A 922,746-nucleotide genomic window follows, 5' to 3' on the forward strand; every position below is an offset into this window, starting at 1 on the left:
TTGACAGGAAGAGGATTGACATTATTTTTGTCATTGTGTTAATATTTTAATGTTAGTCTTAAGGAGCACCCGCTCCAACCGCACGAGACAGGTTAAAAACCATCGATAAGGATGTACCTGTTTTGGCGAGTCTGAGACTTTTAGGAGGTGCACATATGTACGCAATCATTGAAACAGGCGGCAAGCAGCTTAAGGTTGAAGAAGGCCAAACGGTTTATATCGAAAAGCTTACTGCTGAGCCAGGTGAATCTGTGACTTTTGACAAAGTTCTTTTTGTTGGTGGTGACCAAGTTAAGGTTGGACAACCGCTAGTTGAAGGGGCAACGGTTACTGCGAAAGTGGAAGACCACGGTCGTGACAAGAAAATCGTTGTTTTCAAGTTTAAGGCAAAGAAGAACTACCGTCGTAAACAAGGTCATCGTCAACCTTACACTAAAGTAACGATTGAGAAGATTAACGCGTAATCGATGATTCAGGTTCTCATTGAACGTCGAGACCACAGGGTGTCTCTGTTAGAGGTTAAGGGACATGCCGAATCAGGACCTTATGGGTATGATCTGGTATGTGCTGGTGTTTCATCGGTCGTCTTTGGAGGCATTAATGCCTTGATTGAACTAGCTGGCTACGAGCCGGACATCGATCAGGCAGCTGACGGCGGCTATATCCGATTGACGGTACCTTCCAATCTAACAGAAACCGAGCGAGAACGAACACAGCTTTTGCTTGAAGGCTTGATTATCTCAATCAAAACCATTGTCGCCTCTTATGGCGAGCACATACAAGTTAGGGAAGAGGAGGTGTAGAGAATGCTAAAGCTTGATCTTCAGTTTTTCGCATCCAAAAAAGGGGTAGGTTCAACTAAGAACGGTCGTGACTCCATTGCTAAACGTCTTGGTGCAAAGCGTGCAGACGGACAGTTTGTAACAGGTGGATCCATTCTTTACCGCCAACGCGGTACTAAGATCTATCCAGGATTGAACGTTGGACGCGGTGGTGACGACACACTTTTTGCAAAAGTTGACGGTGTAGTACGCTTTGAGCGTCTTGGCCGTGACCGCAAACAAGTGAGCGTTTACCCAGTTGCACAAGAAGCATAATAGTGTCTCATAAAAGGCTGACTCGAGGGTGAGTTTTCGAATAGCGCTTGTTTAGGACGAAGGTTCTTTTACGGCGTATTCAGACGAACCTCCTTGAGTCAGTTTTTTTATATACAACACCATTTTATAAAATAACCATTAAGTTTCTCAGATATCTTAACTTCATACCAAGATTCGATTAGAATGAAAGAAGGGAAACCTAAATAATTTTAAATGGGAGCTTTTCTATGATTAATGAAAATCAATTGGTTGAAGTTTTTCGGGCGACTAGACATGATTGGTTAAATCAATTACAGCTTATAAAAGCTAACTTAGCCCTCAACCGCCTGGACCGCATTGATGAAATCATTCATCAAATTGTGGAAGAAGCACAACAGGAATCTAATTTGTCTAATCTAAAGGCAGGTCAGTTAACCGCTTTTTTGCTTTTACATAAATCGCTTAATAATGACTATCCTTTAAAAATAGAAGTAGAACCTCTAACGCTTGATTTATCCAAGGAAGATGAAGCAATTACACAAAGTTTGGAAACACTAATAACCACAATTAAAACTCTAATTCCGTCAATCCCTATTTTAATCAGTATTTACAAAGATGATCACGAGGTCTGTTTATCCCTGCAGCTTTCGCTGGGAGAACCGCTTGATATTGGAGCGTTGCAACAGACAGCGGCTTCTTTAACCATGCCTTTTGATGTTTTTCAAGATGAAGAGGCGATCTATTTTACCATGAATCTTCACACGCTCTAGGGATTGTGTGTCAAGAACTTAATTAGTTATCCGATTTCGGCCGAGTGAGATGCCAATAGATATAGGAGGATCGCCATGTTTGTCGATCAAGTTAAGGTTTATGTAAAAGGCGGTGACGGAGGCAATGGAATGGTTGCCTTTCGCCGTGAGAAGTACGTTCCGAATGGAGGACCTGCTGGTGGAGACGGCGGCAATGGCGGCAATGTCGTGTTCGTTGTACAAGAAGGTCTTAGAACTCTGATGGATTTTCGCTATCAGCGCCACTTTAAGGCTCCGCGCGGGGAGAATGGCATGTCTAAGAACCAGCATGGGAAAAATGCAACGGATTTAGTTGTCGAAGTGCCTCCAGGAACCGTTGTTTACGATGTTGCAACAGGAGAGAAAATTGCCGACCTGACTGAAAATGGCCAAAGTGCGATTATTGCAAAAGGAGGGCGCGGCGGAAGAGGGAATACTCGCTATGCGACACCTGCCAACCCAGCCCCTCACCATGCGGAAAATGGCGAGCCTGGTGAAGAGCGGGATATTCAAATCGAATTGAAACTGCTGGCAGATGTGGGTTTAGTTGGGTTTCCGAGTGTTGGAAAATCAACCCTTCTCTCTGTAATATCTGCCGCTAAGCCGAAAATAGCGGATTATCATTTTACAACCTTATCCCCCAATTTGGGAGTGGTTTCTTTAAATGAAGACAGCTTCGTCGTCGCCGATCTGCCCGGTCTCATTGAAGGAGCCCACCTTGGTCAAGGGCTTGGGCACCAATTTTTGCGTCATATAGAAAGAACTCGGGTCATCGTTCATGTTATTGATATGGCTGCAACAGAAGGAAGAGACCCTTATGAAGACTTTGAAAAAATTAATGAAGAATTAAGAGCTTACGGATTTCGCTTATTGGAGCGCCCACAAATTATTGCGGCTAATAAGATGGACATGCCAGGAGCTGAAGAGAATCTTGAACGTTTTAAGGAGAAAATCGAATCTTCTTATCCTATATTCCCTATTTCAGCACTTTCAAGAGATGGCCTTCAGCCTCTTCTCCGCCAAGTTGCAGAATTGCTTAAAACAACACCGGAATTTCCGCTGGAAGAGGAAGATCTTACTGAAGAAAAAGTCACTTTTCTCATTAAGGCTGAAAAGGAAGAGCCGTTCAAAATTTCAAGAGATGATGATGGCGCTTATGTGATTAGTGGAGAAGAAGTGGAAAAATTGTTCAAAATGACAGATTTTAGCCGGGATGAATCGGTTCAACGATTTGCTCGAAAGCTTCGGGGCATGGGAATCGATGAGGCTTTAAGAGAACGAGGCATCGAGGATGGAGAAATCGTACGCATATTAGATTTTGAATTTGAATTCTTGGATTAAGTTTAAGGAGATCAGGGCGGATGAAAAAAAAGAGAGAGCGTTTTTATCTAGTGAGAGAGGATGCACTGAGTGAGTCCATGGTCAAGGTGCTAGAGGCGAAAAAGCTTTTGGAACGCGGCAAAGTCATCACTATAAAAGAAGCCGTTGAACAGGTCGGATTAAGCCGCAGCGCGTTTTACAAATATAAAGATGGCATCTTTCCTTTTCATCAAATTGTAAAAGAGGAGATTGTCACTCTGTTTTGCTATTTGGAAGATCGCCCAGGAACACTGACAAAGCTTCTCGATAAATTAGCCCAAAACAAGGGGAATGTGTTAACGATTCATCAAACCATTCCCCTGCAAGGGCGAGCCAACTTGTCTCTTTCAGTGGATACCTCTATGCTGACGATAAACGTGGATGATCTCATTCAGGAGCTTGAGCAGATCGATGAGGTTGAAAAAGTGGATATTGTTGGAACCGGTGGGATTTAAACCGAATTGCTTAAAACAACACCGTTAAACGAGTAAAAATCCTTCTTTCTCCAGCTCGCGTTCAACTCTAATTAGTGCCGCTTCATTTGTTGCCACCAGTGTGTGCAAATGGATGCCATCCGTTAGATTAGATAAAAGAGAAGCATTCGATTGTTGGATACGGCTGAGGAAATGTTGCACTTCTCTTCGATTACTAAGTCTAAGATTGGCTGTTATTTCCCCGTATACAGGATGCTCCACAATCACATCCTTAACTGTTACGCCGTGGTCAACCATAATCGTTAATTCCTGTTCGGTCTGCTCAGGTGTATGCTTGCAGGCAATAACTTTGGATACCATCGCTGAAAAATCCTGATTGATATAAACGTAACCTTGAGCCGTCGCAATGATTGGCTCATTTTTTGCTTTTAATAAGGAAATGTCTTGGACGATGACTTGACGACTGACTTTGGTACGTCTGGCTAATTCACTCCCAGTAATGGGGTTACGTGTTTCTTTTAACCACCCTAAGAGACGCTCCCGACGCTCATCCCCCAATAGCTTGTCTTGTTCCACCTGATCACCTCTCTTCTCTTCTTTTATTATAACTCAATTTCGGCAGCACTTCTGAAAAATATAGTGGCAATTCGCCCATACCCACATATACTATAATGAGTTCTTGCGGGAGGGATTATATCTTGAAAATTTATATTGTGCAAAAAGGCGACACGGCTCAAAAGATTGCCCAGAAGCACGGCGTCTCTCTATCGGCACTTAAACAATTCAATACACAACTGGAATTAGATCAAATCAAGCCAGGAATGAAAATGAAGATCCCAACGGAAGCCAAGCCGGTTAGAAGAAATTCAGCTGTGGAGAAGAAAAAAGAGCTTGGAAAGAAAAACGAGGCACAATCAGTGTCTTCAAAGAAAGACAGGGTGCTGCCTTCTGAGGAAAACGAACCAATCGCGATCAGCTTAAATTCTTATACCTACAAACCCGATCCATATAAAGCTCCTTCGATGCCGCACCAAGATGTTGCCTATGAAATTCCTTCTGAAGGGATGTCCTCTTCTTCTGTAATTGAAGATCCATTTCCAGACGCAATGAAGGAAAAAGAGTCCCAAAATGGGCTGCCAGAGGGAACTCATACGGCGTATCAAGAGACCGGCTATCCTTTTCAACAAGGGACACCTAATCCGTATTATGGGTATCCAAATTACCCTTATACGGGAACGCAGCCAAGTCCAACTCCTCAATTTGGAACGGCAGGACCTGAGGGGGAGGCTTATCAGGGAGGGGAACTCGCCGGGAACAGTTATTATGATTACGCACCAAGTACCATGCCGCCCGATTATATACCGTATCGCGATTCTTTTGGCTGCCAAGCTCCACAAACGGATTATTATTATGATTGGAGCGTTTATCAGGATGAGAATCAGCGAGCCTATCCAGCTGAAGGCTATGCCCCTCCAAGCACCTATCCATACTATAATTATTCGCCGGAATCAGAAGGTGAATTCTCTGGAACGGCACAATCGGGATACTCAAGCCTTCCTTTTGAAAACAACCAGGCTTCTGTTCCTTTTAATCAAGAAAACCAAAGCGCCAACCCGTCGTCCACTGGCGTACCATTTCAAAACGGACAAATGGCGGTTCCTTCAGCCAATCCATCTTATAATCAAGAGAATTATCCCAATTATGCCATGAATCCTTCTGGTGAAGGCTTTCAATCAGGAAGCTATGAACCCTATCCGAACCCTGCTTATCAATCAGCTGAGCCTTATCCAAAGCAACCGTATCAACCGAACGGGACTTACCCAGCTTATGGGTCTTACCCAATCGGCTCATCAACGCCTGATTATGCGATGTGGGAATCTTATGTGGATTATCATGAGCCTCCTTATCAACCGGACTTCCCTCTGCCGCCTAACAAAAAATAGGAGTTGAAGGTGAACTGACGTGATGGTTCACTCACCTTATATTTCCTAATCGACTAAAAGTAACCTGATTAATCCCCCCCTTTTTCAGCCAATATAAGTGTTGAAAGGGGGATTTCTTTTGAAAAAGCCATTAACTTTCATGTCTGCAGCCTTAATCTCCGCTACACTATTAACCGGGTGTGGAGCAAATAATGCAGCTCAAGATAATAACACACCGATGAAAAATGTTACCTATAAAACAAATCAAGTGAATCCAAATGCCGCATCGAATGTCAATAATTACAATGGCTACAATAATGTTAATTATCGCAACATGACTTTTCCACAGAAAACAGCACAAAAAATTGCCAAGCGAGTAAACCAGATTAAAGGGGTCAAATACGCTTCAACTCTGATTTCTGGCAATACCGTATACGTTGGTATTACGACAACAGCAAACGCTGATGCCAATACCAATCAGAAAGTGGTAAATGTGGTTCAGCAATATGTGGGAAATAAAAACGTGCAAGTGGTGACCGATCAAAATACCGTTAATCGGATGACAACGCTCAACAATCGAATTATGAATAATGCACCAGCACGTGAAATCAATTCAGATGTCCGCGGTATTCTAAATGACTTGGGAGATGCGGTCACACGTCCTTTCCAAAATAATGCTCGATAAAAGGTAATAAAGCTAGCCCGCAAGATGGGCTAGCTTTTTTTACGTTAAGAAAGTAAAAAAAATTAACATGCATAAAAAACAAAGGCAATAGATCATAATAATGGTTGATTGAACCATTACCAGATTTTGAGGTGAATAAGTCATGTTGAAGAAAAGGATTGGACTTTTAATTGTATTTTTTCTTTTTTTAATGAATATAGCAAGCCCTGCTTCTGCTGAGTCATTTCCAAAAAGACAAGAGCTCAAAACCGTTCACGTTGTAACGGCTTATCCTGACCAGGTGGTAATCCATACAACTTATAATCAGCATGTCATCTCAACCGACGCCTTTTTAGAAACGCATAACAACTATTCGCTTATCAAGGAAGCGAATGGGGAGTTGTATATTAAAAGGAAAGCTGAACGGGAATCGCCCCTTGCATCGATTATTGCCATTATGGGCATGAAAGGGGAAGAGGCATTAGAAGTAGAAACCGCCTCTTATAATCCGGTTGAACGAATCAAATCTTTTATTCAGTTTGAAATAGATGCCTTTACAACTTAAAAACGAATTAAAATGACGATTAAGTCTATAAGGGTCTGACTTCTGTGCAAAAGGGGTCTGACCCTTTGCTTATTATTATGGTATGATGAAAGATAGCCTACTTAGAGTTGGAGGAGAACAGGTGTACGAATTTATAGAGGGGAAAGTTGTACAGGTTTCCACTGATTCTGTGGTAATTGCCAATCAAGGAATTGGGTATTTAATCTATTGCCCGAATCCTTATCAATTTACGCAAAACCAGTCCGCGACGATCTATACTCATCATTATGTCAGAGAAGATGCCATTAACCTATACGGATTTAAATCGCGGGAAGAGCGCCAGTTATTCGTTCAATTACTCGGTGTTTCGGGGATTGGTCCAAAGGGGGCGCTTGCCGTGCTGGCAACGGGAGAGACGGCGCGCGTCATTGAAGCCATTGAGACAGAGGATGAGCGTTATCTCGTTCAATTCCCTGGTATTGGGAAGAAGACGGCACGCCAAATTATATTGGATTTGAAAGGGAAGTTCAAATCCGTCTCCGGCCCTGCTGTTAAGCAAATAGATGATACGGCTCCAGATTCCGCTAGACACGCGATGGAAGAAGCATTCCAGGCGCTTCAAGCTTTAGGCTATTCAGAGAAAGAAATTACTCGCATTAGTCCAGAGCTGAAGGGTAAGGAATTAACAACAGAGGGATATATTAAACAAGCCCTGCAACTGCTTTTAAAAGGTTAGAGAGGAGGGAGAGACATGGAAGAAGAGCGTTTGGTTTCAATGGATTCAGTGCCAGAGGATGTGGATTCGGAGGCGAGCATTCGTCCCCAAACATTAAAGGATTATATCGGACAAGAACAGGTTAAAGCGAATTTAAGTATATTTATTGAAGCCGCAAAGCAACGTGAAGAACCGCTAGACCATGTTTTGTTATATGGGCCGCCGGGACTTGGGAAGACAACCTTATCTATGATCATTGCCCAGGAAATGGGTGCTGGTATTAGAATGACTTCAGGGCCGGCTATTGAAAGGCCTGGTGATTTAGCTGCCCTTCTAACCGCCTTAGAGCCAGGGGATGTTCTGTTTATCGATGAAATTCATCGCCTTCCTCGAGCCGTGGAAGAGGTACTGTACCCGGCGATGGAGGATTTCTGTCTGGACATTGTGCTAGGAAAAGGAGAAACGGCTCATTCCGTTCGCCTGGACCTCCCTCCCTTTACTTTAATTGGCGCGACAACAAGAGCAGGTTATTTATCCGCTCCTTTAAGGGATCGGTTTGGAGTGGTTTGCCGGCTGAATTATTATGAGCCGGAAGAGTTAGCCAAAATTGTGACTCGAACGGCTAAGGTTCTAGGGAGTGAGATTGCGTCCCAGGCTGCCGATGAAGTTTCGAGACGGTCTCGCGGGACCCCGCGTATTGCCAATCGTCTCTTAAGGCGTATAAGAGATTTTGCACAGGTCAAGAATGATGGGGATATCACATTAGAGATGGCTCGAATAGCGCTTGAGAGACTTCAGGTTGATCGAAAAGGACTCGATCATATCGATCATCTTCTTCTTTCAAGTATCATGACGAAGTTTGGCGGGGGTCCAGTCGGACTGGATACGTTAGCGGCTACGATAGGCGAGGAACGTCATACGATTGAAGATGTTTACGAACCGTATTTACTGCAAATCGGCTTCTTACAGCGGACACCAAGAGGACGGGTAGTGACGCCTCTTGTTTATGAGCATTTTAAAAATGAAGGGCTCGGGGGGACAGACCTCTCCTGAAAGAATAACCGTTCGGAATAGTTGTCCCACCCATCCTTAAGACTTATCGCTTGTTTTGAATATAATTGGATGACTTCGTTAACTAATGATTAAATCGGTTTCTTGTTGTGTTTTTTTAGGAGGTTATTTGAAATGGATGTATCACAGTTTGATTTTAATTTACCAGAGGAGCTTATTGCTCAAACCCCGTTAAAAGATCGGTCGAGTTCTCGTCTAATGGTGCTTAATCCTAATAAAGAGACGATTGAACACCGCACTTTTACCGATCTTTTGGATTATTTAAATCCAGGAGACTGTCTCGTGCTGAATGATACACGGGTCTTGCCTGCTCGCCTTTTTGGAGTGAAGGAGGACACGGACGCTCATGTGGAAGTGCTTCTTCTTAAGCAAATAGAAGGTGATGACTGGGAATGCTTAACAAAGCCGGCCAAACGAATTAAAGAAGGAACAGTGGTGTCGTTTGGAGGCGGGAAGTTAAAAGCTGAATGCGTGGCTTTGCTGGATGAGGGTCGCCGCCGGTTCCGTTTTTCCTATGACGGCATTTTTCAAGAACGTTTAGAGGAACTTGGGACCATGCCTTTACCTCCCTATATCCGAGAGCAATTGTCTGACCAGAATCGTTATCAAACGGTTTATGCCAAAAATAACGGGTCCGCAGCGGCACCAACAGCGGGTCTTCATTTTACGGAAGAGTTACTTGAAGCGATCAGACAAAAAGGCGTTCATATCGCTTTTATCACTCTGCATGTTGGGCTTGGAACGTTTCGTCCAGTAAAGGTTGATTCGATTGAAGAGCATCATATGCATGCAGAGTTTTATCAAATGACTCAAGAGACTGCTGATGTTCTCAATCAGACCCGTGAGAAGGGAAACCGGATCGTTGCGGTAGGGACAACAGTCATACGGACGCTGGAAACGCTCGCCCAGAAGAGGGACGGCTATTTCCAGGAGGATTCAGGCTGGACGGATATTTTTATTTTTCCTGGCTATACCTTTAAAGGTGTCGATGCCTTTATTACCAATTTTCACTTGCCAAAGTCCACATTGATTATGCTTGTCAGTGCTTTTACAGGACGAGATTTTATTCTCCATGCGTACGAAACAGCTGTTCAAGAGCGCTATCGCTTTTTTAGCTTTGGTGATGCGATGCTTGTAACAGAAAGAAAGGAATAGACATGATGAGTCAGCCTGTTACATATGAATTGATTAAGACCTGCAAACAATCAGGTGCCCGTTTAGGAAAACTCCATACGCCGCATGGTACCTTTGACACCCCTATGTTTATGCCGGTTGGGACACTAGCAACGGTCAAAACGATGAGCCCGGAGGAACTAAAGGAGATGGGAGCAGGTGTCATCCTAAGCAATACCTATCACTTATGGCTCAGACCGGGTGAAGACATCGTAGAAGAAGCCGGGGGGCTTCATCGTTTTATGAATTGGGATCAAGGTATTTTAACCGATTCCGGTGGTTTTCAGGTGTTTAGCCTCAGTGATTTAAGAGAAATCACCGAGGAAGGCGTCCATTTTCGCAATCATCTAAATGGGGACAAGCTATTTCTGTCTCCAGAAAAGTCCATAGGCGTGCAAAATGCTTTAGGATCTGATATTATGATGGCCTTTGATGAATGTCCGCCTTATCCTGCGGAGTATGAATATATGAAAGCTTCTGTTGAACGGACAAGCCGCTGGGCAGAGCGCTGTCTTTCCGCTAACAAGAACCCGGATCGCCAGGCACTCTTTGGCATCGTTCAAGGCGGAGAATATGAGGCTCTCCGAAGACAAAGTGCAAGAGAGCTTACAGCCCTTGATTTTCCAGGTTATGCGGTTGGGGGGCTCTCAGTAGGTGAGCCGAAGCCTGTCATGAACGAGGTTCTAGAATATACGACACCATTACTTCCAACAAATAAGCCTCGTTACTTGATGGGAGTGGGGTCGCCGGATTCTTTAATCGATGGGTCTATAAGAGGCATTGACATGTTTGACTGCGTGCTTCCTACCCGAATTGCACGAAATGGGACACTTATGACAAGTGAGGGACGTTTAGTTGTTCGAAACGCCAAATATGCACGTGATTTTGGGCCGCTTGATCCAAATTGCGACTGTCATGTTTGCCGAACTTATTCTCGAGCCTATATCCGCCACCTTGTCAAAGCAAATGAAACCTTTGGATTTCGACTTACGACTTATCATAACCTATATTTTCTGTTAAAATTGATGAAGTCAGTTAGACAAGCTATTCAAGAGGACCGGTTGCTTGATTTTCGAGACGAGTTTTTTGAAAAGTACGGGTTTAACGGGCCAAATGCCAAAAATTTTTAATAAAGAAGAGGAGTGAGAATGATGGGAGCATTACAAACGATTGGACCATTAATTATCTTTTTTGCTATCTTTTATTTCCTGCTGATTCGTCCGCAGCAAAATAAGCAAAAGAAAACAAAGCAAATGCAAAGTTCGCTTGGAAAAGGTGATAAAATTATCACCATTGGCGGATTGCACGGAGTTGTGGATACGATTGATGATTCGACTGTTACAATCAAATGTAACGGCAATTCTCGATTAACGTTTGATCGACAAGCCATTCGTGACATTGTTGAAAAACGTACGAATCCACATGAGAAAAAATCAGAAAAAAGTCTTGAGGCAAAAGTTGGGGAAGCTAAAGACGAAGATTAATAAGTCACACAAAAAAAGAAGCGGCAATCCGCTTCTTTTTTTATTTGAGTTTTTGTGTGCTCGGAAGGAGTCTGACTCCGCTGTTTCAGAGGCTGTCTTCGTTAGTTCAGGCGTCCAAAGAGGTTAACGCCTAAAATACCGCCGATCCCGGTTACCACAATATTAATAAGGCCAACAGTGAGTTGATGGAGAGATAAGCTGTGATCGTAACCTAGGAAGAGAATAGCAAAGATAAAAAGAGAATAAAGTAAACCGGTGAGGGCGCCAATGATTAAGCCTTGTTCTTTCAGCTTTGCTCCAGAGAAAATTCCCCCGATGAAAAGGGCAATAAAGGAGAGGATCATGGGCCAAACGCCAAGTGCGTTTTCAGATAAAGCGGTTAATCTTAAGAGCATGGCGACGACCAAAGCACAAAGAAGTATCACCACAAAGGAAGCCATCATGCCGTAGCCGGCAGCTGTCAGCATTTTTTTAGACATGTTCTTCACCTCCCTCTTTATATTTATAAGTACTGCGCATGCCTTCTCAAGTTCCTCGGGTTTTGTTTGTCTCCTTGGCTCAGACTTGAAAAGGGCAAGTACATAAGAGTTTGTCTCTAACATCTTATTCTGGCTTGGCTATATTTAGAAGTTTCATGAAGTCAAGAGCTTGGACATATGATGTATAAAGGGCTGGAAGGGGGGACAGAGTGGAGCTTGTTCTTGCACTCATCCTATTTGTTGGTTGCTACATTCTTATGATGTTGGAGGTGTTTAATCGGGCTTTTATTGCGATTATCGGCGGCTTGCTCATGGTGATCGTTGGGGTGGCGCCTTTTGGGGAGCTCATCAAGCAGGCCATCGATTGGGACACGATTCTTCTGTTATTAGCGATGATGATCATTGTCACGATTACGGCTCAAACAGGGGTCTTTGAATATATGGCTCTGCTCTTGGCAAAAAAAGTAGGGGCCAGGCCGATCTTTATCTTAATCGTGATTTGCTTTTTAACGGCAATCGGATCAGCTTTCCTCGATAATGTGACGACAGTGCTCTTGCTTGTACCTGTTGTGCTTAGACTGACCCAAACGCTTGAACTGCCTGAACAGCCGTTTCTAATATCTGTGATTCTTTTTTCAAACATAGGCGGAACCGCTACTTTAATCGGCGATCCACCTAACCTAATGATTGGCCAAGCGGTTGCTCATTTAGATTTTAATGCCTTTCTTTTACACATGACACCTATTGTGATCATTGATTTTTTTGTCGTTATGGTCTTTATAATCGTTCTATATGGGCGGAAATTAAGGCCTGATCCGCACTTAGAAGGACGACTCAAACAACTTAATCCTTATGAACGGTTAAAAAAGGGGCCGGTTTTAACGCGCTCCCTATTGGTGCTAGCCTTGACCATCACCACGTTTGTTCTGCATTCGGTCATTCATGTTAATATGGCGACAACAGCCTTGGCGGGTGCTTTCCTGCTTCTGCTTCTCACCTATCAATCCATTTCTCTTTCAGATGTCTTTCGAAAAGTGGATTGGGAAACGTTATTGTTTTTCGCAGGGTTATTTATGCTAGTTGGCGCACTTGTCCATATTGGGTTAATCGATAGAGCAGCGGTGGCTCTTCTTGACATGACGAATGGAGATATTCCTCGTACGGCATTAATCATCCTTTGGGGATCGGGTCTCTTTTCGGGCTTTGTCGACAATATCCCATTTGTTGCCACGATGATCCCCGTCATAAAAGAAATGGGCAACATAGGGATAACGAATCTAGATCCTTTATGGTGGGCGCTTGCTTTAGGGTCTTGCTTGGGAGGAAATGCGACATTGATTGGGGCAAGTGCTAACGTCATAGTGGCCGGCTTCTCCAAGGAAACGGATCATCCGTTAACTTTTTTCTCGTTCTTGAAAATTGGCTTTCCGGTTGTTATTTTATCCTTAGTTGTCTCAACACTTTATCTTTGGTTCCGATATCTCATTCATTTTTAATAAAGAAAACAAGGCACGAGCTGAGCCTTTAGACGAAGTGGGCCGCCTGGTTGCACTTATACTGAGTTCCTAAACATTTTTTAATATCGATTTTCTGCCCTGCTGAAATTTGCTTTCTTAATGGACCAAAAAACGGCTCTTCATGTTTCGCCTTCATCTAGACCATACTAAAGGTGAGGTGAAAGGAGGCGAAATTAGCATGGAGACCGTGATTGTTCGTACGATTTTTCTCTATTTAATCATCCTTTTGACCTTTCGACTCATGGGAAAGAGAGAGATCGGGCAGTTAAGTGTGGTTGATTTTGTAGTGAATATCATGATCGCTGAATTATGCGTTGTTGCGATTGAACAACCCAATGCACCTATGACACGAACGATCATACCCATTGCCATCTTGCTTCTGATTCAGCTGCTTTTAGCCTGGTTTTCGCTTAAAAGTCAAACCGTTCGTCATTTAGTGGATGGTCAGCCGTCCCTCATCATCAAAAATGGTGAAATTGATGAACGGCAAATGAGAAAACAGAGATATAATTTTGATGATTTACTGATGCAATTAAGGGAACAAAACATAAAAAATGTTGGCGACGTGGAATTTGCGTTCTTGGAGACAGATGGAAAGCTGTCTGTGATTAGAAAAGAGGAGGAAAAAGAGAAGGAGGAGGAGCAGGAGCAGCCTGTTTGGGAGATTGATCATACTCTCTTGCCTCTGCCTCTTATATTAGATGGGGAAATCCAGGAAAGAAATCTGCAGATCCTAGATAAAAATCAATTTTGGCTCAGACAAGAATTGAGAAAGATTGGTTATAAAGATATTAAAGGCATCTCGGTCTGTATCCTGGATGATAAAGGCACCTTTTTTATCGATGAAAAGAATAAATGGAATTAAAAAGAAACTGGGGAGAATTCCAGTTTCTTTTTAATTGGCTCTTTTCTAAAAGATTGTTGCTATTTAATAAAAAATAGGTGGAAATAGGCGAGACTCCTGCGGGAATAGCAATCCAGGTGAGACCCCGCAGGCGTATTTTGCCGAGGAGGCTCACGGATTGCCCGCGGAAAGCGAGCTTATTGGAGCCTAAAAAAACAACAAAGTTTACGAAAACAGCCTTTTAATTAGATGGCAAGGCTGGGGAATCGCTCCAAAAAAGGATGAACCGACCTTCAGTTTATCCAGTTTCTTATAATTGGGAAATTGGCTAATTCGTCTTTTCGGATTAAACGGAAAAGAAAAATCATAACAAGATAAAAGAGAAGAACAACGAGAATCAAAAGACACGTTCTTGAAAGCATCGAGTAGGAGAGTAAGAGCTTTTGGTTACAGTAAGTGGCAAAGGCCCCGGTCAGGATAAACACAATGACTCCTTTTACATAATCGCTTAAATTCAAAGTAAACCCTATTGTCTTTACGACTGAGAAGAAATGAAGCAGCGTAACGAGCACAACGCCAACCGAGTAGCCCATAGCGGCTCCCATAATTCCGAGATCGGCCCTGGAGCCTAAAACGAAAATCGTCGCGATTTTGACCGCGGCGCCAATAAAACTGTTGACCATGGCTGCTCGAGCTAAGTCAAGCGCTTGAAGAACAGCGGCTAATGGTCCTTGAAAGTAGAACAATAAGAAGAACGGTGCCATCATGTACACGTAAATAGCTGAATTAGGAGAGTGGTACATTAGGGTCATGATCGGCTTAGCAAATACAAAAGCAATAATCAGTGAAATGCCGCCAGCGATCAAGGCGATTTTCAGCGCTTGATTGACCCGGTATTGAATGATATCCAGACGGTTGCGGGCTTGGGCTTCACTTATAGTCGGGACGAGCGAGACGTGTAAGGAATGCGTAATAAAGCTTGGCAAGGTCAATAAGGGAATGGCATACCCGGCTATTTCTCCATATTGCTTGGTTGCAACAGCGGTTGCGACACCTGCTAACGCCAGGCTCTGGGCAACGACGATCGGCTCAAGGAAATAACTGATTGATCCGATTAAACGACTTCCAGTTGTAGGCAAGGCGATCCCCATAAGCTGCCTGAATGTTGAACCACCCCCGCTTAGAACATTCCAAAATCGCTTCCGAATCGGGATTCGTTTCTTAGCCTTGAACATAAGAATCATATAAATTAAGGAGACGGCCTCACCTATGACCCCTGAAATCATGGCACCCGCAGCAGCGAATTCAATTCCATAAGGCAATAGTGAAGAAGCGAAAATATAGACAAGGGAGATCCGGACGATTTGTTCAATGACTTGTGAATAAGCATAAGGGCTCATGTTCTGAACCCCTTGAAAATAACCTCTCAGCACCGATGCAATCCCAACAATTGGAATAATGGGAGCAATGGCAAGAAGAGGGTAAAGCGTCCTCGGGTCTGTAAACAGAATGTGGGAGGACAAAGGTGCTAATGTCATAAGTGCTATTGTAAAAATAATGCTCAAGGTCCCCACAATGGTAAAAGATACAGTTAAGATACGTTTGATTTTTTGCCTGTCATTGTAGGCATTAGCTTCTGCCACAAGCTTGGAGATCGCAACAGGCAACCCGAGTTGTGTTAATGTGACAACGAGAATAAGGGTGGGATAAGCCATCATATAAAGGCCGACCCCTTCGTCTCCAATCACACGAGCTAAGACGATTTTGTTTATAACACCTAAGATTTTAGTAATCATACCCGCTATAATTAAAATGAATGTACCTCGTAGAAATGTCTGCTTCGCCATGCTTCCCCCTACCTTTTACTCCTGTCTGATGGTAAACAAGCTATCCATAAACTATATGCAGGAAAGGTAAACAAGCATGACACTTCTGAAAGAAACATTAGAATAAAGTAATGGGACATATGGACATTTTTAATAGAAGTACACGCAACTTATTCAGAATTATGTTATGATAAATTTGTTGTTCAAAATTAGTGACGGCAAAAGCCTTGCTTTTGACCTCACAATGTCTAAAGATGATAGGACAGGAGTGGATCTTGTTTGGAACAGCACATAAACATAGAAGAATTGGATCAAATTCGTCACCATATAGAACCATTCTTGGTCAGCAAGTTTGAAGAATTTCAGCTTCTGGGGATTGAGAGCCTATCAATGGACGAGCTTTGGTCATTCATCCTTGAGTCCATGAAAAAGAAAAAATTGAAAGATCCCATGCTTCATGAACTTGTTAACTTCATCATGAGGCTCTCGGTTAATGATTATTTGAATAAGATACGTCTTGAGATGTTTAAAGGAGTCGATTTAAACGTTTTTAGTGAGCCAACCTAATCGGTTTCCTCCTTTTTCTATGCGCTCTGCCTCATTCCGTTACATATGAAATAAGACTGGTTGTATTCTGCAATCGTTTGTTTTTATAAAGGGAAACTGGAATGGCTTTCAAAACATAAATTGACATAAAAAAATGGGACTAGCTATAATAGGATTATTGTGAAAGTCAGCATTTGAAGGGAGTACGGCAATATGGTGAAAAAAGGAAGGATTGTGACCTTCTTTATCATACTCGTTCTATTGGTCGGCCTAATCGGCGGAACTGCTAAAATGATTATGAACAATGTGAAGCTCGGCCTTGACCTAAAGGGAGGCTTTGAGGTTCTTTATCAGGTTGAGCCCTTAAAAAAAGGGGATAAAATTACGAATCAGACAATGAAGGATACGGTTTCAGCGATTATGCGAAGGATTAACTCCTTAGGTGTCAGTGAACCGAATGTTTCCATTGAGAGCGGTCATCGCATCCGTGTTCAATTAGCAGGTGTAACGAATCAAGCTGAAGCACGAAAAATGCTTTCAACAACCGCTCATTTAACGTTTCGTGATGTGAATGATAACTTGATGCTGGACGGCTCTGATCTCGTACCAGGGAAAGCAAAGGTTGAATTTGATTCAACCAATAATCCAGAAGTAACACTTAAGCTTAAGAGTGCGAGTGAATTTGGGAAATTAACTAAAAAAATTGCTGCAAAGGGAGCGCCAAATAATAAGCTCGTCATTTGGCTCGATTGGAAGAAAGGCGAAACCTATAAGAAAGAATCTGAAAAAGAGTTAACAGGTGGGAAACCGGCTTACATATCGGCTCCGTCCGTCAATTCAGAAATCGATTCGTCTGATGTTGTTATTTCAGGAACTTTCTCATTGAAGGAAGCCCAGGATTTAGCGGATTTGCTCAATGCCGGTGCTCTCCCAGTTAATATGAAAGAAATCTATTCGACATCGGTTGGCGCCCAATTTGGCCAATATGCGATGGTTAAGACACTGACTGCCGGTATTATAGGAATTGCTGCGATCTTTTTATTCATGCTTCTTTTCTATCGATTTGGCGGCTTTATCGCAGTTATCACCCTGCTTGCTTATATTTATTTGGTCATGGTTGTATTCGTCGGCCTTAAAGCGGTGCTAACGCTTCCGGGAATTGCAGCCTTGATCCTCGGGGTAGGGATGGCGGTCGATGCCAATATTATTACCCTGGAAAGAATTAAGGACGAAATACGATCGGGTAAATCGATTCTATCGTCTTTTAGAGCAGGAAATCGCCGTTCTTTTGCTACGATTTTAGATTCCAATTTGACGACGATTATAGCTGGTGTGGTTATGTTTGCTTATGGGACAAGCGAAATTAAAGGATTTGCGGTCATGCTTATTGTCAGCATATTAGTCAGCTTTATTACGGCCGTCTTTGGAGCACGCTGGTTGCTTAGTCTTTGGGTCGGAAGCCGTGCACTTGATAAAAAACCAGGACTATTCGGTGTGAAGAAGGAGGATATCCGTGAGCTATAAGACCTTTGATTTCATGAAACAACGGACCCTATTTTTTATTTTTTCAGGTCTCATCACTGTGGCCGGTATTGTCGTCCTTCTCCTTTTCGGGATGAATTTAGGCATTGATTTTTCAAGTGGAACTCGAATTGATGTTAAAGCTTCTCATGAAATTAACATTGATCAATTTCAATCGACAGTTGGGTCATTAGGCTTTCATACAGAACAGCCTGTCTTAGCTGGTCCAAAAAATACCATTGCTAGCATTCGTATAAATAAACAGCTTAATCAAAATGAAGTCGCAAAAGTAAGCACTGCGATTCAGAAAAAGTTTGGAGTGAAAGCTTCTGATGTTAATATCAGTACTGTTTCTCCAACGATCGGTCGAGAGCTTGCTAAAAGTGCGTTCTGGGCAGTTCTCATCTCTTCTGCCTGCATCATTATTTATGTTTGGATTCGATTTGAATTCTTGCAAGGTTTAGCGGCTATTATCGCCCTGCTTCACGATGCGTTTATTATTATTTCTGTGTTCAGTCTTCTGCATATTGAAGTGAATATTGATTTCATTGCCGCTGTACTGACCATTGTTGGGTATTCGATCAATGATACGATTGTGACGTTTGACCGAATTCGGGAAAACATGAAATTAAATAAAAAGAAAATCCGAACGTTTGAGGATTTGAAAGAAATTGTCAATAAGAGTATTCAGCAAACGTTTGTACGTTCAGTAAGCACCGTCTTAACGGTGTTGCTTGCAACGCTCGCTCTGCTTATCTTTGGCGGGACGTCGATCCGTACCTTTACGGTAGCCTTGTTAATCGGCTTGATTTCGGGTGCGTATTCTTCCATTTTTATCGCTTCCCCATTATGGGCCATTTGGAAGTTCAAATGGATGCAGCGCGATAAGAAAAAACCATCAACATCTGCACAGCCGCAATAACTTCGAACACTTTAAGGGAAGCTTCGTCTTCTCCTTAAAGTGTTTTTTCTTTGTTGTTTAGGAAATTATAAAATTCTCGACTTGTGGATACACCGACATTGAAACGTCGTTTTTTGTGCGAAAATAACCTCGCTTTGCGCGGGCACGGCAATACGTCCGCGCAAAGCGAGGGAATCGTCGTTACACGTAAAACGATTAGGCGTAACCAGAATACGCTAACCGCCGCGAATCCGGTCGGAATGCCGAAATAAAGGATTGACGTTACACCTATTTCGGTTGAGCGTAACGAGGATACACTATCCGCCGCTAAACGGGGCTGGAATGCCGAAATAACGGAATGTCGTTACGCCTATTTCGGTTGAGCGTAACGAGGATACGCTATCCGCCGCTAAATGGGGCTGAAATGCCTAAATAACGGAATGTCGTTACGCCTATTTCGGTTGAGCGTAACGAGGATTCGCTAACCGCCGCGAATCCGGCCGGAATGCCGAAATAAAGGATTGACGTTACACCTATTTCGGTTGAGCGTAACAAGGATACGCTATCCGCCGCGAAATGGGACGGAATGCCGAAATAACGGAATGTCGTTACTCCTATTTCGGTTGAGCGTAACGAGGATTCGCTATCCGCCGCGAAATGGGACGGAATGCCGAAATAAAGGATTGACGTTACACCTATTTCGGTTGAGCGTAACAAGGATACGCTATCCGCCGCGAAATGGGACGGAATGACGAAATAACGGAATGTCGTTACGCCTATTTCGGTTGAGCGTAACGAGGATACGCTATCCGCCGCGAATCCGGCCGGAATGCCGAAATAACGGACTGATGTTACGCCTATTTCGTTTGAGCGTAACCAGAATACGCTATCCGCCGCGAAATGGGCCAGAATGCCGAAATAAGGGACTGACGTTACGCCTATTTCGGTTGAGCGTAACGAGGATACGCTATCCGCCGCGAATCCGGCCGGAATGCCGAAATAACGGACTGACGTTACGCCTATTTCGGTTGAGCGTAACGAGGATTCGCTATCCGCCGCGAATCCGGCCGGAATGCCGAAATAACGGACTGATGTTACGCCTATTTTGATTGAGCGTAACGAGGATTCGCTATCCGCCGCGAAATGGGACGGAATGCCGAAATAACGGACTGACGTTACGCCTATTTCGGTTGAGCGTAACGAGCATTCTCTATTTAACTCGGAACGGCCCGTTTTACCCAGGAAGTTGACCAGTAACGTAGCCTAGTTACGCTTCTTATGTTAAAACGGGACGATTTTCCACATTGGTTAGACAACCACCTATTTTTGTTAAGTGTTTAAACATAAAAACAGTGCCCGAGAAAAACTCATAGGTTAAATCTATACTTGGGAAGAAGGGAGTCGCGGCGTTAGCGATTTTGTTCTTGTGATATACTAAGGAAAAAATGGTGTGAATGCTGCAGAGTTGAGGTGATAGTTTTGAAAGGTCAATGGGGGCTGATCCTTGGATTAGTTTTAGCACTAGTGATTGCGATTTTTTCCGTTATTAACGTCAGTGCGGTAACGGTTAATTATTTGTTTGGACAGGCTGAGTGGCCGTTAATCTTAGTTGTTTTAGGGTCTGTTTTAATGGGTGGATTGGTCGTTGGAAGTCTCGGCGTCGTAGGAGTGATCCGATTGAAAATGACGGTCAAACGTCTGGAAAAGCAGCTTAAGGACTATGAGACAAAGGGAGCGGAACTCGTGAGACTGGATAAAGAAAAAGATCGGGCTCATCTGGGTCCGAATAAAGACTAGACCGTTAAACCCATCTGTTTCTAAAGAAATCCAAAAAAATAAGCAAAACGTCAACTAAGATTGGCTGCTTTAAAATGAAATGGATAATTTTTTGGGGTTTGCCGGGTATTCGCTCTCTAGTATAATTGTCACGTTAGGGGAGGAGACGATTATGTTAAAATCATCAAAGATTTGGGATGTACAGCAGGTGAACGAAGAGGCCATTCAGGAACTTGCACAGGCGGCTCATTGTTCTGAACTGATCGCCCGACTGCTCTATAATCGAGGGATCGCTACTCCAGAATCGGCCGAATCCTTTTTACATAGTGAGAGGGTTCCTTACCACGATCCGTATCTCATGTTAGGGATGGAAACGGCTGTTGAACGTTTATCTGAGGCTATTGAAAACGAAGAGAACATACTTGTATTCGGTGATTATGATGCGGATGGTGTGACGTCCACTTCGCTATTAGTTTTGGCACTAAGAGAGCTTGGGGCGCATGTCTCTTATTATATTCCTGACCGTTTTAAAGAGGGTTATGGACCAAATATTCCAGCTATAGATAAGGCGAAATCAAATGGTGTGTCACTAGTTGTCACAGTCGATACAGGCATCAGTGCTGTTAATGTGGCACAGCACGCAAAGTCAATTGGATTAGATTATATTGTGACTGATCACCATGAACCGCCTCCTGAACTTCCAGATGCCTATGCGATTATTAACCCAAAACAATCGGGATGTACCTATCCTTTCAAAGGGTTGTGCGGGGCGGGGGTAGCTATTAAGCTTGTACAGGCACTGTTTGATGAGATGCCAACGCATCTTTTAGATTTAGCAGCAGTAGGAACGATCGCGGATTTGGTGCCGCTTGAAGGTGAGAATCGCCGGATTGTGAAAGAAGGTCTTCAAGTGCTTTCACAACAGCCGAAACCGGGATTAAAGGCACTCCTCCAGGTTAGCGGTCATACGCCTGGACAAAAAGTGGACAGTGAGCTTGTTGGCTTTCAATTAGGACCCCGCTTAAACGCAGCAGGCCGCCTGAAGCATGCATCGCTCTCAGCTGACCTTTTAATGGCTGAGGATTGGACGGAGGCTTTGTCACTGGCTGAGCAAGTTGATCAAATGAACCTTGAAAGAAAGGCTTATGTGGATACCATCTCTGAAGAAGCACAAAAAATGGTGGAGCTGTTTCCTGAAGATGAACGTGATTTTATTATTGTAGCTAATCCCGATTGGCATGAAGGGGTACTCGGTATTGTTGCATCACGATTGGTTGAACAGTATTACCGGCCAACTCTTGTGTTAAGTGTAAATCCGGAAACAGGCATGGCTAAGGGGTCCGCTAGAAGCATTGAAGGATTTGATGTCTTTCAAGCCCTCTCCACTTGTCGTGACCTGCTCCCGCACTTTGGTGGACATGAAATGGCGGCAGGCTTATCCCTTCCATTTGAGCAAGTAATGGAGCTTAGGGAACGGATGAACCGCTATTCACGTCAAGTCTTTACTGAAGAGATGCTCGTTCCTCGGCTTCGCGTGGATGCTAGACTTCCACTCGAAGCGATCAGTTTGGGTATGATTGAAGAAATGTCCGTGCTCGAACCCTTTGGTGAAGGAAATCCAAAGCCTAAATTTGTCCTAGAGAATGTCATGATCAAAGAAATGAAACCGATCGGAGCGCTTCATAATCATTTGAAGCTTCAACTGACCGATTCTAAAGAGCAATTAGAGGCGATCTCATTTGGAAAAGGGTTTCTAGCCAGTCAAATGACAGGAGATGCCAGGCTTTCAGTTGCGGGTCAACTGGGGATTAATGAGTGGAATGGCTTCCGTAAACCCCAGCTTTTTATTGATGATTTCAGCATCAAAGAATGGCAGCTCTTTGATCTTAGAGGCTCGAATCAATGGCTTGAGACTTTGCGGGGGATGATTACCCAGCCGGACGTTCATGCCGTTTATTTCAGGGAAGAAACGTATCAGTCACTTCCGCCTGCTTTCATTCAGGCAAGGTCTGTTGAAGCGTATAAAGAGGAGCAGTTATCAAGCTCATCACTCGTGCTTCTCGATCTTCCGGAATCACTTGAACAATTGAGCGAATTTGTGGCAAGCATGGATTTCCCTGACAGAATCTATCTAGTGTTTGACCAAAAAGAGGATTCGCTGTTAGAAGGCGTTCCTTCAAGAGAGCAATTCAAACAAGCGTATGCGCTGTTCTACAAATATCCAAATGTCACGATTGCAAAACTCAGACAATGGGCGCAATACAAACGCTGGTCAATCTCTCAGATGGATTTTATAATAAAAGTGTTTTTGGAGCTCGAATTTGTTAAAATAGAACAGGATGCACTTGTACCCGTTCAGACATCGGTCAAAAGACCATTGACAGATTCACGCCTTTATCAGGACCGGCTGAATCAGGCAGAGGTAGAGGAATTTCTATTGTATTCTCCTCGCCAAGCGGTAAAAGACTGGTTTGATCAACAAAAAGTGGACAGACATGTGGCTAAGGAGGACGTACTCTTATGAATTATAAGGAGTATATAAAGATTGTTGAGGATTTTCCAAAAGAGGGAATCCGGTTTAAAGATATAACGCCATTAATGCAGAATGGCGAGGCTTATAAAGCGGTGATCGATGAGATTGCGGAATACGCGAAAGAGAAGAGCGCGGATGTCATCGTGGGACCAGAAGCAAGAGGCTTTATTGTAGGGTGTCCTGTGGCCTATACACTGGGATTAGGCTTTGTTCCTGTTCGAAAAAACGGAAAGCTTCCACGTGAGGTTATTCGAGTTGATTATGGCCTTGAGTATGGCAATGATGCTTTAACGATTCATAAAGATGCGATCACAAAGGGCCAGCGAGTCGTCATTATGGATGATCTGCTCGCAACAGGCGGAACGATTGAGGCAACCATTCAGCTCGTTGAACAATTAGGCGGGATTGTGGTTGGAATTGCTTTCATGATTGAGCTCACCGATCTAAATGGTCGTGACAAATTAAAGAATTACGACTTATTTACATTAACTCAATATTGATTGTAAGGGGTGCCGGCTCAGAGGCACTCCTATTTCTCTAGTTATAAGGTCTCAAAACCTAGTATTACCAATAATAAGGCGAAAACGTGACAAAAAGGACAAAGATTCGCTTGTTTTCGCCTATTTTCGCGCTAAATTATGTTGATGGCTTTACATCAGCAAGAGAATTCACGATAATAGAATCATTATATCTTCTGATAAACTAAAGGTGATGGGTATATGACGTTTCAGGAGTTATTGACAAAAGCGAGTCACTATCTCAGTGAAGACCAGGTAAAACAAATTGAAGAAGCCTATCATTTTGCGGATGAGGCGCATGCCGGACAAGTTCGCAAATCGGGTGAGCCTTACATTATTCATCCAGTTGAAGTGGCAGGCATCTTGGTTGATCTTGAGATGGATGCAACAACGATTATTGGTGGCTTGCTCCACGACGTAGTTGAAGATACCCCCGTTAAGTTGGAAGATATCTCTAAACGTTTTGGAGAAGAGGTGGCCATACTCGTTGATGGTGTCACCAAACTTCGTCATTTTGAATTCAAATCAAAGGAAGATCAACAAGCCGAAAATCACCGCAAGATGTTTGTCGCAATGGCACAAGATATTCGGTGCGTTCTAATTAAACTTGCGGATCGTTTGCACAACATGCGAACGCTGAAATATATGTCTCCAGAGAAACAGATCCAAAAAGCCAATGAAACATTAGAAATTTTTGCACCCCTAGCTAACCGTCTCGGAATTTCGACAATCAAGTGGGAGCTTGAAGACATTGCTCTTCGCTTTCTCAATCCGCAGCAATATTACCGAATTGTTAATCTCATGAAGCGAAAGCGGCAAGATCGCTTGGAATATATTGAAGAAGTCATGGAGACAATTCGCAAACAGCTGGCAGGAGTTGAAATTGAAGCCAATATCCATGGGCGTCCTAAGCATATCTATAGCATCTATCGAAAAATGGCTTACCAGAACAAACAGTTTAATGAGATCTATGATTTATTAGCGGTTCGAATCATCGTGGAGAACATTAAAGATTGCTATGCGGTGCTCGGGATTATTCATACCCATTGGAAACCAATGCCTGGCCGCTTTAAAGATTATATTGCGATGCCGAAACAAAATATGTACCAATCCCTGCACACGACGGTTATTGGTCCAAAAGGGGATCCCCTTGAAGTACAAATTCGGACAGAAGAAATGCATCGCGTGGCGGAATATGGTATTGCGGCTCATTGGGCATATAAAGAAGGCCGCCAAAAGAATCTGAATAATCGGTTTGAAGATAAGTTAGCTTGGTTCAGACAAATTCTTGAATGGCAGAATGAAGCTGAAGATGCTAAAGAATTTATCGAATCCCTCAAAATGGATCTTTTTTCAGATATGGTTTTTGTTTTTACGCCAAAAGGGGATGTCATTGAGCTTCCAAGCGGGTCGGTTCCGATTGATTTTGCTTACCGCATTCATACGGAAATTGGCAATAAGACAGTTGGCGCCAAGGTAAACGGCAAAATGGTCCCTCTCGATTATCGTTTGAAGACGGGAGATATTGTTGAAATTACGACCTCCAATCATTCTTATGGGCCAAGTCAGGATTGGCTCAAAATGGCCAAAAGTTCTCATGCCAAGAATAAAATCCGTCAGTGGCATAAAAAACAGCGCCGGGAAGAGAATGTGGAAAAGGGTAAGGAATCCATTGAGAAGGAACTCCGCAGCCAAGGATTCGATCCAAAGGAGATTTTAACCGAATCCAATATTAAGGTCGTGGCAACGAAATATAACTTCGCAACTGAAGAGGAAATTTATGCGGCAGTGGGCTATAATGGCATCACGCCAAAGCAAGTTGTGACCCGTCTGACTGAGAAAGTCCGTAAGACCCAATCTGAAAGTGCCGAGGCGATTCTTAAGAACTTTCCAGAAGTGGGTACTTATCAAACCACAAAACGAAAGACAGATTCCGGGGTTCGGGTTAAAGGTGTTGATAACCTGATGATCCGGTTATCGAAATGCTGCAATCCGGTTCCGGGCGATGAGATCATCGGCTACATTACGAAGGGCAGAGGGGTATCCATTCATCGCGCCAATTGTCCGAATGTTTATCAGCATGATGGAGAAGCGCGCCTTTTAGAAGTCGAGTGGGAAGGACAAGAGGTGGGCAAAAAGCATTATAACGTTGATATTGAAATTACAGGCTATGATCGCAACGGGCTATTAAATGAAGTGCTCCAAGCCGTCTCAGAAACAAAGACGCAAATTATTGCCGTCAGTGGAAAAGCGGACAAGAACAAAGTGGCCCTTATCCATATGACCATTGCCATACCAAATGTGAATCATTTGGTGAAAGTCGTGGATCGGATTAAGCGGCTTCCAGAAATCTATTCCGTGCGCCGAATGATGGATTAAAAAGAGAGGAGGCTTCTAATATGAGAGTCGTGCTTCAGCGTGTTAAGGCAGCCTCTGTAACGGTTGAGGGAACGGTTGTTGGACAAATTGAAAAGGGGCTTCTTCTCCTTGTCGGGATACATGAATCGGATACCGAAGAGCAGCTTCCTTATATGGTTAGTAAGATTACCGAACTTCGGATATTTGAAGATGAGTCTGGCAAAATGAATGAGTCCCTTCTTGACCAAGGCGGGGCTATTCTCTCCGTTTCTCAATTTACATTATACGGGGATACGACTAAAGGGAGACGGCCTAATTTTATGAAAGCGGCTCGTCCTGAGAAGGCGGAGCCACTTTTTAATCAATTTAATCAAGAACTGCGCCATAAAGGTTTAAAGGTCGAAACAGGACAATTTGGGGCCATGATGGACGTCTCTTTGATTAATGATGGGCCTGTGACTTTAATTATAGATAGCAAATAAGGGGCGTATAGATTTAATTCCTTTGGGGATACTGTTAAAAAATCCAAAGGAGTTTTTTTATGCGTGTCTCATTAAGCCAGTCTTTAAGAACGGATCCAACGATGAAAATAGATTTCGCAACACATAAACTAGAGGCTCTTTTGTCCAGTGAAGAGCTCGAGTCGAATGGCCTAATTTTTGATAAGAGGACCTCTTCCAAACGGACGGGTTTGAGCAGATGACAGCTTAAAGCGTCGCCCGGTATCTTATGAATCTGAGAGATCCTTTCAGTGCCGCGTACTCCGCAAGTCTTTCTTAAAGGGCCAATCCCCGCTTGAGACCATCTCGGTTCTGAAGTTTGCGGATCCCCCCCTGAGATCCTGTAAATAGGGCATTCAAAAAGAAAATTAATTGAAGAAGTGCTTGACAAACGATTTGAACATCCTTATATTTATGAAAAAGAAGATTCGTAATCCTAGGAAAAAGAGAGTAATTAGGAGAAGCGTGTGCAAGAGAGGGAAGGTCTAGGCTGAAAACCTTCCTCATTAGCCCCTAATGAAAGACACTTTGGAGGAGCTTTCATGAAATGAGTAGTGGAAGCCGTAAGCAAGGCGTTAACTTGCAAAGTGAAGACATATTAATTCGTCTTAACAAGGGTGGTACCGCGGGTCCAATACTTATAACTCGTCCCTTATTTGCTTATGATCAGCAAATAAGGGGCTTTTTTATTTATTCAGGTGGAAAAGGAAAAGGGTCTTTTTTCATCTTTAATTGGGAAAAGGAGTGGGAGAGATGAACCCAATACAAATACCAAGAGGTACGCAAGATTTGCTGCCGCAAGTGACACCGATTTGGCAATTCATTGAGAAGCAAGCCCAAGAGATTTGCCGGCTTTACAATTATCAAGAGATTCGAACGCCTATATTTGAAAGCACTGATTTGTTTTTGAGAGGGGTCGGGGACACGACAGATATTGTCCAAAAAGAAATGTACTCCTTCGAAGATCGCGGGGGCAGGAGTTTAACGCTGCGCCCAGAAGGGACCGCATCGGTGGTACGCTCATATGTACAAGAAAAAATGTACGGTCAGCCGAATCAACCGACTAAGCTCTATTACATCGGTCCTATGTTTCGCTATGAAAGACCCCAGGCGGGTCGCTATCGCCAATTCTTTCAGTTTGGCGTCGAGGCGATCGGCGCTTTAAATCCAGCGGTTGATGCCGAAGTGATTTCGCTTGCGATGTCTTTTTACAAAAACATAGGGTTAACAGAGCTTAAACTGGTGATTAATAGTTTAGGGGACAAAGAGAGTCGCTTGCGTCACCGAGAAGCTCTTATCAATCATTTTGAGCCGAGTATCGGGGAGTTTTGTTCCGACTGTCAATCGCGTTTGCACAAAAATCCACTCCGAATTCTTGATTGCAAACAAGACCATGATCACCCGCTCATGAAAACCGCTCCTTCCATTTTGGAATTTTTAAATGAGGAGTCCAAGAACTATTTTGAACAAGTGAAATCTTTATTAGATCAAATTGGTATTCAGTACGTTGTGGATCCAACCTTAGTGCGCGGATTGGATTATTACAATCACACCACGTTTGAGATTATGGGAGCGAGCTTTGGGTCCATTTCAACCCTTTGCGGCGGTGGACGCTATAATGGTTTGGTTCAAGAATTAGGCGGTCCTGAATCACCTGGAATTGGCTTCGCTTTAAGCATTGAAAGAGCGATCCTCGCACTTGAAGCCGAAGGGAAGGCCTTACCTGGCGTACAAGCACTTGATGCCTTTGTGGTCTCAATGGGTGAACCAACCGAGGAAAAGGCTCTCTCCATTCTTTATCGTTTAAGACAAGCTGGTTTTTCTGTTGATAAGGATTACATGGATCGAAAAATGAAGGCGCAAATGAAGCAGGCCGATCGGTTCCAATCGCGTTTTGTGCTGCTTTTAGGGGAAGAAGAGCTTGAGAAGCAAGTTATTAATGTTAAAAATATGGAAACGGGTGAGCAAGAAGCGGTGAATTGGGATGACTTGATCACCTATTTGGAAAGACAATTAAGGAGGAACCAATAACATGGGACGTACGGTATATTGTGGGGAAGTCACCAATGAACATGTGGGTCAACCAATCGTTTTACAAGGCTGGGTACAAAGAAGACGTGATTTAGGAGGTTTGATTTTTATTGACCTGCGCGACCGCACGGGTTATGTCCAAGTCGTTTTTAACCCGGAGATTTCAAAAGCGGCTTTAGAAATCGCGGAAACAGTCCGCAGTGAATACGTGGTTGAGATCAGAGGTAAGGTTGTTGCACGGGCTGAAAATGCGGTTAATGAAAAAATTAGTACGGGTCATGTCGAAGTATTAGCTGAAGAGATTCAAATCATTAATAAATCGAAGACGCCGCCGTTTAGTATTGCTGACCAGACCGATGTTTCTGAGGAAGTGCGCCTTAAGTACCGCTATCTCGATTTGCGACGCCCGGTTTTACAAGAAACGTTTCGTCTGCGCCATAAGGTAACGAAGACCATGCGTGATTTTCTCGATGCGTCTGATTTCTATGAAGTCGAAACGCCGATGCTTACTAAGAGTACACCTGAAGGCGCGCGTGATTATTTGGTGCCAAGCCGAGTCCATCCAGGTGAATTCTATGCCTTACCGCAGTCGCCGCAGCTCTTTAAACAGCTTCTTATGGTAGCGGGGATGGAAAAATATTATCAGGTGGCCCGCTGCTTTAGGGATGAAGACCTTCGTGCTGACCGCCAGCCGGAATTTACCCAAATTGATATTGAACAATCCTTTTTTGAAAAAGAGCCATTCCTTGCGATGATCGAGAAAATGATGGCAGAGGTGGTTTACGTCGCACGGGGTGAACGCATTTCCACTCCTTTTCCAAGAATCACGTATGCTGAGGCGATGGCGCGTTATGGCAGTGATAAGCCTGATACACGTTTTGGGCTTGAGCTTATTGACGTTTCGACCGTTGTCTCGACAAGCGGCTTCAAAGTCTTTGCTCAGACCGTTGCCAATGGCGGCCAAGTCAAAGCCATTAATGTGAAAGGTCAAGCGGCTCAGTATTCTCGAAAAGCCATTGATGAGCTCACGGAGTTTGTCTCGCGGTACGGAGCAAAAGGACTTGCTTGGATGAAGGTTGAAGAAGAGGGACTTAAGGGACCGATCTCTAAATTCTTTGAAGGGGATGTGGCTAGTCAACTGACTGAAACCTTACAAGCGGAATCCGGGGATTTACTCTTATTTGTAGCCGATTCCCCTAAAGTCGTTGCGGACAGTCTAGGGGCACTTCGCTCAAAGCTTGGTCAAGAGTTGAATTTAATTGATCAAACAAAATTAAACTTCATTTGGGTAACGGAATTCCCTCTTGTAGGATGGGATGAAGAGGCAGGACGTTATGTTGCTGAGCATCATCCGTTTACGATGCCAATGCTAGAGGACTTAGAGCTTATGAAAACGAATCCTGGGCAAGTGCGTGCTGAAGCCTATGACTTAGCGCTCAACGGCTATGAGCTTGGCGGCGGTTCGCAAAGAATTCACGACCGTTCCATTCAAGAGCTCATGTTCAAGGTTCTTGGCTTTTCCGAAGAAGAAGCGAAGAGCCAATTCGGCTTCCTTCTAGAGGCGTTTGAGTACGGGGCTCCTCCACATGGCGGGATTGCCTTGGGACTTGACCGAATGATTATGATTTTAGCAGGACGTAAGACGCTTCGTGACACGATTGCTTTTCCAAAGACAGCCAGTGCGTCTGATCCTATGACTGCTGCTCCAAGTCCGGTCGCTGAACGTCAGCTGGATGAATTGCATCTGGAAGTTCAAAAGGCGCTTTTATCCGGTCTTGCTGAGGATTAAAAAGAGGAAAAGCCCTTACCTTGAAGTCGTGTTTGAAATATGTTAGAATAAACTTACAATTTAACCGAGAGTCCTGAAGTGTTTGTAAAGGAACCATATGTTTTGACCGAACATAGTTTTGAAGGGAGCCCAATAGGTTTTCCACCGGCGTGCATGCCTCTGTAACGTGGACGCACAAAAGTGGAAACAGGGCACCCACCTGCTTGGAGCGGGTTCAAAACTCGGGTTCTAGCGGCACAATTGGGACTCTCCTTTTTTGTTTGAAGGCCTTTTTAAAGGTCTTTTTTGTTTGTCAGAGTAATGACGTGGCCAAAATCTTCATTTAACCAATAAAAAACGTACAACCCATCAATGGTTGGGTGTACGTTTTTTGTTTATTTAGCAAGTTTTTCTAAGTTGCCGTTTTTGTCCATTTTGAAGGCAGGACTTGAGTCCTCCTCCGAATCGTCTTGAAGAAAGGCCATGCGTCTAGCCCGCTCCATTATGCCGATGAGCGATTGATAATCCTCTTCCATGGCAAGATGGTCGCGCTTCATCTTCGCGACTTCTTTTTCAAGACCCTTAACTTGATTTTGTAAAAGTTCATTTTGTTCTCTCAGCTTCTCGTTTTCTCGTTTAAGCTTATTGCTTGAGGCACCATCAGATTGTAAGTTTTGTAGAAATTGAACCACGTCTGCAAGGGATAATTGCGATTCCTGGCCCATTTCGTAGTCCATCGCTGTAGAAAGAGTCTCTGAGCTTGGTTGAGCGGGTGCTGGAACTTCTGAGTTTGCTGTAAATAGTGGGTAATCATCCATTGGCTCTGCAACAGGGGGCTGCCAAGTGCGCGGCCGTCTTTGCTGGGCCCGCTTCATTTGTTTTCGTTGTTTTTTAGCAATTTCAATGGCTTGCAGATATTTCTTTCGGACTATCGCATTCCAGCGAAATCCGCAGGCAGCTCCCGTTCGATTTAACTTATCTCCAACTTCTTCAAACGCATCTAGTTGGGTGCTTCCTTCTCGTATATGACGCAGAACGGTTTCAGCGAGTAATAAATCATCCTCGTGACTCCATGCATCTTGTCTGACTTTTGTCATGATGACCTCTCCTTAAAGATGTTTTAATTAACCACATCTTTGACAAAAAAGAAGAGCTTTATACGAGAAACTTGCACATTAACTATATGTCTTTTATCCTATTTAAAATTCTTTGAGATATGAGATAAGTAATCTAATCGTTTCTGGACGGTTTTCTCATAGCCTCTTGGTGAGGGATGATAGAACGTTTTATTTTTTAATGGTTCAGGTAAATAGTCTTGTGGAACAAAGCCGTCCTCATAATCATGTGGATATTTATAATCCTTACCATGGCCGAGACGGCTTGCCCCTTTATAATGAGCATCCCTTAGGTGAAGGGGGATTTGGCCAGTTTGTTCGTTGTCAACGGTTTGCAGAGCTTTATCAATACCTGCAATGACAGCATTGCTTTTGGGTGCGGTTGCAATATAAAGCGCTGCTTCTGCCAACGGGATTCTGGCTTCCGGCATGCCCACAAACTCAACTGCATAAGCCGCTGCCTGAGCAATTAATAGGGCATTGGGATCGGCTAGACCCACATCTTCTGCAGCATGCACATAGAGGCGGCGCGCGATAAATCGCGGATCTTCACCGGCACGGATCATTTTAGCCAACCAATAGAGGGTGGCATCCGGGTCAGAGCCGCGCATACTCTTGATGAAAGCAGAGACGGTATCATAATGGTTATCGCCATTTTTATCATATTGAAGAACGCGCTGTTGAATGGATTCCTCAGCTATCGCTAATGTCACATGGATGTGGCCATCTGGAGAAGGCGGTGTCGTAAGGACGGCTAATTCCAGAGCTTGGAGAGCGGTTCTGGCATCACCGTTTGCAATATTAATAATGTGATCCAGAGCGTCCTCGTCCACTTTAATAGAATAGGCACCTAACCCGCGGGTCTTGTTCGTTAATGCCTGATTCAAAATTTGTCTAAGAGCGTCATTAGTCAGCGGTTCAAAACGGAATAAACGTGAGCGTGACAGAAGGGCCGCATTGATTTCGAACATGGGGCTTTCTGTTGTAGCGCCAATCAAAATAATCGTTCCATCTTCAACGAATGGAAGAAGGGCGTCCTGTTGCCCTTTATTGAATCGATGGATCTCATCTATGAAAAGAACCGTTTTTTGATCCTCATATTTTAGACGTTCCTTTGCCGCTTGTGTGAGAGAACGGATCTCAGCAACACCTGAAGTGACCGCATTAATTTGCTGAAAGACGGCGGATGTGGTATTGGCTATGATTTTGGCAAGAGTCGTTTTCCCTGTGCCAGGCGGTCCATAGAAGATCATAGGTGCCAGTTGATCGGCTTGAATCGCTCTGCGGAGAAGCCTTCCTTCTCCGACGATCTGGTGTTGCCCCATGAATTCATCGAGTGTCTGCGGGCGCATTCGATTTGCCAAGGGTTCGCCTGTTCGTCTTTCGGACCGAGAATAATCAAATAAATCCATAAGCAAGATCCTTTCTTAATGCTCTGTGTTAACTTTATCATGACCCATTCATTGAATAGGTTTTAGCTCAGGTTGTAGTGGTAACTATTACAAATTTTAAGGTATAGAATTAGACAAGGATTAAGACAAGCTTACTTTTTTTGTAGAAAGCTTTCAAGTTAGCCGGGTTACATTCTTTTTCTGCAAACTAACGATTTTATGATAAAATAAATGATGATGCTTATCATCTTTGAGACGCAGGCGTTTATTCTATTAGAATTAAGCTCTTATAATAGGGAATAATGGTTAGCCATAGTGAAGTCACAAACTATTGGACATGTGTGTTCTAGAGGCGCGGATTATAAAGACCGATTCCTTTCAAGGGTCTTTTTTACTATCAGAAACTATAAATGTCGACTGACGCTATTAAAATTGATCTTTGCGGATCGTTCAAATGTTTTACCTTTATTTATTTGTGAAAAGGAAAGGAGAAAGGCCAATGAAGATATCGACTAAAGGAAGGTATGGAATTACCATTATGATGGCCTTGGCGAAGCATTACGGGAAAGGTCCTCTTGCACTGAAGATCATTGCAAAGGAAAATGATCTGTCTGAACATTATTTGGAGCAGCTCATTGCGCCCTTAAGAAATGCGGGACTCGTCCATAGCATCCGCGGAGCTTATGGAGGTTATGAGCTCACGAAAAAGCCTCGGGAGATTACCACCGCCGATGTTATCAGGGTGTTGGAAGGGCCGATTCGCCCTGTTGAGGTGATGGATGATGATGATCCGGCGAAAAAGGAGCTTTGGATCAAAATACGTGATGCGGTTAAGGATGTTTTAGAAGGAACCACCATGGATGACCTCATTCATTTTGAGGATCGCGAGTTGGTGCAAGATCCTTTGATGTTTTATATTTAAAAAAAGGCTTGATTTATAGTATGATAATAACCGCCGCCCAAACGGCGGTCTTATTATTTAATCAACGGTGTTTATATAAAGCGGAATAGGGCATTTTGATAAAAAGCAATAGGAACTGAAAGGAAGAAAAAGATGGATCGTATATATTTAGATCATTCGGCCACTACGCCGATGCATCCTGAAGTCATTCAGGCGATGCTGCCCGTCATGGAACATGTTTTTGGTAATCCATCTAGCATTCACGCATTCGGTCGCGAAGCCTCTAAATTGATGGAAGAGGCGAGAACTGCTATAGCCAAGTCCATCCAGGCGAAACCAAAGGAAATTATTTTCACCGGTGGAGGGACAGAAGCCGATAATTTAGCTATTATAGGGGCCGCACGGGCAGCTAAGCAAAAGAAAAAGGGCAACCATATTATCACAACTGCGATTGAGCACCATGCGGTTTTAAAAACTTGTGAAGACCTTGAGAAGAATGGGTTTGAGGTGACTTACTTAAAAGTCGATGAGAGTGGAATCATTTCTCTTTCAGAGCTTGAAGCGGCGATTCGCCCTGAAACCATCTTAGTCAGTGTCATGTATGGGAATAATGAGGTAGGAACGCTGCAGCCTATTGAAGCGATCGGAAAGCTTTTTAAAGAAACGGATATATTATTCCATACAGATGCTGTACAAGCTTTTGGACTTGAATCTATTAACGTACAGGCGTTGAACATTGATCTCTTATCGATGACCGGCCATAAGATTAATGGACCAAAGGGAATCGGTTTTCTATATTGTCAAGAAGAGGTGACGCTATCTACCCATCTGCATGGCGGTGAGCAGGAACGGAAACGCCGGGCAGGAACTCAAAATGTTCCTGGAATTGTCGGGTTGAAAAAAGCCATTGAGATTATGGAAGCAACGCGTGAAGAAAAAAGGGTATTATATCGGGGCCTTCAAGATGTGCTTCTTGAGACTTTGGATAAGGAAGGGATTCAGTACGAGATTAATGGCGATCGTACCAATCGGCTTCCACATATTCTAAATCTCTTTTTTCCAGGGGTTCAAGTCGAATCGCTCCTTATGAACTTGGATTTGAGCGGTGTTGCGGTATCGAGTGGTTCGGCGTGTACGGCGGGGACTGCTCAGCCCTCGCATGTGTTGTCCGCCATGTATGGTGAAGCGGGGGAGCGACCATTAAGCTCGATTCGAATTAGTTTTGGATTGTATAATACAAAAGAGCAAGTCAGCGAGGCAGCTGTTATTCTTGCTCAAGTCGTTAACCGTTTAGTAAAGCTTAGTGTCTGAAAAGAAAATAGATATCTTATTTAAAAAGGAGGGATTGGTTTGGCTAAACGAGTAGTAGTCGGTATGTCCGGCGGTGTGGATTCATCCGTAACGGCACTGCTGCTTAAGCAACAAGGCTATGACGTCATCGGCATTTTTATGAAAAACTGGGATGACACGGATGAAAATGGAGTGTGCACTGCAACGGAGGATTATGAGGATGTGGCGCGCGTTGCCGAGCAGCTTGATATTCCCTATTATGCTGTTAATTTTGAAAAGGAATATTGGAATAAAGTTTTCTCCTATTTCTTAGAAGAATATAAGGCAGGCCGAACGCCAAATCCAGATGTGATGTGTAACAAAGAAATTAAATTCAAAGCCTTTTTGAATCATGCTTTATCACTTGGTGCGGATTATGTGGCAACGGGGCACTATGCAAGAGTGGACCGTTCCAATGGAGAAACCAAGCTTCTTCGCGGATTGGATCAAGGGAAGGATCAAACCTATTTCCTTAATCAACTCAATCAAGCTCAACTGGAGCGTGTCCTATTCCCAGTGGGTGAGTTGGAGAAAAAAGAAGTGCGCCGCCTAGCTTTAGAACATGATCTGGCAACCGCTACTAAGAAAGATAGTACGGGTATTTGTTTTATCGGTGAACGGGATTTTAAGACGTTCCTGAGTCAGTACTTACCCGCACAGCCTGGAGATGTTTACTCCATTGATGGTGAGTATAAAGGCAAGCATGATGGGTTAATGTATTACACGAATGGTCAGCGCCAAGGACTCGGAATTGGCGGGCCAGGCGGACCTTGGTTCGTTTGCGGAAAAGACTTAAAACGAAACATTCTCTTCATAGCCCCTGGATCTGACCACGAAGCGCTCTATTCAGAGGGGCTGCGGGCGGTAAACACCAACTGGATTAACGGTGAGCCCGACTCGAAGACCTTCCGCTGCACAGCGAAGTTTCGTTATCGTCAGGCAGACCGCCCTGTAACCGTGACGCTGCTGCCAAATGATGAACTCCAAGTGGTCTTTGATGAACCGGAACGTGCTGTAACACCTGGACAATCGGTTGTGTTTTATGACGGCGACGTTTGTCTTGGCGGTGCCACCATTGATACCATTGATCAGCCCAAATTTAAAAATACATTTGACTTTGTATCCGCTATAGAAAAAACAACGGTCTAAGGATCGTTGTTTTTTAATGCGACCCGATAATGAAGGGACGTCCAGTTACTGCCCGTTTGACAAGAGGAATGTGATATACTAGCACTAGATGTGTTCGAATTAAGGAGAATGAATAATGGAGCAATTAAACAAAGAGGGACTTTCTCACCTTAAGGAAGGGCGCTTTGAAGAGGCAGCCGCTTTATTTAACCAAGTGATTACACAGTCTCCTAATGATCCGACTGGCTATGTTAATCTTGGCAATCTCTTAATCGCTATCGGCGAATCAGAAAAAGCAGTTCCTTTTTTTCAGAAGGCACTTGAATGTGATCCACAATATAGTCCCGCTTTCTATGCGTTAGGTAACGCTCTATATACATTAGATAAGTTTGAAGAAGCGATTCATTGTTTTCAAAAGGCAGAGACTTTGGGGCTCCAAGATGGAGATGTTCATTTTATGCTCGGGATGTCTTATGAGCAGCTTAATCAGCCATTAATGGCGTTAGTTCATTTCCAAAGAGCGGTAGAATTAAAGGAAGAAGATACAGTCGCACGCTTTCAGTATGGTCTTTCCCTCGCTAAGACAGGCCATGTAGAGCTTGCCATTGAGATGTTTAGCCAAGTGGTGCAAGAGGACCCGCGACATGCGGATGCTTATTACAACTTAGGGGTTGCCTTCTCGGCCCAAGAGGCGTATGAACAGGCTGAAGAATCTTTCAAAAAGGCATTAACGATTCAGAAGGACCATCTTCTTGCCTCACATGGATTAAAACAAGTTGAAGCGCTAAGACGGGGTCATCTTAAGTAAAAAGTTAATTGGTAAAACAGCCTTTCCTATTTTTACGGTTTTAGTTAAAGAAAAGAGAGTTGAAGTGTATGTCGAACCCAACCTCCCTTGATCTGTTTTCGGAAGAACTCCCCTTTATCATAGGGGTTCCTTACCATCTTATCTTTCAAAACAGTGAGAATGCCTATACGGTTATGAAGGTAAAAATTGAAGAAACCAATATAAGCCTCCCTGAAAAGGATATTGTGGTTATCGGCTATTTTCCCGCTCTTCACCTACAGGAATCGTATCATTTTTTCGGAAACGTGAAAGTGCATCCTCGTTATGGGCATCAATTTGAAGTGGAACGGTTTCGGAAGCTGCTGCCCCAATCAAAAGCAGGCATTGTTCATTATCTGTCGGGTGATTTGTTTCCTGGAATTGGAAAAGCGACCGCTGAACGCATTGTCTCAGCACTTGGGGAACAGGCGATTTCAAAAATTCTGGAGAACCCGGATTGTTTGACAGAAGTGCCTAAGCTTGCGGCGGATAAAGCGACCTTAATTTACGAAGCGCTCTTAAAGCATGAAGGCTTAGAGAAAGTGATGATTGGCCTTACGGATTACGGTTTCGGTCCCCGGTTATCGATGAAAATCTATCAAGCCTATGGGAATGAAGCACTGACCATTATTGAGGAGAATCCTTACCGGCTTGTTCAGGATATTGAAGGGATTGGGTTTCATAGAGCGGATGAACTGGGGAAGCAATATGGGTTGACCGGTGAGCATCCCGATCGTATCCAAGCGGGTATCTTGTATGTGTTAAATGAAGCCGCCATGAACAATGGCCATGTCTATCTTCCTAAGGAGTCCGTTCTTCAAAATGCAACCCTTTTACTGTCGACACCCCGCGAGCCTGTAAGTGATGAAGGAATTGAACGGGAATTGATCGTGCTTCATGAGGAAGGCAAGGCGATATTGGAGGAGGACCGTTTCTATCTTCCTTCTCTCTATTTCGCTGAAAAAGGGCTCGTATCAAGTCTGAAACGGTTAATGGAGCAGTCTGAGTTCCAGCAAAATTTCTCTGAAGCGGAGTTTTTGGCTGCGTTAGGCGGTCTTGAGGACCGTCTCGCTATTGAATATGCGCCTTCTCAAAAAGCTGCCATTCAACAGGCGTTAGCCTCTCCGGTGACTCTCTTGACAGGGGGGCCAGGGACTGGGAAAACGACCGTTATTAAGGGGATTGTGGACATCTATGCCGAACTTCATGGTCTCTCGTTGAATCCAAAAGATTACAAAGATGAGCCCTTTCCTTTTGTCTTGATTGCACCGACAGGACGGGCAGCCAAGCGCATGAGTGAATCGACAGGACTGCCTGCTGTCACGATTCACCGTCTTCTTGGCTGGAAAGGCGGCTCGGGTTATGAGCATGATGAAGAGAATCCACTGGAGGGACGCTTAGTTATTGTTGATGAGATGTCCATGGTAGATATTTGGCTCGCCAATCATTTATTGCGCTCATTAAAGACGCCCGTACAAATCGTTATTGTTGGAGATGAAGATCAGCTTCCTTCGGTTGGACCTGGCCAAGTTCTGAATGATCTGCTTCATTCACATGTTTTGCCGACCGTCAGGCTGACCGACATCTATAGACAAGCTGAAGGGTCTTCTATTATCGAACTTGCTCATGCCATCAAAAATGGGGAGCAAGTGATCGAACTGCAGCAGGCTAAAGAGGATCGTCGATTTTTTGCCTGCTCACAAAGTCAAATCTTAGATGTTGTCCAAAAGGTATGTGCCAACGCTCATAAGAAGGGGTTTTCATCGAAGGATATTCAAGTACTGGCTCCGATCTATAGGGGCAATGCGGGGATTGATGCTTTAAATAAGGTCCTTCAAGATTTGTTTAACCCAAAGCATGAATCCAAGCGTTTTTTAACATTTGGTGAGACGGAGTTTCGGGTTGGAGATAAAGTGCTCCAACTGGTCAATAACCCAGAGGATAATGTTTTTAATGGGGATATTGGTGAAGTGGTTGCCCTTTTCAAAGCGAATGAGCGAACGGAAAAAGAAGATGCGCTAGTGGTGTCTTTTGATGGGATTGAAGTGACCGTTTCCCGCAAAGATTTGGGGCAATTAACCCTCGCTTATTGTACTTCGATTCATAAGGCGCAAGGAAGTGAGTTTCCAATTGTCGTCTTGCCTATCGTAAAAGGCTACCATCGCATGCTAAGGCGTAATTTAATCTATACAGCTATTACTAGAAGCCGATCCTATTTGATCATGTGCGGCGATGCAGATGCTTTTATGAGAGCCATTCAGCAGACAGAAGGGGATCGCCGCTTCTCCCACTTAAAGGAAAAATTGATTGAACGACTTGGAGCAGAGAGGGAAGAAGAGGAGCGATCTGAAAGCGAGAAAGCTGCAGTGGACTCACTTCAATCCTCAGATCCTGATGATTGGGAAATAGATGAGACGTTAAACGAGGAAGAAGACCCATTCTTAAATCTATAAATCAGGGGATAGCCTTAAATCTATTTATTAAGGTTATCCCTTTTTTGCTGTTTCAGCTAGTATGGTTTGGAATTAATTTGGACACACTATTTTTAGAGGTGAATCAGATGCATTGTCCAAATTGTAAAAATAAAAATCTAGGAAAAATAGGGGTTAATCAATATTATTGTTGGGATTGTTTCATTGAATTAACGCTGGCAAAAGGAAAACTGTCCCTAAACCAAGTAGAAGAGGACGGGAGCCTAACCAATCTTGATGATTTGTTTGATGAAGTGGAACGCCAAGTGGAACTCGGGTAGCTAAATTAAGAGCCGCCATACTTCTCACAAAATAGACAACCAACGAACACAAGTGGGAGGTTGTAAGGGATGCGAGGTACCATTTTAGATTGGTTGAAACGATTAGTGTTACTTTTGCTTGTCTTTATTAATTTATGGTTCGTGCTAAAACTGTGGCCCTATGTGATGCACTTGCTCGCTGCGACATTAAAACTAATGTCGCCGTTTCTAGTGGCTTTTCTTATCGCTTACATTCTCCATCCTATGGTCAAGCACTTACATAGAAGGGGAATGCCGAGGGCGCTCGCCATTCTCATTATCTACCTCTTATTCTTTGGATTATCAGGCTATGGCATTGCCAAGGGAGTCCCGCTCCTCTTAAATCAGCTAAGTCACTTATCTGAACAAGTTCCGGCTTTAACTCAATTCTATGAGGAAAAGGTAGATCATTTCTATTCAGCAACGGCTCATTTGCCTGAACAGGTTCATACGCATTTCAATCGTTTTTTACTGCAGGCAGAAGAGACGTTAAATCATTGGATTGGGGTTATTATTTCAAGTATTCAACGATTAGTAACGTCGATCTTTACGATTTTCCTCATTCCGTTTATTGTGTTCTATCTTTTAAAAGATATAGAGGGATTGGCTGATTGGCTGAAAGAGCATATCCCTGATCGTTGGCAGAAGCCTGCAAAAGAGCTGTTAACTGACATTGATCATTCTTTGGGAAGCTATATCCGAGGCCAATTAATTGTATGCGTAGCGGTTGGGCTTGCCGCCTTCATTGGATTATGGTTATTTAAAATTCCTTATTCAGGTGTGCTCGGTTTTTTTGTCGGCATTACGGATATTATTCCGTTTTTTGGAGCGGCCATTGGAGCGATTCCCGCTGTTATCGTCGCGCTTACGATTTCCATGAACAAGGTCTTTATTGTGATTGCGGTGATTACCGTGGTCCAGTCCTTAGAGGGAAATCTGTTCAGCCCCGTTATTGTTGGGAAGAGTGTTCATCTTCATCCCATTCTCATTATGGTTTCGCTTGTTATTGGCGGTGAATGGGGAGGCATTCTTGGGATGCTTGTGGCGATTCCTGTCTTCGTTACACTTAGGGAAATTCTTCTCTTCTGGCTACGTGAAAGACAAAAAAGAAAACAAGCGGAATGGATCGATCCTAAAATCGATCACGATAGAAGTTGACAAGCGCTTACGAAGTCGTCTATAATTCATTCACGTAGATAATTATTTACATATGACAATGATTTTTTTGAACGCGATGAAGGACCTTGTGAGTCAAGCCCCTTTATAGAGAGGAATTTCCCAGGCTGAAAGAAGTTCCAAAGGAAGAGGTCTCACGGCTAGTCTGAAGTGCAGCTAATCCCTGCCGGCACTAGACCCGTTAACGTCTATGTATAAGGTGATAGATTTCCCCGAGTGGGTCAATCTATAACCAGGGTGGTACCGCGAGAATAAGCTCTCGTCCCTGTATTGGGATGAGGGCTTTTTATGCTTTTAAGAGATGAGTTAACAACTAAGATTTTAGGAGGTATTAGTGTGACACAATTAAGCTCTCGAGATATTCGCCAGATGTTCTTAGATTTCTTTCAGGAGAAGGGACATAAAATTGAGCCGAGCGCTTCCTTGATTCCTTATGAAGATCCGTCCTTGTTATGGATTAATAGCGGTGTAGCTACTTTAAAGAAATATTTTGATGGGCGCGTCGTTCCTGAAAATCCTCGCTTGACAAATGCTCAAAAAGCGATCCGCACCAATGATATTGAGAATGTCGGTTATACGGCTAGACATCATACGTTTTTTGAAATGCTTGGGAATTTTTCCATTGGGGATTATTTTAAGGAAGAGGCCATTACATGGGCATGGGAATTCTTAACGGATCCGAAGTGGATTGGGTTTGATCCAGAGAAGCTGTCGGTTACCATTCACCCTGAAGATGATGAGGCCTATGAGCTCTGGCATAACAAAATGGGCCTGCCCGAAAATCGTATCATTCGGTTGGAGGATAATTTCTGGGATATCGGTGAAGGGCCAAGCGGACCCAATACGGAAATTTTCTATGATCGCGGTGAGGATTACGGCAATGATCCGGATGACCCTGAGCTTTATCCAGGCGGGGAGAATGAACGCTATTTAGAGATTTGGAATTTAGTGTTCTCTCAATTTAATCACAATCCGGATGGTTCTTATACACCACTGCCTAAGAAAAACATTGATACTGGGATGGGACTTGAACGTTTGGTATCTGTGATTCAAAATGCCCGTACGAATTTTGATACGGATTTGTTTATCCCGCTTATTCGTGCTGTGGAAGGCATCTCAGGCAAAACTTACGGGGAATCGAAAGAATTAGATACGGCATTTAAGGTCATTGCAGATCATGTAAGAGCGGTTACCTTTGCCATTTCAGACGGTGCCCTTCCATCTAATGAGGGAAGAGGTTACGTTCTTAGACGTCTGATCCGCCGCGCTGTACGGTTTGCCATGGAACTTGGGATTGAGAAACCTTTTATGGATCAGCTTGTTCCAATTGTCCGCGATATCATGGGTGAGTTTTATGATGTATTAAATAGCCGTGTTCCGTTCGTACAAAAAATTATCCATTCTGAAGAAGAGCGTTTCCATGAGACGATTCATGAAGGACTGGCTATTTTAAATGCGATCATGGAGGAGAAGAAACAAAGCAGTCAAGCGATGATTGACGGGGCTGATGTGTTCAAACTCTATGATACCTTTGGTTTTCCTGTCGAGCTAACAGAAGAGTATGCCGAAAAAGAAGGTCTTTCTATCGATCGTGAAGGCTTTGAGCAAGCGCTTGAAGAGCAGCGTGAGCGGGCAAGACAAGCGAGACAAGATACCGACTCCATGCAGGTTCAAAATGAAACGCTGCGTGACATCACGGTCAAAAGTGAGTTTGTCGGATATCAAAAGGATGAGACGTCTGCTGAAGTAGAGGTTATCCTTCGAGAAAATGAACTGGTTGATTTAGCCGGCCCTGGTGAGGTTGTCCAAATCATCCTCAGTCAAACCCCTTTCTATGCTGAAAGCGGAGGTCAAGTTGCCGATAAAGGCCGATTAGTCAATGAGGATGTTGAAGTTGAAGTCAAGGATGTTCAAAAAGCTCCAAATGGTCAAAACCTTCATTTGGTAGAGATCAAAAAAGGCGTTTTAACAAAGGGGCTTGTCCTTAAGGCTGAAATTGCGGAATCGCTTCGTCGTGATACGGAAAAAAATCATACGGCGACTCATTTACTGCATCGTGCATTAAAGGATGTATTGGGTGAACACGTGAATCAGGCGGGGTCACTCGTTACGCCGGAGCGCTTGCGCTTTGACTTTACTCATTTCGGTAAAATTACGGAAGAAGAGCTAGATCGCATTGAAGCGATTGTAAATGAGAAGGTATGGGAAGGCTTAACGGTAGAGACACATCAAAAAGGAATTGCGGAAGCGAAGGCAATGGGGGCAATGGCGCTCTTTGGTGAAAAGTATGGAGAGGTCGTCCGTGTCGTCCAGGTTGGGGAGTACAGCCTAGAACTCTGCGGCGGTTGCCATGTTCGCAATACAGCTGAAATTGGATTATTTAAGATTGTCAGCGAAGCGGGGATTGGTGCCGGTACACGCCGGATTGAAGCTGTGACAGGCCGTTCTGCTTATCAACGATTAAACGCCTACGTCAAGCAGTTAGAAGCGATTAGCCGTCAGTTAAAAGCGCCTGTTGAAAAGGTAAACGAGCGAATTGAAGGGCTCAGCCAACAAATTCGTGAGTTAGAAAAGGAAAATGAGTCACTTGTAGCGAAATTAGGTAATGTAGAAGCAAGTGATCTTCAAACAAAAGTCCAAGAGTTAAATGGCATCCCTTATTTAGCAGAGCGAGTTCAAGGCCAAGATATGAACGGTCTGCGTGCCATGGTAGACCATCTCAAACAACAATTGAAGTCGGCTGTCATTGTTCTGGTCTCTACCGATAGTGAGAAGGTTCAAATTGTGGCAGGTGTCACCAAAGATTTGATCGATAAAGGCTGTCATGCTGGAAAGTTGATTAAAATCGTTGCAGAGCGATGCGGAGGAGGCGGTGGCGGCCGACCTGACATGGCCCAAGCAGGAGGGAAAGATCCTTCTAAGATAGCAGATGCCCTTGGCGCCGTAAAAGATTATATTAGCGAGCTAACCGTTTAAAGTGTACGTTTGAAAGTCAAGAGATGCGGGGGGGAAGTTTGATGGATAAGACGATGAAGTTTCAATTTCCAGAGGACCCAAACAAGCAAGAGGTTAAAGATGTATTGTTAAAGGTGTTCGATGCCCTGGAAGATAAGGGCTATACACCGATTAATCAGGTGGTGGGATATCTTTTATCTGGTGATCCCGCATATATTCCCCGCCACCAGGATGCTCGTACCATCATCCGTAAAATTGAACGTGATGAGATCATTGAAGAACTGGTCACGTTTTATATCCAACATCATAAGGAAGGCACTAAATGAGAATAATGGGCTTGGATTATGGATCGAAAACCGTTGGTGTTGCCATTAGTGATGCTTTAGGAATGACAGCGCAAGGGATTGAAACGATTCATTATGTACAACATAAACAACATGAGATCTACGAGCGCCTGGAAACCTTGATCAAGGAGTATGAGGTTACCAAGATCGTTGTAGGTCTACCCAAACACATGAATAATTCGATTGGTGAACGGGGTGAAGCTTCACAGCGTTTTGCCAATAGTCTCAGAAAAAGATGGGACTTGCCAGTTGAACTGGTCGATGAACGGCTTACAACCGTATCCGCTGAGAGAATGCTGATTTCGGCTGATGTCAGTCGAAAGAAACGCAAAACAGTCATTGATAAAATGGCGGCAACTCTAATTTTGCAAAGCTATTTAGATCAACAACACATAGGAGGACTATAAAAATGACAAATGAACACACGCACGATCATGAGCACGAAGAAGAGGACCGTATCATTATTCCGGATGAAAATGGAGAAGAGCATCTTTTTGATATCCTCTTTACATTCGATGTAGAAGAAACCGACAAATCTTATATTGTGGTTGAGCCTGTTGAAGCAGAGGAAGACGACGATGAAGAAGAGGCGGAGGTCTTTGCATTCCGTTATGAGGGCGATCTTGATGGCGATTTTAGCCTCTTTGAAATCGATACAGATGAAGAATGGGATATGGTCGAGGAAATGCTCAATACATTTGTCGATGAGGAAGACCTGTAATTTTTAAGAGACTGTTACTTTAAGAGACGATAAGTTTCGACAAATTGTATAATAATAAGGGGAGTCTCATCTAAGAGACCCCTTTTCTTTTTGCAGATAACCTCGACATTTGTCGTCCATATAGTATAATGGACTATGGACTTTGAAAGGGGCGACACATGTGTCAGAAACGCAAGATAAGCTGGACAAGCTTCGGAAACGCGCGGACGAAGCCCGACTCGTAAGACGTATTGTTTTAATTGTTCTTGCTGCGCTCATTATCGCCATTGCGGGAACCGCAGGCTATACATACCGTTATATAAGCAGGTCTTTACAACCTGAAAATGCAGCGAGTCATAACAAAGTTATCGTGACTATTCCAAGCGGTTCATCAGTGAAAGAGATCTCAACTATTTTAGAAAATAAGGGCATTATTCATAGCGGTACTGTTTTTCATTATTTTTGCAAGTATCGAAACGAACAAGATTTCATGGCAGGCACTTATCAACTATCTCCATCTATGTCCATTCAAACCATTATTAATACACTTCAATCAGGGAAGGTTTACCAGCCTGTTCTGTTAAAATTGACGATTCCTGAGGGCTATTGGGTGAAGGATATCGCGGCAACAATAGCTGACAAAACCTCTTTGAAAGAATCAGATATTCTTAAAAAACTATCAGATCGATCCTATATTAAATCGCATTATTTGAAAAACTATCCTTTTTTAAAGACGGTTTTATCTGATAAATATAAAGAGGTTACCTATCCTTTAGAAGGGTACTTATTCCCGGCAACCTACAGTTTTAGTGTTAAGAACCCAACGCTCGATCAAATTGTGTCAAAAATGCTTGACAAGACCCAATCGGTTTTAAATGATAATAAGGGGTTAATTTCTCAAAGTTCATTAATGAATGTTCATGATATCTTGACAATGGCTTCATTAGTGGAAGAGGAAGCTCCGGATCAAGCCGATCGTGAAAAAATTGCCGGGGTCTTCTTTAATCGTTTGAAAAAGGGCATGCCGCTTCAAACGGATCCAACTATCTCTTATGCGTTGCAAAAGCATTTGAAAAACATATCGCATAGTGAGCTTGCTTTTAAGTCTCCTTATAATACGTATACCAATAAGGGGCTTCCAATCGGTCCAATTGATAACCCGAGCTTGATCTCCATTGAAGCTGTCCTTAATCCTGCCAAAACGGATGCGTTATATTTCTTTGCACGTCCGAATGGACAAGTCTTGTATGCGAAAACCTTAGCTCAACATAATGCAAATGTGAATAAATATAAGAGCGAGTGGAATAATCAATAGGAAATTGAAAAGAGTCATATGGTTGATAATAATGGAATCCATATGCAGGGGTTGACCACGCGTCAACCCTTTTATCTATAAGCAGGATCCTATTTAAGAAAGGAGTCCGGTTGTGAATCAAGAATCAAATAATAGGCTCCAGCACTACTTAAATGCTTTTCGGAAAGAACCGCTGCCGTTTATGGAAAGCTTAAGCCTAGAAGCTCGTGAGGCTGGCGTCCCCATTATGCAGCCTGAAACCATGTCAGCCGTTGAGCAGTTTATCCGTCTTCATAAGCCTGGTACAATCTTAGAAATTGGGACGGCGGTCGGGTATTCGGCTATAAATATGTTCCTCTCATCGAATGGCTCAGCACATGTCTATACAATTGAGCGTGATGAGTCGATGGTTCAAAAAGCCAGGCATAATATTGAGGCTCTCGATCTTCAATCTCACATTACGGTTATTGAAGGCGATGCCCTTTCCCCACCGCCTGAAATTGAAAAATATGGTCCTTTTGATCTGCTTTTTATTGATGCGGGCAAAGGGCATTACAGGACTTTTTTTGATGCTTATACGCCTTTTCTGTCGGCTAACGGGATCGTGATTCATGATAATGTCCTACTAAGAGGCTATGTGCTCGACCCGGATCAGGCACCAAAAAGATTTAAGGCTATGGCTCGAAAAATGCATGCGTTTAACATCTGGCTTCAGGACCATCCGGATTTCCACACGGTTCTTTTGCCCATTGGAGACGGATTATCTCTATCAATTAAGAAATAAGTAAAAACGGGTTAGGAGACATCATGAGTGGTTTGTGACCCAATGGTGGATGAAGGGAGTACCAAGTAATGACAAAAAAACCAATAATCATAGGGGTTGCAGGCGGATCTGGATCAGGAAAAACAACGGTTGCAAGAGAGATCTACAGAAATTTTCCTAATCAATCAATCGCAGTTATTGAACAAGATGCTTATTATAAAGCTCAAGATCATAAAACGATGGAGGAGCGTCTTCAAACCAATTACGACCATCCATTAGCCTTTGATCATGACCTTTTAGTCGGTCATTTAAAGCAGCTTGTCGAATTTCAACCCATTGAAAAACCGGTGTATGACTATACAGTCCACACAAGATCTGATAAAATTATTCCTGTCGAACCAAAAGATGTCATCATATTGGAAGGCATTCTCATTTTAGAAGATGAACGTCTGCGGGATTTAATGGATATTAAAGTCTTTGTAGACACGGATGCCGATCTTCGCATCATCAGGCGTCTTGTAAGGGATACCAATGAGCGTGGCCGTACGCTATCATCGGTCATTGACCAATATTTACATGTTGTACGTCCCATGCACAATCAATTTGTAGAGCCCTCTAAAAGGTATGCGGATATCATCATACCTGAAGGCGGCCAGAATCAGGTCGCTATTGATTTACTCGTGACAAAAGTTCACGCCATACTTAATCAAGTTTTATAAAAACACATAATAACAAGATAAGTTTAATTTCAGGGGCTGTGTTGATTCAAACTTTTGATTTGTCCATTTTGGGAATGGCGTAACGCCGATTCGGGTTGACCGAGAAGGAGCGCGAACGTTGTTTCACAATTGTTGAAATCTCGAGTGGCGATTGACATAGCTTAATTCAGAAGGAGTGTCGGACATGGCAGAAGAGAAAAAGCATTATATGACTCTTCAAGGTAAACAAAAACTTGAGGAAGAATTGAAATATTTAAGAACGGAGAAGCGCAAGGAAGTAGTTGAGCGGATTAAAATAGCTCGCAGCTTTGGTGACCTATCCGAGAACTCAGAGTATGATGCAGCTAAGGATGAACAAGCCTTTGTTGAAGCTAAAATTTCACAGCTTGAACAAATGATCCGTGATGCGATTATTATTCAGGAAGATGAGTCGAACCCAGATGTTGTCTCCATTGGTAAATCGGTTACGTTCATTGAACTTCCAGATGGTGAAGAAGAGACCTTCACGATTGTCGGAAGTGCGGAGTCCGATCCGTTTGAAGGGAAGATTTCAAACGACTCCCCAATGGCTAAGAGCCTAATTGGACGCAGTTTAGGCGATGAGGTTTCCGTTCCAACGCCTGATGGCGAATTGAAAGTTAAGATTGTCAAGATCCATTAATTTCAGTAAACGAAACAGCACCTCTCTTGTTGGCTTCTTCAACAAAGAAAGGTGCTTTTTTTAATTTTATTGTTTAGAAAATTATAAATTTAATGATTTGTGAATGACTCGTGAGGAGGCTCGGCCGTTCGTCCGAGGCAAGCGGGAGAATTCCCACATTGGTAAGACAACTCTTCTTTTTGTTAAACACTAGCCATAAAACTCGAGAAACTCCCACGGGTTAAGTCTTTACTTGGAACGAAGGGAGTCGTAGCATTAGCCGTTTTGTTCCTCTTTTTTGTGCGAGACTAGTATGCCTCGCCTCACCCTGTGGCGTTCTTTAGAAACTCCAAAGGTAATGGGTTTACTCCCGATTGGATGTGTCAAGACTTAGAATGAGGTGAGAATTATGATTCATTCTAAGCGTATTCTATCAATTGGGATCCTTCTTTTAATAGCTTTTGGTTTTCTTATCTATCATCTATCTATGCTTCAATTGTTCAGAACCACCTCTTATTCGTCAGGCCATGTCAATTTAATTCAAAAGAGCATTGAACAACGGACCACCTCTTATGTGGTGAATGACGGCAGAGGAGCGCTCCTCGACCGCAATGGGGTTTCTTTGACGACTGAAAAGAAGCGGGCACTCATCTTATTTCCTTTTCTTAAAAATGAAGATTGGCCTATTGATCAGGTGAGCCATATTCTAGGTATTTCTTCAACTGATTTGACCGATGCCTTGGCGGCTCATAATCAACCCTTTGCTTATAAGCCTATGAGCATCTCTATTTCAAGTAAACAAGCCCAATCCATTAACGCACTTCATATACTAGGGGCAGAAGTGTTGGAAGTCACGTTGCCAAAACCAGGCAGCCTCAATTCCTATATCTTGGGAGTGGCTTCGCAAAATCCAACACTTGTAAAGAAACGTTACAGTGACCTTTTGAATCAAGGGATTATATCAACCGCAACCCCTGTTGGAACAATGGGGCTTCAGGAGGCTTTTGATCCTTTCCTCTTATCACGAAATGAAACCAAGCTTCTTTATCACACGACAGGGGATGGGGATCCGCTTTTTAAGAATAGTGTCCGTTATTCATCTGGGGCAAGTGACAGCTATTACCCGTTAAAAGTTAAGACGACACTTGATGCTTCCATTCAAAAGATGGCAGAACAGCTTGTGACTCAATCGGGTATTAAAAAAGGGGGACTCGTTTTACTTGATGCCAAAAGCAATAATCTTTTGGCCATGGTGTCACGGCCGGCTCTCAATTCTAGTGATCCTTTTAAATATCCAAACTATATGCTAACTCCAGAATTTCCTGGATCTGTGTTTAAAGTGGTGACAGCGGCAGCGGCTATTGAATCGAACATTGTCAATGATCAAATGAGTTTTGATTGCAATCAAAATGTGTACGGAGATGGGGCTTCGAATAGACAGCTAGGGACTTTAAACTTTGACGATAGTTTTGCTGAAAGCTGTAACTATACGTTCGCAACATTAGGGAATCGATTGCTGGAATCCAACCTGAATGCACTGGATGATACGGCTGACAAGTTAGGTTTGTTAAGTAAAGCAGGCTGGACAGGAGATGTCTTTCATTACCAGAATTTCGAACAGATTCCAGGAGAAGGAACAACGACGATTTTTAAAAAAGCAAGCGACCGCCATCAAACAAAGGCCATTGCTCAAACCGCGATTGGACAGTTGAATGTCAAAGTGACGCCTCTGGCCATTGCCAATATGATGTCAACCATTGCCCGCGGAGGAGAAAAGTGGGAAGTTCGAACAGCGACAGAAATAGATTACAATAACATGGGGAATATGCAGTTGGTGACGTTTCCTCATAAGACGATTCAAGGCCCCAGTCTCAAACCATACACGATTATGCAACTTCAAGACCTTCTTCGAGAGGTCGTGACATCCCCTAAAGGTACAGGGAGGGCCCTTCAGGACGCGGCGTACTCAGTAGCAGGGAAATCAGGAACGGCCGAAACAGGAAAAGGGACGGAAAATTCTTGGTTTGCCGGGTATTTTCCTGCAGATGACCCGCAATATGTATTAGTAGCCGTTGACCTCGATGTGTCTCCTGGCACCGGGAAGGCTTTAACGCTTTTTAAAAACATGGTCAATGGCCTAGCCAAGATGCCGGAATGAGTAACCGTCATAAAAGCAGGAATCGAGCACATAACGTTTAAAGAAGAACGTTTAGTTTGGGAGTGACCAGAAAAAGGAGGCGTCTTGGATGACAAAGCTCGTTTCTCATGTCTTTGGGTTGAGAGATATTAATGTCAATTCGATTGCAAATGGATCGGGTATTTTTATAGGGGAAACCAATGCTAATTATTGGGAAAGTCATGTTAAGGAGAACTTTGGTGTCGGCCATATCACCCACTCGACGACAAGGTCGATGATTGGTGTGGTTCAAGATAATGATCTAAGGGATATGACTCATATTGAAAAAAATACGATAATGAAGCAAAGGTCTACTGGTCCCAATGAATTAAAGGACATAGAGATTAACATCGATGGGGTTCATATCAATAATATCGCAATGAGTTCTTCGGTTTCGACTGGGGCGATTGAACAGGATTTGTGGCGTACGACCGTTAAGAATAATTATGGCACGGGTCAATTTTTGGGAATCAATCATGCTGAATCCCTTTTAAATTTGTTAAATGATCAGGATATTGTCGACCAATATAATGATGAGTCAACCAATCAATCCAGTGTTCAAACACAGGAAGGTTAATGGATTGCCGGTTAAAAAAACGTTCCCCTTATCTTAAATGGGAGAACGTTTTTTTTACTATGACGTAATGTATAAATAGGAGTTATAAAAAAGCCTTTTGCGGACGGTAAAAAAATGTTTTTCTAACCGAATCCTTTCTCAGCAGAAAGAAGGCGGCTAAATGTCAGTAAACATAAGTATTGGTGCTATAAATGTGAATGCAGTTTTTAGAAACGGAGCCGTTACCAGTGGTGAGAGCAATATGGGCGGCTGGAGTACACACTCCAAACAGAACTTTGCAAATGGACAGTATATAGGACTTTCTTATACAAGCTCTATTAATAATGTGCTCGATAGTGATCTGATTGACTCGCCAATTTCAGATAATGATGGGATTCCTTCCAATCAAAACCAATCGCTTTAAAAGGGTGTCAGGCGCAAATTATGAGTCCTGGCCTCCTTTTTGCTTTTATAAACGGCAGAGGGTTGCCAATATTTGTCTTCTAAGCATGAAATTTGTTGATAACTAAGGAAGCTTTTAGTCTATTAAGTGAAAAGGGTTCGTGGTACAATCTTATAGTAAAAGCCTTTTAGCTTTTACAAATATAAAAGACAAGCCATTGTTCTCGGTTTTTAAAAGGGGGAAATACATAATGGCCTGGAATGACCCGCAAATGCCATCCCGAGTATCACGGCGATCTAGCCGCAGTAAAGGAAGGCTTTTGAATCTTGCAATAGGAATTGTGATTGTTGCTATTGTAATAGTTGGCGGTATTTTGTTTTATTCGATGATGCATGCGCCGGCAAACAGTGCCGAAAGCCACAAAGCATCAGCTACTAAAAGAGTGACTTCTGCTGCTTCATCCAAAGATGGAAATTCAGGGACGGCAAGTTCCAAGGCAGATTCTGGAGCAAGCAAAACGGATTCGACCCATAAATCGTCAACCGACACGACGACTTCTGCAGATCCATCCGATAAGTCGACTTCATCAAACGATGGGGAAACCGACACCACTACGACAAGCAGTGTGTATCACTTCTATGGCGGTGGTCCAAATGGGCCTTGGGAGCCAATTGGAACGGTGCAATCGGAACCGCACACAACAAGCTATGATTCCAAAAGTGTCGATTGGGCGGAGCAAATTAAAGCTCTTCTTTACGCAACCAATATCAATGATAATGATTATATTCTTTGGCGTCTTGAAAATGGTGGGGCCGCTAATATGTCAAAAGGCATTATCAGCACGAAAGAAGCACAAAATGAAAAATATGTGGTCATGCTCCAATGGGTAAAAGACAAAGGCTGGGTGCCAAAGAGTGTCACAAAAGAATAAGCGATGAACGCACACCAAGTACGGCCTCTGATTCCTTTTATTAATTTTTACTTTATGGACGGTTTCTCTTGAATTTAAGAGAAATCGTCTTTTTGTTTCTCACATGGCAGTTTCTGTTAGAAAAACCTTTTCAGCTATGATACCCTAAAGAGAAGGATGGGGAGAGCGTTTCCCCTATGTCCAAAAAGTTGAAATGATAAGTGAGGAAATGATTGTGATGCGAATTGGGATTATCGGAGCAATGGAGGAAGAGGTCCAATTGCTCAAAAACAAAATGGATAAGCTGATAACGACAACACTCGCCGGCTGCCACTTTTTTGAAGGCGTTGTGGATGGGAAAGAGGTTGTTCTTCTTCAATCGGGTATTGGCAAAGTGAATGCGGCAATGGGGGCAGCGCTTCTCATTCAGCAATTTTCACCCAATTATATTATAAATACAGGCTCAGCCGGAGGATTTGACCATAAATTAAAAGTAGGAGACGTCGTCATCTCGTCAGAAGTTCGTCACCATGATGTCGATGTGACAGCCTTCAATTATGAGTATGGGCAAGTCCCTGGACTTCCTGCTGCGTTCCTTCCTGATTCTCGTTTGGTTGAGGCAGCCGAAAAAGCGGCAAGATCGTCGCAAGAGGACATTCAGGTCGTAAAGGGTCTTATTGCTACTGGAGATTCTTTCATGTCCGACCCAGAAAGAGTGGAAGCGGTACGAGCCCATTTTCACGACCTTCAGGCGGTTGAAATGGAAGCCGCAGCGATTGCACAGGTGTGCCACCAATTTCAAGTCCCTTTTGTTATTATTCGTGCGCTTTCTGATATTGCAGGAAAAGAATCGCATATTTCATTTGATCAGTTCTTGGAAACCGCAGCGAAGCATTCGGCAGAACATATCTTATTGATGTTAAAGGAGTTGGATTAAAATGAAAAAAATGAATGTTGAAAGCTTTAATCTTGACCATACAAAAGTAAAAGCGCCTTATGTGCGTCTAGTCGGCGTTACAGAAGGAAGCCATGGGGATAAAATTTATAAATATGACATTCGCTTTTGTCAGCCAAACCAAGAGCATATGGAGATGAAAGGGCTCCATTCCATTGAGCATTTAATGGCAGAGAATATCCGGAATCATATGGATAACGTCATTGATATTGGACCAATGGGCTGCCAAACGGGTTTTTATTTGGCGATTTTAAACAATGACTCTTATGAGGACGTGTTGGAAGCACTAGAGAAAACATTGAATGACGTCCTTGAAGCTACAGAGGTTCCTGCCTGCAATCCGGTTCAATGCGGCTGGGCGGCCAATCACAGCCTTGAAGGGGCAAAAGCGATCGCATCCAAAATGTTAGCAGAAAAAGAAGGTTGGACACAGGTCTTTGCCGATTAATAAAGAAAAGGGGAGAAGCGTGGAAAGCGAAGGAGACTTGTTCAGGGTCCAGCGAAACACAAATCTCCCTCAAAACTTGAGCGGATTTCTTCTCAATAGATTGATAAAGTTATGAATGACTCTTTGAAAGGAATCAATTCCCAATGCCATGCCCCCTCAAAACATGATAGAGTGTGAGAGGGAGGTGAGAGGCGTGCACATCCAAGAAAAAGAAATTGAAATGATGAAGAAGAATCGGAATGATTATAAACGATTTAGTTTTATCTTCCTCTATTTAAGCACGTTTTTATATATTGGTTCCCTTTTACCATTTGACGACAAGAGTACACTTAACACAAGCTATTGTATGCTTGCGAGCTGTCTCCTTTTGAGCGTGTCTTTATTTTTTTATACATTAATGCGAAGACTCGAAAAAAAATATAAAAATTTGTAGAAAATGGAAGGTAGCCATTGAGGCTATCCTTTTTTTGTATTAAAATAAGTGTGAACTTAAATAGTAGGATATTCCTTTAAAGGAATAAAGGGTTAAGTATTGATTTCTTAAATAAGAGGAGTCGATGACCGCCTTTGATCTTTTTAAAGTTAGAGGCTAACTATTTAGGTCATGTTCCTATCCGCTTCTCGTTAGTATAAGACTTGAACAAGTCAACTCGTTTAAAGTGGCTCTCTACCGGCTTTTTGGCAATCTCCCTTATAAAATTAGTAAACTCGGAGAAAGGTTAAAAAACTGTCGCCGGGTGTTTCATTTTGTTCAAAATGGAATAGGCATATTTAGTGAAGCATTACAAGAATTCAAACTGTTTTAAGCGTTTTTATGAGATCCAAACAGCTATTACTTGTTTAGTCAAGTCTTTTGTACTAAAATGGCATAGGTAGCAAGGTAATTTTATTCATTATTAACTCTTTTCTTTAAAACTAGAGATGAGCAGTGAGGAGTGTCATTGCATGGCAACGGAGAGAATGGGAACGGATCCATGGCAAGGGCTTAACGGTCCAAACCTCGGTTACGTCCAAGATCAATATGATTTGTATCTTGATGATCCATCAGCAGTAGATCCAGAGCTAAAAGCTTTATTTGATCAATTTGGAGCACCGCCTTCAGGAGATGTAGCAGCGGCATCCGCTACTGCTAATCAAAGTTATAGTGGTCCAAACGTTGAAAAAGTGTTGGCCGCTGTTAAGCTTATTCAAGCCATTAGAAAAGATGGCCATCTCATCGCCCAATTTTATCCATTAAATGTGAAAGTCGATCGCGCCAACGGGGTTAAGTTAGAACTCAGCGATTACGGCTTGACTGAAGATGATTTGAAAAGTATTCCGGCCCAAGTCGTTTATGATAATCCAAACGGCTCAATGCGTCATGCCCTCGATGTGGTTAATCAGCTCAAAAAAGCCTACACGGGTTATTTGGCTTTCGAGTTTGAACATATTGAAGAAACGGCAGAGCGTGAATGGCTGGAACACAAAATTGAAAGCGGGAACTATTTAAGATCATTTGATGCAGAAGAACGCAAGCAGCTGCTTAAGCGTTTGACAGAAGTAGAAGGTCTTGAGAAATTCCTCCACAAAACCTTTGTGGGTCAAAAACGCTTTTCTATTGAGGGTGTGGACGTTCTCGTTCCAATGCTAGACGAATTAGTGAAAAAGAGCTTAGAGAATAAAACGCGTGATATCGTGATTGGCATGGCTCACCGCGGACGTCTTAATGTACTCGCACACGTTGTAGATAAGCCATATAAAAAACTTTTATCTGAATTCAATCACACACCAGAGTCTGAAAAATCAGAGTGGACGAACGAAGGCTGGACAGGTGATGTGAAATACCACTTGGGCGGCGTTCGTAAAATTAAAGAAAATGGTCAAGTAGTGGCGCGTGTCACTTTAGCCAACAACCCAAGTCATCTTGAATTTGTTAACCCGGTCGTAGAAGGTTATGCACGCGCTTCCCAAGATGATCGATCGAATCCAGGTTATCCTACTCAAGAGGAATCACTGGCTTTACCCGTTGTGATTCACGGGGATGCGGCTTTCATTGGAGAAGGGGTTGTTGCTGAAACGCTTAACCTCAGTCAAATTGATGCTTACAAAACAGGCGGGACCATTAATATTATTGCAAATAATCTTATTGGTTTTACGACGGAAAGCCATCAAGGCCGCTCGACGCGCTACTCCAGTGATTTAGCAAAAGGCTTTGACATTCCTGTCATCCATGTTAATGCCGATGAACCTGAAGCTTGTCTTTCGGCCATCGACTTAGCCTATGAATATCGTCAACTCTTTAAAAAGGATATTTTAATTAATTTAGCAGGATACCGTCGTTACGGACACAATGAAATGGACGATCCAATGGCTACCAACCCTGTTTTATACAGCATGGTGAATGCTCATGAAACGGTGCGGGTTCTTTATGGCAAAGCCCTTCAAGAATTAGGGGTTGTGGATCAAGCTTATGTGGATCAGTTAGATCAGCAGGTTCAGGACCATCTTCAAGCTGTCTATGATGAAATTCGCGCAAGTTCCAATGGTCAAGTTGAAGAACTTGAGCCTCCAGCGTCTGTTGCAGATGGATTACCTGCCGTTGATACAACGGTTCCGGCTGAGGCTTTACAAGAGATAAATGAGAATCTTTTGAAGTGGCCAGAATCCTTTACGGTATATCCTAAGTTAAAACGGATTCTTGAGCGCCGTTCAGGTGTGTTTGAGAAAAACGGCAAGATTGATTGGGCTCATGCCGAAGCGCTTGCGCTAGCTTCCATTGTAAGTGACGGCACACCGATTCGTTTTACCGGTCAAGATTCTGAGCGAGGGACTTTTGCTCACCGCCATTTAGTCTTACATGACTCCAAAACAGGGGAAACGTATTCACCTATTCATACCCTGCCAAGTGCAAAAGCTTCTTTTGCGCTTCATAACAGCCCGCTTTCTGAGGTCGCTGTACTAGGCTTTGAATATGGTTACAATGTGTTTGCACCTGAGACAATGGTCATATGGGAAGCTCAGTTTGGGGATTTTGCAAACGTCGCTCAAGTGCTGTTTGACCAATTCATCAGCTCTGCCCGTGCAAAATGGGGTCAAAAATCCGGTCTTGTTATGCTCTTGCCTCATGGTTTCGAAGGTCAAGGACCCGAGCATTCCAGCGCCCGTCTAGAACGCTTCTTACAGCTTGCTGCAGAGAATAACTGGACTGTGGCTAATTTGAGCAGTGCAGCTAACTATTTCCACCTATTGCGACGGCAAGCAGCGTTAATGGGTACAGATTATATCCGCCCATTAGTCGTTGTGACACCGAAGAGTCTTTTGCGTAACCAAGTGGTCGCTTCCAGTCCATCTGAGTTTACAGAAGGAACCTTCCAGCCGGTTATTGAACATCCTGCTGCGAAAGGCACGCTGGCAGATGTCGAGCGTCTTGTTCTTTCTTCAGGTAAGATGGCAATGGATTTAGCGGCGGATCTAGAAGCATCTGAAGCGGACCATTCATGGGTAAGAATGCTTCGAGTAGAAGAAATCTATCCTTTTGCAGAAGAGGCTTTATCTGCTCAGTTTAAACGCTTTAAGAATTTAAAAGAGATTGTTTGGGTTCAAGAAGAGCCTAAGAACATGGGAGCATGGTTCTATATGGAACCAAGACTTAGAGCTTTGGCACCAAAAGGCGTTAACTTATCCTATGTCGGGCGTCCTGACCGTTCAAGCCCAGCAACTGGTGAACCAGGCATTCATAAGAGTGAACAATCTCGCATCATAAAAGAGGCATTATATCGTTAATTAAAAGGGGAGGTTTCTATCGTGATCGAAGTTAAAGTTCCAGAACTCGCAGAATCCATTACAGAAGGTACTGTATCTAAATGGTTGAAAAATGTAGGAGATAAAGTCAATAAAGGCGATGACATTGTTGAACTTGAGACAGATAAAGTTAATGTTCAGATCAGCGCTGAGGATGAGGGAGTTTTAACTGAGATTAAAGCAGAAGAAGGCGATACAGTTGAAGTCGGTTCTGTCATCGCAGTGCTTGATCCAAATGCAGCGGCAGGCACAGCCCCAGCTGCCGCAGCACCTGAAGCTCCAAAAGCAGAAACGAAGCAAGAGGCAATTAAAGCTGAACCTAAAACCGCTGCACCTGCTGCTGAAACCACTGATGATAATGGTCGCACGGTAGCCTCTCCAGCTGCTCGCAAGCTTGCTCGTGAGCTAGGCGTTAATTTAAATGAAGTTCAAACCAAGGATCCGCTTGGCCGTGTCCGCACTGAAGATATTAAGCAGCATGCTGCAGGCTTAGCGAAAGCTTCTGCACCTGCTCCAAAGGCTTCGGCTGTGTCAGCCGGTCAAGATGATCCCACTAAGCCAGTTGTGCGTGAGAAAATGACACGCCGGCGCCAAACAATTGCGAAGCGCTTAGTAGAAGTTCAACATACGGCTGCTATGCTGACTACTTTTAATGAAGTTGATATGACGGCGATCATGGATGTCCGTAATCGTCGCAAAGAGAAGTTCGTGGAAAAGAACGGTGTTAAATTAGGCTTTATGTCCTTCTTTACAAAAGCTGTTGTTGGCGCACTTAAAGAATTCCCTCTTTTAAATGCTGAAATTCAAGGCGATGAGCTTTTAATTAAGAAGTTTTATGATATTGGTGTGGCAGTTTCGACTGACCAAGGTTTAGTTGTTCCGGTTGTTCGTGATGCGGATCGCCTTACATTTGCCGGTGTTGAGCGGGAAATTGGTGACCTTGCGAAAAAAGCACGTGATAATAAATTAGGCCTTAGTGATCTTCAAGGCGGAACTTTTACGATTACAAATGGCGGAACATTTGGTTCCCTATTGTCTACACCTATTTTAAATGCACCTCAAGTTGGGATCTTGGGCATGCACTCGATCCAATGGCGTCCAGTGGCTATTGATAAAGAACGCATGGAAAATCGCCCAATGATGTATTTAGCGCTTTCCTACGACCATCGTATTGTAGATGGAAAAGAGGCTGTCAGCTTCCTTGTTCGTGTTAAGCAGCTTCTTGAAGATCCAGAATCTCTTCTTCTTGAAGGTTAATAATCTATATGAAAAAACTGACAAGAGCATTCGCTCTTGTCAGTTTTTTATTTACACTTTTATCCTTTGCCGGCCAGAACATCATTTATATGGCTTTGCCATTTGTTGTCATCCAGTATAATTTGAAAAGAGATGCGGCGATCCTTGGCCAAGTCCGAGGAAGTAGTTCCTTTGACAGCCGGTTTATATTTGGAATAACCTGTGACGGCAAGGTATTTGGCATATTGGTCCTCAGCAAGCTTTGGATTGGCTTTTTGAAGGTAGCGAAGAACAGATAGAGCCCGATCAGTGGACAGGCTCCAGTTGTCATAGGGAATCGAATCCGTATGGCCTTCAATTTGGATAATATAGATATAAGGACTCAACTTTTTATCATCTATAATGCTGACGAGACCATCCGCAACACTTTTTAATATTTTTGTACCTTTTGGACTGATGGTAGAACTTGCAGAATCGAACAAGACGTCCCCTTGTACTGAGATCGTGTTGTTGGGACCGCGCGTAATTTTGTCTCGCCCCACCTGACTCTCCAATTTTTTATCAATGATGTTAGAAATTTGTTGTTTGACTTGTGTCGCCTGGGTTAATTGCTTTTTGATTTGGGCCTGCTGATTGGCGTCTGTTATGCTCTTAACAAAGGCAATTATAGTGATGAATAGAAAGACAAGGACAACCATGGACATCATGTCGGTAAAAGAAGGCCAGTAATGCTCCCCAGCTTTCTCTCCTTGAAACCGCCACTTAGAGCGCCTCATGGGTCAATCACTCGCGTCGACAGCGTTGAGGAGCTGTAGGAGGTCGATCGATAGGACTGCTCCAGGAGACTAGCCACTCGAGCTAATAGTTGACCAAACTCTTGATAATAGCGGCGCTGGTCATCAAAGCCACGATCCATCCCGTGACTGATTTGATCGAAGAAGCGAATCATATCGCGTTCACCGCTCCGATCCTGATCGCGCGTTAAAATCTGTAATTGCCTCTCTTGCTGATACTTCTGTTGATCTAAAATATCTCGCTTCAGTTTTTCCGCCGTTTGAATGAGGCTTCTTTCCAATTGTTCAACCGCTTGAACCATCGTTTCTGTACCTTGGGCATATTGGTTGTTCATATCGCGATGCTGATAAAGCCAATCCTCTTGCTGACGCCCAAGTGTCTCTGCTGCGTGATCGTATTTATCATGAAAGTTTTGCATCTGCTGCTCTAAAGCATGCAAGAATTGCCGGCTCAAAGTATCGGAGTGCTTCTGGCTGGACTCTAGAAGCTGCGCCATTTGCTTAGTCTGTTGCTCATACCGTTTTTCCTGCTGCTCAACTCTCGAAAGTACTTTGTCAACCGCTTCGTTTATGCGACTAAGCTGGTTTTCCATGCCGTGATTGATGTCTTGATAAGTTTCCGTTGTCGTTTGAAAGGTTTCACCAAAAGAAACAAGTTGATTAGAAGAAGTGGTAAGGGCTTCCCGGTACTTACCAAAATCCATGAATAACGCTTCAAGTCCTTTAAGGTTCTTATGTAAGTCATCTGTAAAATTCATGAGACTGTTAGAAAACGTTCCAAGTGTCAGCTGAAAGCTTTCCTGAATCCGCTCTGCTAAACGGTCAAGGATAGATTCATAAAAGTCATGGGGTTTCGTTTTCCGAACTTCGGACTGGATGGTATGGTCGAGCAAGGTCTCAAGTTCCGTTAATAAGCGTTCTATTTTAAAGCTGATTGATTGTCCGTTAGATAGAAATCCACCTTGAATAAGATTGAGGAGAAGGGAAGCCCCAATTCCAGCAATACTTGTGAGAAAGGCTAAGCTCATGCCTTTAAATGGAGAGGAAATAGCTGATAAAATCGTACCCGTTGTTACGGGATTACTTGAGGAACCTCCCATTGAAAGCAAGGCATTTTGCATGGAGAACATGGATTCTGTTAAACCGATAAAGGTTCCAAGCACTCCTAATATGATAGTGAAAGAGGGTAAGTAGGATAAAAGGCTTGAAGCGTTGCTAATGGGGACGGGAAATAATCCAAGCAATCGAACGGGTTGTTTGGAAAAGTGAACCTCAATTAAAGCTTGCGTGTTAACCTCCTGCTCTCTGGAGGCTGCTTGCTTATAAGAGGCGATTAAGGATTGAATCCATGAGAACTCAGAGTGGTGCGATGAGGGCTCTGCAAGTCGATGCTCGACATGACTCAGCCAACGGTTTAAGGCATAAGAAAGCTGGATCTGGCTTATGAAACCAAAGAGGATTAAAAGTCCAATGATGCCAATAATCACAAGGGTCAGGTTCATTCTTTACACCTCCTACTCAATACCTATGCAGAGAAGGAGGGAACCTTGTCTAAAAAACAAAAATTCCCTTCACAGGTTTATTTTTAACCTGAAAAGGGAATACTTGAATTAATTTAATACACGTCGTACAGTGCCGCTGAAATGACTGGCCCAGTAGCTGTTGTGTAAACTTTCAATTGAAACGCCAGAAGAACTTTGAGAACCAATAAACTGACCGTTTCCAATATAGATACCAACATGACCATTATGTTGGTAAGTATTAAAGAAAACAAGATCACCTGGTTGCATGTTGCTTGGTGAAACCGACGTTCCAACGTATTGCAGGGCAGAGGTCGTCCAACCGCCGATATCAATTCCGATAGATTCATAGGCCCAATGGACATAGCCTGAGCAGTCAAAACGGCCATGAGTTTGGTCATAGGAATTACGTCCTCCACCAAATACATAAGTGGAATGGCCGATCCATTTTTCAGAGTTTGCTACGATGTCAGAGACATTTCCGCTAACCGCAGCTTTTGGTATTGCAATAGACGGTACAGATGACTCGCTTGATGAGTTAGACGTTTTGTCAGATGATGAGTTAGATGACTTATTATCTGATGCTGAACTCTTTGATGCTGATTTAGATGAGACAGGCTGCATCACCGGTTGAACGGACAAAGATTTGATCTTTGAGTTGACATTTGCTTTCTGACTTTGTAAGTTATTCAGCGTATCTTGTTGATTGGAAATTGTTGATTGAAGATCAGCTATATACTGATTTAATTGATCAACTGTTTGTTGCGTTTTATCAGTTTCTGTTTTCAACTGTTTTTTAGCATCCTGCAATGTCTTTTGATCGGCTACTTGTTGATCAATTAATTTCTTTTGTTGATTCGTAATTCGATAAACGGCATAAGCGCGAGTCACTAAGTCCCCAAAGTTATCCGAATTCAGAAGAAGATTAACCATATCATAGTTTGAGCTCTGAACGTAGGTAGATTTGACTTGCTGCTTTAGGATATTTGTACGCTTAGTGATTCTTTTTTGGGTGCTGTCAATTTTCTTATTTAGAGATTTCATTTTATCTTGCGTTTCACCAATTTTAATTTGGGCTTTTGTAATCTGCCCGGTAAGCGTATGTATTTTGGATTTATTAGCGCTAAGTTCTTTTTGAACTTGTGTGGTTTTCGTATTAATTTGCTTTTGTTGTGATTTTAATGATTCAAGACTGCCCGTTTTGGCAGACACTGTAACGGGTGAGGCGAGCAGTAAAAGCCCTAAAGAGGCTCCGATTACCTTTTTTGAAATCACTTTCCTCATAAAATAATGCCTCCTGAGATTTAGTCCAACTTCCATTACATTATATCAATCGACAGGAGTTATTGTTTTTCGCTAAGATTAAGGATTTATGTCATTATTTTACCGCTTTGTAACAATTGAAATATATTGAAATAATTTGTCCTAATTTTTGGGGCTTTTTTAATGCTGATAACACTTGGGATTCCTTGATACAAGTGTTTTTTGCTTTGTTACTGAAAAATCCATTGTCGAATAATGCGGAGCGGTTGAAAACGAAATTTGTCGAAAAAATAAATCACTTTACATGGAGATGCCACCCTAGTTAACCATTAATCTCACAAACTGTTTGTCTATGCCGTTTAAAACAGCTTGGGCATTGGGAACGTTATTAGTCCATACTCTTTTGATCAATCGAGTCCTTAGGGTTCTTTAAATGAAGCTTCTTTTTGTTCGATGATCATTAAGAGGGAAAGGGTATAAGTCTTTCGCATGGACAGACACAAATCAACAGCGCCCACATATGTTGAGTATAGGGCATGAGCCTATATGGAGGTGGCATTCATGTTATCGATCGTTGGTGGTATCGCATACTTAATTAAAGAGTTCTGGGTTTTTGTCTCGTATGTCAAAAACAATGCGTTCCCGCAGCCCCTTTCAGAAGAAGAAGAGAGAGACTGTCTAGAACGAATGGCAAATGGCGATCAGGAAGCCCGAAATAAGTTAATCGAACATAATCTGCGCCTTGTTGCCCATATTTGCAAGAAGTTCGATAATACGAAAGAGGACAACGAAGATCTAATCTCCATTGGTACAATTGGTTTAATCAAAGCGATTGAGTCCTATTCATCAGGAAAAGGCACGAAGCTTGCGACCTATGCCGCTCGTTGTATTGAAAATGAGATTCTAATGTCATTAGTGGCGCATATAAAAAAGCCCTTAATTAAGGGCTTTTTTTCAGAAGCTTATATTATCACTCATCAAAAAGTGTTCCTAAAAAGGTAGATCCTCATCTGAAATGTCAATTTGTTGGGATTCAATTAATAGAAGGTTATTTCTGCGTTGATTGTGATTCGTATTTTGTTCTTGTTCCCAACTTTCCAGTAATGCTTGTTCATAAAAGGTTGATGTTGAACCGCAACGGTCACAAAATCGAGCATCCCCAGATAAAACAGTTCCGCAACTGTTATCTAAATCTTGATGCCATTTTCCGGTAAAAGGTTGGTTTATTTTATCAGGAGGAAACCCAGTACACTTATTAACAACAAATGTACCGCAAATTTTACAGTATTCACCTGTTACTTCCTCATTTTTACATTTTGGGCAAGAAGCAGCTCTGCCGAATATTGGATCAACCTCAAAACCTTTGTATTTCATTCCTTCATCTCCTGTAAACGTTAATGGTAATTTACTTAATTTATCAGACCCACAGTAAGGGCAGAAAAACGGTTTCTCTAACGTGAAGGTGGCACTGCAGTTATTACAGTGATGAGAGTTAGTTACTTTAAAGATAAAATTAGAAAAAGCTTTTACTATATTAATAGATTTGCCTCTCCCCATCTCTTGTCCTGTCTTTAGAAAATTAATCACGTTTTGAGCTGCTTGAAAGGATATATTGCAAATATGGGAAATGTCAAAAATTGTAACATACCCCAAACTGGTCAAGACTGAGGACGGAGCTAAAAGGGCTCTAGCGAAACAGTTTGCCTCGCTCTCGTAAACATTATACTCCTGCTTAGTTAACGATCCTCTTGTAAGAATTGTCTTATCGTTTAATTCATTGTGCTTTAAAATAAAGTGCCCAAGTTCGTGTGCAATAGTCCATCTTATTCTACCCACATTATCACGGGTGTCATTGTAAAGAATGATGTATCTATTCGTTGATTTAGTGTACCAACAACACCCTTCCTCGCTATCTGCAAAATCATAGACCTCTTCTATAGTCATGTTTTGTTTCTTTGCGAATTGCGAATATTTAACTAGCTTTAAGTTAGAGAATTTTTTTGCTATACGTTTTACTTTTACAGGTAACTTATTTATGCCGTAAGAAAGAATGAGATCATGCGCTGCTTTTTCAGCTCTTTTATAATTAGGTTTAGATGTCTTCATCATCGTCTTCGAATTCGTCCTCATTAAAAGCCTCTTCAAAGGTTACTTTGATAATATTCATCATTTTTTTGCGATCTTTATTGGTCATTCTTCTGTATCCTCTTTGGATAGTTCTGATATCATCATCAAGGCTAGATTCAATATCAGAATTAGGCGTATCTGTTTTACATAATAAATAATCGGTAGACACATTAAATATTTTTGACATTTCAAGCAATATATTGCCTGGTGGTACTACTCTTCCAGCTTCATAATTAGAGACGTTTGCCCTCTTCATTCCTAATTTCTCTGCTAGGGCATCCTGTGATAAATCTAAGTTTAACCTCTCTTCTTTAATACGCTGACCCATTTGTTTTTTTAAATAATCATCCATTTTATTGAATCTCCTCAAAAGGTTAATTAAAATAACGCTTTTGGGGTTGACGTTGTTTTAATAATCGTTTATTATGAAGTTAAGGTTTTTTTAATAAACGTTTCGGAGGTGATAACTATGTCAAACCCAAACCACCGACGTGAAACATTTCAACGCCTTCGCCAAAGGTTAAATGTTTCACAAAGACAAGTATCAATTGATCTTAATGTTAGTGAAAGTCATATTCGCAACATTGAGAGCGGGAGAGGTAATCCCGATGCTAAACTGCTTTTTAAATTAGCGAAGTACTTTGAAACATCACCAGATCAACTTTTTCCTGATTTAGCGGATGTTGAAATACAACGTTCAAATAATTAATCAACGTCATTATTATAAACCGTTATTTAAAATAACGCAACATAAAATGACATATTTTTTAATAAATTAGGGGGCTTTTTATGCAGCAAATTCAAAAACTCTTTCAATTTCAAAGTGTTAATGTAAGAACCTTACTTATTAACAACGAACCCTGGTTTGTTGCAAAAGACATCTGTGAGGTATTGGACATAAAAAATAGTCGAGATGCTGTTTCAAGATTAGATGAAGATGAATTTAATACCGTAGTTTTAACCGACGGTATTGGTAATCCAAATAGAACCATTGTAAATGAAGCAGGGCTATATTCATTAATTCTTGGTAGTAGAAAACCGGAGGCAAAACAGTTTAAACGATGGGTAACACATAAGGTACTTCCCGAAATCAGAAAAACAGGTGGTTATTTAATGCCGCAGTCTCTACCTGAGGCTTTAAGATTAGCGGCGGATTTAGCAGAGAAAAATGAATTTCTTAGACTTCAAAATGCTCAAAAGGAACAAGTGATCAATGAGTTGCAACCAAAGGCTACATATTACGACCTCGTCCTTCAAAATAAGTCTTTACTATCCATGAGTAAAATAGCCAAAGATTTTGGTCTTAGCGCTGTAAGTTTGAATAAGATGCTTCACCAGTTGGGTGTTCAATATAAACAAGGTGATTGTTGGCTCTTATATCAGAAATATGCAGATAAAGGGTACACACAAAGTAAAACACATGCTATCGATTCAGAGAAAAGTAAAATGCACACCTATTGGACTCAAAAGGGTAGGCTGTTCATTTATGAGTTGCTTAAAAATGAGAAGGGTATTCTTCCTTTAATTGAACGCGGTTTGTCTGCCTAGTAAGAAAGATAACACCATTCGGAGGGTGTAACGATGAAGATAGAAATTATTGAAGGACCTAGCGCGAAGCTTGCAAGACAAAATGCAACTCAATTTCTATTTAGCATCATTAAGCGTGACATACAAAATAAAAAAGGGTTTCATCAGAAGCAAGAAATAGAGTGGTTAGAAGAATTGTTGGAGAGATCAAAATGAACTTAAGTAAAGCCGTAAAAAGGATTAATTGGTACACCGAAAAAGTGGCTGATAGTAGAGATAGCAAACGGTGGAATGGTCGCGGAGAACAGCAGAATAGAAGATATCAACGGTTAATTAGGTACAAATACAAACTAAATGAGCTGCTGCTTAAGCGTTAAGTGTCCATTCGACCCATATTGCGACGTAAAGGGGAGGAGGCGTGAAAATGAGCAAGATTAAGTCAGGGTATTATGATTTCTTTAGATGTCCGTCATGTGATAAAGATTTTGCAATAGCAAATAAAGACAATCAATTCGATTATTACCATTGTCCTATTTGTGACACTGAAATGGATAATGACATCCATTGGATTGGACAAGTGATGATTGAAACGGGAGAAAATTGACCCCTATTGCGAAGTTAGTAAGAAAGGAAATGAAGATAATGACTATTAACGTATTGTATAAAGACTATGGTCAAAAAGGTGGGGAGGAAATGTTATCAACGGATAATTTTGCAGCATGGAGTGAAGACGGTAACTATACACTATTTTTCGATGATATATCCACCGATAGTTTGTCACTTATCATACCAACCGCTAATGTTTGTTGGATTAAGGTCGTAAAAGAATAATGTGAAGTAAAAAGAGTATTGGTTTAATTATGAATTTTAATGTCGCAATTCGAGGATGTTGGACTGATTCTTGTCTGATAATCGACCGATATTGTGACATAAAGGGGAATGGATTTATGACAGTAAATATTAGCTGTATATCAGATTATTTCTTTGTGACATTAGAAACAAAAAGAGGTAAAAGATACTACACCACATATATGAGCAAACCGACTCCAGAAGAAGTTATAGAAGATTTCAGAGAAGACAAATCAAGTTTTAATCATATTAACTAGGGAGTTTTCTTTATGGATAATCAACTTTGGCTAGTAAAGGCGACCATTGATAAACCGGCATTACATGGGATTGTAATTGAGAAAGAAGTTGAAGCAAGATGGCCGATAGAAGCTATCGAAAAATTTAAGAAAAAAGAAACCATTGAAAATATATGTAATATGGTTTCGGTTCAAGTTATAAAAGCATAGTGTCGCATTACGATGAAAAAGCGCTACGGCGCACCTTTTTTTCAACACTTTTTGGACAAGGTGCTTAACTTAATAGTATGTGCAAGTTAATCGAAAAATAGAACCAAGAAGGTGAAAAATAAATGACCAAGATTTTTTCAGGAATCGGTTTAATCATCGCTTGTGTCTATACAATCATTGGGTTATTCCACAATTGAAAGGAGGTGAGAAACGATGAACGAGAAGCAACAGCTAGATCGCGAAAAACGAATGCTTGAAAACTCCGTTTGGATGCTTAAGCACGGTCAGTTGGAAGACCTGGATTCTTCCCTCGTAAAGAAATGGACCAAATCAGCCAAAGCACAGCTCAAAGACGTGCGCAAAAGAAAAGCCCGCGCTACTGCCATAGCGAAGGCCATGTAAAAACTTTTACAAAAAGAATTATATCATGAGAGGGGATTTTTATGAATATCACAGTCACTATCGGCTTAACGCCTGAATTGAAGCAATTTTTAACTGGTCTTACTAATCTCTTAAACTTTCAAACTGGTGTTCCTGATACATTTCAAACTGCAACTCCTGCACCTGTTCAACAAGAAGCCGCTCAAACACCTGTTCAGTCTACTCCTGTGCAGCAAATGCCAACGCAAGCGCCACCTGATCTACAAGCAGTACCGACACAAGCTCCTGTACCAACACAAGACCAGTCTGTTCAGCAACAACAGGCGACTCTAAACCAGCATCCGGTTACAACCCAAGTGCCGACATCGGCTCCTGAATATTCCTTCGAGCAACTAGCAAAGGCAGCAGCACAGTTGATGGATGCCGGAAAACAAAACGATTTGCTTCAGTTGTTATCCTCTTTTGGGGCTCCTGCACTTATGCAGCTACCTAAAGAGCAATATGGTGCATTCGCGACAAAACTTCGCGAATTAGGGGCTCAGCTATGACAGAAATCGCACATGCTGAACGCTCACACGCCATCCTATCTGCCAGTGCCTCACACAGATGGTTAACGTGCACACCAAGTGTTCGACTCGAGGAGCAGTTCCCAAGTAAATCATCTGTTTACGCTGAGGAGGGTACACTTGCACATGAGATCGCGGAGCTTAAGCTTCGAAAATACTTCGTTGAACCCATTAGCACTCGGACCTTTAACACACGGCTTAATAAGTTTAAAAAGCACGAGTTGTTCCAGGAAGAAATGCTGGCTCATACCGAAGCCTACCTGGACTATTTAAAAGAGCTTACGATGGCCCTTCCTTCTCAACCTTATGTAACGGTTGAAAAGAAATTGGATTATGGAGCTTACGCACCTGAAGGGTTTGGAACAGTGGATTGCCTCATTATTGGAGGAGACACTCTCTTCATTACGGATTTCAAGTATGGGAAAGGCGTACCCGTGTCGGCCGAAGACAATCCACAGATGAAACTCTATGCACTTGGGGCCTTTCTTGAATATAGTTTGCTCTATCCAATCAAAAACATTCACTTGGCAATCATCCAACCTCGCTTAGATAGCATATCTGAATTTACGTTAACATTGGACGAGCTGTTGGCATGGGGAGAACAGATTAAACCCCTTGCCCAAAAAGCCTTTAATGGGGAAGGCGAATTCGTTCCAGGTGAGCATTGTAAATTCTGTAGAGCCAAAGCGGTGTGTAGTGCAAGAGCGAATCAATACTTGGCACTTGATGACTTCAAGCAGGTAGATCCACGTCTGCTCAGCCAGGAAGAGGTGGGCAGCGCTTTAGAAAGAGCCATTGCGATTGATTCCTGGGTAAAGGATCTGAAAGAGTACGCCTTAACTGAAGCGCTGAAAGGCAATGAAGTACCAGGTTGGAAGGCGGTTGAAGGGCGAGGTGCACGTACATACGTTGACATCGATAAAGCCTTCGAACACTTGAAAGCCAATGGAATAGATGAGGCCGTGCTTTACGATCGCGTTCCCTTGACGGCTCCTAAACTCGAAAAAGAGTTAGGCAAGAAAGAGTATAAGAGTTTGCTTGAGGATTCAGGTCATGTCGTGAAACAGCCGGGAAAACCTACGCTAGTACCGGTCAAGGATAAACGAAAAGCCGTCACCTTAGAGCCTGATGCTTCGGAGGACTTTAAGTAAATGTTACTTCGAAAAGCGCTTGAACTTATGGAGAAATATTCAAACTGTCCTGATTGTGGGAGCGATAGACTTGGAAATGGAAAAGGCACTCTTAATATTGATGAAGATGGTTTTATAAGAACTTGCAACTGTGGATTTTCAATAAAAATTAACTCAAAAGGGGAAATGCAAAAATGACAAATCAATCAAATCCAACTCGTGTTGTTACAGGTGAAGTACGTTTTAGCTTTGTAAGTCTTCTCAAGCCTCGTGAAGATCAATTTGGTGGAAAACCAAAATATAGTGCTACAATCCTTCTTCCAAAATCTGATATTGCAACCAAACAACGTATTGACGCTGCCATCGAAGCCGCAAAAGAAAAAGGAAAGTCTAGTGTTTGGAATGGCGTCGTTCCTCCCGTGCTTGCGATCCCTATTCACGATGGTGATGGTGTTAAACCTTCTGACGGTACAGAATTTGGACCCGAATGCAAAGGGCATTGGGTATTTACGGCAACAACAGGTGTAGATTATCCACCTAAAGTTGTGGATGCCAGCCTTAATCCTATTATCGATCAAACTGAGGTTTACAGCGGTATGTACGGGAAAATTGCTATTAACTTCTCTCCTTACATGTTTACTGGGAAAAAAGGTGTTGGATGCTACATCAGTACTAACGTTCAAAAAACTCGTGATGGTGATCCGTTAGGTGGATCTGCTCCGGCTGCACAAGATGACTTTGGATTTGCTGATCAACACCAACAAGCATTCAATCAACAATATCCACCTCAACAGCAACAGTATCAACAGCCTCAACAACAATATCAGGCACCACCACAACAAAGTTACGGTCAACAACAGCAATACCAACAAGCACCACAACAACAGTATCAGCAACCACAGCAACAGCCTCAACAACCTCAATTTGATCCGATTACAGGCCAACCGATCAATAACGGCGGCGTGTATGGGATATGATCAGCACTCTGAATATTGATATCGAAACATTTTCTTCAGTTGATATTAAAAAATCGGGCCTCTACAAATACGTAGAGTCCCCCGATTTTGAGGTTTTACTGTTTGCCTACTCTGAGAATGGCGAGCCAACAAAAATAATCGATTTAGCCAACGGTGAGGTTATCCCAGAGCATATCATAATCGCATTGGGTAACCGACAAGTGACAAAGAAAGCCTATAACGCAGCCTTCGAGTGGTTTTGTCTCAGTAAACATTTTGGATGGAATCCGAAGTTTTGGATAGATCAATGGCATTGCACTATGTTTCACGGTCTCTACTGTGGCTACACAGCAGGTTTAGGACCAACAGCGGTCGCCCTGGGCTTACCACAAGATAAGCGAAAGATGAGTGTAGGATCTTCTCTAATCAAACTATTTTGCACACCGACAAAGCCCAATAAAAAGAATGGTGGTCGTACTCGAACACTCCCACATCACGAACCTGAGAAATGGGAATTGTTTAAAGGCTACTGCGTCCAAGACGTTGAAGTGGAAAAAGAGATCGGTAATCGTCTTGTTCGTTTTCCTGTTCCCGAACAAGAACAAAAGCTTTGGGAGCTGGATCAACTCATTAATGCTCGAGGCGTTGCAGTCGATAAACAGCTAATCGAAGGCGCGCTTTATACGAATGACCTAGTAACGGAAGAGCTCACAAGAGAAGCTGTACAGATTACTGGATTAAATAATCCTAATAGTGCTGCTCAATTGACTAAATGGCTCACAGATCAGGGCGTTGAAGTGGAAAACCTTCAGAAAGATACAGTATCTAATCTTGTGGAAACTGTCGAGGGCGATGTAAAAAGAGCGCTTGAAATAAGACAAGAACTCTCCAAAACTAGCGTGAAAAAGTATCAGGCCATGGCTGAAGCTGTTTGCGAAGATGGCCGCGTTAGAGGACTCCTTCAGTTCTATGGGGCAAACCGTACAGGCAGATGGGCTGGGCGTTTAGTTCAAGTTCAAAATCTTCCGAGAAACTATTTATCTACTCTTGGACATGCAAGAGATCTAGTCCGAGAGAAAAAAGTGGATGCGCTTAAGTTGATCTATGGAAATGTCCCTGATACATTATCCCAATTGATTCGGACAGCTTTTATACCCGCTGAAGGAAACCTTCTTGTTGTCTCTGACTTTAGTGCTATCGAGGCTCGGGTGATCGCCTGGCTAGCGGGGGAACAGTGGCGGCTAGACGTGTTCAATACTCACGGAAAGATTTATGAAGCATCAGCTTCGCAGATGTTCGGAGTTCCGCTTGAACTTATAAAAAAAGGAAATCCGGAATACAGCCTACGGCAAAAAGGGAAAGTGGCCGAGCTTGCTTTAGGTTACCAGGGAGGAAAAGGTGCACTTATAAATATGGGCGCCCTCGATGACGGTTTAACTGAAGAAGAACTTCCGGACATTGTAAGACGTTGGAGAGCAGCCAGTAGACGAATCGTGGACCTATGGTACTCGGTTGAAAATGCAGCTCTTTCGGTTTTAAAAACCAACCAACCTGCAGGTGTTAAAGGATTGATATTGGCCAGAGAGTCCGACATAGCCAATGGCTTAGACTTTCTCACAATAACACTTCCGAGTGGTCGTAAGTTGTTCTATGCCAAACCTTTTTTAGCGGAGAATGATTTTGGAAAAGAAGCCGTTTATTATTACGGTCTCGATCAAACGACCAAAAAATGGGGAAAACAAAACACCTACGGCGGGAAGCTGGTGGAAAATATTACCCAAGCTATCGCACGGGACTGTTTAGCAGTCACGCTTAACCGATTGGATGCTGCGGGTTATAAGACGGTCATGACTATACATGACGAGGTTGTTTTAGATGTTCCAGAGAAGTTTGCGGATCTTGATACGGTGACTGACATTATGAGGCAACCCATCTCATGGGCCCCTGGGCTACCGCTTAATGCGGATGGATTCGTTTCGAGTTATTACAAGAAAGATTAGGAGGATGCTTATGTTACGGATAGCCTCTGGAAGCTTAGAAGAGTTAAAGGCTGAAATGAAGCTAGCGACTGATGCGGTGATATGTAGGATCAAATTGATTGGGGCTCCGCATGCGAAAGAGGACATCAAGATTCCTCCTCGCCTAGCCCAACGACTGACTGTTTTGGAGCGTAAACGAAGAATATTTTACGCATTCTCTAAGATTCAACCGGTTAAAGTCGAAGGAATCATTATCGATTATAGAGCAATCAGGGCCCTTGAGAAAAAGCTTAAAAGAATGCTTTATACCATAGAAAAACAGGAAGATAAATTGGTTATTTTATACGACGAAAAGGGCTCATTAGGAAGAGTCGAACTAAACGATTTATCCCTGCATTATGAAGGATTTCAATTAATTCCAGTGGTCGAGATTGTTTAGTCATGGATCGACTAGAAATTCTTCGCAAAATCGATGATCTAGAGGATAACCACTGTAAGCCATGCGAACTGATTAAGAACTTACATGTTGATAAAAAAGTTAGATATTGCAGAGATAAATGTCGGGTTGGAAAAGAGCTTAAGGGCTTAGGAGAACAACTCTTAGGTATAAAAAAGAAACCAAAAAGGGAGAAAGGGATCGATACCATGCCAAATCCTGCTTTAACTAAAAACGTCTACCAGGATTTCAAAGCACAAGGTAAGACTGACAAAGAGATCAGAGAGATTTATAACCTCAACCCAAATACTCTCATTAAGTTCAAAAGGGATTGGGAGATAGGGGTAAGGACTTATAAAACAGATGCTTCAGTCCAGAAGCCAAAGGCTGATAGGAAACACGAAGTAACGGACTCCAAGAATAAGCGGGCAGCACTTCAGCAGGAAGCCTTGAAAAGAATAATTGATGAAGAGGACAGCTCTGTTAAAGAGTTTGAGCAAAGAAAAGATACCTTAAAAATGGTTGGGGAAGATGGGCCTGTAAAAATAGTTACCGGGGAGTTCTCTCCAATCCCTGTTTCACAGAGTAAGTTCCACGAGGTAGCCGGGCAGATCGCAAACCTTTTAGCTGCTAAAAACCATGATTATGGAAATTCCTTTGCAAAGCTTTATACCGAGTTTGGGGATCTTTCGGTTGTCATCCGTTTAACTGACAAACTTGAACGCTATAAGACTCTGATTAACCATCAGCATCTAGTGAAGAGTGAATCCATCGATGACACCCTTCGAGACATTGCCGGTTATGCCATTTTAACTCTAGTCGAGAGAGGAGCAAAAGCATGAATTCGATTAAGGTTTACATTCGCCACGAAGACCAGGCGACAGGTATGCTGGTGGGAAATTTTAGTCCTGATGGCATTGACCAGCTTTGCAATAGCATTAAAAAGTATGGTGTTTACGACAGCGATGCACCCGAATCCAAAGATGAGTTTTTAAGCGCTCGTTACATTAGCCCTTGCATCGAAAAATCTGATTATGGTGATGAAACCATCTTTGAGATTACCGTGGGTTAAGCACCATGGCAGGTAAGGACTGGGGAAAGTCGTTTCTGTGCGAAGACTGTGTGACGGTATTTAGAGTTTACTCTGCAAATGGCATTCGTAAAGCCTATTGCCCGGTATGTGGAGATAATATTTCAGTTCATCCTTACAAATCTGTGCAAAAGCCTGAGAATCGGGTAGTCATTCGATGGTCAGACAGGGATCTATCCCTTCTGGCCAAATGTGAATCAGGTGAAATGAGCCCTTATCAAGTAGCCGTTTTAACGGGTAGAACATCGCACTCAGTTCGCATGAAACTCAAACGGATGAATAGTTGACTTATATTGTGACACAAGAAAGGTGATTTATATGTCAAAAATCAATATGAGATTAAGTTATAAAGAGTTACAGATAATCAAACACGCATTAGGTCATTATGAGTTAAGAAAAAGCATAACTGACAAGGAAAGAGAAGAAGAAAGTCGCCTGAAAATGAAGTTTGCAAATGAAGTTGCTGATTTCCAAGAAAGAAACAATATTTGAAACCTTAGTTAGTGAACAATTCGAGGAAAAAGCGAGATAAGTCTGATCCTGAAAAAGGAAGTGGGTAGGAGGGAATGGATACTTTATTTGGTGACATTGAGCAGCTCACAAATACGTTGCGCTCGATTATTAATGACACTCCTAAATTGTTTGAACAAAACAAGCAATCTATTGACCTCCTAGAAAAAGAAATTATGGACATCGAACATGTCATTGAGTTAACGACTTTCAACGCTTCTAAGGGTTACATTCTTGCTCGGGATATACAAACGGCTCGGGTTAAAAGAAGAGAGCTTAAGGATCAAAATGAAATGCTGCAGCCGTTAGTCGAAGTCGTCACGAGAATGAGAACCTTTCAAAATGATTTAAATAAAGCAGTTGGTGAAATTAGAAAGATTAAAAGTAGACATTTAAATAGGCAATACAAGATGAGGGTCCGAGAGGATCTTCAGGAAGAAGTTAAAATTACGAATTAATAGGAGGAGATTTTTGTAATGAATACACCCTTAGAAATTCTTAAAGATTGGCTCGAGTTTAGAAAACAAGATGAAGAAGACTTGATTTTTAATATCCAAAACAAAGAAAAAAGACTTGAAAAAATGAAGACTGATCTTGAAAAAATGCAAAAGGATATCGCTTCGGTTGAGAAGCAAATTCATCAAATGGAAAATCCGTCAAATACAATTGGAAAGTTTATTCCTTCTCCAAATAAGCCAAAAGGGGCTAAGCATCGTAACCCGTGATTAGAGGTGCTCGATATGAAATGTCCAGTATGTGAAGCTAAGACAGCTGTTGTCGATAAAAGAGAAAAAGGCGATCAAATTTTTAGGCGAAGAGAATGTAAGGATTGTGGTTATAGATTTAAAACTTATGAGTTTGAAAGTGGTTATATGAGCGAGCTGTTTAATGAGTTTCTCGCTGAAAAATTCCCGGATCTGAAGGATCTGGGAAGACCACGGAAAGGTGCTTACTATGAAGAATAATGAGAAGGAATTAATTAAAGCTCGAGATATATTTAGAGAATGTGCCGATATCATTGATGAAATATTGGATTTAGGAGCTCGCCATGAAAAAGGCGAAGATGTTAAAAAAGAGCTGGAAAGTACGACGGGTAGATATTTATTAAAAATGATGAGCCTGGAATCAATGTGATTAAAGGAGCAAAACCTATGAAACTGAATGACTATCAAAAAATGACCGAGCGTACAGCCGGTGCATTCTCAAATAAAAAAGAAGAACTCGTTGCCTGGTCCATGGGGATCGGCGGGGAAGCAGGAGAAGTGGTGGACGGTGTGAAGAAGGTTATGTTCCACGGCCATGAGCTTGATCCTCAAAAGCTGATGTTAGAGCTTGGAGATGTAATGTTCTATGTGGCTCGAATGGCCAATGCCTTAGGCTACACGCTCGAGCAGGTAGCCACGGCTAATATCGAAAAACTAATGAAGAGGTATCCAAATGGTTTCAGCACAGAAGCAAGCATCAATAGGACTGAGTAATGTCTGGGCGTGGGTGCTTGTGGGGTGTTGTACTAGCCGTGCCCGTGTGGATTCTCATCATCGAGATTGTGAGGTGGATAGTTAAATGTCTCGCGTAGTTACACCAAGATATGATTTAGAAATGGAAGATAGACGCTTATTTAGACAGGAGTATGCGGACTATTTAAAATCCATGCGTCAAGCGACCGGTCTTAGTCAAGAGCAGTTGAGTAAGCGACTAGAGGTTTCCTCTTCTGCATACGGGCAATATGAAGGAGGAATTGCTCTTCCTAGGCATCTAGTCGATTTCGACCTTAAGTTTAGGTACACCATTTACAGCGCGTTAAGACGAGCGAGGAAGGCGAGAGCTGATGCAATTTGATCGTTCCATAACCATCTCTGCCGCGGGTAGTCGAAAAGCGACCACGTGGCCAGCTCAAACGCTTTACTGGTCTCAATTCGTGGACAAGCTTCGGACAGCAGTGAGAGGTAACGAAACATTAGCGGAGTATATGAAGCTCCCCAAATCACAACAAGATGAATTAAAAGATGTCGGTGGGTTTGTCGGTGGATCCCTCGCGGGAAACCGAAGAAAAGCACACAGTGTCACAGGTCGAGATCTTATTACGCTCGACCTGGACAATATTCCTGCAGGTGGTACGGATGATGTCCTGAGGCGGATCGAAGCACTAGGATGCGCCTACGTGACGTACAGCACGCGTAAGCACGATCCTAGCAGACCGCGGTTACGTGTGATTGCCCCGACCAGCCGAACTGCTACAGCGGACGAATACGAGCCGTTAGCCAGGAAGCTTGCTTCTTTAATTGGGATGAACTACGCCGATCCGACTACATTCGAGTCTTCGCGTCTCATGTACTGGCCCTCGTGCTCTCGAGACAGCCAATACGTTTATCATTACGGGGATAAACCGTTTTTAGATGTCGACGGGCTGTTAGCCACTTACGGAGATTGGCGGAACATTAGTGAGTGGCCAGAAGTACCAGGTATGACCCCGCATGCCCGATTAGCAGCCAAACAAGGCAATCCGTTAGAAAAGCGCGGGGTGATCGGGGCATTTTGTCGGCAATATGATATTCCGATGGCCATTGAAACCTTTTTACCAGGCGTCTATACCTCGACAGATGACGGAAGTGACCGTTACACGTTTGTGGGTGGTTCGACCGTAGGAGGAGCTGTGCTTTATGAAAACGGCCTTTTCCTTTATTCCCACCATGCGACAGATCCCTGTAGCGGCCGTCTTGTAAATGCATTTGATTTGGTCAGGCTGCATAAGTTTGGGGATCTCGACGATGAAGCGAAGCCCGATACACCTGTTAATAAGTTGCCGTCGTTTGTCCAGATGAACGCTTTCGCCTTGAGTGATGCAGGAGTTGGGGCGCTTCTAAATCAAGAACGATATGAGAAGGCTGTAGAAGATTTTGGCGAGCCAGTAGTTAACGTTCCAGCAGTTGAAGATGATCAGAGTTGGAGACAAAAGCTGCAATTCAACCCGAACACCGGATTATATTCAAAAACAACAGATAATGTACTCGTTATCTTAGATAACGACCCCCTTTTAAAAGGAAAACTAGCTTTTGACGAATTTGCTAACCGAGGTCTTGTTCTGGGCCCTCTACCTTGGAATCCTTCAGAAGAGAGAAGACAGTGGACGGATATTGACGATTCAGGTTTGCGTCATTTTCTTGAAAAAGCCTATGGCATTACGGGGAAAGAAAAGATACTTGATGCGGTGGCCCTATGCGCCCACAAGCATACTCTTAACGAGGTTAGAGAGTATTTAACCTCTCTGACTTGGGACGGAGTAAAACGCCTTGACACTATAATTATTGATTACCTAGGAGCCGAGGATTCGGCTTATACAAGAGCTGTTACACGAAAAGCTATTGTTGCCATGATTGCGAGGGCTATGAATCCTGGATGCAAATATGATTACATGCCAATCATAGCTGGACCACAGGGATTGGGAAAAAGTACATTTTTAAGCGTTCTAGGGCGTCGTTGGTACAGCGATTCTCTGCAGACTTTTGAGGGCAAAGAAGCGAGTGAAATGATACAAGGTGTTTGGCTGAATGAAGTCGGTGAATTAACAGGTATGACAAAATCAGAGACTAACTCCATTAAGCAATTTTTAAGCCGCAGAGAAGACATTTATCGGGAGCCGTTTGGAAGGCGTACAAAGGCTTTTCCACGGCAATGCGTGTTTTTCGGAACGACAAATGACAGTGAATTTTTAAAAGACCGAACTGGTAATCGGAGATTCTGGCCAATTGACACGGGGTTGATTCAACCAACAAAAAACGTTTTTTCGCAATTGGATCAAGAGGTGGATCAGATATTAGCTGAGGCATATGTCTTTTGGCAATTGGGGGAACCCCTTTATTTGTCTGGAGAAGCAGCTACGACGGCTAAAGAGCAACAGGAGATCCACCAGGAGAGTAACCCTAAAGAAGGGATTATTCGTGAATTTGTGGAGAGACGTGTGCCAGTAGGTTGGGAGAAGAAGGGTATTGGTGATCGACGTCTATATTGGTCGGCCGAGTTCGGGGCGTTCGAGGGCGAGACAGTGGAACGAGATCGCGTATGTGCAGCTGAAGTTTGGGTTGAGTGTTTTGGTACGGATATTAAGTACATGAAAAGAATGGATTCATTGGAGATCAACAGCATTCTAGCCGGTTTACCCGGATGGGAAAGGCATAAATCTACAATGCGTTTTGGCTGTTACGGAATCCAAAGAGGGTTCGTTAAAAAAGGGTAAACGGGCTGGAAAACCCCTCAAAAATTTGTAAACTTTCTTTGTAAACCAAGTCATTTTGTAAACTTTCTCTTGTAAACTAAGTAAACTTTAAAAAAGAGAAAGTTTACAAGAAAGTTTACGGCTAAACCCTTGATATATCTATATTATTTATATTTGTAAACCTTGTAAACTAAGTATATATAAGTAAATAAGAAATAAAGGAATTAGGCGTGTACATATACACCTAATACGCCTAACGCGCCTAATTATATATACGTATAGGGAAAAAGGCCCACTTTGTTTGCAAGAATTTTGGAGGTTTGAAAATGCGAGAGCGTGACATAGAGACGTACTTACGTGACCAGGTTAAAAAAGCGGGAGGCAGGGCATACAAGTTTGAAAGTCCTGGAAATGATGGAGTGCCAGACAGAATTGTGATTTTCCCCGGAAACCGAATTTACTTTGTGGAGTTAAAAGCGCCTGGTAAAAAACCAAGGCCATTACAAGTCAAACAGATCAACGATTTAAAACAGTTTGGTTGCATAGTCCGAGTGATCGACAGCAAGGAAGGCGTGGATGAATTTATAAAAATTACCAAGCTTGAAACGGAGCTTTTGAAATGAATTTAAAAAAGAGAATCGAGGTGATGCCATCCATGACTAATCGGAAAGAAATTAAAGGTTTTGAGGGATTATATGCGGATGATACTTCAGGAAACGTTTGGTCTTTGAAACATGATGCCCATAGGCGTAAAAAGAAATTGAAACCGTATGTTAACACAGGGGGTTACCTCAGAGTAAATTTATATGACGAGAATAGTAAGGTCAGCAAGTGCTATGTCCATAGACTTGTTGCCCAAGCGTTTATTCCAAACCCTTTCGATCTCCCAGATGTGAACCACATCAGTGCAAACAAAAGTGACAATACTCTAAGCAATCTAGAATGGTGCGATGCCAAATACAACATTGCTGAATCACGAAGATTGGGTTTACAGAGCGATAAGAACGTCAAGGCATTTTCTATTATCACAGGAGAAATAAGAAATTACGAACGTATAAAAGACGCGGCTACCGATATTGCAGGTAAGCATTGGGCTTTCGGGTATTTGAGAAAAAGACATGGAGACAGGTTTTATTACAGAGAGTGGAGAATAGAGGTGATGCCTTCGTGATGTTCAAACCGCACGACTACCAGCGATTTTGTATTGAAAAAGTTATAAATACACCAGCTTTAGGTCTGCTTTTGGACATGGGTTAGGTTTAGGCAAAACAGTTATCACGCTTACAGCTATTAACGATTTGAAATATAACCGATTTGCTGTAAATAAGGTTTTGGTGATCGCCCCGAAGAAAGTAGCTGAAAGCACCTGGGCTAGAGAAGCAGAAAAATGGGATCATCTGCAGCTTCTGAGATTTTCAACCGTTCTTGGATCTCAAACTAAACGGATTAGAGCTTTGAACACACCAGCTGACATCTACATCGTGAATAGGGAGAACGTGTCCTGGCTAGTCGAGTATTATAAAAATTCTTGGCCATTTGACATGGTGATCGTAGACGAGTTTAGCAGTTTTAAAAATAACAAAGCCAAGAGATTTAAAGCCTTGAAGAATGTAAGACCTCACATCAAACGGATTGTCGGATTAACTGGAACACCTGCACCAAACGGTTTGTTGGATTTGTGGGCCCAGGTTTACTTGTTAGATGGCGGGCAACGATTAGGAAAAACCATAACAGGCTTTCGTGAGCGTTACTTTGAACCGGATCAAAGGAGTCGAGATCGAATCTTCAGCTATGCACCAAAAGAAGGAGCTGACAATCGGATCCAACAGTTGATCGGAGATATCTGTGTCAGCATGAAAGCTGAGGACTACTTAGAGCTTCCTGATGTCACAACGAATACCATTCATGTTGTTTTGGACGATAAAGCCAAAAAGTCTTACGAGAAGCTAGAACGTGAGATGCTTCTCCAGGTGGATGAGTCGACGATCGATGCAGGGTCAGCAGCCGTTTTAACGAATAAGTTGCTGCAGTTATGCAACGGGGCTGTGTATGATGAGGATCGTAAGATCGTGGAAATACATGATAACAAGATTGAGGCGTTTAAGGAGTTGGTTGAAGGATTGAACGGAAAGCCGGCTTTAGTCTTTTACAACTTTCAGCATGATAAAGAGCGAATCCTTACCGCTTTGGCTAAATCAGGTTTACGAGTCCGAGAACTAAAAACGCCACAGGATGAAACGGATTGGAATAATAAGCAGATTGATATATTACTAGCCCATCCTGCTTCTGCGGCCTATGGGTTGAACTTGCAACAGGGAGGGAATCACGTCATTTGGTTCGGGTTGAATTGGAGCCTGGAGTTATATCAGCAGGCTAATAAACGGCTGCATCGACAAGGGCAAACAGAGAAAGTTATTATCCACCACCTAACCGTATCTGGAGGTGTCGACGAAGATGTCGTCGCAGCACTAGAAAGCAAGACAAGCACCCAAGACCAGTTAATGGCGAGCTTGAAAGCAAGGATTGAACGGATCCATGAAGAAGAGGTGACACGATGACGACTTCCACAAAACTGAGAAAAGCAACGTTTAAACACATAGAATCCGAGCTTTATAATTACCATGAGACATTGAGCGAAATTGAGAGATTAAAGAATGATATTATCCATGGATCTGATTCAAGCGATGAGAATGTTGGCGGCGGTCGAAGCAGTGAACCAGGTAGACCGACGGAACGGATCGCAACAAGATTGACGACGCATAAGCGACTAAACCAACTTGAAGAGATAGCTAATGCGATTCAGAAGGTATTTACGAATCTCACTGACCAGCAGCAAAAGATGGTTAAGTTAAAATATTGGACAAGGCCCCAAACCAAAACCTGGGACGGGATTGCAGAAGAAATACCCGTTAACCGAGCGACAGCAATCAGATGGCGAGATACAATGGTCAATACAATAGCCGAGATATTGGGATGGAGATAGACCGATATTGTGAAGTAAGTGTTCTTTGAAAATTTAATAATACGGTATAATAAAATCATACTCTGAGGGGTGATGACTTTGGAAGGTAAATGGACCTACAAACATACTTATTCTGATGAATGGACGCGTGAGTTATACAATTCTAAAGAAGAAGCCTTTCATGCTGCCAAGAACTTTTTTGGCAAAGATTTCAGTATAGGGAAATTAAGAAAAAGCAAAAAGGGACTTGAGTATTTTGTAGAAGATATAATTGAATTTACTGGTGTTTGATCCATAACAGACGGTATTTTTTATTGGGAATTCGAGAAAGTTGCGACTATAATGCGACTTTTGACGTCACTAATCGTGATATTATGATAGTGTCCCATATTTGGCGTCAGGTTCTCCCCCATCTTCATTTTTTAGCACTCACATTTGTGGGTGCTATTTTTATTGGTAATCGTTATGAGGTGAGTTTATGGGTAAATCCAAACGTAAGAAGAGGCCCAAAGGATCTACAACAGAGAAGCTATCTCATCGAGATCTGGTTGAATTAATGGGGATGAATAGAGACCGATACGAGCGAAGGAATGGAGCTGTGAGACGGAAATGAAAAGGGATTTTCAGGACTGTATTAACTATATTAAAGAAAAGTACAATATTGATCCGACGTATTGGACAGTTAATAAGGTGAGGGATTTTATTGATCATGACCCTGGATTTTCAGCAATTTCACCAACAACTGAAGATAAAATGAAAACTTATCATGCCACTTTTGAATGCGTTTGTTGCGGGCATAAAGAAAAATTAGATTTCAAAACGAAAGAAGATTATCTTGAAATAATTAGTTGTCCAAAGTGTAACGGTGTTTTCGTGGATATTTATAAGAAGCATAAGTATGTAAATCATTCCGAAAAAAAGAATAATCCATTTCCTTTATTAAGAATCGAGTTAGACGATATCAATTCAGTTCCTAAGATTTTTTATAAAGGTGAAGAGATTAATGGCTTAGTTAAGGTTGGAATCGATTGGTCTACAAATACCGATAAGGGTATAAAACCAACCCATATTAGGATTGAGCATGTCGAAGATGAATCTAATATCAAAGTAATTGAACATAATCCGGAGTATGATCTGAATGCCTAATAAACCTAAACGACCTTGCAATAAACCAGGCTGCAATGCTTTAACCTCTGAAGGCTATTGCCCTAATCACAAGAAAGCAGTTCGGAATAATAACCGACGTTCTCCACGAGGAAAAGGATACACTTCAAGATGGGATAAATATTCCATACGATTTAGGAAAGCGAATCCCTTGTGTGTCATGTGTCTGAAAGATGGACGGTTAGAACCAAGCCGACATACGGATCACATCAAGCCTGTATCGGGTCCTAATGATCCGTTGTTCTGGGATCCTAATAATCACCAAGCCCTATGCGTGTCCTGCCATAGCACGAAGACAGCCAAAGAGGACGGCGGGTTTGGGCGCAGAAAGAAACGATAATTGTCGACAAACCTAATGAATTTCGACAAAATAAAACATTTTTTCAGCTTTTCGTGTCGAATAATGTAGGTAGGGGGGTCGAAATTTCGACAAAAGATATACGTTTGGAACGTTAGCCCACCTTCACAGAAATTTTATTCCCAAAATGAAACTTTTTGGGCCAGGCCATCATCAAGAACTTTTTAAGGAGGTGTGATCATGGCAGGACGAGGTAGCAAACCTGTTCAGCTTATCCAGCTGGAAGGAAAAAGTCATCGAACCAAAAAAGAATTAGAACATCGAAAGAAAATGGAAAAAGCTCTTTACACTGGGACAAGCTTTAAAGAGTCTCCTGCAGTTAAGAATGATCCCATTGCCCATAAAGAGTTTTTGAGGTTGAAAAAACTCTATAAGAGCATTGAGTATGTGGACGGGTTAGACGAACGGATTATCAACCGTTATTGTATGCTCGTTTCTCAGGAAGCTGCTCTTCAAGAAATGATCGATACGGCAAAACACAACGTTGAAAAAGTTGAGTTATACAAAGAGATCAATAAGACTAGGGATGCAATGCTTAAGTTAGAGGATAGACTGTTTCTCAACCCAACCGCAAGGGTTAAATCGATTCCTAAGAACCCCTCCGATGATGGTAAAAAGTCAGCTATGTCAGAGTTCTTAAAGAAACGAGCTGGTGGACATGGCCCATGATCCAAACCGTGCGCTCGAACCGATTGAATTTCTTCAAATGCTCAAACTGGTGGATGATTTTTATGGACAACCTTGGGTCCTTTTAAATTGGCAGCATGAAACCTTATGGGATGTTTATGGTACCGTTAATGACCAGGGCTATCGCCAATATCGATACGCGTACTTAGAGATCCCAAAAAAGAACGCTAAAACAACGCTCATAGCTGGTTTAGGGGTATATCATCTAACCTGTGATCCTCCACAAGGTCAAATTTTTTGTTGTGCAGCCGATAGATATCAAGCGGGATTTGTTTATAAAGCTGCTGTAGCCATGATTGACCAAGACGAGGATTTAGGATCGATTCTGAAAGTTGTCGATAGCCGGAAAGAAATCATAAATACGGAAACAGGAACGGTGTTAAAAGTTTTATCGGCTGAAGCATATAGCAAACATGGCTTGAACCCCACAGTCGTTATATTTGATGAGCTTCATGCTCAGCCTAATCGTGACTTATGGGACATAATGACGTTTGGCGCCGGTGCGGCACGTAAGGAACCACTGTGGTGGGTTATTACGACGGCTGGCGATGATCCGGATCGAAATTCTATTGGCTGGGAAATCCATGAGCAGGCTATGAAAATTCGCGATGGGGAGCTAGAGGATCCTACTTGGTACGTTAAGATATACGGGGCCGATGAAGACGATGATATCTTTGATGAGAAAACGTGGTACAAAGCCAATCCATCGCTAGGACACACGATAAGTATTGAGTCGGTCAGACAAGAGGCGCTTGCAGCTCGCAACAGCGAAGCTTCAGAGCGTCTTTTTCGTTGGTTAAGACTCAATCAATGGATATCGCTTAAACGTGTTGGGTGGCAGCCACTTACTTTGTGGGATCAAACTAATGGAACATGGGATTTATCGGAATTAGTCGGCAAAAAATGCTATCCCGGGGTGGATCTATCCAGCACAACCGACATTACGGCTGTTTGTTACCTGTTTCCTCCACAAGAGGGAATAGAGGATTGGAGAGCCATCTTTGAAGCATGGATTCCCGAAGATAATATGCAAGAACGAGTTAAAAGGGATAAAGTTCCTTACGATAAATGGGTTAATAAAAAATATTTATATGCAACTCCAGGAGATGTTGTTGATTATGACTTTGTCGAGGCACGATTACTCGCCGCTGATAAACAATACGACATCAAAACACTTGGAACTGACGCTTGGAATAGCCGTATGCTTACTCAAAGACTGATGAAAGAGGGCATGGAGGTTATTGAAATCCCACAAACAATGGCTGGACAAAGCCCAGCGATGAAAATGATTGAGAGATTGATGAAATCTGGCAAAATGACTCATGAAGAAAATCCTTTAGCACGTTGGTGCTGGGGGAACGTCGTCGTTGCAGTTGATGGAAACGAAAACATTAAACCGATGAAAAACAAATCCAAAGACCGAATTGACGTAACTGTAGCTATGATAAACGCTATGGCGACGGCCATTTTAATGGGTGAACAAGAAAAAGAATCGGTTTATGAAAAAAGGGGAGTGAGGACGCTTTGAAAAATAATAAAAAACGTAGAATTTCCATTTCCCCTGAAACAGTTCGTGAAATTTGCTTGGTTATCGGATTTATCCTCTTAATTTATGGCATTTATCAAATTTATAAGCCCGCAAGTTTTATAGTCGGCGGTATTTTAATTTTGTGGATTGGATTACCTCCAAAAGCACCTAGAAATCAGGGAGGAGGTGAATAATGGGGATATTAACCAACTTAGTGGATAAATCAAGGTCCTATTCGTTAGATGACTTTGAAAAAGAGGTTATAAGTAAGCTTAATAGGGGATCTCATTCTGGTGTTCGTGTTGATGAGCATACAGCTATGCGCTATGTCACTGTATTTTCATGTGTGAGAGTACTTGCGGAGACGATGGGATCCTTACCTTTGTTTGTCTATAAGTCGCGTTCGGATGGCGGGAAAGATAAAGCTACCGATCATCCAGTTTATTGGCTACTCCATGATCAACCTAACGATGAGATGACCTCTTTAACCTGGAGAGAGACTCAGGTCGGCCATCAAGTCATATCCGGTAACAACTATTCAGTCATCACTCCAAATAATAAGGGTCAGCCGATCGATATTTACCCAGTACCATGGAATGATTGCCAACCGTATCGGGATCCAATGACAGGAAAGATTAGATATAGAGTAAACGACCGTGGCAATTTTGAGGATTTCCCTGCTGAAAGAATTTTGCATATCCCAGGTCTTGGATTTGATGGCGTTATGGGGTACAGTCCTATCCGAATGGCCCAGGAAGCCGTTGGTTTAGGGATGGCAGCATCAGAGTTTTCCGCTCGTTTCTATGCCCAAGGGATGACAACTGGTGGGGTCCTTGAGCACCCTGCTGCTTTAGGTGATAAGGCCTACGAGAGGCTGCAAAAGTGGATTAATGAGACTGGAGTAGGAATGGGAAATAGCTGGAAGCCTATGATACTTGAAGAGGGCATGAAATTCAGCCGAATCCCAATGCCAATGACAGATGCTCAGTTCATAGAGACTCGAAAGTTTTCCCGGGAAGAAATTTGCGGGCTATTTCGCGTGCCTCCGCATATGATCGCTGACTTATCAATGTCTACGAACAACAACATTGAGCAGCAGTCACTCGAATTCATCATGTACTCCTCAATGCCTTACATTAAGCGCTGGGAACAAGGCATTAACTGGAAGCTTTTTACGAAAGAAGAGCGACAGCAAGGGTATTATGCCAAATTTAATGTTAATGCGTTTCTGCGCGGAGACTTTACCAGCCGTCAAAATGCATTGCATCTTATGCGCCAAGATGGGGTTATTAACGCTGATGAGTGGCGTGAGATGGAAGACCTTAACCCTCAAGAAGGCGATCAAGGTAAGACTTATCTTGTTAACGGCAATATGGTGCCTGCAAGAGTCGCTAATGAAGGAGCTACTGTGAAAAAGGGAGGTGATAATAGTGCCTAAGAAAATCAATGTTAAAGGGGTTATTGTCTCGAATGATGATCAATGGATTTACAACTTGTTTGGAATTGAGTCGACAAGCCCAAGTGATGTAGAAAGCCAACTTGAAGAAGCTAATGGTGACGATGTTATAGTGCACATCAACAGTGGTGGTGGAGATGTTTATGCGGGCTCCGATATCTATACAACTCTTAAAGAATATGGAAATGCCACGACAAAGATTGTCGGGCTTGCGGCAAGTGCTGCTTCTGTAATCGCTATGGGAGGAAAAAAGGTTTTGATGTCGCCAACCGGAAACCTTATGATCCATAATGCCTCAAGCGTCGCTAAAGGAGATTATCGAGATATGGCGCAGGCCTCCGATGTTTTGCTAAAGGTCAATAAAACGATTTCGAATGCCTATCAGTTAAAAAGTGGGATGTCGGAACAAGAACTGCTTGATCTAATGGACAAAGAAACCTGGTTAACTCCACAGGAAGCCCTGGAGAACAAGCTGATTGATGAAATAATGTTTACTGACGATCAAACAAAGCTATCCGCTAGCGTTGGAATAGGCCAAATGCTCCCTGAAGCAGTCATAAATAAAGTCAGGAATATGAAAGAACAGTTCATAAATCCTGATATTACTAATGACAAACCTAAAACACCTGTGATACCACCAGAAAAACCAATTGAAAACACTCAAACAGTAAAGCGACCTACTCACTCGCTTTCTTTTTATGAGAAAAGACTAAAAAATATTGAAAGAGGGTTATAGAATGAACGAATTACAACGCCTAATGAACGCTAGAGCCGATAAAATTAAGGCTCAAAGAACACTTTTAGATGCTGCAAAAGCTGAAAATCGCGATTTGACAGCGGAAGAAATCACCAATTTTGATGCCTTAGAAGCTGAGATTGATGATTTAGATGGAAAAATTGAAAACGAAAAAGCAAAAATGGAGCGCGAGCAAAAGCTTCAAAATCGCGAAAAGGATCTCGAAAACCCAGCTTTTCAACCTTTCCGACCATCAAACATCAATACGATGGAAAACCATAAATCCGAAAAGGATAATGCCGGGTTTAAAAATATCGGTGAATTCATCCATGCAGTTCGTTTCGGAGATTCTAAAGGCCGTTTAGAAAATCTGCCAGTAGGTCAAGGTCAGGGCGGCGGGATTCAAGTTCCTGAAGCTTTCCAGTCTCAAATTCTTCCAAGCTTCCGAAATGAGCAAAGCATGGGGACAGGTTCAGAGGGGGGGTATGCGGTACCGACGCAATTTCGTCCGGATGTTATGATGCTTGATCCTGAATCCGCCATTGTGCGATCTCGAGCTCAAGTCATTCCAGCGGGTGACCCACCGGATGCTGCTATCACAATGCCGGCTCTTGATCAAGGCTCAAGCGGTGTTTACGGAGGCGTTCAAGTTCAGTGGATTTCTGAGGGCGCTCAAATCCCTGATACGAGTACGGCTCTCAAAGAAATCACACTCCAACCACAAGAGGTTGCTGCAAGCATTACTGTTACTGACAAACTACTTCGGAACTGGTCAGCCGCATCAACATTCTTGAGCAATCTGCTTACAAAAGCCATGATGGCAGCCGAGGATATCGCCTTTTTAACTGGAAACGGGACAGGAAAACCAACTGGTGTCATTGGAGCAGCGGGTGCAAAGGTTGTTAATCGTCAAACGGCTAGTAAGATCACGACACTCGATATCGTTACTATGTACGCTCAGCTTTATGCAGCTTCTCAAGGATCTGCCATTTGGGTGGCCAACCAATCTACTCTTCCGTTGATTGCATCTTTGAAAGACGAAAATAACAACTATATCTTTATCCGCGGGGATATCACGAAAGGTATTCCAAGCACACTTCTCGGAGTTCCGATCATCTTCACCGGAAAAACATCTGTTCTAGGTGCGAAAGGCGATCTGGCTCTAGTTGATCTTGAAAATTATCTTGTTAAAGACGGTTCTGGTCCTTATATTGCAGCATCTGAGCACGCTTTGTTTACCCAAAACAAAACGATCATCAAAGTTTACTGGAACGTCGACGGCAAGCCTTGGGTTACGGAACCTCTTAAACTTGAAGACGGTGTTACAACTGTTTCTCCGTATGTCATTCTTGATGTACCATCAGCTTAATAAATTGGGCTCCTAAACAAGGGGGCCCTTTTTCTTTAGAAAATGAGTGATGTTATGGATTATAAAATTGTAGATCAATCTGCTGAAGAGCCCATTGACTTAGACATTGTTAAAGAGCACCTTAAAGTCGAATTTGATGATGAGGACACTTTAATTACCAGCTTAATAGCGGCATCTCGAGAATTGTGCGAGGCAAAAACTTGGCGGTCATTAAAAACCCAAAAATACGAAATGAGCCTTGGGCATTTTCATGATACTATTCGTATCCCGAAGCCACCTTTAGTTTCTATTGATCTGATATCCTACAAAACTAAGGACGGTACGGAAACAATTATCGATCCGTCTCAATATATTGCCGGATTAGATTCTGAACCAGGCGTTTTAAAGGCGGTTGATCAATGGCCAAAGTTTGATCCCTATCCCGTTCAGCCCATAAAAATTCAATTTACAGCTGGGTACGATAAAGATTCGTTGCCAAAAAGCATTCAACAAGCTCAACTTTTGTTAATAGGCCATTTTTATGCGAATCGCCAAGCTGTGTATCTCGGAACAACAAGCGCGCCATTAACAATGGCGGTTGATGCCCTGTTGAGCCCTTTTAAAGTTCGAAGTGTTTATCCATAAAAGGAGTTGGTTTTTAGTGAAATATACCGTTCAAAATGCGTTTAAAGACAAGAATACTAATGCGATTTATCACCCAGGAGATGTTTATGAAACTGAGGACGCAAAACGTGCTGGCGAGCTTCAAAAAAGAGGTTTTTTAGGCGATGAGATTAAATCTGATCCAGCACCGACTCCTCCACAAGATCCACCTGCTGATTCTGACCAACAACAAAACCCAGTCCAAACTGATCAGCAGCAACAGCCAGCACCAACCCAACCAACAGATCAGCAATCAGCTCCTGCTCCTGCTCAAACTCAGGATAGTACACCTTTGTTAGACCGTACCGTTGATGAAGTTATTGCCAATTTGTCAAAAGATACACCCAAAGAGGTCCTAAACCAGCTTTTATTGGATGAAAAAGCGGGTAAAAATCGCAAAACTGTCACCGATTATATTGAATCTTTGCTTAAAAACTAAGGTCTAGGAGGGGTAAAATTGCCACTCATATTAGACCCATCTAAATTGAATTACCGAATTACGTTTAACGAGAAGAAAACAGTCAAAATCAATGGTGTTTCAGTTACAGAGAACACACCGGTTGGAACCGTTTGGGCAGCTGTCTTTAATCAAAAATTATCTGATCGAATGGCAAATATTGGTGACGAAGTGACAAACACCATCACTTTTGTGATTCGTGAAAAGCAAAGCTTTGAAATTAACAATGCAATGACTGTTAATTGGAACGGATCAACTTATGAAATTAAAGACATCTCACCAGATGTCGTGAATAAGGAGTGGAAAACAATCATCTGTGAGGTGATTACTGGATGAGCGTAGATATCGATATGGACGGTCTCGATCGTCAGTTTTTAGAAATAGCTGCACGAACACGATCCGGAGGGAAAAAGGCGGCAAAAGTGGTTGCTGAATCTGTTGTAGCACCAAAGCTTAAAGAAAACACCCCCTACGAAGAAAGATCGGACCGGAAGTGGGCGGCTCAACGTGTGCGAGAACGGGTAACAGGCGTGTCTAAAGAATTCAACCATATGAAAGACGATATCGAAGTTTCCGGACCTAACGAATTGGGACAATATACAGTCCATTATGGAGAAGATACTGCTTGGCGTTCGCATTTTGTTAATGACGGTACGATTTATCAAAAGCCCCAACATTTTGCGGAAAAAACAGAAGTGGAGACACGTAGTGAAGCAAGAGCCATCATGCAAGGCATCATCGACGAGGAATTGAGAGGCGTATGAGTGCCGTATCAGATGCTTACAACCTTTTATGCGCTGAAAATCCAATGGGGTTTAATCCTGATTATGTTTGTAAATTAAATATTCCTGATAAAATGCCCGATGACGTGAAAAAAGAAGATGTCCCTGTTTTAGTACTCATTAAGGATATACAGAGTATTCCGGGGGCATTTGCGAGCAATCAAAGCAGAATGCTAGCAAATAAAGTTCAGGTGCAGGTATGGTTCAGTCCAACTGATCCGTTAGCCGAACAATATGAAGAATTGCTTCGCAAATATATGGAATCCAATGGTTTTTATGCCTATTACATCTTTACAGATATGGACCCAGATATTAGCAAGCTATTCCTTACAGCTAAATTTAATTGCAATCAATTTGATTAGAGAGGATGAAATAGATGGCTACAGTAGGTTTTGACTCTGCTAAAATAGCAATTTTAGACGAAAACGAACAAACTTCCGCAGAGAATACTTTTACCATCGATGGTAAAAGCGGGGGAGCCGTGGAAGCTAATGTTACAGGACTCGCGCCAGCACAGAATATTGTTTGGGCTTCCAACGTCCCTTTTAGAGTACTTTCCAAAGGAACTGGAGACATTAAAATAGCTTTGTCTTTAGGGGATATTGAAAGTTTACCAGATGGCGCAGTCGATAAAATTTTAGGCCGCACACAAAATGAACAGGGCATCACAGTGGTAGGAGCCGATACCCAACCCCCATATTGTGCAGTCGAACTCATTACACACGATAGTTTGAATAACAAATTGTTTTTCGGGTTGTTAAAAGTACAATTCACTTTTGATGGCGACGATATAAAAACGACTGACAACAATGGTCCTCAAGCTTCTTCTGACGTGTTAAATGGAGCGGGTATAGCTCGGGCATCAGATGCCCTATCTTATGTGAAAGCTCGGGAGTCTGATCAAGTAACTCAAGAAGTATTTGAGACCTTTATCTTCCCACAAGCTGTTCCGGCGGCTTAATAACTCAAGGCTTATAGCTTAATGGCTATGAGCCTTTTAATTTTGTTTAGAATAGGAGCTTTTATATGTTGCGGATCGAATTGCGAAATAAACAAGGAGAGAAAGTCGTTAAAGAACAAGAGTTTGTTCCAGCCCGTAAAGTCCGCGAAGTGCTTGAAATGTTAGATGACTTTGCTTCTGGCGAGGTAACAAAAGAAGTGGAAGCCTTGGATCGTAAAGTTGAGTTTGTGGCCGGTCTATTTCCTAACATGACAACTGATGATATCTACGACGGACTTAAATCATCTGAGCTTCTTAAAGAGTTGGACAATGTGATTGATCAGGTTCTTGGGCGTGAAAAAAAAATTCCTCAGGACGACAAGTAACAGCGAAAGAGGCTCTTAAGAACCTTAAAAATTTGTATACCAATCTTATGAAATCTGGATGGAAGTTTAACGACATCGAACAAGCAGATTTTTACGGCATGCTCTCGATAATGGCTGACGGAAAAGATCGAATGAGTGGAGAAGAGTTCTTTAATTCGATCTAATTTTTAACGGAGAGGAGGGGAAATAGGTGGCGGACAATAATGAAGGGGTTATTATTCGGGTTGGCCTTGATGGGGTAAACGTAACGAGCAGCCTAACTTCTCTCCGAAATACTGTGCGAGCATCCATGAACCAAATGAGAGCGGAATTTTCCGTTTTTGATACGGCTGGAGAGCGTATTAACGCTTTAAATGCAAGATACACAGGTATACAGAGAACCATCCAAGCACAGGATGTCTTACTTGAAAGACTTACCCAGAATTACCGACTAGCGGCGGCCCAATACGGCGAAAACAGTACGCAAGCTCTTCGATATGCTAACCAGATCAACAACGTGGTTAGGCAACAGGAAGGCTTAAGAGCTCAACTTAGCCAAGTGAATAGTCAATTAAGGACTGCAAGAAGTGAAATGTCATTATTGGGCCGGTCGAGCACTGTATTTAACAATATATCGTCTCGCGCGGACGCAGCTGCTAAAAAATTAAAAGATTTCGGTAAAACGATGTCTATGTCCGTGACGTTGCCCGTTGCAGGGGCATTAGCGGAAAGCGCTAAGACTTATATTGAGTTTAATCAGCAATTGACTCAAATGAAGTCTTTGTTAAATGATGGGTCCGTAGACGCGGCAACACTTAATAAAGAGATCAAAACGTTAGGATCCAATACTCAGAAGTGGGCTCAATCCTATGGGGAATCCACCAAGGATATTAATGACGGTGAAGAAGAGCTTATTAAAAAAGGTTATACCTATAACCAAGTTATAGGGGCTATGCCGTCTCTTTTAAACGCGGCCAGAGCTTCTGGTGACGATTTTACCACCGTAATGAGCATCTCAACGAGTGCTCTTGAGCAATTCAACCTAAAAGCCTCTGATACGGCCACGATGACGAAAAACACTCAACGTGTTACCGATTCATTAAGTTATGTAGCAAATAAGACAGCAGCAGGCTTTAATGATTTAGGGGTTGCTCTTACTTATGTTGGCCCTGTCGCTCACTCAGTAGGCTATTCTTTAGAGGATACAGCATCAGCGCTTGGGTTGTTGGCCAATAACGGGATTGAGAGCGATAAAGCCGGTACGGCGTTACGAGGGGCAATATCTCGAATGCTTAAACCCACCAAACAAAGCGCAGCAGCCTTCGAAGAGATGGGATTAAGCACGGATAAGATGAAAAAGGGATTTTACTCACTCCCAGATCTCCTTGATACCATTAACAAAAATACCCAAGGAATGACGAAAGCTGAAAAAGCGCATTTAATTACACAGGCTTTTGGTGTTCAGGCCCAAACAGGCATGAACATCTTACTCCAGCAAGGTGGAGATGCACTTAGAAAGCTAAGTGATCAAACCCAAAAAGCGACAGGGTATACTAAAAAGCTATCGGACCAAATGGGCAACTCTGCACAGGTCCAAGTCAATAAGTTAAAGTCGTCTGTCCAGGTGTTAGGCCAGGAAATCGGTCAAGAATTAGTACCTGAGCTGATTCCTTTGGTTGATAAGACCTCTAATCTTATTAAAGAGTTTGGGAGTTTATCCGATCAACAAAAACATTTGATTATTGACACAGGATTATTTGCTGCAGCCATTGGCCCGGTAGGACTGATCTTAGGTGGCACAGCAACAACAGTAAAAGTTGTTTCGGGTACATTAGGCAGTTTAACAGGTATATTAAGTCGTGTCGGCGTGGCAGGTGCTGAAGCGGCAGGGGAAGCCGGTGCGCTAACTGGCGCATTAGGTCTGTTAACAGGTCCAGTAGGGATAACTATTGCAGCACTAGGCGCCTTAGGGTTTGCCGGATACGAAGTCTATAAACATATTAATGATGCAAACTCATCTATGTATAAGCTTCAAAAGGTTTCTCTGGATGCGGCTAAAAGCACCGAGAAGCAATATGACTCAAATAATAATATGATAGATTCGTTAGATAGTTTAAGAGCAAAATCAAGACTTACCAATGATCAATTTGCAGAGTATATGGACTTGCAATCGAAGATTAAGAAGTCCACTGACCCGAAAGTCATTAGCGATTTAAAAGATAAAATGAACGATTTGCAAAACAAATCAGGCCTATCTAACAAGGAATTGCAAACAATGGTCAGTCTAAATAATACGCTTGTGAAAAAATTGCCTACAGCCACGAGTAAAATTACGGATCAGGGCAATCGAGTTGCCGGAGCTACTGATGAATTAAAGAAGTACAATGCAGAACTGGCAAAAACGGCAACCAGGCAATTAATGACTGATTATTTAAAGGCACAAGAGAATCAAAATACGCTATCAAAACAAAAAAACGATTTACAGGATAAGTTTAACAATGGATTAAAAACGGAGAGATCGTTAACTGATATTCTCCAAAATTACAGTAAAAAGAACCTTGATAACCTATTAGCTCAGTACAGTTCCCAAGAACAAAGTCTTGAATTGAAAAGAGCGTTGTATGTTGTTGAAGGCAAATCAACCAAGTCCTTGGACGACCAAATCTCACGATATAAGACAATACTTAAAGGCTTAGATGGTGGGAAAAAGGGGCTTACAGATCAGTTAGTTACTCAAAGACAACAAGATGATTCCTTGAAAAAACAAATTACTCACGTTAACCAGCAGCAACAGAAATACAAGGACTTACAAAAACAACTTCAAGAAAACCTACTGGTTAATGCCGGAATTAACAAATCGGTTGCCGAAAGGAATGCTAAAGAAGGAACCTCTAAGTCTTTAATCATTTCTCAAATTGCGTCTCTTGAGGACGAGAAAAAACATAATAAAGATCTACTTAACCAACATAAAATAACTGTTTCTCAATATGAGAGTATGAACAGTCAAGTAGATAAGCAGATCAGTAAATTAAACGGAGTTATTTCTAAGCTCAAAGACATCGATAACCAAGCTAAAAAACCCGTAACCAAAAGAGTAACAGTTACTGTCGATACTTCAAAGATGAGCACTAAGGAAAAGCAACTTGTGATGGGTCAAGTGAGAGCATATGAAGTCCAGGCTAAGGCTTTACAGGGTTACGCCACGGGTACTGATTACGTTCCACAAACAGGAAGTTATCTTGTCGGAGAAAAAGGCCCTGAGATCGTCACTTTGCCACAAGGCGCATCAGTAATGAACAATGATCAAACGATGGCGATGCTGAATACTAACCTAACCTCCAATTCAAAGGTTATTCAAATGATGAATAGAGCTTCACGGCAAACACCATCTTCAGGATCTGTAGATACATCTCGTCTGGAACAACTTCAAGATAGCAATAATCAACTCCAAGCTAAGAATAACCAATTAGTTTCAATGCTTATCCAGGCATTGAACAATAAAGAATTCAGTATCACTACAAAGCAAATTTATGATGCCAATAAATCCTATTCTGACCAACAAACAAAAAGCGTTAACCTGGCGAAGGGGGTGCTAACAGCTGGATAATTCAATCATGACCTTTAATTTTTGTGGTATGGATTCTTATCAGGATTTAAAGCTAATCGTAAACGATATTCGAATTCCTTTGGCGGGAACTTTAACAGAAAACGTCCAGGAGATACCTGGTATGGTTGGAAATCTGTTTCAAGGGGTTAGCATCTCGTCCAAGCCAATTGAAATAGATGCCACTTTGATTGCCGACAGCGATCGAGATCGCATGATGAAAGCCTATACCCTAGCCGATCTCTTTTTGCAATATACGGATGATGAGTATCCGATGATCTTTTCTCCTATAAGCGAATACACCTATTATGGGCATTTTACCAATTTACCGGCTCTTCAGAGAATCGCCCAAAATGAGACTTCCGGGGCGCTTACCTTATTGTTTACTTGTTCCGATCCTAAGGCTTACGGGGAACAACAGGAAATTCAGATAACTAATAATCCCTTTACGGTCACACCTAATGGAACAACCGATTGTTATCCTATCTTTACATGCTTGCCCCATGCAGATGTCACAAAAATCGCCGTGACAGACCAAGATGGTAATTATGCTTATGTAGGATCTGAAGTGGACCCTGACACCGGGGGAACAGCAATCGATAATGAGCCTCAAATCCTCCATGACTATTGCAATGATTTGTCACCTTGGCAGACCATTACTCAAAGTAACCTAACATTTAACTTGGAAAACGGAAAAATCGGCGGCTCCATGCGCTCGGTTGTGGACGTATTTAAAGTCGGTCTTACTTCCGATGGGAAGGATGATTACGGATCCAACGTTTCTGGTCACTGGCACGGTCCAGTCATTCAAAGGTGGTTGCCCCAGGCATGCAATGATTATCGGATTAGAGCACGAATGAAAAACGCTCAATTCTATCCACGAGCTCAAGGTAAAATTGAATTGTATTTATTGGACGCCAATGGGAAGCGAATCGGTAAAATCATGCTGAAGGACAATGGCAGCAGTGAGGAAGTTTATGCCCAGGCACAAATTGGGGATACGACGGATTACCATACGCTTTATTATGGGGCGGGCACCGTTAAAAAGGGCGCATCTAAAAAATTAAAAATAAAAAATGAGACCAATCCAAAAGGCAAAACAAAGACGGCTCAAAAATGGAAAACGATCACAGAGACAGAGAGTTTTTCTACAGACACCTTCACGAATTTTTACGGTTATATAGAGATTCAAAAGATCGGAAATAAATACAGGTTTGAAATTATGAAGCTAAATGATGATGTCAACCCTGCCTGGTCAAAGCCCATTACGGGGACCTGGACCGATAACACGAATCATTATGGATCAGCGCTTGCGGGTATCGCCCTTTATGTGGCTAAATATGACATTAAAGAGGATCAAGTTACACCGGTAGTTAATTACCAAAATAACACTCTCGATCTTTGTGATGTGACGGTGAACAACATTATCAACGGGGGCAATAGCGCTTCTTCAACGACTCCGACCATTGCCAAAGATGGCGATGAAATAAAGATTAATTGTGAAGATCATAACCTTTATAAGAACGGCGCCTTTTTCAATGACAAGCTTTATATCGGTTCGAATTTCCCCGTGATGGTTGGCGGAGTAGAGCAGACCTTTGCATTTGAGCCCGACTTAGACTCTGCTGATTGGTACGTATCGTATAGACCGACAAGGCCATAGGAGGGAGAGACTGTGTATTACATTCTGGATAAGGATTTAAAACCATGCGGAGTGCTCTCTCTTGATGGAAAAGGGTGCAAGTTTTATGGGGATGACAGAAACGTTCAGATTGCCGATGACACCGGTAAGTTGTGGAATGATACTTTAACCCTATCCGTTCCTTATGGATACCCTGAGACCGATTATATGACGGAAGGGTACCATCTTTTGAAACAAGGTGATAACGGTCGCTGGTATTGTTTTCGGATTAACAATTGGACAGATGGAACAATTGGACCCGTGCACTTTAAAACGATTCAAGCCGTTAACTTATGTATATGGGATTTGGCACACACGCAAGTGGTTCCGACAACGTTAACCAAGGCCAATAGCACGCAAGCATTTGAACACAATTTACAAAAGTCTGATTGGCAAATTGGAACGGACAACTTTTATGGCGGCGGATATGATGTGGAATTCACGTTAGGTGATAACGCCCAATCAATGACCGATACCCTAACTAAAACCTATTCAGTGGAAATTGACGCTTACGTGGAGTTGCAGAATGGACAAGTTGCTAAAAAGTTAATCGATATTGAACCTCAACTTGGTGAAGTGACTGGTAGACGGATTGAATATAGGCGTAACATGACAGGCATTACGCGATCAGGAAGCGACGATCAGCTTTTTACTAAGTTATACGTTTATGGGGGAACACCCGATGGAGCAGACAGCCCTATCTCGATTGCTTCCGTTAATAGCGGACAAGACTTTTTAGTGGATGACGATGCTAATGATACCTATAACGCGGGTAAAAAGTATTTAGAGGGATTCACCCAAAACGAAGATATAACGGATCCCGCTGGATTATTAACCTGGGGCAAGCAACAATTAGCCCTATACAATCATCCTAAATACAACTATACCGTTGACGTGGCTTATCTCGGATGGAATCCAAATCTTGGTGATACCATTGAAGTCTTAGATTTTGAGATGCAGCCACCTCTTACTTTGTCAGCGAGGGTTATCCAAAAAGTAGAGTCGGAGGCTAACCCACAGTCTAATCAAGTTGTGATAGGTGAGTTTGTCGAGATTATAGCCGTTACCCCATCTGATATCTGGAAGCTTCAAGCAGCTGCATCACAAGCCCAGCAATCTGCCGAACAAGCCAAATCTTATCGGATCGAAATATTCATGCCAGACGGTACGGATTTCAGCGATGGAAGCAGTCAAAAGCGAATTATCGCTCGGGTCTTTTTAGGAAAAGATAACGTGACGGCTTTGATCAGTCCCGACTCATTTGCTTGGCAGAAGATTAATAGCGATGGCAGTCATGATTTAGATTGGGAGGCCGCTCATACAGGAGTTGGAAATGTCATTACGGTGGGAGACGAGATATCTGGATCCACCATTCGATGCAATCTCATTAACGGTAAAGGGGACCCAATCCTTTCTGCGGATGAAACGGATGCTGCATACTTTGCAACGTTGCCGTTAACTAACTCTAGTGACGACGTGAATAAGAGAGTCTCACAATACGCCCAAGTCGACAGTGTGAACGGCGATATCTATTGGTCTCAAGAATATACAGGACCTAAGCAGTCGGAAAATGGAGGATGGCAGTCTTTTAACCTTACACGAACGGATCTCGATGGGAATTACAAGGATCAAATGTGGGTGATTGCCGGAGGACACGGGACCTCATTCGGAATTGAACATGTGGGAACGGACATTTATATTTGGTCTGCTTATTTAGATACAACGAAATCAACACTTAACGGGGCGCACTATTGGGGTGTGGCTCGTTTTAAGTATGTACCTGGAAAAACCTTATTGTTTGGTGATTCTTCCACAGATTTTCAATCGTTAGATGGTACCTATTACCGAGTCAATTATGACGAGAAAAACGATTATGTTCAGCTTTCAAGTGGATTTGCTAATTTCTACGTCTGTAAGCGATCTGACATTGAACAAAACCTATTCAAGCCGATTTATATAGGAGCAGCAAGTGACTGCGGATTTGACGGTAACAGTCAAACTTTCCAAACTTCTTGCCTGGACTTTCCTTATATTTATTTTTGCTCGGGAGATGTGGACGGCCATGATCAACGAATTATGTATTGTTATGATATTCAATCAAGGTCACCCGTTTATAAGATTGTCTTCACTTTTGACAAAGAGACTATTAATCAAATAGGTGACTATAACGAGCCTGAAGCCGTAAGTGTTTATTACGACGAAACCGGTAAGAAATGGGTCATTATTGGCTTTTCGTGGGGGAATGAAGATTCTTCAGATTATCAGAGAACCAATCAACTTTTTAGAATCAATGAACATAACAGAGACGAATCGACTTATTACTTTATTCAGAATGACCAAATTACAACAGGTTTTTAAGAGAGGTGAGCAAATTTGCCAAATGATAAAGACCTAAAAAAAGCAACCAATGGGTATCCGGCCCAAAACTATAACCCTAATACAGGAAACTATGAAGAAACGTATGGGGTTAATAATACGGCCCTTATCACCATGGCTAACCCCGGTGATGGGAGTCCTATTGATCCGCGCTCGGCTCCAGGATTAAAAGGTTTAGCTACCGGGTCTGTTACGGTGGGTTCCTCACCTGTTGAGCTTCGAGCAGGCACGGCTCAACTATCAGGACGGAGACAAATGATTGTTTATCCTCCTGACTCAGGAACCATCTATTGGGGAAACGCAAATGTGACAATAGATAATGGTGCGCCATTAGTCGGCGGGAAAACAGCCGATGGTGCCAATATAAACGACCCTATTATATTTGACTTCGATCCATCTTATCCTTATTCGGTGTATGCCATAACGGATGGAAGCTCGTCGGTTAGTGTAAGGGTGGCTGAGATCGTATGAGCGTATCTTTCGGACGTAAGAATACCAAAGTTGGATTTTTTGTAGATAGTGATTTAGTTCAGAAAGTAGACAATGCCAATGAGAATATACTAGGGATAGGAGTAAATGTGCTTTATCCACCTCCTCCATTCCAACACGTTTCTAATGACGGATCCGATGTTACGTCAGCCTTACAAGCTATCATAACTAATATGTCCGGGAGCACCATTGTCCTTCCGGACGGTGACTATGGAATATCTTCCACACTAGATTGCCCAGACAATACCACTTTAATCCTGGCATACAGGGCACGATTATTCACAACTAAATTTTTAGATAACATTTTGCAATGTAAAGGCAGTGTGACTGGAACGACCGCATTATCTGCGGATTTGCCAATGGGAAGCCGTGATGGTATTGGCGTGACCGATGCATCTATTTTTTCTGTGGGGGATCTTATTATGATCCGAGATAACTATCGACCAGAGACAAACCAGCCCACTCGAGGAGAAATGCATTATATTCATGCGGTTGATGCGAGTAGTAATACTATCGATATTGAAGAACCAACATGGGACACTTATCAAGTAAGCCAATCAGCTTGTATAGATTTAATTACCCCTAAACAGAATTTTAGAATTTTTGGAGGGATTTTTGAGGGGCTAGGCGTTGGAGGGAATCAATATTCCGGTCTACTCATTCAAAATGTTGTTAACTTTAGAATTGTACAAGCCAAAGTTCGTAAATGGGCAAGGCGAGGGATATCTGTCTCTGGTTCGCTGTTTGGTAAGATTGACCACTGCTATTTCGAGGACATATATGATACTAATCCAAACAATAATCCAACAGGGTATGCTATCGAATTTTCATGCGGAACACAATGGAGTGATGTGGTCTATTGCTCGGCTATTCGTGTTTCAAAACTTTGGGATGCTTCAGGGTCAGGCTCTGGATTTTCTCGTTTTTGTAACGTCGAACACAATAAGGTATACGGAGCTAATCGAGGTGGTATCAGCACGCACGCAGCTGCATCCCACATTAATATCAATGACAATGATATTTATGGTTCGCGCTTGGCTGAGATGGGAGAAGGTCACGGGATATTTGTTCGAGGAGCCAATATGACAATTACAAATAACCGTATTTATTCCCCGGCCGAATACGGAATAGAATGCCAATCGAACGGGTCTATAGGAAGCTACAATATAAGCGGAAACAAGATTTATAATGCTGGGCAAGTGGGAATCCGAGTAGCTCAACGAGATGCTGAAACATTAACGATAGCAAATCGTATCCATGACATTAATATTCAGGATAATGAAGTCGATCTTTGTGGTCAGGATGGTATCTTGGTTTACGCCTTTACGGATACGAACGGCGCAATGAGTAATATTAATGTTCACGGTAACACCGTAAAACATCAAGGCACATACGGGATTAGGGTAGCCATGTCAACTGGTGAAATTGATGACGGTGCGATTTCAGATAACATTGTCCAATTTGTTGGGGATTCAACAGCAGGAACAGCATCTATCGCTTTAAAACCAAATGCGGGTAAAAACATATCAGGTTTCTTAGTCCAGGGGAATAGATGCTTAGGATCTGAGACCGGTATATTATCTTCGGATTCTACTCATGTCGTAGGTAGCTATGTGAATAACAACTTGATAAAAGCAAAAGTCGCGGGGGTATCTGGATTTGATGCATCTCAAGTTGGAACCAATCCTACTACAATAGCTTAGCTATTAAAATAAGGAGGCTAAATATAATGCCAATAAATGACCTTGATATGTATTCACCAAGAAATGGAAGATTAATAAAAGAGGATGGCACGACCGTCAATGAAGCAGAAGGCTTTAACTCGGATGGCTCGAGGAATGTGAAAGTAACGGGGAGTTTAGTTATACAAAGAATGGATAATGTATTGATACCCGCGGGCACTACTCTAAGATCCCCAGTTGATAATTACTCAATCTATAAATATGGGGCGTCTTATGTGATGGGTGGTAAAGCGAATATTAGATATAAACCGTATTTAGATTTAAAAGGATCAACGCCTAACATAGCTGATATTAATATTAATATCAACGCTAATTATCCAAGCTCATTTGGTGTTGATAGTCTTAATAATGTATTACCTCAATTGTTATATGCATCTTTTGAAATAACTAATACCGATACATCAGACCATACTTATACCGCTTATGAGGTGTTGAAACCATGACGTTAGATGATGTTAAAAAGCTGCCATTGGATGACGAAGAAAATGTTATATTAGAACTGTTTAACGTGTTCATTCCTCAAGATTCGTTTTTGGACATGTTCTCTAGTTCTGATTTTACCTATGATTCATTAATAACAAATGGAAATGCCACAGAAAGTTGGAAACAACAATTTCAAGATTGGAAAGCTAAAGGAATTATCTCATAAGCAACAAACGGCGGTCGTCACTTGCATAAAGCAGGAAATCAGTGGTAATCTCCGTAGGTCTAATTGTAAGGAGGAAAAGATATTGTGGTTAGTGACCCGAATCTACAATGGTAAAAATATAGAAGCAGAGCAGTTTGATCTTTTTATAAATGCAAAACAATCTTATGAAGATTGGATTTTTGAATATAAGCACATAGGGGTTTTAACCAATGTTCAAGTAGTGTTGTCAGAAGCGAATAAATTCGAGGTTATTAATAATCAATAGCTTGACTTATAAGGCGGTCGTCACTTCCTCAATGACAATAATATATGTCAAATTAACAAAAATTCACTGTACAATGTATTTTTGTGATAATATATCACTATAATATAATTGTGGGGAAGTGCGACTTTTTAATGAAGCAGATGGATACCTTTTTTGGCATTAGATTCGGTAGCTTTATTTTAATCTGGGTTGTTTTACTAGTTACTATATTCAAAACAGTAGAACCTAAAACCATCCTTTCAAGCCTAATTCTTTATTCTATTCCAATTGCTTTAGATTATTTTGGTCACGCCCCTTTAGAAGAAAGAAATGTAAAAAGAAGGAACCTATCACTATGGACTGCAATTGGGTTAACGATATTATGCTTAGCGTTTTTACTTATAGATGTTAACATTCAATGGTTTATTGATAATTTATATGTAAAGTCATTTTTATGTATAATCTCAAGCTTTTTTGTTTTTTTTGCTGGTTTAGATTGGGTAGGGTACAGTACTGAAAGTGAATTCGCCTATCGAAAAAAAATCAGAGAAGCACAAAAGTTACATCAAGAAACGTATCGGTTTGAAGAGAGAGTTAAAGAGAAACGTAAGAACGCTCAAGAAGTTTAAAAAAATTTGAGGTAGGAGGACAAATTGCTATGATTTTATTTGGATTAATTTATCTGGTAATTGTTCTTTATGCATCTTTGGCCTATGGTACTTATTTGAAGTTCAAGAAAAACGGTATTAATCCTGTAGGTCACACAAAAATTACAGTGTTTTTCTTTCCAGCGTTATTATTTTGTATTCACCTATTTATAGCAATAACGTTTTTATTTAAGAAGCCCACATATTCTTTGTTTATTATGAAGAAAATACTTTTTAATTATCCAGAGTTGATAGGGGTATTTATTGAAGTTATTTTGGAAAAGAAGGCGACTGAATTTGCACAAGAGCATCTACATGAAAAACTGACTACTAATAAAAAAATAAGAAAGGTAGCAACAAAAACAAAGGCCTTAAATCTTGATGATTTAGATCCATCGCCAAGTCAAATACTAAAAAGATATAGAAATGTTTTGGCTCCTGCTTAAGAGTTGGAACGTCTTAAGAGTCCCGTATAGGGGCTCTTTTTATTATTCCTTGAAATGAGGTGAAACACATGGCCGTTCTTGCAAGTACCGATATCCCATTCACAAATAACAAGCAATTGGCGTTAGCGGCTCAACAAACAGCCAATATAAAACGTCAAACCTTTATTGATCAACCTGTGCCCCCTTATCAGCCAGGAGATATGTGGGCAAATGGTGCGACGGTTTATGTTTGTATTAAAGAAAAGGCACTAGGACAAAACTTTGATCAATCTGATTGGCAGTTGCTTTTAAAATATATCGATGAGCAAGGCCTTTATGTAGGTAATTTTTCATTTAATCAAGGTATTGGTGGGACCTTAACCCTTGGTGGAATAAACAACGGTAATGGGGTTCTGATCGTCCTTGATTCAAACGGTGATACGATTGCCTATTTGGATGGTGGTAACGGTGGGTTTGACACCTTAAGTATCGGAAATTTGATTAGCCCTTCCGTTTATAACGTCAATGATGACGATCAAACCATTAATGTATCAAGCAATATAAATGCAGCTCTCGCATCCATTCCCCCATTGAATAACGGGAATGTTAAATTAGTCTTCCAAAATGATATCTCGGAGAACCTGGACATAAGCAACTACTTAGGGGACGGAACCATTGAAATAGACCTTAATGGGCATGCGTTTAACGGAAACGTTTATAACCATGGCAACTCACCGCAGTACATTTATTTTCATGACGGGACCATAAATGGTGACGGAGACAGCGTGACTTTAAATGATGCTGTTTTCGAGGTTGATAGGTGTACTTATGTAAAATGCGAAAATATCAAACTGTATGGGAATGGAAACCCAACCTACGGATTCTACTGCCACAGTGGATCAACACTATATTTACAAAACTGTGAAGCTTACAACGTCCAAGAAGCAATGAGCGCGGGTACAGGAGGAGAAATAGAAGTCGATACCTGTAAAGGACTTGGCTCTAAATATGGCATACATGCTTTTTATGGTGGACGAATAACAGCTTTCGGATCTCAGCCAGGGGGAAGCACAGCTGATTCTCTAGGTGTATCGGGTGAGATTTTCCCGAGTGGCGGGGCAACCGTGGATACAGGTGCTGCAACTCCACCAGCTGCACCACCAACCACTAAATCGTGGTCAGCAACTAGCGCAGATAACTGGTCAGATAATGGGTACGATTGGATGGGAGAAGGTTTCCCACGGCAAGGTAATTATGGATACGGTACCCGCACAGGCTATTGGTTCTTTGGTTCAGGTCCTCACTCCACACTGAATGGTAAGAGCATTAAATCCATGCGAGTTTATGTAACTCGTAAGTCATCCGGAGGATCTGCAGGAGCAGAAACCATACGTATTAAATGGCACACCTATGCTTCTAAGCCGTCAGGGAACCCAAGCGCTATGGAATCCAGCGATTATGTGGATGTATCCCTTAAATGGGGACAATCAGCATGGGTAACCTTACCAAGTTCATTCTGTACAGCTTTTGCAAATGGGAAGGCCTATGGGATTGGTATTAATATTGGATCAAGTAAAGCTAACTATGCAGCCATGTCGGCATCGTGCAAGCTTGAAGCAACTTACAGCTAAGGAGGTGGCTAATTTTGAAACTGGTACTCTATGATTCTAATGATCAAGTGATAGAGATTGTGGAGGGAATTAATAATCCTAAAATCTCAGATGGCTCGATTCAATGGGATGGGGGATCGCTTGTTGGATTAAAGGCTTCTTATCTCTTTTTTGATGACAGTGTGTCGATCAATCACGGGGATATTTTAACAGCAGATGTGCAGTCCACAGCGATTGACACTTCAACCTTTGAAGCCTCTACCCAAGATCAGATTAAGAACCTACAAGCCGTGGTTAATTCATTCTTACTGGGGGCGATTGAATGAGTGCAGTCTATGCAAACTTTTATAAAGATGCCTGGAAAAATGGCGTTGTTACCTCATCAGATATTGATACAGCCGTTTCAAAAGGCTACTTAACACAGCAAGAAGCTAATCAAATAAAAGCATTACCTCAAAGCCCCTGATAGGGCTATTTTTATGGATCGGGGGCTATTCGGTGTCTGAACAGGAGCAATGGTATACAAATAAGGAATTGTTCGAGCAAATCAACGTTATGCGTGGAGAATTTAAGGACCTTAGCAATGAAATGCGCGAAACAAGAAACATGATTAAAGAGTACAACGGGCTTAGAGACGAGGTAGGCAAGTATCGAAAAGAAGTGGAAGAACTAAAGGAAGCTTTAGACGTTCTTCAAGCTAAAGCTGAAGGACGCTCTTCTGTTTTAGAAGGAATTAAATCCTGGGGCGGATGGATCATTGCATTGTTATCTTTCGTTATTACTCTTTGGAGACTTAATAATTAAAAGGAGAGTGTTTTAAATGACTTATGTAGGAATGGATTGCGCAACCAAATTAACCGCAGATTTAGTAAGTGCTTTAAAGGCAGCTGGTGTCACCCATGTTGCCCGCTATCTAGGGACGTCCTGGAAGGGTCTGACTGCGGACGAAGTAAAAGCAATCAGCGATTCAGGAATTAAGATTGTCAGTGTTTTTGAGACAAATCCAACGAAATCAAGTTATTTTACCGCGGATCAGGGCAAGCAAGACGCACAGGCGGCAAGTAAATACGCAAACGACTTAGGGCAGCCTCATGGGACTGCTATTTATTTTGCCGTCGATTATGATGCTCAGGGTAAAGATCTAGGAGCAATCCTCGATTATTTCAATGCGATTATTGGAGAATTGAAGGATTATAAAGTTGGTGCGTATGGTTCTTATGCAGTGATGCAGTATCTTAAGCAGCAATCTAAGATAGAGTACTTCTTCCAAACTTACGCCTGGTCAAATGGTCAAGTTTGCGATTTTGCTCATCTATATCAGTACCAAAATGGAGTTAATATTGCCGGAGTAAATGCGGACCGAGATAAGGTCTTACAAGAGCCAGGGGCATGGGCAATTATAGCCCCTAAGGCAAAAACAACTGCAGCACCATCCACAACTACACAAAAGCTTGTGGACTATATCATCAAGCCTGGAGATACCCTTTCACAGATTGCGGCTAATCACGATACATCTGTCGATCATTTGGTCAGCGTTAACAAGATCAAGGACCCCAATACAATCTTTGCCGGCCACAAGATTAAAGTGCCCGCAGTAATAGGAAAGATTGTTGAAAAGCTTACGGAGAAGCACGTCAAAGTCAAGAAAGGCGACACGCTTAGTGGTATTGCGTCGGACAATGGTTTAACACTTTCTGAAATTGAAAAGCTCAATCCACAGATTAAAGATCCTGATGTGATTCATCCTGGAGACAAAGTTAGGGTTAATTAGATTTCTTAGCTTTTTTTAGAAACGGTGAAAAGTATAACCGTCGTTTGAACGAGAGTGCTTAACATGCCGATAAGGCTTAGATATATAAGAAATTTAATCTTTTTGGTGTTAAACATGGGCAGTCTTCCTTTCATTCTAAAAGGTAGGTTGTCCAATTTAAATAAAAAAATTATAAGGGAGAGGTTCAAATGTTTGCACAAATCGGTTATGACGTTTTACCTTATGTTGTCTCACTTGTTGTGGCTTTTGGCGGTTATCTACTTACTCACGTTGGGGCATTCTTAAAAGCGAAAATTGGAGAGAAAAACCTTACAAATGTCGAAAAGAAACTTGGCATTGCAGCGCAACAAATCCAACAGAAGAAAGGTATCGCTTATGATGCAGTCCACTGGGCAGAGGATAAGTTTAAGCAATTAGGCGGACCCGATAAGCTTTCTAAGGCCGTCGATTGGGCAGTAACCGAAGCTAAAAAACTAGGAATAGATACATCTAAGCAGGAGCTTGAAGATAAAATCCGTGTAGCATTTACTGAGTTTGAGCCTCAGCTGGTGTCAATTGGCACTGAGCTGTTAAAAAGTGATCAAGCAGATGGAGAAGAAGCAACTCCTGAAGAAACCACTCCGGATCCAGAACCAACACCTGAACCAGAGGTTGAAAAACCATTAACTGAGATGACATCAACAGATCTTAAAAATATCGTAAATCAAGCTGTTACGGATCATCTTCAAACACAAACAACGGCCGTGACTCCTGCACAAACTGTTCAGACTACAACAGTATCTGCACAATAAATATAAAATACATTAATAGCCCTCAATTGTCGGTTAATTCCGATGGTTGGGGGCTTTTTTAATTTTTTTATAGACTTTTTAATTCTTGTCCACTTATAATTGTTAGAGTGTATAAGTGTGCGAGGTGAAGCATATGGGTGGAACAGATTTTTCAAATACAAAAACATTGAAATATGTTGATTCAATGTTTTATGGGTTATTAACTCATCATCACTTACTTAGTGTTCTGGCTATTATTATCATACTTTTATTAATAGTTTCTCCTTTTGTTTTAAGGTCTTTGAGAATAATCAAACCAAATAAAGATCTTAAACAATACAAAGAAGAAGCTGATAAATTACATGAGGATTCTCAACAAAAATCTTATATTCTTACTCTAATGGATCAAGTTAACCAAGAAATCCCTAATTTAAATTCTTTATTAGGCTCAGAGAAGAGAGATTATGGGATGAATTTGATTAGTATGGTAATGTCACAGATCCCTCAATTGTTTAAGAGTTCTAAAAGGGAATCACATCGTTGCGCTATATTTATTCCTGATCCCGAGGACGCTAATCAGCTAAAAATTTTAGAAGGAAATGGTTATAGTATGCGTGGGAAGGAAAAGCTAAGATTAAAAATTTACGAAGAAGGTTCTTTAGCAGGAAATGTTTACTTGCGTAAAGAATATAAATATACACCAGATGTTACTAAAGACACCAACTTTGTTCCTAACCCGAAAGCAACAAAAAAGTACTTCTCGCTCCTATGTGTACCGATCATGGTTCGCGATGAAATTATTGGTGTTTTAAGTATTGATGGGTCAGAACCTGATTGTTTTTCTAAAGGTGACATTCAATATTTCACGATTTTTTCAAATCTGATTGGTATACTTATGGACATTGCGGATGTACAATTAAGAAGAGGGGATGATGAAAATGAGGTACAAGACGCTGGATGAGGCAAGGAAAGCTTATCTCAATAAGAAGCTCACTCCTGAACAGTTTAACTCTTACTTGAAAAAGTTTGCTTATGTCGACCAAGAAAGAAAGTCTATTGATAAATCAATGAAGCGAATTGAAAAAAGACTAATTCACGCATAAAAAAAGTCCACTGTCCTTAATTGGATGGTGGGCTTTTTTTGTTTGTACAAAAATATTAAAAAACTTTTAAAAAGGGGTTTACTTTCAACCGTTATCGGTTATAATTAAATTATAGATAACCGATAACGGTTGAAAGGGAGCGGTATACAATGTTTGACCATGTAAAGATGGAATTAATTAATAATGTAGATGACAAAAAAGTACAGGAGATTGTTAATTCAATTTTAGTAAATGGTTGGGTTGGATCTCCCATACTTTATCACAACTCAATTGGCCTTATCACAGGGAGTCACCGGGTCAAAGCATTAACGATAATAAACGAAATGTATGAAAATGAAAACTTAACAGATGACCAAGTGAAAATAGTTGAAAAAATAAATAATACTGAAGAGTACGTTTTGGATGTTACCTACATCATCGATGAGTGGATGGAAAACAACCCAGGTGAAGAATGGGAATACGATAGCATTGGTAAGCTGTTTGAAGGTACGGAAGTAGAAATTTGGAAGGATGAAATAGTTGAATGGTAAAGGTTAATCAACGTCAAAGCTTAAGGAGATGGGGGTTTAATGCCTATCTTTTACCATGCCTAGAATTGATTTAACTGGACAACAATTTGGTGATTTAACAGTACTATGTCTAAGTGATCAAAAACTAAATGACGGTACTAGTCTTTGGGAATGCTGGTGTACATGTGGCAATAAGACTTATGTTGCTGGATACGCTTTAAGAGCCGGAATTTATAAAAGTTGCGGATGTAAACGTGCGAAAAAAAGAGATAAAGGGGCTCGTATCCACGAGAGCCTAGATCGTGTTGACGGCACCAGAAAGTCTGCTCTTAAGGCCAAACTGCATAAAGAGAATAAAAGCGGTCATAAGGGCGTGATGTGGTTGGAGAGCAAAAAGAAATGGAAGGCCTACATTGGTTTCAAAGGCAAGCAGATCAATTTGGGCTATTTTGCCGATAAAGAAGAGGCGATTAAAGCGCGTAAAGAGGCCGAGGAAAAATATCATAAACCTTATCTGGAGGGAGATCAATGAGCGTACTTGATCAAATCATGGGCGTTAAAGAAGCTGGTGAGCTTTGGGGTCTATCAGCGGACCGCGTTAAGGCGATTTGCCAATCTGGAGAGGTTGAGGCAAAGAAAATCGGGAAAACTTGGATAATCGATAAAAATCAACCTAATCCAAAAAGGAGTAAAAATAAAATGTTAATTGTCGACCAATTGATTGGGTTAAATGGCTATGAGTCCGGAGTTATCGTGTTCAAAGATGGGGAAGGTTTTGTGGTAAATTGGAGCGGCATTAATGGATTACCAAGATTATTTGGTGACGCAATAATCGGCTTAGGCGAAAAAGTTGAATTTGTTAAGATAAGCAAGGCGCCTAACGATGTTTTGGATAAAGCAACGGGGTTAGCTTTACAGGAGCAAAATGGGGCAGATGAAGAACCAGTTATAGATGAGATCTTCGAATGCAACGATTGTTATGTTTTCACATTTGAGTTATGGAATTAGAAGCGATTAAGAGCAGCCTTTCCAGGTTGAGGTTACTCTTTTTATGATATAGAAATCCCCTACCACCCACCGTGGATGAAGGGACAACTATAATTTATAATATTAAAAAGGAAATCCCCCTTAAATGTGGAATATATAACCACAAAAGGAGGGATTTATTTTGTACATACATAAACAGAAGCCAAAAATTAAGTCGAAATCTAAGCGTAGATTACAAAATCATGACGTTGAACAAATTAGCCAAGCATTACACGTATTGAATATCAACTCAAAATCATCTAGGCACAAGTTAGAGTTCTATTTGCTCAAAAGTGCTGTTATTAAGAAACTTTTATCGGAAGGTTTGGCTCATAAAATTGGCATCCACCGCGGTTACACCTCAATAAAATGTGGAGTTTTCCTTTTCCATACACCCTCAACCCAAGAAGATCTTCAAAGTTTGCCTCAAATATCAGTGAAATCAACGAGAAACCCAAATGTTGAAATGCCCACCTATATTGCGGAAATGCACATCAATAATTTTTTGAGAAATTAGCCATAAGCAGCTTCTTAATCTCCTCGGTGATCTGAACGATGTTTATTTCAAAATACCCTTTCCTGTTTCCGATCCTTGCCTCATATACCGTTGGCTCATCTGTCTTTGATATCCTCATATTGTACTTATTAATCTCTTTTAGCTCATCATTAGCCCTGACTAAGGCATTTTCCATAAGACTCTTATAAAACTCTTCAAACTCAAGACCGCCAAGCTTTTCTTTATCATGGCTCAATACTTTAATGGCGCTTCTGGCAATAATATACCGTTTGGCAAGATCGATGTCTTTCTGTGTGAGATCCATTTTATCTCAGATCCTTAATATGATTGATGGCGCTTTTATGAAGAGCTAACGAAATGATTAGCAAAAGAAACGCTAAAACAATAGCAGCTGGTGCACTATTAAATGTACGTCCTAGATCGAACCCGATAAATCCCCATCCTAAAGAAAGGAAAATAGCCAGGAAAGGCAAACCATAACGATTAATCATAAATAGGAAAAAAATGATCAAAGATATGCCAAAAACAATCCATGAATGTGAAGTAAAGCCCAACACAACAGAAACAACAAAGATTTCAAACGTTAAGAAAGAAAAACCTTGCTGGTTTAATTTTTGATTAGCTATTCCCCTCCTAACTTGATCTTCAATATTTCTCTCATTATCTTCTTGTGGATTACTCATCTAAACTATCTCTCCTTTCATTTTGTCTATAGTCATGTTTATTCCACTAAATGCCCCCATAGTTCTTCAACAGATGTTTCTAATACGCGGGCTAGCTTAATAGCAACTTTTAACTTTGGTTCTTTTGTCTCTCCGGATAATATCTTTGAAAAAGCACTTAAAGATATCCCTGCCTTATTTGCTACAAATCCTTTTTTAAGACCTTTTTCTGCGATTTTAACTGCGATTTTTGTTCCCATTTTCATCACCCACTATAAATATTCTTCAAATAAATAGTTTGTCCTCTTATTTTTTTTGAAGGGGACAAGATAACTTTTTAAAACAATGGGCATAAACCTATATCACAAGACAATTTCAGAAATAGTTCCCAACCAATTCTTAAAAGCTTAAAAACTACTTGTCTTTTCAGAAATAGTTTTGAAATGAGGAGGTTGATAGGGATGAATATAGTTGGCGTCGATGTTGGGCGCTGTAACGTAAAAGTTTTTTATCAGAGTGGCCATTTCATGTATCCATCAAACTTAGGTGAGTTAAGAGATATGGAATTTACCGATGAGCGAGGTAAGGACGACATTATCGGGGAGTACAGAGGCAGGCATTTCACGGCCGGCACGATCACCCGAGAAAGTGATTATCAGACACCTCTGATGACCGAGAACAAGGTCCATGAGGATACACTTATTCTCACTCTCATAGGGCTGCACAAGGCATTTGAATCGAGTGAAGTTGGTATAGTAACAAACCTACCAATAAATAACCATTCAAAGGATAAGAAACGTCTGAAGCAGCTACTCGAGGGATTTCACGAGATCACTTTGAATGGTGTTAAGAAATCTTTCCACGTCCATTGTGAAGTGGCTCCAGAAGGATCAGGTATCTTTAAATATGCGGGACCTGGCGTAATCCACGGATTAAATATCGGGTCAAGAACAGTGAATGCCATAACATTTGAAGATGGTGTTAAGATCGGACGCCTGTCAGACACCTTTGACTTTGGAACTCTGACCAATAAAAGTAAAAACACATTAGGAATGGGAAAAGAAATCGCGGGTCGTATTAGCCAATTGAAGTGGCATGAAGAAGAACCTATCTATCTTTGTGGCGGAGGAGCTTCCGAGGTAGTTAGCGAACTGATGCGTTATTATCGCATGATTAGAATTACTCCTGATCCAATGTTTACGGATGCAGAAGCGTTTTACAAGATAGCGAGGGAAGTTTATGAGCTCTAAATACGTCAGCAAGAGTGTGACCTTTAATAAGCACAGCGAGCAACAAATGAAGATCTGGAAATGGTGTAAGGATGAAACAAACGATTTTAAGAATCAGAACTTTGCCGATTTCATCAGAGAAAAACTTGAATGGTGTATTAACCATGAAGGTGGTGGCTCATTCGTACCCGTTGAGCAGCCAAAACATCAAACAGGTTGGAGCTCATTGTTAGGGGGATAGAAAGTGTTTAATATCGCGAAGTCCATTACCATTGCCGCGGCTAAAAAAGCGGTGAAGATTGATCCACAGGACTTTATCACTCAAGACAATGTAACGACGGCTGTTAAGATTGCTGGGCACGTTATTAAATGGCTATTTTGAGGAGGAATGTTGCGATGGAAGATCAGGTTCAATTTATTATGGATAAAATTTATAACCGCTATATTGACGACAAAAAAGTAAGTCAAGATATATGTCTTTTGTGCGCTATAATTCAAATCCAACAAAAAACAATCGAGGATACAATGAATCTTATCCTTAGTTTGGAGGATGAAAATGATTAAAACTGCGATTATCACGGCTTATGTCATCCACAAGATTTACTGGAAAGCCACTCACAAGGAACGCAGGATCACATGGGTTAAGTTCTTCGAGGTTAAGTGATTTTAATGATGAGGAGTTGAATGTTTTTGATACACCAAATAACCGAAGTAAAATTCAACCACCTAGTCGAACATTATGTGTTTCATCTAGATAATAACGACATTGTTCTTCTTAGCCAAAAACAGTTAAAAGATAACCACACAGCGTATAGATCCATCGGTGGTAAAATTTATATTCCAATTTTTAAAGATTTTGAGCTTGATGACAGGCATGAAGAAATCACAGCTTTTGAATTAATGGAGTAACTAACTCCCTATTTAACGCTGCTAGGTATGTAGATGGGAGGAGGGATAATATGATTGAAAAATTGCTTATTATGTTGGGAAAGAAGATCGGTACCTCAACCGTAAGCCCGAAATATAGAAAAAAGCGCACCTTTACGGTACGCATTACAAATAGCCGTATATTCTTGATTTTTTATCAAAAATACGGCTATTTGCCACATTCTAATTGGATATTCTGTGACCAAGGCATATATTGTTTTAGAATTTCTGGATCTCTATGAATATCTAAATTTGGCAGATCAGTTAGTAACTTTACAAGATACTGATAGAAATCGACGCCATTTGCTTGAGCGGTTTCTGCGAGGCTCAAACAAACGGCATTTGCTTGAGCACCAGCTTCACTTACGGAGTGAAGCCAATTTTTCCGACCAATAACACTTGGCCGAATGGCATTTTCAGCCGGATTATTATCAATTTCAATCCGGCCATCATTTAAGAATGCTTTTAAGCCATCCATCCGGTTAAACGTGTACTGAACAGCTTTTGCGATGGCGCTTTTCCCCAAGAATGGTAAGCCTTCAATCCACGCCAGTAATTTATCAACGATTGGCTTTGAATATTTTTGCCGTTGCTTGCGTCTTTTACTCGGAGGTAAGTGCTTGAATTGTCTTTCTAACCGATATAAATCATCACAAAATTTCACACCGGTTTTCCCATTCTTACTTTCTACTTTCAACCAATAACGTCGGACGTGGGCCCAACAATTCGCAAAGGTTACGCCTTTAATTTTGTCATAGGCGGAATAGCCATCGCAGATAATGGTTCCAGAAAAATCACCTAGAAAGTTTTCAAGAACAGAGCGAGAGCGCGATAACGAACTTTGGAACAAAATAATCGTGGGGCCTTGACTAGGGACACTTCGATAGACCCAATTGTAGGCGTTAGTCTGTCCGGATTTACCATCAGATCGGTTAATAATTTGTCCGTAAGTTTCATCAACATGTAAAAGAGATTTAGTCATTACGGCTTGTTTCATTTGTTCGTAAATAAGCAATAACCAATCCTGAGAAACACGGATAACCCAATTTGAAAGATTTTTATCATTGGTTTTTAGACCATATCGTTCCCATTCCTTTACCTGACGATAAAGGGGCAAGTATTGTATGAATTTATCATAGATCACTTTGGCAAGGACACTAGGACTTGCGAGACTCCGTTGAATGGGAGGTTGCGGGGATTTTCCGCGTTTAATCTGTGCTTTTTGATGTAAATCAGTTTTACATTCCTTACATTCATAGGCATGTTCAATGTGTTGAATTTTCTTCATTCTTGCTGGAACAAACTCTGCTTCTTCACGCGTAACGGTGCTACCAATTTCAATCATTTGCCCTTGACAACAGTCACAGACCAAATTTTCAGGGTGATGATGAACAGCTTCTATTTCAATACCGTCGTCCAGTGAATCGTTCCGTTTTTTATTTTGAGCTTTTCGTACAACAGTGTAAGAAATCGTCTGTTGGCTTTGTTCTTCTGTATGCTCAGGTTCGCTAAAAGATGGGTCATCCTCAAATAATGAAAATTGTCCCTCTGGACCGTTATATTTAGATTTCTCGGTTTTTGAACCATATAAACGCTTTGTTAAATGGCGAATTTGCTCGGTTAATGCTTCAATCTGTTTAGTTGATTGATCTAGCTTTTTTGATAGATCCTTGTTTTGTTGATTGGAATGATCCAATTGCTCTTCGAGAAGTCGTATTAACTTCTCGTTATTGTTAGAAGCATTACCCATACTATCACCACTTTTCCGATCGTGTCAGTTCTTCCTATTATACCATCTCGAATAGCGGTTGAAAGATAAAAATCTAATTTAAAATGCACTTGCCTGCGATCTTTGAATGGCTTTGGGTTGCTGGAGCGATAAACCTTCTAACAACCAGCGAAGCTCTTGTTGTGTTAGGTTACGTACTTCCTTTTCATCTTTCGGCCATTGAAGTTTTCCGTTATCCAATCGCTTATAAAGCATGGCAAATCCATTGCCATCAAAATACAAACACTTATATCGATCTTTACTTCGACCAGAGAACAGAAAGATGGAATCCCCATAAAGGTCAAGTTCGAAAGAATCTTGAATCAAAGTTGCGAGACCATCGATCCCTTTTCTCATGTCAGTCTTACCGCAAATAATATAAATGTTTTCCACATTTGTATAATCGTGTTTCATCGATTTTTCAGCTCCCTCATGACCGTTCGGATGATGTGCTCCTCAATGCCGTTATGGAAGGTAATTTCTGTAGTTGCCGTTTTGATCATGCACGTGGGACTTGAGGATAGAGCTAATGATTTTGCTGCTGCAGTACATTCGTTATGTAAAGTAACGGGGACGATAGTCAGTTTTTTCTCTAGCATATTAAAAGCACCTCCTTAAATTAATACATCAATCGTACCAGGAGGTGCTGCTGTTTTATATGCGTGATTTGAATTCGGGCTTACCCTCAACCGGATCGATGGGGCGCATTGTGGCCAGTAGATCAACGTCTAAGATATCGGATGATGTAAATGAATTGGCGCATGATGAATTAGTAAGCCACGACTATCTCAGAGGATTAATTGCCAGGTCTCGAGATAAGGAACAGTTAGGACGCATACTCCACTATCTGGACCATAACAACACTGCTAATCTCTCACACAATCAATTTATGGAATTGCGATCTTTAGTCTTTGACCGATTCAAAGATATGAAACTTGCTGAATTGCTAAGTCACTTGGACTTAATCATCATGCACTTTTTCTGAGGGGGATTATTGATGAAAGACTATCGGAATTGGTGCAGTAAATTCCTGTCTGCTGAATGCCCGAATAACTGCCATTATGCCACCTGGTGTAAATATCGAGAGGAGTTGGAGCAATTGGTATCGGCAACTAAGAAAAATTGCATTAAATGCGGATCAATCATGTTTTCTAGTCAAGAAGTGTGTTCGTCATGCCGAGAAAAAGAACGTGTTTTAAAAACTTATGGGTGTTTTAAACCAGAACCTTTACCGTCTCACTTCATCCGTTGTCCAAAATGCAACTCAGCTAACATATTTTCCAGAGGATACGCAATTTCGTGGGTAGATTTTAATGTTAATTATAACGAAATCACAGACATTTTTGAGACCGAACCACCGGAAGAAATCGAGTATTATCAATGCAAAGATTGTAGGCATGAATGGAGACCTGATAAATGAAAGAGGAATTTGCACAATTCTTGCTTAAACGGATTGGCAAAAAGCTAGACGATGTAATTAACACTCCTGACTACAACGGAGAAGAGATAATAACCCATGTTGAAGATATTCGAGACTATTTAACCCAATTGACCCATCTTATGGCCGAATGTATTACTTGGTTTTTCTAGGAGGTGTAAGATGCTAACCATATCACTCATTGGAGGATGTCTTTTTATAACTTCTGAATTGTTAAAAAATAGAGGATATACTCAATTATCAAAAGGAATTTACCCAATAGGAACAGGATTAGGATTAATAACATTATTGTGGAAAATAAAAGGATTATTAATATAATCTCCCAAACAAACGGAACAAAAATAGACAAAATAATACCCTTTAAACATCAACAAAAATAACACTTCCGACTTCTATTCATAGGAGGAATACCAAATGGAACACAACACGGAATAGAAGTCGGAATAAAGAACGGAAGGATGAGCGGAATGATTAAATGGTTAACAGGAATATTTTACTGTGGTTATTGCGGGAAGTATACTCCGCACGATCTAAACACTGACCGTTGCAAAAAATGTGGAGCTTAAAATGATCTTGCTTACAGCATTAAAATTAACAGCAGTTTGGCTCACCTATGAAGTTGGGATAGTTGGTACACAAATTACTCGCGGCATTATACGTGAACAAAGGCGAGATCGGTGGCACGAACAATCGGATGAATGGCTTAAACCGGATCATAACCAGGCTGACTACCCTCAGTATTATAAAAAGCCTTATGTACCACCGACCATTATCTTTAAACAATACCGTGAAGAATATTTGAAATGGGAAGAGTGGAAAGGTGATCGGTTTCAATGATCAATTTGATCGCGGGCAGCTGCTTAATTGCCCTAACCTACTACTGGATACGAAGTTATGATAAAAACGTATCTAAACTCAAAAAAGTATTTGAAAACTGTGGACTAAAAGCCGGTGATCAGATACCAATGTTTTCTAAAAAACGTGGCAATGTTTACTTGTTTAGATTGCCTCCTGGACTAACAGCTGATGCAGTAAAAGATAAAAAGGCTGCGTTTGAGGATGCTTTTCCTGATAAAGCAATCGATATCAGTTTTAAAAAAGCGCTGCGGATCCTAATCACAGATCCCTTACCCGAATCAATACCTTACGATGAGTCCGAAGCTAAAGGCTGGTCAATCCCATTTGGTAAAGATTTAGAAAAAGTCATTAGACATAATTTCTCACACTACCCACACCTACTTGTGGCCGGCATGACGCGATATGGTAAATCAGTTTTGTTGAGTTTAATCATCTGCATGTTGCTTAAATTTAAGCCTAACAAAACTAAATTAGTTCTTATTGATCTAAAAGGCGGCCTCGAACTTAACCAGTATTCCAAATTAAAACAATGTAAAGCATTTGCGAAGAATGTGGATGAAGCTTACGAAGTGTTAAAACAATTAAAGAGAGAAGTGGAAACTCGCCAAAAGATATTCCTACAAAGAGGCTATAAGAAAATCGAGGAGGCAAAGGAACCTTTTGAGCGAGTGTTTATCATTATTGACGAAGCTGCACAATTAAATTCACACGGTATAAAGGGCGACGAGGGTAAAATGCTCAAAGAGTGCGAACGGCTCCTGGCTTATTGTGCTCAGATCGGCGCCGGCATGGGTTATCATCTCATCTATGCGACTCAGTATCCCACCATGCAGACCCTTCCACAGCAGGTTAAAAATAACTGTGATGCCAGGATTAGTTTTCAATTGGGTAGCGGTACAGCAAGCCGAGTAGTATTTGATGAGACTGATAAAGCAGAAAAGCTTCCACACATTCGCGGGCGCGCTATTTATCGCACAGATAAAGATGTCGAGCTGCAGGTATTTAAGATGACGGATCAGCAGGTCATGGATATTATTGAAGCAAATAAACGAGAGGAGGATGATCCAATTGGACCGTCAGACTCTGAAGATAACGAGAGAGGAGCAGATACTTTTTACTTTGAATGATTTAGGTTTTGCAACAAGGAGTCAGTTGCAGCGTATCCACGATCTAGGAGGAGATCGTAACGCTAGAAGGGTTTTAAACAACATGAGTGCATATTTAAACAGCTTTCAAGATAGAGAAAATGTTTATTATCTAAATAAAAAAGGAGCCGAAAGGATCGGCTCAGATAAAATACTAACTAGGAATCAGAAATACCAGCACACGTTAATGAGAAATGAGTTGTACATTCACCTTGGCCAGCCAAATACCTGGAAGCCAGAAGTAACGATTAACGTCCCTGATAAGATAAAAATACGCATGGACGCATGTTTTAATGACGACAGAAACATACCCGTATTCGTCGAGATAGATAACCTCCAAAAAATGATTGAAAACCATAAGAAGCTTGAACACTACAAACAACTCAAAGACCTTAAAGTTTTACAAAAGAAATACGGTGTTTTTCCACTTATCGTATGGTTAACGACCACTAAGCTTAGACGTGATAAGATATATAAAATATCCAAAGAGTATGGGTTAAAAACAGATATCTTTTTAAAGGATGAATTATTATAAAAACTTATAACAAGCTGCCTAGGAATTGATCCTGGGCCTTATTTTTATAATTTGCGCTTTGTAAACTGTACAAGCGGTCATCTCATATACATTACTCGAGGTGACCGCATATGCATATTGAAATCATTGAAGGTAATTCTACTGACAAAGCAAGACGGGCCTGTTATGATTATTTGAGGGAGATATATCGGAGGGAGAAACTATATGATAGCCGTTTATGCAAGGGTCAGCACAGAAGAGCAAGCGAAAAAAGGGTTCAGTCTCCAAGATCAAGTGAAAGAATGCCGAAAAAAGGCTCAGAGCAATGATGTACTTGAGTATATAGACGAGGGTATAAGTGGCGAAATCCTAGACAGACCAGCTCTAACAAAACTTAGAAATGACGTGAAAGAAGGGTTAATTACTAAAGTGGTTTGCCTGGATCCGGACCGACTTTCTAGAAAGCTCATGAATCAATTGATTATTACAGATGAATTTGATAAGCGAGGCGTTGATCTAGTTTTTGTTAATGGAGAATATGCTAAAACCCCAGAAGGTAATTTGTTTTACTCTATGCGGGGAGCCATTGCTGAGTTTGAGAAATCTAAAATCAATGAACGTATGAGCCGTGGTAGGAGAGAAAAAGCTAGACAAGGTAAAGTTTTAAGAGATTTTAAAATCTATGGTTATAGCTATGACAAAGAGACGGCAAAAATAATCATAAATGAATCAGAGGCTGAGATTGTTCGTTTAATATTCGACTTGTTCTTAAATCCGAATGGACGTGTCAAAGGTATTAATGGGATAGCCAATTATTTAACCGATAAGAGAATACCAACTAAAACGGGAAAAAGTACTTGGCATCGCCAGGTTGTTAGACAGATCTTAATGAATGAAGCCTACACTGGAGTCTTTTATCAAAATAAGTGGAATACAGAGGGCATGTTAGGTAACAAACACAAACCTAAAGAAGAACGTGTCCCAATGACAATGCGACCAAAAGAAGAATGGATAAAAATTGATTGTCCTGCCATTATTGATAAAGCAGCCTTTAATTATGCTCAAAGAATTCTTTCTCAGTCCAGGAGAAGGTGGGCAAAAGAATCCCGACATTCGTACTTACTTAGTGGTCTTTTAAGGTGTGGAGATTGTGGGAACACCATGACAGGCCGGCAGCATACTAATTGGGGTAAAAAAGTATTTTATTATTCAGACGAGAAAAATACAGCCGGAGCTCAGAACCGCGGTTGCGGTAGGAGAGTGAAGGTAGAAGATATTGACAATGAAATATGGGAGAAGGTCAGAGCCTGGCTAGATAATCCTGAGGAAATTGCAGCAGCTGCAGATCAATCAAACGATAAACAAAATCTAACTTTTGAAGAATCTGAAATAGCACGTTTAGAAAAGGAAATCGACAAAGCACAAACGGGTAGGAAAAGATTATTGAAACTTTTTGCTGAAGGACTCGATATCTCTGAAAGCGAAATTAGAGAATCTATAAAAGAATTAAAGGAAAAAGAAGAATCATTAATTAAGCAGCTTGAGGAATTGAAACATTTACAAGATGAATTAAGCCAATCGGAATTTAATGTAAATATCCTTAGTAAAGCTTCTCAGTATTATCTTGAAAAGGGAAAGGATAACATGACCTTCGTTGATAAAAGAGAGTTGATACGAAAAGCCATAAAGGAAATTCGGGTATACGAAGATAGGATTCGAATTTACACATTTTAACGCACCGCTAATGACATTTAAATCGAGATATTAATGCATTTGCGCGGCTTAAAGAAGACAAGTAAAGATGTATCCTTAAATGATCCGATTGGTCAAGATAAAGAAGGCAATGAAATTAGCCTTATAGATGTCTTAAAATCCAAAAATAAAGATATTATAGATGAAATTTCATTGAACATGGAAAAAGAAAAGATCTACCAGCATCTTCATATTTTGGATGACCGTGAGAAAGAGGTGGTCATTGCCCGTTTCGGTTTGGATCATAATGAAGAATTAACCCAAAGAGAAATTGCAAAGAAGCTGAAAATTTCAAGGAGCTATGTCTCTCGCATTGAAAAACGTGCCCTCATGAAGCTTTTCAATGAATTTTACCGCGAGCCCACCCGTGCAAAAGGGCATTAAATAAATGAGTGAGAAGCATAGTTCTTGTTCCATCAGAAAAATCCGTTTGAACGATTAGGGATGTTTAAGGCCTCCGCCATTCTGAACTTGGCGGAGGCCTAAGTTTTTATCAAAAGAAAAAGGGACTGAAAAGTGGAGATTCAGTCCCTTTGTTACAAGATTATTACACTGACAATTTCATATCCAGGTATTCATCATAGGTGATTGACTTATCAAAGATCTTGCCGTCCTCTTGAATGTCGATTACGCGGTTGGCGATGGTTTGCACGAACTGGTGGTCATGTGACGCAAAGATCATGGAACCTTTAAAGTTGATTAAGCCGTTATTCAGCGCTTGAATGGATTCCAAGTCTAAGTGGTTGGTCGGTTCATCGAGAAGGAGAACGTTGGCACCGCTAAGCATCATTTTAGACAGCATGCAGCGCACTTTTTCGCCTCCAGATAACACGCTCACCTTTTTCAAAACTTCCTCTCCAGAGAAAAGCATTCTGCCTAAAAATCCGCGCAAGAAGCTTTCACTCTGTTCGTTCGGAGAAAATTGACGGAGCCAATCGACGAGATTGCTGTCATTCCCCTCGAAGTACTCGGAGTTATCTTTAGGGAAATAGCTTTGAGAGGTTGTAATCCCCCATTTATAAGTCCCGCTGTCAGGCTCGAGCTCACCCGCTAAGATTTTAAAGAGAGTGGTTTTGGCCACTTCGCTTGTTCCAACAAGGGCAATTTTATCCCCGCGATTCATGATAAAGGAGACATTATCTAATACTTTTATGCCGTCCACCGTTTTGGTAAGGCCTTGAACTTGTAACAAGTCATTTCCAATTTCTCTCTCAGGTGTAAAAGCGACATAGGGATATTTTCTAGAAGATGGCTTGATATCATCCAATGTGATCTTATCAAGCAGTTTCTTTCGGGAAGTCGCTTGACGAGATTTTGAAGCATTGGCGCTAAAACGCTGAATGAAAGTTTGCAGTTCTTTAATCTTTTCTTCTTTTTTCTTGTTGGCATCCTGCATCATTTGCTGGGCAAATTGACTGGATTCGTACCAGAAGTCGTAGTTACCAACATAGATTTGAATCTTCCCGTAATCAAGATCCGCAATATGCGTACAAACATTATTTAAGAAGTGACGATCGTGACTCACCACGATAACGGTGTTTTCGAAGTTAATCAAAAACTCCTCAAGCCAATGAATCGCTTGGAGGTCTAAGTGGTTGGTCGGCTCGTCCAAAAGAAGCACATCCGGCTTACCAAACAGTGCTTGTGCGAGAAGCACCTTCACTTTTTCTGAACCGCTAAGCTCTGCCATCTTTTTCGTATGAAGGTCTTGGGTAATGCCGAGTCCTTGAAGCAGGATGGCCGCATCGGATTCAGCTTCCCAGCCGTTCAACTCGGCAAATTCGCCTTCCAGCTCAGCGGCTTTCATGCCATCTTCTTCTGTGAACTCGGATTTCATATAAATGGCGTCTTTTTCTTGCATAATCGTGTATAAACGCGCATGTCCCATTATCACGGTTGTGATGACATCATAGTCCTCGTATTGGAAGTGATCTTGCTTAAGGACAGCAAGGCGTTCGTTGGGTGACATCGAAACGTCACCTTTTTGCGGTTCAATTTCTCCTGCCAAGATTTTTAAAAAGGTCGATTTTCCTGCGCCGTTTGCTCCGATCAGGCCGTAGCAGTTACCAGGTGTGAATTTTATATTAACCTCTTCGAAGAGTTTCCGATCACCATATTGCAGGCTTACATTATTAACTGTAATCACATTTGGGTCCCCCCATCATAAAATACAACTTATTCATTATAACATGTCCTTATCTAAAGAAGAAAGAGGGGAAGCCATAATGGAGAGAACCGTGAGCCTGAAAGTGTAAGAAAGTTTATACATGTAGTCGTAAAATGGAGTGGATTTTGCGGCCTCGGGGGGTGCCCACCAGATTGACGGTAGGATTTGAAAAAATGGTCTGTAAGAGGAGCTTTCCCACGAAATCGGAGGTTAGCATTCGAAAAAATGGTGGACAAGCAGACTTTGCCATACACCAATTTTGTTTGATGTGTCACGACGATCCGCATTTCCGCGCCTAGGCGCCATATGTTGGTTTGTTTTTATGTAATAGCCTCCGATGGTAAGACCATCGGAGGCTATTGGTTATTTTGAGAGGTTGCGATTAACCTGTTATAAGAAAAATGAGAAGCCTGTAAATAGGATTGTGGCGATCCCGACGGCAATCAGGGCCGGCACAAGCTTAGATCTCGAATAGTCGACTACAGGCAAGTCAAGGACGGTACATAAGGTGACGGTGTTGTCACTAAGCGGTGAGCAAAATGCTCCGAAAGTTCCGCTGGCAAAGACGGCACCAATTACAAGTAAAATATTAGCGCCTGAATTGTGGGCGACCATGATTCCAAGCGGCATGAGCAAGCCCCATGTTCCCCAAGAGGAGCCAATAAAATAGGAGATAAGACAGCCGAGTAAAAAAAGAATTGGAGCGACAAAGTGACTGGGAATCCAACTGACGTGGGACGTAATGAACTTGGAAAAGCCCAGGTCCTCTGAAACGGCTGAGACACCCCAAATTAGAGCAAGCAAGACGACAACGGACATCAATTGGTTTCCGCCGCTAATAAAATTCGAGACAATGCTTGTAAGTGGAATCTTTTGAATTAAGAAAAACACGATGCTCAGCACTAACGTAATAAAGAGAGATTCCAACATGACCCCTAATGCATCTGATTTAATAAAAGCGCCCATAAAGTTATTGGCTTTTGCATGTCCATCCCACCAGCTTAAAAACAGGGTCAATAAAAGGACGGTTATAAGCGGTAGGATTAAGTTAAGCGGGCGCGATGGCAGCGAGTCATCAAAAGACTCTTTATCGCTTTTCTTTTTCTCTAATTTCTCTGGGTGTTTCACCAGGTCTTGAGCATCCATATGTCTGGCATATTCCTCGTTGTAATTAACGGCTTGATAATCGTCGGATACTCCCGTCGCGTCTTGATCAGCCATGTTTGACACCTGTGGCATAAGAGACGGGTCATAGGTATCGCTTGAATTTTTGCTTTTTTTCTTAGCAGGTCGAAGGGTCGGGTCCGGAGCACCTGTGGCTGGATTAATGGGGGAGTCCCCATCGTGCGTTTGCATAAACGATTTTTTTTCAGCCATCGCCATTTCCGGAGTTCCAATTGAATTGAGACTTTGCTGTCGCTTCGACTCATCCGCTTGGCTATCTACGGCAGTCTTTTCATGCTTTTGATGCATGAAGAAGGTGTAATAGAGACCAACCGCAAGAATGGCAAATGAAAAGAAGTTAAAGGGGATGCTTTCTACATAAGTTAAATAGGCAGGACGATTGATATGAGAATGACCAAGCGCTGTATTGATGAGTCCCACCATATAACCGACAAACCCCGTCGCAATAGGGACAAGAGCCACCACTGGATTGGACGTGATTTCTATGACTAAGCCGATACGTCTTGCCGACATGTTGAGTTTATCCTTTAGGGCTTTCATGATAGGGCCAATGGTTACAATTCGAAAGTCAGGGTCGCTAAAGGTGCCAAGCGTAGAAAGCCAGACTAAGACCATTGCCCCTTTTTGCGTTTTAATTTTGCGGCTGACGAGTTCAACAAATCCTTTAATTCCCCCTGCGATGGTAATAAGGTTGACGAGACCTGCAAAGCCATAAAGGAAGATAATGATACGAATGTTACTGGATTGAACGGTGGTAGACGTGATATAAGACAGAAATTTTTTAACACCGCCCATAATACTCGGCTCCACGAGAAAGCTTCCGACTAACAGAGAGACAAATAAGGCTGGCTGTACTTGTTTAGTCCATATACTTATAGGAATTACAAGTAAAAAAGGGATCAGTGAGACCCATGATCCATGATCCATATCATCCACCTCTTTCTTAAAAAGTCATCATGCGCTTCTCTTAGTTTTAACTGGAGATTAACTTTTTATGAAGAAAGTGGTGAATCGGCCCAAACGTTGGACGGGCGATTGTCATATATTATGGGTAGAAGCTTAAATAAAGGGCTGAAGGAGTGAATGAGATGTCTGAAAAAGTAGGTGCTACAACAACTTACGGTGGCGGCGGATTCTTTCTAATCGTTGTGCTTTTCATTTTGCTTATTATCGTTGGAGCTTCATACATCTGTTAAGTGCTTATATAGAAAACTAGGCTCGCGCCAAGCCTTTAGGCTGAAACCGTGAGTCTGGTTGCACTTGTTCCTAAAAAAGTTTTACTGCGTTTAATAAAAAAGGTTAGCCATATTATCTGGCTAACCTTTTCGCATTATTGTTACTCTTGTGAGGATGAAGGTTTGACAATCAAGCCAAGCTTCTTGGCTACGATTCCTGTGGTGCTTGCCTGAATTAATATGGTGATCAGGATCGCCATAAAGGTGACGGAAAAGATGAGATTTCCATATTTGACGCCAGAAACAAGGATCATCCCAGAGAGTGCTGCAGGAATAACGCCTGTTTCACGAACCCAGAACATAAATAATATTTCTTTCCATTCCCACTTAGCTTTTCGGTCAGGGAATGTACAGGCCATAACGGCAAGGGGGCGAGCAACAAACATAAAGACGAGTACAATGATCAGTCCTTGCCACCAAAAATGGCTGAGTGACGAGAATTGAACTTGAGTGCCAAGCAGCATAAAGATCAGTGTTCGCATAATGAGTGTTGTCGTTTCACCAAATTCAAAAAGATTCCGATTGGATCTTCTATGTAATTCCAAATTGAATAGTTGAGGATTTCCTGAAATAATGCCAGCTGTGAAGGTTGCCATAAAACCACTTGCCCCAATTGATTCGGCTGCTAAATAAGCCCCAATAGCCATCATAGCTCCTACTATGTGGGAATACTCATGAAAAAAGCCTAGCCGGTGCTGGGATTTCAGAAGAAGTCCAATATACCCAACGATGGCTCCCAGTAAAAGGCCGCCTCCAGCTTGTAAGACGAACTCGCCGACACCTGCCCCGATGGAAACCTTTGCCTGTGATAGAATAATGCCGAGCAAGGTAATGGTTAATATAGAGCCCGTTGCATCATTAAACGCAGATTCACTTTCGACTGTCTGTCTGACTTTATCACGGATTTTGACTTGCTTGAAAACCGGAATCAATGTGGCGGGATCTGTTGGTGAAATAACGGCCGCAAGCAAGAGAGCGTAGACAATAGGAATGCCAACAACCCAATGAGCCACTAGCCCAACGACCACGACCATGATGAGTACACCTAATATTGAAAGTAAGGATAAGGTTCTCCACACTTTTTTTAAGACACTCATATCTATGGCTCTGCCGCCATCAAACAAGATTAAAATAGACCCTAAATAGATTATAAATTGATAAGCAACAGAATTGCTTGGTTGAGAAATTAAATGAAGCCCTGGAGGTCCGATTAATATCCCTATAATTATAAAAAGCGCGATGTCCGGAACCTGAATTTTTTTGGCCACTTGCATCATGAATAGGCCAAAAGCAAAAATAATAAAAATCATAAGCAGTTCACTTTGAACCATATCTGTAACACTCGATTGCATGTCTTTCCTCCTCATTTGTAATTAAAGGAGATTAAGGATTCATCCCTCTCAAAAGCCATCTTCTAAATCTAAAGAGTTCTCATTCGTATTCGAATATGAGAGCGATTGAATCAGCAGCCTCCTACCTCTAATACGTTGCCCCACATTAAATGGTAACATTATTTCCTAATTTTTAAAATGATAGGGGCAGATAGGCGCATTGGATTCTTTGATCCCTTCCCTTTTTGCAAAAAAATAAAACGAGCAAAGCTGCTCGTTAGTTGTAAGGAGGTCCTTTTAATTGAGTTGAGAAGAAGTGAGATGTTTATCCAAAGCTCTTCTCGAAATTTCTTTTTCAATAAGTTGAATAAAATCACGGCTAAGGCGAAGTTCTTTGGCTTTATAATAGGATTCAAGTAAAAGCTCATCAGATAAATGTTCCATGGGTACCCGCATACAAGCGGATTCACCTCCCTTGGTTCTAGCTATCAAAAACACAACAGTTAAGTATCTATAAAAAATTTAACATGATTTAAAAGACAGAACAACCGTTCTGCTATCCACAGCTTGCGGTGGATAAACTGTGGGTGACTTGTTTATAAGTGTTGGAAGGTCTAGAGGTATTAAGGAGTTGAGTTGTGGGGAAAGTTATCCACAACGCTCTAGTATTGTCGCGATTTGTCGAACGATTTTAGGGGATTTATTAACCGATTGTACATATATTTAAAATTTAATCTTTGGAAAAACGGTTTTAATTCGTAAAAAGGAAGAAGATGTGGGAAAATAAAACAAGATAAAAAGGATGAAGTTAGGAGCGAATGAATGTTAAAACGTTTTTTACCTGACCAACATGTCTCAAACATTTATGAAATAACGCCTGAGACGCTTAAACTACGAGGGGTTAAAGGGATCATTACGGATCTTGATAATACTTTAGTTGCTTGGGACGAGCCTCATGCAACTCCAGAGCTTAAGGAGTGGGTGAATCGAATGCGTGAGGCTGGAATTCAGGTTACTATAGTTTCAAATAATAATGAACGAAGAGTTCGGGCGTTTTGTGAACCGATGCAATTACCGTTTGTCTCAAAGGCTCGTAAGCCCTTGACACGTGCTTTTCATAAAGCGGTGATGGAAATGGGTCTCGTAATAGATGATGTTGTCGTCATCGGTGACCAATTACTCACTGATATATTAGGCGGTAATCGTTTAGGGGTGCATACCATTTTAGTGGTGCCAGTGGCTCAATCAGACGCCTGGACAACACGATTTAATCGAAAAATGGAACGCTTCATACTTGGTTTATTAAGGAAAAATGGTCTGATTCATTGGGAGGAATAAGGGTGTCAGAGGTTATTACATGTGCGGGCTGCGGAATTCCGGTGCAAAGTGAGAATGAGTTACTGCCGGGGTACGTTCCAAAAGCTGCTTTATCGCGTGAAGTTATTACTTGTCAAAGATGCTTTCGATTGACTCATTATAATGAAGTGCCGGATGTGCCTTATGATAATGAAGATTTTTTGAAGCTGTTAAAAACAATCGGAGAAAAGAAAGCCCTAGTGGTTTACTTGGTTGATGTTTTTGATTTTAATGGAAGTTGGGTACCGGGGATCAAAACGTATATTGGAAAAAACGATTGTCTGTTGGTTGGGAACAAATTAGACATTTTGCCTAAATCGACCAATCTTCATAAGCTTGAAATGTGGCTTGGAAAAATGTCTAAATCACTTGGGCTGAATCCAGTCGACATCTCATTAATAAGTGCAGAAAAAGGGACAGGCATCGAGGAATTAGCGGAGAAGATCGAGACTTATCGAAATGATAAAGATGTCTATGTGGTTGGGTGTACGAATGTAGGGAAATCATCGTTTATTAATAAACTCATTGACTTGTTTGGCGGAAATGAGGCTCTTAAAATAACGACTTCACGATTTCCTGGTACAACACTTAACTTTATTGATATTCCGCTTGATGAAACGAACACCTTATACGATACACCAGGCGTTATGAATCCTCATCAAATGGCTCATTTTATTGATAAAGAGGACCTGAAAGTGGTGATGCCTAAGAAGGAGCTCAAGCCAAAGGTTTATCAGCTTAATGAAGAGCAAACCCTTTTCTTTGGCGGACTTGTTCGTGTCGATTACCTTTCAGGAGGCCGGCGCTCATTAGTTTGTTATGTCTCCAATGAATTGTATATTCATCGAACGAAGCTTGAGCAGGCAGATGACCTTTTAGAGAGACAACTTGGTGACCTTCTAGTCCCTGCCTATAATCAGGAAGTGGCAAAAGGGCTCGTGCCGCATTCCATATCGCTTGGGGAAGAAGGCATGGACCTTGTTATTTCCGGGCTTGGTTGGTTGACGGTAAAAGGTGATAAAGGGGCGAAGTTTGTTGTCCATGCACCAAAAGGGGTAGGGGTATCCAAACGGCCATCCATTATTTGATGACTTTAAGAAATAGAGAGGAGAAAAGAAGCGTGTCATTTTTGTTGGGAGTGTTAGGAGATCCGATTGGACATAGTCTATCTCCAATTATGCATAACCGGTGGTATAAAGAATGGAATTATCCTCATTATTATCATGCTTTTCGGCTTTCTAAAGAAAACCTTTCAGATGGTGTAAAGGGATTGAAGGCTCTTCAATTTAAAGGGTTTAATGTCACCATTCCACATAAGGTTGACATTCTTTCCTTATTAGATGAATTGGATGACGAAGCCTCCGAACTTGGAGCCGTGAACACGGTTGTTCAAGAAAAAGGTCGGCTAAAAGGGTATAATACGGATGGAAGAGGGCTGATTTCGGCGATCAACGAAAAATGGCCAACTGCCTTAGAGAAAGCAAAAGTCTTAATGATCGGTGCGGGCGGGGCTTCTCTAGGGGTTGCCCTCACCTTGGCCAAGTCAGGTGTTTCTCAAGTTGATGTCACTAATCGAACCATTGAAAAAGCGGAGGCGATTAGTCAAAAATGTTCGCCATTCGTTCAAACCAAAGCGCTCTCTCTAACTGAGGCAGAGGAAACGCTTGGAACCTATACCATGGTGATCCAATCCACCTCACTTGGAATGGGGCCGCACGGATTAGACCAAATGCCATTGGTCGTAAATCAATTGCAAAAAGGGACGTACTGTATCGACCTTATTTATAATCCGCTTCAAACACGATGGTTAAAAGAAGCAGAGGAAAAAGGGGCCTTGACAATGAATGGGCTTCCCATGCTGGTCCATCAAGGGGCCTTATCTTTTGAACATTGGTTTGGCGTCATGCCCGATACGGCGTCTATGATTACTTTTTTAACTCAACATTTGGAGGAAACACATGCTAACAGGTAAACAAAAACGTTTTTTAAGAAAAGAAGCACATCACATTAAACCCGTCTTTCAAATAGGCAAACAGGGGATCCACGACACCTTTCTCACGGAAATTAATGACGTGTTGGAAGCGCGAGAATTGATCAAAATTAGCGTCTTGCAAAATGCGGTTGAAGAGCCGAAAGAAGCAGGCACCTTGATTGCTGACAAGCTGGATGCTGAGCTTGTTCAGGTCATGGGCAGTGTCATCACCTTATATAAACCGTCTGAGGAGAATCCGACGATTAAGCTCCCCTAATAAAGTGGAAAGGAGCAAAGGAGATGCGAATAGGCTTATTAGGAGGAACTTTTGATCCTCCTCATTTTGGCCATTTAATCATGGCGGAAGAAGCAAGAGCTGCTTTCGAGTTAGATGAAGTGTGGTTCATGCCCACTTATCTTCCGCCGCACAAAGAACGCCGAGTGACCAAAGCAGAACAGCGTATTGATATGGTCAGACGTGCGATTTCCGGCAATCCTTATTTCAAACTTTCTCTTGTTGAATATGAGCGAAAAGGGCGGTCTTACACCTATGAGACGATTGAAATTTTAAAGGAACAGCATCCGGATGTCGCCTTCTATTTTATTATCGGGGGAGATATGGTCAATGATCTGCCCAATTGGTATCGTATTGAAGAGTTGAAAAAAGAAGTCTCATTCATCGGTGTGACGCGCTCACATGTGGAAATTGAGAAAGCCGAACAAAGCGCTCTGCAATTAATTAAGATGCCGGACATTGACATTTCTTCGACGATGATTCGAGAACGAATTCAAAACAAACAGCCGGTTCGCTATTTTTTGCCTGAAAACGTCAGAAATTATATAGAGGAGAACCAGTTATATGACTAATCACGCAATAAGGCAGCAAGTGGAACAACTGTTGCCTGAAAAACGGTTTAATCATACGTTAAGGGTGGCTGAAACAGCGGTCGCGTTAGCCGAGAAATATGGGGAATCCACTGAAAAAACGGAATGTGCTGCTCTTTTACATGACGTGGCTAAGTTTTTCGATAAAGACCGCATGGAAGAGATCATTCTAAAGGAATCCAACATTCCTGATGATTATCTTAAATACCCTATTTCGATTTGGCATGCGCCAGTGGGTGCTGTCTATGCCCGTGATCATTTTCAAATCACGGATCAGGATATACTAAATGCCATCTCTTATCACACAACAGGTCGCCCTGAAATGAGCTTGTTAGAAAAAATCATTTTTGTGGCGGATTACATTGAACCTGGCCGCTCTTTTCCTGGAGTAGAAGAGACGAGGGAGGCTGCCCAAGAGGACTTGGACCGTGCGGTGGCACTTGCCTTAAGAAATACCGTCGTCTTTCTTGCTTCTCGGGCGGCACGGATCTATCCAGATACGATTCATGCTTATAATGCTTTTTGTATAAAGTTGGGGGGATAACAGAAATGAACTCAGAAGCGCTCGCCGTTCATATGGCAGAAGTAGCCGATCAAAAGAATGCACAGGATATTGCCGTTTTAAATATGCAAGGAATTTCGGCGATGGCCGATTATTTCATCATCTGTCAAGGGAATTCCGAAAGACAGGTAGAAGCGATTGCCCGCGACCTTAAGGAACAAGCTTCAAAAGAAGGGGTTGAGGTCAAGCGGATGGAGGGTGCGGATAAAGCCCGCTGGATTCTGATTGATTTGGGGGATGTGATCGTCCATGTTTTTCATCGAGAAGAAAGAGCTTATTACCAATTAGAGAAGCTCTGGGGAGATGCGCCTCGAGTTGAAGTCCCAGGTGTGACGAATTTGCATGTCTAAGAGTTATGAACAGTTTTCGTCTCTTTATGATGAACTGATGGCAGAGGCGCCTTATGACCGATGGCTGAGTTTAGTGGAGACTTTTTTTGCACCTGCTGAAGAGATGGAGCTTCTTGAGTTAGGGGCTGGAACGGGTACTTTGGCTTTATCTTTGGCACAAAAAGGCTATGTGATGACCGTGTCCGATTATTCATCAGAGATGTTAGCGATTGCTGAACAAAAATTCCGGAAAATCGGCTTTGATGAGCATATCCCATTTTATTTATTAGACATGAGCGATTTTGACCTGGAAACGGAGTATGACGGGGTGTTAATATTTTGTGATGCCCTTAATTATCTTCCTGATCAGGAGGCGGTGAAACAGACGTTTATAAACGCCTATCGCCATCTGAAGCCAGGAGGGTATCTGTTATTTGATGTTCATTCAACGGCTAAAATGGACTTTTTTTTAACACATGAGACGTTTGGTTCGAGCGATGAAGAATTAAGTTATCTATGGGAGTGCTTTCCAGGGGAGGCAGCTCATAGTGTGATTCACGACCTTACTTTTTTTGTTCAGGAAGATGAGGGGCTGTACAGAAGAGTTGAAGAAACCCATGAACAGCGGACTTACCCGATTGAGGTTTACCGTTCCCTGCTTCATGAAGCAGGCTTCACCGACATTGAGATCATCGGAGACTTTCAATCGGAAGCCCCATTAGATGAAAGCGAACGCTGGATATTTGTTTCTAAGAAAAAATAAGAAGCGCCTGATTTAGGCGCTTTTTTGAATGGGTTCTTTTTTGAAGTAAAAAAAACGGATCTCCAATGCTGATTCGCAGGAAGGAATGAGTCCGTTAATGTCGAATATAGTCTATAACTCATTGGAGTTATCTTTACCCCCGTCTACTCCTACCCCAAATTGGGCATCCACCGTTTCATGATCCTTTATAAACTTCTCTTGTGTCTTTTCAAACATATGTTCAAAGACAGGACCTATTTCAGCTTCGAGTACTTTTAGCCCTTCACCCGTCACGCCGCCTTTAACCTGAACCTTCTCCCTCAACGTTTCAAGAGTGTAAAAATCCTCTTTTATTAATTGTCCGAACCCAATCATCATGTTGGTGGCAAGGGTCGTAGCTTGTTCCTTTGTAATGGGAGTGACTTTGACCGCTGCTTGAATCATTCGTTCCAATAAGTAACTTATAAAGGCAGGACCGCAGCTTGAGATGTCCGAAGCAACACGTGTAATGTCCTCGTTTATTTCCAAAGGAATGGAAATTTTTTTGAACAAGGAATAGAGGAAGTTTCTTTGTTCATGTTGGCAGCGGTCTCCGAAGGTTATTAACGTTGTACCAGCTAAGGCTCGATTCGTAATACTAGGTATGATGCGGGCGCACGCGCAATTGATGACAGATTCAAGCTGATGAACGGAAACGGGGCTTGTAATCGAAACAACCAATTTATCTCTTGTCAAGAGCGGCTTTAACTCGGTTAATAATGGGTGAATTTGGTGAGGCTTTACACATAAAAAAATAAGGTCCGCTTGTTCGATGAGTGTTTCATTGCATTCAGTAACCGTTATATCTGGGTAAGCCGCCTTCAGCGGTTGTGTTTTTGTAAGTGTTCGATTCGTAATTATAAAATCTGAGGAAGGAGCTGCCTGACCATCAATTAAAGAACTTGTTAAGATCGTCCCCATATTTCCTGTCCCAATCATTCCTATTTTCAAAAAGTCCGCCTCCTTTTCCCAACATTAAACCACCGATCATCCGACCGTTTTATCTCGTAGAACCCATGCCTTATTTTTAAAAAAAGAACTGTTCCTTTACACACCCTATGCCATTTTCTGTGAGATTATGATACAGAAAGAAGGATTGTTGATGAAAAGCATTCACAAAAAGCTCATGGTTGTCCTGACCAGTTTTCTCTTATTTATATGTTTCATTAGTTTTTTAGCCTTTAACCATCACAAGAACACCGATAACTGGGGGGAGGTTCTGGATAGCAGAGAGACTAATACGGTATCAGGTTCATCCGAAACGCCCACCGCACCGCCTCCTACTGAACCTTCAAAGGAGACAACGGAAAAAGAAGAAACGCCTAAGACGGTGACGATTATGATTGATGTGAAGGGAGCGGTCGTTCATCCAGGTGTTTATACGATTTCAAATACGAGTCGAGTGGTGGATGCGATCGACATCGCAGGCGGCTTACAAAAGGACGCCGACTCAGCAAAATTGAATTTGGCAGAGCATTTGGCTGATGAAATGGTGATTTATGTGCCAAAAAAAGGGGAAGAGCTTCCTGATGAATTTTCTTCTGGTACGGTGAGCCCTTCTGCTTCATCTCCCACCGCAAATACGACCTCAAGTTCCTCAACAACTTCTACCCTTGTTCACCTGAACTCGGCAACTGAGGCCGACATTGAAACCATTCCGGGTATAGGACCCGCAAAGGCAAAGGCAATATTGGATTATCGGGAGCAGAACGGCCCATTTAAAACGATTGAGGATCTTGGCAATGTGTCAGGGATTGGTGACAAAACCATTGAGCGATTAAAGCCTTATCTAGATCTGAATTAAAAATTGGGACATTATGGGTTTAGGGACCTAAGGATTGACGCCCGGATTTAATGATCAGTAAAATAGTAAGAAGGGATCATTTATTAAAAAAATGATGGTAGAGGCTAGAAAGTAGAAAGAGGGGAACTTAGTTTGGGACAAACACAACGACTATCATGGGATGATTATTTTATGGCTCAAAGCCATTTGCTAGCTAATAGAAGCACCTGTGCCCGTTTGGCGGTTGGGGCAACGATTGTAAGGGATAATCGCATTATTGCGGGCGGATACAATGGGTCGATTGCAGGCGGCGTGCACTGTATTGATGAGGGCTGTTATGTTGTAGACGGTCACTGCATTCGGACTATCCATGCAGAAATGAATGCCCTTCTCCAATGTGCAAAATTCGGGGTTCCGACCCAGAATGCTGAAATCTATGTCACTCATTTTCCATGTCTCCAATGCTGTAAAGCCATTATTCAAGCGGGAATCAAGAAAGTTTATTACGCATCGGACTACAAAAACCATCCTTATGCGATTGAGCTTTTTAATAGCGCTGAAGTAGAGACCATCAAAGTGCCTTATGACAGTATCTTTGAGGAATCGATAGACGACAAGCAAACCCATTTTATTGCCGATCTACTCAAACGTCTAGAGAAAAAAGGGACAAGTCATGAAGAAATGAAAAGTCTCTATGAAAATGCCCAAGCTCTTTTTTCTCGAGGAAACTAATCCCCAAAATAAGGAAGAAGAGATTGTATGATGAGATGGGTTCGGTGGGATTGGCTTGGCGTATGCGCGGTTTTTGGCGTTCTGACAGGTACCGCTCATCACCGGTTTTGGCTGCTAAGTCTCCTTCTAATAAGCTTGCTCCTGATTGTCCGGTATCGCAGGCTCCTCCTTCTTAGTCTAATGGTTTTTCTGACCATTTATGGGCTAACCACGCTTACAAACCAGTCGATCAGCCAGTCATTGACAGGGGACAAAATGGTTCAAGGGCGTCTTCAAGGCGCTCCTGTCTTTGATGGTGATCATATCACCTTTATTTTTCAAACCGTTCTCGATCAAGAGATCATATACGGCAACTATTACGTTCAAACACTCAGTGAGAAGGAAAAGCTTGAAAAGGCCTTATTACCTGGTGTGACGTGTTCGATCAGAGGTGATTTTGGTCAGGCTTCTCCCAATCGAAATCCTTATGGGTTTAATTTTAATGACTATCTCCAAAAAAAATCGGTTTCAGGTGTCAGTGATATTTCTTCGATTTCAGATTGTCAATCCCTCGCTCTTTCTCCTATGGATAAGGTTCAACGAATAAGACTGAAGTGGATTGATTTTATACAATGGAAACTGCCAACTCCCCTCAATGGATACATCCTCGCATTAGTCTTTGGAACAAAAGATCTGCTTCCCGCCGATATCCTGTCCGCCTATCAAACCCTCGGGCTTAGTCACCTGCTTACGGTTTCTGGCCTGCATGTCGGGTTACTCAGTGCCTTTTTTCTGTATTTATTAAAAAGGTTGGGATGGTTAAGAGAGACGAGCTATCTTGTTTTTTTATGTGCCATTCTACCTTGTTATGTGCTTATAACAGGAAATGCCCCTTCAGTTCTGCGAGCGGGCCTGATGATCGCATTTGTCCTTGTTAACGAACTTAGAGGAAGGGCGCTACCTCCCATTCAAGTGATTGGCTTAATTGGAGCAGGCTTGCTATTTTTTTCCCCCGATATCCTTTACCAATTATCCTTTCAGCTGTCGTTTACTGTCACTTTAGTGATTCTCTATTCATGGCGTTTATTGAAATCCATGAAGAATCGCTGGCTCCTTCTGAGTTCTCTATCCGGCCTAGCCCAACTTGGAGCGCTCCCCCTCATTCTTTATCAATTTTTCCAATTTTCCTGGTTAAGTATTTTCATGAATCTTCTCTATGTCCCCTTTATTTGTTATGGGTTGCTGCCAATCAGTTTTCTTTTTGCTATTCTTTCTTGGCTTCCTTCTTCCGTTCTTTCCCTCATGCAGGCCCCTTTATTCCCCCTCATTCATAGCTCCGAGTGGCTGTTAGCTCAAGCGGCCAATTGGTCCTATTCAATGGTGACACTTGGCCGCCCTAATGGGATTGAACAGCTTCTTCTTGCGGGGAGTCTGATGGTTTGTTTCCGGTTTTGGGAAGCTTTAAGCCGTTATCGAATGAGTGTGTTGCTACCCTATATAATGACAGGGATTCTCATAGTGGCTCATATTGGGTTGGCTGACTTGATGCCAACAGGTAAGGTTGTCTTCCTGGATGTGGGGCAAGGGGACAGTATATTTATTCAATTGCCTCATAATGGGCAGACCATTCTCATTGATACAGGTGGGCAATTAGCGATTCCGAAAGAGGATTGGCAGAAAGAAAAGAGGCCGTTTGAAGTGGGGAGAGATGTTGTGCTTAATGAATTAAAAGGGATGGGGATTACGCATCTGGACCTGTTAGTTCTAACACATCGTGATGTGGATCATATCGGTGGGGCAAAAGGGATTGTCGGGCATATTCCGATTAGAACGATAATGGTTAGTTCATATTTTGTCCCTTCTGATGCGGAAAAAATTTGGTTAAATCGTGCGAAACAACTAGGGACAAAGTTAATCATTGCGAAGGCAAAAGAACGTTGGCAGGTGGGGGATGCGCGCTTTCAAATTCTTTGGCCTGCTGAGCCAACGACCACCTCTAATGGGACGTCTCTTGTGATAAAAGGTGATTTTGGCGGAAAGTCATGGCTTTTTACAGGGGATTTAGAGGCACCGGAAGAGAAAAAAGTCTTATCCTTATTTCCTGACTTAAAAGTGGATCTTCTAAAGGTGGGGCATCATGGCAGTCAAACTTCCTCATCTGACCTATTTATTAAAAGCATTCAGCCTAAACTTGCGATTATTTCTGTTGGGGCGAACAATCGCTACGGGCATCCAAACAGGGACGTATTGGACCGTCTGACTAAATATGGCATTCCTTACTTAAGAACCGATGAAGCAGGCGGAATCACCATTCGATTTGACGATCATCGAATTCTATCTGTACAACCCACCATACAAAAGTAATGCTGGAAAACTCGCCTTGCCTTTTTGGGCTTGTTTAGAGGTTTAGTGTCAAAAAGAAGCGGGAAACTAATGGATACATCATCCTCTTTATGAAATAGGGCCCCATTAACCCCGAAAATAGCAATTATCCTTTAAAATGGCCATAAAAAATAAAGAGACGTCCTAAGCGTCTCTTTATTATGTCAAGTATGTAGTTCTTTTAATTACGACATGATCTGTTTGATAACAATGCCAATAATAAAAATAACAATGAAGAATAAAAAGGAATAATTAAAACCGGTCATAGCATCGACAAAGTCATTGCGTTTATCATGAACCTCTTTTTCAAATTCATTCATGGCGATCGCTCCTTATCGAAGTATCTTTTCTTAATATTTAGTATAAAGGAAACGCTTTAAATTGCAACTACCAAAAATTATCATGGATTGTCAAGTGTTGACACCCATACTTTTGAAGCGCATAGGATATCCTATTATTAAGAAAAAATCATCGCTTGCTTCAATCGACCTAGGCGGTTTGAAGGGGCGTTTATATAGATTTTCTTATGGAAGGACCCGCGCCCGCCGGTCCTTCTTCCTTTGTTTTGGTGAATTTGTCTGCGTACAAATTTAAAGTATAATGGAGGATAGTTAAAAAAAGAGAGGGACTTGTGACATGGGGACTGTTATTAGTAAAGGCTGGACGATTAAGCCGCCATTTCAACCCGTATATTTATTTTACGGTACTCAAAGCTTTTTGATTAAACGTTTAAGGAAATCAATCGCAGATCAAGCGGTGGATCCAGCTGATCGAGATTTTAATTTATCTGTTTATGACTTAACAGAAACACCAATTGAAGTAGCGATTGAAGATGCCATGACGCTGCCTTTTTTGGGGGAGAATCGTGTGATTGTTCTTGAAAATCCTATTTTTTTGACAGGTGATACAAAAAAGACAAAAGTTGAGCATAATTTGGATGTGTTTTCGGAATACATAGAAAATCCTTCTCCGAGCACCATTCTCATTGTTGAAGCGCCTTATGAAAAATTGGATAAACGCAAGAAGGTCGTAAAACTTCTTGAATCTAAAGGGGTGGTTTTAGAATTAAATCAAGTCGGTGAGAAAGAACTATACGATTTATTAAAGTCTGAAGCGGCTCAGTTTCAAGCGGTTTACACGGAAGCGGCCCATGAGCGATTAATGGCACTTGTAGGCTTTCACGTCGCTCAATTGATCAATGAGGTTCAAAAATTATCTCTATATGTGGGAGAGGACGGAGAAATTGATACCGCGGCTGTTGACTTACTTGCCACCCGTTCCATTGAAAGCAATGTTTTTGACATGGTTGATTTAATTATGAGAGGGAAAGGGGCAGAGGCGATTCAGCTTCTTGAAGAGTTGTTTAAACAAAAGGAAGAACCGATCCGTTTATTAGCCCTCATTATGCGACAAATTCGCATTTTGTTACAAACTATATTGCTGACGAAAGAAGGCTATTCTCAGAAACAGATTGCTTCTCGTTTGAAGCTCCATCCTTATGCCGTTAAGATCGCAAACGAACAAGGAAGACGCTTTGATATCGGCCAGCTTAAAAGGGCATTGGTGTGGTGTTCGGATACCGATTATGCGATGAAAACAGGGCAGGAAGAAAAGCAACTCAGCTTACAATTATTAATCCATCGCATTTCGACAATAAATTAGGGGAATTCTGACATTTCATTTGAAAAAATTGGGATCAAATAGTAAACTTAAAAGGCATGATAGAAAAATAGAGGAGGACTGACATGACAAAAAGGAGAATTTTAGGATTCTTAGTCGTGATCTTATGCCTATCTGCTTTTTTAGTAGGATGTGGATCAAGCAAGGGAACGAGTGATAAGAGTTCCGGCGGCGGATCAAGCAGCACTGGTGGAAACAAGTCAAGTAATACGATTCTTGTTGGGGCAGATACGACCTTCCCGCCTTTTGAATCGGAGAAAAACGGGACGGTTACAGGGTTTGACATTGAGATGATCAAAGCCATTGCCAAAAAAGAGGGCCTGAAGGTGGAACAAATCAAAACCATGCCTTTTGATGGGATTATCCCAGCCTTACAAGGTGACCAAGTAGATGTTGCGGTTGCTGGGATTACGATCAAAACCTCTCGCATGGAAACAGTTGATTTTTCAAATGCCTATTACAAATCAGGTCTCTCGATTTTAGTTAAGAAGGATTCTGGTATTAATTCCTTAGATGATCTCAAAGGGAAATTAGTCGCAACTAAGAAAGCGACATCATCAGTTGACTTCTTAAAAAGTCACGGCTTCAAGGATGCCAATATCAAGCAATATGATGATATTAACACAGCCTACCAAACGCTTGAAAGCGGTGGTGCAGATGCCGTAGTATTTGACAACCCAGTTAATATTAATTTTATGAATTCTCACGATGATGTACATATCGTTGGCGGATTGTTAACAGGGGAATATTACGGTATTGCCGTTACGAAAGATAAGCCTGAACTTCTTAAGAAGATTAACGACGGCCTAAAAGCCATCCAAGACGATGGGACCTATGCTAAGCTATTTGATAAATATCTTGGCGGCGATAAGAATGGGCTGGTTAATGATGTGAAGGCCCCAAAAGATGTTGCTCTTGATGATGAATGATCGTAACGTTTAACAGATAGACACTGATAGCGCAGCACTCTCTTCTTCAGTGCTGCGCTTTCTCATGACGGTCTATCAAAAAAGGTCGAATAGGATGAGGACTTTTTAAATGAAGGATAGACTCATTTAGCTTGATGGATTCATCCGACAAGACTAAGGCTTTTTCTTGGTCGCTTTAATCCATCAAGCCATTCTATTTGCTTGAACCTAAAACGGTTGTTAATTTAAAATGAGCCTATAACAAACTGAAAATTTGTATGTTTTATTGAAAGGAGTGGTTATTCTGCAGGTTATTTGGAGTAGTTTACCTGTTGTTCTTAGCGGGCTATGGCTGACGATTGAATTTTCGCTGATCGCCATTGTACTAGAAGTGATCATCGGATTGATTGCCGCCCTTATGCGCTTGTCTAATGTCGCGGTTTTACGATGGATTGCAACCGCATTTGTTGAACTTTTTCGCTCAACACCATTATTAGTTCAATTGTTTTTTATAGTTGTAGGATTGCCAAGTATTCTGCCTCTTAACCATATATTTGGACCGCGATTTTACCCTATTTTAGGAGCTATTGTTACTTTAGGATTAAATGAAGGGGCTTACGTAACCGAAATCGTTCGAGCTGGTATTTTGGGCGTTGATCGCGGTCAAAAGGAAGCAGCTGCAAGTATTGGGATGAACGGGTTTCAAACGATGCGTTATATCGTCCTTCCACAGGCTTTTAAACGCATGATTCCGCCTCTTGTCAACCAAGCCGCCCAAACGATTAAGGATACGACCTTGCTTGCGCCAATAGGAATTGTGGAAATGCTCTATAAAAGCCAAACTGTCATTGCTGAGACATTCAAGGCGTTTCAGATCTACAGTTTAGTTGCGGTTCTTTACTTCATAATTATTTTCGCTGTGTCTAAATTAGCCGCCTATACGGAGAGGAGGCTGCAAGTTGATAAACGTTAAAGATCTGCATAAATATTATGGTGCAAATGAAGTTTTAAAAGGGATTTCCAATCACGTTGAAGAAAAGGAAGTTGTGGTTGTGATCGGTCCTTCTGGCTCAGGGAAAAGCACCTTTCTTCGCTGTTTGAATGGTCTTGAAGAAGTGACGAGCGGAACCATTGAAATCAATGGAATGGAATTAACCAATCCAAAGACGAACATCCATAAATTACGTCAACACGTTGGCATGGTTTTCCAGCAATTTAATCTGTTTAAACACTTGACTATAATGGAGAATATCACCATCGGACCTCGAAAAGTATTGGGACGAGGGGTAAAAGAAAGCGAAGAAATAGCGCGAAAGTTATTGGCTAAAGTTGGATTGAACGATAAGGACACAAGCTACCCCGATGAACTGTCAGGCGGACAGCAGCAGAGGGTCGCCATTGCTCGAGCACTTGCTATGGAACCCAAGGTCATGCTCTTTGATGAACCGACTTCCGCACTTGACCCTGAAATGGTCGGAGAGGTGCTGCAGGTTATGAAGGACCTTGCGAGAGATGGCATGACAATGGTAGTCGTCACGCATGAAATGGGGTTTGCAAGAGAGGTAGGAGACCGAGTGCTGTTTATGGATGGCGGATATCTCGTTGAAGAAGGGCCGCCCTCCGAAATTTTTGATCATCCTAAGGAACCGCGTACACAAAGCTTCTTAGCGAAAGTTTTAAAGCACTGATTAGGTCATGGTAACGAGGTCGCATTGCTAGTTTAACTTTAGCAAGAGGCCACTCGTTTTGCAAAAACTAACTGAAGTAAAAAGGACTAAAGCCATTGGCTTTAGTCCTTTATTAGTGCTTAACGTTGTTCATTACGCGGAAACACTGTTCAATTTCTTTGACAAACGTGATTTTTCACGAGCTGCTTTATTTTTATGAATTAAGCCTTTTGTAACAGCTTTGTCAATCTTCTTAGTGGCGTTTAAGAAAGCTTCTTGAGCGCCAGCTGCATCATTTTGTTCAACTTTTACATTGAATGATTTGATTGATGTACGCATAGCAGCTTTAATCGCATGGTTATGTGCGCGATTGTCTTCGCTTTTGTTTACACGCTTAATAGCAGATTTGATGTTTGGCATGGTGTCACCCCCTTAAAACTGATCCGAACTCTATAAAAGACGCTTTTGAAAAAACAAAAAAGACGCAGTGCCCAAACGATGCATTGCCGATTAAAATAGGCAAATGATAACAGGTGCACAGCCTGTCTTTCCAATAACGCCGAAAGAGCCACTTACCAAATTGTATTGTATCAAAGCTCAAGGGGATTTGCAATATGCATGAAAGGAATCGATTTCGGTCACTTTAACTATTAGACGATAATCGGAGGGATGACGAGGATGGCAAACAATGTCGATTTAGAAAAATTTAGTGTAAGGACGGATTTGGCGGTTGAAGCCAGAGAGATGGTTCAAGAGCAAGAAGCACCGCCTTTAAGAGGGATTGAATCACACGAGGAAAATCGGGATGGTATTGAGATCTCCTGGTTAACTATTAATGATGAGGCAAGCCAAAGAATTGGAAAAAAAGCCGGCCATTACCTCACGTTTGAAGTTCAAGGAATTCGCAACCAAGACCAAGAACTCCAAAAAACGGTAGAACGCATTTTCGCAGAGGAATTTGCTCGATTTTTAGATGAGCATGGGATTAAGGATAATGCGAGCTGTCTTGTGGTTGGTCTTGGGAATTGGAATGTGACGCCGGACGCCCTTGGCCCAAAAGCAGTCGAAAACCTTCTTGTCACAAAACATCTTTTTGACTTACAGCCTTACCGAGTCAAAGATGGTTTTCGACCAGTAAGTGCGCTTGCTCCTGGTGTCATGGGGATTACTGGAATTGAGACAAGTGACATTATATACGGTGTTATTGAGAAAACAAAGCCGGACTTTGTGATTGCAATAGATGCGCTTGCTTCTAGGTCGATCGAACGCGTTAACACAACGATTCAGGTATCAGATACGGGGATTCATCCAGGGTCAGGGGTTGGAAATAAGCGGAAGGAACTCTCGAAGGAAGCACTGGGCATTCCTGTCTTTGCAATCGGTATCCCAACGGTTGTAGACGCTGTGTCGATCACAAGTGACGCTTTAGACTATATACTTAAGCATTTTGGAAGAGAAATAAGAGAACAGAATAAGCCTGCGAAGTCCTTGCTGCCTTCAGGTCTTATGTTTGGAGAACGAAAAGTGTACAAAGAAGATGATTTGCCATCTGAGGAACAACGCTCTTCCTTTTTAGGGCTTGTTGGAACATTGTCAGAAGATGAAAAACGGAGCTTAATTCGGGAAGTTCTTGGCCCGACCGGTCATAACTTAATGGTTACCCCAAAAGAAGTGGATGTTTTTATAGAAGATATGGCGAATGTTATTGCAAGCGGATTGAATGCCGCACTGCACCGAAATGTCTCTCAAGAAAATTTAGACGCCTTTACACACTAAGTGTATAGGCGTTTCTTTTTTTGACCATTCTATTAATGACAAATTAGTATAAACAAATCTATCGAATCAGTTCTATTTCATTTATTAGCTTAATAGTTTAGAACATAGGAATCAAACAAAATCCCAAAAGGATGGGTGACAATGAAGCCTTTTGTAATAAAAACGACTCTATTAATGATCGCCTTATTGGTGTGTGTGTTATATGGGATGGAAGTGGCCAAGCACAACATGCTGAATATGGTCGGCCAAACCTCCAAGCAATCTGGAGTGGTTTCACAGCTTAAAGAGCCACTTCCAAAGCCAACCTTGTCGGGAACATCAGACTCATCGGCTAAGCAAACGAATTCAACGGATGGAAACACGGCTGTCGCAAAGAAGCAGGAAACCACGCAAGCTTCATCTTCTTCAGATGAGCTTTCGGAACGTATAAAGAAGCTCAATACGATCCAAACCTTTAATCCTTATGGCTCATTAGGTCAAAGCTTGTCGAATGGCTTACAGACGTCTTTCTCACATGGAATGACGGCCGCCACATCCCTTTTTAATCAACTTATTGATCATGTTTTTTAATCTGATTCTCTTTCTGAAAAAAAGGGGATTGGTGTCCTAAAATGATCTTTTGTCGATTATTCGTTCTTTTCCATTGTTTGCTGATCCGTTTTTCGTGTATAATTTGAAACAGTATGGTTTGGATTTGGAGTTGAACTATAATGGCAAACGATCGCAAGGCTAGACAGCAGCGGATTCGCAACTTTTCCATTATCGCACATATTGATCATGGAAAATCGACGCTTGCAGACCGTATATTGGAACAGACAAGTGCGCTGACGAAACGAGAAATGAAAGAACAAATGCTAGACGCCATGGATTTAGAGCGTGAGCGAGGTATTACAATTAAGTTAAATGCTGTTCAATTAAAGTATAAAGCGAAGGATGGCGAAACTTACATCTTTCATTTAATTGATACGCCCGGACACGTCGATTTTACCTATGAGGTCTCTCGAAGCCTTGCTGCTTGTGAGGGTGCGCTCTTAATTGTTGATGCCGCACAAGGTATTGAGGCCCAGACACTCGCAAATGTTTATTTAGCCTTGGAGAATGATTTAGAGATCATTCCTATTATAAATAAAATTGATTTGCCGAATGCGGACCCAGAGCGGGTTAAGCAAGAAGTTGAGGACGTAATTGGTCTTGACGCATCAGAGGCGGTTTTGACTTCGGCTAAAGCAGGAATTGGTATTGAAGAAGTTTTGGAAGCGATCGTTGAAAAAGTGCCGGCTCCGTCCGGTGATCCAGACGGTCCGCTGCAAGCTTTGATTTTTGATTCCTTGTATGATCCTTATAGGGGAGTTGTCGCTTATATAAGGGTGGTTGAAGGTACCGTTAAAGTCGGCGACCGGATTAAAATGATGGCGACGAATAAAGTATTTGAAGTGACTGAACTGGGTGTTTTTACACCAAAGCCTGTTGCTCAAGAAGAATTAACCGTTGGAGATGTTGGCTTCTTAGCGGGAGCTATTAAAAATGTGGGCGATACACGCGTCGGGGACACCATTACGAGCGCCGAACGCCCGGCAAGCGAGGCATTGCCGGGTTACCGGAAAATGAACCCCATGGTGTTCTGTGGACTTTATCCGATTGATTCCAGCGACTACAATGATCTGCGTGAGGCTTTGGAAAAGCTTGAACTCAATGATTCCTCGCTTCAATATGAGGCGGAAACGTCAGAGGCTTTGGGCTTTGGTTTCCGCTGCGGTTTCTTGGGACTTCTTCATATGGAAATTATCCAAGAGCGTATCGAACGTGAATTTGGCATTGACCTCATTACGACAGCGCCGAGTGTTATTTATCGTATAACGGATCTTAAAGGGGTTATGACCGAAATTCATAATCCATCCGAAATGCCGGACAAGAAGCTCATTGAAAAAGTGGAAGAGCCTTACGTTAAAGCGACGATTATGACGCCGAATGATTATGTCGGTCAGGTCATGGAGCTTTGTCAGAAGAAACGCGGTGACTTTATCGATATGGTTTATCTCGATGAAAATCGGGTTAACATTACCTATCATATCCCGCTTTCGGAAATTGTTTATGACTTTTTCGATCATCTGAAATCTAATACAAAGGGCTATGCTTCCTTTGATTATGAAATGTTAGGGTACAGAGAGTCAGATTTAGTTAAGATGGATATTCTGCTTAACGGTGAACAAATTGATGCGTTATCCATTATTGTTCATAAGGATTTTGCTTATGACAGAGGGAAGGCTATTGTTGAAAAGTTAAAGGAATTGATTCCGCGTCAACAATTTGAAGTCCCTATTCAGGCTGCGATTGGATTAAAAATCATTGCGCGAACAAATATTAAAGCATTGCGAAAGAATGTATTGGCAAAGTGTTATGGCGGGGATATTTCCCGGAAAAGAAAGCTTCTTGAAAAACAAAAAGAAGGTAAGAAGCGAATGAAGACAGTCGGACGTGTTGAAGTACCGCAGGAAGCCTTCATGGCAGTTCTTCGCCTCGACCAAGATTAATTCGAAAAACTGTGTGAAACCAGATGGGGATGACGAGCTGTTGGTCACCCCCTTTAATTTTGAGTAAAGGAGGAGTGAGACAGTGATCAAAGCGGCCTATCTCCACATTCCATTTTGTGATCATATTTGCTATTATTGCGATTTTAATAAGTATTTAATAAAGAACCAACCGGTAGACGACTATCTGAAAGCGATGGACAAAGAAATACGAACGATGATGACGAGTCATAACCGTTTGGATCTGCAAACACTCTTTGTTGGCGGAGGAACACCGACTGCGCTAACCCCTGATCAGTTATCTTTCTTTTTAAAAATAGTCAAACAAGCGCTTTGGCATGAGGGGATTCAAGAGTATACCTTTGAAGCTAATCCAGAAAATATGACAGAAGAAAAATTAAGTCGGATGTATGAAGAAGGGGTTAATCGTCTGAGCATTGGTGTGCAGACCTTTAATTCTACCGGCCTCAAAGAAATTGGCCGTCTTCATAGCGTTGAAGAGGTTTATCGCGGTCTTGAACTTGCACGCCACATTGGTTTTGAAAATGTTTCTATTGATCTGATGTTTGGATTGCCGGGGCAAACGGAGTCGGATCTCGATCGGTCCATTGATGAAGCTCTGAAGCTTCAGCCTGATCACCTTTCAATTTACGCTCTACAAGTCGAGCCGAAGACGATTTTTTATAATCGGATGAGAAAAGGTGAGCTTCATTTGCCGGGACCCGACCGTGAAGCGGACATGTATGATCAATTGATTGAACGGTTAGAGGAAAAAGGTTATTTACAATATGAAATCAGTAATTTTGCGAAACCGGGCTATGAAAGTAAACATAATCTCCTGTATTGGCAAAATGAAATGTATTTTGGTTTTGGTGCTGGAGCACATGGGTACGTTGATGATGAGCGAGTAGTCAATGCAGGTGCGGTAAAAGGTTATATTCGCCGAGTCGAGGAAACCGGATCGGCGGTTATTTCCACCCATCCTGTCCCGTTAGTTGAACAAATTGAAGAAGAGCTCTTTTTGGGTTTGCGCACTCGGTTTGGAGTGTCGAAGGAGCGGTTTAAAGAGAAATTCCACAGAGAGATTGAAACGGTTTATGGCGAGGTCATCAGCCGTCTTAAAGAGAAACAGCTGCTCATTGAAGAGGGTGACCGCCTTATTTTGTCTCAAGAAGGCTTGTTTATCAGCAATGAGGTTTTATCTTACTTTTTACAGCCGACAATCATTGACAAATCCAAAGAAGATTGATAAATTTTACTTAGTATTAGCACTCGTTGACACAGAGTGCTAACAGGGGTGATAGAACATGCTAACGGATCGCCAGTTGTTTTTATTTCAATTATTGGTAGATGACTATATTCGTTCAGCAGAACCAATTGGCTCAAGAACGATATCGAAACGTGACGATGTAACAATCAGTTCGGCTACGATTCGAAACGAATTGGCAGATCTCGAGGAAATGGGGTATCTTGAAAAGCCGCATAGTTCTTCTGGGAGAGTGCCTTCGGAAAAAGGGTATCGTTTTTACGTTGATCATTTATTATCCCCAGAACTTTTAACGAACATTGAATTGACGAATATCCGAAAGGCATTTAAAGACCGTTACTATGAAGTCGAGAAACTGATTCAAGAAACGGCCACATTGCTTTCTGAATTCACGAATTACACGTCAATTGTTGTAGGACCTGAAGTCTTGGAAACGAAGCTGAAGCAGTTGCAAATTATTCCGCTTAGTTACGAGACGGCCGTTCTCATTATAGTAACGAACACGGGACATGTGGAAAATCGTACCGTTTCATTCCCAAGCGGAGTAAGTACGGGAGATATTGAGAAGCTGGTTCGAATCGTTAATGAAAAGTTGCAGGGCGTCCCTTTGTATGCTCTGAAAAACGCGCTTCAAACAGAACTTAACAATCTGCTTAGAGCGCACATTAAAAACTATTCAAATGCGATTCGTTTCCTTGATCAAGCTTTTACTTATTCGCCCATCGATTCTATTTTCTTTGGCGGCAAGACGAACATGCTGTCTCAACCCGAGTTCAAGGATATTGACAAAGTGCTTCCTCTTTTAAATGTTCTTGAGAAAAAAGAACGTGTGTACGAGCTTTTAAGGAATACTTCGGCTAATGGCATACAAATTAAAATTGGTCATGAAAATGAACTGTTAGAGGCAAGGGATTGCAGTTTAATCACAGCGACTTATTCAATTGGCGGAGAGCATATGGGGACTTTGGCTGTAATAGGGCCGACTCGAATGATGTATCCGCGAGTTGTTTCACTGATGGACCAGGTTTCCAAAGGTTTATCTAAATTTCTTACAGAACGGTATCAAAAAGATTGATCGAGGACATAGTGTTTAAAGAAGATTTAAAGAGAATCTAGGGGTATAATAAATGGTTGTCTGTTCAAGCAGGTGCGTAAAGGTCTAAATCTTGGCCTTTTCTTAAGGCCGGAATTTGCCATCAAGGCAAAACGGTCGCTTACGCTTTTCTATGTCTAGCTTCACCGACCAGCCTTTCGGACAAATCTGACCCCCACTGCGGCGGCGACAGCCTCCTCGGGGGGGCAGAATTTGCCATCAAGGCAAAACGGTCGCTTACGCTTTTCTTAAAAGGAGGTGAGTGGGATGAGTGAGAAACCATTAGAAGAAAAAGAGACTGAACAAACGTTGGATTCGGCTGAAACAGAGGGTCTCGATCAACAGGATAACGTTCTTCAAGATGAGGAGTCGAATTCTGAAGCGGGTACTGAATCAGAAGATGTTGAAGCAGAGTCCGCGAGTGATGTGGAGTCTTCTTTTGATGGAGAAGAATTGGCTGCAAAACTAAACCAGTTGGAAGAGAAATTGAAAGAATCGGCTAACCGGTACCTTCGCCTTCAGGCTGATTATGATAATTTTAGACGTCGTACACGTGAAGAGAAGAGTCAAGAGCGAAAGCTGCGGGCCCAGGAGCTCGTAACAGATTTGCTTCCAGTACTTGATAATTTTAAACGCGCGCTAGATATTGAAACTACTAGTGAAGAAGCCAAGAGCTTAAAACAAGGCATGGAAATGGTCTATCGTCAATTGCAGGATGCCCTTACGAAAGAGGGGGTTGAAGAAGTTGATGCGCTTAATCAGCCATTTGATCCAAATCTTCACCAAGCCGTCATGCAAGAAGCGGTTGAGGGTGTCCAACCAAACACCGTGCTAGATGTCTTTCAAGCAGGTTATTCACTAAATGGACGAATTATTCGCCCGGCTATGGTGAAGGTAAGCTCTGAATAATGAGTGTTTAGAAGTCTAATAAGGCCTTGATTTACATAATGAATTGTTTGGAGGGAAATAAAAATGAGTAAAATTATTGGGATTGACTTAGGAACAACCAACTCTTGTGTTGCCGTTTTAGAAGGTGGCGAACCTGTTGTTATTCCAAATGCAGAAGGTAATCGTACAACACCATCTGTTGTTGCTTTTAAAAACGGGGAACGTCAAGTAGGGGAAGTGGCAAAACGTCAAGCTATTACAAACCCTAATACGATTATTTCAATCAAACGTCACATGGGAACGGATTATAAGGTAGAAGCTGAGGGCAAACAATTTACCCCTCAAGAAATCTCTGCTATTATCCTTCAAAAGTTAAAAGCAGATGCAGAAGCTTACTTAGGTGAAAAAGTGACCAAGGCAGTTATTACGGTACCTGCTTATTTTAATGATGCTCAGCGTCAAGCAACGAAGGACGCCGGTAAAATTGCGGGTCTTGAAGTAGAGCGGATCATTAACGAACCAACTGCTGCTTCTTTGGCTTATGGTCTTGATAAAGGTGAAGATCAAACCATTTTAGTTTATGACTTGGGCGGCGGTACGTTCGACGTTTCGATTCTTGAACTTGGCGATGGCATTTTTGAGGTTAAATCAACTGCTGGGGACAACCGTCTTGGTGGGGATGATTTTGACCAAGTCATCATTGATTACCTTATTTCAGAATTCAAGAAAGAAAACGGGATTGATCTTTCTAACGATAAAATGGCCCTTCAACGTCTTAAGGATGCAGCGGAAAAAGCGAAAAAGGATTTGTCTGGGGTTTCCCAAACACAAATTTCGCTTCCGTTTATTACAGCCGATGCATCTGGACCAAAGCATCTTGAAGTGAATCTTACTCGTGCGAAATTTGAAGAGCTTTCTTCTGATCTTGTTGAACGGACGATGGGACCTACTCGCCAAGCGTTAAAGGATGCCGGACTTTCTGCTAGTGAAATCGACAAAGTCATCCTTGTTGGTGGTTCGACACGTATCCCAGCTGTTCAAGAAGCGATTAAAAAATTAACAGGTCAAGAACCGCATAAAGGGGTAAACCCTGATGAAGTAGTCGCACTTGGTGCAGCTATCCAAGCTGGTGTCCTCTCAGGTGATGTGAAGGATGTTGTCTTGCTCGATGTTACACCTCTTTCCCTTGGTATTGAAACAATGGGCGGCGTGTTTACAAAATTGATTGATCGGAATACGACGATCCCAACGAGCAAATCTCAAATCTTCTCAACTGCGGCGGATAACCAAACTGCTGTTGATATCCATGTGCTTCAAGGCGAAAGAGCCATGGCAGCAGACAACAAAACACTAGGGCGCTTCCAATTAACGGATATTCCTCCAGCACCTCGCGGAATTCCGCAAATTGAAGTTTCTTTTGAAATCGACGCAAACGGGATTGTTCACGTTACAGCGAAGGACAAAGGAACAAATAAAGAACAATCCATCACCATTAAATCTTCTTCTGGTTTAAATGATGATGAAATTGAACGTATGGTAAAAGAAGCGGAAGCAAATGCTGAAGCGGACAAACAACGAAAAGAAGAAGTCGATCTTCGCAATGAATCCGATCAACTCATCTTCTCTACAGATAAAACCTTGAAAGATCTTGGTGATAAAGTAGACGAAGCTGAAAAGCAAAAAGCGGAAGAAGCGAAAGATAAACTTAAGAAAGAGCTTGAGTCTGGCACTTTAGATTCAATTAAAGCTGCGAAAGAGGCTCTTCAAGAAGTGGTTCAACAGTTAGCCGTTAAGCTCTATGAACAGGCAAGTCAAGAAGCTCAAGGGGCTGAAGGCAATGCATCACAAGACAAGAAAGATGACAATGTCGTTGATGCCGATTACGAAGAAGTTCCAGACGATAAATAATCGTTGAAAGCTTCCTTCTAAATATCATCAAACATGTATAGGTAACAAATTGGGGAAGAAAGTCAGTTCAAGCAACGCTTGATACCGGCTTTCTTCTCACCCTTTTCTAGGTCTTGACCGCTTGCATGGTTGCTTTTTAAATAAGCTGAAAAGTTTTATTAGGGATAATCGGCTTGCAACAAGCTTGTTACGGGTGATAAGATAAGGTGACTTATTTAGGGTCCTTAAGCATTTATTCTTAATAGAATAAGGATGCGGGGGACAAGTGAGACAAATTGAGAGGGACTCTAACCGGAGGTGAAACCTATTGGCGAAGAGAGATTATTATGAAATCCTAGGTGTGGATCGCAATGCATCTAAGGAAGAAATAAAGAAAGCGTATCGAAAACTAGCGCGTCAATACCATCCAGATGTAAATAAAGATGATCCAAGCGCGACAGATAAATTCAAAGAAGCAAAAGAAGCGTATGAAACCTTAAGTGATGATCAGAAGAAAGCGCACTATGATCAATTTGGTCACACGGATCCAAACCAAGGATTTGGCGGCGATGCTGATTTTGGCGGCGGTTTTGGTGATATCTTTGATATGTTCTTTGGCGGTGGCGGTGCTCGCAGACGGGATCCAAATGCACCTAGACAAGGGGCGGATCTCCAATACACGATGACACTGACATTTGAGGAAGCGGCGTTCGGTCTTGAGAAGGATATTGAAATTCCAAGAGAAGAAACCTGTAAAACCTGTAATGGTTCTGGGGCAAAGCCGGGTACAACCCCAGACACTTGTTCACATTGTAATGGAACAGGTCAGTTAAATGTAGAGCAATCCACTCCGTTTGGCCGCATCGTTAATCGCCGTGTCTGCCATTATTGTCAAGGAACCGGTAAAATCATTAAAGAGAAATGCCAAACTTGCGGGGGGGACGGCCGCGTTAAGACTCGCAAAAAGATTCATATTAAGATTCCAGCAGGTGTTGATGAAGGCCAACAAATTCGTGTCTCTGGTCAAGGTGAGGCAGGGATTAATGGCGGACCTTCTGGGGATTTGTATGTAGTCTTTACGATCAAGCCACATAAGTTTTTCGAACGAGATGGCGATGATGTCTTTTGCGAAGTGCCGTTAAACTTTGCACAAGCTACTCTAGGGGATGAAATTGAAGTTCCGACACTCTATGGAAAAGTGAAACTTAAAATTCCAGCGGGTACTCAGACCGGAACCCATTTCCGACTCAAAGGAAAAGGAATCAAAAATGTAAGGGGCTATGGGCAAGGTGACCAGCATGTTACGGTGACACTTGTCACGCCAAAGCAATTGTCTGATCGTGAGAGAGAGCTTTTCCGTGAGCTTTCCGAAATTAGCGGTAAACCATTAGCAGAAGAAAACGGTTCTTTTTTTTCAAGAGTGAAACGCGCTTTTAAGACCGATTGAGGACATGTCCCAGGAAGTTTATGAAAGTTTATTTTAGAGTTGGGTAAAGAAGGTGAAGAGGGTTGAAGTGGGTCGAAATCTGCATTCATACCTCTCAACAAGCTGTTGATCCTGTTTCAAACATTTTATATGAAGCAGGATCTTCAGGTGTTGTGATAGAGGATCCCGAAGTGTTAACGAGAGAGTGGACGGATCAATATGGGGAAATCTATGATCTTAGTCCTAGTGATTATCCCGAAACAGGCGTTTATGTCAAAGGGTATCTGCCTGAGACGGTCTTTCTTCCTGATACGGTCGAACAAATCAGAGAAGCGGTGGATCATCTTGTCGAATATGAGATTGATGTCCAGCCTAATCAGATTTATGTCGGTGAGGTAAAGGAAGAAGATTGGGCAACGGCATGGAAGAAATATTATAAACCGGTTCGCGTTACGGATTCTTTAGTGATTTCTCCAACATGGGAAGAAGTGGACAAGTCTAATCCGAATGAGGTTTTGATTGAATTAGATCCAGGGATGGCGTTTGGGACAGGGACGCACCCAACGACCGTTCTTTGCTTAAGAGCATTGGAAGGGATCGTCAAAACGGGTGACACTGTGCTGGATGTCGGAACGGGTTCCGGTGTCTTGAGTATTGCGGCCGCCAAATGGGGGGCAAGCCGTGTCTTAGCTTTAGATTTGGATGACGTGGCAGTCAGATCTGCGCGGGAGAACGTCGAACTGAACCAGGTCGAAAGTCGTGTAGAAGTTCGTCAAAACAATCTTGTTCAATCAATCCAAGGTCAATATGACGTGATTGTTGCTAATATTTTAGCTGAAATCGTTTTGAAATTAATTGATGATGCCACTCAATTAATGAAACCAAATGGCTTTCTTGTGCTTTCTGGCATCATTAAAAAGAAGCAGGAAGTAGTCGAACAGGCGCTTCTAAAGGCCGGCCTTACGATTAATGAGGTCTTAGTTGAAGAAGACTGGGTAGCGATTATCGCTCAGAAATAAGAGTCACGTTAAGACGGATTCACTTGGAAAAGTTTAGTGAATGTCGGCTTTGTTTAATGAAAGGAGTTCCCTAATCGTGCAGCGTTACTTTGTCAAAGATGATCAGATCCAAGAAGACCAAGTCACTATAAAAGCAGAAGATGCTCATCATATCATGAATGTCATGCGCATGAAAGAAGGCGACAAGATTGAAGTGTGTGATGAATCTAACCATGCTTATGTGTGTCAAATCGAGGCCAATCAGAATCTTCAAGTGATTGCTAAACTTATACAGCCAATTGAAGAGTCAACCGAATTGCCGATAAGAGTAACGATTGCACAGGGACTTCCAAAAGGAGATAAATTTGAACTTATTGTTCAAAAAGCCACTGAGTTAGGAGTCACGGCGGTCCTCCCATTTGCTTCTGAACGGTCAATTGTAAAATGGGATCAAGGACAAAAGGTGCAAAAAAAGCTAGAGCGGCTTCGGAAAATTGCCAAAGAAGCAGCCGAACAATCTCATCGTGCCTCGCTCCCAACGATTGAAGAGCCCGTTAACTTAAAGGGCCTTATAAGTTTAAAAGAAGCTTATACCCATAAGCTCGTTGCTTTTGAAGAGAGCGCGAAACGGGGAGAGCGCCATGGCTTTGCTAACTTGCTTGATACGATCAAGCCCGGAGAGTCATTATTAGTTGTGATTGGGCCAGAGGGAGGACTTTCCTCTAATGAAGTTAATGAACTGACCCAAAACGGGTTCAGCTGCGCCGGTCTTGGTCCCCGGATATTGAGAACAGAGACAGCTTCCTTATATGTTCTTGCTGCTCTTTCCTATCATTTTGAATTAGCTATGAGGTGATTAATAGTGCCATCAGTTGCATTCCATACGTTAGGCTGCAAAGTGAATCATTATGAAACAGAAGCGATTTGGCAGCTCTTTCAAGCAAATGGATACGAAAGAAAAGAGTTTGAATCCGCATCCGATGTTTATGTCATTAATACGTGTACCGTAACCAACACAGGGGATAAGAAAAGCCGTCAAGTTATACGTCGTGCGATTCGCCAAAACCCAAATGCGGTTATTTGTGTAACGGGGTGTTATGCGCAAACGTCGCCAGCAGAGGTCATGGCCATTCCTGGTGTGGATATTGTCGTAGGAACACAGGACCGTGAAAAAATGCTTGAATATATTGAGCAATATAAAACAGAGCGTGAGCCGATTAACGGTGTCAGTAACATTATGAAGGCACGTGTCTATGAAGAATTGGAAGTTCCAGCCTTCACAGACCGTACGCGAGCGTCTTTGAAGATTCAAGAAGGCTGTAACAATTTCTGTACATTTTGTATTATTCCATGGGCGCGCGGCTTGCTTCGTTCACGCGATCCAAAAGCAGTCCTTGAGCAAGCTCAAAAACTAGTCGATGCTGGCTATAAAGAGATTGTTTTAACGGGAATCCATACAGCAGGCTATGGCGAAGATATGAAAGATTATAATTTTGCCCAGTTACTTCGTGATCTTGAATCAAAAGTTGTCGGCATTAAACGGATTCGTATTTCTTCAATTGAGGCAAGCCAAGTGACAGATGAAGTGATCGACGTGATTGACCGCTCAACGATCGTGGCGCGTCACCTTCATATTCCGCTTCAATCCGGTTCAGATACTGTTCTGAAACGAATGAGAAGAAAGTATTCCACCTCTTTTTATGCGGAAAAAATTGAGAAGTTAAGAAAAGCACTTCCTGATTTTGCATTAACATCAGATGTTATTGTCGGATTCCCAGGAGAGACAGACGAAGAATTCCAAGAAACGTATAATTTTATTAAAGAGCTTGGGTTTGCTGAGCTTCATGTCTTCCCTTATTCTCAAAGAACGGGGACTCCTGCCGCACGGATGCCTGACCAAGTACCTGATGATGTGAAGCATGACCGTGTTCGAAAATTGATTTCTTTGTCGACTCAATTAGCTAAGCAGTATGCATCGCGCTATGAAAACGAAGTGCTAGAGGTCATTCCAGAAGAACCGTTCAACAAGGATGCTTCTACAGGACTTTGGGTGGGCTATACAGACAATTATTTGAAAGTCAGATTTCCGGCTTCCCCTGAACTTGAAGGGAAATTAGTAAGAGTTAAAATTTCACAAGCGGGTTATCCTTATAATCAAGGGCAATTTGTGCGAGTACTTGATGCAACTGCAGAGAGTCTGGACCAAAAAGCAGCATCACTTTAGGAGGCTGACATGGTAGATTCATTAGCTAAGGTGATTGATCACACGGCGTTAAAGCCAGACGTTAGCAGGGAAACGATTAAAACTCTCTGTGAGGAAGCCAAAACATATGGATTTGCCTCTGTTTGTGTGAATCCATACTGGGTTCCTTATTGCGCTGAACTATTGAAGGATACGGATGTCATGGTGTGTACGGTAATCGGGTTTCCATTAGGTGCCACATTGACAGAAGTGAAGGCTTTTGAAACGCGTCAATCCATTGATCAAGGTGCAGGAGAAGTGGATATGGTGATTAATATTGGCGCGATGAAGGACGGAGATGAGACAACCGTTCTGGAAGATATCGCGGCTGTTGTGAAGGCCGCAAAAGGTCGTGCAGCGGTAAAGGTGATCTTAGAGACCTGCCTATTAACAGATGATGAAATAGAAAAGGCTTCTCTGCTTGCCAAAAAAGCTGGGGCTGATTTCGTCAAAACCTCAACAGGATTTTCTACTGGCGGTGCTACTGTGGACGCTGTCAAGCGCATGCGTAGCGTCGTTGGCCAAGAGATGGGTGTAAAAGCATCTGGAGGCATCCGCACACGTGAAACAGCAGAAGCCATGATCCAGGCTGGTGCCTCTCGTATAGGGGCAAGTGCAAGTGTAGCGATTGTGACCAATCAAGAATGAAACAGCAAAAGGGAGTCCGTTAACGGGCTCCCTTTGCGCGTTTTTCTACCCATCGCCCATACTTGTCGATAAAGGGTAAGAATAATAAAGCTGAGACGGCATTAAATAGAATACCAGAATAGGCCAAAGCGGTATCGGGCGCCAGATGAAGACTCTCCAGCCAACCGGCAGACAACTTTAAGAATGGAAGAGCCAGGAGAGCACCGCCTATATTAAAAACCAAATGCGTGTAAGATACCCAACGTGCTTGCCAATTCGAGCCAATCGAAGCCAAAATAGCGGTGACACAGGTTCCGACGTTTGCTCCAATTACAATGGTAATAGATGCAAGAAGCGTTAAAAATCCATTGTTTAGAAATCCCATGGCAATCATCGTTGTGGCTGAACTCGATTGGATGATTGCTGTAAATAAGGCCCCGCTGGTTAAAGCCATCCAGAGCGAGTGATTAGCAGCGGTTAAGATGTATTTAACTGGAGCCAGCTCACGCAAAGGAATACTTAAAGTATTAAAGCCATCCATGGATAAGAAAAGACAGCCAAGCCCAATGAGAAAGGTTCCAAGACAAAAGATTGCGGATTTTCTAGTAAACAGCAACAGAAATCCGATTAAAATCAAAACGATATGGATTCGGCCCAATGAAAAGGTGGCTAGGAGACCAGTAAAGGTTGTTCCAATATTAGCCCCAATAATCACACCAATCGTGTTGGAAAAACGGATCAGTCCTGCTGCTGCTAATCCCACAGTAATAACGGTCACAGCTGAGCTGCTTTGCAGGATCGCGGTCAGAAGTGTACCAATTAACAAACCTTTTAAAGGTGAGCTTGTACTCTTCTGAATGATGGTTCGAATTTTTTCGTCACCCATTGCGCGAAAGCCTATCTTCATCACAGTCATTCCAAATAGGAATATCATAATATAAATAAAAAATGCTGAGATTAATCGATCCATAAGTGAACCCCCTACCTTAGTCTATTGGACAAGTGGTTAGAGCATGACACTTACTTGAACCATTTTGAGTGTATAGGAGTTCACGGGAATTAAGTGCCCTGTCAGCTTCGGTGAGCAAATTCTGTGCTTATTTCTAATCATTACTTATTCCAAATTGCCCCAATTTAACGCCATGCTTTTTGAGATAGGGAGAATGGTTTTTATTGAAACAACAGATGATGAGGAGTAAATAGAACTGAAAATGGAGAGTGGCTGCCAGGGGTAATTCTTGCATCACTTAAATAATTAACGAAGATACTAGATATGAATGTTGACCAGAACGGCGTATTCGTATATAATTGCATCGACATCTTCTTTTTAAAACTTTCATTTTTGTTGGATTTGCTTTCCTTTTATATTGAAAAGTGAACATTGGTCAATGATGAAAGCAACAAAGAGATGAGACAGGGCGGATGAAGGTTTTCCAGGCCCTTTTAGAGCGTTTGCAAGTTGGAGGGAGGGAAACACAGATGGTTGAAACGAAAGTTCGCAAGAATGAGTCCATTGAGGATGCGCTTCGTCGCTTCAAACGTTCCGTTGCGAAATCAGGTACTTTAGCGGAAATCAAAAAGCGTCGACACTATGAAAAACCAAGTGTCAAGAAGAAAAACAAGCGCGCTGAGGCTTCACGTAAAAAGCGTAAATTCTAAGAAAGGGTGTTCTGATGAGCTTTTTGGATCAGCTTACCCAAGATATGAAAGAGGCTATGAAAGCTAAGGATAAAGAACGGTTATCTGTCATCCGGATGCTGAAGGCCTCCCTGCAAAACGAATCGATCAAGCTCGGCAAAGACCTTTCTGAGGATGAGGCCTTAACTGTCCTTTCACGGGAACTCAAGCAGAGGAACGACTCCCTCCAAGAGTTTGAGCAAGCGGGTCGAGAAGATTTGGCTGAGAAGACTAGAAGTGAAATTTTGGTTGTCAAGACTTATTTACCAGAACCATTAACTGATGATCAATTAGAAAACGTGGTTAAGGAAACGATTCAAGAAGTTGGTGCATCATCAAAAGCCGATATGGGTAAAGTGATGCAAGCCCTTATGCCTAAGGTAAAGGGACGTGCTGACGGAGGAAAAGTTAGCCGCCTCGTTCAAGAACATTTATCTTAATAGATTTTATACATGTAAAAGCGAAACCTTTTTTTGAGGTTTCGCTTTTTAGTTACGGTTAAACGGCTTAACTTGTGGCGGCCCCATCGTACGCAATGGGCCGTTCATCGAAGGGATGAACGCCAAAAAGAGTGAGTGTAGCATCCGAAAAGTCGTTCATCGAGGGTATGAACGCCAAAAACAGCGGGTGTAGCATCCGAAAAGTCGTTCATCGAGGGTATGAACGCCAAAAAGAGCGAGTGCGGCAGTCGAAAGGGCGTTCATCGGGTGTATGAACGCCAAAAAGAGCAAGTGCAGCATCCGAAAAGGCGTTCATCGAAGGGATGAACGCAAAAATAAGCGAATGGAGCATCCGAAAAGGCGTTCATCAAGTGGATGAACGCCAAAAAGAGCGAGTGCGGCATCCGAAAAGGCGTTCATCGGGTGTATGAACGCCAAAAAGAGCAAGTGCAGCATCCGAAAAGTCGTTCATCGAAGGGATGAACGCAAAAATAAGCGAATGGAGCATCCGAAAAGGCGTTCATCAAAGGTATGAACGCCAAAAACAGCGAGTGGAGCATCCGAAAAGGCGTTCATCGAGGGTATGAACGCCAAAAAGAGTGAGTGTAGCATCCGAAAAGTCGTTCATCGAGGGTATGAACGCCAAAAAAAGCGGGTGGAGCATCCGAAAAGGCGTTCATTGGATGTATGAACGCCAAAAAAGCGAGTGGAGCATCCGAAAAGTCGTTCATCGGGTGTATGAACGCCAAAAAGAGCGAGTGGAGCATCCGAAAAGTCGTTCATCGGGTGTATGAACGCCAAAAAGAGCGAGTGAGGCAGTCGAAAGGGCGTTCATCAAGGGGATGAACGCCAAAAAAAGCGGGTGGAGCATCCGAAAAGTCGTTCATCGGTTGTATGAACGCCAAAAAAAGCGAGTGGAGCATCCGAAAAGTCGTTCATCGAGGGTATGAACGCCAAAAAAAGCGGGTGGAGCATCCGAAAAGGCGTTCATCCCACGAAAACGCCTCCACACACGCCACGAATTGGTGTAATGGAGCCTCCATCCCACGAAAACGCCTCCGCACACGCCACGAATTGGTGTAATGGAGCCTCCATTCCACGAAAAGGCCTCCATCCTACGTCGCGACTATGTGTATTGGGCTCCGTACAGCCCTCTAGACTTTTAGCACTAATTTTAGAATTTAGGCTTTAGTTGAAACTTATTAGTTCTTTTGCCGTATAGTTAATTAGTTGGGATTAATAAAGGGGGAAGGAAATTGGATCTTAATACTTTGTTGATTTTATTTATTGCGGTAATTGTTATCGTGGTTATTGCCGTGTTCTTATCATTCGTACCTGTTATGCTGTGGATTTCAGCATTAGCTGCAGGAGTACGAATCGGAATTTTCACATTGGTAGGGATGCGACTTAGAAGAGTCGTGCCTAGGCGTGTGATCAACCCTTTGATTAAAGCGGTGAAAGCGGGCATTCAGCTCAGCACCAATCAGCTGGAAAGCCATTACCTTGCAGGGGGGAATGTCGACAGAGTCGTGAATGCTTTAATTGCGGCTCATCGCGCGAACATTGAGCTTAGCTTTGAACGCTGTGCGGCAATCGATCTTGCTGGCCGAAATGTTTTGGAAGCTGTTCAAATGAGTGTGAATCCAAAAGTGATTGAAACACCGTTTATTTCCGGGGTAGCTATGAACGGGATCGAAGTCAAAGCGAAGGCGCGAATTACGGTTAGAGCGAATATTGATCGGTTAGTTGGGGGAGCGGGTGAAGAAACAATTATTGCTCGTGTCGGTGAAGGGATTGTCTCAACCATTGGATCTTCTGAAAGCCATAATCAAGTGTTAGAAAATCCCGATCTCATCTCTCAGACTGTTTTGAAAAAAGGGCTAGATTCAGGAACCGCCTTTGAAATTCTCTCGATTGATATTGCGGATGTCGACATCGGTAAAAATATTGGGGCTCATTTGCAAACCGAACAGGCTGAAGCCGATAAAAAAATAGCTCAGGCCAAAGCAGAGGAACGCCGCGCTATGGCAGTTGCGACTGAGCAGGAAATGAAGGCTCGGGTACAGGAAATGCGTGCCAAAGTGGTTGAATCAGAAGCTGAAGTACCACTTGCGATGGCAAAAGCTCTTCGGGAGGGGAATTTAGGGGTGATGGATTATATGAATTATAACAACATCAAAGCCGATACGGAAATGCGCCGATCAGTAGGCGATATGAATGATCCTCAAAATGAAGAGTAAGGATTGATGCAACATGAGTTTTTTTACACTTTTTATAATCATATCAGTTATAGCCGCCATTGCCAAAGCGGTCAAACGCTCTGATTCGTCAGTTAATAGGGGTAGGTTTGGAAGCAGCCTCACCCAACGCTTTATCGGTTCTCAATCAGAAGAAAGGGGCGGGGAACCGGAACAGAACGCCTTTTATGAAGAAGAAATTCTCACCTCGCCAACGCAAACTAGTGAAACAACCGGGGGGCTATTGAGGCGCGAGGATTTGCAGACGGATTTTGGCGATCAGAATAAACCGAAACCGGCAACTAGGGAACGTTCCAAAAGAACGGAGATCCTGTTTGAAGTCCAGACGCCGATCGCGCAACAACAGCCTCCTCTAAATCGTCTTAATCTTACACCTACAAGAAAAAAATTAGCGGAGAGCTTTATTCTATCTGAATGCTTTAGTGAACCTCGAGCACGAAAACCCTATCAGCCGAGAATTTATAATAAAAGATGATGGGGATGACTTCCTAGAAGAGTCTATTGATTCTTCCGGGAGGTCTTTTTTTATACACTTCACCTTTTCTTTGGTGATAGTCCTCTATCTTGTTTCATAAAGATGTAAATAGAGGTGGTGACGTTGGCAAACAAATGGCGCGATCAATTCAAAAAATTATTTGTGAACTACTCGGAGTTGCCTGCCGATGTTGTAATGGATTTACCGCGTATTACACTTATTGGCCAATTACATATATATATTGAAAATCACAAAGGGGTATTAGCTTTTTCCAAAACAGAACTGCGACTTGCTTTAAGCCAAGGTCAACTGCTTATAACGGGAAATCAATTTGTTTTGAAAACCATTTTACCCGAAGAAATTTTATTAGAGGGAACGATTGATAAAGTTCAATTTATAGATTGATTGAGAAAATAGGTGAAGCTTATGAAGACAAAAAATTGGAGCGAAAATTTACAAGGCCATGTCATTGCAACGGTTAGAGGCCGATTGGTTGAACCGTTTATCAATCGATGTATTCGAGAACAAATTAGAATTTGGGATATCAAGCGGATTGAAGAGGATCGGATCCAATGCTCGATCCTCTTAAGCGATATTAAACGGATTAAGCCAATCTTAAAACAAACCGATTGCCGAATCCATTTTGACGAACGAGTTGGCCTCCCTTTTTGGACAAGGCGCCTGCTTGGGCGTTTTGGAATGATAGGTGGATTCATCCTTTTCTTTTTTATCATTTTTTTCATGTCAAACATGGTTTGGCAGATCGATATTCACGGGGCAGATCCTGTGCTTGAAGATGAAATTAGAACCATACTCGCAAAACAAGATATTCATGTTGGCGCGATCGAGTTTCTCTTACCTTCTCTTGGGGAAATCGAGGATCAATTGAACAGTCAATTAAAGGAAACAACATGGGTAGGAGTGTCTCGAGATGGGACAACTTATCGGGTTGATGTGGTTCAAAAGGAACTTCCTAAGAAGGAAAAAGAGATTGGCCCTAGAGACTTGATCGCCTCTAAGACCGCGACCATCAAAAAAGTTTACGCTGAACAAGGGCAGGCTGTGGTTCAGCAGAATGATGTCGTGAAGAAAGGGCAGCTTCTCATTTCCGGTATGATGGGGGATGAGGCCCATCATAAGTTCGTCCCAGCAAAAGGAACCGTGTTGGGGGAGACTTGGTATACTTCAAATACAGAAGTCCCTTTAAATACAAGCTATCACACTTATACGGGGAGAACGTATACGAAGCGTCAAATCAAGGTTTGGTCCCTGACCATTCCGATATGGGGGTTTAACGCTAAACCGTTCCAAAAGCAAGTGACGGAAACAGTCACCCATCCGTTCCACTTCTTATTGTGGGATATCCCCATTAAGTTTCAGACGGTGACGATCCGTGAAGCTAGTCAATTGAAGAATCGATTAACTAAAGATCAAGCGAAAAAGATGGGGGAAGAACTGGCGCGACAGCAGTTAACGAGGGAGCTCTCATCTGATGCAAAAATTCTCTCAGCAAAGATCCAAAAAGACAAGGTGGAAAAAGGTGTGATGCATCTTCAAGTCTTTTTTACGGTTGAAGAGAATATTGCCAAGCCCCGCCCCTTCTCACCGAAGGACCGCCAAAAAGATTTAAAAGAGAAGATGGACAAACAAGAACAAGGGAACTAGACCCTTGTTCTTATTTGTTTTAATTGATACAGGTCAAAAAGACCATTGGAATTGAAACTCTTGGTTATGGTAAACTAATAAAAACAAAAACTGTTTTCTCTGTTAAAATATACTAAAGATGTGGAGGCAAGAAAACAGTTCCAAGGAGATTGAGGCCATTTGTCTGAAAGACTTCTACATACAATTGAACTGCATTTAAATGAACAACATGATGTCATCACCTTATTTGGACCAAAAGATGCTCATTTGAAGCTTATAGAAGACCGCCTAGGGTGTTCGATAGTGACAAGAGGAGAAGGTGTGGCTGTAGGTGGAACTGAAGCACAAGCTGAGTTGGTTGAGATCATCCTGAATGGGCTTCTGAAACTTGTGCGTCAAAAGGTCGCCATTTCTGAGCGTGATGTCGTCTATGCGATTCAGTTGGCGGAAACCGGTCAAATTGACGTCCTAGATGAATTGTATGAGGAAGCGATTACGTTTAACTCGAAAGGAAAGCCGATCCGAATCAAGACATTGGGCCAGAAGCATTATGTGCAAGCCATGAAGAAAAATGACATGGTTTTTGGCATCGGGCCTGCTGGAACAGGTAAAACCTATCTAGCGGTTGTCATGGCTGTTACCGCCCTAAAAGCAGGGTCGATCAAAAAAATTCTTTTAACAAGACCTGCTGTTGAAGCCGGTGAAAGCCTAGGCTTTTTACCAGGGGATTTAAAGGAAAAAGTAGATCCTTATTTGAGACCGTTATATGATGCTTTGCATGATATTCTCGGTCAAGAGCATACACAGCGTTTAATCGAACGCGGGACCATTGAGATCGCGCCTCTTGCTTATATGAGAGGAAGAACGCTTGAGGATGCCTTTGTTATCTTGGATGAAGCGCAAAATACGACACAAGAGCAAATGAAGATGTTTTTGACACGGCTTGGATTTGGTTCGAAGATGGTCATTACAGGGGATATTACCCAGGTTGACTTGCCAAAAGGCAAAACATCCGGACTAAAGATGGCTGAAACAACATTGAGCCATGTCAAAGGGATTTCCGTTATTCGTTTGCAGCGTGTGGATGTGGTACGTCATCCGCTTGTGCAAAAAATAATAGAGGCTTATGAAACTGTCTAATTGGTGATTAGAATTCATAGAGTGTGGGTTTGGGGATGAAATACGAATAGGGTGAGGAGAAATGAAATGAAATGAAAAAGCTTGAGTGGCAGACGTTCATCAATCGTTTCAAAGCACAAGTCGCTTTTTCTTGGCTGGTCTATTTCGCCATCGGAGTCGTTATGTTCGTTGCGACGATCAATACGGCCATGCCTGCCAAACTTCATATTCAACTGCACCAAATTGCAACACAGGATATTCAGTCGCCTGTTGAGGTCGTCGATGAAGTCGCAACAAAGGTAGCCCAAGAGCAGGCCTCTGCTGATACGCCAACTTCTTATGTATATCAGAAAGACCTGGCCATGATTCAAGTTGAAAAGGCAAGTGATATCTTTAGTGCGATTACAGAGGAGCGGAACAAGGTCAATTCTATCGTGACGAATACCTCTGATCAGGCTGACAGCGAAGGTGAGAGTCAAGATCAAGAAGAGGCAGGCACATCTATTCCTTCTATCGATCAGCAGATAAAAGATGTAAGGAATAAGCTGACCGATTCCGCCAGTCAGCAAATTTCAGATAGTACTTTGAAAACGTTGCTGACGACGTCTGAACACAATTTCGGTCTTGCCAGTGAGATTGTCAGCTCATCGATTTATGAATCCATGAGTAATAAGATAAAATGGGATGATCTGGATAAAGTTCAACAGGCAGCACTGAATTCGATCCCTACAACTGTCGATTCCCAAGAACTGCATCAGGCGATCGGTGATTTGCTCAATTTCCTCATTGTTCCCAATTACGTGTTCGATGCGGCAGGGACTAAGCAAAATAAGGCAGAGGCTGCAAAAGCGGTTGATCCCGTCGTTATCCATCAAGGTGAGGTTATTGTAAAAAAAGGGGAATTGGTCACCACTGATGTGATGAGAAAGCTAAAAGCCGTGGGATTATTGAATGAAACCTTTAATATCTTACCGTTTATAGGGCTTGCGATCTTTGTTACCTTTTTAACGATTTTAATTGGAATGGAACTTATCCAAATACAGCGTTCCAAGAAATCCACTAAAAATCTCCTATTGGTGTATTTCTGCTTATTTTTTATCACGTTTGTCTTTATTAAGCTTGATGCCCTCCTCAGGCATACTCATTTAACAGGGATTGAATTTATTATCCCGGTTTCTAGCGGTACGCTTTTGATGGCTATCCTGATTAATAAGCGAATAGCGGCAGTGTCCTCCATCGCTTTTGCACTTTGTTCCGGTTTTATATTCGGAAGCTCTGAAGGGACATCCGGGATTTTTGATTATCAAATGGCCATCTATATTTTGTTCTCGACTCTTGCCGGTTCGACGGTTTTAAGAGGCAGTCATTCACGGCCAAGGATCTTGCAAACTGGGTTAATAATTTCAGTTGTAAACGTCATGACGGTGCTCAGTCTAATGTTAATGAAAAGCGGCGGGCTGCATCTGCCATCACTTGGACTCGAATTGGGCTATACCGTCCTATCCGGCTTTTTATCAACCATACTAACATCTGGTCTCTTACCTTTCTTTGAAACGGTATTTGGCATCTTGTCAGCGCTTCGGTTAATCGATCTATCAAATCCCAATCACCCATTGTTAAAGAAAATTTTAATGGAGGCACCTGGCACTTACCACCATAGTATTATGGTGGCCAATCTTGCGGAGAGTGCTTGTGAAGCGATTGGAGCAAACGGTCTTTTGGCAAGAGTCGCTGCTTATTATCATGATATCGGAAAGACAAAACGCCCTCATTTTTTTATTGAGAACCTGATGGATGAGGAAAACCCTCATGACAAAATATCGCCGCAGCTTTCTAAAACGATCATTATCTCACATCCCTATGACGGGGCTAAGATCTTGCGTGAGCATCGATTGCCTAAAGAAATTATTGATATTTGTGAGCAGCACCATGGAACAACCCTGTTAAAATTCTTCCATCACAAAGCTCAGGAAGAAATGGGGCAAGCGATTGATGAGAGCGAATTTCGTTATCCGGGACCAAAGGCCCAAACTAAAGAAGCGGCAGTGGTTGAACTTTGTGACAGTGTGGAGGCAGCGGTTCGGTCTATGAAAAAGCCGAATCCTGTTAAAATCCAAAATCTCGTGCAAAAAATTTTTAAGGACCGATTGCAGGATGGCCAGTTTGATGAATGCGATATTACGATGCAAGAGCTTCATGAGGTCCAAACGTCCATTTTTGAAACCTTAAATGGTATTTTCCATCAAAGAATTGAGTATCCCGAAGAAGGGGATAAGAAAGCGGTGAGCGAATGACACTTGAAATTGATTTTGAAGATGAAGGCCAAGAGGTAAGTGCCCAAACGATTGAAATGCTCGATAAGCTTTTGAAGCATTGTGCCAAGGAATTAGATGTCCAAAACGCGGAATTATCGGTCATGTTTGTGGATAATGACCGGATCCAAGAGATCAACGCTATGTATCGAGATAAAGATCAGCCAACAGACGTGATCTCCTTTGCATTAGAAGAGGAGGGAGAGGGAGAAGTGGTGATTGTCGGAGAAGCCGATCTTCCAAGGGTGCTTGGTGATATTGTCATTTCCGTTCCGAAAGCTGTGGAACAGGCGGCCGACTATGGTCACTCGTTTGAACGTGAAATAGGGTTCTTAGCAGTTCACGGATTATTGCATTTGTTAGGGTATGATCACATGACAGAAGCTGACGAATCTGAGATGTTTGGCCTGCAGGAAAAACTGCTCGACTCCTTTGGACTTACGAGGTCTTCGTAATGACTGGTGACCGGCGAAAGCCCGGACCTTTTTTAAAAAGCTTTGTCTGGGCATTTTCAGGGATCGGTCAGGCTTTTAAATCAGAAAGAAATTTACATGTCCAAAGCAGTGTCGGCTTCATCGTCATCGTCGTGTCCATTTATTTACATATTTCGCTTTCAGATTGGATTCATGTTAGCTTACTTATTGGTGGTGTGATAAGCTTAGAGCTAGTGAATACGGCCATTGAAAGGGTGGTTGATCTCGTGACAGAGGACAAGCATCCGCTTGCTAAGGCGGCAAAGGATATCGCAGCAGGAGCGGTGCTCTTTTTCTCAATCACCTCCGTTGTGATTAGTTTTCTTATTTTTCTTAAATACATCCTGTAAAAGGTGGTAGCGTATGACGACTCAAGAACAATTAGTAGAAGCAGCCAAGCGGGCAAGGGAACTGGCCTATGTTCCCTATTCTAACTTTCAGGTAGGGGCGGCACTGCTTACCGACCAAGATGAGATCATCTTAGGAGGAAACATTGAAAATGCTGCTTATTCTGTAACAAACTGTGCAGAAAGAACCGCTTTATTTAAAGCCTTCTCAGACGGCAAGAAAACGTACAAGATGATGGCGGTTGTCGCTGACAGCAACCGGCCGGTTCCGCCATGTGGCGCTTGCAGACAAGTCATGGCAGAGCTTTGTCCGGAAGACATGGTTGTCATCTTAGCTAATTTAAAAGGAGACACTGAAGTGACAAGTGTCAAAGAGCTTCTTCCAGGAGCATTTCAAGCAAAGGATATGAATGAAGAATGACAGATGGATTTAAATCGGGGTTTGTTGCCTTAATTGGCCGTCCAAATGTGGGCAAATCCACTTTACTAAATGAACTTGTTGGTCAGAAGGTGGCCATCATGAGCAATAAACCTCAGACAACAAGAAATAAAATTCAAGGGGTCTATACAACGGATGATGCTCAAATCATCTTTATTGATACTCCAGGCATTCACAAACCTAAGCATCGACTCGGTGAATTTATGACTCAAATTGCTGAGCAGACCTTAAGAGAAGTGGACCTTATTTTATTTATGGTAGACGTGGAAGCGGGAATGGGACGCGGTGACCAATACATTATGGAGCGATTGAAGAAGTCCTCTACACCGGTGTTTCTTATTTTAAATAAAATAGATCTAGTTCACCCAGAACAGCTTTTACCTGTCATTGATACGTATCGAAAAGAGATGGATTTTAAAGAGGTCGTTCCGATTTCAGCACGTCTTGGCAGCAATGTGAATACGATGTTAGAGGAGATCAAACATTACTTAGAAGAAGGTCCCAAATATTATCCAGATGACCAAGTGACCGATCACCCTGAGCGCTTTATTATCTCTGAATTAATTCGAGAGAAAATTCTCCAATTAACTGAGGAAGAAGTGCCTCATTCGGTTGCGGTCGTCATCGAAAACATAGAGCCCCCATCTAATGGTGACAAGATGACTGTTCAAGCCGCCATTATCGTGGAACGTGATTCTCAAAAAGGGATTATTATTGGAAAAGGCGGCAAAATGCTCAAAGAGATTGGTTCACGGGCACGGCGTGATATTGAAGCACTTCTTGGCTCTCGCATTTACCTTGAACTCTGGGTTAAGGTGCAAAAAAATTGGCGAGACAAGGCTTTTTATCTGCGTGACTTTGGCTTTGATCAAGATGAGTATTAAAAAAGAATGGGTCCTCTTGGGATGGAGAGGCTTCAATTAATGAGAGGAAAAAATTCCTTCTCATGGTTTAGGCAAAAATCGTGAATCCTATAAGTAGTTCTATAAAAGCATGAAAGGTGGTTGACGCATGTTAGACTTCACATGGAAAGTCTTTTGCATGACAGGAAACATTGACACCTATCTTCTTTACAAGGAACTTACAGATGAAGGAGACGAAATCGAGGAAACCGACCAGGAGCACTTTTCTGACCAGCCCATTCATTAATAGTGGGTGATAAGTGCAATGAATTCAGATGAAGCACTTGTGATACGTTCAACAAACTACGGTGAAACGAATAAAATAATTACTCTTTTAACAAAAGAAAAAGGAAAAATTGGGGTTATGGCCAGGGGGGCGAAACGACCAAAAAGCCCGCTGCATTCGGGCTCACAGCTCCTCACCCATGGCCTCTATTTGTATCAAAAATCAAGGGGTTTAGGGACGCTCTATCAAGCAGATAGTATTGAGGGATTTCGATACATAAAATCAGATCTCGTTGCTATGGCGCACGCTGCTTACATAATTGAGATGGTGGATAAGCTTGTTGAGGAAAATCAACCGTCTCCTTCACTCTTTTCATTTATTTTAAAGCTGCTGGAGCTTCTTGAAGACAAGCGTCCCCCCCAAGTACTGAGATTGATTTTTGATCTGCGCATGCTCGGTCTTGCCGGGATTCAACCAGAATTATCAAGCTGTGCCGCGTGCGGGGGGAGAAGCGGACCTTATTCCTTCTCGTTTTCTACGGGCGGGTTGCTGTGCACCGAATGCCGAAACCAGGATCCGACAGCCGTTCCTTTACCAGATCCTGTTACACGCCTTTTTTACTTGTTCCAAAAAATTGATCCAAATAAGATTGGTGATATCTCACTTAAACCTGAAACGGTTCAGCTAATGAGCGCTATTCTCGACCAATACTTTGATCAATATTCAGGGCTTCGACTCAAGTCCAAGCAATTTCTCAAACAACTTGATAAATTGGATTAAAACTTTCTTAAATTAAGAAAGTTTTTTTTCATGCTTTAAGTGCCTGGTTTAATAAAAGAGGTTTAATTCGAGTGAAATTCGCGGATGATAGGTAAATGTGACTAAGTCGTGACAATTCAAAGGTTTTGATGGGAAAAAGGAGGATTTTAGAACGGGAGATAGAAATACAATTAAGTAATATAAAGTAATGGCTTTGATTTTTAGTGAAGGCACTTTTTCTAAATGTTTGAAAAATCGCTTTTGCGAAACCTTATCTGTTTGTGAACGGTTCATGAAGGTGGTGAGCAGGATTGGAGTTAAACGAACGTCAAAACAAGATCCTACAAATTGTGAAAGAGCAAGAACCGATTACGGGTGACAAAATCGCGGATCAGTTAAACGTGACACGGGCGACGCTTCGTCCTGATCTTGCCATACTCACAATGTCCGGATTTTTGGATGCAAGACCAAGAGTCGGTTATTTTTTTACTGGAAAATCATCTTCGCAGTTGTTGATGGAAAAGGTTATTCAACTGACGGTAAAGGATTACCAGTCTATCCCTGTTGTTGTCCAAGAGGCCACCTCGGCCTACGATGCCGTTTGTACGATGTTTTTAGAAGATGTCGGAACTCTATTTGTCGTCAACAAAGAGGGGTATTTGACCGGGGCACTTTCGCGAAAGGATTTACTGCGGGCAAGTTTAGGCAATCAGGATTTAACATCTATTCCCGTTAGCATTATCATGTCTCGAATGCCTAATCTTGCCGTTTGTGAACAGACTGATTTGATTATCGACATTGCGAAGAGACTAATTGATCATCAAATAGATGGGCTTCCTGTTGTACGAAAAAAAGAAAAAGGATATGAAGTCATCGGGCGAATTACGAAAACCAATATAACGCGTGCTTTTACTGAGATGGTTCGGGATCATGACTAATTGGGGAGGAACAAAATGAATAAGAATCGCCTCATATATGTTGTTTCAGATTCAGTTGGGGAGACGGCTGAATTAGTCGTTCAAGCCTCTAAAAGTCAATTTCAGCAAAAAAAAATTAACACGCTGCGTTTTCCGTATGTTAATGATCAAGAGACAGTGGATGAAATTATCGCTTCAGCAAAAGAAAATCATGCCCTCATTGCATTTACCATTGTCATTCAATCGATTAAAGCTTATCTTGTCGATCAGGCAGAACTTCATCACGTTCCCTATATTGATATTCTCGGCCCTTCTATTCAAAAGATGCGCCAGTTTTTCGAAGAGGAGCCAAAGTTCGAGCCTGGGCTGATTCACAAATTGGACGAGGCCTATTTTAGACGAGTAGAAGCGATTGAATTTGCCGTTAAATACGACGATGCCCGTGATCCAAGGGGAATTATGAGAGCAGATATTGTTTTAATTGGTGTATCCCGCACCTCCAAGACCCCGCTCTCACAATATCTGGCTTTGAAAAGATATAAGGTAGCAAATGTTCCGGTTGTACCGGAAGTAGAACCTCCGGAGGAACTCTTTAAAATTAATCCAAAAAAGTGTTTTGGTCTGCGTATCTCGCCAAAACAATTGAACGATATTCGTAAAGAACGGCTTAAGGCTCTCGGACTCGCACAGGATGCCAATTATGCGAAGCTCGACCGGATCGAAAAGGAACTCAATCATTTTGAACAGGTCATTAGCAGGATTGGCTGTAAAGTGATTGATGTGTCTAATCGAGCCGTTGAAGAGACGGCCAATGTCATCATTAATACCTATAAAGATCAATCTTAAGGACTAATCGGGCAAAACAAAATCGGCTTAATAAGTGGAATGAATGGATGAATTTAGAGAAACACAAAAATTCCTATCAAGATAACTTGACTTTTTCAATGCTTTTTACTTGTCCAAATGAATTTAAATGTATTATAATACATTTTTGTGATAAAAATAGTGGATACATGGCTTGACTTATGGTAATCGACAACTTTCGAAAAATTAAAACATAGATTTGATGGGAGGAGTTTTAAGATTCGACCTCGAATATATTAAAATAGAGAAATTTGATGAAAGATGCACCTTTTTTTATTGACCTAAATCTAAGGGTGATCACATATCATAAGTTATAAAAAGAGACCGTCTCAAATTTTCGTCGATGCGGATGCTTGTCCCGTCAAAGAAGAGATATTAGTGGTAGCCAATCACTACCGCATTCAAGTGCTATTCGTAGCCTCTTATCAGCACCATTCAACAAAAGTAAGTGGACAATGGGTCTACGTGGATCCGGATCGGGAAGCCGCGGACTTGTATATTGTCAATCATGTTTCAACCGGTGATTTGGTTGTCACTCAAGACATGGGGCTTGCTGGACTTCTGACACAAAGAGGAGTTTACATATTAACTCCGCGAGGTAAGTCCATCCATGAAGGCAATATCTCTAGTCTTTTAGACCAACGCTATATCTCGAAGAAGTTAAGAGAAAAGGGACACCGTACTAAGGGTCCAAAGGCGATGAGTTCTGAGGATAAAGCTGTCTTCAAAAACGCTCTTATAGAATGGGTGCAAATGTACCATCATGGGGATGATTAGCTTGAGGATTGAGGAAGAAACGATTGAAAAGGTTCGAACAGCTTTGGATATCGTTGAGGTTGTCGGGGAATATGTCCATCTCAAAAAATCAGGGCGTAATTATTTTGGACTATGTCCGTTTCATCAAGAACATACGCCTTCTTTTTCAGTCTCTCCAGACAAACAGATCTTTCACTGCTTTGGCTGTGGAATGGGAGGCAATGTCTTTACTTTCTTGATGGAGCTTGAAGGATACAATTTTCCCGAGGCAGTCAGGGTATTAGCGGAGAAGGCCCATATCCCAGTACCTGAGAGTGAGACAAGAGAAGAGGGACAAAGACAGGATGATTTAAATCCATTATATCATGGGATGGAACTGTTAACCAAATTATTTCATTATCTTTTAGTGGAGACCGACTATGGAAAGCCGGCCCTTCAGTATCTTAAGGAGAGAGGATTCTCTGATGAAACCATCGCTCAGTATAAGATCGGGTACGCTCTTGACGATTGGGATACACAAACCAAATTCCTAGAGCGGCGCCAATTACCCTTACACTTATTTGAGCAGGTGGGGATGCTGGATAAACGATCGTTTGACGGCAAGCGATTTGATCGATTTCGCAATCGGGTCATGTTCCCAATTTGGGATACACGAGGGAGAACGGTGGCTTTTGCTGGAAGAGTTCTTAATGATCAAAAGCCAAAGTATCTCAACACACCGGAATCGCCCATTTTTCATAAAGGCCGCCTTCTATATGGGTACCATTTAGCGAGGCAGGTTATTAAACAACGAAATGAAGTGGTGTTGTTTGAAGGCTATATGGATGTGGTAAAAGCCTCTCAAGCAGGTGTGACAAATGGCGTGGCCTCAATGGGAACGTCATTAACGGAAGAACAAGCAGGACTTTTGACCCGCGGTGCCGAAAAGATAATAATATGCTATGATGCCGACCAAGCAGGTGTAGACGCCGCCTTTCGAGCTGCTTCTCTTTTGGAGAAATACGGAAGAACGATAAAGATTGCGCGAATGATTGATGGACTTGACCCCGATGACTACATTACCCGTTATGGTGCTGAACGCTTTAGGACAGATGTAATAGGGGCCAGCATGACGATCACAGCATTCAGGCTTTATTACTTAAGGAAAAATCGGAATCTAAACGATGAAGGCGATCGGCTTCGGTATATTGATGATGTATTGGGCGTCTTATCCGAATTGCCTAAGGCTGTTGAGCGAGATCATTATTTAAGGCAGTTGGCAGATGAATTTTCGCTTTCATTGGATGCCTTAAAACAACAGCAATACTTGATCTTTCGTCGGAAGAAACGAGCTGATAAAGCCGAACCGCCTGTTGGCAGACGTTTACCCGTTAAGAAATCGTCGCTTCTTCCTGCCTATTTAAGTGCTGAACGTCACCTCATCGCTTATATGCTTCGTCATGAGGATGTCGCAAATAAAGTGAGAACAGAAATTGGAGGCTCTTTTTATGACGATCTTCACCAGGCGATAGTGGCTTATCTTTATGCTTTCTATGAAGAAGGGTTGGAACCAGATATCAGTGCTTTTATTCAGAAATTGCCAGATCCTGATTTGAGAGCGCGTGTTACTGATATTGCTATGATTGATATTGATGAGGATGTGGATGAACAAGTCATCCAGGATTATATCGATCAAATGATCAAGCATCATCAAGTGCTTGTGATTGAAGAAAAACTTGCAGCCAAAAATGAGGCTGAAAAACAGCAGGATCTTGATACAGCAACTAAGCTCCTCGCCGAAATTATTGAATTAAAGAAAGACTTGCAAAACCGTTAAGAAATTTGAGCTTTGGAAGGAGGGGATCAAATGGCTGAGAAACAGAGCAAGCCAAAGATAGACCCTGAAGTGACACTTGACCAAATGAAAGAAAAATTGGTTGAATTAGGAAAAAAACGAGGGGTATTATCCTACAGCGAAATTGCTGAGCGCCTTGCGCCATTTGATCAAGACTCGGAGCAAATGGATGAGTTCTACGACTTTCTTGGAGAACAAGGCATCGATGTTCTTGAAGATGCTGGAGAAGAAGTCGAGGAATCAACTGAGGAAAAAGACGAAGAGTTTGATCTTAATGATTTAAGCGTACCACCAGGGGTTAAAATCAATGACCCAGTTAGAATGTACTTAAAAGAAATAGGCCGAGTGGATCTTCTTTCTGCAGAAGATGAGATTTCACTTGCACAGCGCATTGAAGAAGGCGATGAAGAAGCTAAACGCCGATTAGCAGAAGCTAATTTACGGCTTGTGGTCAGCATTGCCAAACGCTATGTCGGACGAGGCATGCTCTTCCTAGACTTGATCCAAGAAGGAAATATGGGACTAATCAAAGCCGTTGAGAAGTTTGATTACCGAAAAGGATACAAGTTCAGTACGTACGCCACATGGTGGATTCGTCAGGCGATTACACGCGCCATTGCGGACCAGGCACGTACGATTCGGATCCCGGTCCACATGGTGGAAACCATTAATAAACTGATTCGTGTACAGCGTCAAATGCTTCAAGACCTCGGGCGCGAACCAACACCAGAGGAAATCGGCAAAGAGATGGAGCTCCCATCTGATAAAGTCCGAGAAATCTTGAAAATCGCACAGGAACCTGTTTCATTAGAAACGCCTATCGGTGAAGAAGACGATTCCCATTTAGGTGATTTTATTGAAGATCAAGATGCTCAGGCCCCTCAAGATGCCGCTGCCTATGAATTGCTTAAAGAACAATTAGAGGATGTCTTAGATACGCTAACAGACCGTGAAGAAAACGTTCTTCGCCTTCGTTTTGGTCTCGATGACGGACGCACCCGTACATTGGAAGAAGTAGGCAAAGTATTTGGCGTGACACGTGAGCGAATTCGTCAAATTGAAGCTAAGGCCCTCCGGAAATTAAGACACCCAAGCCGCAGTAAACAACTAAAAGATTTTCTAGAATAAGTATGTTTAATTAAGTTTACTTCTTTATGAAGTAAACTTTTTTCTTTGCTTTTTTTTATGACTGATGCAGGTAAGAAGTTATTTCTATTTTACTGACTTTTTAAACGATTTGCAAACGCCCTAAAGTATTGAGTGATGTCGAAAGAAAGCTTGTGAAAAAAGATGCGATCCCCAACTATCTGTATTGACGGCATTTATCTGCGTGAAACTTGTCGAAAGGTTTTAAAGGATTGAAAGCCTTTACTTTAATCATTTATAATAATGTGTAAGCGTATACAATAGAGCGTTAGGAGGGAATCCATTTGCATTTCGATTTAACGGAAGAACAGGCCATGTTAAAAAAATTGATGCGTGAATTTGCGGATGAAGAGGTGGCCCCTGGAGCGATTGAAAGAGACCGGTTGGGCACTTTTCCGAAAGAGGTGATGAAAAAGTTAGGGGATCTCGGGATATTGGGGCTTCCTTTTCCTGAGGAGTATGGCGGGGCAGGGGCCGACACCATCAGCTTTGCGATCGCAACAGAAGAACTTAGCCGTGTTTGTGCGTCAACCGGTATCACTTATTCGGCACACGTATCGCTTGGTGGAGCGCCTTTGCACTTATTTGGAACCCCTGACCAAAAGGAACGTTATTTGACGGCCGTTTGCTCTGGTGAAAGCTTAGGCGCTTTTGGTCTAACTGAACCGGGAGCTGGATCAGATGCAGGGGGGACAGAGACGAAGGCCATCGATGAAGGGGACCACTGGGTGATTACAGGCAATAAATGCTTTATTACAAATGCTTCTTATGCAAACTTTGTCCCTGTTACTGCGGTAACGGGAAAGAAAGAAGGTAAGAAAGAAATTACAGCGATTATCGTCCCAACTCATTCTCAAGGGTTTCGTATCACAGAACCCTATGAAAAAATGGGATTACACGCTTCAAATACGACAGAGCTTTATTTGGAAGAGGTCAAAGTTCCAAAAGAAAATGTATTAGGAAGACGCGGAGAAGGGTTTAAACAGTTTCTAGTGACCCTTGATGGAGGGCGAATTGGGATAGGGGCAATGGCCATCGGGATCGCACAAGGGGCCTATGATAAAGCTCTGAGTTATGCCAAGAAGAGAACTCAGTTTGGTCAGTCTATTTCAAGCTTTCAAGTCAATCAATTTAAGCTTGCGGATATGGCGATGAAAATAGAATTTGCCCGGTTAATGGTTTATAAAGCCGCTTGGCTTAAGGACCAGGGAAAACGTTTCTCGAAGGAAGCAGCGATGGCGAAGCTTTATGCTTCAGAGATAAGTATGGAAGTCTGTCGCGAAGCCATTCAACTCCATGGGGGAAACGGGTACATGAGAGAATATGAAGTCGAACGATTTATGAGAGATGCCAAATTGCTTGAGATCGGCGAAGGAACCTCAGAGGTACAACGGCTGGTGATTTCAAGAGAAATAGGATGTTGAGGTCTAATAAGCCCACCAAGTAAGGGGAAGTGAGAGCCTGAATAAGGCTCTTTTTGCCGTTACAGAAGGACTAATACCCCTTCTATCATTTTTAAAAGAATAGCAAATCTTATTTTTTCTCTTTTCAGACACTTAATTTTAAAGTAAAATAAAAGTGGACTTTAATGATTGTTTATTGTTTCTGAAAATGTGAATAAGACATTTCTACATAAGGAGGCATAATAGGTTGAAACGAAATCCACTTATTCCGTTTGCGTTTATCGCTGTAATTGGAATCGTTCTCATGCTGGTGATAGGAGTGTGGGGCGGAAACACAGCGAGAGAGCGTGCTAATGGTGGAAGCAGCACTTCTCAATCTCAGGCGCAAACACCTGATAAAATCTTCCAACAAAATTGTTCCTCTTGTCATGGCGATCAACTTCAAGGTGGGATTGGTCCGAACTTGCAAAAAATTGGATCTAAGTTAAGCAAAGATCAAATATTAACCCAAATTAAAAATGGTGGCGGTGCGATGCCTGCGAATGTCATTCAAGGAAAAGATGCTGAAGCCGTCGCTACATGGTTATCGAAGAAGAAATAAATGAAATAAGTCAAACATAAAAGAGATGACACTTATAGTGTGGTCTCTTTTCATTTTTTCAGGATTTTAAATTGAGGAAATCAGTGTTTTCAGATGTGATTTGCATGTCTAAAAGCAACTGCGCTATGATAATAGTGGCTTAATTGTGTATCTTAAAGAGAATAGAGGAACAGAATGAATCCTATTAAAGTGTCAATGCGTTTATCATTACTTGCCCGTTGGATTCCAGTGGGCTCAAAACTTGCGGATATTGGGTCGGACCATGCCTATTTGCCCGTTTACGCTTTTCAAACCGGAAGAATTGTAAAGGCTATTGCTGGAGAGGTGAATCAGGGGCCGTATGAATCCGCAAGAGAAACAGTACAAGGACTTAATTTGTCAACATACATAGAAGTAAGGAAAGGGAACGGTTTAGAAGTGATCGAAAAGCATGAGGTGGATACCATTGTTGTCGCAGGAATGGGTGGTGCCCTCATTCGGAACATTCTAGAAGAGGGAAAATCACGTCTTTCTGATGATCAAACCCTTATTCTTCAGCCAAACAACGGGGAAGAGGCGCTTCGAGATTGGCTTTATATGAATCAATGGAAAATCGATAAAGAAGCTATTTTGGAAGAAGATGGTCATATTTATGAAGCCATGAAAGTGTCGAAGTCAAAAGACCGGTTTGACTATAGCCAAGAGGATCTTCTATTTGGTCCGTTTTTGAGAGTCGAACAATCCGCGACCTTTATAAAAAAATGGTCTCGTGAATTAGAAAAATGGGAGGGGATTTATCGCGGGATTCAAGAAAATGTAGATGATTCAATGGATAGGAAAGAAAGATTGGCTGAAATAAAAAAACATATTAAGCGGATTGAGGAGGCATTACAATGACGGTGCTGGACGGACAAGCGCTTATTCATTATTTTGAACAGCATGTACCGAAGTCTCTAGCTGTTGAAGGCGACCGAATCGGTTTGCAAATCGGAACCTTGAATAAACCGGTCAGCCGAGTGATGGTGACGTTAGATGTTCTAGAAAATGTGGTCGATGAAGCGATCCAAAAACAAGTTGATCTTATCATTGCCCATCACCCGGTGATCTATCGTCCTCTTAAAACCATGAGAACCGATCAGGGGCAAAGCAAAATTGTAGCGAAGTGTATTCAGCACAACATAACCGTATACGTTGCCCATACGAACCTTGATATTGCGGAAGGCGGGTTAAATGATTGGCTGGCAGATGCTTTAAAGCTGCAGGATGTGCAGGTACTATCTCCTACCTATACTGAGCCGCTTTATAAGCTGGTTGTGTTTGTTCCAAAAACCCATGAAACAAGAGTACGAGAAGCAATAGGAGAAGCAGGGGCTGGGTTTATTGGCAACTATAGCCACTGTACATTTAACGCCGCTGGAGTTGGAACCTTTCGACCAGGGGAAGGCGCGATGCCGTATATTGGGAGAATAGGGGAGTTGGAACGCGTTGAAGAAGTTCGAATCGAAACAATCGTTCCAGAAGGGCAGTGGCAGCAAGTTAAGGAGGCGATGCTTGCTGCACATCCCTATGAAGAAGTAGCTTATGATCAATATGAGTTGAAAAATCAAGGGAAGGTATTGGGTTTAGGCCGAGTGGGTGCCCTTAATACCCCCATGACTCTCAAAGCATTAGCCCAACATTTAAAGGCACTTTTTAAGTTGGAGGGAGTTCGGGTTGTAGGGGATTTATCAAGGGAAATTAAGACCGTTGCCGTGCTTGGCGGGGATGGTAATCATTATATTCACGAAGCTTCTGCCAAGGGAGCGGATTGCTTTATAACAGGGGATCTTTATTACCATACCGCTCATGATGCTATTTTAGACAAACTGTCTGTGATCGATGTGGGTCATCATGTTGAGAGTATCATGAAGCAAGGCGTCAAAGATCTATTAACGCCATTCATTAAGAATGGCCAGTATGAGACAGAGATTTTGATATCAGAAGCACCCACCAACCCGTTTCAGTTTCTTTAAAAGTTCAAAGAAATAAGAAAGCCCCCCTTGAATGTTAACGGGTTCACTTCAGAGGTGCAAACAATTAACTATCAAGGTAAATCGCACGGGTTTCACATAGTCATTCACCGCGCGATTTTTATTGTAATATCAATATTTATTGACCCTTTCATCCGTAAATCACCGATCAAATCACAGTTTAATTTACATGGGTGGAAATAATTATTGGAGGTGTGTGAATTAACTGGTGATTGAGCAAGTGAAAGGTAGGGTAATTACCAAGCCATTTGGATATATATGTAAAAATAAGGGTTGAATTATCGAAGACTTTGTGAAAAAATGGTTCTTAAAGTAAAAACCGGACTGTCATGGTTAACAATAAATTTTAGAGTCACCTGTGATCGTTGAAATAAGCGGAGATTTTTCCGTTATCAACCAAAGTAGCGTTCAGTTCGTCGTGAATAAGCGGAGTTTTTCCGTTTAAACAAAAAGAAATGACCCATTTTCATGTTTTTTGAGTCAATAGACGGAATTATTCCGTCTATTTTAGCTATTTTCAATGTCGCTTTCTAAATAAGCGGAATTTCTCCGCTTATTTAGAAAGTTTGCTTTAGCCATTTAATGAAAGAGGTAATCGATTGCATTTTATGAAAATAAAACAACCGAATCTCAAAGGATTCGGTTGTTTTGACGTTTACTAGCCTTTTTCTTTCTGTCATTTTTATTGTGAATAGTAGGGTGATTTAAGGTGATGATGAGTTTTGCATCTCACAAGTAAATCCGTTACTTGAATGTTCAGGGGGGTTAGGTGCTTGTCCTGTATAGAGAGTAGCTGATTAAGACGTTTTGACTTTAATTTTGGGTAAAATATTTTGTTTGACTTGTGACGGGATCACCCATGTATCTGGATTATTAGGGTTATATTGATCGAGAAATAGGACGACATCCTTGGTCAATTGAGTAGGGGTGGATGCTCCGGACGTTACAGCTACTTTGCGGACACCTTTTAACCATTCAATATTTAATTCGGATAAGTCAGCGATGCGATGTGCTCGTGTACCTGCAATTTCCTCTGATACTTGCGCCAAACGGTTTGAATTGTTGCTTCTCGGGTCACCGACCACAATGGTCAAGTCACAATCTTTGGCCTGCTCAGCAACGGCTTCTTGCCGAGTTTGGGTCGCCAAACAAATTTCATTATGGATTTCAGCATGTGGATATTTTTCTTTTACATGATTCATGATTTCCCGAACGTCCCATTGTGACATGGTGGTTTGGTTCGTGATCACGAGTTTTTCATTGGCTAATTCAAGAGCATCCACGTCCTCGTGCGTTTCAACAAGATGGACACGTCCGGGTGCAACACCCATGGCTCCTTCAGGCTCGGGATGCCCTTTTTTGCCTATATAAATAACATGATAGCCGTGTTGTTCCTTTTCACGAATTAAATCATGTGTTTTGGTAACATCTGGACAGGTTGCATCGATGGTTGTCAGCCCTTTTTCCTCTGCAATCCTTCTTATTTCAGGTGAGACACCGTGAGCTGTGTAGATGACGGTTCCATGGTCGACACTCTTAATGAGCTCGTGCCTTGAAGCGCCGTCTAATGTGATCACACCTTCCTCTTTAAAAGCCTCTGTGACATGGTGGTTATGCACTAACATGCCTAATATATAAATCGGCCGAGGCAAGTCTGGATTCATCGCGGCTTTTCGAGCGACGACCATAGCATCCACGACACCGTAACAATAACCGCGGGGTGAAACTTTAATGACTTCCATAATGGGCCTCCTTTTAATTTCCTATTCCTTAACCTATTATAAAGAAGACCTCACTGTAAGACAATGAAAGAGTTAGGCTTAAGAGTTTCTGATCACAAGCTTAAGTTCAATTTAGACATATAAAGAGGGTTTAGACGTTTGCTTACGGGTTTCTTTGAGAGTTCTATTAGCGGGTCGAGATTTGGATTGTGTTGCTTTTTCTTTTCCTGCTTGAGTGCGAGTGGACGAGGCTGGTTTTGATTTCTTCGCCGCCTCCCGTGAAACCTTCTGGGAAGAGTTGCTTTTTTTGGACGAACGGGTTGTCGTCTCTTTTTCATCCTCTTCGGTATCTTCAATTTCAACTTTATTATCAGATGCATTTTCCTCTGTTGCTTCTTCTTCAGCTGCTTCTGCTTCTTCCGCAGCCCCTAGAGCAGTAAAGGCTTTTGCCATATTAATTAAATTAGGCAAGTTCTTGACCATAGGTGCTACTTGCTGGACCATCGGCATCACTTGTTGGCCAAATTGGACGACCTTTTGTACATTTTGAATGGTCCCCATAATCCCTCCACCATTGCCAGATGTAAGAGAAGAAAGGGAACTTAATAATCCACCTCCAGAGTTAGAGGCTGTACCAGATGCCAAGCCGCCAAACCCGTTACCTCCAGCACCCATCATGTTAGACGCTCCCATACCCATGAAGCCGTTACCTCCGGGCATTCCTGGAAACCCCATCCCATTCATGGAATTACCAACTGAAGAGGCTCCTGCATTACCTCCACGGTTGAACAAGCCGCTTAAGAGTCGGCTGATTCCGCCACCTCCGCCATTGCCGCCGGCGACATTTCCGCCCAAACCGCCAGCACCGGGAAAATTCCCGCCTATTCCGGCTGGGGGCATTCCACCTGGGGGAAATCCACCGATGTTCGGAAAACCTCCAGGCATACCTTGCATTCCTCCAAAACCACCGGGTGCGTTCATGAAACCATTGCCCATTCCTTGTGCCATACCTGGGCCATTAAATGCTCCCTGAGCCATTCCAGCAGCTCCCTGAGAGGGTTGTGAAAATGGAAACATTGGGATTCACTCCTTTCTCTGGTAAACGTTATCCCGCGAATCTTATAGAAGCTGAACGGGTATATTCAGCCGTCATTCTTTTCGTGACAAACTACCAACAAGCTTGAAAAGGCTCGTCAAAATGGGCGTTATCTACCAAAGCCTCGAGATGTTGTATCTTATGCGTACGAATAAGACCATGTGTTAAAAAGACAGCATTTATTTGCGATAGCTCGCCTATTATTTGTTATCCAGCAGACTTACTTTCAGGAAATGGAGTGTGGTAAAATAGAAGGAGAAAAGAGGGATGTCGAATGGTGTTGAAAATTGGTTCACACGTGTCAATGAGCGGTGATAAAATGCTGCTTGCCGCAAGTGAGGAAGCCGTCTCTTATGGTGAAACGACCTTTATGGTTTATACAGGGGCACCTCAAAATACACGACGTAAATCCATAGAAAAATTAAATATTGAAGCAGGCAGACAGCATATGCTTGAAAATGGGATTGAGGATATTGTTGTCCATGCTCCCTATATTATCAATATCGGGAATACAACAAAGCCCGAAACATTCCAAATTGGCGTCGAATTTCTTAGAAAAGAAATTGACCGCACTGAAGCTATTGGTGCCCGTCAAATTGTGCTCCACCCGGGTGCGCATGTGGGGGAAGGCGTGGAAAAAGGTCTTAACAAGATTATTGAGGGCCTGAATGAAGTGCTCACCCAAGAGGACAAGGTCCAGATTGCGCTGGAAACGATGGCAGGTAAAGGGTCAGAATGCGGCTATGAATTTGAACAGCTGGCAACGATCATTGAAGGGGTTACCCATAATGATAAATTGTCGATCTGTTTTGATACCTGTCACACGCATGATGCGGGCTATGATATCGTTAATCGATTTGATGACGTTCTTGAAGAATTTGACCGTATTATTGGCCTCGACCGAATTAAAGTGGTTCATGTCAATGACAGTAAAAATCCAAGAGGCGCGCGCAAAGACCGTCATGAAAATATTGGATTTGGGCATATTGGGTTTGATGCCCTAAATAATATAGTCCATCACCCTGTTTTCGCCAACATTCCCAAAATCCTAGAAACTCCGTTTGTTGGAGAAGACAAAAATAATAAGCTGCCTCCTTATAAATTTGAAATCAACATGCTCAAAGAGAAGACCTTTGACCCTCAACTTTTAGAGAAAATCAAAGAACAATAAGAATGACGGCCATTTTCTCTTGCTTGATGGAGAGTTTTTTTTGCGAAAAAGGCGCCGGATTACTTACTCCACCGAAATTCAATTTTAAAAAGAAAAGGGCATCCATTTAATTGGATGCTTTTTTCCGTTGTAGGAAACTTTAGAGTCTAGACTGGTGGTGGTGACTCGTGTTTGAAAAATAAACGAAAAAATTCCGCTTAAATGGGGAAATAACCCTATTTTCTTAAAAATAAGGGTAGTTTTTCCGTTTAATGGATCCAAAACCTTTGGGATTTAACGGATCGAGAGTTGTTAACCGGAAATTCTCCGCTTATATCTGTTTCAGAATCTGCCTCTTTAGTCGTTAAGCGGAAATTCTCCGCTTATCTCCATATCAAAAAGTGCCTCTTTAACAGCCAACCGGAAATTCTCCGCCAAACCGGCCGTGACGAACCGAAAAATTCCCTCCAATTATTTTTTACTTTGACTCTTAACAAACCGTTGAAAGAGGCGATCCATGGATTCTGAGAGGGCAGGGTCAATTTTTTCGGCAATGGTATTTAAAATAGCTAAGCGCTTATCTTCATTAAATAAATCAAAGGAATCTTTTCTAAGTAATAAGACCACTTGGCGTGCTTGAACACGCGTCATTTCAATATCGTATTTTTTGGCAAATTCAAGGAGTTCACGTGGATTCATCGTCTTTAATTTATAGTTGACGACTGTTTTTAATAAAGGATTCATCTCAATCGCTCCTTCAATTTAAGTCATTCTTCAAGCCTTTTCATGTACTAGCTCATTGAAACATATGTCTTTTTTAGTGTATGGGTATCCTTTTATTGTGTGACTGATTAGGAAATATTTGCATCTTTATTTTCTGGGCAAGAAGGTAAACTAATAATGATCCTTCGACAGAAAGTGAGGAATCACAAATGGCTGATAAGGATCTAGAAAATAAAGTGGATGACCGCGATCAAAAGTATTATGAGGATGTCTTTGGAAAACAAGAGGTCTCAGATAATAAGGTTGATGATCGCGACCAAGAGTATTATGAAGATGTCTTTGAAGATCGAGGCACTTCAGATGATTACAACGAAGAATATGCGGCTGAAGCCGTTGACCCAGATCTTATCACGAGGCGGGATATTGAAGCCGATGATGCGACAAGTACAGGGTTAGGTTGGTTAGCCTTAGCCCTCTCCATTATTGGTCTCTTCTTTCTCCCTATAGTGATGGGGATTGCCGGGATTATTGTGGGCTTTATTGCAAGAGCGCAGGGAGCCCGCGGTCTTGGTGCATGGGCTATAGGAATAGGAGCTGCTGTGATTATCTTAAGACTAGTGGCTTACCCATTCTTATAAAGTAAAAAAGGCTAGTCCGAGAATTGGACTAGCCTTTTTCTTAGTTCTTAATGGTTTCTTTTGCTTCTTTTTCAGCATATTCTTGTGCGAGCAAATCGACTTCTTTCTTCAATTCGCTAACGAGTTGGTCCTCTGGGACTTTACGGATAATTTCGCCGTGTTTGAAGAGAAGCCCTTCGCCTTTTCCGCCGGCAATTCCGATATCCGCTTCACGAGCTTCACCAGGGCCATTTACCGCACACCCTAATACAGCGACTTTAATCGGTGCTTTGATTTGTTGCAGATATTCCTCGATTTCATCCACCACATTAAAAAGGTTAAATTGAATCCGCCCGCATGTTGGACAAGAAATAAGGGTAGCTGCGTTAGAAGCAAGACCAAATGTTTTAAGAAGCTCACGAGCGACTTTAACTTCTTCTACAGGATCGGTTGAGAGTGAGATGCGAAGGGTATTGCCAATGCCTTCGTATAACAAGACACCCAAACCAGCTGCACTCTTAATGGAGCCAGAAAACTTAGTTCCCGATTCCGTAATCCCAAGATGAAGTGGATAATCAAAGGCCATGGAGGCTTTCTTATAGGCTTCAATGGCTAAATTTACATCAGATGCCTTTAAAGAGACAATAATGTCATGAAAATCAAGATCCTCTAAAATCTTAATATGATGCAAGGCACTTTCAACCATCCCATCCGCAGTAGGATAGCCGTATTTCTCAAGGATATGACGTTCAAGAGAACCAGCATTGACACCGATTCGGATCGGAATGCCTTTTTCCTTACAAGCTTTGACAACTGCTTCGACTTTATCTCGGCCGCCGATGTTACCAGGGTTAATACGGATTTTATCGGCGCCGCCTTCAATCGCTTTTAAAGCAAGCTTGTAATTAAAATGAATATCCACAACAAGTGGAATATGGATGCGTTTTTTTATTTCCGGAATCGCTTCAGCTGCACGCATGTCTGGACAAGCGACACGCACCACCTGACAGCCAGCTTCTTCCAATCGTAATATTTCAGCAACCGTTGCTTCAACGTCATGCGTTTTGGTCGTTGTCATACTTTGAATGACAAGTTCATTGGAACCGCCAATGGTAAGGTTGCCTACTTTGACTTGGCGTGTTTTTGTTCGATGGGTGATCTCAGGCATTCCCCAATCGCTCCTTTAAATTTCCAGTCACCAAGAAACAGTGATTAGAAAGTAGTTATCGAGATTCATTATAGTAAGGTACACTAACAATCATCTTCATGATAGAGCATCTGCCTACACGCCGCAAGTGTTTTGTCTAATACGTCACAAAAAATTACTTGTAAAGCTTGAATTTATAAGCTTTCCCAATTTGAATGTGATTGGGATCGACAGACGGATTTAAGTCCTTAAAATCCTTTAAAACTTGAGTGATGGATAATGTTTTTTCCCCGTTTAATTGTTCTTCAATCGAAAGCACCGTATCTCCGGGCTCAACTGTTTTAGTTGTTACAGTGCTAGAAGAGGGGGCGGGCGTTGTTTGGGTTGTCTGACTAGAAGAGGCGTCAGACAGCGGTGACGTCATGGGTTTTATTAGAGGCAGTGTCCCGTGTGTGAGGTCGGAAAAGCTTGTCCAACCGATAACCGCTAGAACGATTATAAGCAACCACTTCTTCATTGAAACGACTCCTTCGAGAGGGCTATTAGCGCTTGTAATGGTTTATATAAAGTTAAAATTAGTTAGCAAATTTTCTACTGTTGTTTCATATCTATGCTTGAAGCCCGTTCGTTATGCCGATTATTTTTGAAAATGAGGTGAAACGTATCTCATTTTTTATCGTATATAGTAGTAAGCAATATTTAGTGAAAAGGAGGGGATCAGTTTGGCGTTGTTTCAGGATCCTTTATTTGGCTTTTGTGTGATTGGAATTGCCACTTTTTTGCTGGCAGGAGAGTGTCTGGTCAAAGCAAAAGGCCTCTTTGGGTTGATTGGATTTGTGCTTTACATTTTATATCTTTATAGTCAATTAACGGACCATTCAAGTTATTGGTTAATTGCGGTGATGGCAGTCGGGGTTATCTTTGTTGTCCTTGATGGCGTGCTTATTACAAACGGGACGGTTGCGATTATCGGCTTAGTCAGCATCATGCTGGCATTGGCAGTCGCAAGCCCCAGCCTTCCATATGGGATTGGTGTGAGTGTAGCCTTTTGGGTAGGACTCTTTCTCTCGTTACTACTTATTAAAACCATGCCTGCAAGAACGTTTTGGAGGCGCTTAGCTCTTTTTGATCAATCGACAAGTGAGGCAGGGTATAATTCGTTGAACGAAGAGACTAAGCTGCTGATCGGAAAAACAGGCTTAACCGTCAGTGTGCTTCGTCCGGTCGGAACCATAGAGATAGATGGGGAAAGATACAGTGCAATGACAAACGGAGAATGGGTGCAATCGGGGATAGAGGTTCTGGTGACGGATGTTGATGGAACAAAAATCGTTGTCAAGCCTCTTTCCATTGAACTTGAAAAATAAAAAGATAGAGGCTAACCACAAGAGTAAGGCGAGCCTCTGCTTTCTTTTTCAGCTAGTTTGTTTTTCTAAGTTGCTTCTCTCTCGAGGTCTAGGTGAAGAGGTCTTTGGTTTCGGGATCGCAAGTATCATGTTAATGAGCATGCCAAAGGTCATAAACGTGTAGATCAAAAGCAGGCCAGAGGGAAGTTGAACGAAGAGACCTGAAGCGGAAAAAATAAGTGTAGGCCAAGTGGCAGCGTTCACACTAAGTGACCAGACCTGTTGTCCATTAAGCCGTCGTTTAAACAAAAGTCGGTTGACCCAATAGCCAATGATTGAAAGGATCGATATAAAACTAAAGAAGAGAAAGGTTAAAACGATATAATAGTAAATAATTCCAAAAGGGAGAAAAATAAATGAAAAGGACTGCCCGACGCGAATGGTCGCTCGTATGACGGCGGGTGAAAATAAAAGAGCTGCAATCAAAGTCAAGAAAAAGGAATAAAGGATGCTCTGGCCAGCTCGTTTAAAGCGGAAAAGGCTTGATTTTCTCGGATGCCTTAGGTTTTCATAGAACTGAAAAAAGAGCGATGATTGTTTCTGTTTTGGTTTATTCATGATCGATCTCCTCTCAAAGTTCATTTTACTCGATTTCAGGAGATTCAGACAAGTAAACGTTTTATAAAAAAAGAAGGCTGTTTTCGTAAACTTTGTTGTTTTTTTAGGCTCCAATAAGCTCGCTTTCCGCGGGCAATCCGTGAGCCTCCTCGGCAAAATACGCCTGCGGGGTCTCACCTGGCTTGCTATTCCCGCAGGAGTCTCGCCTATTTCCACCTATTTTTTCTCAAATAGCAACAATCTTTTAGAAAAGAGCCAAAAAGAAAGAGAAAAAACAAAAAAAACACTTGAACAAATGAGGCTTTCATGCTATATTTTTTATGTTGTCGCTTGAGAGTGCTTAGAAATCGATCGCAAAAAGTATTTTTGTGAAATGTGTTGACAAGCTAAATGATGGGTGTTATGATACATATTGTCGCTGAAAGGCACGAAACACTATGGCGGAGTAGCTCAGCTGGCTAGAGCGTACGGTTCATACCCGTGAGGTCGTGGGTTCGATCCCCTCCTCCGCTACCATATTTATTTTCAAACGACGAGGTTAGCGTAATAAACCTCTTTTTTTAATCTTGGCGGTTGTGGCGAAGTGGTTAACGCATCGGATTGTGGTTCCGACATTCGTGGGTTCGATTCCCATCAGCCGCCCCATAGTGGACCCTTAGCTCAGTTGGTTAGAGCTGACGGCTCATAACCGTCCGGTCGCAGGTTCGAGTCCTGCAGGGTCCACCAACTTCTCAATTACATAAGATCAACTCAAAACAACATCTTTTATAGGTGTTGTTTTTTTGTGCCAGGAAATTATAGAAACCTTGATTTGTGGATAACTTGCAATTAAAATGCGACAATTTAGTGCGTGAAAACAATCGCTTTCCGTGGGCACAGGCGAGCCGAAAAAAGCGCAATGCTGTTTATTGAACAATATTTTGACCGATAGTGGGTATATTAATTGAAGTCTCTGCTAAAGTTTGCTAACTTTATAAGGGAAGGATACTTCCACAAAAAAAATCTACATATAGGAGGAGATTTGAAATGACTTACCAATTACCAGATCTTCCTTACGCATTTGATGCGCTAGAACCACACATCGATGCTAAAACAATGGAAATTCACCATGACAAGCATCATGCAACCTACGTGGCTAACGTCAACAAGGCGCTTGAAGGCCATGATGAGCTTGCAAGTAAATCCGTTGAGGAGCTTGTAAGCAATTTGGATGCTGTTCCTGAAAGCATCCGTACTGCTGTTCGCAATAACGGCGGTGGACATGCTAATCACAGCTTTTTCTGGCAAATCCTTAGCCCAAATGGCGGCGGTGCTCCAACAGGAGAGATTGCTAAGGCAATCGATGCTAAGTTTGGCAGCTTTGATGCATTTAAGGAACAATTTGCTGCAGCCGCAGCTGGCCGTTTTGGTTCCGGTTGGGCTTGGCTAGTTGTAAACAATGGTGAGCTTGAAATTACAAGCACACCAAACCAAGATAGCCCGCTTTCTGAAGGTAAAACACCAGTTCTAGGTCTTGATGTTTGGGAGCATGCTTACTACCTCAACTATCAAAACCGTCGTCCTGAATACATTGGGGCTTTCTTCAATGTTATTAACTGGGATGAAGTGAACAAGCGCTACGCAGCAGCAAAATAATGAATAGTTAAACCATGAATGGAGCCCGCCTAGTCGGGCTCTTTTCTAAATGTTAATTTTAAGAGAGAGACAATGATTTGAAAAAGGTACGAGGGGGAAAATGGATGAAATTCTCAGAGTATTCCTACATAAGACCGGATTTTGAAGCGTTGCAATCTCAATTTAATGAGGCTCTTGAGCGTTTTTCAAAGGCTGCAACCTTTGAGGCGCAATCAGAGGCAATGGCTGATATTAATAAGCTTCGAAATCAGTTTGATTCCATGAATCAGATCGCAAGCATTCGCCATACCATTGATACCAATGATGAGTTTTATAAAGAAGAAAATGATTTTTTTGATGAGACTTCACCGAGCTATCAAGGTCTTGTAACGGATTTTTATCGAGCGCTCGTCAGTTCAACCTTCCGCGATGAGTTAGAAGAAAAATGGGGCAAGCATTTATTCAACATGGCAGATTTAACACTTAAGACTTTTTCTCCAGACGTTTTGGATGACTTAAAGCAAGAGAATCGCCTATCTAGTGAATACACCAAATTAATGGCTTCGGCAAAAATCTTATTTGAAGGAGACGAGAGAAATCTCTCGCAAATGGTCCCTTTTCAATTGTCAAAGGATCGCGCTATGAGAATGAAGGCTCAAGCAGCTCGATATTCTTTCTTATCCGAAAACGAAGCTCAATTAGATGAAATTTACGATCAGTTAGTCAAGGTCAGAACAACCATCGCGAAGAAGCTCGGCTACGAAAATTTTGTTGAGCTCGGCTATGCGAGGCTTAATCGTACCGATTATGATGCGGAAAAGGTAGCGAATTTTAGAGAGCAAGTCAAAACCTATATCGTTCCCGTTGCCACCAGGCTTAAAGAACGCCAGCAAAAGCGCTTAGGCCTTGATCATCTTTATTATTATGATGAGCCTTTGAATTTTAAATCAGGAAATGCGGCGCCTAAGGGAGACTCTGAGTGGATCATTAATAACGGCAAAAAGATGTATCACGAGCTTTCCGAGGAAACAGATGAGTTTTTCCAATTTATGATTGACCATGAATTAATGGATCTTGTCAGTAAAAAGGGAAAAGCTGGTGGCGGATACTGTACTTACATAAGTGATTTCCAATCTCCGTTTATCTTTTCTAATTTTAATGGGACAAGCGGTGATATTGATGTCCTAACACATGAGGCAGGCCATGCCTTCCAGGTTTACTCAAGCCGCGGCTATGAAGTGCCGGAATATTATTTTCCAACACTTGAGGCTTGTGAAATCCATTCGATGAGCATGGAATTCTTTACTTGGCCGTGGATGGAGTTATTCTTTGAGGAAGAAACTGAAAAATATAAATTTGCACATTTGAGCGGGGCGCTTCTCTTCATTCCTTACGGGGTTGCCGTAGATGAATTCCAGCATTTCGTCTATGAACATCCAGAGGCAACTCCTGAAGAACGGAAAGCCGCCTGGCGTCGAATTGAAAAGACTTACTTGCCGCATCGCGATTATGCTGATAATGAATACCTTGAAAGAGGCGGTTTTTGGCATCAACAAGGGCATATTTTTGGCTCACCGTTTTATTATATTGATTACACATTAGCACAAATTTGTGCTTTCCAGTTCTGGAAGCGATCACTCGAGGATCAGGCGTCTGCTTGGAAAGACTATTTGCATCTCTGCAAACTAGGTGGAACTAAACCGTTTACAGAGTTAGTGAAAGAAGCTAACTTGACGATTCCGTTTGAAGATGGCGCGATTCAATCCGTAGTAGGTGAAATTGAGGCATGGCTTGATCAAGTGGAGGATCGAAGTTTGTAAACCCCAATTATTAAAGTTTTGTTCAAGGTCTAATCCTTCTTTTAGGGTTGGACCTTATTTTATTTATAGAATAATTGGGGGGCGGATAAACCAAACTAAGCGAAGAATTTTAGGCAGGGGGGCCGAGGCCGTGAATGTTTCAAGCAGTAGGCTCGATCAAAAAGAAGTGCCAAGAGATTTGTACCTTCTTCTTATTATAAGTGGTCTTTATTGCATCGCGACTGCTTTATCGAATACATTTGTTAATATCTTTCTTTGGAAGCGTACGAATAGCTTTATTGATATTGGTTTATACAATTTAATGATTGTTATTTTTCAGCCGATTACGTTTATCTTTGCTGGAATGTGGGCCAAACGAGTTGATCGCGTCATTGTTTTACGTGCAGGAGTGGTTGTTCTTTCTTTGTTTTTTATCAGCGTCTTAGTATTAGGATCGGACAGTCGTCAATTTTTTTATTTATTTGGAGCATTAATTGGGATGGGGTACGGCTTTTATTGGTGCGCTTTTAATGTTCTTATCTTTGAAATAACCGAACCTGAAACTCGAGTGTTCTTCAATGGCATCCAAGGGGTTTTGACATCTCTTGGGGGAATGATCGGTCCTATTCTCGCTGGTTGGATTATTTCATCGATGAAAAATTACAATGGGTATCGAGTGATCTTCGGAATCTCCCTTGGGCTATTTGCTTTAGCTGTCGTCGTAAGTTGGTTTTTGCAACGGCGCCCGGCTGAAGGTAAGTTAACCTTCCGACGCATTCTACGTGAGCGTTCCAATAACGAGAACTGGCGGGATATACTCAATGCGCATTTCTTTCAAGGCGCTCGTGAAGGGACCTTTTTATTTATCATTTTTTTATGGGTGTATTTATCAACAGATAATGAACTAGCGATCGGGAAGTTTGGATTAGTCGAATCCGGGGTCATGTTTATTGGCTATTATGTGGTGTCGCGTTTGATTAAACCCTCTTTCAAAAAGACATCCATTTTAATTGGCGGAATCATCACTTACGGAACGGTGTATATCCTTCTATTTAATGTGAACTACACTATGCTAATTGTTTATGCCGTTTTAGTTGCCATCGCTTATCCATTACTTTTTGTTCCGTATGCCTCCTTAACCTTTGACGTAATTGGACATGGCTGGAAGGCCGCTGACATGAGGATTGAGTATATTGTCGTTAAAGAAATTTTCTATAATGCAGGTCGTATTGTGTCTGTTCTTTTGTTCCTTGCAACGGTTTGGTATTTCCGGGATGATCAACAAGGCATTCGTTATTTAATGATGGTGATTGGGGCAGGTCATCTCGCTATTTATTTTTGTATTCGCCGCATTCCAATTCCTTTGGAACGAGCTCGGGCTGTCAAGGAGGGAGAGAGCGGTTCAACCGTATGAAGACTGTCACAATTTTTTCTCTGCATAACGTTAAATTTATAGTAAAATAATAAGGTGGGCTTGTTATAGGCCTGCCTTCTATTTATGCATTAAAAATTTAACGGTGTATTCCTTACATAAATGGGAAAAACCTGATTACCAACTATGGCGATCAAGGAGGAGTAAGTTGCGTGGATGAACCAAAGAAAACAAAGCAAAAGAAGAAGAATCAAATTCCCTTTCGATTAAACGTTCTATTTTTATTTGTCTTTCTCGCCTTTTCTGTTCTCATTATTCGGCTTGGAGTCGTGCAAATTGTAAATGGCGATACTTATGACAAAAAAATGCAGTCGACTCAACATGTAACCAATAAGATCCAGTCAGCGCGCGGACTCATCTATGACCGGAATGGGGTCCTGCTTGCCGGAAATAGTGCGTCGCCGGGTGTTATTTTTACTCGGAATCAAGATATGTCAGAAACCGATCTGATTAATATTGCGAAAAAGCTGAGCAAGTACTTGACCGTAACGGATCAAAAAAATCCGCCGAGCGGTGTTCTTACAACCGCTCACATAACAGAAAGAGATCTCAAGGATTACTGGATAGGGACACATCCAGACGCCTATCAGCAGAAGCTGTCTGCTAAAGAGCAAAACAGCAAGAATGCTTATGACATGTTATTGAATCGCATTACTTCAAAGGACTTATCTTCTATTAAAGGTGATGAGCTTAAGGTGGTGGCGATCTGGCATCAACTGGCTCAAGCCTCTAATCTATCGCCGACGGTCATCGCCTCTAATTTGACAACGGGTGAGCTGGCTCGTTTAGGGGAGCATTTAAATGACTTTAAAGGAGCTATTGATACAACCGTATCGGCCAATCGCACCTATCCGGATGGCAATCTTTTCTTCTTAGGCAAGGTCAGCCAAATTCCGAAGCATGAAGTGAACAATTATTTAGCTTCGGGGAACAATCGAGACGATCTAGTCGGGACAAGTAACTTGGAAGAAGAATATAATGATGTACTAAGCGGAATTCCAAAGACTTTAACCTATACGACGGATAACGGTAAGCCAGTAGGAACTCCGACCGTAAAGGAAGGTCGCCGCGGGGACGACCTCGTTTTGACCGTGGATTCTAAGTTACAGAAACAGGTCAATCAAATTATTCAAAAGAATATTAAGCTCTGTTATCCTAGTGATCATTTATGTAATCAGGCTTATGTCGTTGTAATGAATCCGCATACTGGAGCGATCCTTGCTGCCGCCGGTCAAGAAGATAACGGGGGTCAATTCACAGATGTTTCTGAAGGTACGATTCTCAATTCCTTTGCGATCGGTTCAGCTGTCAAAGGAGCAACGGTGTTAGCCGGTTATCAAAATAATGCCATCCCTGGTGTGCTTAATGATAAGCCCATTAATTATGTTGGGGGAGGATCGTTCAAATCTCTTGAATCTTGGATTGGGAATGTCAATACCGCCCAAGCACTTGAGGTTTCCTCAAACGTTTATATGGGGACGATTGCAGCGAGGATGGCTGGCTTTAAAATTACGGATCAAGGTGCCAACTACTTGGCACGTGTTTTCACAGGCCCTAAGTTTTACAATGCTTTTAACACTTTAAGGGATGCTTACGGTCAGTTTGGATTAGGTGTGCAAACAGGTGTGGATCTCCCTTATGAGTCAACCGGCTATCAAGGGCCAAAACCTAATGCTGGTGGTTTGATCATGCAATTTGCCATCGGGCAATATGACACTTATACACCGCTTCAAATGGCTCAATACGTTTCGACTCTTGCAAATGGGGGCTACCGGGTGGCACCGCATTTTCTGGACTCGATTCATTACCCTGGATCTAATGTCGGAAAAATCGGTCCAACTGAATATAAATACCAAACCAAAATTTTAAATACGATTCCGAATACCCCTTCCCAATTTGCGGTCGTCCATGAAGGCTTTCATCTCGTGACACATGGACCAGAAGGAACTGCACGAACGCTTGGATATTCCTTTGAGCCTTGGGCCAAATATGATATTGCAGCCAAGACAGGAACTGCACAGGTAGGCGATCCTAAATTGGGTCGAAACAATAAAACTTTGGTGGCCTATGCCCCTTCTAATAATCCTCAGGTGGCCATTTCAGTCGTGGTTCCTGACATTTTAAATGAGCAGACCAACCTCATGATTGCTGGTGAAGTGTTTGATGCCTATTTCAAGAGCCAAGAGGCAGTAAATAAATAAGTTAATCAAAGAAGACCCTTAAGCAGGTATGACAAGCTTAAGGGTCTTTGCATTTAGAGGTGTATTCTAAGAATTGGAACAAGCTAATAGGGGAGAGGTGGATGGAAAAAGGAGGTCATGGTGGACTGGAGCTAACCAACCGTCATAATTTAATAGACCGGCAAATGGGTAACATTCAGGTCGTTATACATAAGCTGAGTAGGCGTAACGAGGACACGCTATCGTCCGCGAATCCGGCCGGAAAGCCGAACTAAGGGAATGAGGTTACGCCTATTTCGGTTGAGCGTAACGAGAACATGCTATCCTCCGCTAATCGAGCCGGAATGCCGAAATAAAGGACTGAGGTTACGCCTATTTCGGATGAGCGTAACGAGAATACGCTATCCTCCGCGAATCCGGCCAGAATGCCGAAATAAAGGACTGAGGTTACGCCTATTTCGGATGAGCGTAACGAGACTACGCTATCCGTCGCGAATCCGGCCGGAAAGCCGAACTAAGGGACTGACGTTACGCCTATTTCGGATGAGCGTAACGAGAACACGCTATCCTCCGCTAATCGAGCCGGAATGCCGAACTAAGGGACTGACGTTACGCCTAATTCGGATGAGCGTAACGAGACTACGCTATCCTCCGCGAAAGGGGCCGGAAAGCCGAACTAAGGGACTGACGTTACGCCTAATTCGGATGAGCGTAACGAGAATACGCTATCCGTCGCGAAATGGGCCGGAATGCCGAAATAAAGGACTGAGGTTACGCCTATTTTGGTTGAGCGTAACGAGACTACGCTATTCGCCTGAAAATGGGCGATGATTTGAGCAATTCTATGGTTCGTAAAACTATCTAAGGGTATTAGCAACTAACTGTGCTTAAAATCCTTGTTTTAAAGATGGGGATTTCGCGCAAACCAGCACGAAGCGAATTCGCAGATGTAAACCCAAGGGGTGGCTTCGAGGGAGTAGGTTTGTAAAATATCATTTACAAAGTGTTTACAAACCCTTTACCTCTCATTTATACGTTGTTTACATTTGTGGGTTAAGATATGAAATGTAGACAAAAACAAACCTATTTTTTTGGAGGGGACAAATTAATGTCAAAATGGATGAAACGCAGCGGTATACTTCTAGTTTTTGCACTCGTATTTGTATTAAGTGCCGCATGTGGAAGCAGCTCGAATGGTTCGAAATCTAACACTTCTAGCTCTAACGATTCTACAAGCTCAAGTGACTCAAGTTCAACTTCAAGTCAAGTTTCTGGAAAAATTGAAGTGGGCGGTTCTACTGCGTTACAACCTCTTGCGGCTGCAGCCGTGGATGGATTTACTCAAGCTAATCCAAAAGCCACTGTTGATGTACAAGGCGGCGGTAGTGGTACAGGCTTGACGCAAGTTGCTTCTGGGGCTTTTGACATTGGGATGTCAGATAAATTTGCTGAAGCACAAGACGGCATTGATGCTTCTCAGCTTGTTGACCATAAAGTAGCAGTCGTTGGGATGGCAGCCGCCATTAATCCAGCCGCTGGCATCACGAACATTTCTAAACAAGATCTAATCAAAGTTTTCACTGGTAAAGTAACGAACTGGAAAGAAGTAGGCGGAAAAGATCAAAAGATTGTTCTTGTAAACCGTCCAGCTGGTTCTGGTACACTTGCAACGTTCCAACAATTTGCTCTTGATAATCAAACACCAGCCACTTCTTCTTTAACAACAGATGCAAGTAATGATGTCAAAACAGATATTGAGCAAAATCCTGGTGCGATTGGTTACTTAGCTTTGTCTTACTTCACAGATGCTGATAAAGGGAAGATGACAGCTCTTTCTCTTGATGGTGTTGCTCCAACTGCCGCTAACATTGAAACAGGTAAATACCCTGTTTGGGCTTATGAGCACATGTATACTAAAGGTGAAGCGACTGGCGTTGCTAAAGCCTTCATCGATTACATCGACTCTGATGAAGTCCAAAAAGGTCTAGTTACTCAACAAGGTTATCTGCCAGTTAGCGATATGAAAGTTGTTCGCGATGCTGATGGTAATGTAACGAAAAAATAAGAAAACAATATATAATGAAGATTTAAATCGGAACAGGGGCGATTTCCTCAAATGGATGCCTCCTGTTTTGGCTTTTTTAGAAAAAGAGGCTGGTAATAAAGGGAGTTTGTGGAATTGGAGGGTTAAGGGTGAACGAGAAATATGTTGATATACCGGCAAGTGTTCGACTTAAAGGAAAGAAAAAGACAAAGGCTAGATGGGCTGAGACCGTAGCGGTTATTTGGATCCGATTTGCAGCCTTTCTTATGATATTAGCGGCTGTTGCCATTACTTTATTTCTAGTAGTGAAAGGCATGCAAGCCTTTGTTAAGGATGGAGTTCCAATAACCGAGTTTTTTAGTAAAAATTGGGCGCCAACAATTGCCCCTCCAACATTCGGAACCTTGATCTTTATCTTTGGCTCGTTTTCTGTGACATTTTTGGCTGCCCTAATTGCAGCTCCGATTGGGATTGGCAGTGCCCTTTTTATGACCGAAATATCGAAGAAATATGGGCGCAAAATTCTTCAGCCCGTTTTAGAAATATTAGTTGGGATTCCTTCGGTCGTCTATGGTTTCATCGGTCTAGTTGTCCTTGTTCCTTTCTTTCGGATTCATCTTCATGTTCCGACGGGCTTTGGTTTGTTACCGGCAGCTATAGTGGTGGCGGTCATGATTTTACCAACTGTAACAAGCATTTCGGCAGATGCCTTGCAAGCTGTTCCAGAGTCTATGAGAGATGCCGCTGCGGCACTTGGAGCGACACGCTGGCAAACGATTTGGCGTGTGATTATTCCGGCAGCCCTTCCCTCTTTGCTAACAGCTATTATTTTTGGAATGGCACGTGCCTTTGGTGAAGCATTAGCTATTCAAATGGTGGTTGGGAACTCGGCCCATTTTCCTAAAAATTTACTTGATCCAACCGGTACACTTACAACCCAAATAACACTGAGTATGGGTGAGACGCCTTCTGGTAGTGTGTTTAATCATGTGCTTTGGTCGATGGGACTTGTTTTACTCGTTATGTCTTATATTTTTATTATCTTAATTCGTGTGTTGTCGGCGAGGAGGAAATACTAAATGGCACGTGTGACAGATCGAATCGCCACAATAATGATGACTCTGTGCGTGGTCCTTATGATTGCGATACTATTTTCATTATTAGGTTACATCTTTTATAACGGATTAGCAGATATTTCTTGGCATTTTCTTACGACTCATTCAAGCTCTTATCTGGCAGGCGGCGGTATTGTCGATCAATTGTGGAACTCATTTTATTTACTCATTCTAACGTTAGTGATCAGTACGCCGCTTGGTGTGAGTGGCGGGATCTACTTAGCTGAATACGCAAGCCAAGGGAAGGTAACCGCTATTATTCGGACATGTGTGGAGGTATTATCCTCCTTACCATCCATCGTCGTTGGCCTATTTGGACTCCTTATCTTCGTTGATCTATTCCATTGGGGTTTTTCCATTTTGGCAGGGGCTCTCGCTTTGACTGTTTTTAACCTGCCTGTAATCGTTCGAGTCAGTGAGGACGCTATACGTGCCGTTCCTCAGTCACAGAAAGAAGCGGGTCTCGCTCTTGGGCTAACCAAATGGCAAACCATTCGAACGATTCTTTTGCCATCCGCCTTTCCAGGTATTTTGACAGGCGTTATTCTTTCAGCTGGCCGTATTTTTGGTGAATCCGCCGCTTTACTGTTCACGGCGGGTTTATCATCACCTAAATTAATGTTCACTGATTGGAATCCGTCTTCACCGCTTTCGCCACTTAATCCTATGCGTTCAGCGGAGACTTTATCTGTTCATATTTGGGCAGTTAAGCAGCAAGGAATCATGCCGGATATTAATCAAATTGCCAACGGCGCTTCAGCTGTCCTCGTCATCATCGTCTTAATTTTTAACTTTGGAGCCCGGTTTGTTGGTTCTGTCATTCATAAACGCATGTCAGGTAAAAATAGCAGGGCATAGGAGGCTTTAAGTATGGTTTTGACAGCAGAACAGGTAAAAAAAGAAAGGCAGGCAGAGCCTTTGTCGTTAAGCCCAGTTACGCAAGATGAACTTGTTTTAAATGTAAAAGATCTAAGTGTTTTCTATGGAACCAATGAAGCCATTAAGAAAGTAAGCCTGCCCATACGCAAAAATAAGGTCACGGCTTTTATTGGGCCATCCGGATGCGGGAAATCGACGTTTCTCAGAACGATCAATCGCATGAATGATCTTATTGATTCGATCGCGTATAAAGGAGAAATCCAATATGAGGATGTCAATCTTCTTGAGACGGATATTGATGTCGTCGCTTTAAGAAAAGAGATCGGGATGGTTTTTCAACGCCCTAATCCTTTTCCTAAGTCGATCTATGAGAATGTTGCTCATGCGCTTAAATTTTATGGGATTACGAAACGCTCAGAAAAAGATGCGATCGTTGAAGAGAGTTTAAAGCAAGCCGCTTTATGGGATGAAGTGAAGGATCGCTTGCAGGATTCGGCCTCTGTTTTATCGGGAGGGCAGCAGCAACGCTTGTGTATCGCTCGGGCCCTCGCTTTAAAACCAAAAATTTTATTGTTAGATGAGCCCTCATCTGCACTTGATCCGATTGCTAGCAGTAAAATTGAAGATTTACTGGAGACTTTAAAAAACAACGTCAGCATAGTCATTGTGACACATAATATGCAGCAAGCTTCACGAGTGGCGGACCGAACCGCCTTTTTCTTCCAAGGTGAACTTGTTGAGGAAGACGAAACAGAGATCATCTTTACGAACCCGAAACAAGAGCTGACAGAACGATATGTTACAGGTAAATTTGGTTGATTTTTAAGAAATCTACTGTCAAAGGTTGGGAGACACTTGGAAAGCTCGAATGATACGGTATTTGATGTCATAGATTTTAATTTATGGTATGGAAAAACACGTGCCTTAAAAAATATTAATTTGAAAATAAACGAAAAAGAAGTGACGGCGATTATTGGTCCATCGGGTTGCGGTAAATCGACGTTTCTTAAGTCATTGAACCTAATGAATTCAAATACACCCGGGATAGGGAAATCCGGACAGATCCTTTATCATAATTCGGATATTAATCATTCATCCACTGACTTAGTTAAGCTTAGAAAAGAAGTGGGGATGGTTTTCCAAAAACCACTGCCGTTTGCGATGTCGCTCTTTGATAATGTTACTTTCGGTCCGAAGCTTTCTGGGGTTAAGAGTAAAAAAGCATTAGCTGAAATCGTGGAGACGTCATTAAAAAGTGTTGGTCTTTGGGATGAGGTGAAGGATCGGCTTCATGATTCCGCAATGGGATTATCTGGCGGACAACAGCAGCGGCTATGTACAGCAAGAGCGATTGCAACTAAACCAGAAGTCCTTTTAATGGATGAACCGACATCGGCACTTGATCCCATATCTGCAGCAAAGATGGAAGAACTCATGCTGGAGTTAAAAGAAGACTATACCATTGTGGTTGTCACTCACAACTTGCAGCAAGCTGCTCGTACTTCCGATAAAACAGCTTTCTTTTTAATGGGAGAACTGATTGAAATAAGTGAAACGACCAAGATGTTTTCTAATCCTGAAGATCAGCGGACAGATGATTATTTATCTGGTAGATTTGGTTAATAGATATATATATAATGGGTGTTAATTGGAGGGATTTCGGATGTCGGTGAGAGAACACTTTCAAGCTGAGCTTGATGATTTGAAGCAATTGAATGTCCAATTGGGCTTATCTGCCAAACAAGCATTGAGTCGTTCGGTGCAAGCCATGATGGAGCAAGATATAGAATTAGCGGAAAAGGTCATTAAGGAAGATGCTGAAATAAATAAAAGAGAGGCTATGGTTCAGGAACGTGCGATTGCTTTAATTGCCAAGCAGCAGCCGGTTGCGACGGATCTTCGCCGAATTATTGTGGCGATGAAAATTGCCTCAGATGTAGAGCGGCTTGGTGATTTGGCAGTCAATATTAGTAAATCGGTTAAAGAAATTGGCAGCGATCCTTACATTAAGCCACTCGTTGATTTACCTAAAATGGCCAAATTGGTGGATCGAATGCTTGATCAGGTTTTAGATGCGTTTCAAAAGGATTCTGTTCCCCTTGCGATGTCAGTCGCCCAGCAAGATGACCAAGTTGACGAGCTCTATGGACTCATTACCCGTGACTTGTTTCAAATGATGTCAGGACAGCCTGATAAAATCGCTCAAATTGCCCAATTATCCTTTATTTGTCGCCATTTTGAACGTGCCGGTGATCATGTCGTTAATATTTGTGAATCCATTGTTTATTTAGTTAAAGGCATACGCTGTGACTTGGATTAATCTAAAAAAGGTGTCCACCAGAATAAGAAACTGGGGGCACCTTTTTTTAGTTTATTGGTGATTTTTGGTTAAGACTTTGGTTATTTGATCAATGGACATATCACTTGAAACCGTGAATTTGCCTAGCTGCAGATATTTGTCATATTTATTCTTATGCATGTAATCATAAAGGGTTTGCTTGTCTTTAATAATATGATTTTGTTCGAGCTCTTTGGCTACGTCCCAAACTCCCATTCCGGACTTCACCGTAATGGTCATCTTCTTAACAGCAGGAGTCTTTGGGCTAGTCGGAGCTTTCTTCTCGCTCGTTGTTTTATCAGAAGATTGAGCGGAGTCTTTTGAAGGTGTTGAAGCCTTCTCTTGATCAGCCTGCCACTTCTTGTAAGTATCTTCATCCATGGCAATTTGGCCATGATCGTTTAAATAGCGATCCACTTGAGCTTGCTTGAGAGAAGAGGTTGCCTTAGTTGTGACGCTCTGAGTGGGATGAGGCAATATATAGTAATAGATAGCGACCAGTGCGCAGGATAAGAATACTCCTGCCGCAAAGCCTCTTAATCCATTTTGAGTCATAAGAGTCCTCCTTTATTGATCGCGTTCAACAATCTTTGATTCCTCTTCAAGAACACGAATTTTTTTCTTCACTTTATGAAGCTCTTGCATAAGGGTTATCGACGTGCTTTCAATTTGGTTTTCAATTCTCTTAGTGCTTGAGTCTCTGAAGGAAGACATGACAAGCGCCACAATACCAATAATGAGTAAAATTAGAATTAGGTAACCCATGGTATAGCCTCCTTTACCTGAATTTCGCAAGTCCTCTTTTCCCTTGTGACTGCGTGGACAAAACCACGTATCTCTCTACTTATATCATAAGGCGTGTCAGATAAGAAGCGTTTTTAGGAAAAAGAAAGAAATTTGTAATGTTTGTCCTAAATTTGTCGAAAAATAATTAAAATTAACCAAATAGTCAGGAAGGAAGGTATGATTTGTTTAACGACGCGGGGCTGCTTAAAGTTTTAAAAAGCAAATCGTTTGAAAAGACCTTTTGGATCAAAAAGTCCTAAGTCATGTCGATCTCAGAGGAGGAGGAATCGCGATAAGTGGGTAGATCGCCTGCACAAAAGAGAGGGGACAAAAGAACTTTCAAACAGCGGACTCTGTCTCTTGATTTATTCAATCCAAAATGATATTATTTAGTTTGTTATGATATTTTTATAAGGGGGGACCATTATGCGCGTACAAATTACTTTAGAATGCACAGAAACTGGCGATCGTAATTATATTACGACAAAAAATAAACGTACGAACCCTGAGCGCATCGAATTGAAAAAATATAGCCCGCGCTTAAAGAGACACACGATTCACCGTGAAACAAAATAAGTCTTATGAGACCGAATTATTCGTCATGGATACTCGGTCTTTTTGTTTGCCTATTTGTTCGTTTTCCGGTAGCGATCAAGTCCTTTTAGGAGGTGATTCTTTGTGGAGAAATCGAGATTACGCAGTCAGATGAAGCAACTATTGAGTCAAATGGATCTAGAGCAAAAGAAGAAAGACGATCAAGCCCTCCATGACGCTTTAATCGCTTGTCCTTTTTGGCAAAAGAGCGAGACCATTGGATTAACGCTTTCAACCGCTCATGAAATCGACACCTATTCTTTAATCAAGCGGGCATGGGAAGGGAAGAAGCAAGTCGTCGTGCCAAAATGTGACCCGAGCAAGAAACAGCTCACATTTCGTCAGTTGACCTCTTTTAATCAATTAGAATCCGTTTATTATGGCCTAATGGAGCCGATTGTTGAGAAAACAGAAGCGGTAAAACATGAAGACATCGATCTCATTATTGTGCCAGGGCTTTGGTTCGATTCTCGGGGGTATCGCATTGGTCATGGCGGCGGCTATTATGATCGTTACCTTTCACAATATAAGGGGATGACGGCCGCATTAGCCTATAATGAGCAGGTGATTGATTTGGTTCCAAACGAGGATTATGATCAACCGGTTCAATGGCTGATCACCCCGCAATCGATTAGAGCCTGTCAGCCAAACAAATAAAGGAATCCGTTTAGTTAAAGGAGGAGCGATACAGTTGCGAATCGGAGTGATTTTATCAGGTGGAACGTCTAGCCGCTTTGGCCGGCCAAAGGCCTTTGTCTGCTACAAAGATCGTTATTTTTATGACTATGCCAAAGAGCAATTAAAGCCTTATGTCGAGGAAATTGTCGTGGTGAGTCATCCCGATTTGGTTGAACGCTTCAGCCAAGACCCTGAAATAAAGGTTATTCAAGATGTACAAGCTTTTCAAGGGAAGGGACCGCTCGCAGGCCTTTACTCCGCGTTTCAAGCATTCCCCTCTGACGCTTACTTAGTTTTGCCTTGCGATGCCCCTTTTGTACAGGCTGATTTTATGCAATGGTTGATCGAAGAGGCGGAACAGCATTCTGAATCCAATGGAATCGTTCCCATTGCTGAAGGCCGATTACACCCGCTGATGGGCTTATACAAGCGAAAGTGCCTCGCTGTATTAAAATCTCTCCTACAAGCGAATCAATTAAAAGTAAGCGGGCTGATTGAACAGGCGAATGTAGCAGCGGTACAAGTTAGCCCGTCACTTAATCCGATTTCATTTAATAATATTAATACAAAAGAGGATCTTGAAAAAATACAATCCAATTGAATCGGTTTCATGGATCCATCCTCTAGCCATACTTGTCTAACCTATGGCGATAGGTATTATGAAATGGTTTATTTTAAATAAAATGAGTATCCCCTTTACTCAGAATGAAGTTTAACAAGAACTAACGGTTGGTAATGATGGTTACTAACAATGGTTCTTGAAAGGGTGTTTAGTTGGCACGAGTATCAAGTATTTAAAGCCAAAGAAAGTCCAGATCATCTTCATTGGCCCCACACGGTTATCTCAAATGCCAAGGCTTTTGTGGGTGGAACGTATCACGGGCTTGATTCCAAGCATCTCCAAGCCTATTTAGACGAATTATGTTATCGATTTAATCGATGAAAATTTCCAAGGTGAATGGTTCCATCGTTTAGGAAATCTCCGTGCTTCAACAAAAACAGTTACTTATTCTGAGCTAGTGGGATAATCTTATTAAATAATTCGATCATGAGAATAAGGAGAAGCTTCCCTGCCCATATTAAAAGAAAAAAAGGGGGAATTCGGGGATGCGCCGAACAGCAAGCCCGTTTATCTTAATCGCTTTGCTTTTAATGGTGGTGTATCGCAATCGTTTTCGGTTGCTTGTTATCGCTGTTCTTACGCTGGTCGTCAAAAGGCAACTGGAGCGGACAGATGAAAATGGAGTAAAGATAACGGATCGCTTTGATGGACTGTCTTGGGTGACGGATCGCTTCTTTAGAAAGTGATGCCGCTTCTAATTAGTGATGGACTGCTTCAAAAGTTGAAGTTGCCCCTCTTTTGTTTGGATGATCACATAGAGTTCATTGTTTTTTTTAGGATACAAAATGATCGGCATAGAACTGCCAATTGGACTTTCAATGTCATGATTACTGAGGTGGATCCCTAATATATAGTTTTTATATAACCCTTCCCATAGTTGACTGATGACTTTTTGGGAATTTTTTTTGTTTTGGCCCGGTAAGGCGTTTTTTCGATAGGTTTCTAAGCGGGTTAAAGGAATGATAGCGTAATCCTTTAATTTCAGGTGAAAATTCTTTGCGGCTTGTTTGATTATCGATTGCTGTTCTTGTTCAATGGACCGTGACAGCTTCTGATAAAACTTTGTTTCCGATTGGTCAACGGGGATTTTAAAAGCTTCGGGTTTTTGAGAGTCGCCCGTTTGAACAAATAAATGATCGTAGCTCATGACTTCAGCACTTCCTATTGCTCCATTGCTGAGATGAGATTCCGCATAATGAACCGTCAAGCCTTCAAAGAGACGGTTTCCTTCAGTTGAAACGGATTGGTGGTGCGTAAGAGAAGTAACTTGCTGCTTCCATTTATTTGAAACCTGTATCAGTTTACCGTTTTGGAAAAGGAGACCAACATCCTGTCTTAAATAAACAGGAAGATTGGTTTCTGATGCGATCTCCCAATGAATTTTATAGCTTGAGGAGGCGTCGATCGGCTCAAGCGACAGGTTTGTTTCGGCCTTAGTAAAATGGATCGCTGGATCATTTGGGAAATAGGTTAAGCTATTGATGGTCTGGTGTTGCCCAATGTAAGTATGTATGAGCGTCGCCGTTAACAGGGCGAGAAAAATGATCCATATGAAGTTGCGTCGAAGCATTCTCATTCCACCTTTTTTGTTGAGATAAGCTTTCCCTTAAAAGAACTGTGGATGGCTTTATTTACAGTGTTTTTGTCGTCTATGTGTTATTAACGGTTTGGCAGGTTTTCCGTTCCGGTAAAGAAGGGTGTGACTCATGAGGTGGAGACCGCACAGAGAACTAACATTTAAGAAAATGACTAGGCTTGTACAGTCTATGCGAATCCCTAATAGAAATATGAATGGTTCCCGAGAGAACCCCTATGAAAAAAAACTTTGAAAACCGATATCTAGACAATCATCATGAGGTTTGGGAGAATATAAGTATATAAAGAAAAAGTGAGGAGTCATGAAATGGAAACTAAATCACTCTATGCTAGTGTGGACCTTGGGGGAACATCAATAAAGTGTGCTCTTATTGATTCTGAAGGGGAATTGATCTATAAATGGGAAATACCTACTGATATAAGCAATCATGGTCAGAATATTACACAAGACATTAGTACAGCTCTTGGTGAGACGCTTAAGAAATTAGACATTCCAAAGGATCGTCTAGTTGGAATTGGCATGGGAGCGCCAGGATTTGTGGATATAGAAACAGGCGTAGTAGCGGAAGCGGTCAACTTGGGTTGGAAGAACTACAATCTTAAGAAAGCGCTTGAAGAGGCGACTCAATTACCGGCTTTTGTGGATAATGATGCAAATGTTGCGGCATTAGGTGAACGCTGGCAAGGAGCAGGTGAGGGGGCCGACGATGTTCTGGCGGTGACTCTCGGAACGGGTATTGGCGGCGGTATTATAGCCAATGGGAAGATCCTTCACGGCATAAGCGGAATGGCGGGGGAGATCGGCCATATTACCGTCATACCTGAAGGGGGTTATCCTTGTAATTGTGGGAAGACAGGCTGTCTTGAGACGGTTTCCTCGGCTACCGGAATTCGTCGCCTGGCACTTGATCAACTTCCAGAGCATCCTGAGAGTACGTTACATAACCTTTATGAAAAGAACAGTGATCTAAGCTCGAAGGATGTATTTGATGCAGCAGAAGCCGGAGATTCTTACGCTGTATTGATCGTGGAACGTGTGACATTCTATCTTGGATGGGCATTAGCTAACCTTGCAAATACGTTAAATCCTCAAAAAATAGTCATTGGCGGCGGAGTATCTTTAGCTGGCGAAACCTTGATGAGCCCGTTGCGTCACCATATGAAAACCTTTAGCTTAAGAGGGGCTTTTGAAGGGCTTGATCTTGTCCTTGCTACACTAGGCAATGATGCCGGCATTTACGGCGGCGCCTGGTTAGTTAAACATAACATGGAATACTAAAATTTAGAGAGGGCTCAATCAGAGCTCTCTTTTTATTGTTTAGCGTACTAAAAATAAACTTCTCAACTTGAGGGCGGCACAACCTTAAAATCAAGGTGCCCGTAGAAGCTTCTCGAAATCCTCCACCTTGTTTTGTGTGATGGAGGCTGCAACACACGTAGAGTGCTCCCGCCACGCCTCATGTTTGTGTGATGGAGCCGCCAACGCACAGAAAAAGCCCCGCGCCCGTCTCATGTTTGTGTGATGGAGCCTTCAACGCACAGAAAAGGCCCCGCGCCCGCCTCGTTTTTGTGTGATGGAGCTCCCAACGCACACAAAGTGCCCCGCGCCCGCCACATGTTTGTGTGATGGAGCCTTCAACGCACAGAAAAGGCCCCGCGCCCGCCACATTTTTGTGTAATGGAGCTCCCAACGCACACAAAAAGCCTCGCGCCCGCCACATGTTTGTGTGATGGAGCCCTCAACGCACAGAAAAGTCCCCGCGCCCGCCTCGTTTTTGTGTGATGGAGCTCCCAACGCACACAAAAAGCCACGCGCCCGCCACATGTTTGTGTGATGGAGCCGCCAACGCACAGAAAAGTCCTCGCGCCACGCCTCATTTTGTGTGATGGAGCCTCCATCAGATCCCCCATCATACACGGTGGACCCCACACACATTTGTTCTTTTATTGGGAAATGGTATAAACGCCAAACAGTGCCCGAGAGTCCTGCTATTCAAATGGGTCTAGCGAAACATATATCTAGAATGTTCAAGCATATAGTTTATATAGATGAGCATCTTGGGAGGGTGTTGGTATGCGTGTTTCGGTAAGAGAAGGAGATACACTCAACTACTACAGCCAATTATTTGATATTCCGCTTCGGCTTATTTTGGACAGCAATCGGGAGCTTTACGGCCATTCTATAAAAGATATCGAAAAGGTGTCGATACCTGGGTATATCAAACAAGATTACATGTTAAAAAAAGGCGAAACCATTTGGAGCGTATCCATGGATCGAGGGATTGCCTTAGATGCTCTCTATCTCATGAACCCTGATCTGGATCCCTATTCTTTTACGACAGGTGACATTGTTTATATTCCCGTTCGAGTGACCAAGCGAATTGTTAAGGTGACCAAACCCTATGATTATAAGTCCTTGATGAGTGATCTTAACAGGCTGCAAGTGCTCTATCCATTTTTAAAGCAGGAATCCATTGGTCGGTCAGTTCTGCGAAAGTCTATTCCAGAAGTGCGAATAGGACGTGGTGAGAGTAAAATCCATTTTAATGGGTCATTCCATGCTAGGGAGTGGATCACCTCGGCCATCCTTACGACCTTTTTAAATGACTATTGCTTAAGCATAACGACTAAACGCTCCATTCGCGGGATTAACTTGGCCTATTATTATGAAAATATCGATTTATCAGTGGTTCCGATGGTGAATCCTGATGGCGTTGATTTGGCCATTCACGGAAATCGAGTTGCAGGCGACTATAAAGATCATGTTATGAAGCTTAATGATGGCTCAGAGGATTTTTCAAAATGGAAAGCCAATATTCGTGGGGTGGATCTTAATAATCAATTTCCAGCCAAATGGGAAATTGAACAGGCGCGAAAACCGCAAGCGCCGGCTCCCGAGAATTTTCCTGGTGAGAAGGCATTGTGTGAACCTGAATCGAAGGCTATGGCGACGTTAACCGTTGAATCGGATTTTGACCGCGTTCTTGCCTTGCATACTCAAGGTCAAGAAATTTACTGGGGCTTTGAGGGGCAGGAGCCTCAGGAAGCGGAGCGACTTGCGCAAGAATTCTCCCGAGTAAGCGGCTATGAGGCAATCCAAACGTTAGACAGCTATGCCGGCTATAAAGATTGGTTTATACAGGAATGGCGAAGGCCCGGTTTTACAATAGAATGCGGCGAAGGAGACCATCCGCTTCCGCTTGAACAATTCCCTAAGATCTATCAAGAGACACTTGGGCAGTTATTAGCTGCTTTATATATGTAGTGAGATTGATTACAACAAGAGACTTGGCCTGTTGCCAGGTCTTTTTATGTGGAAAAGGAGTAAGGACAGTTTGTAAAACATGAGCAAGCAGGGTTTGCCCACGAAAAAGGCGGAGCGGCCAGGGGAAATGGTGGGCAAGTGAAGCTTACCCACGAAAATGGATGAGATGAGAGCCAAAATGGTGGGTAAGATAAGCATGCCCACGAAAAAAGGCGGCTGCAGCCAGGAAAAGGGTGGGAAAATCTCCCTCCCTCAAATCTGTCTATGGACGGCGAAATCAAAACGGCCCTATATGAAATTTAGGGTAAAAAAATAACAGTTTTCATTAAAAATTTACGTTTAAATAATGGACAAAATAAACTTTAACAGAAATGTTAGATGAAATGTTACAATCATAAGTCATTACATTGAAAACGCTTACTTATTCTGTAAACTCTGATATACTGATAAAAAGATTGGTTCGAGAGGGGGCAAACAGGTGGACCTATATTTTCTAAGAATGGATACGGGTTACGATGCTGTAATGCTTGCCGTCAAGGATGAGGAAGGTAGTTATAATGTCTATCGAGTCGATGAACAGGAAGAAGAAGAGCAAGCGCTGTGCTTATTTAAAGAAACGGATCCAGATCAATTAAGGGATCATGTCCGTAAGTGGTGCCAATCGCATCTCCCAGAGGAATTAAAAATGGTTGAGATCCCCGTCATTGGGGGCATTCAATCCGTCGAGAAGCTGAAGCGGTTTTTGGAGCAACAAGCCATCCCTTATGAACGTCGTCAGCAAACCTTTTACGTGAGCAGACGTGTTTTCGATCGGGTAACTCAAATTTTGGATTCAGATGAAATAGGCGAGTGCGGTGCTTAAATAGTTAAATAGTCAAAAAAAGGGATGAGCAGCGGGCTCATCCCTTTTTGACTATAAACAAACGATTAACTTCCAACTGGGACTCCACCGCCATTAAGGACGTCAATGATCGTCATGATTGAAAAGTACCCGAGTACAGCGAAGGCTATGAAGGCGTAAACAGCCCCAAAGATATTACGGCGTTTTGCTTCTCGGAAAATGCCTGCTAGACATAAAAGTGCAATAAGAAGAAAAAGAATACCAGTAACCATACTTGTAAGCGCCTCCCTAAAAATGTCCGAATTATATGTATACAAAGATTATTTTACCTTTAAAAAAGTGTTTTGTCGAGTCCGCTTTTGACGACAAAACTGACTTGTACAAAGATGTTTGATAAGATAATAAAAGAAGCTGAAGCGGAGGGATTATCATGAAGTGGACACAGATTCCATTAGGCGTATTTCAAACGAATTGCTATGTGCTAGCTAACGAGTCGGGGGAAGCCTTGATTATTGATCCAGGAGATGAGCCGGAGAAAGTCAACAAAGTGATCCATCATGAAGGAATCAAGCCGCTTGCCATTTTGTTAACTCATGCTCATTTAGATCATATTGGAGCTGTTGATGTCTTAAGGGATGAGTGGAAGATTCCCGTTTATATTCATCAGGAAGAGAGCGATTGGTTAGGAGAGCCTGAAAAAAATGGTTCCCTTTATTTTGAAGGTGTCGAGCCGATCAAACTAAAGCCAGCGGATCATGTGATTAAAGGAGAAACAGATAGGACTATTGGCGGCTTTCGCTTTTTTGTATTTGAAACGCCTGGTCATTCACCAGGGAGTGTTTCGTTCTATTTCGCCGATCATCATGTTGTTTTCTCAGGTGATGCGCTCTTTTATGGAAGCATTGGTCGAACCGATTTATACGGTGGAGATGCGGAAACATTACTTTCCTCTATTGAGACAAAACTCTTGACGCTGCCTGAGGAGACAGTGGTCGCACCGGGCCATGGCTTGGAAACAACGATTGGTCATGAGAAGCTCACCAATCCGTTTCTCGTGTAAAAAGAGTGTGGATCGTTTCGAAATACGTATCCGAACACTTACCACGTGTCTGCTCACTTGCCACTTGGTAGAAGTAAAGCTGACGCCCATTGACATGACTTTGGGAATGAGGATAGACGTAACTCGAGCTCGAACCTTTTAGGCCGTCCTTCCATATGATAATGGGAGACAAAGGGAAAAGGGGAGAGACGCGTGAGCAACAAGCAGTATTTAGATTTCTTGGCGAAGTTTGGGATCAGCAGTGCACATCCTGGTGGGTTTCCGCTCACGAAAGCCTTATTAGAGGATGCGCATCTTACCACACATCATCACGTGCTGGATGTGGGATGCGGGACTGGGGAAACCTCGGTCTATATGGCTAAGATGTATAAATGTAAGGTAACGGCGATCGACCTCCATCCAGAGATGATTGCCCATGCTAAGAAACGAATTCAGTCCAATCGCGTACCGGTTCATTTAGTACAAGGGGATGTGCAGCAATTACCATTTGAGGAGCGTTCCTTTGATGCGATTTTTGCAGAATCAGTCACTGTTTTCACAGATTACAAGAGAACATTAAAAGAATATGCAAGGGTCTTAAAGTCAGGCGGCGTTCTATATGATGTAGAAATGACGTCCAATCGACCACTGCACCCTTTGGAAGAAGAGGAAATTAAGCGCGTTTATCAAATCGGACGCGTTCCAACAGAAGTCGACTGGAGGATAGGCTTTGAAGAAGCGGGCTTTAAGCAGGTTACTTTATTGTCACCAGAGGTTTTATTAAAGAACCAGCCGCAAACGGTTTTGCCTGATGCCTCACAATTCGACTTCTCACAGCAATTAGATTTAGAGGCTTTTAATACATGGCTCAATCATATTCAGATCATGGATAAATATCGACACGTTTTATCCTACCGCATTTACAAAGCTAGTGTATAAAAAGCGGTTTACTTGGTTCGATTATTGGTACAGGGTCGACAAGCTAATGAAAATAAAAAAAATAAAAACGCTAAAGCCCAATAAAGCCTTAGCGTTTTTTAAAATGCCTACGTTTCTTATTGGGAACCACCAGGAACCATCATAAAGGCGGACCAATAAGTAAAGCCAACAAAGAACAAGGTCAGATAGGCGCCAAATATGTATATATATGTCCGTTCAGATAAGCTTAGATAACTGACCGTTAAGAAAAAGATGGCATTAGCAAAAAAGAGAAATGACATAGGTAATAATCCACCTGCTAGTGCCATTACAGCAAATACACCTGTCCAAAACGCCATAACACGAAACATTTTTGGCATAATTTCCCTCCTTGTCTCCCCTTATTACATTTTAAATTATAGTGGATGGATATCCATCTGTAAATGAAAAACTAAAAAATAAGCGCTTTAAGTCTGATTATTTATATAATACCGATAGTTTATAAGGATCCTTGAAAAAAATAAATATTATTTAGTTAAATGGGTTTAAATAATGGGCGAATTGGGAATCAATTCTATTAGACAAAGGATTTCTGCGAGGAGGCGAATGGATGTCACGTTTGGTCTTTTATACTTATCCGAGCTGTACATCATGCCGTAAAACAAAGGCTTGGTTAAAACAGCACCATGTTGAATATGAAGAACGGCATTTGTTTAAAGAAACACCCGATATTGAAGAGCTATTTGATATCATAAAATTAACCCATGAAGGCATCAAAGATATTTTGGCGACTCGAAGTGAGACGTTTAAGAAGCTTAACATTGACCTTGATGAGCTCAAGGTTAGTGAAGTCCTTCAATTGCTCCATGATGAACCCCGACTTTTGAGACGCCCTATTTTAACTGATGGGCAAAAACTAGTTGTTGGGTTTAATAAAAGCGGCTTACAGAAGCTAGGCTCAAAAGATCTATCAAACAGTGAAAAGAATGTTTCTTAACCATCGTCCAACCCTTGCCAATGTATGAAGTCCGTTGACCCTCGTAAATATAAAAAATAACTCCATTAATTAGGGGAAGCCCCTGTTAATGGAGTTCTTTTTATACTTGGTCTAGCGACAGACTTCTACTTGAAAGAATGACTGCTTGACGGAGTCTATCCCCGCCTATTCGTCATCAACGGCGGGATTTGATTTGTTTTTTCACCGTTCCAAAAAATTGGGAACAGGCAAACGGAACAAGACCGAAAAGCTCTTCTTTAATTGAGGACTTGGCAAGTTTACGTTCCGCTTTCATTTGCTTTCTAAAATCCCGCGGCTGATTCATATAATGGACAAATTGTTCGGTTAAATACTTGACATAGTCATCTGATTTCATTGACATCACCTGTTTCTATTATGCCCAAAAACGATGATCTCTACTCAAAAAACCAATAATTTCTGTGACAATCGTGTCAATGGATTTCCCCGCCGTATTAACAACATAATCCGCTTCAAGATAATAAGGGAGGCGATGCTCAAATAAATTGAGAATAGCCTTGGTGTCTTTCATTTCGAGTAAAGGACGTGTCGTATCCCCTTTCAAACGTTCGAGGAGGGTGGCGGGATCTGAATGCAAATAAATAATGAGCCCGCTTTCTCTCATAACATGGCGGTTAGAAGGGTTCGTAACCATACCGCCGCCTGTTGTGATGAGAACAGGCTGTCCGCTCACCTTTTGTAAAATTTTTTGCTCATATTTCCGAAAAGACTCCTCACCCTCATCTTTAAAGATGTCTTTAATCGATTTCTTTAGGGCGGTTTCTATCAGTTCATCAGTATCAAAAAGGGTAAGGGAGAGGGCCTCTGATAAAGCCTGTCCAATTGTCGTTTTCCCTGCTCCCATAAAGCCTGTCAAAAATAAGGTTGTCATTGCGTCACCCACTTTTCTAATTTCTTTGTCTCTTTATTATATATGAACCAAGCTTTGATTACCGAATTGAAATCATTCATTTGACTTAAATGTACTTCATACTGAGAGGACGACACCGTCTGAATCGTATAGGAGACAACTTTTTCCCCTTCAGTTAAATCACCAGAACCTTCCACGTCGTCTGTTTGATTGATTTTATCACATAGATCGTCTTTTGCAGATTGAAAAGCAAGAAAGTTACGATTAACCGCCCTCATATAAGCATAATCAGATTGGGCGATGCGATATCTGTCTAACTCATAAAAACAAAACATCGCAATCAACAAAAGAGAAACAAGTGTCAAGGGGAGGATGAAGCCGTCATTATTGGCCGATCGAGTCCGCAGATGAAGTGCCATTGTTCTGCTCTTCCTTTCTGGTCAACAAGTGTCATCACAACAACGCCATCATTCATTGTAAAGGTAGCGGAAGAAATGTCGTTTATGACAATTTCATAACCTTTAGAATCAACCTGACGGACAAGGCGTCCTCCTGTTGCCGCATAGTAGATCTGGTCACTATTGACTTCAAACGAGAGGGAAGTTGGTGTCACTTGTACATGTTGTCCCCCGAGCAGCTCTTGTTCGAGTTGATGGGCAGCAAGATAGAAGGCCTCACTTTGGTTATGTGGTTCCTGGCTTACGTGATGAAAGAAGGTGAGCAACTGTAATAAAAGCAGGCTGACGACGCAAAGCACCATTAAACCCATAAGCGCATAGAGAAGTGTATACCCCTTTTCGTTTCTCATCATTTTTTGATCTCTCCACATTCCTTGCCGGTTCGTTTTGAAGTCTCGGACCATGTGACACAAAGCTGCCCCAAATTGTCTTGAGTGGAAAAATGAAGGTAGAACATCGTATTGAATTGACTTATTTCCCTCGGGACAGGGGTGTTAATGAGTGCCCAATCAATCAAGGTGTTGTGAATGATTTGTAAAGCGGTCTTATGCTCTTGAAGAATCTTTTGTTCAAGCTCTGCTGTGATAAACACGGGAACGAGGTAACGGATACTGATGGTCAATATTAGAAGAGACACGAGAGCTTCTGATAAAGTAAATCCTAACTTATTTTTGAGTAACATAAAATCGGCCTTGGCCTAGCAGAAAGGTTATTTGATAAGTCTCATTTTTAGATCGAATTAACAAGGTCCCTGCCTGGGAAATCCCTCCTGAACTTGAAAAGTAGAAGTTGAGTGGAAGGCTTCCTTTTTCGACTTGAACAAACGACGGTACCGATAAGTTATTCAAACGTTCGAACGTTGAATAAAAAGAGAAAACTTCATGCTTATTATTATCAAACTCAATATAGACCTTTCGGTGATTGGTGAATGCAGCGAGCTGGGCGTCTTCAAGAAACTGAGTTAAGCTTTCGATGAATTGGGTCATTTGTTGATGTTCAAAAGCCGGGACTGCTTTTAAAATAAAGATAGGAAATAACGTCAGCATAATTGAACTCGCGAGTAGGGTTTCAAGGAGCCAGGTTCCCGAACGGCTAATTGTAAGAGTACGGATACGGTAGGCGAATTCTTTCATTTTTAAGGCTCCCGAGTGACCTGATCATCATTTAATACAAGTGTTCCCCCATCTGGACAGGTGATTTGATCAACGTAGCCATCGTCCACAAGGGTTTGCAGATCAGGTAAGGGGGTGTCTTTATCCATTTCATATTGGGCCACTTCACCCTGAAGCAATTTCATGGTTGCTTCACAGCTCTTTTGTTTGACGACAGTGTTCGATTTCGTCATATTAGGGACTGCTATAAGCAAAAGGATGGACATAATGAGCAAGACGATCATCATTTCGATCATGGTGAAAGCGTTTTTGTTTAGGAGTGTTTTCAAAAAATTCATTGCTATTTCTTCCTTTCAAATTTTAATTAAAGGCCTTTCATCATATCGAACATAGGCAATAAGAGACTGAGAAACATGACTAACAGAAAACCGCCGATTAGGAAAAAGAAGAAGGGTTGAATAAAGAGTATCCACCGGTTCAATTTTTGCTCCAGTTTGTTAAATAACAGTTGGCTATAATCGACGAGTGTAGGGCCAAGTCGCCCGCTTTCTGATCCATTGACAATAACGGTTGCTAGATCTTTGGTGTAGAACGTGCGACGGGCTAAAACAGAGGAGAGGCTAAGCCCTGCGTTTAGTTTTGCTTGGAGATAATGGGATTCATTTTTTAAAAAGGGATGGAAGGACTGCTCACCCATGACATCTAAGGCTTGATTTATGGCCATACCAATTTTCAAAAGGGAGCCAAAATGAGCGGCAAAGGAGGACGTCAAGCCGAGCTTAATAAAAGGAGAAAGGATCGGGAGGGAAATCAATAGCTTAAGCCGCTGTTCATAGGACATATTCCGCTTAAGCACGAAGAATCCGGCAATTACCCCAAGACTGACAAAAAGGAAGATGAGAAGAATCTGGGGGAGATGCGCACTAAAGGAAAGGAGCGCGAGAGACAGCGGTGGAAGGGAGATAGACATCGAATCATACAGGGTTTTAAAATTGGGCAGAAGATCATGAACAATAATCGTTCCCATTATCAGAACCATCCAAAGCAAAAAGATCGGGTAACGAAGAAGCTGACCCATGCGTTTTCTCCTCTGACAACGGCTTAATAACAGATTGCCTGCCTCGCGAAATCCAGTTGAAAGAGAACCGGTATGGGTGGAGAAATGTAAATAGGAGACGACATCCTCAGAAAAATGATGTTCATTGAGAACGTGTGCGACGGGGTGACCATCTTTTAGAGAGCGCAGCAAACTATCAATGTTCTTCTTGACCGTCGGACGAGCTTCGGCTTGCTGCAGCAGCAGGGCTTCCTTAAGTGAAAAACCTCTGTCAAGACAAGAGCCGACTCGGACTAAGAACTCTGCCCGCTGCTCATTGGACCACCTATCGAGAAAGACTAAGATGTTCATCATAGGCCTTCTTCACCTCATGAGAGATATACCCAAGGGCATAAGCTTCTTCATAGTAATCATCCAAGCGTTTAAACTTTAATCGTTTGGCCTGCGGGTCCGTTAATGCATGATGCAGCGGCATACCTGTTAATATTTCATAGAGAGCGGTTCGTTTATGCTGGGTGAATAGCCGATTGGGACAATCCTTCTGGCAAACGGGTCCGCAGGTGGGACATTGAATGGTAATGAGTCGTTGTGCCGTGACGCCTATTAACGTTTCTTTCAAATCAAATCGAGAAATGCCAAGCTCCGTCATGCGATGAATCGCCCCTAATGTATCAAACGCGTGTACCGTTGAGAGGACAAGTTTACCGGAAAGAGATGCCCGTATGGCGATGGTCGCGGTTTCTTGATCCCGTATTTCACCGACCATAATAATGTCAGGATCATGTCTCAGAATGGCTTTAAAGCCCGAATAAAACGTTAGGTCCGACCGTTCATTGACTTCCATTTGGACAAAACCAGGATGGCGTTTTTCAATAGGATCTTCCAGTGTAATAATTCGCGCATTGTAACGCTTCTTGGCTTCGGAGAGAAGGGCATAGAGGGTGGTCGTTTTGCCAGCACCCGTTGGTCCAGCAATTAAAAGGAGCCCATTGTCATAGCTTAATAAGGTGTGGAGCTGCTTAGAGGCTTCAGGAAACAGGGTAAGCTCACTTAAACGATTCGTTCGGGAATGTGGAAGGAGCCGAATGACTAAGCTTTCTTGGGAGGCAATGGGTAAGGTAGAGAAACGGAGATGCAAGCAGTCGTTCTGGAGCCAATAATCAAAAGCACCGCTTTGGGGTCTCCGGTAATCACCGATGTCCATGCCCGCTCGAAATTTAAAGTGAGCAATTAATTGTTTGGCTTTTGCCTGTGGTAAGTAATCAAATTCATACAAATGACTGTTGATACGAAATTCAATAAGGGTTGTGGTTTCTTGGGGGACGAAATGGATGTCGGAGGCGTGGCTTTCAGAGGCTGCTTGCAAAAGGGAGGCAGCATAGGTTTCTACTTCATGCAACTAAACACCTACTCTCATAAAAAGTTTAAATGGAAAAAGGGGATAGTTAAAGAATTCACCATTCGACAGAAGATTCCTCCTTTTGTCGAAAAATATTTAAAAAAATTTGTTCTCTGTTATTTTATTAAAATATAATTAAGAATAAAAAGGGGGGGATGGTATCTGATAAATCGTATACTGAAATAGTTACTCATCGGATTTGGTTTAGCGTTAGCAGGAATTATAATTGGTCTCTTTGTTTTAGGGGTTCATAAAATATACTTTGTAACCGGTGGTATTGGAACAATTTTTCTTGGCTTAAGCATAATATTGTCTGGATCATTAGCTGATGGTGACCGGATGAGGGTCAATTATGAAACTGAAACTTCAGAGTATCGGTTAAAAAAAGACCGCTTTGTTACTAATTCTTTATATATTGCTATACCAAATTTAGCTATAGCGTTGGCCCTCTATTTTTTAGTTAACTAATCCTAATTTCTTATACCTCCTACCGGTTAAGCAGGGCAAAACTACCCCTATCCATGCATTCTGGAGTCAATAGCCGGAATTTTACCGTTACTTGTGATGAACGCCAAAATAGGGTTGAGGGCAGGCAAGAAAGGCGTTCATCGAGGGGATGAACGCCAAAATAAGGTTGAGGGCAGGCAAGAAGGGTGTTCATCAAGGGGATGAACGCCAAAATAGGGTTGAGGGCAAGCAAGAAGGGCGTTCATCAAGGGGATGAACGCCAAAATAGGGTTGAGAGCAGGTAAGAAGGGCGTTCATCGAGGGGATGAACGCCAAAATAGGGTTGAGGGCAGGCAAGAAGGGCGTTCATCGAGGGGATGAACGCCAAAATAGGGTTGAGGGCAGGCAAGAAGGGCGTTCATCAAGGGGATGAACGCCAAAATAGGGTTGAGGGCAGGCAAGAAAGGCGTTCATCAAGGGGATGAACGCCAAAATAGGGTTGAGGGCAGGCAAGAAAGGCGTTCATCAAGGGGATGAACGCCAAAATAGGGTTGAGAGCAGCTAAGAAAGGCGTTCATCAAGGGGATGAACGCCAAAATAGGGTTGAGAGCAGGCAAGAAAGGCGTTCATCAAGGGGATGAACGCCAAAATAGGGTTGAGGGCAAGCAAGAAGGGCGTTCATCAAGGGGATGAACGCCAAAATAGGGTTGAGAGCAGGTAAGAAGGGCGTTCATCGAGGGGATGAACGCCAAAATAGGGTTGAGGGCAGGCAAGAAGGGCGTTCATCGAGGGGATGAACGCCAAAATAGGGTTGAGAGCAGGCAAGAAGGGCGTTCATCGAGGGGATGAACGCTAAAATAGGGTTGAGGGCAGGCAAGAAGGGCGTTCATCGAGGGGATGAACGCCAAAATAGGGTTGAGGGCAGGCAAGAAAGGCGTTCATCAAGGGGATGAACGCCAAAATAGGGTTGAGGGCAGGCAAGAAGGGCGTTCATCAAGGGGATGAACGCCAAAATAGGGTTGAGAGCAGCTAAGAAAGGCGTTCATCAAGGGGATGAACGCCAAAATAGGGTTGAGGGCAGGCAAGAAAGGAGTTCATCAAGGGGATGAACGCCAAAATAGGGTTGAGGGCAGGCAAGAAAGGCGTTCATCAAGGGGATGAAAAAGTCAAATAAAAATACACCTAAATACCTAAATAGGTCTGTATTCAAGTACTAGTTTATAAAAAACATAAGAAAAAGGACATCAATTGAATGTCCCTTTTTTATTGAAATCGTGCATTTGAAGACGCTGAAATAAGTAAAACGCGTATTAGCGCGTTTTACTTAATAAAACCGATAAACGTTCAACGAAGAGTTCAAGTTTGTCCAATGAACTGGCAAAGGATAACCGAAGATGCTGGTCATCGCCAAAAGTAAACACCGTGCTGGGAAGAACACCGACACGAGCTTCCTTTAAAGCCATTTGAAAAAAGGCTTCAGCGTTTGTTTTCAAAGGAGAAAGGTCAGGAAAGGCGTAAAAGGTCGCATCGGGCGCTTTTAATCTAAAACCGAGCTCATTTAAATGCTTAACGATAAAATCCCGACGGACTTTATATTCTTCACGCATTTTAGAAACCTCATGATCTCCTTGATCAAGGGCTACGGCTGCAGCGAATTGTGAAACGGTATTAACACTCGTGTTTATGTATTGGTGAACTTTGACCATTTCTTTTGTCAGCGGTTCTGAGGCGAATGTAAACCCTATACGCCACCCGGTCATCGCATGTGATTTGGACAATCCATTAATGATAATGGTTTGTTCTCTCACCTCGGAGAATGAACCAATTGACGTGTGTTGTTGGTCAAACGTTAATTCGCTGTATAGTTCATCTGAAATAACATATAAATCGTGCTCTTTAATGACAGGAACTAATTCTTTTAGTTCGTCATGAGTTAAAATTGCTCCAGTAGGATTAGACGGATACGTTAACAAGACGGCTTTTGTCTTAGGGGTTATGGCATTTGTCAATAATTCTTTCGTTAACTTAAACTGTTGATCGGTCGTATCTACAGGGACAAAGCGAGCCCCGCAAAGATCTAATACGGGTTTATAACCTGGGTAAGCGGGTGTCGGCACAATCACCTCATCGCCAGGAGAGAGTATGGTTCTTAAAGATAAAAATAAGCTTTCTGTTGTTCCATTTGTCACGATAATTTCAGTTCTGGGATCATAAGTTAATCCATAATGACGGTTTATATAACGGGAGGCCGCTTCACGCGTTTCTAAAAGACCATAAGTAGGGGCATAAAACGTCATGTTTTTTTCTAAACCCTGAACAGCGGCCTGTTTAATAAAGGAGGGGGTTGGAAAATCAGGCTCCCCGATTGTAAGAGAAACGACGTTTGAATACGTCTTGATCTCGTCTGTGATCTGTCTGATACCAGAAATTTCAATGCTTTTAACGTCTTGATTCAAAGATTTAGACATCGACATAATCTCCTTCAATAAAATACTATTAATTTTACAACATAATAGCCTAAACCTCTATGACGATTTGAATTTTTGTCATGAACTCGAGCAAATTCCTAAATTAGGCATCCACTGATTAAAGAGAGGTTTTTTATCTGAATATTAGTTTAATCCTTTAAGAATTATAAACCATTTTTCATCTTGATAGCACAAATTCCAGAATGTGGATGAAAAGTCTTCTTTGATAGTAAAAAAGGCGTCCCTTTTTTTAAAAGAGGACGGCCCAAATCTCTATTATTCTCTAAATGATGGAACGCCTTCTGGCGGGAATTGGTGCTCGGTTAATAAAGCTCTTTTCTCATCCGTCAAAGGAATCGATTTTTTAGTTTCAAAGTCATAACCAAGTAGTGTTCCTTCCCCGCGGGCAATCCAATTTCCTTTTTTATCATGAATGGCATGTTCAACTTCAAAGCTTGAACGGCCAATCTTGCCAATCCAAGTTAGGACGGTTAGTTCTTGAGCATAAACCGCTTCTTGAAGATAATCACATCGCGTGGAGGCGACGATCACATTCCAAGTGTGAATGGTTAAATTCGGGTTAAACAGCTTGAAGACATCTGCTCGTGCCTCTTCGAAAAATGAATAATACACAGCATTATTAACATGTCCCATGGGATCGCAGTCACTAAATCTTACGGTAAGGTCATATGAAAACATTGAGGTTTCCTCTCCTTTATCTAATAGTTAAGCCACTTGTTAAATGAATCCATTATTTTGCATTTTACCGAAATAATTAGAAAAAGTCGACTTTTGTCTTCTTATGCGCTTGCCTGGGCAATAAATTTAGGAACATGATACAATATCTATAAATGAGGAGGCCGAATCATGACTGATGCAAAATTGTTCGACGTCCATCAGCGTCCTTTGCAAGATTTACGGATATCGGTTACAGATCGCTGTAATTTTCGCTGCACCTACTGCATGCCAGCAGATGTGTTTGGAAAAGATTATCCTTTTTTAAATAGAAGCGAACTTTTAAGCTTTGAAGAAATAGCTAGACTAACCTCGATCTTCACTTCAAAAGGGGTTCGAAAGCTTCGGCTAACAGGCGGTGAACCTCTCATGAGAAAGGATCTGGATCACTTAATCCGATTGCTTTCTAATATAGATGGGGTCGAGGATCTGGCGATGACGACTAATGGGGTCTTGCTGCCTAAAATGGCAAAACGATTAAAAGAAGCGGGACTTCTACGTGTTACGGTTAGCTTAGACGCCTTGGATGATACGTTGTTTGGAAAAATAAATGGGCAAGGTATTGGGGTCGGGGCAGTTCTTAAAGGAATTGAAGCAGCTGAAGAAGCCGGCCTGAAGGTTAAAGTGAACATGATGGTACGTAAAGGTGTTAATGAAGATCAAATTCTTCCTATGCTGGATTTCTTTCGAGGTACCGGCCGTATTTTACGTTTTATAGAATTCATGGATGTTGGGAACACAAATGGCTGGTCAATGAACCAAGTCGTAACGAAAAAAGACATCCTCTCCATCATTGGTGAAACCTATAAGGTGGATACGATCCAGCCTAATTACTTTGGAGAAGTAGCCTCGCGTTACAGACTTGCGGGTACTGAGGATGAATTTGGGATCATTTCTTCTGTTTCTGATGCCTTTTGCGGGACTTGCACAAGGGCGCGGTTATCGGCAGATGGTTCGCTTTATACGTGCTTATTTGCAACTAGAGGAAACAGCTTGCGGAACCCTTTGCGAAACGGTGCAACGGATGAAGAGCTTGCGGAATTAATTGGGCGAATCTGGACAGGACGACGAGATCGTTATTCGGATGAACGCAGAGAAGAAGGACGCAAAGATAAGATCGAAATGTCTTATATTGGCGGGTAAGGCGAATTCAAAAGGCTTTTTTCCAAAGGACTGTTGCTAAATTCGCTTGTTCAATAGGTAACCAAGTTAATGAAAACAACCGGGTAAAAAAAGGGTTCGAAAGCGAGTAGCTTTCGGACCCTTTTTTTAGATTGACGGCTGTCTCCACTGAAAGGTCTTAAGATCCCATTTGTCCAGGCGTCAGATAAAACAGTCCGCCATTCAGGATAGAAACGCGAATATGGGGTTCATATTGCTGACGAAGCGCTTCTTTTTCCTTGTCGTAATTAACTTTTGCTTGCTCGGGATCCTCGTCTTCTTCGATGGTTTCATAAAACCGATTCAGAAGATCAAGGTCATTTTCCCAACGCTTGTGTGCCGCTTCTGCCCATTTATGTTCTTCTTCTTGGATCAGTTTTTCAACAATGGCTTCTAAGCGCTTTAATCCGCTGACTGGTTTGATGAGCGGACTCATCGTGTAACAGAAATCAGGGATTTTAGGAGTTAAGGAGAGCTTAGTCATCGATTCATGGAAGTCGCGGACAATCATCCCATTCAGTAAATTAATTCCAAGCGACAGAAGCATATCCTTTTTGACATCACAGCAATAACTGATTTTCGTATTTATACATAACCATGGGACAAGTCCTATTTTTTGTTGGGAACTGTTCGGGGCTTCCTCGTAAAGCCGGATATAGCGGGCCATTTCTTTGGTGCTTTGAAAGATTTGGTGAAGGCGAGGAGAACCAAAATGAATCAATTCGCCTTCATCACCGTTAAAAGCTGTTTTTAAGGTGAGCGTTGCGGTTTCTGGCTGATTGCCGAGCTTCTCAACATAATGCCAATAAAATGGCCGGTTCATGAGCCGTTTATCCATATCCACCGTCAGCTTGACCTTTAAAAAATGAGGACGGGACTCTAAGATATCGCAGCCGCTTGCACGAAAGTAAGTCTCTAAGTAATCATGAATGGCTTCCTGCCGCATCGATGACTTCCTCCTCTTCCTCTTTGAATCTTTCAGCATTGATGACGCTTGTGAGATTATCAAACTTGATTTTGATCTCACCAATGGATTCGGATTCATTTAAAATTGAAGAAATTTCCTTGTCCAGTTGTTTAAGGTCTAACCGTTCAAGGATATCATCCAATTCGCCGATGACATTCTCGAACAGATCAATTTTTTCATACAATAAGTGGAGAATATGTTCTTCGACGGTATTCTTAATCGCAAAATTATAAATGTGCACATCCTTTTCTTGACCGAGACGGTGGACGCGGCCGATCCGCTGTTCAAGACGCATAGGGTTCCATGGCAAGTCATAATTAATCACATGCTGACAAAATTGAAGATTAATGCCTTCACCGCCTGCTTCTGTAGCAATCAAAACTTGCGCGTTATTTTTAAACAATTGTTGCATCCAATCTTTCTTGCTCCGTTTAAAACCGCCTCTAAAAGGAACCGAGGTAATGCCGTTTTGTTTCAAGAACCATTGCAGATAAAGCTGAGTGGCGCGGTATTCAGTAAAAATGATCACTTTATCATCAATCGTTTGAATTAATTCAAGTACCTTTTCGGCTTTGGAGTTCCGGTTCACTTTTTGCAAGGTTAACAGAAGCGGGGATAACGCTTGCTGTAAGACAGGTGAAGCATTGTTCTTTTCAAACATATTTTTGAGGGTCATGAAGACCGCTTCTTTACTTGAGCATGCCTCTCGTTTAAGTGTAATGAGAGGAAAGCCTTTTAAGACATCCAGACCCCTTAAAGCTTCTATTTCGTCATGGACTCGTTTTTCCTCATCACTTAGACTAATATCAATAGATTGAACATGGCGTTTCGACCAATTAAAGTCTGTATCCTTTCGCCGATTGCGAACCATGACTTGATTAACCAGCCGTTTGAGGGTGTCCTCATTTTGAACGGCGCTTTTTCCGCTTCGATAACGCTGAAAAAAGGATTCAGCGTCGCCCAAATAGCCCGGTTTTAGTAAAGAGACTAGATAGTAAAGCTCATCGATTCGGTTTTGGATCGGGGTTGCCGTTAATAGTAAACAAAACTTTTTCTTAATTTGTTTGGCAAATTGATAATTTTTGGTTTTGTGGTTTTTGAGTTTATGAGCTTCGTCAATAATGACGAGATCATAATCCTGGTTAAGAATAATATCGGCATGCGGACTTCTCTTCGCGGTATCAATAGATGAGATCACTACATCACATTGCTCCCAGACATACGCTTTTCTCTGCGGGACGGCTGGTATAAAGAATTTCTGATTTAGTTCTTTTGCCCATTGAAGGACAAGTGAGGCGGGTACCAAAATAAGGATTTTTTTCGCCAAGCCGCGAATCATATACTCTTTCATTATGAGCCCTGCTTCAATGGTCTTACCAAGACCTACTTCATCAGCCAGGATAGCCTTTCCATGCATTTTTTCGATAACGGTCTGAGCAGTTTCCACCTGGTGCGGCAATAATTGAAGTTCAGGTAAGTGATCGGGGGCTACTAAACCTTCAAAATGAGGAACAATAAGCTGTTCTTCTGCCGTATGTGCTAATTGGAATAATTCCCAATCCGCCCATGGACCGTCTGCCTCAAAATAGGCAGGAAATGCATCTTGCCATGAGCGATCAAAGGTAATCGTTGGTTTCATTATGAATGCCTCCCATATAATGGGTTAATCTATAAGAAGATAAGAGAATGTTGTGCGATATGCGATTTTTCTCTACTATACAAACAGTTCATCACATGATAGGATAGAATTTGTTACTGAGCTATTAATGTTAAATGGTGTGAGTAGTATGTGCCAATTTAATAGGAAATATGCGAATGAGATCAAGGGGAGAGACCGTTTGAACAAGCGGCGCCGAAGGAGCAAGCCACCGTGCCAATCTCTCAGGCAAAGGAACTCTTGATCGACGCAACTCTGGAGAGCGCTCCGCGAATGGAGCCACCGACGAGGCGAGGATACTAATAAAGCGGTAGACCTCATTAAACTTTCCGGTATTAAGGACAGAGACACGGATCCCGTGTTTTCTCTGTCCTTTTTTATTGGTCGGAATTATTAGAAACTTCAAATTCGAAAAAGCAAGGAGGCGCGGCAATGACAACTTTGAAAAGAACTCCAATTTATGATCAGGTAAAATCTCTTGGGGCCAAAACGATTGATTTCGGAGGGTGGGACCTTCCTGTTCAATTCAGCAGCATCAAGGAAGAGCATAAGGCTGTGCGTGAACGGGCGGGATTATTTGATGTGTCCCATATGGGTGAAATTGAAGTTAAAGGAACAGGTGCAGAGGCCTTTTTACAAGGTCTCGTAACGAATGATGTCCTTCCGCTTCAAGCCGGAGATGCTCTATACACCGCTATGTGTTATGAAAACGGGGGAACCGTTGACGACCTTATTATTTACAAACGAGACAATGAAGATTACTTGCTTGTCGTTAATGCCTCCAATACTGACAAAGATTTTGATTGGATGAAGGAGCATGCCCCTCAAGAGTTATCGGTTCTTAATGTTTCCAGCCAAGTGGCACAGCTTGCTATCCAAGGTCCTTTGGCAGAGACCATCCTGCAAACATTAACGGATGAGGATCTTTCTGCTATTCGTTTCTTTAAATTTAAAGAGAATGTCCCATTAGCGGGAATTTCATCACTCGTTTCAAGAACAGGTTATACGGGTGAAGATGGATTTGAAATTTATTGTCCATGGGTTGACGCCCCCAAACTTTGGGAGGCCATTCTTGAGGCAGGGCAAGATAAAGGCCTTTTGCCGTGTGGTCTTGGTGCGCGTGATACGCTTCGATTTGAAGCCAAGCTTCCATTATATGGTCAAGAATTGAGTGCTTCCATCAGCCCAATTGAGGGCGGGGTTGGCTTTGCTGTAAAGCCGAATAAGCAAGCTGATTTTATTGGGAAAGCTGTATTAAAGGATCAAAAAGAAAATGGGGCAAGAAGAAAGCTTGTTGGTCTAGAAATGATTGATAAAGCCATTCCTAGAACTCATTATGAAGTATTCGTGGGAGAGAAGAAGATTGGCGAGGTGACTACCGGAACTCAATCGCCTACTCTTGGGAAGAACCTGGGATTAGCTTTAGTTGAAGTTGAATATGCAGCGCTCGGAACAGAAGTAGAAGTTGATGTGCGCGGCAAGCGCCGAAAAGCCATCATCGTTAAAGCCCCTTTTTATAAAAGAGGATAAAGAAAAAGGAGAGAGAATCAATGGGGACATTTCGCTATCTGCCCGTTACCGATCAAGACCGACAAGATATGCTAAAAGTGATAGGAGTGGAATCGGTTGACGACCTTTTTAGCGACGTACCGGAAAAAGTGCGTTTTAAAGGCCGTCTTGAAGTAGAAGAAGCTCTATCCGAAGGTGATTTGTTTAAATTCATGTCAAGCCTTGCAGCAAAAAATGTGAACACGAAAGAGACGCCTTCTTTTCTAGGGGCTGGTGTCTATGATCACTATATTCCGTCGATTGTGAATCATGTGATCTCTCGTTCTGAGTTTTATACTGCCTATACACCTTATCAGCCTGAAATCTCTCAAGGAGAGCTTCAAGCGATATTCGAGTTTCAATCGATGATTTGTGAGCTGACTGGCATGCAAGTGGCGAATTCCTCTATGTATGACGGACAGACTGCTTTAGCTGAAGCGGCACTTCTGAGTGTCAATGTTTCCCGGCAAACCAAAATCATTGTTTCTGAAGGGGTGCATCCGGAAGCACGTCAGGTCCTTGCGACTTATGCCAAAGGGCAGAATCTCGAGGTCATTGAAGTAGGCTTAGCCAATGGGGTGACCGACCTTGAGCAACTTAAGACAGTTCTCAATGATGAAACTGCCTGTGTGATCGTCCAATATCCAAACTTCTTTGGTCAAATCGAGCCAGTTAAAGAAATTGAGGCTCTTACACATGCTGCCAAGAAAGCTCAATTGGTCGTCTCCTCTAATCCGCTCGCGCTTGGCCTTTTAACGGCTCCAGGCGAGTTAGGGGCAGATATTGTGATTGGTGATTGCCAATCTCTTGGTATTCCCGCTTCATTTGGCGGACCTCACTGTGGCTATTTTGCTACAACTGAAAAATTAATGCGCAAAGTACCTGGTCGTTTGGTTGGAGAGACCATTGATGAAAATGGAACAAGAGGCTATGTCTTAACGCTTCAAGCGCGTGAACAGCATATTCGCCGGGACAAAGCGACCTCTAACATTTGTTCAAACCAAGCTTTAAATGCGCTTGCCTCCTCCGTTTGTATGACGGCATTAGGTAAAACGGGGATCAAAGAGATTGCTTATCAAAACTTGCAAAAAGCTCACTATGCGGTCAATCAGTTCAAAGCCATCGGAATTGAACCGGTTCATAATGGTGCCTATTTTAATGAATTTGTGATTAACACGGGTCGCCCTGTCAAAGAGGTTAATCGAGAATTGTTGAAAGCCGGTTTTATCGGTGGTGTGGATCTCGGCCGTTTTGATGAGTCATGGGACCAGTTGATGCTGATTGCTGTGACAGAGCAGCGCAATAAACAAGAAATTGATCAATTCGTGAACGTGTTGGGGGGGCTTATCCGTGGGTAAAAATGATCAGCCATTGATTTTCGAATATAGTAAGCCTGGGCGCATCGGCTATAGTCTTCCTGAATGTGACGTACCTGAAGTCGAACTTACAGAGACGCTTCCAAAAGACTATATCCGTGAACAAGATCCAGAGCTTCCAGAGGTATCAGAGCTCCAAATCATGCGTCATTATACCGCCTTATCTAGACGAAACCACGGGGTCGATTCTGGTTTTTATCCACTCGGCTCGTGTACCATGAAGTACAATCCAAAAATTAATGAAGATGTGGCTCGATTAACAGGCCTTGCTCACATTCATCCTTATCAAGAGGAAGAAACGGTACAAGGGGCTATGGAGCTGCTCTATCGCCTTCAGACCAATCTTGCTGCTGTTACGGGAATGGATGAGGTGACCCTGCAGCCGGCAGCGGGTGCGCACGGTGAGTGGACAGGGCTCATGATTATCCGGGCTTATCATGAATCGCGCGGTGACTTGAAGCGTAGGAAGGTCATTGTGCCGGATTCGGCTCATGGAACCAATCCTGCTTCTGCAACAGTAGCCGGGTTTGAAACCATAACGGTTAAGTCTAATGAAAAAGGGCTTGTCGATCTTGAGGATTTGCGACGCGTTGTCGGTGAGGACACGGCGGCATTAATGCTCACCAATCCGAACACGCTCGGACTCTTTGAAGAAGAAATTGTGGAAATGGCACAAATTGTCCACGAAGCAGGCGGAAAGCTCTATTATGATGGAGCTAACATGAACGCTATTCTTGGGGTAACCCGTCCTGGAGATATGGGTTTTGACGTCGTTCACTTGAATCTTCATAAGACCTTTACAGGACCACATGGCGGCGGCGGCCCTGGTTCTGGCCCTGTTGGGGTTAAAAAAGAACTCGCCAAATATTTACCAAAGCCTGTCCTTACTAAGACGGAAGACGGCTTTACGTTTGATTATAACCGTCCAGAATCGATTGGCCGTGTTAAACCGTTCTATGGAAACTTTGGAATTAACGTTCGCGCCTATACGTATATAAGGACAATGGGGCCTGATGGCTTAAATCAGGTATCGCGTGATGCGGTTTTAAATGCGAACTATTTATTCCGCCGTTTAGCGCCTTATTTTGAAGTGCCGTTTGATCGTCATTGCAAACATGAATTTGTTATCTCAGGGAAAAAACAGAAAAAGTTGGGTGTTCGGACTCTGGATATGGCAAAGCGCCTATTAGATTTTGGGTATCATCCACCAACCATTTACTTTCCGCTTATTGTGGATGAGTGCATGATGTTTGAGCCGACTGAAACGGAATCCAAGGAAACGCTGGATGATTTTGCAGATACGCTCATTCAAATCGCCAAAGAGGCAGAAGAGAACCCCGAAATTGTTCAAGAAGCTCCTCATACAACGGTTGTGGGCCGATTGGACGAAACCCGTGCTGCCCGGCAGCCTGTTTTACATTATAAGAAATAAGATAAGGGGGAGGGTTCCCCCTCAACAAAAAACATGGCGCTCACCTTAGGTGAACGCCATGTTTTTACTTAATAGTTATGCATTTTTACTCTTTACTTTTCCTGTCCACTGCTTAAATCCGCCTTTAAGCATGTAGATTTCCTGGCAGCCGTATTTTCTCAGAAGTGCCGCTGCACGAGTGCTGCGAGTCCCGTTTTGACAATAGAGATAGACGGGTTTATCTTTTCGAATCTCTTGTTTTCTCATTTTAAATTGAGTAAGAGGAACATTGCGAGCGCCTAATATATGTCCGTTTTCAAACTCATTCGGTTCTCTGACGTCAATGAGTTGCACTTTGCGATATCCTTCAATGAATTCCTCTTGCGTTAATGTTTTTAAATAGCGCCTCTGCATAAGCATTCGGGTAAGAGAGTACGCAATCGCTGCCACGATGAGAATAATTAAGACTATCCAAGCCACCACTTGATTCGACCCCTTTATGTTTGAAATGTTAGAGTTAGGTTTTGAAAGAAATAGAATCCTTAATCTATATATAGTTTAACATATACTTGTCCTTAAATCGATTCACAAATTAATTTAATGCTGTTGTGATAAGGATCAGCTTGACCGTGTCGATATTTGTCGAAATTAATAGCCTTGTTTGAGAGATGATTTCAGAGTTTCATTGTTGACAATTGGTTGCCTAATTGTTCTAGCTTCAACATGTTGTGGAAATCTAAAAAATATCGATACTATATATTGTGTTTTTTTTTGAATCACGCTATGATAGTTAATAGAGTTTAATCCTAGTGTCCATGGGGAGTTGTGTCAAAAAACGACAAAACCCACTAAGACTACTAGGAGTACAAATGGCGGTCATTGTATCACTAACTGTAGAAGTTAGTCAAGAATAGAGATCCCAACAAGAAACCTGACGTCCATATAATGACACCAGTCAATCCGTTATACAAAACGAATTGTCGCTGTATACCTATAAGTTTGGAGGAGAAAGATGAATGAGTGTGACTGTGCGAGGAGAATTAGAAATTAACAAAGAGGCATTGAACAAGGACATTGAGTTGTTCCCGCAGGTGTTTCCTATTACGGATGAAATGAGCACAACAAGAAGCGGTGTCTCAAGGCTCGTTATGTTAGACCGCTATGCTTTTAAAGATACCGAGAAGAAAACCATTAAGCCAGGTGATTTTGTTGTTTTAACGGTGATGAACGATCCGAAGTTTCCTGCACGTGGTCTTGGTTTTATTCGTGAGTTATATCCTGAATCTAATGAGGCACTTATTCAAGTGACGGAGGATTATCGTCATGTTCTGGCGACGGAAGAAGAACGTGAGAATGGTCTGATCAGACGCTCCCTTGATGTAATTGATAAGCCGCTTGAAGTGTATTATGAGCAGATTGCGAAACGAAATGCCCGCGGATTATCTAGTGTTGAGACATCTGTTGAAAAAAGACAAGCCTCGTTTGATGACTTCTACAAAGAGCTTGTATCTATGAATTTTGTACCGGCAGGACGAGTTCTTTATGGAGCCGGTGCAGATACGTTTGTTACGTATTTCAACTGTTATGTTATGCCTTTTGTTAAGGACTCGCGAGAAGGTATTGCTGAGCATCGCAAAAAAGTAATGGAAATCATGAGCCGCGGCGGCGGGGTGGGAACAAATGGCTCCACTCTGCGTCCGAGAAATACTTTGGCACGTGGTGTTAATGGTAAATCATCGGGATCGGTCTCTTGGTTAGATGACATCGCCAAACTTACCCACCTTGTTGAGCAGGGCGGATCCCGCAGAGGCGCTCAAATGATCATGCTGGCAGATTCTCATCCAGATATCATAGAATTTATTATTTCGAAAATGCAAAACCCTCGTATTTTGCGCTACTTAATTGAAACAGCAGAAGATGAAGCGATTCGCTCTTTAGCGAAGGATAAATTGAAATTTACACCTTTCACCGAAACAGAAAAGGATCTCTACCAAGGAATTGTTAATTATAAGCATTTTCCGGGTCAAGGCGGTTTTACCGACAAGGCAATTAAAGAGGCTGAAACACGCCTAAGAGATGGCGGTACGTATACCGTTAATAATCCAGAGTTTCTGACAGGTGCGAATATTTCAGTCACCCTTACGAAGGAATTCATGGATGCTGTTGAAAACGATGGGGATTTCGAACTTCGTTTTCCTGATGTCGAGCATTATACGCCTGAAGAAATGGCGATTTATAACAACGAATGGCATGAGTGCGGCGATGTGCGCGAATGGGAAGCTCGCGGATTTGGGGTGCGTGTTTACCGCACGATTCGTGCAAGAGAGCTGTGGAATCTCATTAATGTCTGTGCAACTTACTCAGCAGAACCTGGGATTTTCTTCATTGACAATGCGAATGATAAGACAAATGCCAAAGCTTATGGACAAAAAGTAGTCGCGACAAATCCATGTGGTGAACAACCACTCGCTCCGTATTCGGTTTGTAACCTTGCAGCGGTTAACTTAGCGAATATGGCGAATAAAGCAACAAAAGAAGTTGATTATGAAAAATTAAAAGAGACCGTTCGCGTCGGTGTCCGTATGCAGGACAACGTGATCGATGCAACACCTTATTTCCTTGAGGAAAACCGTGTTCAAGCATTAGGGGAGCGCCGTGTCGGATTAGGGGTAATGGGCCTTCATGACCTTTTAATTTACTGTGAAACAGAATACGGCTCTAAAGTAGGGAATGAGCTTGTCGACCGCATTTTCGAAACGATTGCGACAACGGCTTATAGAACCTCTATTGAACTGGCTAAGGAAAAAGGAAGCTTCCCATTCTTGGTTGGCAAGACAGAAGAAGAGACCAAGACCTTGCGTGAGCGTTTCATTAATACTGGCTATATGAAAACAATGCCTGAAGATATTCGTCAAGGTATCTTAGAGCATGGTATTCGCAACTCCCATCTCTTAACCGTTGCGCCAACCGGCTCCACGGGGACGATGGTTGGGGTTTCAACCGGCCTTGAACCATACTTCTCATTCTCTTACTTCCGCAGCGGACGCTTAGGTAAGTTTATTGAAGTCAAAGCCGATATCGTACAAGAATATTTAGATCAGCATCCTGAAGCTTCATCAGATAATCTGCCAAATTGGTTTGTAACCGCAATGGAACTTTCACCAGAGGCGCATGCGGATACACAATGTGTCATTCAGCGCTGGGTAGACAGCTCGATCAGTAAAACGGTTAATGCACCAAAAGGTTATACAGTGGATCAAGTTAAAGGGGTCTATGAGCGTCTTTACAAAGGCGGCGCTAAAGGTGGAACCGTTTATGTGGATGGCAGCCGTGATGCACAGGTCTTAACGCTTAAAGCAGAAGAAAACACCTTTGAAGAAGATGAAATGTTACCAGAAACAAAAGTTGAGCAAAAGGCCAAAGTTGTTTTGGTGGACACCATCACAGAGTTGGACAAAACCAACGTCACTTACGGATCTGAAGTCGGCGACACTTGCCCAATCTGTCGTCAAGGAACCGTCGAAGAACTAGGCGGCTGTAACACCTGCACAAACTGCAACGCTCAATTGAAATGCGGTTTATAAGAGAGGATTTTTGAAAAGAGGGAGATCTCCCTCTTTTTTTTCTTTTGCAAGTGTTTTATGGAGATAAAATTTAATAAAAATTTTAGAAAATACGTGGGAAGAAAGTGCTTGTTTTTTAACTCATAAAAACAAAGTGAATGACAGGGGACGACTTGTTTTAAATGGACAAGTGGTGTATCATTTTTTATAGTCTGTCTAACCGGCCACAAACATTTTTTCTAAAAGTAAATAGGCACTGTTCAGACATAGGAGTCATAAACCGATAACAAGTAGAAGTGGAAATAAACAGGGGGGATTTGATGGCGCCGACACCGAGCATGGAGGATTACATCGAAAGAATCTATCTATTAATTGAAGATAAAGGGTACGCGCGAGTGTCTGATATAGCGGAAGCGCTAGAAGTTCATCCCTCCTCCGTCACAAAAATGGTTCAACGACTGGATAAAGATCAATATCTTGTATATGAAAAATACCGTGGATTAGTTTTGACACCGAAAGGAAAAAAACTCGGAAAGCGACTTGTTTTTCGTCATGAATTACTTGAGGATTTCTTGAAGGTGATCGGTGTCAAACCGGAGACTATTTATTCCGACGTTGAAGGTATTGAACACCATCTCAGTTGGGACGCCATTGACCGGATTGGAGATCTTGTCCAATATTTTCAAGAGGATGCTTCAAGAGTGGAAGAATTAAGAGCTGTACAACATCAAAATAATGAAGAATCGGACCATTAACCATAGCCTTGGGTTGTGGTTTTTTTTTTACGGAGGACAGATCTCTATTGAAAGAAGGACCGATGCGGTTACTCCCTATCTATAAAACAACAAAAAACGGCTTGGAGAGATTCCAATCCGTTTTTGCTGTTTTAGTAGGTTAATTTTATAGAAAGCTGCGTTTTTTCTTTTTCTTTTTACCTTCAATAACGGTTAAATGTCCGTGACCTTTATGACGAATCCGCTCAAGAGGAGGTCGTCTTTTCTTAAGAGATTTATTTGTTGTAATGGCCCTAAGATTGGAGGAGGAACGTCTGCGTTCACGCGCAAATGGCTTTTTGCGCTTCTTGGATTGTCTGACCGCACGGCGATAAGCCTGCGTTTCATTAGGTGAATGGCGAGTTACCAATCGGTAAACAACATAAATTCCGCCAATTATCAAGCCGCCTATTATTAGTCTTTTGACAAGGAGCATGGGGTGTAGCCACATTAAAGAGACAAGACCAATTACACCAAGAAGAATCACAAGCAGAAAGAGAAGATTTGACCATGATCCTTTCAACTCAATCACCTCCTCCAAATAGGATTAACTTACAACCGATGTATCCTTTTCTAACAAAGTATCAGCTTCGCGTCGTTTCATCTCATTAAACGCGGCAATCGCCACTTCAATTTGGTCAGCATCCGGTTCTTTTGTTGTGAGTAATTGTAACCAAAGACCGGGGTAGCCCAGTACTTTTAATCCTGGGATGTGTCTGACCGCATTGGTTAAGCGAAGGACTTCATAAGAGAGCCCAAGATCAACAGGGATTAACGCAATGCGTGTTAACATCCGGACACTTAGCGGATGCAATGGGACAAAAAAGTAAAGAAAAACACTAATAATAGCCGTGAAAAGAATAAAGCTGCTTCCACATCTGTAGTGAAGACGTGTTTGTTTTTTGACATTCTCAACCGTAAGACTGAGGTCATTTTCAAAAGCATTTATAACTTTATGTTCAGCACCATGGTATTGAAAAACACGCTTCATGAGCGGCGTGATCGAAATAAAATAAATATAAGCAAGCAACAGAATGATTTTCAGAACACCCTCTGTTAAAATTTGCGAGACTTTACCTGGGAAAAAGGGTGTCAAAGCATCAGCAGCGAGTGCCGGAAGGAGTGTGAAAATAAACTTACCGAACAAGAAAGAAAGAATGGCCATGACAGAAAGTCCAAGAATCATGCCCCACTTTCCTTTGTTTTCTTCGGTTTCTTCAACATCTTCTTCTGGAAGTTTATCGTATTTTTCTGAAGAAAAATTCAGGTGCTTTGAACCGAGTATACTGGATTCAATGATTCCAATAACCCCTCGTACTAATGGCCATTTCTTCAGGAAACTATATGAAGACTTTGAATCGCGAGGCACCTCGAAAAACGCAATGGTGCCATCTTTTCTTCGTATGGCGGTCACACTTGTGAACCGGCCGCCCATCATGACCCCTTCAATTACGGCTTGCCCACCATACATCGTTTCTTTTTCCGCCATTCAGTTGACACCAACCTTTAAGAATTTGACTTAAACTTATTGTACTAGAAATCAGCCAAACTCTCTAGGTTTATTGTTATCTATTTATTACCCAAATTGAAACGAAGTATACCATTTGGACTCACATTTTTGCGAATCGAATTTCAGGGCCTCTCCACATAAACCTCACCCTAGACGATCTCTATCAATTAATGATGAGTGGATAGAGAAGAATTGGACATAATAGGCTTGGAGGTGTATATTCAGTGGCTGAAAAGAAGACAACAAATGAGCAACAATCAGAGATAACATCACCTGTCAGGACCTTCGCGATTGGCTTCTGGGGCGGTTTGATTTGGGGTTTTTTAGGGTTTATTTCGTATTATCTGAACTTTGCAAAGTATGGTCCTGGACTTATTTTAGCTCCTTGGGCACTTGGGAAATGGAAGGTCGGCTTAAAAGGGCAAATTCTTGGTATTATTGCGATTACCATTTTATCGATTGTGATTGCCTTCATATATAGAGCGGTATTGGGGAAGGTGAAAAACATTTGGATATCGGTTGGTTTTGGCATGGTCTTATGGGTGATTGTGTTCTATATCATCCAACCATGGATCCCAGGTTTGAAGCCTGTGCTTAAACTTGGCCTGAATACCATTTCAACTTCACTATGTCTTTATGTTTTGTACGGTCTTTTTATCGGCTATTCCATTTCTTTTGATCTTCAAATGAAGCAATCCTCTGACTACTCAAATGAATAACCCTATGGTAGAATGATTTTTGGAGTGATTTAAATACGACCCTCGAATTTTATCATCTTAAGTTTGTTGGAAGATGGTGTTCCAGGAGCAGAGGATTAAAAAAAGCGGATGAGGCGGAGTATTTATCACATCATAACGGTCGGTCGTACCTCGCTGTCATACAGTCATTTCAAGGCATGACGGAGGATTCACTTCCCGTAAAAAAGTCATTTAAGTTCAACTGAATTTCCGGGGGAAACATTCCCCATGTGAAATGAAGTTTTACTTTATAATGTATTCATAGGAGTCGTCAAAATGAACGCTTATTTAATTCTAAATGGACCTAATCTGAATGCTCTTGGACAAAGAGAGCCTGATGTTTACGGTCATAAGACGTTGGCAGACCTAGAGAAGGAAATCAAGGCTTTCGCTGCTTCACGAGGCTTCGAAGTGACATTTCGTCAAAGCAATCATGAAGGAGCCTTGATTGATTGGATACAGGAGGCTGAAGGAAAGTATCAGGGATTGGTCATGAATCCAGGAGCTTTCACTCATTACAGCTACGCCATACGAGATGCCCTTGCCAGCTTGTCCATTCCGTCAGTTGAAGTTCATATTTCGAATGTTCATAAGCGTGAAGCATTCCGACATCAATCGGTGCTTGCTCCTGTTATGAATGGGCAAATTGTAGGCCTTGGTTTTCATGGCTATCGCTTAGCCCTCGATTATTTAGAAAGCCTTTAAAATTCATAAAGAAATTTGGGGAAGGCTCAAGGAGGATTACCATGATTTCAGTTAACGATTTTAAAACAGGACTTACCATTGAAGTGGATGGAGGCATCTGGCAGGTCCTCGAATTCCAACACGTTAAACCAGGTAAAGGAGCAGCATTTGTTCGTTCTAAGTTACGCAATTTAAGAACGGGTGCTATCCAAGAAAAAACATTCCGCGGCGGTGAAAAAGTAGATCGCGCACATATCGATAACCGCAAAATGCAATATCTATATGCCAATGGCGATCAACATGCATTTATGGATTTGGAATCCTTTGAGCAAATTGAGTTAGCATCAAGCCAAATCAAAGAACAGCTTAAATTTTTGAAAGAAAATATGGAAGTTCATATTCAATCCTTCCAAGGTGAAACTTTAGGGGTTGAACTTCCTAATACGGTGGAATTAGAAGTGGTTGAAACCGAGCCAGGAATTAAGGGTGACACAGCTTCCGGCGGTTCAAAACCAGCTACATTAGAAACGGGTTACGTCGTTCAAGTTCCTTTCTTTGTGAACCAAGGCGATCGTTTAATCATTGACACTCGTAGCGGTGACTACGTTTCTAGAGCTTAATAGCCATCTAAAAAAGCGTTCGAGCAGATTTAATCTGTTCGAGCGCTTTTTTATTGTTTACGAGGAAATTTCTCGACTTATAGATAACTCGCCATTAAAACACTGCTTTGATCTTCGGGGTGACAAGCGCTGCAGAAATTATAACGGCTTGGGAGGTTGTCCTGATCCACCTGTCAATTTAGACATATGTTGTCCTTCTCGAACATAAGATGGGTTAGAAGACTATTAGTGATTAGGAGGATGCTCGGTGGAAGCGGTGCTCTCTATCTTACCTAAGGATCTAAGTGACCGTATTCGAAACCTTGTTGAACAAAAAACGATAACTCTTGAAGAAATCCGACTCCGACTTCATCGTCCAATTGAACTGATGGGGACTGGACAAGTCCTCTATTTAGATCAGCAGCGCCTACTGACCTCACAAGATATGAAAGTCCTAATGGGAAACCTCAGTGCTTACTCTCTTTATACGTTGGAAGAGGAATTAAAAAGAGGCTATGTGACCATTAGCGGCGGCCACCGAGTCGGTATAAATGGCAAGGTGGTTACCGAAGGAAGTCATGTGAAGATGATCCGTGACGTCAGTTCCCTGAACATACGGATTGCCAGGGAGAAAATTGGCGTGGCAGAGCCGCTTGCCCATTTTCTTTTTGATAAAGGACAGTGGTTAAGCACCTTAGTAATTGGTTCACCGCAAACAGGAAAGACGACCCTTTTGCGCGATCTAGCACGCGTCATCAGCAGTGGATTGGAGAAACGTGCGCCACATAAGGTTGGCATTGTGGACGAGCGTTCAGAAATTGCGGGCTGTATCAGAGGGGTACCGCAGAACACATTTGGCATTCGAGTGGATGTCCTCGATGCCTGTCCGAAAGCGGAAGGCATGATGATGATGATTCGTTCCATGAGTCCGGATGTCCTAATTGTGGACGAGATCGGCAGGCAAGAAGATACGGAAGCCATGCTCGAAGCTTTAAATGCAGGTGTCTCTGTTATGGCAACCGCCCACGCTTATAATTTGGAACAATTATGGAAACGCCCTACTTTAAAACCGCTTTTGGATCATCAAGTCTTTTCTCGTTTTGTGATTTTAGAGAATGACGCGAGGCAAGGACGTTTATATACAGTCTATAACGATTCGGGCGTTTGTCTTTCTTCTAGGAAGAGCGTGAGAGTCGGATGAAGATCATTGGGATTATATTAATTGTTTCAACTACCACCCTTATCGGCTTCGCGCTTGCTAAACGCTACAGGGAGCGCCCAAGGCAGCTGAGGCAATTAGTGACGGCTTTACAGTCATTGGAATCGGAAATTATGTTTGGTCTGACACCCGTTTTTGAGGCTGCCAGTCATCTCGTTGAACAGCTCCCAAGCCCTTCCAATCGCTTTTTCGCTGATTTGTTGGTCCTGTTAGATAAACGGGATGGCCGAGCCTTGACTGACATCTGGAGTGAAACTACCGAGAGTTTTTGGACGCAAACGGCTTTAAAACAGGCTGAAAAAGAAATATGGAAGCAATTTGGACAAACACTCGGTCAGTCTGACAGAGAGAATCAGAAAAAGCACATTCGGCTTGCGATTAGTCATCTGGAAAGAGAAGAAGAAGAGGCGCGAATTGCCCAGCAACAGTATGAAAAGATGACGAAGAGCCTTGGAATATTAGGCGGTCTGCTAATTGTTCTATTGCTGTTTTGAGGAGGAACCCAGATGTCTTTAGATGTAAATACGATCTTTCAAATTGCGGGTATTGGCATTATTGTTGCCATGATTCAAACCGTGCTGAAGCAAATGGGAAAAGAGGATTGGTCACAGTGGGTCACTTTAATCGGCTTCGTTGTCATTCTTTACATGGTGGCCACCTTAATCGGGGATCTCTTTTCAAAAATCCGTGATGTGTTTCTTTTCCAAGGTTAGGAGGGAAAGGCGATTGAAATCTTACAAATTGTTGGTATAGGGTTAATCGCGACCTTTCTCAGTCTTATATTAAATGAACAAAAGCCTGCCTTTGCTTTCTTGCTAATGGTGTTTGTCGGGGCAACGATTTTTATCTTTTTGATCGGACAAATCAGTCAAGTGATCACCATGTTAGAACGTTTAGCGATTAATGCTCATTTAAATTTAGTTTATGTGGAAACCGTTCTGAAAATTGTTGGTATTGCCTACATAGCAGAATTCGGTGCCCAGATCGCTAAGGATGCCGGTCAAGGAGCAATGGCTTCTAAGATTGAGCTGGCCGGAAAAATTCTCATACTTGTCATGGCCATTCCCATTATCACAGCTATTATTCAAACAGTCGTCGGATTAATCCCACAATAAGGGGGAGAATCGGTGAAACAATTCAAACAGTGGATGCTGCCAATTGGGTTCCTCCTCGTACTGGTTGGGGGGACATTTCTTTTTCCAGAACTCGCCCGAGCGGAAACACCCACACAAGATTGGGTGGATCAGCAATTAAAGCAGCTCAATTTAGATGATATTCAGACCTTTTGGAATTCAGTGGTTGATCAGTATAACGGCTTTTTACCAGAAAGTGAACAGATGACCTTCCTAGATTTTTTAAAGTCGGACAAGCAAGGGCTATTTCGAGAATGGACAACCGGTGCCATTAAGTACATGTTTCATGAATTGATTATTAATGGCAAGCTGCTTGGAACACTTATTCTTTTGACTGTTCTCTCCATGATTTTACAAACCATTCAAAATGCCTTTGAACACCGCGCTGTTTCTAAGGTCGCCTATGCAGTTGTTTACATGGTGCTGATTATTTTAACACTGAACTCCTTTCGTGTGGCCATAGATTATACGACGAATGCCGTGGATAGCATGAGTCACTTTCTACTCGCTCTTATGCCGCTCATCTTTGCCATTACCGCAACGAGTGGCGGGGCAACCAGTGTAGCCTTCTTCCACCCCATGATCATTTTTTTAGTCAATACGAGTGGTTGGCTTATTTCTACCATTATTTTACCACTTCTTTTTATGTCGGCATTGCTTCACATTGTCAGTACTTTAACAGAGCATTACAAAGTGACGCAACTCGCCAATCTCATGCGAAATGTGGCCATAGGTGGATTAGCTGGTTTCTTTGCGATCTTTCTTGGGGTGATGTCGGTTCAGGGGGCCGCCACCGCGATATCTGATGGGGTTTTAGTACGAACGGCTAAATTTGTCACCGGGAATTTTGTTCCGGTTGTAGGAAGAATGTTCACAGATGCGGCAGATACGGTGTTCAGCGCTTCGTTACTTGTGAAAAACACGATAGGGATTGCCGGTTTATTTATACTTGTTGCCTTAATTGCAATTCCGGCAATAAAAGTGTTGGTCTTAGCCCTCATCTATAATATCGCTTCCGCTGTTCTGCAGCCTCTTGGGGGAGGGCCGATTATTGAATGTCTCGGCATTATGGCGAAAAGCATGGTGTTTATCTTTGCTGCTCTTGCGATTGTATCGATGATGTTCTTTTTGGCACTGACGATCATTATTGCCTCGGGGAATCTTTCTTTGATGGTCAGGTGAAGGGGGAATTAGATGCAGGCCGTCTCTAACTGGATTACGCAAATCATTTTCATCATTATGTTTGCCATGGTATTAGAACTCTTATTGCCGAACGAACGCTTTAATCGATATGTCAAGACAGTCATTGGATTAATCTTGATCCTAGTTCTATTAAATCCAATCATGAGTCTTTTTAACATGCCAGTGGAGTCCATTCTAAGTCAATTCAATCCCCCGGCAGAAAGCGACTCTATAAAAAATTCAATGAATGAGCAAAAAAAAGAAATAGAATCTGGACAACGTGCATATATTTCTAAACAAGTGGCTGTCCAAATGAAATCTTATGTGAAAGGGGAGTTGAGTAATCGCTATGGCCTCGCTATCCAAAACCTTAACCTAACATTAGATCCGAATGATCCCAATGTACCAAAACATATCACAGTGACTTTGGAGAAAACGCGGTCAGACTCACAAACACCAACACCCGCAGAGGACGATCAGGTGACAGTTGATTCCGTTTCAAAGGTAACCGTTGCTTCAGTCACTATCTCCCAAGATGGAACCGGTACAAAAGCTGCTGATAAGTCCTTTTCAAATGAAACAGCTGTAAAGAATTTTTTAGCAAAAGAATGGAATCTACCAAAAGACAAAATAACCCTCCAGTTGAAGGGAGGCGACACTTAACCGATGTCACCACAGGAGATGTGGAAGAAGATACTGGCAGCCGTCTCGACAAAAACGGGGAAATCACCAAAGAAACCGTTGAAAAACTTATTGATTTTACTAGGGATTGGCATCGCCTTGATGCTGCTGAGTCACTTTTACTCAGGTGGAGTGAAACCGAAAACACAGGCGACAGCGGAAACGGCAGGGACGCAAACGAGTTCAGATAAAGGGGCGTCACAACCTGCTTCACTTCTCAAGAAAACATCGGATCATCCACAAACGATGGACGAGTATGCCAGTTATTATGAGGACCGCTTGAAAAGTATGCTCGACAGCATGGCGGGAATTTCCAATGCTAAAGTCCTTGTGACTCTTAGTTCCGGGCCAGAACAAGTCTATCAGCAGGATGTCAAAACCTCTGACCAGAAGACAACTGAACACGATTCAAATGGAGGAACCCGCTCTACTGTCAATAAGAGCGATGACTCTTCACTAGTCACAATCGATCAGGGGAACGGGCAAAAGAGTCCTATATTAGTCACTGAAAAAGGTCCGACAGTCAAAGCGATTCTCGTTGTCGCGAATGGAGTGACACGACCATCAGCACAGGAACGTGTGATAAATGCGGTTAGTACGGTACTGGATGTACCTTCTTATAAAGTCTCTGTTCAGGAAAGAAAATAAGGGAGGAATTCAAATGGTTCTTAAAAAACAAACAGTTTGGTTACTTACGATGTTAAGTCTAATTATTGTTCTATCAGTCTATTACGTGACGACACCTTCAAAGACGCCAACAGCTGCGACGCAAAATACAGCAGCAAACAGCTCAAGCGATGCTAAAAAAGCTTCAAGTGCGAGCGCTGAAGATGATCAGTTTGCTACGTATAAGCTTCAACGAAATCAACAAGCCAGTAAAGAAGCTCAAAAATATGAAGCCGTTATTGCATCGGATTCAAGCTCCGTTCAACAAGTTAATGAAGCGACCAATCAGTTAAAAGCCTTGAATGATCAGTCTGAACAAGAATCGATGCTCGAACAAGAAATTATTTCAAAAGGTCTAGGAACAGATGCTGTGGTCACAACAGATGGTGATTATGCCCAAGTTTATGTGAAAGCGAAAAATCTCTCAAGTAAGCAAGCGTCTCAAATCATGCAAATGGTAGTGAATTCATCACTCGGTGTCCAATTTGCAAGTGTCAAATATCAAGGTGCCAATAGCTGAGATATCTAGAGATCCATTCAAGGAGAGGGCTTCTTAATAAGAGGCTCTCTTTTTTTAATACCTAGGTGCACATTTGTAATATTAGGAGATGAGACAAGAAAAAAAGATATGTGGTATAATGTCTTGGATAAAAGAGCTCATGCGGTGTTGAATTAAGTTTCCAAAGGTGTTTACTTAAAAATTAACTCAACAAACTTGAGCAATGTTTATTATAAGGAGTGCTAATTTGTGAAAATAGAAGACATTCGTGAAATCATTAAACTTGTAGATGAATCTTCCATTGAAGAATTTGAATTTGAAGAAAATGGGGCTAAAATGCTTCTAAAGAAACGCTCAACAGGAACAGGAACGGTTCAACTTCAAGCAGCACCTGCTCCTGTCGTACAACCTCAGGCTGTCACTGCAGGACAAGCACCATCCGCTCCTGTGGCCCAACAAGCGCAACAGGATGAGGTAGAGTCGGATAAATTACATAAAATTGTTTCACCTATGGTAGGGACGTTTTACGCGTCTTCTTCCCCAGATTCAGAGCCGTTTGTTAAGCCTGGAACAAAGGTATCCACTGATACAGTTGTCTGTATCGTAGAAGCCATGAAGCTTTTTAATGAAATTGAAGCTGATGTAAAAGGTGTTATTAAAGAAGTCTTGGTTGAAAATGGACAACTTGTAGAATATGGACAGCCGCTATTTCTTGTTGAAACGGAATAGGAGATTGTTATGATTAAAAAAGTATTAATAGCTAATCGTGGAGAAATTGCCGTTCGAATTATTCGGGCCTGTAAGGAATTGAACTTAGAGACAGTGGCTGTCTATTCCGAAGCAGACCGTGACGCACTTCACGTTCAATTGGCTGATGAGGCTTATTGCATAGGACCAACCGCTTCAAAAGACAGTTATTTAAACTATATGAATATAATGAGTGTAGCAACTTCAACAGGCGTGGATGCCATTCATCCTGGATACGGCTTTTTAGCTGAAAATGCAAGCTTTGCAGAAATTTGTCGCGAGTGTAACATCACCTTTATTGGCCCGAGTCCTGAAGCCATTGAAAAGATGGGGATAAAGGATGTAGCTAAGATCACGATGAAAGATGCAGGAGTTCCGGTCGTTCCTGGGTCTAATGGTGTTGTTGAGACCATTGAAGAAGCCATTGAAGTGGCGAATCAGATTGAGTACCCGGTCATTATTAAGGCAACAGCGGGCGGCGGCGGTAAAGGAATTCGCGTTGCTCGTGACGAAGAGTCCTTAAGAAAAGGGGTCGCGATTACCCAACAAGAAGCGGCTACAGCATTTGGTAATCCAGGTGTTTATATTGAGAAATATATCGAGGATTTCCGTCATGTGGAAATTCAAGTGTTAGCCGATAATCATGGAAACGTGATCCACTTAGGCGAGCGCGATTGTTCCATCCAAAGAAGGCTTCAGAAGCTAGTAGAAGAATCCCCATCACCTGCTCTTTCTCCAGAGAAACGCAGAGAAATGGGCGAAGCAGCGGTCAAAGCGGCTAAAGCCGTGAACTACTCCGGTGCGGGGACGATCGAATTTATTTATGATGTGAATGGCTTCTTCTATTTCATGGAGATGAATACACGCATTCAAGTGGAGCATCCTGTTACCGAGTATGTGACGGGAATTGACTTGATTAAGGAACAAATTAAGGTAGCAAATGGTGAAGAGCTGCAAATCGCACAAGAAGATGTCACCTTTAATGGCTGGGCCATTGAGTGCCGGATTAATGCTGAAAATCCTAAGAAGAACTTTATGCCTTCGCCTGGGCGAGTCGCTATGTATTTGCCTCCTGGTGGACCAGGGGTTCGAGTAGATTCAGCCGTTTACCCTGGCTATATGATCCCGCCTTACTATGACTCCATGGTGGCCAAAATCATTACTCATGGAGCTACACGTGAGGAAGCTGTTAATAAGATGAAACGTGCCTTAGGCGAAACGGTTGTAGATGGAATTGAAACCACTATTCCATTCCATATAAAATTATTCAATCATCCGGTATTTGTATCAGGGGATTTTAATACCAAGTTTTTGGAAACCTATCCAATTATGGATGAAGACTAAAGGAGGTTTTTTATATGGACGAAAAGAATCTATTTCTAGAAGATCTTGATGATTCTCAGATGTTTGACCTCGAAGAACAGGACAATGGATTAGGAAAAATTGAGATCTCACCAGAAGTTCTAGAAGTGATTGCAAGTCTTGCAGCAACCGAAGTGTCGGGTGTGGCCTCCATGCACGGCAGTTTTGCAACGGGTGTTGCTGAGAAGATGGGGCGTCGCAATTACGGAAAAGGCGTTCGAGTTGATCTTGGTGAAGAAGGCATTGTCATTGATGTTTCGCTTCATATGGTGTTCGGTGTCTCAATCCCCAAAGTCGCTCAACTTGTACAAGAAAATATCTCTCAAACCTTGCGAACCATGACAGCACTTGAAGTGAAGGCGATTAATGTTCATGTTGTTGGCATTGAATTTGAACAAGAAGATCGAAAACCAAATCAAGAGAAGCCAGCCAAAGGGTAAGGGTAACTCCCTCTAGTTCTAACTGTCGACAAAACCTCCAGAAAGGAGTAAGTCGACAGTTTTTTTATATTATAAGGAAGCATAGGTTGTACTTAAACGCTTAGAATTCAGCCAATAGGGAATCGTCGTTACACAAAAATGAAATAGGTGTAACGAGAATCCGCTATGCTTCCAAAAAGCCCCCGATTTGAGCGAATAGCGAATCGTCGTTACACAAAAATGAAATAGGTGTAACGAGAATCCGCTATGCTTCCAAAAAGGCTCTCGATTTGAGCGAATAGCGAATCGTCGTTACACAAAAATGAAATAGGTGTAACGAGACTACGCTATACTTCCAAAAAAGCCCTCGATTTGAGCGAATAGCGAATCGTCGTTACACAAAAATGAAATAGGTGTAACGAGACTACGCTATGCTTCCAAAAAAGCCCTCGATTTGAGCGAATAGCGAATCGTCGTTACACAAAAATGAAATAGGTGTAACGAGACTACGCTATGCTTCCAAAAAAGCTCGCGATTTGAGCGAATAGTGAATCGTCGTTACACAAAAATGAAATAGGTGTAACGAGACTACGCTATGCTTCCAAAAAAGCTCGCGATTTGAGCGAATAGTGAATCGTCGTTACACAAAAATGAAATAGGTGTAACGAGACTACGCTATGCTTCCAAAAAGGCTCTCGATTTGAGCGAATAGCGAATCGTCGTTACACAAAAATGAATGAGGTGTAACGAGACTACGCTATACTTCCAAAAAGCTCCCGATTTGAGCGAATAGCGAATCGTCGTTACACAAAAATGAAATAGGTGTAACGAGACTACGCTATGCTTCCAAAAAAGCCCCCGATTTGAGCGAATAGCGAATCGTCGTTACACAAAAATGAAATAGGTGTAACGAGAATCCGCTATACTTCCAAAAAAGCCCTCGATTTGGGCCAATAGTGAATCGTCGTTACACAAAAATGAAATAGGTGTAACGAGAATCCGCTATCGCCCTCCAAATGGGCCTTTTGAGAAATGAGGCGTAACGAGACTACGCTATCACCCTCTAAATAGGACGTTCGTGAAGTGAGGCGTAACGAGAGTACGCTAACTGTCTCTAAATGGAATTGTTTCAATTTTTTGTTTAAACAAGTTTGACGGTGTCCTTAAAGTTCAATGTTTCACACATATGATTTCTTAAAAAAATTATGGTATGATCGTACAAGATACGTGCGTGAGTCTATTAATCATAATTTGAGTTTGTTTTTAAAAGACTAGGACTAAAGGGATTTTACGTATAAAGCGAGTTTGGTTTTCGCCGAATAATAAAGAGTAAAATTGATGAAAATGGTCTTTATAAAAAGACGGCAGTAATCGCAACGTCAAAGGAGTCGACAAAATGAAGCGTAGAGTAGCAAGAGAAAAAGCCCTGCAAACCCTTTTCCAAATGCAGGTTGGTAAAATATCGGCCGAAGAAGCCCTTGAGAATGTCATGGAAGATGCCACGACTGAGGACAAGCAGGATCCATTTCTTCTAGAACTTGTCAGAGAGACCGCTCAACATCTTGAGGCGATTGATGACATTATCAAACGTTATTTGAGACATTTTTCCATTGACCGTTTGGCTAATGTGGATCGAGCTATTCTTCGCTTAGGAATTTGTGAATTATTATACATAAAGGAAATTCCAGAGAAGGTCACCTTAAATGAAATGATTGAACTGGCAAAAGCATTCGGGGATGAGGATTCACGCCGTTTTACAAATGGAGTGCTGTCCAATGTTTTGAGAGGAAAATTAGAGGAAGAAAAGGGGAACGAGGAATGACAGCTGAGTTGATCAGTGGGAAAGAAGTGGCCCAAGCCAAACGGCAGGATTTGAAGCAACAAGCAGCTGCTCTTAAGGAAAAAGGGATCGTCCCTGGTCTTGTCGTTCTTCTTGTTGGGGAAAACCCAGCCTCACTTTCTTATGTCAAAGGAAAAGTCAAAGCCTGTGAAGAAGTGGGAATCTATTCGGAGTTGAAGCGCTATCCGGAAACGATTACAGAAGAGGCGCTTTTAAAGGAAATTGAGCATTACAATAAGGCTGACCATATTGATGGGATCCTCGTTCAATTACCGCTTCCTGATCACATCTCCGAACATAAGGTCATCGATACGATCTCACCCGAAAAGGACGTGGATGGCTTTCATCCTATTAATGTCGGGCGAATGGTAACCGGGCAGGATGCTTTTCTTTCCTGTACCCCTTATGGCATCGTTGAAATGATAAAGTATAAAAATATCCCTATTTCAGGGAAACATGTGGTGATCGTCGGCCGAAGCAATATTGTCGGAAAGCCCGCTTCTTTGCTTTTTTTAAGAGAAAATGCGACCGTCTCGATTGCTCATTCCCGGACAACAAATCTATCTGAAATCACGAGACAAGCGGATATTCTGGTAGTGGCAGCCGGTCGGGAAAACCTTGTGTCAGGTGACGACATTAAAGAAGGGGCCGTTGTCATTGATGTGGGCATGAATCGAAGTGCTAAAGGGAAATTAGTCGGGGATGTTCATTTTGAATCGGCGAAAGAAAAAGCTTCCTATATCACACCTATCCCGGGCGGAGTCGGCCCCATGACGATCACCATGCTGTTAGCTAACACTCTTCAATCAGCGAAAAAACGTTCTTTATAAGTGTTGAAGGGGGGCCATGAGTTGACTGAACAAAAGGCTGCTATAACCATTACTCAATTGACACGCTATCTCAAACGCGTGATAGAGGGGAATCGCCACTTGCAAGATGTATGGCTTCGTGGTGAAATTTCCAATTTTAAGCGTCACAGCCGTGGACATATGTATTTAACTTTAAAGGATGAGCAGTCTCGTCTTCAAGCAGTGATGTTTGCAGCAGACAATGCGAGACTCCTTTTTAAACCAGAAGATGGCATGAAAGTATTGGTCCGTGGACAAGTTTCAGTCTATGAACCCTATGGTCAGTACCAATTATATATTAAAGAAATGCAGCAAGATGGGATCGGTAACCTCTACCTCGCCTTTGAGCAACTGAAGAAAAAGCTTGAGGAGGAAGGCCTTTTTGACCCTCAGTTTAAAAAGCCTCTTCCTGCCTATCCTAATAAAATTGGGGTGATTACGTCCCCGACTGGTGCGGCTATACGAGATGTTTTTACAACGATAAAAAGACGTTTTCCAAGAGCCTCCTTATTTGTTTTTCCGGTTCATGTTCAAGGTGAATTAGCGGCCCCAGCGATCGTAAAAGCAATCGAAACCGCCAATGCTTTACGACAGGTGGATGTTTTGATTGTTGGCAGAGGGGGAGGATCGATTGAGGATCTGTGGGCTTTTAATGAAGAGAAGGTTGCACGGGCCATTTTTCAATCCGCCTTACCGATCATTTCAGCTGTTGGTCACGAAACCGATTTTACGATTGCCGACTTTGTCGCAGATGTGCGGGCGGCCACCCCAACCGCAGCGGCAGAACTTGCTGTGCCGCATCTGCATGATCTAGAAGCCAGATTGACGGATCGTCTCACAAGATTAGCGCTCTTAATGCGAAACAAATTAGTCCGTGAACAGGAACGCTTAAAGGCTTTGGAAAGATCCTATGCCTTCCGCTCCCCTCTTCAACTGATTCGGCAAAAGGAGCAGGACTTAGATCGTTTGTGGGAACGGTTGACAACACGAATGGCCCATCATGTTCAAAAAACCAATACCGCTTTGACCCAGATGGACCGGTTGTTATTTAAACACCATCCCGAATCTCAAGTGAATCGGTCCGCCAAAGATCTTGAGCACATGACTGGACGTCTGACTCGGAGTATGGCGGCTCTTCAAAAGACGAAGCAGCAATCTTTCCGATTTACTTTGAGTCAGTTGAACGCCCTCAGTCCACTTGCAATTATGGAAAGAGGCTACAGCTTAACTTATAAGAAGGGAACCATTGTCAAGCGGGTTGATCAAGTACAAGTCGAGGACGAGCTTGCGGTCAAGCTTACAGATGGTTCAATTGACGTAAAAGTTATGAAGAAAAAAGGGGATAACTTAAATGACTGATTCGCAAAGTTCAATAGAGGTGTCAACTGAAGAGAACCAAACTTTTGAAGGGGCGATGGCTGAACTCGAAGCCATTGTTAAAAAGCTTGAAGAGAATGATGTCCCGTTAGAAGAAGCCATTGCCCTATTCCAAAAAGGAATGGGTCTATCAAAAATTTGCCATCAAAAACTACAAAAAGTAGAGAAACAAATGGATCAAATTTTGCATGAAGATGGGACCTTCCAGCCTTTTAAGCTAGAAGAGGATGAGCTTGGATGATAACAGAAATGACCACTTATTTAAGTGAGCAGCAAAAATTAATCGAAGAGCATTTAGAACGGCTCATTGCACGTTTAGAAGGACCAGAGCGGCTGCGGGCTTCTATGATCTATTCGCTTCAGGCAGGCGGGAAACGGCTTCGGCCTATTCTGCTCCTAGCTGTCATTGATGCGCTGGGCAAGAATTGCGAATGGGGATTAGATGCTGCCTGTTCTCTGGAAATGCTCCATACCTATTCCTTGATTCATGATGATTTGCCTGCCATGGATAACGACGATCTCAGGCGCGGCAAACCCACGAATCATATTGAATTTGATGAAGCAACTGCTATATTAGCAGGTGATGCGCTCTTAACCTATAGCTTTGAATGCTTGGCCCGGGCGAGTGCTTTATCGTCTGAAACCAAGATAAAACTGATACAAATGCTGGCAAAAGCGGCAGGCCCAGAAGGAATGGTTGGCGGGCAGATGAACGATTTGCAGGCAGAAGGTCAACAAATCACTCTTAGTGAGCTTGAGAGCGTTCATCGGCGTAAAACAGGTCGACTCTTAACTTATGCCATCGTTGCGGGAGCTGTTATTGGAGAAGCGACTTGTCAGCAATTAGCGGCATTAGAAGCATTTAGCGATCACTTGGGTATGGCTTTTCAAATCAAAGATGATATCTTAGACGTGGAGGGTGATGAAGCCCTTCTTGGAAAACCGGTTGGTAGTGATGAAACCAATCAAAAGAGTACCTATCCGGGTCTATTGACTTTGGAGGGAGCGAAGGAAGCGATGCAAACACATTACTTAAGTGCGCTCTCCTTTTTAGAAAAGGCACACGTTAATGGGACAAGACTTGAAGCATTAACGCGTTATATAATTGAAAGAACGGTGTAAATGTTAACTTGAATAGAATTAAAGTTAACGTTGGAAAAGCCATCCATTGAGTCACTTTACGGTTTGTGGTAAAATAGATTTGTAGCAATACGGTGGTGCAGTATTCTAGTCAGTCACCCACTTCTGAGGGCGGGCCTAAAAATCCGCCAAAGGGCACATCGATGAAGTTCCTGGTATCGGCTCGGGGCGCCCAGCCTTGGGTCGATGTTGGGAGTAAAGAATGTAGGGCGATCCACAATGGCATGTGGGCGATGACCCTGCATTCGCGGAGACTCTGCATGACAAACATGCAGTGGAAAACCTGTGATTTAGGGGCCTTTGTAGGAAAGGAACGACCCCGCACAGCGTAGCCTGCCTTGAGTGGATCTCGAGGGGATTATGACACACTGGATCGAGTTTGTTTGGCCGATAAGTTCTAGATCCAAGTCATATGAAATCGAATCTGCAAAAGAGGCTAGGAAGTGGCCTTGGCTGTAGAGGAAAACTCCTAGACTGTTCTATCTGACATTTGAAGGGGATTATAGTGCGGACTAAGTGGCGATCCAGTTCGGCGTTTGGCGACAGCGCCGGTAAGGCCTTAATAGGAAACTGCCTGAGCGGCAACGCTTGGGTGGCTTTATGGGAAAACCTACTGGACCTAAGCCGCAGCGTTTACTCTTCAAATGACCACCACATTACATATATTGGTTGTTATTTTTGTCTAAGATTAGTGAAAACTCGACAAGTTTGTTAAAATAATAAAAGACATTCAAAAACCGTTATCACCCCATGTGTTAGCGGTTTTTTTTCCAATGTATGAACTAAGACAGATTTTAAAATTGACTTGATGAATAGGTGTGAAGCGCTTATGGAACTGACGGAGATTCAAGACCCTCGATTTCTAAAGAAAATGGATAAACAAGAACTTGAGGCGTTAGCAAAACAAATCCGGATGTTTTTAATTGAAAAATTAGCAGTAACAGGCGGACATTTAGCTCCGAATTTAGGAGTGGTTGAATTAACTTTGGCTTTGCATAAACTTTTTAATAGCCCAAAAGATAAATTGATCTGGGATGTCGGCCATCAATCTTATGTCCATAAAATCTTAACAGGCAGAGCCTCACAATTTGAGACACTTCGCCAATATAAAGGATTGTGCGGCTTTCCTAAACGTTCCGAGAGCCCTCATGATGTTTGGGAGACAGGACACAGTTCCACTTCCCTTTCCGCTGCTATGGGAATGGCAGCAGCCCGTGATATAAAAGGCACGGACGAAAAGATCATCGCTATAATCGGAGATGGGGCTCTAACGGGAGGCATGGCATTAGAAGCCCTTAACCATATTGGACATGAGAAGAAAGACATCATTATCGTTTTGAATGATAATGAAATGTCGATTGCTCCAAACGTCGGCGCTTTGCACAATATGCTCGGAAGATTGCGAACAGCAGGGCGATACCAAAAGGTAAAAGATGATATCGAATATTTGATGAAGAAAATCCCTGCCTTTGGCGGAAAGATTGCGGGCGCAGCCGAGCGAGTGAAAGATACACTCAAATATTTAGTTGTATCGGGTATTTTCTTTGAAGAACTCGGTATTACTTATCTCGGACCGGTTGACGGCCATAATTTAGATAATTTAATCGAAAATCTTAACTATGCCAAGAAAACTAAAGGACCGGTCTTAGTTCATGTCTTGACTCAAAAGGGCAAGGGCTATTATCCTGCTGAGTCCGATGCTGTTGGCACATGGCATGGGACGGGCCCTTACAAGATTGAATCCGGGGATCTGATTAAACCAGTCGATGCTCCGCCAAGTTACAGCAAAGTCGTCGGCGATACGCTAACCCGACTCGGAAAAGAAGAGGAGCGCTTGGTAGTGATTACCCCTGCCATGAAAGTGGGATCGAAATTAGAATCCTTTGCTTCCCAATTTCCCAATCGTTTTTTTGATGTTGGAATTGCTGAGCAGCATGCTGCCACCATGGCAGCAGGGCTCGCTACACAAGGTATGAAGCCGGTTCTATCCATTTATTCAACCTTTATGCAGCGAGCTTATGATCAATTGATCCATGATATTTGCCGACAAAACTTAAATGTTGTCATCGCGGTAGATCGTTCAGGGCTTGTTGGAGCCGACGGAGAAACGCATCAAGGTGTGTTTGATGTCGCCTTCTTAAGAAGCATTCCAAATATAAAGATTCTGATGGGTAAGGATGAAAATGAGCTCCAACATTTGATCTACACAGCTCTTAAGCAGGATGGCCCTGTTGCGGTGCGATTGCCAAGAGGAAATGGTGTGGGTGTCGAGATGGACAAGGATCTCAAACTTTTGCCAATCGGCAAATGGGAGGTTCTTAAAGAAGGAAAGGACGCGGTTATTCTTTCTTATGGTCCAAGTCTAGAAAATGCCTTAGAAGCCCATGAACAGCTTCTTAAAAAAGGCATAAGTGTGGAAGTGATTAATGCGCGAAGCATTAAGCCAATGGATGAGGAAATGCTCAAAATACTTGCCAAACGCCATTTACCAATTGTCATTTTTGAAGAAGCTGTTGAAAAAGGAAGCTTCGGAAGCGGTGTGTTAGAGTTCTACAGTCAGCATGGTGAGCATCACGTGGAGATCGAAATCATGGGTATCCCGGATCGGTTTATCGAACATGGCAGTGTCTCGAAGCTTTTGCAAGAGATCCATTTGACGACAGAAGACCTCGTTGAAAAGATCAAAGCGCTTGTACCTGTTAATGAGAAGCAGAGGGCTTACCTGAGATGAAGGAACGTGTCGATCTGTTATTAGTGAAACGTGGATTGTTTGACTCGCGAGAAAAAGCACAAAGAGCCATTATGGCTGGCCTTGTATATAGCGAAAATGAACGGATAGATAAGCCTGGCACCAAATTCGAGGAGTCGATCTCCCTGCGCGTTAAAGGGGATCCGCTTCCCTATGTTGGGCGCGGCGGATTAAAGCTTGAGAAGGCCTTGAAAGTATTTGACTTCGATGTTTCTGGGAAACTCATGCTCGATATTGGGGCTTCAACAGGGGGCTTCACAGATTGCGCCCTTCAAAATGGTGCAAAGCGTGTCTATGCCCTTGATGTTGGCTTTAATCAGCTGGCCTGGAAGCTCCGCAATGATGAACGCGTCATCGTCATGGAACGAACCAATTTCCGCCATGCATCACCGGCTGATTTTAAGGTGGGCCAACCTGAAGTCGCAACCATGGATGTTTCGTTTATCTCGCTCAAACTCATGCTGCCGCCGTTAAAAGAGATTCTGGTAGAAGAAGGCGAAGCAGTGGCTCTTATTAAGCCGCAGTTTGAAGCAGGCCGTGAAGATGTGGGTAAGAAGGGGATTGTCAGAGATCCCGCTGTACACGAACGTGTCATTACAGATATCCTTGATTTTGCCTCAGTGACCGGCTTTCAGTGCCTAGGTCTTGATTATTCGCCGATCACAGGTGGAGACGGGAATATTGAATTTCTTGCCCATTTGAAAAAGACTGACTTAAATACGTCCAGCCTGAATCATTCTGAAATTGAAGCAGTTGTGCAAAAAGCTCATCGAGAATTAAGAGACAACAAGAGATGAAGAACCTAGTTGTTAGGTTCTTCTTTTCTGTTAAAAAATAAGCAATTAGGCTTGACCGTTCTCATTTCTTCTCTATATAGTAAAAGTGAAGAGCTTGCCCTAGGAGGACATTCAATGTTAGCAGAGCTTCGAATTGAAAACTTTGCCATAATCGAAAAATTGACGATCTCATTTAATCAAGGATTAACGGTTATAACAGGTGAGACAGGAGCAGGGAAGTCCATTATTATTGATGCCATCAGCCTTCTTGTCGGTGGAAGAGGCTCCTCTGAATACGTTCGCCATGGTACGGAGCAAGCCGATATTGAAGCCTTATTTGAGATTCCAAGTGATCCTGAGCATAGTCTTAATGTTATCTTAAAAGAATTCGGAATTGACGTTCAGGACGATATGATCATTCTAAGAAGAACCATACATAAAAATGGAAAAAGTATATGCCGAGTTAACGGCCGCCTTGTTACGATCTCGCAGATTCGTGAAATCGGCCAATATTTAATCGATGTCCATGGTCAGCATGAACACCAGGAATTAATGGTAGCTGATCTTCATATTAAGCTGTTAGACCGAATGGGCGGAGAGCATCTGGAAACGGTCAAAAAAACGTATACAGAGCTCTATGATAAGGCCCTTGCCATTCAAAAGGAAATTGAAAAATGGTCGAAAAATGAACAGGAAGCGGCAGCGCGTCTCGATTTACTTGGTTTTCAAATTCAAGAAATCGAAGCCGCTCATCTTGATCCAGAAGAAGAGCCCCAGCTGCTAGAAGAAAGACAGCGGTTTGCTAACTTTGAGAAATTATTTAAGGGATTAAATCGCAGTTACGGGGCGCTGAACGATGACCATCGAACGTTGGACAGTTTTAGAGAAGCCTTGTTTGAGATGGAAACATTGATGGGGTTAGACGCTCATTTGGATACCATTTATGAGAACATGTCCAACAGCTTTTATTTATTAGAAGAACAGGTCCATCAGTTAAGCCAATATATAGATGAGTTAGAATATGATCCTTCCCGGGTCGATCTAGTTGAAGCGCGGCTGGATGAATTGAATCACCTTAAGAGAAAATACGGACGGACAATTGAAGAAGTCCTTTCCTATTATGAAGATATAAAAAAAGAGTTTGACCAATTAACGGATCGCGATCTCACGATAGGAAACCTTGAGAAACAATATAAGGAGCTTCTATTGTCCCTTAATCAAGCGGGTGATGCCTTAACTAAAATCCGACAAGAAGAGGCCGAGCGATTAGATGAAGCGATTAATCGAGAACTAAAGGACTTGTATATGGAAAAGGCGTCGTTTAAGGTTTCCATTCAGCCAATCGAGGTCACGGAGGATATCCGAACTTTTTCGCGTCATGGAAAGGAACGTGTCGAATTTCTGATCACGACTAACCCAGGCGAACCTTTAAAACCGCTCTCAAAAATTGCTTCTGGCGGTGAATTGTCACGGATTATGCTGGCCATTAAATCGCATTTTAAATCTTATAGAGGCACGACTTCCATCATATTTGATGAAGTGGACACAGGCGTAAGCGGCCGAGTGGCACAAGCCATGGGAGAAAAAATATACGCCCTTTCCAAAGGCTCCCAAGTTTTTTGCATTACCCATTTGCCTCAAGTGGCGTCTATGGCGGATAGCCATCTTTATATTTCAAAAGAAGTTAGTGATAATCGAACGACGACGAGTGTTTCCGAACTGAAGGGTGAGGAACAAGTAGCAGAGCTTGCGCGAATGATCTCAGGCGTTGAAATGACCGATTTAACAAAGCAGCATGCGAAGGAACTACTCGAGCTTGCCTATAAAAGAAAAAGGGAATGACACCAAAGCTATCCAACCATGGATAGCTTTTTTCTGTCAGGAGGACTTATATTTTGACACAAGAAAGGCAAAGTTAATAAAGCAAACAAAGAAAAAGGTGTAGGTTAGAAGCAAGGAGAGTGACAAATGAAAAAGTCAGACTGGCTCAAACAGACTTGCGGATTAATTCTCCTTGGCTTCTTGATAAGCCTGGGATTTATACAACCTGTACAAGCTTTTATTAATATTCCACAACATGTCACACTTATAGACCATCAGAAAGAATCCTTTCCTGCAATGGCTTCTGTTCATTCTTCTAATCAAGAGGTTGTCACAGCATTCTCTGGAAAAAAATCAATATCCGTTGAAGGGCATGCCGTCGGAGATTCTTCCATGATTGTTTCCGTCGGTCATTTTCCTGCTAAGAAGGTGGACGTCGAGGTGTTGCCTGATATTCGTTTAATCCCCGGTGGCGAATCCATTGGTGTCAAGCTCAACTCTATTGGGGTCCTAGTCGTCGGCTTTCATTTAATTCACACAACTAACGGAGAGGAATCCCCTGCTGAAACAGCCGGTTTAAAAATTGGCGATATTATTACCCACATCAATAAGCAAAAAGTAGAGAGCATGTCCGATGTTAAGCAACTCGTGACAGAAAATGGTGATCATGCTCTTGATATAACCATACTAAGAGACGAAAAGAAGAAGCACGTAACCCTTAAACCAGTTAAAGATCAAACCGATCAAAACTATCGCATTGGTCTTTACATCAGGGACTCTGCTGCAGGTATCGGGACTTTAACTTTCTATGATCCAAAGAGCAAGAAATATGGGGCATTGGGTCATGTCATCTCTGATTCGGATACAAAGGAACCGATTCAAGTTCATGATGGTCAGGTGCTCCGCTCTGAGGTAACCGGGATCGATAAAGGGACTTCCGGTCATCCTGGAGAAAAAATAGCTAATTTTACTCCAAATACGGATCCGATCGGTGACATTACCCAAAACACACCGTTTGGGATCTATGGGAAGCTGACTGAAGTCCTGAAGAATGGCATTTATGATAAGCCGATGCCGATCGCCCTATCGAATGAGGTTAAAAAAGGCCCGGCGCAAATCTTGACGGTTGTTAATGGTCAAGAAGTAAAAGCTTATGATATTTCTATTGTTAACTCAGTCGACCAAAAATTCCCTGCAACAAAAGGCTTGGTTCTAAAAATTACAGATCCAAGATTACTTTCCAAAACCGGTGGGATCATACAAGGCATGAGTGGAAGTCCAATTATACAAGATGGGAAAATTATTGGAGCGGTCACCCATGTGTTTGTCAATGACCCAACATCAGGATATGGATGCCACATTGAATGGATGCTCCAACAAGCTGGAATAGGATTATATCAGGACCAAAAGGAAGCGAGCTAATCACAGCTCGTTTTTCTTTTTTCTCCATTTTGTAACAGGGATTACAAATACGTAACATCCTTTTTTTACATCTATTTTATTTTGGGGAAGTCATGTATCATAAAGTATGAGAATCCGTAAACATTTTTCGACAAACGAGTCGGATTGAGTCGAAATCACGAGTAAATGAGAGTATTCGTAAGAAAGAGGAAAAAAACTTAGAAAAAATGCATAAAATTAAAAGGATAACTCGAATCGATGTCGAAGATTTATTAGAGCAACAAAAGAGCGAAACCTATAGAGGAGGAAAATTTTTGTGGAAAAAATCAGGGTATGTCTGACAGACGATAATCAGGAACTTGTACACTTAATTGAGGAGTATGTGTCTGTTTTAGAGGACATTGAAATTGTAGGAACAGCATATAACGGGCAGGACTGCCTATCAATGATAGAGGAATGTGAACCAGATGTTCTTTTGCTTGATATCATAATGCCTCATTTGGATGGTTTAGGGGTTTTAGAACAAATCCGATCAAATAGTGGGATCGCTCAACCCAATATCATTATGTTAACTGCTTTCGGACAAGAGGATGTCACCAAGAAAGCATTGGACCTTGGCGCTTCTTATTTTATCCTGAAGCCATTTGATATGGAAAATCTGATTAATAATATTCGTCAAGTGTATGGAAGTAAAATCCCGACTATTCAGAAACCAACACGATCTGCTTCCTTCTCTGGAGCCGGTCGACCGGTTTCTAAAACTCAAAATTTAGATGCGAATATCACGAGTATTATTCATGAAATTGGCGTGCCTGCTCATATTAAAGGGTACATGTATCTCCGAGAAGCCATTTCAATGGTCTATAATGACATTGAATTATTGGGTTCCATAACAAAGGTTTTATACCCTGATATCGCCAAAAAATTTAAAACGACATCGAGCCGTGTCGAACGGGCGATTCGTCATGCCATTGAAGTGGCTTGGAGCCGTGGAAACATTGATTCCATTTCAAGTCTTTTTGGATATACCGTTTCCATGTCTAAAGCGAAACCAACTAATAGTGAATTCATCGCCATGGTAGCCGATAAGCTCCGAATCGAGCATAAGGCGGGCTAAGTAACGCGGGGAAAGAAAATTGAGGGTTAGGGTTAACCCTATACATTATAGAGAAGACAACTTGTTTTTGGACTACATACACATAAACTTATCTATTTCACCCAGTGAATCGGGAAAGATTTGTTGGGTGTTTAATTTGTTTGGCTGCAGTCAAAAAAGAGATCGTTGTCTCCCGAATCGAAAACCAAAGAGGTTAGGACAGACGTATGTTACGAATAGAAAAAACCGAACTTATTCACGCCTTTTAACGTGATGGGTTCGGTTTTTTATTTATAAGTTAAGCAATTTATGAAACACTCCGTCAAAATATGTCGCTTTCCGGGGGGGCACGGCCTCAGCCTCTTCAGCAAGGAAAACGTTTGCTTGCGGGGTCTTCAGACACGTGCTGTTCCCGCAGGCGTCTCCGTATTTTGACTACGCTATCTACTTGTTTCTGTATTTATAAACATTTAGTGTTCGGAATTTAAGTCAGTTAATTTAGTTTTGTCCAAGCCTCCTTTGGTTTTAATTCGGATTCAGCGAAAGCTTCAGACGTTCATTTATCTGTTGCGGATAACGATTCATGGGAATACTTAATGGAGCAGGCTCAGGCTGTATGCACATGGACTTATGGCAATGAATGAAAGAGTTGAGGGATAATGACAGTCCTCAAGCTCTTTTTCTTTTTGATGAAACGTGACAAACTTGTAAGGTTTGACTGGTATTTTGAAAGCTAAATCAATGGGTCTCTCAATCCAATTGATCTATAGTGAAAGAGTAAAGCAAGACTTGAAAGTTTACGAAGTGGAGGCGTTGGTGTGAGTCAAATTGTTGTGAATGCAAAAAACATTTATAAAATCTTCGGGAAGAAACATGAAAATCAGTTTTCAGCCTTAAATGATGTCTCTTTTACCATTAAAAAAGGTGAATTTGTTGGAGTCATGGGGCCATCCGGTGCGGGTAAAACCACCCTTCTAAATGTTATTTCCACTTTAGAGAAACCGACAAATGGCACGGTCGAAATCTCGGATGTTGAGATCACCAAGATGAAGCAAAGGGAGCTGGATGATTTTCGCTCAACCCAATTGGGCTTTATTTTTCAAGATTTTAATTTATTGGAGAACCTCACTGTTTATGAAAATATTGCGTTGCCTTTATCGCTCCAAGGGGTTTCCTCAAGAAAAATTAAACCAAGGGTGGAAACGGTAGCGAAAAAATTAGGAATTGAATCGATCTTAGAGAAATATCCTGCGACGATCTCGGGTGGTCAAAAGCAACGGGCTGCCGCTGCAAGAGCGCTTGTACATGAGCCAGCTATCATTCTCGCGGATGAGCCGACTGGCGCCCTCGATTCAAAAAATGCCAAAAGTTTGATGGAGGCACTCGTTGATTTAAATCGTCGTGATGAGGTGACTATTATGCTGGTGACCCATGATCCTCTAAGTGCCAGTTACTGTAAGCGAATATTATTTATCCAAGACGGCCTGCTTTATAAAGAAATTTACCGAGAAGGATCTACAAATGAATTTCATCAACACATTTTAAATGTTCTGTCTGAGTTTGCCACAACAGATGTTGATGAGTAGAAGGGAGGACTTTCTTTGCTATTAAAACTTTCCTTTTCAAGTGTAAAAAAATTATTTAAAGATTATCTTATCCTCTTATTTGGGCTAACGATCTCAATCTCTATATTTTATATGTTTGAAGCTTTAGCTCAGAATAAGGCGTTTGTTCAGTCGAATGCCATGGTTGGTTCGATTATGTTTATTTTTCATGTAGGGAGCTTTATTTTAGCTTTCATCACGCTTTTTTATATTTTCTATGCGACTTCCTTTATTCTTTCCTTGCGACAAAAAGAATTGGGTTTGTACATGACGCTTGGAGCAAAGAAATACAAAGTCACTCAGTTGATGTTTTTTGAAACCTTCATGATTGGCTTAGCCTCACTGCTTATTGGCCTTGTGGTTGGGATCGGGTTATCTGCTGGGGTCTCTGACCTGCTCATGAAGCAATTGGATTTTTCGGCAAAAGGGTTTCATCCGTATCTTTCATCGGCTGTATGGACAACTGTGATTTTCTATATTGCCCTCTTTCTTCTAACCGCGATTGTGAACGCTGTGAAACTCGGAAGATTGCCCGTTCTAAAATTGATCCATGCTGATCAAGAAAAGGATAGGGAACTTTCAAGAGGTGTCAGGACGTTAATTGGGGCCATTGTGGCTATTGCTCTGATTGGGGCAGGCTATTATGTGATTTTTGAGATTAAACAATTTCTGCAATATGGGGTTCTTCTAGCCGCGGTTACCATTACGGTCGGTACGTATTTTCTCTTTATGTCGCTTCTTCCCTATTTTTTAAAGAAGGTAAAACGTATACGCCTGATTAATGAAAAGGATCTTAACTCTTTTACCATTGGCCAGCTTATTTTTCGTATTTCCAATTTAACTAAAGTGCTCGGGACGGTCTCTATGCTCATCGCACTTGGACTCGGTGCCATGACAGCCAGTTTATCTTTTTATAATAATATTTCCGTACAAGCTTCAATGGCCTACTCTTATGATTTAACGGTCTTTCAACCGAGTCAATCGGAAATGAAGCTTATACACACCTTAACGACGACTGAGAAGAACGTGTACCATTATAAAGTGACCGATCAAGGTGTTTATTTTTTGAAAGAGGATCTGTTAAAGAATCGGCCATTAATTAACTCTTTTAATCCGAACTCATTCGATCAACCGAAGTCCAAGAGAATACAGGCGGGTCTTCCTAAAAATCAATACAGCGATAAAGGAACAAATGGGTTTTCGCTGATGCCGCAACCTTGGAAAACCGCTCTATCGAATGAACTTGGTGCTAATTCACAAATGTTTGGAAAGCGGACTCTATATATCTTAGACAAAGCAAGCTATAACAAGCTGGCCGCTGACCAACATGCCTTGCTGATTGCAAAAGTTCCTCAGTTTACGAAACATCTAGACGTCTTCCAAAAAATTGATGAACAGCAAAAGGAACTAGCTAAAACCTATACAGGAATCAAGCCTGCTGAATTAGACAGCGAATATGAAAATTATCTTGTTTTAAAAGAATTTGCGAGCGGAACCATCTTCATGGGTGTTTTCTTAGGCGTCGCCTTCTTATTGATGATGGTGAGTGTTTTAATGTTTAAATTATTATCAAGCGCTACGGTGGACATCAAAAGATATGAGATGTTGAGAAAAATTGGGGTGAGACGCTCTTTATTGACCCTTTCGATTTATAAGGAGCTTTTCCTTGTCTTTCTATTTCCTGCTTTAGTCGGTTTCGCCCATGTATTAGTTGGCATGAAAATGTTTGGGGTCATTCTCATACATCCTTATACGAAAATCTGGTTACCGATCTGTATATTCCTTGTCATTTATGGATTTTACTATGTGCTAACCGTTCAAATGTACAAACAGATCGTGTTACCAAAAGAAAAATGAGTGGCGATTATAAGAAGAGAAAAAGGACCCTTTCATCTGGCGTGATGGAAAGGGTCCTTTTTAGCTTTACAAAACGGGCGGGTGATTGGTTGGGTTTTGTTTTGAAGCGGCAGATGGTTCCTTGTCTTCTGCTTCAGGCTTATAGGCGACAAGAACAACGCCTAATTGTTGTTCGAACTCATTAAGCGCTCGCTCTTGATCTTCTGTTAAATGGGCATATTTCATTGAGTCGCACCTCCACCCCCATTATTGACAATGTACAGGCAACTATTCATTTGTCGACAAGTCATTGAAGGTTTCGTGCTGCATGATGAGAGGCGGATAGCGAATCTAGGTTGCGCCGCCCATTTACACGTTACATTTTTCTTTTGAAACGGTCAGCCACATAATGGCGCTTTCGGTCTCGATAAAAAATCCAACCGCCTATAAAGCCGACTCCTGCTAAAAAGAGGATAAGTCCGATGACAAGCTGGAGCCAAAGCCAAGGGAAGAGGGGCTGTAAGATATCAAACACAGAGTCTCTCATTAATTTGACACCGACTACCGCTAACGCTCCAGGGATTACTAATATCAAAAGTGCAATATAACGGCTCATACAGGTCGCATCCTTTAGTTAAATGATTCGCTCACCTCAGTGAATAAACTTGAGGGGCCGAGGTGAACGGGTATTTTTGAATTAACCTTATTTTAAATTAGTGTAACGCATGTCTCTTGTCGTGTCTATTTGTCTTTCTCTAGAACTCAAGGTAGAATAAATGAGGACAATGAAAAAAATTGCAGAGGTTGATCTCTGAATGAACACATTGGTCATTTTAAGCCCAGGTGAAGGCCTGGCCGTCTTGCACCGTATCGAAAGCTTTGAACTTGTAACGATTACAGCGATTTTAACGTCCCGTCCAACAGAAGCGCTGAAACATTTAGCCCTAAAACGGTCGATTGCTTTGGTGTCTTCAGTGGAAGATCAGTTAGTGAAGAAATTGGATTTAGTTATTGATGCACGAAAAACGTTGGATAAGGAAAAGGATTTTACGGCTTTATTCCAAGGCATCCCGTATATTCCGAGTCAAGTCGTAAACTGGGTTATCCATTTAATGATGGAAAAAGAGACACTGATCGCTCATTTGCAGCAACAAGCTGATCTTCGCAGTCTCATCTTGAATTTAACCCATGACGGGATGATTGCGATCGATGCAAATGAAACCATTACTATAATGAATCCTAGCGCTGAGAAGATTATGGGGCTAACCGCGGAAAATGCGATTGGCTCACATGTCAAGGATCTGGTCGCGAGCACACAATTGCCGCGTATCCTAAGGACGCAGAAACCCGAAATTAATCAAGAACAGGAACTGCACAATGGTAAGAAAATCATTACGACGCGTCTGCCTATTACAGATGTAAAAGGAAACCTATTAGGGGCATTTGCTGTTTTTAAAGACATAACAGATATTAAAAAGCTTGCAGAAGAAGTGACGAATTTAGAGAGTATTCAAGAGATGCTAAATGCGATCATTCAGTCATCTGATGAGGCCATCTCTGTTGTGGATGAAGAAGGGAAAGGCTTGCTGATCAATCCCGCTTACACCCGTTTAACCGGATTAAGTGAAGCCGATGTGATAGGTAAACCGGCAACAACCGATATCTCTGAGGGGGAGAGCATGCATATGAAAGTGCTCAAAACCCGCAAAGCCGTCAGAGGTGTTCGCATGCGGGTAGGACAGGCTAAGCGTGAAGTGCTTGTGAATGTGGCTCCCATCATCGTAAATGGAAATCTAAAGGGAAGCGTCGGTGTCCTTCATGATGTCTCCGAGATCTCGGCTTTAACCGATCAATTAAATCGTGCCAGGCAAATTATCCGAACTCTTGAAGCCAAATACAGCTTTGAGGATATTGTCGCCACCTCTGAAGAAATGAAGGCAGTGATTGAACAAGCTCAGCTTGCAGCGAACATCCCTATTACAGTCCTTTTAAGAGGAGAGTCGGGGACGGGAAAAGAATTGTTTGCGCATGCGATTCATAATGCGAGTTCAAGGCGTTATAACAAATTCGTTCGAGTGAACTGTGCGGCTATTTCTGAATCTTTATTAGAAAGTGAGCTTTTTGGTTATGAAGAAGGTGCATTTTCAGGTGCCAAAAAAGGCGGGAAACGAGGTTATTTCGAAGAGGCGAATGGCGGAAGTTTATTTTTAGACGAAATCGGTGAATTATCGACGTCTATTCAAGCGAAGCTATTAAGGGTCTTACAAGAAAAAGAAATCGTCCGAGTAGGTGGAACAACAGCCATTCCTATTGATGTCCGGGTGATTGCTGCAACCAATGTGGATTTGGAGCAACGCATTCTTGAACATGAATTTAGAATGGATTTGTATTACCGGCTTAATCGAATGCCTATCTATATCCCTGCCTTAAGAGAAAGAAAAGAAGACATACCTGAGCTGTGCGTTCATCTTATAAATAAAATTAATCAGGATTTCGGAAGGCATGTTGAGGGGATTGATCCAACCGCCATATCCATTCTAAACCGCTATGATTGGCCAGGAAATGTCCGGGAATTAGAAAATGTTCTTGGCAGAGCGATCATTCATATGAGCGTGTCCGAAAGCCTTATTCAGCCTTCGCACTTAAGGGAAATGTCTCTAAATAACGAGCGGGATAAGGTGAATCCGAATGTGATCATCCATCCATCTATGTCGCTTAATGCTCAATTAGAGGCTTTGGAAAAGTCCATTATTCATGAGTCACTTGAGGCACATGAATCGAATCGGACGCAGACGGCAAGAGCGCTGGGTATATCTGTAAGAAATCTGTATTATAAGATGCAGAAATATGGACTAGATTAGAAACGCGCAAAAAAGGGCGTGCAACATCTTGCACTAATGAAAAAAATTGCAAACCGGGTTACTTGTAATGAAGCGCTTTCATAGTATTTTTACTTTGGCATGAAACTTGCATGAGGAATTGTGGAGATACTGACTAACAGAAGATATAAAGTTGGGAAATGGATTAGAAACCATTAGGAGGTATTTAGTAAGATGGAAATTATGCGCTATATGGAGAAATACGATTATGAACAATTGCTTTTTTGCCAAGATAAGGCTTCTGGGTTAAAAGCTATTATCTGTATTCATGACACGACCCTCGGACCTGCATTAGGTGGAACACGTATGTGGACCTATGCGTCCGAAGAAGCTGCGATTGAAGATGCGCTTCGCTTGGGAAGAGGGATGACTTATAAAAACGCAGCGGCTGGATTAAATCTTGGCGGCGGGAAAACAGTGATTATCGGCGACCCGCGTAAGGATAAAAATGAAGCCATGTTCCGAGCATTTGGCCGTTTTATTCAAGGATTAAATGGACGCTACATTACAGCAGAAGATGTGGGGACATCGGTTGAGGATATGGACTTAATTCATGAAGAGACAGAGTTTGTTACAGGGATCTCACCTGCCTTTGGCTCTTCAGGAAACCCATCACCCGTTACAGCTTATGGTGTCTATAAAGGCATGAAAGCTGCGGCGAAGGTAGCGTTTGGCTCTGATTCTCTTGAAGGAAAGACAGTCGCTGTTCAAGGCGTTGGACATGTGGCTTACAGCTTATGTGAGCATCTTCATGCTGAAGGAGCCCAGTTAATTGTAACGGATATTAACGAAGCTTCTGTAAAACGGGCGGTTGAAGCATTTGGCGCAAAAGCCGTTGATCCTTCAGACATTTATGGGGTCGAGTGCGATATATTTGCTCCATGTGCGCTTGGCGCGATTGTCAATGATCAAACCATTCCGCATCTAAAAGCAAAAGTCATTGCGGGTTCAGCCAATAATCAGTTAAAAGAAGATCGCCATGGTGACCTTATCCATGAAATGGGAATTGTTTATGCACCAGATTACGTCATTAATGCTGGAGGGGTCATCAATGTTGCGGATGAATTAATCGGCTATAACCGTGACAGGGCTATGAAGAAAGTAGAAGGCTTGTATGACCGCCTTATGGATATCTTTAATATTTCAACAAGAGATGGGATTCCAACATATAAAGCAGCGGATCGGTTAGCTGAGGAGCGAATTGCGACGCTTAAGAATTCAAGAAGCACGTTTTTAAGAAATGGCCATCATATATTAAGCCGCAGATAAAATAAGCCGGTTAAAACGATCATAAGTTGGGAATGCCTAAAATAAGTTTAGGCATTCCGGTTTATGACCAGATACTAAAAGTAGGTACAAAAAAATAAAGCGTAAATGGAACAAAAGTGTAGTATAATTTGATAGGAAGACATCATTATAATTAAAACCTCTAAATGGATCGGCTCTGGAAAAACTTGAATAATAGCTCTTTTTGCTTTGTTAGATTAAGGGTTTAAGCTTTCCTGAAATACAAAAGTAGGATTCTTTTGTTAGAAGACGGTTACTTAGTGAAAGGGGAGATTTTTTATGGCCGAAAATTATGATCTCGTCATATTAGGTGGTGGTACAGGCGGTTACGTGGCTGCCATTCGCGCTTCACAGCTAGGACTCAAAACAGCTGTTGTAGAAGCGGGGGCATTAGGCGGAACCTGTCTTCACAGGGGCTGTATTCCCAGTAAGGCCTTGCTCAGAAGTGCAGAGGTCTTTGCCACAGCAAAGGCTGGGGACACTTATGGAGTGATAACGGAAAAGGTAAGCTTGGACTATCAGCGGGTGCATGAACGGAAAGAGAGCATTATCAACCAGTTGCATGCTGGCGTAGAAATGCTTATGAAAAAAGGAAAAATTGACGTGTTTGATGGCTTTGGCCGTATCCTCGGACCATCGATCTTCTCGCCAATGCCTGGAGCCATTTCCGTCGAATTTTCAGATGATCGAGAAAATCAAGTCTTAATCCCTGAAAATGTCATCATTGCGACCGGTTCTAGACCACGGTCATTACCTGGTCTGGATCTCGATGGAGAGCGAATTTTAAGTTCTGATGATGTGGTTGGCATGACGACACTGCCTGAGTCCCTTTTAATTGTTGGAGGCGGGGTAATTGGGGTTGAATGGGCTTCAATGTTTGCTGACTTTGGCGCAAAAGTCATCGTCATCGAATATGCGGACCGGCTTCTTCCTTTAGAAGATGAGGCGATCTCTAAGGAAATGAAGCGTCAGTTGGAAAAGAAGGGCGTCCAAGTGGTGACTTCTGCAAAGGTTCTTCCAGAAACATTAGTTAAAGGTGAGGAAGTTTCCATTCAAGCAGAAATAGGTAAGAAGAAGTCAACCTTTTCTGCTGAAAAAATGTTGGTTTCAGTAGGACGCTTACCTAATACAGAAGATATTGGTCTGCAGAATACCACTATTAAAACGGATAAAGGCTACATTTTAACTAATAAATTTTATCAAACTGAGGAATCCCACATTTACGCGATTGGTGATTGTATCGGTGGATTACAGCTGGCCCATGTGGCGTCTCATGAAGGGATTAAGGCGGTGGAGCATCTTGCCCGTTTAAAACCCGAACCGATGGAAGCAGCTCTCGTTCCACGTTGTATTTATACACGTCCGGAAGCGGCGGCTGTTGGTCTTACGGAGAAAGAAGCTAAAGAAAAAGGATTTAAAGTCAAAACGGGCATTTTCAAATTTAATGCGATTGGAAAAGCGCTTGTTTATGGGGAACCAGAAGGATTTGTCAAAATTATGAAGGATGAAGCGAGCCAAGATATTTTGGGTGTGCATATGATCGGTCCGCATGTGACGGATCTCATATCAGAAGCGGCCCTTGCACGAGTCTTGGATGCGACCCCATGGGAAGTGGCAGAGACGATTCACCCTCATCCGACTCTTTCTGAAATTATGGGAGAGGCAGCGCTTGCTGTTGAAGGGCGTGCCATCCATTCCTAGTCATTGATTGTTATTAGGAGACTATAAGGAGTGATTGAAATGACGTTAACTCAAAATCGCCACGAGGTTCTAGGGTTAAGTAACGAAACGGTACTTGAGATGTATGAAACGATGCTTCTTGCTCGACGAATTGATGAACGGATGTGGCTGCTTAACCGCTCCGGTAAAATTCCTTTTGTGATTTCGTGTCAGGGGCAGGAAGCTGCCCAAGTGGGTGCGGCCTTTGCTCTTGATCGCGAGAAGGATTATACCGCCCCTTATTACCGAGATATAGGCGTTGTTCTTGCTTTTGGGATGACGGCAAAGGATCTCATGCTAAGCGGGTTTGCAAAAGCGGAGGATCCAAATTCGGGCGGCCGTCAGATGCCGGGGCATTTTGGTTCGAAAAAGCTTCGGATTCTTACCCAATCTTCACCTGTCACCACCCAAGTGGCTCATGCAGTAGGGGTCTCTTTAGCGGGCCGAATTAAAGGGGAGGAAATCGTGACTTTAACCACATTTGGAGAAGGCTCCTCCAACCAAGGCGACTTTCATGAATCTGCTAATTTTGCAGGGGTACACAAATTGCCGGTTATTTTTATGTGTGAGAACAATCAATATGCGATATCTGTTCCTGTGACCAAGCAGCTGGCTTGTGAGCGTGTTTCAGATCGCGGCATTGGTTATGGAATGCCTGGCGTAACGGTAGATGGAAACGATCCATTAGCCGTTTATAAGGCGGTCAAAGAAGCAGCGGACCGCGGCCGGCGCGGTGAAGGACCTTCTCTGATTGAGACCGTTTCTTATCGACTCACACCGCATTCGAGTGATGATGATGATCGGACCTATCGTCAATCGGAAGAAGTGAACGAAGCCAAGCAGAAAGATGGTTTATTAACGTTTGCGGCTTACCTCAGGGATTGCGGCATTTTATCAGAGGAGAAAGAACAGGAAATGAACGATCGGATCAAACAGATTGTGGATGAAGCAACCGATTATGCAGAAAGAGCCCCATATGCTGAGCCAGAAACGGCCATGAAATATGTGTACGAGGAATAGGAGGGAACGCTCATGCCAGTGATTTCGTATATTGAAGCGGTCACACAAGCCATCAGAGAGGAAATGGAGCGCGATGACAATGTCTTTATTTTAGGTGAAGACGTCGGCGTTCGCGGTGGTGTATTTCGGGCAACAGACGGTCTTATGGACGCCTTTGGAGAAAAGCGAGTCATCGATACGCCATTGACAGAATCAGCGATAGCGGGCGTCGCGATTGGTGCGGCCATGTATGGGCTGCGGCCAATTGCCGAGATTCAGTTTGCTGATTTTATTTTGCCCGCTGTTAACCAAATCATCTCAGAAGCAGCTAAAATTCGCTATCGTTCAAATAATGATTGGACCGTACCGCTTACGATTCGAGCGCCTTATGGTGGAGGCATCCACGGAGCCCTCTACCATTCCCAGTCGGTTGAAGCGCTCTTTGCCAATGTGCCTGGATTGAAAATTGTCATGCCATCCACTCCATACGATGTTAAAGGCTTGCTCAAATCGGCGATCCGCTCAAATGATCCCGTTCTCTTTTTTGAACATAAACGCGCCTATCGCCTTATAAAAGGAGAAGTGCCAGAGGAAGACTATACGGTACCGATCGGAAAGGCAAACGTTGTCCGGGAGGGTGAGGACCTTACCGTCATCACCTATGGTCTCGCGGTTCATTTTGCCTTGCAAGCGGCTGAAAAATTGGCTGAAGAAGGCATTAATGCCCATATCCTGGACCTTCGCACCGTTTACCCGCTTGATCAAGAAGCGATTATTGAAGCGGCATCGAAAACAGGGAAAGTTCTTCTTGTGACGGAGGCAAATAAGGAAGGCAGTATTATGAGTGAAGTGGCAGCGACCATTGCTGAGCACTGTCTATTTGAATTGGATGCCCCTATTCAACGTTTGGCAGGTCCCGAGATCCCTTCTATGCCATATGCCCCAACACTTGAGAAATATTTCATGATAAATCCTGAAAAAGTTGAACAGGCAATGAGAGAGCTTGCGGAGTATTAATGGAGGTGTGACAAGTGGCGACAGAAAAAATGACGATGCCAAAGCTTGGCGAAAGTGTTACAGAAGGAACGATAAGCAAATGGTTGGTAAATGTGGGGGATGTTGTCAATAAATATGATCCCATTGCTGAAGTGACTACAGATAAAGTGAACTCAGAAATTCCTTCCTCTTTCAGTGGGAAGATTCTTGAATTAACGGCTGAAGAAGGGGCTACTCTTGAAGTGGGAGAAGTCATCTGCGTTATTGAAGTAGAAGGTTCCAAATCCCCCGATCAGCCAGAAGAAAATCCGAACGTTCAGAGTCAGGAACTGAACGGTACTCATTTGAATTCAACTGATGAGAACGCAGAAGAAGCATCGCTGAAAAAACGTTATTCACCTGCTGTACTTCGGCTTTCTGGCGAGCATGGAATTGACTTGAATCAAGTTACCGGGAGCGGAAAAGGAGGACGTATCACCCGTAAGGACCTCCAAAAAATCATTGAGTCAGGGAATCTGCCAAAAGAAAATCTCGGCACCGCGCCGGGAGCAAAAGCGATTGAACAACCGGCTCAAACGGCTCCATTATCAGGTCGTTCAATTCCATCTGTAACAAGTGAAGCCCCATCTGTTCAACCCGGTCCTGGCGATGTTGAGATTCCGCTAACCGGTGTTCGCCGAGCGATTGCAGCAAACATGGTTCGCAGCAAACATGAAGCCCCGCATGCTTGGACAATGGTTGAAGTGGATGTTACTGAGCTTGTCCGGTTAAGAAATGCTCAAAAAGGGTTGTTTAAAGAGCGAGAGGGAATTAACCTGACCTTTTTACCATTCTTTATAAAAGCAATTGTTGAATCGTTAAAGGAATACCCTCGAATGAATTCCACCTGGGCAGGGGATAAGATTATCGAAAAACGGGATATTAATATCTCTCTTGCAGTGGCGACAGAAGATGCCTTGTATGTACCGGTTATCAAGCGGGCGGATGAGTTGACCGTTAAAGGTCTTGCAAGGAGTGTTCAAGATTTGGCGATAAAGGTTCGGTCCGGTAAGCTTGGTCCTGAGGATATGCAAGACGGCACCTTTACAGTCAACAATACGGGTTCCTTTGGCTCCATTCAGTCACAGCCGATCTTGAATTACCCGCAAGCGGCGATTTTATCTGTAGAGTCTATTGTCAAACGTCCCGTCATTATTAATGACATGATTGCCGTACGCGACATGGTAAACTTGTGTTTATCGCTAGACCATCGCGTCCTGGATGGTTTAATTGCCGGTCGTTTCTTGCAAAGTGTGAAAACGAAACTCGAGGCCATGACATTAGAGACAACAAGCATTTACTAATCGAAGGCGAGTAAAGAAGCAAGTGTATGATGAGTCCATTGAAGAGTCTTGATTGGATAAAGTTTTTTGATGGCGTCAAGTGTCTCCGTTTTGTGTTCAATAGGTTTCACGTTATAATAAGAACATCCATAATAAAAGGAGATGACACTTAGATGAGCATGGATTTTAATATTTTCATGAATGATGTCGTCAATACCGCTCGTCGTGAAATTTCGCAATCTGGTTATAAAGAGCTTCGGAGCCCTGAAGAAGTGGATGAAGCCTTGAATAAAAAGGGTACAGCTCTAGTCATGGTAAACTCCGTTTGTGGCTGTGCAGGCGGTATCGCACGTCCAGCTGCGGCTTATGCGGCTAATTGCTTCAATAAACCGGATCAATTGTTAACGGTTTTTGCCGGACAGGATAAAGAAGCAACCGCTCGGGCTCGTGAGTATTTCGAAGGATACCCACCATCCTCCCCTTCTTTTGCTTTACTTAAAGACGGGAAAATTGTTACCATGCTAGAAAGACATGACATTGAGGGCTTCCAACCTCATGAAGTCGCAAGTCGTCTTGAGCAAATTCTCGACGAAAATTGTGCGACTGCTAATTAATGGATCCAAACCGCTACTGCAGCGGTTTTTTTTTATCCATCAATTTCTGACAAGGAAAGCTAAGAGTCGTCTCTTTTCTTGGTATTCGCTATAATAAGGACATACATAATAAAGGGGCTGAATAACTGTGTCAAAAGTGGTTAACACCGAATCCGTCATTGATCTTATTAAAGACTTAGTCAATATCCCAAGTCCATCAGGGAATGCGTATCGTGCCATCGAGTATACGGAAGCTTTCTTTGCTCAAAGAGGGATTCCGACGAAAAAAACGTTAAAAGGCATGCTGATTGCAACCCTAAAAGGGAAGGATGATTCGAAGCATCGTCTTTTGACCGCCCACGTCGATACGCTAGGTGCTATGATTAAAGACATCAAATCAAGCGGTCGATTGACTTTAACGAATATCGGGGGATTTCCGTGGAATTTCGTTGAAGGGGAATATTGTCAGATTGAGACGTCAGAAGGTAAGACCTTTACCGGAACCATTCTTCTTCATCAAACGGCTGTGCATGTTTATCGAGAAAGTGGTAAGCTAGATCGCAGTCCTGAAAATATTGAGGTTCGTTTAGATGAGAAAGTCACTTCAAAAGAAGAAGTTGAAGCATTAGGCATTCAAGTGGGGGACTTCGTTTCTTTTGACCCGCGTTTTGAAAAGACCAAAAGCGGCTTTGTCAAATCGCGTCATCTCGATGATAAAGCAAGTGTAGCGATGCTGCTTCATATGGCGGATCTTTTAAAAGAGCAAAACATCACGCTTCCTTATACCACGCATTTCCTGATCTCCAATAATGAAGAAATTGGTTATGGCGGTAACTCGAGCATCCCTGAAGAGGTGGTTGAGTATCTGGCTGTCGATATGGGAGCTATTGGCGATGGACAGGCAACGGATGAATATTGTGTTTCAATCTGCGCAAAGGATTCCAGTGGTCCGTATCATTTAGGACTGAGAAAGCATCTTGTTCAGCTTGCTAAGGATAACGGACTCACTTACAAAGTCGATATTTATCCTTACTATTCCTCGGATGCTTCAATGGCGATCCATGCCGGTTATGATGTGATTCATGGCTTAATTGGTGCAGGAATTGATGCTTCCCACGCCTATGAACGCACTCATGAAGAGTCCCTCCAAAATACAGGAGATCTTATTTTTCATTACTTGCAGTCTAAGCTGATTAATGAATAAAAGAACAAATCGCTAACGCCGCAACTCACTTCTTCTCAAGTATGGATTTTTTATTAAATTGCGATGCTAAATGTTTAATTTAAATGTAAAAAAAGTCTCAACTCTTATATACATAAGAGTTGAGACTTTTAGCTTATAATTCTTGATTCAGTTGTGAGCTCAAATTGACCACCAACCCCTTCAAGTTTTGCGTCTACCGTATCGAAGCCGGAATGGCGTTCATCGACGGGATGAACGCCAAAATGAGTGGATGAGGCGGCTGGAATGGCGTTCATCGACGGGATGAACGCCAAAAAGAGGGAGTGAGGCAGCTGTAATGGCGTTCATCGAGGGAATGAACGCCAAAAAGAGGGAGTGAGGCAGCTGTAAGGGCGTTCATCGAGGGGATGAACGCCAAAATGAGTGGATGAGGCAGCCGGAAAGGCGTTCATCAAGGGGATGAACGCCAAAAAAAGGGAGTGAGGCGGCTGTAAGGGCGTTCATCAAGGGAATGAACGCCAAAAAGAGTGAATGAGGCGGCTGGAAGGGGGTTCATCAAGGGGATGAACGCCAAAAAGAGGGAGTGAGGCAGCTGTAATGGCGTTCATCGAGGGAATGAACGCCAAAAAAAGCGAGTGAGACAGCCGGAAAGGCGTTCATCAAGGGGATGAACGCCAAAATAGGGGTGAGAGCAGGCAGGAAAGGCGTTCATCGAGGGGATGAACGCCAAAAAGAGGGAGTGAGGCAGCTGTAAGGGCGTTCATCGAGGGGATGAACGCCAAAATGAGTGGATGAGGCGGCTGGAAAGGCGTTCATCGAGGGGATGAACGCCAAAAAGAGGGAGTGAGGCAGCTGTAAGGGCGTTCATCGAGGGGATGAACGCCAAAATAGGATTGAGAGCAGGCAAGAAGGGCGTTCATCAAGGGGATGAACGCCAAAATAGGGTTGAGAGCAGGCAAGAAGGGCGTTCATCAAGGGGATGAACGCCAAAAAGAGGGAGTGAGGCACCCGGAAAGGCGTTCATCAAGGGAATGAACGCCAAAAAGAGGGAGTGAGGCACCCGGAAAGGCGTTCATCAAGGGAATGAACGCCAAAAAGAGGGAGTGAGGCAGCTGTAATGGCGTTCATCGAGGGAATGAACGCCAAAAAGAGGGAGTGAGGCAGCTGTAAGGGCGTTCATCGAGGGGATGAACGCCAAAATGAGTGGATGAGGCAGCCGGAAAGGCGTTCATCAAGGGGATGAACGCCAAAAAAAGGGAGTGAGGCAGCCGGAAAGGCGTTCATCAAGGGAATGAACGCCAAAAAGAGTGGATGAGGCGGCTGGAAAGGCGTTCATCAAGGGGATGAACGCCAAAATAGGGTTGAGAGCAGGCAAGAAGGGCGTTGATCAAGGGGATGAACGCCAAAAAGAGGGAGTGAGGCAGCTGTAAGGGCGTTCATCAGGGGGATGAACGCCAAAAAGAGTGGATGAGGCAGCCGGAAAGGCGTTCATCAAGGGGATGAACGCCAAAAAGAGGGAGTGAGGCAGCCGGAAAGGCGTTCATCGAGGGGATGAACGCCAAAATAGGATTGAGAGCAGGCAAGAATGGCGTTCATCAAGGGGATGAACGCCAAAATAGGGTTGAGGGCAGGCAAGAAGGGCGTTCATCAAGGGGATGAACGCCAAAAAGAGTGGATGAGGCGGCTGGAATGGCGTTCATCGAGGGGATGAACGCCAAAAAAAGGGAGTGAGGCAGCTGGAATGGCGTTCATCAAGGGGATGAACGCCAAAAAGAGGGAGTGAGGCAGCCGGAATGGCGTTCATCGACGGTATGAACGCCAAAATGAGTGGATGAGGCGGCTGTAATGGCGTTCATCGAGGGAATGAACGCCAAAATAGGGTTGAGAGCAGGCAAGAAAGGCGTTCATCGAGGGTATGAACGCCAAAAAAAGCGAGTGAGACAGCCGGAAAGGCGTTCATCGACGGGATGAACGCCAAAATAGGGTTGAGAGCAGGCAAGAAAGGCGTTCATCAAGGGGATGAACGCCAAAAAAAGGGAGCGAGGCGGCTGGAAGGGCGTTCATCAAGGGGATGAACGCCAAAAAGAGGGAGTGAGGCACCCGGAAAGGCGTTCATCAAGGGGATGAACGCCAAATGGTCTAAACAAGAGCGAGGATAGCCGATAACACAGTCGTTATGAGAAGTGAGGCAAGCATGAGAATAACGACGGCTCGCATGGTTTTTCGTCTCATGAACTTTCTCCTTCCATCAATTTATACTCTTATCTATTTTAAATGACGTGAAGATGTGAGACAAGCCTTAATTTGCAGTCGTGAACGAGTGTTTCCATTCTAAAAAGTGGTAAACTAATAAAAGATGTTATTATAGGAGGCTTTGACATGATTAATGAGGAACGCTTAGTTAAAGAATTTCTGGAGCTTGTTCAAATTGATTCTGAAACAGGAGAAGAGGGCACCATTGCGCCTATCTTAAAAGAGAAATTTACTAAGCTTGGGTTAGAAGTTAAAGAGGATCAAGCAAAGGAGAAGACGGGTCACGGAGCTAATAATCTAATCGTCACCTTTAATGGAAACAAAGACGCTGACCCGATCTATTTTACCTCTCACATGGATACAGTGGTACCAGGCAAAGGAGTCAAGCCTTCCATTCAAGAAGGAAAAATTGTATCAGATGGTTCGACGATCTTGGGTGCCGATGATAAAGCAGGACTCGCCGCTATGTTTGAAGCGATTCGGGTTATTCAAGAAAATCAGATCGATCACGGAACCGTCCAATTTATCATAACAGTGGGTGAAGAATCTGGATTATTGGGGGCAAAAGCGCTTGAAAAAGAGATGATTGTCGCCAAATACGGGTATGCCCTGGATAGTGATGGGGAGGTAGGCGAAATCGTTACCGCTGCACCGTCTCAAGCGCGGATTGAAGCCACCCTATACGGTAAAACAGCTCATGCAGGAGTTGCCCCGGAAAAAGGGATATCCGCTATTACACTCGCAGCAAAATCAATTTCTAAGATGCCATTGGGACGAATTGATGAAGAGACGACCGCCAACATAGGTCGATTTGAAGGCGGCCAGAAAACCAATATCGTTTGTGATGAAGTCCACATCTTGGCTGAAGCCCGTTCGCTTGTCCGTGAGAAATTAGACAAACAGGTCGCTAAAATGAAAACAGCTTTTGAAGAGACGGCAAAGGATATGGGAGGTCGTGCGGAGGTTAAAGTCACGATCATGTATCCCAATTTTCAATTCACAGAAGCCGACCATGTCGTTCAAATCGCGCAGAAGGCCGTTGGCAAAATAGGCCGAACAAGCCGGCTTTTAAAAAGTGGTGGTGGCAGTGATGCTAACGTTATAGCAGGTCTCGGAATTCCAACGGTGAACCTGGCAATCGGCTATGAAGACATTCATACAAAAAATGAAAAAATGCCCGTTTCAGAGCTAGTCAAAACGGCTGAATTAGTCGTCGCTATTATAAAAGAAGTGTGTGAAGCCTAAAATAGGAGGTCAGTCATGCGGCTGACCTCCTTCCTCTTTTTCATGATTATTTTCCGCGTGAATGGGTTGATGATTAAATAAATCGTCCCAAATTCCTGTTTTCTCAAACTCTCCCAAAATGTCTTGGGGATCTTTTGACGGATCCTCAGAAGAATGTGGGGGATTTTTCTTGTTGACTGTTTTAAAAGATTTGGCTGATTCTATGTGTTCGGTCAATTTCTCCTTCACCTCATCGGACAGCTCCGCTTTGTCCCCGTAGTTCGCTCCGATATTAAGTTTCCCTTCTAACGACTTAATGCCAAGGGCCCCAAAATTATTGCTTTGTTCATAGCGCTCAATCACGATCTTCTCGACATTCAAAAATTCAATATGAGTCGGAAAAGGAGCGGGTTGGGTTACCGGCTTATTGGTCGTTTGCCTTGGTCTAACACTGGAAACCCGTCGCCTTTGATGAACAGGAGGCGTTCGTTTGCCTATTCCTTCTTCTTGGGACGGCTTATATGGGGAGCTCTCGTCTTTACGGTTAACATTAATAGTGATATGAGGCGGGAACATATAAGCCGGTTGGTGAATGGGTTGTTTTGGTTCAGCTTGTGTCTTGGGGTTGTCCGTTTTTGTCCGTTTCTTCAACTCGTCTTCTAAAAATCTCACTTTCTGTTTCATTTTCTTATACTGTGAATTTCGCTCTAAGTAGCGATTGAAGAGATGATCAAACATCCCCTCCCCCCTTTAGACTAGCTGCAGAGCCCTGCTAGTTTCTATTAATTTTTCTATCTGTCACCTCGAGAGGCTTGATCCATGACGGTTTAGTCGATTTGGATCGGCAGTTTTCTAGGCTGCTCACGAGCAAGTCGGATTTCTAAAATGCCCTCAAGGAGCTTAGCAACGGGTTTTGCTTGTCCGGATAAATTTTCAGGCATCGTAATCGACCGCTCGAAGCTTCCATTTAAGCGTTCCGAATGAACCAATGCTTCTTTTGGAAAGGGGAGTTTGGCCACACCCTTAATAATAAGTTTTCTGCCGATTAGGTTTAACTGAATATCCGTTTTATTGACACCTGGAAGATCCACCCAGATGATCCATTCCGTCTCGGTTTCAAAAATATCAATCTCTGGTTTTGATTTAACCGGCGGTGTGTTTTCTCTGGATGCTTCAACGGGAGCGGTACCTTGTGTGCCAGAATGTGATTCCTGGTTCGATTGTTGGTTGTTTTGGGCGTTTGATGGCGAGTCGGGCTGAGCCTGGGGCATTGTCATGGGAGGTTGGTTGGAAGGTCCGAAAAGATCTGACCAAAAATTCTCGCCTTGAAATTGCTGAGCCATATCCAGCCATTTTTTTAATTTATCGACATCCATTTTGCCACTCCTTTGGACAGAAAAGACATGATGCTTGCTCATTTCAAACAAGGAAGGCAATACCTTCTATTAGCATAAATATTTTCATTTTCTAAAATCATTCATGCGAAAAGCGCTTAGGCGTCAATCGCTAAGTGACTTTTGATGATAAGTAAGCAGAAATAACCTAGCCGAGCCGTTTCTTTGAAGCGGTTCGGCGCTTAACATGACGAGTGGTTTATATCCCTTTTCTATTGAGTTCAAGAGTTAGGAAAAATGCTATTTATGTTATAATATTGGGGCGAGGGGGACATTAAAATGGGAAACGCTCGGATTATTTTCCATGTGGATATGAATAGCTTTTATGCCTCTGTTGAACAGGCACATCACCCTGAACTTCGCGGACAACCGCTCGCTATTGCTGGTCGAGTGGAGGAGAGACGCGGAATTATTGTGACAAGCAGCTACGAAGCCCGGGCAAGAGGCGTTAAAACAACGATGAGAGTTCGCGAGGCGCGCAGGCTTTGCCCTGATCTCATTGTTCAAACACCTAATTTCCCTTTATATAGAGAAACGTCGGCCCAACTTTTTCAGCTTTTAAAAACCTATACCCCCTTAGTCGAAAAGGTCTCAATTGACGAAGGCTATTTGGATGTTACGGAGATACAAAGGGGACAACATCCCGTTACATTAGCTCAAGAGATTCAACAGAAAATATTGGATGATCTCAAGCTTCCCTCAAGCATCGGGATCGCCCCCAATAAGTTTCTCGCCAAAATGGCCTCCAATATGAAAAAACCAATGGGGCTCACCATTTTAAGGAAACGTGATATTCCCCAATTGCTGTGGCCAATGGCTATTGGTGAGATGCATGGGGTCGGACCCAAGACCGCGGAAAAGCTGAATCGAATGGGAGTTCTGACCATTGGCGACCTGGCGTCTCATGACCGGACTCACCTTAAGCAAAGGCTTGGGCAACACGGGGAAAAGCTTTATGATCGCGCAAATGGTATCGATGCTCGTGAAGTGGACCCTACGGCGGAAAGCATTCATAAGAGTATGAGTCAATCCTCTACTTTTCCAACGGACTTAACGCAATTAATGGAAGCCCGTCCTTCCTTTCACCGCTTTTCAGAGACGCTTGCTAAGAAGCTTCAGCAATCAAATAATGTCGCCTATCAGGTGCAAATTCAGATCCGCTATAGCAACTGGGAGCAAGTAACGCGAATGAAAACAGTGGACACCCCGCTTTATTCAACCGAAAGCCTTTATGAGCTTGCCATGGAACTGTTTGAGGAGCATTGGACAGGCCGGCCCATTCGCTTGCTGGGACTCAGTGTGGGGAGGCTTGCCGCCAAAAGGGAAAGGTCTAAGCAGCTTGACCTTTTTACTTATGAAGAAGAGGCGAAAAAAGAACCTTTATATCAAGTCCTTGATTTGTTAAAAGAACGCTTTGGAGATGGCAAAATCAATCTTGGACCTGATCAAGCCTCTCGTTAATAGAACTATGAACTTAATCGGATTTTAAGAATAAAAGAAGGAGGTTTTCTGAAAATGAAAGCTGTATTAGTTAAACAGCCAGGCGGACGTGAAGCGCTCTACATAGGGGAGGTCGAGACGCCTTCACCAAAAGCGAATGAGCTATTAGTCAAAATAAAAGCAACAGCATTAAACCGTGCAGATATCGCCCAAAGACAAGGCCATTATCCGCCGCCGGAAGGAGCAAGCCCGATTCTTGGCCTGGAAATGGCAGGCGTTGTGGAGCAGGTGGGCGCTCAAGTCACGAAATGGAAGCCGGGGGACCGAGTCTTTGGCCTCTTAGAAGGTGGAGGGTACGCGGAGTATGCAACACTTTCTGAGCATATGGCGATGCCGCTTCCAGAAAATTTATCATATGAAGAAGCAGCGGCTATCCCGGAAGTTTTTTTAACGGCCTATCAAACGCTCTTCTGGATCGGCCAATTAAAAAAAGGTGAGCGGGTTCTCGTTCATGCGGGTGCCAGCGGTGTCGGAACCGCCGCTATCCAGCTTGCCAAAGAGCGCGGTGCAAGGGTGGCAATAACCGCAGGATCAGAGGAGAAATGCAAGGCTTGCCGAGAGCTCGGAGCGGACTTAGCCATCAACTACAAAACGTCCTCTTTTCTTGAAGAAATCAAACAAACATTTGGGCAAGTCGATGTCATTTTGGATTTTGTCGGAGCGCCTTACTTTGAGGATAATCTAAAAGCTTTGGCGGTTGACGGGCGATTAGTGATTATAAGCACGCTAGGCGGCGCGAAACTATCGGAAACGAACTTAGCTTATCTCATGATGAAGCGGCTCAGCGTGACAGGAACAACCCTTCGCGCTCGCCGTCTTTCATATAAAGAAGCATTGACCCGAGATTTCCAAGAAGACATGCTTCCTAAGTTTTCTTCCTCTGCACTTAAGCCTATTATTGACCGGGTATTTGACTGGAAAGATGTCCAATCAGCTCATAAGGTCATGGAGGACAATCAAAACATCGGCAAATTGATCCTTAAAGTCTCGAACTAGACCCTTTTTTAAAAAACGATCTTCACTTGAAGGTCGTTTTTATTTTTTTGGAGGGGCAGACTTCTGCAGGTCAAGCGATGTATAACGCAGATCTATTCGGGCTAAACTTTTACAGGCCTTTTGGTAAGGTTACCAATTTATGTATAGAAGAAAAAGCCGCTCGTTTACCGTTTTTTTGAAAAGGGGTTACTTGAGTGTGAGTCCAACTTTTAGTATAGTAAAAAAGACCTAGGAACGAATTGTTTTTTACTTTTTCAATTAATGGTCAATCATTGATCAAATAAAAATTCGGAGAGACGAGATGCTTAGACGTTTAAAAATGATCGGGATAGGGGTCGCGATAGCGGTGGGTTTCGGCCTGTATCCGCATGCCGCAGCAAAAGCAGCGAGTCCCCCATCCATTCAAGCTTCATACGCGGTTGTTATCAATGCCAAAAACGGGGAAGTTCTTTACGATAAACAATCCCATCATCAAGCTTATCCGGCTAGTATTACGAAATTAATGACCGTTCTTCTTATGGAAAAATATATGTCAAACGATGACTTCATCACCGCCTCATCCCATGCGGTCGCACAGGACGCCAGCAATTGGTTTTACCGGATGCATGTTGGCGAGAAAATGTCCAAAGAAGATGCCATTAATGCCCTCATGATTATCAGTTCAAATGATGTTGCTATGGCTGTTGCTGAACATATTGGCGGTTCCGAAGCAGGCTTTGCCAAATTAATGAATCAGGAAGCCAAAAGCCTTGGCCTCAAGGATACCCATTTTGTTACACCAAACGGCCTTCACAATCCCAAACATTATACGACTCCATATGACATGGCTATTATTGCAAAAGAAGTCATGAAGTATCCGGACCTGCTTAAGGCGATGCAGCAATCCACCTACATCATACACACCGATCAGCAAACCGCCGAAATTTATCGACGTGACAAGATCTATGACAACCCGCTTGCCTTTGGCGGGAAAACGGGCTTTACCGATCAAGCAGAGCAAACCATTGTTGAATATGAGCGCTCAGGCTCAAAAGACATTATTGCGGTTGTCATGCATGATAACAATGCAGGTGAGTATCCAGATGTCCTCTCTATTAGTCATTTTGCTTTTAATCAAATAAAGACTCACACCTTTGGCTCAAAGGGCGATGTTTATCAGACGATTAAAGTGAATGGACAATCTCTTCCTGTCACTCTGGCAAGTCAGGCGGAGATGCAATTTAAAGACGGGGATGTGACGAGCTCGTCTGTGAAATGGAAAGATCTAGATAATTTTAAGGATGGAGTGTCTAAAGGCTATTCAATAGGGACGCTTGCGCTCACTTTAAATGGGAAAGTCGTTAAAAAAGTGAATCTGCTTGCAGCCAAATCGATTTCCGCTTCTGTTGCTACCAATCAGATGGATGAAAAAGTCACAAGCCGTCCCATTTGGCTCTGGACCGAACGTTTAGCGGTTGTTGGACTTCTTGTCCTCGGCTATTTTGTTTTAAAACCAGGAGGACTCAAGCGAAAACCGTTCGTTGACCAGCAACAATCAGATTAAATAGGGTGAATCGGGCCGAGTTTGGTCCGGATAGCGTATCCATGTTACACTTGCTAGATTTAGTGGTAACAAGGATATGCTATTTCTTGTTTTAGAGGCTCATTTAGAGATTAGTGGAAACGAGGATATGTTAATTCCTGGTAGGCGTGCCGTTTCGGGCTGATTATCGGGTTATAGCGTATTCTCGTTACACCTATCTGATTTAGTGGTAACAAGGATATGCTATTTCTTGTTTTAAGAATTTAAATAGCCTAATAATTTGCAAAAGAGATACTCTTACAAAAGGTATTTGTGGTATCCTTATTTTAATAGATTAAGAGAGAAGGATGGGAAATAGGTTGAAAGAAGCATTGACACAATTGCAAAGTCAAGTGGCCAAAGTATTAATAGGAAAGGACCAAGTGGTCGAGTTGCTCTCAATAGCGCTTATTAGTCAAGGCCATGTCCTTCTTGAAGATGTACCGGGGACAGGAAAAACGATGCTGGCTAAAGTGCTCGCAAAGTCGATCAATGGTCAATTTTCACGGGTTCAACTAACGCCGGACGTCCTTCCAAGTGATATTACAGGAATTCAAATCTATAATCCAAAAGATCAGACCTTTGAAATAAAGCCAGGTCCTGTTATGACCAATATTTTATTAACGGATGAAATCAACCGGGCAACCCCACGAACACAGGCTAGTCTTTTAGAAGTCATGGAGGAGCGTCAAGTAACCATCGAAGGGGAGACGCTTAAGATCGAAGGCCCGTTTATCGTTGTCGCGACTCAAAATCCAATTGAACAACAGGGAACCTTTCCTCTTCCAGAAGCGCAAATGGACCGGTTCTTAATGCAAATTCAAATGGGTTACCCTACTTTGGAAGAAGAACGTCGGGTGATGAGGCTGTATCGTGAGGATGAGCCTATTGAGCAACTCCAAGCTATTTTCGAATTAGCCGATATTCAAAAGTGGCAGCAAGAGGTACGTAAAGTCACTCTATCCGAAGAGGTCGAAACTTACCTTTTAAATATTGTTCAGGGGACTCGTCAGCATAATTATATTGAGTCAGGTGTCAGCCCGCGAGGCACGCTTGCTTTTATGAAAGCCGCGCAAGCACGCGCTTTTCTTCATGACCGTTCCTTTGTGACTCCAGATGATTTGAAGATTTTGGCACCATCTATTCTTGCTCATCGATTGGTGTTATCCATGGAAGGGGAGATGCGCTCCTCTAAGCGTGATCTTATTTATGATGTTCTCAGGCAGGTTGAGGTCCCGGTTGAAGAGGGCGCTAGAGAATGAATGGCAAGCTTGTACAGGGATCTGCTCTCCTTGTCAATTGTTTGACAACGCTTGGAACCCTTCTTTTCATTCTTTACTTAATAATGGGATCGACATTCTTGTTTTTGACCGGTTGTATGATGTTGGTTCTCGGCCTTTATCCAAGAATTTACTTAAGAATGGTGAGTCAATCTTTTTCTTTTAATAATCATGAAAACGATAAAATGGTGCTGACTAATGGTGATACTGGAGAACTTTCTTTGACCTTTATTAACCGCTCAGCTCTTCCCATGATTGGATCCTGTGAAGTGGAACATGATCCTTATTTTAGATTAGTAGGAGAAAACCCTTCAGAGAATCGGCTAATCTTCCCCCTTTCCGTTCAAAAAAGGCAATCCGCCACTTTAACTTTACCTTTTGAAACCGTTGGGAGAGGAATCGGTCGAGTGACGAAATTGACGGTTAGCTTAAACGATCCGCTTAAGCTTTTGTCCTGTCGCCTGAGATATGAGTATGTGCGTAAAACCGTCGTGATCTATCCGAGAAAGAAGCCGGTAATGGGTAACGACGGTCAACAGTTGGTCAAGGAAGGCCCGCATAGCCATCCGTCCTCCCTATTTGTCGACCGATCACTCCCGATTGGCACGCGTGACTATGTACAGGGGGATTCGTTAAAAGATATTCACTGGAAAGCAACCGCTCGTAAAGGGGATCTTCAGACGAAATTGGTTGAAAAAACGATTGGAATGACTTGGAGCTTTGTCATATTGTTGGGTCCTAACATGCCAAAGCACGAGATCGCGAGTTTAGAAGAGCAGCTTTCTGCGTTGGCAAGACTCGCTGAATTGGCCCATAAGCGAGACATAGATTTTAATTTGATCGTCAATACGAAACCGATGGGGCGTTCGTTAATCATCCAAACACCATTTGGATCTGACCGCAGTCATTATTTTCGAGTCATGGAACGTTTAGCAGCCATTCAGGTTAACTTTTTAAGGATCGATCCGAAGCTCACAATCCGTGAGATCACACGAGGGCTAAGAGAGCCGCGAGTGTTGTTTTTTGCTGGGTCAGTTAAAGAAGTTTTGGATGATCCCTTGCTCCTGAATTGGCAAAGAAAAGGGCTTCACCTTTACAAAATTGAAGAGTCGGGATCTGTTGTACCGCTGCAAAAAGGGGGAGAAGCCATTGCTAAGTAAGACAAGCTGGCAAGAACAAATTCTCCTTCTCATCATCGAGTGGAGTTTATTCTTAACACTAACCGTCCCTTTTTATCATTGGGCAAACTCCCCATGGCATCTGGTGTTTTCAATTCTAGTTATAGGCGTCATTATGGGCGGGGGGACTTATTTTTTAAGCCGCTTATGGCATAAGGAAACGGGTGTGTACTATTATGGCATTGCTGTCGTTTCCTGTCTGATAGGCTGGTTGATTTTCTCCTGGCCATTTCTATTAAGCTTTTTCTTTAGCGTTTATTTCCTATGGCGCTTGTTTAGCTTTTTAAATGACCAGACACTTGAATACCGTTGGTGGATCTACCTCATCACCTTTTTTTTGACGATTATTCTATGGTTTGCGGTACGCGCTCATCAGTGGCATTCCATTCTTATTGTCAGTTTGATCGTGCAAGGGGTCAGTATTCTTGCTTTTGAAATGCTTCAGGAATGGCGGCTCTCCAAACGTTTGAGCGGCTCCTTGACGTATGCATGCGGATTTGCCGGTGTGCTCATCCTCGGTGTCTGTGTAACGGTTTTGCTTCCTGTTATCAAATGGGGGCTCGACCTTATCTATCAAGTGATTCTGTTTATTATTCTTTGGGTAGCGCGGATCCTTTTCTTTCTCATTGATAAGCTTATATCGCCGCATCTGACACACCAAGACAATTTAAACCATTTCTTAAAGAACATGAAGAAGCAGCACAAGCAGCAGACAATGCAGACGCATAACCCTCATATCTTTAATCCGGAAATTCTGTATGTCATTATAGCGGTCGGCTTATTGGTTGGCGGTTTTTTTCTCATTCGAAAGCTGCGCCTCCAACCTGCTGAAAGAAACACTGGATTAGATGTAGCGGTACAAGGTGCTCCAGGTGGACGATTAACCAAAAGACGTGGTTTCTTTAATGCGGCGAAACCCCCAAAAGACCCCATTCGTCTGCAAGTTTTTCAGTTGCAAAAAAAGTTCCGAAAACAAGAAAAGGGCCGTCTTAAATTTGAAACGTTCCGCGATTGGCTCAATCGAATCGCACAGAATCAGAAATGGCCCGCTTCCATTCTCGATACGTATGATCAAGTACGCTATGGAGACCGCTCGGCGCTAACTGAGCAGGATAGAAATGAGTTTCAGGCTGTCCTCGATCAGCTTAAACAGGAATTAGACAAGAAAAATTAAAGGTTCGTCATAAATTTTTCTCCCAAACGTTGAACTTAAAAAATAACAGGACTTGAGAACATAGCTCACTCCATAAAGCATAAGCTTTTAAAAGGGTTGTATGATTTGAAATCAGCCAAAAAATACAAGCGAACCATTTTGGAGGGGTTATTGTGCTTAAGTTAAGTATTTTAGACCAGTCACCCATATCTAGCGGGCAAACAGCTGTGGAAGCACTTCAAGCTTCTCGGGATTTAGCCAAGCTTGCTGACGAACTGGGCTATTATCGCTATTGGGTTTCTGAGCACCATAATCACCCTGGCATAGCGGGGGTGTCACCTGAAATTTTACTGAGTCATTTGGCCTCCCATACCTCTAGGCTGCGCTTAGGGTCTGGCGGGGTTTTATTAAATCACTACAGTCCTTATAAAGTGGCTGAAAATTTTCATATTCTTGAAGCCTTATTTCCTGGCCGCATCGATCTTGGAATTGGCAGAGCGCCTGGAGGGGATCCAAGTATTCTTCAAGCGATGGGGCACAGGGGACAAGAGTCCCCAGAAGCCTTTCGTCAAAAAGTTCAGGATCTCCTTCGTTATTTAACGCAATCAGGTGATACGACTGGCCCGATAAAAGGGGTACAGGCGACATCGTTTGTTAACTCCCTCCCTCCTGCCTTTCTGCTTGGTTCTTCTGGGACGAGTGCTAGGCTTGCGGCAGAGCTAGGCACCGCTTTTTGCTTTGCCCATTTCCTTAACCCTATTGATGGTCCTGAAGTCCTCAAGCATTACCGAGAAACTTATCACTCGTCTGAACTCAATCAGGCACCAGAAGCTTTTGTGTGTGTCTATGTCGTGTGCGCTGAAACGGATGAAGCGGCTTTTGAGGAAGCGGTGAGTTTGGAACACTGGCTCATTCAATCAGCTAATGGCTTAAAGACAGAAATTCCTTCACCTGAGGATGTAAGTCAAGTTCGGCTTTCAGAAGGGGATGTAGAAGCTATGCGTTTGAATCGCCAGAAGATGATTGTCGGCTCTCCAAGTACTGTCAAAGCAGGTCTTGAGTATATGGCTCGGGCCTATCAAACCGATGAAGTCATGCTGCTCACCAATTTACATAGTCAAGAAGCCAGATTAAAGTCTTATCAGTTAATAGCAGAAGTTTTTTCACTGCCTCGGCTATCGACCGCCGCGCAGGCTCATTAAGTTCCCCGCTTTTTGGGGATTTTTTTGTCCAGTTCAAGAAACTCCAATTCGCTGACTTGGGAACGATTTTAGTGAATGCAATGTCCTTCTCTCGTCCCGCAGGCGGACATGAAAAGGCCAGTTAGGTTCGCTGAGGCAGGGGTTTCTTAATTTTTTTCTTTTTCGAAAGAGTGGGGATGGGGTGTTCCTCCTTGGTTTCTATATTTATTTCCCCGATGTTATTAAGGTTTTGAGTAATGGCTTGTTTAAAAGTTTTTAATACTTTATGCTGTTCAAGTAAGATTTTGAGCTTGTCGCGTGCTTCTTGATCCGCCTGTTCCTTCTTTTTTAGATAGGGAAGGACTAACTTAGAATCAGCTTCGAGATCACTCTCTACTTGTTTGGCGATATAATAACGCAACAAGTATTTCTCTCTCAGTTTCTGCTGTTTAATCATCTCTTTTTCAAGTTGTTTCATCTCTTCCTCGATCTCTAATCTCCAAGATTTAAGCTCTTCAAGACGGAAATCCTCCCAGTTTATATTCACAGAAACGCTCTCCTTTTTAACAATTTATTTGAGTGAATGGCTTGACGTGGTATATATGTTAACTTAAAATCATTTTAGGTTAACATATAAAGAGGAGGACACTCATTTGAAAACCATTGATATGATCTACATGGCCTTGTTTGCTGCGATCACAGCGGTATTGGGATTGTTTCCGGCTATTCCGGTTCCCATGATTTCAGTTCCCATAACTTTGCAAACCTTTGGGGTGATGCTTGGGGGAACGGTCTTAGGAGCAAGACGCGGATTTATAAGTTTACTTATTTTTGATCTTCTTGTTTTAGCAGGCTTACCTATACTATCAGGAGGCCAAGGCGGACTCGCGGCTTTGATAGGTCCATCCGGCGGTTATGTGATGGCGTGGCCAATTGCTGCACTTGTGATTGGATTATTAGTCGACCGTTTCAAGGTCAATGTAGGTCTTGCTCTTATTTACAACATAATTGGCGGGATCCTTGTCGTGTACGCGGGCGGAATCCTTTATTATGCCTTAATTACCGGAACTCCCATTTGGGCAGTTATTGTTGGGAATCTTGCCTTTATCCCAGGGGATTTGATAAAAGCGATTGTGACAGCCTTTCTAGCTGTCCGTCTTCGATCTGCTTTACCGCAGTTGCGGACCAATCGCTCGAAAGCGGCTTGACCATTAACTCTATGAAAAATCTTTTAGGGCTCCTTTTACTAGGGGCTCTCTCTATTAATTTTTATGTTCAATCCTAAGAGATTAGACCTCAAATGAGATATAATTTTTAAAATGATGCTAGACTAGTCATAATAGATTTTTATGACGCTTTTAATGAGAGAAGGACACCTATGAAAACAATGACTGAGACCATTCTTATACACGGTATGAGACAACCCAATGCTGCTGCTATAATAAATGATGAAAAAATTATGACTTATGGTGAATTCAGAAGCAGGTTATTCAAGACCATTCAACAGTTATCGAAACTAAAAGAAGGGTCAGTGAATCCCTCCTCATTCCGAGTAGGGGTTTATCTTGAGAATAGTGAGGCCTTTCTGCTGCTCTTTTTGGCAACGGCCCACATTGGCGGACTTGCGATTCCCTATGATCTGAAGTGGACGCCTGATCAATTGGAGAACACGATACTGGCGACACGTCCTGATGTTATTTTTACAACGCTCCCTTTAAAAAATCGAATCCGTGCTTCAGTAGACGTATATGCAGTAGAGGAGTGGCTGTCAATAGTCTCACCGACTGAGGCGTTAACGGAGACGGCTTTTCTACATAGCAATCCTTATACAGATTTTTATTTGGGCTTTACATCTGGGACAACCGGTTTGCCAAAAGGATTTAAACGCCATCAGGTATCATGGACCAAAAGCTTCGATATAAGCAGCCCACTTTTTAATATTCGTGCTCAGGATGTCATCGCGGCACCAGGACCATTTGTTCACTCTCTTTCCTTATATGCCGCCTGCCATGCGCTTTACGTCGGTGCAGCGTTTGTCCTCTTTAATCACTTTGATCCAAAGCAAGTACTGGAAACATTCAATCAGTATGGTGCGACGGTCACTTATCTCGTCCCCACCATGCTAGAAGCTTTGCTCATGCAAGAGGTTCCATTAACTAAGCCCATGAAATGGCTGTCATCAGGTGATAAGCTGCAGCCTTATACCATAAAAAAAATCCGGGAAAAATGGCCATGCTCTAGTATCTATGAATTTTATGGAACCTCGGAAACGAGCTTTATCAGCTGGCTGGATCATGGTGGCCAGGAGGCGGATAAGCAATTAAGTGTTGGTAGACCTTTTCCAACGGTTGAATTAAAGCTTGAAAACAAAAAAGACGGCACAGGTGAGTTATGGGTGAAAAGCCCTATGTTATTTAGCGGGTATGATCAAAATCCAACTGCCACGGCTGCTGTATTAAGGAATGGGTGGTACTGTACAGGTGATTTGGCAAGAATCGATCAAGAAGGGGCACTGTATTTACTTGGTCGTGAGAAAAATCGCTTAATTTCAGGTGGGCTGAATATCTACCCTGAAGAGATTGAACGGGTGATTAAAGATCAGTTTGGCTTGACGGCTTTTGTTATTGTTGGAATTCCAGATGATTATTGGGGGGAGAAAGTGACCCTTGTCCTTGATGAACAGGAAGAACTTTGCGAAGGGGAGGAAAGATTCCTCCAAAAATTAAGTGAGAAGCTTCCGCGCTATCAGCTACCGAAGCAAATCCTTCGCCTCACCAGCCTGCCGATGACGACTAGTGGAAAAGTTGCAAGAGAACGAGTGCTTCAACTAGCTATGCGGCAATTGGAGGGACAGCCTTGAACAGAAAAGCGGTGATCGTCTCTGCTAAACGAACTCCGATTGGAAAAATAGGCGGCGTGCTTCGTTCGGTCCCCCCCGAGGAACTCACTGCCGCTCTCATCCGTGATTTATTAGCTCAAACAAAGGTGGCTGCTAGTGAAATTGATGATATCTTTCTTGGCAATACAGTGGGACCTGGTGGGAATTTGGCTCGTTTATCTGGATTAACAGCCGGGCTATCTGTTTCGGTTCCGGGCGTAACAGTGGATCGCCAATGCGGCTCAGGCCTTGAAGCCATTATTCTTGCAGCGCGGCAAATTCAAGCGGGAGCAGGAGATGTTTATCTAGCAGGCGGTGCTGAGAGCACAAGCCTAGCCCCATGGAAGTTTGCCAAACCTGCTAGTCTTTATGAACTGCCTAAACCTTATGGACGGGCACGTTTTTCACCGGATTTCATTGGGGACCCAGAGATGGGAGAGGCGGCTGAAAATGTCGCTTCGGTCTATGGGGTTACTCGTGAGGAACAGGATGCTTATGCCCTTAGAAGTCATCAAAAAGCCATAGTTGCAATAGATGAAGGCCGTTTTAACAACGAAATCACACCCATTCAAGTTGAAACAGAGAACGGGGTAAAATGGGTCAAGCAGGATGAATGCCCGCGCCGTTCAACATCTCTTGAGAAATTATCAAGGCTTAAGCCTGTTTTTAGAAAAGACGGGTCCGTAACAGCGGGGAATGCATGTCCCATAAATGACGGAGCTGCTCTTGCCCTTATCATGTCAGAAGAAAAAGCAATAGCCTATGGGTTAACACCCATTCTTGAATTTATGGATGCCGCTGTATGCGGTGTGGATCCTAATCTTCTTGGTATTGGCCCCATCCCAGCGGTCGAGCAGGTTCTCAAACGACAATCACTTACAATCAATGATCTAGCTTATATAGAATTCAATGAGGCCTTTGCCTCACAAGTGATTGCTTCTTTAAAGGAGTTGACCATTCCGTATGAGAAGGTCAATGCAGGAGGAGGAGCATTGGCACTTGGCCATCCTTATGGCGCATCAGGCGCTGTATTGGTTACGAGGCTTTGTGCGGAGGCGTGGGCTTTCCGAGGCGGCCTTGGCCTAGCCACACTAGGAATTGGAGGAGGCTTAGGACTCGCCGCCCTGTTTCGGTTCTGCGGAGAGTAAAGAAGCGTCCGAAGCTGAAATACACTACTTTGAGCGTGCAGGAGCCAGGTTGTTTTCTATTAGAGTGTTTGTTTAGCGGTTTGATTATAATAAAGAGTAAGATTGTTTGTTGGAGGAGGGACTCGAGATGGAGTTAGTGTTTTTGGGTACGGGAGCGGGGGTTCCTGCTAAGCATCGAAACGTCGCATCCATTGCTCTTATCATGCCGGAATTCAATAGTGAGACATGGTTGTTTGATTGCGGAGAAGCGACACAGCACCAAATTTTGGAGACGAAAGTGAAGTTGAGTAAAGTCACAAAGATTTTGATTACCCATCTTCATGGTGATCACATCTATGGACTGCCTGGCCTCTTGGGCAGCCGGTCATTCCAAGGCGGAGAGACGCTTCTTACCTTATATGGACCAAAGGGCATTAAAGACTATGTAGAGGTGTCGCTTAGGATCTCTGAAACCCATCTGACTTATCCGCTTGAAATTATAGAGCTGGAAGAGGGGACATTGTTTGAAACGGCAAACTATAAGGTTGAAGTTCGCCTTCTTTTGCATGGGGTGGCAAGCTACGGCTATCGACTTGTTGAAAAGGACAAGCCTGGAGCACTATTAGTGGATAAGATCAAAAAGGAATTGGGAATCTCACCGGGGCCGCTTCTTAAACAATTTAAAGAGACAGATCGCCTTGTTTTAGACGATGGGCGAGAAATCGTAACAGCCGATTACTTAGGGCCGGTTAAAAAAGGACGGATTGTGGCGATTCTTGGGGATACGAAGCCTTGTGAAGGAGAGCGTGTATTAGCAGAAGGAGCCACTTTACTGGTTCACGAAGCCACGTTTATGGTGGATAAGGAAGAGGGAGCTAACGCCTTTTTTCATTCGTCAACACGACAGGCAGCTGCCTGCGCGATCGATGCCCATGCAGAGACTCTGATATTGACACATATTAGTGCCCGTTATAAGGACGAAGGGGAGGCCCTTCTAAACGAGGCGAAGGCTTTTTTTCCAAATACTTATTTGGCTGAAGATCTATGGTCGTATACTTTCTGAGTGCGGCTTTCAGAAAAGGACAAGCGGGTTTTCAAGCTATTAAGTGAAAAGTTAAGTGGATGAGGCAGCCGGAAGGGCGTTCATCGAGGGTATGAACGCCAAAAAGAGGGAGTGGAGCATCCGAAAAGGCGTTCATCGAGGGTATGAACGCCAAAATAGGGTTGAGGGCAAGCAAGAAGGGCGTTCATCGAGGGTATGAACGCCAAAAAGAGGGAGTGGAGCATCCGAAAAGGCGTTCATCAAGGGTATGAACGCCAAAATAGGGTTGAGAGCAGGCAAGAAAGGCGTTCATCGAGGGTATGAACGCCAAAATAGGGTTGAGAGCAGGCAAGAAGGGCGTTCATCAAGGGTATGAACGCCAAAATAGGGTTGAGAGCAGGCAAGAAGGGCGTTCATCAAGGGTATGAACGCCAAAATAAGTGGATGAGGCAGCCGGAAGGGCGTTCATCGAGGGTATGAACGCCAAAATAGGGTTGAGAGCAGGCAAGAAGGGCGTTCATCAAGGGTATGAACGCCAAAATAGGGTTGAGAGCAGGCAAGAAGGGCGTTCATCAAGGGTATGAACGCCAAAATAAGTGGATGAGGCAGCCGGAAGGGCGTTCATCAAGGGTATGAACGCCAAAATAGGGTTGAGAGCAGTTAAGAAGGGCGTTCATCAAGGGTATGAACGCCAAAATAGGGTTGAGGCCAGGTAAGAAGGGCGTTCATCGAGGGGATGAACGCCAAAATAAGTGGATGAGGCAGCCGGAAGGGCGTTCATTGAGGGTATGAACGCCAAAATTGGGCTGAGAGTAGGCAAGAAGGGCGTTCATCGACGGAATGAACGCCAAAATAAGGCTGAGGGCAGGCAAGAAGGGCGTTCATCAAGGGTATGAACGCCAAAATAAGTGGATGAGGCAGCCGGAAGGGCGTTCATCAAGGGTATGAACGCCAAAAAGAGGGAGTGAGGCAGCTGTAAGGGCGTTCATCGAGGGTATGAACGCCAAAAAGAGGGAGTGGAGCATCCGAAAAGGCGTTCATCAAGGGTATGAACGCCAAAATAGGGTTGAGAGCAGGCAAGAAAGGCGTTCATCGAGGGTATGAACGCCAAAATAGGGTTGAGAGCAGGCAAGAAAGGCGTTCATCGAGGGTATGAACGCCAAAAAGAGGGAGTGGAGCATCCGAAAAGGCGTTCATCAAGGGTATGAACGCCAAAATGAGTGGGTGAGTCAGCTGGAAGGGTGTTCATCAAGGGTATGAACGCCAAAATAAGTGGATGAGGCAGCCGGAAGGGCGTTCATTGAGGGTATGAACGCCAAAATTGGGCTGAGAGTAGGCAAGAAGGGCGTTCATCGAGGGTATGAACGCCAAAATAGGGTTGAGGCCAGGTAAGAAGGGCGTTCATCGAGGGGATGAACGCCAAAATAAGTGGATGAGGCAGCCGGAAGGGCGTTCATTGAGGGTATGAACGCCAAAATGAGTGGGTGAGTCAGCTGGAAGGGTGTTCATCAAGGGTATGAACGCCAAAATAAGTGGATGAGGCAGCCGGAAGGGCGTTCATTGAGGGTATGAACGCCAAAATTGGGCTGAGAGTAGGCAAGAAAGGCGTTCATCGACGGAATGAACGCCAAAATAAGGTTGAGAGCAGGCAAGAAGGGCGTTCATCGAGGGGATGAACGCCAAAATGAGTGGATGAGGCAGCCGAAAGGGCGTTCATCAAGGGTATGAACGCCAAAATAAGGTTGAGAGCAGTTAAGAAGGGCGTTCATCAAGGGTATGAACGCCAAAATAAGTGGATGAGGCAGCCGGAAGGGCGTTCATCGAGGGGATGAACGCCAAAATAGGGTTGAGAGCAGGCAAGAAGGGCGTTCATCAAGGGTATGAACGCCAAAATTGGGCTGAGAGCAGGCAAGAAGGGCGTTCATCAAGGGTATGAACGCCAAAATAGGGTTGAGAGCAGGCAAGAAGGGCGTTCATCAAGGGGATGAACGCCAAAAAGAGGGAGTGAGGCAGCCGGAAAGGCGTTCATCAAGGGTATGAACGCCAAAATAGGGTTGAGAGTAGGCAAGAAGGGCGTTCATCGAGGGTATGAACGCCAAAATAAGGCTGAGGGCAGGCAAGAAAGGCGTTCAACGAGGGTATGAACGCCAAAATAGGGTTGAGGGCAAGCAAGAAGGGCGTTCATCGAGGGTATGAACGCCCAATAGAGTGAGTGAGTCAGCTAAAAACTGTGATGATGGGCATTATCAGTGGTGTTATAAGAACTTAAATAGTCTAATTAATCACTTCTTCTAACGGAAGCTTTAGTTCAAAAAGTATTTCTATATAAAAAAGCACCGCGAGTAACGGTGCTTTTTGTGTTCTTTAGTAGGCTACTTAACTTGCTTTTCCGAGTTTTGTTTTTTATTGGACTTCTTTCAAAAGGGCATCGTGCGTGATGTCCCAATGAGAGGTATTCCAAGTCGCTTGTTTATTTTTGATCAGGATCGCTTGCGGGGATTGATGGGTAACGCCAAGTTCATCCGCAATTTTCAGTGAAACGGGGCGGGACTCAATGACCTTGACATAGGCGGTTTCAACGCCTTTTGCTTCTAATTCTTCTAATGTGTGATTAAATTCGTTCCAAGCATTCGCACTGATTGGGCATGTTGTGCTGTGCTTCAAAAGAACAACCGGCTTCTCGCTTGAATCATCAAGAAGCGCTTTCCAATCGTCCTCAGACGTGATCTCGCGTAAATTTGCCATGTTATCTCCACCTTTTAATTAGATTAACTGAACTTTGCAACGGACATGGAGTCTGGTTACCTGTCACTTGGGGCCAAATTTCAGATTTTATACGGCGCTGAAGGGCATTCATGTTCTATGTCCGTTAAATAAAAGATAATGGTCTTAGGGGCAAGCTCTAGCTTTTAAAAATTCCATCCGCGCTGATATTGAACAGGACCTTCGAGTGTTATGCCAAGCTCCTTGGCAGCGTCATAGGCCCAATAGGGATTTCTTAAGAGAGCACGAGCGATAATGATGAGGTCGGCTCGGTCATTTTTCAAGATTTCTTCAGCTTGAACGCCGTTTAGGATTAAGCCAACTGCTCCTGTTGCGATATCCGCTTCATGTTTTATTTTATCGGCATAAGGGACTTGGTATCCAGGAAAAACATCAATTTTGGCTGGAGCAACCGCACCGGTGCTGACATCAATTAAGTCGATCCCTTGTTCCTTCATTTTCTTAGCATAATAAACGTGATCATCCGGTGTGCTGCCGCCTTCTAAGTGATCCGTTGCTGAAACCCTTACAAAAATAGGCTTGTTTTTCCAAACGGTTTTGACCGCGTCAATCACCTCGGATAAGAAGCGATAGCGGTTTTCTAAGCTCCCGCCGTATTCGTCCGTTCGTTTATTCGAAAGCGGGGAGAGGAATTGGTTAATTAAATAGCCGTGGGCTGCGTGGAGTTCAATGAGATCAAAGCCTGCTTCGTCAGCCCGGCGAGCGGCTTCTTTAAAGGCTCCGACCGTTGCTTTAATGTCCTCTTTGGTCATTTCTTTTGGCGTTTGATAAGCGTCACTAAATTCGAGGGCGGATGGCGCAATAATGGATTCTTCAATATCCGCCTTTCGACCGGCGTGATTTAATTGGATCCCGATTTTACTGTTGTTCATGTGGTTGAGTTCAACGAGCTTCTTAAGCCCTGAAATGTGGTCATCGCTCCAAATGCCAAGATCCTGCATGGAGATACGTCCTTGTGCGGTTACAGCAGTCGCCTCAACGATCACAAGGCCGACCTGTCCAACCGCACGGCTTGTATAGTGTGTGATGTGCCAGTCATTGACGAAACCGCTTTTATCGTAGCAGCTGTACATGCACATTGGCGCCATAATAATGCGATTTTTAAGCGTCATATTCTTGATCGTATAAGGCGTAAATAATTTTCTCTCACCCATCTAAAGCACATCCTTTAACTCTAATATCTTTTATTCTGTTCTGTAATATTCCCTTAGTATGCGTAATTATAGCACAGGTCTTTTTCAGTAACAGTGAATATGCTTAAGAACTTCCACAATTGGAAAACGTTCCCCCTTTAAGTGGAGGAACGCTTGAATCTAAAAATTATTCTTTTTAAAGAAGTCCAATACATCTTTTTCATAAGCGGCAGGCTGGTCTACAAACTCCATGGTGTGGTCAGGCCCATGGAAGAGGTCAAAGGTGACATTTCCTTGTTCCGTTGCCTGGTAGATCGATTGACTGTTTGTATAAGGAATGGTTCCATCACTTGTTGAAGCAATTAATAGAAGCGGACCTTTATATTTTTCAGCGCTCTGAATAGGTGACACGTTGTTTGGATTAATATGGATGGACAGTGGCACCCAGAGCTTTAAAATGAGCGGATTAAACGGAAAGCTTGGCAGATGAGACCAGTGAGTCAAGTTTGTATTTAAGTAACTTCCCAGATTGGAGAAGGAGGAGTCTGCGACAGCGACTTTCACAGCTGGACTTTGGTAGGCGGTAAGAAGCGTCGTGGCGGCGCCCTGTGACCAGCCCATTAAACCAATCTGAGCGTTTGGGTTTTCTTTTAAGAGCGCATCAATGGCCCCTAATAAATCCTGTTGTTCATAATAGCCGACCGTTGTTGTCGTTCCTCCTGACGCCCCGCTGTTGCGGTAATCAAAGGTTAAAACGTTGTAGCCATTGTCATGAAGAAATTTGAACAGATCGAGACCAGGCGTTCCCTTTGGCGAGCCATTAGTCGGCCAGATTAATCGATTTCCTGTGTAACCATGGGACGTGATAATCCACTTATTGGTAGACGTGGCGGCAGGCATTTCCCAGCCTTTTAACGTTACCTTTCCGTCATGACTTTTAAAGGCTACATTTTTATAAGTCAGTCCGACATCACCAGGATTTAATGTGACTGATTTATGTTTGGGATGAATGAGCTGTGTGGTGATGTAGTAGCTCAGGCCGAGGCAAGCAATAATCACTACGCAAATAAGAATCACAAGTGTGGTGATGACGACTCGAATCGGCCGTTTAGGTTTCGTTTTTATAGGAAGCTGTTGATACGTGCTCATAGAACCGTTAACTCCTCTCACTTAAGGCCATTATGCCTTTCTAGCGAACTCGTTTTCTGTATTGTACCAATAGATGAGAGGAAAAGGGAAGTTTATTTCAATAAAAGTAAGCGTTTTCTTTTTGTTCTAAAGAGAAAAACAATAGGGGCCAGCCTTTAAGACAGGACGGGCGGTCTATATGTATGAGATAGTTGTGGGTAGCTCTAGCTTGGGTGTCAAAGCGACATTGATTGCTAAGTGACTTATTCACATAGTTGTTTAAGGGGAATAAGGATGGAACAGATACCTGTTCATCCATTGAGTCATCCCCTCTGACTTAATTGATTGAAAAAAACGAATAAGTATTGACGTTAGGACTGTTTCAGTTGTTTCTTGAGATTGGCAGCCATCCATGGGTAATCGGTGATAAGGGCGTCGCTATTCCATTCCATCAACAGCCTCATAAAATGGGGAAGGTTAACGGTATAAGGCCGAATGGAGAGGTGATTGGCGTGCAGTTCGCTGATCAACGGACTGTTCACCGATCGGTAATGAGGGTGAATGCCCCTGGCACCGAGTTCACGACAATAATCCATTGGTGAGATCGGAAGCGGCTTTGCCAATAAAGGGGCGGTTTCTGCATCCGTATTGAGCAAATGAATTTTGTAGAGGCTTTCATGGTTGAAGGACGAGAAGACCGTTCGTTTCAACAACCCGCGCTCTGTCACCATGTTCAACACGACTTTTTCCATTCCTTTATAAGCAAAAATATTATTTTTAAGTTCTATATTAATAAGCAGTGAAGTGGAGGCGACCCATTCTAAGAACTCTTCAAGTGTCGGAATGGTCTCGGCTCTATATTGATGGGATTTCCAGCTTCCCATACTGAGCTGTTTTATAGAATTAAGCGTATAGTCCTTTACAAATCCATTCCCATTGCTTGTACGGTCAACAGTCTCATCATGAATGATGACGGGGACGCCGTCCTTAGTTAAATGAACGTCGAGCTCAATTCCATCGGCGCCTTCTTTTAAAGCCTGCTTAAAGGCAGCCATTGTATTTTCAGGACATTGTCCATTAGAACCGCGGTGAGCATATATGATGGTCAAAAATGGTCACTCCAATCTAAATGGCATCAAAAAATAAAAAGGATTACAGCGAAAAAAAACGAACCTTTAATAGTATATGGTAAAAGAGTGGAGAATGGACCAAAGGAAATAGCAAACAGGTTAATGGGACCATTCCTTATCTATTGTGAGACAATAAGACAAGGCTGGTTGAAAAGGCAACGGAGTGACGCATCAGTCACCCGAAAGCGGCTCGTTCACTTTTAGCCTGAGCCCCGACCACTTGAAGAACAGCTAACGGACAAGTTTAGTGGTAAACAGAGCTTCAGATGACCTCTTATTTAAGTTTACTGCTTCGAGCATCCTAGTCGCACGAAAAACGAACTTTTTTGATAATAAAAGAAGGGCCCTTAAGATTTCTAATCTTCTTTTTCAGGTGAATGGAGGCGTTTAAGTTGGATAGCTTTCAAATAGCGGAGGATGTCTTTGGGATTGAACTCACTACTCCTTTTGCAGTTGGACCCGTAAATGTTTATTTAATAAAGAAAGAAAAAGAGCTTCTCTTAGTTGATGCGGGTGTGAACACGGAAACGGCCTGGCAGGAGTTGACAAAGGGACTTCAGCAATTTGGCTGGGCACCTGAGTGTATTACCGCCATTTTTTTGACGCATCATCACCCTGATCATACGGGCTTAGTTTCAAGAATGCCGCATTGTCCGCTTTATGCGCATCCTAAAGCGGTGCCTTGGCTCACGAGGGATGAGGCTTTCTTTGAACGCTATGAGGCTTATTTTAGGCATAAAGCAAAAGAAATGGGGGTGCCCGCTGATCTCATTCATTACATTCCTGCCGTCAATGATTATGTCAAATTTAGTGGAGCTAGACCAATTGTTCAAACCGTAACGCCTAAGGATCGCCTTCCTCATTTTGAAGACTGGGGGATTATGGAGACACTTGGCCATGCGCAAAGTCATTATTCTCTATTAAGAGAAGCGGATGGTCTGTTTGTGGCAGGCGATGCCATTCTTGAGAGGGTGACGTCTAATGCCTTGATGGAGCCGCCTTTTCAAGAGGGGGAGCCTGCTCCAAGGCCGCTCATTCAATACCGTGAAACCCTGCAAAAATCGATGGCATTACCCATTAGACAAGTTTTACCTGGTCATGGGAAGCCCTTTGAATTCACGACGTCTCTCATTTCTCGCAAATTAAGGGGGCAGGAGCGCAGGCGAGCCACGATTTTATCCATGATTTCAGATGAAGGTGCCACAACCTTCGAACTCGCCAAACACTATTTTCCAGATGTCTATCTCTCCCAGATGGATCTTGTTTTATCCGAAATACAAGGGCATCTTGAGTGGTTAGAAGCAGATGGGATGATTCGAGGTAAGCGAACAGAAGAAGCGGTTATTCGCTATTTTGTGAACCAACATGTATTTAAAAAGGGTTAATCCTGTTTAGGTTGACGGGTAAATGGGTTTCTCGTTTGATTGGATAGATAGGTCTTAAATTTAAAAGGAAAGGTGAAGTGGATCAATGAAGGCGCAACGTTTAAAAGGACAAACGGCTGTTATAACAGGGGCGTCCAGCGGTATTGGCCGGCATATGGCCCGTGAATGTGCGGCAGATGGGGCTAATGTGATCCTCATTGCCCGCTCGACAGATAAATTGGAGCGTTTAAAGAAGGAAATCTTAATGCAATTTTCTGTTAAGGTAGAGGTACATACGCTTGACATTGGCAATTTTCCCGCTGTGAAGGATTGCTTTGAAACCATTAAACTTGATCATCCTGTGATTGACATTTTGATTAATAATGCCGGTTTTGGCATCTTTGATTGGTTTGCAGAATCGAAAGTAGAGGATATTGAAGAGATGTTTCGTGTTAATGTGCTTGGGTTAATGACGGTAACTCGTATGCTCTTGCCTAAGATGCTTCAACAAGGAAAAGGCCATATTATCAATATAGCTTCTATAGCGGGAAAATTGGCAACGCCCAAATCATCCGTCTACTCCGCAACTAAGCATGCCGTCCTAGGGTTTACCAATGGCCTGCGGATGGAACTTGCTGGAACAGGGGTTCGAGTTACAGCGGTTAATCCAGGTCCTATCGAAACGAACTTTTTTAAAGTAGCTGATAAAGATGGCCATTATGTGAGCAAAGTCAAGCGATGGATGCTCGACCCGGAACTAGTGGCGAAGCGAGTGGTGGCAACGATCGGAACGTCGAAGCGAGAGATAAATCTGCCTTGGTCAATGGGGGCAGGGGTTAAGCTGTATCACTTAATGCCAGGATTCTTTGAACGCTTTATCGGCCCGTTTATCAATCAAAAATAATGACAACAGGAAAAAGGGTGGCAAGCATGCAGACACAGAACTTAACGGTCCATCAATGCACAATGGCAGACTATGAAACGGTTAAAGCGCTTTTGTATGAAACGGCCAGGTGGTTAAAAGAAAAAGAAATGAACCAATGGCAAGACATCACAACAGGAGCTCGCGACCTCAAGATTAAAGCAGGAATTGAAGCCGGTGAAACCTTTCTTTTTTATAAGGAGGGGTGCTTAGCTGGAACAATTGTTCTTCAAGAGAAACCGGGTGAATGGGACCTTGATTTATGGAAGGAAAAATTGGAGGATGAGACTAGTTCCTTATTTATCCACCGGATTGCGACGGACCGCCATTTTGGTGGACAAGGGATAGGCGCTGCCATGCTTGAGTGGGCTGCTGAATACGGACGGAAGCACCCAACGTTTAAGTGGCTCAGGCTCGACTGTGTCGGTCATAATGTTCGATTAAATGATTTTTATAAAAGCTGCGGCTTCACCTATGTTGGTTTATCAGACAATGGCTTCAGCCTATACGAAAAGCCGCTTATATGATCGGCAAATAAGCGATCGATTATGAAGGGAGCTTGCGGGATAGCCTGGTCTATGGCTTTTTCCAAGAGGGGCAGCTGCATCGCTTTTGACTGCCCCAAACGTTTGCTTCCAAGCCAGTGAGTGGACCCGAGTGAGAAAACGATTTGATCTCATTTTCTATGGCTCTTCTTCATAATAGTAGTAACGGAGACGACTATTATACAAGGAGTGAGTAGGTTGGCAAAGAAAGTGCTTATTGTGACGGGGGATGCTGTTGAAGCTTTAGAAGTCTATTATCCTTATTATCGTCTGCTTGAAGCAGGGGTAGAAGCGGTCATCGCCTCACCGACAAAGAAAAAATTACAAACGGTCATCCATGATTTTGTTGGGTGGGATACCTACACGGAGAGCAAAGGATATATGCTCGAATCCCATACCTCTTTTGCGGAAGTTGATCCCACCGACTACGATGGGCTGATCATTCCGGGAGGACGCGCTCCTGAGTACATTCGCCTAGATTCGAATCTGCAAAACATTGTCGCTCATTTTTTTGAGGCAGAGAAGCCCGTTGGAGCCATTTGTCATGCTGTTCTAGTTCTCGCTGCTTTAAAAAATAAGGCTTATTTTGAAGGAACAACCATGACGGCTTATACAGCCTGCCGTCCGGATGTTGAAGGACTGGGAGCTACTTATGCTGAAGACACCCTGCATGTGGAAGCCAATCTCGTTTCTGGTCATGCGTGGCCCGATCTTCCCGGTTTTATGAGAGAATTTCTCAAGCTGCTGGAGAGTTCGAAGTGAGAGCAGGGTTACTTCACCCACATCTTGAAACAGGCTGATTTTCAGTACGCGTCCATTTTTTGGGCAAGATTAACTAGTTAATCTAAGTTCAATATTGTTCACAAAATCTCTTTTATCACATATTGCCATAAAATTGGGGCTTATCGCACAAAAAGGCGAAAAGCCTTATTTTTATTGAACTTTTTAATAAAAATAGGTGCCTGTTTGGAATGTGACCCCTTGCAATCTGAATAAATAAGAGTTAAAATGTGAACAAATAGTGAATAGAATGTGACGAAAAGTTGAAAACTAATTCTTGTAATCTTGACAAATAAAGCCAGAGGTGATTTTCATGATGAGGGTAATCAATTACTTAAGTAGTGTAGAAGCGGGTCTCGGTATTTTGATGGCCATTGTTCTTCCTCATACGATTGGTTATGTATTCGGCGGCGGTCTCATCCTCGGTGCTGTATTTACCTTCTTTATCGGTTTGGGGCTCAACATGATGGCTACCTTTAATGATCGCCAAAAAGGCCATGACACAACCGCACAAATTCAACAGCCCGTTGAAAGCATTAACAAAGGAATCTGAAAACGAAGCCAGCGATCCACCCACATGGACCGTTGGTTTTTTTGTGGCTTAAGAAATGAGAGGCTAGCGGCATGCCCACCATTTTGGCTTGCGCAGCGCCCAATTTCGTGTGAAAGTGCAGTTTGCCCACCATTTTCGCTCCGCACTTGCCTCAATTTAGTGTATTGGAGCCTCCATCCCACGCTTGGGGCCCGCTCACGCAACACCTCGATTTGGTGTGTGGAGGCTCCGAACGCACATAAAGGGCTCCTGAAATCAGGAGCCCTTTTAATAAATGGTTTCACAAGGAGGGGATTGGGGGTGCTAATTTTATAGGATAAACCGTGCAAGGTTGTTGTGTTCTTGCTCAGGATCTGAAGCATCTTGGTCCTGCCGGTGGATGTTTCAACGTGTTTGGCTGATTAGGGTGAACCCGAGGCGTGCCCCCAAAGGATTATGCCTCGGGCAGCGGGTTAGTAAGTTTGACACCGTAGAAAAAGCCCTGTCCTCTTTTCATTCTATTAGAGTGTGGCTGGCCAAGTCTAAGACACTTTGATTGTTCGGCCAAAAGGGACTTTGGGAACATAGGTGTCCGGGACAAGCCAGACTACTTGATAGCCGACTTCTAAGTTCTCATAAAAGTAGCCGGTAACGTCCGTGATATAAAAGAGGACATCGATTTGCTCTTTTTCCGCCCACTCGAGCACATCTGTATAGGACGATTTCCCGTGTGTATACCACTTGAGCGTCGCTTCGTTAATAGGGGAGACGTCTCTTAATTTATAATCGGCCTGGACGAGGAGGGTGTCCGGCTTCACTTCCTTAAATAACTGGATGATATTTTGAATAAGCGAGGTTTTCGTTTCGTTCGTTGACGTATCAATGGCAAGCGCCACTTTTTTCTCTTGATTTTCCTTGATTTTGGTTAAAACTGCATGATGCCACTTCATCGGATGTCCCCTCTCCTGTTGGATGAAAAGCGCCTTGTTAGTATATAACCAGCAAAGTAAACTATTCAGAATAAAGCTTGGAATAACGGGGAGCCATCAGGATGGTCCTTGACTTTTTACGGTTGAAGTGACAGCTCTAAAATAGAGTGAAGCTCAATCCATTTAGGTTCGCCATCTTCTGTCATAAATTTCAATTGCTTTTGTCTAGAATTTAAAGCCAAAATGCGTCCATACCAGACCTCGTTCTGATAGGGGTTAAAAAGGGTTAAGGCAATATTGGACTGAGTATCAAAGGCTTGCAGCAGAGCCCGGTCCAATTGTTCCCGTTCTTGTTCATCTAAAACGGGAAGGCTATTTTTTCTCAAGTCACGGCGGTGCTCTAAAAATTGTTCCCTGTGTTCGGGGAGCATCATTCGGCTGGACTCCCACATTAGATTAGATCCGGGTGTCAGTTTGTTTCGTTTCATCCTCATTTCTCTCCTAAATCCTAATCTTTTGGCTTTCTCCTAAAATCTAATGGTTCTATTTATAATGTCCGCCAATTTTTTTGGAGCGTTCAAAGGCCTGACCCGCTGCAAGCAGAGAGGCTGCGCGGACTAAAGTGGCACTGCCGTATTTGGCGTTGATTATATCCATGGCCTTTCCCAGCTTTTCTTTTTTTATAGGGGAGTCAAACAGCCGGAGTTGGTATTGATCGGCCGGCTGGAGGTCGGACAGCGTCACACCTAAGCTTCGAACGGGCAGACCGTCCCAATGACGTTTAAAAAGATCAAGTGCCGGTTTGTAAATATCGGTCCCAAAGTTGGTTGGAAAGGGCAGTTTCATTTGCCGATAAAAGCCTGTTGGATGATCGAAGTCAATGCCTCTTACGCCAACAGAAAGGGTGTACCCCTGGTAATTTTTTGCTCGGCAGCGACGGGCGACCTCTTCAGACAGTTCAAGTAAGACAACATGAATCTCTTCAAGTGTTTTATAGTCTCGGGGCAGGGTCATATGATGGCCAATTGCTTTTTGGGTATCATGAGTTTGGACGGTTACTCGTGAATGATCAATACCGTTCGCGGTCAGCCAAAGGACCTCTCCATTAATCCCCCAACGCTTTTTTAGCCGCTCCAATGGGAATTCCGCCAAATGACCAATCGTCCGTATCCCCATTCGCCGGAGATGCTCGGTCATCCGCGAACCCACCCCAAACATTTTATGAATCGGCAGCCTCCATAAGGTTTCCTTTAAATTCGTTTGATCTAATTGAAAAATACCCGTTGCATTTTTCTTAGCAAAGTTATCGCATGCCATTTTAGCCAAAATTTTGTTAGGTCCGATTCCCACCCGGCTATAGACATGCGTCTCCTTCAAAATGGCGTTTTGAATTTTGTGAGCGATTTCCCGTGGAGGGCCAAAAAGTTTTTGGCTTCCCGTTACGTCTAAAAATTGCTCATCAATGGAATAAGGTTCTACCAAATCTGTGAATCGTTCAAAAATCTTAGTGATTTCGAGTGACATTTCGATATACCGTTGCATGCGCGGTCGAACAATGACGGCTTGAGGGCATTTAGCTTGGGCCTGCCATAAGGCCTCAGCTGTTTTGACCCCGTATTTCTTTGCCAGTGGGCACGCCGCAAGGATGATGCCGCTTCGCCTTTCAGGATCTCCTGATACAATGACGGGTCGGTCGCGAATTTCTGGATGATCGGCCTTTTCAACGGAGGCATAAAAGGACTGCATATCAATAAGAAAAACGATACGCTCTTGCACCCCTACCACCCTTTCTTACGATAAGCGAACGTATGTTTCTTTTTTATTATATGCGAAAATATGTTCGTTATTCAATGGAAAAAGATGTTTATTAGAAAATAGTGGGGGCAACTTCTTCAAGTCGCCATTTTTTTCAGTAGAGGTTGGCCTTTAGAAGGTCATTTTTCATAAAAAGTAAGGTTTATGTTCATCCTTAAAATAGACATCATGTAAAGAATTGGATGATTAAAATGAGTTGGATGAAGACCTTATTAGGCTTAGGCAAGGGCTCTAAAAAACAACAGGATCTGCAATCGGTAGAGAAAAGAACGCCTTATAAGGGAAATCTGGATGAGGCGATTGCGTATATAAAAAAAATACTAAAAGATAATGATGATTTGGAAGATCGTCCGCTTAGGCTCGCGGGAAAACGGGCCAGTATGATTTTTATTCAAACGATCGTTGAGAAACAGCAGTTGATGTACATCATTCAAAAATTGCAAAACTTTCATCAGGCTAATGCGGGCATTCCTTTTACCAGAGAGCTTGTGACGGAACATGTGAATTCGGTCAGCGCCAAGGAATGCGATACGTTGGAAGAGGCTATCACGAATATTCTTGCTGGCCTTACCGTTCTTTTTATTGAGGGTGAAGACAAAATTGTTGTCTTAAACACTATTTCAATTCCGAAGCGGACACCGGAGAAGCCAGACATTGAAACCTCCACACGGGGAACGCAAATCGGATTGGTCGAAAATGGTGAAGATAATATCGCGTTAATCCGAAGCCGGATTAAAGACCCCTCTCTTAAAGTGAAAAAATTTACGGTGGGGAAGCGAAGTTGCACGTCTGTTTATCTTTGTTATATGGATAGTGTTGCTAATCCGGTAGCGGTAGAAACGGCGAAACAGCGGATTCAAGCGATTGATGTGGATATGGTCAACCAATCAAGCGATGTGGAAATGCGGATAAAGGATATGCATTATACACCGTTTCCGTTAACCCGACCGACTTCACGGGTTGATAACATCTCAAAAGAAATTGGCCAAGGTAAGTTTGCTATTGTGGTAGACGGAGATCCGACAGCGGTGCTTGCCCCCGCTACTTTACAGGATTTTTATCAAACGATGGAAGACTATGGCCGAACCTTTTGGGAGGCTTCCTTTATCCGTTGGCTGCGTGTTATTTCATTTATCATTGCGCTTTTGCTTCCAAGTCTGTATGTGGCTTTAACCGAGTACAATCCTGAGTTCTTGCCACTGACGTTAAGCTTGCGCATTGCAGAGTCCCGGGCAGGGGTTCCGTTTCCGGCCGTAATTGAGGTTTTCATGATGGAGCTTATTATTGAAATCCTACGCGAGGCAACGCTCCGAATGCCTAGTCAAATGGGTCAAACCATTGGCATTGTTGGCGGTTTAGTTATCGGTCAAGCCACTGTTGCTGCTGGACTTGTCAGCAATATTCTCATTGTCATTATAGCTTCTACCGCCGTTGCGAGTTTCGTGCCGCCAAGCTACGAAATCGCTCAAACATGGCGTCTATGTAAATATTTTGTTTTTTTATGTACCTGTTTGTTAGGGTTTTACGGGATGCTTCTTTCTAATATTGTCCTTCTCTACCATGTGGCTTCCCTGAAATCTTTCGGGGTCGATTATCTGGCACCGCTTGGAGGACGTTATTTTAAGGATTGGAGCGATACGTTTATCCGCCTGCCGCTTTGGAGATTGACGGGGCGATCTGATAGTAATCATCCGAAGCAAGATAAACGAGCTGATACTTACAAGGATCCCCTTCCTCATCCTGAACTGAATAAGCCAGAGGAGGAGTGGAATGACTAAGCGAAAACTTGTTTTACAATTATGTACTTGTATTTTGTTAGTTCTGGTCTTATCAGGGTGTTGGGATTATCGCCGCTTGGATCAAACAGCAACTGTTATTGGCTTTGCCATTGATCCGGATGATGGTCATTCGTTTCAAATTACTTTTCAAATTCCAAGTATGCCAGGCGTGCTGAGCGGCGGAACATCAGATCCTTCAAGTGAGAGTACCGAACCGCCTACTACAATAAATATTAAGGTCAAAAGTGACACAATGGGGTCGGCCATTGCCAAGGCACAAGAACATTTGGATCGAACCTTATTCTTTGGAAATCTGCAATCGATCGTCTTGAATGAAGAGCTTACATCGGATCAAACGAAAGAAATTTTAACCGAAGTGTTCCGGAACAGTCGAATCCCTAATACGGCTAGTTTATTTATCACACCGGATTCTGCTGAGGGAATCTTGACCTCACCTGAAATAACAGATGAACCCGTTTCGATTTTTTTAAGGAGCCGGGTACGAGATGTTAAAACAAGCGGCTTTGAGCGTCCGATCCCTTTATGGGTCTTTTTCCGAGATGTTTACGGCTACGGCATTTCCGAGGTGCTTCCGCTTGTGAACTTGGATCAGAGCAAGAAGTTAATCTTTAGCGGAATCTCGGTTTTTAATAAATACACTTGGAAAGGTGACCTTATTGAAGATGAGGCGAGAGGATATAGTTGGGGCGTTTCAAAGGTTCAGAAAATGCAAATGGTTGTTCAGGATTCCGATCATCCAACAGGAGTTGAAGTGGTCCGCAATCATGCGCATTTGTCTTATCGGAAAATAAATGGCCGCTATCAGCTTTATATGGTGATCAAGGCGGAAGGGAATATTGTTCAGAATCCAACAGAGGGAGATCAGGTTATTACTCCTCAAGTTCTAAACCGAATACAGGAAGAAACTCAAAAAAGGATTAAGGAAGAAGTGTTTTCTACTTTTAAAAAGGTTCAAGGATGGAAGGTGGACCCTTATGGATTTGGACGCCTAGTAATGCTTCATGATTCACAACTATTTAGAAATGACCAACTGTTTACAAGGTGGGATGATGTCTTTTCGGATAGTGACCTGCATGTGACAGTTAATTTTAAAATCACTGGGAAGGGAGAATTAACCTAATGGACCCAAAAGCAGAAAAATACCCGGTTCAAGCTATGCTGACTCCTTTTCAAGTGATTCAACTGACATGCGGTTCTTTCTTGCCCTTGTTATTTTGGGTATTCCCGAGGATTATGGTTAATGCGAGTCAGTTAGATGCTCAATGGTCAGTGGGGCTGTTGGTGGCGGCAGGCTTTGTGATTGCATGGGTTCAAGGACGTCTTAATCATCGTTTTCCAGAGGATACCGGGATTGACTACCTGGCGATTGTATTTGGAAAGTGGATTGGAAAAGGAATTGGGGTCCTGTATGTCCTAGTTTACATCTTTTTTGTGGCGGTAGGGATTCGGATGTTTGTGTTTTTGGTAGGGGCCCTTTACATGCCGAATACGCCGCCATTTGTGCTCATTATTCTATTTTTGGCTGTTTCGGTATATGGAGCGCGATTAGGAGTTCAAACGCTTGCTCGGATCAGTGCGATTTTTAATCCGCCGGTTACGCTAGGTCTGCTGCTGACCTTTTTAACCGCTTTATTCGAATATACCCCTTTTGGTCTTTTTCACCATATTGATAACTGGTTTAATGTCTTTAATGGCGCGTATGAAACGATGCCGATGCTGTTTGGGTTTAATTTTTTTCAAATGCTGAGTCCCTATTATAAAAAAACGAAACGATCCTTTTGGTACCCGGTGATTTCAATGGTTATGAACGGCTTGCTTATTATGGTGGGACTCCTCACCATTGTAACGATGTTAGGTTGGGAACTGGTCCAGCGCATTCAGTGGAGTTTCCCATTTCTTTTCAGGGAGATCTATCTTGAAGGATTTATTATTGAGCGGGTGGGGGTCAGTATGATCATCATTTCCGTCGTGTTTAATGTCGTATTTACCTCTAATCATCTGTGGGGATTGGCCACGAGCTGGGCGCGGTTATTTAATCTGCCTCGCGATCACTTTCGTTTATTTGTATTGCCAACAGCGGTGATCATCGGACTCATCGCCTGGGCTTTTAATTTGGAGCGGACGATGGAAGAGGTTGTAACGGTTTATTTAGCGCCGGTTTCTTGGGTCACGTTATTAGGCATTCCAATTTGCACGCTCATGCTCGCGGTGATTCGAAAGAAAGGACAACCAGGCCCGCCAAAAGAGAGCCAACAAGCCGCTGACAAAAATAAGAACGGACAAACGGTTTCGAGCTAAAAACGCTAACCTTGGGAGCTATGAAATGAAGTGATGAGTCCCGAAAATCTAAATTAGAACGTATTTAAGGTTTATAGACATGCTATAATGAGGAAATGAACGCAGGATGCAGAAAGGACTTTGTTTATGAGTTTTCAAGCGGGGCAGCAGCTCAAGCTTCAAGTGAAGCGGGAAGCACCGTTCGGTTATTTTTTGAGCGATGGTAAAGAGGAAGTACTATTACATAAAAATGAGCTGACGGAGGATGTTTCTCTCGAACAGATGATCGATGTGTTTCTTTATTCCGATCATCAGGGCAGGCTTGCAGCAACCATGGCAACACCGATTATTACAGTAGGGACGTATGACTGGGTTAAAGTGGTTGATGTACACCATAAATATGGAGTGTTTGTCTCAATCGGTATCGCGAAAGATCTGTTAGTATCACGTGATGATCTGCCTTATTCTTATGAAGAATGGCCGAAGCCCGGAGATACGCTCTACTGTACATTAAAAGTTGATAAGAAAGGACGTTTATTTGCCGAGATGGCTACCTTTGAAGTCATTGAGGATCTCTCAAAGCGAGCCACAGAAGCCGATTTTAACAAGGATATTGAAGGAACCATCTATAAACTTGTAGAAGAAGGCGCACATATTTATACAGATGAAGGGTTTATCGGATTTAATCATGAATCGGAACGTCGAGGAGTATTGCGCTTAGGGGAAAGAGTGAGCGGCCGGATTATTGCTGTTAAAGAGGATGGCCGCGTTAATCTCTCTCTGCTCAAGCGGTCTCACGAAGCATTGGATGAGGATGCTGAAGCGATTCTTTCTTACCTGGAGGGAAGAGGCGGCGGGATGCCTTATTGGGATAAGACCCCTGCGGATTTAATCGAAGCCCGCTTTAACCTGAGCAAATCTGCTTTCAAACGCGCACTCGGTCGATTGATGAAACAAGGCAAAGTTTATCAAGAAGAAGGCTGGACCTATACGATGGACAAAAAGGATAAACAATAAAAGGAGGGGAAACCCTTCTTTTTTTGTTGGCTCTTTTTTCAAAGATGGTTGCTATTTGATAAAAAATAGGTGGAAGTAGGCGAGACCCCGCAGGCGTATTTTGCCAAGGCTCAAGGATTGCCCGCGGAAAGCGAGCTTATTGGAGCCTAAAAAAACAACAAAGTTTACTAAAACAGCCTTTTTGTTTTAGTAAGGTAGCTAACCTATCCCTTTTAGGAGTCGGTTGATAACAGCTTATTTTGATTTAATAAGGCGGTAATGTCTTGATAACAATCTAATTTAATGGCTTGCATGTCTTGATCATCCGTTGTTCGAACATCGAATAGAAAGGAAAGGGTGATGTTGGTCCCTCCTGAAGTGTCGAACTGGCAGCGAAGGCTTTCGGGGTAAATCGTGTTCTTAAGTGCTAATTTAGTTTTAGTAAGCTGGATACATTTATATAACGTTTCTAAGGAAGGCTTCCCGCCAAGAGAAAAATCGAGTTGAACCAACTGCCGGTCGCGTTTGGACCAATTGATTAAATCTGAGTCTGCCATCCGATTGTTGGGGATGGTTACGACCCCGTGCTCGCGGGTGCGAATGGTGGTAAAGCGCAGAGAGATCGCCTCCACAGTGCCGCTTGTTTGGTCAATCTGAATCGAATCCCCGATATCAAAGACTTTATTAACTAACAGCATAAAGGCACTAAATGAGTTTTTAATAATATCTTGAAAACTGATGGAGACAATCACTCCAATAACACCCATTCCTGTGAGAAGGTTCTGTGCACTAAAGCCCCATACATAAGAGAAGACAACCAAAACAATCGAAAAAATAACTAGGCGTGCCCCTCTTCGAATAATGGGAACGGCGATTTTGTGAAAGGAATGATTAAATTCTTCGCTATAGAGGATGATCCATTCTTTTGTATTCGTGGTTTGGCGCCAAATGCTCCATACAATAAGCAGAATTAAGACGGTTTGCAATAAGTGGAGAAGAAAAGGGGAATGGATTTGGATAAAGTGTCCATGATAGAGCAGCAAAAGAAAACTGGAGAGAATTAAAATCCATTGCAAGGGGAGCTTGAGGTTACGGAAGAATAACCTAGCGTATTTTTTATACGGTGCCTTAACCATTAAAAGGAAAGTGTTGAGATGCGAAACTTTTAATAAAATACCCATTAAGAGAAGAACACTGGCACCTGTTACTCCCCAATATGGCCAGTGAAGCAGCTGTCCCCAGGCTGACCACAATTTCATTGGACACCCACCTCCTTTTTATAACTTATATTATGATGAGGATTTTAAGGAGTGCCAGCTGACAACGGCGGTAGGGAAAAACGTGAAAAGGATAGACAGTTAGAAAACCAGCACGATGAAGGACCTAGAAGGCGCTTACGATGAAGCTTCAAGCAAGAGGTCCTTAAGACTTATCAGCGGCTTCAAGTTGCACATAACGTGTTTTTTCTAAGCTGCAAAATAATAAGTGTGACAAAGAAGAGGTAAGAAGAATGAAGTGAAGGTAATTGGTAGACATTATTAAATGGAGGTGAGTGCTAGTGGATCGTAAACAAAAAAGCCCTTATGTAAAAGAAAACAACGCTAAAGGAAATCGAACGAATGAAGAAAATCAACCTGGCTATGGAGATAAAAAAGTAGAAGGTCCTAACCGTCCTTCTACTTAAACGAGAACCCATAAAAAAAAGCGCCCAGGGCGCTTTTTTTTATGGGTTCCTTTAGATTAGAGGTTATTCTCTAGAAATTCACGAACTTCTTCGGGTGTTTTAGCATTAGCGCTATGGAGGTGGGCTAATTTCTCGCCTTTTTCAAAAATAAGGAGGCTAGGAATTCCCATCACCTGATACTTGTCAGCGATTTCTGGGAATTGATCGCGGTTAATTTCATACCAGCCAACCGAACTGAAATCCTCCATAATCTCACCAATGAACATATTTAGTCGTTTGCAGTCTGGACACCAATCTGCTTCAAATTTAACGATAACTTTATCACCGTTAATAAGCTCTTCAAAAGTTTCTTTTTTATCAATTACTTGCATAGTCTCCCTACTTTCTAAAATAAATGAGAATCCTATATCTATTATTGCTTATTATCATAACAAACTAGTCGGTTGAACAAAATAAACTTGCTCAATGCTTAATGAAAGAGAGAGGTAGGCAGGATGTTCAATGGCTCGCCTCAAAACAAGGCAAAAAATTAGGGAAAAAGTAGATGGGTGTTTCTATGCTCGGCCTACCTAAAACAATTAAGGGAAGAAGCTATCATGTCCTTTCTCAAGATCCTTAAAAGATTTAATAGGAAAGCATCAGAGATTTAGGCTTAAAAATCGACCTGAACAAATACTTCAACATGAAGGAGTATAAGATCTCCGACTCCAAGATTCCATCCATGGAATAAGGGCTACTGACCGCCCAACAAATAGCGTTGAGATGGCCAAGGCAATGCCTCGATTTCAAAAGTGCAACTCATTTGTCGCATGGGTTGAACGTCCTGAACAAAACGAAAAGTGGAGGTGGGGCGAAAATAAGTATTCAAAAAGTGCCATAATCAAAGTCGCTGCAAGTGCCAGTCGAAAGAAAGACGGTTATTTGATTGCTAATGGGCAATCCATGAGCCAACCTACTACTTGAAATGCCATCGTGATTTGTCTTCTCTGAATGGCTTCATGCTGGCTTATCCCAAGGAAGCCCAGCCTCGGAGCTTTTGCTTAGAGACGCAGAGAGACTTTAACTCGAAGATTCCCCGTGCAATCACCTCTATTGAAATACCTTCATGGTGCCTTGCCTAAAATCTCACCCTCGCCTTTAGTCCAGCGTAATACTGGAAAACAAGCTGCTTTCAATTGAGCAAATAGCTATAAAGGGAAGAGAAAGGTACAAAGAACTAGAATTCAGAGTCAACAGATTATTAATATAAAGAAGGAAGAGCATTAGAGTGCTAAGATTACCATGTAACTTCATCCAGCCATTTTGCTTATGCGATTAACTATTAAAGGAACGGAAAAGTTCTAATAAAGGTTCCTTACGTCCGGGTGTGCTTATTCAATGAAGCCAGTATAATTAGAAAGAGAAGCTCGAGCTAACAGGTCAAATAAATATTATATGAAATTAAAAGAAATGAATCGAAGTATTTTTGTTGACGAACTGATATAATCTTGATATGATTAATTCCGCTGATTGATTCATTGCTTTTTTTGAAAAAAACTTATTGACTCCGTCAGGCTAGGGTGTTATTATTTAAAAGTCGCGCTAAAGACAAAGACGGGTCACATTAAAAGTATCGGGAAGTAGCTCAGCTTGGTAGAGCACTTGGTTTGGGACCAAGGGGCCGCAGGTTCAAATCCTGTCTTCCCGACCATGTTTGTGGGGCTTTAGCTCAGCTGGGAGAGCGCCTGCTTTGCACGCAGGAGGTCAGCGGTTCGATCCCGCTAAGCTCCACCAAATTTCTTGTTGACTCTACAAAGTGTTCTGTGGTATAGTTATTGAACCGCCAATGAGATGTTGGTCTAGAGTTAATTAATTCGCACATTGAAAACTAAACAAAAACCAAAAGCGCCAGTCAAAGTCATACTTTGAGTTTAACGCTAGGAATCAAACGAACGTATTTTTTTGAAGGGGGACAGGCCTCTTTTTAGAAGAGATCTGTCCTCGGCAAAAGCCATCAGTGCTTTAACTGCACTTTTTTGAGAGTTTGATCCTGGCTCAGGACGAACGCTGGCGGCGTGCCTAATACATGCAAGTCGAGCGCGTGAAACTTCCAGATCCCTTCGGGGTGATGGTTGTGGATCGAGCGGCGGACGGGTGAGTAACACGTGGGCAACCTGCCTGTAAGACTGGGATAACTTCGGGAAACCGGAGCTAATACCGGATAATCGTTGACACTGCATGGTGTCAATGTAAAAGATGGTCCTGCCATCACTTACAGATGGGCCCGCGGCGCATTAGCTAGTTGGTGGGGTAATAGCCTACCAAGGCGACGATGCGTAGCCGACCTGAGAGGGTGATCGGCCACACTGGGACTGAGACACGGCCCAGACTCCTACGGGAGGCAGCAGTAGGGAATCTTCGGCAATGGACGAAAGTCTGACCGAGCAACGCCGCGTGAGCGATGAAGGTCTTCGGATCGTAAAGCTCTGTTGTCAGAGAAGAACAAGTGATAGAGGAAATGCTATCGCCTTGACGGTATCTGACCAGAAAGCCCCGGCTAACTACGTGCCAGCAGCCGCGGTAATACGTAGGGGGCAAGCGTTGTCCGGAATTATTGGGCGTAAAGCGCGCGCAGGCGGCTTCTTAAGTCTGATGTGAAAGCCCACGGCTCAACCGTGGAGGGTCATTGGAAACTGGGGAGCTTGAGTGCAGAAGAGGAGAGTGGAATTCCACGTGTAGCGGTGAAATGCGTAGAGATGTGGAGGAACACCAGTGGCGAAAGCGGCTCTCTGGTCTGTAACTGACGCTGAGGCGCGAAAGCGTGGGGAGCAAACAGGATTAGATACCCTGGTAGTCCACGCCGTAAACGATGAGTGCTAGGTGTTGGAGGGGCCACCCTTCAGTGCTGACGTTAACACATTAAGCACTCCGCCTGGGGAGTACGGCCGCAAGGCTGAAACTCAAAGGAATTGACGGGGGCCCGCACAAGCAGTGGAGCATGTGGTTTAATTCGAAGCAACGCGAAGAACCTTACCAGGTCTTGACATCCTCTGACCACCCTAGAGATAGGGCTTTCCCCTTCGGGGGACAGAGTGACAGGTGGTGCATGGTTGTCGTCAGCTCGTGTCGTGAGATGTTGGGTTAAGTCCCGCAACGAGCGCAACCCTTGATCTTAGTTGCCAGCATTCAGTTGGGCACTCTAAGGTGACTGCCGGTGACAAACCGGAGGAAGGTGGGGATGACGTCAAATCATCATGCCCCTTATGACCTGGGCTACACACGTGCTACAATGGGTGGTACAAAGGGCAGCGAAACCGCGAGGTCGAGCGAATCCCATAAAGCCACTCTCAGTTCGGATTGCAGGCTGCAACTCGCCTGCATGAAGCCGGAATTGCTAGTAATCGCGGATCAGCATGCCGCGGTGAATACGTTCCCGGGCCTTGTACACACCGCCCGTCACACCACGAGAGTTTGTAACACCCGAAGTCGGTGAGGTAACCGTAAGGAACCAGCCGCCGAAGGTGGGACAGATGATTGGGGTGAAGTCGTAACAAGGTAGCCGTATCGGAAGGTGCGGCTGGATCACCTCCTTTCTAAGGAAACGATTCTTAGCGTTAGGTGCTTTTGGTTATTTGTTTGGTTTTGAGTGTGTGAACACTCGAAATCGTCCCTTGAAAACTGGATAATGAAGTGCAAACAAGACATTAATTGTAACAAGGTTAAGCGAATAAGAGCGCACGGTGGATGCCTTGGCACTAGGAGCCGATGAAGGACGGAACGAACACCGATATGCTTCGGGGAGCTGTAAGTAGGCTTTGATCCGGAGATTTCCGAATGGGGAAACCCACTGTCCTGAACGGGCAGTATCCTTACCTGAATACATAGGGTATGGAAGGCAGACCTGGGGAACTGAAACATCTAAGTACCCAGAGGAAGAGAAAGCAAATGCGATTCCCTTAGTAGTGGCGAGCGAAACGGGAACAGCCCAAACCAAGAGGCTTGCCTCTTGGGGTTGTAGGACACTCATCCCGGAAGGGGAGCTGTAGACGAACCGGTTTGGAAAGGCCGGCCAGAGAAGGTAACAGCCCTGTAGTCGAAACAGCCCCCCAACCTGAGTGGATCCTGAGTACGGCGGGACACGTGAAACCCCGTCGGAATCCGGGAGGACCATCTCCCAAGGCTAAATACTCCCTAGTGACCGATAGTGAACCAGTACCGTGAGGGAAAGGTGAAAAGCACCCCGGAAGGGGAGTGAAAGAGATCCTGAAACCGTGTGCTTACAAGTAGTCGAAGTTCTATATGAATGACGGCGTACCTTTTGTAGAATGGACCGGCGAGTTACGATCTTAAGCAAGGTTAAGTTGAAGAGACGGAGCCAGAGCGAAAGCGAGTCTGAATAGGGCGATAGTTTAAGGTTGTAGACCCGAAACCGTGTGATCTACCCATGTCCAGGGTGAAGTTCAGGTAACACTGAATGGAGGCCCGAACCCACGCACGTTGAAAAGTGCGGGGATGAGGTGTGGGTAGGGGTGAAATGCCAATCGAACTCGGAGATAGCTGGTTCTCCCCGAAATAGCTTTAGGGCTAGCCTCGAGGGAAGAGACTTGGAGGTAGAGCACTGATTGAGTGAGGGGCCCCCACAGGGTTACCGAGTTCAGTCAAACTCCGAATGCCAAGGACTCATCCTCGGGAGTCAGACGGCGAGTGATAAGATCCGTCGTCGAGAGGGAAACAGCCCAGACCATCAGCTAAGGTCCCAAAGTATACGTTAAGTGGCAAAGGATGTGGCGTTGCCCAGACAACCAGGATGTTGGCTTAGAAGCAGCCACCATTTAAAGAGTGCGTAATAGCTCACTGGTCGAGTGGCGCTGCGCCGAAAATGTAACGGGGCTAAACGTATCACCGAAGCTATGGATCCCAATGGGATGGTAGGGGAGCGTTCTAAGGGCAGAGAAGGTAAACTGGAAGGTTTGCTGGAGCGCTTAGAAGTGAGAATGCCGGTATGAGTAACGAAAAGAGGGGTGAGAATCCCCTCCGTCGAAAGCCTAAGGGTTCCTGAGGAAGGTTCGTCCGCTCAGGGTTAGTCGGGACCTAAGCCGAGGCCGGAAGGCGTAGGCGATGGACAACAGGTTGATATTCCTGTACCACCAGGAGACGTTTGAGCAATGGGGGGACGCAGGAAGGCAAGGCAAGCGCGCTGTTGGTTATGCGCGTCCAAGCAGTAAGGCTGAAGGTGAGGCAAATCCCGCCTTCATAAGGCTGAGCTGTGATGGGGAGGGAATTTTAGTACCGAAGTGCCCGTGCTTACACTGCCAAGAAAAGCCTCTAGCGAGTCTCAAGGTGCCCGTACCCCAAACCGACACAGGTAGGCGAGGAGAGAATCCTAAGACGCTCGGGAGAACTCTCGTTAAGGAACTCGGCAAAATGACCCCGTAACTTCGGGAGAAGGGGTGCTTGGCGGGGTGAATAGCCCTGCTGAGCCGCAGTGAAAAGATCCAAGCGACTGTTTAGCAAAAACACAGGTCTCTGCTAAACCGAAAGGTGATGTATAGGGGCTGACACCTGCCCGGTGCTGGAAGGTTAAGAGGAGGGGTTATCCTTTTAGGAGAAGCTCTGAATTGAAGCCCCAGTAAACGGCGGCCGTAACTATAACGGTCCTAAGGTAGCGAAATTCCTTGTCGGGTAAGTTCCGACCCGCACGAAAGGTGCAACGACTTGGATACTGTCTCAACGAGAGACCCGGTGAAATTATAGTACCTGTGAAGATGCAGGTTACCCGCGACAGGACGGAAAGACCCCATGGAGCTTTACTGCAGCTTGATATTGGATGTCTGTATCGATTGTATAGGATAGGTAGGAGCCTTTGAAGCCGGACCGCCAGGTTCGGTGGAGGCGTCGGTGGAATACTACCCTTTCGGTATGGACATTCTAACCCGGGACCGTAATCCGGTTCGGAGACAGTGTCAGGTGGGCAGTTTGACTGGGGCGGTCGCCTCCTAAAGAGTAACGGAGGCGCCCAAAGGTTCCCTCAGAATGGTTGGAAATCATTCGCAGAGTGTAAAGGCACAAGGGAGCTTGACTGCGAGACCTACAAGTCGAGCAGGGACGAAAGTCGGGCTTAGTGATCCGGTGGCGCCGCATGGAAGGGCCATCGCTCAACGGATAAAAGCTACCCTGGGGATAACAGGCTTATCTCCCCCAAGAGTCCACATCGACGGGGAGGTTTGGCACCTCGATGTCGGCTCATCGCATCCTGGGGCTGAAGTGGGTCCCAAGGGTTGGGCTGTTCGCCCATTAAAGCGGTACGCGAGCTGGGTTCAGAACGTCGTGAGACAGTTCGGTCCCTATCCGTCGCGGGCGTTGGAAATTTGAGAGGAGCTGTCCTTAGTACGAGAGGACCGGGATGGACACACCGCTGGTGTCCCAGTTGTTCCGCCAGGAGCACCGCTGGGTAGCTATGTGTGGACGGGATAAGTGCTGAAAGCATCTAAGCATGAAGCCCCCCTCAAGATGAGATTTCCCATGACTTTAAGTCAGTAAGATCCCTTAGAGATGATGAGGTAGATAGGTCCGAGGTGGAAGTGCGGCAACGCATGGAGCTGACGGATACTAATCGATCGAGGGCTTAACCTTAAATTAGTGTTTGTTTGACTTCCTATCTAGTTTTGAAGGTACGATCCTTCAATTGAATACTTTGTCCGGTGGTTATGGCGAAGAGGTCACACCCGTTCCCATCCCGAACACGGCCGTTAAGCTCTTCAGCGTCGATGGTAGTTGGGGGCTTCCCCCTGCGAGAGTAGAACGCCGCCGGGCAATCGAAAAAGGAATCGTTTAAATGACGATTCCTTTTTTACATAGGATCATTAATTATTGATAGTGGCCGGGCCCCTGCGCTTAACCTTGGTTTAAAAGATTGAGGTTATGCGCAAATCAACAAGGTGTCAATCGAAGAGGGGACCCACGAAGTATTTCAAGCGAGTAGATTGGCAAGAGTAGAACGCCGCCGGGCAACTGAAAAAAGGAGAATTGCGATTAAGCAGTTCTCCTTTTTTCGTTTGTGTCCGTTACAATTATAAAAACATCAAAAGTCGGCCTGTAATGGACTGTATGTCCGTTAGAACTGAAAGCGGAGCAATATTAGCTGCACATAACCGTGGGACATACTGGTACTCTCTTAGCCTTGCCGTTCATCTATGGAATTTTAATTTTGGACTAGACGAATTAATGAAAATCTCCTAATGTAGAGGTTGTATTCAATGCTCTTTGGTGGGTTACTAGAACGAATGGAAATCCAAGGAATGAAATGCAGCCTTATGCATAAAATCCTAGGATTGGAAAATAGGTTTTGGTGTAACTTCTCGTGTCGGTCGATTGAGATTTCAATAAGCGAGCAGGATAAGAAAGCAAGAGTGAAACATGAGAACGGTTCCAATCGGTGTGAAAATGAAACGCGAGAACCGTTCCCGTGTTTCAAGGAGGGGTATTTCATTGAAGAGGTTTCTTTGGTTGGCGTATGGGATGTATGCTTTAGGTGGGATGACGAGTGTTTTTTTGGGGGCTATGATGCCTGAATTGCTTAGTCATTATGGGGTGACTTATACGTTAGGTGGGCTTTTGGTGCTCCTTCAGGCTATTGGGTTTATTGTTGGGGTTCCGATTACGTCATTATGTATGAAAAGATATCATTATCGTTTTATTTTAACAGGAGGCGCACTTGCTGTAGCGGTGGGGCAGATCGGAATCTTGTTGCTGCCGCCTTTTTATGTGCTTGGGTTTTTGATTATTTTGAGTGGAATTGGAGCGGCTTCTCTGGAGACCTCTGTTGCGTCCTATGTGATGGAGCTATTTGAGGGACGGCGCGCCATTTATATGAGCCGCTTGGAGGTAGCCTTTGGACTTGGGGCACTTCTAATGCCGGCAGTCGTAAGCGGGCTGATTGCCGTACATGGATGGCGCTATTCTTCCGTTTGGTTAGCAGGATTTGCCTTAGTTTTAGCTTATTTGTGGCAACGGGTTTCGATTTCATTAGACTCAGTCCAGGAAGATGACGGGAAGCGGGATGCATACAGTGCAGCTGCCCCTGTTTTTAGTCACCGCTTCGCAAAATATAGCCTGCTCCTGCTTTTTTTGGTCATCATCTTTTTATATGTTGGAATTGAAGGGAGCTTAAATAGTTTTCTTCCAAGCTTGTTTGCGGTTAACCTCAAGGTAAGCCCTGATTATGCGTCTCTAACAACAACGGTCTTTTGGACAGCCATGCTCTGCGGGCGGCTTGCCATTGGGTGGATCGTAAGCAAGGTTAGCTATGAGCGGTATTTGTTGGGCAGCATTTTAATCGCCAGTCTTTTTTTCCTCTTGCTTACCCAAATGCATAGACTTGGACTCTGTTATTTGGTTGTATTTGGTCTTGGATTAGGGATGTCTGCGATATATTCCATTACCATGGTTTACGCCAATCATACCTTTCCGGGAATGGAGCGTTTGGTGACGAGCTCAGTGACGGCCTTTGCCGGGATAGGCGGCGCTGTTTTTCCTTTTATAATCGGCTATGTTATGGATCATCTTTTACCTAATCAGGTCGTATGGGTGATGACAGGATTTAATGGAATCCTTCTAGTGGTCTTCTTGGCCATTTATTTTAGTTTAGCGATTTTAAGAGGAACAAAGAAAGAAGTGGCAGGAGATGCGCCGAATCATTAATTGATCAAAGCGGTTAGCTGGTTGTGTGATTTTCTAATTTTTGGTTTGATAAGGAGAGCCAGACACGGAGCTTCTTCGGGAACCAGAATGGGAGTTTAATGGCTATTTAGCTGAGTACACCCGCCACTCCCAGTTAAGCCATTCTTTAGCCTAATTTCCAATTTTTCAATAGCCAAGAACAATCCTTTGATGATGAGAGACGATTAAACTACAATAGAATATTTAGTATTTTCCATTGTAAACTAAATATATTTGCTATATAATTACAGAAAATTTTATATTTAAATACAATGAAGGAGAAAAGTAGACAGATACTTTTATACAGGGAAGAGGTGCCGATGACTTGAGAGCATCTTTTTAAAAAAGGCTGTTGAAGTTCGCTCCGAAGTATTCCCCTTGAAACCTTCTACTGAAGAAAAGGGGGAACGGCTAATCCGTTATAGTTTTAAAAGTGAAGATTTCGGTAAATGGATTAATCAATTATCGAATAATCTTAGGTTAGAGTGGTACCACGGCTCATTCGACCCTTTATGGGATAAATGAGTCTTTTGATTTGGATAGATCATTAAAAAAGGGGGGAAACGATGTCAGGAAATTCAGTCGAAAGTGTAAGCGAAACTTCTAATAAAAATTTATTGTCGCCGCTTATTGAGTCAAAGGATTTTAGATACCTTTGGTTGGGGCAGCTTCTTTCGTTATTAGGAACATCGATTACAACGGTTATCTTGCCAATTATAGTTTATACGCTTACGGATTCACCTATGGCTATGGGGACTTTAATGGCGGTCAATATGTTACCAAATGTTTTGATTTTGCCTTTCTCAGGGCCTATTGTTGATCAATTTAATCGAGTGAAAATTATGATGATGACAGATAGCATTCGTTTTTTCTTATTATTAATTGTGACATTCTTAGCTTTAACCGATCATCTATCAATGCCCTCACTCTATATCATGATGGCGATCTTTGGACTGATGGACGGGTTATTCCAACCAGCCTATGCAGCAGTTAGAGCGAAGGTGTTCTCTCCTGAGATTCGTACCTCTGCCAATGCCTTAAATCAAATCACGATCCAAGGTATCCGTCTAATTGGACCCTCTATTGGCGGGTTGCTTATTACGGGTTTATCAGCTGCTTTGGGGTTCGGGTTTGATAGCTTAACCTTTCTAATCTCTTTTGCTTCCCTTTACTTTTTAAGAGGGATTACATTTAAAAAACAAGAAATGATCGAGGCTGAGCCCGTTTCTTCATTTAAAAGAAATTTTTTAGAAGGAATAGCTGTACTGAAAGAAAATGGCTGGCTTAAGGTGACCATTCTTGCCTTTTCAATAATCAATATCTCTACAAGCGGGGTATTAGGTGTTTTGGTCCCTTGGTTAATTAACATACATTTATCTTTACCTCCCTATGTGTATGGAATCCTCATTTCTTCATCAGGCATAGGAGCTCTAATAAGTGCAACCATCTATGGTTCAAGAAATAAGTGGAGGCATCGGGCATTTATCGCCTACGGAGGTATCTTTGTTGAAGCCCTTACTTTCCCATTGATGACTTTAACATCATCTGTTTATTTGCTCATTATTTTAATGTTTATTGGCGGATTTAGTATGATGCTATTTGGATTAGTGTGGGAAATAAGTCTTCAGGAACTGGTTCCAGAAGAAAAATTCGGGCGTGTCGTAAGTTTAGATATGCTGGGTTCGTTTGCCCTTCTGCCTCTCGGCTATTTATTAACGGGATGGTTATCGGAAATCATTGGACCTATACAAACGATAATGGGCCTATCAATAACCACTATGGTTATTGTAATGATAGTGTTAATGATTCCTTCCGTAAGAAAATATGATTAAGTTTAGCGATGATGCCACAAATGTATTGGGTAAGAAAACAAGAACATCACGTAAACATCATATACAAATATAATGGGACTCTGCAGCAACTTAATAAATACAAACACCTCGAGTTTTCATTTAATACATCGGCAATACGTGGCAGTCAAACCGTTAACGTCCACTCAAAAATGGATGGACTGAAAAACAGTTTGCGATTTCTACTGGTGGAAATGGTAATAATCTAACAAAAAACAAGGTGCTGACCGTGACTATTATTTTTGGAAAAAATTAAGAAACTACAAAACTTGTTGAGCATAAAAATAGTGTAGTGTATAGGAGCAGGAACCCTGTTTTTAACTTAACAGACGAGCCGTTTTTCGTAAAAAATGTGCCGAAATATTCCTGTAAGCATACTCGTTGACAAGAAGGCTAAATCCTTATAAACTAAAAATCGGTCTATAAAATAAAAAAAGTGTGATAAGTGACTTTAAGGGAGAAATAGAGCCTGCCTTTATTATTTAAAGGTGGGACTTTTATTTGTTAGTCTCTTTAAAGTTATTAATCTCAACCATAAAATTAAAAGAGATCGAGTGGAGGGATAGATTTGCAAGCAGCAAGAAATGAAAAGAGTCCTGTAAAAACAGGCCCGATTTTTGGTGTTATGCTTGTGGGGGCTTTAATTGCGTTCTTAAATCAAACGTTAATTAATGTCGCATTACCACAAATGATGATTCGTTTGTCGATCTCAGCGACAACCGCGGATTGGTTGACCACGATTTTTATGTTAGTTAATGGAATTGTTATTCCGATTACCGCCTTTTTGATGAATCGGTTTACAACTCGCCAGTTGTATTTATCAGCGATAGGTTTTTTTACCATTGGAACGTTAATTTGTGCCATCGCGCCTTCGTTTTCCATCATTCTAATAGGTCGCGTGATACAGGCAGCTGGGGCAGGTATTTTATTCCCGCTTATTACAAACGTTATTTTTACCATATTTCCACCGAATCGACGCGGTTTTGCCATGGGGATTTTTGGTGTCGCCATGAACTTTGCGCCAGCCGTGGGACCAACTTTGTCCGGCTGGGTCGTTGAGCATCACTCTTGGCGTGTACTCTTCTTTATCATTTTACCTTTTGCCATTATTGACTTTATTGTGGCTCTGTTCCTAGTTAAAAATGTAACAGAAACCAAACGTCCTAAGCTGGATGTGTTGGGCGTTATTTTATCGACGATCGGCTTTGGCGGTGTCTTGTACGGTTTCTCAGAAGCAGGTTCTCGAGGCTGGGATGACCGCTATGTTATTGCCTCTTTAATTATTGGGGCAGTCAGCTTGCTGCTATTTGTCTGGTGGCAATTCATAGTGAGCGAACCGATCTTGGAATTTCGGATTTTCCGTTACAAAATGTTCTCTTTAACAACTATTATTAACGTCGTTGTGACAATGGCCATGTTCTCAGGCATGATTCTTATGCCAATTTATATGCAAAATGTTCGCGGCTTTACTCCGTTGTATTCAGGCTTAATGCTGTTGCCTGGAGGAATTGTGATGGGGATCATGTCGCCGATTACCGGCCGCTTGTTTGATAAGTTTGGCGCCAAATGGCTAGCTGTAATTGGTTTGGCGATCACCGCCGTCACAACGTATGGACTCACCCTTCTTGAATTGAATACGAGCTTCACTTATGTGATCACGCTTTATACGATTCGTATGTTTGGGATGTCTATTGTGATGATGCCGATCTTCACGGCAGGATTAAATGAGTTGGCGTTGTCACTGAACAAATTTGGGACCGCCATGGTCAATACGTTAAGAAATGTGGGCGGAGCAGTTGGCATGGCCTTTTTCGTTTCCATTATGACGAACAAAGGGAATCAGCATGCAAAAGATTTAATGATCCAACACCATGTTACCCCAGCAGATAAAGTGCAGGCTGCGCTCTTAGGCCGTCAAGGAATGGTCGTAGGAATTGACGATGCCTTTCTTGTCGCAACTGGCTTGACTGTGATCGCATTCTTATTAGCCTTTTTCATTAAAAGAACAGAACCGAAAGAAGATACCATCTCCAATCGTGTCCGTACACCGAAGAAAAAGGTGGCTCTTCAACCGCGGGCTGTTGAAAAATAATCAGTTTATTAAACTCCTTTTACCATTTTGGTAGAAGGAGTTTTTTAATACTTTAAGAAAATTGCAGGAGTGAAGTGAAAAAATGAAACGAGAGAACCGTCCCCGCGTTCCACTAAACAAAAATTGATGTCAGTCAGATTGGAGGTGTGATATAGTCAAAAAGTAAGGTGAAGGAAAAGGAACTTCATATAATTGATGTCTGTATCAGCTTGGAGGGGAAAACATGTCAGAAGCAGTGATTGTCGAAGTGAAAGAGCATGTGGCTTGGATCACGCTAAATGAACCAGAATCTTTGAATGCGCTGTCAAATGAGATGGCTAGTGGGCTCACAGAGGCGCTTGAGCATCTTCGGAAGGACAATGAGGTGCGTGCCGTCGTATTGACAGGGAATGGGAAAGCTTTTTCGGCAGGTGGAAACATTAAAGGCTTTCCAAAAGAATCAAGCCCTGGATGGTTACGGGGCTATATCCATGACACGATTGGTTTTCTAAAAGGCTTAGCGGAGCTCGAGAAGCCTGTTATCGCCGCCGTTAATGGGTTTGCGGTCGGCGCAGGTTTGAGCATCGCGTTAGCCTGTGATATGGTTTTAGCAGTCCCTCACGCTCAATTTTCTCTCGGCTTTCATAAGCTTGGCTTAGTACCAGACTTGGGCGCTCTCTATCATTTGCCTAGAGTGGTCGGCATGGCTAGAGCGAAGGAACTCGCCTTCTCTAATCGAACTTTAACCTCGCAAGAAGCAAAGGATTATGGGATTGTTTTGGAAATTGTCGAAGAGGACGGACTTCTGACTCGTGCCGGCGAACTCGCTGAAGAGCTGGCCCAAAGTGCGACACTGGCGATCGGACTTGCTAAGTCAATTTTAAACCATAGCTTTGAGTCCTCCTTAGATGCGATTATGAAAGAGGAAGCAGCCATTCAAGCCTTGGCGTTTGCGTCTGAAGACCATCAGGAAGGCGTCAAAGCGTTTCTAACTAAATCCAAGCCTGTTTTTAAAGGGCGCTAAAAGGAGACATTCGAATGAAGCAACTCGCTCCACATTTGACTATTGAAAACTGTCAAGCAGCGATTGAATTTTATCAATCCATTCTTGGTGGTGAGATTAAAAATGAACAGCTAGCAGACGGCATTGAAATGTTTAAGGGGCATGAAGGCAAGTTAATTCATGCCGAACTTCATTTTGAATATGGACAGGCCCTGTATTTTAATGATGTCTTTGGCAAGCCCCCTGTTATTGGAACAAATATTGAATTGAGTGTGGCCCCTGAAAGTGAAGAAGAGATCCGGACCCTTTTTCAGGCCCTTTCAAAAGAAGGGGAGATCAAGATGCCCCTTGATAAGACCTTTTGGGGAGCCTTGTACGGAAAAGTAACCGACAAATATGGTATAACATGGGAATTGAATTTACAGCTCTCCTAAGTGGGGAGCTGTATTTTTTCGTTTAGAATTCTTAGCTCCGCAATTTAGTCATAAATAGATTATACGGCTAGACAAATAGAGGAGGCACTGCCATGAATTTTGAGTTAAGTGATGAGTTGGTGATGCTGAAGCAAATGGTCCGGCAATTTGTGGATAAAGAAATTAATCCTTATATCAAAGAATGGGATGAAAAAGGGAATACCGATCCATCCATTTATAAACGTCTTTCTGAGCTCCAGTTCATGGGTGTTTGTATCCCTGAAGAGTATGGAGGAAGCGGAATGGACTACAACGCCCTGACCATAGTGTGTGAAGAATTAGAACGCGGGGATACAGCGTTTCGAACGGCGGTTTCTGTCCATACGGGTTTGAACAGCTTGACCTTGCTCCAATGGGGGACGGAGGAACAAAAGAAGAAGTATCTAGTCCCGCAAGCTAAAGGGGAAAAGCTCGGGGCTTACGGCTTAACAGAGCCTAATGCTGGGTCCGATGTTAAAGCCATTCAAACAACAGCTGTCCGTGATGGAGAGGCCTACATCTTAAATGGACAAAAGACTTGGATCTCCTTGTCAGACCTAGCTGATCATTTTATTGTATTCGCTTTCACGGATAAATCAAAGGGACACCACGGTATTTCTGCTTTTATCGTTGAGAGAAGCTTCCCAGGATTCAGCTCTCGTCCATTAAAGGGAAAGCTCGGAATTCGCGCCGGTAATACAGGTGAATTATTTTTTGATAACATGCGGGTGCCAAAAGAAAACCTCCTAGGAGAAGAAGGAGAAGGCTTTAAAATAGCGATGTCAGCGCTAGATAATGGCCGGTTTACAGTAGCGGCCGGCGCCTGTGGGATTATCATGGCTTGTCTTGAAGAGAGCGTCGCCTATTGCCATGAACGTGAAACATTTGGTGTGGAAATCGGCCGGCATCAGCTCGTTCAGCAAATGATCGCGAATATGGAGGCAAAACTGCAAATGTCCCGCTTATTGGTTTACCGAGCAGGAGAGCTGAAAAATCAAGGCAAGCGAAGCACACGAGAAACGTCACTTGCCAAATGGCAGGCGTGCAATTTCGCGAATGAATCAGCGAATGATGCGGTCCAAATTCATGGCGCTTACGGCTTCTCGAATGACTATCCTGCTGAACGCCATCTCCGCAATTCAAAAGCACCGGTTATCTATGAAGGAACGCGCGAAATCCACACCATCATGCAAGCTGAATATGCACTCGGTTATCGAAAGGATAAGCCACTGCGGAAAACCTTGCCCGCCTGGTTACCAAAGAACAATTAGCCTGGAGAGGCTGGGCACCCGATTCGTGCCTAGCGTTGAACCTTTCATAGTGCAATAGTAGACCAATAAAAATAGGAAAGGCTGGGCACCTCGATTGGTGCCCGGCCTGAACCTCACAGGGTGTAATACGAGTCAGATGAATTAGAATGCCGCCTGGCGTGCGATGTGGGCCACCAATAAACGAAAGTCCAGCGGCCAAAGTGCGATGGCGGCTTCAAAGGCACAAAAAAACCCATGGCTCAGGCTGAAAGGTGTGTGATGGTGGGCCTCCAAAACCGAAAGTCCAGCGGCCAAAGTGTGATGGCGGCTTCAAAGGCACAAAAAACCCATGGCTCAGGCTGAAAAGTGTGTGATGGTGTGCCTCCAACACACCAAAAACCGGTGTCCCAGGATGGAAAAGTGTGTGATGGAAGCTCCAATACACCAAAAACCGGTGTCCCATGTTGGAAAAGTGTGTGATGGAGCCTCCAATACACCAAAAACCGGTGTCCCGGGTTGAAAAAGTGTGTGATGGAAGCTCCAACACACCAAAAACCGGTGTCCCAGGTTGGAAAGGTGTGTGATGGAAGCTCCAATACACCAAAAACCGGTGTCCCAGGTTGGAAAAGTGTGTGATGGAGCCTCCAATACACCAAAAACCGGTGTCCCAGGTTGGAAAAGTGTGTGATGGAGCCTCCAATACACCAAGAACCGGTGTCCCATGGTGGAAAAGTGTGTGATGGAAGCTCCAATACACCAAAACATGGAGAGGGCGGTGCGAAAATGGTGGGCAAGACGCCTTTCCCACGAAAGTGGGCGCTGCGCCAGCGAAAATGGTAGGCAAATGCACCAAAAGAGCCGGTGCAGGACAGAAAAAGCTTATGATGGAGCGTCCTTTAAAAAAATCGAATGATGTCTCGAGTTACTTTATTAATATTAGGGGAAAATGATGGCAGGCAAGAGAGCAAGGAGGTTTGTCAATGTCGTCCAAAGAATCCATTGAAGCGAGAAAAAATTCTCATATTGACGTTGTATTAACTAATCAAGTCACTGGAGAGAACATTACCAATGGGTTTGATCGGTTCAGATTTACCCATCAAGCTTTACCTGAAATTAATTTTTCGGATATCCATCTTGACACCGTTTTTTTGGAAAAAACGGTGAAAACACCATTCTTAATCAGTTCGATGACCGGAGGAACGGAACGCGCCTGGAAAATTAATCGCCATTTGGCAGAGGCAGCAGAGGTCAGGGGCTGGACTATGGGGGTGGGTTCAAGCCGGATCGCCATTGAACAGCCGGACCGTGCCTATTCGTTTAAAGTTCGGGAGGTTGCGCCATCCATCCCCTTGATTGCGAATTTGGGTGCGGTACAATTAAATAAAGGTTATAGGGTTAACGAATGCCGCCGAATTGTTGAAAGTCTAGAAACTGATGCTTTAGTGCTTCATCTTAACAGTCTTCAGGAGGTCATTCAAACAAACGGTGATACAGAATTTAAAGGCCTTTTTAAAAAAATTGAGCAGTTATGCCGAGAACTTGAAGTGCCGCTTGGTGTTAAAGAAGTGGGCTGGGGTGTAAATGGCCAACTAGCTAAATCCTTATTTGATATTGGAGTCGCTTTTGTTGATGTAGCGGGGGCTGGCGGAACCTCTTGGACACAGGTTGAAAAGATAAGAAGCCAAGACCCAATAAAACGAAAGGCGGCCGAAATTTTTACCGAATGGGGCATTCCAACTGCCGAGTGCTTAATTGAGGCCAAGAGAGCAAATGTGAAAGGGCCCCTTATCGCGAGCGGTGGCATGCTGAACGGTCTCGATGCAGCAAAAGCGCTTGGGTTAGGCGCACAGCTTGTCGGTTTCGGGCGCCGATTATTGGCGGGAGCAGATGAATCGACGGAGGCAGTTCTTAGTGCTTTTGAAACGATTGAAATGGAACTGAAAATGGTCATGTTTGCTGTTGGCCACCAGAATGTGGAGAGCTTGCGCAAAACGCCACACTTAAAACAGATAGTTCGTATTTGAAGCTAAACTAAAGAATAAAGGAGCGTCGAAACATAGTGAAAGAGAAAGGTCTTCGGCTAGGAAGCCAACTTCCACAGTTTGTACTTGAAGGGGCAGATGGCTTGGTCTATCGATCAGAGGATTGGAAAGGAAAGCCTGCTCTACTAATTTTTCATAGGGGAACTTGGTGTCATAGCTGTCGTAATCACCTTGAGCAAATTGGTCAAAATATGGAAACGTTTCGGCAATTGGGTTTAGCGGTTTACTCGATTCTGGGTCAGAAGAAGGATCCGGTGATTAAGTTTTTAGAGAAGAATCCTCTGCCCTTTCCGGTTTTAATTGACGAGTCACGGGATGTCATTAAGGCTTTTGATGTCTATCATCCAATTGGATACGATGCATTTAACATCGCAAGGCCTAGCATTTTCTTAGTGTCACCTGAACAAACGATCCTTTATAGCTATGTGGGAAGGCACCAAGCAGACCTCCTAAAAAATGACAAATTGACGGCTACGGTCCATGAACTTTTGAGCAAGGTTCTAGTTGAATGATTTAGGACATAGGGAAATTACAGCATGGGATGAGACGGGGGGCCGTTTGCGCACGAAAAAAGAGGCCGCAACCGGGAAAATGGTGTGCAAGAGAAGTTTGCCCACGAAAACGAGCGAGATGAGAGCCAAATTGGTGGGTAAGCCAAGCTTCCCCACGAAAACGGAGGCCGCCACCGCCCGAGCAATGGTGCGCAAAAAAACGACTCCCCCCCCCTGAGAAATGGTGCCGAAGGGGTAATAGGTGATGACATGAGTAGGCAGCGTTTGAAAAACTGCTTACGGCCGAACGCGAAAACAAGTGAGCAGGGTCCTTCACAACAAAATAAATAAAGGGGAGGGTTTGACCGTGTATTTTGAACCTTACATAGAAATAGCTGAGCAACTTTCGTCAGCGGATCCGGCTCATGACGTCCTGCATGTTAAGCGAGTATTTAAAAATGGACAAGCGATATTAGAAAAGGAATTGGAAGCGGATGAAGAGGTGGTTCTGACGGCTATTCTTCTTCATGAATTGATTAATTTGCCAAAGGACCACCCTTTTTCCTCACGATCCGGCGATTTGTGTGCAGAACTTGCTGGAGAATTACTTGAGACCCATCAATTTCCTATCGAAAAAAGGGAGGCAGTCCTCACCTGTATTCGTCATCATTCTTTTTCAAAAGGAATAGTTCCAAAGACGATCGAAGAAAAAATTGTGCAGGATGCGGATCGCTTAGATGCGATGGGCGCGATAGGGATTGCGCGTTGTTTTGCAACAAGTGCGGCTATGAAAAGACCCTTTTATCAAGAGAAGGATCCTTTTTCTAAAGACCGCGGGCTAGACGGTAAAGGGTATGCCGTTGATCATTTTTATCAAAAACTTCTTCGGTTAGGTGATGCGATGCATACAGAGGCAGCTAAAGGAATGGCCCAGTCACGACTTGAATTTATGAACCATTATCTTGATCAATTGGATAATGAACTGGGCTGAACCCCTAGAATGGAGGCTCCAACTGTCAATCCGCTAGTGTTGGCGGCGTCAAAACGCGCCATGGGAGGCTTTTTTGAATAGATCCTGACTGAGGGAACAAGCTAAAAGGGTCTCCATTTAAAACATGGAGTGTGTTTCTCATTTTCGATCTATTAGGAAGGAGTTTGAGATAAATGGGCCGCCAGCATAAAACGCGTGTAAATCGTGATGGGAATTCAACCACATTGCCTCAAACGCCGAAACAATTAAAACGCCCGTATGATCAAGGGGAAGAGCTTGAATTGGCTAGAGAGCTGGATGAGGTGTACGATTTAAAGGCGCGGCAAGGCTATTCTCCAACAGAAGTGGAACGAAAAAAAGAGAAGCACTAAAGTCAAAGCTTTGAGGGCAACCGCTCTCAAAGCTTTTCTAATATTAGATCAAAGTTGAAAAAACCCATTGACAATCAGATAAAACACATGTAAATTTTGAATTATATAAAAATCAAGACGATTAACTGACATGAATTGAATATGTTCTCTTATCAAGAGCAGGTGGAGGGACTGGCCCGATGAAGCCCGGCAACCGGAAAAAAGTGTGCTTTTTTCACGGTGCTAACTCCAGCAGACGTGTGTTCTGGCAGATGAGAGCCCCAATTATAACTAACCAAGGGTCTTTCTGCTGACAGAAAGGCTCTTTTTATTGTTTGGGAAACGATTAATGGAAAAATCATAGTCGGTATGAATGAGCCGCTGCGGACATGATGACAAAGCTGAACGGTGATATTTTTGAAAAAAATGGCTATTCCAGCTCAAACTCTCATAAGTCGATTCTTCCTGCCATGCATTTAGCGAAGAGGCACATAACATGATATGTCAGTCTAGGTTACGAAAGGAGCACGCAATGGATACAACTTTACAGCAGGCGATGAAACAGCGCATTCTTCTTTTAGATGGTGGAATGGGAACGCTTCTTCAACAAAAACAATTATCGGAGGCTGATTTTGGCGGCCCTGAGTTAGATGGCTGCAATGAATATTTGAATCTTACTCGTCCTGATGTCATTGAGGCGATACATCGCGACTATCTAGAAGCGGGTGCGGATATTATTTCGACCAATACTTTTGGTTCGACACCGCTTGTGTTAGCGGAATACGAAGTGGCAGAACGAGCGGAAGAGATTTCGAGAAAAGCGGCTGAATTAGCTAGAAAGGCGGCGGACGCCTACTCCACGAGTAAGTGGAGACGTTATGTGGCAGGGGCGATGGGACCTACGACCAAAAGTTTGTCGGTCACGGGAGGAGCGACCTTCGAAGAACTCTCTGAATCTTATAAAATCCAGGCTCGAGGTTTGATTGAAGGCGGTGCAGATGTCCTTCTTTTGGAAACGTCACAGGATCTTTTAAATGTAAAAGCAGCCAGTCTTGGAATCCGCCAAGCTTTTGAGGAGTTAGGAAAAGAGCTGCCTGTGATGATCTCAGGAACAATCGAGCCGATGGGAACGACGCTTGCCGGGCAAACGATTGATGCGTTTTATCTATCCGTGGAGCACCTTAAGCCTTTATCAGTCGGCTTGAACTGCGCAACAGGCCCTGAATTCATGCGCGACCATATTCGGACTCTAAGCGAATTGGCCCAATCCGGCGTCAGTTGTTATCCGAATGCAGGTCTTCCAGATGAGGAAGGACACTATCACGAAACACCGGTTAGTTTTGCGAAAAAGATGGCCGACTTTGCGGAACAGGGCTGGTTGAATGTGGTCGGCGGTTGCTGCGGCACGACGCCTGATCATATTGCTGAGCTTCGACAAGCAGTCGCTGGGAAAGCGCCTCGAACGCTTCCGGCTGTCCATTCCCATGCCGTATCAGGCCTGACCTCTTTGTTTTTGGAAGAGGATAATCGCCCGATAATGGTGGGTGAACGGACGAATGTCATTGGCTCGCGAAAATTTAAGCGGTTAATCCAAGAAGGCGACTATGAAGCAGCTTCAGAGATTGCAAGAGATCAAGTGAAGTCGGGAGCTCATGTCATTGATATTTGCCTGGCAGACCCTGATCGCGAGGAAAACGAAGACATGGAAGCTTTTCTTTCTAAAGTCGTTCGAAAGGTCAAGGTTCCGCTCATGATCGACTCAACGGATGCTCAGGTGGTTGAGCTCGGACTAAAGCAATCCCAAGGAAAAGCGATCATCAACTCTACGAATCTAGAAGACGGGGAAGAGCGGCTTGCTCGGTTTGCGAGATTAGCGAAAAAATATGGGGCCGCTCTAGTTGTCGGAACGATCGATGAAGAAGGGATGGCCGTAACTCGTGAACGGAAACTCGAGGTGGCCAAACGATCAGTTGACCTCCTTGTTAATAAATATGGTCTTGAGCGATCGGATCTTATTTTTGATCCACTGACCTTCCCCGTTGGAACGGGTGACGCCAAGTACATTGGCTCCGCACTTGAAACCGTTGAAGGCATCCGTTTATTAAAAGAGCACTTTCCGGAGTGCCCGACCATTTTGGGAATAAGCAATGTTTCTTTCGGTCTTCCTCCTGCAGGACGTGAGGTGCTGAACTCCGTCTTTTTATATGAGTGCACAAAGGCGGGGTTAGGCTACGCGATTGTCAACACAGAAAAGCTAGAGCGTTATGCCTCGATTTCTAAGGAAGAACGTGAGCTGGCCCAGAATCTCCTTTTTAAGACGACAGATGAACTTGTTCAGGAATTCACGGCCTTTTATCGCAAGAAAAAGCCAGTTGCGCCAGAGAATCGTCCACAGTTACCTTTAAATGAGCGGCTCGCTCAATATGTAGTGGAAGGGACTAAGCAGGGCTTGATTGACGATTTGAATGAGGCTCTGAAACAATCAAAGCCGTTGGACATTATTAATGGTCCGTTAATGGACGGCATGACGGAAGTCGGACGCTTGTTTAATTTAAATGAATTGATTGTTGCAGAAGTGCTTCAAAGCGCGGAGGTTATGAAAGCCGCTGTTGCTCATCTTGAACCCTTTATGGAGAAAACGGAAACGGCCAATAAGGGAAAGATCCTTCTTGCAACGGTCAAAGGGGATGTCCATGATATTGGCAAAAATTTAGTGGAGATCATTTTAACGAACAACGGCTTTGAGGTCATTAATTTGGGAATTAAGGTTCCCCCCGAACAGCTTATTCAAGCTTATCGTGAACACGAACCTGATATGATCGGCCTGTCGGGTCTTCTCGTCAAATCTGCCCAGCAAATGGTCGTAACAGCAGACGATTTACAAAAAGCAGGCGTGAAGGCCCCGCTGCTAGTCGGCGGGGCGGCTCTTACGAAAAAGTTCACGTACACCAAAATTAAGCCGCAGTATGAGCCTCCTGTCATGTTCGCGAAGGATGCCATGGAAGGTCTTGATTTTGCAAACCGTCTCGTCCAAAGTGCTAATCGTGAAGCTTTGCTTGAAGAGCTGGAAAAAGCACGTCAAGCTATGGAAGCAAAAAAAATTACAGATGCGCAGCTTAGACGTGAACCGACCGAGAAAAAGGCGCACTCGACCATTCGTCGGGATGCCCCTGTTTATCAACCGGCTGACCTCGAGCGCCATATCCTGCGTCATTATCCGATTAAATATATTCGACCTTATATCAATTACCAAATGCTGATCGGCAAACATTTAGGCTTCAAAGGCAATGTCCTTAAGAGTCTTGAAGAAGGCGATCAAAAGGCAGTCGAGCTGTATGAGTTGATTCAAGAACTTCTTAACATCAGTGAAAGAGGAGATTTGCTTCAAACTCATGCGCTGTATCAATTCTTCCCCGCCCAAGCCGATGGAGACGATGTTTTAATTTATGACCCGCATGATCAAAAGACGGTGATTGAACGTTTCCAGTTTCCAAGACAGCAAAAGCCGTCTTATTTATGTCTCTCTGATTTTCTCCGGCCCGTTCAGAGTGGTGTCATGGATTATGTGGCGTTCTTTTCTGTCACAGCCGGTCGTGGTGTCCGAGATTTAGCTGAAAAGTGGAAGAATGAAGGGGATTATTTGCGTTCTCATGCGATTCAGTCATTAGCCCTTGAACTGGCTGAAGCTTTTGCAGAGCGCGTTCACCAAATGCTTCGGGACAGCTGGGGATTCCCCGACCCGCAGGAGATGACGATGCGTGAACGGTTTATTGCCCGTTATCAGGGCTTGCGTGTTTCTTTTGGCTATCCCGCTTGTCCTAACTTAGAGGACCAGGAGAAATTGTTTCGCTTGATTCATCCCGAAGATATCGGAGTTGAATTGACGGATGGCTTTATGATGGACCCAGAAGCCAGTGTGTCCGCACTTGTCTTCTCACATCCGGAAGCCAAATACTTTAGTGTAGAAAATGAATAGGGTAGAGGAGTGAGAAGTGGTGGGACTGTCTAATGGGGAACACTTTCGTACAAGAATTCAAAAAGGGTATCTGATTGGCGATGGAGCAATGGCTACTTTGCTTCATCAATCCGGTCAGCCGATTCGTTCTTGCTTTGAAGAGCTTAACTTGTCAGACCCTCATCTTATTAAAGGTGTTCACAGTGCTTATTTGCACGCGGGGGCACGACTGATTCAAACGAATTCTTACAGTGCGAGTCGTGTGGGTCTCGCTCGTTATGGATTGGGTGAACAGGTCGACGCGATTAATCGGGCGTCTGTTCAAATCGCGCGTGAAGCCGTATATGAGGCCCAATTGGAATCAACTGATCCAGCTTTTGTCTTTGGAACAATTGGCTCAATGATTGATTTTATTAAACAAACGGATCCGAAAGAGCAAGAAGCACTTATTGAAAACTTAGTTGAAGAACAGGCATCAGCCTTGTTAGAGGAAGGCGTCGATGGCCTCATCCTTGAAACCTATGCAGACTTGCAGGAGCTTAGCTTAGCATTAAGAAAAGTAAGAAGGTTGACTGATTTGCCAATCGTCACCAATCTTTCCCCCCTAGTTATAGGGGTGACTCGAGACGGCTATTCGATTGAAGAAGCGTTCAAGCAGCTTGTTGAATTAGGAGCAGATGTGGTTGGTTTGAATTGTCGATTAGGTTTAAGCGGACTTTTACGGACGTATGAACAAACATCGCTTGAACCCGGTATTCCATATGCTGCTGTGCCGAACGGCGGATTGCTTCATATGGAGGAGGACGGCGCATATGCTTATACGGCGAATGCTGATTATTTTGCTGACATTGGAACGGAACTGGTCCAAAAAGGAATTCGCTTGATTGGTGGCTGCTGTGGCACATCCCCTAATCATATTAAAGCCTTGAAAAATCGTCTTGATCAGACAGACTTCACATTAGGGGACACAGGTATAAAAAGTCAAAAGCCTTTAAAGGTAATAGAGCCGCTTTCTGCATCGGCTAGCCAGCCTGCGAAGGAAGATGCCGTTTTTTCGGTCAATGGAGTGAAGCCCCCAACCTTACTTGAAAAGGTGAAGCAGGAAACGACGATTGTCGTCGAGTTAGACCCGCCGAGGATGTTAAATGTAGAAAAGTATATTAAAGGGGCAGAGGCACTCCATGCTGCAGGTGTGGATGCGATCACACTTGCTGATAATTCACTCGGTACGGTCCGTGTAAGTAATATGGCACTTGCTAGTCTGCTTAAAGCTAGAGGCATGGAACCGCTTGTGCATATTGCCTGTCGCGATCGTAACCTAATTGGTCAGCAATCTCATTTAATGGGGCTGCATGTACTAGGCATCCATCAAATCTTACTGGTCACAGGGGATCCTTCTAAATTTGGTGATCTTCCTGGTGCGACCTCCGTCTACGATGTGTCGTCTACGGAGCTTATTAGAATGGTAAAAAAACTGAATAATGGTCACGCTTTCTCAGGACAATCTTTAAAGGCTCCATCCACTTTTGTCATCGGCACCTCCTTTAATCCCAATGTGCTTAACTTTAATAAGGCAATGGATCGCTTGAAACGCAAAATCGAGGCAGGGGCTGATTATGTCATGACCCAGCCGATTTATGATGCACGACTTTTTGAAAAACTCGCCCGTGCAGTGGAGCCTCTTGGCATTCCGGTATTTGTCGGCATTATGCCTCTAACGAGTGCACGCAATGCACAGTTTCTTCATCACGAGGTCCCGGGCATCAGCTTAACTGAGACTATTTTAAAAAGAATGCAGGACGCTCCTGAAGAATCAGCACATGAAGAAGGCATCAGGATAGCGGAAGAATTAGTGGATGAAGCCGCTGATTATTTTAATGGGATTTACCTCGTTACGCCGTTTCTGCGTTATGAGTTGACTGTTCACCTCACACACTACTTGAGAGATCGTTCCAAACGTTTACAAATAAAAAAATAAATCTAAAAGGATATCGCTGTTAAAAAGTGGTATCCTTTTTTCATAGGCTCATTCTTTTTATTGAATAGAAGTTAGTTAGACGATTAGTGACTGTTAAGCAGAAGGGAAATGAAGTGAAGAAAATGGCGAACAACCAACGCCCTATTGATCAGTTTTCCAATCGGGATATTCTCACCAGCCTGTATATGAGTCAGGGCCTGTTATTGCTGGCATCACTGGTGATTTATGGGGTCTTTATTCGAGATTTTAAAGTGATCGAACAGGTATGGATGGTGACCGATCCTTATTATTTTATTTATGCTCTAATCGTGGCTCTTGCCATCGTTGGGATCGAGCTCGTCCTTGAATTTAAACTGCCAGGGGACTGGTTTCAGGATAATGGAACCAATGAACGGCTGATGCAGGCGCTATCGATTCCTCATCTCTTTGTTGCGATGGCAGTCGTGGCAATAGTGGAAGAACTGTTATTTCGAGGGATGCTGCAAACCGAATTTGGTCTAGTTATAAGCAGTATTCTGTTTGCTGTGATTCATTTGAATTATATCAAAAAGCCTATTTTACTAGGATTTGTCATCCTGCTAAGCTTTATTTTAGGGGGCTTGTTTGCTTTGACCCATAGCCTCATCATAACGATCCTCACTCATTATTTGATCGATGTGCTTCTTGGGTTGTACATGAAGTGGACTCAGGGTCGTTTAATGGGTGAGAGCTAGGAAAGCGTGCCTTACACAGAGGGGACGACTCAGTGTAAGGCAAATCCCCGCTTGGCATTGGCTGTCCTGTTTTTGCAGGAACGACGGTGTTTTTTCTTGTCCCCTCTTTTTATGGTTGACAAAAAATTCCGAAACAGTGTAAATTTGCACTAAATGGAATTAAGTTGAGGGGGGAGATGTAGTGGAAAAGACGGCGTTTATTGAACTTATTTCTAATCATATAAAACTTGTCAGAACTGAACAACAGATGACTCAGGATAAGATGTGTGAAGTGCTTGGCATTTCAAAAAAGTCTCTTGTCCAGATTGAAAAAGGACGGACGCAAGCGAATTGGACGACTGTGGTAACCTTTTGTTTAGTGTTTAATCATAGCAAACTATTATTTTCCTTAATTGGTGACCAACCGGCTGATTTTGTTAGGCTTTTAGCTTTCAAATACAATGGGTCGCCTAAAGATCAGACTTTGGGAGGCCGTGTTTGGTGGAAGGAGATTGAGCAACGAGGGGCGTTTCGTTTGCAGCAAAATTTAATCAGTCATCATTATCGCATCCTTGATCAATATGATTTTCGTTGGTTTAGCTCCTTTGATCTTGAAGAGAGCAAGCAGCGTTTAAAGGAATTGGATGGAAAAGCCTCTGGGAATTAAGGGCGATAAGTCGCAATTTTTATCAGAATTGTTCAATATCTAGGCTTAGGTGGGCCGAATTCGTGGTTAATAGAATGGTCACCCACGCCATCCTGTAAGTTGATAAGCAAGGATCGTTTCATTGGACAAGCTAGAGGTTAAAAACGTGTCGCGATCGTTTGATCCATTAGCCCCAAGTGTACAAATAATAGATTCCAAAAACGATAAAGATGAGTAAAAGAAAGGCAGCTAACAGGAAAATCGATGGTTTGGGATAAGTAAAGCTTTGGTTGTTAATGCCTTTCCCTTTTTGGAAGTAACCCACTGTAGCCAGGATTAATGTGATCATTCCAACAAAAATAGAGGCTAGCCCTATGGTTTCGGCGAGAGCATCGCCGCTGTGATGTCGCTTGATATTTGAAAAATGAAGATTGGTTATGAGAAAGCCGACACCGATTATGGTAATGCTTGTTCGAATCCAAGCAAGATAGGTTCTTTCATTCGCTAAATGTTGTTGTATATATTTGGAATCTTGAGTGTTTTTATCGATGTTTTTCATTGGATGGAACCTCTGCTTGTTCTATGAGGATTTAGTAACAATGTTAGTCAATGGATTCTTTGATGCCCAATATGTCCGAGCAATCGTGTCTAACTATATCTTGCACGTATATGGCTAAATCATGTAAGTAAGAAATGAACCTTATTTGAGGCGCTGCTTGGAAAGTTGTTTTAGTAGACAAACATACACTTACTTGCCTAGAAAGACCACCCATAAAATTTATAGTTAATTAAATGCTTTGAACAGGAGTTTAGAGATGGTGACTAATCTTTTTTTTGTACGACATGCCCATTCAACGTATACACCGGATGAACGAGAGCGGCCTCTCTCTTTCGACGGGCAGAAGGATGCAAAAAGATTGACGGGAGGTTCGGGTCGATCGGGTCATCGCTAGCCCATATAAGCGTGCTATTCAGACAGTCGAAGGGATTGCTTTGATTAAGGGGAAGAGCGTTCTTATTGAGGATGATTTTAAAGAACGACGATTAGCGAAAGGGCCAGTCAAAGATTTTAGCGCGGCTATCCAAAAAGTTTGGGAAGATCCTTCATTTTCCTGGGAAGGCGGGGAATCCAATCTGATCGCCCAGAAAAGAGGGATTAGGGCTGTTTTTAAATTACTAGACGCTTTTGAAGATGAAAATTTGGTGATTGGGACTCACGGCAACATCATGGTTCTCATTTTTAATTTTTTTGATGCTGCATATGGCTTTCAATTTTGGCAGCAGTTAGATATGCCGGATCTCTACGAACTAACATTTGATGGAAAATCGCTTCTGAATGTAACGCGCCATTGGCAACGTTAAAATCAGAAATCAAGGGGAGTTAATCGATGAACTATGGAGGCGGCCAATGCCAGCATATATTGGGTTGTTAAAAGGCGTGAATGTAGGCGGCAAAAATAAGGTGAATATGGGTGAATTGCGGAACCTGTTTGAAGAAATGGGCTATACCGATGTAAAAACATATATTAACAGTGGGAACATCCTGTTTGACTCAGATGCCAGTGAGCGTGATTTAATCCCTGCCATCGAAAAAGAGATCGAGCGGCGATTCGGTGTTTCTATTCCGATTGTATTAAGAACGGTTGAGGAATGGACAGCAAGTATAGAAGCCTCTCCGTATGCTAATCAGGCCGCAGATAATGGGAAAAGGGTCAACATAGGCTACATGGTTGAAGAACCATCGCAGGCTTTTATTCAGAAGGTTGAGGAATCCAAAGGTGAAGATGAGTGTACTTTTATTGGCCGGGATTTACATATCCTTCTCAATCAAAGTGCAGCGGATTCTAAGCTGCTCCGGAACCAGTCAAAGCTTGGTACCATTACCGTTCGAAATTGGAATACCATTCAGAAGCTTGCCCAGCTTTCGATAAATAATTAGGAGGAAGCGGCAAGTTTACTAGGCAAGCACGGGGAAGAGGTGGGCAATGGGCTGTAATTGGGAGACCTGTCCAAGAGAGGTGCACGAGTATAGCTTTAAGCTTTTAACAGAGCTTAAATATCTTTTAAAAAATAAGTTGGTTGGCTTATACATACATGGCTCATTGGCTTTAGGCGGTTTCAACCCTGCAGGCAGTGATGTGGATGTTCTCGTCGTGACCTCTGGCCGATTGACCTTGCCGCTAAAAAGAAGCTTGGCCAAGTGCTGCTTAAGTTTATCTAATCTTTTTTCGCTGTTTTATGAAATTCAGGGTGCAAGAGCCCGTGTTCTAAAAAGTGAGAGTCAACTAGAAGGTAATTCTTAAAGTTTGGCAGGTGACAAAATGATTATTAAGAGTCTTGCTGAGGATGCCCAATTAAGAGAGGCTATTCATGATCTCCATCAAGTAGGCTGGGAGACTTTTATGCGAAGAGACAAAATCGGCAATCGGTATTGGGATTTTCTTTTACAGCACTTTTCGCAGCATCAAATAGTGGTTACGAATGAGGAGACAGGAGAACCGATGGCAACGGGGAATTCTCTTTTACTTCATTGGGACGGGACATTGGAGGATTTGCCTGAGGGGTGGGATGACGCGATTTTGAGAAGCTATGAGGCCATTCAAAAGGGACATGTCCTAAACACCATATGTGCCTTAGCGGTCGTCATTAACCCCAAGTTTAGAAGACTCGGATTAAGTGAACGAGTCTTGAGCGAAATGAAAAAGAAGGCAGAAGTTCATGGGGTCGAACGATTTATAGTTCCTGTTCGTCCATCTAAAAAAGCGCAGCATCCCTATGTATCAATGGAGGATTATATCCATTGGAAGACTGAAAAAGGCGAGCCCTATGATCCGTGGCTGAAGGTGCACTGTAAGATAGGAGGGAAAATCCTCACGATTTGCCATCAATCGATGTATATAGACGGCACGATCGAAGAATGGGAGCAATGGACTAATCTGAAACTCACTCAGCAAACCGAATGCTTGATTCCCACTGGATTAGTTCCCCTTAAGATCGAGCACGAGCATGATTATGCCTATTATGTGGAGCCCAATGTTTGGGTGGAGCACCCATTAACTCTTTCACAAAAAGCTATTAAGGTGTGACGAATTTGGAAATAGACCATCTATTAAAAAAACGACTGTACAGGAGAATCCTTAGAAGAGAAATGGGATTTGGAAGGCTGAACAGTTGGTTTATCCTCATTTTTTACTTAGTCTGGTGGAAGATCGCTTATGATCTAACTAAAGTTGGACAGCTGAAAACCAATGTTCCACTACTCGCAGCGGTTAGCCTAGTTATCTTGCTTTTATTGATCTATCAATTCATCGTGACAAGATCATACATAAAGAATACTAAATTACTAGAGTCCGTAAAAAAAGTCGAGCTACATAAGCATCAATTGCTGGTTGAAGCAGAGAATGCCACAGTTCCTTATGCCTATAAGCTTGAGACGTTAACTAAGGTGACAGAAACGAAGAATGGGTTTTTACTTTATTTTAAGGGAAAGCAGATGATTCCTTTACCTAAAGCGGGGTTGCCCTCCATTGACGAGGCTCGAGATTGTTTAGCTGCCCATAAGACCATTCGGCATTCCTATTGGCTTTGGACGTTTCTTCTTTTTATTCTGATGACGGTCTATGGTGTCTATCAGGTGGGGCAAAATGCGGTTCAATTTCACGGGGCCCTTGCTTGGAAAATCAGTGAATTAAAAACGGATTCTCATACATCTCTTAAGGATGACAATTTTTATACGTCTGGTCTTAGTGGGATCCTGGATAATGTAAAGAAGCAGGTAACCTTAGAGCCTTATTTGATGACCAATGATTTAGAGGTGGACTTTGATAAGGATGGAACCATCACGAGCATCGATACTTATATTTATGGGTACGACAAGAATGAACGCTTACAAGCGGGCTATCTCATTTATTATGATAGGGATAAAAGCAATCGTGTGACGATTCACAAACAGGATTGGAACGGTGATGGAACCACGGCGTATGATCCGAATAATGACCTGTCCATTGTGATCAATATGGTGAAGAACATACCGATCAAAAAAGAGGTTGATCAGTGGAACCAACCACAAGCGGCCATTCTTTATAAAGGAATCAGAAACTGGGGTTACAATCTGTCAGGAATTCGCTTTATCCATCAAGATGGAAGGATCATCATCCCGACTCTGGCTGAAGAACAAATAACGGGGCCAACCGTTTCCTTGTATGTACCCGGGATGGAGGACACTCTTACACCAGAACGCTATGTTTATCAGCCCTAACCTGCCAACGTACGCGAATGATACAAAAATTAAATGGCAGGTTTTTTAAAAGGGAAGAAAATAAAATGAAAGAGGAGCCTGTTTATGAACTTTAAATGGGAAGAAGCTCTTGAAGTTCTGGAGCGGACGCCACACGCGTTGAATGGTTTATTAGCTGGGCTTTCTGACGGATGGCTGTTTGGGAATGAAGGGGATGGAACCTGGAGTCCGTATGAAGTCATTGGACATCTTATCGAAGCGGAGAAGACGAACTGGTGGCCGCGGCTAGATACGATTCTAAGTACTGATGAGAACAAAGCGTTTCCTCCTTTTGACCGGTTTGCTCATTTAACGAAAGGGCAGGAGCAAACCATTGAACAAAAGCTGAATGATTTTAAACAGATAAGATCTCAAAGTGTTAGGAGGCTCAAGTCATTAATTGATCCCGAGAAGCATTTTGAATTAACAGGCGAGCATCCAGAATTCGGTTCAGTTCAATTGCGAGAGCTCTTAGCAACTTGGGTGGTTCATGATTTGACGCATATTTCCCAAATTGTCCGGGTGATGGCAAAACGCTATAACGACGATGTGGGTCCTTGGAAGTCCTATTTAGGGATATTAAACAGGTAGTTATTGATCGTTTTATGTGAATGGGGGAAAGCGGTATGGTTATTCAAATCATTCCAACACCTGAACAAATTGAGGAGTGGATAAAGGCATATGTTCCGGAGAAAGAGATCTTCTTCTTAAAAGAGGAAGACTTACCGCTGTTTGAGGAAGAGTTACGCGATGTCCTTGTCATTCCTCGTGATGAATTTTTTAGTCATAAGAGCTATCAAACTATCCAGCTGATCAATAGTTATGAATTTTGGCAGTTGTCGCAGGAAGCGGCATTTGCAGTTATAGCCCCACCGAGTTGGGTTATGGATCTAAAGGCTGCAAAGAGAAAAGAGCTTCTTGCCCTTCAAGTCGAGCTAAATCGCGGCCTAATGCTTCCACAGTCTTTGTTTCTAACAGAGGACTTGATTCCGGAAGCGTTCAAGGTGTCTTCTAACGGAGAGGCATTCGTTATCCTTCAAAAAGCACTGTGGGATGAACTGCCAGTTTCAGAAAAAGAGAGCCTTTTAATTAAGTGGGCAAACGAATGGGAAACGGCCGAAAGTGAACCCATTCCAGACTTTGCTCCTGAACATATTAAAAAATTCGCCGCCAGTTACCCATCCTTTGGGGGAAGCAATTGCCTGTCAACCACTCTCTTTGCGTTCACAGGTGCAGAATGGCTGATTGATGAATGGGTCCATCCTGAAACCTTTAAGCATAGCTTGAAACGCTCAAACCTTGTACGCGTTGAAGGAGAGCCAAGTAAAGGAGATGTCGTGACATGGGTGAATGAGGCCGGAGTGATTCAGCATGCCTCTTATTGTCTCGGAAACGGGCTCTTTTTCAATAAAAACGGCCAGACCTTTTTCAATCCCTATAAAATTTTAAAATGGGAAGACCTAAAGGAGCATTGGCGTGCTTATCAGAGTCATTTATATCGGGTCAAGTGAGCCGGGACCTATTAAAGATAAAAACGGGAGTACCCAAAAGGCACTTTAGGGCGTTCACTTCAGCTTTTATGGTATTTGGAGAGTCCTTGGTGGGTAGTCCCTGATATAAATAGAGACAGGTACCAAGAGGCGCAATTCCAAAATGAAATGGTTTGGCTCGCGGACCATTTGAATAATTGGAAGGAATGGGCACGGGACTTGTAGGGATCGTTTTAAATAAATGTTGTATTGGAAAGGTGGCAGGAGGGTGATTAGGAAGGCAACTCATAAAGATATTCCGGATTTGGTCCATTTAATGGAGGAATTAGGTTATCCAACGACGCTTGAAAAAATGGAAGCCAGATATAAAGCGATTTCTGAGAAAGATAATTATCATCTATTAATCGCAGAGGAAGATGGAAAAGCGGTGGGCATGGCTGGACTCTATTCTGCATTGTTTTTTGAGTATGACGGGCTTTATGTAAGATTAGCCGCTTTTGTGGTAGATAGCCGATATCGGAGAAAAGGGATCGGGAAGGCTTTATTAAGTGAAGTCGAAAAGTGGGCAAAGGATCAAGGGGCAGAATCGGTCCTATTAAACAGCGGCAATAGGCCCGAAAGAAAGGCCGCTCACCAATTTTACTTAAGATTGGGATATCTCGCCAAAAGTATAGGATTTGTCAAATCAATTTAGAAAATGAGTGAATCGAAACCGATTGAGTTTTCTGAAAAAAAGGGGGGGTCAGAAGAGATCTGACCCATCAAATCGGTTCTGTTTTTTGGTCGAGTACGGTCTCCTTAATAAGGACACCGCGTTTGGCCATTTCTTCTATATAAAGCTTTCCTGGAACAATCCTCTCAGGAGTAAAGATGCCTTTTTGGGTGATCGTCCCATTGCCAAGCATTTGTGCTACAACAGAAATGGTGTATGCGGTTGAACGCGCCATGGCGGTCACATTATGGACGGTATCTTTATAGGTGACCATCTCATAAGTGTAAGTTTTAGGTTGGCCGTCTTTGGTGCCTGAGACGATGACTCTAAGAAGCACCACATCTTCTTTATCTTTGAGGTCAACGATCGGGTCGAGTACCTTAAGCAGCACATCACGCGGTTTAATCGTTTGACCGTTGACTTCAACCGTATAATCTCGCTGAGTGAGATTCAAGTCCACGAGGAGCTTGAATTTTTCAGCGTGGCCAGGATAGCGAATGGTTTTGTATTCTAAGTTTTTTAGATAAGGGAAGGAATGGCCAATGGTGGAGGTTCCGCCGGCTGTATGAAAGGCTTCGAGCGGTCCAAATTTTTCAAAATAAATGGTTTCAATTTCAGATAGGGATGGAATCGACTTTGCTTCACCGTTTCGAATGACAAAGGAGGGGTCTGTGTAATGGTCAAAAACACCTTCCATGGAAAACACATGGTTATAGCCAAAAGGGGGCTCAGGCTGAACTGGAATGCCTCCGACCCGAATGAGGATGGTTTCAGCTTCATCAAGTTTACTGACTCCGTAGCCTGATAAAATGTTGATCATGCCAGGGGCGACACCGAGATCAGGGATCAACGTCATTTGATTCTTTAGAGCCTCATCTTGTAATTTTAAAATATGATCCGTTGCACCGCCTATATGACCGCCTAAGTCACAGGCGTTGACACCAAGTTTAATGGCTGTGGCGGCAACCGTCTCATTAAATGTATAGAAGAGTGCATTAATAATCACGTCAAACCGTCTGATAAAAGCTTCAAGCTCATCTTGATTTTTAGCATCCACTCGCTCGGCTGTCAGCTTATCACTCTTTAAGGTGGCAGACACCTGATTGGCTTTTTCTAGATCGACATCCGCAAGAACGACTTGAGTCACTCCAGGGCTGCCTGCAAGATCACGGGCCGCTTCCTTTCCCATTAGACCTGCACCTAGTACACCGACTTTCATAGTAATTTCCTCCTTTTTCCATTAATTGTTATCAATCTGGGCACGCTGCAGCTTTTGGCTGTAATCCACATAGACACTCTTCCATTCGGTAAACACATCTAATGCGACCACACCCGAATCGCGATGGCCGTTGCCGGTGTGCTTCGTTCCGCCAAACGGCAAATGAATTTCAGCGCCAATCGTTCCGGCATTGATATAAACAATTCCGGTATCCAGATCCCGCATCGCGATAAAGGTTCGATTTGTATCGTTTGTAAAAATAGAGCTCGAGAGTCCATAATTAACCTCGTTATTAACCTCAATGGCTTCCTCTAAACTGGTCACGGAAATAATCGAGAGAACAGGTCCAAAGATTTCTTCACGGGCGACTCGCATTTCCCGGTTGACATTCGTGAAAAGAGTAGGGGCATAGAAAAAGCCATTTTGGCAATCGCCACTCTTTAGGATTTGTCCGCCGCACAGAAGGTTGGCTCCTTCCTCTTGACCGATTCGAACATATTCGTGAATCGACTTAAGCGCCGGTTCATTGATAACCGGACCAATCTGAACGGTTTCATCCAATCCATCTCCCATTTTTAATTCAGAGATGCGAGAGAGCAGGCGATTCTCGAGGTCCTCTTTGATGGGTTCGTGGACAATCAAGCGGCTGCAGGCTGTACATCGCTGGCCAGCGGTTCCAAATGCACTCCAAATAATGCCGTCGACAGCCAAATCAAGGTCGGCATCATCCATGACAATAATGGCATTTTTCCCGCCCATTTCAAGGCTCACTTTTTTAAACTGTTCTCCTGCTTTGCTTGAAATCGCTCGACCAACCTCTGTTGATCCAGTAAAAGAAACGATGTTGACATCAGGGTGTTCGACTAGAGCGGTTCCGACTGTACTTCCTGAACCAAAGACGAGATTGATCACGCCTTTTGGCACCCCGGCTTCTTCAATTAGTTTGACGAATTCATAGGCAAGGGCGGGTGTATCGGTGGCTGGTTTCCAGACGACGGAGTTTCCGCTGACAAGAGCGGGGAAGATCTTCCAACTGGCGATCGCAATCGGAAAATTCCATGGCGTAATAAGCCCGGCAACCCCGACTGGTGCACGAAAGCTCATCGCTTGTTTATTCGGCAGTTCAGAGGGAACGGTTTGCCCGACCAAACGGCGTCCCTCTCCCCCCATAAAGTAAGCCATATCAATCGCTTCTTGCACTTCGCCGCGCGCTTCAGCAATCACTTTCCCCATTTCAGAAGTCAAAAGCTGTGCTAACCGTTCTTTATTTTTTCGTAAGAGCTCCCCAATTCGAAAGAGGAATTCACCACGAGCCGGTGCCGGCACTAAGCGCCATGTTTTTTGCGCCTGAACGGCTGCTTGGACGGCTACATCAACATCCGCTTTCGATGACTCATAGATCATGCCGAGTACTTTTCTATTGGCGGGATTGACGTTTTCAACACTGCGGGTGCCAGAGCCTTTCTTCCAAACACCATTAATAAAATTCAGATAGGTAATCTCTGCGGTCATTGTGAATACCTCCTGTAAGTAAAATAAAAGGGCAGGGCTGTTCATGAAGGGGCTAGGGGGAATCAGTGAGGGAATGGTTGGCGGCTAACGGCGGTGGGTAGATAAAATTTTAATGGATAAAAAACGCCTATATGAACACCAACATCATATGTTAAAACGAGAAAATAGGTGCTTGCCTAGATTAGGTGAGATCGTGAAGAGGAAGAAAGCTAGGTATGACAGGGGCGAAAAATAGGTATAAAAAAAGCCCGGGCGACCGGGCTCTGGGCGGTGCATCATTCTGGAAGTAACAATGCTTATGTATTTTAACACGCTCTCGTACTAAAATACATAAGAAGAAAGACCCAATATTGTCAGTAAGAGAACGTTCAATGGGTTCGCCATTTTGCGTCTCTTTGAAGCGGGGTTAATAGAATAGGCTCAAGAATTTGCCAAAAGTAATTTGTAAGAGGGGGGACCCTCTTTATGGTACAATGGGGAATATTGAATCGGACTTGTTCGTATTAGCATGAAATGGTGAAAAAGAAGTCTTTGGAAGAAGGAGCCCCCCAATGAACCAACAGCTGACGATAAAACAAATAATAGAAAAATGCGGGACGGTCGCCTTTAAAAGAGGAGAAACCTTTTATCGTCGCAATCAAGTCGAAGTGACGGTATCAACTGCCGGTCATTGGGAAGCGATTGTAAAGGGGCAGGAAGTGTTTTATGTGACGGTCCTTTTGGATGAAAACGGCGACTATCTGGCCCAGTGCAGCTGTCCGAAGCTCGCTTCTGTTCACCAAGATTGTCAGCATATTGCCGCAGTTTTAATGGCGATAGCTGGCGAAAAGGAAAGGCAAAGACAACAGGGAGATCAAACGGTTATCACTCAGGAATTTTTCACCTTGTTTGATGGAAAAGGCGAGCGGCCATTTGCGAAACAACGGCATTTTGAAACAAGAAAGCTATTAGCCGCCGAAGTGTCGTGTCATGCCTTCACTAGAACTAATGAGGACAATGTGTTTGCCATGGGGTTGACGATCGAAGGCCGCCCTGTTACGGACCTTCGTACTTTCCTTGAAGAGTTGAAAGAGGGCAAGCGGGTTCAACTTGCCGACGGCCTTTGGGTCGATCTCCAGCAGCACTGTTTTGATCAAAAAATAAGTGAGGTACTGGAGCTTCTTCTGCAAATGACTAAAGGGACTGAGAAGAAAAAGGACGTTACTTCAAATCTTATCATGATCCCCCCTTTATCATGGCAGCCGCTCATTCAACTTTTACAGGAGACACGAACTGCTCGCTTCGTAGTCAAGGGGACCTCTTTCAAGGAATTATCAGTACATGATGGGCCTCTCCCTATTGAGTTTAAATTAATTCAATTGGAATCCAGCTATCGATTAGAAGTGAACGGAGTTGATAAGATTCACCTGTTCGATTCTTATCAAACGGCTGTGTGTCTAGGAAAGCTTAAGCTGCTAGAACCAGAAGACAGTAAGAGGCTAGGATCTCTCCTTCATATGTTTGAAGCAACAGGAGACGAGCCTCTCAATATTCCCGATGACAAAATTGAGTATTTTAAAGAAAACGTTTTGTTCCGCCTAAAAAAACTTGGGACGGTGAAGGTGGCTGAACGCCGCCAAGCAACGAAGCGCTCCTCATCTTTAGTCGCAAAGCTTTATTTGGATCGGATTAAGAATCGCCTGTTGGCCGGGCTTGAATTTCATTATGGCCATCATGTCATTCAACCGTTAGAAGATCGCGAGCTTCCTGCAGACGTTTTGCTTATGAGAGACCATCAGAAAGAGCATCAAATCCTTCAGTTGATGGAAGAAGGCCAGTTTGCGAAAACGGAGGGCGGGTATTATTTGCATCATGAGGAACTCGAGTTTACCTTTCTGACTCAAGTATTACCTAAGCTTCAAAAACGGGTTCAGGTGTACGCGACAACAGCGGTAAAAAATCGTGTTTCAACCAATCAGTTCAGACCACAGCTGAGAGTGCGTGTCAAAAAAGAACGCACCAACTGGCTTGAGTTTAAGTTTGAAATGAAGGGCATTTCAAACGAAGAGGTTCAAGACGTGTTACAAGCTTTAGAGGAAAAACGGAAATTTTACCGGTTGCGAAATGATACGCTTCTGTCACTAGAAACTCAAGAATTTGAAGACATTCAAAAGTTTTTACTGAAACCGCAAATCACGAGAAGTGAGCTGCTAGATGGTCTCGATTTGCCCCTTACTTCGAGCCTCCAACTTTTGGATTCAGTGGAGTCAGAGGGGATTTTTCAGCTTGAAGACTCATTAACGACTTTTCTTGAAAACTTAAGAAACCCTGAGAAACTGACCTATGAGGTGCCGGCAAAATTAGATACGATTCTCCGCCCTTATCAAAAACAAGGCTTTCAGTGGCTGAAGACCTTGGCTGAATTTGGTTTCGGCGGAATTCTTGCCGATGACATGGGGCTGGGTAAGACGCTGCAAAGCATTGCGTTTATCCTATCTGAGTTAAAAAATCTTCGGGAAACCAAACGGAAAGTGCTCATCGTCTCCCCTTCCTCCTTAACCTATAACTGGCTGCGTGAGTTACAAACTTTTGCGCCTGAGATCAACGCGGTTGTCATCGATGGAGTGCAGAAAGAGAGAAGGCGAGTTATTAAAGAAAGTCAGGATCACGAGGTTTGGATCACCTCTTACCCGCTCCTTAGGAGAGATAATGCCTTGTATGATAAGGAAATGTTTCATACGGTCTTTTTTGATGAAGCGCAAGCCTTTAAGAACCCTCTTTCGCAAACCGCCCGGGCAGTTAAACGCGTTCAGGCCGATCATCGCTTTGCTTTAACGGGAACGCCGCTTGAAAATGCGTTGGAAGAACTTTGGTCGATTTTCCATGTTGTCTTTCCAGACCTTTTGCTTGGACTGAAAGAGTTTAGTACGATGTCCCATAAACGGATCATTAAACGCATTCGACCATTTATGCTTCGTCGTGTGAAGAAGGATGTTCTGGATGAACTTCCTGCCAAACAATCAACACTAGAAGCAGTCGAGCTTCTTCCCGAGCAAAAAAAGCTTTATACCGCTTACTTAGCTAAGCTGAGACATGATACTTTGAAACACTTGGATCGTGAAACACGGCATAAAAATCGGATAAAAATATTAGCTGGCATTACCCGGTTAAGACAAATTTGCTGCCATCCCGGTTTGTTTGTTGATGGGTATCAAGGCCGATCATCGAAGCTTGCGCAGTTGCTGAAAATTTTAGAAGAGGCCAAACACGCAGGGCGCCGTGTCCTTATATTTTCACAGTTTACAAAGATGCTGAACATGATAGGACGTGAGCTTGATGAGCGTGGCTGGCGATTTTTCTATCTCGACGGTCAAACACCGAATGAAGAGCGAGTGGAAACGTGTCAAAGATTTAATGACGGAGAACGAGACCTTTTCTTAATTTCATTAAAAGCAGGAGGGACCGGCCTTAATTTAACGGGGGCGGATACCGTCATTTTATACGACACTTGGTGGAATCCAGCCGTTGAAGAACAGGCAACGGACCGGGCTCATCGAATGGGCCAAACCCGAGTGGTCCAAGTGATTAAGCTAATTGCCCGGGGAACCATTGAAGAAAAGATGAATGACCTTCAGGAGAAAAAACGAGAACTGATCGATGAAATGATAGATTCAAATGTCGGTGATCCAGCCTCCTATTTGACCGATGACGATTTGAAGGAATTATTATCGGTTTAAGACTTGCCTTTCATTTAATAGATGAGTTTGTGTGTCGATGCGATGGCGGAAATTGGCTACCAACGCGTGCCGAGGAATTGCCGTGGTGCTGACGATTCCGGGAATTAGGATTTGGGGGCGCGGTTTCCAAAATAAGGAATCGCGTGACGACCAACAAGGCAGCTAGATCTTTGGTTTCCAAAATAAGGAATCAAAGTTACCATAAAAAATTTGTGGTATCAACAATAGGTTGCCGTTGAGAAAAATGCGTACGAAAAAAGTGGCCGCAGCCCGAGAAATGGTGGGCAAGTGAAGTTTGCCCACGAAAACGAGCGAGATGAGAGCCAAAATGGTGGGTAAGAGAAGTTTGCCCACGAAAACGAGCGAGATGAGAACCAAAATGGTGGGTAAGAGAAGTTTGCCCACGAAAACGAGCGAGATGAGAACCAAAATGGTGGGCAAGACAAGCTTTCCCACGAAAAAGGCGCTGTCCCCAGAGAAGATGGTAGGCAAACTCCGATAACGAGCCGTGAAGGGCCGCGATCCCTGGAGTGTGGGATGGTCGTTACCATAAGAACAAGAAAAGGTAACGACCATACGTTATTGGCTGCCTATTGACAAGTTGAACTGTAATTGTTACAATTACAGTATATCCTGCAAAAATTGGAGCTCTTGTCATGATGTTTTGAGTGAGTGGATCACTGAACGAACTCGAACTCATTTTAATTGTATATATAATTGGATGACTTCTTTTTTTAATATTAAACTGTAATTTTATTTATTACATTTTTGGAATGCAGCATGATGGATAAGGAGTGTGGGTAAAGCATGGTGACTGTCTATACAACTTCAAGTTGTGCCTCTTGTCGAAAAGCAAAAGCTTGGTTTGAAGAACATCATATCGACTATATTGAGAGAAATATTGTAACGAGTCCACTGACGGTTGATGAAATAAAATCGATTCTTCGCTTAACGGAAGATGGCACTAACGAGATCATTTCAACGAAGTCCAAAACCTTTCAGGAACTGGATGTATCAGTTGAGTCTCTGCCACTGAGTGAATTGTATCAATTAATCATTAACAACCCTAAATTGCTGCGCCGGCCAATCATTCAGGACGAAAAACGATTGCAGGTTGGCTATAACGAGGAGGACATTCGCAGTTTCTTACCTCGAAGCCTCCGTGCGTTTGTTTATGACGATTATCAAAGAGCTGCCAATTAATATATAAGCTACTAGGATCATATAATAAATTAATTGAATGAAAAGGAGGCCAATAGATGGTCGAAGTATTTGTTACAGTGAATTATAAAGATAAAAACTATCTAACTAATGTGATTGTTAATAAGGATTTGACTTGGGGAACCATTAAACAAATCGCAGAAGAACAAGTCAAAAGACAGTGGGAAAATTAAACGAGATTCGGGACTGATCTAAGGTGCAAATCCATAATTACTAGGGTCTTTTTAAAGAACGCTGTTAGAAAGTACAAAAAGACTTTTTTCTTCTTTGTGTAAGATGAATGCCTCCTTTTTTATAAATAATGGACAAATGAATCTGTATTATTTATCATTACAGTATATGAGCTTAATAAACAAGAAGACCTTATTGAAATAAGGGATTAGGAGGCAGTCATGAATAGCGATTTTACACTTGCCGTTCACAGTTTAACTTATCTAGCCCTTCAATCAGATCGGATTTCAACAAGTGATGCTATTTCGGAAAGTGCCGGAGTCCACCCTGTACGCATTCGTAAAGTACTTAGTCTGTTGAAAAAGAATGGGTTTATTCAATCCAAAGAAGGAATTGGCGGCGGCTTTCTTTTGGCTAAAGATCTAAGTGACGTCAATCTTTGGGATGTCTATAAAATAACTTCTGAAGGAGCTCTGCAGCCCAAATGTCCTGACTCAAATGAACGATGTATTGTTGGGGCAAACATGCAAAGCGTCCTCTTTTCGATTTTCCTAGGTGCTGAAGAGCATTTAGGCAAGTATTTACAAGACTACACAATTAAAGATGTGATTGATCTTATTTATTTAAATAATAGTAAAAGTGAATTTTGACCAAAAGAATTGGAGTGTTTGCTCTAATTCTTTTTTTTCATGAAGGGGTACCACCCGTTTTTTAACATAAAACCCTCTCTAATACATTTTTTTGGAAGTTAAAACCCTGATTTTGTATCAAAAGTCTAACGTTGTAAATCTGCATTTTCCTGACGCAGCCCCTTCAAGGATAGAAAAGGCTATATGCTCTTTCATCTTTTAAAAATCAAAGGATAGGCTCTAATGGACATTATAGAAGTCTATAAAAAATTGTACTCTAGAACATTTTATCGAAATTAAACCCCTGATTTTCTAGGCTAGGTAGAATTTCACTATAAAATTTTGGGAATTTTAACATTTTTAAAAAATCAGTGTTAAAATATGGTTATAAACTAAAAGGAGGGATTTTTTTTAAAAAAAAACATATTTAGGAAATTGGGAATGGGGGTTTTTGCAACCGTATTGGCTTATGGTGTAATACAAAGTGCACCAAAAGCACATGCCGAGACAGTAAGCAACTCACCCGATGTAATTTCCAGTGCACACCATAAAACTAATAGAGCAGATACGTATTATGTTATTCCGCCAAAAAACTTTGATCCTCAAAATGCTAGTGATGCCGAACTTAAAACCTTTGGATTTCCTAAAAGGCCTAAAGATTCTAAACAGTTGTTATCATGGAAAGAAAGTATGAAGCACGCCAAAAAGTTTGTTGTACCAACGTTTACCAATACAAACAAAGTTAATGCTCAATACACTTATACATCTCCTAATTGGTCTGGATACGAACAAGAAGAGTACAGCACTCACCAATTTGATGATGTCGAATCTAAATGGACAGTTCCATCTGTTTCTAGTAGTAAAAGTAATACAGATTCGTCGGCATGGGTAGGTATAGGTGGTGACTCAAGTCTTAGTTCGACTTGGAAATTGATTCAAGCAGGAACAGAGCAGGATAAAGGTAGTTCCTCTACAAACTATTATTTTTGGCATGAGGAATTGAGCTATAGTGCTGGTAATCCTGAAGTTAAAGTTACCAGTATTGCATGTAGACCAGGAGATAATGTTCTTGTCTCAGTAAGTTATAGTTCGGGAGACGTTCACTATTTTCTTGAAGATACTACCCTTAATACTTATACTCAATTTACAGTCACAAATAAATCTGCTTATTACAAAGGAAATTCGGCTGAATATATTATGGAGAGACCTGAAATCGGTAATTCCTATAGTTACTTAGCAAATTATGATTTTACCTCTTTTTGGGGAGCTAGAGCCTCCTATTCTGGAAGTTCAACCATGTATACACCTGGTGAGTGGAGTTCAAACGGACATATTCTAGATAAGCTTAATATGAACGATGGAAATCTCTTAACGAGTACAGGCACTCTTTATAGTAAAGATTTCACTAATGATGCATTTGGAGTTACCTGGCAAGGCTATCATTAATCATTTCATAATCTTTGAAATTTGAGGTGATTACAATAAAAAAAACATTTGTATACGTACTTGTTTGTATACTCTGTATAACTGTATCAGCGTGTTCTCAAAAAAAAGAATATACCGAGATTGATAAAAACCAAGTGGATTTTATCATCATTAATAAATCTACCCCGGAAAGCAGTAATCCAGTAGTAAAAAAATTAACGGGTAAAGATATGGAGGGTTTAATAGATAAAATTCAAAAAGCAGAAAAGAATGTAATGAAGGATGGGAAGTATAATTGTCAAGGTTTATCAAAAAGATCAGTGATCTATTTGATAAATGTTGTTTCACTGAAGAATAATGTGCGAACATTTGCAAATACGGGGATCTGTGGCTCTTTATATGACGAAAAAAATAATATCTCTTTAAATTCAAAGATTCCAAGTCAACTAAATAAATATTTTAAATAGAAAAGTCACTTATGGGGGTACCACCAGCTTTTTGACATAAAACCCTCTCTAATACATTTTTTGGAAGTGAAAACCATGATTTTTCTACACTAAGCAGAATAATCATGGTTTTCATATAGCCTTTTTTTGATAACAATTTTATCATTTCCAAATAGTATCATATTTAACTAACGCTCACCGCTAGTCTCCATGCAGCGCAAAAACCAGCGCTACACCCATTAGCTTTGCAAACAACTTACAGGTTTTGGGAACGTTTATTTCGGCTTCACAATCTCTTAAAATCCCAACAGCCTTTTCTGGAACAGGGAGCTCATCAAGAACCTTCACCTTGGAGTTTGCATTGACTCGAGCGACAAAGAGATAGCCTTCTTTTACCCATATGTAAAAGTTTTTATATTTGATGTATCCTCGATCAAAGACATAGGTAGTATCCTTATCGATCACCAAATAGTCCACCCCTTCTTTATCCGATACAGCCCCTGTTGAAAGGATGAATTTCTCTGGATAGGCACTTTGACTATTGATTAAACAATAACTCATATGGACTTTGATTGAGTTCTTGTCTTTTTGAACGTACGCCCATTCTCCAGCTTTTTTAGGTAGACTAATCTCGCTTGCATCGACTAGGTTTAATTTTCCGATTTTAGGAAATGGAATCTCTTTTTGGTGGTGAAAACTCACTTGTTCCATGGATCTTAAGCATAAGTTTTTAATAAGATCTAAGGGTATCTTTTCGAGTTTTCTATGTAAAAAAGACTCATGAATTTCATCAAGATTTGTGAGTTCTCTCACCGATTTATTCACTCTTAAACTAATGACGATATCAGAAAGTGAAGGCAGATTGTTTTGAGGAATGAAGCTTTATGGCACGTAGCTATATTCCGACTGAGAACAAACAAGACATGAGCATATGGAGGAAATACGAAAACACTTTGGATTTTCTAATTTTACTGCTAAAACCTACCGTGTCATTTCTCGAACTATCTTTCCCCATGCCCTCGAAAATGGAAATGCTATCTATTTAATAAGGTTAACACTTGAGGAATTGAGAAAAAGAAAAAATAATCCCTCCTGCAATGACAGCCATTGAAAGATTGGTATGGGAGACATGGAGACGTGCAGAGGAAAAAGTCTACAACTTGATTTATAATCCTTTGTCTAATTGGCAAAAGCAACAATTCAAGCGGGTGGCCGCTGCCCGCCGGTTCAGAAAAACGATATTAGACCGCTGTGGATGGCGTATTGACAGGACATAAAGGAGAGATTAAAATTAATTAAAACTGACTAATCGGTTTTTTATTCTAGTGAAAAAATACGCGCGGTTTAATTCTTTGAATCGAGCAAGCAGATCGCCATTAAAAAGAGGCAGCCAGTTGCCTGACTGCCTCCCATTCATTTTATTTTGACGGACTTAATTGGTGGGTTGGTATAAGATTGTGTTTGACGGCTTTTCTTTTGGTGAGGTAGCGCTGTAAGAAATAAGACCCTAAAACATAGACGACAGCGAGTACCTGGAACGTCATCGTTTCAACTGTAGGGAAGACACAGAACCAAACTTGAGCCCAATTAGGAATGTCGAGATGGGCAATGGTTGTCGTACTCATCCAACCGGCTAATTGCATTTCTTGAACAGTTTCTCCGACCATGACTGCTAAAACGATAACTAAGAGAATGCCTGTTGCAATCAGCATCTTCTTATGCGGTAACCGCTTCTGTGCAAGAAAGGTTAGCACCCCAACTATTAAAGTTAAAGCAAACCCGATGAGTGCTCCTTGCAGAACAATCATAGACCCCACTTCTAATCTCAAGTTCTGAAGAAATAAGACGATTTCAAAACCTTCTCGATATACGGAGGTTAATCCTAAGATAAACAGCGACCAGAATGTTGCGGCTTGAACCATGTCACCTTGGCTAGAGGTAATTTTCTGCTTCTTTTGGTTGTGAAGCTTGATCCAGCCGGTCCAATACACCTTGTGAAAGAACCAATTTAAAATAATCAGAAGGACAATAACGGCCAAAATTCCTGTGAACGCCTGGATATTTAACTCAGAGGTATTAACAGCTGATATGATGGCAACGACAATAAACCAAGTCGCGATTGTTGCGATTAAGGAGGCACCAGCACCAAGGGAGATCGGCTTCCAGAGCGTATCTTGTTTTTTGCGGACGAGGCCGGAAATAATGGCCGATAAAACAAGGATGGCTTCCAAACCTTCACGAAAAACAAGAATGGCTGTATTTACAGTGGCAGCAAAGGGTGAAAGATTCTTTGCGGTAGGATCCGGATTTCCATGGAAATAGATGCCTTGCCAGATGATAACAGCTAGAACAATCAATATCGCAGAGGCTATTAGAATGCTTTTGACATTCACTGCTTTCTTAATCATTATGATCCTCCTTTATATGTAAGTGAAGATGATAATCATTCTCATTATCAATACATTCTCATTGTAAAAGAGGACAGTCTTCACTGTCAAGTTAAAATTCTGAAAAAAATGTCAAGGGGACCTGAGTCTGTTTTTTTTAAGACTAACGACGGTTTTGATGGAAAGTTTAGTCAGTTAAGATAATAATTAGAAAATATAAACTAAATAGGAGATCAAACATGAAAGCATTTGCAGTCTTTAAAAATAAGACTTTTACAAAGATGTTCATTGCGTCTTTTGCCTCAAGAATGGGCAGTGTCATCGGCATGTCGGCGTTTACACTTTACCTGCTTCATCGTTTTAGTACGCAGCCTTTTTATGCGACTCTGACAGAAATGATGTATTCCCTCCCGACTTTATTTTTATTTTTTATAGTCGGGGTTGTAGCTGACCGCCTTGATCGTCAACGGATTACCATCAACAGTGATTGGATTCGTGCAGTCCTGTCCTTTGGGCTAATCGGTGCTTTATGGCTTGGGTGGATTCCCACCATCTTTTTAATCCTATTCTTACGGGAAAGCGTCTCTAAATTCTTTGTTCCCGCCGAATCCGCGATTGTGCAAGGGGTGCTTTCAAAAGAGCATTATCAAGTGGCAGCTGGATTAAACCAAATGACGAATAGTTTATTTAATTTATTTGGCAGCGGGCTTGGGATCATTACGTACTGGACAGTGGGCATCCAAGGAGCGATTTTAGTCGATGCGATCAGCTTTATTGTCTCAGCGCTTTTGATTACCTCATGTAAGCTATCTAAAGAAGCTAGATTACCCAATGGTCCCCATAAAGTTAAGGATCTCAATGCAAGGTTTGTTTTACAAGATTTTAAGGCGGGCATTCGTTATATCGTCTCTAACAAACTCTTGTTATCGATTGTTGTGGGGTTTATCCTTTTTGGGGTTGTAAACGGCGGTTTCAGTGTCATGCCGATTTATATTCTGAAGTATAAGCTCGCCCCAACTAGTTATGAGGCGATGACGATCTGGTTAGGTGTCGTCTTTGGAGGCGGCCTTCTTATCGGCAGTGTGCTGGCAACTATGGTCGGTACTAAAATAAAGATGCATTGGATGATTTCTGTTGGAGTCTTATTTTCAGGCGTCTTTACGTTTTTAGCCTCTTTGATGACGAATCTCATTCTTTTTTTTACGATGATTTTCCTCCTGTCATTGGTTCTGCCCTTTATAAATGTTGCGATCGGCGGCTGGTTGCCGAGTATTGTCAGCCAAACGATGATGGGAAGGGTGCAAGGCTGTGTGGATCCGCTCATGATGTTTTCACAGACGCTGACCCTCGGAGGAATTGCTATCATGTTCCCAGCTGTATTGTCAATAAATGAACTATTTTGGGTGGTCGGCGGCTGTCTCGTGGCGGTGGGACTCTATTACATTATTATACTGCCTAAACAAGCCAGGAAATATGATGACAGCCAGCAGGCAGATGACCTTTTGGTAAAGATGGCGGCGATAACAGAAGACTAAGAGGCTTGGAGCGTTTTTCATAAATAAGGTGAAAAACGCTCTTTTTGGTGCTTTTACTTTTTGAAAAAAATGATAATATGGATTTAACTCATTTTGTAATAAATGGGCGATCGTTTTCGCTCCTCATCCACGAAAAGAGCGTGGCGGTGATGGGCAGGCTTGCCCGCAAAAAAGTGGTGTGCCTGGGGAAAATAGTATGCAAAGCTCGCTTACACACGAAAAAAGCGGTGCGCCCCGGGAAAATGGTGGGCAAGGTCCGGTTGCGCACGAAAACGGTTGTGCACCCAGTGAAAAAATTGGGCAAACTAGCCTTCGTTAAATACATTATTAAAGTAACTAATTTTCAAATCGACTAGGAGAAGCATCATGGAGGTTAATGGACATGAAGGCTATTTTATTAGGACTCTTAGCGTCCTTTTTCTTTGCTGTGACGTTTGTGCTTAATCGGATCATGAGTGATGGTGGAGGGAGTTGGATTTGGAGCGCGTCACTCCGCTATTTTTTCATGCTGCCGCTTTTATTGATCATTGTTTTGGTCAGAAGAAACATAGTCCCCTTATTTACTGAGATGAACAAACATCCATGGCAATGGCTGCTGTGGAGCTTTGTTGGCTTTGGCCTGTTTTATGCGCCGCTTTGCTTTGCGGCGGCTTTCAGTCCGGCCTGGCTTGTGGCAGGAACTTGGCAATTTACTATAATAGCCGGTTCTCTGTTAGTCCCTTTCTTTTATGAGACGGTCAAGACCGATCAAGGCTTGCTCAAAGTGCGGCGAAACATCCCTTTTAAGAATATGGGCATGTCCCTCATTATTTTAGCGGGAATAATAATTATGGAGGTTTCTCAAGCATCCAAAATGCCCTTAAGGTCGCTCCTTTTAGGTATATTTCCCGTTCTGATTGCTACTTTTGCTTATCCGCTTGGTAACCGAAAAATGATGGCGCTCTGTGAAGGACGGCTGGATGCTTATCAACGGACACTTGGGATGACGATTGCCAGCCTCCCATTATGGGTCCTTCTGTCTCTCTATCAGTTCATTCACGTAGGCTTGCCGAGTCGCGGTCAAACCTATCAATCTCTTATTGTTGCGCTTTTTTCTGGAGTGATCGCAACGGTTTTGTTTTTTACAGCCACCGATTTGGCCCAAGATGTTCAACAGTTAGCGATTGTTGAAGCAACTCAGTCTGGAGAAGTGGTATTTACATGGGCCGGCGAACGGCTGTTAATTCCTGGAACAGCGATTTCTGCATACGGGGCCATCGGGCTTTGTTTCGTTGTTATAGGAATGGTTCTGCACAGTCTGCAGTCAGCCTTTCGAAAACCAGCTAGACAGAGTAACGAATGTTCGAAAATATCTCAGAGGTAAGGCCGGCAAATGGTTTATCTGAACAGGTGCAGGAGGTTAACGATGCCAGTAGCAGCCATTCACGAGGGAATAAGAGGTTTGGTCGGTCGGTTTTTTGAAGAGCATTGGGGCTCGCCTGAAATGGTGATTTCAAGCGGTGTCTTTGATTGCAGTCAGTTAGATGGCTATGTGTGGCTGAATGAGGCAGAAGAAATCGTGGGCCTCATCACCTATCAGATCAGAGGTGAGGAACTTGAAATTATATCGCTGGACAGCATTGAAGAAGGAAAAGGCGTCGGAACAGCCCTTCTTAAAGAAGTTGAAAAAAAAGCTCGATACAGTCACTGTCTTAGGATTACCCTAATCACAACCAATGATAATCTGTCGGCACTTAGATTCTACCAAAAACGTGGTTATGTGTTGAGCCAACTATTAACAAATGCGGTCAGCAAAGCAAGAGAACGAAAGCCTGAAATCCCGCTTATCGGCAAAGATGGAATACCGATTCGAGATGAGCTCCGGCTTGAAAAATTTTTATAAAACGAGGAAGAAGTCCTGAAGCCCGCTTTAAAATAGTTTTGAGCGCTGGTGCAGCCATCGGCCATCATCCCCCTGACCAAACACCACTCAATTATCAGCAGTGGTCACAATTTGAAATGGTCAACCGCATCTCTAAATAGAATTTTTAAGATAAAGCGCTTCTTTTAATAGAAACGCTTTTCTTATAGGAAAAAAATGTTAAGCTATTACTAAGGTTTTGGAACCGCTTAAAGGATGGTTTTGACCTTCTTCGTATTTTTGTGTTGTATAAACAGACTGTGCCTCATTCATTCCATCATCCGCGGCTCGGACAAGTTCATGATAGAGGGAGTGGAATTTTTGTTAGTAAATGGCAGTTTATTAGTAGTAATGCTAATAGTAATTATATATAGTCTTGTTAGGGCGGTCATTCTTTTCTTTAGCAGAAAGAAGGGGAGACAAGTGTGTGGCTGGCGGGAAGTTTTGAGATTATTATTTGTGACTTACATAGCCTTAACCGTTTCAGTGACGCTCTTACCTTTAACGATAGGGATGCCTGTTCCAAGGCGGTTTGTTTACATGAAGCTTAATTTCATACCTATCCTTCCAATCATAAATGAGGTAAAAGAAATCGGTACAGCCTATGACGGCGATGTCTTTTTCATGATCAAACTCATTGTAAAAAATGTGATTGGGAATGTCATTCTGCTTATGCCCTTAGGATTTCTTGCTCCGTTATTGTGGAAAAAGACAAATGAGTTGCTTAAAATGTTTTTAATTGGTCTAGTAACCTCTATCTGTATTGAAAGTCTTCAGTTCATAGAAATTGTTTTTGGAATCGGTGACCTTCGCGCAGTCGATATTAATGATGTGATTTGTAATAGTCTGGGCGCGGTACTTGGCTTTGGCCTTTTAAAGCTTGTTTTATCAAAGCAGACAAGAGGATATATCGACGAAAACAAAAATTTAGAGAGGTGAGGTGTATAGTACGGCCTCATTTCATTTATAGCGCCTAGTTTAAGGGAGGATGTCCATGAGATCCATTATTTATCCAATGAGTTCCTTAATTTTGGGGATTTCTCTAGTCGTAGCGGCTCTGATTGTAAAGGATACTTTTAAGCAGCCTGTCACAAAATCAAAAACCACGGTTCAGAAACCAACCCCTTTGTCTATTCCTAATCCCAATCTCATGACTAAAGAACAATTGTCTGTGTATCTTCAAATAAGTGAAAAGACCATTGATAAAATCATTTCCGATGACGCCGCGAAGAAAGCTGAATTGGCCGACGAGAGCTATGATACCTATGAATTTCTCCCCTATTTAAAAATTGATGGACAGGAGAGATTCCTAAAATCAGAGGTGGACCTCTGGCTTCAATATCAAAATGATCATCATGATGAAGACCAAGAGACGCAATAAGCGCGCATGCTATTAAAGACTAAATGAAAATTGAACGATAAAAAGCACCGTTTTGGGAACATTACTTTTTGAGGTGATGTTCTTGAAGCGGCTTTTTTCGATTGTTTTAGTGATCAGTCTCTTAAATTTCCCGATAAAAACAGAAGCCCAAATACAAGGGCATACCATTGTTGCCCGATCTGACAAAGCGGGGATTACACTCTATGCTGAAGAAAGGGAAGGTCTTTACCGGGATTTTTACCTTAAATTTAATGGAGGAATGATCGTAGAACAGGATTGGAAAAATGTAACGAACCCTGCTTTTGCCCCGCAAATACAAACCGATGACCTAAACGGGGATGGTCAACAGGAATTGGTCATTCTATTGACAAAGGGAACCGAGACGGGTGTTTTTGTACAAGAGGTTCATGTCTTTCAGTACGAGAGAAGACAAATCGGGGATAGTGCGGTTAAAGTCCCATTTGAAACAGAGGTTATGGATCCCATCAAGTGGATTCGAAAAAACGTCACATCAACCGTCCACCGTAATCAAGCGGAAATCAAGATAAATGGGACCTCTTATACCGTTGACCTGAGAGCCTTAGCCCCTAAACACCTTTTTAAGAAGGTGATATTTGGAAATCGGATCACTTATGAAATTCGAAACCATCACTTAATAGCGAGGCTTGGAGGGGAAGTTTCTTCAGCCGGGGGACAAATGGGTGAACTTGTCATTACTTATACTTATAAGCATGATCATTTTCAACCTCAAACAGCCACTTTTTGCCTAAAAAAAGATGAACTGATAAATGCAGCGATGAATGGTTAAGGTTGAAATCGATCGTATTCAAACGTGCCACAAGGTGGGCTAATCTCCAAGAACTTTGAGCTCTAAGTGGTCTAAAGCTAGATTGACGTCATCTAACTTATAAATTTGTCTTTCTATGCAAAACTGAATGGCTAAGTCGAAAGGTTCGCTGTCAGAAAAAGAGTAACCTACCGAAGATAAGAGGTCTTCGGCTTCCTCTAAAGTTAGTTCAAGTGCTAAGGCTAATGAGATAATGGTATCTTTTCCAGGCCGGTAGTTCGAATTCGACCGTATTTTTGAAAAATGGCGGCGATCGATACCGGCTTTTTTATATATAGTGGGATCACTGTACCCTTTTTGATCAATTAAATTCAACAGGAGTTGGTTGAATGCAGGCCTCCGGTTCGTTTTGATATAGTCCTGAATATCTTCTAAAAAAGGCTCATTACAAAGGATAGGTCGAGTGGCTGAAAGTGCGAATCGCTTGTCAATATAGTTCTGTAATTCCTGCAGCAGTCCCTGGTTCAACATTCAATGTCCTCCTTCGTTGTCGCTTGGCAGGCGACCAAAAAAACATGTTTTACGGTTAATATTATAGCATCATGGATTGGGGAGGATGTTTTAAAATGAGAAAGACTCTTACGGAAATCATCTTTTTGTTAGACAGAAGTGGATCAATGGGAGGATTATAGGGGGACACAATTGGCGGCTTTAATGCTTTTGTTGAAAATCAAAGGCGGCTTAAAGGGGACACGTCTCTCACAGTTGTCCTGTTTGATGACAAGTATGAAATCTTGGTGAACGGCATTCAAGCCGATCGTGTAAGGCTTACCCCAAAAAACTATTTTGTACGCGGGACTACCGCTCTATATGATGCAATCGGGAAAACAATCAATGAGGTTGGAAATCGGTTGTCTAACACGGGAGAAGAAGAAAGACCTGCCAAAGTGATTTTTGTCATCACAACAGACGGCTTGGAGAATGCGAGTTGCGAATTTGACTATGAGAAAGTCCAAAGTATGATTCGTCATCAGCAAGAGGTCTATGATTGGGAGTTTATGTTCATGGGAGCTAATATTGATGCAGTCAAAGAAGCCGAAATGATCGGAATCTCTAATGGAAACGCGTTTAACTTCCAGGCATCTAGTGAAGGCATTAGTGAAATGTACAACGATATCTGCGAAAAAGTTTCCTCTTTTCGGTTTTCAGAAATTGATTAATAAAAAACACTTATAATGTCATACACTCATTGGTAGCTTAAGAACAGGGTGGAGGTCCCTCGAACATTGCAGTTATTTGAATTGAGAGTGACATTAAATCCTATTAAATTAATGACAAGTTAGTTTTAATTAGGTTAGGAAAATTGGAGATGATATAAATCGAGGTGAGCTAAATGAGAAAAATCATTTCAATGACCTTATTGTTGTTATTTTTATTTGGAACAAATTCAGATGCAGCCGCTCAATCAACTATGAAAGAACCATTTCCTTTTGAAAAGGTCTTGCTATCATTGATGTTCGAGGATATCCACAAAGCGGTCAACGAGAACTACGATTTTGAAGGCGTTCAGTTTTATAGAGGTAGAGTATTATATTTGAAAATGGAGGGCGGATTAAGTTTCATTATAACGATTCAAATTGAAACGTTCATAGGAGCCCATAACGATATCGGAACGGATACGTTAACGTTCAAGCGAGACGTTAATGGACTAAAGTTAACGGATTATAAGCACGCTGCTTCACCACAACAAAAGCAAAACTTAGAATGGTACTTCAAGAATTCGGATAACTCATAAAAGATCTCAAGAGAGCGGCCAATAGGCATTATCAAAAAGTGGGTTGCCGCGCCTTGCTACCACATCGTAACCCGCTCTATAGCAAGTCTTTAGAAGTAATAAAAAAAAACAATAATCTATTATGAAAACAGCCTTTTTAAAAGAAGTTATATACTTTCATTATTTATTATAGAATAATAGTTGACCTTTTTAATGGAAGGTGGTATATTGATAAACGTCGCTTCTGACAGATGGTTTTAACAAAGAAAAAACTTGTTGACTTCGTCTGGAAGAAATGTTATGATATTAAAGTCGCTTTTGAGAGACGGCGATTGATAGTGAAAGATTAATAGATTGTTTCGTACATTGAAAACTAAACAAAAACCAAAAGCGCCAGTCAAAGTCATACTTTGAGTTTAACGCTAGGAATCAAACGAACATATTTTTCAAAGGGGGACAGACCTCTTTTTAGAAGAGATCTGTCCCCATCAAAAGCCAGCGGTGCTTATAAACTGCACTTTTTTGAGAGTTTGATCCTGGCTCAGGACGAACGCTGGCGGCGTGCCTAATACATGCAAGTCGAGCGCGTGAAACTTCCAGATCCCTTCGGGGTGATGGTTGTGGATCGAGCGGCGGACGGGTGAGTAACACGTGGGCAACCTGCCTGTAAGACTGGGATAACTTCGGGAAACCGGAGCTAATACCGGATAATCATTGACACTGCATGGTGTCAATGTAAAAGATGGTTCTGCCATCACTTACAGATGGGCCCGCGGCGCATTAGCTAGTTGGTGGGGTAATAGCCTACCAAGGCGACGATGCGTAGCCGACCTGAGAGGGTGATCGGCCACACTGGGACTGAGACACGGCCCAGACTCCTACGGGAGGCAGCAGTAGGGAATCTTCGGCAATGGACGAAAGTCTGACCGAGCAACGCCGCGTGAGCGATGAAGGTCTTCGGATCGTAAAGCTCTGTTGTCAGAGAAGAACAAGTGATAGAGGAAATGCTATCGCCTTGACGGTATCTGACCAGAAAGCCCCGGCTAACTACGTGCCAGCAGCCGCGGTAATACGTAGGGGGCAAGCGTTGTCCGGAATTATTGGGCGTAAAGCGCGCGCAGGCGGCTTCTTAAGTCTGATGTGAAAGCCCACGGCTCAACCGTGGAGGGTCATTGGAAACTGGGGAGCTTGAGTGCAGAAGAGGAGAGTGGAATTCCACGTGTAGCGGTGAAATGCGTAGATATGTGGAGGAACACCAGTGGCGAAAGCGGCTCTCTGGTCTGTAACTGACGCTGAGGCGCGAAAGCGTGGGGAGCAAACAGGATTAGATACCCTGGTAGTCCACGCCGTAAACGATGAGTGCTAGGTGTTGGAGGGGCCACCCTTCAGTGCTGACGTTAACACATTAAGCACTCCGCCTGGGGAGTACGGCCGCAAGGCTGAAACTCAAAGGAATTGACGGGGGCCCGCACAAGCAGTGGAGCATGTGGTTTAATTCGAAGCAACGCGAAGAACCTTACCAGGTCTTGACATCCTCTGACCACCCTAGAGATAGGGCTTTCCCCTTCGGGGGACAGAGTGACAGGTGGTGCATGGTTGTCGTCAGCTCGTGTCGTGAGATGTTGGGTTAAGTCCCGCAACGAGCGCAACCCTTGATCTTAGTTGCCAGCATTCAGTTGGGCACTCTAAGGTGACTGCCGGTGACAAACCGGAGGAAGGTGGGGATGACGTCAAATCATCATGCCCCTTATGACCTGGGCTACACACGTGCTACAATGGGTGGTACAAAGGGCAGCGAAACCGCGAGGTCGAGCGAATCCCATAAAGCCACTCTCAGTTCGGATTGCAGGCTGCAACTCGCCTGCATGAAGCCGGAATTGCTAGTAATCGCGGATCAGCATGCCGCGGTGAATACGTTCCCGGGCCTTGTACACACCGCCCGTCACACCACGAGAGTTTGTAACACCCGAAGTCGGTGAGGTAACCGTAAGGAACCAGCCGCCGAAGGTGGGACAGATGATTGGGGTGAAGTCGTAACAAGGTAGCCGTATCGGAAGGTGCGGCTGGATCACCTCCTTTCTAAGGAAACGATTCTTAGCGTTAGGTGCTTTTGGTTATTTGTTTGGTTTTGAGTGTGTGAACACTCGAAATCGTCCCTTGAAAACTGGATAATGAAGTGCAAACAAGACATCAATTGTAACAAGGTTAAGCGAATAAGAGCGCACGGTGGATGCCTTGGCACTAGGAGCCGATGAAGGACGGAACGAACACCGATATGCTTCGGGGAGCTGTAAGTAGGCTTTGATCCGGAGATTTCCGAATGGGGAAACCCACTGCCCTGAACGGGCAGTATCCTTACCTGAATACATAGGGTATGGAAGGCAGACCTGGGGAACTGAAACATCTAAGTACCCAGAGGAAGAGAAAGCAAATGCGATTCCCTTAGTAGTGGCGAGCGAAACGGGAACAGCCCAAACCAAGAGGCTTGCCTCTTGGGGTTGTAGGACACTCATCCCGGAAGGGGAGCTGTAGACGAACCGGTTTGGAAAGGCCGGCCAGAGAAGGTAACAGCCCTGTAGTCGAAACAGACCCCCAACCTGAGTGGATCCTGAGTACGGCGGGACACGTGAAACCCCGTCGGAATCCGGGAGGACCATCTCCCAAGGCTAAATACTCCCTAGTGACCGATAGTGAACCAGTACCGTGAGGGAAAGGTGAAAAGCACCCCGGAAGGGGAGTGAAAGAGATCCTGAAACCGTGTGCTTACAAGTAGTCGAAGTCCTCCCCACCCACAAAAGCAGGCTTTTGCGGGGACACGGGGGGATGACGGCGTACCTTTTGTAGAATGGACCGGCGAGTTACGATCTTAAGCAAGGTTAAGTTGAAGAGACGGAGCCAGAGCGAAAGCGAGTCTGAATAGGGCGATAGTTTAAGGTTGTAGACCCGAAACCGTGTGATCTACCCATGTCCAGGGTGAAGTTCAGGTAACACTGAATGGAGGCCCGAACCCACGCACGTTGAAAAGTGCGGGGATGAGGTGTGGGTAGGGGTGAAATGCCAATCGAACTCGGAGATAGCTGGTTCTCCCCGAAATAGCTTTAGGGCTAGCCTCGAGGGAAGAGACTTGGAGGTAGAGCACTGATTGAGTGAGGGGCCCCCACAGGGTTACCGAGTTCAGTCAAACTCCGAATGCCAAGGACTCATCCTCGGGAGTCAGACGGCGAGTGATAAGATCCGTCGTCGAGAGGGAAACAGCCCAGACCATCAGCTAAGGTCCCCAAGTATACGTTAAGTGGCAAAGGATGTGGCGTTGCCCAGACAACCAGGATGTTGGCTTAGAAGCAGCCACCATTTAAAGAGTGCGTAATAGCTCACTGGTCGAGTGGCGCTGCGCCGAAAATGTAACGGGGCTAAACGTATCACCGAAGCTATGGATCCCAATGGGATGGTAGGGGAGCGTTCTAAGGGCAGAGAAGGTAAACTGGAAGGTTTGCTGGAGCGCTTAGAAGTGAGAATGCCGGTATGAGTAACGAAAAGAGGGGTGAGAATCCCCTCCGTCGAAAGCCTAAGGGTTCCTGAGGAAGGTTCGTCCGCTCAGGGTTAGTCGGGACCTAAGCCGAGGCCGGAAGGCGTAGGCGATGGACAACAGGTTGATATTCCTGTACCACCAGGAGACGTTTGAGCAATGGGGGGACGCAGGAAGGCAAGGCAAGCGCGCTGATGGATAGGCGCGTCCAAGCAGTAAGGCTGAAGGTGAGGCAAATCCCGCCTTCATAAGGCTGAGCTGTGATGGGGAGGGAATTTTAGTACCGAAGTGCCCGTGCTTACACTGCCAAGAAAAGCCTCTAGCGAGTCTCAAGGTGCCCGTACCCCAAACCGACACAGGTAGGCGAGGAGAGAATCCTAAGACGCTCGGGAGAACTCTCGTTAAGGAACTCGGCAAAATGACCCCGTAACTTCGGGAGAAGGGGTGCTTGGCGGGGTGAATAGCCCTGCTGAGCCGCAGTGAAAAGATCCAAGCGACTGTTTAGCAAAAACACAGGTCTCTGCTAAACCGAAAGGTGATGTATAGGGGCTGACACCTGCCCGGTGCTGGAAGGTTAAGAGGAGGGGTTATCCTTTTAGGAGAAGCTCTGAATTGAAGCCCCAGTAAACGGCGGCCGTAACTATAACGGTCCTAAGGTAGCGAAATTCCTTGTCGGGTAAGTTCCGACCCGCACGAAAGGTGCAACGACTTGGATACTGTCTCAACGAGAGACCCGGTGAAATTATAGTGCCTGTGAAGATGCAGGTTACCCGCGACAGGACGGAAAGACCCCATGGAGCTTTACTGCAGCTTGATATTGGATGTCTGTATCGATTGTATAGGATAGGTAGGAGCCTTTGAAGCCGGACCGCCAGGTTCGGTGGAGGCGTCGGTGGAATACTACCCTTTCGGTATGGACATTCTAACCCGGGACCGTAATCCGGTTCGGAGACAGTGTCAGGTGGGCAGTTTGACTGGGGCGGTCGCCTCCTAAAGAGTAACGGAGGCGCCCAAAGGTTCCCTCAGAATGGTTGGAAATCATTCGCAGAGTGTAAAGGCACAAGGGAGCTTGACTGCGAGACCTACAAGTCGAGCAGGGACGAAAGTCGGGCTTAGTGATCCGGTGGCGCCGCATGGAAGGGCCATCGCTCAACGGATAAAAGCTACCCTGGGGATAACAGGCTTATCTCCCCCAAGAGTCCACATCGACGGGGAGGTTTGGCACCTCGATGTCGGCTCATCGCATCCTGGGGCTGAAGTGGGTCCCAAGGGTTGGGCTGTTCGCCCATTAAAGCGGTACGCGAGCTGGGTTCAGAACGTCGTGAGACAGTTCGGTCCCTATCCGTCGCGGGCGTTGGAAATTTGAGAGGAGCTGTCCTTAGTACGAGAGGACCGGGATGGACACACCGCTGGTGTCCCAGTTGTTCCGCCAGGAGCACCGCTGGGTAGCTATGTGTGGACGGGATAAGTGCTGAAAGCATCTAAGCATGAAGCCCCCCTCAAGATGAGATTTCCCATGACTTTAAGTCAGTAAGATCCCTTAGAGATGATGAGGTAGATAGGTCCGAGGTGGAAGTGCGGCAACGCATGGAGCTGACGGATACTAATCGATCGAGGGCTTAACCTTAAATTAGTGTTTGTTTGACTTCCTATCTAGTTTTGAAGGTATGATCCTTCAATTGAATACTTTGTCCGGTGGTTATGGCGAAGAGGTCACACCCGTTCCCATCCCGAACACGGCCGTTAAGCTCTTCAGCGTCGATGGTAGTTGGGGGCTTCCCCCTGCAAGAGTAGAACGCCGCCGGGCAATCGATAAAGGAATCGTTTAAATGACGATTCCTTTTTTACATAGGATCATTAATTATTGATAGTGGCTGTGCCCCTGCGCTTAACCTTGGTTTAAAAGAATGAGGTTATGCGCAAATCAAAAAGGTGTCAATCGAAGAAGGGGACCCACGAAGTATTCCAAGCAAGTAGATTGGCAAGAGTAGAACACCGCCAGGCAACTGCAAAAAGGAGAATTGCGATTAAGCAGTTCTCCTTTTTGCGTTTATAGAGTGGTGGTGCGGCGTTTCTAACGGACACTGAGTCCATTAGACGGCTAAAGGCAGCAGGGTCCCTTGAATATGGATTTTTCAGAAAAAGAGGGTTGCTTCCCATGTCTACTTCGATTATTATCTAATTAGATGGTTATCGAAGTAGCTGGTTTAACCAACGTTAAGAAACAGGTGTTTGATGGGAGGAAAGCGTCTTATGCAATTAGATCGTTTGGTTAATTTTCATAAGACTATGGGGGACGAGACGCGAATTAAAATTATTGCTTTATTAAAAGAAGGGCCGCTTCATGGTCAGGCAATTGCAGGGAAGTTGGGGCTGACACCCTCGACGATATCACACCATCTGACCAAACTGCGGGATGTCGCGATTATTTATTCACGTCGGGACAAAAATACAATTTATTATTATCTAGATGAAAGGAAGCTGGATTACATGGCAAAATCCATTTTGAATTTGGGTAATGAAAAGGAGGGATTTCAGGTCGAGCCGGAAGAAAAGGCCAAAATCATTCAAAACTTTTTGCTTCCTGATGGCCGATTAAAGCAGATTCCTGCCCAGAGAAAGAAAAAGTTAATCATTTTGGAGTATATGGTGAAACGCTTAGAAAAAGGGAGAAAGTATAAAGAAAAGGAAATCAACGAATTTATCAGGCAATTCCACGAGGATTTTGCCACCATTCGTCGCGAATTTATCATGTGTCAGTTCATGACGCGGCAAGATGGGATTTACGAGCTTAATCCTGTTGAAATGTGGATGATATAATGAAGAAACACTCAAGTTCGGATTCCCACTTGATCGCTTGAGTGTTAAAAATGTTAAGTTTCCGTTTTGCCTGAGCTTAATCATTTTATTAAGTAAGCGCAACCATTTATAATGTAATAGAAAGAATCGTTTCATAATTGTATATGGGAGAGTGGGATAGTTGAAGTATACACAGCTCGGTCGTTCGGGAATGAAAGTGAGTCAGCTTTGTCTTGGAACTATGAATTTTGGTCCTGTTACAGAGGAAAAGGAAGCTTTTCGAATTATGGACGCGGCTCTGGATGCGGGGGTTAATTTCTTCGATACTGCCAATGTCTATGGTGGGAATGAACGGAGAGGGTGGACAGAGGAAATCCTTGGCCGCTGGTTTGCTCAAGGCGGCAATCGCCGTGAAAAGGTGGTTCTCGCAACAAAAGTGTACAACCCAATGAACGATGCCAATGATGGCCCGAATGATGAGCGCAGTCTCTCTGCTTATAAAATTCGCCGTCATTTAGAAGGCTCTCTAAAACGTTTACAAACCGATCATATTGAACTGTATCAAATGCACCACATCGACCGCAACGTCTCATGGGACGAGCTGTGGGAGGTTTTCCAATCACTTGTTCAACAAGGCACGATTGATTATGTGGGTTCAAGTAACTTCGCTGGCTGGGATTTAGTAAAAGCTCAAGCCGCTGCGAAAGAACGTCATTTTTTAGGACTTGTATCTGAGCAGCATAAATACAGCCTTCTCTGCCGCTATCCCGAGTTGGAGGTTCTTCCTGCAGCTAAGGATCAAGGAATTGGGGTTATTGTTTGGAGTCCACTCGATGGTGGTCTGCTTGGAGGAAATGCTCTCAATCCGGAAAAAGGTTCACGTTCGGCTAATCAGACTGAACGAATCGAAAAGCATCGGGCTCAGCTCGAAGCATTTTCTAAGTTTTGTAAGGAATTTGGTGAGCAAGAAGCGGACGTTGCCCTTGCTTGGGTGCTAAAGCAACCGGCCATCACAGCCCCTATTATTGGACCAAGAACGATTGGCCAATTTGAGCAGGCATTGCGCGCAGTGGAAATTGAATTTGACCAAGCGGCACTTGATCGCCTTGATGAAATTTTCCCTGGATATGGAGAAGCCCCTTATTCCTATGCGTGGTAATGTCATTTATAAAATTCGTCCTTCCAATGCGGGAGGACGAATTTTATTTTACAGCCAGCAAAGCACCATCATGAAAAATCCCTTCACAACAACCTTATCCCTTAAAAATGGTTTTGAATCTCTTTCTGCAAGAATAAATTGAACCAAAGAGACTTGTGGGGTGATGGGAATGTTAGAAGAGGCACAAGATGCGATTCATCAACTCATTCGGTTTTTAACCACTCATCAATCAGAGGATGGTTCTTGGCATTTTTGCTTTGAGAGCACGCCGATGACGGATGCCTATATGATTCTGTTAATTAGAGCGCTTGAAATGGAGGATGAAGAGGCGCTGGTTCAAGAGTTGGTGAGGCGTTTGGAATGGACACAATCATCAGTTGGGTCATGGAAGGCTTATCCGGATGAAAAAGAAGGCAATCTGTCATTGACGATAGAGGCTTATACAGCACTACTTTTTTCAGGTTACGTGGATAGGCAGGAATTAACGATGATGAAAGCACGTCGTTTTATTAAAATGCATGGTGGAATCAGGGCAGCTTCTTCTATGACAAAAGTGGTGTTAGCCGTAATGGGGGAGTACGACTGGCCAGTATTCTTGCCCGTTCCCTTGGAGTTTATTCTGCTTCCCAATTCAGCCCCCTTAAATTTCTATGATTTATCGGTTTATGCCCGTGCTCATATGACGCCTGTCCTTCTTCTTGCCGATCATAAATTTTCGGTCCACTTATCCAAAAAAACTGAGTTAGCTGAGCTAATAGGAGACCGCACTAGTGATGACTGGCGATTAAATGAGGGCCGATCCTTTTCATCGTTTATACAGGAGGCCGTGGAGACGTTAAATGGGCTCCCGCATGAACTCCACAAGGAAGCTGCTCTGAAAGCTGTGCAGTATATGTTTGATCATTTGGAAGCCGATGGGACCTTTTACAGTTATTTTTCTTCGACCTTTCTGATGATTTTTGCCCTTCTCGCCCATGGTTATTCGAAAAAGGCCCCTGTTATCTTAAAAGCTTTCGAGGGGCTAAAGGGGCATCTCAGCCGCACGCGAGGCACCCTTCATGCACAAAATGCTGTTTCAAGAGTCTGGGATACGGCGCTTCTTTCCTATGCCATGCAAGAAGCGGGCATCCGATACGATCATCCGTCTGTACAAGCTGCCAATCAATTTTTGTTAAGGCATCAGCATACGAATTATGGGGACTGGGCGATACATAACCCCCATGTGAAGCCAGGGGGATGGGGATTTTCACATACTAATACGATGAATCCGGATGTCGATGATACGGCTGCAGCCTTGAGAGCATTAAGGCCGGCAGCGAAACACCAACAGGCTGTCTTTGAACATTGGCATCGCGGGTTAGCTTGGATTCTTAGTATGCAAAATGATGACGGCGGTTGGGCGTCATTTGAGAAAAATACCGATAAAAAAATTTTAAAGCTCATTCCTTTTGATGGGGCCGACGCAGCGAGCATTGACGAATCATCTGCCGATTTGACAGGGCGAGTCCTTGAGTTTCTTGGTCATTTTACTGGGCTTCCATCTACCTATCCGAAGATTAAAAACGGTGTAGAGTGGCTGCGAAGGAATCAAGAAGCGGATGGCTCTTGGTACGCTCGGTGGGAAGTAGGTTATATTTACGGAACATGGGCTGCCATAACAGGAATGCGAGCGGTGAACCTTCATCCAGAAGACCCCACCATTCAAAAAGGGATCCGGTTTTTACTGAAGAATCAAAATGAAGATGGCGGCTGGGGTGAATCCTGTGAAAATGATGTCGTAAAGCATTATGTACCGCTTGGAAAAAGCACTTTATCACAAACCGCCTGGGCAGTGGATGCGCTCATTTCGGTATACGACAAGCCGACACCAGAAATGGATCGAGGCATAAAAAGCCTGCTCACCCAACTCAGTCAATTTCAAGATACCTTCACCTACCCAACCGGTGCCGGACTCCCAGGCACCTTCTACACCTACTACCACAGCTACAACCTCATCTGGCCCCTCCTAACCCTCGGACACTATCTAAACTGAAACGCGGGGACGGTTCTCTCGTTTCACTTGAACCGTTGAAACGGAGGGACGGTTCTCGCGTTCCACTCGAAACGGAGTAACGCTTCTCCTGTTTCACTGCAAAGGGGGATCTTATGTTTTGGCTTTCTGCCAATGTTGATTGCTGCTTTTCTATGTAGCGGTCGCTCCCGGAAAGTGGGCTAGTTGACCTCTTTTCGCCTTTATAATCAGCAAAGTTTTTAAGGACCTTCATCTAAAAGAAAGGCTGTTTTCGTAAACTTTGTTGTTTTTAGGCTCCAAAAAGCTCGCTTTCCGCGGGCAATCCGTGGGCCTCCTCGGCAAAATACGCCTGCGGGGTCTCACCTGTCTTGCCTATTCCCGCAGGAGTCTCGCCTATTTCCACCTATTTTTTATCAACTAGCAACAATCTTTTAGAAAAGAGCCAAAAGAAAAAACCCTCACGTGGAGGGCTATGGTCAGTCTTTACGTTCCTCTAACTCTCTGCTGACTTTTGAGACCGTAATGCGATCTTCACCTGAACTCGGCTGTACAGCATTTTTACCTTTAATGATGTTGCGCTTTGACTTGGATCCCTTGCTCACAAATCATCGACTCCTTAGAATAGTCTTCATCAAACGCTAGCTTTTACCTAACGCCTAGTAATTATGTAAGGGAAAGCAGCTATTAAGAGATCTAACCAAAACGATTCAGACGAGGTGCCGTAAAAAACTATTGCCACTCCTGAAAGGCTTTCAGTTCGTCGATAAAACGTTCCACTGCAGCGGCTTGAAATCCTACCTTCCTATAGATAAGTGAAAGGGATCGTTTAGGAAAGTCAAAGTTTTGGAGCGTCAAGGGCTTCACTTTTTGCTCGGCGATGGGAGGGGCGGCCGCTATTTTCGGAACAACCGCAAGCCCCATCTCATTTTCCACCATCTTGACCATGACCTCAATACTATCGGTTTCCAGTCTTATCGGAAGTTGGGAGAGCCCAATGTCTTTAAACAATTCATCAATAAAACGTCTGAAGCCCGTCCCTTGCTGATACGTGATGAGGGAGTGCTCTCTCAAATCATCTGGAAGGAGCGCTCTTTCTGGAAAAACAGTAGCAAAAGGAGCAATTAGGACCAGCTCCGATGTTTTTAACGGGAGACGTTCGATTGCCTCATGGTCAATGTCAGTTGTGATGAGCCCGACATCAATTTCATAATTAAGCAGTTTTTCCAGGACGTGTCTTGAATTTCCCGACACCAATTTATAAGTCATTTTCGGGTATTTCTTATGAAAAAAATAAAGAAAGGTGGGTAAAACAAATTGATTAATCGTTAAGCCAGCCCCAATCAGAATGTTTCCACGGTCGGCCTCATCCAGCATGCGAATATCGTCGCGCACCTGGCTAAAATTTTTTAACATTAATTTGGCCCTCTCAAACAGAAGCGATCCCGCTTTATTTAAAATTAATCGTTTTCCTATGCGGTCGAAAAGAGGGACACCGAATTCTTCTTCAAGCAGTTGAACCCGTCTTGTCACACTGGGCTGTGTGGTCGTTAATTGCTCAGCGGCTTTGGAGATACTTCCGCTTTCTACAACCGTCACGAACGTTTCAAATAGGACGAGCATGGAGGCACCTTCCTGTCAATTTAATATACGATAATTGTATCATAACTATAAAAATGATTCATTTTTATTATATTTCGATTAGGTTTAGAATAAAGGTGAAAACAAGTTGTGGGAGGGACCAGTAATGGTGAAGGTCATTTTAGGTGCGCAGTGGGGCGATGAAGGTAAAGGGAAGATGATCGATTATTTAGCTGATCAGGCAGAAATCGTGATTCGCTATCAGGGTGGAAGCAATGCGGGACATACCATAGTGAACGAGTATGGCCAATCGGTTCTTCATTTGATTCCATCCGGTATTTTTAATCCGGAAACAAAATGTGTGATTGGGACGGGTGTTGTTGTCCATCCAGAGGACCTGTTAAGTGAAATCAATCAATTAATGGAAAAAGGCATCTCGAAACACCAAATTGAAAAGCAACTCATGATTTCGGAGCGTGCGCATTTGGTCATGCCTTATCATGTTGTACTTGATAAATTAGATGAGCAAAAAAGGCGTCAAAAAATTGGGACGACATTAAAAGGGATCGGTCCTGCTTACGTCGATAAAGTGGGACGAAATGGACTTCAAGTGGGGGATCTCCTTCATTTAGAAGCCATAAAGGGTCGCGTTCAAGAAATTGTACAAAATAAAAACGAGATTATCACTAAATTATACAATGGGACACCGCTTGAGTTTGACTCTATTTGGAACAAGCTTAAGGACTATCGAGAACAATTAGCCCCTTTTATAAAAGATACGCAGCGAATCGTCCTCGACGCGATTAAAAATAAGAAACAGATCTTGGCAGAAGGGCAGCTTGGCGTGATGCGTGATCTGGACTGGGGAGCCTATCCTTTTGTCACGTCCTCTAACCCTATTGCAAGTGCGGTCGGTGTCGGGATCGGAATACCGCCTCATAAAATTAATGATGTGTTAGGCATCTGTAAAGCCTACACCACGACCGTTGGTGAAGGAGAGTTTATCACGGGTCTTGATGATGAAGTCGGTGTTTTCTTAGGTCAAAAAGGGCAAGAATTTGGAGCGACAACAGGCAGGGTTCGAAACTGCGGCTGGCTGGACTTACCTGCCGTGAAATATGGGGCAGAGATTAACGGCTACACAGGAATCGCTTTAACAAAAATTGATGTGTTGAGCACTTTGTCAGAGCTCAAAATCTGTACCCGCTACCGTCATAAAGAAACAGGAGAAAGAGTCGACACGCTCCGTCCCTATATTGAAATGGGTCAGCTAGAGCCTGTCTATGAAACATTGCCAGGCTGGGAAGATGATCTTTCGACTTGTCGAACCTATGAAGATCTTCCCAAAAATGCCATTGCCTACATTGAAAAAATCGAACAATTTTTAGGTGTACCGATCCAATACATCTCAGTTGGCTCACATCGTGAACAAACCCTTATAAAAGAATAGTTGATCAATGAAAGACTTAAACGGCGGCCTTTGTGACTTATAAGGGTCGCCTTAGTTTTTTTCTAAAATTAATGAAAGAAAATTCAGGGTTTATTACAGGGGTTAATTCCTCTAATATAGGAGTAAGATAAGAGATTAGGAGGGGGCTCCTTGATGCTTGCACAGACTTTTTCATTCAAGACGGCCTGGTCTTGCTGGTTCATCAATAAGTCCAAAGAGGGGATGTCGTTTGAAAATTTCCAGGAAGAGGAATCGAACCAGGAGAAACACCTGAAGAGGCTTGCATAAGAGAAGTTAAAGAAGAGACCGGCTATGACGTGAAGGTGACTCGGCTTCTTCGTTCGGATGACGATAAATATACTTTTTTAGCTGAACTAACAGGGGAAGAAATAGGCTTTGATTGAACGCTTGAAGATCATGCAAATTTAATTGATGTCGCAAGGCTGGCACCAGACGACCGCGAAAAGTGGGATGATTATACACTGCCCATTCTCAAACTCTATGAAACAATTGTGAAGAAAGAGGTGTTAAAATGACGGGACAAGCTTTCTATGTGGCTTCCAGTTTTCGGAATAAGGAAGCTGTTCACTATGTAGCGGATCAATTAAAACGTTTAGGTTTGCACCAAACCTATGATTGGACGATCCATGCTGACTCAAGAGGCACTTTATCGGTTGAAGAGTTAAAGCAAATTGGGGAACAAGAAATGCAGGCGGTCGGGGAGGCTGATTTTATAGTTGCTCTCCTGCCAGGCGGAAAGGGAACGCATGTCGAGATAGGGATGGCCTTGGCGCTAAGAAAACCGCTTTTTCTCTATTCTCTTGATGACGCGATTGACCATGTGGAGGCGACTGCGACCTTCTACCATTTGTCTGGTGTGACGAAATGCTTCGGGAGTTTAGAAGAGTTAGTGGAGACGATAATTGGGCAACATTCAAGAAAAACACTTTGCAAAGAAGGTGATGGGGTATGAGCGTCTCCATTAAATTAGGAACGGGACAGGAGATCGATTTGGCTCATGGGTTAATGCGTGCAGCCTTTGAGGAGTACCGATACTTGGATGTTCCTTCAAGTGCTTTAATAGAGCCGATCGACCAATTAAAAGAAGCTTATCAAAATGGAAAGGAACAGTTTATTTTATGTTCATTAGATGAACAAGTTGTCGGATCATCGAGATTTCAATTGAAGGAAGAGGGGCTTTACTTTTCTAGACTGTCTGTTACTCCGAAAGCAAGAGGAAAGGGCCTTGCTAAAGCAATGCTGCTTTGGTTAGAGGACTACGCGAAGAATCTTGGAAAAACGAAAATAGAATGCCGAGTGAGACTGTCCCTTCCAAAAAACATTTTACTTTATAAATCTCTTGGCTATCAAGTGATCCTTGAAGAAAGGGTCATCAGTGCAAGCGGCCGTGAGGTTATGACAGTTGTTATGGTGAAAGAAATTTAAGCAATGCGGTGCTTTATAGTCTTATATAAAGAAGGTGTCAGAATGAATTTAACAGCAAAGGATGGTAGGGAGTTTACCATTCGAAAGTATCGTGAGGCCGATATTGAAGACATTCAAAGATTAAACAAAGAAGAGGGATGGACAAATCTCGTTGAAAAACAAGATGTGACAAAACGGGCATGGGACAACTCTAATGTAGCTTATATTGTTTCTGATGGAGAGGCTATTGTTGCCTATATAAGAGGATTGACGGACCAGTCTGTCACGCTTTTTATCTGCGAATTGATGATTGACAAGGATTACCGCGGCTTAGGGATTGGACAAGCATTCCTAAGCTTTGTCCACCATATGTATCCTACAACTCGAATTGAGATGCTCGCTTCAAGCACTTCCCATACGTTCTATGAGCAGCTCGGATATCGAGATAGGGGGACGGTTCTCGCGTTTCTGAAACGCGAGAACCGTCCCCCTATTTTATTTGTTGACAAACGGACATATCTCCGTTTATGATAAATTGGAGAGTTCTCCGTTTGGCTTTAAGACACCTGATTGGTTAATCGTAATCGCGCTCCTAGTAGAATTAGACCCTTTAAAAACAGAAAAAATCTCACTAAAGGCATAGGTAGATCCAATAAAATATGAAAGGAGCGGATTCCTGGAATCGGAGCCAGCTTATTTAAAGGGTCGATCAGCACTTATTGGAACGGACAGCAAACTAGCTATCCAGATGATTTTAAGAATCCCGTGACGCCAATCGGTGCCTCACACAAAAAGTGCGTATATTTGGAGGATCGAATGGTATAGGTTATAATTTTAGGGTGTTTTTTTACCGAGTATTTAAATATGGAGGGAAAAAAATGAGTTTATATAATCCAGAGAAAACAGCTGTTGTCGTGATTGATTTACAAAAAGGAATTGTCGGCTTTCCTTGTGCGCCACTCTCATCTAAAGAAGTGGTTGAGCAATCTGCCAAAATCGTGCATGCGTTTCGAGAAGCAGGCAGTCCGGTTTTTCTAGTTCATGTTGGACCGCATGATGGGAAAGATGCGCTCCAGCCGATCACCGATAATCCACCGCAACCTGCGCACGAATTACCGGATGATTGGATGGAATTCGTTGAAGAGCTTAACGTTCAACCAAGTGATATTCTTATTACGAAGCGCCAATGGGGAGCATTTTACGGAACTGAATTAGATTTACAACTGCGTCGCCGTGGAATCGATACCATTGTTCTTTGTGGTATTGCGACTGATATCGGTGTAGAAACCACTGCTAGAGAAGCGTTTCAACATGGCTATAATCAGATCTTTGTATCAGATGCGACGACTGGTTTATCTAAAGAAACCCACGAGCATACATTTAAGTACATATTCCCAAGAATGGGGAGAATACGTACAACAGAAGAAGTTCTCCAAAATGATCGCTAATTAAGTTTCATTTATTAAATGGAACGTCAAGTGTGATTCATTTTGTTTGAGAGGCGAATGCCACACCTATACAAGTGCTGAACCGATTGCGGTTTGGCGCTTTTTTGTCTAATCAAAAAGTCGTTTTGATTCTATAAGAAAATCTTATCAAATGGTATAACAAATTTATTATTTCCTTATTGAAATTTAAGGAATAGACTGGAAGTGAGGATAGTTGTCGATGGTGAAAGTTGATAAATGGGGTTAGAGGAGGTTTGTTTATTATGATTATTGGTCTACATCATGCTCAAATTACAATCCCAAAAGGGGCCGAGGAAGCAGGCAGACAGTTTTACTGCGGAATTCTTGGGTTACAGGAGAAAGAAAAGCCTGCATCCTTAAAAGGGCGCGGGGGTTTTTGGCTAGAAGTCGGAGATCAGGCTGTTCATATCGGAACAGAAGATGGGGTGGATCGATTAACGACAAAAGCTCATTTAGCCTATCAAGTTGAGGATCTCTCCTATTGGAGAAGGGTGTTAGAACAAACGAACATTCAACTAATTGAGGGGGTTCCCATTCCAGGATTCGACCGTTTCGAATTCAGAGACCCTTTTGGAAACCGGGTGGAAATGATTCAAGTATTGGACCATAAAATTGGAAGTTAAGGGGCGTTTAATAAAAGTTTTATTGGAATGGAGAAGAACTTCTTAGTGTTTAAAGATTTAAAAGAGAGGGTATTTTCTTCAGAAGCTAAGCGATTATCTGATAAGGAATTGGTTTCGATCTTAGAAAAATCATTTTCAGACTCAAGTTTCTCCTTAGAGGGGGGAAAGTCAAATGCGGATTGCCAAAAAAGGGATATAAAAATTTTAAAATTACTATCAAACACTTATAGAAATAAAAAAGTGGTAATAGGGACTCACGGCGCTGTGATGACTCTGATGATGGGATATTTTGATCGTCATTTGGATTTGAATTTCTTATATAGTACATCTAGACCTGATATTTATAAACTCGAATTTAATGAGCAAGAATTAGTGACGATTAAACGATTATGGACTGTCGACGGTGGAACGAATCAATAAAACCTTTTTGTCGATCAAAGGGAGTGCTTCTTCATTAAAATGAAGAGGCATTTTTAATTTATCTCACTTTCAATGGCTAACGAATGTTATTATAGAATATAAAGAATGTTCGGTTTAAACCACGAAAAAAATGGGGGATTAGAAGTTAGAAGAATATGTTTCATTATAAAGTTTGGGAAGTATTGTGCGATGTTTGCTAATAGAGCTAAGAGATCACTGGCCAGTCATCGACTCTTTTTCCTATGTACAAATGATCTATGATAATTGAATAATTACTAATCTATGAAGAGAGAAAAGGAGATAAAAGATGTTTCCCACATTAGAAACAGAAAGATTATGGCTTAGAGAAATTGCAAAGGATGATGCAGAAGACCTATTTGCTTGTTTTTCTAATGAAAGAGTCATGCGATTTTATGGACAAGAAACTTTAGAGAGAATTGAACAAGCGGAGGCATTTGTTGACTTCTTTGCTAAAAACTACAAGAAAAAAAGGGGATTACGTTGGGGAATCGAAATAAAAGGAACTCAAGGAATAATTGGTACAATTGGATTTAATGCATGGTCACCTAAACATAGACGAGCAGAAATTGGCTATGAGATACATCCGGAACATTGGAGAAAGGGCTACACTTTCGAAGCTGTTTCGAGAGTGATTCAATTTGGATTTAACGAGTTTGGACTCACTCGAATAGGGGCAATTGTCTTCAAAGAAAACGTAGCATCTAGCCAATTGTTGACCAAATTTGGCTTTCAACAAGAAGGCATTCTGAGGGACTATATATACCAGAATGGACAGGTATACGATACAAATGTCTACTCAATCCTAAAAAATAATAGATAAGGTTAATTTTTCGCTGAAGGTCGGCGACAGTCCCCGGCTTTTTCTTGTTGCACCAAAGGTCTAGGCCATTGAATGACAAAGATGTTTTCGAAACTTTAGGGCTTTTGAAGTACATACTGTAAACGGTTAGTTAGATTGAAGAATAACTAAAGGAGCTATTTCAATTATAGACCTTTCCAAAATGCCTTGTAATCAGACAACCGCTTTATTTGCAGCCCCTGATGGATACATTCACGAATTATTAGCTAAAACAATTAATCAATTGAAAGGTGATCTTAATCAGTGACTTATTCGGTTCATACGTATGTTCAAGAAATGATCGGTTTATATACAGCACACACGGATGAAAAATATGCTCAATGGTCTAAAAGTTACTTGAGAAATCAATTCGAATTCTTAGGTATCCGAACGCCTCTACGACGAAAATTAACTTATCAATTCATAAAAGAAAACGGATTACCACAAAAAGAAGAGCTAAAAGATGTCGTATTTAGCCTCTGGGATCTCCCTGAGCGTGAATACCAAAAAGCTGCCCTTGATATTCTGGAAAAATCAAAGAAAGTATTAACCAGCGATGATATGCCTTGGTTATCAGATTTGATCGTGAAAAAATCGTGGTGGGATACAGTAGACACGCTTTCGGCTCATATTATGGGGGATTTGCTTACAACGAATGATAAGATCATTCTGTCCTTTCCTGATAAATGGATTGATGATGAGAATATTTGGCTACAGAGGTCAGCTATCTTGTATCAACTCTACTATAAAGGTGAAACAGATGAGGAACGATTATTCCGATACATTGTTAGACGGGCAACTAGCGATGAATTTTTTGTACAGAAAGCAATTGGCTGGATCTTGCGAGAATACGCCAAAACTTGTCCCGAGAGCGTATTATCTTTTGTTACGAATCATACATTAAAACCACTCAGTAAGCGAGAAGCATTAAAACATTTTAAAGCTAATATTTTATAATGATTTATTTAATAATGAGTGAGGCTGAGACAGAAGTGTTTGACGAATAGAAAAAATTTGAACTTATTCACACCTTTTAACGTGATGGGTTTGGTTTTTCATTTATAAGTTAAGACATTTATGAAATGCTCCGTCAAAATACATCGCTTTTTGCGGGCACGGCACTCGCGTAGCGGTTGTTATACCTCTCAGTCTAAATTTAAGAAGAAGTATGAAATGAGGGAGAGAAATGCTAGATAAATCATTACCGTATTTTAACATCATAATGAAAAGACCATCGGGTACGCCACCCTTTCATTTTGAATTACCCCAAGGATACACTTTTACTGAGTTTACACAAGGAACTGAGAATCAATGGGCAGAAATTGAAACCTCGGTTGGAGAATTTGAAACGGTTGGTGATGCTCTTCATTACTTTCATACTCATTATTTACCTTTTTCAGATGAACTTAAAAAACGACTTCTCTTTGTTCAAAACAAAGAGGGAGAAAAAGTGGGAACCATAACGGGTTGGTTTGATCATTTGGATCAGAAACAAGTTCCATCTATTCATTGGTTCGCTGTTAAAGAAAGTGACCAGGGCTATGGTCTTGGAAAGGCACTGGTTTCTGAATGTCTCAATAAATTATTGAATCTTGATGGCAATAGGGATGTTTTCTTACATACACAAACTTGGAGTTACAAAGCGATTGCTCTTTATTTAAAGGCCGGTTTCGAACTGGTTAAAGAAGGAACTTTTGCTCATTACAAAAATGATTATGAGCAGGCAATTCCCATTTTAAAACAGGTTGTTAAACTATAATCATCTTTATAAGTAGGGGATGGAAGTATGGGATACATTGAGGAAATAAGAAAATGGATAGGGACGAAACCAATAATTATGGTTGGGGCTACGATTATTGTTAGGAATGATCAAGAAGAGATTTTATTACAACACCGTTCGGATACTAAAGAGTGGGGACTACCCGGAGGAGCAATGGAATTAGGCGAAAGTCTAGAGCAAACTGCTGAGAGAGAACTTTTTGAAGAAACAGGTTTAATTGCGAGAAGCTTTGAATTCATTGATAGTCTTTCAGGTCGTCATCTCTATTATAAATATCCGAATGGTGATGAAGTCTATAATGTAATTTGTGTTTACCGAGCACGAGACGTAAGCGGTGAGTTTGCAATGAATGACGGTGAAAGTTTGGATTTAAAGTATTTCTCTGTCAACCAATTACCCTCACAACTAGATGAAAGAGCAAAGATAATTATTGAAAAGCATTTTACTTAGCCTAGAAATCAGTTCGTGGACTCATTCACTTCATGAAACATAACTTGAAGTCCTGCCCTGAAAATATCCAAGTTGTTTAGGCTATCCCATTTTCATCACCTTTAGTGGTGCCGTAAAATACGTCATGGGAGGCTATTCATTAAAATGCGGAGGTCAGTATGGATATTCGGTTATTGAATCGGAATGAACAACCACCTATTAATTTGTTGCTATTGGCAGACCCTTCTCAAACGATTGTCGAGGATTATTTAGACAGGGGAACATGTTATATTGCGGAATGTAATACTGAAGTTGTTGGCGTATATGTCCTATTGCCTACGCGTCCTGAAACGATTGAGTTAGTCAATATCGCAGTAGAAGAAGAACATCAAGGACGAGGCATTGGAAAACGCTTAGTTACGGATGCCGTTCATCGAGCTAAAAGAAACGGGTATACAACGATTGAAGTAGGAACAGGAAATTCAAGTATTGGTCAACTCGCCCTTTATCAAAAATGCGGCTTTAGAATGACTGGTATTGACAGGGGCTACTTTATTAGACATTACGAAGAAGCCATTTTTGAGAATGGCATTCAGTGCAGGGATAGGGTTCGTTTATCTCAAGATTTGTAAGTTGGGAGGCTAGATTTTATTGAATGAGCGAATGTATAGCTCAAGAAAATGCAGTCGTTTTCTTATTGATTCTAAATAGAGAGATTGGGAGATTAACATGGGAGAAGACCATTTCTTTGTGTATCACATTGTAACTAGGAATAAAATGAGTCTTGGGCAAATTATCCAATTTGGCGATGCTCAAATGAACACCTTATATCGTTTTTTCTTTGAAAAGGAACAGGTGAATGCCAAAGGAGAAGACTTCATCCGGATTTTACAAAGTCATTACACAAATGAAGGATTAACATTGGATAAGGAAAATGCCGACGTAGCTATTAAGTATGTAGGACAAACAACTAGAGCGATTAGAGAAGTAATAGTCGAAATGGTTCGCTTAAAAGACTATCCTCAATATCCTTCGAGATTATCCTGCTTATACGCTGCTAAAAGCTATGAAGACGCATTGAAGTGGAAACAATTATTTGATTCATACAATCGAAAGGTCTTGCAGATTGTTCAATTAAAAGTAGTTGGAAAATATTTTGAGGGGGATGCGGAACGGTTACCAAAAGAAGATGGCGTTCCTTTCTCTAAAAAGATAGAGCAGGCAAGAGACTATTGGAAGGGTAATGTAAACAATAAACTTCCAGAGTTGTTGATTGATGGAAGGATTGAAGTTGTCGAGATTCTTGATGTTTATGAATAAGTCTTTCACTCAATGTTGGCGTTTCATCAATCACATCTTTTCACCTTGTATAAAAAAGTTTACCTAAAGAAAAATATTTATCCAACTCTAATACATGTAGTTTGAGCAAAAAAGCAACCTCAAGGCTAAAATAATTTCCGATAAAAAAGCATGTTAGAGAGTGACTAAAGGTCACTTTCCTAACATGCTTTTGAGAAGGAATGTTAGGGGTTTGGAGAAGAATTCCATGCCTTTTTGAATGCTTATGTGCTGGCAAGAACTGGTGAGCAGTTGCGTCGTTTACAGGGAGGTTACATTCAAGCAGAAATTAGTTTTGCAGTAAGTGCGTGGCTCATATTTTCCAATTTTAAGGGACAAGTTCTGAAATGTACTGAAGAAAGACTAGGCCGTCTGAACCCAGTCTTTTTCTCAATAGACTAAGTAATTCGCTTACTTATGCCTGCTGATCAGTAGTTATTAAATCTTCCTCAGTAACAAATAAATAAAATAAGGTGCACCTATAAGTGCAGTCATCACACCAGCAGGGATCCCATCTGGCATGACAATATTATGGCCGATTAAATCAGCGAAAAGTAGTAACCAGCCTCCAATCAGAATCGCAATAGGCATAAATAACTGGAATCTCGGGCCAATGAGAGATTTCGCTAAATGAGGCGCCATTAATCCCACGAAGGCGATTCCTCCTGTGACTGACACAGCGGTAGCTGCCAGAGCAACCGCTGTAAAAAGTAATATAATCCGTTCTCTATTAATCGCTAAGCCGACGCCAATGCTAAGAGAGTCATTTAAAGTCAATAGATTTAGGCGATTGGCTTTAATTAAAGTAAAGGGAATAAGAACTACAAGCCATGAAATTAAAGACCAGACAAAAGGCCAGCTAGTCCCCCAAATATTTCCTGCAAGCCATTCCGCGATAAAAGAGACCTTTTGCGCATCTGTAGACGAAATAATAATGATCATTAATCCTGAAAGAGCTAAGGAAAAGCCCACACCAACTAACACTAATTTGACCGGTTCAAAGCCTGTTTTTCGACTGTTAGAAAACAGGAAAATCAAATAAGTTGTTATTAAAGCACCAAAAAAAGCCACGACTGGGATCATGTAGGAAAAGTTGCCCTGATCAATAGGGAAGAACAGATAAAAGATGGTAATAGTCAAGCCAGCACCGGAGTTAATACCGATGATTCCTGGGTCCGCTAAATCATTTTTTGTGAGGCCTTGTAGAATGGCACCTGACACCGAAAGAGCCATTCCTGAAAAAAAGGTGATGATCATGCGCGGCAGTCGAACACCCACTAATACGAATTGATCATCAAAACTTCCGTGTCCAAGTAGAGTTGGTAAAATTTCACTATAAGAAACTGAACCGCTGCCGATGCCCATTCCAATTAAGAGAGTAGCAAGGATCAGCATGCATAGAAGGCCAAGGATGATTTTCTGTTTACGAAGTATGTGTGGATTGATCATGAGAATACCTTCCCACCTTTATGGACCACGAATAAAAAGAAAGGTAAACCGAATATGGCAACAATGGCGGCAACTGGGGTTTCATAGGGGGCATTGATCATACGTCCAAGTGTATCAGCGATGGTCATAAAAGTAGCCCCAATGATCGCCGACATCGGAATGACCGCGCGATAATCCGTTCCGACAATGGGGCGAACCATGTGAGGAATCATTAATCCGATAAACGCTAAATTTCCGACAAGCGCAACAGAAGTACCAGCTAAGAGTATAATTACAACATAGAGAATCATTTTAACTTGTTCCGTTCTTTGCCCGAGACCAACCGCGATTTCTTCATTCAAACTTAGAACGGTTAACTGCCGGGAGAAGAGCATCGCAATAAAAAGGCCGACAAAAATGATGGGCGCAATAACTTCGAGTTGTTTCCAAGATGTTCCGACCAATCCCCCTGCCGTCCACATAGAGACATCCTTAGATAATTTAAAGGTCAAAGCAACGCCTTGTGCTACCGCCTCAAGGAAGGCAGAAACCGCTGCCCCTGCTAAAACAATACGAAATGGGGAAAAACCCTCTTTCTTCAAAGCCCCAATCCCAAACACCAACATGACTCCAAGAGCTGCACCAATAAAACAAGCCACCATGATTCCGAAATAATTTATGGAAGGAACAATAGCAAGGCATAATGCGAGTGCTGCATTTGCCCCTGCTGTTAAACCGAGTAAACCAGGGTCTGCTAATGGATTTCTTGTTAAGCCCTGCATAATGGCTCCTGCTACAGCTAAAGAGGCTCCAACAAATATAGCCCCTATTTCTCGTGGTAAGCGGATCTCACGAATAATATCAAGCGCTTCTCCTTGATGATGAGTAGTAAGCGAAAGCCAAATATCTTGAGTGGTCATTGTTGCTGCTCCTAATCGAATAGCGATTAACGTGAAAAAAATGAAAAGCAAAAAACTAATGATGAATCTATAGACGATAGGGAGTAGATGCCTTTGTTTAACCATTTGAATCACTCATCCTCTTTCCGAATCTTATTTATGTTAGCAAGAAAGAGGGTTTGGAAGTCCCGCTCTCAATTGCGAAACTTCTTCTCCCTCTCTTTTCACTATTGCTTGCCTAAAAAAATCTTTTGGAAATAGTTAAGTTGGTAGTCTAATGAAATAGGATCATTGAAGCTGAAAGATGCGTCATTCACTTTAAACACATGATGATTTGTAACAGCAGGAATCTCTTTGTAGATCTTTGTTTTTTCAAATGATGTATCGGACCCGGGCTGCATACTTAGAATGACATAATCTCCAAAGTATTCAGGAAGAACTTCTTGTGAAATTTGATAATAACCAGGTTTGAGCGCTTTTTCTTTTACAAGTTCTGGCATTTTTAAATGCATTTCTTGATAAAGTATTTCTGTCCCTCTTCCCCAATTATCACCAAAAACATAAAATTGCTTAGCCGATGTTCCAATGACGGAGACAGTCGTATTTGCACCGATTTTAGCTTTGATTTTTTTTTCTAATGCTTGTGCTCTTTGGTGATAACTTGCCACCCAAGCATCTGCTTCCTTCTCTTTATTGACTAATTTTCCTATCGCCTCAAACTGTTTTAAATAGTCAAGCTTTCCATAAGTATAGGTTACGGTTGGAGCAATTTTCTTCAAGCGGTCAATATTTTTGGTAGTTGAATAACCAATAATTAAATCCGGTTTAAGAGACGCAATTTTCTCCAGATCATCCGCTGAAACTTCCTCAACCCCTTTTAAATAGGGTTTGTAATTTGGATTGTTCTCAGCATAGGTGTCCACACCGACTAGATGAATCCCCAGTTTGATCACATCTCCAGCTGAAAGATCGAGTACCACGACTCTTTTCGGGTGTGCCGGAACTTTAACAGGACCATTCTCTGACTGATAGGTGACCATTTTCGGTCGAGCTGATTCCGCTGAACCACTTCCTTTTTTGGATCCCCCAGATGTATTGGATTGACTGTTCCCGCATGCATTAAGAAATAGTACCAGGAGCAATAGAATAGGTAGACCTTTTTTTAACATGTTGTTTTTCTCCTTTTACAAGATTATAGGTAAGACACATCGGCTTTTTTGTCTGCGGATCACGGCCTATGACAGCCTCGATTTGAAAAACTTCTCTTAAGATATCGTGACGAATGACTTCTTCACTCGTTCCTGCCTTAACAACTTTCCCGGCTTTAAGTGCGATAATAAAATCGGCAAAACGTGCTGCTTGATTTAAATCATGAAGCACCATCACAATCGTTCGTTCCCGCTCTTTGTTTAACCGATCCAAAAGCTCTAAGACTTCTAATTGGTGAGCCAAGTCTAAATAGGTAGTCGGTTCATCCAAAAAAATAATATCAGTTTCTTGAGCCAAGGCCATTGCAATCCAGACCCGTTGCTTCTGGCCACCGGAGAGGGCATCAATCGAGTGATGTTTAAATTGGAGGACTCCGGTCTCTTCCATCGCCCAATTAATTACATTAAAATCCTCTTTTGAAAGACGACCGAATCCTTTTTGATAGGGAAAACGACCATACGACACGAGTTCACCGACCGAGAGTCCTGGGGAGCTTTCAGGTGACTGCGGCAATATCGCTATTTTTTTGGCTAAATCCTTAGTTGGTTCTTTAGAAATCCTTTTTCCATCTAAAATAATCGAACCGGATTGATGGGAAATAATACGCGTCATCGCTTTTAAGAGAGTTGACTTTCCACATCCATTAGAACCAATGATGGCTGTAATACTTTTATCAGGAATTCGAATGGATAAATCTTGTACGATTAAGCGATCCCCATAGCCTATATGTAACTGATCAGTATAAAGGCGAACCATAAACTTTCCTCCTTATGAAAAATTTTGCAAATCACTATTGATAATGATTATCAATTTCATTTACAATGTGATTATAATGAGAATGATTTTCAATTGTCAACAATATTTTTAAATTATCTAATTAATAATCATCAACATTTTTTTGATGAAAACTGTTATAGGAGTGATTGGCATGAGTCAGATGGAATGCTTTGATGTAACCATTATCGGAGGTGGACCAGCTGGACTATATTCTGCTTTTTATAGTGGTTTAAGAGAAATGAAGACTAAAATTATTGAATTTCAGCCTTACTTAGGTGGTAAGATTCATGTTTACCCTGAGAAAATGATATGGGATGTTGGAGGATTAACACCATTAAGCGGAGCAAAGCTAATTGAACAAACTGTTAAACAGGGCTTAACGTTCGACCCAGAAGTGGTGTTGAATGAACAAATTACTTCGATTAAGCGTGATACGGAGGGGTATTTTACATTAATCGCGGCATCGGGAAGTGAGCACTATTCGAAAACGGTCATTGTTGCTGTCGGAAGTGGTATTTTGAAACCTCAAAAGTTGGCGATCGAAGGGGCTGAACTATTTGAAGTCTCTAATCTACATTACACAATAAAATCATTAAATAGCTTTAAGGACAAAACGGTTATTATTTCAGGAGGAGGTAATTCAGCAATTGATTGGGCCATTGAATTAGAACCAGTTGCCAAAAAAGTATACTTAGCCCATAGAAGGGCGAATTTAACTGGACATGAGGCACAAATTACTCATTTGATGAATGGCTCTGTGACTTGCTTTTTTAATACCTCTATTACTAAGTTAAAGGCTAGTATTGATTGTATCTCGATTGATCGTGTCGAATTAACAAACCATGAGACCGGCGATAGCTTTGAATTGCCGATCGATGATGTTGTGGTTCATCATGGTTTTGAACAAGATGCCTCTCTATTAACCAATAGTGGGCTGTCTATTGAATTAGTTGACCAATTTTTCATTAAAGGGAATGCGAAAAGCGAATCTACTATACCAGGTCTTTACGCCTGTGGAGATATCCTTAATTATGAAGGGAAAGTCCATCTCATCGCTGGGGCCTTTCAAGACGCGGCTAATGCAGTTAATCAGGCTAAACGATTTATTGAACCAAAGGCTGAGGCAACGGCGATGGTATCTTCTCATAATGATCTATTTAAAAAGCGCAATGTCGCCCTTATTCAGCAACAATTAAAGTAACAGTTTGAATATCACTTGGTAAGGAAGATCTCAAAACTATATAAGTGGCATTAGTTTCGAAATGTGATATTACTAATCAATCCAAATCATGGGAGGAATGGTTTTGAAACTGTTAGATGGAATTAAATCAAGAAAGAGTATTGGAAAGGTTAAACCAGATCCAGTTGAAAAAGAGAAAATTGAAGCGATGTTGACTCTTGCAACCTATGCCCCCAACCATAAAATGACTGAGCCGTGGAGGTTTGTTGTTCTTACAGGCGAAGGCCGGAAAGTATTGGGAGATGCTTATAGAGATATTGCCTATGAAAAAGCAGAATCTCTCTCAATAGAACAATTGATGTCAATTGAAACGGCCCAACAAGGAAAGGCAAGACGTGCTCCAGTAATTATTGGAGTGGCTGTATCTTTTAGGAGTGAAGATGAAATTGAGAGAATGGAAGATCGCGCTGCTACCCATGCGGCTATACAGAATATGTTATTAGGTGCTCATGGAATGGGGCTTGGAGCTATATGGAGAAGTGGGGAACCCATGTATCATACAAGAATGAAAGACGCATTTGGTCTTGGTGGAAACGAGGAGATGGTTGGGCTTATATATGTTGGTTATGCTGAATTAGAACCTGAATTAAAGCCTAGAAAATCCTTTTCGGAATGCACCACTTGGATTGGTTAACATAAAAACGAATGAAAAGCGGAGGTATTTATAATAGAGTTCAAGCGGTCTTGTCGCATTGATAACTTGATCCTTTGTTTTCACTTTGGAAGCCAATAAGCGCTCAGCAATACAGAGGAAAGATTGACTCCATTTTCTATTTTCTATTGGCACTTAAATTTATTAGATTTCAAAAAATGAATTGAAAATGGGAATTCTCTGTGTTAAGTTTTAATTGATAATGAATATCATTGTCAATTAAAACGATAAAAGAAGGTGTTAAGTGTGATGACCTTTGTTTTTGTCATAGTTGCAGTGGTTATTTATGCATTAATCTTAAAACGTTTAGTATTTGGGAAAGAATTGAACCGTGATCGGAAAGTCTTTAAGAGGTCGTAAAAATAGGACACCGGAATGATTTACATCAACCTTGACATCACGCTTCTTTGCGTTTCGTTTGCTTGAGGCTCAATTGCCTGAACATCCTTGTGAGCGAACTAGAAATCAGTAAAAGAAAAAAGAAGGAGTTAAACTTTAGTTTAACTTGCCCGATTATCAAAAGGCTAGATAAAGGACTGCTGAGTTTTTTTCTATTAAGCGAAGGTCATCACGTTAAATTGTGGGTTTTTTTTCAATTTTATTGAAAATGATGATCAACCGTGTTATTTTAGAGTGGGAATGAAAATCATTATCAATTATAAAGTGATTGAGGACGGTGTTAGGTGTGACTTTTATTTTTGCAGGAGCAACCGTAATGATCTATGCATTTGTTTTAAAGTACATCTTAAAGCATGTGACAATTAGAAATTAATAGAACGTCTTGATTACGAGCGTTTTATGTAGTGTAAAAGCCATTAACTGTTCATAATAGTCATTTTGCCGGTACATATAAAAAAGTCCTTTCTATTATTCACTCACATCTTAAATTAATATTATTTAGACTTTCAAAATCAAGCATTGATGGACTTGCCATAATAGTTGCGATTGATAATTAGTAGAAACGGATTATTTTTTTTAATTATTTTAATTGATAATGATTATCGTTATCATAAGGAGACGTTGTTTATGAAACATTCTATTCTGAAGACTGGTTTAATTTGTCTTGGGGGAGCCGTCCTTATGGCTGTATTGGTTTGGCAGGCGATTACATCAGCGGGTAATCCAGATCCAACCGTACATGGGATTTCGCCAACGGCTGGGATTATCGATACATCGGTTCTAGTTTACCGCGAAGGGCTAGAGTGCATCATGGTTCTTGCTGCCATTATTTCTGGGCTTTTGCGCACACAAAAAGTGTATTGGAAGCCGATTGTTGGAGGAGCAGGTATAGGTTTTGGTGCTACTCTTGTTACTTGGTTTATCTTAGTTGGAGTTCTCGCGTTGGCAGCCGAAACCACATCAGAAAATAATATTCAAGCAGCAACAGGGCTTTTAGCAATTATTGTTTTAATTGTTATCATGAATTGGTTTTTCCATAAGATTTATTGGACGGGCTGGATCTCTTTTCATAATCGTAAGAAAAAGGAATTAATTAATTCTATGGAATCCGCAGAAGAGGATTCATTTGAGACTGTAAAATCTGTGGCATACAAAGGACTTATTTTACTTGGCTTCGCCTCTGTTTATCGGGAAGGATTCGAAGTTGATATTTTTCTTCAGAGCATTCGGATGCAGGTTGGAACGGCAAATGTTCTATTGGGGACAGCCTTTGCTTTGATACTCCTTGCAATAACCGGATACTTTACGTTCATAGCCCATAAGAAATTACCTTATAAGAAAATGCTAGTATTCACCGGTATTATGTTAGGCTTTGTCTTTGAGATCATGGTAGGAGAACAGGTAAACGAGATGCAGATAGCAAACTGGATTCCAACTCATACCTTCTCATTGGACATTCCGGCTTGGGCAGGAACTTGGTTTTCAATTTTTAACAATTGGGAAACAGTCATTGCTCAGGTTATTGCGGCAATAATTGTCATAGGCTCCTACTATGCAGCAAGTTCAGAAAGACTAAGGGCAAGAAAGAGAGCCTCTACCTCCAATACCGCTATGATCAAGTTGAAGAGTCAGGAATAGAAGCGTTTAAGAGTTTTTGCGATTTACAATAAAGCATTTAGAAGCGGTCAACAAAACATTGATATTAAGGCTGAAAACGGTATGACTGAAACAGGATTCACCATCGTTACAAGCAGGCTTTTTTCAAGTTTTACAAAAAACACGGAATCGTCAGCAACGATTGTTTTCGGGAAAAATAAAGAATCTGCAAATTTGACTAGAAAGTAATCAAAAAATGACGGAATACAAGCAGAGGGCGATTGTTCAAAAAGGACAATCGCTTTTGTGCGAGTGACAGCAAGTACAAGACAAGATTTTGAGGATGAAGGATGAGAATCGTAAAATTCATAAGATGAATGACTCGCTAAAATTCATTTCAACACTTGAATAATGAAAATTACTAGTGTTGATCGTTTTGTTGAAACAACGATGCTTGCATCAATTATTTAATAGCAACCATCTAAGAGTCAATTTGTTTTCAGTCAAGGGGCGTTTCTTCAACTTCAAAGAAGAGACGCTTTTTATTTTTCTTAACCAAAATAGAGAAATAGTGATATGCTGAAAATACAGAATGTTACGTTGACTATTTTGCGATTTGGAGGGAAGTTAAGCATTGAGAAAAAGGAGGCCTTTATTTGAAGAATTATGTAATGGCATTATCGATCGTATGCTTGGCGATTAGTATTGTAATCGGAAGTTGGTTGATTTCAAAAGGATTGAGTTCTGAAAATAAGAATTCAAGTGCCGAGATTACCCATTCACACCAATTGCTTACTCTGAAGCAGGTTTCATCCTATTTGGGCTTGAGCCAAAAAGATGTTTTAAAATTAATTTCGGCAAAGGGCCGCGAGATAGAACCTGATTTTCCACATATTAAAATTGGCAAAACGTATTATTTTAATGAAAACGCAGTAAATAATTGGGTTCAGAAATCAGAACTTGAGATCCCTTAAGCAATGGCTTTCTCTACTAAACGCAATTAAGCATTATCGTACTTTTTGATTGCTGAGGCCGCAGTCATCACCGCTCACGAGGAATTCCCAAATGCTCCAACAAGGAATAGCCAAGAGACTTAAAGAATACGAATATCAATTCATCTTTTTAAAGGAGGCATTTTTCAGTGATCGATGAACAAACAATTAGTGAACTTATTCAAGAAGATAAATGGATGATGGATCTATTAAAAGCAGCGAAATCTTTAAACTTACCTGATTGGTGGATATGTGCTGGATTTGTTCGTTCAAAAATATGGGATACCCTGCATAACTTCAGTGCAAGAACGCCAATCCCGGATATTGATGTCATTTATTTTGATCCTGAAAGAATGGATGAATTAGAGGAAAAGAGACTTGAGGACAGGCTAAAAACGGTTAGGCCGAACATTCCTTGGTCTGTAAAGAATGAAGCAAGAATGCACATTAAAAGCAAAATGCCGCCTTATTCTTCGTCAGTTGATGCGATTTCTAAGTTTCCAGAGACAGCCACTGCTTTAGGCGTAACACTAGATGAAAGGGATCATGTGATCTTAACCGCCCCATGCGGTATTCGTGATGTGGTAAATCTCGAGGTAAAACCGACTTCTTATTTTAAAGAAACTAAAGAGCGAATCGTCATCTATGAAGAACGCCTCGCAAAAAAGAACTGGAAATCAATATGGGGTCATTTAACCATCCATTCAATCCATCATTCTTATTAACGGCTGCTTGAGTCGAAGTGCTACGTGAGGAGGAATTTAAATGGTTCCACTAATAGTAACTGTCATACTGCTCGTTGCCACTGTTCTTTCCATAACCGCTTTGATTAAGAAAAGAAAAAAAGCGGGTGCTACAGGGATAACAACAGCTCTAACTCCAATTTGTATGTATCTAATTGCCTTAACCAATTTACTGGCTTATTGGTTGGATTTTATAGGCGTATTGAGTTGGGCCATAACTATCATCCTATTAATTTCAGGGGCATATTTCACAAAATATAGGCCTCAACCGGACAAATAACTATTTCCACGTGCGGTGCGGCATTTTTCCAGGTTGTGCTTATACTTAATGGAAGTAGATGAAAAAATCAAGCAGAATGTTGAGTCTGAAATTAGAAATATGTCAGATAGATAATGGTGCAGCATTTCTGTGTAAAAAATGAAAATGGTTTTCTAAGGGAGGATATATACTTTGAATCAACATAACTTTATCCTAACACAGTATCAGCCTAAATATGCTGAACAGACAGTAGAAATGTGGCGGACTAGTAAAGAACAGGCCATAGGTCAGAAAGAAAGTCATAGTTTCGAAAATCATATCTATTTTTTAAATCAAATCTTACCAGAACAATATCAAATAGATTTAGCGTTAATGGGTGATCAGGTGGTTGGGATGATTGCCTATAATGAAAGTGAAATAAGCCAGCTTTATATTCATATTGATTATCAAGGAATCGGTATAGGTCAAGCCTTGCTTGATAGAGTAAAAGAACAATCGAGCGGGAGATTAACTTTATATACGTTTGAAGTAAATGAAAACGCACAACGATTTTATGAAAAGAATGGATTTAAAATCATTGGCAGAGGACATGAAAATGAAGAAAATTTACTGGATATTCAATATGAATGGACTTTGAAATAGAGAAAGAAAGCTCAAATCGGAATGAGGGAAGCTTCCTCGTATTATTAGTATTTATTTAATTAGTGGAAGGCTGTGAGGTTAGTTGAGAGATACTAAAGCCATGCTGTTTGATTTGGATGAGACCTTACTTGATAGGACTCAGGCAGTCGAACAATTGTTTTTAATGATTTTAGAAAAGTGTTATGGGGATGTTAAGCAGTCAGTTCGAACTGATATGTTGAAGACATTCAAAGCCTATGATACTAAAAGCTATGGCCACAATGATAAAACAACTGTTTTGGAATCATTCTTTGACGAATTTCCACCCAAATATCGATTGCCGCGTTATGCTATTCAAGATTTTTGGAATTATAATTTTCCTCACTGTTTCATTAGAGACCAAAAGACCATAAATATCGTCAATAAAATAAAAGAGCGATATCAAGTAGCGATTATCACAAATGGCTCAACACAGAGACAAAAAGCTAAAATAATGAACACAGAGTTGAATAGTTGTTTTAATCTAATCATTATTTCTGAAGAAGTGGGACTTCGTAAACCGGATAAACGTATATTTGAATTAGCATTAACTAGGCTTAGTGTACAACCGGAAAATGCTTTATTTGTTGGCGATGACCTAGAAAAGGATATTGGCGGTTGTCAAAATGCAGGTATGAAGGGCATATGGTTCAATCCTCATAAAATCAAGAATGAAACTGACATAAAACCTGATGCCGAAATCCATTCTTTTGATGGCTTATTAAGTTATTTAACTCAACTTCCACTCTACGAAAGTTGAGTAACTGATAGTTTATTATTATACTTCTATCTGTTAGAGTGACATGATATCAGGTCCGTATTTTTACACACTTGCAAAAGGCCACTTAGAATCAAACAAAGAAAAAAGCAGACACCATTGAAGTATCAATCTGCATGGGGAAAAATGGAGATATTCCTTGAGCACATAGCTGATCAAGCCGATTTCTATAAAATTGTTCTTGGTTCTAAGCGTATCCCGCTTTTCAGAGAGCGGTTATTAACGTCTTTTGCAGATTTCATTTCCTCCAAATGGATTGAGAAAAAGGGAAGTAAAAAAATGAAAGTTTTGAAAGTATAAACCAGGAAATTTTAATTTGGTACGATTCCTCAGTATTGATAGGTACAATAGAGGCGTGGCTTCAAAACGATTTACCCTACTCTCCATCCTTCAAATCCACAATTTTATCAAGTTCATCTTAAATTTTACGGATCGTTAGTCAAGGGGTGTAATATTCTATATTTTCAGCGTGTCATTATTTTCCTCTTTATAGAGACAAATTAAAAATATCTCTTCCCAGGTTATTGAAGATACGCCCCTGTTAGCTTAAGTGAGTTTCATCACAAAGTGTAAAATCTAATGAATATCTTATTATAAATAATCTGATATAATTTACTTAAAGGTGGTGTTGCTTATGTTAGAAGAACAAAACAATGAACCAAAAAGGAAATATGAATGGTTAAGTAAATGGGCTAAAATGACTGGCGAACGGGCTAGGATAGATGCAAAAGCAAACAACACATATATAGTATATGAAAAAAACGGTAAACTTGTAAAAGAATTTCCTAATGGTGATATTGTTCCTCTAAAAAAAGACGGTGAATCTTAATGAACAACCACAAACCTTTACTTTTTGTGTTTGCAGGTACAACGGAAGCGGTAAAAGCACATTACGGAGCCTTATAATTGATAGGATTGGTGTTGATATCAATATTGACCCAGATGCAATTGCCCGAAGAATCGATCCAGAAAATCCTGAAGATAAAAGAGTATCAGCAGGTAAAGAAGTCATAAAATCCATCAATAAATACATTAAAGAGGGCAGAGACTTTTCGATAGAAACAACACTTGCTGGTATGAATGCTATCAAACAAATCTCTGATAATTTTTAAGAGGACTAGGATCTTTCTCAACAGTCGTTTCAGAATCACTGGACCAATCTTTATAAATAAGAGCTTTGACGTTTTTAGCTTCATTAAGTTTTCATAAGGTTATGATTGTTCTCGAAGATTAATATCAGGGGTGAGGGAATGATTGAAGCACTAACAAATCAAATTCCATTCATAAGTAATTGTAAGAAAATAATTCAAATTAAAAAGGGAGCTTCTTCTGATAAAAAATATTTAATAAATCTTGAGGATAACCAAAAGGTCCTTCTTCGAGTGTTTAATCATGAAGCGTTGGAGGCTAAAAAGGCGGAATATTCAATCCTCGAGAAGATGAGAGATTATAACGTTACCTGTTCTCAACCAATTTCTATTGGTAAGGTTGATAATCGTGGCTATATACTCACAACGTACATAGAGGGCAAAGATGCTGAGGATGAACTTCCACTATGCACAGAACAAGAACAGTTCAATATTGGGATTGAAGCTGGACAAAACTTAAGAAAAATGCACCAGTATACTGCTCCAAGCCATGTCACTTCTTGGTATTTAAGGAAAAAGGAAAAACATCAAAAGTATTTAGACGCTTACCTAAAATGTGAGATGAAGATTCAGAATGACCAAAAAATAATAAAATTTATTGAAGAGAATATTCATCTTATGAAACAACGTCCTAATATATTTCAACATGATGATTTTCATGTCGGCAACATCATTGTAAATAAGAAGAAATTTGCTGGTGTTATAGACTTTAATAGGTATGATTGGGGAGACCCAATTCATGAATTCCTTAAAATTGGCATTTTTAGTCGGAAAGTAAGCATTCCCTTTTCAATAGGACAAATTCAAGGTTATTACAATAACACTGAGCCCGAAGAATATTTCTGGAGGCTGTATTCACTTTACTTGGCAATGTGTGTATTTTCTACTGTAATATGGACTATAAAAACCATTCCCGACAGCATAGATGATATGCTCGAAAAAGTTTATCTGTTTTTAGAAGACCATGATAACTTTAGAGAATTAAAACCTAAGTGGTATACAGTTTGAATGTGAATAGTAAAGTGGACGCCATTGTCAAGATACTTTTTTAAAAGAATATAAGGTGAGGAAGTTCCCATTGGACCTTGTAATGCCAATATCTTCTTTGTTGGCAGGTATCTTTTTGAGAGTTTGATCCTGTCTCAGGACGGACGCTGGAGGCGTGCCTAATACATGCAAGTCGAGTGCGTGAAACTTGATTCAGCAAGGTATTGTTTATGATCAAAAATGAAGATGTTGCTGATTTCATTATCTTGAAAATGGTTAATCAATATCTTTTATTGAAGACGATAGCTTTTAGTCTGAGGAAAAAATTCTTCTAGTCTCTTATCGGCTCCTAAGCTCTTGAGCTTTAGACAACAGCACTATAATCACTCCTAGAGAATAGTTACTAAAAGGACATTCCAAAATAGCGTGATTATATTTAGAATAATTTGATACTACCTGATTTTCAACTCGTAGTAATGTTAAAATATATCAAGAGAGCTTATTAAGCAAAAGGATCAGTCGAGTTTACAAGGATTTTCAAGCGAATGGGGTATATCATAAATATAAAAGGGCTGATTACAGTGAGTGGTGAAGGGGTTTTAAAAAGAAATGTTTCAAATAGAAAAGCCTTGACTTCCTTGGTTTTCGGAATATTATCCATTATTTTCTATTTTTGTGTTGGGATAATTCTAGGTGTTATTGGTCTAATAGTTGGTATCGTTGCACTGAAAGAAATAAAACGTTTTAAGCAAGAAGGAAGAAAAAGGGCAACCATAGGTGTCATTTAACGGGTTTACTTGTGAGATGCAAAACGCTAATTATCACCTTCAATCACACTACTATTCACAAAAAAATGACAGAAAGAAAAGACTAGTAAACGTCAAAACAACCGAATCCTTTGAGATTCGGTTTGATTATTTTCATAAAAGGCAATCGATTACCTATTTCATTAAATGGCTAAAGCGAACTTTCTAAATAAGCGGAAAAATTCCGCTTATTTAGAAATCAACATCGAAAATAGCTAAAATAGACGGAGAAATTCCGACTATTGACTCGAAAAACATGAAAATGGGTCATTTCTTTTTGTTTAAACGGAAAAACTCCGCTTATTTACGACGAACTGAACACTACTTTGGTTGATAACGGAAAAATCTCCGCTTATTTCAACGATCACAGGTGACGCTAAAATTTCTTGTTAACCATTACAGTCCGTTTTTTACTTTAAGAACAATTCGATAATCTAACTTTTATTTTAACCTATATATCCAAATGACTTGGTAATCCCCCTACCTTTCACTTGCTCAATTACCGGTTAATTCACACACCGCCAATAATTATTTCCACCCATGTAAATTACACTGTGATTTGATCGGTGATTTACGGATGAAAGGGTCAATAAACAGTGATATTACAATAAAAATTGCACGGTGAATGACTATGTGAAACCCGTACGATTTACTTTGATAGTTAATTGTTTGCACCTTTGAAGTGAACCCGTTAGGTGTCATTTGTAGTGTTCTAGGAATAATTATTCCACTTTTTTTCATGACAGCTTTATTTGCTTACAGATATGTGGTTCATTAGGTTATAAAGTACTAAAATTTCCTTCTTCATAGGACGCTTTAGTGGGAATTTCCGTTTACTTGTTCAAGGTTAGTAGAGTAGAAGAAGATTTAAGAGGATGTTAATAATGAGAAATAGGGAAAGTGCCTTTGCTGCAATAATTAAGGACGATTGGATATTAATGGTAGTAATGACTACTTTCCTTATTAACCCAATAAAAAGGCAGGAGACTTAAATGACTGAATTAACAGCTGCAATTAAACTAGAAAGATTAGGTATCTCTTTACCAAATGCAAGTAATCCACAAGCTAAGTACTCTAATTTTGTTATTGTTAATAGCTTAATGTTCGTCTCGGGTAAAGGTCCTTCTGGAAACCCAAAAGGAAAATTAGGTGAAGATTTCAATACTGATGAAGGTTATGAATTTGCTCGTCAAACAGGAATTGAAATCCTTGCTGTAATAAAACAAGCTTTAGGCTCGTTAGATAAAGTTAAAAGAGTAGTAAAGATTCAAGGTTTTGTAAATGCGACTCCTGACTTCGAAGAGCATCATAAAGTTTTAGATGGTTGTTCGGAGTTAATGTTAGATGTTTTTGGTGATAAAGGAAATCACGCTCGATCTGTTTTAGGTGCTATTTCGGTTAGAGATAACCTTCCTATTATCATTGACTCGATATTTGAAATTGAGGAATAAAACATAGTGAGACGGCCTTTCTAAGGAGCGTCTATTTGTTATACCGTTTTCCATCTTCAAGGGGAGCTTTAGTTTTATAAGACCGCTAAAAAATAAGGCGTGAAACGTTACACATAAATTTCAGGCATTATGTAGTACCTCATTTCTTATATAATTAACAGATAAATGCAATACCATTTTTATATAAGTCTAAATATTGCTTTTAAGGAGAAAAATCAATTTATATAACGGATGATTTAGTTCTATATGAAGTGTGTTGAACTCAACTGTTTGCACACTGTTTTTATTTTGTGGATGCAAAGAAGAATCAAAAAAATAACCGAGTCTAATTTTGTTTGATATATTAAATTAAGAATATTGATATTATTTCGTTCTTTAACTGTCAGGTTAATTTAAGATAGTCAATGGATCAACTTTAATAAGAGGGGTTGGTTGGTATAAATCGTAGAAAAATAATGACTATTTTAGGTGTTATTGTTGGGATTTTAATAGTGGTAATAGTAACCGCGAAAATTTACTCGTTAAAAGTTGATGCAAAATATCCGGTAGCTATTAATCAGAAGGATATACAGCAGAACCTAACAAATTGGGGAAATCGAGGTGATACAAAAACTAATCCAAAGTTGATGAATACCGTTCATTTAGGAAAATCAAATACTTATATCGCATATTTTAAAAACCAATCCAACGGTTATTTAGGAATAGCAGTAATGAAAGAGGGACCAAACAAGCATTTACGAATAGTTAATAGTCACTATGGGTCAAATCAAGTAAAATACTATGGGGTAAATACCAACAAAGGAAATTATGGAATTATTATTGGAAATAACGCAGATGGATTATCTCATTATGTTCAGGCAGAATTAGAAGACCAATCGTTCAAATTTAAAGTTCAGGTTCCAAAAAAAGATGACTTTATCGTTGTTAAGAAGCTCCCTAAAGGTATAGGCAAAACAAAATTTGCAGACCTTTATTTCTTTGATAATGCGAATAAAGAAATAAAGTCAAACTTATTCTTATTCCACTAACGAGTGCTTATATTAAAGATTGGATTTCACTGTCACTTTTTCAAGTAAAAGTCAGGATAATTGAAAAAGAGTAATTTACAAATTATGGAGATGATATATTGGAGTACGTAATGGGTTTAAGAAAGTTAGTTGGGAATCAACCGCTAATTTTAGTGGGCTCAGTGGTTTTAGTCATAAATGAAAATAATGAATTGTTATTACAACATAGGACTGATGGTGGTTGGGGATTGCCTGGGGGATTAACGGAGTTAGGAGAAAGTTTAGAGGATACTGCCAGACGAGAAGTGCGAGAAGAAACGGGTCTAATAATTGGTGAATTAAAATTACTCGGTGTTGCCTCGGGGCAAGATTATTACTTTAAACTTGAAAATGGTGATGAAATCTATTCGGTGACTGCCATTTATGCTTCTAATGACATTAAAGGAGAGATAAAGGTCGATTCATCTGAATCAATTGACGTTGGATTTTTCAAAGTTGGTGATTTTCCTCAAGGAATTACAGAAGAATATCAAAGTTATATTCACCCATATATAAATGATTTGATCGATTAACGAATAGGAAAACGGGAGTTATAAGAAGCTGAAGATTGAAACCGTCTCCGGCTCTTTTTTTCTTCAACGAAAGGTCGAGTTAGGGGATAACAAATGCCTATTACGCCTCAGAAAATGGAGTGTTTTTCTTGAAATTAGGAAAGATAGCTCTTGAGGTAAGTTATATATGAAAATACTGTTTATGCTGATATTACACCGTTCTTGTTTTTTAGTTCATTTCACAAAGGATTCGCACAACCTAAAGAATATCCTGTGTTAAGTGATTTAGAGAAAACATCGATTAAGGATAGGAAAGTGGTTATAGAGGCGTTAAACACTTTAAAACCAAGAACTTATGGGACTGGAATAGATGATTCTCCAGACATAGATACAAAGTGGAATGTAGTAATAACTGCCAAACCATTACCCTAACCACAAAAGGTCTTTGCCATTCCGAAATAGTCTTCTTCCTCTTTGTTTCCAACTGTTAAAGAAATTGCTGAAAAATCTTGGCTTGTATGTTTAGATTTCCCTAAGGCACCTGGTGCTAACATAGCCCAAGGTCAACTATTTTTAGCTAAAAGTAAGGAAAAGGGATGGTTTGTTTGGTTCTAATACCATTAATTCCCATCCCTTCTTCAACTTAAGAGTAAAGTATTAGAAATATTGTGTTAGGATTAAGTTGAATAATTATTTGTTAATCAAGTAATTAAAAGAAAAAAGGAGGCAACAAAGTGAAAAAGATCATTCTAATTTTGACGAGTTGCCTTGTTTTGTTATTAAGTTTTTCTTTCTTGTTCCCAACTGCGGCGATGGCATCTGCGGGCGGAGGATCAGCCGGGGGCGGTGGTTCAGGTTCAGGTGGTGGCAGCGGTGGAAGTGGTGGGGCTGGAGCTCAGAGTGGGCAGAACAATCAGAACTATGGCGTGAGTCGTATTAATGGTATCCCTGTTGATTCAAGTTCGACTACCATACTTTCATCCAGTCCTTTAGGTAATCTATTGGGTGATATATTACCAGTGTTTGTTATAGCGGGAATTCTTTACTCATTTTTTCCGTGGTTGTTTGAGTTTAATAGAAAAATAGTGGTGGATAAAGAGAAGACCAACACTCTCGATAAAAGTTTTTGGAAAGATCGAGCGTTGAAAAGGCGAATTGAAGTTTGTTTTATTAAAATTCAAAAGGCTTGGTCAAAGCAAGAACCTGGACTAGCAGCAACTTTTATGTCCAAGGAACTTCTCAATGAGCATAATGGGATGATTGAAACGATGAAAGACCAAGGCATTCGAAATGTTGTTTCAGGAGTCAGTGTGAGTCAAATAAAAGCAGTTTTCGTTTCACCAAATAGAGATTGCTTTCAAGTCAGAATCAAGGCTAGAATGATCGATTATAGAATCGATGTCAACACTAAGAGCATTTTAAGCGGACAAAAATATCAAAGAGGCATTCTAGAGGAACGATGGCAGTTTATTAAAGTAGATGGAAAATGGGTAGCCGATCAGATTTTTAACTAATTGTTTTTACCTTTCAGCTTTTGAAAGTAGAATTTAATAAAGATAGTGCAAATTGCAAAATCTTAAGTTATTCGAACGATCAGTTTACTGGAAGAGGACATCGGGGATTTCACGGATTTTTTTCGAAATACAAAGAAAGTACAGAGGTGTGATCCTTTGTACTTTCTTTGTTATTAATTCAATTTCAACTGGCATTTTAATACTTTATTAGTCATCGTTCATAATTTGCATCCAACCTTTGTAGTCACAAACAGGGCACGTCACCATTCTTTCGTCAAGGTTTTTCTTTAATGCAAAGGCAAAATTTATTTTTGATAATTTAAAGGAGGAACCACAGACTGGACATTCAAAATGGGTGTTACTTGTTCGAATATTTATATATTTGTAACAGAGAACGAAGATTAAAGCCATTAAAATGAGCGTCTGAATTAATCCTACAATTGGACTCATATTTTTCACTTCTTTATCTGTTTAAAGCTAGAACCACTTAATATTAGGTTCTAACCTTATCGGTTCTAATTATTTCTAATCAACTTCTCTAAGGATATTTTCAATATTTGTTAAGCGTTTATTTATTTCTTGTATTTGTTGCTGTTGTAATTGCGATGTCTCTTTATCAATTTTTAACCGTTCCTCTGCTCGATGTTCCATACGACGAATGACTCTAATAACAAAAACAATGATGAAAATAAGAACTAGGATTGGAAGAAAAGCAACTAGTATGTGTAATGAAGACATTTAATTAAAACTCCCTTCACCAATTAGATTCTTTTAAAAATAAGAAGTTACTCCTTTCTATTTTTAATGGTTATTTCACTAGCAATTTGGGCAATAAAATCCGCAGTTAAATTAATGCTAAAAGAGTTTAGTTCATAATACTTCATTGCTTTTCCACTATCAGAAATTTCGTGATACCCATTGATTAATTTGGCATCTTCTAACTTCTGTAAATGCAAATAAAGTAAGGGTCTACTTATGCCTAACTCTCTTGCAAGTTGACTAACATATTGCTTTTCCTGATGAAGAATGGCGATAATTTTTAGTCGGTACGGATTTGACAAAGCCCCCAACAATTTTAGTAATTCTTCGCTTTTAATTATATCCTTCATATGTAATTATTTTATTACAGGTGAAATATAATTTCAACGAATATTTAATTGTAAAATTAATTCGCCAATAAATTATCGTATTGATTGTTCTTTTTATTGGTCAGAAAGAAACTTTTTGAACTAATGTACTGCGCGAAACGTTTCCTTATAAGTGCCAATGCACGAAATAGGAGGATTGCTAATAAGCAATCACAACTGATTAAACCGAAACCCGGAATGAAAACCGTCACGTTGAGCTGAAACGAGTTATCTGATACTCCTACATGCGCGGAATGGTAGTAGCCTGAACGTGTATGAAGCAAGGTGAAGTCGGCTGAAATGAACCTAAGTTGCTTCATCAGAATATGGTTTATGATAGGTCGGGGTGCTACAAAATATCTATGGTGAGAATGTCCAACCGGACTGACAAACTTGCGAATGTACGGGTCTAGAAATTAATACGCTCGAGAGACGTATACTGCGAATGCAGTGTCATACACCGAAAAGTACGAGTAGTGTATAGGAACTTCGGCATATCTAACAAATGAGGATATAGCTTTGACAGGCTTAAAGTGAGCACCTACGGATTGATGGAAAGAAAAAAAGATAGAGGAAGGTGAATGAGATAGAATGGAGGGAAAAAAGATAAGGTAATTTATCGTGAAATCCAGGGACCACGCTAAATTTGTTATATCGCCGTCGCTTCTTCAACAAACGGTTCAGTTTTGTTTAAGATAAAATGCTTTGAAATGTGGAGGAATAGGAGGATAAATGCAAGATAAATCTGATTTAAATTATAAACAACTTTTCTTATCATTGTCCCTAATTGTTCGATCTCTTACTATTTTTTGATTAGATTGTCCTATTTTTTCAAAAAAATAAGTAGAGAGTTAAACTTTTTAACTAGTTCCTATTTAAGTGGACAGACAGGAAGGGTCTATTGAAAAAATAATGAAGCCAACTTTCAAATAAAACAAAAAGAGCTGAATATTTCTTTTGAAATAAACGGCTCTATTCTTTTCATATAACGAAATTTTGTAGGGGTTTTATTCGTTTAAATAGTTTTCGATAAATCTTGCAGTTGTTCCTCAAATTTACGAATACGAGAATTAAAGATTTCAGATCTTCATTTATTTCATTCAGCTCTTTTTTTGAGTGCTCTTATTGTGAGAGTCTTCCCAAATTCATCTTTCTGTACAAATCGGATTGTTTGTCTCGCCTATATATTAATCAACCTTAGATTTAAAAAGAATTTTTATACATTCTATTCAAAAAATGATAGATTATTCTCCTTAAATAAAATAGAACCTGAAGGAAAGGGAGTATTTTCCAATCGAAATTCAACAAACTCGGGGCTTCGATTGCGAAAAGCAAAACTTCGATTGCGAATTCCAAAGCTTCGATCAAAATTCGCAGAACTTCGATTAAAAATCATAAGACTTCGGCCATAGACAACAGCTTCGATCACAAAATTCAGCGAAAAGAGTCATCATTCGCATCTTGCATTCAAACCGAATAAAACAAATTTTTAAAATAATTATTTTTAAGCTAGGTTGCTTTACTTAATAATAGTCATTCTATTATACTTAAATACAAGAATTTATATTCGGAAAATGATGATGATTTGGAATTATCAAAGGCGGTTTTCATGAAAGTTTTTGTTGAACTTTGTAAGCCATCTTTTAGAGACAACCAGGAATCGACAAAACTGTTATCCCCTTATTTTTCTTCTAATCAAACAGCTTGTCCGCAGTTAGGCGAATGTCTCTTACTATCCAACTAGGTAACCCATAAAGTTAGATTCCATCGTATTTCATCTGAATACCTCTATACCACTTTATACCAATAGTTACGATACTAGAGGTAGAGTTGACAGCTTAGAAAAATTGAGAGGATTGGAGGTATTGGGCGATGCTGTTTTCTTTATATCCGTTAGGTGATCAAGCCGTTGTTATCGAACTCGGTCAAGAAATAAATAAAGAAACGCTGGACAAAGTGAGAGCTGTATCTGCCTTTTTTGACCAACACTCAATTGAATGGGTAATTGAATATGTTCCGGCTTTTACAACGGTAAGTGTCTTTTACGATCCACTATATTTTGTCAATGGTTCGGAGGACAAGCTTCCGTACGAAAAAGTCTGTGACCAATTAAAGACTTTTCTAGCTAACTTGAAAGTTAACGAGGCATCGGAACCGAGAAAGATCGAAATTCCTGTATGTTATGGCGGAGAGTTAGGTCCCGATTTAGAGGTTGTCGCAGAGCACAATCATCTAACCCCAGAAGAAGTCATTCACTATCATTCGATGGGAGATTACTTGGTATACATGATTGGTTTTGCACCAGGCTTTCCATACATAGGAGGGATGCCAGAGGAAATTGCAACGCCTAGAAAAGAATCTCCACGTTTAAAGATCCCAGCAGGTTCTGTAGGTATTGCTGGCAAACAAACAGGTGTCTATCCCATAGAAACGCCTGGTGGATGGCAATTAATAGGCAGAACGCCCATGAAATTATTTCGGCCCGGGGAGGACACTCCTTCCATACTGAGAGCAGGAGATAGGATTCAATTTAAGTCCATTACGTTAAAAGAATTTCAAGAATGGGAGGATGGTACAAAATGATCAAGATTCTCAGTCCCGGGTTGCTGTCCACCATCCAAGATTTAGGGCGCATTGGCTATCAAAAATTCGGAGTTATTGTCAGTGGAGTTATGGATCAAGTCTCGCATCGCATTGCTAATTTATTGGTAGGGAACGATGAAAATGATCCATCAATCGAGATTACGTTGATTGGTCCGAGTATCGAATTTCAGGAGGATACTCTGATTTCGATTTGTGGTGGAGATCTCTCGGCAACTATTAATGGAAAGCATGTTGGATTATGGCGGCCTGTATATGTGAAAGCGGGGAGTATTCTGAGTTTTGGACCATGTCAAAAAGGATGCCGTGCTTACTTAGTAGTCGCAGGCAGTTATAAAGTTCCTAAGGTTATGGAAAGTTTTTCAACCTATATGAGAGCCGGAATCGGTGGCTTTAATGGAAGGGCTTTGAAAAAAAATGATGAACTTCAATTAGGACCTTCTTCAGAAATCGCCAACCAGCTTATCAAAAAAATAGGGAAAATTCCAGAAAATAAGTGGTTTTTAGAAACAGAATGGTCTGTTACGTCTGAACTTTTCACCATTGAAACGTCAAAATCGACCATTAGAGTCATGGAAGGACGAGACGCACAGCTTTTTGCTCAAAAATCCCTTGAACAATTTTTCTCAGAAACATATGAGGTTTCACCCCAATCGGATCGGATGGGCTACCGGTTAAAAGGACCTGAGCTTCAGCTTTGTGAGGCACAAGAGATGATTTCAGAAGCCGTTAGCTTTGGAACAATCCAAGTTCCAGCAGATGGTCAACCTATCATCTTATTGGCCGATCGCCAAACTACAGGTGGATATCCCAAAATAGGTCAAGTCATTACAGTCGATCTTCCAAAAATGGGGCAATTAAAGCCTGGTGATACTATCCAATTCAAACAGGTCAGTCATCAAGAAGCACAGCGACTTTTCATCGAAAGAGAATCGAAACTTCAACGGTTAAAAATGGGATTATTATTGAAGGTGAAATAAGGAGGAACATACATGTACAACGTTGATTTAAATGTTGATATGGGTGAAAGCTTTGGTGTCTATAAACTTGGAACAGATGAAGCCATATTAGATTATGTTACTTCTGCCAATATCGCGTGTGGGTTCCATGCTGGAGATCCGGCAACCATGCGTCAAACCGTGAAAATGGCGCTCGATAAAAATGTGGGAATTGGTGTACACCCCGGGCTACAGGACCTCATCGGTTTTGGTCGTCGAATTATGAGCATTTCTCCTCAAGAAGCCTATGATCTAGTTGTTTATCAAATTGGGGCATTGAATGCTTTTGTTCAAGCTGAGGGAGGGGTTTTACAGCATGTTAAACCTCATGGTGCTTTATTCAATATGGCCGCTAAAAACGTGGGTCTAGCAGAAGCCATTGCTGAAGCTGTATATAGAGTTAATCCGGAGTTAGTTTTATTTGGACTCGCTGGTAGTGAACTTGTTAAAGCAGGACGGAAGCTGGGTCTTCGAACAGCGAGCGAAGTGTTTTCCGATCGCACATACCAAGAGGACGGAACATTAACTCCAAGGAGTATGGCGAACGCGCTCATTAAGGAGCAAGAAGTGGCTGTGAATCAAGTCATTCGCATGGTGAAGGAAGGAACCGTGACGAGCATCCAAGGAACAGATGTGGCCATTAAGGCAGATACAATTTGTATCCATGGGGATGGCGAGCATGCGGTTGAATTTGCCAAATATATTCGTCAAGCCTTGGAGGAAAACGCGATTACGGTAAATAAAATTTCATCAATTTTGTAAATGTATATTTCAGAATAATTAGCAAGATTTATTTTTATTGAAAATTGAAAAAAATTAGAGGGTGGAAAAGTTGATAAAACTGATAGGGATTTTAGTAGTTATCATTGGTTTTCTATTTAGATTTAACACTTTATTAGTTGTAACCGTAGCAGGAATTGTGACGGGTCTTGTTGCCGGGATTCCTTTTAATAAAATCATCGCCGATTTCGGTCAATTTTTTGTTACGAATCGTTATATGTCATTAGCTATTGTTTCAACTTTACCGATTATCGGGATTTTGGAACGTTACGGACTAAAAGAACAATCAGAAAAAATGATTAAACGAGTTAAAAATGCGACAGCTGGTAGGGTTATGTTAACCTATCTTGGAATTCGAGAGCTTTCCGCAGCATTGGGATTAAATATTGGCGGACATGCACAAACTGTCCGACCACTTGTTGCTCCCATGGCAGAAGGTGCTGCCACACGGAAATTAAACAAACCACTTCCAAAAAAATTACGAACCGATATTCAAACCTTTGCCGCTTGTGTGGAAAATACGGGGTGGTTTTTCGGTGAAGACATTTTTATTGCAACAGGCGCTATTCTTCTAATGAAAGGATTTTTTGAAAGTCAAGGTATGCATGTTGGAGTTTGGCAAATGGCTTTCTGGGGATTGCCTACTTCTGTTTGTGCTTTTTTAATTAGTTGGTTCCGTTTGCGACGATTGGATAAAAGGATCAGTCTTTTAGCCCAGCAACCAAGCGAAACTAGCAATGAGGAGGCTTAATCACATGCATTTTATATTTGGAATGGAGTTTTTATATTATTTAATTGGAATCATTGTCTTGATCATCGCGGCTGAGGTTTTATTTGATAAGGATCATCCCAAACGCTTTACATCAGGATTATTTTGGTTAATTTTTGGCGTCACTTTTATTATTGGGGATAAGGTCCCTGCTTCTGTAATCGGTTATTTGGTACTGGTTATGGTTGCTTTGACAGCCTTAGGTCAAGTCAAAAATGGCGGTAAGGAATCCTCTACAAAAGAACAACGTGTCAAAATGGCGGATAAGTTAAACAATAAAATTTTTATTCCTGCCTTAATGATTCCGGTATTCACTGTGATTGGGACACTCCTTTATGGTCATATCAAATTTGGTTCGGTCAATTTTGTAGACCCTACTCAAATCACACTTATTTCATTAGGTATTGCGGCGATTTTAGCTTTCTTTGGGGCTATGTGGATTACAAAAGCCAAATGGAGTGTACCGGTTCAAGAAGGAAGCCGTCTATTGCAATCTGTTGGATGGGCTGTTATATTACCGCAATTGCTTGCTACATTAGGCGGAATTTTCAATGCTGCTGGTGTTGGAAAAGTTGTTTCAGGAATTGTGAGTAACTATCTACCCACCTCGAATTCCTTTGTGGCTGTATTTGCTTATTGCTTTGGAATGATGCTTTTTACAATGATCATGGGAAATGCTTTCGCTGCTTTTGCTGTTATCACCGCTGGGATTGGGATTCCGTTTATTGTGCATATGCATGCTGGGAATCCAGGTATCATGGCAGCACTAGGGATGTTTGCAGGTTATAGTGGGACGCTCATGACGCCTATGGCCGCGAATTTTAATATAGTTCCAGCCATGCTTTTTGGACTAGAAGATCAGAATGCCGTTGTGAAAAAGCAAATTCCAACTGGTCTTGCCATTTTTGTTGCTGATACGCTTCTTATGTACTTTCTTGTGTATCACTTTTAAAAGATCAAGTTAAGATACTGACTTAAAAAGGAGTGAGTTTCATGGGCAAAATTTTATTAACAGGGTTTGAACCTTTTGGTGGTGAGCCATTAAATCCCTCTCTTGAAGCTATTAAGCTTTTAAATGGGGAAACGATTGATGGATCTGAGATTGTGAGTAAAGGACTTCCCGTTGTTTTCGGAGAAGCTAGACCCGTCCTTGAAGAGTATATAAAGGAAATTAATCCGGAGCTCGTCATATCTGTGGGACAAGCTGGTGGGCGTTCCGCAATAAGTGTCGAACGGGTTGCCATTAATGTGAGCGATGGGCGGATTCCAGATAATAAAGGCTATCAACCGATTGATGAGCCAATTAATGAAAAGGGCCCTGTAGCGTATTGGTCGATGCTTCCTATAAAAGCCATTGTAAAGTCTATTCGGGAAGCAGGAATTCCGGCAGAAGTTTCTCAAACCGCTGGGACTTACGTGTGCAATTATATCTTCTATGCTTTAATGGACATTTTGACTGAGTATAAAGGCATTCGAGGCGGGTTTATTCATATACCGTTCATTCCAGAACAAGCCGTTCGAAACCCAGGACAACCATCACTTAGCCTCGAAGATATCGTGAAAGCTATTCGTATCGCCATTCAAACAACTCTTTCACATGAAACTGATATTGTCGAAGCTGGCGGACAAATTAGTTAATCACCAATTAAAACAAGCTCTGATCTATCCTAGATCAGAGCTTGTTTTCTGGAAATGAGAGGAAGTTCGGCGCTACTATTTGGGTTGGTTTAGATTTCCAAATTTTAGCTAGGTTCGTCGAAAATGAGAGGAAGTTCGGCGCTTTTGGTGTGAGATTCGGCGGAAAAAAGAAAACTTCGACGCAAATGGCCTGATGTTCGGCGGAAAATAGAACACTTCGGCGGAAGAGCCACCAATCACATTAAAATAAAATTTTCCGACAAATAGCCAACTATAGAATCGCATTTCCGACCACCGATGTCCGTTTCGTTCGGAGTATCGGGACGGTATTTTGGTCGAGATTAAGTATGCGGATTTGTATTTGGGCTGTAAATAATAAACCTGTACATCCAAATGGCTCGGTGTTGTCCCATTTTCGAGACTTGAGCAAACTGCCAGAAAACATGGGCAGGCGAATAAAGTGCTTGTTTGTTTGTGATGTGAAAGAACGGATTAATTCTGCGATTGATGTTATTGAATGGACACTAGCTAGTCTGAAAAAATTGGCATCCAGTTCTTAAACAAACGATTTGCGATTCTTCAATAACAAGTGGAGAGATTCTTTTTAATTTTTCTAACAAAAAAAGGAAGAAAAATGCTATCCTAAAAATATAGAATGTTCCGCCGCTTTGCTGGCGGTTCGTTTTAATGGATGAATATCACATAAATATAATGTTTGGGGGAATCTGTGTGAAGTTAAAAAACGTTAAAAACGTCTTGCAAATAATAGGATTTATCGGCTTGGTCGTAGGAACTTTCCAATGGAAATACGGTTTCTTTCTTGCATTCTTTTTCTTAGGGTTATCTTGGATTTTAGATGATAAGGGTAAAGCAAAAGCTAATCGTTTTTGGGGAATCGCACTGATTCTATTATCTCTAGTAGAATTATTACAAGATTTGAACGTGATTCATATTGGCTATTAAAAAAGCGCCTTAGTAATAGACTCTTTAACTAACGCGTGAGTTTGTTGAATAATCGGGTTGCTGCAGCAACACTTTTTTTCATATGCAATGAGTTGTTCAGTTTAGTTCAATGATTAATTATTAGAATGTTCTAGGAAAATATAACTTTAATTTTAAAAGTATGACTGATAACCAAGTGATAGATCTTAAAAGGTTGTCGGCGAATTAGGATTATTTAATTGAGAGTATGAAAGGTAAGCGTAATACCGTTTGCAAGTAAAAGAAATCTAAACTAGCTTTGACATATAATACTCATTAAAAGTTCTACCTTCAATAACAAGCGAGTTTCTTCTTGTCCCTTCTATATCAAATCCGCTTTTCTTATATAAAGCTACACCAGCCTTGTTTTCGGTTACAACCGTTAGTTCTAGTCTTGATAGGTTATGTTTGAGGGCCCACTTCGTTACGTTATCAAACAATTTTGTTCCTATTCCTTGTCCTCTATAATCTTGTAAGATACCTACAACAAGATAAGCGCAATGTTTTGTTCTCTTTACAGTTCCGCCCAAGACAATTAAATAGCCAACTAATTTACCATTTTCTTCGGCTACAAATAGTGTTGAATTAGTTTGTTGGTTAATTCGTTCTAATTGCTTTTGTTGCTGTTCAGGAGTGGTTTTTCTTTCACCAGCCTCCATAAGCATAAAATCAGATTGATCTTCAACTTCCTTTATTAGTGTTATCAAATTCTCTGCATCATCAATTCTTATCTCCCGAATTAACATAGTAATCAACTCCTCCCATTTTAAACTTTTTATTTTCTATAATTTTAACATAAAGTTCCATAAGACCTTGTTTTTTGTTTAAACTCACCATATTTTAGAAAACAAATAGACCTTACTTTTTAACATCCTTTTATAAGGCCGATAAATTTTGGTGAAAAAAAAGAGCGGTTGATACCGTCACGTTCAAAAGGAAATTTTAAACGCGCAAATTTGTTGAAGGGGATAACGGATTATGGAGGTTATGGGAAAATTATAATCAACCCGGATTTAAATGAAAAAATGAGTTGATGCTGTATTTCTAATATGAGTTTAATTTTAATCTTGTTTAAATGATGCAACGACACAATATGAACAATAAACTAATTAGGGATATGATTTGTCATAAAATCAAGAAAAAAGATTCTTGATCGGTTAGACATAGAGAACTATTAATGGAGGGGTATCATGAAAAAAATAATGAGCCTGTCAATTTTATCAGCTTTTATAATCGGGATAATTGTATGGGTCGCAAGTTTGATCTTTTCTTTCTCATATTCTGGCTGGGGATTTTTTATTGGTCTGGGGCTCTCGGTTGTCATTTTCCTTGCCAACAGTAGTGGTGGCCCATTATCTAATTTCGCAACGTTAGAGGCAAGTGAAACTAGCTGGAAAATCCAGAAAGATGATAACGAAATGAGAGTAAATGTTGGTGCTGTCTTCTATGGGTCTGTACTTTACACTATTGTCAGCTTTATCGTTATGGTTATCACATATCTTTAAAGAGACCGCACGAGGAGGAGAGGCATGCGCTTCTCCTCCTCAGTTTCATGCTATTCATTGATGATTATAGGTTCTTTTAGCACTTAAAATGCCCCGTAATCCGATTGTCTTTATAGGAAGAAATATAGGATAGGGAAATATAGATGCCTTATGTTAAAGTAAAAGAATATGTATATAGTAAAACCACAGAGATAGTAAGATCATTTAAGAAAAAATTTCTAAGTTGAGTGTGGAAATGAAAGCCATTTGCGACTAATGGGTTTAATTAGAAAACTTCAAGTAGGAGATGTAATAATGGTTGTTAGGGTTAAACTAAAAGATTTAATGGAAGAAATGGAAATACAATTAGAAAAATTGCAATCATTTTCTAAATTTAAAAACTGGTGAAATCGTGCGGGTCACATCGGAGGACCTGAGAGCTGCTGAAGACGATGAACCATTTGATCATTTACAAGAATGGGTTAAAGAAAATAGATTAGTCGCCATCGATGTTATTGAAAACTATGACAATTATATTGAGTTACCAAATAAGCATGAAATAAATGAATATGCAATGGTGGAAAATTTTTGTTTAACAGTAAGTGATCAAAGTAAGCAAGAATCCTTGTCCAGGGTAATAGGGGGAAAGGGTGTTTTTAGAAGGTTTAAGGATAAACTAATTGATTTAGAGCTGGAAGATCAGTGGAATGAAGCTTTATAACACGTTCAACTAACTTTAGATCTTTTGAGGGTTACTCACCATTTCTCCCTCTCATTCTTGCATATTGTAATCCCGATTTAGTACGTTCACTAATAATGTCTCGTTCCAATTCAGCAATACTGGCCATGATCCTAAAGAAACATCACCCCATTGCTGTTGAGTGAATTATCAATGCTATCCTGTATTGAAACGAAGTGAACGCCTTTTTCTTCAAAAGTTTCGGTCAAATCAATAAGATGCTTTGTCGATCATGAGATACGGTCCAACTTATAAACGACGACAGTATCACCTTTACTTATGGCTTTTAAAAGTTGGTCAAGTTCAGGGCGTTCTTTTTTGTTCCTGATATTTTTTCTTTATAAATAACAACTGCCCAAGCTTTCTCTAAGGCATCAATTTGAAGATCTAAATTTTGGTCTTGTGTAGATACTCTTGCAAATCCAAAAATCCCCCTATTTTTCTCATCTCCTTCGATGTAATTATTCCCTAAATAGATTGGTAGGTCAATTTTAGGGATTTTGTTAAAGGGATGGGTTTTAGGGAATGGAAAAGCATTAAAAAACACTGGATTTTAAGCAACAAAAAATGTTTCCTAAAACGTTCGTTTCTGGTCCCTTTTTATAGGAGATAAATTGTATATATATGTTAAGATAGAATTAATATTGTGAATATTTTCACTTAAACTATAGGTTCAGTATTCTTCAAGAAGAAATATGGGGTGATTAAGTGAATGAAGAATTAAAAAGATTATGTGATGAAGATCAGCGTGATATGACAGATTTGCCACCAAATCGTGTAGAGAGAGATAGAATGCGAAGAAGAAGAGTATTAGAGATTTTGAATGAAGGCGGAGCCACAGAAGGAATTGACTATACGCACGCCGCGGTCATATTCCAACACGGAGAAACCTTAGATGATTGGTGGACAGCCCATAAACTTGCCTATAAAGCAAGCGAATTAGGGTTCCGTCGAGCGAGATGGCTAAGTGCAGTTGCACTTGATAGGTGGCTACTAAGACAAGGAAAGCCCACAAAGTTTGGTACTCAGTATGTTAATTTAGGAGGCATTATCCGACTCGCTCGTTTTGAATCTTCTACCACTGACGAAGAAAGAAAAGAGTGGGATGTCCCTTCCATTGCAGATAGTCTAATGCTAGACGGTGAAGCAACTCGTGGAATGCCTAATGTTAAGGTTATTTCCTCTTTAGAAATTCCCAAATTAAAAATAAACGTGGTTAGCTTAAGTCAGGATGTTGTCCACTCTCCTACTTTTGATGGAGAGATTATCAGTTATACACAAGATAATCGTCCAATATTTAGAAACTGTCAAAATTGGAATTGGATAAATAAGAATGATGGAGTAACAATGGAATTAGGTTGGTTATGCATTCCTTACGTCCCAACTATTGCGCACATTTTGGTAAATAAAGAAAAAGTTGGATTAAAACGTTCAATATTAAAAGAGGAACCTGTTATTTGGGTGATTGATAATACTTTAACCTTATATTTTAAAAGTGATGAAGGGGTTTGGGCGATAACGGGTAATGATTGTCAGTGTATAGAAAAAGTTGCATTAACATTAATGTGAAAAGACCTTAAAAGAAAACGTCAACTTCAACGGTCAGGTACTAATAGAACATTTAAAATTGGAGGAGTTTATGAAAAGAAAGTTTCCGATTGTGATTGCAATTGCTGCGGTTTCGGGTGGGGGGAAAACAACAATAACTTCTAACCTAAAAGGAAAGTTACAAAACAGTAAAACACTATTTTTTGATGACTACGATTTTGACGGCCCAGATGACATTATTGATTGGATTGATAATGGTGGTAATCCTGATGAATGGGACTTATCTCCACTTATTAAAGATATAAAAAAGTTACTTAATGAACCTCTAGATTACATAATTTTAGATTTTCCTTTCGCCTATTTACATAGTAAAACAAGTGAATTCATTGATTTTGCCGTGTTCGTTGATACACCATTGGATGTTGCAATGGCACGGAGAATAATTAGAGATTTCAAAGACCGTCCTGCTGAGGATATATTGCTGGATTTAGATAATTATATTGCTAGAGGAAGACGGGGCTATCTTGGTATGCTAAAAACGATAAAACCAAATTCTGACCTCATTGTAGATGGGACGTTACCTATATCTGAGATTGTAAGTATTATCACTAGAAATATAGTTAACAAAGAATAATTAACCTAACCTTGTTCCACTAAAGTCGTGCTATTGTTTAAAGTTGTGATTGCTGCGTCGATCCCCTTTTCTTATTGTACCATTGTTCTGAAAAGTTGAAGAAGCAGTAGCTTATTTTTAGAAGAATAAGGAGAGATACATTTAATGAATAAAACTAATAATCCCGAAAAACTCATTAAAATTGCTTTGGGACAATATGGAATTATTAATTATTCTTCAAGTTTTATAAGACATAACGACAATCTCACATTAAAAATAGTTAATAATGAAGACAACAATTCGTATGTTTTGCGAATTCATTCTCCGATTACTTCGGGACTACAAGGTGTACAGCATACCTTTGAAGGACTAAACGCAGAGATGGAATTGCTAAATAACTTAAACGAACAAACTTCTTTACAGTTACAGCAACCAATTAAAAATCAAAATGGAAACCTTGTTTCTACAATTGTTGATGTAGATAATAATCTTATTCCATTGGCAACACTCCTTACTTGGAAAGAAGGCGTTGTCTATACAGGAAAGGAACTTAATTCAGAAAAACTTGCTAATGAAGTAGGAGTAGTATTAGCAAAATTACATAATTTTTCAAATAGTTGGGCTATCCCACAACCATTTATACGACCAAATTACGATATTGAAAAGTATAGGAATTTAACTGATAGATTACAGTATGGTGCTGAAATTAATTTATTTACATCTAAACAGTATGATGTGATTTTAGACACTATGAAATATATAAAAATTATTTTCGATAGAACACCAAAAATGAATAATAATTGGGGTATTATACACGCTGACCTACAAGGTGGAAACATAATTGTAAATAATGACACTATCATCCCTATTGATTTTGGTTTCGCAGGTTATGGTTATTATCTATTCGATATTGGTATTACTCTTACATCGTTTAATATTAATCTTAGAAAAAAAGTGTTAGAAGGCTATAAAACATTAAGAAATCTTAGTGAAGAAGACGAGTTGCTAATAAGTGCGGGCTTTATTTTAGCTATTTTCGGGGGATTTGGTTTTATGGTTAATAACCAAAAAGCTCACGAATGGATACAGCGGAGAATACCTTATGTAACACAAAAGTATTGTAGGGCTTTACTAGATAGGAACCCTTTTCTGTTGGAAATAGAATAAAAAGTAACCTTTTATTCAGTTATCTTATGTTAAAGATGGGATGGATTGTAGTAAAAGGCGTATACGTTCTTATTTTGGTGAAATATACATATATTGGGGGGTGTAACTAATGGAGAAAATAAGCTATCCAAAAGTTTGGAATTTAGATAAGGTTTTTATGGGGGGAAGCAAATCAAGCCAATTTTCGGATCATATCAAACGATTAGAAGCACTTGTATATGAATTAGAAGATAGTGTAAAAGCAATGATTACTCCGCTTTCAACAAATGAAATAATTAAAGTGGGTTCATTTAGTAGAAAACATCGGAAACATTCGCTTGTACTTATCGCAAGCTAATTCGTTTATCACTTGTCTACTGGCGCAAAATCCAAAGGATCAAGATGCTACGAGATTACGAGGAAAAGTTGCTCAAAAAGAATCCCTTTTTGAAAAACAGCTGTCGATAGTAAAGAAGATATTAGCAAATACAAATGAGGATGTTTGGGAAAGCCTACTAGAAACCGAGGAATTACAAGAATATAAATTTATTCCAAACGAATGGCGTGTTAATGCAGGTCAGGGTAGATGAAGAAGAGATTACTATGCCAATTTATAATTGGGGGATTTTTGAATGCTGAAAAGAAAGTATGGAGACCGTACTAATTGGAAAGGTAAGATTAAGACATACATGAATAATGGGGGGATTCCGTGGGGAAAAGATACAACTTATTGTCCTTTTATTTAATACTTGTTTGCTTAGCATTGGTATTATATTCATTGTATTCCATTATGAACAACACTTGGTTAATTGCACCGCCCAATTATGTATTACTGCTAATGAGTTTGTTAACTTTAGTTTTAGGGGCTTTTGGCTTTAAAGATAAAAGAAACTGGCTAGTTAAAATAAGAAGTTGGCTTACATTAATAGTGTCATCTCTAACATCTATCGGGTTACTTTTGATTCTATTAATTTCGTTTTTATTTCCAAATGAATACATTAAAACAATAGGCCCGTCTGATAATAGTTATTCAATTGATTTTTATCGGTGGGATATGGGAGCGGCAGGAACATTTGGGATATTAGGTGAACTTAATGGACCACTATGGTTTAAGAAAAGGATTTATAACGAAGTACGAACGGAAAACGTGAAAGTTAAATGGGAAAATAATAGTAAGGTGTCCATTAATAATCATATCCTAAATTTAAATCACGGAGATACCTATGGCTACAAATAATGATAATGGTGTGTTTGATAGTTAAAGTAGACATTAAGATTAAACCAACTAATACAAATTCAGTTGTTAAAACAACAAAAAAGGATAGTGATTTTAAATCTCCATTTGACATGGAGTTAACTCCACCAATTAGAATGTTTCTGAAGAATAATATAGTTCATGGGGGAGTTAAGATGTCCAATCAATCACTTTCTGCTGCAAAGGCAGGATCCTTTATAATAGGCGGAGATCTTCCAATCCATAGATTGGGATTTGGTGTTATGCGGTTAGTAGGTCCTGGAGTATGGGGGGAACCCTGTGATCGGGAGGAAGCCATTCGTGTGCTCCGTCGTTCCATCGAGTTAGGTGTAAATTTCATCGATACTGCCGATGCTTACGGCCCATTTGTTGCCGACCTTCTAATCAGGCATGCTCTCTATCCTTATGCGAGTGACTTAATCATCGCATCTAAAGTCGGATTGACGCGCACGGGCCCAAATCAAATGCAGGTGCTTGGACGCCCGGAATATCTAAGGCAGCAGACGGAACTCAATTTACGCAATCTTGGCTTAGAACAGATTGATCTTTTGCAGCTTCATCGCATTGACCCGAAAGTTCCACTAGCTGAGCAAATTGGTGAATTAGCCTTGCTCAAGGAGGAAGGAAAGATTCGTCATATCGGACTATGTGAAGTCAATGTTGAGCAATTGAAAGCTGCAAATGCGATTGCCCCAATCGTCTCGGTTCAGAATCGGTTTAATTTATTTGATAGGAATGCCGAGCCTTTGTTGGAGTATGCTGAAGCCAATGGAATTGCGTTCATACCATGGCATCCCCTTGCAACTGGAGTCTTAGCTAGGGATGGCGGGCCACTTGATGACTTATCCGCAAAGCTTAGTACCAAACCGTCTCAATTAGCACTCGCCTGGTTACTAAAACGCTCAAAAGTGATACTGCCGATTCCTGGTACGTCTTCAATCGACCATTTAGAGGAGAATATTGCTGCAACAAACGTCGAGCTTAGTGACGAAGATTTTCTATTACTTTCGAACGCCATATAATGACAAATTGCATCAGGGGAAGTCAACTCATTTAGTAGAAGGATAAATCGAAAGAAGATAGAAAGGAAGAAAGAGTATTGGTAGTCACATTTTCAATTGCTGAAATTTCCAAACGAACTGGGCTCAACTATGACACAATCCGTTATTATATTAAGATTGGGCTTCTGCCCCCTGCGGAGAAAAAGAAAAATGGAAAGCGAGAATATAGTGAGGTCCATCTCGAAAGGTTATTGTTCATTCGTCATTTAAAACGGACCCAGATGCCACTCAAAGAAATTGAACGATATTTGACTTTAGCATCAGAACGAAACTATAAGAGTTGCTTCGATATTCTCCATGAACAGAAGCATAAGATAGAATTGCAGATTAAGGAACTGCAAGAAACATTGGATGTCGTGTCTGATAAACTTGATCGATACCAAGATGTAGTAAAACGAACCGAAATTAGCCGTTTTACTAAGGACATTGAGTAAGAATTATGTCATAAATATTTGGAATTATTTTACAGTGGTTAGTCGAAGAAGGATTCTTGAAAATTCAAGTGAGCTAGCTTTTTTTGATGACTTCAATAACGCAGTGTAGCTTTTAATGACATCTTCATTGATGAAAGGTCAGAAGTTGTGATACAAAAAATGATCTCATATTCAACAAAACTTAATTGAACATGCTAGTAATCAAATGTCTACGCCTTTAAAAATCAATATTATTTTTATGAATCGACTAACTAAAGATAAATTGATTTCCAATATAAAGAAAGAAGGTGTGATTATTTATGACAAGGAAAGGCTCTTCGAGAAGTTCAATGATTATAAACGTGAGAGTGCTAGGCTTAATGAAGCAACGAAAGCGAGAATGATTCCGACCGATTATTTGCAGCGAATACTTCTTGAGAGGTGATTGGGTGTTAAAACCTTTTATTTGGTTATTAATTGGTATTTTACTAATGATACTGAGCGTTTTTTTAATGACTAAAATTAATCGATTAAAGGCTGGGAGAAATCAACGCCAACTATCAGTTTTTCTTTCAGTAGTTGAATTTATTGCGGATGTTGTGACTGGAAGCTTTACGAGCCTTAGTGGTCTTGCAATAATCATGTTTCTAGTAGGTTTCGTTATGTCCCTAATAAACTTTTTAGTATTAATTCATGTTGTGCACGCATAAGGTTAATTTGGCAAAAGTTTAGTTTAATAGAAGGAATACTCTACCACTTAGTCGAATGTTGTCATACAGGATGACTAATAAGCGGGAGGAAACGTATGGAATATAAGGGTTCGAGCGTTTATGACCATGAGGACTTTTTTACAAATTATATGAAACGAAGAGATCGAAAGGATAGCCCTAATAAAGCTATCGAAAGCCCTATTATTTTTGAACTCATCGGTGATTTTAAGAATAAAACTTTCCTAGACTTAGGGTGCGGGGATGCTTCGTTTGGCAAAGAGCTGCTCAAACAAGGTGCTGGTTTCTACAATGGGATAGAAGGTTCTGAAAAGATGGTAAAAGCCGCAGAACTTAATCTAGCTAAGGAGAACGGTACGATTCATCATGAAACAATGGAATCCTACAGCTACCCTGCCAATCAATATGACATGGTCACTTCCCGTTTTGCGATACACTATGTTTCAGATATTGATATATTGTTCCGCAATGTACATAAAACATTAAAAGATAATGGAAAGTTTGTATTTAGTGTTCAGCATCCTCTTACGACTTCCTCCTTTCTAAGCAAACAAACAGGAGATAGGAGGGGGAACTGGATAGTGGATGATTATTTTCTTGAAGGCGTTCGGAAAGAGCCTTGGATCAATCAGATGGTCGTAAAATATCATCGATCAATTGAGCGCTACTTCAAGGCACTTACCGAAGCTGGTTTTTCCGTTGTTGATTTGCGAGAAGGAACACCGAAACGAGAATACTTTAGCAGTGACGAAGAGTTCAAAAGAAGACAGAGAATTCCAGTTGTATTGGTTTTTTCGTGTGTGAAATAAAATTAAGACGATAGTACAAGTGATAAAACGAAATGGTTATAAATCAAAATATAGATTTGTTGTCTCTTATTCGATAAATTGTCAGAGCAGCGAAAGACGATCGAGATTATTGAACCGCTGCGGAAGGGGATTATTCTGATGAAGCATGTCTATCTGTCAACGCCATCTACTGAGTTTCAGAATGAGTATTTGTCGTTTTATCGGGAGTGGGTTGATAGCGGAGAAGAGATGATACCTTGGGTGATTTCCAAAGATCCATCCGATTTTCAAGGAATGGTTCAATCTCTGTTGGATGCTGAGAATGGAGATGATTTGCCCGATGGCTGGGTTCCTGCTTCTACATACTGGTTGATGGACGAAGAACAACAGGTTATCGGAGCGGTTAATATTCGTCACCGTCTCACAGACGATTTGCGTAACGCAGGAGGGCACATTGGGTATGGAATTAGACCTTCAGAAAGGCGAAAAGGATATGCCACCCAACTGTTAGCACTGTCATTAGAAAAGGCAAAGGAATTAGGTATTGAAAGAGTCTTAGTCGTTTGTGATGAGACGAATACAGGCTCCGAGAAAACAATACGCAATAACGGTGGCATTCAGGATACCAACTACACCGAGGAAAACGGTAATGTCGTTCTGCGATTTTGGATACACGTGTAAAACAAGAAGGCTATTTGAACAAACGAGAGCGATACGTCAAAAAAGGTATCGCCTTTTTCTTATTTAGCTAAAAGCGAAATTAATTAAATGACTTATATGAATATTCTAGGAAATAGCATTGTATAACGAGGTACATTGTGTTACTTTAAATAATAGTAGTAGATACGAATGGAGGTTTCCTTAATATGCGAAAGGAGCTATTGAAAGGAAGCGTTGATATTTTGCTTCTCTCTGAACTTAGTCATCAAGATAAGTATGGCTTTGAAATAACACAAGGAATAAAGAAGAAAAGCAATGATGCTTATACAATGAGTGAAGGCACACTTTATTCAGCTTTAAAACGACTGGAACAAAAAGGTTATCTGGAGTCCTACTGGGGGGATGAAGAGAGTCTTGGAGGAAGAAGGAAATACTACCACATCACGCAAAAAGGGTTATTACAACTCGATCAACAAGTCCAAGAATGGAAGGAAGTAAACAAATTAATTCAATTGTGTACGGGGGTGAATTGAAATGTCAGCTATTGAATTTTACTTAAAAGAATTGTTAAACGGCGTTGACATGGACAAGGCAACAAAGCAGGATTTATATGATGAATTTTATAATCATTTAACGCTGGCAAAATTAAATTATATGAAAGAGGGAATGTTTGAGGAAGACGCAGAGAAAAAGTGCATCAAAGAATTTGGAGATAGTAAAACTATTGGAAAGCAATTACAAAAGGATATGTTTCCCAAGAAGTATTTTGCTCGCATGGTGTCTTGGGGCCTGTTTATTCCTTACATAATGACAATCTTATTTAAACTTTTTATCGGTTGTATTATATACAACGTCCCTACAAAAAATTTTACAACCCAAAGGTACCAAAATTATCATTGGATGTTTTCACATGATACACCTACATATAATCTAATACCCTTTAAGACTATTTTAAATAGCAATTTAGCTAATTTTTGGTGGGGGAATTATCATTTTGCTACATTTAAATTTTTATTTGGTAATATAGCCTTTTTCATTCCGTTGAGTATTTTCCTATTAGCTTTATTTCCATTTTTTCGTAAAAAGAGGAATTTGTTTGTTTTTGTAACTGTGTTATTAGTTGGGATTGAATTTATCCAACTTTTCACTTCTACGGGAATGGTTAATATTGATAATGTTATTTTAAGAATGATTGGTGTTACTTTGGGAGTTTTTCTTTATGAAAAAACTCGAATTGTTCAGATTAGCTTTGGCAAAAAGATTAAAGATTTTGTTTAATGTGTAGAGTATTTATCTTCAACTCGGATTCTGGAGCTAAAGATTCGTAATCTTTCTGGCTCCTTTCTTTTTGGTGTCAGGTTAGTAAACAAGGAGATAAGATAGAAGGGAGGGGAATAGTCCAATGATTAAAGCTGCTATTTTTGATTTAGATGGGACATTGCTAAATAGGGATGAATCATTAAGGAACTATATTAATAATCAATATGAGAGATTAACTAATCATTTAGGACATATCCCAAAAGAAAAGTATGTGGAAAGATTTATAGAATTGGATTGTAGAGGGTATGTTTGGAAAGATAAAGTTTATCGGCAGCTCGTTGATGAACTTAACATTGTTGGAATAACCCCAGATGAGTTGCTTCAGGATTACCTTGCTGAATTTAAGAATCATTGTGTTCCATTTGATCACCTTAATCAAATGCTGGAGGAACTAAAACATAGTAATCTTTATTTAGGGATGATTACGAATGGGTATGGCCAATTTCAGATGGATAATATAAAGGCTTTGGGCATTGAAGACTACTTTGATGTGATATTGGTGTCCGAATGGGAAGGAGTAAAAAAACCAAACCCTGAACTATTTTACAGAGCTCTCAAGAAACTTGGTTTATCGGCTAATGAGTGCATTTTTATGGGAGACCATCCTGATACGGACATTAAGGCTTCTCAAAATGTAGGTATGAAGGCCTTTTGGAAAAAGGATCATCAATGGAATGATGTAGAGGCAGACTTCATTATTAATGATTTATCAGAAGTACCTACAATTATTAGGGATTTGAACAAACAACCAATCTTACAAGATAAAAAAAGAATTTGATAACTACTTTAAAAAAATTAGTCTTATTGCAAGTGTTACTTTGGTTGGACATTGCGGGGTGGTCCGGTAACCTCCTTTCATATGTGATAAACGAATAGAAGGTATAAGAAGAGAACAAGTGACATTGGAGGTACAAATTGAAGAAGTTTCGCGGGAAAAAGAGGTATTTTCGTAACTTATGGAAAAAAGTAAATTCGTTCCAATTGGAACTTGATAAGGTATCATGGTTTGATTTTTACCATATTCATCTTGATTGGTATGGTGTTGGTAATGAAAGTATAAAACTTAGAAGAGAGCATTTCAAAGCATACTTAACTCTATATAAAAAGGTGTTAGATAAGTTGGAAACATTTGATAAACCGTATCAATCTTGGATTTTATGGGATGGTGGAGACGCAGGTCAAGATGCCGTCTATATTCATACACCCAATCCAAACGAAAACAATTTCCCCCTAACATTAGAAAAATTGAACGAGATGGGCAATATACCTACACCCTTTAAAGATTTGATTGATAAAGAGGAATTTGATGTAGGGCAGTTTAAATTAGGGTCTAACAGTTTTGTTATCCAATCCAAGACTCAAGGCATCAAATTATGATTTTAAACTTGTCCAAACGAGAGAGTGTTTAGCAATTGCGCATTTAACTTGTTGCGCTAACGGTTAAGGGGCGTCCAATAAGAAGATGGGGTTGAGACAATTGACAGTTAAATGTATGAGTTTCTCTGAAAAACCTATTAAGGCCATTGAAATTATAAAACTTTATGATCTTGCAGGCTGGTGGGAAGAAAGAGAAGAACAAGAGATTGAAAAAATGCTCGGAAGTGAAGTGTCAGTCGGAGCATGGAAAGATGAAGTTCTAATAGGATTTGCAAGGGCCGTTACAGACGGGAAATTTAGGGCCTACATTGAAGATGTTGTCATACATAATGACTATCAAAAACAAGGAATTGGTCTTAAACCTATATCACGATTATTGGATGAACTTACACACATAGATATAATTAGTTTGTTTTGTGAAGAAGAATTAATTCCATTTTATGAGAAAAATGGCTTCGATTTCAGTAAATCCCAGTTTGTTTTACATAGAAAAGCAGGAAATAATTAGTCAACGAAATTAAGACAAAAGTAAATTATAAGTAAACTTCTGAAAAAAACATTAGCCTAGAATATCAAGCATATCTGGAATTGCCCGCCAGAAAACTATTTGCGTATAGGGTTGAAGATGAAATTGTTGGTTGTATTGGAGTAACGCCAAGCCATAGAAATAAAAGTATTGGAAGTAAGATAACGGGTTCACTTCAGAGGTTCAAACAATTGCTAAAACGCACATGATTTACACTCTCATGTGCGTTTTTCCTTTTCTTTAAAGGGTTACATCCATTTTTCTAACTAATTCACATACAAAATAACACTACAATTCACACGGGTGGAATTAATTATTGTAGAGCATGTGATTTATGGTGTGAATTACATTGCTAATAACTTATCCAGAGTGCCGGATCTTTTTAATTGGAAGATTTAAAGGGGATTTTTGGGTTTTATGTTAAAATTAAAGCAAGTGTTATGAAAATTTAGTTTAAAGTAAAGGTTCAGGTATGCCCAATAAAAAATAAACTGAAAGTATTAATGAGGAAGAGAAAGGAGAAAGATATGCACTTTTTGACAAACAATTGGTTTTCTCTCCTGTGTTACATTGTAATTGGAATAGTTGTATACTTTTTAGATTCTTTATCAAGCTTGAGTCAAGCGCTCTTGTGGAATTTAGTGGTTTCAATTCCGATTCTTATCGCCACACCCATCTTATTTATAATTGTGGGTCGATATGCATTAAAGTCTCAAGGCTCCAGTATAAAAGATTTGCTATCCGTTTTAATCGTGTGCATCCTTGGACTTCTCATAACTCCTCACATGGCTTATTTCAAAATGCACCATGGTGGTGACTTTAGCATGGGTTCGTTATATTTTTTATATGAATCCCCTTTAGACGTACTGAATTTGTTCTTTAAAAACAATTCGAGTAGTTGGTTATGGATGGAACACTTTTTCAAACTAATAAAATTTTAGAAATATCACTTGAAGACACATTTAACCATTTACGATCACTTAATAAATGGGATACTGTAACACCTATTGATAAATATCGCCAAATTATGGGTGTGCCTTTACCAAAAGTATGGGAAACCTTGCTACCCTATCATTCCATTGAAGAAAGGGAACAAACGGATGCTTATTTTCTAGAAAGATTAATAGAAAATATAAGAGATGGGAAAGGGGCTTTATATCCTAATGTAAAGGAAATCTTTACTTTTATAAAAGAACATAATTGTTCAATTTACATAGCCAGTAATGGTTTATCTCAGTATCTGAAAACCATTGTCTATTATTATAATTTGGATAATTGGGTCACTGAAACATTTAGTATTCAACAAATCGATTCGTTAAATAAATCAGATTTAGTTCGAAGTATTTTGGATAAGTATGAAATAACTAATGGGGCGGTAGTTGGAGACCGCTTATCTGATATTAATGCAGCGAAAGCTAATGGATTAGTTGCAATTGGATGCAATTTCGATTTTGCAAAAGATGATGAACTTTCTCAGGCTGATCTTGTAATAGATGACTTAAATGAATTAAAGACAATTTTACCTAAATTAAAAGTACACAATTAACAAAGAAGTAAATGAATACGAAGGATTGCGCTGCAACTATCGACGCGTGTTTGCAAAGACGCTTTTAATATAAAATGGAAAATAGCGCTACGTTAAAATCGTGGAATATTCGGATATTTAGGTAATGATTCAGGTCACTTCAATAAGAATGGAGATAAAAATGGGGAATTCTAATAAATGGAAAGCGCTTAACCTTTGGGGTTGTATACTCACAATGGGAAGTATTTTACTTGCGATTTATTCGTATTGTTCTTTTCGATTTTTCTTCATATGGAATGTTTCACCGTCTCGGATTTATATCCTTTATTTAGCCGCAATAGCGCTTGTTTTAGGGATCATAGGAGTCAAAAGTCCTAGAAATAAAATAAGAAGTGTATTTACTATTTTATTGTCTCTTGGACTAATTTTTATTCTACTTTTGTCAATAACTTTTTTCAAAATGACAAAAATGGAAACAACACAGTCTCCTAATAAACAATACCAGGTTTCTTTTTATTCAATAGATGCAGGAGCAGGTGCTTCACCTGTATTTATAGGTTACATTGATGGACCACTATGGTTTAAGAAACGGATTTATGAAGCAGGTATAAAAGATGCGCCCATTAAAGTTGATTGGAAAAATGATTTTACTATCGTAGTAAATGATCATCCATTTAATTTGAAACAGGGACAGATATACTATCATTAAAAAACAATAGTTTTCTGCAAGTAACGGTGGGTAGATATTTTAATAAGTTATCGCTGTTTCCTTATTTGTTTTAAGGTCAGGTAAATCGATTTAAAATTAAGTTTTAAATAAAATAGGGACTGATTATATGAATAGCATTGGAACAAATAAAGAAGAATTCTTTATTAATGTAAAAGACTTTAAACTTCACGTTAATTTATTCGGAAAAAAGACAAATAAACCAACAGTGGTGATGGAGGCTGGTTATGGAGACTATTCAGAAGTGTGGAAAGAAATTGCTCCTGAAATAGCTAAGATCACTCAAGTTGTTTTATATGATAGAGCTGGATTAGGTAAGAGTGAAAAGAGTTCTAATCAAAGAACGAGTGACCAAATGGTAAATGAATTAAAAGAGTTGCTTACAAATATGGAAATAGATCCACCTTATATATTGGTTGGTCACTCATTTGGCGGTGTGAATATGAGGTTATATGCCACTGAGTATCCAAATGAAGTAAATGGATTAGTCTTAATAGATTCTACACACGAAGATTATAGAGATAGATTTCTTCCTACAATGTCAGTTGAGTTTCAGGATGCTTATAAAAAGCAGTTTATTTATGAAGGTAATTATGATGAATTTATGTTTAGTTTAGAACTGGTCAAGGAAAAAAGAAGCAAACTTGATGTTCCTTTGGTTGTTATTTCAGCAGGTAAAAAAGCTCACTATTCAACACATTCGCAAGAACTTTGGAATGAGATGCAACAGGAGTTACTTAGCATTTCTTCAAAAGGTGAGTTTATAATTGCTAAAAATAGTGCTCATTATATTCAAAATGATGAACCAATGGTTGTTATTGATGCAATAAAACGATTATTAGTGTAGTTTTTAAAATCTAAGCAAATTTTATAAAAGTGAGGTGTTTGAATGACTAGGTATTTTGAAGTTCCTATAAGATGTACTGGTGTAGCAACTGTCCTTTTAAAAAAGGTGGAGAATGAATACAAAGTTTTACTTCTAAAAAGAGCTACTTCAGTTCTAAAGGATGTTTGGTGTTATATCGGAGGCAGTATTGAAGCAGGTGAAAAGGCTTGGGAAGCAGCTTTAAGAGAGGTTAAAGAAGAAACAGGAATTTCAAGAGTTTTATTATACACATCTAATAAGTTTGACCAAATATATTCACCAAAAGAGAATTATATCTATGTTGCTCCTGTTTTTGTTGGGTTTGTTGAAGAATCACAAGAAGTAACATTAAATTATGAACACAGTGATTTTAGGTGGTTATCTTTTAGTGAAGCCATAGCGACAGTAACATTACCTGGAAATGATGAAGTTCTAATGTCTATTGAAAAGCATTTTGCAAATAGGCAGCCTTCTGAGTATTTGCGGATTGAGCATTAAATTTCTTGAATATAAGCGGCCCCACCCTAGGTAATTAAACCATTAATGTTGATGAAAAAGAGAATCTTATTGGAGGAAAATATATTGAGTACATTTGTATATATGGTGAGGCACGGTGAATCGCCAAAGGAAGGAAATGAAAGAACAAGAGGACTAACCGAAAAAGGTTATCACGATGCGCAACGTGTGACTGACCTATTGGAAAATGAGAACATTGATGCAGTTGCTTCGAGCCCGTACATCCGTTCAATTTTAACTGTTGGAAAATTAGCAGAGCAAATAGGGCAAAAGGTTTTAGTTTTTGAGGATTTAAAAGAGAGGATGTTTTCATCTGAAGCCAATCGAGTATCTGATAAGGAATTGGTTTCAATTTTGGAGAAATCATTCTTAGATTCAAGTTTCTCTTTTGAGGGAGGAGAATCAAATGACGATTGTCAAAAAAGAGCTGTAAAAGTTTTAAAGGAACTATTAGTTGATTTTAGAGATAGAAAAGTAGTGATCGGTACTCACGGGGCCGTTATGACATTAATGATGGGATATTTCGATAACACTTATGACTTGAATTTTTTACATAGCACGTCAAAACCAGATATTTATAGAATGGAATTTAATGAACAAAACTTATTGAATGTTCAAAGACTATGGGATGAGAAATAAATGGTCCTGAAACAGAAGAGGTGGAATGGTTTAATTCTAACAAATTACCTTTATTAATGATTCCAAATAGAAGAAAACAAATTAAAAATTATTATATTGGTCGTGGAACAGGCAGATATATGTTTTGGGAATTCAATAATCCAGCAAGCGAAACTGTTGGAGAGAATACGGAAGAGTTACTTTCAAAAGTAAGAATTGAAGGTAAATCAATTAAAGAAATATGGGATTTAATTGAGATTGATGTGTTTTATTGAATCAACGGTTTGTGAAGGTTCTTCAACTAAAGACTGATATAGAAGGTTCAATATGCTCAAGCATCGATTATTAAAAGAAATTAAAGGATGTGTTTTTATCAAAGCTATTATTTTTGATTTTGATGGCACACTTGCCGATACTCTGCCAATTTGCTTTAATGCGTTTCAGTTTGTATTTAAGGAGTTTGATAACAGAGAAATCACTCCAGAAGAGATTAAAACAATGTTTGGTCCTTCTGAAACTGGAATAATAAGAGAAAATCTAATGAATAGTAATTATGATCAAGCCATTGAAATGTATTATCAGAAATATGGTGACTATCATCAAGATCTCGTTACAGAGAACAAGGAAATCAATGATTTACTTTTATATTTAAAGACTGAAGGCTATAAATTAGCAATTGTTACGGGAAAGGCACGGAGAAGTCTAGAGATTTCTATGGATTGCCTTAATATGAGGGACGTGTTTGATGTCATTATAACGGGCGATGACGTTGAATTACCTAAACCCAATCCTGAAGGAATAAATAAGGTATTATCCATTTTAAATATAAAAAATAATGAAGCGGTTTTTCTTGGAGACAGTGATGCAGATATTCAAGCTGGCTTAGGGGCTCAAGTATATACAATCGGAGTTCAGTGGTTACCGAATTATCAATCACTTGAATTTAGTGTTAAGCCTAACCAGTTAGTAAAAAGCCCATCCGAGTTCAGAGAATTACTAATTGATATAATTTAAATTTTCAACTAACAGATGCGTTTGTGGAATAAGAGTGTTGCCGCCCTTATCTAAAAGGAAGCGAGCGTCTCTTCAATAACAATTGGAGAGACGCTTTTAATTTTTCTAACCATATAAAGGAAAATAATGCTATGCTAAAAATATGGAATATTAAGCAATTTCAATAACGGTCACGGTCAGCATAGTTGTGCGAAATGTTTCTAGTTTAAATGGAGAATGGAGAACATTACTCTGGTAAAGGCGCTCAATATGGAAAATGTGCGGTAACAGGTATGGAATTGGGTTTAACGGATTGGCACTGCCATCATAAAACCCCTTATCATCAATCCAAAGATGATCGATTTTCAAACCTGATTGTCCTCCATGAATCCGTTCATCGTCTTGTACATCTCAAAGATACTGAAAAGATTAAAGCGCAACTGCATGCCTTAAAACTAAACAAAAAGCAGTTGGAGAAGGTCAATGACCTTCGAAATCAGTGTCAATACCAAGCGATTTAGGAATGAAGAAAAGCATTTTGTTTCATTAACATAGAATTGAATGAATCGGTTTAGTTGGAACGCCGTATGCGGTGAAAGTCGCATGTACGGTGTGAACGAGGGGAAAAGGGAGCGATAATTTCAAACCCTTACCTATTCGTATCAAGAAGGTTTCACGAGAAATTTTCGCAATAAATGACTATAATAAGTGTTTACTTATGATATTAGGAAATTAGGAATTGATTTATTCGAATCTTTACGTATATAAAAATTAATTTCAAAGACCTTTGGTTCAATATCATTGGCTGTTTCAAATCCATTGTCTAGGGAACTTTCAGGAAGAAACGCAATTCCTTTTTGGGCAGAAACCATTGTTAAAATTATGTCAAAAGAATCTATCTCAATCACTTGTGAATTCAATAAGGATTTATCCTGTATATATTGAAGAGTGTGTTGTCTAAAGGGACATTTTTGGTCTCTACTCACAAAAAAGGTTTCTGTTTGTAAATCTACTTTTTTCTTGTTAATGGATTTTAACAAAATGAGATTTTCTTTAATATGATGAATTTTTTTAAAGGTGGTATCATTTAAAAAACGATTAGTGATAACCATATCAACTTCATTATTTTTAAGTAATTTTTTCAGCGTCAAATTTGATTCAACAAATAAAGAACACATTGATTCGTTTTCGGCGAACCTTTTTTCCAAATATATTTTAGCTATTGATTGAGTGGTTCCAATATTGTATATCTCTATTTCGGACCGAACTGTTCCTTTCATTTCTTCAATTAAGCTCATTATTTTATTTGCATAATTTTGTACTATTTCTCCTGCCGATAATATTTCCACGCCTCTATTAGTACGATCGAATAGTGGCACGCCCAGTTCTCCTTCTAACTTTTTTACTCTCTCTGAAACATTCGGTTGGACATATCCAAGTTCTTCAGCAGCTTTAGTTATTGAATTGGATTCTGCTACTTTCAGAAAAATTAACAAATCGTTTATCTCCACATTACCACCCCTTGATATCATTTTTAATGATAACCAATATAATTTATAACTTTTTTACTTTATAAAAGTAAAGAAATATACTCAAAACATAAGGGAGTGATAAAGATGATAGGTATGCAATATAAAATTACTTTACCTAGCGATTATAATATGGATATCATTAGGAATAGGGTAAAAGAGAATGGTTTTAAAACGGATGGATTTAGAGGATTAAACTTTAAAATGTACATCATCACTGAAAAAGGGAAAAACGGAAACCTTCATAATTCGTATGCTCCTCTGTATCTTTGGAACGATTCTAATGGAATGAACCGTTTTATTTTTGAGGGATCTTTCAATAATATTTTGGAGTCATTTGGTTGGCAAAAAATCAACATTGGGATTCCTTTAACTGTTGAAATGAAAAAGGAACTACTTCTTAGGAGCGATTTTTTATTGGAAATATCGGGTTCAATTAACGAAACCAACACGTTGAGCAATCTAATGTTTGACCCAATGGGAGTAGATGAACAAACTGCTCTAGGAAAAGTTTTAATCTATGACCCAGACAAATGGGGATATAGTCAATTTTACTTGTTTGAAAGTAGACCAATGTTAAATGACAAATTGCAAGGTGCAACCATCTATGAAATTTTACATATTTCTAAAGGTAATTGATTATATCTAAGTTTTGAATTTAGTTGTTAGTATCAAAATTAACTATTGGCAAAAAGTTTGTGAATAAGTGTACTTAACTATCGAATAGCGTCTCTTCAATAACAATTGGAGAGGCGCTTTTAATTTTTCTAACCATATAAAGGAAAATAATGCTATGCTAAAAATATAGATTATTATGCCAACTCACTAACCGTTAGATAGTTCAACAAGATATAATTTGTTTTAAAGGGGGAAACGGCAATGAATATTAGAAATTCAGCAAAAGCAATTTTAATAAGAGGAGATAAGATTTTACTAACAAAAAATAAAGATAATGAGGGTGACTTTTATCTATTCCCTGGTGGAGGACAAGAACACGGTGAAACCATTAATAATACCTTAATACGGGAGTGTATTGAAGAAACAGGGCATGAAATAAAAGTTGGAAATCTACTTCATATTCGGGAGTATATAGGGAAAAACCACGAGCATTCATCATTTGATTTTAATGTTCATCAGGTTGAGTATTATTTTGGTTGTACGATTGTTGGTGACATAAGTAATAATCAAAAGCCTACTAATCCTGATACCGACCAAGTAGGAATTGAGTGGATAACAATTAGGGATATAATGAAATATAGAATTTATCCAAAAAAGTTAAGGCAATACATAATAAAATATTTTAATGGTGACAAAGCTCCTGTTTACTTAGGAGATATAAATTAGGTCTTGTTGAACTAATGGGAGCAATAGTTGAAGATCACGATGAATCTCCGGCTTTTTTTCTTTTCCCTAACGTTTGGATGCTCGTGGAACTAAACCTAGAGTTCTAGTTTAAGAGGAGTGATTTATAATGGATTTTATAATTCGTAAAATGCGAAGCGAAGATACAGAACAAGTTCAAGATGTGGCGAAGACAACTTGGAACGCTACCTATGAAGGGATAATTCCTTTAAATGTCCAAGAGAATTTCTTGAATTCAGCTTACAATGATGAAATGATGAAACGGCGTTTGGAAAAGTCTAATCTGTTCGTCGCAGTACATGAAGAAAAGGTTGTTGGTTTTGCAAATTTTTCCCCAGTAAACGAAGGAAAAGCTGAATTAGGTGCCATTTATATTTATCCAGAATTCCAAGGTATGGGAATTGGCTCAGCGTTATTACAAAAGGGAATTAATCATTTAAAAGATATCAAAGAAATTTATATAAATGTGGAAAAGGAAAATAAAATAGGGAAGACCTTTTATGAAGCAAAAGGTTTTCAAATGGTTGAAGAGTTTGATGATGACTTTGATGGACACATTTTAAAAACCATTAGAATGGTTTTAGAAATCTAAGCAGTTCTATTTTTGTTAACTGTAGAGTGAGACTTCAAGATTTTTTCTTGTTGAAGATCAATTGAATGGTTGCCGTGTTATTTCTTTTTGCACTAACGGTCTGGAAGGTGAAAGAAGAGAGGTAGGGAATTAAATGACTGTGTTAGGTATTTTAGGAATGACACACGATGAGGAACTTCAAAAAAAGTTTGATTTTACATTAAGCTTTCTGAAGGAATTAATATTAGAATTTAACCCAGATGTTATTTGTGGTGAAGTTCACCCTAAAAGTTAGGGGTTATATTTAAAGACTGGTGAACCATATGGCTTTTTGGGAGAAACTCAGCCCGAATATCCGAAATTAATTTTTCCTTTGTGTGAGGAAAACGATATAAATTTTGTTCCAATAAATTGGTTTGAAGAAGACATTTTCGAAGAGGAGCCTTTTGATAAGTTTGATTATAATACTAAGATGCAACTTGAAGAGAGATTAGATATGTGGAAAGACAAGCAACTTTCTAAATGGAATCAGAGCGATATTCCTCTAAACTCTTTAGAGTATGATGACATAACAAAAGAGATGTACAGCTGGTTGCATAGTATAAATCCTGAAGTTCAGAATATCGTTTGGAGCACAAGGCACTATATTATGGTTGCCAGAGTTAAAAATGCTATTAAAAGGTATCCGAATAAAAGAATTCTATGTATTCACGGAGCTGACCATAATTATTGGTATTATCAATCCCTCAAGAATGAAGAAAGTATTAAGTTGATTTATCCATTGAGATAAGGAAGGATTTCTTCTTCAAGTAACGGAAGCTTTAGTTCAATAAGCGTACGTTGATCTTATCCAAGAAACAGGCCAGTTTGGGAGGGGATTAGTTTGATCGATGGTTATGCAACATCTAAGGATATGTCAAACTTCTTAGACAAGCACAGCATTGTAAAAAGGGAGACTCCTTGGTTTTTTATCTCCCCCATTGCGATAGGGACACATTTAGGGAATATGGATCAAACGGATTCTGAACTGTATCAAACCTCTATTGAGTATGGATTGAAAAACGGCATAAATTTTATCGATACCGCGATTAACTATCGAAGAATGCGTTCTGAACGAGATATAGGTCTAGTTCTTTCGCGTTTAATAAATGAAGAGCTTCTAAGGCGCAGCGAATTTGTCGTTTCCACGAAGGCTGGAATTATTCCTGGGGATATAGAGGCAGGACTTGTACCTAAAGATTATCTGCAAAAAATACTGCTTGATCAAGGCATTTTACAGGAATCTGATTAGGCTGCTTTAGTTGAAAAGGGAATCGGACGAATATGTTAACATCCTTTTGGCAAATTATTTATTATGATTTTTAATTTACAGTAAATGTTGAAGAATAAAACTGAGCATTTCCTGAAGTAACCTCAATTCGATATTATAACCAGAATTTTTTGATGAAAACGTATATGAATCTTTGTATGGCCATTTTTTAATGAATGTTGGTTCATCAGAAATGTCTACCCAATTTCTCGATTTGTCAAATCTTTGAAGCTGAAAAGCTATCTCTCCCATCATATCCATTGGTGCATTGATTTCAAACGGGTATGTATCTGCTTTATTGCCAGATATTCTAGCTAATGACACGGTGTAACTGCTAAACTAAAATAGACAGTTTCCGCTAGATAAAAATGAACACTTTTATCCATATGGGCTTAGGGGTTTTGGCATTGAAAGGGTTGCCGCCCCGAGGGGCGGCAACCCTTTCAATACTCGCTCGTCCGTCCCACCCATTATTAAAATTTTTCCCACAAACTTGTAGAATTTGATAGGTTATCAAACTATTAAGTGGAGGGAATTGAAAGGTGGAAAAATGGAAAGTGTATATGGAGATTTATCAATTAAAACAACAAGGATTTAAGGTGAGGAGGATTGCAAGAAAATTAGGGATTTCTAGAACGACCGTGTATAAATATCTTGAGCTGTCACCAGAGGAAATGAGTGCATGGATGGCGTCAACGAAAACGCGGTATAAAAAATTGGATCCGTATGAAATGCTTATTCAGACATGGCTAAGCGAACACGCTGATCTCTCCGCTTCACAGATTCACGATTGGTTACGGGAAAAGTATCCAGATCTAAAGGTTGGTGAGAGTACGGTACGTGGTTACGTTAAAGAATTACGTGAGAAATATGGTATTCCTAAAGTCGAAGAAAAGCGTGCCTATGAGGCTATTCCAGACCCACCAATGGGAAAACAGGCGCAGGTGGACTTTGGCCAAACCATACAAAAGACATTGGAAGGAAAAGAGATTAGGTTATATTTCATTAGCTTTGTAATGTCACATTCTCGTTTTAAGTACGCCGAGTGGCTAGACAGACCATTCACAACCAAAGATGTTATTCGAACGCATGAGAACGCCTTTCGGTTTTACGGAGGGATTCCTCATGAACTGGTTTATGATCAGGATTCTCTCATGGTAGTCAGTGAGAATTCAGGTGACTTAATTCTTACGGGTGAATTTCAAGCCTACCGTGAAGAAAGAAAATTAGTCCTCCACGTCTGTCGAAAAGCGGATCCTGAAAGTAAAGGTCGAATCGAGAATGTGGTTGGGTTTATAAAGAAAAATTTCGCTAAAAACCGTGTATTTGGTGGGATCGATCAGTGGAATGAGCAGTGTATTGCCTGGCTAGAAAGAACGGGGAATGGTAAGGTTCACAATACAACAAAAAAAAGACCAGTCGAAGTGTTTGCCCTAGAAAAACAACACTTACGACTCGTCACTAAAGAAATTGTACTTTCAAACGTTGACTCAAGTATAACAAGAACTGTTCGTAAGGACAACACGATTCTTTACCTATCCAATCGCTATTCTGTTCCTCTCGGAACCTATAAGAAAGATAAAGACGTTTTTATCGAAGTGTCAGATGAGAACCATCTTCTTGTTCGAGAGGAAAAGAAAGGGCCAGTGATTGCGGACCATATTATTTCTCAAGAAAAGGGCGGATTGATCCAAGACCGCCAACATAAAAGAGACCGAACCAAAGGTATTCCTGCTTACATCACGAGTGTTTCTAAGCAATTTGAGGACGCTGAGCTCGCCTATGAATTTCTAACTGAAGTCCAGCGCAGATACCCTCGCTATATCCGTGACCAGCTTCAACTTATATCAAAGGTTCTTAAAAGTGATTCAGAATTTGCGAGCGAGGCTTTAAAGGCGTGTTTGGATAGAGGACTGTACAGTGCAACTGAATTTAGCGACATCCACCAATATGTTAAACGCCAGCGGCAAGTGGACCGTTCACCCGGTGAGCAGAAAAAAGACCCAATTAAACCATTGGAAGCAGCTGATCAATCCATACTGTCAACGAAACCAAAGATTCGAGATATGAACGACTATTTGGCAGTTTTACAAGGAGGTTTAACTAATTGAGTCAGTCTCTAGAGCAACTCCAGCAACGTTTAAGTTCATTAAGGTGGTCGGAGAGCGCTGCCTACCTTCCCACGCTTATCTCCCAAGCGGAATCTGAGGATTGGACATACAGGATGTTTGTTGAGCACCTGTCAGCCTATGAACAAAAGCGTCGTGATGAGAAGCAAATTGAAAAACGGTTAAAATGGGCAGGATTCCCTTTTTATAAAACAATTGATGCATTTAACGTTAACGAGCAGCAATCCTTAAGCAAAAAACAAATTAATCAATTAAAGGAGTTTACTTGGATCGATCAATTATACAACCTTATTCTCTTAGGGCCGACAGGGGTGGGGAAAACCCTCCTCTCGACTGGGCTAGGAATAGAGGCTATTCATCGAGGATATAAAGTGTCCTTTGTCTCTATGGGAGAATTGATACACACACTGAAAACGGAGGAATTTACAAGAAAGTCACAGACAAGGATGAAGCGAATTAGAGACTCCCATTTGGTTATTATTGATGACTTGATGTACATGGCAATGGACACTCGGGAAGCTAATCTGTTTTTTCATTTGATCAATGACTTGTATGACCGAGCCTCTGTCATTATAACGTCAAATAAAAGCCCGAAGGAATGGGGAGAATTATTAGGGGATCCTGGCATTACGACAGCCATTTTGGATCGTCTCATTCATCGAGCTGAAGTGATCCATTTTAGAGAAGAAGAAAGTTATAGAATGAAACATCGTTCTTCCATTTTTGGGCAAGAAAGTGTCCAAAATTAATTAGCAAAAAGTGTTCATTTTCACTTGACGGTTACACACGGTTACGCCGTTACTACTGACGCTGTATTTATATGGTTGTATTATATCGTGTGACTTGGCAGCAGGCGTTGTTTTTGTTGCTTTACCAGTTCCATTATTGACATTTGTTGGTGTTGTATTGGAACAAGCTCCCAACATCATACCGGCTATGATGCTTCCTACGATTAATTTTTTTTCAATTGCAATTCCTCCAATGTTTTGATCTTTTATAATTATAACAAAAGGGCACAACTATCTTTTGGGTATTTCACGCCAAGATTTAACTGGTACAACTAAGTGTTCTTCAACAACGTGCGATAGTTAAACAAGGGTATCGCCGTTGCTTCATCAAGTAATGAGTTCAGATTATCCATAAATAATGGTGGAGTTCCGTGGGAAAAAGATACAACTTGTGGTCCTTTTGTTTTGGGGGTTTTTGGCTTCAAGGATCAAAGAAATTGGCCCACAGTAATGGTGTCACCACTAACATCTTAAAACAATCAGTTCACCTGATAAACATTATTCAATTACTTTTTATTGGTGGGTTATGAGAGCGGCAGAGATCTTTGGAATATTAGGTGTACTTAATGGACCGCTATGGTTTAAGAAGAGAATTTATGATGAAGCCAGAACGGAAAACGTCAAATAATAGTAAGGTGCCCATAAATAATCATATCTTAGATTGTGATGAAGGAGATACCTATGGGTACAAATGATGATGATAATATAGTGGATAGTTAAAGTAAGCAATCTAAAACAACATCAGTGCTTATTGCATTAACGAATCTTTAGTAAAATGAGGGTTTACCCGTTACTTGTGGTGAACGCCAAAATAGGGTTGAGAGCAGGCAAGAAGGGCGTTCATCGATGGGATGAACACCAAAATAAGTGGATGAGGGCGCTGTAAGGTCGTTCATCGAGGGTATGAACGCCAAAATAGGGTTGAGAGCAAGCAAGAATGGCGTTCATCAAGGGGATGAACGCCAAAATAGGGTTGAGGGCAGGCAAGAAAGGCGTTCATCAAGGGGATGAACGCCAAAATAGGGTTGAGGGCAGGCAAGAAAGGCGTTCATCAAGGGGATGAACGCCAAAATAGGGTTGAGGGCAGGCAAGAAAGGCGTTCATCAAGGGGATGAACGCCAAAATAGGGTTGAGAGCAGCTAAGAAAGGCGTTCATCAAGGGGATGAACGCCAAAATAGGGTTGAGAGCAGGCAAGAAAGGCGTTCATCAAGGGGATGAACGCCAAAATAGGGTTGAGGGCAAGCAAGAAGGGCGTTCATCAAGGGGATGAACGCCAAAATAGGGTTGAGAGCAGGTAAGAAGGGCGTTCATCGAGGGGATGAACGCCAAAATAGGGTTGAGGGCAGGCAAGAAGGGCGTTCATCGAGGGGATGAACGCCAAAATAGGGTTGAGAGCAGGCAAGAAGGGCGTTCATCGAGGGGATGAACGCTAAAATAGGGTTGAGGGCAGGCAAGAAGGGCGTTCATCGAGGGGATGAACGCCAAAATAGGGTTGAGGGCAGGCAAGAAAGGCGTTCATCAAGGGGATGAACGCCAAAATAGGGTTGAGGGCAGGCAAGAAGGGCGTTCATCAAGGGGATGAACGCCAAAATAGGGTTGAGAGCAGCTAAGAAAGGCGTTCATCAAGGGGATGAACGCCAAAATAGGGTTGAGGGCAGGCAAGAAAGGAGTTCATCAAGGGGATGAACGCCAAAATAGGGTTGAGGGCAGTTAAGAAGGTCGTTCATCGAGGGGATGAAAACCAAAATAGTTTGTTCGACCTGGGGAGAAAAACTCCCTAATAATCTAAGCACTATAATTATGGATTTGTTATGGTAATTGTTTTTCAATTTGCGAGGCAAAATGTTTAGTTAAATGCAAAAAGGTCTCAGCTCTTATTGAGGTGAGGCCTTATCATTATTATATATATTTAAACCAAAATTGAATCCGCGTACTACTCAGATATAGTGACTTAATTACGTAAATCTCTCTTAATCTTACTTATTTCTTGGTTCAAATGTTCTAAGTCGGTATCAAAGAAACGGTTCTGGCGTTCTATATGAACAAGGCGTTCCGACATTTCTGACCTAAAGCCAACAAGTTCGGAATGAGTCTTTTCAACGGCTTCACGAGTAGATGTAAGTATTAACGACATTTCATTTTGATGTTGTTCCAAACGTTGTTGCCCATCTTCCAGTTTATCGAAGCGTTTATCAATTCTTTCCATAAACTGTTTCAATAATTCTTCCATTTTCGTATCCCCGTCCTTTTCTTTTATTATAACACTATGAATAATGCGATGTTACCCATTTTTGAATAGTTTTGGTTTAAATCATTATAAAGCAAAAATTGCTGAATACGAAAAAACAATGACAGGTATCGGAACCCGTTAGATTAAGCAATCGGGTCTTTTTCAGGTTAGGTACGAGTGGAGATTGGGCAATTGACATACCTATTAAACAAGCTCCTGGAAAAAAAGTTGTAGTTAATAAAGAAAAGTCTTATGAAGATAAGACGCTAAGAATCGATTATCTTACCACAAATTCTATTGAAACAAACGTTGTAGGAGAACTCATTGAACCTACTGACGTTTATGATGTTGACGTCGATTTGTTCGATGACAAAGGACACCAACAAACAATGTTGAATGAAAGTGGTTATTCTTTACCTGCTGAAGATCAAAACGGGAAAGAGACGATGCATTTATTTCTAAGGTATGGAACCCCGAAGGATCCCAAAACAGTGGTTATATCCCCTTTCCTAGACCCTGACTCAGGGAAGGTAGCCACAAAACAATATATAAAAGAACTTCAAATGAAAATTCCGCTTTCAAGGTAGGATAAAAATACAATGATCACTAAAAAGAGCTGAAGACTGAGAGGCTATTGGTTGGGAACGACAAGATAATTCACTGGATGTATTTTTTAATGAATTCATTGATTCTAGTGAGCCTAATGAGCTGTTCAAAAATAGTGAGCATTATGTTGATGAATTTAGAGGAATATTTTTAGGTAATGTAAAAACGGATGAAGGAGCGTTTGAGTTATTTCGAAATTGGGTGGAAGCGGTGTTGATTCCATTTAAAAATAGCTTATTGGATTACGAGAGCGATACTTGAACAAGGTATCGCCATTTTCTTATTCATCCAAGGGTTCAGTTTACATGAGAAAGGAAAGATTAAATTTAGAGGTTAGCTTAGGTGAAGCGTGTTGAACTTAGGGGTTTGCACACTATTTTTATTGCCTTATAGGTGAATTATTTATTTTTTGATTAAACTAACGTTTCAGAATCATTTTGGTAAAAAAGTGAAATTTTTTCCACAGTTATTCGTAATTTAAAGAGGATCATTTAAGGAGGGGTATTGTGAAAAAGATTTTATTTAAGTGTGTACTATTGGCTGCTGCGTTTATGGTCATTGTAGGTTGTTCCGATTCAAAGTCTACTTCTGTCAATGGAAATGCTAAAAGTAAAACGACGACAAACACCTCAAAAGAGAACGCGAAAGCTTCGACTGCTGAAGAAGCAAATGAAAAAACCATTCAAACTTTTTTGAAAGTTAATATGACAGGTCCCGATGAAGAATTTAAAAAGGCATTAAAACAAGTGGAAGCGACTGGGAATTCAACGCTAGTACAAGCGTATGATAAAAAGTATTATCAACCCCTTTTATCCAAGGAATTCTACACAAAATTTATTAATAGCAGGTTTGACGTGTTCTGGATGCAACCCGCTTACGATCAAGGTTATCAATTCAAAGTAGACAACATTAAAATCAAAAAAGGAAAAGGCTATTATAGTTGGACAGCTGACGTAGATTACACAAAAGAAGGCAAGACAAACACCTCATCGGTTAATGGACTAATTAATCTGGATGATCAAGGAAAAATTATCTTTGTTGAGTTTGTTGATGGAGATCAAGAGATATTGAACATACTGCATAATACTCACCCACCCAAGGAAAAAACGAGCTGAATCTATATATATTTTTTAACCAATGAAAGTTTTTATTTAATAAGGATGTTTTTTATGAAATTTACTCATGTAAAGACCGCATTGAATATGATAAACGAAATGTTTAATTTTTCGTAGCAGCCGTTGCTTTGATGATTGTGTGAATAGGTGTACTTAAGCTAACAGTGTGCAAGAGTTTTAGATCGTTTGAACAGTTGCCGCCCCTTTCTTTGTTGTGCTAAAGATAAATAAGTGGCTTAGTGATCTACGTGGAAAAGGAGGATACTGGAATGAGTTTTGAATATATTACCTTCAAATCGGTTCCAGAAGGAGCGATATTAGAAAGCTTATTACTTCTTCATAAAAACATCTTTGGCGAGTCAGATAACTTAATAAAGGATATGGAATCAAAATCCAATATTTTAATTTTAGCAGCGATTAATGACAGTAAAGTGATTGGATATAAAATCGGCTATGACCTTGATCATACTAAGTTTTATAGCTGGTTAGGTGGTGTTGACAATCATTTTAGGAAACATGGAGTCGGTTCTAAATTAATGGAGACCCAACACCAATACTTGAAAGAAAATGGATATAAGATTGTCCAAACAAAGTCAATGAATAAATGGAGGAATATGTTACTTTTAAACATCAAAACAGGTTTTGATGTAGTGGGTACAGAATTAGATAAAAATGGTGAGATTAAGATAATTTTAGAGAAGCCATTGTAGGGTGGAGCTTCAACTAACAGTCTAGAATATTGATTAGGGTTTTCAAGTGATTTTAAGGAGTGACCATTGTGGAATGTTCGATTAGACCCTTTGAGGAGCGGGATATGTCGTTCTTATGGGAAATGCTGTATCAGTCTATATACGTACCTGAGGGGCAAATCAGACCTAGGCGGGAAGAGATATTGAAAGAACCTAATATTGAGAAATACCTTAAAAACTGGGGTAGGAATCATGACCATGCATTGGTCGCCTTGGATGGAGCAAATCAACCAGTAGGGGCAGTTTGGATAAGGTTGTTGAATCATGAAAACGCGGGCTATGGCTTCGTTGACGACGACACACCTGAACTTGGGATGGCGATTATGTCCCAATACAGGGGGCAAGGAATCGGGAAGCATTTATTATCGGAAATGATTGATTTTTCCCGTTCTATTGGTTACTCAGCTTTATCATTGAGCGTTGCCCCTCACAACAAGACAGCATTACAAATGTACGAAAAGAATGGATTTAAAAAAGTGTATCAAGACGAGGGTGGTTCTTGGACAATGAAAAGGGATTTGTAGCACCAGTACAAATACGTGCCTTGTTTTTTTCAGTTAACGGCGTGCTAAAAAGCCCGGGTTAAAGTTCCCGAGCTTTTACGTTTAGTATTTTTTAGAGAAATAATCCTTTACAGATTTTATATCTCCCTTGCCATCCACCGTCTGGTCACAAGTAAATGTTTTATCAGCATGTTGTAACCAAAGAGCAGCTATTGGGTAGCTATTGTTGTCGTTTTGAGTAACGATAACGATGATATCTTTTAATCCATCTTTATTTACATCTTCAAATGAAACAGCTTTAACATCTACATTATATGGAAAAGGGGAATCACTAAAATTATAAAGAATATCACCGTTTTGATTGGTTAAATAAAAGACGGTCGGTATGTGATTGCCGCTTGTGATTTTTCCTGATACAAATTCAACATTACCCCACGGTTTTAAATTGACCGCAAAGGATTGATTTTTATTTTGGACAAAACCATTAATATTTTTAATACTCTTTGGCTTGATTTGATTTTGGTAATTAGTTGTTCCATTTGAACCATTTAACATATAACTACCATTTTGATAAACCTTATAGAGCCCTACAACTCCGCTTCCTCCGTTTTTCAACATGGATTTCGATACAAGTTGTACGGTGTAATAGGAGCCAATTTTATCTTTCTTTAAATGACCATCTAAGTCATTATAAGCAATATCACTATTCGTCGATAATTGATTTTTTAAGTAACTAACCGCCTCTTTCCCACTCGAAATATTTGTATTGCTTTTACCAATAGCTGTCACATAAGTAGTAACGTTACCTGCTGAAGTTGGTTCTATTAATGATAATTGATTGTTGTCATTGACTTTGTATAGAAATAAAGTGACATTATCGACTCCGTTATTCGTTGTTTCTTTTATCGTCCCTGATTTAAAATCATTTTCATGACCTGAAGCTGGAACCATTTCAAAGCCCACTTTTTGTCCGCTTTGCGTCATTGAGTGAGAGGCATAATCGACTGTTGTATTTGGTTTTAAGCTTTCAACGTCTAGAGTAGCCTTAATAACAGCATTCGGTATGGTGTTGGCATCACTGGTTGAGTTCTTAGTTGAAGTTGTCGATGAATTATTGGGTGATGAACTTCCTGTAGAGTGGTCATCAGAAGAACTGCCGCAAGCCGACAAGGAGAGTGCCAGGACGACTGATAAAATTGTTGAGATAAAAAGTTTCAAATCTAAAACTCCCTTCGCATTGTCCATTCTAACATAAAAAAAGGATGCCTTTAGAGTCATTAGTTTAGGTTAAACCGATACCTCAAAAAAATTCATCTATAAACTAGTGCACAAACGACGAGCGTTTCTTCAATAAGAATAAAAGAAGCGCATTATGTTACATAGTGTGAAGGTTTACCCTTAAACAAACGGTTACAATAGTTCAATAACGAAGGAGCGCTTATTTAGTGTTTACCCAACCAAAGAAAATAAGTGTTATCGTTATTTTTATTGATGCCGAGGTCAAAACATCTCGTTAAGAAAGCGGTTTATATTCAGGGTTAGTCATGATAATATAAATTTAATTCTTTTAGTAGAGGTGAGTAAAGTTGAGCGAAACCGAGCAAAGGACGAAGTTAGATTTAGAACGAATTATTTTTATTGGAAGAACCTATGAAGAGTATTTGGATATGTTTTTACTTTCAGGAGAAGAATTACAGGGAAAAAGGATACTCGATTGTCCAGCGGGTGCTTGTTCGTTTACTGCTGTCGGTAATAAATCAGGCTTAGACATAACAGCTTGTGATATTGCTTATTATCATTCGTTTGAAGACCTGAAAAATAAAGGGCTTCAGGATATTAACCACGCTATGGAGAATATGGAAAAAGCGAAAAGCAATTATAAATGGAATTATTTTAATGATATAGAAGATCTTAGGAAGCATCGTTTAAGTGCTCTGCAAGATTGTGCCAATAATATGGAAAAAAACAGTGAGCGTTACATTCCAGTTACTTTGCCTTCTTTACCCTTTAAGGATGAAGAATTTGATATCCTTCTGTCAGCACATTTTCTATTTATGTATGCAGACAGATTAAATGATCAATTTCATCGTGAAACATTAAATGAATTACTAAGAGTTACGAAAGAAGAAATCCGCATCTTTCCTTTAGTTGATTTAGAAGGAAGGCGATATGAGCCTTTAGATAAAACAATAAGTTTTCTTGTTGGTATTGGATGTACAGTTGAAGAAGTCAAAGTCCCTTATGAATTTCAAACCAATGCGAACTCAATGTTAAAAATAAAAAAAGCTTAAAGTACTAAAATGGGGCAATGGTTAAGTTGGCGGGATCGAATCCTCCTTGAGCTTACGTTTTCCCGGGCACTGTTAGAATAAGCACACATAAGGCGTTCATCAAGGGGATGAACGCCAAAATAGGGCTGAGAGCAGGCAAGAAAGGCGTTCATCGAGGGGATGAACGCCGAAATAGGGCTGAGAGCAGGCAAGAAGGGCGTTCATCGAGGGGATGAACGCCAAAATAAGTGGATGAGGCAGCCGGAATGGCGTTCATCAAGGGGATGAACGCCAAAATAAGTGGATGAGGTAGTCGGAATGGCGTTCATCAAGGGGATGAACGCCAAAATATAAGTGGATGAGGCAGTCGGAATGGCGTTCATCAAGGGGATGAACGCCAAACTAAGTGGATGAGGCAGTCGGAAAGGCGTTCATCGACGGGATGAACGCCGAAATAAGTGGATGAGGTAGCCGGAATGGCGTTCATCATAGGGATGAACGCCAAAATAGGTTTGAGAGCAGGCAAGAAAGGCGTTCATCAAGGGGATGAACGCCAAAATAGAGTTGAGAGCAGGCAAGAAGGGCGTTCATCAAGGGGATGAACGCCAAAATAAATGGATGAGGCAGTCGGAAAGGCGTTCATTGAGGGGATGAACGCCAAAATAAATGGATGAGGCAGCCGGAATGGCGTTCATCAAGGGGATGAACGCCAAAATAAGTGGATGAGGCAGTCGGAATGGCGTTCATCAAGGGGATGAACGCCGAAATAGGGCTGAGAGCAGGCAAGAAAGGCGTTCATTGAGGGGATGAACGCCAAAATAAGTGGATGAGGCAGCCGGAATGGCGTTCATCAAGGGGATGAACGCCAAAATAAGTGGATGAGGTAGTCGGAATGGCGTTCATCAAGGGGATGAACGCCAAAATAGGGCTGAGAGTAGGCAAGAAGGGCGTTCATCAAGGGAATGAACGCTAAAATAAGTGGATGAGGCAGCCGGACTGTTTGGCCTGCTATAAGTTTATGCTTCTGTAGGCTGCCGTTTTTGATGTCTTAACAAAAACAATCCAAGTAATAGGGCTATGGCAAAGAAGGCAGCATAAATCCGAAACCCTATATCAGTGACATGCACTAAGGAGAGTTTTGCGGTTTGGGTCGGGATGCCCATTCCAAGGAACATTTGTGAGGCCATAGCAGGGGCCATGTAGAGTTGAAGCAATAGAAGAGTAAGCGTTTGACTCACAACCCTGCCAATATTGTAAACCGTATAGAACATGCCAGATGCCGATCCTGCTTGTTTTGAAGGAGCTGCTGACAAGACTGTTTTGGCAAGCGATGTCCATGCCAATCCGTTTGCGACAGAAATGATGAACAATGGAAGGACCACGCCAGGAATCGATAATCGAACGCCAAGATTCCCCAGCAACACTAGTGATAAGGCAATAAACACTATACCTGCTAATAATAACCGCATCGGCCCAAGAAGATCCGTTAATTTCCCCCCAAGCGGACCCATCACCAACTGAGGAAGTGATAAGGGGACAAGCAGCAGTCCGGATTCTAAAGGGGACAAATGCTCTGCTCCTTGCAGATAGAGGGCAAGAAGAATCGTGATCGAAAAATAGCCGATACAATAGCACATTGTAAGTCCCAATCCCGTTGAGTAAAGCCTATTTGTAAACAATTTCAGGTTAAAAAGCGGGTCTCGGACTCTTAATTCTGTGATGATAAATCCACCCCATAACAATCCGGTGGCAATGAAAAGCCAAAGAACTCTGCTTGAAGCCCAACCCCAAGTTTGTCCTTGGGAAAGAACGATCAACAGGGATGTCAGCCCCAAGCCGAAAGTGGTGATACCTATCCAATCCGTTTTGAAAGGCTCTTTGACACTTGATTCTTTTAATAGGAACCAGCCGCCAACTAAGCCTATTAATCCGAATGGGGCAGACACAAAGAAAATGGAGGGCCATCCAAACCCGCTTATTAAAGCCCCTCCAACGACTGGGCCAATAATGGAACCAATCACCCAAGAGGTGGAGTTGATTCCAATTGCTAGACCTAATTGCTCTTTCGGAAATGTCCTTAAAATAATGGGCGTAGCCGTTGCTAATGCTAATGCAGCACCTAACCCCTGAATAAGCCGAAAGATAATGAGTATTAGTCCAGATTCAGCTAAGCCGCACAGGACTGTAGCTATTGTGAAAATGGCAAATCCCCAAAGAAATATCTTTTTTGCACCAAGTTTATCTGCCCATCTGCCTGCTGGAAGCAAGAATACAGTACTGGTAATAAGATAGGAAGTAATGACCCACATCCCCGTCACGATGGAACTATTTAAATCCTTCATTAAAGTGGGAAGACCAATGATTACGATTGTGGCATCGACATTGGTAACAAAAGATACAAGAGTCACAACCGCCAAAACAACCCACTTGTTTGGATAGATTCCACTCATTTTAAAACCTCCTTAAGTTATCGTTTTGTAACTGTAACTAATGTACAAGAGATCATCTATCAAGTAAAATGAATATAAGCAATGTTTTGATTCATTTTTAGTGATATAAGTTAAGGGGGATTAAAATGGAGAGTAATGATCTTCGGATTTTTCAGGCGGTTGCAAGTGAAGGGAGTATTACAAAAGCCGCTCAAACACTTGGATATGTCCAGTCAAATGTTACGGCAAGGGTGCAGCAATTGGAAAAAGAGTTGAATACGCCACTTTTTTATCGCCAACGAGGGATGTTATTAACACCAGCCGGTGAGAAGTTATTAAGTTATGCGGAGAAAATTATCCATTTACTTGACGAGGCACATAAAGCTTTAAATGATTCAACAGAACCAACTGGTCGGCTCATGCTTGGCGCCACTCATACCGCCTCTGCCATGTATCTTCCTTCCATACTAGCTAATTACTGTAAATGTTATCCAAAAGTAGAGTTGTCTTTAATGACCGATTATTCAGGTGAATTGGTGGAAAAGATTCGTCATTTCCAACTTCACGGTGCATTAGTCAAATCGGAACAGAATGATGATAGCCTCGTGCAGGAGCTAGTATTTGAAGAACAACTCGTATTAATAAGTGCTCCAGAAATGAAAGATATTCAAGAGGTTTGCCATCAACCTTTTCTCATGAATACAAAAGGTTGTCCACACCGGGACCAACTTGAAACTTGGTTGAAAACAATGGGGATTGGTAACATTCGTTATTTGGAATTCAATCATCCTGATGCGATCATTCAAGGAGTGATTTCCGGACTTGGAGCCTCTTTGGTGCCAAAGTCGTCGATTCAATCACATGAAATGAAAGGGGTAGTCCGTTCTTTTGAAATTCCAAAACAATACAGCACGGCCAAAACTTTTTTCATTCGACACAAGGATAGTCTCATGACAAGCACGCTTTCAAAATTTATTGAGATGTTAAAAGAAAGTTTCCAACCATTAACGGCGTTTTAAAAAGGGAGAAGATTGCTTGAAGCAAAGGGGGCTATTAGTTAAGAGGACAATGATTTTTACTTGTTAAAATAAAGGTCAATTTTGTTTAAGAAGAGAAGTTAACTTTGAGGTGATAAAAGTGTCAATAAAAGGACTTAATCATTTTCTGTTTTCTGTTTCTGATTTGGAAAATTCTATTGATTTTTATCAAGATGTTTTTGATGCAAAACTATTAGTAAAAGGCAAAAAAACGGCTTACTTCGATTTAAATGGAATGTGGCTTGCACTTAATGAGGAGAAAGACATACCTCGTAATGAAATACACCAATCCTACACACATATTGCCTTCTCAATTGATGAAGAGGAAATTAATGAAATGTACGACAGACTAAAAGAATTGAATGTAAATATCCTGTCAGGTCGCCAAAGAGATGAAAGAGATAAAAAATCGATTTATTTTACTGACCCTGATGGTCACAAATTTGAATTTCATACTGGTGCATTACGAGATAGATTGAATTATTATAAACAAGATAAAACACATATGGAGTTTTATGATTAAAAGGGATTTTTCTTCAACTAAAGCCCATTACATTTAAGTGAAATAGAGACGATACGGGAGTTTCTTGAGAGTGCTTTCTTTGCTGGAAGGCGTTTAATAATGCTTCAACCAACAGGGTGGATACTAGACGATACTTTAAAAGAGTCGATAACCATTCGTGCTTTTAGTCCATTTGCAAAACAAATGGTTTTAGTTATTGATGAACAAGATAAAACTGTTGTCGGACTTGATATTTGTGGATAATTTAAAAATTGCCCTTTGATTTTCTCTTGCCCAAAACCTGTACGTGGTAGATTTTTTCTTGAGTTTGTTAATTTGTTTTCAATTGATCTTCTGCAAAATGAATGAATGCTTGTGCGGCGTGACTAAGGTATTTATCCGATCGATAGATGATGCTCGTTTCCCTGACAGGTGGGTGATCGTGTATCGGGATAAACCGAAGATTAAGATTGTCAATGGATTCAAGCAGGGAATGAGCTTGGATGGCGACGGCGATGTTTTCTTTTACAAAATGAAAAAGGGAAGGATTGGAACTCGTTTCAACTACAACGTTCAGATTGAACCCATGTTGTTGACAAAAGTTTTCCAAAAAATCTCTCCCCCAGAATCCTCTTGGATAGATAACGATAGGAACGCCTTTTAGATCGGTCAAGGCTATCGATTTTCTACTAGAAAACGCATGGTCTTTTGAGACAACGATTCCGTATGCTTCTCTGGATAACGGCCGAATCACTAGGCGTGGATCATTTAAAGGCTTAACGGAGATGCCAACATCGATTTCATTATCTAGGATGAGTTCAGTTAAGGCTACTTCAGAGACAATTTTTAGCTTGATGTTCGGATAGGTCTTGCAGAAATGAATGAACAACGGGGTTAGACGAAAATCAAGCTCTGATGGTAAGGCACCAACCCCCAGACTCCCTCCGCGTTGATAACGAAGGTCATCTATTTCATGGCGAGCGTTATGAAGGCTTTGAAACATTTCACGAGCATATTTGAGTAAAATCATTCCGGCTTCAGTCAGTGAAATTCGTTTTCCAATCCGATCAAACAAGGGGGTTCCAATTTCTTCCTCTAGAGCTTTAATTTGCAGGCTCAAATTAGGCTGGGAGATGCCAATCCTATCCGCTGCTTTAGTAAAATGTAATTCCTCGCATACTGCAACAAAGTAATCCAATCGTCTCAGTTCCATTAAGTTGTCCAACTCCTAAATTTGTGTCGTCGTTCAGTTATCATTTAAAAAGCAAATCATTATTATAAATTTAATATAATTGATAAATAGATGGATCTCAACTAAGATTTATTCATGCAGTCAGATCGCGGTTCTTGAACACTCATTTAACTAGTTCAGATCCAAAGATTTAACGAAGTCAACAATCGAACAGATCGTTGTCTATCGTGACAAGCGCCGCCGTTTTGACCTGCTGCTTACACCTTTATCAATACCGGCCTTGATAACAGTTGCTTAACAAAAGAACAAAAGTCAAGGTTGTGGGTTAAAAAACTAAAGGAGTCTGAAATTTAACTGATGGGGAGTCAAAAGATATGAAGAAACAAGTATTATTAATTATTGCGTTATTTATCGCGTCACTTAATCTACGTCCAGCGATTAATTCGGTTTCCCCGCTAATGGGAAATATTAACGGGGAAATTGGAATGAGTGCAGCTGTTGCTAGCTTATTAACTTCTATCCCCGTCATATGTATGGGCGTTTTTTCACCAATCGCGATTAAGGTGAGTGGCAAATGGGGTGTTGAACGGATTATTGGTTGGTCATTAATGATTATCGGAATCGGTACGGTTCTTCGATTATGGACACATTCCACACCTCTGCTCCTTATTACCTCTTTGATCGCAGGAATCGGAATCGCCATGATTGGACCGCTATTATCTGGTTTTATCAAATTACATTTTCCCAAACATGTTCCGTCAATGCTTTCGGTTTACACAGTTGCCCTTACATTGGGAGCTGCAGCCAGTTCTTCTTTTTCAATCCCGCTACAAAAAAGCTTCCATTCTTGGCAAGCTTCTCTCGCATTTTGGGCAACGATTGCTTTTCTCGCTGCCATTATCTGGTGGTTGTTCGTTAATCTGCAAGTTAAACAACCCGATCACAAGGACTCTGAAAGCATGAAAGTTAAATTGCCATGGGGAGAGCGGAAAGCCTGGCTCATTACTCTATCATTTGGTCTTATGGCTATTTTATTCTACTCCTATACAGCATGGCTGCCGCAAATTATTCAAGGTATGGGTTATTCAAAATCTTACGCAGCCACTTCTTTAACTATATTTGTGGTTATTCAAATTCCTGTAAGTTTAGTGTTGCCGTCTTTACTGAAAAAATTTCCGTCACGCCGTTTGTGGCTGGTCACCGAATCAATCTTTGAACTATTAGGTTTAGTGTTGCTTGTATTCAATGTTGAACCTTGGTTAGCTTCCGCATTGATTGGAATTGGGGCCAGCGGATTGTTCTCTTTAAACTTACTTCTCCCGATTGATGCGACAAATCACCACCATGAAGCGGCCGCTTGGTCAGCCAAAGCACAATCTGTCGGCTATGTAATCGGTGCACTCGGTCCAATTCTTTTGGGCTTGATTCACGACTCAACGAATAGTTTTACCTCAGCCGTCATTGCCATGATTGTCATCGTTTTACTGATGATTAGTGTTCAATTTGCTGTCACAGCGAAACGACGAACTGATCATATAGAGGAACAACAAGGAAATGTGGTTTGAGATAAGTCACTTAATAAGATAGTCATAAAAAAAGCGTGGGGGCAGTTTACCGCGCATTTTTTGTGGAGAAAAATTTTAAAAACAAATAGCCGCTGTCAAATTTTGTTTGTTATAATTAGTTAAGAATATTTTTATTATTTGTTCTTTGGACGATTACACCTGAGCGCTGATTAGATGTCTGACATAGAAATAAAAGATAAGTTCCTTATTTGATGCTAAAAGTGGTCTAGTAAGAAGGGCTTTTAAGAGTAAATAACTATAAATGGCAAACAAAGGGGGGGCCATATGTTAAACAATGCACAAAAAGAGGATAATCGTTTGCTAAATAAAATTAGAAAGGATCACTCCTCACCGTCACAGATGCTGTATTTTTTTATATGGGGGTTAGTCTTTACATTTTCATTTTATTTGGAAAATGAAAGAGTGGGAGCCATACTTTTTCTGATTGTGACGCTTCTTTATGGGGTGAGATTTTTCTATTTAATTCTCTTTAAGAAGACTCATGCCCGGTCACGATTATTACTAATTGCGAGCCTATCTATTCTAGTATCCTTGGCCATTTTCTATATCCACCAGACATACTTCTTTAATCCAGTTACCTTCAAAAAAAGTGCTTTTCTATATGAGTCTTGGAATAATTACAATAACCCAGTCAGCATGAAAATTACAGGAGGATCAACTCAAGCAAAAAAAGTGACCGATCCTTTCCAAGTTAAGATGATAATGAACGACATCGAAAAAACAAGTCCTATCCAAGTTTCCATCCCTAAGAATCCCGGCCCGACATTCGAGATCGATTTTTATACAGGAAACACGGTTTTCCAACACGTACTCATTTACCCAAACTATCAAGTTGCGCAATACGTTACCGAGATTAAGACCAATAACGGATCTGCCAAAAAAATCGAATCGGTTTACCTTCCCCCAGACTTGTTAAGGTATGTTAACAATCAACTTGGAGTCAGTCATTAGAACCGATTCTATCTTTTTTCTAGCTGTTTCTTATGCTAGTAATATTGAAAGGTTCTCCACGATAAATGAAGAGGCGCTTTTAATTTCCCTAACCAAAAAAAGGAAAATAATGCTATGATTAAATAGATCGAATATTGGGTTACTTCTCTAACGGTTTACAGGGGGGGGAGAACGTAGAAAGGTATTTTTCCTTTTTAGATGACTTGTAAAAGCAGAGGAGGAAGTATGAACGTTTATTTAAATCTATTTGGGCTTATGATTCTTATCTTGACTGCCTTATTATTTATTGTTCTTTGTGTGAGGCTTTTTATCTGTTTTTTCAAAAAGAGAGCATTTCCGAAAAAAATCTAATTGCGGTATTGTCTGGAATTGTAATAGTTATAGGGATTTATGTTTATGACGAATACTTTTTTACCTTTAGCCACCTTAAAGGAACTTTTCAGGAGGGGCCAGTCAAATCTCCGAATGGAACCTATTCAGCCAATGTGTACTATGAACCGTGGGGTGGTGCTGCTGGAGGTGTAACTATTTGGGTGAAAGTAACGACTAACACTTCAAAAAAAGTGACTAAAACTGTCTATTATGCTCGGGCAAATGATGATTTTACAATGAAATGGAAAACCGATCATACTTTAAAGGTGACGAACAAGAGCCTCGATTATCCAAAGATAGATAATTATAGCGTGACTTTGGATGTAAGAAATGAAATTTATGATGGATATGGTTTAGCGTGCAAGAGTGTCTTAATGAAAAATGATTATAAGAAATGCTTATCAAACTAAGAAATGTTGTAAATGAAAGAAACCAAGTGCAGAAACGCGTTCTGCTTTTAATTGTTTAAAAAGTTAATAAATTTTCCGATTCGCTAAAACCATGTAATAGTTGATTTTCTAATTCGTCCATTCTTTTGTGCAAAGTGGTGAATTCATCTTTCATTTCGTTCACCTTCTTTATTTCTATTATCTTTCAAAGGTTATTACGATCACTCTTTTTTATAATGGCACATTTAGAGATGGGGATTTTCCGTTTATTATATTTGGAGGATTAATAGCTGGATTAAAGAAGGGGATGAACGCCAAAAAAGGGTTGGGAGCAGGCAAGAAGTGCGTTCATCGAGGGGATGAACGCCAAAATAGGGCTGAGGGCAGGCAAGAATGGCGTTCATCGAGGGAATGAACGCCAAAATAGGGTTGAGAGCAGGCAAGAAGAGCGTTCATCAAAGGGATGAACGCCAAAAAAGAGCGAGTGAGGCAGTCGAAAGGGCGTTCATCGAGGGGATGAACGCCAAAATAAGTGAATGAGGCAGCTGAAAGGGTGTTCATCAAGGGGATGAACGCCAAAATAGGGTTGAGAGCAGGCAAGAAGGGCGTTCATCAAGGGGATGAACGCCAAAATAGGGCTGAGAGCAGGCAAGAAGGGCGTTCATCAAGGGGATGAACGCCAAAAAAGGGTTGAGAGCTGTTAAGAATGGCGTTCATCGAGGGGATGAACGCCAAAATAAGTGGATGAGGCAGCCGGAATGGCGTTCATCGAGGGTATGAACGCCAAAATAGGGTTGAGAGCAGGCAAGAAAGGCGTTCATCGAGGGGATGAACGCCAAAAAAGGGTTGAGAGCTGTTAAGAAGGGCGTTCATCAAGGGGATGAACGCCAAAATAGGGTTTAGAGCAGGCAAGAATGGCGTTCATCAAGGGGATGAACGCCAAAAAAGGGTTGAGAGCTGTTAAGAAGGGCGTTCATCAAAGGGATGAACGCCAAAAAAGGGTTGAGAGCTGTTAAAAAGAGCGTTCATCAAATGGATGAACGCCAAAAAAGGGTTGAGAGCTGTTAAGAAGGGCGTTCATCAAGGGGATGAACGCCAAAATAGGGCTGAGAGCAGGCAAGAAGGGCGTTCATCGAGGGGATGAACGCCAAAATAGGGCTGAAAGCAGGCAAGAATGGCGTTCATCGAGGGGATGAACGCCAAAAAAGGGTTGAGAGCAGGCAAGAAGGGCGTTCATCAAGGGGATGAACGCCAAAAAAGGGTTGAGAGCTGTTAAGAAGGGCGTTCATCAAGGGGATGAACGCCAAAATAGGGCTGAGAGCAGGCAAGAATGGCGTTCATCGAGGGGATGAACGCCAAAATAGGGCTGAGAGCAGGCAAGAATGGCGTTCATCGAGGGGATGAACGCCAAAATAAGTGGATGAGGCAGCCGGAAGGGCGTTCATCAAAGGGATGAACGCCAAAATAAGTGGATGAGGCAGCAGGAATGGCGTTCATCAAGGGGATGAACGCCAAAATAGGTGGATGAGGCAGCTGAAAAGGCGTTCATCAAAGGGATGAACGCCAAAATAAGTGGATGAGGCAGCCGGAATGGCGTTCATCAAGGGAATGAACGCCAAAATAGGGCTGAGGGCAGGCAAGAATGGCGTTCATCGAGGGGATGAACGCCAAAATAGGGAACACTTAAAATGAGGTGTTGTCTATGAAAAGGTATTCTCGTTGGCTATTGGTGATTGTATTTCTTGTTCTTCCTACGCATGCAGAGGCAGAAGAAGACTATAAAGTTGTTTCTGAGTTACCGAAAGAAAGGGTCACCCTATATGCTAAAAAAATGGATGGATTATACCGAGATTTCAAAATTAGTTTTAAAGGTCAATCTTATTCAAGGCCGTTCTGGGTGAATGCTACTAATCCAACCTATGCACCTGAACTATTTTATGAAGACATTAATCATGATCGAAAAAAGGAATTAATTATAGCTTTAACAGAGGGAACGGGTTCTGGTGTGCTAGATGAAAAAGTCCATGTTTATAGCTATACGAATGGATTGAATGAGGTTCTTGTCGAAAATCCTTTGATCATTATCAACAAAAATGTAATAACCCATTTAACGACTGAAAAAGCTGAAATTATTGTGGGGGACCAGGTGTCCATTGTTGATACGAAATTAATTAATCCCTCTCATTTATATGAGACCATTAGTTTTGGCAGCATTATTGATTATGAAGTGATTCATCATCATCTTATGGCCAGAGTAAGTGGGACAATAGCGCCCTCAGCGGTGATTGGAGATATGATCATTGTATATGAACAAAGAAATAACCTATATCAAGCGAAATCAATTAATTTTGTAACGGATCTTAATAAAAATCCTTTTTATGGTCCAGTGAATCCATCAGTAATTACAAATTAATGTAAAGCAAGAGGGGTGGGGGCTTTGTTAGCATTTTCATTAGCAATTGTCATCGGTGGATGCTTCATCACATTTGTTGGATATTCAGTTAAGAAAAAGGGGAGTACATCATTTATTGCAGGAAATAATGTTGTTTTTATCCCCAAAAATGAGAAAAAATTAGCCTCAAGAATCGGCATAAATGGTATGATTTTTGGTATCGAGGTTGTCTCATTTCCAATTATTTATCAGTTGTATGATTTGAGAGGAAGTTATATAGCCATTTTAGCGGTGATCCATCTTTTAATCGTTTTTATCCTAATGCTTTTGGATCAATTTGAAATTTAATGCCTCTCTTAATAGAGTAAAATCTGCGATGGTGAAAAGGTTCTGATCGATTGTCGCACTTTTTCTTGTAGAACAAATCGGCAGTTAGTTGAAGTGAAGTTTTTACAAAATATGTGAAATTGAGGTTAACCTTATGAAAAAATACGTTTTTTTATTTTTTCCTATTATTTATTATGGATTTATTGCCTTACAATATTTAGATCTGAACAAATTTTACAGTCTTTCAGATTTGTTTAACATGGTTATTGCTACTAGTTGTTTGTTTTTTTTATTGAAACACATTAAATTAAACACATTATCAGATTGGATAGTTGGCGGTGCCTTTTCTTTATATATTTGCGTATTATACCATTTGACTGTTGAATTTGTGTTCGATTTTTCGGACATGGAATTCTCAATGCAAAATGTAAGATACTTATCTCACTCGGTAAATTTAATCCCATTAAAGGGTATTTTTGAGGTTATAAATAATAGCCCATCAGCTTTTTATCAAATAATTGGAAACATTGGTATGCTTGCTCCCTTTTCTTTTTCAATGCTCTATTTACAAGGGGTAAAAAGTAGTAAACAAGCTATAGTGATTTCAGTTGCTTGTTCATTAGGTATTGAAGTTATACAGTTTCTGCAGAGTCTTTTAGTTGCTCTATTTTTGGATTATATGGGAATGGGGAGAATATCAGATATTGATGATGTTATTTTAAATACAACAGGCGCTGTAATTGGAGTGGCGTGCTATCATTTTTTTACCAAAATGGGAAAGATATTTCTATCAGAAGAGAGAGCGACAAAGAAAATTGGATTTTAGTATTCAATTGCCGCTTTTCTTGATGGTTAAAAAGATAAATATAAAAGCTTTGTGGAACTCGTGGTGCCGATTAGTTTTATAGAGAACCTGTTCCTTAGAAATCAAGTGTCTACTACGATGGTAAAGGCCCAATGAACAGGTTTTAACAAATGGTTCTTCAAGTCAATAAAAATGATTTCTTAAACTAAGAACTTTGAGCGATTCTTCAATATAAATGGAGAGACGTTTTTAATTTTATAACCATAAAAAGGGAAATAGTGCTATGATGAAAAAGATAGAATATTGGGTTACTTCTCTAATGGTTTACAGAGGATTAAGAATGTAGAAATATTTGCCGTGTTTTTTCCTGTTTAGATGACTTGTATAAGCAGAGGAGGAAGTATGAACCCTATTATATTATAAATTGAAAAGAGTTGAGTGAAGTTGGAAACTGCCAAATTAAAAGATCAGTTGTTAATGATCCAAAATAAAGATTATCGCTTACCCAAAGGCTTAGATGAATTTGAAGCAGTTGAACTAGTGATAAGTTCACTGGGTTCACCTAATGGAGAATTACGTGACGAGCTAGGATACACTATTCTTGTTAAATGGTTGGTAAAAGAGAATATTCTCACTGGCGATCAATTGACAAACATACTCAAGCAAGCTATTTCCGATGATAGGCTTTATTTTAAGATTGGAGAGTCAGGAACTGATAGTGTGTTTCAAAGATCGTTTTCATCATTGCTTATAGCACTAGTCTTGTTCCGTGATAACGAAGAACAATTCCTAAGCAAAAAAGATTTTACAGAGGTATTTAATCGTTTAGCCGAATATTGCAGGTTAGAGAAAGATTTTCGAAGTCATGTAGTAGGAAAAGGGTGGGCACATGCTCCCGCTCATATTAGTGATGCCCTTAATGAATGCGTGAGAAATCGTTATACCGATTATAGCCAATGTGCGGTATTATGGGAAAGTCTTAAGACGTTGATAGAGAATGCTCCACATGTATTCGATGCTGAAGAAGATGAACGAATTGCAATACCTGTCATAGCAATGGTAGAGCAAAAAAAGATACTATTTACAGACTTGCTTCAATGGATAAAAAAGATTGATATATATCAATTGGATAGTGACCTAGACGATGCAGCTGAAAGATATACCAAATTACAGAAAAAATTAAACTTCAAACATCTTTTAAGATGTTTATATATGAGAATGAAAGCAAAATCATTGATTGGGAAAGAAGAAGAGGAAAGTTTGTTAGAATTGGAGCACAAATTTAATCCGCACTATTACAACCTCTAACTGATAATTCCTGTACAAAGGATAATGAAGGAGGAAATTTTATAAAAAGGGATGGAGAGGACAAATGGAGTATCGTAATTCTGAATTTTACGAAGATGAAGCTGTTTTTGAAAGATATACGAAACTAAGAAGTAGAGAAGATAATTCAATGGATATATTACCTTATTAAATATAATAAGGTTACGGAGATACTGATTAAAAGAAGAAGCAATCTGCATTATGAGTACGGGTTTATCTGTGGTTATACTACTAAATCACAAGTTCACTCACAGTTGATTATCCGATTTTTTTGATAGTTCGTAGTACTTTCTTTCTAGTTCATTTATCTTATCTTGCATAAAATCTATCATGAAATCTTTCTCTTTGTTTCGATTCTCTATGTGTAATTTCGTTTCTCTAAAACCATGTAATGTTTGATTTTCTAATCTGTCCATTCTTTCGTGCAAAGTGTTGATTTCATCTCTTATTACCTTGAATTCATCTTTCATTACCTTGAATTCATCTTTCATTACTTTGAATTCATCTTTCATTTCCTTTTTTATTTCTAACAATAGTTCGTAGATATTATTTTCCATTACGTTCACCTCCTTCTCCTTTATTTACTATTATAATATCTTTCATGTTTTTTTGCTATTACTCTTTGTTATAATGGCGCCATTTAGAGATATAATGGCTGCCATTATCAGAATTAGAAAATATTCAACTATACGCTAACATAGGAAGACAAATTCAGGATTATGTCTTACATAAGAGAACGATTGATCTAATCGAAGAGCACAAACTTTAAGACTCTGTCTATGGAACGCACGATCAGATGAGTGCTTCAAGAAAAAAATAAATGCGGGAATTTGAATGAACATCAGACTTGCTGAATCCAAAGACATTGAGCAATAAATAAGAATGAGATGGGATATGACACTTGAATTTGGTGAAAGTAAGAAAAAAATCGAAGCCTTTTATGATTTTCAAAAGGAATGCCGCTCTTTTTTAGAAAATGTACTTAATAGTGGTCAAGGGTTTATTTGGGTTGCGGGAATGTGAATCTCATTCGACTAATCAATTAAACTTCTGCTGTATAATTAAAATTTGTGAATGTATCGGATGCGTTTCTTCAATAAAAATGAAGGGGCGCTTTTAAATTTGTCATCAGAAAAAATAGTATTTAATGAAAGGCGAGATAAAATGTAGCCTGTTACTCAGCTGAAGTGGCCTTTTTGGCAATTAATGCGTAAATAGACCGATAACCAATTTTCAAATATCGGAATTAGACTATGGGGATTTTTATGGATAGGGTGATTAGGAAGGTCCATGAAAGTTCTCACAGATGTGGCCAGACCTTCACTAAGTAGAGGTGTGTACAAAATGATCTATCTTATTATAATCAAGGAAAAGCTTTTTGAATGGTCAGGAAAATATAGTTATATTATGTATGTAATAAGCTCACTTTGGGAATATTCCCCATATGGAAACATAAAAGGGGGAGCTTATGATTTTAAATAATGATCAATTAAGAGCGAGGGCGCATGAGTTCGCCCTAACTCATGAATTAACTTCCACCGGAGAGCTAGCCGCACGTTTTTGGCCAGGCTTTAATAGGGATCTGGCTACTCTCCATGAATTTGCGAAACTTCTACAGAACTACAATGTGGACTGTAAGCAGCCTGCGGAGGATTGGCTTCTGGACCATATCAATTTTATAGAGACACAAGCTCAGGTTGTTTATCGAGAATTGCCCAATACCAAGTTAAAAAGGCTGCCCAAGTTGAAAACAACTGGGTTACCAAGGATCTATGCCGTGTGCAATGATTACCTTGATCAAATGAATGGACACTATGATGTTGATTCATTTGAAAATTATATTATGTCCTTTCAGGAAGTTTCTGTTCTAAAGGATTCAGAATGTTGGACGTTACTCAGTGCCATGCGTGTCGTTATTATTCGCCGTTTGGCAGAAGCGATGAGGGAGGTAAGAAAACGACACGACGTGTGTCACTCGATTACGTCATTCATGAAGCAAATAGGCTCCAAAAATATGACTGATTCTAAAATAAGGGCCTTATTGGAACAAAAAACACGTAAAAAGCCTTTGGATCCAGTTGAAATTGTTCATTTTGTCCAACATTTAAGTGAGTGGGAACCCAATATTCGGATCGTTCATGATTGGCTTGCGGTCCATATTGAAACTAGTGAATCGAGCCTTGAACAAATGGTTTCGTTTGAGCATGAACTGCAAGCGGAACTTCAAGTGATATGTGGTAACTTAGTGAAAAGTTTGCACACTCTCGAGCGATTACCATGGCGTTTGAGTTTCACTAAAATTTCCCATATTGAAAAAATCCTTCTTTCCGATCCCAATAATGACTATAAACGTCTGGATATAGCAAGTCGTGATTTACTTCGTGGACGCGTCGCTAAAATTGCTGAACAACTGAACATTCCGGAAACGTTAGTGGCCCAGACTTCCATAAGGCTGGCAAAGTCTCGCCTAGAAGACGCGGACGCGGATCAAACAAAATTGATCCCTCGAGAAGCATGCCTTTCCTATTATTTACTTGATCCACATGGGACTACTATTCTAAGGGGAGAGCTTAGTAAGTTGGCCCGGCCTAGGAGGTTGCCTCATCTTGCCATACGAAGGCAACCATCATTGGTATATTTTTTAAGCTTCATTTTATTGTTTGTCGGTTTGATGCTAGTAAGTGGAAGATGGACAACATATGGGAGCGGGGTTCGGCCGATATCTTGGCTTGCTATTTTTGCTGCCCTGTTTTTACCTATCAGTGAATGGGTCATAACCATTCTCCATGAAGTAATAAGTAAATGTTGCCATCCTACTCCTCTCTTGAGATATGATTTTTCTAATGAAGTGTCCGAAGATGCCAGGACGATCGTCGTCATGCCGGTTATTTGGTCGAGTAAGGAAGAGGTGGATGATGTTGTGAATCAACTTTTGGTCCACTACCTTGCAAATCGGCAGAAGAACCTTCATTTTGGTATATTGGCAGACTTTTGTGATGCTCATTCTGAAACAATGCCAGGTGATGGCGAAATTCTCTCACATGCATTAGACCGTATTGACGAATTACAACAACAATACGGAACTGATAAATTTTTCCTGTTCCACAGGTCCCGAGTTTACAATTCTGTTGATCGTGTCTATATGGGCTGGGAGCGCAAGCGAGGCAAACTCGTTGAATTCGTTGAGCTTCTTTCCGGCAACAATCATACAAGTTATAAGACTATACTTGGAGAGACAACGATTCTGCAAAATATTAAATATATATTTACAACCGATCACGATACTTTGCTTCCGATCGGTGTTGTGAGCAGACTTGCGGGAACCATTCACTTCCCATACAATCGACCGCGCCTTAATCATGATGAAACACGCGTGATCGAGGGGTTTGGTGTCTTGCAGCCGCGTATAGGTGTAAGTTTTGAATCTACCCAAAGCTCAAGATTTGCCGCACTTTGGGCTGGAGAGCCAGGGATTGACCCATATGCTTTCGCGGTTTCGGATGTCTATCAGGATTTCTTTTCTCACGCGATTTTTGTGGGGAAAGGAATCTTTGATGTAGAAGCATTTCGAAAAACGCTTGTAGACCGTATCCCTGACCATTCTGTACTGAGTCATGATTTACTTGAAGGTGGATTTCTACGTACAGGGTTAGTTTCGGATATTGAAGTGGTTGAATCCTACCCAAAAACATACTATGCCTATGAGCAACGTGCTCATCGTTGGATCCGAGGAGACTGGCAGCTCCTCAAATGGTTAGGTATAAAATGTGAAGACCGTCATGGTGAAAGCAAGCAAATTGCCTTGTGCAGCCTGACTCGTTGGCAAATTGTTGATAATTTACGCCGGAGCCTGCGTGCACCTATCTATTTTCTAGTTGCTATTCTTGGGCTATTCGCATTACCAGGCAGAAGTTGGGTGTGGGAAACGATTGTGCTTTTAACGATTTTTCTTCCGTTTTTACGTGCACTTGCTTCAGCGGTGATGGGGAGAAGACTTAATCGATCCCTTGGTGTCAGTTTCATGCAGTGTGCATTACAGTTCATAACACTGCCATTTTCTGCTGTTCTATCGGCGGATGCCATTATACGCTCACTCTACCGCATGTACGTTAGTCGGCGTAATCTACTTGAGTGGGTCCCTTCTGCCTGGACCGATCGCGATGACACAACAAAGCATGTGTTCATGTTTGAGCCAGCGGGCTACATTGTTTCTGTCTTATTTGCCGTTGTCGCTTGGCTTTCAGACGATATTTTTGTGCGCGCTATAGGTGTAGCGGCTTTAATCCTTTGGCTATTAGCTAGACCGATCATCCAGAAATTAAATCAGCCACAAAAACCAAATAAGTATCCATGGATGGACGCGGCTGGTTCACAGCTCAGAGAATTAGCGTCCCAAATTTGGTCATTTTATGAACGGTATGTGACAGAGGATGAATCTTGGCTCCCCCCTGACAATGTCCAGTACCATCCACAGGAGATCATTGCTCATCGGACATCACCTACCAACATTGGGTTGTATTTAGCTTGTGTGGTTGCGGCCCGTGATCTTGATTTCATCGATACATCTGTGATGGTGAAACGTATTGAAGCCTCAGTAAAAACCGTTGTAAGGATGGAGAAATGGAATGGTCACTTACTAAACTGGTATGACACAGAATCTGCCCAGCCTCTATTACCTAAATATGTTTCAACCGTTGATTCCGGTAATTTTGTTGCCTATTTAATGGTCGTTCGTCAAGGATTGGCTGAATGGGGCAAACGAGAGAGTGATTTTAAGCCTCATATCGATTCTCTTAATAAAGAAATCAACGAACTAATTGAACAGACTAATTTTCAATCATTATATAACCAAGATGAACGTTTGTTCTCATTAGGGTATCATCTGGATTCAAATCAAAAAGATACGATTCTTTACGATTTATTGGCATCAGAGGCAAGACAGGCAAGCTTTGTTGCCATTGCCTTAGGGCAAATCCCAGTTTCACACTGGTTCTCATTAGGCCGAACGATGACCATTTCTGGCAAAGATAAGACATTATTATCGTGGTCGGGTACCATGTTTGAGTATTTAATGCCAAGTCTGATTATGCGCACATACAAAAATACAATTTGGGATTCCACTTATCGAGGTGTTGTTAGACTGCAACAAATGTATGCCGACCAATTTCAAGTGCCATTTGGAATTTCGGAAAGCGGTTACTATGCTTTTGACTATCAAATGAACTATCAGTATCGGGCTTTTGGTATTCCTGGACTTGGATTTGACCGTGGGCTTGAACATGATTTGGTCCTTGCTCCCTATGCTACGATTATGGCTCTTCCTTATGCGGGCAATGCAGGACTTTCAGCGCTAAAGAGGTTTGAGGATTTACAGGCTAAAGGAGACTTTGGATATTACGAGGCAGTAGATTTTACATCACAAAGACTTTCAAAAGGCAGCCGATATCAGGTCGTACAGAGTTACATGGCTCATCATCAAGGCATGAGTATGCTTACTCTTTGCAATTTATTGGCAAATGATATCATGATTAATCGATTTCATTCCGATGCTCGTATCTGTACAACCGACATGCTTTTACAAGAGCGCCTACCGGATAAAGCTGCCCTTATAGAAGAACCAATTGGGATCTATAAGAAGTTCACCTCTTTTGAAGAGCATTTTGACAGTTTGGAACGTAACTTTTATGAACCGACCCTCCTACCAGAAGTAAACATATTGTCAAACGGCCGTATGACGAGTATAAACACGAACAATGGTACTGGAATGCTCACATGGAATGGGATTGCTGTCACAAGATGGAGGGAAGATCCAGTTGTGGATACATCGGGCATGATGATTTACATCCACGAATTCCCTTCAGAAGAGACATGGAGCACATCGCGGTTCCCTTGCAATGCCATTCAGGATACAAAAGCCGTATTTCGTCTTGATAAAACTTCGTATGAAGGAGAGTATCAAGGCATCTCATCTAATCTTGAAATAACCATTTCCCCGAATGTGGACGCGGAAATTCGTCGCCTTCAACTCGTGAATAATAGTGATCAAGACCGTGTATTGGAAGTGACTACTTTTCTGGAATTAGCAATGGCAAACCCATCTGCAGTCAATGCGCATCCAGCGTTTAACAAGTTATTTATCGAAACCAGCCACGATGCCGCATCACAATGCTTATTGGCAAAGAGGCGGCCAAGAGAGGATAAAGAACAGGAGACATGGGCAGTCCATACTGTCTATGTTGACACACATGAAGTGGGAGACTATGAATTTGAAACAGATCGCGCCAAATTCATTGGCCGAGGTTATTCACTTAAGGAACCAAAGGCGCTATTTTCACGTCTGCGTGGACTTACAGGCTCTGTAGTGGACCCGGCGTTTGTCATGAGGCGCCGAATTCAATTGGCCCCGAAAGAATCAGCAACCGTCTATATCGTAACAGGTGTTGCAGAGAGTCGTGACAAAGCACTGGACATCATTCATCAGCTAAGTGAACCGAAGCAATCTGACAATGCCTTCCATTTAGCTTTGGTGCGTTCACAAATCGACCTCAGGCATCTGCATTTAACGCCGGAACAGGCAATGGAAGCCTATTTGTTGGCGGGGAGGCTCCTATTTACCCCGCCGCTCACTTCTTTGCGTCAGGAAGCAATTGAACATAATCGTTTGGGCCAGTCCGCATTATGGCCGTACGGAGTGAGTGGAGACGTGCCGATAGTGGTCGTTACGATTAAAAATATGGCCGATTTGCCATTCGTTCTGTTAATAACAAGACAACATCAGTACTTGTGCATGCTCGGATTAGAAATAGACCTGGTGGTGCTTGATGAGACCATAGGCGGGTACCAGGATCAGCTCATGAATCGCTTACGGGATGAGATGACTGCCATTGGGATAGGACAAATGAAACGAATGATCGGTTTGAAAGCATCACAGCTTGATGAGAATGTACGGACACTTCTAAAAGCTGTTGCTCGTGTATGGTTGCGGGCGGGTGGTCCAAGCCTAAAGGCACAATTACACGTTGAACCTATGACATTAAAGCCGTTAAAGCGGCAGCCTGCTGCAACACAAAAAGGTATTCAAAAGCAGTTGGCAACCAGTATTACGCCTATAGGGGAATTTTTCAATGGATGGGGTGGTTTTATTGAAGATGGCCAGGCCTATCAACTTTTCGTGCAAAACGGCTCTTATCTCCCTAGACCTTGGAGCAATATCCTTGCCAATCCAAGATTCGGTTGTTTAATTACCGATTTTGGCACAGGATATAGTTGGTGGCACAATTCGCGTGAGTGTAAACTCACCCCATGGACGAATGATCCAGTACTTGATCAGCCTGGAGAATGTCTCTATTTACGAGATCTCGTAACAGGTAAGGTCTGGTCTGCAACACCTAAACCGGCAGGAGCCGAACTGACGTATAAAGTCACTCATGGCAAAGGATTTAGCCGGTTTGAACAACTAGATGGTGAGATTACGCACACGATGGATACGGTCGTTCCTTTGGATGATACACTAAAAGTGGTCCAACTGCGCATAAGGAATAGTAGTAAGGTGCAAAAACAAATTTCCATTACGTATTACGCCGAATGGGTTCTTGGAGTTACTCGCGAGGCGCAAGCACCTTTCATTGTGACAGAATGGGATAAGGATCATAAGGCATTACTTGCTCATAACGCCTATCAGGAAACCTTTAGTGATGCTGTCAGCTTTATGCATATTTCTATTCCCGGGTCCAAGGATCCATCGGAACAGTTGTACTCTTGGACAGGTAACCGAGCGGAATTTATCGGACACGGAGGTTCATTAGAATCTCCAGCAGCACTCTTTGAAAAGGGACTGTCAAACCGCACAGGGTCATTCTCCAATACTTGCGGAGCGATCCAAACGGTTGTTGAAATACCCCCGGAAGATGAAATAACGGTAACCATTTTATTTGGCTGTGCAGCCTCAAAAAGTGAGGTTTATTCATTAATCGGACAATATGGTCGGCCTTCTTCCTTCAATGATACATTAACAAGTGTTAAACGTTATTGGCAGAATATCCTTGGACAAGTACAGGTTAAATCACCAGATCGTTCAATGGATATAATGATGAATGGCTGGCTATTATATCAAACATTGGCCTGTCGATTATGGGCCAGGACCGCTTTTTACCAAGCAGGCGGGGCATTTGGATTTCGCGATCAGCTGCAGGATTCACTCGCGTTTTTACATGCAGACCCTTCCATCACAAGGAAGCAAATACTTATCAATGCTGCACATCAATATCAAGAAGGAGATGTACAGCACTGGTGGCACGAAGAAACACACAAGGGAATCCGTACGAAATTTTCAGATGACTTACTTTGGCTTCCATACACTGTCTCGCGTTATTTAGAACAAACAGGTGATTACGAAATTCTTAAAGAAAACGTTCCCTTTATAAAAAGTGATGTTCTTAAAGATGAAGAATTGGAGCGTTACGAAGATACCGTAGTGTCTGAAGAAAAAGGGACCGTATTGGAACATTGCCTACGAGCCATTCGCCATTCCTTGAAATTTGGTGAACACGGAATCCCACTTATGGGAATTGGTGACTGGAACGACGGGATGAGCCGTATTGGAGCACAGGGACGCGGCGAGAGTGTCTGGCTGGGGTGGTTCCTTTTAGAAATTCTTAACAGGTTTATTAGACTTGAAGGGGACATCCTCTCGCCAAACGAAATTGAACAATTTGAAGAAACCGCACGCCAATTGGAGAACAACCTCAACCATAATGCTTGGGATGGTTCTTGGTTCCGCAGGGCCTTTACGGATGCTGGGACATGGATTGGGACCAATCGGAACAAGGAATGCCGAATTGATGCCATTGCACAGTCATGGTCAGTCCTTTCGAAGGGAACATCAGAAGACCGGCAGTCTCGGGCGATGGCATCGTTTGATCGCGAGCTTGTTGACCGCGATTTAAGCCTTGCTAAATTGTTAACAAAACCGTTTAATGAAACAAGCCCAAGCCCTGGATACATTCAAGGGTATCCGCCTGGAATTCGCGAAAATGGAGGGCAGTATACACACGGTGTGATATGGGGAATTGTGGCATGGGCGATGTTAAATCGTCGAGATAAGGCATTTGAGCTATTTTCCATGCTAAATCCCATCACACATACCCGCAACTTTCGAGACGTCCAAACGTACGAAAATGAACCATATGTTATGTCAGCAGATGTCTATACAGCTACTCCTCATCAAGGACGGGCTGGATGGTCCTGGTACACGGGAGCTGCGGGTTGGATGTACCAAGCGGGGCTGGAATATGTACTAGGAGTCAAGCTTCAAGGAGATCAGCTTTATATTCAGCCTTGTGTACCAGCCGAGTGGGATTCGTACACCATCGACTATAAATACCGAAAGACCACTTATTCGCTGAAGGTCTATTGTAAACAAGATCTTGGAATTCCAGTTAAATGGCTGGTCGACGGTAAGGACGCCGGAAAAGAGCCGTATTTGAAACTCGTGGATGACGGACAGGTTCACTTAGTAGAAGTTCATCTTGGTTTGCAGCATTTCAGACCACAGGAAAACAGGACACATGGTTAAATAAGAGAGACAATTGGCGATATGCACCCAATAAAGTGGACAGATGAACTAAACAAATCTGTTCAACTTTATTGGGGTTTTTTATGAAAAGGGATGAGTTCAAATGGGTGTCCTTTACACAAATGATGCACAGTACCTGGATTAACACCTGCTCAAATAACTAGGGAGCAATTTTGGTTATATTTGGTTTATAAGGAATCGGGCCGCTGCTTCTGAGCCTGAAGAGTTAGGTACACCTATAAAATAGGGTTGAGAGCAGGCAAGAATGGCGTTCATCGAGGGGATGAACGCCAAAATAAGTGGATGAAGCAGCTGTAAGGGCGTTCATCGAGGGTATGAACGCCAAAAAGAGGGAGTGAGGCAGCTGTAAGGGTGTTCATCAAGGGGATGAACGCCAAAATAAGTGGATGAGGCAGCTGTAAGGGCGTTCATCAAGGGTATGAACGCCAAAAAGAGGGAGTGAGGCAGCTGTAAGGGCGTTCATCAAGGGGATGAACGCCAAAATAAGTGGATGAGGCAGCTGTAAGGGCGTTCATCAAAGGTATGAACGCCAAAATAAGTGGATGAGGCAGCTGTAAGGGCGTTCATCGAGGGTATGAACGCCAAAAAGAGGGAGTGAGGCAGCTGTAAGGGTGTTCATCAAGGGGATGAACGCCAAAATAAGTGGATGAGGCAGCAGTAAGGGCGTTCATCAAGGGTATGAACGCCAAAATAGGGTTGAGAGCAGGCAAGAAGGGCGTTCATCAAGGGGATGAACGCCAAAATAAGTGGATGAAGCAGCAGTAAGGGCGTTCATCGAGGGTATGAACGCCAAAAAGAGGGAGTGAGGCAGCAGTAAGGGCGTTCATCGAGGGGATGAACGCCAAAATAAGTGGATGAGGCAGCTGTAAGGGCGTTCATCAAAGGTATGAACGCCAAAATAAGTGGATGAGGCAGCTGTAAGGGCGTTCATCAAGGGGATGAACGCCAAAATAAGTGGATGAGGCAGCTGTAAGGGCGTTCATCAAAGGTATGAACGCCAAAATAAGTGGATGAGGCAGCTGTAAGGGCGTTCATCGAGGGTATGAACGCCAAAAAGAGGGAGTGAGGCAGCTGTAAGGGTGTTCATCAAGGGGATGAACGCCAAAATAAGTGGATGAGGCAGCAGTAAGGGCGTTCATCAAGGGTATGAACGCCAAAATAGGGTTGAGAGCAGGCAAGAAGGGCGTTCATCAAGGGGATGAACGCCAAAATAAGTGGATGAAGCAGCAGTAAGGGCGTTCATCGAGGGTATGAACGCCAAAAAGAGGGAGTGAGGCAGCTGTAAGGGCGTTCATCAAGGGGATGAACGCCAAAATAAGTGGATGAGGCAGCGGTAAGGGCGTTCATCAAGGGGATGAACGCCAAAATAAGTGGATGAGGCAGCCGGAAGGGCGTTCATCAAGGGAATGAACGCCAAAATAAGTGGATGAGGCAGCCGGAAGGGCGTTCATCGAGGGGATGAACGCCAAAATAGGGTTGAGAGCAGGCAAGAAGGGCGTTCAACGAGGGGATGAACGCCAAAAATGTCTGATCGGTTGCCGCACTTTTTCTTGTAGAACAAATCGGTAGTTAGTCAAAGTGAAATTTTTACAAAATATGTGAAATTAAGGTTATAATTAACTTCTACTAGTTATAAAGGGGATGAGGAGAATTGGAAATAATTCAACAATGGGACCAGAGTGAGAGCGAGTTTATTCGAAAAAAGTTAATTGAATACAATATGGAAAAACTCCCAGATGATCTTAAAACGCCAAATGAAAACATAAGTTTTATTATAAAAGATGATGATAGAAAAATTGTTGGTGGAATTACTGGAAACATGTTTTGGGACCATTTACATATTGATTTTTTGTGGGTTGATCAGAGCGTCAGAGGGAAAGGGTACGGCAGCGAACTATTGAATAAAATGGAGGGATTCGCAAAAGAAAAAGGGTGTAGGTTAATTTATCTAGATACATTTAGTTTTCAAGCACCTGATTTCTATAAAAAAAATGGTTATGAGGTTTTTGGTATTCTTGAGGATCATCCAAAAGGATTTAATCAATATTTTTTACAAAAAAGACTTAGCAAATAGTAGTTAAAGAAACAAGTGCGATACTTGATAAGGTATCGCTGTTTTCTTATTCAGCAAGTGGTTCAGTTTGGATAATAACGGTATATCCCTTTTATTATTCGGTTGAGGCAATAGGTGATTTGAATGTAAATTAGGGTAAAAAAATGATTCAATAAGAAAGCTTTTTTACATCAAATGTCTTAGCGAGCATGCCGACCTCTAGACAATTATGGTGATTTTAGTCAAATTCCTGTGAAATCCCTTTAAAAAACCATATACAGAACCATCGAGTGGCCATAAAAGTTAAAAATAAACTCATCCATGTAAAATACCAGGTCCAATGCACATAAGTAATGAGCTTTGTGTATTTCTCGAAGATCACTTCGCTCACAGTTAGAACCGTGCAAAATGAGCAGTAGTATAGAAACTTTATTATTTTATTATGATCATTTGGATAAAACACATTAAAAATACTACAAATGATTGGGTAAAAAAAATATTCGTAGCTAAAGCTTGACCGATTAACCTCGGGAAAAAAACGGACTGGATAGCTGATCAAGCCAAACTCAATAACGATTAAACCTGTTACCCAGGTAATGGCTTGTTTAAACAAAAAAGCGACAACTGCTAATCGCCACTTATTTTTAGGAATGATAAACACGAATCCAATTGCGATGATCCATAAAATAATTAAAATAAATACTTCGTTTCTCATAGAAGGACCTGCTTGTCACTCTGGAATAGAGAGTGCTTTTTAAAAAACCATTTATATATCAAATTAGTAATGGCGTATAAACCAAAAAAATCTAGCCATGTCCAGTACCAGGCATAGTTTATGTAATTGATTAAATTTGTATTTTTTTCCAAAAGAACATCGAAAATAACTACAACTGAAATCCAGGCAGCTAAATAAATGAGTCGGATAATCAAATTTTTCTTTGGTTCAAAGATCATGTAATAACCACAAACAAAAGGATAAAAAAAGTAGTCAGTTGTTAAGGAGATATCTGTTGCTTTTGGTAATTCCCGTACTGGAAATGAATACAAATGTAAATTAACATGTATCAAAGAATTTAGCCACATTAAGGTTTGACACATAAGAAACGCAAATAGAAATCTCCGTCTACGTTTTTTTGGAACTATTACCACATATGAAAGAAGACTGCTAACCCACATTATAAGCATTATTAAATAATCAACTGACATCATTAAAAATCCTTTCATGAACAACTTAGTTTTAATTTATCCAATTTATCCTATCTATAATCTTGACCTAATTAAGAAAAGTAACAAAAGAAAAGTGGGAAATTAAGTCTGAATGACAATATAAATAGAGGCATCCTAGGAACTAGGACACCATTTTATAGGGTGAAAACATTAGGGTCTACTTGACTCCAGGCATTAGTCTTAATAGACGTAAGCAGCTCCAACAATAATTAAGAGGATGAACAGTACAACAATTAGGGCAAAGCCTGCACCCATTCCGTAGCCACCGCCGCCGTAGCAGCAGCCGCCACCCATTCCACCATATCCAGCCATTTAAGAGCACCACCTTTCACTTTAGATAATTTACTATATGGAAATACGCCATTAAGGATATGGACAAAAGTTTTTTATTAATAAAATAAACTGTTTTACTACATGGATCAAAAGGTTATGGGTACACGAATTTAATGAGCATTAATAACAAGAAAAAATGCTCCTATTTACTCAGGTGTGTCATTAAAAAGCGGTTTCTTAAACCATTTCTTATTTTTATTTAGATATTCTCTCCCTGCCCAGTAATTAGGAGGCTCGTAACCAATTAATGAATAATCGAGTTCATAACCATTGGTTGCCAATTGAATAAGTAACATTTTCTTGAGATCAGATGGATGAATGTCTTTTGTTTTGACAGTGATAACTTGAACTCCATGACGTTGCGGATTTCCCACAACGATCACTTGATTACCTTTTGTATAAACTTCAGTAACGTTTGTTTGAAACACAACAATATATAAGTCAAGGTCCGTTTTATTTTGAAAGGTTGGAAAATCAATTCCTATATTATGTTCGAAATCAAATAAACCCGAAAGTCCAATATCATAGATGGGGAATAAACGATGTTGTGCGAAATAAATCCTACTCGGAATAGAACTCCATCTCCCGCCTCCATAGGTGCTGTGCCACTGTTCTTGATAAACAGGACGCTCATAGGATGGATCCTTTTTAATTGTATTGAAGGGGATTTTTGATCCCGTTTTCAGGACTTCAGAAATAGGAAAGGTAGTTGAAGGGTATTTACCCTCCCATTCTTTTTCCTGTGGAGACTTATGAATAGTAACTGGCTTTGGAGGCTCAAGATCATTTAATCTATTTTCAAGTTCGGCGTATTTTTCATAAATTTCTTTTTCACTCGTTGAATTGTAAGAATGACTCTTAGCGTGAGTTAATGAACCAAAAATAAGATATAAAGTCATAATGCAGGCACCAATTGCAAAAACAACTGTTTTATTCATCAAAATCACCTCTAGTAGTTAATGTCTGAATAAAAAGGTCAAACTATTCCGGCTAACAAGACCAATTGTGGAAATATTGCGAGCTATTGTGCAAGAGGGTCACAATAATTGAATGTAGTCTAGTAGTGGAAGAAGAAATTTCAAAAATTGAAGGAATTGAAACGGTGGATGTAAGAAATTCCCACAGCTTTTTGCTGTATGGGGGCATAAATCACTTTTATCAACAGTACCGAAAAGTGTTTAGATTTTTTGCAAGATGCCTAGATAATGATTTACGAGCCCTTTACATCAAGAAAAGCCATTTGTTGCTTACATATCGAGTGAATAATGATACTATTAAAATAACTCACCGGATAATTTTTAACAGTTCGGTTTCATGGAAGAAGTTTTAACGTATAGAGGGGATGTTAGAAGTGGAAGTTCGACAAATGGCAACGGCCTTCTTAATTCACCAAGACAGAGTGTTGATGATGAAGAAAGCTAAGAGTAAAATCTTTCATTTTGAATTTTGGGGTGGAATTGGAGGCCATATGGAACCGAATGAATTGAATTATCCCATGGAAGCGAGTTACCGAGAAATTGAAGAAGAGACAGGAATTAAAAAAGATGACATTAAAAATTTTAAGCTTAACTACATACTACTTGAAAATAATAGCGGGGAAATACGTCAACAATATGTTTACTTTGGAGAAACAAGGCATATGAATGTTAGGCCTTCTGATGAAGGGGAACTATATTGGATATCTAAGAATGAGTTATCAAGTTTATATACCTCAAAAATGATCGGTTTAACTCTTGAGCACTATTTGACTCATACCAACAACACTCCTAACATTTTGCTTGGAGCCATGATGACTAATAATGAATCTAAACCAGAAATCCAATGGTCAATCATCAATGAGACTTTTGGGTTTTAGCTTTGACTAAAAGGAAGAGACAGAGTCCATTTAAAGGGATTAAGCTTTAGACTAATAAAGTGAAATAGTTTTCTTTTGATAAAATTAAGGCGGAGGAAGTTAAGATGGATACGGTTAAGCAGAATAGTAAGGCTTGGGATAAGAAAGTTGAAGAACAAGCAGTCTATACAAGGGCTGTTTCTACGGAAATGATTGAAAAAAGTAAATTAGGTGATTGGGAGATTACCGTGACGGCAGGAAAACCTGTACCAAGAAGTTGGTTTCCAAAATCACTCGTAGGCCTTAAACTATTATGTCTAGCTTCTGGTGGAGGCCAACAAGGACCGATATTAGCAGCAGCCGGAGCGGATGTAACCGTTACGGATATTTCTAGGAAGCAGTTGGAACAAGATGAATTTGTCGCAGAACGGAACGGTTTGATTTTAAGGACTGTTCAGGGTGATATGTCTGACCTCTCAGATTTTGAGGATGAAGAATTTGATATGATTATAAACCCTGTATCAAATCTTTTTGTAAAAGACGTCCATCCTGTATGGAAAGAAGCATCAAGAGTTTTAAAAAACAAAGGGATTCTTATTTCCGGCTTTACAAACCCACTCCTCTTTATTTTTGATGATGAAGAAGATAGGAAGGGAAATCTAGTGGTTAAAAACTCTATTCCTTCATCATCCTTGGATAATCTCACTGAAAAAGAAAAGGAAGACTATATAAAAGCCAATAAAACAATCGAGTTTGGGCATACGCTAGAAGATCAAATTCAAGGACAAATGGATGCTGGGTTTATACTCAATGGTTTTTATGAAGATGATTTTGGCGGAAGTCGACCATTAGATAAATATATTAAATGTTTCATTGCAACAAGAGCTATAAAGACAAGTATGGATTGATTGAGTGAGACAAAAAATGGAATAGGTGCTTTTATTTTCCAATCGAACAGAATACCCTGAACTGAAATTGTAATGTACAGTTTCTAAGCATTTGGTATTTTTTCATGGATCATATCGATAAACTAAAGGGGGAAAGATCCAGGGATTGTTTTTTAAATTAAATGTGTTAAAATGTTAGAAATATTAATACAAGTGATGATAGGAATCAGTAACTTTTTATCTCCCTGTTCAAGAGAGCTAATGGCGGTGAGAATTAGCACAAAGATAAAAGGTGAATTACCTCCTTGAACTTTCTTTGTGAAAAGTGTTCGGTAGCAAAGAACGGCTTAAAACCGTTACATTATGAAGTGGAAGAGCAATCTTCAATTAGGGTGGTACCGCGTTAACCACGTCCCTATTTAGGGGCGTGGTTTTAATTTTGGCAAAAATGGAGGAATTATAGTGGAGAATTTTATTGAGCAACTATCAAACGAGCAAAAGTTAGAAGTCGAAAGGCAATTGAATACTTACAAAAACGGGTCCCATGAAATGATTCCAGAATTGGAATTGAAAAATAAACTAGCTCGCTCTCTTCTCACAAATAAACCTCTTAGAGTAAAGCTTGGTCTTGATCCTTCTGCTCCCGATATTCATCTTGGTCATACGGTTGTCTTAAACAAACTAAAACAGTTCCAAGAAAACGGTCATATTATTCAATTGATAATCGGTGATTTTACCGGAAGAATTGGTGATCCAACAGATAAGACAGCTACGAGAAGACAATTAACTGACGAGGAGGTCAAGCACAACGCCAAGACTTATTTCGAACAATTCAGCAGGGTTCTTGATATGGATAAAGTTGAACTTCATTATAATTCTGAATGGCTATCCCGGTTGAATTTTGAAGATGTCATTCATCTTTCCTCCAGTATTACGGTTGCTCGGTTGTTGGAGCGAAATGACTTTTCAAATCGGTTCTCTTCGGGTAAACCGATTTCACTTCATGAATTCTTTTACCCGCTTATGCAAGGATACGATTCAGTAGCGCTTAAGACGGATATCGAACTCGGAGGTACTGATCAGCACTTTAATCTATTAATGGGTCGGCATTTACAAGAGCACTTTGGGGAAGAGAAACAAGTCGTGCTATTACTGCCATTAATTGAAGGCTTAGATGGCGTAGATAAAATGTCGAAGTCAAAGAATAATTATATCGGTGTAGACGATCAGCCTAATGACATGTACGGAAAAACAATGTCCATTCCGGATGTCCTCATAACCAAATATTTTGATTTAGTAACCGATCTAACACTAGAAGAAAAAAATAAAATTAAAGAAGGGCTAAAAAATGGAAAGCTCCATCCTCGCGATGCCAAAATGTTTTTAGCAAAGACAATTGTTAGCATTTACCATGGTGTTGAACAATCTGAAGAAGCCGAGACCTATTTTAGAGACGTATTTCAAAAAAAGGCAATACCTGAAACTATTCCCCTTATTAAGTGGAGTGGAACAAAGCAAATGCCTATTAGTGATCTACTTATGGCACTCGATTTAATAGAGTCCAAAACGGCAGCAAGAAAAATGATTCAAAATGGAGGAGTCCGTTTGAATCAAACTAAGGTTAAAGACAATCAATTAATGGTGGGCTTAGAAGAGGGATTAATCATTCAAATAGGGAAACGGAAAATGGTTCGAATCACAATGCAATAAACAACTTAGGGGTAATAATCCTTGTATACTTACATTGTTTGGCTGGTTTATGCTTTTTATTTGCTTTTTGGGTTTGTATTGAATTGCAGTCCCTTGGGCTTAAAACGAGCGATCCGAATCAAGATTTTACCAAGAATTGATAAACAATAAAGGGTGAAAGAATGAGTAGAGTTGGGAAATCAGTTCTTTGGTTAATTGTAGGAATTATAGGACTTGGCTTTTTATTTTTCTGTTTTAGTTTGTGGATAGCTTTTTTCAATGGTGATCAGTTTTTTATAAAAAGAGATTTAAATCATTTAATTCATAATCCCGTTGAAATTCAATCTGTTTCTAAAGACACTTTGACAGTTGATTTTTTCAAAAATTCCTCGAAAGACCCGAACATAAGTGATATTGAAGAAGAATTGGATCATAACAAGAAAGTTAACCACTATAAAGCTAAGGTCAATGGGAAGCCAGTTGACTTATATGTTCATGTGACTGGGTTCTACACTTTCTCTATAACCAAAATATCGGTTGATGGACTACCAAATTTGCCGGATTTCTATATGGATTAGTAATCAAAATGGGATAAACAGTTAACTGAATGTGGGATGCGGGCACTGTACCAGACAAGGGGCATTGTGGAGAGAAGAAAATGCCTTCGAAATATTCATGGATCATTTTTGGGATATTATGTAATATTAGAGTGAATTTATTAAAATAAACAAAGAGATTTTTGCTTTAAAATCTAGTACATATCATTGGACTTACTAAAATAAGAAATTAAAAGCATCATCTCAACTCAAAGAAGTGGAAGGGGAGATATTCCTGTGTCACTGAAAGCAGATCTTATGGCATGGAATGACGGAAACTTGAAAGACATTGATTTAGATGTTCTTCTTGAAGAAATGCTAGACAATATCGGGGCAGTTGATTCAGAATTACGTGATACTCTAATTTATAATGCTTTTGGGAAGCTGATTTTAGATGACTATTTAACAATCAAACAAATGGAATATATTTTAGAAGTTTGTCTAAAGAAAATGTATATGGATATTAGACAAAAAGAGAGCGATTCAGTTTTCACACGTTCTTTTTCATCGTTGGTTGTGGCACTTATCTTAGAAAAAGATAGACAAACTCGTTTCTTAGCTGAAAGTGTGGTTCAACGTATCATTGAAGAAAGTTGTGAGTACATAAAGCTTGAAGAAGATATTCGTGGATACGTTGAGGGAAAGGGATGGGCACATAGTGTGGCTCACGGCTCTGATTTACTAACGGAAGCCGTGAAGCATCCTTTGTTTCGAATCGACTATGTGCCTGACTATCTCAAAGCCATAAAAATGTGTTTACTAAAAGACAGGTTAAGAAATCATCCCTATATTGATGATGAAGATGAAAGACTTATCTTTGTCATAGAAGCCCTTATGGAGAAGGGTGTTACACAAGAAGAAATGAGTTCTTGGCTATTAGAGATTTCGGATTCATTAAAAGAAGTCTTCAAAAAGGAAGGTTTTAGTTTGCCATTTTTTCGGCTAATGACTAATTTCAGTCAGTTTTGCAGGACTTTTTATTTTAGATTACTGTTTAAAGATTGCTGCAAAAGCTTGAGAGACAACGTTGCTCATGTTCTAGAACAATGGCACAACCAATTGTATCAATCAGATGGAGCTTAGGGTAACCTCAATTTATTTGGCTGTTTTCCTAAATTCGTTGCCATTTGTTACGAAAATTATAAATCTTTAGAAATAAGTCATTTTTTATGCTAAGCTAAAAGTAAATTAGGAAAAGTACTCAAATTCATTTATATAAATAACAATAGTTAAGCTGATTTTAGTAGGGGGGAAGCAGTGTTGTTTCGTGACTTACTTCGGGGGCTATTTAAACGTAGTGAAGGCAATTTGGTTGAGCTAATAACTCTTTTTTTGTCGTATATAACAATAAGTCTAATTACAAAAGGCATCCATTTGGGAATAAATAATTGGTATTTAGCATTTTTAATAATTATTCTGTACACAATTATTTATATAATTTGTCTCGTGGTTATATCCTTTTTAGTTGGAGATAGAAATAGAAAAGTAAACAAAGGATACTTCCTACTAGTCTTTTTAGTCATTTCTATTATAAATACATTCATGAATTAGAGGATAGTTACAGAAGAATACTAAAATAATATTTGGAACGAATGATGCGAATGTCCAACTTCGCACGGGGCCGAGAGTTGGCTCGGAATCGTTTGAACTCAAACGGTACACGTTTTTTGCAAGTTAAGGATTTGGAATAATTGAATAAATGAACGAGTTTATACGAATCAAACAATTTTATAAAACAAGGAGTTGTATAAGAATGTGTGGGATTCGAGGCAAAGCTTCAAAGAGATTCAGAAATTCCTAATCATCGGCAACGTTTAATTAAAGCCATTGAATGTGATTTAGTTAGTGATGAAAATATACTGGCCATCTTTTATGGTGGATCTGTTGGAAATAACACGACTGATTTATATTCTGATATTGATCTTCGTATTGTCGTGAAAGATGACGCGTTTGAAAAGTATAGGTTAAATAAAAAACAAAGAGCTCGAAATTGGGGGCCAGTTCTGTTTTATGAGGATTTGCCTTGGGCGACACACAGTATCGCTCATTACGAGAGCTTCATAAAAGTAGACACGTTTTATTATAAACCGAAAGATATTCAACCATCTGTTTGGCTGCAGGACATTAAAATTGTGAGGGATACAAAAAGCCTTGTTATGAATGCCTTAATAAAATCAATGAGTTTGTCCTATAAACCAAGTGTTCAAGAAGTAGAAATTTGGAGAACCAAATTTTTTGCCTATGTTCACGAAGCCTATAGAAGAGTTATGAGAAAAGAAATTTACTATGCTCTGCATTGTCTTGATCAGATACGATTATCAATGGTTACAGCTTGGTATATGGAGGCAGGTCATCAACCTAATACTTTTGGGGATTGGGCAAAATTAGAAGGAAGTAGAAGTAAATTATGGGATTGGCAGCTCGAGCTTCTTGAAGCATGGCATTGCGGAAGAGATCCAATTGAGATCATGAATGTTATAAAGGGGATCCTTCCAGAATTTGAAAGTGTTCATAAAAACTTATGCAGATTAGTTGGATTAGCAGAAGACCGCGAATGGGTTGAGGCTGTATTCAACATGATTTTTTTAGGGTAGCTTCTGGCTGCCTTTTGATCTATATAACGGTCAATTGATGGAGGTCAAAATGAATACGGAAATTATTAAACAAAATAAGAAGAGCTGGAATACAGTTGCTCATCATTTTAATGGGAAAGATGCTTTGCCGAGTTATGGACCTTTTACTCAAACGGAAGAAGAATTAGGTTTATTTGGTGACCTAACAAATAAAAAGGTGCTTGATATAGGATGTGGGAGCGGGCATTCATTACGCTACATGGCTGAGAAAGGGGCCGGTGAATTGTGGGGACTGGACTTATCCGACACACAAATAGAGGCGGCGAGAGAAACGTTAAAAGGTCTGGAGCCTCGATTATTTTGTTCACCCATGGAAGTGGAGAATGGATTGCCTGAATTCTATTTTGACTATGTCTATTCCATTTACGCGATTGGATGGTCCACGGATTTAGCCACAACTTTTAAACTAGTTTATTCTTATTTAAAGCAAGGCGGCTGTTTTATATTTAGCTGGGATCATCCACTATACGCTCACCTTAAAAGTGAAAATGGGCAGCTCTATCTTAATGGGTCTTATCAGGATGAAGGCGTGATAACTTATCCAAATTTTAAAGGGGAAGACGCCCCGATGGCTATCCCAACAAGAAAATTAAGTACCTATATTAATGAATTGATCAAAGTAGGCTTTACAATAGAAGCGGTCATAGAAAGTGAAGTATCAGCCAATTATGATCCGATAAAGGAAGAGGTGTCAGATCGTTATTATTCTTTGTATAAGGCTAGGAAATTTCCGACTACTATGATCATCAAAGCTGTTAAAAAATGAAAATCGGTTTGGTGATACTTTCTGGTTGGGACATCCAATTTTACACAGATTATGGATGAAACCCTAATTTCAGGTCAAAGAATGCTCAACCCTCTCATGATCGAAGCATGTCTAAAAGAGTTTGGTTCATTGAAGCCTCCATCCCACGAAAAGGGCTCCGCTCACGCCATGATTGTGTGTATTGGAGCCCCCATCACACACAAAGGGCTCCACGCACGCCATGATTGTGTGTATTGGAGCCCCCATCACACACAAAGGGCTCCATTTACGCTAAGATTTGGTGTGTTGGAGCCTTCATCACACACAAAAGGCTCCACGCACGCCATGAATGTGTGTATTGGAGCCCTCATCACACACAAAGGGCTTCAGTCACGCTAAGATTATGTGTATTGGAGCCCCCATCACACACAAAGGGATCCACGCACGCCATGATTTTGTGTATTGGAGCCCCCATCACACACAAAGGGCTCCGCTCACGCTAAGATTTTGTGTATTGGAGCCCCCATCACACACAAAGGGCCTCAGTCACGCTAAGATTTTGTGTATTGGAGCCCCCATCACACACAAAGGGCTCCGCTCACGCTAAGATTTTGTGTATTGGAGCCCTCATCACACACAAAAGGCTCCGCTCACGCCATGATTTTGTGTATTGGAGCCCCCATCACACACAAAGGGCTCCGCTCACGCCATGATTGTGTGTATTGGAGCCCTCATCACACACAAAAGGTTCCGCTCACGCCATGAATGTGTGTATTGGAGCCCTAATCACACACAAAGGGCTCCGCTCACACCATGATTGTGTGTATTGGAACCCCCATCACACACAAAAGGTTCCGCTCACGCCATGATTGTGTGTATTGGAGCTCCCATCACACACAAAAGGTTCCGCTCACGCCATGATTGTGTGTATTGGAGCCCCCATCACACACAAAAGGTTCCGCTCACGCCATGATTGTGTGTATTGGAGCTCCCATCACACACAAAGGGCTCCAGTCACGCTAAGATTGTGTGTGTTGGAGCCCCCATCACACACAAAGGGCTCCAGTCACGCTAAGATTGTGTGTATTGGAGCCCCCATCACACACAAAGGGCCTCAGTCACGCTAAGATTTTGTGTATTGGAGCCCCTATCACACACAAAGGGCTCCACGCACGCCATGAATGTGTGTATTGGAGCCCCCATCACACACAAAGGGCCTCAGTCACGCTAAGATTGTGTGTATTGGAGCCCTCATCACACACAAAAGGTTCCGCTCACGCCATGATTGTGTGTATTGGAGCCTTCATCACACACAAAAGGTTCCGCTCACGCCATAATTGTGTGTATTGGAGCCCTCATCACACACAAAGGGCTCCAGTCACGCTAAGATTGTGTGTGTTGGAGCCCTCATCACACACAAAGGTCTCCAGTCACGCTAAGATTTTGTGTATTGGAGCCCCCATCACACACAAAGGGCTCCGCTCACGCCATGATTGTGTGTATTGGAGCCCCCATCACACACAAAGGGTTCCGCTCACGCCATGATTGTGTGTATTGGAGCCCTCATTCCAAGAAAAGGACTCCGCCTACGCTAAGTTCTGGTGCTTTGGAGCCCACGTTTGATCTTTTTTTTCCCAATTAATGGTTTAATAGTGTTAAAATTATAACAATAATAAAAACTTATGTAACTAATGATTATGACAGGGTAAGTTATGCTGTTCGGAATTAGCCTAGTATGAACCAATGCGAAGGGTGGAGGAGAATTGGATTATATAAACAGCCTGAGGTCAATGGTTGGAAACGAAAAGGTTTTAATGGTTGTTTCCGGGGCGATTGTTTTTGATAATGAGAATCGAGTGCTTATGCAAAGGCGTTCGGATAATGGGCAATGGGGATTTCCGGGTGGTTTTATGGAATTAGGTGAGAGTGTACAAGATACAGCCAAAAGGGAAGTATATGAAGAGACAGGGCTTCAATTAGGTCACCTTGAATTATTTGGAATTTATTCAGGACCGCAATATGACAAAACGTTTCCTAATGGTGACCAAGTATCCCCAGTTTTTATTTTATTTATTTGTAAGGAATTTAAGGGTGAATTGGTGGAAAGCAACGAAGAGTCGATGGAAAATAAGTTTTTTTCGCTAAAGGAATTACCCGATAAGATCTTTACGGAACATCAGATGTTAGTCAACGATTTACTCTCACAAAAACCGCTTCCGATTATTGGTTCATTATGATCCGATTAAAGCGCGATTTTACATGAATGAACAAAGCCTTAAGATACAGGGGAGGCAAACGCATGGCATATAATCCTGAAAAAATAAGTCTAGAGGAGGCGAGTAGATTCGGAATAAAGGTGAATTTTGAGCTTATGGATAATGGCCAAAAGAGGTATAAGTTAGATGGTCCGGAGGGGAGTTCGTATTGTCGAACAGTCGGGGCTGAGACGGGTTCTTGGCAGAATAGTCATTATCACAAGGAACTTTCTGAGTTATATGTTGTTCAATTTGGTTGGATTGTCTTTGCCGAAATGAATCCAAACGGAGAGTGTCATTTGCGTTTTTTACGAGAAGGGGAGACTGTCACCGTAAAATCTTTTGTTCCTCACACTATTTTTATGAGCTCAAATGCGGTTACCCATACGATTAAATATGGAGATGTCCGTTCAGGTATTGATTGGTTCGCTTATGAGAAATTAGATGAGTTTACTCATAAATCACTGAAATCGAGTTATTGAAATTAAGGGATTAGCTTTCGGGCACAACTAGTGCTTAGAGAGTTTAATAGGGATGTCAAGTTCAAAGGAGCATGATATGAAATATATTTTATTAGTTATCCCACTCTTTTTTTACAGAACTATATTTTTGCATGTTAATATCAGCCTTTATAAGTTTGAACAACTGATAAACCTATTAATTATTTTTATTTTATTAATTTTATTGTTAAGGCACACTGCCTTGCATCATCTCTTTGACTGGTTAATTGGTGTTTTGTTCGTCGTTTATTTTTGCATTTTGTATGACGAAACGATCCATTTAACTGGAATCTTTTTAGTGTTTGATCATGGAATGTCTAATTTTTCTTTAAACAATGCTCAACACGTATTTGCCACGGTCAATCTCATTCCATTAAAAGGGATAATCAGTGTAATAAAGGGAAGCCCATCTTATTTCTATGCGTTATATCAAGTAGTTGGAAATGTGCTGATGCTTGCCCCTCTTGCTTTTGCGATGCTCTACTTTAAATGGACAAAACGTTATAAACAGACCATTTGGGTTTCATTTATTTGCAGTGTCGGAATTGAAATCATCCAGTTTCTACTAGTTTTCTATTACGACGTATTTAGTCTAGGTATGAATAGAAGCGTTGATATTGATGCTCTTATTTTGAACACGATTAGTGCCGGAATTGGAATAGGTTGTTTTTACATATGGTCACAAATAAAAATTTCAATGAATAAGGGACAGCCGCCTACGATTAAATCAATTCATTAATCTAAGCTCTCGTATAAATTACAGGGTTTATGACGTTTTGACTTCTGAAATTCTTGAAGTTCTCTATAACGGTGAGGAAACAAGTAGTTTTCATGAAAAGCTCTTCTTAGTGTATAACGAATTTTTTCAAAAAAAAGAGAGTGGCGAACCACTCACCTATTATTTTTCGCATTGCTATATTTAGTTATCTTTCAACCAATTCTAGCTTCTCACCATTCGGACCTTGGAAAAAGGCGATTTTAACCGTGTCATTTAAAATGCTTCGAGGTGCTTCATCTACTAATTTGACGCCTGCTTCTTTAAGACGTAAGAGTTCAGCTTCAATGTTTTCAACAGTAAAGGCCAAGTGATTCACGATTCCTTCGTTTTCTGACTTGCCTCCGCAGACAAGTTCAACCTCTACACTCGGCTGCTCTGGGAAGTATAAAAAGGCAAGCTCAACCGTATCATTTAACCACTCTCTATGTCTTAGCTCTAAACCAAGGGTGTTTTGATAGAACGCTAAAGACTCATCCATGTCATTCACCATAATCCCGACATGTTCCATTTTCACAACGCATTCCTCCTAAATGAAACTAGTATGTATCTTACTTTTATATAATAGTCTATTTTTGACTGTTCTAATAGTAGAAAATTCAAATCCTCAGGGCGGTTGATTGGGAACTTTTTGTCTTCTATACAATTGCTGTGATAGTGGCAAGACTTGTTATGGGATTTGGAAAGCGTGAAAAATAGAGAGGCTTAAGTTTATTCTTCTTTAAATCCAAGAAGAGTTAAATCTAAATGAAGTACTGAAAGGAGAAGGTTTTAGTTTATCATTTTTTCGGTTAAGGGCTCATTTTATTAACTTATTATAAGAGTTGGTTTATAGGTGAATGTAATTGGAACGTTTTTGCTTAGTACTAGTCTTATTATTTTGTCTTTGGCAGGTGTTGATAAGCTCCTATGTACGATTAGCGGCTACGGAAGCAGTTGGGTCTCTTACTTGACTTGTGTTTTAGGAATAGTTGTCTTTTTAACCGGATTAGGGGTTCTTTGTAGAGGTTTAATAGCTGAGATATTGGACTTATCAGGTGATGATACATTTAGGAAGTAGCGACTGCAAGATTGTAAATTAACGGAGCTGCATAGTTTGGCGGGAACTTCTGTTTGGTCTTTAGCCAAGCCAATCTGATTGCATCAAGGGGTAAGATTGGGGGGGATTATGAGTATTGATACGGTTGTGAACACTTATTTTATTCTGTTGTTAGTCGGGGCAATCATTAGTTTTTTGGTGGGTGTGGGACTTACGAAAAAACTTCAAAGCGTCGCTAAAGGGTACTTCGCGTTGTTCGGTTTGAGTCTTTTAGTACTGATTGCTTTGGTTCTATGGTTTCAATCGGCTTCTGCGGCCTTATATATCGGAACCATTCCTTGGTTATTGGACCAAGCCGTTGCGATTATTGTCTATCCGTTTTATCTCTTGATCACCTGGTTCTTATTGAAAATGATTGCAAAGAGAAGTCTGTTGAACGATGTGCGTTAGTTGGAAGAAGGCGTGGAAACTTCCAATCTGTATGCTTTATAAGGGGGAGAGCCTACAATGAAACACTCATTTATATTTGATATGGATGGAACACTTTTTCAAACAGATAAAATTTTAAATTTAGCGCTTGAAGAGGCCTTTGATCACTTACGGTTACGAAATAGATGGGATGGAGGAACCCCTATTGATAAATACCGTCAAATTATGGGTGTACCTCTACCAAAAGTATGGGAAATCTTGCTCCCTTATCATTCCAATGAAGAAAGAGAACAAATGGATGTCTATTTTCAGGAAAAATTGATTGAAAATATAAAGAATGGGAAAGGAGCCTTATATCCTAACGTAAAGGCTGTTTTTACCTATTTAAAAGAACAAGAGTGTTCCATTTATATAGCAAGTAATGGGTTATCCGAATACTTGCAAACCATCGTCAGCTATTATCGGTTGGATGATTGGGTGACTGAAACGGTTAGTATTCAACAAATCCATTCATTTAATAAATCCGATTTGGTTCGAAGTCTTTTGGATAAATATAATATTACTCATGCAGCCGTAGTTGGAGATCGGTTATCGGATATTAGCGCTGCCAAAAACAACGGATTACTAGCCATTGGCTGTCATTTCGATTTTGCAAAAGAAGAAGAACTTTCTCAGGCGGATCTTGTCATACATGACTTAATGGAATTAAAAACGATTTTACCTAAATTGTAAGAACCAATTAACCGATAAGGAGCGGCAAATAGATATAAAACTTTTTGGGGGAGAGGGTTATCATCGGAAATTCAAACATTTGTCTTTCGAGTGGTCGGCTGCATTTACGAGAATTTAAGGAAGATGACTGGGTGGCTGTTCATCAGTATGCCTCTCAAGACATCGTTTGTCGCTATCAGACTTGGGGACCTAACCGTGAAGAGGACTCGAAGGCATTTGTAAATCAAGTGATGAGTGCGGCCATTCAAGAACCGAGAACAAGATTTGCTTTTGCTATTATTTATGATTCGTCAATGATTGGTGCCGGGGAATTAACGATTAGAGATTCCATTAACAAAGCCGGTGAAATGGGCTATATAGTAAACCCAAATTATTGGGGGAAAGGAATTGCAACAGAGGCTGCAAAACTATTGATTCATTATGGGTTTGAAACACTTCAACTCCACAGGATCTATGCCACCTGCGATCCAAGAAACATTGGATCGGCCAAAGTTTTAAAAAAGGTTGGGATGACCCAGGAAGGGAGAATGCGTGATCATTTGTTAATCAAAGATGGATGGAGAGATTCATTGCTACATAGTATCTTAGAACACGAATGGAAGAAACAATGAAGGCTACTTCTTTCATAAACAATGTTTCGTTTTTACAAAACAGTCAGCGTGAATCTGGTTATTAGGCACACGCTTTTTTTATAGATTTAAATGGTTGGTTTTTATTTATATAAGCCAAATGCTTATTCACATTTAATTTTCATAAGTTTTTCTTATCTATGAGTATAAGAAATCAAACATTTTAAATTAGTTAGATTTGCGTTATATTGTTTTCAATATAAGTAAAGTGGTGGTGGCTGAGATGGAAAATGAAAATAAAGGGAATGTTCAACATCAATTTGGAAAAAGTGCAGCTTCATACGTTAATAGTCCCATACACAAAGAGGGGAGAGATCTTAAGAAGTTAGTTGAGATCGCCGACACGGTCGGGACGGAAGAACTTCTCGATATTGCGACAGGCGGCGGCCATACGGCTAATGCCTTTGCTTCTCTTGTAAAACAAGTGACAGCGCTTGATTTAACGAAAGAAATGCTTGAAGCAGCTGAACAATTTATTACAGGGAATGGGCATCAGAATGTGAAATTTGTGTCGGGCGATGCGGAAAGTCTTCCTTTTCCTAATCAATCTTTTGATCTCGTAACGTGCCGAATTGCGGCGCATCATTTCCCACATGTCCAAGCTTTTATTTCTGAAGTCGCGCGCGTGCTTCGAACAAATGGTCAATTTCTGCTTGATGATAATGTGGTTCCGGAATCGGATGTATTGGATCAATTTTATAATCAATTAGAGAAAATGCGGGATTATAGTCATTTTCGAGCTTGGAAAAAGTCAGAGTGGATTCGAATGCTGGAAACAAGCGGGTTGGTTATCCAAGAATGGCACCGATTTGAGAAGACCTTTCAATTTGCACCTTGGTGTGACCGCATGAACCTTTCCCCTACTGATAAAGACGCTTTAACCCAATTTCTATTAAACAGTTCCCATGAAATGAAGCAAAAGTTTGAGGTGGTAATTGAAAATGACATCATCCAATCCTTTAAAGGAGAAGCATTTGTCTTAAAGGCTACAAAACCAAGTAACTAAATGAATCGCTGCTCATTTTTATTAATTGAAGGATGGGAGAGAAATCGATGACCATTAGAAAGGCTAGTCTAAGTGATCTGTCTGAAATCACACGCCTTTGTTTGCCATTAGGTTATCCCGTGTCAGAGAAAGAAATTTCCTCGCGTGTAGATCAAATATTAAACGACAATGATCATGCGGTTTTCGTGTTTGAAACCAATGAAGGTTTAGAAACTCTATCTGGCTGGATCCACATTTTTGGGAAACACTTGATTGAACTGGAATATGCCGAAATTGGTGGATTAGTGGTTGATATTGAAAAAAGGCGGCAACGAATAGGCGAGAGGTTAATGAGAAGATGTGAAGAGTGGGCGAAAGAAAAGGGGTATGAAGAAATCAGATTACGTTCAGGTGGACAGAGAAAAGAAGCCCATGCTTTTTATGAAAAAATCGGCTATCAAAACATTAATTGGCAGCAATTATTTAAACGACAACTTTAAAGACTTTTAACTTAAATGGCTTTGTCATCTAATAAAGAGGTGAAAACTTGTATATTTCCCAATTAAGTGAAGCGGATCTGACAGACGAACGGATGGCCGATTTGTTATTTAAAGGGATTGAGGATGATCAAAAATCTGGTGATTGTATCTTTGTTGTAGGAAGCAGCAAGGCGCTTCAATATCGTTTACCTAAAGCGGTAGAGCTTTATCAACAAGGGAGAGCCGGAAAGCTATTATTCTCTGGCGGTATGCGATGGGAGGAAGGCGGTTTACCTGAAGCACTCACATTAAAGAATGAAGCCATAGCATTAGGGGTGCCGGAGACCGACATTTTAATAGAAGACGGGTCATTGAATACATTAGAAAATGTCGTGGCTTCCTTATTGGTATTGGACAGAGCGTTTCACTTATATGCGATTAAACGTCTATTAGTCGTAACCACTTCGTATCATATGAGAAGGCTTCACTTAACATTAAAAACCTATATGCCCAAATGGATTGAATTTACCTTGTGCCAGGCCAATGATACAAATACAAATAAGAATAATTGGTTTCTTACTGAAAAAGGGAGAAGGCGAGTGCGAACAGAATGCTTAAAGCTAATCAAATATGTGAAACAAGGCGCTCTCGTGGATCTTGATCTTGGTGACCTGTAGATGAACGAAAGAATGTTATTAGAAAAGGGCTTCCCAAAATAGGAATTGATGGCGAGCCCTTTATCTGATGGCTACTCTCTAGCAGCCTGAGTTTTCGTTTTATGACGATATATGAAAATCACTTTGTTGTAAGACGGGTGCTTTGGAAGGCGTCGCTGTTCTTTTTTTCTTGGCCATTTTTTTTACTGAATTTCTGACGCTCTCTGGTGCGATTGAAGCCTTCAAGTAACAAGTTATATGACAAAATAACTAAAAAGAAGAAGGCAAGCGGGATCAGTACGGTCCATGGGGGGGGCACCAAAATTCTGATACTGGTAGCCTATAAAGCCCGACCACTCGTTAGTTCTAGGAATAACGTCCGTTTCCATGGCCCTCCTAATGACATCGGTCCCGCCAAAGTAGAGCTGGAGAACACCGAGCTGGCCAATCATTAATAAAGCTTGAATGATTGGCTGGATCCAGACGACAAACACGTTTGGCATAAGCTCTGGCAGGACATGCTTTCGAATTTGTGTCCATTTACTGGCACCTAATGTTTTCGAGACATTGACATACTCCTTTTTTAGTAAATCGCGTGCCTCATCGGCAAACATTTTGCTTACGAGGGGAACGGATACCGCTGTAAGCAGTATCGTTTCGAATAGGACAACATCCCAGAGAGTTGTAGGCGGATACTGGGAATAACCGCCGGAATATCGAATGACATCCATAAAGAAGACATATTTATCGTTATCAAAAATAGCCGGCTGCAGGATAAAATAGAGGACTAAGGAAATCGGAACCGTTTGAATCGCTTGAAACAGGGTTGAGGGTGTGCTTTTAATGTTGAACGGGGTGACAGATACATCCAAATTGCACAAACTGAACGAGATGATGGCCTGTTCTTTTGTAGAACCACACTAGGAAGTATTGCATGATCAAAATGATGAAGATGTCGGGAAGTGATTCAAACGTAAACAGGACGCCTTTGAACAGACCGATTGTCCATTTTTTGAGGAAGATTAAGAGAGTAGACAGGACAATGGCAAGGACAATCGAAACCAGATAAGTCCAAAGAACAAGCGTGAGTGAGTATGAATAAAGCGTGAAAAATCAGGAAACAAATGCCGTTCAACATGAGATAACGGATTGACGTAAAGAATGTGGCTAGGTTGAATAGCTTCCTTTAACAATTGTAAAATCTGAGTTAAAAACGGATAGACAGTTAAGTGAGTATCATGAAATAAAGCAGGAGAAGCACTTATAAGGACTAAGCCAAAAATAGTCCAAATGAACGCGCTAAAAGTTTTTCCTATTGTCTCGATGAACGCCAATTCGTCTACGTCATTCGCTCTATTTGGCGTTCATTCCGTCGATGAACACCATTTCGGCCGCCTCATCCACTCCTTTTGGCGTTCATCCCGTCGATGAACGCCATTTCGTCTGCGTCATCCGCTCTATTTGGCGTTCATCCCGACGATGAACGCCATCTCGGCCGCCTCATCCACTCCTTTTGGCGTTCATCCCGTCGATGAACGCCATTTCGTCTACGTCATTCGCTCTATTTGGCGTTCATCCCGTCGATGAACGCCATTTCGTCTGCGTCATTCGCTCTATTTGGCGTTCATTCCGTCGATGAACGCCATTTCGTCTGCGTCATCCGTTCTATTTGGCGTTCATCCCGTCGATGAACGCCATTTCGTCTGCGTCATTCGCAATATTTGGCGTTCATCCCGTCGATGAACGCCATTTCGTCTGCGTCATCCGCTCTATCTGGCGTTCATCCCGTCGATGAACGCCAATTCGTCTGCGTCATCCGCTCTATTTGGCGTACATCCCGTCGATGAACACCATTTCGGCCGCCTCATCCACTCCTTTTGGCGTACATCCCGTCGATGAACGCCAATTCGTCTGCGTCATTCGCTCTATCTGGCGTACATCCCGTCGATGAACACCATTTCGGCCGCCTCATCCACTCCTTTTGACGTTCATCCCGTCGATGAACGCCATTTCGGCCGCCTCATCCACTCTATTTGGCGTTCATTCCGTCGATGAACGCCATTTCGGCCGCCTCATCCACTCCTTTTGGCGTTCATCCCGTCGATGAACGCCATTTCGTCTGCGTCATTCGCTCTATTTGGCGTTCATCCCGTCGATGAACGCCATTTCGTCTGCGTCATTCGCTCTATTTGGCGTTCATTCCGTCGATGAACGCCATTTCGTCTGCGTCATTCGCTCTATCTGGCGTTCATCCCGTCGATGAACGCCATTTCGTCTACGTCATTCGCTCTATTTGGCGTTCATCCCGTCGATGAACGCCAATTCGTCTACGTCATTCGCTCTATCTGGCGTACATCCCGATCTAACCCCTCGAATCTATGGGAAATTGGACAAATTATTACCATTAATTTACCATAAATCAACGGAAAGCCCTATATAATTTCTAATATTTAAAATTTTTATTGGGGATTTGAGGGATAGCGAATCCACGTTACGCTTAATTACTCGAAAAGCCCATTAGGAGGCCGATAGCGTATTCTGGTTACGCTCAATCTGAAAATCGTAATTGAAGTTTGTGACGAAAAAATAGGGGTTCTATCCGTAAGATAGAACCCCTATGAAAGGTTTAAGCTTCTGAGGACGATCGGTTTGTGCTTTTCGGAGACCCTTCTTTCAAAAGAAGATTTATGGTTCTTATCGGTTAAAGGTGGACTTTTTCAAGTAACCTGTTCAACCCAACCATCTCCCTAAAGATCCGATTGTCTAACTCACTTGCGCCTTTCAATAATAATATCACCAGAAAAGGAAGAGCCTATTCATCTTGATTTGATTTCATAATAGTCGAACTAATAGTCGTTTTTTTGTTTTTTAAGCGGGAAATAATGCTACTATAAGGATAGTTATACTAGGAGAGTGGGGGGATCCGGATGGCTCAATTAGAGATTGACGACTTGTCAAATGCTTTTTTTCAGAGTTGGGAAAAACTTCAACCTTTTACATTAGATGACCTTGAAAGGTATTATCAAACGGCTCCAGAGGTGTTTAACCATTATTTTCAGCAACATTGTCAGCGGACACCTGAGCGATTGGGAGCAGCCCTTGAACGCTATCCCGAACAGATCGCTACCATGAAGCGCGCTGCCGAGCTTTTGCCTTCCCTCATTGAAGAGGTTTATGAGAGGCTGTCGAACCTAATGGGTCTTGAAATGACCATTAAAACAAGACTTTTAGTCGGTTGCTTCGGGTCAAATGCCTATGTCACACATGATGGGACGCTTCATTTCGCTCTAGAGACGATGCCGGACAACCCGGATTATTTGACTGTTTTAGTCGCACACGAAATGGCTCACGCTTTCCATTTTGAAATGCTTGGGAATGCGGGCTTCGATTTTTCAAAAATGGCAGGGGATGGCTATACCTCGATTTATTTAGAAGGCGTGGCAACGGTCGTTTCAGAGCTGGTTAAACCAGGTTTATCTGAAAAAGTTTATTTTTCATTTGACGAGACGAGTGAAGCGTGGTTGACTTTTTTCAAAGAGCATTTTATAGAGGTGAAAAAGGCGATACAACACGATTTGAAGCATTGGAAAATGGAAGAGGAGCGGGAGTGGTTCAGGCTTCGCGGTGGAAAAAAATATGGGTATAATCGGCTCGGTTATCTCCTTGGACGAGTTTTTGTCAAACAGCTTATACAAAAAACAAGCTTAAAGGAAACCATGATCTACTGGGCAAGGCATGATCTCAAACAAGAAATCGAAGACTGGATGGATGAGGCATCGAGTCCTATTACATCGGGGGGAGCCTGATGAAGCTTGTGGCAGAGTCCGAGAACCTAGAAGCCTACTTAGCGGATACAGCAGTCGTGGATCGATCGAATGGGAAGATTTTGGAGACCGCTGCGAAATTGGGGAGTTCATGCAAATCAGAGTTTGAAAAAGTAAAGAATACATATGAATTTGTACGTGACACGATTTCACATTCATGGGATATTAAAGGCACTCGTGTGACCTGTAACGCGTCTGAAGTATTGGAAGTAAAAGAGGGCATCTGTTACGCCAAATCCCATCTGCTTGCCGCACTGCTCCGCGCCCAAGGCATACCAACTGGGTTTTGCTATCAACGTTTGATGCTTTTTGACACACCGGATAAAGGTTACTGCATCCATGCGTTAAATGCTGTGTATTTAAAGGAATTGAAAAAGTGGATCCGGTTGGACGCACGGGGTAACAAGAAAGGTGTGGATGCTCAGTTTTCGATCGACGAGGAGCGGCTTGCCTTTTATCCAGATGTGCAACTGGGGGAGCATGATTACCCAACCATATACGTGGAGCCGCATCCTAAGCTTGTTGAGACATTGAAAACTCACGGCGATGCGCTCGACATGTACGTGTCCCATCTTCCGTCATTTTTATAAACTAATTGGAGGCCTGTAATGAAGCGAATTGCTATTGATATGGACGAGGTCATTGCCGATTTTGTCCCTAAACATCTCGAATTATTTAATGAAAAACATAATGAGGCTTTAACACTTGATGATCTTCGGGGGAAGAAATTGGCTCATTTACGTCCTCATTTAAATGACGAAATTAGACGTCTTTATGACAATCATGGCTTTTTCCGCAGCTTAAATGTCATTAAGGACAGCCAGGAAGTCATCAAAGAACTTAGTGAGCATTATGAAATTTATATTGCTACGGCTGCAATGGAAGTGCCGAGCTCTTTTGCGGCAAAATATGAGTGGTTGAAGGAGCATTTTAGCTTTTTGAATGAGATGAACTTTGTCTTCTGCGGCGATAAAAGTATCATTCACGCCGACTATTTAATTGATGATAACGTTAGAAACTTCAAAGGTTTCATCGGCCAAGGCATTCTTTTCAGCTCACCTCACAATCTGTTCGAAACCGGCTATGTCAGAGTCAACAACTGGCAAGAAGTCCGGGAGTATTTTTTAGGCGACCAGCCCAAGGCATAACTGAAGTTACTATATAAAAAACGAAGGTGTCGGTGCTCAAAAAAATGTACACAAGGAGCTCCAACGCGCACAGTAGGGGGGCGGCGCCTCAACTATACAGCTTTTGGCGAGGTTAACCTGAGAGTGGGCATTGAATCCAGATTGTTTTTATAGAAGGAGGTGAATGCGATGAAGGTGTCTCTCATTGTCGCGATGGATGAGAATCAAGTTATTGGCAAGGCTAATAAACTTCCTTGGCACCTGCCGCGTGATTGGGACTATGTTAAGGAAATGACGTCGGGACATGCGATTGTCATGGGTAGGCGCTGTTTTGAATCCATTGGCAGACCGCTTAAGAATAGAAGAAATATTGTTCTAACAAGAGAGCTTGGACTTTCTTTTTTTGGCTGTGAAATGGCGCATTCCATAGATGAGGTTTTTAAGCTCTGCGAAAACGAAGAAGAGATGTTTATCTTTGGCGGGGAAGAGATTTATAGATTGTTTTTACCTTATGTACATAAAATGTATGTCACTCGAATTTACGAGGCCTTTGAAGGAGACACGTATTTTCCTGAGGTGGATTGGAGCGAGTGGCGAGAGGTCTCGGTGACAGAAGGACTAACCGATCAAGCAAACCCTTATCGTTACGACTTTCATATCTATAAGCGCATCGAGACTACATCCTGACGAGCCAACCCTTTATCGATCTTAATCTATGATTGTCATACTCTTCTAAATACAGTATGATAGATTTCATCATTAAAAAGGGGAAAAGAGATGGAGTTGGGGAAATTACATCCAAATGTGCAAGTCAGATTGCTAGATGTTACGTTAAATAGTTTATCGAGTTCAATGTACGTGCCTTTTATGGCGATTTATTTTTCTGAACGATGGGGTGCTGTTATAACTGGCCTTTTATTGGTCATAACGGTTCTGATTGGCTTTATTGGTGGTCTATATGCAGGGTATTTAGCCGATTCAATTGGCCGTAAATCGATTTTGACCATCGCGTCTTTTGTAAAAGTGGTAGGTGCGCTTCTGTTCGTTCTAGTGAATTCACCTTTTTGGCATTCAACCATCGTCACGTTTATCGCTTTTCTCATCGTTTCGGTAAGTGGAGCGATAGCGGAGCCAATTGCCGAGGCCATGGTGATGGATGTGACCACAAACGATGAGCGGCCAGAGGTTTATAATCTCATGTATTGGCTGACTAATCTATCCGTTGTTCTAGGGTCCTTTATAGGAGGGGCCTTCTTTCAAAATCATTTTTTTGCCATACTCCTTGTGTCAATGGCGATTTCAATCCTATCTGTCTTGGTCATCCTATTTTTGATCAGCGATACTTACCAAAAGAAAAACGAAAGTCGAGTAAACGGCTGGAATCTAGTAAAGGGAGTAGGGACCCACTACAAAAAAGTAAGTAAAGATTCCACTTTTATGGTATTTACCTTTGCCACGCTCCTCTTTTTTACCCTCGAATTCCAAACGACGAATTATATTGGGGTAAGACTATCCAAGCAATTGCCACTGCAAACGGTTTTTTCATTGGGAGACCTGCATCTAAAAGTTGACGGAACGTCCATGGTCGGTTGGTTAAATGCTGAAAATACAATCATTGTCGCCGCAATGACCTTGTTTATTGGAAAAGTAATAAAGCCGTTTAATCGACTGAAGGTTTTGTCAGCAGGGCTCGTTCTTTATACAGCAGGCTTCTTCTTTCTAGGGTTTAACAACTCTCCTATTCTGCTCCTCTTAGCTGGATTCGTGGCAACGCTCGGTGAAATCATTTTTTGGCCGATGCGGCAAGCTTATTTAGCTGAATGTATTCCGAAAGAGTCACGAAGTTCTTATATGGCCGTGAATTCGTTCGTTGTGAGGGGAGCATCGGTATTGGCTGCTCTCTTTATTAGCGCTGGGGCAATTGCCGCACCTCTAGTCATCAGTTGTTCGTATGCCGTCATTGGTTTTCTGAGCATGTGGCTTTTTTATGTGGCGATCCAAGGCTTAAAAGCGAGGCAGTCTAGTGAGACGAGTTGAGAAAGAGGGTAGCACAGACGGTGAAAAAATGGCCTGAGCAAACAAAAAGAAAAACGACTCAAGCGTCGTTTTTCTCTAGGTCAATCATTTTTTGAGATGGTAAGGAACGGTTGTCAGGACGATGTTCTTCGTTCTTAGAAAATAGGTTCTAATTAAGGTAGCCGATTGATTATGCAAAAAGCTGTGCCACCATTTTTTGGTGTAGAACTGTGGCATGACAACGGTGACCATCGCATGGGATTGGTCGGCTTTATATTTAACCGTGTCAATAAATTTACTTAAAGGCGTCAAAATACTTCTATATAATGAGTGGATGCAGACAAGTCTGACCCCTGTGTCCCATTCTTTCCACTCTTTCTCCATGTTCTCAATACTTTCGGGGCTGAAGCCAATGTAGACGGCGATGACGTTGTCAGAAATAGATTTGGCGTAAAGAATCGATTGTTTAACCACATTTGTAATCCCCGCGACAGGGACAATGACCACGTTCTCAGAAAGATCGAAGTCCTTTAATCGTTCATGAGTGTTGATCCGTAATTGCTCAGCCACTCGTAAATAATGACTGTGGATTTTATGGAACATAAGAACAACTAAAGGGATAAATAGGAGCGCCAACCAAACTTGCTGGAATTTCGTGACGAAAAAGATAATTAATATAAGAAAACAAATTAAAGCCCCGATAAGGTTAACGATAAATTTAAGAAACCATCCCTTGGGCTTGGTCCGAAACCATTTTAAAATCATACCGGTTTGTGACAAGGTAAAGGGAAGAAAAACGCCAACGGCATATAGTGGAATAAGCCGGTCCGTACTTCCTTCAAACACAATGATTAAAATAATAGAGAATAAACCTAATGTGATAATCCCGTTGGAGTAGCCAAGCCGATCGCCCCTTGCTGTAAAAGGTCTCGGCATGTATTTATCCTTTGCCAAATTAAAAGCGAGTAAAGGGAAGGCGGAAAAACCTGTATTGGCCGCTAATATCAATATAAGAGCGGTTGTGACTTGAATAAAGTAATACATAATCCCACGGCCAAAAACTTGGGCTCCAAGCATGGACAGCACCGTTTCATTTGAAGAGGGGGTAATCCCATACCAGAAAACCAAAAAGACAATCCCAGTGAAAAGGATCGCTAAAATGCTGCCCATGATTGCTAAAGTGGTCGCTGCATTTTTGTCCTCTGGTTTCTTAAAGTTTGGTACAGCGTTGGAAATGGCCTCAACTCCAGTTAAGGCACTGCACCCAGAAGAGAACGCTTTTAATAATAAAAATAGGCTGATCCCGTTAACCGGATTTCCAAACGATGCTGGATTAGAGGAATGAACATGTCCGGTTAGAACTTGAAAAAGTCCGCAAACAATAAGAGCAATAAGCGCTAAAACAAATAAATAAACAGGATAAGCAAGGATGGTAGCAGACTCTGTCAATCCCCTTAAGTTAAGAAGTGTAATAATAATGACAAGCAGCACGGCAATCAGGATACTATATGGATGAAGCGCAGGAAAAGCGGACGTGATGGCATCTGCACCCGCTGAGACGCTTACGGCAACGGTCAAAATATAATCGACTAATAGAGAGCCGCCTGCGACTAAACCAAAATTTTTCCCTAAATTTTCTTTGGCTACCATATAGGCACCGCCGCCTTGCGGATAGGAAAAAATGATTTGTCTATATGATAAGATCAAGGCAGCAAGTAAAATCAGAACCCCAATGGCAATGGGCAATGAATACCAAAAGGCTAACACACTAATCGTGGCGAGTACGATAAGAATTTGTTCAGGCCCGTACGCCACCGACGATAAGGCATCCGATGACAGGATCGCCAGCGCCTTTAATTTATTTAATCGTTGCTCTGCCAGTTCATTTGATTTTAATGGTCGGCCAATTAAAAATCGTTTTATTTTGTTGTAAGTTGACAAGTGTATTCTCCTCACATAAAGACTGCCTTAGATAGTTATACAAGACTTTGGACAACCTTGCAACCCGATTTTTTTGAAAAAGTTTATTTTTAGGAAACTACGAATTAGAATCGGAACACTGAGTGGATTTTTTTGGGAGGCTTTGTTCTTCGAAATAAGTTTTCATAAAGGTTATTATTGAGATTGTAATGAAACATTATTAGTCGTGCTAATGTTTTATTTTTTTATCAATTCCCAGGAGGCAAGATATGGTCCGGTTATTATACATAGAAGATGAAAGTGAAATTGGAGACTGGGTAACGAAGGACTTAACCGATCGCGGCTATGAGGTCAAATGGCTTGAAATGCTGAGGAGGCTTGGGCCAGCCCGCGGAAAGCGATGTATTTTGACTAGCGTTTCATAAATGACTTAACTTTTAAATGAAAAACCGAACCCATCACGTTAAATGTGTGAATAAGTTTGGTTTTTCCTATTCGTAAACGACTTCTGTCCCAGCCTCAATTTCTGTTTTAGGACAGGTTTATAAGAAGGAAAAAATAGTTTATCGTTTTTTAGGAGTTATTGCGGTAATAGAGTATGATTGTCTTTGTTAGTAAAATTTAATAAAAATTTAAGGATTTCCTTATTTCCTGTTTAGAATCAAGTGTTATCTTGGTTTAATAGTCAGATTCTCAAGTGCAAATATAAAGGTGATGGGTATGTCTGTTCGGAAACGTCTCTTTCTCTCAAATATTGTTATGATTTTGATGCCGATCTTTTTATTGATAATCTATTTTGTTCTGCTTAATTCTCTTTTTGGAAGTCAACTTCATTCCTTTACAAGTCATTTCCATTCTGGCGGGGAAAACCAGCCAGATACACTGGAGAGTCAATTAATGACAAAATTGAATAAAACGGCTTCTATGAACCCAAAAGAGTTAATGGATAAGAGCTATCTCGATGGTGTCAGCAATCCATTGAAGCGTAATAATGCTGAACTTATTGTCCGTAAAAGTGATCAGTTAATTTATGACTCTGCTCCTATTGAGGATGTCTCGACCCGTAACCTTCCATCATTTGGGAATGAAGGCTATAATTCAATGGTCTGGTTGGGCAATCACCAATATTCGATATGGCAGCATGATTTCTTTTTTCAGGATGGATCTAAGGGGACTGTATTTCTATTAGAAAAAAGTGAACCGTTTTTTCAATTTGCCAGACGTTTTTTTCCTTTGATCTTCTTCGGTGTTGTTTTCATTGTCATGCTAACGAATGTTTTACTCTCTTATTTTGTGGCAAGAAGCATTCTTAAGCCAGTCAAAAAGTTGTCTCGGGCTGCAGATCAAATCAGTAAAGGGGAGTTAGATTTCCATTTGGCATCAACGAATCAAGATGAGTTAGGTAAATTAGTAAATGCTTTTGATGACATGCGTGCTAAATTAAGAGAAGCTCAACAACTGAGGGAACAATTTGAATTAAACCGAAAAGAACTCATTGCGAATATTTCCCATGACTTGAAGACGCCGATCACGTCTATTAGAGGGTATGTAGAAGGAATAAAAGACGGAGTAGCCAACACAGAGGATAAATTCAATCATTACTTAGAAACCATTCAGGCGAAAGCCACATACATGGATCGGCTAATTGATGAGCTATTCCTTTACTCTAAGCTTGACCTTAAAAGTGAACCCTTTCATTTTGAATCCATTCCTTTCGTACCTTTTATGACGGACTATATGGATGAAATGCGGCTTGAATTGGTTGAAGAACAGGTACAGCTTGAATTGACGGTTCAAGAGCCGTTTCAAGTCGAGGTTTTAATAGATCGAGATAAACTAATACGCGTGATGAACAATATTATTTTTAATAGCTTGAAGTACAGAGATAAAGAAAAATGTATCATACAGGTTTCAGTAAAAAGCGAAAAGGAAAATGTCTTGGTGTCTTTTTGTGATAACGGTCCAGGTGTCTCCGAGGAAGAACGATCCAAGATCTTTCACCGCTTTTACCGAAGCGATCTTTCTAGAAATTCCAAAACAGGCGGGAGCGGTTTGGGTCTAGCGATCGCTAGTCAAATAATTAAAACTCATGGCGGCAGGATTTGGGCAGAGAACTTCCCTGGACAAGGCTTATGTCTCTTATTTACTATCCCAAAGCAAAAAAGTGACAGGTGAGATTATGAAACGGATATTGATTATTGAAGACGATCAAAGTATAGCGGAATTAGAAAGGGATTATTTAGAAATCGAGGGCTTTGAAGCGGACATCGCATTTGAGGGGAAACAAGCGCTGAATACGATTGGTACTAGTGATTATCAATTAATATTACTGGATTTAATGCTTCCAGGGATAAATGGTTTTGACTTGTGCAAGCAAATCCGAATGAAAAGTGACATTCCCATTTTAATGGTTTCTGCAAAAAATGAAGATATAGATAAGGTGAGAGGGCTCGGGCTCGGAGCGGATGACTACATCGTCAAGCCTTTTAGTCCAAGTGAACTCGTTGCAAGGGTGAAGGCGCACTTAACGAGATATGATCGATTAATTCGAAAAAGTCTTCCCGATGACGTGCTCCATATTCGTGACCTATTGATCAATCGCTCAACTCGGCAAGTATTGATCGATGATAAGGAAGTGCTACTTACAGCCCGCGAATTTGATCTCTTGACCTTTCTAGCTGCACATCCGAAGCAGGTTTTTAGTAAGGACCATCTTTTTGAAAAAATATGGGGTCTCGATGCTATAGGTGATACGGCAACTGTGACCGTCCATGTCAGAAAAATACGGGAAAAAATTGAATTTAATCCGTCCGAACCTCAATTTATTGAAACGGTATGGGGAGCGGGTTATCGATTTAAAGGCTGAAAACCACTTCAAGATAAGAAGTGGTTTTTTTATGGACAAAAAAAGAAAAGGTAATTGGTTCGATATAAGTGAGCTGTTTGTTAGAGAAAGAGGGCGAGCTGATTTAAGAGTAACGGGTTTACTTGTGAGGTGCAAAACTCTAATTATCACCTTCAATCACCCTACTATTCACAATAACATCACAGAAAGAAAAGACTAGTAAACGTCAAAACAACCGAATCTTTTGAGATTCAGTTTGATTATTTTCATAAAAGGCAATCGATTATCTATTTCATAAAATGGCTAAAGCGAACCTTCTAAATAGGCGGAAAAATTCCGCTTATTTAGAAATTCAACCTTGAAAATAGCTAAAATAGACGGAGAAATTCCGACTATTGACTCGAAAAACAAGAAAATGGGTCATTTCTTTTTGTTTAAACGGAAAAACTCCGCTTATTTACGATGAACTGAACGCCACTTTGGTTGATAACGGAAAAAACTCCGCTTATTTCAACGATCACAGGTTAGTCTAAAATTTCTTGTTAACCATGACAGTCCGTTTTTTACTTTAAGAACAATTCGATAATCTAAACTTTTATTTTAACAGATATATCCAAATAGCTTGGTAATCACCCTACCTTTCACTTGCTCAATCACAGGTTAATTCTCACACCGCCAATAATTATTTCCACCCATGTAAATTACACTGTGATTTGATAGGTGATTTACGAATGAAATGGTCCATAAACATTGATATTACAATAAAAATCGTACGGTGAATGACTATGTGAAAACCCGTGCGATTTACCTTGATAGTTAATTGTTTGTACCTCTGAAATGAACCCGTTAATTTAAGAGTGGAGTTAGTTATTCAAGTTAATAAATTCTTAATAATTCCTTTAGAGGGAGTTTAGAACTTCTGTCTATGCTTATAACTGTGAAACGCCTCATGAGTCTTTATCTCAATTCAAGAAATGGATTGGAGCATCTTGGGGTCCATATTTAAGTGAGGAGGGTTGCTAGGTGGAAGAGGTTGTTTTATCAAAAGGGAATCGTACAGTAAGGGTGCTGCTAGCTCTGTTCTCTTGGCTCTTTTTTATCTGTATTATCATTCAAGTATTTTTGGCGGGTCTAGCGATTTTTGTTAGTCAAGGTCAGTGGGCAGATCATGAGTTATTTGTTCGTTTCTTTGCGTTCCTCCCGATCATAATGCTTATTTTATCCTTACTCGGAAAGACGACAAAAGGGTATAAATGGCAGTGTTTTGGATTGTTCCTCATGATCATCCTGCAATATATGACAGCAGGACTTTCAAGCAACTTACCGTATATTTCAGCGCTTCACCCGATTCTTGCCTTAATTCTATTTTGGCGAGCACTGGTGACCGCAAAGGAAAGTACGACCATGTTAAAAAAATAATAACTAGGAGTGAATGACATGCATCATTGTTGGCCGATTTTTCCATTTTTGTTTTTCTTAATAATAGCTGGTTTCATTCTCTCAAACAGAATCATGTGGAGACGAAGTGGTAGGAGGAATTACAGGGGTTATCGACCAGATGATCGCTCTCAAGCATTGATGATCTTGGCCAAACGCTTGGCTACTGGAGAGATTGACGTAAACGAATATAAAACGCTTAAGGATGTATTGGAAGAGAAGCAATAATTGAAAGAGGCCCACTTTTGTCGTGAGCCTTTAATTATTGGTTTTGTTAAATGACTAATGGTGAAATTCTTAAGTGGAAATTGGGCCGATTTTCATTATGTTTAAAAGTTAACAACGGTTTATAACAGAGCCTAATTAAAAAAGACCGAGACTCTATAAAAGAATCTCGGTCCCATTTTTCTATTATTGTTTAGTCTTCTGTTATTCCATCCTTTAAATCTTTTGTCAGATAACCGCTTCGGATTCCCCAAGCATAGAAAATTAAAGCTGAAATAATGATGACTATAAAGTCCCAACCGTATGGGAGTATGTTCAAGCCGTGAAATTTGGAGCTGCCAATACAAGAGATAAAAGCCATGTAGATTAGGTAAATAACCAACCATAACCCAGCCTTTAAATCTTGACCAAAGTCTTTCCAATTAGCCTTAGCTTGGTAGTAGAAATAGATTGGCAATCCGATCACCATGATTAAGGTTACTTTTCCGGTTAGCGGCCATTGTGCCCAATAATAAATGAGTGATGCCATGATAAAAGCAATCGGCGCAATAAGCTGCATCCCTTTTATCTTAAGAGGTCGGTTAATGGCTTCATCTTTATAACGTCTAAAGACCATAACAGAAATCGGTCCTGTTACGTAGGAAATGAGTGTAGCAACCGAGATGACGGAAGCAAGCGAGCCCCATCCTCTGAATAAAAATAAGAAGATAAACGAAACGACGAGATTTAGCCACATCGCAGCGCGCGGTACGCCTACTTTTGGATTAACAAACCCAAAGACTTTTGGAAAATAGCCGTTGCGCTCCATACCGTAAATCATCCGTGCGGTAGTCGCCGTATAGGTCATACCGGTACCGGATGGTGAAATAAAAGCATCCGCAAAAAGTAAAATAGCGAGCCAGTTAAGTCCCCAAGAAATAGCTAAGTCAGCAAAAGGTGAATTCAGCTGAATATGTCCCCAGCCGTGTGTTAGCATGCTTGGTTTGACGGCACCAATAAACGCTAACTGCAAAAGAACATAAATGATACCAGCCATAATGATTGAACCGATTACAGCGATTGGTATTGAGCGTTGAGGATTTCGTGCTTCACCGGCCAAATTAACAGGACTTTGGAACCCGTTAAAAGCGAATACAATTCCTGATGTCGCAATAGCAGTTAAGATTCCCGCCCAGCCATTTGGCATAAAGCCATTGTAGTGAGTAAAGTTTTGGCTATGAAAACCTGTCACCAACAATCCAATGATAGTCAAGCCTGGAATAAGAAATTTAAAGACGGTGATCGCCGTATTGACACGGCTAAATAGCTTTACAGTGAAATAATTAAGCAGAAAATAAACAATAACTAAAATGGCAGAGATTAAAAGTCCTATGGTTGATAGTGCTTTTCCATTATATAAAGCATGTGCCCAAGCAAATGGCCAAGAACTCATATATTGAGCGGAGGCCTCCGCTTCCACCGGTATAACCGAAACAATAGCAATCCAGTTCGCCCATCCTGATATGTAGCCAGCTAGCGAGCCATGTGAATAATTGGCATAACGAACCATTCCGCCTGCTTCTGGAAACATGGTACCGAGCTCGGCATATGTCAATCCGATAAAAAGAATGATGACTGTACCCAAAATCCATGCTATTAAGGCAGCTGGTCCTGCTACTTCAGCCGCTCTCCATGCTCCGAATAACCAACCTGAACCGATAATCGACCCAAGCCCTGTCATGGTCAAGGCAAATGTCTTAATGTCTCTTCTCATGTTGTTTTTCATGACCTAATCCTTTCCTTTCAAAACTAACTAGAATTCCAATTTCTAATATAATTGTACAAATATCTATTGATATCAAACAATCTATAATATAAATGGAAACTATCTCGAATTGAGATGAATAGTCCTTTTCGTGTTGGCGCTTTCTTTATAATGTTGATGAGGATCGTTGAAATGCCTATGCTTTATATAGGTAATACCCTTGCCCAATAATTTTAAAACAGAAATTAATCTATGGATAAACATTTGTGTCAACTTGGCAAACATTTGTAAAAAAAAACTTTTGCTATAAAAGCCACGGATAGCACACCATAGAAATTAATATCTCTTAAGCGGAGCCCTTGTATACGGATGAATCAAACTTAGTTCTTATGGGGGCGATTGTTGACCACGGAAAAGAAGGTCGCCGCCGGAAAATGGTGTGTAAGAGGGGGGGGACCCACGAAAAAGGAGACCGCGCCCGGCAAAAAGGTGTGTAAGAGGGGGGACCCATGAAAAAGGAGGCCGCCGCCCGGAAAAAGGTGTGTAAGTGTGGTTTTGAATGCTCCCCCTATAAGAAAACAGCCTGAGTCCATTTGTATTAGGACTCAGGCTAACTTATTGTAATCAAAACCACCCGTTATCACGGGTGGTTTTGATTTTTTATTAATTGCCTTCTGATATTTTTTCCAATGGTGGGATTGGGTCCTTTGTTGGAGCGGCCATCGGGTCAGCAGCTGGTTTGACTCGTTTGATAAAGAAGGCGAGAATAAGTGCAACACAAGCGATCCCAACCGATACGAGGAAGGAGTCGTTAATGCCTTCAAGTGTTGCTTTCATTGTAATTTGTTGCTTCATCGCAGCGATTTGAGGTGCGGTGGGCTGGCTTGTTAAATGTTTCATGGCTGAACTCATAAGGTCAGTCGCATGTGCCTTTGTTCGGCTAGACATAATGGAAACGAGAATTGCAGAACCGATAGCACCTGATACTTGCTGTAACGTATTGTTCATTGCTGTACCATGCGGATAGAAACGCGCTGGAAGCTGGTTCATCCCGTTAGTCATGACCGGCATCATAACCATGGACATCCCGAACATACGAGCCGAGTAAATGAGAATTAATTCTGTATAGGAAGTATCGAGTGTTAAGCGGCTAAACATAAAGGAAGTTAAGGTCGTAATCGCTAAACCAATTACAGCGAGCACTCTGCCGCCAAACTTATCGAATAATTTACCCATGATTGGACTCATGATTCCCATTAATAGAGAGCCAGGAAGCATCAGCAAACCTGATTTGAGCGGTGAAATGCCGCGAAGGGTTTGCAGGTAAATTGGCATGAGAAGCATAGCAGAGAACATGGCCATTGATATGACAATCGAAATAGCCGACGATAAAGCAAACATCGGGAACCTGTAGACTCCGAAATTAAGCATTGGTTTTTCAAGCTTACTTTGTCGCCAAATGAAGAGGATCAAACAGATGGCTCCGATGACTATTGTTCCGTAAACTTCAAGGTCGCTCCATCCTTTAGTACCTGCAGAACTGAATCCATACAATAAGCCACCGAAGGCTAAGCTTGATAAAATGATGGACAGTATGTCGAGACGAATCTCGATTTTTTCTTTTTTGTCTTTTAATAAGAAAATTGCAATGATAAAGATGGCAGCCGCAATTGGCGTGACTAGATGGAATAAAATTCTCCAGCTATGATGTTCTACCAAGTAACCGGAAAGAGTTGGACCAATGGCTGGTGCAAAAATAAAGACCAATCCAAAGAGTCCCATTGCGCCGCCTCGTTTTTCAGGCGGAAAGCTTGTTAACATTACGTTCATGAGGAGTGGCATCATGATGGCTGAGCCAGCAGCTTGAACCATACGAGCTATTAATAAAATAGCAAAGACATGGGAGAAGCCTGCTGTAACTGTACCGATTGTAAACAATCCCATTGCCGTTAAAAATAAACCTCTGACTGAATACCTTTGGATTAAAAAGGCGGTTATGGGAACTAATACACCATTCACCAGCATATATCCATTTGTTAACCATTGAGCTGTCGATGCCTGTATATCTAAATCCTTCATGATGGAAGGCAGCGCCACATTCAACAGTGTTTCATTGAGCATTGAAATAAATGCCCCGATCATAAGGATCGTAATGATGGCATAAGGGGGGCGTTTAGTCTCTATGTTTCCCTCCATATATATTCCTCCTACTAATTTTCTATAGTATTTTTTGTTCCGCGATTACTATCATATACCGATTGTTCAACTTTTGCAATCGAAAAAATCCAAGAAAACAAAAGGATTTGTAAAGATTGAGTAAACGTTTTATAATGGTTTTGTACAGGTAGTCTAAAAATAAGACAGGTGATCCTATGAGCGACCGAAAACAGCATGTTATTACAACAGCCCATCAATTATTTATTGAAAATGGCTTTCAAGCAACCTCGATTCAGGATATTTTAGACCATAGCAATATTTCAAAGGGAACGTTTTACAATTATTTTGCTTCTAAGAACGAACTGTTGATGGCTATTTTTTCATATTTGAGTGAAAAACTTAGTGAAGAGCGGGATGGTTTCTTGATTGGACAGGATTCATCCGACATAAACCTATTTATAAAACAAATTGAACTGGAATTTGAGTACAATGGAAAAAACAAGCTCTTTAATCTTTTAGAAGAAGCCTTCTTTACCAATGATCCTGCGCTTAAAGAATTCTTTAAAGCTTCACATATGCGGCATTTTAATTGGATTTATAAGCGATTCATTGACCTTTTCGGTAAGAGTAAGGAGGCCTATTTATTAGATTGCACCATTCTTTTTACAGGCATGCTTCATCAGACTGTTCATTTTAATATTTTGTCATCGGGGAGAGATGGCGATCAAAGACCCGTTATTCGATACATTGTTAATCGGATAAAGAAAGTGGTTGAGGAAGTGGCAGAAAGCAAGGAACAATTATTTAAGCCTGAGGATCTCTTTAAACTTCTTCCGGATTATCAGAAATTTGAGGAAATGTTTAAGGAGAAGCTTACAAAGCTAATTTTTGTAATGAAGAAGGGTTTGGATGAGCAAGAGGGACGTCAAAAGTACGTTGAACTGTTGGAATTCATAGAAGAAGAACTGACGCACGCCACTTCACCACGGAGATATTTGATTAAGAGTGCGATGGATTCTTTGGCTGATTATAAGGGAAACGAATGGGACAACCAATGTCAAAAACTTGTGGAATTGGTTGAGGGGTATTTTTTAGAGAAACATTAGTGAGCCACTATTAGAGGGGTGCCTGAGCCTCGGTTTGATTGGTTCTAACGACTCCATGTCCGTTACAGTAGCGGTCGCGGAGTCCGAGCTTGAAAGGAAAAAGCCGACTCTTCCTCATTATCTGGGGAGAGTCGGCTTTTTATTATGTGACATCTGAAGTCAATCTTCGTCTTTTTTGGATGTCAGATTTGCTAGTGCTTCTGGGAGGGCAATCATGGCTGGCAAGAAGATTGGCAGCAGGATGAAGCAGAGCACGATTAACCCTGTGATGACGGCAACGGCGAGCTCGAATAGGAGCAGGATGCCGGATGGAATTAAGGTGGCGAATGTTCCGCCGAGTATAATCACAGCTGACATAATAACGCCGCCGATTTTTCGAGAGGCTTGGACAATCGCTTCTTTTTGTGCGAGATGCGGGTATTCTTTAAAGCGCATCATTAAGAAGATGCTGTAGTCAACGCCAAGTGCCACAATAATAATGAAGGAGAAGAAAGGCACGAATGAAGAAATTCCTTCAAGCCCCATCATATTTAAGAAAATGAAGTTGAGAATATACATAGCTGCGTAGTAAGCACCAATAAGGGAAGCGGTGATAAATACAGGCAGCCAGAACGAGCGAATGACAAAGAATAGAACGAGTAAGACACCGATAATAACAATAATAGTGGTTTTATTGAGATCGCGTGTCAGCATTTTATTCAAATCGTTTGTGGAAGCGCTTGGACCGGAAACGCCAAATTTAGCATTTGAGAGCGTCGTTCCCTTTAATCCATTCGAGACAGTTTGATTGATTTGATCAACCGTTTTTAACGCATCTTTTGAATAAGGATCGGCTTTTAAAATGATCGTTAGCTTCGTAATTTTGCGATTGTCGGACATATAAGCATCCATAGATTGTTTAAAATCTTTGTTCGTCAAAGCTTCCTTAGGGATAAAGAAAGTTTTATTGGTGTTCAACTGATCCAAGTAATCATTGGTTTTACCGAGACCGGATGAAATTTGCTGTAAGCCATTATTAACGCTTGAAAGCTTTTTACCAAAAGTGCTTAAGCCATTGAGCCCTGAGGCGAGCTGGGCTTGACCGTCTTTCATTTTACCAAGCCCCTGATTGACACTCTTCATGTTAGTGACAATGGTGCCGATGCTAGAAGAGGCTTTGTTAAGACCGGACTCAAGCTGTTTTAGACCATCTGCCATCTGCGATAAACCAGTCCCCATTTTCGTCAAGTTCTGATTAGCCGTTTTAAAACCATCCGTTACTTGGTTGTAGTTATCGTTTAACTGTTGGATGCCTTCAGGCGTAATGTTGGTGAGCGATGAATTTAATTGGTCAATCGTCTGCTTAAGTGCTTGATAATTCTGATCCTGTCCTGAATCAGCATAGCTTTGGCCTAAAGCGGCAACTAATCCTTGCATTTGTGCCAAAGCGCTTTTGACGCCAAGAAGGGCTTGGGCGGCCTGTTGGTAATTGGTACCCATTTGAGCATAACCCGCTTGCATCTTATTATAATTTGAAGCTAAGACGTTGACGCCGCTGCTCATTTTCTCGAGATTCTTTTCAATGGAGGCAATTCCGCTGCTGATCGATTGCGAGTCGCTAGAACCCCCGCTAATCCCGGATTGAATCTGTGACAATCCATTGGTTAAAGACGTTAAGCCATCTTGAAGCTGGGCCGTTCCATCAACCATTTGATTAACTTTGGAAAAATCAGCAGAGCCCAACTTGTCTTGAGCTTGCTTCAGACCATCATGGATCTGAGAAACAGCATTTTTAGTTTGAGACAAACCGTCTGTAACAGAACCCATTTGGCTGTCAATATAAAAATCCGATATTTTCTTGCCTTGAGGTTGTGTAACCGAAGAAACTTGTTTGACTCCATCAACTTTCTTAAGGCGTTCAGTCAGGCTATCAATAACCGCAAGTGATTGATTGTTGTTAAGCGGTTTGTCGCTTTCGATGACGACAGACGCTGGCATGGCCTGACCTTTCCCAAAATGATCTGCGACAATATTAAATCCTTTGGAAGAGGGGTACGAGTTCCCAAGCTCCTTAATGGTATCGAAGTTAAGCTTCTCCTGATGGAAATAAATAGTTGGAACAATTAACAACACAATAATGATGACTGACAAAATAGGATGCTTGGTGGCAAAAGAAGACGTGTGCCCCCAGAACCAATTTTCTTTGTGCCCGCCTGTTTTTTTGGAAGGCCAGAACAGCTTTTTACCGAAAAGCTTCATTATAAAAGGTGTTAATGTTACAATTTCAAGCAATAGGATCGTAGCACCGATGACTACGACAACACCCGATCTATAGATAGGAGATTCAGCGAATGACAGGGCCAAAAAGGCAATGAATACCGTCAAAATGCTGTAGGCGATTGTTTTACCAGCAGTTTTATAGGTATTAATAATAGCCCCGTCTACCGATTCTCCATGTGCTAGTTCTTCCTTAAATCGGTTGAAGAGAAGAATATTATAGTCTGTCCCAATACCAAAGAGAATGAGAACGAGGAGCATTTGGGTCAAATTCGTGATCGGAAATCCAGCATGGGCAATTAACTGAGCGGCAATTCCCATTGAGCATAAATAGGAAAAGGCAACAGCTAATAAAGAAACGAGTGGTGTGACGATCGAACGGAAGGCTATAATGAGGACGACAAGAATAAATATAACCGTTAAGGCCGCACTTTTTTCGACCCCAGCTTGTGAAGCCTTCAGATAGTCGTTGTTAATAAAATCTTCACCTGAAAGATAGTGCTGTGCTTTCACTGATTTAAGCTTTTTATCTAAGGATGCTTGAATGTCATCGATTTGTCTGTCTCCTTTATCCAGCTTGTAGCTGACAAAAAGGGTCGTACCATCCTTAGATACAAGAGAGCTTTTCGCTTCCGGTGTGTTAAAAGGATCAATGATATCTGAAATTCCGAGAGACGAGCTGCTTTTCTTGATCGATTGAAGCGCGTCCTTTATCTGGGTCCTTTCTTTAGATGTCAGTTTGTGCGGGTCGTAAAAGACGATGAGATCATCTGAGCCTTTTTTGTCATCGATCTTTTTTAATAGATTATCTGCTTTGACAGAAGGGCTGTTGCTGCTAAGCTGCTGGTAACCCTTTTGCTGCAAAATAGCATTGATGTCCGGCTGAAAAACCGTAAGCAAAATGGTCGCAACAAGCCAGATGGCAAAAATAGCCCAGCGGCCCTTGATTATTTTAGTCACACTTCTTCCTCCATTTTCTTGTTGGATGATGGCCTATCCGACATTGATTTCTAAGCTATTATAAATGTCTTAGATTTCCCGTGTCAATGAAAAGTGACAAAATGTCATATTGAATTTTTGACGAATTTGACAACTGAAATACGATTCGATATTCTTGGGATAATATTTTGAGATGACATGGTGTCATTAATAGGAGAATGGGAATGCCCAAAACAACCTTTTTTAATCTATCAAAAGAAAAACAAGTGGTCTTACTTAATGCAGCCAAGGAGGAATTTTCCAGGGCCCCTTTACACGAAGCGTCAATCGCTAATATTGTCAAAGAGGCTGGCGTTCCGCGCGGCAGTTTCTATCAATACTTTGAAGATAAAGAAGATGTGTTCTTTTATTTGTTGGATGAAGAGGCCAAACGTTATATTGAACACTTTTATTCCATCATAAAAATGAACAATGGCGAGTTGTTTGATTCCTTTAAGGATTGGTTTAAATGGATTTTGATCGAGCTGGAGGAGCCGGCTCATCATCAATTTTTTAGAAATGCAGTCCTAAATGTGAGCAATAAGCTTGAGCATATTTTAACGGAGAATATTTTGGAGAAAAAAATCCAAAGCACCGTGGTGGATTTAAGTGAACTCGTTAATTTTGAGCTCCTGTCATTTCAGCGGGAAGGGGAATTTTATCATAGTTTAAAAATTCTCGTCGCTGTGATGCTGCAAAATCTTGTCGATGTTTATTCAAATGAGACCCCGACGCATGAAGCAGTCCAAACCTTTTCCTTGCAATTAGAATTGCTAAAAAGAGGGTTTTATAAGTGATTCTAAGACAGGCAAAAATTAGAGACTAGAAACGAAGTATTCTAACGAAAGGCTGCGAGTTAAAAGGTAAATAAGAAGGAAGGTGGTTGAAGGTTGGCAACGAGACCTGAAATCCCAAGAATTGTTAAGAATGAATTAGAAAAGCTCGGGCAAGTGATCGGGCCTTTATTGAAACGAATTTCGGGTTATCGGTTTTGGTCCATTCCCTTTCTCTCCATTTCAATTTTTAATTTGTTTACGTTACTCGTTTTGATACCACAAGATCAAACGAGGACTGCTCTCATCATTTATGCGATTTTAGGGGCCATTGGATTGGCAATGTTAAGAGAGTCAAATGTTCTTATAAAAGAAGTTCGGAAAAAGAGCTTAACATACATTTTAGAGAGAATTTCAGCCAGTTCAGACACCACAGTTGATCAAAAGCAACGTTATTTACTAAAAATTCGGAAGTCCCCCCCGCAAGCATTTGAAGTGTTTATCGATTTTTTAGAGGAAGAAATAAAGCTTATGGATCTTGAGGATCAATCATGACTTGGTGTTAAGGATGGCTTTGAATGCCCTAAAAAGGCACAATAGTTTAATTTACATAATTTAAATAGGCTCTTTTCTAAAAGAGTGTTGCTAGTTGATAAAAATAGGTGGAAATAGGCGAGACTCCTGCGGGAATAGCAAGCCAGGTGAGACCCCGCAGGCGTATTTGGCCGAGGAGGCTCACGGATTGCCCGCGGAAAGCGAGCTTATTGGAGCCTAAAAAAACAACAAAGTTTACGAAAACAGCCTTTAAATAAGAAAAAAGGTTGCCGAGGAAATCTTAACGGGTTCACGTCAGAGGTGCAAACAATTAACTATCAAGGTAAATCGCACGGGTTCACATAGTCATTCACCGTGCGATTTTTATTGTAATATCAATGTTTATTGACCATTTCATCCGTAAATCACCTATCAAATCACAGTGTAATTTACATGGGTGGAAATAATTATTGGCGGTGTGTGAATTAACCGGTGATTGAGCAAGTGAAAGGTAGGTTGATTACCAAGTCATTTGGATATATAGGTTAAATTAAAAGTTAGATTATCGAATTGTTCTTAAAGTAAAAAACGGACTGAACAAGAAATTTTAGAGTCACCTGTGATCGTTGAAATAAGCGGAGATTTTTCCGTTATCAACCAAAGTAGCGTTCAGTTCGTCGTAAATAAGCGGAGATTTTCCGTTTAAATCAAAAGAAATGACCCATTTTCATGTTTTTCGAGTCAATAGTCGGAATTTTTCCGTCTATTTTAGCTATTTTTAATGTCGATTTCTAAATAAGAGGAATTTCTCCGCTTATTTAGAAAGTTCGCTCTAGCCATTTAATGAAATAGGTAATCGATTGCCTTTTATGAAAATAAAACAACCGGATCTCAAAAGATTCGGTTGTTTTGACGTTTACTAGTCTTTTCTTTCTGTGATTTTATTATGAATAGTAGGGTGATTTAAGGTGATAATTAGCGTTTTGCATCTCACAAGTAAACCCGTTAAGGAAATCTTGACTGCCTTTATAATTTTACTAGGTTGTCTTTACTCTCAGCTTCTTTAGTTAAACGCTTTTGTGCTTGGGAGCCTCTAAATAGGAGAATACTGCTTAAAGCTACCAGGACCGCAATGATGTAAAAGAGGTTGTTGCCTCCCCAAGTAGTAAGGATCCAACCGCCAGCAGCTGGACCGATGGAATGACCAAGATTTCGAAGTCCGCCGGCACCAAAGTAGCTGCCGCGCATGCCTTCAGGGGCTAATTGATCTAATAGAATACTATTAGTAGGGAAGACCAAAATTTCACCAATTGTGAGCACAATCATCGAAAAGACGAGTGGAATCACAGAGATTGATAGGGCGATTCCCAAATAGCCAACTGCAAAAATGAGACTGCCGATGGTCATAATTTGTAACGGCGTTCGTTTTGAAGCCAAATGGCTAATCGGCATTTGGAATAGCACCACAAACACGGCATTCGTAGCTAATAATACGGAATAAATGGTCACACCGTGCTGTTGGGTGTCTTTTAAGTATTGGGGAAGGTTCGATTCAATCTGAGAGTAACCCACATTTTCTATGATCCCTGCTATTATAAAATAGCGGAGTGCGACATCTGCTTGAATGACACGAAGCGCTTGACGAAATGTAACTGGACTTGAAGGCTTGGTTCCAGATTTTTCAACGAGGTCCCTTTGGTAGCGATGCATAACAGATACTAAAATAAATCCATAAGCGGCGTATACAGCAGCCGTCAACCAAAAGGCGAGCGCACTTGAGGCCAGTCCTAAGTACGCACCGAGAAGTGGCCCAAGGGTGGCTCCGATGTTAATAGCCCAATAACGGAGACCAAACACTTTTGGCCGCTTGTCTTTTGGCGTCACATCTGCAAGCAAAGCCTGTGAAGCTGGTTCGAAAAAGGAACGGCACATCCCGTTCAAAGCGTTGAGTAAAGTAAACATCCAAAGCGCAGTGGCAAAGGAAAAGCCTATGTAAACGATAACCCAGGCAATAACAGAGAATAGGACAATTTTCTGTCGCCCAAAGCGGTCTGATAAATTACCGCCAATAAAACTGACAAACGTGCTGGTCAATGGCCCAATTCCAATCGTTAACCCAATCCAAAGCGGACTGGTATGGGTTGTTCTTGATAAATAAAGTGCGAGAAACGGCATCGTCATGAATAACGAAACCCTCGAGAATATAGTTCCCCAAACAACCGTCCAGACAATCGGATGATACTGACTTGTCCAGGTTTTCAATCGTTTCATCCCAATTCCTCCAATCCTTTCAAAAAAGATTTCTACCATCATAATCTTAAAGAAAAGCAACGTCTACCATTTGGCGAATTGATGTTTTATTCGAATATTTCTTTCAATGGATGAAATTAGCGGATTGCTGGTATCTGTTGGGGCAAATGAGAATGAAAGGACTAGTCTCTAGCATATAAATTATTGAAGACAAGTTTGTAAGGCTTTAAGGAAATAACTTTGCTAAAGCGATTACGGAAAAAAATATAAGTAAAACTATAGGCTTTAGCATCAAGGATACGGCCACAACTCTAGTTGCGACTTTTGTAGCGTCACATTAGGAAGTGAAAGACAATCGTTTTTGAGGAGGGTTTGGATGAGCAATCATTCGATCTATGATCTTGGTATAAGGTTTGCACAAATTCTTAATGGTAAGCCATCCATTCAACTTCATGGCTGTTCAGTGACTTTAAAACGGAACTGGCAAGTGAAAGTACAAGGTAGGCTGAGTGAATCTGTAACTCCGGTGGGTGTTTCTTTTGAAGCTTTAGATGAGAAAGGTAACTCTCTTAACCTAGCGGAGGTGACGGTAATACAACATGAGATTCCCCATTTTATAAGATCGGTGGTGGAGCAGGGACTGATTGTCAGTGCGCTCCATAATCATTGGATCTTTACGGAACCGAATCTCATGTATGTTCATATTCAATCTGTAGAACCACCTCTTGACTTTGCACAGAAAATGGCAAATGCCTTTGAAACATTGAGCAGTCCGCCTGTTAAGGGAAGCTAATTCCAAAACGGTTTTTGGGGAACAGACCTCTATTGAAAGAATGATTGCTTGACGAGGTCTGTCTCCACAATAGCTACTTTCCTTCTATTGGTTCAACTGGACCAACCAAATCCAGTTGATAATAGGCTAAATCAAGCCATTTTCCGAATTTGAAGCCTGCCCTTCTTATTGTTCCTGAATGATAGAAGCCCAGTTTTTGATGTAAGGCGATGCTTTCTTGATTAGTGGCATCAATCGCAGCAATCAATGTGGCATATCCACTAGCCTCAGCGCGTTTTATAACCTCACGCATCAGTAATTTGCCTGCTCCTTTCCCACGATACTCTTTATGAACGTAGACAGAATGTTCGATCGAGTATTTATAAGCTGGCTTTGGACGAAATGCTCCATAGGTGGCAAATCCTCTAATCTTCCCACCATCCTCCAGTACCACGACTGGATAGCTATTTTCACGTCGATCTCTAAACCAATCTAATCGATTTTCCAGCGTCTCAGGTTCATAAGTATATACAGCAGTTGTATGAATGATGGCATCATTATAGATTTCAAGAATTTCAGGTACATCCGATTCCGTGGCATCTCTCAGCATTTGATTGCTCCTTTGATTTATTTATCTTTTAAAAAGGCAATTGAATAATGGTTCTATTGCCGTTGTTGGACACTTTAAAAGCGCATCTAAAATCTATTATATATAAACAATGGGTGCAATTCCTAAAAAAAAGAAGATCCTCTTGGATATTGTCAGGTGGGTGGGGGAGCTTCTGGGATTTATCGGCCACCTTCTAGGAAAAATGTCAGAGCTTCTAGGATTTTTTGAGTACCTTTTAGGATTTTTGCGAAACCTTCTGGGATTGGGTGCGCTGCAAAGGTTTGGTTCCTGGAGCTTCTCTGATTTATCGGCCACCTTCTAGGAAAAATGCTAGAGCTTCTAAGATTTTTTGAGTACCTTTTAGGATTTTTGTTGGACCTTCTGGGATTGGGTGCGCTGCAAAGGTTTGGTTCCTGGAGCTTCTCTGATTTATCGGCCACGTTCTAGGAAAAATGTCAGAGCTTCTAGGATTTTTTGAGTACCTTTTAGGATTTTTGCGAAACCTTCTGTGATATCGCGCACATCGAAGGTTTGGTAACCAAGCTTCTGGGGAATTGCGCACTTTTGAGGTTAGAGCGCATGCTTTGGGATATTGCACTATTCTAAAGTCCGACATGTTTAATCCAATATTTTCCGCGCGAACTCCAAACACTAAAAAATTCAGGGTGTTCACCACTAATTAACGTTAGGTTAATCATCGTTTTTGGGTTAAATGTGTTAAAATTCAATTAAAAATAAAAAGTTGAGTTGGGCAGGGGTTGTAAGCCATTTTATTAATTAGGTGGGGGAGAGCTATGAAATGGTTTCTTGTTTCACTTTCAATGGTTGCGGGGATGCTGTTAGTGAATGGGATCATAAGTAGTGTGTTTTATCTTCGTTTTATTGATGTATCCTTTTTTGTAGGTCTCGTTTTTTCCTTGTTTTCAGGTGTTCTTACTTATCCTAAAGGGGAGAATACTGATGTGAATTATTATGATCTCCAGGTTCGAAATCAAACAGGTTTAAATGTGGATCGAAACCGACCGGCTTTTAGGCTTAGTTTGCCTTTTGTGCTTTCTCTCGCCTATACAGTGATTAGTTTTATTGCGGTCTTTTTGTATCACAGGTAATATTAGTAAAGGAAATGGTTTTATAGATTTAATTAGTTATGTAAGGCTAGAGGAGTTGTTAGGTTGCATCTATTAACTATAAGAGATTTGTCTGACCAGCAAATTCAAGATATTTTTGGTTTGGCTGCCCGGCTGAAAAAACAAGATCCGGGAAAGATCTTAAGCGGGAAGTACTTTGTTCTATTCTTTCCTGAATCCAGCATTAGAACGCGGTTAACCTTCGAAAGAGCGATTAAAGATTTGGGCGGGGAGACGATCCTTTTTCCTCCTGATAGTTTAGATAGACGAGAAAAATTAGAGGATGTGATTCAATATATCTCTAATTGGGCAGACGGGGTTGTGGTCAGGCATTCGGATTTATCTAAGGTGGAGGAATTATCGTGGTATGCGCCCGTACCGGTTATAAATGCGATGACTTCTGACCATCATCCATGTGAGATTTTATCAGACTTGTTTTCTATAAGTGAACGGCGAGAAGATTATAGAGAACTGGTCTATACATTTGTAGGTCCTGCCGGCAATATTTCAAGATCATGGATGCAAGCGGCTGAAGTATTGGATCTCGATTTTCATCAAGTTTGCTTGCCGGGTTATGAGTTAGGAAAAGATACTCGGAACTACACCTTCCATACCCATCTCGATGCGGTTTTGTCAGTAAGTGACGTTGTCATAACCGATGCCTTACCTAAAGAACTAAAAACAAATGACTACATAAAAAAATACCAACTAACAACAGAACGAATGAAATTGGCCCACCTTCGCGCCATGTTAAACCCATGTCCACCTTTTTTTCGAGAAGAAGAAGTCAGCACGGACGCTATCGCCTCAGAATTTTTCGTCGGCTATGAATTCAAAAAAAACTTATTATACGTGCAGCAAGCCATTTTATTGTATGGCCTAGGAATTTCATAATGCACTGAAACGCGGGGACGGTTCTTCCGTTTCAAAAACTTAAATTTACCACCGTTTTTCCCCTTAAAAGGGCGCTCTCTCATAAATAAGGCTTGCCAACGGGAACCTTGTTGGCAAGCCTATTCGTTGTTTTAGATCTATTGAAGACAACCTTTATAGCTTCCTGAATTTTTTCAGTGCTTGTGTGTTTAACAGATATAACAAGAGTGCATACACGACTAAGCCAAGGAGATAGCCCCAGATTTGAAGGAAACCATCCCCATAGACCATGACCCCTTTGATCGCCGCTGCTCCATAATAAATCGGCATGATGTAGCACAAGTCACCAAGATGATAAGGAATCATGTCTAATGGAATCAGCCCTGAAAAAAACACTTGCGGAATGATAGTAAAGGGAATCATTTGTACCACTTGCAGCTCGGAACTGGCAAATACAGAAATCATAGCCCCGAATGATACGGCAGTTACCGCTAATAAAACCATGGTAAGCAAAGTCCAGCCAATGTTTCCAAGCGAACTTAATTTCAAGACGTAAATGGAATAAAGAACGATAAGAATGGCTTGAACGACGGCAAATACCCCATAGCCTGCTGTATAGCCGAGAATAACCTCACCGCGTTTAATCGGTGTCATCAACAGCCTTTCTAATGTGCCGCCACTTCGCTCACGCACAAGTGCCATCCCTGAAATGATGAAAACTAAGAAAAACGAGAAGAGGGCGAGAAACACATAGCCAAGAGAATCAAAGGTTGACTCATCTTGATTCCCATAAACATAAGCCATTTTAAGTTTGGCAGAAGGGTTTAAGTGAGCAAGCGCTTTTTGAATCTCAGAAGCTGCCTTTGATCCTTTTTTCGAAGGTTCATACATCGTTATAGCCATTTCTAAACTATTTGAGAGGGCAAAAACGGCATCAACATCTTGATGATTCTTTAAATAGTGTTTGGCATGTTGAGCTTGATCCCCTGAGATATCTACAACCTTCACATCTTGAGCTTTCAAGGCCGTTACAAGTGGGGCAGGCAGAGCTTGTTTATCAATCCCGACCTTTGGGAGATAAGTTGAATTGCCCAATAGGAAATAAACCAGTGTCAAAATCAAGAGCGGTGCCACTAAAATCATCATGACGCTTCGTTTATCATTGATCGTTTGGCGGATGACGCGTTTAGCTAAATTCATCATTGGCCCGCACCGCCTTTTAATTCGTTTGAGGCCATGAAGAATAACTCTTCAACTCTTCCATTTTCTGTTTTTGCGAGAAGATTGGTTAAAGTGTCATATTGAATCAAAGCACCGTTATAGATGAGTGCCGCTTTGTCGCACTCCGCGACTTCATCCATGACATGCGTTGAGACAATGATGGTGGTTCCCGATTTTTTAATCTCCTTAAACTGGTCCCAAATGGTTCGGCGCAGTACGGGGTCGATTCCAACTGTCGGTTCATCTAAGAACAAGACTTCAGGATGATGCAAGATAGCCGCCGCAAGTGAGAGCCGCTTTTTCATACCGCCAGAAAAATTTTTAACCAATTTCTTTCGATGCTCGGTCAAATCAACTAAAGTAAGGACTTCTTCAATACGCTTATCCAATTGCCGTTTATTAAAACGATAGAGTCCTCCGAAAAAATGCAAGTTAGCTTCAGCGGAAAGATCGTCATACAATGCGTCATTCTGCGGCATAAATCCGATTTTTTTTAACAGATTCATGTTAGGCATCTGTACATCTCCAAATTGAATGGTTCCACGATCCGCAGCAATGGCCCCAATCATTAGGCGAATCATCGTCGTTTTTCCTGAACCAGAAGGACCAAGCAAACAACAGATCTCCCCAGCCGGAATGGTGAACGTGATATCTTTTATGACCTCTTTTTTATCAAAGCTTTTACTAACATGAGTGACTTGAATATCCATCGCGTTTCCCTCCCTAACTATCATTTTTACCTGAATCCGTTTTTTTGTTAAAATAATAGACAACGTGTTGTTTTATTTACACTTAAAAGTATAATGACTGAATAAACCCTTATCAATAATCAGATATATAGGATGTGTTGGTTATCCAACACTTCTTCTGAATGTGTTGGGAAAAAATTGAGGGAGGTAAAAGAGTGCGGGATAAAATGATGGACTTAAGGGTCATTCGAACAAAGGAAGCAATCCGAGATGCATTGGTAGAATTAATCGAGGAGAAGGGATTTGAAGCGATCACTGTCAAAGACATCACCACCAGGGCTAAGATTAACCGGGGAACCTTTTATAGCCATTATCAGGATAAGTATGACTTAATGAGCAAATGTGAGGAAGAGGTCATTAATGAAATGGAAGACAAGATTGTCAAGAACTTACCGACTATCCTTGCCGATGCAGGAACATTAGCTTTGAATCCCAAAATTTTCACCATTCTTGTCCCGTTTTTTGACTATCTCTATCGGAACAGAGGGTTTATGAAGGCCGTCCTTGGGCCCAAAGGCGATGTCTCCTTCCAAACAAAATTGAAAGAATTCATGCTGAAATCCCTTTTTAAAAATAACCCGCTTCTCAAGGAAGAAAATCTCCTTGTCCCATCTGACTACTTAGTATCTTATATCGGATCAGCCCATTTAGGTGTCATTCAGCAATGGCTGAACAGTGACCGAAACGAAACCCCACAAGAAATCGCCCGAATCCTCGCCACCATGACCATCAACGGTCCCCTATTTGCCGCTGGATTGAAAAAGTGAAACGCGGGGTGGGGGCGTGAAACGCAGGGACGGTTCTCGCGTTTCATTCTCAACGCTATTGGCTGATTTTGAGGCGGCTAACAAAAATAGAGAGGACTTGATGAACGGGTTTCCTCGCTTTAAACTCTAGACTCCGCAAAACTGAAAAGCTAATGGACAAACAACTCTCACCTGAATCACCTGCAAGTCAACGTCTAATCCAAAACTAGCCATCGAGAACCTAATAAACACGTATTTCACAAATAAGGCATTCTCCTTTATACTATATTAGTTGCAAGTTTTTACTTTTAAAATAAGAACCGCCAAAAAGGCTTTTCTAATAGTGTTTTTTAGGAGTTTGAAGGAGGATATTTTATGACAACAAGAGGAGAAACATTTGTTGCCGATATCGAGCATTTAGATGATCGAGGCTCCGGCCGCGCGGTTGTGTGGCGTGAGAATGAACTCGGCAATCCAAAAAAGCTCAAGCTCACGATTCCCCAAGTACTGCCAGGAGAGAAGGTTCGCGTTTATGTGGACGAGCCGACGAAAAAGCGCTGGAGAACAAGTGCTCAGGAAATTTTGGAAGCCCATCCCGAGCGCGTGGGCGCCGATTGCCCGCATTTTGAGACATGCGGAGGCTGCGTCTGGCAGCATTGGCAATATGAAGGGCAATTACAGGAAAAAACCAATCATGTCAAGCACGCGATTGCGTCGCAAGGGTTCGATCCGCGACTTGTAAATGACACGATTGGCATGGAGAATCCATGGCATTATCGCAATAAAATGGAATTCACATTTGCGGTGGACGGTTCGCTTGGGCTTCATGAGCAAGGAAATTTCAGAAAGATCATCCCGCTTGAAACCTGCTTAATTGCTGGAAAAGAAATGGTTGAGGCCGCCATGGTTGTTGCCGCTTGGACGAAGGACCACCAGCTCTCCGGCTACGACAAGGACAAGCACGAAGGACTGCTTCGTCACTTGATGGTACGCCAATCTTTTGCAACTGGCGAACTTATGCTCGGCCTGTTTGCGACGGAGGAGCCATCAGGAGACTTAGAAGCGGTGGTGAAGGATCTGGTCGCCCGCATCACGGAAAAATTTCCAAGTGTGAAAAGCCTGCTGTGGCTTGAAAACACAGATTGGGCGGACGTGACCCAATCTGAAAAAACTCATGTGTTAGCAGGACGCGATTTTATTTACGATGAAATGGACGGCTTCCGTTTCCGCGTCTGGTTCAACACGTTCTTTCAAACGAATCCGACTCAAGCTCAAAAGCTTGTCGACATTGCCCTGGAAATGGGCCAGCCAAAAGAAACTGAAACCATGATTGATTTGTTCTGTGGCGTTGGCACGTTCTCATTGCCGTTTGCTAAACGTGTGAAGCAGCTGGCCGGGATTGAAATCGTCGAATCCTCCATTGAATCGGCTAAGCGCAACGCCAGTGACAATGGCATTGATAACACGTATTTCTTAGCAAAAGATGCTCGCCACGGATTGGACGATATTCTTGAAAAATTTGGGACACCGGATCTGCTTGTCCTTGATCCACCGCGCTCTGGAGCTGGCGGCAAGGTCATGCGCAAAATCGGCCGATCCAAGCCCGAACGCATCGTTTACATCTCCTGTAACCCAGACACCTTTGCGACAGATATCAAAGAACTCGTCGATTTTGGCTACGAACTAAAAGAAGTCCAGCCAGTTGACCTGTTCCCGCATACCGTGCATGTGGAGTGTGTCTCGCAGTTGGAATTGAAGAAATAATAGAAGAGAACAGGCGAAAGCTCATTAATTTAACGGGTTAGGTTTTGGGAGAAAAAACTTAAACTATTAATACATTTGGGGATACAATTAGTACACTAATTGGTATCCCCTTTTTTATTGATATATCAGGAATTTTAGCATTTGACACCAATTAACATATTTACCAGCATACAAACTAGTAGAAGTACAATAATTTTTGTACCTGTGCTAAATTCTATGTCGTTTTGTATGTTATTTCTAATAATAATTTTGGCAGGTTTAGCATAATCACAACTGTTGCTACGACAGCGTAGCGACTTGGACTTACTAATAGAAAATTAAACCTTGGCACTGGGTTATCTTATTTTTCTTGGAGATTTGGGATTTTATGTTAAACTTAATGTGGTAAGTTATTGAAAGTTCAGTATATTAGCTATCCGTTAACTTAAGTAAAAATAAATTAAGGGGAAGGATTAAATTCTTTGAGATTAATAAAATATTTTTGGATTTTTCTCCTAGTTAATTTGATATGGTTATATGTCATTCATTTTATTCCAATAAATGTTAGTGCAGGGGTATATTTGTTTCTTTTGCTTTCAATTCTTGTATTAATTACCTTACAGATTATAAAACTAATTCGAACCCACAAAAAGAAACACATTATAAGACTCAGTTATCTGATTGTTTTGCCCGTAACACTTCTTTTCGTTTTAAAATTAAATGCTTTTTTAACATCTAATTATTACCTTTTGAATTTTAAGTCAATTAAGGAAGGGAAAACGACTTTCTATTTTCAAAAGAAAATCGATAATAGCCTCATTAACGATTTTAATAAGGGAATATTGATTGAAAAAGATGATTATAAACAATTTTTCGGTAGTGTTAATTTAAGCAATCTTAGGGTTGTCTTTTATCCAAACCTAAGTAAAGAAACATTTGAAAAAGGTCTTCTAGGTGAATATTATTTAAATAATATTATTTTAATTGATGCGCAGAGAGGTTCAGATCAAACAAATGGATACTATGACAGACTATTTAACAGCCAAATAGAAAGTGTCAGTGCTCACGAATATAACCATTATCTTTTGCAACAATTTCTAAAAGAACAAAACATACCCCTTTCAAAAATCCCAGTGTGGTTTAAGGAAGGTCTTGCGAGATATACAGAAGATCGGTGCGATGGAACAGCTTTTGATCCAGATAGTTTAGAAGGAACTCAACTTGTTCCATTTGAAAAACTGAAGACACAAGGGAATTGGAAAAACTATACGAGCAATAATCAATATAATCCCTATCAACAAAGCGGCGACTTTATCGCTTACATTTTAGTGAGAAACGGGAAAAACACTGTCTATGATTTGCTATCTAAACTAAAAACAGTGGCTTTCGAGCAAGCATTTAAAGAAACAACAGGTCAAAATTTGAATAGTTATGAAAATCAATATTTTAATAATATGACATCCGCTATTTCTCTATGGAAGCAAGTCGATAAGTCTTTAAAAAACAGTGACACGAAGAAAGCAATAGTATAGCTTAATCGTTTACACTCATTGAGTCCTGAAAGTAGCACCATACTTATTGAGGAAGCCAGCGAATATCTATCTGAAGGAAATCAAGCAAAGGTTATAGAACTAATTAATCTTGCCAAGACAATAAATCCAAGGTCCCCACAGTTAAACGAGCCATCGTTTAGCAAGCCGTAGAAGGCTAGAATAGAAAAAGATGATCCGAATATGTCGATTCGTTTTGCGTACTATTTTGTAAAGTCCGCCGCTATTTATGTTAAAACGGTGGAAGATTGAGAATGTTTACACTGACGGTTAGTTATGCTGAAGAAGAGAAATGTGATTAAAAATTTTGAAAGGGGTTTAAAAATGCTATATAAGTTTACTAATATGACTCAAGAGCAGGCTGAGGATATTTCATTTAACTGGCATTACGACGGAGAGTATTCTTTTTATGATATGGAAGCCGACAAAGAAGATTTGGAAGAATTTTTAGACCCCGAACAAAGAGGAAACTCAACATTTGCTGTAACAAAAGAAAATGAATTGGTTGCTTTCTTCAGTGTTAGTAAAATTGCCGATGGAACGCTTGAAATTGGTTTAGGAATGAGACCAGATTTAACTGGCCAAGGATGTGGTTTAGAATTCTTAAAGGAAGGTTTGAATTTCGTTGAATTTAGGTACAAACCTAACAAAATTACATTATCAGTGGCGACTTTTAATCAAAGAGCAATAAAAGTTTATAGAAAAGTTGGTTTTACGGATGTTAAAACGTTTATGCAAAATACAAACGGGAGCACCTTCGAATTCTTAAAAATGCAATATGAATGCTGAAATTGTTTGTTTCAATAACGTTAGCTTTTCTTCACTAAAGGCAATTGCTTTTTACCTAAATCATCAGTTTCTTCTATACGACTAATTTAATATGGGTTGAACAAAAACGAAATATGAATCTATGCCGTATATATACATAGTAATTCAATATACATAGATTAAAAAGGTGTTATATAATTTGCGTCAAAAAATAGAAGTTGGGAAGAAGATGCTAATGAAAGCCTATTAAAGAATATTTTCTCTATTGTGGTTATTGTTTTAATTGGTGTCTATTATTTGTTTAACCTAACAACATTTATGGATGGTATTAGGCTAGATAAACAAGTTTAACATTCTTGATCAAAGACCTGATGTAAGCCGTTTTTCAGGTAGTTGGAACGTGCAGTTGCCGATTATTTATTACATTTATTTTAATCCTGATTATGGCAAAAACATCAAAGGCGTTCGTGCTTATTTACTTAGGGCGATATTTTTACTTATTTCCAATCCGACACTCTAACATTTCAATTGTACTATCATAATCGAAGCTATTAATGTTACTCTTCATTTGTTGCAGCTTACCTGTACCAGATGAATGACATGAGAGTCACAGAAGGCAAAATTGAAGATGTACTCAAAGCGGAAAAAGGCAGCAGAGTTTGAGGAGTTCTCTATTTTTACATATTTTAGGAAGTTAAGGTTATTTTAATTACTAAAAGGAAAATTGGAGGTACCTAAGTGAAATTTCTAATAATTTTCAGTTTAGTAATTACGCAATTCTTGACAGCCCCATTCTTTGTACAAGCGAAGGAAAAGAATGTATCTATGCAACAAATTAAAAATGAAGTTAATTTCAAGGTATTGGTACCTAAAAGACTTCCAAAAGATTTGCAAATGAATATCAAACCCTATCCTCCAACTGAATACGGAAAGCCAACAAAGTTTACAATGACCTTCACCAAAAACAAGCAGTTTGTTTTTAACATTCAAGAAAGGAAATCCAACCAAAAAGAACTCGACAAAGATGTTTACTCTTATGGTCAACCTGTATCTATAAATGGTAATAGAGGCTATTTTCTGACTTCTGGGCATAAAGATGGTCATTTGCTTATTTGGATACAAAACGGAACAGTTATTGAAATGGATAGCACCTTATCAAAGGAGAAAATGCTTGAGATAGCTCAATCTGTAGAATAAGTTGAGCTTTATTTTATGCCAATTATCACTTTAAGCCTTAGTAATTTGGCAATTTCAGCTATATTTAGAAAGCATTTGACCTGAGTAATTTATTGGTGGTATTTGTCATCATAAGACAACTATCAATAATCATTTTTGTTACCGTTGCATCGTTATTACGTTGTTTGATTGAATCCAAGAATTGAAACCAACACAAATAGTGGCCAAGGTATTTCGTAGTCATACCATTAAAAACGGTCTGTTCAGTCTTTAAGAGGACTGTGATAGTTATTGACGTTTTGAATGTGATATATTATTCCTTTAACTTGTTCTTTACCATCTGATTTGAAGCGATAATGTCCTAATCCTTTTTCTTTTGCTTAGGTCTTAAACGCCCGCCACACATCTGTACATAGAACGTTAGAAGATACAAGTTTAGAGCCGATCGTTTTATCTAAACGGGATTTAACAATACGCCCTTGAGCCACTATCTTAGAATAAGTAGCTTTTTGTCTGTCTCTTGCAATAAGGACACAAACTTGTTCCTTACTTATGCCCCAGTATTTTAGATTTACCACCATTTTTGCGGGATTTTCTGCCCTCTATCTCAAGTTTCCCTTTTTCAGAATACAGAAAATAGGCTTCGTCCATTTCAACGATAACCGAAAATTGCCCGAAATCCATTTGTTTTAAAGCTGATAATATTTTATTTCTCCAATAAAACAATGTAACGTAATGAATTTCAAGCATTTCTGAAGTTTTTCTAAGAGAATATCCTTCAATCATACACTGAGAATAAACTCTACCCACTTATGCGGGAAATGAGTTCTGTATAAAGGCGTGTTTGTTACATCGGGAAACGTCTTTCTACATTCTATACAACGATAGCGTTGGCGTTCAGTAGTTATCAGACCAACTTTTACTGAATACTTCCCGAAACGAATGGAATGAGTGCAACTTAGCCTATCTATATGTTTTTGCTCAGACAACTCTTTATAAACAGGTTCACTTTTAGAGAAGGGATTAAGTGACTTATTAAAAAACTCCTTTAAAGGATATAAATCCGCAGTATTTATTTTTTTTTATTATCTCAACTAATGCCATTCAAATCACCCGCTCTAGGTTGTTTAATCCCCCCCATATAGAATATTTGTTCGTTTTTATCAAATGTCAACAGAGTTATTTTACAGAGCCTTAAAGAAAAGATTTGTGCTTGACAGTTTACGCTATTCTGCGTTACTATGTACCGGTAATAAGTATTACTTAATACTTGTGTCACTGATTACTTGGAAACTATAAAGACAGACGAATGGGTGATAAATTTGGAAAATATCACGGAAATGCTGAAAGGGGTACTCGAGGGTTGTGTGCTTGAGATCATCAGCCGTGGCGAGACGTATGGCTATGAAATCACACAACAGCTGAGAGACCTTGGCTTCACTGATGTGGTTGAAGGTACCGTTTATACGATTACCATGAGACTTGAGAAAAATAATCTGGTGGATATCGAGAAGAAGCGATCGACTATGGGACCACCGAGAAAATTTTTCACACTCAACGCAGCCGGTCAAAAGCAACTTGAAGTTTTTTGGGAAAAATGGAACTTTATCTCAAGCAAACTAAATGAATTAAAGGCATTTAAAGCCAAATAAAGCTGTCGTGAAATGGAAATCTGTGCAAACGTCTTATAAAAGACAACAACAGCTCCTGCAAAACGATGTAAAACTAATTATAACTCAAGCGATGCGATTCAATAATCGAATTTTACTGAACAACTCATGATCTTAAAGGAGGTAACTATAATGAACTTTTTTGAAAAAATAACGGGCAGCGATATAACTAAAGAAATGAAAGGTTTTGAAGAACGGGCAAAAGTCTTGCCGGCTGAATTTCAAACGACTTGGAAAGAAATTGTCAGTAATCTCTGGATTCACGGAGATTTCAGTGGTCGTAATCTGATGCCGATTTTTGATAGTACTCTTGAACTGCTTGAGGTGACTTCAGTTGACGGTCAGAGTGTTGAAGAAGTACTAGGAGAGGATATCAAAGGCTTCTGCGCGGCGCTTGTTGGTGATGAAGGCGCAAAAACGTATCGAGATAAATGGCGCGATCAACTTAACAAGAACGTCGCAAGAAAATTAGGAGGACTGAAATGAGTCTCAAAAAAATAATTGAAGAAAAAAAAGAATGGAGAGCTCATGTTTCTCGTGTCAAAGCGCTTCCGCAAGATTACCAAATTGTCTATAAAGAGATCCAGAAATATCTCTTCAAAGTGGGTCCTGTTGAGCTAAGCGAAGGGCTCGGACTGCTGTCGGAAATTGTTAGCTTCTTTGAAGAAGGCGCAGCTGCTAAGAAAGGTGTGCTTGAAGTCACCGGAACAGACGTTGCTGCTTTCTGTGATGCACTGATTGAGAATTCGAATTCTAAAACTTACGCAGACCTCTATCAAGAAGCGGTCACTCAAAACATCAATAAGAATATGAAAAAATAGAAAGAACGAAATACTTGGCGGTCAAATTAATTGAAGATAACTGAGCTCATTAATAAAACGGGTTTACTTGTGAGATGCAAAACTCTAATTATCACCTTCAATCACACTACTATTCACAATAAAATCACAGAAAGAAAAGACTAGTAAACGTCAAAACAACCGAATCTTTTGAGATTCGGTTTGATTATTTTCATAAAAGGCAATCGATTACCTCTTTCATTAAATGGCTAAAGCGAACTTTCTAAATAAGCGGAGAAATTCCGCTTATTTAGAAATCAACATCGAAAATAGCTAAAATAGACGGAGAAATTCCGACTATTGACTCGAAAAACATGAAAATGGGTCATTTCTTTTTGTTTAAACGGAAAAACTCCGCTTATTTACGACGAACTGAACGCTACTTTGGTTGATAACGGAAAAATCTCCGCTTATTTCAACGATCACAGGTGACTCTAAAATTTCTTCTTAACCATGACAGTCCGTTTTTTACTTTAAGAACCATTTTTTCACAAAGTCTTCGATAATCTAACTTTATTTTAACATATATATCCAAATGACTTGATAATCACCCTACCTTTCACTTGCTTAATCACCGGTTAATTCAAACACCGCCAATAATTATATCCACCCATGTAAATTAAACTGTGATTTGAAATGGTCAATAAACATTGATATTACAATAAAAATCATATGGTGAATGACTATGTGAACCCGTGCGATTTACCTTGATAGTTAATTGTTTGCACCTCTGAAGTGAACCCGTTACTCATTAATTGGAGCTCTTTTTTTGTTGGAGAGCTTTTGGATGTTCGTCTCCATTTTTTTCATACGGTCAGAAGGCTAAGTGACTCTTTTCAAAACCAATGCTTTTTTCGAATATTTTCAAATTAAGGGAGCGAATTCCTTATCAACTTCGACCGTTAATCAAAAGGAGGATCGATTAACATAGCAGTTGCCCTTTGTGGGTCATTGACTAATGCTAACTTGTATTCTAGCATCCAGTTAAGCTTTCCAATGATCTGATCGTATTCATTCTTTTTTCGTTCGATTTCACGTATCTTTTGGCGAATCCACTCAATGGCTTCAAGACTGGTCGATGAATGTGCATCGCGTTCTTGAAAGATTTCCTTCAATTCATTTAATGAACAGCCTACGCTTTGAAACTTTTTTATAAGTTTTAGACGTTCGATGGCCTTTTCATTGTAGTTACGATAGTTATTTTCATCTCTTTGGAAATGTCGACTATCCAGTAGACCTTCTTTTTCATAATAACGAATGGTGTAGGTTGTCAATCTTGTCATTTCAGCTAATTCTTTTATTTTCATATCTATTCTCCTCAAGAAGACTTGCCTTATAGTTAACTCTATAGTTTAAACTCTAATTGTTCAAGTCATTCTATTTATCAGTAACCCCTAGGAGGATAGGATTATGCGTATTTTTGTAACAGGAGCAACAGGCTATATTGGTTCTGCCGTCGTCAGTGAGCTTATAAATGGAGGACACACCGTCATCGGTCTTTCACGTTCAGATCGAGGTGCTGCACAATTGAAAAAAGCGGGTGCCGAGGTGCATCATGGGAGTCTTGATGACCTAGATAGCCTGCACAGCGGTGCTGCCAATGCGGACGGTGTGATTCACCTGGCGTTTATCCACGATTTCGATAATTTTGCTCATTCACTTGAAACGGATTTACGTGTTATTAAGACAATAGGAGAGGCGCTCGAAGGCTCAGGCAAGCCGTTCATAACGACTGCTCATGCCAATGGGGCAGCATCGGATAACGAGGTATTAGCGCTGGCAAATCGTGGAGTCCGAACAGCGATTGTTTCGCTTGCGCCATCTGTCCACGGTACGGGAGATAAGGGCTTCGTGCCGAGACTGATCAACATAGCCCGTGAAAAAGGTGTATCTGCCTATATTGGTGATGGATCCAATCGCTGGCCGGCTGTTCATCGCCTTGATGCCGCCAAGCTTTACCGCCTAGCATTGGAAAAGGCACCTGCCGGGTCACAATTAGATGGGGTAGGGGATGAAGGTGTGCCATTTCGCAGCATCGCGGGTGTCATTGGTAAGCATTTGAATGTTCCGGTAGAGAGTATTTCACGCGAAGGGGCTAATGATCGTTTCGGATTTCTCGGCACTATTGCGGCACTCGACATTCCGAGATCGAGTAAAACGACTCAGGAACTCTTGGGATGGGAACCGATCCATCCAGGGCTCATTGAGGATCTCGAGCAAGGTCACTACTTCAGAAGTTGAAGTATGAGTTTTGGATAATAAGTCATTTAAGACGCGTTTATCTCCTAACGCGTCTTTTTTGTACGTGGTAGGATTGAAAAATAAGAGAGATGCGAAATTTAGAATAAAGTTGTAGTATTAAAATCAATAAAATCACTTAAGGGTGAGGCTGGATCATGACTAAACATAGGATCTATACAACAAGTTTCGCAAATGTCTATCCCTTTTATGTGAAGAAGGCGGAGAGAAAAGGTCGTACTAAAGCAGAAGTCGATGAAATCATCCGTTGGTTGACAGGGTATAGCCAAGATGAGTTACAAGTGCAACTGGAAAAAGAGACTGACTTTGAGACTTTCTTTTCGGAAGCTCCTCAACTGAATTCGGCACGGGCTTTGATCAAAGGCGTGGTCTGCGGTGTCCGAGTGGAAGACATTGAAGAACCAATGATGCGGGAAATTCGCTATTTGGACAAGCTGATTGATGAATTAGCGAAGGGAAAAGCAATGGAGAAGATATTGAGGAAATGACCATTGCAAATTGATGAAAATTCTTTAAATAGCTATTTCCAAGTGAGAGACGATTGACTTATAAGTGAAGCTTAAGAGAATTAAAGGAGATTTTATGTAAAATATAGTATCGAGGGGATTGCTAGCTTTATATATAGTGACCCTAATCTGGTTCGTGTTATTCAAATTACAATACAATGTCTTATCAGTCTTTAATTATCATCATCGAAGTCTTAACTTGATTCCATTTGCAGGCCCATCAATAGTAAATGGAAGTTTCAGCGAGATGATCGAGAATGTTATAATCTTTGTTCCTCTTGGCTTGTTATTGAATGTCAATTTCAAACAAGTAGGATTTTTATCTAAATTTGTTTTTATGGTGGCTTTGAGCCTTGCTTTTGAAATAATTCAATTTATCTTTGCTATTGGGGCGACAGACATTACCGATGTCATCACAAATACGGTTGGAGGCTATCTTGGACTAATTTTGTATGGTTTAAGCAATCGCTATATTAATAATAAAAGTCTAGACAGAGTGATTATTTTGGTTGGTCTGCTTTTGCTCCTATTACTCGTTTATTACCGTATCCATTTGAGAATTAGAATTTCTTAGTCTGTTATTAATAGTAGAGCACGAACATTTCACAGTAATCACAAGTCTGGTTAAATAGTTTAATTGTTAACACCTCAAACCAAAAAGAACAAGCTGATTGTTTCCCTAGAAAATTGGCTTGTTCTTAAAACCTATTAAAGGATCCCCCCTAGATCATTCACTCGATATTTTTCAATTTACCCAGATCGCAAGCAAAAGCTCCAAGACGGGTTTCCTCGGGACAAGCCAGCACGAAGGTATTTTTGCGAAGCTGCAATACGATGGTATTTCAAGCAGTAGGCTGGCTCGCGGTTCATCGTCCGAGGAAAGCTATCCTTTTTTATGAATTTTTTTAATAGGACACTGGAAATTTAGTTAACCTAATTAATTCAGTTATGTTTTATTTTTTCTTTTTTATCAATTTAAAGGGCTTTTGAACCATCTCTTTTAGAGAAATCTGTCCTTTTAGAAGTTCATACTCAGCTTCAAATAGGTCTCGATCACAGGGGTATTGTTCGCCGTTTTTATCTGTAATGAGATAATCGCCTGGAAGCCCCTTCATTGTGCCTTTGGATGTTTCAATGGTAATCGGTCTTGTAAGTTTCACAGCTTCAACAATAATGACTTTTTTTCTATACTTAGGCATGGTGTCAACCTCCTTCCCTATACAAGACTAGACTATGCAAAAACGGGCTAATGTGTATAGGCGATAGTTTTCTGTCGTTCAACGGTTGCTTTTACGAGTGAAACCTTATCATGGTCAATGGTCATCAGGGTATTTGATTCTCCTGAGCTGGTAGAATCTATGAAAATGGCTTTCAAAGGTGGTTACCTGAGGCACTCTTGCCAAGATGGTCTTGTTTGTCATGCTTTCTGCTTGCTCAATTGCAAACGGCAATGTTTGAATCTCGGCAAGGTGTATCATTAATACACGTAACCGGCGGTCATGCCTTAGCGCGTACGAAGGAGAGCCCGAACGACTAAGTTATTATTTTTTTACTTTTTTAAATGTTATAATAATAAAAAGCGTAAATAAGTCTCGGGGAGGAGATTGAAATGGCTAACGAAATCACAACTCAACTTTTAGAGGTATTTACAGCGAATTTTAATGAGAAGTCCACTAATAAGATTATTAAAAATACAGTGATGAAAAGTGGCATTGATGCTGCCGCTGAGAATAATGATGCCGTTGTCGCAATGAATCATGTATTCTCAGAGGAGATTACAACAGGGGCGGTGGCGAACCAGAAGCAGAGCGGCCGTTGCTGGATGTTCGCGGCATTGAATACATTCCGTCACAAAATCCTTGAAACGTTTAAATTAAAGGATTTTGAGCTCTCACAAAATTATACCAATTTTTGGGATAAGTTTGAGAAGGCGAACTTTTTTCTTGAGAGTGTTCTGAAAACAGCCGAAGAACCATTGGATGGACGTCTCGTTTCTTGGATTATGTCAACACCTCAACAGGATGGCGGTCAGTGGGATATGTTCGTCTCTTTAATAAAAAAATATGGGGTTGTTCCAAAACAAGTCATGCCGGAGACCTTTCAAAGCGAAAATTCAAGACGCTTAAATTCGATTATAAATCGAAAATTACGCAGAGATGCGGTAAAGCTAAGAGGCTTGTTTAGTGAAGGGAAATCTGAAGCGGAATTGCAAAGAGCCAAAGAGGATATGCTTTCAGAGGTTTATCAAATCCTAACTTTCGCATTAGGAGAGCCGCCAAAAACATTTGATTTTGACTATCGCGATGCGGACGATGTTTTTCATCGAGAAGAAAAAGTGACGCCACAAGCTTTCTACAAAAAGTATGTGGGCATTGATTTAGAAGACTACGTGAGTATTATCAATGCCCCAACGAAGGATAAGCCTTATGGAAAGACCTTTACGGTTCAATTCCTTGGAAATGTTGTGGGGGGTAAACCTGTTAAGTATTTGAATGTCGACATGGATACATTAAAACAACTCGCTATTAAACAAATTAAGGAGAATGAAAGTGTCTGGTTTGGTTGTGATGTGGGTCAATCTTCCAATAGAGATTATGGCATCATGGACACCGCTCTTTTTGATTATGAAGAGACATTGGGAACGTCCCTGCATATGACAAAGGAAGAACGCTTGGATTATAAGGAAAGTGTGATGACCCACGCGATGGTACTGACGGGCGTTAATCTCGTCGATGAACAACCCACGCGCTGGAAGGTGGAAAATAGTTGGGGCAATAAGGTTGGGAAAAAAGGGTATTTTGTGATGAGTGATAAATGGATGGATGAGTATACTTACCAAGTGGTCATAAATAAAGCATACCTTTCAGACGAGTTGAAAAAAGCCTTCGATCAAGAGCCCATACAACTTAAGCCATGGGATCCAATGGGTTCCCTTGCATTTATGAAGTAAAAGAATAAGGGGACTTCAAAGTCTGTATTTGCTTTTGACCTCTTCTTGTACAGGGACATCGAGACGAGTTGCTAACTCTATGCAAAAGTGACTGCGATCAACATTCAAGTCATGTAAGGTGTTGGGCGTTTCTCGTAAAAAAGAATAAAAGAATGTAATTATGAAGAAGAGCCTTTCTCAAGTGAGAGGCTTTTTTTTTTCGTTGATAGCGTAGGCAACCATTCAGACTGCTGTTAGAAAAGAAATGCTCAACGCCTTCATGCTCAGGCTGGAGAAGGCTTGATTACAACCGAAATAAATGGAAAACGAATGTCCTATAAATGAAGTGATCATGAAGGTCATTTCTCTCCTTATGGGCGGGAACATTCTAAGAAGGAGAAAAGGAGCTTTTTATGGAAGTAATTAAAGAAAAGCAAATAGGAGGGATGACCATTGCCAATCAAAAATTATGGGGTTTTAAAGGGAAAAGCGGTTAAAACGATGATGGGAAGTAATAATGAGCCACATTATCAAGTTTTGATCAAGGATGATGCAGGAACCCAGTATCGAATTGCGATTAACATTAAATCACAGGCCTCTCCTTCAGACGTTTTATATTATGTCGGTGAGAATTTTCACTCAGAAGAATTGACGACCTTGCCCGATCTAAAATTTGGTTTTACCGCTATCAATCCTAACAACCCAAGTATTGGTCTTGATTATATAAGAGGACATTTATTTAATCCTTCCCAAATGATTCCACTGCCACCTGAAGCAAGCGGCCCGGATAATGATTTAAATGATAAACTTCAAGATTATTTTAAGCAGGCCATTGAGCATGGAGCAATCATTTATGCTTTCGGACAGAGATGGGGTCCTGAGACTAATCAGCCTGATCAATATTTTAAATTTTCACCTGGTAACGGTATCCATGACATTCATATGAATCAGGGAAACACGGGCGGTTGGACAAAGGATAATGGGACTTGGCAAGATGGGGGTATTTTAATCCAATTCGAACAGGATAAAAGGTGGGTGGCTATTTTCTTAGCTTTTCAATCTCAATCTTGGTGCACCGATGAGAATGGTAATGCCATTAAACCGGTTGATGAATGTGATTATAAAACGGTCAATGTTCCAAAGTAGCCTGAGCTTGAGATAGAAAATGGCAAAAGACTCGGGACACCGACTAGAGATGATCCAAGCCTCGAATCCGGGGCTCCTTTTTTGATTATGCAAGGTCAAAAAATGAATGTTGAAATAAATCACTGTTACTTTTCATGTAAATATATTGATACTGAATTTTATTTATGATAAAATAAAAATTTTGTAATTAAGCGTAAGTGTGCTATACTATAAGTAGGTTAAAAATTCGGAGGGTGATTTTTTTGTTTCAAATTGGTGATGGAATAGTTTATCCGATGCTCGGTGCAGGTAAAATTAAAGCCATTGAAGATAAGGAAATCTCAGGGGAAAAGCAAAGGTATTATATTATTAAGATGTCAATTAGTAAGATGGATTTAATGATCCCAGAGAAGAAACTTTCAAGTTCTGGCATACGTCCGATTACTGAGTTGAAAGCCTTAAATAGCATTATAACGATTGTTCAACAGGAAGAATCCGATAACTCCCTCGTATGGAAGCAGCGGTACAAAGTGAATATGGAAAAGATGAAAACTGGGAATTTGAAGGAAGAAGCTGAAGTGGTTCGTGATTTAATGAGCATGCAGAAAGAAAAAGCCCTTAATGGCAGCGAAAAAAAATTATTAGACAATGCTCGTGATTTCTTGATTAGTGAATTGAATTTAATAGAAGGAATTACCGAAAATCAGATCCAAAGCTTTTGCCTCAATTAATTCTTTAGAGAAAATGACTTAAAACACCGACCACCCAAAAAAAAGAAGTTCTATTCGGTTGATTACAGGTCCTATAAACGATATATGCCGTTGAGAGAAAAGGGAGCAAAGTAACTTATTTGCTTTTTTTTATTGGCAAATGATAGCGTTTTAATGCACCTGGGCGGTTGCATGGCCGAGACGTAACGACTTCTCCTCCTTTAACGACTTCTCTTAGTCCAAGTGGTTCTTCATTATCAGCCAACCCGCAAAGAACCTTTTCTTTTTAGAAGACACTTCCTCTCATTTTTTCCGTAATAAAGCTTAATTAAGAAAGAATTTAGCAGGTGAAAGGTGAGTATGGAGAAAAACTTAACCGATGCCTGTTTGCAATCGGTATGGTTATCTGTTATGATAAGGAAGAATTATTTTTGTTCGGTCTAATGGATAGTATAAGTCTTTACTTTTCGTCTTGATGATCACTTGGAGCAAGGATAGTATTAATTGTGTGGGTAACACACGTGGAGGCAATATAAATGGAACAAGGTACAGTAAAATGGTTTAACGCAGAAAAAGGTTTTGGCTTTATCGAACGTGAAAATGGAGACGACGTATTCGTACACTTCTCTGCTATCCAAGGTGAAGGCTTCAAATCACTTGACGAAGGTCAAAGTGTTACTTTTGACGTTGAGCAAGGTGCTCGTGGCGCTCAAGCTGCTAACGTTCAAAAAGCATAATTTTATAACAAGAAAAAAACAGGCCCTTTAAGGGCCTGTTTTTTTTATGCCTTTAAACTTGATACCGTGCGGAAAGTTGGCGTAGGTGTTCTGTCATCAATCAGTTTTATCCATTGAGAAACCGCACTGGTGAAATCTCTTTTTGGGGAGTTTCTCAGTCCGGTCATTAAAATGAATTTCATTAAGAAATAAATTGTTTCCCGCGTGGGTAGACGGGAAGCGAATAGCCTTCGCCAAAAACATCGGCCGTATCACAGATAATAATAAATGATTGCGGGTCTATTTCTTGTACAATGGCTTTTAATTTATTAACCTTTGATGCTTGAATGACCGTCATCATGATCCTTCTTTCGCGATGTGTATAGCCCCCAAACGCTGATAACTTGGTTAATCCTCGATCTAAATCATTTAAAATGGTTTGACTTATTAGTTCCTCAAATTCGATTGATGAAATAATATACGCGACTTTATTCGAGCCTTTTGCTTTTGATTGAATGAATTCCATCGTAATTCGAGTGATCAATGAGGCTAGCAGCGCATACAAAGCCTTCTGTGTTGAGAAAATGAAGGCGCCTGAGATCAAAACACTTGCATCCATAAAAATAATCGAGACGCTGTGTTTGATATTCATTTTATTAAAGAGAATTTGAGAAATGACAGTAAACCCGCCTGTATTTCCTCCTGAACTAAAAATCAAGGATAAGCCAATTCCGAGTCCCAATCCCGTATAAATACTTGCAAGCAGTGGGTCATGAGTTAATGGGGGTAGTCCTTTTGTAAGATAGATAAATAAGGGTACTAACAAAGAACCAATAATCGATTTGAAGATCGCTTGTAAGCCCAAAAAGAAAAAGCTGATGCCTAATAAAAGAAAGGTGATTGCCCATAAAATCATGACTGAAGATATATGTAGGACAGGGCTAAGAACAAGCGCTGCACCTGTTGTACCACCTGAAGCTAATTGGTTGGGGCTCTGAAGTAAGGTGAAGCATAGCGCCTCAATAAAGGTACCTATTAATAAGGCTGAGTATGACTTGACTTGAGACATCCGAACAAACCTCCTTTTCATTTACAAATTATAGAAAATGAATGAATATCGTGCAAGAATCCGCAAAAAAGCATAAAAGCTTAAACGCTTTTATGCTTTAGTTAATTAAATTTGATGCAATTGTCTTTATCAATGACAACTTTCACTTAATGGGAATTAGGTACCCATCGATTTTTAGCTGCTTTTTTCCTATTTGTAATGGTATCTTCTTTAGGTTCCGTTCTTTTGATAAAGAAAGATAAAAGGAAGGCAATGATGGTTAAAACAGTAGCGACCATAAAGGCGTTATTGACCCCAAAAACGAAACCTTGAAGGATCGCTTTTGTATATTCAGCTTTATCGGTTGTAAGGATATGCCTTTGACGATAAGATTTTGGGTATGTTGAGTTCCTTTATCAGTCATGACTGAAACGAAGAAGGCCATTCCGACTGCACCAGCTACCATTCTCAATGTATTGACCATCTTAAAAGTTGTTTCGAGTTGCTTTTCCCATATAGGCAGACTAGTGTTTGATTCCGCCGGCTCGCCTTTTACTGCAAATTATATAAATTCTGTTGGAGATCTCATGGTCAACATTCAATCAGATCTGGGAGCGGAATTACGTGCTCGTAAAGTTTACGAGGAACTTCATCGTCATGTAGAAGATCCAGGAGCCCGTGAAATGTTTGACTTCCTTATTCAGCGTGAAGAAGCTCATGCAACTTTATTTAAGGAAGCTGTCGAAAGAATCCAGGATACACAAGGGGGCTTTGATCCCGCTTTTCGTGATAAACAATACGCTAAGCTTTATCCTGAACTTTCAGCAGGAGGACCTGGACCAGATGTCTTTAAAAGTTTAAATGCAGGAATCATAACAGGGCCTTTTTCAGGGAATCCCGATACAGATACATTTGGCGGTCTCAATCCTCCAGTTCAATAATAAGTCGAAACCACGGAAACTCCGTGGTTCTATTTTTTAACTTTAGTTTTGGGTAATCTTTGATTTGGGTAAAATAATTAATTTGGACCATATACAATTAATCTAAATTTATAGATAATTAGGATAGTTGATGTTGGAAACATTTCCTAGTATTACCAAAACTATTAATTTGTGAAATGGTGTAACTTGCAAGCGTGAAGAGGGACTGACTGTAAGAGATTTTATGGCATTGAATACCAATCCATGTAAGCCTAAGAAAATCATTTTTTCTTATAACAAGGCGATAAAATGATAGCGTTTTCATTTCATTGTAATTTTTTTCTAATCAAGTTAGTAATATTAAAAAATAAATAGTTTGGCTGAGAACTTAAAGGTGAGGTGGAGAGTCATGAAGAAAAGAAGAATTTTGGTTACATGGTTTGTCATTTGTAGTTTCTTTCTCTTAACGGCATCAACCAGTTTCGCACAAGACTTTCAGCAGCCCTCTTATCCAAAGTACACTAAACAAGCCACAATTACTTGGTGGACGTGGACCGCGAATCCTGACAAGGTTATTGCGGCATTCAACAAAGTATATCCAAACATTAAAGTGAATCATCCTTTAATTGGTGGCGGAAGTGCAGAATATAACAAATTAACAACCGCCATTAAAGCAGGAACTGGTGCACCTGATGTGGTTCAAATTGAATATCAGTACCTCCCTAAATTTGTTGGAACAGGAGGAATTCTTGATATTTCTAAGTACGTTAAGCAATATAAGGATTATTTTCAACCTTGGACCTGGAATCAAGTCAGTCAAGGGAATAAGATTTATGCAATCCCTGAAGATATTGGCCCGTTAGCCCTGCTTTATCGACCAGATGTTTTTCAAAAATATAAGTTGGCGGTTCCGAAAACTTGGGACGAATTTGCAAAAGAAGCGGAGCAGTTGCATAAACAAAATCCAAATATGTATATGTCTTACTTTCCGTTAAATGATGGTGGATATATCACAGGATTATTGTGGCAGGCAGGAGTTCGACCATTCACATACACATCTAAGGGCTGGAAAATAGATCTTAATAGTCCTAAAGCAAAACAGGTGATAAATTTTTGGGGCAAGTTAATCAAAGAGGGTGCTGTTCAGGCGACAAATGATGGTACACCTCAATGGGAAAGTAATATAGGTAAGGGAATCTATGCTTCGTTATCAGGGGCAGCCTGGTCGCCGACCTATACAATCCAACCCTATGTTACGCCGGCAACCTCTGATTGGAATGCAGCTGATATGCCTCAATGGAATACAAATGGGAAATTTGTAACAGGTAACTGGGGTGGCTCAACAAATGCCGTTACGACACAAACCAAATACCCTGAAGCAGCGGCTTTATTCGCAGCATGGATCAATACAAGTGCTGCTAGCGAAAAACTGGATGTCACAGATGTTAGTAAAGGCGGTCGTGGACAGGTGCCGGGAAATAAATATGGCATCCAACAACCTGAGATGAATGCACCTAATTCAGGTCTTAATAATCAGGTTTCTGGTCCGATTTTTGCGAAAGCAGCCTCAGCGGTTGATACTTCTTTCGAATGGAGTCCATGGACAGATTATGTCTATAACCAAATGACGGTTGAATTTACAAATGCAGCTAATGGAAAAGAAACTTGGGATCAGGCCCTTGACAACTTGCAAAATGAAGTAACTGTTTTTGCAAAGTCTTCGGGATACAAAGTCGTTTCTGATGGGACACAAAGTTCATCAACTACTAAACCGTTTTCACTTCTAAATACGCCTGCCCTGCCAGTTATCGTTGTTTTAGCTCTTATCGCCGTACTTATTTGGTTCTTTAGAAGAAGACAATCATCCGTAAAGATTTAAAGTGAACTGTGAAAAAGAAATTTAGTAGATAATTAACGAGTCTGTTTTAAAACGATTAATAAAATACAGAAACGTGAGGGATGATGATGGTCCGAATTCGACGTGTTCCCTATATATTTCTTACACCTTTCCTAATCTTGTTCGCTTTATTCTTCGTTTTTCCTTTTCTCTATTCGCTTATCTTAAGTTTATTTGTGAGCCGCCAAGGAAGTTTGCATTTCGTGGGTTTAGCCAATTACTTGACCGCTTGGCAGGACAAAAGCTTTTGGATATCCGTTTACCGTGTGGCTTACTATGGTGTGGTACAAGTGACGATCATGCTCGTGTTAGCCTTAATTTTGGCCTTATTCTTGGATAGCCCTTTTGTCAAAAGTAAAGGACTTTTTCGAGTGATTTATTTCTTGCCTTACGCCGTTCCAGGGGTTATTGCAGCGATCATGTGGGGTTTCTTGTATTCACCTGACCTTAACCCGATCTTGCAAATTTTCGGAGTTTTTACAGGGGGAAAGCCGCTTAACTTATTGAATTCAGGTACCGTTTTATACGGGATTATGAACATGGCAACATGGGCGTGGACCGGTTACAATATGACCATTTATTTTGCTAGTCTTACTTCGATCCCTTTAGATTTGTATGATGCGGCAAAGATTGATGGATGTAATGAATTTCAAACTGCCTGGCATATCAAATTGCCGCTTTTGAGACAAGTAATCATTATGACAACCGTTTTGTCTATCATTGGATCACTCCAATTATTTAATGAACCATTCGTTCTTTCGTCTTTGACAAGTATTCCTGCAAACTTCACCCCGAATATGGATATTTATAATATGGCATTTGCCTATGGAAACTTCACCTACTCGGCAACCTTATCAATTACCTTGGTATTGATTACCTTTATAGCTTCCTTATTGTTTATGTGGGCAACCTCGGAGCGTAAGAAATCAAAATCAAAGAAAATAAAAAATACAGTTATCAATGATAAAAGATTGGGTACCTCGACATTATCCTATCATGCAAAAGGAGAGAAGTCGTTATGAGCCTAACCTCAAAATCACACGCAACGACCAGCTTGCAGCGAAGAAATCATAAGAGTTCAAAAGATAGAGTTAAGACTTCATTATCTATGATTCTCATTATTGTCATGGCGGCTTACTTTTTGTTCCCTTTGTATTGGCTTATTGTGGCGATGACGAAAAGTACTAATCAATTATTTAATACATCGATGCTTGCCTTCCCAGCTCATTTAAATCTTTGGGCAAACTTAAAATGGTTAAATTCCTATCAAAATGGCATGTTTTGGCGGTGGGTTTTGAATTCTATCATCTATGCCGTTGGGGCTGGTGTACTTGGAACCTTAGTCAGTGCCATGGCAGGATATGCGCTCTCCAAATATAATTTTAAACTTAAAAATACCTTATCTGTTGCTATACTAGGATCTTTAATGATTCCTGGGGCTGCACTTGCCATCCCTGTTTTCTTGATGGTTAAATCACTTGGTCTGATCAACACTTATGCTGGAGTTATCTTACCGATGATTGTTAACCCTTTTGGCGTGTACTTTATGATGGTTTTCATTAAAGAATCAATGCCAGGTGAACTCATTGATTCTGGGAGAGTAGATGGGGCTAATGATTATAAAATCTTTTTCCGTATTGCGTTGCCGATTATTCGTCCAGGTTTGGTCACACTCTTTTTAATCTCCTTTATTGGGGCATGGAATAACTTCTTCTTACCTTTAGTTCTCTTAAATAAAACGAGCTTTTATCCTTTGACGGTGGGGCTGCAAATTTGGACAGCTAACCTAAATTCAGCGGGCACTGGCCAACCGTTATATCCACTCATCCTAATTGGTTCATTCCTATCCATATTGCCAATGCTGATCTTGTTCCCAATTCTTCGAAAACATATTGTTTCGGGAATTGCAATGGGAGGGGTTAAAGCTTAAGGAAGTTGGACGTCCTTTAAAAAATCATTTAGTAGCTAGGCAAGATTCACGAAGTTGGTACCAATTCCATATAAAGGTTTCTAAGAAAAATGGGCCTCATCCAGCGATTCTCCATATAGCCATTATAAGAATCTTTTCTGATGGTTATTTCGTAGAGGATTTAACCTTATATTTGATGCCTGGTCGCTTGGATAAGAAGTCAATGATTTAAGCAGTTTTTGGCTACTACAGATTTTCTATGAATAATTCAGGTCTATATTGATTCGAATTAATATTGGACCTATTCTAGAAAGGGTTATCCAAAAAAATGCTAAAAGGCGTTTGTTAATAGATTTATCTTGATCCTATCTAATAAACGGTGATGAATGATTAAAACTAACTTTTTTTCAATGTTTTATAGGAATGTTTTGATTCTATTATTAAACAGTATTAATATAATGAAATAAAGAAATGTTTTAATATAATAGGGAGGAACCTAATGAAAAAGATACGTTGGGGAATAATCGGAAGTGCTGGCATTGCCAAACGCTCTGTTATTCCTGGTATTCAGCAATCAGAAACAGGGGAAGTCGTTGCCATTGCCAGTCGGACATTAGAAAAAGCACAGCAAACGGCAAAGGAATTGTCTATACCAAAAGCATACGGCAGTTATGAAGACCTCCTTGCCGACCCTTCAATTGATAGCGTATACATACCACTTCCTAATCATTTGCATAAGGAGTGGACCATTCGAGCTGCCAAAGCGGGGAAACATGTTTTGTGTGAAAAACCTTTGGCGTTGAATGCAGTAGAAGCTCAAGAAATGGTTCAGGCATGCGAAGAGGCAAATGTTGTTTTTGCCGAAGCCTTTATGTATCGTTATCATCCTCGTTATAAGATGATTAAAGAAGTGATCGATTCAGGTGAGATCGGAGAAATTCGTGGGATCTATGCCAATTTCACATTCAACAATGCGGGTGATTCAAGCAATGTCCGTTATAAGAAAGAATGGGGCGGGGGCTCTTTGTATGATGTGGGAGTTTACCCAATCAGTGCCGCTCGGATGTTACTAGGAGAAGAACCACAAGCGGCAACCGCTCATGCGCTCTTTTCTGAACAGCATGGGGATGTGGATATGATGGCCTCGGGTATTCTTGAATTTAATCACGGGGTTGCCTTGACCTTTGATTGCGGAATGTGGGCAGCCGGGAGAAATGTTCTAGAAGTATTGGGAACAGAAGGCAGAATTGAAGTTCCTTCTGCCTTTGTTGTCGAGCTAAATGAAAAGGATAATTTCTACGTCTCTACTCGAGAAGGTAAAAGAGAAGTCGAGGTACCAAAAGTTAATCAATATGCTTTGCAAGCCGATGCGATCGGAAGACGGATTCTTTCTGGTGAGCCTCTTCCTTTTCCACCTCAAGATGCTGTTTTAAATATGAAAGTTCTTGATGCTTGTCTCACTTCGGCAAGGGAACATCGACGTGTTGTAATAGAATAGGGGGGCTGTCATGAAAACGATTAAAATAAAAGGTTTGGATAAGCCGGTTACGACACTCATTCAGGGCTCTGATTATTTTAGACCGAGTAACTATGAAACGGTTAGAACGGTTTTGGATCGTTTTTTTGACATAGGTGGTAATACGATCGATACCGCCCATGTCTATTGCGGTGGTGAGAGTGAAGTCGCAATCGGTCAATGGCTGAAAGAGCGGAATAATCGTGAGGATGTGGTTATTCTTACAAAGGGGGCTCACCATGATCAAAACGGGCCCCGCGTTAATCCAGAGGCCATCTCAAGTGATTTATTAACGAGCTTAGAGAGACTCGGAACGGATTATATTGATTTATATGCGCTCCACCGGGATGATCCTAATGTTCCGGTAGAAGTCATCATTGATGCTTTAAATGAACATATTGAAGCTGGGAGGATTAAGGCAATTGGCGGCTCCAACTGGACAGTCGAGCGTTTGCAAGAAGCGAACGACTATGCGGAGAGGAATGGTCTGGTTGGTTTTACATTTAATAGTCCAAACCTCAGTTTAGCTAAGGCTCAAGAACCTTATTGGGAGGGCTGTATCTCTGCCGATGCCGCGTATTGCAAGTGGCATAAAGAACAACAAATGCCGCTGCTTTCTTGGTCTTCCCAAGCACGCGGGTTCTTTACAGGACGGTTTACTCCTGAAGACCGCAGCAATGCGGACCTTGTCCGGGTTTTTTACAATGATGACAATTGGGAAAGACTGCGCCGTGCGGAACAATTAGCAAAGGAAAAAAACGTGAGCCCGATTCAGATTGCTTTAGCGTATGTACTGAACCAATCGTTCCCAACCTGCGCTCTCATTGGTGCTCAAAATGAAGAAGAGCTATTGTCTTGTAACGAAGGGGCAAACATCGTGTTAACAGAAGAAGAGTTAAATTGGCTCGAACAGGTGTAAAGGATCGTTAAGCCGATGTTTAATAGAATTTAAGTGTGCCTGTTCCTATTTGGAGCAGGCACTTTTAATGAGCAGGATACTGAAGTTGGTTTGTCATCATTACTCTTCTAACTTGTTGAAGGACGGTGGTGGATTTACGGAAAAGAAGAGAGAATGGCTATCTGTTAAAAATTGTTAAGTAAAATTCTAGTTCGATCTAGTATAATGAATAATAGAATGTATTTGTCGGAATGATAGGTAGGGGTTTCCAATAGGGATGTGGCGGTGAAGAAATGACGCAACTGGAGCAAGATTATAAAGAAAGAAATGAATTGCTCAAAGAGATTAAAAGGCTGAAAATAGAAAATGATGCGTTAAAGTATATGGCGAAAAAAGAGAGACGCTATATTAACTATAAACAAGTCATTAATAAAATTACAGATGCCATCTATTTTTTTAAAGTTGAGGAGGGGCGTTCCGGGCATTTTATAGAGGTTAATGAATGCGCCCATGCCCGATTAGGTTATACGCGTGAAGAAATTCTGAACATGTCTCCGCTTGAGATCGACATCATGTCAGAAGAACAAATCATGTTAGTCTATGAAAAAATATCAAAACGGAAGCAGATTTCCTTTGAAAGTTATCATGTTTGTAAAGACGGCACTCATCTTCCGGTTGAAATAAAATTGCACAAAATTGATATTAGAAATGAAGAATATATTGTGGCCGTTTGCCGGGATATTTCGGATCGTAAGGAATCTGAAAAAGTCATCAATAATGCAAAAGAGCAATATGAAAAATTGGTTGAGTCCTCAACAAATGGTGTTGCTGTGGTGCAAGATGGCATTATCGTTTTTACCAATCAGACGTTAGTCAAAATGCTTGGAGTAACGTGTAAAGAAGCGCTTTTAGAAAAGTCTCTCATTCAGTTTTTGGATAGCTCCTCTCAACAGGACTATTCCTTACTCACGAAACAAGGACAGACCCATGAAAAACTTTCTTGTACATGGAAAAAGCTAGACGGTTCGGACCTATACACAGAAGTTATTACCATTCCAACTAACTTTGATGAAAAACCATCCAATCAACTCATTATTCAAGATGTATCGGAGAGAAAACAAAATGAACAAATGATGCTCCAAGCAGAGAAAATGAATGTGGTAGGGCAGCTTGCGGCCGGCATTGCTCATGAGATCCGCAACCCTTTGACTTCTTTAAAGGGCTTTGTGCAGCTTTTTCGTTCGGATTCGGTTCCAAATGAATTATTTCTTAGCATTATGGAAAGTGAACTAGAGAGAATTAATGTGATATCGAATGAATTTCTCACCTTGGCTAAACCTTATAACCTCGATTTTTTTCCAGTTGATCTCAAGATGACTTTGAGCAGTGTTATAAGCCTATTGGAGACCGAGGCTTTTAAACAATCTGTTACGATAATTTCTCAAATTAAATCGGATGATCTAGTCGTAAACGGCATTAGTACCGAACTTAAACAAGTGCTTATTAACCTGATGAAAAATGCCATTGAAGCAACTCTTGATGGGGGAAATCTCTATATCCAGGCGGAAAAACGTGAAGACTTTATCGAGATCACGATAAAAGACGAAGGCATCGGGATGACAACAGATCAGTTAAAACGACTAGGGGAACCTTTTTACACAACAAAGGAACTCGGAACAGGTCTTGGTCTAATGGTCACTTATAAAATTATCCAAAATCATTTTGGAAAAATAAAAGTGCAAAGTAAAAGAAATGAAGGAACGATTGTTACCGTTAAATTACCCGCTGCCGAATAGAAGCGGTAAAGAACGCTGCAAAATGGACTTTAAAATCATTTTGTTGAAGAGGTGTTGCTTTGTTTTTACAAGTAATGGACTATTAATGGAATTATATAAAAGATCATTAAGCATCCTCATGTTTAATGATCTTTTTCCTGTTGTTAAGTGTACTCTAGAATCTTGACTTGTGGATCACTCTCTATTAATACGTTGCTATTTAAAAGAAAATAACCTGGTTTTTCGGAAACACTGTCGTTCGTCCGCAGCAAGTGAGAGAATCGTCGTTACATTTAAAACTATTAGGCGTAACCATTACCGCTTGCCTGTTTTCGGCTTTCCTCTATTTAAATTCCCCGAAGAGAAGTCAAGTTCGAATAAATCCTTCTTGTAAAGCGTTCTTCAAGTAGGGGGTCGGTTCACCCACACTATAAAGCTGTAATTCATGCATCGCTCTTGTACAGGCGGTATAGAAAATTCTGCGCAGGCTTTCATCACCGTAGACATGCTCTGAGGCATCATAAATGATGACGGCATCGAATTCAATCCCTTTTGACAAGTATGATGGGATGACAACGACTCCTTGTTCATATTCAATTGAACCGTTTTTTATGAGTTTAATGTCGTCGATGCTGGTGGATAAGGCTTCAAAGGCTTTGGCGCTCTCCTCAGATGATTGGCATATGATCGCAATACTATTAAACTTAAGACTTCGCCAATCGGCAACTTTGGATGCCATGCACTGATGCAGCGAGTCGTGATCGGCCAATTGTGTCAGCACAGGCTGTTCGCCATCTCGTTCGAAAGGGATAATCTTCTCTCCGTCCGGCACGAGTCTGCGTGTCAATTCAATGATAGGTTTTACCGATCGGTAGCTTCGCGCCATAGTGATTAATGTTGTTTCATCCGGTCCGTATAAGCGAGTAAGCGTGTGGAAATCGGCTATATCTCTGGCATGGGGAAAGATCGCCTGATTAAAATCGCCGAGCACAGTCATTTTGGCGTAAGGAAACAGGCGCTTTAAAAACTCGAATTGAAAAGGAGAATAATCCTGAGCCTCATCTACAACGATGTGTTTGATGTTATTATTCGTCTGAAAGCCATGAATGAGCTCTTTCAAGAGCAAAAACGGAGTGGCATCTTCATAAAATAATTTGCCTTTGTCCAAAGTATCCAATGTCGTTTGGCAAATCTCAGCCCACTCCAAGGGTGTTTCTCCATCCAGCCATTCTTTTATCTGTAACGGGTCCGCAAAAAGTGCTTTGTACATCCCCTTAATGTCAATGAAATGATACGCTCTTATTCTGTTACGCAACGGCTTTAACTTCCGACGAACAATCAATCGGGCAAGGTCTTTTGGATCCATTTCATAATCAGCAATGGCTTCACCTTTATATCCGCGTTTTTTGGCTAAGTAGGTGCGTACTTTATAGTAAGCAACGTTGCTTAGCAGCTCTATTTCTTCTTCTACCCATGGCTTAGTTCGTTCGACCTTTTCGGCTGTATCTAGTTGTTTCATTAACCAATCCTTCAACTTTTCAAGCCTGTTGTGGAAGCGGAGGGAGACGTCTTTGCTATAAAACCTTTCTGCCATTTGCTGAGCGGTCACTATCGATGTCCCTCTGAAATGAATGCCTTTGAATCGCATTCCGGACGATTCAAGAGAGTGTCGGTACGATTGAATCGCCTCAAAAAATTGGAAAGATGCTTTGAAACGGATACCTGCTGCTCTTGACTTCCATGGAGGAGAATTTCTTGCCGTTAATACATATTCCAATTGCTCGAACGGGCTTTCAACATCAAACTCATTACTCAAGCGGTGGACCAAGTATTCCTGGAATGTGACCTGCTGCATATTTTCTTCACCAAGTTCTGGCAGCACATTGGAAACGTAGCTGTTAAACATCGAATTAGGAGAAAAAAGAATGATTTGATCGGCATTCAGAGTATCGCGATACTTGTAAAGCAAATAAGCAATCCGCTGCAGGGCAGCTGATGTCTTGCCGCTTCCGGCTGGACCATGTACAATAAGTAGTTTTCCACGATCATGACGGATAATCTGATTTTGTTCCTGTTGAATCGTGGCCACTATATTGTGCATATGTTTGTCGGTCCCTTTGCCAAGCACCTTCTGTAAAATCTCGTCACCGATAGTAAGACTCGTATCAAACATAGATTGGAGGATACCGCCGCGGATGAGGTATTGCCACTTTTTCTTCAATTCGCCTTGGATGACGCCTCCGGGGGTTGCATACGTGGCTAAACCAGGCTGGTAATCGTAGTAGACACTTGAAACGGGAGACCTCCAGTCGTAAATAAGGAAATGATCGCCGCTTGTATCCGTAAGTGTGGTGATTCCAATATAGATCTGTTCCGGAGTCGAAGATCCTTCTTCGATAAAGTCGATTCGGCCAAAGTAGGGGATGTCCTCCATACGGCGCAGCACCGACAAATTTTTGGAGGCATGTCTGTGAATGCTTTGGCTGACGGAAAGAGCTTGAGCAACTTGTCTTAAGCCGATGATGGTCTCAAGGAAATCATCGAAAGTATCCACATTCACCTTGAGATCATCCCAAAAGTGTTTGCGAGTGTGAATGACCTCGTTTCGACGCTGGGTTGTTTCCTTTTCCAACCGAATGATTTGCTCTTGAATGGTCTTTGTGACACGGTTGAGCCGATTTTGCTCTTGCTCGAACTCCGATTGCATAGAAACACTCCTTTTTTTAAAAAATGGGGTTGACCGAAGCGGTGTTAGGGTGTATAATTAAAATAGGATAAATATAATATTAAATAGTTTAATAACATCTATCTCTATAAATTTACCACCATTTCTCATGTTTTTCAATAGATTGAACATGTTTTTTTGCATGTCTCCTCACAAATAGATGCGGTCAAGTAAGAACCCTTCATATTAATTGTTATGAAGGGTTCTTTTTAATACATTGAGAAAAATAGAATTTTAACAACTAAGATTCATAGGGTTTTGTTTGAGTTTGAATATCAATAGAAAAATAAAAAAACGCTAAATTAAATTAATGAAAGGAACAAATTAAATTTATGAGGAAATAAATTTAATTAATGGCAGAAATAAATTTAATTAATGACAGGAAAGAGATAGGTGGTATAATGGTAACTTGTGAGGAGGTTATTCTATGAGCGTTTCAAACGATGTTATGAAAAAAGAGACGGAAGGAAAGCGTTGGGTTATTGGAGCCGTCGTTTTCGTTGTCTTGGCTATTATCGGACTTTTTTGGGCAAAATGGAACCCCTATTTTCATAAAGCATTTACGGCTGCTTCCACTCATTTTATTGGAAACTCAATCATTTCAGGAACTGCAGCAACTGCCGAAGCACCATCCTGGTCAGCGGCGTGGCATTTCAGTGTGACTTATTTCTTAGCGATTTGGAAAGCCTTTATCGTTGCCATTTTACTCGGTTCTCTTCTGCAGGTACTTATTCCGCAAAATTGGGTGGCCCGTGTATTAGGGAAGACGACTTACGGCAGTACGTTTGTTGCAGGTGTTTCAGCCTTGCCAGGCATGATGTGTACATGCTGTTCTGCTCCGCTTGTCGTAGGGCTTCGTAAGCAACAGAGTTCTGTATCTGCTGCTATCGCATTCTGGTTTGGAAATACTGCACTTAATCCTGCTGTTTTAGTATTCATGTTCTTTGTATTAGGTTGGAAATTTATGCTTCTTCGTCTCATCTTTGGAATCATTCTTGTTTTTGGATTAAGCTATTTAATTGGAAAAATGGTTCGCAATGAAGAAGAGGCGAACGCCATTATCGAAAGAACCCAGAAAGCAGCACCATTGGAACAAGGGCAGGATCGGCACTTCTTCATCCGCTGGTTTTCGGCGATTAGTAAACTCGCATTGACCCTTATACCAGCCTATATCCTAAGCGTTTTAGTCTTGGGTGCTTTACGCGCGTGGTTTTTCCCGGCACTTGGCGGTACCGTTTGGGGAAATAGTATAATCACTGTCATTGGCTTTGCCATTGTTGGAACCTTATTTGTCATTCCAACAGCAGGTGAGATCCCCATCATCCAAACGTTTATGAAATTTGGTTTGGGCGGAGGACCGGCCTCTGCTTTACTGATTGTTTTACCTGTTATCAGTCTACCTTCTGCCTTGATGGTAAGACGTGCTTTGGCATGGCGGACACTCGGACTTCTCGGTCTTGGAGTGGCGATTCTCGGAATCATCGCAGGTCTAATAGGCATGGTGTTTATAGCGTAAAACCACCCATTTAATTTTTGAGATTAATAATAGGATTGCTCAAGATCAATGAGAAAACAAACCCAGTCTTAAGGGAGTTCTTAAGACGGGTTTGTTTTTTGTTGTTTAGGAAATTATAAAATTCTCGACTTGTGGATACATCGACATTGAAACGTCGTTTTTTGTGCGAAAATAACCTCGCTTTGCGCGGGCACACGGCAATACGTCTGCGCAAAGCGAGGGAATCGTCGTTACACGTAAAACGATTAGGCGTAACCAGAATACGCTATCCGCCTACAACTGGACTAGAATGCCGAAATAAAGGACTGACGTTACGCCTATTTCAGTTGAGCGTAACATGGATACGTTAACCTCCGCGAAATGGGACGGAATGACGAAATAACGGATTGACGTTACGCCTATTTCGGTTGAGCGTAACGAGAATACGCTATCCGCCGCGAATCCGTCCAGAATGACCAAATAACGGAATGCCGTTACGCCTATTTCGTTTGAGCGTAACGAGGATTCGCTATCCGCCGCGAATCCGGCCAGAATGACCAAATAACGGATTGACGTTACGCCTATTTCGGTTGAGCGTAACGAGAATACGCTAACCTCCGCGAAATGGGACGGAATGACGAAATAACGGATTGACGTTACGCCTATTTCGTTTGAGCGTAACGAGAATACGCTATCCGCCGCGAATCCGGCCAGAATGACCAAATAACGGAATGCCGTTACGCCTATTTCGTTTGAGCGTAACGAGAATACGCTATCCGCCGCGAAATGGGACGGAATGCCGAAATAACGGAATGCCGTTACGCCTATTTCGGTTGAGCGTAACGAGGATTCGCTATCCGCCGCGAAATGGGACGGAATGCCGAAATAACGGAATGTCGTTACGCCTATTTCGGTTGAGCGTAACGAGGATTCGCTATCCGCCGCTAAATGGGGCTGGAATGCCGAAATAAGGGAATGTCGTTACGCCTATTTCGGTTGAGCGTAACGAGAATACGCTATCCGCCGCTAAATGGGGCTGGAATGCCGAAATAACGGATTGACGTTACGCCTATTTCAGTTGAGCGTAACGAGGATTCGCTATCCGCCGCGAATCCGGCCGGAATGACGAAATAACGGATTGACGTTACGCCTATTTCGGTTGAGCGTAACGAGAATACGCTATCCGCCGCGAATCCGGCCGGAATGCCGAAATAACGGAATGCCGTTACACCTATTTCGGTTGAGCGTAACGAGGATTCGCTATCCGCCGCTAAATGGGGCTGGAATGCCGAAATAAGGGAATGTCGTTACGCCTATTTCGGTTGAGCGTAACGAGAATACGCTATCCGCCGCTAAACGGGGCTGAAATGCCGAAATAAGGGACTGACGTTACGCCTATTTCGTTTGAGTGTAACGAGGATTCGCTATCCGCCGCTAAATGGGGCTGGAATGCCGAAATAAGGGAATGTCGTTACGCCTATTTTGATTGAGCGTAACGAGAATACGCTATCCGCCGCTAAACGGGGCTGAAATGCCGAAATAAGGGACTGACGTTACGCCTATTTCGTTTGAGCGTAACCAGAATACGCTATCCCTCTCCCAATTGCCCATTTGAGTCGTTAGGCGTAACGAACATTCTCTATTTAACTCGGAACGGCCCATTTTACCCAGGGAGTTGACCAGTAACGTATCCTAGTTACGCTTCTTATGTTAAAATGGGACGATTTTCCACATTGGTTAGACAACCACCCATTTTTGTTAAGTGTTTAAACCTAAAAACAGTGCCCGAGAAAAACTCATAGGTTAAATCTATACTTGGGAAGAAGGGAGTCGCGGTGTTAGCGATTTTGTTCTTTAAGAGCCTCTCCCACGAAAATCCAGCGATCGGGGTGAAACATGGTGTGTAAGGCAAGTTTGCCCACGAAAAAGGCCCCCGTTCCGCCTTGATTTGGTGTGATGGAGCCTCCATCCCACGAAAAAGGCCCCCGTCCCGCCCGGATTTGGTGTGATGGAGCCGCCGCCCCGCACGGTTAACTCTATGAACCTAATCAATAGTATGTAATGGCGCCCTGACGCGGACAGGACGCCAATTTTTTAGGGGGTGTAAAATGGTCTACGAAGTGGCGGCTAACAACCTAGTACCAAAATGCACCAACGATAACAAGGAGAATGAACAATACAACAATTAGAGCAAAACTATTGCTGTATCCTCCTCCTCCACCTCCACAAGAAGAGTAACCCATGGTTCTTCACCACCTTTTTATCGAGGTTACTCTATACTATTCAAAGGGTTTTGGTTGGAAATGGACAAACATAACAAACTATGAAAATTAAATAAAATGTCTATGAAAGACGTAGGGTTACCAGTCTCTTTTTGACTCACAGATTCAAATAGAATGACCTAGGTTTGAATGATTAAAGAGGGGAGAAGAGTTTAAATAGAAAGTCTCGAAATTGGATGCTTTTTCTTATTTTTGAGGCGGATTCTATTATTAAACATGTCGCAATGCGGACGGAAACGATTTAATTCGTAAAAAGTAATGGGCAGGTGTACATGATATAATGAATCAAAAAAGTAAAGAAGTGTGAGGTTATGAATACACCGAAGATCTTGCTCATTGACGATGAGCAGACTATTTTAGATATGATTGAAATTGTTTTACGAAAAGAAGGGTTTGAGTCAATACAGACGGCTGTGACGGGCGCAGAAGGAATTCAGAAATGCTCCACTTTTCATTTGGTGCACCCTTTGCTTTAAATATTATTTGTACGATTCCTGCTCTTGCCGTTTCAATTTCTAGCCAACTTGCACCCATTTATCCTTGGACGCAACCCATGCTCGCCATGTCACCTGCGCAGAGTGGCGTTCTAAATGTGACGACAGAAACAGGGGTTACCATATTGGTTGCGGGGCTTGCTTTTATTATTGGAGGTTGGTCGCACTTCATAAAACGAGATTTATAGGTTTAATAATCGGGCACCTCTCTTTAATGGGATCGGTGTCTTTTTTTTACTAAAAAAAGATCAAATTCTAAAGCCAACCAATGGTGAGAGGGATTGGGCCTCGATTTATTGACGATTAAGATGGAAGAAGTTGAACTAATTAGAATGGGTGGAGATTTTATTTTGGCTATTTTTGAAAAGATAGATGGAGCTGTGATAAAATTTTTTTATGGGAATCATAAATTTTTTTAGGGGGTAACCATGAAAAGGTTCTGGGGGCAAGTTGCCCGTCTTATTTTTGTTTTAGCCATTGCAATCATGTTAGGGTTTTTATTTGTACCCTTATTATCTGTATTTGTGTCAATGCCTGTGAGTGTTTTGTTTCAAAAATTGAATACCCAGATTTCTTACCAAGCCTTATATTTAAGTCTTTGTACAACATTAATTGCGTTAGGCATTATTATCCTTCTGGGAACACCGGTTGCCTATTGGTTAGCCAAAAAACAATTTTCTGGGAATCGTCTTATTAGGGTATTGATTCAAATGCCGATTGTCAGTCCGCCTGCTGTTGCAGGTGTTGGACTTTTACTAGTCTTTGGAAGCATGGGGTGGTTAGGCTCAAGCTTTTCTTTAATAGGGATTTCGTTTTCCTTTAATGTGCAAGCTGTCGTCCTGGCGCAGGTATTTATCTCAGCCCCTTTCTATATTAGTTCTGCCATGCAAGCCTTTGAGACCATTGATGATAAGTTCTTAGCTGTATCAAGAACCCTTGGCGTTTCTCGCTTCAAGACATTTTGGCGTATTACAGTCCCTTTAGCCTCTACCGGTTTATTAACGGGTGCCGCCTTAAGTTGGGGAAGAGCTTTAGGTGAATTTGGAGCGACGATGATGTTTGCAGGTAATCTGCCTGGTAAAACCCAAACACTCCCTCTTGCCATTTATACGGCTATGCAATCCGATAGCAAAGTGGCCATAGCGATGTCCGCCTTATTGCTTTTCATCTCATTTGTTCTTTTATTATTAGTCGTATTATTGGGAAGACTCTCTTCCTATGAAACTAAGATTGAAGGCGGGAAACCAAATGCTAACGTTTCACTTTCAAAAAAATCTGCGTGACTTTCAGCTCGATATAAACATAGAGCTTGACAATAAAACCCTTTCGCTTATAGGTCATTCCGGTTGCGGCAAAACCACGACGCTTCAGCTATTGGCAGGACTTCAAAAACCGGAACAAGGGCAAATGATTTTAAATGGTAGAGAAATCATTAATACGGAATCGAATGTGTTTATTCCAGCTGAAAATAGACGTATTGGGTATGTTTTTCAAGATTACGCCTTATTTCCGCATTTGTCAGTCCGTGAAAATATTTTATATGGGATACGTCAGTTTGACCGTTCGGATCAAGAAAATCGTCTAGCAGATGTACTTTCTTTATTACAGCTGGAGGCTTTTGAAGATGTGTTTCCAGCTAATCTATCTGGAGGTCAACAACAACGCGTTGCGATCGCCCGGGCACTTGTGACGCAGCCAGAATTGCTTTTATTAGATGAACCGCTCTCAGCTTTGGATGTTTCGACACGAGGTCATGTCCGAACGGAACTTAAAACATTGCTTGATAGTCTATCCATTCCTTGTATTGTGGTCACCCACGATTTCGAGGATGCGAGAGTCCTAGGAGATGAAATGGCTGTTATTGACAAAGGGAAATTAATTCAAATAGGAACCCCAGAAAGCTTAGCGAAGGCACCTTCAACTGCATTTGTCGCAGAGTTTATTGGAACCAATTTAATTGTTCAAGGTCACTCGGAACAGACAGCGGAAAACGTCATGATTGCATTTGATCCATGGCAAACTCATGTTTCACGAGCATCTACTGGAGAGCGCTATGAATGGACAGGAGTCATAAAAGACATCAGCTATTTTGGGGCGTTTAATCGACTCTACATAGAGGGTGCACATCGTTTGATGGCAGATATTCCGATTCAAAGTAATGGGTTTGATTTAGGTGAACAGGTTTTTATAGCTGTTAAGGAACAAGAAGCAAGGGTGTATCAATCGAGACGCCCAATAGAAGAGCCACTTAATCAAATAGAGGATTCGTTCTTTCAAAAGAAAGCCGTACTTAAACGACGCCGCTTAAAAAAAATCCAAATGATCGGGACAATGGTTTCCATGATTCTTGTGATTGGCCTTCTCATTGTTTTTTCCGGAATGAAAGGTTTTGCTGGAACGGGTCACTCGACTAAACAAACGACAATGGTGGCGTTAATTGCTGCGAACGCAACGGATCCTGTAAATGATATAATTAGTCAGTATGAAAAAAGTCATCCTGAACTCACCATTAAAGCGAGTTATGCGGGGACACAAATCATTCAAACGCAATTAGAGCAGGGGGATCAAGCTGATTTTTTCTTATCTGCAGACTTAAGTCATATCCAATCCTTAAAAAAGGAAGGACTTGTAAAAAAATTCTATAAGGTTTCCAATAACCATGAAGTGATCATCGTTCCAAAAAATAATCCGGCCCATATTACCTCTTTGAAGGATCTTGCCAATAAAAAGACGAAACTTATTATTGGGGTGGATAATGTCCCAATTGGTCAATACACACGTCAAGTCTTCCAAAATGCGGCACAAGATTACGGCGCTCAATTTGAAAATCAGGTTATGGACCACGTGGCCTCGACCGAAACCAATGTGAAGCAAATTTTAGAAAAAGTTTCAATGGGTGATGGTGATGCGGGTGTCGTTTATTTGACAGATGTGACGGCAGCCTATAAAAATAAAGTAAGAATCATTCAAATACCTAAAGCCTATAATGTCGTTTCATCCAACTATATCGCGGTTCCGACGCACGCGCCGCACCCTAAGAAAGGCCAATCCTTCTTAAAGTATATGAGGTCGTCTAAAGGACAAGCTGTGTTTAAAAAGCTTCACTATGATCCAATAAACTAAATGAGGCGATGGTATGAATTTTAAAAGGCTACAATCCTTTGTTCTCGTCAATCAGAAGGGGAGTTTTTCAGAGGCAGCCAAAAGCTTAAAGTTAACGCAACCGGCTATAAGCAGTCAAATTAAAGGATTAGAGGATGAACTAGGGGTCCGATTATTGGATCGTTCAACTGCTACGATTCAACTTACTTCAGCGGGTGACTTTGTTTATGAAATGGGTGTTCAAATCTTAGAAAAATGTGAAGAACTTGAAAAAGGGGCTAAATCTTTTCAAGCTATTTTAGCAGGTCAACTCTCTGTTGGGGCAAGTACCATTCCCGGAACATATCTTCTTCCAAAGTGGATTGGCGGCTTTCATGAACGCTTTCCTCAACTTCTAATCAAAAATGAAATATCGGATTCTCTTGAGATTCAATCACGTTTAATCAATAAAAAAGTGGATGTGGCGCTTACAGGGGCTTATATGGACTCTCCGCTGATCTTATCAGAGCCGATCATTTCGGAATCACTCGTATTAGTGGCTCCAACCGATCATCCATTAAAACAGCAATCAAAGATTCCGCTTGACGAACTGATCAATTATCCAGTGGTTCTCCGTGAAGAAGGTTCAGGAACTCGACTGGCTATGGAGAAGGGATTGAGCGCGGCTGGCATTCAATTAAAAGAGTTAAAGGTAGTCGCTCATTTTGGAAGTACGGAAGCGATCTTGGCAGCCGTAGAAGGTGGCCTTGGCATTAGTTTTGTACCCGAATGGGCGGCTCTTCAACCTGCAAAAGAAGGGAGAATTTCCCTTGTCACGACTCATGAAACCCTTCAACAAACTTATTATCTCTCCTTTTTAAAAGGGTATGAAACGCAGCCAAAACTCTATGAATTCATTTCCTATATTAGAAGTAAGAGTCCTTTTAAAGCTTAAGTGGTTTGACTCCAAAGGGGGGAAGGCTTGTCAGGCAAATCCCTTTGGTTATTACGTTAAAACCTCTAACTGATAAGGTCATAGAAAAAGGAAACCTCGTTTAGAACTTCATAAAGAGGTTTCCTTACCATCTTGTCATTATTAGAACTTAGTTATTCTGAGAAGAGATGGCTAGTTTAGTTTTCCTTTTCGTGTTTTTCCTTGTTAGAGAGAAGAACGCACAGGCAAAGGAAAGGATAACAATGCCACATCCAAACCAGGCTGTATGGGAGACTGTACCGGAATAACTTAGCACGCTGCCGCCAAATGCCGAACCAAGTGAGATACCGACTTGTAAGGCTGAATTATTAAAGCTTTGCTGAATATCGGAAGTAGAAGGGGCAATTTGAATCAAGTAGCTTTGTTGGGGCGGTGCCAGACTCCAACTTAAAGCGGCCCAAACCATCATCATTGGCAAGAATAATATAAGGGAAAAAGTTGTTAGTGGTAATAAGAATAGGACAACCGCAAAAGCACTAATCACGACAATAATACTTTTTTCAGCTCCAATTGAATCCGAGAGAATGCCTCCGAATGCGCCACCGCTAACCGCTGCAATCCCAAATAAGAGATAACAAATACTAATCCAATTGGAATTCATATGAAGTTCTGTTTGTAAAAATGGTGTTAAATAGGCATAAAGGGTATAGTGCCCTGCTAGCATGAACATTGTTGCGAGATGCGCACTGCCTATTTTGGCACTTCCAACTGCTTTTAACTGTTGGGAAAGTGGAATGGTTTTTTCCCCTGGAACACGCTCCAAGAAGATGGCAATCAGAACCATTGACCCGATTGATAAAATGGCTATTCCAAGAAAAATAACGCGCCAGCCGAATAGATTGGAAATAAAGATTCCGATTGGCACACCTAGTACAAGTGATGAACTAATCCCCATATAGATGAACCCCAATGCTTTGGCACGGTGAGCTGGAGTGACCACCTTAGCCGCGATGGTTAAGGAAAGCACAACAATTAACGCGGTACTCATAGCCGTCAAAATTCTTGCGATCATCATAAAGGTAAAATTTGAACTAAAATAGGTCATGATGTTTCCAATGAAGAAGACGAACAACGATGTGATATACAATTTTTTTCGCTCTATTTTATTCGTTATGACAAGTAAGATTGGGCCGGAGATCGCGTAAATGAGAGCGAAAACCGTTATAAGTTGACCCGCACGACTTAACGAGATGTTAAACTCACTAGCAATCGAGGGAAGAATCCCACCAACGATTAATTCAACAAGTCCCGCTGCAACCGTTGATAAGGCGAGTATAATGACTTTAAAATTCATAGTTGAATGATCGATCCTTTCATAAAATACTTTAATTTAGAAAATAAAAAAATCCTGATTACAGAAATGAATCGAAAATTCATTTTCTGTAATCAGGATTTTAAGGTTCCTGGTAGAAACCCTCAAGCCATATTCTTGAGGTTATACAGAGTAGTAAACATAAAGTTTTCATGTGACACTTTTAACGAGTTTAGCAGATTGTCTCGTATTTTTCAAGTGTCATCATTTAAAGTTGTTTTCAGTTAGGAAGTAGCCCCTTTAAAAATAGGTTCTAATTACAATAGATAGTGACTTTTATTAAGAAATTAAGTTTAATTGATGGTCAATGGTTATCAAAGTCGTTTGCATTCATTCTCACAAATCGATCAATAGGGTGGTAACTGTGAGGCTTTATCATGTTCACGACCCGAAACCTAGTCAAGCATGATATGATACTTATAAATAAGGAGGCTTTATTTAAATGAATACGATTATTTTTGACATAGATGACACTTTATATGATCAAGCCCAATCCTTTCATAAAACAGTGCGACAGATGTTTGCGGAACCATTGTCCAATGAAGAAATAGACAAGCTTTATAAAACGAGTCGGAAATATAGTGAGGTTTTATTTGATCAGAGTGAACGAGGAGAAATCACTCAGTTCGACTGGCAGACGGGGCGTGTCATTGCCGCATGCAAGGATTTTGGACTCCCGATTGATCTTCAAAAAGCGATTGCTTTCCATGAAGCGTATGTGGTGGAACAAACTCATATCTCACTATTCCCAGAAGTACGGGAGCTATTAGATTCTCTTCACGAACAAGATAAACAGCTTGCTATCCTCACAAATGGTGAAGAACAACACCAAACAATGAAAATTAATCAGCTCGGTTTAAGGAAATGGTTTCCTATCGAGAACATTTTTATTTCTGAAACAGTTGGCCATGCCAAGCCAAAAAGGGAAGTCTTTGAGTTTGTGGAAAAGAAACTAAATCTTGATCAAACAAAAACGGTTTATGTTGGGGACAATTATGAAAAAGATATTATGGGTGCTAAACAAGCAGGCTGGCAAGCGATTTGGATGAATCATAGGAATCGAGAATTACCTAAAGATGCCATTTATCAACCCGATATCGAAGTGAAAAAGGCAAAAGAGCTTTTAGAGGTGTTTATGAAGTAAGAGGTCATTAAATAAGTTAATAAATTTATTCTGTTGTTTAACTATAATAAAACCTTCTTCTGAAAATTCTCTAAAATACGTCGATGGTTTTTGGTTGGGGAAATGGTGTGGGCAGGGGAAACCAAGCAGCATAACGATGTCGTAATAACTATGGGATTCTAATTTGATTGTAAAATAAAGCAGGAACAAGCCCTGTTCCCATAAATCTAAAGAAAGGAAAAACATCTCCCCATTTGTAACTGTACCAATCATGCTCGGAGATCGTATCCTAAATAACTTTTGCTCTTTAAAAATCATTTTAGTTTTATGATAGATTTTCCTTTTTCTTAGCTTTCCTTGTTTTTAATAATGAGAAAAAGGCAAAAAGCACAGCGCCAATAAATAGGATTGAAAGCGAGAAGATTAGTTTCATTGATTGATTAAGGGTTGTGTGGTTAATAATGAACTGCGGCAGATAGATAAGTGTTGGAATGATGATTAAGACCCAAGTTTTACTCCAAACAGATACCCCTATGAAAATGGCCATGGCAATAATAATGGAGGCTATTGTACTGGATGCTCCCAGGTGAAAGGTGGGGGTCTTAAAGCTTTGGTTCCAAAGTAATAATCCAATAAAAAGAATGAGAGGAGTACATCCTGTAAAGAAGTAAATAAAGGCTTCTTTTCTTTTAGATAGTGTATGGCTGGAAATATAGTTGAAAACAATGGCGACTAGAAATAAAAACAGCACAAATAGAACAGGATACCCAATTAATTCTAAAAGAGAGATTTGAGGTCTGATACTCAGAGCATTACTAAGGATTAAGAAAGCGAAGGCGCCTAATATAAATATGGTGATATATTTGATTAAATCCTTTGAATCAAAAGCCATTTCCTTTGCAATGGCTCGCATATATTCCTTAGGGGTTTTTCCAATGATGGTTTTAACACTTTTCCCTTTTTTCTCGGCTTCATAGAGGTGATCTATTAGCTCTTCCACCACCTCTTTAACTTCCTCTTCATTTTTACCGCTTGAAATGAGGTATAGCTTTAAATCATCTAAAAAATCAAGGCTTTCTTTTGATAATTCCATTTAGTCGCCTTCCTCTCTTAACAGCTTATTAACGCTTTTCGATATAGAGCCCCAATTTTCTTTAAACCCATTCAGCTCTTCTTGACCTTTTTGCGTTAATACATAATATTTGCGTTTAGGGCCACCTGAAGGGGTGTTCTTGTTACTTGTAGTGACGAGGCCATCTTTCTTTAAACGAAGTAATAAGGGGTAAATGCTGCCTTCGCTTACCATTGTAAACCCATATAGGTGTAAGGTTTCCATCATTTCATATCCATACGTTTCTCCTTTAGCAATGATCTTAAGAAGACAACCTTCTAATATTCCTTTTAATATCTGAGTGGAAGATGACAATAAACGTCCTCCTTAATTGACCTCGGCAACTATATTGTATTGCAACATAGTTTGGTCTAAAAAATATGTGGCAGCTTGACTAACTTGCAATACATTATAGTTTAAATTTAACCGATATCAATCGGCTAATCAAGGATTATCTGATTCTTTTGATTGAGGATTAGATTTAATTTCTTAAGTGTGTTTATAACGGATTTAGTCCATTAAAACGCAGCATTAATATTACGTCTAACTTTTCATATACTTATTTAGGCATTGAGCTGATTTTTAAGTACATGGAAGTCAGCGCAATATTGTGTGGCATTCAATTTATAATGATTCAATCAATATATGGCAGAAACCTTTTGATCTATATGAAAAATTTAAAGAAGGGTGTGAGGTTACTTGATCACCGCCCAAATTGGAACTCACGTTTATCGCTATCAAACAGATTTAGAGCGCTATTTCAAAGCTTTTCGAGAGGAGATAGTTGGACTCAATCAAACGTTTGAATCCCCCTATGGTACCCAAAGGATCATCTACACGGATTGGATTGCGAGCGGGCGTCTCTATTATCCCATCGAAACTAAAGTCAGAGAGGTGTTTGGCCCTTTTTATGGAAATACCCATTCGGAATCCAGTGTGACGGGTCAAACGATGAAGCAGGCGTATGAAGAGGCTAAGAAACTGCTAAAAAAACATGTTCACGCAGATGATCAGGATGTGATCATGCTTGAGGATTCTGGTATGACATCGGTTTTAGCCAAGTTTCAGAGAATTATGGGTCTAAAGGGCCCTGAAACGTGGAAGAAAAAAATAGACTTGCAAGAAGCTGATCGACCGGTCGTCTTTATTAGTCATATGGAGCATGATTCCAATCAAATATCTTGGGAGGAGACGATCGCGGATGTCGTAATCGTTCCGAGGGCTCAGGATGGACGTTTGGATATGGCGGCTCTAGAACGTCTTCTCGTTACTTATCGTGAACGCCCTTTAAAAATTGGTGCTTTTACTGCCTGCTCTAATGTAACTGGGCTACGCTTGCCGCATCACCAGTTAGCGCGAAAACTGCATGAAGCAGGCGGGATTTGTATCATTGATTTCGCCGCGTCCGCTCCGTATGATGAGATGAACATGCATCCAGAGGATCCTATTGAAAATCTTGATGCTCTTTTTTTCTCCACCCACAAATTTCTAGGAGGACCTGGCGGAAGCGGGGTTGGCATCTTTGGTTCTCATCTCTATCATAACCGTGTACCAGATGAGCCGGGCGGTGGTTCAGTTAATTTTACGAATCCATGGGGCATACGTCATTACGTTAAAGATATTGAAACAAGAGAAGACAGCGGCACACCTGGTATTTTACAAGGAATACGGGCAGGGCTCGCGGTCAAGCTTAAAGAAAAAATGGGGACAGAAAAAATCAAAGAGCGAGAAAAGGAGCTTTTAGCCATCATTATGCCGCAGTTAAAAAGCATTCCTGGTGTTCACGTGTTAGAAGGACAGGTAGAAGACAGATTAGGCATTGTTTCATTTGTTGTAGAAGACCTTCATTATAATTTAATTGTCAGACTGTTGAATGATCGGTTCGGCTATCAAGTGCGAGGCGGTTGTTTAAGCGCATGTACTTATGGGCATATTCTTTTTAACATTGACAAGATAAAGTCTAAAATGATTTTGGATCAAATTAACCAAGGTAATTATTCATTCAAGCCGGGCTATGTTCGTCTTTCCATTCATCCCACGATGACAAATGAGGAGGCCTATGGATTTATTAAAGCCATGAAGCAGATTGTGCAGAATCAAGAATCTTGGAAGCAAGATTATGTTTATGATGCCAAAAGTAACAATTTCTTATCTATTCTGCATAACAGAAGGGACTACAACCAGCTTTTTGAACTTTAAAAAAGCCTTGTGGACAGCAGGCAGGCATAATTAAGCAGTGGTTCCATGATGAATTACTCGTCGTAAACAAGCCGTGCGAAAACAGAGTTTTAAATAAAAAGTACAAGAAAAACTACGCTAATAGCAATCATACGTTATACTAATGTTAGGCAATATAGGTGGTGATTTGTGAATGAAGCAGGATGACTTAATAGCGGGATGGCTCTCTTTAACAACTACTTACATGAATTTGGCTCATGAATTAGAAGAGGTCATGAAGCGGGAACATGACTTAACTTTAAAAGAATTTTATGTGCTTTTATTTTTATATGAAACGCCTGAAAAGAAGTTGAGATTACAGCAATTACAGCAAATGGTTGGTTTGAGCCAAAGTGCGATGTCAAGACTTGTTGCCCGCTTTGAAGCAAAGGGATGCGGTGCGTTACAACGAGAGATTTGCCAAGAGGATCGCCGCAACATCTATACAGCGATCACTGATATCGGTGAGGCTAAGTTAGCAAAAGCACGTGAGACCTTTTGTTCAACCATCGAGGCAGCCTTAGGCGTAAAGGAGATTCAAGAGGGATTAAACGCTTTAATCTTAACTTATGCAAAATAATCATTCAGCTAAAAGCTCTCTAGATTTTTGAGTTACCTTCAAGGATTTTTCTCAAACCTTTTAGGATAAATGGACAACCTTCTTGGAAAAATAGCGCACCTTTGAGGATTTTCCCAAAACTGGTGGCGGTTTGGGTCGCCCTTTTTAACTTATTTTGGAGAGCTTTTATATTGAAAAATTAATAGCGGGCAAGTGCAGATAGCGGAACAATGAGAAGCTTTTTATTTGACGGCCGTCTTTTATTTCCGTTATTGTATGCATGTGCATGCATTTTATAGTCATCGCGTTAAAAGGATACCCTTTAAAAGTATTAATATTTTTTACGAATTCAAGAGGAGATGGAGTCATGGAACATTTATTTACACCTTATAAAATTAAAGGCTTGGAGCTAAAAAACCGTGTCGTTATGCCGCCAATGTGTCAATATTCCGTTACGAAGAAGGATGGAATTGCAAATGAGTGGCACTATCTGCATTATGTGAGCCGGGCGATCGGTGGCGCCAGCCTGATTATTATTGAAATGACAGATGTTGATCCTGATGGACGCATTACCGATTATGACTTAGGATTGTGGAACGATGAACAGATTCCTGCATTAAAACGGATTGTGGACGCTTGTCACGAACAGGGTGCTAAAGTTGGAATTCAGATCGCTCACGCTGGAAGAAAAGCAGAAGATGCCGCTGAGCCTGTTGCTCCATCGGCGATTGCCTTTGATGAGACTTATAAAACACCAAGAGAACTGACGATCGATGAAATAAAGGAAATAGTTGAAAAATTCCGCTTAGCCGTCAGACGTGCGGTAAAGGCGGGCTTTGACACCATTGAGCTTCACGGCGCTCATGGCTACTTAATTCATGAATTTCAATCGGCTTACACGAATAAAAGAACGGATGACTATGGAAAAGAGTTAGCCAAATTTGGTAAAGAAGTGATTCAGGCTGCTAAAAGCGAAATGCCTGAAGATATGCCATTAATTTTCCGTATATCAGGGAAAGAGTACGTTGACGGCGGATATGGCATTAAGGAAAGTATTGAATTAGCAAGAGACTACCAAGCCGCTGGTGTTGATTTATTCCATGTCAGTGCCGGAGGAGAAGGGCAAATTGCCGCTCACGGTCGACCAGGAACGCATGCCGCTTACCAAGTTCCTTTAGCGAGAGAAATCAAGCATACATTAAATGTACCGGTCATTGCTGTTGGTCGATTAGATGATGCGGTCTTAGCTAATGCAGTTATAGGTAATGAAGATGCCGATCTTGTGGCGGTTGGAAGAGGTATGCTGAGAAATCCGTATTGGACGTTAGAAGCAGCGGCCAAGCTTAATAAAGAAACCAATTTCCCCGCTCAGTATAAAGTCAGCTTTCCGAACGTCGGGAAATAAACCTAAATAACGAGGCTGTTAGCAGTGGCTTACAAAAAATAAATTCTATTACTAAAAAAGGAAAACATCGATCCCGATGTTTTCCTTTTTTCTAGCCAAGATGAAAGAAGTGATGGTCTTCATTGAAAAATGAAACAATTTAGTAAAAAATGACTTTGACGCGGTAAAGCAATTAAAATATAATTCTCTTTATATATAGATAATTTAGTCTATACAAATTTATAAAGGGGGAGAGCAAATGTCTCAACAATCAGCCGTTGAGCAATTTGGGTACAAACAAGAATTAAAGCGCGGCCTAACCTTTTGGGATCTTTTGATTTACGGTTTGATTTTTATGGTTCCAATCGCACCGTTTGGGATTTATGGGGATGTGGTCACAACCTCAAAAGGCATGGTCGCCCTTGCCTATTTGATTGGGATGGTTGGTATGATTTTTACCGCTCTAAGTTATGCCCGAATGTCGGAAGCCTTTCCGATTGCGGGATCAGTCTATGCCTATGCAGGGAAAGGGATTAATCAATATGTAGGATTCGTTGCCGGTTGGGCCATTTTACTCGATTACATCTTAATTCCGTCTTTGTTATATGTGGTGAGTGCACAAGCGTTGTCAGGGATGGTTCCAGCTATTCCAAGCTGGATTTGGCTGATCTTATTTATCCTAATTAATACCATCATCAATTATTTTGGGATTGAATTTACGGCAAAAGCCAATAAAATCATTTTAGTGTTTGAACTTATTGTTCTAGCCATCTTTATTAGTGTTGGAATTGTGGCGATTGCTCATCATGTTAATGGGGCTGTTTTTTCCTTTAAACCGCTTTACGATCCAAACTATTTTAGTATGCATGTCGTTATGAGTGCGGTTTCGATCGCTGTCTTAAGTTTTCTTGGTTTTGATGCGATTTCAACCTTATCTGAGGAAACGAAAGGCGGGGCGAAAACGGTTGGCCGGGCCACCATTTATTCGCTCCTTATTGTAGGTGTTTTATTCATGGTCCAAACCTGGATCGCAGCCCTTATTTTCCCTGATTTTACAAGTTTTAAAGACGTCGGAAATGCTTTTTATGAAGTGGCCGCAATTGCAGGCGGGGGGTGGTTAGGTAGCCTTACCGCCATTGCAACCGCGATCTCTTGGGGGATTGCCGATGCCCTTGTTGCTCAAGCCGCGATTTCCCGGATCCTTTATAGTATGGCGAGAGACCGTAAGTTACCTAAAGTTCTAGGGAAAATTCATCCAAAATATCAAACCCCTTATGTAAGTACTATTTTTGTGGCCATTATTTCTTTAATTGTTAGTATTGGGTTTGTTTCTCAAATTGGTGCCCTCTCTTCGGTTGTTAACTTTGGCGCCTTAACCGCTTTTCTCTTTCTCCATATTAGTGTGTATGTTCACTACGTTGTAAAAAATAAGAGCAAGGACTTTTGGAATCATTTAATTTTACCGTTAATTGGATTTATCGTTATTGGTTATGTGTGGATCAGTTTAAGTCCGCAAGCCAAAATTTTGGGCGTGATTTGGCTCGCCATCGGTATTGTGATCGCCATTGTTCTTGCCGTCCAAAAGAAGGATTCATCGATTGAAATCTAGTAGGCTAGTGAAGTAAGAAGTATAAACTGAGGCTTCTTTCAAGCGGAACCTCTCACTTAAAGGAACAAGTGATCGAATTAAGAGATGTCTTTTAAATTTTTAAAGGGGTTGAGATCTATGACCATTCATCAACATCAGCATCTTCACCATACGATACATGATATGAAGTCCCATATGCATTATGGCTGGGACAGGGATAATCAGCCTATTCTTGAAATTGAGCCCGGTCAATCGGTGGGGTTTGAAATTATAGAGTGTTCCGGAGGGCAGTTGAGTAAAAATGCGAAGGCGGAGGACCTCCTGAATTTTGATTTTGAAAAGCTCAATCCGGTCTCAGGTCCACTGTATGTTAAAGGTGCAGAACCTGGCGATACGTTAGAAATTGACATTCTTGATTTCCGTTCTTTAGAGTGGGGATGGACGGGTGTGATCCCGGGGTTCGGCCTTCTGGCAGACGAGTTTAAAGAGCCGCTTATCAAAACTTATGATTTAACTCATCGCAACAAAACGGAATTTTTGCCCGGTATCGATTTGTTTATTAAGCCATTCCCTGGCACGATTGGTGTTGCACTTCCTGAACATGGCCATTTTAATGTGGTACCGCCTCGAAAAAATGGTGGCAATTTAGATATCCGTCATTTAACACGTGGAACCAAATTGTATCTGCCTGTTTGGGTAGAGGGGGCTTTATTTTCCGTTGGGGATACGCATGCGGCACAGGGAGATGGTGAAGTTTGCGGGACGGCCATTGAAGCTTCGATGGAAATTAATCTTCGTTTCAAGCTACATAAGGGGAAACAGATCCAAGAAGCTCGTTATGAAATTCCTGGACCGCCAACGCCAGAAGCGGATAGTCGAGGTTACTACGTTACAACGGGTCACGGTGAGGATTTATTTAAGGCTTCACAAAATGCCATCCGTTATATGATCGAGTACTTAATGGATACATACGGGTTAACAGCTGGTGAAGCCTACATGCTTTGTAGTGTCGCAGTGGATTTGCGAATCAATGAAATTGTTGACGCACCGAATTGGCTTGTCTCTGCCTTTTTGCCGCGCGCCATCTTTAACTGAATACCCTAAAGGCTATAAACGAACGAACTCTCTCCATAGAGTTCGTTTTAATTTATGCTTTCAGCGTATAAACTTTCACTTTCGCTAGGACTTGGCGACGAGCGAATTCTAATTAGTTAAGAAATTATAAACCACAATGGGCTCCGCGCACACCTTGATTTTGTGTATTGGAGCCCTCATCACACACAAAGGGCCCCGCACACGCCTCATTTTTGTGTATTGGAGCCCTCATCACACACGAAGGGCTCCGCACACGCCTCATTTTTGTGTATTGGAGCCTCCATCACACACAATGGGCTCCACACACGCCCTGATTTTGTGTATTGGAGCCCCCATCACACACAATGGGCTCCACACACGCCCTGATTTTGTGTATTGGAGCCCCCATCACACACGAAGGGCTCCCGCACACGCCCTGATTTTGTGTATTGGAGCCCGGTTATGAAAAAAAGATAAGATTCTAAAAAAATTAAAGAGTTGGTCAGTGTCAAAAGCCCTCTCTTTCGAATGAAAGTGAGGGCTTTTCGTCCTGGATTTTTATAAGGGGGGGAGGGCCCCCCAACAGAAATTTTGAAGAACTTCACTGGGCCTTGTTACATAAGATTATTTTGAATGACCCATTTGTGGAGAAGGAGAGAGAAGCGTGTACAAATATGAAGAGCATACATTCCAGTTTTCAAAAAATGACATCATTGAGGCCCTTGAAAACTATTTTGGTATTGAAGGATCATTAGTCGACTATAAATTTGGTCCGTATAATACAGAGGAAGATAGTCCTGATTTTTTAATGGTGAAGTCGAGACTTGAGTACGGGAATGAACAGACGAGTTCTCATGTTCCTAAACTGGTAGAGTTTGGCTCATTAGATTAATGGGGGATTCGCCTCCCAACTTGTTAACCATTGCCAACCAAAAGCCTGAAGAAGTTAAGAAATAAGAGGTTCATCGCTTATAGACGTTGTAAAAACAGATAAAGAATTAAGAAGAGCTTGCTCCCTATCCGGTTTTGATAGGAGGCAGGCTCTTGTTTGTTTATGGGGCTTATTTTGATGAAATCTGTCAATCATAGCTTACTGAGGGTATTCAGGTTTGACAAAAGCTTTATTATTTTATCGTAAAAGGAAAAATCCGGTCGATTTTTAGTAATAATTGGTTTACGTTTGGGATCTTTTACAGGTAAAATAGAATCAGATGACTTTTTAAACAAGGCGGTAAAGCTCGATCGATCGTCTTAGTATTTGAGTTCATCGCATATGTAATCCGAGTAATCACCGAAGAAACGACAGACACTATGTTTATCGGAAAGTTTTGAAAGCTCATCAACGTTGAACACAACTACTAAATACAATAGGAGGCCTATCTATATGGCAGTCGTATCTCTAGCTAAAGGTCAAAAAGTGGATCTTACAAAAACAAATCCTGGTTTATCCAAAGTGTTAGTCGGGCTAGGTTGGGATGTCAACAAGTATGATGGGGGTCAAGATTTTGACCTTGATTCTTCTGTTTTTTTACTTGGTGAGAATGGAAAGGTAAAAGATGGGGCAGATTTCGTCTTCTACAACAATACAACAGGTGCAGGCGGTGCGGTCGTCCACTCGGGTGATAACCTGACAGGAGAGGGAGATGGCGATGATGAGCAAGTCAGAATTGCCATTAAAGATGTTCCATCTCATATACAAAAAATTACATTTACCGTTACCATTCACGAAGCTGAGGCTAGAAGACAAAATTTCGGCCAAGTCAGCAATGCGTTTATTCGCGTCGTGAATGAAGAAACGAATGAAGAGTTAATCCGTTATGACTTAGGTGAGGATTTCAGCGTTGAAACCGCCATCGTCGTCGGTGAATTATATCGCCATAATAACGAGTGGAAGTTCTCGGCAATTGGAGCAGGCTACTCAGGCGGACTCGCTGCCCTTTGCAAAGACTTCGGACTAGAAGTAGGTTAACTTAAGCAGAACGTTTTTAGGGAGGGGATTCTCTCCCTATTTTTATACATTGACTCTGTTAAAAATAGGGTAACGACGATACGCTATTTCTTCAGATTGAGGGCATTTAGTCATTTTTTTTGAGTGATAGCGTAATCTCGTTACATCTAATGGCTCAAATCGCCCATTTTAAGGCGGATAGCGTATCCTCGTTACGCCTAATCGGCCTTTATGTAATGAGGATTCCTTATCAACCCTTTTGCTATCCATTTCTAGCCTGCTGACTTACGAAGAACTAACCATCCCTCACAACTGCCTCGTGATTCCAATTTTTTATACAATCAGTCTGTCATCATTCACGAACTGTGGCTTTTATTTTTGTTTTTTAATTGCTCTAAACCAATTAAATAGAAAGGGGAGAACGGATGAAGCATTTCGCCTATGAAACAGAGACAAGAAAAAGAGAAATCTTCTTTAAAGAGCCAGAGTCCTTTAATAAATTTACGGATAAAGAACTTCTATCCTATGCCCTTGGCGCAGCTCTCTATATGCCTGCAGTTAAAGACAGTATTGCCAAAGATGTCGTGGAGCAAAAATACCCTGAACTAACAGCAATGGTCATTGATCTAGAAGATGCGGTGAGTGACCACCTGATTGCTGAAGCAGAAATCCGGTTGGTCGACCATATTCAGACGATTTTTCATGCATTAGAGGAGCAGCAGATCACTATCGATGCCCTTCCGCTTATTTTTGTTAGGGTGAGGGATCCTGAGCAGATGAGAAGAGTGACGACTTCTTTAGGCTCTTTGCAATGTGTCTTAACAGGTTATGTCTTTCCGAAATTTTCCTATGAAACGGGAGCCCAGTATTTGGACATTCTTCAAACCAATAATACGGGGGACAGGGTCCTTTATGGGATGCCGATCTTAGAGTCATCCGAGATCATGTATAAGGAATCGAGAATGGAAGCCTTGTTAAATATAAAGAAGTTAGTAGATTCATATGAGCCATTGATTTTGAATATTCGGATTGGAGCGACGGATTTTTCTAGCTTTTACGGCATTCGCCGAAAAGTGGACTCAACCATTTATGAGGTGTCGGTCATTCGTGATTGTATCACAGACATCCTAAACCTGTTCAATCGCCAAGATGGCTATGTGATCTCTGGGCCAGTCTGGGAGTTTTTCTATAAGGAACAACTTCCCTTAATATCCAAGCTTAAAGTGACCCCTTTTCAAGAAAGATCTGAACGAACGGCTAAGAATAAACGATTGGAAAATATGAACCAGTATATTGAGGGGCTTATTAATGAGGTGCAATTGGATAAATTGAATGGGATTGTCGGCAAAACCATTATTCATCCGACACATATTAAGCCCGTTCATTCGGTCTATACCGTGACACATGAGGAATACATGGATGCCCTGTCGATCCTCAACCATAGTGAGGCAGGCGTATTGAAAAGTTCTTATGAAAATAAAATGAACGAAATCAAGCCCCACTATAATTGGGCAAAACGCATTCTCCTCCGTGCTAAAGCATTTGGTGTGTTAAACGAAAATCAAGATTTTACGCGTTTATTGATGGAGAAGCAAGAGGAAAAGGCTATTCATGAGGTGAACTAATGACTTTACAAGTGACGACATCCAAGTACGAACAGCAAATCCTTGAAGATTTTACTGTAAAAGTAGATCTATTAAGTAATCCTTATCAGTTTGAATTAAGCCATTTGTTTCAGATGGCTGCCCGAATTAATAAAAAAAGAAGCTTTTTATTTGTCAGTAAAGTTTTAGGCAAACATTTGGCTGTTGACCCAAAAATTTGTCTCTTAACCGGTCATTTACTCGCCTTAAGATACATGGAAGTCGTCCACGGGCAACTAAATCCACATACTGAAGCGGTCGTAGATGCTATCAAAACAAGGGAAGGGTTGGCAGACGTTCTTGAGGTTATGGAAAAAAATCCTATTGAATTGCCGAATCCGGTTACCTGTATTGGCTTTGCCGAGACGGCTACCGCTCTCGGCCATGCCGTCTTTTCTACTTTTAAGGAACAAGCTTCTTATATTCATACAACGAGGGAACAGATCGAAAAGCTGTCTTCCATTATTAATTTTGAAGAAGAACATTCCCACGCCACCAGTCACCGTGTGTATGCCTTGCAACAGGATTTTTTCAAGAATGACAATGAAGTGATCTTAATCGATGATGAAATCACAACCGGTCAAACGGCTGTTAACATTATTCGTACTTTAAAAGCAACATATCCTCATAAAAAAACGTTCACGATTGTTTCGATTCTAGATTGGCGAACACCTGAACATCGGCAAAGCTACCAAGCTTTAGAGCGTGAACTGGACATTACGATTCATGCGGTCTCACTTGTTGAGGGAAATATGGAAGTGATCGGCCAACCGACTCAATTAGAAGAGCAACGACCTGCTTTTCAGCCATTCACACCTAAACTGTCGTCTATGTCACTTACCAAAATGATGAATTCTGAGATGTTGTTGTATGAAAGCTCGGTTCATGCAGATGGTTCTCAAACGACTGCGCCTTATATAAAGGGGACAGGGCGTTTCGGACTGTCCATAAAAGAAGAGCGCCGCTATAACGACCTGTATAAACCGATCGGAGACGCGCTTCAATCACGTCGCATGGGAAAGCGGACTTTGGTTATTGGCACAGGCGAATTTATGTATCTCCCTATGAAAATAGCATCCTACATGGGGGAAGGGATTTCTTATCAATCGACCACCCGAAGCCCGATCTACCAATCGGACCATAAGGGTTATTTGATTCAGCGAAAATTTAAGTTTGACAGCCCGGAAAATCCGGGGTTAACCAATTATCTTTACAATATTGAAGTGAATCAATACGATGAGATTTTTCTATTTGTGGAAAGACTGTCATCACCGAATGCGGTCAAAAGCTTATTGGATGCTTTAAGTCAAACGTTTATTCCAGTGATCCACTTGATCAGTATGACGGATGAGATAGGGGGAAGGAATCTGGATGATTAGTAGATCGGTTAAACCTGATAAAATGGGAAGCTACAAAGAAGAGGATGTTGTTTTTTTACTTCAAGATATCGGTAAATATGTGTTAGAAAGGAATACCGAGGAACGGGAGCAATTAATTCAAGCGGGTACCCACTACTCAGAAATGCTGCCCGTCGAGTATCAACCGAATGAAGAGTACGTCGCTCTTTTTCATGACACGCTTCATTTATATTCAAAGCGCTTAGCCGTAGCTGTAGGGCTTGTTGCGGAACAAATAAAAGAAAAAAAGAGTCTGGAACATCTCGTTATCGTGAGTCTAGCACGGGCAGGAACACCCATTGGCGTTCTGATTAAACGTTATTTATCGTTTAAATACAGCGTTGATGTCCCACATTATTCGATTTCAATTATACGTGGTCGAGGGATCGATGAAGTGGCGATTGACTATATTTATCGCCATCATCCACAGGCGGCGATTCAATTTGTTGATGGATGGACAGGCAAGGGTGCGATCACAAGTGAGCTGGACGAAGCGTGTCAATCGTATAATTCAACGCATATCAATCAATTGGACTCGACATTAGCTGTTTTGGCTGATCCTGGCCACTGTGTTGAAATCTTCGGCACACGGGATGATTTTTTGATTCCGTCAGCTTGCTTAAATTCAACGGTTTCGGGACTGGTCAGCCGGACGGTTTTAAACCGCCGCTTTATGAAACCGGGAGAACTGCACGGAGCAAAATACTATAAAGAACTGGCTGAGGCGGATGTATCTAACCTTTATGTGGACACAATTGAACAAGAATTCCCTCATATTCAGGAGGATATTGATCAAGGGTTGAGTGAATTAAAGAACAGCGATCCAACCCCAACCTGGAAAGGGTTAGCGTCGGTTGAATGGATTCAAGAGACGTTTAAGATTAGTAATCGTCATTTTGTGAAACCAGGTGTAGGCGAAACGACAAGAGTGCTTTTGAGGAGAATGCCGTGGAAGATCTTAATCAATCCTCATTTTACAAATGACCTCACCCATATTTTAATGCTGGCAAAAGAACGTCATGTTCCTGTTGAAGCGTTTACCGAGATGACGTATTCCTGCTGCGGGCTCATAAAAGAATTATAAAAGGACTGGTACTCATTGATCTTATTTACATCCGATTTGGACAGGACGTTAATTTACTCCAATACCATGATGGAACGTCACCCTATTGGAAATGGAAGCGTCCCTGTGGAATACAAAGAAGATCAGATTATTTCCTATATGTCGCGTGACTCTATTAATCTACTACAAAAAATAAATAGGAAACATCTTTTTGTCCCTGTTACAACAAGAGCCTTTTATCAATATAAAAGAATTCATGCTTTCCAGGATGAGATGAAGCCGAGGTTCGCTATTGTAGCTAACGGCGGGACGATTCTCATTGATGGAAAACAGGACCTCGAATGGGCTTGGTTAATCAAACAACGCTTACAGGATACGTCCTCTCCAAAAGAGGACATGTTGAAGTCCTTTGCAAAGATACGTCATGATCAATGGGTTGAACGAGAATTTAATGTCGATGATTTTTTCTATATGTTTCATATTAACCGGCAGCATTTGCCACTAGATGAAATCCAGGCATTTCAATCAGAGCTCGAGGCTTGCGGTTGGACGATGTTTGTACACGGAAACCGTAAGTTATATTTGTTGCCGAAGCAATTAAATAAAGCCTTGGCCGTATCCCATCTTCAAACCTATGTGGACTATGAGTTCCATGCCGCAGCCGGCGATTCCCTTATGGATTATGACATGCTTCTTCAAGCGGACTATGGATTCAGCCCGAAGCATGGCGAACTATTCGAGCGAAGAGCAGAGGATGCGAAGATTAAGTGGCTTAATAAAATGGGAGCAGGATCAACAGAAGAATTATTAGAAACCATCCTCCAACTTGATCTGTCTCTTGCTGGAAAAAAGAGTTAAAGCGGGTTAAAGGAGCGGGCGGTTGGCAAGGTGGTGCAACATTGGGCGGTTTGCCCACGAAAAACTGGTCGAGCGTATGAGAAATGGTGGGCAAAAGCAGCTTTCCCACGAAAACCTGGTCGAGTGCACGAGAAATGGTGTGCAAGTGAGGTTTGCCCACGAAAACCTGGTCGAGTGCAGAAGAAATGGTGTGCAAGTGAGGTTTGCGCACGAAAAAAGCGGCCACAGCCAGAAAAATGGTGGGCAAACGAGGTAGCAAGGCCACGCCTGGGCATAGGTTTCGTATTTTATCGTCTGATTTTAAGTAAGGTTAAAAACACTTAGTTTTAAAGAAGGGGATTAACCTCATGGCGCTTAGAATTTGGTTTAATCGGTGGTTTTCAACGGTTTCGCATTACATTGAGATGATACGGGATAACCCAGATGGGCAGTCTTTTGTGATTTATGGCTCTCACCCGAACCCGGATAGCGTCTATTTAAAATATTGTGATGTGGCAGAAACGGAGCCCGATATAAAAGGAGAAAGCTATCTCCGTTACTGTTTAGAGTTTTGTTTGAAACATGGCATTGACTTATTTATACCACGAAAGGAAAATGTGTTAATCGCCCAGCATATTGAGGATTTTAAAGCCATTGGAGTAAAGGTATTGGTTTGCCCAGATGGAGAGTTAATGAACCTAATGGATGATAAGGCGGCGATGTATCGTTCAATAGAGGACAAGCAGCTTGAAGGGAAAACAATTGTACCGATTCCGGCCTATCGGGTTGTCAATACAGCTAAAGATTTTCAAAAAGCCTATGGCGAATTAAAAGCAGAAGGAAATCGAGTGTGTATCAAACCAGTGGTAGGAGAAGGAGCAAGCGGTTTTCGAATTATCGATGATTCAGCGGATACGATTTCCTTTTTGTTTTCCACATCCTTTACACAGAAAATTTCCTATGAAACAGCTTATCATATTTTGCAGCAGCAGGAGACTTTTCCAGATCTCATGGTACTTGAATATTTAGAGGGCTATGAGTATAGCATCGATTGCCTAAGTGATGAAAAAGGGTCTCTTCAAGTGGCCATTCCCCGTAAAAAAGGCGTTGGCCGAATTCGAGAAATAGAAGATAATAAAGAATTGCTTAACATAGCCAATCAGCTTGCGGCAGAATACAAAATTCCTTTTGTGTATAATATTCAAGTTAAATACAAAGAAGGGGTCCCAAAGCTGCTCGAAATTAACCCTCGAATGAGCGGCGGGTTGCATATCAGTTGTTTATCTGGCATTAATATTCCATATTATGCGATCCGATTATTATTAGATGGTCAAATCTCACCGCTAAAACCAGTCTTCGGTCTGAAAGCTACGCATCTGGAACAGTCGATTATTCTTTAGAAGACGAACAAGAGTATGAAGAATCGATTAAAAATGGTTAACGAGTTAGAGCTAAAAGAGAAAGAGAGTGAGATCGATGGCTGTATCATTGAGCAAGGGGCAGAAGGTGGATCTAACCAAATCGAATCCAGGGTTAACCCAATTGGTAGTGGGCTTAGGTTGGGAAGCGAACCAGCTGGGGGGACCAACCTACGACATCGATGCCTCCGCCTTTTTATTAGGGGCGAATGGAAAAGTAACCACTGAACAGGATTTTATTTTCTACAATAATCGTGAGGGTGGAGACGGTTCCGTCATTTATACCGGTGACAACCGAACAGGTATGGGGCATGGGGATAATGAGCAAATTTTAATTGATTTACAAAAAGTCCCCGTTCACATTCAGAGGATTGCCTTTACGATTACCATTCATGATGCGGATATTAAGCAACAAAACTTTGGGCAGGTTCGACAGGCTTATGTTCGGGTGGCTGATCAGCAGATCCAAACAGATTTGTTAAGATATGAGCTAGGTCATGATTTCAAAGTAGAAACGGCCATTGTTGCAGCCGAAGTGTACCGACACAATGGAGAGTGGAAGTTTGCCGCTATTGGCAGTGGATTTGATGGAGGGCTTGGTGCTTTATGTGGGAATTTCGGAATTGAGGTAGAGGCCTCATCTCATTCATCTGCTCGTTCTTATTCATCGACTGCACGACAACTAGGTGGTTTTCAGTCAGAACCGCAGGATAGGAGAGCCTATCCGTCCGGCTCAAATCCTGGTTATGGAAATCAAGGAAATCGTTATCAACCAACTAATATGGGGAATTCATTTGGAGGAACAGCGCCATTTCAACCCCATTCTTATGGAGCCCCCCACTCTAACGGCTATTCAGATTATGTCTGTCAAAAGTGTGGTTCTTCGGATCTTCGCTCTGGGAAGAAGGGGTTTGGGATCGGAAAAGCAGCAATTGGCGGTTTATTACTTGGTCCGGTTGGTTTATTAGGTGGTTTTATTGGCGGGAATAAGCTTAAGCTCACCTGTAATTCGTGCGGGTATGAGAATGAGCCTAATTCCGGTGAACTTGCGAGAATGACAAATGATTTAAAATATAAGACCATGCAACTCATTAGAAATAATAAAACACCAGAAGTGTTAGATGCGATTGTGGCCGGTTTTGCTCTAGTAGCAACAGCGGATGGTATTTTGGACCCAGCAGAGAGACAAAAAGTGACTGAATTTGTGAATCAAAGCGAAGAATTACGCACTTTTGGTCCCTATCAAGTGCTGAATCGGTTTGATCACTTTGTGAATTTAATCAATCAGGATCGTTATAGCGGAAGAGCGGCCGCTTTTCGTGCGCTTGGAAGAGCTAGAACAAAACAGGGGATTGGAAGTTTAATTGTTCGCTATGGCATTGCCCTAGGTTATGCGGATGGCTATTTTGCCCCTGAAGAAAAACAAGTGATCACCGAAATGTGCCAAGAACTCGGACTAAATCCGAATGACTATTTGGCAGCATGAAACAGGGGGACGGTTCTCGCGTTTCATTTCTTTAGGAGCCAACACGTGAGCCTAATTTAGTTCGAAAGCATTAATGTATGTATTTTTTTACACCCTGCTTTTATATCTCAAGGTCAATCTAGCCTTTCTTTAGACTAGTATTATTAAGGCACTTAGAAGAAGTATTTGGAGCGCCTGAAAAAATTGAACAGTCCGAGCGCTTTGCTGAAGAGCTAAAGGAATTTATTTTAATTGAAAACTTGAAGGAACAACCTGAAACAGGCCTATAGTCACTCATTTGTTGTATGGGCAGTGTGTTCCGAGTGATAGATCGACATATTTTTGCTAAAATAGAAGAAGTTAAGGCTAGTGTCTATCATGGAAGGAGAACACAACGATGACAAGCAATAAGCAATTTGTTGGTTATATCGGTACGTATACCAAAGAGGGAAGCAAGGGGATTTATAAATTTACTCTTGATACAGAAACGAAAAAAATGAGTCAGGTTGATTTAGTTGCAACTTTGGACAACCCTACTTATGTCACCATTAGTCAAGATAATCACTATCTCTATTCTGTAGTAAAAGATGGCGACCTTGGCGGGGCTGCTGTTTATTCTATAAACGGTGAGACCCATACATTGGAGCTTATAAATAAACAGCTTTCAGAAGGGGCTTCCCCATGTCATATTAGTGTGAAGGCGGATAAGAGCCAAGTCGTAACGGCGAATTACCATAAAGGAACCGTTGAGTTATATGAATGCAAGGAAAACGGGGAATTGAACCCGGCTTCCTCCATCGCCAAACATGAAGGCTCTGGTCCGAATGCGGAACGTCAAGAAAAGCCGCACGCCCACTTTGCCGGTTTTACACCTGATGAAAAATTTATTGTCGCGATTGATTTAGGAATCGATCAGTTGGTTACATATGAGGTAAAGGAAGGTAAGTTATCAAAGGTACAGGCTTTGAAAGTGAAGCCTGGAAGCGGTCCAAGACATCTGGCCTTTCATCCTAATGGAAAATTCGCTTATATTATGACTGAGCTTAGTTCAGAGGTCATCGTACTAAAATTCAACTCTGAAGATGGCAGCTTTACTGACGTTCAATATATCTCTACTATTCCGGATGAGTTTACAGACAACAATCAAGGAAGCGCGATCCACCTCTCCGCAGATGGGCGCTTTGTTTACGCCGCCAATCGCGGGCATAACAGCATCGCGATCTTTAGTGTCAATCAAGAAACCGGAGAACTTACTTCCGTTGATCGGACTTCTACAGAAGGCAATTGGCCTCGTGATTTCCGGATTGACCCAACCGGTGCTTTCTTAGTTGCCTCTAACGAAGAATCCGGTAACCTTGTCTTATTTGCAAGAAATGAACAAAATGGAACCTTGGAATTCCTGCAATCCGATGTGCGCGTTCCTAAACCAGTGTGCGTCGCATTTTTGCATACCGTTTAAGGTCTTCCTATTTTCTAAATTAAAAAAAGCCCTTCTATTAGGAAATTCGGCTAATAGTGGGCCTTTTTCTTATGTGAGTGAATCACTTTTGCGTTCGAGATTGTCTAAGACAGGCTAAAGCATCCTTTGCAATTCGATAGATCATGGCCGCCGATTTTTCCTCTATCCGATGCCAGAAATTGGTAGGAAAAAGGGGACGTCAATTTTTAATAATAGGAAAATAGGTGTTAGAGCGAATTAATTGCTTTCAAAACTGGAATGGAAACTATTAGAAGAGTAAAAACTAGACATTGGACTTACCTTATGGATAAAAAAGGAGATAGGTTAAATGTCAGAAAAACCAATTGTGATCGAAGCCATCATTAATGGAAAAAAGATCAAAACGGAAAAACAAGAACCGCGTGAAAATCCGGCTCATCCAAGTGAGATTGTCGGATATGCCCCTGTAAATACTCGTGAAGAAACGATTCAGGCGATTGATGCCGCTTATGACGCTTTTCCTTCGTGGGCTCAAACACCGGTTAAAGATCGGGTCTTACGCATGAGAAAGGCCATCCAAAAAATTAAAGATAATATCCCCGATCTTTCCAAATTGCTTTCAAGAGAACATGGTAAGGCCCTCTATGATGCGGAAGGGGAATTCGCTGTTTCTTTAATGTGGATGGAGTTTGCTTGTGACAATGTGGAAGAAGTTCTAAAAGACGAGATCCAAGAACATGATGGCGGGAAAACGATTATCGCACGAGATGCCATTGGCGTCGTGTCAGCCATTACCCCTTGGAACTATCCGATTTCTTTATCCACAATTAAAATAGCGCCTGCCCTGTTGACAGGGAATACAATGGTCCTTAAACCAAGTCCGCTTGCTCCATTGACTGTTAGTAAGGTGGCCGAACTAATAGCGGATGAATTTCCTCCAGGTGTGCTCAACCTTGTTCATGGGGAGGCCGATGTAGGAGTAGAGCTGACTTCTAACGAAAAAGTGTCTAAAATTGCCTTTACAGGGGGTACGAATACGGCCAAGCATATCATGAAAGCCGCTTCGGATACGATTAAGCATATGACACTTGAACTAGGTGGTAATGACGCAGCCCTTGTTCTTGAGGATATTGATGTTAATGATGAACGCGCCATGCGTCGGATGGTCATTTCTAATTTCTTAACGGCTGGCCAAATATGTATGATTGCGAAGAGGATTTATGTTCATCGTGCGATCTATGATCAATTTGTTGAAAAGTACATAGAAGCTGCGAATAAATGGATTCGAGTGGGGGACCCATTTGATAAAAATACGACCATTGGCCCCGTAAATAACAAAAAACAAATGGACTATGTCCAAAGCCTAGTGGATGATGCCGCAAGTAAAGGGGCTAAGGTCGTCAAGCTTGGAACGGTGTTAATTGATGAACAGACATTTAAGGAAGGCTATTACATGCAGCCGACCCTTGTTCTTGGTGCCGATTACGATAGCCCTATTGTCGTTGAAGAACAATTTGGTCCAACTGTTCCCATTTTGCCTTTTGATAATGATGAGCATGCTCTGGACTTGGCTAATGGCAGTATCTATGGCCTAACCAGCTCTGTCTGGGGAGAGGAAGAACACTGTCTCAAAATTGCCAGACGTGTCCAAGCTGGAACAACCATGATCAATACAGCAGCGGTTCAGGGCCTAGACGTCCGCTTCCCATTTGGCGGTGTCAAACAATCCGGAATGGGCAGAGAATACGGAAAAGAAGGCCTCCTAACCTACACCGAAACCCACGTCATCAACAACCCCAAAATGAAAGAACTACCGTATATTCCAGAGTGAAACCCGGGGACGGTTCTCGCGTTTCACTTCAAGAAGGAAGAGGCTAAGAAAGGCCCAACTGACAGAAACGACTGTCTGTTGGGCCTTCTTCTTATTAGGCTTGATTGTCCCTGTGTTACTTGTATCGACTGACAAAATAAAGCCTCCCTTTCCCTTAAAGGGGGCTTTAAAGAATGACGTTACTTTTTAATCATATCATGATCGACATAGCGTTCGCCATTGAGCTCACTTAACAGGTTAACCGCGACACGCGCCCCGTCACCGCTTGTAATGATCGTGTGGACACTGACGCCGCCAGCGGTACCGCATGCCCAAATCCCTTCAATGTTGGTGCGGCCCTCAGAATCAACGTCAATCACCGTTTTAATACGCGGTTCTGTTGCAGGAACGGTTTTAACACCGATAGCTTCTGCGAGCGCTTGATTGGCGCCTGTTGCAAGAATGACCTGGCGACCTTCAAAACTTTCGCCAGCATCCGTTTCAACCGTAAAGCTTTCACCAGTTTTCTCAATCTTGCTAACCGTAGCTTCTTTAAATTCGGTTCCAAAGCCTTCAGCTTGCTTACGGCCAACGTCAAGAAGAGCATTTCCTTCAAGTTCCTCCGCACCATAGTGGTTTTTCAAATAGGCACGTTGAGTCATTCCTTTGCCGTTATCTAAAACCAGTGTTTGCTTTCCAGCTTTACTAGTAAACAGGGCAGCACTTTGTCCAGCTGGACCGCCCCCAACAATAATGACATCATACATCACCAAATTCCTCCTTTATGTGCGTTACTCATACTAAGTATAAAATAGTAAGAACAAAGAAATCCAATATACTGATTAGTCATACGAGTTATTCAATCTTCAAAAAGCTCGAATGGTTCTAGGAAAGCGTGGTGTTCTAATCGTAATTATTGGATTCAGTCATTAATTTTAACCAATACATTGGAAATCAAGTTGCTAAAACCAAGGAGAATGCTGCATGTATGTACTTCTGCAAAATGTAATGGCATAAAAATTATTTAAACCAACCCTTCTCCTTAAATCGTGATATCGCTTCAATTCTGTTCGTCACATTTAACTTATCAAGGATCACTGAAATATAATTTCGGACCGTTCCATTGGTAAGATAGAGTTCCCCGGCTATTTCCTTCGTGTTTTTTCCATCCGCCATAAGTTTTATGACTTCCTCTTCGCGTTTCGTTAACGGACTTTCTGTATTCCCATAGGCCATATCAATAAGTTCCGGTGCATAAATCCGCCGGCCTTCCATTATGGTACGAATAGAACGCGCAAGTTCTTCACTCGGGCTATCCTTCAGCAAATACCCGCTTACCCCAGCTTCTCGAGCACGTTCGAAATAGCCCGGTCTTGCAAACGTAGTTAATATAATAAACTTACACGAGGAATCCTTTAACTCTTCAGCTACATCCAGCCCGCTCTTCAAGGGCATTTCAATATCCATAATACAAACATCTGGGTTCAAACGTTTGATTAAATCGATCGCTTCTTCACCGTTATGCGCCTGGCCGACTACCGTTATATCTTCTTCCAAATTCAAAAGCGAGCTAAGCGCCCCGAGTAAAAGACGTTGATCCTCAGCTATAACAATCCGAATCATAATTGATCTCCTTTTAAGTTAGGGTGTCTGACATTAGGGACGTTAATTGTAACAAGTGTGCCATCTAATGAGTTGTAGTCCAAAATGCCATTCACAAATTCAAGCCGTTCTTTCATCCCCGCAATACCATGGCCTTTATGAGTTTCGTTGTGATCAGAAAATCCTTTGCCGTTATCATGAATTTCAATTTTAACGTCATCCTGAGAGGAAGTAATCTTAATCCGGCAACGAGTGGCTTGGCTGTGCTTAACGATGTTTGTCACGGCCTCTTTTAGGCACATGGATAAAATATTTTCGACGAAGAGTGGTATTCCCTTTAGGTCAGCAGACCCTTCGATTTTCACATCAATGTTAGCCGCATCTAAGATCTGTTTAACCTTAATAAGTTCATCCTTTAGTTTGACAGCTCTCATATTAGTTACCATTTCACGGACTTCTTTTAAAGCCGTTCGAGCAGTTTGATTGATATCCCTTAATTCGATTTTGGCAGAATCAGGGTTCACTTTAATTAATCTTTGAGCGAGATCGCTTTTTAGACCAATCAACGAGAGTTTTTGCCCTAATGTGTCATGCAAATCCCGTGCAATTCTTTGCCGCTCTTCCATAACCATAAGTTGCGAGAGCTTTTTATTGGCATCTTCAAGCTGAACCTCTAATTTTTCACGCTTTTCTCGGTTACGCATGTTAATCGGCAGAAGAATAATGCCAATGATACTTATAATGACAAAGGGAAGCTGAGAGGTATACAGCTTCGTTTCAAAGAAAAATCCAAAGGTAATGGCAACAATGGTTGTGCAAAGATGAACAATATATAATGAAAGAAAGCCGCCCTTATGCTGGATTTTACCTATAAAAAAGGCTAAAAAAAGTCCGAAATAAATGTAAGAAAAATAAATCGTCATAAATAAGCTAATAGCCATCTGGATGCTGACCCATAAATAGACGAATCCGGTCTTTGAATTAAACGATAAACGATTGGTGATATAGAATAGAAAGACCAAAAGAACTCCAAAACAAATATCGAGAAGGGACAACGATCTCATTATAAAATAAAAGGGGAGAATACAGAAAATAATCCAGACGTAAATACTAAGACCCGTATTTTTTGGGATAATATGAAACCAATTTCGCATAAGTGTCTCCTTTTAACCTGTCTAACACTATTATACCTCTCAAATCACCCATTTTGCTTCTCATTTTGAAGAGAAGGGGAACGCGCCTTGAGATTAGTTAAGCCCCTCAATCTGAATATTGAAGGGCAAGAACATCTATTTGTGGGCGACATCCGGTTTAAAACTTTTAATTGGTTTTTGAGCCATTTCAGTTTTATTCACCAAACTTTTGATCTCTTTAAAGCCGACAAAGGTTTTATTGGTTTCGTCATAAAGACGGAAACGAATAGATTGAAGGCTTGTTTTCAGTGTGATGGTAGTGACGTGTTGAAGTTCTGGCGTCGCATCATGAGCTTTTTGTAGATTATAATTAGGAACTCTAGGGATTAAATGATGGACATGGTGGTAACCAATATTTCCAGTCACCCATTGCAAGACTAATGGGAGTTTATAATAAGAGCTGCCTTCAACTGCCGCTTTCACAAAGTCCCATTCCTCTTCATTTTCAAAGTAAGAATCTTCAAATTGGTGTTGGACATAAAATAGCCATATGCCAAGTGAACCTGCGACCATTAGAATGGGGAGTTGTATAATTAATAAAGCTTTCCAGCCAACCAACCAAATTAATAAGATGTAAAGGGCTAAAATGGCAACATTAGTTAAATAGGTATTCCATTTTTCTTTCTGGCGCGCCCCTTTGCGATTAAATCGACTTTTAACCAAATAGAGGAAAACCGGTCCTAATCCAAATAATATAAAGGGATTTCGATATAAACGGTAAGAAAGTTTTTTCCATCTTGAAGCTTCCAGATATTCTTGAACCGTCATGACCCAGACATCACCAGTTCCTCTTTTGTCTAAATTACCGCTCGTCGCATGGTGGATCGCATGTTCATGTTTCCATTGTTCGTATGGAAACAACGTGATGATTCCGGTAATGGTTCCTACAATACGATTTAATTGCTTGTTCTTAAAGAAAGCTAAATGGGCACAATCATGGAAAATAATAAAGATCCGGATCACGAACCCAGATGCACAAATGGCAATCGGTATCGCTAACCAATAAGAGAACTGTAAACTTTCATAAGCAAGAAACCATAATGCAAAAAATGGAACCAGAGTATTTAATAATTGTCGAATACTTATTTTTGTATTAGTTTTGGCGTAAGGTGAGACACTTTTTTTCAAATCTTTAATTTTTTGTTGGATCATGTCAACCTCCAAATTGTTTGAACTTTAAGTCATAACTCAATACTAATGAAATAATCAACCCAATAATAGAGATAAACGTCAGGCCCACTATATGACAAATGTCATATAGGCATTGAAACGCGGGGACGGATCTCCCGTTTCATTGTGATAAAACGTGGATGCCCGTGGGGTTGTTAAGGAGTTTTTTATATAGGATGGTGAACACCAATAATGGGAAAGAGGTGGGAAGTTTTGAAGTTAAGCATTTTGGATCAATCGCCCGTATACACAGGAATGTCGGCAGAAGAAGCGCTGCAAGCTTCGTTAAATCTCGCACAGTTAGGAGAAAAGTATGGCTATACGCGGTTTTGGTTAACTGAGCACCATGACATAGATGGACTTGCTTCTACTGCACCGGAAGTTCTGTTAGCCTTTATTGGGGCACAAACCTCACGAATACGGCTTGGCTCGGGTGCCGTTTTGCTTCCGCATTATAAGCCATATAAAGTAGCAGAGGTGTTTCATACATTGGCAACACTCTTCCCGGGACGGATTGATCTAGGGATCGGCCGGGCACCTGGGGGGTCAGCGGAGGTAACGATGGCTTTAAATGACAATTTCATGCAAAAAGTCTATGAAATGCCTGACCGATTAGAGGAAGTCCTTCACCTTATACATAATGATTTCCCTGAAGAGCATCCTTATTCAAAAATTAATGCCTTACCGCTTCCCAACATTCCTCCTGAACCTTGGCTCCTTGGTACAAGTAAAAAAAGTGCACGTCTCGCTGCCCGGAATGGAATGGCTTATGCCTTTGGCCAGTTTATGAGCGATGAAGATGGGGACAACATCCTTCAAACGTATCTGAATGAATTTTTGCCAAAAGGAAATATGGAAAAGCCCATGGCCCTTATCACGGTCAACGTCGTCTGTTCCGAATCGGCAGAAGAGGCTAAAGACATCGTTTTGCGACAGGGACTTTGGCAAATCCTAAGAACATATAGAAGTAAGCCTTCTTTCCCAACTCATAACGAATACACCAATTATCGTTTTAATGAAAAAGAACGATCGATCGTGGATAGCATCTTGAATAAAACAATTTATGGCACTCCAGAAGAAGTCATAAACGTTCTCACTAAATTAGCCAATCAAACCTCCGTATCAGAAGTGATGATCTCGACATACGCCTCCTCACTAGAAGAACGCATTAAATCCTACCAATTAATCGGGCAAGCACTCAAGTGAAACGGGGGGACGGTTCTCGCGTTTCATTCGGTTCCCGAACGAAACACGGGAACCGAATGAAAAAACGATTGAGTAATGTCAAAAACATAAATAATAAACAACGGAATATCAACAATTACAAGTCTAAAGTGAATCCGACTCAGTCGGATAACCTTAAAGAATTCTTGTCGCTGATTAGTTCATATTTCTCCCCCCCCCACTCGGCCTGTAAGGGGGATGTTTTCTCCCATCAAGTAATCATCCAAGACCTATATAGGTTAAAACGAACGAATCTGTTCTATATAAAGAAGGGAAGCTGTATACATATGTAGAATCATTTAATGACGATCTTTTTTACATCCTTATTACTGCCTCGTTTTGGCACAACCGAATGCCTCTTTACATAGTTTAAACAGTCTAAGGCCAAAAATGGAGATCCGCATTATTCAGGTAGAGACTAAAAATCAAACTTAAACAAGCTTAACCTTATTACCAAAAAAATAGAGTAATAAGAGAGAGGGAAATTATGGGGTTCCGTTATAAGGGGGAAAGGTTACATTGTTGGAAAGTGGAGAAAAGTTTGAAGGATTGAGAAGAAACAGGAGAACCAAAAACTCCAAAAAGTGGGGGAAGCGATGGATCTGGATAATAAGTATTCTTGTCTTTGCAGGACTCATTTTAGGTGGGTTGTTTTATTATCAAACCCATTATTTTAATGTTCATACGACGATCAACGGCGTACAGGTTGGCAGACTTTCGCCGAAACAGGCTCTAAATAAGTTAGAGGCGTCCCAATTGAAAAATGAGATCTATGTCGGCCAAAAGCTGATTGTTAATGGAAAAAACACCGAAATGGGTTTTACAAGCCAGGATCTCCCACAGGTAGAAAACGTATTGAAAAAACAACAAACGCTCTTGCCATCCTTTAAAGAAAAAAATTATCCATTAGTACCAAATGGCAGGTCTCAAGCTCAAAGCCAAATGTTAAAGGATCTCCTTAAGCAGAAAGTCACAGAGATGAATAAGAACTTGAAGGCTCCACAAGATGCGACTGTCAAATTGGATCAGGGTAAAATTGTGGTCACGAAAAGTGTGATGGGTGAACAATATGATGTTTCTAGATTGCTTCAGAATTACGAGAAGCAGGCATACAAGAGTGAAATTCATTTGACCCCGGTCTATCTTCAGCCAGTAAAAGAAACGAGCTCGATTGTTAAGAATGATGAGAATAAAATACAAGCTTTTCTACAGCGAACGATCAATTATAAGGTGCAAGATAAAGTTTATCCTCTAAAAGTCAGTGATTTTGTCAAAAATGCCTCTATATCGAACAAAGGGCAAGTGGTGATTCATTCAGCTGAGGCTAAAAAAGAAATTGAAAAAGAGATTAAGAAAATTAATGATTCCCAGTCAACCTTGAATAAACCGTTTCAATTTAAAACTCATTCTGGATCCGTTATAACGGTACAAGGTCAAACCTATGGCTGGGCACTTGATGTGAACAAAGAGACAAAGCTGCTTCTAGATGGATTCGAAAAAGGCCAAACTTCAGTCACAGCCGCAAATGTCTATGGAAATGGATGGAACGATGATGCGATTGGTTATAAAACGACCACCAATCATGGCATCGGAAATACTTATGCTGAGGTATCTATTAAGCAGCAACGCATTTGGCTTTATCGAAACGGAAAGATGGTTCTGACCACCAATGTCGTAACAGGAAGAACAGATGTGAATCAAGACACACACCCCGGCGTCTGGTACATCTTATATAAACGCTCGCCATCTATCCTTGTCGGCAGTGAAGTTGGAATGACAAACTATCACGTTCCAGTCAAATATTGGGCTCCTTTTACAAATGACGGTGAAGGCTTCCATGATGCAAGCTGGCGAACCAACTGGTCAAGTACAGCCTACATCCACCAAGGCTCAGGCGGCTGTGTCAACACACCCCCAAGTGTCATGGGCCAAGTCTACAAAAACCTAGATGTCTACGAACCTGTTGTCGTATATTGAAACGCAGGGACGGTTCTCGCGTTTCAAAACGCAAGTCTGAAACGCGAGGGTTTAAAAAAGAATAACGGGAGATTCAGTAAGTTTGGGTACATTCTCAATTTGGAATGTGCCTTTTAATGTATAAGGTGATTTCTGTGCCAAGGGAATACGTTTTTTTAATCGTTTCCCCTTCGATTTGATGCAGACTGCTGCACGTGTGTGGGATGCATCTAGAACAATAGGGGCCGGTCCAAACTTTAAAGAGCTATTTTTTATTTTTTGTGCTCCCAATTCTGATTGGAAATTGGTATAGTATTAACGTGATTAATTCCATCAAGAATTGGAGCTGTGTAAATGGACTCAAAGGAGATGAACCACCCTTTAAGATTGGCGCTTTTGCTAGTCACTTTTTCAGTGTTAGGCCCTTTTACTTTTGACATGTACCTGCCATCCTTTCCGCAAATTATGACCTACTTCGGAACGAAGGCCTCAACGGTTCAGTTGAGCTTAACTGCTTGCCTCTTAGGATTGGCGGTTGGGCAAATTGCTTTAGGTGCCTTAAGCGATGTCTTTGGGAGACGTAAACCATTAATCATTGCTATGATCATTTATTTTCTTTCTTCAATCGGTTGTGCGTTCGCTCCTAACATGGTCGTTTTTATTTTATTACGTTTTATACAAGGTTTTTCGGTCTCAGCCGGCAGTATTTCCAATGCCATCGTTCGTGATAAGTTCAGCGGAGTAGAACTGACCCGCTTTTTTTCGCTTCTCAGTATGATGAGCAGCGTCGGGCCGCTTCTAGCCCCGCTTGCAGGAAGCACGATCATTTCCTTTTCTCCTTGGTTTGGTGTGTTTGTCTTTTTAGGCTTCCTAGGTCTCTTTCTTACAATAAACACAACCTGGAGGTTAAAAGAAAGCCTGCCAAAAGAAAAACGTATCCCAGCCGATTTTAAGGGTCTGCTTACGAACTTTATAACTCTATTTAAAAATAAAACGTTTATGGGTTACGCCTTGGCACAGGGATTAATGATGGCTGGCATTTTTGCCTATGTATCTGGCACCCCATTTATCTATCAAAAAATTTATGGGGTTAGTCCGACTATCTTTTCAATGTTATTTGCATTAAATGGAATCAGCTTAATTTTAGGTGCCCAGGTTGTAAGGAGACTAGCGGGTCGTATGTCAGAAACCCGTATTCTTCAAATGGGACTGTCACTCGCCTTCTTGGCAAGTATCGCCGTTCTGATTGTCGTGCTCTTGCATGGACCGCTCTTTTCCTTAGTAATTCCGCTTTTCTTATTCGTTGCCTCCCTTGGACTTATCGGACCCGTGTCCTTTACCTTGGCCATGGCATCACAAGGTCACATCGCCGGCAGTGCTTCAGCCTTATTGGGAGTCCTTCCATTTTTATTAGGTTCTTTTTCCTCTCCATTAGTAGGCGTGGCAGGCGAATATTCAGCACTCCCACTAGGCATCATCCTATTTACCACCAGCTCATTGGCCTTAACCGTTTACCTTGGCCTCGTTAAAAACACAAAACTCACCGCCCCTGCCAATGAAATTGCAAATTGAAACGCAGGGACGGTTCTCCCGTTTCATTCGACTTCCGAACGAAACAAAGGAAAGCTTCTGCTCAAGTTTTGCGGTTCGGTCACTCTAAAAGTAAGCCCGAAGAACCATTCTCTCAAACTTTACTCACCTAACTTTTTAAACGATCGATATAAATGGTTTTAGAAGACTAATAGGGGGGATAAAAAGAATGAACGAAGAAAAAAATGTGGCCCATTCAGGAAGCGTGATCGCTGTATGCTTAAGCGGTAAACATACGTTTAGTAAAAATATTCAAGAAAAAATTAGATTAGTTGAAGGATTAGGGGTTGAAGGGGATGCCCATTTTGGTTCAACGGTTAAGCATCGTTCCAGAGTCGCCCAGAATCCGAACCAACCCAACCTTAGGCAAGTGCATTTAATTCATCGGGAGTTATTTGAAGAATTGGAGGACAGATTCTCTATTGAGCCCGGACAAATGGGTGAAAACATTACAACTGTTGGCATCAATCTCCTCGATTTACCGACGGGTACGAAATTGTATATTGGTGGGACAGCTATTGTTCAAGTGACCGGTCTGCGAAATCCATGTGCTCAAATTGATGAGTTTAAACCCGGTCTTCTAAAAGCGGTTTTAGATAAAGATTCAGAAGGCACCGTTATTAGAAAAGCTGGAATTATGGGGATCATTTTACAAAGCGGCGAAGTAAAGCCAGGTGACTCTATTATTGTAGAATGGCCTTCAAAACCATATAAAAAGCTTGAACGTGTTTAAACTTGCTGGCTATGAAACGTGGGGACGGTTCTCCCGTTTCATTTTATAGAAGCGATCCCTAATATTGAAGCGACTCGATCAAGCAAATGGAGTCGTTTTTTCTCGTGTATTAAAAAACCAACAAGAAATAAAGGGGAAACTCCGAGGGCATATTATGATTAATATAAATGCTAGGAGGATCCCAATTTGAGCACCACAGAGAATGCCCTATCTATTTATGCATTAGGCGGTATGAATGAAATCGGGAAAAACATGTATGTATTCGAATATGCGGATGAGATCATCGTCATCGATTGCGGCAATAAGTTTCCAGATGAAAGCTTATTAGGAATTGACCTCATCATCCCTGATGTTTCTTATTTGGTTGAAAATAAGGAAAAAGTCAAGGCTTTGATTGTCACGCATGGTCATGAAGATCATATAGGCGGGATTCCTTTCTTTTTAAAAGAATTGAATGTGCCTGTTTATGCGACACGCTTTACACTCGGATTAATCGAGCTCAAATTAAAAGAGCATAAACTCTTGAGGGAAAGTGAACTGATCGAGATCAACCCAAACTCAAGACTTCATTTCGAACATATAAGGGTGAGCTTTTTCAAAGTCACGCATAGTATTCCGGATTGCTTAGGAATTGTCTTTCATACTCCAGAGGGAACGATTGTACATACGGGTGACTTTAAGTTTGATCTAACTCCTGAGAATAATGAGAAATCAGACATTCATAAAATGGCCGAGATCGGGCGTCAGGGAGTCTTGCTTCTTTTGTCTGAGAGTACCAATGCAGAAAGGCCAGGCTTAACGCCATCCGAACAAGCGGTAGGAGAGCATTTGTTAACTGCTTTCATGAAAGCAAAACGCAAAGTAATTGTTTCAACCTTTGCTTCAAATGTGAGCCGTGTTCAACAAATAGTGAATGCCGCAGAAAAAACCAATCGAAAGCTAGTGTTGCTTGGACGAAGCATGGTGAATGTCGTACAGGTCGCCATTAATCGAGGCTATTTAAAAGTCCCGGTTGGCATGATGATTGACCAACAAGACATAAATGAACTGCCGCCTGAAGAGGTCACCATCTTATGTACAGGCAGTCAAGGTGAACAACTGGCGGCGCTATCCCGGCTTTCCACTGGGAATTTTCGCGGTGTGGAAGTCTTACCTGATGATATGGTGATCTTTGCGGCAGGGCCAATACCTGGGAACGAACGAAAAGTCACAACCATTGTTGACCATTTTTTTGCACTTGGAGCTCATGTGATTTATGGTTCAGGAAGCACGTCCGGCATGCATGTCTCCGGTCATGGCTATCAAGAAGATTTGAAACTCATGCTGACATTAATGAAACCAACCTATTTTATACCTATTCACGGGGAGCATCGAATGCTGCACCATCATCGTCTATTAGCTGAATCGGTGGGAGTGGAGCCGGGCAATACATTTATCTTAAAAAACGGTGACGTGGTTAAAATCAAACAAGACATTGCTCGGCAGACCCGAACGATACCAGTCGGAGATACTTATGTAGATGGGGGAGGTGTAGGAAATATTGGCGACTTTGTGCTAAGGGACCGCAAAAAACTGTCAGAGGATGGTATGGTGATCATTGTTTTAACAATGAGTAAAGGAAAAGGTAAATTGATGTCCGAACCCGAAACCATTTCTCGAGGTTTTTTGGATAGCGACTTCAAAGAAATTCGAAAAGACGTCAATCAACTTACAGCAAAAACCGTGAAGGAACTTTTAGAAGCCGACCGAAACTCCCGGAATGTCATCAAAAAACAACTGAAAAAATCAATACGAGACTATATCTACACAAAAACTAAGAAAGAACCGATGGTCGTACCCATCATTGTTGAAATGTGATTAAGGATTTTGACTTGGCTGCCTAAAGGGGTTGGTTGGACGAATAAACAAAATAAAAAATTTGACCATAATGGTTGTAAAAAAAAAAGGATAGAGATAGAATTATTTTAAATTAAAAAAATTCGGGGGCCCGTGGAAAAGGGCTGAGAGTATGACTAATCCGTCATTAACCGTTTGAACCTGTTGGGTAATGCCAGCGTAGGGAGATACTGAAAATCTGTATGTTTGTATGGATTTCAAGGACACTTTACTGCGCGTAAAGTGTCCTTTTTTAATTTTAACTTAAAAAAAGGTGGTTTAACTTATGTTAGAAAGAATCGGGGAAACACTTGAGAAAGTTCGGTTGACGACCCCGCTAGTACATAATATTACGAATGTTGTGGTGACCAATTATACAGCGAATGGCTTATTAGCACTTGGCGCCTCACCCGTTATGGCTTATTCGAGAAAAGAAGTCGCTGACATGGCCAAAATAGCAGGTGCTCTTGTGCTAAACATAGGTACTCTAAATGAGGATGTGGTGGAGGCGATGCTAATTGCGGGCCAATCCGCTAATGAGAAGGGTGTGCCCGTTATTTTTGATCCTGTTGGAGCAGGTGCCACTCCTTATCGGACAGAAACCGCTCGTCAACTGGTTGAATCCATAAATATGACTTTAATTCGCGGAAATGCGGCAGAACTGGCCAATGTGGTTGGAGAAGCCTGGGCCATTAAAGGCGTTGATTCGAGTGAGGGCAACGGGAACGTAAGAGAACTGGCATATCGTGCGGCAAAAAAATTAAACACAGTTGTCACCATAACAGGTCCTGAAGATGTCGTAACAGATGGCAATGTAACCTATGTCTGCACAAATGGTCATCCGCTGTTAACTAAAGTCACGGGCACAGGGTGTTTGTTGACATCCGTTATCGGTGCTTTCGCAGCTGTTGAATCGGATCCTCTAAAGGCAGCCGCTTCTGCTCTTACAGTCTATGGCGTGGCAGCAGAGCTAGCCTATGCTAAATCTGGTGAGGAAGGTCCAGGGCGTTTTCAAATAGAATTGCTCAATCAACTTGCTCTCGTCTCACCAAATGACATTATTCAGAACGGACGACTGGAACAACTTAAGGCGTAAAAAGGAGGAAAGTCTTACGTGAAAACCTATAAAGCATTGACAATCGCCGGATCAGATAGTGGAGGGGGGGCGGGGATACAAGCTGATCTTAAAACCTTCCAAGAGCTGGGTGTCTATGGGATGTCTGCCATCACCGCGGTCACCGCACAAAACACAACGGGAGTGCAAGGGGTCTATCCCGTACCGACAATAGGGGTAGTCGAACAACTCCAATCAATTGGCGAGGATTTGCCGCCGGATGCTTTAAAAACAGGGATGTTGTTCAGCCCAGAAATTATTATGGCCGTGTCTGAATACATTCGCTCTTTTAAATGGGAAAATCTGGTTATGGATCCCGTGATGATTGCAAAAGGAGGGGCATCATTGCTTCAGCAAGAAGCGGTTCATGCCCTGAAAAAGGAACTTCTGCCTTTAGCGACTGTCATAACCCCTAATATTCCCGAAGCTGAAGTGTTGGCAGAAATAACTATCCGTACACCTCAAGACAAATGCGAAGCAGCCAAACGTTTACATGACTTAGGGGCAGCCTATGTTGTTGTAAAAGGTGGACATGACACTGAAGCAGACGAAGTTGTCGATGTTTTATATGACGGACACAACTTTGATTATTTCAACTCACAAAGAATCCAGACAGTCAACACACATGGCACCGGGTGTACCTTTTCAGCAGCCCTAACCGCAGAGCTTGCAAAAGGCAAAACAGTTAAGCAAGCGGTTCAGGTCGCCAAGTCGTTTATTCAATGTGCGATCCAATATGATCTGGGACTGGGACACGGTCATGGCCCAACCAATCATTGGGCTTACAATCAATTTGCAGGGAGTGAGATCGATGGCTAAACGTTCTCCAGAAGCGATCAAGGAGCTATTAAACGTCTATTTTATAATGGGAAGTCCGAATTGCAACCGCGATCCTCGTGATATTTTAAAAGAAGCGATTCAAGGCGGGATCACGCTTTTTCAATTTCGCGAAAAAGGGACTGGATCACTAGAAGGTGAGGCGAAACGACAACTCGCCAAAGACCTGCAAGCGATCTGCAAACAGCATCAGATTCCTTTTATTGTCAATGATGATTTGGATCTGGCACTTGAACTGGATGCAGATGGTGTTCACATAGGTCAAGAGGATGCACCCGCACGAGACGTCCGTCAACGACTCGGTGAAGAAAAGCTTGTCGGCATATCCGCTCATACGGTGGAGGAAGCACTGTCTGCCATTCAAGAAGGGGCAGACTATCTAGGTGTAGGGCCCATTTACCCGACAACGACGAAAGAAGATGCCAAACCTGCACGAGGAATGGAGCTAGTCCAAACGTTACGACAAAAAGGGATTTCTTTTCCCATTGTCGGAATCGGAGGGATTAACCCGGCGAATGCTTCTGACGTCATAGAAGAGGGAGCGGATGGTGTGTCCGTCATCACCGCTATTAGTCAGGCTGAACACGTTGTCCAAACGACGAATGAATTAAAAAAAGCTGTTCACCAGATTAAATAAAAAAAGTAGCCGAAATTGGGAGCTTGTTGAAACAGGCTGAGAGGATCACTAGAGTGGTCGACCAACACAACCTGATCTGGGTAATACCAGCGTAGGGAAATAATAATGACATTCTAATAAGAAAGTAACTTTCATCTTTTAAATAGTCGCTCTGTAAGGTTAAGTCTGCCCTTTCAAAAAAGGTAAAAAGCTACGAATCTCGTATTTTCGCTGAATGAAAAAATAAGAGAAAATCAACATTGTCCATTAACAGAGCCAATCGTATGAGGAAGAATTTCTTATAAGCAAGTGTCTTTTTATTATTTCTCCATGGAAAATGAAAGAATGTTATGGAGGAAATAAGATGGAAATAGAACAACAATCGAGTAATCAGACGCATTTAACGGTGGGGTATGATGAAAAACTGCCGCCTTTACAGTCCTTTTTATACGGCTTACAGCATGTTTTTGTTTCAAACGTCTGGTTGGATCCTATTTTTGTCGCGGCCATGGTGGGGATGCCGCTTGCACTCGCGTCAAATATAGTCAATGCCATTTTTCTTGCAGCAGGCTTCGTGACCTTGATCCAAGCAACGAAACTGGTGCGACTGCCAATTGTTCAGGGGCCGTCTGCCGCCTTTGATTCACTCATGATCTCAGCTGGAAAAGCAAATGGCCTGGCCGCTGCGGGTGGCGGAATCTTATTAAGTGCCATTATTGTCTTTATCCTATCAATAACGGGATTAATTGGAAGACTAAGAGTGTTGTTTACGCCCGTTATCTCTGGGACGGTTATATTTGTTGTTGGTGTCGCTTTATCAGGATTTACATTATCCGAATTCTTAGGAGGGGCTTCAGGGTCACCAACCTTTGCGACGGTCACGACTTTATCGATGTCGATTCCGACCACCCTAATCGTTCTCTTCCTTTCGACTTTTGGCCGAAAAAAATGGCGATCATTCGCTTTTCTAATCGCACTTATAGCAGGAGATATCATCGCAACTCTCTTAGGTCAAACTCATTTCTCTCAAATCGGAACAAAAGCGTGGTTTGGTCTTCCTCACTTTTTACCATATGGTCATTTAACGTTTAAGTGGGATTCATTTGTTATGTTTTTTGTGGCCTATATTGTCGCGGTCATTGAAGCCATGGGAGTCTATCAAGCGGGAGCTGAGATGATTCAGGTCAACCTCGATTCGAGGCGGATTCGCAATGGATTTGCGGGAGAATCAATCGGTTCAATCATTTCCACCTTAATTGGCGGGTTTCCAACAACGGCTTATGGCCAAAATGTGGGATTACTTCGGTTAACGGGTGTTGCGTCTCGTTTTCCGGTTATTGTAGCTGGGATTATCTTTCTCATACTGGGTTTTGTTCCAAAGGCAGGAGCTATTCTTGCGCTCACCCCAGACCCCGTTGTTGGGGGGATTTTCTTACCCGCTGCCGCTTCCTTAATTTTTACGGGGATTTCAATTTTAACTAAAATGGAACGGTCAGACGTCAATTTTACGATTGCGGGACTGTCCATTTTACTTGCGATTGCCTTGCCTAGTTATTTTTCAGGTGTAAAAGGTCCTATTGGCACCTTTTTATCAAATAGTGTACTGGTCGGAACGATTACAGCGTTTCTTTTACAGTTTATTTTAATAACAGTGCCTGGCTGGTTTGGAAAGAAGGAGACAACTTGAGAGAAGAAAGCCTAACACTAACTGATAAGCTTTTAAACTTTATTCAGACTTATAATGATTGGAATTCTAATCAAAGTGAAACTTACGAGACGGCGTTTAATCGTTTGGCTTTAGATATGTTTAAATTTCAGTTCAAGCATAATCTCCCTTATAAGAAGTTCTGTCAATCAAAGAGACGAACACCTTTAACCGTGAAGCGATGGCTGGATATTCCGCCTATGCCGATTCAGGGTTTCAAGGAGTTGACCTTAACCTGTGAGCCGGTTGAAGCAGCAGAGGGCGTCTTTATGACAAGTGGGACGACCAACCCTGAGAAAAAAGGCTGTCATTATCATCCACGGTTTACAACATGGGATGCTTCAATGAAAGGGCCTTATAAACAATTTGTCTTACCTGACAGGGAAAAAATAACAACTTTTGTTTTATCTCCAGCTGCTGATAGGAATCAACATTCTTCGCTTTCAAGATATTTATCCAAATCTGTTGAGTATTTTGGAACTGGAAAAAGTCAATTTTTCTTTAATGAAAACGGGTTAGATATGGAAGGGTTTGTTTCTGCTTTGCGAGCTTCTGAGGAAAGCAAAGATCCTGTTCTATTGATTGGAGCGACTTTTTCTTATGTTCACATTCTTGATTATTGCCGGGCTCACGGCTTGAAATTCTCTTTACCTATTAAGAGTCGGATTTTTGATACAGGTGGCTTTAAAGGTCAGTCTCGTGAAGTTGAAATGGAACAGCTTTATGAGGACTTCCATTCCTTTTTTGATGTTCCTCGTGAATGGTGCATTAATATGTACGGCATGACGGAATTGTGTTCTCAGGCTTATGACCAGACTATCCGTACGAATCTATTGTCGGGTCAAAGTATCAGGGATAAGGCAGGGCCAGCGTGGTTTCGTACCCTAGTCTTGGATCCTAATAAATTAGAACCCGTTGAAAAAGGTCAAAAGGGTGTTCTTGCTCATTTCGATTTGGCAAATTGGAATTCTTGTCTAGCCATTCTAACGGAAGATCTCGGTTACCAGACGGATAATGGTTTCGTTCTTCTTGGAAGAGTGGAGGGGTCAGAGGCAAGAGGGTGCTCCATTGCAGTTGATCAATTGCTGCAAGCAAACAAATGAGGGGGCTGACCCCTTTTTTACTAAAAAGGGGGTATCAGGTGAATCATCTAGGTCAAGAAAAAACTATTGAACTTTTTAAACTTCCAGCTTCTATTAATATTGAAGAATTTGAAGAACGAATCATCGAAACGAAAAAGGGTTTTTACAGGCTTCTTACTCCTGTTTTAACAGAAAACTTAATAAAAGAAATAACGGATACCATAAAGTCTTCACGAGACTACTATCTCATGAAACTATCCATAAACGAAATTGTTGATAAAATCGATCAGGCTGTTCAAAAATGGCTGAATCCACACTATCCTTTACGTCAGTTAGCTGAGTTGCTGTTACCTCCTTTAACAGGCTATGATGCTGAAATGATTCGCCTTGAACTTAAACAATACATGAGAAACTTTCGTAAAAAAGAGCTTTTGCGTTTCATTGATGAAGAATTGGATCAAGCAACGATTTTAGATGAATTCCGTCCTCGAAAAACGGGTGGGATGAGCATGGCATTCGGGCCAAGCCTTATTTTTCATGTTTTTTCTGGAAATGTTCCAGGGGTTCAGCTTTGGAGTTTAATCATGGGATTACTTGTTAAATCAGCTAATCTGGGTAAAACCTCATCAAGTGAGCCGTTAATGGCCGTGCTTTTTGGACAGTCCTTAGCAGAAGTCGATGAACGCCTCGCAGAAACGCTTGCCATTCTGCCATGGAAAGGAGGAACAGAGGAGCTTGAATTACCTTCTATTGAAGCGGCAGAAGCCATTATTGTTTATGGGTCTAATACAACGGTTGAAAAGATAAGGCCTATGGTCCCTTACTATAAACGTTTTCTGACTTATGGGCATAAAATCAGTTTTGCTCTTATTGGGAAGGAGGCGTTAACCGCAGATCGTTATTACGAAACGATTCATCATCTTGCTGAAGATATCTCGATATATGACCAACAAAGTTGCCTATCCCCTCAACTTGTGATGATCGAAAAGGGGGGGGGCGTCTCACCTAAACAAGCAGCACAGCTCCTTGCTTCAGAGCTTGAACGTTATCATCTTAAAAGACCAAGGGCCGTTTTAAAGCCAAATGAAGCCATGGCCATTCAAAAAGCCAGACATCATTACACGTTTGCGGCTATGGAAAATCCTGAAGAGATAACCGTTTATCAGAGCCAAGGAGATACGGCCTGGACGGTCATTTTTCATTATCACGTTGGATTTGAATTAAGCCCATTAAATCGAACGGTTCATGTCTTTACGACCGAAAAGTTAGAGGAGGATCTTCATGTTCTTCGTCCTTATCAACATTATCTTCAATCCTGCGGGGCGGCGGTCAAACCCGAGCGGCTGTTTAGCTTGGCTAAAGAATTAGGGAGCATTGGAGTAGATCGTATTTCAGCAATAGGCGAAATGAATCACGCCAGGCCGGGCTGGCATCATGATGGGGGATTAAATTTACTAAGTTTGGTTCGCTTTATTGATATAGAGAAGACGGCTGAAGAGAAAGCGGAGCACTATGATCCGGATGTTGAATGAGGAGAGAGTAACATGAATTTAACGAATAAAATCGTTCTGATAACAGGCGCGAGTCGGGGAATTGGCGCAGCACTTGCCAAAGCCTTTGGTCAACAAGGGGCCATCGTTATCGTGAATTATTTGAAGAATGAAAGACTAGCTTGGCAAGTGGTTGAAGAAATTGAGGGGCAAGGCGGACAGGCTGTCGCTATGCAGGCAGATGTTCAAAAACCTAATGAAGCGCAAGAAATGGTAGAGAGAATAGCCGATGAATTAGGGTCGATTGACGTATTGGTGAATAATGCTTTACCGCACTATACCTTTAATCCCAAAACACGCCAAATGGCTTGGGAGGTTAAGTGGTCAAACTACCAATCACAATTTGACGGCAATGTCCAAGGTGCTTTTAATATGTGTCAAGCAGTTGTCCCTTTTATGAAAAATCAAGGGAAAGGCCGAATTATTAATATGGTTACCAACCTCATTGATTTTCCAATCATCCCTTATCACGATTATACAACCGCAAAAGCTGCCTTGGTTGGCTTTACGCGTAATTTGGCCAAAGATTTGGGAGCTTTCAATATTACCGTTAACGCCGTTGCCCCAGGGCTCACATACCCTACCGATTCGAGCCTTGAAACCAAAGAAGAGGTGCGTGAACAACTCTTACACTTAACCCCGCTAAACCGACTAGCCACCCCAAAAGACATCGCAGGCCCCGTCATGTTCCTAGCCTCCGACCACGCCTCCTTCATAACCGGCCAAGTCCTAAGAGTAGACGGCGGCCTCGTCATGCGATGAAACGCGGGGGGGAAACGCGGGGACGGTTCTGCTGTTTCACTCCAACGGACAAGAGTGTCAGGGGAACCATGTAAACAGTTATTTAATAGTATTAAACAATAAAAAAGAGTTCACGCATTAAACATGAACTCTTTTTCTAATATAAATGTTAGGCGACTAGTTTATTAAGTTTTCAAAAGGCAAAATCATTTCTTCTAAAAGACGATCATCCCTCTTCAATCAACCAAAAAACACACTTACACTCCCTTCTTGGCGAGCTGTCGTTAAACAATTTTGGATAAACTGTAGGATTTGTTTTTGATCCCAGTCCATAGGTTCTAACTGGGAAGAAGCATCATGCTTGAACACTTGTTTGTATTTCTCTATTGCTTTTTCGATCTCTTGTAACGAGAAACTGGCAATTTCGCCAGATCCGCTCACACCTGCATGATAGTCGTAAGCATCCAATAGAGCGTAAAGAATGGAAGCATTCGAATTCCCTAAACTAAATCGTGCATACGCAATTTCTTGTCTCGCTTTGTTATATCCGCAAATATCGTGACCCATAAAGTTCCTCCTTCAAATTTTGATTTTATATAAACTTATATAAAACACGAGAGAATAGAGAAAAAAAGGCTGTAAGGGGGAGTATGAAGGACCCATCGAGGATAGACGTCATTCGGAGCAAGTGTGTTTTTAAAAAGGGCATGTCAAAAAATGATTCGAGAAGGGTAAGTATGAATAAAAAACATAAGGAAGGCTGCTAAAAGAAAGTTTCGAAGTTAAATTAAGAAAGAGTTGACGCGTTGTAGGTAACGAAAGATCGATTTTTCGTGGAATCTAGCGAGTTAAACCAAAAGAGGAATCGTTCATCTATTTTGATTATTTCATGACTTAATCCGGTTTGTCAATAACTTATAATTCGACAAATTTCGAGCGTGCAGCGTGAAAAGAGTTCTTTTTGAAGTAAGAAAGGTTGTCTCTTCATAAGGTGATAGTTTTTAAGACATTTGTATTTGGGACATGACTGGTCAGAACCTGTGTCATGTCTTTTAATTAGATAGGTGTCTGACACGGTAAACCGATGGAAGATTTACCCTTTTTTAGCCTTTTTATTTGTAATCATCTCGATTCTAGATTGATTTAATCTGATTTATATCTAAAGCGATATTAATGTGAAAAAATATTACACTCCCTATGTAACCGCTACCATTGGCATTAAATCAATGATTTAAGAGTGTTGTCATACAGTTTGGTCATTCATAATACATGAAATTTTTTTAAAAACATGGTAGCCTAAGAGTAATGAGGTATTAAAACAGCGCAAAAATAAACAGAATGTTCGTAATAGGGACGGTGAGAGAATGACAACAGCATTATCCACGAATGAACATGATAGCAGTGCCCCTTTGCGTCATGATGTGAACTTACTTGGCCATATTTTGGGTGAAGTACTTGTTCATCATGGTGGGCAGGAGTTATTAGATAAGGTTGAAAAAATTCGCCAAATGACTAAATCACTGCGTACAAAGCATGTCGATGAAACTTACAAAGAATTAAAAGAAGAAATTCACAATTTAAAACCACCATTTAGACAGCAAGTGATCCGAGCCTTTTCGATTTATTTCCACCTGGTTAATATTGCGGAACAAAATCATCGGATCCGTCGCCGTCGTGAGTATCAGTTGCAAGAAGATTCTATTTCACAACCAGGCTCTATTGAGAACGCCGTTGCAGCTTTGAAAGAAAAACAGGTGTCTGGCGAGGTCATTCAAAATGTCTTAGACAAATTATCTTTGGAATTAATTATTACAGCCCATCCAACTGAGGCGACAAAACGAACGGTTTTAGAATTGCACAAACGCATTGCTGATCTATTAAAACAGTTAGATAATCCGATGCTTACAAAAAATGAAAAAAAGCATCTAAATGAGAGTTTAACTAACGAAATAACTGCTTTATGGCAAACGGATGAACTTCGCTACCGAAAACCTACTGTTATGGATGAAGTGAAAAATGGTCTTTATTATTTTGATCAGACCTTATTTGACTGCTTACCTGAAATCCACCAAGAGTTAGAAGAACGCTTATCAGAGTTTTATCCTGATTACGATTGGAAGGTTCCGAACTTTTTGCGTTTTGGCTCTTGGATTGGCGGTGACCGTGATGGAAATCCAAACGTCACACCAGAAATTACTTATCAAACGCTGAAAGAACATAGGGCTCTCGTGCTTAAAAAATATGAGAAAGCACTACTATTGTTGATGGAGCACTTCAGTTATTCAACGAACAGAGTGGCAGTCAGTCAAGCCTTAATCGATTCGGTTGAAAAAGAGGAAAGCACCTTACTAAGCGATGACCAAAAGTGGAGTGCCACTCATGAGATTTATCGGCGAAAGCTTGCCATTATGATTGAAAAGCTCCGTCATGTAGGTCGTTCCGAGAAAGGGTATCAATCAGCGGAGGCTTTATTAGACGATCTTTTACTGATTAATGAAAGCGTTAAAGGCCATTTGCCAAAAGGTCAAGTTTTAAAGAAATTACGTCAATTAATTCGACAAGTCCAACTGTTTGGGTTCCACCTTGCTACCCTTGATGTACGTAATCACAGTGGTGAACATGAAGCAGCTATCACGGAAATTCTCCGAACGGTTAATCTTGCGGAAAATTACGCGGAGCTCTCAGAAGATGAAAAAGTAACCCTTCTAAATAAAGTGTTAAAGGATCCGCGGCCGATCGTTTTGTTGAATGAAGATTATTCGAAAGAAACGCAAAAAATGCTGAATGTCTTTCGAATGATCAAACGAGCTCATGATGAATTTGGCAGACGCTCGATTGAAGTGTATTTGATCAGTATGGCGGAATCGGCAAGTGATGTTCTAGAAGTGCTGCTTTTGGCAAAAGAAGCCGGCATTTACCGACTTCATGCGGATGGCCGTATCGAAAGCCATCTCAACATTGCCCCATTGCTCGAAACGATTGACGATTTAGTTGCAGGTCCTGCTATTATGGAAAAACTATTCCAGATGGACGTCTATCGTAATCAAGTTGCTGAGCACAATGACCGCCAGGAAATTATGCTTGGCTATTCAGATGGCAGTAAGGACGGCGGCACACTCACCGCCAATTGGCACTTATATAAGGCGCAGCAAGAGATTCATAATGTAGCCAAAAAGTATGGAATCGGGTTGAAATTCTTCCATGGCCGCGGTGGTTCCCTTGGTCGTGGCGGCGGTCCGTTAAACCGAAGTATTTTGTCACAGCCTTTCGAAACATTGGGTGACGGAGTTAAAATCACCGAGCAAGGGGAAGTGCTATCTTCCCGTTACCAACTTTATGAGATTGCCTATCGGAGTTTGGAGCAAGCAACATCGGCGCTCTTGACTGCTTCCGCCCACGTATCAAATGACTCAGAGTTTTCTCGGAAACATGATACAAAATGGGTAGAGGCAATGGAAGACATGTCAGCTGCTTCCTTAAGAAAATATCAGTCTTTAGTTTTTGAAGATCCTGATTTCTTGACCTACTTTAAGCAAGCGACTCCGTTATTAGAGCTTGGTGCTCTCAATATTGGTTCAAGACCGATGAGTCGTAAGGGCAGCGATCGCTTTGAGGATTTACGTGCCATTCCTTGGGTGTTTGCTTGGACTCAGAGCCGTCAACTTCTTCCAGCCTGGTATGCTGCGGGTACGGGCATTCAAACTTTTATAGAGAAAGATGCTGATCATCTCAACTTACTGAAGCAAATGTATAAGAGCTGGCCATTTTTCCGTTCAACGGTTGATAATTTACAAATGGCATTAACAAAAGCAGATTTGAAAACGGCCGTTGAATACATCGATATGGTTGAAGATAAAGAAGTAGCTAATCGTATTTTTAATAATATCGTCGATGAATATGAACGAACCAAGTCTGTTCTTTTACAAATTACAGAGAGCGAAGAGCTTTTAGACCAAACACCAACGATTCAGGCCTCTGTACGTCTAAGAAATCCTTACGTCGACCCATTGAACTTCCTTCAAGTAGACCTGATCTCGAAATCACGTCAAACCGAAGAAAAAGACGACGACCTATTCAACGAAGTCTTACTCACCATCAGCGGCATCGCAGCCGGCCTAAGAAACACAGGTTGAAACGCAGGGACGGTTCTCCCGTTTCACTCCTTTCTTCGATTCAACTCGTAATGGGTAAGAATTAAGTCATTTCCTGCTGATTATTGACAATTAGTCAAGATAGGGGGCTTTCCTTTATAAAGGAAGGCTCTTATTTTTATGGGATCAGGATGGATGAGGTAAGTACAAACGAATAGGAATAGAGGTAGCAGACCATCTGATTACTTTTTTGAATATAGTTAAAGGGTAGCGGTGAGGTGAATACACTTCACTACCTTCTTTTGATTGTTAGGAAGCTTAATGCCAATTCATTGCCCGTTTTTAAAAATCCTATTAAAATCCATTTGTATTTTAAAAAACAATAGGTTAAAGTAAGGTATGATGTTTCTCGGGAAACATCATACCTTACTTTATTTTCCGCAATTCATTTATTCAGTGAAACTTAAATGTTTCCTAGGAAACAACAAAGGGGTGATGATTTGAATTTACCAGATAAAGCAGTGGACTTATGGAGAGTTGTCTTACAGAAATTGGAACAAGAGAAGAGTCAACAATCCAATAAAATGTTGCGGGAATTAGATGAAGATTCCCGAAATTCGGGCTATACCTTATCCGAGCTGCAGGTTATAGATCTGATAGAGAAACTTGAAAACCCGAATGTCACTTTACTTGCTGAGAGGATGAAGATGACACGTGGTGCGATCTCCAAAATTGTTTCGAGACTAAAAGAGCGTCATGAAATAGACAGTTATCAATACGCTGATAATCAAAAAAAATTATATTACCGATTAACCTCCAAGGGGGAAAAAATTTGCCACTACCATCGGGCGATTCATGAAGAGGCTGAAAGGAAAGTGGTGGCTTTTTTCGAGCACTATTCAGATGAAGACCTTCAAGTTATTATAAAGTTTCTAACAGATGTGTCTAACCATGTTGATGGTTTGTTAGTTGATTAAATCGAAAGGGTGAGTTCAATGCAAGCAGCTATTTTAAATCAATTTGGTACTCCACAATTTGGAGAATTTAATCGTCCTCAATCGAAAGAAGGACATCTTGTTGTCGATGTGCGTGCAGCGGCCATCAGTCAATTTGATTTAGCATTTGCATCCGGAACCCATTATATGAAACCAGAAAAACTTCCTTTTGTAGCGGGATTTGAAGGAGTTGGTGAATTGGAGGATGGACGGCTTGTCTATTTCTCTAAACCGGTTTCGCCATTCGGTTCAATGGCAGAGCAAACACTCGTTTCGCCACAATCTATCATTGAAGTACCAGAGGGCGTAGATGCAGCGGTTGCAGCCGTTTTAGCCAATTCAGGATTAGCTGCTTGGCTGCCATTATCATGGCGTGCCAAGCTTGAGCCTGGAGAGACAGTTATGATCTTAGGTGCAACGGGTGTGGTAGGTCAATTAGCGGTTCAGTCAGCCAAGCAACTAGGGGCTGGAAAGATCCTAGCGATTGGAAGAGATCAAACTAAGTTAATGAAAACAAAAGAGTTAGGGGCGGATGTCCTAATAAACATAGGGGATAATCCGGATTGGAGCCAAAAGGTTCGTGATGTTGCCCCAGAAGGTGTGGATCTGATCATCGATTATCTTTGGGGGGAACCGGCTTTAGCGGCTCTAGAGACGGCAGCGGTTGGTGCAAGACTTGTACAAATTGGAACAAAGGCTTCTAATCTCTTAACCTTATCTGGTTCACTGATCAGAAATAAAAACTTGTCCGTGATGGGCTTTGCCAGCTATCATGCAGGTGAAGAAAGGACATCGGCTTATCAAGAACTATGTCGGCTAGCACGGGATGGCAAGCTATCAGTCGAATTTAAACGAGTGCCGCTGTCCCACATTGAGTTTGCCTGGGACAGACAGCGCCAAGGAGAGGCCAAACGATTGGTTATCATTCCTTAGATTCTCTAGGATAACGCAAAACATGAGGCACATCGAATTCGAAATTATTTGGTTACAAAAAAGCGGTCTGAAAAGTCATTCATTCGGTATCAAAAGGATTGAAAGGATTTTTTCTCCACTTTAAGAATCCATTTGTAAAAAATCAGTATTATAAGAAGGAAAAAAGGGTCAGCTAAAACGGAATACCAAAACTTCCACCAACCATAATTAAAATAACCCCAAGGTTCTGGTAATGCCGCGATTAATTCATAAATTAATATAAAAAATAACCAACTACTAAAAAAAGTGATCCTTTTAAGTAGGGAGCTTTTAAAAGGATACAAGTTTAAAAAGATCATATTGGCCGGCGGGACGAGCAGAACGGTGGCAGGAAGAGAAATCCAATCAACATATTTAGTAAAATACCAATAACCGTGATATTTTAGATCGATAATTAAATCAAAAATATTTTGTGCGGCGATCGTAAAAAGCCATATATGAATGATTTGATTAGTTGTTAGTTTTTTGTTTGTTTTAAAGGCAATAATATTGAATAGGAGAGTTGCTAAAATCAGTCCAACCACTACCAAACCATCCCCAATTCATAATAGTGTTTCCTTGTAGGATAAAAGACTTAGTTAAAAAGAACTATCTTTATCCTATGAGAAGCATTCCCAAGTTTATGGAAAATATTCAACCAGGTAAGAAGTCATCAACAATTAGTTTTATTCATTAAGTAAAAAACGGACTGTCATGGTTAACAAGAAATTTTAGAGTAACCTGTGATATGTGAAATAAGCGGAAATGTTTCCGTTATCAACCAAAGTAGCGTTCTGTTCGTCGTAAATAAGCGGAGTTTTTCCGTTTAAACCAAAAGAAATGACCCATTTTCATGTTTTTCGAGTCAATAGTCGGAATTCTTCCGTCTATTTTAGCTATTTTCAATGTTGATTTCTAAATAAGCGGAATTGTTCCGCTTATTTAGAAAGTTCGCTTTAGTCATTCAATGAAATAGGTAATCGATTGCCTTTTATGAAAATAATCAAACCGAATCTCAAAAGATTGGGTTGTTTTGACGTTTACTAGTCTTTTCTTTCTGTGATTTTATTGTGAATAGTAGTGTGATTGAAGGTGATAATTAGAGTTTTGCACCTCACAAGTAAACCCATTAAAGAAAAACTCATGGGTTAAGTCTATACTTGGGGAGAGGGGAATCGCGGCATTAGCGATTTTGTTATTAGGGCATTTAACCCATTCTATTTTTGTAAGGAAAAAATAGAATGGGTAGTATCGGTTATAAGCACTCTGGATGGCGATGGCCAAGTTTCACTTCAAGCAGAAGGAGTTATTATTGCAAAATAGAAGAGAGACCGGTTAAAATTGACTTATTAATTAAAATTTTTTCATGCGGTTAGAGTTCGATCGAGCCACTTGCCTTTATTGGATACTATTTTCTTTACGCTTTTAGCGAACTAGTAAAATATAGGCATCATTATGAAAGAAGGGATCCCTCCTATGACTGAGATAAAAAACATTTATTGTGTGGGCCGCAATTATGCTGCTCATGCAAAGGAATTGAAAAATGAAGTCCCTACGTCTCCGTTCCTATTCTCTAAGCCTACTCATGCTATTGTTGAGGCTAACGGTCAGTCTATTTCTTTACCAGGGAATAAAGGATCTGTCCATTTTGAAACAGAGCTTATTATAAGAATAGGCAGACCCTTTGAGAAGGGAATTAAAGTGGATCAACTTGTAGACAGCATGGCCATTGGGATTGATTTTACTTTGCGTGACGTCCAAAGTGAACTTAAGAAGAAAGGACATCCGTGGCTGCTTGCCAAAGGGTTCCGGAATTCGGCTGTTGTGAGCCGATTTATTCCTTTCCCTGGAGTGGAAGAGTTAAAAATGAAGACCTTTTCTTTACATAGAAATGGTGAAATGGCCCAACAAGGAACAATTGAAAATATGATTTTTGATCTGCAAACCATTATTGACTTTGCGGGAGAAAACTTTGGGTTAGGAGAAGGAGATATTATCTTTACGGGGACGCCAGAAGGGGTGGCGCCCGTCAATGATCAGGACCAATTGGCACTCGCATGGAACCATCAAGTCCTTGGTGAGTGTGTGATCAAGCTGACTTAAATTTTTTCTATAAACCGGCGCATTCGAGAAATTCGGAATGCGCTTTTTGTATGAACAAGGGACCGTTACTTCCCTATTTCTGGTTGTCTTTCTAACCATTTATGCTTCACCATAATTTTGAAAGACAATGCGCCAGCCTCCATGGCATGAGCAAATACTTTCGAATAGGTGGCTAATATATCCGATCTGAAGCTCGAACCGATTGATGCCCCGTAATAAGTAATAGCGGCATTGACTAAGAATCCTGAGTGAAACATGATTAATTTGTCAGAAAAAGGACTGACGGAAGTAAGCAGAATGTCATCATCCCATTTCTCAGGAATAGGCAAATTAGCCTCTTTTAGTATGGCATTAAAGCTTTCTGCATCTTCATTCGCTAATTTAGTGTTTTTTAACATAAACTGGCGGACATCTTCCCGAACAGCAACCCGACTAAAGGCCAAACTTAATGATTTAATTAATCCTGTTTTGGTTGAATTAAAAAATAAGGTACTGATTTCTGAACTGTTTAATGGGCTTTTCTCTCCCAATAAATTTGAAAGGAATCGAGGTGATTCAATAAACTGGATTCCATGAGGGGAAGGGACAGATGGGACACTTGTGAATTTTGGCTGATTTTTAGCTGTTGCCATGATCTTTTGAAACAATTCCTTTGATGTTAGTGTGCATTCAGTAAAATAATTTTGAATGTCTTCCCGCTCTGCATTCGTTATTGCTAAGCTATAAGCGGTTAACCCATGTATGGTCATGATATAGGAGTAAAAAAGCAGAAATTGATCGGAAAATAATCTAGGAGCATGAACATTTACGTCACTTTCTGTAAAACCTAACGGGAGTTGAAAATCGGAATTTTTAAAGAAGTCTGTGATTTTGTTAATATGGTCCTCAGCTAAACTTAATGCTGATTCTAAAATCCCTTCAATCTCTTTATTTTCGACTATGTTCAGAAAATAATTGTAAACGCAAATAGCCATACTATCTCCCAAATATTGAAGCCAAAGAGCAGAGACTTCCGCAGCAGTTAATTTGTTGGGGTTTTTTGTCTTTCTAAAAGTCTTCAAAGAAATCCCTCCAAGCCCTTCATTGGAAATCTGAAGTTATTTTGCGGTATTACTAATGAAATATACAGAGAAATTAAATTAATAATGAAGGAAGAGTCCTTTGAAAAATTGGAGGGTTCTCTTTTACAAACGAATTCCTGTGTGGAGCGATTTGTTCTACTCGATAAATAAGTATTCGTGGATAGATTTCCCCTTCAGTTGGAAAGCTAAAAAAGAAGGGGGGTGTAGAATGTGGCAAACGGTCATGTTAAGCAAACGCTAACGGGCCCACTTTCTACTTCACTAAACGAGAATGTTTCCAATTTGAAGTCTCTTTTTGATTCGTGTGATGATTGCTTATTTCAATTTATAAAAGTAAGACAGACAAAGGGATGTCTGGTCTATTTTGCCAATTTGGTAAATACCCAAAAATTAAATGAAGTAGAAACAAGGCTGACTGCCCTTTTTCAAGATAAAGAACCTGCTTATGCAGCAACTCGCTCTTCTTTCATAGAACGACATTTCCCATTTCAAGAAGTCCAGGAGATGAGGGATTGGTCCAATGTGATCGAGAGCTTATTATCAGGGAAGGCCGTCCTCTTAATCGATCATTCTGATGCGGTCCTTTATTTTGATGTAGCGGAGTCAGTAGGTAGGGAAACGTCTGAGCCTGAATTAGAAAGAACGGTAGCAGGGCCAAAGGAAGGCTTTGTTGAAAATATGGCCATCAATTTACATCTCATTCGAAATAAAATTAAAACGCCTGCCCTCAAGGTGAAACAATTTACTATTGGGACCCGCACCCAAACAACTGTAACCGTCCTTTACATAAATGGAATTGCGGATGACGGGCTTGTAAATGAGATACATAACAGGTTAAACCGTATTGAGATCGATGGCGTTTTAGATACTCACTATTTGGAATCCATGATCAGTGATGCGCCCTATTCACCTTTTCCAACGCTGTTAACGACGGACCGCCCAGATCGCGTAGCAGCCTCTCTTCTCGAAGGAAAAGCAGCCATTCTTGTTGATGGCGCACCTTCTGCCTTACTCGCACCCGTCGTGTTTGTTGAATGTCTTCATTCAAGCGAGGACTATTACAATAATGCCATTATTTCAACCATTATTCGGTGGGTTCGTTTCTTAGGATTATTTGTCGTGTTAATTCTTCCACCGTTTTATGTGGCGGTCACCACCTTTCATCAGGATCTGCTGCAAACGCCATTGCTGATTCGAATTGCCGCTAACAGGGCTAATTTGCCTTACCCAGCCCTTATTGAAGCCCTTTTCATGTATTTAACTTATGAATTGTTGAGAGAAGCGGGCTTAAGAATGCCAAAATTATTTGGCGGACCTATCGTAACCATCCTAGGTCTTATTCTAATTTCACAGGCAGCAGTAAGAGCCGGAATTATTGGACCGATAATGGCCATTGTGGTGGCAACAACGGCTTTAACGGCGTTTATTTTGCCAAACTATCGCTTTCATCAAGTGGTCCGATTTTGCGGGATCCCATTGCTTCTATTAGCAGGCTTTTTTGGATTTATGGGAATATTGGTTGGCCTCATGTTTGGTCTCACTCATCTTGTTAGTCTGAGATCCTTTGGAGTCCCTTATTTTTCTCCGGTATCTCCTGCGAGAAAAGAAGGCTGGAAGGATGTTTTTATAAGGGCTCCTTGGTGGGCAATGGATACGCGTCCACCTGGAATAGGAGCTCTCGACACTAAGCGTTCAGGCGATACATTAAAACCAAACCCTCCAAAGCAGAAGGAGGAAACATATGGGAAAGAGTAAACCGTTTAAATTAAAACCGCTCATTTTTATAGTCAGTTTAGTTTTTCTCCCGATACTCGCAGGTTGCTGGAGCGCTCATGAAATCAGTCATCTTGCCATTATGGATTCGATAGGGATTGATGAAAACGAAAACGGAGAGCTTGAAGTAACGAGTGTCATGGTGAAACCGTCCAGTCTCTTTTCGGGGCTCGGGGAGAATGGCAGCCCCAATCAAGATGCTTATATCATTCAAACGGTAACAGGAAAAAACATGGTTGAGATTATGGGGAAACTATCGGATTCAACGCCTGAAAAGCTTTATTTAGGACACATGGATGTAGTCGTTTTTGGTCAAAAAGCAGCTCAAACTCAACTTAAGGATTGTTTAGATTATTTAACGAGAGGCATTGATTTCAGGCCTAATATCAGAATACTTGTGGCCAATGGAACGGCTAAAAGCGTACTAAGTAATCCTCCTGGTCTTGATTTGTCCGTTGGTCAACAGGTGCAGGAACTCGTCAACGCGAGACGCTATAGCATGACGAATATGGTTGAAGACCTTCGGCAGTTTACTAAAAAAATGGATGAGAGCACAGAGGACCCTTATACGGGCTTAATCAGTCCGATATCTCTGAGAAGCAATGATGAGAAACCGGTTTTTCAGAAATGGTCGGCATCTCATGACGAGGCTCTTGAATCGGATAAGAAGTTAGACCAGAAATCTTCGGGTGAGCAAAATGAAACCAATTCTATTGGACTGAGTTTGGAAGGTACAGCTGTCTTTAAAGGGTCTCGCCTCAAAGGTTATCTTAATGAGCCTGAAACTCAAGGTCTCATGTTGTTAAGAGGAAAACTTCAAAATGGTGTGGTGACATTAGACTGTGGTGATAGCAAAAAAGGAAATGTGGGATTACTCATTACGGATTCTAATGCCACTTATCAACCGAAAATGATTGATGGCGAGCCGAGTTTAACTGCATCCATTTCAGTTGAGGCGGATATCGGACAAACCACTTGTCAGTCGTCACCTATTAGCCCTCTTAAAATGGATCAGTTGAATCAAGAGCTTGAAGAAAAAATGAAAAGTGAAGTTAAGGACGTTCTAAATCTCGCGCAAAAACAATGGCAAACCGATATCTTTGGGTTTGGTGAGGCTTTTTACAAGAAAGATCCTAAAGTGTGGAAGCTGTTGGAGCCTAATTGGAGACATGGGTTACTTAAAAATATGGATGTTGACGTACAAATCAACGCTAATATCAATCGTTATGGGCTGCGAAAAGGGACAATTGGAACCAATGAAACGAGGTAGGTTATGAAAGTTGCAATGAGTTTGCTGTTCATCCTTTTAATTTTCATTACATCGGGCATTCACCTCTATTTTGTATGGAAGAAGAAGGATTATCGGACGCTGTATGTCCAATTTGGAATTTTGGCAATGGCCATAGTCTTGGGTGTTTGGGCAATATGGGGAAATTCGGTCATGTCCATTTCAAATCTGATGGATGCTATCAGTCCTTTTTAAACGATAAAAGGAAGTGAGACTTGTGGAGCAAGGAAGATTGAGCAATATCCAAGCAGCCATGCTAGCTATTACGTCATTGACGATTATTGGTCATTTAATTTTATTGACTGTCATCATTTCCCAAAGTCGTCAAGACGGCTGGCTGGCTGCGATCGTCGGCACCGTCTTAGGCTTAATCGGGATATTAGCCTTAGTGAAATTAGTGCAAAGGTTTCCTGGACGAACGCTCATAGAAATTCTTTTTGTACACTTTTCATGGATCGGAAAAGTGATTGGAATCCTCTATCTTATTTATTTTTACATAATGTTGATATTAGGTGTTCGCTTGTTTGCTGAAGCTTATAAACGAATTATGCCGGAGACTCCTATGTGGGCATTCGAAGCAATTATATTAATGCTTACGGCTTATATCGTGTATAAAGGCTTAGAAACATTAGGGCGTCTTAATCAGATCATGCTTGTTGTACTCGTTCTCTTTGCGCTAGCTGTTGCTTTTTTGACGATGAGTCAAAACAAGGATTATTCCAATCTTCTGCCGATAATGGGAAATGGGGTGAAACCTGTTGCGGTTGGCTCCTTATCGATGATGGGGTGGTTTGGCGAATTTGTGGTGATGGGAATGGTTCTTCCTTATGTTCAAAATCCGAAAAAGCTAGTTAAAACCGGAATATGGGTAGGGGTGATTACGCTTGTCTTTTTCTTAGGTCCTATAACGGGGCCGATTGCTCTATTTGGTCCAACCGAGGCGGCCAAAATGTCCTTCCCAACCTTTTCTGAAGTGCGTTATATTTCAGCAGGGGAAGTGATTAACCGCTTTGATGCGATAGCAGTTATGTTTTGGACGGTTGGATTAATGATATATATTTCGACTTTTTTGTACGGGGTCAGTCATGGGACTGCCCAGGCTCTTAAATTAAAAACGTATCACCCTTTGGTTATTCCGCTCGCTTGGCTGACAGGTGTTGGGGCTTATCTGTTTGCGACTAATTATTCCGAGATTAACGCCTTTCTTTTTCAGTCTTATGTTCCCGTTAATATATTGATGGGGGCAATCGTCCCTTTATTGTTGCTTATTTGGTGCTTGATAAGAAGAAAAACCATAGAGGAAGAATCACACAAATTATAGTTGATGGGATGGATAAATGTGAATAGGGATGCGCAATATGCGGTTATTTTTACATCAAAACGTTCAGAAACAGAGGAAGAGAAGTATACAGAAGCGGCGAAACAAATGGTCGAGCTTGTGCGCAATCAAAAAGGCTTTATTGCAATAGAAAACGTTCAAGATGCGCGTGGGTTTGGTATTATGGTCTCTTATTGGGAGTCACTTGAAGCCATCCATGAGTGGAACCGGTTGAGAGCCCATCATCTTGTACAAAAGAAAGGAAGAGATACTTGGTACGACTATTTCACCGTCCATATATGCAAAATTGAAAAGATGTATGATTTTCAAAAAGAGGCTTAAGCAAGTGTTGCATACTATAAGAGAAGCAGTCAGGGGAGTCGAGCATCAAAGGCTTCTCTGATTTTTTATTATCAAAAAGACTAATTGCCCGATGCTGGCGTCTGACCCGCGGGACTGAGGTAAGGGCAAGCGGTTCTTCCCACCGAAGGAGAAGGATCCTTGCATCTCAAAGAAAATGTTCTGAAGCAAGCATCCTGCTTTGCTTTTATCTTTACAATTTTAAAATAGTTTAGTAACCTAAATAAAATAAATTTATTAGGAGGAACTCTATGATTGATGATAATAAAATTGATGAGTTTCTCATGCACTGGCGGTTCATTAACCGACATCTGCGTGAAGGGAAACTGTCTCATGGAGATAAAAAAATTACACGGCTACAATGGACGCTGCTAAGACACGTGAGTCGAACGGATCAGTGCACAATGGGAAGTCTTGCCGAACATTTTAATGTCAGCATGAGCACCGTCTCACAAATGATTGACCGACTTGAAAATTGGGGATATGTTCAACGCGGCTCCTCAGCCCGAGATGCCCGAGTGAAAATCGTTTCACTAACAGAAAAAGGAGAAGCCATTATAGAAGACGTAACAGCAGCCTACCTCAAACTGCTGAACAACGGACTAAGCAGCTTCTCCAGCAACGAACAAGACCAATTCATCGGCTTTCTTAAGCGATTGGCCGAAGAAATAAAGAGGGGTCAGTCCCCCTTAGATTCGAATACCCCGTCAAATCCTTAATTTCGCTTTACTCCTTTAACGTATGTGGGGACAGTGCTGTTAAAGCAAAATATGCATTAAATCAAGCGCCTTGGCGCTTGAAGTATGACTTTTTAATGGAAAAGGGGACAGTCCCATGCAATTTTTAAAGAAGTACGTCAAGAAATATTGGAAACTCTTTTGTACGGCTGTGTTTTTTTTAATGTGTGAAGCTTTTTGTGATTTAATGCAGCCGACGATTATGTCTAAAATTATCGATGTTGGCGTGGCATCAAAAAATTTGCAGTACGTGCTAAAACTAGGCGGTTTCATGCTGCTGATTACGGCCTGTGGCGCCGTAGCAGCAGCAACAAGAAGCACGCTGGCAAGCATTGTATCGCAAAACTTTGGTGCGGAATTGCGCTCGGATTTATTTCGAAAAATCCAGAAACTTTCATTTAAAAGCATTGATCAATTCGACAGGGCGTCTCTTATAACGAGGCTAACCAATGATGTCACGCAGGTGCAAAATTTTGTTAACGGTCTAATGAGAATGTTTATAAAAGCACCTCTTTTGGGGCTTGGGGCTCTGATTATGGCCGTTCGGCTTGATCCTCAACTGTCCGTTATCTTAGTTATAGTCGTACCAATTGTCATCATCTTAATAATTGCTAATATGCGGTTAGGTTTTCCTTTGTTTATCAAGGTTCAAAAGGCGCTTGATCGTGTGAATGGGATCATGAGGGAATACTTATCAGGTGTTCGAGTTGTTAAAGCTTTTAATCGGTTTCATTTTGAAGTGGAAAAGTTCGGTGCAGCGAATGACCACTTGCAGAGCCGCTCAACATCGTCAATTCGGATTATGTCTATTTTTAGTCCTGCGATCCTACTCACTGTTAATTTTGGCATTGTAGCGATTCTTTGGCTTGGCGGCTTTGGAGTCAGTCGCGGTTCGATGCAAGTCGGGCATATTATTGCATTTATCAACTATATGACACAAATTTCAACCTCTCTCATGATGATCTCCATGGTATTCAACATGTTCGTTCGGGCCAAGGCTTCCACATCCCGAATTGGTGAGGTTTTTGAAGTGGAAGACAAAATAACCTGGAATGATCAGAATCCTGAAAAAATGGTTGAAAAAGGACGCATTGATTTTGAAAATGTGACGTTTTCTTATACGGGAAATAAAGAGGATGCTGTATTGAAAAATGTTAATTTTACGATTTATCCAGGTGAAACCGTTGGGATTATCGGCTCAACAGGATCCGGGAAAAGCACTCTGGTGAATCTCATTCCCCGTTTTTATGACGTGACGGAAGGAAGAATCAAAGTGGATGGTGTTGATGTTGAGCAGTTAAATCCTCATCATCTTCGCGAGAAAATTGCCATGGTTCCACAGAAAAACATCCTCTTTACAGGTAGTGTGATTGAAAATCTTAGATGGGGTAACGACAAGGCGAATATGGACGAGATCGAGCAGGCGGCAAAGCTTGCTGAAGCTCATGACTTCATCCATGCGACACCAGAAGGCTATCATACAAGGATTGGTCAAGGTGGTGTCAACTTTTCGGGTGGGCAAAAGCAGCGCCTTTCGATTGCAAGGGCATTAGTCAGACATCCGGAAATTCTTATTCTGGATGATAGTACAAGTGCGGTCGACGTGGCAACTGAAATGCGGATAAAAGAAGCTTTGAAGACCTATTCGAAAAGCCTAACTTGTCTCCTCATCGCTCAGCGAATTACCTCAGTCATGGACACGGATAAGATTATTGTTATGGATCAAGGAGAAGTCGTTGGTTTGGGCACGCATACTGACCTGATTAAAAATTGCCGTGTCTATCAGGAAATCTACCAATCGCAAATGGGCAAGGAAGTGTTGTAAGATGACTAGTCAATCCGGACAAACGAATGGAAATCAAGCACAACGCCCATCATTTACACCGATGGGGCGACCAGGGGGCGGCGGAGCCTCAAGATTCAGAGGGCCAGTCGTTAAACCAAAGAATTTTAAAGGGACACTGAAAAGGCTTTGGGCATACTTCGGCAAAGAAAGAAATCTATTAGCTACTATATTTGTGTTTATTTTGATCGACTCCATCGTGATGTTATCTGCTCCTTATTTGATTGGCAAAGCCGTTGATGCTATGTCAATAAAGGTCGGTAGCGTTAACTTTCATCTACTTGGAATCATGATCGTCGTTCTTGCTGGAGCCTATGTGGCAGATGGGATCTTAACTTTTTTACAGGGGTGGTTAATGGCAGGTGTCTCCCAAAGAATTGTCAAAAGCCTTCGTACCCATCTCTTTCAAAAACTGCAAAAACTCCCAGTCGCCTTTTTTGACTCTAGGACGCACGGCGAACTGATGAGTCGACTATCTAATGACATCGATAATGTCAGCAACACCATATCTCAATCCACGACACAATTAATGTCAGGTGCCATCGTTCTTCTTGGCTCTCTTGTTATGATGATTATTTTGAGCCCGATCTTAACGCTTGCTAGTTTAATCACTGTCCCGTTAGTGTTTTTGCTAACGCGAACGATTGCTAAACGAACAGCGAAATTATTTAAAAATAATCAAATGGAGCTTGGCCGATTAAACGGTCATATTGAAGAAACTATATCAGGCCTGCAGGTCGTAAAGGCATTTAACCATGAAGAAAAAGCCATTGCTGAATTTGAAGTAGTTAATAAATCCTTGCGCGAGGTTGGCCTTAGGGCACAAATTTGGTCCGGGTTTCTTATGCCGCTCATGAATGTTATTAACAACTTTGGCTTTACAATGGTCGCCGTAGTAGGGGGGATCCTAGCGGTAAAAAGTATGATCACGGTTGGGGTGATCGCGAGTTTTTTGACCTATTCACGTCAGTTTGTACAGCCGCTCAATAATTTAGCCAATATATTTAACGTCCTTCAATCAGGTGTTGCCGGAGCCGAGCGTGTATTTGAAATTATTGATGAAAAAGAAGAGCCATTAGATATAGAGGATGCTATTCCACTTGAGAATCCAAAAGGCCATGTTGTTTTTGAAAACGTCAGCTTTGGATACCGGCCGGATGTACCGATTCTAAAAAATGTTAGTTTCGAGTCAAAGCCGGGCACAAGTACAGCGCTCGTCGGACCTACCGGAGCAGGTAAGACAACTATAGTGAATCTGTTAACCCGATTTTATGATGTAACAGAAGGGCGAATCTTAATAGATGGCGTCGATATCCGTCATTATACAAGGGACAGCTTAAGAAGAAGTTTTGGTTTTGTCCTTCAAGATACGTATTTGTTTTCAGGAACTATTAAAGAAAATATAAAATACGGGAACCCAGATGCAACTGATGAGGAAGTAAAAGAAGCGGCGAGAATGGCGAACGCCGATGTCTTTATTAACCGAATGCCGGACAGGTACGAGACGATGCTATCGGAAAATGGCGGTAACCTCAGTCAAGGGCAGCGCCAACTCTTAGCGATCGCTAGAGTATTCCTTGCCAAGCCTGCTTTACTCATCTTAGATGAAGCAACCAGCAGCATTGATACACGGACGGAACTTCATATACAGGATGCCCTGCTATCGATAATGAAGGACCGCACAAGCTTCATCATTGCCCACCGATTAAACACCATCCGTGAAGCTGATACCATCATGGTAATCGACCACGGACAAATAATAGAAAAAGGCAGCCACGACGAACTCATCAATCACCAAGGCAGATACTACAACATGTTTTACAACCAATTCAAAAACCTCGAAGGCGTCTGAAAGAAACGCGTGGAAACGCAGGGACGGTTCTCTTGTTTCATTTTTCTCCTTTCGAACTTCTAGCTAATCTTATACCTGTCATCATGATTTATCTTCACGGAATGACTTCGTGCTCGATTGTACCGAGCTAGCTTTCGCCAGAGCCTGGCTTTGCAGGTAGATAGACGCAAGGGGGCGCTTCTGACTGGTACGTTCATCATGCTGCTTTGTCCCTTGAAAGCCTATTTCGGAGTATCTGCTAGTAGAATCAGAGACAACAACTGGCCACTTACGACTATTTAATCATTTTTATAGTCACCAAAAATAACCTCTCGAACATTGCGAAACACCCCAAAAATAACTTGGGTGTTTCGTTTCCTTATATTTAACTTCTGCCAAACATTTTTTATTTAAAGCCTTGAATTTTACCCAAATCCAGCAAAGAGAAGATTCTAGAGTACCCACAAAATGAGAAGACAAGCAATAGGTTTGTAGGAGTCTTACCTATTTCCGTCTTGGAAACCTCTATACCCATTTGGGTGACGCAGTCGAAGAAATCGAATTAACCGAAATCGGTTTATATAACCTTTTATATGTTGGAACCATGGATAATTTTGCTTAACTTCGAGTAAATTCGTTTTATGTAACAAGTTTCCCGGGCTTTCTTTGTAGCACTGTACCTTTTCTAAACTCACTAGATATGTACTTTTGTGATAAACCATATCATCTACAATCTCCTGTCGGGTCTTAATAGCAGCAAGTCAGGCAGAAATTTTCCATAGGTCATAAGCGAGTAGGTGTTTGAAGCAACGCTGTCTTATGGTAGAATTAGTAATTACCAGTAGAATTAGTAATTACCATCAGAAACCTCTGTATTGAACTTGTTTTAGTCGAGATAAACATACGTGGTTAATCTATTGGTTATGCGTTTTATTAGCTTCTTGCATTCGATTATATAACTAGCCTTTAGAAATTTTTTAAAAAAATATGAAAAGCTATTGACTATTGCAATTAAAAGAGTTAAGATAACAAATGTCGCTTCTGACGGATGGTTTTAACAAAGAAAAAAACTTGTTGACTTCATCTTGAAGGCATGTTATGATATTAAAGTCGCTTTTGAGAAACGGCGATTGATAGTGAGAGATTAGTAGATTGTTTCGTACATTGAAAACTAAACAAAAACCAAAAGCGCCAGTCAAAGTCATGCTTTGAGTTTAACGCTAGGAATCAAACGAACATATTTTTTAAGGGGAACAGACCTTTTTTAGAAGAGATCTGTTCTCGGCAAAAGCCAGCAGTGCTTTAACTGCACTTTTTTGAGAGTTTGATCCTGGCTCAGGACGAACGCTGGCGGCGTGCCTAATACATGCAAGTCGAGCGCGTGAAACTTCCAGATCCCTTCGGGGTGATGGTTGTGGATCGAGCGGCGGACGGGTGAGTAACACGTGGGCAACCTGCCTGTAAGACTGGGATAACTTCGGGAAACCGGAGCTAATACCGGATAATCGTTGACACTGCATGGTGTCAATGTAAAAGATGGTCCTGCCATCACTTACAGATGGGCCCGCGGCGCATTAGCTAGTTGGTGGGGTAATAGCCTACCAAGGCGACGATGCGTAGCCGACCTGAGAGGGTGATCGGCCACACTGGGACTGAGACACGGCCCAGACTCCTACGGGAGGCAGCAGTAGGGAATCTTCGGCAATGGACGAAAGTCTGACCGAGCAACGCCGCGTGAGCGATGAAGGTCTTCGGATCGTAAAGCTCTGTTGTCAGAGAAGAACAAGTGATAGAGGAAATGCTATCGCCTTGACGGTATCTGACCAGAAAGCCCCGGCTAACTACGTGCCAGCAGCCGCGGTAATACGTAGGGGGCAAGCGTTGTCCGGAATTATTGGGCGTAAAGCGCGCGCAGGCGGCTTCTTAAGTCTGATGTGAAAGCCCACGGCTCAACCGTGGAGGGTCATTGGAAACTGGGGAGCTTGAGTGCAGAAGAGGAGAGTGGAATTCCACGTGTAGCGGTGAAATGCGTAGAGATGTGGAGGAACACCAGTGGCGAAAGCGGCTCTCTGGTCTGTAACTGACGCTGAGGCGCGAAAGCGTGGGGAGCAAACAGGATTAGATACCCTGGTAGTCCACGCCGTAAACGATGAGTGCTAGGTGTTGGAGGGGCCACCCTTCAGTGCTGACGTTAACACATTAAGCACTCCGCCTGGGGAGTACGGCCGCAAGGCTGAAACTCAAAGGAATTGACGGGGGCCCGCACAAGCAGTGGAGCATGTGGTTTAATTCGAAGCAACGCGAAGAACCTTACCAGGTCTTGACATCCTCTGACCACCCTAGAGATAGGGCTTTCCCCTTCGGGGGACAGAGTGACAGGTGGTGCATGGTTGTCGTCAGCTCGTGTCGTGAGATGTTGGGTTAAGTCCCGCAACGAGCGCAACCCTTGATCTTAGTTGCCAGCATTCAGTTGGGCACTCTAAGGTGACTGCCGGTGACAAACCGGAGGAAGGTGGGGATGACGTCAAATCATCATGCCCCTTATGACCTGGGCTACACACGTGCTACAATGGGTGGTACAAAGGGCAGCGAAACCGCGAGGTCGAGCGAATCCCATAAAGCCACTCTCAGTTCGGATTGCAGGCTGCAACTCGCCTGCATGAAGCCGGAATTGCTAGTAATCGCGGATCAGCATGCCGCGGTGAATACGTTCCCGGGCCTTGTACACACCGCCCGTCACACCACGAGAGTTTGTAACACCCGAAGTCGGTGAGGTAACCGTAAGGAACCAGCCGCCGAAGGTGGGACAGATGATTGGGGTGAAGTCGTAACAAGGTAGCCGTATCGGAAGGTGCGGCTGGATCACCTCCTTTCTAAGGAAACGATTCTTAGCGTTAGGTGCTTTTGGTTATTTGTTTGGTTTTGAGTGTGTGAACACTCGAAATCGTTCCTTGAAAACTGGATAATGAAGTGCAAACAAGACATTAATTGTAACAAGGTTAAGCGAATAAGAGCGCACGGTGGATGCCTTGGCACTAGGAGCCGATGAAGGACGGAACGAACACCGATATGCTTCGGGGAGCTGTAAGTAGGCTTTGATCCGGAGATTTCCGAATGGGGAAACCCACTGCCCTGAACGGGCAGTATCCTTACCTGAATACATAGGGTATGGAAGGCAGACCTGGGGAACTGAAACATCTAAGTACCCAGAGGAAGAGAAAGCAAATGCGATTCCCTTAGTAGTGGCGAGCGAAACGGGAACAGCCCAAACCAAGAGGCTTGCCTCTTGGGGTTGTAGGACACTCATCCCGGAAGGGGAGCTGTAGACGAACCGGTTTGGAAAGGCCGGCCAGAGAAGGTAACAGCCCTGTAGTCGAAACAGACCCCCAACCTGAGTGGATCCTGAGTACGGCGGGACACGTGAAACCCCGTCGGAATCCGGGAGGACCATCTCCCAAGGCTAAATACTCCCTAGTGACCGATAGTGAACCAGTACCGTGAGGGAAAGGTGAAAAGCACCCCGGAAGGGGAGTGAAAGAGATCCTGAAACCGTGTGCTTACAAGTAGTCGAAGTCCACCCCACCCACAAAAGTAGGCTTTTGCGGGGACCCGGGGGGATGACGGCGTACCTTTTGTAGAATGGACCGGCGAGTTACGATCTTAAGCAAGGTTAAGTTGAAGAGACGGAGCCAGAGCGAAAGCGAGTCTGAATAGGGCGATAGTTTAAGGTTGTAGACCCGAAACCGTGTGATCTACCCATGTCCAGGGTGAAGTTCAGGTAACACTGAATGGAGGCCCGAACCCACGCACGTTGAAAAGTGCGGGGATGAGGTGTGGGTAGGGGTGAAATGCCAATCGAACTCGGAGATAGCTGGTTCTCCCCGAAATAGCTTTAGGGCTAGCCTCGAGGGAAGAGACTTGGAGGTAGAGCACTGATTGAGTGAGGGGCCCCCACAGGGTTACCGAGTTCAGTCAAACTCCGAATGCCAAGGACTCATTCTCGGGAGTCAGACGGCGAGTGATAAGATCCGTCGTCGAGAGGGAAACAGCCCAGACCATCAGCTAAGGTCCCCAAGTATACGTTAAGTGGCAAAGGATGTGGCGTTGCCCAGACAACCAGGATGTTGGCTTAGAAGCAGCCACCATTTAAAGAGTGCGTAATAGCTCACTGGTCGAGTGGCGCTGCGCCGAAAATGTAACGGGGCTAAACGTATCACCGAAGCTATGGATCCCAATGGGATGGTAGGGGAGCGTTCTAAGGGCAGAGAAGGTAAACTGGAAGGTTTGCTGGAGCGCTTAGAAGTGAGAATGCCGGTATGAGTAACGAAAAGAGGGGTGAGAATCCCCTCCGTCGAAAGCCTAAGGGTTCCTGAGGAAGGTTCGTCCGCTCAGGGTTAGTCGGGACCTAAGCCGAGGCCGGAAGGCGTAGGCGATGGACAACAGGTTGATATTCCTGTACCACCAGGAGACGTTTGAGCAATGGGGGGACGCAGGAAGGCAAGGCAAGCGCGCTGATGGATAGGCGCGTCCAAGCAGTAAGGCTGAAGGTGAGGCAAATCCCGCCTTCGTAAGGCTGAGCTGTGATGGGGAGGGAATTTTAGTACCGAAGTGCCCGTGTTTACACTGCCAAGAAAAGCCTCTAGCGAGTCTCAAGGTGCCCGTACCCCAAACCGACACAGGTAGGCGAGGAGAGAATCCTAAGACGCTCGGGAGAACTCTCGTTAAGGAACTCGGCAAAATGACCCCGTAACTTCGGGAGAAGGGGTGCTTGGCGGGGTGAATAGCCCTGCTGAGCCGCAGTGAAAAGATCCAAGCGACTGTTTAGCAAAAACACAGGTCTCTGCTAAACCGAAAGGTGATGTATAGGGGCTGACACCTGCCCGGTGCTGGAAGGTTAAGAGGAGGGGTTATCCTTTTAGGAGAAGCTCTGAATTGAAGCCCCAGTAAACGGCGGCCGTAACTATAACGGTCCTAAGGTAGCGAAATTCCTTGTCGGGTAAGTTCCGACCCGCACGAAAGGTGCAACGACTTGGATACTGTCTCAACGAGAGACCCGGTGAAATTATAGTACCTGTGAAGATGCAGGTTACCCGCGACAGGACGGAAAGACCCCATGGAGCTTTACTGCAGCTTGATATTGGATGTCTGTATCGATTGTATAGGATAGGTAGGAGCCTTTGAAGCCGGACCGCCAGGTTCGGTGGAGGCGTCGGTGGAATACTACCCTTTCGGTATGGACATTCTAACCCGGGACCGTAATCCGGTTCGGAGACAGTGTCAGGTGGGCAGTTTGACTGGGGCGGTCGCCTCCTAAAGAGTAACGGAGGCGCCCAAAGGTTCCCTCAGAATGGTTGGAAATCATTCGCAGAGTGTAAAGGCACAAGGGAGCTTGACTGCGAGACCTACAAGTCGAGCAGGGACGAAAGTCGGGCTTAGTGATCCGGTGGCGCCGCATGGAAGGGCCATCGCTCAACGGATAAAAGCTACCCTGGGGATAACAGGCTTATCTCCCCCAAGAGTCCACATCGACGGGGAGGTTTGGCACCTCGATGTCGGCTCATCGCATCCTGGGGCTGAAGTGGGTCCCAAGGGTTGGGCTGTTCGCCCATTAAAGCGGTACGCGAGCTGGGTTCAGAACGTCGTGAGACAGTTCGGTCCCTATCCGTCGCGGGCGTTGGAAATTTGAGAGGAGCTGTCCTTAGTACGAGAGGACCGGGATGGACACACCGCTGGTGTCCCAGTTGTTCCGCCAGGAGCACCGCTGGGTAGCTATGTGTGGACGGGATAAGTGCTGAAAGCATCTAAGCATGAAGCCCCCCTCAAGATGAGATTTCCCATGACTTTAAGTCAGTAAGATCCCTTAGAGATGATGAGGTAGATAGGTCCGAGGTGGAAGTGCGGCAACGCATGGAGCTGACGGATACTAATCGATCGAGGGCTTAACCTTAAATTAGTGTTTGTTTGACTTCCTATCTAGTTTTGAAGGTACGATCCTTCAATTGAATACTTTGTCCGGTGGTTATGGCGAAGAGGTCACACCCGTTCCCATCCCGAACACGGCCGTTAAGCTCTTCAGCGTCGATGGTAGTTGGGGGCTTCCCCCTGCGAGAGTAGAACGCCGCCGGGCAGATTATTTACATAATAAGATGAACTGTAGGTTATTATAGTCTCTATATAATTTAGAATTTCTAATGCAATGGCCCCTTGGTCAAGCGGTTAAGACACCGCCCTTTCACGGCGGTAACACGGGTTCGAATCCCGTAGGGGTCACCAATGGAGGATTAGCTCAGCTGGGAGAGCACCTGCCTTACAAGCAGGGGGTCGGCGGTTCGATCCCGTCATCCTCCACCATTCGTCGCGGGGTGGAGCAGTCTGGTAGCTCGTCGGGCTCATAACCCGAAGGTCGTAGGTTCAAATCCTGCCCCCGCAACCAAATTATTTTAATATGGACCCGTGGTGTAGCGGTTAACATGCCTGCCTGTCACGCAGGAGATCGCCGGTTCGATCCCGGTCGGGTCCGCCATATTATACGGCTCGGTAGCTCAGTCGGTAGAGCAACGAGCATTACACCTTTGAATAAACTACGAGTTGTTTAAAATCATCATAAGTTGACAAGAGATTTTAAACAGAGTTAGTCAAGACCGACACAAAATTTATATGGCTCGGTAGCTCAGTCGGTAGAGCAACGAGCATTACACCTTTGAATAAACTACGAGTTGTTTAAAATCATCATAAGTTGACAAGAGATTTTAAACAGAGTTAGCCAAGACCGACACAAAATTTATATGGCTCGGTAGCTCAGTCGGTAGAGCAACGAGCATTACACCTTTGAATAAACTACGAGTTGTTTAAAATCATCATAAGTTGACAAGAGATTTTAAACAGAGTTAGTCAAGACCGACACAAAATTTATATGGCTCGGTAGCTCAGTCGGTAGAGCAGAGGACTGAAAATCCTCGTGTCGGCGGTTCGATTCCGTCCCGAGCCACCATTAAAATTTATAGGTTATGCCGGCCTAGCTCAATTGGTAGAGCAACTGACTTGTAATCAGTAGGTTGGGGGTTCAAGTCCTCTGGCCGGCACCATGCTTCATTCTATACATGAAGTGTTTCGTGGAGGGATAGCGAAGCGGCCAAACGCGACGGACTGTAAATCCGTTCCCAACGGGTTCGAAGGTTCGAATCCTTCTCCCTCCACTCATCATATGAGCATTAGTAACGACCAAATAAGATTCCCAATTAATCTTCGGGACAGTTCGTTTCTCACTAGTTCTATGATGGCCCATAGCCAAGCGGTAAGGCAACGGATTTTGATTCCGTCATGCCCTGGTTCGAATCCAGGTGGGCCAGCCAAGTTTTGAGCCATTAGCTCAGTCGGTAGAGCATCTGACTTTTAATCAGAGGGTCGAAGGTTCGAATCCTTCATGGCTCACCATCTTAATTTAATATATATGCGGGTGTGGCGGAATGGCAGACGCGCTAGATTTAGGATCTAGTGTCTTTGACGTGGGGGTTCAAGTCCCTTCACCCGCACCATGCGGAAGTAGTTCAGTGGTAGAACATCACCTTGCCAAGGTGGGGGTCGCGGGTTCGAATCCCGTCTTCCGCTCCAATCTTATAGTAATTAGCGCATGCCGGGGTGGCGGAATTGGCAGACGCACAGGACTTAAAATCCTGCGGTAGGTGACTACCGTGCCGGTTCGACTCCGGCCCTCGGCACCAATACTAAAAATAGAATGCGCCCTTAGCTCAATTGGATAGAGCGTCTGACTACGGATCAGAAGGTTGGGGATTCAAGTTCTCCAGGGCGCGCCATTTACGGGAAGTAGCTCAGCTTGGTAGAGCACTTGGTTTGGGACCAAGGGGCCGCAGGTTCAAATCCTGTCTTCCCGATACTCTTAAACAATTCATTTAAGAGAAGAAGATAACTTAAATAAATCAACTTGGCGGAGTAGCTCAGCTGGCTAGAGCGTACGGTTCATACCCGTGAGGTCGTGGGTTCGATTCCCTCCTCCGCTACCAATTAAATCTAGTAGATGCGGGTGTAGTTTAGTGGTAAAACAAGAGCCTTCCAAGCTCTGGTCGTGGGTTCGATTCCCATCACCCGCTCCATCCATTTATTTGAATGTGGGCCTGTAGCTCAGCTGGTTAGAGCGCACGCCTGATAAGCGTGAGGTCGGTGGTTCGAGTCCACTCAGGCCCATTTTAAAAGAACTGCGATAAGCAGTCTTTTTTTCTATTAGAAACATAGCGCCCACGTTTGTGGACGCCTATTTTAATTATGAGGAAACCGTCTGTACGGTCTCATTTAAATAATGCCCGTTTCTCTAGCTACTCTTTAAAAGCTAGGACCAAGGGAGCGGGATTCCCTTTGTTTGAATCTCTCAAATGTCTAAAAAATGGATTTGAAGATCATCCTTTTAGGGTGATCTTTGTTTTACTCATTAGTTTAAGATTTTAGGCAAGGCAGCACGAAAGAATAAGGGAGCTAACCTCCCATGGTGTGTTTTACGCCGCCACCAATTGAATGAAAAATGGTCTGCCTTTTCAAATTGGACTTATTTTCAGGATATTAAATAGGAGGAATGACTTTTATGACCTATAAAATGATTGTTCTAGATTTAGATGATACGCTATTACGTGACGATTTAACGATCTCAGAACGAACAAAACAATCTTTGATGGATGCTCAGGATGCGGGGGTTAAAGTCGTGCTGGCATCTGGCCGGCCGGAAAGTGGTATGCTTCCTATTGCTGAAGAACTGCGGCTAAAGGATTATGGAAGTTTCATTCTTTCTTTTAACGGAGGAAACATCATCAATTGTAGAACGGGCGAAGTCTTGTTCAGTTCGACACTTCCAGTAGAAACCGTGCATGAACTATACGATATTAGTCGTCGTGAAAACGTTTGGATCCATACGTATTTGGGAGACAAGATCATAACAGAAGATCCTAATGAGTACACGGATATAGAAGGGAAATTGACCAATCTGCCAATCGATGTTGTGGACAGTTTTAAAGAGGCCGTCACAGCTCCTGTTGTTAAGGCACTCATGTTAAGGGAACCTGATTTTCTTGCAGGAGTGGAAAAAAAGCTGCAAAAAGAGTTCGACGGTTGCTTAAGTATTATGCGGTCAAAGCCTTTCTTTTTAGAATTTACAGAAGTTGGCGTAACAAAAGGGACAAGCTTAGACAAACTGATTCAAAAGCTTGGCATAAGCCGTGATGAAGTCATTGCTATCGGAGACAGTAATAATGATTTGTCCATGATCCAATTTGCGGGTCTTGGCGTCGCAATGGGGAATGCCACAGAAGAAATTAAAGCTCATGCCGATTTTATCACAGATACCAATATGAATGATGGTGTTGCGAAAGTGGTAGAATCGTTTATTTTAAAGACTGAAACGGTTCAAAGTTAAATGTTTTTAATAGAAGTAAACAAACTTTATAATCTTGAATAGATTATGTAAAAGAAGCAGGCCTCATTTATAGGGGTCTGCTCTTTTTTTATAAAATAAAAAATGTCATCGCGTTTATCCTGTTGTCTCTAATCGATTTTTCTTTGCTCTAGATTGCGTGTACATTAAACTGTCGTTAGTTTTAATCACAAATCAATTGACAGATTTGTTTGATTGTTTTACGATGAAGTGGATACGAGATCGTACTAAAGTTAAGTGGGGAGACATATGCTATTTACACAAGTGATGCCTACAGAGGCACGAGACAAATTATTTTTCTCGGCGATCAACTTGTTTACTGAAAAAGGATATATGGAGACGTCCGTGCTGGATTTAGTGGAACAAGCGCGAGTATCTAAATCCACGTTTTATCAACATTTCGAAACAAAGGAAGATTTGCTTATCCATCTCTGTCAGACGCTTCAGGAGGAGCTTATTGAAGAAGTGGAAGACGCTGTGAACCATGAAACAAAGGTCACTTACAAAGCCTTTGCGGGAATTCGAAGGTATATTGAAATTTGTATGACGCAGAAGAAAGCAGCACGCTTATTACTTGTTGTCTCATGTGGTGTGAGCCATGAGACAGAACGGATTCGAAGGCAGGCCATTCAAAGGTTTGCGGGCCGTATTTATGAAACTGTACACACGATCATTCCACAAAAACAGTCTTTAGAACAGTTGCGACTAGTCTCTCGGGCCATGGTGGGAGCCATTAATGAAGTGGTCTTGCAAAGTATCATTGATCAAGAAGAACTTAATCAGGATGACGTTGCTCATTTGTTAAATGGAATTATCATTGGGGCGTTTTCACTTATTTCTAGTGCTTAAGCACCTCCATTTTTGCCGTTTGTTAATTAAAATGAAAGCGCTATTAGAGGAGTGAGCCGATTTGCAAAGAGCGATCCAAGACCTTTCAGTAGATGAAATATGGAATGAGATTGAAAAAGCGATGAATGAATATCCTGAGCCGATTGAAGGGATAAATGTCGTCTATCAATACCATTTAAAAGGAGAGGCAGAAAGGGTTTATCAATTGCACTTGTCTGACGGAAGAGCGACTGTTGTTCGCGACCATTTTTCTAAGCCAGATTGCACTTTAATCATGAAGACGTCACATTTTAAATCACTTCTTCTAGGGCAATTAAGCGGTGCTGCTGCATTTATGACAGGGCGTCTAAAGGTTAAAGGAAATATGGGGCTTGCTTTGAAGCTCGATACCATTCTTGGAAACTATAAGTTTGGCCGAAAAGAAGGATAAACCGCACTGTAAACTCAAGAAAGGATAAGGCAAATTTGAAGTCATCTATAAAAATTAACAGGAGCAACTCGCAAAAGTGAGCTCACAAAAAGAAGTTGTTGGCTAACTCAATTCACCTAAGATTAATTCCTTGAGCCCTATACTCCGGGGTTGTTCTTATGGAGGGGAAATGAGTGGACGTACACAATCTATTGGAATTACTCAAAAGATCCGTTGATCGATTCCCTGAAAAAGCAGCTTATTTGTGGAAGGAACAGAAGGAATATCGATATATGACGTATGAGGATCTTTGGTCTGAAATTAAGCGGACTGCCGAAGGACTCTCTTACCTTGGAATTGAAAGAGATGATAAGGTCGCTATTATATCCAATAACAGGATTCATTGGCCGATATCCGATTTTGCGATTGGCAGTCTGGGTGCCATCAGTGTCCCGGTCTATCCAACATTGCAGCCGGAGCAAATCAATCTGATTTTAAGAAAATCGGACTGTAAGGTGGCCATTGTTGAAAATCAAGAATTGGTTCAGAAAATTAATGTGAATCAAACTGCGCTTGAACATCTCATTGTCATCGACCCAGGAGAGTGGACGTCTCATCAGGGCTCCGTCTTATCGTTTGCCCATCTTCTTGAAATTGGGGCGAGACACCCCGAACCGCTTTGGGAAGAGACTTGGAAATCGCTTGAACGTGATCATGTTTCTACCATTATTCATACGTCAGGTACAACCGGACAACCCAAGGGCGCTATGTTGACGCATGGAAATTTTATCTCGAATATTGAAGGGATCCAGTTCTGGGTCTTAGAGGCGCGTTCAGATGATGTTTTTCTTTCTTATTTGCCGCTTTCTCATGTCTTTGAAAGGATGGCGGGTCAATATCTCCCGTTATCTGTCGGGGCAACCATCGCTTATGCAGAAAGCTTAGACACCATCCAAGACAATCTTCTTGAGGTGAAACCGACGATCATGACAAGTGTTCCTAGGCTCTTTGAAAAGGTGTACGCGAAAGTCATTGATCAAATTGAGTCAGGTTCCCCTGTCCGGCAAAAAATCTTTAATTGGGCGTTAAAGGTTGGTCATGAAAAATATCAGGATTATTTGAGCCGATCAACAGATGATTTGATTTTTTTAAATACGTCTTCTCGCTTATATCGAAAGTGGAAATTGGCCGACCGGCTTGTATATCAAAAAATTAAAGCGAAGGTAGGCGGTCGGTTAAGAGCAATGATTTCAGGCGGAGCTGCTCTTAATCCTGATATTGCCCAATTTTTTTGGTCGATAGATTTACCGATATTTGAGGGTTATGGTCTAACTGAAACGGCTCCGGTTATCGCGGTTAATCCTGTTTTGCGAGCCAAGATTGGATCGGTCGGGAAACCGTTGCCCAATTTGAAAGTAAAGCTTGGAGATGACGGGGAAGTCCTCGTAAAAGGTCCTAGTGTCATGAAAGGGTACTATAAGAATGAGGAAGCCACGGCAAAAGCGTTTGTAGACGGATGGTATAAAACAGGAGATATCGGGGAGATGGATGAAGAGGGTTTTCTAAAGATTGTCGACAGGAAGAAGAACATCATAGTGCTATCGACTGGGAAAAATGTCATCCCTCAGCCTGTTGAGAGTGCTGTTAATCAGAGTGCTTATGTGGATCAATCCCTTTTAATCGGCCAGGGAAGAAAATATGTCATCCTCTTAGTCGCTCTTGATCACGACTATTTGAAGCAATGGGCTGAAAAACAAAACCTCTCTCTTTCCTCAACCGACCAATTGATTCATCAGTCGGAGCTTCAAACACTGATTGTGAAGGACATCCAAAAAGCGATTTCAAAATTCCCCAGATATGAACAACCTAAGAAACTGGTGATCTGCCCGGAAATCTGGAGCGCTGAAACAGGTGAACTGACCCCTTCCTTAAAAGTGAGATTAAAAGAAGTGGAACAAAACTATCGAAAAGCGATCATGGCGGCCTATGATGAAGAGGAATTACTTAATGAACCGATTGACCAAGTGATTCTTGAGTTGGAGTCAAAACATAGTGAGACGATTGCTTGAAACGATCTCAATCATTCGTTTTCTATGCTTTATCTTCGTATAGGACACCCTAATCTAGTAGGTTCGTCCCGCATTTAGTTGCGGCATACGGCTTAGTTTAATGAAAAAATGAAACGAGAGAACCGTCCCCGCGTTTCCCCTTTCAGAAACGGCAGAACCGTCCCCGCGTTTTAATGCCCCTTAGGAAGTCATCCTAAGGGGTTGGTTTTCGTGGTCAAATTTTCTGAATTTATAGAGGGAGTAGATGAGGACAAGGATGACGCCGAGCGATAAGTATGGGAGATAGGGCGAGTGGATGGATTGGACAAATAGGTAGAGTGCGAGATACATGATTGAGCGGCCAAGTGTGATCAAATATTCGCGTTTTAAAAGTATGACGATTTGATCCTCTTTTTTCATGCCATTAAGATATCTGAAGAAGGTATTGTCCATCGTATAACCGTACACATAAACGGAAATCACAAGTCCAATCATGGCGACAAAGTAGAGCGGCTTAATATGCGCAAATCCAGCCAATAAAATGAAGGCCATGCTGATTAAGGTATAGATCACATATTGAGTTTCAAGTTTTAATTTCTTCAGTTTGGAAATGTACACAATACCTATGGTTAAAATAACAATGTTTAAGATATTTAAATAAGAGACGTAGAGCGCATTTTTAGATAAAATCACCAAAATAATGACTTGCAGGCAGGCGAGACACTCTAAAACACCTGCTGTAATAATTCCAAAGGGCACCATTTGCTTAGACACTTTTACTTTTTGATAATCTCGGGCAAAGCTTGAGTTAAATTCAGCCTCAATGGAGGGCAGTCTTGTAACCGCAACAAAATAAAAAATAGAAATGACAAGCATGACGCAAAAGGAAACCGTAAAGCTAAAATAATAGATTAAAAATGAATTTATTAATGGTAGAACAATCAATAAAATGTTTTTTACATACCCGATACGCGAATTGAAAACATTAAGTTCTTCTCTCGTCGACAGGACACTTAACGCGTAATTGCAGGAGGAATAAAAGAAACCAAATACACAGCCGAAACAAGCGGCAGAAACGATAAGAAGAACAAGGTGACCTAAGTGGTTACTTAAAAGAAGGACGATAAAAAGTAAAATAGCAGAAACGGCACTCAGATAATAACTAATTTGAAGTTTGTTTTTATAGAGATAATACGTGCCAATGGTATAGGCAAAACAGGATAAGAAATAACTTAAGCCGTTAAAGGCAATTAAGGGCCCGAGTGTGGAGCTGTTTTTCCAGAAAAAATAACTGATAAAGATCGTGCTGTATCCGGTGATGCTTAGGAAAACGGAATTAAGAAGAAACAGCTTTTTCAAATTCGAATTCATAAAAAACACCTCATCTTGTTGAATTGAACATTAACTTAGTTTAATCGGAAAACTAAGTAATGTAAAGAAAAAAAGGCCCCAATAAGGCGAATTTAAATAAAAAAGCTCCTCAAGAAATCATTCATGAGGCGTTTTTTTCAAACCGGTCTCCAAAGAACTTGTACGGAATCTTAACAAGCTCAATGGAGACGGTTTCTGAGATTCCGTTATCGGCTGATTTACCTTCACTTGGCTGGGTTAGTATGTAGAAACAGGATAAACGTATTTGTGGATTATAATCGATTCCTGACAGGCTGCCAACTGAAGTCTCGTTAAACAAGGCATCATTTGGAATGCGTTGTTCACCAATGAAAGATAAGTGACCGACTGAATGATGTTCCACAGTCATTTTGTTAAGATTCTGAAGGCCTGCTCGATTATTATTTTGTGAAATGATTTTCGCAGAAGTTTCCAAGTTGAGAGATTAAGAGTGCACCTGCCATTGCGCTAACTGTTATTACTTTTGTCAACTTCATAATCTACCCCTCTTAAAAAAATAGCGTATGACCACCGCTATTAAAGAAAGGGGAGTGGGCTAGTACAATAGAAATTTTTGAAATGAAGTCTTAAGCTAATTTACCATTTTTGGCATCATTTGACAGTTTCCTCCAAAAATTATTACCTCGACCAGTGATTGAGGGCAGATGAAATGGAAGAGGCTGCAATCAAAGATCGGTCTTTGATTACAGCCTCTAGGGTTTAAAAGGGGTCTGACAGTGTTCGGATAAATCGATTACTTTTGCACACATCTGACTTAACCCCCCTGATTTAGATTTCTGGACGAGTCATAAAAGGTTGCTGCGACTCGCTCTATTTAGCCAAAAGCGTGGTTTGGTCCAGTAGGGTGGATAGCTGTGACGTGGCTTTAAATAAAATTTGTGTTTCCTTATGAAGTGTTAAAGTCCCATTGTTGACTTCAATATCAAGTTCATCTTTCTCTTTTGAAATAAGTGCGGCGATTAAATAGGATTTATTGACACCAGACTCTTCAGCAATGTCGGTTATAGATTTTCCAGTTCTCAGTTGATCAATTAATGTCGTTTGATCAAGATTAAGCACCATTGCAACGTCATGAAGTAGTCCTGATAACATTAATTCTTGCTTATTTAAACGTGCACTTGCTGTGTGACTGAGTTGTGTTGGCTGTGTAGCTGCAAATGCGACAGAACTTGTACTCATTGAAGCAACAAGGACACCAGTCATGAGAAGATTTCTTAGTTTCATTGGTATTCCTCCTTGTCTATCTTAATTGTATATGGAAAGCGCTTACTAATCAAGTGAAATGTAAGCGTTTCTATGAACAAAATGTGTCAATCTGTTTTTTTGTTAGTTAATTAAATGAATCCTTATTAAAAAGTCCCTTAAAAGCCGATTAGCTAAACGTTTTTTTCATACTTTTGTAGTTATTTTCAAATAGCGGCTATTATTTGATTATATATTTTATTCGCGTAAAGGAACGGTTTAAGTCGACTTAAACCGCCATAGAATACCTTTCATTCGAACATTTTGTGACAAAATGACAAAGTTCACAGTTCCTTCATGGGTCTTAGGTAGGGTGCTCTTCCAATTTTGGGGTAAAATTAAACTAAGATTCATGATAAAGAGAAGAGGAACACGGTATGTCTAAAACAAGTCAGGCTGTTTCAACAGCGTCTGTGAATAAGTCGATCTTATCTTGGAGTGTTCTTAAGAAGGTCGTTAAGACAGGAATTATTCAATCTAATGTTTTTACTACATTTGTAGGTGCCTATCTGGCTGTATATGTTTATCATCAAGGATTTCTTGAGCATTTGCCTTTCATTTTATTAACCCTTATTGGGGCTGCATTTGTAATTGGCGGTGCGGGGGCGGTTAATAATTATTATGACCGTGATATTGACCGATTAATGGAACGAACGCAAGACCGACCGACTGTAGATGGGTCCATTAATCCAACGATTGCTCTCTGGTTGGGGATTGCTTTAACCATTATCGGTTCGATCATGCTTTTTAGTGTGTCAATGACAGCCGGTATTATGGGGTTATTAGGCTTTGTCTTTTATGTATTTGCTTATACGATGTTGACGAAAAGAAAAACGATATGGAACACAGAAGTAGGGTGCATCTCAGGGGCTATCCCGCCGCTCATTGGCTGGGGAGCCATGTCGCCACACCTGCTTAACCCGATTGCAATTGGGATGTTCTTATTAATGTTCTTTTGGCAGCCTCCTCATTTCTATTCTATTGCGACGAGACGTTTTGAAGATTACCGAGAAGCAGGAGTCCCAATGCTGCCCGTAGTGAAAGGGATGAAACGCACCAAAATACAAACTTTGGTCTATTTAGTACCGCTTTTTGGCTCCACGCTTTTATTTATTCACTTTAGCTTGGCCTTTGTGATTATTTCTGCCTTGTTAACTGTTGTATGGGCCGTGTTAGGACTTAAAGGCTTCGGGAAAATGGATGATAAAAAATGGGCAACCATGATGTTCGTCTATTCCCTCAACTATCTGATGATCGTCTTTTCATTAATGGTGATCGTCACCTTTTTCATGTAAACTAAACAAAAGGTTCAAGCAGACTATTATCATTAGCCTGACTTGAACCTTTTTTAATGGAACGCGGGGACGGTTCTCCCGTTTCCTTTCAAATTGACTAACGTGGTAAAAGCAAGGCGTTTCATCCCGCCGTTTCACTCACTGAAACGGTGGGGACTAAGCGTAAGCGTTACTTTCTGTCCCATGGTGTGCTTAAAATGCGCCAGCACCGCCACCACCAGTAGAAACTCCACCTCCGCCAGAAGGCGAACTTGCCCCGATTGCACTTCCGGTGTAAATGTAATAGGTCGAGATAAAAGCCGTGTCCGTTACATCAGGGTATTTTAGTAACGGCATAGTTTGTTCGAGTCGCTTATAAACCTCGTTGGATTTTTGCCCATTCATAAATTTCTTGCTTACTTTCAGCACAATGGACAAATATAAAAGTGATTTAAAGGTTTCTTCGTCCATAGGCTGTTCAGATTGTTGCTCGGCGCCACTTTTTTTCCAATGGTGAATTTTCCTTAATTCCGCTGCTTTTTCAGGAAGCCAGCGTTCACTTGGGAAATAGCTCAATAATAAGGCGATCACTGCAACAAAAAAGAGACTAATGACGGTCGTTAAGTGATCATTTAAGAAAAAGAGACTGATAAAGGCCGCCGCAAGAAAGAGATAAAACCCGAGTTTCCATCTGTTCGTTACCGAGTAAAGGAAAAAGCCAAATATATAGAAGAACCCTAAGGCGATATTCAAAATAGTTATTGATGTGGCTGACATCGCATCAATGGCATAGACATGATTCACAGCGATTAAAACAAGACACGTGAGAAGTAGAGCGATCATGCTGAAAAATGGAACAGGGGCCTTGAAATTTTTTCTCTGAAGATGACTTTCTTTCTCTTCTTCCTGTTTCCAACTATCGAAATGACGTTGAAACTGCTCCGCTTTTTTCTTATAGTCCCGAGACTTGTTTTTGGTCTTTTTTTCCTGCTCGGTCATCCCATAAAGGTCGTCTAAAGAGAAGCTAGGTCTTTCATTATCGGTCTTAGTAAACAGCCAATCAACCAATCGGCGATCAGAGGAACAAAGATCATTTTCATTGATTAGAGAGAATTGAATCGTCTCATTTGGATAGTTCTTATCTTTTGTATATTTTTCTTTGACAGGCACAATGGCTAATGCCACCACCTTTTTTTTAGCAAGCGAAAGGAGCTTGGCGAAAACAGCCTCATTTGTCAAACGCAACCTGTTGGACAGATAATGAACATATAAGGGGTCTAGCTTTGCAAGATCAAATTTATCTAATTCCGGATAACGTCGGTTTCGCCTTAGAATTCTGATAAAAAATAAAATCAGGGTGATCAGTAAAATGCCACATGTTCCTATAAGTAAGATCGGTTGAAAGGCTTTTAACTTGTCAGAGCGTTCTGCCAGCCGTTGCTGCAGAGCATCTTCCTTATTTTTTAACTTAGAATACATCATAGAAGAGTTGCTGGTTGGTTGCTTAGAAAAATAGGTAGCGGGTACTAGAAAATGGATTTCCGTTGATGCCCCTGCTGGCAAGGCATTAATCGAATAGACAAAAGCAGTTCGATTAGGCTCTAAAGTGGCTTTCCCAGTGTAGTCATGTAAGTAAGCGTGAATCTGAGAGGGGCTGGCATTAGGAAAGCGATAGTTAATAGTAAGATGGTTTAAAGAGGTGTCATTGTCACGATCAAAAAAGCGATAGTTAATGAACCCGACATCTTTATAGTTCTTTACCACGTTTGGTACTTTGTACGTATAGAGCACCTGCTTCGTATCATTCGTTGTTTTTGAATAGATTTTATAAGTGTGATCATCATCGTCATCGACTTCAACCTTCAAAGGCTGCTCCTTACGCGAAATGAACGGAGTGGTGTCACCCTTGGGCACGAGGTAGGCTTTGAAATCGGAAACGTCCGAATTGATCGTTCGGGTTGTACCGTTGTAGCTTCCATGAAAGGTATAGGTGTAAAGCTCCGCTACGCTCATCGACCCATTCGGCTGTATCGTAGCGTTGATGGTGACTTGATCAATTGTAAAAAATTTTTCTTGATCACAGCCGCCTAATACACCAATGGCGAGCAATAAGGTAAGAGGCAGCAGCCAGAGTTTCTTCATGTAAAGTCCTCCTATTTTAAGTACCTGGACAAAAGAGCTAATCTATTTACGTATGAAAGGTTAGGTTGGTTCCAGTTTTTTGAACAAAATCTAAAAGTGAGAGTTAAAGTACGGCTCAAGAAGAGAAGTGGCGAACCGTTAGAGAAACTTGTCCATGGATTCCGCCATACTTGAGGAAGGTGCTATTAATCTTGTTTTCAGAAGAGTGTGCTAAAATAGAGAGGAGAATGCTTCTAGATTAGTAGCTATGACTCTAATAAACTTCGCAGTTGGATTCGAAAAATGAAACGAGAGAACCGTCCCTGCGTTTCACCCGAAAAATGAAACGGGAGAACCGTCCCTGCGTTTCAGTGGAGAGGAGTAAATTTATGCCAAATATTGAGGCTTTTTTAGGTGTTAAGGTGGCTGGGCAGCCGGTGTATGATCCGAATGGTTTGGAAGTGACTTTTATAAGTAATGCGACGGGGCTTCCTCAGGTTTGGGCGTTGAAGAGAGGGGAGGGGGAGCCGCGGCAGGTGTTAAAAACAGAGGAGCGGATTATGTTTGTTAAATACCTGAACCATTCATCAAAACGGTTGTTTGGAATGGATAAGGGTGTGAATGAACGCGGTCAGTTTTATTTGCTGCACGAGAGTGGTGAGGTTGAGGAGCTGGTGGTTTCTCCAGATCACATCCATCGCTATGGGTGCTGCTCCCCTGATGGGAAATGGATTGCCTGGTCAAGCAACCGGCGCGAGTCTGCTTTTTTCGATGTTTATATTCAACACATTGAAACAAAAGAGTTTCGACTTGTTTATAAGAATGATGGGACATACGGGGCCGTTGCTTGGCACCCTAATGGTGAACAACTGCTTATCCAAAAAACGACAACTAATCTTGATCATGATCTTGGTCTCTTATCCTTAGAAACAGGTGAAGTTGATTGGCTGACTAAGCATGACGGAGAAGCCAGCTTTCAGTCACCGCAATTTAGCAAGGACGGGACCCAATTATATGTCCTGACCAATTTGGGTGTGGAGTTCGTCGGACTTGCTTCTCTTAATCTACAAACCCGTAATTGGACTTGGCTTGATCAGCCTGACTGGGATTTAGAGGAATTAACGATCAACTCTAGGAAAGACTTGCTCGCTTATACAGTCAATACTGGCGGAGTTTCTAAGGGCCGTTTGTATGATTTGATTAAGCAAGAAAGTCGTCAATGGGACACACCGCAGGGCACGTTATCTGAACTGTCCTTCGCTCCTGACAAAGAAGCACTGGGTTATGTATTAAATGGTGCCAGTCATCCAACTGATATTTGGGAGCTGGACCTTGATTCTTTGGACAGTAAGCGCCTCACGTTTGTCTCAGACTCTCCTGAAGTTCAAGAACATCTAATAGAACCTGAACTCATCCATTTTAATGCCTTTGATGGGTTAGAAGTGCCCGCTTTCTATTACAAACCAAAAACCGTGTCGAGCGATCAAAAGCTACCGGTTGTTGTCTTTGTTCATGGCGGACCAGAAAGCCAGATTCGATCCGTCTATAATCCCTTTCTTCAGTATTTTATAAGCCGTGGCTATGCGGTATGTACACCAAATGTTCGCGGCAGCTCGGGGTATGGAAAAAAATATATTCATTTAGATGATGTGCGTAAACGAATGGACTCGGTTCAAGATCTAACTGCCCTTGTCGATTGGCTAGCAACGGATGGGGGAGCGGACCGAAGTAGGATTGCGGTGATGGGCCGAAGTTACGGTGGTTTTATGGTACTTGCTGCGATCACACATTATCCAGATATCTGGGCCGCCGCGATTGATATCGTGGGTATTTCGAGCTTCAGATCCTTTCTTAACAATACAAGTGTTTGGAGAAGAAAGCTTCGGGAAGCGGAATATGGCAGTGTTGAGAATGATGGTGACTTTTTTGATAAGATTGATCCGATCCACCGAACAGATGCGATTCAAAGTCCTTTATTGGTTTTGCACGGTGCCAATGACCCGCGTGTGCCGATCGAAGAAACAGAACAAATGGTACAGGCGCTACAAGCCCGAAATCACCCGGTAGAATACATTCGATTTGAAGACGAGGGGCATTTCTTTGTCAAAACCCAAAACAATGTGACTGCATATACGGCGGTCGCGAACTTTTTGGATCAATACGTCGGATCGATTTAACTCCAAAATAAATTTAAAGGTCCCTTTCTTAGGGGCCTTTTTCCATTAAGAAAAATTTTAGCAAGGCAGGAAATCGAAGCGGGAAAAGGGCAACAAGGCTGCTCGCCTTCGCTTAAAGGAATGGTGCGGGCCTTGATTTCTAAAACGATTAGCGGGCAAGCCAAATTTTTCTAAATAAGTCTGATTGCTTCCTTTATTGGTAAGACTAAATTTAAGAAGTTATTAGGGTATAAGGTGGATTAAAATGGGATTTAAAATCAAGAAGTTTGTGTATTATCTTATTAAATTAAAAGGCAGGATTTTTATTCCTTTTATCCTTCTCTATATTTTAATGATGGCTTATTTAGCTTTACTAATAGAGCCTCAGACCTTCAAAACCTATCTCACTTCTGTTTATTGGGTTCTTACAACGTTAGCTACGGTAGGGTTTGGCGACTATGCCCCTGTTACGACCTCTGGCAAAGTCTTCACGATTGTTCTATATATGACAGGGATCTGGTTGATCAGCTTTTCAATTGGTAAGCTCATCGATTCGATGTATGTCATTGAAAAACTTAAAGTTGGTGGGAAGATGAAGTATACAGGGAAGAATCATATTATTCTGATAGGTTGGGGAAATAAGGCAAAATCGGCCATTCATGAAATATTAACGTCTTATAAGATGAATGATATTGTGATCATTGATAGTATGAAAACCTCACCGATCGTCGAGGATCGGATCTTTTATATTCGCGGTGATGCAACGGATGAAGAAACCTTGCTTCGGGCAAACGTCCACAAAGCTAAAGGTGTGATCATTTTTGCGGAAGAATCGATAGCGGACAATACGAAGCATGACCCGCTTCTTGTTGACGGAAAAACCTTGCTTATTGCAACCGCCATTACGGCCATAGAGAAAAAGTTGAATCTTTCCGTTCATGTAACCGTCGAAGTGATTAATCAAAAACATATTCGCTTATTTGAACAAGTAATGGTCGACGAGTTTGTTCCAACAGAAGAAATGATTTCTCATGCTGCTGTCCGATCCTTATTTTCACCAGGTGTCACCCAGGTGTATTCAGAACTCATGAGCGGGCGTTATGAAGAAGGGATGTATGAGATTCCGAAACGGGCAGAATGGCTTACTTTTGGGGATGCTTTCACGGAATTAATTAATAAAGGGGCGACATTGGTTGCTAATCACCATGACTTTACGATCAATAAGAAGTTAGATGAGCCGATCCCGGAAGATGCTAAACTATTTGTCATTTGTGATGAAGAGACAATCGCTCAACTAAAATAAAGGTCAAGGCTTTGCTAGTCTCATTAAATTTGGTATGTTGAGATAAAGGGCAAAGTCGAGTGTTTCTAAGATGTCTTCTCTCTACTAAAACAAGATATAGTAAAATTTTTTCACATAAGGAAATTAAGACATTGGAAATTGAAAAATTTAAAAGCACAAGGTTTTTGATAGATTTTTTAATAAAAAGCAACCAAGTTTGCGAAAGCGCCCACACATTAAAAACCCATTTCCATGCTATAAAAAATTAATGGTAATCGGAAGTTGACGATCATCCATTCATTAGTTTCCATATGCGGTCAACTCCAAATGGAATACTAGTGACTATAATACGCAGTTTGAGATCAATGAGAATTAGAATGTCGTCTGAATTCAAGTTGTCTATTCGTAAATACTTCCTTACCCTAAAGGATTTGCCAGGAGAATAATTGATGAGAATAATGGGGATTATTTATATATTAATAGTGCTAGCCCTTGTTGAATTGTTTGAAAGTTTCGGCGATATAAGTGGATTGCCGGACTATTTTCTGTCTATCCTTATTCCTTGTCTGAACCTTTTATTGTTAGTTGTGTTATTCATTCATTTGAGAAGGGTCTTTCATCAATTTTTTACTAAAGAAAAGCAGTACCAGCAATTGCTGGATCATTCACCGGAAGCTATTTATGTCCATCGAAATGGTGTGTTAATTTATTCCAACGATGCAGGAGCCAAATTATTTGGTTACAATGAGCCTTCGGAATTAATCAATCGGCCATGGAAAGAGGTATTAGACCCGAATTCATATGCGAGTCTAAAGGAGTCGAGTAATAGATACAGTGTTGATCAACAATTTAAAGTCCATCAGTTTAAACTCTATAAACCGGACGGCAGCATTTGCTACATTGATGCCAAATCAACCTATATCGAATTTAATGGTCAACCGGCACGAGAAGTCATCGCTAGGGATATCACCGTACAAGAAATAAGACAAGAAATGTTAAAAAAATATTCTTATATAGATCCTTTAACCGAACTGCCCAATCGCAGGAGTTTACTGGGTCAATTGGAACAGTTAATAAGAGAGTCTAAACAAACGCATACAAGTTTTGGTATGATGTTTGTTGATCTAGATGGGTTTAAACAAATAAATGATACATACGGACATGACAAAGGAGACCACTTATTAAGGGAAATCAGTGAATACCTCAAACGTTGTATAAAACCTGAAGACGTTGTCGGGAGATTTGGCGGGGATGAATTCATCGTCATCCTGCCCCGCGCAACTCAATGGGATTGTCTCTTTATTGCAAAGAAACTGATCGATAACATGCCCTTATTCACTGAAGAACAAAAGGCTCATCAAGTAACGCTAAGTATTGGAATCTCACTCTACCCTCAAAACGCTGAAGATGTTCATACACTGATTAAACAAGCTGACGAAGCCATGTATGCAGCCAAAAAACAAGGAAAAAACAACTACAAACTGGCCGAGTGAAACGCGGGGACGGTTCTCTCGTTTCAACCCCCGCAATAAAGAGGCTCTCACTTAAGTGAGAGCCTCTTTGAAAGTACCTATTAGTTTTTATTGACTGAGGCGTCATAGATAGAAGTGACGGCTTCTTTTAAAGCAGCATTAAATTCCTCGTCTGTTTGATTGACATTTAAATTCTCGCTCAAGGCTCTTGAGAAGCTGGCAATCAAGCCTTCATTTTTTCTCAACTTTTCATTCGCCTCTTCACGTGAATAGCCGCCGGAAAGTGCAACGACACGCACAACACGTGGATGCTGGATCAATTCCTTATAAGCATTTGGAACGGTAGGAATGGCTAGCTTTAACATAACATAATCCGATTCCGGTAAGTTGTTAAGCTGTTTTAATATTTCAGCCTTTAAAAGTTCCTCAGACTGTTCTTTATCCTTGCTGTAAATGTCTACTTCTGGCTCAATAATAGGAACGAGTCCAGCTGCGATGATTTGTTTGGCAATCTCAAATTGCTGGTCAACAATGGCTTTAATTCCTTCAGGTTGAGCTTCTTTAATCACGGAACGCATTTTGGTGCCGAAGATGTGGCGTTCATTGGCCCGTCTTAGCGTTTCATCCAAATCCGTGATGGGTTTCATTAATTGAACACCGTTCGAAAGGTCAGTCAATCCCTTGTCAATTTTTAAGAAGGGGACAATTCCTTTCTTGTCAGCCAAATAATCGGCTGTGTACAAACCTTCAATTTGGCGATCCATCGTTTGTTCAAATAAAATGGCTCCAAGAATGTATGTAGAATCAAAAGCTGGAGAGGTGATGATTCTGGTTCGCATTTCATGAACTAAATCGAACATGTCTTCCTCGTTTGAATAAGCGTCTTCTAATACCCCATATCCCTTTAACGCCTTTGGAGTACTGCCGCCGCTTTGGTCGAGAGCGGCAATGAATCCCTTGCCATCCTTCATTTTCTTAAATTGATCAACATTCATCTCTTTCACTCCTAGCCTTGGTTACAGCTCCTTCTATATCAAACTATTAAAGTAAGTAGAAGAGGCCTCTAAAATTAGTGTACCACTTTTGGTATGATTTAACCTTTATAAATCCTCAAGTGGAACAGAAGAACCGTCCCCGCGTTTCAATTTCAACCTCAAGTGAAACGCAAGAACCGTCCCCGCGTTTCCCCGCGTTTCAAAGTTTTTATAAATGTTCAAAATTTCCCATTGAAAGAATTTGTTTTTTATGTGATGATTTATAACATCAGATAATACCTTTTGTAACATGAAAAGAAAAATCTATTAATCTAAAATCTAAGTGCTGTGGGAAAGGGAGAACTAAAAAAATGACAGTTGAACAAGTAATGGCACCAGTTGAACAAGTACGTGAGCAATTAAGAAATGTTGACTTTGTCCGTTTGGCTTTTACAGACATCAATGGAAAATTAAAAAATGTTGAGCTTTCTATTTCTCAATTAGAGAGAATTGTAGAAGGCGAAGCGATGTTTGATGGTTCATCAATCAAAGGATTTTCTCGTATTGAAAAAAGTGATATGAAACTTGTTCCTGACTTATCAACTCTTAAAGTTTTGCCTGAGTATCTTGAAGACGGTCAAAGAGTTGCTCTTGTATTCTGTAACGCTTATACAACAGATGGCGAGCCATTTGAAGGGGATTCACGCAACGTTTTAAAACGCACTTTAGAAAAAGCAAAAAAATTAGGCTATCAAGTGAATGTTGGACCAGAACCAGAATTTTTCTTGCTTCAAGAAAATGGTGAGCCAAACGATAATGGCGGTTATTTTGACCTTTCTCCAATTGATACAGCGGGTAAAGTTCGCCGTGAAATCGTTCTTGCCCTTGAATCTTTAGGGTTTGTTGTTGAAGCCGCTCACCACGAAGTCGCTCTTGGTCAGCACGAAGTAGACTTCCGTTTTGATGAAGCCCTTAATACGGCAGATAACATTCAATTATTTAAATATGTTGTCCAAAATGTGGCTAAGCAGCACGGCTTAACAGCGACCTTTATGGCAAAACCAATCCAAGGCATCAACGGTTCTGGGATGCATTGTAACATGTCTTTGTTCAAAAATGGCGAGAACGCCTTTGCTGGTCAAATAGAGCAGTTGTCCGATATTGCTAAAAACTTTATCGCAGGGGTCTTAACTCACGCGAAACCAATTGCAGCCATTACGAACTCAACTGTTAACTCTTACAAGCGTATTGTTCCGGGCTATGAAGCGCCTGTTAACATTGCTTGGTCCTCTGCTAACCGTTCTTGTATGATTCGTATTCCAGCAGCAAGAGGAAAATCGACTCGTGTCGAAGTGCGTAACCCAGATCCACTTGCTAACCCATACTTAGCACTAGCAGTTCTTATTGAAGCGGGTCTAAGAGGAATTGAAGAAAACCTTATCGCACCTCCAGAAGCGACTCGCAACTTATTTGCTTTGAATAAAGATGAAATTACTGATTTAGGTGTTGATTTCTTACCTGGAAACCTAAGCGAAGCATTAAAAGAATTAAAAGAAAGCAGCATGATCAGAGAGGTATTCGGTGACATCTTGTTCAATTCTTACCTCGAAGAAAAACAAGCCGATTGGGACGAATACCGCCTTTCCGTTTCTGAATGGGAAATTAAAAAATACCAATAAGATATGCAGAAAATCCATACGCTTTAAAACGAAGGCACTCGGACGACTCGAGTGCCTTTTCTCATGAAACGCGCATGGAACACGGGGACGGTTCTCTCGTTTCAAAACGATGAACACCAACAGGGGGAAGGCATCTCCACGGAATGGATTGAATTGATCGTAATGACCGATCGACGCTTTTCCTAAGAGGAAGCCCTTTACTGAAGAACTAACTGTTCGAAGCTCGTCGTCACCACTAAGCACACCTATTGACTTTCATGTGACTTATTTCACTTACTTAATATTAAAACAACGTATAATTAGACATAACAGTAAGTGTAATTTAGGTGAATTGTTGCAAACTAAGAATAGGGATTAAACAGGAGAGGAGCGATCCAATGAAAGTCGTTTTAATTCGTCATGGTCAGAGCCTTTGGAATTTGGAAAACAGATTTACGGGATGGACCGATGTCGATTTGTCAAAACAAGGGCTTGAAGAAGCGCGACAAGCAGGGATTATTCTTAGAGAAAATGGATACACCTTGGATGTTGCTTTTACCTCTTTACTTAAAAGAGCTATTCGGACACTTTGGATTACACTTCATGAATTGGATAGGATGTGGGTACCGGTTCATAAAACTTGGATGTTGAATGAGAGACATTATGGCGCCCTTCAAGGATTAAACAAAGACGAAACGGCACAAAAATATGGAGTGGAACAGGTTCAATTGTGGAGACGGTCTGCTGACGTTAGGCCCCCTGCATTAGATAAAAACGATCCTCGCTATGAAGCTCAGAGCCCGAAGTATAAAGACATTGAGGTCCCTTTAACAGAGAACCTTTTGGATACAGAAAAAAGAGTCATTCACTATTGGTGTCATCATATAGTGCCTCAATTGGAAGACGGCAAGCATATTATTATTTCCGCACATGGGAATTCGATTCGCGCGCTGGTGAAATATTTGGATGACATTCCGTCAGATGGAATTGCGAGCTTAAATATCCCGACTGGTGTTCCATTAGTCTATGAACTGGATCATGACCTCAAACCAATCAAACATTATTATTTAGGAAAAGACGGGCCACTCCCAGAAGGATCGATATCTAGACATATTTAGATTGAACTGTACGAAAGGGAAAATTGGTCTCGGAAAAAAATCAAGAAACGGCTGCTGAGCAAAGCAGTCGTTTCTTATTTTGCGTTGTTTCACCCCTAAAACATAAATTTTTTTCTCTTGTTGGCAGCGCCCTTGAAACGCACATGGGGGGGCTTTTTGAGCATTTAACAACAGCCATCTGGCATGGGGATGAAGACTCATTTAAGTTAAATTTAAGTTTTATAGTGTAAATTTAACCTGAATCGGGTAAAAAGAATAATAATGTAGATCCTGATTCTTTTGATCAATGGATTTTATACTAGAGGAGGAGACGATGACTTCAAAACGTATTGAATGGTTCGATAATAGCAAAGGCATTTTAATTTTTCTGGTGGTGTTTGGTCATTTAATTGAAAGTTACCGACAAATTCATGGGAATCAAACCATTTTATGGCTATATAACACAATTTATACCTTTCACATGCCACTCTTTATTATCATAAGCGGTTATTTTTTTAGAGAAGGAAGAGTTAAAAAGGTCATTCAGTTTATGGGGATCTTTTTAATTTGGCAACTGATTGATGGGTTCCTGACACCACTCATCAGTTCACACACGCTGCCAAGTTTTACGGATGGGAGCCGTTTGTTTAAGCTCTTAATCCCTTATTGGACACTGTGGTTCCTTATGGGGATGATCATATGGCGAATGGTAACACCTTATTTTCTTAAATTGCGTTTTCCGATACTCATTGCCATTGGCCTTGCGATTTGGTCAAGTTATGTACCAGATTTAACCTCTTGGTTTTCATTAAGGAAAATTTTGACCTTTTATCCGTTCTATTTGATTGGGTATTGGCTTGCTCAAAAAGGGTCCTTAAACCAGATTATGAACCAAGTCACTTTAAGACCTTGGAGGATGAGGCTTGTTGCGGGAGGCATTTTCTTAAGCTTTATTGTCTTCATGGCCTTTTATACAAAATGGGGCTATATCTATAACACCCAGCAAATGTTCGCGCGTTATGCGTTTAAAGATATGGATTGGTCAATTCTTCAAGGGTCGCTCTATTCTTTAATTTATTATGGTTGTGTCACCCTTTTATGTCTGTCCATTCTCATTTTAATCCCAATCAATAAAAAGCTGTTTATTTTAAATAGATTTGGCTATTACTCGCTTTTCATCTATTTGCTTCATTCCAATTGTATAAGGATACTGCGTGCTGTGATGTCTAAAGGAATGACGCATCATCCCGAGGTGCTCATCCCATCGGCCTTTGTGCTGGCCTTCTTGATTTGTTGGACAGCAACAAGCAAACCGATCATGGCCTTATTTAGCCGACTGATTGAACCTGAATTTAATTGGCTGATGTCGAAAAGTATAAAAACAAAACCAACCAAGACTTATGGTCTTAATTATAATCAATAGAACCCGGAAACCACTTCATGACCTTACCTTTCATGGATGTGGTTTTCATCACTCTTTATCTTGTTTGACCTCGAATCCACTAAGACGGTGGATTTTTTCATTCTAAAGGGTCTATTTTAGTAAATGTTGTGGCTCGTTACATAATCGGAAATAGCAGACTTGCTTCAGGCAGCTATGTCTAAAACGGCAAAAATTAGGCATCCTAAATTTCAGTCCTGCAGCAATCTTTTTGAAAAGAGATGAGAAAAAGACAACAAACTATGAATCATTTAACCAGGAATAATCAACAGTAAGATTATGTCCGAAATAGAGGAAGGAGTTAAGATGACTAAAAAAATGATAAGAGTATTGTTAATTGCTTGTGTCTGGTTTACTCTCTTTGGGTGCAGTATAGATAAGACGTCGAAAGCAACTGAGGAGAGTGCTGGAAAATGGGTAACGGCTTGGTATGCCCCGCCTGAGGCTCCTCTGAACACGGGTATTTCCAAAAGCGGTTTCGTTAATCAAACGATTCGAATGATAGTTCATCCGCATATGGAGGGTAAAAAACTGCGTATTCATTTAACAAATGAATTCGGAGCACAAGATGTCGCTCTACAAGCGATTCATGTTGCTATTTCAGCAAATGGGGCATCCACTTCTATTGGAACGGATCACACCGTTACTTTTGAAGGAAAACAGACGGTTGTTCTTCCTAAGGGGGGGACTCTAACAAGTGACGTGATTCCTTTACGTCTTAAAAAAAATCAAAATCTTGTCGTCAGCCTTTATGTGAAACAGCCTAGTGGTAACGTTACTTGGCATCGCTATTCCATGCAAGATACATATGTGGCAACCGGAAACCATGTCTCGGATCATTTAAGCACAGCTTTTGGAAAAACTTATCAAGAGTGGTTCTGGTTAAGCGGGGTTGATGTTCAGGCTGCCTCGTCAGTTAAAGGGACAATTGCTGTAATAGGAGATTCAATGGTAAATGGCAATCATTCTACACCAAATGCCAACCTTAGATGGACGGATGATTTAGCCAGACGTTTAAACGAAGACATGCCAAATACATGGTCGGTCGTTAGTTCAGGGATTTCTGGAAATCGGTTGTTGAGTCAGCCCCCTGAGAAAGGACTAAAGGCAGCAAACCGTATTCAACGAGATGCCTTCAATCTTACAGGCATTAAAGCGATCATTATCAGTGAAGGAATGAATGACATTCGCCATGCCAATGCCTCAAATGGACCTATCAGCAACCAAATTATTGCTGAAATGAAACAATTAATCTCAGGAGGCCATAAGCGGGGGCTTAAGGTATATGGGGCCACTTTGACTCCTTTTAAAGGAGAAAACCTTTACAGTCAAACTGGCGAAGAGACTAGAGAAGCCGTTAATCATTGGATTCGAACCAGTCACGAATTTGATGGGGTAATTGATTTTGACAAAGCGGTAAGAGATCCGAAACATCCCAAACAATATCGTTCAGATTATCAAGCCGGAGACCATTTTCATCCAAATGATAAAGGCTACCAAGCGATGGCGGATGCAATCAACCTGACTCTTTTTAACAAGTGAGTTAGGAGGGGGAAATCCTATCCAAAGAAAATGAGACTAAGGGGATTTTAGAATCATTAACAGGATAGCCTTTTGTCTGCAAGCTGGGGCGTTTCTTCATAAAAGAAGGAACGCCTGTTTATTAAACTAAAAAACATATATTTTGTTTATGGTGAACGGAAAGATAAGTGTTGTCATGCTAATGGTTGTGATCCCATCAAGCCCATTAACATTTCGAGATGCCAAAATCGGGCATTATAATTGCCTTTTCGTAGAACAGGCTTTATCTAGTCCCTTTTACCCTTCTGAGGATGTTGGGTATTATTTACATTTTATTTCCAGTTGTAATAGGTTGTATTTTTAGAGAAAAGTGAACATCTATTTTGGTGTTTTCCCACTGCTCCTTCCATTGTTTGGTTGTCATCCTTGGACTAATCGGCGATGTGGTCAGCAAGCCAAATTGGAGGGGGTCAACATGCTCCTTTTGCATCTTTTCCAAAAGTGCTGTTGTTTGATGTTCTAAAGACATTTCTATTTCTTTAGTTAGGGAAGACAGTTCATTTTGATTAAGTAAATCTTCGTTTCCTTGATATTCCTCAAGTCTACCGCTGATTTGATCAGTAACATGCAATACATTCGTTTTGACGTCCAATCGACAGTTAACTTTTGATCGGACTTGGCCCAACACGAGCTGCTGCTTTGGCAAGGCGAAAAGTTTTACATAGCGGTCATTGCCAAGTAGCTGAAAAAGTTGGTCATCCATTTCATGAATCGTTGTCTTTAATTTATCCCCATCAAAAAGGGCTGTTCCGTCATAGGATAGCCTTTCACCGTTTGCTTTAAAAACTGGTAAAATGGGATCCTGTAAAGGTGAATACAACTGTTTCATAAACTGATGAAGATTCACAATACTCATGTCTCCTTGATTATACTTTTCGTAGTGTTTCAACATTCGATATAGATAATAATCAAGATTTTGCTGTTTTTCCAATTGATTTTTTAAATAAGCTTCAAAATTGCCGTCAACAACAACAATATACAAACGTGGAGAGATGCTTGGGTCCGTAAACAAGGTGTTAATTAATGGTCTAATTCCATCCGAAGCCAGATTCTTGTTGATGAAGACCATTCGAAGTTGTCCCATTTTGAGTTCTCGATAGTAGTTTAAATTAAATTCTTTCTCGCCTTGTTTGATAAGTTTAACTGTGGAGGAAAAGCTCTGCTTTGTTTCATCTTCTAGTGGAGGAACTAATGTCGTAAGTAATAATTGACCACTTGGATCATTTTTAACTGATAAAAAGATGACAGGTGCAATTTCCTCGATTATATTATTTTCAGTAAAGGGACTGCACCCTGAATCGAATAGGAAAAGGCAAAAAACAGCGAAAAAAATAGCAGGTTTAATTCCTTTCATTTGCTGTCCCCCCTTCGTTTTCGTTTAATGGCAATTAAAAGGGTTATCGGAAGAAGGAGATAACTCAAAGAACTTAAGTAAATGTCTAAGAATAGCCAAAAGTGGTATTGATAGGGGAGTTTCCAACAACAATTATAGAGGGTCAGAAGACTCGAAAAAGTAACGACAGCGCATAACAAATAACCCTTTCTTGTTGTTGGAAGATCCCATTTCGCCATGGTTATTCGGGATAGACCATAAAAGAACAAGAAGAAGAGTGCTAATGCAAATAGTATATAAAACAGGTAAACAGAAATGACAATGATGTCTATTCGCTCAAAACCTGGGGATTGAAGATACTTGATCATATCAATTGTAGGAAACAAGGTTTTACTTAAATAGTTAGATCCGAAAAATAAAATGGCACCTATGAATAAAAGAAGGTATTCAATGACAGATATTAAATTTCCTATCGTAAAATATTTAAGTGGCTTCTTCTCGTTCGTCAACCATGGTTTCAAGAAAATTAGGTACTCCGGTCCTGACAATGATGACCACATAAATAGTAACCCTTTCCAGGAAAACCAAGTAAGGCTATGCGGGATCAATGGATATAAATCGTGAATAGATGAATTAGGTGTAAACGGGATCAGAATAGTGATCCAAATAACCCAAAAGGCGCTAAAAATAACAATGACTACAAAATGGATCGTTTTTTCCATCCCTTTAGATGTAAGATATAAACTTGAGAGAAAAATGAATAAGATTAACCAATTATTGTTTATAGAAGGGAAAATATATTGGTGTATAATATCGGAATATCCTAAGATGACGACGGCTATCTTAATAAAACAAATGAAGAGACCAACAAAAGCATAGAACCGAATCAGTCGCTTTCCAAAAAGTTTTGTTATCCCTTGAACGCCATCATTGAGATACTTAGATTTCCAGCACTTAGACAAAATAAGAAGGTTTAATTGAGATATTAACCCGATCCCTATAATGACTAAGATCATATAAGGATAGATTAAATACCTTTGGAAAATTAAGGGCATATAAAGGATTTGTATTCGATTAACCAAGAAAATCAGGTAGGGACCGCTATTCGTTTTGGATTTTTCAAATAAAGAAAAGGGTTTAATACAAATCACCTTCTGTTTTTTATACGCCATTTTTGTAAGGGGCTTAAAAACCTTGGCCGTTCTTTTATCCACGAAAGAGGGACCCGGATAAAAAGGTCATTCCAGTCTTTGAGATAAAGTGGGGTAATAGGAGCTAAATAAGGCTGCTTTAAAGAGGTTAGTCCTATTAAGTGAACAAAAATGATAAACATCCCAAGAACAATTCCTGGAAGTCCAATTAATTGAGATAAAACAAGGAGAAAAAATCGTAATAATGTAATAATTTTTGTCATTAAATAGTCGGGAACCAAAAAAGAAGTAATGGCGGAAATCCCTACTGAAACAATAAGGATATTGCTGGTAACCCCTGCTTGAACGGTGGCCTGACTAATAACAATGCCGCCTATCACTCCTAATATTTGTCCGGATTTTGTAGGCATACGCAAGCTGGCTTCTTTTATGATTTCTAAAGTAATCAACATTATTGTCGCTTCCCAAAAAGGGGTAAAAGGGAGCTGGCTTCTGGATTTTAACAAAACATATAAAATTTGAAGTGGAATTACTTGATAATGATGCTCTGTAAGCGCAACATAAAGCGGAACTAATGTTAAAGTAAGAAAAAAGCTAAAGAATCGAATACATCTTAGAAAACTTGCAATAAACCAGCGAAGGAAATAATCCTGGGGTGATTGAAATAGATTGAAAAAATTAATTGGACCAATAAGTCCATTAGGTGTTTTATCAACTAAAAAGACAAGTTTCCCTAATACAAGTGAGTGGGAACAGACATCCGGTCGTTCTGTTTCCAAAAATTGCGGGAAGAGCGTATGCCTATGATCTTCAATAAAAGCCTCAACTTGGGAGGCGTCAAAGAATTGGTCAAAATCAATGCTCATCATTTTCTCTCTTGCAATAGAAATGAACTCGGGATTAGTTAAACCTTCGATATACATCATTACCACTTTCGTTCGGCTTAAAGAGCCGATGGTAAATGTTTCTGTTTTCAACGCAGTTATGGGAAGACGTTGTCGTATCATTGTAATATTTTGGTCGATTTGTTCTACAAAGCTGTCTTTTGCCCCATATATGACGGTTTCGGTTTCGGGGGGCTCGATGGAACGAGTGAACTTTGTCTCTAAAGGAACGGCCAACCAATGGTTTTGGGTTGGATCGTATAATAGAACAGATCCATGAACGATTTCCTTTTCAGCCTCTTCAAGATACGATAGTTTTTTTATTTTGGCGTTTAAAAGACTTTTATTAATCTGATCCTTTGAACACTGCTTTAAAGGCTCCACAATCACCTCATTTAATCTTTCATTATCAATTAAGGTTTTTATGTAATATAGAAATATCTTTTCTCCTAAGTTGGTATCAAGGGAAATGATTTCGGAGTCTTCCATATTAGCAAGAGATTGCGTTAATAACCCATCGGTCAGAGGTGTTTTAGAAGACACTAGTTCCTTTTCATTTTTTTGTCTAGGCTTTTTAGTCAACAAGATCCCCATCACCTTAAAAAAAATTAAAATGCTTTTTTAAGTATCTAATCATAAAAAGAATTTTATTCATTGGAATATGATGATGGATAATTAGGAGTTAAACAATAATAAAAGACTAGTTCAAGCATTAACATAATGAGTAATAAGAGTTGGGAGGACTACTTTCAAATGAAGCCATCATTATAAAAGAAAAGAGGGTTTTTCTTATTTAAATAAAAGGAGTAGAATATAAAGTGTCGTTTTTAAATAAATAATAAGGGTGACAGAATGGCGAAATGGGAAGACGAAAATAGGATCCAAACAGGTTAACAATTAGGAAAGGGCATTTTATTCTAATCAGCTGCTATTTTTATTAGCCAAGCAGGGAATAGGATTATCGTTAAAGAGTTATTGTTTTTTTGAAAGGAGTAATCATATGAAAAAAATACTAGTTAGTATAGGGATAGCTGTTATTGGATTAGGGTTGATGTTGCCGTCCTTCAGTTCAATTGCCAAGGCGGACGCCGTTCCTGGTGACATCATTGTTACTTTAGGACAAGATTTAACAGCTGATCAACAAAATCAAGTTTTAAATGATATGGGTGTCAATAAAGACGATGTACAGATTGTCTACGTCAATAATAGCGAAGAACATCAATACCTCGACAAGTATGTTCCGCAATCCGAAATTGGAACAAAATCTATATCTTGTGCGGAAATTACTTTAGGAAATAAAGGCGATGGGTTAGTCGTTCAAACGAACAACATTACTTATATCACTTCGGACATGTATCGAAATGCGCTTTCGACGGCCGGCGTGACCGATGCCAAAATCTACGTGACGGCACCATTTCCTGTATCAGGAACCGGAGCACTGACTGGGATTATTAAAGCCTATGAAAAATCGAGCGGATCAGCAATTAACGAAACGCAGAAGCAAGCAGCGAATGAAGAAATGGCCCAAACAGCGCAATTAGCTTCTAAACCGGATGTCGGGCAAGACAAAGCCGTTCAATTCATGCAGCAGGTTAAAGAACAGATTTCCAAACAAAAGCCGCAAACAACAGATCAATTAAGATCTTTAATTCAACAAGTAGCTGACAATATGGGCATTAAGCTGACTGCTGACGAATTAAATCAATTAGTGGACCTATTTAATAAAATAAAGAATTTAAATATTGATTGGACAAAAGTTAATCAAACTTACCAGACGGCAAAAGCTAAGTGGGATCAATTTTCTAATTCAGACCAAGGAAAAAGTATTATCAGCAGTTTTCTTGCCTTTTTAAAATCGATCGGGCACGCTATAATGTCCTTTTTCAGTAAATCTTAAGTTAACGGAATAAGCATAACGGAAAAACGCATAGAGAATCGCTAACGGGTTCACTTCAGAGGTGCAAACAACTAACTATCAAGGTAAATCGCACAGCTTTTCACATAGTCATTCGGTACCGACCCCCAAAAGTTAGAGTGAAAAAATCTAACTTTCGGGGGTAACCACCGTTTCACATAGTCATTCACCGTGGACCTTTTCCAATCACAGTTTAATTTACATGGGTGGATATAATTATTGGAGGTGTGTGAATTAACCGGTGATTGAGCAAGTGAAAGGTAGGGGGATTACCAAGTCATTTGGATATACCTGTTAAAATAAATGTTGGATTATCGAAGACTTTGTGAAAAAATGGTTCTTAAGGTAAAAACCGGAGTGTAATGGTTAACAAGAAATTTTAGAGTCACCTGTGATCGTTGAAATAAGCGGAGATTTTTCCGTTATCAACCAAAGTAGCGTTCAGTTCGTCATAAATAAGCGGAGTTTTTCCGCTTAAACAAAAAGAAATGACCCATTTTCATGTTTTTCGAGTCAATAGTCGGAATTTCTCCGTCTATTTTAGCTATTTTTGGTGCTGATTTCTAAATAAGCGGAATTTCTCCGCTTATTTAGAAAGTTCACTTTAGCCATTTAATGAAATAGGTAATAGATGCATTTTAAAAAAATAATCAAACCGAATCTCAAAGGATTCGGTTGTTTTGACGCTTACTAGTCTTTTCTTTCTGTGATTTTATTGTGAATAGTAGTGTGATTGAAGGTGATAATTAGAGTTTTGCACCTCACAAGCGAACCCGTTAGAGAATTGCTGTGCGTTTTTCTATTACGTTCAGATCCTTATCAAATTAACAAAGCATGACTAAGAAGACCGTAAAGACAGTGCAGGGAGTAATAGCGGGTAGTTTACTTGTCATTGCGGTAGTTTTTTTTATGGGGAATTTTCGTTCTAAGCTTAAGAGTACGGACCGAATTTCCTAAATCAGTGTCTTCGTTTATTTTAACTATTGGGGGTAACCGTATGTTGAGAACTAAACTAATAGACCTTTTAAACAGTCATTATCCGATTATACAGGCACCAATGGCGGGGGGAATCACAACGTCTCAATTGGTAGCAGAAGTATCTAGTTGCGGTGGTTTAGGGATGATTGGAGCGGGTTATATGACCCCTGATCAAATAAGAGAACAAACGAGTGAAATTAAGCAGTTAACCTCAAGGCAATTTGGTATTAATCTGTTTGTCCCGAATGATCTTCCTGTTTCAGAAAAAAACATCGAATGGGCAAATGAAAAATTGGAATCTATATGTAAGGAATTAAAGGTTCAACACCCTGATCGTATTGAAGTCCCCAACTATAAACATCTGGTTAACCAATTTTATGAACAGATTAAGGTGCTGATCGAAGAAAAGATTCCAATTTGTTCCTTTACATTTGGCCTTCCTTCAGAACCAATTATTAAAGAGTTAAAACAACACTCGATAATTTTGATCGGAACAGCTACCACTGTTTCTGAGGCTATTGAAGTTGAAAATAAAGGAATGGACATAGTGGTTGTTCAAGGAAGTGAGGCTGGCGGGCATCGAGGGGATTTTCTAAAAGACACTCAAGAAAGTTTAATTGGACTTATGTCCTTGATTCCTCAAGTTGTTGACCATGTCAAGATCCCTATTGTTGCTGCTGGTGGGATAATGGATCGAAGAGGACTCATGGCTTCGCTTTGTTTAGGAGCACAAGGCGTTCAGATGGGTACCGCCTTTTTAACATGTATTGAAAGTGGTGCACATCCGCTTCATAAAGAGGCTATTCTCGGGACCACAGAGGATCAGATTGTCTTAACTCGCGCATTCTCAGGCAAGTGGGCAAGGGGGATAAAAAATAGATTTATTTCAGAAATGCAGGAATATGAATCGTCTTTACCTGCTTTTCCAGTTCAAAATTCATTAACTAAGAGTATAAGAAAGGCTGCGGCTTTAGAAGGAAAAAAGGACTTTATGTCGCTTTGGTCCGGTCAGAGCCCAAGACTCGCCAAAAACCAACGTGTATCAACGTTAATGAAATCATTAATTGATGAGCAGTCTAAATCTTTCGAAGACTTAACTTGATTCGTTCATACATGTTACTCGAAATAGATCTTTTAAATCGACCCCTCTTACCAATGAGGCTGACCATTTATAAGATTGTTAACTAGCTTACTGATTCTAAAAAAGCTTGGATCCTTGAATTATAGGGATTCAAGTTTTTATTGTTTTAAGCAAAGGTTCTATGAGAAATAGAAGCGTGCAGATAATGGCTATGGGAATTTTTGAGAACGATCTTGAATAAGATGTTATAAACAACTATATCAATTGTTTATAACAACTGGTTAACAAGTTTTCACCACTATATACCTTAGTTATTCAAAGTTTTTAGGGGTAAATTCATTCAAAAGTAATCTTAATCTAATAACTTACAAGAAGATGATAGGTGGTTTTTAGGATGGATACGCCATTATATGAACAGATATTTAACGATTTGCTGATGCAAATAAAGACAGGAAAGTTATCTCCTAATGACCGCGTGCCCTCCGAAAAGGAACTGGCCGTTCAATTTCAAGTTAGTCGAATTACGTCAAAAAAATCATTAGATAAACTTGCTCAGATAGGTGTTATTGAACGAATACGTGGGAAAGGCTCTTATGTGACCAATCGCTTGCCTGACTTTGCTGAATTAGATCTGCAAGAAGATGCCCAGTCTAAAATGACTGAGCTTGATACAAAAGCGGGCCTCATCGGATTGATTGTTCCGGATTTTCTTTCAGACGGTTATGGTAGAGATCTTTTAAGAAGCATAGAGAAGCAATGTTCTAAGTATCAACTTAATTTGATTATTAAATGTACATATGGTGTTCAAGAGGAAGAAGAATTAGCCATAAAAACTTTAATTCAGCGGGGCGTGAAAGGACTTATTATCTACCCTGTAAACGGAGAACATTATACTGAGGCTCTTCTGAGACTGGTTGTTGACAAATTCCCATTGGTACTAGTTGATCGTTATTTAAAAGGGATTCCGGCTAATGCGGTTTACACCGACCATAGAGAGGCATCCATAAAGATTACGGATTATTTATTAGACCGAGGTCATAGGTATATCGCTTTTATTTCACCTCCTGAAGAGTTCACATCCTCTATCGAAGAACGCCTAACAGGGTTTACGTCTGCCCATCTACAAAGGGGGCTTGCAGTTAACCCGGATTATATGATTACTGAATTGTTTAGTACACTTCCTATTTTTGATTTCAATCACGAATTTATAGAGGATCAGTTAAAATTGGAAGCGTTTATCCACAGAAATCCTCAAGTTTCTGCGTTCATCGCCTGTGAATATGAAATTGCCTTGGTATTGTCTCATGTTCTTAAAAAGCTTGGAAAGCGGGTGCCAGAGGATTATTCCATTGCCTGCTTTGACCATCCCAAAATACCTAATACCGATGTTGTCATCACACATATTAAGCAAAATGAAACGAAGATGGGGATTAAGGCTGTAAATAATATCCTCGATCAACTCAATCAGAAAGATGGCCCTATCCAAACGGTCATTGATTTTTGTTTGATAGAAGGAAGTTCCACTAAAGAGGTATTAAAAGTATGAAGGCTATATAAAAATATTTTGAATAGTTGGTTGGCATATTGATATGTGAAATATAATATCAATAAATTAAAGACGTACCAAGGAGTAGAACCGGTATATCAGGGATCTGCTAATTGGTATTAGTCTAATCCATTGATGAAAACGCTTTCCGTTTAAAATTAGATTTGTAAGCGCTTAATAATGGTGAATTCTATAATATCACAATTTCGATATAAGGAAGGAGTGATGTCCATGTAACCTTATACCTTTTGTTAAATGACACCTGCCTACATATTTTGAAGAGGGGGATGAACATGAAGCGTTTTTTAAAGAAAAGTTTAGTTGGTGCTGTTACATTGACCATGGCTATTTCTTTAAGCGCATGTGGCGGTAATAGCTCAGCGTCATCTGGCACAACCACAAATAAATCAGGCGGGGGAGGTTCAGGCTCCAGCTCGGGTTCTAAGACCATCACGATTGCCTATCAAAATTACGGATCACCACCAAACTATACGCAGGAATGGTTAAACAAGGCTAAAACGGCATTTGAGAAACAACATTCTGGAGTCACAATTAAACTAGAACCTATTTCGGCTTCTGAGAATGATTTTTATACAAAGATTGATTTAATGATGAAGTCAGCAAGTACGGCTCCAGATATTGTTACCGAAGATACGTTCTTAATTAATTCGGATGCGTCAGCTGGTTATTTGGCACCTCTTAATAAGTATGTGAATAGCTGGTCGGATTGGTATGAATTTAGCAATGCTATGAAGAAAGGGAGCACAGGAGCTGACGGAAATGTTTACGGTGTTCCATACAGCACAGACACGCGTGGTCTTTGGTATAACACGGAAATCTTTAAAAAGGTCGGCCTTCCAGTTCCATGGACACCTAAAAACTGGAATGATGTATTAAAAGCTGCAAAAACCATTAAGGCAAAAGATCCAAGTGTTGAAGTGCCCTTTTATGCGCAAGTAGGCAAGGCAACAGGGGAAGCCACTTCTATGCAAACTTTTGAAATGCTCCTCTATGGGACAAATGATACCTTATACGATAACTCAACAAAGAAATGGATTGTTAAAAGCCAAGGTTTCTTAGACTCCCTTAAATTTATTCAGACACTCTCCCAAGATAAATTAAACGCACCTTTATCTGTTTTATTAACCGGTCAAGCTGATCAAACTATGGCCCAACAGTTGGCTCCAAAAGGTCAGGTAGGTATAGCATTGGATGGAAACTGGATTCCAGGTAACTGGCTACCAAATGGTGCCGCTCCATGGCCAGATGCGACAAAAGTGATGAAATTGGCTGCTATGCCAACTCAGAATGGGCAAGATCCCGGATTTACTTCATTAGCTGGCGGTTGGACACTGTCCATTTCTAAGCTATCACAAAACAAAGATTTAGCAGCACAATTTATAGAGTTAGCAGTTAATAAAGAAAACGATGAATGGTTTGATGTGCATGCGGGTAACCTTTCACCTCGTACAGATGTTGGAAAGGATCCATCTTATACCAATACACCAGGTCAAGAATACGGAGCCGCATCTTCTTTCGTTAAATTTGCTCATTTCCGTCCTGCTAATCCTGAATACCCAACTGTTTCTACTCAAATTCAAGCAGTCGTTGAAGCCGTGGCAACAGGTGCTGAAACACCGGAGCAAGCTATGGACCAATATGCCGCAAGTGTTCAACGAATTGTAGGAGCGAGCCATACTGAAACGAAATAAGGTCTGGATTTTAGGGCAGCGCCGTACGTGTACGGCGCCTGCCAACCTTTAAAATAAGGAGGGCGATACGATGGGGTTGGAGATTGCAACAAAACAAGCCAATCAAAAAACGATCCGCTCAAGACGAAATAAGAGGGATGGTCTCCGTGCTATTTTATTTTTGTTCCCTACGTGGGTGTTGCTTCTTGTCTTTTTCTTTTTACCAATTGTCCTGACCTTTTATTATGCGTTTACCAATATGTCTTTGACAGGTGTGGGGTCTGCTCATACACAATTTATCGGATTTGCTAATTTTACAGCTATGTTTAAGGACCCAAGTTTCCGAATCAGTGTCATTAACACCATTATTTTTCTCCTTTTATCTGCAATTGTTGGTCAACAGGTTTTGGGACTCATTATTGCTTTGTTAATGGACGAAAAGAAACGATGGTTCCGCAGTCTCATAGGAATTTTAGTTATAGCCGGATGGGTGACACCAGAGATTGTAGTGGCCTTCATATGGTTCGCCTTTTTAAATACTAGCGGAACCTTGGATGTGACCTTAGGCTGGTTTGGGATTAAACCGATCTCTTGGTTAACAAGTTTTCCAATGGTAAGTGTGATCGTCGCAAATGTCTGGCATGGAACTGCTTTTTCAATGTTAGTTTATCAAGCCGCACTTGGTGACGTCCCAAAAGATATTCAAGAAGCTGCCAAAATTGATGGCGCTAGCGGCTGGCAAAGATTATGGAAAATTACCATCCCGATGATTCGCGGTTCAATCGTGACAAATATGGTCTTAATTACACTCCAGACTCTTGGCCTATTTACGTTAATTTATGCTCTGACAGGAGGCGGCCCTGGCACTTCAACGGAGACCCTTCCGATCTATATGTATCAAGCGGCTTTCTCAAGCTATCAACTCGGATATGGGACAGCAATTTCACTCATTCTGTTACTAATTGGGATTATTTTTAGTGTTGGTTATATCAAGGTTTCCAAAGTTAATTTATAAAGGAGGGGGAACAAATGGGAAACATGCAGCGTAAACAGTTTTTTATTTCGAAGGTCATTCCTTATACCATACTGACGATCATTGGAATTCTATTTATTATCCCTCTTTTATGGATGATATTGGCTTCCTTTGATAGTCATGCTTCATTAAAAGCCGCTCTGCCTCAGCAATGGACATTAGGGAATTTTCGTTCAGTTCTTACCAATCCGTCTAATATTCAATCATTTGTAAATGGTGTCATCTTATCACTTGGCCAGTCGATTCTTGTTGTCATTCTTGCTGGTTTAGCTGCGTACCCGCTTTCAAGATACCAGTTAAAATATAAAAGACCTTTTATGTACACCATACTCTTCTCAACGGGACTTCCAATAACCGCCGTAATGGTTCCAGTCTATGAATTATTTGTTCATTTTCATTTACAAGATTCTATTATTTGGACAATGATCTTTTTAACGGCCTCATCGCTTCCTTATGCGATTTGGATCATGAAAAATTTCATGGATTCTGTTCCGCTAGAGCTAGAAGAAGCAGCTTGGGTAGATGGCGGTTCTATTTTGCAAACCTTATCTCGAATCGTGATGCCATTAATGCTGCCAGGCGTCTTTACAGTAGGTATCTTTACTTTTTCAGGAAGCTGGGGGAACTTTTTTGTTCCGTTTATTTTGATACAGACACCATCCAAATTGCCGGCATCAGTTAGTATTTATCAATTTTTCGGCCAATATGGAATGGTGCAATACGGGCAATTGGCTGCCTTCTCATTTATATATACAATTCCTGCTGTTCTCTTGTATATCTTGTCACAGCGCTTCATGTCTCAAGGATTTAATTTTAGCGGGGGAACCAAAGGATAGACAGTTTAAATTGAGAAGCCAATTATAAAACGGTTTTCTTAAGCTTCGAAATTATTTGTGATATTATTGAGTGAATTGCCAAATTAATTTGATAGGAAAAGAGGATGAAATGATGACAAAAATCGGAATGCGTATTCCTTCAAAAATTGGAGCTTTAGGAATGGATGGATTAGCTGAATGGGCAAGCCAAATCGGTTTGGATGTTATAGATGTCCCCAAATACGATATTGAGGTAAAAACAGTTCTAGAAAAATATGGCTTGGAAGTTGGCTCTATTGATGGAACAGGCGCTGTAGGATCTACCAAACTATTAAGCAAAAACGAAACTGATCGAGCAGAAGCTGTATCGGCTTTAAAAAGTCAGTTGACCGAAGTCTCTGAATTAGGCGGTCAGATTATTTTTATTTGCTTAGTGCCTGAAGATCCGAATCAATCGAGAGCTAGCAGTTTTGATATTTGGAAAGAAACATTCCCGGAGCTTGTTAAGCATGCTGAGAGCTGCAACGTTTATTTTGCACTTGAGGGGTGGCCTGGACCTGCACCGACACATCCGACCATTGGGTGTACACCTGAAATGTGGCGGGCAATGCTGGAAGCGATTCCCTCTAAGCATTTTGGTATCAACTATGACCCTTCACATTTAGTTCGATTACGCGTTGATTACTTAAGAGCTTTGGAGGAATTCGGTGAGCGCATAACATATTGTCATGGAAAGGACACCGAGATTTTGCCAGAGGAATTATATGAAAGCGGGACACTTCCAGCTACATTTGGGACGAAGTACGCATTTTCAGAGGGAGGATGGCGTTATACTATTCCAGGTCAAGGGACAGTCGATTGGGGAAAGGTAGCCGTACGTCTTGAGAAATTTGGTTATACAGGAAACGTGGGGATTGAACTTGAGGACCATCGTTTCTGGGGCAGTCTTGAAGCAGAACAGAACGGAATTATAAAAGCAAAGGAACATTTACAACTCTATTTTAAGTAATCGAATAGCTATAAATCTTGCTTATTTCATCACGTTCCTAATCCCTATTTGTCACCGCTTTGATCAACCTTGAAGAATCACAGCTGGATTTATTAGGCGTTGCATCATGACTGTTAAATGAAAATATTAAAGCAGCATTAACGAAATTAATTTGTTCTGATATTTTAAGCCGTTTAACTGATTCTCATTTAAAAAAAGCGAATGGGGGGCAAAACATGAGACAACTTAGAGTTGGCATTATCGGAACTGGCGGCATGTCACGCGTCCACGGAAGACAACTTAAAGAATTAAATGAAGTCGTGATTGAGGCCGTTGCGGACCCGAGTGAAACGCAAAGAGAAAGCTTTGCTCGGGAATTTGAGGTTGAACAATCAAGAACTTATACAGATTATCAACTCATGCTAAAGGAAACCGAATTGGATGCGGTTGTGATTTGCTCGCCTCATATGCTTCATTACCAGCAGGCAAAGGATGCCATAAAGTCAGGACTTCATGTTTTGTTGGAAAAACCAATGGTTTGCTCATCCGCTGAGTGTCGAGAGCTTATCAAACTTGCCAGCGACCACGGCATTATCCTTCAGGTATCCTATCAAAGACACTTTCACCCTGAATTTCAGTACATAAGAGAGTGTGTTCAGAATGGACTAATTGGAAAATTAACAACTGTAAACGCTTCTCTTTATCAAGACTGGAATACACTTACGGCGAACACTTGGAGACAGAATCCTTCGTTGTCCGGGGGTGGCATGTTGATGGATTCAGGCAGTCACATTATCGATGTCCTGCTATGGATCACCGGTCAACAGCCCGAGGAGGTTCATGCCACTATTGAGACAACCGGATTTCCAGTAGAAATTAATTCGATGACAACACTGCGCTTTTCAGATGGTCTTTTAGGTTCATTGACTATAATTGGGGATGCTCCATGTTGGCATGAAACCTATGTTTTTGGTGGAGAAAAAGGCGCCATCTTTTACGATAATGGAGAACTAACCCTGCGTTATTTGGATCAAAAGCCACTCATTCCAACTCTTCCAGTCCAAACGACCAATCAAGATAAACGTTTTATAGAGGCTATTTTAGGCCGAAATGATGATTACGTAAGAGGGGAATATGCTTTGAAAGTGATTGAGTTAACGGAGAAAATATACGCTTCTGCTAACTATAAGCTTCAAATCTAATTAGACGGGATGGATCAACTAATGACACGAATCGTGCGAATTGGAATTATTGGGTGCGGTGGAATTGCAAATGGGAAGCATCTTCCTAGTCTAAGTAAGCTGCAAAACGTGGAGTTAGTGGCGTTTTGTGATATTGAAGTTGAAAGAGCGATCAAGGCCAGCAAAGAATATGGATGTGAAAATGCTGCTGTCTACGAGGATTATAAAGTGCTTCTTAAGGATGAATCGATTGAAGTGGTGCATGTCTTAACACCCAATGCCTCACATGCTGAAATATCAGTTGCGGGACTTGAAGCGGGAAAACATGTGATGTGTGAAAAGCCTATGGCGATCAATTCAGAAGAGGCTAAGCAAATGGTTGAAGCTGCTAAGCGAACGGGCAAAAAGCTAACCATTGGTTACAACAACCGCTTCCGACCAGACAGTTTACACTTAAAACAATTGTGTGAACAAGGTGATTTAGGTGAGGTGTATTATGCCAAAGCGCATGCGATTCGCCGAAGAGCTGTTCCGACATGGGGTGTTTTCCTGGATGAAGAAAAGCAGGGTGGTGGACCGCTCATTGACATTGGGACACATGCCCTTGATCTCACATTATGGATGATGGATAACTATCAGCCTAAGGCCGTGTTAGGGACGACCTATCATAAACTGTCTCAAACGAAAAATGCGGCTAATGCCTTTGGACCGTGGGATCCAGAAAAATTTACGGTCGAAGATTCAGCGTTTGGTTTTATCACAATGGAGAATGGGGCAACGATCGCATTAGAGTCGAGTTGGGCTCTTAATACACTTGAAGTTGATGAGGCAAAATGCTCTTTAAGCGGGACTAAAGCAGGAGCTGATATGAAAGGCGGCCTTCGCATTAATGGGGAAGAGTTCGGTAAGCTTTACACCAAAGAAGTCGATCTTGGCAGTTCTGGTGTAGCCTTCTTCAGTGGCAAAAAAGAATCGGATGCGGACTTAGAAGCACGGCTGTGGATTGAGGCCATCGTCAACAATACAGAGCCACTCGTGAAGCCTGAGCAAGCTTTTGTGGTCACTCAGATTCTTGAAGGAATCTATGAATCTGCCAAAACGGGTGAAGCCGTTTACTTTAATTAACTCAAAAGATAATGTGAAAAAAGTCATTTTTAGAAAGCCATTTAATAATGTGTGTTACGATCCCCTGCCCAAATAGCAGGGGGGCTGAATTAAGAGAGTCGGTATCTAAACGGAGAAAGAACAATCCTTCATCGTTAGGTGTGTCAAAATGAGGATTAAAAGGAGGCGCAGTATGTCGAATAAAATCAGAATTGGTATTATCGGGAGCGGCGGCATTGCAGGTTCTCACGCGAAGGCTTATAAGCAAATGGAGGATGTTGAAATTGTCGCTGTACAAGATATTATTCCTGGAAAGGCTGAAGCCTTTATTTCAAGATGGGAAATAAACGGGGCTGTCGGATTTCAAGATCATCTCGAATTACTCAAACTCGATTTGGATGGGGTGAGTATCTGTACACCTAATAACGCGCATCACAGAACGAGTATAGCTGCTCTGACGGCGGGCAAAAATGTGCTCGTCGAAAAACCGCTTGCCGTGACCCTTCAGCAGGGAATTGAGATGGTTCAAGCGGCGAAAAAGTCAGGGAAACTCTTAACGGTAGGGTTCCAGCCTAGGTATGATCCAAATATGAAAGCCGTTAAAGAAATCGTTCAAACACAGCTCGGAGACGTCTATTATGTTCAGACAGGTGGAGGCAGGCGTCGAGGGATGCCAGGCGGAACATTTATTAACAAGGAACTGGCAGGGGCTGGAGCTATGGCAGATATTGGCTGCTATTCACTCGATTTAGCTCTAAACGCATTGGATTATCCAAAACCTTTAACCGTCTCTGCTTACACCTCAAATCATTTTGGAACAAATCCTTTTTACCATCCTGAAGCAGACCGATTTGAAGTGGAAGATTTTGGCGTTGCTTTGGTTCGCCTTGAAGGTGATAAAGTTTTGAATTTCAAGATTTCTTGGGCTATGCATATGGATTCTCTAGGACCCACCCTCTTCCTTGGAAAAGAAGCAGGTCTTAAACTGACCCCTGCTGGTAACGGGCCATGGAGCGGTGTTTGGGATGGAGGCATAGGTTCTGTTGAACTCTTTCACGATTTCAAAGGTCACCATGTGGACACCACAATACCTGTTCAGGAGCATGCTATTGATATCTTTTATGAAAAAGTACGAGACTTTGTTGTCGCTATTAAAGAAGGGAAGGGAGCGCCGATTCCAGCCGAGCAAATTCTCTTCAATCAAGCGATTATAGACGGCGTTTTGCGTTCTTCTGAGCAAGGTCGAGAAGTAACGATCGAGATCCCTGAACTCTAACTCTTTTTTAAGGCTGTTTTCGTAAACTTTGTTGTTTTTTTAGGCTCCAATAAGCTCGCTTTCCGCGGGCAATCCGTGAGCCTCCTCGGCAAAATACGCCTGCGGGGTCTCACCTGGCTTGCTATTCCCGCAGGAGTCTCGTCTATTTCCACCTATTTTTTATCAACTAGCAACAATCTTTTAGAAAAGAGCCTTTTTTAAATAAAAACACGTACTTAACTTTAGTAGATGACGCTTGAACCTTTTGTTAGCAAAAGGTTCAAGCGTTTTTACATTTTATTATAAACGGTATTAAGACGGGATTAGAAAGCTAAGGTATAAGTTTTAGAACATTAATTAATGTGATAGAATGATTGGATGAACGAGGGGGTTTTTATGGGGAAGACAAGTGTCGGCGATAAAGTTTTTTTCCGTGATAGGTGTGAAAAGTTATGAAATCTATGAAATTAAGTAAAGTCACGTTAGCCTTATTCGTTATTTTTATGTATCTAATGGTCAGTGCTTGCAGTGATGGGAGCGGTCACTCATCCTCGCAAACTCAATCACTTCCCGATCTCAATTATCAGGGGAAACAAGTGATTGTCTTAAATAATAATCATGCTTCTTTTACCAAAAAAGATTTAAGTTTAGCTAACGGGAGCTGGCAATCCTTTTCTAATTTAGATGCTTTAAATCGTGTAGGTACAGCCAACGCTATGTTGTCAAAATCTCTCATGCCTTCAAAAGAGCGAGAGCCGCTTTATGTGGATCCTACCGGTTGGAAGAACAAAAAAATTGAAGTCAATGGGAAAACAGAATGGCTGTACAATCGCAGTCATCTTATCGGTTACCAATTAACAGGGGAAAATAATAATCCAAAAAATTTAATGACTGGTACAAGAAGTCTTAATGACCCAGGCATGCTTGTTTATGAAAACAAAATTGCGACATATATAAGGATAACAAATCATCATGTCCGTTACCAAGTCGAGCCTATATTTAGAGGAAATGAATTGGTCGCAAGAGGGGTTCATATGCAAGCCAAAAGTATTGAAGATAACCAAATTGATTTTAATGTGTATATTTTTAATGTGGAACCGGGTGTAACGATCAATTACGCAGATGGTTCTTCTAGAGTGGGCACAACAGAAAATAATCAGACCTCCTCTGCACAAGCAAAGGAAAGCACCCAGCCCTTAAATCCTGGTGATGGGAGTGTGTCTACGAACGAACTAACTGTACATGATGGGGGTAAGGCAACGGTAACCGTTAAAACAAAACCGAATGTACAAGGGACGATTGAAGTCGATTATGGCTCTGGTCCGAGTCACGCATCAGGGTTAGAACCTAAGACGTCGGACGCTAAAGGCAAGATTAGTTGGACTTGGACGGTCGGTTCAAGAACAAAAGCAGGTACTTATAATGTCATCATAAAGGTCAATGGGGAAACCATCACCAAACAGTTAGTTGTAAACTAACGATGCCTATTTTAAAATGATTGATTGTTTTACATGGAATGAGACGAAATCGTTCATTGTAAGCAATTAAAAAAGTGAGCAACCTCATAGAAAAAACCGAATCCTGAATGAGAGGATTCGGTTTTTTTCTTACGACTATTCCGTTTACTTAAACCCATTTGTCATTAAACTTGTTTGGCTGACAAATGGAGTCTTTCCTTTGTCAATCTTCCAAGGAGAAAGGAAACCAAGATTGAAAGGATCGACAATACAGCAATCATAGCAACGACGCCGAACCAGCCAAAGTTGGAATAAAAAGCGCCGCTTGCCGTCCCGCCGATACTGGATCCCGCATAATAAAAGAATAAATAGAGGGAAGCGGCTTGAGCTTTATCGTGAGTTGCAAGTTTTCCTACCCAGCCGCTAGCGATCGAATGTCCGGCAAAAAAACCATAAGTAAAGATGGCAATCCCTATAATTTTTAACCATAAGTTAGGACTTAAGGTGATACAAACACCTGCTAATAAAATAATCAAGGATAACTGTAAGATTCGCCTTTTTCCATGTTGGTCGGCCAACATCCCCATCCATGTTGAACTAAAGGTCCCGACAAGATAAACGATGAAAATAAAGCCGACTAAAGTCTGGCTAAGGGAATAGGGGGGCTTAATTAACTGGAAGCCAATGTAGTTGTATAAAGAAACAAAGCCGCCCATTAATAAAAATCCAATTGCAAAAAGGCAGAGAAGACTAGGTAATTTAAAATGACTAAATAAAGAGCGCGTTAAGTTTTTGATCTTAAAGCTTTGGGAGGCAAAATGAGTCGATTGCGGCAGAATCACCCAAAAAACGAAGCTTGAAAGTAAGCTAATCACACCAATTCCTATTAAGGCAGTATGCCAGCCAAATAGATCCGTTAAAGTCCCGCTAATGATCCGACCAGCCATTCCGCCGATGGAATTCCCGCTAATGTATAATCCCATCGCCATACCTAAGCTTTTGGGCTCGATTTCTTCACTTAAGTATGCCATGGCGACAGCTGGAAGCCCAGCCAAAGTGATTCCTTGTAAAATTCTGCATAACACTAACAAGCTAAAGCTTGGCGCAAATCCAGTTAAAATGGCAAGAATGGATGAAGCGATTAAGGAAAAAGTCATGACTCTCTTGCGTCCATAGACCTCTGATAAAGAACCTGCGATGAGCATGCTAATCGCTAAAGCAATCGTCGTGGATGATTGGCATAAGCTTGATATGGCAGGTGATAGGTGAAACTCGGTTGCGATTTCCGGCAGCAAGGGCTGAGTTCCCCATAGGATGGCAAACGTACAGAAACCGCCAGCAAATAAGGCAAGGCTCGCTTTCGTGAAGGCTTTTGTTCCACGCTGGATGTAAGGCATTGTTGATTTGAACTCCTTTAATGAATTTAGAAAAAGTGTTGAATATATTGTACAAATCGCTCAACAACGGGAGAGATATAGCTGTCTTTTAACCAGGCCACACCAATCTCCCTTTTGCAGATTGGATTCGTGACACGAATGAGTTTTATTTTTGTTTTATCTAAAACCTTTAGCTTAGGAACTAAAGAAACTCCTAATTTGGCGCCAACTAATCCGGCTACTGTCCCAATATCCTCCCCTTCAAACACAACATTAGGGGAGAAGCCGGCTTCCTTACATAACTCAAGTATAATCGTTTGCAATTCATTAACGTCTTTAAAAGAAATAAAAGGTTCATCCCGAACCATGTTTAAATCAATTTCGTGATAAGAAGCTAACGGATGATCAATGGATACAATGACAAACAACTCTTCAGTTATAAGCGGTTGACACTGGATCTCTTCATCTTCGTGATATAAAGAAATGAGGGCCAAGTCCGTTTTTCTTTGTTTTAATTGATCTAAGATTTGCCGATTAGAGGCTTGAGATAATTGGAATTTTACGTTCGGATGCTCCTGTTGATAAGAGCTTAACAAGTCAGGGACTAAACTGATTCCAAGTGAAGGCAAAAAGGACAAGGAGATTGTTCCCTTGTCTGGATGGATGTCGTCCCAAATTTCTTGTTTACCGATTTCAATTTGCTTAATCGATTGCTCAACTCGACTTAAAAACATTTTTCCATATCGGTTTAAATAAATGTTTCGACCTTTCCGGTCAAACAACTGAACGCCCAGCTCATCCTCAAGCTTTGAAATGGAGCGGCTAAGAGCTGGTTGAGATATTGATAATTGTTTGGCCGCGCGGGTAATGTGCTGGACATTTGCTACGCTCTGAAAATAAATAATTTGATGCCAATCCATAGAAGGACCTCACTTTGATCTTACTCTTCTTCTATCATACGCCTTTTCACGCATAACTTCTAATCGTTAATAGGCATGAAATCGATGCGCGAAAGTTATCGTTCTTGATTTAAAAACTATAGAAGGGGGGATGGACTTTGAAGAAGCAAATCGATCATCAGTTCGAATCGGGAATAGGGGAGGAGAGCTTTCACAGGAAAGGCGTGTGAATCTATTGACCTCTCATTATTCAAATGTTATTATAGGACATGTTGCTTTAATGCGTAAAAGCGTTTAAGTAATAGGCTGTTCAATTTCCTCATTAAATTTTTTAAATTGGAAAAGCTATAACTGGAATAATAGATATCTATTTATACGTCGTTATAAATCATTTATGAAACATTCCGCTGCTAAACGTTCAGTGGTTTTTTTATTTTAAGGTGAGTTAAAGGAATGAAACACGCTCTAGATTCAAAGGAAATCGGGATAGATAAAAGGAGTTAGACATCATGGAAAAACATCAAGGATTAAAAAAAGGCCTATTACCTAGGCATGCCCAATTCATTGCTTTAGCTGGTATGATTGGGACCGGTATCTTTAAAGGAAGCTCAGATACGCTTAATATAGCTGGGCCTAGTGTTGTATTAGCCTACCTTGCAGGCGGACTCTTGCTATTTATCGTTATGGCTGCTTTAGGAGAAATGGCGATGGCCTTTCCTCATTTAAATGTTCAGACGATCATTTATAAGGCATTTGGGTTTCGGGTCTCTTTTGTTGTGGGTTGGCTTTATTGGATCAACTGGATTCTTGTTACAGTAGTTGAATTATTAGCTGGAGGTTCTTTTTTACAATTTTGGTTGCCTCATTATCCACTTTGGTTATTAAGTTTGTGTTGTGGTGCTGTTATTATTGGTATCAATCTGTTTCAGGTTCAAATTTATGGAGAGTTAGAGTTCTGGTTTGCAGGAATTAAAATACTCGCTTTAGTCGCGTTTATTATACTGGGAGCTCTGATTCTATTTGGAATCATTCCTAGTCCTATACAAGCTCCGTTATCCAATTACACCAATCACGGCGGTTTTTTCCCGCACGGTGTAAGAGGGATACTAGGGGCACTCCTAATCGTTATGTTTTCTTATGGGGGAGCCGAGTTGGTCGGTGTAGCTGTTACGGAGGTTAAGGATGCTGAAAAGGTTTTACCAAGGATTATAAAAGGAACGGTTTTTCGGGTGATCACGTTTTATGTCTTTCCCATATTGATTATTTGTGGGCTCATTCCGTGGAATAAAGTTAGTAATGAGGGGAGCCCTTTTGTTCAAGTGTTTAGCTTATCAGGATTGCCGGGAGCAGCGACTGTTATGAATATTGTTCTTCTTACAGCCGTACTTTCGGCAGCTAACTCTGGTATTTATGCGACTTCACGAACGTTATTATCAATGGCTGAGAGCGGTGTGGCACCGAAGTCTTTGTTAAGAACGACTAGCAAAGGGATCCCTGTGTTTGGCATCCTTATTACAAGCCTTTGTATTATATTTGGTGTTATTTTGGCTTACTTCATGCCAAGCCAAATTATTAATTACATCATGTCGATTCCAGGATTCTCAATTACCCTCATTTGGATAAGTATTTGTGCCGCTCAATTAAAGCTTCGCCCATCTTATCCAATGACCCCAACCTTCCAGCTAAAAGGGGCGCCTTATACCAATTTCATTGCGATTATAGCATTGGCTTATATTTTTATATCGTTATTTTTTAATAAAAGTAATATAGTTGGCTCAACCGTATGTGCTGTTACGTTAATTGCGTTAATTCTATTAGCCTTTATCACTCATCGCCAAAATAGGGTAAAGTGAAACGGGTTTGGTTAGGGAAGTAGCCCTAACATGACTTCTTTCTTCCCAGGGATAGATTTAACGCTTAAACAATGTGAGAATGCTCTTGCCTTGTGTGGACGAATGGTCGAGCCTCCGCACTTTGGTGTTGCGGGTCTCGGTTACCGCAAGTTCAGATTCTATCGGTTTCAAAATAAAAAAACATGGTGCTCCTCTTAGAAAAAGAGCACCATGTTTTTTGACACTTGATTACTAGTTTTAGTTTCTTATGAGATAATCAAAAGCACCTAATGCAGCAGTTGAACCGGATCCCATGGAAATAATGATTTGGTTATAAGCACTATCCGTGCAGTCACCAGCAGCAAATACGCCTGGGATCGTGGTAGCCCCGCGTTTATCAACAATGATTTCGCCGATGTGGTTGCGTTCAAGCTTGCCTTCTAACCATTCGGTATTTGGCACAAGTCCGATTTGGACAAACACACCCGCTAATTCAATGTGCTTGCTTTCTCCTGTTTCACGGTCGACATACGATAAGCCGTTGACCTTCTCATTACCGGTGATTTCGGATGTTTGTGCATTAGTTAAAACCGTCACATTTGGAAGGGTAGAGAGACGGTTAATCAAGACTTTGTCTGCTTTAAGCTCAGAATTATATTCAAGAACGGTGACATGCTTGACAATTCCAGCTAGGTCGATGGCTGCTTCAATCCCTGAGTTACCGCCGCCAATAACGGCCACATCTTTTCCAGCAAACAATGGTCCGTCACAGTGAGGGCAGTAAGCAACCCCTTTATTTTTGAACTCTTCTTCGCCAGGGACATTGATATGACGCCAGCGAGCTCCGGTTGAAACGATAACGGTTTTGCTCTTAAGAACAGCGCCGTTTTCGAGTTCAACTTCAATAAGATCCTTCTTTTCGAGACCCTTGACGCGCTGATTGTTCATGATGTCAATGTCGTATTCATGAACGTGTGATTCAAGGGCAGCAGCGAGTTGAGGTCCTTCCGTATTCTTCACACTGATAAAGTTTTCGATGCTTAATGTATCAAGAATTTGACCACCGAAGCGCTCGGCAACGATACCCGTACGGATCCCTTTTCGGGCAGCATAAATAGCTGCACTGGCACCAGCAGGACCACCGCCAACAACAAGAACATCAAAAGGATCTTTCTCAGAAAGACCTTCAGCACTTGGACCTTCACCGAGCTTAGTCAAGATATCTTCTAAGCTCATCCGACCGTTAGCAAAAGGTTCGCCATTTAGAAAAACCGCTGGAACGGCAAGAATATCTTTGCTTTCAACTTCTTCTTTAAAAGCAGCACCATCGATCATGGTGTGAGTGATGCTTGGGTTAAGCACACTTAGGATATTCAAGGCTTGGACGACATCCGGGCAGTTGTGGCAAGTTAAGCTGACATAGGTTTCAAAGTGATACTCACCTTGAATGTTCTTAATTTTATCGATGACGTTTTGCTCAACCTTTGGTGCTCGTCCACTAACTTGCAAGAGGGCTAAGACCAAAGAGGTAAATTCATGTCCGAGCGGAACACCAGCAAACGTAACGCCGGTGTCTTCGCCAACTCGGTTGACACTAAAGCTAGGTGTTCTAGTTAGTTCCGTTTTTTCAACTGTAATCTTAGGCGACATGGAAGCTAACTCTTCAACAAGGGAAAGCATCTCACTTGAAACGTTGTCAGAACCCGCACTTACTTTGAGGGCAATGCGGCCTTCAAGCAGTTGAAGGTACTGACTTAATTGTGACTTGATTTCTGCATCTAATGCCATTTATAACGCTCCCCTTAAATTTTACCGACAAGATCAAGGCTTGGTTTAAGTGTTTCTCCGCCTTCTTTCCATTTTGCTGGGCAAACTTCACCTGGGTTATTACGGACATATTGAGCCGCTTTAATTTTATCGATGAGTGTGCTCGCATCACGGCCAATACCTTCTGCATTAATTTCGACAGCTTGGATGATACCGTCTGGGTCAATGATGAATGTTCCGCGGTCAGCACGGCCTTCTTCTTCAACAAAGACATCAAAGTGGCGAGAAAGAACGTGACCAGGATCACCAATCATTGTGTATGTTAGTTTGCCAATGGCGTCAGATGTATCGTGCCATGCTTTATGTGTGAAATGAGAATCTCTTGAGCAAGAGAAAACTTCAACTCCAAGTTTTTGAAGTTCTGGGTACTGGTCTTGAAGATCTTCAAGTTCTGTTGGACAAACAAATGTAAAATCAGCTGGATAGAAGCAGAGAATACTCCAGTGTCCTTTGAAATCTTGATCTGTGACTTCAATAAACTCTCCGTTTTTATAAGCTTGTGCTGTAAATGGTAGTACTTCTTTTCCTATTAGTGACATAGTGTCCACTCCTCCAAATTTTTTATATATAGTAATTATCACTTTGAAGAGTAATTATTACTTTATAGTTATTATAATATAAGTGGCAATAGGTTTGTCAAATGATATGTCAGATTACCTCGCAAATCATCGAAAGATAGCTGAAGAAACCAAGGGTTATGGCGTTTTTTCAGCATTGTAGAAGCAGAAGAGAAATGATTCTAAGTGATAATCGTTATCGGCACGATCATTGATTTTCAACTAGCAGCGAAAGTTCGCACTTATAAAAGTATGCTCGTCTTTCCCCAATTTCATAAATAATAAATGTGTTTATCAAAGGGTTGGCTGATAAGCAAGTTCAAGAACGTCTCTTTAAATAGTAGGGGATAATGTTGGCCCAAGCATCTAAATGAGACGGTGCCAGATATTAAGCTAATAAATTTAGCCCCCATTAGAGAATGCTGTACTTATAAATGTTTTGAGTCACGCGTTTATCAATCGAATAGCGGAATGTCGTAACACCTAATTCTTAAAAAAGTTTACGATCGTTTATCCCATAAAAACAGGACGATAATTGGAGTAAAAGGGTTCTGAGGATACCTTGTTTTAAGGAAATATAAATCGACATAATATTTCCTTTGATTTTGGAATTTAATAAGAAATATAATGAATGATGAAACACTAATTGGAATGCTATATTTCAACCTTAAAGAATTCAAAGGTGGATTCATGAATCATGTTACAGAAAAAAATATTAGAGCAGCCAGGTGCCTTCCAACATTTTTTTGACCATCATCCAGAAGGCATTATTATAGTTGATTTTAATGGTAAGTTTTTGAACGTTAACACAACGGCCATAAATATGTTTGGTTATTCACGTGAAGAACTGATGAACGCATCATTGAAAGAACTGCTGGATGTTCAGGATTTCGAACGGGTCCGTTTTGATGAAGAAGATGAATCCCGATTTGATCTTGCCATTCACCATAAAAAAGGGTACTTAGTTTATGTTAGATTAACGTGTCTTCCGCTTGTAGGTGATAGACAGAAGATAGGATGGTTCATGACATTTGAAGATATCACAGTTGATAGGGAACAAAGTAAGATCTTGTTAAACATTCAAGATATGTTCGCTTTTATTTCAAAGAAATCGCAAAACATTATTTCATCCCTTTCACCAGATGGCGTATTCACATATATCTCTCCAACAGTGGAAGCTCTGCTCGGTTACACGCCAGAAGAGGTCATTGGAAGACCTTCCATTGATTTTAATCATCCGGATGATCAAAAAAAGTTACTTGAAGCTCGCAACTCAGAATTTATTGATCAAGATACGGTGCGTTTTACCGGTCGAGTCAGGCATAAAGATGGCGACTATCGCTGGTATGAAACGACTGTTGAATATATCCGCAATTTATCTGGGGATATCATGCAAAGAATTTGTGTCGGGCGTGATATAACCGCCCGCAAAGAAGCCGAAGAGACCGTCGTTCACATGGCCTTCCACGATACTTTAACTAATTTGCCAAATCGGCGTCTTTTTAACAATCATGTTAAACAACTTTTAGAAGAAAATAAGGATGAATCACATGGACTGATGTTAATCGATTTGGATGAATTTAAGCACGTAAACGATACATTCGGACATGATATAGGAGACTTACTTTTAATTGAAGCAGCTACAAGGTTAACTGGAGCAGTTGGAGACAGGGGATTAGCCGCAAGATGGGGAGGAGATGAGTTTACTATAATATGTCCAAATATAAAAGAACGTTCTGAAATGATGGGCATTATGGAGAAAATTCGGGAGTCCTTCACTCAACCATTTACAATTGCTCATCATTCTCTTTCTATTGCAGCAAGCATTGGATTTTCCATCTCACCTGGTGATGGGGATACACTTGAAGTACTCTGCAAAAAAGCGGACATAGCTATGTACAAACTTAAACCAACGGCAATTCCCAAAAAACAAAAGAGAAAATGCACAATTAAAAAGGATCGATAATAGGATGAGTCTTTTGAACTATTCTCTTCTTAATTATTAGTTTCTTTTAAGGAGATTTTTTTATTAACAGGTTCTAAAATTTTTATTTTTATAAAGACTGCACAAAACGATCCGATTTTGACTTCGATTAAACAAACGTTTAATTTTTATAGAGAAATCTTGGTTAGTACGTGATAAGATAGGAGTAGATTAATGTATCCTTTTAATAGTCCGTTAGATTCATATCAATCACGTATGATGGCGCTTAACGAGTTGAGTTTGGGAAGAGTGGCCTATTATTTATTGGTATCATAGGGATAAACGTTTTGATGAGTTTTAAGGTTGGAATTTGGACTTTAACTACTATTTAATTGGTTAATTATTATTTTGGGGTTCATATTGGATTGGAGATAAGATATGTATAAGGAACAAACAAGGTACTCACGGCTCGCCAATATAACAAAAGTAATTAATACCAAAAGAGAACTTCGCGAAGTTTTAGAGCATGTTGTCACTGCCATTTCTGAGGAAATCGTTCAGTGTGACTCAGTTGGTATTTATTTACCGCAAGCTGATGGGACGTTTAAAGGTTATGTGGGGAAGCCAGAAGTGATTAATGGCTGGACGCTTGACATGCATATTGTTGACACTGAATTTGATTTATTAGCGAAGGAAGTTATTGAAACCAAAAAAACAATCTATATAGCGGATACATCAAAGGATAATCGGCCAGATCCTAGAGCCGTAGAAGGCTTTCAAATCAAATCTTTATTGGCGCTTCCTATATCTTATGAGCAGGAATTATTTGGCTTAGTCTTCTTGTTTGATTATGGGATACCTATGAATTTAACCCCTTCTGAAATTCAAACAGTAGAAGCCTATGTTAATATGGCAGCGGTAGCCATTCAAAATGCCAATAATCTGACTTACAAAGAAAACCTTCTTGCTGAAAAGCAGCTATTATTAGATGTCAATCGAGACCTTTCCATGTGCTCGACTATGCAGGAAAGTATTGATACCTGTTTTTCTTATGTTGGAAAAGTATTAAATAATTATAATCCCGGGATTCATTTACTTGATCCGCTCGCTGAAAAAAGAATAAAACCAGCAAAACTAAGTAAAGATAGCGATTGGTCTGAAGAAGATTGGATGAAGACTCATAGTAAAATGAATATTGACCAAACAAATGATGCGGTATTTAAAGAGGTGGTCAATACCAAGAAGCCAATCCTCATTTCCGATGTGTTTGAGGACAGCCGTCCTAATCATGAGTTATGTCGAAATTTTGGCATGAGAGGTCTATTTATGCTTCCACTAGTTTCAATGGGTGAGGTCTTAGGTGTTATTGCCATTGTCACATTTGATCAAGAAAAAATGTTCTACTCGGATGCTAAGATACAGCTCGCTCAATCCATTGTTGACGCCACAGCCTCCACGTTGGCAAACTTATTATATATGGAAAAACAAGAGGTTATTATAGAGGAACGGACATCTGAAATTACCGTAAAGAATAAAGAGCTTGAAAGTGTTGTTTTAGAATTAAAGCAGATAAGTCGTGAGAAGGAGCTCATCCTTAATTCGGCTGGTGATGGGATTTTTGGCTTAGACCTCAATAAAAATATAACGTTCTGTAATCCGGCTGGGGCTTCCATGCTGGGTTATGAAAATAGAGAAGAATTGATTGGGAAATCGGCTCAACTTATATATAATGAATCGGATATAAGTGCTTCAAAAAGTCCTGACAAGGTTGGGATAAACGGCTATGAAGAAGGAACCTTTATTAGAAAAGACTCGACCCAATTTCCGGTTGAATATGTGACGACGTCTATTATGGAAAGCTCTGAAGTCGTCGGATATGTTGTAACTTTTAAGGATATTACTGAACGGAAACAAATGGAGGAAGAAATTAAATACCATGCTTATTTTGATAGTTTGACAGACTTACCTAATCGGGTCCTCTTGAACGATCGTCTGGACCAAGGTATTACCAACGCCAAACAGCATGGTGAAAAATTAGCCGTCCTTTATTTAGATTTGGATCGATTTAAATTTATTAACGATACTTTAGGACATAGCTACGGAGATCTTCTCTTGCAGTATGTTGCCAAACGCCTTAATCATTGTGTTCCACAAGGCGCAACCGTATCAAGGCAAGGCGGGGATGAGTTCACGATCTTTCTTCCAAATATAAGAATGCATAGCGAAGTCGTTAAGGTTGTGAATTTAGTCATTGATTCCTTCTCTCAGCCTTTTAAACTCAAAGAACATGAGATCTTTATTAAAACGAGTATTGGAATCAGTCTCTTTCCAGATAATGGCGATAATGCTGAAACCTTAATTAAAAATGCGGATACCGCTATGTATAAATCCAAGGAAATAGCAGGGAATAGCTACCATTTCTTTAGTGAAGGGTTAGACACGCGTTCTTTTGAAAGTATTAAGTTAGAAAATGCTTTATATAAAGCATTAGATCAGGAAGAGTTAGTTCTTTATTATCAGCCGCAAATCAATTATAAAACTGGACAACTGGTCGGAGTCGAAGCGTTATTGAGATGGAATCATCCGACTGAAGGGATGATTTCACCTGAGAAGTTCATTCCAATTGCAGAAGAAACGGGCCTTATTGTGTCAATGGGTGAATGGGTACTTAGACAGGCTTGTCACCAACTGAAAAAATGGCATGAGAAAGGCTACACAAAAATAACGATGGCTGTTAATTTATCAGTTCGTCAATTCGAGCAGAATAATTTGTTTGATATCGTGAAGGATGTACTAAAGGAAACGAATTTATCTCCTGAGTATTTGCATTTGGAACTTACAGAAAACTTGATTATAAAAAATACAGAGCTAACCCTTAAAACGATGAATGAGCTTAAGGGTCTAGGTACTAGCATGGCTATTGATGATTTTGGGACAGGTTATTCTTCACTAGGCTATTTAAAGAATCTCCCAATTAAAACATTAAAAATCGATAAATCGTTTATTAGTGACATGACGAAAGATGATGAAGCCATTACCAACACGATTATTACTTTGGCGCGGAATCTAGACCTTAACGTAATTGCTGAAGGTGTCGAGACCAAGGAGCAAGCCAAATTCCTTATTGAGCGAGGCTGTTATATGATGCAAGGCTATTACTTCAGTCCGCCAATGGATGCCGGCAAGATCGTTAAGGTTTATTTAGATAAATAAACCAAGGGAGAGATTCGCATGAAAGCAGCTAGGGCAGCATTGGAATTTTTAAAGAAGAATAACGTCAAGTATATTTTTGGTATCCCAGCTGGTTCTGTTAATGCTTTATTTGATGAACTTTACGAGATGCCGGAATTGACACCTATTGTTACTAAGCATGAGGGAGCTGCCTCTTATATGGCGGCAGCTTATGCCAAGTACTCCAATGGCATGAGTGTATGTATAGGAAGCAGCGGGCCAGGGGGAACGAATTTAGTGACGGGTGCAGCCAATGCAATGAGAGAGCATTTACCTGTTCTGTTTATCACAGGAGGCGTTCCGGTCACTACCATTGGGTTAAATGCCTCACAAGAATTGGACGCAGAACCTATTTTTCGATCTGTAACCAAATATAGTGTAACTGTTACAGATTCAAAGGAATTGCTAAATGAAGTCGTTAAAGCGACGAATATCGCGATTTCAGGAGTACCAGGGCCTGTCCACATTGCGATGTCATTAGATGTTCAACACGAAGAAGTGGGAAATGTTCCTATACCAGAGGCTCCTGTCCGATTACCGATCATGCCTAATTTAGATTTAATTAAGGATGTCGCTCGTGAACTTTCAGAAAAGAAATCAGGAATTGTGTTTGTCGGTCAAGGGATAAGAAATTCGGTGGATCTCGTTCTTGAGTTAGCTCAGCTACTCAATTGGCCTATTCTGACAACACCACAGGCAAAAGGCTATATTCCTGAGAAGCATCCGCTGCTCACAGGGGTCTTTGGGTTTGCGGGTCACGATTCAGCATCAAGCCTTATTTCAGAAGGTGAAGGAGAGGCGCTTTTAATCCTCGGTTCAAGTTTAGGTGAAACGGCAACCAATAACTATAATCCGAGCCTTACTAAAGACAGATTGACGGTTCAATTTGATTTTGATGAAGACGTGTTCAATAGGAAATATGAAATTGATTACCCTGTATTAGGCGATCTTAATTTGAGTCTGATGTACCTCATAGAAGAGTTAAAAGCATTAGGTGTTTCCAATGAAGAACCGGAAATTATAGAGCATCGCGATCATAAGTCAGAAGATCTATCAGAATTCAATACGAAGAATGTCTTGCATTCTCTTCAACAATACTTGCCGAAGTCGACCCGATATACTGTTGATATAGGCGAATTTATGTCTTATGTTATTCATTATATGAATGTATTGGATGATGATTCGTTTAATATCAACGTCCATTTCGGGGCAATGGGGAGCGGGATTGGTTCTGCAATAGGGGCTAAACTAGCTGAACCTGAGCGTCCTGTTGTTTGCATAACTGGGGATGGATGTTTCTTCATGCATGGGATGGAGCTGCTAACTGCAAAAGAATATCAGTTGCCAATCTTGTTCGTTGTCATGAATAATGCTCGATTAGGTATGGTGTATCATGGTCACGCTCTTCAATTCCATCGCACACATGAATCCTTTGAGCAAGAACCGATTGATATTTCAGCAATGGCTAAAGCGATGAACATTCCAAGCTATCGTGTGGAAGATTTTGAAGATCTAAATACGGACGCTCTCTGTGAATTAATGAATTCAAACGGGCCAGCTCTATTAGAAATTGCGTTAGTGGATAACAATATTCCGCCTATGGGAGACCGTGTCAAATTCTTGTCTTCTTTCGGTAAATAAAATTTTTTAACACAAGGAAGCGTGCCGTCCTAAAGGCCAACTCCTTGTGTTTGTTTTTTTAGGTCTGTAAAGGGGACGGCCGCCTGAGCAAGTCGGCGGTTTTGGAGAGGGATAGCGAATTGTGGTTACGCCAAAACACCCAAACGGCGCATTTGGGAGGGGGATAGCGTATTGAGGTTACGCCTAATTACTTTAAGCGTAACGACGATTCCTTATTGCAAAAAGAAGTTCGGGAATTTCTCCCGGACTTCTTAGCATGGATTAACTTTAGAGATTAGAATACGAGTTTTGGATAACCTTCATAATGGACATCATCGTTTTTCCTTTAAATTCATCTGAAACGGCTTCACTATTAGGGTCTAAGTAATAGTAGCCTTTAATTTCTGGGTTATAGGTATACCCTAGTTTTTCTAATTGAGTAGCTAATTCTTCAGGAATAGTCTCTGATCCTGTCTTTTGTTTAAACAAGGCTGTCGGATAAATCTTTGCATCGATGTCTCCATCACCTGTATGGACAACAAATAAATCATGATCGTTCTGAATCACCCAATGATCCTTCGAGTATAATGAAATTCTTTTCCCATCCAGTCTTGATAGTGCCTCTAGATTAATTCCAAAAAGTTCGTTAATCATGTTTTTGATTTTGAGCCCGTCTACTTCCTCTTCTTTAAATTCAGCTAAATAAAAATCAATCGCTTCTCTAGCGTTTCGCTCATTTTCATTATGTAAAACAGGTGTGGTGTCCAGGTCAAAGCCGAACAGTTGATGAACGATCTCACAAACCTCTGAACTACTTATTTTATTAGAGTTGTTTATAAGCAAATCCATTTCTTCAATCTTATTCATTTCAATACATCCCCGTATTTTCTTAAAATCAATATTCTGCATTTATTATATCATAAATGATTAAAATCATAGCCGTGTAGCCGAAGCATGGTACCCTTCCGTCTCGTGTCGTCATGACTTTTTCAGAATGTACGTTCATCGACGGTATGAACGCCAAAATGAGTGGAAGAGGGAGTCGGAAGAGCGTTCATCAAGGGTATGAACGTCAAAATGAGTGGAAGAGGCAGCCGGAAGAGCGTTCATCAAGGGTATGAACGCCAAAATGAGTGGAAGAGGCAGCCGGAAGAGCGTTCATCGACGGTATGAACGCCAAAATGAGTGGAAGAGGCAGCCGGAAGAGCGTTCATCGACGGTATGAACGCCAAAATGAGTGGAAGAGGCAGCCGGAAGAGCGTTCATCAAGGGTATGAACGCCAAAATGAGTGGAAGAGGCAGCCGGAAGAGCGTTCATCAAGGGTATGAACGCCAAAATGAGTGGAAGAGGCAGCCGGAAGAGCGTTCATCAAGGGTATGAACGCCAAAATAAGTGGAAGAGGCAGCCGGAAGAGCGTTCATCAAGGGTATGAACGCCAAAATGAGTGGAAGAGGCAGCCGGAATGTCGTTCATCGACGGTATGAACGACAAAATGAGTGGAAGAGGCAGCCGGAAGAGCGTTCATCAAGGGTATGAACGCCAAAATGAGTGGAAGAGGCAGCCGGAAGAGCGTTCATCAAGGGTATGAACGCCAAAATGAGTGGAAGAGGCAGCCGGAAGAGCGTTCATCAAGGGATGAACGCCAGAATAAGTGGATGAGGCAGTCGGAAGAGCGTTCATCAAGGGTATGAACGCCAAAATGAGTGGAAGAGGCAGCTGGAAGAGCGTTCATCAAGGGTATGAACGCCAAAATGAGTGGAAGAGGCAGTCGGAATGTCGTTCATCGACGGTATGAACGCCAAAATGAGTGGAAGAGGTAGCTGGAAGAGCGTTGGGCCGTACACCAGGACTGTTAAGGATTGAAATTTGGTAAATAATCATTTATTATATATCTATATATATCTAATAAAATGATAAATTTAGTAATAAATCGATTACTATTATAAGGATGGAAACGTATGCGTCACGAAATTATGGAAGAATATATCGCTTTGATTCCGAATGTATTTCGTAGTTTTAGCGAATTAAACGAAAAAGCGGATGAGTTGTCCCATTTGCAAAAGCATGTTATTGAATTTATCTATATGCAAAAGCGAGCGATAAATATTAAAGATATCAGTGCTGGCTTACAGATAGCCAAACAGCAACTGACCGGTCTTGTAAAGGAGCTTGAGAAAAAGGGCTATTTGACAAAAGTAACCGATCCTAAGGATAAAAGGGCGATTCAAGTTACTTTGACGCCTGCCGGGAGGGAAGTTGAAGAATCCAAATGGAAAGCCATTTATCAAAAATTAGAGAAGAAGTTAGAAAAGTTAAATGCAGAAGAACAAATGGATTTACGCTATGCTTTGCACAAAGTTAATGTACTCCTAACGAAGGTGGAAGAATGAGCGATGTACCAAAAATCTGATTCAAGCTATAAGATCCATTTGGAAAAAGAACAGGAAACGCTTTTGATCACCCTATACGCCAAAGCGTTGGACAATAGGCAAAAGCGTTCAATTCTTAATGATGACAAAGCAGAAGAGATGATGCAGAAAATTGTCTATCCGTTTGAAAAATTAGGGAACATGGGTAATGATTTGATGGTTATTCGGGCCAAGCAAATGGATACATGGACGAATGACTTTCTAAAGAATCATTCATCAGCCATCGTTCTCAATCTTGGCTGCGGACTCGATACGAGAGTCACAAGGATTAACCCGCAATCTAGAATTTTATGGTATGACGTGGATTACCCGGAAGTGATTGACGTTCGGAAGCTTTTTTATTCAAATGATGACGAGTACACCATGATTGCCTCTTCTATAATGGAGAGCTATTGGTTAGAAAGCATTCCAAATGACAAACCGGTCCTTATCATAGCGGAAGGCGTGCTGGAATACTTGACAGAGAGCGATGTGACCTTACTTTTCAGTCGCCTAACCCATCATTTTTCGAGTGGGCAAATCATTTTTGATTGTATGAATGCTTTTGCCGTCCGTTCCGGTAAAGACGATTTAAAGGAGTCGACAGGGGCCGAGCACAAATGGACAGTTGATAAGATAAAGGACATAGATCAATTGAATGAGAAGATGACTAGAGTAAACGCGATCTCCCTATTTGATTCAAAATATGTACGCAAGCTTCCCTTTAAGAAACGTACAATTTACAGGATGATGTCTCTTTTTCCAAGCTTTAAAAACATGATTCGATTACTTTCTTATAAATTTTAAATTCAATCCTCTCTAATACGCTCAATTCAAGTTGGACCACGTAAACATCTATATTTTTAACGGATCTGCCGCATAATACGGGTATTCAGAACTAGAAATGATGATAGGGGATGTCAAATACCATGTAAGACACATGGTGGGCTCAAACATTTCGTAGAAGAAGCCCGAAAGTAGGCAAAAGACGGTAAGGCCTGCGAGTTACATCCCTGAACTGGGCAAAGCCAATCCTAATGCGCTTTCTATTGCGGTTTATTATCCGGATGGGAGATGTTTTCAGACGGGTGATAGCGATAAAAAATTTACGCTCCAAAGCATTTCGAAGGTCATTACGCCTGCCTTTGTCTTAATAGAGAGAGGCTTTGATTATGTCTTTGAACGGGTCGGAATGGAGTCGACAGGTGACCCGTTTAATTCGATTGCAAAGCTTGAGTCCATGGCGCCAACAACCCGTTAAATCCATTTTTGCGATGAATGGATGGGATCCTCTTAGCGGGAAACCGATTATGCCAGAAAACGCTTCTAGAATATGTAAAACGTTTAGGGTGACATGCGGTATGTACAATGCTTCAGGTGAGTTCGCGATTAAAATCGGGATTCCGACCACAAGCGGGGTTTCAGGAGGAATCATGGGGGCAGTTCCTGGTAAGTTTAGGATACGGGTTTTTGGATCTGCTTTTGATGAAAAAGGAAACAGTATTGCAGGATTAAAGCTTTTGGAGCAATTATCCAAAAGCTATCAATTAAGTATGTTTTAGAGGATTTTTCTAAAGTCTCTTGGCAGTCTTACAATAACATTTAACTCGGGAGCTAACGGAGGAATAAAGATCGAAGCGGAGGCTGGATTTTTATAAGGAGGCAACCACTAAGATGACTTTTTTTGGACTAATCATCATTATTGTACTTATTTATTTTCTCATTATTAGACCATTGACTAGACGAGATCGCCCAACTATTTATGAGCCGAGACGTAATCGTTACAATGGGCTTGGTGATTATGGAAGGGAGGACTGGCGTCGTTCTGGCGGGACAGGAATGGGGACGTTCGGCTCTTTCGCTGGAGGAATGGCAACCGGTGCTTTGCTTACTTATTTATTTGAACAAGGCCGAATCGGCTTTGATCACTATCAAGCTCTGCAAGGACTCGGAGACGATGAACTTTTGCGAGAATTAGAAGATCAAAATATTTTACAACAGGATGAAATCGATCAACTAAGAGAAGAAATGAACGGACAAAACGATTGGGATCTCGATAATCAAGATCGGAACCCGTTAGATGCTCGGCCAGATGCTCAGCAAGATGATCTCGATTTTGGGAATTGGGATAATGATTCGGATGATAATTGGTTGTAATTAGTAATGGCTATAGGGATTAAAAAGCGCAAGGAATTGTTATACTAATCCCAAAAAGAGGGTTGAATTAGATGAACAGGGAAGAGAAAATAAATTTTATCATTGATACCTTTGATTCGGCGATCTCATCCAATTTGAACGGAGGACTGATTCTTCCAGAAACAGATGAAGTTTGGTTAAATCGTTATATTACGTCTAATGGCGATTTTCCGAACGAATTAGATGCCGATGGTGATTTAGACGCGGCTTACAACGCGGCCATCAATTTGAACCGAATTTAATAAAAGAGCCCCTTTTGAACCTCAGTCCAAATTAGAGATGGATTTGCTGTTCATTTTTGGGGGCTCTTTTCATTGATCCGTTAAAAACGACATCTCTTTATTAATTGCATATGAAAGGTATTAAAGGCTTATGGTGTTAGTTGGTTTTTTTCTCTTCTTTTGTCCAACTTGGAGTTGAAAAAAAAGGGAGGATAGGACCACGACAAAAACAAGAGCAGTAGGCAACCATATTGCCTCCAGATGCCATTTTAGTACGACTGCACCACAAATTGCCGCACCAATTCCATAGATGATAATGTCAATTAGCCAAATAAAAATTGAACTGGACGGAACTAATGAAGTCGGTGCGTTCGCATCAACTCTTTTTCCTTTATGTGCAGCAACATTATAGAGATTCCAAATTAACGACTCGATCAAACCGGTAGTGGTGCTCGTGATAACAGTTGTCGGGACACCATTTACCCCAATTCTTCTTGCCGTAATGCCTTGTACACCCATTGCAAAAGTAAGAATGATGATTAATAATAGATGGTTTTGAATAACTCCGCATGTAACAAGGATACCAAACAGGATAAAGGCAACTAATTCAAGACAAATAGCAGAAGTGACAATAGGGTGCAATCCTGTTACACGTTGTCTTTTTCTTAATAGTATTGCTCCAACAGCGACACCAAGCATGAACCCCAATAAGGCCACTAGATATCCTAACGGCTTCAATCCACCTGCATGTACAAGTGATAACCCGAGGAAAACGGTATTGCCGGTCATGGCTGCAGTTAAAACTTCACCAAGTGCGAGGAAGCCTATAGCATCTGAACACCCGGATGTCATGGTAAGTAAAATAGCCAGGACAGTTTCCATTTTTTTCATAAATAATCCCCCCACTATAAAGAATGATAGATATGAGTGCACACAACCGATTACGGTTGTTACAAATCTCAAAAAAAGTTGATACGTTTTCCCTAAGGTTTAGTTCGTGTTTGCCATTTTTTTACTGGCCGGTCTGGTTAAATGAGCGAAAAGCAGACCTAGTTCAACTAAGACTAATAGTACTATAACCCATATACCAACAGCTGCAATGAATTGATGAATATAAGTGAATAAGAGCGCCGAGGGGGTAATGGAAGCTGTCAACGTATAGAACATGCCGAATGTAAATAATCGGCTCCACTGTGAAACGTCATAAATGAAAATACCGTTTTTCCATCCGAATAATTTAATTCTCACATACATTCGATACAATTCGAATGATTCTATCAAGAGGAATAAAACCAGTACAAAAATCCAAATTATCATCAGGCTTTGGTTAGGGATGACATGAGCTTTGATACAGGCTAAGCATGTGATCGACAAAGCACCGTGGATAATACAGTTGGTGTTAGCCCAATCGGATGCTAGCTTCCAAGAGGCTTTGTCCAGGTAGCGCCGAATAATTAAAATAATGTTGATGCCATATAAAAAGAAGCCCAACCCGATTAAACTTATGTTTAATGCAATAGGGGCATGCCCCCAAACCGTATTAACTAACAAAACCAATGATTGGGTACTCACTGTGTTCAAAAGAAGAATTCCATGTACTTTCTTTATTAAATGGTTATCCCTGATTTCCAGAAGTGTATAGAGACTTGTTAAAATGTAGAAAAGCCATAAGCCAAAATTAAAATAGATCATTAGTTTGACAATCGCCAAAACATGAAAATTTTTGCTGATTAAGATCCCGCAAATAGAGGTTCCAGCGACCCAAGTTCCTATCCCGAATTGATTGATCGGATGGCTTAGATGAAGCTCTTTAAATTTCATGTTGATTAATGAATTTAGGTAACATAAGGCTAAAGAGAGCCAAATGGCTATGGTCAACACGCTAAGTAATTTTATTAGAACGAGACCAGAACCAAAGTAACTTGAAAGGACTCCATCTGTTAGAATTCCGAGTGCCATGACAACCGCCATGGATGAGGTCTTGATACTTATCTTTTTGTACGCTATTAAGAATAGAAGACAGGCCATACTACCTATTAAAAGCAAAAGCATTTTAAATACCACCACAATAAATTCGGCTTATTTTCCTTAAGATTCTATTTTACACAAAAAACTGCCCGGGATGGACAGTTTTTTTTCGTTAACTTGTTTTACTGATCAAATTTAGGTTCGTTGAAACGATTTATTTTTTATGTACCTATAGAAAAGTCCTGTAGTAGTGAGCGTGATGAGAAAAACCATCGAGGAATCATACTGGTTATAGCCGTGCTGTAAGTGGATAACTCCCATCCATATAGATAATCTTTCCATAAGGAGACCAACAATCGCCCAACCAATGACATAAGCTATAAATTTAAACTTTTTAATTTTAAATAGTTCGTAAAAATAAACATAGAAGTAACTGAATGTACTAAACGAAAAATAGGTCAAAAGGTCAAACAACTCGTACCTATTCGAATCGTTCACTTTATAAAAGTCGAGCAATCCTCCTCCTATAGTAAAATCATAAAAGGTTGAGGAAGCAAATCCCCATAACAAAAAAAGAAGGGTGACATCACGAGGAAGCTTTTTAGGAAACAGGAAAAAAGCTCCATACGCCACAATTAGCAAGACTAAGATGTAAATTTCATTCTTATCGAACTGTTCATAAAGAATCATAACTCTCCACCTCATTATAGGAGACCTTTTTGAACCACTTGTAGACGTAGTAGGTCACCAAGTACAACACAAAATAATAAAGGAGATCATATCGGAGATCCCATCTCGTATAGTGGGTAATTTTAAAGTACTCTGAGATGAGACCAGAGCAGAAGGATACACCTAATACAACCGCAAAAGTGATAAGTGTCTTTGAATAAATTTTGCAGCTTGCTATGTTCAATAAGATTAATCCTAATATTGGGATGATGACACTTCGATTTAATAAGTAGGCTGTATAATCCATCCCATTCGTCGGTAATTTGATTCTTTTCATTTCTTCTGCGATGATCCAGGAGAAGTTTATATTAATGACGAGTAAAAATAAGAAGATGAAGGTATTTTCGACGATGGAGAGCTTCTTTTGTATAATGGCAAATAGGGTGCATACAAGCCAAGTCATAAAGAAGAAAACAGCGATACCCATAATACCCTCCCAGAGCTTTTTGCTTATTATGATCGCCTTTTTTGTGAATTATCCATTGAATTGACTTCATAACGATCGAACAGAACATTGAAGTTTTAACTAATTGAGGGAAAGCATTAATAGTCAAACTTTTAATTGACCCAATTTCTTAATGAATGACCGGTTTAAGATGAAAAGCGAAATGGATGGCTAAAAAAAGAGAGAATTGGATGGTTACGTAAACTTCATAACTTATTATTATGAAAGAGTTGAGTTATACTTATTAACGTCTAGTGAAAGCGTTTAAAAAAACGATTCGGAGCGTTTCTGTTCTTGCCGGTTTTGATATAACTATTTGGCATTTCTAGGGGAGAGAGGAGATCCATATGTTTACTCTTTTTGTCATCGTGATTGTTTTAATTGGGATCGGTGCCATTGTCGGGACTCTGATCGCGGGAAAACAGGTAGAAAAGCAGATCGAAACCATGGATAAGCTTCCACAAGAAGAACAAGAAAAATATCTTAAGGCCCACCACTTTTCTGATTATAAGAAAAATTTAGGGGTGCTTACGTGGATCTATGTGATTACCTTTATAGTGGCGATCATTGGTGCTGCTGTATACATGATCGGTTTTCGTTAATCGGTGGCAAAACCAGATGAAGTCGTCTGCTTAAATTCTTAGAAAGAAATAAGACTAGGTTCTCATTCCGAGAGCTTAGTCTTGACGAATAGATTTCAATGCGTGAGTAAACCGTTCTATTCCTTTTGTTAGATCTGGAAGATTCCCTCTGCCAAAGGTAAATCGAATGGTATTTTTCTTGCTTCCCATAACACTTCCAGGCAGGTAAGCCACCCCATTCTTTAGTGATTCTTCTAGAAGCCGTTTTTCGTTGATTTCTTCATTATGAATCCTGCACCACAAATGAATGCCTCCTTCTGGCGCCAAAAAATCGACTTCATGTCCAGCCTTGAGCTTAAGATTATCCATAAGCTGATCGCATCTTAGCTTCAGCTGTTCCTGCAAGTTTTGAATATGTAAGAGAAATTCAGGTGATTGCAAAAAGTTATAAGCGACCCATTGCGGGAAGATGCTGTGTCCAAAATCAAATTGCTGCTTGGCATCCGCCAATCTCTCCATGACCCGTTTCGGACCAATCACCCATCCAATTCGAAGTCCTGAGGCCACTATTTTGGTAAGAGAACTTATATAGAGGACAGTCCCATTCTGATCCATGGATTTTAAGGTTGGGATTAATTTTCCATCAAAGGAGGTCAGACTGTATGGATCATCTTCTATAATAGGCAGCCCTAACTCAGAAGATAACTCAAGCAGTCTCTTCCGCCTTGATAGAGACAGGACTGTTCCAGTCGGGTTTTGATAAGTCGGATTCACAAACACCATCCGAATGCGATGTTTTTTATGTAAGTCGAGGATATCCTCTGGATTGATCCCATCCTTATCTACAGGAAGGAGAAAGGTTCTTAACCCCGCAGATTTGAAAATCGGTAAAGAGTAGAAGTAGGACGGATCTTCAATAGCAACGGCATCACCTGGTTTGAGTAAGCATTCAACAATTAAATGGAGGGCTTGCTGAGCACCGGATGTAATTAAGATCGATTCCGGATCCGTTTCAATTTGCTTGGTTTGTTTAAGATGATCCGTTATGGTTTCTCTTAATTGCCAATTTCCTTGTGGATGGTCATAACCTAAGTGGGCTTCAAAAGGGATTTGCGCGAGAATCGTTTGGATTTCTTTTTTGGGAAACAAGTCAGGAGACAATTCTCCGCTTGAGAGGTTAATCCTATTCGTTTCTTCTTGGGTCTCTTTCCTTATTAATTGCACAAGCGGTAAATTAGGAAGAAAGGATCCGTATTCCACATATCGGCCCCAATTAGGGATTCGTTTATGTGAAATTCCCCATATATCAGCACTTACCAGTGTGCCGCTGCCTTTGATCCTCGATACCATTCCTGCTGCTCCTAATTCGTCATACGCCGCCACAACGGTACTTCGATTGACTTCTAGTTCATCGGCTAATTGCCGCTCTGAAGGGAGTTTGCTGCCTGCTGGAAAGTCACCCAATGTGATCCCTAGTTCAATATAATCCGCAATTTGCTTATAAATAGGTTTCTTATCCTCCCTATTTGGTCTCCAATCCATTTTTTTCGTCCTCTCCAATTTTAGTTTATTATATAAAAGTGGATGGTTATAGTAAAGGTGAATTGGATGGTGCCAAGTGTGAGGTGGCGGTTTATGATAAGAGTGTCATCTCTATTAGAGAGCCATTTTTTTTAAAAGAGAGAGAGGCGTTTTAATATGGCAACATGGGAATGGATATTAATCATTATATTGGCGGCAAAATTAATCCTGATTGTCGTCACACTCATCTCACCTCCGCCTTTTGTTAAGGATTGGTTCGTTAGTCGTTTCGAATTACATCCTGTGCTTAGCGAGGCATCCGTTAGCGTTCTCTTCAACGAGAAGCCTATGGTGGGTAAGGAGAAGCAACAAATCATTGAGTATTTCAACCAAGCAACCTTTTTAAAAAAATACGATTGGATTCCAAAGAAAGATGAAACGCTGCCATTGGTTATTGAGAGTGAGGAGGGAAATAGACGGATTACGTACCGTTTATATAGTCATGACTCTCGGGTAGATGTATTTAAAACCTATAAGAATAAAGTGGTGGCCTATTACATTAGATCTGATAATCTGTCTGAGGCGATTTCCTGCGCCCGTTAGATCATCTTGTAAACTTATTATTAAGAGAATGGTTACCTTAAGTCACTTTATTTTCCAATATAAAGTGGCTTATTTGTATGTTGAATATATCTGAAGATTCGTGAGTTTTTTTCAAAAAAAATTATATTGTATAATAGATTAAGTGAAAGATTATCGATTAGGCACTTACTATCATTTTTACCTTGAAAGTGAAGGATGAACGGAAATCTAGTTGGCTCCTTTTTAATAGATCTCTTGGACGGGCAGAACTAGATCGTCTTTCATACAAGCAGTAGTAGAGTGTTTAGTGTAAATAAGTAAGTCATAACAAGAAGGTGGAAGTATTGAGCAACAAGGCGAATATCAACTTAGAAGAGGCTATGAATCACCCATTATCCGGATTAAAAGATTTGATCAAAGCAGAAGAGGAAAAGCAACAGAAGAAAGAATGGCAAGCGATTCAAATTCCTTTTTCTTTGGAAGACGCTCTTACGAATTATACGAAGAGTGATTGTGATGACATTAGGAAACGTTATGATATCAAGAAAGCAAGCAATCTTAAGAAGGCGGACCTCATTGCTGTTTTGAGTGAGCGGATCCCTGAGCATTTGGAGAATTATATCCAATTATGGGACTCCGAACGGTTTGACTGGCTGATTAAGATTGCAGCAAATGATGGTCAACTCCTCGCACCAGGTTTAACAGATGGGCAAATTGACTATTTTCGTAGTACTGGTCTGATTTATACAGGGATTTATGAGGGAAAGAAGATTGCGGTGGTTCCACAAGATGTCATCGAATCCATTAAAGCCTTAAAAACAAACATCAAATTAAGGGCCGCAATAAAGAAAAATACTGAATGGATCAAGCTTGCGCGCGGTTTATTATATTATTATGGAACGCTTGATACCGAGCAGCTAGTAGGTTTCCTTGAATCGTACATGAAAAAAAAGGTTCCTTTTGACGACTTCCAAAAAGTGCTTGAAGAGGCTAACCGTTTTAAAAGAGAACATACTTACAGTGAAGAAGGCTTTTCTAATATTAGAGTCTTGGATCCAGCTAGAATTAAACGAGAGCAACAAGTAAGAACGACGATCCCTTATTATCCATTTTCAAAACATCAGTTATTGGTTGCAGGAGAATCCGGGTTTATTGACCGAAACAGAAGCTTTGTTCAATTCACCCAATTTCTCATTGGAAATTTCCAGGTTGATCATCATAAGGCCGTTGAACTAGTGGATGAATGTGTGTTTCTTACTAAGATTGGTGAGACACCTAATTTGATCCTCCAGTTTTTAAGTCAGCAGCTTGAGTCGATCAGCACGGAAGCTTTACAAGCCCTTATGAAACAAGTGGTGTCCTTTATGAACAACACAAGGGAATGGTTTCTAAAAGGGTATACGTCAGAAGAGGTTGCGGCACAAGAGAAAGAGAATCAACGACACTTAACCATGGCCTCGAACCGTTCTTCGCAAACGGTGAAAGTCGTAAAAGTGGGCCGTAATGATCCTTGTCCTTGCGGGAGCGGGAGCAAATATAAAAAATGTTGTGGCAGATAAGTGACGAGACAGACTTGACAACACAATATGAAGAAAAACTAGACAAGAACTGATTCTTGTCTAGTTTTTTTCATACACCAGGAAATTATAAATGTCTCAACTTGGATAACTCGCCACTTAGAATGTATATCGTGCTAACTTGTGTGAATTCCGAAATTATAAGCATTTTACGCAAAATCACTTGAAGCAAACAAATCGGATGTATCAAGTGGCGGAGTCAAGTCGTCGTTTTGCAATTCCCGCAGGACTCTAGTTTACGCTTCTAGAGGGTCAACTTTTAAGGACTGTAATTTTTAAAATAATTAATATGTAAGCACTTGCATCGTGCGTCATTTATTGTTATGGTTTAACTTAGTTTATTACATAAACTAAGTGCCGGCGAATGACTCAAAAAGAACAGGACAATTTTCACCAATAAGAAAGAGTAGATGGACCGCCAACCTTTCAATAGGTGGTCCTGGACTTCATATTGATTAATGTGAGGAGAGAACTGAATGAAAACCTTTCAAAATCCCATTCTACCAGGCTTTTATCCGGATCCATCGATATGCAGAGTAAACGAAGACTATTATCTTGTCACTTCCTCTTTTGCTTATTATCCAGGTGTGCCGATTTTTCACAGCCGCGATTTAGTAAACTGGGAACAGATTGGACATGTCTTAGATCGGCCTTCACAGCTTTCTTTAGATGGACAAAGACAATCTCGGGGTATCTTTGCTCCAACGCTTCGTTTCTCTAATGGCATTTATTATATGATTACAACAAATGTTGATGCAGGGGGCAATTTCTTGGTAACGGCAACCGATCCAGCCGGTCCATGGTCAGAACCTTATTTTCTAGATGCACCGGGAATTGATCCCTCCTTATTTTTTGATGATGATGGGAAGGTTTATTACATTGGAACACGTCCGGCTCCAGAAGGGGTTAAGTATGATGGCAATTGGGAAATCTGGCTTCAAGAACTCGATTTACAAACAATGAGATTAGTTGGAGATTCAGTCGGATTGTGGAGAGGGGCCTTAAGAGAGGTGATCTGGCCAGAAGGTCCGCATCTATATAAAGTGAATGGGAAGTATTACCTTCTGATTTCAGAAGCTGGAACAGGACATCATCATGCTGTTTCGATTGCCCGCAGTGAGTCCGTCACAGGTCCTTATATTGGCAACCCAGGGAATCCAGTATTGACTCATCGACACTTAGGTAAAGATTATCCTGTGGTCAATGTCGGCCATTGTGACCTTGTCGAGACACAAAATGGCGAATGGTGGGCAGTGGGGCTCGCCTCAAGAATTTATGGTGGCTATTTTCGAAACCTTGGAAGAGAGACTTTCTTAATTCCAGTGACGTGGGAGGACGGCTGGCCGATTTTTAGCCCGGGGACTGGAAAAGTGGAAATGACTTATCCGATTCCGAATTTAGCTGAAAGTAAGGTGAATCATTCACCAGCCTGTGATCATTTTGATGGAGAAACGCTTGATTATAAATGGAACTTTATTAGAACGCTGAGAGAACCTTTTTATAGTTTAAACAACCGCCTCGGCTATCTCAGTCTAAAAGTCAGACCGGACCGTATGAGTGAACTAACACAGCCCAGCTTTGTTGGGAGAAGACAACAACATATTCATTTTGTTGCCTCTACATGTCTAGAATTTGAACCTGCAAATGGGGATGAAGAAGCAGGGATTGTCCTTTTACAAAGCCACACATTCCATTTTCGCTTTATTTGTACAAGGAATGGTCATGATAAACTCATTCGTTTAGTTAAATGTGAAGATGGGCATGAACAGATTTTGAAGGAACAGACGGTTAGTGCCTCAAAATGGTATTTCAAGGTCGAAGCACATGGACAAGACTACAGCTTTAGTTACGGTGATGGCGGCCCCGATTATGTCCCATTGATTGAGGACGTTGATGGAAGAATTTTGAGTACAGATGTAGCTGGAGGATTTGTTGGTACGGTGCTTGGCATGTATGCAAGTTCAAATGGAAAGGTCAGTTCCAACACGGCGGATTTTGATTGGTTCGAATATGTAGGATTGTAAGAGTTTTTGAGTGGTATAAAGAACTCTGGGTAAGCAAGGCCATAATTTTATAGAATACATAAAAAGCGATCTCTCTTGAGGGATCGCTTTTTAAAAACTTCCGAACTGCAAAACACACAATCGGTAGAATATTTAGTAAAATAATAATATGGAGATGATTTCAATAGAATGGTAAAGTCAATCTGTCCTAGCCATGTCTTTGTTCTACTATCAGTAAGTGGTGCTTAAAATCTTAAGAGAAAGGAAGTGATTTTCTCCGCAAGCAAGCTTCAAGCGAAGTTTTTCAAATCAACCAATTAAAGGGAGGAAATGCCTTATGAAGAAAGGGAAAATCGGCGTTCAAATGTATAACCTTAAGAAGACTGTTGAAGAGATTGGTGCCTATGAAACGCTGAGAAAAATAAATGAATTGGGCTTTTCAGCAGTGGAAGTGACTCAGATTCAAATGACGGAGAAAAATGTGGCAGAACTTCGAAGAGCGAGTCAAGATTTTGACATCAAAATCGCTGCCATTTCCGCTCCATTAGATCGTTCTCCAGGCCGATCAGGTGAATCCTTAACAACCGATTTTGATAAGATTGTGAATGACTGTCGAACACTTGATTGTGAGTTTATCCGAATTGGGATGATGCCTGTTGAACTGATGGGGCAAAAGAACGCGGTGCTAGAATACATACAAAAGGCCGAAGAAATGGCTGAACGTTTAAGCGAGTATGGGATTGATTTGTATTACCATAACCACCATATCGAATTTGAGAAATATGATGGTGAATGCTTACTGGATATTATGAAGAAAAATACGTCCCGGCTTGGTTTTGAGCTCGATGTTCATTGGATTCAGCGTGGCGGTGAGAATCCGGTGAATGTGATTAACCGTTTTGATGGACGTGTCGCCTTAATCCATTTAAAAGATTATCGAATCGGCCAAATCGATTTATCAGGAAATGATTCTCAGAAACCAGGTGGATTTCATCATCAATTCACTAACATTATCCAATTTGCCGAACTTGGACAAGGGAATCTTGATATCAAAGCGATCATTGAAGCGGGGCTTCAAAGTGGAGCACAGTATTTTCTAATTGAACAGGATGATACGTATGGCCGTGATCCGTTCGACTGTCTTAAGGATTCAGCCAATTATTTAAGAGAACTCGGTTACTCGGAATGGTTTTAATGAAGGCGATGGAACTTGGGAGGCCTTATCAGTCAAATTAGGTACATGACTGCCCATTTCCGAGATTAATGGGGTAACTAAGTGCTGAATCGTCTCCTAAGGCGCGTTTAACGGCGCCGCCAACTAAATGAAAATGGGATAGCCTTAATTTCAGGCTAGCGTATTCAGGTTACGCTTACCCTGAAATTAACTGGATCAATAGAGTATTTGTCATTTTTTAAAGGAATTTTGCAGACAAATTTCCTTTAACGATAAGTGAACTATAATTTTTTTAGTCAGCAAATAGTATAATCAACTACTTTAAAGGAGGCTCGTATTAGCATGAAAAAAGTGATCAATGATCCTAATGGTGTTGTGGATGATATGTTGAACGGTATATTGAAAGCGTATCCAAATCGATATAAGCGGTTGGAAGGGACAACGGTGCTTGCGCGAAAGGATGCTCCTGTAGATGGAAAGGTTGCCTTGGTGAGCGGCGGGGGCTCAGGGCATGAGCCGTCACATGCTGGTTTTGTTGGCAAAGGGATGCTTGACGCTGCAGTATCAGGTGAAGTCTTTACCTCCCCGACTCCGGATCAAGTGTATGAAGCTATAAAAGCGGTAGATAGTGGTGCGGGCGTTCTCTTGGTTATTAAAAACTACACAGGTGACGTCATGAACTTCGAAATGGCTGCAGAAATGGCAGAGGCGGAAGGGATTAAAGTGGCAAAGGTTGTTGTCAATGACGATGTGGCCGTCGAGGACAGTACTTATACAACAGGGCGTCGCGGCATAGCTGGTACTGTATTTGTCCATAAGTTAGCGGGGGCTAAAGCGGAACGAGGCGGTAAGCTTGATGAGGTAGAAGCGGTAGCCAATAAGGTGATTGAAAATGTTAGAAGCATGGGCATTGCGCTTACACCTTGTACGATTCCTGCTGCCGGCCAGCCAGGATTTGTTATTGGCGATAACGAGATGGAAATCGGAATGGGGATTCACGGTGAGCCGGGAACGGAGCGGACAACCATCCAATCGTCTAAAGCGATTGCCGACTTGCTAGTAGAAAAGACGTCAGCCGAGCTTGATTTAGATGCGAATTCTAAAGTGGCTGTTTTAATCAATGGATTAGGTGCAACACCGCTGATGGAACTCTACATTTTAAATAACGATGTTTCTGATGCTCTCAAAGAAAAAGGAGTAGCGGTCTATCGAACCTTTGTCGGAGAGTACATGACCTCTATGGAAATGACAGGACTCTCTTTAACCCTTCTCAAATTAGATGACGAATTAATGGAACTATTAGAGGACGAAACAGAAGCGATCGGCTGGTAAAAAGGAGGATGGATGATGAACGTCGAAGTTTTTCGATCTTGGTTGAGAAGAGCCAATGAAAAAATTCAAGAGAACAAAGATTACTTATCAGAATTAGACCGGGCCATTGGGGATGGGGATCATGGAATCAATTTGTCACGCGGGTTTGAGGAGGTTATCAAGAAACTGGAGGCTGTCGACACAACGGACATTGGTGCCCTTCTCCAGCAAACCGCTATGACCTTAATTAGTAAGGTAGGCGGGGCATCGGGCCCTTTGTATGGAACGGCCTTCTTAAAAGCCGCAACGGTCTTAAAAGGAAAAGAAGCGGTCACCCATCAAGAATGTGCCGAAGCTTTTAATGCCTCTCTAGAAGGCTTAAAACAGAGAGGAAAGGCGGCCATAGGAGATAAAACGATGATCGATGTCTGGGAACCGGTTGTGTCAAAATGGTTAACCGAGCAGGGAGTTTATGATGCCTTAATAGAGCTAACAGAGCAATCGATGGAAGCAACAAAGGATCTAGAAGCGAAAAAAGGACGTGCTGCTTACTTGGGGAAACGTTCAGTTGGTACACTGGATCCCGGTGCTGTCTCGTCAGCTCTTATTCTTACAGCGCTATTCTATGAAATAAAGGGTGCTGAATCATGAGTGTCGGGATTGTTCTTGTCTCTCACAGTCATGAACTCGCAAAAGGACTTCTAGCCATTTTACAACAAATTCAGCTTGATGTTCCGATTGCGATAGCCGGCGGTACCGATGAACTGGCTATTGGTACGAGTGCGATTAAGATCAAGGAAGCGATAGAAGAGGCGGCAACTGACGAAGGGGTCCTTCTTTTGTTCGACTTAGGAAGTGCCTTTATGAATGCTGAGATAGCCATTGAATTACTTGAGGCGGAAGTGGAAATTGTGGTCGCTGATGCTCCTCTCGTTGAGGGCGCTTATGTAGCGGTCGTCGAATCCGGACTTCAGAAGCCGTTAAGTCAGGTCGTCGAGGCAGTGAACAGGGTTAGAACGACTCCGAAAATAATGCCTTAAAGTGGGGGACTAATAAAGTTAGGATGTTTTGGATGAGTAATTGTTGAATGGTTCCTTTAATGAGAGGACAGAAGAAAAAGGGGAGCAACTAAAAAAGGAACGGCTATTTTTCTAAAAAATAGAAGGGAGTCATCCTTAAACTACTCCCCCCTAGCTTTCTGTCCTCTTTATTTCTTGAAACGAGTTATCGAACGTTTAAAAAAAGTGAAGCCTGACCTTGTTGAAATTCTCCCCAGGCATTGCCCATGCCATGATTCAAGAGGTCCGACTCAGGGCACTAATACCGGTTATGCGCAAGGGGTTGATCCGTACAGAAGTGGAGGTTGACGCTGCGATAAAAGCATGAGCGGCAGAGTATCAACCTCATTAAGGCATTTATGGCAATTTAAACAGTTACATGAGTCCTAACAGGCACTGCAGGAGGCGAATGACCTGGCTCAAAATTAATGGCGCTGACCAAACGAGTCAGCGCTTTATTTTTATTTCATAAAAGTTAATCTTTTTATAAAGGGTGGTTCGAGACATGTTTAATTGCCTAGCCACTTTACTGATATTTGCACCGGTTTTATCAAGCCATTCTATAATAAGCTGTTTTTCATTAGATAAGGGTTGGTTTGAGGGCAAACTGCTGGATACGACTTCTATGGGTGCAGGTTCAGTGTAGTTGGCATGGATAAAAGAGGTGACATGCTGTTGGGCAATTTCAGTGTCAAGACGTGATAAATAATAGCTTCTTTCAACCACATTGCTAAGCTCTCTGATATTTCCTGGCCAATGGTATTTTAAAAATAAATCTATTGTTCTTTTAGAGAAAGTCTTTTGGGTGTTATTTTCTTTATTTAATTTCAATAAAAAGTGTTCCGCAAGCTCCGGGATGTCCTGCCGTCGCTCTCTTAAGGGTAACAAATCAATTTGGAAGACATTCAACCGGAAGTAGAGGTCACTTCGAAATGATCCATTATAGGCGATTTCGTCCATAATATTCTTGTTTGTAGCCGCAATGATCCGTACGTTTATTGGGATCCTCTTGTGGCTTCCGATTCGTGTTACCTCTCTTTCTTGGAGTACCCTCAGAAGGTTAATCTGAAGCTCAAGCGGCATTTCGCCGATCTCGTCCAAGAAAAGTGTCCCGTTATCCGCCGCTTCAAATAAGCCCTTCTTTCCTCCTTTGATAGCACCAGTAAAGGCGCCTTCTGTGTAACCAAATAGTTCAGATTGCATGAGATCCTTAGGGATGGCTCCGCAATTAATCGGTATAAAAGGTTGGTTTTTCCTAGAACTGTCATTATGAATTGCGTTTGCAAAGAGTTCTTTTCCGGTTCCACTTTCACCGATAATTAGAACATTGGAGTCCGTATTAGCCGCAATTTTGGCTAAATTTATGGATCGTAAGAAGGCATCATCGACACCAATCATTGTCTCAAAGGTGATTTTTTGATCTTGGCGACTAGTGTGGCTCGTTTTATTAACGATCAATCTTTTTAGACGAACAAGCTTAGTGTCGTTTTTTTCCTCAATGTTAATTTCAAGTAGTTCTTGGCCAAATCGTTTTCTTAAATGATGGCTTTGCGGGTTTGCAGAAAGATGTTCGAGCAGGACAGGCAAGACAGAGGGTAGTTCTTGAAAAATGGCTAAAGCATGTCTGTTTGAAAAAAGTAATTCATTGTTTTTTAGAATGATCAAGCCGCCTTTTTCTTTTTCATATAGAAGTTCAAATAGATCATCATAAAGCCTTTGCTTTTGCGCTTCCTCCAGAACAATTGAAAGGGATGAAGCGAGTGTTTCAATTATAGGCAACTGCTCAATGAGTTGTTCGGTTTGGTGGTCAGGGGCAATCACACCAAGAACGCCAATTAAGCATCCTGATTGATTCAGAAGAGGTATTCCAACTGTTGTAAAGGGTTTTAAGGATGTGTCGGAATGCTTTTTTCCTTTTACCCATGAAAGCTTCAAATCTTTTAATGCATGAAAAATACCATTCTCATTCTTTAATAAAGAGTCAAGCGCACCGCTTGATTGTAAATCTAAATTTGTGTTTTTTCTATCAATGATTTGACCGGTTTCATTGGTGAGTAAAAACATATAGGGATATAAGTTAGCGATGTGACTCATAACGGTAGCCATTTGGCCCCAGGGACGTTCACCTGATGTTGGTTGAGAAAATGTTAGAGAATGGACTGGCTGCTTTCTTTGTAATTGAGAAACGTCACTCGGATAAGCAATGAAAGGGACTGGTTGAATAGAAGATTTGGACTCCCAAACAATATCAAATTGTTTATGATCATTGAGCTTACCGATTCGTGAATGCTGCCATAGATGTTGCGTTCTTTCATCAAAACGGACATAGCCTTGCGGTGCATCAAAGCTCGATTGTTTTAAGGCTTTCCGAATAGAAACTGTTGTAAAGTCAGGAGCAATTTGCAGAGCGTTAGCCAGCAGAAATAGGCTGTTATACGTGTTTTCCATAACCGAACTGATCACATCTGTACCAAATTCGGCCTGGAATTCTCTTACAAATGTGTGGTTAGCCGAAGTGGACACTGACTGAAAATAGGGGAAGGAGCTATATATATCGAGTCCATTTGCAAGCTTGATCTCGGCAATCTCGGTCTCAGCAGTAATTGGGCTACAAATAGGGAGGGTTAGCCCACTTTCTCCAAGCTGTTCATAAAAAGAAACGGCACTGTTACCTACAAGGGTAGAAAACAAGATAGCTGGTTTGAGACATTCAATCTTACTAAGGACAGGATCAAAGTTTTTTGTTCCTAAAGGAGAATAGGTTTCTCCTACAATAGTAGTACTTGAGGGATCTAACTGGCTTCGAATGTACTGGTTGATTTTACGAGGGTAGACATAATCAGAACTTACTAGGTAAAAAGAGTTCCCAAGGTTTTTGATGATCCATGGCAGAAAATAGCTGAGTTGTTGATTGGGCAATGCTCCCGTATAGAACACCCAATCATTCTGCTCGTTCCCTTCGTATATCGTTGGGTATATGAGTAATCTGTCATAGTACTTCAAAGTAGGAAGTAAGGCTTGTCTGCAGGCAGACGTGTAGACGCCAATTAATAGACAAACGTGATCATCTTCTATTAATTTTTTTGCTTTTTCGATGGTGACAAAAGGATCAGAGGCAATATCCTCCACAATTGGTTCGAAAGGAATGCCCCCAACTCCTCCCATTTCATTTATGTGCTTAATCGCAAGCAGCGCAGCTTGACATTGACCAAGCTCAGTAACAGCAGTCGCACCTGTTAAGGAAAATAAAATTCCAATTTTAAAGGTTTTATTGGACATTTTGAACTCTCCTTAGAATTGAAAATCTTAAATTAGGTGTAAACCTAAATGAACACATATTGTAAGATGTTCTAACAATAATGATGAGTGTTATATAAAGCGTTAAAAGGGCAGAGGAGCATGCGTCACCACATACGGCCGAATAGTCTGTATTTTCTTAAATTATATAATAAAATTCCAAGCTGTGCACTTAAAAATAAGTGAAATTGAACAAATTTGAACAGAGTGTCCACTCCTTTGAACAGCTTATGTTATTTTTTCTGACAATAATTTATCAATTAAGCGCTTACTCTCTTGGTTTTGAATTGGCATGAAGATTGCATAGAGAATTGTGAGAACCACCACAAGAAAATAAGGAGGAATTTTAATGCCTGTTGGATCGATATCCAGTCACAAAGACACGGTTGGGGTAGCTGTCGTCAATTACAAAGTACCGGTTCTAGAATCAAAAGAGGAAGTCATCGAGAACTGTAGGCGTATTGCTGACTTTGTTGAAGGAACGAAACTCGGGTATCCGGGACTCGATTTAATTGTCTTTCCAGAGTACTCCACACAGGGCTTTCATCCCAGTAAATGGCCGGAACTCTGTACGACAGTTCCCGGTCCTGAAACGGATATTTTCTCTGAAGCTTGCCGGAAAAATAAAGTTTGGGGTGTTTTCTCGATTACCGGCGAGCACAATCCTTTGGGTAATCCCTTTAATAGCTTTCTTTTGATTGACGATCAAGGCGAAATCAAGATGAACTACCACAAAATAAATCCGTGGGTGCCAAAAGAGCCATGGTATCCGGGACACGAGACGATGGTGGTGGAGGGTCCAAAAGGATTGAAAATTGGTGCTAATATTTGTTACGACTCCAACATGCCTGAGATTGTAAGAGATACCGTCATGAAAGGAGCAGAGCTTGTCGTCCGTATACAGGGCTATATGTATCCATCGAAAGATCAGCAAATTAAGCTAGCAAGCATTCGTGCCTGGGAGAATTTAACCTATTTTGCCGTCTCCAATATGGCAGGAAGGGATAAAGTGTATTCCTACTTCGGCCACTCAAATATTGTTAATTTTGATGGCACATCGCTTGCGGAATGCGGTACGACTCCAGATGAAGTGACCTATGCGGAGCTTTCCATTTCAGGGATTCGGAATGCTCGGAGACACTGGACTGCTGAAAATCACCTCTATAATTTAACACATAGAGGCTACACCGCTCTAGAACATGGTGTTGCGACAATCCCTTATAGTTTCTATAAAACATGGGTGGAAGATCCTGAAAAAGCTACGGCTATATGTGAGTCTCTTACAAGAACAACACCGGAGCAGCCCGCAGAGGAAGAAGAGACAGTGATCTTGAAAAATTAATCGATTTTTATTGGTGGTGTTATAGGAAGGAGGGAGACTCTATACGTCCTGAGGTGAAAACAAAATTAAGGAGGGCATTTGGTCAAAGGATTAAAATTGGTACTTTAATGTTAAGAGAGAGAAATAAAAGAGGATTGGAAATCAATGATGAATCGATTACTGATCTGACTTAAGAGGCTTTGACTCTGACAAATAAAGAGTCCTTCATTTATCTTCATAAAAAAGTATCTGGTAAATGCGATATTAAAGAAAGTGTGGTGTTCAGGTTGTTAGAAGAAACAGTAAAAGGGAGTTCACCATCAAAGAAAAGAAAATTTAATTCCTTTGTAAATAATCCGGTAGTGGAAGATTACGCACTTAGATACGCCCCGAAATCGTTTAGAAAGTGGTCGGAGTTCTCGGTGATGAACTCAGCTGTTGGAGGCATTGCCTTCCTTGCCGACTTTGCGATAGGCGGTTCAATTGCTATTTCTTATGGGTTCACGAGTGCCTTTTGGGGAATCATTATCGCTGCTCTTGTCATTTTTTTAACGGGGATTCCGATTGCCTATTATTCTGCTAAATACAGTGTGGACATGGATTTACTGACACGCGGCGCCGGATTTGGCTATTTAGGTTCAACGATTACGTCCCTTGTCTATGCATCCTTCACATTTATTTATATGTCAACAGAAGGGGCTATCATGGCACAAGCCTTTGAAATGTATTTCCACATGCCGCTTCCGATTGGTTACTTGGTTAGTTCATTAGTTGTAATTCCCCTCGTATTGTTTGGAATGACGGCTCTATCAAAACTCCAAGTGTGGACTCAGCCGGTCTGGCTACTGCTTATGATCGCGCCGATTGCCGCAATTATTATGAAAGACCCCGGAACAGTCTCAGCTTGGACCCATTTTGCAGGAAAGTCACCATCTGGAGCTGCTTTTAATCCATTATTTGTTGCCTTGTCTTCAGGTGTTGTTCTTTCGCTCATCTCACAAATTGGGGAACAGGCCGATTACTTAAGGTTTATGCCTACTCTTACAAAGCAAAATCGCAGAAAGTGGCTCTGGGCAGTTATGATTGCGGGACCTGGTTGGGTGGTAATTGGTGCCTTTAAAGAATTAAGCGGGAGCTTTATGGTCTCTTTTATAGCGCCATCTGTCGGGTTCGATGTCGCTGATCAGCCTATTCAAATGTTTGTGAAAGCTTTTGGTACTTTCATTCCGAGTGCCTTTGTGGTTCTAACCATCGCGACTTTCTTTGTTGTCCTTTCGCAAATTAAGATAAACGTAACCAATGCGTACTCCGGTTCTTTGTCCTGGTCTAATTTCTTTTCACGTGTCTTACATTTTCATCCTGGGCGTGTGGTTTGGTTATTTTTACAAGTTGCGATCGCTATTGTGTTAATGGAAGCCGGACTCTTCAATTTTCTTAATACCGTATTGGGATTTTATTCTAACATTGCAGTAGCTTGGATAGGAGCGATTGTAGCGGATTTGGTCATCAACAAAACTTTGTTAAAAATAAGTCCTTCTTATATTGAATTTAAGCGCGCACATCTATACAACTTTAACCCTGTAGGCTTTGGGTCTATGATTATTGCTTCTATTCTATCGATAATGGCATACTTCGGTCTTTTTGGTGCTACTCTTCAAGCCTTTTCACCTTTCTTGTCTCTTGTGGTCGCCTTTATATTAGCTCCGGTTATTGCTCTAGCAACGAAAGGAAAGTATTACATTGCAAGACAAAACCCATTCCAAGGAGCCCTAACAGAGCTTGCAGCCAGTTCAAATGAAGTGACAGAAGAAAGAGTAGAGGAATCTAACTCAACTGGAGAACAGAGTCCTACCCATGACCATTCCCATCTCCATGGATTGGTAGGTCCTTATGCGGAGTTGATCCCGGCACCGAATAATAATGGGGAATATGAATGCGTGACTTGCGAATTTGATTATGAGCAAGAGGATATTACTTATTGTCCATTTCATAAAGGAATGATCTGCTCTTTGTGCTGCAGCCTTGAGAAGGAATGTGGAGATATGTGCAAAAAGTAAAAGGATTTAGATAGACAGAGTATAATACTTAATTGGATTCTGTCTATACATAAAGAGGTTGGAAGTTATTTGAGTCTCTCATAAGCAGTCAGATTTTGGAAACCAGGTTTGATATAAAATTAAACTTATTAACAGGAGGAATTCACATGGGCAGTATTGGAAGTATGTCAAAACCATCAGAAGGCTTTTTAACAGCTTTGATTCAGTATCCCGTACCAATTGTCGAATCGCGTGAGGATATTGATAAACAGATCAAACAAATTATTAAAATGTTACACTCTACCAAGGCTGGTTATCCTGGCGTTGAGCTGATTGTTTTCCCAGAATACAGTACCCAAGGTTTAAATACAAAAAAGTGGACAACAGAAGAATTTTTATGTGACGTCCCCGGCCAAGAAACAGAGTTGTTTGGGCAAGCGTGTAAAGAGGCAGGTGTATACGGTGTTTTTTCTTTAATGGAACGTAACCCGGATGGAGGTGCTCCTTTTAATACCGCCATCATTATTAATCCAGAAGGAGAAATCATTTTAAAATATCGTAAGCTCAATCCATGGGTTCCTGTTGAACCATGGCAAGCCGGAAACCTTGGGCTACCCGTTTGTGAAGGACCAGGAGGCAGTAAATTAGCTGTTTGTATTTGTCATGATGGGATGTTCCCAGAAATTGCCCGTGAAGCAGCTTATAAGGGAGCGAATGTCCTGATCCGAATTTCCGGATACAGTACTCAAGTGAACGATCAATGGATTCTTACTAATCGGTCCAATGCCTGGCATAATCTTATGTATACAATGTCGGTCAATCTAGCAGGTTATGATGGCACTTTCTATTATTTTGGTGAGGGTCAAGTATGTAATTTTGATGGGACAACAATCGTTCAAGGTCATCGCAACCCATATGAGATCGTAACAGCTGAAATTTATCCTAAACTAGCAGATAAAGCACGTATCGAGTGGGGACTTGAAAATAACATTTATAATTTAGGAACGAGAGCTTATGTAGCAACACCAGGAGGGATCAAAGAAAACCCGTATACCTTTATTAAAGACCTTGCTGAAAATAACTATCACTTGCCTTGGGAGAAAGAGATTCAAATCAAGGATGGTTCGATCTACGGATATCCTGTTCTTGAAAAGGTTACCGATTGAAAAGAAAATTAAGGGACAAAACTAAACTAACTGACTTAAATTCCGAACACTAAATGTTTATAAGGACAGAAACAAAAAGGATGCGCAGTCAAAATGCGGAGACTCCTACGGGAATAGAACATGTCAAAAGCCCCCGCAAGCAAGCATTTTTCTCGCTGAGGAGGCTTGGGTCGTTCCCGCGGAAAGCAACGTATTTTGAAGGAGCGTTTCATAAATGACATAACTTATAAATGAAAAACCGAACTCATCACGTTAAATGTGTGAATAAGTTCGGTTTTTTCTATTCGTCAACTACTTCTGACCCAGCTTCTTTATAAACCAAACGCACACGATTTGAGTCCCAACATGCTAAATTTTGTGTAAGGGGCTTTCAACACACATTGGGATCCTCTCCCATTTCTAAGGCGGTCCAAGGTTATAAAGTTTTGAAATAATCTTTTTTGTAAAGAGATATCTCACCTGATGCTTTTTGATATTTTTCTTGCGTAATAATCTTCTAGCAGGCCGCTTTAATCCTCTAAAATTCTTTTAATATATAAATAAGCCTACTGAAATCTGTCATAGAGGAGATTTCCGCCCCATAAATTGATAAAAAGTGATAAAAGGGGTGTAAAATGATGGGTGATGGTCATGTAACAGAAGAAATGCTTGAAAAATTTTACAGGCTCAATCTAAAGAAGAAAGAAATTGACTCGGCAATGAATGAATTAAAAAAACAGTTTCATAACTATTTTGATGAAACAATAGGAGAAAACTTGAAGGGACAGGTTACGGTTGGAGATTACAAGCTCCAAAGACAGATTAGAACAATAGAAAAATTTAATGAGGATAAGACCGCCGAAAAATTAGAAGCGTTAAATCTAGAAGATCTATTAGTGAAAAAACCGGACATTGAAAAAATGAAAGCGGCTATTAGTCTTGGTCTATTAAAAGAAGCAGATTTAGTAGATTGTCGTGTGGTTAGCGTGTCACCGGCTATTTCCGTAACAATAAAATAAAACAGTTCGGTGGACCAAAATTCTTAAAGAATGAATTGTGGAATCGTCTTTAAATATTAAATGTGTAATAAATAGGGTCGAAAGGACATCCTAATCGGGTGTCGCTCTTTAAATTGGCAAGAGGGTAGCCTTCTTTTTTTAAGGTTAAGAAAGAAAATTTATAGGAACTAAGGATTAGGGCAACCAGGCATCGCCTTCACCTAAAGGCTTGGAGCGGGCTGCGTTTTCTTTAAAATGAAAATTTAAAAAACAAATTGTGATAATAGAAGAATAATTTCTTGACACTCCTTACAGATAGGAGTAAGTTAATAGTAGATTAAACCTAGCTACATACTCGGAATAAAAGGATAGAGGTGCTCATATGGTACGTGTTGCTAATTCAGTTGCCGAACTAGTCGGTCAAACACCAATTGTAAAGTTAAACAGAGTAGTAGATGACAACAGTGCAGAGGTCTACTTAAAGCTTGAATATTTTAACCCTGGGAGCAGCGTCAAAGATCGTATTGCTTTGGCTATGATTGAAGCTGCAGAAGAAGAAGGCTTAATTAAGCCGGGCGTTGATACGATTATCGAACCAACTAGTGGAAACACAGGTATTGGTCTTGCTATGATTGCAGCTGCAAAGGGGTATGAGGCCATTTTTGTCATGCCAGAAACGATGAGTATGGAAAGACGTAACCTCCTTCGCGCATATGGAGCCAAGCTTGTTCTTACTCCAGGAGCTGAAGGAATTAAAGGTTCCATTGCCAAAGCAGAACAGTTGGCCAATGATAATGGCTACTTTATGCCACAGCAATTTAAAAACCCAGCCAATCCAGAGGTTCACAGAAGAACTACGGGTAAAGAAATTGTTGAACAAATGGATCAATTAGATGCGTTTGTTTCAGGAATTGGGACTGGTGGAACTATTAGTGGTGCTGGTAGTGTTCTGCGCGAAAAATTTCCAAATGTTAAAATTGTAGCTGTTGAACCAGCTGATTCAGCTGTTCTTTCAGGAGGAAAACCAGGTCCGCATAAACTTCAAGGACTTGGCACAGGATTTGTTCCGGATACTTTAGATACCAAAATTTATGACGAAATTGTTGCAGTTACTACAGAAGAGGCGTTTGCTGCTGCAAGACGTGTTGGGAGAGAAGAAGGTATCTTAACTGGTATTTCTTCTGGTGCTGCGATTCATGCTGCTCTTAAAGTTGCCAAAGAACTTGGAAAAGGCAAAAAAGTTCTAGCTATTGTTCCAGATAATGGCGAACGTTATCTAAGTACTCCGCTCTATCAATTTGATGCAGAATAAAAAAACATAACAAAAAAAGCATCCCTTAGTGGGTGCTTTTTTTGTTTCGCTCCTATTTATTAACTGTAGAAATAGTTCGCTTTAGATACGTGGCCATCTTCTCAATATAAATGAAACTGAGCTCTTTTTTGATTAAAATCCGTGTTAGAATTTTTAAATCAGGCATATTATTTAATTAGTGGAAAAGTGACTGATTGAGAATTTTAGTCATATGGTACGGAGAGTGCCTCATTAAGGGCGTTGTTTAAAATAAATAGAGGTTAGCCCTTCTTGTAAAGGAGTTTTTTATGAAAAAAACGGATCCCATCCCACAGCCAAAAACGTATGGCCTTCTAGGAAACATCCCTTTAATTGACAAGAATTCACCGACTTTATCATTTGGCAAGCTAGCAGAGGAATTTGGTCCGATTTATCGATTTCAGGCTTTAAATAGATCGATCCTCATTCTATCTGGTGCTGACTTAGTTGCGGACGTATCGGATGAGAGCCGATTCGATAAATCGATTGGCCATTTACTGAAAATTCGTGATGCCGGAGGAGACGGATTATTTACAGCCTTGACGAAAGAACCCAATTGGGGAAAGGCTCATCGAATTTTGATGCCCGCTTTTAGCCAACAAGCGATGAGAGGCTACCACAGGATGATGCTCGATATTGCGTCACAGCTCATCCAAAAATGGGGCCGGCTTAATCCCGACGAAACCATTGATGTCCCGGATGATATGACTCGTCTTACCCTTGATACCATTGGGCTATGCGGGTTCGGCTATCGATTAAATAGCTTCTATAGAGAAACGCCTCATCCATTTGTCTTAAGTATGATCAGAACCTTAGATGAAGCGATGCACTATATCACAAGACTTCCGATTCAAAGCAAGCTGATGTTTAAAACCAGACGACAATATGAACACGATCTGAACTACCAGTTTAATGTGGTTGATCAGATCATCGCTGATCGAAGGCAGAGTGGAGACACAGGGGAAAAGGATTTACTTGCCCGAATGCTGAATGCCGTCGATCCTGAAACAGATGAAAAATTGGATGATGAGAATATTCGCTACCAAATCATTACTTTTTTAGTGGCAGGTCACGAAACGACTAGTGGTTTACTGTCATTTGCGATCTATTTTCTGCTTAAGCATCCGGATGTGCTGAAAAAGGCTTATGAGGAAGTTGATCAGCAGTTAGATGATGCCCTTCCCACTTATGAACAGGTTGTGAGTTTGAAGTATGTCCGAATGATTTTAAATGAGGCGCTTCGATTATGGCCGACCGCACCCCAATATAGTTTGTATGCGAAAAAGGATACCATGATTGCTGGAAGGTACCCCATAAATAAAGGAGAACCTATTTTTGTTCTCATTCCTCAACTGCACCGAGATAAAGGGGCGTGGGGAGAAGATGCCGACCAATTCCGACCAGAGCGTTTTGCCGACCCGGATAAGGTCCCGGTCCATGCTTATAAGCCTTTTGGTAATGGACAGAGAGCTTGCATTGGGATGCAGTTTGCCCTGCATGAAGCCACATTAATCCTTGGTCAGATTCTTAAGCATTTTAAGCTGATTGATTACATGAATTATGAGTTAAAAGTGAAACAAACGTTAACGCTCAAGCCTGAAAATTTTCACATCCGCGTTCACTTAAGAGATAAGGACTCACTTAATCTGTTATCTCCTCAGCCGAAACAATCAGTCGTCAAGCGCTCTAATTATGAAAACGAGCAGCCCAAGGCCTCCATTATCGGCCTGAATGATCGACCGCTTCTGGTTCTTTATGGCTCTGACATGGGGACCTCCGAACAGCTTGCTAGGGAATTGGTTGACCTTGCGGAGTGGAATGGAATTCGCGGTGAGGTCGCTTCGCTTAACGATCGGCGAGGTCAATTACCTAAGGAAGGAGCCGTTATCATTATTTCCTCTTCATATAACGGAAAAGCCCCTATTAATGCTAAAGCTTTTTTACAATGGCTAGAAGGACTTGAATCTGAAGACTTGAGCGGCGTGACCTATGCCGTTTTTGGCTGTGGGGATCGAAATTGGGCCAGTACCTATCAACAGGCTCCTCGCCTGATTGACGAGCGCCTTGCAGAAAAGGGAGCAAAGCGTTTTTCATCTCGTGGAGAGGGGGATATGAGCGGCGATTTTGAAAAACAGTTTGACGACTGGAAAAGTCAAATGGTGACGGACGCTATGAAGACGTTCGGCTTAAAATTAGCTGCAAATGCAGCGAACAAACAGTCGACTCTTAGCGTGGAGTTTGTTAGTGGTCTTGTCATGTCACCCATTGTACAGTCCTATCAAGCAATTAAAGCTAAAGTTGTGGAAAATCAAGAACTTCAACAACCAGGGAGCGGGAGAAGTACCCGTCATATAGAATTTGAACTGCCTGAAGGATTCACTTATCAGGAAGGGGATCACTTAGGTATTTTTCCTCTAAATAGTCCGGAAAACGTTCAACGGGTTCTGAAACGTTTTGGATTGAAAGGCGGTGATCAAGTTATTTTGAAGGCAACGGGTTTAAGTGCCGCCCATTTGCCATTAGATCGCCCCGTTTCTTTGTTTGATTTACTCAGCCAATGTTTCGAACTCCAAGAACCTGGAACACGTGATCAAATACGGGAATTAGCGGCTAAGACGGTTTGTCCTCCACACCAGGCAGAATTGGAGAATTTATTGAAAGAGGAAGTCTATGAGAAACAAATCCTGCAAAAGAGGGTGACGATGCTGGATTTGATCGAAACGTACGAGGCGTGCACGATTTCCTTTGAACATTTTTTAGAATTGCTTCCTTCAAGAAAGCCAAGGTATTATTCGGTGTCCAGTTCGCCGCGAATGCAGCCTAGAAGGACTAGTATTACCGTGGCTATTGTCCGAGCGGATGCTTGGAGTGGAAAAGGGGAGTATAGAGGTGTTGCCTCTCAGTATTTGGAAGAAAGGAAACCGGGTGATGAGCTCATGGTCTTCGTCCGAAAACCGGAATCTGGATTTCAACTCCCAAGTCAGACCGAAACACCGATTATTATGGTGGGAGCAGGTACGGGTGTTGCCCCATTCCGCGGGTTTCTGCAGGCTCGCTCTCAATTAAAAAACGAGGGGCGTTCACTTGGTGAAGCTCATCTTTACTTTGGCTGCCGGAATGATTGGGACTATCTTTACCGAGAGGAGCTAGAAGGCTATGAGAAAAATGGATTGGTGACCCTTCATACAGCCTTTTCTCGTAAAAAAGGTGAGCTTAAAACGTATGTCCAACATTTAATCGCTCAAGAGAACGAAGCCTTCATGCAATTAATGGCACATGGTGCGAAGCTTTACGTCTGTGGGGACGGTCGTCACATGGCTAGAGATGTCGAAACCGAACTTATTCGAGGCTATCAGCAGGTCTATGGTGTCAATGAAACAGAAGCAAAGAAATGGTTGGAAGATCTTCAGAAACAAGAACAATATGTAAAGGACGTATGGGCAGGTTACTAAATAAAAGTAAGCAGAAGGACGACAAGAAATAAGTGTATAAGACACTCATTCACGGAACCCTTTGTGTGCGCTGAAAGCCCCAATGCACCAAAACGCGGTGTGAGCGGGATTCTGTGTGTGTGATGAGAGCTCCAACGTACCAAAACAAAGCGTGTGCGGCCCCCATTGTGTGTGATGGGAGCCCCAATACACAAAAACAAGGCGTGTGCGGCCCCCAATGTGTGTGATGAGGGCTCCAACGCACCAAAAATCCCGGTTGTAGCCCGAGAAAGTGTGTGATGAGGGCTCCAACGCACCAAAAATCCCGGTTGTAGCCCGAGAAAGTGTGTGATGGGAGCTCCAACGCACAAAAAAGCCCGGATGGAGCCCGAGAAAGTGTGTGATGGGAGCCCCAATACACAAAAAAGTCCAGTTGGATCCCGAGAAAGTGTGTGATGAGGGCTCCAATACACAAAAATAAGGCGTGTGCGGCCCCCGATGTGTGTGATGGGAGCTCCAACGCACAAAAACAAAGCGTGTGCGGCCCCCGGTGTGTGTGATGGGAGCTCCAATACACAAAAAAGTCTAGTTGTAGCCCGAGAAAGTGTGTGATGGAGGCACCAATACACAAAAACAAGGCGTGTGCGGCCCCATTTGTGTGTGATGGGAGCTCCAACGCACAAAAAAGCCCAGTTGTAGCCCGAGAAAGTGTGTGATGGGAGCCCCAATACACAAAAACAAGGCGTGTGCGGCCCCCGATGTGTGTGATGGGAGCCCCAATACACAAAAACAAGGCGTGTGCGGCCCCCAATGTGTGTGATGAGGGCTCCAACGCACCAAAACAAAGCGTGTGCGGCCCCCGGTGTGTGTGATGGAGCCCCAATACACAAAAAAGCCCGGTTGTAGCCCGAGAAAGTGTGTGATGAGGGCTCCAACGCACCAAAACAAAGCGTGTGCGGCCCCCGATGTGTGTGATGAGGGCTCCAACGCACAAAAACAAAGCGTGTGCGGCCCCCGGTGTGTGTGATGGGAGCTCCAATACACAAAAAAGCCCAGTTGTAGCCCGAGAAAGTGTGTGATGGAGGCACCAATACACAAAAACAAGGCGTGTGCAGACTCATTTGTGTGTGATGGGAGCCCCAATACACAAAAAAGCCCGGTTGTAGCCCGAGAAAGTGTGTGATGGGAGCTCCAATACACAAAAACAAGGCGTGTGCGGCCCCATTTGTGTGTGATGGAAGCTCCAATACACAAAAAAGCCCGGTTGTAGTCCGAGAAAGTGTGTGATGGGAGCTCCAATACACCAAAAAAGTGGAAGCTCCACCACGAGATATATGTGTAAACTTGTTATTTAGGAATACCCATCATATAGATGACACGGTTTTTAGTAATATCTTTTAACATGAGAAAGCGCGGAGTCTATTAAAGGCTCCGCGCATTTTAGTGTATTTGGTCATTAACGATGATCATCGAACCAGCCGATGAGATGCTGCAGACGCTCTAATCGGTGCTGTGGCTTACCTGATCGTGACAAGTCATGGCTTTCATCTGGGAAACGAACGAATTTAGTGTCGACACCAAGGCGTTTAAGGGCGACATACCATTGTTCGCCTTGCTCTATTGGACAGCGCAAATCCTGTTCACTGTGAAGAATGAGAGTCGGCGTTTTTACGTTACGTGCGTAAGTGAGTGGTGAAACCTTCAACAGTGTTTCAACATCATCCCATAAGTCTGCATGTCCGTGCTGCCATTCTGTGAAGAAGAAGCCGATATCACTTGTGCCATAGAAGCTGAGCCAGTTGCAGATACTGCGCTGTGTGACGGCTGCCTTGAAACGATCCGTACGCGTTACCACGACATTGGTCATATAGCCGCCATAACTTCCTCCCGTAACGAAAAGCTGATCTTGATCGATATAATGGAAATGGGCTAAGGCATAATCAACACCTGCCATAATATCTTCGTAATCCATACCGCCATAATCGCCGATGACGGCATTGACAAAGTCATGACCGTAGCCTTGGCTTCCTCTTGGATTAGTGTAGAGGACAACATAGCCTTTTGAAGCCATGAGCTGCATTTCATGATGGAGTCCGTTTCCATATGAGGTGGCAGGACCGCCATGAATTTCAAGAATCATTGGATAGGTATTCCCCTCTTCAAAACCATAAGGCTTCATCACCCAGCCTTCAATTTCCCACCCATCCGTACTTTTATAAGTGAATTTTTCTGGCGTGCTTAAATGAACTTCATCATAGAGTTTTTGGTTCCAATATGTGAGTTGCTGTCTGTTTTCACTATTAGTTAAATCTTGAGTCGTAAGGTCACCTGTCGAGAAAGGGGTTGCTAATACGAGTACAGCTGAATCATCACTTAAGATATCAAATGATGTGATGGTGGCGTCAGCTGGAGAGAGCGCGGGTGACACAGCCCCATTGAGATCGACCTTGAAAAGCTGACAATCCGCTCCAATGGTGGCGTTAAAATAAATATGAGTGCTAGAAGCATTCCAAACTAATCGTTGACCTGCTGGATCGTATTTGGCATCAACGCCGACAAGATTCCCGACAGTATAATCAAAGTCCTCGGTTAAATTAGTCAACTCACCAGTTTCTAAAGAAAGAACAAGAACATGGGTATTCCCTTGGCTTCGTTCTCCGCGAGTGTGACCCGCCACTGCGAGATATTTGCCGTCTGGTGAAAAGGAAGGAGCCATTAGATAGCCATTCCCCTGATAAAAAAGACGTTCTTCCTTAGACGAAAGATCGTATTTCCATATGGCAGGGAGATAGCCCCACTCTTTATCCTCAGCTTTTGTTCCAACATAGAAAAGGTTCTTTCCATCAGGCGTAAAACGAGGCTCTGAGAAGTCATGTTCACCTTCAGTTACTTTTATGTAAGATTTGCTTTCAATATCAAACAAGTAGACATGCTGATGATCATCATTATAGATACCCGCTCCATCGCCTTTGTAGCGAAGGCGAGTAATGACTTTCACATCACTTTTGTTTTCCTTATTTACTTCTTCCTTGTCAGAAGTAAGCTTGAGCTCACCGCTGATAGTAAGAGCAAGCTGCTTGCCATCAGGGGACCAAGTAAATTCACCAATTCCTTGCTTCACGTCGGTTAATTGAACAGCTTCACCGCCATCGATGGGTAACAGCCAGACTTGATTTTTTCCTGTTCGGTTTGAGCGAAAAGCAAGCTGTTGTCCATCTGGTGACCACTTTGGAGCGGTGTCTTTTACTAGGCTGTCCTTCGAATAATGAGTGGTAAATTGTCTGCCTTCACCTTTTAAATCAGTCACGTAGATGAAAGAATAGTAGCCATCCTTTTCTTGATCGACTTGTGTTAAGACATAAGCTGCCTTGTCTTTAGAAGGGGATACTTGGGGATCTCCGACAAACTTAAATTGGCAAAGATCTTCGGCTGTTATGGGACGCTTGGGCATGGTTGGTTCCTCCTTAATTGTTTAACTATGGATCTATTTTAACATTCCGATAGTCGAAACAAAAATATAAATTCTTAATTTTCATAATTTGTCGCGGTGATGAACAAACTGTTGAAAAATTCAAGATTCACGTTAAACTAACAGGAGAATGTCAAGATGGCAAAGTAGGAGACTTGATTCAACCATTAAGAACGTCCCTTTTTTAAGGGAAGATAAAACGAAGGAGTCAAAAGACATGTTAAACCAAAAAAGATTGCGAGATTATGGGGTCACAATAGGGGGCTTAGAGCCTGGACCTAAAAATGCGATTACAGATGTAGAAGGGGTTGCGGTTGGACATGTTACAATCAGTGACCGCTGCAAGCAAACAGGAGTAACGGCCATACTCCCGCATCAGGGGAATGTATTTAAGGAGAAATTAATAGCCTCATGCCATATTATTAATGGATTTGGTAAGACGATGGGGACGCTTCAGCTAAACGAATTAGGGACCTTGGAAACCCCTATTATTCTTACTAATACATTAAGCATAGGTGTTGCAGCAGACGCATGTTTTGACTACACGTTGGAGCGTAATCCGGAAATAGGCAGGACGACGGGAACGGTCAACCCTGTTATCGGCGAATGCAATGACATGTTTTTAAATGATATAAGGGGCAAATATGTAACAAGAGAGCATGTTTTTCAAGCGCTTGAGCAGGCGTCTTCTACTTTCAGTGAAGGTTCTGTTGGGGCAGGGCGGGGGATGCTTTGTTATTCCCTAAAAGGCGGAGTTGGTTCGTCATCCAGGCGGTTCGAGTTAGAGCATGGGATCTATACAATAGGGGTTTTAGTCGTCTCTAATTTTGGTCTTCTAGGTGATCTCCGCATTAATGGGAATCCAATTGGTGCAACATTAAAACAAGCATTAAGTAACGAAATTGAAGAAAAGGATAAGGGATCGATCATGATCATTGTCGCAACGGACTTGCCTGTTTCCAATAGGCAGATTAACCGACTGCTTAAACGTTCTGTTACTGGATTATCGAGGACTGGCTCCATGATCTCAAACGGAAGCGGGGATGTTGTGATTGGATTTTCAACGGCAACTAAAATCCCGCATGATAAAACAAAAGAGCTGCTTTCTATCCCAGCAGTTCATGAAGGCGATCTGGATATCGCTTTTCGAGCCATTGGCGAAGCAACAGAGGAAGCGATCTTAAATGCTTTAGTGACAGCTGAAAGGGTGGTAGGGCGCGATGGAAATGAACGGCCAGCGCTTCGTGACTTAATCGAGCATTATCATATCTTGCTGTCTTAAAACAGTAAACTAATCTTCTAAGCTTAGAGGATGTCCTTATAAACGATCATTCCTTGAAATAATCACTAAATGAGTAAAGAATAAAGGGAAATAACGAGGTGCAGTCATTTCCCAGGCAAGCGCAGATTACGACAAAATGACACTTATATTGAGTGCTTCAGACTTAGAGAAAAGAAGATTCTGACGATTGGTGTCTGATTCTTCGTTGCAGAGGCATTAAACTTGTTATTATAACCACTGACCTTGTTCCATTTCCTAGCTAGAGACTGGCTTTGATATAATAAGAAGCCTGTTCCCTATTGAGGAACAGGCCGCCCGGATCGATTAATCTAATGTATTGATCCAGGAGTCGACGGTCACAACATCAGCTTGTCGAGGAAATACTTTCTCAGTAAGGACGCGGTGTACCTCAGGATCTCTGTCAAGACAGGCATCACTTAGGACGGTTATCGTATAATCTTTGTCCGCTGCTTCTCGCAATGTTGATAAGACGACACCACTCGTTGAAATACCCGTGAGTACAATCGAATCAATTTGCTTAGAGCGGAGGATGACCTCTAATGTGCTTCCTGCAAAAGCACTTACGCGATATTTAGTGACAACAGGCTCATCCTTCTCAGGTTTAACCGATTCATGAATCTGTGTCGATTCGTCTGAAGTTGTCATTCCACCATGTGAAGCAACGGCTGAAAAACCCTTATTATTAGGAGAAACCTCCGGATAGCCTTCGCTAAACCCAACGCGGACGAAAATAACAGGAATGTGATGCTCACGGGCGCTAGCTATAGCTTTTTGAAAGGGAAGGAGGGCTTCCTTGTTTTCAGCAAAATGCGAAACGATCCCGTTTTGCAAATCCATGACTAATAAGGCTGTTTTTTTTGAAGAATTGTTCATGTGTTGTCACTCCCAAATGGTTTAGTTATTATTAAATGGAGAACTCTATCATTTATAATAAACGGAGATGTCTCCACATGTCAAGGGTTGTTCTTGAAACTAGGGGGGGAGTGTCAAAATGAAGGATAGTGAGAACTTGTTCAACCGTTCGGAACGTCGTGATGCTGCCCAAAATCGCCAACGTATATTGGATACAGCGTTGAAACTTTTTAATGAATATGGGGTCGAGAACGTTAGCATGAACCAAATTGCAAACGTCGCTCAAATTGGGCCTGGAACGCTCTATCGCCGTTACCGAAATAAAGGAGAATTGTGTTTAGATTTAATTAAAGATAATGTTGTCCTTCTTTTTGAAGATTTAGATGCTTTTCTCGAAGAAAACCAGAACTTGCCGCCTGAAGATCGATTAAAAAGCATTTTGCAATACTATATCAAGTTTAGAGAAAGCAAGGCTCAGTTGCTGAAAGGTGTTGAAGATTTTGAGAGGTCGAACAGAACCCAATCAAATGGTCAAAGCCCCTTATACAACGAATTACACCAGATCCTTGTTTCTGTATTTGATGAAATGAAGGATTCGGAACTTAATTCTCCAAATAGTGCCTTTCGAGCAGACATGCTTCTTGCTGCTTTAAAGAGCGACACCTACCTATTTCAGCGAGAAGTGAGAGGTTATGCTCCTGACGAGATATTGGATCAACTATGGGCTACCTTTATCGGCAAGTAGATAAGCGCTTAAGTGGCGGGTGGCAAAAATGCAGGCAAATCGGGAGCGACAACAAATAAGAGAGAACTTATAAGCAACTAAAGGTCATGTACATGAATGAGAGCATCTGTCTACAATGGCAGCGGGCTCTCGTTTTTTTGTATTTTTTGGAATACGATTGTGATCATAGCCTATTTTTCTCTCGACAAACGCTTCTTAAATATCAGGAAGTATTATAATATACAAGAAAAACACATACTATTATATGTAGGAAGAATTTCTCAAGAAAAACTTATCCAAACCGTTCCTAAAACATTCGATTTACTACCCACACCACTTCAGAAGGACACGCATTTACTGATTGTAGGTGATGGTCCCCTTTTAAAACCTCTCACAGAGAAAACACCCCCAAATCACTTTTACGTTTTTTATTGAAGGCGAGTCACTAGCTGAGATCGATGCTTCAAGTGATGTTTTTCTATTCCCATTTGCAACCGAAACGTTCGGCAATGTAGTTTTAGAAGCGCTTGGATCAGGATTGCTTGTCATTGGGGCAGAAGCTGGAGGCGTTTCAGCAACTCATCAAAAACAATCAAACCAGTTTTCTATATCCCTCCAAGAACGGAGCAGCTTTTAGTTGATATACAGGCTATCTTCTCGCCAATGATGAACTGCGCGAGACATTCAATCAGCAGGTGAGGGCTTCTGCTTTAGCCTATTCTTGGAATGAAATATTTGATCGTTTACTCGTCAGCTTACAAAGTCTTCACAATGAAAAAAACGTCACACCGCATAATTGTCAAAGAGGTAATGACTTTCTAAACGTCTGGAGTGACATAAATGGCTAACTTTAAATTGTATAATTATACCTTTCAAAATTTGCAAGAAAAAGAGATGTCCTTTGAGCAGGTCTTCGAGTATATCGTCCAATTTATGAAACGCGATCCGCGCGGAAATTTCAAGTTAATGGTTGGAACCGATTCACAAGTGCACCCTACTTATACTCGATTTATAACAGGGATTGTTATTCAGCAGGAACGAAAAGGGGCATGGGCCTGTATTCGCAGGGTGGTCGTTCCTCGTCAAATGACCAATTTGCATGAACGAATCTCCTTTGAAACGTCACTGACTGAAGATATCGTCTCTATGTTTTCGGAAGAACGAAAGAATCAGCTGATTGATATTGTCCTGCCGCATATTTATAAAGGGTCTACTTTTACGATGGAGGGACATCTCGACATTGGATCAGGAAAGCGAAACAAGACACGTATTTTTGTGGAAGAGATGACTGCACGTATTGAAGCTATGGGGATTGAACCGAGAATTAAACCGATGTCGTTTGTCGCGAGTTCTTATGCGAATCGGTATACGAAATAAAAATATAAAAATGGTATAATAAAATCAACATGCTTACGGCCTTTCTTCTAATCGGATAACGAGAAAGGTCCATTTTCATTTGAGTAGAAGTGAGTTTTAATAATTAAAGATTCTTGTATAAGGGAATCCTTTTTAGGAAATTGCATCGTTCAACCTGTTTATGAAGAGGGCAAGTTTTCAGGTGACCGAGAGGCGACGTAAAGGCAAGTCGTTAAGCCATTCTCCTTTTTTGAAAGGAAGTCGTTTAATATGATTTACATTGGTTTGACGGGATGGGGAGATCATCCTTCTCTTTATCCTCCAGGTCTAAAAGCAAAGGACAAGCTCACGGAGTACAGCAGTCATTTTCTTATCGTTGAAGTGGATACCTCTTTTTATGCCATTCCGGCTGTTAGCCATGCTGAAAAATGGGTGAGTGAGACGCCGGAGGGCTTCCGATTCGTCGTGAAGGCTTATCAAGGGATGACTCAGCACCAGCGAAAGAACGAGATCCCCTATTCAACGGTTGAGGAGATGTTCCATGCCTACAAGGAGTCCTTGTCTCCGTATTTGGAAAGCCAAAAATTAGCTGCCGTCTTATTTCAATTTCCGCCTTGGTTTGATTGCCGAAGAGAAAATGTGGCTTATTTAAGACACTGTAAAAAAATGATGGGAGATATCCCGCTTGCTTTGGAGTTCCGACATCAATCTTGGTATCAAGCGAACTACCGGGAGCAGACTTTGCTATTTATGAAGCGGGAAGGATGGATTCACTCGATTGCGGATGAACCTCAGGCCGGCATCGGCTCGGTTCCGTTTGTGCCAGTTGCAATCGATCCCAATCTAACCATTGTTCGAATGCATGGTCGACATGTTCAAGGATGGAATAAGAAAGAGGGTGTTAATTGGCGAGACGTCCGATTTTTGTATCACTATAGTAAACTAGAATTGGCAGAAATGAAATCTTTTGTTCAGGAACTAGCAAAGGATTCTCGGGATATAGTGGTGTTGTTTAATAATAACTCCGGTGGTGACGCAGCGGAAAACGCCAAAGAATTTCAACACCTTTTAGGGATTGAATACAAAGGTTTGTCTTCCAAACAATTGGATTTATTTTAATTGGAGGTTATTTTCTTATTCGGTATGCTCGTCTTTCAGATTAAGCTTCCATTCACGACGTTCGGTGTTCTGATTATTATTTGGATGGTTTCAATATTTTCAGCTTGCGGATTTGGTTTGATCATTGGCAGTTTTTGTCTCTGGTCTCCTTCTATGCATATGTGGTCGAATCTTCTTGCAAGCCTGCTGCTCCTTCTAAGCGGTGCCAACTATTCCTTAGAAGCGATGCCTGTGTGGGTCCGAATTATGGCCCAATGTGTACCGTTAACAAGAGGCGTCGAACTTACTAAAGCAATTATAAATAGTGAAGATTATTCGAAGGTTGACAGTCTTTTAACACAAGAATTTCTTCTTGGTTGTATAGGCTTCCTTATTAGTTTGGTTATGATAAAATACGCTGAATACCTTTCAAGAATAAAAGGAACTATGGATTTAGATTAGTTTTAAGGGGATCAACCTGCGCCTTCTTTAACTTCTCGATTGTACTTTATGGTCCTGCGTTAAATCCTGAAATAAAGAATTTTATGCAGGACCTACTTGGAGGGAAGGTAAAAGGCTGTCCACAACAATTCTCCGAAAATGAATCGCAAATGGATTTCCAGTTAATAGGATGCTCTTGGATTGACACTTATTCTAAAAGCAATAAGGTTTAAATCAGCCTTCCAAAATTAGAGACTAGATAAAATGACAGATAATCTTACAAGAATGTAGAGTGATCTCATTAGACAAGGTTATACTATTTGTAAAATAAAATTTTAAATTTTTAAAATTAACTTGAAATAAAAATTCAAGATGTTAATATAAATAAGAAAACGGTTACAAAATTAAATAGGGGATGTGCGAATTAGAACTGTATGGTAAATATCCTTACAAACTAATGGCGTGGCAGCCTTGGACAACGTATACTTATCGTAAAATAAAATTTCACTATATTTTTAATGAAATGAAATTAAAATTCAAACAAGTGAATATCATAAAAAAACATTTACAAAAATGGTGGTGCTTATGCTAAAAGGTGGACTATCAATTATTAAAGAAACAATCGGAATGATCAATCCCTCGGAAATCAATGCAGCAAGATACATAATGGAGCACCCTGAAGAAATGCTTGGGATGACCGTCAGTGAATTAGCAAAGGCAAGTGGCTCAAGTCCAGCAGCCGTTGTTCGTCTTTGTAAATCACTTGGATTAGAAAGCTATCAAGAATTAAAGCTCCGAGTCGCAGGCGATCTTCATGACCAACAAATTCATGGAGGAAATGAATACCAAGAGATCAGCCCAACAAGTGACATTGAAACACTTATTCACTCTGTATCAAAAAATAATATCTTTTCGATTAATGAAACGCTTCGTATTTTAAATCCTTCCAAAATTAAAGAAGCAACTAATCTTCTATGTGAAGCGAGACGTATTGATTTTTATGGATCAGGCGCTTCTCAGTTAGTTGCACAGGATGCGCAACACAAGTTTATGCGAATTAACAAGTCTTGCAGTGCTTACCCGGATTCGCATCTTCAATTGACTTCAGCTGTTACTCTGTCAGAACGAGATGTGGCAGTAGCCTTTTCTAATTCGGGAGAGACCATTCAAGTTATTGATTGTATAAAAGCAGCTAAAGAGCAAGGAGCTAAGACTATTGCTATTACAAAGTATGGGAGTAATCCATTAGGCCAGCTTTGTGATGTGCACATTGAAACTCTATCAACAGAATCGGATAGTCGAAGTGCTGCAACCTCTTCAAGAATAGTTCAACTTACCATTCTTGACATCTTATATGTAGCCGTAGCAGGGCATAGTTATGAGGATTCGGTAGACTATCTCAATCGTTCCCGCAATAGGATCGAACAGATTTATCGCATGAAATAGTCCTCTCAATAGGGTTTAAAGGTTATTTCGGTGGGAAAGGAAGGCCAATCCTAGGAAAGGAGTTTTGTTATGATCCAAACAAATCAAGTGGATCACCTGCTCCAAAGAATGGTTAACGAAAATCAACTGCCGGGAGCTGTTTATAGTGTATTTAACGCAGAAGCGACGCTCCTAGAAAACGCCATTGGATGGTCCCATAAAGATCTACCTATTAAAATGACAATCGACACCGTTTTCGATTTGGCTTCTTTAACAAAAGTAACAGCCACACTCCCCAGTATTCTCCTTTTAATTGAAGAGGGCGTCATTGATTTAGATGATCCCATTCGCTATTTTTACCCAGAAGCGGTCAGCACTACTCTCACAATTAAGCATCTATTGACACACACTTCAGGATTAACCTGGCATATACCTTTCTTTAAATATAATTGGACTAAGGAACAAGTTAAGAAACACATTCTCACGTCTGGTGCAAATCCAGGACGAGAAATTATTTACAGTGATTTGAATTTTATTCTATTGGGCTTCTTGGTAGAAGACTTAACAGGGCATTCGCTCGATGTATTTTCTAGAAATAATGTATTTCTTCCACTTGATATGAATGAAACTGTATTTAATCCTAAATGCGCTAAAGAAAGGATCGCGCCTACAGAATTCCGACCAGAAAAAAAGACTTACGATTGGGGGACGGTACATGATGAAAATGCTCATCAATTAGGAGGGGTAAGCGGGCACGCAGGATTGTTCGCCACACTTTTTGATTTAAAGAAGTATGTCAGAATGTTCTTAAAACAAGGGGCTGATGGAGATGGAAAACAGTTTTTGTCCCGAAGTACGATTAAGACCAGTCAGCGTAATTTTACAAAGGATCTTAGTTTAAATCGAGGATTAGGATGGCAACTGGTTGATTCTTGTGATTCCCCTTTGGGTTACTTCTTCTCACCTAAGAGTTTTGGTCATACTGGGTTTACTGGAACTTCTATTTGGATCGATCCAGAACAAGAAATAGGCCTTATCCTTTTAACGAACCGTGTTCATATAAGCAGAGAAGTGAACATGAATCGGATCCGCAGACTCTTTCATAACGTGGTGGCTTCAACTTTATCCAAATAAAATGATTCGTATTAGGGGGACTAAAGAAATGGGTGACAAAAAGCATTTAATGGTGATTGATGCACATTGTGGAGACGGGGAGCTTCAGGTAGGGGCAATTGCGGCTAAATACGCTAAAGCAGGTCATAAGGTCACTTTTTTACATTTAACGGCCGGCGAAAAAGGAAATCCGCCAGATGTTCCAGTTGATGTCTACCGCGACCAAAAAATCCGTGAGTCAGAAGAAGCCTGCGCCATTATCGGTGCCGAATGCATCACGTTGGATTATAAAGATGCCGAGGTTCAAGTAAATGAGGAAACGGTTATTAAAGTTGCGACTCAGATTCGCAAATTAAGACCAGATTTAGTCTTAACACACTGGGTGAAGAGTATCCATTCGGATCACTCCAATGTTCCTAAAATTGTCGAGGCTGCACAACTGAAGGCTGGTCTGTCTGGTTTCGAGTTAGAGGGCTATCCACCGAAATACTATAGCTATCTTCATAGTGAAAACTGGGAAGACATGGAGGAATATGTTCCTGATATTTATGTGGACGTCACGGAAACCTTTGAAACTTATTTAGAGGCTATTTCAAAGTTTTGGTTTGTTATGAATTCCAAGGACTTCCGTTATTTTGATTACTATAAGGCGCTTGGTACTATAAGAGGTTGCCAAAATCGAACGACCTATGCGCAAACTTTAAAATTTCCAGTAGGAGGGAATATCCGAAAAGGAAAGGAAATTCCAGGTTTCCCTCTCTGAACAAGGAGTCTTAACAAAATGATTCGAAATCATCTGTTAAATAAAATAGGCCAATTATTCGTTGTCGGTTTCACGGGAACAAGTGTAACTGACGAAATGAAGAAGCTAATTCATGATTATCAGGTCGGTCATGTAATTTTGTTTAGTCGCAACATCGGTTCCCCTGAAGAGGTAAGACAATTAACCTCCGCTCTTCAGAACGAGGCTAAAAAGGCCGGGCATACTAAACCATTGCTCATTTGTCTTGATCAAGAAAACGGGATTGTGAGGCGTCTTAAGGAACCCGTAACTGTCTTCCCTGGGCCAATGAGTTTAGGCGCTGCTGATGATTTGGAACTATGCTTTGATATCGGCCTTGCGACTGGTCATGAATTAAAGGAATTGGGGATTAATTGGAATTTAGCTCCTGTGGTGGATGTTAATAATAATCCGAATAATCCAGTAATCAATGTGCGCTCTTTTGGGGGATCTCCTCAAAAGGTTGCTAGACTTGCTGCAAGTTGGTTTAAAGGTCAGCAATCAGCAGGAGTCGCTTCCACTTTGAAGCATTTTCCGGGACATGGTGATACAGATGTGGACTCACATCTTGATCTACCGGTGATTCATCACTCCCTTGAAAGACTATTTGATAGTGAACTTATCCCTTTTGTTGAAGGAATCAAGCAGGAAGCAGATGTTATCATGTCAGCCCATATTTATTTTTCGGCCCTTGAACAAGAATTTGGAAAACCTGCAACCTTATCAAGGAATGTTTTAACTGAGTTGCTAAGAAAAAAACTGGGGTTTAATGGGGTTATCACAACTGACTGTTTAGAAATGAACGCTATTTCAGAGACAGTTGGGGTAGCAAAAGGGGCTGTTGAAGCGATAAAATCCGGGGCCGATTTAGCGATGATTTCTCATACTTTTGAGCGACAGGTGTGTGCGATTGAAGCATTAGAAAAGGCCGTAATAGATGGTGAGATAACGGAAAATGAGATCGAACAACATTATCAACGCATTATGAATTTAAAAGATAAATATACTGGAAGCTGGACTGAGGTCCTCAAAGAGTCGGTCGATTTTGAATTTGTCGGATCAAATAGACATAGAGTGCTCTCAAAGCTTGCCTACCAAAAAAGTGTGACAATGATTAAAAACAACACTAGTAATAAATGGAATGAGTTTCATAAAATTTATGCGCTATTTCCTAAATACATCCCATTAAATCAAGCTGAAGATAAAAGAGATCGTTCCCCAATTGAAGAGGCGTTAATAAGGTATGATGTGCCAATTTTACCTTATGAAATCAATGAAGATATCAATGATTTTCATTTTAAATCAGAAGATCTCAAAATTCTATTTATCTACTCTCTTTCAAAAAAGGATTTCTATTCATCATGGGTTCAATCGATGATTAACAAACCAAATACGATGGTGATTTCTGTTCGAGGTCCTTACCCTTTTAAGGAAATGGGGGACATACAAAATGGGATCTGCGTTTATGATGATGCGATTGAAGCGATTCACGCCGCTCTTGACGTTGGATTAGGCAGATCTCAAGCAGATGGCCGACTGCCCGTAAGTCTTTAAGTTGCATCCTAGTTCTGTTTTTTGGAGGTGATGCTGCCAAGGGGATTTAATAAGATTCTATTTCGTATTGGGAGGGACTTAGTTAGTTGGTCTTCTATAATCGGATTGAAATTGGGAGGGAAATGTATTGAAGTCGAAAAAGTTATTAGTATTTGCCATTTTGGCATTGTTGATTAGCTCTATCTTAACAGGTTGTAGCAAATCCACAACAAGTACCTCATCCAAGAGCAGTAACAATTCAAGCACGCCAGGCGCACAACCTATGACCATCGCGACGGATGATGGGTCTCCTACTTTTCAAGAAAACTGGAATCCTTTTTCGGTAAATGCTCGAAAAGGGGTTGCGTGGATGTATGAAACACTTTATTACATTAGTTCGCAGACCGGTGATGAAACCCCATGGCTCGCAACAAGTTATAAATGGAACAGTTCTACTGATCTTGTTTATACCATTCGTGATGGAGTGAAGTGGAATGACGGGCAACCGTTTACCGCAAAAGATGTTGCCTTTACGTTTAACATGTTGAAGAACTTCCCAGCGCTTGACTCCCATGGTCTTTGGACCACTTTAGAGAGTGTGACGGCAAATGGAAATACAGTTGACATAAAATTTTCAAAACCGGATACACCTGCGTTTACTTACATTAATCAGATACCAATTGTTCCTGAGCATATTTGGTCAAAAGTGGATGATCCTGTGCAATACACTAATATCCCAGCTGACGGTAAAACCCCGGTTGCGACAGGAGCCTTTGAACTACAAAAATTCACACCTTATCAATATACTTTAGTCCCTTATAAGGGTTATTGGCAAGCGGATAAGATTCATGAATCACAATTGATCTTCCCTGCTCTAAATGGAGCGGATACGGTTGATATGAATCTTTCTCAAGGGAAGTATGATTGGACACAGGCCTACGTACCAGATGTACAAAAGACTTATATTGATAAAGATCCAAAAAATAATCATTATTGGTACGCACAATCGGCCGCTTCTAATATTGTGATGAATTTAAATGAAAAGCCATTTAATAATGTGAAATTCCGTCAAGCCATGGAATATGCCATCGACACAAAAGAATTGAGTGCCAAAGGAGAAAACGGCTACGATGCCCCGGCAGATCGTTCAGGATTGCATTTACCTGGACAAAACGATTACTTAGATCAAAGCTTAGAAGCTAAATACGGGTATAATACACCCAGCTCTGACAAAGCTCTTAGTCTATTAAAAAGCATCGGTTATAAGAAAAATAGCAGTGGTAAATTAATCGGACCTGACGGAAAGCAAGTTGCATTCAGTATTGAGGTTCCAACAGGATGGACAGATTGGATTACCTGTACAAAACTAATTAAAAATCAACTTGCTAAAATCGGGATTGATTTGACCGTTAAAACTCCTGAAGTGGCAGCATGGTCAAAGGATCTTGGGACAGGAAGCTTTGATATGAGCTTTACAACAGGGCTTAACTTGTATGATCCTTGGTTCTATTACAATCTCTATTTAAACAGCAGCAATGCTCACAGCGGAGACAAGAATGCGGCAGGAAACTACGAAGGTTGGAAGGATCCAAAGACAGATCAATTATTAGATCAATATAAATCGGTTACTTCAGATGCAGACAAAAAGAAAATCATTCAACAGTTAGAAGCCATTATGTATGAACAAGTTCCACTCATTCCGTTATTCTACAATGCGAACTGGAACCAATACAGCACGAAGAAGTTTGTTGGTTGGCCAGATGCCAAAAATCCTTATGCAACCCCAACCTTTGCCATGCCAGATGTAGAAATGATTATGACTCATCTCACGTTAGCGTCTAAGTAAGTAGTAAGGGAAATGGAGAATCCCGGCGGAGGTGTCTGTCGGGATTCACATTTAAGGAGGAAGATCAACTTGCGCCATCTTCTTAAGCGTTTAGCCATCTTAATTCTTACATTGTGGACTGCTGTAACTCTAAACTTTGTTATTCCTCGCTTAATGCCCGGAAACCCGGCTGAAGTGATTTTAACTAAATTTAGAGGGCAAGGGCAGGTTTCGGCTTCACAAATTCATGCCATTGAAATCATGTTGGGATTAAATAGCCATCAAACACTTTTGCAACAATATCTGTCTTATTGGAAAAAGGTTTTCACCTTTGATTTTGGGTTATCTTACACTTTTTATCCACAGCCAGTTAGTGCCTTAATAGGGCAAGCTTTGCCTTGGACCTTGGTGCTCCTTGGTATCACCGGAGTATTGGGATTTTTGATTGGTTCTGGCCTTGGCATCATTACAGCCTGGCGTAATGGAACAAGGCTCGATTCAGTCCTGACTATTTCAAGTACATTCACTCAGGTATTTCCATATTTTTGGGTGGCGATGCTTGCGGTTTACGTCTTAGGCTATCTTCTGCAATGGTTTCCATTATCACAAGGATTTAGTTCTGATATGATTCCAAGCTTCAATATGCAATTTCTAAACAGTGCACTCTATCATTCTATTTTGCCTGCTTTTACCATCTTAGTAACTTCTTTAGGAGGATGGCTCTTGACCATGAGAAATAATATGGTTGCGGTTTTATCAGAGGATTACATGACTTTGGCACAAGCAAAGGGACTAAAAAATAATAAAGTGGCTGTTTCCTATGGTGGGCGAAATGCGATGCTCCCAAGCTTAACTTCTTTTGCATTGATGATAGGAACTTTGGTGGGAGGGAATGTCATTGTTGAGCAAGTCTTTGCCTACCCTGGCTTGGGAAACTTATTATTCACAGCTGTCCAAAATCAGGATTACCCTCTCATGCAAGGCATTTTCCTTATTATCGTTATCTGTGTTGTATTAGCTAATTTTCTGGCAGATATTTTTATGGTACTTATTGATCCGCGTATCCGTCGGGAGGTGAAGTGAGGTGAGCGACTTTTTTCATCGCTTTCTCTTTCCGTTTTGGGAAAATAAAAAGTCGAGAATAGGGGTTTTAATTCTATTGATTTTTGTTTTATTGGCGATCTTTTCTCCGATCATTGCCCCTTATTCACCGCAAAAAGATGATTTTGATTCCATGCTTGATCCATCTTGGAAGCATCTGTTTGGAACAACTCAAACAGGTGAAGACATTTTCTCACAATGGGTGTATGGAACACGCATTTCTTTATTAGTAGCCTTTCTAGCAGGGCTTTCCACAACGTTAGTAGGTTTAATTATTGGATTGTTGGCTGGTTATCTTCCGGGTGTTGTGGACGAAATCCTCTCTTATGCGATGAACGTCTTCTTAGTTCTTCCTGCTTTACCGTTGATGATCGTTTTAGCTGCTTACTTCCCAGTTAAAGGGATTGGAATTATTGTTCTTGTTATCGTTTTTACAAGCTGGGCTTGGGGAGCTCGGGCTTTCAGGGCGCAAGCCAAGACATTGCGGACAAGAGATTACATTACAGCTGCCCGTTTTTCTGGTGATTCCTTGTTTAGAATTTTATTTCGTGAAATTCTACCAAATATGATGTCTCTTGTTGCGGCGGGGGCAATCGGCAGTGCGACTTCTGCTATCTTGGCAGAGTCCAGTCTAGAGTTTCTCGGGCTGGGAGACCCGACCGTTACAAGCTGGGGAACGATGCTTTATTGGGCCCAAACTGGGGGAGCCTTATTACAAGGAAAGTGGGTATGGATGTTTGTGCCCGGCGCCACCATTGCGATCTTCGGCTCTGCCCTTGTATTAATGAATTTTGCAGTAGACCGGCTAAGTAATCCTCGATTAAACAAATCAACTAAGAAAAGCAAGAAACATGAGCGCGTGATAAATACTAGTGATATAAAAGAAACTGTTTAAAACTCAAAAGGGAGGTGGTGGACTATGTCTTTGCTGAATGTTGAAAGTCTTGATGTGGCTTATGGATTTGGACCAGAAGCAGTTATGGCTGTAAAAGATGTTTCTTTTTCATTGGAGCCTGGGGAATTCCTTGGTATTGTCGGGGAGTCCGGCTGCGGAAAATCTACTTTAGGCTACGCCATAACGCGTTTGCTGCGCCATCCCGGCCGAATCGTTAGTGGCCGTGTATTGTTTGAAGGAAAGGACTTAACCTCTCTTTCTGAAAAAGAGATTCGGCCCTTACGCTGGAGTGAGTTCTCCTTAGTTATGCAAAGCGGGATGAATGCCTTAAATCCAGTTTTAAGTATTCGGAAACAATTTGAAGATACCTTTAAGGCACATACCCATTCAACAAAACAAGAGATAGCGAAACGGGTTGAAGAATTATTAAATATGGTTAATATCGATCCTTCTTTTGCGGACCGCTATCCGCATGAATTATCGGGTGGCATGAAACAACGGGTGGCGATTGCCCTTGCTCTTGCGCTAAATCCAAAACTCGTGATAATGGATGAACCAACTACAGCACTGGATGTTGTCGTTCAACGCTCGATTCTTCAAAATTTAAAAGAATTGCGAGAACAGCACCGCTTTGCTGTCATTTTTATCAGTCATGATCTTGGAACCGTCCTTGAAATGGCTGATCGGATTGCGGTGATGTATGCCGGGAAATTTGTTGAAATGCAATCAGGGCGCAAGTTGCTTGAACATCCCCTTCATCCTTATTCGGAGGCACTATTGGGATGTTTTGCAGACCCTAGACAAGAAAAGATTGAAATTAAAGGAATTCCTGGAAGTCCACCGGATATGAAGCATCCTCCTAAAGGTTGCTCGTTTGCAGCGCGCTGTAAGTACGTTGAGACTAGCTGCCATGAACGAGACCCTAATCTTGAACGATATGGAGATAGTCAAGTTGCGTGTCATGTTGTTAATCAGAAATTAGGGGGGATTAGGACATGAGCGAGGTCGTTTTGGAACTGAAAAATATTAATAAAACCTATAAGAAGGGGAAATCATCCGATCCTGTTCGGGCCTCCCAAAATGTATCTATTAAATTAAAAAAACGACAAATTATTTCTTTGGTTGGGGAAAGCGGGAGCGGAAAAACGACTTTAGCGAGATTAATAACCGGTGTGGAAAAACCAGATTCCGGCTCTATTATATTTGAAGGTAAAACCATAAAAGAATTAAGTGGAAGTAAATGGTTCGATTATAGGCGAAAGGTTCAAATGATTTTTCAAGATCCATTTTCTTCAATCAATCCATTAAATACGATTTCTTATACACTTCAGAGACCGCTTATCAATTATCTAGGCTATACCAAAAGAACGGTTGAAAAGCAAGTCAGGGAACTCTTAGACATTGTGAACTTATCACCTGTAGATGATTATATTGGCAAGTTACCTTTTGAGTTGTCTGGAGGTCAATTGCAGCGAGTGGGAATTGCTCGGGCATTGGCATCTCAGCCAAGCCTTATCATAGCAGATGAACCTGTTTCGATGCTGGATGTATCTATTCGAGCAGAAATCCTGCATCTTCTAGACCATTTAAGAAAGAATCAAGGGGTTTCCCTCATCTATATTACGCATGATCTCGTTTCGGCAAGAGCGCTAGCCGATGAAATTGTTGTGCTTTACCGTGGGAAGGTTGTGGAACATGGTCCTTCTGATGAAATAAGTCGTTCTCCTAAGCATCCCTATACTGAACTGCTCTTGGGATCCATTGCGGACCCCTGGAGAAAGAGTGAAGATATTCCGCCGATCGAACTTACCAATGCCCCAACGCCTGCAGCAGGCTGTGTCTTTCGCAATCGCTGTCCGCATGCAACTGAACAATGTGCAAAGGCTTCACCGCAATTAATTGAAATTGAATCAGAGCATTCCGTTGCTTGTTTTTTGCATAGTGAGAAGGAAGAAGAACTTACGGGAGGTGAGTTAAATGGTTCAATTAGGAATTGAAGTCCTTCTAACAGACAGAATGGAATTAATTCGCGGGAAGGCTATTGGCCTTGTGACCAATTATACGATGACGGATTCTCACTATCGTCCTGTTATTGATTTATTGGCAGAAAATAGGGAATGGCAGCTGAAAAAGCTTTTCGGTCCTGAACATGGTGTCCAAAATGCGGCAAAAGAAGGGGAGCATGTTCATTCTGGAATAGACAGCAATACAGGCTTACCCGTCTTTAGTCTATATGGGGAGACGAGAAAACCGACTTCTGAGATGCTTTCCGCTCTTGACGCAATCGTGATGGATTTGCAAGATATTGGAAGCCGTTATTACACCAATATGAATACTGTTTACTACTGTATGGAAGCTTGTGCAGCGCTTGGTTTGCCTTGTATTATATTGGATCGCCCCAATCCCATAAATGGTGTGACCCGTGAAGGAATTATATTGGAGAGTGAATTTCGTTCCTTTGTTGGCTTACACTTGATTCCAAATCGTCATGGATTAACCATGGGAGAGCTTGCTCAATTTTTTAATCAAAACCTAAAACCTCAATGTGATTTAACGGTTGTAGAAACACGGGGGTGGCTTCGAACTCAGTTACTCTCAGAAACCAATCTTCCTTTTGTTCCCTCCTCTCCAAATACGACGAATCTTGATATGTGCCTATTGTATCCAGGAACTTGTTTTTTCGAAGGGGTCAATGTGAGCCTTGGGAGAGGAACCACCCATCCTTTTGAAGTTGTCGGCGCCCCCTATATAGATGGACACCGACTATCAGATTGGTTTAACGCACAAAAGCTACCAGGGGTTGTGTCGCGGCCAACTTATTTTACACCGACTTACTCGCAGTATACCGGAGAATTATGCAAAGGCATTCAGTTACATGTGATCGATTCGAAAAATCTAGAGTCAGTACGTACAGGGGTAACCCTCTTACAAGGTATTCATGATCTATTTCCAAATCTCTTTGAGTTTATAAAAGGAGCGGAAGGACGCCCCCTATTTATCGACTTGTTAGCCGGAACAGACGAATTACGGCGTTTAGTCGAAGAGGGAGAGGGACTCCGTTATTTGACTGAATCTAGAGAAGGTGTTGAGCGTTTTACTCGAGAGATAAAGGATTTTGAATTGTATTAGTGTCAACAAGAAACGATGGCTTGAAAATACTAAAGGATGGAGGGTGGGATATAAATGGGAGCCCATTCCTTAATAACAGAAAGCGTTAATACTCGAACAGTTGACATTGATTGTATGCCGACACTAGAGATGGTATCAGCTATTAATAAAGAAGATCATTTGGTAGCTAAGGCAGTTGAAAGGGTTCTGCCAAATATTGCGGATGCAGTTGACACGGTTTTCGAAGGGTTAAAGAACCAAGGGCGCGTGTTTTTTGTTGGGGCAGGAACAAGTGGGCGATTAGGCGTTTTAGAAGCGGCTGAATGTCCGCCGACCTTTGGAGTAACTGCTGATTTGTTTCAAGCTGTTATTGCAGGTGGTGAACGAGCGGTATTTAAATCGGTTGAGAGTGCGGAAGATGATGAAGGACAAGGAAAAAGAGACCTTCAAACGAAATCGATTACGAAGCATGACGTGGTTATAGGAATTGCGGCAAGTGGTCGAACGCCCTATGTGGTGGGTGCTTTAAGGTATGCCAAGCAGCAACAAGCTAAGACCATCGCTATTGCCTGTAATGACGATTCTGTAATTGGCAAATTAGCAGATGTAAAAGTGGAAGTGGTTACTGGACCAGAAGTCATAAGCGGTTCCACAAGAATGAAAGCAGGGACGGCGCAAAAGCTTGTCTTAAATATGATTACAACCTCTTCCATGATTAAAATGGGGAAGGTTTACCAAAATCTGATGGTTGATCTAAATATTAGCAATAAAAAACTCCGGGAGCGTGCTGTTAACATGTTAAAAATGTTAACAAATGAAGCTGATCTAGTTGTAAATGAAGCGCTCGAAGCGGCTAGTTTGAATGTTAAGGCGGCTATTGTGATGTTAAAGAAGCATATCGATGCTGTAGAAGCGAGTGCACTTCTTGAAGAAAAAGAGGGGTTTGTTAGAAAAACTCTCTCATCTGTTAAAGAGGAGGGGACAGAAACAGAAATGGAGGAGGAATCATTATGATTACCTACAGAACCTACCAATCGGGTGATGAAACTAGTATTGTATCTCTTTGGAATACTTGCTTAGAAACCGATCCTATTAATTTAAAACGATTCAGGCGATTAATCTTACTTGATGCTAACTTTGATCCAGAGGGACTACAGGTTGCGTTGGACGGGGAGCAGCTAGTTGGAGCGCTCTATGGGCTCTGCCGGAAGCTTCCCATGTATGAAACGGATTTAGAAGAAGAGAATGGTTGGATCACTTTTTTCTTTGTTTCACCGGATTATTGGAGACAAGGAATTGCGACGACGCTTTTAGAAAAAGCTGTTCAGTTTTTCAAAAAGCAAAATAGAAAGACCATCTTCTTCTCCTCCTACGCTCCGAATTATATAGTTCCTGGCATTGATAAAGAACATTATCCGGAAGCTGCTTTATTTTTAGAAAATCAAGGCTTTACAACGGTGTATCCATGTGTTGCGATGGATCGGAATCTTGTCGATTTTAAAATGTCGGATGAGGTGAAACGTCTTTTAAGAGAACGTGAGAAAGAAGGTTATGTCTTTCGAAAGGCGAAGGATGGAGATCTATACAAAGTCATCCAATTTGCTAATGAGGTGTTCAATCCAGATTGGGGAAGAGCAATTCGAGAAGGGATTCCTCAAGGTCTACCACTTGAGCGAATTTGGGTGATATACAATCATGATAGATTAGTCGGATTCTGTCTTCACGGAGGCTATGAAGGGGTTCCAGATCGGTTTGGGCCATTCGGCGTCGATCCTGATGAACAGGGGAAAAAGCTCGGGAAAATTCTTTTGAATCTTTGTCTCTATTCTATGAAAGCAGAAGGCCTTCACGGGGCCTGGTTCTTATGGACAGGTGAAACAAGTCCAGCGGGTCATCTCTATAAGAAAACAGGATTTGAAGTGACGCGTAAATTTTATGTGGTGAAAAAATTACTGTAAAAATTGGCCTTCGGTGTAGGCTGAGGGCTATCCTTGGCCTCTTCTGTTTATATGAAGTTAGTATATCAGCATTCAGAGGAGGAAATCACGTCATTAAATGTTCAAGAGGGGATTTAAGTGACTTACGTTGTTGGGTTAATGTCAGGTACGTCTCTGGATGGAGTCGATGCAGCGCTTGTTAAGATAGAAGAAGAGGAGGATTCCCTCAAGGCTAAATTGATTGAGTTTTATCAAGCGGATATGCCGTCCCATTTAAAAGAAGAAATTAAAAGGTCAATGGACCCACAGACGTCTCGAATAGATTTGCTTTGCAGCTTAAACTTCAAGTTAGGTTATTGGTTTGCGGAAGCGGTGAAGAAGGTTTGTGAGGCGGCTAATTTTCCTATTGAAGAGCTTGACTTAGTTGGGTCTCATGGGCAGACTCTTTATCATATTCCAAAATCTGAAGGGAATCTTAGCAGGTCAACGCTTCAGTTAGGGGAGCCATCCATCATTGCTTATGAAACAGGCGCTTTAGTCCTATCGAATTTTCGTCCTATGGATATGGCAGCAGGAGGGGAAGGAGCTCCTTTAGTCCCTTATACCGATTATCTCTTATTCCGATCAGAGAAGTATCGTGCTCTTCAAAACATAGGCGGGATTAGCAATGTTACTGTTCTTCCTGCTTTTGCTTCAATTGATGATGTGTCAGGGTCTGATACCGGTCCAGGCAATATGATTATTGATGAACTTTGTGTTCGTTTGCTGGGGGTACCTTTTGATAACGAAGGAAGAGTGGCTGCCAAGGGAAAGGTTCATTCTGATTTACTTGAAGAGCTTTTACAGCATCCGTTTTTAAAAAGAAAGCCGCCAAAATCTACTGGAAGAGAGGACTTTGGTGAAGCATTTGTTGATCAACTGCTTGCAAAATGGAACCAAAGATTAGGTAACAATGATTTAATTGCAACGGCCACACAGTTTACCGCATCATCCATTGCCCATTTTTATGAGAACTATCTATTTCCATATCATCCAATTCAAGAGGTTATTATTAGTGGTGGTGGCGCCTCTAATCATACTTTGGTAAGGATGATACAGGAGCTACTTCCTAATTGTCGCGTTTTAGTACAGGAAGATCTTGGCTTCTGTTCTCAAGCCAAAGAAGCGATTGCTTTTGCTGTACTTGCTTATGAAACTTACCATAAGCGCTGCGGCAATATACCAAAAGCAACAGGAGCCAAAGAACGGGTCATTCTTGGCCAAATCACTTATCCGCCTCATGGAATATGAGAAAGGAGAAATTCCAATTCATTCACAATTTATAGCCATTGATGGAGGCGGGACGAAAACCGATATAGTCTGGTTTGACGAAACCGGGCATCTATTAAATCGTGTAATAGGTAAGCCTTCGAACTTAAATAGCGCATCAAGGTCAGAGGTTAAAAATCATTTGCGAGAATTATTTCAAAAACTAGTGGAAGAGAAGACTGATTTCTCAAACATTAAACATGTTTTTGGAGGATTTGCCGGGGCGAGCCATCCCAAGGTGCAAAAAGAATTAAGAAGCATTTTATCCGAGCTTCTTCCTAGAAGTTTAGATTTAACGATTAATCATGATGGGATCAATGCTCTTTGGAGTGGGACACATGGTCAGCCAGGACTTGTTCTCCTAGCAGGAACCGGCTCGCTAGTGTTTGGTGTAAATGATTCTCGGGAGTCATTTCGGGTCGGTGGCTGGGGCTATTTAATAGGAGATGAGGGGAGCGGCTATGATATGGGGAGAATGGCTGCTTCATCTGTAATGAAGGCGTTTGATGGAAGAGGGAGCCAAACCTTATTAACATCTTTAATTTTAGAATATTATGATCTGGCAGAAGAAACGGAATTAATCCCTCTGATTTATGGCCATGGAAAAGATGCTTTGGCCCAATTAGCTTTCCTAGTAGGAGAAGCCGCACGCTCGGGAGATAGTGTGGCTTTAGAGATTTTTGAAAAGGCAATAAATCGTTTGGTTGGTCTTATTAAGGCAGGGCTTAATAAGTATGAGAGCCCGCCATCTGAAATTTTCTTTGTTGGCGGACTAAAGCATTTAGGAGATATCTTCTTAGGTCCGCTTCAAGACCACATCCGTCAACTATCCACCGATCTATTGCTTTCTTTTCCAGAAGCCGCCCCTGTCTACGGTGCTGCTGTTGAATGTCTTCGATTAGTCGGAATGGCCCCCCCAACCGCTTTAAGGAAAGCGTTAGCTAACTGACAAATGATTTTATTTAAAAAAAGCAGCAATACCTGTTTCCTTTGAAAGTCTAACTTCTTGTGTTCTCCCGTATTTACAGAAAGCAAATCCATTTACTTGTAATTCTCCCTTCTCATGTCAATAATGGTTATGAAACCAACCTGAAGGGAACCGATAAAAAATGAATAAAGTTCAGATGAAAAAGGATAAAATCCCACCGATCGCTTTGGGTACGTGGTCATGGGGAAGCGGAGTCAATGGCGGGGATGCTGTTTTTGGAAACAGTCTTTCTGAAAAAGAATTAAAACCCGTCTATGTGGCAGCTATGCAAGCAGGCTTTAACTTGTGGGATACGGCTGCTGTCTATGGTATGGGGGCTTCTGAAACGATTTTAGGAAGTTTTATTAAAGAACAGGGCGCTAGTCAAGTGATTCTTTCTACCAAGTTTACTCCAGGCTTTAGCGAAGATGTAGAGGGTTCTCTTAACGATAGCCTCAATCGATTAGGTGTGGACCACACAGATATTTATTGGATTCACAGTCCAAAGGATGTAGACAGATGGACAGCAGAACTGATTTCATTGATGAAAAGTGGAAAAGTTAAGCATGCAGGGGTATCAAATCATAATTTAGAGGAAATCAAACGTGCTGCAGCAATCCTTAATAAAGAAGGATTCGAGTTATCAGCCGTCCAAAATCATTACAGTCTAATTTACCGTTCTTCTGAAGAGGCGGGGATCATTGATTATTGCAACCAACATGGCCTTGTCTTTTTCTCTTATATGGTTTTAGAGCAGGGGGCTCTCACGGATAAATATAGTGCAGTCAATCCTTTTAAAGCCGGTACAAGGAGAGGGGACGCATTTAATTCGGAAGTCCTCCGAGACCTCACACCATTAATCGAACTTTTAAAAGAAATGGGTCAACAACATAACGTAGATGCTGCGGCCATATCAATTGCCTATGCCCTAGCGAAGGGGACGGTTCCCATTATTGGTGTGACCAAAACCAAGCATATTGATGGAGCAGTTGCGGCTGCCAATGTGAGCTTATCAGAAGAGGAAATCCATAAGCTCGAAGCCGCTGCAAAAGCAACGGGTGTTGAAATAAAAGGAGCTTGGGAAAAAAGCATGGTTGAAACCGATTGAGTACAAAAAGGACGTTCTTAAACGTCCTTTTTTATTGTTTTTGCAAAAAGAAAACCCTAGGCTATGCCTAGGGTTCAGAAAAGCTTTCAGCGAGGTATCAAAAAAAGCCCCTCTTAGTGTTACAATAAATTGTGGTTCCCCAACCAAATTTATCGAACTAGGAGAGACTTTTTATGTCAAAACCTGATGTAAACAGTTTAGCACATACCAAATGGAATTGTAAGTATCACATTGTTTTTGCACCAAAGTATAGAAGACAAGTTATATATGGGAAACTTAAAAAGGATATAGGAATGATCTTAAGACAATTATGTGAAAGAAAAGGTGTAGAAATTATTGAAGCCGAAGCCTGTAAAGATCACATACATATGCTTGTAAGTATTCCACCTAAAATAAGTGTTTCATCTTTTGTTGGATATTTGAAAGGAAAAAGTAGTTTAATGATTTTTGACCGACATGCCAATTTAAAATATCGGTATGGGAATCGAAAATTTTGGTGTAAAGGATTTTATGTTGATACAGTAGGAAGAAATAAGAAAGTAATTGAAGAATACATTTGAAACCAGTTACAAGAGGACGTAGTTGCAGAACAATTAAGCATGTTTGAATATATAGATCCATTCACAGGAGAAGAGATTAAGAATAAAAACAAGAAAAAATAAAAGAAGCCCTTTAGGGTAGCTGGAGAAGTAGTGCGGTTGGGGAATCTTTCAGTACCCTTTGAAGGGCTGGCCAGTAACAGAGGCTTTCAGCCGTAGAACAAACCACCCGTTATCACGGGTGGTTTTGATTTAGGAAATTATAAAATTCTCGACTTGTGGATACACCGACATTGAAACGTCGTTTTTTGTGCGAAAATAACCTCGCTTTGCGCGGGCACGGCAATACGTCCGCGCAAAGCGAGGGAATCGTCGTTACACGTAAAACGATTAGGCGTAACGAGGATTCGCTAACCGCCGCGAATCCGGTCGGAATGCCGAAATAACGGAATGACGTTACGCCTATTTTGTTTGAGCGTAACGAGGATACACTATCCGCCGCTAAACGGGGCTGGAATGCCGAAATAACGGAATGACGTTACGCCTATTTCGGTTGAGCGTAACGAGGATACGCTATCCGCCGCTAAATGGGGCTGAAATGCCAAAATAACGGAATGTCGTTACGCCTATTTCGGTTGAGCGTAACGAGGATTCGCTAACCGCCGCGAATCCGGCCGGAATGCCGAAATAAAGGATTGACGTTACACCTATTTCGGTTGAGCGTAACAAGGATACGCTATCCGCCGCGAAATGGGACGGAATGACGAAATAACGGAATGTCGTTACGCCTATTTCGGTTGAGCGTAACGAGGATTCGCTATCCGCCGCGAATCCGGCCGGAATGCCGAAATAACGGATTGACGTTACGCCTATTTCGGTTGAGCGTAACGAGGATACGCTATCCGCCGCGAAATGGGACGGAATGCCGAAATAACGGAATGTCGTTACGCCTATTTCGGTTGAGCGTAACGAGGATACGCTATCCGCCGCGAATCCGGCCGGAATGCCGAAACAACGGACTGATGTTACGCCTATTTCGTTTGAGCGTAACCAGAATACGCTATCCGCTTGCAAATGGGCCAGAATGCCGAAATAAAGGATTGACGTTACGCCTATTTCGTTTGAGCGTAACGAGGATACACTATCCGCCGCTAAACGGGGCTGGAATGCCGAAATAACGGAATGTCGTTACACCTATTTCGGTTGAGCGTAACGAGCATTCTCTATTTAACTCGGAACGGCCCATTTTACCCAGGAAGTTGACCAGTAACGTAGCCTAGTTACGCTTCTTATGTTAAAACGGGACGATTTTCCACATTGGTTAGACAACCACCCATTTTTGTTAAGTGTTTAAACATAAAAACAGTGCCCGAGAAAAACTCATAGGTTAAATCTATACTTGGGAAGAAGGGAGTCGCGGCGTTAGCGATTTTGTTCGTTAGACATTAATGTAAGGAAGGTTTTGTGTAGTGAATTTATATTTGTTTCAGCTTTATAATTGTTAACAATTGTTCGGCCGTGTACCTTGAACTGTATTTGAATCCCCCCGTGAAACCACTCGGTGACCATGCTAAAGGGAGCATGTGAATAAAAGCTCGCAGTAAGCTCTGCATTTATATCTGTCTCCGCGTCTTGAAAATGGACATCTTGTAATGCTAGATTTTAAGGACGTCGCATTCCTTTCGTATTAAGTCCCTTGAGATTTACTCAGGGGCTTCTTCTTTTGGTCTATAAACTTCTAAATAATGAAATAGACAAAACTATTTTGTTCCTTTACAACTGTTACAGCTTTCCCTTCTCTTGTTAACCTCTTTTAATCTTCTTGAAAAAATAACGAAAATGCAAGGCCAGGCTTGATTTAAACGCTGTAATAGGGTCAATCGTCCTTGTTTGGGCAAAGCCGTTATTGGGAAAGAAGTGTGTATTAAAAGAGAGAGAGAAAAGAAGGAGAGAGAAACTAACTATGAAAATCAATAAGGTTCAACCTTATAGTGATGCTTCAGGGCTGTTAGATTTATTACGATTTTTATCTGCGCTAACTGTCTTAGAATTGCATGCGACCTTAAAACACGTCATTCCAGGCTATCAGGCAGTAATGGTGTTTTTTGTTTTAAGCGGTTATTTTGTTGGATCGGGGGTTCTAAAAAATGTATTGCAGCAAAGCTGGTCATGGAGCCAATATTTAATTAATCGTTTCGTTCGATTGTGGATTGTCTTACTCCCCTCCCTATGTCTAACCATAATCTGGGTAAAACTGCAAAACGCCATGACAGATCAGACTATACACAATGACAGTCTAAAAAGCTTTATGATCAACGCCTTGTTTTTAAAAGGACAATTTACGCCTTCATTTGGACAGAATGGTGTTTTATGGAGTTTAACTTACGAGTTCTGGTATTATATCCTGTTTCCACCGCTTGCTTTATTTCTTTTCTCTAAATCAATTAGGAAACGGTTCTTATATTTTGTTGTTACGGTAGCTTTAGCTTATTTTATTTATCAGGTTCTAGGGCCAAGAGTACTCAAATACTTCTCTATTTGGCTGATGGGTGCAGGAGTGGCTATCCTTCCAAGACTTAAATGGGAATCGAAGCGGCTTAATCGAGTCGTAATGGTGTTAGCCTCGGCAGCAGCCATTGGTTCTCTATGGCTGCCGGATGCTTTGCTTCATTATACACCGACCTCCAATGTCAATGCTGAGCCCTTTATACCTGATTTGATAATTGGTCTTAGCTACAGTTTACTTATCTATACCATCATTAGTTTTTATAAGAATACGACCTTTTTGACAGGACTCACTCGGACGGCTACTTTTTTGGCAGGGTTCTCTTATACCTTGTATTTAATCCATTTTCCGGTATTTAATTTTATTCGAGCAAGTCATAAAGACCATGCTGTTCCGTTACTTGAGCATTTTCAACCTTCACAAAATTTAAGAGACAATATAGTCCTTGTTATTCTTATGATTGTTTATGCATGGGTGATCTCACGTCTAACAGAAGAACATACTCCTAAAATTAGGAGAATGATCCAAAAGCTCATATCTTATCCTCGAACTGTTCTTTGGCGAGTAAGCACTAAGTCAGAAAAGGGTTATGATTAATCGATTTCAATTAGTTTTCCAAACGATCATATAAAAGATAAAGTAGTCGTCAAAGAAGGAAGTTAATCGTGGTGAATCCTTTCTTTTAATGACCTTTAAGTCCCATTTAATGCGTTTAATTGGTAGCATTCTTCATTTACAAACGGTAAGTTGTTTCTATCTGATTGGTATACAAGTCTAGGTTGTCCGAATGAGCTATGTATCCCTTCCTGCTCATCACTGGTTGAGTAGGGTTCAATTTTTATTCCTCAAACTTAAGTGATGATGTGAATATTTACATTTTTTGTTTTGTATAATGTAAAGCTTAATGTTTAGGGAGGGATGAGATTGGAAGAAAAAAGGATGAAACGAATTGCGTTTTGGGGACGATTTATGGGGATACTCACCATGATAGTTGGTTGTCTTTCTGCAATTGGCGGGTTATTTTGCTTTGTTGTTGGAGCTATTCCGGGTATCATGAGTGTGATCACAGGGTATTTTATTTATAAGAGTGGCAGTGAGGCAGCCCTTTATTTAAGAACTAAAGAAGAAGGACGGATCGAAGGGATCCTTGACTATTACTCTAAGTATCTTTTTCTCCAAGGTCTATTAGTTATAATAGCAGTCGTCTTATTTATCATCATGTTCCTGATAATGGGAGCGGTCGTTATGTCCGGCTTTCATCATGTCATGTCTCTCCGTTAACTAGGCTGATGCGGCTTCCCTTTAAGGGGGGCCTTTTTAATGTTTTTTAAAAGGATTCTGAAAATTGATTCTTGATGTGAATTCAAATTTGAGATAAATTGAGATAAATTGAGGGTAAGGAAAAAATGGGTATTTCACAAAATGAAATCGATTACAATCAAAGGATGATGATGGGGAGGTTTGACCGATGAAGACTTTTCAACTTGATGGGAAGCGCTATATGAAGCTTGCGCGAACTGCGGTTTCAGAAGGAGCCGTTCTTTTAAAAAATGAAAACGAGACCTTACCAATCAAAGCAGGGACGAGGAGCTTAAAGACATTCAATTTAAGCTACAAAAAGCATTCAGTATGAAAGATTAAAGCAGAGATTAATAGACATTTTTAAAACAAAAGAGAAGAGACGGGTACTTACCCGAGGACCTCTTGTCTTTGATTTTTGTTGGAGGGTAAACGATCTAGATTAGGGTTGGAAAGGATAGATGAATGATGAAAAAAATCGTCTTAGGAATTTTCTATCTAGTAATAATTCCGATTAGCTTGATCGGCTGTTCCTCATCTATTACGGGTTCAGGGAGTTCCGCTTCTTGGTCATATTCGTTTGTTGTGGTGAACGGCGTCCATTATGGGGTTTCAGACAAGGACTCAGAGGTTCAGCCAAGCGAAGTAGGACAAAAGCTTGGGAAGGTTAAGCGAAATGTGGTGAACATGGATGCAGGTGCTTCAAATGGTGTTCTGAAAAATTTCGATTCGAATTACCTCGATAAGGGAACAAAACTCTATGAAGACAAGTTAGACACTCACGCTATTGTTTATGAAAAAGAGGGTAAGTATTACCTTGCAAAAGGAGTTAAAAAGTCTTCCAACTAGGATGTTTAGGTGATCATCAAAACTCGTCTAAGCTAATTAGTAGAGTAAGGCATCAGTTGTTTTTCCATCCTGATCTAAAAGACTAGTCCCTTGTGACTAGTCTTTTAGTTGCTTTTTAGCCCTTTCTATTTATATACTGTTTTAAAACCCGTGAAAAAAATTAAGGAAGGTATTGCCTGTGAAAGTGCGTGGACTTATATATGCTTTTCTTATTGTTGGCTTTCTTGCTTCGGCCTCACTTGGTCTTCATTTCTTTTTGAAGGCGCTTCATTATAAAACGGTTTTGACGAATAATTCGGGGACGAAGCCAAAAGCGTACCATCTTGTCCTTATACCAGAGGAAGTGAGGAATCCTTACTGGCAAATGGTAAAAAAAGGAGCCGATGAGGCAGGAAAAGAGAATAATGCTGTTGTTGAGTATACAGGACCGATTCAAACGAGTATTAGTGAGCATATCCGCTTTATTGACGAAGCCATTTCATCTAAAGTGGATGGCATTATAACTCAAGGGCTTAACCCCGACCAAATGACGAGTGTCATTAACAAAGCAGTAGAACAAGGCATTCCTGTTATTACCATTGATACAGATGCACCAAAAAGTAAACGTTCCGCCTATGTTGGGACAGATAATTACGAAGCGGGAGAAAAGGCGGGGGAGGCTCTTGCAGAAGCAACCAAAGGAAGAGCGAATGTCGCGATTATTATTGGAAGCAAGGTGTCCGCTAATCAGCAAGAACGTGTAAGCGGATTCAAAAATGCTCTGAAAAATTACCCTCATATTAAGATTGTAGCGATTGAATCCTCAAATATCTCACGGATTCAGGCGGCTGAAAAAACGTTCGATATTTATCAAGACCATCCGGATGTTAATGCCTTTTTTGGGACGAGTGCTCTCGACGGTTTAGGGATTGCTTCTGTGACATCATCAGATCCTCAAACGAAACCTTTCATTATTGGATTCGATGACTTGCCCGACACGCTAAAAGACATCAAAGAAGGAAAAATAGATGAGACAGTGGCTCAAGAACCTTATTTGATGGGCTATCAAAGTGTTGAATTAATGATAAAACTGCTTCAAGGAAAACCCATTCCGACCATCAATTACACAGATACGACGATTCTTGATTCATCCAATTTACCTCCAACTAATTCAGGAAGTGAGGTTGGAGGGACACCATGATCCGAATTCGAACGAAGCTCCTTTTGTTTTTTCTTGTCCTTATCGTTCTGTTAAACAGTATCGCTTATTTCTTGTTTCGAAATGAGCAAGATTCTATAAGGCAATATGATCGGTTTCTCAGCGGTTTCTTCTTGTTGAATCAGGTCTCTCAAAAGACGGATTCTCTTTATCAATCGCTAGAAACGTATTTAAATAGTCAATCAAATGGTGATTACCAAACTTATCTTAAACAAAGAAAGCAGCTTGTTACGATACAGAATCAACTCCCAAGCATTCAGACAAAAGAAAACACAGTGTCTCTTGAAAACTATGAGAACATGATCATCAGTTATTTGGATGAGAGTGAGAGGGTCGTCAATGAGTTTAAAAAAAACGAAGTGGATCTCTATTCCAAACATTTAACAGAAACCGAAAACATTCAAGGGTATATACACCAGACGACTCTTGATCTTATTAATTCAGCCTTAACAAATTATAATGGCTTTTACTCTAATCTTAGAATGAAAGACAGTTTGTTCCAGAACATGGGACTCTGTATTTTTGTCTCCAGTGTGTTTCTCGGTTTTCTCTTTGCCTTCTGGTTCTCAAGAGGTATCACAAAGCCTATACGTCGTTTAACGGCTGCAGCAGAAGAAATATCAAAAGGGAATTTTGACGGTCCCCCTGTAAAAGTGTCAACGAGGGATGAGATGCAATTTTTGACCCAAACCTTTAATGATATGAGAAAAAATATTGTTCAGCTGATTGGCGAAATTCATGAAAAGGCGGAGTTAGACCGCCTATTGAAAGAAATGGAGTTGAAAAGTCTTCAGAGTCAAATCAACCCCCATTTTTTATTTAATGTTTTGAATACAATTTCTAAGAAGGCTTATTTAGAAGAAGCAGAAGAAATAAGTGAGTTGATCGATTCTGTGGCGGCGATGCTGAGGTATAATCTCGGCCAATTAAATCAACCAGTGACCTTAGAGCAAGAGGTTAGGGTAATTAAAGATTACGTTTATATTCAAACGACTCGTTTCCAAGATCGTGTCGTATTTGAACTTAACATTGATGAAAAAGCTTGTAACATCTTCATGCCGAACTTAACGCTTCAGCCTTTAGTCGAAAATGCGTTTATTCACGGTATTGAACCGTATGAAGAAGCCGGAAAAATTGTCGTGAATGTGAAGGATTTTGAATCGTACGTACAAATTGAAGTGCGTGATACAGGTAAGGGAATGGATCAGGAAACGATTCATTCCATCCTATCTGAAGAAGAGTTCTTATCCCCTGTTCGGATTAAAAAGAGTGGTCACTCCACTGGGATTGGGGTGAAAAATGTCATTAGACGTTTGCAATTGTTTTATCAAAAGAAAGAGGTAGTGGAAATTGAGTCAACACTAGGGAGCGGAACAACCATTCGTCTTTTGCTCCCCAAAAAAGCTAACGGAAGCGCTATAAACGGAGGAGAAAGAATTGACACATATATTAATTGTGGATGACGAAAGGCTGGAACGCTTAGCGATGAAGAAGATTCTCATGACGGCATTCCCAGAAGTGCAGGAAGTGGGGGAAGCACGTACTGGCGGAGAAGCCGTCTCTTATGCTGAGCAGAAAAATCCTGATCTCGTTCTGATGGATATTAAAATGCCTGGTATGGATGGACTTCAAGCCATTCAAGAGATAAAAAAACATAATGAGCAGACTCGTTTTATTATGGTTTCCGCTTTCGATACGTTTGAGTATGCTCAACAGGCCATTCGGGAGGGCGTAAAGGATTATTTAGTTAAACCAAGCAAGAAGGAAGAAATTATTGAGACAGTATCCAGGGTGCTTCAAGAACTGGAGAAAGAAAAAGAAAAACTTGAGAAAGAAGAGGAAATCCAAGCCAATTATTACAGGGCTTTAAGCCAGCTTCAAACCGATTGGGTGGCAGGTCTATTATTAAATCACATTAATCGGGAATCTTTTTATTTAGAGGCTTTCTCTGTGGGAGATTTCCAGCAATTTGTGGCAATGGTTATAGATTTTCAGCCTAGGAGTGGGAATCAAGTCATTTCTTCAGAAGACCAAACCCGAATTTATAGAGAGTTTGAGAACCTGATTAATTCCATCTGTCAAGCAGCCATAGGGCCGTTGATGAGCTTTCAGATTCCAGTTTTATTACCATTTAATGAGGATGGAAAAGAAGCCTCTATCCAAAGTCGTGCAACCGCGATTGCCAGAAAGCTCCTCAAAATAATGGAGAAAGCTTTCCCTGACATAAAATGCGGCATCGGGATTGGAACGCCTGTTGAAGATGTTTATCAATTTTCAGACTCCTATCAAAAAGCCATTTTAGCATTAGGAGAAACGACAGCCAATGTCAATTATATGGTTTACCACCCCTCGATTTTGTCTAAACGCTCAGAAACAAAGCTTAATGAGCTTGAAAATTTGCTTCTCGAGTCAATTCGTGCTGGCGACAGTCATTCATTTGAAAAAGTTTTCTATGAGTTTTTTGCAGAGCTATCGGCTTTTTATGATCATTCGATAAAAAACATCATGCAGCATTTAGATGAAATGAGAGTCCTTTTAAACCGGTATCTAAAAGAGTGGCACTCCGATTATTTATTGCCAGAGCATGCCTTTAACTCTGAGACTTATGTTCTGCTTCGTGAACGCGCAAGAAGTCAGCTATTAAATTTAGTACAATATATTAATAACTGGCAAACCGAACGCTCAAATGGGGTTATTTATAAGGCCAAAGATTGGATTGATGCACACTTTTGTGAAGCAGTTACGCTCGATGATGTGGCAGCAGAAGTCCAGTTAAGTCCATATTACTTCAGCAAATTGTTTAAAGAACACTACGGACAGACGTTTATTGATTATCTGACACAAAAGCGAATTGAATTATCTAAGAGTCTATTAATCAATACGGAAAAGACTTTTAAAGAGATTTGCTTTGAGGTCGGATATCACGATCCCAATTATTTTAGCCGAGTCTTTAAGAAAATGACGGGAAAAACACCAAGTGACTATCGAAAAAATGGCCTAACACTAAGTTAGTGCTATTTTTTTTATTTTTTTTGAGGGGACAGACCTCTTAGGGCAGTCAAACTTTTTAGTGGAGGTAATCCACACTCAATAGTTAGTGCATACGGTTGCGTACATCTGGTTTTTTTTCAATCACAAATAAGTGCAGAAAGACGACAAAAAAGTGAAGAAAGTTCAACTTTGGAAACGGATTCAATGATTTATATTAATAGTTGTGAACGGTTACAGAAAACGCTTACTAAAGCGAAAATACCTTTAACCAAAAAGGGAGGAAATCAAATTATGAACTTATCAGTTAAAAAGGTGCTATCAACGTCTGCCGCTATGGCCATCGCCGCATCACTATTAGTGGGCTGTGGAACGAGCAGTACAAGCGGCAAGGCATCATCAGGTTCTTCCGCAAAAAAATCTAATCAAAAAGTGGCTTTATTATTGCCAGATACCACTTCGTCTGCACGCTATGAATCAGAGGATAAACCCGATTTCATCGCTGACATGAAGAAGTTAGCTCCAAATGCGAAAGTGGATTATCAAAATGCACAAGCGGATGCCGCTACTCAAGAAAAGCAAGCGGAAGCGGAGATTACTAACGGAGCAACAGTCTTAGTTGTTGACCCAGTGGATTCAACGGCAGCGGCTACCATTGTAACCAAAGCCCATCAAGCCAAAGTAAAAGTTATATCATATGACCGGATGATCAGCGGTCCAGTTGACTACTATGTTTCCTTTGATAATGAAAAAGTAGGAGAACTTCAAGGGCAATACATTGCTGACAACACGAAAAAGGGCGGTACAGTGGTCATGCTTAACGGTGCCCAAACGGATCCAAACGCCCTGCAATTTGCGCAAGGAGCCCATAAGATTCTAGATCCATTATTCAAAAACGGCACCCTCAAGAAAGGCTATGAAACTTATACGCCAAACTGGGATCCAGCAAACGGTCTTCGTGAAATGCAACAAGCTTTAACGAAATTGAACAACAACGTGGACGCTGTCCTCTCTGCAAATGATGGTCTTGCTGGTGCTGCTATCCAAGCGCTCTCAGCACAAAAACTAGCCGGTAAAGTTCCAGTAACAGGTCAGGATGCTACAGATGCAGGTTTGCATGACATCATGCAAGGAACTCAAGGGATGACTGTTTATAAAGCCGTACCAACTGAAGCAAAGACAGCAGCTGAAATCGCTGCAGACCTTGTAACTGGAAAGCAAGTACCAAGTTCATTAGTCAGCCAAAAAGTAAAAGATGGTTCGGCAACGGTTCCTGCTGTCCTTTTAACTCCTGTTGTTGTAACTAAAGACAATATTCAAGACACTGTTATCAAAGACGGATACACCACAATGGATAAAATCAACAACCCAGGAAAGTAATTTAATTTTTAGGATGAAGAGCGCCGGTGCCCTGGCACCGCGTTCTTTATCTTTGGAGGTGTCAGCATGAGTGAGAAGAAAACGCCGTTTTTAAGCGTACAGTCTATCAAAAAGAGTTACGGTGCCGTTCAAGCATTAGGAGGAGTTTCTTTTGATGTGTACCCCGGTGAGGTTGTAGCCCTAGTTGGTGACAACGGAGCAGGAAAATCAACAACGATCAAAATGATCGCAGGGGTTGCTCAGCCTGATGAAGGTCAAATCTTAATTGAGGGAAAACCAGTAGCACTTAATGGACCGGCCATATCCGAGAAGTATGGCATTCAAACCGTTTATCAAGATTTAGCTCTTTGTGATAATTTGGATATTGTTTCCAATCTCTATCTTGGCAGGGAATTGAGAAAAACGCGGATTCCAGGTGTGCTGAGTACGTTGGACAAAATCCAAATGGAAACAAAGGCAGGTCCTGTTTTAAAAGATCTAAAAATCAATTTGCCTCCTCTTAACTCATTAGTCGCCAGTTTATCTGGTGGACAAAGGCAGGTCGTGGCGGTTGCCCGTGCGGTGCTCTGGGGGTCAAAGCTTGTCATGCTTGACGAACCAACGGCAGCACTTGGGGTAGCCCAACAAAGAACGGTATTAGATCTTATTAAGAACTTAAGAGATAAAGGTGTTGGAGTTATTGTTATCTCTCATAATATGGCCGATGTCTTTGAAGTGGCAGATCGCATTGTTGTTCTGCGCCTTGGTAAGACGGTTGCAAATTTTATCACAAAAGAATCAACTCGAGAAGAAGTCATCGCAGCCATTACGGGTGCTTCTGAGGGAGGTCAAAGCTAATGAATAAGACAAAACAATCAGGCTTCCTGAGCCAATTAAAAGGCAAGGAATTAGGCCTTATCCCGGTTCTTCTTGGGCTCGTTATTATCTGGATTATCTTCCAAGTCATTAACCAAAATTTCTTGAGCGGGCGAAATCTTTCCAACCTCATCATTCAAATGGTGGAAATCGGCTTACTCGGGATCGGTGAAACCTTCATCCTCTTACTCGGTGAAATTGACCTTTCCATCGCTTCAGTAAGTGGTGTGTCGGCAGCCGTCCTCGTCTTGTTATCAAACGGCGGGGTCAGTGCATGGCTTGCTATCGTTATCGCTATCGCTCTTGGGGCATTAATTGGTGCGTTCCAAGGGGTTTGGGTCACTTATATTGGAGTTCCAGCGTTTATCGTCACTCTTGCAGGTTCCTTTGCTTACCAAGGGGTTCTTCTGATGATGCTTGGAAATACAGGAACGGTCCCCATTACGAGTCAAGCAATCTTGAATATAACGTCAACCTATTTGCCGCAATCTGTAGGCTGGGTCATTTTAGTTATTGTGGCCGTTCTTTATTTTCTATTATCTTGGAATCACCAAAAAAAGCGTCAGCAGGCGGATCTATCAACTTCCTTTGCTGGCCTTTATGCCAAAACGGCCTTACTTGTTGTCGTCTCTGTCATTGTCTTTATTGTCTTAAATTCTTATAATGGAGTACCGATTGCAGGTCTTATTCTCCTTATCTTTATTGTTGTCTTTTCTTTTATTACCACTTCAACCCCATATGGCCGCCATATTTTTGCGCTCGGTGGGAATGCGGAAGCCTCTCGTCGTTCTGGAATCAAAATCAGGGGGATTCGTTTAAGCGTCTTTATCCTAAGCGGTGCATTTGGTGCTCTCGGTGGGATTATCGGGGCTTCCTTCTTAGGATCAGCCTCTCCTGCATCCGGTGGCGGTAACCTGCAAATGGATGCGATCGCGGTTGCTGTTATCGGGGGAACGAGTCTCTTTGGTGGTCGAGGTTCAGTATGGAATGCATTAGTTGGCGCTCTTGTAATCGGCAGTGTAGAAAATGGGATGGATCTGCTAAGTGCACCTTCAAGTGTAAAATACATTGTTGAAGGGGCTATCTTACTCCTTGCGGTAACAATTGATACTGTGACACGCCGCCGACGTCAACGCTCCGGTAAATAAGTCGATGAAGTGACATCATTTTAGAAAGAAAGACGACCTTTAATTGAATAGAGGTCGTCTTTTTATCGTTTTAGTGAATGCCTGTACAGCCTGAATGGCACACTAAATTTCAAAAGGAGGGAATGACGAATGGCTAAAAGTAAGAACAAAACGAATTATACGCCCGATCAACTTGGGCAATTATCAGGCGAATATAAGGACTCCGATAACACGATGTCTATTGAAACGAGCGGAACGAAGCAGGTGAACAAGGGAGAAGGCGATGGCATTTCAACAAAGCGCCCTCAATGACAATGTGGGAAATGAAACCTGGAAAAATAGCGTATTGTCGTTATAACTTGTCCTGAAAATTCTAAGTTTGGGAGTCAATAACGAATCCTTGTTACACTTAACATAAATAGGCGTAACCACGATTCGCAATCGACCTCCAAAGCTCCATGGGCAGACCAACACCTTTTAAGCTTAATTTACGAAAGTTTGTTAAGAAACTCGGATCGATCACTTTATCTTCGGGGGCCATATCGAGGAAGTATTTGAATGACATAGCGTATTGTGAACGTTCCACACTATCGACATCTGATAAATGATGTATGGATTTAAGCAACAAATATTTAAACATAAGAATGGGATGGATGGCATCACGACCATTATCATGACACTACTTATCTTTCAGTTTATTACAGACAAAAGAAATCTCAATCAAATCGTTAATTTGGCGAAGAAGGTTATCCTTAGGAACAGCTATATCATAGATGGCCATAAATTCACTTAACGGCATTGATTGTTGTTGACGTATCATCCTAAGCACCCACTTAAACTTAATACCTAAAATATACAAGAAAAAAGGCATAATTCCCCCAAAATAGAGGGAGTATGCCTTTTATATATTAAAATTTTGGTAAAAAACATTAATCTGCGCTCCGTTGATTGGAGTGGAAGTCACGAGACTCCTGCGGGAACAACACGTGTCCGAAGACCCCGCACCGAGCGCTTTTTGTGAGGGAGGAGGCTGAGGCCGTGCCCGCGGAAAGCGAGTGCCTGTAACGGAAATCAACAGCCCAATTTACTGCGCGCTGTTATAAGGAGACTTTTTCAGTGGCTTCAGGCAGATAAGCCAATGTAGCTTTTTTCTATAGAGATTAAAATACAAGTGGTGCCACACATAGTGTAAAGAGAGCGGCTAAGATCATAGAAATACTGGAAATTGTACCGGTGACGGGGCTCAGTTCAAATGCTTTAGAGGTTCCTGCACCGTGCGCGGCTGTTCCAAAAAGGACGCCGCGGGCAATCTCGTTATCAATACGGAGCCAGCGAATAATGTAGGGTCCGATGATACTTCCGAGTATTCCTGTCATGATCACCACTACCGCCGTTATGGTTGGAACACCGCCGATATATTCAGAGATATTCATGGCAATAGGTGTGGTTACAGAACGAGGAATAACGCTGTCTGAGACCGCTGAACTTAAATGTAGCCATTTTGAAAACATTAAGGAAGAAACCATTGCAACCCCAGAACCAAAAGCTACGCCAATCAAAATTTCGATAATATGTTTTTTTAAGATGTCAAAGTTTTTATAAAGCGGCACCGCAAACGCAATCGTCGCAGGCTGCAATAGATAAGTCAACCACTTACCTCCAGCGTTGTATTCTTGAAAAGGCAAATGAGTGAATAAGATCAAAGCAATGAGAATAATTGGTGTAATGAGTAATGGCGTCAAATAAATTTTAGCTTTGTGTTGATAGAGTTTCTTGGCCCCATAGTAAATACCGATTGTACCAAGCAAACTTAGAATTCCAAGAATCATGATAGTGACTTGCGCTCCTTTCGACTTGCAATAATAGAGACGACGAGTCCTGCCCCAGCCATAACAAGCCCCGTGCTTACGATCACTAAGGCAATGACTTGTAACCCGCTATGAATGAGCAGTTGTTTATAGTTCACAACACCAACTGCAGAGGGTATAAAGAATAGCAATAATTCAGCGAGCAGGAAGCTTGCCCCCGACTCTATCCATTTAAGGGGTAAAATTTTTGTTTTCAATAGAATAAAGAGAACGATAATACCAAGAATAGATCCGGGAATAGGTAAGTGCAAAAGATGTGTAACAGTATTCATAAGAATTGTAATTATAATTAAAAAAGCGATCTGAAGGACCGTCTTCAACCATTTCATTAATTGTTCACCTCTCAACTATTGTATGTTATGTTAGATCATAGGTAAAATGAATTATAAGCATATTATATATTCCAATTATCTATAGTTAGCGAGATGATCAAAATGGACATTCGGCATTTAATCTATTTTTTAGAAGTAGCGCATCGTGAAAGCTTTACTAAAGCGGCTAATCACTTATTTGTTACACAACCGACGATAAGTAAGATGGTCAAAAATTTGGAAGACGAGTTTGGCGTTGAGCTATTTGATCGGACGGGCAAGCGTGTTCAACTGACAGACGCGGGTCACATTATATTGAAGCATGCGGAAAAGATTATCCATTCATTTCAAAATATGACCCATGCTTTAGATGATTTAAGAGATCTAAAAACGGGATCCGTTCGAATTGGACTCCCTCCAATGATCGGCTCCCGATTCTTCCCAAAAATTATCGGCGGGTTTCGTGAGCAGTTTCCCGGAATTACAATCCAGTTGGTGGAGAACGGGGCAAAAAAAGTAGAGGAGGAGGTGGGAAGAGGTCTGCTAGATATTGGGGTGATATTACTTCCGACTGATGAGGAATTGTTTAACACGTATTCTTTTGTTAAAGAAGAACTGCGCCTCATTGTTCATCCGAGCCATCCGTTAAGCGGTAGAAAGGTGGTCAAGCTAAGTGAATTGAAAGAAGACCCCTTTATACTATTTCGTGAGGATTTTGCCTTACATGATCGAATTATTAATGCTTGCCTAAGCGTGGGTTTTCAGCCTGTCATTGCATCGGAAAGCTCACAATGGGATTTAATCAGTGAAATGGTAGCGGCCAATCTCGGGATTGCGCTTTTACCGGAAACGATATGTGCAGGTCTGGATCCGTTAAGGGTGAAGAGTATGCGTTTAATCGATCCTATTATCCTTTGGCAATTAGCGATCGTTTGGAGAAAGGATCATTACCTTCCTTTTGCCGCCCGAGAGTGGATTCGTTATAACAAAACGATTTTAAAGGAGGTTTAAAGAGAAGGGAGGTTTGGATGAGCCTGAATAACAAAAAAAGCCGCTCCATAAGTCATTTTGTAGTGACTTGGAGTGGCTTTTCTATAAATAATTGGTTTATGCAAGGCGCATTTTGAAATCTTGATAGCCAAATTGCTGGACAACTTTACAATCGCCATCTTTATCTTGAATAGCAATCGCAGGTAATGGCATACCATTAAATGTCGTATTTTTTACCATCGAATAGATGGCCATATCTCCAAAGACTAATCGGTCACCGCTTTTTAACGGTTCGTCAAAGGAATAATCGCCGATGACATCGCCAGCGAGACAAGTTTGTCCACCTAACCGATACGTATAGGCTTTTTCACCTGCTTCTCCTGAACCAAAAAGGGGAGGGCGGTATGGCATTTCAAGAACGTCCGGCATGTGACAAGAAGCAGAAGTATCTAGAATAGCAATATCCATGCCGTTTTGAGTCGTATCAAGAACAGAGGTGACGAGGTAGCCGGCATTGAGTGCAACGGCTTCACCTGGTTCAAGGTAAACCTCAAGTCCATAGACATCCTGCATTCTTTTAATACATTTCTCTAAACGAGGGATGTCATAATCCTCACGTGTTATGTGGTGGCCACCGCCAAAGTTAATCCATTCCATTTGGGAGAACCACTTTCCAAACTTTTCTTCTACTGCATTTAAAGTGGTTTCCAAGTCATCAGAATTTTGTTGGCATAGCGTGTGGAAGTGAAGACCGGAAATGCCTTCCAATAAATCAGGACGGAAATGTTCAACCGTCACGCCGAACCGAGAGCCAGGTGAGCAAGGATCATAAATGGCATGACCAATTTGCGTGGAACATTCGGGATTAATCCGGAGGCCCACCTTTTTACCGGCAGCAAGCACTTTATCTTTAAATTTCTCCACCTGTGAAAAAGAATTGAAAATCACATGATCACAAATAGAAATGATTTCATCGATTTCATCCTCACGATAGGCGGGGGAAAAGACATGGTTCTCTTTTCCCATAGCCTCGTGACCAAGACGCGCTTCGTACAAACCGCTAGCGGTTGTTCCGCTTAAATAGTCCCCAATAAGAGGGTATAAGGTAGACATTGAGAAGGCTTTTTGTGCTAAAACAATCTTGCACCCTGTGCGCTCAATGACGCCATGCAGGATTTTAAGATTTTTTTCCAAAAGGCCCTCGTCAACGACATAACATGGAGTAGGTAACTGTTCAAACTTCATCTTATCGGGCGAGCTCCGCTTCTTTAATCGGCTCGTTGTCAACAAGCTCGGGATTAAAGCTCTCTTTCCATGGGAGACCCCACTTATTCAAAGCCTCCATGAATGGATCCGGATTAAATTCCTCAATGTTATAAACGCCAGGCTTATTCCAAGTCCCTGTCATAAGCATCATGGCACCAATCATTGCTGGAACGCCAGTTGTGTACGCAACGGCTTGAGATCCAACTTCTTTATAGCATGCTTCATGATCACATACATTATAAACGTAATAGGTCTTATCTTTCCCATCCTTTTTACCTTTGAAAATGCAGCCAATATTCGTTTTTCCTTTAGTGCGAGGACCAAGAGAAGATGGGTCCGGTAAGACGGCTTTCAAGAATTGAAGCGGGATGATTTGTTTGCCTTCAAATTCGATTGGTTCAATAGACGTCATGCCGACATTTTCTAATGCTTTAAGGTGAGTCAAATAGCTTTGACCAAATGTCATGAAGAAACGAATGCGTTTCACACCAGGAATGTTAACGGCAAGAGATTCAATCTCTTCATGGTGCAATAGATACATGTCTTTTTCACCAATTTCAGGGAAGTTGTAGACACGTTTGATTTCCATTGGCTCTGTTTCTACCCATTCACCGTTTTCCCAATAACTGCCTTTAGCGGTTACTTCGCGAATATTGATTTCTGGATTGAAGTTCGTTGCAAATGGGTAACCATGGTCTCCAGCATTACAATCGAGAATATCAATGTACTCAATCTCATCAAAATGATGCTTTAAGGCATAAGCAGAGAAGACACCCGTTACACCAGGATCAAAGCCGCTTCCTAAAAGAGCAGTAATCCCAGCTTTTTCGAAGCGCTCACGGTAATCCCATTGCCATTTATATTCAAATTTCGCCGTATCTTCAGGCTCGTAATTGGCAGTATCCATGTAATTGGTTTTGGTAGCAAGACAAGCGTCCATGATCGTTAAATCTTGATAAGGCAACGCAAGATTCATCACAATGTCCGGCTTGACTTCTTCAATTAAAGCGATAAGTTCATCGACATTGTTGGCATCGACTTGAGCTGTCGTAATCTTCGTTTTTCCGCCATCTAATTTTGCTTTCAAATCGTCACATTTTGATTTCGTACGGCTGGCGATGCAAATTTCCTCAAATACCTCACTATTTTGAACACATTTATGAATGGCAACAGAGGCCACACCACCACAACCGATTATAAGTGCTTTACCCATTTCTAGTCCCCCCATTTAATCTTTTTTTCTTCAGAGCAGAAGACTTTTTCAATCAGATTTGATCTTTCAATCACTAAAAAAAGCAAGTGTCAAAACGCTTTTAGCGCACACACTTGCTTTCGAGATATAATTATCAGTATTAAAAAGCATGTCTATGACAATTGTATCGTCATAGCTATCCACCTATCAAGAAGTGGACAGATTAGTCCGGTAGGAAGCTTTTAATATTCAAATTATATCGGAATAGGATCAGAGTCTATATAGCAAATAATTTACTTTTACCACTCTTATTGACCGTTTCACAAGTTGTGTGCAGAAGCACTGGTTGTAAAGTAACCAACTTATAAAATTTGAGCTTTTAACTCAATCAATAAGGCAACTAAAGTTGCCAATCGGCATTTGACCCGGCTGTCCGTATGGCCTTAACCTCCTATAAAAGGAAGTGGTCAAAAATTATCTGCTTTGAAAGACTCATGATGATTTGAATATTTAGCCTTCCAAGTAACAATGTCTATACTAACATATTATGAAAAAATAGCAATAGGAAACTTAACGTTATTTGTAAAATGTTTAGGTTAAGTGGGGTAAGCAGTGTTAGCGGGGGTGGAGGGGACGGTTCGTTCTCTTATTTAGTATAGAGATCCGTCCCCTAAAATGAACCAACTTCTGTTTAGAATAGTTTTAATTCATCGAATTTTAACGTGTATAGTGAATGTTTCCATTTTTTATAATAAAATAGGTTTTTACGAGCGGAGGAGGGGCGATATGAAGATATTGAATACGACCATTAACCATTTTAAGCCGTATTGGAAAGCGCTGCTGATTGCATTTGTTTTTTCGTTAATTGGCGGGGCGTTTACCATACTGCCTTCCATTTTGGTTGGAAAATTAGTGGATGATGTGCTGCAGAAACGCGAGATGGCTTTCTTAATCTGGGTGGTAGGCGGTGTCCTTGTTGCCTATTTAGGAAAGTCGTTGTTTGAAACGCTACAAGAATTTGTCCAAGTGAAAATTGGATTAGATGTTATTACTGACATGCAATTGCGAGCCTTTAGAAAATTACATCGGGCTCCCATGTCTTTCTTTTCAAACACACCAAGAGGAGATCTGCTTTATCGCTTAACCCATGATGTTGAATCGATTCAGAATTTGAATAATACGGTTATTCCAAGAATCATTCAGCAAGTCATTAGCGCTATTGCCGCTTTTGCCAGTGTGTTCGTTTTATTTTGGCCGGCTGCGATTGTCATGTTTGTCGTCTTTGCGATTTATATTTTTCCATCCTTTAAATTAGGTAAAACGATGCGAATAAAAAGTCAAATTCAAAGAGACATGAGTGCAGATATGTACCAGCATTTGCAGGAAAGTATTGAAAGTGTTCGTTTAGTAAGAACTTATCAAACTCAGGATCAAGAGCTTGAAACTCAAGCAACAAAACTTTCGGATTGGAAACGTTTTTCGATTCGTGCTGCGCTGTTAGGAAAAGTGAATTGGCGTTTAGGAAACCTCTTTAATATTGCAGCACCGGGAATTGTGATGCTAATCGGCGGGATCGCCATTTGGAATCACCATATTACAGTCGGGACACTTGTTTCCTGTCTCAGCTTTATTACAATCATGTTCCAGCCTGTCCGATCTTTGGCCGAAAACGCCTTAACTATTCAACAGGCGATTCCGGCACTTCGGAGAATCTATGACTATTTTGATCTTCCAGATGAACATGCAGAAGGATTGCCTGAATTTGCTCAGGTGGTCGGAAAAATTGATTTGGAAAATATTTGGTTTACTTACCCTAATAGTGATAAGCAGATCTTAAAAGGGGTTTCCCTGTCACTGAAGCCCGGGCAGCATATCGGGATCGTTGGAACAAGTGGAGGAGGAAAAAGTACGCTTGTTCAAATTTTGCTCGGGTTGTATGAACCGCAGCAAGGATCGGTTCATATTGATGATCAAGATCTTTTTGCTTATAATCGCAATAGTTTTAGACAACAGGTCGGTGTTGTCTCACAGGAAACCTTTCTATTAAATAGTACGCTTCGGCAAAACCTTCTTTATGGAAAGGCAGATGCTTCGGCCGAAGAGCTTGATCGAGCAGTAGAGGCAGCTGGATTAAAGGAATTAATTGATTCCTTAGAAGATAACTATGAAACGGTCGTTGGAGAGAGAGGTTTGAAGCTCTCTGGAGGTCAAAGACAAAGAGTGGCACTTGCCCGAGCGATCCTTCGTCAACCGCCTGTCCTCATTTTTGATGAAGCCACCTCCTCCTTAGATGGCGAAACCGAAGAAAGAGTTCAGGCATCGCTTGAGCAGTTGATTCCAGGAAGAACGACCATCACGATTGCCCACCGTCTTGTCACAGTTAGAAAGGCCGATGTCATCATTCTTTTAGACAATGGAATGGTTGCTGAAAAAGGAACGCATGAAGAGCTTCTTTCATTAAAAGGACACTATTATCATTTATATAAAGCCCAATATACCGAGCTGGAAAAGGAGTTGATGGCGTGAGCACAACGTCTGTTTCTCCAAAAAAGAGCCGTGATGGAAGGCGCGTGTTAGCTTTTCTTAAACCTTATAAAAAATGGGTGATAGGTGATTCGTTTGTCATCGCGATCAGCCAAGTCTTCGCGTCAGTTATCCCAACACTTGCTCTAAGCTGGCTGGTCGATACGATTGTTCCCAGCCATAATCATAAGTGGCTTTGGGGATTGATGGGACTCCTTGTTTTATCCGGCATCTTTGATTTAATCATGATGATCATCGATGAGTATTTCTGCCATCAAACGGCTAAAACGGTTACGAATTGGCAGAAGCTTCGATTATTCCGTCATTTGCAATTATTGCCTTATTCGTTTTACCATCATAATTCAACGGGTGAAATGCTTGCCAGAGTTTCAGATGATCCTGATACGCTCCATAACTTTTTGGCTTGGGAAGGATCTACCTTTATGGCCAGTGTGCAGGGGGTCATCATCTACAGCATCGTTCTATTATATATTCATCCCTACCTGATGATTACAAGTGTGGTTCTCGGCGTGATTTTCTATTGGACATCTAATTATGTTGGAACGAGAACACGAGCAGCTTCAGCTGAGGCCAGAAGAGAAGCTTCCCGATATCTTGAAAGGCTAAGAGAATCGGTGACGGGTATTCACTTGTCTCGAGTAATGGGCGTTTCAGATCATGAGGTCGAGAGTGTTGTATCAATAAGGTCTTCGTTTGTGAAGCATTCAATTAAAGAACTAAAGGCGCGCATGCAGTCGGTCGTAGTCATTGCAAGCTACAATGGGTTTGCTCTCGCAGTTGTCTATTTCATTAGCACACTGCTGATTTGGCATCATGGTTTGTCGAGCGGGGAAATGCTGACAGCCGGCGGACTCGTGACGATTGCAGCGAATGAAATGCAGCGCTTGCTGCGAAACTGGCTCTCTGTCAGAAGAACAGGTCCAGCCCTTGATCGCTCTGACATTCTGCTTTCCGAAGAGCCGTCATTAGCGGAAACAAGTGCAGGTATTCAAGATGAGCGAGCCAATGGAAAGATAACGTTTCAGGAGGTTACTTTTTCGTATCCGGCAAAAGAAGAGCATGTCTTGACCGGCGTAACATTCACCATTCAACCAGGGGAAAAAGTGGCCTTAGTGGGACCGAGCGGATCAGGGAAATCGACTATTGTTGATTTATTGTTCAGATTTTACGAATCAGAACGGGGCTCTATTGAAGTCGATGATCGAAGTATTAAGGAATGGGATACCTCTTGGCTGCGTTCACAAATCGCAGTGGTGACACAGGATGTGATTCTGCGAAGCGGTACATTGGCTGATAATTTACGGATTGGTAAGGCTCTCGCAACAGATGAGGAATTAAAAAGAGCTCTTTATGACAGCGGCTTAGGGGAGTTGCTTGAAACGTTACCAAAGGGCTTGAACACACCAGTTGGAGAAAGGGGGAGTTTGCTCTCAGGCGGGCAGAAGCAGCGTTTGTCCCTTGCGAGAGCACTTCTGAAGGACGCTCCGATTCTCATTCTTGATGAAGCAAGCTCGGCTCTTGACCCGATTACTGAAACTCAAATAAATGAGGTCGTCCTTCAAAACGGGAAAAATCAAACCATTTTAATCATTTCCCACCGACTATCAACGGTGCTCTCTGCGGATAAAATCATTGTTTTAGAAAATGGAAAAATCGTCGAAGAAGGGACACATGCAGAGTTGCTTAACGACAGCAGCGGAGTCTATACGAGGCTGTTTGGAAGAGAAGTAGAAATTGGAGAAACCACGATTCATAACGCTGGAGTTAACCTTGTTTAATAGAAAAGGTTCAAAAGCCAACTGACCCGAACATTTTGATCAACAAATGACCTATATCTTGTTAGGTGATATGAAAGAAAGCATTCCAGAACTCGAGCGGTTAATTGAAGCGGTACTTAATTTGGTCAATCAGCATTATCCGTACTTGATCATAGATGCTTACCGTCAGAAGGCTCAATTTGTCAGACGAGAGAACTGAGATGACGAAAAATAGAGGCTGGGGCAGACGTATTTTACGAATAGAAAAAACCGAACTTATTCACAGCTTTTAACGTGATGAGTTCGGTTTTTCATTTGAAACGCTCCCTCAAAATACGTCGCTTTCCGCACTTAAAATCAGTGCCAAAAAAATCACGGGTCAAGTCTTATACTTGGGAAGAAGGGAGTTGCGGTGTTAGCATTTTATTCCCTCTTTAGGGGTTTTTCGGATAAAAAATAGGGGAATTCCCCGAATTACTTTCATTAATGAAGATGTTAAATTGTTCTTAGAAAGAATAAAACATTCCTTTTTTGGAGGTAAATTCATAATGAGAAATCATGAGGTCGTTATTCCTGAAAATCCAGTTTCACATTTCTTATTTGTGAGCACACGTTTTGCTTGGTTTTGGTTAATTGTTCGGTTGTATGTCGGCTACCAATGGCTCAGCGCCGGTTGGGGAAAGCTTCATGAAGACGTGTGGACAGGAGGAAAAGCAGGAGTAGCGTTAACCGGGTTTATTCAAGGAGCTCTTGTTAAATCAAAAGCAGTTCCAGGCAGTAATCCAGACGTAGCAGGCTGGTACGCCAACTTTCTAAAAGACGTCGTTTTGCCGCATGCCAAACTTTTTTCCTACTTGGTCTCTTACGGTGAATTTCTTGTTGGATTAGGACTCATAGTTGGACTTCTTACAGGTATCGCAGCCTTTTTTGGCGGTTTAATGAATGCGAGCTATTTATTTGCAGGGACGCTCAGTACGAACCCTATTCTCTTGATCTTAGGTATGATCTTAGTTCTCGCTTGGAAGGTCGCCGGCTGGTACGGACTTGACCGCTTTGCGCTTCCTTTCCTCGGCACCCCTTGGAAACGAAATGAACAAACACTAATTCTTCATAAAAACACGAAAGAAAATTAACTGAAAGAGAGAAGAGGCTGACTCAAAAGTCCTTGAAAAATGGACTGTTTGAGTTGGCTCTTCTTTTTTAATTTCAGGATAAAAAACGTCATTAAGAGCGATTTTATCATTTTCTGCTTCGTCATTTTCTAAATAGATGTCAATTAGGTGGTCAACTTATTGTTTTTTTAAAGGCATTCGTTACTTAGGCAACAAAGGGATTGATGAAAGCCTTATAATAAGAGCCTGCATTCCCTTTTTTCTTAAATTATGCTGTAATAAGATAGGAGACGATCATGAATTCATGACTTGCAGGATTCGATTGCAAAATTTTAGCGTTTAAATAAGAAGTGAGGTAAGAGGTTTGAAAAAGTTTAAGAAATTTTACTTGGAAATTACAAGTGTGTGTAATCTAGCCTGCTCATTTTGTCCACCGACTGAGCGAATGAGACAATTTATTTCAGTTGAGGATTTTTCAAAGCGATTGGATCAAATTAAACCTCATACGGACTTTATTAATCTGCATGTTAAGGGAGAACCGCTTCTCCATCCGAAAATAGATCAACTGCTTGATGTCAGCCATGAAAAAGGTTTTAAAGTAAATATTACAACGAATGGGACTCTGTTGGCTAAACGGAAGCACCAGTTATTAAATAAACCGGCATTGAGGCAGCTGAATTTTTCCCTTCATAGCTTTGATGGACATTCGGGACAACACCCTCATTTTGAGGAAAGAGAAGACTATGTTCGATCGATCTTAGAATTTGTCAAAGAAGCCACTAAAGAGTCTGAACTCATTGTTTCTTTTAGATTATGGAATTTGACACAGGATGACCAAACGAATCTGGAACGCAAGCGTAATCGGCAAATATTAGAGATCATTGAAAAGGAATTTAATCTCGATTTTAACATTGAAGAACGGCTCTCTCCAAGGCATGGAATTAAGCTTGCTGAAAGAATTTTTATTAATCAAGAATACGAATTTAAATGGCCAGCCCTACACGAAGAAGAGGATGATGGGAAAGGATTTTGCTATGGTTTGCGAAACCAGGCCGGGATCTTGACGAATGGAACTGTTGTCCCTTGTTGTTTGGATGGGGAAGGTGTGATCAACCTTGGTAATATCAATGAAACCTCTTTCTCTGAGATTATCGAAGGGGAGCGTGCTCAAAACCTTGTGGAGGGATTCTCTCGACGTGTGGCGGTAGAAGAACTCTGTCGAAAATGTGGGTACCGAAAGCGTTTTGGAAAATAGGGGGTCTTGAAGAATGGCTGACTTCTTTTAGGGAAATCTAAAAAGGGTTCGACTAGTATGGAAACTTGTTTTTATTCGGTAATTGCCAATTCCAATGGATGAAGTCTTGATGGAGGTCTCCCTTTGATTGTCAAACGACCGCTCGCAGCCATTCTTATAGTCCTCGTGATCCTGATATTTCAACACCCTTATTCAGCTTTGGCAGAAACACCTGTCCCGATTTTAGTGTACCATTCCATTGACACCTATAAAGGCCATGGAGATCGTGAGTTATTTGTCACACCTGATCATTTTGAAAGGCAAATGATCTATCTCAAGACTCATGGGTATACGCTTCTCACATTCGAGGACTGGGATCAGTTGAATCATGTTCAAAAACCTATATTCATAACCTTAGATGATGGTTATAAAAATAATGAAATAGTCTTGTCGATATTTAAAAAGTTGAAAGACAACTCGTTTAACCCGAAAGCGACCCTTTTTGTCATTGCCGATTTTATAGGAAGACCGAATCGATTAACAAAAGAGGATTTGCGAACTCTTTCCGACTCCGGTTATTTTTCCGTACAATCGCACACCTCTGATCACCCGGATTTGACCAAGATTCATAATTTAACCTATGAACTGGGGCATTCTAAAAAAGTCATAGAAGGCATTACCAGTAAACCGGTTTTGGCTTTATCCTACCCATATGGCGGCTACAATGAAACGGTCATTAAGGTGATGAAGACTTATTATCAATTCGGATTGACCACTGATCCTGGGTATGTGAACAAGCAACACTATAATCCTTATGAATTACCGCGAATTTATGTTAAAAATTCCACGACAATAGAGGCATTTGCTCACTCAATACTAAAGGATTAGGAGCAGAGCTGGAGTGACGCAGAGTTCAAAGCGATTAAGCTTTGGGCTCTTTTTGCATGAAACAAAAAGCTCGCGCTATGAAACCGATTCGCTACAACATTATTACAGTTACGTACTCTCTCTGTTAAATGTGACAATTATCATAGAATAACAGGCCATTAAATCTTTAAATAGATATAGGGAGATCTTTTATAGGTGGCTTTTTTTGTAAGGCTCTTTTCTAAAAGATTGTTGCTATTTAATAAAAAATAGGTGGAAATAGGCGAGACTCCTGCGGGAATAGCAATCCAGGTGAGACCCCGCAGGCGAATTATGCCGAGGAGGCTCACGGATTGCCCGCGGAAAGCGAGCTTATTGGAGCCTAAAAAAACAACAAAGTTTACGAAAACAACCTTTCGTAAAAAAATTTTAAGTACACCAAGGGTTAGCGTTAGAAACAAGTAAGTGACATAGAGGGTGTCTTGTAAGAAACTCAATTATTGATTGACTATATATATCGGACGTGATTACATGCTAACTATTTTTATAAATTTAATGGGTCAAACTTGGCTTGTATGTGCTCAAATTTTCTCAACTCGTGAGTTTGCGCAATTAGCCATTGAACGGCTTCTCCCTAATTTATCCACTTGGTTTATGATTGTAAGTCTTCCTGTTGGACTCGCGATTGACGCTACTTTCTTGCACTTTAGCCTATCGGTTGGGGTCATGGGAATATTATATGTGATGACTTTTGTTCTGAAATCAAAACCTTTGGAGCCTGTTGGTTTTGGACTATCTCTTTTACTATCCCTTTTAGGAATGGACCTTTACCAATACGGAATGACTGCTTATACATGGGAGAGTGCTTTTTTTCTTATTCTTTTCATGCTTATAACGACCTTTATTCTTACAAAAAAGAATAGGTTAATAGGGATTGTTTGGAGTCTTATGTTAAGTGCAGTGATGGAGTTACTAACGGGCTTCGTCTATCATTTTCGCTTGGATTGCCTCGCGGTGACTTTAATGACTGCTGTTATGTCTGGATTATATGTCACCTATCGTTCCTTACACGAAAAACAAGTGAAGGACACGAGTGAGGCTGTTTTATATGATTCTCTTACCAATGCGCTTACACGACGCGGCCTACAAGCATGGCTTGAGTCCAGCAGGTCGAGAGGAGACGATAAGGGAATTATTGTCTTTTGTGATTTAGATAATTTTAAGTGGATTAATGATACATGGGGACATGAAGCAGGCGATCAAGTTTTAATCGAATTTGTTAAAAGGATCAGTCACGGCTTAAGAACGTGCGATACCATTGCTCGTTTTGGCGGGGATGAATATCAACTTTGGCTGCCTATGAAGGAAATCGGTGCTGCTAAGGCGATCGTCGAAAGATTGCATGTTCTTGCGACACAAACCCCTTATAAAGTGACTCCAGATGAAACGGAATTAAAGATCGGTGTCTCGATGGGATGGACCTTTGGAGAGTTCACTCAAGAGAGAGCTAACGACGCGGATTTTGCTTTATTAGAGGCAAAGAGACTCGGTAAAAATCGGATCTGTGAATTATCCGATTCAGACACGACAACTCGAACCAAGTCATTTAGAGGAGATGAGGATCCTCATTTATATTGGCTGAAAAATATTGCCCAATCTCTGTGGAGTGATGCACACTATCCGTTTGTCTTAACGGATAAAACAGGACGGATTCTTTTCGCAAACAACGCCTATGAATTTCTTGTAGGAAAGTCGTTAGCCGAATTATTAGGAAATAAGCCGGGTATGAATAGTGCTATGAAGACACCTCCAGCTGTGTATTCAAACATGTGGTCTCATCTATCTAATGGTTTGCCATGGAGTGGTTGTTTATTAAATCGGAGAGAAGACGGTAATGAGTGGTGGGAGATTTCAGAGCTCTTTCCGATTAAACTTTCAGGACAAATCATTGGTTATTGGGGGTTGGTTCAAGAATTAACACAAGCTAAGTTTCCACCTTCTCCCATTCCAACCGATTATAACTATAAATGGCATGGCGACATTGATTGGGCTTTCCAACCGATTATTGATGTGAATGCCCATTCTACAATGGGTTATGAGGCGCTCGCTCGACCAAGGTGGGGAGAGGTCGATGTCATGCCAGATACCTTTTTTAAGATTGCTGAGAGTTTTAATTTTCGAATTAATGTTGATTGGGATTGCTTAGAGAGTTTATTAGACAAGCTTAAGACGATAGCCTGGCCAGAAGAGACACGGCTATTTGTGAATATTTATGCGGAAACCTTTAAAGATCAGAAACGATTAAAAGAGTGGTTAACCCGCTTCTTCAGCCAGCATCCAACCACAATATGTGTCCTTGAAATTTTAGAACGCGATGTCCACACGATTGAACGCAAGCAATGGAAGGACATTCAAAAAGAATTTCCATTGGTTGAGTTAGCTCAAGATGATTTTGGTAACGGGGAGCAAGATCTCATTCGATTGATTGAGACAAAGCCCAATTGGTTGAAGTTGGATCGAGAATGGGTTAATACCCTGTCCATTCATCCAGAAAGCCAATTCTTAATGTCTTCAATTGCTGCTTGGGTCAGAGCTGAGGGCATAAAGTTAATCATTGAAGGGATTGAAACGGGCGAACAATCGAAAGCCTATAAGGACATGGGGATTTACTATGAACAAGGTTATTATTGGAGTAAACCGATAAAGGATTTAGATCTTGCTACTTGTTCTGTTTGACTTGCGCCCCCTCATTGGTCAGAAGAACTAACTAGTGAGAAACTTAATATAAGCGGAACCTTATAAAGTGTGAGTTTCTTCACACTTTTTTTCTGATTGATTTGTTAAAGTGAAGTTGGAAATACTCATGATATTTAATAGTTTACATGTCACTTCTGCTAAAGGGGATTAGACTGATGAACGAAAAAGTGAACCGTGTTGTTATAATCGGAACAGGTGCGGTTGGATGCAGTTTCGCCTATTCTCTTATTAATCAAGGGGTTACAGAAGAGTTGGTCCTGGTTGATTTCAATACCAGAAAGGCAGAAGGTGAAGCCATGGATCTGAATCATGGCATGCCGTTTGCGCCTAAACCCGTTCGTGTCTGGAATGGTTCTTATGAGGATTGCAAGGAGGCAGATCTGGTCGTGATTACCGCTGGATTACCTCAAAAACCAGGTGAAACGCGTCTTCAATTAGTGGAGAAGAATACAAAGATTTTCAAAGATATTGTGAAACAGATCATGGACAGTGGGTTTAACGGGATTTTTCTCGTTGCCACGAATCCAGTGGATATCCTAACCTATGTGACATGGAAGGAATCAGGGCTTCCGAAAGAACGAGTGATCGGTTCAGGGACGGTATTAGATTCTTCCAGGCTTCGATATGAGGTCAGTCAATTAATAAAGGTAGATACACGTAATGTTCATGCTGTCATCATTGGTGAGCATGGGGATACGGAGCTTCCAGTTTGGAGTCATGCGACCATCGGTATTCAATCTCTTGAGGATAAAAAAGAGGTAACGAAGGATGCTTTAGAAGAAGTATTTGTCAATGTCCGAGATGCGGCTTACAACATTATTAACCGAAAAGGGGCCACTTTTTATGGAATTGGGATGTCTCTCGTGCGCATTACCAAAGCCATTCTCTTTAATGAGAACAGCCTCCTGACAGTTTCAGCTTACTTGGAAGGTCAATATGGTGAACGAGATGTGTATATCGGGGTACCCGCTATTGTGAACCGGTCAGGAGTCCGAGAGATCATCGAATTGGATCTTACTCCTGAGGAACAAGAAAAGTTTGGGCATTCAGTATCAGTCTTAAAGAACACCATGAAGCCAATTGTATAATTTAAAAACCTGTCTTCTGAAAATTGAAGACAGGTTTTTTTTTGCGCCCAAATTATTTGTAATTAATTTTAACTTGATATCCCAAATTTTTAAAGAAATCCTGTAGGGTAGTTTGTGCATTCGTTTCTGCGATTGTTAGTATCCCGGATTGAATGGCTTCTTTTTTAATTTTTTGAGAGGCGAGGTCTTCAAGCTGAACCTCTTCATCCGCTTTCACGTCATTTCGAAAAATGCCTTCACTTGAATAAGTTTGGACATTTTTAAAGTCAACAGCTGGATCCTCTAAGATTGTAGCATGCGGCAGCGTAATCTGAATCGATTTGTTTTTCTCATCAATAGCCACATCATTCTTAGAGACATGCTGTAAATCAACGCCTGCTGTCACGGTTGCCGGAACCACTAAGAAAACAGTTCGTTTCGTTCCAGGAAGATTAAATGAGATGTTCTTTCCAAATAATTTATTATCTTCTTTAGATAGAATGGTTTTAACTTGCTCCTGGGCAGTGGCTAATGTGGCAAGCTTTTGGATGCTTAGAACGGCTGTCCCGCTTTTTAGTGTCGCTTGCTTGCTCGCTTGGATATGCCAAACAAAGAAAAGGATAATTGCAAGAATCACACATACACTTAACGCAATGAACCATGTCTTCGCTAAAGCCATCCATCTAAAAGGATTAACCATTCGTTTAGGTTGTATCGCGAGTGTTGTTGCTGTTTCTGATTGAGAGCTCTGAAGCTGCTGGGCAATATATTTTAGATCTCTTTTGGAAAGTTTTCTTTCTCTCAAAATAATAGGTTCCTCCTTTGAACAGCCTTTTTTAGCTCATTAAAAATAGGAATGAAAATGATGGCTGTTTCTTTATCTAATAATCTATTATACGTGTATTCGACAAATTTCGTTTCAATAAATGAGAGATTTTGTGTCAATTTATTAGAGAATCTGGTCGTTTTCATTTGAAAATGGGGATCATCTATTGGCGGTAACTGAAGAGTTAATAGTGGGATTTTTTAAAATAAATGAAACGATCTTCCCACTGATTCGTAATATAAGAAAAGGTATGAGAAGGGAGTCGAGGTTCATGGCGAATCAGGGATGTATTAAATGCGGCAGTCAGGATATTGGCCAGAAGGATGTGGCGATGACAGGCACTGGATTATCCAAGATGTTTGATATCCAAAGTAATCAGTTCACAGTTGTTTATTGTAAGAAATGCGGGTATTCCGAGTTTTACAATAAACAATCCTCTACAGCGTCCAATATTTTGGATTTGTTTTTAGGTTCTTGATTGGAGGTTAGTGAAAAATCTCTCTCAAATAATGAGAGATTTTTCTATTTAGGCTGTTTTCGTAAACTTTGTTGTTTTTTTAGGCTCCAATAAGCTCGCTTTCCTCGGGCAATCCGTGAGCCTCCTCGGCAAAATACGCCTGCGGGGTCTCACCTGGATTGCTATTCCCGCGGGAGTCTCGCCTATTTCCACCTATTTTTTATCAACTAGCAACAATCTTTTAGAAAAGAACCTTTATTTATTAGGTTCTGCGATGATAAAACGATTGATAAGGCGTCGCTAATTTAAAATTAGGGGCGCCTTTCATGCGGTTCGAGGACACCTACAGTGTAAACCGGCTTTTCTTCTTTGATTGCATCCTTCACGCCACTCGCAATCTCTTCATTGGTTAACCATCTTGAATGGTTTCCTTCAAGAACAAAACCAAGCTGAACTTGATAGTAATGACCGTTCTTATAGATTTTAGTTGGTTGCTTTATTTGTTCTAGTGCAGCTTTGCTTCCCACTATGTGAAATAATTTCCACTCAATTCCTATTAAAGAGAGTTCCTCACTAATAATGGATAAAGCATTTGGAGCATTGGAATGAATCCATGCCACCACAAGGTTAATCGGACCGTTTTCCTGAATGGTTTCGTTAATTTTTTGGTGCAATTCTTTCGAGTCCCTATAATCTACTAATAATGGAGAGAGGTGTTCAGATTCTCTCTGAAGAAGTTTTTCCATTTTGTTCAAACTTCTCCCTATAACTGAAACGTGATAACCTTGGTCCACCAACCACAATGACACGTCAGCTAACATACCAGTTCCTCCAATAACTAAAGCATGATTCATTTAGATCCCCCCGATATCCAGTGTGTTTCATTCTAATAGTTTAAATTTACTATCGAAGTGTTTAGTTAATCAAGAAACAGCCTAATAAAATAAGATCCCAGGATTAGATATTAGGCTCGCGGATTGTTGATAATATTAAGATTTTTCTCTATAATAGTTTGTGTAAGTTAAAAATCGGGAAAGGTACGGTGCGTTGGATCATGATTGATACTAACCTTTAAGATTAAGTCATCCAATATATGGATTGCCTTTTTTTCTTATAGGATTAGTCTGCCCATTTTTATTAAATGGGTCCGCGCAGCCAATAACCTTTTCTATCGATAGGTTTATTTTGGTTTGATAATGGAATTTGACTAATCCTCTCTGTCTCTAGAGAGGTTTTTTTGATGCAATTGTATATTGGATGGTTAATCGAAGACCCACTTTTTTGACGTGTAATGACTCAAATGAGGAGGCTTCCGAATGACCCTATTGAAATGTGAAAAAATCAGTAAATCGTATAAGGATAAACTTGTTTTAAAAGAGATTAGTTTTACCATCAATCGAGGAGAAAAGGTGGGTCTCGTTGGCGTTAATGGTGCAGGTAAGTCGACACTTGCCCGTATTCTTATGGGGGAAGACATTCAGGATCGAGGAAGTTTAATTAAGCCTGAAAAAATCGGTTATTTAGCGCAGAGCACTGAAGACATGATAGTTAATACCTCGGTTGGTTTTGAAGATGAAGACCGTTTAAAAAAGAAGCTTCAGATGATGAGTGAGTTGGGACTGAAAACAAGTACAACTTTTCAAGCGGGCTCTAGCGGTGGAGAACGGACCAAACTGGCCTTATCTGCAATGTGGGAGGCAGAGACTGAACTCCTTATTTTAGATGAGCCCACGAATCATCTTGATCAGCAAGGCATTGAGTGGCTCATAAAATCTTTATCTGCTTTTACAGGGGCAGCCCTTATCATATCCCATGACCGTTATTTTCTCGATCAAGTGGTTACAAAAATACTGGAATTAGACCATTCTGTCTGTACAGAATACGTTGGCCATTATTCTGACTATCGCCTTGAGAAGAAGAAAAGATATGAGAAACGGGTCAAAGCGTATGAACTTAAACTGAAACAGGAGCAAAAGTTAGAAGCAGAGATTGGTAGGCTTAAAGGCTGGTCGAATAAAGCCCATACCGAAGCGCGGCAGGTGGCTATTCAGACCGGTATGAAGTTTGGCGGTAAGGAGTTTTACCGTGCCAAAGCTAAGAAAATGGATAAACAAGTGAAATCACGAATTAAACGTTTGGAAAAGTTGAAGAATAATGGGTTAACAAGACCTGAGGACGAAGAATCGATTTTCTATCAATTTCAAGAAAGCGGTAAAAGGGGACATCGTTTGATAGAGGTGTCTGGTTTAACTAAAACCAAAGGTGAGCGATTACTGTTTGAGCAAGCTTCTTTTTATATCAAGAGTGGGGAACGAGTAGGACTTGTGGGTGTAAATGGATGCGGGAAGACGACCTTGCTCCGCCTTTTACTTGGATTGGAAGAACCAGATACCGGTTCAATTTGGATCAGTCCCACTGCCAAGGTTGGTTACTTGAGTCAGGATGTTCTCGATTTAGATGATTCCTTGTTCCCACTTGATTTTTTGGCAGGCAGGGATTTGAAGCATGGACGTGAAGCAGCTCGGACACTCCTCATGCACATGGGCTTTGACACCGAGCAGCCTCAACAAAGAATTGGGACTCTCAGTCTCGGCGAACGGACAAAGGTTAAGCTTGCGCGTTTGCTCCTGCAGCAAGTGGATGTCTTGATTTTAGATGAACCCACCAATCATTTGGACTTAAGGAATCGTGAGCAATTGGAAGAGACGCTGCTAAGTTTTTCTGGAACCATGATAGTTGTCTCCCATGACCGGTATTTCTTAAACAAATTAACGAACAAACAGCTTGTATTTGAAGGCAAACAAATTAAACGGTTTGAAAGGAACCGTGATAATCAGCCTTCCAAACAAGACCGGGAAGCCGAAAAGCTTTTAATGGATACAAAGCTATCAGAACTACTAGCTAAGTTAGCGCTTTCGAAAAAGAAAGATGACGAGTACAAGGCGCTTGAAGAGCGTTACTTGGCTCTCTTAGCAGAAAAAAGACAGCTCGAATCCAATTAATTTGTGAATTAAAGGGAGATGCCTTGAATAAGTCGTTCCAAAACCCGAGAGAAAATCTAAGTGGTCTAACAATATAATTAGGTGACAAAAGCTTGGGGTTGTTCCCAAGCTTTTGTCATTAACCTTGGAAGCGGATATGATAAATAAGCGGAGAAAATTCTCTTAATTAGAAAATCGCACTGAAAATAGCTTAAATAGGCGGAGAGATTCCGCCTATTGACTCTATAAAGTGTGGATCGGAGTCCTTTTGACTTGCTTAAGCGGAAAACTTCCGCTTATCTACCCGCACTCGAGCTCAATTTGGCTGTTTAACCGGAAAATCTCCGCTTATTCGAGTTACTGAAAAAGGACAAAGGTGATTAGCGTATTCCAAATAAGACTGCGAGTTTGATAGGTGATGAAAACGTTCAAAACACCGAGCATACTCGCACCTATGATGGTGGAAATACATGACCAGGCCATCAGAACACTTTGAATCAGAATGGCAGACCAAGATGAAAACGTCTAGCCCTATCTATGGAACGGGAGGAGTTTGCTTCTACTCGTGAACGTATTCGAATGAGTTATGAACTTCATGATACAATGGGGCAGTATTGGACCGCAGTTATTCGGGTGCTTGATGTTGCAGAAGCTGTCGGTCAAGAGGGAGCAGGATAACCATAGAAAGGTCAAATCTTGGGGGAACAGCGATTCAATTAACGATTCCTCTTTGAATTAAGAATAAAGGAGTTCTTAAAAATGATTACAATAGGTATAGCAGAGGACCAAGCGTTGATGCGAGAAAGTCTGGCCATTGCTAAGGGTCTTGAGGCTGATTTAGAGATAGCTTGGAAAACGGAGACAGGGCGTCAGACGGTAGATGCCATCAAAGAAAACAAGGTCGATGTTGTTCTCATGGATCTAAGGATGCCAGACATGGATGGCGTGACCGCGACCAAGTCTATCCATTCAATGTATCCAAAGACCAAAGTGATTGTCCTTACAACCTTTGATCATGATGAGTGGATATTAGACGCTATTCATGCCGGAGCCTCTCTTTGTTTATTAAAAGAAGTGCCTCCAAAGCAACTATTAGAGGCGATCCGGCTCATCCACTCCAATCAATTTCTGCTAAGCAAATGGACAGATGAATGGAGAAAGTTTGCACCTGAAATCCAATTTAAAGCAAACCTAAGGGATCAAAATGGATGGGCAGCCCAAACGAAACAAGATAAATGGTCAGTTGATCAAGAGACATTAACTCATCGTGATTTAGAAATTTTAAGCCGCATTGGTCAAAATCTGACAAACGTTGAAATTGCACAAGCCTTATTTCTGACAGAAGGAATCGTCAAAAATTATATTTCGAATCTCTATCTAAAAATCGGTGTCAAAAACAGGGCTGAAGCAATCCGTTATTGTAAGCAGAAGGGGATTGTGTGAGATCTGATTAGAGGACCTTGTGCTTCATGTTAAAGACAACTAATTGCCTATAAATCTGTGGAAGTTTATAATATCTGTAAAGTTAAAAAATTAAAATGTAAGGCGGTGATTGGCCTAATAATTATTGGTGTAATTTTGTAAGCGTCTACATCTAGGGGTAAATATAAAAAGAAGGGGTGTGCGCTAAAGATGAAAGAACGAGTGAATCCTGAGTTAAGAGAGGTTTTAGAGCAGTTCCCTCCACTAGACCTTGATCAATTTGAGATGGTAAGAGAAGCCGGAATGGAAATGATTAAGGCTTCAGAAATTCCTGTTGATGAGAGAGTTTCTATTGCCGACCGTCAGATTCCAGGTCCTGAAAAGGCTCCAATGGTTCGGGTTCGAATTTATGAGCCAAAAGAAAAGACGGAAACCTTACCAGGACTATTATGGATTCACGGTGGGGGTTATGTAATCGGCTCACCTGAAGGAGATGATGGGCTGTGCCAGCGCTTTGTAACAGATGCAAAATGCGTGGTTGTATCGGTTGATTATCGATTAGCACCTGAGCATCCGTATCCCTCTGGCCTTGAGGATTGCTATGCCGCACTTAAATGGTTCTCAGAAAACGCCTCAGAGCTAGGGGTTGATCCTACCCGAATCGGTGTAGCAGGTGCCAGTGCAGGGGGCGGACTGACAGCAGCACTTGCTCTCTATGCCCGTGATCATAATGGGCCAGAGCTCTGTTTCCAGATGCCGCTTTATCCAATGATCGATGATCGAAACAATACACCATCCAGTTTGGAAATTACAGGTAATTATATTTGGAATCACGATCTGAATGAAAAAGGTTGGTCTATGTATTTGAATGGAGCAAATGGGACGGACCATGTTTCTTATCATGCAGCACCGGCTCGGGCAGACGACCTCTCAGGCCTTCCTTTTACGTATACATGTGTTGGACAATTGGACCCATTCCGTGATGAGACCCTTGATTATGTCACTCGCCTTGCTCGAGCAGGAGTCGATGTCGAATTCCATCTCTATCCAGGCTGTTATCATGGATTTGAAGGAATTGCCCCGAATGCCGAAATCAGTAAACGGGCTGTAAGCGAATATGTTGAGGCAGCCAACTATGTGTTACATAAGGAGAAGCTTATTAAAAACAAAAATTAACGAGGAAAGGGAACCGTCATTTTTAGCGGTTCCCTTCATTATTCGATCGTGGCTATTCTTTCGCGAGTTTAATGATCACTTCGGTCCCTTGGCTGGGTTCACTTTTAACTTGAACTCGAGCGTCATGCAGATCCAATATCTTTCTGACAATCGAAAGCCCTAAGCCATTTCCTTCTATATTTCGATTTCTAGATCGATCAGCCTTATAGAAGCGTTCAAACATATGGGTCACTTCCTCCATGTTCATGCCAATCCCGCTGTCTTTTATAGATACTTCTATCACATCCTCTTTTTCTTGCAATTGCACCTTAATGATTCCATGTTCAGGTGTGAATTTAATGCTGTTATGAATAAGGTTAATCCACACTTGATTCATTAATTCCTCATCAGCGTTTACGGTTATGTTCTCAAGTCTGACGTCTAGATCAATATGTTTCTTTGTCCATTGCGGTTCACATGAAAGGATAACTTGCCGAAGCTGTCGGTCTAATCGATAACGCGCTTTTTCGAAAGGGTGGTCCGATTCAAGAGAGGTCAGCTTTAATAGATTTTCACTCAACTTTGACAGGCGTTGGCATTCGGTTTCAATGATGGTCAAATAATGATGTTTTTCCTCGGAAGAAAGCTGATTATTTTTTAAGGCGTGAGCAAATCCGCTGATTGATGTAAGCGGTGATTGAATTTCATGTGAGACATTCGAAATAAACTCTTGGCGCATCTGCTCCATCTCACCAAGCTGTTCAGCCGTATGGTTAATGCTCTCAATAATCTTGTAATAAGGATGGCGAGGAGAGTTAACATGATTTTTATAATAAGAAAGGTCAATATTAAAATTCCCTTCAGCCATCATTTTCATCGCATTGAGGAAGGGGTGAAGAAATCGCTGCTGTCGTTCCTCTATGCGACCGACTTTAGCAATCGTGTACATCGAAATCCCGAAAATGAAAAAGCCTAAAAAGGAATCAATCATTTGCCTTAAAGCATAAGAGGATGGTTTGAAGTCGATTAACCCATAAAACCAAGAAGAAATATAAGGTGCGATCAGCCAAGCAAGAAATAGTCCTGATAAAATGGCTGCAATTCCAAATACCCGCTTGACCCATTCAGGGAACTTCATCCCGTCACCTCTAGACGATAACCAAGCCCTCTTACAGTTGTAATCTTAAAGGGACAATTAGGGTCGGAGAAACGTTCCCTTAAACGTTTAATATGGACATCTACTGTACGCTCATCACCCTCATAATCATATCCCCATATATCCTCAATCAACTGCTCCCGCGAAAAGGTTTTATCAGGATGAGAGGCAAGCTTAAATAAAAGTTCAAATTCTTTTAAAGGAAGTGTCCATTCTTGATCGTTGGATGAGACTTTATAGGAAGCGCGATCGATGACCATTTGGTTGAATTCAATTTTATTGGCCAAATTGATTTGTGATCGCTTAAGCAAAGCCTTCACTCGAGCTACCAATTCTTCTGGAGCGAAGGGCTTTACCATGTAATCATCTGCACCCAAATCAAAGCCCTTAACTTTTTGTTTGGTTTCGCCTTTTGCTGTCAGCATGAGAATGGGAAGGGCCTCCGAATAATAAGCTCGTACTTCTCTGCAAAGCTCCCAGCCATCCATGTTTGGCATCATAATATCAAGAATCATTAAGTCAATTTTTTCAGATTCAATGAGTTGGAGCCCCGCCTTTCCGTCTGCTGCCTCAAGAACGGATAAGCCTTCATGAGACAAAATGACGCGGATCAACTCGCGAATATGCGGATCATCATCCACAACTAATAAAGTGGTCATTTCAATCTAACCTGCCTTTAATGTTAATTTTAAAAGTAGTGTTAACAGATGACTCATAAAGAGGTCCATCTTTTCTTTAATAGAATAACGGACATTTTCTATTTAGAAAAGCGACCGTTTGATTGAGTGAACTAATGAGCCTTCTTAATAAAGATAAAATAGCTTTGTGAACGGAATATGAATGGATTCTAAATATATATAACGGGGAACGGTCAATTAGCCATTTCTACTTAGGAGATCAGGCATGTATGTCAGATAATCTCACAAACAAAAAGAAACATTCAGACACTTTAGGTATAATGAATCCATATTGATGTTCTAAAATCATCAAATCAATCATTCTATTATCTACTAGATACAGTAAAAAGGAAGAGCTTAATTTTAAGAAGGAGGGACGACCTCTGAAACTGACGTCACGAGAGATGGAGAAGCTGATGGTGGTTGTGGCGGCAGACTTAGCGCGCCGTCGCCAAGCGAGAGGATTGAAATTGAATTATCCAGAAGCGATTGCCATTATCACTTATGAAGTATTAGAAGGAGCGCGAGACGGAAAGACCGTTGCTGAATTAATGCATGATGGGACAATGATTTTGACGAGAGATGACGTGATGGAAGGCATTCCAGAAATGATTCCTGATATTCAGGTCGAAGCGACGTTTCCAGATGGAACGAAGCTTGTGACGGTTCACGACCCGATTCGTTAAAGGAGGACAAGCATGATACCAGGTGAGTATCGACTGAAGAAAGCCCCTATTAGTTGTAATCAAGGAAAAGAAGCCATCGCTGTAACCGTGATGAACAAAGGGGATCGCCCTATTCAAATAGGTTCACATTTCCATTTTTATGAAGTCAATCATGCCCTCCATTTTGAAAGAGATCGGGCTTTTGGCCGGCATTTGGATATTCCAGCGGGCACAGCTGTTCGTTTTGAACCAGGTGATGAAAAAGAAGTTCCCTTAGTTCTCTTTTCAGGTGAGAGAAAAGTTTATGGTCTCAATAATAGGACGAACGGATCGGTTGTTAGGGAGGAAGAGTCATGAGCTTTCAGATGTCGCGCCGGCAATATGCGGATATGTTTGGACCGACAGTAGGCGACAAAGTTCGTTTAGCTGATACTGAACTTTTTATTGAAGTAGAGAAGGATTGCACGACTTATGGTGATGAGGTCAAGTTTGGCGGCGGTAAAGTCATTCGAGATGGGATGGGACAACATCCGCTTGCGACACGAAAGGAAGCGATGGATCTTGTCTTAACAAATGCCCTTATTGTTGACTATACAGGCATATATAAAGCCGATATCGGGATAAAAGAGGGATTGATTGCTTCAATCGGAAAAGCCGGCAATCCTTTGATAATGGATCAAGTTGATATGGTGATTGGCGCCTCTACAGAGATTGTAGCAGCAGAAGGCATGATCGTGACAGCTGGTGGAATCGATGCGCACATCCATTTTATCTCACCACAACAGATTGAGACGGCGATCACCTCCGGAATTACCACTATGATTGGTGGTGGGACCGGCCCAGCTACTGGAACGAATGCGACAACTTGTACCCCTGGTGAATGGAACATGCATCGCATGCTGGAAGCGGCAGAAGAATTTCCGGTTAATTTAGGTTTTCTGGGAAAAGGCAATGCCTCAAATGAAGCCGCTCTTGAAGAACAAATTGAATCTGGCGCGATCGGGCTCAAGCTTCATGAGGATTGGGGAACGACCGCATCGGCCATTGATACCGCCTTAAAAGTTGCCGATCGCTATGATGTTCAGGTTGCCATCCATACGGATACTCTAAATGAAGGCGGTTTTGTGGAGCATACTCTGAACGCAATTGATGGACGAACGATTCATACATATCATACAGAAGGAGCTGGCGGCGGACATGCTCCGGATATTATTAAAGCAGCGAGTCTGCCTAATATTCTCCCTTCCTCCACGAATCCGACACGTCCATATACAGTCAATACTTTAGAAGAACATCTGGATATGCTGATGGTTTGCCACCATTTAGATCCAGGTGTACCAGAGGATTTGGCCTTTGCTGATTCAAGAATTCGTAAAGAAACCATTGCGGCAGAGGACGTCCTTCATGATTTAGGTGTTTTCAGCATGATTTCGTCTGATTCGCAAGCTATGGGGCGAGTCGGTGAGGTGATCACCCGTACCTGGCAGACGGCTGACAAAATGAAAAAGCAGCGAGGCGCTTATGAAAAGGATAAAGGCGGAGGGGATAATGCACGTGTTAAACGCTATATTGCAAAATACACGATTAACCCTGCTCTCACTCATGGGATTTCTGAACATGTCGGTTCGATTGAAGTTGGAAAACTAGCCGATCTTGTTCTTTGGGACCCTGCCTTCTTTGGCGTCAAGCCAAACCTTGTTATAAAAGGCGGCTTTATCGCCTACAGTCTAATGGGTGACCCGAATGCAAGTATTCCAACACCGCAGCCGGTGATTTACCGTCCCATGTTTGGTACGTTTGGAAACGCTAAGAATTCAACAGCCATCACCTTTGTCTCTAAGATAGCTTTTGAAAGAGGTGTTCATCAACAATTAGGTTTAAAAAAACTGGTGAAACCAATATCCGGAACTCGAAACCTTACAAAAAAAGAGATGATTTTTAATGGAGAAACACCTTCAATCGAAGTAGACCCGCAAACCTATGAGGTAAAGGTGGATGGGATTTTAGTTACCTGTGAGCCAGCGGAAGTTCTTCCAATGGCACAACGTTACTTTTTATTTTGAGGTGAATCAGATGATTATTGAAGAAGTGATAGGAAATATTGAGACATTAGATAAGAGAGCACTTCATATTGAGCGCGTGTTTCTTGAAAGCGATGCCCTCCTTAAACGGATTCAGCGAGTCGTAACAGATCACGGAAAGGAGCTTGGGATCCGATTAAAGGATCAAGCAAAGCTCCGAGATGGGGATGTTTTGTACCTTGATGAACGTAATATGATTGTGATTTCAGTGATGGAAGATGACCTTCTCGTCATTCAACCAACCTCTATACAGCAGATGGGAGAGATTGCCCATCAGCTTGGTAACCGGCATTTGCCGGCTCAATTTGAAGGCAGGGATATGCTGGTTCAATATGATTATCTTGTGGAAGAATTGTTAGAGCAATTAGCTGTTCCTTTTAAAAGAGAGAAAAGAAAGGTGAAGCAGGCCTTTCAACATATAGGCCATCACCATGATTAATGGACTCTATCCATTGCTTCAATTATGCGATTCGAACTTCCCATCTGGTACGTTTTCTCATTCCTTTGGTTTTGAGACCTACATACAAGAAGGAAAGATTTCAGATCCATTAACCTTACTATCTGCTTTAAAAAGGTATTGTTGCAAGCAGCTTACTTATGTAGAAGGACTTGCCTGTCGATTGGCCTATGAAAGTTTAGATGCCGGCTGCTTTTCCGAGGTGTTTAAATGGGACCATTATTTGTATGCCTCTAACCTGGCTGAGGAAACGCGTCTTGGCAATCGCCGAATAGGAGAGCGGTTAGCTAAGCTGTGCCTTGAACTTTATCCCTCTAATGAGTTGGAGGAGTATGTTGAGGCGATTAAAAAGAAGGAGGCTTACGGTCATTCGTCAATTGTTTTTGCCTTGGTCTGTCACGATTTAAACATTTCAATTCGTGAAACGCTTCAGGCTTATCTCTATTCAAGTGTGTCATCTCTTGTTCAAAATGCTGTCCGAGGCATTCCGTTAGGGCAGACCGATGGGCAAAAAATCCTCGTTAATATGCAAGAGGAGATTAATCATGCCCTGAAACTTATAAATAGAGCCAGTCGTGAAGAATTTGGAGCTGTCAGTCCTGGCTTAGAAATGGCGCAAATGAATCATGAACGGTTAACCGTCCGTCTTTTCATGTCTTGATGGGTAAATGATTTAAGAGGAGGAGGAGTGGTAAATGGAACCGATATGTATTGGTGTTGGCGGTCCGGTTGGGGCTGGGAAAACAATGCTTGTTGAAAAATTAACGAGAGCGATGTATCAAGAGATCAGCATGGCTGTTGTTACCAACGATATATATACAAAGGAAGATGCGCAATTTTTAATTAAAAATGGTATCTTACCTGAAGACCGAGTCATTGGTGTTGAGACGGGAGGCTGTCCACATACCGCTATACGAGAGGATGCCTCGATGAATTTTGCAGCGATAGATGAATTAAAGGAACGCCATCCGGACGTCCAGCTCATTTTTGTCGAAAGCGGCGGGGACAACCTAGCGGCGACCTTTAGCCCTGAGCTCGTAGATTTTTCTATTTATATTATCGATGTTGCCCAAGGAGAGAAAATTCCGCGTAAAGGCGGCCAAGGGATGATCAAATCCGATCTTTTTATTATTAACAAAACAGATTTAGCCCCATATGTTGGTGCAAGCCTTGAAGTGATGGAACGGGATACATTAGTCGCTCGAGGGAATAAGCCGTTTATTTTCACCAATCTTAAAGAGGAGAAAGGCCTGTTCGATGTTGTAAAATGGATCAAACAGGAAGCACTTCTGGCTGGATTAGGATCATGACTTTAGCGGGACACTTGCAGCTTTCGACTATTAAAAAGAGTGAGCGTTCCATCGTCTCTTCTTGCTATTATAAGGGGGCTTTTAAAGTCACTCGTCCTGTTTATCTAGAAGATGAGCAATTAACGGTTTACCTGATGCATGTGGGCGGCGGATATGTCGATGGAGATCGCTATTTAACCGAGATTGAGGTAGGTGAAGAAGCTGAATTAACCTTAACCACACAATCTTATACTAAAGTCTATCGGACGCCTAATCACCCCGTTCATCAGCAGGTCATCATTCATTTAAAGCCAAACAGTACATTAGAGTATTTGCCAGACCCATTGATCGCCTACGAGGGAGCTAAATTTATCCAAGAGACGAATGTGTCCTTGAGAGAGGGGACTTGTCTATTCTACAAAGACATTTTAACACCAGGCTGGGCCGAGGATGGGCGCTTGTTTCGCTATGATTGGATTCGATCGAGACTGCGAGTTTATAAAAATGAGAAGCTAGTGCTGTTTGACCATTTATTTCTCGAACCTAATGAAGCGTTCACAGGGATCTTGGAATTAGAAGGCTATTCTCACTTCGGAACTTTTCTAATTTTTCACGATTGGATTGATCGGAAGTTGAAGGAAAGGCTGGACGTTTTCGTGGATGAACTGGATTCGAACGTTCGATTTGGTTCTTCCCTTTTACCGGAGGGCGGACTCGTGCTGCGAGCTTTTGCATTTAACACCCATTCCATTGACACCTTTTTCTCAGAAGTTCATGTGTGGATGAAGGAACGTTTGTTGAAAAAGGAGCCGATTTTTTTAAGAAAATAAATCTATAATGTCCTGAAGAGAGCCTATAAAGGTTCTTTTTTTTTTATTTGACCATTTGACTAATGCTTTTTTTTAAATGGAAAAGGTCAAATGGACTCGGTGTCCGTTAGACCATGCCGGGGACCTGTTACGCGATTGTAACGGACACTCAGTCCGTTACAGACACATTTTGCCTCTCACATGGGTCAATTTGCCCTTCTAATGGACTCCATGTCCGTTAGATTTCCAGTAACCTCATTTTTGCTCGACTAACGGAATAAATGACTGATCGAGAAGCGTCTCCCTGTATAAATTGGGAGTACAAGGATTCTGTAAACCAATAACCTAAACTTTTGGAAAATAAATCAAATAATTTCAAGAAGATACCACTGAGCTGAAATTAGTAGTAAAATAGAAAAATAAACTAAGGAATAGGATGATAGTCTGGAGGGGCGTGTGACCTATTCCTCTAAATAAATGTCTCTTATTTTGAGGGGCAGGTAGATCGGATAGCCATGTTCATCCCTTACTTTTATCGTTCGAAGGGTCTCTTCCATGGCATCCATCAAAAGGTCAGGGTACATAAGATTCCAGTCGTCAGAAAAGAGGATTTCCGAAGCGTCTTCTTGAAGAAGGGTTATTTGGCACTGTTTATTCACCTTTTGAGGCGGGATATTTGCTTTGAAAAAACGTTCTATTTTTCTATTAATGTTCCCTTTAATAGACGTGACAGTCGCAATGATTTCTTCATTTATGAAATCAATTTTACTTTTTACGATGACATAAAAGCAAAGATAGTCACCGCTCGCGTCATAGTAAGAGGTTTCAACTTCAAAGCAAAGGCTTCCAAAGAGTTCGTTAAAAATGTTTTTTTTCTTATAAAGCCTATCAACACGACCCATTTGTACGATCTCCTTTTTGATTTTCTACTAAATAGTATGCTAGTTTTAAGCCAAGTATGATAGGATGAGGAGCAAAAACAGAACTCAAATCGGTTCATGCAACAGTTAGCAAAATGCTTTCATCTAAATTTTTAGATAAATTAAATTTATAAAGTGGTGTTCATTTAATGGGGATTTTTTAATACTATTGTAAGAAACGAAATATAATTGAAACGTTTTAAAGGTGTTTTCCGTCTAATAACTGTAGGCTTATGATCGTATCAACCGTTTGTTTGAGATGTTCAGCAAAACAGAAATGGATCATCTAATAAGTTAGACGTTCGAGCCTCTCATCTATCTTTATTCAATTGACCACCCTTTCGTTAGAAGTTTGCAGGTTGGTTCAGTTCGACTAGATAAATAGCGGTGGCCAATAAGACTGTTAATCTTTGAAACAATTAAATCCGTACCGGGGTGAATGAGAGTTATGAAAAAAGGGGTTTTTGTGGTTTCAGGAAGTTTTGTTTTACTTGTCATTATTGTTTTAGCGGGTTTAAGTTATTTTCAAATGACCCATTTCAACTCAAATGTCTTGATAAACGGAACCAATGTAGGTGGAATGACAGCAAGTAAAGCTTTAGATACGCTGGAGTCAGCGGTCTCTAAGAATACTGTCTATATTGGGGATCAAAAAGTCTATGATGGAAAAGACACAAATATGGGATTCACTTCAGACGATATGTCAGGTGTTAAAGCTCTGTTAAAGGAGCAAAGAACCTTCTTTCCTTCATCCAAACCAATCCGTTATTCGTTAAAGCCTAAAAAGATAAACAGTGAACAAATAAAAACGATGGAAGCGGATCTAAAGAAAAAACTGCTTGCCATGAATAAAGGTTTGCAGGCACCAAAGGACGCATCTGCTCAATTGGAACAAGGGAAAATAGTCGTCACCAAAAGTGTTCCGGGGAATCAATATGATGTTAACGGAATGTTAAAGGCCTACGAGAAACAAGCCTATAACAGTGTTGTCCGACTCAATCGGCTTTATTTAAAGCCAGTTGGTAAAAATAGTCCTGTCATTAAAAAAGAAAAACAACAGCTAGCAGATTTAGCTAAACAAACGGTTTCGTATAAAGTGCAGGACAAAGTTTACACCTTCAAAGGGAGTGACTTATCTGCTACCGTTTCTAAAGAGGGAAAATTAGTCATTGACCCAACTAATATTAAGACTAAACTTGACGGCATCAATGCTTCACAATCTACGCTGGATAAAGGTTATACATTTAAAACACACTCAGGTTCTGTTATTCAAGTAGAAGGTGGAACTTATGGCTGGGCACTTAATGTGGATGCGGAAGCCAAGCGCATTGAAGAGGCCTTTATGAAAAAGGAATCCTCAATTCTTGCCTATAATGTTTATGGGAAGGGTTGGAGTACCGTAGGCGTTGGATACCATGTCACAACTAATCATGGTATTGGCGATACTTATGTTGAAGTGTCGATTAAGGATCAGCACATTTGGGTATATAAAGATGGAAAATTAAAGGTTTCAACAAATGTTGTGACCGGAACGCATATTTATAATGAAGATACGCCTAAAGGGGTCTGGTATATCGAATACAAACAATCTCCTTCGACCCTCAAGGGAAGTGAAGTGGGCAATTCGAATTATTCTGTCCATGTCAATTATTGGGCACCCTTTACCTTGGGCGGTGTCGGCTTTCACGATGCAAGCTGGCGAACCAATTGGTCGAGCGATGCCTATATAAAATATGGGTCGGGTGGATGCGTGAATACCCCGCCAAGTGTCATGAAATCGGTTTATGATAATTTGGAACAAAACGAACCGGTAATCGTTTATTAATACAGGTTAACAAGGGACTGCAAACTCGCAGTCCCTTGTTTTTTTTTCGTTTGTTCATATGCCGTTCACATTTCAGGATTATGATCATGTTAGAAAAGGGATCTGGGTGGATTTGAGATAAAAAGAAATTTTGAATCATCGGGACATCCCGACTTTTGTACATGGTATTTACTGAGGAGGAATGACTATGGAATCAATGGTTTCTTATAAGTTAAAAGATGAAGAATACGCCGTTGAAGCACACGGCCTTGTTAAACAATTCGGGGAGAATCGGGCTGTTGATGGCGTGGATTTAAAGGTGAAATCTGGAAGCATTTATGGCGTGCTTGGCCCAAATGGTGCCGGTAAAACAACCACCATTAGGATGCTTGCAACTTTACTCAAAGCAGATAAAGGATCGGCTAAAATTTTTGGGTATGATGTTCATAAAGAATCTCAGATTGTAAGACAATTAATTGGGGTGACAGGCCAGTATGCATCGGTTGATGAATCGTTAAGCGCCACCGAAAACCTGATTGTTTTTTCTCGGTTGCTTGGACTGAGCCGAAAGCAAGCTCGACAAAAAGCCTCTGATTTGCTTGAAGAATTTGGTCTAACGGAAGCAGCTAAGCGCCCATTGAAAAAGTTCTCTGGAGGAATGCGTCGCAGACTGGATCTGGCTGCCAGTCTAATCGCCCAACCTCCGCTTATTTTTCTTGATGAACCGACAACGGGGCTAGATCCTCGTACTCGCAATCAAATGTGGGATACTATTCGCCGTTTAATCAACATGGGCTCGACGGTACTCTTAACCACTCAATATTTGCAAGAAGCTGATGAACTTGCCGATCGAGTTGCGGTCATCGATCACGGACAGGTCGTAGCAGAGGGCACCGTTGATGAACTGAAGGCATCGGTTGGAACGTCTTCTTTACATTTGAAAACACTTGAAGAGAAGGATATCCCAGAGGCAAGACAAACCATTGAACGCATTCTAAATGTTCAAACGAGCTTAACGTCAGAGGCTAGAAAAATAACAGCCTCTCTGACCAATGCGGAAATCGTAACAGATCTATTAATTGCGCTGAGAGAAAAAGGAATTCCTCTTGTCGAGCTCAGTGTTCAGAAGCCAACACTTGATGAAGTCTTTTTAACTATTACGGGAGATGAGGAAGAGAGACATCAGAGAAAGACAGATGAAGCTCCCAATCGCGCTCAGGAGGCAGGAGAATGAAAGAAACAGCTTACAAACGTCCTTTAAAAAATCATACTAGTTTTGCTCAGACTGTAAGAAACTCACTAACCATGGCTTATCGCGGGCTGATAAAAATTCGCCGAACACCTGAACAATTGTTCGATGTAACGTTTCAGCCCATTATCTTTACACTGATGTTTACTTATATTTTTGGCGGTGCAATTTCAGGTAATGTCCACAACTATTTACCTGTTATCATCCCGGGTATTCTTGTACAGACCGTCATTACCACCTCCGTTGTAACAGGGGTCCAATTGCGTGAGGATATGGATAAAGGGGTGTTTGACCGCTTCAAATCGCTGCCAATCGCGAGAATTGCTCCACTTGCAGGTGCTTTGTTAGCCGATACTGTTCGATACACCATTGCAACGATTCTGACGTTTGCGATGGGTTATATCTTGGGCTATCGACCAGATGGTGGCTTGGAGCATGTCGCTCTTGCGGCATTACTTGTCATTGTTTGTTCATGGGCGATGAGTTGGATATTTGCCTTCTTCGGGGTGATTGCGAGAACAGCATCAAGTGTTCAAGGGATCTCCATGATCATTTTATTCCCGCTCACCTTTTTGTCAAATGCTTATGTCCCTGTTGATACGATGCCAGATTGGCTGCAATGGTTTGTTAAAATTAATCCGGTTTCACATCTCGTTTCAGCCGTGCGCGATTTAACCAATAAAGGAAACGTCGGCTGGGACCTGACCGTATCGCTTATCGGCGCTGTGATAATTGTTGCGATCTTTGCACCTATTACGGTCAGAGCATACATGAAGAGAACCTAAACTCGCAATAAAGCAAGAGATTTTCCTTGTAAGGTTGGCCTCCTATTCCTTCACTCTGTGAGAATTGGAGGCAAGCTTATAGCTTGAGGAAAATCTCTTTTTTTATATAAGAGTGAAGAGCTAAGACTGAGTTCTTGTTATATAATGGAAATGAAATGGAGTTGAAATAGAAGTTGAGAGATCATCCAGTAAAACCCGCTACTTATGTGTATACTTTTTCATGTTCAGAGGAAGAGCGTTCCTTATGCAAACTAGAGCAGCGTTCCCTCTTTGGTGAGGATTCTTCGGGAGCAATCCTCACGTCATCTATTAAACGGGATCCAAGTCGAAGTCCATTTATTAAAGAACGCCTTGAAGTTTTAATTAGGGCAAAGACGCTTGGTGAATTGATGGAGGAGTTAAGCGCTTTACCGGCACTTTCTAGCTCTTTTAAAGTTCAGCTGCTCAACACAAACAAACGTCCCTATTTAGAAAAAATAGACTATGAAGAAAGACAACGAATGGAACGGGAGATCGGCCAGGTGATCCGGGGGAAAGCAGACTTGAATAACCCAGAGCTATTGTTTGGTCTCCTTTACGATACAAAAGAATGGATCTTTGGCTCTTATTTAGAGAACAAAAAACAATGGCTGCTTCATCAGCGGAAGCCTCATCATTATTCGACGGCTTTAAATACGAGAGTGGCGAGAGCCGTTGTCAATATCGCGCTTCCTTGTCCAATTGGGAAGACATTGATCGATCCATGCTGCGGAATGGGTACGGTATTAATTGAAGCCTTATCAATGGGGATTGCGATTGAAGGAAGTGACAGGAACCCATTAGTGATGAAGGGGGCAAGAGAAAATATCATTCATTTTGGTTATAGTGGCCAAGTGCTATTGCGGGATATGCATGATATACAGGATCATTTCGATTCGGCTATTATCGATATGCCCTATAATCTCTGTTCGGTGATTTCTGATGACGAAAAGCTCAGGATGATGAGGAGTGCACGAAGGATGACAGACCGTTTAGTGATCATCACTGTAGAGCCGCTTGAAACGCTGATAAATCAAGCAGGGTTTCAAATGATTGACCGCTGCGAAGTGAGTAAATCTCACTTTACTCGCCAAATCCTTTTATGTGAATAAACATTTTAATAAATCTTCTAACAATATTGACTTTCATTCGTTTACTAGCCTAAGGTTATATTATCATGAGTGAGATGAGCAAGTCTCTTAGTCAATTAGTTTGTTTTTTAGGAGATAAAGGGGGGGATAAGAATGGAGAATCGTCAATCATTTATTATTAGTGGATTAACGATTGTCGGAGAAAAGGAAACAATTGAGCACGGTTATATTCATGTCAACCGTGGCAGAATTATAAAAATGGGGAGGACTTCTGAACGGGTCGATCTGAACGACAGCCCTCATGTATACACTTTTTCTAGCAATTTCTCTTTAATTCCTGGGATGATTGATGTACATATACATGGGGCGAATGGTGCGGACACAATGGATGCGAGTTCAGAGGCGCTAGATACCCTTTCAAAAGCTTTGCCAATGGAAGGGACAACTAGTTTTTTGGCGACGACTATGACGCAAAGCCCAGAGGCAATAGAGAAAGCTCTAGTCAATGTATCTGAGTATGTGAAGAATGGAACTAAGCCGGGTCATGCTGAAATTCTTGGCATTCATTTGGAAGGTCCGTTTATCTCAAAAGAAAAGATCGGAGCACAACCGCTTGAGTTTGTGGCGAAGCCTTCTGTGGAGCAGTTTAAAACGTTTCAAAAGGAAGCGGATAACTTAATCAAATTAGTGACATTAGCTCCAGAAGAAGATGATCATCATGCTTTAATGAGCTATTTAAAGAGTGAAGGAATTGTAATTTCAATCGGACATTCAAATGCGACTTATAAACAAGTGAACGAGGCGATTCAGTCTGGAGCGACACATGTCACACATCTATATAATGGGATGACAGGCTTTCATCATCGTGAGCCTGGAGTGGTAGGTGCTGCTCTTTTAAGAAAAGAATTGACGGCAGAGTTAATTGTTGATGGCATTCATTCAGATCCAGCTGTTATTGATCTGGCATTTCGACAAAAAGGTAAGGAGCAGCTAGTTTTAATTACGGATTCCATGAGAGCGAAATGTCTCAAAAACGGTCAATATGATTTAGGAGGCCAAACCGTTTATGTTAAGGATGGAAGAGCTGAACTTGAAAATGGTCATTTAGCTGGAAGTGTCTTGAAGATGAGCGATGCATTTAGAAATATGATGGAGTTTACGAATGCATCACTAGAGGACGTCGTTGAAATGACGTCTGCTAATCCAGCGAAGGAATTGAATCTTTTTGACCGGTTGGGAAGTCTTGAGGAAGGAAAGGATGCGGATCTCGTCGTTCTTGATGAGAACAGGCAAGTTGTGATGACTTTTTGCAAAGGAAATCTTGCTTATGAGAGGAAGGGTTCTGATTGAATATTATACCAGTTAAAGATTCGGATGAGTTAAGCAGTCGAGCAGCGTCCTTTATTCTTAAAGTAGTAAAAGAGAACCCAAAAGCGGTGTTGGGACTTGCAACTGGAAATACACCGCTTGGCACATATAGAGAGCTTGTACAAGACCATCGGATTAATCGAACGTCTTATAGCGAGATAGTGACCATTAATTTAGATGAATATGTGGGAATTCCTAAGGAGCATCCCAATAGTTATCACTACTTTATGGAAAGTCATTTGTTCAACTTTATCGATATAAATCGAGAACAGACCTTTATTCCAAATGGTATGGCAAGCGATTTACATGAGGAATGTCAGAAGTATGATCAGATCATACGGAAATACCCGATTGACCTCCAAGTGCTAGGGATAGGAGAGAACGGACATATTGGTTTTAATGAGCCAGGTACTTCTTTTAAAACCCATACACATGTGGTGACACTTACCGAATCAACAAGGCATGCGAACCGCCATTTTTTTCAAACGACTCGCGATGTCCCGACACAGGCGATTACAATGGGGATTCAATCCATATTAAAAAGCAAGGAAATCCTCTTACTTGCTTCTGGCAAAAAGAAGGCAAAAGCTATTGAGAAGTTGATGACTTGTCCAATCGATGAAACCTTCCCAGCTTCTATTCTTAAGACACACCCTAATGTGACTTTAATTGTTGATGAAGAGGCTTCTCTGAGTTATGTGAAAAGTAAATGAGCAAACAGTTGTCATTAAAAACAACCTCCCCGGTAAAACATAAGGGAGGTTGTTATCGATTAAAATAGTTTCAGAATGGAGACGATCACGCCAGCAAGTATTGCCGAGATAGGTAAAGTAATGACCCATGCAATTAAAATGCGAATAGCAGTTCCCCATCTGACGCTGCGGAAATGGTTAGCTGAGCCGACCCCCAAAACGGATGATGACGTTACATGAGTGGTCGAAACAGGAAGTCCAAAGTGTGTTGCGGTTTGCATAACAGCGAATGATGTAAAGTCAGAAGCAAACCCATGAATAGGTTGGATTTTAAAGATTTTACCGCCAACCGTCTTAATAATGCGCCATCCTCCGACCATGGTTCCAAGTGCCATAGTTAGTGCACATATAATCTGTACCCATAATGGCACATCCAGATTTGTCTTAAATCCGCCGACAACAAGGGCAAAAACAATGATACCCATTGTTTTCTGGCCGTCATTTCCGCCATGAGAGTACGAGGTCAGTCCAGCTGTAAGGATCTGAACAAGACGGAAGCCCCTGTTAGTCGGTTGCGGACGTGCTTTTCTAAAGAGAAGCTTTAAAATTTTCATGACAATAAAGCCAACTATAAAAGCAAGGACAGGGGAGATTAGCAAGCCTTCAATAATAGTTGAGAAGCCCGCCCAATTAACGGAATGAAGTCCTGAACCCATGATGACTGCACCAGCAATCGAACCAATTAAAGTGTGACTGGATGAAGATGGAATTCCAAAATACCAGGTGAGGAGATTCCAAATAATAGCAGATATGAGAGCGGCGATCACTATCATGGAACCGTGTTTAATGTTCATTGGATCGGCAATATTCCCACCTATGGATTTAGCGACAGCGGTGGAAGAAACGGCTCCGATAAAATTTATAATACCTGAGTAGACAACAGCGATTTTCGGTGACAATGCTCGTGTCGATACAGACATGGCAATCGCGTTTGCTGTATCATGAAACCCATTTATGAATTCAAAAATTAAAGCGAAAAAGATTATCGTTATAATAAGTGTCATTAGTGCCTCCACTAACTGTTAGGTTATGTCATTCAAAATGAAGTAAGTAAATCTTATTGTTGGAGTATTCTTAACCGTTTTTCATGATAATCGATTCGAGCTTGTTAGCTACGGCTTGGCAAGCATCAGCCACTTCTTCAAGTTCTTCATAAATTTCTTTATATTGGATGATCCGAATTGCATCCTTTTCATTTTTAAACAAATGTTTAATGGATTCGCGAAGAATATCATCGCATTTGGATTCATAATCTTTAATTTTAATGGCATGCTCACGAATTTTTAACAGCTTTCTTGAAGAGAGCATCTCAACAGCGGTTTCTATTTCATCTGTACACTTTAAGATCGTTGAAACAAACCGCTCCATAAAGGAATCAGCTTTCGTAATTTCGTACATTTCAAACAGAGCTGAGGTTTGTTCCAGTCCATCTAAGACATCATCCATGCTCATGGCGAGGCTCAAAATATCTTCGCGGTCAATAGTCGTAATAAAGGCATTGTTGAGATCTTTTATTAGATCATGGACATAATTATCGCCTTTTGTTTCATAATCCTTCATTTTTTGATAAAAGGTATTGACACTATTCTCATCTGTCAATTTATAATCTGAAAAAAAGGTGGCACTTTCTTTTAGATTAATTGACATATCAGTCAAGTATGTAATAAATTTATCTTTCTTTTTTAAAGCCATGTAAGTAACCTCCATCATTTCATTTACAAAACCTTAATTATATTAACGGATCTTTTTGAGTTTGAATATGGTTTTTACAAAAACTAAACATAAAATTTACAATCGAAGCGTATAATTTACAATTCATCTAACTATAATACTCTGAGAATTAGCCCTTTCACCCTTGTTAGAAACCCTCTCTCTTTGTATTTTAACTAAAATAGTTCATTTGTATGTAAGAAAAGAAATGGTTGGCAACTCTTGATTATTAAAGGACTCGTTGTATGATAGAGATATATTAGGATAAGGGGATCATCTAATGTCAGAAAAGAAAAAAGTGAATCTTGCAGAAGCAATGAAACAAAAGCTGGCGGAAAAGAAGCAGCAGCAAACACAAGGTAAGAATGGGACAGGCTTTGGCAATCAGAAGCAAACGATGAAATCACAGCAATTTAAAAAAGTCAGCAATACAAGAAGAAAAATGGGAAGTTAAGCGTAAAAGATTCCTTATAACAAGCAGTCCTGTATGTTGCAGGGCTGCTTGTTTGCTTATAACCGACCGATGTCACCTGCGGCTTGTAAAGTGTCTAATTTGCAATATGTCTAAGCAAATATGCTTTTCTTACGTAACATGATGGAAAGCAGTCCTATTTAACAAGAGGTGATATAAATGACTAATTTTGGAGGGCCTTTTGGATGGGGACCTGGTGTTAGACCCCCTATGTATGGCTATCCACCTTTTAATAATCAAGGCTTTGGATTTGGCCCGCCAGCAGGAGTCGGCAATAACGTTTTGTTTCCAGCAATGTTTTTATTACTATTCTAGGGCGGGATTACCTATCAAAGAAGGTGCTTGAAGCTCTTCATCGGTTCATTAATTCGAAGCGGCTTCAAACTTCTTTGATTTTTTTCAGTCAGTATGAGCATGAATACACTCTTTTTTCAATCCGTTTGTTAAAATAGAAGGGACATTTACTTACATAGCTTGTGCTCTTTAAAATGACTTGACCAGAAAGAGGGATGATGAATGGAGTACGTAAAACTTGGTAGAACGGGAATGGAAGTCTCACGTTTATGCTTAGGCTGTATGAGTTTCGGTGTTCCTGAGCGCGGGAATCATCAATGGGTTCTCGATGAAGAAAAGAGTCGACCGATTATTAAACGTGCGATTGAACTCGGCATTAACTTCTTTGATACGGCAAATGTGTATTCTGAAGGGACAAGTGAAGAAATTGTTGGAAGAGCGCTAAAAGATTTTGCACGCCGTGATGAGATTGTCCTTGCGACCAAAGTACATGGCGTGATGCATAAAGGCCCTAATGGCGGTGGGCTTTCACGAAAAGCGATTATGCAGGAAATCGATAATAGCTTAATGAGACTGGGCACGGATTATGTGGATCTTTATCAGATACATCGCTGGGATTACAGCACACCAATCGAAGAAACCATGGAAGCTTTACATGACGTTGTAAAGGCAGGGAAAGCAAGATATATTGGCGCCTCTTCCATGTATGCTTGGCAATTCGCCAAAGCCTTGCACGTTGCTGAGAAAAATGGTTGGACTCGGTTTGTTTCGATGCAGAATTATTTGAATCTCCTTTACCGTGAAGAAGAGCGCGAGATGCTCCCTTTATGTAAAGATGAGGGGATTGGGGTTATTCCATGGAGTCCAATGGCGCGCGGCAAATTGACACGTGACTGGGATGATAAAAGCTATCGATCTGAAACAGATGAATTTGGAAAATATTTATATTCTCAGACGCACGAAGCAGACCGACAAGTGGTTGCGCGTGTAGCAGAGATTGCGGCTGAAAGAGGAATTCCTCGTGCACAAGTAGCGCTTGCCTGGGTCCTCCAAAAAGAACCTGTCACCGCTCCAATTATAGGAACAACAAAAATGAGCCATTTAGAGGATGCCGTGAGCGGTCTTTCTGTCCAATTAACCGCGGATGAAATTGCTCGTCTTGAAGAACCGTATATCCCTCATCCGGTTCTAGGTCACCAATAATTGAATAAAAAGCCCTTTAGAAATAAGAGATTATTTCTGGAGGGCTTTTTAAATTAAAATAACCTGGCAGACCAAGGAGGGGGGAAGTGAGCGAAATCCAAGAAGGTTTTTCATTTATCCAAGAAGGTCGCCAAAAAATCCGAGAAGCTTGGCCAAAAATCCTAAAAGGTTAGCTCAAAATCAAAGAAGCTCACCCACACATTCATGTGAGCGAGCGAAATCCAAGAAGGTTCCCCATATATCCAAGAAGGTCGCCAAAAAATCTAAGAAGCTTGGCCAAAAATCCTAAAAGGTTAGCTCAAAATCAAAGAAGCTCACTCATATGTTCATGTGAGCGAGCGAAATCCAAGAAGGTTCCGCATATATCCAAGAAGGTCGCCAAAAAATCCGAGAAGCTTGGCCAAAAACCCTAAAAGGTCCGCCAAAAATCAAAGAAGCTCACTCATACATTCATGTGAGCGAGCGAAATCCAAGAAGGTTCCCCATATATCCAAGAAGGTTCCCCATATATCCAAGAAGGTCGCCAAAAAATCCAAGAAGCTTGTCCAAAAATCCTAAAAGGTTAGCTCAAAATCAAAGAAGCTCACTCACACATTCATGTGAGCGAGCGAAATCCAAGAAGGTTCCCCATATATCCAAGAAGGTCACCAAAAAATCCGAGAAGCTTGTCCAAAAATCCTAAAAGGTTAGCTCAAAATCAAAGAAGCTCACTCATACGTTCATGTGAGCGAGCGAAATCCAAGAAGGTTCCGCATATATCCAAGAAGGTCGCCAAAAAATCCGAGAAGCTTGGCCAAAAAACCTAAAAGGTTAGCTCAAAATCAAAGAAGCTCACCCACACATTCATGTGAGTGAGCGAAATCCAAGAAGGTTCCCCATATATCCAAGAAGGTCGCCAAAAAATCCAAGAAGCTTGTCCAAAAATCCTAAAAGGTCCGCCAAAAATCAAAGAAGCTCCACTCTGTGAGATTGGTTCGGTTTAGTTTTCGGCTTTTGGCGTCGGGATCGCACAGCTATCATCTGCACAGACATCGGCGTCCGTACTGCCAAAGGTTTTAAGCGTTGGAGCAGGGTGCTCTTCTTGCCAAATTTGATTTAATGCGCCAACAAAAGTCTCAAGCGGTTGTGCCCCTGAGATCGCGTATTTGCGATTGACGACAAAGAAAGGAACACCTTGGACACCAATCGCTTGGGCCTCCTCAATGTCTTTTTGAACATCTGCTAAGTAAGCATCAGGTGTGTTTAACACTTTAGAAGCGGATTCGCGGTCAATCCCTGCCTTTTCTGCGAGGTCTAATAACGTGTTAGGGTCTCCGATATTTTTACCATCAGTAAAATAACCTTTTAAAAGCAAATTGGTAAGAGCATGTTCCTTGTCTAATGATTTGGCAAGCTTGGCTAATCGGTGAGCATCCAATGTGTTGGTCGGTTTCATGATCTCATAATTGAAATCTAAACCGATCTCTGCGGCTTGTTGGATTAAGCTTTCATTCATCTTTTTGACCTGTTCAACGGTTGAGCCGAATTTTGCAGCTAGGACTTCATAGATGCTTTTCTCTGAGTAGGCTTCAGCGTGAGGATCCAACTGGAAGCTTTTATAGATCACTTCAACTTCCTCTTTATGCGGAAATCGGCTGATTGCCATTTCTAGGCGCTGCTTACCTATATAACAAAACGGACAAACAAAGTCTGACCATAATTCAATTTTCATATAAAACACCTCTAATTTTTTAAGTTACTTTACATTCTAACACAACTAGAGAAAGGTTAGCCGATCGATGCTTAAAAGATGCCCGACTAATTTGACGGATGACCTAAGCGTGAATATATTAGAGGTGAAAAAACAGACGCTCACCGGGTGAAAACCTGCTTTCACCTGATGAGCGCTTTTGCTTCATTCGCTGTCTTTAACGACTTCATCTTCTTGATCGGAGCGGTTTTTAAAGGCCTCATAAGTAGCGAAATCGGCTACTTCATTCATTGGTTCACCGGGTTCTTTTTCTTCTGTTACGGTGTTTTTTGGGAAGGCTCCAGGGTGATTTTTCCGCTTATGATTAAAACTCTTGCCTGTGCTCATAGCATGTTCACTCCTTTCAAAGGATAGGCTTAGTTTTGGCTAACATGGGAAAAATATGATGTGGAATTAAGCACCAAATGTCGTGATTGAGAGAAGTCTAGAAAACCTCGACTTAAATCAAACAGTTATCCGTTAAGAGTTGAATTTACTTCAAAAGCGTGATAAATTAGAAATATATATACAGATTAAATAAAGGAGGTGTGGTTAAGTGAACGGGTTTACAGATGTTTTGGCACATTGGTTAAGATTTGTTTATATCATTTGTGCGATTTTTCATGCTGTTTTCATCAAAGGGGGTAGTCTGCCCTTTTTTAGACAACAGCATATGAAATCTGTAACCAGTGAAGCTTAACCCGCTTAGACGTTTATTTAATGACGGATGAGGAAGGACTGGTTCCTTCCTTTTTGTTTTTTAAACTAAATCATTAGCCATGGGTAGGTCTCTCTGCTCATGGCTTTTTTTATGAGGTGAAAATCATGATTCGATTGCATAAGGTATCGAAATCGTTTGGCGGCAATCCTGTTTTTGAAGAGATGACGTTAGAAGTGAATCAATCGGAACGAGTTGGGATTGTCGGGCGAAATGGAACAGGAAAAACAACCCTTTTCAAACTCATTGCAAGTATGGAAAAACCGGATAAAGGAAATGTTTTCGTAAAAAAAGGATTGAAAATAGGCTATTTAGCGCAAATACCGGATTTTTCAGCGGATACGACTGTCTATCAGGTCCTTCAGTTGGCTTTTTCTGACTTACTCGATCTGCAGGAACAACTTAATGCGTGTGAGGTTAACATGGCAACCGCTTCTTCCGATAAGCAGTTAGCTAAACTATTGGAGAAATACGGACCGCTTCAAGAAGAATTTCAGCGATTAGGTGGGTATGAAGTTGATCATTTAATTAATCAAGTGCTTTATGGATTAGCGATTCATGAGTTGAAGGACCATTTATTTAGTGAGTTAAGTGGCGGTCAACAGACAAAGGTCAGTCTTGGTCATTTATTATTAACAAAACCGGATCTGCTTTTACTTGATGAACCAACGAACCATTTGGACCTCACAACCGTTGAATGGTTAGAGAGTTATTTGCAGGCTTATGAAGGCACCATGCTCATCATTTCACATGACCGTTCGTTTTTAGATGAGGTGGTGACCAAAATTGTCGAGATTGAGGAAGGCAATTGTCATAGTTATCAAGGCAATTATTCTTATTATGTTATTGAAAGAGAAAGACGATTGCTGGCGGAATTTGCTGCCTATCAAGAACAGCAAAAGAAAATTCAGAAGATGAAGGAAACCATCAAACGCCTTAAAGAATGGGCAAATCAAGCGAATCCTCCTAATGATGGCATGCACAGACGCGCGAAGAGTATGGAAAAGGCATTAGAGCGTATGGAAAAACTCAATCGACCCATTATTAATCCGAAGCAAATGAATTTAGAATTTGAACTAAACGAAAGAAGCGGGAAGGATGTTCTTTATTTGGAGAAGGTGACCCATGGATTTGATAACGCACCTTTATTTGAAAATCTTGCTCTTCATATCCAATATAAAGAGCATGTCGCGATTGTCGGGCAAAACGGAAGTGGAAAATCCACATTACTCAAATTCATCACACAGGAATTGGTACCATCTGATGGGAGAGTGAAATTAGGGACGGGGATAAAGATCGGTTATCTCTCGCAGCATGTCTTCTTAAAAGAATCAATGAAGACGGTGATTGAAGCCTTTAGAGAAGAAGTGAGTGTGACAGTAGGGGAGGCACGTCATCTCTTAGCTAAATTCTTATTTTATGGGGAAACGGTATTCCGTCCGATCGGTTCTCTAAGCGGCGGTGAACGGATGAGGTTAAAACTTGCACAACTTATGCACCAAGATATTAATTTTCTTGTTCTCGATGAACCGACCAATCATCTGGATATCGAATCAAGGGAGATCCTGGAAGATGCCGTTAATCACTTTTCCGGAACAGTGTTAGCGGTCTCGCATGATCGATTCTTTTTAAATAAGTGCTTCAGCATCACGTATTGGCTGGAAAACAAGCACCTCATTCGCTTTGAAGGCAGTTATAAAGAAGCCAAAGAAAAAAGAGAGAAAGTAAAAAGGGCTTCAATCCCTGAAACGATACATGCTGAAAAGGCCTCTTCAGGGAAAGCAAGGGTGACTCAAAACATAAGTCTCGAAACAATCGAACAAGCCATAGTCGATACGGAACTAGAGATTGACGGCATTAAAAAACAAATGCAGGTCGCCGGAGTCGAGTTACAAAGATTATCTCAACTTCAGATGGAACTAGAAAGGATGGCAATAAGACGCGATGATTTTTATTTGCAATTAGAAGAAAAGATGAAGGAATCGAACTAGGTAAGTGAAGGCAAAAATGAATACAAAAGTATAATTCTCTTTAAAAATGGGGGATTATACCTCTTTACATTTGTGAGCGTAAATAGTATTTCCGATTGATTGGAGTGGTAGGCACGAGTCACTTGCTAAAAAAGCACCTGCTGAAAATCACGCAGAGAATGTTTCCAAGGCAGCTGAAGAATTGTTACGGAAAGCGGGTGAAATCAACGGTCGGATTTTCTGTTTACTAATAAAACGAGATCGCTTCTTTCTAATTGTCACAAGAAAGTTTTAAAAAGATGTATTTTGAATATATATTTATGGTGATTTTTTAACGAATGTCGTAAGATGAAATAAGAAGAACTCTTTTAGTAAAAGGGGCAAGTTTAATGGCGAAAGATTTTATCGAAGATCGGATCAACCATATTAAACAATCCATTGAATGCCTACAAGAGCAAAATGGCTCTCCTGAATTACTTAGTGAGGCACAAGAATTTCTAGCAGAACTTGAAAAACTAAAAAGTGTAAAATGATCGATAAGTCCATCAAATGCCAAAAAAACTTGCCTGAACAAGAAAAAACGACACGTCAATTGACGTGTCGTTTTTTTAAAAGAAATACCACAAACTAAACCCGATTTTTCGATTAATTTGGAATGACCACCCATGCATTCGGTAAGTAACGCATCCCGATACTTGTTTGTGTAGCAGGCTTTAAGAGTAATTGTCCGTTATTAATCATCGTAGTCGAACCGCCGCCATCCATGGAAATCGCATTCTTAACATGATAAGTCTCCATAAGATGTTCCATATCTGACATGGAGGCACCTCGGTGCGTTTTGTTCCAATAAAAACGGCCATCCGTAATAATCATGACGACCTTGCCGTCTTCCGCTTGGCCGATGGCGGTACGCGGCGCCCAACCCCAGGCGGCATCGATGGAAGAGGTCACTTGATTTTTCCCATCGACGATAAGCTGCGGGCCAAAACTAACGGCTTCCGTAACACCTAATTTCATTAATTGATTCACCGAATAATTTCCGGTAATAAATTGGCCATCGCTTAAGAAAGCACCAACGAGTTCAGCTTTATCTCGACCAGCGCTAGGGACATCTAATACTTTTCCTTCACTGATGACAATCCCAATCACTTGACCGCCAGATCCCGTTCCACCTTTATCAACGAATCCTCCAGCGTTAATTCCTGCTACGCCGTTATTTTCTTTAATAATATCAGACAAGCCTTGTCCTTGATCTTTAAGCTGCGAAGGGACAAGGTGTACAGTGGTAGGGTCTGGAATGATCAAAACCTTAGCGGTATAATTTTGTGTTTCAATCGTATCGACTTTAATCGCTTGATTTTGTTTTTTCTTTTTGTAATCGAGCGGTAACGTTTTTTGATTAATCGTGGTTTGCTTGGTTGGCGGGTGTTTCGCCAACTTTTTTAGGGCATCTATCTCATTCTGAGGCAGGAGAAATGTCATATATTTTACGTAACGGGCATGCTGTGTAGAAAGCACGGATCCAACTAGCATTTTTCGAAAACTCAAGCCTTGTGGCGTTCCGTACATAAATCCAGCGGTCGACCCGGCTAATATAAAAAGGATGAATATGATTATCCATAGCATCTTTTTTAAACGCTTCGGTTTTTTTCGCTTACTATGGCGCTCAGAGCGTGAATGAACAATTTCATGCTGTGTAGAGGGCTTCATTCTAGCACTCCCTTAAAAAAATAGTAGTCTATCATCGCTTCATTTTACTTCGAAGTGCGAAGAATGACAACCTATTTTAGAGGAAAAAGTTGAATTTTGTCGATTATTTTTGTTAAACCTATTAATTTCAGGTGAGAATGACTGATTCATTCGATCAGTTATAAAGCTTGAAAATGATAGTTGAGATAGCAATTAGCAGAGGTAAAGAGAATGACAATGCGGGTGCTTCTCAAGGAAGAGAGGTGAGAGGGCAACGCTAAAAATTAAGAACCATCCTCAATCATCTATGGATGATCAAGATGGTTCTTAAGGTTAAGGTTGGCGTACAGCCAAATAATCGAGTATTAATTGGGCTGCTTCTGAAATATTAGTCGCTTTAAGCGTGATTTTCTGTTCATCCGGATAGCGTTCAGTCGAATAGTTGTACAAAGGATCATAATAAAATTCTAGAAGCAAGCGAACAGCGGAGGCATAATTTTCCGATATTAAATCTTCTTCAATTTGTTTGGCAATGGGTGTATGAATCCTTTTTTTGATGCGCAAAAAGGCGTCTAAACACATTTCCTTATGCTCCCAAGGCTGGTAATCTTCTAAGATATGACGAATTCTTTCTTCGATTGGCAGTTCGATTAGAATCTGGATACCTTCTTCTTTCTTCTTTACGAGGAAGTCAGGAAGAAGGACCTTACCAATCCGTTTGCTTTCTCCTTCAAACAGAAGGAAGGGTGCATTTTGATGTTGAAACAGTTCTTGGATCAACAAGGCATCAAACGTTTTTTGGTTATGGGGTTCTAAGCCAATCTGGCCGAAGATCGACCCTCTATGATTGGCATAGCCTTCAAGATCCAAGACAGGCAGGCCTTCTTTTTTTAGCTGATGCAGAATTTTTGTTTTTCCAGAACCTGTTTTTCCATTTAATACATATATTTTTTGATGGATTTCAAAGTTGTTCAGTTGCTCAACTACCCAGTTTCGATAGGTGCGGTAGCCGCCCGTTAAACGATAAACATGAATTCCCATTAAGTCCAATACCGTTGCGGTTGTTCTGCTTCTCATTCCGCCGCGCCAGCAGAAGACCGTTTTTCTTCCTTCTATTTTAGAAAATTCATTGACGAAAGAAGGGAGTTTCTTAGACACGATTTCAAGTCCGCGTTCTTTAGCCGCTTCTTTACTCACTTGTTTGTATAGGGTTCCGATTTCAGCTCTTTCATCATCGCTGAAAAAGGGAATATTAAGGCTGCCGGGAATGGTGGCTTCTTTGTATTCTGAAGGAGAACGAACGTCTATGACCGTCATCTCACCGTTATCCTTCAATTCAAGCAAACGTTCCATTGTAATATCTTGAAACACGATTTTCACCTTTTCTTTCTCATCCAATTGGACAATGGCTTTCGTTCATTAGAAAAATCGGCCATTAAGCCGATTTTTTCACAAATGATCTAGTTTTAAACCTTTAGACAACGCGAATGTGGCCAGGATGCTCTTCAGTAACCTCACCGATTATAGCAGCTTCAACACCTGCTGACTGCAAAGCTGATAAGAGCTGGTCAGCTGAAGAACCCTCTACAGAAATTAATAAACCGCCTGATGTGACGGCATCACATAATATCCATTGATCGAGTTGATCCATGTCCTCTGGGAATGTAACAGAACCTTTAAGATGATTATAGTTATTTTTTGTTCCGCCTGGTACGGCACCTGCTTCAGCAAGTTCCTTGACCCTTGGTAGAACGGGAACTTGATCTTTATAGATTGTAAGGCCTAATTGGCTGCCTTTGGCCATTTCTGACGCATGGCCAAGCAGTCCAAATCCAGTCACATCTGTGCAGCCATTGACATTGAAATCTACCATTGTTTCGGCAGCCGTTTTATTTAATGTAGCCATCACATTTGTCACTCGTTTGATTTCCTCTTCTGTTAGAAGCTCTCGTTTAATGGAAGTTGTTAAGATGCCGACACCAATCGGCTTGGTGAGAATTAATTTGTCACCAACCTTAGCTCCTGCATTTGCTCTTACTTTTTTAGGGTGAACGATCCCGGTTACAGCCAAGCCAAACTTAGGCTCTTTATCATCGATTGAATGACCGCCGATTAATGTAACTCCCGCCTCTTTGAGCTTATCTCCGGCCCCGCGGAGGATCTCTGTTAAGATGCTTTTATCTAAAGTGGAGATCGGAAATGCTACAATATTTAAAGCAGTAAGCGGCTTGCCTCCCATTGCATAAATATCACTGATGGCATTTGCCGCTGCAATTTGGCCAAACGAATAAGGGTCGTCGACAATGGGTGTGAAGAAATCAACGGTTTGAACCATGGCTAAATCATCCGTTAATTGATAAACGCCTGCATCGTCACTAGTATCTAAGCCAACTAATAGATTTGGATTTGGAGTTGCAGGTGGAAGCTTTCTTAAAACTTGAGCGAGATCCGCAGGGCCAATTTTACACCCGCAGCCGCCTTTAGTAGTAAGTGAAGTAAGTTTTATTGGAGTCCTATCTGTCATTATAATCAACCTCTCGTGGAAATACTCACTATTTCTATTATAGAACAATCTCGCTTGAAAATAAAAAGGTACGAGTTTATTCGGGTCAAAACTTCTTGGAAAAACTTAGCTTGAGCTATCAAAGGACACCTCACGTGCTTTTTTACATTTATGGGTCACAATAGAGGTCGACGTAAGTTTCTTAAGTGAGCCAAAAATTAAAAAGTTCTTGATAGATAGACTATTAGACCCTGAAATAGAACTGTAATCTATTTATAATCTCTAATAGAAATTCGAGTGTTATAATATGACTAGAGCTGGTGGTTTATGTCGATTTCGATTCAAACTTACGAAACTCTTGTCAGGATGTGATGAAAAAGGATGATAGAAAAGAAGAGTGTTGGCCAATCTGTTCTAAACAATTCGGCCTTCGATAATAGCTTAGCATCAACGTTTAAAGAGGCAGATCCATTTCAGGCGAGTGTCCAAGCCTGTTGTGATCGTTCCGAAAGAAGTTTGCTATTTGCAGAGGGATTCCGATGAAGCGTTGGATGACTTATAGCGCCCTTTCATTCGCCCTCCTTTTAATGAGTCGAACACCCATAGCTCTTGCAGACAGCGGAAGTCAATTAAAGAGCCAAATTAATCAGTTGGATAAAAAAAGGCAATCAACACTTAACGATCTTCAGACGAGTAAAAATAAGCTCAACGCGAATCAAAAGCAACAGGCGTCTGTTATGGATCAAGTTCAAAGCCTTGAAACACAAATTGAGGACTCGACTTATAAAATACAAGTTAAGCAAAATTCAGTTGATACAACGAAAGACACGATTCAAACATTACAAGATAACATTACCGCTCTAAAGAAAAGCATTAGTCAACGAAAAAAGCTGATTAAAGAGCGCGCCAGATCTGTTTATGTGAGCGGCGGATCTAACAGTTATTTGGAATTAGTGCTGAATTCTGCTAATTTTTATGAGCTTGTCAACCGGATTGTTTTTGTTAACAAAATTGCTCAACAAGATCAATCTATACTCAAACAACAGGTTACGGACAATCAGAATCTGCTGAAGGACCAGAAGGCATTACAGGTTACTCTTAATCAATTGAATGAGGACTTAAAAAGTCTTGAGCAGATGAAAGCGGACTTGAACAATAAAAAAGCTCAAGAACAAACCATCTTAAATGGGCTAAAGGATAAGGCGTCTGCGATACAAGAAGCCGTTTCCGAAAAACAAAAGCAGGCTGATCTCTATGCGCAGCAAGAAGCTGCCCATAAAGCCGATCTTTCTAATTGGCAAGCTGAGCAAAAAAAGGCGGCACAAGCGCCCAAAGCTAGCTCAAGCTCAAGTGCGGTGACTTACCAGACATCAGCGTCAGGACTTCCGGGTGTTCTTCAACAATTCGTTCAGTCAGCACAGCAGGTGGAACGTTCTACGGGTGTACCGGCTGCCATTACATTGGCTCAAATTGAATTAGAAAGCGATGCTGGTGGACAATTATCGCAGTTAGCTACTCAAGGTAAAAACTTGTTTGGAATTAAAGGAAAAGGACCGGCTGGGACCATTTATTTACCGACTCATGAAGTAATCGGTGGCATTGAGATTACGATTAATGCTGGATTTAAACGATATAGTACCTATTATCAATCGATAGCTGATCATGCAGCGGTCTTAAACCAATCACGGTATCAGTATTTCTTAAGAAATGCGCATAATTTGCAAGACTATGCTTATGGCATACAAGACGGCGGCTATGCAACTGATCCTAACTATGCCGTTAAATTAATAAGTGTCATTAATGCCTATGGATTAGGCAAGTATGATACAGGAAGTTTTTAATAAGCAAGGCATCCAGTGATTTTTTCATTGGATGTCTTTTTTAGTGTTTAGAAATTATAAAATTCTCGACTTTTGGATACATCGACATTGAAATGTCGTTTTTTGTGCGAAAATAACCTCGCTTTGCGCGGGCACGGCAATACGTCCGCGCAAAGCGAGGGAATCGTCGTTACACGTAAAACGATTAGGCGTAACCAGAATACGCTATCCGCCGCGAATCGGGCCGGAATGTCGAAATAAAGGAATGCCGATACGCCTATTTCGGTTGAGCGTAACGAGGATACGTTAACCTCCGCGAAATGGGACGGAATGCTGAAATAACGGAATGCCGTTACGCCTATTTTGATTGAGCGTAACGAGGATACGCTATCGTCCGCTAAACGGGGCTGAAATGCCGAAATAAAGGAATGCCGTTACGCCTATTTCGATTGAGCGTAACGAGGATTCGCTATCCGCCGCGAATCCGGCCGGAATGCCGAAATAAGGAAATGGCGTTACGCCTATTTCAGTTGAGCGTAACGAGGATACGCTAACCTCCGCGAAATGGGACGGAATGCCGAAATAAAGGAATGCCGTTACGCCTATTTCGATTGAGCGTAACGAGGATATGTTAACCTCCGCGAAATGGGACGGAATGCGGAAATAAAGGACTGATGTTACGCCTATTTCGGTTGAGCGTAACGAGGATACGCTATCCGCCGCGAATCCGGCCGGAATGCCGAAATAAGGAAATGGCGTTACGCCTATTTCAGTTGAGCGTAACATGGATTCGCTATCCGCCGCTAAATGGGGCTGAAATGCCGAAATAAAGGAATGCCGTTACGCCTATTTCGATTGAGCGTAACGAGGATTCGCTATCCGCCGCGAATCCGGCCGGAATGCCGAAATAAGGAAATGGCGTTACGCCTATTTCAGTTGAGCGTAACGAGGATACGCTAACCTCCGCGAAATGGGACGGAATGCCGAAATAAAGGAATGCCGTTACGCCTATTTCGATTGAGCGTAACGAGAATACGCTATCCGCCGCGAATCCGGCCGGAATGCCGAAATAAAGGAATGCCGTTACGCCTATTTCGTTTGAGCGTAACGAGGATTCGCTATCCGCCGCGAATCGGGCCAGAATGCCGAAATAAAGGAATGACGTTACGCCTATTTCGGTTGAGCGTAACCAGAATACGCTATCCCTCTCCCAATTGCCCATTTGAGTCGTTAGGCGTAGCGAGCATTCTCTATTTAACTCGGAACGGCCCATTTTACCCAGGAAGTTGACCAGTAACGTAGCCTAGTTACGCTTCTTATGTTAAAACGGGACGATTTTCCACATTGGTATGACAACCACCCATTTTTGTTAAGTGTTTAAACCTAAAAACAGTGCCCGAGAAAAACTCATAGGTTAAATCTATACTTGGGAAGAAGGGAGTCGCGGCGTTAGCGATTTTGTTCGTGTATTCTTATCAACCGGCGAATAAATTTTCCTTCTTGCCAATAAATTCAAACTATTATTAACTAGAATAAAAGAGAGGGGATTAGAATGATGGATCAATGGAAAGCTTACATAGATACTCGTTTAATGAGATCAGCTGCTGGCTCTGGTGTATTAAATGGACTTAACTTTAGCGTGAAGGATGTCTTTTCTATAAAAAATTACAAGAATAGTGCCGGGAATCCTGATTGGTTAAGGACACATTTTCCTGCCAAAGAAAATGCTGCTGCTATTGATCGTTTATTAAAACAAGGGGCTTCCTTAAAAGGAACGACTCATACAGATGAATTAATGTACAGTTTGAATGGTGAAAACTTTCATTATGGGACGCCTGTCAACCCGATCTCCTCAGATCGCATTCCAGGTGGTTCTTCAAGCGGTTCCGCTGTAGCAGTGGCTGCAGGATGCGTGGATTTTGCGCTTGGGACGGATACAGGCGGGTCGGTCCGCGTTCCATCTGCCTATTGCGGGTTATACGGAATAAGACCAACTCATGGCGCGGTGCCTCTTGCAGGTGTTATTCCGCTATCTAAGAGCTTTGATACGGTAGGTTGGATGACAAAAAATCCGGTTACCTTAAAGAAAGTGGGAGAAACGCTGATTCAACAAGAAGCTAATTCTGAGACCTCAAGGTTTAATCAGCTTTATTTCGATCAAGAAGCTTGGTCTTTCGTCGCTAACGATACGAGGGATATCTTAATTAAAATAAAATCTGTCTTACAAGATTGGGTCACTCACACTGAGTCAATAAGGGTTGCTGATACAGGACTAGCCAATTGGGCAAGTTTATTTAGGATGATACAAGGGCTTGAGATTTGGGCAGAGCATGGTGACTGGATCGAGTCCGTACAGCCTGTTTTCGGACCAGGTATTGCAGAACGATTTCAGTGGACGAGCACACTTGATCAACATCTATATGCTCAAAAACAAGGAGAACGCGAGGCGATTGAGAAGTATTTGACAAATTTATTGGCTAATAATGCCCTTTTAGTGATTCCTACCGCTCCCGGAGAAGCACCGTTAAAAGGTCTAGCAACTGAGGACATGGAAGACGTTCGATCAAAAACGATGCAACTCACCTGTATTGCCGGTCTCGCTGGTTTGCCGCAAGTGACCATCCCGCTTAAAAGCGAGAAGGGTCACGCAATCGGTTTGTCCTTTATTGCTAATAAAAAACAAGACCTTAACTTATTAAATTGGACAGAGAAGTTCATTTCTTATTTAAAAGATAGGAAGATAGCGAGTTTCGATTAAGTGATTCGTATGAAAAAGGGAACGCCTAAAGTTCGATCACTCCATAGTCGCCCTTATTTTGGAGAAGCGTTACGAGAATAGGCAAGGACATGATAATCCGCCCAAAATGACACTGGTATCATGGAATAGGTAATCTCCTGGTAACCATTAATCGTTAAATGAGCCTCAAAAATTCGAAATGGTGAGCACGCTCACCATTTTCTTTTTTTAAAAGGCTCTTTTCTAAAAGATTGTTGCTAGTTGATAAAAAATAGGTGGAAATAGGTGAGACTCCTGCGGGAATAGCAAGCCAGGTGAGACCCCGCAGGCGTATTTTGCCGAGGAGGCTCACGGATTGCCCGCGGAAAGCGAGCTTATTGGAGCCTAAAAAAACAACAAAGTTTACGAAAACAGCATTTAAAAAAAACAATGTAAGGATTTATGACAAAAGTGTTGGTTGATGGTTGGTTCCGCCTTATACTGAGAAAAAATCAATCATTCGTTTATTGTTCTTTTTTCGTATAACCTTAAAAATTGGTTTAAGGGTCTCTAGATAGGAACCGTAAATTCCTATGCTACGAAAAAATATGCCGCTTAAGCTCGCATATTTTTTGGTGGCCTTTTTGTTTTTCCAATAAAGGGGAGAAGGAATCTTGAAAATTCTTATTAAAAATGCTGAGTTCATCACGATGAATGCCAAAGAGGAGATAATCTATGGGGATCTGTTAATTGAAGGTGACCGCATTAAAGCTATGGGGGGTGAGTTGTGCGATCAAGCGGCAGATAAAGTCATTGATGCCAAAGGGAAAACAGTTATTCCTGGATTTATTCAGACACATATTCATCTTTGTCAAACCTTATTTCGCGGTCAGGCAGATGATTTGGAACTGTTAGATTGGCTGAAACAGCGAATTTGGCCGCTCGAAGCTTCACATGATGAAGAGTCCGTTTATTATTCTGCAATGCTTGGAATTGGTGAATTGATCCAAAGCGGGACAACGACGATTATGGATATGGAAACCGTCCATCATACAGATTATGCTTTCCAGGCATTGAGTCAGAGCGGGATACGCGCTTTGTCCGGGAAGGTCATGATGGATAAAGGGGGAGAGGTTCCGACTGGGTTAAGGGAAGTGACGGCACGCTCCCTCCAACAGAGTGTGGATTTGCTGGAAAAATGGCATGGATTTGATAATGGACGTCTGAAGTATGCCTTTTCACCCCGATTTGTGATTTCTTGCACGGAAGAGTTGCTTAAAGAGGTTCAGAGGTTATCAGATTCCTATAAAGTGAACGTTCATACACATGCGTCAGAAAATCGTGGTGAAATAGAAATCGTTCAATTAGAAACCGGGATGCGCAATGTCGTGTATCTTGACCATCTAGGCCTGGCGAACGATCGGTTAATTCTCGCTCATTGTGTTTGGCTGAATGAGGAGGAGAAGAAAATTATTCAGGAGAGAGGGGTTCATGTGAGTCATTGCCCGGGCTCAAACCTTAAGCTCGCTTCTGGGATTGCGGAAACCCCTGATCTTCTTGATCGGCATATTTCTTTAAGTCTTGGAGCAGATGGAGCCCCTTGTAATAATAATCTCGATATGTTTAATGAGATGAGGCTTGCAGCACTCATTCAGAAACCGGCTCATGGTCCCACTTCGATGAACGCTAACACCGTTTTTAAAATGGCGACAATTGGAGGAGCAAGAGCGGTTGGGATGGAGAAGGAAATTGGCAGTCTGGAACCTGGGAAAAAGGCGGATTTGGCGATCTTGAATTTGAATGACTTTCACCTTTACCCTTCTTTTGGCGTTGATCCGGTCTCAAGAATTGTCTATTCTGCAACACGTCATGATGTAGAGACGACCATTATTAACGGTCAAATTGTGATGGAAAATAGGCGGCTAAATACACTTGATCAAGACATAGTTTTAAAAGAGGCCAATCGTTCAATCAAACGAGTTCTTAAAAGGGCTGAAATTCTCGTTTGATTATTTAAGTCATTACGAGGGGGAAAGGCTTTGAAATCGATTAGTGGTATTTATTTAGCAGCGGGGAACAGCAGACGTATGGGGAGCAATAAACTGGCTCTTCCTCTACAAGATACATTGCTCGGAAATCTAGCTCTCAAGCAGGCGTTTGATTCAAAGCTCGATACGATCAGTGTCGTTGTTCCAAAAACGGGACTTCCGGAATGGTTTGATCGCTCCTTTCTTCAAGAAGAAAACAAGCGCATCGTTGTAGCGGCCTGTGAATGGGAAGAGGAAGGGCAGGCCTACTCACTCCGAACAGGGCTAAAATCGGCAAGGTCTGTTGACCCGGAAGCGATTGTTGTTTTACTAGCGGATCAACCTTTTGTAACAAGCAACTTGATAAATGATTTAATTGATGCTTATCAAAAGCAACCTTATCCTTTTATTGCGGCGAGCTTCGGCGATCTCCCAAGACCCCCTATCTTGTTCTCAAAAGAGATGTTTCCAGAACTTGCACAATTAAAGGGAGATGAAGGGGCACGCAAGCTCCTTCGCGGCAGTTGGAAAGATAAAGGATTGATTATTCCTTATCAGGATAAACGCCTCTTTTTTGATATTGATACGGCCTGCGATTATCACTTGGCGAAAGGCGGACTATGAATGGTGCCTTCTATCTCATCATCACCTGTTGTGTGGCAACCCGAAACCATCCAAGAAGCTTTGAGTGTCAAAGAAAAACTAGGTCATGAATCGTGTTTTGTGGCAGGCGGGACTTATCTGCAGCTTCAATGGATTCAAAACCGTGTTATGCCTCGTGATCTCATCTCTTTAGAGAAGCTGAATGACTTGAAAAAAGTAAAGAAACGGTTAAGAGGGCAAGAAACCTTTTTAGAGATCGGGTCCCTCGTACGTCTAGTTGACCTTCAAGCGGGCCTCTCTGATTTCAGTGAAACGAAACTTTTGTTAGAGGCTCTTCCCCAAATCGCTTCTCCCGCTATTCGGAATCGGGCTACTTTAGGCGGTAATGTCATGAGCAAAAAAGGAGAACTCCTTCCAGCCTTACTGGTGTTAGAGGCCGAGCTCTTGATCCAAACACCTTCAGGAAGCAAGCATCTGACTTTACACAATTGGTTAGATCAAGCGAATCGTCAAGAACCGTTTGTTTTAACCCATTTGTACCTTCCAGATATGACCATGGAAAAAATGGAGGCGGGAGTAACGACGGCTTTCTTTAAAAAAACAGCCAGAAGAGAAGCGTTTGTTCCGTCACAAGTGATCGTTTCAGGAAGATGTACCGTCAATGTCAATCATTGTGTCTCACATATTCGCCTTGCCGTTGGCGGCACTGATCACTTGCCAGAACGCTTACTTCAGACTGAAGACCTTCTTCTTGGACGTCCATTAAACGAGGAAACGTTATCCAAGGTTTATTCCTCTATTTGGCAATCCCTACATCCGTTGGAAAGCCCCTTTACTTCTCCTCAATATTTAAAAAAGGTAGTCGCTAATTTAATCATCGGTCAATTGTATGAACTAGCCTTCAAATTAAAATAAATGAGACAAAGGAGCACCCACAATGTTAGCAAATCGAAAAGACAAAGGTCGAATTCGTCCTGATGGGCAGGACAAAGTAACGGGATGTCTCGCTTATTTAACAGATCTCACCTTTGAACGAATGCTGCATGGCAAAGTGTTAAGAAGTACCTATCCCCATGCTGAAATTAAAGCCATTCATACTAAGAAGGCGGAACAGTTGCCGGGAGTTGTAGCTGTCATAACGCATAAAGATATACCCGGTCTCAATGGTTTTGGTCTCATTACACCTGATCAGCCTGTCTTATGCGATTTTGTCGTTCGCTCTATTGGTGATGCTGTGGCAGCAGTTGCAGCGGAGACAGAAGAAATAGCGAGACAGGCACTTGACCTCATTGTTGTCGATTATGACCCTTTACCAGTTGTGGACAATCCTCATACAGCCCTTTTTCCCAATGCTCCCAAACTCCATTCAAATGGCAATTTACTTCATAAGGCAAGTTTTATAAAAGGGGATGTAAAGAAGGGTTTCGGTGACTGTACTTGTATTGTGGAAGAAACCTATGAAGTGCCGCGACAAATGCACGCTTATATGGAAACAGAAGGAGGCGTTGTGGTTCCAGAAGACGATGGCGGCATTACCGTTTACATGGGAACACAGCACGGTTACAAAGATCGTTATCAATTATCTAGAATTTTAAATTGTTCAGAAGCCTTAATTCGTGTTGTCTCGAGTCCAATGGGGGGATCGTTCGGAGGAAAAGATGAACTCAATGTTCAGCCTTACGCAGCATTGCTTGCATTAAAAACAGGACGTCCTGTACGAATTCACCAGACAAGGGAGGAATCACTCCGTTCAGGGATAAAGCGGCATCCGATGACCATTACAATGAAAACAGGAACGGATGCTTCGGGGAAATTACTGGCTCATCAGGTTCGCATTGTGGCAGATACTGGGGCTTATGCTTCCCTTGGACCGGCCGTGTTAGATTTTGCTGTCGAACACGCAACGGGTCCCTATCGGATTGCTCATGTTGAAACAGAAGGATTATCAATTTTTACTAATAATGGGGTGGCAGGTGAATTTCGTGGATTTGGAGGTAACCAGGTGACCTTTGCTTTAGAAGGTCAAATGGATCGTTTAGCTGAAAAACTGGGGATAGCCCCTATTGAATTGAGAAGGCGGAATTTAAGAAATGCAACCGACCTTGGACCGATGGAGCATCGTATTGCCCCAACCGATGGTGCCTCCATGGTGGTGGAAGCATTGGATCATCAGTATACAAAGCGTCTTGCAGCACGTGATTCGGATGTTTTTAACCCTTTTATTAAGAGAGGAATCGGAATTGCGATCACTATGCATGGTGGTGGGCTTGGCTATGGTCGTTTGGATAGCTCTGGCGGCCGGCTTGCGTTAAATAATGATGGGAGAATTGAGGTCTCTTTTGGCTTTGAGGAATGCGGTCAGGGATTGCTTGCTGTTATTGAAACCATTGTGACGTCTGAACTTCATTGTGCGCCAAGCGATTTACTTATTTTAAACGGGGATACACATCTCGTTCCGCCGACAGGCTCATCTACTGCATCACGTGCCACAAGCATGGTGTGGACAGCGATTCAACGATTAAAGGAGGCATTTACGAACAAATTGCTGCATGCTGCCTCCCTTTATTTAGGACTTATGGAAACGGACTTGAAATTAGGTGAAGGAGGCATTTGGAGGCGGTCGGATAGAAAAAGTGAAACGCCTCTAATGAGCTATAAAGAACTCGCTGAATATGCCAATCATGAAGAACCTATCTGCGTCGACACCCATTTTGAATTTCCAACAACACCTGATCCGGTACCCGGCGGCCATTTTCTCTATTCCTTTGCAGGGGTATTGGCAGAAGTTGAAGTCGATTTGCTTACAGGGAGAGTAAAGGTTAGACGACTTGACCAAACAGTCGCTGCCGGTCCTGTTGTCAGTCCGTTAGGCTATCTCGGTCAAATAGAAGGCGGAGCTGTCATGGCATTAGGCTATTCTCTGACTGAAGAGGCAAAAATGGTTGGCGGCCATTATGTCACGAAAAACTTCGATACGTACCTCATTCCAACTATTAGGGATGCGCCTCTTGAAATGAATGTAGACGCGATCGAGATGCTGGATGAAGGAGATTCGTATGGACCAAGGGGTGTCGGAGAGATTGGAACGGTTGCGGTGGCCCCCGCTATTACAAAAGCCATTCATGATGCCATTGGTTATTGGCCTGTCAAACTGCCGGTCTGTCCTGAAGCCTTATTATCACATGTTGAGGAGGGGCTATTCCCATGGACATTGAAAAAACAAGCGTAAGTGAAGACCGGACCGATGAGACGACTTCGTTAATGGAAATCACCTTTCAAATTAACAATCAATTGACGACATTTAAAACTGAGCCAACGACACCTCTTATTCAATTGTTACGGAGTGAAAGGCAGTTAACAGGCGCCAAACTCTCCTGTGGGATTGGTCGTTGCGGTGCCTGTTCGATCTTAATGGATGGAGAATTAGTGAATGCCTGTTTAATCATGGCTTATCAAGCGTCTGGAACATCGATTTTAACTATTGAAGGACTTAATGAAGAAGGAGGGCATCCCATTCAAAAAGCGCTTCTTGAAGAAGGGGGCTTGCAATGCGGCTATTGTACACCAGGCATGGTGATGGCTATAACAGCCCTTTTCAAAAGGACACCTCAACCGACTGACGAAGAAATTATGGAGGGACTCTCTGGAAATCTCTGCCGCTGTACAGGTTATACAGGGATCATTCGAGCCATTAGACGTTGTATGAATTAAAAAAGAGGTCTGTAAAGTGGTTTCTTAAATTAAGAAACATAAATATCTATAGTAGGTGAGCGGATAGAGAAGGAGGGAGAAAGACATGGATGCTATTTATTCTATCTTAGATGAACTTCAATCCTCTCATGAAGAGGTTCCATCTGTCTTGGCAACCATTATCAAAGTGGAAGGGTCCGCTTATCGGAAAGAAGGGGCGGCTATGCTTATCAAAAATGAGCGAGAGCGTGTCGGACTCCTAAGCGCCGGCTGCCTAGAGGAAGACTTAATTGCCCGCATTCAAAGGTATTCTAGTTTCCAAGAATCCGAGACGCTTCAATATGATATGTCGAGTGAAGATGATCTTTCCTGGGGACAAGGGGCGGGATGTAACGGTATTTTGCATATCCTTCTTGAACCAGTTAACCCTAGCTTTCGTGACCATCTACTTACGCTAAAAACCTATCTTCAGGCAGGCCTTTCTGTCGATATGATTCGATTATTAGATAATAAGGGGGCCGTTAGCCAGTATCTTTTCATTGCAGAAAATGGGTTTCAATTTGGCAATTGGCAAACGGATAAATCCCAAATTCATAAAGTTTTAGACGAACAAAAGGCTGGACGTCAAGACATGAAGAACCGCTTGATGGCTGCCGATTCGTCCTCTACCTATTATTTCTTTCAAACCTTTCAGCCAAAGTCACGACTCATTCTCTTTGGTGCGGGTGAAGATGCAGAACCGTTAGCCCAATTTGCTTCTCAAGCGGGCTTCTCTGTCTGGGTAACGGATTGGCGCACAAGCCGGTGTCATCCGAGTCATTTTCCAAAGGCCGATCAATTGATCGTTGGCAGTCCAAAGGAGATTGCCAATCAATTGACTTTTAACGCTCATGATTCCGTCATCCTGCTTTCACATGTTTTTCAAAAAGATCGCGAATTTCTGCAGCACCTACAAGACCTAAAGCTTAAATTTCTAGGATTACTCGGTTCAAAGGATCGAACAAAACGACTCCTGAAGGGGTTAGAACTCATGAGTTCGATCTACTCACCGGTAGGACTGCCGATTGGAGCAGAGGGGCCAGAGGAGATTGCAATCAGTATTGTCGCTCAATTAATTCAAGTGAAAAGGTCCTCGGTTCACGATCCCGCTCCTTACACCCCTGCTGAAATTTAACATGATTTCACGAATCCTGAAAATACAAATCATTAATAAGAAAGGTGCCCCAAGTTGGGACACCTTACAAATCTTTGTTATAAAAGGCTCATAGGGAGGCTAGATCCTTTGCCATGACCTCCATTTGCCGGTAATCCGGTTTCCCGCTTTGAAGAAGGGGGATTTCGTTAATAAAGACAATTTGATCCGGGATATATAAGGACGACATTTTCTTTTGCTTAATAGATTTATTAAATTCTCTTCCTGTTACATCAGCGACTGTGGTAAAAAGAATAATCTTTTCGCCTTTTCTTTTATCAGGGATACTGACGGCGTAGAAGGAGGAGGATCCAAAGTGTTCAAGTGCAAGCTCCTCGATTTTGTTTAATGAAATCATTTCACCTGCTATTTTGGAAAATCGTTTCAGACGAGACACAATCGTGATAAATCCCTCGTTATCAATGGTTACAATATCACCCGTGTTATACCATTCACCGCATGGCACATACCCCTTACCATGAATTAAATAGCCCTTCATGACATTAGGCCCTTTCAATAACAAACTGCCGCCTTCTTCAATCCCTTGTATTTTGTCTAATTTGCATTCTAATAAAGGAAGCGGTTTGCCGACCGTCCCTTCTTTACTAAAAGAAGGGGTGTTTAAGGCGATCATTGGAGAGGTTTCAGTTGTTCCATACCCTTGTAAGAGCGTTATGCCGAACTCATTTCGATACTTGTCATAAACATCCTTTTTGAGTTTCTCTGCACCCGCAACGACAATTCGCAGTGTTGCCAACTGGTCTCTTGTGGCATGTTTCGCATATTGATCAAAGAACGTATTCGTCGCAACAAAAACAGTGCTCTGATCCTTATGAATAAGTTTCGGTATTTCCCGATAATGGAGCGGAGAAGGATAGAGAAACGATTTTATATTTGATAATAAGGGCAAGACCGCTCCTACAGTTAGACCAAAGGCGTGAAAGAGAGGGAGAGGGTTAAAGAGTCGATCTTTCTCGGTTAATGGGACAACCGATAACCCTTGTTTAATATTGGCGTATATATTGCGATGAGTTAAAATAACCCCTTTTGGCTTGTTTTCAGTTCCGGAAGTAAACAAGATGACTTCCTTTTGTTTTCCTTTTCTAAAAGAAGGTAATTTCGATTCCACAAAGCCTGTCGCTTTCTGGGCGAGAGTAAGTCCATCTTTTAAGTCTTCCAAATAGAGAATGCGTACCTTTTTTTCCATTTCATCGATCACGGGTGAAACTTTAGCTACCTTGATGAATTCTCTAGAGGTTAAGACGGTTTGCAGTTCGGCCGTTTCTATGCAATCTAAAAGGTTTTGTGTCCCCATAGAGAAATTCAATAAACATGGATTTTGATTGTTTTTAAATAAGGCAAACAAGGTGACGACTTGCCCAATAATATTTGGCAAATACAAACCAACTCGTTCTTCGTTTAGGGTCATTTCTTTAATTTTTCGGCTTAATACATTAACCGATAATAAAAATTGGTCATAAGTCAGGGAACCTGACAGATCTTCTAAGATAACCCTATTACGATGGCGCTTTGCCTGTTTTCTCATTTCATCATATAAATTAATTTGTTCAGGTATAGAAAGTACCATTGTTTTCCCCCAATTTGTTCATCAACTGCTTAAATATATAGTAATCGTTTTCAGGATGAAACGAAACATGAATTTAAAAAAATAATGAAATACTATTGAATTCTAGAACGAAAATGTCAAAAGTCCCAAGGTATTTAAAACCTTGGGACTTCGGTTATAACTCGTTTAAATTTGTTAGGAGCATTTTTTAGACATCAGCGGCTTTAAGTTCTTCGTAATCCTCATCATCTTCATCAATCTCAGGCTGTACCATAGCACTGTTAGATCCCCAATAGAAGAAGGCAAGGGAACCGATGACAACAATAATGCTATCCCAAGGTGACGGAATAATTGGTTTCGCCCCAGCTGGCAATTGATAATTGCCGAGACGTGACATGATCAGCATGAAGATGTAGTAGAAGACTAACCAGGCGCCAGATTTCCAATCCGAACGAATGCGTTCACGAATGCCATCGCGATCCATAAATGCAAAATAAAGGACGAGGGAAACAAGCGTGATGCCAAGGATTTCAAGGTTCGTTGTCCAACCGCTCCAGAAAATAATGAGAGAAGCGGCAATGAAAGCAAGTGGAGCTAATACTTGAATGCCTTTTAATTTGAATGGACGATCGAGACCAGGTGCCGTTTTTCTTAGTGCCATCAAAGAAATCGGTCCAATCATATAAGTCAGAACCGTCGCAGAAGTGACGTTTCCTACAAGACCTTGCCAGAAATTAAGATGGGCAGGAAGAATCCAAATAATCGATAAGATTAAGGACAACCAGAGCGCTCCTCTTGGAATACCAGTTCGGGCATCTACTTTTCGGAACAATGAATAAAAGAGACCGGTCTTTGCCCAAGCAAACAAAACGCGTGTTGTACCGGAAAGATAAATATTCCCTGTACCTGATGGAGAGATGACAGCATCAATGAAGATAATGTTCATAAGCCACAGGATCCCCAAAGATTTGGCCAGGTCAGCATAAGGCGCTTGTTGGAAGGAAAGATTTGCCCATCCTTTTGCAAGCTGCTCAGCAGGAACTGCACCAAGAAATGCAAATTGCAATAAAAGATACATAAGGGTTCCTAGGGAAATCGATAAAATGATGGCAAGAGGTATATCTCTCTGTGGACGTTTCGCTTCTGAACCAAAGTCAACCGCCTGACGGAATCCTAAGAAAGCGAAGGCAATCCCTGAAAGCGACACAGCTTCAAAAACACCAGACATACCGCCTGGCTTAGCACCGCCTACGGACAAATTTGAAGCATGAAAATGAGTGAATAAAATAATAACCGTAAGAATAGGTACTAAGAATTTAATGGTAGTAATAATCGTATTGAATTTTCCAAATACGTTAACACTCCAATAGTTCAAGAGGAGAAAGACTACTAAGAGCGCAATCTCAAAAACATAACCAATGAATGTTGGCCCCGCTGAATCTGTTCCCAATGCTGTCCACCAGGTTGCGGCGTATCCGCGAACAGCTTCCACTTCGATTCCCGCGACACTTGAATAAGCAAGCATAGAAATAAATCCAATTAAATAACCAACTAGCGTTCCGTGGGTGTACCTTGGATAGCGAACGAACCCCCCTGAACGAGGCATCATGGAGCCAAGTTCTGCATACACAAGACCGATGAGAATAAAGGCAACAGCACCAATAATCCACGCGACCCATGCATATGAACCAGCAAAGCCAGCTGCGCCCGCGGCTGCAAAGAGCCACCCTGAGCCGATGATGGACCCCAGCCCCAAGAAAGTGAGGTCGAGCAAATTTAACGATTTTTTAAATCCACTTGGACTTCCCATACATCAATCCCCTTTCTGATAGATGATAATATATATGAGTGTCAATCCACTCATATTTTGGATTTTATCGATTAATTCAAATTTTTTCAACAGTTTTGATCATTTATTTTGCAAAAATATTCAAAAATTAGAATAAATGTGAAAAAACCCCAAGGAAAATGTGAATTCTTGGAGTTTAAACAGGGTTATATAGAATTTTTAATCGAGTGTTAGTGAGTGGACCATTCTGTTTCGATTTCTTCCAGCGATTTCCCTTTTGTTTCCCTCACTACGGTTGCAGAGAAGATAAAGGCAAACAAACTTAATATGGCAAAAATGAAGAAGGTCGTTGCTGGACCGGTTTTTCCTAACAGAATCGGGAAAAATTGTGAGACAACAAAGTCGGCTAACCAAAGAGCGACAGAAGCAATGGCAGTGGCTCGTCCTCTAATATTAGTTGGGAAAATTTCCGCAATAACAAGCCAAACAATGGGTCCAAATGAAACGGCAAAGGCCGCAACAAAAAGGAGAATGAAGAATAGGACAAGTGTCCCGTTTGGATGAGCTGAACTGAATTCAAAGCCAACGACGGCTAAACTGATCGTCATGACAGCTGATCCTATAATAAGCAAGGTTTTTCTCCCTACTTTGTCAATTAACCATAGGGAAACAAGGGTAAATAGAAAGTTAACTAACCCAACGATAATGGTTTCAGTAAGGGATGCATTGGTACCCGCACCGACTTTTTTAAAGATTTCAGGTGCATAGTACATAATGGCATTGATCCCGGTGACTTGCTGTAAAATTGCCAATACGACTCCGATTATGAGGGCGATGCGAAACCCTGGTTTAAATAAAAGACGAATGGAACCAGATGCTTCTTTTTGAATGGAGTTTTTGATATCGGCTAATTCTTTCTTTGCTTGGTCAGTTCCATTTATTTTTTCCAATAACTTAAAAGCTTTTTCGTCAAAGCCTTGCTTTTCTAGCCATCTTGGACTTTCAGGAACAAGTAAGAGAAGGAAGACAAAAAGAAGTCCGGGAATTAATCCGCATCCTAACATCCATCTCCAAGAATAATTGACATCCCAGGATTGATCACCGGCATTAACGATAGCCTTATTTACAAAATAAATGGCTGAAATCCCAATGACGACTGCCAATTGATTTAATGAGACGAGACGTCCGCGATTTTTGCTAGGCGCAATTTCAGCAATATAAAGGGGAACTAAGGTTGAAGAGATACCGATCCCAATTCCTCCAATTATACGTGCTATCACAAATAGATTGATTGTTGGAGAAAGAGCTGAGATAATCGAGCCGATTGTAAATAACAATCCTGAAATAATGAGCATTTTTTTGCGGCCAAAGCGGTCGCTCAAAAATCCAGCAAGAGCTGCTCCGATGATCGCTCCAATCAATAGACAAGAAACAACCCATCCTTGCATTGCACTGTTTAAATGAAATTTGGTTTGCATAAAACCGATGGCACCCGATATGACGGATGTATCGTAACCAAATAGTAAACCGCCGACAGCGGCAACAATTGAAACTAAGGTAACAAAGCCATAGTTTGTGTGAGTGGAACTAGTCATGATAGTCGATCCCTTCGATGAATAATTAATCCGTAGTCCTTAGTATGCCTAAATTAATCCTTAGATTTACTAAAAACCAATACTTTACAGAGTTTAACTCATAACCTCGAAATAAACAATCAAAAAACATCATAATCATTCATGGTCGATCATTTAAAATCAAAAAAGAACGTTGGCGATTCTTTTTAGTCTCATAGCGATTTATAAATGGGATTTGCTTTGTTTCTTTGGTAAACTAGTGTTAAAGAAATCATGACTTATACAGGAACTCTGTTAAAGGCTGTTGTTGATTTACCGGCATAGGCATGTACATAGAAAACCACCATTGAAGATTTACAGAGGCTTATAATAAATGAAATAAAAGGGATGACTTAAGATGACGCAAGAAGCACTTCTAATTGTTGATATGAGCAATGATTTTGTGCACGATGAAGGCGGACTTACTGCGGGAAAGGCAGCACAGGAGATTGTTCCAATGATCGTTCAAAAAGCGAATGAATTTCTGCAAGCAGGCAAAGTGGTCGCGATTTGTATGGATGCCCATGAGCCGAACGATACTCATTTTGAGCTATGGCCCAAGCATAATGTGAAAGGAACGTGGGGACAAAAACTGTATGGTCCGTTGGAAGTCTGGTATCAAGAAAATAAGGAGCATCTTAACGTTTTGTATATTCCTAAACCCGAATACGATGCCTTTTTCGAAACGAACCTTCACGATCAACTACAAGAAAAAGGAGTTGCACGCGTCCATGTTACCGGTGTTTGTACAGATATCTGTGACTTTCTCACGGTTTATGGGGCTTATGCGCGAGGCTATGAAACGGTTGTATATTCAAAAGGTACAGCAACTTTTACTAACCAACATGATCTTTTTCTTAAGCATATGGAGGCTATTTTTAAAACCAAAATCGTTTAAAGCGAAACGACCTGAGTTTGGCGTGCTTCTCCGTCGATTTAGGATCTCCCATATTTATATTGACATAAGCTCTCATTCGATTAATAATAGTTAAGTTCGTATAAGTGAATAGCTAAGATAGAGGAGCGGTTTTTAAGAGTACTATTACAGAGCTTTAGCGCGATGATGTAATAGGAAAGGAAACGCCGCCGAAACAGGCCGTGTGTGCTAAAACACGATCTTGTTGGGGTTGTATAGAAGATGTACAACACTGTCACAATTGTTTGTGGAGGGCTATCATTCTTTGCTAATGGTTTTCGTCGTAGACTTCAATCAATTTTGCCTTGAGTGTTTAAGCTCAGGGCTTTTTCTATTCTTAGGGACTTCACTTATCAGTAAACTGATAAGGGGCTTGATTAACATGTTAGACAGAGTGGACAACAAGAATGAATCCGGATCCGGAAACAAGCAGTTAAAAAGGGGGCTCCGCTCAAGACATTTGAGCATGATTGCTATTGGGGGAGCTATTGGAACAGGCTTGTTCGTCTCCAGTGGTTCAACCATTAGTACAGCAGGAGCAGGAGGGGCCTTAGCTGCTTATATTATTGTGGGAATCATGGTGTACTTTCTCATGACCAGTTTAGGTGAAATGGCAACTTTTATGCCGGTTTCGGGTTCGTTTGAAACCTATGCAAGCCGCTTTGTTGATCCGGCGCTTGGATTTGCCCTTGGATGGAATTATTGGTATACCTGGGCCATTACGATTCCGGCCGAACTTGCCGCTGCTTCTTTGGTGATGAAATACTGGTTTCCAAACAGTCCATCCATCCTTTGGTGTGCTATTTTTTTAGTGCTATTTTTCCTATTAAATGTATTTTCCGTGAAAGGATATGGGGAAGGCGAATTTTGGTTCTCAAGCATTAAAGTTAGTGTTATTATCCTCTTTTTAGTCGTTGGGATTGCGATGATTTTGGGGATTTTCACTGGGCATTCTTCTGGCTTTCATACCTTTAATTTAGGCGGAACCCCCTTTCATGGCGGGTTAATGGCGATTTTTTCGACAGTGCTTGTAGCTGGTTTTTCGTTTCAAGGCACGGAATTAGTCGGACTTGCAGCAGGTGAGAGCGATAACCCGGCTAAAAATGTACCAAAAGCTATTCGACAAGTATTTTGGCGTATTCTCTTGTTTTACGTCCTTGCAATCTTTGTAATCGGTATGCTTATCCCGTATACGGACCCGAACTTGCTGAAATCGGATGTTCAAAATGTGGCTATCAGCCCATTTACACTCGTTTTTCAGAGAGCGGGATTTGCGCTTGCTGCAGCCGTTATGAATGCGGTCATTTTAACAGCAGTCCTATCAGCGGGAAACTCTGCTATGTATGCTTCCACTCGGATGCTCTGGGCGTTAGCAAAAGAAGGGAAGGCGCCGCGACTCTTTAGTAAGGTGAATTCAAGAGGGGTTCCCATTAATTCTCTGTTGATTAATGTGTTCATCGGTTTGATTGCTTTTTTATCTTCAATGTTTGGAAATGGCTCCATTTACACTTGGATGATCAACGCGTCCGGTTTAAGCGGCTTTCTTGCTTGGTTAGGGATTGCCGTCAGTCATTATCGGTTTAGAAAAGCTTATGTGGCACAGGGGAGAGATCTCAATCAACTTGTTTATAAAGCCAAATGGTTTCCGTTTGGACCTATCTTTGCCTTTATCCTCTGTGCAGTCGTTATAGTTGGACAAGATTATTCAGGCTTTATGGACAAGCCGATTAATTGGACAGGAGTCATCGCCACCTATATTGGGTTACCTTTGTTTATCCTTTTATGGCTGGGCTATAAATTCTTCAAAAAGACTAACGTTGTTAAGCTTGATCAATGTCATTTTGACAAGTGATTAACCATGAGGCTGGGACAAAACTAAACTAAAGACTTAACTTATAAATGAAAAACCGAACCCATCACGTTAAAAGGTGTGAATAAGTTCGGTTTTTTCTTTTCGTCAACTACCTCTGTCTCAGTCTCTTTTTTGCTGGTTAAGAATCCTTTTTTATAATCAAGACCTCTCTGTGACATACTATCGATGATTCTAAAAGTAATGTCAGTGACAGGGGGCTATAACTAATGGCTGAAACTAAGAATAAACAGGGAGCCGATGATGAAATGGAGCATATCAGCCCATTTGAGATAAAAAATAAATTAGTTGATCTGGCAGAAGGAAAGAAGAGAATGACGCGTACCATGCTGGATGCAGGACGGGGCAATCCAAATTGGATCGCAGCTACACCTCGTGAAGCTTTCTTCGTTTTAGGCCAATTCGCAGTATCTGAGTCACGGAGAGTTTGGAATGAGTATGATCTAGCGGGAATGCCAAGTCGTGAGGGTATCCAGGAACGGTTTGAGGCTTATGTCAAAGAACATTCTGAAGTTCCGGGAATTCAATTACTCAAAGACATTGTTGATTATGGCATTAATGAATTGGATTTTGATCCTGAAAAATGGTTGTATGAGCTCGTTGATGGAATAATTGGGGATAATTATCCGAATCCTGATCGGATGCTTGTCAGAACAGAAAAAGCTGTTCAGTCTTTCTTATTACAAGAACTGTACGGTAATGACACGTCAGTTGGCTCATTTGATCTTTTTGCTGTTGAAGGTGCAACAGCAGCTATGTGCTATATATTCGACACCTTATTTCGTAATTATCTGATACCAAATGGTTCAAAAATTGCCGTTATGGTTCCAATCTTTCCACCCTACATAGAAATACCAGAACTCCCGAACTTTGATTTTGATGTGGTGGATATTCGAGCCTCTGCTCTCGACAAGGAAGGCCACCACACTTGGCAATATCCAGATGAGGAACTAGAGAAACTAACTGATCCGACTATTAAAGCTGTGTTTATTGTCAATCCGAGCAACCCGCCATCAGTTGCTCTTACAAAGGAATCAAGACAAAAGATTATAGACATCGTCAAGAACAATAATCCTGATCTCATGATTATTTCTGATGATGTATATGGGACTTTTATAGAAGGGTTTCGCTCATTAATGGTGGACCTTCCCTATAACACAATTGGAGTCTATTCATTCTCTAAATACTATGGGGTGACAGGCTGGCGGCTAGGAACGATTGCAGTTAATCAATCAAATGTCTTCAATAAATTATTGGAGGAGCTTCCTTCTGAACAAAAAGAAATCTTGCACAAAAGATATTCATCACTGACTCCTCATCCTGAGAAATTAACCTTTATGGATCGGCTTGTCGCGGATAGCCGGACCGTTGCCATGAATCATACGGCAGGACTCTCAACCCCGCAGCAAGTTCAGATGGCTTTGTTCTCTATCTTTTCACTGCTCGATAAAGAGAATCGCTATAAAAAACAAACGATGGAAATTTGTCATCGCCGGATGAATCTACTCTATGAGGGACTTGGTTTACCTAAAAAGCATTTGCCTAATGATGCCGATTATTACACAGAATTTGATTTGGAGATTTGGTCTAATCATCATTTTGGACATGAACTGACAGACTATATGCAGGCACATTATAAACCAATTGATATTTTATACCGTCTGGCAGAACGATCTTCAATTGTTTTACTAAATGGAGAAGGCTTCTTAGCTCCTTCATGGTCCATTCGAGTGTCTTTAGCTAATTTGGAGGATGAAGCGTATCTTAAAATCGGCCAGGAATTGCACCATATTCTACAAGAAATTGCCGAGGAATGGGAAGAACAAAAAGAAACCAAACACAATAAATAAGACGGATGGGATGTTCGTCTTGATTCAAAAAAGCCCCTGTGTGATGCACAGGGGCCTGAGTTTTGGTTATGACAGACATCTCCTCAAAAGACTAACGGCTTGAAGAGGTCGTACCCACTCATTGGCCAAATTAAGTAACAGGTTTGAAACAGTTTGTAATAATCCGGGATTTTTATGGTTTTTTTAGATAAAACTGGTAAACATAAAGGATTGGATAAAATTAGCACCCATTTGCTTAGGCTTGATGGTGAAAGGAATAAGACAAGCCTTTCTAGTGATTCCCATTTTATGTTAATGATTTAGAAGATGACATTTGCTAACCTACTAGTAGACCCACTTAGCCAACTACTAGGAGGTTCAAACATATGAAAAAACTAAACAAATTTAAAAAGATTATGTTAGCAGCTGGAGCTCTTTTATCTTTATCCGCCTTTACTTTAACAGGTAAATCAGAAGCTGCAACATCCCATACTGTTTCTTCTGGTCAAACGTATTGGACGATTGCAAAAGGTTTTGGTATTCCAATAGATAGTTTAGAAACGGCCAATCATTATAAATCTCTATATGCAGGGGAAACGATCACACTGCCCAATGCGAAATTTTCTTCTGCAGATAAAGCTTTGCTGGCACGACTTGTTCACGCAGAAGCGTCTGGTGAACCTTATGCCGGGAAAGTGGCTGTAGCGACAGTTGTGTTAAACAGAGTGTTAAGCTCTCAATTTCCTGACACGATTCCTGGTGTGATTAACCAAGTTTCCAATGGTTATTATGCGTTTACGCCTGTTAAAAACGGGCAAATCAATCATCCGGCTGATGCAGATTCTAAAAGAGCGGTCAACGAAGCCATAGCGCTGATTGGTAAAGGAAGTGGATCTTTATTCTTCTATAATCCATCCACAGCCACATCCTCCTTCGATGCTTCTCGTACAGTGACTGTGAAAATAGGGCATCATGTTTTTGCAAAATAAATAAGGACTATATCATGATTTATTCCATGAGCACTAATCGACTTAGCGATTAGTGCTCTTTTAGATATATTGGAGGGCGGAGATCATTTTGATAAAAGCTGCCTTTATGGGAAACCTTGCTTTATTTGGAAAAAATCACAACTCGTGCATTAAACATTTCTAATTTCTAGAAACATGATAGAATAGAAAAGAAGTTTTTTGTATAATCAAAGGGTTGTAGGTAGTTTACATAGGTTTATTTATAGCAATACTTGAAATTGAGGCATTATACTTATTTAATATTAATAAAAAAATGTGAACCCTTTGAATCTGTTGACAGAACGTGGAGGACATCAAATGTACGATGAGAATTTAACACTTTTTACAGATTTGTATCAACTAACCATGATGTATGGCTATTACCAATCAGGTAAAATGGATGAAGAAGTCGCCTTTGATCTATTCTTTCGTAAAAATCCATTTAAAAATGGCTTTACCATTGCAGCAGGCTTGGAAACCTTGATCGATTATCTAAATAATCTAAGCTTTACACATGATGATATTGATTATTTAAGAAGCACAGGACTATTCCCTGATGAAGGTTTTTTTAAAGAATTACGTAATTTCCGTTTTACCGGAGAAATCCATGCCGTTGAAGAGGGGATGATTGTCTTCCCGAATGAACCGATCGTCCGAGTCCATACGAGGTTATTTGAAGCTCAATTGATTGAAACAGCTATTCTCTCTATGGTTGGCTATCAAACACTCATTGCGACAAAAGCCAATCGGATTGTCAACGCAGCAAACGGAAAACCGGTCATTGAGATGGGGGCAAGACGCGGCCAAGGCCCAGGAAGCTCTATCTATGGAGCAAGAGCTGCCTATATTGGAGGGGTAGTCGCCACCTCGAATGTAATAGCAGGCAAACGTTTCAATATTCCCATTTCCGGAACTCATGCTCATAGCTGGGTCATGAGCTTCAACTCTGAGCTCGAGGCATTTAGAAAATACGCGAGATCTTACCCGGACAATTTGATCTTACTCGTGGATACTTACGATGTCCTAAAATCAGGTGTGCCTAATGCGATTAAAGTCTTCGATGAAGTTCATGAGGCGCTTGGTCGAAAGCCTGAAAAATTTGGAATACGATTGGACAGCGGTGATTTAACTTATTTGAGTCAAAAAGCGAGACAGTTATTAGATGCTGCTGGATATCCGGACGCGATTATCGTTGCTTCTAACGATTTAGACGAGTATACCATGCGTGAACTCCATACCCAAGGAGCACTAATTGATTCCTTTGGTGTTGGAACAAAGCTCATTACGGCCTATGATCAGCCAGCATTGGGCTGTGTTTATAAACTGGCTGCTGAGAAGATGGATGGTAAATGGGTCCCTCGTATAAAACGCTCGGAAAACGTGGAAAAGGTCACGAATCCAGGACTGAAAAAAATCGTTCGTTTCTTTAATGAAAACACGAATGAAGCCATTGTTGACCTCATCATGTTAGAAGATGAAAAGTTGCCCGAACAGCCATTTGAAGTGTTTGACCCTATCTACACTTGGAAACGGAAGACAGTAGATGCGGCAAAGAGTCTCGAACTTTTAAAACCCATTTTTATAAACGGTAAATTGGTTTATGAGGTCCCTAGTCTTGAAGAAGTTGCAAAACGAACAAAAGAAAATCTCAAAACATTTTCTAGCTTCCATACAAGATTCTCCAATCCTCATGAATACCATGTCGATTTGTCTCAGAAGCTTTGGGACACGAAAATGAAGTTATTATCAAAAATTACAGATGATAACGTATAAGATTTTGGGTAAATCAAAAAGAGAACGGCTAAGCGCCGTTCTCTTTTTCACATTTTACAGAATGAGTTTTAGCTGTCTCTTACAAGTCAACCTCTAATCAAATCGGCTCATAACGGAATGGTTGCCCGCTGCAATCGTGGTAACTGTATAAAATCTCTGGTTTGTCCGTTACAATGAGGCGATTGTCGGACCAATAAGGTCGGATGCTCTTGCCATCCAACCTTTTGTTAAAAGATGTTGATTGTGCCCCATTAAGATCTTTTTTAGCGGTCTAAAGCTTTTTTTTGCAACGATTTTGGTTTAATGTTGACGCAAAGAATACTAATGATGACTAGAACTAACCCGCCCAAAAGGTTCAGTGTGATCGCTTCATGAAGGAACAGGGCGCTCGCCGCAACGGAAATGAGTGGAATAATGAACGTATAAGAGCCGACAATGCTTGCTTCTCCAGCGCCTACCAATGTGAAGAAGACGAGCCAGCCTATCGCGATAACAAAAATGGAAATAAAGGCTAATAGGGAGACAAAGGTAAGATTCCAAGTAATATCCGACCATGTTTCGGTCAACGAGCCAACCCCTGATAATAAAACGCCGCCAATGAGAAGCTGCGAGGTTACCATCCAAATCGAATCCACTTTTGCCCCTTGTTTTTTAACATAAACGGTTCCAAGTCCCCATCCAAAGGCGGTTCCAAGGGCAAGCAGAATCCCGATAACGGATAGATGACCCAAAACTCCATTAATGCTTATAGCGGCTACACCTAAGAAACCAAGAATTAAACCGATTATTTTCAACCCATACATCGCTTCGCCTAACCAAAGCCAAGAAAAAACACCTAGAAGAATGGGCTGTATGAAGACAATCGCAGAGAAAAGCCCTGCAGGCATAAATTTAAGTCCAATGGTTTGCAGGCCATAAAAGATGATGATGTTAAGGACAGCAGAAATGAGATAGGCTGACCAATTTTGCTTGAATTTGAACTTCTTATAATTTGGCAAGGCATAAATCAGTAACAGAAGGCCCGCAAGCAATGTTCGAATTCCAGCAAACAAAATGGGGGGGCAAAAATGAAGGGCATATTTAGATAATGGCCAATTAATTCCCCACATAATAACGAGAAATACAAGAAGGGATAGTGTTTTTATTTTTGAAAGTGAACGCATGAAGTCCTCCCTATCCAAAATAATAGTGTTAATACTTGAGTTATTATACACGAATTCAGATTGTCTTTAGTGAAAAATGCTCTAGAACGCTTACATAATTTGGATTGGAAGAGACATGTCTGCGCATGACAAGAAAATCGTGTGTGAAGCAGTCTCAAATCTATAACTTTGGGGTGTGGATATAAGAAATAAGACCAATTTAAAGCTCTTATTTGAATTAAAATTTAAAATATTGCGTAAGAAAGGTATAATTAAACTATTAAAATTATGGGAGGTTATGAATCATGGTGAATTACAATGAACGTCTACTCGAGAACAAAGAGGCCTATGTAGCCGATCTGATTGAATTGTTGAGCCTTCCAAGTATCTCTACCGATGCCAGTCATGCGAATGATGTTAGAAAGACGGCTGATTGGGTAGAAAAAAGACTAAGGCGAGCAGGAATAGAAGAGGTTCGTCTAATGGAAACAGGCGGTCATCCAGTCGTTTATGGTGAACGGATCGAATCACCAGAAGTCCCGACTGTTTTATTTTATGGTCATTTTGATGTGCAGCCGGCTGAACCTATTGAGCTGTGGGAGCATGATCCATTTGTTCCTTATATTGATAACGGTTTACTTTACGCACGCGGTGCATCTGACATGAAGGCCAACCTCTTGTTGCCGGTAATCGCTTGTGAGGCTCTCCTTCAAAGCGAAGGTCAACTGCCGGTCAATGTTAAGTTTTTATTTGAAGGCGAAGAGGAAATCGGGAGTCCATCCCTTGGCTCCTTTATTGAGAAGAATCAACAACTGCTTGCGTGTGATCTTGTCATTAGTGCAGATGGCGGTATCGGTTCAGCGAATCAGCCCGTAGTAAACATTGGGAATCGAGGACTGGCGGGATTACAGTTGAGAGTTAAGAGTGCGGACGTTGATCTTCATTCAGGTATGGGCGGTTATGCTCCCAACGCCTTGCACGGGCTTGTCACCATCTTAGATCGTTTAAGAGATGAAGAGGGACGAATACTTGTAGATGGCTTTTATGAAGATGTAACGGAGATTTCTGAGCTGGAAAAAGGAATTCTAGCGGAAGGTTCAAAGAGTCTGGATGAACAAATGAAACAAACAGGCATGAAGTCTTCATTTGGTGAACCTGAATTCTCTCCCATGGAAAGGATGCTTGTCAGACCGACATTGGAGATTAATGGGTTGTGGGGCGGCTTTCAGGGACAAGGAATTAAAACCGTTATTCCTCACGAGGCATTTGCTAAGATTACTTGCCGTCTAGTCGGAAAACAGAACCCTGCTAAAATCCGTGACCTTTTGAAAACGTATATTCAGAAGATTGCTCCTTCATATCTAGATATCGAGTTTGAGGACTTACCTGGAGAAGCCTTTTCTTATCGCTTAGCACCAGACCACCCAAGTGTTAAGGCGCTGCAAAAGATGTTAGCTCTAACCACTGATACCCCTGTCAGCTTTGGGTTCTCAGGGGGGACTGTCCCTGTTATGGGCTTATTAAAGCATAATCTTGGTGTAGATACCATAACTGTAGGGGCATCTGAGGCTGGACAGAATGCTCATGCTCCTAATGAATGGGTAAGTTTGGAAAATTACTACCGGCTTCAAGGCATTTATTGTGAATTTCTTAATGAGTTATCGACCTTACATCTTCGATCAACTTTGTGACCATTTAATTTAAAAGACAGCAACGAACCCTCATTCTTTAGGTGGTGAGGGTTCTATGTATTAGCCCTATTTGTTAATGCCTTTAACTGACTAATTGTTCCTTGAATAATCAGGGGATGGCGACTCGGATTTAGCCATTTTAACAAGGTGAGCATATCGCTTTCAGAAACGGCTGTACACCCTAATGTATAGGACTTTTCTGGTAATAAGACATGAAGGAAGATGGCGCTTCCTTTCCCCTTGATGATGGGGTTCGTATTATAATTGATCACCACTGCATATTTATAGGCTGGTATTCTAAGGGGTTCAAAGGTTTTCCAACGTTTTTTGGGGTCGCCCTCATAGGTGACCCATTTGTTGTAGTCGGGAGAATAGGGGTTTTCAACCCAATAGTCTTGATTCGTCGTTTGTCTATAAGGTATGGTGACATCATCCGGTTTCTTCCCTATACCAAATGCTGGGCCAAGAGTGAAGATGCCAGATGGAGATTGTTTGCTTCCTTCTTGTAAATGAGGGGTTATGCCGTTTTTACCGATCGCGGCAGGCATCGTGTAAACTTTTTTCCATGTTCCGTTTTGATAGATAAAAGCGGTCAGTCTGGCCCTAGAGCTTGTTGCAGAACGGGCGGTTACAACCATAACTTGAGAACTGTGATAGGTGGTTAAGGCTTTGTTTAATAACGGTTTGATAGAAGTACTGTTGGTCGATTGGGGATTCGGAGATAGGGCGGTTATAGAGAGTGCCATTGGTTTAGCACTTTTCACTTGATCCTCATTGGCGGGTTCAGTTCGACCACAAGTGCAGAGGTTAACAGCGGCCAATAGTAATAAGCTGATTTTTATCATGATGAGCTTCATCCTCTTCACCTCAATGGTTAGTTTAATAGAAGGTGGAAGAGATTATACAAACAAAAAGCAGGCCTAAAGACTTGAGCTTTAAAGAAAAGAAAAACCGGGCGTGATCACCCGGTTTTTCTTTTTACAGCTCATCAAACCCGTTATCAATTTGATTGGCCTTCGTATATTGTCGCGATTTTTGTTCGAAAAAGTCGCTTTTCCCAAGATCGACCTCTGCATAAGCTTTTATCCAGCGCATGGGGTTATGGGTGATCTCTGGATAAAGCTTCTGAGCGCCTAATTGTTGACATCTAGTATTGGCAGTGAACTTGATATAATCCGAAACGTCCTGAATGGATAATCCGCTAATGTGTGAACCGATTATCGTATTCGCCCATTCGATTTCAAGTTCTACTGCTTTTTTAAATGTAGTCTCTATAAATTGATAAAGCTCTACTGTATCATAGGCTGGATTTTCTTTTAAAACCTCTTTAAAGATACTGACAAACAGGCCGACATGAATCTGTTCGTCGCGGTTGATGTAATTGATCATAGTGCTCGTTGAGACCATTTTCTGATTTCGAGCTAAATGATAGAAGAAGGCAAACCCGCTATAAAAGAACAGCCCTTCTAGTATCACATCATAGACAATGGATTTGAGAAAATGCTCGATGGTAGGTTGTTCAACAAAAGCTTGATAGCCGCTGACAACGAAATCATTACGCTGTCGCAAAGTGGGTTCGGTTTTCCAAAAATCAAAAACACGATCCTGTTCAGCCTTATCCACTAAACTGCTTAACACATAACTGTAACTCTGATTATGGACGACTTCTTGAAAGGCCAAAACCACCATAAGGGCACTTAAGCTTGAATCGGTGAGGTAGTCGGCGGCTTTTCCGGCATAGTCGGTTTGAATGCTATCCAAGAGAGCAAGTAAGCCAATGATTTTAAGAAATGATTCCTGTTCTTCAGCAGTTAGTTGGGGAAATTGCTTTCTATCGCTCTGCATATTAATTTCAAAGGGTGTCCAAAAATTGGCCAGCATGGATTTGTAGCGATTATAAGCCCAAGGAAACCGTGTATCGTCCCAGTTTAAGACATTCGAGCTTTTCCCGTTTACAATTCCAGTCGATTGATTCGGAGCTTCCGGGTCCATTAGGCGTCGTTTCTTAAGTAAAGTAGTCATAATAGCCTCCTTTTTAAAATCAGCTTTCGCACCATTCGCAATTTTCGATTTCTGAAGAACTCGAGCGTGTATAGTAGGTTGTTTTCAAATGGTTTTTCCACGCCAATAAATGCAGGTCAAGCAGGTCTTTCGCTTTTATCGTGTTTTGCACGTAAAGGTTAAACGATAGGGCTTGATCTATATGTTGTTGACGGGCAGCCGTTTGTTTAATGCTCCATTTTTGGTCAATCAGGTGACCGATCGAGTTCATATAATAGTAATAAGTACGATGATCCAAATCGGGTGCTGTAACTGGTATTTTATAGTTTTTCTTTTCTTCAGAATAGAAGAGGTTAAATATTGGATCAATGCCAGAAGAGCTGCCGCCAATAATGGCCGTCGTTGAATTCGGAGCAACTGCCATTAAATAGCCGTTTCGGATTCCATTGATACGAACTTCTGCTTTTAATGCCTCCCAATCAAATCGACTGTTGTCGTTACAGTAACCGCGTTTGGTGAAATAGGCTCCTGTCTGCCAGTCTGAATGCTGAAAAGCGGGGTAAGGGGCTTTTTCCTTAGCCAATTCCATACTTGATTTAATTGTGTAATAAGCGATTTCTTCATAGAGCTCGTTGGCATAATCAACGGATTCGTCGCTTTCCCATAAGATTCCTTTGATTGCAAGTAAGTGTGCCCAGCCAAAGGTCCCTAGCCCAATGGCACGGTATTTTTGATTGGTCAGTTGTGCTTGCAGAACAGGTAATCGGTTGATATCTATAACATTATCAAGCATTCGAACTTGTATAGAAATGAGGCGCTCCAACACATTTGCCTTAACGGCGCGGGCGAGACTGATGGAGCTTAGATTACATACAACGAAATCACCAGGCTCTTTCACCACCACAATTTTTCCTTCTTCAGTGACCAACTCCTCCGAAATTGTCGTCGGACTCATGTTTTGAGTGATTTCTGTGCAGAGATTGCTGCAGTAGATCATGCCGGAGTGCTGGTTGGCATTCATGCGATTGACTTCATCCCTGTAAAACATATAAGGAGTGCCGGTTTCAAGCTGACTGATCATGATTTTTTTCATGATTTCAATGGCTGGCAGTTGTTTTTTCGTTAATTCAGGGTGATTGACGCATTCCCAATATCTTGTTCTAAAAGACCCCTGACCCCGTTCTTCGTCATAAAAATCCTGTAATTTAAATCCCATCACTTTTTCAACCTGATGCGGGTCAAACAGATACCAATCTCCGCGTTTCTCCACCTGTTCCATGAAAAGGTCAGGCAAGCAAACACCTGTGAAGAGATCATGGGTCCTTTGCCGCTCATCGCCATTGTTTAATTTAGCATCTAAGAAGGCTAAAATATCCATGTGCCAGACATCGGTATAGACTGCAATGGCTCCCTGTCTCTGGCCAAGCTGATCGACATTGACCGCTATATCATTCAATTGTTTCATCCATGGGAGGATGCCAGAAGCCATCCCTTTATAGTTTTGAATGTCTGAGCCTGCCGATCGAATATTCCCGAGGTAGACTCCGAGACCTCCGCCATTTTTGGATAAACGGGCGACGTCCATATCGTTCATCATGATTCCATCTAAGCTGTCTTCAACGGAATCAATAAAGCATGAGCTTAACTGTCCTGTGCTTTTTCCTGCGTTTGCAAAAGTGGGGGTGGCCACTGTCATATACAAATTGGAAAGTGCCCAATACGCTTCTTTTATTAGAGAAAGCCGCTTGGACTTAGGTTCTTTCATCATCAATGTCATGGAGATGATCATAAATCGCTCTTGCGGCAGCTCGAAAACAGCTCCATCAAAATCCCGGCTTAAATAACGATCGGCTAATGTGCGTAAGCCGATATAATTAAACAATTTATCTTTATCGGGATTGATGAAAGTTTCCAATTCGTTCACTTCATCACGAGAATAGCATTCAATCAACTCTTTTTTATAAATGCCTAAGGATGATAATTGACTGATTAAGTGATAAAAAGAGCCATATTTAAGGGCAGGATCATAGCCTCTGTTAATGGCGGCCGATCGGTACAGATGGTCAAGATAGATTCTTGAGGCAAAGAAGGTCCAATCAGGCTGGTCAATGTCAATCCGTTCTAAGGACCTTAATATTAATTGATTAGTGACGGTGCCATGTTCAAATGAATGTTTTTCAGAAAGATCGCGTAACACGACATTTGTAAATTCCTGAAGATTAAGCTTAGGAAATTCTTCTCCAATTCTTTCAATCAACTCTCTTATTTGCACCTCATTCCATTCTTTGTTAAGAGAGTTCGGTAGATTTAGGGTCCTGTTCATTTTGCTTCCTCCTTTTCTAAATAAAAAACCACTCAGAGGATAACCTGAGTGGATAATATAAAAGGGAAGAAGCGTGCAATCGTTCAAACCTCTCATATTATCCTCTCAATCCTCGAAGAAGATAGTAACGGGTAATAAGGCAGGTCTCCTGACTTGTGATCTTCCTACTAAAAGCCCTTCCCATATAAAACAGTGGATTTGCTTCTTTCGTCACACTTACAGTTGCGAGGACAGTTCTGGATTTGCACCAGATTCCCTTTTCATCTATACAATAGACACCTTAAAACCAATATGTAGATGTTTTGGATTGAATACACAGCATATATTGTGCCGTTTGATCAATCTATCACTTAATGTATACCATTTGCAATAAAATGGCAAGCGAAACATGGGGACGGTTCTGCCGTTTCATTTTTTTACTAGAACCAATCGCCTTCCATTATAGAAATGGCAAACATTAGACTAGTTATATGTAGCACATGATTATGACTTTTTTGTGAGCGTTTCATAGTGTTCCTTTTTTTGTAACAGGGGAAATCATAGTCATAATAGCCTATTCATAGTAAGCTTACCTATACAAATTAAACACCTATGAAAGTTGATGATACGATGAACCTAAGACTGCAGAGATTTAGTCGATTTTCACTGATTGTGTTCGTTGGGCTTCTTTTGACCGCCTGTCAGATGTCCGACAGTTCTGCCTCTAAATCAGATCAACCCGCTCCTAAAACGATCCATAGTGGGAAGGTTGAGGTTGATATGGAGAATATGAACTTTACACCAAATGTGATCTATGTGACAAAAGGAACAACGATTACTTGGAAGAATAAAGACGCAACACCACACAATGTGACAAGCAACCAAGGACTCTTTCAATCCAAAACGATGTCCCAAGGAGATACGTTTTCTTATACATTCAAGAAGAATGGAACCTATACTTATAACTGCACCTTTCATCCGGGTATGAATGGGGAAGTTATTGTCACGGATAAAAAAGCTGATCAAACGTCCGCCGCCTCAACGGGAACGAAGAAAAGTGAAACAATTGCCCCATTAGGCACAGGGACGAGCGGTGAAGTCAAACAGGCTGATGACACTCGCTTACTCCCTTATAAAATGGAAAACGGGTATAAGGTCTTTCATTTAGATGCTAAGCCTGTTTATTGGGAAGTTAAGCCTGGGGATAAGGTGGAGGCTTGGGCATACAACGGAACGGTTCCTGGTCCGGAAATAAAAGTCAATCAAGGGGATAAAGTCAAAATTATCGTTAAGAATGATTTGCCTGAGGGAACCACGGTGCATTGGCATGGATTAGATGTTCCATTCAAACAAGATGGGACCGGTGGAATCAGCCAGCCAGATATTAAACCTGGCGAGTCGTGGACTTATAAGTTTACTGTGAATGCAAGCCCCGGTACTTACATGTACCACAGTCATCCCATGACGGATATGTTAAAACAAGAGCAAATGGGCTTGTTTGGTTCCTTTATTGTTGAACCAAAGGGGACAGGCTGGGAACAAGTCCATCCAGGCTATCAAGATGAATATACGGTCGTCGTCAATGATTCGCCTCAGTTTGGTTATACGATTAATGGGTTATCCTACCCGGCAACACCCGTCATGCCTGTAAAACTAGGTGATAAGGTCCTTGTTCATATCATTAATATTGGTTCGATGGTACATCCGATGCACTTACATGGAATGCATTTCCAAGAAATTAGTCAGGATGGTGTTCCTTTACCGGCGCCAATTACGATGGACACTCTATCAACATCGCCTGGGACAACCTATGACATCGCCTTTACGGCTGATCAGGTTGGGAAATGGCTCTTCCATTGCCATATTACCGATCACGTCGTCGATCAAAATGGAAATATGTCAGGCATGATTACGATGTTTGATGTGACAAAATAAGAATAGAGGCTGGGACAGAAATAGTTGACGAATAGAAAAAACCGAACTTATTCACAGATTTTAACGTGATGGGTTCGGTTTTTCATTTATAAGTTAAGTCATTTATGAAGCGTAGTTAAAATAAATTGCTTTCCGCGGGCGGCCTCCTCAGCAAGGAAAACGCTTGCTTGCGGGGGCTTCGGACACGTGCTGTTACCGCAGGAGTCTCCGTATATTGACTACGCTTCCGTTTGTTTCGGTACTTATAAACATTTAGTGTTCGGAATTTAAGTCTGTTCGTTTAGTTTTGTCCAATCCTCTTTCTAAATTATAAGAAAGTATAAAATTTTGCTAAAAGCGATTATGGATGATCGTATAAGAAAAATTTCGACTTTCACCATTAAGCCTCGGCGACTTCCTCTTATTGTGACTTTCTTAAAAGTCACAACAGTAGTCCTTTAGGGAAAGACGAGTTTTTCTAATAAATTCATAAAACTTGAACATTTTAACGGACTACTTTATCCTTAGTTTAAAAGTTTAACAAAGTGGTTTTCATTAGCTCCCTTGCTATTATGATTTTTTAAGGGAGACTGCTCTGTATAGCTTTTATCAATAAGTTTACTTAGGTGTGGAGGGGTTCTGATGACAAAAGTTGTGGTAACAGGTGGTAGCGGGTTACTTGGTCGAGATGTGATTAAAGAATTTTTGGAGCATGGCTATGAAGTGGTCAATGCTGACTTAAACCATCCAAAAGAGAAGCTTTGTCCAACGGTCATCACGAATCTCACTAATTTAGGTGAAGTATACGGGGTATTAGCGGGAGCGGATGCCGTTGTCCATCTTGCTGCTATTCCAGTGGCATACTCTCATCCAAACGAGGTCACGTTTCAGAACAATGTCATGTCAACCTATAACATTTTAGAAGCGGCAGCCGGATTAGGGATTAAGAAAGCGGTGATCTCTTCTAGTGAGTCTTCTTATGGAATTTGTTTTTCCAAACAGAATCTGGGGCCGCAATATGTGCCAATGGATGAGGCGCATCCACAGCTTCCTGAGGACAGTTATGGACTTTCAAAAATAGTCAACGAAAAGACGGCTGATATGATTCACCAGAGAACGGGCATGCAGGTGGTGGCTTTTCGATTAGGTAATGTCATCTCGCCTGAAAAGTATTCAAATTTTCCTGGCTTTATCCATGATCCTGAACAAAGAAAAACGATTTTATGGAGCTATATCGATACAAGAGATGCGGCATCTGCCTATCGCTTAGCGGTTGAAGCAGAGGGTCTGGGTTCCGTTGCTCTTAACATTGCCGCTGATGAAACGAGCATGGCTATCGAGAGTAAGCAGCTCATGGAAACATGTTTTCCAAACGTAAAGGATTTTCGTAAGGACTTAACCGGATTTGTGTCCTTATTAAACAATGAAAAAGCTAAGAAGCTGTTGAATTGGCAACCTGTTCATCAGTGGAGAAATTATGTGGACTGTTAATGGGAAAGCTATTATTTAGGAGGGATTTTATGATTAAAAACTTACAAAGTACGACAACCTTACATAACGGGGTAAAAATGCCTTGGCTTGGCTTAGGGGTTTTCAAAGTAGAAGATGGAACAGAGGTTGTAAACTCAGTGAAAGCCGCCATCGAAGCAGGTTACCGCAGTATCGATACAGCTGCTATCTATGGGAATGAAGCAGGCGTTGGACAAGCGATTGCTGAAGCGAATGTTCCACGAGAAGATCTATTTATAACAACGAAGCTTTGGAATTCCAATCAAGGCTATGACGAAGCACTGGCTGCTTTTGATGAAAGCCTAGAAAAATTAGGAATCGATTATTTAGATCTTTATCTGATCCATTGGCCTGTTCCTGCACAAGGAAAGTTCGTCGATTCTTGGAAAGCGCTCGAAAAGCTTTATAAGGATGGACGTGTACGCGCGATCGGCGTCAGTAATTTCAAGGAGCATTATCTTCAACAGCTTATCGATCAATGTGAAATCGTACCAATGGTGAATCAAGTGGAATACCATCCGCGTTTTAATCAAGCCGAATTACATGACTTCTGCAAAAAACACCAGATTCAGCTTGAAGCATGGTCACCACTAATGCAAGGCGGGCTGTTAGATAATCCAACCCTCATTGAAATTGGGAAGAAGTATGGGAAATCCCCGGCACAAGTGATCCTGCGCTGGGACCTACAGACAGAAGTCGTGACCATTCCAAAATCAATAAAACCTCATCGTATTATTGAAAATGCAGATGTCTTCGATTTTGAACTTTCCGAAGAGGATATGGCTAACATCGCAAGTCTCAACCAAAACGCACGCCAATTTGCCGATCCGGACGACTTTAATCGGGTATAAAGAGAGACCTGTTACCTTTCTAAGAACATATGAGAATTTTTCACCACCGTTTCTTTTGGAATGGTGGTTTTCTCATTTTCCGAGAGAACCCCTTTCACTTTTAACAGGTTAATCATCTAAGATAACGGAGACATCCGTCTGTAAAAAAGGGGGTGACTGCCGTTATCCTTTAGTGGAAGTTTAGTTCCTCTAAAATAAACAGCTTTTCGAGTCATATACTCTGTTATAAGATCTGTCATCTGTTTTGCCAACAGCCTGTCATTTGTTAGACTCACGCACTCACTTAACTGATCAGATGTGCAAATTTTAACATTTTTTAAAACGCCCCCCATAAATTATAGTGAGTATTGCGAAAAATTATAAAAAGGGAGGGAAAGCGCTATTATTTAAGACTCTTAAAAATACCTTTCGCTACTGGTCCTGTCAAAGCTTTCATTCTTCTTTGTAAAAGGTCTGTCAATAAACAGATTGTCCGTTCCAAAATAAAAGGGAGGTAAGTTCTTTTATGGACAAATTGGAAGCGATTTCAAGCGGAGAGAGACGTGTCAAAAGGTACAGCCGGAAACGATTTTGGGGAGCCTTAATTTCTGGATTTCTATTCCTTGGTGTAATTGTTGGTGTGTTCGGGTTAACGGGGAAGGCTTATGCTTTACCTATGGCTGGGGTCGGGAATTTTACAGTGTCCTTTGATAAACTTGTTGGAAGCGGATACACTTTCTATCCTAAGCTTGGCGAGACAGGCACGTCTTCATCTGCACCACTAGGCAGGAACAAGATTGATCAGTTAACCGTTTATGGGTTGAAGATCTCAAAGACGCTAAAGCTCCCTACAGGCCAAACAATAGAGTTGGATATTACCGCTTCTAAACCAGTACAAATTAAAGGACTTATCCAAGATGCGAGCCTATTGAATGGAGATGCCTCGTTCTCTCAACTGGCTCTACAAGAGCATAACACCACGGATTGGACAAAAGAGTTTACCCAATCAGCATCCCAAATAACCCTTCAACATGCCTCTCTTGTTACCGATTATTTATACCAAGACCAGGTCACTCTCAATGGAATGACGCTTTCTATTCATAAAGTCCAATAGGAGGGAAGTCCATGTCAAATGAGTACCAGGAAAGTCAGATAAGTTGGATAAAAAAACGCCCTTTTAAAGGATCCCTTCTCCTGTTTTTATCTGGGCTGATCATTTTATTTATTCCCATCAGTATGATCCCAGTGGCGTTAATGCCTGGCAGTTTCTCGATTTTAGGCATTGTCTTTGGCGGATTGGTTGTCCTTTTAGGGATACTTGGATTCACCTTCCCCGACCAAAGTTCAATCATCGGCGTGTTAGCCATTTTCTTTGCCTGTTTATCACTAATTGGAGCTCTTGGCGGTTTTTTAATTGGAACATTGCTGGGCATTATAGGAGGAGCCTACTGTTTTGCATGGAAGGCACCTGCCAATCCTGATCCTGCTCCAAGGAAACAAAGGAAGGTTTCCTAAAATGAAAAAGAGTAAGCGACGGCTGCTTATTTTTATGAAACTATTCCTTGGAATTCTTTTACTAGTGGGTGTTGATGCGATTCCTGCTTTTGCGAAGCCGTTAGACTCTGAACGATTTATCATAGAAGCCCAAGCGATTCAAGGTGTGCTGCTGCCGCCAGAAATTGTTTTTTTGAATACGGATACAACCCATCCGGTTCCGGCGGTTGTTTTTCATTATCAATCAGCCACGATAACGGGGATGACCTTAGTTAAACAGCTTAATACTGAAAAAGGCTCCATGTATATACAAACCAAGGCCGAAAAACCAATTCACGTGAAGGACTTAAAAGTGGTTGCGACCTCCTTTTCTTTTGGAGGGGCTTGTCTTGATTCAAAGGATCTAAGTCAGGCGATCGAAATGCGAGACGTCAAGATGGCGGCAACTGAAATGACCACAGCCGAAATGGATTCACAAGGTCTTCAATTACTGACAGGATCTGGACAGTCAACCATTCAACCACCCTCACTCCCTAATTTTTTACAAGGAATTATGAATGAGAGTTCACTCAGTGCCATGAAACAATCTGCAAAACATTTAGATCTCGATAGCCTATTGTTTAAGTGTACTGCAACCTCTCAACCGTCATCCAAAACGACTTTAGGTCCAACCACCTCAACACTTAAGAAAGATTTAGGCAATGTCGCGAGTGATCCGATTAAAAAAATTGCAAAGGATACATCTAAGATAACGGATAGTTTAGGCAGTAAAGACAGGGGAACAAAAGGGTTGACCGCCCCGGTGAAAAAGGCAACGGATCCGGTTAAGAAGGTAATTGATCCGATCAAAAAGGCGACGGACCCGGTCAAGAAGGTAACAGATCCGGTCAAGAAGACAACAGATATTATTAAGAAAACAACGGATCCAATCAAAAAGACAACCGATACAGTGACTCAACCCATTAAAAAAATCGTTTCAAGTCCACTTCCTTCTACCGTTACAACCATTGTAAAAAAGCCAATTCAGGCAGTTACGAAACAGGCGGCCACTACTGTGACGAAAAGTGTCCATACAACAACAACCCTAGTCAATAAAGGGGTTAAAACGACAGCGCAGATCACGAATACTGCCTCTAAAGCGACAATAGAACTGCTGCAAAACCAACTATCGGATGGACTGAACAAGACGGATCAATTACAATCAGACATTGATAGTCTACAAGGATCCGTTAATCAGCTTTCAGAGTCCCTGCTTAGTGTTCAATCACTGCTCAGCAATCCGCTAAAGCTACTTCTTGTGAATCAACAACTCACACAGCTTGAAGATCAAACCAATCAAATGCAAACTAAGAAACAAAATTTAATCACACAACTAGAGGATTTAGAGAAGTGTCGAAAGGCATTACAAGCAAAAATTGATTCCGCACAGATAGACCCAGAGTTCAGTACAAAGGATTGGGAAAATAAGTTATCAAAAGAAAAGAAAACACTTTCAAGCCTAGGTGATAACTTGCAGCATATTTCCACACAGCTCGATCAATTATTAAATTGAAAGTCAAATTTTTCGAGGCAGACAAGAGTCTGTCTCTTTTTGTACTATCAGAAAGTATAAACTTTCGCGTTCGCGATTATGGAGGATAGTATAAGAAAAACTAAGGCTTTCGCCAGGACTAGATGATAAGCCTTAGTTTTTCTAACTGATAACGAATGTGAAGTGTTCGTCGTTGATGTGCTATTATTAATTAACGGAGTGTTAAAGAGAAAAAATTTGAGAACAGATAGGTGGGACCCTTAATGAAAATCATTTGTTTTGGGGACAGTTTGACACGTGGCGTTACTTTTGTGAAAGGCCGTTTAAGAATTATAAAAGAGAATTACCCGGCCGTTTTACAAAGTTTTTTTGGGGAGGCCCAAAACGAAGAAGTCCTGGTAGTAAATAAGGGAGTTTTTAACGATAATTCAGATCTTTTGCTGGAACGCTTGGAAAAAGATGTTGTGGCAGAGCGGCCAGATGCAGCGATAATTGCAATAGGGGGGAATGATTGTGATTTCCGCTGGGAAGAGGTCGCCAAGCATCCGGATAGGGATCATCAGGCGATTGTTCCACTAACAAACTATTTAGAAAATGTGAGCACATTGATTTTTCGCCTTAAGCAGGCTGGCATTCAGCCGATGATGACAACTATGCCTCCATTAGACCCCGTTCGCTATTACAGAACAATATCGGAACGGACAAGCACGGCTATTAGTCATTGGATCAGTAAGGTAGGAGGAATTGAGCATTGGCATGGGAATTATAATCGCCAATTAACTAAACTTTTGGAGGAATTGGCCATCCCAAAAATTGACGTGAGGTCCGCGATCAAACAAGCCGGTGATTTGTCTGAACTTTTAAGCGATGATGGGATTCATTTAACAAAGCAAGGTTATAATGTTTTTAGTAAAGCGGTATACGAGAAACTGAATCAAGTTTTTTCTAGGGTTTAATGAATCAAAATAGAAAGACAAGAAAGGTGTCTAGATGCTGACTTTTTATAAAAGATATGCTAGGACGGTTTTTGATTTAGTAGTCCTTGCGATTACCATCTATTTATTTATGTGGATTGGCAGCTTTTTATTTAAGTTGGCCACTCCGGTCATATTCGGGATCATTATTTATTACATAAACAAGCCGTTTATCCGTTTCTTAAGCAATAGAGGCGTAAGCCGGCCTATTTCAAGTCTGATATCAATTGGGTTATTTGCTTTAATTCTGATAGCCCTTTTCGCCACTATTGTTCTTGTTATCGTTGATCAAATTCTGCATCTGTCACATAAAATACCGCAATACGCTGATCTTTTTAATCATCACTTTGCTGATAATTTATCAGCGGTTGAAACGCGGGTGAACGGGCTGTCTCCGGATACCATTAACTCCATCAAGTCGGAATTCGCCAATATCGCGAAAAATGCAGCCACTTTCTTTTCCAATATGCTGTTATCACTTTTTCACTACGTTTCCCATAAATTAAAGTTGGTTATTGATTTTATTTTGGGGATTGTACTTGCCTATTTCCTGAGCTTAGATGTGAAAAGTTTTGAAAATAAAGTTCCAAAGACATTTAAAAAGATGGGTGCGTTTCTCAGAAATAATGTGCTGATCGGCATTGCCGGTTATTTAAAAGCTCAATTAAAACTGATTACGATAACCTTCTTAATCGTGGTCCTCTCATTAATTCTTATAAACTTTTTCATCACACCGGTTAAAAATATGATTTCGGTATCGGTATTGGCCGGTATTTTCGATATCTTACCGCTTCTCGGTGTTTCAACTTTGTTTGTTCCTTGGATTATTTATTCGTTTGTGGTTGGGAATCACTTGTTAGCGGTCTGTTTAATTGTTGTACTCGTCATTGTTATTGTCACCCGACATATTTTAGAGCCTAAGATTGCAGGGGATTCCCTCGGAGTGTCTGCTTTTATTATGCTTTCTAGCATGATTATTTCCGAATCCATTTTCGGTGTTGTCGGTATTTTCTTATCACCGATCTTGATCATCTTGATTAAATCCCTTTATCAGCAAGGGCACCTGCAAAAATGGATCCATGTACCGGAAGATGAGTTTTAATGGAAACAACAAACAGCATGAGGAGTGGTTTCACCGGCTAGATTTGCTTTTTTGACTATAGATTAAGCGGCTAAATGCGTTAAGACATTGGGCAATATATAGTTGGCATTTAATGGTGTTTAACTATATATTGCACATCCAATGATTGGAAAAGGTATGATGTAAGGGATTAATCATATAATAATTATAAAACTATAAATCTTCTAAGCATAGTGCTATACTATGATTTAGGTTATAATTGGGGCAGAATAGGGGTGCAGTTAGGTTAAAGACTTGGCTTGCTGAACGCCTAAGCAGAGGCTCCTGCATTTTTCTGCTAATCATCGATATAAGGATATGGTAAACATGAGCAGCGAACAAACTAGAACAGATGTAATCTTAATTGGTGCCGGAATTATGAGTGCGACTTTGGGGACACTTTTAAAGGAATTAGTTCCGGATTGGAAAATTTCAGTATTTGAGAAGCTTCCAAAAGCAGGTGAGGAAAGCTCAAATGAATGGAATAACGCAGGAACAGGCCATTCAGCGCTTTGCGAGCTCAACTATACCGTCGAAAAACCGGATGGATCTGTGGATATCAGTAAAGCAATTAACATCAATGAACAGTTCCAGGTTTCTAGACAGTTCTGGTCATATCTTGTAAATAGCAACTTGATTAGTAATCCAGAAGAGTTTATCAGGCCATTACCTCATATGAGCTACGTTTTCGGAGATGAAAACGTAACCTTTTTGAAAAAGAGGTTTGAAGCTTTAACAGCGAGTCCTTTGTTTGAAGGAATGGAATTTTCGGATGATCCAGAAAAGCTCAAGGAATGGATCCCGCTTATGATGAAAAATCGGACTTTTAATGAGGCGATCGCCGCCACCAAAATCGACTCCGGAACAGATGTCAATTTTGGTGCTTTAACACGTATGCTTTTTGATCATTTAGAGAGAAAAGATGTAGAGATTAACTATAATCATAGTGTCAAGAATATTAAACGGACGAGCGATGGACGCTGGGAATTAAAAGTTAAGGATCTTAATACCGGTGCTGTCGAACGTCATACGGCCAAATTTGTCTTCATCGGTGCTGGTGGTGGAAGCTTGCACATTCTTCAAAAATCAGGTATTCCTGAAGGCAAGCATATCGGTGGCTTCCCGGTCAGTGGAATCTTTATGGTATGTAAGAATCCGGAAGTCATTGAGCAGCATCATGCCAAAGTGTATGGCAAAGCGTCGGTTGGGGCTCCGCCAATGTCTGTTCCGCATCTGGACACACGATTTATTGATAACAAAAAATCATTGCTATTTGGACCGTTTGCCGGTTTCTCACCTAAGTTTTTGAAAACGGGGTCTATGTTTGATTTGATCACTTCCGTCAAACCGCATAATCTTCTAACTTTGCTTGCAGCTGGTGTCAAAGAGATGGCTTTGACCAAATACTTGATTCAACAGCTTATGTTATCTAAAGAACAGCGCATGGAAGAACTGCGTGTCTTTATTCCCGATGCTAAAAGTGAGGATTGGGATTTAGTGGTGGCTGGCCAACGCGTACAAGTCATCAAAGATACGGTTGACGGCGGGAAGGGAACCCTTCAATTTGGGACAGAGGTAGTAAGTGCTGCTGATGGCTCGATTGCTGCACTGCTTGGGGCATCACCTGGTGCTTCTACAGCCGTTCACGTCATGCTTCAGGTCCTAAAAAAATGTTTCCCAGAGCATTTAAACGAGTGGGAACCAAAATTAAAAGAAATGATCCCTTCCTATGGTCTCTCTTTAGAGGAGAACCCAGAGCTTTACCATGAGATCTTCGCTTCTACAGCTGAGACTCTCGGGTTAAATGAAAACAATTTAGTAGCAGAAGAACATGTCTCGAAATGAATTTTAAAAAAGAGGACCTCTCACTAAAAGGGTGAGAAGTCTTCTTGCTTCTGTTTTTTTAGAAAGAAACTAAAACGTTACTCATTTTCTTTCTAGAGTATTAAAATTGACTTTTTCTGTTAATAAGAGTAAATTATTTTATGGATATTAGTTCTAATAGGCGGGTGTGGCGGAATTGGCAGACGCGCTAGATTCAGGTTCTAGTGGTAGAAATACCGTGGGGGTTCAAGTCCCTTCATCCGCACTACAATTATGTTTGACAGTTAAATATAAATGATTTACAAGCATCCTCTTTAGAGTCTAGTGCTGATTAACTAGATTCTAAGGAGGATTTTTTATGGTTAGAAAAACAAAAAGGGTGGAAGTGAAGACAGAGCTAGCGTGCACGCTTTCTTAACTTCCATTTTATTGAAGCTAAAAAATGAGAGTAATAAAAAAGGAAATACGAATAAACATATATTATATATAATTCAATTGAACAATGTGAGTTTCGTTTGGTAAAGGTTTTGCGTAAACGCTACCAAAGAGTGGAGGAGAGTAAGGATGGGCGCAACGAAGAGGAAAATGGTGATTGTTTCACTGCTGTGCGGGCTGGGTTACATGATGTATTCTGTAGATCGTATGGTTATGTCATCGACGGTAGGGATGGTTGCAAAGCAATTCGGTTTAAACAAAGCGCAATCGGGTCTTGTTCTAAGTTCATTCTTTTATGGCTTCATTGCATTACTATTTATCGGTGGGCTTCTATCGGATAAATGGACAGGAAAACCGGTTGTGATCGCAGGACTTGTGTTATTTTCTTTTGCGACGGGAATGACCGGCTTAGCCACTGGACTAACTTCTATGCTGATCTATAGGATCATCACTGGGTTAGGAGAAGGCGCATTCTGGTCAGCTGCTACATTGGAAGTTGCTAATGTGACATCACAACAACAACGAACAAAGATCATGTCGCTTTATTGGTCAGGTTACCCAATCGGTGGATTTATAGGAACTTTTCTTGGCGCCAACTTAGCGCCTATTTGGGGATGGCAGGCTTCATTCTTTGTGGCTTGCGTATTAGGACTCGTCATTGCTTTATTATATGGAATTATGGTTAAACACGATAAGCAAGAACTGGCTAGTGCTGCAAAATTAGCAACAGAAAGAAAAAACGAAGAAAAAGTCTCTGTCTGGCAAGTTTTGAGATACCCTTCCGTTTGGATGCTGTCGATCTATTACCTTGTCCTGCTTTCAGGATGGTGGATTCTGCTTCTTTGGGCACCGACATTCTTAGGCAACGTGAAACAGATGGGGGCTGCTGAAGGCGGAACAATCGCCAGTTTTCTTGGGATTTCTGGAGCAGTAGGTGGATATATATTAGGAGTCCTTTGCGATAAGGGGAATCTCTCACGCAAGAAATCCATCCTTTTGTGGATTACATTTGTAAGCGGTATCTTGATGGCACTTCTAGCTTTATCACTTCCAACTTGGCTGACCATTATTCTTATATTCGCTCTTGGATTTTTCGGTTACCCAATCACACCGGTTATTTTGTCGATTACGTCCCAAGTGGTTCCGAAAGAAATGGTGGGGACTGCAACAGGACCTGTTATGAATATCGGAATGATCGCTGGAGGCGTTTCACCGGTTTTAGCAGGTGCCTTCTCCGATAAATACGGTATGACTCAAGTGTGGTGGATCGCAGGGATCGTCATGATCATTAGTTGCGTTTTCCTTTTCTTTAAAGTGGAAGAACAAGTAAACTAAACTGAAAAAGGGACCTTATGGTCATCTATAACGGATTCTCGTTCAGGTGGAAATGCAGATCCAACAGTCATGACTATGAAAATAATAAACGATCAAACATATACTGAATGGTGATCTTTAGTTTAAGAAGGAAGAAATATTAATTGGTGATCAAAAGCGTTTTTTAATAAAATTGGTTTATGGTTTTGTAATGACGAATTGGTAGTTATGACAACTTATGACCATTACTTTAGAGAAGCTTTTTATGCAGTTAAGAAAGGTGCGAAAAGCTGGAAAAAGAAATATTAGAATATGCAATTACCTATAAACATAAAAGGCGGATTTGCAGTAGAAAATCAATAAAGTTTGTTGGACGACGTACTTAGGAAAGATTTAATTAAGGAGCTATTACAATGAAGGAAATGGAATTAATTATAAACCTGATGAAAATGAAAAGGGATTTGAGCCCTGCCATAATATCACCGCCAATCCCTCTGCTTCTTACAATTAGACCAAAAACAGGCCCTTTTATCTCGACAATTTTGTAACCTTTGATGTTTTCTGTTGTAACGACTATCACATGAATGGCCTCCCTTTAAAAATTATATACAACGATTATTTGGGAACAACTATATTCGCCAAAGAAATCCGGCTATTAAAGGCCTTCTAACCCTATACAGAAAAAATCCAGTTCGCAATGTCCGCTATCACTTGATGATCCATATGTTGGGCAACCTTATACTCTTTTTTAGCTTTTCGAACTTCGCCATAAACAGATGGCATAAAGGCATGGTTCAAGTTTGGATAAAGTTTAAACGTCACATTCGATTTGTCTTCCAATAACTTTCTATAACCATTAAAATCTTTTTCCACTGAGACTTGAAAATCCTTTTCCCCTTGCAAGATCAATAGGGGTTTAGTCAAGACCTCCAGATAATCGGTTGAAGGGTGTTCACCCATTTCTTTTAAGTAGAAGGCTTTAACATATTTTCCTAAAACACGAGTTGATTTTGCTTCTTCATTACTTAATTGGTAGATGTTAGCCAATTTTGAAGACAGGGCGGCAACTTGTTTCCTTCCAATCCATTTCAAAAACGTGTTCAGCGATTTTAAAACCGCTTCATTTTGGTCCATAATAATTTCTTCAAATTTACGTGGAGACCCGGCCATGATAATGATTCCTGTAAAATGACCGCCCTCTGCATCAATCCGCGGGGCTAACATTCCGCCTAAGCTATGACCAATAATAAAGAGTTTGTTTGAATCAATTCGTGAATCGTTTCGCAAAAAGTTAGCTGCAAGGATCGCATCTTCAATGGTTTCTTCTTTGACAGATAATGAGCGATCATTTCTCATTTCTTTGCCATATACGAATGTTCTCTTATCATATCTCAATACCGCAATTCCTTTTTGCGACAACCCTTCAGCAAGGTCTTTAAAAGGAGCAATATTCCCAATTTGTTCATCCATATTCGTCGGACCAGAACCGTGAACTAAGACAACGGCAGGAACCAAGCCATCCATTCTTTTTGGGAGCGTTAATCGTCCATTAAGAGGAAAGTTGGTTGCTTCTCCAATTATAATTTTCTCGTCAGTCATGATCGTTACCTCCTCAAATTCCTAACAAGGGATTAGTTGCTATAAATTAGAAAACCGCATTCGCAACCACACATATTTCTCAGACTATTCTTTTATAAAATCTCGATTTAATTTCTCGATAATTTGTTTGTATTTCCGCTCATTGTGCAAAGAAATGAATGCAGGATTTTCAACAACACTTTGCAGGATGCTTTTTCGTATCGTTTTCTCATCTCGCGGAGCTTCAATGTCATAATCCTTCAACCAATTATCAATACGGTCAAAAAAAGAGTCTCCTTTTAATTCGTAGGGCAGAAGAGATGTTGTACAAATACAGACGTATTTTTCTAGCATTTCCAGTGCTTTTTCTTGGTTGTTTTGAATGCTGTAACCTTGTGCGGCAGCCAAATAAAGCAGGCACGTTATATTAGGATCCAGCTTTTCAACTTCAAAGACTTTAGTTATTTGAAGAAACCGATCAAGCGCTTGTTCAAATTTGCTAGGTTTGTCAGCAATCAATAGTAAATAAGACTGAGCTGGACCAAGAATACCACGCAGATGATGATAAAGGCCCACTTGTATAACTTCTTTTGCCTTCTCACTATTGCCAGTCATTTGATAGGCTTTAGAAAGCAAAAAGTGATCGCTGATTGGCGGTTTCAGTGTTTCATCAAGCAGTTCAATTGCTTCCAATGGTTGATTTAAGATGATATGACAAATTGTTTCAAATGAATTAGCTTGTTTCGTGATCCAAATGTCATCACATTCTTTTTTTATTCGTCGGCACAAATCGATCGTTTCTTGTAATAGGGCTTCCTGTTTTTCTTTATCCTTTGCAAGCATATAATGATTCACAAATAGTTTAGCTATTTGAAGCAATAGGGGAAAACAGGCGTAATACTTTTTTATTAGTTTACGGCATTCAATGAGAACTTCGTTAAAAGTCTTATGGCTAAACTCCGATGCGAGATGGTGATACGTTTTCTTTATCGTTTCTTTAGTCATTTGCGGCGAATAACCAATAAGTTCATCAATACTAATGTTAAAAAAGGAGGATAATTGTGGAAGCAAAGTGATGTCCGGATAGCTTTTATCAGTTTCCCATTTTGAGACAGAAGCTTTTGTCACACCGATATACTCAGCCAGCTGATCTTGAGTGATCCCTTTTTCGTTCCTCTTTGCTGAAATCACCTTTGCAATATTAATATCCTTCAACATCATTTCACCCCTTTAATTTAATTAAAGGGTATTTAACCTATAATATCAATGGACTTACACGATATTTCGGTTGATAATATCAACCGTTAGGAAACAATGGCTATGTTTTTCGAGAAAAATCAAGAATTAAGAAAGCACTCATAGAATGGGTTATTAAGCATTCTAAGATCATTTACTTAACTAACCGGCAGTGTATAATCAATAAAATTGAAGAGACGCTTTTATGATAGTTTAACTTTTAAAAGGAAAATAATGATATGCTAAAAAACAGAGAATGTTCCATTACTTCATATTGGTTTTAAGTTTAGAAGGAACGAGAAGAAATTCGCTTGTTATAGATGGTCGAACATTTAATGAGTATTATATGTCAAAACTATTGTAAAAATTTTAATTCTGTTAAAGAGGGCGAATGTTCAAGAAAAAAATTGCTAATCTGTGAAAAAAGCTTTGAGAACCAAAGCTAGGGGGTAATAGGGTGCTAAAAATTTCAGGTGTTTCGAAGCGTTTTGGCGAGAAGGTGGCAGTGGATGATCTCGATATGACCGTCATGGATGGCGAGGTGATGGGGCTTATCGGGCAAAATGGAGCGGGCAAGACCACGACTTTTCGGATGATCCTCAACTTTATCAAAGCAGACAGCGGCAGTATAAGCTGGAACGGGGCGCCTATCACTCAGGCGTTTAAGAAGAAAATCGGTTTTCTGCCAGAGGAACGCGGACTTTACCAGAAAATGACGGTTGAGGATCAGGTTGTCTATTTTGCGGAGCTGCACGGAATGAAGCGGGCAGATGCGCGGACGAAGCTCAATCAATGGCTGACACGGCTTGAGGTCGTGGGGAAAGCGACAGATAAGGTGCAGGCGCTCTCCAAGGGTAACGCCCAGAAGGTTCAGTTCATTGCGACACTAATCCACGAACCGGAGTTTTTGATTTTGGATGAGCCTTTTACGGGGCTTGACCCAGTCAATACCGAACTCCTTCGCAATGAAATTAAGCGGATAAAGGAGCAGGGAGCGGTGGTTATCTTCTCCAATCACAATATGAGCGATGTGGAGCTTCTTTCGGATAATTTGACGATGTTGAAAAATGGTAAAACTGTGCTGCAAGGAGGCGTACAAGCTATTCGCGAGTCCTATGGTCGCACGCGAATTTTTCTGCAATCGGATATTACTGATGAGGAACTACGCGGTTTTGCAGGCGTGCAGTCAATCAAAAAGCAAGCGGGAGGTCGTGTGGTGCAAGTCACTGACGAGGCGGTCGGGCACGAGATTTTCAAGCGTGTGAGTGCATCTGGTTACGTGCAAGCCTTTATGCAGGCGCCGCCGACATTGGATGAAATCTTTCGGATGAAGGTTGAACACGACCAGAGCGTTCAACCTTCGGGTAACGTGAGCGCGGGAGGTGGCAACTAATGGATCAACTCTGGCTTGTAGCCAAAAATGCTTATCTGAAGCGGCTGAAGTCCTTTAGCTTTTGGGCGTTGGTCATTGGGCCGCTCCTTGTGCCTATCATCGCCATCGGAATCTCCTATCTGAATGTCAATCGCGACACACCGAAGCTTGCTGTGGTGAATGAACCCTCTCTAGAGCAGGCTCTGAAGCAGGAGAAGTCAATTGATGCGACGATTTCTGAGGTTGCAAGTAAGTCTGAGGCACAAAAGCAGCTCCATAATCATGATATTGATGCTTTTCTTACCTTTGATAACAGTACGGAGAAGTTTCAACTGATAGCAACGTCAAAGACGGAAGGGAAAATCGATGAAACGAGTGTTCGGACGGCACTGACACAGCTCTTGATTGAGAAGCGTGCGGCGCAGATGCATCTGACGAGTGCCGAAGTCGCAACCCTTTTGCAGCCTGCTCAACTCTCGATTGTCACGCAAAATGCAGCTGAAACAACGCTTAGTGAAACACAGATTGGGGCTAATAGCCACCTTGCGATTTTCACTGTCATTGTTATCTTTATTTTCCTGACCCTCTACACAGGCGTCATTTCGCAGGAAATCGCAAATGAGAAGTCGAATCGTATCATGGAAATCTTACTTGCCGTGACGTCGAGCCGCGTGCAGTATTATGGCAAGACGCTTGGCGTGATGCTGCTCGCGCTTACACATATCGCGATTTATGCGATCGGCGGAACGGCACTCTACTTTGGCTTTAGAGGCAATAGTGTCGTCAAGCAGGTGACCTCGATGTTGGCGGGGTTGAATACAGGCTTTCTAATTTTTATTGCCTTGATGACCATTATCGCGGTAGTGGGCTTCCTGCTGCTGGCGTCCATCATTGCCTCGCTTGTCAACGACCAGAGTCAAGCTCAGCAAGCCACACAGCCTGTCGTTTTTTTAAGCATGATTGGTTATATTTCAAGCTTTGCGCTGGCTTCGAATCCGAGTAATGTCGTCTTACAAGTCATGTCCTTCATTCCCTTTCTCTCGCCGACCATGATGCCGACACGCTTCGCCAATCTGTCTGTCGGAGCGGGTGAGGCTTGGATAGCGCTTTTGCTGCAGGTCATCGCTGTGGGATTGGTTGCCTATTTCGGTGAACGCGTATATTCACGCAATGTCCTGTCTTATAGCGAAGGTAACCTTATTCGGCAGCTTTTCCGTAATATTCGCTGGGAAAGACAGGGTTCAACTGCTCAAGCCCCAACGCAAGAGACGAAAAGCGGCCGACGACGGAGCCTCAATCAGCGGCTCGGTATACGCAATCGGCTGATCATTGCCGGAATTATCATCATCGTGGTTTTAATCCGTTTATACCTGAAAAGCAGAAGTTAAACGGTTACGACTTCAATAATAGATCTAACCACTTTAGACGACAACGATTTTAGTTGTCGTCTTTTTTATCCTTTAAGAAATTGGCAATACTACTAGAAACAGTATATAAAAGGCACTATTCTATTGGAGGAAGTCATGAAAAAGACGATTGCTGATTTGCTTATTGAATCACTTGTAAAAGCCGGAGTTAAGCGGATTTATGGAATTGTTGGGGATTCTTTGAATGCCGTTTTGGATGCTATCAGACGTTCTGAAAAAATTCAATGGATCGGAGTCAGACACGAAGAAGTAGCCGCTTTTGCTGCCGGCTCAGATGCTTTATTAACGGACAGTATCGCTGTTTGCGCAGGAAGCAGCGGTCCTGGGAATCTTCATTTAATTAATGGTTTATACGATTGTCACAGGAGCCGCATTCCTGTATTAGCGATTGCTGCCCATATTCCAAGTCATGAAATTGGCGGAGGTTATTTCCAGCAGACTCGTCCAGAGGAGCTTTTTAGACAATGCAGCTGTTTCAGTGAGACGGTTACCCGGCCTGAACAAATGCCTCGAATGGTCACGCTTGCTTTACAACACTCAATCGCCCAACAAGATGTATCGGTCCTTGTACTTCCAGGAGATGTGGCTGCCTTAACGGATGAGGAGTCCGTTCCAGAACAAGTCATTCACGTGTCAAAACCGGTGATTCGTCCACCAGAGAAAGAATTAAAACAGCTTGCCGACTTTCTCAATAAAGGAAAACGAATCACCTTGCTTTGCGGTGCGGGCTGTGAAGGGGCGCATTCGCAATTAATGACTCTATGCGATCGATTAAAATCGCCAATGGTCATTGCGCTCAGAGGAAAAGAGTTTCTAGAATATGATAATCCTTATTCAGTCGGTCTAACAGGGTTAATTGGCTATTCTTCAGGTTATCATGCCATGATGGATTGTGATGTTCTGTTAATGCTGGGAACTGATTTTCCGTATCGTCAGTTTTTCCCTAAGGACGCCGACATTCTTCAAGTCGATATACGGCCGCAACATTTGGGGAGAAGGGCTGATTTAAAGCTAGGTGTATGCGGAGATGTTAAAGAAACCATTGAGGCATTACTTCCTTATCTCACAGAGTCTCATGACTCGCGGCATCTTGAAAAATATGTTTCTGATTACCAAAAAGTTCGAACTCATCTAGATGAGCTGGCAACAGGAAAACCTGGTCATCCACCTATTCATCCCCAGTATTTAACAAAAGTAGTCAGTGATTGGGCAAATGAGGATGCCGTCTTTACTTGTGATGTTGGAACCCCAACGCTTTGGGCAGCCCGTTACTTACAGATGAATGGAAAGAGACGACTTATAGGATCTTTTAACCACGGGACAATGGCCAATGCACTGCCGCAAGCGATTGGAGCGCAAATTGCCAATCCTGCAAGACAAGTTATTTCATTCTCAGGTGACGGCGGTTTAGCCATGCTCATGGGGGATTTGCTAACCGTTAAACAATATCGACTGCCAATTAAAGTGGTCGTCTTTAACAACAGTGCCCTGAGCTTTGTTGAATTGGAAATGAAGGCAGCAGGGTATTTAGAAACAGGAACTGAATTAATTAACCCAAATTTCGCTTCTGTTGCACAGGCCATAGGGTTTGAAGGCATTCGTGTTGAAGATCCCGCTGATCTTGAATCATCCGTCAAGCGAGCTTTGGAAATCGATGGGCCCGTTCTTTTAGATGTATTAGTTAATCGTCAGGAATTATCCTTGCCGCCAAAAATTAATTTTGATCAGGCTCATGGATTTACGCTTTGGATGCTCAAAGCCGTTCTTAATGGCGAGGGAAGTAAACTTGTGGAGCTGGCTAAGACAAACTTACTTCGCTAGAGATTTTTGAAAGTTGGAAGCAACATCAGGAAACGAAGGATAACCATTCTACTCGTAAATGGGCTGATAAGTCTTATATCGGTCCATTTGCGTTTTTTAAAATTCAACTACGGATGGAATAAGCCTTGATCGTAATGAGAATTTCAAATGAAGCCTAAATAATTAGGTCGATAACTGCAACGCCTCGTGTCATTCGCAAACGTCTTGCATCAAACAAAAGACATGTCGCACCTGCCGTCTTACCTCCCTCTTAAACTGACAGAAGAGGAATTAAGCTCCATATAAGGCGACTTTAGAAATGGAAATTGAGGAAACCTGTCAGGCTCTTATTCCTCTCATTAATCATTATTCAAGTACCGGATGGACAACGAAGGGTTATAACGGGTGAGAATGTTCCGGTTTACGCATACGGGTTGCTGCGAAATCTTTTCAGCTGGCGGCTCGAAAATAGTGATATTCCAAGAATTCTTTTTGAAATGATGGATCGATGACAGATAAAAAATCTAGGTTAGGAGTTTGAACGTTGAATGAATATTTTCATCATGTAGCGAGAGGGATCATCATTAAAGACAAGAGAGTTCTGCTTTCAAGGGCAGAGGGGTATCCCAATCTCTTATTTTTGCCTGGAGGACATATTGAATTTGGCGAAAGCGCAAAGGATGCTTTAAAAAGAGAATTGATGGAAGAGTTAGGAATTGACTGTTATATTGGATCATTTCTTGGACTGATCGAGAATAAGTGGGAGAGTGATGGTGGTCTAAACTGTGAGATCAATCAATTATTTGCCGTAGAAAGTGATGACTTACAGACTGGCTTAAATCCAATCTCAAATGAAGCTCACTTAACTTTTTTCTGGATGGAGGTCGAGGACTTAGAAATAAAAAATCTGCAGCCCTATCCAATAGACCGATTCCTCCAGCAATATACAAAAGGAAACAAAGAAGTTTGGTGGGCTAGTTCGTTAACTTAGAAAATCTTGCAATCCATTCTTTAAAACCGAATGTTACAACCACTATAAAAAAGTCGTGACTAGTTTGTTTAGGGTTCAAAGCGGAGGGTCATTGAAAGATCTCAAAAAATGAAATTTACTCCAGCAGGATTTATGAACGTTTAAACCTCCCCTCTTTCCCAAATAATAGACATGTAATCCAATTAAATGAGGAGGTCATTACATGTCTAGTCCAACCCCGAGCGACGTTTTGAATCAATTAGTGAGTATGAAAGATGAAATTAAAGAGGTATTAGAGTCGATCCATTTTGGACCAGATCAAAATCTAAATGTCAATTTTGCAGATCCTAACGATATTTTTCTTAATAATGAATGCGGGTATATCATCTCGAAGCTTGAGGATATTCATCATCAATTAAACTATTTGAGCCATCCGATAATTGAAGAGGGGACCCTTTATAAAAGGCCGAATGGTCGATATGCCATCTCTGATAAATATGAATTCACGACTGGGAGTCTGATTGAAGTTCTGGTACATAATCATGAAGATGATCATGAATCCTGGGTTGAAACACGAATTGAGGAGCAAAACGGTGATTATTATTTTCACCACATTAAGGATCTTCCGTTAGAAGGCGCACATGTCCGCAGAAGGGCTTATGTTTAAAGCCAAGTTCTTTGCCGATTGAAGTTTAACAAGAGTGATGTTCTCAATTTTTCGTTCGAACAGCCTTTTTTCTAGAGGATAAAGACTTTCTATTTTAGGAAAGTCTTTATCCTTTTCTTTTTTTACGAACTAAAGTAACTTTAAAACAAGCAGCCTATTTGGAGGAATTTGGCATGAAAAAGATAGCGACAGATGTGCTTCAGTTTCGTGGATCGCATTATGATTTTGGATTGAAACAGGGAGAAATGATAAGAGAGTCGATTTTAATAAGAAACAGGGAACGTCAATGGAAGGTGCGAAAACCGCTTTTTAGGATAGATGTAGAAGAGACCAAGGATGTTTACCGAAACTTGGCCCCTTTCATCTGGGAAGAATTAATGGGACTGCAAGAGGCACTGAAATGGGGAATGGAGCGAACCTTGCTGGAATTCGCGGGGTACAGGCTTAACGTGACGCCTTCAGGCTGTTCAATTTATGCAGGTGAAAATTATCTGATTCGCAATTATGATTATCACCCGAAGACATACGACGGGCGCTACATGGTTTATCAGCCAACAGACGGAGGCTATGCGACCATTGGGGTTAGTCATAAAATTACCGGAAGAAGTGACGGAATGAACGAAAAAGGTCTGACAATGGGCTATACGTTTGTCAACCGGAAGCGTCCTGGAATCGGTATTTTATGCTATATGATTGGGAGACTCGTCCTTGAGCTTTGCGCAAATGCTGAAGAAGCCGTTGATTTGCTGAAGGAGATTCCGCATCGAGGTTCTTTTAGCTATGTTCTTTATGATAAAACGAGTGAACGACCTTATATCGTAGAAGCCTCACCGAGAAGAGTGGAAGTCAGAAGGGATTATTCATGTACCAATCATTTTAAGATACAGAAAGAGGAGAATCGTCACTGTCTAGAGGATTCAAACAAAAGATTGGCTCTCATGAATGATCACTCCATGCAGGATTTGAATGAGAGTGAGGCTTTTCAGCTTTTAAATACGAAAGACAAAGGTGTCTTTTCTGATCTTTATGGAAGTTGGGCAGGCACGATTCACACGGCTGCCTATTTTCCGAGAGAATTGAGGGCTTGGTTTGCTTTAGGGGGAGATCAGGAACCAAAGCAATTTGATTTTTTGAAGTGGTTAACTGGAGAAAATTTCTCAGTTGATCAAATTGTTGGTCAGGTCAATACGGAAATTCCGTTTTTAAACATGGAAAAGGCAGACTGGTTTAAAAAATAATGATTGGTGTTAAGGAATAATTTAAAAAGGAATTATATTATTAACTTATTAGTGAAATTTTGAGGACAATTACTGTATAATTTTAATTATTTGAAGAAACGGATGTGAAGCTATGAGGAAACATAGGTGGATTAGGTGGCGTAAGACGATCCTCTGGCTCGCCGCTCTTGTATTAATCATTGCGATTGTAGGATTAGGAGGGCCGGCATACTGGCAGGTGGCTTTAAGCATCGGCGGACTTTTACTTCAACTCTTTTCAGCTATTCTTTTTATTATCATTCAGTTTGCGGCCATGTTTTGGTTCTTAGGGAGAGGGAGAACGTATTGGATCCTCCCTGGAGAGACCGGGTTTAGTTGGGAGGATTATCGGGGAAATCCCGAAATCGTTGAAAATGCTAAGCGGATTACGACCCTGCTTAAGGGAGTAAAGGAATTTAAAGAAATGGGAGGAGAAGCGATTCGCGGATTGCTTCTGTGCGGTCCTCCAGGAACGGGTAAATCCTATCTGGCGCAAGTTATTGCAAACGAAGCAAATGTCCCTTTTGCTTATGCTTCTGCGCCTAGTTTTCAAAACATGTTCTTTGGTGTGAGTAACTTAAAAGTGATGGGGATTTATCGAAAAGCTAGAAAATTAGCAAAAGTTTATGGGGCCTGCATTATCTTCATTGATGAAATCGATGCCATTGGTATGAGCCGACAATCGGGTACTGGTGGAGGGATGGGGATGTTCGGCATGGGCGGCTCTGGCCTCCTCAACGAACTGTTAATCCAAATGGATCCCCCTAATATCGACAACTCTAAATTTGGGAAGTTCCTTCGATCACTTGGCTTAAGGAAAAAGAAAGCCGAACGTCCATCGGTTTTAACCATTGGCGCGACCAATCTTCCTGATGTCCTTGATCAGGCACTGCTTCGTCCGGGACGATTTGACCGGAAGCTTTGGGTGGATTCCCCCGATTATGATGGCCGAATTGATATCTTTAGCTATTATCTTCAAAAGGTGAAAAAGGATGATTCCCTAACACCTGAGAAGGTTGCTCTTGATACCATTGGCTATAGTCCTGCCCAAATAAAGCATATTGTTAATGAATCAGTCGTTATCGCCCATCAGCGCGGTGCAGAAACGATGAATTACGAAGATTTCAGAGAGGCTATGGAAACGTATGAGTGGGGGCTTAAACAGCCGCTTCGTTCGATGAGTGAGGAAGAGAAGCGAAATGTCGCTTACCACGAAGCCGGTCATGCTGTCGCCCAATTCCTTCTAAAACCTCATGATCGGGTTTGGAAAGTGACGATTATTCGTCGCGGCGACGCTTTAGGTCTTGCGTCGACTAAGCCGACTCATGAACGTTATAACCGATCTGACAGTGAAATTTTAGCTGAAATTCAAGTTTGTTTGGCAGCCCGTGCCGTGGAGGAAGAGTTCTTAGGGAAGAAATTAAATGGGGTCACATCTGATCTTCAACAAGCGACTGAACTGGCAGGTGCTTACTTAGGCCTAGTCGGGATGGGAGATGAGCTTTTTAGCTGGCTTGCTGTAGGCAATCAAATGGATGGCCTTAAAAACCTCCGACCTAAGATTAATCTCTTATTAAATGACCAAATGAAACAAGTCAAACACCTCGTTACGGAAAACAACGCATTTGTTCATCGTATTGCTGAAGAGTTACTTTCACGAGGCGATTTAACAGGTGATGAAATTGAAAAAATGTATGTCGATATATATGGCTACACACGTCCAAACCCGCCGCAATTAAGCTTAACGAAAGACTTATTCGCATCCAAAACTCAGAACGATTGACTCTGAACGTGTTATACAAACACCCCATTATTTATTTATGCAGACCATTCGCTTAATCGGAATGGTCTTTTTCTTTGTTTCGGAAATTGTGAAAATCTCGACTTGAGGATAAATCGCCATTAAAACATCGCTTTTAAGTGCGAAATAACCTCGCTTTCCGCGGGCGCGGCTCCTACTTGGAAAACATCATGAACAAAATAAAACCTAGTAAAATGGTTGTATTTATTTATCTTAATGCTGTATAATCAATATATTCTTAATAATCTATCTGTTGTTTTCGTACTGGTTTAGAATCTGTGATCAAAAGGAATGCCAGGATTCCTTTTAAACTAATAAGGAGTGGCCTTTTGAAAACCTGGCTTTGCAAGCGCTGTTTTTAAAAAGGAGAGTGGCAAGAATGGGACAATTTGATAATCTGAGGCTAGAATCCTTGGCTGTACACGGAGGGCAGGAGCCTGATCCCACAACGGGTTCAAGAGCTGTACCGATCTATCAAACTACTTCGTATAACTTTCAAGACACGGCTCATGCTCAACGATTGTTTGCTCTAGAGGAGCCAGGTAACATTTATACGCGAATCATGAATCCAACAACGGATGTGTTAGAAAAACGAATTGCTTTATTAGAAAAAGGCGTTGGAGCGCTCGCTCTATCTTCCGGGATGGCTGCGATCACCTTATCCATTTTAAATATTGCTCGTGCAGGTGATCACATTGTAGCGGCAAGTAATCTGTATGGCGGCACTTATAATTTATTTGCGGTCACCTTACCCAATTACGGGATTGAGGTCAGCTTTGTTGACCCAACGGATCCAGAAAATTTCAAAAAGGCGATTAAAGATAACACAAAAGCTTTATATGCCGAAATCATTGGGAATCCAAGCTTAAATATTCTAGACATAGAAGCCGTTGCTGGAATAGCTCATCAAGGCGGTATTCCGTTAATGGTGGACAGCACCTTTGCAACGCCATATGTTTGCCGTCCAATTGAGTGGGGAGCAGATATTGTGATTCATTCTGCCACCAAATGGATTGGCGGTCATGGGAGCTCTATCGGCGGCTTAGTAGTCGATGGTGGAAAATTTGACTGGAACAGCAGCAAGTTCCCAGGATTTACTGAACCAGATGAAAGCTATCATGGTATCAGATATGCTCAAGATATTGGCGCTGCTGCTTTTATTACCAAATTAAGGGTTCAGCTATTGAGAGACATGGGACCGAGCTTAAGCCCGTTTAATGCGTTCATGATTTTACAAGGATTAGAAACGTTACACCTCAGGATGCCCGCTCATAATCAAAATGCCGAAAAAGTGGTTGAATTTCTAAGTGATCATCCACAAGTGGAATGGGTCTCTCACCCGAGCCTTGAAGGGCATCCGTCTCATGCACTAGCAAAGAAATATTTCGATCAGGCGTTTGGTTCGGTTGTCGTCTTTGGAATTAAAGGCGGGAGAGAGGCGGGACGCAAAGTCATCGATTCCGTTCAATTATGGTCGCACCTGGCTAATGTGGGTGATGCGAAGTCATTAATTATTCACCCCGCTTCAACGACCCATCAGCAGCTAAGTGGAGAAGATTTGAAAAAAACGGGTGTAACAGAAGATATGATCCGTCTTTCTGTTGGTATAGAGGCCGTTGAAGACCTTATTCAAGACCTTAACCAAGCCTTCCAAACAAAATAACTAATCTTGTAAATAAAGGGAAAATGCAAGTTGACTAACACTATAATGAGCAGACAAAAGCTTGGGGGGTTCCCCAAGTTTTTGTTTTTAATAGGGGGACGCTAAAGCGGAGTTGATAAATAAGCGGAGAATTTTCTCTTAATTAGGAAATCAAACTGAAAATAGCTTGAATAGACGGAGAAATTCCGGCTATTCACTCCAAAGAGCGTGGATTGGAGTCATTTTGTCCTGCTTAACAGGAAAAACTCCGCTTATCTACCCGCATCTGAGCTTGATTTTGAAGTTTAACCGGAAATCCTCCGCTTATTATAGAAGTTCATTATTAGACGCCACAGCCGATTTTTGGTAATTAAGCTTAATGTCAACATTGAGTGCTTTTTCTTATCGTTCGAGTCGTACCCCTTCTATTAGGAACCTCTTAGCTTGCTTAGTAAGAGACTGTATTTGTCTATTAATAACTTTTGTTTTTCATGAATATAATGGGGGTGAGACAGGCTTTACGGCAAGGGAACGGATTAATAGACTTTTCACTTATATTAGTCGTTGTCTCATGAACCATTTAACTAAAAAACCTATCATACTCTAATCTTCTAAATCATTTGTGAAACGAGTCGGTTATTCTCATCCCAATAAACACGGTGTCCCAGGTTTTTCATAAATAAACGGCTTTCTCTTGTCATTCTTGCTTACCAGTGGTTACATAGATAAATTTATTGGCTATTTTTTTGAAAGGGCGGTATACCCGGGGGGGAAGCGTAATGTTCGTGGATATCATTACAAAGGCGATTTGTGGTAAAGGAAAAAAACTTTCAAATTCGCTACACCAGGTGGGAACACAGCATCCGATTTCGAACCTATTAGGCTGTTGGATTCTTAATCATCGTTTTAAAGCTAACCGGGACAATCAATCTGTCATTGTACAAGGGACTTATGAGATACACCTTTGGTACGCATATGAGAAGGATACCCATACAGAAATTGCCAAAACTTCAGTACAGTATGAGGATCAATTAACTGTTCTCATCCAAAATGAAAATTTGATAAGCGACGAGTTGGATATCCACGTTAAATTCCTCCATCAGCCCAATTGCATTGACACGACCTTTAAGCAACTCGGTAACCAGGTGTTAGTTAAAACAGAGCATGAATGGTTAGCGATTATCATTGGGGAAACACAGTTAAAAGTAGAAGCAAAGGATTCTAATGAGACGTGATTAAACCTTTACTAGATTAATGACTCTAGTAAGGCTGTCACGATCTGAAAAAATTGGATGAATAGATTAAGTGGATTGTCCACTCCCTTTCATTTTGACGGCATATTCTATCATGAAGTAAAAAATGAAAGGAAAGGTGGAAACCTATTATGTTTGATCAGCATCATTCAAGCATGGACAACCATCCTGATTATCCAAAGACATCAGTTCCAAACTTTGCGAGCAATCAATCGCTGACTCCACAAGTTGTCAATGGTCAATTCTATGCAAAAGTTCCGGTTGTTCTTGCTGAAACAACAGTTCAAATCCCTCTCGACTCTCATATTAAATTTCCTGAACCTGTATTAGAAATCAAACAAGTTAAGAAAAACCTTAAAGTGACACAATGCCGTTTGTTACTTCCAACTAGAAAATTGTTTATTAAGGGCTTCGTCCGCAAAAATATCCAATACGCCGCACCTGTTAACGGAAATAAAAAATGGGTAGAGTCGAAGATCAAATCTCTGACTGTCGATATTCCGTTTAGTGTGTATACTGAAGTGGATTTTATTAATCAACCCCAATTTTCAACGACTCCTACCACTCAAAACTTCTCCTATTTTAAAAGTCAACCGCTTCCTAGTGGTTTCTCGCAAAAAGACCAATTGCTTTCGGGTGACCTGTCTGAATTTAATCAGATCAGCGGCGAAGTTTTCAATGAACTCCCTTATTGCGAACTTCTTTCCAGCCAATTTGTAGAAATGGATGAATATTTGGACCAAAAAATGGGTGACGTTTATAACGAGCATAATTTTAAAATAGACGCTCCGTTTGAAGAAGGGTCTTTCCAAACAGTCGAGGAAAAAATGGTTATTGAATTGTCCTTAAAGGTTTTGCAAAATCAACAAGCGTCGTTTGGAAACAACTCCTCAGATGATGATTGTTAATTTGATGTAGTGAAGAGATCCTTAACAGGGTCTCTTTTTTGATTTTTAGATGAACTGGTTCTATGACTTTTTTTTTCACCATAAAGGTTTATACAGGAGGGGTGTTGTGATGAGTGATATCCATAAATCTCATTTTCCAGCCATGAGTAATAGACTTAATAAGAGCTTGTCTAATCAAAGCGCATTAGTTGTTAGGGATAGGGTGGAGGCTTCACAAGCGGCGTTGACCCGTTGCCAGGTGGCAATTGCCCAACCTATTTTTAATTTTAGCGTAGAGAAGCAGGTACAACTCCATCAACCTGTTCAAGAAATAAGCGACAGGGATTGGGAGGTTTACTTGGATCGTCATCAACTGCATTTACAAAGTCAGCAGTTATGGCTTTCAGGGAGGATTAAAGCCGAGATTTCTTATATCGATGCCTTAACGCAGGAGCTTACGATGGAACAATTTAGTCTCCCTTGGAAGACTGTTCAGCCCATCGCTTTTACCTATCCCCCTGTTCAACCGAAAGAAGCAATTAAGGAGAACGTTATGTTTGCCTTGCCGGATGAGAGTCCAATTTACCATTATGTACATAAACATTTTTACAATGAACCGACACATGTTAGCTTGGACTGGTCGACTATCACGTTTTCGGAGGACCTTGACGAAAGCTACAAACTCCCTATTATTTATTATCAACTGGACATCGAGCTTGCTTGTCATCTTTTTCAATATCAGCTTTTATCAATGAAATAGCTAGCATGAAACAAACCTTTCATTTAATGAAGACCTTGCGTGAGAAGGTCGTTATCTCTTTTCGATAAGCGTTATAAAAAACTATATAAATAGAGTTGTCCAGACAAAGTAATGCTTTGAGGGTACGGGTTCTTTAAAAGTTTTTAGCGTACAATGACAGTTTGAAATGAATAAAGGAGGTCCATGCAGTGGTCTAATTGATCGCTGTAGTTTTTTTGTACGATCAAAAAGTAGTGTTTAAAATCCTAAGAGAACGAGTTTTTCCAAAATAAGGAGCATGCAAAAAGAAATAGAACTCGAGAAAGAATATCAACCGTTGTAAACAGAGAACCTAACTGTATATTTCCACTGCTAGGAGGGATTTAATTGGACAAAACAAAATCGATACGCTCAAATACAGCTCAAGCCTCCGTTAAGTCCCGAAAACAAGTCTTAAAAGGGTCCATGTCAGTTTGGGAGCTGATATTAATTGGCATAGGAGGGATTATAGGGGCCGGTTATTTCCTTGGATCGGGTTCTCCTATTCGTACAGCCGGCCCTTCTGTTTTATTAGCTTTTGTTATAGGCGGGTTGATCACTATGCAAGCGGTTGGGGCATTAAACAGCTTGTCCTTCGATCATCCTAGCGAAGGGGCATTTAAAACCTATGCCGATATGTATTTAGGGCGTTTTATGGGCTACATGCAAGGATGGACGTTCTACTTGATGAGTATTTTAACGATTTCGAGTGAAGCGGTTGCTTCAGCTATCTTTGTGAAAGTTTGGTTGCCTCATATACCGCTTTGGATCATGTCTTCAAGTTTTGCAGCACTGGTTATTTTAATAAATGCTTTTGGAGTTAAAAACTTTAGTACAGTAGAATCATTTATGAGCGTCATTAAGATTGCCGCTTTGTTTGGGTTTATTGTCGTTGCTAGTATTGCTATTTTTGGAGGACAGTCACACGAGGGAACGACACAAGCCCTCGATGCTTTACATAACACAGGATTTTTCCCACATGGCTTTAGTGGACTTGCCCAATCCATGCTTATTGTGGTCTTTGCTTATGCGGGAATTGGTGTTTTCGCGACGGCTGCCGTTCATTTAAAGCATCCAAAGTATTTAGATATTGGCGGCTTGGTAACAGTGGGGACCTTGACCGGACTTTATTTGCTTTCAATTGCGGGGTTATTGCTTCTACTCCCGTGGAATGAAGTCAACGTTCAAACCAGTCCTTTTGTACAAGCCTTGCAGCATGTTCACCTAAATGTATTGGCCGATTGTTTGAATGCGGTGATTCTAATCGCTTCGTTTAGCGTTATGGCAGGTTCCGTTTTTTCCGCCAATCAGATATTAAAGAGTTTGGGGGATAATGGGGAAGCCCCTCGATTTACCATTAAGAAGAGTCCGAACAATCCTATTCCGTATGGAGCCTTGATCACCACCACAATAGGCCTCGCTGTTTTTATCAGCATGTCGTATGTGTTGCCATCAAGTATCTATAATTTACTAATAAGTTCCTCAAGTTTTTTTACCTTCTTTAATTATTTCATCATCCTGCTGACGTTTTTAGCTTGGCGCCGTCAATATAAAGATAAAACCATTTCTCTCTTGGCATTTGGACAACCTTTGAGCACTTGGCTGACAATGGGAATTATCCTATTTTTAACCGTTTTTGCCCTTTTCCAAAAGGAACAGAGGCTCGGGTTTTATGCCTGCTTAGTCATGGGGGGACTGATCATCATCGGCTACTTTTTCTCACCCAAAAGAAAAGCCACTCGAAGCTCCTAGATCGTCAACTCTTTAAGGGGACAAATTAATGGCAGAAGGTAAAGGTTAGAGTGCCGATTTTTTACATTTGTCTACGCCAAATTTCATAATTAATGGCTCAATGTAAATATTAAATTTGTGGTTCCAGATTTCACTAGTACTCGGAAGGAGGTGTATAGCGTTGGATGCCAAACGTGCCCAAGAAATTCAATCTTCACAGGCAATGGCCAATGTCATTTGTGATGGTCAATCGGTTTACATTGAACATGTTGATCAAGAGAACGGGTTAGCCACTGTCCATCCTGTTGATGATCCGAATCAGAAAAAAAGTGTTTCGGTTGAAAGCCTAAGTGAGCAATAAACCGCTTAGGAATAACTGTATGATGAAAAAGCAGCCAATTTATTGGTTGCTTTCTTTGTTATAATGAACCGTACAGCATTTATCTTTTTATAAGAACTCGTATACTCTAAAATGGTTTTAGAGATAACCCATTACATCATGATTGAAACAAGAGGAGTACCTTCTTTGAGCTATATTAAGCAATGGCAGAAAGCGCTAAACTTAGAAATTAAACATTTAAAAACATTTGGCGGCACTAAATATACACTGACAAATGGTCGATTAGTAGAGTCGGCAGATACTTCTATCTATTTCTTTGATACAGTCATAACACTGAAGATTCCTGCAGGGACTTCGGTAAGAATCGAATGGGGGAAGACATCGATAAAGGGGCAAATTCTTTCAACAGAAGGCAGAAGTGTGATGGTCGCACTTGAGAAATCGCTTGGGGATTTGATTAACGATTGCCTTTTATTCCATGACCCGTGGGAATTATTGGAACAATTAAACCAAAGATTAGATGAGATCAAAAAGAGCAAGAGGAAGAGGACTCGTGTACAGGCTTTAATGGAGCCGTCACTCGAAGTGAATCACCCTTCTCATAAAATAAAAACGTCTGTTCATGAGCTGTTGCTTCGTTCTACCTACAATCCTGTAACGTTTGTATGGGGACCACCTGGAACTGGAAAAACTTATACGCTTGCACGTGTAGCGGCCAATCATTACTTGAAGAATCGAAAGGTATTGATTTTGTCACAAAGTAACCAAGCGGTGGATGTTTTGATTGGGGAAGTGGCGAGATTCCTAAAGAAGAAGGACTATCAGACGACAGGTAAAGTTATGCGCTACGGGTCAGAGTCCGACGAGTTAAAAGCACAGCATCCCGAATTAACCGTCAGTTACTTGCTTGAGAAACAAGAACCCCGACTCATCGATGAACGGGAGCAGTTACTAAAAGAAAAACTCGCACTAACAAAAGATTTGGGGCTTTCTTTTAGTAAAAGAGATTCAAAGTCTCTTTTAGAAATTGAAAAAAAACTGACACATTTCCTTGAAAAGCTTCGTTCTAAGGAACATCAACTAGTAAAAGAAGCTTCTATAATTGGGGCAACACTTGCAAAAGCTGCAACCGATGAAACCTTATTCTCCCAGACATTTGATGTGGTCATTGTTGATGAGGCGAGCATGGTGTATGTTCCACAGGCCGCCTTTGCTGCCTCATTAGGGAAACGGCTCATTGTTTGCGGCGATTTTAAACAACTGCCTCCTATTGCCGCATCACGAGACCCGTTGGTTACGGAATGGTTAAAAGAAGATATTTTTCATAAAGCAGGCGTTGTTCAAGAACTTCAAACCAATCGCCATCCTCATCTCTTTTTGCTTAATCAGCAAAGAAGGATGCATCCTGATATTTCGGCTTTTACCAATCAGGTTATTTATCAAACACTTGTGACCGATCACCCGAGTGTTCATCAAACAAGACATGCGTTAGCAGAACGTGAGCCTTTTAAAGGACAAGCCTCTATATTATTAGATGCAAAAGGGATGGGAAGCTATTGCATGAAAGAGAAAAACACCCATTCGCGTTTTAATCTCTGGCAGCTTCTTTTGTCCTTTCAGTTGATTCTAGAGTCTCTATTAAACGGCACAAAATCAATTGGCTATGTGACACCATATAGAGCACAGGCCCAATTTATGGAAAAGCTTATTTCAGACATTATAAAGGAACCACAAAATGTGGATTTACTTTCAGCCACCGTTCATCGCTTTCAGGGCAGTGAACGCGAATGTATGATATTTGATACCGTCGACAGCTTCCCTGAAGAGCGATCGGGTTATCTGCTAACAGGAAAAGAGAGTGAACGCTTAATCAATGTGGCATTAACACGGACCCAAGGGAAATTTATTCAAGTCAGTGATACGTCGTTTTTTGGCGATAAAGTGAATCCTAATAAACTCATTAGACAACTCTTAACGCACCAAGAGAATCATGGACAAAGCATTGGAAAGCAACAGATCGGCAGTTGGATTAAGCATCAACATCCAAAGCTGCAATGGCTGCATGCAAAAAATTTGACTAAAGTGATGGAAGACTTATCCCAGGCTAAGACTTCCATCCTTCTCTCTTTATCAGATATAACGCCATCACTTAATGACTGGCTGCCGATAATGAGAGAGCAACGTGCTCTGATCACCTTGATTTCGAACACGCCACTTGCGGATATTCAACCTGCCAATTGGATCGAACAGTCTCTCCCTTTCAATTTTATCCTAATAGATCATAAGCTGTTGTGGTTAGGATTACCTCTATCAGGAATACGTCATTTGCAGTCGCCTTACATTTGTGCACGGCTAGAGTCACCCCAGGTTGCTGAACATTTTATTAGGCAGCTTTCCATTTGATCGTCCTAAAAGTCTTATACCTCATCCATTATTAGGTCAAGCACTCCCAAATACTTAAAAATGGAAAAGAAGGGAATATTAAGAGACACACTACAGACGATTGAAATTCAGGTTAAGGAGGGCTTTCGTTGAACCCGACAACTGCTATCTTGGGTATTGGGACTGCACTTCCCGCTTACACCGTAGCACAAGCTGATATTGCCGATTTAATGGCTGACTCATTAAAAGACAGACCTGATTTGGCTCGATTTGCAAGGAGAATCTTCAAATCCTGCGGCGTTGAAACACGCTATACGGTTGAGCCGAGTTACCTTGGCTCTATCGAAACTTGCTGCTATTTGCCTTCACGCGAACAATCCGATATTCCGACGACTGAAGAACGAATGAAGACTTACCAGAGAGAAGCCTTGCCTCTAGCGATTGAGGCTGCTAAGAAGGCCATAAGCGAAGCTAATAGAACCAGTGAACAAATAACGCATCTCATTACGGTAAGCTGTACCGGGCAATTTTTGCCTGGACTTGATGTCCTGCTCATTCGTGAACTTCAATTAAACCCAAGAGTAAACCGATTACCATTGATCTTCCAAGGGTGTTCGGCCGGATTAAAAGCGATTCAAATGGCGCGAGATGTTGTACCAAATGCGCCTGATGCCCATGTCCTGGTTGTTTGTGTAGAACTCTGTACACTTCATTTTCAACCTGTAAAAGAAAGAGAAGCGCTATTTGCTGCCTCTTTCTTCGGAGACGGCGCTTCGGCTTGTGTAATAGGTGAACCGGGTAAAGAAAATCGGAATTACTTAGAACTAGGGACGGGGTATGCGGTTCTTCTCCCAGATTGTACGGGTGATATGACATGGGAAGTCGGCAATCACGGCTTTGACCTTTACTTGTCTCCCCGCATTCCTAAGCTTTTGGCTGCTTATCTAGAAGAGGAACTTCAATTCCTACTTAAGGGAAATTTTCCAGAGCTGTGGGCGATTCATCCAGGCGGCAAAGGGATAGTCGATTCCGTACAGAACGTAATGAACCTCACCGATCAGCAAACGCATTATAGTCGAGAGATTTTAAGAACGGTTGGAAATCTCTCTTCTAATACCATACTATTCGTCTTGAACGCGATGCAAAGAGATATGGAACTTAGAGAAAAGAGCTCTACAGAAGGCGTGGCGCTGGCATTTGGTCCAGGGCTGACAGCAGAGTTGATGCGCTTTACTTATGTTCCAACTTACTCCCGTTCGACTCAGGAGCAATCTCATCATGCCCTTTTTTAGATCCTTGTCAGTACGTGCAAAAGAAGCCGAATTAATGGACGATTTCTCGATGGGTGGGGAAGAATTAAGAGAAGCGTTAAAACATCTTAGACGATTAAATCGGATCTTTGCAGCGCCTGGTCCAACTTTAGTTGGAGTCGAGAAACTATGGCGAAACATACGCTGTCCGAATAAGCTTACCATTGTAGATGTCGGTGCGGGTTCAGGAGACGTGAACCGGAAACTGCTTCAGTGGGCTGAGAAGAACGGAATCGAAATGGAGTTGACGCTCGTTGATTTGACAGAGGAAGCTTGTTCAGAAGCCAGGCAATGGTTCGCTAAGGATTCCCGAGTCCGAGTCATCCGTGGAGACGCGAGGGAATTGCCAAGTGCTTCGGCTGATATCGTAACGGCCTCACAGTTTCTCCATCATTTTGACGGGATGCAGTTGGTCGAAATCGTGTCACACATGTTGAGGACTTCGAGATATGGAGCGGTTATTAATGACATCCATCGGCATGTTGTGTCTTATACAGCCGTTTGGCTCACAGCACGACTTATTTCTCGCAACCGTTATATTCTAAACGACGCCCCACTCTCGGTAGCCAAAGGTTTTAAGAGAAAGGATTGGGAGACATTGATGGAACGGCTTCAGAATGATGAAATGACTTATCAATGGAGACCTATGTTCCGCTATTCTGTCGTTATTCCAAAGCCAGATAGTTTTAAAAATAGGGAAGTAGGCAGGGGGGAGGCATGACCAACCATTATGATGTGATCATCATCGGTGCCGGAATAGCGGGGAGCAGCTGCGCCATACAGCTAGCTAAGACCGGAGCCAAAACACTACTTATGGACCGACAGGCATTCCCGCGTCACAAAACTTGCGGCGAATTTTTATCACCGGAGTCAAGGGAGATGCTTGAATACCTAGGGGTACGGATTTGCGATCTCGCGGTACAACCGAGCAGAATGGATCATGCCAAACTCTTCATGCCGAACGGCGGCGAAATAAGTGCGCCTTTTTCTGGACACGCGCATGGGATGAGTCGTTTTGAACTTGACCGATTCCTTCATGAGAAAGCAGCTGAGTTTGGTTGCGAAGTACTAACCCAAGTCACTGTAACAGACGTCACACAGCTAGAAGAACAGCGCTATAAGGTAGAGGCTCGGCAAAAAGGAGTCAGGGTGGATTATTATGCCAAACTTGTCATTGGCGCATTTGGAACTAAGAAGCCTCGCAGTTCTAAGCGTTTGCTTGAGAGTGAGAGCAGGGATAAACAGATTTTTGTCGGATTCAAATCTCATTTTAGCGGCATTGAGGTGCCATCAAGAGTGGAGCTCTATCTTTGTAAAGACGGGTATGTGGGCATCTCGCCAGTTGAGAAGGCAACAGCCAACGTTGCGGCCCTCATGACGCTTGAGACTATACAAGGTAATGGAAAATCTGTTACGGACATGTTGTATGCCGCCTCTAAAGGTCATGCCAAATTGGCTGCAAGATTAGCTGAAGGGCGTTCGGTTCCCGGCACACAGGTAGGGGTTGCACCCATTCGTTTATCGAATCATCTTGAGCCTTGGTCAGAGTATCCGCATATCGGTGATGCCCTGCTCATGATCCCGCCTCTTTGCGGGGATGGCATGTCCATTGCCTTGCGTTCTTCGATACTTGTTTCTAAATGGACGATTCCGTACTTACAAGGGGCTGTAAGCTATGAAGTGTGGAAAAACGGATATACTGAGGATGCGAATCAAGAATTTGCACAGTTGTTGAGACGAGCCCGGCGATTTCAAAAGTTTGCCCTTGCTCCAACGAATCGGTATTATCCCTTACTTGTACGCCTTTTCCCAGCGATGGCAAGTTATTTCGTAAAAGCAACGCGATTGCCAGAAATGGGAAAACAGTGATGCATTTAAACGCAGGCGGTTCTCCTATTGGAGAACCGCCCCGCTTTTATGTATGAGGAAGGAAACCAAGTATTTCAAATACGGTTAAGAGGATTTCAAGGACGATTAAGAAAACAACGATCCACTCGACAAACAAACCACGAATGGAATGGCTTATTGAGGAGAAGCCATCCATTATGGTGTATAAAATATCGGTTTTACTTTTCAATATTTTATAGCGGTCATTCAGTTCAAAAAAATCCATCATTTGATCGTAGAATTCTCCAGCACTGCTATTCGTCCAAGTGATTTCTGGCTTATCTAAAATCATAATGTAGGCTAGGGTATTATATTCATGACGAAGAATTCGAGCTTGTGTACGGGCAAGTGCTTTATTCCCAACTCGCAAATTCCCTCTTTCAAGGCGGTCAATTATTCCTTCTAGCTGGTCTAGTATGCGACCCAGTTGCTCCTCAGATTTTTCAAGGGCCACCGATTTGGCTAAAACGGTTGAAATAATTTCAGGATAAAACGCTTCATAGTGAGGGGCAATCGCAAATTCATCGGTCATCTGTATGTCTTCAGATTCCATAATGTGTAAGCTGTAATCATCACTGTAACGAGAGATGTTTTTTAAATGGATGTCTAGTTCATAGTTTTTGAGGAAGTTTAAAAAAGGAAGCATATCTTGAATTTGTTCAAAATTAATAAACACCACACTTCCAAAAGAAAAAACAAGAATGGACTGTGCAGCGTCAACATTCTGGTTTAAAATTTTAGTGAGAGTCGGAGCATTTAAGATAAGCGGCTGTTCCCATGTGTATTTTCGGGGAATTCCACATTGAATCGCTATATTATTCAAATGGATTTCATTCGTTAAAGAAAAGGCTTTAAACGTCATGTCTTTCAAGTTGATTCACTCAATTCTTTCAAATTTATATAGATTTATTTTTCCCAAAAGAGACAAGGACTAATCGACAGAAACGGGTTTCTTCAGAGTGAGCGGAGGAGATAAAGGTTGAGTTCTACAGATAAAAAGCGGAATGTCGGGATTTTTGCGCATGTTGATGCAGGCAAAACGACGACCACAGAACAGATGCTGTATTTAAGCGGTCACATCCAACAATTGGGAGATGTTAACACCGGAACAACCCAAACGGATTCACTTGATGTGGAGCGCCAAAGAGGGATTTCAGTGCGCTCTGCTGTCACTCAATTTACGTGGAAGGACACGATCTTTCAATTGATTGATACGCCTGGTCATATCGATTTTATCTCAGAGGTAGAGCGAACGCTTCGAGTAATGGATGGGGCTATCCTCATTGTTTCAGCGGTTGAAGGCGTGCAGGCGCAAACGGAAATGGTGTGGCAAGCCCTGCGTTCACTTAACCTTCCAACCTTGCTCTTTGTAAATAAATTGGACCGAATCGGAGCAAATCTAGATAAAGTGGTTGAATCGATAAATAAGTCTCTTTCCAATAAGGCCATTCCAATACAGCAATCTTTAGGATTGGAAGAAACATTCACAGACGTGATAAATGTCATAGATGAGGAAGACTCATCCACTAAAATAGAACTTATGGAAGTGATTGCAGAGCAAGATGAGTCGTTATTAGTGGAGTATTTGGATACGGGTAATCTCTTAAAATCTGACATGGAAGAAGCCTTAGAAAGAATGGTCCACGATTCGGATCTTTTCCCCATTTTATTTGGCGCTTCAAAACTCGGTATTGGAATTCCTGAATTAATGGACGCAGCTGTTCGTTATCTTCCGTCACCAAAAGGAGAAATAAATGCGCCGCTATCAGGCCTTGTCTTTAAACTCGATCGAGATCCATTGATGGGAAGAATGGCTTATGTTCGGCTTTATGATGGTACCATGCAGAATCGGGACTTGGTGATGAATCACACACGTGGCATTCAGGAAAAAGTAACGCAAATCCGTTGGGTGGAAGGTTCAAAAACGAAGGATCTTGGTGTCATGAAGGCGGGCGATCTTGCTGTGGTGTACGGATTTAATGATGTGAGAATTGGTGATATTATTGGTTCTCCTCTGAGTGTTCCGGAGGCTTTAAAGCAAGGGCTTAGAGGATGGGAGGTCACAGATTTAATCGTGACGTTGGTTGAAGGTGAGCATCATGTGTATCATACACATCCTCTAGATTTCGCTGTTGCAACACCAATGGGAATCATGGATGGCCTTCAAAAGACGGGAACCCAGCTTCTTGAACCCCTATTAAAGGTCCGGTTATCTGTTCCAGAAGAATTTGGCGGAAAACTGATGAATGAAGTGATCCAAATGAGAGGAACATTTGAAACACCGATTATTCAAGATGGACGAATGGAGTTGGAGGGCGAACTCCCTGTTTCCACCTCTCTCGATTTTCCAAAACGTTTAGCTTCCATGACAAAAGGGCGGGGGACGTTAACCCGTTCTTTTAAAGGATATAAGGAATGTCCTCCAGAAGTGGAGGCAGAAAGAAAACGTGTGGGTGTGAATCCTCTCGATCAATCGAAGTGGATATTGGCTGCCCGTCAAGCCCTTTCCTAACTAGTGGTGCAGAAATTCAGTAAGGTTTTTAGACAGCTATTTAATAATAGGCTTTTGCGGCACCCATTTCTGTAATAATTGTGTTCAGACTTTCCAATTTTAACAAGTTCTTCCATATTTTTTTTCGTCAATTTTAAATTGGTCTTTCTCATATAGTCAACGGGCAAAAACCAAACGATAAGCCAAGTTTTTCTAAACGGTCACTTACATAAATATAATGGAAGTATGTTTGGCCATTAACATAAAGCCCGTTTTTTATCATAAAGTTAAAGCGGAGGTGAAAAGGATGCCAAGAGTAAAATATACGACAGCTGATATCGCTTTGGTGGCAAGGATGATGAGAGCCGAAGCGGAAGGTGAAGGTCCAATGGGAGAATTGATGGTAGGGAATGTAATCGTTAATCGCTTAAAAGCTGATTGTTTAGATTTTAAAGGGCTAAGATCCGTTCAGCAAGTCATCTTTCAAGTACAAGGAGGAAATTATTCCTTTGAAGCGGTTCAAAAGGGTAATTTGTTTTACTCCCCAGCCAGAACGAAAGAGAAAAGATTAGCCAAACAAACTTTGGATTACTGGGTCCATTCCCCTTCTAGGTGGGCTTTGTGGTATTTAAATCCTCACGCTCCATGTCCAACAACTTGGTTCGATCAGCCATTTGCAGGTCAATTCAAACAGCATTGTTTTTATCTACCGAATGAATGCCCTGGAGTATATAACGGGTAAAACAGACTCCCCACCCATTACGGTTTTTTTACTTTCTCATAACCTCCTTAACATACTTGCTATTTACTGGACATTATAAAGTCTAATGGATCCGAAAACGTCTAAGAAAGCCGATCTCCTAAAACAATGGAGACCGGCTTTTCAATCATTTGTTAACGGCTCTTAAATTCTAAAGATCATTCAGATTAGAGGACTTGATAATGACTCATCCCAGTCTGACCTAGTTCGTCTTACTCTAAGTCCCTTTTCGTTTTTGCTTCTTAGGGATTAAGACTTTTGGCCGTCCGGTTATATCAACTATTGGTCTACGAAGGATGACTTCAACCAACCCATTTTTCCATCGAAAGGGGATAAGCGGCCAAAGGTAAGGAATACCAAAGGATTTCGTTCTTAATAACAGAACAAATAGTCCTATAAGTCCAATCAAAAAGCCCCATTTTCTACCTAATGCTGTACAAATAAGCAAGCCGATTCTAGACATTTGATTCGCTTCAGCCACTTCATAGGAAGAAGTGGCAAATTCCATAATCATCACAAAAGCAATATAGACCATCACTTCTGGTTGTAATAAGTGGATTGAACTCGCAAACTGTCCGAATACGATCGAAGCAAGGATACTGACAGCTGAACCTAGAACTTGTGGTGTGTTAATGACGGCAAGTCTTAAAACATCAATAAATAACTCACCTAATAAAATTTCCGTCCATAATGGCAGGGGATCACTCCTTTGAGCTTTAAAGAAGGTCATCCATTCAGGAATCCAATGCGGATACTGATTGCACAAAAGGAAGACTCCCGGCAGCAGCGTACTCCCTAACACAGATAATAAGATGATCCATCGCATATAAGTCCCAAAGAGGGGATAGGAATGGAATTCTTGAGGATGCTGTAAGTGCTGAAATAACGTGATTGGAGCGATAATAATTTCGGGACTGTTATCGACAACAATAACGATATGACCTTCAATTAAGGCAGTTGCTGCCACGTCTGGTCGCTCCGTATAACGCACAATGGGGTATGGATTCCATTTGACTCGGCCGATCCATTCCGCAACCGACTGTTCCCCCATAATAATACCGTCTGAATTAATCGATTTTAATCGATTTTTAATGTTTTCTAATATATCTTTATTAACGATATCATCTATGTACATAATGCTTACATCCGTTTGCGAACGGGAGCCAATTTGCATTAACTCAACACGTAAACGGGGATCTCTTAACCGCCTTCTTATCATTGAGGTATTCATAAGCATGGCTTCCGTAAACCCATCATGCGGCCCGCGGATCAACCGTTCTGTCATTGGCGGTGCAATACTGCGCATCGGGTAAATTCGTGTATCGATTAAAAGACTTTGATCATAGCCATCGATGAAAATAATCAACGTACCTGATAAAATGAATCTAACCGCATCATACATTTTTGGAACGGATTGAACCTGTACAAACGAAACATTCGTATTTAAGAAATCAACTAATTCATCAAGTTGAAATTTCTCTTCCGAATGTTTAGCAATAAAGTCACCGATACTTTTTTCTAAATTCTCTAGAATCATGACCATATTCATAGTCAGGAAAAATCCATTTGTTGTATAAGACATCAGATTGAGATTTCCATATGAGAATGGCTTGGCTAAGATATCCCAGCTTTTTCCCACTCCGATCAAATCATCTATATAATCTGTATTTTCCTTTAAGTGAGGAGATATGTGAACCTCCTTAATTTTTTCCATAAATTCATCCAAGACCCATACACCATCCCTTTATGGCCAAAAATCATTCACTTGAAAATTATTAACAAATTGGATAGGGAATATGTATGGGAGTCCTAAATTAATAGACGGATTCATTGCTAATGCAACTTACCTAGGCTTGTGTCAAGTCACCTTCTTTTTGTCGCATCATGAAATGCCATTAAAATAGGCTGTGGCTAATAGGGAGAATAAACTTAAGGCTGAATTCATTTATTTAATTTAGAATGTGTCTTGGAGGGGGCTCCTGTTTTTGGGTACAAAAACCCACCTGTAAGACGAATACTTATAGGTGAACTTTTTATACAAACAGCATATAAAATTTCGCTAAAGCGATTATGGATGATCGTATAAGAAAAACTTCGACTTTCGCCATTAAGACTCGGCGATAAGCCGAGTTTTTCTAATAATATTATTCTTATTTCTTATGCCTAAAACAAATTTTGCTCATTTGTTACGAGTCGAGCAAATGGTAAAGATCTTTCGAAAATCGTTCACCAAATGTTGTAAACGTTTGGAATGAGGATGAAGCACTAAAGAAGAATGAAAAAGGACTGAGAGGAACTAATAAGATGACATTAGAAGAATTAATTAGTAAATCCTATTATCAAAGATTTATGGATGAAAAGAAACTTGAAAATCCGATTAAGGTGCTAGCTGAACAATTCTTGGATGAACAACAGAAAGAGATTCCTGAGCTATCCGATTTTCGCTTTGCACAAGGGGAAGTTTATTTTATAAATAAAGATTATGAAGCCGCTATTTATAAGTGGGAGTCTGTTTCAAATGATTTAAAGCCATGGGCAATGAAAAATATTGCCGATGCCCACTATGAATTGAATTTGCTAGCGATCGCCGAGGAATACTATCATATGGTTGAAACCGAATCTCAAGTATTGAAGATGGAAGTCCTTCTGCAGCTCTTTTCATTATATAGCCAGCTGAAAGAGAACGAGAAAGCGGTAAAATCAATTAATGAGGCAGTTCAATTAAACCCTGAATACGCCAATGTCACTGAATTAGCCCGGGTCTTTTATGAGGATAACAGTATATGGGATCAAGCTGTTCAACTGGCTGTCAATGAAGTGGACCGAACAGAAGCGCCTTCTTGGCTAGACCGATTAGTCTATTATGTGGACCAAGGTCATACGGTTGATAAAGTGCCAAAGTATTTTACGGATGTCTTGAAGGCCTATTATCGAATCGATCCCACTCGTTTCATAAGGCTTACCACTGCCCTTTGGAACAGTTATCGGCAAACGACTTTTTATTTTGCGTGGCTGCAGGAAATTAATGGGTTGCTTCTTGAATTTGACGATTTCGAAATTCTAGAGCCTCTTTCACGCTTATATAAAAATACGTATTTTGAATTAATTGATGGGAAGCATTTAATAAGCACGTTTTCTTATTTAATTCCCGATCATTTATCCAATTGGTTGAAGATGACTTCATCAATGGAGGCTCATGTTCCCGCTTCGGCTGTACTAGTCTGGAATCGTGCCTACCCTGACCAAATTGACTCAGCTATAGTGGAGCAGGCTGAACGGTTAGTTAATCAATCAACCGAGTCTTTAGATGGGCTCGAGGATGGGTTTAAACTCTTTGAATCTATTATGGACTGGGCGGAAGAGGAAGAGTTGTTGATTGATAAGCGTTTTGAATGGATGGTTCGTGAGCTTGCGGATAGTGACCATTATCATCTGTTAATTGCCGGTTCTACAAAGAGCGGAAAGTCGGATATTTTGAATCATCTGCTTGATGTGGACCTTTTAGAAGAGGCGAGTCCTGCTACAGTCCTGTTTAGGCATTCAGAAAAAGCGGGAATTCTTGCTGTTACAGAGAATGAAGTAAAAGAATTGTCGGACTTAAAGGAATTAAGACAATCAACCCAACTCGGGTCCCTGATTAATTGTGAGATACCTAACGACTTTTTAAATAAACAGTCCCTTGTTCTGATAGACACGCCAGAACTTGTTGATCAGAGAAAATTAAGAAATAACGTGTTTCATTATTTGAATTTGGCCGACAGTGTTCTCTTTATTTTGAATTCAGACTCACCTCTCAAAGGAAGAGATCTGGATATGGCGATTAGAATGAGGGATCAAGTATCTGAGTTACCGATTCATTTTCTATTGTGGCAAACGAGCAGGAACGAAATTCATGAAGATAGGAAAGAACAACTTAAGAGAAATGAACTGGAAATTAAGCTCTATTTTCCGGAAGCTCGGATTATTAGTGCTTCGGCTTATGAGGAACGTGAAAGTCTTTCTAGAAAATTATCCATAATGGTAAGAATGTTGATGGAAGATGATTCAACTATGGAACGAACTTCACGATTACTCTTTTACATTAAAAAGGTAATTGGTTATTTACTCGAGCAACGGGTAGAGATGGAAAACTCGATCATTGATAAAGTAAAGTGGAAGGAAGAATTCGTTTCAAAACTAAAAGGGGCCTACAATCAACTGAGTGATCTAGAAGAGCAGAAAATACAAGTCATTCAGAAATCTTATACACAAATCATGGATGACTTGAGACAGAGTCTGATGTTGAAAATACCTGAAATACTCCGAAATTGTGCCGAGCTAGTCGATACTAAGCGTGATTTTGGAAACATACATGTCGCACTAAATGATGAAATGAATCATCGAGTAATGGACTATTTGGATCAGTTCGTCTTGCGTGATATTAAGGTTACCCTCCAAGGATGGTTAGCAAAATGTGAGGGAGAATTTCAAGATACCCAAGTTTATCTTGATGAGATGAGCGAGAGTTTTTATCAGTTATTTGGGGAGGAAGTCACCATGACATGTGACTTTAAAGTACTCAATGACTGGAGCCGCGATATGGACCGGATGACCATCAGACCTGTACAGCTCAATAAAATCAATATATTGATGCGCTCGACACCTGCACAGTTATTATTAAAAAGTGCTGGAAAACTGCTTGGCAACCTATCTAAAAATAAGGAATTGCTCTCGAACAAATATAAACAGCTTATAGAAAGTCAGGATTACAGCGCAATCGCAACGGCGCTTATCGATGAATTTATGCAGCCGTTTGACTATTTCGAGAAATCGATCGAGCGCGATATTCATTTATTTTTCAAAGAGCCATTTGATGTTCAAGACAAAACCTTAATAGAGACGGAAAAGGCGATTAAAGACTATCAAGAAATCTTAAGCACGATGAAAGAAAATCCAGAGCTTTTCAGAGACCCTCTAACCTTGTTTGAGTTAAAACTTCAACAGTTAGAACTGATGCAATCAACAAGTTTAGGCGTCTGTGACCAACGCATAGAAATTTAGTCAGAATTTCAGGTGCGTGTATTCGTTATGGAAGAATGGGTACCCAACACAAATTGACATGAAAAGACGATGAAAAGTCCAATTTCTCACGAATCCTAATGAGAAATTGGACTTTTTCCTTATCGTCTAAAAGCGAATAGTGATCGGCTTATGAAAGGTTTCGAACTTATTTATGTGTGAGTTCAGTTTCTTTCATGAATTCGGCAAGACGTTTTTTTCCCCATTCATACATCATTTCGATGATCGGAAGCAATGTCATTCCAAGTTCAGTCAAAGAGTATTCGACTTTTGGAGGCACCTCAGGATATACCTCTCGATGGACGATGCCATCTTCCATTAATTCATGTAATTGGTTAGATAAAATTTTATGAGAGATTTTAGGAAAAAGTCTTTGAAGATCACTAAAACGAAGCGGACCTTCTGTACCTAAGTACCATAAAATAACAATTTTCCATTTACCGCTAATAATTGATAAGGTGAGTTCTTTTTCACAATTAAAATCCCCATTTAATAACTTTTCTTTGATGTCTTCTCTTAATGTGTCGCTCATGAAAAATCCCCCTTATTTTATAATAGTAACTTATTTGTAACTACCTTACAAAAAAGTGCACTCTTCACGTGTAAAAAGGTAAGCCTTAAAATGAAGGAGGATTGACAGCCATCTTTTTTAGAAATAAGGGAGAAGAATAGAAAGGAGTTAAGTCACGAATAATGATTACGCACGACACGATTTAATGCGGCTCTAGTGAGAAGAGTTACAGAGACTTTAACGACCCATACAGGCGAATTTCTCGTGTCTTGCAAAGCGAAAGAAAAGCATGAATTCTACCGGATTTTAACGTGATAAAAAAACAAACTAGGAGTGAAACATAAAATGGAATTACAATTAGCATTAGATTTAGTAAACATACCAGAAGCCATTGAATTGATTAAAGAAGTCGAAGAACATATCGATATCGTTGAAATAGGGACCCCTGTTGTTATCAATGAAGGCCTTCATGCAGTAAAAGCCGTTAAAGAGGCATTCCCTAATTTAAAAGTATTAGCAGACTTAAAAATCATGGATGCCGCTGGATATGAAGTCATGAAAGCTTCTGAAGCAGGTGCTGACATCATTACAATTCTTGGAACCGCTGAAGATATGTCGATTAAAGGCGCGGTAGAAGAAGCCAAAAAACAAGGGAAGAAAATCCTTGTTGATATGATCGCTGTAAAAGACCTTGCTGGTCGTGCCAAAGAATTAGATGGTATGGGTGTTGATTATATTTGTGTTCACACCGGCTATGATTTGCAAGCCGTTGGCCAAAACTCATTTAAGGATCTAGAAACAATTAAAAGTGTGGTAAAAAATGCGAAGACTGCGATCGCTGGCGGCATTAAATTAGAAACTCTTTCAGAAGTGATTGAAATAAAACCAGACTTAATCATTGTTGGCGGCGGGATCACCGGTCAAGAGGATAAGAAAGCTGCAGCTGCCAAAATGAAAGAATTGGTTACGGCGGAGTAACTTAGGAAATGCAGACCACTCAGTATTTAGCTGAAATCTCAAAAGAACTTCAGCGGTCAATAGGCTTAATTTCAGATGCAGAAGCTGAAGAACTCGTCAACGCGATTCTCAAAGCGACTAAGGTTTTTGTCGCGGGTGCAGGAAGATCTGGCTTTATGGGAAAATCTTTTGCCATGAGAATGATGCATATGGGAATTGACTCTTATGTCATTGGCGAAACGATCACGCCTAATTTTGAGAAAGAGGATCTATTGATTATCGGCTCAGGTTCTGGAGAAACAAAAAGTTTAGTATCTATGGCTGAAAAAGCAAAAGCGATCGGCGGGAAGCTAGCGGCTGTCACCATTTTTCCTGAATCGACCATTGGACAGATAGCCGACATGGCGATCCAAATGCCTGGATCGCCCAAAGATCAATCGGAGAGCGATTATAAAACCATTCAACCAATGGGGTCTCTCTTTGAACAAACAGTTTTACTTTTCTATGATGCCTTGATCTTGAGGTTCATGGAGAAAAAAGGCTTAGACACGAACAAAATGTATGGCAAACATGCTAACCTTGAGTAAAACTTATTAAAAGTGTTGATAACTGAAAGACCTGCAAACGATCAATCGTTAGAAAAGGAACAACCCTTCAATCATGAAAATGAGATTGAAGGGTTGTGTTTTCTTTTCAGGTAACGAACAAATTATCATGGAGTATTCAGATATATCAATAAGTCCAACTATTATAAGATTTTATATTTGAAAGATATTTTGAATAGTAGTAACATAAAATTTGTAAAAAGCTTATTAGCAGCTGGTTATAAAACTTAATGCTAATTACCTTATTTTACAGATTAATGAGAAACTAGGTGGGAGGCAAAGAGGATTACTAAACTTAATGCATTGGAATTGAAGAGACGCAAAAAATTAAGTTTTAGTACTTTAAAGGTTTTGTCCGGTTTATATTAAATGAGTTCTAACTCTAATTTTTATTAATAAACAGGTTACCGATACACACAAGTAGATCTAAATCATTATTTATAGAGCCTTATCCAAAAATCGTGTTGGAGTCGCTTATGTTTTAGAAGGACAAGCCTTTTAAGATAACTAAAACAGGTGCGTTTCTGGTTTTTTTTGATTTTATTGAATCGATCAATTAGAAGTTAAAAACACAGGAAGTATAAAAGCAATGAAAAATTAAAGGTTAAACAGGATCAAGGGGGAATAACAATGTCAACTGTCTTATCAAAAGAACAAATCGAAGAGCGTGTAAGAAAGGTTGTAATTAGTCAACTATCAGTTCAAGATTCTGAAGTTCAATCGGAGAGTCTTTTTGTCGATGATCTAGGTGCCGATTCTCTTGATCTTACAGAACTCGCTATCGCCTTTGAAGATGAATTCGATCTTGAAATCCCGGAATCTGATTTTGGACAATTATCCACAGTAGCCGGTGTCGTCACTTACCTTGAAAATCGTCTCAAGTAAGAGAGGCAATAAGCACAAATTATTCTGACAGCTATTGAAGGAGGAATAGAGATGTTTGACTTTAAAGGTAGAGTTTTAGACTCAGCGCGAGCAAAGCATTATTTAGACGAGGGAATCTGGAAAGATAAGTCCTTTGTCGATCTTTTAATGGATGCTGTGAAGAATCATCCTGATTTGGTTCACAAAGATGAGGTGCGTTCCATCAGTTATTCTGAGCTTTGGGAAGAAGTGAATGGTGTTGCGGCCAGTCTCTATGACATGGGAATCCGAAAACGAGATCGCGTTGCCATTCAATTACCTAACACATTGGATTACGTAATCGCCATATTTGGAATTGCTCGAATCGGGGCAATCAGTGTAACGATTCAAGTTGACCTGGGGCAAGAGGCCATCATCAGCAGCTTAAATCAAGCTGGATGTAAAGCCTGGATCATTGCTGAAAACTTCCGAGGACAGCCTCTCTATGAAACGGCACTGGAAATTAAAAACCATGTTGATAGCTTGGAACAGATTATTTTACAAGGCGATAAAATTACTCCGCCAAAAGGAGCTCTAACTTTTAAAGAAATAAGAAGCACCTCCAAGCGATTAACTGAAAGTGTACTAGAAGCAAATCGGCCAGAGGCATTGGACGGTTTTCTCATGGTTTTTACATCGGGTACAACTGGTTCGCCTAAAGGCGTTGTACACTATCATGCAAACTACATATGGTCAGTCAATGCATTATCCAAAAATTTCGAGTATCAAACAGGCGACGGTGTTCTTTGTTTGGCCCCAATTAGTCATCAAACAGGCATGCTTGCAGGCATTATGATGACCATTGCCAGTGCAGGTCGAATTTTCTTGCTGGAGCGTTTCTCGGCAAATCGAGTGATCAAATGGGTTGAAACGGAAAAACCAAGTTTCATGATTGGTGCACCTCCGCATGTTATTCATACGGCTAATTCTCCAAAGCTTAAAGAAGCCGATACCTCTAGTGTTAAGACGTTCATCTATGCAGGGGCTCCTGTTCCTAAAACAATCCTTGAACGACTTCAAAATGATGCCGGAATCAAAGTAGGGGCTATGTATGGTTGGACAGAAGGTTTTGTCGGAACGGCAACGAAACCAACGGATCCGATTGAAGCACTCAGCAGCACAGTCGGATTTGCCTTACCGGGCATTGAAATTCGTTTAGTGGATGAAGAAGGTCATGATGTCAATCAGGGTGAAGTAGGAGAGATGTGGTCCCGTGGTCCGAATTTCTCACCAGGTTACTATGAAAATGAAGCTGCGGCAAAAAAACAATGGGATTCAGAAGGCTGGTTTCATACAGGCGATCTTCTTCGCCTAGATGAAAATGGTCGTTTTAGCTTTGTAGCACGCGCTGACGATATTATCAACCGCGGGGGAACTAAAGTCGATCCAAAGAGTGTTGAAGACGTCATAGCAGGACACGAATCGGTGGAACGTGTGACGGTCGTTGGAGCGCCTCATGAAACATTAGGTCAGCAGACCATTGCTTGTATTGTGCTGAAGGAAGGCGCTGAAGAGATTCCCGTTGCTGAATTAAGAGATTACCTTGGTAAGAATGGTTTAGCGAAATTCCAATTTCCAGATCAACTAAGGTATTTTAATGAATTACCAATGACCCATTCAGGAAAAATCAAGAATAAGGTCTTGCGTGAACAATTCTTATTAGAACAACAAGGCAGTTAACCGGTTGTTCTAATAAGAGATAAGCTTTTGGCAAATGAGGGTGACTAAAAAGTTACTTGAAGGAGAGATCACATGTTAAATCGTTCTGACCGAGATACTATACAGATTCACTCGGATCAATTAGACACCGAACTAGTTGAGAGAGCAAATGTCATTCGAAACCGAGTGATACAATTTCGCGAAGAAGAGGCTAGCACCTGGGCTGAACAGATCGAGCGCACAGAAGCAATCCCAGATGCACTATGGGCTAGAATTCAAGAATTAGGGTTTCATAAACTCACTCAGCCAAAATGGGTGGGTGGAGAGCAACTTCCACTTGAACTCTACTTCCCAATTTTAGAAGAGATTTCCCATTGTCACGGAACTATTCGGATGATGTTTCATGCTTATAACAGTATCTGGCGAACCGTTGGACAAGGGAATGCTCAGCAGCAAGAATATTGGTTAAAGAAACTTGTCAATGAAGGGACGCTAGTTGCCTTTGCTTTAACTGAACCAGATAACGGAACTGGGATTGACTTAAGGACGACCGCCACCTATGAAAATGGCAAATATTTATTAAATGGAAAAAAACATTTGATCACCTTTGCTGAAGAAGCTGGTGTGATTGTTGTTATTGCAAAAATGGAAGGGGAAGCTGGACGTAACGGTTTAACTGCTTTCCTAGTTCCTCAAGGTAGAGTTGGTATGACGCTTACCCCAATGCCGATGATGATGGGTGACAAAGGGTGTTCACATGCTGAAATTCACTTCTCGAATTGTGAAGTCTCTGAAGAAGAAATTCTCGGTGAAATTGGGGATGGTTTTGGCATAGCGGTTCGCGGTTTTCTTGACCAGAGCAGAGCCTGTATTGCCCAAAGTGCCGTGGGTCTAGCCCAAGAAGCCTTAGATGTTACTTTGAAGCAGGTGAGAGAACGGACGACTTTCGGAAAAGCTATTGCGAGCCGTCAGGCGGTTCAAATGCGACTGGCAGAGATGCAAATTGCGATCCAAGGCGGACGCCTTTTATGTCTGGATGCCGCAAAGAAGTACGACCGCGGAGAAGACATTTCATTGGAAGCGTCAGTTGCGAAAGCTAATGCCATAAAAATGGTCGGAGAGGTCACGGATCACGCCTTAGCCCTTTATGGCGGTGTTGGCTATTCGGTTGATCGCCCAATTGAACGTCTATACAGAGATGCCCGCTCCTTATGGTTTGAAGAAGGAACCATTGAAATGCAAAAAATGACAATTGCGGAAAAGCTGTTAACCAATGCAAGACGTCGTGAGCGTGAAAAAAGAAAACAGCACGTTTAACCAGCCTAACTAGGCTAAGCTATTCTTTTTTTAAAGAGAATTAATTATCTATTTGAAAGAGTGAATGATTAGGCTCTTTTGCCGGTAATAGAATATACGAATCATAGACAAGAAATACGTTTTATCAGGATTATTAGAATGCCATCCTATTTTTAGCCATTAGTAGATGACTAATGGTTAAAATCAAGGAATTACTAAATAGGATAAAAGGTTTAAAATTCTTTTCACCTAGCAAGAGATAAGTAGCTAGATCATTTTACCTGAGTAAATTGGAGGGTTCAGATATGGGACGACTATATGTCAATAAATATGAGAAGAAAGTGTCAGGTACTTTGCAGGTGCCATCTTCTAAATATCATTTACACCGGGCGTTGATTTTCGGGTCTCTTGCAAAAGGCACGACGAAGATCAAAGGGAAATCAATGGCCTTACATATCAAAGACTCTCTTAATTCTTTAAAAGATCTAAATGTAGAAGTTAAAGTGACAAAAGATGGTTATATCGTAAACGGTGGTCAATATACACCAAGAAACGGAACTGTACGCGTTGGCAGTTCGGGGACAACCTCTCAATTTTTGCTAGGTTTGGGGGCTTTATCAATCGGAGGTCCGCTTACGTACGACGGCCACAAAGCTTTAAAGGCACGTCCTATGGGACCTTTGTTAAAGGCGTTATCGGACATGGGGGTTGATTTAACGTCTACGAATGACCGACTTCCCGTTACGGTAAATCCTGGTCTTCCAAAAGGCGGCCATATTCAAATTCAAGGGACACTAAGCCAATGGATATCTGGACTCTTAATCCTAGCCCCTTTTGCATCAGAGGATACCGTCATCGAAGCGCTTCCGCCATTGAATGAAAAGACATATATCAACTTGACCATTGACATGATGGCACAATTTGGCGTTAACGTCATTGAACATGAAAATGGTCGGATGTGGACGGTTCCGGCCAATCAAACGTATAAGCCAACTGATCTTACGCTTGAACCGGATCTTTCTTCAGCGGCTTTTCTCTTTGTCTTAGCGTCCCTGCATCCATGTGATCTCACTCTAGAAGGTATTTCCGAAGCAGGCTCACACCCAGAGGGGAAAATTTTAGAGATTGTCCAACAAATGGGACTTCCAGTAGAGGTAGATAAAGAGAACGATGCACTCAGAATGAGACATGATGGTTTCCGTCCAAAAGGCGGGCTCGAAATTGACATGAAAGATATTCCAGATTTAATTCCAGCCTTAAGTGTTCTCGCATCCCTTTCAGAAGGACAAACCATTTTGAAAAATATTGGACCTGGACGTTTAAAAGAATCCAATCGTGTGAAAGCTATGCTCCAACTCAATAAAATGGGAGGGGATGTTAAAGAAGTGGGTGACGACCTCATTATTAATGGTGTTCCGTCCCTTCACGCTGCTTCCATTTCTTCTTTTAATGATCACCGTGTTGAAATGGCCTTTGCCCTTGCAGCCACTCGTGCGGAAGGAACAAGCGATCTTACCTTCCCTAATGCTTATAAAATTTCTTATCCAGAATTCTTAGACCAAATGAATGAATTAGGGCTGGATATGAAGATTGAACCACTTAAAGTTGCTAAGCAGAAGGAGGCGATATTGGCATGACCAACATTTTTGATTTAAAAAGTGAACCTTTATTTCTAGATCGCCTCCAATCAGTCGATCCGAAAAAATTAGCGGTTATTGATTTAAGTTTGGATAATCCTATCATGTTAAATTATGGGCAATTAGAGGAACTGTCTAACCGGACAGCACAAGGTCTTTTAAATTACGGAGTTAAGCCGGGGGATTTTGTCGCTTATCAGCTTCCGAACAGTTGGGAATTTGTCGTTGTCACGTTAGCTATTTGGAAGATTGGGGCAGCTGCCTGTCCGATACTTCCGGCTCTTCGCGATCGAGAAGTCACTTTTATTATGGAAAAAACAAAAAGTCGTCTTCTCATTATCCCAGATGACTATCGAAAGTTTGAGTACGAGCCAATGGTAGATCGTCTGGCTTCAAAACTTCCTAATCTTGAAACAAAGATTGTTATTAAATCGAGAAACCCAATGGATGTGAAAGGTTGTCTAGGCGGGCTTGCCGATCACGATCCAGATCTTGAACGACTTAATCAACTCCGCCCTAATTCAGAAACGAATTCTGAGATTTTATTTACATCTGGTACAACTGGGGAACCTAAAGGGGTTATTCACACACATGGGACACTTAGCTTCGCGGTTCGGGCGCATAGAAAAGCCCTGAAGCTTACAGAGAATGATGTTATTTGGATTCCGTCGCCAATTGCTCATCAAACAGGTTTCTTGTACGGAATGGTGGCAGCTCTTGGCCTTGGAGCCACGCAAGTCTGTCAAGCTGTTTGGAATGTGGAGACAGCAAGAAAAGCGATAGAAGAGTATGGGGCCACTTTTGTTCAGGCGGCTATGCCATTTTTGGCTGATATCTCTCGTGATGCGAATCCTCCAAAAGGGTTGCGGATTTTTGTGGCAACAGGAGCTGCTGTTCCGAGACAGCTTGCAAGAGAAGCGACAAAGGCCTTAGAATGCCATGTTGTTGGCGGATGGGGCTCAACTGAAACTTGCCTAGTAGCCGTGGGTTCGCCTTATGAAGATGGAGATAAAGCATGGGGAACGGATGGTCGTGTGATCGAGGGAATGGAAATGAAGATCACCGATGAGGCAGGAAATGAACTGCCACGCGGTAAAGAAGGGATGTACCGTGTGAAAACACCCGCCATGTTCACCACTTATTTAGATCACCACGAATGGTATGAACAAGCTATAGATGAGAATGGCTTTTTCATTACAGGTGATTTGGCGATTATGGATGAAGAAGGCTTCTTAAATATTACGGGGAGGATTAAAGATATTGTCAACCGCGGTGGAGAAAAGATTCCAGTCGTTGAAATTGAAAATGTCCTATATGAACATCCTAATATTCAAGATGCAGCCATCGTCGGGATGCCTGACCCACGTTTGGGAGAACGAATTTGCGCTTTTATTACACTTAAAGAGAAAACACCATTTGCTTTAGAAGATATCACCTCTTATTTGGAAAGCAAAGGGGTCGCCAAAATTTATTGGCCAGAACATTTAGAGTTAATCGACGTGCTGCCAAGAACCGTTACGGGGAAGGTTCAAAAATATGTTCTCAGAGAGTTGATTTCAGATAAGCGCAAAATAAAGGCCTAATAAGGAAAGGATGAAAAACGAATGAATGATTCAGCCTTTCAACAACTTAAATCAGAAGTTCATGATTTTGTGAATGGCCCGCTTAGAGAACTCTCAGAAAAGATTGAAGAAACAGGGCAATGCGGGAAGGATGTTTGGGAGGAATTAAGAAGCCATGGCTTTTTAAATCTGACTGCTCCTGAATCCCTTGGAGGAAAAGGAATAAGCTTTTCTCAGTATCTAGAAATCATTGAACTTTTTTCACAATCGCACGGATCGATCCGTGTGATTGTACATGTTAGTAACGGAATTTGGCGTCCCTTTATGCCCATAGTGAACGAAGAACAAAGGGAACGTTTCTTAAAACCGTTAGTTAAAGGAGATTTAATCGCAACCTTCACTTTAACTGAGCCTAACAGTGGTTCGGGTGCAGATATTAAAACAACTGTCCGAAGAGAAGGCAATGATTTCCTTATAAATGGTGAAAAATGGATGATCTCATTTGGTGATGTGGCAGACTATTTCCTTCTATTCGCCCGTGAAGAAGGAACAATCGGTTATGATGGAACACTAGCCATAATGATCCCTAGAGACACTCCGGGCCTAAAAATTGATTTGATGCCTCCGACTATGGGACAAACAGGTACCGGTCATGCCCACCTCTTCTTAGAGAACGCCCGTGTGCCTAAGGACAATCTGTTAGGTCAACCTGGACAAGGGTTAATCGCAGCTTTAAGCGGTTTTCTTGATCCGAGCCGGATTTCGGTGGCGATGACGTGTGTCGGTCTCGCACAGCGAGCGTTGGACTTAGCTGTTGAACGAGCAAACGAACGGGTTACTTTTGGTAAACCTCTTAGCAAAAGGCAACTCATTCAATCCTATATTGCCGAAATGGCCACTGATATTGAAGCGGCCCGCCTGCTCTGTTTAAATGCAGGGCGATTGCAGGACCAAGAAGCGCTTGTTCCGGCACAAGCTTCCATGGCAAAATTTTATAGTGTTGAAATGCTTCGAAGGGTAACTGATAAGGCGCTTAGGATCTTTGGTGGAATCGGCTACTTCAAAGGGAGCGAGATTGAGCGGATTTATCGGGACGGTCGCCTCCAATGGTTTGAAGAAGGAACGGCTGAAACTCAAAAGGTGGTCATCGCCAAGCATTATCTAACAAAGGGGTGATGGCTTTGAACACTATAAATCTGTTTTCAAAAGGTAGAATTGGATCTTTAGAGTTAGAGCATCGAATCTTAATGGGTTCGATGCATCTAGGCATAGAAGGAGACCCAAAACATTTAAATCAATTAAAAGCCTTCTACGTTGAACGGGTAAAAGGTGGCGCAGCCTTGATCATAACTGGTGGTGTCGCTGTCCTTCCAGAAGGCGGCGGCGACCACATGTTTTGTTTGACAAATTTGAGCGATCGCAGTCAGCTTAAAGAGATCGTTCAAGCGGTCCATTATGCAGGAGGTAAGCTGGCTCTCCAATTACAGCATAATGGCCGATATGCTAAGGAGGCAGAAACAGGGCTTACACCGGTTGCGCCTAGTCCTCTTTTTTCTAATCTCACAAAGGAGACACCCAAGGAGCTTTCGATTCGTGAGATTAAGGACATTCAAGCGGCTTTTATTGAAGGGGCCATATTCGCAAAGGATGCAGGGTTTGATGCCATTGAATTAATGGGTTCAGAAGGTTATTTATTAAACCAATTTCTTTCACCCATTACGAATCAGAGAACGGACGCTTATGGCGGTACTTTTGAGAAAAGGATGAAGCTTCCGCTTGACATTGTAGCTGGCATTAGAGAGCATGTCGGATCTGCTTTTCCTTTAATTTATCGAATTTCAGGAAACGACTATATGGAAGACAGCACGACGCAAGAGGAGACCATGGAGTTTGCTAAGCAATTGGAAAGTCAAGGGATTGACGCTTTAAACGTTGGCGTTGGCTGGCATGAATCACGTGTACCGACTGTCGCCGCCAGCGTTCCAAATGCTGCCTTTGCTCACGTTGTATCTTACATAAAAAACGCGGTTTCCATTCCTGTCATTGGGGCAAATCGCATCCATACGCCTGAAGTTGCAGAAGACGTTCTAAAACTTGGATTCATGGATTTTGTGGCACCTGCCCGTCCGTGGCTTGCCGATGAAGCGTTTGCGTTAAAGGCAAAAACAAACCGCGAAATGCTTAATCGATGTATCTCATGTAATCAGAGATGCCTGGACCATACGCTCGGACATCCGCCATTGCCTGTTGAATGTTTGGTTAATCCGAGGACAGGTCATGAATGGGAATGGAAGAAGCGAGAAATTGAAAATAAGGAAAGTCAAAGGAGGCAAAACATTGCTGTCGTGGGCGGTGGTGTTGCGGGTCTATCAACAGCTAAGGCTGCTGCTGAACAGGGATACAAGGTGGCGCTATTTGAAGCCCAGCCACAATTAGGGGGGCACTTTTTCCTCGCCTCACAGATCCCAAGCAAGGAAAAGTTCAGAGAGACCATTCAGTATTATAAAACCTGTCTTGAACGTCTAAATGTCGACATTCATTTGTCAACTAAACCGAACATTGATGAATTAGAGACTTTTGATAAAGTGTATTTGGCAACAGGTGTGACCCCTTACGTCCCAGAACAGTTAAAAGGTGTCCAGCTTCCTCATGTTGTCACCTACTCTGACATTCTATCTGGACAAGTTCCGGTTGGAAAAAAAGTGGCGATAGTTGGCGGCGGCGGCATTGGCTGTGACTTAGCCCATTTAATCAGCCAGGCAAATGACATAAGGCCTGAGGTTAAAACGTTTTTTGAAGACTATGGGATTAAGGTGAGGGAATGCGCCAATATTGAAGTGACCCTTATTTCACGATCGAAAAGGCTAGCCAAGAATGTCGGACCGACCACGCGCTGGGTTCTCTTGTCAGAGCTTCGAAAATTAGGGGTGACTCTCCTAAAAGGTTTTGAATGCTGTGAAATAACCGAAGACGGTGTATGGGTTCAAACTAGTGAAACTAAGCAATTTATAAAGGCAGACCAAGTGATTCTTTGCACAGGACAAACGGCTAATCAGGAACTTTACGACGTTTTAAAAGATCGAGTGCCAACTGTACTCATCGGCGGAAGCTATGATGCGAGTGAACTTAACGCGGCAAAGGCGATCCATCAAGGGTATGCTTATTTTTACTCTAATGAAGTTGAAGCAATCAATAAATAAGGTGAGAAGGGATTTTGCCAAATGGGGAAATTTGAAGGAAAGAAAGCTCTCATTACAGGAAGCTCACGTGGAATTGGAAAGATTACCGCTTTAAAATTTGCGGAAGAAGGGGCAGATGTTCTCATTCACTATCGCCGTGATGAAGAGGCAGCAGGTCAAACAGTGGAAGAGATTCGAAAGTTAGGAAGACAAGCTCTGCTTTTTAAGGCAGATCTGGACTCGCCCGAAGAAATTGACGCGATGTTTGATTATGTTCAAAATGAATGGGGCGTTCTCGATATTTTTATTGCTAACGCTGCAGCTACTGCCTTTAAAGATTTGATGGATATAAAGGCACACCATCTTAACAAAACTTATCAGGTTGTAGTCAATAGTACAGTACAAATGGTTCAGAGATCTGTTCCATTGATGGAAGGGCGCGAAGGACGTATACTGACCGTATCCAGCATGGGAAGTGAGTTTACACTTCCGCGTTACGCGAATATTGGATCTGCTAAAGCAGCCATGGAGTCATTAACCCGTTACTTTGCAACTGAATTAGGACCAAAAGGGATTACAGCCAATTGTCTGTCTCCAGGAGTGGTGGAAACAGATTCCTTAACTTTCTACGCGGGTGATCGTTTTGAAGCATTTCGTGATGGAGTCGTTTCAAAAACACCGCTCGGCAGGCTGACGCAACCTGAAGATGTGTCGAATTTAGCTTTGTTCCTATCGAGCAGTGAAGCCAGTTTCATCACAGGCCAAGTCATTAGAATCGATGGCGGTTTGACGATCAATAATCATTACCCGCCAGAGGTTGCTTTTTAATAGCTTAGACTAATTGAAAAAAGTCGGTTAATAAGGACTATCTTATATAACCGACTTTTTTATACCTTAACAAATTGTTAGAAGATTGACGCAAGTTGAATGTTTAGGAACTCAGTCTATGTCAACAAGGCGCGCGCCTTCGCCTATAAACTTGGCATGGCTTTGTTTTCTTTATTTGTTAACCTCAGATAATGGTTGTATTTTTGTGCCGGGGAAATAAAAATGAAGGATCTCTTTATAAGTCATGCCTTTATTTCCCATAACTTTGGCGCCTTCTTGGCTCATCCCGACACCATGTCCATATCCTTTACCTTTTACAATATAAACATTGCGTTTTTTATCCGAGTATTCAATCAGGTAACTTTTGAAACGTTCACCACCAATCATTGGCCGAATAGACGATAGTGGAACATTTTCTAACTTCACACTTTGAAAGAGTAAGGTCCCATTCATTAAATTTGAAACAAAATGGACGGTAATGGACCCTTTATAGGCTCTTTTTGACGAGTTTCTTTCATCAGATATTTCAAATTGAGGGATCGATAAAATTTTCAGATCGCCAACATAGCCTTTTCCTTTTAACCAGCTTTTGATTGTTGAAGCCATTTGAGGATCACTCTCTACTATATCTCGAAAATCTTTAGGGTTATTCCAAAGAGTGGGGATGTCTTGATTCTTGATTTGAACCTGGTGCAATTTAAATTTCCAATTTTTTTGCGGGTCATAAGGGTCCTTCTTTATCGGGTAATAAGGCAGATGTGAGCCTCCCCATACATGATGATTGCCTTCAGTGATGCCGCCGTTACTTGCAGAATAAAAGGCTTCAATTAAATGATTCTTATAGGTTAAGACTTCTCCTTTTGTTGCATCCACTGCTTTTGATGTTTGATCTTCCCACTGATACCCTCCATATACTTGATAAGCGATCGTATCATTAATGGTCTCGTGAAGATGGTGGGAGGCATAAGTTCTGGCCGCAATCGCCTGAGATTTGAGGGTTTCTAGATCCCAACCTGCAAACACCTCAAAAGGAACAACACCTTTTAAATAATCTTCAAGGGGAAGCTGATTAATGGGACGTATATACTTTTTGTCTTCAATCTCAAAGTTAAGAGCCCCTAAGTAGTTCCGATCATTTACAGATATAAAATGTCCGGTATCATAGTCACTAGGAATGAGCATAAAGGACGTTCCAACATGGAAGGTATCGGTGTTGCCTTTTAAAACGAGCTGGCCCTTATTAAGATTTAATCGATAGTTCACTCCTTCTTTTAAATGAATTACAGGATCTAACGAGACATAGTCTCCATGAAGTTGAATCGAGACACGAGCGGTATCTTTTAAGTAATTGACTAATTTAATTGACATCATTTCTTCTGCTTGACTGACATTTGGAAGACTGAGTAATAGTAGCAGCACAGTTGACATTAATAAGTACTTCATACCGTTAGATTTTCTTTTCGTTCATCTTAGCATTCACAATCTTAAACCCATAAATGTAAAAAAATGTATCGGAATAATGAAAACCTTTCTCGTTAAAAAGCAATACAAAGGAGGCAAGCTTGTGAAACCTAAAGAATTCAAAGGAATTCATAACGATTCCTCATCGGTTGAAGAAGGCTATTTAGTTATGGACTGGATGAAACTTGCGGATACTGTTCAAGCAGATACAGACTTAGGAACTGTCATTAGAAAGATGACCACTCACCCTTCCCCAGACCAAGACCAAGACTGGATCATAACTGATTCAGATGGCCATTATCTCGGAATCGTTACCCCCATTGATCTTTTGAAGCTTTTACAATCAGGTGCCAAACTGGATGATCCCATTCCGATTTCTCTATTGACGAAAAGGAAGACCGTTAATTTATATGACTCCATTGTCGAAGTGCCTCTAGGAGAAGACCGTTTATTTCCGGTAATCGACAATAGGGGGCGTATTCAAGGACAACTCACGAACAAGGCATTACTTTTCGCCTACCAGCAGCTTCTAAGAGAAAAAAGCGATGTAGCAGATGTGTTGGATATTATTCTGGAGACAGCCTACGAAGGGATTGCAGTAGTAAATAGTAAAGGGACCCTTATCAAAATGAACGAAGCCTACAAAAATTTCTTAGGCGTGAAAGATGAAGACGTCCTCTATAAATCAGTTGAAGAAGTGATTGAAAATACGCGGCTCCACATCACCGTACAAACGGGAATTCCTGAACGGGCAAAACTGCAGACCATACAAGGACAAAGTATGGTTGTTCACCGAATCCCGATTTGGCGAAATAATAAAATTATGGGTGCTGTTGGAATTCTGATATTTGAAGGGGTTACCGAGCTTTACAAAGTATTAGAGAAGGCGATTGAAGAAAATAGAAGTGTTGATGACATCAAGCATGCCAATCCCTTTAACAAGATGGACAAGAAAAAACCATCGATTACTTTTGAAACCATTATTCATGAAAGTGAGGAAATGACTTATTGTAAAAGCATTGCGAGACGAGCGGCTCGAACAGAAGCGACCGTCTTGATAACCGGAGAAAGCGGTACAGGGAAAGAGATGTTCGCTCAAGCGATTCACAATATAAGTTCCCATTCAAAAGGTGAATTTGTAGCGGTGAACTGTGCAGCGATTCCTGAAAACCTCCTTGAATCTGAACTTTTTGGGTATGAGGAAGGAGCCTTTACTGGAGCGAAACGAGGCGGGCACAAAGGGCGATTTGAACTAGCAAATGGCGGTACCCTTTTTCTAGATGAGATTGGAGACATGCCGTTAATTATGCAAGCTAAGATTCTAAGGGTACTTCAAGAAAAGGAATTTCAACCTGTCGGCAGCAATCGCAGAGTGCCATTCACAGGGCGTGTCATTGCCGCGACACATGTCAACTTGGAAGCCTCTATTAAGAATGGTGAGTTTCGAGAAGATCTCTACTATCGTTTAAATGTTATTCATCTCCGTATTCCACCACTAAGAGAACGAAGACAGGATATCCCAGCTTTGCTATCGCACTTTCTACAACTGTTTTGCACGCGTTATAGATCACTCCCAAAAACGTTCAGTCTCCGAGCAGTGGAAGTTCTAATGACCTATGATTGGCCAGGGAATACGAGGGAAGTCATGAACCTTGTCGAACAACTGGTCACATTAGTTGTCGGGCCAGAAATTCAAATGAGTGATTTGCCAGAGCGATTTCTGACTCATTCTTCATTTGACTACAAGGAATCGATAGAAAATAAGGGACTTGAGAACATCAATTCGCCCATAAATATAGACCAGTTAAAGGAAAGTCAGAAAGCATTTGAAAAGAATGAAATTATGAGAATGCTTGAAGTGTGCAATGGGAATAAGAGTGAAGCAGCGAGAAGATTAGGCATTCATCGAACGACACTTTATCAAAAGCTAAAACGTCTCGGCATTGTGTAGAATTTTATCTACAGTTGCAGCAACACCTGTAGGGGTGAGTGTTGTTTAATAACTACATATCCTAAGAAGGAAGCCTTATTTTACCTGGTTTTATGTGTTGGCACAGTAATTGCATGAGGTATAACGAGAGAAGCAACAAACAGGAGGGATTCATATGGCAGCCTTTTCTTTACGTGTGCCAGGACACATTCATTACGGAGAACAAGCGTTTCAAATACTAGGTGAAGAGGCTTCTAAGTTTGGTAACAAAGCCTTAATTGTAAGCGATCACATTATGGAAAAGTTGGGATATGTACAAGAGAGTATCAATCTTTTAGAAAATGCGGGTGTCACCCCGTTTACTTTTTTAGGAATTGAATCTGAACCAACGGATGAATATGTGAAAGAAGCTTTAAATAGGGTGAAGAAGCATCAAGTGGATGTGGTGATTGCAGTAGGAGGCGGCAGTTGTATTGACACAGCTAAGGCCGTTGCCGTGCTTGCTACAAATGGTGGCTCGATTAGTGAATACATGGGGAATAAGCGTCTAGTAACGCAGGATTCCTTACCTCTGATCGCTGTTCCAACTACTGCGGGTACAGGTTCCGAAGCGACAGATGTCACGGTCATCACTAATACTTCAAATGACGTCAAAATGATGATCAAGCAACCTGCATTTTTACCAGATGTTGCCCTTGTCGATCCTTACCTTTCCGCTACGTCACCAAAAGGGATTACTGCTTCAACCGGTATCGATGCTTTGACTCATGCTATTGAGGCTTATATATCGAAACGGGCTCATGCCTTTACAGATACTCTCGCGCGTGAGGCGATCCAATTAATAATGGGCTCACTTCGTCAAGCTTATAACCATGGGGAAGATTTAACAGCGAGAGGAAATATGGCCTATGGCGCAATGCTTGCGGGGGCCGCTTTTTCAAACGCATCGGTTTGTTTGGTTCACGGAATGTCCCGTCCAATTGGTGCTCTTTTCCATGTTCCTCATGGAATTTCCAATGCCATGCTTTTGCCTGCTGTATTAGAGTACAGCAAAGATCATTGCAAGGAGCGTTTGGCAGAAATCTGCAGCCTTCTCTATCCAGAGATGAAGAAGGAATCAGATGAGATATCAGCCGATTACTTAGTTGCAGAAATCAAACAACTTTGCTCAGACTTAGACATTCCCAATTTAAAAGGATGGGGGATTGATCAAAATGCTTTTGAAAACGCTTTAAACAAAATGGCAACAGATGCTTTGCAAAGCGGTAGTCCACAGAATAATCCGCGTGTCCCAAATCACGAGGAAATTATGGAGCTCTATCAAGTTTGTTTTGATTATGATTTTACCTGTAAGCAAAAATCCATTAGCTAAACATTGAGGAGGAGTTATAATGCTAAGTTTGATTGGCCTGATCCTGTCACTGGCTTTGCTGATCTTTTTAACAATGCGAGGCATTAACATCATTATCTCCGCTATCATTTGTTCCATCGTTGTTTCGGTCTTTGGTGGCCTTAATTTAGAAACAGCTTTAACAAAGTATTATATGGACGGTTTTACAGGTTATTTTGCCTCTTGGTTTTTAGTTTTCATGTTAGGCGCCATTTTCGGTAAAGTCATGCACGATACAGGAACTGCTGAATCGATTGCAGAATGGGTCAGTCGAACAATGGGGCCAAAAAGGGCTGTTTTCGCTGTAGTAGCCGCTTGTGCCATTATGACCTATGGCGGTGTCAGTTTGTTCGTTGTCGGGTTTTCGGTCTATCCGATTGCCGTCTCGCTATTTAAAAAAGCTAATTTGCCCCATCGTTTTATTCCAGGCGCTCTTGTTTTTGGATCCGTATCCTTTACTATGACGTCCCCTGGTTCACCTGAAATTCAAAATCTGATCCCAACACAATATTTTCATACGAACACGGTTGCAGGCGGTTGGATCGGTTTTGCGATGGGATTCATCATTATGATACTGGGTGGATTATGGTTAGGAAGAATGGTAAGTAAAGCCGTTAAAAATGGGGAAACTTTTAGTCTTCCAGAAGGGGCGAATGTAACCGTTCTGGATGAAAAGGGAGCCGCGGAAGTTTCGGCGACGCTGGACACGTCAGAAAAAGTTCTTCCGCATTGGCTGACGTCCCTGTTGCCTCTTGTTGGGGTTATTGTGTGCTTAAATATTTTATCAAGGTTTATTAGTTCAACCAGTTCAGCTCTTATTTCATTATTCCTTGGCATTATCTTAACATGGCTCTTGAACATTAAATTTGTCAGTAAAGTCTGGAGTTCTCTCGCTGCTGGAACACAGAATGCATTAGTGGCAGCAGCCAACACATGTGCCGTCGTTGGATTTGGTAGTGTCGTAGGAAAGACAACGGCTTTTACCCAAATTGTTAACTCATTTGTCCATGTTCCGGGTTATATCGGTCTTGCTATTGCAGTAACCGTAATCTGCGGGATAACCGGTTCAGCATCCGGCGGACTTGGGATTGCGCTCCCAATTCTCGCTCCGCTCTATATGGCCAAGGGATTGGATCCAGGAGCGATGCACCGAATTTCTTCATTAGCATCTGGGGGATTAGATTCCATGCCGCACAATGGCTATATTGTCACAACCATTCGTACAATCTGCGGTGAAACGCATAAACGCTCCTATAAACCTATTTTCTTGTTAAGTGTTATTCTGCCAACTGCCGTTCTGGTTCTAGCGGTAATTCTATATTCGATATTTTAATAGAATGTAACGAGGAAAAACTAATTTTGATCTATAAGGAGAAGGAGAGAGTATCATGACAACTAAAACCATTCAAACATTAAAAAATTATATAAACGGACAATGGGTAGAAGCTTCTCACTCAAAAACGGAGAGTGTTCCAAATCCAGCAACAGAAGAAATTCTAGCCGAAGTTCCTCTTTCTGCACAAGATGATGTTGAACGCGCAGTAGCAGCAGCATCTGAGGCCTTTAAATCTTGGTCTAATGTGGCGGTACCAAAGAGAGCTCGAATTTTATTCAAATATCAACAGCTTTTGATGGAGCATTACGAAGAGCTGGCTGAATTAATTACAAAAGAAAATGGAAAATCTCTCACAGAAGCTCGCGGGGAGGTTCAAAGAGGAATTGAATGTGTGGAATTTGCGGCGGGAGCTCCGACACTAATGATGGGAGATTCATTAGCTAGTATCGCAACGGAAATCGAATCAAGCATGTTCCGTTACCCTGTTGGCGTTGTCGGTGGAATTACTCCATTTAATTTCCCGATGATGGTGCCTTGCTGGATGTTCCCTCTAGCTATTGCTTGTGGAAACACATTTATATTAAAGCCATCCGAAAGAACACCATTGCTCGCTCAAAGATTAGTCGAACTATTCACAGAAGCCGGGCTGCCAAAAGGTGTATTGAATATTGTGCATGGTGCTCATGACGTTGTAAATGGCATGCTGGAGCATCCAACCATCAAGGCGATTTCATTTGTCGGCTCACAACCCGTTGCTGAGTATGTCTATAAGACAGCCGCCGCAAACGGGAAACGAGTTCAGGCTTTGGCTGGGGCGAAAAACCACTCAATCGTACTAGAAGATGCTGATATGGATAAAGCCATTCAAGGGATTATCGGAGCGGCTTTTGGAAGTGCAGGCGAACGCTGTATGGCTTGCTCAGTAGTAGCTGTTCAAGAATCAATAGCCGATCAATTTGTCGAGAGATTGATTCAAGCTGCTAATGAGATTAAGATGGGGGATGGTCTGGAAGAGGAGGTGTTCCTTGGACCGCTTATTCGTGAGAGTCACAAAAAACGTGTGCTTAACTATATTGAACTCGGGATTCAAGAGCAAGCTCAGCTTGTTCGTGATGGCCGTATCGATGCTGAACAAGCGGATAAAGGGTATTTCTTAGGGGCTACCATTTTTGACCACGTTAATCCAGACATGCAGATTTGGAAAGATGAAATTTTTGCTCCCGTTTTAAGCATTGTTCGCGTTAGTGATTTGGATGAAGCGATAGAGATCACCAACCAATCCAGCTTTGCGAACGGAGCTGTGATCTACACTCAAAGCGGCAAGGCTGCTCGAGATTTTAGAGATAAAATTGATGCGGGAATGTTAGGGGTAAATGTCAACGTACCAGCGCCAATGGCATTCTTCCCGTTCTCCGGATGGAAGAATTCGTTCTACGGTGACCTCCATGTCAACGGGAAAGATGGCGTCAATTTCTATACCCGCAGAAAAGTGGTTGCAACGCGCTGGTAAGTTTAAAAATAGACGAATATTTAGAGAAGCAAGAGAACGAAAAAGTTCTTTTGCTTTCTCTTTTAAGTCAACCTAACGAAGCGTTAAAAAACAAGCATAATGGGAGGGCTTTCGTTGGATCTCAGTGGTCAAGTTGCCATTATTACTGGAGGAAATAAAGGGATTGGAAAGGAAATTGCTGAAGCTTTTGGTAAAAGAGGCGCAAAATTAGTGCTTGCTGCAAGAAACGAACTTGAATTAATCGAAACAACTAAGGGATTTAAAGACTGGGGTTATGACGCTTTGCCTTTGGTTGTGGATGTGACGAATCCCGATCAGGTTAAGAAGATGGTGGAGGAGACGATACACACCTTCCATAAAATTGATGTATTAGTGAATAACGCAGGGGCGCCTGGTCCAACTAAAAGTGCGGAAGATGTGACGGAAGAAGAATGGATGCAAGTCATCAACAGTAACTTGACGGGAAGTTTTTTATGTATAAAAAATGTGCTTCCTTATATGAAGAATCAGAAAAAAGGACGGATTATTAATTTGTCTTCTATCTCAGCAAAACGTCCCCTCATTTATCGAGTGGGCTATTCTGCTGCCAAAATGGGAGTCATTGGGATGACTCGTACACTAGCTGCGGAATTAGAACAGGACCATTTATGACGGCAGATATGGGCGGCTTGGATGTCTTTCATGCCATTTCCGAATATCTCTTTTCTGATTTATCAATAGAGAATCACTCGCTTCAGGCGATGGTGAAGCTTATCAAAGAAAAGAACGAGGGGATCAAGAATGGAAAAGGATTCTATGATTGGCCAGAAGAGTTGGCTCAACGAATGAGAGAAGAAAGGGAGCAGACGCTTATAGACTTTTTGAAAAAAGATGATCGTTCTTCTTGAAAAAAATAATTACTAACCTTTTAGACTTGATTCGTTGCTGGTGATGTTTGTTAAAAACAGACACAAATGAGACTATTACTCTTATTACTATGGGTAATCGGAGTAATAGCGATCATTTTTATACTGTAACTTGCATATTAGTATAATTAGAGTATTAATATTTCTGAATGATGAGAAAGCTTTAATGAATGTTAGCGGCTAATGCTCATTCGTTTTTTCGTCTCGAAATGTAAGCGTTACCCCCTTGCATTGAAAAAAGCTACTAAAGCAGGGGTTCAAGTCTAAATCAGTTATTAAGGGTGGTGGAATGGATGGCAACTCATAAAGGATCTGTACGTCATGAATCAAGTACCTTATTTGTTTCCTTAGTAGCAGGTATAGCGGCGATCGGCGGACTTCTTTTTGGATATGATCAAGGGGTTATTTCCGGAGCGGTTGGATTTTTGCAAACTCAATTTCAAATGAATGAAGGGCTATTAGGTTTTGTTTCAGCATGTATTCCATTAGGGGCCATGGCAGGTGTTATTATAGCGGGAATTACGAGCGATAAATTTGGAAGAAAACCCATTCTCTTGGCAGCAGGTTTATTGTTTGTTATTTCTAGTTTAGGTTGTGCTTTCACACAAACCGTCGCCATCCTTATTTTGGCAAGAATTATTGGCGGTTTAGGTGTCGGTGTTGCCTCTCTGCTTGTCCCCTTGTATATTTCTGAGATATCTCCTGCGCGCATTCGTGGTCGGTTAGTTGGGACAAATCAATTAGGGATCGCCTCTGGAATTTTTGTAGTCTATATTGTAAACGCTATTATAGCGAACACACATACTCAAAACTGGGATCAAACGATCGGCTGGCGCTGGATGTTTGGAGTTGGTGCTATTCCAGGAATTCTATTTTTTATTTTACTTTTCTGGGTTCCAGAAAGCCCGCGGTATTTATTGAAAAAAGGGGAGCAGACAGAGGCTAAGGCGGTTTTAGAAAGAATAAATGGTCCTTTTGTTGCGAAAGCCGAGATGACTGCTATTAACGCTGCTCTTAGAGACGAAAGTAAAAGTCCCGGATTTGTGGGTGAGCTCGTTAAAAAGGGATTTAAAATTGCTATGCTAGTAGCTGTCGTTCTAGCGGCGATGCAGCAATTTACAGGTACAAGCGCTGTCGCTTATTATGCACCGATTATTTTCAAACAAAGTGGAGCTGGAGCGAATGCTGCCTTAATAGAGACCATTATGATAGGCGCCATTAAAGTTATCTTTACGATTGTTTTAATGCTGCTAGTGGATCGCGTTGGAAGAAAACGGTTACTCATGATTGGGGCAGCGGGAATGGCCATTTGCCTCATCATTGTCGGAGGAGTATTTGAGGCAACGCACATTATCGGTTGGCTAGTTCTTGCCATGGTTTTACTTCACACAGTAGCCTTTGAATTATCATGGGGCGGTGGCGTTTGGATTGTCATATCCGAAATTTTCCCAACAAGAATTCGCGGGAGAGCAATGGCAATGGCCTCATTTGTATTATGGGGAGCCACTTATCTTGTGACGCAGTTTTTCCCCGTGCTCTTAAAACATGCAGGGTCTTCAATGACCTTCTGGATTTTTGCTTTAATGTGTATCATCATGTTCCTTTTCACTTGGAGAATGGTCCCTGAAACAAAAGGGAAGACATTAGAAGACATCCAAGCTGAATGGGATTCAATGAATTTAGTGAAAGAACAGAATTTTATTGGATAAAATTAGTGATTATCTAGAATGGAGCTTTTTTTCACAAGGTTCCATTCTTTTTTTTTCTATTTGACAGCAGCACACTTTCTAGACGGGGATCAGTTCTATCAGTGTCCATAACGGCTAGTTTGCATGAACCAGCTCTTTAATCATACATAAAAATAGAATCTAACAAAGGCACCCAAACCGCTTCGTCCTTATTAAACGTTTTGTTTTGATACTTTTTGGAAAGCGAAAAAAACCATCCATCATCTCCTTCCGCTTCAGATAGCAAGGTCCAAAGAGTGAACTGATATTTTTTAGGAATGGAGGAAAATAACTGAGCGGCTTTGATGTGATCAACATCTTCGTCACGTATCACTGGGTCTTCGATATGACTTACATTCATTAAGATCAGTTCCGAAACGGTATCGTGATACATTTTTGGGATATTAAAACGTTCGAAAAAACCGACATCGACACAATATATACGGTCCTTAAAAAAGAGTAAATTACCCGTTGTATTCAGATCCTCAGGGAAATAGCCACTGTTTAAAACGTCAAGAATTAAGCCTTTAATTTGTTTTCTGAAATTCAATGTTTTCTTTTGATCGTTGGGCACTTCATCAAGGGATATGCCATTTATAAAATCCATAATGACATACTTGTCATATTTATAACGCGTTAAGACATTTGGAAAGTACGGACTATCTCTCAAAGAAAAAAGGATGGAATAGGTCTCAATGTCTTTTTCCTTAAAAATCTTAACAACGGCGGAGTCAGACAGTTTGTAAACAAACCCTTCTGCTCCTTCTTTGATTAAATCGGGATGCGGCGTTATACAGTCTCCGTTTTTTACAAAAGCATCTATTTTTGTTTTCCACATTTCTAAGGTAAGGTCGTTATGATGTAAAAACAAATCAATCGCCCCCATATTGCAGCCATTCTTTTTTTACAATTCAATTGGCAGCTTGCCTTTGTTTAAACCCCAATCCAATATTAGGCCAATTAGCGAGGAACGTTCCGCACAAAAAGCATTGTTTCTTAAAATGACAAGGATTTATAGACTTAATTTTAAAAGAAATTCTATTTCGTTCCGTCTATTCAAGGAGGATTTTTTTTAGGGAAAATTACAGAAGGTTTGTCGATGAGGTTTAAAAGCAAACCGTAGAGAGATGCTCAGGTAACCCAAATAGTTAAGGCGGGAGAGAGGATTAAACAATCATTTGATGCATTCCATCATTAGGATTTTTCAGTAGTGAGGGATTCAGCGACCTAATTAGTGGGACAACCTAAGGGTATAAAGAAGAGTAAGGAGGAGCCGCGAACCATCATGTAGAAAAGTGGCAAGACGGATTGTTCTTGTTACCGATCTCCTTATTGTAATCTATTCTAATCATTTCTTGATGTGAAGGAATTATAATTTGCCATTTAGCTGTACGTGCTATCTCTGAAGGACTTCGTAAAAAAGAGGCTGGAAATATACTAGTCGTTCCACCATTATTTCACCAGGCGCAGTTACGACAGAATTAACCAATTCCATTACAGATATGGATCTGAAACCATCCATCGATAAAATTTATGAAGGTGCAATTGACTCTGAACCCATTGTTTATTATGGTCATAAACCTTCTTCGCCCAACTGGCAGCTTGATGCATCCAAAGATTATCAAAAGTGTGTTGAAGCAAACATTCGAGAAAAATCGGGTTATGGATTCAAAAGAATAAAGGTTGTTTCATTTTTTGACACTAATTTATTTAGTGTCTTTGCCTTTTTACATTTTGATAAATAGGAAGAAGTTTTACCATTTTTCATTTTAAATAATTTAAAAAGAGATTCATAATCTCTCGTGTTATAATGAAAAAATGAATAGAAATAAGCGGGGGTTTAGTCATGCTTAACGAAGCCAGAGCTGTTTTAAAGAAAACATTTGGCTATGAGAATTTTCGAAAAGGACAAGAAAGTATTATTGATCGTTTGCTTTCTGGACAGGATACAGTGGGGATCATGCCGACAGGTGGCGGGAAATCCTTGTGTTACCAGATTCCTGCACTTCTTTTTCCTGGCGTCACATTGGTGATTTCGCCTCTTATCTCTTTGATGAAGGACCAAGTGGATGCGCTAGAGGAAGCAGGAGTTCCGGCCACTTTTATTAATAGTTCATTGTCAAGTCAAGAGGTGCAAGAACGCCTTGACGTTGCCGCGTCGGGCGGTTACAAGCTGATTTATATGGCACCTGAGCGTTTGAATGTGCCTTATTTTATTGAGTGGTTGAATCGGCTCCCGATTTCATTGGTTGCTATTGATGAAGCCCACTGTATTTCACAATGGGGGCATGATTTCAGGCCAAGCTATCGTAACATAAAACAAATGATTGATCGCTTGAGAGAGAAGCCTATCGTTGTTGCCTTAACTGCAACGGCAACTCCCCAAGTCACTCAAGATATTTGCGAGCTCCTAGCGATCCAAGAATCATCGGTTGTACAAACCGGTTTTGGCCGCGATAATCTCTTTTTTCAAGTCATCAAGGGACAAGACTCTAGAAAATATATCGTTCAGTATCTTAAAAAGAATCCATCGGAGTCTGGCATTATCTATGCGGCAACAAGAAAGCTCGTGGAACAGCTTTATCAGTTTTTAAAAGAAAAAGGCTTTAAGGTCGGTAAATATCATGCTGGTTTAAGTGAAAAGGAAAAGATTAGAGAACAAGAAGCCTTCTTGTATGATGAAGTGACGGTTATGATTGCAACAAACGCTTTTGGAATGGGTATTGATAAATCCAATGTCCATTTTGTGATCCATTATAATATGCCAAAAAATATCGAGGCCTATTATCAAGAAGCAGGGCGCGCTGGGCGTGATGGGCAAGCGAGTGAATGCATTCTCTTATACTCTCCCCAGGACACGCAAATTCAGAAGTTTTTTATTGATCAATCCGAAACAATGAATCCCGTTCAAAAGACACGCGAGTATGAAAAACTTCAGCAAATGGTGGGGTATTGCCACACAGAAGGCTGCCTTCAATCCTATATCCTCGAATATTTTGGTGACACGGAATCAGCTCCTTGTGGGCATTGCGGGAATTGCTTAGATCATCGCGAGTCGGTTGATGTGACTCGTGAAGCACAGATGATCCTTTCATGTATCAAACGGATGAAGGAACGCTTTGGAAAATCGCTGATTGCTCAAGTTGTAACCGGAGCCAATAATCAAAAGATTCGACAGATGAAATTTAATAGTCTACCGACCTATGGCATTATGAAAAACTATAATCAAAAAGAAGCTTCTGAACTGATCGATTTTTTAACAGCTGAAGGGTATTTAAAGCCAACAAGTGGTGCTTTTCCGGTGTTAATGTTAACAAATTCTGGTGCTGATGTACTATTAGGCAAAGCAACCGTGTTGAAAAAAGAGGCCGTACAGGCGAAGCAATTTGCAGTTGATAATGCATTGTTTGAAGATTTGCGTACTCTTAGAAAGCAGTTTTCGGAAAAAGAAAACGTTCCACCTTATATCATTTTTTCAGATGCGAGTTTGCGAGAAATGAGCTCCAAGCTTCCAAAGACTGTGGAGGAACTATTAGATATCAAAGGTGTCGGTGAACAAAAATTAGAAAGGTATGGACAAGCCTTTTTAGCTGAAATCGTCAACTATTGTGAAGAAAATGATGTTGAGAAACCTAAGGAAAAAGAAAAAACACCATCCGCACCACAAATGCAAATCATAACAACCAATAAAAAATCCTATGAAGTAACGCATGACCTTTACAAAGATGGCTATTCCTTACAGGAAATAGCTGATGCGCGAGCCATGTCGATCATCACCATTCAAAATCATCTCGAACAGGCGAGTGCTAATCATCTTGAAGTAGACTGGGATCGTTTTATTAATGCTGATTATGAAGAACAAATAACAAACGCGATTCACCAAATCGGGACAGACAAATTAAAGCCGCTAAAAGAGGCATTACCTGAAGAAGTTGACTATTTTATGATCAAAGCTGTGATTCAAAAGCTAAAACAAGGATAATAGCGACTAGGAGCAGGCCATCGGATTGGGCACTATTTTTCTAAAAATACAGTTGTATATTTAGTTAAAATTGACACTAATTGTTAGTGTCTTTTCTCTTTTAGGGTAAACCTAACAATGGAACCATTAAATATGGAAAAAGGTGAGCTAGGAAATGTCAATGGTTCAACCCCCTAATAGATTAAATGCCGAGAAATCCCCTTACTTACTTCAACACGCCTTTAACCAGGTCGATTGGTAACTCATGGGGAAAGGGAGCATTTGATAAGGCGAAGCGGGAGGGGAAGCTTGGTTTTGATTAAATCGGATATTCCTAGAGGTGACATTGGTCCACATGCATTGATAGGATGTACTTGAAACTGTTAAATTACATAAAAATTATGGGGCAACCTATTTCTGATACATTTAAATGGACCTTACCCAGATAGGGGCGGATTCTATAATTTTTTCTCGGAATAATCATCAAAAAAAGAATACTCTTTGAAATTCATAGTAAGAGGCAAAATAAATCAACAGCGTCTACCGAAACTGGAAAGGAATTAATCGACGTTTATCGGTACATTGCGGTAGCGAGTAATACACAAAGTAGTTTGCTAACATTTTATTACAAAAAATCATGTTGGAAAACTTAAGTGCTAGTTCTTAATTCTTAATTAATGAACAAATGAGTTGAACAATCTCACCATTAAATTCCAAACTTCCGCAGCCTTTTATAAAAAGTACTTCTTGGGATTTCAAGTAATTTCGCGGCAGCCGTCACATTTCCTTTTGTCTTTTTTAAAGCATCCAGCATGAAGTCCCTCTGTATTTTTTCTCGGGCTGTTAACTTCGTTTCAACTGCTTCTTTATCTTTCTGCCCAATTAATGAAGAACTGCTTGGTTGTTTAAAAGTTAAGGATTCCATGCTATTAACAATAAGATCCTGACTTGATTGATTATCGAGCGACATAATGTGCAGCCGCTCTAAGACATTTATTAATTCCCTTATATTTCCTGGCCATTCATAGTCTTTCAATCTGTCAGATAGGTCATCCACATTAAAATTATTCCATTCTTTTCTTTTACAGAAATACCGGATAAGATACGGGATGTCCTCTTTTCGATTTCTAAGAGGGGGAACGTCAATAGGATATACATTTAAACGGTAAAAAAGATCCTCACGAAAATTCCCTTTTTTTATATGTTCCATAATATCACGGTGGGTTGCTGTTATAACACGTACATTTAATGGGATTTCCTTCGTACTGCCAACCGGAGTCACTTTCCTTTCCTGAAGAACACGGAGCAACGCTACTTGCATTGAGTGAGGGATTTCACCAATTTCATCAAGAAATAGAGTTCCTTGTTGAGCCTGTTCAAATTTCCCTTTATAACCCTTCCGTCTTGCCCCAGTAAAGGCTCCTTCAACATAGCCAAAAAGCTCACTTTCCATAAGGTCTTTTGGAATCGCTCCGCAATTTAATGCGATAAATGGACCATCTTTTCGTGGACTGTTGTCATGAATTGCCCGTGCAATCAATTCTTTTCCTGAGCCGGTTTCACCGGAAATAAACACTGTAGTATCTGTTGGAGCTACAAGTTTAACTTTCTTTAAGGTGTTTTGAAAAACTTCACTCGTCCCACGCTCCCCTTTAAAAATAAAGGGTTTTGAATGGCTTAGCGAATGTAAAGATATGTTTTGACGCGATTGTTGCATCTCTGAAAGGAAATAACAGCTTCCAACAATCCGGTTGTTTTTCTTTGAATGGAAGGGCAATTCAGACACAATTTGGTATCCGTTATGTAAGACTTCATCTAGAAACATTCCAATCGATTGTGGGAACCTTTCGCGAACGGGTTTACTTGCGGAGATGACCGTTTGTTTTTGATTACAAACTAGAAAGAGCCGATTTTGGTGAGTTTCTGCCAGATGGTCTGCTTGTTGGACAAGTGCTATTTCCTCCTGATAGGAACGCTTACTTATGTCTTTTTCAATTGCATAAGAAATGGATGCGACCATTCCAAGCATAAAGGGGTGGGAAGACTTAATTGGACATGAAACATCAATGACACCCAAGAGGTTGTCATTATCGTACAAAATTGGTGTGGCAGAACAACTCCATTGATGGGAAGCAACGGAATAATGCTCAGCCCCATTAATAGTAACAGCTTCTTTTGATTCTAATGATGTCCCAATTGCATTTGTACCGACCTCACACTCGGTCCAGCGTACCCCTTCAATAAAATTAATGTTTCGTGCTTCAGACAAGGTTGTTTCGTTTCCAGTTAAAGATAGAACATATCCATCCGGATCGACCAAAAGGGCCATCATGCCAGAATCCTTTATAGCTTGATCCATCCTTTTTATATAGGGAGAGGCTAATTCGATCAGCAGAGAATTCTTCTCTTTTTTTTCACTAAGTTCTTCTTTTGATAATAAATCCAGGCCTTTATTTAAATAAGGATTTACCATTGCTTTTTTACAACGGTACCAAGATTCCAAAAGCCGCTTGTTCAAACGTGCTGAATCAAGAATTCCTTCATTAACAAAACGCTTCCAATCATCAAAATGAAAAGTAGTATTCATAAACCCTCCTACATCATGGTGAATATTGTCAAAGTAATTTGAGACGATTACTTATTTGTAAATCCTGCCAAGAAAAAAGGAGTAAAAGAAAGAATTCTTTCAAAACAAATATTATTAATCTAGTTCCAATTATACAAAACAGAAAAAGCGCTTTCAACCCAGCGGTTGCCATTTAAAAAAATATCTTAAAAGCTTCGGGTTTTATCTCGAGGCTTGCGTCGTTATAATAATAGCTCTAAATCGTCCTAGATTAAGTAATCGAAAAGAGACAAAACGAGACAGTTGTCTCGCTTTGTCTCTTTTTTTGCATCTTAATTTTATTTAATCATTGAAACTATCCCTTTTTGTTTCTTGGCACAGTTCTTGCATGAATAAAAGTGTATTCACTATTTCTAGGGAGGCTTAATAAATGAGAACGATGGAAGGTAAAGATGTCATTTTAACAAAGGGAAAAGCTCAGTGGATGTATCAAAAAATGTTGGAAATCCGTCATTTTGAGGATAAGGTTCATGAGTTATTCGCAAAGGGGATCTTGCCAGGATTTGTTCACTTATATGCTGGGGAAGAAGCCGTTGCTGTTGGTGTATGTTCTCATTTAACCGATAAAGATAGTATTACAAGCACCCATCGCGGGCACGGACATTGCATTGCCAAAGGCTGTGATTTGAATGGCATGATGGCAGAAATCTATGGGAAAGTTACCGGATTATGTAAAGGAAAAGGAGGTTCCATGCACATTGCGGATCTCGATAAAGGGATGTTAGGTGCCAATGGAATTGTCGGCGGGGGCTTTCCACTTGCATGCGGTTCTGCCTTGACAGCTAAAGTAAAAAAGACAAACGATGTAAGCGTTTGTTTCTTTGGGGATGGTGCTCAAAACCATGGGACATTCCATGAAGGAATTAATCTTGCTTCCATTTGGAATCTACCGGTTATTTTTGTTGCCGAAAATAACGGTTATGCGGAAGCCACTCCATTCTCTTATGCATCCAGCTGTAAATCAATTGTTGATCGAGCGATTTCTTATAATATACCAGGTATCAAGGTGGATGGAAAAGACATCTTGGCTGTGTACCAAGCAGCAGAAGAGGCTGTCTCGCGGGCACGACGCGGGGATGGCCCAACTCTAATTGAATGCGTCACATATCGAAATTATGGTCACTTTGAAGGAGATGCCCAAAAATACAAAATAGAAGCAGAAAAATCTGAACATTTGAAGGAGAAAGATGCGATTCTTCAATTCAGAAATTATTTGCTAAGTGAGCAGCTTTTAGCTGAAAACGACTTAAATGCTTTAGAAAAATCTGTTGAAGAAGCGGTTAATCAAGCAGTGGAGTTTAGCGAAGAGAGTCCTTATCCAAGTCCTTCTGAATTGTTAACCGATGTATACGTCTCTTATTGAACTTTTATGAGAGCTCGATAAATAGGGAACCAAAATAACAACTTAGATCACCGGCTGAATCCATCAAAATTTAGAAGTTTAATTCGGAGTGACTAATTAAAAGGAGGAATTAAATTATGGCAAGAAAATTAAGCATGTCAGCTGCGGTTAATGAGGCTATGAAACTTGCAATGCGTAAAGATGATAATGTCATTTTATTAGGTGAAGACGTTGCCGGCGGGGCTGAAGTTGACCACTTACAGGACGAAGATGCATGGGGTGGTGTACTCGGAGTCACAAAAGGGCTCGTGCAAGAATTTGGTCGAGAGCGAATTTTAGACACCCCAATTACAGAAGCAGGTTACATGGGCGCTGCAATGGCAGCTGCATCAACTGGCCTGAGGCCAATCGCTGAGTTAATGTTTAACGACTTTATTGGTAGTTGTTTAGATGAAGTATTAAATCAGGGAGCAAAGTTCCGCTATATGTTTGGGGGAAAGGCACAGGTTCCAGTTACAATCCGAACCATGCATGGTGCTGGATTCAGAGCGGCTGCGCAGCACTCACAAAGTTTATATGCTTTGTTTACTGCGATTCCAGGCGTGAAAGTGGTTGTCCCAAGCACACCTTATGAAGCAAAAGGACTATTACTTGCGGCAATCGAAGATAACGATCCTGTCATCTTTTTTGAAGATAAAACCCTTTACAATATGTCAGGTGAGGTTCCTGAAGGCTATTACACGTTACCAATTGGTAAAGCAGATATCAAGCGAGAAGGCTGCCATGTGACCATTGTAGCAGTCGGCAAGATGGTGAATACCGCACTGGAAGCGGCTGAACAGCTTTCAATTAAAGGAATTGAAGTGGAAGTTGTTGACCCCCGCAGCTTATCACCATTGGATGAAGAAACCATATTATCGTCTGTTGCAAAAACGAACCGACTAATCGTGATTGATGAAGCAAATCCAAGATGCAGTATTGCTACTGATATCGCAGCACTCGTTGCAGATAAGGGATTCGATACACTTGATGCTCCAATTAAACGGATTACAGCCCCCCACACGCCTGTACCGTTCTCACCGTCACTTGAGGATCTTTATCTGCCTAAAGCAGAAACGGTGGTCAAAGTGATAAGAGAACTATTAGGTGAATCTTTGGAAGTCTAAGCAGGGAGAAGGAAGGAGAGTTAGACATGTCAGTAGAAGTTGTTATGCCGAAATTGGGGATGGCCATGAAAGAAGGCACTGTGTCGATATGGAATAAGGAAGTCGGAGACCCTGTTGAAAAGGGTGAAGCGATTGCGAGTGTTAACTCAGAGAAAATTGAAATGGACATAGAATCACCTGCAGAAGGTACAGTGTTAAAAATTACTGTTCCAGAAGGAGAGGGGGTTCCTCCAGGGACTGTAATTTGTTATATCGGAGCTCCAGGTGAAGAAGTCGCTTCGGCGAATGCAGTAGAAAAAATACAAAGGCAAAAAGCAGATAATGTTGCACCTGAAAACGAAAAAAAGGAACCTGTCTCTTCAGTAAAAACGGCTCGGGACCGCGTGAAGATTTCGCCAGTCGCAAGGAAAATGGCGGAAGCAGCCAACGTTGATATTGAAACTATTAAGGGAACGGGGCCAGGAGGAAGAATAACGAAGGAGGATGTACAGGAAGCCATAAAGAATTTGGACGCTCATCAAGATGAACTGAAAAAGGATAAGAGCGAGATTCCTGTGAATGCAATAGAAGAGATCGAGCAAATCCCGGTCAGCGGGATACGAAAAGTGATTGCAGGACGCATGTATGACAGTTTGCGAAAAACAGCACAGCTAACGATTAACATGAAATCGGACGTGACGGATTTAATCGCTTTACAAAAGCAAATGGCCCAATCTGTTCAAAATCGTTATGAAAATAAATTAACGGTGACCGATTTCATTGCACGAGCCGTTGTCCTTTCACTTCAGAAGCATGGGCAGATGAATAGTGCGTATATTAACGATAAAATTCTTTTGTATAAAAACGTTCATCTTGGAATGGCTGTTGCGCTTGAAAAAGGGTTAGTGGTTCCGGTCATCCGAGATGCTGATCGTTGTTCACTAATTGATTTGTCGCGAAGCATTAAGACCCTGGCTCAAAAAGCAAGACAAGGACTGCTTACAATTGAGGAAATGCAGGGTTCCACATTTACGATTAGTAATCTCGGCGGTTACGGTGTTGAGCATTTTACCCCAGTTTTAAATCCGCCTGAAACAGGAATTCTTGGTGTTGGAGCCGTTTCTGACACCCCAACTTTTAATGGGGATAAGTTAGAAAGAAGAAGTATTCTGCCGCTTAGTTTGACTTTTGACCACCGTGTATTAGATGGAGCTCCAGCTGCAGCATTTTTACAAACGGTAAAACAATATTTGGAAGAGCCAATAACTATGCTTTTATAGAAAGAAGGGAACACATTGGCAACGATCGCAATTATAGGTGGTGGTCCTGCTGGGTATGTGGCTGCAATTACTGCAGCCCAGCAGGGACATAATGTAACACTTATTGACCAAAGGCAGCTTGGAGGCACATGTTTAAATGAAGGATGTATGCCAACGAAATCTCTTTTAGAAAGTGTTGGAGTGTATAGTAGGCTGCAACATGCCGGAGAATTTGGGATTCGTCTCCGATCCGATCAACTTGAAATTGATTGGAATACCGTCCATGAACGTAAAAACAAGATTGTGTCCAGACTGGTTCAAGGAATTCAATATTTAATGAAGAAAAATAAAGTGAAAGTAATAAAGGGAAAGGCAATATTTCAAACAAGCTGTAGTTTACGGATTGAAAATAATGGGTTGAAAGACGAAATCACCGCAGACAAGATCATTATTGCTGCAGGCTCTGAACCCATCCAACTGCCATTTGCTCCATTTGACGGTGATTGGATTGTTCATAGTGGTCAAGTCATGTCACTTCAGTCAATCCCTTCCTCTCTTCTCATTATAGGCGGAGGTGTCATCGGCTGCGAGTTTGCTAGTATTTACTGTAAGTTGGGGACAAAAGTGACCATTGTAGAGATGGCTGAGCAACTGCTTCCAGGAGAAGATAAAGATGTAGCCGACATCTTACATAAGCAGCTTGAGAACGATGGTGTATCTATTTATCTTTCCACCAGACTAATAGATTTAAATAAAGATCAGAAGAAGGCGATATTTGAAAGCGATAAAGGTCTCCATGAGGTTCAATCAGATTTGGTTCTTATTTCGATTGGACGAAAGCCAAAAGTGACTAACTTGGGTCTTGAGAACATCGGAATGGATGTTTCTAAACAAGGAATTCAGGTCAATGAGCAGATGCAAACGAATATTCCCAATATCTATGCATGTGGGGATGTAATCGGTGGTACTCAGCTTGCCCATGTTGCTTTCCATGAAGGTAAAGTGGCTGCTTTGAACTCCTGTGGGATGGATACAAAAGTAAATTATCGAGCTGTCCCACGATGTATTTATACTTCACCTGAAATTGCCAGCGTAGGTTTAACAGAAAAGCAAGCGAAAGACCAATATGGTGACGTAAGGGTTGGAGAATTTCCATTTTCCGCAAACGGAAAGGCTTTAATTGCCAATGAGGAGATCGGAAAAGTAAAGGTGTTGATTGAACCAGAGTTTGGAGAAATTGTTGGCGTCTCGATTGTCGGGCCCCATGCCACCGAATTGATAGGACAAGGAAGCCTTATGCTTCACTCTGAATTAACAACGGACAGTATGGAACATTATATTGCTGCCCATCCAAGTCTATCTGAGGCAATCTATGAAGCATTGCATAGTACAATTGGAAATGCTGTTCATGTTTAAATTAAGATTTCGACAAAAATTAATTTGATTTCTTTTTGGGGTGATGTTTTTTTAAATCAATTGTTAAAATAGCATTGAACATTAGAGCGGTTAGAGGAATAAGGCGGACGTCTAGGCCGAGGTGTTTTAAATATAGTTGTAAATGATTACGCAAAGTAACAAAAATGATTGTAACCTCGATAGATTTTGTTAACGTCTTTCTAGTATTCATGGTGTTACTTTCTCAAAAAACTAGCAATGACATGATTTAAATACACATAAGGAGAGAAGTACATGAAAGCATTAAGATGGCATGGAGTAAAAGATTTACGACTAGATATCATCGCAGAACCGTCTGCTGAAAAAGATAGAGTAAAAATAAAAGTAGAATGGTGCGGGATTTGTGGAAGTGATTTACATGAATATACTGCTGGACCGATCTTTATTCCAACTGAAACAGCACATCCCTTAAGTGGAGACAAAGCCCCTATTGTCTTGGGGCATGAGTTCTCTGGACGAGTGGTTGAAATTGGTGAAGAAGTTATGAGTGTTAAGGTTGGGGATCGTGTGGTTGTTGAGCCTATTTATGCATGTGGGAAATGTTCAGCTTGTAAACAAGGGGCATATAATCTTTGTGACAAAATGGGCTTTTATGGGCTTGCTGGAGGAGGCGGTGGCTTCTCAGAATATGCATCCATTCCAGAAGTAATGCTTCATAAGATCCCAGAAACGGTGTCCTATGAGCAAGGGGCACTTGTTGAACCATCAGCAGTGGCTCTTCATGCAGTACGACAAAGCAAAATGAAAGTGGGGGATAAAGCTGCAGTTTTTGGAACAGGGCCTATCGGACTCTTAGTGATTGAAGCATTAAAAGCATCAGGTGCATCTGAAATTTATGCAGTTGAGTTATCAGAACAACGGAGGGAAAAAGCAGAAGAACTTGGTGCAATTGGCATTGATCCAGGCCAAGTAGATCCTGTCGAACAAATTCTTAAATTAACAAATGGAGGGGCAGTGGTTTCTTATGAAGTTACTGGTGTTCCTAGCGTTCTAACTCAAGCAATTAACTCCACCATGATTGGTGGAGAAACGATGATTATAAGTATTTTTGAAAAAGAAGCCTCTATTCATCCTCAAAATATTGTCTTAAAGGAACGTACGATTAAGGGAATTATTGGATACCGTAATGTTTTCCCAGCTGTTATTAGTTTAATGGCACTAGGTTATTTCCCTGCTGATAAATTAGTGACTAAACGAATTAAACTTGATGACGTTATCGAAGAAGGGTTCAAGGCTTTATTAAAAGAAAGAAATCAAGTGAAAATTTTAGTCAAAGCCGACTAGATTAAAAAGGCTGGGACAGAAGTCGTTTACGAATAGTAAAAACCGAACTTATTCACACATTTTAACGTGATGGGTTCGGTTTTTCATTTATAAGTTAAGTCCTTTATGAAACGCTAGTCAAAATACGTCGCTTTCCGTGGGCACGGCCACAGTCTCCACAGCAAAGAAAATGCTTGCAGAGTCTTCGGACACGTGCTGTTCCGCAGGAGTCTCCGTATTTTGAGTGCGCTTCCTATTTGTTTCTGTACTTATAAAAATTTACTGTTCGGAATTTAACTCAGTTATTTTCGTTTGGTTCCGGCCACGTTTTTTAAGTGCGCCCAGTATGTGCGTTAAGGTCTCGAACAGTAAAGGCAGAAATAACTATAGCCTAAAGAAGGTTGTCCTTGATGACTCTATATTTAAGTAAGCAGGTGGGAAATCTTTGGTCTGAGGAGCACTAACTTCTATTAGACGAACTATAACTGGAGGAGTCTGTCAAATTTGCCAAATCAGAAATATATTTCCTTCAAGCATAAATAAAGCTGATATGAAAGGAACTATTTTTTCTTCAATTATATAAATGTGACTATTAATTAAAGGAGTTATGAAAAGAAGAAAATTTAATGGAGTAACGTCAGTAAAAAGTCTGGGAGTAAAATCTTAACGGGTTTACTTGTGAGGTGCAAAACTCTAATTATCACCTTAATTCACAGAAAGAAAAGACTAGTAAACGTCAAAACAACCGAATCTTTTGAGATTCGGTTTGATTATTTTCATAAAAGGCAATCGATTACCTATTTGATTAAATGGCTAAGGTAGAGATTTCTAAATAAGCGGAGAAATTCCGCTTATTTAGAAATCAACATTGAAAATAGCTAAAATAGACGGAGAAATTCCGACTATTGACTCAAAAAACATGAAAATGGGTCATTTCTTTTTGTTTAAACGGAAAAACTCCGCTTATTTACGACGAACTGAACGCTACTTTGGTTGATAACGGAAAAATTTCCGCTTATATCAACGATCACAGGTTACTCTAAGATTTCTTGTTCAGTCCTTTTTTACCTTAAGAACCATTTTTTCACAAAGTCTTCGATAATTTAACTTCTATTTTAACATATATATCCAAATGACTTGGTAATCCCCCTACCTTTCACTTGCTCAATCACCGGTTAATTCACACACCGCCAATAATTATTTCCACCCATGTAAATTAAACTGTGATTTGATAGGTGATTTTCGGATGAAATGGTTAATAACCATTGATATTACAATAAACGTCGCACGGTGAATGACTAGGTAAAAACCCGTGCGATTTACCTTGATAGTTAATTGTTTGCACCTCTGAAGTGAACCTGTTAGTAAAATCTAAGTTTTCTTTAGTAAGGATATTTTTAAATATATGGTCCCACATCTTTTCTGGACTACAAATTGAGCAGGCCATGGGATAACGAAGAGCTCCGATTATAAATCTGTCGATGGCTGGGGAAGGTTAAATCCTAGTTTAGTGAGCAATAATTGTATTGGTGCTAAGACTTGCTAAAAGAACTGGGACAGGTACCAAGCACTTTTAATTAAAGCAAAAGGACATTTAATAAATTGTTATTAAGAGTTATATTAACCGAAAATAAACGAGGTTCGGAACACATGTGTGAAAACAATATTGTTTTAAATATAAAATAATTATAAAAGACTTGAAAATGATAATATTTAATGAAAAAGAGAAAAAACAGTTATGACGCTATGGTGGATAAGATAATAATCCTAATAACTTAGCTTTTCTTTAAGAATTCATTTTACTTAGACCCCTATACGAAAAACATCCCGACGTATACAACAAACTTATTAAAGACTATGGAAAAAGTTGGTTTATTGTGGTAAAATTCACTCAATTAGGGGGAGAATCATGAATAGAAGAACTGGGGACTTAAAATTTATGCAGGAAATTAATAGATCCATTGTCTTTGATTTTATTAGGAAGCATGGACCTATTTCTCGAATTGAGATTGCTAAGTCAAATAATCTTAGCCCAACAACCGTCACGTCTGCTGTAAATGAACTGATTAAAAATGGGTTTGTTGAAGAGGGGGAGACAGGAGTTTCAAATGGAGGAAGGAGACCTGTTTTGCTGAAGTTTTCTCCTAATAAACGAACCATTATAGGGGTTTCCATAAGGAATACCATGATTGAAATTGGTGAATTAAATTTGGAGCCCAAAGTTTTGCAGGTGATTTCTTATCCTGTTGATAATTTAATTGGTGAGGATTTTATTAGTTATCTTCTGGAATGTCTTGAATATTTTTTATCTGAAATTTCAGATCTTCATAAATGTATCGGGATTTCGATTGTGGCACCCGGAATTGTGGATTATAAAAATGGGATTTTAAGGTATAACTCAGCCTTAGAATTAATTGAAATTCCTTTACGAGATATGGTGGAGAATCGCTTTAAAATAAAAACACATCTGGAAAATGATACAAATTCGATTGCACTTGCGGAAAAAGAGCTAGGAGAAATAGATGAATATAAGGATTTATTTTACATCATGGTAGGAGATGGCTTAGGCGCAGGTGTCGTGATTAACAATTCAATCTATCGTGGAAACCAAGGCGGGGCGGGGGAATTTGGACATTTTATTGTGGAAAGAGGAGGGATCCTTTGCGATTGTGGAAGTAGAGGGTGCTTAGGGAATTACGTGGGGTGGCCCTATATATATTCGCGAATCATTTCTGCAATATCTCGAAAGAAGAAAACGCAGTTAGCCAAAATGGCGAAGGGGGATCTTAATAAAATTACATTAGATAAGTTCTTTAAAGCTGTGGATGAAGGAGATGTACTTGCAGTTAATATTCTTGATGATGTTGTAGATTACTTATCAACGGGAATAATTAATATTGTGAACTTGCTTAATCCTGAAATTATCATAATAGGTGGAGTACTTGGTGCAAGTGATACACTTGTTGCTAAATTAAGAGACAGAGTCATTTCACAAGGGTTGTCAACAAATACACATGACTTGGACATTCGAAGTACGGCTTTAGGTAAAGACTTTATGTTGTGCGCAGCAGCTAATCTCGTGTTACATGAATCCCATCATATAGAACTCTAAAAGAAATTTTAAGAAAATAGATATAAGAGGGGGTGTTAAGAGCTGGAGTTTTTTTGATTTTGTTATAATTTAAAAAATTATAAATTCTCATTGAATTATTAGTTTGTTTGTTTTAATATGTAAATACAATCACATATTAATTCCGATGGAAAAAGTAAGTAGTTTATTGTAAGCGTTAACTAATGGTCTAGAAAGGTCAAATGGATTTGAAAATCCAAAAAACTCTACAGATGAAAAAAATAAAGCTTTACCTTCTATAATTGCGGTTTTATTTTACTTTTTATGAGTAATAGAAAAATGAAATAAATTAAAAAAACAAATTGTAAGCGCTGTCTAAAGTAGTGACTGTTGCAATTCAACTTAATCTTAGTTTTTCCACTGGGATTAAAAAGGTTGTAAGAAAAACTAACGAAGTGTTGGATTTGCATAAATATAGGTAATATTTTTAAAAATATCAGTCTCAAAAATTTAATTAATTCATTCATTAAAGGGGGTGGTAAGTAGCAAATGGGAAGGTGTAAGAATGCAAATATTCAAGAGGGAATTAGCAAACTAGCGATAGAAAAATTTGGAGGTGTTTATACATGAAAAAGAAACAAGGATCAAAATTATTAGTAGTTGCAACAAGCCTCATATTTGCACTTTCAGGATGCGCCGTAACTAATAATAGTTCTAGCACTAGCAGTAACTCTGTAGGAACAAAAACCAGCAATTCAGAATTGAAATGGCAGAATTGGTCAAATGTCAAAGAAAATCCGAAGCTAAAGGGACAGACAATTACAATCCTTTGGAATGTCAGCTCGCCGACAGCAGAAAAGCTAAGCAAAAAACTTGAAGCGCAATTCACCAAAAAAACGGGAATTAAGGTTAATAACCTCAGCGTTGATTATAACAGTGTCTACAACAAAGTAATGACCAATGTGCAAAGCAATTCGCATAGCATTGACCTTACAGAAATGGATACGATTTGGGCTGGGCAATATGATAAAGGAAATATCGCCGTAAACTTGAAGAACATCATCCCTAAGAGTGTGCAAAAAGAGTTTACACCTTCATCCCTGACATCCGTTAGCTACAACGGAGATATTATGGGGGTACCTTGGTTCTCAAGTACGAAGCACTTTTATTGGAATAAGACAATGTTTAAAGAAGCTGGGTTAGATCCAAATAATCCACCTAAAACATACGATGAATTTTTGAAAGATTCTAAGATTATTCAATCGAAGCTTGGCAGCAAGAATGTCTATGCATCGGGCTGGTCCTGGGAGCAGGCAGAGTCTCTAACATGTGATTATGTCGGATTCCTTGGAGCATACGGCGGCACCTTCTTCAACAATCAAGGAACGCCAGAGTTTAACAGTCCTGGCGGTGTAAAAGCTTTGCAAATGATGCAAACACTTTATAAGAGCGGCACGATCGATCCTGCGAGTCTCCAGTGGAATGAAACACAAGTACAAAATGCATTTGCTTCTGGCAAAATTGCGATGATGACTAACTGGGAAGGGATGTACCCAATGCTCAATACAAAGTCACAATCGCAAGTTGTTGGTGAAACTTCTCTTGGCCTGCTTCCTGGTGAAGGCAATGTTAAGTCGTCAGCTGTTACAGGCTCTGAAGGTGTAGCTCTGCTTCAAAGCAGCCAGCATAAACAAGCAGCGCTGGAATTCTTAGAATTTATTGCATCAAATGACTACCAATATCCTGAGTTTAAAGAAAACGGACAATATCCAACTATTCAGGCTGATTACAGCGATCCGAAATTTAAAGCAGCGGACCCAACAAACACAATGGGACCAATCGAAAATCAATTCAATTATGCATTCAACCGACCAAACGCACCTGGATATGTTAACTGGTCTGATATTTTATCTGCTGATCTGCACAAAGTCATCATGGGACAAATGACACCAAAAGCAGGTTTAGACGATGCAAACTCCCAAATCGAACAAGCAATTAAACAGGCAAACGGATAATTAAATAAATATAGACGAGTGTGCCGAGATAGTTGGCACCTCATCTGTTTTTGGAGGTTACTATGCGAAAAACTTCTAAACAAGAGAGGAAAAAATGGTATTTTGCCTACATGCTTCTCATCCCAACAGCCGTTTTTCTGTTAGCGATTTTTATCTATCCGATCTTTCAATCGTTGTATTGGAGTTTCTTGCACTACGATTTGCTCGATGGTTCTCCTATAAAATTTGTTGGATTTAAAAATTATATTCAAATTTTAACAGACGGACAATTTTGGTATTCTTTATGGAATGCGATTTGGTTTACACTTTTCACTTGTACGATGGAAACGATTCTCGGTTTCTTTTGTGCATTACTCTTGAATCAAAACTTTAGAGGAAGAACACTCTTTCGTGCTTCAATCATTATTCCTTGGGCGATTTTGACGATGGTCAATGGTTTG

General features: G+C 41.3%; 869 protein-coding genes, 23 tRNA genes, 9 rRNA genes, 1 other RNA gene, 14 pseudogenes, 8 riboswitches and 4 other annotated features (1 of these 928 running past the window's edge). Of the genes and pseudogenes, 734 read left to right on the plus strand and 182 right to left on the minus strand.

What is annotated here, in order from left to right:
- The first annotated feature begins 66 nt into the window (after nucleotides 1-66).
- Nucleotides 67-143, plus strand: a sequence feature (ribosomal protein L21 leader region).
- A 12-nt stretch (nucleotides 144-155) separates the two neighbouring features.
- From rplU to PU629_RS06755, 6 genes are all read left to right on the plus strand, one after another.
- Complete coding sequence (rplU, locus tag PU629_RS06730) at nucleotides 156-464, plus strand: 50S ribosomal protein L21 (RefSeq protein ID WP_275283521.1); 309 nt, start codon at nucleotides 156-158, stop codon at nucleotides 462-464.
- 3 nt (nucleotides 465-467) lie between these two features.
- Nucleotides 468-803 carry a ribosomal-processing cysteine protease Prp gene (locus tag PU629_RS06735; protein ID WP_275283522.1) on the plus strand — a complete coding sequence of 112 codons (336 nt, stop codon included), beginning with the start codon at nucleotides 468-470 and terminating at the stop codon, nucleotides 801-803.
- Nucleotides 804-806: 3 nt separating this feature from the next.
- Nucleotides 807-1,097 (plus strand): 50S ribosomal protein L27, encoded by a 291-nt coding sequence (gene rpmA / locus PU629_RS06740; protein WP_275283523.1) that lies wholly within the window; start codon nucleotides 807-809, stop codon nucleotides 1,095-1,097.
- A 227-nt stretch (nucleotides 1,098-1,324) separates the two neighbouring features.
- Nucleotides 1,325-1,846 carry a Spo0B domain-containing protein gene (locus PU629_RS06745; protein ID WP_275283524.1) on the plus strand — a complete coding sequence of 174 codons (522 nt, stop codon included), beginning with the start codon at nucleotides 1,325-1,327 and terminating at the stop codon, nucleotides 1,844-1,846.
- A 75-nt stretch (nucleotides 1,847-1,921) separates the two neighbouring features.
- On the plus strand, nucleotides 1,922-3,205 hold the full coding sequence (obgE, locus tag PU629_RS06750; RefSeq protein WP_275283525.1) for a GTPase ObgE: 1,284 nt from the start codon (nucleotides 1,922-1,924) through the stop codon (nucleotides 3,203-3,205).
- Nucleotides 3,206-3,225: 20 nt separating this feature from the next.
- The gene (locus PU629_RS06755) at nucleotides 3,226-3,678 is read left to right on the plus strand and encodes an ACT domain-containing protein (protein ID WP_275283526.1); all 453 of its coding nucleotides are present in this window, start codon (nucleotides 3,226-3,228) and stop codon (nucleotides 3,676-3,678) included.
- 24 nt (nucleotides 3,679-3,702) lie between these two features.
- Here PU629_RS06755 and PU629_RS06760 read toward each other — a convergent pair whose 3' ends face one another.
- Nucleotides 3,703-4,233, minus strand: coding sequence for a transcription repressor NadR (locus PU629_RS06760; RefSeq protein ID WP_275283527.1), 531 nt, complete (start codon nucleotides 4,231-4,233; stop codon nucleotides 3,703-3,705).
- A 122-nt stretch (nucleotides 4,234-4,355) separates the two neighbouring features.
- On the opposite strand from PU629_RS06760, the gene PU629_RS06765 reads away from it, so the two are divergent.
- The 8 genes from PU629_RS06765 to yajC all read left to right on the plus strand — a co-directional run bounded on the left by PU629_RS06765 (nucleotide 4,356) and on the right by yajC (nucleotide 11,230).
- Complete coding sequence (locus tag PU629_RS06765; RefSeq protein ID WP_275283528.1) at nucleotides 4,356-5,600, plus strand: LysM peptidoglycan-binding domain-containing protein; 1,245 nt, start codon at nucleotides 4,356-4,358, stop codon at nucleotides 5,598-5,600.
- Between the two features lie 118 nt (nucleotides 5,601-5,718).
- Entirely contained in the window at nucleotides 5,719-6,264 is a 546-nt protein-coding gene (locus tag PU629_RS06770) for a YhcN/YlaJ family sporulation lipoprotein (protein WP_275283529.1), read from the plus strand.
- A 142-nt stretch (nucleotides 6,265-6,406) separates the two neighbouring features.
- Nucleotides 6,407-6,808, plus strand: coding sequence for a hypothetical protein (locus PU629_RS06775; RefSeq protein WP_275283530.1), 402 nt, complete (start codon nucleotides 6,407-6,409; stop codon nucleotides 6,806-6,808).
- Between the two features lie 121 nt (nucleotides 6,809-6,929).
- Nucleotides 6,930-7,523, plus strand: a complete 594-nt coding sequence (gene ruvA, locus PU629_RS06780) for a Holliday junction branch migration protein RuvA (RefSeq protein ID WP_275283531.1) — start codon at nucleotides 6,930-6,932, stop codon at nucleotides 7,521-7,523.
- Nucleotides 7,524-7,538: 15 nt separating this feature from the next.
- A complete protein-coding gene (gene ruvB, locus PU629_RS06785; RefSeq protein WP_275283532.1) occupies nucleotides 7,539-8,555 on the plus strand; it encodes a Holliday junction branch migration DNA helicase RuvB in 1,017 nt (338 codons plus the stop codon).
- A 132-nt stretch (nucleotides 8,556-8,687) separates the two neighbouring features.
- On the plus strand, nucleotides 8,688-9,728 hold the full coding sequence (gene queA, locus PU629_RS06790; RefSeq protein WP_275283533.1) for a tRNA preQ1(34) S-adenosylmethionine ribosyltransferase-isomerase QueA: 1,041 nt from the start codon (nucleotides 8,688-8,690) through the stop codon (nucleotides 9,726-9,728).
- Between the two features lie 2 nt (nucleotides 9,729-9,730).
- Nucleotides 9,731-10,876 (plus strand): tRNA guanosine(34) transglycosylase Tgt, encoded by a 1,146-nt coding sequence (gene tgt, locus PU629_RS06795; protein ID WP_275283534.1) that lies wholly within the window; start codon nucleotides 9,731-9,733, stop codon nucleotides 10,874-10,876.
- Between the two features lie 21 nt (nucleotides 10,877-10,897).
- On the plus strand, nucleotides 10,898-11,230 hold the full coding sequence (gene yajC / locus PU629_RS06800; protein ID WP_275283535.1) for a preprotein translocase subunit YajC: 333 nt from the start codon (nucleotides 10,898-10,900) through the stop codon (nucleotides 11,228-11,230).
- Between the two features lie 101 nt (nucleotides 11,231-11,331).
- On the opposite strand, the gene PU629_RS06805 is transcribed toward yajC, so the two are convergent.
- On the minus strand, nucleotides 11,332-11,709 hold the full coding sequence (locus PU629_RS06805; RefSeq protein WP_275283536.1) for a TIGR04086 family membrane protein: 378 nt from the start codon (nucleotides 11,707-11,709) through the stop codon (nucleotides 11,332-11,334).
- Nucleotides 11,710-11,918: 209 nt separating this feature from the next.
- Between PU629_RS06805 and PU629_RS06810 the strand changes: the two genes are divergently transcribed.
- Nucleotides 11,919-13,205 (plus strand): ArsB/NhaD family transporter, encoded by a 1,287-nt coding sequence (locus tag PU629_RS06810; RefSeq protein ID WP_275283537.1) that lies wholly within the window; start codon nucleotides 11,919-11,921, stop codon nucleotides 13,203-13,205.
- A 199-nt stretch (nucleotides 13,206-13,404) separates the two neighbouring features.
- Nucleotides 13,405-14,091 (plus strand): DUF421 domain-containing protein, encoded by a 687-nt coding sequence (locus tag PU629_RS06815; RefSeq protein ID WP_343076307.1) that lies wholly within the window; start codon nucleotides 13,405-13,407, stop codon nucleotides 14,089-14,091.
- 272 nt (nucleotides 14,092-14,363) lie between these two features.
- On the opposite strand, the gene spoVB is transcribed toward PU629_RS06815, so the two are convergent.
- Complete coding sequence (gene spoVB, locus PU629_RS06820; RefSeq protein ID WP_275283538.1) at nucleotides 14,364-15,917, minus strand: stage V sporulation protein B; 1,554 nt, start codon at nucleotides 15,915-15,917, stop codon at nucleotides 14,364-14,366.
- 258 nt (nucleotides 15,918-16,175) lie between these two features.
- On the opposite strand from spoVB, the gene PU629_RS06825 reads away from it, so the two are divergent.
- Together PU629_RS06825 and secDF are read left to right on the plus strand one after the other, a co-directional pair.
- Entirely contained in the window at nucleotides 16,176-16,463 is a 288-nt protein-coding gene (locus PU629_RS06825) for a post-transcriptional regulator (protein WP_275283539.1), read from the plus strand.
- A 192-nt stretch (nucleotides 16,464-16,655) separates the two neighbouring features.
- Nucleotides 16,656-18,885: pseudogene (gene secDF, locus PU629_RS06830) on the plus strand (protein translocase subunit SecDF).
- A gap of 378 nt (nucleotides 18,886-19,263) precedes the next feature.
- On the opposite strand, the gene PU629_RS06835 reads toward secDF, so the two are convergent.
- The gene (locus PU629_RS06835; protein ID WP_275283540.1) at nucleotides 19,264-19,581 is read right to left on the minus strand and encodes a hypothetical protein; all 318 of its coding nucleotides are present in this window, start codon (nucleotides 19,579-19,581) and stop codon (nucleotides 19,264-19,266) included.
- Nucleotides 19,582-19,628: 47 nt separating this feature from the next.
- On the opposite strand from PU629_RS06835, the gene PU629_RS06840 reads away from it, so the two are divergent.
- From PU629_RS06840 to ssrS, 9 genes are all read left to right on the plus strand, one after another.
- A complete protein-coding gene (locus tag PU629_RS06840; protein WP_275283541.1) occupies nucleotides 19,629-19,973 on the plus strand; it encodes a hypothetical protein in 345 nt (114 codons plus the stop codon).
- Between the two features lie 370 nt (nucleotides 19,974-20,343).
- A complete protein-coding gene (locus tag PU629_RS06845) occupies nucleotides 20,344-20,661 on the plus strand; it encodes a LapA family protein (RefSeq protein WP_275283542.1) in 318 nt (105 codons plus the stop codon).
- A 151-nt stretch (nucleotides 20,662-20,812) separates the two neighbouring features.
- On the plus strand, nucleotides 20,813-23,164 hold the full coding sequence (gene recJ / locus PU629_RS06850; RefSeq protein ID WP_275283543.1) for a single-stranded-DNA-specific exonuclease RecJ: 2,352 nt from the start codon (nucleotides 20,813-20,815) through the stop codon (nucleotides 23,162-23,164).
- Nucleotides 23,161-23,673 (plus strand): adenine phosphoribosyltransferase, encoded by a 513-nt coding sequence (locus PU629_RS06855; RefSeq protein ID WP_275283544.1) that lies wholly within the window; start codon nucleotides 23,161-23,163, stop codon nucleotides 23,671-23,673. Before recJ ends, PU629_RS06855 begins: the two co-directional genes overlap by 4 nt.
- A 219-nt stretch (nucleotides 23,674-23,892) precedes the next feature.
- The gene (locus PU629_RS06860) at nucleotides 23,893-26,070 is read left to right on the plus strand and encodes a RelA/SpoT family protein (RefSeq protein WP_275283545.1); all 2,178 of its coding nucleotides are present in this window, start codon (nucleotides 23,893-23,895) and stop codon (nucleotides 26,068-26,070) included.
- Between the two features lie 20 nt (nucleotides 26,071-26,090).
- Entirely contained in the window at nucleotides 26,091-26,531 is a 441-nt protein-coding gene (dtd, locus tag PU629_RS06865) for a D-aminoacyl-tRNA deacylase (RefSeq protein ID WP_275283546.1), read from the plus strand.
- A 447-nt stretch (nucleotides 26,532-26,978) separates the two neighbouring features.
- Nucleotides 26,979-27,205 (plus strand) — a binding site (T-box leader).
- A gap of 97 nt (nucleotides 27,206-27,302) precedes the next feature.
- Nucleotides 27,303-28,580, plus strand: a complete 1,278-nt coding sequence (gene hisS / locus PU629_RS06870) for a histidine--tRNA ligase (RefSeq protein ID WP_275283547.1) — start codon at nucleotides 27,303-27,305, stop codon at nucleotides 28,578-28,580.
- 1 nt (nucleotide 28,581) lies between these two features.
- On the plus strand, nucleotides 28,582-30,369 hold the full coding sequence (gene aspS / locus PU629_RS06875) for an aspartate--tRNA ligase (protein ID WP_275283548.1): 1,788 nt from the start codon (nucleotides 28,582-28,584) through the stop codon (nucleotides 30,367-30,369).
- A 67-nt stretch (nucleotides 30,370-30,436) separates the two neighbouring features.
- Nucleotides 30,437-30,620: non-coding RNA, 6S RNA (ssrS, locus tag PU629_RS06880), on the plus strand.
- A gap of 123 nt (nucleotides 30,621-30,743) precedes the next feature.
- Here ssrS and PU629_RS06885 read toward each other — a convergent pair.
- Both PU629_RS06885 and PU629_RS06890 read right to left on the minus strand, forming a co-directional pair.
- A complete protein-coding gene (locus PU629_RS06885) occupies nucleotides 30,744-31,445 on the minus strand; it encodes an RsfA family transcriptional regulator (protein ID WP_275283549.1) in 702 nt (233 codons plus the stop codon).
- 98 nt (nucleotides 31,446-31,543) lie between these two features.
- Nucleotides 31,544-32,875 (minus strand): AAA family ATPase, encoded by a 1,332-nt coding sequence (locus PU629_RS06890; protein ID WP_275283550.1) that lies wholly within the window; start codon nucleotides 32,873-32,875, stop codon nucleotides 31,544-31,546.
- Between the two features lie 478 nt (nucleotides 32,876-33,353).
- Here PU629_RS06890 and cymR point away from each other — a divergent pair, with 478 nt between their 5' ends.
- The 24 genes from cymR to odhB all read left to right on the plus strand — a co-directional run bounded on the left by cymR (nucleotide 33,354) and on the right by odhB (nucleotide 58,884).
- Nucleotides 33,354-33,776, plus strand: a complete 423-nt coding sequence (cymR, locus tag PU629_RS06895) for a cysteine metabolism transcriptional regulator CymR (protein WP_275283551.1) — start codon at nucleotides 33,354-33,356, stop codon at nucleotides 33,774-33,776.
- A 132-nt stretch (nucleotides 33,777-33,908) separates the two neighbouring features.
- A complete protein-coding gene (locus PU629_RS06900; protein ID WP_275283552.1) occupies nucleotides 33,909-35,066 on the plus strand; it encodes a cysteine desulfurase family protein in 1,158 nt (385 codons plus the stop codon).
- A gap of 63 nt (nucleotides 35,067-35,129) precedes the next feature.
- Entirely contained in the window at nucleotides 35,130-36,233 is a 1,104-nt protein-coding gene (gene mnmA, locus PU629_RS06905; protein ID WP_275284371.1) for a tRNA 2-thiouridine(34) synthase MnmA, read from the plus strand.
- A gap of 115 nt (nucleotides 36,234-36,348) precedes the next feature.
- Nucleotides 36,349-37,020, plus strand: coding sequence for a tetratricopeptide repeat protein (locus tag PU629_RS06910; RefSeq protein WP_275283553.1), 672 nt, complete (start codon nucleotides 36,349-36,351; stop codon nucleotides 37,018-37,020).
- A gap of 68 nt (nucleotides 37,021-37,088) precedes the next feature.
- Entirely contained in the window at nucleotides 37,089-39,491 is a 2,403-nt protein-coding gene (recD2, locus tag PU629_RS06915; RefSeq protein WP_275283554.1) for an SF1B family DNA helicase RecD2, read from the plus strand.
- A 107-nt stretch (nucleotides 39,492-39,598) separates the two neighbouring features.
- Entirely contained in the window at nucleotides 39,599-39,790 is a 192-nt protein-coding gene (locus PU629_RS06920; protein WP_275283555.1) for a hypothetical protein, read from the plus strand.
- A 69-nt stretch (nucleotides 39,791-39,859) separates the two neighbouring features.
- Nucleotides 39,860-40,966 (plus strand): AI-2E family transporter, encoded by a 1,107-nt coding sequence (locus tag PU629_RS06925; protein WP_275283556.1) that lies wholly within the window; start codon nucleotides 39,860-39,862, stop codon nucleotides 40,964-40,966.
- A gap of 354 nt (nucleotides 40,967-41,320) precedes the next feature.
- Nucleotides 41,321-43,960: an alanine--tRNA ligase gene (alaS, locus tag PU629_RS06930; protein WP_275283557.1), complete on the plus strand. Its 2,640-nt coding sequence runs from the start codon at nucleotides 41,321-41,323 to the stop codon at nucleotides 43,958-43,960.
- Between the two features lie 23 nt (nucleotides 43,961-43,983).
- A complete protein-coding gene (locus PU629_RS06935; RefSeq protein ID WP_481900483.1) occupies nucleotides 43,984-44,265 on the plus strand; it encodes an IreB family regulatory phosphoprotein in 282 nt (93 codons plus the stop codon).
- Complete coding sequence (ruvX, locus tag PU629_RS06940; protein ID WP_275283559.1) at nucleotides 44,262-44,690, plus strand: Holliday junction resolvase RuvX; 429 nt, start codon at nucleotides 44,262-44,264, stop codon at nucleotides 44,688-44,690. Before PU629_RS06935 ends, ruvX begins: the two co-directional genes overlap by 4 nt.
- 2 nt (nucleotides 44,691-44,692) lie before the next feature.
- The gene (locus PU629_RS06945; RefSeq protein WP_275283560.1) at nucleotides 44,693-45,004 is read left to right on the plus strand and encodes a DUF1292 domain-containing protein; all 312 of its coding nucleotides are present in this window, start codon (nucleotides 44,693-44,695) and stop codon (nucleotides 45,002-45,004) included.
- 160 nt (nucleotides 45,005-45,164) lie between these two features.
- Nucleotides 45,165-46,298: an endolytic transglycosylase MltG gene (gene mltG / locus PU629_RS06950; RefSeq protein ID WP_275283561.1), complete on the plus strand. Its 1,134-nt coding sequence runs from the start codon at nucleotides 45,165-45,167 to the stop codon at nucleotides 46,296-46,298.
- 112 nt (nucleotides 46,299-46,410) lie between these two features.
- Nucleotides 46,411-47,061: an O-methyltransferase gene (locus PU629_RS06955; RefSeq protein WP_275283562.1), complete on the plus strand. Its 651-nt coding sequence runs from the start codon at nucleotides 46,411-46,413 to the stop codon at nucleotides 47,059-47,061.
- 68 nt (nucleotides 47,062-47,129) lie between these two features.
- The gene (udk, locus tag PU629_RS06960; protein ID WP_275283563.1) at nucleotides 47,130-47,759 is read left to right on the plus strand and encodes a uridine kinase; all 630 of its coding nucleotides are present in this window, start codon (nucleotides 47,130-47,132) and stop codon (nucleotides 47,757-47,759) included.
- Nucleotides 47,760-47,943: 184 nt separating this feature from the next.
- A complete protein-coding gene (greA, locus tag PU629_RS06965; protein ID WP_275283564.1) occupies nucleotides 47,944-48,420 on the plus strand; it encodes a transcription elongation factor GreA in 477 nt (158 codons plus the stop codon).
- Nucleotides 48,421-48,808: 388 nt separating this feature from the next.
- A complete protein-coding gene (locus tag PU629_RS06970; protein WP_275283565.1) occupies nucleotides 48,809-50,557 on the plus strand; it encodes a peptidoglycan D,D-transpeptidase FtsI family protein in 1,749 nt (582 codons plus the stop codon).
- 88 nt (nucleotides 50,558-50,645) lie between these two features.
- Nucleotides 50,646-51,152 (plus strand): hypothetical protein, encoded by a 507-nt coding sequence (locus PU629_RS06975; RefSeq protein ID WP_275283566.1) that lies wholly within the window; start codon nucleotides 50,646-50,648, stop codon nucleotides 51,150-51,152.
- Between the two features lie 160 nt (nucleotides 51,153-51,312).
- Complete coding sequence (locus tag PU629_RS06980) at nucleotides 51,313-51,555, plus strand: hypothetical protein (RefSeq protein ID WP_275283567.1); 243 nt, start codon at nucleotides 51,313-51,315, stop codon at nucleotides 51,553-51,555.
- Between the two features lie 229 nt (nucleotides 51,556-51,784).
- The gene (locus PU629_RS06985; RefSeq protein ID WP_275283568.1) at nucleotides 51,785-52,465 is read left to right on the plus strand and encodes a YrrS family protein; all 681 of its coding nucleotides are present in this window, start codon (nucleotides 51,785-51,787) and stop codon (nucleotides 52,463-52,465) included.
- A 217-nt stretch (nucleotides 52,466-52,682) separates the two neighbouring features.
- Nucleotides 52,683-53,381 (plus strand): 5'-methylthioadenosine/S-adenosylhomocysteine nucleosidase, encoded by a 699-nt coding sequence (gene mtnN / locus PU629_RS06990; RefSeq protein ID WP_275284372.1) that lies wholly within the window; start codon nucleotides 52,683-52,685, stop codon nucleotides 53,379-53,381.
- A 1-nt stretch (nucleotide 53,382) separates the two neighbouring features.
- Entirely contained in the window at nucleotides 53,383-53,847 is a 465-nt protein-coding gene (locus PU629_RS06995) for an S-ribosylhomocysteine lyase (RefSeq protein WP_275283569.1), read from the plus strand.
- 193 nt (nucleotides 53,848-54,040) lie between these two features.
- The gene (locus tag PU629_RS07000; protein WP_275283570.1) at nucleotides 54,041-54,280 is read left to right on the plus strand and encodes a YrhC family protein; all 240 of its coding nucleotides are present in this window, start codon (nucleotides 54,041-54,043) and stop codon (nucleotides 54,278-54,280) included.
- Between the two features lie 512 nt (nucleotides 54,281-54,792).
- Entirely contained in the window at nucleotides 54,793-57,609 is a 2,817-nt protein-coding gene (locus PU629_RS07005; RefSeq protein ID WP_275283571.1) for a 2-oxoglutarate dehydrogenase E1 component, read from the plus strand.
- A 21-nt stretch (nucleotides 57,610-57,630) separates the two neighbouring features.
- Nucleotides 57,631-58,884 (plus strand): 2-oxoglutarate dehydrogenase complex dihydrolipoyllysine-residue succinyltransferase, encoded by a 1,254-nt coding sequence (gene odhB, locus PU629_RS07010; RefSeq protein ID WP_275283572.1) that lies wholly within the window; start codon nucleotides 57,631-57,633, stop codon nucleotides 58,882-58,884.
- Between the two features lie 59 nt (nucleotides 58,885-58,943).
- On the opposite strand, the gene PU629_RS07015 is transcribed toward odhB, so the two are convergent.
- The 3 genes from PU629_RS07015 to PU629_RS07025 all read right to left on the minus strand — a co-directional run bounded on the left by PU629_RS07015 (nucleotide 58,944) and on the right by PU629_RS07025 (nucleotide 62,461).
- Nucleotides 58,944-59,639 carry an OmpA/MotB family protein gene (locus PU629_RS07015; protein ID WP_275283573.1) on the minus strand — a complete coding sequence of 232 codons (696 nt, stop codon included), beginning with the start codon at nucleotides 59,637-59,639 and terminating at the stop codon, nucleotides 58,944-58,946.
- A complete protein-coding gene (locus PU629_RS07020) occupies nucleotides 59,636-61,159 on the minus strand; it encodes a hypothetical protein (RefSeq protein WP_275283574.1) in 1,524 nt (507 codons plus the stop codon). The genes PU629_RS07015 and PU629_RS07020 overlap by 4 nt, the downstream gene beginning before the upstream one ends.
- 108 nt (nucleotides 61,160-61,267) lie before the next feature.
- A complete protein-coding gene (locus tag PU629_RS07025; protein WP_275283575.1) occupies nucleotides 61,268-62,461 on the minus strand; it encodes a C40 family peptidase in 1,194 nt (397 codons plus the stop codon).
- Nucleotides 62,462-63,001: 540 nt separating this feature from the next.
- Between PU629_RS07025 and PU629_RS07030 the strand changes: the two are divergent.
- Nucleotides 63,002-63,355, plus strand: a pseudogene (locus PU629_RS07030) (sigma-70 family RNA polymerase sigma factor); the annotation flags it as partial.
- Nucleotides 63,356-63,430: 75 nt separating this feature from the next.
- Here PU629_RS07030 and PU629_RS07035 read toward each other — a convergent pair.
- Together PU629_RS07035 and PU629_RS07040 are read right to left on the minus strand one after the other, a co-directional pair.
- Nucleotides 63,431-64,549: an ImmA/IrrE family metallo-endopeptidase gene (locus tag PU629_RS07035; protein ID WP_275283576.1), complete on the minus strand. Its 1,119-nt coding sequence runs from the start codon at nucleotides 64,547-64,549 to the stop codon at nucleotides 63,431-63,433.
- Complete coding sequence (locus PU629_RS07040; protein ID WP_275283577.1) at nucleotides 64,533-64,919, minus strand: helix-turn-helix domain-containing protein; 387 nt, start codon at nucleotides 64,917-64,919, stop codon at nucleotides 64,533-64,535. Before PU629_RS07040 ends, PU629_RS07035 begins: the two co-directional genes overlap by 17 nt.
- A 117-nt stretch (nucleotides 64,920-65,036) precedes the next feature.
- Here PU629_RS07040 and PU629_RS07045 point away from each other — a divergent pair, with 117 nt between their 5' ends.
- From PU629_RS07045 to PU629_RS22560, 67 genes and pseudogenes are all read left to right on the plus strand, one after another.
- The gene (locus PU629_RS07045) at nucleotides 65,037-65,276 is read left to right on the plus strand and encodes a helix-turn-helix domain-containing protein (RefSeq protein ID WP_275283578.1); all 240 of its coding nucleotides are present in this window, start codon (nucleotides 65,037-65,039) and stop codon (nucleotides 65,274-65,276) included.
- Between the two features lie 80 nt (nucleotides 65,277-65,356).
- Nucleotides 65,357-66,115 carry a phage antirepressor gene (locus tag PU629_RS07050; RefSeq protein WP_275283579.1) on the plus strand — a complete coding sequence of 253 codons (759 nt, stop codon included), beginning with the start codon at nucleotides 65,357-65,359 and terminating at the stop codon, nucleotides 66,113-66,115.
- A gap of 33 nt (nucleotides 66,116-66,148) precedes the next feature.
- Nucleotides 66,149-66,310, plus strand: a complete 162-nt coding sequence (locus PU629_RS07055) for a hypothetical protein (RefSeq protein WP_275283580.1) — start codon at nucleotides 66,149-66,151, stop codon at nucleotides 66,308-66,310.
- A 208-nt stretch (nucleotides 66,311-66,518) separates the two neighbouring features.
- A complete protein-coding gene (locus PU629_RS07060; protein ID WP_275283581.1) occupies nucleotides 66,519-66,698 on the plus strand; it encodes a hypothetical protein in 180 nt (59 codons plus the stop codon).
- Nucleotides 66,699-66,736: 38 nt separating this feature from the next.
- Nucleotides 66,737-66,925, plus strand: coding sequence for a hypothetical protein (locus PU629_RS07065; RefSeq protein WP_275283582.1), 189 nt, complete (start codon nucleotides 66,737-66,739; stop codon nucleotides 66,923-66,925).
- A gap of 116 nt (nucleotides 66,926-67,041) precedes the next feature.
- Nucleotides 67,042-67,200: a hypothetical protein gene (locus PU629_RS07070; protein ID WP_275283583.1), complete on the plus strand. Its 159-nt coding sequence runs from the start codon at nucleotides 67,042-67,044 to the stop codon at nucleotides 67,198-67,200.
- Nucleotides 67,201-67,212: 12 nt separating this feature from the next.
- Nucleotides 67,213-67,389, plus strand: coding sequence for a hypothetical protein (locus PU629_RS07075; protein ID WP_275283584.1), 177 nt, complete (start codon nucleotides 67,213-67,215; stop codon nucleotides 67,387-67,389).
- Between the two features lie 213 nt (nucleotides 67,390-67,602).
- Nucleotides 67,603-67,791, plus strand: a complete 189-nt coding sequence (locus tag PU629_RS07080) for a hypothetical protein (RefSeq protein WP_275283585.1) — start codon at nucleotides 67,603-67,605, stop codon at nucleotides 67,789-67,791.
- 41 nt (nucleotides 67,792-67,832) lie between these two features.
- Nucleotides 67,833-68,318 carry a hypothetical protein gene (locus tag PU629_RS07085; protein WP_275283586.1) on the plus strand — a complete coding sequence of 162 codons (486 nt, stop codon included), beginning with the start codon at nucleotides 67,833-67,835 and terminating at the stop codon, nucleotides 68,316-68,318.
- Nucleotides 68,315-69,487 carry a DUF2800 domain-containing protein gene (locus PU629_RS07090; RefSeq protein ID WP_275283587.1) on the plus strand — a complete coding sequence of 391 codons (1,173 nt, stop codon included), beginning with the start codon at nucleotides 68,315-68,317 and terminating at the stop codon, nucleotides 69,485-69,487. The genes PU629_RS07085 and PU629_RS07090 overlap by 4 nt, the downstream gene beginning before the upstream one ends.
- The gene (locus PU629_RS07095; RefSeq protein ID WP_275283588.1) at nucleotides 69,488-69,664 is read left to right on the plus strand and encodes a DUF3797 domain-containing protein; all 177 of its coding nucleotides are present in this window, start codon (nucleotides 69,488-69,490) and stop codon (nucleotides 69,662-69,664) included.
- The gene (locus tag PU629_RS07100) at nucleotides 69,661-70,443 is read left to right on the plus strand and encodes a DUF2815 family protein (protein ID WP_275283589.1); all 783 of its coding nucleotides are present in this window, start codon (nucleotides 69,661-69,663) and stop codon (nucleotides 70,441-70,443) included. Before PU629_RS07095 ends, PU629_RS07100 begins: the two co-directional genes overlap by 4 nt.
- Nucleotides 70,443-72,422, plus strand: a complete 1,980-nt coding sequence (locus PU629_RS07105; RefSeq protein WP_275284373.1) for a DNA polymerase — start codon at nucleotides 70,443-70,445, stop codon at nucleotides 72,420-72,422. The genes PU629_RS07100 and PU629_RS07105 overlap by 1 nt, the downstream gene beginning before the upstream one ends.
- Before the next feature lie 10 nt (nucleotides 72,423-72,432).
- Nucleotides 72,433-72,840: a hypothetical protein gene (locus PU629_RS07110; protein WP_275283590.1), complete on the plus strand. Its 408-nt coding sequence runs from the start codon at nucleotides 72,433-72,435 to the stop codon at nucleotides 72,838-72,840.
- Between the two features lie 2 nt (nucleotides 72,841-72,842).
- Nucleotides 72,843-73,679, plus strand: a complete 837-nt coding sequence (locus PU629_RS07115; RefSeq protein ID WP_275283591.1) for a zinc-finger domain-containing protein — start codon at nucleotides 72,843-72,845, stop codon at nucleotides 73,677-73,679.
- A complete protein-coding gene (locus tag PU629_RS07120) occupies nucleotides 73,676-73,909 on the plus strand; it encodes a hypothetical protein (protein WP_275283592.1) in 234 nt (77 codons plus the stop codon). Before PU629_RS07115 ends, PU629_RS07120 begins: the two co-directional genes overlap by 4 nt.
- Before the next feature lie 5 nt (nucleotides 73,910-73,914).
- The gene (locus PU629_RS07125) at nucleotides 73,915-74,214 is read left to right on the plus strand and encodes a hypothetical protein (RefSeq protein ID WP_275283593.1); all 300 of its coding nucleotides are present in this window, start codon (nucleotides 73,915-73,917) and stop codon (nucleotides 74,212-74,214) included.
- 31 nt (nucleotides 74,215-74,245) lie between these two features.
- Entirely contained in the window at nucleotides 74,246-74,419 is a 174-nt protein-coding gene (locus PU629_RS07130; protein WP_275283594.1) for a DNA strand exchange inhibitor protein, read from the plus strand.
- Nucleotides 74,420-74,493: 74 nt separating this feature from the next.
- Nucleotides 74,494-74,895, plus strand: a complete 402-nt coding sequence (locus PU629_RS07135; protein WP_275283595.1) for a hypothetical protein — start codon at nucleotides 74,494-74,496, stop codon at nucleotides 74,893-74,895.
- A gap of 18 nt (nucleotides 74,896-74,913) precedes the next feature.
- Nucleotides 74,914-75,162 carry a hypothetical protein gene (locus PU629_RS07140; protein WP_275283596.1) on the plus strand — a complete coding sequence of 83 codons (249 nt, stop codon included), beginning with the start codon at nucleotides 74,914-74,916 and terminating at the stop codon, nucleotides 75,160-75,162.
- 15 nt (nucleotides 75,163-75,177) lie between these two features.
- Nucleotides 75,178-75,402: an NrdR family transcriptional regulator gene (locus PU629_RS07145; protein ID WP_275283597.1), complete on the plus strand. Its 225-nt coding sequence runs from the start codon at nucleotides 75,178-75,180 to the stop codon at nucleotides 75,400-75,402.
- Entirely contained in the window at nucleotides 75,392-75,571 is a 180-nt protein-coding gene (locus PU629_RS07150; RefSeq protein WP_275283598.1) for a hypothetical protein, read from the plus strand. The genes PU629_RS07145 and PU629_RS07150 overlap by 11 nt, the downstream gene beginning before the upstream one ends.
- Before the next feature lie 17 nt (nucleotides 75,572-75,588).
- Nucleotides 75,589-75,915 carry a nucleoside triphosphate pyrophosphohydrolase family protein gene (locus PU629_RS07155; protein ID WP_275283599.1) on the plus strand — a complete coding sequence of 109 codons (327 nt, stop codon included), beginning with the start codon at nucleotides 75,589-75,591 and terminating at the stop codon, nucleotides 75,913-75,915.
- An 85-nt stretch (nucleotides 75,916-76,000) separates the two neighbouring features.
- Nucleotides 76,001-76,276 carry a helix-turn-helix domain-containing protein gene (locus PU629_RS07160; protein ID WP_275283600.1) on the plus strand — a complete coding sequence of 92 codons (276 nt, stop codon included), beginning with the start codon at nucleotides 76,001-76,003 and terminating at the stop codon, nucleotides 76,274-76,276.
- The gene (locus PU629_RS07165) at nucleotides 76,266-78,671 is read left to right on the plus strand and encodes a virulence-associated E family protein (RefSeq protein ID WP_275283601.1); all 2,406 of its coding nucleotides are present in this window, start codon (nucleotides 76,266-76,268) and stop codon (nucleotides 78,669-78,671) included. The genes PU629_RS07160 and PU629_RS07165 overlap by 11 nt, the downstream gene beginning before the upstream one ends.
- Before the next feature lie 305 nt (nucleotides 78,672-78,976).
- Entirely contained in the window at nucleotides 78,977-79,273 is a 297-nt protein-coding gene (locus PU629_RS07170; RefSeq protein WP_275283602.1) for a PDDEXK family nuclease, read from the plus strand.
- On the plus strand, nucleotides 79,270-79,821 hold the full coding sequence (locus PU629_RS07175) for an NUMOD4 domain-containing protein (RefSeq protein ID WP_275283603.1): 552 nt from the start codon (nucleotides 79,270-79,272) through the stop codon (nucleotides 79,819-79,821). Before PU629_RS07170 ends, PU629_RS07175 begins: the two co-directional genes overlap by 4 nt.
- Nucleotides 79,821-81,208 (plus strand): annotated as a pseudogene (locus tag PU629_RS07180) (SNF2-related protein). The gene PU629_RS07175 and the pseudogene PU629_RS07180 overlap by 1 nt, the downstream one beginning before the upstream one ends.
- Nucleotides 81,205-81,633, plus strand: coding sequence for a DUF722 domain-containing protein (locus PU629_RS07185; protein ID WP_275283604.1), 429 nt, complete (start codon nucleotides 81,205-81,207; stop codon nucleotides 81,631-81,633). Before PU629_RS07180 ends, PU629_RS07185 begins: the two are co-directional and overlap by 4 nt.
- 78 nt (nucleotides 81,634-81,711) lie before the next feature.
- Nucleotides 81,712-81,903, plus strand: coding sequence for a hypothetical protein (locus PU629_RS07190; RefSeq protein WP_275283605.1), 192 nt, complete (start codon nucleotides 81,712-81,714; stop codon nucleotides 81,901-81,903).
- A 318-nt stretch (nucleotides 81,904-82,221) separates the two neighbouring features.
- On the plus strand, nucleotides 82,222-82,758 hold the full coding sequence (locus PU629_RS07195) for a hypothetical protein (protein WP_275283606.1): 537 nt from the start codon (nucleotides 82,222-82,224) through the stop codon (nucleotides 82,756-82,758).
- A gap of 178 nt (nucleotides 82,759-82,936) precedes the next feature.
- Nucleotides 82,937-83,116, plus strand: a complete 180-nt coding sequence (locus PU629_RS07200) for an HNH endonuclease (protein WP_275284374.1) — start codon at nucleotides 82,937-82,939, stop codon at nucleotides 83,114-83,116.
- A gap of 198 nt (nucleotides 83,117-83,314) precedes the next feature.
- Nucleotides 83,315-83,803, plus strand: a complete 489-nt coding sequence (locus tag PU629_RS07205; RefSeq protein ID WP_275283607.1) for a P27 family phage terminase small subunit — start codon at nucleotides 83,315-83,317, stop codon at nucleotides 83,801-83,803.
- Entirely contained in the window at nucleotides 83,793-85,349 is a 1,557-nt protein-coding gene (locus PU629_RS07210; RefSeq protein WP_275283608.1) for a terminase large subunit, read from the plus strand. The genes PU629_RS07205 and PU629_RS07210 overlap by 11 nt, the downstream gene beginning before the upstream one ends.
- Nucleotides 85,346-85,543, plus strand: a complete 198-nt coding sequence (locus PU629_RS07215; protein WP_275283609.1) for a hypothetical protein — start codon at nucleotides 85,346-85,348, stop codon at nucleotides 85,541-85,543. Before PU629_RS07210 ends, PU629_RS07215 begins: the two co-directional genes overlap by 4 nt.
- Complete coding sequence (locus PU629_RS07220) at nucleotides 85,543-86,787, plus strand: phage portal protein (RefSeq protein ID WP_275283610.1); 1,245 nt, start codon at nucleotides 85,543-85,545, stop codon at nucleotides 86,785-86,787. The genes PU629_RS07215 and PU629_RS07220 overlap by 1 nt, the downstream gene beginning before the upstream one ends.
- Nucleotides 86,780-87,541 carry a head maturation protease, ClpP-related gene (locus PU629_RS07225; protein ID WP_275283611.1) on the plus strand — a complete coding sequence of 254 codons (762 nt, stop codon included), beginning with the start codon at nucleotides 86,780-86,782 and terminating at the stop codon, nucleotides 87,539-87,541. Before PU629_RS07220 ends, PU629_RS07225 begins: the two co-directional genes overlap by 8 nt.
- A 1-nt stretch (nucleotide 87,542) precedes the next feature.
- Complete coding sequence (locus PU629_RS07230) at nucleotides 87,543-88,910, plus strand: phage major capsid protein (protein ID WP_275283612.1); 1,368 nt, start codon at nucleotides 87,543-87,545, stop codon at nucleotides 88,908-88,910.
- 54 nt (nucleotides 88,911-88,964) lie between these two features.
- Nucleotides 88,965-89,534, plus strand: coding sequence for a head-tail connector protein (locus PU629_RS07235; protein WP_275283613.1), 570 nt, complete (start codon nucleotides 88,965-88,967; stop codon nucleotides 89,532-89,534).
- Between the two features lie 16 nt (nucleotides 89,535-89,550).
- Entirely contained in the window at nucleotides 89,551-89,991 is a 441-nt protein-coding gene (locus PU629_RS07240) for a hypothetical protein (RefSeq protein WP_275283614.1), read from the plus strand.
- An 18-nt stretch (nucleotides 89,992-90,009) separates the two neighbouring features.
- The gene (locus PU629_RS07245) at nucleotides 90,010-90,345 is read left to right on the plus strand and encodes a phage head closure protein (RefSeq protein WP_275283615.1); all 336 of its coding nucleotides are present in this window, start codon (nucleotides 90,010-90,012) and stop codon (nucleotides 90,343-90,345) included.
- A complete protein-coding gene (locus PU629_RS07250) occupies nucleotides 90,342-90,773 on the plus strand; it encodes an HK97-gp10 family putative phage morphogenesis protein (RefSeq protein WP_275283616.1) in 432 nt (143 codons plus the stop codon). Before PU629_RS07245 ends, PU629_RS07250 begins: the two co-directional genes overlap by 4 nt.
- Complete coding sequence (locus PU629_RS07255) at nucleotides 90,770-91,153, plus strand: hypothetical protein (RefSeq protein ID WP_275283617.1); 384 nt, start codon at nucleotides 90,770-90,772, stop codon at nucleotides 91,151-91,153. Before PU629_RS07250 ends, PU629_RS07255 begins: the two co-directional genes overlap by 4 nt.
- 14 nt (nucleotides 91,154-91,167) lie before the next feature.
- Nucleotides 91,168-91,752, plus strand: coding sequence for a major tail protein (locus tag PU629_RS07260; RefSeq protein ID WP_275283618.1), 585 nt, complete (start codon nucleotides 91,168-91,170; stop codon nucleotides 91,750-91,752).
- Nucleotides 91,753-91,817: 65 nt separating this feature from the next.
- The gene (gpG, locus tag PU629_RS07265; RefSeq protein ID WP_275283619.1) at nucleotides 91,818-92,117 is read left to right on the plus strand and encodes a phage tail assembly chaperone G; all 300 of its coding nucleotides are present in this window, start codon (nucleotides 91,818-91,820) and stop codon (nucleotides 92,115-92,117) included.
- Nucleotides 92,118-92,307: 190 nt separating this feature from the next.
- Nucleotides 92,308-95,703, plus strand: coding sequence for a phage tail tape measure protein (locus PU629_RS07270; RefSeq protein ID WP_275283620.1), 3,396 nt, complete (start codon nucleotides 92,308-92,310; stop codon nucleotides 95,701-95,703).
- 7 nt (nucleotides 95,704-95,710) lie between these two features.
- Nucleotides 95,711-97,363: a distal tail protein Dit gene (locus PU629_RS07275; protein WP_275283621.1), complete on the plus strand. Its 1,653-nt coding sequence runs from the start codon at nucleotides 95,711-95,713 to the stop codon at nucleotides 97,361-97,363.
- Between the two features lie 12 nt (nucleotides 97,364-97,375).
- Nucleotides 97,376-99,739, plus strand: coding sequence for a phage tail spike protein (locus PU629_RS07280; protein ID WP_275283622.1), 2,364 nt, complete (start codon nucleotides 97,376-97,378; stop codon nucleotides 99,737-99,739).
- A gap of 15 nt (nucleotides 99,740-99,754) precedes the next feature.
- Nucleotides 99,755-100,228, plus strand: coding sequence for a hypothetical protein (locus tag PU629_RS07285; protein WP_275283623.1), 474 nt, complete (start codon nucleotides 99,755-99,757; stop codon nucleotides 100,226-100,228).
- Nucleotides 100,225-101,949, plus strand: a complete 1,725-nt coding sequence (locus tag PU629_RS07290; protein ID WP_275283624.1) for a right-handed parallel beta-helix repeat-containing protein — start codon at nucleotides 100,225-100,227, stop codon at nucleotides 101,947-101,949. Before PU629_RS07285 ends, PU629_RS07290 begins: the two co-directional genes overlap by 4 nt.
- A 26-nt stretch (nucleotides 101,950-101,975) precedes the next feature.
- Nucleotides 101,976-102,431 (plus strand): hypothetical protein, encoded by a 456-nt coding sequence (locus tag PU629_RS07295; protein ID WP_275283625.1) that lies wholly within the window; start codon nucleotides 101,976-101,978, stop codon nucleotides 102,429-102,431.
- Nucleotides 102,428-102,637, plus strand: coding sequence for a hypothetical protein (locus PU629_RS07300; protein ID WP_275283626.1), 210 nt, complete (start codon nucleotides 102,428-102,430; stop codon nucleotides 102,635-102,637). Before PU629_RS07295 ends, PU629_RS07300 begins: the two co-directional genes overlap by 4 nt.
- Before the next feature lie 82 nt (nucleotides 102,638-102,719).
- Nucleotides 102,720-102,902, plus strand: coding sequence for a hypothetical protein (locus PU629_RS07305; protein ID WP_275283627.1), 183 nt, complete (start codon nucleotides 102,720-102,722; stop codon nucleotides 102,900-102,902).
- A gap of 131 nt (nucleotides 102,903-103,033) precedes the next feature.
- Nucleotides 103,034-103,510 carry a hypothetical protein gene (locus tag PU629_RS07310; RefSeq protein WP_275283628.1) on the plus strand — a complete coding sequence of 159 codons (477 nt, stop codon included), beginning with the start codon at nucleotides 103,034-103,036 and terminating at the stop codon, nucleotides 103,508-103,510.
- A gap of 29 nt (nucleotides 103,511-103,539) precedes the next feature.
- Complete coding sequence (locus PU629_RS07315; RefSeq protein ID WP_275283629.1) at nucleotides 103,540-103,974, plus strand: hypothetical protein; 435 nt, start codon at nucleotides 103,540-103,542, stop codon at nucleotides 103,972-103,974.
- A 68-nt stretch (nucleotides 103,975-104,042) separates the two neighbouring features.
- Nucleotides 104,043-105,584 (plus strand): hypothetical protein, encoded by a 1,542-nt coding sequence (locus PU629_RS07320; RefSeq protein ID WP_275283630.1) that lies wholly within the window; start codon nucleotides 104,043-104,045, stop codon nucleotides 105,582-105,584.
- Between the two features lie 14 nt (nucleotides 105,585-105,598).
- On the plus strand, nucleotides 105,599-105,889 hold the full coding sequence (locus tag PU629_RS07325; protein WP_275283631.1) for a hypothetical protein: 291 nt from the start codon (nucleotides 105,599-105,601) through the stop codon (nucleotides 105,887-105,889).
- On the plus strand, nucleotides 105,886-106,029 hold the full coding sequence (locus PU629_RS07330) for an XkdX family protein (protein ID WP_275283632.1): 144 nt from the start codon (nucleotides 105,886-105,888) through the stop codon (nucleotides 106,027-106,029). Before PU629_RS07325 ends, PU629_RS07330 begins: the two co-directional genes overlap by 4 nt.
- Nucleotides 106,030-106,061: 32 nt before the next feature.
- Nucleotides 106,062-106,367 (plus strand): hypothetical protein, encoded by a 306-nt coding sequence (locus PU629_RS07335; RefSeq protein ID WP_275283633.1) that lies wholly within the window; start codon nucleotides 106,062-106,064, stop codon nucleotides 106,365-106,367.
- Between the two features lie 16 nt (nucleotides 106,368-106,383).
- Nucleotides 106,384-107,334 (plus strand): glycoside hydrolase domain-containing protein, encoded by a 951-nt coding sequence (locus tag PU629_RS07340; RefSeq protein ID WP_275283634.1) that lies wholly within the window; start codon nucleotides 106,384-106,386, stop codon nucleotides 107,332-107,334.
- A 188-nt stretch (nucleotides 107,335-107,522) separates the two neighbouring features.
- Nucleotides 107,523-108,125 (plus strand): phage holin, LLH family, encoded by a 603-nt coding sequence (locus tag PU629_RS07345; RefSeq protein WP_275283635.1) that lies wholly within the window; start codon nucleotides 107,523-107,525, stop codon nucleotides 108,123-108,125.
- A 133-nt stretch (nucleotides 108,126-108,258) separates the two neighbouring features.
- A complete protein-coding gene (locus PU629_RS07350; protein ID WP_275283636.1) occupies nucleotides 108,259-109,065 on the plus strand; it encodes a GAF domain-containing protein in 807 nt (268 codons plus the stop codon).
- Nucleotides 109,043-109,207 carry a hypothetical protein gene (locus PU629_RS07355; protein WP_275283637.1) on the plus strand — a complete coding sequence of 55 codons (165 nt, stop codon included), beginning with the start codon at nucleotides 109,043-109,045 and terminating at the stop codon, nucleotides 109,205-109,207. The genes PU629_RS07350 and PU629_RS07355 overlap by 23 nt, the downstream gene beginning before the upstream one ends.
- Nucleotides 109,208-109,356: 149 nt before the next feature.
- Complete coding sequence (locus PU629_RS07360; RefSeq protein WP_275283638.1) at nucleotides 109,357-109,737, plus strand: hypothetical protein; 381 nt, start codon at nucleotides 109,357-109,359, stop codon at nucleotides 109,735-109,737.
- 55 nt (nucleotides 109,738-109,792) lie between these two features.
- On the plus strand, nucleotides 109,793-110,248 hold the full coding sequence (locus PU629_RS07365; protein WP_275283639.1) for an HNH endonuclease: 456 nt from the start codon (nucleotides 109,793-109,795) through the stop codon (nucleotides 110,246-110,248).
- The gene (locus PU629_RS07370) at nucleotides 110,245-110,724 is read left to right on the plus strand and encodes a helix-turn-helix domain-containing protein (RefSeq protein ID WP_275283640.1); all 480 of its coding nucleotides are present in this window, start codon (nucleotides 110,245-110,247) and stop codon (nucleotides 110,722-110,724) included. Before PU629_RS07365 ends, PU629_RS07370 begins: the two co-directional genes overlap by 4 nt.
- 256 nt (nucleotides 110,725-110,980) lie before the next feature.
- On the plus strand, nucleotides 110,981-111,259 hold the full coding sequence (locus tag PU629_RS22560; protein WP_481900506.1) for a YkyB family protein: 279 nt from the start codon (nucleotides 110,981-110,983) through the stop codon (nucleotides 111,257-111,259).
- Here PU629_RS22560 and PU629_RS07375 read toward each other — a convergent pair.
- The 3 genes from PU629_RS07375 to PU629_RS07385 are packed head-to-tail and all read right to left on the minus strand — an operon-like array spanning nucleotide 111,237 to nucleotide 112,181.
- The gene (locus PU629_RS07375) at nucleotides 111,237-111,563 is read right to left on the minus strand and encodes a YhjD family protein (protein ID WP_275283641.1); all 327 of its coding nucleotides are present in this window, start codon (nucleotides 111,561-111,563) and stop codon (nucleotides 111,237-111,239) included. The genes PU629_RS22560 and PU629_RS07375 overlap by 23 nt on opposite strands.
- Nucleotide 111,564: 1 nt before the next feature.
- Nucleotides 111,565-111,942 (minus strand): hypothetical protein, encoded by a 378-nt coding sequence (locus PU629_RS07380; RefSeq protein WP_275283642.1) that lies wholly within the window; start codon nucleotides 111,940-111,942, stop codon nucleotides 111,565-111,567.
- A gap of 38 nt (nucleotides 111,943-111,980) precedes the next feature.
- Nucleotides 111,981-112,181: a helix-turn-helix transcriptional regulator gene (locus PU629_RS07385; RefSeq protein ID WP_275283643.1), complete on the minus strand. Its 201-nt coding sequence runs from the start codon at nucleotides 112,179-112,181 to the stop codon at nucleotides 111,981-111,983.
- A 201-nt stretch (nucleotides 112,182-112,382) separates the two neighbouring features.
- Here PU629_RS07385 and PU629_RS07390 point away from each other — a divergent pair, with 201 nt between their 5' ends.
- The 5 genes from PU629_RS07390 to PU629_RS07410 all read left to right on the plus strand — a co-directional run bounded on the left by PU629_RS07390 (nucleotide 112,383) and on the right by PU629_RS07410 (nucleotide 114,059).
- Entirely contained in the window at nucleotides 112,383-113,171 is a 789-nt protein-coding gene (locus PU629_RS07390) for a ParM/StbA family protein (protein WP_275283644.1), read from the plus strand.
- Nucleotides 113,161-113,391, plus strand: coding sequence for a hypothetical protein (locus tag PU629_RS07395; protein ID WP_275283645.1), 231 nt, complete (start codon nucleotides 113,161-113,163; stop codon nucleotides 113,389-113,391). Before PU629_RS07390 ends, PU629_RS07395 begins: the two co-directional genes overlap by 11 nt.
- A 3-nt stretch (nucleotides 113,392-113,394) precedes the next feature.
- The gene (locus PU629_RS07400) at nucleotides 113,395-113,532 is read left to right on the plus strand and encodes a hypothetical protein (RefSeq protein ID WP_275283646.1); all 138 of its coding nucleotides are present in this window, start codon (nucleotides 113,395-113,397) and stop codon (nucleotides 113,530-113,532) included.
- 14 nt (nucleotides 113,533-113,546) lie between these two features.
- Complete coding sequence (locus PU629_RS07405) at nucleotides 113,547-113,714, plus strand: hypothetical protein (protein WP_275283647.1); 168 nt, start codon at nucleotides 113,547-113,549, stop codon at nucleotides 113,712-113,714.
- Between the two features lie 126 nt (nucleotides 113,715-113,840).
- Nucleotides 113,841-114,059: a hypothetical protein gene (locus tag PU629_RS07410; protein WP_275283648.1), complete on the plus strand. Its 219-nt coding sequence runs from the start codon at nucleotides 113,841-113,843 to the stop codon at nucleotides 114,057-114,059.
- Between the two features lie 187 nt (nucleotides 114,060-114,246).
- Here the strand turns inward: PU629_RS07410 and tnpC are convergent, their stop codons facing one another.
- The 3 genes from tnpC to PU629_RS07425 form a co-directional block, all read right to left on the minus strand.
- Entirely contained in the window at nucleotides 114,247-115,827 is a 1,581-nt protein-coding gene (gene tnpC / locus PU629_RS07415) for an IS66 family transposase (RefSeq protein WP_275282279.1), read from the minus strand.
- 78 nt (nucleotides 115,828-115,905) lie between these two features.
- A complete protein-coding gene (gene tnpB, locus PU629_RS07420) occupies nucleotides 115,906-116,259 on the minus strand; it encodes an IS66 family insertion sequence element accessory protein TnpB (RefSeq protein ID WP_275282280.1) in 354 nt (117 codons plus the stop codon).
- Nucleotides 116,256-116,444: a hypothetical protein gene (locus tag PU629_RS07425; protein ID WP_275282281.1), complete on the minus strand. Its 189-nt coding sequence runs from the start codon at nucleotides 116,442-116,444 to the stop codon at nucleotides 116,256-116,258. The genes tnpB and PU629_RS07425 overlap by 4 nt, the downstream gene beginning before the upstream one ends.
- A gap of 59 nt (nucleotides 116,445-116,503) precedes the next feature.
- Here PU629_RS07425 and PU629_RS07430 point away from each other — a divergent pair, with 59 nt between their 5' ends.
- The 8 genes and pseudogenes from PU629_RS07430 to PU629_RS07465 form a co-directional block, all read left to right on the plus strand.
- Nucleotides 116,504-116,830, plus strand: coding sequence for a hypothetical protein (locus PU629_RS07430; RefSeq protein WP_275283649.1), 327 nt, complete (start codon nucleotides 116,504-116,506; stop codon nucleotides 116,828-116,830).
- A 431-nt stretch (nucleotides 116,831-117,261) separates the two neighbouring features.
- Nucleotides 117,262-117,435 (plus strand): hypothetical protein, encoded by a 174-nt coding sequence (locus PU629_RS07435; RefSeq protein WP_275283650.1) that lies wholly within the window; start codon nucleotides 117,262-117,264, stop codon nucleotides 117,433-117,435.
- 10 nt (nucleotides 117,436-117,445) lie between these two features.
- Nucleotides 117,446-117,601, plus strand: a complete 156-nt coding sequence (locus tag PU629_RS07440) for a hypothetical protein (RefSeq protein WP_275283651.1) — start codon at nucleotides 117,446-117,448, stop codon at nucleotides 117,599-117,601.
- 249 nt (nucleotides 117,602-117,850) lie between these two features.
- On the plus strand, nucleotides 117,851-118,120 hold the full coding sequence (locus tag PU629_RS07445) for a hypothetical protein (protein WP_275283652.1): 270 nt from the start codon (nucleotides 117,851-117,853) through the stop codon (nucleotides 118,118-118,120).
- Entirely contained in the window at nucleotides 118,117-119,268 is a 1,152-nt protein-coding gene (locus PU629_RS07450; protein WP_275283653.1) for an FtsK/SpoIIIE domain-containing protein, read from the plus strand. Before PU629_RS07445 ends, PU629_RS07450 begins: the two co-directional genes overlap by 4 nt.
- Nucleotides 119,210-119,821, plus strand: coding sequence for a replication-relaxation family protein (locus PU629_RS07455; RefSeq protein WP_275283654.1), 612 nt, complete (start codon nucleotides 119,210-119,212; stop codon nucleotides 119,819-119,821). Before PU629_RS07450 ends, PU629_RS07455 begins: the two co-directional genes overlap by 59 nt.
- A 204-nt stretch (nucleotides 119,822-120,025) precedes the next feature.
- Nucleotides 120,026-121,534: a recombinase family protein gene (locus PU629_RS07460; protein WP_275283655.1), complete on the plus strand. Its 1,509-nt coding sequence runs from the start codon at nucleotides 120,026-120,028 to the stop codon at nucleotides 121,532-121,534.
- Between the two features lie 24 nt (nucleotides 121,535-121,558).
- Nucleotides 121,559-121,936, plus strand: a pseudogene (locus PU629_RS07465) (sigma-70 family RNA polymerase sigma factor); the annotation flags it as partial.
- Nucleotides 121,937-122,099: 163 nt separating this feature from the next.
- Here PU629_RS07465 and PU629_RS07470 read toward each other — a convergent pair.
- Both PU629_RS07470 and PU629_RS07475 read right to left on the minus strand, forming a co-directional pair.
- On the minus strand, nucleotides 122,100-123,698 hold the full coding sequence (locus PU629_RS07470; protein ID WP_275283656.1) for an ABC-F family ATP-binding cassette domain-containing protein: 1,599 nt from the start codon (nucleotides 123,696-123,698) through the stop codon (nucleotides 122,100-122,102).
- Between the two features lie 411 nt (nucleotides 123,699-124,109).
- On the minus strand, nucleotides 124,110-125,831 hold the full coding sequence (locus tag PU629_RS07475) for a Na+/H+ antiporter NhaC family protein (protein WP_275283657.1): 1,722 nt from the start codon (nucleotides 125,829-125,831) through the stop codon (nucleotides 124,110-124,112).
- Nucleotides 125,832-125,992: 161 nt separating this feature from the next.
- On the opposite strand from PU629_RS07475, the gene PU629_RS07480 reads away from it, so the two are divergent.
- The gene (locus tag PU629_RS07480) at nucleotides 125,993-126,100 is read left to right on the plus strand and encodes a YjcZ family sporulation protein (RefSeq protein WP_275283658.1); all 108 of its coding nucleotides are present in this window, start codon (nucleotides 125,993-125,995) and stop codon (nucleotides 126,098-126,100) included.
- A 140-nt stretch (nucleotides 126,101-126,240) separates the two neighbouring features.
- Here the strand turns inward: PU629_RS07480 and PU629_RS07485 are convergent, their stop codons facing one another.
- Together PU629_RS07485 and sda are read right to left on the minus strand one after the other, a co-directional pair.
- On the minus strand, nucleotides 126,241-127,491 hold the full coding sequence (locus PU629_RS07485) for a cation:proton antiporter (RefSeq protein WP_275283659.1): 1,251 nt from the start codon (nucleotides 127,489-127,491) through the stop codon (nucleotides 126,241-126,243).
- Nucleotides 127,492-127,767: 276 nt separating this feature from the next.
- Nucleotides 127,768-127,914, minus strand: a complete 147-nt coding sequence (gene sda, locus PU629_RS07490; protein ID WP_275284375.1) for a sporulation histidine kinase inhibitor Sda — start codon at nucleotides 127,912-127,914, stop codon at nucleotides 127,768-127,770.
- A 378-nt stretch (nucleotides 127,915-128,292) separates the two neighbouring features.
- On the opposite strand from sda, the gene PU629_RS07495 reads away from it, so the two are divergent.
- The 8 genes from PU629_RS07495 to PU629_RS07530 are packed head-to-tail and all read left to right on the plus strand — an operon-like array spanning nucleotide 128,293 to nucleotide 133,337.
- The gene (locus PU629_RS07495; RefSeq protein ID WP_275283660.1) at nucleotides 128,293-128,808 is read left to right on the plus strand and encodes a YqeG family HAD IIIA-type phosphatase; all 516 of its coding nucleotides are present in this window, start codon (nucleotides 128,293-128,295) and stop codon (nucleotides 128,806-128,808) included.
- A 2-nt stretch (nucleotides 128,809-128,810) separates the two neighbouring features.
- A complete protein-coding gene (yqeH, locus tag PU629_RS07500; RefSeq protein WP_275283661.1) occupies nucleotides 128,811-129,914 on the plus strand; it encodes a ribosome biogenesis GTPase YqeH in 1,104 nt (367 codons plus the stop codon).
- 32 nt (nucleotides 129,915-129,946) lie between these two features.
- Nucleotides 129,947-130,798: a shikimate dehydrogenase gene (gene aroE, locus PU629_RS07505; protein WP_275283662.1), complete on the plus strand. Its 852-nt coding sequence runs from the start codon at nucleotides 129,947-129,949 to the stop codon at nucleotides 130,796-130,798.
- Nucleotides 130,785-131,075, plus strand: coding sequence for a ribosome assembly RNA-binding protein YhbY (gene yhbY / locus PU629_RS07510; protein WP_275283663.1), 291 nt, complete (start codon nucleotides 130,785-130,787; stop codon nucleotides 131,073-131,075). Before aroE ends, yhbY begins: the two co-directional genes overlap by 14 nt.
- A 23-nt stretch (nucleotides 131,076-131,098) precedes the next feature.
- Nucleotides 131,099-131,665, plus strand: coding sequence for a nicotinate-nucleotide adenylyltransferase (locus tag PU629_RS07515; protein ID WP_275283664.1), 567 nt, complete (start codon nucleotides 131,099-131,101; stop codon nucleotides 131,663-131,665).
- Nucleotides 131,658-132,227, plus strand: coding sequence for a bis(5'-nucleosyl)-tetraphosphatase (symmetrical) YqeK (yqeK, locus tag PU629_RS07520; protein ID WP_275283665.1), 570 nt, complete (start codon nucleotides 131,658-131,660; stop codon nucleotides 132,225-132,227). Before PU629_RS07515 ends, yqeK begins: the two co-directional genes overlap by 8 nt.
- A 5-nt stretch (nucleotides 132,228-132,232) precedes the next feature.
- Nucleotides 132,233-132,595 (plus strand): ribosome silencing factor, encoded by a 363-nt coding sequence (gene rsfS / locus PU629_RS07525; protein ID WP_275283666.1) that lies wholly within the window; start codon nucleotides 132,233-132,235, stop codon nucleotides 132,593-132,595.
- Nucleotides 132,588-133,337, plus strand: coding sequence for a class I SAM-dependent DNA methyltransferase (locus tag PU629_RS07530; protein WP_275283667.1), 750 nt, complete (start codon nucleotides 132,588-132,590; stop codon nucleotides 133,335-133,337). Before rsfS ends, PU629_RS07530 begins: the two co-directional genes overlap by 8 nt.
- A 111-nt stretch (nucleotides 133,338-133,448) precedes the next feature.
- Here the strand turns inward: PU629_RS07530 and comER are convergent, their stop codons facing one another.
- Entirely contained in the window at nucleotides 133,449-134,306 is an 858-nt protein-coding gene (gene comER, locus PU629_RS07535) for a late competence protein ComER (protein WP_275283668.1), read from the minus strand.
- Nucleotides 134,307-134,457: 151 nt separating this feature from the next.
- Here comER and PU629_RS07540 point away from each other — a divergent pair, with 151 nt between their 5' ends.
- The 3 genes from PU629_RS07540 to PU629_RS07550 all read left to right on the plus strand — a co-directional run bounded on the left by PU629_RS07540 (nucleotide 134,458) and on the right by PU629_RS07550 (nucleotide 138,213).
- On the plus strand, nucleotides 134,458-135,159 hold the full coding sequence (locus tag PU629_RS07540; protein WP_275283669.1) for a helix-hairpin-helix domain-containing protein: 702 nt from the start codon (nucleotides 134,458-134,460) through the stop codon (nucleotides 135,157-135,159).
- 171 nt (nucleotides 135,160-135,330) lie between these two features.
- The gene (locus PU629_RS07545) at nucleotides 135,331-135,870 is read left to right on the plus strand and encodes a ComE operon protein 2 (RefSeq protein WP_275284376.1); all 540 of its coding nucleotides are present in this window, start codon (nucleotides 135,331-135,333) and stop codon (nucleotides 135,868-135,870) included.
- Nucleotides 135,871-135,897: 27 nt separating this feature from the next.
- Nucleotides 135,898-138,213, plus strand: a complete 2,316-nt coding sequence (locus PU629_RS07550; RefSeq protein WP_275283670.1) for a DNA internalization-related competence protein ComEC/Rec2 — start codon at nucleotides 135,898-135,900, stop codon at nucleotides 138,211-138,213.
- A gap of 203 nt (nucleotides 138,214-138,416) precedes the next feature.
- Here PU629_RS07550 and PU629_RS07555 read toward each other — a convergent pair whose 3' ends face one another.
- Complete coding sequence (locus tag PU629_RS07555) at nucleotides 138,417-138,551, minus strand: YqzM family protein (RefSeq protein WP_275283671.1); 135 nt, start codon at nucleotides 138,549-138,551, stop codon at nucleotides 138,417-138,419.
- A gap of 316 nt (nucleotides 138,552-138,867) precedes the next feature.
- On the opposite strand from PU629_RS07555, the gene holA reads away from it, so the two are divergent.
- From holA to PU629_RS07575, 4 genes are all read left to right on the plus strand, one after another.
- On the plus strand, nucleotides 138,868-139,893 hold the full coding sequence (gene holA / locus PU629_RS07560) for a DNA polymerase III subunit delta (RefSeq protein WP_275283672.1): 1,026 nt from the start codon (nucleotides 138,868-138,870) through the stop codon (nucleotides 139,891-139,893).
- An 83-nt stretch (nucleotides 139,894-139,976) separates the two neighbouring features.
- A complete protein-coding gene (locus tag PU629_RS07565; RefSeq protein WP_275283673.1) occupies nucleotides 139,977-140,840 on the plus strand; it encodes a basic amino acid ABC transporter substrate-binding protein in 864 nt (287 codons plus the stop codon).
- A 274-nt stretch (nucleotides 140,841-141,114) separates the two neighbouring features.
- Nucleotides 141,115-141,792 (plus strand): amino acid ABC transporter permease, encoded by a 678-nt coding sequence (locus PU629_RS07570; RefSeq protein WP_275284377.1) that lies wholly within the window; start codon nucleotides 141,115-141,117, stop codon nucleotides 141,790-141,792.
- Nucleotides 141,779-142,507, plus strand: a complete 729-nt coding sequence (locus PU629_RS07575; RefSeq protein ID WP_275283674.1) for an amino acid ABC transporter ATP-binding protein — start codon at nucleotides 141,779-141,781, stop codon at nucleotides 142,505-142,507. Before PU629_RS07570 ends, PU629_RS07575 begins: the two co-directional genes overlap by 14 nt.
- 132 nt (nucleotides 142,508-142,639) lie before the next feature.
- On the opposite strand, the gene rpsT is transcribed toward PU629_RS07575, so the two are convergent.
- On the minus strand, nucleotides 142,640-142,906 hold the full coding sequence (rpsT, locus tag PU629_RS07580) for a 30S ribosomal protein S20 (protein ID WP_275283675.1): 267 nt from the start codon (nucleotides 142,904-142,906) through the stop codon (nucleotides 142,640-142,642).
- A 258-nt stretch (nucleotides 142,907-143,164) separates the two neighbouring features.
- Here rpsT and gpr point away from each other — a divergent pair, with 258 nt between their 5' ends.
- From gpr to deoC, 12 genes are all read left to right on the plus strand, one after another.
- On the plus strand, nucleotides 143,165-144,262 hold the full coding sequence (gene gpr / locus PU629_RS07585) for a GPR endopeptidase (RefSeq protein WP_275283676.1): 1,098 nt from the start codon (nucleotides 143,165-143,167) through the stop codon (nucleotides 144,260-144,262).
- Between the two features lie 141 nt (nucleotides 144,263-144,403).
- Nucleotides 144,404-144,832, plus strand: a complete 429-nt coding sequence (locus PU629_RS07590; protein WP_275283677.1) for a DUF3679 domain-containing protein — start codon at nucleotides 144,404-144,406, stop codon at nucleotides 144,830-144,832.
- 140 nt (nucleotides 144,833-144,972) lie between these two features.
- Nucleotides 144,973-146,793, plus strand: coding sequence for a translation elongation factor 4 (gene lepA, locus PU629_RS07595; protein ID WP_275283678.1), 1,821 nt, complete (start codon nucleotides 144,973-144,975; stop codon nucleotides 146,791-146,793).
- 85 nt (nucleotides 146,794-146,878) lie between these two features.
- Nucleotides 146,879-148,039 (plus strand): radical SAM family heme chaperone HemW, encoded by a 1,161-nt coding sequence (gene hemW / locus PU629_RS07600; protein WP_275284378.1) that lies wholly within the window; start codon nucleotides 146,879-146,881, stop codon nucleotides 148,037-148,039.
- A gap of 58 nt (nucleotides 148,040-148,097) precedes the next feature.
- Nucleotides 148,098-149,132 carry a heat-inducible transcriptional repressor HrcA gene (hrcA, locus tag PU629_RS07605; protein ID WP_275283679.1) on the plus strand — a complete coding sequence of 345 codons (1,035 nt, stop codon included), beginning with the start codon at nucleotides 148,098-148,100 and terminating at the stop codon, nucleotides 149,130-149,132.
- 285 nt (nucleotides 149,133-149,417) lie between these two features.
- Nucleotides 149,418-150,059, plus strand: a complete 642-nt coding sequence (gene grpE, locus PU629_RS07610; protein ID WP_275283680.1) for a nucleotide exchange factor GrpE — start codon at nucleotides 149,418-149,420, stop codon at nucleotides 150,057-150,059.
- A 63-nt stretch (nucleotides 150,060-150,122) separates the two neighbouring features.
- On the plus strand, nucleotides 150,123-151,946 hold the full coding sequence (dnaK, locus tag PU629_RS07615) for a molecular chaperone DnaK (protein WP_275283681.1): 1,824 nt from the start codon (nucleotides 150,123-150,125) through the stop codon (nucleotides 151,944-151,946).
- A gap of 307 nt (nucleotides 151,947-152,253) precedes the next feature.
- Nucleotides 152,254-153,372, plus strand: coding sequence for a molecular chaperone DnaJ (gene dnaJ / locus PU629_RS07620; protein WP_275283682.1), 1,119 nt, complete (start codon nucleotides 152,254-152,256; stop codon nucleotides 153,370-153,372).
- A gap of 62 nt (nucleotides 153,373-153,434) precedes the next feature.
- Entirely contained in the window at nucleotides 153,435-154,370 is a 936-nt protein-coding gene (prmA, locus tag PU629_RS07625) for a 50S ribosomal protein L11 methyltransferase (RefSeq protein WP_275283683.1), read from the plus strand.
- 76 nt (nucleotides 154,371-154,446) lie between these two features.
- Nucleotides 154,447-155,205, plus strand: coding sequence for a 16S rRNA (uracil(1498)-N(3))-methyltransferase (locus PU629_RS07630; protein WP_275283684.1), 759 nt, complete (start codon nucleotides 154,447-154,449; stop codon nucleotides 155,203-155,205).
- Nucleotides 155,206-155,211: 6 nt separating this feature from the next.
- Nucleotides 155,212-156,573, plus strand: a complete 1,362-nt coding sequence (gene mtaB, locus PU629_RS07635; protein WP_275283685.1) for a tRNA (N(6)-L-threonylcarbamoyladenosine(37)-C(2))-methylthiotransferase MtaB — start codon at nucleotides 155,212-155,214, stop codon at nucleotides 156,571-156,573.
- A 9-nt stretch (nucleotides 156,574-156,582) separates the two neighbouring features.
- A complete protein-coding gene (gene deoC / locus PU629_RS07640) occupies nucleotides 156,583-157,239 on the plus strand; it encodes a deoxyribose-phosphate aldolase (protein ID WP_275283686.1) in 657 nt (218 codons plus the stop codon).
- Between the two features lie 19 nt (nucleotides 157,240-157,258).
- On the opposite strand, the gene PU629_RS07645 is transcribed toward deoC, so the two are convergent.
- Complete coding sequence (locus PU629_RS07645; RefSeq protein WP_275283687.1) at nucleotides 157,259-158,188, minus strand: Na/Pi symporter; 930 nt, start codon at nucleotides 158,186-158,188, stop codon at nucleotides 157,259-157,261.
- A 509-nt stretch (nucleotides 158,189-158,697) separates the two neighbouring features.
- Here PU629_RS07645 and rpsU point away from each other — a divergent pair.
- The 24 genes from rpsU to PU629_RS07765 all read left to right on the plus strand — a co-directional run bounded on the left by rpsU (nucleotide 158,698) and on the right by PU629_RS07765 (nucleotide 179,801).
- The gene (gene rpsU / locus PU629_RS07650; protein ID WP_275283688.1) at nucleotides 158,698-158,877 is read left to right on the plus strand and encodes a 30S ribosomal protein S21; all 180 of its coding nucleotides are present in this window, start codon (nucleotides 158,698-158,700) and stop codon (nucleotides 158,875-158,877) included.
- 14 nt (nucleotides 158,878-158,891) lie between these two features.
- Nucleotides 158,892-159,335, plus strand: coding sequence for a GatB/YqeY domain-containing protein (locus PU629_RS07655; RefSeq protein ID WP_275283689.1), 444 nt, complete (start codon nucleotides 158,892-158,894; stop codon nucleotides 159,333-159,335).
- Between the two features lie 635 nt (nucleotides 159,336-159,970).
- The gene (locus PU629_RS07660) at nucleotides 159,971-160,129 is read left to right on the plus strand and encodes a hypothetical protein (protein ID WP_275283690.1); all 159 of its coding nucleotides are present in this window, start codon (nucleotides 159,971-159,973) and stop codon (nucleotides 160,127-160,129) included.
- 462 nt (nucleotides 160,130-160,591) lie between these two features.
- Nucleotides 160,592-161,575 carry a flotillin-like protein FloA gene (floA, locus tag PU629_RS07665; RefSeq protein WP_275283691.1) on the plus strand — a complete coding sequence of 328 codons (984 nt, stop codon included), beginning with the start codon at nucleotides 160,592-160,594 and terminating at the stop codon, nucleotides 161,573-161,575.
- A 13-nt stretch (nucleotides 161,576-161,588) separates the two neighbouring features.
- Nucleotides 161,589-162,068, plus strand: coding sequence for a hypothetical protein (locus PU629_RS07670; protein ID WP_275283692.1), 480 nt, complete (start codon nucleotides 161,589-161,591; stop codon nucleotides 162,066-162,068).
- A 123-nt stretch (nucleotides 162,069-162,191) separates the two neighbouring features.
- The gene (gene yqfC / locus PU629_RS07675; RefSeq protein WP_275283693.1) at nucleotides 162,192-162,473 is read left to right on the plus strand and encodes a sporulation protein YqfC; all 282 of its coding nucleotides are present in this window, start codon (nucleotides 162,192-162,194) and stop codon (nucleotides 162,471-162,473) included.
- A 21-nt stretch (nucleotides 162,474-162,494) separates the two neighbouring features.
- Nucleotides 162,495-163,733 (plus strand): sporulation protein YqfD, encoded by a 1,239-nt coding sequence (yqfD, locus tag PU629_RS07680; protein ID WP_275283694.1) that lies wholly within the window; start codon nucleotides 162,495-162,497, stop codon nucleotides 163,731-163,733.
- 159 nt (nucleotides 163,734-163,892) lie between these two features.
- Entirely contained in the window at nucleotides 163,893-164,852 is a 960-nt protein-coding gene (locus tag PU629_RS07685) for a PhoH family protein (protein WP_275283695.1), read from the plus strand.
- 71 nt (nucleotides 164,853-164,923) lie between these two features.
- Nucleotides 164,924-167,125: an HD family phosphohydrolase gene (locus PU629_RS07690; RefSeq protein ID WP_275283696.1), complete on the plus strand. Its 2,202-nt coding sequence runs from the start codon at nucleotides 164,924-164,926 to the stop codon at nucleotides 167,123-167,125.
- Nucleotides 167,122-167,598: an rRNA maturation RNase YbeY gene (ybeY, locus tag PU629_RS07695; RefSeq protein ID WP_275283697.1), complete on the plus strand. Its 477-nt coding sequence runs from the start codon at nucleotides 167,122-167,124 to the stop codon at nucleotides 167,596-167,598. The genes PU629_RS07690 and ybeY overlap by 4 nt, the downstream gene beginning before the upstream one ends.
- A complete protein-coding gene (locus PU629_RS07700) occupies nucleotides 167,598-167,966 on the plus strand; it encodes a diacylglycerol kinase family protein (protein ID WP_275283698.1) in 369 nt (122 codons plus the stop codon). Before ybeY ends, PU629_RS07700 begins: the two co-directional genes overlap by 1 nt.
- Nucleotides 167,967-167,979: 13 nt before the next feature.
- Nucleotides 167,980-168,384 (plus strand): cytidine deaminase, encoded by a 405-nt coding sequence (locus tag PU629_RS07705; RefSeq protein ID WP_275283699.1) that lies wholly within the window; start codon nucleotides 167,980-167,982, stop codon nucleotides 168,382-168,384.
- A complete protein-coding gene (gene era / locus PU629_RS07710; RefSeq protein ID WP_275283700.1) occupies nucleotides 168,381-169,286 on the plus strand; it encodes a GTPase Era in 906 nt (301 codons plus the stop codon). The genes PU629_RS07705 and era overlap by 4 nt, the downstream gene beginning before the upstream one ends.
- Before the next feature lie 127 nt (nucleotides 169,287-169,413).
- Entirely contained in the window at nucleotides 169,414-169,551 is a 138-nt protein-coding gene (locus PU629_RS07715) for a YqzL family protein (RefSeq protein WP_275283701.1), read from the plus strand.
- Between the two features lie 18 nt (nucleotides 169,552-169,569).
- Nucleotides 169,570-170,310 (plus strand): DNA repair protein RecO, encoded by a 741-nt coding sequence (gene recO / locus PU629_RS07720; protein ID WP_275283702.1) that lies wholly within the window; start codon nucleotides 169,570-169,572, stop codon nucleotides 170,308-170,310.
- A 290-nt stretch (nucleotides 170,311-170,600) separates the two neighbouring features.
- Entirely contained in the window at nucleotides 170,601-171,227 is a 627-nt protein-coding gene (gene ccpN, locus PU629_RS07725) for a transcriptional regulator CcpN (RefSeq protein WP_275283703.1), read from the plus strand.
- 15 nt (nucleotides 171,228-171,242) lie between these two features.
- Nucleotides 171,243-172,052: a pyruvate, water dikinase regulatory protein gene (locus tag PU629_RS07730; protein ID WP_275283704.1), complete on the plus strand. Its 810-nt coding sequence runs from the start codon at nucleotides 171,243-171,245 to the stop codon at nucleotides 172,050-172,052.
- Nucleotides 172,053-172,448: 396 nt separating this feature from the next.
- On the plus strand, nucleotides 172,449-172,847 hold the full coding sequence (locus tag PU629_RS07735) for a YaiI/YqxD family protein (protein WP_275283705.1): 399 nt from the start codon (nucleotides 172,449-172,451) through the stop codon (nucleotides 172,845-172,847).
- On the plus strand, nucleotides 172,840-174,642 hold the full coding sequence (dnaG, locus tag PU629_RS07740; protein WP_275284379.1) for a DNA primase: 1,803 nt from the start codon (nucleotides 172,840-172,842) through the stop codon (nucleotides 174,640-174,642). The genes PU629_RS07735 and dnaG overlap by 8 nt, the downstream gene beginning before the upstream one ends.
- Nucleotides 174,643-174,672: 30 nt before the next feature.
- Nucleotides 174,673-175,788: an RNA polymerase sigma factor RpoD gene (gene rpoD / locus PU629_RS07745; RefSeq protein WP_275283706.1), complete on the plus strand. Its 1,116-nt coding sequence runs from the start codon at nucleotides 174,673-174,675 to the stop codon at nucleotides 175,786-175,788.
- 302 nt (nucleotides 175,789-176,090) lie between these two features.
- A complete protein-coding gene (locus PU629_RS07750; RefSeq protein ID WP_275283707.1) occupies nucleotides 176,091-177,230 on the plus strand; it encodes an acyl-CoA dehydrogenase family protein in 1,140 nt (379 codons plus the stop codon).
- A 226-nt stretch (nucleotides 177,231-177,456) separates the two neighbouring features.
- Nucleotides 177,457-177,810 carry a cytochrome c550 gene (cccA, locus tag PU629_RS07755; RefSeq protein WP_275283708.1) on the plus strand — a complete coding sequence of 118 codons (354 nt, stop codon included), beginning with the start codon at nucleotides 177,457-177,459 and terminating at the stop codon, nucleotides 177,808-177,810.
- 174 nt (nucleotides 177,811-177,984) lie between these two features.
- Nucleotides 177,985-178,686 carry a tRNA (adenine(22)-N(1))-methyltransferase gene (locus tag PU629_RS07760; RefSeq protein WP_275283709.1) on the plus strand — a complete coding sequence of 234 codons (702 nt, stop codon included), beginning with the start codon at nucleotides 177,985-177,987 and terminating at the stop codon, nucleotides 178,684-178,686.
- The gene (locus PU629_RS07765) at nucleotides 178,683-179,801 is read left to right on the plus strand and encodes a Nif3-like dinuclear metal center hexameric protein (protein ID WP_275283710.1); all 1,119 of its coding nucleotides are present in this window, start codon (nucleotides 178,683-178,685) and stop codon (nucleotides 179,799-179,801) included. Before PU629_RS07760 ends, PU629_RS07765 begins: the two co-directional genes overlap by 4 nt.
- Before the next feature lie 815 nt (nucleotides 179,802-180,616).
- Here the strand turns inward: PU629_RS07765 and PU629_RS07770 are convergent.
- Nucleotides 180,617-181,561 (minus strand): 4-hydroxy-3-methylbut-2-enyl diphosphate reductase, encoded by a 945-nt coding sequence (locus PU629_RS07770; RefSeq protein WP_275283711.1) that lies wholly within the window; start codon nucleotides 181,559-181,561, stop codon nucleotides 180,617-180,619.
- A gap of 111 nt (nucleotides 181,562-181,672) precedes the next feature.
- On the minus strand, nucleotides 181,673-182,617 hold the full coding sequence (gene vrrA / locus PU629_RS07775; RefSeq protein WP_275283712.1) for a VrrA/YqfQ family protein: 945 nt from the start codon (nucleotides 182,615-182,617) through the stop codon (nucleotides 181,673-181,675).
- Between the two features lie 296 nt (nucleotides 182,618-182,913).
- On the opposite strand from vrrA, the gene PU629_RS07780 reads away from it, so the two are divergent.
- On the plus strand, nucleotides 182,914-183,807 hold the full coding sequence (locus PU629_RS07780) for a deoxyribonuclease IV (protein ID WP_275284380.1): 894 nt from the start codon (nucleotides 182,914-182,916) through the stop codon (nucleotides 183,805-183,807).
- A 450-nt stretch (nucleotides 183,808-184,257) separates the two neighbouring features.
- Here the strand turns inward: PU629_RS07780 and PU629_RS07785 are convergent, their stop codons facing one another.
- Nucleotides 184,258-184,530 (minus strand): DUF2624 family protein, encoded by a 273-nt coding sequence (locus PU629_RS07785; RefSeq protein ID WP_275283713.1) that lies wholly within the window; start codon nucleotides 184,528-184,530, stop codon nucleotides 184,258-184,260.
- Nucleotides 184,531-184,718: 188 nt separating this feature from the next.
- On the opposite strand from PU629_RS07785, the gene PU629_RS07790 reads away from it, so the two are divergent.
- Nucleotides 184,719-185,147: a DUF4190 domain-containing protein gene (locus tag PU629_RS07790; protein WP_275283714.1), complete on the plus strand. Its 429-nt coding sequence runs from the start codon at nucleotides 184,719-184,721 to the stop codon at nucleotides 185,145-185,147.
- A 40-nt stretch (nucleotides 185,148-185,187) separates the two neighbouring features.
- Here the strand turns inward: PU629_RS07790 and ispG are convergent, their stop codons facing one another.
- Together ispG and PU629_RS07800 are read right to left on the minus strand one after the other, a co-directional pair.
- Nucleotides 185,188-186,294, minus strand: a complete 1,107-nt coding sequence (gene ispG / locus PU629_RS07795) for a flavodoxin-dependent (E)-4-hydroxy-3-methylbut-2-enyl-diphosphate synthase (RefSeq protein WP_275283715.1) — start codon at nucleotides 186,292-186,294, stop codon at nucleotides 185,188-185,190.
- Between the two features lie 154 nt (nucleotides 186,295-186,448).
- The gene (locus PU629_RS07800) at nucleotides 186,449-186,790 is read right to left on the minus strand and encodes a type IV pilus assembly protein FimV (protein ID WP_275283716.1); all 342 of its coding nucleotides are present in this window, start codon (nucleotides 186,788-186,790) and stop codon (nucleotides 186,449-186,451) included.
- Between the two features lie 205 nt (nucleotides 186,791-186,995).
- On the opposite strand from PU629_RS07800, the gene PU629_RS07805 reads away from it, so the two are divergent.
- Nucleotides 186,996-187,640 carry an NfeD family protein gene (locus PU629_RS07805; protein WP_275283717.1) on the plus strand — a complete coding sequence of 215 codons (645 nt, stop codon included), beginning with the start codon at nucleotides 186,996-186,998 and terminating at the stop codon, nucleotides 187,638-187,640.
- A gap of 48 nt (nucleotides 187,641-187,688) precedes the next feature.
- Here the strand turns inward: PU629_RS07805 and PU629_RS07810 are convergent, their stop codons facing one another.
- A complete protein-coding gene (locus tag PU629_RS07810; protein ID WP_275283718.1) occupies nucleotides 187,689-188,237 on the minus strand; it encodes a DUF1189 family protein in 549 nt (182 codons plus the stop codon).
- A gap of 439 nt (nucleotides 188,238-188,676) precedes the next feature.
- Here PU629_RS07810 and PU629_RS07815 point away from each other — a divergent pair.
- From PU629_RS07815 to PU629_RS07845, 7 genes are all read left to right on the plus strand, one after another.
- Nucleotides 188,677-188,753, plus strand: a tRNA-Met gene (locus tag PU629_RS07815).
- A 53-nt stretch (nucleotides 188,754-188,806) separates the two neighbouring features.
- Nucleotides 188,807-188,882 (plus strand) — tRNA-His (locus PU629_RS07820).
- A 4-nt stretch (nucleotides 188,883-188,886) separates the two neighbouring features.
- Nucleotides 188,887-188,963, plus strand: a tRNA-Ile gene (locus PU629_RS07825).
- 300 nt (nucleotides 188,964-189,263) lie between these two features.
- Nucleotides 189,264-189,872: a superoxide dismutase gene (locus PU629_RS07830; RefSeq protein ID WP_275283719.1), complete on the plus strand. Its 609-nt coding sequence runs from the start codon at nucleotides 189,264-189,266 to the stop codon at nucleotides 189,870-189,872.
- Between the two features lie 104 nt (nucleotides 189,873-189,976).
- Complete coding sequence (locus PU629_RS07835; RefSeq protein WP_275283720.1) at nucleotides 189,977-191,671, plus strand: M3 family oligoendopeptidase; 1,695 nt, start codon at nucleotides 189,977-189,979, stop codon at nucleotides 191,669-191,671.
- A gap of 130 nt (nucleotides 191,672-191,801) precedes the next feature.
- A complete protein-coding gene (locus PU629_RS07840; protein WP_275283721.1) occupies nucleotides 191,802-193,064 on the plus strand; it encodes an MFS transporter in 1,263 nt (420 codons plus the stop codon).
- 170 nt (nucleotides 193,065-193,234) lie between these two features.
- Nucleotides 193,235-195,283 carry a peptidoglycan D,D-transpeptidase FtsI family protein gene (locus PU629_RS07845; RefSeq protein ID WP_275283722.1) on the plus strand — a complete coding sequence of 683 codons (2,049 nt, stop codon included), beginning with the start codon at nucleotides 193,235-193,237 and terminating at the stop codon, nucleotides 195,281-195,283.
- 655 nt (nucleotides 195,284-195,938) lie between these two features.
- Here the strand turns inward: PU629_RS07845 and PU629_RS07850 are convergent.
- The gene (locus PU629_RS07850) at nucleotides 195,939-196,139 is read right to left on the minus strand and encodes a hypothetical protein (RefSeq protein WP_275283723.1); all 201 of its coding nucleotides are present in this window, start codon (nucleotides 196,137-196,139) and stop codon (nucleotides 195,939-195,941) included.
- Between the two features lie 243 nt (nucleotides 196,140-196,382).
- On the opposite strand from PU629_RS07850, the gene PU629_RS07855 reads away from it, so the two are divergent.
- The 6 genes from PU629_RS07855 (at nucleotide 196,383) to phoU (ending at nucleotide 201,620) form a co-directional block, all read left to right on the plus strand.
- Nucleotides 196,383-197,327, plus strand: a complete 945-nt coding sequence (locus PU629_RS07855; protein ID WP_275284381.1) for a phosphate ABC transporter substrate-binding protein — start codon at nucleotides 196,383-196,385, stop codon at nucleotides 197,325-197,327.
- 128 nt (nucleotides 197,328-197,455) lie between these two features.
- Complete coding sequence (gene pstC / locus PU629_RS07860) at nucleotides 197,456-198,385, plus strand: phosphate ABC transporter permease subunit PstC (RefSeq protein WP_343076308.1); 930 nt, start codon at nucleotides 197,456-197,458, stop codon at nucleotides 198,383-198,385.
- On the plus strand, nucleotides 198,386-199,279 hold the full coding sequence (gene pstA, locus PU629_RS07865; protein WP_275283724.1) for a phosphate ABC transporter permease PstA: 894 nt from the start codon (nucleotides 198,386-198,388) through the stop codon (nucleotides 199,277-199,279). It abuts the gene before it with no gap.
- Between the two features lie 12 nt (nucleotides 199,280-199,291).
- The gene (pstB, locus tag PU629_RS07870; protein WP_275283725.1) at nucleotides 199,292-200,119 is read left to right on the plus strand and encodes a phosphate ABC transporter ATP-binding protein PstB; all 828 of its coding nucleotides are present in this window, start codon (nucleotides 199,292-199,294) and stop codon (nucleotides 200,117-200,119) included.
- Nucleotides 200,120-200,155: 36 nt separating this feature from the next.
- A complete protein-coding gene (gene pstB / locus PU629_RS07875; RefSeq protein WP_275283726.1) occupies nucleotides 200,156-200,923 on the plus strand; it encodes a phosphate ABC transporter ATP-binding protein PstB in 768 nt (255 codons plus the stop codon).
- A 40-nt stretch (nucleotides 200,924-200,963) separates the two neighbouring features.
- Entirely contained in the window at nucleotides 200,964-201,620 is a 657-nt protein-coding gene (gene phoU, locus PU629_RS07880) for a phosphate signaling complex protein PhoU (RefSeq protein ID WP_275283727.1), read from the plus strand.
- Nucleotides 201,621-201,671: 51 nt separating this feature from the next.
- Here the strand turns inward: phoU and PU629_RS07885 are convergent, their stop codons facing one another.
- Together PU629_RS07885 and PU629_RS07890 are read right to left on the minus strand one after the other, a co-directional pair.
- A complete protein-coding gene (locus tag PU629_RS07885; RefSeq protein ID WP_275283728.1) occupies nucleotides 201,672-202,193 on the minus strand; it encodes a hypothetical protein in 522 nt (173 codons plus the stop codon).
- Nucleotides 202,194-202,205: 12 nt separating this feature from the next.
- Entirely contained in the window at nucleotides 202,206-202,403 is a 198-nt protein-coding gene (locus PU629_RS07890; protein WP_275283729.1) for a hypothetical protein, read from the minus strand.
- A gap of 447 nt (nucleotides 202,404-202,850) precedes the next feature.
- On the opposite strand from PU629_RS07890, the gene rpmG reads away from it, so the two are divergent.
- The 5 genes and pseudogenes from rpmG (at nucleotide 202,851) to PU629_RS07915 (ending at nucleotide 205,004) form a co-directional block, all read left to right on the plus strand.
- Nucleotides 202,851-203,000, plus strand: coding sequence for a 50S ribosomal protein L33 (gene rpmG / locus PU629_RS07895; protein ID WP_275283730.1), 150 nt, complete (start codon nucleotides 202,851-202,853; stop codon nucleotides 202,998-203,000).
- A gap of 102 nt (nucleotides 203,001-203,102) precedes the next feature.
- The gene (locus PU629_RS07900) at nucleotides 203,103-203,675 is read left to right on the plus strand and encodes a 5-formyltetrahydrofolate cyclo-ligase (protein WP_275283731.1); all 573 of its coding nucleotides are present in this window, start codon (nucleotides 203,103-203,105) and stop codon (nucleotides 203,673-203,675) included.
- A gap of 34 nt (nucleotides 203,676-203,709) precedes the next feature.
- Nucleotides 203,710-204,297 carry a molybdenum cofactor guanylyltransferase gene (locus PU629_RS07905; RefSeq protein WP_275283732.1) on the plus strand — a complete coding sequence of 196 codons (588 nt, stop codon included), beginning with the start codon at nucleotides 203,710-203,712 and terminating at the stop codon, nucleotides 204,295-204,297.
- A 219-nt stretch (nucleotides 204,298-204,516) separates the two neighbouring features.
- Nucleotides 204,517-204,724, plus strand: a pseudogene (locus tag PU629_RS07910) (transposase); the annotation flags it as partial.
- 79 nt (nucleotides 204,725-204,803) lie between these two features.
- The gene (locus PU629_RS07915; RefSeq protein WP_275283733.1) at nucleotides 204,804-205,004 is read left to right on the plus strand and encodes a hypothetical protein; all 201 of its coding nucleotides are present in this window, start codon (nucleotides 204,804-204,806) and stop codon (nucleotides 205,002-205,004) included.
- An 8-nt stretch (nucleotides 205,005-205,012) separates the two neighbouring features.
- Here PU629_RS07915 and PU629_RS07920 read toward each other — a convergent pair whose 3' ends face one another.
- Nucleotides 205,013-205,888 (minus strand): hypothetical protein, encoded by an 876-nt coding sequence (locus PU629_RS07920; RefSeq protein WP_275283734.1) that lies wholly within the window; start codon nucleotides 205,886-205,888, stop codon nucleotides 205,013-205,015.
- Nucleotides 205,889-206,221: 333 nt separating this feature from the next.
- Between PU629_RS07920 and PU629_RS07925 the strand changes: the two genes are divergently transcribed.
- The 3 genes from PU629_RS07925 (at nucleotide 206,222) to PU629_RS07935 (ending at nucleotide 210,041) form a co-directional block, all read left to right on the plus strand.
- The gene (locus PU629_RS07925) at nucleotides 206,222-207,193 is read left to right on the plus strand and encodes an ROK family glucokinase (protein WP_275283735.1); all 972 of its coding nucleotides are present in this window, start codon (nucleotides 206,222-206,224) and stop codon (nucleotides 207,191-207,193) included.
- A 795-nt stretch (nucleotides 207,194-207,988) separates the two neighbouring features.
- Nucleotides 207,989-209,179 carry a M14 family metallopeptidase gene (locus PU629_RS07930; RefSeq protein WP_275283736.1) on the plus strand — a complete coding sequence of 397 codons (1,191 nt, stop codon included), beginning with the start codon at nucleotides 207,989-207,991 and terminating at the stop codon, nucleotides 209,177-209,179.
- Nucleotides 209,180-209,657: 478 nt separating this feature from the next.
- Entirely contained in the window at nucleotides 209,658-210,041 is a 384-nt protein-coding gene (locus tag PU629_RS07935; RefSeq protein WP_275283737.1) for a hypothetical protein, read from the plus strand.
- Nucleotides 210,042-210,106: 65 nt separating this feature from the next.
- Here PU629_RS07935 and PU629_RS07940 read toward each other — a convergent pair whose 3' ends face one another.
- The gene (locus tag PU629_RS07940; RefSeq protein WP_275283738.1) at nucleotides 210,107-210,292 is read right to left on the minus strand and encodes a DUF2759 family protein; all 186 of its coding nucleotides are present in this window, start codon (nucleotides 210,290-210,292) and stop codon (nucleotides 210,107-210,109) included.
- A gap of 158 nt (nucleotides 210,293-210,450) precedes the next feature.
- Between PU629_RS07940 and PU629_RS07945 the strand changes: the two genes are divergently transcribed.
- Both PU629_RS07945 and PU629_RS07950 read left to right on the plus strand, forming a co-directional pair.
- Nucleotides 210,451-211,080, plus strand: coding sequence for an MBL fold metallo-hydrolase (locus PU629_RS07945; RefSeq protein WP_275283739.1), 630 nt, complete (start codon nucleotides 210,451-210,453; stop codon nucleotides 211,078-211,080).
- A gap of 192 nt (nucleotides 211,081-211,272) precedes the next feature.
- Complete coding sequence (locus PU629_RS07950) at nucleotides 211,273-211,998, plus strand: class I SAM-dependent methyltransferase (RefSeq protein ID WP_275283740.1); 726 nt, start codon at nucleotides 211,273-211,275, stop codon at nucleotides 211,996-211,998.
- A gap of 116 nt (nucleotides 211,999-212,114) precedes the next feature.
- Here PU629_RS07950 and PU629_RS07955 read toward each other — a convergent pair whose 3' ends face one another.
- Nucleotides 212,115-212,357 (minus strand): DUF2626 family protein, encoded by a 243-nt coding sequence (locus PU629_RS07955; protein ID WP_275283741.1) that lies wholly within the window; start codon nucleotides 212,355-212,357, stop codon nucleotides 212,115-212,117.
- A gap of 230 nt (nucleotides 212,358-212,587) precedes the next feature.
- On the opposite strand from PU629_RS07955, the gene PU629_RS07960 reads away from it, so the two are divergent.
- Entirely contained in the window at nucleotides 212,588-212,974 is a 387-nt protein-coding gene (locus PU629_RS07960) for a Spx/MgsR family RNA polymerase-binding regulatory protein (RefSeq protein WP_275283742.1), read from the plus strand.
- Between the two features lie 175 nt (nucleotides 212,975-213,149).
- On the opposite strand, the gene PU629_RS07965 is transcribed toward PU629_RS07960, so the two are convergent.
- From PU629_RS07965 to comGA, 9 genes are read right to left on the minus strand one after another with little or no spacing between them, the layout of a single operon-like run.
- Nucleotides 213,150-213,350, minus strand: a complete 201-nt coding sequence (locus tag PU629_RS07965) for a YqzE family protein (RefSeq protein ID WP_275283743.1) — start codon at nucleotides 213,348-213,350, stop codon at nucleotides 213,150-213,152.
- An 18-nt stretch (nucleotides 213,351-213,368) separates the two neighbouring features.
- Nucleotides 213,369-213,884, minus strand: coding sequence for a shikimate kinase (locus PU629_RS07970; RefSeq protein WP_275283744.1), 516 nt, complete (start codon nucleotides 213,882-213,884; stop codon nucleotides 213,369-213,371).
- Nucleotides 213,881-214,282 carry a hypothetical protein gene (locus PU629_RS07975; protein ID WP_275283745.1) on the minus strand — a complete coding sequence of 134 codons (402 nt, stop codon included), beginning with the start codon at nucleotides 214,280-214,282 and terminating at the stop codon, nucleotides 213,881-213,883. The genes PU629_RS07970 and PU629_RS07975 overlap by 4 nt, the downstream gene beginning before the upstream one ends.
- Nucleotides 214,225-214,674 (minus strand): ComGF family competence protein, encoded by a 450-nt coding sequence (locus PU629_RS07980; RefSeq protein WP_275283746.1) that lies wholly within the window; start codon nucleotides 214,672-214,674, stop codon nucleotides 214,225-214,227. Before PU629_RS07980 ends, PU629_RS07975 begins: the two co-directional genes overlap by 58 nt.
- A complete protein-coding gene (locus tag PU629_RS07985) occupies nucleotides 214,671-215,003 on the minus strand; it encodes a prepilin-type N-terminal cleavage/methylation domain-containing protein (protein WP_275283747.1) in 333 nt (110 codons plus the stop codon). Before PU629_RS07985 ends, PU629_RS07980 begins: the two co-directional genes overlap by 4 nt.
- Nucleotides 214,987-215,454 (minus strand): competence type IV pilus minor pilin ComGD, encoded by a 468-nt coding sequence (gene comGD, locus PU629_RS07990; RefSeq protein WP_275283748.1) that lies wholly within the window; start codon nucleotides 215,452-215,454, stop codon nucleotides 214,987-214,989. Before comGD ends, PU629_RS07985 begins: the two co-directional genes overlap by 17 nt.
- A 2-nt stretch (nucleotides 215,455-215,456) precedes the next feature.
- On the minus strand, nucleotides 215,457-215,771 hold the full coding sequence (gene comGC / locus PU629_RS07995) for a competence type IV pilus major pilin ComGC (RefSeq protein ID WP_275283749.1): 315 nt from the start codon (nucleotides 215,769-215,771) through the stop codon (nucleotides 215,457-215,459).
- Nucleotides 215,772-215,797: 26 nt separating this feature from the next.
- The gene (gene comGB / locus PU629_RS08000; protein WP_275283750.1) at nucleotides 215,798-216,844 is read right to left on the minus strand and encodes a competence type IV pilus assembly protein ComGB; all 1,047 of its coding nucleotides are present in this window, start codon (nucleotides 216,842-216,844) and stop codon (nucleotides 215,798-215,800) included.
- Entirely contained in the window at nucleotides 216,816-217,889 is a 1,074-nt protein-coding gene (gene comGA, locus PU629_RS08005) for a competence type IV pilus ATPase ComGA (RefSeq protein WP_275283751.1), read from the minus strand. Before comGA ends, comGB begins: the two co-directional genes overlap by 29 nt.
- Before the next feature lie 306 nt (nucleotides 217,890-218,195).
- Here comGA and PU629_RS22565 point away from each other — a divergent pair, with 306 nt between their 5' ends.
- Nucleotides 218,196-218,357 carry a DUF5316 family protein gene (locus PU629_RS22565; RefSeq protein ID WP_481900507.1) on the plus strand — a complete coding sequence of 54 codons (162 nt, stop codon included), beginning with the start codon at nucleotides 218,196-218,198 and terminating at the stop codon, nucleotides 218,355-218,357.
- A gap of 1,289 nt (nucleotides 218,358-219,646) precedes the next feature.
- On the opposite strand, the gene PU629_RS08010 is transcribed toward PU629_RS22565, so the two are convergent.
- Nucleotides 219,647-220,804 carry an aminotransferase class I/II-fold pyridoxal phosphate-dependent enzyme gene (locus tag PU629_RS08010; protein WP_275283752.1) on the minus strand — a complete coding sequence of 386 codons (1,158 nt, stop codon included), beginning with the start codon at nucleotides 220,802-220,804 and terminating at the stop codon, nucleotides 219,647-219,649.
- Between the two features lie 276 nt (nucleotides 220,805-221,080).
- The gene (locus tag PU629_RS08015) at nucleotides 221,081-221,503 is read right to left on the minus strand and encodes an acyl-CoA thioesterase (RefSeq protein ID WP_275283753.1); all 423 of its coding nucleotides are present in this window, start codon (nucleotides 221,501-221,503) and stop codon (nucleotides 221,081-221,083) included.
- Between the two features lie 168 nt (nucleotides 221,504-221,671).
- On the opposite strand from PU629_RS08015, the gene moaA reads away from it, so the two are divergent.
- Nucleotides 221,672-222,682, plus strand: a complete 1,011-nt coding sequence (gene moaA / locus PU629_RS08020) for a GTP 3',8-cyclase MoaA (protein ID WP_275283754.1) — start codon at nucleotides 221,672-221,674, stop codon at nucleotides 222,680-222,682.
- Between the two features lie 157 nt (nucleotides 222,683-222,839).
- Here moaA and PU629_RS08025 read toward each other — a convergent pair whose 3' ends face one another.
- The gene (locus PU629_RS08025) at nucleotides 222,840-223,646 is read right to left on the minus strand and encodes a YqhG family protein (RefSeq protein WP_275283755.1); all 807 of its coding nucleotides are present in this window, start codon (nucleotides 223,644-223,646) and stop codon (nucleotides 222,840-222,842) included.
- Nucleotides 223,624-225,306, minus strand: coding sequence for a DEAD/DEAH box helicase (locus tag PU629_RS08030; protein WP_275283756.1), 1,683 nt, complete (start codon nucleotides 225,304-225,306; stop codon nucleotides 223,624-223,626). The genes PU629_RS08025 and PU629_RS08030 overlap by 23 nt, the downstream gene beginning before the upstream one ends.
- A 176-nt stretch (nucleotides 225,307-225,482) precedes the next feature.
- Nucleotides 225,483-225,574, plus strand: a riboswitch (glycine riboswitch).
- Nucleotides 225,575-225,756: 182 nt separating this feature from the next.
- Here PU629_RS08030 and gcvT point away from each other — a divergent pair.
- The 3 genes from gcvT to gcvPB are packed head-to-tail and all read left to right on the plus strand — an operon-like array spanning nucleotide 225,757 to nucleotide 229,680.
- The gene (gene gcvT, locus PU629_RS08035; RefSeq protein ID WP_275283757.1) at nucleotides 225,757-226,854 is read left to right on the plus strand and encodes a glycine cleavage system aminomethyltransferase GcvT; all 1,098 of its coding nucleotides are present in this window, start codon (nucleotides 225,757-225,759) and stop codon (nucleotides 226,852-226,854) included.
- A 20-nt stretch (nucleotides 226,855-226,874) separates the two neighbouring features.
- A complete protein-coding gene (gcvPA, locus tag PU629_RS08040) occupies nucleotides 226,875-228,230 on the plus strand; it encodes an aminomethyl-transferring glycine dehydrogenase subunit GcvPA (protein WP_275283758.1) in 1,356 nt (451 codons plus the stop codon).
- Nucleotides 228,223-229,680 (plus strand): aminomethyl-transferring glycine dehydrogenase subunit GcvPB, encoded by a 1,458-nt coding sequence (gene gcvPB, locus PU629_RS08045; protein WP_275283759.1) that lies wholly within the window; start codon nucleotides 228,223-228,225, stop codon nucleotides 229,678-229,680. Before gcvPA ends, gcvPB begins: the two co-directional genes overlap by 8 nt.
- 75 nt (nucleotides 229,681-229,755) lie before the next feature.
- On the opposite strand, the gene PU629_RS08050 is transcribed toward gcvPB, so the two are convergent.
- A complete protein-coding gene (locus tag PU629_RS08050) occupies nucleotides 229,756-230,079 on the minus strand; it encodes a rhodanese-like domain-containing protein (protein ID WP_481900508.1) in 324 nt (107 codons plus the stop codon).
- 596 nt (nucleotides 230,080-230,675) lie between these two features.
- Between PU629_RS08050 and PU629_RS08055 the strand changes: the two genes are divergently transcribed.
- Both PU629_RS08055 and mntR read left to right on the plus strand, forming a co-directional pair.
- Nucleotides 230,676-233,243 carry a vitamin B12-dependent ribonucleotide reductase gene (locus tag PU629_RS08055; protein WP_275283760.1) on the plus strand — a complete coding sequence of 856 codons (2,568 nt, stop codon included), beginning with the start codon at nucleotides 230,676-230,678 and terminating at the stop codon, nucleotides 233,241-233,243.
- A 299-nt stretch (nucleotides 233,244-233,542) separates the two neighbouring features.
- Nucleotides 233,543-233,977, plus strand: a complete 435-nt coding sequence (gene mntR / locus PU629_RS08060; RefSeq protein ID WP_275283761.1) for a transcriptional regulator MntR — start codon at nucleotides 233,543-233,545, stop codon at nucleotides 233,975-233,977.
- Between the two features lie 145 nt (nucleotides 233,978-234,122).
- Here the strand turns inward: mntR and PU629_RS08065 are convergent, their stop codons facing one another.
- Nucleotides 234,123-234,518: an SA1362 family protein gene (locus PU629_RS08065; protein WP_275283762.1), complete on the minus strand. Its 396-nt coding sequence runs from the start codon at nucleotides 234,516-234,518 to the stop codon at nucleotides 234,123-234,125.
- 24 nt (nucleotides 234,519-234,542) lie between these two features.
- Complete coding sequence (locus tag PU629_RS08070) at nucleotides 234,543-235,484, minus strand: DUF1385 domain-containing protein (RefSeq protein ID WP_275283763.1); 942 nt, start codon at nucleotides 235,482-235,484, stop codon at nucleotides 234,543-234,545.
- Between the two features lie 245 nt (nucleotides 235,485-235,729).
- On the opposite strand from PU629_RS08070, the gene PU629_RS08075 reads away from it, so the two are divergent.
- From PU629_RS08075 to PU629_RS08200, 26 genes are all read left to right on the plus strand, one after another.
- Entirely contained in the window at nucleotides 235,730-236,224 is a 495-nt protein-coding gene (locus PU629_RS08075; RefSeq protein WP_275283764.1) for a YqhR family membrane protein, read from the plus strand.
- A 294-nt stretch (nucleotides 236,225-236,518) separates the two neighbouring features.
- Complete coding sequence (gene aroQ, locus PU629_RS08080) at nucleotides 236,519-236,947, plus strand: type II 3-dehydroquinate dehydratase (protein ID WP_275283765.1); 429 nt, start codon at nucleotides 236,519-236,521, stop codon at nucleotides 236,945-236,947.
- Between the two features lie 41 nt (nucleotides 236,948-236,988).
- Nucleotides 236,989-237,546, plus strand: a complete 558-nt coding sequence (gene efp / locus PU629_RS08085) for an elongation factor P (protein ID WP_275283766.1) — start codon at nucleotides 236,989-236,991, stop codon at nucleotides 237,544-237,546.
- Between the two features lie 247 nt (nucleotides 237,547-237,793).
- On the plus strand, nucleotides 237,794-238,726 hold the full coding sequence (gene spoIIIAA / locus PU629_RS08090; RefSeq protein ID WP_275283767.1) for a stage III sporulation protein AA: 933 nt from the start codon (nucleotides 237,794-237,796) through the stop codon (nucleotides 238,724-238,726).
- Complete coding sequence (gene spoIIIAB / locus PU629_RS08095; RefSeq protein WP_275283768.1) at nucleotides 238,723-239,238, plus strand: stage III sporulation protein SpoIIIAB; 516 nt, start codon at nucleotides 238,723-238,725, stop codon at nucleotides 239,236-239,238. Before spoIIIAA ends, spoIIIAB begins: the two co-directional genes overlap by 4 nt.
- A gap of 12 nt (nucleotides 239,239-239,250) precedes the next feature.
- Nucleotides 239,251-239,457, plus strand: a complete 207-nt coding sequence (gene spoIIIAC / locus PU629_RS08100) for a stage III sporulation protein AC (protein WP_275283769.1) — start codon at nucleotides 239,251-239,253, stop codon at nucleotides 239,455-239,457.
- Nucleotides 239,458-239,469: 12 nt separating this feature from the next.
- Complete coding sequence (gene spoIIIAD, locus PU629_RS08105; protein ID WP_275284384.1) at nucleotides 239,470-239,859, plus strand: stage III sporulation protein AD; 390 nt, start codon at nucleotides 239,470-239,472, stop codon at nucleotides 239,857-239,859.
- A 12-nt stretch (nucleotides 239,860-239,871) separates the two neighbouring features.
- Nucleotides 239,872-241,059 (plus strand): stage III sporulation protein AE, encoded by a 1,188-nt coding sequence (gene spoIIIAE, locus PU629_RS08110; protein ID WP_275283770.1) that lies wholly within the window; start codon nucleotides 239,872-239,874, stop codon nucleotides 241,057-241,059.
- A gap of 12 nt (nucleotides 241,060-241,071) precedes the next feature.
- The gene (gene spoIIIAF / locus PU629_RS08115; RefSeq protein WP_275283771.1) at nucleotides 241,072-241,722 is read left to right on the plus strand and encodes a stage III sporulation protein AF; all 651 of its coding nucleotides are present in this window, start codon (nucleotides 241,072-241,074) and stop codon (nucleotides 241,720-241,722) included.
- A gap of 3 nt (nucleotides 241,723-241,725) precedes the next feature.
- Entirely contained in the window at nucleotides 241,726-242,388 is a 663-nt protein-coding gene (gene spoIIIAG, locus PU629_RS08120) for a stage III sporulation protein AG (RefSeq protein WP_275283772.1), read from the plus strand.
- A 13-nt stretch (nucleotides 242,389-242,401) separates the two neighbouring features.
- Nucleotides 242,402-242,926, plus strand: a complete 525-nt coding sequence (locus PU629_RS08125) for a SpoIIIAH-like family protein (RefSeq protein ID WP_275283773.1) — start codon at nucleotides 242,402-242,404, stop codon at nucleotides 242,924-242,926.
- A 228-nt stretch (nucleotides 242,927-243,154) separates the two neighbouring features.
- The gene (gene accB / locus PU629_RS08130) at nucleotides 243,155-243,634 is read left to right on the plus strand and encodes an acetyl-CoA carboxylase biotin carboxyl carrier protein (RefSeq protein WP_275283774.1); all 480 of its coding nucleotides are present in this window, start codon (nucleotides 243,155-243,157) and stop codon (nucleotides 243,632-243,634) included.
- Nucleotides 243,635-243,643: 9 nt separating this feature from the next.
- Complete coding sequence (accC, locus tag PU629_RS08135; protein WP_275283775.1) at nucleotides 243,644-244,996, plus strand: acetyl-CoA carboxylase biotin carboxylase subunit; 1,353 nt, start codon at nucleotides 243,644-243,646, stop codon at nucleotides 244,994-244,996.
- Nucleotides 244,997-245,055: 59 nt separating this feature from the next.
- Entirely contained in the window at nucleotides 245,056-245,454 is a 399-nt protein-coding gene (locus PU629_RS08140; protein WP_481900509.1) for an Asp23/Gls24 family envelope stress response protein, read from the plus strand.
- A 1,375-nt stretch (nucleotides 245,455-246,829) separates the two neighbouring features.
- The gene (gene nusB / locus PU629_RS08145; RefSeq protein ID WP_275283777.1) at nucleotides 246,830-247,255 is read left to right on the plus strand and encodes a transcription antitermination factor NusB; all 426 of its coding nucleotides are present in this window, start codon (nucleotides 246,830-246,832) and stop codon (nucleotides 247,253-247,255) included.
- On the plus strand, nucleotides 247,252-248,103 hold the full coding sequence (folD, locus tag PU629_RS08150; RefSeq protein WP_275283778.1) for a bifunctional methylenetetrahydrofolate dehydrogenase/methenyltetrahydrofolate cyclohydrolase FolD: 852 nt from the start codon (nucleotides 247,252-247,254) through the stop codon (nucleotides 248,101-248,103). The genes nusB and folD overlap by 4 nt, the downstream gene beginning before the upstream one ends.
- 21 nt (nucleotides 248,104-248,124) lie before the next feature.
- A complete protein-coding gene (xseA, locus tag PU629_RS08155; protein ID WP_275283779.1) occupies nucleotides 248,125-249,480 on the plus strand; it encodes an exodeoxyribonuclease VII large subunit in 1,356 nt (451 codons plus the stop codon).
- Nucleotides 249,473-249,739: an exodeoxyribonuclease VII small subunit gene (gene xseB / locus PU629_RS08160; protein ID WP_275283780.1), complete on the plus strand. Its 267-nt coding sequence runs from the start codon at nucleotides 249,473-249,475 to the stop codon at nucleotides 249,737-249,739. Before xseA ends, xseB begins: the two co-directional genes overlap by 8 nt.
- Complete coding sequence (locus tag PU629_RS08165) at nucleotides 249,736-250,620, plus strand: polyprenyl synthetase family protein (protein WP_275283781.1); 885 nt, start codon at nucleotides 249,736-249,738, stop codon at nucleotides 250,618-250,620. The genes xseB and PU629_RS08165 overlap by 4 nt, the downstream gene beginning before the upstream one ends.
- A gap of 847 nt (nucleotides 250,621-251,467) precedes the next feature.
- Nucleotides 251,468-253,369: a 1-deoxy-D-xylulose-5-phosphate synthase gene (gene dxs / locus PU629_RS08170; protein ID WP_275283782.1), complete on the plus strand. Its 1,902-nt coding sequence runs from the start codon at nucleotides 251,468-251,470 to the stop codon at nucleotides 253,367-253,369.
- The gene (locus PU629_RS08175; protein ID WP_275283783.1) at nucleotides 253,366-254,184 is read left to right on the plus strand and encodes a TlyA family RNA methyltransferase; all 819 of its coding nucleotides are present in this window, start codon (nucleotides 253,366-253,368) and stop codon (nucleotides 254,182-254,184) included. Before dxs ends, PU629_RS08175 begins: the two co-directional genes overlap by 4 nt.
- 114 nt (nucleotides 254,185-254,298) lie before the next feature.
- On the plus strand, nucleotides 254,299-256,005 hold the full coding sequence (gene recN / locus PU629_RS08180; protein ID WP_275283784.1) for a DNA repair protein RecN: 1,707 nt from the start codon (nucleotides 254,299-254,301) through the stop codon (nucleotides 256,003-256,005).
- A 126-nt stretch (nucleotides 256,006-256,131) separates the two neighbouring features.
- Nucleotides 256,132-257,406 (plus strand): SpoIVB peptidase, encoded by a 1,275-nt coding sequence (gene spoIVB, locus PU629_RS08185; RefSeq protein WP_275283785.1) that lies wholly within the window; start codon nucleotides 256,132-256,134, stop codon nucleotides 257,404-257,406.
- A gap of 295 nt (nucleotides 257,407-257,701) precedes the next feature.
- Nucleotides 257,702-258,502 carry a sporulation transcription factor Spo0A gene (gene spo0A, locus PU629_RS08190; RefSeq protein WP_275283786.1) on the plus strand — a complete coding sequence of 267 codons (801 nt, stop codon included), beginning with the start codon at nucleotides 257,702-257,704 and terminating at the stop codon, nucleotides 258,500-258,502.
- 797 nt (nucleotides 258,503-259,299) lie between these two features.
- Nucleotides 259,300-260,067 carry an ABC transporter ATP-binding protein gene (locus tag PU629_RS08195; protein ID WP_275283787.1) on the plus strand — a complete coding sequence of 256 codons (768 nt, stop codon included), beginning with the start codon at nucleotides 259,300-259,302 and terminating at the stop codon, nucleotides 260,065-260,067.
- Between the two features lie 15 nt (nucleotides 260,068-260,082).
- Entirely contained in the window at nucleotides 260,083-261,942 is a 1,860-nt protein-coding gene (locus PU629_RS08200; RefSeq protein ID WP_275283788.1) for an FtsX-like permease family protein, read from the plus strand.
- 66 nt (nucleotides 261,943-262,008) lie between these two features.
- On the opposite strand, the gene PU629_RS08205 is transcribed toward PU629_RS08200, so the two are convergent.
- Entirely contained in the window at nucleotides 262,009-262,167 is a 159-nt protein-coding gene (locus PU629_RS08205) for a hypothetical protein (RefSeq protein WP_275283789.1), read from the minus strand.
- A gap of 130 nt (nucleotides 262,168-262,297) precedes the next feature.
- A complete protein-coding gene (locus PU629_RS08210; RefSeq protein WP_275283790.1) occupies nucleotides 262,298-262,537 on the minus strand; it encodes a DUF2627 domain-containing protein in 240 nt (79 codons plus the stop codon).
- 199 nt (nucleotides 262,538-262,736) lie between these two features.
- On the opposite strand from PU629_RS08210, the gene PU629_RS08215 reads away from it, so the two are divergent.
- The 8 genes from PU629_RS08215 to PU629_RS08250 all read left to right on the plus strand — a co-directional run bounded on the left by PU629_RS08215 (nucleotide 262,737) and on the right by PU629_RS08250 (nucleotide 272,920).
- Nucleotides 262,737-264,782 (plus strand): sigma-54 interaction domain-containing protein, encoded by a 2,046-nt coding sequence (locus PU629_RS08215; protein WP_275283791.1) that lies wholly within the window; start codon nucleotides 262,737-262,739, stop codon nucleotides 264,780-264,782.
- Between the two features lie 192 nt (nucleotides 264,783-264,974).
- Entirely contained in the window at nucleotides 264,975-266,069 is a 1,095-nt protein-coding gene (gene bcd, locus PU629_RS08220; RefSeq protein WP_275283792.1) for a branched-chain amino acid dehydrogenase, read from the plus strand.
- 297 nt (nucleotides 266,070-266,366) lie between these two features.
- Nucleotides 266,367-267,788, plus strand: a complete 1,422-nt coding sequence (lpdA, locus tag PU629_RS08225; protein WP_275283793.1) for a dihydrolipoyl dehydrogenase — start codon at nucleotides 266,367-266,369, stop codon at nucleotides 267,786-267,788.
- Nucleotides 267,789-267,827: 39 nt separating this feature from the next.
- Nucleotides 267,828-268,826: a thiamine pyrophosphate-dependent dehydrogenase E1 component subunit alpha gene (locus PU629_RS08230; RefSeq protein WP_275283794.1), complete on the plus strand. Its 999-nt coding sequence runs from the start codon at nucleotides 267,828-267,830 to the stop codon at nucleotides 268,824-268,826.
- Between the two features lie 12 nt (nucleotides 268,827-268,838).
- A complete protein-coding gene (locus PU629_RS08235) occupies nucleotides 268,839-269,822 on the plus strand; it encodes an alpha-ketoacid dehydrogenase subunit beta (RefSeq protein WP_275283795.1) in 984 nt (327 codons plus the stop codon).
- A gap of 14 nt (nucleotides 269,823-269,836) precedes the next feature.
- Nucleotides 269,837-271,144 (plus strand): dihydrolipoamide acetyltransferase family protein, encoded by a 1,308-nt coding sequence (locus PU629_RS08240; RefSeq protein WP_275283796.1) that lies wholly within the window; start codon nucleotides 269,837-269,839, stop codon nucleotides 271,142-271,144.
- A gap of 152 nt (nucleotides 271,145-271,296) precedes the next feature.
- Nucleotides 271,297-271,737 (plus strand): BrxA/BrxB family bacilliredoxin, encoded by a 441-nt coding sequence (locus PU629_RS08245; protein ID WP_275283797.1) that lies wholly within the window; start codon nucleotides 271,297-271,299, stop codon nucleotides 271,735-271,737.
- A gap of 127 nt (nucleotides 271,738-271,864) precedes the next feature.
- A complete protein-coding gene (locus tag PU629_RS08250; RefSeq protein WP_275283798.1) occupies nucleotides 271,865-272,920 on the plus strand; it encodes a M42 family metallopeptidase in 1,056 nt (351 codons plus the stop codon).
- A gap of 128 nt (nucleotides 272,921-273,048) precedes the next feature.
- Here the strand turns inward: PU629_RS08250 and PU629_RS08255 are convergent, their stop codons facing one another.
- Nucleotides 273,049-273,195, minus strand: a complete 147-nt coding sequence (locus PU629_RS08255) for a hypothetical protein (RefSeq protein ID WP_275283799.1) — start codon at nucleotides 273,193-273,195, stop codon at nucleotides 273,049-273,051.
- Between the two features lie 1,011 nt (nucleotides 273,196-274,206).
- Between PU629_RS08255 and PU629_RS08260 the strand changes: the two genes are divergently transcribed.
- From PU629_RS08260 to PU629_RS08270, 3 genes are all read left to right on the plus strand, one after another.
- On the plus strand, nucleotides 274,207-274,329 hold the full coding sequence (locus PU629_RS08260) for a hypothetical protein (protein WP_275283800.1): 123 nt from the start codon (nucleotides 274,207-274,209) through the stop codon (nucleotides 274,327-274,329).
- A gap of 155 nt (nucleotides 274,330-274,484) precedes the next feature.
- Nucleotides 274,485-274,610 carry a hypothetical protein gene (locus PU629_RS08265; RefSeq protein ID WP_275283801.1) on the plus strand — a complete coding sequence of 42 codons (126 nt, stop codon included), beginning with the start codon at nucleotides 274,485-274,487 and terminating at the stop codon, nucleotides 274,608-274,610.
- A gap of 134 nt (nucleotides 274,611-274,744) precedes the next feature.
- Entirely contained in the window at nucleotides 274,745-274,870 is a 126-nt protein-coding gene (locus tag PU629_RS08270; RefSeq protein WP_275283802.1) for a hypothetical protein, read from the plus strand.
- Nucleotides 274,871-275,038: 168 nt separating this feature from the next.
- Here the strand turns inward: PU629_RS08270 and prli42 are convergent, their stop codons facing one another.
- Nucleotides 275,039-275,131 carry a stressosome-associated protein Prli42 gene (prli42, locus tag PU629_RS08275; protein ID WP_275283803.1) on the minus strand — a complete coding sequence of 31 codons (93 nt, stop codon included), beginning with the start codon at nucleotides 275,129-275,131 and terminating at the stop codon, nucleotides 275,039-275,041.
- Between the two features lie 147 nt (nucleotides 275,132-275,278).
- Here prli42 and PU629_RS08280 point away from each other — a divergent pair, with 147 nt between their 5' ends.
- Nucleotides 275,279-276,397: a M20/M25/M40 family metallo-hydrolase gene (locus PU629_RS08280; protein ID WP_275283804.1), complete on the plus strand. Its 1,119-nt coding sequence runs from the start codon at nucleotides 275,279-275,281 to the stop codon at nucleotides 276,395-276,397.
- 9 nt (nucleotides 276,398-276,406) lie between these two features.
- Here the strand turns inward: PU629_RS08280 and PU629_RS08285 are convergent, their stop codons facing one another.
- Both PU629_RS08285 and PU629_RS08290 read right to left on the minus strand, forming a co-directional pair.
- Nucleotides 276,407-277,114: a hypothetical protein gene (locus tag PU629_RS08285; RefSeq protein ID WP_275283805.1), complete on the minus strand. Its 708-nt coding sequence runs from the start codon at nucleotides 277,112-277,114 to the stop codon at nucleotides 276,407-276,409.
- A gap of 89 nt (nucleotides 277,115-277,203) precedes the next feature.
- The gene (locus PU629_RS08290; RefSeq protein WP_275283806.1) at nucleotides 277,204-277,752 is read right to left on the minus strand and encodes an Hsp20/alpha crystallin family protein; all 549 of its coding nucleotides are present in this window, start codon (nucleotides 277,750-277,752) and stop codon (nucleotides 277,204-277,206) included.
- A gap of 297 nt (nucleotides 277,753-278,049) precedes the next feature.
- Between PU629_RS08290 and PU629_RS08295 the strand changes: the two genes are divergently transcribed.
- From PU629_RS08295 to PU629_RS08325, 7 genes are all read left to right on the plus strand, one after another.
- A complete protein-coding gene (locus PU629_RS08295; RefSeq protein ID WP_275283807.1) occupies nucleotides 278,050-279,231 on the plus strand; it encodes a DNA polymerase IV in 1,182 nt (393 codons plus the stop codon).
- 54 nt (nucleotides 279,232-279,285) lie between these two features.
- Complete coding sequence (locus PU629_RS08300; RefSeq protein WP_275283808.1) at nucleotides 279,286-280,266, plus strand: NAD(P)H-quinone oxidoreductase; 981 nt, start codon at nucleotides 279,286-279,288, stop codon at nucleotides 280,264-280,266.
- A gap of 301 nt (nucleotides 280,267-280,567) precedes the next feature.
- A complete protein-coding gene (locus tag PU629_RS08305; protein WP_275283809.1) occupies nucleotides 280,568-281,809 on the plus strand; it encodes a D-alanyl-D-alanine carboxypeptidase family protein in 1,242 nt (413 codons plus the stop codon).
- A gap of 338 nt (nucleotides 281,810-282,147) precedes the next feature.
- Entirely contained in the window at nucleotides 282,148-283,089 is a 942-nt protein-coding gene (locus tag PU629_RS08310; RefSeq protein WP_481900484.1) for an AAA family ATPase, read from the plus strand.
- On the plus strand, nucleotides 283,086-284,267 hold the full coding sequence (locus PU629_RS08315; RefSeq protein ID WP_275283811.1) for a DUF58 domain-containing protein: 1,182 nt from the start codon (nucleotides 283,086-283,088) through the stop codon (nucleotides 284,265-284,267). Before PU629_RS08310 ends, PU629_RS08315 begins: the two co-directional genes overlap by 4 nt.
- On the plus strand, nucleotides 284,257-285,459 hold the full coding sequence (locus tag PU629_RS08320; protein ID WP_275283812.1) for a hypothetical protein: 1,203 nt from the start codon (nucleotides 284,257-284,259) through the stop codon (nucleotides 285,457-285,459). Before PU629_RS08315 ends, PU629_RS08320 begins: the two co-directional genes overlap by 11 nt.
- A gap of 152 nt (nucleotides 285,460-285,611) precedes the next feature.
- Nucleotides 285,612-286,640 carry an LLM class flavin-dependent oxidoreductase gene (locus PU629_RS08325; protein ID WP_275283813.1) on the plus strand — a complete coding sequence of 343 codons (1,029 nt, stop codon included), beginning with the start codon at nucleotides 285,612-285,614 and terminating at the stop codon, nucleotides 286,638-286,640.
- 121 nt (nucleotides 286,641-286,761) lie between these two features.
- Here PU629_RS08325 and PU629_RS08330 read toward each other — a convergent pair whose 3' ends face one another.
- A complete protein-coding gene (locus tag PU629_RS08330) occupies nucleotides 286,762-287,166 on the minus strand; it encodes a hypothetical protein (RefSeq protein WP_275283814.1) in 405 nt (134 codons plus the stop codon).
- A gap of 106 nt (nucleotides 287,167-287,272) precedes the next feature.
- On the opposite strand from PU629_RS08330, the gene PU629_RS08335 reads away from it, so the two are divergent.
- The 4 genes from PU629_RS08335 (at nucleotide 287,273) to rnz (ending at nucleotide 291,687) form a co-directional block, all read left to right on the plus strand.
- Nucleotides 287,273-287,827: a biotin transporter BioY gene (locus PU629_RS08335; protein WP_275283815.1), complete on the plus strand. Its 555-nt coding sequence runs from the start codon at nucleotides 287,273-287,275 to the stop codon at nucleotides 287,825-287,827.
- A 170-nt stretch (nucleotides 287,828-287,997) separates the two neighbouring features.
- A complete protein-coding gene (locus PU629_RS08340; protein WP_275283816.1) occupies nucleotides 287,998-289,479 on the plus strand; it encodes an AMP-binding protein in 1,482 nt (493 codons plus the stop codon).
- Entirely contained in the window at nucleotides 289,476-290,645 is a 1,170-nt protein-coding gene (locus PU629_RS08345) for a thiolase family protein (protein WP_275283817.1), read from the plus strand. The genes PU629_RS08340 and PU629_RS08345 overlap by 4 nt, the downstream gene beginning before the upstream one ends.
- A gap of 127 nt (nucleotides 290,646-290,772) precedes the next feature.
- The gene (gene rnz / locus PU629_RS08350; RefSeq protein ID WP_275283818.1) at nucleotides 290,773-291,687 is read left to right on the plus strand and encodes a ribonuclease Z; all 915 of its coding nucleotides are present in this window, start codon (nucleotides 290,773-290,775) and stop codon (nucleotides 291,685-291,687) included.
- A 2,382-nt stretch (nucleotides 291,688-294,069) separates the two neighbouring features.
- On the opposite strand, the gene ytxJ is transcribed toward rnz, so the two are convergent.
- From ytxJ to PU629_RS08370, 4 genes are all read right to left on the minus strand, one after another.
- Nucleotides 294,070-294,411 (minus strand): bacillithiol system redox-active protein YtxJ, encoded by a 342-nt coding sequence (ytxJ, locus tag PU629_RS08355; protein WP_275283819.1) that lies wholly within the window; start codon nucleotides 294,409-294,411, stop codon nucleotides 294,070-294,072.
- Nucleotides 294,412-294,575: 164 nt separating this feature from the next.
- Nucleotides 294,576-295,604, minus strand: a complete 1,029-nt coding sequence (namA, locus tag PU629_RS08360; protein WP_275283820.1) for an NADPH dehydrogenase NamA — start codon at nucleotides 295,602-295,604, stop codon at nucleotides 294,576-294,578.
- Nucleotides 295,605-295,763: 159 nt separating this feature from the next.
- Nucleotides 295,764-296,732 (minus strand): alpha/beta hydrolase, encoded by a 969-nt coding sequence (locus PU629_RS08365; protein ID WP_275283821.1) that lies wholly within the window; start codon nucleotides 296,730-296,732, stop codon nucleotides 295,764-295,766.
- Nucleotides 296,733-297,082: 350 nt separating this feature from the next.
- Nucleotides 297,083-297,820, minus strand: a complete 738-nt coding sequence (locus PU629_RS08370; RefSeq protein WP_275283822.1) for a glycerophosphodiester phosphodiesterase — start codon at nucleotides 297,818-297,820, stop codon at nucleotides 297,083-297,085.
- A gap of 413 nt (nucleotides 297,821-298,233) precedes the next feature.
- On the opposite strand from PU629_RS08370, the gene PU629_RS08375 reads away from it, so the two are divergent.
- The 5 genes from PU629_RS08375 (at nucleotide 298,234) to PU629_RS08395 (ending at nucleotide 302,005) form a co-directional block, all read left to right on the plus strand.
- On the plus strand, nucleotides 298,234-299,226 hold the full coding sequence (locus PU629_RS08375; protein ID WP_275283823.1) for an MBL fold metallo-hydrolase: 993 nt from the start codon (nucleotides 298,234-298,236) through the stop codon (nucleotides 299,224-299,226).
- 85 nt (nucleotides 299,227-299,311) lie between these two features.
- Complete coding sequence (locus PU629_RS08380; protein WP_275283824.1) at nucleotides 299,312-300,109, plus strand: SDR family NAD(P)-dependent oxidoreductase; 798 nt, start codon at nucleotides 299,312-299,314, stop codon at nucleotides 300,107-300,109.
- A 26-nt stretch (nucleotides 300,110-300,135) separates the two neighbouring features.
- A complete protein-coding gene (locus PU629_RS08385; protein ID WP_275283825.1) occupies nucleotides 300,136-300,654 on the plus strand; it encodes a GNAT family N-acetyltransferase in 519 nt (172 codons plus the stop codon).
- 216 nt (nucleotides 300,655-300,870) lie between these two features.
- Nucleotides 300,871-301,434, plus strand: coding sequence for a DJ-1/PfpI family protein (locus PU629_RS08390; protein WP_275283826.1), 564 nt, complete (start codon nucleotides 300,871-300,873; stop codon nucleotides 301,432-301,434).
- 334 nt (nucleotides 301,435-301,768) lie between these two features.
- Nucleotides 301,769-302,005 carry a hypothetical protein gene (locus PU629_RS08395; protein WP_275283827.1) on the plus strand — a complete coding sequence of 79 codons (237 nt, stop codon included), beginning with the start codon at nucleotides 301,769-301,771 and terminating at the stop codon, nucleotides 302,003-302,005.
- 521 nt (nucleotides 302,006-302,526) lie between these two features.
- Here PU629_RS08395 and PU629_RS08400 read toward each other — a convergent pair.
- The 3 genes from PU629_RS08400 to dinB all read right to left on the minus strand — a co-directional run bounded on the left by PU629_RS08400 (nucleotide 302,527) and on the right by dinB (nucleotide 304,689).
- Nucleotides 302,527-302,934, minus strand: coding sequence for a VWA-like domain-containing protein (locus PU629_RS08400; protein ID WP_275283828.1), 408 nt, complete (start codon nucleotides 302,932-302,934; stop codon nucleotides 302,527-302,529).
- A gap of 116 nt (nucleotides 302,935-303,050) precedes the next feature.
- The gene (locus PU629_RS08405; protein WP_275283829.1) at nucleotides 303,051-303,401 is read right to left on the minus strand and encodes a YolD-like family protein; all 351 of its coding nucleotides are present in this window, start codon (nucleotides 303,399-303,401) and stop codon (nucleotides 303,051-303,053) included.
- Between the two features lie 55 nt (nucleotides 303,402-303,456).
- Nucleotides 303,457-304,689 (minus strand): DNA polymerase IV, encoded by a 1,233-nt coding sequence (gene dinB, locus PU629_RS08410; protein ID WP_275283830.1) that lies wholly within the window; start codon nucleotides 304,687-304,689, stop codon nucleotides 303,457-303,459.
- Between the two features lie 230 nt (nucleotides 304,690-304,919).
- Between dinB and PU629_RS08415 the strand changes: the two genes are divergently transcribed.
- The 4 genes from PU629_RS08415 to PU629_RS08430 all read left to right on the plus strand — a co-directional run bounded on the left by PU629_RS08415 (nucleotide 304,920) and on the right by PU629_RS08430 (nucleotide 309,821).
- Complete coding sequence (locus PU629_RS08415; RefSeq protein ID WP_275283831.1) at nucleotides 304,920-306,506, plus strand: spore germination protein; 1,587 nt, start codon at nucleotides 304,920-304,922, stop codon at nucleotides 306,504-306,506.
- Nucleotides 306,499-307,647, plus strand: a complete 1,149-nt coding sequence (locus PU629_RS08420; RefSeq protein ID WP_275283832.1) for a Ger(x)C family spore germination protein — start codon at nucleotides 306,499-306,501, stop codon at nucleotides 307,645-307,647. Before PU629_RS08415 ends, PU629_RS08420 begins: the two co-directional genes overlap by 8 nt.
- A complete protein-coding gene (locus PU629_RS08425) occupies nucleotides 307,647-308,825 on the plus strand; it encodes a GerAB/ArcD/ProY family transporter (RefSeq protein ID WP_275283833.1) in 1,179 nt (392 codons plus the stop codon). The genes PU629_RS08420 and PU629_RS08425 overlap by 1 nt, the downstream gene beginning before the upstream one ends.
- Nucleotides 308,826-308,951: 126 nt before the next feature.
- A complete protein-coding gene (locus tag PU629_RS08430; protein WP_275283834.1) occupies nucleotides 308,952-309,821 on the plus strand; it encodes a CvfB family protein in 870 nt (289 codons plus the stop codon).
- A 212-nt stretch (nucleotides 309,822-310,033) separates the two neighbouring features.
- On the opposite strand, the gene PU629_RS08435 is transcribed toward PU629_RS08430, so the two are convergent.
- Complete coding sequence (locus PU629_RS08435) at nucleotides 310,034-311,059, minus strand: mechanosensitive ion channel family protein (RefSeq protein ID WP_275283835.1); 1,026 nt, start codon at nucleotides 311,057-311,059, stop codon at nucleotides 310,034-310,036.
- Between the two features lie 299 nt (nucleotides 311,060-311,358).
- Here PU629_RS08435 and PU629_RS08440 point away from each other — a divergent pair, with 299 nt between their 5' ends.
- On the plus strand, nucleotides 311,359-311,484 hold the full coding sequence (locus tag PU629_RS08440; RefSeq protein ID WP_275283836.1) for a hypothetical protein: 126 nt from the start codon (nucleotides 311,359-311,361) through the stop codon (nucleotides 311,482-311,484).
- 56 nt (nucleotides 311,485-311,540) lie between these two features.
- Here the strand turns inward: PU629_RS08440 and PU629_RS08445 are convergent, their stop codons facing one another.
- Nucleotides 311,541-311,855 carry a thioredoxin family protein gene (locus PU629_RS08445; RefSeq protein ID WP_275283837.1) on the minus strand — a complete coding sequence of 105 codons (315 nt, stop codon included), beginning with the start codon at nucleotides 311,853-311,855 and terminating at the stop codon, nucleotides 311,541-311,543.
- 403 nt (nucleotides 311,856-312,258) lie between these two features.
- Between PU629_RS08445 and PU629_RS08450 the strand changes: the two genes are divergently transcribed.
- From PU629_RS08450 to PU629_RS08545, 20 genes are all read left to right on the plus strand, one after another.
- The gene (locus PU629_RS08450; RefSeq protein WP_275283838.1) at nucleotides 312,259-312,447 is read left to right on the plus strand and encodes a hypothetical protein; all 189 of its coding nucleotides are present in this window, start codon (nucleotides 312,259-312,261) and stop codon (nucleotides 312,445-312,447) included.
- A gap of 650 nt (nucleotides 312,448-313,097) precedes the next feature.
- Nucleotides 313,098-313,174: transfer RNA gene (locus PU629_RS08455), tRNA-Pro, on the plus strand.
- Nucleotides 313,175-313,181: 7 nt separating this feature from the next.
- Nucleotides 313,182-313,257 (plus strand) — tRNA-Ala (locus tag PU629_RS08460).
- Nucleotides 313,258-313,495: 238 nt separating this feature from the next.
- Nucleotides 313,496-315,056 (plus strand): 16S ribosomal RNA (locus PU629_RS08465).
- Between the two features lie 124 nt (nucleotides 315,057-315,180).
- Nucleotides 315,181-318,096: ribosomal RNA gene (locus tag PU629_RS08470) — 23S ribosomal RNA — on the plus strand.
- A 64-nt stretch (nucleotides 318,097-318,160) separates the two neighbouring features.
- Nucleotides 318,161-318,276 (plus strand): 5S ribosomal RNA (gene rrf / locus PU629_RS08475).
- Together the 16S, 23S and 5S rRNA genes with 2 tRNA genes alongside form the textbook arrangement of a ribosomal RNA operon.
- Before the next feature lie 675 nt (nucleotides 318,277-318,951).
- Nucleotides 318,952-320,163, plus strand: coding sequence for an MFS transporter (locus tag PU629_RS08480; RefSeq protein WP_275283839.1), 1,212 nt, complete (start codon nucleotides 318,952-318,954; stop codon nucleotides 320,161-320,163).
- Nucleotides 320,164-320,444: 281 nt separating this feature from the next.
- Nucleotides 320,445-320,694: a binding site (T-box leader), on the plus strand.
- A 53-nt stretch (nucleotides 320,695-320,747) separates the two neighbouring features.
- The gene (locus PU629_RS08485; protein ID WP_275283840.1) at nucleotides 320,748-322,013 is read left to right on the plus strand and encodes an MFS transporter; all 1,266 of its coding nucleotides are present in this window, start codon (nucleotides 320,748-320,750) and stop codon (nucleotides 322,011-322,013) included.
- 643 nt (nucleotides 322,014-322,656) lie between these two features.
- Nucleotides 322,657-324,123, plus strand: coding sequence for a DHA2 family efflux MFS transporter permease subunit (locus tag PU629_RS08490; RefSeq protein ID WP_275284385.1), 1,467 nt, complete (start codon nucleotides 322,657-322,659; stop codon nucleotides 324,121-324,123).
- 223 nt (nucleotides 324,124-324,346) lie between these two features.
- Nucleotides 324,347-325,126 carry an enoyl-CoA hydratase/isomerase family protein gene (locus PU629_RS08495; protein WP_275283841.1) on the plus strand — a complete coding sequence of 260 codons (780 nt, stop codon included), beginning with the start codon at nucleotides 324,347-324,349 and terminating at the stop codon, nucleotides 325,124-325,126.
- A 14-nt stretch (nucleotides 325,127-325,140) separates the two neighbouring features.
- Nucleotides 325,141-325,539 carry a VOC family protein gene (locus PU629_RS08500; protein ID WP_275283842.1) on the plus strand — a complete coding sequence of 133 codons (399 nt, stop codon included), beginning with the start codon at nucleotides 325,141-325,143 and terminating at the stop codon, nucleotides 325,537-325,539.
- A 92-nt stretch (nucleotides 325,540-325,631) separates the two neighbouring features.
- A complete protein-coding gene (locus tag PU629_RS08505) occupies nucleotides 325,632-326,828 on the plus strand; it encodes an acyl-CoA dehydrogenase family protein (protein WP_275283843.1) in 1,197 nt (398 codons plus the stop codon).
- A gap of 959 nt (nucleotides 326,829-327,787) precedes the next feature.
- Complete coding sequence (gene fni / locus PU629_RS08510; RefSeq protein WP_275283844.1) at nucleotides 327,788-328,831, plus strand: type 2 isopentenyl-diphosphate Delta-isomerase; 1,044 nt, start codon at nucleotides 327,788-327,790, stop codon at nucleotides 328,829-328,831.
- 35 nt (nucleotides 328,832-328,866) lie between these two features.
- Entirely contained in the window at nucleotides 328,867-329,361 is a 495-nt protein-coding gene (locus tag PU629_RS08515) for a peroxiredoxin family protein (protein WP_275283845.1), read from the plus strand.
- Between the two features lie 346 nt (nucleotides 329,362-329,707).
- Nucleotides 329,708-330,331, plus strand: coding sequence for an HD domain-containing protein (locus PU629_RS08520; RefSeq protein ID WP_275283846.1), 624 nt, complete (start codon nucleotides 329,708-329,710; stop codon nucleotides 330,329-330,331).
- 173 nt (nucleotides 330,332-330,504) lie between these two features.
- Nucleotides 330,505-330,702, plus strand: coding sequence for a YfhD family protein (locus tag PU629_RS08525; RefSeq protein ID WP_275283847.1), 198 nt, complete (start codon nucleotides 330,505-330,507; stop codon nucleotides 330,700-330,702).
- 146 nt (nucleotides 330,703-330,848) lie between these two features.
- Nucleotides 330,849-330,960: riboswitch (SAM riboswitch) on the plus strand.
- 253 nt (nucleotides 330,961-331,213) lie between these two features.
- Nucleotides 331,214-334,657, plus strand: coding sequence for a methionine synthase (gene metH / locus PU629_RS08530; protein ID WP_275283848.1), 3,444 nt, complete (start codon nucleotides 331,214-331,216; stop codon nucleotides 334,655-334,657).
- Nucleotides 334,658-334,676: 19 nt separating this feature from the next.
- Nucleotides 334,677-336,614: a bifunctional homocysteine S-methyltransferase/methylenetetrahydrofolate reductase gene (locus tag PU629_RS08535; protein WP_275283849.1), complete on the plus strand. Its 1,938-nt coding sequence runs from the start codon at nucleotides 334,677-334,679 to the stop codon at nucleotides 336,612-336,614.
- Nucleotides 336,615-336,736: 122 nt separating this feature from the next.
- Nucleotides 336,737-337,327, plus strand: coding sequence for a CPBP family intramembrane glutamic endopeptidase (locus PU629_RS08540; protein WP_275284386.1), 591 nt, complete (start codon nucleotides 336,737-336,739; stop codon nucleotides 337,325-337,327).
- Nucleotides 337,328-337,508: 181 nt separating this feature from the next.
- Nucleotides 337,509-337,973 carry a helix-turn-helix transcriptional regulator gene (locus PU629_RS08545; protein ID WP_275283850.1) on the plus strand — a complete coding sequence of 155 codons (465 nt, stop codon included), beginning with the start codon at nucleotides 337,509-337,511 and terminating at the stop codon, nucleotides 337,971-337,973.
- 166 nt (nucleotides 337,974-338,139) lie between these two features.
- On the opposite strand, the gene PU629_RS08550 is transcribed toward PU629_RS08545, so the two are convergent.
- Nucleotides 338,140-338,511 (minus strand): YidH family protein, encoded by a 372-nt coding sequence (locus PU629_RS08550; protein ID WP_275283851.1) that lies wholly within the window; start codon nucleotides 338,509-338,511, stop codon nucleotides 338,140-338,142.
- A gap of 256 nt (nucleotides 338,512-338,767) precedes the next feature.
- Here PU629_RS08550 and PU629_RS08555 point away from each other — a divergent pair.
- The 8 genes and pseudogenes from PU629_RS08555 to PU629_RS08590 all read left to right on the plus strand — a co-directional run bounded on the left by PU629_RS08555 (nucleotide 338,768) and on the right by PU629_RS08590 (nucleotide 344,412).
- A pseudogene (locus PU629_RS08555) lies at nucleotides 338,768-339,314 on the plus strand (histidine phosphatase family protein).
- A 46-nt stretch (nucleotides 339,315-339,360) separates the two neighbouring features.
- Nucleotides 339,361-339,891, plus strand: coding sequence for a DUF1697 domain-containing protein (locus tag PU629_RS08560; protein ID WP_275283852.1), 531 nt, complete (start codon nucleotides 339,361-339,363; stop codon nucleotides 339,889-339,891).
- Nucleotides 339,892-339,937: 46 nt separating this feature from the next.
- Nucleotides 339,938-340,255 (plus strand): nucleotidyltransferase domain-containing protein, encoded by a 318-nt coding sequence (locus PU629_RS08565; protein ID WP_275283853.1) that lies wholly within the window; start codon nucleotides 339,938-339,940, stop codon nucleotides 340,253-340,255.
- An 18-nt stretch (nucleotides 340,256-340,273) separates the two neighbouring features.
- The gene (locus PU629_RS08570; RefSeq protein WP_275283854.1) at nucleotides 340,274-341,038 is read left to right on the plus strand and encodes a hypothetical protein; all 765 of its coding nucleotides are present in this window, start codon (nucleotides 340,274-340,276) and stop codon (nucleotides 341,036-341,038) included.
- Nucleotides 341,039-341,043: 5 nt separating this feature from the next.
- Nucleotides 341,044-342,210: a YcxB family protein gene (locus PU629_RS08575; protein WP_275283855.1), complete on the plus strand. Its 1,167-nt coding sequence runs from the start codon at nucleotides 341,044-341,046 to the stop codon at nucleotides 342,208-342,210.
- Between the two features lie 84 nt (nucleotides 342,211-342,294).
- On the plus strand, nucleotides 342,295-342,819 hold the full coding sequence (locus PU629_RS08580; RefSeq protein ID WP_275283856.1) for a DinB family protein: 525 nt from the start codon (nucleotides 342,295-342,297) through the stop codon (nucleotides 342,817-342,819).
- A gap of 35 nt (nucleotides 342,820-342,854) precedes the next feature.
- On the plus strand, nucleotides 342,855-343,739 hold the full coding sequence (locus tag PU629_RS08585; protein WP_275283857.1) for a hypothetical protein: 885 nt from the start codon (nucleotides 342,855-342,857) through the stop codon (nucleotides 343,737-343,739).
- Nucleotides 343,740-343,986: 247 nt separating this feature from the next.
- Complete coding sequence (locus tag PU629_RS08590) at nucleotides 343,987-344,412, plus strand: GNAT family N-acetyltransferase (protein ID WP_275283858.1); 426 nt, start codon at nucleotides 343,987-343,989, stop codon at nucleotides 344,410-344,412.
- A 67-nt stretch (nucleotides 344,413-344,479) separates the two neighbouring features.
- Here the strand turns inward: PU629_RS08590 and PU629_RS08595 are convergent, their stop codons facing one another.
- The gene (locus tag PU629_RS08595; protein ID WP_275283859.1) at nucleotides 344,480-345,649 is read right to left on the minus strand and encodes a saccharopine dehydrogenase family protein; all 1,170 of its coding nucleotides are present in this window, start codon (nucleotides 345,647-345,649) and stop codon (nucleotides 344,480-344,482) included.
- Nucleotides 345,650-345,670: 21 nt separating this feature from the next.
- Nucleotides 345,671-347,161 (minus strand): aldehyde dehydrogenase family protein, encoded by a 1,491-nt coding sequence (locus PU629_RS08600; RefSeq protein WP_275283860.1) that lies wholly within the window; start codon nucleotides 347,159-347,161, stop codon nucleotides 345,671-345,673.
- A 551-nt stretch (nucleotides 347,162-347,712) separates the two neighbouring features.
- On the opposite strand from PU629_RS08600, the gene PU629_RS08605 reads away from it, so the two are divergent.
- From PU629_RS08605 to PU629_RS08630, 6 genes are all read left to right on the plus strand, one after another.
- On the plus strand, nucleotides 347,713-350,877 hold the full coding sequence (locus tag PU629_RS08605; protein WP_275283861.1) for a DEAD/DEAH box helicase: 3,165 nt from the start codon (nucleotides 347,713-347,715) through the stop codon (nucleotides 350,875-350,877).
- Nucleotides 350,878-351,684: 807 nt separating this feature from the next.
- Nucleotides 351,685-352,080 (plus strand): transcriptional regulator SpxA, encoded by a 396-nt coding sequence (gene spxA, locus PU629_RS08610; RefSeq protein WP_275283862.1) that lies wholly within the window; start codon nucleotides 351,685-351,687, stop codon nucleotides 352,078-352,080.
- Nucleotides 352,081-352,136: 56 nt separating this feature from the next.
- Nucleotides 352,137-352,271 (plus strand): BA3454 family stress response protein, encoded by a 135-nt coding sequence (locus tag PU629_RS08615; protein ID WP_275283863.1) that lies wholly within the window; start codon nucleotides 352,137-352,139, stop codon nucleotides 352,269-352,271.
- A 219-nt stretch (nucleotides 352,272-352,490) separates the two neighbouring features.
- Nucleotides 352,491-352,919, plus strand: a complete 429-nt coding sequence (locus PU629_RS08620) for an Rrf2 family transcriptional regulator (RefSeq protein WP_275283864.1) — start codon at nucleotides 352,491-352,493, stop codon at nucleotides 352,917-352,919.
- A 420-nt stretch (nucleotides 352,920-353,339) separates the two neighbouring features.
- Nucleotides 353,340-354,344 carry a G1 family glutamic endopeptidase gene (locus PU629_RS08625; RefSeq protein ID WP_275283865.1) on the plus strand — a complete coding sequence of 335 codons (1,005 nt, stop codon included), beginning with the start codon at nucleotides 353,340-353,342 and terminating at the stop codon, nucleotides 354,342-354,344.
- Nucleotides 354,345-354,478: 134 nt separating this feature from the next.
- Nucleotides 354,479-354,790 carry a hypothetical protein gene (locus PU629_RS08630; RefSeq protein ID WP_275283866.1) on the plus strand — a complete coding sequence of 104 codons (312 nt, stop codon included), beginning with the start codon at nucleotides 354,479-354,481 and terminating at the stop codon, nucleotides 354,788-354,790.
- Nucleotides 354,791-354,970: 180 nt separating this feature from the next.
- On the opposite strand, the gene PU629_RS08635 is transcribed toward PU629_RS08630, so the two are convergent.
- The gene (locus PU629_RS08635) at nucleotides 354,971-355,582 is read right to left on the minus strand and encodes a transposase (RefSeq protein ID WP_275283867.1); all 612 of its coding nucleotides are present in this window, start codon (nucleotides 355,580-355,582) and stop codon (nucleotides 354,971-354,973) included.
- Between the two features lie 118 nt (nucleotides 355,583-355,700).
- Here PU629_RS08635 and PU629_RS08640 point away from each other — a divergent pair, with 118 nt between their 5' ends.
- Nucleotides 355,701-355,880 (plus strand): DUF4158 domain-containing protein, encoded by a 180-nt coding sequence (locus PU629_RS08640; protein ID WP_275283868.1) that lies wholly within the window; start codon nucleotides 355,701-355,703, stop codon nucleotides 355,878-355,880.
- Nucleotides 355,881-356,187: 307 nt separating this feature from the next.
- Here the strand turns inward: PU629_RS08640 and PU629_RS08645 are convergent, their stop codons facing one another.
- Nucleotides 356,188-357,177 carry an FTR1 family iron permease gene (locus PU629_RS08645; protein WP_275283869.1) on the minus strand — a complete coding sequence of 330 codons (990 nt, stop codon included), beginning with the start codon at nucleotides 357,175-357,177 and terminating at the stop codon, nucleotides 356,188-356,190.
- A 218-nt stretch (nucleotides 357,178-357,395) separates the two neighbouring features.
- On the opposite strand from PU629_RS08645, the gene PU629_RS08650 reads away from it, so the two are divergent.
- The 7 genes from PU629_RS08650 to PU629_RS08680 all read left to right on the plus strand — a co-directional run bounded on the left by PU629_RS08650 (nucleotide 357,396) and on the right by PU629_RS08680 (nucleotide 362,780).
- On the plus strand, nucleotides 357,396-358,691 hold the full coding sequence (locus PU629_RS08650; protein ID WP_275283870.1) for an MFS transporter: 1,296 nt from the start codon (nucleotides 357,396-357,398) through the stop codon (nucleotides 358,689-358,691).
- Between the two features lie 44 nt (nucleotides 358,692-358,735).
- Nucleotides 358,736-359,047, plus strand: coding sequence for a hypothetical protein (locus PU629_RS08655; protein WP_275283871.1), 312 nt, complete (start codon nucleotides 358,736-358,738; stop codon nucleotides 359,045-359,047).
- Between the two features lie 26 nt (nucleotides 359,048-359,073).
- Nucleotides 359,074-360,054, plus strand: coding sequence for a DMT family transporter (locus PU629_RS08660; RefSeq protein ID WP_275283872.1), 981 nt, complete (start codon nucleotides 359,074-359,076; stop codon nucleotides 360,052-360,054).
- Nucleotides 360,055-360,096: 42 nt separating this feature from the next.
- Nucleotides 360,097-360,573, plus strand: coding sequence for a GNAT family N-acetyltransferase (locus PU629_RS08665; RefSeq protein ID WP_275283873.1), 477 nt, complete (start codon nucleotides 360,097-360,099; stop codon nucleotides 360,571-360,573).
- 462 nt (nucleotides 360,574-361,035) lie between these two features.
- Entirely contained in the window at nucleotides 361,036-361,530 is a 495-nt protein-coding gene (locus tag PU629_RS08670) for a VanZ family protein (protein WP_275283874.1), read from the plus strand.
- 55 nt (nucleotides 361,531-361,585) lie between these two features.
- Nucleotides 361,586-361,972, plus strand: a complete 387-nt coding sequence (locus tag PU629_RS08675) for a Clp protease ClpB (protein WP_275283875.1) — start codon at nucleotides 361,586-361,588, stop codon at nucleotides 361,970-361,972.
- A gap of 82 nt (nucleotides 361,973-362,054) precedes the next feature.
- Nucleotides 362,055-362,780, plus strand: coding sequence for a DAHP synthetase I family protein (locus tag PU629_RS08680; protein WP_275283876.1), 726 nt, complete (start codon nucleotides 362,055-362,057; stop codon nucleotides 362,778-362,780).
- A gap of 39 nt (nucleotides 362,781-362,819) precedes the next feature.
- Here the strand turns inward: PU629_RS08680 and PU629_RS08685 are convergent, their stop codons facing one another.
- Complete coding sequence (locus tag PU629_RS08685) at nucleotides 362,820-363,290, minus strand: hypothetical protein (RefSeq protein ID WP_275283877.1); 471 nt, start codon at nucleotides 363,288-363,290, stop codon at nucleotides 362,820-362,822.
- Nucleotides 363,291-363,556: 266 nt separating this feature from the next.
- Between PU629_RS08685 and PU629_RS08690 the strand changes: the two genes are divergently transcribed.
- The 8 genes from PU629_RS08690 to shc all read left to right on the plus strand — a co-directional run bounded on the left by PU629_RS08690 (nucleotide 363,557) and on the right by shc (nucleotide 374,049).
- Nucleotides 363,557-363,979 carry a VWA domain-containing protein gene (locus tag PU629_RS08690; protein ID WP_275283878.1) on the plus strand — a complete coding sequence of 141 codons (423 nt, stop codon included), beginning with the start codon at nucleotides 363,557-363,559 and terminating at the stop codon, nucleotides 363,977-363,979.
- A 173-nt stretch (nucleotides 363,980-364,152) separates the two neighbouring features.
- Nucleotides 364,153-364,554 (plus strand): DUF3888 domain-containing protein, encoded by a 402-nt coding sequence (locus PU629_RS08695; protein WP_275283879.1) that lies wholly within the window; start codon nucleotides 364,153-364,155, stop codon nucleotides 364,552-364,554.
- Between the two features lie 497 nt (nucleotides 364,555-365,051).
- Nucleotides 365,052-366,612, plus strand: a 16S ribosomal RNA gene (locus PU629_RS08700).
- A gap of 124 nt (nucleotides 366,613-366,736) precedes the next feature.
- Nucleotides 366,737-369,686, plus strand: a 23S ribosomal RNA gene (locus tag PU629_RS08705).
- 64 nt (nucleotides 369,687-369,750) lie between these two features.
- Nucleotides 369,751-369,866 (plus strand): 5S ribosomal RNA (rrf, locus tag PU629_RS08710).
- A gap of 446 nt (nucleotides 369,867-370,312) precedes the next feature.
- The gene (locus PU629_RS08715; protein WP_275283880.1) at nucleotides 370,313-370,879 is read left to right on the plus strand and encodes a DUF2087 domain-containing protein; all 567 of its coding nucleotides are present in this window, start codon (nucleotides 370,313-370,315) and stop codon (nucleotides 370,877-370,879) included.
- A 160-nt stretch (nucleotides 370,880-371,039) separates the two neighbouring features.
- Nucleotides 371,040-372,017, plus strand: a complete 978-nt coding sequence (locus tag PU629_RS08720) for an aldo/keto reductase (protein ID WP_275283881.1) — start codon at nucleotides 371,040-371,042, stop codon at nucleotides 372,015-372,017.
- 169 nt (nucleotides 372,018-372,186) lie between these two features.
- Nucleotides 372,187-374,049, plus strand: a complete 1,863-nt coding sequence (shc, locus tag PU629_RS08725) for a squalene--hopene cyclase (protein WP_275283882.1) — start codon at nucleotides 372,187-372,189, stop codon at nucleotides 374,047-374,049.
- Between the two features lie 455 nt (nucleotides 374,050-374,504).
- On the opposite strand, the gene PU629_RS08730 is transcribed toward shc, so the two are convergent.
- Both PU629_RS08730 and PU629_RS08735 read right to left on the minus strand, forming a co-directional pair.
- Nucleotides 374,505-374,630: a hypothetical protein gene (locus tag PU629_RS08730; protein ID WP_275283883.1), complete on the minus strand. Its 126-nt coding sequence runs from the start codon at nucleotides 374,628-374,630 to the stop codon at nucleotides 374,505-374,507.
- A gap of 127 nt (nucleotides 374,631-374,757) precedes the next feature.
- Nucleotides 374,758-375,648, minus strand: a complete 891-nt coding sequence (locus PU629_RS08735; RefSeq protein WP_275283884.1) for a LysR family transcriptional regulator — start codon at nucleotides 375,646-375,648, stop codon at nucleotides 374,758-374,760.
- Nucleotides 375,649-375,772: 124 nt separating this feature from the next.
- On the opposite strand from PU629_RS08735, the gene PU629_RS08740 reads away from it, so the two are divergent.
- The 15 genes and pseudogenes from PU629_RS08740 (at nucleotide 375,773) to PU629_RS08805 (ending at nucleotide 385,381) form a co-directional block, all read left to right on the plus strand.
- Complete coding sequence (locus PU629_RS08740; RefSeq protein ID WP_275283885.1) at nucleotides 375,773-377,056, plus strand: adenylosuccinate synthase; 1,284 nt, start codon at nucleotides 375,773-375,775, stop codon at nucleotides 377,054-377,056.
- A gap of 150 nt (nucleotides 377,057-377,206) precedes the next feature.
- The gene (locus tag PU629_RS08745) at nucleotides 377,207-377,344 is read left to right on the plus strand and encodes a hypothetical protein (RefSeq protein ID WP_275283886.1); all 138 of its coding nucleotides are present in this window, start codon (nucleotides 377,207-377,209) and stop codon (nucleotides 377,342-377,344) included.
- Nucleotides 377,341-377,460, plus strand: coding sequence for an NUDIX hydrolase (locus tag PU629_RS22460; protein ID WP_343076314.1), 120 nt, complete (start codon nucleotides 377,341-377,343; stop codon nucleotides 377,458-377,460). Before PU629_RS08745 ends, PU629_RS22460 begins: the two co-directional genes overlap by 4 nt.
- A gap of 128 nt (nucleotides 377,461-377,588) precedes the next feature.
- A complete protein-coding gene (locus PU629_RS08750) occupies nucleotides 377,589-378,029 on the plus strand; it encodes a nucleoside 2-deoxyribosyltransferase (protein ID WP_275283887.1) in 441 nt (146 codons plus the stop codon).
- Complete coding sequence (locus PU629_RS08755; protein ID WP_275283888.1) at nucleotides 378,026-378,502, plus strand: GNAT family N-acetyltransferase; 477 nt, start codon at nucleotides 378,026-378,028, stop codon at nucleotides 378,500-378,502. Before PU629_RS08750 ends, PU629_RS08755 begins: the two co-directional genes overlap by 4 nt.
- Nucleotides 378,503-378,544: 42 nt before the next feature.
- The gene (locus PU629_RS08760) at nucleotides 378,545-379,012 is read left to right on the plus strand and encodes a GNAT family N-acetyltransferase (RefSeq protein WP_275283889.1); all 468 of its coding nucleotides are present in this window, start codon (nucleotides 378,545-378,547) and stop codon (nucleotides 379,010-379,012) included.
- A 347-nt stretch (nucleotides 379,013-379,359) separates the two neighbouring features.
- Nucleotides 379,360-379,929 (plus strand): hydrolase, encoded by a 570-nt coding sequence (locus PU629_RS08765; RefSeq protein WP_275283890.1) that lies wholly within the window; start codon nucleotides 379,360-379,362, stop codon nucleotides 379,927-379,929.
- A gap of 263 nt (nucleotides 379,930-380,192) precedes the next feature.
- Nucleotides 380,193-380,573, plus strand: coding sequence for a VOC family protein (locus PU629_RS08770; RefSeq protein ID WP_275283891.1), 381 nt, complete (start codon nucleotides 380,193-380,195; stop codon nucleotides 380,571-380,573).
- A gap of 21 nt (nucleotides 380,574-380,594) precedes the next feature.
- Nucleotides 380,595-380,993 (plus strand): annotated as a pseudogene (locus PU629_RS08775) (histidine phosphatase family protein); the annotation flags it as partial.
- Between the two features lie 307 nt (nucleotides 380,994-381,300).
- Nucleotides 381,301-381,834, plus strand: a complete 534-nt coding sequence (locus PU629_RS08780; protein ID WP_275283892.1) for a GNAT family N-acetyltransferase — start codon at nucleotides 381,301-381,303, stop codon at nucleotides 381,832-381,834.
- 282 nt (nucleotides 381,835-382,116) lie between these two features.
- Nucleotides 382,117-382,809, plus strand: coding sequence for a DNA alkylation repair protein (locus PU629_RS08785; RefSeq protein ID WP_275283893.1), 693 nt, complete (start codon nucleotides 382,117-382,119; stop codon nucleotides 382,807-382,809).
- Nucleotides 382,810-383,038: 229 nt separating this feature from the next.
- A complete protein-coding gene (locus PU629_RS08790; protein ID WP_275283894.1) occupies nucleotides 383,039-383,611 on the plus strand; it encodes a GNAT family N-acetyltransferase in 573 nt (190 codons plus the stop codon).
- Nucleotides 383,612-383,638: 27 nt separating this feature from the next.
- Nucleotides 383,639-384,082: an NUDIX hydrolase gene (locus PU629_RS08795; RefSeq protein WP_275283895.1), complete on the plus strand. Its 444-nt coding sequence runs from the start codon at nucleotides 383,639-383,641 to the stop codon at nucleotides 384,080-384,082.
- Between the two features lie 158 nt (nucleotides 384,083-384,240).
- Nucleotides 384,241-384,693, plus strand: coding sequence for a GNAT family N-acetyltransferase (locus PU629_RS08800; protein WP_275283896.1), 453 nt, complete (start codon nucleotides 384,241-384,243; stop codon nucleotides 384,691-384,693).
- 97 nt (nucleotides 384,694-384,790) lie between these two features.
- Nucleotides 384,791-385,381 (plus strand): DUF2441 domain-containing protein, encoded by a 591-nt coding sequence (locus PU629_RS08805; protein WP_275283897.1) that lies wholly within the window; start codon nucleotides 384,791-384,793, stop codon nucleotides 385,379-385,381.
- Nucleotides 385,382-385,837: 456 nt separating this feature from the next.
- Here the strand turns inward: PU629_RS08805 and PU629_RS08810 are convergent, their stop codons facing one another.
- The 4 genes from PU629_RS08810 to PU629_RS08825 form a co-directional block, all read right to left on the minus strand.
- Nucleotides 385,838-386,848, minus strand: coding sequence for a FecCD family ABC transporter permease (locus PU629_RS08810; RefSeq protein ID WP_275283898.1), 1,011 nt, complete (start codon nucleotides 386,846-386,848; stop codon nucleotides 385,838-385,840).
- Nucleotides 386,845-387,852: a FecCD family ABC transporter permease gene (locus PU629_RS08815; RefSeq protein WP_275283899.1), complete on the minus strand. Its 1,008-nt coding sequence runs from the start codon at nucleotides 387,850-387,852 to the stop codon at nucleotides 386,845-386,847. The genes PU629_RS08810 and PU629_RS08815 overlap by 4 nt, the downstream gene beginning before the upstream one ends.
- 101 nt (nucleotides 387,853-387,953) lie before the next feature.
- A complete protein-coding gene (locus PU629_RS08820; protein ID WP_275283900.1) occupies nucleotides 387,954-388,895 on the minus strand; it encodes an iron-hydroxamate ABC transporter substrate-binding protein in 942 nt (313 codons plus the stop codon).
- A complete protein-coding gene (locus PU629_RS08825) occupies nucleotides 388,846-389,691 on the minus strand; it encodes an ABC transporter ATP-binding protein (RefSeq protein WP_275283901.1) in 846 nt (281 codons plus the stop codon). Before PU629_RS08825 ends, PU629_RS08820 begins: the two co-directional genes overlap by 50 nt.
- A 172-nt stretch (nucleotides 389,692-389,863) precedes the next feature.
- Between PU629_RS08825 and PU629_RS08830 the strand changes: the two genes are divergently transcribed.
- The 17 genes from PU629_RS08830 (at nucleotide 389,864) to PU629_RS08910 (ending at nucleotide 404,495) form a co-directional block, all read left to right on the plus strand.
- Nucleotides 389,864-390,913 carry an NAD(P)/FAD-dependent oxidoreductase gene (locus tag PU629_RS08830; RefSeq protein WP_275283902.1) on the plus strand — a complete coding sequence of 350 codons (1,050 nt, stop codon included), beginning with the start codon at nucleotides 389,864-389,866 and terminating at the stop codon, nucleotides 390,911-390,913.
- Nucleotides 390,914-391,016: 103 nt separating this feature from the next.
- Nucleotides 391,017-391,586 carry a nitroreductase family protein gene (locus PU629_RS08835; protein ID WP_275283903.1) on the plus strand — a complete coding sequence of 190 codons (570 nt, stop codon included), beginning with the start codon at nucleotides 391,017-391,019 and terminating at the stop codon, nucleotides 391,584-391,586.
- Between the two features lie 1,044 nt (nucleotides 391,587-392,630).
- Nucleotides 392,631-393,641, plus strand: coding sequence for an FTR1 family iron permease (locus PU629_RS08840; RefSeq protein ID WP_275283904.1), 1,011 nt, complete (start codon nucleotides 392,631-392,633; stop codon nucleotides 393,639-393,641).
- A gap of 614 nt (nucleotides 393,642-394,255) precedes the next feature.
- Nucleotides 394,256-394,573 (plus strand): helix-turn-helix domain-containing protein, encoded by a 318-nt coding sequence (locus tag PU629_RS08845; protein WP_275283905.1) that lies wholly within the window; start codon nucleotides 394,256-394,258, stop codon nucleotides 394,571-394,573.
- A gap of 215 nt (nucleotides 394,574-394,788) precedes the next feature.
- Nucleotides 394,789-395,316, plus strand: coding sequence for a nucleotidyltransferase family protein (locus PU629_RS08850; RefSeq protein ID WP_275284387.1), 528 nt, complete (start codon nucleotides 394,789-394,791; stop codon nucleotides 395,314-395,316).
- A 40-nt stretch (nucleotides 395,317-395,356) separates the two neighbouring features.
- Nucleotides 395,357-395,614, plus strand: coding sequence for a hypothetical protein (locus PU629_RS08855; protein ID WP_275283906.1), 258 nt, complete (start codon nucleotides 395,357-395,359; stop codon nucleotides 395,612-395,614).
- A 171-nt stretch (nucleotides 395,615-395,785) separates the two neighbouring features.
- The gene (locus tag PU629_RS08860; protein ID WP_275283907.1) at nucleotides 395,786-396,235 is read left to right on the plus strand and encodes a GNAT family N-acetyltransferase; all 450 of its coding nucleotides are present in this window, start codon (nucleotides 395,786-395,788) and stop codon (nucleotides 396,233-396,235) included.
- A 100-nt stretch (nucleotides 396,236-396,335) separates the two neighbouring features.
- Nucleotides 396,336-397,013 (plus strand): HAD family hydrolase, encoded by a 678-nt coding sequence (locus PU629_RS08865; protein WP_275284388.1) that lies wholly within the window; start codon nucleotides 396,336-396,338, stop codon nucleotides 397,011-397,013.
- Nucleotides 397,014-397,130: 117 nt separating this feature from the next.
- Nucleotides 397,131-397,331, plus strand: a complete 201-nt coding sequence (locus PU629_RS08870) for a TetR-like C-terminal domain-containing protein (protein WP_275283908.1) — start codon at nucleotides 397,131-397,133, stop codon at nucleotides 397,329-397,331.
- 334 nt (nucleotides 397,332-397,665) lie between these two features.
- Entirely contained in the window at nucleotides 397,666-397,860 is a 195-nt protein-coding gene (locus tag PU629_RS08875) for a hypothetical protein (RefSeq protein WP_275283909.1), read from the plus strand.
- Nucleotides 397,850-398,143, plus strand: coding sequence for a hypothetical protein (locus tag PU629_RS08880; protein ID WP_275283910.1), 294 nt, complete (start codon nucleotides 397,850-397,852; stop codon nucleotides 398,141-398,143). The genes PU629_RS08875 and PU629_RS08880 overlap by 11 nt, the downstream gene beginning before the upstream one ends.
- A 138-nt stretch (nucleotides 398,144-398,281) precedes the next feature.
- Nucleotides 398,282-399,187 (plus strand): aminoglycoside phosphotransferase family protein, encoded by a 906-nt coding sequence (locus PU629_RS08885; protein WP_275283911.1) that lies wholly within the window; start codon nucleotides 398,282-398,284, stop codon nucleotides 399,185-399,187.
- Between the two features lie 524 nt (nucleotides 399,188-399,711).
- Nucleotides 399,712-399,954: a DUF4190 domain-containing protein gene (locus tag PU629_RS08890; protein WP_275283912.1), complete on the plus strand. Its 243-nt coding sequence runs from the start codon at nucleotides 399,712-399,714 to the stop codon at nucleotides 399,952-399,954.
- 1,010 nt (nucleotides 399,955-400,964) lie between these two features.
- A complete protein-coding gene (locus PU629_RS08895) occupies nucleotides 400,965-401,423 on the plus strand; it encodes a RidA family protein (RefSeq protein ID WP_275283913.1) in 459 nt (152 codons plus the stop codon).
- A gap of 428 nt (nucleotides 401,424-401,851) precedes the next feature.
- Complete coding sequence (locus PU629_RS08900) at nucleotides 401,852-402,451, plus strand: hypothetical protein (protein ID WP_275283914.1); 600 nt, start codon at nucleotides 401,852-401,854, stop codon at nucleotides 402,449-402,451.
- A gap of 98 nt (nucleotides 402,452-402,549) precedes the next feature.
- Nucleotides 402,550-403,002: an NUDIX hydrolase gene (locus PU629_RS08905; protein ID WP_275283915.1), complete on the plus strand. Its 453-nt coding sequence runs from the start codon at nucleotides 402,550-402,552 to the stop codon at nucleotides 403,000-403,002.
- A 713-nt stretch (nucleotides 403,003-403,715) separates the two neighbouring features.
- Nucleotides 403,716-404,495, plus strand: a complete 780-nt coding sequence (locus tag PU629_RS08910; RefSeq protein ID WP_275283916.1) for a Tim44 domain-containing protein — start codon at nucleotides 403,716-403,718, stop codon at nucleotides 404,493-404,495.
- A gap of 207 nt (nucleotides 404,496-404,702) precedes the next feature.
- On the opposite strand, the gene PU629_RS08915 is transcribed toward PU629_RS08910, so the two are convergent.
- The 3 genes from PU629_RS08915 to PU629_RS08925 form a co-directional block, all read right to left on the minus strand.
- Nucleotides 404,703-404,945, minus strand: a complete 243-nt coding sequence (locus PU629_RS08915) for a hypothetical protein (RefSeq protein WP_275283917.1) — start codon at nucleotides 404,943-404,945, stop codon at nucleotides 404,703-404,705.
- Nucleotides 404,946-405,020: 75 nt separating this feature from the next.
- Nucleotides 405,021-405,233: a hypothetical protein gene (locus PU629_RS08920; RefSeq protein WP_275283918.1), complete on the minus strand. Its 213-nt coding sequence runs from the start codon at nucleotides 405,231-405,233 to the stop codon at nucleotides 405,021-405,023.
- Between the two features lie 47 nt (nucleotides 405,234-405,280).
- Complete coding sequence (locus PU629_RS08925) at nucleotides 405,281-405,604, minus strand: ArsR/SmtB family transcription factor (RefSeq protein ID WP_275283919.1); 324 nt, start codon at nucleotides 405,602-405,604, stop codon at nucleotides 405,281-405,283.
- A 1,890-nt stretch (nucleotides 405,605-407,494) separates the two neighbouring features.
- On the opposite strand from PU629_RS08925, the gene pxpB reads away from it, so the two are divergent.
- The 7 genes from pxpB (at nucleotide 407,495) to PU629_RS08960 (ending at nucleotide 413,371) form a co-directional block, all read left to right on the plus strand.
- The gene (pxpB, locus tag PU629_RS08930; protein WP_275283920.1) at nucleotides 407,495-408,205 is read left to right on the plus strand and encodes a 5-oxoprolinase subunit PxpB; all 711 of its coding nucleotides are present in this window, start codon (nucleotides 407,495-407,497) and stop codon (nucleotides 408,203-408,205) included.
- On the plus strand, nucleotides 408,202-409,203 hold the full coding sequence (locus tag PU629_RS08935) for a 5-oxoprolinase subunit C family protein (protein ID WP_275283921.1): 1,002 nt from the start codon (nucleotides 408,202-408,204) through the stop codon (nucleotides 409,201-409,203). Before pxpB ends, PU629_RS08935 begins: the two co-directional genes overlap by 4 nt.
- Nucleotides 409,204-409,215: 12 nt before the next feature.
- Nucleotides 409,216-409,983, plus strand: a complete 768-nt coding sequence (locus tag PU629_RS08940; RefSeq protein ID WP_275283922.1) for a 5-oxoprolinase subunit PxpA — start codon at nucleotides 409,216-409,218, stop codon at nucleotides 409,981-409,983.
- 70 nt (nucleotides 409,984-410,053) lie between these two features.
- Nucleotides 410,054-410,752: a DUF969 domain-containing protein gene (locus tag PU629_RS08945; protein WP_275283923.1), complete on the plus strand. Its 699-nt coding sequence runs from the start codon at nucleotides 410,054-410,056 to the stop codon at nucleotides 410,750-410,752.
- A gap of 4 nt (nucleotides 410,753-410,756) precedes the next feature.
- Nucleotides 410,757-411,722, plus strand: coding sequence for a DUF979 domain-containing protein (locus PU629_RS08950; RefSeq protein ID WP_275283924.1), 966 nt, complete (start codon nucleotides 410,757-410,759; stop codon nucleotides 411,720-411,722).
- 41 nt (nucleotides 411,723-411,763) lie between these two features.
- A complete protein-coding gene (pcp, locus tag PU629_RS08955) occupies nucleotides 411,764-412,408 on the plus strand; it encodes a pyroglutamyl-peptidase I (protein WP_275283925.1) in 645 nt (214 codons plus the stop codon).
- Between the two features lie 729 nt (nucleotides 412,409-413,137).
- Nucleotides 413,138-413,371, plus strand: coding sequence for a hypothetical protein (locus PU629_RS08960; protein WP_275283926.1), 234 nt, complete (start codon nucleotides 413,138-413,140; stop codon nucleotides 413,369-413,371).
- 266 nt (nucleotides 413,372-413,637) lie between these two features.
- Here PU629_RS08960 and PU629_RS08965 read toward each other — a convergent pair whose 3' ends face one another.
- A complete protein-coding gene (locus tag PU629_RS08965) occupies nucleotides 413,638-414,135 on the minus strand; it encodes a GNAT family N-acetyltransferase (protein WP_275283927.1) in 498 nt (165 codons plus the stop codon).
- 444 nt (nucleotides 414,136-414,579) lie between these two features.
- On the opposite strand from PU629_RS08965, the gene PU629_RS08970 reads away from it, so the two are divergent.
- On the plus strand, nucleotides 414,580-414,894 hold the full coding sequence (locus PU629_RS08970) for a hypothetical protein (protein WP_275283928.1): 315 nt from the start codon (nucleotides 414,580-414,582) through the stop codon (nucleotides 414,892-414,894).
- A 391-nt stretch (nucleotides 414,895-415,285) separates the two neighbouring features.
- Nucleotides 415,286-415,594 (plus strand): UPF0158 family protein, encoded by a 309-nt coding sequence (locus tag PU629_RS08975; RefSeq protein ID WP_275283929.1) that lies wholly within the window; start codon nucleotides 415,286-415,288, stop codon nucleotides 415,592-415,594.
- On the opposite strand, the pseudogene PU629_RS08980 reads toward PU629_RS08975, so the two are convergent.
- A pseudogene (locus PU629_RS08980) lies at nucleotides 415,539-416,042 on the minus strand (recombinase family protein). The gene PU629_RS08975 and the pseudogene PU629_RS08980 sit on opposite strands and share 56 nt — an antisense overlap.
- A 278-nt stretch (nucleotides 416,043-416,320) precedes the next feature.
- Here PU629_RS08980 and PU629_RS08985 point away from each other — a divergent pair.
- The 23 genes from PU629_RS08985 to PU629_RS09095 all read left to right on the plus strand — a co-directional run bounded on the left by PU629_RS08985 (nucleotide 416,321) and on the right by PU629_RS09095 (nucleotide 432,812).
- A complete protein-coding gene (locus PU629_RS08985; RefSeq protein ID WP_275283930.1) occupies nucleotides 416,321-417,181 on the plus strand; it encodes a hypothetical protein in 861 nt (286 codons plus the stop codon).
- Between the two features lie 70 nt (nucleotides 417,182-417,251).
- Entirely contained in the window at nucleotides 417,252-417,794 is a 543-nt protein-coding gene (locus tag PU629_RS08990) for a nucleoside/nucleotide kinase family protein (RefSeq protein ID WP_275283931.1), read from the plus strand.
- A 144-nt stretch (nucleotides 417,795-417,938) separates the two neighbouring features.
- The gene (locus tag PU629_RS08995; RefSeq protein ID WP_275283932.1) at nucleotides 417,939-418,940 is read left to right on the plus strand and encodes a phosphotransferase; all 1,002 of its coding nucleotides are present in this window, start codon (nucleotides 417,939-417,941) and stop codon (nucleotides 418,938-418,940) included.
- A gap of 109 nt (nucleotides 418,941-419,049) precedes the next feature.
- Nucleotides 419,050-419,277: a hypothetical protein gene (locus PU629_RS09000; protein WP_275283933.1), complete on the plus strand. Its 228-nt coding sequence runs from the start codon at nucleotides 419,050-419,052 to the stop codon at nucleotides 419,275-419,277.
- Complete coding sequence (locus tag PU629_RS09005; RefSeq protein WP_275283934.1) at nucleotides 419,258-419,509, plus strand: hypothetical protein; 252 nt, start codon at nucleotides 419,258-419,260, stop codon at nucleotides 419,507-419,509. The genes PU629_RS09000 and PU629_RS09005 overlap by 20 nt, the downstream gene beginning before the upstream one ends.
- A gap of 119 nt (nucleotides 419,510-419,628) precedes the next feature.
- Nucleotides 419,629-420,156: a DUF5412 family protein gene (locus PU629_RS09010; protein WP_275283935.1), complete on the plus strand. Its 528-nt coding sequence runs from the start codon at nucleotides 419,629-419,631 to the stop codon at nucleotides 420,154-420,156.
- Nucleotides 420,157-420,329: 173 nt separating this feature from the next.
- Nucleotides 420,330-421,196, plus strand: a complete 867-nt coding sequence (locus PU629_RS09015) for an aldo/keto reductase (RefSeq protein ID WP_275283936.1) — start codon at nucleotides 420,330-420,332, stop codon at nucleotides 421,194-421,196.
- 77 nt (nucleotides 421,197-421,273) lie between these two features.
- Nucleotides 421,274-421,669, plus strand: a complete 396-nt coding sequence (locus PU629_RS09020) for a MerR family transcriptional regulator (protein ID WP_275283937.1) — start codon at nucleotides 421,274-421,276, stop codon at nucleotides 421,667-421,669.
- 784 nt (nucleotides 421,670-422,453) lie between these two features.
- The gene (locus PU629_RS09025; protein ID WP_275283938.1) at nucleotides 422,454-423,185 is read left to right on the plus strand and encodes a class I SAM-dependent methyltransferase; all 732 of its coding nucleotides are present in this window, start codon (nucleotides 422,454-422,456) and stop codon (nucleotides 423,183-423,185) included.
- Between the two features lie 138 nt (nucleotides 423,186-423,323).
- On the plus strand, nucleotides 423,324-423,845 hold the full coding sequence (locus PU629_RS09030) for a GNAT family N-acetyltransferase (protein WP_275283939.1): 522 nt from the start codon (nucleotides 423,324-423,326) through the stop codon (nucleotides 423,843-423,845).
- A 185-nt stretch (nucleotides 423,846-424,030) separates the two neighbouring features.
- Nucleotides 424,031-424,357, plus strand: a complete 327-nt coding sequence (locus PU629_RS09035; protein WP_275283940.1) for a PadR family transcriptional regulator — start codon at nucleotides 424,031-424,033, stop codon at nucleotides 424,355-424,357.
- Nucleotide 424,358: 1 nt separating this feature from the next.
- The gene (locus tag PU629_RS09040; protein WP_275283941.1) at nucleotides 424,359-425,102 is read left to right on the plus strand and encodes a VanZ family protein; all 744 of its coding nucleotides are present in this window, start codon (nucleotides 424,359-424,361) and stop codon (nucleotides 425,100-425,102) included.
- Between the two features lie 124 nt (nucleotides 425,103-425,226).
- Entirely contained in the window at nucleotides 425,227-425,922 is a 696-nt protein-coding gene (locus PU629_RS09045; protein WP_275283942.1) for an HAD family hydrolase, read from the plus strand.
- 137 nt (nucleotides 425,923-426,059) lie between these two features.
- Nucleotides 426,060-426,521: a hypothetical protein gene (locus tag PU629_RS09050; protein ID WP_275283943.1), complete on the plus strand. Its 462-nt coding sequence runs from the start codon at nucleotides 426,060-426,062 to the stop codon at nucleotides 426,519-426,521.
- A 115-nt stretch (nucleotides 426,522-426,636) separates the two neighbouring features.
- The gene (locus PU629_RS09055; protein WP_275284389.1) at nucleotides 426,637-427,029 is read left to right on the plus strand and encodes a GNAT family N-acetyltransferase; all 393 of its coding nucleotides are present in this window, start codon (nucleotides 426,637-426,639) and stop codon (nucleotides 427,027-427,029) included.
- Between the two features lie 922 nt (nucleotides 427,030-427,951).
- Complete coding sequence (locus PU629_RS09060) at nucleotides 427,952-428,593, plus strand: HAD hydrolase-like protein (protein WP_275283944.1); 642 nt, start codon at nucleotides 427,952-427,954, stop codon at nucleotides 428,591-428,593.
- Nucleotides 428,594-428,753: 160 nt separating this feature from the next.
- Nucleotides 428,754-429,281, plus strand: coding sequence for a DUF5412 family protein (locus PU629_RS09065; RefSeq protein WP_275283945.1), 528 nt, complete (start codon nucleotides 428,754-428,756; stop codon nucleotides 429,279-429,281).
- Between the two features lie 127 nt (nucleotides 429,282-429,408).
- On the plus strand, nucleotides 429,409-430,146 hold the full coding sequence (locus PU629_RS09070) for an alpha/beta fold hydrolase (RefSeq protein WP_275283946.1): 738 nt from the start codon (nucleotides 429,409-429,411) through the stop codon (nucleotides 430,144-430,146).
- Nucleotides 430,147-430,188: 42 nt separating this feature from the next.
- Nucleotides 430,189-430,662, plus strand: coding sequence for an NUDIX hydrolase (locus tag PU629_RS09075; RefSeq protein ID WP_275283947.1), 474 nt, complete (start codon nucleotides 430,189-430,191; stop codon nucleotides 430,660-430,662).
- An 84-nt stretch (nucleotides 430,663-430,746) separates the two neighbouring features.
- Nucleotides 430,747-431,319, plus strand: a complete 573-nt coding sequence (locus PU629_RS09080) for a histidine phosphatase family protein (RefSeq protein ID WP_275283948.1) — start codon at nucleotides 430,747-430,749, stop codon at nucleotides 431,317-431,319.
- Nucleotides 431,320-431,339: 20 nt separating this feature from the next.
- A complete protein-coding gene (locus PU629_RS09085; protein WP_275283949.1) occupies nucleotides 431,340-431,573 on the plus strand; it encodes a hypothetical protein in 234 nt (77 codons plus the stop codon).
- A 52-nt stretch (nucleotides 431,574-431,625) separates the two neighbouring features.
- Nucleotides 431,626-432,312 (plus strand): HAD family hydrolase, encoded by a 687-nt coding sequence (locus PU629_RS09090; protein ID WP_275283950.1) that lies wholly within the window; start codon nucleotides 431,626-431,628, stop codon nucleotides 432,310-432,312.
- A gap of 209 nt (nucleotides 432,313-432,521) precedes the next feature.
- Nucleotides 432,522-432,812 (plus strand): HNH endonuclease signature motif containing protein, encoded by a 291-nt coding sequence (locus PU629_RS09095; RefSeq protein WP_275283951.1) that lies wholly within the window; start codon nucleotides 432,522-432,524, stop codon nucleotides 432,810-432,812.
- A gap of 195 nt (nucleotides 432,813-433,007) precedes the next feature.
- Here PU629_RS09095 and PU629_RS09100 read toward each other — a convergent pair whose 3' ends face one another.
- On the minus strand, nucleotides 433,008-433,802 hold the full coding sequence (locus tag PU629_RS09100) for a LysR family transcriptional regulator (RefSeq protein ID WP_275283952.1): 795 nt from the start codon (nucleotides 433,800-433,802) through the stop codon (nucleotides 433,008-433,010).
- Nucleotides 433,803-433,907: 105 nt separating this feature from the next.
- Here PU629_RS09100 and PU629_RS09105 point away from each other — a divergent pair, with 105 nt between their 5' ends.
- The 6 genes from PU629_RS09105 (at nucleotide 433,908) to PU629_RS09130 (ending at nucleotide 437,044) form a co-directional block, all read left to right on the plus strand.
- Entirely contained in the window at nucleotides 433,908-434,459 is a 552-nt protein-coding gene (locus tag PU629_RS09105) for a DUF4865 family protein (RefSeq protein ID WP_275283953.1), read from the plus strand.
- Nucleotides 434,460-434,699: 240 nt separating this feature from the next.
- Nucleotides 434,700-435,164 (plus strand): NUDIX domain-containing protein, encoded by a 465-nt coding sequence (locus PU629_RS09110; RefSeq protein WP_275283954.1) that lies wholly within the window; start codon nucleotides 434,700-434,702, stop codon nucleotides 435,162-435,164.
- 127 nt (nucleotides 435,165-435,291) lie between these two features.
- The gene (locus tag PU629_RS09115; protein WP_275283955.1) at nucleotides 435,292-435,774 is read left to right on the plus strand and encodes a GNAT family N-acetyltransferase; all 483 of its coding nucleotides are present in this window, start codon (nucleotides 435,292-435,294) and stop codon (nucleotides 435,772-435,774) included.
- A 133-nt stretch (nucleotides 435,775-435,907) separates the two neighbouring features.
- On the plus strand, nucleotides 435,908-436,048 hold the full coding sequence (locus PU629_RS09120; protein ID WP_275283956.1) for a hypothetical protein: 141 nt from the start codon (nucleotides 435,908-435,910) through the stop codon (nucleotides 436,046-436,048).
- A gap of 36 nt (nucleotides 436,049-436,084) precedes the next feature.
- Nucleotides 436,085-436,543, plus strand: a complete 459-nt coding sequence (locus tag PU629_RS09125; RefSeq protein WP_275283957.1) for a hypothetical protein — start codon at nucleotides 436,085-436,087, stop codon at nucleotides 436,541-436,543.
- Between the two features lie 93 nt (nucleotides 436,544-436,636).
- Nucleotides 436,637-437,044 (plus strand): aldo/keto reductase, encoded by a 408-nt coding sequence (locus PU629_RS09130; protein ID WP_275283958.1) that lies wholly within the window; start codon nucleotides 436,637-436,639, stop codon nucleotides 437,042-437,044.
- 75 nt (nucleotides 437,045-437,119) lie between these two features.
- Here PU629_RS09130 and PU629_RS09135 read toward each other — a convergent pair whose 3' ends face one another.
- Complete coding sequence (locus tag PU629_RS09135) at nucleotides 437,120-437,386, minus strand: hypothetical protein (protein ID WP_275283959.1); 267 nt, start codon at nucleotides 437,384-437,386, stop codon at nucleotides 437,120-437,122.
- Nucleotides 437,387-437,625: 239 nt separating this feature from the next.
- Between PU629_RS09135 and istA the strand changes: the two genes are divergently transcribed.
- The 4 genes from istA to PU629_RS09155 all read left to right on the plus strand — a co-directional run bounded on the left by istA (nucleotide 437,626) and on the right by PU629_RS09155 (nucleotide 441,042).
- Entirely contained in the window at nucleotides 437,626-439,173 is a 1,548-nt protein-coding gene (gene istA, locus PU629_RS09140; protein ID WP_481900510.1) for an IS21 family transposase, read from the plus strand.
- Complete coding sequence (gene istB / locus PU629_RS09145) at nucleotides 439,170-439,940, plus strand: IS21-like element helper ATPase IstB (RefSeq protein ID WP_275283961.1); 771 nt, start codon at nucleotides 439,170-439,172, stop codon at nucleotides 439,938-439,940. The genes istA and istB overlap by 4 nt, the downstream gene beginning before the upstream one ends.
- Before the next feature lie 605 nt (nucleotides 439,941-440,545).
- Nucleotides 440,546-440,674 carry a hypothetical protein gene (locus tag PU629_RS09150; RefSeq protein WP_275283962.1) on the plus strand — a complete coding sequence of 43 codons (129 nt, stop codon included), beginning with the start codon at nucleotides 440,546-440,548 and terminating at the stop codon, nucleotides 440,672-440,674.
- A gap of 242 nt (nucleotides 440,675-440,916) precedes the next feature.
- Nucleotides 440,917-441,042: a hypothetical protein gene (locus PU629_RS09155; RefSeq protein ID WP_275283963.1), complete on the plus strand. Its 126-nt coding sequence runs from the start codon at nucleotides 440,917-440,919 to the stop codon at nucleotides 441,040-441,042.
- A gap of 889 nt (nucleotides 441,043-441,931) precedes the next feature.
- Here PU629_RS09155 and PU629_RS09160 read toward each other — a convergent pair.
- Entirely contained in the window at nucleotides 441,932-442,210 is a 279-nt protein-coding gene (locus tag PU629_RS09160) for a hypothetical protein (protein ID WP_275283964.1), read from the minus strand.
- Nucleotides 442,211-443,322: 1,112 nt separating this feature from the next.
- Here PU629_RS09160 and PU629_RS09165 point away from each other — a divergent pair.
- The 3 genes from PU629_RS09165 to PU629_RS09175 all read left to right on the plus strand — a co-directional run bounded on the left by PU629_RS09165 (nucleotide 443,323) and on the right by PU629_RS09175 (nucleotide 445,204).
- The gene (locus PU629_RS09165; RefSeq protein ID WP_275283965.1) at nucleotides 443,323-443,931 is read left to right on the plus strand and encodes a hypothetical protein; all 609 of its coding nucleotides are present in this window, start codon (nucleotides 443,323-443,325) and stop codon (nucleotides 443,929-443,931) included.
- Between the two features lie 269 nt (nucleotides 443,932-444,200).
- On the plus strand, nucleotides 444,201-444,641 hold the full coding sequence (locus PU629_RS09170) for a GNAT family N-acetyltransferase (RefSeq protein WP_275283966.1): 441 nt from the start codon (nucleotides 444,201-444,203) through the stop codon (nucleotides 444,639-444,641).
- Nucleotides 444,642-444,745: 104 nt separating this feature from the next.
- Nucleotides 444,746-445,204, plus strand: coding sequence for a GNAT family N-acetyltransferase (locus tag PU629_RS09175; RefSeq protein WP_275283967.1), 459 nt, complete (start codon nucleotides 444,746-444,748; stop codon nucleotides 445,202-445,204).
- Nucleotides 445,205-445,285: 81 nt separating this feature from the next.
- On the opposite strand, the gene PU629_RS09180 is transcribed toward PU629_RS09175, so the two are convergent.
- On the minus strand, nucleotides 445,286-446,401 hold the full coding sequence (locus PU629_RS09180; RefSeq protein WP_275283968.1) for a hypothetical protein: 1,116 nt from the start codon (nucleotides 446,399-446,401) through the stop codon (nucleotides 445,286-445,288).
- 368 nt (nucleotides 446,402-446,769) lie between these two features.
- On the opposite strand from PU629_RS09180, the gene PU629_RS09185 reads away from it, so the two are divergent.
- Together PU629_RS09185 and PU629_RS09190 are read left to right on the plus strand one after the other, a co-directional pair.
- The gene (locus tag PU629_RS09185; RefSeq protein ID WP_275283969.1) at nucleotides 446,770-447,474 is read left to right on the plus strand and encodes a class I SAM-dependent methyltransferase; all 705 of its coding nucleotides are present in this window, start codon (nucleotides 446,770-446,772) and stop codon (nucleotides 447,472-447,474) included.
- A 455-nt stretch (nucleotides 447,475-447,929) separates the two neighbouring features.
- Nucleotides 447,930-448,055, plus strand: coding sequence for a hypothetical protein (locus PU629_RS09190; RefSeq protein WP_275283970.1), 126 nt, complete (start codon nucleotides 447,930-447,932; stop codon nucleotides 448,053-448,055).
- A gap of 414 nt (nucleotides 448,056-448,469) precedes the next feature.
- Here the strand turns inward: PU629_RS09190 and PU629_RS09195 are convergent, their stop codons facing one another.
- Complete coding sequence (locus PU629_RS09195; protein WP_275283971.1) at nucleotides 448,470-449,903, minus strand: DHA2 family efflux MFS transporter permease subunit; 1,434 nt, start codon at nucleotides 449,901-449,903, stop codon at nucleotides 448,470-448,472.
- Nucleotides 449,904-450,028: 125 nt separating this feature from the next.
- On the opposite strand from PU629_RS09195, the gene PU629_RS09200 reads away from it, so the two are divergent.
- From PU629_RS09200 to PU629_RS09210, 3 genes are all read left to right on the plus strand, one after another.
- A complete protein-coding gene (locus PU629_RS09200; protein ID WP_275283972.1) occupies nucleotides 450,029-450,901 on the plus strand; it encodes a LysR family transcriptional regulator in 873 nt (290 codons plus the stop codon).
- 118 nt (nucleotides 450,902-451,019) lie between these two features.
- Nucleotides 451,020-451,442: a FosM family fosfomycin resistance protein gene (gene fosM, locus PU629_RS09205; RefSeq protein WP_275283973.1), complete on the plus strand. Its 423-nt coding sequence runs from the start codon at nucleotides 451,020-451,022 to the stop codon at nucleotides 451,440-451,442.
- Nucleotides 451,443-451,541: 99 nt separating this feature from the next.
- Entirely contained in the window at nucleotides 451,542-451,685 is a 144-nt protein-coding gene (locus PU629_RS09210; protein ID WP_275283974.1) for a hypothetical protein, read from the plus strand.
- 67 nt (nucleotides 451,686-451,752) lie between these two features.
- On the opposite strand, the gene PU629_RS09215 is transcribed toward PU629_RS09210, so the two are convergent.
- Nucleotides 451,753-452,634, minus strand: coding sequence for a LysR family transcriptional regulator (locus PU629_RS09215; protein ID WP_275283975.1), 882 nt, complete (start codon nucleotides 452,632-452,634; stop codon nucleotides 451,753-451,755).
- 353 nt (nucleotides 452,635-452,987) lie between these two features.
- Here PU629_RS09215 and PU629_RS09220 point away from each other — a divergent pair, with 353 nt between their 5' ends.
- The 9 genes from PU629_RS09220 to PU629_RS09260 all read left to right on the plus strand — a co-directional run bounded on the left by PU629_RS09220 (nucleotide 452,988) and on the right by PU629_RS09260 (nucleotide 460,743).
- Nucleotides 452,988-454,178, plus strand: coding sequence for an MFS transporter (locus tag PU629_RS09220; RefSeq protein ID WP_275283976.1), 1,191 nt, complete (start codon nucleotides 452,988-452,990; stop codon nucleotides 454,176-454,178).
- Between the two features lie 285 nt (nucleotides 454,179-454,463).
- Complete coding sequence (locus tag PU629_RS09225; protein WP_275283977.1) at nucleotides 454,464-455,150, plus strand: hypothetical protein; 687 nt, start codon at nucleotides 454,464-454,466, stop codon at nucleotides 455,148-455,150.
- Between the two features lie 359 nt (nucleotides 455,151-455,509).
- Entirely contained in the window at nucleotides 455,510-455,932 is a 423-nt protein-coding gene (locus PU629_RS09230) for a DUF5412 family protein (protein ID WP_275283978.1), read from the plus strand.
- A 372-nt stretch (nucleotides 455,933-456,304) separates the two neighbouring features.
- Nucleotides 456,305-456,451 carry a hypothetical protein gene (locus PU629_RS09235; RefSeq protein ID WP_275283979.1) on the plus strand — a complete coding sequence of 49 codons (147 nt, stop codon included), beginning with the start codon at nucleotides 456,305-456,307 and terminating at the stop codon, nucleotides 456,449-456,451.
- A gap of 790 nt (nucleotides 456,452-457,241) precedes the next feature.
- Nucleotides 457,242-457,367 carry a hypothetical protein gene (locus PU629_RS09240; RefSeq protein ID WP_275283980.1) on the plus strand — a complete coding sequence of 42 codons (126 nt, stop codon included), beginning with the start codon at nucleotides 457,242-457,244 and terminating at the stop codon, nucleotides 457,365-457,367.
- A gap of 246 nt (nucleotides 457,368-457,613) precedes the next feature.
- Nucleotides 457,614-458,324: a hypothetical protein gene (locus tag PU629_RS09245; protein WP_275283981.1), complete on the plus strand. Its 711-nt coding sequence runs from the start codon at nucleotides 457,614-457,616 to the stop codon at nucleotides 458,322-458,324.
- A 24-nt stretch (nucleotides 458,325-458,348) separates the two neighbouring features.
- On the plus strand, nucleotides 458,349-458,651 hold the full coding sequence (locus tag PU629_RS09250) for a hypothetical protein (protein WP_275283982.1): 303 nt from the start codon (nucleotides 458,349-458,351) through the stop codon (nucleotides 458,649-458,651).
- A gap of 133 nt (nucleotides 458,652-458,784) precedes the next feature.
- Nucleotides 458,785-459,456, plus strand: coding sequence for a VanZ family protein (locus PU629_RS09255; protein WP_275283983.1), 672 nt, complete (start codon nucleotides 458,785-458,787; stop codon nucleotides 459,454-459,456).
- Nucleotides 459,457-459,879: 423 nt separating this feature from the next.
- Nucleotides 459,880-460,743, plus strand: a complete 864-nt coding sequence (locus tag PU629_RS09260) for a DUF2785 domain-containing protein (protein ID WP_275283984.1) — start codon at nucleotides 459,880-459,882, stop codon at nucleotides 460,741-460,743.
- A gap of 266 nt (nucleotides 460,744-461,009) precedes the next feature.
- Here the strand turns inward: PU629_RS09260 and PU629_RS09265 are convergent, their stop codons facing one another.
- Nucleotides 461,010-461,318 carry a hypothetical protein gene (locus tag PU629_RS09265; RefSeq protein WP_275283985.1) on the minus strand — a complete coding sequence of 103 codons (309 nt, stop codon included), beginning with the start codon at nucleotides 461,316-461,318 and terminating at the stop codon, nucleotides 461,010-461,012.
- A 337-nt stretch (nucleotides 461,319-461,655) separates the two neighbouring features.
- On the opposite strand from PU629_RS09265, the gene PU629_RS09270 reads away from it, so the two are divergent.
- The 5 genes from PU629_RS09270 (at nucleotide 461,656) to PU629_RS09290 (ending at nucleotide 472,430) form a co-directional block, all read left to right on the plus strand.
- Complete coding sequence (locus tag PU629_RS09270) at nucleotides 461,656-461,784, plus strand: hypothetical protein (protein WP_275283986.1); 129 nt, start codon at nucleotides 461,656-461,658, stop codon at nucleotides 461,782-461,784.
- A 445-nt stretch (nucleotides 461,785-462,229) separates the two neighbouring features.
- A complete protein-coding gene (locus PU629_RS09275) occupies nucleotides 462,230-470,335 on the plus strand; it encodes a glycoside hydrolase family 94 protein (RefSeq protein ID WP_275283987.1) in 8,106 nt (2,701 codons plus the stop codon).
- A 663-nt stretch (nucleotides 470,336-470,998) separates the two neighbouring features.
- Nucleotides 470,999-471,121: a hypothetical protein gene (locus tag PU629_RS09280; protein ID WP_275283988.1), complete on the plus strand. Its 123-nt coding sequence runs from the start codon at nucleotides 470,999-471,001 to the stop codon at nucleotides 471,119-471,121.
- A gap of 345 nt (nucleotides 471,122-471,466) precedes the next feature.
- A complete protein-coding gene (locus PU629_RS09285) occupies nucleotides 471,467-471,589 on the plus strand; it encodes a hypothetical protein (RefSeq protein ID WP_275283988.1) in 123 nt (40 codons plus the stop codon).
- A gap of 418 nt (nucleotides 471,590-472,007) precedes the next feature.
- Nucleotides 472,008-472,430 (plus strand): GNAT family N-acetyltransferase, encoded by a 423-nt coding sequence (locus tag PU629_RS09290; protein ID WP_275283989.1) that lies wholly within the window; start codon nucleotides 472,008-472,010, stop codon nucleotides 472,428-472,430.
- Nucleotides 472,431-472,647: 217 nt separating this feature from the next.
- Here the strand turns inward: PU629_RS09290 and PU629_RS09295 are convergent, their stop codons facing one another.
- The 4 genes from PU629_RS09295 to PU629_RS09305 form a co-directional block, all read right to left on the minus strand.
- On the minus strand, nucleotides 472,648-473,124 hold the full coding sequence (locus PU629_RS09295) for a CBO0543 family protein (protein WP_275283990.1): 477 nt from the start codon (nucleotides 473,122-473,124) through the stop codon (nucleotides 472,648-472,650).
- Nucleotides 473,121-473,633 (minus strand): CBO0543 family protein, encoded by a 513-nt coding sequence (locus PU629_RS22570; protein ID WP_481900485.1) that lies wholly within the window; start codon nucleotides 473,631-473,633, stop codon nucleotides 473,121-473,123. Before PU629_RS22570 ends, PU629_RS09295 begins: the two co-directional genes overlap by 4 nt.
- Before the next feature lie 183 nt (nucleotides 473,634-473,816).
- Nucleotides 473,817-473,948 (minus strand): YjcZ family sporulation protein, encoded by a 132-nt coding sequence (locus tag PU629_RS09300; RefSeq protein WP_275283991.1) that lies wholly within the window; start codon nucleotides 473,946-473,948, stop codon nucleotides 473,817-473,819.
- 167 nt (nucleotides 473,949-474,115) lie between these two features.
- Nucleotides 474,116-474,907 (minus strand): hypothetical protein, encoded by a 792-nt coding sequence (locus PU629_RS09305; RefSeq protein ID WP_275283992.1) that lies wholly within the window; start codon nucleotides 474,905-474,907, stop codon nucleotides 474,116-474,118.
- 404 nt (nucleotides 474,908-475,311) lie between these two features.
- Here PU629_RS09305 and PU629_RS09310 point away from each other — a divergent pair, with 404 nt between their 5' ends.
- The 10 genes from PU629_RS09310 (at nucleotide 475,312) to PU629_RS09355 (ending at nucleotide 485,847) form a co-directional block, all read left to right on the plus strand.
- Nucleotides 475,312-475,824: an NUDIX domain-containing protein gene (locus PU629_RS09310; protein ID WP_275283993.1), complete on the plus strand. Its 513-nt coding sequence runs from the start codon at nucleotides 475,312-475,314 to the stop codon at nucleotides 475,822-475,824.
- A 104-nt stretch (nucleotides 475,825-475,928) separates the two neighbouring features.
- Nucleotides 475,929-476,711 (plus strand): class I SAM-dependent methyltransferase, encoded by a 783-nt coding sequence (locus tag PU629_RS09315; protein WP_275283994.1) that lies wholly within the window; start codon nucleotides 475,929-475,931, stop codon nucleotides 476,709-476,711.
- Nucleotides 476,712-476,897: 186 nt separating this feature from the next.
- Nucleotides 476,898-477,110, plus strand: a binding site (T-box leader).
- A 42-nt stretch (nucleotides 477,111-477,152) separates the two neighbouring features.
- Complete coding sequence (gene tyrS, locus PU629_RS09320) at nucleotides 477,153-478,400, plus strand: tyrosine--tRNA ligase (protein ID WP_275283995.1); 1,248 nt, start codon at nucleotides 477,153-477,155, stop codon at nucleotides 478,398-478,400.
- A gap of 161 nt (nucleotides 478,401-478,561) precedes the next feature.
- Nucleotides 478,562-478,957, plus strand: coding sequence for a hypothetical protein (locus PU629_RS09325; RefSeq protein ID WP_275283996.1), 396 nt, complete (start codon nucleotides 478,562-478,564; stop codon nucleotides 478,955-478,957).
- 255 nt (nucleotides 478,958-479,212) lie between these two features.
- On the plus strand, nucleotides 479,213-480,058 hold the full coding sequence (locus tag PU629_RS09330) for a DUF2785 domain-containing protein (protein ID WP_275283997.1): 846 nt from the start codon (nucleotides 479,213-479,215) through the stop codon (nucleotides 480,056-480,058).
- Between the two features lie 674 nt (nucleotides 480,059-480,732).
- Nucleotides 480,733-481,569, plus strand: coding sequence for a hypothetical protein (locus PU629_RS09335; protein ID WP_275283998.1), 837 nt, complete (start codon nucleotides 480,733-480,735; stop codon nucleotides 481,567-481,569).
- Between the two features lie 49 nt (nucleotides 481,570-481,618).
- Complete coding sequence (locus PU629_RS09340; protein WP_275283999.1) at nucleotides 481,619-482,374, plus strand: class I SAM-dependent methyltransferase; 756 nt, start codon at nucleotides 481,619-481,621, stop codon at nucleotides 482,372-482,374.
- 1,742 nt (nucleotides 482,375-484,116) lie between these two features.
- Nucleotides 484,117-484,590 (plus strand): NUDIX hydrolase, encoded by a 474-nt coding sequence (locus PU629_RS09345; RefSeq protein ID WP_275284000.1) that lies wholly within the window; start codon nucleotides 484,117-484,119, stop codon nucleotides 484,588-484,590.
- A gap of 62 nt (nucleotides 484,591-484,652) precedes the next feature.
- Entirely contained in the window at nucleotides 484,653-485,090 is a 438-nt protein-coding gene (locus PU629_RS09350; protein WP_275284001.1) for a hypothetical protein, read from the plus strand.
- 52 nt (nucleotides 485,091-485,142) lie between these two features.
- Nucleotides 485,143-485,847, plus strand: a complete 705-nt coding sequence (locus tag PU629_RS09355; RefSeq protein ID WP_275284002.1) for a VanZ family protein — start codon at nucleotides 485,143-485,145, stop codon at nucleotides 485,845-485,847.
- A gap of 184 nt (nucleotides 485,848-486,031) precedes the next feature.
- Here PU629_RS09355 and PU629_RS09360 read toward each other — a convergent pair whose 3' ends face one another.
- Nucleotides 486,032-486,394 (minus strand): VOC family protein, encoded by a 363-nt coding sequence (locus tag PU629_RS09360; protein WP_275284390.1) that lies wholly within the window; start codon nucleotides 486,392-486,394, stop codon nucleotides 486,032-486,034.
- A 324-nt stretch (nucleotides 486,395-486,718) separates the two neighbouring features.
- Here PU629_RS09360 and PU629_RS09365 point away from each other — a divergent pair, with 324 nt between their 5' ends.
- The 7 genes from PU629_RS09365 to PU629_RS09395 all read left to right on the plus strand — a co-directional run bounded on the left by PU629_RS09365 (nucleotide 486,719) and on the right by PU629_RS09395 (nucleotide 490,853).
- Nucleotides 486,719-486,943, plus strand: a complete 225-nt coding sequence (locus PU629_RS09365; protein WP_275284003.1) for a hypothetical protein — start codon at nucleotides 486,719-486,721, stop codon at nucleotides 486,941-486,943.
- A gap of 108 nt (nucleotides 486,944-487,051) precedes the next feature.
- Complete coding sequence (locus tag PU629_RS09370; RefSeq protein ID WP_275284004.1) at nucleotides 487,052-487,372, plus strand: hypothetical protein; 321 nt, start codon at nucleotides 487,052-487,054, stop codon at nucleotides 487,370-487,372.
- 57 nt (nucleotides 487,373-487,429) lie between these two features.
- Nucleotides 487,430-488,083 carry an HAD family hydrolase gene (locus tag PU629_RS09375; RefSeq protein ID WP_275284005.1) on the plus strand — a complete coding sequence of 218 codons (654 nt, stop codon included), beginning with the start codon at nucleotides 487,430-487,432 and terminating at the stop codon, nucleotides 488,081-488,083.
- 77 nt (nucleotides 488,084-488,160) lie between these two features.
- On the plus strand, nucleotides 488,161-488,694 hold the full coding sequence (locus tag PU629_RS09380; protein WP_275284391.1) for a GNAT family N-acetyltransferase: 534 nt from the start codon (nucleotides 488,161-488,163) through the stop codon (nucleotides 488,692-488,694).
- A 241-nt stretch (nucleotides 488,695-488,935) separates the two neighbouring features.
- Nucleotides 488,936-489,718 (plus strand): class I SAM-dependent methyltransferase, encoded by a 783-nt coding sequence (locus PU629_RS09385; protein ID WP_275284006.1) that lies wholly within the window; start codon nucleotides 488,936-488,938, stop codon nucleotides 489,716-489,718.
- A gap of 47 nt (nucleotides 489,719-489,765) precedes the next feature.
- Nucleotides 489,766-490,197 carry a GNAT family N-acetyltransferase gene (locus tag PU629_RS09390; RefSeq protein WP_275284007.1) on the plus strand — a complete coding sequence of 144 codons (432 nt, stop codon included), beginning with the start codon at nucleotides 489,766-489,768 and terminating at the stop codon, nucleotides 490,195-490,197.
- A 47-nt stretch (nucleotides 490,198-490,244) separates the two neighbouring features.
- A complete protein-coding gene (locus PU629_RS09395) occupies nucleotides 490,245-490,853 on the plus strand; it encodes a YdcF family protein (protein WP_275284008.1) in 609 nt (202 codons plus the stop codon).
- Nucleotides 490,854-491,086: 233 nt separating this feature from the next.
- On the opposite strand, the gene PU629_RS09400 is transcribed toward PU629_RS09395, so the two are convergent.
- Nucleotides 491,087-491,704, minus strand: a complete 618-nt coding sequence (locus tag PU629_RS09400) for an ABC transporter permease subunit (RefSeq protein WP_275284009.1) — start codon at nucleotides 491,702-491,704, stop codon at nucleotides 491,087-491,089.
- 1,387 nt (nucleotides 491,705-493,091) lie between these two features.
- Between PU629_RS09400 and PU629_RS09405 the strand changes: the two genes are divergently transcribed.
- The 6 genes from PU629_RS09405 (at nucleotide 493,092) to PU629_RS09430 (ending at nucleotide 497,820) form a co-directional block, all read left to right on the plus strand.
- Nucleotides 493,092-493,250, plus strand: a complete 159-nt coding sequence (locus PU629_RS09405) for a hypothetical protein (protein WP_275284010.1) — start codon at nucleotides 493,092-493,094, stop codon at nucleotides 493,248-493,250.
- A gap of 509 nt (nucleotides 493,251-493,759) precedes the next feature.
- Nucleotides 493,760-494,638 carry a DUF5700 domain-containing putative Zn-dependent protease gene (locus PU629_RS09410; protein WP_275284011.1) on the plus strand — a complete coding sequence of 293 codons (879 nt, stop codon included), beginning with the start codon at nucleotides 493,760-493,762 and terminating at the stop codon, nucleotides 494,636-494,638.
- A complete protein-coding gene (locus tag PU629_RS09415; protein ID WP_275284012.1) occupies nucleotides 494,638-495,246 on the plus strand; it encodes a transglutaminase-like domain-containing protein in 609 nt (202 codons plus the stop codon). Before PU629_RS09410 ends, PU629_RS09415 begins: the two co-directional genes overlap by 1 nt.
- Before the next feature lie 18 nt (nucleotides 495,247-495,264).
- On the plus strand, nucleotides 495,265-495,804 hold the full coding sequence (locus tag PU629_RS09420; protein ID WP_275284013.1) for a 5' nucleotidase, NT5C type: 540 nt from the start codon (nucleotides 495,265-495,267) through the stop codon (nucleotides 495,802-495,804).
- Nucleotides 495,805-495,972: 168 nt separating this feature from the next.
- A complete protein-coding gene (locus tag PU629_RS09425) occupies nucleotides 495,973-496,470 on the plus strand; it encodes a dihydrofolate reductase (protein WP_275284014.1) in 498 nt (165 codons plus the stop codon).
- Between the two features lie 90 nt (nucleotides 496,471-496,560).
- Complete coding sequence (locus PU629_RS09430; protein WP_275284015.1) at nucleotides 496,561-497,820, plus strand: MDR family MFS transporter; 1,260 nt, start codon at nucleotides 496,561-496,563, stop codon at nucleotides 497,818-497,820.
- Between the two features lie 84 nt (nucleotides 497,821-497,904).
- Here the strand turns inward: PU629_RS09430 and PU629_RS09435 are convergent, their stop codons facing one another.
- A complete protein-coding gene (locus tag PU629_RS09435) occupies nucleotides 497,905-499,740 on the minus strand; it encodes an APC family permease (protein ID WP_275284016.1) in 1,836 nt (611 codons plus the stop codon).
- 248 nt (nucleotides 499,741-499,988) lie between these two features.
- On the opposite strand from PU629_RS09435, the gene PU629_RS22575 reads away from it, so the two are divergent.
- From PU629_RS22575 to PU629_RS09460, 5 genes are all read left to right on the plus strand, one after another.
- Nucleotides 499,989-500,144: a hypothetical protein gene (locus PU629_RS22575; protein WP_481900486.1), complete on the plus strand. Its 156-nt coding sequence runs from the start codon at nucleotides 499,989-499,991 to the stop codon at nucleotides 500,142-500,144.
- Nucleotides 500,145-500,439: 295 nt separating this feature from the next.
- Nucleotides 500,440-501,894: a sensor histidine kinase gene (locus PU629_RS09445; protein ID WP_275284017.1), complete on the plus strand. Its 1,455-nt coding sequence runs from the start codon at nucleotides 500,440-500,442 to the stop codon at nucleotides 501,892-501,894.
- A 4-nt stretch (nucleotides 501,895-501,898) separates the two neighbouring features.
- Nucleotides 501,899-502,585, plus strand: coding sequence for a response regulator transcription factor (locus tag PU629_RS09450; protein WP_275284018.1), 687 nt, complete (start codon nucleotides 501,899-501,901; stop codon nucleotides 502,583-502,585).
- A 1,002-nt stretch (nucleotides 502,586-503,587) separates the two neighbouring features.
- Nucleotides 503,588-503,983, plus strand: a complete 396-nt coding sequence (locus tag PU629_RS09455; RefSeq protein WP_275284019.1) for a DUF6220 domain-containing protein — start codon at nucleotides 503,588-503,590, stop codon at nucleotides 503,981-503,983.
- An 18-nt stretch (nucleotides 503,984-504,001) separates the two neighbouring features.
- Complete coding sequence (locus PU629_RS09460; RefSeq protein ID WP_275284020.1) at nucleotides 504,002-504,229, plus strand: hypothetical protein; 228 nt, start codon at nucleotides 504,002-504,004, stop codon at nucleotides 504,227-504,229.
- Between the two features lie 190 nt (nucleotides 504,230-504,419).
- Here the strand turns inward: PU629_RS09460 and PU629_RS09465 are convergent, their stop codons facing one another.
- The gene (locus PU629_RS09465; protein WP_275284021.1) at nucleotides 504,420-505,991 is read right to left on the minus strand and encodes an APC family permease; all 1,572 of its coding nucleotides are present in this window, start codon (nucleotides 505,989-505,991) and stop codon (nucleotides 504,420-504,422) included.
- 642 nt (nucleotides 505,992-506,633) lie between these two features.
- Nucleotides 506,634-508,166, minus strand: a complete 1,533-nt coding sequence (locus PU629_RS09470) for a DHA2 family efflux MFS transporter permease subunit (RefSeq protein WP_275284022.1) — start codon at nucleotides 508,164-508,166, stop codon at nucleotides 506,634-506,636.
- Nucleotides 508,167-508,342: 176 nt separating this feature from the next.
- Here PU629_RS09470 and PU629_RS09475 point away from each other — a divergent pair, with 176 nt between their 5' ends.
- A complete protein-coding gene (locus PU629_RS09475; protein WP_275284023.1) occupies nucleotides 508,343-509,233 on the plus strand; it encodes a TetR/AcrR family transcriptional regulator in 891 nt (296 codons plus the stop codon).
- Nucleotides 509,234-509,392: 159 nt separating this feature from the next.
- On the opposite strand, the gene PU629_RS09480 is transcribed toward PU629_RS09475, so the two are convergent.
- The gene (locus PU629_RS09480) at nucleotides 509,393-512,449 is read right to left on the minus strand and encodes an MMPL family transporter (RefSeq protein WP_275284024.1); all 3,057 of its coding nucleotides are present in this window, start codon (nucleotides 512,447-512,449) and stop codon (nucleotides 509,393-509,395) included.
- A 203-nt stretch (nucleotides 512,450-512,652) separates the two neighbouring features.
- Here PU629_RS09480 and PU629_RS09485 point away from each other — a divergent pair, with 203 nt between their 5' ends.
- Both PU629_RS09485 and PU629_RS09490 read left to right on the plus strand, forming a co-directional pair.
- Nucleotides 512,653-513,264, plus strand: coding sequence for a TetR/AcrR family transcriptional regulator (locus PU629_RS09485; RefSeq protein WP_275284025.1), 612 nt, complete (start codon nucleotides 512,653-512,655; stop codon nucleotides 513,262-513,264).
- 93 nt (nucleotides 513,265-513,357) lie between these two features.
- Nucleotides 513,358-513,795, plus strand: a complete 438-nt coding sequence (locus PU629_RS09490; protein WP_275284026.1) for a DUF5392 family protein — start codon at nucleotides 513,358-513,360, stop codon at nucleotides 513,793-513,795.
- Between the two features lie 1,005 nt (nucleotides 513,796-514,800).
- Here the strand turns inward: PU629_RS09490 and PU629_RS09495 are convergent.
- Nucleotides 514,801-516,045 carry an MDR family MFS transporter gene (locus PU629_RS09495; protein WP_275284027.1) on the minus strand — a complete coding sequence of 415 codons (1,245 nt, stop codon included), beginning with the start codon at nucleotides 516,043-516,045 and terminating at the stop codon, nucleotides 514,801-514,803.
- A gap of 355 nt (nucleotides 516,046-516,400) precedes the next feature.
- On the opposite strand from PU629_RS09495, the gene PU629_RS09500 reads away from it, so the two are divergent.
- Complete coding sequence (locus tag PU629_RS09500; RefSeq protein WP_275284028.1) at nucleotides 516,401-516,817, plus strand: DUF1259 domain-containing protein; 417 nt, start codon at nucleotides 516,401-516,403, stop codon at nucleotides 516,815-516,817.
- A 73-nt stretch (nucleotides 516,818-516,890) separates the two neighbouring features.
- Here PU629_RS09500 and PU629_RS09505 read toward each other — a convergent pair whose 3' ends face one another.
- The gene (locus PU629_RS09505) at nucleotides 516,891-517,406 is read right to left on the minus strand and encodes a GNAT family N-acetyltransferase (protein ID WP_275284029.1); all 516 of its coding nucleotides are present in this window, start codon (nucleotides 517,404-517,406) and stop codon (nucleotides 516,891-516,893) included.
- A 794-nt stretch (nucleotides 517,407-518,200) separates the two neighbouring features.
- Here PU629_RS09505 and PU629_RS09510 point away from each other — a divergent pair.
- Nucleotides 518,201-518,515 carry a hypothetical protein gene (locus tag PU629_RS09510; protein ID WP_275284030.1) on the plus strand — a complete coding sequence of 105 codons (315 nt, stop codon included), beginning with the start codon at nucleotides 518,201-518,203 and terminating at the stop codon, nucleotides 518,513-518,515.
- A gap of 63 nt (nucleotides 518,516-518,578) precedes the next feature.
- Complete coding sequence (locus PU629_RS09515) at nucleotides 518,579-519,427, plus strand: ornithine carbamoyltransferase (protein WP_275284031.1); 849 nt, start codon at nucleotides 518,579-518,581, stop codon at nucleotides 519,425-519,427.
- 153 nt (nucleotides 519,428-519,580) lie between these two features.
- Here PU629_RS09515 and PU629_RS09520 read toward each other — a convergent pair whose 3' ends face one another.
- Both PU629_RS09520 and PU629_RS09525 read right to left on the minus strand, forming a co-directional pair.
- Nucleotides 519,581-520,609, minus strand: coding sequence for an ABC transporter permease (locus PU629_RS09520; protein WP_275284032.1), 1,029 nt, complete (start codon nucleotides 520,607-520,609; stop codon nucleotides 519,581-519,583).
- Nucleotides 520,606-521,337, minus strand: coding sequence for an ABC transporter ATP-binding protein (locus PU629_RS09525; protein WP_275284033.1), 732 nt, complete (start codon nucleotides 521,335-521,337; stop codon nucleotides 520,606-520,608). Before PU629_RS09525 ends, PU629_RS09520 begins: the two co-directional genes overlap by 4 nt.
- Nucleotides 521,338-521,531: 194 nt before the next feature.
- On the opposite strand from PU629_RS09525, the gene PU629_RS09530 reads away from it, so the two are divergent.
- From PU629_RS09530 to PU629_RS09550, 5 genes are all read left to right on the plus strand, one after another.
- The gene (locus PU629_RS09530) at nucleotides 521,532-522,143 is read left to right on the plus strand and encodes a TetR/AcrR family transcriptional regulator (RefSeq protein WP_275284034.1); all 612 of its coding nucleotides are present in this window, start codon (nucleotides 521,532-521,534) and stop codon (nucleotides 522,141-522,143) included.
- A gap of 354 nt (nucleotides 522,144-522,497) precedes the next feature.
- Complete coding sequence (gene rlmD, locus PU629_RS09535; RefSeq protein WP_275284035.1) at nucleotides 522,498-523,886, plus strand: 23S rRNA (uracil(1939)-C(5))-methyltransferase RlmD; 1,389 nt, start codon at nucleotides 522,498-522,500, stop codon at nucleotides 523,884-523,886.
- Between the two features lie 461 nt (nucleotides 523,887-524,347).
- Nucleotides 524,348-525,397 carry a hypothetical protein gene (locus PU629_RS09540; RefSeq protein ID WP_275284036.1) on the plus strand — a complete coding sequence of 350 codons (1,050 nt, stop codon included), beginning with the start codon at nucleotides 524,348-524,350 and terminating at the stop codon, nucleotides 525,395-525,397.
- Between the two features lie 342 nt (nucleotides 525,398-525,739).
- Nucleotides 525,740-526,204: a GNAT family N-acetyltransferase gene (locus PU629_RS09545; RefSeq protein ID WP_275284037.1), complete on the plus strand. Its 465-nt coding sequence runs from the start codon at nucleotides 525,740-525,742 to the stop codon at nucleotides 526,202-526,204.
- A gap of 717 nt (nucleotides 526,205-526,921) precedes the next feature.
- On the plus strand, nucleotides 526,922-527,380 hold the full coding sequence (locus tag PU629_RS09550) for a DUF4367 domain-containing protein (RefSeq protein ID WP_275284038.1): 459 nt from the start codon (nucleotides 526,922-526,924) through the stop codon (nucleotides 527,378-527,380).
- Nucleotides 527,381-527,444: 64 nt separating this feature from the next.
- Here PU629_RS09550 and PU629_RS09555 read toward each other — a convergent pair.
- A pseudogene (locus tag PU629_RS09555) lies at nucleotides 527,445-528,435 on the minus strand (IS1595 family transposase).
- A 246-nt stretch (nucleotides 528,436-528,681) separates the two neighbouring features.
- On the opposite strand from PU629_RS09555, the gene PU629_RS09560 reads away from it, so the two are divergent.
- The 3 genes from PU629_RS09560 (at nucleotide 528,682) to PU629_RS09570 (ending at nucleotide 529,850) form a co-directional block, all read left to right on the plus strand.
- Nucleotides 528,682-529,011, plus strand: coding sequence for a PadR family transcriptional regulator (locus PU629_RS09560; RefSeq protein ID WP_275284039.1), 330 nt, complete (start codon nucleotides 528,682-528,684; stop codon nucleotides 529,009-529,011).
- A gap of 150 nt (nucleotides 529,012-529,161) precedes the next feature.
- The gene (locus PU629_RS09565; RefSeq protein ID WP_275284040.1) at nucleotides 529,162-529,515 is read left to right on the plus strand and encodes a DUF1048 domain-containing protein; all 354 of its coding nucleotides are present in this window, start codon (nucleotides 529,162-529,164) and stop codon (nucleotides 529,513-529,515) included.
- Entirely contained in the window at nucleotides 529,512-529,850 is a 339-nt protein-coding gene (locus PU629_RS09570) for a DUF1048 domain-containing protein (RefSeq protein ID WP_275284041.1), read from the plus strand. Before PU629_RS09565 ends, PU629_RS09570 begins: the two co-directional genes overlap by 4 nt.
- Before the next feature lie 920 nt (nucleotides 529,851-530,770).
- On the opposite strand, the gene PU629_RS09575 is transcribed toward PU629_RS09570, so the two are convergent.
- Complete coding sequence (locus PU629_RS09575; protein WP_275284042.1) at nucleotides 530,771-531,175, minus strand: MerR family transcriptional regulator; 405 nt, start codon at nucleotides 531,173-531,175, stop codon at nucleotides 530,771-530,773.
- A gap of 103 nt (nucleotides 531,176-531,278) precedes the next feature.
- Between PU629_RS09575 and PU629_RS09580 the strand changes: the two genes are divergently transcribed.
- The 3 genes from PU629_RS09580 (at nucleotide 531,279) to vanZ-A (ending at nucleotide 533,207) form a co-directional block, all read left to right on the plus strand.
- Nucleotides 531,279-532,109, plus strand: coding sequence for an SDR family oxidoreductase (locus PU629_RS09580; protein ID WP_275284043.1), 831 nt, complete (start codon nucleotides 531,279-531,281; stop codon nucleotides 532,107-532,109).
- A gap of 155 nt (nucleotides 532,110-532,264) precedes the next feature.
- Nucleotides 532,265-532,615 (plus strand): DUF2200 domain-containing protein, encoded by a 351-nt coding sequence (locus PU629_RS09585; RefSeq protein WP_275284044.1) that lies wholly within the window; start codon nucleotides 532,265-532,267, stop codon nucleotides 532,613-532,615.
- 103 nt (nucleotides 532,616-532,718) lie between these two features.
- Nucleotides 532,719-533,207, plus strand: a complete 489-nt coding sequence (vanZ-A, locus tag PU629_RS09590) for a glycopeptide resistance protein VanZ-A (protein WP_275284392.1) — start codon at nucleotides 532,719-532,721, stop codon at nucleotides 533,205-533,207.
- A 379-nt stretch (nucleotides 533,208-533,586) separates the two neighbouring features.
- Here vanZ-A and PU629_RS09595 read toward each other — a convergent pair whose 3' ends face one another.
- On the minus strand, nucleotides 533,587-533,832 hold the full coding sequence (locus tag PU629_RS09595) for a hypothetical protein (RefSeq protein WP_275284045.1): 246 nt from the start codon (nucleotides 533,830-533,832) through the stop codon (nucleotides 533,587-533,589).
- Between the two features lie 410 nt (nucleotides 533,833-534,242).
- Here PU629_RS09595 and PU629_RS09600 point away from each other — a divergent pair, with 410 nt between their 5' ends.
- The 4 genes from PU629_RS09600 (at nucleotide 534,243) to PU629_RS09615 (ending at nucleotide 538,134) form a co-directional block, all read left to right on the plus strand.
- On the plus strand, nucleotides 534,243-535,583 hold the full coding sequence (locus PU629_RS09600) for a C1 family peptidase (RefSeq protein WP_275284046.1): 1,341 nt from the start codon (nucleotides 534,243-534,245) through the stop codon (nucleotides 535,581-535,583).
- 432 nt (nucleotides 535,584-536,015) lie between these two features.
- Nucleotides 536,016-536,708 (plus strand): YukJ family protein, encoded by a 693-nt coding sequence (locus PU629_RS09605; protein WP_275284047.1) that lies wholly within the window; start codon nucleotides 536,016-536,018, stop codon nucleotides 536,706-536,708.
- A gap of 275 nt (nucleotides 536,709-536,983) precedes the next feature.
- A complete protein-coding gene (locus tag PU629_RS09610; protein ID WP_275284393.1) occupies nucleotides 536,984-537,418 on the plus strand; it encodes a CarD family transcriptional regulator in 435 nt (144 codons plus the stop codon).
- A 515-nt stretch (nucleotides 537,419-537,933) separates the two neighbouring features.
- Entirely contained in the window at nucleotides 537,934-538,134 is a 201-nt protein-coding gene (locus PU629_RS09615; RefSeq protein WP_275284048.1) for a cold-shock protein, read from the plus strand.
- Between the two features lie 181 nt (nucleotides 538,135-538,315).
- Here PU629_RS09615 and PU629_RS09620 read toward each other — a convergent pair whose 3' ends face one another.
- Complete coding sequence (locus PU629_RS09620) at nucleotides 538,316-539,182, minus strand: YitT family protein (protein ID WP_275284049.1); 867 nt, start codon at nucleotides 539,180-539,182, stop codon at nucleotides 538,316-538,318.
- Nucleotides 539,183-539,583: 401 nt separating this feature from the next.
- Between PU629_RS09620 and PU629_RS09625 the strand changes: the two genes are divergently transcribed.
- The 7 genes from PU629_RS09625 to PU629_RS09655 all read left to right on the plus strand — a co-directional run bounded on the left by PU629_RS09625 (nucleotide 539,584) and on the right by PU629_RS09655 (nucleotide 548,097).
- Nucleotides 539,584-540,102 carry a manganese catalase family protein gene (locus PU629_RS09625; protein ID WP_275284050.1) on the plus strand — a complete coding sequence of 173 codons (519 nt, stop codon included), beginning with the start codon at nucleotides 539,584-539,586 and terminating at the stop codon, nucleotides 540,100-540,102.
- A 388-nt stretch (nucleotides 540,103-540,490) separates the two neighbouring features.
- On the plus strand, nucleotides 540,491-541,960 hold the full coding sequence (locus tag PU629_RS09630; RefSeq protein WP_275284051.1) for an ABC transporter substrate-binding protein: 1,470 nt from the start codon (nucleotides 540,491-540,493) through the stop codon (nucleotides 541,958-541,960).
- A 221-nt stretch (nucleotides 541,961-542,181) separates the two neighbouring features.
- A complete protein-coding gene (locus PU629_RS09635) occupies nucleotides 542,182-543,000 on the plus strand; it encodes a carbohydrate ABC transporter permease (RefSeq protein WP_275284052.1) in 819 nt (272 codons plus the stop codon).
- Nucleotides 542,997-543,908, plus strand: a complete 912-nt coding sequence (locus tag PU629_RS09640; protein ID WP_275284053.1) for a carbohydrate ABC transporter permease — start codon at nucleotides 542,997-542,999, stop codon at nucleotides 543,906-543,908. Before PU629_RS09635 ends, PU629_RS09640 begins: the two co-directional genes overlap by 4 nt.
- A 478-nt stretch (nucleotides 543,909-544,386) precedes the next feature.
- The gene (locus PU629_RS09645) at nucleotides 544,387-545,385 is read left to right on the plus strand and encodes a Gfo/Idh/MocA family protein (protein WP_275284054.1); all 999 of its coding nucleotides are present in this window, start codon (nucleotides 544,387-544,389) and stop codon (nucleotides 545,383-545,385) included.
- 10 nt (nucleotides 545,386-545,395) lie between these two features.
- The gene (locus PU629_RS09650; RefSeq protein WP_275284055.1) at nucleotides 545,396-546,322 is read left to right on the plus strand and encodes an aldo/keto reductase; all 927 of its coding nucleotides are present in this window, start codon (nucleotides 545,396-545,398) and stop codon (nucleotides 546,320-546,322) included.
- A gap of 272 nt (nucleotides 546,323-546,594) precedes the next feature.
- Nucleotides 546,595-548,097 (plus strand): PAS domain S-box protein, encoded by a 1,503-nt coding sequence (locus tag PU629_RS09655; protein WP_275284056.1) that lies wholly within the window; start codon nucleotides 546,595-546,597, stop codon nucleotides 548,095-548,097.
- A gap of 346 nt (nucleotides 548,098-548,443) precedes the next feature.
- Here PU629_RS09655 and helD read toward each other — a convergent pair whose 3' ends face one another.
- A complete protein-coding gene (gene helD / locus PU629_RS09660; RefSeq protein ID WP_275284057.1) occupies nucleotides 548,444-550,783 on the minus strand; it encodes an RNA polymerase recycling motor HelD in 2,340 nt (779 codons plus the stop codon).
- A gap of 445 nt (nucleotides 550,784-551,228) precedes the next feature.
- Here helD and PU629_RS09665 point away from each other — a divergent pair, with 445 nt between their 5' ends.
- Entirely contained in the window at nucleotides 551,229-552,317 is a 1,089-nt protein-coding gene (locus PU629_RS09665; RefSeq protein ID WP_275284058.1) for a permease, read from the plus strand.
- Nucleotides 552,318-552,590: 273 nt separating this feature from the next.
- On the opposite strand, the gene PU629_RS09670 is transcribed toward PU629_RS09665, so the two are convergent.
- A complete protein-coding gene (locus PU629_RS09670; RefSeq protein WP_275284059.1) occupies nucleotides 552,591-553,019 on the minus strand; it encodes a hypothetical protein in 429 nt (142 codons plus the stop codon).
- 8 nt (nucleotides 553,020-553,027) lie between these two features.
- Between PU629_RS09670 and PU629_RS09675 the strand changes: the two genes are divergently transcribed.
- Nucleotides 553,028-553,267 (plus strand): hypothetical protein, encoded by a 240-nt coding sequence (locus tag PU629_RS09675; RefSeq protein ID WP_275284060.1) that lies wholly within the window; start codon nucleotides 553,028-553,030, stop codon nucleotides 553,265-553,267.
- A 535-nt stretch (nucleotides 553,268-553,802) separates the two neighbouring features.
- Here PU629_RS09675 and PU629_RS09680 read toward each other — a convergent pair.
- Together PU629_RS09680 and PU629_RS09685 are read right to left on the minus strand one after the other, a co-directional pair.
- On the minus strand, nucleotides 553,803-553,958 hold the full coding sequence (locus PU629_RS09680) for a hypothetical protein (RefSeq protein WP_275284061.1): 156 nt from the start codon (nucleotides 553,956-553,958) through the stop codon (nucleotides 553,803-553,805).
- Between the two features lie 473 nt (nucleotides 553,959-554,431).
- Nucleotides 554,432-554,539 carry a YjcZ family sporulation protein gene (locus PU629_RS09685; RefSeq protein WP_275284062.1) on the minus strand — a complete coding sequence of 36 codons (108 nt, stop codon included), beginning with the start codon at nucleotides 554,537-554,539 and terminating at the stop codon, nucleotides 554,432-554,434.
- Between the two features lie 350 nt (nucleotides 554,540-554,889).
- Here PU629_RS09685 and PU629_RS09690 point away from each other — a divergent pair, with 350 nt between their 5' ends.
- The 5 genes from PU629_RS09690 to PU629_RS09710 all read left to right on the plus strand — a co-directional run bounded on the left by PU629_RS09690 (nucleotide 554,890) and on the right by PU629_RS09710 (nucleotide 559,108).
- A complete protein-coding gene (locus tag PU629_RS09690; RefSeq protein WP_275284063.1) occupies nucleotides 554,890-555,054 on the plus strand; it encodes a response regulator transcription factor in 165 nt (54 codons plus the stop codon).
- Entirely contained in the window at nucleotides 555,018-555,260 is a 243-nt protein-coding gene (locus PU629_RS09695) for an ABC-2 family transporter permease (protein WP_275284064.1), read from the plus strand. The genes PU629_RS09690 and PU629_RS09695 overlap by 37 nt, the downstream gene beginning before the upstream one ends.
- Nucleotides 555,261-555,500: 240 nt before the next feature.
- Nucleotides 555,501-556,355 (plus strand): ABC transporter permease, encoded by an 855-nt coding sequence (locus PU629_RS09700; RefSeq protein ID WP_275284065.1) that lies wholly within the window; start codon nucleotides 555,501-555,503, stop codon nucleotides 556,353-556,355.
- Nucleotides 556,321-558,195: a molybdate ABC transporter substrate-binding protein gene (modA, locus tag PU629_RS09705; RefSeq protein ID WP_275284066.1), complete on the plus strand. Its 1,875-nt coding sequence runs from the start codon at nucleotides 556,321-556,323 to the stop codon at nucleotides 558,193-558,195. The genes PU629_RS09700 and modA overlap by 35 nt, the downstream gene beginning before the upstream one ends.
- Before the next feature lie 13 nt (nucleotides 558,196-558,208).
- Nucleotides 558,209-559,108 carry a selenium metabolism-associated LysR family transcriptional regulator gene (locus tag PU629_RS09710; protein ID WP_275284067.1) on the plus strand — a complete coding sequence of 300 codons (900 nt, stop codon included), beginning with the start codon at nucleotides 558,209-558,211 and terminating at the stop codon, nucleotides 559,106-559,108.
- A 148-nt stretch (nucleotides 559,109-559,256) separates the two neighbouring features.
- On the opposite strand, the gene PU629_RS09715 is transcribed toward PU629_RS09710, so the two are convergent.
- The gene (locus tag PU629_RS09715; protein WP_275284068.1) at nucleotides 559,257-560,441 is read right to left on the minus strand and encodes an MFS transporter; all 1,185 of its coding nucleotides are present in this window, start codon (nucleotides 560,439-560,441) and stop codon (nucleotides 559,257-559,259) included.
- Between the two features lie 69 nt (nucleotides 560,442-560,510).
- Nucleotides 560,511-560,610: riboswitch (purine riboswitch) on the minus strand.
- A gap of 291 nt (nucleotides 560,611-560,901) precedes the next feature.
- Between PU629_RS09715 and PU629_RS09720 the strand changes: the two genes are divergently transcribed.
- Nucleotides 560,902-561,603, plus strand: coding sequence for an HAD family hydrolase (locus tag PU629_RS09720; protein WP_275284069.1), 702 nt, complete (start codon nucleotides 560,902-560,904; stop codon nucleotides 561,601-561,603).
- 304 nt (nucleotides 561,604-561,907) lie between these two features.
- On the opposite strand, the gene PU629_RS09725 is transcribed toward PU629_RS09720, so the two are convergent.
- Nucleotides 561,908-562,675, minus strand: a complete 768-nt coding sequence (locus PU629_RS09725) for a DUF1129 family protein (RefSeq protein WP_275284070.1) — start codon at nucleotides 562,673-562,675, stop codon at nucleotides 561,908-561,910.
- Nucleotides 562,676-563,008 (minus strand): PadR family transcriptional regulator, encoded by a 333-nt coding sequence (locus PU629_RS09730; protein ID WP_275284071.1) that lies wholly within the window; start codon nucleotides 563,006-563,008, stop codon nucleotides 562,676-562,678.
- A gap of 384 nt (nucleotides 563,009-563,392) precedes the next feature.
- Here PU629_RS09730 and PU629_RS09735 point away from each other — a divergent pair, with 384 nt between their 5' ends.
- The 15 genes from PU629_RS09735 to PU629_RS09805 all read left to right on the plus strand — a co-directional run bounded on the left by PU629_RS09735 (nucleotide 563,393) and on the right by PU629_RS09805 (nucleotide 582,555).
- A complete protein-coding gene (locus PU629_RS09735) occupies nucleotides 563,393-564,892 on the plus strand; it encodes an aminotransferase class V-fold PLP-dependent enzyme (protein WP_275284072.1) in 1,500 nt (499 codons plus the stop codon).
- Between the two features lie 172 nt (nucleotides 564,893-565,064).
- On the plus strand, nucleotides 565,065-565,490 hold the full coding sequence (locus PU629_RS09740) for a MarR family winged helix-turn-helix transcriptional regulator (RefSeq protein WP_275284073.1): 426 nt from the start codon (nucleotides 565,065-565,067) through the stop codon (nucleotides 565,488-565,490).
- Between the two features lie 346 nt (nucleotides 565,491-565,836).
- Complete coding sequence (locus PU629_RS09745) at nucleotides 565,837-566,874, plus strand: NADH:flavin oxidoreductase/NADH oxidase (RefSeq protein WP_275284074.1); 1,038 nt, start codon at nucleotides 565,837-565,839, stop codon at nucleotides 566,872-566,874.
- 238 nt (nucleotides 566,875-567,112) lie between these two features.
- Nucleotides 567,113-568,462, plus strand: a complete 1,350-nt coding sequence (locus PU629_RS09750; protein WP_275284075.1) for an APC family permease — start codon at nucleotides 567,113-567,115, stop codon at nucleotides 568,460-568,462.
- Between the two features lie 117 nt (nucleotides 568,463-568,579).
- Nucleotides 568,580-569,536: an acetamidase/formamidase family protein gene (locus PU629_RS09755; protein WP_275284076.1), complete on the plus strand. Its 957-nt coding sequence runs from the start codon at nucleotides 568,580-568,582 to the stop codon at nucleotides 569,534-569,536.
- A gap of 643 nt (nucleotides 569,537-570,179) precedes the next feature.
- Nucleotides 570,180-570,407: a hypothetical protein gene (locus PU629_RS09760; RefSeq protein WP_275284077.1), complete on the plus strand. Its 228-nt coding sequence runs from the start codon at nucleotides 570,180-570,182 to the stop codon at nucleotides 570,405-570,407.
- 492 nt (nucleotides 570,408-570,899) lie between these two features.
- Nucleotides 570,900-571,484: a TerD family protein gene (locus tag PU629_RS09765; RefSeq protein ID WP_275284078.1), complete on the plus strand. Its 585-nt coding sequence runs from the start codon at nucleotides 570,900-570,902 to the stop codon at nucleotides 571,482-571,484.
- Nucleotides 571,485-571,888: 404 nt separating this feature from the next.
- On the plus strand, nucleotides 571,889-573,088 hold the full coding sequence (locus tag PU629_RS09770; RefSeq protein WP_275284079.1) for an HpcH/HpaI aldolase/citrate lyase family protein: 1,200 nt from the start codon (nucleotides 571,889-571,891) through the stop codon (nucleotides 573,086-573,088).
- Nucleotides 573,088-574,485: a phosphoribosyltransferase family protein gene (locus PU629_RS09775; protein ID WP_275284080.1), complete on the plus strand. Its 1,398-nt coding sequence runs from the start codon at nucleotides 573,088-573,090 to the stop codon at nucleotides 574,483-574,485. The genes PU629_RS09770 and PU629_RS09775 overlap by 1 nt, the downstream gene beginning before the upstream one ends.
- Nucleotides 574,478-575,587, plus strand: coding sequence for a cysteine protease StiP family protein (locus PU629_RS09780; RefSeq protein WP_275284081.1), 1,110 nt, complete (start codon nucleotides 574,478-574,480; stop codon nucleotides 575,585-575,587). The genes PU629_RS09775 and PU629_RS09780 overlap by 8 nt, the downstream gene beginning before the upstream one ends.
- 15 nt (nucleotides 575,588-575,602) lie before the next feature.
- Nucleotides 575,603-576,424, plus strand: a complete 822-nt coding sequence (locus PU629_RS09785; RefSeq protein WP_275284082.1) for an HAD hydrolase family protein — start codon at nucleotides 575,603-575,605, stop codon at nucleotides 576,422-576,424.
- 347 nt (nucleotides 576,425-576,771) lie between these two features.
- Nucleotides 576,772-577,803: an ATP-grasp domain-containing protein gene (locus PU629_RS09790; protein WP_275284083.1), complete on the plus strand. Its 1,032-nt coding sequence runs from the start codon at nucleotides 576,772-576,774 to the stop codon at nucleotides 577,801-577,803.
- 76 nt (nucleotides 577,804-577,879) lie between these two features.
- The gene (locus PU629_RS09795; protein ID WP_275284084.1) at nucleotides 577,880-579,307 is read left to right on the plus strand and encodes a TerD family protein; all 1,428 of its coding nucleotides are present in this window, start codon (nucleotides 577,880-577,882) and stop codon (nucleotides 579,305-579,307) included.
- A gap of 376 nt (nucleotides 579,308-579,683) precedes the next feature.
- On the plus strand, nucleotides 579,684-580,745 hold the full coding sequence (locus PU629_RS09800; protein ID WP_275284085.1) for a lactonase family protein: 1,062 nt from the start codon (nucleotides 579,684-579,686) through the stop codon (nucleotides 580,743-580,745).
- A gap of 328 nt (nucleotides 580,746-581,073) precedes the next feature.
- On the plus strand, nucleotides 581,074-582,555 hold the full coding sequence (locus PU629_RS09805; protein WP_275284086.1) for an aldehyde dehydrogenase family protein: 1,482 nt from the start codon (nucleotides 581,074-581,076) through the stop codon (nucleotides 582,553-582,555).
- A gap of 179 nt (nucleotides 582,556-582,734) precedes the next feature.
- Here PU629_RS09805 and PU629_RS09810 read toward each other — a convergent pair whose 3' ends face one another.
- The 4 genes from PU629_RS09810 to desA all read right to left on the minus strand — a co-directional run bounded on the left by PU629_RS09810 (nucleotide 582,735) and on the right by desA (nucleotide 586,481).
- Nucleotides 582,735-583,301, minus strand: coding sequence for an FAD-dependent oxidoreductase (locus PU629_RS09810; RefSeq protein ID WP_275284087.1), 567 nt, complete (start codon nucleotides 583,299-583,301; stop codon nucleotides 582,735-582,737).
- A 253-nt stretch (nucleotides 583,302-583,554) separates the two neighbouring features.
- On the minus strand, nucleotides 583,555-584,157 hold the full coding sequence (locus tag PU629_RS09815) for a response regulator transcription factor (protein WP_275284088.1): 603 nt from the start codon (nucleotides 584,155-584,157) through the stop codon (nucleotides 583,555-583,557).
- Nucleotides 584,154-585,290 carry a sensor histidine kinase gene (locus tag PU629_RS09820; RefSeq protein ID WP_275284089.1) on the minus strand — a complete coding sequence of 379 codons (1,137 nt, stop codon included), beginning with the start codon at nucleotides 585,288-585,290 and terminating at the stop codon, nucleotides 584,154-584,156. The genes PU629_RS09815 and PU629_RS09820 overlap by 4 nt, the downstream gene beginning before the upstream one ends.
- 135 nt (nucleotides 585,291-585,425) lie before the next feature.
- Nucleotides 585,426-586,481 (minus strand): Delta(5) desaturase DesA, encoded by a 1,056-nt coding sequence (gene desA, locus PU629_RS09825; RefSeq protein WP_275284090.1) that lies wholly within the window; start codon nucleotides 586,479-586,481, stop codon nucleotides 585,426-585,428.
- A 231-nt stretch (nucleotides 586,482-586,712) separates the two neighbouring features.
- On the opposite strand from desA, the gene PU629_RS09830 reads away from it, so the two are divergent.
- The 12 genes from PU629_RS09830 (at nucleotide 586,713) to PU629_RS09885 (ending at nucleotide 601,543) form a co-directional block, all read left to right on the plus strand.
- Complete coding sequence (locus tag PU629_RS09830; protein WP_275284091.1) at nucleotides 586,713-587,705, plus strand: LLM class flavin-dependent oxidoreductase; 993 nt, start codon at nucleotides 586,713-586,715, stop codon at nucleotides 587,703-587,705.
- A gap of 537 nt (nucleotides 587,706-588,242) precedes the next feature.
- Entirely contained in the window at nucleotides 588,243-589,700 is a 1,458-nt protein-coding gene (locus PU629_RS09835; protein ID WP_275284092.1) for a L,D-transpeptidase family protein, read from the plus strand.
- 333 nt (nucleotides 589,701-590,033) lie between these two features.
- Nucleotides 590,034-591,251: a multidrug effflux MFS transporter gene (locus PU629_RS09840; RefSeq protein WP_275284093.1), complete on the plus strand. Its 1,218-nt coding sequence runs from the start codon at nucleotides 590,034-590,036 to the stop codon at nucleotides 591,249-591,251.
- A gap of 187 nt (nucleotides 591,252-591,438) precedes the next feature.
- Nucleotides 591,439-592,002, plus strand: a complete 564-nt coding sequence (locus tag PU629_RS09845; RefSeq protein WP_275284094.1) for an MOSC domain-containing protein — start codon at nucleotides 591,439-591,441, stop codon at nucleotides 592,000-592,002.
- A gap of 186 nt (nucleotides 592,003-592,188) precedes the next feature.
- Complete coding sequence (locus PU629_RS09850) at nucleotides 592,189-593,859, plus strand: ribonuclease J (RefSeq protein ID WP_275284095.1); 1,671 nt, start codon at nucleotides 592,189-592,191, stop codon at nucleotides 593,857-593,859.
- A 112-nt stretch (nucleotides 593,860-593,971) separates the two neighbouring features.
- A riboswitch (TPP riboswitch) is annotated at nucleotides 593,972-594,082 on the plus strand.
- Between the two features lie 81 nt (nucleotides 594,083-594,163).
- Nucleotides 594,164-594,973, plus strand: a complete 810-nt coding sequence (thiM, locus tag PU629_RS09855) for a hydroxyethylthiazole kinase (protein ID WP_275284096.1) — start codon at nucleotides 594,164-594,166, stop codon at nucleotides 594,971-594,973.
- Between the two features lie 18 nt (nucleotides 594,974-594,991).
- Complete coding sequence (gene thiD / locus PU629_RS09860; RefSeq protein ID WP_275284097.1) at nucleotides 594,992-595,810, plus strand: bifunctional hydroxymethylpyrimidine kinase/phosphomethylpyrimidine kinase; 819 nt, start codon at nucleotides 594,992-594,994, stop codon at nucleotides 595,808-595,810.
- A complete protein-coding gene (gene thiE / locus PU629_RS09865; protein ID WP_275284098.1) occupies nucleotides 595,803-596,465 on the plus strand; it encodes a thiamine phosphate synthase in 663 nt (220 codons plus the stop codon). The genes thiD and thiE overlap by 8 nt, the downstream gene beginning before the upstream one ends.
- A 5-nt stretch (nucleotides 596,466-596,470) precedes the next feature.
- Nucleotides 596,471-596,580: riboswitch (TPP riboswitch) on the plus strand.
- A 228-nt stretch (nucleotides 596,581-596,808) separates the two neighbouring features.
- Nucleotides 596,809-598,131 (plus strand): solute carrier family 23 protein, encoded by a 1,323-nt coding sequence (locus tag PU629_RS09870; RefSeq protein WP_275284099.1) that lies wholly within the window; start codon nucleotides 596,809-596,811, stop codon nucleotides 598,129-598,131.
- Nucleotides 598,128-599,252, plus strand: a complete 1,125-nt coding sequence (locus PU629_RS09875) for a LuxE/PaaK family acyltransferase (RefSeq protein WP_275284100.1) — start codon at nucleotides 598,128-598,130, stop codon at nucleotides 599,250-599,252. Before PU629_RS09870 ends, PU629_RS09875 begins: the two co-directional genes overlap by 4 nt.
- Before the next feature lie 38 nt (nucleotides 599,253-599,290).
- Complete coding sequence (locus PU629_RS09880; protein WP_275284101.1) at nucleotides 599,291-600,763, plus strand: acyl-CoA reductase; 1,473 nt, start codon at nucleotides 599,291-599,293, stop codon at nucleotides 600,761-600,763.
- A gap of 12 nt (nucleotides 600,764-600,775) precedes the next feature.
- On the plus strand, nucleotides 600,776-601,543 hold the full coding sequence (locus tag PU629_RS09885) for an SDR family oxidoreductase (protein WP_275284102.1): 768 nt from the start codon (nucleotides 600,776-600,778) through the stop codon (nucleotides 601,541-601,543).
- A gap of 219 nt (nucleotides 601,544-601,762) precedes the next feature.
- Here PU629_RS09885 and PU629_RS09890 read toward each other — a convergent pair whose 3' ends face one another.
- A complete protein-coding gene (locus PU629_RS09890; protein ID WP_275284103.1) occupies nucleotides 601,763-602,089 on the minus strand; it encodes a hypothetical protein in 327 nt (108 codons plus the stop codon).
- A gap of 797 nt (nucleotides 602,090-602,886) precedes the next feature.
- Between PU629_RS09890 and ppc the strand changes: the two genes are divergently transcribed.
- The 3 genes from ppc (at nucleotide 602,887) to PU629_RS09905 (ending at nucleotide 607,541) form a co-directional block, all read left to right on the plus strand.
- Complete coding sequence (gene ppc, locus PU629_RS09895; RefSeq protein WP_275284104.1) at nucleotides 602,887-605,655, plus strand: phosphoenolpyruvate carboxylase; 2,769 nt, start codon at nucleotides 602,887-602,889, stop codon at nucleotides 605,653-605,655.
- 458 nt (nucleotides 605,656-606,113) lie between these two features.
- Nucleotides 606,114-606,590 carry a MarR family winged helix-turn-helix transcriptional regulator gene (locus tag PU629_RS09900; protein WP_275284105.1) on the plus strand — a complete coding sequence of 159 codons (477 nt, stop codon included), beginning with the start codon at nucleotides 606,114-606,116 and terminating at the stop codon, nucleotides 606,588-606,590.
- Nucleotides 606,591-606,608: 18 nt separating this feature from the next.
- A complete protein-coding gene (locus PU629_RS09905) occupies nucleotides 606,609-607,541 on the plus strand; it encodes a quinone oxidoreductase family protein (RefSeq protein WP_275284106.1) in 933 nt (310 codons plus the stop codon).
- Between the two features lie 89 nt (nucleotides 607,542-607,630).
- Here PU629_RS09905 and PU629_RS09910 read toward each other — a convergent pair whose 3' ends face one another.
- On the minus strand, nucleotides 607,631-608,104 hold the full coding sequence (locus tag PU629_RS09910) for a hypothetical protein (RefSeq protein ID WP_275284107.1): 474 nt from the start codon (nucleotides 608,102-608,104) through the stop codon (nucleotides 607,631-607,633).
- Nucleotides 608,105-609,035: 931 nt separating this feature from the next.
- On the opposite strand from PU629_RS09910, the gene PU629_RS09915 reads away from it, so the two are divergent.
- The gene (locus PU629_RS09915; RefSeq protein WP_275284108.1) at nucleotides 609,036-609,662 is read left to right on the plus strand and encodes a fumarylacetoacetate hydrolase family protein; all 627 of its coding nucleotides are present in this window, start codon (nucleotides 609,036-609,038) and stop codon (nucleotides 609,660-609,662) included.
- 65 nt (nucleotides 609,663-609,727) lie between these two features.
- Here PU629_RS09915 and PU629_RS09920 read toward each other — a convergent pair whose 3' ends face one another.
- Nucleotides 609,728-610,723 carry a DUF3231 family protein gene (locus PU629_RS09920; RefSeq protein WP_275284109.1) on the minus strand — a complete coding sequence of 332 codons (996 nt, stop codon included), beginning with the start codon at nucleotides 610,721-610,723 and terminating at the stop codon, nucleotides 609,728-609,730.
- Nucleotides 610,724-610,954: 231 nt separating this feature from the next.
- Here PU629_RS09920 and PU629_RS09925 point away from each other — a divergent pair, with 231 nt between their 5' ends.
- From PU629_RS09925 to PU629_RS10080, 32 genes are all read left to right on the plus strand, one after another.
- A complete protein-coding gene (locus tag PU629_RS09925) occupies nucleotides 610,955-612,499 on the plus strand; it encodes a spore germination protein (RefSeq protein WP_275284110.1) in 1,545 nt (514 codons plus the stop codon).
- Complete coding sequence (locus tag PU629_RS09930; RefSeq protein WP_275284111.1) at nucleotides 612,486-613,787, plus strand: Ger(x)C family spore germination protein; 1,302 nt, start codon at nucleotides 612,486-612,488, stop codon at nucleotides 613,785-613,787. The genes PU629_RS09925 and PU629_RS09930 overlap by 14 nt, the downstream gene beginning before the upstream one ends.
- Before the next feature lie 3 nt (nucleotides 613,788-613,790).
- On the plus strand, nucleotides 613,791-614,000 hold the full coding sequence (locus tag PU629_RS09935; RefSeq protein WP_275284112.1) for a hypothetical protein: 210 nt from the start codon (nucleotides 613,791-613,793) through the stop codon (nucleotides 613,998-614,000).
- A gap of 22 nt (nucleotides 614,001-614,022) precedes the next feature.
- Entirely contained in the window at nucleotides 614,023-615,126 is a 1,104-nt protein-coding gene (locus PU629_RS09940; protein WP_275284113.1) for a GerAB/ArcD/ProY family transporter, read from the plus strand.
- Between the two features lie 18 nt (nucleotides 615,127-615,144).
- Nucleotides 615,145-615,465, plus strand: a complete 321-nt coding sequence (locus PU629_RS09945; protein ID WP_275284114.1) for an antibiotic biosynthesis monooxygenase family protein — start codon at nucleotides 615,145-615,147, stop codon at nucleotides 615,463-615,465.
- A 269-nt stretch (nucleotides 615,466-615,734) separates the two neighbouring features.
- A complete protein-coding gene (locus tag PU629_RS09950; protein ID WP_275284115.1) occupies nucleotides 615,735-616,202 on the plus strand; it encodes a MarR family winged helix-turn-helix transcriptional regulator in 468 nt (155 codons plus the stop codon).
- Nucleotides 616,203-616,317: 115 nt separating this feature from the next.
- Nucleotides 616,318-618,045: an ABC transporter ATP-binding protein gene (locus PU629_RS09955; RefSeq protein WP_275284116.1), complete on the plus strand. Its 1,728-nt coding sequence runs from the start codon at nucleotides 616,318-616,320 to the stop codon at nucleotides 618,043-618,045.
- 1 nt (nucleotide 618,046) lies between these two features.
- The gene (locus tag PU629_RS09960; RefSeq protein WP_275284117.1) at nucleotides 618,047-619,915 is read left to right on the plus strand and encodes an ABC transporter ATP-binding protein; all 1,869 of its coding nucleotides are present in this window, start codon (nucleotides 618,047-618,049) and stop codon (nucleotides 619,913-619,915) included.
- A gap of 1,291 nt (nucleotides 619,916-621,206) precedes the next feature.
- Nucleotides 621,207-622,767 (plus strand): 16S ribosomal RNA (locus PU629_RS09965).
- A gap of 124 nt (nucleotides 622,768-622,891) precedes the next feature.
- A 23S ribosomal RNA gene (locus PU629_RS09970) occupies nucleotides 622,892-625,841 on the plus strand.
- A gap of 64 nt (nucleotides 625,842-625,905) precedes the next feature.
- Nucleotides 625,906-626,021 (plus strand): 5S ribosomal RNA (gene rrf, locus PU629_RS09975).
- A gap of 71 nt (nucleotides 626,022-626,092) precedes the next feature.
- Nucleotides 626,093-626,167: transfer RNA gene (locus tag PU629_RS09980), tRNA-Glu, on the plus strand.
- A gap of 2 nt (nucleotides 626,168-626,169) precedes the next feature.
- A tRNA-Val gene (locus PU629_RS09985) sits at nucleotides 626,170-626,245 on the plus strand.
- 5 nt (nucleotides 626,246-626,250) lie between these two features.
- Nucleotides 626,251-626,327, plus strand: a tRNA-Met gene (locus PU629_RS09990).
- A 14-nt stretch (nucleotides 626,328-626,341) separates the two neighbouring features.
- Nucleotides 626,342-626,417: transfer RNA gene (locus PU629_RS09995), tRNA-Asp, on the plus strand.
- A 392-nt stretch (nucleotides 626,418-626,809) separates the two neighbouring features.
- Nucleotides 626,810-626,885, plus strand: a tRNA-Phe gene (locus PU629_RS10000).
- An 18-nt stretch (nucleotides 626,886-626,903) separates the two neighbouring features.
- Nucleotides 626,904-626,979: transfer RNA gene (locus PU629_RS10005), tRNA-Thr, on the plus strand.
- Nucleotides 626,980-627,008: 29 nt separating this feature from the next.
- Nucleotides 627,009-627,090: transfer RNA gene (locus tag PU629_RS10010), tRNA-Tyr, on the plus strand.
- 81 nt (nucleotides 627,091-627,171) lie between these two features.
- Nucleotides 627,172-627,246: transfer RNA gene (locus PU629_RS10015), tRNA-Gln, on the plus strand.
- Between the two features lie 6 nt (nucleotides 627,247-627,252).
- Nucleotides 627,253-627,328 (plus strand) — tRNA-Lys (locus PU629_RS10020).
- 18 nt (nucleotides 627,329-627,346) lie between these two features.
- Nucleotides 627,347-627,429 (plus strand) — tRNA-Leu (locus tag PU629_RS10025).
- Between the two features lies 1 nt (nucleotide 627,430).
- Nucleotides 627,431-627,505, plus strand: a tRNA-Gly gene (locus PU629_RS10030).
- Between the two features lie 21 nt (nucleotides 627,506-627,526).
- Nucleotides 627,527-627,615: transfer RNA gene (locus PU629_RS10035), tRNA-Leu, on the plus strand.
- A 16-nt stretch (nucleotides 627,616-627,631) separates the two neighbouring features.
- A tRNA-Arg gene (locus PU629_RS10040) sits at nucleotides 627,632-627,708 on the plus strand.
- A 4-nt stretch (nucleotides 627,709-627,712) separates the two neighbouring features.
- Nucleotides 627,713-627,786: transfer RNA gene (locus tag PU629_RS10045), tRNA-Pro, on the plus strand.
- A gap of 52 nt (nucleotides 627,787-627,838) precedes the next feature.
- Nucleotides 627,839-627,915, plus strand: a tRNA-Met gene (locus PU629_RS10050).
- 16 nt (nucleotides 627,916-627,931) lie between these two features.
- Nucleotides 627,932-628,005: transfer RNA gene (locus PU629_RS10055), tRNA-Gly, on the plus strand.
- A gap of 17 nt (nucleotides 628,006-628,022) precedes the next feature.
- Nucleotides 628,023-628,096, plus strand: a tRNA-Ile gene (locus tag PU629_RS10060).
- 391 nt (nucleotides 628,097-628,487) lie between these two features.
- Nucleotides 628,488-629,312: a Cof-type HAD-IIB family hydrolase gene (locus PU629_RS10065; RefSeq protein ID WP_275284118.1), complete on the plus strand. Its 825-nt coding sequence runs from the start codon at nucleotides 628,488-628,490 to the stop codon at nucleotides 629,310-629,312.
- Nucleotides 629,313-629,579: 267 nt separating this feature from the next.
- Nucleotides 629,580-630,179 carry a TetR/AcrR family transcriptional regulator gene (locus PU629_RS10070; RefSeq protein ID WP_275284119.1) on the plus strand — a complete coding sequence of 200 codons (600 nt, stop codon included), beginning with the start codon at nucleotides 629,580-629,582 and terminating at the stop codon, nucleotides 630,177-630,179.
- A gap of 61 nt (nucleotides 630,180-630,240) precedes the next feature.
- Nucleotides 630,241-630,609 (plus strand): SCP2 sterol-binding domain-containing protein, encoded by a 369-nt coding sequence (locus tag PU629_RS10075; protein ID WP_275284120.1) that lies wholly within the window; start codon nucleotides 630,241-630,243, stop codon nucleotides 630,607-630,609.
- Between the two features lie 173 nt (nucleotides 630,610-630,782).
- Nucleotides 630,783-632,657 (plus strand): AMP-dependent synthetase/ligase, encoded by a 1,875-nt coding sequence (locus PU629_RS10080; protein WP_275284121.1) that lies wholly within the window; start codon nucleotides 630,783-630,785, stop codon nucleotides 632,655-632,657.
- Nucleotides 632,658-632,837: 180 nt separating this feature from the next.
- Here PU629_RS10080 and PU629_RS10085 read toward each other — a convergent pair whose 3' ends face one another.
- The 3 genes from PU629_RS10085 to PU629_RS10095 all read right to left on the minus strand — a co-directional run bounded on the left by PU629_RS10085 (nucleotide 632,838) and on the right by PU629_RS10095 (nucleotide 635,270).
- On the minus strand, nucleotides 632,838-634,007 hold the full coding sequence (locus PU629_RS10085; RefSeq protein ID WP_275284122.1) for an MFS transporter: 1,170 nt from the start codon (nucleotides 634,005-634,007) through the stop codon (nucleotides 632,838-632,840).
- A gap of 121 nt (nucleotides 634,008-634,128) precedes the next feature.
- On the minus strand, nucleotides 634,129-634,395 hold the full coding sequence (locus tag PU629_RS10090; RefSeq protein WP_275284123.1) for a hypothetical protein: 267 nt from the start codon (nucleotides 634,393-634,395) through the stop codon (nucleotides 634,129-634,131).
- 461 nt (nucleotides 634,396-634,856) lie between these two features.
- Nucleotides 634,857-635,270 (minus strand): hypothetical protein, encoded by a 414-nt coding sequence (locus PU629_RS10095; protein WP_275284124.1) that lies wholly within the window; start codon nucleotides 635,268-635,270, stop codon nucleotides 634,857-634,859.
- 395 nt (nucleotides 635,271-635,665) lie between these two features.
- On the opposite strand from PU629_RS10095, the gene cyoE reads away from it, so the two are divergent.
- Complete coding sequence (gene cyoE / locus PU629_RS10100) at nucleotides 635,666-636,583, plus strand: heme o synthase (protein ID WP_275284125.1); 918 nt, start codon at nucleotides 635,666-635,668, stop codon at nucleotides 636,581-636,583.
- A 192-nt stretch (nucleotides 636,584-636,775) separates the two neighbouring features.
- Here the strand turns inward: cyoE and PU629_RS10105 are convergent, their stop codons facing one another.
- Complete coding sequence (locus PU629_RS10105) at nucleotides 636,776-638,704, minus strand: DUF2207 domain-containing protein (protein ID WP_275284126.1); 1,929 nt, start codon at nucleotides 638,702-638,704, stop codon at nucleotides 636,776-636,778.
- A gap of 368 nt (nucleotides 638,705-639,072) precedes the next feature.
- On the opposite strand from PU629_RS10105, the gene PU629_RS10110 reads away from it, so the two are divergent.
- The 3 genes from PU629_RS10110 to PU629_RS10120 all read left to right on the plus strand — a co-directional run bounded on the left by PU629_RS10110 (nucleotide 639,073) and on the right by PU629_RS10120 (nucleotide 643,614).
- Nucleotides 639,073-640,860, plus strand: a complete 1,788-nt coding sequence (locus tag PU629_RS10110; RefSeq protein WP_275284127.1) for a S9 family peptidase — start codon at nucleotides 639,073-639,075, stop codon at nucleotides 640,858-640,860.
- Nucleotides 640,861-641,104: 244 nt separating this feature from the next.
- The gene (locus tag PU629_RS10115; RefSeq protein ID WP_275284128.1) at nucleotides 641,105-642,142 is read left to right on the plus strand and encodes a potassium channel family protein; all 1,038 of its coding nucleotides are present in this window, start codon (nucleotides 641,105-641,107) and stop codon (nucleotides 642,140-642,142) included.
- A gap of 428 nt (nucleotides 642,143-642,570) precedes the next feature.
- On the plus strand, nucleotides 642,571-643,614 hold the full coding sequence (locus PU629_RS10120) for a sensor domain-containing diguanylate cyclase (protein ID WP_275284129.1): 1,044 nt from the start codon (nucleotides 642,571-642,573) through the stop codon (nucleotides 643,612-643,614).
- Nucleotides 643,615-643,694: 80 nt separating this feature from the next.
- Here the strand turns inward: PU629_RS10120 and PU629_RS10125 are convergent, their stop codons facing one another.
- Nucleotides 643,695-644,588 carry a fructose bisphosphate aldolase gene (locus tag PU629_RS10125; protein WP_275284130.1) on the minus strand — a complete coding sequence of 298 codons (894 nt, stop codon included), beginning with the start codon at nucleotides 644,586-644,588 and terminating at the stop codon, nucleotides 643,695-643,697.
- 350 nt (nucleotides 644,589-644,938) lie between these two features.
- Between PU629_RS10125 and PU629_RS10130 the strand changes: the two genes are divergently transcribed.
- From PU629_RS10130 to PU629_RS10145, 4 genes are all read left to right on the plus strand, one after another.
- The gene (locus tag PU629_RS10130; protein WP_275284131.1) at nucleotides 644,939-646,246 is read left to right on the plus strand and encodes a glutamine synthetase family protein; all 1,308 of its coding nucleotides are present in this window, start codon (nucleotides 644,939-644,941) and stop codon (nucleotides 646,244-646,246) included.
- A gap of 377 nt (nucleotides 646,247-646,623) precedes the next feature.
- Nucleotides 646,624-647,343, plus strand: a complete 720-nt coding sequence (gpmA, locus tag PU629_RS10135; protein WP_275284132.1) for a 2,3-diphosphoglycerate-dependent phosphoglycerate mutase — start codon at nucleotides 646,624-646,626, stop codon at nucleotides 647,341-647,343.
- Nucleotides 647,344-647,656: 313 nt separating this feature from the next.
- On the plus strand, nucleotides 647,657-648,745 hold the full coding sequence (locus tag PU629_RS10140; protein WP_275284133.1) for an acyltransferase family protein: 1,089 nt from the start codon (nucleotides 647,657-647,659) through the stop codon (nucleotides 648,743-648,745).
- A gap of 324 nt (nucleotides 648,746-649,069) precedes the next feature.
- Entirely contained in the window at nucleotides 649,070-650,305 is a 1,236-nt protein-coding gene (locus PU629_RS10145) for an SGNH/GDSL hydrolase family protein (protein ID WP_275284134.1), read from the plus strand.
- A 304-nt stretch (nucleotides 650,306-650,609) separates the two neighbouring features.
- Here the strand turns inward: PU629_RS10145 and PU629_RS10150 are convergent, their stop codons facing one another.
- The 3 genes from PU629_RS10150 to PU629_RS10155 are packed head-to-tail and all read right to left on the minus strand — an operon-like array spanning nucleotide 650,610 to nucleotide 654,306.
- Nucleotides 650,610-651,698 carry a Ger(x)C family spore germination protein gene (locus tag PU629_RS10150; RefSeq protein WP_275284135.1) on the minus strand — a complete coding sequence of 363 codons (1,089 nt, stop codon included), beginning with the start codon at nucleotides 651,696-651,698 and terminating at the stop codon, nucleotides 650,610-650,612.
- Nucleotides 651,695-652,849 (minus strand): GerAB/ArcD/ProY family transporter, encoded by a 1,155-nt coding sequence (locus tag PU629_RS22580; protein WP_481900487.1) that lies wholly within the window; start codon nucleotides 652,847-652,849, stop codon nucleotides 651,695-651,697. Before PU629_RS22580 ends, PU629_RS10150 begins: the two co-directional genes overlap by 4 nt.
- Nucleotides 652,825-654,306: a spore germination protein gene (locus PU629_RS10155; RefSeq protein ID WP_481900488.1), complete on the minus strand. Its 1,482-nt coding sequence runs from the start codon at nucleotides 654,304-654,306 to the stop codon at nucleotides 652,825-652,827. Before PU629_RS10155 ends, PU629_RS22580 begins: the two co-directional genes overlap by 25 nt.
- A 406-nt stretch (nucleotides 654,307-654,712) precedes the next feature.
- Here PU629_RS10155 and PU629_RS10160 point away from each other — a divergent pair, with 406 nt between their 5' ends.
- From PU629_RS10160 to PU629_RS10210, 11 genes are all read left to right on the plus strand, one after another.
- Nucleotides 654,713-655,609: a DUF1002 domain-containing protein gene (locus PU629_RS10160; RefSeq protein WP_275284137.1), complete on the plus strand. Its 897-nt coding sequence runs from the start codon at nucleotides 654,713-654,715 to the stop codon at nucleotides 655,607-655,609.
- A gap of 1,015 nt (nucleotides 655,610-656,624) precedes the next feature.
- Nucleotides 656,625-657,707: an NAD(P)H-dependent flavin oxidoreductase gene (locus tag PU629_RS10165; RefSeq protein WP_275284138.1), complete on the plus strand. Its 1,083-nt coding sequence runs from the start codon at nucleotides 656,625-656,627 to the stop codon at nucleotides 657,705-657,707.
- A 373-nt stretch (nucleotides 657,708-658,080) separates the two neighbouring features.
- Entirely contained in the window at nucleotides 658,081-659,232 is a 1,152-nt protein-coding gene (locus PU629_RS10170) for a GntR family transcriptional regulator (protein WP_275284139.1), read from the plus strand.
- A gap of 293 nt (nucleotides 659,233-659,525) precedes the next feature.
- On the plus strand, nucleotides 659,526-660,944 hold the full coding sequence (locus tag PU629_RS10175; protein WP_275284140.1) for an extracellular solute-binding protein: 1,419 nt from the start codon (nucleotides 659,526-659,528) through the stop codon (nucleotides 660,942-660,944).
- Nucleotides 660,945-661,014: 70 nt separating this feature from the next.
- Nucleotides 661,015-661,938 carry a carbohydrate ABC transporter permease gene (locus PU629_RS10180; protein WP_275284141.1) on the plus strand — a complete coding sequence of 308 codons (924 nt, stop codon included), beginning with the start codon at nucleotides 661,015-661,017 and terminating at the stop codon, nucleotides 661,936-661,938.
- Nucleotides 661,939-661,952: 14 nt separating this feature from the next.
- Nucleotides 661,953-662,792, plus strand: coding sequence for a carbohydrate ABC transporter permease (locus PU629_RS10185; protein WP_275284142.1), 840 nt, complete (start codon nucleotides 661,953-661,955; stop codon nucleotides 662,790-662,792).
- Nucleotides 662,793-662,904: 112 nt separating this feature from the next.
- Entirely contained in the window at nucleotides 662,905-663,780 is an 876-nt protein-coding gene (locus PU629_RS10190; RefSeq protein ID WP_275284143.1) for a sugar phosphate isomerase/epimerase family protein, read from the plus strand.
- Nucleotides 663,781-663,995: 215 nt separating this feature from the next.
- On the plus strand, nucleotides 663,996-664,961 hold the full coding sequence (locus tag PU629_RS10195) for a Gfo/Idh/MocA family protein (RefSeq protein WP_275284144.1): 966 nt from the start codon (nucleotides 663,996-663,998) through the stop codon (nucleotides 664,959-664,961).
- Between the two features lie 21 nt (nucleotides 664,962-664,982).
- Nucleotides 664,983-666,065 carry a Gfo/Idh/MocA family protein gene (locus tag PU629_RS10200; protein WP_275284145.1) on the plus strand — a complete coding sequence of 361 codons (1,083 nt, stop codon included), beginning with the start codon at nucleotides 664,983-664,985 and terminating at the stop codon, nucleotides 666,063-666,065.
- A gap of 172 nt (nucleotides 666,066-666,237) precedes the next feature.
- Nucleotides 666,238-667,320 carry a Gfo/Idh/MocA family protein gene (locus PU629_RS10205; protein ID WP_275284146.1) on the plus strand — a complete coding sequence of 361 codons (1,083 nt, stop codon included), beginning with the start codon at nucleotides 666,238-666,240 and terminating at the stop codon, nucleotides 667,318-667,320.
- A gap of 431 nt (nucleotides 667,321-667,751) precedes the next feature.
- The gene (locus PU629_RS10210; protein WP_275284147.1) at nucleotides 667,752-668,777 is read left to right on the plus strand and encodes a DNA/RNA non-specific endonuclease; all 1,026 of its coding nucleotides are present in this window, start codon (nucleotides 667,752-667,754) and stop codon (nucleotides 668,775-668,777) included.
- A gap of 164 nt (nucleotides 668,778-668,941) precedes the next feature.
- Here PU629_RS10210 and PU629_RS10215 read toward each other — a convergent pair whose 3' ends face one another.
- Nucleotides 668,942-670,153, minus strand: a complete 1,212-nt coding sequence (locus tag PU629_RS10215; protein WP_275284148.1) for an MFS transporter — start codon at nucleotides 670,151-670,153, stop codon at nucleotides 668,942-668,944.
- Nucleotides 670,154-670,179: 26 nt separating this feature from the next.
- A complete protein-coding gene (locus PU629_RS10220; RefSeq protein ID WP_275284149.1) occupies nucleotides 670,180-671,052 on the minus strand; it encodes a LysR family transcriptional regulator in 873 nt (290 codons plus the stop codon).
- Between the two features lie 488 nt (nucleotides 671,053-671,540).
- Here PU629_RS10220 and PU629_RS10225 point away from each other — a divergent pair, with 488 nt between their 5' ends.
- The gene (locus PU629_RS10225; RefSeq protein ID WP_275284150.1) at nucleotides 671,541-672,884 is read left to right on the plus strand and encodes an amino acid permease; all 1,344 of its coding nucleotides are present in this window, start codon (nucleotides 671,541-671,543) and stop codon (nucleotides 672,882-672,884) included.
- Between the two features lie 237 nt (nucleotides 672,885-673,121).
- Here the strand turns inward: PU629_RS10225 and ahpF are convergent, their stop codons facing one another.
- Complete coding sequence (ahpF, locus tag PU629_RS10230; RefSeq protein WP_275284151.1) at nucleotides 673,122-674,651, minus strand: alkyl hydroperoxide reductase subunit F; 1,530 nt, start codon at nucleotides 674,649-674,651, stop codon at nucleotides 673,122-673,124.
- A gap of 14 nt (nucleotides 674,652-674,665) precedes the next feature.
- The gene (gene ahpC, locus PU629_RS10235) at nucleotides 674,666-675,229 is read right to left on the minus strand and encodes an alkyl hydroperoxide reductase subunit C (RefSeq protein WP_275284152.1); all 564 of its coding nucleotides are present in this window, start codon (nucleotides 675,227-675,229) and stop codon (nucleotides 674,666-674,668) included.
- 715 nt (nucleotides 675,230-675,944) lie between these two features.
- Here ahpC and PU629_RS10240 point away from each other — a divergent pair.
- The 3 genes from PU629_RS10240 to PU629_RS10250 all read left to right on the plus strand — a co-directional run bounded on the left by PU629_RS10240 (nucleotide 675,945) and on the right by PU629_RS10250 (nucleotide 682,043).
- Nucleotides 675,945-677,213 carry a sensor domain-containing protein gene (locus PU629_RS10240; protein WP_275284153.1) on the plus strand — a complete coding sequence of 423 codons (1,269 nt, stop codon included), beginning with the start codon at nucleotides 675,945-675,947 and terminating at the stop codon, nucleotides 677,211-677,213.
- Between the two features lie 396 nt (nucleotides 677,214-677,609).
- A complete protein-coding gene (locus tag PU629_RS10245; protein WP_275284154.1) occupies nucleotides 677,610-680,384 on the plus strand; it encodes a sensor domain-containing phosphodiesterase in 2,775 nt (924 codons plus the stop codon).
- Nucleotides 680,385-680,402: 18 nt separating this feature from the next.
- Nucleotides 680,403-682,043, plus strand: coding sequence for a thiamine pyrophosphate-binding protein (locus tag PU629_RS10250; RefSeq protein WP_275284155.1), 1,641 nt, complete (start codon nucleotides 680,403-680,405; stop codon nucleotides 682,041-682,043).
- 267 nt (nucleotides 682,044-682,310) lie between these two features.
- Here the strand turns inward: PU629_RS10250 and PU629_RS10255 are convergent, their stop codons facing one another.
- Entirely contained in the window at nucleotides 682,311-682,889 is a 579-nt protein-coding gene (locus PU629_RS10255) for a hypothetical protein (RefSeq protein ID WP_275284156.1), read from the minus strand.
- A 318-nt stretch (nucleotides 682,890-683,207) separates the two neighbouring features.
- On the opposite strand from PU629_RS10255, the gene PU629_RS10260 reads away from it, so the two are divergent.
- From PU629_RS10260 to PU629_RS10295, 8 genes and pseudogenes are all read left to right on the plus strand, one after another.
- The gene (locus PU629_RS10260; RefSeq protein ID WP_275284157.1) at nucleotides 683,208-683,351 is read left to right on the plus strand and encodes a hypothetical protein; all 144 of its coding nucleotides are present in this window, start codon (nucleotides 683,208-683,210) and stop codon (nucleotides 683,349-683,351) included.
- A gap of 134 nt (nucleotides 683,352-683,485) precedes the next feature.
- Nucleotides 683,486-683,611 carry a hypothetical protein gene (locus tag PU629_RS10265; RefSeq protein ID WP_275284158.1) on the plus strand — a complete coding sequence of 42 codons (126 nt, stop codon included), beginning with the start codon at nucleotides 683,486-683,488 and terminating at the stop codon, nucleotides 683,609-683,611.
- A gap of 63 nt (nucleotides 683,612-683,674) precedes the next feature.
- Nucleotides 683,675-683,818, plus strand: a complete 144-nt coding sequence (locus PU629_RS10270) for a hypothetical protein (RefSeq protein ID WP_275284159.1) — start codon at nucleotides 683,675-683,677, stop codon at nucleotides 683,816-683,818.
- A 163-nt stretch (nucleotides 683,819-683,981) separates the two neighbouring features.
- The gene (locus PU629_RS10275) at nucleotides 683,982-684,413 is read left to right on the plus strand and encodes a MarR family winged helix-turn-helix transcriptional regulator (RefSeq protein WP_275284160.1); all 432 of its coding nucleotides are present in this window, start codon (nucleotides 683,982-683,984) and stop codon (nucleotides 684,411-684,413) included.
- A 3-nt stretch (nucleotides 684,414-684,416) separates the two neighbouring features.
- Nucleotides 684,417-685,238: a class I SAM-dependent methyltransferase gene (locus tag PU629_RS10280; RefSeq protein ID WP_275284161.1), complete on the plus strand. Its 822-nt coding sequence runs from the start codon at nucleotides 684,417-684,419 to the stop codon at nucleotides 685,236-685,238.
- 117 nt (nucleotides 685,239-685,355) lie between these two features.
- Nucleotides 685,356-685,993 (plus strand): annotated as a pseudogene (locus tag PU629_RS10285) (glutaminase).
- A 112-nt stretch (nucleotides 685,994-686,105) separates the two neighbouring features.
- Nucleotides 686,106-686,588 carry a preprotein translocase subunit YajC gene (locus PU629_RS10290; protein ID WP_275284162.1) on the plus strand — a complete coding sequence of 161 codons (483 nt, stop codon included), beginning with the start codon at nucleotides 686,106-686,108 and terminating at the stop codon, nucleotides 686,586-686,588.
- 71 nt (nucleotides 686,589-686,659) lie between these two features.
- A complete protein-coding gene (locus PU629_RS10295; RefSeq protein WP_275284163.1) occupies nucleotides 686,660-686,869 on the plus strand; it encodes a hypothetical protein in 210 nt (69 codons plus the stop codon).
- Between the two features lie 120 nt (nucleotides 686,870-686,989).
- On the opposite strand, the gene PU629_RS10300 is transcribed toward PU629_RS10295, so the two are convergent.
- From PU629_RS10300 to PU629_RS10315, 4 genes are all read right to left on the minus strand, one after another.
- Nucleotides 686,990-687,739, minus strand: a complete 750-nt coding sequence (locus PU629_RS10300; RefSeq protein ID WP_275284164.1) for a YoaK family protein — start codon at nucleotides 687,737-687,739, stop codon at nucleotides 686,990-686,992.
- Nucleotides 687,740-687,838: 99 nt separating this feature from the next.
- Nucleotides 687,839-688,900, minus strand: coding sequence for a TDT family transporter (locus tag PU629_RS10305; RefSeq protein ID WP_275284165.1), 1,062 nt, complete (start codon nucleotides 688,898-688,900; stop codon nucleotides 687,839-687,841).
- 111 nt (nucleotides 688,901-689,011) lie between these two features.
- Nucleotides 689,012-689,506: a hypothetical protein gene (locus tag PU629_RS10310; RefSeq protein ID WP_275284166.1), complete on the minus strand. Its 495-nt coding sequence runs from the start codon at nucleotides 689,504-689,506 to the stop codon at nucleotides 689,012-689,014.
- Nucleotides 689,493-689,972 (minus strand): hypothetical protein, encoded by a 480-nt coding sequence (locus PU629_RS10315; RefSeq protein WP_275284167.1) that lies wholly within the window; start codon nucleotides 689,970-689,972, stop codon nucleotides 689,493-689,495. Before PU629_RS10315 ends, PU629_RS10310 begins: the two co-directional genes overlap by 14 nt.
- Nucleotides 689,973-690,337: 365 nt before the next feature.
- Between PU629_RS10315 and PU629_RS10320 the strand changes: the two genes are divergently transcribed.
- On the plus strand, nucleotides 690,338-690,592 hold the full coding sequence (locus tag PU629_RS10320; protein WP_275284168.1) for a hypothetical protein: 255 nt from the start codon (nucleotides 690,338-690,340) through the stop codon (nucleotides 690,590-690,592).
- Between the two features lie 75 nt (nucleotides 690,593-690,667).
- On the opposite strand, the gene pdxR is transcribed toward PU629_RS10320, so the two are convergent.
- A complete protein-coding gene (gene pdxR, locus PU629_RS10325; RefSeq protein ID WP_275284169.1) occupies nucleotides 690,668-692,113 on the minus strand; it encodes a MocR-like pyridoxine biosynthesis transcription factor PdxR in 1,446 nt (481 codons plus the stop codon).
- 156 nt (nucleotides 692,114-692,269) lie between these two features.
- On the opposite strand from pdxR, the gene PU629_RS10330 reads away from it, so the two are divergent.
- From PU629_RS10330 to dhaM, 7 genes are all read left to right on the plus strand, one after another.
- The gene (locus tag PU629_RS10330) at nucleotides 692,270-692,695 is read left to right on the plus strand and encodes a YfmQ family protein (RefSeq protein ID WP_275284170.1); all 426 of its coding nucleotides are present in this window, start codon (nucleotides 692,270-692,272) and stop codon (nucleotides 692,693-692,695) included.
- A gap of 323 nt (nucleotides 692,696-693,018) precedes the next feature.
- Complete coding sequence (locus PU629_RS10335) at nucleotides 693,019-694,233, plus strand: SEC-C metal-binding domain-containing protein (protein ID WP_275284171.1); 1,215 nt, start codon at nucleotides 693,019-693,021, stop codon at nucleotides 694,231-694,233.
- 494 nt (nucleotides 694,234-694,727) lie between these two features.
- Nucleotides 694,728-696,275, plus strand: coding sequence for a glycoside hydrolase family 43 protein (locus PU629_RS10340; RefSeq protein WP_275284172.1), 1,548 nt, complete (start codon nucleotides 694,728-694,730; stop codon nucleotides 696,273-696,275).
- A gap of 316 nt (nucleotides 696,276-696,591) precedes the next feature.
- On the plus strand, nucleotides 696,592-697,449 hold the full coding sequence (locus PU629_RS10345) for a sugar phosphate isomerase/epimerase family protein (protein WP_275284173.1): 858 nt from the start codon (nucleotides 696,592-696,594) through the stop codon (nucleotides 697,447-697,449).
- Between the two features lie 321 nt (nucleotides 697,450-697,770).
- The gene (dhaK, locus tag PU629_RS10350) at nucleotides 697,771-698,760 is read left to right on the plus strand and encodes a dihydroxyacetone kinase subunit DhaK (RefSeq protein ID WP_275284174.1); all 990 of its coding nucleotides are present in this window, start codon (nucleotides 697,771-697,773) and stop codon (nucleotides 698,758-698,760) included.
- Nucleotides 698,761-698,775: 15 nt separating this feature from the next.
- Entirely contained in the window at nucleotides 698,776-699,390 is a 615-nt protein-coding gene (gene dhaL / locus PU629_RS10355; protein ID WP_343076309.1) for a dihydroxyacetone kinase subunit DhaL, read from the plus strand.
- Nucleotides 699,387-699,779, plus strand: a complete 393-nt coding sequence (gene dhaM, locus PU629_RS10360) for a dihydroxyacetone kinase phosphoryl donor subunit DhaM (RefSeq protein ID WP_343076310.1) — start codon at nucleotides 699,387-699,389, stop codon at nucleotides 699,777-699,779. The genes dhaL and dhaM overlap by 4 nt, the downstream gene beginning before the upstream one ends.
- A gap of 465 nt (nucleotides 699,780-700,244) precedes the next feature.
- On the opposite strand, the gene PU629_RS10365 is transcribed toward dhaM, so the two are convergent.
- Nucleotides 700,245-703,076: a transporter substrate-binding protein gene (locus tag PU629_RS10365; protein ID WP_275284176.1), complete on the minus strand. Its 2,832-nt coding sequence runs from the start codon at nucleotides 703,074-703,076 to the stop codon at nucleotides 700,245-700,247.
- Between the two features lie 367 nt (nucleotides 703,077-703,443).
- On the opposite strand from PU629_RS10365, the gene PU629_RS10370 reads away from it, so the two are divergent.
- The 6 genes from PU629_RS10370 (at nucleotide 703,444) to PU629_RS10395 (ending at nucleotide 713,376) form a co-directional block, all read left to right on the plus strand.
- Nucleotides 703,444-704,436, plus strand: coding sequence for an aliphatic amidase (locus PU629_RS10370; RefSeq protein ID WP_275284177.1), 993 nt, complete (start codon nucleotides 703,444-703,446; stop codon nucleotides 704,434-704,436).
- Nucleotides 704,437-704,840: 404 nt separating this feature from the next.
- On the plus strand, nucleotides 704,841-706,472 hold the full coding sequence (locus PU629_RS10375) for a purine-cytosine permease family protein (RefSeq protein ID WP_275284178.1): 1,632 nt from the start codon (nucleotides 704,841-704,843) through the stop codon (nucleotides 706,470-706,472).
- Nucleotides 706,473-706,618: 146 nt separating this feature from the next.
- Nucleotides 706,619-707,617 carry a formamidase gene (locus PU629_RS10380; protein ID WP_275284179.1) on the plus strand — a complete coding sequence of 333 codons (999 nt, stop codon included), beginning with the start codon at nucleotides 706,619-706,621 and terminating at the stop codon, nucleotides 707,615-707,617.
- 617 nt (nucleotides 707,618-708,234) lie between these two features.
- On the plus strand, nucleotides 708,235-708,615 hold the full coding sequence (locus PU629_RS10385; protein ID WP_275284180.1) for a hypothetical protein: 381 nt from the start codon (nucleotides 708,235-708,237) through the stop codon (nucleotides 708,613-708,615).
- Between the two features lie 361 nt (nucleotides 708,616-708,976).
- Nucleotides 708,977-709,906: a cysteine synthase A gene (gene cysK / locus PU629_RS10390; RefSeq protein ID WP_275284181.1), complete on the plus strand. Its 930-nt coding sequence runs from the start codon at nucleotides 708,977-708,979 to the stop codon at nucleotides 709,904-709,906.
- 287 nt (nucleotides 709,907-710,193) lie between these two features.
- On the plus strand, nucleotides 710,194-713,376 hold the full coding sequence (locus PU629_RS10395) for a bifunctional cytochrome P450/NADPH--P450 reductase (protein WP_275284182.1): 3,183 nt from the start codon (nucleotides 710,194-710,196) through the stop codon (nucleotides 713,374-713,376).
- 1,435 nt (nucleotides 713,377-714,811) lie between these two features.
- Here PU629_RS10395 and PU629_RS10400 read toward each other — a convergent pair.
- Nucleotides 714,812-716,806, minus strand: a complete 1,995-nt coding sequence (locus PU629_RS10400) for a S9 family peptidase (RefSeq protein WP_275284183.1) — start codon at nucleotides 716,804-716,806, stop codon at nucleotides 714,812-714,814.
- Between the two features lie 235 nt (nucleotides 716,807-717,041).
- Here PU629_RS10400 and PU629_RS10405 point away from each other — a divergent pair, with 235 nt between their 5' ends.
- Entirely contained in the window at nucleotides 717,042-718,106 is a 1,065-nt protein-coding gene (locus PU629_RS10405; protein WP_275284184.1) for a DmpA family aminopeptidase, read from the plus strand.
- A 324-nt stretch (nucleotides 718,107-718,430) separates the two neighbouring features.
- Here PU629_RS10405 and PU629_RS10410 read toward each other — a convergent pair whose 3' ends face one another.
- Nucleotides 718,431-719,000 (minus strand): cysteine hydrolase family protein, encoded by a 570-nt coding sequence (locus PU629_RS10410; protein WP_275284185.1) that lies wholly within the window; start codon nucleotides 718,998-719,000, stop codon nucleotides 718,431-718,433.
- A gap of 118 nt (nucleotides 719,001-719,118) precedes the next feature.
- Between PU629_RS10410 and PU629_RS10415 the strand changes: the two genes are divergently transcribed.
- From PU629_RS10415 to tnpA, 22 genes and pseudogenes are all read left to right on the plus strand, one after another.
- Nucleotides 719,119-719,724 (plus strand): TetR/AcrR family transcriptional regulator, encoded by a 606-nt coding sequence (locus PU629_RS10415; RefSeq protein ID WP_275284186.1) that lies wholly within the window; start codon nucleotides 719,119-719,121, stop codon nucleotides 719,722-719,724.
- Nucleotides 719,725-719,820: 96 nt separating this feature from the next.
- Nucleotides 719,821-720,138, plus strand: a complete 318-nt coding sequence (locus tag PU629_RS22585) for a glycosyltransferase (protein WP_481900489.1) — start codon at nucleotides 719,821-719,823, stop codon at nucleotides 720,136-720,138.
- A gap of 19 nt (nucleotides 720,139-720,157) precedes the next feature.
- Nucleotides 720,158-720,340 (plus strand): glycosyltransferase, encoded by a 183-nt coding sequence (locus PU629_RS22590; protein WP_481900511.1) that lies wholly within the window; start codon nucleotides 720,158-720,160, stop codon nucleotides 720,338-720,340.
- A gap of 203 nt (nucleotides 720,341-720,543) precedes the next feature.
- On the plus strand, nucleotides 720,544-721,080 hold the full coding sequence (locus PU629_RS10420; protein WP_275284187.1) for a ribonuclease H-like YkuK family protein: 537 nt from the start codon (nucleotides 720,544-720,546) through the stop codon (nucleotides 721,078-721,080).
- 249 nt (nucleotides 721,081-721,329) lie between these two features.
- A complete protein-coding gene (locus PU629_RS10425) occupies nucleotides 721,330-722,178 on the plus strand; it encodes a DUF72 domain-containing protein (RefSeq protein WP_275284188.1) in 849 nt (282 codons plus the stop codon).
- On the plus strand, nucleotides 722,179-722,619 hold the full coding sequence (locus PU629_RS10430) for an ABC transporter permease (RefSeq protein WP_275284189.1): 441 nt from the start codon (nucleotides 722,179-722,181) through the stop codon (nucleotides 722,617-722,619).
- Nucleotides 722,620-723,183: 564 nt separating this feature from the next.
- Entirely contained in the window at nucleotides 723,184-724,044 is an 861-nt protein-coding gene (locus tag PU629_RS10435) for a MurR/RpiR family transcriptional regulator (protein WP_275284190.1), read from the plus strand.
- Between the two features lie 69 nt (nucleotides 724,045-724,113).
- Nucleotides 724,114-725,157, plus strand: a complete 1,044-nt coding sequence (locus PU629_RS10440; RefSeq protein WP_275284191.1) for a serine hydrolase domain-containing protein — start codon at nucleotides 724,114-724,116, stop codon at nucleotides 725,155-725,157.
- Between the two features lie 28 nt (nucleotides 725,158-725,185).
- On the plus strand, nucleotides 725,186-725,899 hold the full coding sequence (locus tag PU629_RS10445; protein ID WP_275284192.1) for a PIG-L deacetylase family protein: 714 nt from the start codon (nucleotides 725,186-725,188) through the stop codon (nucleotides 725,897-725,899).
- An 18-nt stretch (nucleotides 725,900-725,917) separates the two neighbouring features.
- Complete coding sequence (nagZ, locus tag PU629_RS10450) at nucleotides 725,918-727,471, plus strand: beta-N-acetylhexosaminidase (protein WP_275284193.1); 1,554 nt, start codon at nucleotides 725,918-725,920, stop codon at nucleotides 727,469-727,471.
- 127 nt (nucleotides 727,472-727,598) lie between these two features.
- Nucleotides 727,599-729,296, plus strand: a complete 1,698-nt coding sequence (locus tag PU629_RS10455; RefSeq protein WP_275284194.1) for an ABC transporter substrate-binding protein — start codon at nucleotides 727,599-727,601, stop codon at nucleotides 729,294-729,296.
- A 69-nt stretch (nucleotides 729,297-729,365) separates the two neighbouring features.
- The gene (locus PU629_RS10460; protein ID WP_275284195.1) at nucleotides 729,366-730,358 is read left to right on the plus strand and encodes an ABC transporter permease; all 993 of its coding nucleotides are present in this window, start codon (nucleotides 729,366-729,368) and stop codon (nucleotides 730,356-730,358) included.
- Nucleotide 730,359: 1 nt separating this feature from the next.
- On the plus strand, nucleotides 730,360-731,271 hold the full coding sequence (locus PU629_RS10465) for an ABC transporter permease (RefSeq protein ID WP_275284196.1): 912 nt from the start codon (nucleotides 730,360-730,362) through the stop codon (nucleotides 731,269-731,271).
- 24 nt (nucleotides 731,272-731,295) lie between these two features.
- Nucleotides 731,296-732,270 (plus strand): ABC transporter ATP-binding protein, encoded by a 975-nt coding sequence (locus tag PU629_RS10470; protein WP_275284197.1) that lies wholly within the window; start codon nucleotides 731,296-731,298, stop codon nucleotides 732,268-732,270.
- Nucleotides 732,267-733,268 carry an ABC transporter ATP-binding protein gene (locus tag PU629_RS10475; RefSeq protein ID WP_275284198.1) on the plus strand — a complete coding sequence of 334 codons (1,002 nt, stop codon included), beginning with the start codon at nucleotides 732,267-732,269 and terminating at the stop codon, nucleotides 733,266-733,268. The genes PU629_RS10470 and PU629_RS10475 overlap by 4 nt, the downstream gene beginning before the upstream one ends.
- Nucleotides 733,249-734,400, plus strand: coding sequence for an exo-beta-N-acetylmuramidase NamZ family protein (locus PU629_RS10480; RefSeq protein WP_275284199.1), 1,152 nt, complete (start codon nucleotides 733,249-733,251; stop codon nucleotides 734,398-734,400). The genes PU629_RS10475 and PU629_RS10480 overlap by 20 nt, the downstream gene beginning before the upstream one ends.
- A 54-nt stretch (nucleotides 734,401-734,454) precedes the next feature.
- Nucleotides 734,455-735,393 (plus strand): N-acetylmuramic acid 6-phosphate etherase, encoded by a 939-nt coding sequence (gene murQ, locus PU629_RS10485; RefSeq protein ID WP_275284200.1) that lies wholly within the window; start codon nucleotides 734,455-734,457, stop codon nucleotides 735,391-735,393.
- The gene (locus tag PU629_RS10490) at nucleotides 735,390-736,337 is read left to right on the plus strand and encodes a GNAT family N-acetyltransferase (protein ID WP_275284201.1); all 948 of its coding nucleotides are present in this window, start codon (nucleotides 735,390-735,392) and stop codon (nucleotides 736,335-736,337) included. Before murQ ends, PU629_RS10490 begins: the two co-directional genes overlap by 4 nt.
- 138 nt (nucleotides 736,338-736,475) lie before the next feature.
- The gene (anmK, locus tag PU629_RS10495; protein ID WP_275284395.1) at nucleotides 736,476-737,606 is read left to right on the plus strand and encodes an anhydro-N-acetylmuramic acid kinase AnmK; all 1,131 of its coding nucleotides are present in this window, start codon (nucleotides 736,476-736,478) and stop codon (nucleotides 737,604-737,606) included.
- On the plus strand, nucleotides 737,572-738,573 hold the full coding sequence (locus tag PU629_RS10500; protein ID WP_275284202.1) for an N-acetylglucosamine kinase: 1,002 nt from the start codon (nucleotides 737,572-737,574) through the stop codon (nucleotides 738,571-738,573). Before anmK ends, PU629_RS10500 begins: the two co-directional genes overlap by 35 nt.
- 160 nt (nucleotides 738,574-738,733) lie before the next feature.
- Nucleotides 738,734-739,699: an aldo/keto reductase gene (locus tag PU629_RS10505; protein ID WP_275284203.1), complete on the plus strand. Its 966-nt coding sequence runs from the start codon at nucleotides 738,734-738,736 to the stop codon at nucleotides 739,697-739,699.
- A gap of 173 nt (nucleotides 739,700-739,872) precedes the next feature.
- Nucleotides 739,873-740,361: pseudogene (tnpA, locus tag PU629_RS10510) on the plus strand (IS200/IS605 family transposase).
- A gap of 450 nt (nucleotides 740,362-740,811) precedes the next feature.
- Here tnpA and PU629_RS10515 read toward each other — a convergent pair.
- Nucleotides 740,812-741,312, minus strand: coding sequence for a hypothetical protein (locus PU629_RS10515; protein WP_275284204.1), 501 nt, complete (start codon nucleotides 741,310-741,312; stop codon nucleotides 740,812-740,814).
- Nucleotides 741,313-742,201: 889 nt separating this feature from the next.
- Here PU629_RS10515 and PU629_RS10520 point away from each other — a divergent pair.
- From PU629_RS10520 to PU629_RS10570, 11 genes are all read left to right on the plus strand, one after another.
- Complete coding sequence (locus PU629_RS10520; RefSeq protein WP_275284205.1) at nucleotides 742,202-743,341, plus strand: acyltransferase family protein; 1,140 nt, start codon at nucleotides 742,202-742,204, stop codon at nucleotides 743,339-743,341.
- A gap of 327 nt (nucleotides 743,342-743,668) precedes the next feature.
- Nucleotides 743,669-744,025 (plus strand): DUF5362 family protein, encoded by a 357-nt coding sequence (locus tag PU629_RS10525; protein WP_275284206.1) that lies wholly within the window; start codon nucleotides 743,669-743,671, stop codon nucleotides 744,023-744,025.
- A 187-nt stretch (nucleotides 744,026-744,212) separates the two neighbouring features.
- Nucleotides 744,213-744,377 (plus strand): hypothetical protein, encoded by a 165-nt coding sequence (locus PU629_RS10530; RefSeq protein ID WP_275284207.1) that lies wholly within the window; start codon nucleotides 744,213-744,215, stop codon nucleotides 744,375-744,377.
- 134 nt (nucleotides 744,378-744,511) lie between these two features.
- Entirely contained in the window at nucleotides 744,512-744,892 is a 381-nt protein-coding gene (locus PU629_RS10535) for a hypothetical protein (RefSeq protein WP_275284208.1), read from the plus strand.
- A gap of 178 nt (nucleotides 744,893-745,070) precedes the next feature.
- Entirely contained in the window at nucleotides 745,071-746,072 is a 1,002-nt protein-coding gene (locus PU629_RS10540; RefSeq protein ID WP_275284209.1) for a sugar-binding protein, read from the plus strand.
- Nucleotides 746,069-747,553, plus strand: a complete 1,485-nt coding sequence (locus PU629_RS10545; RefSeq protein WP_275284210.1) for a sensor histidine kinase — start codon at nucleotides 746,069-746,071, stop codon at nucleotides 747,551-747,553. Before PU629_RS10540 ends, PU629_RS10545 begins: the two co-directional genes overlap by 4 nt.
- Complete coding sequence (locus PU629_RS10550; protein ID WP_275284211.1) at nucleotides 747,528-749,102, plus strand: response regulator; 1,575 nt, start codon at nucleotides 747,528-747,530, stop codon at nucleotides 749,100-749,102. Before PU629_RS10545 ends, PU629_RS10550 begins: the two co-directional genes overlap by 26 nt.
- 270 nt (nucleotides 749,103-749,372) lie before the next feature.
- Nucleotides 749,373-750,458: a sugar ABC transporter substrate-binding protein gene (locus PU629_RS10555; protein ID WP_275284212.1), complete on the plus strand. Its 1,086-nt coding sequence runs from the start codon at nucleotides 749,373-749,375 to the stop codon at nucleotides 750,456-750,458.
- Between the two features lie 66 nt (nucleotides 750,459-750,524).
- Nucleotides 750,525-751,295: an ATP-binding cassette domain-containing protein gene (locus PU629_RS10560; RefSeq protein ID WP_275284213.1), complete on the plus strand. Its 771-nt coding sequence runs from the start codon at nucleotides 750,525-750,527 to the stop codon at nucleotides 751,293-751,295.
- On the plus strand, nucleotides 751,295-752,461 hold the full coding sequence (locus tag PU629_RS10565; protein ID WP_275284214.1) for a sugar ABC transporter permease: 1,167 nt from the start codon (nucleotides 751,295-751,297) through the stop codon (nucleotides 752,459-752,461). Before PU629_RS10560 ends, PU629_RS10565 begins: the two co-directional genes overlap by 1 nt.
- Nucleotides 752,462-752,590: 129 nt before the next feature.
- Nucleotides 752,591-752,752, plus strand: a complete 162-nt coding sequence (locus tag PU629_RS10570; protein WP_275284215.1) for a hypothetical protein — start codon at nucleotides 752,591-752,593, stop codon at nucleotides 752,750-752,752.
- A gap of 151 nt (nucleotides 752,753-752,903) precedes the next feature.
- On the opposite strand, the pseudogene PU629_RS10575 reads toward PU629_RS10570, so the two are convergent.
- The 3 genes and pseudogenes from PU629_RS10575 to PU629_RS10585 all read right to left on the minus strand — a co-directional run.
- Nucleotides 752,904-753,260 (minus strand): annotated as a pseudogene (locus tag PU629_RS10575) (transposase); the annotation flags it as partial.
- A 340-nt stretch (nucleotides 753,261-753,600) separates the two neighbouring features.
- Nucleotides 753,601-754,269, minus strand: coding sequence for a CidB/LrgB family autolysis modulator (locus PU629_RS10580; protein WP_275284216.1), 669 nt, complete (start codon nucleotides 754,267-754,269; stop codon nucleotides 753,601-753,603).
- Nucleotides 754,266-754,637: a CidA/LrgA family holin-like protein gene (locus PU629_RS10585; RefSeq protein WP_275284217.1), complete on the minus strand. Its 372-nt coding sequence runs from the start codon at nucleotides 754,635-754,637 to the stop codon at nucleotides 754,266-754,268. Before PU629_RS10585 ends, PU629_RS10580 begins: the two co-directional genes overlap by 4 nt.
- Before the next feature lie 105 nt (nucleotides 754,638-754,742).
- Between PU629_RS10585 and cidR the strand changes: the two genes are divergently transcribed.
- On the plus strand, nucleotides 754,743-755,630 hold the full coding sequence (gene cidR, locus PU629_RS10590) for a cidABC operon transcriptional activator CidR (RefSeq protein ID WP_275284218.1): 888 nt from the start codon (nucleotides 754,743-754,745) through the stop codon (nucleotides 755,628-755,630).
- 96 nt (nucleotides 755,631-755,726) lie between these two features.
- On the opposite strand, the gene nspC is transcribed toward cidR, so the two are convergent.
- Both nspC and PU629_RS10600 read right to left on the minus strand, forming a co-directional pair.
- The gene (gene nspC, locus PU629_RS10595) at nucleotides 755,727-756,854 is read right to left on the minus strand and encodes a carboxynorspermidine decarboxylase (protein ID WP_275284219.1); all 1,128 of its coding nucleotides are present in this window, start codon (nucleotides 756,852-756,854) and stop codon (nucleotides 755,727-755,729) included.
- 1 nt (nucleotide 756,855) lies between these two features.
- A complete protein-coding gene (locus PU629_RS10600; RefSeq protein WP_275284220.1) occupies nucleotides 756,856-758,088 on the minus strand; it encodes a saccharopine dehydrogenase family protein in 1,233 nt (410 codons plus the stop codon).
- A 765-nt stretch (nucleotides 758,089-758,853) separates the two neighbouring features.
- Between PU629_RS10600 and PU629_RS10605 the strand changes: the two genes are divergently transcribed.
- The 8 genes from PU629_RS10605 (at nucleotide 758,854) to PU629_RS10640 (ending at nucleotide 769,426) form a co-directional block, all read left to right on the plus strand.
- Nucleotides 758,854-760,593 (plus strand): ABC transporter ATP-binding protein, encoded by a 1,740-nt coding sequence (locus PU629_RS10605; protein ID WP_275284221.1) that lies wholly within the window; start codon nucleotides 758,854-758,856, stop codon nucleotides 760,591-760,593.
- Nucleotides 760,590-762,389, plus strand: a complete 1,800-nt coding sequence (locus PU629_RS10610) for an ABC transporter ATP-binding protein (RefSeq protein ID WP_275284222.1) — start codon at nucleotides 760,590-760,592, stop codon at nucleotides 762,387-762,389. The genes PU629_RS10605 and PU629_RS10610 overlap by 4 nt, the downstream gene beginning before the upstream one ends.
- A 46-nt stretch (nucleotides 762,390-762,435) precedes the next feature.
- A complete protein-coding gene (locus PU629_RS10615; RefSeq protein WP_275284223.1) occupies nucleotides 762,436-762,588 on the plus strand; it encodes a hypothetical protein in 153 nt (50 codons plus the stop codon).
- Between the two features lie 328 nt (nucleotides 762,589-762,916).
- A complete protein-coding gene (locus PU629_RS10620) occupies nucleotides 762,917-763,501 on the plus strand; it encodes a DoxX family membrane protein (protein WP_275284224.1) in 585 nt (194 codons plus the stop codon).
- Between the two features lie 343 nt (nucleotides 763,502-763,844).
- Nucleotides 763,845-764,735 (plus strand): radical SAM/SPASM domain-containing protein, encoded by an 891-nt coding sequence (locus tag PU629_RS10625; RefSeq protein WP_275284225.1) that lies wholly within the window; start codon nucleotides 763,845-763,847, stop codon nucleotides 764,733-764,735.
- Nucleotides 764,736-764,858: 123 nt separating this feature from the next.
- Nucleotides 764,859-765,602: a polysaccharide deacetylase family protein gene (locus PU629_RS10630; RefSeq protein WP_275284226.1), complete on the plus strand. Its 744-nt coding sequence runs from the start codon at nucleotides 764,859-764,861 to the stop codon at nucleotides 765,600-765,602.
- A 510-nt stretch (nucleotides 765,603-766,112) separates the two neighbouring features.
- Entirely contained in the window at nucleotides 766,113-768,317 is a 2,205-nt protein-coding gene (locus PU629_RS10635) for an EAL domain-containing protein (RefSeq protein WP_275284227.1), read from the plus strand.
- 176 nt (nucleotides 768,318-768,493) lie between these two features.
- Complete coding sequence (locus PU629_RS10640) at nucleotides 768,494-769,426, plus strand: L-lactate dehydrogenase (RefSeq protein WP_275284228.1); 933 nt, start codon at nucleotides 768,494-768,496, stop codon at nucleotides 769,424-769,426.
- A gap of 52 nt (nucleotides 769,427-769,478) precedes the next feature.
- Here the strand turns inward: PU629_RS10640 and PU629_RS10645 are convergent, their stop codons facing one another.
- On the minus strand, nucleotides 769,479-770,210 hold the full coding sequence (locus PU629_RS10645; RefSeq protein WP_275284229.1) for a DUF4230 domain-containing protein: 732 nt from the start codon (nucleotides 770,208-770,210) through the stop codon (nucleotides 769,479-769,481).
- A 292-nt stretch (nucleotides 770,211-770,502) separates the two neighbouring features.
- On the opposite strand from PU629_RS10645, the gene PU629_RS10650 reads away from it, so the two are divergent.
- A complete protein-coding gene (locus PU629_RS10650; RefSeq protein WP_275284230.1) occupies nucleotides 770,503-770,709 on the plus strand; it encodes a zinc ribbon domain-containing protein in 207 nt (68 codons plus the stop codon).
- Between the two features lie 290 nt (nucleotides 770,710-770,999).
- On the opposite strand, the gene PU629_RS10655 is transcribed toward PU629_RS10650, so the two are convergent.
- The gene (locus tag PU629_RS10655; RefSeq protein WP_275284231.1) at nucleotides 771,000-771,542 is read right to left on the minus strand and encodes a short-chain dehydrogenase; all 543 of its coding nucleotides are present in this window, start codon (nucleotides 771,540-771,542) and stop codon (nucleotides 771,000-771,002) included.
- 462 nt (nucleotides 771,543-772,004) lie between these two features.
- On the opposite strand from PU629_RS10655, the gene abc-f (PU629_RS10660) reads away from it, so the two are divergent.
- From abc-f (PU629_RS10660) to PU629_RS10675, 4 genes are all read left to right on the plus strand, one after another.
- The gene (abc-f, locus tag PU629_RS10660; RefSeq protein ID WP_275284232.1) at nucleotides 772,005-773,690 is read left to right on the plus strand and encodes a ribosomal protection-like ABC-F family protein; all 1,686 of its coding nucleotides are present in this window, start codon (nucleotides 772,005-772,007) and stop codon (nucleotides 773,688-773,690) included.
- Between the two features lie 558 nt (nucleotides 773,691-774,248).
- Nucleotides 774,249-774,347, plus strand: a complete 99-nt coding sequence (locus tag PU629_RS10665) for a hypothetical protein (protein ID WP_275284233.1) — start codon at nucleotides 774,249-774,251, stop codon at nucleotides 774,345-774,347.
- An 81-nt stretch (nucleotides 774,348-774,428) separates the two neighbouring features.
- The gene (locus PU629_RS10670) at nucleotides 774,429-775,112 is read left to right on the plus strand and encodes a response regulator transcription factor (RefSeq protein WP_275284234.1); all 684 of its coding nucleotides are present in this window, start codon (nucleotides 774,429-774,431) and stop codon (nucleotides 775,110-775,112) included.
- Nucleotides 775,113-775,301: 189 nt separating this feature from the next.
- Nucleotides 775,302-776,267 carry an alpha/beta hydrolase gene (locus tag PU629_RS10675; RefSeq protein WP_275284235.1) on the plus strand — a complete coding sequence of 322 codons (966 nt, stop codon included), beginning with the start codon at nucleotides 775,302-775,304 and terminating at the stop codon, nucleotides 776,265-776,267.
- Between the two features lie 52 nt (nucleotides 776,268-776,319).
- Here the strand turns inward: PU629_RS10675 and PU629_RS10680 are convergent, their stop codons facing one another.
- Both PU629_RS10680 and PU629_RS10685 read right to left on the minus strand, forming a co-directional pair.
- Entirely contained in the window at nucleotides 776,320-777,384 is a 1,065-nt protein-coding gene (locus PU629_RS10680; protein WP_275284236.1) for a sensor histidine kinase, read from the minus strand.
- Complete coding sequence (locus tag PU629_RS10685; protein ID WP_275284237.1) at nucleotides 777,381-778,061, minus strand: response regulator transcription factor; 681 nt, start codon at nucleotides 778,059-778,061, stop codon at nucleotides 777,381-777,383. Before PU629_RS10685 ends, PU629_RS10680 begins: the two co-directional genes overlap by 4 nt.
- A gap of 401 nt (nucleotides 778,062-778,462) precedes the next feature.
- Here PU629_RS10685 and PU629_RS10690 point away from each other — a divergent pair, with 401 nt between their 5' ends.
- Genes PU629_RS10690 through PU629_RS10720 form a run of 7 tightly spaced genes read left to right on the plus strand, consistent with a single transcriptional unit; the run spans nucleotide 778,463 to nucleotide 783,401 of the window.
- Nucleotides 778,463-778,765, plus strand: a complete 303-nt coding sequence (locus PU629_RS10690) for an urease subunit gamma (protein WP_275284396.1) — start codon at nucleotides 778,463-778,465, stop codon at nucleotides 778,763-778,765.
- A 12-nt stretch (nucleotides 778,766-778,777) separates the two neighbouring features.
- Nucleotides 778,778-779,101, plus strand: a complete 324-nt coding sequence (locus PU629_RS10695; RefSeq protein WP_275284238.1) for an urease subunit beta — start codon at nucleotides 778,778-778,780, stop codon at nucleotides 779,099-779,101.
- Nucleotides 779,098-780,807 (plus strand): urease subunit alpha, encoded by a 1,710-nt coding sequence (ureC, locus tag PU629_RS10700; protein ID WP_275284239.1) that lies wholly within the window; start codon nucleotides 779,098-779,100, stop codon nucleotides 780,805-780,807. Before PU629_RS10695 ends, ureC begins: the two co-directional genes overlap by 4 nt.
- Before the next feature lie 10 nt (nucleotides 780,808-780,817).
- Nucleotides 780,818-781,264 carry an urease accessory protein UreE gene (gene ureE / locus PU629_RS10705; protein WP_275284240.1) on the plus strand — a complete coding sequence of 149 codons (447 nt, stop codon included), beginning with the start codon at nucleotides 780,818-780,820 and terminating at the stop codon, nucleotides 781,262-781,264.
- Nucleotides 781,257-781,943, plus strand: a complete 687-nt coding sequence (locus PU629_RS10710; protein ID WP_275284241.1) for an urease accessory protein UreF — start codon at nucleotides 781,257-781,259, stop codon at nucleotides 781,941-781,943. Before ureE ends, PU629_RS10710 begins: the two co-directional genes overlap by 8 nt.
- A 34-nt stretch (nucleotides 781,944-781,977) precedes the next feature.
- Nucleotides 781,978-782,592, plus strand: a complete 615-nt coding sequence (ureG, locus tag PU629_RS10715) for an urease accessory protein UreG (RefSeq protein ID WP_275284242.1) — start codon at nucleotides 781,978-781,980, stop codon at nucleotides 782,590-782,592.
- Nucleotides 782,589-783,401, plus strand: coding sequence for an urease accessory protein UreD (locus PU629_RS10720; protein WP_275284243.1), 813 nt, complete (start codon nucleotides 782,589-782,591; stop codon nucleotides 783,399-783,401). Before ureG ends, PU629_RS10720 begins: the two co-directional genes overlap by 4 nt.
- Before the next feature lie 440 nt (nucleotides 783,402-783,841).
- Here the strand turns inward: PU629_RS10720 and PU629_RS10725 are convergent, their stop codons facing one another.
- The gene (locus PU629_RS10725; protein ID WP_275284244.1) at nucleotides 783,842-784,282 is read right to left on the minus strand and encodes a hypothetical protein; all 441 of its coding nucleotides are present in this window, start codon (nucleotides 784,280-784,282) and stop codon (nucleotides 783,842-783,844) included.
- A gap of 466 nt (nucleotides 784,283-784,748) precedes the next feature.
- Between PU629_RS10725 and PU629_RS10730 the strand changes: the two genes are divergently transcribed.
- The 6 genes from PU629_RS10730 (at nucleotide 784,749) to nagB (ending at nucleotide 791,328) form a co-directional block, all read left to right on the plus strand.
- Entirely contained in the window at nucleotides 784,749-786,125 is a 1,377-nt protein-coding gene (locus PU629_RS10730) for a L,D-transpeptidase family protein (RefSeq protein WP_275284245.1), read from the plus strand.
- Between the two features lie 187 nt (nucleotides 786,126-786,312).
- The gene (locus tag PU629_RS10735) at nucleotides 786,313-787,338 is read left to right on the plus strand and encodes an ATP-binding cassette domain-containing protein (RefSeq protein WP_481900490.1); all 1,026 of its coding nucleotides are present in this window, start codon (nucleotides 786,313-786,315) and stop codon (nucleotides 787,336-787,338) included.
- The gene (locus tag PU629_RS10740) at nucleotides 787,335-788,138 is read left to right on the plus strand and encodes an ABC transporter permease (protein ID WP_275284246.1); all 804 of its coding nucleotides are present in this window, start codon (nucleotides 787,335-787,337) and stop codon (nucleotides 788,136-788,138) included. The genes PU629_RS10735 and PU629_RS10740 overlap by 4 nt, the downstream gene beginning before the upstream one ends.
- Before the next feature lie 173 nt (nucleotides 788,139-788,311).
- Nucleotides 788,312-789,268 (plus strand): TRM11 family SAM-dependent methyltransferase, encoded by a 957-nt coding sequence (locus tag PU629_RS10745; protein WP_275284247.1) that lies wholly within the window; start codon nucleotides 788,312-788,314, stop codon nucleotides 789,266-789,268.
- A 132-nt stretch (nucleotides 789,269-789,400) separates the two neighbouring features.
- A complete protein-coding gene (gene nagA / locus PU629_RS10750; RefSeq protein WP_275284248.1) occupies nucleotides 789,401-790,597 on the plus strand; it encodes an N-acetylglucosamine-6-phosphate deacetylase in 1,197 nt (398 codons plus the stop codon).
- Entirely contained in the window at nucleotides 790,594-791,328 is a 735-nt protein-coding gene (gene nagB / locus PU629_RS10755) for a glucosamine-6-phosphate deaminase (RefSeq protein WP_275284249.1), read from the plus strand. Before nagA ends, nagB begins: the two co-directional genes overlap by 4 nt.
- A 59-nt stretch (nucleotides 791,329-791,387) precedes the next feature.
- Here nagB and PU629_RS10760 read toward each other — a convergent pair whose 3' ends face one another.
- Both PU629_RS10760 and PU629_RS10765 read right to left on the minus strand, forming a co-directional pair.
- Nucleotides 791,388-792,383, minus strand: a complete 996-nt coding sequence (locus PU629_RS10760) for an inorganic phosphate transporter (RefSeq protein WP_275284250.1) — start codon at nucleotides 792,381-792,383, stop codon at nucleotides 791,388-791,390.
- A gap of 58 nt (nucleotides 792,384-792,441) precedes the next feature.
- A complete protein-coding gene (locus PU629_RS10765; RefSeq protein ID WP_275284251.1) occupies nucleotides 792,442-793,059 on the minus strand; it encodes a DUF47 domain-containing protein in 618 nt (205 codons plus the stop codon).
- A 298-nt stretch (nucleotides 793,060-793,357) separates the two neighbouring features.
- Between PU629_RS10765 and PU629_RS10770 the strand changes: the two genes are divergently transcribed.
- The 3 genes from PU629_RS10770 to PU629_RS10780 all read left to right on the plus strand — a co-directional run bounded on the left by PU629_RS10770 (nucleotide 793,358) and on the right by PU629_RS10780 (nucleotide 795,046).
- Complete coding sequence (locus PU629_RS10770; RefSeq protein WP_275284252.1) at nucleotides 793,358-793,531, plus strand: hypothetical protein; 174 nt, start codon at nucleotides 793,358-793,360, stop codon at nucleotides 793,529-793,531.
- Nucleotides 793,532-793,708: 177 nt separating this feature from the next.
- Nucleotides 793,709-793,864 (plus strand): hypothetical protein, encoded by a 156-nt coding sequence (locus PU629_RS10775; RefSeq protein ID WP_275284253.1) that lies wholly within the window; start codon nucleotides 793,709-793,711, stop codon nucleotides 793,862-793,864.
- Between the two features lie 201 nt (nucleotides 793,865-794,065).
- Nucleotides 794,066-795,046, plus strand: a complete 981-nt coding sequence (locus PU629_RS10780; RefSeq protein ID WP_275284254.1) for an aldo/keto reductase — start codon at nucleotides 794,066-794,068, stop codon at nucleotides 795,044-795,046.
- A 979-nt stretch (nucleotides 795,047-796,025) separates the two neighbouring features.
- Here the strand turns inward: PU629_RS10780 and PU629_RS10785 are convergent.
- Nucleotides 796,026-796,757 carry a DsbA family oxidoreductase gene (locus PU629_RS10785; RefSeq protein ID WP_275284255.1) on the minus strand — a complete coding sequence of 244 codons (732 nt, stop codon included), beginning with the start codon at nucleotides 796,755-796,757 and terminating at the stop codon, nucleotides 796,026-796,028.
- Between the two features lie 183 nt (nucleotides 796,758-796,940).
- The gene (locus PU629_RS10790) at nucleotides 796,941-797,123 is read right to left on the minus strand and encodes a hypothetical protein (RefSeq protein WP_275284256.1); all 183 of its coding nucleotides are present in this window, start codon (nucleotides 797,121-797,123) and stop codon (nucleotides 796,941-796,943) included.
- Nucleotides 797,124-797,331: 208 nt separating this feature from the next.
- On the opposite strand from PU629_RS10790, the gene PU629_RS22595 reads away from it, so the two are divergent.
- The 3 genes from PU629_RS22595 (at nucleotide 797,332) to PU629_RS10800 (ending at nucleotide 799,996) form a co-directional block, all read left to right on the plus strand.
- Nucleotides 797,332-797,475 (plus strand): RAxF-45 family protein, encoded by a 144-nt coding sequence (locus PU629_RS22595; protein WP_481900491.1) that lies wholly within the window; start codon nucleotides 797,332-797,334, stop codon nucleotides 797,473-797,475.
- A gap of 125 nt (nucleotides 797,476-797,600) precedes the next feature.
- The gene (gene abc-f, locus PU629_RS10795; RefSeq protein ID WP_275284257.1) at nucleotides 797,601-799,484 is read left to right on the plus strand and encodes a ribosomal protection-like ABC-F family protein; all 1,884 of its coding nucleotides are present in this window, start codon (nucleotides 797,601-797,603) and stop codon (nucleotides 799,482-799,484) included.
- Between the two features lie 368 nt (nucleotides 799,485-799,852).
- Nucleotides 799,853-799,996, plus strand: coding sequence for a hypothetical protein (locus PU629_RS10800; RefSeq protein ID WP_275284258.1), 144 nt, complete (start codon nucleotides 799,853-799,855; stop codon nucleotides 799,994-799,996).
- A 112-nt stretch (nucleotides 799,997-800,108) separates the two neighbouring features.
- On the opposite strand, the gene PU629_RS10805 is transcribed toward PU629_RS10800, so the two are convergent.
- The 3 genes from PU629_RS10805 to selD all read right to left on the minus strand — a co-directional run bounded on the left by PU629_RS10805 (nucleotide 800,109) and on the right by selD (nucleotide 803,676).
- The gene (locus PU629_RS10805) at nucleotides 800,109-801,173 is read right to left on the minus strand and encodes a phosphodiester glycosidase family protein (RefSeq protein WP_275284259.1); all 1,065 of its coding nucleotides are present in this window, start codon (nucleotides 801,171-801,173) and stop codon (nucleotides 800,109-800,111) included.
- Nucleotides 801,174-801,485: 312 nt separating this feature from the next.
- Complete coding sequence (gene mnmH / locus PU629_RS10810) at nucleotides 801,486-802,523, minus strand: tRNA 2-selenouridine(34) synthase MnmH (protein WP_275284398.1); 1,038 nt, start codon at nucleotides 802,521-802,523, stop codon at nucleotides 801,486-801,488.
- Between the two features lie 103 nt (nucleotides 802,524-802,626).
- Entirely contained in the window at nucleotides 802,627-803,676 is a 1,050-nt protein-coding gene (gene selD, locus PU629_RS10815; RefSeq protein WP_275284260.1) for a selenide, water dikinase SelD, read from the minus strand.
- 518 nt (nucleotides 803,677-804,194) lie between these two features.
- Here selD and PU629_RS10820 point away from each other — a divergent pair.
- Nucleotides 804,195-805,496 (plus strand): glucosaminidase domain-containing protein, encoded by a 1,302-nt coding sequence (locus tag PU629_RS10820; RefSeq protein ID WP_275284261.1) that lies wholly within the window; start codon nucleotides 804,195-804,197, stop codon nucleotides 805,494-805,496.
- A 366-nt stretch (nucleotides 805,497-805,862) separates the two neighbouring features.
- On the opposite strand, the gene PU629_RS10825 is transcribed toward PU629_RS10820, so the two are convergent.
- Together PU629_RS10825 and PU629_RS10830 are read right to left on the minus strand one after the other, a co-directional pair.
- Nucleotides 805,863-806,261, minus strand: a complete 399-nt coding sequence (locus PU629_RS10825; RefSeq protein WP_275284262.1) for a hypothetical protein — start codon at nucleotides 806,259-806,261, stop codon at nucleotides 805,863-805,865.
- Nucleotides 806,262-806,268: 7 nt separating this feature from the next.
- Complete coding sequence (locus PU629_RS10830; RefSeq protein WP_275284263.1) at nucleotides 806,269-806,748, minus strand: hypothetical protein; 480 nt, start codon at nucleotides 806,746-806,748, stop codon at nucleotides 806,269-806,271.
- 279 nt (nucleotides 806,749-807,027) lie between these two features.
- Here PU629_RS10830 and PU629_RS10835 point away from each other — a divergent pair, with 279 nt between their 5' ends.
- From PU629_RS10835 to PU629_RS10865, 7 genes are all read left to right on the plus strand, one after another.
- Nucleotides 807,028-808,233: an amidase gene (locus PU629_RS10835; RefSeq protein WP_275284264.1), complete on the plus strand. Its 1,206-nt coding sequence runs from the start codon at nucleotides 807,028-807,030 to the stop codon at nucleotides 808,231-808,233.
- A 476-nt stretch (nucleotides 808,234-808,709) separates the two neighbouring features.
- Nucleotides 808,710-808,810, plus strand: a riboswitch (purine riboswitch).
- 52 nt (nucleotides 808,811-808,862) lie between these two features.
- Complete coding sequence (locus tag PU629_RS10840; RefSeq protein ID WP_275284399.1) at nucleotides 808,863-810,200, plus strand: 5'-deoxyadenosine deaminase; 1,338 nt, start codon at nucleotides 808,863-808,865, stop codon at nucleotides 810,198-810,200.
- Between the two features lie 30 nt (nucleotides 810,201-810,230).
- The gene (locus PU629_RS10845) at nucleotides 810,231-810,842 is read left to right on the plus strand and encodes an NTP transferase domain-containing protein (RefSeq protein ID WP_275284265.1); all 612 of its coding nucleotides are present in this window, start codon (nucleotides 810,231-810,233) and stop codon (nucleotides 810,840-810,842) included.
- Nucleotides 810,843-811,736 carry an FAD binding domain-containing protein gene (locus tag PU629_RS10850; protein WP_275284266.1) on the plus strand — a complete coding sequence of 298 codons (894 nt, stop codon included), beginning with the start codon at nucleotides 810,843-810,845 and terminating at the stop codon, nucleotides 811,734-811,736.
- A gap of 22 nt (nucleotides 811,737-811,758) precedes the next feature.
- Nucleotides 811,759-814,050 carry a xanthine dehydrogenase subunit D gene (pucD, locus tag PU629_RS10855; protein ID WP_275284267.1) on the plus strand — a complete coding sequence of 764 codons (2,292 nt, stop codon included), beginning with the start codon at nucleotides 811,759-811,761 and terminating at the stop codon, nucleotides 814,048-814,050.
- Between the two features lie 32 nt (nucleotides 814,051-814,082).
- Nucleotides 814,083-814,532, plus strand: a complete 450-nt coding sequence (locus PU629_RS10860; protein ID WP_275284400.1) for a (2Fe-2S)-binding protein — start codon at nucleotides 814,083-814,085, stop codon at nucleotides 814,530-814,532.
- 85 nt (nucleotides 814,533-814,617) lie between these two features.
- Nucleotides 814,618-815,685 carry an XdhC family protein gene (locus PU629_RS10865; RefSeq protein ID WP_275284268.1) on the plus strand — a complete coding sequence of 356 codons (1,068 nt, stop codon included), beginning with the start codon at nucleotides 814,618-814,620 and terminating at the stop codon, nucleotides 815,683-815,685.
- An 88-nt stretch (nucleotides 815,686-815,773) separates the two neighbouring features.
- Here the strand turns inward: PU629_RS10865 and PU629_RS10870 are convergent, their stop codons facing one another.
- The 3 genes from PU629_RS10870 to PU629_RS10880 form a co-directional block, all read right to left on the minus strand.
- Complete coding sequence (locus PU629_RS10870) at nucleotides 815,774-817,291, minus strand: AMP-binding protein (RefSeq protein WP_275284269.1); 1,518 nt, start codon at nucleotides 817,289-817,291, stop codon at nucleotides 815,774-815,776.
- 187 nt (nucleotides 817,292-817,478) lie between these two features.
- Nucleotides 817,479-819,080, minus strand: coding sequence for an APC family permease (locus PU629_RS10875; protein ID WP_275284270.1), 1,602 nt, complete (start codon nucleotides 819,078-819,080; stop codon nucleotides 817,479-817,481).
- Nucleotides 819,081-819,289: 209 nt separating this feature from the next.
- Complete coding sequence (locus PU629_RS10880) at nucleotides 819,290-820,654, minus strand: sugar porter family MFS transporter (RefSeq protein ID WP_275284271.1); 1,365 nt, start codon at nucleotides 820,652-820,654, stop codon at nucleotides 819,290-819,292.
- Between the two features lie 376 nt (nucleotides 820,655-821,030).
- Between PU629_RS10880 and PU629_RS10885 the strand changes: the two genes are divergently transcribed.
- The 5 genes from PU629_RS10885 (at nucleotide 821,031) to PU629_RS10905 (ending at nucleotide 828,067) form a co-directional block, all read left to right on the plus strand.
- Complete coding sequence (locus tag PU629_RS10885) at nucleotides 821,031-821,570, plus strand: cysteine hydrolase family protein (protein WP_275284272.1); 540 nt, start codon at nucleotides 821,031-821,033, stop codon at nucleotides 821,568-821,570.
- Nucleotides 821,571-821,680: 110 nt separating this feature from the next.
- A riboswitch (Lysine riboswitch) is annotated at nucleotides 821,681-821,854 on the plus strand.
- A gap of 116 nt (nucleotides 821,855-821,970) precedes the next feature.
- The gene (locus PU629_RS10890) at nucleotides 821,971-823,440 is read left to right on the plus strand and encodes an amino acid permease (RefSeq protein ID WP_275284273.1); all 1,470 of its coding nucleotides are present in this window, start codon (nucleotides 821,971-821,973) and stop codon (nucleotides 823,438-823,440) included.
- Nucleotides 823,441-823,667: 227 nt separating this feature from the next.
- Nucleotides 823,668-825,308 carry an aspartate 4-decarboxylase gene (gene aspD, locus PU629_RS10895; RefSeq protein ID WP_275284274.1) on the plus strand — a complete coding sequence of 547 codons (1,641 nt, stop codon included), beginning with the start codon at nucleotides 823,668-823,670 and terminating at the stop codon, nucleotides 825,306-825,308.
- Between the two features lie 395 nt (nucleotides 825,309-825,703).
- A complete protein-coding gene (locus tag PU629_RS10900) occupies nucleotides 825,704-826,276 on the plus strand; it encodes a cell wall hydrolase (RefSeq protein WP_275284401.1) in 573 nt (190 codons plus the stop codon).
- A gap of 336 nt (nucleotides 826,277-826,612) precedes the next feature.
- Complete coding sequence (locus PU629_RS10905) at nucleotides 826,613-828,067, plus strand: nicotinate phosphoribosyltransferase (RefSeq protein WP_275284275.1); 1,455 nt, start codon at nucleotides 826,613-826,615, stop codon at nucleotides 828,065-828,067.
- Nucleotides 828,068-828,330: 263 nt separating this feature from the next.
- Here the strand turns inward: PU629_RS10905 and PU629_RS10910 are convergent, their stop codons facing one another.
- On the minus strand, nucleotides 828,331-829,230 hold the full coding sequence (locus PU629_RS10910) for a DMT family transporter (RefSeq protein ID WP_275284276.1): 900 nt from the start codon (nucleotides 829,228-829,230) through the stop codon (nucleotides 828,331-828,333).
- 284 nt (nucleotides 829,231-829,514) lie between these two features.
- Here PU629_RS10910 and PU629_RS10915 point away from each other — a divergent pair, with 284 nt between their 5' ends.
- Nucleotides 829,515-830,900, plus strand: coding sequence for a dipeptidase (locus PU629_RS10915; protein WP_275284277.1), 1,386 nt, complete (start codon nucleotides 829,515-829,517; stop codon nucleotides 830,898-830,900).
- 53 nt (nucleotides 830,901-830,953) lie between these two features.
- Here the strand turns inward: PU629_RS10915 and PU629_RS10920 are convergent, their stop codons facing one another.
- From PU629_RS10920 to PU629_RS10930, 3 genes are all read right to left on the minus strand, one after another.
- On the minus strand, nucleotides 830,954-831,757 hold the full coding sequence (locus PU629_RS10920) for a L,D-transpeptidase family protein (RefSeq protein ID WP_275284278.1): 804 nt from the start codon (nucleotides 831,755-831,757) through the stop codon (nucleotides 830,954-830,956).
- 121 nt (nucleotides 831,758-831,878) lie between these two features.
- Nucleotides 831,879-832,922, minus strand: a complete 1,044-nt coding sequence (locus PU629_RS10925) for a ribonucleotide-diphosphate reductase subunit beta (RefSeq protein WP_275284279.1) — start codon at nucleotides 832,920-832,922, stop codon at nucleotides 831,879-831,881.
- Between the two features lie 19 nt (nucleotides 832,923-832,941).
- The gene (locus tag PU629_RS10930; RefSeq protein WP_481900492.1) at nucleotides 832,942-835,224 is read right to left on the minus strand and encodes a ribonucleoside-diphosphate reductase subunit alpha; all 2,283 of its coding nucleotides are present in this window, start codon (nucleotides 835,222-835,224) and stop codon (nucleotides 832,942-832,944) included.
- A gap of 121 nt (nucleotides 835,225-835,345) precedes the next feature.
- Nucleotides 835,346-835,522: riboswitch (cobalamin riboswitch) on the minus strand.
- A 311-nt stretch (nucleotides 835,523-835,833) separates the two neighbouring features.
- Here PU629_RS10930 and PU629_RS10935 point away from each other — a divergent pair.
- From PU629_RS10935 to PU629_RS10985, 11 genes are all read left to right on the plus strand, one after another.
- On the plus strand, nucleotides 835,834-837,138 hold the full coding sequence (locus PU629_RS10935) for a multicopper oxidase domain-containing protein (RefSeq protein ID WP_275284281.1): 1,305 nt from the start codon (nucleotides 835,834-835,836) through the stop codon (nucleotides 837,136-837,138).
- A gap of 621 nt (nucleotides 837,139-837,759) precedes the next feature.
- Nucleotides 837,760-838,608 (plus strand): NAD-dependent epimerase/dehydratase family protein, encoded by an 849-nt coding sequence (locus PU629_RS10940; RefSeq protein WP_275284282.1) that lies wholly within the window; start codon nucleotides 837,760-837,762, stop codon nucleotides 838,606-838,608.
- Between the two features lie 29 nt (nucleotides 838,609-838,637).
- Nucleotides 838,638-839,477 carry an aldo/keto reductase gene (locus PU629_RS10945; RefSeq protein WP_275284283.1) on the plus strand — a complete coding sequence of 280 codons (840 nt, stop codon included), beginning with the start codon at nucleotides 838,638-838,640 and terminating at the stop codon, nucleotides 839,475-839,477.
- Nucleotides 839,478-839,982: 505 nt separating this feature from the next.
- Entirely contained in the window at nucleotides 839,983-840,570 is a 588-nt protein-coding gene (locus tag PU629_RS10950) for a DUF6230 family protein (RefSeq protein WP_275284284.1), read from the plus strand.
- A gap of 11 nt (nucleotides 840,571-840,581) precedes the next feature.
- Nucleotides 840,582-840,971 (plus strand): DUF6114 domain-containing protein, encoded by a 390-nt coding sequence (locus tag PU629_RS10955; RefSeq protein WP_275284285.1) that lies wholly within the window; start codon nucleotides 840,582-840,584, stop codon nucleotides 840,969-840,971.
- A 1-nt stretch (nucleotide 840,972) separates the two neighbouring features.
- The gene (locus PU629_RS10960) at nucleotides 840,973-842,502 is read left to right on the plus strand and encodes a hypothetical protein (RefSeq protein ID WP_275284286.1); all 1,530 of its coding nucleotides are present in this window, start codon (nucleotides 840,973-840,975) and stop codon (nucleotides 842,500-842,502) included.
- Between the two features lie 242 nt (nucleotides 842,503-842,744).
- Nucleotides 842,745-843,437, plus strand: coding sequence for an SGNH/GDSL hydrolase family protein (locus PU629_RS10965; RefSeq protein ID WP_275284287.1), 693 nt, complete (start codon nucleotides 842,745-842,747; stop codon nucleotides 843,435-843,437).
- A gap of 34 nt (nucleotides 843,438-843,471) precedes the next feature.
- Nucleotides 843,472-844,557 carry an AI-2E family transporter gene (locus tag PU629_RS10970; protein ID WP_275284288.1) on the plus strand — a complete coding sequence of 362 codons (1,086 nt, stop codon included), beginning with the start codon at nucleotides 843,472-843,474 and terminating at the stop codon, nucleotides 844,555-844,557.
- Nucleotides 844,558-844,902: 345 nt separating this feature from the next.
- Nucleotides 844,903-846,420, plus strand: coding sequence for a malate:quinone oxidoreductase (locus PU629_RS10975; RefSeq protein WP_275284289.1), 1,518 nt, complete (start codon nucleotides 844,903-844,905; stop codon nucleotides 846,418-846,420).
- 160 nt (nucleotides 846,421-846,580) lie between these two features.
- Nucleotides 846,581-846,664, plus strand: a tRNA-Leu gene (locus tag PU629_RS10980).
- Nucleotides 846,665-846,963: 299 nt separating this feature from the next.
- Nucleotides 846,964-848,169 (plus strand): MFS transporter, encoded by a 1,206-nt coding sequence (locus PU629_RS10985; protein WP_275284290.1) that lies wholly within the window; start codon nucleotides 846,964-846,966, stop codon nucleotides 848,167-848,169.
- Between the two features lie 433 nt (nucleotides 848,170-848,602).
- Here PU629_RS10985 and PU629_RS10990 read toward each other — a convergent pair.
- The 3 genes and pseudogenes from PU629_RS10990 to PU629_RS11000 all read right to left on the minus strand — a co-directional run.
- Nucleotides 848,603-848,728: pseudogene (locus tag PU629_RS10990) on the minus strand (heavy metal-binding domain-containing protein); the annotation flags it as partial.
- Nucleotides 848,729-848,820: 92 nt separating this feature from the next.
- On the minus strand, nucleotides 848,821-849,747 hold the full coding sequence (locus PU629_RS10995) for an alpha/beta hydrolase family protein (RefSeq protein ID WP_275284291.1): 927 nt from the start codon (nucleotides 849,745-849,747) through the stop codon (nucleotides 848,821-848,823).
- Nucleotides 849,748-849,831: 84 nt separating this feature from the next.
- Nucleotides 849,832-850,944: a helix-turn-helix domain-containing protein gene (locus PU629_RS11000; protein ID WP_275284292.1), complete on the minus strand. Its 1,113-nt coding sequence runs from the start codon at nucleotides 850,942-850,944 to the stop codon at nucleotides 849,832-849,834.
- A 475-nt stretch (nucleotides 850,945-851,419) separates the two neighbouring features.
- On the opposite strand from PU629_RS11000, the gene PU629_RS11005 reads away from it, so the two are divergent.
- The 17 genes from PU629_RS11005 to PU629_RS11085 all read left to right on the plus strand — a co-directional run bounded on the left by PU629_RS11005 (nucleotide 851,420) and on the right by PU629_RS11085 (nucleotide 872,447).
- Nucleotides 851,420-852,355, plus strand: a complete 936-nt coding sequence (locus tag PU629_RS11005) for an ABC transporter ATP-binding protein (protein WP_275284293.1) — start codon at nucleotides 851,420-851,422, stop codon at nucleotides 852,353-852,355.
- Nucleotides 852,355-853,722: an ABC transporter permease gene (locus tag PU629_RS11010; RefSeq protein ID WP_275284294.1), complete on the plus strand. Its 1,368-nt coding sequence runs from the start codon at nucleotides 852,355-852,357 to the stop codon at nucleotides 853,720-853,722. Before PU629_RS11005 ends, PU629_RS11010 begins: the two co-directional genes overlap by 1 nt.
- A gap of 135 nt (nucleotides 853,723-853,857) precedes the next feature.
- Nucleotides 853,858-855,582, plus strand: coding sequence for a ubiquinone-dependent pyruvate dehydrogenase (poxB, locus tag PU629_RS11015; protein WP_275284295.1), 1,725 nt, complete (start codon nucleotides 853,858-853,860; stop codon nucleotides 855,580-855,582).
- 523 nt (nucleotides 855,583-856,105) lie between these two features.
- Nucleotides 856,106-856,552, plus strand: a complete 447-nt coding sequence (locus PU629_RS11020; protein WP_275284296.1) for an NUDIX domain-containing protein — start codon at nucleotides 856,106-856,108, stop codon at nucleotides 856,550-856,552.
- A gap of 202 nt (nucleotides 856,553-856,754) precedes the next feature.
- Nucleotides 856,755-857,198, plus strand: coding sequence for a DUF5348 domain-containing protein (locus tag PU629_RS11025; protein WP_275284297.1), 444 nt, complete (start codon nucleotides 856,755-856,757; stop codon nucleotides 857,196-857,198).
- 173 nt (nucleotides 857,199-857,371) lie between these two features.
- Complete coding sequence (locus tag PU629_RS11030; protein WP_275284298.1) at nucleotides 857,372-858,436, plus strand: C45 family autoproteolytic acyltransferase/hydrolase; 1,065 nt, start codon at nucleotides 857,372-857,374, stop codon at nucleotides 858,434-858,436.
- Nucleotides 858,437-858,548: 112 nt separating this feature from the next.
- Nucleotides 858,549-860,237 carry an AAA family ATPase gene (locus PU629_RS11035; protein ID WP_275284299.1) on the plus strand — a complete coding sequence of 563 codons (1,689 nt, stop codon included), beginning with the start codon at nucleotides 858,549-858,551 and terminating at the stop codon, nucleotides 860,235-860,237.
- 397 nt (nucleotides 860,238-860,634) lie between these two features.
- Nucleotides 860,635-861,918, plus strand: a complete 1,284-nt coding sequence (locus PU629_RS11040; RefSeq protein ID WP_275284300.1) for an O-acetylhomoserine aminocarboxypropyltransferase/cysteine synthase family protein — start codon at nucleotides 860,635-860,637, stop codon at nucleotides 861,916-861,918.
- Nucleotides 861,919-862,676: 758 nt separating this feature from the next.
- Nucleotides 862,677-863,132, plus strand: coding sequence for an outer spore coat protein CotE (gene cotE / locus PU629_RS11045; RefSeq protein ID WP_275284301.1), 456 nt, complete (start codon nucleotides 862,677-862,679; stop codon nucleotides 863,130-863,132).
- Between the two features lie 149 nt (nucleotides 863,133-863,281).
- Nucleotides 863,282-864,058, plus strand: coding sequence for a CsxC family protein (locus PU629_RS11050; protein ID WP_275284302.1), 777 nt, complete (start codon nucleotides 863,282-863,284; stop codon nucleotides 864,056-864,058).
- Between the two features lie 109 nt (nucleotides 864,059-864,167).
- Nucleotides 864,168-864,797: a hypothetical protein gene (locus PU629_RS11055; protein WP_275284303.1), complete on the plus strand. Its 630-nt coding sequence runs from the start codon at nucleotides 864,168-864,170 to the stop codon at nucleotides 864,795-864,797.
- A 366-nt stretch (nucleotides 864,798-865,163) separates the two neighbouring features.
- Entirely contained in the window at nucleotides 865,164-866,567 is a 1,404-nt protein-coding gene (locus PU629_RS11060; RefSeq protein WP_275284304.1) for an amino acid permease, read from the plus strand.
- Between the two features lie 160 nt (nucleotides 866,568-866,727).
- Complete coding sequence (locus PU629_RS11065; protein ID WP_275284305.1) at nucleotides 866,728-866,907, plus strand: H-type small acid-soluble spore protein; 180 nt, start codon at nucleotides 866,728-866,730, stop codon at nucleotides 866,905-866,907.
- A gap of 165 nt (nucleotides 866,908-867,072) precedes the next feature.
- The gene (locus tag PU629_RS11070; RefSeq protein ID WP_343076311.1) at nucleotides 867,073-869,289 is read left to right on the plus strand and encodes an AAA domain-containing protein; all 2,217 of its coding nucleotides are present in this window, start codon (nucleotides 867,073-867,075) and stop codon (nucleotides 869,287-869,289) included.
- A gap of 128 nt (nucleotides 869,290-869,417) precedes the next feature.
- Nucleotides 869,418-870,560 (plus strand): type III polyketide synthase, encoded by a 1,143-nt coding sequence (locus PU629_RS11075; protein WP_275284307.1) that lies wholly within the window; start codon nucleotides 869,418-869,420, stop codon nucleotides 870,558-870,560.
- The gene (locus tag PU629_RS11080; RefSeq protein ID WP_275284308.1) at nucleotides 870,547-871,299 is read left to right on the plus strand and encodes a methyltransferase domain-containing protein; all 753 of its coding nucleotides are present in this window, start codon (nucleotides 870,547-870,549) and stop codon (nucleotides 871,297-871,299) included. Before PU629_RS11075 ends, PU629_RS11080 begins: the two co-directional genes overlap by 14 nt.
- The gene (locus PU629_RS11085; protein ID WP_275284309.1) at nucleotides 871,296-872,447 is read left to right on the plus strand and encodes an FAD-dependent oxidoreductase; all 1,152 of its coding nucleotides are present in this window, start codon (nucleotides 871,296-871,298) and stop codon (nucleotides 872,445-872,447) included. Before PU629_RS11080 ends, PU629_RS11085 begins: the two co-directional genes overlap by 4 nt.
- A gap of 46 nt (nucleotides 872,448-872,493) precedes the next feature.
- On the opposite strand, the gene PU629_RS11090 is transcribed toward PU629_RS11085, so the two are convergent.
- A complete protein-coding gene (locus PU629_RS11090) occupies nucleotides 872,494-873,327 on the minus strand; it encodes an RMD1 family protein (protein ID WP_275284402.1) in 834 nt (277 codons plus the stop codon).
- Nucleotides 873,328-873,444: 117 nt separating this feature from the next.
- Here PU629_RS11090 and PU629_RS11095 point away from each other — a divergent pair, with 117 nt between their 5' ends.
- On the plus strand, nucleotides 873,445-874,977 hold the full coding sequence (locus tag PU629_RS11095; RefSeq protein ID WP_275284310.1) for a GTP-binding protein: 1,533 nt from the start codon (nucleotides 873,445-873,447) through the stop codon (nucleotides 874,975-874,977).
- 286 nt (nucleotides 874,978-875,263) lie between these two features.
- Nucleotides 875,264-875,698, plus strand: a complete 435-nt coding sequence (locus PU629_RS11100) for a cell wall hydrolase (protein WP_275284311.1) — start codon at nucleotides 875,264-875,266, stop codon at nucleotides 875,696-875,698.
- A gap of 235 nt (nucleotides 875,699-875,933) precedes the next feature.
- Here PU629_RS11100 and PU629_RS11105 read toward each other — a convergent pair whose 3' ends face one another.
- Nucleotides 875,934-877,430, minus strand: coding sequence for a spore germination protein (locus PU629_RS11105; protein ID WP_275284312.1), 1,497 nt, complete (start codon nucleotides 877,428-877,430; stop codon nucleotides 875,934-875,936).
- 590 nt (nucleotides 877,431-878,020) lie between these two features.
- Between PU629_RS11105 and PU629_RS11110 the strand changes: the two genes are divergently transcribed.
- On the plus strand, nucleotides 878,021-880,756 hold the full coding sequence (locus PU629_RS11110; protein ID WP_275284313.1) for a P-loop NTPase family protein: 2,736 nt from the start codon (nucleotides 878,021-878,023) through the stop codon (nucleotides 880,754-880,756).
- Nucleotides 880,757-880,922: 166 nt separating this feature from the next.
- On the opposite strand, the gene PU629_RS11115 is transcribed toward PU629_RS11110, so the two are convergent.
- Nucleotides 880,923-881,306 (minus strand): winged helix-turn-helix transcriptional regulator, encoded by a 384-nt coding sequence (locus PU629_RS11115; RefSeq protein ID WP_275284314.1) that lies wholly within the window; start codon nucleotides 881,304-881,306, stop codon nucleotides 880,923-880,925.
- Nucleotides 881,307-881,630: 324 nt separating this feature from the next.
- Here PU629_RS11115 and hxlA point away from each other — a divergent pair, with 324 nt between their 5' ends.
- From hxlA to PU629_RS11165, 10 genes are all read left to right on the plus strand, one after another.
- A complete protein-coding gene (hxlA, locus tag PU629_RS11120; protein WP_275284315.1) occupies nucleotides 881,631-882,263 on the plus strand; it encodes a 3-hexulose-6-phosphate synthase in 633 nt (210 codons plus the stop codon).
- Nucleotides 882,264-882,271: 8 nt separating this feature from the next.
- Nucleotides 882,272-882,829 (plus strand): 6-phospho-3-hexuloisomerase, encoded by a 558-nt coding sequence (hxlB, locus tag PU629_RS11125; RefSeq protein ID WP_275284316.1) that lies wholly within the window; start codon nucleotides 882,272-882,274, stop codon nucleotides 882,827-882,829.
- A 648-nt stretch (nucleotides 882,830-883,477) separates the two neighbouring features.
- A complete protein-coding gene (gene acpP, locus PU629_RS11130; RefSeq protein WP_275284317.1) occupies nucleotides 883,478-883,732 on the plus strand; it encodes an acyl carrier protein in 255 nt (84 codons plus the stop codon).
- A gap of 51 nt (nucleotides 883,733-883,783) precedes the next feature.
- On the plus strand, nucleotides 883,784-885,430 hold the full coding sequence (locus PU629_RS11135) for a class I adenylate-forming enzyme family protein (RefSeq protein ID WP_275284318.1): 1,647 nt from the start codon (nucleotides 883,784-883,786) through the stop codon (nucleotides 885,428-885,430).
- 72 nt (nucleotides 885,431-885,502) lie between these two features.
- Nucleotides 885,503-886,726, plus strand: a complete 1,224-nt coding sequence (locus tag PU629_RS11140) for an acyl-CoA dehydrogenase family protein (RefSeq protein WP_275284319.1) — start codon at nucleotides 885,503-885,505, stop codon at nucleotides 886,724-886,726.
- A 284-nt stretch (nucleotides 886,727-887,010) separates the two neighbouring features.
- Nucleotides 887,011-888,342, plus strand: a complete 1,332-nt coding sequence (gene aroA, locus PU629_RS11145; protein WP_275284320.1) for a 3-phosphoshikimate 1-carboxyvinyltransferase — start codon at nucleotides 887,011-887,013, stop codon at nucleotides 888,340-888,342.
- A complete protein-coding gene (locus PU629_RS11150; protein ID WP_275284321.1) occupies nucleotides 888,339-889,925 on the plus strand; it encodes an AMP-binding protein in 1,587 nt (528 codons plus the stop codon). Before aroA ends, PU629_RS11150 begins: the two co-directional genes overlap by 4 nt.
- Nucleotides 889,926-889,946: 21 nt before the next feature.
- On the plus strand, nucleotides 889,947-891,080 hold the full coding sequence (locus PU629_RS11155; protein ID WP_275284322.1) for an acyl-CoA dehydrogenase family protein: 1,134 nt from the start codon (nucleotides 889,947-889,949) through the stop codon (nucleotides 891,078-891,080).
- Between the two features lie 5 nt (nucleotides 891,081-891,085).
- Nucleotides 891,086-893,104: an FAD-dependent oxidoreductase gene (locus PU629_RS11160; protein ID WP_275284323.1), complete on the plus strand. Its 2,019-nt coding sequence runs from the start codon at nucleotides 891,086-891,088 to the stop codon at nucleotides 893,102-893,104.
- 21 nt (nucleotides 893,105-893,125) lie between these two features.
- Nucleotides 893,126-893,911 carry an SDR family oxidoreductase gene (locus PU629_RS11165; RefSeq protein WP_275284324.1) on the plus strand — a complete coding sequence of 262 codons (786 nt, stop codon included), beginning with the start codon at nucleotides 893,126-893,128 and terminating at the stop codon, nucleotides 893,909-893,911.
- A gap of 171 nt (nucleotides 893,912-894,082) precedes the next feature.
- On the opposite strand, the gene PU629_RS11170 is transcribed toward PU629_RS11165, so the two are convergent.
- Nucleotides 894,083-895,339, minus strand: coding sequence for a SpoIID/LytB domain-containing protein (locus tag PU629_RS11170; RefSeq protein ID WP_275284325.1), 1,257 nt, complete (start codon nucleotides 895,337-895,339; stop codon nucleotides 894,083-894,085).
- A 136-nt stretch (nucleotides 895,340-895,475) separates the two neighbouring features.
- Here PU629_RS11170 and PU629_RS11175 point away from each other — a divergent pair, with 136 nt between their 5' ends.
- The 7 genes from PU629_RS11175 to PU629_RS11205 all read left to right on the plus strand — a co-directional run bounded on the left by PU629_RS11175 (nucleotide 895,476) and on the right by PU629_RS11205 (nucleotide 904,152).
- On the plus strand, nucleotides 895,476-897,323 hold the full coding sequence (locus PU629_RS11175) for a sigma 54-interacting transcriptional regulator (RefSeq protein ID WP_275284326.1): 1,848 nt from the start codon (nucleotides 895,476-895,478) through the stop codon (nucleotides 897,321-897,323).
- Nucleotides 897,324-897,477: 154 nt separating this feature from the next.
- Complete coding sequence (locus PU629_RS11180; protein ID WP_275284327.1) at nucleotides 897,478-898,674, plus strand: iron-containing alcohol dehydrogenase; 1,197 nt, start codon at nucleotides 897,478-897,480, stop codon at nucleotides 898,672-898,674.
- 19 nt (nucleotides 898,675-898,693) lie between these two features.
- The gene (locus PU629_RS11185; RefSeq protein ID WP_275284328.1) at nucleotides 898,694-900,025 is read left to right on the plus strand and encodes a GntP family permease; all 1,332 of its coding nucleotides are present in this window, start codon (nucleotides 898,694-898,696) and stop codon (nucleotides 900,023-900,025) included.
- A 55-nt stretch (nucleotides 900,026-900,080) separates the two neighbouring features.
- Nucleotides 900,081-901,538 (plus strand): CoA-acylating methylmalonate-semialdehyde dehydrogenase, encoded by a 1,458-nt coding sequence (locus PU629_RS11190; protein WP_275284329.1) that lies wholly within the window; start codon nucleotides 900,081-900,083, stop codon nucleotides 901,536-901,538.
- A gap of 114 nt (nucleotides 901,539-901,652) precedes the next feature.
- Complete coding sequence (locus PU629_RS11195) at nucleotides 901,653-902,189, plus strand: SDR family NAD(P)-dependent oxidoreductase (protein WP_275280153.1); 537 nt, start codon at nucleotides 901,653-901,655, stop codon at nucleotides 902,187-902,189.
- Complete coding sequence (locus PU629_RS11200; protein ID WP_275280154.1) at nucleotides 902,186-902,425, plus strand: 3-hydroxyacyl-CoA dehydrogenase family protein; 240 nt, start codon at nucleotides 902,186-902,188, stop codon at nucleotides 902,423-902,425. Before PU629_RS11195 ends, PU629_RS11200 begins: the two co-directional genes overlap by 4 nt.
- 311 nt (nucleotides 902,426-902,736) lie before the next feature.
- The gene (locus PU629_RS11205; RefSeq protein WP_275280155.1) at nucleotides 902,737-904,152 is read left to right on the plus strand and encodes a sugar porter family MFS transporter; all 1,416 of its coding nucleotides are present in this window, start codon (nucleotides 902,737-902,739) and stop codon (nucleotides 904,150-904,152) included.
- Between the two features lie 136 nt (nucleotides 904,153-904,288).
- Here the strand turns inward: PU629_RS11205 and PU629_RS11210 are convergent, their stop codons facing one another.
- On the minus strand, nucleotides 904,289-905,041 hold the full coding sequence (locus PU629_RS11210) for a BUD32 family EKC/KEOPS complex subunit (protein ID WP_275280156.1): 753 nt from the start codon (nucleotides 905,039-905,041) through the stop codon (nucleotides 904,289-904,291).
- A 975-nt stretch (nucleotides 905,042-906,016) separates the two neighbouring features.
- Between PU629_RS11210 and recQ the strand changes: the two genes are divergently transcribed.
- Complete coding sequence (gene recQ / locus PU629_RS11215; RefSeq protein ID WP_275280157.1) at nucleotides 906,017-908,152, plus strand: DNA helicase RecQ; 2,136 nt, start codon at nucleotides 906,017-906,019, stop codon at nucleotides 908,150-908,152.
- Nucleotides 908,153-908,306: 154 nt separating this feature from the next.
- Nucleotides 908,307-908,454 (plus strand): annotated as a pseudogene (locus PU629_RS11220) (DUF255 domain-containing protein).
- A 383-nt stretch (nucleotides 908,455-908,837) separates the two neighbouring features.
- Here the strand turns inward: PU629_RS11220 and PU629_RS11225 are convergent.
- Nucleotides 908,838-910,718, minus strand: coding sequence for a sigma-54-dependent Fis family transcriptional regulator (locus PU629_RS11225; protein WP_275280158.1), 1,881 nt, complete (start codon nucleotides 910,716-910,718; stop codon nucleotides 908,838-908,840).
- A gap of 409 nt (nucleotides 910,719-911,127) precedes the next feature.
- On the opposite strand from PU629_RS11225, the gene PU629_RS11230 reads away from it, so the two are divergent.
- From PU629_RS11230 to PU629_RS11265, 8 genes are all read left to right on the plus strand, one after another.
- Nucleotides 911,128-912,120, plus strand: a complete 993-nt coding sequence (locus tag PU629_RS11230) for a thiamine pyrophosphate-dependent dehydrogenase E1 component subunit alpha (RefSeq protein WP_275280159.1) — start codon at nucleotides 911,128-911,130, stop codon at nucleotides 912,118-912,120.
- Nucleotides 912,121-912,236: 116 nt separating this feature from the next.
- A complete protein-coding gene (locus tag PU629_RS11235; protein WP_275280160.1) occupies nucleotides 912,237-913,265 on the plus strand; it encodes an alpha-ketoacid dehydrogenase subunit beta in 1,029 nt (342 codons plus the stop codon).
- A gap of 26 nt (nucleotides 913,266-913,291) precedes the next feature.
- Nucleotides 913,292-914,524 carry a dihydrolipoamide acetyltransferase family protein gene (locus tag PU629_RS11240; protein ID WP_275280161.1) on the plus strand — a complete coding sequence of 411 codons (1,233 nt, stop codon included), beginning with the start codon at nucleotides 913,292-913,294 and terminating at the stop codon, nucleotides 914,522-914,524.
- 15 nt (nucleotides 914,525-914,539) lie between these two features.
- Nucleotides 914,540-915,919, plus strand: a complete 1,380-nt coding sequence (gene lpdA, locus PU629_RS11245) for a dihydrolipoyl dehydrogenase (RefSeq protein WP_275280162.1) — start codon at nucleotides 914,540-914,542, stop codon at nucleotides 915,917-915,919.
- A 273-nt stretch (nucleotides 915,920-916,192) separates the two neighbouring features.
- A complete protein-coding gene (locus tag PU629_RS11250) occupies nucleotides 916,193-917,242 on the plus strand; it encodes a 2,3-butanediol dehydrogenase (protein WP_275280163.1) in 1,050 nt (349 codons plus the stop codon).
- Nucleotides 917,243-919,130: 1,888 nt separating this feature from the next.
- Nucleotides 919,131-920,333 (plus strand): ROK family transcriptional regulator, encoded by a 1,203-nt coding sequence (locus PU629_RS11255; RefSeq protein WP_275280164.1) that lies wholly within the window; start codon nucleotides 919,131-919,133, stop codon nucleotides 920,331-920,333.
- 584 nt (nucleotides 920,334-920,917) lie between these two features.
- The gene (locus PU629_RS11260) at nucleotides 920,918-922,306 is read left to right on the plus strand and encodes an ABC transporter substrate-binding protein (protein ID WP_275280165.1); all 1,389 of its coding nucleotides are present in this window, start codon (nucleotides 920,918-920,920) and stop codon (nucleotides 922,304-922,306) included.
- Nucleotides 922,307-922,368: 62 nt separating this feature from the next.
- Nucleotides 922,369-922,746 carry the beginning of a carbohydrate ABC transporter permease gene (locus PU629_RS11265; protein ID WP_275280166.1) on the plus strand. Its footprint extends 522 nt past the window's final position, so 378 of the gene's 900 nt are visible here — the first part of the coding sequence; its start codon is at nucleotides 922,369-922,371; its stop codon lies off the right edge, out of view.

Origin of the sequence: Pullulanibacillus sp. KACC 23026, assembly GCF_029094525.1 — a bacterium.
Classification (GTDB): Bacteria; Bacillota; Bacilli; order Bacillales; family Sporolactobacillaceae; genus KACC-23026.

Coding starts and splice junctions, on each gene's coding strand:
- PU629_RS11115 (WP_275284314.1), bottom strand. CDS start 881,306: ATGAGCGACACATTAAGAGAAGACATCAAAGAAAAGTTATTAAATGGG.
- PU629_RS07195 (WP_275283606.1), top strand. CDS start 82,222: ATGAAAAGGGATTTTCAGGACTGTATTAACTATATTAAAGAAAAGTAC.
- lpdA (WP_275283793.1), top strand. CDS start 266,367: ATGGCCGAAAATTATGATCTCGTCATATTAGGTGGTGGTACAGGCGGT.
- PU629_RS07210 (WP_275283608.1), top strand. CDS start 83,793: ATGGCCCATGATCCAAACCGTGCGCTCGAACCGATTGAATTTCTTCAA.
- PU629_RS07370 (WP_275283640.1), top strand. CDS start 110,245: ATGAGCGTACTTGATCAAATCATGGGCGTTAAAGAAGCTGGTGAGCTT.
- PU629_RS07450 (WP_275283653.1), top strand. CDS start 118,117: ATGATCAATTTGATCGCGGGCAGCTGCTTAATTGCCCTAACCTACTAC.
- cidR (WP_275284218.1), top strand. CDS start 754,743: ATGGACATTCGGCATTTAATCTATTTTTTAGAAGTAGCGCATCGTGAA.
- modA (WP_275284066.1), top strand. CDS start 556,321: ATGCTAACGTTTCACTTTCAAAAAAATCTGCGTGACTTTCAGCTCGAT.
- PU629_RS07075 (WP_275283584.1), top strand. CDS start 67,213: ATGGATAATCAACTTTGGCTAGTAAAGGCGACCATTGATAAACCGGCA.
- yqeK (WP_275283665.1), top strand. CDS start 131,658: ATGACTAATCACGCAATAAGGCAGCAAGTGGAACAACTGTTGCCTGAA.
- PU629_RS10205 (WP_275284146.1), top strand. CDS start 666,238: ATGTCGAATAAAATCAGAATTGGTATTATCGGGAGCGGCGGCATTGCA.
- PU629_RS10160 (WP_275284137.1), top strand. CDS start 654,713: ATGAAAAAAATACTAGTTAGTATAGGGATAGCTGTTATTGGATTAGGG.
- PU629_RS07310 (WP_275283628.1), top strand. CDS start 103,034: ATGAAGCAGATGGATACCTTTTTTGGCATTAGATTCGGTAGCTTTATT.
- rpmG (WP_275283730.1), top strand. CDS start 202,851: ATGCGCGTACAAATTACTTTAGAATGCACAGAAACTGGCGATCGTAAT.
- nusB (WP_275283777.1), top strand. CDS start 246,830: ATGAAGCGTAGAGTAGCAAGAGAAAAAGCCCTGCAAACCCTTTTCCAA.
- PU629_RS09545 (WP_275284037.1), top strand. CDS start 525,740: ATGCTATATAAGTTTACTAATATGACTCAAGAGCAGGCTGAGGATATT.
- PU629_RS09845 (WP_275284094.1), top strand. CDS start 591,439: ATGAACGAAGAAAAAAATGTGGCCCATTCAGGAAGCGTGATCGCTGTA.
- PU629_RS09650 (WP_275284055.1), top strand. CDS start 545,396: ATGAAAACGATTAAAATAAAAGGTTTGGATAAGCCGGTTACGACACTC.
- PU629_RS10175 (WP_275284140.1), top strand. CDS start 659,526: ATGAAGCGTTTTTTAAAGAAAAGTTTAGTTGGTGCTGTTACATTGACC.
- mnmA (WP_275284371.1), top strand. CDS start 35,130: ATGTCCGGCGGTGTGGATTCATCCGTAACGGCACTGCTGCTTAAGCAA.
- PU629_RS08605 (WP_275283861.1), top strand. CDS start 347,713: ATGAACCAACAGCTGACGATAAAACAAATAATAGAAAAATGCGGGACG.
- PU629_RS09375 (WP_275284005.1), top strand. CDS start 487,430: ATGAAACACTCATTTATATTTGATATGGATGGAACACTTTTTCAAACA.
- aspD (WP_275284274.1), top strand. CDS start 823,668: ATGGCTGAAACTAAGAATAAACAGGGAGCCGATGATGAAATGGAGCAT.
- PU629_RS09675 (WP_275284060.1), top strand. CDS start 553,028: ATGCCGTTACGCCTATTTCGTTTGAGCGTAACGAGAATACGCTATCCG.
- PU629_RS08615 (WP_275283863.1), top strand. CDS start 352,137: ATGGTCGAAGTATTTGTTACAGTGAATTATAAAGATAAAAACTATCTA.
- PU629_RS10195 (WP_275284144.1), top strand. CDS start 663,996: ATGAGACAACTTAGAGTTGGCATTATCGGAACTGGCGGCATGTCACGC.
- PU629_RS09840 (WP_275284093.1), top strand. CDS start 590,034: ATGGACTCAAAGGAGATGAACCACCCTTTAAGATTGGCGCTTTTGCTA.
- yajC (WP_275283535.1), top strand. CDS start 10,898: ATGGGAGCATTACAAACGATTGGACCATTAATTATCTTTTTTGCTATC.
- xseB (WP_275283780.1), top strand. CDS start 249,473: ATGACTGATTCGCAAAGTTCAATAGAGGTGTCAACTGAAGAGAACCAA.
- PU629_RS09955 (WP_275284116.1), top strand. CDS start 616,318: ATGCAATTTTTAAAGAAGTACGTCAAGAAATATTGGAAACTCTTTTGT.
- ruvB (WP_275283532.1), top strand. CDS start 7,539: ATGGAAGAAGAGCGTTTGGTTTCAATGGATTCAGTGCCAGAGGATGTG.
- PU629_RS10805 (WP_275284259.1), bottom strand. CDS start 801,173: ATGAAGCCCTCTACACAGCATGAAATTGTTCATTCACGCTCTGAGCGC.
- PU629_RS10480 (WP_275284199.1), top strand. CDS start 733,249: ATGGTTCAATTAGGAATTGAAGTCCTTCTAACAGACAGAATGGAATTA.
- PU629_RS10765 (WP_275284251.1), bottom strand. CDS start 793,059: ATGGCTTTAAAAAAGAAAGATAAATTTATTACATACTTGACTGATATG.
- PU629_RS11185 (WP_275284328.1), top strand. CDS start 898,694: ATGCTAAGTTTGATTGGCCTGATCCTGTCACTGGCTTTGCTGATCTTT.
- PU629_RS08890 (WP_275283912.1), top strand. CDS start 399,712: ATGGGGTATATCATAAATATAAAAGGGCTGATTACAGTGAGTGGTGAA.
- PU629_RS11135 (WP_275284318.1), top strand. CDS start 883,784: ATGTTTGACTTTAAAGGTAGAGTTTTAGACTCAGCGCGAGCAAAGCAT.
- PU629_RS07350 (WP_275283636.1), top strand. CDS start 108,259: ATGGGTGGAACAGATTTTTCAAATACAAAAACATTGAAATATGTTGAT.
- moaA (WP_275283754.1), top strand. CDS start 221,672: ATGACTGATGCAAAATTGTTCGACGTCCATCAGCGTCCTTTGCAAGAT.
- PU629_RS09415 (WP_275284012.1), top strand. CDS start 494,638: ATGAAGCTTGTGGCAGAGTCCGAGAACCTAGAAGCCTACTTAGCGGAT.
- PU629_RS08755 (WP_275283888.1), top strand. CDS start 378,026: ATGAGCGTCTCCATTAAATTAGGAACGGGACAGGAGATCGATTTGGCT.
- PU629_RS08025 (WP_275283755.1), bottom strand. CDS start 223,646: ATGCGGCAGGAAGCCATTCATGATTACTTAGAGACTTACTTTCGTGCA.
- PU629_RS09765 (WP_275284078.1), top strand. CDS start 570,900: ATGGCAGTCGTATCTCTAGCTAAAGGTCAAAAAGTGGATCTTACAAAA.
- PU629_RS10365 (WP_275284176.1), bottom strand. CDS start 703,076: ATGTCCAATAAAACCTTTAAAATTGGAATTTTATTTTCCTTAACAGGT.
- acpP (WP_275284317.1), top strand. CDS start 883,478: ATGTCAACTGTCTTATCAAAAGAACAAATCGAAGAGCGTGTAAGAAAG.
- PU629_RS10695 (WP_275284238.1), top strand. CDS start 778,778: ATGATACCAGGTGAGTATCGACTGAAGAAAGCCCCTATTAGTTGTAAT.
- PU629_RS09310 (WP_275283993.1), top strand. CDS start 475,312: ATGTTAGAAGTGGAAGTTCGACAAATGGCAACGGCCTTCTTAATTCAC.
- PU629_RS10880 (WP_275284271.1), bottom strand. CDS start 820,654: ATGACTAGTTCCACTCACACAAACTATGGCTTTGTTACCTTAGTTTCA.
- PU629_RS09120 (WP_275283956.1), top strand. CDS start 435,908: ATGACTGTGTTAGGTATTTTAGGAATGACACACGATGAGGAACTTCAA.
- PU629_RS09175 (WP_275283967.1), top strand. CDS start 444,746: ATGTCGTTCTTATGGGAAATGCTGTATCAGTCTATATACGTACCTGAG.
- PU629_RS07915 (WP_275283733.1), top strand. CDS start 204,804: ATGCGCCGAACAGCAAGCCCGTTTATCTTAATCGCTTTGCTTTTAATG.
- PU629_RS06755 (WP_275283526.1), top strand. CDS start 3,226: ATGAAAAAAAAGAGAGAGCGTTTTTATCTAGTGAGAGAGGATGCACTG.
- PU629_RS09575 (WP_275284042.1), bottom strand. CDS start 531,175: ATGAAAATAAAAGAATTAGCTGAAATGACAAGATTGACAACCTACACC.
- PU629_RS08820 (WP_275283900.1), bottom strand. CDS start 388,895: ATGTTAAAAAAAGGTCTACCTATTCTATTGCTCCTGGTACTATTTCTT.
- PU629_RS09070 (WP_275283946.1), top strand. CDS start 429,409: ATGAATAGCATTGGAACAAATAAAGAAGAATTCTTTATTAATGTAAAA.
- spxA (WP_275283862.1), top strand. CDS start 351,685: ATGGTGACTGTCTATACAACTTCAAGTTGTGCCTCTTGTCGAAAAGCA.
- PU629_RS09950 (WP_275284115.1), top strand. CDS start 615,735: ATGATTGATGATAATAAAATTGATGAGTTTCTCATGCACTGGCGGTTC.
- gpr (WP_275283676.1), top strand. CDS start 143,165: ATGGCAAACAATGTCGATTTAGAAAAATTTAGTGTAAGGACGGATTTG.
- PU629_RS06885 (WP_275283549.1), bottom strand. CDS start 31,445: ATGACAAAAGTCAGACAAGATGCATGGAGTCACGAGGATGATTTATTA.
- PU629_RS09265 (WP_275283985.1), bottom strand. CDS start 461,318: ATGGAAAATAATATCTACGAACTATTGTTAGAAATAAAAAAGGAAATG.
- PU629_RS10890 (WP_275284273.1), top strand. CDS start 821,971: ATGTTAGACAGAGTGGACAACAAGAATGAATCCGGATCCGGAAACAAG.
- PU629_RS08540 (WP_275284386.1), top strand. CDS start 336,737: ATGGCGAACAACCAACGCCCTATTGATCAGTTTTCCAATCGGGATATT.
- dhaM (WP_343076310.1), top strand. CDS start 699,387: ATGAGTGTCGGGATTGTTCTTGTCTCTCACAGTCATGAACTCGCAAAA.
- PU629_RS22580 (WP_481900487.1), bottom strand. CDS start 652,849: ATGGCGTATAAAAAACAGAAGGTGATTTGTATTAAACCCTTTTCTTTA.
- comGB (WP_275283750.1), bottom strand. CDS start 216,844: ATGATGAACATCTTAGTCTTTCTCGATAGGTGGTCCAATGAGCAGCGG.
- PU629_RS09655 (WP_275284056.1), top strand. CDS start 546,595: ATGACGCAACTGGAGCAAGATTATAAAGAAAGAAATGAATTGCTCAAA.
- PU629_RS08245 (WP_275283797.1), top strand. CDS start 271,297: ATGAGCATGGATTTTAATATTTTCATGAATGATGTCGTCAATACCGCT.
- PU629_RS10380 (WP_275284179.1), top strand. CDS start 706,619: ATGGGCAGTATTGGAAGTATGTCAAAACCATCAGAAGGCTTTTTAACA.
- PU629_RS11040 (WP_275284300.1), top strand. CDS start 860,635: ATGGGACAATTTGATAATCTGAGGCTAGAATCCTTGGCTGTACACGGA.
- PU629_RS09930 (WP_275284111.1), top strand. CDS start 612,486: ATGGGAAAGAGTAAACCGTTTAAATTAAAACCGCTCATTTTTATAGTC.
- PU629_RS10425 (WP_275284188.1), top strand. CDS start 721,330: ATGATTTACATTGGTTTGACGGGATGGGGAGATCATCCTTCTCTTTAT.
- PU629_RS08500 (WP_275283842.1), top strand. CDS start 325,141: ATGAAGCAACTCGCTCCACATTTGACTATTGAAAACTGTCAAGCAGCG.
- PU629_RS09040 (WP_275283941.1), top strand. CDS start 424,359: ATGTCAGCTATTGAATTTTACTTAAAAGAATTGTTAAACGGCGTTGAC.
- PU629_RS07980 (WP_275283746.1), bottom strand. CDS start 214,674: ATGATGAGAAACGAAAAGGGGTATACACTTCTCTATGCGCTTATGGGT.
- PU629_RS09710 (WP_275284067.1), top strand. CDS start 558,209: ATGAATTTTAAAAGGCTACAATCCTTTGTTCTCGTCAATCAGAAGGGG.
- PU629_RS09570 (WP_275284041.1), top strand. CDS start 529,512: ATGAGTCTCAAAAAAATAATTGAAGAAAAAAAAGAATGGAGAGCTCAT.
- PU629_RS10420 (WP_275284187.1), top strand. CDS start 720,544: ATGGCTAACTTTAAATTGTATAATTATACCTTTCAAAATTTGCAAGAA.
- phoU (WP_275283727.1), top strand. CDS start 200,964: ATGTCGGTGAGAGAACACTTTCAAGCTGAGCTTGATGATTTGAAGCAA.
- PU629_RS08405 (WP_275283829.1), bottom strand. CDS start 303,401: ATGAAACGAAACAAACTGACACCCGGATCTAATCTAATGTGGGAGTCC.
- PU629_RS07670 (WP_275283692.1), top strand. CDS start 161,589: ATGAGTTTTTTTACACTTTTTATAATCATATCAGTTATAGCCGCCATT.
- PU629_RS08950 (WP_275283924.1), top strand. CDS start 410,757: ATGCATTTTATATTTGGAATGGAGTTTTTATATTATTTAATTGGAATC.
- PU629_RS06775 (WP_275283530.1), top strand. CDS start 6,407: ATGTTGAAGAAAAGGATTGGACTTTTAATTGTATTTTTTCTTTTTTTA.
- PU629_RS09580 (WP_275284043.1), top strand. CDS start 531,279: ATGCGTATTTTTGTAACAGGAGCAACAGGCTATATTGGTTCTGCCGTC.
- gpG (WP_275283619.1), top strand. CDS start 91,818: ATGTTGCGGATCGAATTGCGAAATAAACAAGGAGAGAAAGTCGTTAAA.
- PU629_RS10275 (WP_275284160.1), top strand. CDS start 683,982: ATGCGTCACGAAATTATGGAAGAATATATCGCTTTGATTCCGAATGTA.
- thiM (WP_275284096.1), top strand. CDS start 594,164: ATGTTAGAAAGAATCGGGGAAACACTTGAGAAAGTTCGGTTGACGACC.
- spoIIIAG (WP_275283772.1), top strand. CDS start 241,726: ATGTCACCACAGGAGATGTGGAAGAAGATACTGGCAGCCGTCTCGACA.
- PU629_RS08760 (WP_275283889.1), top strand. CDS start 378,545: ATGAATTTAACAGCAAAGGATGGTAGGGAGTTTACCATTCGAAAGTAT.
- rnz (WP_275283818.1), top strand. CDS start 290,773: ATGGAGTTAGTGTTTTTGGGTACGGGAGCGGGGGTTCCTGCTAAGCAT.
- PU629_RS09405 (WP_275284010.1), top strand. CDS start 493,092: ATGAACGCCATTTCGTCTACGTCATTCGCTCTATTTGGCGTTCATCCC.
- PU629_RS07100 (WP_275283589.1), top strand. CDS start 69,661: ATGACAAATCAATCAAATCCAACTCGTGTTGTTACAGGTGAAGTACGT.
- PU629_RS11200 (WP_275280154.1), top strand. CDS start 902,186: ATGACGGCAGATATGGGCGGCTTGGATGTCTTTCATGCCATTTCCGAA.
- PU629_RS07050 (WP_275283579.1), top strand. CDS start 65,357: ATGCAGCAAATTCAAAAACTCTTTCAATTTCAAAGTGTTAATGTAAGA.
- PU629_RS08255 (WP_275283799.1), bottom strand. CDS start 273,195: ATGAACGCCATTCCAGCCGCCTCATCCACTCATTTTGGCGTTCATCCC.
- PU629_RS09470 (WP_275284022.1), bottom strand. CDS start 508,166: ATGGAGGGAAACATAGAGACTAAACGCCCCCCTTATGCCATCATTACG.
- efp (WP_275283766.1), top strand. CDS start 236,989: ATGATTTCAGTTAACGATTTTAAAACAGGACTTACCATTGAAGTGGAT.
- PU629_RS09870 (WP_275284099.1), top strand. CDS start 596,809: ATGGAAATAGAACAACAATCGAGTAATCAGACGCATTTAACGGTGGGG.
- PU629_RS10210 (WP_275284147.1), top strand. CDS start 667,752: ATGAAATCTATGAAATTAAGTAAAGTCACGTTAGCCTTATTCGTTATT.
- PU629_RS10875 (WP_275284270.1), bottom strand. CDS start 819,080: ATGGGAAGTCCAAGTGGATTTAAAAAATCGTTAAATTTGCTCGACCTC.
- PU629_RS10505 (WP_275284203.1), top strand. CDS start 738,734: ATGAATAAAGTTCAGATGAAAAAGGATAAAATCCCACCGATCGCTTTG.
- PU629_RS09565 (WP_275284040.1), top strand. CDS start 529,162: ATGAACTTTTTTGAAAAAATAACGGGCAGCGATATAACTAAAGAAATG.
- PU629_RS10960 (WP_275284286.1), top strand. CDS start 840,973: ATGAAAAAGAGTAAGCGACGGCTGCTTATTTTTATGAAACTATTCCTT.
- PU629_RS08010 (WP_275283752.1), bottom strand. CDS start 220,804: ATGTCTAAATCTTTGAATCAAGACGTTAAAAGCATTGAAATTTCTGGT.
- PU629_RS06925 (WP_275283556.1), top strand. CDS start 39,860: ATGCGAGGTACCATTTTAGATTGGTTGAAACGATTAGTGTTACTTTTG.
- yhbY (WP_275283663.1), top strand. CDS start 130,785: ATGCTAACAGGTAAACAAAAACGTTTTTTAAGAAAAGAAGCACATCAC.
- nspC (WP_275284219.1), bottom strand. CDS start 756,854: ATGAAGTTTGAACAGTTACCTACTCCATGTTATGTCGTTGACGAGGGC.
- PU629_RS07550 (WP_275283670.1), top strand. CDS start 135,898: ATGATGAGATGGGTTCGGTGGGATTGGCTTGGCGTATGCGCGGTTTTT.
- PU629_RS08995 (WP_275283932.1), top strand. CDS start 417,939: ATGAATAAAACTAATAATCCCGAAAAACTCATTAAAATTGCTTTGGGA.
- PU629_RS07125 (WP_275283593.1), top strand. CDS start 73,915: ATGGCAGGTAAGGACTGGGGAAAGTCGTTTCTGTGCGAAGACTGTGTG.
- PU629_RS09505 (WP_275284029.1), bottom strand. CDS start 517,406: ATGCTGAGAGATGCCACGGAATCGGATGTACCTGAAATTCTTGAAATC.
- PU629_RS07260 (WP_275283618.1), top strand. CDS start 91,168: ATGGCTACAGTAGGTTTTGACTCTGCTAAAATAGCAATTTTAGACGAA.
- shc (WP_275283882.1), top strand. CDS start 372,187: ATGTTAGAAGAGGCACAAGATGCGATTCATCAACTCATTCGGTTTTTA.
- hxlB (WP_275284316.1), top strand. CDS start 882,272: ATGCAGACCACTCAGTATTTAGCTGAAATCTCAAAAGAACTTCAGCGG.
- PU629_RS07135 (WP_275283595.1), top strand. CDS start 74,494: ATGGATACTTTATTTGGTGACATTGAGCAGCTCACAAATACGTTGCGC.
- PU629_RS10105 (WP_275284126.1), bottom strand. CDS start 638,704: ATGAAGAAACTCTGGCTGCTGCCTCTTACCTTATTGCTCGCCATTGGT.
- PU629_RS10655 (WP_275284231.1), bottom strand. CDS start 771,542: ATGAATCATGCTTTAGTTATTGGAGGAACTGGTATGTTAGCTGACGTG.
- rlmD (WP_275284035.1), top strand. CDS start 522,498: ATGACAACAAGAGGAGAAACATTTGTTGCCGATATCGAGCATTTAGAT.
- PU629_RS06995 (WP_275283569.1), top strand. CDS start 53,383: ATGAAAAAAATGAATGTTGAAAGCTTTAATCTTGACCATACAAAAGTA.
- PU629_RS08230 (WP_275283794.1), top strand. CDS start 267,828: ATGACGTTAACTCAAAATCGCCACGAGGTTCTAGGGTTAAGTAACGAA.
- PU629_RS07130 (WP_275283594.1), top strand. CDS start 74,246: ATGTCAAAAATCAATATGAGATTAAGTTATAAAGAGTTACAGATAATC.
- ispG (WP_275283715.1), bottom strand. CDS start 186,294: ATGCCTGAGATCACCCATCGAACAAAAACACGCCAAGTCAAAGTAGGC.
- PU629_RS10940 (WP_275284282.1), top strand. CDS start 837,760: ATGACAAAAGTTGTGGTAACAGGTGGTAGCGGGTTACTTGGTCGAGAT.
- PU629_RS09390 (WP_275284007.1), top strand. CDS start 489,766: ATGACCATTAGAAAGGCTAGTCTAAGTGATCTGTCTGAAATCACACGC.
- PU629_RS08430 (WP_275283834.1), top strand. CDS start 308,952: ATGAGTTTTCAAGCGGGGCAGCAGCTCAAGCTTCAAGTGAAGCGGGAA.
- PU629_RS08885 (WP_275283911.1), top strand. CDS start 398,282: ATGATTGAAGCACTAACAAATCAAATTCCATTCATAAGTAATTGTAAG.
- PU629_RS11240 (WP_275280161.1), top strand. CDS start 913,292: ATGTCAGTAGAAGTTGTTATGCCGAAATTGGGGATGGCCATGAAAGAA.
- PU629_RS08580 (WP_275283856.1), top strand. CDS start 342,295: ATGAACTTTAAATGGGAAGAAGCTCTTGAAGTTCTGGAGCGGACGCCA.
- PU629_RS09105 (WP_275283953.1), top strand. CDS start 433,908: ATGATAGGTATGCAATATAAAATTACTTTACCTAGCGATTATAATATG.
- cysK (WP_275284181.1), top strand. CDS start 708,977: ATGGTACGTGTTGCTAATTCAGTTGCCGAACTAGTCGGTCAAACACCA.
- PU629_RS07065 (WP_275283582.1), top strand. CDS start 66,737: ATGACTATTAACGTATTGTATAAAGACTATGGTCAAAAAGGTGGGGAG.
- PU629_RS10905 (WP_275284275.1), top strand. CDS start 826,613: ATGTACGATGAGAATTTAACACTTTTTACAGATTTGTATCAACTAACC.
- PU629_RS10315 (WP_275284167.1), bottom strand. CDS start 689,972: ATGGGTATCGCTGTTTTCTTCTTTATGACTTGGCTTGTATGCACCCTA.
- PU629_RS06840 (WP_275283541.1), top strand. CDS start 19,629: ATGTCGTTACGCCTATTTCGGTTGAGCGTAACGAGGATACGCTATCCG.
- PU629_RS10830 (WP_275284263.1), bottom strand. CDS start 806,748: ATGGGCCGTTCCGAGTTAAATAGAGAATGCTCGCTACGCCTAACGACT.
- PU629_RS09025 (WP_275283938.1), top strand. CDS start 422,454: ATGGAATATAAGGGTTCGAGCGTTTATGACCATGAGGACTTTTTTACA.
- PU629_RS09815 (WP_275284088.1), bottom strand. CDS start 584,157: ATGATTCGGATTGTTATAGCTGAGGATCAACGTCTTTTACTCGGGGCG.
- PU629_RS10150 (WP_275284135.1), bottom strand. CDS start 651,698: ATGAAAGGAATTAAACCTGCTATTTTTTTCGCTGTTTTTTGCCTTTTC.
- PU629_RS11225 (WP_275280158.1), bottom strand. CDS start 910,718: ATGAATACTACTTTTCATTTTGATGATTGGAAGCGTTTTGTTAATGAA.
- PU629_RS11235 (WP_275280160.1), top strand. CDS start 912,237: ATGGCAAGAAAATTAAGCATGTCAGCTGCGGTTAATGAGGCTATGAAA.
- dnaK (WP_275283681.1), top strand. CDS start 150,123: ATGAGTAAAATTATTGGGATTGACTTAGGAACAACCAACTCTTGTGTT.
- PU629_RS10850 (WP_275284266.1), top strand. CDS start 810,843: ATGGTGCCTTCTATCTCATCATCACCTGTTGTGTGGCAACCCGAAACC.
- PU629_RS07045 (WP_275283578.1), top strand. CDS start 65,037: ATGTCAAACCCAAACCACCGACGTGAAACATTTCAACGCCTTCGCCAA.
- PU629_RS10910 (WP_275284276.1), bottom strand. CDS start 829,230: ATGCGTTCACTTTCAAAAATAAAAACACTATCCCTTCTTGTATTTCTC.
- PU629_RS09095 (WP_275283951.1), top strand. CDS start 432,522: ATGGAGAATGGAGAACATTACTCTGGTAAAGGCGCTCAATATGGAAAA.
- ruvX (WP_275283559.1), top strand. CDS start 44,262: ATGAGAATAATGGGCTTGGATTATGGATCGAAAACCGTTGGTGTTGCC.
- PU629_RS08595 (WP_275283859.1), bottom strand. CDS start 345,649: ATGAAAGTCGGTGTACTAGGTGCAGGTCTAATGGGAAAGGAAGCGGCC.
- PU629_RS10885 (WP_275284272.1), top strand. CDS start 821,031: ATGACGCAAGAAGCACTTCTAATTGTTGATATGAGCAATGATTTTGTG.
- PU629_RS09750 (WP_275284075.1), top strand. CDS start 567,113: ATGTCTCAACAATCAGCCGTTGAGCAATTTGGGTACAAACAAGAATTA.
- PU629_RS08800 (WP_275283896.1), top strand. CDS start 384,241: ATGGATATTCGGTTATTGAATCGGAATGAACAACCACCTATTAATTTG.
- PU629_RS07185 (WP_275283604.1), top strand. CDS start 81,205: ATGACGACTTCCACAAAACTGAGAAAAGCAACGTTTAAACACATAGAA.
- PU629_RS09695 (WP_275284064.1), top strand. CDS start 555,018: ATGCTCCACTTTTCATTTGGTGCACCCTTTGCTTTAAATATTATTTGT.
- PU629_RS10225 (WP_275284150.1), top strand. CDS start 671,541: ATGGAAAAACATCAAGGATTAAAAAAAGGCCTATTACCTAGGCATGCC.
- rplU (WP_275283521.1), top strand. CDS start 156: ATGTACGCAATCATTGAAACAGGCGGCAAGCAGCTTAAGGTTGAAGAA.
- PU629_RS08810 (WP_275283898.1), bottom strand. CDS start 386,848: ATGATCAATCCACACATACTTCGTAAACAGAAAATCATCCTTGGCCTT.
- spoVB (WP_275283538.1), bottom strand. CDS start 15,917: ATGGCGAAGCAGACATTTCTACGAGGTACATTCATTTTAATTATAGCG.
- PU629_RS06815 (WP_343076307.1), top strand. CDS start 13,405: ATGGAGACCGTGATTGTTCGTACGATTTTTCTCTATTTAATCATCCTT.
- pdxR (WP_275284169.1), bottom strand. CDS start 692,113: ATGGATTGGAGACCAAATAGGGAGGATAAGAAACCTATTTATAAGCAA.
- PU629_RS09015 (WP_275283936.1), top strand. CDS start 420,330: ATGTCCAATCAATCACTTTCTGCTGCAAAGGCAGGATCCTTTATAATA.
- PU629_RS07715 (WP_275283701.1), top strand. CDS start 169,414: ATGTTAGACTTCACATGGAAAGTCTTTTGCATGACAGGAAACATTGAC.
- PU629_RS09295 (WP_275283990.1), bottom strand. CDS start 473,124: ATGAGAAACGAAGTATTTATTTTAATTATTTTATGGATCATCGCAATT.
- PU629_RS07555 (WP_275283671.1), bottom strand. CDS start 138,551: ATGAATGAATTTGAAAAAGAGGTTCATGATAAACGCAATGACTTTGTC.
- PU629_RS07115 (WP_275283591.1), top strand. CDS start 72,843: ATGGATCGACTAGAAATTCTTCGCAAAATCGATGATCTAGAGGATAAC.
- PU629_RS09790 (WP_275284083.1), top strand. CDS start 576,772: ATGGCGCTTAGAATTTGGTTTAATCGGTGGTTTTCAACGGTTTCGCAT.
- PU629_RS07015 (WP_275283573.1), bottom strand. CDS start 59,639: ATGAGGCGCTCTAAGTGGCGGTTTCAAGGAGAGAAAGCTGGGGAGCAT.
- PU629_RS08560 (WP_275283852.1), top strand. CDS start 339,361: ATGCCAGCATATATTGGGTTGTTAAAAGGCGTGAATGTAGGCGGCAAA.
- tgt (WP_275283534.1), top strand. CDS start 9,731: ATGATGAGTCAGCCTGTTACATATGAATTGATTAAGACCTGCAAACAA.
- PU629_RS08970 (WP_275283928.1), top strand. CDS start 414,580: ATGAAAAAAATAATGAGCCTGTCAATTTTATCAGCTTTTATAATCGGG.
- PU629_RS08830 (WP_275283902.1), top strand. CDS start 389,864: ATGAGTCAGATGGAATGCTTTGATGTAACCATTATCGGAGGTGGACCA.
- PU629_RS09500 (WP_275284028.1), top strand. CDS start 516,401: ATGAGCAATCATTCGATCTATGATCTTGGTATAAGGTTTGCACAAATT.
- PU629_RS07920 (WP_275283734.1), bottom strand. CDS start 205,888: ATGCTTCGACGCAACTTCATATGGATCATTTTTCTCGCCCTGTTAACG.
- PU629_RS09780 (WP_275284081.1), top strand. CDS start 574,478: ATGATTAGTAGATCGGTTAAACCTGATAAAATGGGAAGCTACAAAGAA.
- PU629_RS10070 (WP_275284119.1), top strand. CDS start 629,580: ATGCTATTTACACAAGTGATGCCTACAGAGGCACGAGACAAATTATTT.
- PU629_RS07080 (WP_275283585.1), top strand. CDS start 67,603: ATGAACGAGAAGCAACAGCTAGATCGCGAAAAACGAATGCTTGAAAAC.
- PU629_RS06945 (WP_275283560.1), top strand. CDS start 44,693: ATGACAAATGAACACACGCACGATCATGAGCACGAAGAAGAGGACCGT.
- PU629_RS10825 (WP_275284262.1), bottom strand. CDS start 806,261: ATGTTACGCTCAACTGAAATAGGCGTAACGCCATTTCCTTATTTCGGC.
- PU629_RS08915 (WP_275283917.1), bottom strand. CDS start 404,945: ATGAGTCCAATTGTAGGATTAATTCAGACGCTCATTTTAATGGCTTTA.
- PU629_RS08270 (WP_275283802.1), top strand. CDS start 274,745: ATGGCGTTCATCGAGGGAATGAACGCCAAAATAGGGTTGAGAGCAGGC.
- PU629_RS10240 (WP_275284153.1), top strand. CDS start 675,945: ATGTTACAGAAAAAAATATTAGAGCAGCCAGGTGCCTTCCAACATTTT.
- PU629_RS08665 (WP_275283873.1), top strand. CDS start 360,097: ATGCCAGTAGCAGCCATTCACGAGGGAATAAGAGGTTTGGTCGGTCGG.
- namA (WP_275283820.1), bottom strand. CDS start 295,604: ATGGGTGAGAGAAAATTATTTACGCCTTATACGATCAAGAATATGACG.
- PU629_RS09385 (WP_275284006.1), top strand. CDS start 488,936: ATGGAAAATGAAAATAAAGGGAATGTTCAACATCAATTTGGAAAAAGT.
- PU629_RS09665 (WP_275284058.1), top strand. CDS start 551,229: ATGAGCGTTTCAAACGATGTTATGAAAAAAGAGACGGAAGGAAAGCGT.
- PU629_RS11080 (WP_275284308.1), top strand. CDS start 870,547: ATGCCCTTTTTTAGATCCTTGTCAGTACGTGCAAAAGAAGCCGAATTA.
- PU629_RS07380 (WP_275283642.1), bottom strand. CDS start 111,942: ATGAGTAATCCACAAGAAGATAATGAGAGAAATATTGAAGATCAAGTT.
- PU629_RS07150 (WP_275283598.1), top strand. CDS start 75,392: ATGAAGAATAATGAGAAGGAATTAATTAAAGCTCGAGATATATTTAGA.
- PU629_RS10310 (WP_275284166.1), bottom strand. CDS start 689,506: ATGATTCTTTATGAACAGTTCGATAAGAATGAAATTTACATCTTAGTC.
- aroA (WP_275284320.1), top strand. CDS start 887,011: ATGGGACGACTATATGTCAATAAATATGAGAAGAAAGTGTCAGGTACT.
- PU629_RS10665 (WP_275284233.1), top strand. CDS start 774,249: ATGAGTTATGAACTTCATGATACAATGGGGCAGTATTGGACCGCAGTT.
- PU629_RS08205 (WP_275283789.1), bottom strand. CDS start 262,167: ATGAAATATGCCCATTTAACAGAAGATCAAGAGCGAGCGCTTAATGAG.
- PU629_RS10970 (WP_275284288.1), top strand. CDS start 843,472: ATGCTGACTTTTTATAAAAGATATGCTAGGACGGTTTTTGATTTAGTA.
- PU629_RS08435 (WP_275283835.1), bottom strand. CDS start 311,059: ATGAAATTGTGGTCAGCCTGGGGACAGCTGCTTCACTGGCCATATTGG.
- cotE (WP_275284301.1), top strand. CDS start 862,677: ATGTTCGTGGATATCATTACAAAGGCGATTTGTGGTAAAGGAAAAAAA.
- PU629_RS10180 (WP_275284141.1), top strand. CDS start 661,015: ATGGGGTTGGAGATTGCAACAAAACAAGCCAATCAAAAAACGATCCGC.
- PU629_RS10245 (WP_275284154.1), top strand. CDS start 677,610: ATGTATAAGGAACAAACAAGGTACTCACGGCTCGCCAATATAACAAAA.
- PU629_RS08740 (WP_275283885.1), top strand. CDS start 375,773: ATGGTGAAGGTCATTTTAGGTGCGCAGTGGGGCGATGAAGGTAAAGGG.
- PU629_RS09820 (WP_275284089.1), bottom strand. CDS start 585,290: ATGCGAAATTGGTTTCATATTATCCCAAAAAATACGGGTCTTAGTATT.
- abc-f (WP_275284257.1), top strand. CDS start 797,601: ATGATTCGATTGCATAAGGTATCGAAATCGTTTGGCGGCAATCCTGTT.
- PU629_RS09220 (WP_275283976.1), top strand. CDS start 452,988: ATGAAGAAACAAGTATTATTAATTATTGCGTTATTTATCGCGTCACTT.
- PU629_RS08265 (WP_275283801.1), top strand. CDS start 274,485: ATGGCGTTCATCAAGGGGATGAACGCCAAAATAGGGTTGAGGGCAGGC.
- PU629_RS11085 (WP_275284309.1), top strand. CDS start 871,296: ATGACCAACCATTATGATGTGATCATCATCGGTGCCGGAATAGCGGGG.
- PU629_RS10640 (WP_275284228.1), top strand. CDS start 768,494: ATGAACGAAAAAGTGAACCGTGTTGTTATAATCGGAACAGGTGCGGTT.
- vrrA (WP_275283712.1), bottom strand. CDS start 182,617: ATGTTTCCATTTTCACAACCCTCTCAGGGAGCTGCTGGAATGGCTCAG.
- tnpB (WP_275282280.1), bottom strand. CDS start 116,259: ATGAAACACGATTATACAAATGTGGAAAACATTTATATTATTTGCGGT.
- PU629_RS10580 (WP_275284216.1), bottom strand. CDS start 754,269: ATGATTCTTGGAATTCTAAGTTTGCTTGGTACAATCGGTATTTACTAT.
- PU629_RS07940 (WP_275283738.1), bottom strand. CDS start 210,292: ATGGTTACTGGTATTCTTTTTCTTCTTATTGCACTTTTATGTCTAGCA.
- gpmA (WP_275284132.1), top strand. CDS start 646,624: ATGAAAGTCGTTTTAATTCGTCATGGTCAGAGCCTTTGGAATTTGGAA.
- nagA (WP_275284248.1), top strand. CDS start 789,401: ATGGAGAATCGTCAATCATTTATTATTAGTGGATTAACGATTGTCGGA.
- PU629_RS07460 (WP_275283655.1), top strand. CDS start 120,026: ATGATAGCCGTTTATGCAAGGGTCAGCACAGAAGAGCAAGCGAAAAAA.
- PU629_RS08660 (WP_275283872.1), top strand. CDS start 359,074: ATGAAGGCTATTTTATTAGGACTCTTAGCGTCCTTTTTCTTTGCTGTG.
- PU629_RS08415 (WP_275283831.1), top strand. CDS start 304,920: ATGAGTTGGATGAAGACCTTATTAGGCTTAGGCAAGGGCTCTAAAAAA.
- PU629_RS08175 (WP_275283783.1), top strand. CDS start 253,366: ATGAAGGAACGTGTCGATCTGTTATTAGTGAAACGTGGATTGTTTGAC.
- PU629_RS07005 (WP_275283571.1), top strand. CDS start 54,793: ATGGCAACGGAGAGAATGGGAACGGATCCATGGCAAGGGCTTAACGGT.
- PU629_RS10530 (WP_275284207.1), top strand. CDS start 744,213: ATGAAGACTTTTCAACTTGATGGGAAGCGCTATATGAAGCTTGCGCGA.
- PU629_RS07295 (WP_275283625.1), top strand. CDS start 101,976: ATGCCAATAAATGACCTTGATATGTATTCACCAAGAAATGGAAGATTA.
- PU629_RS11050 (WP_275284302.1), top strand. CDS start 863,282: ATGTTTGATCAGCATCATTCAAGCATGGACAACCATCCTGATTATCCA.
- PU629_RS10470 (WP_275284197.1), top strand. CDS start 731,296: ATGTCTTTGCTGAATGTTGAAAGTCTTGATGTGGCTTATGGATTTGGA.
- PU629_RS06910 (WP_275283553.1), top strand. CDS start 36,349: ATGGAGCAATTAAACAAAGAGGGACTTTCTCACCTTAAGGAAGGGCGC.
- PU629_RS10800 (WP_275284258.1), top strand. CDS start 799,853: ATGGCGAAAGATTTTATCGAAGATCGGATCAACCATATTAAACAATCC.
- PU629_RS07480 (WP_275283658.1), top strand. CDS start 125,993: ATGTCTGAAAAAGTAGGTGCTACAACAACTTACGGTGGCGGCGGATTC.
- PU629_RS10440 (WP_275284191.1), top strand. CDS start 724,114: ATGATCCAAACAAATCAAGTGGATCACCTGCTCCAAAGAATGGTTAAC.
- PU629_RS09510 (WP_275284030.1), top strand. CDS start 518,201: ATGAAATGGTTTCTTGTTTCACTTTCAATGGTTGCGGGGATGCTGTTA.
- murQ (WP_275284200.1), top strand. CDS start 734,455: ATGGGAGCCCATTCCTTAATAACAGAAAGCGTTAATACTCGAACAGTT.
- PU629_RS07025 (WP_275283575.1), bottom strand. CDS start 62,461: ATGAGGAAAGTGATTTCAAAAAAGGTAATCGGAGCCTCTTTAGGGCTT.
- PU629_RS10915 (WP_275284277.1), top strand. CDS start 829,515: ATGGTGAATTACAATGAACGTCTACTCGAGAACAAAGAGGCCTATGTA.
- PU629_RS10725 (WP_275284244.1), bottom strand. CDS start 784,282: ATGGGTCGTGTTGATAGGCTTTATAAGAAAAAAAACATTTTTAACGAA.
- PU629_RS11250 (WP_275280163.1), top strand. CDS start 916,193: ATGAAAGCATTAAGATGGCATGGAGTAAAAGATTTACGACTAGATATC.
- PU629_RS08965 (WP_275283927.1), bottom strand. CDS start 414,135: ATGTTAATTCGGGAGATAAGAATTGATGATGCAGAGAATTTGATAACA.
- PU629_RS09110 (WP_275283954.1), top strand. CDS start 434,700: ATGAATATTAGAAATTCAGCAAAAGCAATTTTAATAAGAGGAGATAAG.
- PU629_RS06805 (WP_275283536.1), bottom strand. CDS start 11,709: ATGTCTAAAAAAATGCTGACAGCTGCCGGCTACGGCATGATGGCTTCC.
- PU629_RS11140 (WP_275284319.1), top strand. CDS start 885,503: ATGTTAAATCGTTCTGACCGAGATACTATACAGATTCACTCGGATCAA.
- ureC (WP_275284239.1), top strand. CDS start 779,098: ATGAGCTTTCAGATGTCGCGCCGGCAATATGCGGATATGTTTGGACCG.
- PU629_RS10720 (WP_275284243.1), top strand. CDS start 782,589: ATGACTTTAGCGGGACACTTGCAGCTTTCGACTATTAAAAAGAGTGAG.
- PU629_RS08750 (WP_275283887.1), top strand. CDS start 377,589: ATGACGGGACAAGCTTTCTATGTGGCTTCCAGTTTTCGGAATAAGGAA.
- PU629_RS09075 (WP_275283947.1), top strand. CDS start 430,189: ATGACTAGGTATTTTGAAGTTCCTATAAGATGTACTGGTGTAGCAACT.
- PU629_RS10165 (WP_275284138.1), top strand. CDS start 656,625: ATGTTGAGAACTAAACTAATAGACCTTTTAAACAGTCATTATCCGATT.
- PU629_RS06980 (WP_275283567.1), top strand. CDS start 51,313: ATGTCAGTAAACATAAGTATTGGTGCTATAAATGTGAATGCAGTTTTT.
- PU629_RS11100 (WP_275284311.1), top strand. CDS start 875,264: ATGCCAAGAGTAAAATATACGACAGCTGATATCGCTTTGGTGGCAAGG.
- PU629_RS07340 (WP_275283634.1), top strand. CDS start 106,384: ATGACTTATGTAGGAATGGATTGCGCAACCAAATTAACCGCAGATTTA.
- cymR (WP_275283551.1), top strand. CDS start 33,354: ATGAAGATATCGACTAAAGGAAGGTATGGAATTACCATTATGATGGCC.
- PU629_RS08380 (WP_275283824.1), top strand. CDS start 299,312: ATGAAGGCGCAACGTTTAAAAGGACAAACGGCTGTTATAACAGGGGCG.
- PU629_RS09745 (WP_275284074.1), top strand. CDS start 565,837: ATGGAACATTTATTTACACCTTATAAAATTAAAGGCTTGGAGCTAAAA.
- PU629_RS08295 (WP_275283807.1), top strand. CDS start 278,050: ATGGGAAACGCTCGGATTATTTTCCATGTGGATATGAATAGCTTTTAT.
- PU629_RS10185 (WP_275284142.1), top strand. CDS start 661,953: ATGGGAAACATGCAGCGTAAACAGTTTTTTATTTCGAAGGTCATTCCT.
- poxB (WP_275284295.1), top strand. CDS start 853,858: ATGAAAAAGACGATTGCTGATTTGCTTATTGAATCACTTGTAAAAGCC.
- PU629_RS07730 (WP_275283704.1), top strand. CDS start 171,243: ATGAATAAGAATCGCCTCATATATGTTGTTTCAGATTCAGTTGGGGAG.
- PU629_RS09800 (WP_275284085.1), top strand. CDS start 579,684: ATGACAAGCAATAAGCAATTTGTTGGTTATATCGGTACGTATACCAAA.
- PU629_RS09640 (WP_275284053.1), top strand. CDS start 542,997: ATGAGCCTAACCTCAAAATCACACGCAACGACCAGCTTGCAGCGAAGA.
- PU629_RS08645 (WP_275283869.1), bottom strand. CDS start 357,177: ATGATTAAGAAAGCAGTGAATGTCAAAAGCATTCTAATAGCCTCTGCG.
- yqfD (WP_275283694.1), top strand. CDS start 162,495: ATGAAGACAAAAAATTGGAGCGAAAATTTACAAGGCCATGTCATTGCA.
- PU629_RS10650 (WP_275284230.1), top strand. CDS start 770,503: ATGGCGAATCAGGGATGTATTAAATGCGGCAGTCAGGATATTGGCCAG.
- PU629_RS09210 (WP_275283974.1), top strand. CDS start 451,542: ATGCTTCAACCAACAGGGTGGATACTAGACGATACTTTAAAAGAGTCG.
- PU629_RS09885 (WP_275284102.1), top strand. CDS start 600,776: ATGAATTTAACGAATAAAATCGTTCTGATAACAGGCGCGAGTCGGGGA.
- holA (WP_275283672.1), top strand. CDS start 138,868: ATGGGGACTGTTATTAGTAAAGGCTGGACGATTAAGCCGCCATTTCAA.
- PU629_RS09700 (WP_275284065.1), top strand. CDS start 555,501: ATGAAAAGGTTCTGGGGGCAAGTTGCCCGTCTTATTTTTGTTTTAGCC.
- PU629_RS10900 (WP_275284401.1), top strand. CDS start 825,704: ATGTTAGCAGCTGGAGCTCTTTTATCTTTATCCGCCTTTACTTTAACA.
- PU629_RS08795 (WP_275283895.1), top strand. CDS start 383,639: ATGGGATACATTGAGGAAATAAGAAAATGGATAGGGACGAAACCAATA.
- anmK (WP_275284395.1), top strand. CDS start 736,476: ATGTCAGGTACGTCTCTGGATGGAGTCGATGCAGCGCTTGTTAAGATA.
- greA (WP_275283564.1), top strand. CDS start 47,944: ATGGCAGAAGAGAAAAAGCATTATATGACTCTTCAAGGTAAACAAAAA.
- PU629_RS10280 (WP_275284161.1), top strand. CDS start 684,417: ATGTACCAAAAATCTGATTCAAGCTATAAGATCCATTTGGAAAAAGAA.
- PU629_RS07530 (WP_275283667.1), top strand. CDS start 132,588: ATGTCTAAGAGTTATGAACAGTTTTCGTCTCTTTATGATGAACTGATG.
- PU629_RS08055 (WP_275283760.1), top strand. CDS start 230,676: ATGAGTGTGACTGTGCGAGGAGAATTAGAAATTAACAAAGAGGCATTG.
- prli42 (WP_275283803.1), bottom strand. CDS start 275,131: ATGAGACGAAAAACCATGCGAGCCGTCGTTATTCTCATGCTTGCCTCA.
- PU629_RS09600 (WP_275284046.1), top strand. CDS start 534,243: ATGGCTAACGAAATCACAACTCAACTTTTAGAGGTATTTACAGCGAAT.
- PU629_RS08550 (WP_275283851.1), bottom strand. CDS start 338,511: ATGAAAAACATCGATAAAAACACTCAAGATTCCAAATATATACAACAA.
- PU629_RS11110 (WP_275284313.1), top strand. CDS start 878,021: ATGACATTAGAAGAATTAATTAGTAAATCCTATTATCAAAGATTTATG.
- cyoE (WP_275284125.1), top strand. CDS start 635,666: ATGTCTAAAACAAGTCAGGCTGTTTCAACAGCGTCTGTGAATAAGTCG.
- PU629_RS10375 (WP_275284178.1), top strand. CDS start 704,841: ATGAACTCAGCTGTTGGAGGCATTGCCTTCCTTGCCGACTTTGCGATA.
- PU629_RS08570 (WP_275283854.1), top strand. CDS start 340,274: ATGATTATTAAGAGTCTTGCTGAGGATGCCCAATTAAGAGAGGCTATT.
- PU629_RS09645 (WP_275284054.1), top strand. CDS start 544,387: ATGAAAAAGATACGTTGGGGAATAATCGGAAGTGCTGGCATTGCCAAA.
- PU629_RS09960 (WP_275284117.1), top strand. CDS start 618,047: ATGACTAGTCAATCCGGACAAACGAATGGAAATCAAGCACAACGCCCA.
- PU629_RS06890 (WP_275283550.1), bottom strand. CDS start 32,875: ATGGATTTATTTGATTATTCTCGGTCCGAAAGACGAACAGGCGAACCC.
- PU629_RS22585 (WP_481900489.1), top strand. CDS start 719,821: ATGAGAGCATCTGTCTACAATGGCAGCGGGCTCTCGTTTTTTTGTATT.
- PU629_RS07790 (WP_275283714.1), top strand. CDS start 184,719: ATGGCTGATAAGGATCTAGAAAATAAAGTGGATGACCGCGATCAAAAG.
- PU629_RS08850 (WP_275284387.1), top strand. CDS start 394,789: ATGATGGATCTATTAAAAGCAGCGAAATCTTTAAACTTACCTGATTGG.
- PU629_RS10095 (WP_275284124.1), bottom strand. CDS start 635,270: ATGAAACTAAGAAATCTTCTCATGACTGGTGTCCTTGTTGCTTCAATG.
- rsfS (WP_275283666.1), top strand. CDS start 132,233: ATGAACTCAGAAGCGCTCGCCGTTCATATGGCAGAAGTAGCCGATCAA.
- pxpB (WP_275283920.1), top strand. CDS start 407,495: ATGCTGTTTTCTTTATATCCGTTAGGTGATCAAGCCGTTGTTATCGAA.
- PU629_RS10785 (WP_275284255.1), bottom strand. CDS start 796,757: ATGAAAATTGAATTATGGTCAGACTTTGTTTGTCCGTTTTGTTATATA.
- PU629_RS07035 (WP_275283576.1), bottom strand. CDS start 64,549: ATGATGAAGACATCTAAACCTAATTATAAAAGAGCTGAAAAAGCAGCG.
- aspS (WP_275283548.1), top strand. CDS start 28,582: ATGGGACGTACGGTATATTGTGGGGAAGTCACCAATGAACATGTGGGT.
- PU629_RS09935 (WP_275284112.1), top strand. CDS start 613,791: ATGAAAGTTGCAATGAGTTTGCTGTTCATCCTTTTAATTTTCATTACA.
- PU629_RS22575 (WP_481900486.1), top strand. CDS start 499,989: ATGGTCCGGTTATTATACATAGAAGATGAAAGTGAAATTGGAGACTGG.
- PU629_RS06860 (WP_275283545.1), top strand. CDS start 23,893: ATGACGTTTCAGGAGTTATTGACAAAAGCGAGTCACTATCTCAGTGAA.
- PU629_RS08450 (WP_275283838.1), top strand. CDS start 312,259: ATGCCTCGATTTCAAAAGTGCAACTCATTTGTCGCATGGGTTGAACGT.
- PU629_RS09030 (WP_275283939.1), top strand. CDS start 423,324: ATGAAGCATGTCTATCTGTCAACGCCATCTACTGAGTTTCAGAATGAG.
- PU629_RS09215 (WP_275283975.1), bottom strand. CDS start 452,634: ATGGAACTGAGACGATTGGATTACTTTGTTGCAGTATGCGAGGAATTA.
- PU629_RS08140 (WP_481900509.1), top strand. CDS start 245,056: ATGTTTGACCTCGAAGAACAGGACAATGGATTAGGAAAAATTGAGATC.
- PU629_RS10835 (WP_275284264.1), top strand. CDS start 807,028: ATGATGGATCAATGGAAAGCTTACATAGATACTCGTTTAATGAGATCA.
- rpmA (WP_275283523.1), top strand. CDS start 807: ATGCTAAAGCTTGATCTTCAGTTTTTCGCATCCAAAAAAGGGGTAGGT.
- metH (WP_275283848.1), top strand. CDS start 331,214: ATGGATACAACTTTACAGCAGGCGATGAAACAGCGCATTCTTCTTTTA.
- PU629_RS07885 (WP_275283728.1), bottom strand. CDS start 202,193: ATGACTCAAAATGGATTAAGAGGCTTTGCGGCAGGAGTATTCTTATCC.
- PU629_RS09425 (WP_275284014.1), top strand. CDS start 495,973: ATGAAGGTGTCTCTCATTGTCGCGATGGATGAGAATCAAGTTATTGGC.
- PU629_RS07960 (WP_275283742.1), top strand. CDS start 212,588: ATGTCACGTTTGGTCTTTTATACTTATCCGAGCTGTACATCATGCCGT.
- PU629_RS09045 (WP_275283942.1), top strand. CDS start 425,227: ATGATTAAAGCTGCTATTTTTGATTTAGATGGGACATTGCTAAATAGG.
- gcvPA (WP_275283758.1), top strand. CDS start 226,875: ATGGGGACATTTCGCTATCTGCCCGTTACCGATCAAGACCGACAAGAT.
- PU629_RS09690 (WP_275284063.1), top strand. CDS start 554,890: ATGAATACACCGAAGATCTTGCTCATTGACGATGAGCAGACTATTTTA.
- PU629_RS07090 (WP_275283587.1), top strand. CDS start 68,315: ATGACAGAAATCGCACATGCTGAACGCTCACACGCCATCCTATCTGCC.
- PU629_RS07220 (WP_275283610.1), top strand. CDS start 85,543: ATGGGGATATTAACCAACTTAGTGGATAAATCAAGGTCCTATTCGTTA.
- PU629_RS10735 (WP_481900490.1), top strand. CDS start 786,313: ATGGAATCAATGGTTTCTTATAAGTTAAAAGATGAAGAATACGCCGTT.
- PU629_RS07095 (WP_275283588.1), top strand. CDS start 69,488: ATGTTACTTCGAAAAGCGCTTGAACTTATGGAGAAATATTCAAACTGT.
- PU629_RS09245 (WP_275283981.1), top strand. CDS start 457,614: ATGAAAAGGTATTCTCGTTGGCTATTGGTGATTGTATTTCTTGTTCTT.
- PU629_RS11000 (WP_275284292.1), bottom strand. CDS start 850,944: ATGTTGAAGGATATTAATATTGCAAAGGTGATTTCAGCAAAGAGGAAC.
- spoIVB (WP_275283785.1), top strand. CDS start 256,132: ATGAAAAAGTCAGACTGGCTCAAACAGACTTGCGGATTAATTCTCCTT.
- PU629_RS07275 (WP_275283621.1), top strand. CDS start 95,711: ATGACCTTTAATTTTTGTGGTATGGATTCTTATCAGGATTTAAAGCTA.
- PU629_RS07160 (WP_275283600.1), top strand. CDS start 76,001: ATGTCTCGCGTAGTTACACCAAGATATGATTTAGAAATGGAAGATAGA.
- PU629_RS07290 (WP_275283624.1), top strand. CDS start 100,225: ATGAGCGTATCTTTCGGACGTAAGAATACCAAAGTTGGATTTTTTGTA.
- PU629_RS10670 (WP_275284234.1), top strand. CDS start 774,429: ATGATTACAATAGGTATAGCAGAGGACCAAGCGTTGATGCGAGAAAGT.
- PU629_RS10950 (WP_275284284.1), top strand. CDS start 839,983: ATGGACAAATTGGAAGCGATTTCAAGCGGAGAGAGACGTGTCAAAAGG.
- PU629_RS08505 (WP_275283843.1), top strand. CDS start 325,632: ATGAATTTTGAGTTAAGTGATGAGTTGGTGATGCTGAAGCAAATGGTC.
- PU629_RS07770 (WP_275283711.1), bottom strand. CDS start 181,561: ATGGAAGTCATTAAAGTTTCACCCCGCGGTTATTGTTACGGTGTCGTG.
- PU629_RS10445 (WP_275284192.1), top strand. CDS start 725,186: ATGGGTGACAAAAAGCATTTAATGGTGATTGATGCACATTGTGGAGAC.
- PU629_RS10520 (WP_275284205.1), top strand. CDS start 742,202: ATGAAAATCAATAAGGTTCAACCTTATAGTGATGCTTCAGGGCTGTTA.
- PU629_RS11150 (WP_275284321.1), top strand. CDS start 888,339: ATGACCAACATTTTTGATTTAAAAAGTGAACCTTTATTTCTAGATCGC.
- PU629_RS08280 (WP_275283804.1), top strand. CDS start 275,279: ATGATTAATGAGGAACGCTTAGTTAAAGAATTTCTGGAGCTTGTTCAA.
- PU629_RS09160 (WP_275283964.1), bottom strand. CDS start 442,210: ATGGAAGAATTATTGAAACAGTTTATGGAAAGAATTGATAAACGCTTC.
- PU629_RS09460 (WP_275284020.1), top strand. CDS start 504,002: ATGCATCATTGTTGGCCGATTTTTCCATTTTTGTTTTTCTTAATAATA.
- PU629_RS10290 (WP_275284162.1), top strand. CDS start 686,106: ATGACTTTTTTTGGACTAATCATCATTATTGTACTTATTTATTTTCTC.
- PU629_RS06735 (WP_275283522.1), top strand. CDS start 468: ATGATTCAGGTTCTCATTGAACGTCGAGACCACAGGGTGTCTCTGTTA.
- PU629_RS10985 (WP_275284290.1), top strand. CDS start 846,964: ATGGGCGCAACGAAGAGGAAAATGGTGATTGTTTCACTGCTGTGCGGG.
- PU629_RS08495 (WP_275283841.1), top strand. CDS start 324,347: ATGTCAGAAGCAGTGATTGTCGAAGTGAAAGAGCATGTGGCTTGGATC.
- PU629_RS10945 (WP_275284283.1), top strand. CDS start 838,638: ATGATTAAAAACTTACAAAGTACGACAACCTTACATAACGGGGTAAAA.
- PU629_RS10570 (WP_275284215.1), top strand. CDS start 752,591: ATGGCTAAAAGTAAGAACAAAACGAATTATACGCCCGATCAACTTGGG.
- PU629_RS08640 (WP_275283868.1), top strand. CDS start 355,701: ATGGAGGAAATACGAAAACACTTTGGATTTTCTAATTTTACTGCTAAA.
- PU629_RS07475 (WP_275283657.1), bottom strand. CDS start 125,831: ATGGATCATGGATCATGGGTCTCACTGATCCCTTTTTTACTTGTAATT.
- PU629_RS09275 (WP_275283987.1), top strand. CDS start 462,230: ATGATTTTAAATAATGATCAATTAAGAGCGAGGGCGCATGAGTTCGCC.
- PU629_RS10560 (WP_275284213.1), top strand. CDS start 750,525: ATGAGTGAGAAGAAAACGCCGTTTTTAAGCGTACAGTCTATCAAAAAG.
- PU629_RS09225 (WP_275283977.1), top strand. CDS start 454,464: ATGTTAAACAATGCACAAAAAGAGGATAATCGTTTGCTAAATAAAATT.
- PU629_RS07170 (WP_275283602.1), top strand. CDS start 78,977: ATGCGAGAGCGTGACATAGAGACGTACTTACGTGACCAGGTTAAAAAA.
- PU629_RS07705 (WP_275283699.1), top strand. CDS start 167,980: ATGACGACTCAAGAACAATTAGTAGAAGCAGCCAAGCGGGCAAGGGAA.
- PU629_RS07930 (WP_275283736.1), top strand. CDS start 207,989: ATGCGTGTTTCGGTAAGAGAAGGAGATACACTCAACTACTACAGCCAA.
- PU629_RS10300 (WP_275284164.1), bottom strand. CDS start 687,739: ATGAAAAAAATGGAAACTGTCCTGGCTATTTTACTTACCATGACATCC.
- PU629_RS09060 (WP_275283944.1), top strand. CDS start 427,952: ATGGATGGAACACTTTTTCAAACTAATAAAATTTTAGAAATATCACTT.
- PU629_RS10780 (WP_275284254.1), top strand. CDS start 794,066: ATGGAGTACGTAAAACTTGGTAGAACGGGAATGGAAGTCTCACGTTTA.
- PU629_RS08215 (WP_275283791.1), top strand. CDS start 262,737: ATGAACACATTGGTCATTTTAAGCCCAGGTGAAGGCCTGGCCGTCTTG.
- PU629_RS08445 (WP_275283837.1), bottom strand. CDS start 311,855: ATGCAAGTAATTGATAAAAAAGAAACTTTTGAAGAGCTTATTAACGGT.
- PU629_RS09525 (WP_275284033.1), bottom strand. CDS start 521,337: ATGGATATTCAAGTCACTCATGTTAGTAAAAGCTTTGATAAAAAAGAG.
- PU629_RS10935 (WP_275284281.1), top strand. CDS start 835,834: ATGAACCTAAGACTGCAGAGATTTAGTCGATTTTCACTGATTGTGTTC.
- recJ (WP_275283543.1), top strand. CDS start 20,813: ATGTTAAAATCATCAAAGATTTGGGATGTACAGCAGGTGAACGAAGAG.
- PU629_RS10475 (WP_275284198.1), top strand. CDS start 732,267: ATGAGCGAGGTCGTTTTGGAACTGAAAAATATTAATAAAACCTATAAG.
- helD (WP_275284057.1), bottom strand. CDS start 550,783: ATGCAATCGGAGTTCGAGCAAGAGCAAAATCGGCTCAACCGTGTCACA.
- PU629_RS09585 (WP_275284044.1), top strand. CDS start 532,265: ATGACTAAACATAGGATCTATACAACAAGTTTCGCAAATGTCTATCCC.
- PU629_RS10410 (WP_275284185.1), bottom strand. CDS start 719,000: ATGAACAATTCTTCAAAAAAAACAGCCTTATTAGTCATGGATTTGCAA.
- PU629_RS10400 (WP_275284183.1), bottom strand. CDS start 716,806: ATGCCCAAGCGTCCCATAACAGCCGAAGATCTTTGCCAATTTAAGTTT.
- PU629_RS10775 (WP_275284253.1), top strand. CDS start 793,709: ATGACTAATTTTGGAGGGCCTTTTGGATGGGGACCTGGTGTTAGACCC.
- PU629_RS10585 (WP_275284217.1), bottom strand. CDS start 754,637: ATGAAATGGTTGAAGACGGTCCTTCAGATCGCTTTTTTAATTATAATT.
- PU629_RS08015 (WP_275283753.1), bottom strand. CDS start 221,503: ATGTTTTCATATGACCTTACCGTAAGATTTAGTGACTGCGATCCCATG.
- PU629_RS07830 (WP_275283719.1), top strand. CDS start 189,264: ATGACTTACCAATTACCAGATCTTCCTTACGCATTTGATGCGCTAGAA.
- PU629_RS10190 (WP_275284143.1), top strand. CDS start 662,905: ATGACAAAAATCGGAATGCGTATTCCTTCAAAAATTGGAGCTTTAGGA.
- PU629_RS11090 (WP_275284402.1), bottom strand. CDS start 873,327: ATGACGTTTAAAGCCTTTTCTTTAACGAATGAAATCCATTTGAATAAT.
- PU629_RS07430 (WP_275283649.1), top strand. CDS start 116,504: ATGCGTGATTTGAATTCGGGCTTACCCTCAACCGGATCGATGGGGCGC.
- folD (WP_275283778.1), top strand. CDS start 247,252: ATGACAGCTGAGTTGATCAGTGGGAAAGAAGTGGCCCAAGCCAAACGG.
- ybeY (WP_275283697.1), top strand. CDS start 167,122: ATGACACTTGAAATTGATTTTGAAGATGAAGGCCAAGAGGTAAGTGCC.
- PU629_RS09035 (WP_275283940.1), top strand. CDS start 424,031: ATGCGAAAGGAGCTATTGAAAGGAAGCGTTGATATTTTGCTTCTCTCT.
- PU629_RS10995 (WP_275284291.1), bottom strand. CDS start 849,747: ATGACTGACGAGAAAATTATAATTGGAGAAGCAACCAACTTTCCTCTT.
- selD (WP_275284260.1), bottom strand. CDS start 803,676: ATGACAGATAGGACTCCAATAAAACTTACTTCACTTACTACTAAAGGC.
- dtd (WP_275283546.1), top strand. CDS start 26,091: ATGAGAGTCGTGCTTCAGCGTGTTAAGGCAGCCTCTGTAACGGTTGAG.
- PU629_RS10140 (WP_275284133.1), top strand. CDS start 647,657: ATGACTTCAAAACGTATTGAATGGTTCGATAATAGCAAAGGCATTTTA.
- PU629_RS09450 (WP_275284018.1), top strand. CDS start 501,899: ATGAAACGGATATTGATTATTGAAGACGATCAAAGTATAGCGGAATTA.
- PU629_RS09810 (WP_275284087.1), bottom strand. CDS start 583,301: ATGTATGATGTCATTATTGTTGGGGGCGGTCCAGCTGGACAAAGTGCT.
- spoIIIAB (WP_275283768.1), top strand. CDS start 238,723: ATGAAGATCATTGGGATTATATTAATTGTTTCAACTACCACCCTTATC.
- PU629_RS07540 (WP_275283669.1), top strand. CDS start 134,458: ATGAAAAGCATTCACAAAAAGCTCATGGTTGTCCTGACCAGTTTTCTC.
- PU629_RS08340 (WP_275283816.1), top strand. CDS start 287,998: ATGAAAACAATGACTGAGACCATTCTTATACACGGTATGAGACAACCC.
- PU629_RS09795 (WP_275284084.1), top strand. CDS start 577,880: ATGGCTGTATCATTGAGCAAGGGGCAGAAGGTGGATCTAACCAAATCG.
- PU629_RS08825 (WP_275283901.1), bottom strand. CDS start 389,691: ATGGTTCGCCTTTATACTGATCAGTTACATATAGGCTATGGGGATCGC.
- ureG (WP_275284242.1), top strand. CDS start 781,978: ATGGAACCGATATGTATTGGTGTTGGCGGTCCGGTTGGGGCTGGGAAA.
- istA (WP_481900510.1), top strand. CDS start 437,626: ATGGAGATTTATCAATTAAAACAACAAGGATTTAAGGTGAGGAGGATT.
- recN (WP_275283784.1), top strand. CDS start 254,299: ATGTTAGCAGAGCTTCGAATTGAAAACTTTGCCATAATCGAAAAATTG.
- PU629_RS09300 (WP_275283991.1), bottom strand. CDS start 473,948: ATGGCTGGATATGGTGGAATGGGTGGCGGCTGCTGCTACGGCGGCGGT.
- desA (WP_275284090.1), bottom strand. CDS start 586,481: ATGATCCAACAAAAAATTAAAGATTTGAAAAAAAGTGTCTCACCTTAC.
- PU629_RS07375 (WP_275283641.1), bottom strand. CDS start 111,563: ATGGATCTCACACAGAAAGACATCGATCTTGCCAAACGGTATATTATT.
- PU629_RS10110 (WP_275284127.1), top strand. CDS start 639,073: ATGCCAAATATTGAGGCTTTTTTAGGTGTTAAGGTGGCTGGGCAGCCG.
- PU629_RS08735 (WP_275283884.1), bottom strand. CDS start 375,648: ATGCTCGTCCTATTTGAAACGTTCGTGACGGTTGTAGAAAGCGGAAGT.
- PU629_RS07765 (WP_275283710.1), top strand. CDS start 178,683: ATGACGGTGCTGGACGGACAAGCGCTTATTCATTATTTTGAACAGCAT.
- PU629_RS07785 (WP_275283713.1), bottom strand. CDS start 184,530: ATGAATCCTTTATTAAAAACAGTCGTCAACTATAAATTAAAGACGATG.
- PU629_RS10155 (WP_481900488.1), bottom strand. CDS start 654,306: ATGGGGATCTTGTTGACTAAAAAGCCTAGACAAAAAAATGAAAAGGAA.
- spoIIIAC (WP_275283769.1), top strand. CDS start 239,251: ATGTCTTTAGATGTAAATACGATCTTTCAAATTGCGGGTATTGGCATT.
- PU629_RS06855 (WP_275283544.1), top strand. CDS start 23,161: ATGAATTATAAGGAGTATATAAAGATTGTTGAGGATTTTCCAAAAGAG.
- PU629_RS10370 (WP_275284177.1), top strand. CDS start 703,444: ATGCCTGTTGGATCGATATCCAGTCACAAAGACACGGTTGGGGTAGCT.
- PU629_RS08675 (WP_275283875.1), top strand. CDS start 361,586: ATGAGATCCATTATTTATCCAATGAGTTCCTTAATTTTGGGGATTTCT.
- PU629_RS09370 (WP_275284004.1), top strand. CDS start 487,052: ATGAGTATTGATACGGTTGTGAACACTTATTTTATTCTGTTGTTAGTC.
- PU629_RS10120 (WP_275284129.1), top strand. CDS start 642,571: ATGAGAATAATGGGGATTATTTATATATTAATAGTGCTAGCCCTTGTT.
- PU629_RS09755 (WP_275284076.1), top strand. CDS start 568,580: ATGACCATTCATCAACATCAGCATCTTCACCATACGATACATGATATG.
- PU629_RS10215 (WP_275284148.1), bottom strand. CDS start 670,153: ATGCCTTACATCCAGCGTGGAACAAAAGCCTTCACGAAAGCGAGCCTT.
- PU629_RS08525 (WP_275283847.1), top strand. CDS start 330,505: ATGGGCCGCCAGCATAAAACGCGTGTAAATCGTGATGGGAATTCAACC.
- PU629_RS08600 (WP_275283860.1), bottom strand. CDS start 347,161: ATGACCGCAGAGATTACCTATCTGAATTTTATTAATGGTGTTTGGAAG.
- queA (WP_275283533.1), top strand. CDS start 8,688: ATGGATGTATCACAGTTTGATTTTAATTTACCAGAGGAGCTTATTGCT.
- PU629_RS07060 (WP_275283581.1), top strand. CDS start 66,519: ATGAGCAAGATTAAGTCAGGGTATTATGATTTCTTTAGATGTCCGTCA.
- PU629_RS09475 (WP_275284023.1), top strand. CDS start 508,343: ATGAGCGACCGAAAACAGCATGTTATTACAACAGCCCATCAATTATTT.
- PU629_RS10405 (WP_275284184.1), top strand. CDS start 717,042: ATGTTAAACCAAAAAAGATTGCGAGATTATGGGGTCACAATAGGGGGC.
- PU629_RS08490 (WP_275284385.1), top strand. CDS start 322,657: ATGCTTGTGGGGGCTTTAATTGCGTTCTTAAATCAAACGTTAATTAAT.
- thiE (WP_275284098.1), top strand. CDS start 595,803: ATGGCTAAACGTTCTCCAGAAGCGATCAAGGAGCTATTAAACGTCTAT.
- PU629_RS08925 (WP_275283919.1), bottom strand. CDS start 405,604: ATGAAGGATATAATTAAAAGCGAAGAATTACTAAAATTGTTGGGGGCT.
- PU629_RS10680 (WP_275284236.1), bottom strand. CDS start 777,384: ATGAAGTTCCCTGAATGGGTCAAGCGGGTATTTGGAATTGCAGCCATT.
- PU629_RS08165 (WP_275283781.1), top strand. CDS start 249,736: ATGATAACAGAAATGACCACTTATTTAAGTGAGCAGCAAAAATTAATC.
- PU629_RS07040 (WP_275283577.1), bottom strand. CDS start 64,919: ATGGATGATTATTTAAAAAAACAAATGGGTCAGCGTATTAAAGAAGAG.
- PU629_RS10635 (WP_275284227.1), top strand. CDS start 766,113: ATGCTAACTATTTTTATAAATTTAATGGGTCAAACTTGGCTTGTATGT.
- pcp (WP_275283925.1), top strand. CDS start 411,764: ATGGGCAAAATTTTATTAACAGGGTTTGAACCTTTTGGTGGTGAGCCA.
- PU629_RS07985 (WP_275283747.1), bottom strand. CDS start 215,003: ATGTTACTCAAAAATAAGTTAGGATTTACTTTATCAGAAGCTCTCGTG.
- PU629_RS10065 (WP_275284118.1), top strand. CDS start 628,488: ATGACCTATAAAATGATTGTTCTAGATTTAGATGATACGCTATTACGT.
- pstA (WP_275283724.1), top strand. CDS start 198,386: ATGGCACGTGTGACAGATCGAATCGCCACAATAATGATGACTCTGTGC.
- PU629_RS08875 (WP_275283909.1), top strand. CDS start 397,666: ATGTTAGAAGAACAAAACAATGAACCAAAAAGGAAATATGAATGGTTA.
- PU629_RS09430 (WP_275284015.1), top strand. CDS start 496,561: ATGGAGTTGGGGAAATTACATCCAAATGTGCAAGTCAGATTGCTAGAT.
- PU629_RS10130 (WP_275284131.1), top strand. CDS start 644,939: ATGACAGTTGAACAAGTAATGGCACCAGTTGAACAAGTACGTGAGCAA.
- PU629_RS09270 (WP_275283986.1), top strand. CDS start 461,656: ATGACACTTGAATTTGGTGAAAGTAAGAAAAAAATCGAAGCCTTTTAT.
- PU629_RS08385 (WP_275283825.1), top strand. CDS start 300,136: ATGCAGACACAGAACTTAACGGTCCATCAATGCACAATGGCAGACTAT.
- recQ (WP_275280157.1), top strand. CDS start 906,017: ATGCTTAACGAAGCCAGAGCTGTTTTAAAGAAAACATTTGGCTATGAG.
- PU629_RS07255 (WP_275283617.1), top strand. CDS start 90,770: ATGAGTGCCGTATCAGATGCTTACAACCTTTTATGCGCTGAAAATCCA.
- PU629_RS08685 (WP_275283877.1), bottom strand. CDS start 363,290: ATGTTGAACCAGGGACTGCTGCAGGAATTACAGAACTATATTGACAAG.
- PU629_RS07110 (WP_275283590.1), top strand. CDS start 72,433: ATGTTACGGATAGCCTCTGGAAGCTTAGAAGAGTTAAAGGCTGAAATG.
- PU629_RS08050 (WP_481900508.1), bottom strand. CDS start 230,079: ATGCTTATGCAGAGGCGCTATTTAAAAACATTAACGCAAGAGGAATTC.
- PU629_RS10345 (WP_275284173.1), top strand. CDS start 696,592: ATGAAGAAAGGGAAAATCGGCGTTCAAATGTATAACCTTAAGAAGACT.
- PU629_RS07425 (WP_275282281.1), bottom strand. CDS start 116,444: ATGCTAGAGAAAAAACTGACTATCGTCCCCGTTACTTTACATAACGAA.
- PU629_RS10295 (WP_275284163.1), top strand. CDS start 686,660: ATGAACAGGGAAGAGAAAATAAATTTTATCATTGATACCTTTGATTCG.
- PU629_RS07855 (WP_275284381.1), top strand. CDS start 196,383: ATGAAACGCAGCGGTATACTTCTAGTTTTTGCACTCGTATTTGTATTA.
- PU629_RS10340 (WP_275284172.1), top strand. CDS start 694,728: ATGAAAACCTTTCAAAATCCCATTCTACCAGGCTTTTATCCGGATCCA.
- PU629_RS07590 (WP_275283677.1), top strand. CDS start 144,404: ATGAAGCCTTTTGTAATAAAAACGACTCTATTAATGATCGCCTTATTG.
- PU629_RS08765 (WP_275283890.1), top strand. CDS start 379,360: ATGAGTTTATATAATCCAGAGAAAACAGCTGTTGTCGTGATTGATTTA.
- PU629_RS10865 (WP_275284268.1), top strand. CDS start 814,618: ATGGATGCTATTTATTCTATCTTAGATGAACTTCAATCCTCTCATGAA.
- accC (WP_275283775.1), top strand. CDS start 243,644: ATGATTAAAAAAGTATTAATAGCTAATCGTGGAGAAATTGCCGTTCGA.
- PU629_RS09595 (WP_275284045.1), bottom strand. CDS start 533,832: ATGCCTAAGTATAGAAAAAAAGTCATTATTGTTGAAGCTGTGAAACTT.
- lepA (WP_275283678.1), top strand. CDS start 144,973: ATGGCAAACGATCGCAAGGCTAGACAGCAGCGGATTCGCAACTTTTCC.
- PU629_RS09610 (WP_275284393.1), top strand. CDS start 536,984: ATGCTCGGTGCAGGTAAAATTAAAGCCATTGAAGATAAGGAAATCTCA.
- PU629_RS07230 (WP_275283612.1), top strand. CDS start 87,543: ATGAACGAATTACAACGCCTAATGAACGCTAGAGCCGATAAAATTAAG.
- PU629_RS06970 (WP_275283565.1), top strand. CDS start 48,809: ATGATTCATTCTAAGCGTATTCTATCAATTGGGATCCTTCTTTTAATA.
- PU629_RS08855 (WP_275283906.1), top strand. CDS start 395,357: ATGGTTCCACTAATAGTAACTGTCATACTGCTCGTTGCCACTGTTCTT.
- PU629_RS11155 (WP_275284322.1), top strand. CDS start 889,947: ATGAATGATTCAGCCTTTCAACAACTTAAATCAGAAGTTCATGATTTT.
- PU629_RS10600 (WP_275284220.1), bottom strand. CDS start 758,088: ATGGGTAAAGCACTTATAATCGGTTGTGGTGGTGTGGCCTCTGTTGCC.
- PU629_RS10545 (WP_275284210.1), top strand. CDS start 746,069: ATGATCCGAATTCGAACGAAGCTCCTTTTGTTTTTTCTTGTCCTTATC.
- PU629_RS09115 (WP_275283955.1), top strand. CDS start 435,292: ATGGATTTTATAATTCGTAAAATGCGAAGCGAAGATACAGAACAAGTT.
- PU629_RS11190 (WP_275284329.1), top strand. CDS start 900,081: ATGACAACTAAAACCATTCAAACATTAAAAAATTATATAAACGGACAA.
- PU629_RS09625 (WP_275284050.1), top strand. CDS start 539,584: ATGACTGAAACGAAGAAGGCCATTCCGACTGCACCAGCTACCATTCTC.
- PU629_RS10555 (WP_275284212.1), top strand. CDS start 749,373: ATGAACTTATCAGTTAAAAAGGTGCTATCAACGTCTGCCGCTATGGCC.
- PU629_RS09150 (WP_275283962.1), top strand. CDS start 440,546: ATGGACCGCTATGGTTTAAGAAGAGAATTTATGATGAAGCCAGAACGG.
- PU629_RS08715 (WP_275283880.1), top strand. CDS start 370,313: ATGCAATTAGATCGTTTGGTTAATTTTCATAAGACTATGGGGGACGAG.
- PU629_RS07890 (WP_275283729.1), bottom strand. CDS start 202,403: ATGGGTTACCTAATTCTAATTTTACTCATTATTGGTATTGTGGCGCTT.
- udk (WP_275283563.1), top strand. CDS start 47,130: ATGACAAAAAAACCAATAATCATAGGGGTTGCAGGCGGATCTGGATCA.
- PU629_RS11180 (WP_275284327.1), top strand. CDS start 897,478: ATGGCAGCCTTTTCTTTACGTGTGCCAGGACACATTCATTACGGAGAA.
- PU629_RS09485 (WP_275284025.1), top strand. CDS start 512,653: ATGCCCAAAACAACCTTTTTTAATCTATCAAAAGAAAAACAAGTGGTC.
- PU629_RS08030 (WP_275283756.1), bottom strand. CDS start 225,306: ATGAAACCAACGATTACCTTTGATCGCTCATGGCAAGATGCATTTCCT.
- ytxJ (WP_275283819.1), bottom strand. CDS start 294,411: ATGGCAAATTTACGCGAGATCACGTCTGAGGACGATTGGAAAGCGCTT.
- PU629_RS07365 (WP_275283639.1), top strand. CDS start 109,793: ATGCCTAGAATTGATTTAACTGGACAACAATTTGGTGATTTAACAGTA.
- PU629_RS07020 (WP_275283574.1), bottom strand. CDS start 61,159: ATGAACCTGACCCTTGTGATTATTGGCATCATTGGACTTTTAATCCTC.
- rpsT (WP_275283675.1), bottom strand. CDS start 142,906: ATGCCAAACATCAAATCTGCTATTAAGCGTGTAAACAAAAGCGAAGAC.
- PU629_RS09420 (WP_275284013.1), top strand. CDS start 495,265: ATGAAGCGAATTGCTATTGATATGGACGAGGTCATTGCCGATTTTGTC.
- PU629_RS07690 (WP_275283696.1), top strand. CDS start 164,924: ATGAAAAAGCTTGAGTGGCAGACGTTCATCAATCGTTTCAAAGCACAA.
- spoIIIAF (WP_275283771.1), top strand. CDS start 241,072: ATGCAGGCCGTCTCTAACTGGATTACGCAAATCATTTTCATCATTATG.
- comGD (WP_275283748.1), bottom strand. CDS start 215,454: ATGAAAGAATTCGCCTACCGTATCCGTACTCTTACAATTAGCCGTTCG.
- PU629_RS06935 (WP_481900483.1), top strand. CDS start 43,984: ATGCGGGGGGGAAGTTTGATGGATAAGACGATGAAGTTTCAATTTCCA.
- PU629_RS07515 (WP_275283664.1), top strand. CDS start 131,099: ATGCGAATAGGCTTATTAGGAGGAACTTTTGATCCTCCTCATTTTGGC.
- PU629_RS07975 (WP_275283745.1), bottom strand. CDS start 214,282: ATGGCACTTCATCTGCGGACTCGATCGGCCAATAATGACGGCTTCATC.
- PU629_RS06985 (WP_275283568.1), top strand. CDS start 51,785: ATGGCCTGGAATGACCCGCAAATGCCATCCCGAGTATCACGGCGATCT.
- PU629_RS11170 (WP_275284325.1), bottom strand. CDS start 895,339: ATGTCAACTGTGCTGCTACTATTACTCAGTCTTCCAAATGTCAGTCAA.
- ureE (WP_275284240.1), top strand. CDS start 780,818: ATGATTATTGAAGAAGTGATAGGAAATATTGAGACATTAGATAAGAGA.
- PU629_RS08625 (WP_275283865.1), top strand. CDS start 353,340: ATGGGGGTTTTTGCAACCGTATTGGCTTATGGTGTAATACAAAGTGCA.
- PU629_RS08070 (WP_275283763.1), bottom strand. CDS start 235,484: ATGGCGGAAAAAGAAACGATGTATGGTGGGCAAGCCGTAATTGAAGGG.
- PU629_RS09775 (WP_275284080.1), top strand. CDS start 573,088: ATGACTTTACAAGTGACGACATCCAAGTACGAACAGCAAATCCTTGAA.
- PU629_RS09740 (WP_275284073.1), top strand. CDS start 565,065: ATGAAGCAGGATGACTTAATAGCGGGATGGCTCTCTTTAACAACTACT.
- PU629_RS10870 (WP_275284269.1), bottom strand. CDS start 817,291: ATGGTACTTTCTATACCTGAACAAATTAATTTATATGATGAAATGAGA.
- hxlA (WP_275284315.1), top strand. CDS start 881,631: ATGGAATTACAATTAGCATTAGATTTAGTAAACATACCAGAAGCCATT.
- PU629_RS07760 (WP_275283709.1), top strand. CDS start 177,985: ATGAATCCTATTAAAGTGTCAATGCGTTTATCATTACTTGCCCGTTGG.
- hisS (WP_275283547.1), top strand. CDS start 27,303: ATGAACCCAATACAAATACCAAGAGGTACGCAAGATTTGCTGCCGCAA.
- PU629_RS10220 (WP_275284149.1), bottom strand. CDS start 671,052: ATGGATTGGCATCAAATTATTTATTTTCAGAGCGTAGCAAATGTCCAG.
- PU629_RS09200 (WP_275283972.1), top strand. CDS start 450,029: ATGGAGAGTAATGATCTTCGGATTTTTCAGGCGGTTGCAAGTGAAGGG.
- PU629_RS09715 (WP_275284068.1), bottom strand. CDS start 560,441: ATGAATTTTAAAGTCATTATACTCGCCTTATCAACGGTTGCAGCGGGA.
- PU629_RS08935 (WP_275283921.1), top strand. CDS start 408,202: ATGATCAAGATTCTCAGTCCCGGGTTGCTGTCCACCATCCAAGATTTA.
- mntR (WP_275283761.1), top strand. CDS start 233,543: ATGGCGCCGACACCGAGCATGGAGGATTACATCGAAAGAATCTATCTA.
- PU629_RS08620 (WP_275283864.1), top strand. CDS start 352,491: ATGAATAGCGATTTTACACTTGCCGTTCACAGTTTAACTTATCTAGCC.
- PU629_RS09325 (WP_275283996.1), top strand. CDS start 478,562: ATGAGTAGAGTTGGGAAATCAGTTCTTTGGTTAATTGTAGGAATTATA.
- PU629_RS10085 (WP_275284122.1), bottom strand. CDS start 634,007: ATGAATTCGAATTTGAAAAAGCTGTTTCTTCTTAATTCCGTTTTCCTA.
- rpsU (WP_275283688.1), top strand. CDS start 158,698: ATGGTTGAAACGAAAGTTCGCAAGAATGAGTCCATTGAGGATGCGCTT.
- PU629_RS07330 (WP_275283632.1), top strand. CDS start 105,886: ATGAGTGCAGTCTATGCAAACTTTTATAAAGATGCCTGGAAAAATGGC.
- dhaK (WP_275284174.1), top strand. CDS start 697,771: ATGAAAAAAGTGATCAATGATCCTAATGGTGTTGTGGATGATATGTTG.
- PU629_RS08565 (WP_275283853.1), top strand. CDS start 339,938: ATGGGCTGTAATTGGGAGACCTGTCCAAGAGAGGTGCACGAGTATAGC.
- PU629_RS07120 (WP_275283592.1), top strand. CDS start 73,676: ATGAATTCGATTAAGGTTTACATTCGCCACGAAGACCAGGCGACAGGT.
- PU629_RS07545 (WP_275284376.1), top strand. CDS start 135,331: ATGGCTCAAAGCCATTTGCTAGCTAATAGAAGCACCTGTGCCCGTTTG.
- PU629_RS09090 (WP_275283950.1), top strand. CDS start 431,626: ATGCTCAAGCATCGATTATTAAAAGAAATTAAAGGATGTGTTTTTATC.
- PU629_RS10145 (WP_275284134.1), top strand. CDS start 649,070: ATGACTAAAAAAATGATAAGAGTATTGTTAATTGCTTGTGTCTGGTTT.
- PU629_RS09355 (WP_275284002.1), top strand. CDS start 485,143: ATGTCAAGTTCAAAGGAGCATGATATGAAATATATTTTATTAGTTATC.
- PU629_RS09630 (WP_275284051.1), top strand. CDS start 540,491: ATGAAGAAAAGAAGAATTTTGGTTACATGGTTTGTCATTTGTAGTTTC.
- PU629_RS07070 (WP_275283583.1), top strand. CDS start 67,042: ATGACAGTAAATATTAGCTGTATATCAGATTATTTCTTTGTGACATTA.
- PU629_RS10255 (WP_275284156.1), bottom strand. CDS start 682,889: ATGAATAAGATTGAAGAAATGGATTTGCTTATAAACAACTCTAATAAA.
- PU629_RS07200 (WP_275284374.1), top strand. CDS start 82,937: ATGTGTCTGAAAGATGGACGGTTAGAACCAAGCCGACATACGGATCAC.
- PU629_RS07205 (WP_275283607.1), top strand. CDS start 83,315: ATGGCAGGACGAGGTAGCAAACCTGTTCAGCTTATCCAGCTGGAAGGA.
- PU629_RS09905 (WP_275284106.1), top strand. CDS start 606,609: ATGCAAGCAGCTATTTTAAATCAATTTGGTACTCCACAATTTGGAGAA.
- PU629_RS07355 (WP_275283637.1), top strand. CDS start 109,043: ATGAGGTACAAGACGCTGGATGAGGCAAGGAAAGCTTATCTCAATAAG.
- bcd (WP_275283792.1), top strand. CDS start 264,975: ATGGAAATTATGCGCTATATGGAGAAATACGATTATGAACAATTGCTT.
- PU629_RS09155 (WP_275283963.1), top strand. CDS start 440,917: ATGGCGTTCATCAAGGGGATGAACGCCAAAATAGGGTTGAGGGCAGGC.
- PU629_RS08305 (WP_275283809.1), top strand. CDS start 280,568: ATGCTTAGACGTTTAAAAATGATCGGGATAGGGGTCGCGATAGCGGTG.
- PU629_RS10605 (WP_275284221.1), top strand. CDS start 758,854: ATGAAGATATTGAATACGACCATTAACCATTTTAAGCCGTATTGGAAA.
- PU629_RS08210 (WP_275283790.1), bottom strand. CDS start 262,537: ATGAGCCGTTATATTGCACTTTTGATATTAGTAATCCCTGGAGCGTTA.
- PU629_RS07955 (WP_275283741.1), bottom strand. CDS start 212,357: ATGCCAAAAATGTTTCGTGTTATGGCGTTTTGGACAGGTGTATTTGCT.
- PU629_RS07360 (WP_275283638.1), top strand. CDS start 109,357: ATGTTTGACCATGTAAAGATGGAATTAATTAATAATGTAGATGACAAA.
- PU629_RS08125 (WP_275283773.1), top strand. CDS start 242,402: ATGGTTCTTAAAAAACAAACAGTTTGGTTACTTACGATGTTAAGTCTA.
- PU629_RS08815 (WP_275283899.1), bottom strand. CDS start 387,852: ATGGTTAAACAAAGGCATCTACTCCCTATCGTCTATAGATTCATCATT.
- PU629_RS07645 (WP_275283687.1), bottom strand. CDS start 158,188: ATGGATCGATTAATCTCAGCATTTTTTATTTATATTATGATATTCCTA.
- PU629_RS09065 (WP_275283945.1), top strand. CDS start 428,754: ATGGGGAATTCTAATAAATGGAAAGCGCTTAACCTTTGGGGTTGTATA.
- PU629_RS10930 (WP_481900492.1), bottom strand. CDS start 835,224: ATGAACAGGACCCTAAATCTACCGAACTCTCTTAACAAAGAATGGAAT.
- PU629_RS10490 (WP_275284201.1), top strand. CDS start 735,390: ATGATTACCTACAGAACCTACCAATCGGGTGATGAAACTAGTATTGTA.
- PU629_RS09770 (WP_275284079.1), top strand. CDS start 571,889: ATGAAGCATTTCGCCTATGAAACAGAGACAAGAAAAAGAGAAATCTTC.
- PU629_RS07445 (WP_275283652.1), top strand. CDS start 117,851: ATGATCTTGCTTACAGCATTAAAATTAACAGCAGTTTGGCTCACCTAT.
- PU629_RS07405 (WP_275283647.1), top strand. CDS start 113,547: ATGGAAGATCAGGTTCAATTTATTATGGATAAAATTTATAACCGCTAT.
- pucD (WP_275284267.1), top strand. CDS start 811,759: ATGTTAGCAAATCGAAAAGACAAAGGTCGAATTCGTCCTGATGGGCAG.
- PU629_RS11035 (WP_275284299.1), top strand. CDS start 858,549: ATGAGGAAACATAGGTGGATTAGGTGGCGTAAGACGATCCTCTGGCTC.
- recD2 (WP_275283554.1), top strand. CDS start 37,089: ATGTCGAACCCAACCTCCCTTGATCTGTTTTCGGAAGAACTCCCCTTT.
- PU629_RS10770 (WP_275284252.1), top strand. CDS start 793,358: ATGTCAGAAAAGAAAAAAGTGAATCTTGCAGAAGCAATGAAACAAAAG.
- PU629_RS11030 (WP_275284298.1), top strand. CDS start 857,372: ATGAAAAAGATAGCGACAGATGTGCTTCAGTTTCGTGGATCGCATTAT.
- PU629_RS09235 (WP_275283979.1), top strand. CDS start 456,305: ATGGCGTTCATCGAGGGAATGAACGCCAAAATAGGGTTGAGAGCAGGC.
- PU629_RS10320 (WP_275284168.1), top strand. CDS start 690,338: ATGTTTACTCTTTTTGTCATCGTGATTGTTTTAATTGGGATCGGTGCC.
- obgE (WP_275283525.1), top strand. CDS start 1,922: ATGTTTGTCGATCAAGTTAAGGTTTATGTAAAAGGCGGTGACGGAGGC.
- PU629_RS07945 (WP_275283739.1), top strand. CDS start 210,451: ATGAAGTGGACACAGATTCCATTAGGCGTATTTCAAACGAATTGCTAT.
- PU629_RS10330 (WP_275284170.1), top strand. CDS start 692,270: ATGGCAACATGGGAATGGATATTAATCATTATATTGGCGGCAAAATTA.
- aroQ (WP_275283765.1), top strand. CDS start 236,519: ATGAACGCTTATTTAATTCTAAATGGACCTAATCTGAATGCTCTTGGA.
- PU629_RS07300 (WP_275283626.1), top strand. CDS start 102,428: ATGACGTTAGATGATGTTAAAAAGCTGCCATTGGATGACGAAGAAAAT.
- PU629_RS09315 (WP_275283994.1), top strand. CDS start 475,929: ATGGATACGGTTAAGCAGAATAGTAAGGCTTGGGATAAGAAAGTTGAA.
- dhaL (WP_343076309.1), top strand. CDS start 698,776: ATGAACGTCGAAGTTTTTCGATCTTGGTTGAGAAGAGCCAATGAAAAA.
- PU629_RS11055 (WP_275284303.1), top strand. CDS start 864,168: ATGAGTGATATCCATAAATCTCATTTTCCAGCCATGAGTAATAGACTT.
- PU629_RS06900 (WP_275283552.1), top strand. CDS start 33,909: ATGGATCGTATATATTTAGATCATTCGGCCACTACGCCGATGCATCCT.
- PU629_RS07165 (WP_275283601.1), top strand. CDS start 76,266: ATGCAATTTGATCGTTCCATAACCATCTCTGCCGCGGGTAGTCGAAAA.
- PU629_RS08770 (WP_275283891.1), top strand. CDS start 380,193: ATGATTATTGGTCTACATCATGCTCAAATTACAATCCCAAAAGGGGCC.
- abc-f (WP_275284232.1), top strand. CDS start 772,005: ATGACCCTATTGAAATGTGAAAAAATCAGTAAATCGTATAAGGATAAA.
- sda (WP_275284375.1), bottom strand. CDS start 127,914: ATGGAACATTTATCTGATGAGCTTTTACTTGAATCCTATTATAAAGCC.
- fni (WP_275283844.1), top strand. CDS start 327,788: ATGTCGTCCAAAGAATCCATTGAAGCGAGAAAAAATTCTCATATTGAC.
- PU629_RS10965 (WP_275284287.1), top strand. CDS start 842,745: ATGAAAATCATTTGTTTTGGGGACAGTTTGACACGTGGCGTTACTTTT.
- PU629_RS10415 (WP_275284186.1), top strand. CDS start 719,119: ATGAAGGATAGTGAGAACTTGTTCAACCGTTCGGAACGTCGTGATGCT.
- dxs (WP_275283782.1), top strand. CDS start 251,468: ATGGAACTGACGGAGATTCAAGACCCTCGATTTCTAAAGAAAATGGAT.
- PU629_RS07970 (WP_275283744.1), bottom strand. CDS start 213,884: ATGACAACCTTATTTTTGACAGGCTTTATGGGAGCAGGGAAAACGACA.
- PU629_RS11025 (WP_275284297.1), top strand. CDS start 856,755: ATGTCTAGTCCAACCCCGAGCGACGTTTTGAATCAATTAGTGAGTATG.
- PU629_RS07965 (WP_275283743.1), bottom strand. CDS start 213,350: ATGAAATCAGATGACTATGTCAAGTATTTAACCGAACAATTTGTCCAT.
- PU629_RS08585 (WP_275283857.1), top strand. CDS start 342,855: ATGGTTATTCAAATCATTCCAACACCTGAACAAATTGAGGAGTGGATA.
- PU629_RS07435 (WP_275283650.1), top strand. CDS start 117,262: ATGAAAGAGGAATTTGCACAATTCTTGCTTAAACGGATTGGCAAAAAG.
- PU629_RS08425 (WP_275283833.1), top strand. CDS start 307,647: ATGGACCCAAAAGCAGAAAAATACCCGGTTCAAGCTATGCTGACTCCT.
- comGC (WP_275283749.1), bottom strand. CDS start 215,771: ATGAATTTTTTGAAAACACTCCTAAACAAAAACGCTTTCACCATGATC.
- PU629_RS10710 (WP_275284241.1), top strand. CDS start 781,257: ATGATTAATGGACTCTATCCATTGCTTCAATTATGCGATTCGAACTTC.
- PU629_RS09890 (WP_275284103.1), bottom strand. CDS start 602,089: ATGGGTCACGATATTTGCGGATATAACAAAGCGAGACAAGAAATTGCG.
- PU629_RS08865 (WP_275284388.1), top strand. CDS start 396,336: ATGCTGTTTGATTTGGATGAGACCTTACTTGATAGGACTCAGGCAGTC.
- PU629_RS11010 (WP_275284294.1), top strand. CDS start 852,355: ATGGATCAACTCTGGCTTGTAGCCAAAAATGCTTATCTGAAGCGGCTG.
- PU629_RS10265 (WP_275284158.1), top strand. CDS start 683,486: ATGTCGTTCATCGACGGTATGAACGACAAAATGAGTGGAAGAGGCAGC.
- PU629_RS10740 (WP_275284246.1), top strand. CDS start 787,335: ATGAAAGAAACAGCTTACAAACGTCCTTTAAAAAATCATACTAGTTTT.
- PU629_RS08990 (WP_275283931.1), top strand. CDS start 417,252: ATGAAAAGAAAGTTTCCGATTGTGATTGCAATTGCTGCGGTTTCGGGT.
- PU629_RS07155 (WP_275283599.1), top strand. CDS start 75,589: ATGAAACTGAATGACTATCAAAAAATGACCGAGCGTACAGCCGGTGCA.
- PU629_RS11165 (WP_275284324.1), top strand. CDS start 893,126: ATGGGGAAATTTGAAGGAAAGAAAGCTCTCATTACAGGAAGCTCACGT.
- PU629_RS10170 (WP_275284139.1), top strand. CDS start 658,081: ATGGATACGCCATTATATGAACAGATATTTAACGATTTGCTGATGCAA.
- PU629_RS22570 (WP_481900485.1), bottom strand. CDS start 473,633: ATGAAAGGATTTTTAATGATGTCAGTTGATTATTTAATAATGCTTATA.
- PU629_RS10685 (WP_275284237.1), bottom strand. CDS start 778,061: ATGACCACTTTATTAGTTGTGGATGATGATCCGCATATTCGCGAGTTG.
- PU629_RS09350 (WP_275284001.1), top strand. CDS start 484,653: ATGGCATATAATCCTGAAAAAATAAGTCTAGAGGAGGCGAGTAGATTC.
- PU629_RS09620 (WP_275284049.1), bottom strand. CDS start 539,182: ATGTCTCAAGTCAAGTCATACTCAGCCTTATTAATAGGTACCTTTATT.
- hrcA (WP_275283679.1), top strand. CDS start 148,098: ATGCTAACGGATCGCCAGTTGTTTTTATTTCAATTATTGGTAGATGAC.
- PU629_RS09170 (WP_275283966.1), top strand. CDS start 444,201: ATGAGTTTTGAATATATTACCTTCAAATCGGTTCCAGAAGGAGCGATA.
- gcvT (WP_275283757.1), top strand. CDS start 225,757: ATGACAACTTTGAAAAGAACTCCAATTTATGATCAGGTAAAATCTCTT.
- PU629_RS07925 (WP_275283735.1), top strand. CDS start 206,222: ATGGAAACTAAATCACTCTATGCTAGTGTGGACCTTGGGGGAACATCA.
- PU629_RS07660 (WP_275283690.1), top strand. CDS start 159,971: ATGAACGCCAAAAAAAGCGGGTGGAGCATCCGAAAAGGCGTTCATTGG.
- PU629_RS08365 (WP_275283821.1), bottom strand. CDS start 296,732: ATGAGCACGTATCAACAGCTTCCTATAAAAACGAAACCTAAACGGCCG.
- PU629_RS09495 (WP_275284027.1), bottom strand. CDS start 516,045: ATGAAACGATTGAAAACCTGGACAAGTCAGTATCATCCGATTGTCTGG.
- PU629_RS11105 (WP_275284312.1), bottom strand. CDS start 877,430: ATGGAAAAAATTAAGGAGGTTCACATATCTCCTCACTTAAAGGAAAAT.
- PU629_RS09445 (WP_275284017.1), top strand. CDS start 500,440: ATGTCTGTTCGGAAACGTCTCTTTCTCTCAAATATTGTTATGATTTTG.
- grpE (WP_275283680.1), top strand. CDS start 149,418: ATGAGTGAGAAACCATTAGAAGAAAAAGAGACTGAACAAACGTTGGAT.
- PU629_RS10115 (WP_275284128.1), top strand. CDS start 641,105: ATGGGATTTAAAATCAAGAAGTTTGTGTATTATCTTATTAAATTAAAA.
- PU629_RS07390 (WP_275283644.1), top strand. CDS start 112,383: ATGAATATAGTTGGCGTCGATGTTGGGCGCTGTAACGTAAAAGTTTTT.
- PU629_RS09680 (WP_275284061.1), bottom strand. CDS start 553,958: ATGGGCCGTTCCGAGTTAAATAGAGAATGTTCGTTACGCCTAACGACT.
- PU629_RS10125 (WP_275284130.1), bottom strand. CDS start 644,588: ATGAATGTTGATCAATTTAAGAAAATGAAGGATGGCAAGGGATTCATT.
- PU629_RS09725 (WP_275284070.1), bottom strand. CDS start 562,675: ATGGAATTATCAAAAGAAAGCCTTGATTTTTTAGATGATTTAAAGCTA.
- PU629_RS10925 (WP_275284279.1), bottom strand. CDS start 832,922: ATGACTACTTTACTTAAGAAACGACGCCTAATGGACCCGGAAGCTCCG.
- PU629_RS10535 (WP_275284208.1), top strand. CDS start 744,512: ATGAAAAAAATCGTCTTAGGAATTTTCTATCTAGTAATAATTCCGATT.
- PU629_RS08235 (WP_275283795.1), top strand. CDS start 268,839: ATGCCAGTGATTTCGTATATTGAAGCGGTCACACAAGCCATCAGAGAG.
- PU629_RS10620 (WP_275284224.1), top strand. CDS start 762,917: ATGAGAAATCATGAGGTCGTTATTCCTGAAAATCCAGTTTCACATTTC.
- PU629_RS08400 (WP_275283828.1), bottom strand. CDS start 302,934: ATGAAGTGGCATCATGCAGTTTTAACCAAAATCAAGGAAAATCAAGAG.
- PU629_RS07235 (WP_275283613.1), top strand. CDS start 88,965: ATGGATTATAAAATTGTAGATCAATCTGCTGAAGAGCCCATTGACTTA.
- rpoD (WP_275283706.1), top strand. CDS start 174,673: ATGGCTGAGAAACAGAGCAAGCCAAAGATAGACCCTGAAGTGACACTT.
- PU629_RS07175 (WP_275283603.1), top strand. CDS start 79,270: ATGAATTTAAAAAAGAGAATCGAGGTGATGCCATCCATGACTAATCGG.
- PU629_RS09255 (WP_275283983.1), top strand. CDS start 458,785: ATGAAAAAATACGTTTTTTTATTTTTTCCTATTATTTATTATGGATTT.
- mtnN (WP_275284372.1), top strand. CDS start 52,683: ATGCGAATTGGGATTATCGGAGCAATGGAGGAAGAGGTCCAATTGCTC.
- PU629_RS10395 (WP_275284182.1), top strand. CDS start 710,194: ATGAAAAAAACGGATCCCATCCCACAGCCAAAAACGTATGGCCTTCTA.
- PU629_RS10860 (WP_275284400.1), top strand. CDS start 814,083: ATGGAAATCACCTTTCAAATTAACAATCAATTGACGACATTTAAAACT.
- PU629_RS10730 (WP_275284245.1), top strand. CDS start 784,749: ATGAAAAAAGGGGTTTTTGTGGTTTCAGGAAGTTTTGTTTTACTTGTC.
- ahpF (WP_275284151.1), bottom strand. CDS start 674,651: ATGGCATTAGATGCAGAAATCAAGTCACAATTAAGTCAGTACCTTCAA.
- PU629_RS09720 (WP_275284069.1), top strand. CDS start 560,902: ATGAATACGATTATTTTTGACATAGATGACACTTTATATGATCAAGCC.
- PU629_RS09340 (WP_275283999.1), top strand. CDS start 481,619: ATGAATACGGAAATTATTAAACAAAATAAGAAGAGCTGGAATACAGTT.
- PU629_RS08940 (WP_275283922.1), top strand. CDS start 409,216: ATGTACAACGTTGATTTAAATGTTGATATGGGTGAAAGCTTTGGTGTC.
- PU629_RS08395 (WP_275283827.1), top strand. CDS start 301,769: ATGAGGGTAATCAATTACTTAAGTAGTGTAGAAGCGGGTCTCGGTATT.
- PU629_RS08315 (WP_275283811.1), top strand. CDS start 283,086: ATGAATGGCAAGCTTGTACAGGGATCTGCTCTCCTTGTCAATTGTTTG.
- PU629_RS06920 (WP_275283555.1), top strand. CDS start 39,599: ATGCATTGTCCAAATTGTAAAAATAAAAATCTAGGAAAAATAGGGGTT.
- PU629_RS09240 (WP_275283980.1), top strand. CDS start 457,242: ATGGCGTTCATCGAGGGGATGAACGCCAAAATAGGGCTGAGAGCAGGC.
- PU629_RS07055 (WP_275283580.1), top strand. CDS start 66,149: ATGAAGATAGAAATTATTGAAGGACCTAGCGCGAAGCTTGCAAGACAA.
- PU629_RS10200 (WP_275284145.1), top strand. CDS start 664,983: ATGACACGAATCGTGCGAATTGGAATTATTGGGTGCGGTGGAATTGCA.
- PU629_RS11230 (WP_275280159.1), top strand. CDS start 911,128: ATGAGAACGATGGAAGGTAAAGATGTCATTTTAACAAAGGGAAAAGCT.
- deoC (WP_275283686.1), top strand. CDS start 156,583: ATGGTAGATTCATTAGCTAAGGTGATTGATCACACGGCGTTAAAGCCA.
- PU629_RS08805 (WP_275283897.1), top strand. CDS start 384,791: ATGGGAGAAGACCATTTCTTTGTGTATCACATTGTAACTAGGAATAAA.
- PU629_RS08790 (WP_275283894.1), top strand. CDS start 383,039: ATGCTAGATAAATCATTACCGTATTTTAACATCATAATGAAAAGACCA.
- PU629_RS08695 (WP_275283879.1), top strand. CDS start 364,153: ATGAGAAAAATCATTTCAATGACCTTATTGTTGTTATTTTTATTTGGA.
- PU629_RS07655 (WP_275283689.1), top strand. CDS start 158,892: ATGAGCTTTTTGGATCAGCTTACCCAAGATATGAAAGAGGCTATGAAA.
- PU629_RS07495 (WP_275283660.1), top strand. CDS start 128,293: ATGTTAAAACGTTTTTTACCTGACCAACATGTCTCAAACATTTATGAA.
- PU629_RS08650 (WP_275283870.1), top strand. CDS start 357,396: ATGAAAGCATTTGCAGTCTTTAAAAATAAGACTTTTACAAAGATGTTC.
- PU629_RS07565 (WP_275283673.1), top strand. CDS start 139,977: ATGACAAAAAGGAGAATTTTAGGATTCTTAGTCGTGATCTTATGCCTA.
- PU629_RS09195 (WP_275283971.1), bottom strand. CDS start 449,903: ATGAGTGGAATCTATCCAAACAAGTGGGTTGTTTTGGCGGTTGTGACT.
- PU629_RS09615 (WP_275284048.1), top strand. CDS start 537,934: ATGGAACAAGGTACAGTAAAATGGTTTAACGCAGAAAAAGGTTTTGGC.
- ppc (WP_275284104.1), top strand. CDS start 602,887: ATGACAACAGCATTATCCACGAATGAACATGATAGCAGTGCCCCTTTG.
- PU629_RS09465 (WP_275284021.1), bottom strand. CDS start 505,991: ATGAAAAACAACATGAGAAGAGACATTAAGACATTTGCCTTGACCATG.
- PU629_RS08780 (WP_275283892.1), top strand. CDS start 381,301: ATGTTTCCCACATTAGAAACAGAAAGATTATGGCTTAGAGAAATTGCA.
- PU629_RS10435 (WP_275284190.1), top strand. CDS start 723,184: ATGCTAAAAGGTGGACTATCAATTATTAAAGAAACAATCGGAATGATC.
- PU629_RS07140 (WP_275283596.1), top strand. CDS start 74,914: ATGAATACACCCTTAGAAATTCTTAAAGATTGGCTCGAGTTTAGAAAA.
- PU629_RS09190 (WP_275283970.1), top strand. CDS start 447,930: ATGGCGTTCATCATAGGGATGAACGCCAAAATAGGTTTGAGAGCAGGC.
- PU629_RS07345 (WP_275283635.1), top strand. CDS start 107,523: ATGTTTGCACAAATCGGTTATGACGTTTTACCTTATGTTGTCTCACTT.
- PU629_RS10250 (WP_275284155.1), top strand. CDS start 680,403: ATGAAAGCAGCTAGGGCAGCATTGGAATTTTTAAAGAAGAATAACGTC.
- PU629_RS09360 (WP_275284390.1), bottom strand. CDS start 486,394: ATGGAACATGTCGGGATTATGGTGAATGACATGGATGAGTCTTTAGCG.
- PU629_RS07315 (WP_275283629.1), top strand. CDS start 103,540: ATGATTTTATTTGGATTAATTTATCTGGTAATTGTTCTTTATGCATCT.
- PU629_RS07250 (WP_275283616.1), top strand. CDS start 90,342: ATGAGCGTAGATATCGATATGGACGGTCTCGATCGTCAGTTTTTAGAA.
- PU629_RS08290 (WP_275283806.1), bottom strand. CDS start 277,752: ATGGATGTCGATAAATTAAAAAAATGGCTGGATATGGCTCAGCAATTT.
- PU629_RS10305 (WP_275284165.1), bottom strand. CDS start 688,900: ATGCTTTTGCTTTTAATAGGTAGTATGGCCTGTCTTCTATTCTTAATA.
- PU629_RS06745 (WP_275283524.1), top strand. CDS start 1,325: ATGATTAATGAAAATCAATTGGTTGAAGTTTTTCGGGCGACTAGACAT.
- PU629_RS10920 (WP_275284278.1), bottom strand. CDS start 831,757: ATGAAGCTCATCATGATAAAAATCAGCTTATTACTATTGGCCGCTGTT.
- PU629_RS07385 (WP_275283643.1), bottom strand. CDS start 112,181: ATGGGAACAAAAATCGCAGTTAAAATCGCAGAAAAAGGTCTTAAAAAA.
- PU629_RS09915 (WP_275284108.1), top strand. CDS start 609,036: ATGACTGAGATAAAAAACATTTATTGTGTGGGCCGCAATTATGCTGCT.
- PU629_RS09805 (WP_275284086.1), top strand. CDS start 581,074: ATGTCAGAAAAACCAATTGTGATCGAAGCCATCATTAATGGAAAAAAG.
- PU629_RS11255 (WP_275280164.1), top strand. CDS start 919,131: ATGAATAGAAGAACTGGGGACTTAAAATTTATGCAGGAAATTAATAGA.
- PU629_RS08485 (WP_275283840.1), top strand. CDS start 320,748: ATGTCAGGAAATTCAGTCGAAAGTGTAAGCGAAACTTCTAATAAAAAT.
- PU629_RS09000 (WP_275283933.1), top strand. CDS start 419,050: ATGGAGAAAATAAGCTATCCAAAAGTTTGGAATTTAGATAAGGTTTTT.
- PU629_RS10955 (WP_275284285.1), top strand. CDS start 840,582: ATGTCAAATGAGTACCAGGAAAGTCAGATAAGTTGGATAAAAAAACGC.
- PU629_RS07395 (WP_275283645.1), top strand. CDS start 113,161: ATGAGCTCTAAATACGTCAGCAAGAGTGTGACCTTTAATAAGCACAGC.
- PU629_RS10675 (WP_275284235.1), top strand. CDS start 775,302: ATGAAAGAACGAGTGAATCCTGAGTTAAGAGAGGTTTTAGAGCAGTTC.
- PU629_RS10790 (WP_275284256.1), bottom strand. CDS start 797,123: ATGAGCACAGGCAAGAGTTTTAATCATAAGCGGAAAAATCACCCTGGA.
- PU629_RS07835 (WP_275283720.1), top strand. CDS start 189,977: ATGAAATTCTCAGAGTATTCCTACATAAGACCGGATTTTGAAGCGTTG.
- PU629_RS08895 (WP_275283913.1), top strand. CDS start 400,965: ATGACTGAATTAACAGCTGCAATTAAACTAGAAAGATTAGGTATCTCT.
- dnaG (WP_275284379.1), top strand. CDS start 172,840: ATGATTAGCTTGAGGATTGAGGAAGAAACGATTGAAAAGGTTCGAACA.
- PU629_RS10565 (WP_275284214.1), top strand. CDS start 751,295: ATGAATAAGACAAAACAATCAGGCTTCCTGAGCCAATTAAAAGGCAAG.
- era (WP_275283700.1), top strand. CDS start 168,381: ATGACAGATGGATTTAAATCGGGGTTTGTTGCCTTAATTGGCCGTCCA.
- PU629_RS08840 (WP_275283904.1), top strand. CDS start 392,631: ATGAAACATTCTATTCTGAAGACTGGTTTAATTTGTCTTGGGGGAGCC.
- pstB (WP_275283725.1), top strand. CDS start 199,292: ATGGTTTTGACAGCAGAACAGGTAAAAAAAGAAAGGCAGGCAGAGCCT.
- PU629_RS07145 (WP_275283597.1), top strand. CDS start 75,178: ATGAAATGTCCAGTATGTGAAGCTAAGACAGCTGTTGTCGATAAAAGA.
- PU629_RS06975 (WP_275283566.1), top strand. CDS start 50,646: ATGACAAAGCTCGTTTCTCATGTCTTTGGGTTGAGAGATATTAATGTC.
- PU629_RS09410 (WP_275284011.1), top strand. CDS start 493,760: ATGGCTCAATTAGAGATTGACGACTTGTCAAATGCTTTTTTTCAGAGT.
- PU629_RS10615 (WP_275284223.1), top strand. CDS start 762,436: ATGACCTATATCTTGTTAGGTGATATGAAAGAAAGCATTCCAGAACTC.
- ahpC (WP_275284152.1), bottom strand. CDS start 675,229: ATGTCACTAATAGGAAAAGAAGTACTACCATTTACAGCACAAGCTTAT.
- PU629_RS08300 (WP_275283808.1), top strand. CDS start 279,286: ATGAAAGCTGTATTAGTTAAACAGCCAGGCGGACGTGAAGCGCTCTAC.
- PU629_RS10975 (WP_275284289.1), top strand. CDS start 844,903: ATGAGCAGCGAACAAACTAGAACAGATGTAATCTTAATTGGTGCCGGA.
- PU629_RS09055 (WP_275284389.1), top strand. CDS start 426,637: ATGAGTTTCTCTGAAAAACCTATTAAGGCCATTGAAATTATAAAACTT.
- PU629_RS07700 (WP_275283698.1), top strand. CDS start 167,598: ATGACTGGTGACCGGCGAAAGCCCGGACCTTTTTTAAAAAGCTTTGTC.
- PU629_RS10090 (WP_275284123.1), bottom strand. CDS start 634,395: ATGACTGTGGAACATCATTCAGTCGGTCACTTATCTTTCATTGGTGAA.
- PU629_RS10820 (WP_275284261.1), top strand. CDS start 804,195: ATGAAGCGTTGGATGACTTATAGCGCCCTTTCATTCGCCCTCCTTTTA.
- PU629_RS11205 (WP_275280155.1), top strand. CDS start 902,737: ATGGCAACTCATAAAGGATCTGTACGTCATGAATCAAGTACCTTATTT.
- recO (WP_275283702.1), top strand. CDS start 169,570: ATGAATTCAGATGAAGCACTTGTGATACGTTCAACAAACTACGGTGAA.
- PU629_RS08420 (WP_275283832.1), top strand. CDS start 306,499: ATGACTAAGCGAAAACTTGTTTTACAATTATGTACTTGTATTTTGTTA.
- PU629_RS08920 (WP_275283918.1), bottom strand. CDS start 405,233: ATGTCTTCATTACACATACTAGTTGCTTTTCTTCCAATCCTAGTTCTT.
- PU629_RS07810 (WP_275283718.1), bottom strand. CDS start 188,237: ATGAATAAACCAAAACAGAAACAATCATCGCTCTTTTTTCAGTTCTAT.
- PU629_RS09520 (WP_275284032.1), bottom strand. CDS start 520,609: ATGATGAATTTAGCTAAACGCGTCATCCGCCAAACGATCAATGATAAA.
- PU629_RS07800 (WP_275283716.1), bottom strand. CDS start 186,790: ATGAAGAAGTGGTTGCTTATAATCGTTCTAGCGGTTATCGGTTGGACA.
- PU629_RS07440 (WP_275283651.1), top strand. CDS start 117,446: ATGCTAACCATATCACTCATTGGAGGATGTCTTTTTATAACTTCTGAA.
- PU629_RS07085 (WP_275283586.1), top strand. CDS start 67,833: ATGAATATCACAGTCACTATCGGCTTAACGCCTGAATTGAAGCAATTT.
- PU629_RS07485 (WP_275283659.1), bottom strand. CDS start 127,491: ATGCAATCGAGTGTTACAGATATGGTTCAAAGTGAACTGCTTATGATT.
- tnpC (WP_275282279.1), bottom strand. CDS start 115,827: ATGGGTAATGCTTCTAACAATAACGAGAAGTTAATACGACTTCTCGAA.
- PU629_RS09685 (WP_275284062.1), bottom strand. CDS start 554,539: ATGGGTTACTCTTCTTGTGGAGGTGGAGGAGGAGGATACAGCAATAGT.
- nagZ (WP_275284193.1), top strand. CDS start 725,918: ATGATTCGAAATCATCTGTTAAATAAAATAGGCCAATTATTCGTTGTC.
- PU629_RS11260 (WP_275280165.1), top strand. CDS start 920,918: ATGAAAAAGAAACAAGGATCAAAATTATTAGTAGTTGCAACAAGCCTC.
- PU629_RS09305 (WP_275283992.1), bottom strand. CDS start 474,907: ATGAATAAAACAGTTGTTTTTGCAATTGGTGCCTGCATTATGACTTTA.
- PU629_RS10385 (WP_275284180.1), top strand. CDS start 708,235: ATGGGTGATGGTCATGTAACAGAAGAAATGCTTGAAAAATTTTACAGG.
- PU629_RS08285 (WP_275283805.1), bottom strand. CDS start 277,114: ATGTTTGATCATCTCTTCAATCGCTACTTAGAGCGAAATTCACAGTAT.
- PU629_RS07320 (WP_275283630.1), top strand. CDS start 104,043: ATGGCCGTTCTTGCAAGTACCGATATCCCATTCACAAATAACAAGCAA.